Source organism: gamma proteobacterium symbiont of Lampromicra miyakona (assembly GCF_059730895.1).
Window position 1 is genome coordinate 3,489,158 of record NZ_AP035932.1, and the last position, 658,792, is coordinate 4,147,949.

At 57.3% G+C, this 658,792-nt stretch carries 574 protein-coding genes, 13 tRNA genes, 9 rRNA genes, 2 other RNA genes, 12 pseudogenes and 3 riboswitches (1 of these 613 only partly in view); of the genes and pseudogenes, 225 read left to right on the forward strand and 385 right to left on the reverse strand.

Annotated features, from left to right (window positions below; all coding sequences use genetic code 11):
• The 8 genes from infB to AC6I8P_RS16475 all read left to right on the forward strand — a co-directional run.
• A protein-coding gene (gene infB, locus AC6I8P_RS16440) for a translation initiation factor IF-2 (protein ID WP_498030784.1) crosses the window boundary here: on the forward strand, positions 1–2,349 show its 3' portion. It extends 342 nt beyond the left edge of the window; 2,349 of the gene's 2,691 nt are visible here — the last part of the coding sequence; its start codon lies beyond the left edge, outside the window; it ends in the stop codon at positions 2,347–2,349.
• 64 nt (positions 2,350–2,413) lie between these two features.
• Positions 2,414–2,821 carry a 30S ribosome-binding factor RbfA gene (rbfA, locus tag AC6I8P_RS16445; protein ID WP_021507701.1) on the forward strand — a complete coding sequence of 136 codons (408 nt, stop codon included), beginning with the start codon at positions 2,414–2,416 and terminating at the stop codon, positions 2,819–2,821.
• Entirely contained in the window at positions 2,821–3,765 is a 945-nt protein-coding gene (gene truB, locus AC6I8P_RS16450) for a tRNA pseudouridine(55) synthase TruB (protein WP_283342231.1), read from the forward strand. The genes rbfA and truB overlap by 1 nt, the downstream gene beginning before the upstream one ends.
• A 132-nt stretch (positions 3,766–3,897) precedes the next feature.
• Positions 3,898–4,167: a 30S ribosomal protein S15 gene (gene rpsO, locus AC6I8P_RS16455; RefSeq protein WP_010615981.1), complete on the forward strand. Its 270-nt coding sequence runs from the start codon at positions 3,898–3,900 to the stop codon at positions 4,165–4,167.
• A 308-nt stretch (positions 4,168–4,475) separates the two neighbouring features.
• Positions 4,476–6,608, forward strand: coding sequence for a polyribonucleotide nucleotidyltransferase (pnp, locus tag AC6I8P_RS16460; RefSeq protein WP_058770684.1), 2,133 nt, complete (start codon positions 4,476–4,478; stop codon positions 6,606–6,608).
• A 192-nt stretch (positions 6,609–6,800) separates the two neighbouring features.
• Complete coding sequence (gene nlpI, locus AC6I8P_RS16465) at positions 6,801–7,685, forward strand: lipoprotein NlpI (protein ID WP_021507697.1); 885 nt, start codon at positions 6,801–6,803, stop codon at positions 7,683–7,685.
• A gap of 105 nt (positions 7,686–7,790) precedes the next feature.
• A complete protein-coding gene (gene yrbN / locus AC6I8P_RS16470; RefSeq protein WP_098053093.1) occupies positions 7,791–7,847 on the forward strand; it encodes a protein YrbN in 57 nt (18 codons plus the stop codon).
• Positions 7,848–7,863: 16 nt separating this feature from the next.
• Positions 7,864–9,759: a DEAD/DEAH family ATP-dependent RNA helicase gene (locus AC6I8P_RS16475; RefSeq protein ID WP_058759574.1), complete on the forward strand. Its 1,896-nt coding sequence runs from the start codon at positions 7,864–7,866 to the stop codon at positions 9,757–9,759.
• A gap of 65 nt (positions 9,760–9,824) precedes the next feature.
• On the opposite strand, the gene AC6I8P_RS16480 is transcribed toward AC6I8P_RS16475, so the two are convergent.
• Complete coding sequence (locus AC6I8P_RS16480; RefSeq protein ID WP_021507695.1) at positions 9,825–10,571, reverse strand: SDR family NAD(P)-dependent oxidoreductase; 747 nt, start codon at positions 10,569–10,571, stop codon at positions 9,825–9,827.
• A 181-nt stretch (positions 10,572–10,752) separates the two neighbouring features.
• Between AC6I8P_RS16480 and AC6I8P_RS16485 the strand changes: the two genes are divergently transcribed.
• On the forward strand, positions 10,753–11,667 hold the full coding sequence (locus AC6I8P_RS16485; protein WP_059009545.1) for an AraC family transcriptional regulator: 915 nt from the start codon (positions 10,753–10,755) through the stop codon (positions 11,665–11,667).
• 3 nt (positions 11,668–11,670) lie between these two features.
• Here AC6I8P_RS16485 and AC6I8P_RS16490 read toward each other — a convergent pair whose 3' ends face one another.
• The 3 genes from AC6I8P_RS16490 to ubiU form a co-directional block, all read right to left on the reverse strand.
• Positions 11,671–12,681, reverse strand: coding sequence for a luciferase-like monooxygenase (locus AC6I8P_RS16490; protein WP_021507693.1), 1,011 nt, complete (start codon positions 12,679–12,681; stop codon positions 11,671–11,673).
• Positions 12,682–12,797: 116 nt separating this feature from the next.
• On the reverse strand, positions 12,798–13,682 hold the full coding sequence (locus AC6I8P_RS16495) for a U32 family peptidase (protein ID WP_498030785.1): 885 nt from the start codon (positions 13,680–13,682) through the stop codon (positions 12,798–12,800).
• Between the two features lie 9 nt (positions 13,683–13,691).
• Positions 13,692–14,687, reverse strand: coding sequence for a ubiquinone anaerobic biosynthesis protein UbiU (gene ubiU / locus AC6I8P_RS16500; RefSeq protein ID WP_021507691.1), 996 nt, complete (start codon positions 14,685–14,687; stop codon positions 13,692–13,694).
• Positions 14,688–14,892: 205 nt separating this feature from the next.
• On the opposite strand from ubiU, the gene ubiT reads away from it, so the two are divergent.
• Positions 14,893–15,417 carry a ubiquinone anaerobic biosynthesis accessory factor UbiT gene (gene ubiT / locus AC6I8P_RS16505; RefSeq protein ID WP_058759570.1) on the forward strand — a complete coding sequence of 175 codons (525 nt, stop codon included), beginning with the start codon at positions 14,893–14,895 and terminating at the stop codon, positions 15,415–15,417.
• A complete protein-coding gene (locus AC6I8P_RS16510; protein ID WP_021507689.1) occupies positions 15,411–15,917 on the forward strand; it encodes a GNAT family N-acetyltransferase in 507 nt (168 codons plus the stop codon). Before ubiT ends, AC6I8P_RS16510 begins: the two co-directional genes overlap by 7 nt.
• Here the strand turns inward: AC6I8P_RS16510 and AC6I8P_RS16515 are convergent.
• Positions 15,901–16,188, reverse strand: a complete 288-nt coding sequence (locus AC6I8P_RS16515) for a GIY-YIG nuclease family protein (RefSeq protein ID WP_021507688.1) — start codon at positions 16,186–16,188, stop codon at positions 15,901–15,903. The genes AC6I8P_RS16510 and AC6I8P_RS16515 overlap by 17 nt on opposite strands.
• A gap of 77 nt (positions 16,189–16,265) precedes the next feature.
• Here AC6I8P_RS16515 and AC6I8P_RS16520 point away from each other — a divergent pair, with 77 nt between their 5' ends.
• Positions 16,266–16,679, forward strand: coding sequence for a YhbP family protein (locus tag AC6I8P_RS16520; protein ID WP_058759569.1), 414 nt, complete (start codon positions 16,266–16,268; stop codon positions 16,677–16,679).
• A gap of 34 nt (positions 16,680–16,713) precedes the next feature.
• Here AC6I8P_RS16520 and AC6I8P_RS16525 read toward each other — a convergent pair whose 3' ends face one another.
• The gene (locus AC6I8P_RS16525; RefSeq protein WP_021507686.1) at positions 16,714–17,235 is read right to left on the reverse strand and encodes a type 1 glutamine amidotransferase domain-containing protein; all 522 of its coding nucleotides are present in this window, start codon (positions 17,233–17,235) and stop codon (positions 16,714–16,716) included.
• Between the two features lie 237 nt (positions 17,236–17,472).
• On the opposite strand from AC6I8P_RS16525, the gene AC6I8P_RS16530 reads away from it, so the two are divergent.
• Positions 17,473–18,507, forward strand: a complete 1,035-nt coding sequence (locus AC6I8P_RS16530; protein WP_058770680.1) for a permease — start codon at positions 17,473–17,475, stop codon at positions 18,505–18,507.
• Here the strand turns inward: AC6I8P_RS16530 and nrdG are convergent.
• Together nrdG and nrdD are read right to left on the reverse strand one after the other, a co-directional pair.
• A pseudogene (gene nrdG / locus AC6I8P_RS16535) lies at positions 18,502–18,966 on the reverse strand (anaerobic ribonucleoside-triphosphate reductase-activating protein); the annotation flags it as partial. The gene AC6I8P_RS16530 and the pseudogene nrdG sit on opposite strands and share 6 nt — an antisense overlap.
• The gene (gene nrdD / locus AC6I8P_RS16540) at positions 18,963–21,101 is read right to left on the reverse strand and encodes an anaerobic ribonucleoside-triphosphate reductase (protein WP_498030786.1); all 2,139 of its coding nucleotides are present in this window, start codon (positions 21,099–21,101) and stop codon (positions 18,963–18,965) included. The pseudogene nrdG and the gene nrdD, both read right to left, overlap by 4 nt.
• A gap of 277 nt (positions 21,102–21,378) precedes the next feature.
• Between nrdD and AC6I8P_RS16545 the strand changes: the two genes are divergently transcribed.
• Entirely contained in the window at positions 21,379–23,763 is a 2,385-nt protein-coding gene (locus AC6I8P_RS16545) for a beta-N-acetylhexosaminidase (RefSeq protein ID WP_498030787.1), read from the forward strand.
• Between the two features lie 112 nt (positions 23,764–23,875).
• On the opposite strand, the gene ridA is transcribed toward AC6I8P_RS16545, so the two are convergent.
• From ridA to argF, 4 genes are all read right to left on the reverse strand, one after another.
• Positions 23,876–24,262, reverse strand: a complete 387-nt coding sequence (gene ridA, locus AC6I8P_RS16550; protein WP_010615965.1) for a 2-iminobutanoate/2-iminopropanoate deaminase — start codon at positions 24,260–24,262, stop codon at positions 23,876–23,878.
• 78 nt (positions 24,263–24,340) lie between these two features.
• Complete coding sequence (gene pyrI, locus AC6I8P_RS16555) at positions 24,341–24,805, reverse strand: aspartate carbamoyltransferase regulatory subunit (protein ID WP_010615964.1); 465 nt, start codon at positions 24,803–24,805, stop codon at positions 24,341–24,343.
• Between the two features lie 11 nt (positions 24,806–24,816).
• Positions 24,817–25,752 (reverse strand): aspartate carbamoyltransferase, encoded by a 936-nt coding sequence (pyrB, locus tag AC6I8P_RS16560; RefSeq protein ID WP_058770675.1) that lies wholly within the window; start codon positions 25,750–25,752, stop codon positions 24,817–24,819.
• Positions 25,753–25,993: 241 nt separating this feature from the next.
• Positions 25,994–27,001, reverse strand: coding sequence for an ornithine carbamoyltransferase (gene argF, locus AC6I8P_RS16565; RefSeq protein ID WP_150361192.1), 1,008 nt, complete (start codon positions 26,999–27,001; stop codon positions 25,994–25,996).
• 162 nt (positions 27,002–27,163) lie between these two features.
• Between argF and rraB the strand changes: the two genes are divergently transcribed.
• The gene (gene rraB / locus AC6I8P_RS16570; RefSeq protein WP_010615961.1) at positions 27,164–27,583 is read left to right on the forward strand and encodes a ribonuclease E inhibitor RraB; all 420 of its coding nucleotides are present in this window, start codon (positions 27,164–27,166) and stop codon (positions 27,581–27,583) included.
• A gap of 56 nt (positions 27,584–27,639) precedes the next feature.
• Positions 27,640–28,401, forward strand: coding sequence for a tRNA isopentenyl-2-thiomethyl-A-37 hydroxylase MiaE (gene miaE, locus AC6I8P_RS16575; protein ID WP_031279729.1), 762 nt, complete (start codon positions 27,640–27,642; stop codon positions 28,399–28,401).
• Between the two features lie 162 nt (positions 28,402–28,563).
• Here miaE and AC6I8P_RS16580 read toward each other — a convergent pair whose 3' ends face one another.
• Complete coding sequence (locus tag AC6I8P_RS16580; RefSeq protein ID WP_498030788.1) at positions 28,564–29,046, reverse strand: YlaC family protein; 483 nt, start codon at positions 29,044–29,046, stop codon at positions 28,564–28,566.
• A gap of 102 nt (positions 29,047–29,148) precedes the next feature.
• Positions 29,149–30,864 (reverse strand): annotated as a pseudogene (locus AC6I8P_RS16585) (flagellar biosynthesis protein FlhA); the annotation flags it as partial.
• Between AC6I8P_RS16585 and lafU the strand changes: the two are divergent.
• The 6 genes from lafU to AC6I8P_RS16615 all read left to right on the forward strand — a co-directional run bounded on the left by lafU (position 30,836) and on the right by AC6I8P_RS16615 (position 36,624).
• The gene (gene lafU, locus AC6I8P_RS16590) at positions 30,836–31,756 is read left to right on the forward strand and encodes a putative lateral flagellar export/assembly protein LafU (RefSeq protein ID WP_125309436.1); all 921 of its coding nucleotides are present in this window, start codon (positions 30,836–30,838) and stop codon (positions 31,754–31,756) included. The pseudogene AC6I8P_RS16585 and the gene lafU overlap by 29 nt on opposite strands.
• Before the next feature lie 258 nt (positions 31,757–32,014).
• The gene (locus AC6I8P_RS16595; RefSeq protein WP_021507674.1) at positions 32,015–32,617 is read left to right on the forward strand and encodes a hypothetical protein; all 603 of its coding nucleotides are present in this window, start codon (positions 32,015–32,017) and stop codon (positions 32,615–32,617) included.
• Positions 32,618–32,742: 125 nt separating this feature from the next.
• A complete protein-coding gene (locus AC6I8P_RS16600) occupies positions 32,743–34,182 on the forward strand; it encodes a circularly permuted type 2 ATP-grasp protein (RefSeq protein WP_021507673.1) in 1,440 nt (479 codons plus the stop codon).
• Entirely contained in the window at positions 34,176–35,105 is a 930-nt protein-coding gene (locus AC6I8P_RS16605) for an alpha-E domain-containing protein (protein WP_264441674.1), read from the forward strand. The genes AC6I8P_RS16600 and AC6I8P_RS16605 overlap by 7 nt, the downstream gene beginning before the upstream one ends.
• Entirely contained in the window at positions 35,102–35,902 is an 801-nt protein-coding gene (locus AC6I8P_RS16610; RefSeq protein ID WP_264441673.1) for a transglutaminase family protein, read from the forward strand. The genes AC6I8P_RS16605 and AC6I8P_RS16610 overlap by 4 nt, the downstream gene beginning before the upstream one ends.
• A 17-nt stretch (positions 35,903–35,919) precedes the next feature.
• Positions 35,920–36,624 carry a proteasome-type protease gene (locus AC6I8P_RS16615; RefSeq protein ID WP_031279727.1) on the forward strand — a complete coding sequence of 235 codons (705 nt, stop codon included), beginning with the start codon at positions 35,920–35,922 and terminating at the stop codon, positions 36,622–36,624.
• 44 nt (positions 36,625–36,668) lie between these two features.
• Here the strand turns inward: AC6I8P_RS16615 and AC6I8P_RS16620 are convergent, their stop codons facing one another.
• Complete coding sequence (locus tag AC6I8P_RS16620) at positions 36,669–37,337, reverse strand: response regulator transcription factor (protein ID WP_264441672.1); 669 nt, start codon at positions 37,335–37,337, stop codon at positions 36,669–36,671.
• Between the two features lie 228 nt (positions 37,338–37,565).
• Here AC6I8P_RS16620 and olsF point away from each other — a divergent pair, with 228 nt between their 5' ends.
• Entirely contained in the window at positions 37,566–39,269 is a 1,704-nt protein-coding gene (olsF, locus tag AC6I8P_RS16625) for a bifunctional ornithine lipid synthase OlsF (RefSeq protein WP_021507668.1), read from the forward strand.
• 256 nt (positions 39,270–39,525) lie between these two features.
• On the forward strand, positions 39,526–42,369 hold the full coding sequence (locus tag AC6I8P_RS16630; protein WP_264240860.1) for a sensor domain-containing protein: 2,844 nt from the start codon (positions 39,526–39,528) through the stop codon (positions 42,367–42,369).
• 65 nt (positions 42,370–42,434) lie between these two features.
• Here AC6I8P_RS16630 and ftnA read toward each other — a convergent pair whose 3' ends face one another.
• Positions 42,435–42,941, reverse strand: coding sequence for a non-heme ferritin (gene ftnA, locus AC6I8P_RS16635; protein ID WP_058759556.1), 507 nt, complete (start codon positions 42,939–42,941; stop codon positions 42,435–42,437).
• Between the two features lie 457 nt (positions 42,942–43,398).
• On the opposite strand from ftnA, the gene AC6I8P_RS16640 reads away from it, so the two are divergent.
• The 3 genes from AC6I8P_RS16640 to AC6I8P_RS16650 are packed head-to-tail and all read left to right on the forward strand — an operon-like array spanning position 43,399 to position 45,644.
• Positions 43,399–44,067 carry a nucleoside recognition domain-containing protein gene (locus AC6I8P_RS16640; RefSeq protein ID WP_021507665.1) on the forward strand — a complete coding sequence of 223 codons (669 nt, stop codon included), beginning with the start codon at positions 43,399–43,401 and terminating at the stop codon, positions 44,065–44,067.
• Complete coding sequence (locus AC6I8P_RS16645) at positions 44,057–44,530, forward strand: YjiG family protein (protein ID WP_021507664.1); 474 nt, start codon at positions 44,057–44,059, stop codon at positions 44,528–44,530. The genes AC6I8P_RS16640 and AC6I8P_RS16645 overlap by 11 nt, the downstream gene beginning before the upstream one ends.
• Before the next feature lie 10 nt (positions 44,531–44,540).
• On the forward strand, positions 44,541–45,644 hold the full coding sequence (locus AC6I8P_RS16650; protein ID WP_058759555.1) for a M20 peptidase aminoacylase family protein: 1,104 nt from the start codon (positions 44,541–44,543) through the stop codon (positions 45,642–45,644).
• Between the two features lie 6 nt (positions 45,645–45,650).
• On the opposite strand, the gene AC6I8P_RS16655 is transcribed toward AC6I8P_RS16650, so the two are convergent.
• Complete coding sequence (locus tag AC6I8P_RS16655) at positions 45,651–46,265, reverse strand: hypothetical protein (RefSeq protein ID WP_282996923.1); 615 nt, start codon at positions 46,263–46,265, stop codon at positions 45,651–45,653.
• 315 nt (positions 46,266–46,580) lie between these two features.
• Here AC6I8P_RS16655 and prfC point away from each other — a divergent pair, with 315 nt between their 5' ends.
• The 10 genes from prfC to mrdA all read left to right on the forward strand — a co-directional run bounded on the left by prfC (position 46,581) and on the right by mrdA (position 58,135).
• On the forward strand, positions 46,581–48,170 hold the full coding sequence (gene prfC, locus AC6I8P_RS16660) for a peptide chain release factor 3 (RefSeq protein WP_021507661.1): 1,590 nt from the start codon (positions 46,581–46,583) through the stop codon (positions 48,168–48,170).
• Between the two features lie 259 nt (positions 48,171–48,429).
• On the forward strand, positions 48,430–49,020 hold the full coding sequence (gene osmY, locus AC6I8P_RS16665; RefSeq protein ID WP_021507660.1) for a molecular chaperone OsmY: 591 nt from the start codon (positions 48,430–48,432) through the stop codon (positions 49,018–49,020).
• Between the two features lie 98 nt (positions 49,021–49,118).
• Entirely contained in the window at positions 49,119–49,280 is a 162-nt protein-coding gene (locus AC6I8P_RS16670) for a DUF1328 domain-containing protein (protein ID WP_007893192.1), read from the forward strand.
• A gap of 178 nt (positions 49,281–49,458) precedes the next feature.
• Entirely contained in the window at positions 49,459–50,511 is a 1,053-nt protein-coding gene (locus AC6I8P_RS16675; RefSeq protein ID WP_031279725.1) for a patatin-like phospholipase family protein, read from the forward strand.
• Positions 50,508–51,284, forward strand: coding sequence for a TatD family hydrolase (locus AC6I8P_RS16680; RefSeq protein ID WP_059009415.1), 777 nt, complete (start codon positions 50,508–50,510; stop codon positions 51,282–51,284). The genes AC6I8P_RS16675 and AC6I8P_RS16680 overlap by 4 nt, the downstream gene beginning before the upstream one ends.
• A gap of 413 nt (positions 51,285–51,697) precedes the next feature.
• Positions 51,698–52,477, forward strand: coding sequence for a deoxyribose-phosphate aldolase (gene deoC / locus AC6I8P_RS16685; RefSeq protein ID WP_058770662.1), 780 nt, complete (start codon positions 51,698–51,700; stop codon positions 52,475–52,477).
• 111 nt (positions 52,478–52,588) lie between these two features.
• Positions 52,589–53,911, forward strand: a complete 1,323-nt coding sequence (deoA, locus tag AC6I8P_RS16690; RefSeq protein ID WP_498030789.1) for a thymidine phosphorylase — start codon at positions 52,589–52,591, stop codon at positions 53,909–53,911.
• Between the two features lie 94 nt (positions 53,912–54,005).
• A complete protein-coding gene (gene deoB / locus AC6I8P_RS16695; protein ID WP_021507655.1) occupies positions 54,006–55,229 on the forward strand; it encodes a phosphopentomutase in 1,224 nt (407 codons plus the stop codon).
• A 34-nt stretch (positions 55,230–55,263) separates the two neighbouring features.
• Positions 55,264–55,977, forward strand: a complete 714-nt coding sequence (deoD, locus tag AC6I8P_RS16700) for a purine-nucleoside phosphorylase (protein ID WP_021507654.1) — start codon at positions 55,264–55,266, stop codon at positions 55,975–55,977.
• A gap of 268 nt (positions 55,978–56,245) precedes the next feature.
• Positions 56,246–58,135 carry a penicillin-binding protein 2 gene (mrdA, locus tag AC6I8P_RS16705; protein WP_021507653.1) on the forward strand — a complete coding sequence of 630 codons (1,890 nt, stop codon included), beginning with the start codon at positions 56,246–56,248 and terminating at the stop codon, positions 58,133–58,135.
• Here the strand turns inward: mrdA and AC6I8P_RS16710 are convergent, their stop codons facing one another.
• The 5 genes from AC6I8P_RS16710 to AC6I8P_RS16730 all read right to left on the reverse strand — a co-directional run bounded on the left by AC6I8P_RS16710 (position 58,136) and on the right by AC6I8P_RS16730 (position 62,440).
• A complete protein-coding gene (locus AC6I8P_RS16710; RefSeq protein ID WP_021507652.1) occupies positions 58,136–58,846 on the reverse strand; it encodes a GGDEF domain-containing protein in 711 nt (236 codons plus the stop codon).
• Positions 58,843–59,229, reverse strand: a complete 387-nt coding sequence (locus AC6I8P_RS16715; protein WP_021507651.1) for a DUF1987 domain-containing protein — start codon at positions 59,227–59,229, stop codon at positions 58,843–58,845. The genes AC6I8P_RS16710 and AC6I8P_RS16715 overlap by 4 nt, the downstream gene beginning before the upstream one ends.
• Positions 59,230–59,235: 6 nt before the next feature.
• The gene (locus AC6I8P_RS16720) at positions 59,236–59,787 is read right to left on the reverse strand and encodes a SiaB family protein kinase (RefSeq protein WP_498030790.1); all 552 of its coding nucleotides are present in this window, start codon (positions 59,785–59,787) and stop codon (positions 59,236–59,238) included.
• Positions 59,788–59,797: 10 nt separating this feature from the next.
• On the reverse strand, positions 59,798–61,021 hold the full coding sequence (locus AC6I8P_RS16725; RefSeq protein ID WP_498030791.1) for a SpoIIE family protein phosphatase: 1,224 nt from the start codon (positions 61,019–61,021) through the stop codon (positions 59,798–59,800).
• Between the two features lie 93 nt (positions 61,022–61,114).
• Complete coding sequence (locus AC6I8P_RS16730) at positions 61,115–62,440, reverse strand: methyl-accepting chemotaxis protein (protein WP_498030792.1); 1,326 nt, start codon at positions 62,438–62,440, stop codon at positions 61,115–61,117.
• Between the two features lie 193 nt (positions 62,441–62,633).
• On the opposite strand from AC6I8P_RS16730, the gene AC6I8P_RS16735 reads away from it, so the two are divergent.
• A tRNA-Phe gene (locus tag AC6I8P_RS16735) sits at positions 62,634–62,709 on the forward strand.
• A gap of 276 nt (positions 62,710–62,985) precedes the next feature.
• Here AC6I8P_RS16735 and AC6I8P_RS16740 read toward each other — a convergent pair.
• Together AC6I8P_RS16740 and AC6I8P_RS16745 are read right to left on the reverse strand one after the other, a co-directional pair.
• Positions 62,986–63,945 carry a tyrosine-type recombinase/integrase gene (locus AC6I8P_RS16740; RefSeq protein ID WP_372774072.1) on the reverse strand — a complete coding sequence of 320 codons (960 nt, stop codon included), beginning with the start codon at positions 63,943–63,945 and terminating at the stop codon, positions 62,986–62,988.
• 34 nt (positions 63,946–63,979) lie between these two features.
• The gene (locus AC6I8P_RS16745) at positions 63,980–65,554 is read right to left on the reverse strand and encodes a TraI domain-containing protein (RefSeq protein WP_498030793.1); all 1,575 of its coding nucleotides are present in this window, start codon (positions 65,552–65,554) and stop codon (positions 63,980–63,982) included.
• A gap of 206 nt (positions 65,555–65,760) precedes the next feature.
• On the opposite strand from AC6I8P_RS16745, the gene AC6I8P_RS16750 reads away from it, so the two are divergent.
• Positions 65,761–66,309 carry a hypothetical protein gene (locus AC6I8P_RS16750; RefSeq protein WP_222985833.1) on the forward strand — a complete coding sequence of 183 codons (549 nt, stop codon included), beginning with the start codon at positions 65,761–65,763 and terminating at the stop codon, positions 66,307–66,309.
• 352 nt (positions 66,310–66,661) lie between these two features.
• On the opposite strand, the gene AC6I8P_RS16755 is transcribed toward AC6I8P_RS16750, so the two are convergent.
• The 3 genes from AC6I8P_RS16755 to AC6I8P_RS16765 form a co-directional block, all read right to left on the reverse strand.
• Complete coding sequence (locus tag AC6I8P_RS16755; RefSeq protein WP_498030794.1) at positions 66,662–66,802, reverse strand: hypothetical protein; 141 nt, start codon at positions 66,800–66,802, stop codon at positions 66,662–66,664.
• 322 nt (positions 66,803–67,124) lie between these two features.
• Positions 67,125–67,328: an Hha/YmoA family nucleoid-associated regulatory protein gene (locus AC6I8P_RS16760; RefSeq protein WP_059009433.1), complete on the reverse strand. Its 204-nt coding sequence runs from the start codon at positions 67,326–67,328 to the stop codon at positions 67,125–67,127.
• Between the two features lie 91 nt (positions 67,329–67,419).
• A complete protein-coding gene (locus AC6I8P_RS16765; RefSeq protein ID WP_059009436.1) occupies positions 67,420–67,839 on the reverse strand; it encodes a hypothetical protein in 420 nt (139 codons plus the stop codon).
• Positions 67,840–68,110: 271 nt separating this feature from the next.
• Between AC6I8P_RS16765 and AC6I8P_RS16770 the strand changes: the two genes are divergently transcribed.
• Positions 68,111–68,389: a hypothetical protein gene (locus AC6I8P_RS16770; RefSeq protein WP_498030795.1), complete on the forward strand. Its 279-nt coding sequence runs from the start codon at positions 68,111–68,113 to the stop codon at positions 68,387–68,389.
• Positions 68,390–68,799: 410 nt separating this feature from the next.
• On the opposite strand, the gene AC6I8P_RS16775 is transcribed toward AC6I8P_RS16770, so the two are convergent.
• The 5 genes from AC6I8P_RS16775 to AC6I8P_RS16795 form a co-directional block, all read right to left on the reverse strand.
• Positions 68,800–69,090: a hypothetical protein gene (locus AC6I8P_RS16775; protein WP_498030796.1), complete on the reverse strand. Its 291-nt coding sequence runs from the start codon at positions 69,088–69,090 to the stop codon at positions 68,800–68,802.
• A gap of 304 nt (positions 69,091–69,394) precedes the next feature.
• Positions 69,395–69,877 carry a MarR family winged helix-turn-helix transcriptional regulator gene (locus AC6I8P_RS16780; protein WP_498012775.1) on the reverse strand — a complete coding sequence of 161 codons (483 nt, stop codon included), beginning with the start codon at positions 69,875–69,877 and terminating at the stop codon, positions 69,395–69,397.
• A gap of 190 nt (positions 69,878–70,067) precedes the next feature.
• A complete protein-coding gene (locus AC6I8P_RS16785; protein ID WP_088515988.1) occupies positions 70,068–70,367 on the reverse strand; it encodes a hypothetical protein in 300 nt (99 codons plus the stop codon).
• Entirely contained in the window at positions 70,364–71,908 is a 1,545-nt protein-coding gene (locus tag AC6I8P_RS16790) for a methyl-accepting chemotaxis protein (RefSeq protein WP_498030797.1), read from the reverse strand. The genes AC6I8P_RS16785 and AC6I8P_RS16790 overlap by 4 nt, the downstream gene beginning before the upstream one ends.
• 565 nt (positions 71,909–72,473) lie before the next feature.
• Complete coding sequence (locus tag AC6I8P_RS16795; protein WP_088515986.1) at positions 72,474–73,655, reverse strand: methyl-accepting chemotaxis protein; 1,182 nt, start codon at positions 73,653–73,655, stop codon at positions 72,474–72,476.
• 310 nt (positions 73,656–73,965) lie between these two features.
• On the opposite strand from AC6I8P_RS16795, the pseudogene AC6I8P_RS16800 reads away from it, so the two are divergent.
• Positions 73,966–74,147 (forward strand): annotated as a pseudogene (locus tag AC6I8P_RS16800) (glycoside hydrolase family protein); the annotation flags it as partial.
• Here the strand turns inward: AC6I8P_RS16800 and AC6I8P_RS16805 are convergent.
• Positions 74,075–74,233 carry a hypothetical protein gene (locus AC6I8P_RS16805; RefSeq protein ID WP_498031188.1) on the reverse strand — a complete coding sequence of 53 codons (159 nt, stop codon included), beginning with the start codon at positions 74,231–74,233 and terminating at the stop codon, positions 74,075–74,077. The pseudogene AC6I8P_RS16800 and the gene AC6I8P_RS16805 overlap by 73 nt on opposite strands.
• Before the next feature lie 80 nt (positions 74,234–74,313).
• Between AC6I8P_RS16805 and AC6I8P_RS16810 the strand changes: the two are divergent.
• A pseudogene (locus AC6I8P_RS16810) lies at positions 74,314–74,939 on the forward strand (recombinase family protein).
• 461 nt (positions 74,940–75,400) lie between these two features.
• Here the strand turns inward: AC6I8P_RS16810 and AC6I8P_RS16815 are convergent.
• Positions 75,401–75,694: a hypothetical protein gene (locus tag AC6I8P_RS16815; RefSeq protein WP_141097287.1), complete on the reverse strand. Its 294-nt coding sequence runs from the start codon at positions 75,692–75,694 to the stop codon at positions 75,401–75,403.
• A 255-nt stretch (positions 75,695–75,949) separates the two neighbouring features.
• Between AC6I8P_RS16815 and AC6I8P_RS16820 the strand changes: the two are divergent.
• The 3 pseudogenes from AC6I8P_RS16820 to AC6I8P_RS16830 form a co-directional block, all read left to right on the forward strand.
• Positions 75,950–76,879 (forward strand): annotated as a pseudogene (locus tag AC6I8P_RS16820) (phage tail sheath protein); the annotation flags it as partial.
• A 375-nt stretch (positions 76,880–77,254) separates the two neighbouring features.
• Positions 77,255–77,787, forward strand: a pseudogene (locus AC6I8P_RS16825) (IS6 family transposase); the annotation flags it as partial.
• 28 nt (positions 77,788–77,815) lie between these two features.
• Positions 77,816–78,210, forward strand: a pseudogene (locus tag AC6I8P_RS16830) (C40 family peptidase); the annotation flags it as partial.
• Positions 78,211–78,248: 38 nt separating this feature from the next.
• Here AC6I8P_RS16830 and fhuE read toward each other — a convergent pair.
• On the reverse strand, positions 78,249–80,426 hold the full coding sequence (gene fhuE / locus AC6I8P_RS16835) for a ferric-rhodotorulic acid/ferric-coprogen receptor FhuE (RefSeq protein ID WP_498030798.1): 2,178 nt from the start codon (positions 80,424–80,426) through the stop codon (positions 78,249–78,251).
• A 446-nt stretch (positions 80,427–80,872) separates the two neighbouring features.
• On the opposite strand from fhuE, the gene AC6I8P_RS16840 reads away from it, so the two are divergent.
• The 7 genes from AC6I8P_RS16840 to AC6I8P_RS16870 all read left to right on the forward strand — a co-directional run bounded on the left by AC6I8P_RS16840 (position 80,873) and on the right by AC6I8P_RS16870 (position 86,855).
• Complete coding sequence (locus tag AC6I8P_RS16840; protein ID WP_498031179.1) at positions 80,873–81,964, forward strand: YncE family protein; 1,092 nt, start codon at positions 80,873–80,875, stop codon at positions 81,962–81,964.
• 750 nt (positions 81,965–82,714) lie between these two features.
• Positions 82,715–82,951: a DUF2171 domain-containing protein gene (locus AC6I8P_RS16845; protein WP_059009452.1), complete on the forward strand. Its 237-nt coding sequence runs from the start codon at positions 82,715–82,717 to the stop codon at positions 82,949–82,951.
• A 248-nt stretch (positions 82,952–83,199) separates the two neighbouring features.
• Positions 83,200–83,457 carry a hypothetical protein gene (locus tag AC6I8P_RS16850; RefSeq protein WP_059009454.1) on the forward strand — a complete coding sequence of 86 codons (258 nt, stop codon included), beginning with the start codon at positions 83,200–83,202 and terminating at the stop codon, positions 83,455–83,457.
• Between the two features lie 285 nt (positions 83,458–83,742).
• On the forward strand, positions 83,743–83,994 hold the full coding sequence (gene ycgZ, locus AC6I8P_RS16855) for a regulatory protein YcgZ (RefSeq protein ID WP_059009457.1): 252 nt from the start codon (positions 83,743–83,745) through the stop codon (positions 83,992–83,994).
• A 138-nt stretch (positions 83,995–84,132) separates the two neighbouring features.
• Entirely contained in the window at positions 84,133–84,405 is a 273-nt protein-coding gene (locus AC6I8P_RS16860) for a hypothetical protein (RefSeq protein ID WP_059009459.1), read from the forward strand.
• Between the two features lie 100 nt (positions 84,406–84,505).
• Positions 84,506–84,760 carry a biofilm development regulator YmgB/AriR family protein gene (locus AC6I8P_RS16865; protein ID WP_059009461.1) on the forward strand — a complete coding sequence of 85 codons (255 nt, stop codon included), beginning with the start codon at positions 84,506–84,508 and terminating at the stop codon, positions 84,758–84,760.
• A gap of 433 nt (positions 84,761–85,193) precedes the next feature.
• The gene (locus tag AC6I8P_RS16870; RefSeq protein ID WP_498030799.1) at positions 85,194–86,855 is read left to right on the forward strand and encodes a methyl-accepting chemotaxis protein; all 1,662 of its coding nucleotides are present in this window, start codon (positions 85,194–85,196) and stop codon (positions 86,853–86,855) included.
• A gap of 477 nt (positions 86,856–87,332) precedes the next feature.
• Here the strand turns inward: AC6I8P_RS16870 and AC6I8P_RS16875 are convergent, their stop codons facing one another.
• Entirely contained in the window at positions 87,333–87,503 is a 171-nt protein-coding gene (locus AC6I8P_RS16875; protein ID WP_176428074.1) for a hypothetical protein, read from the reverse strand.
• 655 nt (positions 87,504–88,158) lie between these two features.
• On the opposite strand from AC6I8P_RS16875, the gene AC6I8P_RS16880 reads away from it, so the two are divergent.
• The gene (locus tag AC6I8P_RS16880) at positions 88,159–88,689 is read left to right on the forward strand and encodes a GNAT family N-acetyltransferase (RefSeq protein WP_481657887.1); all 531 of its coding nucleotides are present in this window, start codon (positions 88,159–88,161) and stop codon (positions 88,687–88,689) included.
• 24 nt (positions 88,690–88,713) lie between these two features.
• Here the strand turns inward: AC6I8P_RS16880 and AC6I8P_RS16885 are convergent, their stop codons facing one another.
• Entirely contained in the window at positions 88,714–90,924 is a 2,211-nt protein-coding gene (locus tag AC6I8P_RS16885) for a putative bifunctional diguanylate cyclase/phosphodiesterase (RefSeq protein ID WP_498030800.1), read from the reverse strand.
• Between the two features lie 443 nt (positions 90,925–91,367).
• Positions 91,368–91,607 carry a transcriptional regulator gene (locus AC6I8P_RS16890; RefSeq protein WP_498031180.1) on the reverse strand — a complete coding sequence of 80 codons (240 nt, stop codon included), beginning with the start codon at positions 91,605–91,607 and terminating at the stop codon, positions 91,368–91,370.
• A gap of 361 nt (positions 91,608–91,968) precedes the next feature.
• On the opposite strand from AC6I8P_RS16890, the gene AC6I8P_RS16895 reads away from it, so the two are divergent.
• Positions 91,969–92,175 carry a DUF3606 domain-containing protein gene (locus AC6I8P_RS16895; RefSeq protein WP_045814937.1) on the forward strand — a complete coding sequence of 69 codons (207 nt, stop codon included), beginning with the start codon at positions 91,969–91,971 and terminating at the stop codon, positions 92,173–92,175.
• On the opposite strand, the gene AC6I8P_RS16900 is transcribed toward AC6I8P_RS16895, so the two are convergent.
• The gene (locus AC6I8P_RS16900) at positions 92,172–93,629 is read right to left on the reverse strand and encodes a methyl-accepting chemotaxis protein (RefSeq protein WP_498030801.1); all 1,458 of its coding nucleotides are present in this window, start codon (positions 93,627–93,629) and stop codon (positions 92,172–92,174) included. The two genes, AC6I8P_RS16895 and AC6I8P_RS16900, sit on opposite strands and share 4 nt — an antisense overlap.
• A 342-nt stretch (positions 93,630–93,971) precedes the next feature.
• On the opposite strand from AC6I8P_RS16900, the gene AC6I8P_RS16905 reads away from it, so the two are divergent.
• The gene (locus AC6I8P_RS16905; RefSeq protein WP_498030802.1) at positions 93,972–95,753 is read left to right on the forward strand and encodes an EAL domain-containing protein; all 1,782 of its coding nucleotides are present in this window, start codon (positions 93,972–93,974) and stop codon (positions 95,751–95,753) included.
• A gap of 24 nt (positions 95,754–95,777) precedes the next feature.
• Here the strand turns inward: AC6I8P_RS16905 and AC6I8P_RS16910 are convergent, their stop codons facing one another.
• Positions 95,778–97,349 carry a sensor domain-containing diguanylate cyclase gene (locus tag AC6I8P_RS16910; RefSeq protein ID WP_498030803.1) on the reverse strand — a complete coding sequence of 524 codons (1,572 nt, stop codon included), beginning with the start codon at positions 97,347–97,349 and terminating at the stop codon, positions 95,778–95,780.
• Between the two features lie 631 nt (positions 97,350–97,980).
• Here AC6I8P_RS16910 and AC6I8P_RS16915 point away from each other — a divergent pair.
• Positions 97,981–98,409, forward strand: a complete 429-nt coding sequence (locus AC6I8P_RS16915) for a hypothetical protein (RefSeq protein ID WP_059009477.1) — start codon at positions 97,981–97,983, stop codon at positions 98,407–98,409.
• Between the two features lie 471 nt (positions 98,410–98,880).
• Here the strand turns inward: AC6I8P_RS16915 and AC6I8P_RS16920 are convergent, their stop codons facing one another.
• Together AC6I8P_RS16920 and AC6I8P_RS16925 are read right to left on the reverse strand one after the other, a co-directional pair.
• Positions 98,881–99,096, reverse strand: a complete 216-nt coding sequence (locus AC6I8P_RS16920; RefSeq protein ID WP_059009479.1) for a hypothetical protein — start codon at positions 99,094–99,096, stop codon at positions 98,881–98,883.
• Between the two features lie 243 nt (positions 99,097–99,339).
• Positions 99,340–99,969: an SOS response-associated peptidase family protein gene (locus AC6I8P_RS16925; protein ID WP_498030804.1), complete on the reverse strand. Its 630-nt coding sequence runs from the start codon at positions 99,967–99,969 to the stop codon at positions 99,340–99,342.
• A gap of 54 nt (positions 99,970–100,023) precedes the next feature.
• On the opposite strand from AC6I8P_RS16925, the pseudogene AC6I8P_RS16930 reads away from it, so the two are divergent.
• Positions 100,024–100,265: pseudogene (locus AC6I8P_RS16930) on the forward strand (DNA polymerase III subunit theta).
• Positions 100,262–100,444, forward strand: a complete 183-nt coding sequence (locus tag AC6I8P_RS16935) for a hypothetical protein (protein WP_059009483.1) — start codon at positions 100,262–100,264, stop codon at positions 100,442–100,444. The pseudogene AC6I8P_RS16930 and the gene AC6I8P_RS16935 overlap by 4 nt, the downstream one beginning before the upstream one ends.
• Positions 100,445–100,491: 47 nt before the next feature.
• On the opposite strand, the gene AC6I8P_RS16940 is transcribed toward AC6I8P_RS16935, so the two are convergent.
• The 10 genes from AC6I8P_RS16940 to AC6I8P_RS16985 all read right to left on the reverse strand — a co-directional run bounded on the left by AC6I8P_RS16940 (position 100,492) and on the right by AC6I8P_RS16985 (position 107,253).
• Complete coding sequence (locus tag AC6I8P_RS16940) at positions 100,492–101,193, reverse strand: N-6 DNA methylase (protein WP_059009485.1); 702 nt, start codon at positions 101,191–101,193, stop codon at positions 100,492–100,494.
• A 126-nt stretch (positions 101,194–101,319) separates the two neighbouring features.
• A complete protein-coding gene (locus tag AC6I8P_RS16945) occupies positions 101,320–102,270 on the reverse strand; it encodes a DUF1281 domain-containing protein (RefSeq protein WP_088515975.1) in 951 nt (316 codons plus the stop codon).
• Between the two features lie 96 nt (positions 102,271–102,366).
• Positions 102,367–103,350 (reverse strand): ArdC family protein, encoded by a 984-nt coding sequence (locus AC6I8P_RS16950; RefSeq protein ID WP_104187984.1) that lies wholly within the window; start codon positions 103,348–103,350, stop codon positions 102,367–102,369.
• 71 nt (positions 103,351–103,421) lie between these two features.
• Complete coding sequence (locus AC6I8P_RS16955) at positions 103,422–104,033, reverse strand: hypothetical protein (RefSeq protein ID WP_088515973.1); 612 nt, start codon at positions 104,031–104,033, stop codon at positions 103,422–103,424.
• Between the two features lie 80 nt (positions 104,034–104,113).
• A complete protein-coding gene (locus AC6I8P_RS16960; protein WP_059009494.1) occupies positions 104,114–104,422 on the reverse strand; it encodes a hypothetical protein in 309 nt (102 codons plus the stop codon).
• A gap of 109 nt (positions 104,423–104,531) precedes the next feature.
• The gene (locus tag AC6I8P_RS16965) at positions 104,532–104,849 is read right to left on the reverse strand and encodes a hypothetical protein (protein ID WP_088515972.1); all 318 of its coding nucleotides are present in this window, start codon (positions 104,847–104,849) and stop codon (positions 104,532–104,534) included.
• Between the two features lie 78 nt (positions 104,850–104,927).
• Entirely contained in the window at positions 104,928–105,293 is a 366-nt protein-coding gene (locus AC6I8P_RS16970) for a hypothetical protein (RefSeq protein WP_088515971.1), read from the reverse strand.
• A gap of 88 nt (positions 105,294–105,381) precedes the next feature.
• Complete coding sequence (locus tag AC6I8P_RS16975) at positions 105,382–105,798, reverse strand: hypothetical protein (protein ID WP_088515970.1); 417 nt, start codon at positions 105,796–105,798, stop codon at positions 105,382–105,384.
• Between the two features lie 320 nt (positions 105,799–106,118).
• The gene (locus AC6I8P_RS16980; protein WP_141097286.1) at positions 106,119–106,370 is read right to left on the reverse strand and encodes a hypothetical protein; all 252 of its coding nucleotides are present in this window, start codon (positions 106,368–106,370) and stop codon (positions 106,119–106,121) included.
• On the reverse strand, positions 106,363–107,253 hold the full coding sequence (locus AC6I8P_RS16985; RefSeq protein WP_498030805.1) for an integrase domain-containing protein: 891 nt from the start codon (positions 107,251–107,253) through the stop codon (positions 106,363–106,365). The genes AC6I8P_RS16980 and AC6I8P_RS16985 overlap by 8 nt, the downstream gene beginning before the upstream one ends.
• A gap of 2,104 nt (positions 107,254–109,357) precedes the next feature.
• Here AC6I8P_RS16985 and AC6I8P_RS16990 point away from each other — a divergent pair.
• Positions 109,358–109,633 carry a hypothetical protein gene (locus tag AC6I8P_RS16990; RefSeq protein ID WP_481657898.1) on the forward strand — a complete coding sequence of 92 codons (276 nt, stop codon included), beginning with the start codon at positions 109,358–109,360 and terminating at the stop codon, positions 109,631–109,633.
• 53 nt (positions 109,634–109,686) lie between these two features.
• Here the strand turns inward: AC6I8P_RS16990 and AC6I8P_RS16995 are convergent, their stop codons facing one another.
• From AC6I8P_RS16995 to AC6I8P_RS17020, 6 genes are all read right to left on the reverse strand, one after another.
• On the reverse strand, positions 109,687–111,213 hold the full coding sequence (locus AC6I8P_RS16995; protein WP_260642282.1) for a conjugal transfer protein TraG N-terminal domain-containing protein: 1,527 nt from the start codon (positions 111,211–111,213) through the stop codon (positions 109,687–109,689).
• A gap of 10 nt (positions 111,214–111,223) precedes the next feature.
• On the reverse strand, positions 111,224–111,562 hold the full coding sequence (locus AC6I8P_RS17000; protein WP_370443433.1) for a hypothetical protein: 339 nt from the start codon (positions 111,560–111,562) through the stop codon (positions 111,224–111,226).
• Position 111,563: 1 nt separating this feature from the next.
• Complete coding sequence (locus AC6I8P_RS17005; RefSeq protein WP_233209822.1) at positions 111,564–112,988, reverse strand: integrating conjugative element protein; 1,425 nt, start codon at positions 112,986–112,988, stop codon at positions 111,564–111,566.
• A gap of 11 nt (positions 112,989–112,999) precedes the next feature.
• Positions 113,000–113,965 carry a TIGR03756 family integrating conjugative element protein gene (locus tag AC6I8P_RS17010; protein ID WP_372774078.1) on the reverse strand — a complete coding sequence of 322 codons (966 nt, stop codon included), beginning with the start codon at positions 113,963–113,965 and terminating at the stop codon, positions 113,000–113,002.
• A gap of 2 nt (positions 113,966–113,967) precedes the next feature.
• Positions 113,968–114,375, reverse strand: coding sequence for a TIGR03757 family integrating conjugative element protein (locus AC6I8P_RS17015; protein ID WP_498030806.1), 408 nt, complete (start codon positions 114,373–114,375; stop codon positions 113,968–113,970).
• Positions 114,376–114,508: 133 nt separating this feature from the next.
• Positions 114,509–116,935, reverse strand: a complete 2,427-nt coding sequence (locus tag AC6I8P_RS17020) for an ATP-binding protein (RefSeq protein ID WP_498031181.1) — start codon at positions 116,933–116,935, stop codon at positions 114,509–114,511.
• 130 nt (positions 116,936–117,065) lie between these two features.
• Here AC6I8P_RS17020 and AC6I8P_RS17025 point away from each other — a divergent pair, with 130 nt between their 5' ends.
• A complete protein-coding gene (locus tag AC6I8P_RS17025) occupies positions 117,066–117,299 on the forward strand; it encodes a PerC family transcriptional regulator (RefSeq protein WP_104187964.1) in 234 nt (77 codons plus the stop codon).
• 574 nt (positions 117,300–117,873) lie between these two features.
• Positions 117,874–119,916: a hypothetical protein gene (locus AC6I8P_RS17030; protein WP_498030807.1), complete on the forward strand. Its 2,043-nt coding sequence runs from the start codon at positions 117,874–117,876 to the stop codon at positions 119,914–119,916.
• A 432-nt stretch (positions 119,917–120,348) separates the two neighbouring features.
• On the opposite strand, the gene AC6I8P_RS17035 is transcribed toward AC6I8P_RS17030, so the two are convergent.
• From AC6I8P_RS17035 to AC6I8P_RS17105, 15 genes are all read right to left on the reverse strand, one after another.
• Entirely contained in the window at positions 120,349–120,753 is a 405-nt protein-coding gene (locus tag AC6I8P_RS17035) for a hypothetical protein (RefSeq protein ID WP_166711456.1), read from the reverse strand.
• A gap of 11 nt (positions 120,754–120,764) precedes the next feature.
• Positions 120,765–123,563 carry a conjugative transfer ATPase gene (locus tag AC6I8P_RS17040; protein ID WP_498030808.1) on the reverse strand — a complete coding sequence of 933 codons (2,799 nt, stop codon included), beginning with the start codon at positions 123,561–123,563 and terminating at the stop codon, positions 120,765–120,767.
• Positions 123,563–123,979, reverse strand: a complete 417-nt coding sequence (locus AC6I8P_RS17045; RefSeq protein WP_104187956.1) for a TIGR03751 family conjugal transfer lipoprotein — start codon at positions 123,977–123,979, stop codon at positions 123,563–123,565. Before AC6I8P_RS17045 ends, AC6I8P_RS17040 begins: the two co-directional genes overlap by 1 nt.
• Complete coding sequence (locus tag AC6I8P_RS17050) at positions 123,966–124,226, reverse strand: DUF7446 family protein (RefSeq protein WP_010616745.1); 261 nt, start codon at positions 124,224–124,226, stop codon at positions 123,966–123,968. The genes AC6I8P_RS17045 and AC6I8P_RS17050 overlap by 14 nt, the downstream gene beginning before the upstream one ends.
• A gap of 11 nt (positions 124,227–124,237) precedes the next feature.
• Positions 124,238–125,758: a TIGR03752 family integrating conjugative element protein gene (locus AC6I8P_RS17055; RefSeq protein WP_498030809.1), complete on the reverse strand. Its 1,521-nt coding sequence runs from the start codon at positions 125,756–125,758 to the stop codon at positions 124,238–124,240.
• Positions 125,758–126,651, reverse strand: coding sequence for a TIGR03749 family integrating conjugative element protein (locus AC6I8P_RS17060; RefSeq protein ID WP_481657903.1), 894 nt, complete (start codon positions 126,649–126,651; stop codon positions 125,758–125,760). Before AC6I8P_RS17060 ends, AC6I8P_RS17055 begins: the two co-directional genes overlap by 1 nt.
• 11 nt (positions 126,652–126,662) lie before the next feature.
• Positions 126,663–127,307, reverse strand: a complete 645-nt coding sequence (locus tag AC6I8P_RS17065) for a PFL_4703 family integrating conjugative element protein (protein ID WP_058770099.1) — start codon at positions 127,305–127,307, stop codon at positions 126,663–126,665.
• Positions 127,304–127,678: a TIGR03750 family conjugal transfer protein gene (locus tag AC6I8P_RS17070; RefSeq protein ID WP_498030810.1), complete on the reverse strand. Its 375-nt coding sequence runs from the start codon at positions 127,676–127,678 to the stop codon at positions 127,304–127,306. Before AC6I8P_RS17070 ends, AC6I8P_RS17065 begins: the two co-directional genes overlap by 4 nt.
• 9 nt (positions 127,679–127,687) lie before the next feature.
• Complete coding sequence (locus AC6I8P_RS17075) at positions 127,688–128,050, reverse strand: TIGR03745 family integrating conjugative element membrane protein (protein ID WP_315654168.1); 363 nt, start codon at positions 128,048–128,050, stop codon at positions 127,688–127,690.
• A gap of 12 nt (positions 128,051–128,062) precedes the next feature.
• On the reverse strand, positions 128,063–128,308 hold the full coding sequence (locus tag AC6I8P_RS17080) for a TIGR03758 family integrating conjugative element protein (protein ID WP_058770096.1): 246 nt from the start codon (positions 128,306–128,308) through the stop codon (positions 128,063–128,065).
• Positions 128,299–128,616 (reverse strand): integrative conjugative element protein, RAQPRD family, encoded by a 318-nt coding sequence (locus tag AC6I8P_RS17085; RefSeq protein WP_481657905.1) that lies wholly within the window; start codon positions 128,614–128,616, stop codon positions 128,299–128,301. Before AC6I8P_RS17085 ends, AC6I8P_RS17080 begins: the two co-directional genes overlap by 10 nt.
• A gap of 295 nt (positions 128,617–128,911) precedes the next feature.
• A complete protein-coding gene (locus AC6I8P_RS17090; protein WP_498031182.1) occupies positions 128,912–129,283 on the reverse strand; it encodes a nuclear transport factor 2 family protein in 372 nt (123 codons plus the stop codon).
• A 167-nt stretch (positions 129,284–129,450) separates the two neighbouring features.
• Complete coding sequence (locus tag AC6I8P_RS17095) at positions 129,451–129,768, reverse strand: hypothetical protein (RefSeq protein WP_255152443.1); 318 nt, start codon at positions 129,766–129,768, stop codon at positions 129,451–129,453.
• Positions 129,755–130,393, reverse strand: a complete 639-nt coding sequence (locus AC6I8P_RS17100) for a nucleotidyltransferase domain-containing protein (protein ID WP_255152442.1) — start codon at positions 130,391–130,393, stop codon at positions 129,755–129,757. The genes AC6I8P_RS17095 and AC6I8P_RS17100 overlap by 14 nt, the downstream gene beginning before the upstream one ends.
• 2 nt (positions 130,394–130,395) lie before the next feature.
• Positions 130,396–131,205 carry a pentapeptide repeat-containing protein gene (locus AC6I8P_RS17105; protein ID WP_481657908.1) on the reverse strand — a complete coding sequence of 270 codons (810 nt, stop codon included), beginning with the start codon at positions 131,203–131,205 and terminating at the stop codon, positions 130,396–130,398.
• Positions 131,206–131,565: 360 nt separating this feature from the next.
• Here AC6I8P_RS17105 and AC6I8P_RS17110 point away from each other — a divergent pair, with 360 nt between their 5' ends.
• Positions 131,566–134,532 carry a DEAD/DEAH box helicase gene (locus tag AC6I8P_RS17110; protein WP_498030811.1) on the forward strand — a complete coding sequence of 989 codons (2,967 nt, stop codon included), beginning with the start codon at positions 131,566–131,568 and terminating at the stop codon, positions 134,530–134,532.
• Between the two features lie 515 nt (positions 134,533–135,047).
• Here the strand turns inward: AC6I8P_RS17110 and AC6I8P_RS17115 are convergent.
• The 36 genes and pseudogenes from AC6I8P_RS17115 to AC6I8P_RS17290 form a co-directional block, all read right to left on the reverse strand.
• Entirely contained in the window at positions 135,048–135,809 is a 762-nt protein-coding gene (locus tag AC6I8P_RS17115) for a TIGR03747 family integrating conjugative element membrane protein (protein WP_481657910.1), read from the reverse strand.
• A complete protein-coding gene (gene traD / locus AC6I8P_RS17120) occupies positions 135,796–137,907 on the reverse strand; it encodes a type IV conjugative transfer system coupling protein TraD (protein WP_498030812.1) in 2,112 nt (703 codons plus the stop codon). The genes AC6I8P_RS17115 and traD overlap by 14 nt, the downstream gene beginning before the upstream one ends.
• Positions 137,904–138,032 (reverse strand): hypothetical protein, encoded by a 129-nt coding sequence (locus AC6I8P_RS17125; protein WP_255412135.1) that lies wholly within the window; start codon positions 138,030–138,032, stop codon positions 137,904–137,906. Before AC6I8P_RS17125 ends, traD begins: the two co-directional genes overlap by 4 nt.
• A 13-nt stretch (positions 138,033–138,045) precedes the next feature.
• A pseudogene (locus tag AC6I8P_RS17130) lies at positions 138,046–138,689 on the reverse strand (restriction endonuclease).
• Positions 138,689–139,216 carry an integrating conjugative element protein gene (locus tag AC6I8P_RS17135; RefSeq protein WP_498030813.1) on the reverse strand — a complete coding sequence of 176 codons (528 nt, stop codon included), beginning with the start codon at positions 139,214–139,216 and terminating at the stop codon, positions 138,689–138,691. The pseudogene AC6I8P_RS17130 and the gene AC6I8P_RS17135 overlap by 1 nt, the downstream one beginning before the upstream one ends.
• Entirely contained in the window at positions 139,213–139,824 is a 612-nt protein-coding gene (locus AC6I8P_RS17140; protein WP_088515945.1) for a transglycosylase SLT domain-containing protein, read from the reverse strand. Before AC6I8P_RS17140 ends, AC6I8P_RS17135 begins: the two co-directional genes overlap by 4 nt.
• Positions 139,803–140,516 carry a TIGR03759 family integrating conjugative element protein gene (locus AC6I8P_RS17145; protein ID WP_498031183.1) on the reverse strand — a complete coding sequence of 238 codons (714 nt, stop codon included), beginning with the start codon at positions 140,514–140,516 and terminating at the stop codon, positions 139,803–139,805. Before AC6I8P_RS17145 ends, AC6I8P_RS17140 begins: the two co-directional genes overlap by 22 nt.
• A 17-nt stretch (positions 140,517–140,533) precedes the next feature.
• Positions 140,534–141,232, reverse strand: a complete 699-nt coding sequence (locus AC6I8P_RS17150; protein ID WP_498030814.1) for a plasmid transfer protein — start codon at positions 141,230–141,232, stop codon at positions 140,534–140,536.
• A 469-nt stretch (positions 141,233–141,701) separates the two neighbouring features.
• Positions 141,702–143,024, reverse strand: a complete 1,323-nt coding sequence (gene pilV / locus AC6I8P_RS17155; protein WP_498031184.1) for a shufflon system plasmid conjugative transfer pilus tip adhesin PilV — start codon at positions 143,022–143,024, stop codon at positions 141,702–141,704.
• Positions 143,024–143,692, reverse strand: a complete 669-nt coding sequence (locus AC6I8P_RS17160; RefSeq protein ID WP_498030815.1) for a prepilin peptidase — start codon at positions 143,690–143,692, stop codon at positions 143,024–143,026. Before AC6I8P_RS17160 ends, pilV begins: the two co-directional genes overlap by 1 nt.
• The gene (locus AC6I8P_RS17165) at positions 143,689–144,168 is read right to left on the reverse strand and encodes a lytic transglycosylase domain-containing protein (protein WP_058770081.1); all 480 of its coding nucleotides are present in this window, start codon (positions 144,166–144,168) and stop codon (positions 143,689–143,691) included. Before AC6I8P_RS17165 ends, AC6I8P_RS17160 begins: the two co-directional genes overlap by 4 nt.
• Positions 144,169–144,172: 4 nt before the next feature.
• Positions 144,173–144,769: a type 4 pilus major pilin gene (locus tag AC6I8P_RS17170; protein WP_498030816.1), complete on the reverse strand. Its 597-nt coding sequence runs from the start codon at positions 144,767–144,769 to the stop codon at positions 144,173–144,175.
• 9 nt (positions 144,770–144,778) lie between these two features.
• A complete protein-coding gene (locus tag AC6I8P_RS17175) occupies positions 144,779–145,894 on the reverse strand; it encodes a type II secretion system F family protein (protein ID WP_498030817.1) in 1,116 nt (371 codons plus the stop codon).
• Positions 145,881–147,458: a GspE/PulE family protein gene (locus tag AC6I8P_RS17180; RefSeq protein ID WP_498030818.1), complete on the reverse strand. Its 1,578-nt coding sequence runs from the start codon at positions 147,456–147,458 to the stop codon at positions 145,881–145,883. Before AC6I8P_RS17180 ends, AC6I8P_RS17175 begins: the two co-directional genes overlap by 14 nt.
• A gap of 7 nt (positions 147,459–147,465) precedes the next feature.
• The gene (gene pilP / locus AC6I8P_RS17185; RefSeq protein WP_498030819.1) at positions 147,466–147,963 is read right to left on the reverse strand and encodes a type IV pilus biogenesis protein PilP; all 498 of its coding nucleotides are present in this window, start codon (positions 147,961–147,963) and stop codon (positions 147,466–147,468) included.
• Positions 147,950–149,230 carry a type 4b pilus protein PilO2 gene (gene pilO2 / locus AC6I8P_RS17190; protein ID WP_498030820.1) on the reverse strand — a complete coding sequence of 427 codons (1,281 nt, stop codon included), beginning with the start codon at positions 149,228–149,230 and terminating at the stop codon, positions 147,950–147,952. Before pilO2 ends, pilP begins: the two co-directional genes overlap by 14 nt.
• A gap of 3 nt (positions 149,231–149,233) precedes the next feature.
• Positions 149,234–150,907, reverse strand: coding sequence for a PilN family type IVB pilus formation outer membrane protein (pilN, locus tag AC6I8P_RS17195; protein ID WP_481657920.1), 1,674 nt, complete (start codon positions 150,905–150,907; stop codon positions 149,234–149,236).
• A gap of 19 nt (positions 150,908–150,926) precedes the next feature.
• Positions 150,927–151,370: a type IV pilus biogenesis protein PilM gene (gene pilM / locus AC6I8P_RS17200; RefSeq protein ID WP_481657921.1), complete on the reverse strand. Its 444-nt coding sequence runs from the start codon at positions 151,368–151,370 to the stop codon at positions 150,927–150,929.
• A 1-nt stretch (position 151,371) separates the two neighbouring features.
• Positions 151,372–152,670 (reverse strand): PFGI-1 class ICE element type IV pilus protein PilL2, encoded by a 1,299-nt coding sequence (gene pilL2 / locus AC6I8P_RS17205; RefSeq protein ID WP_498030821.1) that lies wholly within the window; start codon positions 152,668–152,670, stop codon positions 151,372–151,374.
• A gap of 230 nt (positions 152,671–152,900) precedes the next feature.
• A complete protein-coding gene (locus tag AC6I8P_RS17210; RefSeq protein WP_498030822.1) occupies positions 152,901–153,383 on the reverse strand; it encodes a GNAT family N-acetyltransferase in 483 nt (160 codons plus the stop codon).
• Positions 153,374–153,658 (reverse strand): type II toxin-antitoxin system TacA family antitoxin, encoded by a 285-nt coding sequence (locus AC6I8P_RS17215; protein ID WP_088515933.1) that lies wholly within the window; start codon positions 153,656–153,658, stop codon positions 153,374–153,376. The genes AC6I8P_RS17210 and AC6I8P_RS17215 overlap by 10 nt, the downstream gene beginning before the upstream one ends.
• Before the next feature lie 143 nt (positions 153,659–153,801).
• Positions 153,802–154,350, reverse strand: coding sequence for a single-stranded DNA-binding protein (locus AC6I8P_RS17220; protein WP_088515932.1), 549 nt, complete (start codon positions 154,348–154,350; stop codon positions 153,802–153,804).
• 72 nt (positions 154,351–154,422) lie between these two features.
• Complete coding sequence (locus AC6I8P_RS17225) at positions 154,423–154,914, reverse strand: STY4534 family ICE replication protein (RefSeq protein WP_058770118.1); 492 nt, start codon at positions 154,912–154,914, stop codon at positions 154,423–154,425.
• A 630-nt stretch (positions 154,915–155,544) separates the two neighbouring features.
• Positions 155,545–157,557: a DNA topoisomerase III gene (locus tag AC6I8P_RS17230; RefSeq protein ID WP_498030823.1), complete on the reverse strand. Its 2,013-nt coding sequence runs from the start codon at positions 157,555–157,557 to the stop codon at positions 155,545–155,547.
• A 17-nt stretch (positions 157,558–157,574) separates the two neighbouring features.
• The gene (locus tag AC6I8P_RS17235; protein WP_498030824.1) at positions 157,575–158,294 is read right to left on the reverse strand and encodes a PFL_4669 family integrating conjugative element protein; all 720 of its coding nucleotides are present in this window, start codon (positions 158,292–158,294) and stop codon (positions 157,575–157,577) included.
• 437 nt (positions 158,295–158,731) lie between these two features.
• Complete coding sequence (locus tag AC6I8P_RS17240; RefSeq protein ID WP_498030825.1) at positions 158,732–158,929, reverse strand: hypothetical protein; 198 nt, start codon at positions 158,927–158,929, stop codon at positions 158,732–158,734.
• Between the two features lie 60 nt (positions 158,930–158,989).
• Complete coding sequence (locus tag AC6I8P_RS17245) at positions 158,990–160,228, reverse strand: STY4528 family pathogenicity island replication protein (protein WP_498030826.1); 1,239 nt, start codon at positions 160,226–160,228, stop codon at positions 158,990–158,992.
• Positions 160,229–160,306: 78 nt separating this feature from the next.
• Entirely contained in the window at positions 160,307–160,537 is a 231-nt protein-coding gene (locus AC6I8P_RS17250; RefSeq protein ID WP_058770063.1) for a ParE family toxin-like protein, read from the reverse strand.
• A complete protein-coding gene (locus tag AC6I8P_RS17255; RefSeq protein WP_498030827.1) occupies positions 160,537–161,136 on the reverse strand; it encodes a DUF2857 domain-containing protein in 600 nt (199 codons plus the stop codon). Before AC6I8P_RS17255 ends, AC6I8P_RS17250 begins: the two co-directional genes overlap by 1 nt.
• Positions 161,137–161,220: 84 nt before the next feature.
• On the reverse strand, positions 161,221–161,964 hold the full coding sequence (locus AC6I8P_RS17260) for a DUF2786 domain-containing protein (RefSeq protein ID WP_498030828.1): 744 nt from the start codon (positions 161,962–161,964) through the stop codon (positions 161,221–161,223).
• Positions 161,954–162,211 (reverse strand): TraR/DksA C4-type zinc finger protein, encoded by a 258-nt coding sequence (locus AC6I8P_RS17265; protein WP_498030829.1) that lies wholly within the window; start codon positions 162,209–162,211, stop codon positions 161,954–161,956. The genes AC6I8P_RS17260 and AC6I8P_RS17265 overlap by 11 nt, the downstream gene beginning before the upstream one ends.
• On the reverse strand, positions 162,204–163,910 hold the full coding sequence (locus AC6I8P_RS17270) for a ParB family protein (protein WP_498030830.1): 1,707 nt from the start codon (positions 163,908–163,910) through the stop codon (positions 162,204–162,206). The genes AC6I8P_RS17265 and AC6I8P_RS17270 overlap by 8 nt, the downstream gene beginning before the upstream one ends.
• Complete coding sequence (dnaB-PI, locus tag AC6I8P_RS17275; RefSeq protein WP_498030831.1) at positions 163,907–165,274, reverse strand: SPI-7-type island replicative DNA helicase; 1,368 nt, start codon at positions 165,272–165,274, stop codon at positions 163,907–163,909. Before dnaB-PI ends, AC6I8P_RS17270 begins: the two co-directional genes overlap by 4 nt.
• Positions 165,264–166,187, reverse strand: a complete 924-nt coding sequence (locus AC6I8P_RS17280; protein ID WP_498030832.1) for a ParA family protein — start codon at positions 166,185–166,187, stop codon at positions 165,264–165,266. Before AC6I8P_RS17280 ends, dnaB-PI begins: the two co-directional genes overlap by 11 nt.
• A gap of 212 nt (positions 166,188–166,399) precedes the next feature.
• Complete coding sequence (locus AC6I8P_RS17285; protein WP_058774900.1) at positions 166,400–166,699, reverse strand: helix-turn-helix domain-containing protein; 300 nt, start codon at positions 166,697–166,699, stop codon at positions 166,400–166,402.
• Positions 166,686–167,051 carry a type II toxin-antitoxin system RelE/ParE family toxin gene (locus AC6I8P_RS17290; protein WP_072208530.1) on the reverse strand — a complete coding sequence of 122 codons (366 nt, stop codon included), beginning with the start codon at positions 167,049–167,051 and terminating at the stop codon, positions 166,686–166,688. The genes AC6I8P_RS17285 and AC6I8P_RS17290 overlap by 14 nt, the downstream gene beginning before the upstream one ends.
• A gap of 405 nt (positions 167,052–167,456) precedes the next feature.
• Here AC6I8P_RS17290 and AC6I8P_RS17295 point away from each other — a divergent pair.
• Positions 167,457–167,711, forward strand: a pseudogene (locus AC6I8P_RS17295) (LysR family transcriptional regulator); the annotation flags it as partial.
• A gap of 94 nt (positions 167,712–167,805) precedes the next feature.
• Here the strand turns inward: AC6I8P_RS17295 and AC6I8P_RS17300 are convergent.
• Together AC6I8P_RS17300 and AC6I8P_RS17305 are read right to left on the reverse strand one after the other, a co-directional pair.
• Positions 167,806–168,975, reverse strand: a complete 1,170-nt coding sequence (locus AC6I8P_RS17300) for a Gfo/Idh/MocA family protein (protein ID WP_222951352.1) — start codon at positions 168,973–168,975, stop codon at positions 167,806–167,808.
• A 10-nt stretch (positions 168,976–168,985) separates the two neighbouring features.
• Complete coding sequence (locus AC6I8P_RS17305; protein ID WP_125311538.1) at positions 168,986–169,909, reverse strand: TIM barrel protein; 924 nt, start codon at positions 169,907–169,909, stop codon at positions 168,986–168,988.
• On the opposite strand from AC6I8P_RS17305, the gene AC6I8P_RS17310 reads away from it, so the two are divergent.
• Entirely contained in the window at positions 169,908–170,078 is a 171-nt protein-coding gene (locus AC6I8P_RS17310; RefSeq protein ID WP_185749306.1) for a hypothetical protein, read from the forward strand. The genes AC6I8P_RS17305 and AC6I8P_RS17310 overlap by 2 nt on opposite strands.
• A gap of 29 nt (positions 170,079–170,107) precedes the next feature.
• Here the strand turns inward: AC6I8P_RS17310 and AC6I8P_RS17315 are convergent, their stop codons facing one another.
• Complete coding sequence (locus AC6I8P_RS17315; RefSeq protein WP_125311536.1) at positions 170,108–171,127, reverse strand: LacI family DNA-binding transcriptional regulator; 1,020 nt, start codon at positions 171,125–171,127, stop codon at positions 170,108–170,110.
• Positions 171,128–171,447: 320 nt separating this feature from the next.
• On the opposite strand from AC6I8P_RS17315, the gene AC6I8P_RS17320 reads away from it, so the two are divergent.
• On the forward strand, positions 171,448–172,332 hold the full coding sequence (locus AC6I8P_RS17320; RefSeq protein WP_021507777.1) for a sugar phosphate isomerase/epimerase family protein: 885 nt from the start codon (positions 171,448–171,450) through the stop codon (positions 172,330–172,332).
• Between the two features lie 152 nt (positions 172,333–172,484).
• Here the strand turns inward: AC6I8P_RS17320 and AC6I8P_RS17325 are convergent, their stop codons facing one another.
• A complete protein-coding gene (locus AC6I8P_RS17325; protein ID WP_125311534.1) occupies positions 172,485–173,495 on the reverse strand; it encodes a Gfo/Idh/MocA family oxidoreductase in 1,011 nt (336 codons plus the stop codon).
• Positions 173,496–173,595: 100 nt separating this feature from the next.
• Between AC6I8P_RS17325 and AC6I8P_RS17330 the strand changes: the two genes are divergently transcribed.
• From AC6I8P_RS17330 to AC6I8P_RS17340, 3 genes are all read left to right on the forward strand, one after another.
• On the forward strand, positions 173,596–174,615 hold the full coding sequence (locus AC6I8P_RS17330; RefSeq protein ID WP_104093940.1) for a LacI family DNA-binding transcriptional regulator: 1,020 nt from the start codon (positions 173,596–173,598) through the stop codon (positions 174,613–174,615).
• Between the two features lie 101 nt (positions 174,616–174,716).
• The gene (yghU, locus tag AC6I8P_RS17335) at positions 174,717–175,598 is read left to right on the forward strand and encodes a glutathione-dependent disulfide-bond oxidoreductase (RefSeq protein WP_021507780.1); all 882 of its coding nucleotides are present in this window, start codon (positions 174,717–174,719) and stop codon (positions 175,596–175,598) included.
• Positions 175,598–175,888, forward strand: coding sequence for a DUF1330 domain-containing protein (locus tag AC6I8P_RS17340; RefSeq protein WP_021507781.1), 291 nt, complete (start codon positions 175,598–175,600; stop codon positions 175,886–175,888). The genes yghU and AC6I8P_RS17340 overlap by 1 nt, the downstream gene beginning before the upstream one ends.
• A gap of 75 nt (positions 175,889–175,963) precedes the next feature.
• Here the strand turns inward: AC6I8P_RS17340 and AC6I8P_RS17345 are convergent, their stop codons facing one another.
• Positions 175,964–177,058: a YncE family protein gene (locus tag AC6I8P_RS17345; protein WP_498030833.1), complete on the reverse strand. Its 1,095-nt coding sequence runs from the start codon at positions 177,056–177,058 to the stop codon at positions 175,964–175,966.
• Between the two features lie 205 nt (positions 177,059–177,263).
• On the opposite strand from AC6I8P_RS17345, the gene AC6I8P_RS17350 reads away from it, so the two are divergent.
• Positions 177,264–178,193: a glycosyltransferase family 2 protein gene (locus tag AC6I8P_RS17350; RefSeq protein WP_498030834.1), complete on the forward strand. Its 930-nt coding sequence runs from the start codon at positions 177,264–177,266 to the stop codon at positions 178,191–178,193.
• A gap of 29 nt (positions 178,194–178,222) precedes the next feature.
• Here AC6I8P_RS17350 and AC6I8P_RS17355 read toward each other — a convergent pair whose 3' ends face one another.
• From AC6I8P_RS17355 to AC6I8P_RS17380, 6 genes are all read right to left on the reverse strand, one after another.
• Positions 178,223–179,470 carry an O-antigen ligase family protein gene (locus AC6I8P_RS17355; RefSeq protein WP_498030835.1) on the reverse strand — a complete coding sequence of 416 codons (1,248 nt, stop codon included), beginning with the start codon at positions 179,468–179,470 and terminating at the stop codon, positions 178,223–178,225.
• Complete coding sequence (locus tag AC6I8P_RS17360) at positions 179,471–180,439, reverse strand: glycosyltransferase family 8 protein (protein WP_058780864.1); 969 nt, start codon at positions 180,437–180,439, stop codon at positions 179,471–179,473. It lies immediately after the preceding gene.
• A 210-nt stretch (positions 180,440–180,649) separates the two neighbouring features.
• On the reverse strand, positions 180,650–181,327 hold the full coding sequence (locus AC6I8P_RS17365; protein ID WP_021507786.1) for an SDR family NAD(P)-dependent oxidoreductase: 678 nt from the start codon (positions 181,325–181,327) through the stop codon (positions 180,650–180,652).
• Complete coding sequence (locus AC6I8P_RS17370; protein ID WP_498030836.1) at positions 181,324–182,520, reverse strand: sialidase family protein; 1,197 nt, start codon at positions 182,518–182,520, stop codon at positions 181,324–181,326. Before AC6I8P_RS17370 ends, AC6I8P_RS17365 begins: the two co-directional genes overlap by 4 nt.
• A gap of 1 nt (position 182,521) precedes the next feature.
• Complete coding sequence (locus AC6I8P_RS17375; RefSeq protein ID WP_058759283.1) at positions 182,522–183,943, reverse strand: sodium:solute symporter family protein; 1,422 nt, start codon at positions 183,941–183,943, stop codon at positions 182,522–182,524.
• 310 nt (positions 183,944–184,253) lie between these two features.
• A complete protein-coding gene (locus tag AC6I8P_RS17380) occupies positions 184,254–185,492 on the reverse strand; it encodes an MFS transporter (RefSeq protein WP_498031185.1) in 1,239 nt (412 codons plus the stop codon).
• A 418-nt stretch (positions 185,493–185,910) separates the two neighbouring features.
• Between AC6I8P_RS17380 and AC6I8P_RS17385 the strand changes: the two genes are divergently transcribed.
• Together AC6I8P_RS17385 and AC6I8P_RS17390 are read left to right on the forward strand one after the other, a co-directional pair.
• The gene (locus AC6I8P_RS17385) at positions 185,911–186,510 is read left to right on the forward strand and encodes a hypothetical protein (protein WP_104093934.1); all 600 of its coding nucleotides are present in this window, start codon (positions 185,911–185,913) and stop codon (positions 186,508–186,510) included.
• A 282-nt stretch (positions 186,511–186,792) separates the two neighbouring features.
• Positions 186,793–189,180: a glucose/quinate/shikimate family membrane-bound PQQ-dependent dehydrogenase gene (locus AC6I8P_RS17390; protein ID WP_498030837.1), complete on the forward strand. Its 2,388-nt coding sequence runs from the start codon at positions 186,793–186,795 to the stop codon at positions 189,178–189,180.
• Positions 189,181–189,258: 78 nt separating this feature from the next.
• Here AC6I8P_RS17390 and AC6I8P_RS17395 read toward each other — a convergent pair whose 3' ends face one another.
• From AC6I8P_RS17395 to AC6I8P_RS17405, 3 genes are all read right to left on the reverse strand, one after another.
• Positions 189,259–190,470, reverse strand: coding sequence for an MFS transporter (locus tag AC6I8P_RS17395; RefSeq protein ID WP_211724913.1), 1,212 nt, complete (start codon positions 190,468–190,470; stop codon positions 189,259–189,261).
• A 112-nt stretch (positions 190,471–190,582) separates the two neighbouring features.
• Positions 190,583–191,473 (reverse strand): LysR family transcriptional regulator, encoded by an 891-nt coding sequence (locus AC6I8P_RS17400; protein WP_058759280.1) that lies wholly within the window; start codon positions 191,471–191,473, stop codon positions 190,583–190,585.
• A gap of 108 nt (positions 191,474–191,581) precedes the next feature.
• Positions 191,582–191,950, reverse strand: a complete 369-nt coding sequence (locus AC6I8P_RS17405; RefSeq protein WP_021507794.1) for a helix-turn-helix domain-containing protein — start codon at positions 191,948–191,950, stop codon at positions 191,582–191,584.
• 189 nt (positions 191,951–192,139) lie between these two features.
• Between AC6I8P_RS17405 and AC6I8P_RS17410 the strand changes: the two genes are divergently transcribed.
• The 3 genes from AC6I8P_RS17410 to AC6I8P_RS17420 all read left to right on the forward strand — a co-directional run bounded on the left by AC6I8P_RS17410 (position 192,140) and on the right by AC6I8P_RS17420 (position 195,351).
• Entirely contained in the window at positions 192,140–192,799 is a 660-nt protein-coding gene (locus tag AC6I8P_RS17410; protein WP_021507795.1) for a response regulator, read from the forward strand.
• Positions 192,796–194,154 carry a sensor histidine kinase gene (locus tag AC6I8P_RS17415; protein WP_058759279.1) on the forward strand — a complete coding sequence of 453 codons (1,359 nt, stop codon included), beginning with the start codon at positions 192,796–192,798 and terminating at the stop codon, positions 194,152–194,154. Before AC6I8P_RS17410 ends, AC6I8P_RS17415 begins: the two co-directional genes overlap by 4 nt.
• A gap of 330 nt (positions 194,155–194,484) precedes the next feature.
• The gene (locus AC6I8P_RS17420) at positions 194,485–195,351 is read left to right on the forward strand and encodes a nucleoside-specific channel-forming protein Tsx (protein ID WP_021507798.1); all 867 of its coding nucleotides are present in this window, start codon (positions 194,485–194,487) and stop codon (positions 195,349–195,351) included.
• Between the two features lie 45 nt (positions 195,352–195,396).
• On the opposite strand, the gene yjdN is transcribed toward AC6I8P_RS17420, so the two are convergent.
• On the reverse strand, positions 195,397–195,834 hold the full coding sequence (gene yjdN, locus AC6I8P_RS17425) for a VOC family metalloprotein YjdN (RefSeq protein WP_058770044.1): 438 nt from the start codon (positions 195,832–195,834) through the stop codon (positions 195,397–195,399).
• Between the two features lie 71 nt (positions 195,835–195,905).
• The gene (locus tag AC6I8P_RS17430; RefSeq protein WP_058770043.1) at positions 195,906–196,805 is read right to left on the reverse strand and encodes a LysR family transcriptional regulator; all 900 of its coding nucleotides are present in this window, start codon (positions 196,803–196,805) and stop codon (positions 195,906–195,908) included.
• A 113-nt stretch (positions 196,806–196,918) separates the two neighbouring features.
• On the opposite strand from AC6I8P_RS17430, the gene AC6I8P_RS17435 reads away from it, so the two are divergent.
• The 4 genes from AC6I8P_RS17435 to AC6I8P_RS17450 all read left to right on the forward strand — a co-directional run bounded on the left by AC6I8P_RS17435 (position 196,919) and on the right by AC6I8P_RS17450 (position 203,008).
• Complete coding sequence (locus tag AC6I8P_RS17435; protein WP_498030838.1) at positions 196,919–198,232, forward strand: amidohydrolase; 1,314 nt, start codon at positions 196,919–196,921, stop codon at positions 198,230–198,232.
• On the forward strand, positions 198,229–199,674 hold the full coding sequence (locus AC6I8P_RS17440) for a M20 family metallopeptidase (RefSeq protein ID WP_498030839.1): 1,446 nt from the start codon (positions 198,229–198,231) through the stop codon (positions 199,672–199,674). Before AC6I8P_RS17435 ends, AC6I8P_RS17440 begins: the two co-directional genes overlap by 4 nt.
• 217 nt (positions 199,675–199,891) lie before the next feature.
• Positions 199,892–201,412, forward strand: a complete 1,521-nt coding sequence (gene abgT / locus AC6I8P_RS17445; RefSeq protein WP_058774913.1) for a p-aminobenzoyl-glutamate transporter — start codon at positions 199,892–199,894, stop codon at positions 201,410–201,412.
• A gap of 186 nt (positions 201,413–201,598) precedes the next feature.
• Complete coding sequence (locus AC6I8P_RS17450) at positions 201,599–203,008, forward strand: MFS transporter (protein ID WP_262264508.1); 1,410 nt, start codon at positions 201,599–201,601, stop codon at positions 203,006–203,008.
• A gap of 140 nt (positions 203,009–203,148) precedes the next feature.
• On the opposite strand, the gene AC6I8P_RS17455 is transcribed toward AC6I8P_RS17450, so the two are convergent.
• From AC6I8P_RS17455 to AC6I8P_RS17470, 4 genes are all read right to left on the reverse strand, one after another.
• Positions 203,149–206,652: an Ig-like domain-containing protein gene (locus AC6I8P_RS17455; protein ID WP_498030840.1), complete on the reverse strand. Its 3,504-nt coding sequence runs from the start codon at positions 206,650–206,652 to the stop codon at positions 203,149–203,151.
• A 197-nt stretch (positions 206,653–206,849) separates the two neighbouring features.
• A complete protein-coding gene (locus tag AC6I8P_RS17460) occupies positions 206,850–208,169 on the reverse strand; it encodes a c-type cytochrome (RefSeq protein WP_481657985.1) in 1,320 nt (439 codons plus the stop codon).
• Positions 208,170–208,180: 11 nt separating this feature from the next.
• On the reverse strand, positions 208,181–209,962 hold the full coding sequence (locus AC6I8P_RS17465; protein ID WP_481657986.1) for a GMC family oxidoreductase: 1,782 nt from the start codon (positions 209,960–209,962) through the stop codon (positions 208,181–208,183).
• A gap of 2 nt (positions 209,963–209,964) precedes the next feature.
• Positions 209,965–210,702 carry a gluconate 2-dehydrogenase subunit 3 family protein gene (locus tag AC6I8P_RS17470; RefSeq protein ID WP_058780874.1) on the reverse strand — a complete coding sequence of 246 codons (738 nt, stop codon included), beginning with the start codon at positions 210,700–210,702 and terminating at the stop codon, positions 209,965–209,967.
• Between the two features lie 294 nt (positions 210,703–210,996).
• Between AC6I8P_RS17470 and sbmA the strand changes: the two genes are divergently transcribed.
• A complete protein-coding gene (gene sbmA / locus AC6I8P_RS17475; protein ID WP_021507809.1) occupies positions 210,997–212,232 on the forward strand; it encodes a peptide antibiotic transporter SbmA in 1,236 nt (411 codons plus the stop codon).
• A gap of 281 nt (positions 212,233–212,513) precedes the next feature.
• On the opposite strand, the gene AC6I8P_RS17480 is transcribed toward sbmA, so the two are convergent.
• From AC6I8P_RS17480 to AC6I8P_RS17495, 4 genes are all read right to left on the reverse strand, one after another.
• Positions 212,514–214,154, reverse strand: a complete 1,641-nt coding sequence (locus AC6I8P_RS17480) for a dihydroxyacetone kinase subunit DhaK (protein ID WP_498030841.1) — start codon at positions 214,152–214,154, stop codon at positions 212,514–212,516.
• 121 nt (positions 214,155–214,275) lie between these two features.
• The gene (gene yncE, locus AC6I8P_RS17485; RefSeq protein WP_159377373.1) at positions 214,276–215,331 is read right to left on the reverse strand and encodes a 7-bladed beta-propeller protein YncE; all 1,056 of its coding nucleotides are present in this window, start codon (positions 215,329–215,331) and stop codon (positions 214,276–214,278) included.
• A 206-nt stretch (positions 215,332–215,537) separates the two neighbouring features.
• Positions 215,538–215,747, reverse strand: coding sequence for a YdgH/BhsA/McbA family protein (locus AC6I8P_RS17490; RefSeq protein ID WP_159377374.1), 210 nt, complete (start codon positions 215,745–215,747; stop codon positions 215,538–215,540).
• Between the two features lie 293 nt (positions 215,748–216,040).
• Positions 216,041–217,228, reverse strand: a complete 1,188-nt coding sequence (locus AC6I8P_RS17495) for an MFS transporter (RefSeq protein ID WP_021507814.1) — start codon at positions 217,226–217,228, stop codon at positions 216,041–216,043.
• Between the two features lie 102 nt (positions 217,229–217,330).
• Between AC6I8P_RS17495 and AC6I8P_RS17500 the strand changes: the two genes are divergently transcribed.
• Positions 217,331–218,287, forward strand: a complete 957-nt coding sequence (locus AC6I8P_RS17500) for an AraC family transcriptional regulator (RefSeq protein WP_021507815.1) — start codon at positions 217,331–217,333, stop codon at positions 218,285–218,287.
• A 3-nt stretch (positions 218,288–218,290) separates the two neighbouring features.
• On the opposite strand, the gene AC6I8P_RS17505 is transcribed toward AC6I8P_RS17500, so the two are convergent.
• On the reverse strand, positions 218,291–219,835 hold the full coding sequence (locus tag AC6I8P_RS17505) for a methyl-accepting chemotaxis protein (RefSeq protein WP_159377376.1): 1,545 nt from the start codon (positions 219,833–219,835) through the stop codon (positions 218,291–218,293).
• 373 nt (positions 219,836–220,208) lie between these two features.
• Positions 220,209–226,268 (reverse strand): autotransporter outer membrane beta-barrel domain-containing protein, encoded by a 6,060-nt coding sequence (locus AC6I8P_RS17510; protein ID WP_498030842.1) that lies wholly within the window; start codon positions 226,266–226,268, stop codon positions 220,209–220,211.
• A gap of 131 nt (positions 226,269–226,399) precedes the next feature.
• On the opposite strand from AC6I8P_RS17510, the gene AC6I8P_RS17515 reads away from it, so the two are divergent.
• Positions 226,400–226,639, forward strand: a complete 240-nt coding sequence (locus AC6I8P_RS17515) for a hypothetical protein (RefSeq protein WP_481657990.1) — start codon at positions 226,400–226,402, stop codon at positions 226,637–226,639.
• A 94-nt stretch (positions 226,640–226,733) separates the two neighbouring features.
• Here AC6I8P_RS17515 and murP read toward each other — a convergent pair whose 3' ends face one another.
• From murP to gltP, 5 genes are all read right to left on the reverse strand, one after another.
• On the reverse strand, positions 226,734–228,173 hold the full coding sequence (gene murP, locus AC6I8P_RS17520; protein ID WP_481658093.1) for a PTS N-acetylmuramic acid transporter subunit IIBC: 1,440 nt from the start codon (positions 228,171–228,173) through the stop codon (positions 226,734–226,736).
• Positions 228,173–229,084 (reverse strand): N-acetylmuramic acid 6-phosphate etherase, encoded by a 912-nt coding sequence (gene murQ, locus AC6I8P_RS17525; protein ID WP_498030843.1) that lies wholly within the window; start codon positions 229,082–229,084, stop codon positions 228,173–228,175. The genes murP and murQ overlap by 1 nt, the downstream gene beginning before the upstream one ends.
• Before the next feature lie 146 nt (positions 229,085–229,230).
• Positions 229,231–229,635, reverse strand: coding sequence for a type II toxin-antitoxin system HicB family antitoxin (locus AC6I8P_RS17530; RefSeq protein WP_058757543.1), 405 nt, complete (start codon positions 229,633–229,635; stop codon positions 229,231–229,233).
• Positions 229,636–229,753: 118 nt separating this feature from the next.
• Positions 229,754–229,933, reverse strand: coding sequence for a type II toxin-antitoxin system HicA family toxin (locus AC6I8P_RS17535; RefSeq protein ID WP_306460749.1), 180 nt, complete (start codon positions 229,931–229,933; stop codon positions 229,754–229,756).
• Positions 229,934–230,105: 172 nt separating this feature from the next.
• Positions 230,106–231,407 carry a glutamate/aspartate:proton symporter GltP gene (gltP, locus tag AC6I8P_RS17540; protein WP_021507820.1) on the reverse strand — a complete coding sequence of 434 codons (1,302 nt, stop codon included), beginning with the start codon at positions 231,405–231,407 and terminating at the stop codon, positions 230,106–230,108.
• Positions 231,408–231,987: 580 nt separating this feature from the next.
• Between gltP and acs the strand changes: the two genes are divergently transcribed.
• The 3 genes from acs (at position 231,988) to AC6I8P_RS17555 (ending at position 236,095) form a co-directional block, all read left to right on the forward strand.
• Positions 231,988–233,943, forward strand: coding sequence for an acetate--CoA ligase (gene acs / locus AC6I8P_RS17545; protein ID WP_058774926.1), 1,956 nt, complete (start codon positions 231,988–231,990; stop codon positions 233,941–233,943).
• A gap of 173 nt (positions 233,944–234,116) precedes the next feature.
• Positions 234,117–234,446 carry a DUF485 domain-containing protein gene (locus AC6I8P_RS17550; protein WP_021313201.1) on the forward strand — a complete coding sequence of 110 codons (330 nt, stop codon included), beginning with the start codon at positions 234,117–234,119 and terminating at the stop codon, positions 234,444–234,446.
• Complete coding sequence (locus AC6I8P_RS17555; RefSeq protein WP_058770028.1) at positions 234,443–236,095, forward strand: cation acetate symporter; 1,653 nt, start codon at positions 234,443–234,445, stop codon at positions 236,093–236,095. The genes AC6I8P_RS17550 and AC6I8P_RS17555 overlap by 4 nt, the downstream gene beginning before the upstream one ends.
• 93 nt (positions 236,096–236,188) lie before the next feature.
• On the opposite strand, the gene AC6I8P_RS17560 is transcribed toward AC6I8P_RS17555, so the two are convergent.
• The 4 genes from AC6I8P_RS17560 to AC6I8P_RS17575 form a co-directional block, all read right to left on the reverse strand.
• Complete coding sequence (locus tag AC6I8P_RS17560; RefSeq protein WP_031279754.1) at positions 236,189–236,734, reverse strand: YfaZ family outer membrane protein; 546 nt, start codon at positions 236,732–236,734, stop codon at positions 236,189–236,191.
• Positions 236,735–236,873: 139 nt separating this feature from the next.
• Complete coding sequence (locus AC6I8P_RS17565) at positions 236,874–237,419, reverse strand: YfaZ family outer membrane protein (protein ID WP_164861036.1); 546 nt, start codon at positions 237,417–237,419, stop codon at positions 236,874–236,876.
• Between the two features lie 83 nt (positions 237,420–237,502).
• Positions 237,503–238,198, reverse strand: coding sequence for an LrgB family protein (locus AC6I8P_RS17570; protein ID WP_132465752.1), 696 nt, complete (start codon positions 238,196–238,198; stop codon positions 237,503–237,505).
• Positions 238,191–238,616: a CidA/LrgA family protein gene (locus AC6I8P_RS17575; RefSeq protein WP_021507826.1), complete on the reverse strand. Its 426-nt coding sequence runs from the start codon at positions 238,614–238,616 to the stop codon at positions 238,191–238,193. The genes AC6I8P_RS17570 and AC6I8P_RS17575 overlap by 8 nt, the downstream gene beginning before the upstream one ends.
• Positions 238,617–238,718: 102 nt before the next feature.
• Between AC6I8P_RS17575 and AC6I8P_RS17580 the strand changes: the two genes are divergently transcribed.
• Positions 238,719–239,621 (forward strand): LysR family transcriptional regulator, encoded by a 903-nt coding sequence (locus AC6I8P_RS17580; protein WP_021507827.1) that lies wholly within the window; start codon positions 238,719–238,721, stop codon positions 239,619–239,621.
• Positions 239,622–239,681: 60 nt separating this feature from the next.
• Here the strand turns inward: AC6I8P_RS17580 and AC6I8P_RS17585 are convergent, their stop codons facing one another.
• From AC6I8P_RS17585 to soxR, 4 genes are all read right to left on the reverse strand, one after another.
• Positions 239,682–241,331 carry a Na+/H+ antiporter gene (locus AC6I8P_RS17585; protein ID WP_021507828.1) on the reverse strand — a complete coding sequence of 550 codons (1,650 nt, stop codon included), beginning with the start codon at positions 241,329–241,331 and terminating at the stop codon, positions 239,682–239,684.
• 136 nt (positions 241,332–241,467) lie between these two features.
• Positions 241,468–242,817, reverse strand: a complete 1,350-nt coding sequence (locus tag AC6I8P_RS17590) for an NCS2 family permease (RefSeq protein ID WP_058757550.1) — start codon at positions 242,815–242,817, stop codon at positions 241,468–241,470.
• Positions 242,818–243,173: 356 nt separating this feature from the next.
• A complete protein-coding gene (locus AC6I8P_RS17595) occupies positions 243,174–243,842 on the reverse strand; it encodes a glutathione S-transferase family protein (protein ID WP_021507831.1) in 669 nt (222 codons plus the stop codon).
• A 43-nt stretch (positions 243,843–243,885) separates the two neighbouring features.
• On the reverse strand, positions 243,886–244,362 hold the full coding sequence (gene soxR / locus AC6I8P_RS17600) for a redox-sensitive transcriptional activator SoxR (RefSeq protein WP_021507832.1): 477 nt from the start codon (positions 244,360–244,362) through the stop codon (positions 243,886–243,888).
• Positions 244,363–244,461: 99 nt separating this feature from the next.
• Here soxR and soxS point away from each other — a divergent pair, with 99 nt between their 5' ends.
• Positions 244,462–244,890, forward strand: a complete 429-nt coding sequence (gene soxS, locus AC6I8P_RS17605) for a superoxide response transcriptional regulator SoxS (RefSeq protein ID WP_058757551.1) — start codon at positions 244,462–244,464, stop codon at positions 244,888–244,890.
• Positions 244,891–245,134: 244 nt separating this feature from the next.
• A complete protein-coding gene (locus tag AC6I8P_RS17610; protein WP_058770027.1) occupies positions 245,135–245,416 on the forward strand; it encodes a YjcB family protein in 282 nt (93 codons plus the stop codon).
• A 54-nt stretch (positions 245,417–245,470) separates the two neighbouring features.
• Here AC6I8P_RS17610 and AC6I8P_RS17615 read toward each other — a convergent pair whose 3' ends face one another.
• Both AC6I8P_RS17615 and AC6I8P_RS17620 read right to left on the reverse strand, forming a co-directional pair.
• Positions 245,471–246,421, reverse strand: a complete 951-nt coding sequence (locus AC6I8P_RS17615; RefSeq protein WP_031279756.1) for an ATP-grasp fold amidoligase family protein — start codon at positions 246,419–246,421, stop codon at positions 245,471–245,473.
• Positions 246,422–246,429: 8 nt separating this feature from the next.
• Positions 246,430–247,686, reverse strand: coding sequence for an oligosaccharide flippase family protein (locus AC6I8P_RS17620; protein ID WP_021507835.1), 1,257 nt, complete (start codon positions 247,684–247,686; stop codon positions 246,430–246,432).
• A gap of 527 nt (positions 247,687–248,213) precedes the next feature.
• On the opposite strand from AC6I8P_RS17620, the gene AC6I8P_RS17625 reads away from it, so the two are divergent.
• On the forward strand, positions 248,214–248,609 hold the full coding sequence (locus AC6I8P_RS17625; RefSeq protein ID WP_031279757.1) for a transposase: 396 nt from the start codon (positions 248,214–248,216) through the stop codon (positions 248,607–248,609).
• Positions 248,610–249,518: 909 nt separating this feature from the next.
• Here the strand turns inward: AC6I8P_RS17625 and AC6I8P_RS17630 are convergent.
• A complete protein-coding gene (locus tag AC6I8P_RS17630; protein ID WP_104093916.1) occupies positions 249,519–250,472 on the reverse strand; it encodes a DMT family transporter in 954 nt (317 codons plus the stop codon).
• A 72-nt stretch (positions 250,473–250,544) separates the two neighbouring features.
• Positions 250,545–251,375, reverse strand: a complete 831-nt coding sequence (locus tag AC6I8P_RS17635) for an AraC family transcriptional regulator (RefSeq protein ID WP_421039930.1) — start codon at positions 251,373–251,375, stop codon at positions 250,545–250,547.
• Between the two features lie 126 nt (positions 251,376–251,501).
• Here AC6I8P_RS17635 and AC6I8P_RS17640 point away from each other — a divergent pair, with 126 nt between their 5' ends.
• The 5 genes from AC6I8P_RS17640 (at position 251,502) to AC6I8P_RS17660 (ending at position 254,091) form a co-directional block, all read left to right on the forward strand.
• Positions 251,502–252,029: an isochorismatase family protein gene (locus AC6I8P_RS17640; protein ID WP_166719760.1), complete on the forward strand. Its 528-nt coding sequence runs from the start codon at positions 251,502–251,504 to the stop codon at positions 252,027–252,029.
• A gap of 73 nt (positions 252,030–252,102) precedes the next feature.
• Entirely contained in the window at positions 252,103–252,546 is a 444-nt protein-coding gene (gene parS / locus AC6I8P_RS17645; RefSeq protein WP_058757556.1) for a type II RES/Xre toxin-antitoxin system antitoxin, read from the forward strand.
• The gene (locus AC6I8P_RS17650) at positions 252,543–253,007 is read left to right on the forward strand and encodes an RES family NAD+ phosphorylase (RefSeq protein WP_021507840.1); all 465 of its coding nucleotides are present in this window, start codon (positions 252,543–252,545) and stop codon (positions 253,005–253,007) included. The genes parS and AC6I8P_RS17650 overlap by 4 nt, the downstream gene beginning before the upstream one ends.
• Before the next feature lie 26 nt (positions 253,008–253,033).
• A complete protein-coding gene (locus AC6I8P_RS17655) occupies positions 253,034–253,267 on the forward strand; it encodes a hypothetical protein (protein ID WP_498030844.1) in 234 nt (77 codons plus the stop codon).
• 269 nt (positions 253,268–253,536) lie between these two features.
• On the forward strand, positions 253,537–254,091 hold the full coding sequence (locus AC6I8P_RS17660; RefSeq protein WP_498030845.1) for a hypothetical protein: 555 nt from the start codon (positions 253,537–253,539) through the stop codon (positions 254,089–254,091).
• A gap of 61 nt (positions 254,092–254,152) precedes the next feature.
• Here the strand turns inward: AC6I8P_RS17660 and ssb1 are convergent, their stop codons facing one another.
• Positions 254,153–254,695, reverse strand: a complete 543-nt coding sequence (gene ssb1, locus AC6I8P_RS17665) for a single-stranded DNA-binding protein SSB1 (RefSeq protein ID WP_021507842.1) — start codon at positions 254,693–254,695, stop codon at positions 254,153–254,155.
• Positions 254,696–254,916: 221 nt separating this feature from the next.
• On the opposite strand from ssb1, the gene uvrA reads away from it, so the two are divergent.
• Positions 254,917–257,745 (forward strand): excinuclease ABC subunit UvrA, encoded by a 2,829-nt coding sequence (uvrA, locus tag AC6I8P_RS17670; RefSeq protein ID WP_021507843.1) that lies wholly within the window; start codon positions 254,917–254,919, stop codon positions 257,743–257,745.
• A gap of 276 nt (positions 257,746–258,021) precedes the next feature.
• A complete protein-coding gene (locus AC6I8P_RS17675) occupies positions 258,022–259,086 on the forward strand; it encodes an NAD(P)-dependent alcohol dehydrogenase (RefSeq protein WP_104187843.1) in 1,065 nt (354 codons plus the stop codon).
• Here the strand turns inward: AC6I8P_RS17675 and AC6I8P_RS17680 are convergent, their stop codons facing one another.
• The 7 genes and pseudogenes from AC6I8P_RS17680 to dnaB form a co-directional block, all read right to left on the reverse strand.
• Complete coding sequence (locus tag AC6I8P_RS17680) at positions 259,087–259,443, reverse strand: MmcQ/YjbR family DNA-binding protein (protein ID WP_021507845.1); 357 nt, start codon at positions 259,441–259,443, stop codon at positions 259,087–259,089.
• Positions 259,444–259,446: 3 nt separating this feature from the next.
• Positions 259,447–259,863, reverse strand: coding sequence for a secondary thiamine-phosphate synthase enzyme YjbQ (locus AC6I8P_RS17685; RefSeq protein WP_021507846.1), 417 nt, complete (start codon positions 259,861–259,863; stop codon positions 259,447–259,449).
• 106 nt (positions 259,864–259,969) lie between these two features.
• A pseudogene (locus AC6I8P_RS17690) lies at positions 259,970–261,427 on the reverse strand (catalase); the annotation flags it as partial.
• Between the two features lie 345 nt (positions 261,428–261,772).
• Positions 261,773–262,966, reverse strand: a complete 1,194-nt coding sequence (locus AC6I8P_RS17695) for an amino acid aminotransferase (protein WP_498030846.1) — start codon at positions 262,964–262,966, stop codon at positions 261,773–261,775.
• 47 nt (positions 262,967–263,013) lie between these two features.
• Positions 263,014–263,628, reverse strand: a complete 615-nt coding sequence (locus AC6I8P_RS17700; protein WP_021507849.1) for a YitT family protein — start codon at positions 263,626–263,628, stop codon at positions 263,014–263,016.
• 228 nt (positions 263,629–263,856) lie between these two features.
• Positions 263,857–264,348 (reverse strand): Lrp/AsnC family transcriptional regulator, encoded by a 492-nt coding sequence (locus AC6I8P_RS17705; RefSeq protein ID WP_058757562.1) that lies wholly within the window; start codon positions 264,346–264,348, stop codon positions 263,857–263,859.
• A 128-nt stretch (positions 264,349–264,476) separates the two neighbouring features.
• Positions 264,477–265,883: a replicative DNA helicase gene (gene dnaB / locus AC6I8P_RS17710; RefSeq protein WP_021507851.1), complete on the reverse strand. Its 1,407-nt coding sequence runs from the start codon at positions 265,881–265,883 to the stop codon at positions 264,477–264,479.
• A gap of 73 nt (positions 265,884–265,956) precedes the next feature.
• On the opposite strand from dnaB, the gene AC6I8P_RS17715 reads away from it, so the two are divergent.
• Positions 265,957–266,940 (forward strand): quinone oxidoreductase, encoded by a 984-nt coding sequence (locus AC6I8P_RS17715; protein WP_338670569.1) that lies wholly within the window; start codon positions 265,957–265,959, stop codon positions 266,938–266,940.
• 191 nt (positions 266,941–267,131) lie between these two features.
• On the opposite strand, the gene pspG is transcribed toward AC6I8P_RS17715, so the two are convergent.
• The 3 genes from pspG to AC6I8P_RS17730 form a co-directional block, all read right to left on the reverse strand.
• On the reverse strand, positions 267,132–267,398 hold the full coding sequence (pspG, locus tag AC6I8P_RS17720; protein WP_421039931.1) for an envelope stress response protein PspG: 267 nt from the start codon (positions 267,396–267,398) through the stop codon (positions 267,132–267,134).
• A 209-nt stretch (positions 267,399–267,607) separates the two neighbouring features.
• The gene (gene dusA, locus AC6I8P_RS17725; RefSeq protein ID WP_104187837.1) at positions 267,608–268,603 is read right to left on the reverse strand and encodes a tRNA dihydrouridine(20/20a) synthase DusA; all 996 of its coding nucleotides are present in this window, start codon (positions 268,601–268,603) and stop codon (positions 267,608–267,610) included.
• A gap of 90 nt (positions 268,604–268,693) precedes the next feature.
• The gene (locus AC6I8P_RS17730) at positions 268,694–269,941 is read right to left on the reverse strand and encodes a conjugal transfer protein TraF (RefSeq protein ID WP_211724894.1); all 1,248 of its coding nucleotides are present in this window, start codon (positions 269,939–269,941) and stop codon (positions 268,694–268,696) included.
• Positions 269,942–270,389: 448 nt separating this feature from the next.
• Here AC6I8P_RS17730 and zur point away from each other — a divergent pair, with 448 nt between their 5' ends.
• Entirely contained in the window at positions 270,390–270,911 is a 522-nt protein-coding gene (gene zur, locus AC6I8P_RS17735) for a zinc uptake transcriptional repressor Zur (protein WP_088515725.1), read from the forward strand.
• 70 nt (positions 270,912–270,981) lie between these two features.
• On the opposite strand, the gene AC6I8P_RS17740 is transcribed toward zur, so the two are convergent.
• The 4 genes from AC6I8P_RS17740 to AC6I8P_RS17755 form a co-directional block, all read right to left on the reverse strand.
• Positions 270,982–271,194, reverse strand: a complete 213-nt coding sequence (locus tag AC6I8P_RS17740) for a CsbD family protein (protein WP_021507857.1) — start codon at positions 271,192–271,194, stop codon at positions 270,982–270,984.
• A gap of 159 nt (positions 271,195–271,353) precedes the next feature.
• Positions 271,354–272,679 carry an MATE family efflux transporter DinF gene (dinF, locus tag AC6I8P_RS17745; protein WP_125309264.1) on the reverse strand — a complete coding sequence of 442 codons (1,326 nt, stop codon included), beginning with the start codon at positions 272,677–272,679 and terminating at the stop codon, positions 271,354–271,356.
• A gap of 128 nt (positions 272,680–272,807) precedes the next feature.
• The gene (gene lexA / locus AC6I8P_RS17750; protein WP_031279762.1) at positions 272,808–273,422 is read right to left on the reverse strand and encodes a transcriptional repressor LexA; all 615 of its coding nucleotides are present in this window, start codon (positions 273,420–273,422) and stop codon (positions 272,808–272,810) included.
• Between the two features lie 105 nt (positions 273,423–273,527).
• A complete protein-coding gene (locus AC6I8P_RS17755; protein ID WP_058780895.1) occupies positions 273,528–273,896 on the reverse strand; it encodes a diacylglycerol kinase in 369 nt (122 codons plus the stop codon).
• 125 nt (positions 273,897–274,021) lie between these two features.
• On the opposite strand from AC6I8P_RS17755, the gene plsB reads away from it, so the two are divergent.
• Positions 274,022–276,445 carry a glycerol-3-phosphate 1-O-acyltransferase PlsB gene (gene plsB, locus AC6I8P_RS17760; RefSeq protein WP_031279763.1) on the forward strand — a complete coding sequence of 808 codons (2,424 nt, stop codon included), beginning with the start codon at positions 274,022–274,024 and terminating at the stop codon, positions 276,443–276,445.
• A gap of 135 nt (positions 276,446–276,580) precedes the next feature.
• Here plsB and ubiA read toward each other — a convergent pair whose 3' ends face one another.
• The 4 genes from ubiA to AC6I8P_RS17780 form a co-directional block, all read right to left on the reverse strand.
• On the reverse strand, positions 276,581–277,447 hold the full coding sequence (gene ubiA / locus AC6I8P_RS17765) for a 4-hydroxybenzoate octaprenyltransferase (RefSeq protein ID WP_201449146.1): 867 nt from the start codon (positions 277,445–277,447) through the stop codon (positions 276,581–276,583).
• Between the two features lie 24 nt (positions 277,448–277,471).
• A complete protein-coding gene (gene ubiC / locus AC6I8P_RS17770) occupies positions 277,472–277,990 on the reverse strand; it encodes a chorismate lyase (protein ID WP_010616617.1) in 519 nt (172 codons plus the stop codon).
• Between the two features lie 92 nt (positions 277,991–278,082).
• Entirely contained in the window at positions 278,083–278,493 is a 411-nt protein-coding gene (gene psiE / locus AC6I8P_RS17775) for a phosphate-starvation-inducible protein PsiE (protein WP_010616618.1), read from the reverse strand.
• A 70-nt stretch (positions 278,494–278,563) separates the two neighbouring features.
• Positions 278,564–279,262 (reverse strand): UTRA domain-containing protein, encoded by a 699-nt coding sequence (locus AC6I8P_RS17780; RefSeq protein ID WP_159377389.1) that lies wholly within the window; start codon positions 279,260–279,262, stop codon positions 278,564–278,566.
• 226 nt (positions 279,263–279,488) lie between these two features.
• Here AC6I8P_RS17780 and AC6I8P_RS17785 point away from each other — a divergent pair, with 226 nt between their 5' ends.
• From AC6I8P_RS17785 to AC6I8P_RS17810, 6 genes are all read left to right on the forward strand, one after another.
• Complete coding sequence (locus tag AC6I8P_RS17785) at positions 279,489–280,550, forward strand: ABC transporter substrate-binding protein (protein ID WP_058770009.1); 1,062 nt, start codon at positions 279,489–279,491, stop codon at positions 280,548–280,550.
• A gap of 141 nt (positions 280,551–280,691) precedes the next feature.
• The gene (locus AC6I8P_RS17790) at positions 280,692–281,501 is read left to right on the forward strand and encodes an alkaline phosphatase family protein (protein ID WP_058770008.1); all 810 of its coding nucleotides are present in this window, start codon (positions 280,692–280,694) and stop codon (positions 281,499–281,501) included.
• A complete protein-coding gene (locus AC6I8P_RS17795) occupies positions 281,501–282,352 on the forward strand; it encodes an ABC transporter permease (RefSeq protein ID WP_021507865.1) in 852 nt (283 codons plus the stop codon). Before AC6I8P_RS17790 ends, AC6I8P_RS17795 begins: the two co-directional genes overlap by 1 nt.
• A 1-nt stretch (position 282,353) precedes the next feature.
• The gene (locus AC6I8P_RS17800) at positions 282,354–283,139 is read left to right on the forward strand and encodes an ABC transporter permease (protein ID WP_058757571.1); all 786 of its coding nucleotides are present in this window, start codon (positions 282,354–282,356) and stop codon (positions 283,137–283,139) included.
• Between the two features lie 2 nt (positions 283,140–283,141).
• Positions 283,142–284,134 (forward strand): ABC transporter ATP-binding protein, encoded by a 993-nt coding sequence (locus AC6I8P_RS17805; protein WP_021507867.1) that lies wholly within the window; start codon positions 283,142–283,144, stop codon positions 284,132–284,134.
• Between the two features lie 108 nt (positions 284,135–284,242).
• Positions 284,243–285,868, forward strand: a complete 1,626-nt coding sequence (locus AC6I8P_RS17810; protein WP_031279764.1) for a Na/Pi cotransporter family protein — start codon at positions 284,243–284,245, stop codon at positions 285,866–285,868.
• Between the two features lie 81 nt (positions 285,869–285,949).
• Here the strand turns inward: AC6I8P_RS17810 and gntU are convergent, their stop codons facing one another.
• The 3 genes from gntU to gntR all read right to left on the reverse strand — a co-directional run bounded on the left by gntU (position 285,950) and on the right by gntR (position 288,966).
• Positions 285,950–287,290: a gluconate transporter gene (gene gntU, locus AC6I8P_RS17815; RefSeq protein ID WP_021507994.1), complete on the reverse strand. Its 1,341-nt coding sequence runs from the start codon at positions 287,288–287,290 to the stop codon at positions 285,950–285,952.
• 2 nt (positions 287,291–287,292) lie between these two features.
• Positions 287,293–287,829 carry a gluconokinase gene (gntK, locus tag AC6I8P_RS17820; protein ID WP_010615889.1) on the reverse strand — a complete coding sequence of 179 codons (537 nt, stop codon included), beginning with the start codon at positions 287,827–287,829 and terminating at the stop codon, positions 287,293–287,295.
• Positions 287,830–287,970: 141 nt separating this feature from the next.
• A complete protein-coding gene (gene gntR, locus AC6I8P_RS17825; RefSeq protein WP_136546658.1) occupies positions 287,971–288,966 on the reverse strand; it encodes a gluconate operon transcriptional repressor GntR in 996 nt (331 codons plus the stop codon).
• A gap of 395 nt (positions 288,967–289,361) precedes the next feature.
• On the opposite strand from gntR, the gene AC6I8P_RS17830 reads away from it, so the two are divergent.
• Complete coding sequence (locus tag AC6I8P_RS17830; protein ID WP_104187822.1) at positions 289,362–290,930, forward strand: AbgT family transporter; 1,569 nt, start codon at positions 289,362–289,364, stop codon at positions 290,928–290,930.
• Between the two features lie 275 nt (positions 290,931–291,205).
• Positions 291,206–291,709, forward strand: coding sequence for a GNAT family N-acetyltransferase (locus AC6I8P_RS17835; RefSeq protein WP_104187820.1), 504 nt, complete (start codon positions 291,206–291,208; stop codon positions 291,707–291,709).
• A gap of 57 nt (positions 291,710–291,766) precedes the next feature.
• On the opposite strand, the gene ggt is transcribed toward AC6I8P_RS17835, so the two are convergent.
• Positions 291,767–293,518 (reverse strand): gamma-glutamyltransferase, encoded by a 1,752-nt coding sequence (gene ggt, locus AC6I8P_RS17840; RefSeq protein ID WP_021507998.1) that lies wholly within the window; start codon positions 293,516–293,518, stop codon positions 291,767–291,769.
• Positions 293,519–293,721: 203 nt separating this feature from the next.
• Between ggt and AC6I8P_RS17845 the strand changes: the two genes are divergently transcribed.
• Positions 293,722–294,018, forward strand: a complete 297-nt coding sequence (locus AC6I8P_RS17845; RefSeq protein ID WP_481657999.1) for a DUF2756 domain-containing protein — start codon at positions 293,722–293,724, stop codon at positions 294,016–294,018.
• On the opposite strand, the gene ugpQ is transcribed toward AC6I8P_RS17845, so the two are convergent.
• From ugpQ to AC6I8P_RS17895, 10 genes are all read right to left on the reverse strand, one after another.
• The gene (gene ugpQ, locus AC6I8P_RS17850) at positions 294,015–294,758 is read right to left on the reverse strand and encodes a glycerophosphodiester phosphodiesterase (protein WP_021508000.1); all 744 of its coding nucleotides are present in this window, start codon (positions 294,756–294,758) and stop codon (positions 294,015–294,017) included. The genes AC6I8P_RS17845 and ugpQ overlap by 4 nt on opposite strands.
• Positions 294,755–295,828 (reverse strand): sn-glycerol-3-phosphate import ATP-binding protein UgpC, encoded by a 1,074-nt coding sequence (locus AC6I8P_RS17855; protein ID WP_021508001.1) that lies wholly within the window; start codon positions 295,826–295,828, stop codon positions 294,755–294,757. Before AC6I8P_RS17855 ends, ugpQ begins: the two co-directional genes overlap by 4 nt.
• Positions 295,829–296,671 carry a sn-glycerol-3-phosphate ABC transporter permease UgpE gene (gene ugpE / locus AC6I8P_RS17860; RefSeq protein WP_021508002.1) on the reverse strand — a complete coding sequence of 281 codons (843 nt, stop codon included), beginning with the start codon at positions 296,669–296,671 and terminating at the stop codon, positions 295,829–295,831.
• Positions 296,668–297,558, reverse strand: a complete 891-nt coding sequence (ugpA, locus tag AC6I8P_RS17865) for a sn-glycerol-3-phosphate ABC transporter permease UgpA (RefSeq protein ID WP_058757578.1) — start codon at positions 297,556–297,558, stop codon at positions 296,668–296,670. Before ugpA ends, ugpE begins: the two co-directional genes overlap by 4 nt.
• Before the next feature lie 60 nt (positions 297,559–297,618).
• Positions 297,619–298,935: a sn-glycerol-3-phosphate ABC transporter substrate-binding protein UgpB gene (ugpB, locus tag AC6I8P_RS17870; protein ID WP_058757579.1), complete on the reverse strand. Its 1,317-nt coding sequence runs from the start codon at positions 298,933–298,935 to the stop codon at positions 297,619–297,621.
• Between the two features lie 334 nt (positions 298,936–299,269).
• A complete protein-coding gene (livF, locus tag AC6I8P_RS17875) occupies positions 299,270–299,983 on the reverse strand; it encodes a high-affinity branched-chain amino acid ABC transporter ATP-binding protein LivF (RefSeq protein ID WP_010615896.1) in 714 nt (237 codons plus the stop codon).
• Position 299,984: 1 nt separating this feature from the next.
• Positions 299,985–300,752, reverse strand: a complete 768-nt coding sequence (gene livG / locus AC6I8P_RS17880) for a high-affinity branched-chain amino acid ABC transporter ATP-binding protein LivG (RefSeq protein ID WP_021508005.1) — start codon at positions 300,750–300,752, stop codon at positions 299,985–299,987.
• Positions 300,749–302,020: a high-affinity branched-chain amino acid ABC transporter permease LivM gene (locus AC6I8P_RS17885; protein WP_498027465.1), complete on the reverse strand. Its 1,272-nt coding sequence runs from the start codon at positions 302,018–302,020 to the stop codon at positions 300,749–300,751. Before AC6I8P_RS17885 ends, livG begins: the two co-directional genes overlap by 4 nt.
• Entirely contained in the window at positions 302,017–302,943 is a 927-nt protein-coding gene (livH, locus tag AC6I8P_RS17890; protein ID WP_010615899.1) for a high-affinity branched-chain amino acid ABC transporter permease LivH, read from the reverse strand. Before livH ends, AC6I8P_RS17885 begins: the two co-directional genes overlap by 4 nt.
• Before the next feature lie 150 nt (positions 302,944–303,093).
• Complete coding sequence (locus AC6I8P_RS17895) at positions 303,094–304,221, reverse strand: branched-chain amino acid ABC transporter substrate-binding protein (RefSeq protein WP_021508007.1); 1,128 nt, start codon at positions 304,219–304,221, stop codon at positions 303,094–303,096.
• A 403-nt stretch (positions 304,222–304,624) separates the two neighbouring features.
• On the opposite strand from AC6I8P_RS17895, the gene panM reads away from it, so the two are divergent.
• Positions 304,625–305,011, forward strand: a complete 387-nt coding sequence (panM, locus tag AC6I8P_RS17900) for an aspartate 1-decarboxylase autocleavage activator PanM (RefSeq protein ID WP_275026741.1) — start codon at positions 304,625–304,627, stop codon at positions 305,009–305,011.
• Between the two features lie 276 nt (positions 305,012–305,287).
• On the opposite strand, the gene rpoH is transcribed toward panM, so the two are convergent.
• From rpoH to ftsY, 4 genes are all read right to left on the reverse strand, one after another.
• Positions 305,288–306,145 carry an RNA polymerase sigma factor RpoH gene (rpoH, locus tag AC6I8P_RS17905; protein ID WP_021508009.1) on the reverse strand — a complete coding sequence of 286 codons (858 nt, stop codon included), beginning with the start codon at positions 306,143–306,145 and terminating at the stop codon, positions 305,288–305,290.
• 240 nt (positions 306,146–306,385) lie between these two features.
• On the reverse strand, positions 306,386–307,372 hold the full coding sequence (gene ftsX / locus AC6I8P_RS17910; protein WP_058770000.1) for a permease-like cell division protein FtsX: 987 nt from the start codon (positions 307,370–307,372) through the stop codon (positions 306,386–306,388).
• Positions 307,362–308,030: a cell division ATP-binding protein FtsE gene (ftsE, locus tag AC6I8P_RS17915; protein WP_021508011.1), complete on the reverse strand. Its 669-nt coding sequence runs from the start codon at positions 308,028–308,030 to the stop codon at positions 307,362–307,364. The genes ftsX and ftsE overlap by 11 nt, the downstream gene beginning before the upstream one ends.
• Before the next feature lie 5 nt (positions 308,031–308,035).
• A complete protein-coding gene (gene ftsY / locus AC6I8P_RS17920) occupies positions 308,036–309,562 on the reverse strand; it encodes a signal recognition particle-docking protein FtsY (protein ID WP_498030847.1) in 1,527 nt (508 codons plus the stop codon).
• A 231-nt stretch (positions 309,563–309,793) separates the two neighbouring features.
• Here ftsY and rsmD point away from each other — a divergent pair, with 231 nt between their 5' ends.
• Entirely contained in the window at positions 309,794–310,393 is a 600-nt protein-coding gene (rsmD, locus tag AC6I8P_RS17925; protein WP_498030848.1) for a 16S rRNA (guanine(966)-N(2))-methyltransferase, read from the forward strand.
• Positions 310,383–310,649 (forward strand): DUF1145 family protein, encoded by a 267-nt coding sequence (locus AC6I8P_RS17930; protein WP_325971483.1) that lies wholly within the window; start codon positions 310,383–310,385, stop codon positions 310,647–310,649. The genes rsmD and AC6I8P_RS17930 overlap by 11 nt, the downstream gene beginning before the upstream one ends.
• 30 nt (positions 310,650–310,679) lie before the next feature.
• Here the strand turns inward: AC6I8P_RS17930 and AC6I8P_RS17935 are convergent, their stop codons facing one another.
• Entirely contained in the window at positions 310,680–311,036 is a 357-nt protein-coding gene (locus tag AC6I8P_RS17935; RefSeq protein ID WP_325971482.1) for a DUF2500 domain-containing protein, read from the reverse strand.
• 162 nt (positions 311,037–311,198) lie between these two features.
• Here AC6I8P_RS17935 and AC6I8P_RS17940 point away from each other — a divergent pair, with 162 nt between their 5' ends.
• Both AC6I8P_RS17940 and AC6I8P_RS17945 read left to right on the forward strand, forming a co-directional pair.
• Complete coding sequence (locus AC6I8P_RS17940; RefSeq protein ID WP_021508015.1) at positions 311,199–311,828, forward strand: lysoplasmalogenase; 630 nt, start codon at positions 311,199–311,201, stop codon at positions 311,826–311,828.
• 92 nt (positions 311,829–311,920) lie between these two features.
• Complete coding sequence (locus AC6I8P_RS17945) at positions 311,921–314,188, forward strand: zinc/cadmium/mercury/lead-transporting ATPase (RefSeq protein WP_498030849.1); 2,268 nt, start codon at positions 311,921–311,923, stop codon at positions 314,186–314,188.
• Positions 314,189–314,206: 18 nt separating this feature from the next.
• On the opposite strand, the gene tusA is transcribed toward AC6I8P_RS17945, so the two are convergent.
• Positions 314,207–314,458: a sulfurtransferase TusA gene (gene tusA, locus AC6I8P_RS17950; protein ID WP_021508017.1), complete on the reverse strand. Its 252-nt coding sequence runs from the start codon at positions 314,456–314,458 to the stop codon at positions 314,207–314,209.
• Positions 314,459–314,761: 303 nt separating this feature from the next.
• On the opposite strand from tusA, the gene AC6I8P_RS17955 reads away from it, so the two are divergent.
• Complete coding sequence (locus AC6I8P_RS17955) at positions 314,762–315,427, forward strand: 7-cyano-7-deazaguanine/7-aminomethyl-7-deazaguanine transporter (RefSeq protein ID WP_021508018.1); 666 nt, start codon at positions 314,762–314,764, stop codon at positions 315,425–315,427.
• A gap of 115 nt (positions 315,428–315,542) precedes the next feature.
• Positions 315,543–316,100, forward strand: coding sequence for a DcrB family lipoprotein (locus AC6I8P_RS17960; RefSeq protein ID WP_058774949.1), 558 nt, complete (start codon positions 315,543–315,545; stop codon positions 316,098–316,100).
• Positions 316,101–316,184: 84 nt separating this feature from the next.
• Here AC6I8P_RS17960 and glgP read toward each other — a convergent pair whose 3' ends face one another.
• The 6 genes from glgP to asd all read right to left on the reverse strand — a co-directional run bounded on the left by glgP (position 316,185) and on the right by asd (position 327,086).
• Entirely contained in the window at positions 316,185–318,632 is a 2,448-nt protein-coding gene (gene glgP, locus AC6I8P_RS17965; RefSeq protein WP_058769996.1) for a glycogen phosphorylase, read from the reverse strand.
• Between the two features lie 21 nt (positions 318,633–318,653).
• Complete coding sequence (gene glgA / locus AC6I8P_RS17970) at positions 318,654–320,087, reverse strand: glycogen synthase GlgA (RefSeq protein ID WP_136546545.1); 1,434 nt, start codon at positions 320,085–320,087, stop codon at positions 318,654–318,656.
• 62 nt (positions 320,088–320,149) lie between these two features.
• Entirely contained in the window at positions 320,150–321,442 is a 1,293-nt protein-coding gene (gene glgC / locus AC6I8P_RS17975) for a glucose-1-phosphate adenylyltransferase (protein WP_058757590.1), read from the reverse strand.
• A 10-nt stretch (positions 321,443–321,452) separates the two neighbouring features.
• On the reverse strand, positions 321,453–323,432 hold the full coding sequence (gene glgX / locus AC6I8P_RS17980) for a glycogen debranching protein GlgX (RefSeq protein ID WP_058780908.1): 1,980 nt from the start codon (positions 323,430–323,432) through the stop codon (positions 321,453–321,455).
• Complete coding sequence (gene glgB / locus AC6I8P_RS17985) at positions 323,432–325,618, reverse strand: 1,4-alpha-glucan branching enzyme (protein ID WP_262264539.1); 2,187 nt, start codon at positions 325,616–325,618, stop codon at positions 323,432–323,434. The genes glgX and glgB overlap by 1 nt, the downstream gene beginning before the upstream one ends.
• Positions 325,619–325,976: 358 nt before the next feature.
• The gene (gene asd / locus AC6I8P_RS17990) at positions 325,977–327,086 is read right to left on the reverse strand and encodes an aspartate-semialdehyde dehydrogenase (protein ID WP_031279794.1); all 1,110 of its coding nucleotides are present in this window, start codon (positions 327,084–327,086) and stop codon (positions 325,977–325,979) included.
• A 218-nt stretch (positions 327,087–327,304) separates the two neighbouring features.
• Here asd and AC6I8P_RS17995 point away from each other — a divergent pair, with 218 nt between their 5' ends.
• The gene (locus AC6I8P_RS17995; protein ID WP_031279795.1) at positions 327,305–327,898 is read left to right on the forward strand and encodes a YhgN family NAAT transporter; all 594 of its coding nucleotides are present in this window, start codon (positions 327,305–327,307) and stop codon (positions 327,896–327,898) included.
• A 193-nt stretch (positions 327,899–328,091) separates the two neighbouring features.
• Here the strand turns inward: AC6I8P_RS17995 and panS are convergent, their stop codons facing one another.
• Together panS and lysC are read right to left on the reverse strand one after the other, a co-directional pair.
• Positions 328,092–329,015 carry a ketopantoate/pantoate/pantothenate transporter PanS gene (gene panS / locus AC6I8P_RS18000; RefSeq protein WP_058769993.1) on the reverse strand — a complete coding sequence of 308 codons (924 nt, stop codon included), beginning with the start codon at positions 329,013–329,015 and terminating at the stop codon, positions 328,092–328,094.
• Between the two features lie 262 nt (positions 329,016–329,277).
• Positions 329,278–330,633, reverse strand: coding sequence for a lysine-sensitive aspartokinase 3 (gene lysC, locus AC6I8P_RS18005; protein WP_021508028.1), 1,356 nt, complete (start codon positions 330,631–330,633; stop codon positions 329,278–329,280).
• A gap of 110 nt (positions 330,634–330,743) precedes the next feature.
• Positions 330,744–330,938: riboswitch (Lysine riboswitch) on the reverse strand.
• 381 nt (positions 330,939–331,319) lie between these two features.
• Here lysC and pgi point away from each other — a divergent pair.
• The 5 genes from pgi (at position 331,320) to AC6I8P_RS18030 (ending at position 337,406) form a co-directional block, all read left to right on the forward strand.
• On the forward strand, positions 331,320–332,966 hold the full coding sequence (pgi, locus tag AC6I8P_RS18010) for a glucose-6-phosphate isomerase (RefSeq protein ID WP_262264541.1): 1,647 nt from the start codon (positions 331,320–331,322) through the stop codon (positions 332,964–332,966).
• Between the two features lie 641 nt (positions 332,967–333,607).
• Positions 333,608–333,856, forward strand: a complete 249-nt coding sequence (gene yjbE / locus AC6I8P_RS18015) for an exopolysaccharide production protein YjbE (protein WP_021508031.1) — start codon at positions 333,608–333,610, stop codon at positions 333,854–333,856.
• A gap of 78 nt (positions 333,857–333,934) precedes the next feature.
• Positions 333,935–334,582 carry a YjbF family lipoprotein gene (locus AC6I8P_RS18020; RefSeq protein ID WP_275026779.1) on the forward strand — a complete coding sequence of 216 codons (648 nt, stop codon included), beginning with the start codon at positions 333,935–333,937 and terminating at the stop codon, positions 334,580–334,582.
• Positions 334,579–335,316, forward strand: a complete 738-nt coding sequence (locus AC6I8P_RS18025) for a capsule biosynthesis GfcC family protein (RefSeq protein ID WP_498030850.1) — start codon at positions 334,579–334,581, stop codon at positions 335,314–335,316. Before AC6I8P_RS18020 ends, AC6I8P_RS18025 begins: the two co-directional genes overlap by 4 nt.
• On the forward strand, positions 335,316–337,406 hold the full coding sequence (locus tag AC6I8P_RS18030) for a YjbH domain-containing protein (RefSeq protein WP_498030851.1): 2,091 nt from the start codon (positions 335,316–335,318) through the stop codon (positions 337,404–337,406). Before AC6I8P_RS18025 ends, AC6I8P_RS18030 begins: the two co-directional genes overlap by 1 nt.
• Before the next feature lie 134 nt (positions 337,407–337,540).
• Here AC6I8P_RS18030 and metH read toward each other — a convergent pair whose 3' ends face one another.
• A complete protein-coding gene (metH, locus tag AC6I8P_RS18035) occupies positions 337,541–341,224 on the reverse strand; it encodes a methionine synthase (protein ID WP_215786767.1) in 3,684 nt (1,227 codons plus the stop codon).
• Positions 341,225–341,420: 196 nt separating this feature from the next.
• Here metH and iclR point away from each other — a divergent pair, with 196 nt between their 5' ends.
• The gene (gene iclR / locus AC6I8P_RS18040; protein WP_058757603.1) at positions 341,421–342,251 is read left to right on the forward strand and encodes a glyoxylate bypass operon transcriptional repressor IclR; all 831 of its coding nucleotides are present in this window, start codon (positions 341,421–341,423) and stop codon (positions 342,249–342,251) included.
• Here iclR and aceK read toward each other — a convergent pair.
• The 8 genes from aceK to AC6I8P_RS18080 form a co-directional block, all read right to left on the reverse strand.
• Complete coding sequence (aceK, locus tag AC6I8P_RS18045; RefSeq protein WP_059012751.1) at positions 342,248–343,984, reverse strand: bifunctional isocitrate dehydrogenase kinase/phosphatase; 1,737 nt, start codon at positions 343,982–343,984, stop codon at positions 342,248–342,250. The two genes, iclR and aceK, sit on opposite strands and share 4 nt — an antisense overlap.
• 66 nt (positions 343,985–344,050) lie before the next feature.
• Entirely contained in the window at positions 344,051–345,355 is a 1,305-nt protein-coding gene (gene aceA / locus AC6I8P_RS18050) for an isocitrate lyase (RefSeq protein WP_059012753.1), read from the reverse strand.
• Between the two features lie 16 nt (positions 345,356–345,371).
• Positions 345,372–346,970, reverse strand: coding sequence for a malate synthase A (aceB, locus tag AC6I8P_RS18055; protein ID WP_481658003.1), 1,599 nt, complete (start codon positions 346,968–346,970; stop codon positions 345,372–345,374).
• A 270-nt stretch (positions 346,971–347,240) separates the two neighbouring features.
• Complete coding sequence (metA, locus tag AC6I8P_RS18060) at positions 347,241–348,170, reverse strand: homoserine O-succinyltransferase MetA (RefSeq protein ID WP_481658004.1); 930 nt, start codon at positions 348,168–348,170, stop codon at positions 347,241–347,243.
• 299 nt (positions 348,171–348,469) lie between these two features.
• Positions 348,470–348,585: ribosomal RNA gene (gene rrf / locus AC6I8P_RS18065) — 5S ribosomal RNA — on the reverse strand.
• 222 nt (positions 348,586–348,807) lie between these two features.
• A 23S ribosomal RNA gene (locus AC6I8P_RS18070) occupies positions 348,808–351,712 on the reverse strand.
• A gap of 342 nt (positions 351,713–352,054) precedes the next feature.
• A tRNA-Glu gene (locus AC6I8P_RS18075) sits at positions 352,055–352,130 on the reverse strand.
• A gap of 86 nt (positions 352,131–352,216) precedes the next feature.
• Positions 352,217–353,758 (reverse strand): 16S ribosomal RNA (locus AC6I8P_RS18080).
• The 16S, 23S and 5S rRNA genes sit together here with 1 tRNA gene alongside, the layout of an rRNA operon.
• Before the next feature lie 630 nt (positions 353,759–354,388).
• On the opposite strand from AC6I8P_RS18080, the gene purH reads away from it, so the two are divergent.
• Together purH and purD are read left to right on the forward strand one after the other, a co-directional pair.
• Entirely contained in the window at positions 354,389–355,978 is a 1,590-nt protein-coding gene (gene purH, locus AC6I8P_RS18085) for a bifunctional phosphoribosylaminoimidazolecarboxamide formyltransferase/IMP cyclohydrolase (RefSeq protein WP_498030852.1), read from the forward strand.
• An 18-nt stretch (positions 355,979–355,996) separates the two neighbouring features.
• Positions 355,997–357,277: a phosphoribosylamine--glycine ligase gene (gene purD / locus AC6I8P_RS18090; protein ID WP_021508193.1), complete on the forward strand. Its 1,281-nt coding sequence runs from the start codon at positions 355,997–355,999 to the stop codon at positions 357,275–357,277.
• A 28-nt stretch (positions 357,278–357,305) separates the two neighbouring features.
• Here the strand turns inward: purD and AC6I8P_RS18095 are convergent, their stop codons facing one another.
• The 6 genes from AC6I8P_RS18095 to nudC all read right to left on the reverse strand — a co-directional run bounded on the left by AC6I8P_RS18095 (position 357,306) and on the right by nudC (position 361,705).
• Positions 357,306–357,971 carry a DUF1481 domain-containing protein gene (locus AC6I8P_RS18095; protein WP_215786778.1) on the reverse strand — a complete coding sequence of 222 codons (666 nt, stop codon included), beginning with the start codon at positions 357,969–357,971 and terminating at the stop codon, positions 357,306–357,308.
• A 68-nt stretch (positions 357,972–358,039) separates the two neighbouring features.
• Positions 358,040–358,312, reverse strand: a complete 273-nt coding sequence (gene hupA / locus AC6I8P_RS18100; RefSeq protein WP_006121511.1) for a nucleoid-associated protein HU-alpha — start codon at positions 358,310–358,312, stop codon at positions 358,040–358,042.
• Positions 358,313–358,500: 188 nt separating this feature from the next.
• Complete coding sequence (locus tag AC6I8P_RS18105) at positions 358,501–359,091, reverse strand: YjaG family protein (protein WP_031279834.1); 591 nt, start codon at positions 359,089–359,091, stop codon at positions 358,501–358,503.
• 62 nt (positions 359,092–359,153) lie between these two features.
• The gene (nfi, locus tag AC6I8P_RS18110) at positions 359,154–359,822 is read right to left on the reverse strand and encodes a deoxyribonuclease V (protein WP_058781855.1); all 669 of its coding nucleotides are present in this window, start codon (positions 359,820–359,822) and stop codon (positions 359,154–359,156) included.
• 2 nt (positions 359,823–359,824) lie between these two features.
• Positions 359,825–360,892: a uroporphyrinogen decarboxylase gene (gene hemE, locus AC6I8P_RS18115; RefSeq protein ID WP_058769978.1), complete on the reverse strand. Its 1,068-nt coding sequence runs from the start codon at positions 360,890–360,892 to the stop codon at positions 359,825–359,827.
• Positions 360,893–360,931: 39 nt separating this feature from the next.
• The gene (nudC, locus tag AC6I8P_RS18120; RefSeq protein WP_021508198.1) at positions 360,932–361,705 is read right to left on the reverse strand and encodes an NAD(+) diphosphatase; all 774 of its coding nucleotides are present in this window, start codon (positions 361,703–361,705) and stop codon (positions 360,932–360,934) included.
• A gap of 88 nt (positions 361,706–361,793) precedes the next feature.
• Here nudC and rsd point away from each other — a divergent pair, with 88 nt between their 5' ends.
• The 3 genes from rsd to thiE all read left to right on the forward strand — a co-directional run bounded on the left by rsd (position 361,794) and on the right by thiE (position 365,212).
• Positions 361,794–362,300 (forward strand): sigma D regulator, encoded by a 507-nt coding sequence (gene rsd, locus AC6I8P_RS18125; protein ID WP_275026825.1) that lies wholly within the window; start codon positions 361,794–361,796, stop codon positions 362,298–362,300.
• A gap of 151 nt (positions 362,301–362,451) precedes the next feature.
• A riboswitch (TPP riboswitch) is annotated at positions 362,452–362,552 on the forward strand.
• 90 nt (positions 362,553–362,642) lie between these two features.
• Entirely contained in the window at positions 362,643–364,565 is a 1,923-nt protein-coding gene (gene thiC, locus AC6I8P_RS18130; RefSeq protein WP_498030853.1) for a phosphomethylpyrimidine synthase ThiC, read from the forward strand.
• The gene (thiE, locus tag AC6I8P_RS18135; protein WP_498031186.1) at positions 364,565–365,212 is read left to right on the forward strand and encodes a thiamine phosphate synthase; all 648 of its coding nucleotides are present in this window, start codon (positions 364,565–364,567) and stop codon (positions 365,210–365,212) included. Before thiC ends, thiE begins: the two co-directional genes overlap by 1 nt.
• A gap of 162 nt (positions 365,213–365,374) precedes the next feature.
• On the opposite strand, the gene AC6I8P_RS18140 is transcribed toward thiE, so the two are convergent.
• Entirely contained in the window at positions 365,375–366,829 is a 1,455-nt protein-coding gene (locus AC6I8P_RS18140) for an aminotransferase-like domain-containing protein (RefSeq protein WP_222951400.1), read from the reverse strand.
• Positions 366,830–367,004: 175 nt separating this feature from the next.
• On the opposite strand from AC6I8P_RS18140, the gene AC6I8P_RS18145 reads away from it, so the two are divergent.
• The gene (locus AC6I8P_RS18145) at positions 367,005–367,190 is read left to right on the forward strand and encodes a DUF1127 domain-containing protein (protein ID WP_058769981.1); all 186 of its coding nucleotides are present in this window, start codon (positions 367,005–367,007) and stop codon (positions 367,188–367,190) included.
• 66 nt (positions 367,191–367,256) lie between these two features.
• On the opposite strand, the gene rpoC is transcribed toward AC6I8P_RS18145, so the two are convergent.
• The 13 genes from rpoC to AC6I8P_RS18210 all read right to left on the reverse strand — a co-directional run bounded on the left by rpoC (position 367,257) and on the right by AC6I8P_RS18210 (position 381,430).
• Positions 367,257–371,480, reverse strand: a complete 4,224-nt coding sequence (gene rpoC / locus AC6I8P_RS18150) for a DNA-directed RNA polymerase subunit beta' (protein WP_058769982.1) — start codon at positions 371,478–371,480, stop codon at positions 367,257–367,259.
• Positions 371,481–371,552: 72 nt separating this feature from the next.
• A complete protein-coding gene (gene rpoB, locus AC6I8P_RS18155) occupies positions 371,553–375,581 on the reverse strand; it encodes a DNA-directed RNA polymerase subunit beta (protein ID WP_021508205.1) in 4,029 nt (1,342 codons plus the stop codon).
• A 326-nt stretch (positions 375,582–375,907) separates the two neighbouring features.
• Complete coding sequence (gene rplL, locus AC6I8P_RS18160) at positions 375,908–376,273, reverse strand: 50S ribosomal protein L7/L12 (RefSeq protein ID WP_021508206.1); 366 nt, start codon at positions 376,271–376,273, stop codon at positions 375,908–375,910.
• A 66-nt stretch (positions 376,274–376,339) separates the two neighbouring features.
• Complete coding sequence (gene rplJ, locus AC6I8P_RS18165; RefSeq protein ID WP_021508207.1) at positions 376,340–376,837, reverse strand: 50S ribosomal protein L10; 498 nt, start codon at positions 376,835–376,837, stop codon at positions 376,340–376,342.
• Between the two features lie 347 nt (positions 376,838–377,184).
• A complete protein-coding gene (rplA, locus tag AC6I8P_RS18170; protein WP_021508208.1) occupies positions 377,185–377,889 on the reverse strand; it encodes a 50S ribosomal protein L1 in 705 nt (234 codons plus the stop codon).
• A 3-nt stretch (positions 377,890–377,892) separates the two neighbouring features.
• Positions 377,893–378,321 (reverse strand): 50S ribosomal protein L11, encoded by a 429-nt coding sequence (gene rplK, locus AC6I8P_RS18175; protein WP_013507401.1) that lies wholly within the window; start codon positions 378,319–378,321, stop codon positions 377,893–377,895.
• Between the two features lie 147 nt (positions 378,322–378,468).
• Positions 378,469–379,014 (reverse strand): transcription termination/antitermination protein NusG, encoded by a 546-nt coding sequence (nusG, locus tag AC6I8P_RS18180; protein WP_010616908.1) that lies wholly within the window; start codon positions 379,012–379,014, stop codon positions 378,469–378,471.
• Between the two features lies 1 nt (position 379,015).
• The gene (secE, locus tag AC6I8P_RS18185) at positions 379,016–379,399 is read right to left on the reverse strand and encodes a preprotein translocase subunit SecE (protein WP_021508209.1); all 384 of its coding nucleotides are present in this window, start codon (positions 379,397–379,399) and stop codon (positions 379,016–379,018) included.
• Between the two features lie 227 nt (positions 379,400–379,626).
• Positions 379,627–380,811, reverse strand: a complete 1,185-nt coding sequence (tuf, locus tag AC6I8P_RS18190) for an elongation factor Tu (RefSeq protein WP_022547082.1) — start codon at positions 380,809–380,811, stop codon at positions 379,627–379,629.
• A 106-nt stretch (positions 380,812–380,917) separates the two neighbouring features.
• Positions 380,918–380,993: transfer RNA gene (locus tag AC6I8P_RS18195), tRNA-Thr, on the reverse strand.
• Between the two features lie 5 nt (positions 380,994–380,998).
• A tRNA-Gly gene (locus AC6I8P_RS18200) sits at positions 380,999–381,073 on the reverse strand.
• 189 nt (positions 381,074–381,262) lie between these two features.
• Positions 381,263–381,347: transfer RNA gene (locus tag AC6I8P_RS18205), tRNA-Tyr, on the reverse strand.
• Between the two features lie 7 nt (positions 381,348–381,354).
• A tRNA-Thr gene (locus tag AC6I8P_RS18210) sits at positions 381,355–381,430 on the reverse strand.
• Positions 381,431–381,826: 396 nt separating this feature from the next.
• On the opposite strand from AC6I8P_RS18210, the gene coaA reads away from it, so the two are divergent.
• Positions 381,827–382,777 (forward strand): type I pantothenate kinase, encoded by a 951-nt coding sequence (gene coaA / locus AC6I8P_RS18215; protein ID WP_058759911.1) that lies wholly within the window; start codon positions 381,827–381,829, stop codon positions 382,775–382,777.
• A 53-nt stretch (positions 382,778–382,830) separates the two neighbouring features.
• Here the strand turns inward: coaA and birA are convergent, their stop codons facing one another.
• The 10 genes from birA to pepQ all read right to left on the reverse strand — a co-directional run bounded on the left by birA (position 382,831) and on the right by pepQ (position 394,504).
• Positions 382,831–383,793, reverse strand: coding sequence for a bifunctional biotin--[acetyl-CoA-carboxylase] ligase/biotin operon repressor BirA (gene birA, locus AC6I8P_RS18220; protein ID WP_498030854.1), 963 nt, complete (start codon positions 383,791–383,793; stop codon positions 382,831–382,833).
• Positions 383,790–384,827 carry a UDP-N-acetylmuramate dehydrogenase gene (gene murB / locus AC6I8P_RS18225; RefSeq protein ID WP_264249742.1) on the reverse strand — a complete coding sequence of 346 codons (1,038 nt, stop codon included), beginning with the start codon at positions 384,825–384,827 and terminating at the stop codon, positions 383,790–383,792. The genes birA and murB overlap by 4 nt, the downstream gene beginning before the upstream one ends.
• A gap of 150 nt (positions 384,828–384,977) precedes the next feature.
• Positions 384,978–385,093, reverse strand: a 5S ribosomal RNA gene (rrf, locus tag AC6I8P_RS18230).
• A 196-nt stretch (positions 385,094–385,289) separates the two neighbouring features.
• Positions 385,290–388,194, reverse strand: a 23S ribosomal RNA gene (locus tag AC6I8P_RS18235).
• 215 nt (positions 388,195–388,409) lie between these two features.
• Positions 388,410–388,484 (reverse strand) — tRNA-Glu (locus AC6I8P_RS18240).
• An 88-nt stretch (positions 388,485–388,572) separates the two neighbouring features.
• Positions 388,573–390,114, reverse strand: a 16S ribosomal RNA gene (locus tag AC6I8P_RS18245).
• A 396-nt stretch (positions 390,115–390,510) separates the two neighbouring features.
• Entirely contained in the window at positions 390,511–391,059 is a 549-nt protein-coding gene (hemG, locus tag AC6I8P_RS18250) for a menaquinone-dependent protoporphyrinogen IX dehydrogenase (RefSeq protein WP_058781596.1), read from the reverse strand.
• A gap of 17 nt (positions 391,060–391,076) precedes the next feature.
• On the reverse strand, positions 391,077–392,528 hold the full coding sequence (gene trkH / locus AC6I8P_RS18255; RefSeq protein WP_021506935.1) for a Trk system potassium transporter TrkH: 1,452 nt from the start codon (positions 392,526–392,528) through the stop codon (positions 391,077–391,079).
• A gap of 27 nt (positions 392,529–392,555) precedes the next feature.
• On the reverse strand, positions 392,556–393,173 hold the full coding sequence (locus tag AC6I8P_RS18260; RefSeq protein ID WP_211727054.1) for an IMPACT family protein: 618 nt from the start codon (positions 393,171–393,173) through the stop codon (positions 392,556–392,558).
• Positions 393,173–394,504, reverse strand: a complete 1,332-nt coding sequence (pepQ, locus tag AC6I8P_RS18265) for a Xaa-Pro dipeptidase (protein ID WP_498030855.1) — start codon at positions 394,502–394,504, stop codon at positions 393,173–393,175. The genes AC6I8P_RS18260 and pepQ overlap by 1 nt, the downstream gene beginning before the upstream one ends.
• 185 nt (positions 394,505–394,689) lie before the next feature.
• Between pepQ and fadB the strand changes: the two genes are divergently transcribed.
• Together fadB and fadA are read left to right on the forward strand one after the other, a co-directional pair.
• Positions 394,690–396,873 carry a fatty acid oxidation complex subunit alpha FadB gene (fadB, locus tag AC6I8P_RS18270; protein ID WP_498030856.1) on the forward strand — a complete coding sequence of 728 codons (2,184 nt, stop codon included), beginning with the start codon at positions 394,690–394,692 and terminating at the stop codon, positions 396,871–396,873.
• A gap of 10 nt (positions 396,874–396,883) precedes the next feature.
• Positions 396,884–398,047: an acetyl-CoA C-acyltransferase FadA gene (gene fadA / locus AC6I8P_RS18275; RefSeq protein ID WP_031279606.1), complete on the forward strand. Its 1,164-nt coding sequence runs from the start codon at positions 396,884–396,886 to the stop codon at positions 398,045–398,047.
• A gap of 88 nt (positions 398,048–398,135) precedes the next feature.
• On the opposite strand, the gene fre is transcribed toward fadA, so the two are convergent.
• From fre to pepE, 3 genes are all read right to left on the reverse strand, one after another.
• Positions 398,136–398,837 carry an NAD(P)H-flavin reductase gene (gene fre, locus AC6I8P_RS18280; protein ID WP_021506940.1) on the reverse strand — a complete coding sequence of 234 codons (702 nt, stop codon included), beginning with the start codon at positions 398,835–398,837 and terminating at the stop codon, positions 398,136–398,138.
• A gap of 31 nt (positions 398,838–398,868) precedes the next feature.
• Complete coding sequence (ubiD, locus tag AC6I8P_RS18285) at positions 398,869–400,353, reverse strand: 4-hydroxy-3-polyprenylbenzoate decarboxylase (RefSeq protein WP_498030857.1); 1,485 nt, start codon at positions 400,351–400,353, stop codon at positions 398,869–398,871.
• A 73-nt stretch (positions 400,354–400,426) separates the two neighbouring features.
• Positions 400,427–401,158 carry a dipeptidase PepE gene (gene pepE / locus AC6I8P_RS18290; RefSeq protein ID WP_275026857.1) on the reverse strand — a complete coding sequence of 244 codons (732 nt, stop codon included), beginning with the start codon at positions 401,156–401,158 and terminating at the stop codon, positions 400,427–400,429.
• A 209-nt stretch (positions 401,159–401,367) separates the two neighbouring features.
• Here pepE and rfaH point away from each other — a divergent pair, with 209 nt between their 5' ends.
• On the forward strand, positions 401,368–401,856 hold the full coding sequence (gene rfaH, locus AC6I8P_RS18295) for a transcription/translation regulatory transformer protein RfaH (protein WP_031279607.1): 489 nt from the start codon (positions 401,368–401,370) through the stop codon (positions 401,854–401,856).
• On the opposite strand, the gene tatD is transcribed toward rfaH, so the two are convergent.
• The 10 genes from tatD to udp all read right to left on the reverse strand — a co-directional run bounded on the left by tatD (position 401,853) and on the right by udp (position 411,239).
• Positions 401,853–402,635, reverse strand: coding sequence for a 3'-5' ssDNA/RNA exonuclease TatD (gene tatD, locus AC6I8P_RS18300; protein WP_058758125.1), 783 nt, complete (start codon positions 402,633–402,635; stop codon positions 401,853–401,855). The two genes, rfaH and tatD, sit on opposite strands and share 4 nt — an antisense overlap.
• Before the next feature lie 107 nt (positions 402,636–402,742).
• A complete protein-coding gene (gene tatC, locus AC6I8P_RS18305) occupies positions 402,743–403,504 on the reverse strand; it encodes a Sec-independent protein translocase subunit TatC (RefSeq protein ID WP_021506945.1) in 762 nt (253 codons plus the stop codon).
• A gap of 2 nt (positions 403,505–403,506) precedes the next feature.
• Positions 403,507–404,034, reverse strand: coding sequence for a Sec-independent protein translocase protein TatB (gene tatB, locus AC6I8P_RS18310; protein WP_021506946.1), 528 nt, complete (start codon positions 404,032–404,034; stop codon positions 403,507–403,509).
• A 9-nt stretch (positions 404,035–404,043) separates the two neighbouring features.
• A complete protein-coding gene (tatA, locus tag AC6I8P_RS18315; RefSeq protein ID WP_166712307.1) occupies positions 404,044–404,286 on the reverse strand; it encodes a Sec-independent protein translocase subunit TatA in 243 nt (80 codons plus the stop codon).
• A gap of 110 nt (positions 404,287–404,396) precedes the next feature.
• Entirely contained in the window at positions 404,397–406,034 is a 1,638-nt protein-coding gene (gene ubiB / locus AC6I8P_RS18320) for a ubiquinone biosynthesis regulatory protein kinase UbiB (RefSeq protein ID WP_021506947.1), read from the reverse strand.
• The gene (gene ubiJ, locus AC6I8P_RS18325; protein WP_058771077.1) at positions 406,031–406,636 is read right to left on the reverse strand and encodes a ubiquinone biosynthesis protein UbiJ; all 606 of its coding nucleotides are present in this window, start codon (positions 406,634–406,636) and stop codon (positions 406,031–406,033) included. The genes ubiB and ubiJ overlap by 4 nt, the downstream gene beginning before the upstream one ends.
• A gap of 6 nt (positions 406,637–406,642) precedes the next feature.
• Positions 406,643–407,401, reverse strand: coding sequence for a bifunctional demethylmenaquinone methyltransferase/2-methoxy-6-polyprenyl-1,4-benzoquinol methylase UbiE (ubiE, locus tag AC6I8P_RS18330; RefSeq protein WP_021506949.1), 759 nt, complete (start codon positions 407,399–407,401; stop codon positions 406,643–406,645).
• Positions 407,402–407,476: 75 nt separating this feature from the next.
• The gene (gene rmuC, locus AC6I8P_RS18335) at positions 407,477–408,988 is read right to left on the reverse strand and encodes a DNA recombination protein RmuC (RefSeq protein WP_021506950.1); all 1,512 of its coding nucleotides are present in this window, start codon (positions 408,986–408,988) and stop codon (positions 407,477–407,479) included.
• Between the two features lie 117 nt (positions 408,989–409,105).
• The gene (locus AC6I8P_RS18340) at positions 409,106–410,377 is read right to left on the reverse strand and encodes a tetratricopeptide repeat protein (protein WP_031279608.1); all 1,272 of its coding nucleotides are present in this window, start codon (positions 410,375–410,377) and stop codon (positions 409,106–409,108) included.
• 100 nt (positions 410,378–410,477) lie between these two features.
• Complete coding sequence (gene udp, locus AC6I8P_RS18345) at positions 410,478–411,239, reverse strand: uridine phosphorylase (protein WP_241798936.1); 762 nt, start codon at positions 411,237–411,239, stop codon at positions 410,478–410,480.
• 301 nt (positions 411,240–411,540) lie between these two features.
• On the opposite strand from udp, the gene AC6I8P_RS18350 reads away from it, so the two are divergent.
• A complete protein-coding gene (locus tag AC6I8P_RS18350) occupies positions 411,541–412,380 on the forward strand; it encodes a dienelactone hydrolase family protein (protein ID WP_021506953.1) in 840 nt (279 codons plus the stop codon).
• Between the two features lie 52 nt (positions 412,381–412,432).
• Here AC6I8P_RS18350 and metE read toward each other — a convergent pair whose 3' ends face one another.
• Positions 412,433–414,703 carry a 5-methyltetrahydropteroyltriglutamate--homocysteine S-methyltransferase gene (metE, locus tag AC6I8P_RS18355; protein ID WP_125310331.1) on the reverse strand — a complete coding sequence of 757 codons (2,271 nt, stop codon included), beginning with the start codon at positions 414,701–414,703 and terminating at the stop codon, positions 412,433–412,435.
• Between the two features lie 226 nt (positions 414,704–414,929).
• On the opposite strand from metE, the gene metR reads away from it, so the two are divergent.
• Together metR and AC6I8P_RS18365 are read left to right on the forward strand one after the other, a co-directional pair.
• Positions 414,930–415,862, forward strand: a complete 933-nt coding sequence (gene metR / locus AC6I8P_RS18360) for an HTH-type transcriptional regulator MetR (protein WP_021506955.1) — start codon at positions 414,930–414,932, stop codon at positions 415,860–415,862.
• 90 nt (positions 415,863–415,952) lie between these two features.
• Complete coding sequence (locus AC6I8P_RS18365; RefSeq protein ID WP_021506956.1) at positions 415,953–416,435, forward strand: YehS family protein; 483 nt, start codon at positions 415,953–415,955, stop codon at positions 416,433–416,435.
• On the opposite strand, the gene AC6I8P_RS18370 is transcribed toward AC6I8P_RS18365, so the two are convergent.
• Entirely contained in the window at positions 416,432–417,310 is an 879-nt protein-coding gene (locus AC6I8P_RS18370; RefSeq protein ID WP_421040096.1) for a carboxylate/amino acid/amine transporter, read from the reverse strand. The two genes, AC6I8P_RS18365 and AC6I8P_RS18370, sit on opposite strands and share 4 nt — an antisense overlap.
• A 404-nt stretch (positions 417,311–417,714) precedes the next feature.
• On the opposite strand from AC6I8P_RS18370, the gene glpT reads away from it, so the two are divergent.
• Positions 417,715–419,055: a glycerol-3-phosphate transporter gene (gene glpT, locus AC6I8P_RS18375; protein WP_021506959.1), complete on the forward strand. Its 1,341-nt coding sequence runs from the start codon at positions 417,715–417,717 to the stop codon at positions 419,053–419,055.
• A gap of 34 nt (positions 419,056–419,089) precedes the next feature.
• Here glpT and yigL read toward each other — a convergent pair whose 3' ends face one another.
• Positions 419,090–419,890, reverse strand: a complete 801-nt coding sequence (gene yigL, locus AC6I8P_RS18380) for a sugar/pyridoxal phosphate phosphatase YigL (protein WP_058758117.1) — start codon at positions 419,888–419,890, stop codon at positions 419,090–419,092.
• 32 nt (positions 419,891–419,922) lie between these two features.
• Positions 419,923–420,918 carry a lysophospholipase L2 gene (gene pldB / locus AC6I8P_RS18385; RefSeq protein ID WP_058775518.1) on the reverse strand — a complete coding sequence of 332 codons (996 nt, stop codon included), beginning with the start codon at positions 420,916–420,918 and terminating at the stop codon, positions 419,923–419,925.
• A 103-nt stretch (positions 420,919–421,021) separates the two neighbouring features.
• Here pldB and rhtB point away from each other — a divergent pair, with 103 nt between their 5' ends.
• Positions 421,022–421,645, forward strand: coding sequence for a homoserine/homoserine lactone efflux protein (gene rhtB / locus AC6I8P_RS18390; RefSeq protein WP_021506962.1), 624 nt, complete (start codon positions 421,022–421,024; stop codon positions 421,643–421,645).
• An 81-nt stretch (positions 421,646–421,726) separates the two neighbouring features.
• On the opposite strand, the gene rhtC is transcribed toward rhtB, so the two are convergent.
• Genes rhtC through pldA form a run of 3 tightly spaced genes read right to left on the reverse strand, consistent with a single transcriptional unit; the run spans position 421,727 to position 425,085 of the window.
• Positions 421,727–422,350 (reverse strand): threonine export protein RhtC, encoded by a 624-nt coding sequence (gene rhtC, locus AC6I8P_RS18395; RefSeq protein ID WP_021506963.1) that lies wholly within the window; start codon positions 422,348–422,350, stop codon positions 421,727–421,729.
• Between the two features lie 12 nt (positions 422,351–422,362).
• Positions 422,363–424,186 carry an ATP-dependent DNA helicase RecQ gene (recQ, locus tag AC6I8P_RS18400; RefSeq protein WP_058758115.1) on the reverse strand — a complete coding sequence of 608 codons (1,824 nt, stop codon included), beginning with the start codon at positions 424,184–424,186 and terminating at the stop codon, positions 422,363–422,365.
• Between the two features lie 20 nt (positions 424,187–424,206).
• Positions 424,207–425,085: a phospholipase A gene (pldA, locus tag AC6I8P_RS18405; protein WP_021506965.1), complete on the reverse strand. Its 879-nt coding sequence runs from the start codon at positions 425,083–425,085 to the stop codon at positions 424,207–424,209.
• A 164-nt stretch (positions 425,086–425,249) separates the two neighbouring features.
• On the opposite strand from pldA, the gene AC6I8P_RS18410 reads away from it, so the two are divergent.
• Both AC6I8P_RS18410 and rarD read left to right on the forward strand, forming a co-directional pair.
• Positions 425,250–425,720 (forward strand): thioesterase family protein, encoded by a 471-nt coding sequence (locus AC6I8P_RS18410; RefSeq protein WP_031279610.1) that lies wholly within the window; start codon positions 425,250–425,252, stop codon positions 425,718–425,720.
• Between the two features lie 43 nt (positions 425,721–425,763).
• Positions 425,764–426,663 carry an EamA family transporter RarD gene (gene rarD, locus AC6I8P_RS18415; protein ID WP_021506967.1) on the forward strand — a complete coding sequence of 300 codons (900 nt, stop codon included), beginning with the start codon at positions 425,764–425,766 and terminating at the stop codon, positions 426,661–426,663.
• On the opposite strand, the gene AC6I8P_RS18420 is transcribed toward rarD, so the two are convergent.
• The 9 genes from AC6I8P_RS18420 to AC6I8P_RS18460 all read right to left on the reverse strand — a co-directional run bounded on the left by AC6I8P_RS18420 (position 426,634) and on the right by AC6I8P_RS18460 (position 437,595).
• A complete protein-coding gene (locus AC6I8P_RS18420) occupies positions 426,634–427,686 on the reverse strand; it encodes an AbrB family transcriptional regulator (RefSeq protein WP_058775517.1) in 1,053 nt (350 codons plus the stop codon). The genes rarD and AC6I8P_RS18420 overlap by 30 nt on opposite strands.
• Positions 427,687–427,917: 231 nt before the next feature.
• Positions 427,918–428,871, reverse strand: coding sequence for a magnesium/cobalt transporter CorA (corA, locus tag AC6I8P_RS18425; RefSeq protein ID WP_010617090.1), 954 nt, complete (start codon positions 428,869–428,871; stop codon positions 427,918–427,920).
• Positions 428,872–429,192: 321 nt separating this feature from the next.
• Positions 429,193–431,355 (reverse strand): DNA helicase II, encoded by a 2,163-nt coding sequence (gene uvrD, locus AC6I8P_RS18430; RefSeq protein WP_498030858.1) that lies wholly within the window; start codon positions 431,353–431,355, stop codon positions 429,193–429,195.
• A 173-nt stretch (positions 431,356–431,528) separates the two neighbouring features.
• Positions 431,529–432,245, reverse strand: coding sequence for a 5-amino-6-(5-phospho-D-ribitylamino)uracil phosphatase YigB (gene yigB / locus AC6I8P_RS18435; protein ID WP_211727046.1), 717 nt, complete (start codon positions 432,243–432,245; stop codon positions 431,529–431,531).
• A complete protein-coding gene (gene xerC, locus AC6I8P_RS18440; protein ID WP_498030859.1) occupies positions 432,242–433,153 on the reverse strand; it encodes a tyrosine recombinase XerC in 912 nt (303 codons plus the stop codon). The genes yigB and xerC overlap by 4 nt, the downstream gene beginning before the upstream one ends.
• Entirely contained in the window at positions 433,150–433,854 is a 705-nt protein-coding gene (locus tag AC6I8P_RS18445) for a DUF484 domain-containing protein (RefSeq protein ID WP_021506972.1), read from the reverse strand. Before AC6I8P_RS18445 ends, xerC begins: the two co-directional genes overlap by 4 nt.
• Entirely contained in the window at positions 433,851–434,675 is an 825-nt protein-coding gene (gene dapF, locus AC6I8P_RS18450; RefSeq protein ID WP_031279612.1) for a diaminopimelate epimerase, read from the reverse strand. Before dapF ends, AC6I8P_RS18445 begins: the two co-directional genes overlap by 4 nt.
• Before the next feature lie 29 nt (positions 434,676–434,704).
• On the reverse strand, positions 434,705–434,911 hold the full coding sequence (gene lptM / locus AC6I8P_RS18455) for an LPS translocon maturation chaperone LptM (RefSeq protein ID WP_022548017.1): 207 nt from the start codon (positions 434,909–434,911) through the stop codon (positions 434,705–434,707).
• 125 nt (positions 434,912–435,036) lie between these two features.
• A complete protein-coding gene (locus AC6I8P_RS18460) occupies positions 435,037–437,595 on the reverse strand; it encodes a class I adenylate cyclase (protein WP_021506974.1) in 2,559 nt (852 codons plus the stop codon).
• Between the two features lie 317 nt (positions 437,596–437,912).
• On the opposite strand from AC6I8P_RS18460, the gene hemC reads away from it, so the two are divergent.
• Genes hemC through hemY form a run of 4 tightly spaced genes read left to right on the forward strand, consistent with a single transcriptional unit; the run spans position 437,913 to position 441,944 of the window.
• Positions 437,913–438,854 (forward strand): hydroxymethylbilane synthase, encoded by a 942-nt coding sequence (gene hemC / locus AC6I8P_RS18465; RefSeq protein WP_031279613.1) that lies wholly within the window; start codon positions 437,913–437,915, stop codon positions 438,852–438,854.
• Positions 438,851–439,591: a uroporphyrinogen-III synthase gene (hemD, locus tag AC6I8P_RS18470; RefSeq protein ID WP_238561280.1), complete on the forward strand. Its 741-nt coding sequence runs from the start codon at positions 438,851–438,853 to the stop codon at positions 439,589–439,591. Before hemC ends, hemD begins: the two co-directional genes overlap by 4 nt.
• A 23-nt stretch (positions 439,592–439,614) precedes the next feature.
• Complete coding sequence (gene hemX / locus AC6I8P_RS18475; protein WP_498030860.1) at positions 439,615–440,745, forward strand: uroporphyrinogen-III C-methyltransferase; 1,131 nt, start codon at positions 439,615–439,617, stop codon at positions 440,743–440,745.
• Positions 440,746–440,747: 2 nt separating this feature from the next.
• A complete protein-coding gene (gene hemY, locus AC6I8P_RS18480; protein WP_058775512.1) occupies positions 440,748–441,944 on the forward strand; it encodes a protoheme IX biogenesis protein HemY in 1,197 nt (398 codons plus the stop codon).
• A gap of 608 nt (positions 441,945–442,552) precedes the next feature.
• Here hemY and AC6I8P_RS18485 read toward each other — a convergent pair.
• The 18 genes from AC6I8P_RS18485 to trxA form a co-directional block, all read right to left on the reverse strand.
• Positions 442,553–442,629 (reverse strand) — tRNA-Pro (locus tag AC6I8P_RS18485).
• A 36-nt stretch (positions 442,630–442,665) separates the two neighbouring features.
• A tRNA-Leu gene (locus AC6I8P_RS18490) sits at positions 442,666–442,752 on the reverse strand.
• Between the two features lie 16 nt (positions 442,753–442,768).
• Positions 442,769–442,844, reverse strand: a tRNA-His gene (locus tag AC6I8P_RS18495).
• A 90-nt stretch (positions 442,845–442,934) separates the two neighbouring features.
• A tRNA-Arg gene (locus tag AC6I8P_RS18500) sits at positions 442,935–443,011 on the reverse strand.
• Between the two features lie 159 nt (positions 443,012–443,170).
• The gene (gene wecG, locus AC6I8P_RS18505) at positions 443,171–443,905 is read right to left on the reverse strand and encodes a lipopolysaccharide N-acetylmannosaminouronosyltransferase (RefSeq protein ID WP_021506979.1); all 735 of its coding nucleotides are present in this window, start codon (positions 443,903–443,905) and stop codon (positions 443,171–443,173) included.
• A 28-nt stretch (positions 443,906–443,933) separates the two neighbouring features.
• Positions 443,934–445,277 (reverse strand): ECA oligosaccharide polymerase, encoded by a 1,344-nt coding sequence (wzyE, locus tag AC6I8P_RS18510; RefSeq protein WP_238561281.1) that lies wholly within the window; start codon positions 445,275–445,277, stop codon positions 443,934–443,936.
• Entirely contained in the window at positions 445,274–446,344 is a 1,071-nt protein-coding gene (wecF, locus tag AC6I8P_RS18515) for a TDP-N-acetylfucosamine:lipid II N-acetylfucosaminyltransferase (RefSeq protein WP_498030861.1), read from the reverse strand. The genes wzyE and wecF overlap by 4 nt, the downstream gene beginning before the upstream one ends.
• Entirely contained in the window at positions 446,341–447,594 is a 1,254-nt protein-coding gene (gene wzxE, locus AC6I8P_RS18520; RefSeq protein ID WP_058771060.1) for a lipid III flippase WzxE, read from the reverse strand. The genes wecF and wzxE overlap by 4 nt, the downstream gene beginning before the upstream one ends.
• A complete protein-coding gene (rffA, locus tag AC6I8P_RS18525) occupies positions 447,594–448,724 on the reverse strand; it encodes a dTDP-4-amino-4,6-dideoxygalactose transaminase (RefSeq protein WP_021506983.1) in 1,131 nt (376 codons plus the stop codon). Before rffA ends, wzxE begins: the two co-directional genes overlap by 1 nt.
• Positions 448,724–449,419, reverse strand: coding sequence for a dTDP-4-amino-4,6-dideoxy-D-galactose acyltransferase (gene rffC, locus AC6I8P_RS18530; protein ID WP_058758102.1), 696 nt, complete (start codon positions 449,417–449,419; stop codon positions 448,724–448,726). The genes rffA and rffC overlap by 1 nt, the downstream gene beginning before the upstream one ends.
• The gene (gene rfbA, locus AC6I8P_RS18535; protein WP_021506985.1) at positions 449,397–450,278 is read right to left on the reverse strand and encodes a glucose-1-phosphate thymidylyltransferase RfbA; all 882 of its coding nucleotides are present in this window, start codon (positions 450,276–450,278) and stop codon (positions 449,397–449,399) included. Before rfbA ends, rffC begins: the two co-directional genes overlap by 23 nt.
• Positions 450,279–450,301: 23 nt before the next feature.
• The gene (gene rffG / locus AC6I8P_RS18540) at positions 450,302–451,378 is read right to left on the reverse strand and encodes a dTDP-glucose 4,6-dehydratase (protein WP_215800478.1); all 1,077 of its coding nucleotides are present in this window, start codon (positions 451,376–451,378) and stop codon (positions 450,302–450,304) included.
• Positions 451,375–452,634: a UDP-N-acetyl-D-mannosamine dehydrogenase gene (gene wecC / locus AC6I8P_RS18545; RefSeq protein WP_262264945.1), complete on the reverse strand. Its 1,260-nt coding sequence runs from the start codon at positions 452,632–452,634 to the stop codon at positions 451,375–451,377. Before wecC ends, rffG begins: the two co-directional genes overlap by 4 nt.
• 2 nt (positions 452,635–452,636) lie before the next feature.
• Positions 452,637–453,761: a non-hydrolyzing UDP-N-acetylglucosamine 2-epimerase gene (gene wecB, locus AC6I8P_RS18550; RefSeq protein ID WP_166712334.1), complete on the reverse strand. Its 1,125-nt coding sequence runs from the start codon at positions 453,759–453,761 to the stop codon at positions 452,637–452,639.
• Positions 453,762–453,771: 10 nt separating this feature from the next.
• Positions 453,772–454,821, reverse strand: a complete 1,050-nt coding sequence (gene wzzE, locus AC6I8P_RS18555) for an ECA polysaccharide chain length modulation protein (RefSeq protein WP_262264944.1) — start codon at positions 454,819–454,821, stop codon at positions 453,772–453,774.
• 37 nt (positions 454,822–454,858) lie between these two features.
• Positions 454,859–455,935 carry a UDP-N-acetylglucosamine--undecaprenyl-phosphate N-acetylglucosaminephosphotransferase gene (gene wecA / locus AC6I8P_RS18560; RefSeq protein WP_021506990.1) on the reverse strand — a complete coding sequence of 359 codons (1,077 nt, stop codon included), beginning with the start codon at positions 455,933–455,935 and terminating at the stop codon, positions 454,859–454,861.
• 280 nt (positions 455,936–456,215) lie between these two features.
• Entirely contained in the window at positions 456,216–457,475 is a 1,260-nt protein-coding gene (gene rho / locus AC6I8P_RS18565; protein WP_021506991.1) for a transcription termination factor Rho, read from the reverse strand.
• 346 nt (positions 457,476–457,821) lie between these two features.
• Positions 457,822–458,154 (reverse strand): thioredoxin TrxA, encoded by a 333-nt coding sequence (gene trxA, locus AC6I8P_RS18570; RefSeq protein WP_021313352.1) that lies wholly within the window; start codon positions 458,152–458,154, stop codon positions 457,822–457,824.
• A 116-nt stretch (positions 458,155–458,270) separates the two neighbouring features.
• On the opposite strand from trxA, the gene rhlB reads away from it, so the two are divergent.
• A complete protein-coding gene (rhlB, locus tag AC6I8P_RS18575; protein ID WP_031279615.1) occupies positions 458,271–459,566 on the forward strand; it encodes an ATP-dependent RNA helicase RhlB in 1,296 nt (431 codons plus the stop codon).
• Between the two features lie 6 nt (positions 459,567–459,572).
• Positions 459,573–461,057: an exopolyphosphatase gene (gene ppx, locus AC6I8P_RS18580; RefSeq protein WP_127833521.1), complete on the forward strand. Its 1,485-nt coding sequence runs from the start codon at positions 459,573–459,575 to the stop codon at positions 461,055–461,057.
• A gap of 138 nt (positions 461,058–461,195) precedes the next feature.
• Here ppx and rep read toward each other — a convergent pair whose 3' ends face one another.
• Positions 461,196–463,217 carry a DNA helicase Rep gene (gene rep, locus AC6I8P_RS18585; protein ID WP_021506994.1) on the reverse strand — a complete coding sequence of 674 codons (2,022 nt, stop codon included), beginning with the start codon at positions 463,215–463,217 and terminating at the stop codon, positions 461,196–461,198.
• A gap of 166 nt (positions 463,218–463,383) precedes the next feature.
• Here rep and ppiC point away from each other — a divergent pair, with 166 nt between their 5' ends.
• Positions 463,384–463,665, forward strand: coding sequence for a peptidylprolyl isomerase PpiC (gene ppiC / locus AC6I8P_RS18590; RefSeq protein WP_498030862.1), 282 nt, complete (start codon positions 463,384–463,386; stop codon positions 463,663–463,665).
• On the opposite strand, the gene AC6I8P_RS18595 is transcribed toward ppiC, so the two are convergent.
• On the reverse strand, positions 463,666–465,726 hold the full coding sequence (locus AC6I8P_RS18595; RefSeq protein ID WP_264441792.1) for an AsmA family protein: 2,061 nt from the start codon (positions 465,724–465,726) through the stop codon (positions 463,666–463,668).
• Positions 465,727–465,787: 61 nt separating this feature from the next.
• A complete protein-coding gene (gene pdeH / locus AC6I8P_RS18600; RefSeq protein ID WP_021506997.1) occupies positions 465,788–466,561 on the reverse strand; it encodes a cyclic-guanylate-specific phosphodiesterase in 774 nt (257 codons plus the stop codon).
• A 283-nt stretch (positions 466,562–466,844) separates the two neighbouring features.
• Between pdeH and kdgK the strand changes: the two genes are divergently transcribed.
• A complete protein-coding gene (gene kdgK / locus AC6I8P_RS18605; protein WP_159378054.1) occupies positions 466,845–467,783 on the forward strand; it encodes a 2-dehydro-3-deoxygluconokinase in 939 nt (312 codons plus the stop codon).
• A 396-nt stretch (positions 467,784–468,179) separates the two neighbouring features.
• Complete coding sequence (locus tag AC6I8P_RS18610) at positions 468,180–469,052, forward strand: alpha/beta hydrolase (protein ID WP_498030863.1); 873 nt, start codon at positions 468,180–468,182, stop codon at positions 469,050–469,052.
• 134 nt (positions 469,053–469,186) lie between these two features.
• Here the strand turns inward: AC6I8P_RS18610 and AC6I8P_RS18615 are convergent, their stop codons facing one another.
• The 6 genes from AC6I8P_RS18615 to bcsE form a co-directional block, all read right to left on the reverse strand.
• On the reverse strand, positions 469,187–470,701 hold the full coding sequence (locus AC6I8P_RS18615) for a M16 family metallopeptidase (protein ID WP_421040088.1): 1,515 nt from the start codon (positions 470,699–470,701) through the stop codon (positions 469,187–469,189).
• A gap of 242 nt (positions 470,702–470,943) precedes the next feature.
• Positions 470,944–472,224, reverse strand: coding sequence for a dicarboxylate/amino acid:cation symporter (locus tag AC6I8P_RS18620; protein WP_031279619.1), 1,281 nt, complete (start codon positions 472,222–472,224; stop codon positions 470,944–470,946).
• A gap of 232 nt (positions 472,225–472,456) precedes the next feature.
• Positions 472,457–474,469 carry a biofilm formation regulator HmsP gene (gene hmsP / locus AC6I8P_RS18625; RefSeq protein ID WP_421040104.1) on the reverse strand — a complete coding sequence of 671 codons (2,013 nt, stop codon included), beginning with the start codon at positions 474,467–474,469 and terminating at the stop codon, positions 472,457–472,459.
• Positions 474,470–474,673: 204 nt separating this feature from the next.
• A complete protein-coding gene (gene bcsG / locus AC6I8P_RS18630; protein WP_498030864.1) occupies positions 474,674–476,311 on the reverse strand; it encodes a cellulose biosynthesis protein BcsG in 1,638 nt (545 codons plus the stop codon).
• Complete coding sequence (gene bcsF, locus AC6I8P_RS18635) at positions 476,304–476,492, reverse strand: cellulose biosynthesis protein BcsF (protein ID WP_010617915.1); 189 nt, start codon at positions 476,490–476,492, stop codon at positions 476,304–476,306. Before bcsF ends, bcsG begins: the two co-directional genes overlap by 8 nt.
• Positions 476,489–478,033 carry a cellulose biosynthesis protein BcsE gene (bcsE, locus tag AC6I8P_RS18640; RefSeq protein WP_498030865.1) on the reverse strand — a complete coding sequence of 515 codons (1,545 nt, stop codon included), beginning with the start codon at positions 478,031–478,033 and terminating at the stop codon, positions 476,489–476,491. The genes bcsF and bcsE overlap by 4 nt, the downstream gene beginning before the upstream one ends.
• A gap of 199 nt (positions 478,034–478,232) precedes the next feature.
• On the opposite strand from bcsE, the gene bcsR reads away from it, so the two are divergent.
• Genes bcsR through bcsC form a run of 5 tightly spaced genes read left to right on the forward strand, consistent with a single transcriptional unit; the run spans position 478,233 to position 487,456 of the window.
• Positions 478,233–478,427, forward strand: coding sequence for a cellulose biosynthesis protein BcsR (gene bcsR / locus AC6I8P_RS18645; RefSeq protein ID WP_104189223.1), 195 nt, complete (start codon positions 478,233–478,235; stop codon positions 478,425–478,427).
• A complete protein-coding gene (gene bcsQ, locus AC6I8P_RS18650) occupies positions 478,427–479,158 on the forward strand; it encodes a cellulose biosynthesis protein BcsQ (RefSeq protein WP_104189225.1) in 732 nt (243 codons plus the stop codon). Before bcsR ends, bcsQ (AC6I8P_RS18650) begins: the two co-directional genes overlap by 1 nt.
• Entirely contained in the window at positions 479,155–481,770 is a 2,616-nt protein-coding gene (bcsA, locus tag AC6I8P_RS18655; RefSeq protein ID WP_104189227.1) for a UDP-forming cellulose synthase catalytic subunit, read from the forward strand. Before bcsQ (AC6I8P_RS18650) ends, bcsA (AC6I8P_RS18655) begins: the two co-directional genes overlap by 4 nt.
• Before the next feature lie 15 nt (positions 481,771–481,785).
• Positions 481,786–484,083 (forward strand): cellulose biosynthesis cyclic di-GMP-binding regulatory protein BcsB, encoded by a 2,298-nt coding sequence (gene bcsB / locus AC6I8P_RS18660; protein WP_390958313.1) that lies wholly within the window; start codon positions 481,786–481,788, stop codon positions 484,081–484,083.
• Positions 484,076–487,456, forward strand: coding sequence for a cellulose synthase complex outer membrane protein BcsC (gene bcsC, locus AC6I8P_RS18665; protein ID WP_498030866.1), 3,381 nt, complete (start codon positions 484,076–484,078; stop codon positions 487,454–487,456). The genes bcsB (AC6I8P_RS18660) and bcsC overlap by 8 nt, the downstream gene beginning before the upstream one ends.
• A gap of 5 nt (positions 487,457–487,461) precedes the next feature.
• Here bcsC and AC6I8P_RS18670 read toward each other — a convergent pair whose 3' ends face one another.
• The 20 genes from AC6I8P_RS18670 to AC6I8P_RS18765 form a co-directional block, all read right to left on the reverse strand.
• Positions 487,462–487,764, reverse strand: a complete 303-nt coding sequence (locus tag AC6I8P_RS18670; RefSeq protein ID WP_058775497.1) for a BrnA antitoxin family protein — start codon at positions 487,762–487,764, stop codon at positions 487,462–487,464.
• The gene (locus AC6I8P_RS18675; protein WP_058771045.1) at positions 487,745–488,044 is read right to left on the reverse strand and encodes a BrnT family toxin; all 300 of its coding nucleotides are present in this window, start codon (positions 488,042–488,044) and stop codon (positions 487,745–487,747) included. Before AC6I8P_RS18675 ends, AC6I8P_RS18670 begins: the two co-directional genes overlap by 20 nt.
• Positions 488,045–488,267: 223 nt before the next feature.
• A complete protein-coding gene (locus tag AC6I8P_RS18680; RefSeq protein WP_498030867.1) occupies positions 488,268–489,272 on the reverse strand; it encodes a family 8 glycosyl hydrolase in 1,005 nt (334 codons plus the stop codon).
• 9 nt (positions 489,273–489,281) lie between these two features.
• Positions 489,282–489,728, reverse strand: a complete 447-nt coding sequence (bcsD, locus tag AC6I8P_RS18685) for a cellulose biosynthesis protein BcsD (RefSeq protein ID WP_058758083.1) — start codon at positions 489,726–489,728, stop codon at positions 489,282–489,284.
• Positions 489,728–493,531 carry a cellulose biosynthesis protein BcsC gene (locus AC6I8P_RS18690; RefSeq protein ID WP_498030868.1) on the reverse strand — a complete coding sequence of 1,268 codons (3,804 nt, stop codon included), beginning with the start codon at positions 493,529–493,531 and terminating at the stop codon, positions 489,728–489,730. The genes bcsD and AC6I8P_RS18690 overlap by 1 nt, the downstream gene beginning before the upstream one ends.
• 11 nt (positions 493,532–493,542) lie before the next feature.
• Entirely contained in the window at positions 493,543–496,062 is a 2,520-nt protein-coding gene (gene bcsB / locus AC6I8P_RS18695) for a cellulose biosynthesis cyclic di-GMP-binding regulatory protein BcsB (RefSeq protein WP_498030869.1), read from the reverse strand.
• Positions 496,059–498,164 (reverse strand): UDP-forming cellulose synthase catalytic subunit, encoded by a 2,106-nt coding sequence (bcsA, locus tag AC6I8P_RS18700; RefSeq protein ID WP_059010816.1) that lies wholly within the window; start codon positions 498,162–498,164, stop codon positions 496,059–496,061. Before bcsA (AC6I8P_RS18700) ends, bcsB (AC6I8P_RS18695) begins: the two co-directional genes overlap by 4 nt.
• 61 nt (positions 498,165–498,225) lie before the next feature.
• Complete coding sequence (bcsQ, locus tag AC6I8P_RS18705) at positions 498,226–499,026, reverse strand: cellulose biosynthesis protein BcsQ (protein WP_031279622.1); 801 nt, start codon at positions 499,024–499,026, stop codon at positions 498,226–498,228.
• On the reverse strand, positions 499,017–499,649 hold the full coding sequence (gene bcsO / locus AC6I8P_RS18710) for a cellulose biosynthesis protein BcsO (protein ID WP_498030870.1): 633 nt from the start codon (positions 499,647–499,649) through the stop codon (positions 499,017–499,019). The genes bcsQ (AC6I8P_RS18705) and bcsO overlap by 10 nt, the downstream gene beginning before the upstream one ends.
• A gap of 474 nt (positions 499,650–500,123) precedes the next feature.
• Positions 500,124–501,134: a dipeptide ABC transporter ATP-binding subunit DppF gene (gene dppF, locus AC6I8P_RS18715; RefSeq protein WP_021507018.1), complete on the reverse strand. Its 1,011-nt coding sequence runs from the start codon at positions 501,132–501,134 to the stop codon at positions 500,124–500,126.
• Positions 501,124–502,110 (reverse strand): dipeptide ABC transporter ATP-binding protein, encoded by a 987-nt coding sequence (gene dppD / locus AC6I8P_RS18720; RefSeq protein WP_021507019.1) that lies wholly within the window; start codon positions 502,108–502,110, stop codon positions 501,124–501,126. The genes dppF and dppD overlap by 11 nt, the downstream gene beginning before the upstream one ends.
• A gap of 12 nt (positions 502,111–502,122) precedes the next feature.
• Entirely contained in the window at positions 502,123–503,025 is a 903-nt protein-coding gene (gene dppC / locus AC6I8P_RS18725) for a dipeptide ABC transporter permease DppC (RefSeq protein WP_498030871.1), read from the reverse strand.
• A 9-nt stretch (positions 503,026–503,034) separates the two neighbouring features.
• Positions 503,035–504,054, reverse strand: coding sequence for a dipeptide ABC transporter permease DppB (gene dppB / locus AC6I8P_RS18730; protein WP_021507021.1), 1,020 nt, complete (start codon positions 504,052–504,054; stop codon positions 503,035–503,037).
• 245 nt (positions 504,055–504,299) lie between these two features.
• On the reverse strand, positions 504,300–505,910 hold the full coding sequence (gene dppA / locus AC6I8P_RS18735) for a dipeptide ABC transporter periplasmic-binding protein DppA (protein ID WP_058758078.1): 1,611 nt from the start codon (positions 505,908–505,910) through the stop codon (positions 504,300–504,302).
• A gap of 993 nt (positions 505,911–506,903) precedes the next feature.
• A non-coding RNA gene (locus AC6I8P_RS18740) (RtT sRNA) lies at positions 506,904–507,033 on the reverse strand.
• A gap of 35 nt (positions 507,034–507,068) precedes the next feature.
• Positions 507,069–507,198, reverse strand: a non-coding RNA gene (locus AC6I8P_RS18745) — RtT sRNA.
• Positions 507,199–507,233: 35 nt separating this feature from the next.
• Positions 507,234–507,310 (reverse strand) — tRNA-Pro (locus AC6I8P_RS18750).
• A 124-nt stretch (positions 507,311–507,434) separates the two neighbouring features.
• On the reverse strand, positions 507,435–509,129 hold the full coding sequence (eptB, locus tag AC6I8P_RS18755) for a kdo(2)-lipid A phosphoethanolamine 7''-transferase (protein WP_264441801.1): 1,695 nt from the start codon (positions 509,127–509,129) through the stop codon (positions 507,435–507,437).
• Positions 509,130–509,398: 269 nt separating this feature from the next.
• Positions 509,399–509,827 (reverse strand): organic hydroperoxide resistance protein, encoded by a 429-nt coding sequence (locus tag AC6I8P_RS18760; protein WP_021507024.1) that lies wholly within the window; start codon positions 509,825–509,827, stop codon positions 509,399–509,401.
• A gap of 96 nt (positions 509,828–509,923) precedes the next feature.
• Positions 509,924–510,388 (reverse strand): MarR family winged helix-turn-helix transcriptional regulator, encoded by a 465-nt coding sequence (locus AC6I8P_RS18765; RefSeq protein WP_010616544.1) that lies wholly within the window; start codon positions 510,386–510,388, stop codon positions 509,924–509,926.
• A 60-nt stretch (positions 510,389–510,448) separates the two neighbouring features.
• On the opposite strand from AC6I8P_RS18765, the gene AC6I8P_RS18770 reads away from it, so the two are divergent.
• Positions 510,449–511,042 carry an HD domain-containing protein gene (locus tag AC6I8P_RS18770; protein ID WP_021507025.1) on the forward strand — a complete coding sequence of 198 codons (594 nt, stop codon included), beginning with the start codon at positions 510,449–510,451 and terminating at the stop codon, positions 511,040–511,042.
• A 46-nt stretch (positions 511,043–511,088) separates the two neighbouring features.
• On the opposite strand, the gene AC6I8P_RS18775 is transcribed toward AC6I8P_RS18770, so the two are convergent.
• The 7 genes from AC6I8P_RS18775 to AC6I8P_RS18805 form a co-directional block, all read right to left on the reverse strand.
• Positions 511,089–511,385: an HTH-type transcriptional regulator gene (locus AC6I8P_RS18775; RefSeq protein WP_058781651.1), complete on the reverse strand. Its 297-nt coding sequence runs from the start codon at positions 511,383–511,385 to the stop codon at positions 511,089–511,091.
• Positions 511,386–511,650: 265 nt separating this feature from the next.
• Positions 511,651–515,250 carry an urea carboxylase gene (gene uca / locus AC6I8P_RS18780; RefSeq protein WP_498030872.1) on the reverse strand — a complete coding sequence of 1,200 codons (3,600 nt, stop codon included), beginning with the start codon at positions 515,248–515,250 and terminating at the stop codon, positions 511,651–511,653.
• An 80-nt stretch (positions 515,251–515,330) separates the two neighbouring features.
• The gene (locus AC6I8P_RS18785; RefSeq protein ID WP_132466083.1) at positions 515,331–515,966 is read right to left on the reverse strand and encodes an urea amidolyase associated protein UAAP2; all 636 of its coding nucleotides are present in this window, start codon (positions 515,964–515,966) and stop codon (positions 515,331–515,333) included.
• A complete protein-coding gene (locus tag AC6I8P_RS18790; RefSeq protein WP_278428334.1) occupies positions 515,966–516,673 on the reverse strand; it encodes an urea amidolyase associated protein UAAP1 in 708 nt (235 codons plus the stop codon). The genes AC6I8P_RS18785 and AC6I8P_RS18790 overlap by 1 nt, the downstream gene beginning before the upstream one ends.
• A gap of 11 nt (positions 516,674–516,684) precedes the next feature.
• Positions 516,685–517,446 carry an ABC transporter ATP-binding protein gene (locus tag AC6I8P_RS18795; protein WP_282996040.1) on the reverse strand — a complete coding sequence of 254 codons (762 nt, stop codon included), beginning with the start codon at positions 517,444–517,446 and terminating at the stop codon, positions 516,685–516,687.
• A gap of 10 nt (positions 517,447–517,456) precedes the next feature.
• On the reverse strand, positions 517,457–518,269 hold the full coding sequence (locus tag AC6I8P_RS18800; RefSeq protein WP_058771035.1) for an ABC transporter permease: 813 nt from the start codon (positions 518,267–518,269) through the stop codon (positions 517,457–517,459).
• A gap of 14 nt (positions 518,270–518,283) precedes the next feature.
• The gene (locus AC6I8P_RS18805) at positions 518,284–519,342 is read right to left on the reverse strand and encodes a putative urea ABC transporter substrate-binding protein (protein WP_058758070.1); all 1,059 of its coding nucleotides are present in this window, start codon (positions 519,340–519,342) and stop codon (positions 518,284–518,286) included.
• Between the two features lie 63 nt (positions 519,343–519,405).
• Positions 519,406–519,500: riboswitch (guanidine-I (ykkC/yxkD leader) on the reverse strand.
• Positions 519,501–519,770: 270 nt separating this feature from the next.
• Between AC6I8P_RS18805 and AC6I8P_RS18810 the strand changes: the two genes are divergently transcribed.
• The 5 genes from AC6I8P_RS18810 to rraA all read left to right on the forward strand — a co-directional run bounded on the left by AC6I8P_RS18810 (position 519,771) and on the right by rraA (position 525,357).
• Positions 519,771–520,487: a DUF3053 domain-containing protein gene (locus AC6I8P_RS18810; protein WP_010616539.1), complete on the forward strand. Its 717-nt coding sequence runs from the start codon at positions 519,771–519,773 to the stop codon at positions 520,485–520,487.
• A 433-nt stretch (positions 520,488–520,920) separates the two neighbouring features.
• Entirely contained in the window at positions 520,921–522,855 is a 1,935-nt protein-coding gene (locus AC6I8P_RS18815) for a PTS mannitol transporter subunit IICBA (protein ID WP_288444344.1), read from the forward strand.
• Positions 522,856–522,948: 93 nt separating this feature from the next.
• The gene (mtlD, locus tag AC6I8P_RS18820) at positions 522,949–524,097 is read left to right on the forward strand and encodes a mannitol-1-phosphate 5-dehydrogenase (RefSeq protein WP_088516551.1); all 1,149 of its coding nucleotides are present in this window, start codon (positions 522,949–522,951) and stop codon (positions 524,095–524,097) included.
• A gap of 60 nt (positions 524,098–524,157) precedes the next feature.
• Positions 524,158–524,706: a mannitol operon repressor MtlR gene (mtlR, locus tag AC6I8P_RS18825; RefSeq protein ID WP_193717991.1), complete on the forward strand. Its 549-nt coding sequence runs from the start codon at positions 524,158–524,160 to the stop codon at positions 524,704–524,706.
• Positions 524,707–524,871: 165 nt separating this feature from the next.
• Complete coding sequence (gene rraA, locus AC6I8P_RS18830; RefSeq protein ID WP_021507037.1) at positions 524,872–525,357, forward strand: ribonuclease E activity regulator RraA; 486 nt, start codon at positions 524,872–524,874, stop codon at positions 525,355–525,357.
• Positions 525,358–525,408: 51 nt separating this feature from the next.
• Here rraA and zapB read toward each other — a convergent pair whose 3' ends face one another.
• Positions 525,409–525,648 carry a cell division protein ZapB gene (gene zapB, locus AC6I8P_RS18835; RefSeq protein WP_021507038.1) on the reverse strand — a complete coding sequence of 80 codons (240 nt, stop codon included), beginning with the start codon at positions 525,646–525,648 and terminating at the stop codon, positions 525,409–525,411.
• Between the two features lie 416 nt (positions 525,649–526,064).
• On the opposite strand from zapB, the gene AC6I8P_RS18840 reads away from it, so the two are divergent.
• The 3 genes from AC6I8P_RS18840 (at position 526,065) to glpX (ending at position 529,560) form a co-directional block, all read left to right on the forward strand.
• Positions 526,065–526,913, forward strand: coding sequence for an MIP/aquaporin family protein (locus AC6I8P_RS18840; RefSeq protein ID WP_021507039.1), 849 nt, complete (start codon positions 526,065–526,067; stop codon positions 526,911–526,913).
• A 29-nt stretch (positions 526,914–526,942) separates the two neighbouring features.
• Positions 526,943–528,454, forward strand: coding sequence for a glycerol kinase GlpK (glpK, locus tag AC6I8P_RS18845; protein WP_021507040.1), 1,512 nt, complete (start codon positions 526,943–526,945; stop codon positions 528,452–528,454).
• A 95-nt stretch (positions 528,455–528,549) separates the two neighbouring features.
• Positions 528,550–529,560, forward strand: coding sequence for a class II fructose-bisphosphatase (gene glpX, locus AC6I8P_RS18850; RefSeq protein ID WP_021507041.1), 1,011 nt, complete (start codon positions 528,550–528,552; stop codon positions 529,558–529,560).
• On the opposite strand, the gene emrD is transcribed toward glpX, so the two are convergent.
• Positions 529,550–530,743: a multidrug efflux MFS transporter EmrD gene (emrD, locus tag AC6I8P_RS18855; RefSeq protein WP_274526771.1), complete on the reverse strand. Its 1,194-nt coding sequence runs from the start codon at positions 530,741–530,743 to the stop codon at positions 529,550–529,552. The two genes, glpX and emrD, sit on opposite strands and share 11 nt — an antisense overlap.
• 291 nt (positions 530,744–531,034) lie before the next feature.
• Here emrD and fpr point away from each other — a divergent pair, with 291 nt between their 5' ends.
• The 3 genes from fpr (at position 531,035) to tpiA (ending at position 533,366) form a co-directional block, all read left to right on the forward strand.
• Complete coding sequence (gene fpr / locus AC6I8P_RS18860) at positions 531,035–531,781, forward strand: ferredoxin--NADP(+) reductase (RefSeq protein WP_132466098.1); 747 nt, start codon at positions 531,035–531,037, stop codon at positions 531,779–531,781.
• 105 nt (positions 531,782–531,886) lie between these two features.
• Positions 531,887–532,477 carry a YiiQ family protein gene (locus tag AC6I8P_RS18865; protein WP_058775487.1) on the forward strand — a complete coding sequence of 197 codons (591 nt, stop codon included), beginning with the start codon at positions 531,887–531,889 and terminating at the stop codon, positions 532,475–532,477.
• Between the two features lie 121 nt (positions 532,478–532,598).
• Positions 532,599–533,366, forward strand: coding sequence for a triose-phosphate isomerase (tpiA, locus tag AC6I8P_RS18870; protein ID WP_031279624.1), 768 nt, complete (start codon positions 532,599–532,601; stop codon positions 533,364–533,366).
• Positions 533,367–533,434: 68 nt separating this feature from the next.
• Here tpiA and AC6I8P_RS18875 read toward each other — a convergent pair whose 3' ends face one another.
• The 5 genes from AC6I8P_RS18875 to cpxP form a co-directional block, all read right to left on the reverse strand.
• Positions 533,435–534,190: a CDP-diacylglycerol diphosphatase gene (locus AC6I8P_RS18875; protein ID WP_058771029.1), complete on the reverse strand. Its 756-nt coding sequence runs from the start codon at positions 534,188–534,190 to the stop codon at positions 533,435–533,437.
• A 127-nt stretch (positions 534,191–534,317) separates the two neighbouring features.
• Positions 534,318–535,307 (reverse strand): sulfate ABC transporter substrate-binding protein, encoded by a 990-nt coding sequence (locus AC6I8P_RS18880; RefSeq protein ID WP_021507046.1) that lies wholly within the window; start codon positions 535,305–535,307, stop codon positions 534,318–534,320.
• 147 nt (positions 535,308–535,454) lie between these two features.
• Positions 535,455–536,417: a 6-phosphofructokinase gene (pfkA, locus tag AC6I8P_RS18885; RefSeq protein WP_021507047.1), complete on the reverse strand. Its 963-nt coding sequence runs from the start codon at positions 536,415–536,417 to the stop codon at positions 535,455–535,457.
• 207 nt (positions 536,418–536,624) lie between these two features.
• The gene (fieF, locus tag AC6I8P_RS18890) at positions 536,625–537,527 is read right to left on the reverse strand and encodes a CDF family cation-efflux transporter FieF (protein ID WP_498030873.1); all 903 of its coding nucleotides are present in this window, start codon (positions 537,525–537,527) and stop codon (positions 536,625–536,627) included.
• Between the two features lie 194 nt (positions 537,528–537,721).
• A complete protein-coding gene (gene cpxP, locus AC6I8P_RS18895; RefSeq protein WP_021507049.1) occupies positions 537,722–538,234 on the reverse strand; it encodes a cell-envelope stress modulator CpxP in 513 nt (170 codons plus the stop codon).
• 150 nt (positions 538,235–538,384) lie between these two features.
• Between cpxP and cpxR the strand changes: the two genes are divergently transcribed.
• Genes cpxR through trmL form a run of 3 tightly spaced genes read left to right on the forward strand, consistent with a single transcriptional unit; the run spans position 538,385 to position 540,965 of the window.
• Positions 538,385–539,083, forward strand: coding sequence for an envelope stress response regulator transcription factor CpxR (gene cpxR / locus AC6I8P_RS18900; RefSeq protein WP_007885339.1), 699 nt, complete (start codon positions 538,385–538,387; stop codon positions 539,081–539,083).
• Complete coding sequence (gene cpxA / locus AC6I8P_RS18905; RefSeq protein ID WP_031279625.1) at positions 539,080–540,456, forward strand: envelope stress sensor histidine kinase CpxA; 1,377 nt, start codon at positions 539,080–539,082, stop codon at positions 540,454–540,456. The genes cpxR and cpxA overlap by 4 nt, the downstream gene beginning before the upstream one ends.
• Before the next feature lie 35 nt (positions 540,457–540,491).
• Positions 540,492–540,965 carry a tRNA (uridine(34)/cytosine(34)/5-carboxymethylaminomethyluridine(34)-2'-O)-methyltransferase TrmL gene (gene trmL / locus AC6I8P_RS18910; protein WP_021507051.1) on the forward strand — a complete coding sequence of 158 codons (474 nt, stop codon included), beginning with the start codon at positions 540,492–540,494 and terminating at the stop codon, positions 540,963–540,965.
• Here trmL and cysE read toward each other — a convergent pair.
• The 5 genes from cysE to AC6I8P_RS18935 all read right to left on the reverse strand — a co-directional run bounded on the left by cysE (position 540,962) and on the right by AC6I8P_RS18935 (position 544,075).
• The gene (gene cysE / locus AC6I8P_RS18915) at positions 540,962–541,777 is read right to left on the reverse strand and encodes a serine O-acetyltransferase (protein ID WP_021507052.1); all 816 of its coding nucleotides are present in this window, start codon (positions 541,775–541,777) and stop codon (positions 540,962–540,964) included. The two genes, trmL and cysE, sit on opposite strands and share 4 nt — an antisense overlap.
• Positions 541,778–541,845: 68 nt before the next feature.
• Positions 541,846–542,865: an NAD(P)H-dependent glycerol-3-phosphate dehydrogenase gene (gene gpsA / locus AC6I8P_RS18920; protein WP_498030874.1), complete on the reverse strand. Its 1,020-nt coding sequence runs from the start codon at positions 542,863–542,865 to the stop codon at positions 541,846–541,848.
• Positions 542,865–543,329, reverse strand: a complete 465-nt coding sequence (secB, locus tag AC6I8P_RS18925; protein WP_021507054.1) for a protein-export chaperone SecB — start codon at positions 543,327–543,329, stop codon at positions 542,865–542,867. The genes gpsA and secB overlap by 1 nt, the downstream gene beginning before the upstream one ends.
• A gap of 40 nt (positions 543,330–543,369) precedes the next feature.
• The gene (gene grxC / locus AC6I8P_RS18930) at positions 543,370–543,624 is read right to left on the reverse strand and encodes a glutaredoxin 3 (RefSeq protein ID WP_010616518.1); all 255 of its coding nucleotides are present in this window, start codon (positions 543,622–543,624) and stop codon (positions 543,370–543,372) included.
• Between the two features lie 19 nt (positions 543,625–543,643).
• The gene (locus AC6I8P_RS18935) at positions 543,644–544,075 is read right to left on the reverse strand and encodes a rhodanese-like domain-containing protein (RefSeq protein ID WP_058759412.1); all 432 of its coding nucleotides are present in this window, start codon (positions 544,073–544,075) and stop codon (positions 543,644–543,646) included.
• A 249-nt stretch (positions 544,076–544,324) separates the two neighbouring features.
• On the opposite strand from AC6I8P_RS18935, the gene envC reads away from it, so the two are divergent.
• The 4 genes from envC to AC6I8P_RS18955 all read left to right on the forward strand — a co-directional run bounded on the left by envC (position 544,325) and on the right by AC6I8P_RS18955 (position 548,736).
• Positions 544,325–545,626 (forward strand): murein hydrolase activator EnvC, encoded by a 1,302-nt coding sequence (envC, locus tag AC6I8P_RS18940; protein ID WP_498030875.1) that lies wholly within the window; start codon positions 544,325–544,327, stop codon positions 545,624–545,626.
• A 3-nt stretch (positions 545,627–545,629) separates the two neighbouring features.
• Positions 545,630–546,535, forward strand: coding sequence for a divergent polysaccharide deacetylase family protein (locus AC6I8P_RS18945; protein WP_498031187.1), 906 nt, complete (start codon positions 545,630–545,632; stop codon positions 546,533–546,535).
• A gap of 67 nt (positions 546,536–546,602) precedes the next feature.
• Positions 546,603–547,832 carry a glycosyltransferase gene (locus tag AC6I8P_RS18950; protein ID WP_498030876.1) on the forward strand — a complete coding sequence of 410 codons (1,230 nt, stop codon included), beginning with the start codon at positions 546,603–546,605 and terminating at the stop codon, positions 547,830–547,832.
• Positions 547,825–548,736, forward strand: coding sequence for a hypothetical protein (locus tag AC6I8P_RS18955; RefSeq protein WP_498030877.1), 912 nt, complete (start codon positions 547,825–547,827; stop codon positions 548,734–548,736). Before AC6I8P_RS18950 ends, AC6I8P_RS18955 begins: the two co-directional genes overlap by 8 nt.
• Positions 548,737–548,766: 30 nt before the next feature.
• Here the strand turns inward: AC6I8P_RS18955 and tdh are convergent, their stop codons facing one another.
• Both tdh and AC6I8P_RS18965 read right to left on the reverse strand, forming a co-directional pair.
• Positions 548,767–549,795 carry an L-threonine 3-dehydrogenase gene (gene tdh / locus AC6I8P_RS18960; protein WP_058759416.1) on the reverse strand — a complete coding sequence of 343 codons (1,029 nt, stop codon included), beginning with the start codon at positions 549,793–549,795 and terminating at the stop codon, positions 548,767–548,769.
• Entirely contained in the window at positions 549,792–551,003 is a 1,212-nt protein-coding gene (locus AC6I8P_RS18965; RefSeq protein WP_104094247.1) for a glycine C-acetyltransferase, read from the reverse strand. The genes tdh and AC6I8P_RS18965 overlap by 4 nt, the downstream gene beginning before the upstream one ends.
• A 231-nt stretch (positions 551,004–551,234) precedes the next feature.
• Here AC6I8P_RS18965 and rfaD point away from each other — a divergent pair, with 231 nt between their 5' ends.
• From rfaD to rfaC, 3 genes are read left to right on the forward strand one after another with little or no spacing between them, the layout of a single operon-like run.
• Positions 551,235–552,167 carry an ADP-glyceromanno-heptose 6-epimerase gene (gene rfaD, locus AC6I8P_RS18970; protein WP_021507062.1) on the forward strand — a complete coding sequence of 311 codons (933 nt, stop codon included), beginning with the start codon at positions 551,235–551,237 and terminating at the stop codon, positions 552,165–552,167.
• 17 nt (positions 552,168–552,184) lie between these two features.
• Positions 552,185–553,228, forward strand: coding sequence for an ADP-heptose--LPS heptosyltransferase RfaF (gene rfaF, locus AC6I8P_RS18975; RefSeq protein ID WP_498030878.1), 1,044 nt, complete (start codon positions 552,185–552,187; stop codon positions 553,226–553,228).
• 2 nt (positions 553,229–553,230) lie between these two features.
• Positions 553,231–554,202: a lipopolysaccharide heptosyltransferase RfaC gene (gene rfaC / locus AC6I8P_RS18980; protein WP_088516667.1), complete on the forward strand. Its 972-nt coding sequence runs from the start codon at positions 553,231–553,233 to the stop codon at positions 554,200–554,202.
• A gap of 14 nt (positions 554,203–554,216) precedes the next feature.
• Here the strand turns inward: rfaC and AC6I8P_RS18985 are convergent, their stop codons facing one another.
• Positions 554,217–555,182, reverse strand: a complete 966-nt coding sequence (locus AC6I8P_RS18985) for a polysaccharide deacetylase family protein (protein ID WP_104189250.1) — start codon at positions 555,180–555,182, stop codon at positions 554,217–554,219.
• Positions 555,183–555,496: 314 nt separating this feature from the next.
• On the opposite strand from AC6I8P_RS18985, the gene AC6I8P_RS18990 reads away from it, so the two are divergent.
• The 8 genes from AC6I8P_RS18990 (at position 555,497) to coaD (ending at position 563,666) form a co-directional block, all read left to right on the forward strand.
• Entirely contained in the window at positions 555,497–556,621 is a 1,125-nt protein-coding gene (locus AC6I8P_RS18990) for a glycosyltransferase (RefSeq protein WP_058759422.1), read from the forward strand.
• A 43-nt stretch (positions 556,622–556,664) separates the two neighbouring features.
• Complete coding sequence (locus AC6I8P_RS18995; RefSeq protein ID WP_058759423.1) at positions 556,665–557,786, forward strand: glycosyltransferase family 9 protein; 1,122 nt, start codon at positions 556,665–556,667, stop codon at positions 557,784–557,786.
• A complete protein-coding gene (locus AC6I8P_RS19000) occupies positions 557,767–558,768 on the forward strand; it encodes a glycosyltransferase (RefSeq protein WP_072208994.1) in 1,002 nt (333 codons plus the stop codon). Before AC6I8P_RS18995 ends, AC6I8P_RS19000 begins: the two co-directional genes overlap by 20 nt.
• Positions 558,769–558,841: 73 nt before the next feature.
• Entirely contained in the window at positions 558,842–559,918 is a 1,077-nt protein-coding gene (gene rfaQ / locus AC6I8P_RS19005; protein WP_021507069.1) for a putative lipopolysaccharide heptosyltransferase III, read from the forward strand.
• On the forward strand, positions 559,911–561,044 hold the full coding sequence (locus tag AC6I8P_RS19010; protein ID WP_498030879.1) for a glycosyltransferase family 4 protein: 1,134 nt from the start codon (positions 559,911–559,913) through the stop codon (positions 561,042–561,044). Before rfaQ ends, AC6I8P_RS19010 begins: the two co-directional genes overlap by 8 nt.
• 85 nt (positions 561,045–561,129) lie before the next feature.
• The gene (waaA, locus tag AC6I8P_RS19015) at positions 561,130–562,404 is read left to right on the forward strand and encodes a lipid IV(A) 3-deoxy-D-manno-octulosonic acid transferase (protein WP_021507071.1); all 1,275 of its coding nucleotides are present in this window, start codon (positions 561,130–561,132) and stop codon (positions 562,402–562,404) included.
• Between the two features lie 3 nt (positions 562,405–562,407).
• On the forward strand, positions 562,408–563,184 hold the full coding sequence (locus AC6I8P_RS19020) for a glycosyltransferase family 2 protein (protein WP_498027487.1): 777 nt from the start codon (positions 562,408–562,410) through the stop codon (positions 563,182–563,184).
• Positions 563,181–563,666 (forward strand): pantetheine-phosphate adenylyltransferase, encoded by a 486-nt coding sequence (gene coaD / locus AC6I8P_RS19025; RefSeq protein WP_021507073.1) that lies wholly within the window; start codon positions 563,181–563,183, stop codon positions 563,664–563,666. Before AC6I8P_RS19020 ends, coaD begins: the two co-directional genes overlap by 4 nt.
• Here the strand turns inward: coaD and mutM are convergent, their stop codons facing one another.
• The 4 genes from mutM to radC form a co-directional block, all read right to left on the reverse strand.
• Entirely contained in the window at positions 563,667–564,476 is an 810-nt protein-coding gene (gene mutM / locus AC6I8P_RS19030) for a bifunctional DNA-formamidopyrimidine glycosylase/DNA-(apurinic or apyrimidinic site) lyase (RefSeq protein WP_088516674.1), read from the reverse strand.
• Positions 564,477–564,546: 70 nt separating this feature from the next.
• Positions 564,547–564,714: a 50S ribosomal protein L33 gene (rpmG, locus tag AC6I8P_RS19035; protein WP_001051798.1), complete on the reverse strand. Its 168-nt coding sequence runs from the start codon at positions 564,712–564,714 to the stop codon at positions 564,547–564,549.
• Positions 564,715–564,725: 11 nt separating this feature from the next.
• Entirely contained in the window at positions 564,726–564,962 is a 237-nt protein-coding gene (rpmB, locus tag AC6I8P_RS19040) for a 50S ribosomal protein L28 (RefSeq protein ID WP_010616494.1), read from the reverse strand.
• A 243-nt stretch (positions 564,963–565,205) separates the two neighbouring features.
• Positions 565,206–565,862, reverse strand: a complete 657-nt coding sequence (gene radC, locus AC6I8P_RS19045) for a RadC family protein (protein ID WP_021507076.1) — start codon at positions 565,860–565,862, stop codon at positions 565,206–565,208.
• Positions 565,863–566,052: 190 nt separating this feature from the next.
• Here radC and coaBC point away from each other — a divergent pair, with 190 nt between their 5' ends.
• From coaBC to slmA, 3 genes are all read left to right on the forward strand, one after another.
• A complete protein-coding gene (gene coaBC / locus AC6I8P_RS19050; protein WP_498030880.1) occupies positions 566,053–567,282 on the forward strand; it encodes a bifunctional phosphopantothenoylcysteine decarboxylase/phosphopantothenate--cysteine ligase CoaBC in 1,230 nt (409 codons plus the stop codon).
• Positions 567,251–567,709 carry a dUTP diphosphatase gene (gene dut / locus AC6I8P_RS19055; RefSeq protein WP_031279631.1) on the forward strand — a complete coding sequence of 153 codons (459 nt, stop codon included), beginning with the start codon at positions 567,251–567,253 and terminating at the stop codon, positions 567,707–567,709. The genes coaBC and dut overlap by 32 nt, the downstream gene beginning before the upstream one ends.
• Before the next feature lie 115 nt (positions 567,710–567,824).
• Positions 567,825–568,421, forward strand: a complete 597-nt coding sequence (gene slmA, locus AC6I8P_RS19060; protein ID WP_021507079.1) for a nucleoid occlusion factor SlmA — start codon at positions 567,825–567,827, stop codon at positions 568,419–568,421.
• A gap of 450 nt (positions 568,422–568,871) precedes the next feature.
• On the opposite strand, the gene pyrE is transcribed toward slmA, so the two are convergent.
• The 15 genes from pyrE to AC6I8P_RS19135 form a co-directional block, all read right to left on the reverse strand.
• A complete protein-coding gene (pyrE, locus tag AC6I8P_RS19065; protein ID WP_021507081.1) occupies positions 568,872–569,513 on the reverse strand; it encodes an orotate phosphoribosyltransferase in 642 nt (213 codons plus the stop codon).
• 49 nt (positions 569,514–569,562) lie between these two features.
• A complete protein-coding gene (gene rph / locus AC6I8P_RS19070; protein WP_021507082.1) occupies positions 569,563–570,279 on the reverse strand; it encodes a ribonuclease PH in 717 nt (238 codons plus the stop codon).
• 85 nt (positions 570,280–570,364) lie between these two features.
• Entirely contained in the window at positions 570,365–570,643 is a 279-nt protein-coding gene (locus AC6I8P_RS19075; protein ID WP_233210741.1) for a DUF3574 domain-containing protein, read from the reverse strand.
• Between the two features lie 133 nt (positions 570,644–570,776).
• Positions 570,777–572,612 carry a PglL family O-oligosaccharyltransferase gene (locus tag AC6I8P_RS19080; RefSeq protein ID WP_104094256.1) on the reverse strand — a complete coding sequence of 612 codons (1,836 nt, stop codon included), beginning with the start codon at positions 572,610–572,612 and terminating at the stop codon, positions 570,777–570,779.
• Positions 572,613–572,889: 277 nt separating this feature from the next.
• Entirely contained in the window at positions 572,890–573,948 is a 1,059-nt protein-coding gene (locus AC6I8P_RS19085) for a fimbrial protein (RefSeq protein WP_498030881.1), read from the reverse strand.
• Between the two features lie 153 nt (positions 573,949–574,101).
• Positions 574,102–575,130 (reverse strand): fimbrial protein, encoded by a 1,029-nt coding sequence (locus AC6I8P_RS19090; protein ID WP_481658031.1) that lies wholly within the window; start codon positions 575,128–575,130, stop codon positions 574,102–574,104.
• 36 nt (positions 575,131–575,166) lie between these two features.
• On the reverse strand, positions 575,167–575,676 hold the full coding sequence (locus AC6I8P_RS19095; protein ID WP_127833493.1) for a hypothetical protein: 510 nt from the start codon (positions 575,674–575,676) through the stop codon (positions 575,167–575,169).
• The gene (locus tag AC6I8P_RS19100) at positions 575,643–576,494 is read right to left on the reverse strand and encodes a winged helix-turn-helix domain-containing protein (protein ID WP_058775466.1); all 852 of its coding nucleotides are present in this window, start codon (positions 576,492–576,494) and stop codon (positions 575,643–575,645) included. The genes AC6I8P_RS19095 and AC6I8P_RS19100 overlap by 34 nt, the downstream gene beginning before the upstream one ends.
• A gap of 9 nt (positions 576,495–576,503) precedes the next feature.
• Positions 576,504–577,019, reverse strand: a complete 516-nt coding sequence (locus AC6I8P_RS19105; protein ID WP_031279633.1) for a fimbrial protein — start codon at positions 577,017–577,019, stop codon at positions 576,504–576,506.
• 9 nt (positions 577,020–577,028) lie between these two features.
• Positions 577,029–577,535, reverse strand: a complete 507-nt coding sequence (locus AC6I8P_RS19110) for a fimbrial protein (RefSeq protein ID WP_081035969.1) — start codon at positions 577,533–577,535, stop codon at positions 577,029–577,031.
• Positions 577,528–578,058, reverse strand: coding sequence for a fimbrial protein (locus AC6I8P_RS19115; protein WP_132466155.1), 531 nt, complete (start codon positions 578,056–578,058; stop codon positions 577,528–577,530). Before AC6I8P_RS19115 ends, AC6I8P_RS19110 begins: the two co-directional genes overlap by 8 nt.
• A gap of 3 nt (positions 578,059–578,061) precedes the next feature.
• Entirely contained in the window at positions 578,062–578,811 is a 750-nt protein-coding gene (locus AC6I8P_RS19120; RefSeq protein WP_498030882.1) for a fimbria/pilus periplasmic chaperone, read from the reverse strand.
• A gap of 14 nt (positions 578,812–578,825) precedes the next feature.
• Positions 578,826–581,372, reverse strand: a complete 2,547-nt coding sequence (locus tag AC6I8P_RS19125) for an outer membrane usher protein (RefSeq protein WP_498030883.1) — start codon at positions 581,370–581,372, stop codon at positions 578,826–578,828.
• Between the two features lie 29 nt (positions 581,373–581,401).
• Positions 581,402–581,938 (reverse strand): fimbrial protein, encoded by a 537-nt coding sequence (locus AC6I8P_RS19130; RefSeq protein ID WP_021507094.1) that lies wholly within the window; start codon positions 581,936–581,938, stop codon positions 581,402–581,404.
• Between the two features lie 63 nt (positions 581,939–582,001).
• Positions 582,002–582,526 carry a fimbrial protein gene (locus AC6I8P_RS19135; RefSeq protein ID WP_021507095.1) on the reverse strand — a complete coding sequence of 175 codons (525 nt, stop codon included), beginning with the start codon at positions 582,524–582,526 and terminating at the stop codon, positions 582,002–582,004.
• 566 nt (positions 582,527–583,092) lie between these two features.
• On the opposite strand from AC6I8P_RS19135, the gene AC6I8P_RS19140 reads away from it, so the two are divergent.
• The 4 genes from AC6I8P_RS19140 to AC6I8P_RS19155 all read left to right on the forward strand — a co-directional run bounded on the left by AC6I8P_RS19140 (position 583,093) and on the right by AC6I8P_RS19155 (position 586,637).
• Positions 583,093–583,956 (forward strand): YicC/YloC family endoribonuclease, encoded by an 864-nt coding sequence (locus AC6I8P_RS19140; RefSeq protein ID WP_021507096.1) that lies wholly within the window; start codon positions 583,093–583,095, stop codon positions 583,954–583,956.
• A gap of 168 nt (positions 583,957–584,124) precedes the next feature.
• Positions 584,125–585,345, forward strand: a complete 1,221-nt coding sequence (locus AC6I8P_RS19145; protein ID WP_498030884.1) for a tyrosine-type recombinase/integrase — start codon at positions 584,125–584,127, stop codon at positions 585,343–585,345.
• Positions 585,345–586,058, forward strand: coding sequence for a hypothetical protein (locus tag AC6I8P_RS19150; protein ID WP_498030885.1), 714 nt, complete (start codon positions 585,345–585,347; stop codon positions 586,056–586,058). Before AC6I8P_RS19145 ends, AC6I8P_RS19150 begins: the two co-directional genes overlap by 1 nt.
• A gap of 372 nt (positions 586,059–586,430) precedes the next feature.
• On the forward strand, positions 586,431–586,637 hold the full coding sequence (locus AC6I8P_RS19155) for a helix-turn-helix transcriptional regulator (RefSeq protein WP_498030886.1): 207 nt from the start codon (positions 586,431–586,433) through the stop codon (positions 586,635–586,637).
• Positions 586,638–586,667: 30 nt separating this feature from the next.
• Here AC6I8P_RS19155 and AC6I8P_RS19160 read toward each other — a convergent pair whose 3' ends face one another.
• A complete protein-coding gene (locus AC6I8P_RS19160) occupies positions 586,668–586,856 on the reverse strand; it encodes a hypothetical protein (RefSeq protein WP_060681334.1) in 189 nt (62 codons plus the stop codon).
• 135 nt (positions 586,857–586,991) lie between these two features.
• On the opposite strand from AC6I8P_RS19160, the gene AC6I8P_RS19165 reads away from it, so the two are divergent.
• The 7 genes and pseudogenes from AC6I8P_RS19165 (at position 586,992) to AC6I8P_RS19195 (ending at position 592,357) form a co-directional block, all read left to right on the forward strand.
• Positions 586,992–587,171: a host cell division inhibitor Icd-like protein gene (locus AC6I8P_RS19165; protein WP_498030887.1), complete on the forward strand. Its 180-nt coding sequence runs from the start codon at positions 586,992–586,994 to the stop codon at positions 587,169–587,171.
• Entirely contained in the window at positions 587,164–587,520 is a 357-nt protein-coding gene (locus AC6I8P_RS19170) for a hypothetical protein (protein WP_498030888.1), read from the forward strand. The genes AC6I8P_RS19165 and AC6I8P_RS19170 overlap by 8 nt, the downstream gene beginning before the upstream one ends.
• A gap of 28 nt (positions 587,521–587,548) precedes the next feature.
• A pseudogene (locus AC6I8P_RS19175) lies at positions 587,549–587,829 on the forward strand (hypothetical protein).
• Complete coding sequence (locus AC6I8P_RS19180; RefSeq protein WP_485520860.1) at positions 587,826–588,203, forward strand: DUF5375 family protein; 378 nt, start codon at positions 587,826–587,828, stop codon at positions 588,201–588,203. The pseudogene AC6I8P_RS19175 and the gene AC6I8P_RS19180 overlap by 4 nt, the downstream one beginning before the upstream one ends.
• Positions 588,204–588,212: 9 nt before the next feature.
• Positions 588,213–590,885 (forward strand): DUF927 domain-containing protein, encoded by a 2,673-nt coding sequence (locus AC6I8P_RS19185; RefSeq protein ID WP_498030889.1) that lies wholly within the window; start codon positions 588,213–588,215, stop codon positions 590,883–590,885.
• Positions 590,886–591,251: 366 nt separating this feature from the next.
• Positions 591,252–591,527 (forward strand): ogr/Delta-like zinc finger family protein, encoded by a 276-nt coding sequence (locus AC6I8P_RS19190; RefSeq protein ID WP_147789969.1) that lies wholly within the window; start codon positions 591,252–591,254, stop codon positions 591,525–591,527.
• Positions 591,528–591,544: 17 nt separating this feature from the next.
• Entirely contained in the window at positions 591,545–592,357 is an 813-nt protein-coding gene (locus AC6I8P_RS19195) for a phage polarity suppression protein (protein WP_498030890.1), read from the forward strand.
• A 287-nt stretch (positions 592,358–592,644) separates the two neighbouring features.
• Here AC6I8P_RS19195 and AC6I8P_RS19200 read toward each other — a convergent pair whose 3' ends face one another.
• Entirely contained in the window at positions 592,645–594,081 is a 1,437-nt protein-coding gene (locus AC6I8P_RS19200) for a DUF8370 family protein (protein ID WP_498030891.1), read from the reverse strand.
• A 58-nt stretch (positions 594,082–594,139) separates the two neighbouring features.
• Entirely contained in the window at positions 594,140–595,162 is a 1,023-nt protein-coding gene (locus AC6I8P_RS19205) for a hypothetical protein (RefSeq protein WP_498030892.1), read from the reverse strand.
• 1,071 nt (positions 595,163–596,233) lie between these two features.
• Between AC6I8P_RS19205 and lpxP the strand changes: the two genes are divergently transcribed.
• From lpxP to AC6I8P_RS19230, 5 genes are all read left to right on the forward strand, one after another.
• Entirely contained in the window at positions 596,234–597,157 is a 924-nt protein-coding gene (gene lpxP, locus AC6I8P_RS19210; RefSeq protein ID WP_238561341.1) for a kdo(2)-lipid IV(A) palmitoleoyltransferase, read from the forward strand.
• Between the two features lie 53 nt (positions 597,158–597,210).
• Positions 597,211–598,353, forward strand: coding sequence for an alanine racemase (locus tag AC6I8P_RS19215; protein ID WP_238561342.1), 1,143 nt, complete (start codon positions 597,211–597,213; stop codon positions 598,351–598,353).
• A gap of 121 nt (positions 598,354–598,474) precedes the next feature.
• The gene (locus AC6I8P_RS19220) at positions 598,475–598,870 is read left to right on the forward strand and encodes a hypothetical protein (RefSeq protein WP_021507099.1); all 396 of its coding nucleotides are present in this window, start codon (positions 598,475–598,477) and stop codon (positions 598,868–598,870) included.
• A gap of 436 nt (positions 598,871–599,306) precedes the next feature.
• Entirely contained in the window at positions 599,307–599,573 is a 267-nt protein-coding gene (locus tag AC6I8P_RS19225) for a hypothetical protein (protein ID WP_166712551.1), read from the forward strand.
• 74 nt (positions 599,574–599,647) lie between these two features.
• Positions 599,648–600,292: an oligosaccharide flippase family protein gene (locus AC6I8P_RS19230; protein ID WP_088516691.1), complete on the forward strand. Its 645-nt coding sequence runs from the start codon at positions 599,648–599,650 to the stop codon at positions 600,290–600,292.
• Between the two features lie 79 nt (positions 600,293–600,371).
• On the opposite strand, the gene AC6I8P_RS19235 is transcribed toward AC6I8P_RS19230, so the two are convergent.
• The gene (locus tag AC6I8P_RS19235) at positions 600,372–601,061 is read right to left on the reverse strand and encodes a response regulator transcription factor (protein WP_481658036.1); all 690 of its coding nucleotides are present in this window, start codon (positions 601,059–601,061) and stop codon (positions 600,372–600,374) included.
• Between the two features lie 288 nt (positions 601,062–601,349).
• Here AC6I8P_RS19235 and AC6I8P_RS19240 point away from each other — a divergent pair, with 288 nt between their 5' ends.
• On the forward strand, positions 601,350–601,967 hold the full coding sequence (locus tag AC6I8P_RS19240) for a trimeric intracellular cation channel family protein (RefSeq protein ID WP_031279636.1): 618 nt from the start codon (positions 601,350–601,352) through the stop codon (positions 601,965–601,967).
• On the opposite strand, the gene ligB is transcribed toward AC6I8P_RS19240, so the two are convergent.
• Positions 601,881–603,650: an NAD-dependent DNA ligase LigB gene (ligB, locus tag AC6I8P_RS19245; RefSeq protein WP_481658037.1), complete on the reverse strand. Its 1,770-nt coding sequence runs from the start codon at positions 603,648–603,650 to the stop codon at positions 601,881–601,883. The genes AC6I8P_RS19240 and ligB overlap by 87 nt on opposite strands.
• A 238-nt stretch (positions 603,651–603,888) precedes the next feature.
• On the opposite strand from ligB, the gene gmk reads away from it, so the two are divergent.
• Genes gmk through recG form a run of 5 tightly spaced genes read left to right on the forward strand, consistent with a single transcriptional unit; the run spans position 603,889 to position 609,751 of the window.
• Positions 603,889–604,512: a guanylate kinase gene (gene gmk / locus AC6I8P_RS19250; protein WP_021507104.1), complete on the forward strand. Its 624-nt coding sequence runs from the start codon at positions 603,889–603,891 to the stop codon at positions 604,510–604,512.
• A 57-nt stretch (positions 604,513–604,569) separates the two neighbouring features.
• Positions 604,570–604,845, forward strand: coding sequence for a DNA-directed RNA polymerase subunit omega (gene rpoZ / locus AC6I8P_RS19255; protein WP_021314198.1), 276 nt, complete (start codon positions 604,570–604,572; stop codon positions 604,843–604,845).
• A gap of 20 nt (positions 604,846–604,865) precedes the next feature.
• Complete coding sequence (gene spoT / locus AC6I8P_RS19260) at positions 604,866–606,977, forward strand: bifunctional GTP diphosphokinase/guanosine-3',5'-bis pyrophosphate 3'-pyrophosphohydrolase (protein WP_021507105.1); 2,112 nt, start codon at positions 604,866–604,868, stop codon at positions 606,975–606,977.
• Between the two features lie 3 nt (positions 606,978–606,980).
• Entirely contained in the window at positions 606,981–607,676 is a 696-nt protein-coding gene (gene trmH / locus AC6I8P_RS19265) for a tRNA (guanosine(18)-2'-O)-methyltransferase TrmH (RefSeq protein ID WP_031279638.1), read from the forward strand.
• Entirely contained in the window at positions 607,673–609,751 is a 2,079-nt protein-coding gene (recG, locus tag AC6I8P_RS19270; RefSeq protein ID WP_498030893.1) for an ATP-dependent DNA helicase RecG, read from the forward strand. The genes trmH and recG overlap by 4 nt, the downstream gene beginning before the upstream one ends.
• Here recG and AC6I8P_RS19275 read toward each other — a convergent pair.
• Positions 609,748–610,233, reverse strand: a complete 486-nt coding sequence (locus AC6I8P_RS19275; RefSeq protein WP_127833485.1) for a MarR family winged helix-turn-helix transcriptional regulator — start codon at positions 610,231–610,233, stop codon at positions 609,748–609,750. The genes recG and AC6I8P_RS19275 overlap by 4 nt on opposite strands.
• 69 nt (positions 610,234–610,302) lie before the next feature.
• Here AC6I8P_RS19275 and AC6I8P_RS19280 point away from each other — a divergent pair, with 69 nt between their 5' ends.
• The 3 genes from AC6I8P_RS19280 (at position 610,303) to AC6I8P_RS19290 (ending at position 614,519) form a co-directional block, all read left to right on the forward strand.
• Complete coding sequence (locus tag AC6I8P_RS19280) at positions 610,303–611,238, forward strand: quinone oxidoreductase family protein (protein WP_021507109.1); 936 nt, start codon at positions 610,303–610,305, stop codon at positions 611,236–611,238.
• Positions 611,239–611,328: 90 nt separating this feature from the next.
• Positions 611,329–612,717 (forward strand): nucleobase:cation symporter-2 family protein, encoded by a 1,389-nt coding sequence (locus AC6I8P_RS19285; RefSeq protein WP_349844105.1) that lies wholly within the window; start codon positions 611,329–611,331, stop codon positions 612,715–612,717.
• 122 nt (positions 612,718–612,839) lie between these two features.
• Positions 612,840–614,519: an AsmA family protein gene (locus AC6I8P_RS19290; protein ID WP_058780493.1), complete on the forward strand. Its 1,680-nt coding sequence runs from the start codon at positions 612,840–612,842 to the stop codon at positions 614,517–614,519.
• Between the two features lie 202 nt (positions 614,520–614,721).
• Here the strand turns inward: AC6I8P_RS19290 and fabY are convergent, their stop codons facing one another.
• The 5 genes from fabY to typA form a co-directional block, all read right to left on the reverse strand.
• On the reverse strand, positions 614,722–615,669 hold the full coding sequence (fabY, locus tag AC6I8P_RS19295; RefSeq protein WP_021507112.1) for a fatty acid biosynthesis protein FabY: 948 nt from the start codon (positions 615,667–615,669) through the stop codon (positions 614,722–614,724).
• Positions 615,670–615,728: 59 nt separating this feature from the next.
• On the reverse strand, positions 615,729–616,166 hold the full coding sequence (gene dtd / locus AC6I8P_RS19300) for a D-aminoacyl-tRNA deacylase (RefSeq protein ID WP_021507113.1): 438 nt from the start codon (positions 616,164–616,166) through the stop codon (positions 615,729–615,731).
• Complete coding sequence (locus AC6I8P_RS19305) at positions 616,163–617,029, reverse strand: virulence factor BrkB family protein (RefSeq protein ID WP_238561347.1); 867 nt, start codon at positions 617,027–617,029, stop codon at positions 616,163–616,165. Before AC6I8P_RS19305 ends, dtd begins: the two co-directional genes overlap by 4 nt.
• A gap of 6 nt (positions 617,030–617,035) precedes the next feature.
• Entirely contained in the window at positions 617,036–617,632 is a 597-nt protein-coding gene (gene yihX / locus AC6I8P_RS19310) for a glucose-1-phosphatase (RefSeq protein WP_021507115.1), read from the reverse strand.
• 183 nt (positions 617,633–617,815) lie between these two features.
• Entirely contained in the window at positions 617,816–619,636 is a 1,821-nt protein-coding gene (gene typA, locus AC6I8P_RS19315) for a ribosome-dependent GTPase TypA (protein ID WP_021507116.1), read from the reverse strand.
• A gap of 440 nt (positions 619,637–620,076) precedes the next feature.
• Here typA and glnA point away from each other — a divergent pair, with 440 nt between their 5' ends.
• The 4 genes from glnA (at position 620,077) to AC6I8P_RS19335 (ending at position 624,383) form a co-directional block, all read left to right on the forward strand.
• Positions 620,077–621,486 carry a glutamate--ammonia ligase gene (glnA, locus tag AC6I8P_RS19320; protein WP_031279641.1) on the forward strand — a complete coding sequence of 470 codons (1,410 nt, stop codon included), beginning with the start codon at positions 620,077–620,079 and terminating at the stop codon, positions 621,484–621,486.
• 198 nt (positions 621,487–621,684) lie between these two features.
• Positions 621,685–622,734: a nitrogen regulation protein NR(II) gene (glnL, locus tag AC6I8P_RS19325; protein ID WP_021507118.1), complete on the forward strand. Its 1,050-nt coding sequence runs from the start codon at positions 621,685–621,687 to the stop codon at positions 622,732–622,734.
• Positions 622,735–622,741: 7 nt separating this feature from the next.
• A complete protein-coding gene (gene glnG / locus AC6I8P_RS19330; RefSeq protein WP_031279642.1) occupies positions 622,742–624,151 on the forward strand; it encodes a nitrogen regulation protein NR(I) in 1,410 nt (469 codons plus the stop codon).
• A 106-nt stretch (positions 624,152–624,257) separates the two neighbouring features.
• Positions 624,258–624,383: a YshB family small membrane protein gene (locus AC6I8P_RS19335; protein ID WP_021507120.1), complete on the forward strand. Its 126-nt coding sequence runs from the start codon at positions 624,258–624,260 to the stop codon at positions 624,381–624,383.
• Between the two features lie 29 nt (positions 624,384–624,412).
• Here the strand turns inward: AC6I8P_RS19335 and hemN are convergent, their stop codons facing one another.
• Together hemN and yihI are read right to left on the reverse strand one after the other, a co-directional pair.
• Positions 624,413–625,786, reverse strand: a complete 1,374-nt coding sequence (gene hemN / locus AC6I8P_RS19340) for an oxygen-independent coproporphyrinogen III oxidase (RefSeq protein WP_159377814.1) — start codon at positions 625,784–625,786, stop codon at positions 624,413–624,415.
• Positions 625,787–626,023: 237 nt separating this feature from the next.
• Positions 626,024–626,542: a Der GTPase-activating protein YihI gene (yihI, locus tag AC6I8P_RS19345; protein WP_058770999.1), complete on the reverse strand. Its 519-nt coding sequence runs from the start codon at positions 626,540–626,542 to the stop codon at positions 626,024–626,026.
• A gap of 555 nt (positions 626,543–627,097) precedes the next feature.
• Here yihI and yihA point away from each other — a divergent pair.
• Positions 627,098–627,739: a ribosome biogenesis GTP-binding protein YihA/YsxC gene (gene yihA, locus AC6I8P_RS19350; protein WP_031279643.1), complete on the forward strand. Its 642-nt coding sequence runs from the start codon at positions 627,098–627,100 to the stop codon at positions 627,737–627,739.
• Between the two features lie 87 nt (positions 627,740–627,826).
• Here the strand turns inward: yihA and spfP are convergent, their stop codons facing one another.
• From spfP to AC6I8P_RS19375, 5 genes are all read right to left on the reverse strand, one after another.
• Positions 627,827–627,874, reverse strand: a complete 48-nt coding sequence (spfP, locus tag AC6I8P_RS19355; protein ID WP_071892919.1) for a small protein SpfP — start codon at positions 627,872–627,874, stop codon at positions 627,827–627,829.
• A gap of 275 nt (positions 627,875–628,149) precedes the next feature.
• Complete coding sequence (gene polA, locus AC6I8P_RS19360) at positions 628,150–630,939, reverse strand: DNA polymerase I (protein WP_159377815.1); 2,790 nt, start codon at positions 630,937–630,939, stop codon at positions 628,150–628,152.
• 423 nt (positions 630,940–631,362) lie between these two features.
• Positions 631,363–631,992, reverse strand: a complete 630-nt coding sequence (gene dsbA / locus AC6I8P_RS19365) for a thiol:disulfide interchange protein DsbA (RefSeq protein ID WP_021507125.1) — start codon at positions 631,990–631,992, stop codon at positions 631,363–631,365.
• Positions 631,993–632,018: 26 nt separating this feature from the next.
• Positions 632,019–633,005, reverse strand: a complete 987-nt coding sequence (locus tag AC6I8P_RS19370) for a serine/threonine protein kinase (protein WP_241798956.1) — start codon at positions 633,003–633,005, stop codon at positions 632,019–632,021.
• A gap of 46 nt (positions 633,006–633,051) precedes the next feature.
• Positions 633,052–633,327: a YihD family protein gene (locus AC6I8P_RS19375; RefSeq protein ID WP_021313943.1), complete on the reverse strand. Its 276-nt coding sequence runs from the start codon at positions 633,325–633,327 to the stop codon at positions 633,052–633,054.
• A gap of 71 nt (positions 633,328–633,398) precedes the next feature.
• Here AC6I8P_RS19375 and mobA point away from each other — a divergent pair, with 71 nt between their 5' ends.
• Both mobA and mobB read left to right on the forward strand, forming a co-directional pair.
• Positions 633,399–633,971, forward strand: a complete 573-nt coding sequence (gene mobA, locus AC6I8P_RS19380; RefSeq protein ID WP_021507127.1) for a molybdenum cofactor guanylyltransferase MobA — start codon at positions 633,399–633,401, stop codon at positions 633,969–633,971.
• A complete protein-coding gene (mobB, locus tag AC6I8P_RS19385) occupies positions 633,971–634,474 on the forward strand; it encodes a molybdopterin-guanine dinucleotide biosynthesis protein MobB (RefSeq protein WP_104094273.1) in 504 nt (167 codons plus the stop codon). Before mobA ends, mobB begins: the two co-directional genes overlap by 1 nt.
• 86 nt (positions 634,475–634,560) lie before the next feature.
• On the opposite strand, the gene rrf (AC6I8P_RS19390) is transcribed toward mobB, so the two are convergent.
• The 4 genes from rrf (AC6I8P_RS19390) to AC6I8P_RS19405 form a co-directional block, all read right to left on the reverse strand.
• Positions 634,561–634,676, reverse strand: a 5S ribosomal RNA gene (rrf, locus tag AC6I8P_RS19390).
• Between the two features lie 197 nt (positions 634,677–634,873).
• Positions 634,874–637,779, reverse strand: a 23S ribosomal RNA gene (locus AC6I8P_RS19395).
• Between the two features lie 215 nt (positions 637,780–637,994).
• Positions 637,995–638,069 (reverse strand) — tRNA-Glu (locus tag AC6I8P_RS19400).
• A gap of 88 nt (positions 638,070–638,157) precedes the next feature.
• Positions 638,158–639,699 (reverse strand): 16S ribosomal RNA (locus AC6I8P_RS19405).
• A gap of 544 nt (positions 639,700–640,243) precedes the next feature.
• Between AC6I8P_RS19405 and mdtD the strand changes: the two genes are divergently transcribed.
• A complete protein-coding gene (gene mdtD, locus AC6I8P_RS19410; protein WP_150059670.1) occupies positions 640,244–641,647 on the forward strand; it encodes a multidrug transporter subunit MdtD in 1,404 nt (467 codons plus the stop codon).
• Here mdtD and rbsR read toward each other — a convergent pair.
• From rbsR to AC6I8P_RS19445, 7 genes are all read right to left on the reverse strand, one after another.
• Positions 641,644–642,636: a ribose operon transcriptional repressor RbsR gene (gene rbsR / locus AC6I8P_RS19415; RefSeq protein WP_371815525.1), complete on the reverse strand. Its 993-nt coding sequence runs from the start codon at positions 642,634–642,636 to the stop codon at positions 641,644–641,646. The two genes, mdtD and rbsR, sit on opposite strands and share 4 nt — an antisense overlap.
• Before the next feature lie 4 nt (positions 642,637–642,640).
• Positions 642,641–643,570, reverse strand: a complete 930-nt coding sequence (gene rbsK / locus AC6I8P_RS19420) for a ribokinase (protein WP_058770712.1) — start codon at positions 643,568–643,570, stop codon at positions 642,641–642,643.
• 64 nt (positions 643,571–643,634) lie between these two features.
• Entirely contained in the window at positions 643,635–644,510 is an 876-nt protein-coding gene (rbsB, locus tag AC6I8P_RS19425; protein WP_498030894.1) for a ribose ABC transporter substrate-binding protein RbsB, read from the reverse strand.
• Between the two features lie 27 nt (positions 644,511–644,537).
• Positions 644,538–645,509, reverse strand: coding sequence for a ribose ABC transporter permease (gene rbsC, locus AC6I8P_RS19430; protein ID WP_021508172.1), 972 nt, complete (start codon positions 645,507–645,509; stop codon positions 644,538–644,540).
• The gene (gene rbsA, locus AC6I8P_RS19435; RefSeq protein ID WP_031279830.1) at positions 645,506–647,014 is read right to left on the reverse strand and encodes a ribose ABC transporter ATP-binding protein RbsA; all 1,509 of its coding nucleotides are present in this window, start codon (positions 647,012–647,014) and stop codon (positions 645,506–645,508) included. The genes rbsC and rbsA overlap by 4 nt, the downstream gene beginning before the upstream one ends.
• 7 nt (positions 647,015–647,021) lie before the next feature.
• Entirely contained in the window at positions 647,022–647,441 is a 420-nt protein-coding gene (gene rbsD, locus AC6I8P_RS19440; protein ID WP_021313542.1) for a D-ribose pyranase, read from the reverse strand.
• 172 nt (positions 647,442–647,613) lie between these two features.
• Positions 647,614–648,009, reverse strand: coding sequence for a YgiW/YdeI family stress tolerance OB fold protein (locus tag AC6I8P_RS19445; RefSeq protein ID WP_021508174.1), 396 nt, complete (start codon positions 648,007–648,009; stop codon positions 647,614–647,616).
• Between the two features lie 170 nt (positions 648,010–648,179).
• Between AC6I8P_RS19445 and qseB the strand changes: the two genes are divergently transcribed.
• Together qseB and qseC are read left to right on the forward strand one after the other, a co-directional pair.
• Positions 648,180–648,842, forward strand: a complete 663-nt coding sequence (qseB, locus tag AC6I8P_RS19450; protein WP_421040106.1) for a quorum sensing response regulator transcription factor QseB — start codon at positions 648,180–648,182, stop codon at positions 648,840–648,842.
• Positions 648,839–650,170 (forward strand): quorum sensing histidine kinase QseC, encoded by a 1,332-nt coding sequence (gene qseC / locus AC6I8P_RS19455; RefSeq protein WP_498030895.1) that lies wholly within the window; start codon positions 648,839–648,841, stop codon positions 650,168–650,170. Before qseB ends, qseC begins: the two co-directional genes overlap by 4 nt.
• Positions 650,171–650,181: 11 nt before the next feature.
• On the opposite strand, the gene kup is transcribed toward qseC, so the two are convergent.
• On the reverse strand, positions 650,182–652,050 hold the full coding sequence (kup, locus tag AC6I8P_RS19460; protein WP_021508177.1) for a low affinity potassium transporter Kup: 1,869 nt from the start codon (positions 652,048–652,050) through the stop codon (positions 650,182–650,184).
• A 299-nt stretch (positions 652,051–652,349) separates the two neighbouring features.
• On the opposite strand from kup, the gene ravA reads away from it, so the two are divergent.
• From ravA to mioC, 5 genes are all read left to right on the forward strand, one after another.
• Positions 652,350–653,846, forward strand: coding sequence for an ATPase RavA (gene ravA, locus AC6I8P_RS19465; protein WP_498008840.1), 1,497 nt, complete (start codon positions 652,350–652,352; stop codon positions 653,844–653,846).
• Complete coding sequence (viaA, locus tag AC6I8P_RS19470) at positions 653,843–655,303, forward strand: ATPase RavA stimulator ViaA (protein WP_498030896.1); 1,461 nt, start codon at positions 653,843–653,845, stop codon at positions 655,301–655,303. The genes ravA and viaA overlap by 4 nt, the downstream gene beginning before the upstream one ends.
• A gap of 71 nt (positions 655,304–655,374) precedes the next feature.
• Complete coding sequence (gene ovoA / locus AC6I8P_RS19475; protein WP_498030897.1) at positions 655,375–657,513, forward strand: 5-histidylcysteine sulfoxide synthase; 2,139 nt, start codon at positions 655,375–655,377, stop codon at positions 657,511–657,513.
• 105 nt (positions 657,514–657,618) lie between these two features.
• Positions 657,619–658,080, forward strand: a complete 462-nt coding sequence (gene asnC, locus AC6I8P_RS19480) for a transcriptional regulator AsnC (RefSeq protein ID WP_007893613.1) — start codon at positions 657,619–657,621, stop codon at positions 658,078–658,080.
• A gap of 154 nt (positions 658,081–658,234) precedes the next feature.
• A complete protein-coding gene (mioC, locus tag AC6I8P_RS19485) occupies positions 658,235–658,675 on the forward strand; it encodes an FMN-binding protein MioC (protein WP_058775625.1) in 441 nt (146 codons plus the stop codon).
• Positions 658,676–658,792: the final 117 nt, after the last annotated feature.

Sequence of the window (658,792 nt, forward strand, 5' to 3'; positions counted from 1 at the left end):
GCGGAAGAGCAGGCGCGTCGCGAGGCTGAAGAACAAGCCCGTCGCGAAGCTGAACAAAAAGCGCAACGTGAAGCCGAAGAGAAAGCCAAGCGCGAAGCCGCTGACAAGGCTAAGCGTGAAGCAGCGGAAAATGAGAAAGTGACTAATCAACCTACCGACGAAATGACCAAGGCTGCGCAATCTGACAAAGCCCGTCGTGAAGCTGAAGCCGCCGAACTGAAGCGTAAAGCGGAAGAAGAAGCGCGCCGTAAGCTGGAAGAGAATGCGCGCCGCGCGGCGGAAGAAGCCCGTCGTCTGGCCGAAGAGAAAGCCGCTGAATGGGAAAAACCAGAGGAAGAAGATAAGGGCGACTACCACGTCACCACTTCAACTCATGCCCGTCAGGCAGAAGACGAAAACGATCGCGAAGTTGAAGGCGGTCGTGGTCGCACCCGCACCACCAAGGCAGCGCGTCCGGCCAAAAAGGGCAACAAGCACTCTGAAGCCAAAACTGACCGTGAAGAAGCGCGTGCTCAGGTACGCGGCGGTAAAGGTGGCAAACATCGTAAACCAAGCACGCTGCAGCAGGGCTTCAACAAACCTGCTCAGGCGGTGAACCGTGACGTCATCATTGGCGAAACCATCACCGTTGCCGAACTGGCCAACAAAATGGCGGTGAAAGGCTCGCTGGTTATTAAAGCGATGATGAAGATGGGTGCCATGGCGACCATCAACCAGGTTATCGACCAGGAAACCGCCCAGCTGGTGGCCGAAGAGATGGGTCACAAAGTGATCCTGCGCCGCGAGAACGAGCTGGAAGAAGCGGTACTGGACGATCGTGATACCGATGCTGCGCAGGAAAGCCGTGCGCCGGTCGTGACCATCATGGGTCACGTTGACCACGGTAAAACCTCGCTGCTGGACTACATCCGCTCCACCAAAGTCGCCTCTGGCGAAGCGGGCGGGATTACCCAGCACATCGGTGCGTATCACGTTGAAACCGATAACGGCATGATCACCTTCCTCGACACCCCGGGCCACGCCGCGTTTACCGCAATGCGTGCACGTGGTGCGCAAGCCACGGATATCGTTATCCTGGTGGTGGCGGCGGACGATGGCGTGATGCCACAAACCGTCGAAGCTATCCAGCACGCGAAAGCGGCCGGTGTGCCGGTGGTCGTGGCCGTGAACAAGATCGACAAGCCAGAAGCCGATCCGGATCGCGTGAAGAACGAGCTGACCCAGTACGGTATCATTCCGGAAGAGTGGGGCGGCGAGAACATGTTCGTTAACGTCTCGGCGAAAGCCGGTACCGGCATCGACGACCTGCTGAACGCAATTCTGCTGCAGGCGGAAGTACTGGAGCTGACTGCGATTCGTCAGGGTATGGCGAGCGGCGTGGTGATCGAATCGTTCCTCGACAAAGGTCGTGGTCCGGTAGCCACCGTGCTGGTGCGTGAAGGTACGCTGAACAAAGGCGATATCGTGCTGTGCGGCTTCGAATACGGCCGTGTGCGTGCGATGCGTGACGAACTGGGTCGCGAAGTGCTGGAAGCGGGTCCATCGATTCCGGTGGAAATCCTCGGTCTGTCCGGTGTGCCGGCAGCGGGTGATGAAGCGACCGTGGTGCGTGACGAGAAGAAAGCGCGTGAAGTGGCACTGTATCGTCAGGGCAAATTCCGCGAAGTCAAACTGGCGCGTCAGCAGAAGTCCAAGCTGGAAAACATGTTTGCCAACATGACCGAAGGCGAAGTGTCCGAGCTGAACATTGTCCTGAAGTCCGACGTACAGGGTTCTGTGGAAGCGATCTCCGACTCGCTGCTGAAACTCTCCACCGACGAAGTGAAGGTGAAGATTATCGGTTCTGGTGTGGGCGGTATTACCGAAACCGACGCCACCCTGGCCGCTGCGTCCAACGCGATCATCCTCGGCTTCAACGTGCGTGCTGATGCCTCTGCGCGTCGCGTGATTGACGCTGAAAACGTTGACCTGCGCTACTACTCCGTCATCTATAACCTGATTGACGAAGTGAAAGCAGCCATGAGCGGCATGCTGGCACCGGAGTTCAAACAGCAGATTATCGGTCTGGCCGAAGTCCGTGACGTGTTCAAGTCACCGAAATTTGGCGCGATTGCCGGCTGTATGGTCACCGAAGGCAACATCAAACGTCACAACCCGATCCGCGTACTGCGCGACAACGTGGTTATCTATGAAGGCGAGCTGGAATCTCTGCGTCGCTTCAAAGATGATGTCAACGAAGTGCGTAACGGCATGGAGTGTGGTATCGGCGTGAAGAACTACAACGACGTTCGCGTTGGCGACATGATCGAAGTGTTCGAAGTGATTGAAGTTAAACGCACCATCGAGTAATTGCTGGTCGATGTGATGCAATTTGGGAGGCCTCTGGCCTCCCGAATTATTTGGGAGAAATAGTATGGCGAAAGAGTTTGGTCGCCCACAGCGCGTGGCGCAGGAGTTGCAGAAAGAGATTGCGATCATCCTGCAGCGCGAAATCAAAGACCCGCGTCTGGGTATGATGGTCACCGTGTCTGGCGTTGAGGTGTCACGCGATCTGGCGTATGCCAAAGTGTTCGTGACCTTCCTGAACGACCAGGATGAAGAAGCGGTGAAAAACGGCCTCAAAGCGCTGAAAGAAGCGTCTGGCTACATCCGTATTCTGCTCGGTAAAGCGATGCGTCTGCGCATCGTGCCGGAGCTGACCTTCTTTTACGATAACTCGCTGATTGAAGGGATGCGCATGTCGAATCTGGTGTCTAACGTGATCAGAAACGATGCTGAGCGACGGGGTGAAAGCCCGGCGGAAGACGACAAGGAGGACTGATGAGTCGTCCTCGTCGCCGTGGTCGTGATGTCCACGGTGTTTTCCTGCTGGATAAACACCAGGGCGCATCCTCCAACGATGTGCTGCAAAAAGTAAAACGCCTGTTTAATGCTAACAAGGCGGGCCATACCGGCGCGCTCGATCCGCTGGCCACCGGTATGCTGCCGATTTGTCTCGGCGAAGCCACCAAGTTTTCCCGCTATCTGCTGGATTCGGACAAGCGTTACCGCGTGATTGCCCGTCTGGGCCAGCGCACCGATACCTCTGATGCGGACGGCAATATCGTCGAAACGCGGCCGGTGACCTTCAGCCAGGCTGAGCTGGATGCGGCGCTGGAGAGCTTTCGCGGCGAGACGCTGCAGGTGCCCACCATGTTCTCGGCGCTCAAGTATCAGGGCCGCAAGCTGTACGAATATGCGCGCGAAGGCATCACCGTGCCGCGTGAAGCGCGACCGATTACCGTGTTTGAACTGCAGTTTATTCGCTGGCAGGGCGACGAGCTGGAGCTGGAAATCCATGTTTCCAAAGGCACCTACATTCGCACCATCATTGACGATTTAGGTGAGAAGCTCGGCTGCGGCGCACACGTGATCATGCTGCGCCGTCTGCAGGTGGCTCGCTACCCGATTGCGCGCATGATGACGCTGGAACAGCTGCAGACGCTGGCGGCGCAGGTTAATGCGGCGGAAACGCCGGATTACGCACCGCTGGACGCGTTGCTGTTGCCGATGGACAGCCCGGCGGAAGATTTTCCAGCGGTCAATCTGCCCACGCCGGTCGCGGCCTGGTTCAAACAGGGCATGCCGGTCCAGGCGGAAAACGCGCCGGCCAGCGGGCTGGTGCGGGTGACCGAAGGCGATGAGCAGAAATTTATCGGCATGGCGGAAATCGCCGACGATGGTCGCGTGGCACCGCGTCGTCTGGTAGTAGAGTTTGCCGACTGACCGCATATTACCGCTGGGCGTTACAGCGCATTTGCGTTGCTACCGGGCGAAGAGTAGAATAGCGCGGCTTTAAAAGCGGGCTGCTGAATTAGAGATCGGCACCCATACATTCATTTTTTACTGGAGTTTATTATGTCTCTAAGCGTAGAAGCTAAAGCAGAGATCGTTGCTAAATACGGTCGTGGCGCTAACGACAGCGGTTCAACTGAAGTTCAGGTTGCTCTGCTGACTGCTCAGATTAACCACCTGCAGGGTCACTTCTCTGAGCACAAGAAAGACCACCACAGCCGTCGCGGTCTGCTGCGCATGGTATCCCAGCGTCGTAAGCTGCTGGACTACCTGAAGCGTAAAGACGTTGCACGTTACACCAGCCTGATCGAAAGCCTGGGTCTGCGTCGCTAAGTCTGAAGAATCTGATCAACGATGTAGCGCATGCAGTATGCAAAAAACCGCATCTGGCGATCAGATTTGTGCGAGTTTCGCGAAAAGGGGGCCTTTATGGCCCCTTTTTTCGAGCAATCGGCAGCAATCCGGACCAAACTCATGTATTGTTGCTGAGAGTGATCTTTGCTTGCAGAGGTTCGCGCGGCTAATGAGAGGCTTTACCGCAGGGGCGGTTAAGGGTTGTCATTAGTCGCGAGGATGCAACTAAAGATCGGTAATCCCCGGCGGGCCGAGCAGGCTTTGCCACGAATTTAAGGACTTAAATTTTGCTGAACCCGATCGTACGCAAATTCCAATATGGTCAGCATACCGTCACGCTGGAAACCGGCATGATGGCGCGCCAGGCCACCGCAGCAGTAATGGTAAGCATGGACGACACCGCGGTATTCGTTACCGTCGTGGGCCAGAAAAAAGCCAAAGCCGGTCAGGACTTCTTCCCTCTGACAGTGAACTATCAGGAGCGTACTTACGCTGCTGGCCGTATTCCGGGCAGCTTCTTCCGTCGTGAAGGCCGTCCAAGCGAAGGCGAAACCCTGATTGCGCGTCTGATTGACCGCCCGGTGCGTCCGCTGTTCCCGGAAGGTTTTGTTAACGAAGTACAGGTTATCGCGACTGTGGTATCCGTGAACCCGCAGGTTAACCCGGACATCGTTGCGATGATCGGTGCTTCTGCTGCGCTGTCACTGTCTGGCATTCCGTTCAACGGCCCAATCGGTGCGGCACGCGTCGGTTACATCAACGATCAGTACGTGCTGAACCCAACCGCGGATGAGATCAAACAGTCTCGTCTGGATCTGGTGGTTGCCGGTACGCAGAATGCAGTGCTGATGGTGGAATCTGAAGCGGACATCCTGACCGAAGACCAGATGCTGGGTGCTGTGGTGTTCGGCCACGACCAGCAGCAGGTTGTGATTGAAAACATCAATGCGCTGGTGGCCGAAGCCGGCAAACCACGCTGGGACTGGCAGCCAGAGCCGGCGAACGATGCGCTGATCGCACGCGTTGCCGCCCTGGCCGAAGCGCGCATCAGCGATGCGTACCGCATCACTGACAAGCAGGAGCGCTATGCGCAGGTTGGCGTCATCAAAGACGAAACCATCGCCGCACTGCTGGCTGAAGACGAAACGCTGGATGATGCCGAAATCGGTGACATCGTACACAGCCTGGAAAAGAACGTGGTGCGTACCCGTATCCTGAACGGCGAACCGCGTATCGATGGCCGCGAAAAAGATATGATCCGTGGTCTGGACGTGCGCACTGGCGTACTGCCGCGTACCCACGGTTCTGCGCTGTTTACCCGTGGTGAAACGCAGGCGCTGGTCGCTGCCACCCTCGGTACCGCGCGTGACGCACAGAATCTCGATGAGCTGATGGGCGAGCGTACTGACAGCTTCCTGTTCCACTACAACTTCCCTCCGTACTCCGTGGGCGAAACCGGTATGGTTGGCTCACCGAAGCGTCGTGAAATTGGTCACGGCCGTCTGGCGAAGCGTGGCGTGCTGGCAGTGATGCCTAAACAGGATGCGTTCCCGTACACCGTGCGCGTCGTGTCTGAAATCACCGAATCGAACGGTTCTTCTTCTATGGCTTCCGTGTGCGGTGCATCGCTGGCACTGATGGACGCTGGCGTACCGATCAAAGCGGCCGTTGCCGGTATCGCGATGGGTCTGGTGAAAGAAGACGAGAAGTTCGTGGTGCTGTCTGACATCCTCGGCGACGAAGATCACCTCGGCGATATGGACTTCAAAGTAGCCGGTAGCCGTGAAGGTATCACCGCGCTGCAGATGGACATCAAAATTGAAGGTATCACCCGCGAAATCATGCAGGTGGCACTGAACCAGGCCAAGGGTGCGCGTCTGCACATTCTGAGCGTGATGGAACAGGCGATCAGCACGCCGCGTCAGGAGATCTCCGAGTTCGCGCCGCGCATCTACACCATCAAGATCAACTCAGACAAGATCAAAGACGTCATCGGTAAAGGCGGTTCGGTTATCCGTGCGCTGACCGAAGAGACCGGCACCACCATCGAAATCGAAGATGATGGCACTGTGAAGATCGCAGCGACCGACGGCCTGAAAGCCAAAGAAGCGATTCGTCGCATCGAAGAGATCACCGCTGAGATCGAAGTGGGCCGTATCTACGCCGGTAAAGTGACCCGTATCGTTGATTTCGGTGCCTTCGTGGCGATCGGCGGCGGTAAAGAAGGTCTGGTACACATTTCTCAGATCGCCGACAAGCGCGTAGAGAAAGTGACCGATTACCTGCAGATGGGTCAGGAAGTGCCAGTTAAAGTGATGGAAGTGGATCGTCAGGGCCGCGTTCGTCTCAGCATCAAAGAAGCGACAGAGCAGAAGCCAGCAGAAGAAACCGCTGCGGTGACGACGCCTGACGCCGAGTAAGCGTTTTTCCTGATCAGCCGCTCCCTGCCTGCTGGCGGGGAGCGGTGTTTGTATACCCGGAATGCGTGGCGCGCTGGTCAGCGTGTCAGTGCAGCTGAAGCAGGACGGGTATCATCGCGAGGGCGGGAACCCTTGTGCATAGCAGGCGGATGACAGGATGGTTATCCCAATGTTTGTATTCGGGAGTGGGAAATGAAGCCTTTTTTGCGCTGGTGTTTTGTTGCGACAGCTATCACGCTGGCAGGATGCAGCAACTCCAATTGGCGTAAGAACGAAGTTCTGGCAGTACCTTTGCAGCCCACACTGCAGCAAGAGGTTATTCTGGCGCGAATGGAACAAATTCTTGCCAGTCGGGCCCTGACCGATGATGAACGCGCACAGCTGTTATATGAGCGCGGAGTGTTGTATGATAGTTTGGGTCTGAGGGCACTAGCGCGGAACGATTTCTCGCAAGCGCTGTCTATCAGACCGGATATGCCGGAAGTGTTTAACTATCTCGGCATTTACTTAACGCAGGCAGGCAATTTTGATGCTGCCTATGAAGCGTTTGATTCTGTACTTGAGCTTGATCCAACTTACAACTATGCGCATTTAAACCGTGGTATCGCCCTCTATTACGGCGGTCGATACAAGTTAGCGCAAGATGATCTGCTGGCGTTTTATCAAGACGATCCTAACGATCCGTTCCGCAGCCTGTGGCTCTACCTCGTTGAACGCGAGATGGATGCCGACAAGGCAAAAGTGACGCTACAACAGCGTTACGACAAGGCGGCTAAGGACCAATGGGGATGGAATATTGTCGAGTTCTACCTGGGCGACATCAGTGAAAAAACATTGATGGAACGTCTCAAGGCGGACGCAACGGATAACACCTCGCTCGCTGAACATCTCAGTGAAACCAACTTCTATTTAGGTAAGTACTACCTAAGTCTGGGGGAGAAGGACGACGCGAAAGCGTTGTTCAAACTGGCGGTGGCCAACAACGTCAATAACTTTGTTGAACACCGATACGCATTGTTGGAACTGGCGCAACTCGGCCAGACACAAGACGATTTATCAGAATCTGACCAGCAATAGCTGACGAACTTTTATTGCCTGATTTACCCGTAAAGTCATCGCCTGAACAGGTGAGGGCTTTTCTGTTCGTCAAAACTTCTAATTTGAGCCGGTTCACACTTTTTGATGAAAATGACTGAAAGTTTTCACGACGAGTTATGTAGACTGGCCGCCGCAATCTAAGAGGCACGTGTACTACATGACTGATATTCAAACCACTTTTGCTGATCTGGGCCTGAACGCCGACATCCTCGAATCACTGAACGGTATGGGCTACGTTAAGCCATCGCCAATCCAGGCTGAGTGTATTCCTCACCTGCTGGCGGGCCGTGATGTGCTGGGTATGGCGCAGACCGGTAGTGGTAAAACAGCAGCGTTCTCGCTGCCGCTGCTGAACAACGTTGATCCTTCTGTCCGCGCACCGCAAATCCTGGTGCTGGCGCCGACCCGCGAACTGGCGGTTCAGGTGGCTGAAGCGATGACAGAATTCTCTAAACACATGCGCGGTATTAACGTCGTGGCCCTGTATGGTGGCCAGCGTTATGACGTGCAGCTGCGCGCACTGCGCCAGGGTCCACAGATCGTGGTTGGTACTCCGGGCCGTCTGCTGGATCACCTGAAACGCGGTACCCTGGACCTGTCCAGCCTGCGTGGTCTGGTACTGGACGAAGCCGATGAAATGCTGCGTATGGGCTTCATCGAAGACGTTGAAACCATTATGGCGCAGATCCCGGAAGGTCATCAGACCGCACTGTTCTCTGCAACCATGCCGGAAGCGATTCGCCGTATCACTAAGCGTTTCATGAAGGATCCGCAGGAAGTGCGCATCCAGTCCAGCATCACTACTCGCCCGGACATTTCTCAGTCTTACTGGACCGCTTACGGCCGTAAGTCTGACGCGCTGGTGCGCTTCCTCGAAGCGGAAGACTTCGATGCTGCCATCATCTTCGTGCGCACCAAAAATGCCACGCTGGAAGTCGCAGAAACGCTGGAGCGTAACGGCTACAACAGCGCCGCGCTGAACGGTGACATGAACCAGGCGCTGCGTGAGCAGACGCTGGAGCGCCTGAAAGACGGTCGTCTGGATATCCTGATCGCGACTGACGTTGCGGCCCGTGGTCTGGACGTTGAGCGTATCAGCCTGGTGGTTAACTACGACATCCCGATGGATGCCGAATCGTATGTGCACCGTATCGGCCGTACCGGTCGTGCGGGTCGTGCTGGCCGTGCGCTGCTGTTCGTTGAGAACCGCGAGCGTCGTCTGCTGCGCAACATCGAACGCACCATGAAGCTGACTATTCCGGAAGTTGAGCTGCCTAACGCCGAGCTGCTGAGTCAGCGTCGTCTGGCGCAGTTCGCTGCGAAAGTTCAGCAGCAGCTGGAAAGCAGCGATCTGGATCAGTACCGTGCGCTGCTGGCAAAAATGCAGCCAGAAGAAGAGCTGGATATGGAAACGCTGGCCGCTGCACTGCTGAAAATGGCGCAGGGCGAACGTCCACTGATTCTGCCACCGGATGCACCACGTCCACAGCGTCGTGAATTCCGCGATCGCGATGAGCGTGGCGGCGACCGTCCACGTCGTGACAGCCGTGACAGCCGCGAAGGTGGCGATCGTCCACGTCGCGAACGTCGTGACGTTGGCGAAATGCAGCTGTACCGCATTGAAGTGGGCCGTGATGACGGTGTTGAAGTGCGTCATATCGTGGGCGCGATTGCTAACGAAGGCGACATCAGCAGCCGTTACATCGGTAACATCAAGCTGTTTGGTACTCACTCCACTATCGAGCTGCCAAAAGGCATGCCGGGTGAAGTCCTGCAGCACTTCACGCGTACGCGTATTCTCAACAAGCCGATGAATATGCAGCTGCTGGGCGATGCGCAGCCACACGAGCGCACCGAGCGTCGTAGCGGCGGTCGTGACTTCGGTGGTGAGCGTCGTGGTAACCGCGAGGGTGGCAACCGTGAAGGTGGCGCACCGCGTCGTTTCTCTGAGCGTCGCGAAGGCGGTCGTGAAGGCGGACGTTTCAGCCGTGAAGGTGGCCGTGGCCCACGTCGTGACGAAGGCGCAGCTGCACCACGTCGCCGTGATGCATAAGCGTTAATCGCTTAAAAATAAAAAGGACGCGCAAGCGTCCTTTTTTTATGTCTGTAACGCGGGCTTTACACGCCGCCGGCAATCAGCACCCGCTCACCGGTAACATAAGCCGACTCTTCCGACGCCAGAAATAGCGCCACCTGCGCCACATCCTCCGGCAGGCCAAAGCGTCCCAGCGGCGTGGCCGCGATCAGCTGCGCTTTAAATTCCGCATTCATTTTTTTCGCTGCCAGCAGCCCTTCGGTCAGAATGATCCCCGGCGCCAGCGCGTTGACGCGAATGTTGCGCGGGCCCAGCTCACGTGCCAGCCCCTGCGTTAGGGTATCGATCGCGCCTTTGGTCGCTGACCACAGTACCGAGCCGGGCAGGCTGCGCTGGCTGTTTAGCGCGCTGAGGTTGATGATGCAGCCGCCGCGCGCCGGAAAATGCTGCGCCGCCTGCTGGCACACCAGCAGTGTACCGAGCAGATTCACGTTGAGCTGCTGCTGCATGTCGCTGACGCTGAGGCTGGCGAAGTCACCATGGTGAAACATGCCGGCGTTGTTGACCACGATGTCTGGCGCGCCAAACTGCGCAATACTGCTGGCGAACAGGCGCTGCACGTCAGCTTCACGGGATATATCGGCCTGTACGGCGATGGCGTCGCTTCCCAGCGCGCAGATATCGGTCACCACATCCGCCGCGCCCGCTTCATCCTGACGATAATTCACCACCACCCGGGCGCCGGCCGCGGCGAAAGTCATGGCGATGGCGGCGCCAATGCCTTTCGACGCGCCCGTCACCAGCGCAATTTTGCCTTCAAGTGCTTGCATTGTGTCTCTCCACCTGAGATTTCGGGTGAGTAAAGCATGCGCTGTTGCCGCTTTGTGCGGTAGCGCAATCCTGCAAGCTTTTTGCACGATCCTGCAAATCTGTGGCGCAGGGACTAGGCGCAACCGCATCGGCAGGTAAGAATGGGGATTCAGTGATTTTTCATCGCGGAGTGCATAACGCATGATTCATCAGGAACAGTGGCAGCAGCTGGTGGCGATGATTGCCCGTCACGCGCAGCAGGATGGGCGCACCGCCAGCGCGATTGATTTTCTCTCTTTTGGCCGCAGCTCGCACCCCTCCAGCCTGGCGCATATTGCCAGCTGGGCGGGTTTTGCGCTGATGGCCCAGGGCCAGAAAGCACTGCGCATGGGCGATGATGTGATGCATTACGGGCCGGGCGATCTGCTGCTGGTCACCATGGACATGCCGGTGCAGTCCTGCGTGGTGCTGGCGACACCAGAGAAACCCTGTCTTGGCGTCGGCATCACCATCAACGAAGCGCGCCTGCTGCGCTATCTGGAGCATTTCCCGCCGCAGCAGATTGGCAGCGCCGCCCCCGAACGTAGCATTACCGTACACAAAGTCGCGCCGCCGCTGGTGGATGCGGTGATGCGGCTGGTGGCGCTGCTGGATCAGCCACAGGATATCGCCGCGCTGGCACCGCTGATTGAGCAGGAGATTTTCTATCGCCTGCTGACCGGGCCGGAAGGGCCGCGCATTCTGAATATGGCGCTGACCGAGCGCCCGGGCAACAAAGTGGCGCGCGCGGCGCGCTGGCTGCGCGAAAACTTTCATCAACCGCTGAAGGTGGATCAGCTGGCCAGCAGCGTTGGCATGAGCATTTCATCGCTGCATCATCACTTTAAAGCGGTTACGGCGATGACGCCGATGCAGTATCAGAAGCAGCTGCGGCTCAACGAAGCGCGCCGGCTGATGATGATTGAGAAGCTGGATGCCGGGACGGCAGGCTATCGGGTGGGCTATCAGAGTGCGTCGCAGTTCAGCCGGGAGTACAGCCGTTTTTATGGCCAGTCACCGGCGCGCGATGTGCGCAAGATGGCGGTGGGGCCGGAAGGACTCTCCCCACCGCAGTAAGGCTTACAGCGTGCGTGCGGCTTCCATCGCCAGCGCGAACGAACGCAGGCGCGCCTGCGGATCGTAAATCTGGCCGTTGACCATGATCTCATCCGCCTGGGTTTCGCGCAGCAGCGCGGCAAGGCCGTGGCGCACTTTATCTTTATCGCCCACCACCGACATGCTCAGCGCCTGCTGCACGCCATACTGTTCGGATGGCGACCACAGGTTATCCATGTTCTCCACCGGCGCCGGCAGCGGGCCGGGCTTGCCGCGGCGCAGATTAATGAACTGCTGCTGCATCGAGGTGAACAGGAAGCGCGCATCACGATCGCTGTCTGCCGCCACCACGTTGACACACACCATAGCGTAAGGTTTTGCCAGGCGCGCAGAGGGCTGGAATTTTTCGCGATACAGGTGCAGCGCCTGCAACAGCAGGTCTGGCGCGAAGTGCGAAGCAAAGGCAAACGGCAGACCAAGCTGCGCCGCCAGCTGCGCGCTATACAGGCTGGAACCCAGCAGCCACACCGGAATTTTCAGCCCGAGGCCAGGCACCGGCTGCACCGGCGGATGTTCGCCCTCTTCGGCATCAAACCAGCGGATCAGATCGGCCACATCTTCCGGGAAGCTGTCGGCCTGGGCGCTCGAAAGATGACGGCGCAGCGCCAGCATGGTGCGCTGATCGGAGCCGGGCGCGCGGCCCAGTCCGAGATCGATACGGCCAGGGTAGAGGGATTCCAGGGTGCCAAACTGTTCGGCAATCACCAGCGGTGCGTGGTTGGGCAGCATGATCCCGCCGGAGCCGAGGCGCAGCGTTTCGGTGTTAGCGGCGAGATAGCCAATCAGCACCGACGTTGCGGCGCTGGCGATGCCGGTCATGTTGTGGTGTTCGGCCAGCCAGTAGCGATGAAAGCCAAGGGCTTCAGCCTGACGCGCCAGCGCCAGCGAATTATGGAAGGCATCACGCGCAGACGAGCCTTGCGGAATGGGGGCCAGATCCAGCACGGACAGGCGAACAGTTTTCTTCTCAGACATGGGTACTCCAGCAAAGGATGGCGCAGGTGATAAGTAAACCTGCACCAGTCAGTATTACGCATCATTACCCATATTAAAACTGCTAATAACGGCAGGAATATAGCCGGAATGTGCCTTTAACCGCCGCTATCCAGCGCCATTCCGGCCAGGCGGCGCCAGTAACCGTTGCTGTCGCTGCCGCGCGCCATCATCAGCGGTGCTTCACCCGCTTCGTTAGCGCGGAAGCGATCAACCTGTGCCAGCGTGCTCTCATCCTGCGGCGACAGGCGCACAATATCGATCCAGCCATGCATACCGGCGAGATCGTTGCCAAGGTTGTAACAGTAGCCGCTCATGGTCTGAATGCCGTTCAGGACAAATACCTGCTGGCCCTCCTGCGACAGCACGCGGCGCCCGGAGGGATAATCAATACAGCAGGTCTGGCAATCATCTTTGGCGCGGTTTTCAGACCGCGCGGTAAAGCAGCGCGCCGACAGCGCCAGCGGCAGATGGCCATAGCCGAGCACTTCAACCTCAAACCGATCGCGCAGGCCAGCGTCATGGCACTGCTGCAACAGCTGAATCAGCCAGTCGCGTGACATCTCCACCGGCATGCACCAGCGCGTCATGCCCTCCTGCAGCAGCAGCTGGAGTGTCTGCGCGTTATAGACATTCAGGGTGGGACCGGCGACAAACGGCAGTTTGCGCTCTGCCGCCATGTTCACGGTGCCGATATCGTTGGCTTCCAGTAAGAACTCACCGTTTTCAACATAGCGGCGCAGCTCTTTGACTTCCGAAGGGGACTGCAGCAGCGCCAGCGTGCTCAGCACCACCTGTTTGCCGCTGGCCGCCAGCGTGCGGCCCATCTCCATCCACTGACTGAACGCAGTGGCGCGGCGTTTGCTGCACACCGCTTCGCCGAGGTAGACAATCTCTGCGCTGCTCTCTGCGGCGCGCTGGTAAAACTGCTCCAGCGTGGCGGCTGGCCAGTACCACAGCACCGGGCCGATGGCGTATTTCATACGGTCTCCTTATTGCCAGTCGCGGTGATAGGCGCCAAGCGTGGTCTGGCTGCCTTCAGAAAGCTCACCGAGCGCGCGCATCCACGGATCCTGCACTGTGAACTGTTGCGGATCGGCCATACAGCGATCAATCGCCTGACGCCACACTTTAGCCACCTGCGCCACATAGGCCGGGCTGCGCTGGCGTCCCTCAATTTTCACCGAGGCGATATTGGCGCGCAGCAGTTCTGGCAGCAGCGCCAGGGTATTGAGGCTGGTGGGCTCCTCCAGCACGTGATAGCGCTGGTTATCCACCTCGTAGCGCCCTTTACACAGCGTCGGATAGCCCGCGCTCTCATCGGCGGCGTAACGGTCAATCAGCACTTCGTTCAGGCGCGACTCCATGCCCTGTGCCGTCTGCTGCCAGCGCACAAATTTGGCCGGTGAACAGGCACCCGCGCTGTTCGGCGACTCGCCGGTCAGCCACGACGAGAGATAGCAGCGGCCTTCGGCCATGATGCACAGGCTGCCAAAGGCGAACACCTCGAGCGGCACCGGCGTTTCGCGCGCCAGCTGCTTCACCTGGTGCATCGACAGCACGCGCGGCAGCACCACGCGGCTCAGCGCAAAGTGGCGGTGATAAAACTGAATGGCCTGCAGATTGGTGGCGGATGCCTGCACTGACAGGTGACGTTCAACCTGCGGATAGCGGCTGGCGGCGTACTCCAGCGTGGCGATATCGGCCAGAATCAGCGCATCGGCACCGTTCTGTGCGGCGACGTCAATGGCGCTTTGCCAGCGGTTAAGGCCGTCAGGATGGGCGAAGGTGTTGATCGCCACGTGCAGTTTACGCCGGTGCTGATGCAGGAAGCGCGCGGCTTCTGCCAGTTTCTTATCGGTAAAATTGAGACCAGCAAAGTGGCGGGCGTTGGTGTCATCTTTCAGGCCGACGTACACCGCGTCAGCGCCGTGCTCCACCGCCGATTTCAGCGCAGGTAAATTCCCCGCCGGACACAGCAGTTCCATACAATTTCCTCCCCCGGATTCTGAACGCCGTTGAGTGTAAGGAAGCGCAGGTGCTGCAATGTTGATTTAAGGCAGTGAAAGCGGGATTGCCAGGGCGGAATGGAGAATTTTCGCACAGACGCGGGGCGATTTCCTTGATCCCGGTTGAGGCGAAAGCCGTCGGATGTGGCAATATAGATAAAATTTTCTCAAGGGAGTGCAGCGCATGTTCGCACGCTTACGCGGCCTGTTAATTGAAAAAGGGCCGGAATTCCTCGCTTTACCGGTGTCGCTAACACCATTCGCCGTGAAAAAAACGGTTTTGCAACAACTCCTAAACTGGCAATTTCGTCATGCTTTGGCTGAAGGTGAGTTAGACTTTCTGCAAGGGCGCTATCTCGGCATTGAGATCGCGGACGTCAATCTGCGCTGGATCACCACGCTGCAGGACGGGCGCCTGACCGTTTCGCGCGACGCCGAAGCAGATGTCTGGTTTCGTGGCGAAGCCAACGATCTGCTGCTGGTAGCAGCACGCAAAGCCGACCCCGATATGTTGTTCTTTCAGCGCCGTCTGGTGATTGAGGGCGACACGGAGCTGGGACTGGAGGTGAAGAATCTGATGGATGCCATAGAACTGGACGCCATGCCCACGCCATTGCGCACGGGGTTGCTGCAGCTGGCTGCTTTTGTTGAGGCAGGAATGACACAGGACGCGAAGGCCGCTGAGGCGCGCGCGGGGATCTCATGTTGATTCGTACTGAAATTGGTGTGGACGCGGCAGGCATCGACAGCCTGTTAAAGCGCAGTTTTGCCACCGCAGCCGAAGCGGAACTGGTACAGCAGCTGCGTGAAGACGGTTTACTCACGCTGGGCGTGGTGGCCACCGATGACGAAGGCCAGGTGCTGGGTTATGCCGCCTTCAGTCCGGTGACGTTGCAGGGCGAGGATCGTAACTGGGTGGCGCTGGCGCCGCTGGCGGTTGATGCCTCGGTGCGCAGTCAGGGCATTGCTAAACAGCTGGTGTATGAAGGGCTCGATTCGCTCAATGAGTTCAGCTACAGCGCCGTGGTGGTGCTGGGCGATCCGCAGTTCTACAATCCGCTCGGCTTTGAACCGGCGGCGCGTCACGGCCTGCACTGCCGCTGGCCCGGCAGCGAAGCGGCGTTTCAGGTGTATAAACTGGCGGACGATGCGTTCGATGGGGCAGAAGGGCTGATCGCCTTCTCGGCACCTTTCAATCGTATCGACTAAACCACGCCGTTAAGCAGGCCGGCTGCTGGGCAACCAGCAGCAGTTTCTGCGCCCGGCTCAGCTGTTTTACCTGATACTCCAGCCGGGAAGCCGCCGCGCGATCGCCGGCCGCGCAGTGAAACACCAGCGTCAGCGGACCTTTGCCGCGCAGCGCACGGGCACCGCGCCCCTGCTGGTGCTGCTGCAGGCGACGGTTGACGTCAGTGGTGATGCCGGTATAAAGCATCCCGGCGGCGGTTTGCAGCATATACAGCTGCCAGCCCTGTTCCATTTACAAACCTCGTTCATGTGCTGGCGGGCAGTGTAACGCGCCTGCGGCCGCATCGCTATCAACGCACGGAGTTGCTCTTGTCTGACCATTCTCATCTGATTCGCTATCTGAAAAAACAGCACGTGCTGTCGCTGTGTGCCAGCGACGGCGATGCGCTATGGTGCGCCAACTGTTTCTACGTATTCGATGAAGCGCGCATGGCGTTCTGGCTGATGACCGAAGCCGATACGCGTCACGGCGCGCTGATGGCGCGTCATCCACGCGTTGCCGGCACGGTGAACGGCCAGCCGAAAACGGTGCTGCTGATTAAAGGCGTGCAGTATCGCGGGCGTATACAACTGACCGATGAGGCGCAGGCGCTGAAGGCCTATCAGTCGCGCTTTCCGGTGGCAAAAAAAGTCACCGCGCCGCTGTGGGAAATTACGCTGGATGAGTTGAAAATGACCGATAACGCGCTGGGGTTTGGCAAAAAGATTGTCTGGCAGCGTTAGCCCGGCACGCGCGCAGGCGCACCGGGCGACCGCCTTACGCTGCGTTCAGAATGCGCAGGGATTCGCGGTTAAACGCGGGCAGGTCTTCAGGCGTGCGGCTGGTAACCAGCTTGTCATCATCAACCACCACCTCTTTATCGTAAAAGTCCGCGCCGGCATTACGCAGATCGATGGCGATAGCTTTCACGCAGGTCATTTTGCGACCGCGCACGCCGTTCGCGCTGATCAGCAGCTGCGGACCGTGACAGATGGCGAAAATCGGTTTGCCGCTGGCAACAAACTCTTTGGTGAAGGTGACAAAGCGATCGTCACCGCGCAGCGCGTCAGGCGAATGACCACCGGGCAGCAGCAGCGCGTCGAATTCGGCCGGGCTGACATGGTCAATATCCTTGTCGATTTTGACTTCGGCTTTGCCCTGTTTTCCCTTCACGGTTTTGCCCGCCTGCATCTCAATGGTGACCACTTCATGGCCCGCTTTGGTGAAGGCCTCGGCCGGTGAGGTAAACTCTGAGTCTTCAAATTCATCGGTAATCAGAACCGCTATTTTCTTGCTCATCTTTCTCCTCCTTGCTGGTCACGCACCTGCTGTGCGTGACACGTTTCAACAGACAAGTCTGGACCCTGAGCGCGGAAACGCAAGCCAGCCGGCACAGGCGGGATTGGTTAAATTCCGGAGACAGATCAAGTTTAAGCGTGACGACGCTGGCACACAGTCATAACCTGAATAACACTGTGGGATCTGCGTCGCGCCCTCCGCGCGGCATACGTTATTCAGTTGAATACGGAACCGGTTATGACCCAATTCGCCTCACCTGCACCAGCGGCCCGCTTCGCCTGGTGGAAACCGCTGCTGTTCCTCGCCGTGGTGCTTATCGGCCTGTGGTACGTAAAATGGCAGCCTTACTATGGCAAAGCCTTCACGGCCGCAGAAACCCATTCCATCGGCCGCTCGATCCTTGCCAATGCCGCAGATTCGCCGTGGCGCGCCGCGCTGGATTACGCCATGGTCTATTTTCTCGCGGTGTGGAAAGCCGCGGTGCTCGGTGTGGTGCTGGGCTCGCTGGTGCAGGTGCTGATTCCGCGCCGCTGGCTGCTGCGCCTGATGGGCAGCAACCGGCTGGGGGCCACGCTGGTCGGCACCGGTTTTGGCCTGCCGGGCATGATGTGCAGCTGCTGTGCCGCGCCGGTGACCGTCGGCCTGCGCCAGGCGCAGGTTTCAAGCGGCGCGGCGATGGCGTTCTGGCTGGCGAATCCGCTGCTCAATCCGGCAACGCTGGTGTTTATGGGCTTTGTGCTCGGCTGGCAGTTTGCCGCCATTCGGCTGGTGGCGGGTGGGGTGATGGTGCTGGGGATTGCCATGCTGGTGCAGCGCAGCGTGCCGGAAACCGCCGTTGCCGCGCCGCTGTTGCCGCAAGAAAGCCATGAACGGTTTGTGACGCGCTGGCTGCGCGTGATGTGGCGGCTGTTCTGTAACACCATTCCGCTCTACATCGTGGCGGTGCTGCTGCTCGGCGCCGCGCGCGTCTGGCTGTTTCCGCACGCGGACGGCGCGGTAGGGAATACGCTGTTCTGGGTAATGCTGATGGCCATCGCCGGCTGCCTGTTTGTGATCCCGACCGCCGCCGAGATCCCCATCGTGCAAACCATGATGCTGGCGGGCATGGGCGTCGCACCGGCGCTGGCGCTGCTGGTGACGCTGCCCGCGGTCAGCGTGCCGTCGCTACTGATGCTGCATCGCGCGTTCCCGCCGCGCGCGTTGTGGATCGCCTTCTGCGGCGTGGCCGTCAGCGGCATGCTGCTCGGCATCCTCGCACTGTGGCTGGCGTAAATACCAGATAGTCTGATTGCGGCTGCCGCGCCACAGCAGCCGCGCATCTTTTTCCGCTTCGATGAAACGTCCATCAATCAGCACGTCGATTTCCGCAATCACTTCACGCTGCGCCGCCGTCAGTTCCGCCAGGGTGTAGCCGGTCCACAGCCAGATATCTTTATCTGGACAGTCGCGCCGCACGCGTTTCACCAGCCGGCGAATATGCGGCACATTGTGCGGATGCAGCGGATCGCCGCCGCTCAGCGACAGCCCCTGACGTGGAATGCGTTGATCCTGCAGATCGGCGATCAGCTGCTCCTCCATGGCCAGCGTAAACGGCACGCCGGAGTCAGGCCGCCAGGTGCTCTGGTTGTAGCAGCCGCGACACTGATGTTCGCAGCCCGCGACAAACAGCGTGCAGCGCGTGCCGGGACCATTCACGATATCCACATCGTAGTAGCGATGAATGTGCATCATCCCAGCTGTCCGGTATCAAGGTGTTTGACGCGGCGCTGCACCTCTTCCTGCTTGCCAGCGTTGAACGGCCGCGCATCCGGGCTGCCAAGATAGCCGCAGACGCGGCGCGTGACCGAAACGCGCGCCGGATCGTGATTGCCGCAGCTCGGACAGGTAAAGCCTTTGCTGGTACAGCTGAACTCGCCGCTGAAGCCGCACTCGTAGCACTCATCGATCGGCGTGTTGGTGCCGTAGTAGGGCACGCGGTCGTAGCTGTAATCCCACACATCTTCCAGCGCCCGCAGGTTGTGCTGAATGTTGGGGTATTCGCCGTAACAGATGAAGCCGCCGTTAGCGATGGCCGGGTAGGGCGCTTCAAAGTCGATTTTGTCGTACGGATTGACCTTTTTCTCTACGTCGAGATGGAAGCTGTTGGTGTAATAGCCCTTGTCGGTCACGCCCGGCACTACGCCAAATTCGGCGGCATCAAGGCGACAGAAGCGATCGCACAGGTTTTCACTGGGCGTACTGTACAGGCTAAAGCCGTAGCCGGTTTCCGCTTTCCACGCATCCACCGCCTGGCGCAGATGCGTCACAATCGCCACGCCGGTTGCGCGCAGGTGCGCGGCATCATACGGATGCACGGCGTTGCCGCTTAGCGCGTTGAGTGTTTCATGCAGACCGATATAGCCCAGCGAGATCGAGGCGCGGCCGTTGCGGAAGATCTTGCCCACCTCATCGTCCGCATTGAGCCGCACGCCGCAGGCACCTTCCATATAAAGAATCGGTGCGACGCGCGCTTTGGTTTTTTCCAGCCGGGCAATGCGGGTCATCAGCGCCCGCTTCGCCAGCGCCAGGCGCGCATCCAGCAGCGTCCAGAAGCGGGCTTCGTCTCCCTGGGCTTCTAACGCAATGCGCGGCAGGTTGAGGCTGATTACGCCGATGTTGTTGCGGCCCTCATGAATCTGCTCGCCATTTTCCTCGTAAACGCCGAGGAAGCTGCGGCAGCCCATCGGCGTTTTGAACGAGCCGGTGACTTCCACCACTTTGTCGTAGTTGAGAATATCCGGATACATGCGCTTGCTGGCACACTCCAGCGCCAGCTGTTTGATGTCGTAATTGATGTCGCTGGCGCGGCGATTGACGCCTTCGCGAATGGCAAACACCAGCTTAGGAAACACCGCGGTTTTATGGTTTTTGCCCAGCCCGGCAATGCGGTTGCGCAGAATCGATTGCTGAATCAGGCGCGCCGCCCAGTCGGTGCCGAGGCCAAAGCCAAAAGTGACGAACGGCGTCTGGCCGTTGGCGGTGTGCAGCGTATTGACTTCGTACTCCAGCGACTGAAACGCGTCGTAGCACTCTTTTTCAGTGCGCGCGCGCGCGTAAGCTTCCACATCAGCAATCTGCCATTCGCGGGCAATCTGGCGATGTTTTTCAAGGCTGAGGGTGACAAACGGCGCCAGCACTTCGTCAATGCGGTTTATGGTGGTGCCGCCGTAAATATGGCTGGCGACCTGCGCAATGATCTGCGCCGTCACCGCGGTGGCGGTGGCGATGGATTTTGGCGGTTCAATCTCGGCGTTACCCATTTTGAAGCCGTGCGTCAGCATGCTGTGCAGATCGATCAGCATGCAGTTAAACATCGGGAAGAAGGGAGAGTAGTCGAGGTCGTGATAGTGGATTTCCCCACGCTCGTGCGCCAGCACCACATCGCGCGGCAGCAACTGCTGCTGGGCATAATGTTTGGCCACGATGCCGGCCAGCAGGTCGCGCTGCGTCGGGATCACTTTGCTGTCTTTGTTGGCGTTTTCGTTGAGCAGTGCCGCGTTGGTCTGTTCCACCAGGCCGCGAATGGCATGGTGCAGCTTGCCGCGCTGCTCGCGCGCCAGATCGCGGTCGTGACGGTATTCAATATAGGCGCGTGCCAGCTGCGGCCAGCGTCCGCTCATCAGCGCCTCTTCCACGGCACACTGGATGTCGCGAATATCGACTTCAACCTGCGTTGCCAGCTGCGCGCTGACCTGCTGAGCGACCGTCGTGCACCAGGCCAGGTCGTCAACCTGGGCAGCCTGCGCGGCGGCCCGCACTGCAGCTTCAATGCGCCGGGCATCAAACGGCACCCTGCAGCCGTCACGCTTAATCACTACCGTTGCCATCTTCCCTTCTCCGCTGAAAACTACATGTAGATAATTTTAAGGAGTGTAATCGCAACATGTGGTGTTTCAGAGGGAATTAATCGCACTGTTTTTGACCTGTCGCAAAGAAGCGCGGCCAGCGCCTGAAAGCCGTGCAGTGGTCAACAGCCGCTACACTGAAAAGTTTTAAGCCGCACAAACTTCAGCCGGTTGCAACTTGCTTTGCGTTGCGAAACAGGTTTAATGAGCGTTTTGCGCCATTTCCGGCCCATCGTTTTGCCTTACAAGGATGCCCACCATGCTTCTGCCCCGTACGCTGCTGGCCGTTTTGTGTTCCCTGACGTTTTCCACGCAGGCCGCACCGGCAGGCGATCTGCCGCTGATGCCGTGGCCACAGCAGGTGACGCAGCCCGCAGGCGGTGGCGCGTTTACCCTGACGCCGCAATTTTCGCTGCACATCACCGGCGATCACCTGGAAGGGGCCGAAGCGCGCTGGCGCGCCCGCATTGCGCGGCAAACCGGCTGGGCGCTGCTGCCCGCCAGCCCGGCCAGCGATCGTCCCGCCATTCAGGTCCGGATTGCCGATGCGGTCGATCCGCTACCGCAACCGGACAGCGACGAAAGCTACCATCTGGAGGTCAGCAGCAGTGGCGTACTGCTGCAGGCACCTACCCGTTTTGGCGCGATGCGCGGCATGGAAACCCTGCTGCAGCTGATCGCCAACACCGCCAGCGGCACGCAAATTCCCTTTGTCACCATTGACGATCGGCCGCGCTTCCCGTGGCGCGGCGTGCTGGTCGATCCGGTGCGCCATTTCCTGCCGCTGGAAACCCTCAAGCGGCAGATTGATGGTATCGCCGCGGCGCGCATGAACGTGTTCCACTGGCACCTGACCGACGATCAGGGCTGGCGCTTTGCTTCCAGTCACTATCCGCAGCTGCAGCAGCAGGCCAGTGATGGCCTGTTCTACAGCCAGCAGCAAATGCGCGAGCTGGTGCACTATGCCACCCAGCGCGGCGTGCGCGTGGTGCCGGAAATCGATCTGCCTGGCCATGCTTCCGCCCTGGCCGTAGCGATGCCGGAGCTGATGAGCGCGCCGGGTCCATATGCCATGGAGCGCGGCTGGGGGGTATTTAAACCCTTGCTCGATCCCAGCAATGAAGCGGTGTTTCGCTTTATCGACACGTTGATCGGCGAAGTCGCGGCGATCTTTCCCGATCCCTACATTCACATCGGCGGGGATGAAGTCGATCCCAGTCAGTGGAACGCCTCACCGAAGATTCAGCAGTTTATGCGCGACCACGGCCTGCAGGACGCCCATGCGCTGCAGGCGTGGTTCAACCAGCGGGTTGAGAAGATTCTCGCCGCGCATCAGCGGCGCATGCTTGGCTGGGATGAGGTGTACCATCCCGACCTGCCGAAAAGTATTGTGATTCAGTCATGGCAGGGGCAGGACGCGCTGAGCGAAGTAGTAAAGCAGGGGTATCGCGGCATTCTTTCCACCGGTTTTTATCTCGACCAGCCGCAGAGCGCCGCGTATCACTATCGCAATGATCCCTGGCCGCAGGGGCTGAACGGCATCGATCAACTGCGCGCCGACGATCAGGCGCAAAGCTGGCAGTTCACTATGCCGCGTCTGAAAGGCAGCGCGGTGCAGGGCAGTTTCACCCTGATTGAGGGCAAAAACGGCTGGCGCGGTTTTATCGATTTCAGCGGCAAGGCGCGACGCCAGGTCAGCGACATTCGCTGGCTATCACCGACGCAGCTGACCTTCAGCGTCGACAGCTGGATGGGGCCGTTTCAGCCGGTGGTGACGCTGACGCGTGACAGCCTGACCGGCTACGTGCTGGTGGGCAACGTGCGCTATCCGACCACAGGTAGCAGGCTGGCGCAGATACCGGCCGGTATTGCTCCGGTACTGCCCACGCCCGCTCAGCTGCAGCATGATTTGCTGGGCGGTGAAGCGGCGCTGTGGGCGGAGAACGTGAATAGCCGGGTGATTGATACGCGGCTGTGGCCGCGCGCCTTTGTGGTGGCGGAGCGGCTGTGGTCGGCGCAGGATGTGACCGACAGCGAGAATATGTACCAGCGGCTCAGCGCGATTGATCGCTGGGGGACGGTGTCGGTCGGCCTGCAGCAGCATCAGCAGGCCGAGGTGCAGATGATGCGGCTGGCCAACAGCAGCGATATCACTCCGCTGCGCGTGCTAGCGGAAGTGCTGGAACCGGCGCAGTATTACACCCGCCAGCACCTGAAGTTTCAGGCCGGGCATTATGACTATTTCGAGCCGCTGAACCGGCTGGCGGACGTGCTGCCGGCCGAGAGCGAGCCGGTGCGGCTGCTGGATAAACAGGTGGATGCGCTGATTGCTAATCGCGGCGATCATGCTGCCGCCAGCGCCCTGCGCCATCAGCTGCAGCGCTGGCAGCGCAACAGCGATGCGGTGATGCCGCTGGTGCTGGGCAACTATCAGCTGAAAGCGCTGCAACCGCAGGTGCGTCAGGTCGCTGAGCTGAGCCGAATGGGGCTGGATCTGGTGAATGCGCTGGAGCGTAACCAGGCCTACGGCGCAGGCGAGGTGGCGCAGATGCACGCCCAGCTGGATGCGGCGGCGCAGGTGCAGGATGAAACGGTGCTGGCGCTGGTGCGACCGCTGGAGAAACTGCTGCGATCGTCGAGATAGGGAAGTTCGGAAGTCACGAACTATGCAGGGTCGTCATTGATGACGACCTGGCGATCTCGCCAGGTGCGCACGGATACGCCCCCTGCATGCTGTGTGATTGATGACAGCTAAATCAGCGACGTACCGCGATGGCTTCGATCTCAATCTTCACGTCTTTCGGCAGACGCGCCACTTCCACGCAGGAGCGCGCCGGGAAGCTGGCCTGATGCTCGGTGAAAAACGCTTCATAGGTGGCGTTGACCGTGGCGAAATCGTTCAGGTCTTTGACGAACACGGTGGTCTTCACAATGTCGCCCACCTGCAGGCCAGCGGCCAGCACAATCGCCTTCACATTCTCTAGCGACTGACGCGCCTGCGCGGCGATGTCGTCCGGAACCGCACCGGTGGCCGGATCGACCGGGATCTGGCCGGAGGTGATGATCATGCTGCCGAGATCCACGCCCTGGACGTACGGGCCAATCGCTGCCGGGGCTTTTTCAGTACTGATTTCGCGAGACATTGTTTCTCCTTAGGCATGCGCGGCGAACCCTTGCCCGCCGCGAAAATGTTCGCCCCATTATAGGGAGGAAACGGGCGATTACCAGTGACCGAGCACCACGTGGCGCGCGAACTCTTTCTCGCAGTATTTACACTTCAGGTGCACATCGTCGTCACGCTGTTTCACCGCAAAGCTGGAGAACACCGGCTCGCTGCGGCTGATGCAGTTGCCGTTGGGGCAGGTCAGCACGCGCTCGATGCGTTCCGGCAGCGTCGGTGCGATCTTCGCCACCACTTCATACTCATCAATGCGATTCACCGTGGCGTGCGGCGCGTACACCGCCAGCTGATTGATCTGATCATCGGTCAGAAAAGTATTTTCGATTTTGATCAGATCTTTACGTCCCATCTCGCCCGACGGCAGATTAAGGCCGATAGTGATGCGCTGATCGGTTTCGGTGAGGCGGAACAGTGACAGTAGCTTAAAGCCGACCTGCGCCGGAATATGGTCGATCACCGTGCCGCGTTTGATGGCTTCAACCTGCAGTTTGTTATCGTGGGTCATCGTTCTGCTCCTTACAGTGCCAGTTCGCTATTCAGTACCAGCGCCAGCAGGGCCTGGCGGGCATAGATGCCGTTGCCGGCCTGCTGGAAATACCAGGCGTGCGGCGTGCTGTCGACATCGGTGGTGATCTCATCAATGCGCGGCAGCGGATGCAGTACCTTCATGTTATCGCGCGCACCGGCCAGATCGGCCGCCCGCAGGATGAACTGCGCTTTCACGTTGGCATACTCTGAGGGATCGAGACGCTCTTTCTGTACGCGCGTCATGTAGAGAATATCCAGCTCCGGCATCACTTCTTCGATGCTGTCGTGGCGCGACCAGGCAATGTTCTGTTCATCCAGCATATCGGTGATGTAGGACGGCATCGCCAGTGCATCCGGTGCGATGAAGTAGAAGCGGTTGCCGCTGAACTTCGCCAGCGCCTGGGTCAGCGAATGCACGGTGCGGCCATATTTCAGGTCGCCGACCATCGCCACGTTGAGGTTATCGAGGCGGCTCTGGGTTTCCCGGATGGTGAACAGATCGAGCAGCGTCTGCGTCGGGTGCTGGTTGGCGCCGTCGCCGGCGTTAAGGATCGGCACGCCGCCCGAAAACTCCGTGGCCAGCCGCGCTGCCCCTTCCTGCGGATGACGCATCACGATGGCATCCACATAGGTGCCAATCACCGAGATGGTATCGGCCAGGGTTTCCCCTTTTTTGCCCAGCGAGGTGTTGCTGCCGTCGGCAAATCCCACCACCGACGCGCCCAGCCGGTGCATCGCGGTTTCAAACGACAGGCGGGTGCGCGTTGAGGCCTCAAAGAAGCAGCTGGCGATAACGTTGTGTTTCAGCAGCTCCGGCTGCGGATGGGCTTTCAGCTGGGCGGCGGTATGCAGCACCAGCTCCAGCTCATCGCGGTTGAGGTCGTTGATGGAAATAATGTGCTTGCGATATAGCGGGTTGGCCATAGCTCTCTCCTCTGCGCTGCCGGATTGCGGACAAAAAAAAGCCCCTTTACAGGGGCTTTCTGGCGATCGATGAATGACGGAAAGAAACAGGTGCGCCGCCTGCATTCAGGCGTACGGGAGCGGCAAATTGTGCGCTGCGCTGTTGCATGTTTCCTCCGGCAAATTGTGGCGCATTATACGCATTCACTGAGCCGCATCAAGCAGAAATCACGCGCGAGGTAAACGTTTGCGCCGTGCAGGCTTAGCGCTGACTCAGCGTCGCCACCATCACTGCTTTGATGGTGTGCATGCGGTTTTCCGCCTGGTCAAACACCACGCTATGGTCGGATTCAAACACCTCGTTGCTCACTTCCATGCCGTCGTGCAGGCCATACTGTTCCGCCATCTGGCGTCCGAGCGTGGTCTGGTCATCATGAAACGCCGGCAGGCAGTGCAGGAACTTCACCTGCGGATTGCCGGTCAGCGCCAGCATCGCGCTGTTCACCTGATAGGGACGCAGCAGGGCGATGCGCTCTTCCCACACCGATTTCGCTTCACCCATCGATACCCAGACGTCGGTATAGATGAAATCAGCACCCTGCACGCCTTCGGCAATCTCTTCTGTCAGGGTGATTTTGCCGCCGGTGTGCTGCGCTGCCGCGCGGCACTGCGCCACCAGCTCCTCTTCTGGCCAGCAGCCTTTCGGCGCCACCAGCCGCAGATCCAGCCCCACCAGCGCTGCTGCTTCCAGCATACTGTTGCCCATGTTGTTGCGCGCATCGCCGACGTACACCAGCGTCATCTCGTTCAGCGCTTTGCCCGGCAGATGCTCCTGCATGGTCAGCAGGTCAGCCAGCAGCTGCGTCGGATGGAACTCGGTGGTCAGGCCGTTCCACACCGGCACGCCGGCATATTCGGCCAGCGTCTCTACCAGCGCCTGACCGTAGCCGCGATACTGAATGCCGTCATACATGCGTCCCAGTACGCGCGCGGTGTCTTTCATCGACTCTTTATGGCCGATCTGGCTGCCGCTCGGGCCGAGATAGGTGACGTTAGCGCCCTGATCGTAGGCGGCAACTTCGAAAGAGCATCGGGTACGGGTCGAGTCTTTTTCGAAGATGAGCGCGATGTTTTTGCCTTTCAGGTACTGGGTTTCGCTGGCGTTTTTCTTTGCCTGTTTTAATTCACTGGCGAGTGATAACAGACCGGTGATTTCGGCTGGGGTGAAGTCCAGCAATCTCAGGAAATGTCTCGAATACAGCTGACTCATACTGCGCTCCGCATTACATCAATAATGAATTAAAATTCAATCTAACCGTATGAATATGCATTTTCAACCCCAGCGCTAAGAAACTTTCTGTTTTGTGTAGTGGCGCGCGAGGCAGTGTGGGAAAATAATTGCATTCACTGCCACTATTTTGAGGACACGCCCATGGCATACGAAGCATTGCTGGAAGAACAGCGCGAAGAGACGCGCCTGATCATTGAAGAGTTGCTGGAAGACGGCAGCGATCCGGATGCGCTTTACACCATCGAGCATCATCTCTCCTGCAACAACTTCGACTCGCTGGAGAAAGCCGCGGTTGACGCTTTCAAGCTGGGCTATGAAGTCACCGAGCCGGAAGAGCTGGAGCTGGAAGACGGTAGCACCGTGATGTGCGTCGACATCCTGAGCGAATCGGCGCTGAAGCCGGAACTGATTGACGCGCAGGTCGAGCAGCTGGTGAATCTGGTCGGGAAATACAACGTCGATTACGACGGCTGGGGCACTTACTTTGAAGATCCGGATGCCGAAGATGAAGACGATGGCGAAGAGATCGACGACGAAGACGATGACGGTGTGCGTCACTAAGCCCTGACGGGCGGCACATGCCGCCCGGTAATTTTCCTGCCAGCAAAGAACCTCTGATGAATTACGCTTCGCTATTAGACCCCATTCACCAGTTTTTACAGTGCCGCACGCCGCAGGCGTGGATTGATGAAGCGCGCAAGCCGGAAAATCTCACGCTGCTGCTTACCGATCACATGGTATGCGAGTTGAAAGCGGCGCAGACCGCAGTGTGGCTGATCCGCAAATACGTCGCGGATAAACCCAGTGGTGACGCGATCCTGGCGTGGCTGCAGCCGTACGAAGATTTTATTTTCGGTGAGAATCACGACAGCGATTTTATCAATGCCCACAAGAATCTCAGCAAAAGCATTATTGTGCGTAATGAACTGCCGTGGGCTGATGAGATGGTGGAAAAGATGGTGCTGCTGATCAAAGAGGAGCTGCACCACTTTTATCAGGTGTGGGAAATCATGCAGGCGCGCGGTTTGCCCTATCGCAAGATCACCGCCAGCCGCTACGCCAAAGGGCTGCTGCGTGAAGTGACCACCCATGAACCGGATACGCTGGTGGATAAACTGATTTGCGGGGCGTATATCGAAGCGCGTTCCTGCGAGCGCTTCGCCAGCCTGGCGCCGTACCTGGATGCGCAGCTGGAGAAGTTTTACATCTCACTGCTGCGTTCCGAAGCGCGCCACTATCAGGATTACCTGACGCTGGCGGCACAGATTTCACCGAAGGATATCGCACCGCGCGTGCGGGCGATTGGGGCAGCGGAAGCGCGCTTGATCAGCGAACCGGACACTGAGCTGCGCTTTCACAGCGGCGTGCCGGCGTTTTGATTTGGTGCGCGCGGCGAAACTTCCTGACCCAGCCTTCAGGCGTTGTCTTACTACCCTCTTTAGCTTCGCATACCTTCTGTGTAAAGACGCAGGGGGTAGTAATTAAGCAGTGAGTCATTAAGGGCTTATAAATACCATGGAAGCAGGAATGAATTTGCCCGATCAGATCTTCGCGGCGCGCTGATGGCCCCAGGTCAGGTAGTAGACATCATAAAAATCCACTTCTCCTTTCTGCTGCATCAGGCGATCGATGCCGCTGCGCACGCGCTCGGGCGTGCCCGGATTCTCCAGGATCTTGTCCAGCGCCTGCTGTGAGACCGGCTGCACGTAATACCACTCGCCGTTATAGCACACGCGCAAATCCAGCGTATCGATGTCCTCGAAGCGGTATTTCGGGTTGATGTCCAGCAACATCAGAAAACTCATCACCAGCACGAACACCGTGGCGAACCAGAAGGCCGGCCAGCCGAGCATCTCAGTCGAGAAAATCAGCGCCACGCACTGGCCGTAGCACAGGTACATCACGCCCCACAGCCCCGGATGGGTTTTCAGGAAGTTAAAGCTGAAACGCGGCAGATTATCGCGCCGCTCCTCGCGGTTGAGCGTGTCGATTTCATCGATCAGAATTTGTTTAATCGCGTCCATTATTCACCTCTGAATATCACTGCCTGCCAGTAAACCACATAACAGTGAAGGGCGGCAGAGACAGATCAGCGGTGTTTTTTTATAACAGTTTTCCGCAACGCATCAGCTCACCTGCCCGACAATCTGCAGATTGGCATCGTCCGGCACCTCGTTATACGACAGCACATTCAGCCCGCTGGCGAACAGCCGGGCGTAGCGCGCAATCAGCGGCCGCAGCTGCGGCGTCACCAGCAGCACCTGCGTCAGGTTCTGCGCTTTCAGCTGCTCCATCATCACCGGCAGCGTGCTCTGCAGCTGGGTGAGAATGTTAGGGTCGACCGGGAAACTGTCCAGCGCCACTTTGCCGCCCTGCTGCGCCTGATTGAGCGCTGCCAGCAGCAGGTTTTCCAGGCTGTTATCCAGCGTATAGGCCGACAGCGGTTTGTTGTCCGGCGCAATCGCCGCCACCATGGCGCGGCGCAGCGCATAACGCACGTCGGAGGTCAGCAGGATCGGATCTTTAGTGATCGCCACGCTCTCCAGCAGCGTGGTGGCAATGGTGGTGATGTCCTTGAGCGATACCTGATCGTTGAGCAGCAGACGATACACCTTGAGCTGCAGACTGTAGTTCACCGCGGCGTTGAGATCCTCTGACAGCTTCGGCGCCACGCTCGCCAGCCGCTGATGCAGCTGAGTAATATCATCGTAGTTGAACAGCTCTGGCAGGTTTTCGCGCACCACTTTGTTGACGTGCGTGGCCACCACGCTGGCGCAGTCGACAACCTGATAACCCAGATTCAGCGCTTTGGCTTTCTGCTCCGGCAGGATCCAGGTCACCGCCATACCGTACGCGGGATCGGTATCCAGCAGGCCGTCGATCTCGCCGTACTGATCCGGCGTCGGCAGAGCCATCAGGCGGTCGGCATGCACTTCGCCTACCGCGGTACGAACGCCGTTGATCTTGATGGCGTACTGCGACGGCTTTAAGTGAAAATCTTCACGCAGGGCGATCTCCGGCAGCAGCACGCCGCTGGTTTCCGACACCACCTGGCGCACGCCGCGCATACGCTGGGTCAGCGGCGCGCCTTTGCCTTTGTCCACCAGCGTGACCAGCTTGTAGCCCAGGTTAAGGCCGATGGGCTCGACCAGCGGAATATTGTCCCAGCTGATGGTCGGCTGTTCGTCCGGCTGCGCCAGCGCCTGATTGATCGCTTCCATGTCGACATGGCTTTGCGTCGGCTTCTGCACCACGCGGCTCTGGCGCCACGCGGCGAACAGCAGCAGGGCGGTGAAGGCGAGGAACACCATGTGCGGCATGCCGGGCACAATCGCCAGCACAAACATCACGCCCGCGGCGGTATACAGCGTGGCCGGTTTCGCCAGCAGCTGCGACTTCACGTCCTCGCCCATGTCAGCGCCGTCGCTGATGCGCGTCACGATGATCGCCGCCGCCGTCGACAGCAGCAGCGACGGGATCTGCGCCACCAGACCGTCACCGATGGTCAGCAGCACATACTGTTCGAACGCCTGGCCGGCCGGTAAACCGTGTTTGAATACGCCGATCAGGATGCCGCCCAGCACGTTGATCAGCAGGATCATGATGCCGGCGACGGCGTCACCGCGCACAAACTTGGAGGCGCCGTCCATCGCGCCGTAGAAGTCCGCCTCGTTGGCCACATCCTGACGCCGCACGCGCGCCTGTTCCTGATTAATCAGCCCGGCGTTAAGATCGGCGTCGATCGCCATCTGTTTGCCCGGCAGCGCGTCAAGGGTAAAGCGCGCCGACACTTCAGAAATACGCTCGGCCCCTTTGGTCACTACCACAAAGTTGATCATTAAACGCGGCGGCAGGAAAGCGCATCACGGGGCTCACGGCGGCGCATGGAAGGTGGCCTTTGCCGACTTCACGCTGGCGATGATGGCGCTGTTTATGGTGCTGTGGATCATGGGCGCCGTCACCGAAGACGAGCGTAAGGAGATTGTCGCGCAGCTCAACGGCACCTCGGTGTTTAACGGTTCCGGCTTTAATCCGTTCGATGTCGAAACCGGACGCGGCTCCGCCATCATTGGTGAAACGCTGGCGATTGCGCCGCCGACCGAGGGCGCCACCGTCAGTGACACCAGCGCGGAAAACAGCGACAGCAACAGTAACGCCAGCCAGCCGCAGGAAGACCTGGATAGCGTGCTGTCGCGCTCCGACGCCGAGCTGGCGCAGCTGCGTCAGCAGATCCAGAGCATCATCAACAGCTATCACGCTCAGAACCTGCTGACGCTGGAAACCCTGCCGCAGGGGCTGCGTATCCTGATTCAGGATGACCAGGATCGCATGATGTTCCCGCGCGGCAGCGCGGTGCTGACGCCGTTTTATCAGCGCCTGCTGACCGAACTCGGTCCGGTGTTTAACCGTATCGACAACAAAATCATGATCAGCGGCCACACCGACGCCGCGCAGTACAGCGGCAACGCGGCGTACAACAACTGGAATCTCTCCGGTGACCGTGCGCTGGCGGCGCGGCGCGCGCTGGAGCGCGGCGGGCTGGAAAGCACGCGCGTGCTGCAGGTGAATGCCATGTCATCCCGTATGCCGCTCGACAAAGCCGATCCGCTCAGCGCACGTAACCGCCGTATTGAAATCATGGTGCTCACCGAGGCGGCAGCCGAGACGCTGTTTCAGTTTTATGGTCGCGAAGGGGAGAACGTGGTGAAACCCATCGCTGACCGCCTGCGATAACCTGTCAGTGCCTTTGAATCAACTGTTGATTCTACCGGTGGCGAAATCCACCGGTTTTTTTTTGCCTGTTTTTTGCTGCGGCAGACGCCGGGTAAACGAGGCGCGCCACGGCATGCCATGAAATGTTAAATATGTTAATAAGTAATTTGGCTTTAGTAAGCTAAATCATTCTTTTATGTGAATTTTGCCGGTGTGCGCACATTGCAATGCCCGGTGGCTTTGCCACAATTAGGCAACGTGGCTATCCGGAGAAAGAGTATGTCTGCCCAATCTTCCAGTCTGCTGTTACTGATGTCTTTCGCCGCCGGTACCTTTTCCGCGGGATCGTCAGGTAACCCGCAGCATTTAATGTTATCGCTGCCGTCCGGCGGTGTACCCAATAATCCGCTGCCGCTGATCATCTGGCCGTGCGTGGTGCCGGAAGAGGAGGAGGACAGCGCGGCCTGGTTTGAAAAAACCTTTAGCGCCAGCGGCTGGCCTGCAGCGTGGCGCGCGCCGATTTTTCCTTACACCCACTATCATCCCAACACCCATGAGGTACTGGGCGTCGGCGCGGGCTGGGCGGAAGTGCTGTTTGGCGGCGACAGCGGCCGCATGGTGACGCTGCGTGAAGGGGATGCGGTGCTGATCCCGGCCGGCGTGGGCCATAAACAGGTGTTTGCCTCCGACGACTTTTTCACCGTTGGCGCCTATCCTGAAGGAATGTCACCGGAAACTGTGCGCGACGAACCCTCCCGGCTGCGCGCGTCGAAAGAGCAGATCCAGCGTGTGCCGCTGCCGGATCGCGATCCGTTCACCGGCGGCGAAGGAGCAATGACCGAAATCTGGCTGCCAGTGGCGCAGCAGCTGATGCACCAGTAAGGTGCAAGGCAACGATTATCCGGCGCGGCTCCGCTTTCGGGGCGCGCGTGCCGTTGCGGCGGCGGGCCTCTGGCACACTTTGTGCAGGAGAGAAGTCAGGTCCTCTGACAAGCGCCGGGTAAAACATGAAAGCACGCGACCAGATAGCATCAACCTTCTACGATGAGATGTTGCAGAGCGACGGTCAGCACCGCGCTCACTATCAGCATTACTGGGAATGGTTACAACAGGCGGACAAAGAGGCGGTGGCGCGTAAACGTGAAGAGGCAGAACTACTGTTTCATCGCGTTGGCATCACCTTCAACGTCTACGGTGACGATGGCGGTGCCGAGCGGCTGATCCCGTTCGACAGCGTGCCGCGCATCATTCCTGCCAGCGAGTGGGCGATGCTGGAACGCGGCATTCGCCAGCGCGTTCAGGCGCTCAACGCCTTCCTGCACGATATCTACCATCAGCAATATATTCTCAAAGCCGGCATCGTGCCGGCCGAGCAGGTGCTGGTTAACGATCAGTATCAGCCCTGTATGCAGGATGTCGATCTGCATCGCCAGATCTACGCGCACATTACCGGTGTTGATATGGTACGCAACAGCGATGGCGACTATTACGTGCTGGAGGATAATCTGCGCACGCCGTCCGGCGTCTCCTACATGCTGGAAAACCGCAAAATGATGATGCGCCTCTATCCGGAGCTGTTTGCCGCGCAGCATATCGCGCCGGTGGAGCGCTATCCGTCGCACCTGTTGCAGACGCTGCGCGAAAGCTCGCCGGTTAACGATCCGGTGGTGGTGGTGCTGACGCCGGGACGTTTCAACAGCGCCTACTTCGAACACAGTTTTCTCGCCCAGCAGATGGGCGTGGAGCTGGTGGAGAGCGCCGATCTATTCGTCAAAGACGGCGCGGTGCTGATGCGTACCACCGCCGGGCCGTGCAAAGTGGATGTGATCTATCGCCGCGTGGATGACGCCTTTCTCGATCCGCTCGCCTTCCGGCCGGATTCGATGCTCGGCGTGCCGGGATTACTGTCGGTATACCGATCCGGCAATGTGGTGCTGGCCAATGCGATCGGCACCGGCGTCGCCGATGACAAGTCGATCTATCCGTACGTGCCGGAGATGATCCGTTACTACCTTGATGAAGATCCGATCCTCAACAATGTGCCCACCTGGCAGTGCCGTAAGCCGCAGGATCTGAGCTACGTGCTGGCCAATCTGGCGCAGATGGTGGTGAAAGAGGTGCACGGTGCCGGCGGTTACGGCATGTTGATTGGCCCGGTCGCCAGCCAGCAGCAGCTGAGCGAGTTTCGCGATCGGCTGCTGGCGCGGCCGGATAATTACATCGCGCAGGATACGCTGTCGCTCTCCACCTGCCCGACCTTTATCGACAACGGTCTGGCGCCGCGCCATATCGATCTGCGGCCTTTTGCGCTGTACGGCGCGGATATCCGGCTGGTGCCGGGCGGCCTGACGCGCGTGGCGCTGACCGAAGGCTCGCTGGTGGTGAACTCGTCGCAGGGCGGCGGCACCAAGGACACCTGGGTGCTGGAGGATGACACATCATGCTAAGCCGGACGGCCAGTGGCCTTTACTGGATGGCGCGCTATCTGGAGCGCGCAGAACAACTTGCCCGGGTATTGGATGTGACCCATCGCCTGTCGCTGATGCCGGTGCGCAATCGCCAGGGCGACGAACTGCTGTTGCCGCTCAACCTGACCGGCACGCGTCAGCTGTTTGAAACCCTCAACGGGCGCTGCACCATGCCGCAGCTGTTTAACTTCTTCGCGCTGGATGAGCGCAACCCGAGCAGTATTTTCAGCTGCTGGCAGGCGGCGTGGAACAACGCGCACGCGGTGCGCGGCAGCCTGTCATCCGAAGTGTGGGAGAGCATTAACTCGACGTGGATTGAGATGCGCAACACGCGCCGCCGCGGCATCTCGCCGGCCGGTGCCGACAGCTTCTTTGACTGGGTGAAAGAGCGTTCGCATCTGTTTCGCGGCGCGATGTCCGGCACGCTGCTGCGCGGCGATGCGCTGCGCTTTATCCGTCTCGGCACACTGATGGAGCGCAGCGACGGTACCGCGCGGCTGCTGAGCGTTAACCAGCAGCTGCTGGAGCAGCATCCCGACACGGTACGGGAATATTACTGCCTCGACAGTCTGCTGCGCGCGGTATCGGCGCGTGAAGCCTACAACGCCATCTTTAAGCAGCAGCTGATGCCGCCGCTGGTCAACGAAATGCTGATCCTGCGCAGCGAGAGCCCACGCTCGCTGCACTCCTGTATTGAAGAGATCGTCCTCCAGCTCGAGCAGATCGGCAGCAGCGGCGAAGATCGCCCGCGCTATCTCAGTACCGTCCTGCTGGCGGAGATGCGCTTCAGCACCTGGGAAAGCCTGACGCGCGACGGCCTGCAGCCGTGGCTGGACCATTTTCTCAGCCGCATCAACGCGCTGGCGGAGAGCATCAATCACACCTATCTGGAGGCGAAATGAGACTGAACATTGAGCATAAAACCTGGTACGCCTATGAGCAGCAGGTAAAACTCAGCACCCAGTATCTGCGCCTGACGCCGCAGAATTCGGTGCACCAGCAGGTGCTGTCGTGGCAGCTCGATCTGCCGTGTGAGGCGACGCGCACGCTGGATGCTTACGGCAACGTGCTGCACGTGCTGACGCTGGACAGGCCGCATCAGCTGCTGGAGATTGCCGCGCGCGGCGTGGTCGAGATTCTGGATGCCAGCGAGCTGGCGCCGGATCCGCAGTCGACGCTGTCGCCGCTGGTGTTTTTGCGCGCTACGCCGCTGACCCAGCCGGACGCGGCGATCCGCGACTTCGCCCAGCGCTACTGGCAGGCGGAAAAACCGCTCGCCAGCCTGGAGAAGCTGATGGACGAGCTGCTGCTGAAGATGCCGTACCGGCCCGGCAGCACTGCGGTGAGCGACAGCGCGGCGAAAGTGTTTGCTGCCGGCAGCGGCGTTTGCCAGGATCACAGCCACGTGTTTCTCGCCTGCTGTCGCAGCCTGGGGATCCCGGCGCGCTACGTCAGTGGCTATCTGTATACTGACAACGTTGAACACGTTGCTACCCACGCCTGGGTTGAAGCCTGGCTGGATGGCAGTTGGCACAGCTTTGATATCACCAATAACACGCGCAGTACGCGGCAGCATTTGCGGCTGGCGGTGGGCGTCGACTATCTCGATGCCTGTCCGGTGCGCGGCATTCGTCTGGGCGGCGGCGGTGAAGATATGCTGGCGGTGGCTGCGGTGCAACAGGTGCACGGGCAGCAGTAATCGGAACAGGCGTAACTATGACTTATTGTGTGGCAATGCGTTTATCGGCCGGGATGATTTTTGTCTCGGATTCACGCACCAATGCGGGCGTGGATCATATCTCCTCGTTTCGCAAACTGCATGTGTTTCAGGTGGATGATGAGCGCACGCTGGTGCTGCAAAGCGCCGGCAATCTGGCGACGACGCAGAGCGTGATGAGCCTGCTGCGGCGCAACTGTAACGACAGCGAACAACCCAATCTGCTCAACGGGCGTTCGCTGTACGACATTGCGCTGCTGGTAGGCGCCACGCTGCGTGAAGTGATTGCGCGCGACGGCGAGGAGTTTGGCGGCACGCTGCTGCTGGGCGGGCAGATTCGCGGCGAAGAGCCGCGGCTGTTCCAGATCTATCCGCAGGGCAACTTTATTGAAGCCAGCGTCGACACGCCGTACTTCCAGATTGGTGAGAGCAAATACGGTAAGCCAATTATTGACCGCGTGCTGCGCTATGAGACCTCGCTCAGCCAGGCGATGCAGTGTGCGCTGATCTCCATGGATTCGACGCTGGCGAGTAACATCTCCGTCGGCCTGCCGCTCGACGCGATGGTTTACCACAGCGACAGCTTTAGCGACAGCGAGCAGTACCACATCACCGAACAGCATCCCTACTTTTCCCAGATCCGCCAGCTGTGGAGTAAAGGGTTGCTGAGCGTGTTCTCTCAGCTGCCGCCGCTCAAGCTCTGACCTGCTGCCCGGTCGTCACGCTGGCGGACCGGGCCGGGTTTGACTCACACCAGCTCATTGGCGCGCGCTGCCGTATTAATTCCGCTAATCCCTTTCAGGCCGAGCTTACGCAGAATTTTAATTTTATAAGTGCTGATGGTTTTACTGCTCAGCTGTAATTGTGAGGCGATCTCTTTATTACTCATCCCGGAGGCCAGTTTCACCAGCACAATCAATTCGCGGCGCGTTAAACTCATCAATTTCTCGCTTTCAATCAGTTCGGCGGCATCCGCTGCGCTGTGCGTAACAGGATAAAAACGTTTTCCGCGCTCGACTTCTTTTATTGCTGTCAATAAAGTTTCCAAATCGCCGCGTTTACACACATAGCCTTCTACCCCTAACTGCAGGCAACAGCGTTGATAAAACAGGCTTTCTGAGGCGGTAAAAACAATGATTTTTTGCTGCGGCAAAATACGTTTAATGTCGGCAATCAGCGGAATGCCCGCGCGGCCGGGCATGGTCAGGTCCAGCAGCACCACGTCTGGCTGCGCATGATGTAATTCGCTAATCAATAAATCGCCTTTGTTGGCAATGCCCGCAACCGAATAGTCATAAGCGTGCAGCAGTGCCTGAATACCCGCACAGATTAATGGGTGGTCATCAACTATAAATACCGAATGAATCATATGTGTAGTCCAAAAATAAACAAAAAAAAGAACGCAAGGAATAAACACCGATGAAAATTCATTAGCAGAGGTGTGACCAGATTAATTCACGGGTCTTAAGAATAAGATTTAAGTCCTGTCTGGAAAATTCTCATTTAAGGTAAATTTGACTTTTTTATGCGCCAGCACAAAGCGCGCTGATACTTTTTCCTGTCCGCATCTGCCGTGGTCATAAATCTGAAAACAAGCCGTTTTAACGTCAGGGGAATAAACCGCTGCGTATAAAAAAGGTGCACCATGTTTTCCGTTGATCAGCTTCTCAATACTTACTGGCCAGGCCAGCAGCCAGCGCACTGGCAGAAAAGCCTGCTGAAGTGGGCGGTGCGTGAACAAGAGTTTCAGGACTTTGCCCAGCGCTATCCGCATCTGAAAGGGGTGGATATGGTGGAGCAGGTGCTGGAACACCTGGATGTGCGCTGTGAGCTCAGCGAACGCGACCTTGAACAGATCCCGACGCACGGGCCGGTAGTGATCGTCGCCAACCATCCGCTTGGCGCGCTGGACGGCCTGGCGCTGCTGGCGGCAGTATCGCAGGTGCGGCGCGACGTGAAAATCGTTGCCAACCGCATGCTGATGATGCTGGAGCCCATCAATAACCTGATGCTGCCGGTGGATAACATGGGCAACCGCACCAGCCGCGAGCAGCTGACGCGCATGCAGCAGCATCTCGACAACCAGGGCGCGCTGATTATCTTCCCGGCCGGTGAAGTCTCGCGCCTGTCGAGCCGCGGCGTGCGCGATCGCCACTGGCACCACAGTTTTCTGCGCCTCGCTGCCCGCGCCCGCGCGCCGCTGGTTCCGGTGCACGTGGTGGGACGTAACAGCCTGGCGTTTTACGCCGCGGCGAAGGTGGCGGCACCGCTGGCGCTGCTGATGCTGGTGCGCGAAATGTTCCGCCAGCGCGGCACGCGCATCAAACTGCATATCGGCGAGCAGATTCCTTTCGCCAACTGGCACGATGGCCATACGCCGGGCAAAGAGCTGGCGAAGCGGCTGCGCAAGCATCTGTACCGCATCGGTCAGGGACGGCGCGGTCTGTTTCTTACTGAAGCCGCCATCGCCCGCCCGGAAGATCGCGCTGAGCTGAAAAAAGCGTTGCTGGAGAGTGAACGGCTCGGGACGCTGCCGGACGGCAAACAGATATACCTGTGGCGGCGCAACGGGGCCAGCTGGGTGCCGCTGCTGCGTGAACTGGGCCGGCTGCGCGAAATCGCCTTCCGTGCGGTGGGCGAGGGCAGCGGCAGGCGGCGCGATCTCGACAAGTATGACGATGATTACTATCACCTGATTTTATGGGATGACGAGGCGCTGGAGATTGTCGGGGCCTACCGTTTTATTCCCGGCGCCGAGCAGCTGGCACGGCGCGGGCTGCAGGGCATCTACAGCGACAGCCTGTTCCACTATGACGAGCGCATGCTGCCGATTATTCAGCAGGGGCTGGAACTGGGGCGCAGCTTCATTCAGCCTGCCTACTGGGGCAAGCGCGGGCTGGATTATTTATGGATGGGCATCGGCGCTTACATTGCGCGCTATCCGCAGACGCGCTACCTGTTCGGTCCGGTATCAATCTCCGGCACCATGCCGCTGGCGGCGCGCGATCTGCTGGTGGCATTTTACCGTCTCTACTTTCCGACCGACCTGCCGCTGGCGAAGTCGCGCCGCCCTTATCCGGCGTCGCTGCCGGAGGTGCTGGCGCAGTTCACCGGCGATAACTACGCCGACGATTTGCGGCGTCTCAAGCATTTGCTGGCTAATCTCGGTACCGCGATTCCGACGCTGTACAAACAGTATTCGGAAGTGTGCGAGCCGGGCGGCGTGCAGTTTATCGATTTCGGCAGCGATCCGGATTTCAATCACTGCATTGATGGTCTGGTGCTGGTCGATCTGTCTCGCGTGAAACCCGCGCGTTATGAGCGCTATATCGGCATGCACTTAACCTGAACGCGCCAGATGACGTCAGTTAATGCCACCTGACAGCACGCCGCCGGAGAATCTCCGTGTGGCGTGCTGTCAACTTTGCGCAATAAATCCACTATCCCACTGAACATTTTCTCGCCACTGCCGATAACCACACTACCAACTTTTGTCTGCGGATGATTTGCGCTTGTAAGCGATGCGCTTTTGCGTTTAAGTCTGCCTGAAGATTAAGAATTATCTTAACTGCGCATCGAGACCAGGCCAGCATAGGCGAACAACAATGAACAATAACTCTGACGTAATGTACCGGCTACTGGTGCAGAGCGTGGTGGATTACGCCATCTACATGATTAAGCCGGATGGCACGGTGGCTAACTGGAACACCGGGGCGCAACGCGCCAAAGGCTATACCCCCGAAGAGATCGTCGGGAAGAATTTTGCGCTGTTTTACAGTGAAGAGGATCGGCGCAACGGCGCGCCGCAGCGCGGTCTGGCCATCGCCACCGCCACCGGGCGCTATGAAACCGAAGGCTGGCGCTATCGCAAGGACGGCAGCGCCTTCTGGGCGCACGTGGTGATCGACGCCATCCGCGATGAGTACGGCGAACTGCTGGGCTTTGCCAAAATCACCCGCGACTGCACCGAACAGCAGGCGCAGCAGCGTAAACAACAGGAACAGGAGCAGCGTTTCCGTTTATTAGTTGAAGGCGTAACGGACTACGCCATCTACATGCTCGACCTCGACGGCAATGTCGAAAACTGGAACGCCGGCGCGCAGCGCGCCAAAGGCTACGTGGCCGAAGAGATTGTCGGCCAGCACTTCTCGCGCTTCTACAGCGCCCAGGATCGCCTGAACCATATCCCGGAACGCAACCTCACCACCGCGTTTAAAACCGGTCGCTTTGAAGATGAGGGCTGGCGCTATCGCAAAGACGGCAGCGCCTTCTGGGCGCACGTGATCATCGACGCGATTCGCGATGACGCCGGCAAACTGATCGGCTATGCCAAAATCACCCGCGACTGCACCGAACAGCAGGCGCTGCTGCGCAAGCAGCGTGAATACGAGAAAACCTTCCGCCTGTTAGTGGAAGGCGTGACGGATTACGCCATCTACATGCTGGATTTACAGGGCCGGGTGGTGAACTGGAACGTCGGCGCGCAGCGCGCCAAAGGCTACATGGCTGACGAGATCGTGGGCCAGCACTTCTCCGTGTTCTACGGCTCACCGGAACGTCAGGCGCGTACGCCGGATGCCAATCTGGGCATCGCGCTGAAAACCGGTCGCTTTGAGGACGAGGGCTGGCGCTACCGCAAAGACGGCTCCGCCTTCTGGGCGCATGTGGTGATTGACGCGATTCATGATGAAGAGGGCAAAATGATCGGCTTTGCCAAGATCACCCGCGACGTCACCGAGCGGCGTGAGCACGAGCAGCAGCTGCTGCGCGCGCGCGATCTGGCGCAGGCGCAGAGCGCCAAAATGTCGGAGCTTTCCGGCTTCCTCGACACCATCATCAGCAACATTCCCTCCTGCGTGATCGTCGAAGACGCCATCAGCCGCGAAATCCTGATGGTCAATGACAAAGCCGAGCAGCTGTTTGGCTTCAGTAAGTCGCTGATTATGCATAAGCGGCCACACGAATGTATGTCGGCGGAACTGAGTGATTACTTCAACAGCCTGGCGGATATCGCGCTGCGCAGCGAGGGCATCCACGCGCGCGAGCAGCTGTTACTGACCGCTGGCGGTGAGCGGGTGCTGCACACGCGCGCCACCACCATCAGCGGCAAAGACATGCGGCAGAATTACGTGATGCTGATTGTGGAAGACGTCACCGATCAGCGCGAAGCCGATGCGCGCATTCGTCACATGGCGCATCACGATAATCTTACCAGCCTGCCGAACCGCATCCTGTTTCGCCAGAAGCTGAGCGAGGCGCTGCGTGTCGATCAGCAGCAGGGCCAGACCAGCGCCACGCTGTGCCTCGATCTGGATAACTTCAAGAACGTGAACGATGCGCTGGGGCATCAAATCGGTGACGATCTGCTGCGGGTGGTGGCGAAGCGGCTGCGCAGCGTACTGCGCGATCAGGACACGCTGGCGCGCATCGGCGGCGATGAGTTTGCCATCGTGCTGCCCAACGTGCGGAATGCCGATGAGGCTGCGATTGTGGCGCAGCGCCTGATCGAGGCGATCCGCCCGCCGGTGAATGTTGAAGGCCACAACCTGTCGGTCGGGCTGAGCGTCGGCATCGCGCTGACTTCGCAGGCCACCAATACGCCGGAACACATGCTGCGCTGCGCCGACATGGCGCTGTATGAAGCCAAGCGTAACGGCCGTAACCGCTATGAGCACTTTACGCTGGAGATGGATAATGTGGCGCGCAGCCGCCGGGTGATCGAGAACGATCTGCGCGAGGCGATCACCGGACGGCAGCTCAAGCTCTACTATCAGCCGATCACCAACGAGACCGGCATCATTGGCTATGAGGCGCTGATGCGCTGGCATCATCCGATCAAAGGGTTGATCATGCCGAATGACTTCATTCCGATTGCCGAAGAGACCGGGCTGATCCATATGCTCGGCGCCTATGCGCTGTACGAAGCCTGCCGCGAGGCGCAGAGCTGGGAAACCGAACAGTCGGTCTCGGTCAATCTGTCGCCGCTGCAGTTTAAGAACAGCTCGCTGGTGTCGGTGGTGGAGGGCGCGCTGCGCGAATCCGGCCTGGCGCCGCATCGGCTGGAGGTGGAGATCACCGAATCGGTGCTGCTGGATGATACGCTCGGCAATATCCGCACGCTGCAGAGCCTGAAAACACTGGGCGTGCAGATTGCGCTCGACGACTTCGGCACCGGCTACTCGTCGCTCAGCTATCTGCGTTCGTTCCCGTTCGATAAGATCAAAATCGACAAGTCATTTATCAATGATATGGGCGACAGCCGCGAGGCGCTGGCGATCATCCGCGCGATTACCGGCATGAGCCGCAGCCTGGATATTCAGATCACCGCAGAGGGCGTGGAGAGTAATGAGCAGTTTGTCCGCCTGCGCGAAGAGGGCTGTACGCTGTTCCAAGGCTACCTGTTTGGCCGGCCACAGCCGTCGGAGCTCAGACTGAAGGCGCTGGAGTAAGCACAAAAAAAACGCCCGACAGAGTCGGGCGTTGTGCATGCTGCTGTGCATAATCTTTATTATTTTTACTGGCCGTGGCCTTCGACGTTCATGCGGCCCAGATCTTTGTCCACCAGGAACAGACCTTCGCCTTTGTTGCCCACCAGCGCTAGCTTGTCCAGCACGGTTTTGAACAGCTTCTCTTCTTCGTGCTGCTCGGCAACGTACCACTGCAGGAAGTTAAAGGTGGAGTAATCCTGCGAAGTCAGCGCGGCGTGCACCAGCTCGTTGATTTTGCTGGTGATCAGCTGCTCGTGCTTGAGCGCTTCTTCCAGTACGTCATTCAGCGAGGTCCAGCTCACCGCCGGCGCGGCGATGCTGCCCAGCACCGGCAGTGAACCGGCATCGCTGACGTAATCAAACAGCTTCTGCATATGCTGCATCTCTTCGCGCGAGTGCATTTTCAGGAAGGAGGCGGCACCTTCGAAGCCTTTGTCGCTGCACCAGGCACTCATCTGCAGATAGAGGTTGGCGGAGAAGAATTCGAGGTTAAGCTGGTCGTTCAGGCGTGAGGTCATTTCAGCGGTTAACATGGCTGAGTCCTTTTTAATTTGTCAGGTGAAGTACGGCGAATTATGCATCAATCTATACTTTTTTGTGAAGGTTTTTTCGTAAAAAAGTTGAATTTATCTTATTGATTATAAATGGAATTATTCCGCTAGTTGAATGCGAAGAATTCTCAACTTTGACTAATTTTCATTCACAGTCCGCAGCACTGTTTTAGTGCAGCTGCGTTGCCTGCTGGCGGTGCAGCGTACAACTGCACCGATCACTTCTTCGCCAGTCAACCCGCCGATAAAATAAGCACTGGCGCGACCAGCAATAAAGCTGGCACGGCGATATAAACGCTTATTCCGGCTGCTGCTTGTTACTGAACAAAATTAGCCATAGCGAAATTAAAGAAAGTGCGCGTTGGCATAAATCCTGCTTGGTAAATAGTTCCGTATATTGCAACCACGTCTGGCAGAAATAGGGCCAGCAGGAGAAAAGATGTCTGAAGAAAAAATCATGGCCGCGCCACAAACGGTCACGGCAAGCGCCGGAAATTATCTCGCGCTGATACTGGCAATACTGTTTTTTTCCGGTTTGCTTTATAAGGTCGAAGGCTTTAGCTGGCTGGGCGCGTTTGATTTCACCACGCTGGGCGGCAGCTTTGGCACCATCAAAGAATCAGGTTCCACCTTTCTCGGCGCCGGCGGCATCAGCGCTAAAGCCGGCTTCCTGTTCGCGCTGTCGCTGGCACCCACTGTGATGCTGGCGCTGGGCGTGCTGGAGATTTTCACCCACTACGGCGCGATTCGTGCCGCCCACACGCTGCTGACGCCACTGCTGAAACCGCTGATGGGGTTGCCGGGACGCTGCGGCCTGGCGCTGATTACCGATCTGCAAAGTACCGATGCCGGCGCGGCGCTCACCAAAGAGATGGCGGATCAGCAGCAAATTGGTAAAAAAGAGCTGGTGGTGATGAGCGCCTGGCAATATTCCGGTGCCGGACTGATCAATAATTATTTTGCCATTGGCTCGGCGCTATTTGCGTCCATGAGTGCACCAATCATTATTCCGCTGCTGCTGATGTTTGTGCTGAAATTCGTCGGTGCGGCATTTGTCCGTTTTGTGTTAAACAGTGTTTATAAGAAGGATTTTGCTGATGTCAAATAACGTACAGACGCGGGTCAATAATAATCCGTTTGATATTTTTATTGTCGGCGCGCGTAAAGGCTTCCATATTGCTATTCACAATCTGATGCCCAATGTGGTGATGGCCTACGTACTGGCGGAAGTGCTGAATCTGCTCGGCATCATGCAGTTTCTTGGCCACGCGTTTGCGCCGCTGATGGGGATTTTCGGTTTGCCCGGCGAGGCGATCACCGTGCTGCTGACCGCATGGCTGTCATCCTCGGCCAGCGTCGGGGTGGCGGTGAGCCTGATGGCGAAAGGCCTGCTGAGCGGTACCGACATCACCATCCTCGCGCCGGCGATTTTTCTTATGGGGTCACAGTTGCAGTACATGGGCCGCCTGCTGGGCGTTGCTGATGTGCCGAAAAAATACTGGCCGCTGCTGATGCTCACCAGCATTATCAATGCGGTTATCGCTATGTTCGTGATGCGTTTTTTTGTTTAGGAGCGAAACGGTGTCCAGAGTTCTCGATCACTACCATTTTCTGCATGAAATCCCCGAGCTGGGGTTTCAGGAAGTTAAAACCTCGGCCTACATCGCCGGCCAGCTGGAACAGGCTGGCATTAAGGTCACGCGCGGCATCAACCAGACCACCGGTATCGTGGCGGAGATCGACAGCGGCGTGCCGGGCCCGGTGCTGGCATTGCGCGCCGACATGGATGCGCTCGGGCACGTGATCGACGGCGTTGCCTGCGCCCGCCATACCTGCGGCCATGACGGCCACTCGTCGGTGGTGCTGACCGCCGCGCAGGAGCTGCTGCAGGAAGGCGCTATTAAAAAAGGGCGGCTGAAGCTGCTGTTCCAGCCGGCTGAAGAGCTGGGGGCCGGCGCGCTGGCGATGATTGAGGGCGGCGCGCTGGATGACGTGGAGATGATCCTCGGCTTCCATTTGCGCCCGCTGGAGGAGTGCCAGGTCGGGCAGGCGACGCCTGCGGTGATCTATTCAGCGTGCAGCACGCTGGAGGCCACCATTAAAGGTGTTCCGGCCCATGCCGCGCGACCGCATCTCGGCGTCAACGCGCTTGATGCGGCAGTCCAGGCGGTGCAGGCGGTGAACAGCATTCATCTGGCACCGGGCCTCACCTGGAGCGTAAAAGCGACGCGCTTCCTGTGCGACGCCGGCGTGACCAACTCGGTGCCGGACGAGGCGCGCGTGGTGTGGGATCTGCGTTCGCAGGAGAACGCGCCGATGGAACTGCTTAAAGAGAAAGTCAGCCAGGCGATTCAGCACAGCGTGGCCGCGCTGGGCGCAACCGCTGAAGTGGTGGTGCTGAAAGAGATGCCGGCGGCGGAAATTGATGCCGATGCCACCGCGCTGCTGAGCGCCGCGATTGTCGATGTGCTCGGCGAGCAGGGATTACTGGCGGCGAAAACCACGCCGGGCAGCGAGGATTTCTTCTACTATCCGGTGAAAAATCCGCAGGTGAAAGCCGGTTTCTGGGGGCTGGGAACCAATCTGGTGCCGGGACTGCACCATCCGCAGATGCGCTTTGAGCTGAGTTCGCTGGAGATCGGCGTGAAGATCTTCAAGGCGGCGGTGGTGCGCATGCTGGGATAACGCGCCTCAGCGCGCGCCCACGCCCACGGTCTGATTCCACACCATCTCATCGAGCAAAATCGAGCTGTGCTGGCTGGTCTCAATCACCAGTGAGACCGGCTTCATGCCAGCGAAGCAGAATACTTCGTGGCGCTTTTTGCTGGCGTTCAGGCGACGAAACGCCACGATGCGTCCGGCACGGTTGTAGAAGCGCACTTCGCTAAAGTAGGTGTTGAGACCGATGTAGCTCAGCACCAAATCGTGTAGCGGCGGCAGATCAAACTTCACCAGCGTCTGCCGCTCAATCACCAGCGCGCACTTGTCGCTGTCGGCGTGATACGGTGCTAACGACACCGCGCCCCGGCGGGCAGTGACCGACAGCGCGGCGTCCAGCATGTACGGATACTCCGGGACAAAATGCTGACCGGCAGAAAAACCGGGACGCGGCGTGAGCAGATAATGCAGGTGCGCCGGCAGGCTGCTGCGGGAAAAATCAGCGCGGCCGGTGGCAGGCAGCACTGGGTTATCCGGCGCGTTGATCAGCAGCATCTCGCCGGGTTTGCGGTACATCTGCGCGGACGACGACAGGGCGGCGTTTCGGTGCGACGGGCTGTAGGTATGTGGGTTAAGCTGTAGAGTCATTTTGCTGTCCTTGCCGGGGTGACGGTTCCGGACAGGCATTCTCAGCCAGACATCGCTTAGTGTTTACAAGACATGTCCTGAACTGCGCGAGCATCGTCTCATCCTGCCGCAGATTCCCCCGCCTGCTGAAATATTGTATGCTATGCCGCCTCAATGCTGATGGGATAACCGGACTGCCGCCAATGTAGATCGCACACACCCTGCTGTGACCCGACGCGCATGCGTCGCCATTGGCACCGTTATCCGCCGGACTGGCTCCGGAATGATTTATTCGCAGCGCGCCGCTCGCGCGTTGCCCTGAAGAAGAATTCACTCATGTCTATTGCTCCCTTTTTAGAAGAAGTGGCGCGCCGCCGGACCTTTGCGATCATCTCGCACCCGGACGCCGGTAAAACCACAATCACCGAAAAAGTCCTGCTGTTCGGACAGGCGATCCAGACCGCCGGTACCGTTAAAGGTCGCGGCTCCAGCCAGCATGCCAAATCAGACTGGATGGAGATGGAGAAGCAGCGCGGTATCTCCATCACCACCTCGGTGATGCAGTTCCCGTATCGCGACAGCCTGGTTAACCTGCTGGATACCCCCGGGCACGAAGACTTCTCGGAAGATACCTACCGTACGCTGACGGCGGTGGACTGCTGCCTGATGGTGATCGACGCCGCGAAAGGGGTTGAGGATCGTACCCGCAAGCTGATGGAAGTAACCCGTCTGCGCGACACGCCGATCATCACCTTTATGAACAAACTGGACCGCGACATTCGCGACCCGATGGAACTGCTGGATGAGGTCGAGAGCGAGCTGAAAATCGCCTGTGCGCCGATCACCTGGCCGATTGGCTGCGGCAAGCTGTTCAAAGGCGTGTATCACCTCTACAACGATGAAACTTACCTGTATCAGAGCGGCAAAGGCCACACGATTCAGGAAGTGCGCGTGGTAAAAGGGCTGGCGAACCCGGAACTGGACGCGGCCGTCGGCGAAGAGCTGGCGCAGCAGCTGCGCGACGAGCTGGAGCTGGTGCAGGGCGCATCGCACGAGTTCGACAAAGAGCTGTTCCTGAGCGGCGAAATCACGCCGGTGTTCTTTGGTACCGCGCTGGGCAACTTTGGCGTCGATCACATGCTGGATGGTCTGGTTGCCTGGGCGCCGGCGCCAATGCCGCGCCAGACCGATACCCGCAAAGTCGAAGCCAAAGAGGAGAAGTTCAGCGGCTTCGTGTTTAAGATTCAGGCCAACATGGACCCGAAACACCGTGACCGCGTGGCCTTTATGCGCGTGGTGTCCGGCAAATATGAGAAGGGCATGAAGCTGCGTCAGGTGCGTACCGGTAAAGATGTGGTGATCTCCGACGCGCTGACCTTCATGGCGGGTGACCGTTCGCACGTTGAGGAAGCTTATCCGGGCGATATCATCGGCCTGCATAACCACGGCACCATCCAGATTGGCGACACCTTCACCCAGGGCGAAACCATGAAGTTCACCGGTATTCCGAACTTCGCCCCGGAACTGTTCCGTCGCATTCGCCTGCGCGATCCGCTGAAGCAGAAACAGCTGCTGAAAGGGCTGGTCCAGCTGTCGGAAGAGGGCGCCGTGCAGGTGTTCCGTCCGGTGCACAACAACGATCTGATCGTGGGTGCGGTGGGCGTGCTGCAGTTTGATGTGGTCGTGGCGCGTCTCAAGAGCGAGTACAACGTTGAGGCGATTTACGAGGCCATCAACGTGTCGACCGCCCGCTGGGTTGAATGCAGCGACGCGAAGAAGTTCGACGATTTCCAGCGCAAAAACGAGATCAACCTGGCGCTCGATGGCGGTGACAACCTCACCTATATCGCCCCGACCATGGTCAACCTCAACATCACGCAGGAGCGCTATCCTGACGTGACCTTCCGTAAAACGCGCGAACACTAAGTTCGCCGTCTTCACCGGGCTGCTGCTTTCTGCCGCCCGGTTTTCTCCGATACAGACTCCTCTTAATTGCGCTGCGGTTATCGCTTTTTGGCGAGATATCAACCACAAAAGCCAGCAAAAGCTGTAATCCCTACTATGATTATTCTGTCGGACGAGAAAATGGACCTGTGGGTCTGATTACGTCCATCACGCAGCAACGTGGTGTGTTGCTGGCGCATTCGCGGTTGCGAGTGGGTTAACTGATAGAAGGATGATATCGATGAATAAGACTAAGATTGCTAAAACCCTGATTGCTGCACTGGCCGGTACTGCGCTGTTAAGCGGCGCGGCAATGGCGGCTGATACCAGCAGCAGCGCGGGTTCCAAAATCGATAGTTCTATGAAAAAAGTCGATGGCTTTATGGATGACAGCGGCATCACCGCCAAAGCCAAAGCCGCGCTGGTGGACGATGAAGCGATTAAAAGTACGGATATCTCCGTCAAAACGCAGCAAGGCGTGGTGACGCTGAGCGGTTTTGTCACCTCGCAGGACCAGGCCGAGAAGGCTGTGGCGCTGGTGCAGAAGGTGGAAGGGGTTAAATCCGTCAGCGACAAACTACATGTCAGAGACAGCAAACAGAGTTCATTGAAAGGTTATGCAGGTGATGCAGCAACCACCAGTGAAATAAAAGCTAAACTTTTAGCAGATGACATTGTGCCATCGCGCAACGTGAAGGTGGAAACCACCGATGGCGTGGTACAGCTGTCCGGGGAAGTGGCGAATCAGGCCCAGTCCGATCGGGCTGAGAAGATCGCCAAAGCCATTGAAGGCGTGAAAAGCGTGAAGAATGACCTCAAGGTGAAATCTTAACGCAACCGGAACGGCATCACCAACGGTGCCGTTTCGTATTAAAAACAGTGATGTGAAGAATAAGCAGTTCGATTTTCACTATGGTAAAGGAGAGGCTTATGTTTCGTTGGGGTATTATCTTTCTGGTCATCGCTCTGATTGCTGCAGCATTAGGTTTTGGCGGTCTGGCGGGTACGGCAGCATGGGCAGCTAAAATTGTCTTTATTGTCGGTATTATTCTGTTCCTCGTGAGCCTGTTTACCGGGCGCAAACGACCCTGACCCACTGCGTTAACCATGTTAACCCGCTAGTCACATAAAGCGGAGGCCAGTCATTGCCACCATTGAAGGTGCGCCGCGACGATTGCAGGATGCGGTTGGTCAGGGAACGACAATGACTGGTTCTCCGGGATGCTGATTGAGCGCCTCCCTCAGAGCAGCAAACACTGAGGGACATCCATTGGGAATACGCATCCCGGTGTCGCTGGACACCTTTGAGCCACTGGCACTCACGCCATTCAAATCCAAAAAGATCGCACTGGTCTGCGAAGGCGGCGGGCAACGCGGCATCTTCACGGCGGGCGTACTGGATGAATTTCAGCGCGCAGGCTTTAACCCCTTTCAGTTAATGCTCGGCACCTCAGCCGGTGCACAAAACCTTTCAGCCTTTGTCTGTGCTCAGCCCGGTTATGCGCGGCGCGTGATTACCCGTTACACCACCAGTAAACTGTTTTTCGATCCGCTGCGTTTTGTACGCGGTGGCCACCTGATCGATCTTGACTGGTTAGTGGATATCACTAAACAGGAGTTCCCGCTGGCGCTGAGCAGCGCCGAAAGCCTGTTTGCCAAAGGCAGCGAATTTTACATGTGCGCCTGCCGCAGCGATGATTACAGCGCGCAGTATTTCAATCCCACCAACCTGACCTGGCATGACATCATTAAGGCTTCCAGCGCGATCCCCGGTTTCTACCGCAGCGGCGTGTTGATGGATGGCGTGAGCTATCTCGACGGCGGCATCAGCGACGCCATTCCGGTGCGCGAAGCGGCGCGGCGTGGCGCCGATACCATTGTGGTGATCCGTACCGTGCCGTCACAGATGGCGTATACGCCGAAGTGGTTTAAACGCATGGAGCGCTGGCTGAGCGACAGCGCCCTGCAGCCAATGATCAATATTCTGCATCAGCACGAAGAGAGCTACCGCCAGATTCAGCAGTTTATTGAACAGCCGCCGGATAATCTGCGCATCATTGAAATCTTTCCGCCAAAGCCGCTGGCCAGCATGGCGCTGGGCAGTCGTCTGGCGTCACTGAATCAGGATTATCATCTGGGCCGCCGCAGCGGGCGCTATTTCCTGGCGACGCTGGGCCAGTGGCTGAGCGATGCTGAACCGCTGGCGCGACCGATTGCCGTGACGCCGCCAGCCGCCGTCGCCAACGCGCCGGATAACCGGCCGGTCAGCACGCCGCCGCTGGCGGGCAATGACGCCGATTACGATGCAGGATCGCTGGCATGAGATTTATCGACACCCACTGCCACTTTGATTTTCCGCCATTTGTCACCGCTGCCGAACACAGTATCGCGCAGGCGGCGCAGGCGGGTGTGGAACGCATCATCGTGCCGTGCGTGGATGCCAGCCGTTTTGCCGTGGTGAGCCAGCTGGCGCAGCAGCATCCGGCGCTGTATAGCGCGCTCGGGCTGCACCCGATCAATATTGCGCAACATCAGGATGACGATCTCGATCGCCTTGAGCAGTACCTGCAAACGCCGGATGCAAAACGCGTGGCGATGGGGGAAATCGGGCTGGATCTGTATATGGAAGCGCCGGATTTTGCGCGGCAAACCCGGCTGCTGGAGGCGCAGCTGAAGCTGGCAAGGCGCTATGATTTGCCGGTGATCCTGCATTCGCGACGTACGCACGATCAGCTGGCGCAGCATCTGCGCCGTCACGACGTGCCGCGACGCGGCGTGGTGCACGGCTTTGCCGGTAGCCAGCAGCAGGCGGAGCGTTTCATCGCCCTTGGCTACGCGATTGGTGTCGGCGGCACCATTACCTATACGCGCGCCAGCAAAACCCGCCACACCATCGCCAGCCTGCCATTGCAGGCGCTGCTGCTGGAAACCGATGCGCCGGATATGCCGCTGCACGGTTTTCAGGGCCAGCCAAATCGCCCGGAGCGCGCGCGTAATGTGTTCGAAGTATTGTGCCAGCTGCGCCCGGAACCGCCCGATGAGATCGCCGATGCGCTGTGGCACAACAGCCTGCGTTTGTTCGCCCTGCCGGATTGAGTATTGATCCTGCGCCTGCCGCCCTCTCACTTTATCTAATAGCGCCATCACGGTTAATGGCCGTTGCAATTGTGCCAGCGGCGCAATTTCTTGCGCGATGAATCGCGTCGCTGCAACGCCTCTGCCACTTCTGATGATCTGCTGACAACTCCCGCTCTGTCGCAAATTAACTACGCTTTAACGATATCCGATACCTTTTTGCGGCAACATTTGTGATAATAATCACAATGGCATCATGCCGCGCTGTTCGGCAAAATAGCGATTTAATGTGATTAAAATCGCTAAATGCATGTATATCAGAGCGCGGTTTCCTTTTCCTTGTGACAAACCTCGCAATTCCACGCGGCGTGGTTTGTTATAATTATCACATTCTCCGGTGAGCAGATTTCACCGGCCTGACTTTGGAGAGCACCATGACCGATCTGAACGCGGCCGCGCAGCGCGCGCTGCAACTGATGGACCTGACCACCCTGAACGAAGACGACACCGATGAAAAAGTGATCGCGCTGTGCCATCAGGCGAAATCACCGGCCGGTAACACGGCGGCGATCTGTATCTATCCGCGCTTTATCCCGATTGCACGTAAGACGCTGCGCGAGCAGGGCACGCCGGAAATTCGTATCGCGACCGTCACTAACTTCCCGCACGGTAACGACGACATCGACATCGCGCTGGCGGAAACCCGTGCGGCAATCGCCTATGGCGCGGATGAAGTTGACGTGGTGTTCCCGTACCGTGCGCTGATTGCCGGTAATCGTGACGTCGGCTTTGCGCTGGTAAAAGCCTGTAAAGAGGCCTGCGCGGCGGCGAACGTGCTGCTGAAAGTGATCATCGAAACCGGCGAGCTGAAAGAGGAAGCGCTGATTCGTGCGGCGTCCGAAATCGCGATCGATGCCGGCGCGGATTTCATCAAAACCTCTACCGGTAAAGTGCCGGTCAACGCCACGCCAGAGGTGGCGGCGATCATGATGCAGGTAATCCGTGACAAAGGCGTGCAGCAGCAGGTGGGCTTCAAACCGGCTGGCGGCGTGCGCACGGCGGAAGATGCCGCTATCTACCTGCAGCTGGCCGACGACATCCTCGGCAGCGGCTGGGCGGATGCGCGTCATTTCCGCTTCGGCGCTTCCAGCCTGTTAGCCAGCCTGCTGAATACCCTGGGTCACGCTACGGCGACCAGCAAAGCCGGTTATTGATCCACGCGGTCGCTAAAATGGCGGCCCACGGCGTCACTGCCGTCAGGTGCGCATTGCTGCGCAACTGGCGGCTGTCATTCAGCGATACATCGCTTTTCCGGGGAGGCAACCTTGTTCCTGCCACAAGAAATTATTCGTAAAAAACGCGACGGTCAGCCGCTGAGCGAAGCGGAAATCCGCTTTTTCATCAACGGCGTGCGTGATAACAGCGTGTCTGAAGGGCAAATCGCCGCGCTGGCGATGACGATTTATTTTCATGACATGAACCTGGAAGAGCGCGTGGCGCTGACCATGGCGATGCGCGATTCCGGCACGGTGCTCAACTGGCAGGCGCTGAATCTCAACGGACCGATTGTTGATAAACATTCGACCGGCGGCGTGGGCGATGTCACTTCGCTGATGCTGGGTCCGATGGTGGCGGCCTGCGGCGGCTACGTGCCTATGATTTCCGGGCGCGGCCTCGGCCACACCGGCGGCACGCTGGATAAGCTGGAAGCCATTCCCGGCTTTGATATCTTCCCCAGCGACGATCGCTTCCGTCAGATCATCAAACAGGTCGGCGTTGCCATTATCGGTCAGACCAATTCGCTGGCGCCGGCGGATAAGCGGTTCTACGCCACGCGCGATATCACCGCCACTGTGGATTCTATTCCGCTGATCACCGCCTCGATCCTCGCCAAAAAATTAGCCGAAGGATTAGACGCGCTGGTGATGGATGTCAAAGTCGGATCCGGGGCGTTTATGCCAACCTTTGAGGCCTCGCAGCAGCTGGCGCAGGCGATTGTCGGCGTCGCCAACGGTGCGGGATGCAAAACCACCGCGCTGCTCACCGACATGAATCAGGTGCTGGCATCGAGCGCCGGTAATGCGCTGGAAGTGCGCGAAGCGGTGCATTTCCTCACCGGCGAGGCGCGCAATCCGCGGCTGCTGGAGGTCACGCTGGCGCTGTGCGCTGAGATGCTGATCTCCGGCAAACTGGCGGCGAACGAAGCCGAAGCGCGGCAAAAACTGCAGCAGGTGCTGGATAACGGTAAAGCGGCTGAGGTGTTTGCCCGCATGGTGGCGGCGCAGAACGGCCCGACGGATTTCATCGAGCAGATGGACCGCTACCTGCCGGCACCGATGCTGAGCAAAGCGGTGTACGCCGATCGTCCCGGCATCGTCAGCACCATGGACACGCGGGCGCTGGGCATGGCGGTGGTGGCGCTGGGCGGTGGCCGTCAGCGCGCCAGCGACAGCATTGATTACAGCGTGGGCCTCAGCGACATGATCACGCTGGGCAGTGAAGTCAATGTGCAGCAGCCGCTGGCGGTGATTCATGCCGCATCGGAAGCGCAGTGGCAGCAGGCCGCTGCGGCAGTGAAAGCGGCGATAACGCTCAGCGACCACGCTCCGGAGGCCACGCCGGTGGTGTATCGCCGCATCAGCGAATAGTGGCGTAACTGCGTGCCAGGCAGCGGCCGTTCGGGTATACTGATCTGATCGCTTTTTTTTGACTTGTCATCGCGCTATGGCGCAGGAGACTTGCATGAAACGTGCTTTTATTATGGTTCTCGACTCCTTCGGGATTGGTTCCAGCAAAGACGCCGATAAATTCGGTGATGAAGGATCGGATACGCTCGGCCATATCGCCGAAGCGTGCTTTGAAGGCCGCGCCAATGAAGGCCGCGAAGGTCCGCTGCATCTGCCCAACATGACCGCGCTCGGCCTTGGCAAAGCGGCGGAACTCTCTACCGGCCGCTTCCCGCCGGGACTGGATCCGCAGGCGGAAATTATCGGCGCGTACGCCTACGCCAGCGAACTCTCTTCGGGCAAAGATACGCCGTCCGGCCACTGGGAAATCGCCGGGGTGCCGGTGCTGTTTGACTGGGGCTATTTCAGCGACAAAGAGAACAGCTTCCCGCAGGAGCTGCTGGATACGCTGGTAAAACGCGCCGATCTGCCGGGCTACCTCGGCAACTGCCACTCCTCCGGCACGGTAATTCTCGACCAGCTGGGCGAGGAGCACATGAAAAGCGGCAAGCCGATTTTCTACACCTCGGCAGATTCGGTGTTCCAGATTGCCTGTCATGAAGAGACCTTTGGCCTCGATCGCCTGTACGCGCTGTGTGAAATTGCGCGTGAAGAGCTGACCAACGGCGGCTATAACATCGGCCGCGTAATCGCGCGTCCGTTTGTCGGCGATAAAGCCGGTAACTTCCAGCGTACCGGTAACCGTCACGATCTGGCGGTCGAACCACCGGCACCGACCATGCTGAAAAAGCTGGTGGATGAGAAGGGCGGCGAAGTGATTTCAGTGGGTAAAATCGCTGATATCTACGCGGAGCAGGGCATCACGCAAAAAGTTAAAGCCACCGGTCTGGATGCACTGTTTGACGCCACCATTGAGCAGATGAAGAAGGCGCCGGACAACTCGATAGTGTTCACCAACTTCGTCGATTTTGACTCGACCTGGGGCCATCGCCGCGATATCGCCGGTTATGCCGGTGGGCTGGAGCTGTTTGACCGTCGTCTGCCAGAGCTGATGGCGCTGGTGAAAGAGGGCGATATCCTGATCCTCACCGCTGACCACGGCTGCGATCCGAGCTGGCATGGCACAGAGCACACGCGCGAGCACATCCCGATTTTGATCTATGGTCCAGAAGTAAAACCGGGCTCGCTGGGTTACCGCGATACCTTCGCCGATATCGGCCAGACCATCGCCAGCTATTTTGGCCTGTCCAGCATGGACTACGGCAAAAGCTTGCTGTAAAACAGCCACCACTTTTTGATAAGGAAGAACAACAATGGCAACTCCTCATATTAATGCCGAAATGGGCGATTTCGCGGACGTGGTGCTGATGCCAGGCGATCCGCTGCGTGCAAAACACATTGCCGAGACTTTCCTCGACGATGTTGTCGAAGTGAACAACGTACGCGGCATGCTGGGCTTCACCGGGACTTACAAAGGCCGCAAAATCTCCGTGATGGGCCACGGTATGGGTATCCCATCCTGCTCGATCTACACCAAAGAGCTGATCACCGATTTCGGCGTGAAGAAGATCATTCGTGTGGGTTCCTGCGGTGCAGTGCGTGCAGACGTGAAACTGCGTGATGTGGTGATTGGTATGGGTGCCTGCACCGACTCAAAAGTTAACCGCATGCGTTTCAAAGATCACGATTTTGCCGCCATCGCGGATTTCGACATGGTGCGTAACGCGGTTGACGCAGCTAAAGCGCTGGGTGTGGACGCGCGCGTCGGTAACATCTTCTCGGCTGATTTGTTCTATACGCCGGACCCGCAGATGTTCGACGTGATGGAGAAGTACGGCATCCTCGGTGTGGAGATGGAAGCGGCCGGCATCTATGGTGTGGCGGCAGAGTTTGGTGCCAAAGCGCTGACCATCTGTACCGTGTCGGATCATATCCGTACGCACGAGCAAACCACCGCGGCAGAGCGTCAGACGACGTTCAACGATATGATTAAGATCGCGCTGGAGTCGGTGCTGCTGGGGGATTGATTTTCCTCGCTCTTCCTTCGCCCTCACCCTAACCCTCTCCCGCCCGCGGGAGAGGGGACCGATCGAGCAACGGTTAATGCCTGCGCGCGGGAGAGGGGACCGATCGGGCAACGTTTATTAGCCGGTCAACGCCCCGTCCCGCATTCCTGACGCAGCCGCTCCACCGTAAACATCTGACACACTTTTACCCAGGCTTGTGCATCTTCCTGCTGGCTCTGCGGCGATCTCTCCCTATCATTAGCGTGATAATGAAGAGACTAAACCCCTGATGAATTTCCGCAATTTCGAAGCCGAAGAGAAACTTTTTGTGCGCCGCGCGCTGGTGGCGTTTGCCCTGGTTGTTATCTGCTTCACCATTCTTGGCATCAACCTGTATCGCTTACAGGTGGATCAGCACAGCTATTACCAGACACGTTCCAACGAGAACGACATCAAAATGATCCCCATCGCGCCGACGCGCGGGCTGATTTTCGATCGCAACGGCATCCCGCTGGTGCGCAACGTCACCTGGTACGACATCCTCGTCACGCCGTACAAAATCGACAACATGCAGGCGACGCTGAAGGCGCTGACGCCCATCGTCGATCTGACACCGGATGATATCGAAACCTTTGAGCATGAACTGAAGCAGAGCAGCCGCTATAAACCGGTGGAGCTGAAGGCCGAGCTCACCGACGAAGAGGTGGCGCGCTTCTCGGTCAATCAGTTCCGCTTCACCGGGGTCACCATTGACACCTATCAGGATCGGGAATACCCGTACGGCGCCGATCTGGCGCACGTGGTCGGCTACGTGTCGAAGATTAACGACAATGATTACAAGCGGCTCAATGCCGAGGGCGTCGGCGAAAACTATGCCGCCGACCATAACATCGGCAAGCAGGGTATTGAGGGCTACTACGAATCCCTGCTGCACGGCAAGACCGGCTATCAGGAAGTGGAAGTAGATAACCACGGCCGCATCGTGCGCGTACTGAAAGAGGTGCCGCCGGTGGCGGGCAAAAACATCTGGCTGACGCTGGATCTGCATCTGCAGCAGTATGTGGAGAGCCAGCTGGCCGGGCAGCGTGCGGCGGTGCTGATTGAGGATCCGCACGATGGCGGCGTGCTGGCGATGGTCTCCAGCCCGAGCTACGATCCCAACCCGTTCGTGAAGGGCATCAGCTACAAAGCCTATAAAACGCTGCTGCAGGATAAAAACCTGCCGCTGATCAATCGCGTCACCCAGGGGCTGTATCCACCGGCATCCACGGTAAAACCCTACATGGCGATGTCGGCGCTGCTGAGCAAAGTGATTACGCCGGGCACCACCTTCTTTGGCGCGCCGACCTGGACGCTACCGGGCACCGATCGCAAATACCGCGACTGGAAAAAGTCCGGCCACGGCATGCTCGACGTCACCAAAGCGATTGAAGAGTCCGCCGACACCTTCTTCTATCAGGTGGCGTTCATGATGGGCATCGACCGCATCCACAGCATGCTCAGCCAGTTCGGCTACGGCAAACCTACCGGTATCGATTTGAATGAAGAGTACGCCGGGCTGCTGCCGAGCCGCGAATGGAAGCAGAAAGTGCATAAACATACGTGGTATCAGGGCGATACCGTATCGGTGGGCATCGGTCAGGGCTACTGGATCGCCACGCCGATTCAGATGGTGAAAGCCATGGTGGCGCTGATCAATAACGGCCGGGTGATTAATCCGCACCTGCTGGCTAAAGCACAGCGCGGCACCTGGCAGCAGGTTTACCAGCCGACCGCGCCGCAGCCGCAGATTGGCGATGCGAAGTCACCGTACTGGTCGCTGGTGCGCCACGCCATGTTTGGTATGGCCAACGCGCCTAACGGCACCGGTTATAAATATTTCCATACCGCGCCGTACGGCATCGCCGCCAAGTCCGGTACGTCGCAGGTGTTTAGCCTGAAGCAGAACCAGACTTACAACGCGAAGATGATTCCGGTGCGCCTGCGCGACCACATTTTCTATACCGCCTTTGCGCCGTTTAACAACCCGCAGGTGGCGGTGGCGCTGATTCTGGAAAACGGCGGTAACGAAGGCATTACGGCCGCGCCGGTGATGCGCAATATCCTCGACCACATCTTCCTGCCGCCGCCGGATAGCAGCGTGCCGATGCAGACGGCCAGCACCGCGCAGGTGCACTGATCAGCGGAAAAATACCCGGTTGCGGCCGTGGTGTTTGGCATCGTAGAGCGCGGCATCGGCATTGCTGTACAGCGTGTCAAAATCGGAGCCCGGCTTACCGTAGCTCACGCCGAGGCTGGCGGTCACCAGCTGCTGCGGCAGCACCGCCAGCGGCGAGGCGTTAAGCGAGGCGTGGATCGCACCGGCGACAATCACCGCGTCGGACAGGCGATAGTGCGGCAGCAGCACGGTAAACTCTTCGCCGCCGATGCGGCCAATGCTGGCGCCGGCCGGGCAGTGCGCCTGAATGCGCGTCACCAGCCCGCAAATCACCTTATCGCCCATCGGATGGCCGTATTCGTCGTTGATCTTCTTGAAGTGGTCGATATCCAGAATGATCAGTGCCGCCGGACCGCTCTCCAGCGTCTGGCTGATGCGCTGAATAATCGCGCCGCGATTCCACACCGCCGTCAGCGGATCGTGGCTGGCTTTGTACTCCAGCTCCTGCGCCAGCTGGTTTAACTGCTCATTCACGCGGTTCAGCTCGCGCTCCGCGCGATCGCTGCGGGAGATCAGCCGCCAGGTTTCGCGCATCAGGCGCTGATAGTGGCGATTCAGGTGCAGCAGCGCCTCGCGGTAATCCTGCGCGCTCAGCGTGTTTTGCGCCGCCACATGCTGTGAGCGATTCAGCACCTCGCTCTCTTCACGGAACAGCTCATTGAGGTCCATCATGACGCCAGTTCCGCCTGCAGATTAACCTGCAGATCGGTAAAATCCAGCGCCAGTTCCTGACCAAACTCTTCCGCGATGTCATCTTCCGCATCAAACAGCCAGTTCAGCGTGACGCGCTGACCGCGCTGCGCCAGCTGGTTGAACAGATCGAACAGGCTGAACAGCATTTTGGTGCTGGAGCTGTTGAAGTAGCGCAGCGCGATAGTGACGACCACCGCGTCGTTGTCGGTGGGTTGCCACTGCTCAAGGGCATCCAGCAGCGGGCGATAAAACGCCGCCGCGTTCTCCGGCCACGACTCGCCGCGCAGCGCAAACTGGCGGGTGGCAAAATCAAAACTCACTTCGGGCGTGCTCTCAGTGGCAGCGATAATCAGGTTTTGCATACAACCTCAATCCTGGTGAATGGTGGCTTTAAGCCAAAACGTGGCGTAGCCGCTGGCGGGCAGCGGACGCAGTTCATACTCCAGCGGTTCACTGACGTCACGGGCAAGCGTCAGCAAACCGATATTGGCCCCTTTGCTGGTGGCGGGGCTCTCGGTGCGCAGACCGACACGGTAGGCCTGCTTAATTTCGTCGTTACTCATGGTTCGCAGCAGATCGAGCCAGTCGCGCAGCTGCTCGCAGGCGGCCTGTTCGACCTGATTACTGCTCTCCAGCACGTAGTTATCGCCATCCACGTGCAGCGTTACGGTGCCAAAGCGAAAGTGCTGTTCGGCGTGGCTCAGGGTACGGCTGTCCTGCGAATAGCGCAGAATGTTCTGCACAATCTCGACAAAGCTGGAGAACAGCCGGCGGCGCACTTTCAGCGGGGCCTGCTGGTTTTCCAGAAACACTTTGACCACTTCACCCATCGCGGTGATGTTCTGCGGCGAAAAGAAGCCGGTATAGTGCAGCGCAACGCTGTCGGGCGGCAGGTGCGTGCCGGTGGAAGCTGGATGCATAAGAGGCTCGTTAATAACGCAGGCCAAACCAGGTGACGTCATCGCGTCGCGGCTGGTTGCCCTGCCAGTGAAGAAATGCCTGCGCAAACGCCGCGGAGAGCTCGGCCATCGGCAGGGTTTTATGTTGTGCAATGACCGTCTGAATCCGCTTTTTGCCGAACATGATTTGCCGCGCGCCGCCGGGTTGATCGGTCACGCCGTCGCTCATAACCAGCAGCACATCGCCGGGCTGCAGTGTGCGCTGCTGCTGCGGCCAGCAATAGTCGTGCGGCGTATCGGTGTAGCCAACACCGACGCGATCGGCCTGCAGCGCGGCGGCTTCACCCTGTAGCGGCTGCAGCACGGCGTGCATGCGCGCGCTGGCCCAGCTCAGCTGATGGCTGGCCGTCTCCAGCCGCAGCGCAATCGCATCGCAGCCGTCGTTGGACAGCGAGGTCTGCTGCGAGGCGTTAAGCTGGCCCAGGGTTTGTTTGATGTGGTGGTTAAGCGCCTGCAGCAGGGCAGACGGCGTACGATGGTTGTGCTGCAGCGCACGCTCCAGCGCCGCATGCAGAATCACCGTCATAAACGCGCCGGGAATGCCGTGACCGGTGCAGTCGGCAATCAGCGCCAGCCAGCCGTGCTCGTCACGGTGAAAGGCGTAATAGTCGCCGCCCACGCCGTCACGCGGCTGCCAGTGCAGGCACCAGTCGCTCAGCTGCTGCGCCATCTGCTGCCGCGAGCGGTCCAGCATCGCGTCCTGAATCACCCGCGCGTAATCGATGCTCTGTAAAATCTGCTGATGCTGCTGCGCCTGCAAATCGGAGACGGTACGAATCAGGTCTATGCCGAGGCCGATGCCAATATAGCGGCCCTGTTCAGTCACGATAAAACCATCGGTCACTGATTTATCCCCGCTGGCGACCACCTGCTGCGCGACCCGATCGAGTTCGGTTTCGGCATCGATCACCAGCGGTTGCTTATCCATAAAGGCGATACAGCTTTTACGATCGTACAGCTCGCGGAAGAACGGGCGCGTCATTTGCGACAGAAAGATGTGGCGGTTAATCATGCCGAACGGCGTGCCGTTTTCCACCACCGGCAGGCCAATCAAATCTTTGTGTTCGCTAAACAGCGCCATTACCGCCGTGTTGTCCATCGCTGGCGTGACGAACGGCACCGCAATACACAGCGAACGCGCGCGGGCACGACCCGTCAGGGCGCTAAGCCCGGTGCGGAAATCAGGCTGCTGCATGAGAAAGAGTCTGGCGTTGATTAGGAATAATCTTAGGTTACGGCACGGCGATGACACTTTTATGTCACCGCCGGCCAGCGCACGCTGCTGCGCTTACTGCGGGGCTTTTAGCGCATCGGCGACGTGGCTGATGGCGCGCACCACCTCACTGGAGCTGCCACGAATTTCGGCAATCACACCGCCCGCCTGCTGCGCGAGCACTACGCCCTGATCGGCACGTTTCAGGTTCGACGCGATGCCTTTCTGCGCCTTATCCGCCAGCAGGTGGTTATGCCTCACCCGATTCTCGATTTCGCTGGTGGCGCGATTGATGTTCGCCGCGAGGGTGCGCACTTCACTGGCGACCACGGCGAAGCTGCGGCCATGCTGACCGGCGCGCGCGGCTTCCACTGCCGCATTGAGCGCCAGCAGATTGGTTTGGTCGGCAATGCGACGAATGCTCTCCACGATGGCGCCGATGCGATCGGAAGAGTCGCTCAGATCGTTGATATCCCCTGAAATACCGTGCAGTTCGCTGGCCAGCGCATTGATATTCTGCACGCTGTTCTCAATGACCGCCGCACCCTGTTGTGTGCTTTCGCTGGTGTGCAGCGCGGTTTGCCATGCCTGCTGCGCTGCTTCGCGCTCCAGCTGGTTCTTTTCCACCTGCGCGGTAACGTCGGTGGCGAACTTCACCACTTTGTACAGCTCGCCGGCGCTGTTAAACACCGGATTATAGGTGGCGCGCAGCCAGACGGTATTGCCCTGCTTATTGACGCGCTCGAACTGGCCGGAGATATATTCACCCTGATTGAGCTTGTGCCAGAAGCGGCGATAGGCCTCGCTGGTGCGCATGTCGGGCGGACAGAACAGGCTGTGATGGCGACCGATGATCTCATCAGCGCGATAGCCCATGGTATTGAAGAAATTATCGTTGGCCATCAGCACTTCACCTTTGAGGTTGAAGGCAATCACCGCCATCGAGCGCTCAATGGCGGTGGTCATGGCGCGCTGCTCCTGCGCATCCATGATGCGCGCGGTGATATCACTCGCCAGCTTAACGATTTTAATCACCCGGCCGTGACGATCCTGCACCGGTACGTAGTTGGCTTCCAGCCAGATCGGACGGCTGTGCTTCGCCACGCGCAAAAACTTATCGCTGAAGCCTTCGCCGCGATTCAGACGCTGCCAGAACTCGCGATACTGCGGTGACTGCACCATATCCGGCGTGCAGAACAGGCTGTGATGCTGGCCGACAATTTCTGCCAGCGTGTAGCCCATGCGCTCCAGAAACAGCGCATTGGCGGTGAGGATGTGACCATCAGGCGTAAACTCAACCATGGCGATGGCCTCCTGCAGCGAACTGAGCGTTGCGCTGCTGTGGCTGCGTTTCTGCCACGCGAGGCGCGACAGGATTCCCGATGTAATAGTGCTGAACATGGTGGACCTTATTATGGTTATGGGATGTCAGCACGGTTATCGGCGTGAGTGGCTAAAAATTCACCACTAAATGACGCGGTTGCGCAGGTTTTTACCATCGGGTCCGGCGGTTGCTGCAAAAGGCAGCAGTCAGCTGATTTTTACCGAAAAGCGTTTGACGGTTCGGCGCGAGTAAGGTTTAATGCGCCCCGTTGCCCGGATAGCTCAGTCGGTAGAGCAGGGGATTGAAAATCCCCGTGTCGGTGGTTCGATTCCGCCTCCGGGCACCACTCTTCAGAGCCTGTTCGTTAGGTGTTGAGATCCTTAACGGGCATGACAGTGGTCCCCAGCATGATGTTGGTAGTTTGCTTACCGCACCATTGTTGAACATGGGACTTAAAGTCCGGAGGATGTTCGTGCATCCTCTGGACTTCTCAAATCCTTAAAAAATACTTCAGCATCGTATTTACCTTTAGAAATGTTTTCTGTCAATCTTTTGTAAAGGTTTGCCTCCCTTTTTTTCCTCTATAAGAATCATATCGTTAAAATTTGACTTAAGATTACTCTTAGGTCACTTCCAGCTGTTCGAGAACGATCCTGACCTTGTTAATGTCGCTCTCTACGTATTGCAGAGTGACTGCAGGCGTTGAATGGCCCAGAAGATCCTGAGCCATTTTCAGGTTTCTGTCAGGCATACTCATCAGATTTGTAGCTATTGTGTGCCGGAATCGATGAGGGCTCACAACAAAACCACATTCATTTGAAAGCCGGCGAAAAAATGCACGCAATGGTGGATTATCCATGTTTTCACTTGTCTCATTTCTGCGGCCATCAAATCGGGATAAATTGAAAAGCTGATCCTCCATCTTTGCTCCTCTTTCCAGAGAACGGTTATAAAGCATTTCTAATCTTGGTCTCAGATGACGCGTGATCGGAACAAGATGCTCGCGATGGTTTTTTGCTCCTTCCGGTCGAAGGCTTATCCAGTTATGCATAAAATTAACGTCACACAATCGTATATGCAGAAGCTGATTCTGCCTCATACCTGTCCTTCGTAAAGCATCCAGCACGGTAAGCCAGAACCATGCAGGTCTCAATGCCGACCTGTGGTTATAGTTTTTACCATACTGTTCATCCGCCTCCCTAGCCTCCATTAAAAGATATATTTTATTAATCTGGATATCAGTTAGGGTTTTCTTTCGCTTTACATCTGGCCGTGCAATCTTGCCATTAAAGGGATTTTTGGTTGCCGAAATATAACGTTCCTCTATTGCAAAGTTGAACAATGCTCTCATGTGTGTGAGCTTATTGTTCCATGTGGTTTTTGTTAGACCCTCCACATTAATCACATGTCTGCGCCAGTTTAAAACCAACCTGTCATCAACATCAGCAGGAGATATGGCTGCTCCAGCAAAGTTCAGGAAAGTCTTTAATACTTTTCTGTAACTCCATTCAGTTGCAACTCGAAGAGTTTTACTAAAAAAATATCCTTCAAGAAGTTCATCAAATGAACACGAATCTTTCATTTTGACCTCAATTTTATAAATGATCCCCAACCAGTCATTTCCTGGCTGAAAGCCATGTGCTGTCCGAAGGACAGCTCCCTTTTTTAAATAAAATGTCGGCATTAATCATATAGCCTGACACTTTTGTAAAACGACCACTCTTATCCAGAGTATCGTATTGATGGTAATGAAATAACCCCTTACCATTTCGTGAATGGTGTACGTTCAGTGCCTCAAAACTTTTTTGTAGTCTGGCCTTATCCGTATCGCTGCCTCCTGCAGTCGTGGTGTAACGGTAAAAACAGGCCGGTGAGACCACAAAAACAAACTGCGCCAGAACGTGAAGCAGACTGTCCTTTTGATTTACGCTCAGCCTGCCGTCCTCAATGCTGTCCCTGATCCACTCAAGAAAGAGCACACCGGATTCTTCTCCCTTATCTCTCCTGTTTTCATCGGAATGAAACACCTCAGTTGTAATTGGCGTGGCTGGACGATTATCCGAAGAAGAATTATCCAATGCCGTAGCAGTTTTCCCTTCAGCCATTAAATCAAGCAATGACAGGAGATTCTCCGTATAGCCCTGCGTCTGCTCTTCTTCTCCCTTACTGATGGCGTTTTCTGCAGAAAGCAGGGCTTCCTCTGCTGTGAGTGCGGATTCCAGCACCAATGAAGGAGCAGGCGGGACAATCTTCTCAGGCGACAACTCACTTTCCTGAGCAGAACTGTAGTCCAAAAATACATTTTTTATTGGCACTAAAATACCTTCAGCATTATCGAGACTGGACAATGAGTTAGGTTTTACTTCATATAATTTCGGGGGGGTATGGTCTGTTACAGATGTTATATTAACCAGAGAGGCCTGCTGCGGTTTTTGCCCGGACATTACGGTCTCATTTGAAAGACAGCAGCTGCTCAGGGCATCGTTCACAATACTGGTTAGTGTCCCGGCTTCGGCACGGCGTCCCGACAGAAAGAGCAGGAGTGTATCAGACAGAGCGGGCCAGCGCTGAAGCCACAACAGGGCCGTCTCAGGCAATAGTCTTAGCGCCACAAATACGCAGTTCATCTCGCCTGAGGGTTCAGTGGTCTGCCTGACCCGCCACTGATCTCCGGGCACGCTCAGGCCGGGATACCAGACCCGACCGTTCTTCAGAGCCCCCTCCACCTGCATCAGCCAGGGCAGATGATGGAACAGCCCGGCCCAGTATGCCGCACAGACCCAGCCGGGCGTTTGCTCAGCCTGTTCTTCAGGCGTGGCGCCTGCTGGCAGCATCATGCCGCGGACCAGCCTGACCGCACGCGCGGCCACGTTCAGGCTTAGTTCATTAAAACCTCCGGGACCAGAGTACGGGCCGGACCAGGCAGCCGGGCAGGCCTGCACCCGTGCCGCCATCTCCTCCAGAGGCCTGAGCCACCAGGCTTCAGTGACTTCCTTTGAAAGCGGACTGTTTTCTGTCAGCACCCGGATAAGACGACGGTACTCGTTTGTCTGAAGCTGCGCACTGCCCGTCAGAGCTGGGTGCCAACTACCATCAGCAACAGGCCGGGGGGATGTGTCGCCCTTAGATAGTCCCTCTACGTGCTGGTTTTCCTGTCTGCCCCTGCCTGTTAACCAGTTAAGTCCAATCACCGTCACCTCCGCCGTAATATGCCTGCTGAATATGACGCTAAGCTAAAAGCTCTCCGGACAATTTCAACCGGAAACCCGTAACCGTCTCTGACAGAAATCCTGCTTGTTAAAATGTTCAGAAGTGGTTTCAGATTTTCTGGGTGATCTGGTAACACCGTGATGCTTTCCTGCATACCTCTGATTACACCGGTATCGCGAACCATCGTATGCAGCAATTCTTTGTTTTGTTTTTTTTTATGATCTGGCTGGCACTGTGCGGGACGATGAGCCTGAGTTTCACCCTCCAGGGCACATCCACCGGGTTTTATCTGGTATGGGTGCTGCTGTTCCTTCTTCCCTTTCTCCTTCGCCCGCTCGCATGGGCAGAGCGGCAGTTAAGACCGGCGCTGACGCTGATCCGCCATCGTCGCAGTCGGGCGTGGGTGCACCTCGCCCCCTGGCAGCCCACCACAGATCTGACGCCAGAGCGGGTCCATCAGTTCTGGCAATGCGTGAAGGCGTCAACCCGACAGGCTCTGGAAAAGTACCACATCGTTATCATCTCCTCGCACCTTCTGACCGACATTCGTGCTCGCCGGATGCTGGCCTGTATCGCTGAAGGTGGGCTTACCGTCCATCACCGCACTTACCGTATCCCTTTTACACCAGCGATGAGGGCGCTGATGCAGCTGGAAATTCTCTTCCGGCAGTGGCGCTGGCGCACGGAATTCCGTAGGGAATGGCCCGTGCTGATACTACGACGTAAATCTTCCTAGTCGGAAAAATAATTTCGGGTGTTAGGGCATTTAGGGAATGTACACACTGACTACACACATGCATTCGAATTGAACGATCATGTGCAGTCCTTCATTCCATAGGCTGTTAATATGAAAAAAATTCTCTCCATTATGACCCTTTTAATAACGCTAACCTGCTGCAGCGGCAATAACCTCACAAGCTATCTCAACCCTGTCAGTCAGCAACCGGTAACAGGCGACGAAGAGTCGGCAACACGCAATAATATGGTGTGAAAGTCTGGCCCGATTCCTGTTGATACGGCTGCTATGAACCTTAAACAGCATTACGGGTTTGTATCGGACATCTATCTCTCTGCGCACGTAACAGCTGTCAGGGTAATGCAGGCTGGTCAGCATTGGCGATCGCTGAAGGCACCAGTTGGCAGGCACAGCCGGGTATGGCCATACGCTGCTGGCCATGCTCATCAAAGCCTGAAACAAGCCCGTTACGGTTAAGGTAGATGCCGGACATGGCTAGGCTCAGGCGTAGCTGCCTGCGGTCGCTCCACCCGCTCTCTGCCAACACCTGATATATCCAGCAGGTGAGCTTGACCACGTGCAGCGCGTGCTGCCGCCGGAACAGGTCGTTCTGAGCCTTCAGGTTGCCGTTACCGGCCCGCCAGGGGTAGTCCGGCTGGCCGGGAAGGTCGGCGTGCAGCCCTTTCTCACGGCCCTCCCGCAGCAGCCTGTTGATATCGCTGGCCAGCTCCTTCGGAAATTGCCGCTACTTATCAACCATCGCCAGCTAAACGGCCGAGAGAGAGCCGCACTATGAGAACGGCGCCAGAAGGAGATTACTTTACGTACTGCCAGATGTGCCTGGGTACCCGGTCAAACAGCTTGCCAGCGGCAAGCTCGGCCTTTCGATGGTCATAAGCCGACGTCATCGCAAATTCTTCATCAGGGTCGCCGGTATAGCTCAGGTGCTCATAAACCCTCTCCAGCGTTTCCAGATTCTGGTATCGCCGGAACTTTAGCAGCCATTCGGTACGGTTCATCCATATTCCACATGTTAATTATGAGTCAGCGAAGGGGCCGGATAATGAGACTATCCGGCAAAAATAAAAACTGGCAATAAGCTGATTTACCTTACTTTTTCGATAAACAGCATCGGTACTCGGCGGTAAATAACTCAACGGCCGCAGCGGAAAACATCAGCTGGCTGCCGTAAGATTTGATCGCCACGGGCAGGGCAATGCCCCGGAGCGGTTTTCCGGCACTGGCAGCCTGCCAGAGTGCCAGCGGCGCGATACCGGCCTGGCGAGCGAATGCGTCCAGTGATACCAGCGGCTCATCGGCATCCGGAGCAGAGGGTACAGATGAACGGGTCTGCCACTGCTTTAAGAAGGCTACAGCCTCCTCCTGCAGGAACATCACGGCAGCGCCGCGCACCTGACGACGTCGGGGGAGAGTAAAGCCTGCCAGCACCCCGTCCGTGCGCGTCGCCTGTAGCAGGTCGCCCGGCCGGATGCCGAGCATCTCGGCAAAGAGATCCAGTCGAATATACATGTCTTACCTCTTTCTGGTGTGTGAAAGGCAGTCCATCGCGGGTCCCGGGCATAAATGCTACGGTGACTGAGATTAATCCTGGGTGGAAAAGTATAGATGCCACAGGAGAGACCGCCAGACCAGTACGTGGATGTCACACAACGTAACAACAATTTCAGTTATTCAGCAGGTGCCATGGACCCGCTATGACGCCTGCTGAACAGGAGAATAAACAGTATCTTCAGGCGCCTGCCAGCGGCTCCGCAATTAACATCGCGGACAGGCTCTGCTCATGCGTCATATCATCGGGCAGGAGCAACTCTATGCCGAGGCAAGGGGGGCTAGCGTTTACGCCGCAGTGCCGGAAGCCCGCAGGCGACCGCTTAACGCAATCATCGACCGGAGCACGTCCGGTAGGCTGGCTGATCAAGCCATCAGCTACGTCAACCAGAGCATGTTCGGGCAGGGGGCGGTCGCCGCCAACGCCCTGCTGCGCATGATCAGCGTATGGTTTGCTCTCTCCGGGGGCAGCTGTGGTGCCGCTCGCATAACGACGGGCACTCCGGCCTGAAGGTTACGCAAGCGAACCAGCAGAAATGATAGAGCCGGCCGGGTATTACATTACATCAGGAAAAAAAACCGCCGGCGGCGGGAAAATTCGTTACGGGAAACATCTCATATCATTCTGTCATCTGAAAAAAATCAATTTCATCATAAGGTTAGTCTTATATACTGACAGTTCAGGGAGGCAACCAGCGGAACGGTTGCGCATGCGGAGGGATGATACGCCCTGCCGGACGGTGCATTAATTTCAGGTTGAACATACCGTGGCAGAGGCTACCATTGGTGGCAGAGTTCTCCGGCAGATACCGGCAAGGCCGGCATCTGCCCTGACTGAAACCAGGAATGTGGTGCAACGTAATGTACAGAACAGAAGATGAAAAACGGGCCGACACGAAGCTCGGTGAGGCGGTGCTTTTTTTACTCAGAGAGAAAGAACCGGTTAATGAGATAACGCTGCTCCTCCGGCTGCAGCAGATGCTGATGACGGAAAAGGATGCCGGCTGCAGAAAGGCAACCTTTTCCGCCATCCGCGAAGCCGAAGGGGCATTGCGCAGGCAGCATCAGGACGGTGCCGCCGGCCGCGTCCTGAACCGGACAGATGACCCGGAACGGGCTGACGTAACCGTCCCGGGTGCAGCGTTCAGGCACTGATTCACCGGCCATCCGGCTGTGTGTCAGCCGGTGGCCTGCTGAGTCCGCATCATCCATCCGTGTCTCCGGCGACGACGCGGATCGCCCGATCGTAAAGCTTTTTACGGCCGTCCACCGACCGCGCGGCCTCCTGCTCCAGGACGGTCAGGATCTGCTGCATGCCCACCTCTTTTCCTGACTTCAGCAGGGCCGAGACGGCCAGCCCTATTACTGACGCAATGCTTTCCGTATTATCCGGACTATCGCTACCCAATTCATACTCCTGACGCACAACTGGTGTCGTGCTTATATCGCCGGGAACGACGTCATTCGGGTCACCCGGCGGGGTTATGATGTTTCCCGCACCCGGCGAGAAGCGGTATCATGTGCGGGCACGCGCCAGCTTTTCCCGCAGCGCGGCGACCCGGCTGGTCAGCTCACCCAGCTCATCACAGGCCGTATCCATCACCGACACCATATCCGCGGGCACGCCGGCGGCCGTTATCTTCAGCCGGCGGCCCTGCTCCGTCAGGAAAACCAGCACGCGCCGCTCATCATGCTGCATGTCGCGCTGCCGGCAGATAACGCCGATCTTCTCCAGACGCTTCAGGAGCTGGCTGAGCGTGCCGGAGTCCAGCCGTACGCGCGCGCCGACCTCGGAGACCGTCAGGCCATCCTTTTCCCACAGCACCAGCAGCACCAGGTACTGCGGATAGGTCAGGCCCAGCGGCTTCAGCCGGGGCTGATAGAGTTTCGTCATGGCAAGGGATGCCGAGTAAAGCGCAAAGCACAGAAACTGGTCAATGGTTTCAGGTGCCGCTGCGGCAGGAACCGCATCGCAGTTTGCTGGAATGTCATCTTTCATATCATCACGTTTTCCGGATGGGGCCGGGTGCGGCGTGACAGCGTGCACCGGCCAGCGGTTCAGGGCGCCGGACACGCTTCTGTCAGTCAGTCTGCCTCACCGGCCGGACAGCAGCGATTCTGCGCCCCATCAGGGCGCGCACAGTATTGGGTCAGATTAAATTGATGTCAACGTGAAGCGGCTGGCCGGTTCAGCGCGTGGCGGCCGCACAGCGCATAAAGTTGTTTATCACCATAATCATCCGGCCTACTGCTATCAGGTCTGCGGTCAGCAGCAGATCCGTGCGGACCATCCGGTCCATCAGAACCCGGTCGTTCATCTGTGCCTGGATTCTGGCATAGAGGGCTGTCAGGTGCACCCAGTTGTTGGCAAACGTGTCTATGCTAAGGTATTCCCCCTCGCTGAGCTGCCGTAACAGCGCGTCCACGTCGGCCTTAAGAGAGGTGATCCGGTCCGGGCCGGCGAATACAGTATCGCTATCGTACGTCATACGCGGAAGGTCTCCACCATGCCGTGCAGGGCACGGGCCTGCTCTGACAGCGACTGCGATGCCGAAGAGGACTCTTCCACCAGGGCGGCGTTATTCTGCGTCACTCCGTCCATCTGACTGACGGCGATGCTGACCTGAGAGATACCCTGCATCTGCTCGCCGGAGGAGAGGGAAAGGCTGTCCATGGCGTCTGCCAGCTCGCCCACCATGCTGACAACCCTCAGGATACTCTCTCCCGTGCCGGCGGCCGCGGCCACGCCGCCTTCGACCTGGGAAACGGCCTGTTCAATCAGCAGCTTGATGTCCCGCGCCGCGCTGGCGCTGCGCTGGGCAAGTGACCTGACCTCCCCCGCCACAACGGCAAACCCCCGGCCCTCCTCGCCGGCGCGTGCAGCCTCTACGGCCGCATTGAGCGCCAGAATGTTTGTCTGGAAAGCAATGCCCTCAATGACCGAGGTGATGTCCCGGACCCTGACCGCGCTCAGCGAGATCTCGTTCATGGTCTCCGACATGCGCTGCACGTCAGCCTCACCCGCGCGGGCCAGCGAGGCGGTTTCGCGCGCCGTGCCCGCAGTCTGGTGCGCACCGGCCGCGTTGCTTTTCACCGTGGCGGTCAGCTGCTCCATGCTGGCTGCCGTCTCCTGCAGGGCGGCAGCCTGCTGCTCAGTGCGCGAGGACAGCTCGGTATTTCCCTGCGAAATTTCGTCTGCGGCGAGCGCCACCGAGGCGGACGCATCCTTAATCTGCGACACCAGCCCGCGCAGGTTAGCCTGCATGCCTTCCAGCGAGGCAAGCAGGCTGGAAGTATCGCCGCGGCGCAGCGTGACCGGAGAGGTCAGGTCACCGGAGGCGATGGCGGCGGCCAGCGCGCGGGCCTGAGCAGGTTCCCCGCCCAGCTGGCGCATCAGCATGCGGACGAGCAGATAACAGGTTGCTACCGACAGCAGAACGGACAGCAGGGCCAGGCCCGACAGGATAGCGGCCGTCCGGGCGGTGCGGGCACTATTTTCAGATACCGTATCCCGGCTCAGCTGCATCTCAATGTCCGTCAGGTCATCAAGGGGTGTAAGTAAAGCCTTCTGCGCCGGCCGGGCGGTGGCTATCAGAAACGCGGTAGCCTCCTGCTGGCGGTTATCCAGCCCCAGCTTTCCGGCCGTCATCAGGGTGGAAAGTGCGGCTCCCTCCGCTGAAAGCACTTTCTCCAGCGCAGCCTTCCCCTGTGCGGTAACGTTGCCGGACATGCTTCTTTGCAGTTGCTCACGATTACGGATATACGCATCACGCTGAGCAGTCAGGCGCTGCCACTCGGGCTGCATCTGTGCCGGGTCAGACAGCAGGGCCAGGTTGCGCGCGGCAATCGCCATGTCGCGCACGCCGTTCCGTATGTCCACGACCAGTGCAAAGCGCTTCATCTTCACGTCGACGGTGTCGTTCATCCCCTCCCTGGCCTGCCACAGTGCGTGAACGGCGATAGCTGTGCACAGGATAAAAAGCAGGATAAGCAAACCAAAGCCTGCGCTGAGGCGTGTTGAAATTTTCATCAGTTCTCCGGGAAACATTTGTTTGGTGAAGGGGTATCGGCAGAAGACGTTGATTCAGCAGGGTTGAGCACAACAAAATTGCACGCAATATAGTTTTGCACTGTCGTGGCAGGCAACCACATCACCTGAATATCCTGCTGCGCACGGTAATAACACCCGTCAGCGGATGGTCCCGGCATGCCTGAGCCGGTCAGGCCGACACCGGGTGAATGTTCCGTAGACCCTGCTTAGCCGGGCGTGCCGTGACGCACCGGCAGGGCTCGCTCAGCCCGCCCGGCTAAAGGCTATGCAGCCTTACTTGCCGGTAAAGTGCTGCCGGCACCGAAAACCGCAACCGGACCGGATGCAGTCAGATCGGTTGCATGCTCTGCGGAAACCGGCTGGCTGAAGAGGTAACCATGACCTGTCTGCTGGCAACACATCGCCTGAGCCCCGCCCCGTTCGTAGTAGGACTTACCTCACTGCATCTGCAAAAGCAGCCTCTCGGGTCATTAATGGGATCCCGCACCTACTATCAGGGCAGAGCAGGCGGCTGGCTGATATGAACACACATAATGCCGGACGATCAGCGTATGTCTGATTTGTCAGTGTCCGCAGCAAAACTTTTTATGCGCATCTGCAGGCGGGAAATCTGCCCGGTGATGTCAGCTGTTCTTTCGGCCAGCCCCCTGATAGCGCTGGCGATAACAGAAAATCCCCTGCCGTGTATTCCGGCCCTTGCGGCTTCAATACTTGCGTTGAGCGAAATGAGTTTAATTTGCGCTGCAATGCTTCCGTTTTCAGATACCAGTTCCGCAATTTCTTTAGCGGTTTCAGCTGTCTGGATATTCCGCCTGATTTCACTTTCTTCGTGCTGCAACCGGTCTTTACGCCCCTGAATGTCAATAAGCGCACCGACAGCACGCAGTGGCGTCCCGTCTGCCGCGCGCTTTGTCTGGCCCCGGGCCTGAAACCACCGGTATTCCCCGCTGCGCAGTTTAAGGCGATACTCGATATCAAAACCGGTTTTACCGCTGAAGTCCATGAGATGGCTGACAAACGCGTCAAGCGCAGCCTGTTTATCTTCCGGATGAAGGCGTGATGCCCAGCTTTCCATTACGTCCGGAAACTCTTCAGTCGTTTCAAAGCCAAGCAGCTTTCTGAATTGCGGTGACCACCAGAATACGTTGTCCGGGTTGAGCGGATTTCCACCGATAATATCGAGGTCCCAGAGTCCGTCGTTAAGCATTTCCCGGGACAGGTCAAAGCGTGTGGATACGATATCGAAAAGGCGGGCCTGCTCGATTTCTTCCCCGATATTTTCAATAGTGCCAACCAGCCGGGGCGGCGTAAAGTCTGCGCTGTACTGAGCCCGGAGAAGGAACCATTGAGAATTATTTGCATCTGTTTTAATACGGCATCGTAGGGGATTACCGACGACGCTGTGGCTGACAGCATAATGAATGAAACTTCTGAAAGCGTCTTTGTGATCCGGATGAACCCTCTGCACCAGCGAGGCGAGTCCAAATTCCTTCTGAGAAGACAATCCTAAAAGACGACGGGCCGAAGGTGAGAAGAAAGCGGGCGAATCAGTCCGCAGGTCAGGTGCCTCAATGTACCACACGCACGTCTGATTGATATTCATCAGACATTTCAGCAGCAGAGTGTCGCTGTTATCTGCGCAGACCGTTTCAACAGCCGGTATTGCAGATGTGATTGTATCAGCCCTTTCTACGGCAGGCGCTTTTTTTAATAATTTCCGGAACATCACTTCTCCTGGTCAGCGTAATGAGGCACAAAATATGCTTCAGGCGCTATATCGGCGTGTGATGACGAAAATTCAGTCAACCGACGAAATGTTTCTGGACGTGCGACGTAAAAAGTCGCTTCAGTAATTGTTCCGCTGAGAAATCAGAGAGGAACCTGATGTTCCGTCATCAGTAGCCTACTGGCACATGCTGGATCGGCAACGGGCCTGTGTGAAGCTGCCAGAACAAGGTAGTCCGGCCTTAGGCCGCGTGGATACCGTGAGGTGAAGCGTTACCTGTGAGCATCAATACGGGTGGGACGCCAGGCTGGGCGTCATTCCCGGCAAGACGATCACCGAGCGGCAGGCGGCGGGCAACTTCACCACCAACGTGTTACGCGTCGAGGCGGCACTGGCGCGCTGCGTGGCGCGCAGCAGGTTTACGACGCGCTGGTGTCGCTGGCGTTCAACGTCGGCACCGGCAACGCCTGCGGCTCAACCATGGTGACCTTTGCACCATTGATGATAAGCGGCAGTATCGCATAACCCGGCCATGCCATTAAGCCGGTCGCAACCCCCGCTTTTGCGATATCGTCCAAACCGAGGTTTAGGCGAATCAATGGCCTGGCCCATGATGGCCTGGACTGGCACACTCACGCCCATTTGCGAAGATTGCAGCGTGCTGATTGGCTACATCAGGGTATCAACAAATGACCAAAACACGGATTTACAGCGGATTGCGCTTCAGAGCGCAGATTGTGAGCTGATTTTCGAGGACAGGATCAGCGGAAAACCCGTGTTCGCCCCGGACTGAAAAAGGCGCTGCGTTGCCTGCAGGCCGGGGACACGCTGGTTGTCTGGAAGCTGGACAGGCTCGGGCGCAGCATGCGTCATCTGGTCATGCTGACGGAAGAACTGCGTGAACGCGGCGTTAATTTCCGCAGCCTGACCGACAGCATTGATACCAGCACGCCGATGGGGCGCTTTTTCTTTCACGTGATGGGGGCGCTTGCGGAAATGGAACGCGAGCTGATCGTAGAGCGAACCCGCGCTGGGCTGGCAGCTGCGCGGGAAAAAGGGCGCGTTGGGGGCCGCCGGCGGGTGATGACAGCGGACGTGACAGCCAGGGCTGAGCGGATGCTGGTTCAGGGGGCAACAATGCTGCAGGTTTCACTGATGCTGGAAGTGTCAGTCAAAACACTATACCGCTATATTCCGGCGGCAAGACTAAGAGAGCTTAAGGACGAAAGCATTACAGATAAAAAAACGCCGCAACCTGACCAGGTATGTCGGGCGGAAAAATAAAGAAGTGAAATTCGCGACAGGATAAATCGCTGTGAGAGAATACCATTACCGCACAAATGGATAATGATTTGTTTGAATCGCGAAGATAAAGAACTTAACTGTCAGTAATGTGATTATTTCAGGGGCAAAAAAAACCGCGCTGGAGGGCGCGGCAGCAAACTAAAATGAAAACACAATTTCTTATTCAGGTAGGTAAATATAACCGGTTTAACGGCATCGTCAAGGTGATGCAATGTTTTGAGAGGGTACACTACGCAGGATATCGGGTTACGGCAGGTGAGATGTCTCGCTGACAAATACCCCATTGCATGATTTGCGGGCGAGTTGATATGACAAGACTAAACACTGTCGAACTGATTTACTGGGCAAAAAAAACCGCGCCAGCGCGCGGATAATATGGGGTAACGAAAACGTCGATTTTATTAGAATGCCTACCAAGGCTAGTCTGTAGACTGGAAGCGTCAAGGGAAGCGGTTGCTGTCCTTTCGCGGCCTTCCAGGACGAAATGGCCGTGACTCACCGGCGGCACGCTGCTTTTCCTGCTCAATCTCTTTATCGTGTTTCTCAAGTAATTCCCGGCCCTGCTTCGTCAGCCTGTAGCGTTCCTTTTCCCTGAGCCACTCCTCACAGTGAAAATATTCAGCGAGGCCCATTGCCACCAGTTCTTCCCTTATAACAGGCCTGATACGCGCGGGAATCGAGCCTCTTTCCTGCAGTAGGGACAACAGGCGGTAATGTTTCGGGGCCAGTTTCATCGTTATTCTCCCGTTTAACATTTCCCTCATAGTTAAAGTATTGAAGAGGGTTATCAATCGGATTCAGGGGGAATAATCCCTGATTCGGTCCATTCTTAATTTGTACCAGCGGGTACGGCAGTTACTCCGGAGTCGCGGATAATTGTGTGAGCCCTCACACAACACTACTCAGATGCGCCATCTGCAATGAGGCACGACCATAGCGGAACCCCTTAACAGGAGAACCGCCAAACGGCACAGGATTATCATCACGGCGTGCGCGTTGAGGAAATCAACGAGGGCACCCGAACCATTACCACCGTCAGTACAGCGATCGTCGGGCTGGTCTGCACCGGCGACGACGCCGACCCGGCAACATTCTCGCTTAACCGACCGGTGCTGCTGACCGGCGTACTCACCGCCAGCGGCAAGGCGGGCGAATCCGGCACGCTGGCCCGATCGCTGGACGCTATCGCCGACCAGTCCAAACCCGTCACCGTCGTGGTGCGCGTGCCGCAGGGCGAGACTGAGGCGGAAACCTCCGCGAACATCATCGGCGGCGTCACCGACGGCCAGCGCACCGGTATGAAAGCGTTGCTGGCCGCGCAGTCGGTGTGCGACGTAAAGCCACGCATCCTCGGCGCGCCTGGGCACGATACGCAGGCCGTTGCAACCGAGTTGCTGAGTGTGGCGCAGAGCCTGCGCGGGTTTGCGTACCTGTCCGCCTACGGCTGCAAAAGCGTGGAGGAGGCGATCGCTTACCGCGCCAACTTCAGCCAGCGCGAAGGGATGCTGATCTGGTCGGACTTCATCAGCTTTGACACCGTACTGAAGCAGGACGCCACGGCCTACGCCACCGCCCGCGCGCTGGGCCTGCGCGCCAAAATCGACGAACAAACCGGCTGGCATAAGTCGCTCTCTAACGTCGGCGTGAACGGCGTGACCGGTATTTCAAAGGACGTATTCTGGGATTTACAGGATCCGGCTACCGACGCGGGCCTGCTTAACCAGAACGACGTCACCACGCTTATCCGCAAAGACGGCTACCGCTTCTGGGGTTCCCGCTGCCTGAGCGACGATCCGCTGTTTGCGTTTGAATGCTACACCCGCACCGCGCAGGTGCTGATGGACACCATGGCCGAGGCGCAGATGTGGTCCGTTGACGGCCCGCTGAACCCGTCGCTGGCCCGCGACATTATCGAGGGTGAATGGCATGACCAACATAAGTGAACTACTGTGAATCGCCGTTAACATTGACAAGCCAAAGATGCTGACAGGCTTGAACCAAAAGGTACGCAATCGGCTGCTCTTTTGTCGAGTGAGAGCACACGGACATCACGATTGCCGATGAAGAGGCAGGGTCTGACCCATTCTGTTACTGAAGTGAAACACGGTAAGCCCGTACTTCTGCCCACGCTGGCAAGCCGACCGCAAGGGAAGCTGATGGAGGTGCGGGTACAGGAAGGTGGAGAAAGCGAATGCTGCCCTGTAACCGGGCAGAAAGGGGTTGAGCTTCCGGGCGACATTACCCCACGCGAAAGCGGGCGGACTTCCACTGGGTCTTTCTTTACGGGACAGCATTCCGGCTTCTGTTCATGGCATCTGGATGAAACTTATATCAAAGTGAATGGCCGGTGGGCTTATCCGTACCGGGCCGTTGACAGCAGGGGCCGCACTGTCGATTTTTACTTTTCGCCGCATCGCAATACGAATGCCGCTTACCGGTTTCTGGGTAAGATTTTAAACAACGTAAAACAGTGGAAGATCCCGCGCATCATCAGTACAGACAAAGCACCGACTCCCCCCGGGCACTGGCGTTACTGAAACGTCAAGGGAAATGCCCGCCGGAGGTGGAGCACCGGCAGATCAAATACCGGAACAACGTTATCGAATGCGGTCATGGCAAGCTGAAACGGATAATCAGCGCCACGCTGGGGTTTAAATCGATTAAGACAGCTCACGCCACGATAAAAGGGATTGAAGTGATGCGCGCGCTGTGCAAAGGCCAGGCTGAGTCATTCTACTTCGGCCATCCTCTGGGTGAAATGCACTTAGTAGCCAGAGTGTTTGAAATGTGGGCCTTTATCATCGGCCAGAAGGCATATCAACTTTAATATTTGCAACAGTGCCATTTAATCCCCATTACACGATCAGATGCACTCATGGGAAGGCACCAAATACCAGTGGGGTCGAACGCAATTAACGGGGGTGATTGCTCGGGATTCGTCTGGCGCACGTTAAAAGATCGTTTTAATATTCCGATGGATCGTGTCACCACCAAAGAATTAATCGCCATGGGTCAGCCGGTTGATCAGTCACACCTGCAACCCGCTGATTTAGTGTTCTTTAGTATCAAACATGAGTTATACGTCGGCTTTTATGACACCGATCATCAATTCCTTCACGCTTCGGTTAGCCGGGGCGTGATGCGCTCATCCCTGAATAATCCGTACTGGAAATCGGTTTATTTAGAAGCGTGGCGTTCACCGCGTGAGCAGAATTCGCAGATCAGTTTTAATTATAAAAACAAGGTCTGATGTCAAAAATCCCCGGCTTAGCACCGGGGATTTTTCAATCAAAACTGATAAGAGACACTCACCGAGAAGTTACGCGGTTCACCGTAAACATAGTTGTTCATATAGGTGTAGTACTCGCGGTCAAATAAATTATCGACGTTGGCCTGCACCGCAACTTGTTTGGTGACCTGATAACGCGCAAACAGGTTGGCCAGCGGATAGCTGCCCTGATACACACGCTGCGTACTGCCTTCTGGTGCGCTGACATCTTCAAAGGTACGGTTCTGCCAGTTGATGCCGCCGCCAATGGTCAGGTCTGGCAACCTCGGTACCTGGTAGCGCGTAAACAGTTTGAAGTCGGTTTGCGGCTGATCCGGGTTATATCGCCCATCACTGTCGCGTGCCACGTAACGTGTGGCACCGAAGGTCAGTTGCAGGTTATCGGTCAAGGCCCCGTTTAGCTCAAACTCTGCCCCCTTACTGCGCGCGCCCTTAGTGGCGTAGTACGCTTGCTCGCTACTGTTATTAACATAAACGCCGTCAATAGCCGTACCGACATTCTCTTGCTGGATGCGGAATACCGCGACGGTAGCCGTCAGGCGACCATCAAACCACGCTGATTTCAGGCCCGTTTCGTAACTTTTCCCGGTAACTGGCGACAGGTAATGACCTGAGGCGTCGCGGTAAGTCTGGGGCTGGAAGATCGAGGTGTAGCTGGCATAGGCTGACCAGGTATCGTTGATGTCATACACCAAACCGGCATACGGCGTCGTATTGCTCTTGGTCATATTGCCACTGCTGCCGTTGGTACTCCACTCGGTGTAGCGCGCCCCAATAATCAGTGACAGTGGATCAGCCAGCGAGAAGCGCGCGGCGGTGTAGGCGGATTTCTGACGGATCACGTCATTGGCGTTGAGATACCAGCCTTGCCACTGCGGTTCAGCGATATTGCCGGTCCAGTTGTTATTAAAAGCCCCCATGTCGGCTGACGTAATGTCGTATTCATCCAGATCGGTGACGCCATCCTGACTGTAGGTTTGGTTATGCTGACGGCTGTAGCTTACACCCGCCATGAGCTGATGTTGACGTCCAAACAACTCAAACGGACCGCTGGCATAGCCATCAACGGAAGTTTGTTCACGTTTACCGCGATCGAGGCTGCCGTAACCGGTCACCCCTTCACCCGTGGTTTCATCCGGGAAGGCGCTGTAGATATTGAGCAGTTTATCGCTAAAGGTATTTTTCGCATGTGTGCCGTTAACATGAATGCTCCAGCCATTGTTGAAGTTATGCACCAGGTCGGCATACAACTTCTGCACTTCAGTGTGGTAATAAGTCCAGTCGGCGGCGGAGTTGAGACTGCGGTTGTAATGCGTCAGTGATCCATTGCTGTAGAACACTGGTAAGCCGCCCCAGGTAGGATCACGCGTGTCGGCTTTCTCATAGTCATAACCCAGTGAAAGCGTGGTGTGTTCGGTAAGGTCGGCATCAACGACGCCATACAGGAACTTCTTGTTTTTATGGTAACGGTCTAACCAGCTGTCCTGGTCCTGATAACCCGTTACAACACGTCCGCGCAACGAGCCGTTACTGTTCAGCGGGCCCGCAATGTCAGCCACATAGCGCTGCTTATTCCAACTGCCGTAACTGGCACTGACGCTACCGGTGAATTCTTTGCTGTCGGCGTGCTTACGCACCATATTCACCGACGCTGATGGGCTGCCCGCACCAGTCATCAGTCCGGTCGCACCACGTACCACTTCGATACGATCATAAATCGCGGTATCAGAGGCGGCATCACCGTAGTTCCAGCTGTCACCCACCGACGTGGGGATGCCGTCAAAGGTGAAGTTGGTGATTTTAAAACCGCGTGAATAATATTCTGAACGTTCTGAGTCGACCAGGTTACTGGTGATGCCGGTGGTGTTATTCAAAACATCGGTGACGGTTTGTAATTGCTGGTCCTGCATACGCTGCTGAGTCACCACACTGACCGATTGCGGCACATCGCGCGGCGTCAGTAACAACTTGGTGCCAGCACGCGTGGTTTTCACCGCATAATCCTGCTTCTCATTATCTCCGCTGTTGTCGCTGGTGATGGCATCAACCACCAAATCCTGCTGCGTGTTATCTGCCGCCTGTACTATGCCTGGATTGAGAAGGGTATGTACTGCCATCGCCAAAAGCGACACGCTATACGTTTTTCGGATGCCTGAATCCCTGCCTTTCGAAGACATAATTATTTCCGTGGTCAATGATTGTTATGTAAAGCCATCAGGCTTCGGTTGTTATGTTTGCGCCTGAATTTACCCCCCATAGAAAAGGGGCAGGTGCGGCGTATTCCTGTTTACGAACGCCAATGATAATCATTTGCTTTATAGAATCTCGCAATGATTCAACCTGAAGTGTAATAATGTGTAAATAACAACGAAATCAGTGTGATGGATGCGTTCATAACCCGTTAGTTGCTGGCGTTTTCATTTTTGTTACGGGAATAAACAGGAACTTTGCGGTAAATGGTGCGGCAGATGCAGTGAACATTTTTTCTGTTTGAAAGCGGGAGAGCAGAGAAATCCACGTGAATATTTGCCTCCTTCATCTTAATGCGTATGATTCTCATTCTTCTTATATTTTCCGCTCGTTAGATACGGTCGGAGCCGTTCATCCATTGATGGAGTACTGCATGAAATCGTTGTTTAGTCCGCGCAAAGCCGCTGTTGCCATGGCGGTTGCTGCTGCATTTAGTCTGACTGCTTGTCAGGCGCCTGCTAAAAAAGCCGAAGCCCCTGTTGCTGAAACCGCTAAACCGGTTGATACCGCCGTGACACAGCGTGTCCTGGGTGATGGCCTGTATGAGATGGTTTACTCACAGGACTCAAAAGGGCTGTTTGTCGCCAGCGCGCAGAGCTTTAAGGATGTGAATGGCGGTGTTATCTATCGTCTGGACCCAGCAACCCTGGCGACTGAAGGCGAGACTCACACCGATCTGAAAAACTTTGGTGCGGCAATCGATGAACAAGGCAGTGTGTTCTACACCACTAACTCATTGGATGGCGCAATCTCTAAGGTTGATGCCGAGAGTGGCAAAGTGCTGGCACGTCTGGTGTTCCCAGGCAAAATCAGTAAAGAAGGTTATCCGGCGGGCGCCCGTGAAGTGCTGTGGCACGGCAACGAATTGTACGTGGGCCGCGTTGCCGATCCAGGTTACATCTCGGTGGTTGATACGAAAACCTTCAAGCTAAAAACCGAGATCAAAAATGCCGGTAAATGGGTAACGGGCCTGATCTATTCCCCGGTCACTGAGCGCATTTATGCCGCCAATGGTTCTGGCGAAATTTTGGTGATTAACCCGCGCACCCACAAAATCGAGAAGCGTTGGACGGCGGGTGACGGTAAAGAGTATCTGTTCCTGAACATGGCAGAAGATCCTGCCACTGGCCGTCTGTTCATCACTGACGATTCCAAAGGAAAAGCGACACTGGTACTCGACGAGCACACCGGCAAAGTGGTCAAACGTATTGAAGGTGACTCGCTGGGCATCAAATTCAACGCGAAGCGCAACGAAATCTACATCAGCCAGCGTGAATCGAAGAAAGTGCTGCAGCTGGATGCCACCACTTACGCGGTGAAAAACAGCTGGTCGTTTGATCAGAATCCTAACAGTCTGCTGATTGGCCCAGACGACAACACCCTGTATGTGACCCTGAAAGCGGAATTTAATAAAGACTCTTCTACAAAAGGCGCTGACGGCATCGCGCGTATTGCGTTGAAGTAACAGTTATGAAAAGGGCGGCGAAAGCTGCCCTGATGCTTGCTGTTAAGCGCTTTTTGGTCACAACACTACGAAGATCGTGCGAAGTTTTCGTAGGGTGCGCATTTAGGCACTGTTGCAAATATTAAAGTTGATATGCCTTCTGGCCGATGATAAAGGCCCGCATTTCAAACACTCTGGCTACCAGGCGCATTTCACCCAGAAGATGATGTCGCGCTGAAAATGCCCGCCTTTAAATACATTCATGGGGTGCGTCACTGGTGAAAATGGGAAGAAAGTTTATCAGCGCCGCTGATCTTTGCAACAGAGCCGAAAATACAGTGCGACACCTTTAATCATTTTTGCAGCGTTCAGAACGCTGGAAATCAGGTTACCTAATCCATCCACCGGCAGTAATTCAGGCCAGAAAAAGTATGGTTGTCTGTGGAAGAGTGGCACAGGGCAGATTAACCGTATTCATAAAGAGTCCGGGAAGTGCCAGGGGAATAATTCAACGATTTACCTTAACTGAGTCTGGATCTAATGCAGCCGGCGCTTTCATCATGGCACCGGGTAAATAGTTGTCAGACCGGCCTCTGCAGCCTCGCGGCTGAAAGGCGGGACAGAGGTATGCGCCATACACTGCGATGAGGAAGATGTTTCATTATGTTAATTTCTTGACGCCAGACACATTAATAACCCACGCTTTAAAAGCATACCCAGCATGATGACTGGGTTAATTTATCATTTACCAGACGTTATTAAGGATTAATTATGGTTGATAAAGCAGAAGTTCTGGACCATGCTCAGGTAGTGGACGTTAACGGCGAGCACGTGGGTGTTGTTGACCACTTCGAGGGTGATGACAAAATTAAGCTGGCGAAAAGCGACCCGGAAGCCGGCGGTCAGCATCACATCATCCCCTTCAGCTGGGTTAATGAAGTGGATGACAATAAAGTCATTCTTTCCAAATCTAAAGATGAAGTTGAAAGTGAGTGGCAGGCTGTGTAACGAAACGCCGCGGCTGTTATGCCGCGGCTAATTTTTAAAGCGTTATTGTATTGACCGCATATTCCCCTGGTACTGAACACATCAGTTTTTCTCACGCATTTATATTCTGTTCTACACCCGGCGACTCCGCCACACAAAACCAATATTTTATTTCTTATCCATATGACAGATTTTTCTTCTGGTGAAGGCGCCTTCTTCGTCTACATTCAGTCCTGAGGTTGTTATTTTCCCGAGAAGGATGATTTGCTGTGTTCTATCACGACGATGAGAAAGGCCATCTCATTATCGGAGAGGCAGCGGTCAGCCTGGCGAGCGCCGGCCAGGACAGTACGGTAGGGTCCCTGAGAAAGGAGCTCGCCGTGATGGCCGAAGCTGACGTCAGCGACGAGAAGCTTGCGGAAATCTTTGATGCCAGACGCTGGCTGCAGGGTTTCCGTCAGTACGGCAGTCGCGAGCAGGCTGAGCTGCACTGGATGACGATGACGGGTCAGGAAAACGACGGTTAGAACGACCTGGAACGTAGAACGGCTCTGGCCGGGACACGACGATGAAAAGCCAGCCTCGCATCGGGCGCGCTGTGCGCGTGCCGGCCGGAGAAACTGTCAGGGATGCCCCCCTCCGCCCTTCGTAAGATAAGTTATTTATCCTCATGATTTATAATGATTAGCATTTTTTGCTAAAAAATTCATTTCACCGTCAAAAGTATTTCTGTACAGGTTTTTATTTTTTGTATAACTTTCCGCGCATCATCACCCGATGACATTTTAACCATTATCTCGAGAGAAATGACTATGCGCCAGAACAGCATGCAACCTGATAATGCGGGAGACATTGCCCGTTATTTCACTGACGCCCAACTCCCTTCGCAGCAGGCCATGCTGGGGCAGATCGTGGTGGAAATCCTGCGCAGCGGCGCCGCCCTCAACCGGCCGGCCATCTGCGCAAAGCTCGTACGTCGCCTGGAGCTCGCGGGCAGCGCAGAAGAGGAGCAGCTCTGCCGCACGCTGATTGGCCTGCTGTTTGGCCGGGAAGAGCCTCTCTGAATCAGGTATCTGCCCACAGCAGTGCCTTCTCCGGCGTGGATATCACATCCGGTCATGCATGCGGATGTAACGTCAGCCAGCCGCGTCAGCGGCGGCAGGTACAGGAAAGCGTCCCTTTACTGACACCCGGGAAGTGGTATGTACAGAAACAAAACTGAAATGCTTATGGACCACGTTATCGGTGAGGCCGTCCTCGGTCTGCTCAGCGAGAATGCACCGGTATCGGGTGCAACGGTTGCAGTCAGGCTGATCGAAATGGCCGCGCGTGAAACGCATCCCGACAGGGCTGAGGCCCTGAAACTGGCGCTTGATGAGGTCAGTGCGGCGCTTCCTGGCGCCCGGCTCGTACAGAGTCCGGAGTCGCTGTTTATGACAGAGGATGCCCCTCCGCCAGGCACGCGCCGGCACTGACCGGTAACGTATCTCCGCCACGGGCGGAGGCAGAACGGAGTCTGAAGACAGCCCGGGCGCCGGCGGCGCCCTTCTCTTTATCTGTCCCGGATGATGGGTTATGCAGCAGAACAAAACCGAAGAAGAAATTCTCAGTGTAATTAATCAGCGCGGCGATCAGCTGGCCGCTGAATCAGAAATCATCAGCGCGGTATTTACACGCCTGAAGGCTCAGGGCGGACGCGTGCTGCGAAAGGACGTGATACTCAGCCTGATAGCAGAGCTGGAGAGCACCTCTGACGTCGTCAGGCTCGATGTACTGCGCGGCGCGCTGGAGATGGTTGTGGGGTATTCGCGAGAGGAAGAGGACGCTTAGTCCGGTTCGGCAATGAAGCCACAACACTGATTGTATGAGGCCTGCTTCGCAGGCCTTATCTGCTTAAGCGGACGGGTTAATGAGCACCTGTATCTCAGGAAGAGCCAACGACCCGCTGGTTTATTCCTGAACATTACGATTCTGAGTCAGTGAAGGCGCTCTGCCAGCAGGCCGATAGCGGCCAGACAGGCTTTTTTCTTTCAGAGCTCGGGGGCGCTGATGCTCATCCGCCACAGTGCTGATGAGAGATGCTGTATGGATATCCTCATCGAACAGGATCAGGCAATGGGATTGCCACAAACAGAATTTATTTCGCCGGGTGCGCCTTTCCTGAAATAACGTTTCCTGCTTTTCTGCCGATATATATGCTGAAAGTTTTTATTATTTTCAGATTTCATAAAGTATCAGTCACTTACAATGGCAGGAATTACAGATGACGATTACACAGCGATTATTGCTCACCTTTTCACTTCTCTCAGCCGCGCTGGTCGCGATGGTCATCGTGGCCGTCATGGTTGCCGGCGGATTTCAGTCCCGCTTTCAGTATGTGCAGGAAAATACCGTTGCCTCACTGCTGGACCTGGGCAAGCTGGTAGACGGCAGTAACTCCCTTATTATCTGGCTTTACCGCCACCAGAGCGCAACAGACCCGCGGCGGCAGGCTGAAGTTGAAAAGAAAATCGATGAAGCTATCAGTAATATCAAATCACTGAACCAGTATTACCTAAATAACGACATATCGAACGAGGAGGACCGGCAACTGACAGAGAAAGCGTTCTCCACCATCAAACAGGTTGAATCGTCGCTTCCTGCATTTCTTGCTGGCTCACGCGCACAGAATGACGCCGTTGCACTGGGGGCGCTTCAGAGCAATGACGGCATTGGAGAAGCTGCCCGCCAGCTGATTGCTGGCTACCAGAAACAGCTCAAACTGAATGTGAACATCGGTAGTACTCTGCGTAAAGAAAATGACCAGACTTATCAGATGACAGTCTGGAGCCTTGTGGGTGGCTCAATGCTGGCCATTTCCATTCTGGCCTTTTTTGCGCTGAAAACTATTTTCGCTATCCGCGGACAGCTCAACGGCATGCGGCAGACTATGGAAATCGCCAGCCAGCAGCTTGACCTGACTCTGAGGGTGGACGAGTCGCGTCGGGATGAAATCGGCCTGACCGCAAAAGCGTTTAATCATCTTATTGAAAACGTCTCAGCCTCGCTGTCGAAGGTCGAGGCTTCTGCACAGTCGGTCAGCTCAGCCTCTGCGCAGATAGCAGCCGGTAATGAGGACCTCTCTTCACGAACCGAGGAGCAGGCTGCCTCGCTGGAGCAGACGGCGGCAAGCATGTCAGAGCTGAGTGAGACCGTACGTCAGACCGCAGAAAACACACAGCTTGCCAGTCAGCTGGCGAAAAATGCCCGCGATATTTCTGAAGACAGCGCCGGCCGGGTGCGCACGCTGTTGGGCACAATGGGTGACATCAGGGGGAGCTCTGCAAAAATTACGGATATTATCGGGCTCATTGAAGGGATTGCGTTTCAGACCAACATTCTGGCCCTGAACGCCGCCGTCGAGGCCGCGCGTGCCGGGGAGCAGGGCCGTGGTTTCGCTGTGGTCGCCGGCGAAGTCCGCAACCTCGCGCAGCGCTCCTCCTCTTCCGCCCGCGAAATCAAGGAGCTGATTGAGTCATCCATGGGCTTTGTCGAAGCCGGAGCGACGCAGGCCGAGGGTGTAGGAGAGAATATGTCCCGCATGAACGACGCCGTGCGGCAGGTCACCGACCTTGTCGATGAGATATCCGTTGCCGCCAGTGAACAATCTCAGGGTATCGGGCAGGTCCATATTGCCGTAAACCAGATGGATGACGTGACGCAGCAGAACGCCGCGCTGGTTGAAGAGGCTTCGGCCGCGTCACGCTCGCTGATGGAGCAGGCGGCGGCGCTGAATCAGCTGGTCAGTGCCTTTACGCTGGTTCCCGATTCGGGACAGTCAGACACTGTGCGCGCTCAGGCAACACGGCCGATAAGGACGGCTGCTGCATTACGTCCCACCCCTGCCGTTGCGGCAGCGGGAGATGATAACTGGAAGAGCTTCTGAGGCAGCAGTTACGGTTTCTTAGACTGAAACACGGGGCAGGGACCCTTCCTCAGCCTTTCAGCGTTTTTACGTTATTGGCGTGGTGCCTGCCGGCCAGAAAAAGTACATCGTCGCTGCGCATATGTCTGGCCTGCGCGTACCGACATCTTTAGTGTGCCTTATCAGGGGACAAATAACAGATACTGCGACTGATTGTGCTGATGGCTTCCTCCCGGAAGCCGGTTTTTATCAAACTGACCAGACAGAAAATGTCAGGCATGAACCGGTGGCAGTAATCACGGCAGACTGGCGCGGTGTCATGCCTGCATCTGCAGTTACGGAAGACGTTGTGGAGCGCGTTACGGTCAGGGCCGGTCAGCCCCTGAAAACGTCAATGAGATAAACGGACTTACTCGTGGAGTGTGGCCATCGGATTAATCACCTTATTCGTATAGGCCTGCTGGCGTAAAACTTTAAAGCCCGATCTGCCGGAAGCATTTACTGCTTTTCATGTCGCTCAACGTCCTGTTCGGCCTCTTCGAGCTCGGACATCAACGCCGCAAGGTCAACCACTCCGGCGGCCGGATTACGGCTCGCACGCCGGTAGCGCAACCTGAGCGCACAAAGACGTATCAGCGCTTCGCGGTAAGGTGTGGCAGCATTTTTCATCGGGATGCCTCCTGTCAACTCAACCTTTTGGGTTTTATCACTCCCAACCTGACTCTGTCACGCAGGCGTAAAGCAGGTGACGGCGGCGGAATAGATAAACGTGCACGGTGTCACAGAACAACGTGGGGCAGCAGCGAGTACAGCCGGAAACGATGTGGCGGGACACATGGCAAAAAGTAACCCGGGATGTTCAGACCCGGGATCAAGGCTGGATTTCACATAACCGTCCTTACGCTGGCTGTGTAAAGGGCGGACCAGAGTCCCACAAAGTGCTTACTGATATTGCGGAAAGCCGCCATCCATGATACGGGAAAACATTATATGAATATATTACGCTGTCGAGAAAGTGATGCCAGGAAGTGTCTGATTCACTGATTTTTTTACACTGACTGCGCCACTATCGTTTCAGCCGGTACAGTTTATCCTGAATTATGGCCCGCTGAGCGCGCATTGCTGTAAAGCGCGCTCCGCTCACATCACGGTACCCTGAATACCATCAGGAGCCGTTTTATGTCAGCCGCCACAGGGTGGGCCCTTTACGGAATATTTCCTGACGGTCCGCCGTTTATCCACAGACATTCTGCCTGACACGCCGGTCAGCTTCCTGGTGTCTGTCCGGGAGGGACACTTTCCCTGCCGGAGGTCACGGAGCCCGATGTGTTCGCTGATACTGGCATGGCACGTGCTATCAGCTCTGCCGCAGGGCGACCTTTCGGGCACCGTCAGCGCCGTTTTCACGCACGGCCGGCCGGGACGTGTAGCGCTGGCACCCGGCGGTCTGGTGCTGGCCCCGCCGCTGCGCGGAAGCGGTATCGGCACCTGGCTTGTGCAGCAAGCTTGCGCATGGGCCGTCACGCTGGCGGCGGCTACACGTGTTGAGGCTTCCGGGTTTGCCCCGGCTGAACCGACTTCATCAGTGGAGCAGATGCGGTTAAGTAAGGCAGTTGCGGGAAAGGGCGGTCTGGATTACAAAGTAGCCTGGCTGCGCCTGCAGCGTCGGTGGAAACGCCAGCCTGATAGTCGAAAGCCCGGAAGCGGTCCTGCGGGACTTCTGGCAGAGGTGCCCGCCACCAACTTCGAGCTGGCGAACTATGAGCGTCTGACCCGCTGCACAGGACCGGCCGGGGTCTGCTGTTTCCGGGCTCGCTGCCCTTACTTCTGCCCGATAAGCTGGCGCACCGGCTGATGGGCCGCTGAGGGCGCCGTTTTATCAGCTGTGCTTCAGCGTCTTACTGTCACCCTCCGCGCTGAGCAGCGCCTCAAACGCCACCGCCGTCAGGGGTCTGCACAGCCCGTTCCCCTGCATGATGTCGCACCGGGCGCCTGTTACGTACGCCCGCTGCTCCGCGTCTTCCACACCCTCGGCCGCCACGCTGAGCCCGAGGCTTTTCCCCAGCGCCGCGATGGCCCGGAACATCATCCGCACGCACATGCTGGTGCCGAGCTCAAGCGTCAGCGACTTGTCAATCTTGAAGCCGCTGACGAAGCCGTGCCGAAGCAGGCTGATGGCGCCTAGCTTGCGGCCGTAGTGATCGATGACGAACGCGGCCCCCGTGCGCCGGATGGCCGCAAACTGTGCCGGCATATCCTCAACGAGTCCCGTCAGCAGCGGCTCGTCCACCTCCAGGTCCACAAAGGCGGCGTCGCCGCCCGCGGACTCGCGCAGCACGCTTTCCAGCCCGGGACCGGAAAGCTGGCGCGGGAACAGGTTAACGCTGACCCGCAGCCGCGGGCAGCGGACCTGCCACTGCCGGACCTGCGCCAGCGCGGTGCGGATGACCCAGTCGCCGAGCGTCACAGACAGCGGGCTTTTCACCAGCATATCCATAAACTCGGCTGGCAGCAGCAGGCCGCGGGCCGGATGCTGCCAGCGCACCAGCGCCTCGCAGCCGAGCAGGCGGCCGCTGCCGGCGTCATAGCGCGGCTGGTAGTGCAGGATGAACTGCTGCTGGCGTACCGCGGTTTCCAGCTCGCGTTCAAAGCGCCGGCGCCGCTGCTCCGCCGCCAGGAATTCGGGCCGGAACAGGACGCTGCAGCCCTTGCCCGACGCCTTGGCCCGGTAGAGCGCCAGGTCCGCCGCCGACATCACCGACGAGGCGTCTTCTCCGTGTTCGGGATAGGCGGCAATGCCAGTGCTGGCCCCGACAATCACGGGGGAGCCGTGGTAGCTGAATGGCGTCTGCACGGCGGCAATCAGGCGCTCCGCCGTCAGGCCGGCACCGGTACTTCCGCCCGGCAGCAGGATGATAAACTCGTCGCCGCCGAGCCGGGCCGCAGTGACCGCCTCCGCGCACACCAGCCGGATCTGCTCCGCCACGTGACAGAGCAGCGCGTCGCCGGCGGCGTGCCCGAGCGTGTCATTGACCTCCTTGAAGCCGTCCAGGTCGGTCATCAGCAGGGTGTAGGGCACGCCGGCCTCGGTCAGCTGCCCCAGCTGCTGCATAAAGGCACCGCGGCTGGCCAGACGCGTCAGCATGTCCAGCGAGGCGAGCTCGCAGAGGCGGGCCTCGCTCTCGTGCCGGGCGGTGACGTCGCGCACAATCATCCCCACCAGGCGTTCGCCGCCCTCCCGCCAGCCCGAGAATGACACCTCGGCCGGAAACTCCCGGCCGTCGCGCCTGAGCCCCCATATCTGCAGCGTGCGCGGCTGCGAAATCGCCGCCTCGTCGGCCGTCAGGCGCTCCAGCTCGTTGCGGTAGTCGGTCTGGCAGCGCTCGGGAACAAGCCCGGCCACATACTGGCCCGACATCTCCTCCGGGCCGTAACCGAACATCGCGGTGGCAGCCGGGTTCCAGAAGGTGATGCCCCGGCGCAGGTCGGTGCAGATGATGGCGTCCGGGGAGGTGGCCGAGATGGACTCCAGCCGCTGCTGGCTGGCGTGGCGCAGCACCTCGAGCCGGTGGACCTCCATCCGGTCCATCACCAGCGCGGCGATGTCGGCCAGGTGCTGCCGGTCCGCGTCCGTGAGCGGCGGGCGCGGCTGCGTGTCGGTCAGGCACACGGTGCCGATATGGTGGCCGTCCGGGGTGGCAAGCGGGATCCCCGCGTAGAAGCGGATGTGCGGGTAGCCGTGCACCAGCGGGCTGTCGCGAAAACGCGGATCGTCGAGGGTATCCGGCACGCAGAGGATCTCCCCCTGCGCCAGCGTGTGGTCGCAGAAGGCGACGCTGCGGGCGGTGCCGGTGATGTTCAGCCCGTAGCGGGACGCAAAAAGCTGCCGCTGGTCGTCAATCAGCGAAACGAAGGCGGTGGGCACGCGGAAAAGGCGCGCGGCGAGCGTGGTGAGCCGGTCCAGCGCGTTTTCCGGCAGCGCATCCGCCTGCTGATAGGGTGCCAGCGCCGCAAGACGGGTCGCTTCGTGGTCTGATGTCGAGCGTTTCAGGGTCTGTCCCCCCCGGGTCGAATGAGCTGTGGCCGGCATGACACAGCAAAAAGGGGACACGTTCAATCAGACGGGGCCGCAGAAATCCCTGCCGCCCCGCCGCCGGAAGAAAGGCCCGTCAGCTGACCCCGCCGCGGGCGGAGTCAGGGATAACAGTGACGCCCGGCTGTCCGGGCATCACGAAAACGTTACTTCAGGACCACTCCTGGCCGCGTTTCAGCGCTGCAGGGAGGCGCACCGCAGGCAGATTACGCAGTCGGGATGCCGCAGGCGCGCGGACTGGAGCGCGTGCCTGAGCGAGTAAAACGTGCCGAGAAAGCGGCCCCCGCCGGCCTGCGCCAGCTCGCCACAGCCCGCGCAGTGCACCTCTTCAATCGCGGGGCGCCCGCATCGAACTGCATAGTAGTACTTTCCGCTCATGTCCTTATCCTTTTATCGGCCGGGCCCGCCTGAACTTCAGGGGGCTCAGGGAACAGAGCCTGCTACTTTTTCTTTTGCGGCACAAGGGCATAGTGCGGGTGACGCCCGGCGAGCAGCAGTAGGAACTCGTACTCTCCCTGGCTCAGGGGGGCGGGATTTTTCGCCGCCTCCTTCATCTGCCAGACGCGCAGGCTGAGCTCAAACCGCTCGGCGGCGGCCTGCTGCGACAGGCCGGCCGCAAGCCGGAGCTCGCGGACGTCGGAACCGACCGCGACGGGCCGGTATAAAAGCTGATTTCCCAGAAGACACTCCTTTCGCGGGCAGGCGGACCACAACGAGCCGTCAGGATAAAAAATACGGAACACGCCCCTGATACATCACATTATCTTAATATTTATTCCGTAATGCAATGCGCCCTGAATCGATCGCGGGATAGTCAACCGCAATTACCTGATTTATTTCTATAACGCTAAACCAAATCAGCCGCTCAGCGCGACAGGCATAATATCCATACACCCAGGAATCCTCTCCTTTTTTTACGAAATCCTGACAGAGGGATTAATCCGGTGTTTTCCTGATTATTATTCGCCAGGATAGGCAGGGCTTGCCGGCGGCCGTATTTATTGTGCCGCCACACCCTGTACTGATGAAAAGGATAACCTGATGAAAAACCGCGATTATATTCAGCGGCGGGTACCCGCCGACCTGAGCCGCATAGACATCCGGGAGCAGTGGCAGATCACGTTCTGGACGCTGGAACTGCGCACGACCCAGGAGCGTCTGACCCGGGCCGTGCGCGAGGCGGGCCCGGAAGCCGACCGCGTGCGGGCGTGGCTGGAGAAAAATCCGCCCCCCCGCACGACGCGTTAATGATGCCTGAAGGCCACCAAGTCGCCTTCAGGTGGCGGGGTCGCCCGGCGCGGGCTGACCGGTGAAGCGGACGCGGCAACAGCCACGTTGCCTTCTTCTGCAGGCAGTGTAAAGCGGGTGATGGCGCCGCCCAGCGCGATCGTCTGCCCGTTCAGGTTGCCCGCGGTGGCAGAAACCTCCTGCACCAGGGTGGCGTTCTGCTGCGTGACGCGGTCAAGCTCCGCAACCGCCAGCGTGACCTGCGCAATCCCTTTGCTCTGTTCTTCCGAAGCCAGGGCAATCTGTCCGATCAGCGCGTTGACCTCACCGACGCCGTGCAGCACCTCGCTCATGGTGGCACCGGCGCTGCCGGCAGCCCGTCGCCCGTCGCTGACGCGCGCCACGGTGTCGGCAATCAGGCCCTCAATCTCTTTTGAGGCGGCCGCGCTGCGCTGCGCCAGCGACCGCACTTCGGCCGCCACCACGGCAAAGCCCCGCCCCTGCTCCCCGGCGCGGGCCGCCTCAACGGCGGCGTTGAGCGCCAGGATGTTGGTCTGGAAGGCAATGCCGTTGATGGTCGCGGTGAACTGGCGGATTTTTTCTGAGCCCTCCGCGATGCCGCTCATGGCGTCCACCACGGTCTGCACCTGCTCCGCGCCCCGCTGCGTGGTGCCGGCGGTGCGTTCTGCCAGCTCGCGAGCATCGCGGGCGTTTTCCGCGTTGTGTGCCACGGTGGCGGTAATTTCCTCCATGCTCGCCGCGGTCTGCTCCAGCGCGGCGGCCTGGGTGGCGGTCCGGTCGGACAGGTCGGCGTTGCCGGCCGCAATCTCGCCAGCCTCGCGGTGCAGGATCGCCGCGTTGTCGCGGATGGCCGCCACCGCGTCCAGCAGGCTGTGCTGCATCTCACGGACCAGCGGCACCAGCTGCCCGACGCAGTTGCGGCCCAGGTCTTCCGGCTCGCGCGTGAGGTCACCCCCTGCGATGGTCTTCAGGTGCGCGCGGATTTTCGCTACCGGGCGCACCAGGTGCACCACCAGATAGCGGTCACAGAACGCCAGCAGCGCGGCAGCGGCCAGCAGCGCGCTGCTGAGAATCACCTCCAGCCGGTGGCGCCCGGCCATCACCGGCGCGTCGTCGGCCGCGAGCTGCTGCGTCAGGCTTCCGAGCCGCTCGCGGCCGGCGGCCGGATAACGGTCCGGCTCACTCAACGCCGCGCGGTAGCCGTCCCACGCCGCCTCCGGCGGAACGGCGGCCAGCAGGGCCGTCTTCTCGGCTGCGGTCCCGCCCTGCATGACGAGGCCGGCGCGGGCCAGAAAGGTCAGCTGCCGGGTCAGCGCACCGGCGTGGTCGGCGTGGCGGTACATTTCGCGCAGCGTCAGCGCGCTCCAGGCGCCGGCGACCGCAACCATGCTAAATGAAACAATCATCATCCACAGCACGACGCGGCGGATGGTAAAATGTCTGAGTAACTGCATGAGGTTTTCCCCGGTGTTGTTATTATTAAATAATAAGAGGCGTTATCGTTTGTTTTAATTACGCGCGTGATTAAGTTGCGCACTACATTTATTTAGCAAGAGTCTGGCAGGTATTATTCAAAAAGGACACTGACGGACGATAAAATAAAAGAATCGCGCTGCGCTAAATATTTTGCTAAAGAAAATAAGCATGACATCAGACCAGGAAGCGCCTATAGTAAGCACCATAAAAAAGTTTTAATCGCTTTTCCCTTTCGCAGTTATTGCCTTTTACACCGGTCCGTTACCGTCCACTTTCTCTTTATAATTTCGCACCGGAACCAGGCCAGTGCGGAGGAACTTATGCTGATGAATCTTAACGGCGACAGCGATCGCCGCGCGCGGGCGCTGAAGGCGCTGCGCAGTCCCGACGAAAGCCGTGACGACGTGCTGCGAAAATTTGTGCGGCTGGCAAGCCAGGCGCTCGGCATCCCCGGCAGCTTTATCTCGGTGCTGGACGACGAGCACCAGCACGTGCAGGCCGCGCACAACTTCGCCCTCGCGCAGTCTTCGCGGCAGGACTCGCTCTGCCGTCACGCGGTGGACAGCGACAGCGCGGTTGTGGTGCCCGACACCTGGCTGGACGCCCGCTTTGTGACGCACCCGCTCATCACGGGCGCACCCTACATCCGCTTCTATGCCGGCGTGCCGCTGAAGAACCGCGAAGGCATCGTGCTCGGCACGCTGTGCGTCACGGACACCGCGGCGCACCCGTTTGGCGCCGGGCAGGTCACGACACTGAAACTGCTGGCCGCGCTGGTGATGTCGTTTCTGGAGGCCTGGCACTCCGCCGGCTTTGCCGACCCGGTCACCGGCCTGCCTAACCGCCAGCGCCTCATCCGCGACCTTCAGTATCTGGCCGCATCCGGTGACCGCACAGCCCGCCGGCTGGTGCTGATAGACTGCATCGACATGCCGCGCGCCTATGAACTCGCGCGCTCGATGGGCATGGGTCCGGTGGAGAGCCTGCTGAAGGACGTGGCCACGCTGCTGCCGCTGCGGCTCCGTCCTGCCGCCGGCGAGCTGCTCTACACCGTTGCCACCGGGCGATTCGCGGTGCTGACGCGTGACGACAGCCGGCTCAGCGCGGACTGGGTGGCGGGGCGTCTGGAGGGGATCAGCGCCGACCTGGGCGACGGCATCGCCGTGGCGCTCAGCACCCACACCGGGGAGGTCACCTTCACCCCGGGCGACATTCCGGCGCAGGAAGCGCTGCGTCGCGCGGTCAGCGCCCTGCACGAGGCCATCGGCCGGGACGTGCCCGCCATGCGCTTCAGCGAAGCGACCGATGCGCGCCATACGCAGGACTTTACCCTGATGAACGACCTGGCCGCCGCGCTGCGGGAAGACAGGGGGCTGTGGCTCGCCTACCAGCCTAAAGTCTGCCTCCACAGTGGCCTGCCGGTGGGGCTGGAGGCGCTGGTACGCTGGCGCCATCCGGTACGGGGCGAACTCTCACCCGCCCTCTTCGTGCCGCTGGCTGAGCAGACCGAGCTGCTCAGCGCGCTGACGGCCTGGGTAACCGACCGCGCGATCGCGCGCCTTGCCCGCCTGCGCAACAGCTGCATCCAGCTTCCGGTAACCATCAATATCAGCAGCAGGGACTTCTCCCGCGAGGGCTTTGCCGACGCGCTGGAGGCCAAGATGCTGAAGGCAAAACTGCCCACTGCGCTGCTGGGCATTGAGTGCCTGGAGACCGAGCGCATCATCGAAAGCCCGGCGGCGATGGAGGGGCTGGAGATGCTGAAGCTCAGGGGCTTTGGCATCTCGCTGGACGACTTCGGCACCGGCTACAGCAATATCAGCTACCTGCGGCGCATGCCGCTGGACGTCATCAAACTGGACCGCACGCTCATCAGCGAAATCTCGTCAGACACCGCCTCGCGCATCATCGCGCGCAGCATCATCGCGATGCTGAAGGAGCTGGACTATACGGTGCTCGCCGAGGGGGTCGAGGATGCAGAAACGGTGACCGCACTCACCCAGTACGGCTGCGACCAGGCGCAGGGCTTCTTCTACTCCCGGCCGCTGCCGGAAGGGGAGCTCGACGAGTGGCTGGGCTGGAAGCTGCGCGGGCAGTGCTGACCCGCCGCCGCGGGTTCACAGCCCTCAGGCTGGCGTCCTGTAGCGCCTGAACCCCTCCGGTCCGGCGACGATGACCACGTTACGTCCGGCGCCTTTGGCCTCATAAAGGGCCTCATCGGCGCGGCGCAGAAGCGCATCGCGGCTGCCACAGTCTGACAGCGCGGCCACCCCGGCAGAGACCGTCATGGCGCCGACGTACGGGAACGTTGTGGTGCTGACCACGTCGCGGATGCGTTCCGCTGTGCGGGCCGCATCCACCACGGAGGTCTGCGGCAGCAGAAGAATAAACTCCTCACCGCCAAAGCGGCTGACGACGTCCCCCGTCCGGCACGCCTGCCGCAGCAGACCGGCGAGGCTGACCAGCACCGCATCGCCTGCATCATGGCCGTACCAGTCATTGATTTTTTTGAAGTGGTCAATGTCGATGGCAATCACGCACTGCGCGGCGTCATCGCTGAACCTGTCCGCCATGAGGGTAAAGCCGCGGCGGTTGCAGATTCCGGTGAGCGGATCGGTCATGGCCTCATCGCTGAGCGCAGCCATGCGGCCGGCGACCGCCAGGCGGTGATCCTGTACCGCCTCCTTAAGGCGATCGGCCTCATAATACCAGGCGGGCACCGAGGCCAGCGACGCCTCGCTGTCGTCGTCCCGCACCATGCCGGCCAGCTTTTCAAGCGGGTAAGCGATGCGCCCGGCCATCAGGGCAACGACGGCGGCCGTGAGCACGATGATCCCCAGCAGGAACCACAGCGCGTTTTCCGCCGTGCGCACGAGAATATGCCGGACCGTTTCAGAAGTGCCCGCGATAAAAATGTTCCAGTCCGTTTTGTGCAGGCTGGCGAACCCCGTCAGAAACGCCTGTCCGCCCGCCTCCGTGCTGAATCGTCCGCTGTCCATCGTGGCGAGTCGCTTCATCAGGGCGGCACTCAGCGTCATTCTGGTTCCCACGAGAGACGGGTCGTGGCTGAACACGATGAGGCCGTCATTGCTGACGATGCTGACGGTAGAGCCGCGGGCGTAGAAATGCTGACTCAGGATATCGCTCAGCATGCTCTGCTTCCTGAGGTAAATGGTGCCGCCGATGTAGCCCAGATAGCCACCGTCCGGCGCAAACAGCGGCTGTGACAGGAACACGACGTAATTACCGGAGGCCGAGGTAAAGGGGGCCGAGATAAACGGCTTCTGCGTGGCGATGGCCTGCCGGCTCGCATCGGAGTGCAGCTTCACGCCGACCAGGCTCAGGCTCTCCGGGGAGGTGGCGGCGATAACGGCGTCGCGGTTTACCACCACCACCGTGTTAAAAAAGCCGGACTGCAGCCGGAGGCGGTCGGTCTCCCCTCTCAGCAGCGCGGGGTCGGTGAGGCCCTTAATCTGCGTGGCGCTCCAGGCGAGCTCGCGCTGCGCCGTGCCGAGATAGCGATCGGTGGTGTCGGCGAGCTTCCTCGCGTAGGCGATGTTGCTCTCCAGCAGGCTGTCCTCGATGTTGCCCTTCTGAAAAATCAGCAGCGCCCCGAGCAGCAGGCAGGAGGTGAGGATCACCCCGCCGACGGAGAGCGACAGGAGCAGTGTACGGAGGCGGAGTTTTTTCAGCGGCATGGCGTCAGGGGCCCGGTTGAGGTGTCATCAGAGTGTAACGGTCACGGACCGGGTTAAATGGCAGAACAGCGCGCCTTTTATGCGCCGCGCGACAGGATTGCGGGGGCCGGCCCACGCCAGCTTAGCGCATTTCATTCTTCTTAATGCAACTTAATCTGATAATCCTCTGCTTTCACACAATTTTCGTGGATAAATATCATGGAAAATGCTTAATAAAGCGGTGCCGTCTCACCACGGCATAAATCAACGATTAGCCCGTGAAGGCTTGCGGGCATTTTTTTATCGTGCCGGACGTTTTATTTCATGAAGGCGGGCCGGTACCATACAGATAAAAGGGATATGCTCCCTGCGCTGCACACACAACGCGTCTGCACAGCAAACGAAGAGAGCTGGCGTCTCCGCCCTTCCGCACCTGACTCAGGTCCGGACGACCGGTGGCGTATTGTCCGGTATTTACGGAACGTCCTGACCGCGCACCCGCGCGGTTTTTTTCTCCGCCGGCGTACAGGCGAACTTATGCACCCGTGCGGTGGATAACCCTGTGGGCAGGGTGCATACACCATCGGCCAGGGAGCGCACCATGCCCGATGGCGGGTGGCGTACAAATTTCATACAGACAGGCGGGCCGTTTATGAACAAGATGCTGCTGCTGTTTGTGCTCATGGCGTCCCCCTTATGGGCGCAGCCGGCAGCCTGCACGCCCGGCTCCGGCACCTGCATCACGGCTTCGGAGGATAAAAACGTGTTTCTGCACGCGACCTGCGATGACGACGGAGCGCTTCTGATTTCGCTGGAGGCGCCGCACGGCAGGCTTTCGGGCGATGACATACAAAACAGCGCAGGACAGGACGGCGGCGGATGGACGTGTGCCGGCGAGGCCCTGCGTGGCCACTGCAACATTCTCTACGCCCGGGTGCCCGGCGCCATGCTGGACATGCTGTCCGGGCGTGCAGGCCGAGGAGTCCGGCTGGCCGGCGCACTGCCGGAAGGACGCCTCCTGAATTTTTCTGCCGCCAGCCTGCGACACTGGGCTGACGCCCTGCCGGCACGCTGCCACTGAGCCCTGCCCTTCCGTGACCGCGACCCGCGCTGCCAGGAATCATCTTATTCACGCGCGCCCGGTTGCCTTAACGGCAGCGGCGGTCTTTGCTTAAACGACTGCAGAGATACAGCAGGTTAAGCGGAGAAACAAACGCCATGGGTCCCGTACGCTGCCGGCGCTGCTGTGCACCTCTGACCACGGAGGATCGTTATTATTTTATCAGCCACTGTGAGACCTGCGACACGGACATCCGGCATCAGGCGGGTGAGGCACACATACCCGTAAAGTCCCCGATGTATGTGCTGAGGGGCGTCTTTTTCTTATTGCGCCGTTACCGTCATATCCGGACGGCCGGGCGCTGACCTCGCGGCGGGAAAGTGACGTCTGCCGCTCAGTGTTTTTTTACAGTGTCTGAAACGATTCGGATATTAAGAAAACACGCATCCCTGCGTGATTATATTTATTCCCAGATTGTTAACGGCAGGTGGGTTACAGAAATCCCCGCATCATTTTAATATAAGACCAGCTTGTCATTCTTTTAATAAACTTTTTCGGGCAGGTGAATTTCCTGCCCTCCCAGTCCAGATTAAACCACTGAAAATCATCGTCCTTTATTTTCTCAATCATACTTAAAGCCTGTTCAGGCGTCCTGAAAGCATAAGCCTTCATCACGCCTTCACGTGTGCGCAAATCAATGTGAACCATATAACCCCCGGGTGAAAAACTACTGTGATTTCATATTATTTTAATAACACGGTCATAATAGCTCTGTTTTCTCACGGTGCGTTATTTATTTTCGTTATGATCGCTTAAAAAAATCACCCCTGAAAAGCCGCTTAAAATATCTGATTATATTTGTGTTAAATAAACAGGAATTTTGATGGCAAAATTCCCGGTCATAAATTAAATATATTTAATCACGTTGACGCATAAGATCATGCTGCATGCTCATCGGACTGATGCCTGTACGCCCGGATGCCACGAAAAGGCGGATTCAGGCAGAGCGCTGGTCCGCGCGATCTCCGCAGCGCGCGCCGGAGAAGTATCATGACTCAGCCATTCCCGAACCGCGTCTGCAGTCAGCACAAGTGGACGGCGGTCATGTATGTCTACCATGCCCTGATTGCTGGCCGCGGTGAAGATAACGAAGCCTTCCCGCCCGTGCTCCCGATTGAAGGGCGCCTTTCCGATGGCCGCAAAAAACAGCGGCTGCCTGTCACGGTGGTGAATGAAGTAGGGTTGTTTTCCGGCACCACTTTTTTGCCACTCAAACCAGCCGTTTGCAGGCACGACGGCACGCCCGTGTACCCACAACGGCTTAAACATGCGCCCTGATGCAGCTGTTTCACTGCGGGCATTTATGAGCGGCGCCTTATCCCACCACTCGGGACCATAGCCCCAGTAGACCGGATCGAACGCCAGATCCCCATCGCGTTCACTGAGTAACAGGACCTTTGTGCCCGGCGCCACGTTGTACCGCCCGATAGGCTCCGGGTCCCGGATTAATTCTTCAGGGCTGGCGCCAAGCGCCTTAAAGTATTCATCCCTGCTGCTGTACTGCGCAAACCGTCCACACATAATTACCTCCTGCTATTCAGCATAGGCGGTATACTGTCATCCGGAGGAGTCATCTTGTCTCATAACCTTGCAGCCCGGTCGCGGGAAGAACGCGACAGAGTTAACGTGGATTTAGCTGCGTCAGGCGCGGCCTACAAAGAACGCATGAACCTGCCGGTAATACCTGCAGAAGTGGAGCGGCAGCAGCCAGAAGAAATGCGTGAATATTCCGGGAGCGTCTGCAATTCTATCGGCAAGAAGCGCAGAAGTTCCCGCGCGGTACTGACCCGATTTATCAGAAGGAGGAGCAGAAATGACGACGCCGATTGAAAAATTAAAGCAGCTAGCCGAATCTGAACACGTAGCGAAAGATTGTTATTTCGGATACAGCATTGGCAAGCTAACTTCTGATGAAGCTGTCATGCTTTATATGCACCGAAAAACAAAGGAGCATAAAGGTGTTCGCAATCGGCTTCTCAGGGAGAAGCGGGCATAAAATTTCCAAAAGAAAGCAGACCTGTATTCAGGTCTGCCTGCTGAGTTTTAAGCTACGTGAAAAAGTTGTTTTTGCCCTTTAGTGACATTCCGCAACCTTTCCGGCCAGCGCTCCCAGTAATGAACCGGCGTTCGTAAAACCCTTCGCCGCTCATCGCTCAGGGCATTTCCAATCACGACCTCTCCGGCTACGCCGCACAGTGAGAGCTGAATGTAAGCCATACCTGCGGCCAGCGGATCGATGTCCGTTGCTGAAAACCACAGATGACGGTGTGGTGGATAACCGGCCTCCATCATCACGCTGGCGTACGCCAGCACCATACAACCGGCACCGCAGGCTGGTTCCCAGAGGGTAATGAAAGGTTTAACCTTCAGCTGTTCTTCAATATTTCCAAGCTGAAGCTGAGCCATCATACGGGCAATGCTCCACGGGGTAAAAAACTGTCCCCGGTATTTATCACCCATCTCGAGCTGCATAAAAACCCGCCCCAGAAAATCACCTAGCTCCTCTTCAAGCCCGTTCACCACATGGGCAAACAGTTGCGCCAAATTTTTGACGTCAGGTTTTTCATAACGGGACACGATGCGCAGGTACTTCTGTTCACGCTTTTCACAGAACTGCAGGCGATTTTCCAGTGCGATGACGCTACAGCTGATGAAATCCTCAAACACCTGATGCCGGCGGTGATAACGGGCGGTCTGATTAAAGAGTTTAAGAAAGGCTTTTTCGTGATTAATGACTTGTTTCATGCGTGCTTCCTCAGAAAAGGGAACACGCTTCCTGAAGGGAAACGGTGTTCCCTTCGGGGTGAAAAAACGGCCACAGGTTTCGCTGTGGCCGGACGACAGAGCCGGATTACCGGTTCTGGATTGTCGCTATGCGCGGATACTGCCGTAGTGCGCTGTGGTTACAGCGGGCACTAAAGCAGGTTCAGGCGTAACCAGGTACATACGGGCACCATCACCCGATGCAGACTGGCGTAGCTCCTCAGCCGGGTACGGACCGCTGTCAACATGATCGCCCCGGTCAAAGCAGTTGTAACCTGACGTGCCGGCATCCGGTGAAATCCAGTAGTGCCGGATCTCGCAGTCAAACAACTGTGACATTTCTCCCATGATCTCACCTGACGGCGGATACCAGGGAGACGCAAAGTGCAGCGTGAGCGAACCCACATCATCACGGCTCCAGCTGGCCTGATGGCCTGCCGGGAACTCCATGCCAAAAAGCTGCATGTAAAGTTCTAACGATGTATTGAGCCCCCTGAACAGACCCGTATCGCCGTTGAGTTCGGTAGCAAGACGTGACGGCATCACCATCAGCATGTCACAGGGGCAGGTTGTCTCCGGCATACTGCTGAGCCATTCCCAGCGCTCCTGCGGATCGAACTGGCCACCGGCACCGGCTACACCAAACCAGTCGGCATAATGCACGGCCATCAGCTGCGCCATTATCTGCCGGGCTGAAAACGGAATGGCTTCCCATTTCAGCGCATCGATGCCGGACTGCAGCGTGATTTTCTCCATGCGGGAGAGTGTCTTCGTGTCCAGCCACGCATCCTGCTCCAGCAGCTCGATAAAGTGCTGGAATGCCTGGTTAGGTGAAGTCTGCGCTCCCGTACCTGAAGCGGTCAGCATCGGATACGGCGCATAGTCCATGGCCCTGATAGGCTTGAGTATGCCGGCACAGCCAGCGAGAAACAGTTTTATCGCCTGCCGGACGGCATGGCGGTATAGCGGTTTTTCCGTGCCGGCAATCCAGGGCTGCATAACATCAAGGCAGACTGACTTACCGGTGATTTCCAGGCGGTTCTGGCACCATGAAAACATTGTGAAACTCCTCTTGTCGGTTGAAACGAAAAGAGGGCATCTCCCTGAGGAAGATACCCTCAGGGGGATGATGGCGGCCGCAGCCGCCGGGTCAGATTATGCCGCCTGTTCCGTATTACGGTTCAGGGGCGCAAGTAAATATTCCGAGGCTTCACGGGCGAACCGGCAGGCACGGAAAATTGCCCGTTTGTCTTCCCGAAGTGCTCTCAGCCAGCCGGCAAGATAGCTTTCGTGCTGCACGTCGCCGGTAATACCGAGCTCCGCACAGAGAAAGGCGCTGCCGGTTTCCGCTATCAGCTCTTCGAACGCATAAACCGGGTCACCAAACTGCCGTGACGATGAGGTAATGCCTTCCCGGTTCAGGCGACTGCCGTGCCCGGTGGCATGCACCAGTTCATGCAGCAGGGTGGACCAGTAGTCCGCCTCCGTCCGGAACTGCGATACCGTCGGCATGACTATGCGGTCAGCGCCCGGCCGGTAATAAGCGCGGTCCTGCCGGCGGTGATCGCACCCGACTCCCGTGGAGCTGAATATCTGCTGTACCTGATTCAGCTGTACCGCGCTGAGTTCAGACGGGGATTCTGCCGGAACAGAAACCACACCTTCACCGCTAACGAATTCAGGCAGGCCCTCACACTGTTCAACGTTGAACAGCTGCAGTTGCTTCAGCATGGTCAGTTGCTCCATAACCGGCTCTCCGTCCCGGAACAGCAGATTATCACTGCTGTCCCTGGCCTGTTTCTCAAACGGTTTGTAGATAATGGCCAGCGCGCTGGTTTCATTCTTCCTGACGTGACCTCCCGCAGTTTTAGCCTGCAGGAAAGTCAGCCAGCGATCGGACGTATAACCGTGTTCTTCTGCGGCCATCCAGAGCAGGGGAACGTTAACCCCGCTGTAGGCACGGCCGGTTACGGCATTGACCGGCAGGCAGCTGCCGTGCACGTTCTGAGCCGAACGCCACGGGCGCCGCCAGGGCGGCACGCCATTTTCCAGCGCCACAATGATTTTATCGGTGACCTGCTGATACAGGTCAGTAGTCTGTACTGCTGACGCTTTGGATCGGGCTGTTGTCTTTTTCATGGGATGCATCCTTTGAAAACGGGGCGCATCCCGGCCGGTGGCGGACGATGCGCCACCGGTGAGTGGAAAAATCAGTAAAAACGTAAGGAGCCGTCGGCCATAACCAAACGAATACGGTCACGTACGCTCGCGACCGCACTGTCAAACATCTCCCGATCGGCGGGTTTCGCCCGCTTTGAATCAAGGCGAATGACCTGGTCGAGAACATGTAATGCCTGCGAACGCCAGCTGAGACGTTCAGCATTACCTACACAGGCATGAAAATGGCGCAGCGACTGATCGTAAAGCCAGCGGGTCCGGTCACGATATTCGCTCACCGGTACATACACCTTCAGCGGTGGATGCGTTTCCACATGAAGCGTCAGCGCATTGTTCAGGTTACTGATCACGGGTTTGATGAGCAGATCATGCTGGTCATTCAGGACAGCATCAGACATGCTCTGCGCAATAAAGGTCTGAAAGAAGAATTCCCGTTCGGGTATCAGTGAGTCAGCAAGATCTGACCAGTCTGCATCCTCCGACGGATTACACCCTGCAGCCCAGGCTTTCAGCCACTCTCCGGGATGATTGTCATCAGGTACACGAAGATAAATCCCCAGGTTCTTTTCAAGTATCAGCGGGCGCTGCATACCCAGGTTCTGTGTGAAAAGCGGACGAAGTTCAGCAGAAGTAAAACGGATCATATTTCCTCCGTATAAAAGAAGGAGGAAACCTCCCCGGGAGGGAAGGCCCCTCCGGGAAGTGTTAATCAGTAAAAACAGATTCAGTCGAAACGGTAACGCAATCCGGCCATTTGCTGCGCCATCTGCCGGCCCGCCCGTAAAGCCTTACGTGCGGAGGCAAACTTACCTGCGCTGCCAAGTTGCTGATACTGCCAGTCACGCGAACTGTAGCCCGTTCTGCGTGAAATGATGGCGGTAAACCCTCCTTCAGACTGAACGACCTCGGCGCGGAAACTGCTGTGTCCGCTGCGGTTGGTGAACCATTCAGCCTGCTGCTGACGCATTGCCTCTGCAAGGCAGCTGAGGGCGCGCGATGTGCGGGTGATAAGTAACAGCATTATACTGCTCATGGTTTTCTCCTTAATGAATGCGGAGAAAACCATCACCGCAGATGCAGGGAGGTTGTCCCCGCATGGGTTAAAGCCTTTGTCATAAATGACGCCGGCGTCTGGTTAATGACTAACCGAAGTGATGATATAAAGCGTTATCCGGATCGTCCGGGTTAAAGGTTCGGCTGGCAGGAATGTGAACTGTCATGGCGCAACCGCAGGCTGGGTGATAACGATGACGGAAACGATGGATGTAGCGTTTTCCAAACCACAGAACGCGTTTTTCCACTGTCTCCATGTACTGCCAGACTTCACCGTCATTATCAGCAACAGCCGGGTCCTGCAGGGCACGGTTAGATCTGTGCTTTGCCAGCCTGCTCCACATCCGGTGCCATTCGCTGCTGTTATGTTTAACGAGTAATAACGTATTAAATGCCAGTGTATTCACAGGTAAATCCTCTTCAGTAAAAATAAGAGGATTTGTCTCCGTATGGAGAAAATCCCCATACGGGTTAAGTGCATCACCTCAGAAATCTGCTTCGCTATTTTCCATAGCCAGAAAGCATTTTTCGTCTTTGACTGCGCTTTTGTAGAAATATGTCCAGGCCTCTTTATCAATACCTTCTGCCATGCGGCAAAGGCCGTTAAAGAATGCCTCCCATGATTCAGGTATAAGCTTCCGGACATGCAGTTCAGCCAGGTCCCTGGCGACCGCAGCCATTTCCCAGACGTAAAACGGAAAGCCGTCGTCATCTGTCCCGGTATTCAGGCCAAAACGGCGAAGCGCTGCGATACTCAGCAGCTCGCCCTCTGCTTTGGCCAGTGCGACTTTGTGAGCGGTACGCTCGCTGGCACGATGATAAAAATCTGAAGTGAGAGTTAAATCGTTCATTGAGGATTCCCTGAAGCGTCGGGGAAATCTGTCCCTGACGGGGACAGAAGTCCCGTGAGGGTAAAAGACTGTCCGTTTGATAAGGCAGTCAGGCGATGTCAGAAAAACCGGCGCTCTGATAAAACATTTTGCGCGCTTCTTCTGTAGCGTCGTCCAGCTCTTTTTCCTGGCGAGACAGGGTAACGCCCTGGTGAAAAGCCGTATTCCAGTGACGACTGTGAACATTTGCCCCCAGGAGCGTCAGCTCGTTCACGGCTTCTTCGACAAAGGTGTGTCTTATGAAGCAATGCTCAGTTGCAAAACCAACGGTATGTGCGACATATCTGAGAAAAGTCAGGTAGTCTGGAAGGCCGTCAGCAGGAACCTGAGGATCGGCGTCAACCATGAGTTTGTAACCAAGACGTACGTTAAGCTGAGTTTTAACGTAATCCACCATGATTCTTGCAGAAGCGGATGAATCACAATTCAGTAACGTGAGCGGATTGATCATTTTGGTGTAATGCATGGGTACGATTCCTTATAAAAAAAGGGAACCGTCCCAAAGGGAAAGTATCCCTCAGGGTGAGAATCAGGCCAGAAATGCCGGATGAGTAAATCAGGTGTTCAGGAGAGTGAAGCGAAGTAAAAAGGACCTTAACCGCAGGGGTCCCTGTTTTCAAAGGTTAACAGGTTTGTACCGCCCGAAAGCGCCATCTCTCAGGTTGTGATGGCATTGGCATGTGATTACCCGAAGGCGTTCCTCTCAAATCACCGGAACATTGGCAGTTGTCAGAGACAACGTTAGCAAAATAAGCGTACACAATTCCCGCACCTCAGGCAAGAGTATCAACGCAAAGATCTTACCGCTTTAATTTTTGCACTCAGCACAATCCTGAAAGTTTCAATCAGTGCGCCCTGAGTGAAATACAGACAGGCATCAGTACGGGTGAGCCTGTCACCATAATGTGCATAAGCCTCCTGTAGACAGGCCACCTCGTAATGTCCCCTGTCGATAATGCGTGAAACGTTTACTTTAAATCCTAAAAGCACACGACAAATAATCGAAACTTTACCAGAAATAAAACCATGCTTATTCATGAAGCTTAACCTTGTTATAAACACGCGCCACGTAATGTCCCCTGCCATCGCCATGTCCCAGATCCATTGATGCAAGAGCCTGCGCCTCTTCTTTAGTAAAACCTTTTTTCATATGGAGATTCATAACATCAACAGAGTACGCATAACGTAAACTATGGGGTGCATATTTGCCGGTTAATCCTGATTCACGGACGACATTGCGATAGCGTTCAATAGCCGTGTGTAATGATGGTTTATCGATTAACTTGCCATTATTTTCACTCAGATGTTTAAGAGACGCATTGATTGCAGCCAGAGTCGCATCACGATCTAATACCGTGGTATCTCTTGGGCGCCCTCCTTTTGTACCGAATACAATGCGTATTTTTTCGTCCCCATTCAGTAACGCTTTTTGCCAGGTACGCAATGATTTAGCAGACTGAACTGTTTCTTCCGTTCTTAAACCGAGTAATCGGGATAGCCTCATTGCGCAGGCAATGCCCTCATCCTTTTGCTCTACACTCGTTAATACCTGCCGAAAATAATTATCGGGAATGGCAACCTTCGTTCCGTCCCGGCTCGTTTCCGAAATGCCCAGGGCCTGGTTGCTCAGTTTTTCATGAGAAGGATTAGCCATGAATGTCTTTCCTGCAACCCGCAGTAAAGCGCGGATCGCCGCCATTTCATTTTGAAGTGTGCGCCTGGAAATTTCTTCTGAAAGGCGACTTTTCATATACAGTTCGATATGCGACGTTTTAATGTTCCTTATATCTCTGATTTGAACATTAAGCCTTAATAAATGCTCGGCAAACCTGTCAGCAATTTTCATTCGGTCAGAAACAGTTTTAAAACTTCCGCCCGCCTGTCTGGCAAGCGTTTTAAGATTTTTATTCAGTTTTGCCATAATCCCCCTCCATTTAAACAGGTGTCAGTGCTTTTCCGTCTGCGTAAACGGAAAAGCACTGACACCGGCTGCGCCACAGCTACAGACGATGAATTTCACCCCGACGGCACGGTTTGTGGTTGCGCTTCCTGCGTCTCGACAGATATCTGTGCATCGGGGCGGCGAAATGTTGAGTTATTGCGAAGCTCCCCAGGTCTCTGACCTGTTCGCGGTTTGCACCGGGCTGAAATGAATCAGTCTGCTTCCACACACCAGTATGCTGACTGGTGTCGCCATCGATATCGTGTCGATTTTCTCCTCTTTTAATGAAGTCCCGGGCCGTTTTCACGGCTAAGACGTTTGATTGATAAATGAACAAACGGTGAATGAAGTACGTCTTTAAGGCGCTTAAAACCTTTGAGTACGTGTTGGTCAGTTGGTAAAGAAGTTGTTTAAACGGCAGTGCGTCAGCGCTGCCAGTTATGCGCTGCGCGCGTCACTTGGTACTCGTTTCACTCGAACGCAAGTGACGCCGCGCTCTTCTGCTCTCAATGCTGCCGTGGAAGATGCCCAAATGTTCCAAATGGTCATACCCACGTCGCAAAGTTTGCAACGGATGCAGTCGTCAAAAAATTGAGACGAAACGAAGAAAACAGACAGATGAGTCTGAAAGAAGGCTGTCAGGGACGGCTTGTTTGTGAAGGAATATCCTTTATCGCTGTCAAGGCGATCCCCATTTTCAAAGGCTAACGGGTTTACCGCCCGAAGGCACCGTCTCTCAGGTCATAACGGTTTTGGCATGCAATCACCCGAAGGCGTCCCTCTCAGATTGCCGGGACATTGGCATGTTGCTTTACGCAACGGTACAACGAGGGAGATGTTAGATCGAAGCGTGATCCTTTTTCAAGTAACTTCTGTCACCAGAATATATATGTAGCCTTTTTCCTCCTGAATAGAACCATGTTATGTTCATGTTTATATAGATGATTAATATGTTCAGGAAACCACCGGTTAGCGCTATATTACATATAAACGACAATGCTTATATACGGCTTATTAATTACAACAGAATGAATCTTTAAAGATGCCTCGAAATTGCATGTAATTCACAGTCAGAATAAAAACGTTGCGGTAAAAATGATGCACCTGATTGGTATGACCGAAGGAAATCCCAGAAATAGGATGCGCTGAGGGCTTTTCAAGTTAATTGATAGTGATTGTAGCGCACCCCTTCCTTAAGGAATTCTCTTCAAGGTAACTGGCGGAATCACTTTAATCAGAATCAAAAGTTTGTGCGGTGTTTTAATAAAAAATAAATAACAGAAGGGTAATCCCTTGTCCGTCATCTAACAAAGTTATTTCCTCAATGAAGAATATAAGTGTTTTTGTGTATTGAAAGCAAAAAAACACTTAATTTTTATAAAATTGCATTAAATGAAGTTCATTCCTGATGTGTTTGACAAATACATATCATCCATTGCAGGTCCCGACAGCAATACAGGTAAAAATAGTAAGGCTGCCCTGAATCGTTTGAAGTCATTTAATGAAGCGCTTAATCGATGCGCTCATTTTTATCAGTTTGGAATTTTTGACCTATAATCTTTGAAGATGATGGGCGTGTGCTCACACTCTCGTCAGTAGATATGGTTATATATCCTGCCTGATTAAACGCAGGGCATAATAATGCAATCAAATTAACAGGGTTATTATTTCAGATGTGTCGCCTCATTATGAAAGAACCTGCGCAAATGAGGAGTTGGTTTTCATGTAAATTAAGAAGAACTAAATAACCTCAGGTAGGATGAAAAAACGAAAACTTCACCGCTTACAGGTGAATATGTCATTATTTCAAATCCATCTCACATATTTACCTTCGGTAAGGAGACTGTCTTGGCAAAGAGAGGTCTACAGGCATACTCCCCTTCATGTCAACTTCACGCCGCACTACAGGTTGAGCCAAACCTTTTTGACTTTATACTGAGCGGTCATAGTCAACCATAGAATCAGTCTCTGCATGTTCAAAAATTTGCCAGCCCTAATGAAATTTAGTAACCTGGTACCATGCTGTTGAAAGGCTGGTTTAAACTCTACTGCCAGGATTAACAAAGTCAGAGGAACCATCATCATGAGTGGTAAAAATGGGTTCGATGCTGAAGACTTAAGCACCACACTGGCTCGTTTTGCGAGTAAACGTCGTCGTAACATCGTTTATGATGAAGCAAAGCTGAAAAATAAAGCGCCAGAACCTGTCGTGCTCTCTAGTGCAACGCACGATTGTGGAACAACCATTCTAAAAAGTGTGGCGACTAATTCAGAAAAAAACCAAGAAGAATACAAATCCTCACTGAAGTATAGTTGGGAAAAAGAAGGGTTTTTCAGGCACAAAGATGGTTTTAATTAAGCGGTGGGTAATTCTTACCACCGCTTTTGAGGTGCGCAATTGATTAAAATTGCCTACTTTAAAGCCCCTTTAGCCCCGCTAATAGCCGTTTTTTGTGCTGTCTTGCCTGCTTCCGATCCTGCATCCATTGGCATCTTAGCAGCATCGCTTAAATGACTTGCCATCGAACCTATTCGAGCACCAGCCCATCCCAGCATTCCCACCCAGAAAGCTGGAAACACTACATACATCATCCCCAGTACCAAATTCATGATCCAGCCATCGTTAGTTGAGCTGATGAAGTTCGCAAATGGGACAGAACTGCTGGCGAGCCCCTGTTGTGCCATATTATCGTAAAGGATGGTGATCATACGGTCATCGAGCCAGCCGGCCAGCTCCCACCAGAAGGTGATGAACTGCAGTGCAAATAATGCAAATGATATGGTAACCACCGTTTTAGGCTCATAGGCACTGAACATCATCAGCACCGGTATCACAGTGATAATCATCATCTGCAGAAGCGCCTGAATCATCGGAAGTGCCTGTTTTAGCGCATCGAAGCCAGGAAGTGCTTCTGCCTGCTTAAGGCCAACACCTATTGTCGAAGTCAGACGAGTTATGTTACCTACTACGCCGGTTACGTTATCAGCACTACCCACAGCATAAGTCGTTCCGTCACCTGACAGACCTGCATTTCGGGGACTGACCAGCCATCGCAGTGCAACTTCCTCCCACTGAGCTCCCGGAAATGAACGCTGCATCTCCTTTCGCGTGTTGTCTCCAAAGCTTGCCAGCACCCGTTTACGCAACCCGGACGAGCCGTCGGACCACCACGTTTTACAGGTGGGATAGCCGCCCTGACCGGTGTCCGGATAGCCGCTGTCGCGGGAGCTGTTATAGGGCCACTGGCTCCTCGGGGTGGTGGCGGTGTAGTAATCGTAATAGCCCGACGTATTCAGGAAGTAGTCGCTGCCAATCCAGCCTACCGAGTTAATGGTGGCATCGCTGAGCTGACTGTTGCTGTTCTTGAGCCGGAAATAGGCCCTTGAATAACACTGATCTGCAAAGTCCTGGACCTCCTGCAGCAATACCGGGTCACGCAGCTTCGTGTTCTGCACGTCAAAGCGCATCTGGCGCAGCTGCGTGCCGCAGGGAATGGACGCAATCATGGCCTGGGTGGTGCCCTTAGACATCATATGCAGCAGGTACCACCAGATGGGCACCTGGGCGGTACGACCCTCAAAGTCATTGACTAAACCGCTGTAGCCCGAGTTCTGCGGCGTGGGTACGCTGATGCCACACTGCTTTGCCCGGGAACTGTCGAATTTAATGGTGCTGATATCTACTGGCAGCAGCGGGATGCAGCAAAAAAGCATCACCACAAATGAAACATAAATGGCATGCTCAATGCGCGGGAGCGCCAGTAATCCTTTATTCCCTTCGTCTGCACCTTCCTCACGCACCTTGAGCCAAACACCCATGACTTTGAAAACCAGCGGCAGCGCGAAGAGCCCTGTGCTGCTGAGAATGGTCCACATGGCATTGTTCATCACCCAGCCAAAGAGGACCAGAAAGTATTCCAGGAAACTGTTTGCAGTCATGATCTTCCCCTTATGCCGTGCCGGTCCAGGCCACGCACTCCGTGGCCAGAATAAACAGCACCCCGAGCAGCTCGGTGCGCGGCAGGCGGGCACGAGCCTCCGGCCACCGCTTCAGAAGCCGCGGACGGATCTTCAGGCCCCAGGCTGCAGCGATGCCGGCATACATCACAAGTCGCCAGGCAAACAGCCCCCACCGGCTCTCATGCAGCCAGCGGCGTGTCAGCTGGCCGTCCGGGTCATACGCCATAAAGACCGAAGCCAGCGCAAACATGGCCACGGTTACCAGCAGTAACGGGAGAAGCATGAGTAATATGCGGCCCGCACGGCCGCGAACAGAGGAGAGTGTCATATCAGTTTGCTCCGGAAGACTGCGTCTGGTTCATCTGGCTGAAGCCCTGATCCTGATTGCCGGCTTTCTGCTGCAGCTGGTTATCCTGGTTACGCTCTCCCTGACGCGCCAGCGTGGTCAGCAGGCTGTTGTTGCTGATGGATTTGCGCAACTCCATCTCGTTACGCAGGGCGCTGAGCTCGCGGTCAAGCGCATCAATGCGGCGGTCGCCTTCAGCAAGCGCCTCGGGTTGCTCAGCGGCGTTTGGCTCGGATTCTCCGGTGGTCAGCATGCGCCGCATGGTCAGTGCTGTTTCCACGGTGTCAGCCATCGCCAGCTCGCCGGCCAGGCGCTGAACCAGCGCGACCTTGTCAGGGTCATCGCGTAATGACTGAATAACGCCGCGCGTTACAACAAGGCTGCCGGTTTTAAGCGCCGCCAGGTTATCGGCCGTTGGCTGCAGTTCACCGCCGACCAGTTTACCCAGCTGTTCCAGATTGGCTTTGGTAGCATCTTCAAGCACGGGCGAGAATCCCGTGCCGGCGACAGAACTGCCGGGCTGGTTTTCAGCCCCGCCGCTTGTGCATTCGCTGGTTTCTCTGCAGGTCCGGATCGAACGATCGCCAAGCACCTTAACCACAGCCGCTGCCGCATCATCCGAGGTTTTCCAGCGCTGGCAGACCGTGCCGTTGCAGCTGGCGGAGCCCACGCTGCTGTTGCTGGTCACCGGCAGACTGTTCATCATGTTATAACCGGCTTTAGCCAGGTCACGGGTCGGCTGAATGGCCTGCTGGCCTTTGCCTCCGCGCTTCTGACCGCCAACCCAGGTGACGCCTTCTTCACCGGTGGCCTTCTGCAGCTGCTGGTCGCTGGAGACGGCGTCTCCGCCGCTGGACGCCACAATATCCTTATATTCTTCGGATACAGCAGCCTGCTGCCACTTGCTGCCCAGGGTATAGTCAGCAAGCTTTTTCGACATATTCTGGCAATTGAGTTGCGCTTTATCGAAGTTGAGCCCTGCCTGCAGCACCCCGTTGGTGAGCATTTCATACAGTCCAGGATTAGCACGCTGAATGGCCATTGCCGGCATGCTCATGACCGCGCCGGTCGCGCCCTGAATCACGTTGCCCATAAGGTCCTTGAATCCGCTGGTGATGCCGTTGAGCTGATTGCCTACGGTCGTTTTCAGGTCAAAGTTGCCGCACATGAGGTCACTGCTCCACCCACCGTTCAGCCCCAGCCGGGACATATTGCTGCGGCTCGGTGGCGGTGAGATCACTGAGCCGCCACCAATAGAGTAAAAAAGTCCGTCATTAATCGCGCCGCTCACTGACGCACCGCCGGACGAAAGTGACGTGTCCACAGCCAGTGCCGGCAGGGAGAGAAAGGCGGAGAAGGCTAATGCCGCCAGAGGGCGGTAGAGCCGCTGCGAATACTGCTGTTTCATCTGCTTAGTCCTCAGGAGAAATCGGTGCTGTAAAGGAAGGTCTGGCCACGTCGTTTGCAGCAGCTGTAGGGCTGCCACAGCGCCCAGGCATAGTTGCCGTTTTCAGCTATCTGCCCGCCGGTGTCGGGGAACACCGCGCAGCTCTGCGAGAGCTGGGGAGAGAGACGCTGCCATTTGTGATTTTTTGTGCCGGTATTTTCCTGGACGGGGTCGGGTGGCCAGTAGCCCGGCGAACGCTGCCCGGTGAGCGGGCTGTAGACATGCAGCTGTCCCTGGCGGGTGATAATGTCGGCCACGCGCTGCACCACAACGGCCGCCGACTTGTAGCTGTCGGTCTGCGTGACAAAGCCGCTGCGGGGATAGACATTCCCCCACATGTTGCCGCTGGCCGTGCTGCCAATCTCACGCTGTCCCGGGATTAACGCCTCCGGGTAGAGCGATTCCGGTACGCCGGTGCGCCAGGCAAGCGCATCGAGGCTGCTTGTGAAGTACGGCATAAAAGGCGTGGCGGCACTGTCACAGGAATACCCCGGCACCATTCCGCCGATGAGTCTGGTAGCTGGATGGCCGTACGCATCGCCGTAGTAAAAGTGCAGGTTCTGCTTGCGATTGCCGGGCGCCTTCATTTCCTGCCGTCCGCCACCGGTCGCCACACCTGCAGCGCCTCCCAGGAGCGCACTCTCGGCGCCATCAGCCAGGCTGCTGACGGCCGACATCTCCGTCCAGGGATTGGCTCCAGGGCTCAGGTAGGCTGAAACCACGGCTTCCGGAATGAAATGGGTGACCTTCACGGAGGTTTTAACGGAGCAGCCGAAAGGCGTGCAGAATAGCCAGTAACAGATACCGCTGATGCGCCAGCTGATACAGTCAGGACTGGCGGCGCTTGAGAGCAGACTCGCGGTATTGACGCTGGCCATCGTGCCGGTGCAGGCCATTAACGTGGCGAGTGCCAGCCGGCGCGGGCGGGAGAAAGACATTTTCACTGTGCAGACTCCTTCCGGGCGTTCAGCTGCTGCGTGGCCACGCCGACGTCCGTGGTGCCGTAGACCACCCACTTATCGTCAAACACCACCGCGGGGTATTTCTCAAGACCCAGCGACCAGGCGTGCGTGAGACCGGCATAGGTTCCGGCAAGGTCCTGCTGACGTTGCTTAAACGCGGATGAACTGATGACAGTCCGCGCCTGCTGTTCAGCCTGCGCCGGGTCTGCCGGCAGCGGGCCGAAGAGATCCGCCTGCAGCCGGTCAGGCGCATCCAGCATAATGACAGTCACGTCAGGACCGGGGTTACCCGTTACCGGGTGGGCGCTGTCGGTATAAATGACGGTGCCGGCATGGGCGCCGGCGGTTAGGAACAGTGCTGCGAGGCAGCAAAATGAAAATTTCATGGAGAACACTCCCTGAGTGAGTAACCTGCTCAGGGTGCGTTCAATGACGGGGCCGGTCAGTAATTAACTCTGAGCCCGGTGCTGATAATTTCTCAGCGCGCAGGCTGGTTGAGAAAACCGTGATTCCGCATGATCAGGATGCCCCGCCGACGGTGCTGTCGCGGCGCCACTCCAGATAATCCATTTCACGGACAAAACCTGCTGCAGCTGCGTTACGCTCTATGCTCCATCGGGTTTCGCCCTCCACGACAAATGGAAGCCACTCTGCAGGAAGGCTTTGTTCAGGCGGGTGTTCAGCGTCCTGTTCATGGAGGTATTCCGCCTCAATGCCGGCTGGAGTATTTCTGGCAAACCAGAGGTCGGTGTTTTCCCAGGCACGCATGGCCCAGGCAACACGTGCTTCCTCAACTGAACCGGTCGCAATGTCAAGGAACTCAACCACCCAGTCGTTTAAAGCCTCCTCAGTAGCGCCGGGTAAAAAGGACAGGTAATGTGTTTTACGGGACGCCAGCCACATCCGCTCTTCAGCTTCAGCTGCCCTTTGCTCATCGGTCAGAGTATCGGATGCATCATCCTCAGCAGCATACCAATCCTCCGGAGCCTGCTGTTCCCGTACCCGTTCTGCCTGATTCTTACGGGCCTGCTCAATGCCGGCGGCCACCGCGCTATCCCAGTTGGACCTGACAGGCGCCGCTGCACCGGCGCCCGTCAGTTGCTGGTTAAGAAAATCAAGCCGTGACATATCTTCCGGGTCCGGCTGTGCGCTTACAGCATCACTAATGCCGGCATCACTGATAACGCCGGGGAGTCCTTTTGTCTCCCGGCCGGTGCTGGCACGCTCAGTCAGATAACGCTCTCTCCAGGCTGTTCCGGTTGCGCGTTTACCCTCTGCCTCCAGGCTGGTCGTGTACTTCATCAGCCAGACGTGCATGTAACGCTGGCGATCGGGTGCGCACAGGGTGCTGATATCATGGAAACGCTGATAAAAAGTCTCGTCGTGGCCACAGTCCAGGCTGTCGCCCTGGTGTGCCACCTCGTGCTCCGTCAGGCTGAACAGCTGACTGGCAGTCTGCAGCGCATCGGACTTCAGCCGGCGGACGATATCGATGTTGTAGGCAATGTAGGTCTCTCCGTCCGTCCAGGCATCCGCAGACGTGGACTCACCCAGCAGAATTTGAAAGCGTTTACCCCCGTAAGAACGTGACTGATAACCCGCTTCGCCTCCCGAGCAGACAGCAGCATACTGGGTAAGGCACCAGCGCAGCGCTGTCCATGCACGTCGGGTTTCCTTATCAAGCTGTTTCTCGCTGATCATCTGCGTGCGGTCGATAAAGTTTGCGCTGAGGGTGTCGAAATCAATAAGTACCAGCTCAGACTGCCAGCCGGAGCCCCATCGCCGGTGCCGGGGTAGCTGTTCACGGTACGCCATCAGGTTTGCGCGTACGCGGCTCAGACTTTCCATAAACTCTTCCGGCTCGTAACAGCCGAAGCGGGACAGCGTGACAGGATGCACCACTGGCGCGATACCGGCCCGGGCAATGATTTCCCCGCGCGGAACATCACGAGCATACCGCGCGAGGGTGAAGCAGTTTTTGTCGGTTGCCGCCGGGTAATAGCGGCACTTACGAATGAAGTGCTCAAGCGTGACGTGACGTTTGCCGGGCAGGAGCGTGATGACCTCTTCATCGTTCATCAGCTTCTGCAGGTCGCCCTCTCCGGAAAGCAAAGCGCGGGCGGTTTTCTCCCGACGCGCTTCCGTTTTACGATATTTCCCCTGATTGTCAGAGAAGGCGGTGGCAAGCTGGCCAAACCGGGCGGCAATTGTTTTCCAGACAGGGCAGCTTTTGCGAAGAATTTCAGTACGCGAGACGTTAAGCGCGATGGGTTTTTTACTGACGATAAGGCCACCAACGCCCCAGATGTGTCCTGGATCATGACGCACCAGGACGCCCTGATTGTATACCGACACCGCACCGTCTTCCCGGAGGCGATACCAGGCCTGATCGTCCTCCGCATCCCACTTCTCCAGTGCCGGCTGGCGGGTAATGATGGTGCCGTTGAGGTGCACCGTGACGGGTGTATAGCGCACCAGATCGCGGATTTCCTGAATGCATGACATGCGCTCCTGACTGGTCAGCGGTTCATACCACTCACCAGTGATATGGCAGCCTGGCTCAGCCTCCGCAATTTTTTCCAGGTCATAGTGATAACCCATTTCACGCGTATCAACCGACATCTGCCAGCGCTGCGAACGCCAGAGTGTTCGGGCGTGCGCCATGATCTGGCCACGCCCCAGACGAAAGCGCCCGTAGGTCGCATCACCTTCCTGATGTGGCGTGCCGAAACGCCCGAAATAGCGCTTTACGTCATCATATGACGTAAAACCGCGTCCATCATCCCGACAGGAGAAGCCCTCCGGGGTAATGTCGATGATCACCGCGCCGGCACCGGCGTCGACGCTGTTCATGATGAGTTCTATGACGGCCTTGCCGACAGAGCCGGCCTGACTGTAAATAATGTGGTGAATAATCTGCGGATCGAGTTCAAAGGGATAGCGCATCAACAGGCTCCTGTTTGTAGACGGAAGTCCATTTTCTGTGAATGCGCTCTGGGTGAAATAAAAAACTGTGATTACCATTATGAAAGAATAGATGGCACTGATGAGGCAAGAGTGACCCCGGTGGAGGCATATGGAACTGAAAGACACTGTAGCAGAATCACTGGAAAGAAGGGGCTTATGGCGACGCGCTGCACGCCGCTGGCTGACCGTGATGGATCAGATTACGGAAGATGCCGAACGCGAGGCCATAGCCCGCCGCAGAGAGCGATGTCTTGATATGGCGGCCAATCTCACGCCTGATGGTCGCAGAAGCGAAACACGGCGTCTGTATAAGATTCAGAGCCGTTTCAGTGATGGATATTGATGCAGGAAAAGTGGAGCTGCCGTAACGACAAAACAAAAGCCTCATCCGTTTGGATAAGGCTTTGACCCGGTGTGAGAGGAATGATTGGACGGGTATATAGATCACACCAGGCAAGTATTTAAATACAAAAACACGTTTGTTTTGTCAATTGTTTTTTTGCATTCACTTGACAACCCGTTTGCATTTTACTTGACCGCGTATTTGCATTTCACTTGGTCATCTCAAACAAAAAAGCAGTCAAAACCCGGCCAGATTAACTGGCAGCTAAGAGCGATCTGCGGACATTGCTCACAGCATTCTGTGTTAATTCACGTGAAAGCGGGTCATCAGTTTGAGGGTTCAGATGGAAATCCAGAGCGAACCTGAGCCCCTACAACAAATAAAAGAATAAAGTGCTGAGAATTTTGTTTTTATAATGCAATGTTTTCATGTCAATGGATTATAGGATTGGATGAGTTTTCATTAAAATATTTTTGACACACTTTGAAGTAATATTGTAAATTTAATGTTCAATATTCAATAAGTACATGTTGCTTCTGTATCAAACCATCAAAAATGTGATCGGAGGAGCTGTATGAGCAATCTCAAGAAAGGAATTATGGAAGATCAACGTTTATTGGCATCTGCAGCTCTTTTTCGTCAATTACATGAAAATAAGAAAGATATTTACGATGTTCTAGCTCAGTTTCTATGCTCAACTATAGTTATACATCAGCTATGGGAGTTCGACGTTACTAAGTGCTCTCAGAGGCTAAACTCTGATTATGGGTTTGATATACCTGAAGCTGTGGTGAAGTCATGTCTGAAAAACAGGCTAAAAAAAAGAGGCTTATTAGATTTTAATAATAGTAAATATTATGTAACTGAGAAGTTTGAGAGAAATAACACTCTAAAAGCAAGTTATGAACAAGTAAAGGAGGAGCAAGATTATATAAAAGACTTGCTCATTCAATTTGTCAAGTCCTTTAGTAAAGAAGAACTTAACCAAGAGGAAATTGACGAACTCTTATCAGATTTTTATTCATATTTTATTCATGACAGAAAGCAGAGTGAGAACTCCGTAGCTATCAGTCAGTTTATCATTCAAAACTCAGAAAATCCTCAATTTACCGATAAGTTAAACAAGGTTGAAGAGGGGTTAATTCTTTACGGTGGAATTTGTTATAGCTCAGATTTAGTGAACATTGAACCATGGCGGAATGATTTTCAAATAGTACTAGATACAGAGTTGCTATTTGATGCAGTAGGGCTAAATGGTGAGATTCATTACCGTATGTTTGAAGAGTTCCTGTCCTTAGTCAAAGGGTTACGAGATCGCTCAGGAAATAAATCAAAAATAGAATTAAAATATTTTGAAGAAACGAAGAGCGAAGTTGAAAGCTACTTTTATGCAGCGGAAAATATTTTTGAGCGTAATCAACATCCAGATCCATCCAAAACAGGAATGATCAATCTACTACAGACTTGCTCTACAAAATCAGAAATCACAATAAGGAAAATAGAGTTTTTTGAAAAGCTTGAGAAAATGAAAATTTCTCTTGATACAGGTGCTGATTATTACGACAAGCCAGAATATAATATAGAGAGCACCTCTACGCTTGAAGAACTAAAAAAAGAGTTTCCAGATTATGAGTTGGATAAAATTGCTGATGCTTTAAAAGTTTTCACAAAAATAAATTACAAGCGAAAAGGTAGAAGTAATCTAAAGTTAGAGCAAAGTGGAGCTCTTCTCATCACGGGAAAAAATATAACCAAATCCTTATCGCATTATTTTTCTATCCAAGGAGAAAGAAAAATACCATTCGCTGTCACTTTAGACTATATAACCGAGCGATTATGGTTTAAGTCGCATAAAGGGTTTGCTAATGGAGTAAAGCTACCTACAACTTTTGATGTAGTAGCTAGAGCACAGGTTATTCTTTCTACTCAGGTCGCAGCAAAAGTAGCAGATGTATACAAAGATATGAAAAACGCTGTCGCGAGTGGCACAATGTCGAAAGAGACTGCTGCCAACTTGGTTATGGAGTTAAGAAGCAAAAGTTTACAGCCTGAGGAATTTGTACCTGATCAGGTTGAGGATATCATGAGTTTTATGGATGGAGATGTAATAGAAAACGCACTTAGGACAAAATCTTTACTCGAAATTCAAGCTGAAAAAGGTATCAAAAGTGAAAAGCAAGTTGAGGCTCTTCGGAAGAAACTTGAAGAAGTAAATGCAGACAAGAATGATCTTGTCATCAAATCGAATCAAGAAAAAGCTGCAACTAAAGCAGAAGCTCAGGCCTTAGTTAGGAAGATAATAATTCAGGCGCGAATCCGTGAGGGCGTAAATTTAAAGAGAAATGCCAAGTTAAAATATAAATTGATTCGTTCTATTTATTTCATGTTATTAGTGGCCATACCCATTTCATTTATTGCGTATTATCATGTCCCGTCGGACACTGTGGTTAGTGTGGCGTCATTATTATCTGGTGTTATTCCTTTGGTTTTCGTTGCCGCCGTGTTTAAGCCGGTGCAGAAATTCACTTCACGGATAGTTATAACTGGGTTCAAAAGAAAGATTAAAAGGAGAAATGGCAATCATCCTGTTGACAATCTACTTCTCCCAATGGGTTGATTTATTGGTATTATATTGCTAAGGGGAGGGTGGATCTCCCTTTCAATTAACTTTTAAAATTAGATTTTCACATTATGCATCATCTTGTTCCCTGTTTATTTATGCTAAGTAGTACCCATAACTTGATATCGGTGACAACAATAACAAACTTCCGCTTCTGGCACACTGCTGCCGTTTAGTTCGGGCTTCGTCATAAGATGTGAGCCATACGCCAATTTTAGTTGGCGATGGTCAGGTAATCTGCAAACGGTCGCCAAGTAAAATGCAAATGGGTAGTCAAGTCAGGTGTAATTACGCAGTCAATAAAGTAAGTTTGAAAAGGCTCAACCCGAATGAGTCAAAATAAACGCGGGCTCTATGCCGCCCGCACCCGCAGCCTGCCTGTTTGTCAGACAGCCTGAAACCGCTGCCTGACAAACAGGCAGGGCCGATTTAACTGAACACCTCGCCGTCTGTAACTCTGTCGATCTCCTTCAGCACCCATAACATATCGGTGGCATCCGGCACGCAGATATTCCAGCGCAGGCTGCTTTCGAACTCAGCTTCACCAGGCCACAGCGTGTTACCGGTTACCGTAATGAGAATATCCAGTTTTTTCCCGCCGGCATCCGTCAGATGTACCGCCACGCAGCTGCGGCGCCCAACGCGGTGAGGGAATACTGAAATCAGAACCGGCTTATCAAGCCGACTTGTGATCTGGCGCTGCAGTATTTCCAGTGAGACACTGTCGGACTGACCAATTGATGCCGTCCCCTGCGGTGGCACGGTAAAAATGACAGACGCAATCAGCGCCTTGTCCGCTACGACCACTGGCGGTGCCATAGTCAGTTTTTTCATGGGTTCCCCTGTCAGATACTCAGTCCGCGATTTTCATCAAGCCGGCGCGCAACGTGAAACGCAGCCTCAAGCTCACTGCAATTTAATTCGTTCATGATTTGTCGTCTCTCGGCTTTCTCTGGTTTTTCAGTCATCCCCAGCGCCAGGTAGAGACTGGGGGGAACCGCACGAAAGAGCGCCTGCACCTTCTCTGAAATAATGACGCCTTCCGTATATTTCCGGGGGACCTTCGTCGCTGAAAGCAGCATTTCCCGTTGTTCAGCTGTCAGCGTCTTGAAGCGGGCAATCTGCTCGACCTCCTGAGGAGGCATTACCAGACAGATCCACCACTCCGCCATGTTCAGCATTTTTTTTGCGGTATCAGGGAAATCCTCGAGGTTCTGGGTGAAAATCCAGAGCCAGGTGCCGAGCTTACGCCACATTTTGGCAATTTTTGTCGCGTAGGGCCCGAGCAGCGGGTTCGTCGTTACGATATGTCCTTCATCGATGGGCACAATAATATTCCTGTCGCTGTACTGATCTCGCTCAGCGATATTATTGATTGAGTTAAGCAGCGAAATGACCGCAACGGCCATCTGCGCCTCATAGCCCTCACGGGCCAGCGTACCCAGATCAACGATCGTGACATCCGCCTCTGGCCACGGTGTGCCTGGACGGTTGAAGAGTTCGCCTTCGAAGCCTTCAGTGAACATCCGTAGCGCCTCGGACATTTCTTCCGCACGGGAACGACGTGCCGCAGTTCGCTTTTCCCGGCCATCTTCTCCCTGGCTGCTGTCCCGGGCAATATTCTGCAACGCAAACATCAGGTCTTCAGGCAACATCTGCCGGCTTTCCTCAAAAGCCGTGCGGGCGGCGATCATGATGGCCTCACGGATCATGCCACGGTCTGCGCGTGTTAACCGTGATTCTTCTGCAGCTTCTCCGCCAGTGATCATCAGGCGGGCGGCAATTTCCATTTCACCGAGTACGTCACGCTCTTCATCCTTATCTTCATCGTCATCAATATCCGGAAGAGCGTCTTCACTGATGATCAGTTCATCCGGTTTTGCCTGCATCAGCAGATGTGAGTCACCGAAAGGTGCGAGAGAAACAACTTTACCGGGCTTGATACTGACCCGATGTACGCTCAGTCCCAGGGAGGCGCAGTAATCACCAAACAGGCCGAAGCTGTTACCTGCTTCTATCAGGAAAATACGGGGGCGATAGATGGCCATCATCTGGGCAAGCTTGACCAGCGCGGTGGCGGACTTGCCAGCACCGGTTGGCCCAAACAGCATTAGATGCGCGTTCTGCGTGCGGTCATTTTTGTTAAGCGGATCGACCGAGAGCGGGCCACCGCCCCGGTTAAAGAAGGTGAAGCCCGGGTTGCCGGTGCCGGTATCACGACCGTAGACCGGTGCCAGGCAGGCAAAATGCTGCACGAACATCAGGCGCGTATACCAGTTATGCCGGTCCTGTGCCGGATTAAAGCACATGGGTAATGCGCGCATATAGGTGCTGAGCGGACCGATATCATGCTCCGGGTTAACCGGCTCAAGGCCGCAGTTGAGCAGCTTGCTGCTGAGATCAAGATAGCGCTTATCCAGCGATGGAAGGTCCCGGGCTTTAATCAGCAGGGTAATGGCAGCCCGATACAGTTTATGTTTATTACCCAGGTAAGTGCGGGCTGTGGCGGCATCCTCGCGCGCGCGCAGGGAGTCCACGTTTTCACCCATTGAATCACGGCTCAGGCGGGCAAAGTTTTCTTCCAGCTTATCCTGAGGGTGAATGACCAGCGTCAGGGCAAGCACGGTGCCCTCAGGCAGCAGGTCCATAATGGCATTAATATGTTCACCGCGTTTCACCTCACCCGTCAGGTGACCTGTTGAGGGCGCATTGCGCAGACGCGCCACGGGAACAGCTTTATGCGCCACATCATCAAACCACCATACACCTTTATCCCCGTCGCTGCGCGGGCGAGTAAACCACAGGCTTTCACTGAAATCGTTCAGCAGAGGTAAATCATCCGGCGCATCGTCAGTGTGTTTTGCACAACGATAAAGTGTCGCTTTATCAACCCATTTCGGATCGGGATTGAACCAGCGCAGCAGCCAGCTGTGGATCTGCTCTCCGTTCTGACGCCGGCACTGGATACCCGCACCACTCATTGCAGAGGTCAGACGATCGCAAACCTGTTTGAGCAACACCTCGGGCGCCATCGGGTCGCGATACGGTGATTCAACCCAGCGGTAAATCACCATACGTGTACGCCTGATCTGGCCGCGCCAGGGCGCACCGGTGACAGCCTCATCCAGAAACAGACCCTTTTCGCTGGCCACGTTCTGCAGATGCCGCTCCTGCTCTGTCAGCCAGGCTTCCGTAAAAGCCGTTCCCTGAGCATTGGGCTTCACATACCCCCTGATTCCGTCCATGTAGACGGTCAGATCTGACTCGTCCTGGCAGTAAAACTGCACCACCCACTGGTGAGCATCCAGCTCCGGGAGGCTGTCCTGCAGGGCGTTTTCCACCACGTCACGAATTTCATCGAGCCGTGTGTCAGGTCGTCCCTCGGTCCCAACCGGGATCACTTCGTAAACGGCGCCGACCGACACGCCATCATCAAGCAGAATGCACTGGTGCTCAGGTAGATACTCGCCCCACGGGATGTGGTCGATAATAGAAGGCGCAGTATCATACAGCTTAGCTTCATCACGGCGGGTAAGCCGCCCCTCCCGCGTCAGCGGCTCATGCCCGTTAATGGAAAACGGGCCATCTCCAAACTGATGCGGCGCCTGCGCGTCGGCCCGACGGCGAAAAAGAGAAAAAGCCATTACAGATCCTCCGTGCGCTCACCAGGCAGCGCATACTGCACCTGGCTGTAAAACGGGAAAACGGTGCTGTAGCCGGGCACCGGCGTATTGCCGTCGGCCAGGTGCGGGAACACGTACATGACCATGTCGGGATTAGGCAGGCGCGGAAACGTCTGCTGTATTTCATTTTCCTGCGTGCGGCTGTAGCTTTCGCGCGTCTGTTGAGAAATCACGCGTTCGCTGTCCGTTACCGGACGGCGCAGTGTCGTGCGGCTTTCGCCGGTTGCATGTGTCGCAGAGGCGCCATCATTCCAGAGCTCAAGCATGCTGCTGTCTCCGGGCGGCAGCATCTCGTCTTTGGACGTGCTGCAGCCGGCCAGTAATAACGAAAGCATCAGTGTCAGAGGCAACACCAGGCGGGGTTTAGCGCTGTGCATTCGCGTCCTCCATTGTTTCAGCGTCTGTAATGACTGCAGACACACGCATTACCCGACCGTCAGGCAGGGGAAACAGCATATCGGTCTCTTCCCGAGCCAGTTTCTGGCCAACCGCAAACATGGCCCAGTCGGTCACCTCATGGGGTGACCCCTCCCACTTTCCATTATCTTTCCGGACATAACCGGCATACAGGCGTCCACTGAGTGGGGTATACCCCACCCGATACTCAAGGTTGGTGTTTTGCATTGAAATCCCCGTCAGTCCATGCCTGTGCCATTGCCGGCCAGGCTGAAGTCATATTTAACCTTGCGGCCTTTTTCTTCGTAATCGATGGCCAGCTGTCGTGTGATATGCAGCGCCACCTTCTGACCCGGCGGTACATAAATGGCATCAAATGTTTGTCCGTAGCGGGCTTTCACCCAGTCGATCGTTTCCCGCATGCCGCCGGAAAGCGCCTTGCCCAGCACGGCCTGACCGGCATCACCCGTGAGAGTTGAAGTCACGCCACCGTAGGCGTTGGTCTGGCCGGTATTCTGATTTTCCGCCACGGCATCACCCGCCGCACCGGCGGCCGCAAGTGTGGTGATGGTCGGCAGGTAGGTTGAGGCGTTGCTTTTACGCGTGCCTGAAATGCAGGGAATGCCGTTGTCGTCTGACAGCCAGCCAATGCTGCTGTTATTACCGTTCGCGTTGCCGCTGTTCTGATTGCCGCCACTGTTCTGGCCATCCGGAGAAGACAGCGTCCTGACGGTGCCGTCGGTAAAGACAAACGTGATGCTGGTAATTGACCCGCGCACGCACGACAGCGTCCAGTCCCCCGTAGCGGTACCGGACACGATTGTCCCCTGAACATCGGGAAGCTCGATGCCGTTCGCCGTCAGGTTATCCCTGCCGATCATGACCTTGAAAGGATAGGGATCAGTGACTTTACCATCGATGGGAATACGCCCCAGTAAGGCGGTCATCGCCTGACTGCCTACAAGCGTGGAGTTTTCCGGAAGCGTAAATACCGGAACGGTCGCCTTCTGCGCATCCGTAAGCTGAGTCTGAACCATTGCGGTTGCTTTTCCTGCCGCCTGTTTTCCTGCTTCACCCGCTTCGGAAAACGAAGTGGCAAAGGAGAAACCGGTCGCGTTGTTTCTGTTGCTGTCGGTCACCGGCCGGCCGCTGGCATCAACGGATACCCCGTCTCTGGGCTCAACCCACTGCAGGCCATCAGAAGAAGACGATACGCCGGAAGCGCCGCTGTTCAGCCCGCTGTCGTAGCCCAGCCCGATCGGAATATCACTGCCGGGGCTGCTGCTTTTTCCGGATTCCGTGCCGGCATCGCCATTCTGCAGCTGATCCATCAGCCGTTTGACCTGTGAGCTGAGATCCGTGACCTGAGCGCTGAGCTGCTGGCGTTTCTGCGCTTCCTCATTACGGGCATTGCTCACCGCCTGGCTGATCTGTGCGTCCACATTGCTGTTGGTGGTTTTCAGGGCTTTATTTTCGTCAGTGAGTTTTTTGTTATCGTCCGCGAGCGAATCGAGACGGTTCTGAACTTTGCGGAAATTTCCCACCACCGTGCGAAGCGTGTCCTGCGGCGTGTCACCCTCGATCCCCGCTGCCTTGAGGTCTTCCGGCGACAGGTCTTTCAGCGCAGAACTGGCTGCGTTGCCTGTCATCGCCGGATGATTTCCGCCCCCTGAGCAGGATTTCACGCCGACGACAATGGCACCGGCCAGCACCACCGGCACGGCAATTTTAACGATGAGATTAGAGGCAGGTGCTTTCATTATTTTACTCTCCGCTTACGGCTGTCAGCAGGCTGCTGAGACGGCGGTTCGGCAATGAATGCCCCCTCCGGGCGCCCGGACGTAACCAGATAAAGAACCGTTGTATCCTCAGGCGTACCTGCACGGCCGAGCCAGCGGTGCTGGAAGGTGGCCGTAATAAACTGCCCCTCCAGCGCGCGCGGATCGAGAATCACTTTGCTGGCTGAACGGTTACGGACCTGCAGCGCAACCACGCTGCTGCCCTGCAGGCTCCATGCTGCCATTGGTGTAACGCTGACGGGTTCTGAGGGCATCAGTGTGGTAACAGCGGACGGCAGCTTCAGTGAAACCGGACTGATACCCGGCACCGGCTCAACCGTACGCAGCGGGCCATACATATTTTGAGCCGCATAGCGGGTCAGCACGACAGGCAGAGGGGCATTGAGTTTAGCGGGCTTACGATCCTGCTGAGGAGCATCCACATCCGACTGCTTCGCCTGACGCCCGGTGCTGTCCCCGTCGCTGCTGACGGACTGCCTGTCACTGGCTGATACGGTGGCCACTTCACCGTCATAAACAATTTTCACGGGTTCACGCGTGGTTTTACCGGATGCCGCAGAGACATCCAGCAGGATAATCTCCCCGTTCTCTTTGTTCTGCAGCTCAAGTCGCGTCACCGGAAACGCTTCGCTGGCATTGAGATAGACCACGCCGCTATTGCTCTGTATACGCAGCTTGTTGTTGAGCGAGGGCGGAAAGCCAACGCGTACGTTTTTATTCACAAAAACGATACGCTCCTGGCCCACCGTCAGGGGGACCTGCAGCGGGATACGCTCCCATTTCATCAGCTCAACGGCGTTCGCCACCCAGGGAAAACACAGGCTGACGAGAAAAATGAGTGAATACTTTTTCATCCGGTTTCCCATCACTTTTTCTCCGGCTCAGGCAGGGTGACAGCTTCAAGCCGCTGAGGCGTAGCCGCATAGCAATCCAGCGCCAGTCCAAAGGGATTGCGCTCCGGATCGCCTTCCCAGCGCACCACTTTCAGGGGATACCGGACCAGCGCGCGCTTGACCGACTCGGTGTGGTAATACTCGTCTGCCACTAAATCCAGCCGTGCGATCCAGTTGTCCTGATCGAGAATGGTGACACTGCGGCTGCTGTAGCCACGGCGGGGAATTTCATATACCACCCGCACGCGGTCCCGGAGTTCATCGCTGTTTTTACGCATCTCTGCGTCTTTATTCAGAAAGTCCTGGCAGGACGGCGTCAGATAAGGGCTCATCTGGGCAATTTTGGCCGGATAATCCACCTCACCATTTTTGGGCCATGAGTTCAGCTGCTGAAAGATATAGAACGCAAAGCTGTATACTGTGGACGGCGGAACCTCCCACCATTTTCGCGTGCTGCCCGATCGCAGGTCGGGTGGGTTATGGATGGTGAGTTCGGAAGGCGCGCGCATCCAGCCAATCCCCGTGACCAGCAGGCCGGCGAACAGCAGCACACAGGCGATGCGAAGCGAAATGATGTGATTATCACGCGCGGTCATACCGTTACGAAACCGGCTCATCGCTCACCTCTCTGCGGCATAGCCAGGGTTCGCTTCATCTCCCACGCCCGGCTGTCGATTACCAGTGAACGTGAAAGGCGGGCCCTGCAGCGGATTTCCTCCAGCCGCTGCCAGATGTAATTTTCCGGCTTGCCACGTTTATAGCCGGCAATCCAGCCGCCACCCAGGAAGATGACAATGAGTGGCATCAGCAGCATGCAGGTGGGAAATGCCAGCCAGCCGATAAATGGCACCAGCGCCAGCGGCACCGCCAGGGGAATGCCGGCGACGACGCCAATGATGGCCGCCAGAAGAAACTCACCAGACGTGAAGCCTTTCCACACCACGGGCGGATTGTTCAGACGATCAGGAAGGAAGTCGATGACGGCCATGCTTGCTCCTTACAAAATGTCAGAGGCTTTAGTGGCCAGATAGATGACGGCGAGGATGAGAATGATGCCAACCACCCCGTAAAGCAGGAATTCCGTCCAGGAGCCTTTACCCTTACGGATGTCGTGGAAAGAGGTAATGACGGCATGGGCGACCGCGAGGAAGGCCCCAACGCTTATCAACAGCCCGAGTGCCAGCCCACCCATTTTGGCGTACCCCATCATGGTGTTATAGGTGCCACCGCCACCGCCGGTCGTGGGCTGCTCAACCGGCGGCAGATCAGCAAGCGCCTGACCACTGATGATAAAACCCGTCAGCAACAGCCCGGCGCGTGCGAATGCTGAGTGGTAAAGCCTGAGTAATGTGGATTTCATTAAGGTGTCCTTTTAGTGGAAAAACAGAAACAGCGTTGCCAGGTAAAGCACGATTAGCCTTACCGCAAGTTCATTGAACTGACGAAACGTCACGGATTTGGAGGCAATACCGCGATAGGCCTGAACCAGCGCCCAGGCGCAGAACAGAAGAATGACGACGGCCAGCAACCCCAGAATGAGGGTGTTAAGTTGTCCGGGCGTTAGGCTGCTGCCGGTGCCGGCGCTCCACCCGTTCAGTTGCGCGCCGTTCATCGCCATGCGGGTTCCTCAGCACGATACTGGCCGGTAACAGCGGACTGCCGGGACGCGGGTTGTGCCCGGGAGGGTTCCAGATAGGCTGAAATACCCTGCTTCATGGTGGTGATATCGCGTGTCGCCTGCAGATAGTCGAAATGAAAGCGGGCATCCTGAGTCTGGTTTGCCGCGACACGGGCCCGGTCAAGCCCGGCCTGCACCTGATCCAGCTGACGCATGACAAGCGCCAGCTCGTCTTTCTCGGAGGCGTGACACTGAAGGACGGGAAGTGTGGTTATCAGCAGGGCAATGAGGTTTCTGGTGTGACGCATGAGGCTCTCCCGGTTAACTGGTCGTCGGGAGAGTGACGCAAAGCAGCGATGCTTACAGCAGGAAATTCTTTATGTACTGTCGAAAATTTTATGTGTAACTGCCTGGGGGAATAATTCACTCAGCATGCACGCCTTGACAGTAAGCTTCGTATATAGACGATATCATCGATCACTAAGAGGTATACCAGCTTAGACTTAAACTCACAGTCTGCTTTGAGCGAGATATAGACTTTACTGAAGCCATAAAAAGCTTGTCGAATGTCTCAGGGCGTGAAGCGGACGTTGTATTTGACACCTACACGCTCTGTGCCTCAGGTGTTCCCTGATGGAATACCAATTTCCATTGCCCGTTCTTAGATATTTCCCAGCATGAAGAACGAAGGGATGCACGACTACCATCTGGATTGACAGTTCTATAGTGCAATATTGCGAAATTATCTCCAGCGCTGATAAGCCGAAAATCACTACTAACAATAGCTGGAGCGTTATCTTCACCCAAAAGGGCTTCAATAGTCTGTGCGCGATCAACTAATACGCCTGAGCGCGTTATTTCGCTAAATTTCTCATGGAGTATCTGTTCAAGCCATTTCCGTTCTTTCCGCCTGCTGCCGTGAAGAGAACATTCGAGTCTTTTTAACGTATCCAGTAGCATAGTGTTTGCCCTCATCACAATCGAACAATAACTCTTAAGCAATAATTGCTGGAATGCAACGTCCGTTCCCAGCACAGATCTAATGCGAACTGCGGCGCTGAGATTCTGTTATGAGCGAGAAGCGGAGGTTAACATTTTTAACCTCCCCCAAACTGAACATAGAAGAAATGGCTATTCAGTTCTCAACGAATTGTCTTGGAAATGACTCTGTTTTTCAATTCAATTTCCAATTTAGATAACTGGTCACTCACCCTCTTAGAAAGGATCTTATAGTCTTCAGTAACCTGCTCCTGACTCTTATTTGCAAGGAAAAATAAGTTGCCTGACATCTCTTTCAACAAGAGAATAGCGAGATCAGCATTACTGAGATTATTGTTATTAGACCATCGTTCTATAGCTTTCTCTGTCAGACTTAACAATGGTTCACGGAATAGCCCTGAACCATTGACTACTTTCAATGCTTCCCTTTGAGCTTTAATTCTATTACTAAACTCGCTCATATTTGCCACCAGTTAATTTTATTTTTTCTCGCATCCAGGACTCAATTAAACCCAATTGAGACTTGACTTTCTTAATATCATCAGCATTCAGGATTTCACCAGTACCTCTCGTACATAGCACTCTGGCCCTTTCTAATAATTGATAGGTCAAATCACAAATTGGTATGCTATGAATGCCCAAATTACGTGCAGAATTTCGCGAAAAGTCGGGTCTTACATCGCAATCTAAAGAAAAGCATGTCGCAAAATTTCGTATCGATAAAAACACTGAAGAAAGATCAAAGATTTCTGTAAGATCAGATATTTCAATAGAACGTCTAGCGCTAATAAATATCTCTAGAAACTTTTCACAATCAGCTAAGCCTGAATTATAGTTACTCGGTTTACCTAAGCCCCGCAAATAATCAATATTATCGGGTGAATAAATAATCTTGGATTCCAAAAAAAGATGCCACGCAAATGGATTACCTTCTTTCCAGAGTTCATTTATTCGTTCATAAGAATAAATCGAGTAATCTCTCGGGTTAAACCTTTCATCCCGACCACTGACAATAGCTAACATGTCAATGTCTGAAAATGAATCAACCTCTCCGCGACATATCGAACCAAAAGCATAGATATGCATAATTATCGCCTATTGAACCGTTTAATTATTATGGACATAAAGAAACCAAACATAATTAACCTTACTAGAACGACTATTGTCAAAAAGGATGCTGAATACTGAGGGAGTTGTAATGTCCCCAAAAATATCTGTGGGGACATTGCTAACGCGTCAAAATATGAACTAAGTAGTTTGGGATCACCATAGTTAAGCACGTGATGCAAAGCTATGATGCACAGAATAACAATAACAGCCCTGCATAATTTAAAAGCTGACTCTCCGTTTCCCCAGATAAGATCTAATGCCTTAAACTCAACCCATTCGCCAAACATTTTAAAACGGCCAAATCCTTTATATTTCTTTCGATAATAAGATTCCTTTGATTTCCATGCTTTATGAAGGTGCTCTCCTGTAGCCTGTAATTCGATTGCTATGGCTTTATTTGCTGATTTTGAATCACCTATTTGCTGATAATTCAAACGTAAAGAACGTGCAAACTTGAGCCTAAGGTTGTCCGGTCCAGGACACCCACTTTCGAGAATGTCATTATCAATGTAAGTCTTATCAAAAGTGGCATAGTCAAATTTGCAACCACTAAAGCTCGACCCAATTAAGTTGCAATTTAAAAATCTGCAACCAGTAAAGTCACAGTCCTGAAAGCTACATTTTCTGATGTAAGCAGCATCGAAAATACAGTAGCTGAAGTTTACATTTTTAAATTTAAGATTTAATGCAACTAATCTTTCAAATAATTTATTAACAAACTTGTCCCTAACTACTTCAGAGTCAAATTTTTTGTCTGACAGCTTTTCTCTTCCGCTATCTTTTATCATTTTTTTCTCTATAAGCTAATAGACTAAATTTTATAAATCATAATGCTCTTTTGGGCTGATTTGAAGCCATCCTGACCTACTATAGTAACGTCCGCTCCTGGCACTCAGGTGACATAGGAGATGTGACAGGCAGCAATGAGCGAGGTGCGGACGCTCAGCGGATTTTCAAGGCTCTCTGACTCAGACTTACAATGAAGGCAATCTTGTATACAAAACGGTCGATTGCTAGGAAGTGGCACAATGCCGTGCTATGCGTTAGTGTAAGCCGTAACAGGTTGCGAAACTGCATACGGCGACGCTTCCGTACCTCTAGTAAAAAGCAGTGTTTAAGTTAGAACTTCGTCAGCCAGCGAGGGGAAGATGCCTAATTTTTTCAGGGATTCGAATGGTGCTCTGAATTTAGCCGCACAAAAGTTAGTGCCTAATCAAGGCTTTCGTGCGGGTCAACTCGGTGCTCTACATGCTGCAATGGCGCATTACTCGGTCTATGCTGACCCGGCGATAATCTGCCTTCCTACTGGGTACGGTAAGACATCTGTAATGATGGCACTACCGTTTCTGGTTCAGTCAAAACGAGTGCTCGTTGTTGAGCCGTCTAATGCGCTACGCAAGCAGGTATCATCGCACTTTTCGGAGCTTTCTACCCTAAAGCGTATTGGTGCTATTCCGGCGGATCTTGCTAACCCATCGGTGCTCCGACATGAAGGGAGACCTCAAGCTGAGGAAGATTGGCAAGTCTTAGAGAGCCACGATGTTGTGGTTTCGACGCCAAGTAGTTCATCACCAGCGGTTGCATTTGGCGCCTCGCCAGACTTGTTCGATTTGATCGTATTTGATGAAGCCCATCACGCTCCTGCGAATACATGGGCTGCGTACTTAGAGCACTACACAAAAGCCCGGTTCGTATTTCTGACCGCAACCCCCTTTCGCCGCGATGGCCAAGTAATTCCAGGGAAGCTGGTCTACCGCTACCCAGTAATGAAGGCCGTAGATGAAGGGGCGTTTCATCCCGTCGCCTTCAGAGCCGCGCCTATTCAAAACACGGTCGATGATCATCACATTGACCAAGTCATTGCAGAAACGGCTGTAAACCAACTGAATCAGGACTTAGCTGCAGGGCATGATCATCGCCTCTTTGTGAGGGCAGCAACGATCAATGCAGCTAGGGCTTTGGTTCCAATATATCAAGCGCTTGGGGTCAACGTTGAAGCAGTGGATAGTAAGATCACGAAGCGTACCCAGGATCGCTGCGAGCAGCGTTTGGTCAGTGGGGAGCTGCAGGGGATCGTGTGTGTGGATATGTTCGGGGAGGGGTACGACTTTCCGAAACTGAAGGTGGCCGCATTACACACTCCACATCGTTCATTGGTACCGACAATTCAGTTCATTGGGCGTTTCGCTAGGGTGGATGAGGCAACCGGCCAGGCAACATTGATTGCGCCGCTCCCAAGAGTTCTGGAGGCGTCTAGTACTCTTCTGAAGGAGGGTGTAGATCTTGCGAGTATGATAGATGCAGCTGCTCAAGCAGAGATGGCAGGCGATGCTGCTGAGTTAGAAATGGTAGAGCGGCTCAGGCTGCGGCGAGTTGCCGAGTCAAACTACGATGCAGTGTCCCCTTTAGCAATCGAGCTCTATGCGCACGTCTGCGTGTTCCGTTGCTCCACACCTCCGATCTTCACACAGATAAAAGAAACTCTGGGGCGTGATCTGCGAGTAGTGAAGCAATGGGCGTCAGATGATGGAGCCCTGACACTAATCCTGACCTCCGACGAAAATCCACCAAATTTCGCCACATCCGATGTGCTTGTGAACATTCGGCATGATGCTTTTCTGCTCTTATACTTTGCGGACTCCCAACTTTGTTATATCGGCTCTACCCGAAGAACAGAAAAGATCTACTTGGGACTGATGGACATGGTTTGCCCTCAGAGTTATCGGTCATTAAGCTACGAGGAAACCAGCCGTGCGCGAGCAGGTTTGGAGGGTGTACGATTCTTCAATGTTGGACTAAAAAATACGACATTCAACTCACAAAGCGAAACATACAGAACGTTAACAGGGCCGGCAGCGGAACGTGCAGTAACGGCTGGTGATAGCCGGGCATACGCTCAAGGGCACTTCTTCGGAAGCGGCTCGAGCGGCGGAGAAAAAGAGACCATCGGAGCTAGCAGTAGCTCACGTATTTGGAGTAATCAGCGCCTCTCTATTGCAGAGTTTTACCGGTGGGTCGCTCGGTTAGATGGTCGGCTTGCTGGCAATGCTCCCTTCTCGGAAACACGCCTCGATGTTATTCGATCGGCTACGACGTTGCAGAGGCTACCAGACCTAGTGATTGCAGGGACCTGGCCCAGAGCAGGATTCAAGACAAATCCGAGGATTAGAATTCGTCGCCCTGAGGATCAACGGCCGCTCTATAGCCGCCTCACTGAATGGGACCTGGCAGACTTTGACTGCAGACCCTCAGAAGCGCAATTGCTCTTCAGCATTCACTCAGAGGAAGCGAGTGCCAATATGCGATTCTCGCCTCAGGGGCGAATGGTGGCATTGCTCGATCAGAATGTGGGTTTGGAGATCGAATCAGCTAGCGATATATGGATGCCGTTAGCTGACTGGTTGAGTGAACACCCGCCGATGTTTTATGCCTCAGATAAATCTACCTTTGAAGGGCTGAATTCAATGCTTGCGCCGCAGTTACAGGCAGTTTCGCTCACAAAGGAGGATACGCAGGTCATTGGTTGGGACGAATGCGAAATTAGTGTCGAGTTTATCATCGAAAACGACACTGAAAAAGCACGGGAACAGCGCGTAAAGTTGCAGGGCAAAAGGACTGTACAGGAACACCTCGAACAGTACTTGCTTCGCCTCCCTAACGTAGTCGCACTGTTTTACGACCACCGCTCTGGAGAGGCAGCTGACTATATTGCGGTGACCATGGCGGCCAATGGCGACGTGGACATCTCGTTGTACCACTGTAAAGGAGCAGGAGGCGCTCCCAGCGGGGGGCGAGTGGATGATGTGTACGAAGTCGCTGGTCAGCTAGTGAAGTCCGTTTTCTATTGTGATTTATCAGTGCTTCTTGCGCATATGGCGGATCGGATGAGTAAACGTTTTAAGTCGCCGTCTAGGTTTGTAGTGGGTGATCTGCAGACACTCAAGGATAAGCTTAAAGACACTCGTGCAACTCAACTTGGGTTCACTGTAGTGGGAGTGCAGCCAGGGATAAGCAATGCTGAAATCGATGCTCATCTCGCAGATTTAATGTCATTCGGAATCTCTTACGCCATGCAGGGTGGTGCAACAAGAGCCTATTGGTTAGTGAGTAAGTAGGAATTTTCGCTAAAGCTGAAAAGAGGACAGATTATTTATTGGTTTAATGTCCGCTTTTGGCACAGGCTGCGTGAAAACTCTGACCTAGAATTGAAGTGCGCGCATCTACGCAAAATCTGGAATTACTCGACTGGTTAGATGAGCCAAATTTTACGTATGTGCGCAGTTTCCAGCCTGGTTTCTCTCAGATTAAGCGACCAAAACAGTTTTCACACAGCCTGGGCACTTAACTGCCTCAGATGGTGCTCAGAATTGGTGACTTCACCAGCTCAGCCCGGAGAGTTTACCTAATGGGCCCTATGATAAAGCACTGAACACATTCTTATTTACTTGCCGGCTTGTAATACCCTGTCAGATGCCTTCCACAATCAGCATCAGGTTCATGAACCCGACAAAAAAATTGCAGTGCCCCGGCAAGTCTCGATCTCTCATGCCACTTAGAAATCATAAAAAAAGCCCGCACCAGCTGCGGGCCCCCGGGGAGCATCCCGAAAATGGTACAACACGCGGTATCTTCAGAGGTATTTCTTGAATGACCCCGTTACCACGGCCAGCACGCCACCAACCAGCAGTGCTGAAGGCAGTAACAACAGATTTGGCCACACAGCTGTTGGCCATGCCAGGTAGAGCATGCAGGGACCGTACAGAGCGGGTTTAATAAAGCGCTTGGCGTGGTGATAGACAAAGCTTGATTCATAGCCGGCGCCGTATCGCCGTAAGTCACGCCTGACCAGCCCGTCCACCACGCCCATGATGACAACCAGCGCAAACAGCGGCAGGCTGAGAAAAAGGATCATGACCCGGATGAAGAAAATCAGCGTGACCCAGACCGTGGCCTGAAGGTACACACCCAGCCAGCTCACCAGTGAAGCACCCAGCCCATTGAGCGCCGGAATAAGCCCGCTGCTTTTTTCACTCAGGGATTTAAATGACTGCAGCCAGCCGCTGAATCCGCTGTCCACGAACAGCCACTGCCACGCAACATGCACCCAGCGGCTGACCGTCTCAACCGGTGCAGCCATCAGCAGGCTGCGTGTATACCCCTCCGACAGCCAGTGACTTTCAGCCACCATCACCCGGTAGCTGTGGGCGGCGCCTTCCTCCGGCCACAACAGCGCGATACAGGCATATTCAATCAGCAGGCTGACGAGCAGTGAGCCAAGCAGCACGCCGATAAGGCCCATCGGGAAATCCCACAGAAGCAGCCCAATCGGTCCGGACTGCCGCTGGCGCGCAGGGGCGCTGCGTTGTCTGCTGTCACCGTCATGCTGGGACATCGGGGCCTCCTGCAAACGGCATGTCACCACCTGTCCACCATGTCTCACCGGTGTGGTAGTTTTTTTCCATATTGTCAGCCAGTTGCTTCAGACTGGCTGGCATATGTGGATCGTCATTATCTGCCGGCAGCGGCATGCGAATTTTCCACAACCGCCCCCCTTCAAGTAAGGCAAAGGCCTGCCCCTTTGGCAGGTTGATGATATCTGCAGGGCTTATCATCGGGACTTTTACCAGACTCACCTGGTCATTAACGTTGCTGTTAAAGTCTGTTCCTTCCCCGGGACGGGAAACATCCGTGACGCCGGAAGTCAGTGTTTTCTGGTAAACGTCCACTTCAGGGAGCTGATCGGTGAGCAGCATGGCGGTGTTCTTCTCGCGCACGCGGAGCATGACAAGCGTATTGAAGTTCCCCACCACCTGATTCGCTTTAGCCGTGCTGCCGATCCGCGCCTCGATATCGGACAGGGTCTGGGTGTACGCGGTCACCTGAAAGCCGGCGCCGCCCCCTTTGTTGATGAGCGGAATGAACTCATCCCCCATCAGCTCGTTGAACTCATCGCAGTGCAGGTTGATGGCCACCTTTGCGGATTTACCTTCCTCCTCATCGCCAAGACCGAACTTGTAGATGTGACCGCCCTCAGAGACCAGATCGGCAAACATGCTGTTGCCGACGGCCGCGGCCACCACCGGGTCAGAGAGCGCATCGAGGCCGACATACACCACGCCGCGTGACTTGATGATATTGTGCCAGTCCAGAATCGGGCGCGGATCGTCCAGGTCGGTGTAATCGGGCGCGAGAAGCGCAGCCGTTTTACCGGTGGTAAGTTTCTCCAGCAGCGGCAACAGGGAGGCCACAATTTTATCGAAGTAGGTGCGATCGTACTGGACTGCGCTGCGCAGACCATCAAGCACCGGGTCCCAGAGCTTTTTCCCCTCCGGACTGCCCAGTACCTGTTCCGATACCCAGATTTTCACGCCGTTAGGCCTGCCCTGAAGATGACGCGGCAGGTCCTTGTCGCTGATCCCGCTCTGCATCATGGCTTCTGCGGTATTCAGCAACTGCGGCGCCTTTTCACTCAGCAGGTTATCCACGTAGGTTTCATACAGCTCACCGATATTGGTGACATAGCGGAGAATGAGGCCGTAATCCGGTCGCTGACCGAGGGCGACCAGCGCGCGCGTGATGATATTGACAAAGCGCCAGGCAAACTCCCGGAAGGCGGCGGAATTACCTTCACCGGAGAGCTGTCCGGCAACGCGTGACGCCACCTCTGAAATACGGCTGAAGCGTCCGACGGCGTTGTACCGTGCGCTGATATCGGGCCAGCCAAGATGAAACACCCAGAAATTATCCTGACGCCCCGCTCGGTGCGACTCCGCGTACATCCGGCGAAGCAGGTCAGCGTCCCCTTTGGGGTCAAACACAATGACCACCTCATGATCGCCAGCGGCATTTTTACGTCGGATGTCCTGGGTGATGAGCAGCTCCGCCAGACGGGTCTTGCCCACGCGGGTGGTACCGATAACGAGCATGTGTCCGACGCGTTCGCCGAGATCATAGGTCACCGTCGTCTCATCAGGCTCGACGCCGTGATAAATCGGGCTGCCGCCGACCGGCGGCAATGGTCGAAAAGGGTTGAGCGCCATATCTGCACGGGTCAGCCGGCACAGCCAGGGGAGGCTGTATTCCATCCTTTTTTCCATTTCGCGTGCCATGCGGTAGAGCACGGAGGGCTGCACGTAGATTTCGCATTCAGGACGACGCGCCTCCATCAGTCGCTGGGTATGACGTGCCGACCACCGGAACCCTTTGCCCAGAAAAAGATGGCGCCGACTGACCGGGATCTGATCGCTGGTCAGCACGTAACGGGGGAGACGGCGGATATTCTGCCGGTAGCGCAAAATTTTCATGCCCTGACGGGTCCGCTTCAGGGCAATGACGCCGAAGCCGGCAGCCGTAACCCAGCTTACGGAAGGCGCGAGTGCCACCGCCCAGGGGGCGGTCAGGCATATGCATGTCGCACTGGCCGCAACCGTAGCGGAATAGAGCTCTACCGCCGGGCGCAGCAGTGACTCCATGACATAACGATCGCTCATGAAAACTCCCTGCTGGTCTGCCAGCCAGAAGAGCCGGTAAGCTTTGCTGCAGCATTCATTTTGCGGTCAACCTCTGCCGCGCTTTGCAGCAGGTTGTCATTCTTACTCGCCATAAAACCAGACATTGTTGTCTCCCTCTTAATCATGAACAGTTGTGGAAGAAGCGTGTTTTTCTGGGGGGTGTTGTCGCGGGGCCTGACAATGTGACTGGGTGTTCAGGTAGTCCATCCAGCGCCGATCGCCAGCCAGCAGCCAGAGTAGCCGCTGGCCGCTGATGAGGGTGATGCCGCTATAATGTCGTAAGGCATCCCGGCTCACCTCACCTGTCCGGCCGGTATGAATAAACAGACCAGAGCAGCGTTCGCTCTCTGTTAGCAACCCGAATGCAGAAACGTGTGCCGCAATGATGGTTGCACTGTACCGTTTGGCCTGAATCAGAAAGCGGCGACCATTGATCCAGACGGTCCCATCGCCCCCCCATCACCGCTGTAACGGGCATTGCGCTGTATACGCAGCCCCTGCCGTGACAGCGCTGTCAGTAACATCTCTTCAAACACATACGGATTCATCTTGCGAAGCCAGCTTATCCGCGCCGGCTCGTCGCGCAGCAGGGACAGGCGAAGCAGCGCCCGGGCAGCCTGTTTCTGATAGCGACGATGACGGCGCTGGGTAACAGAACGGCGCGCTGATATCAGAAGGCCCAGTGCAGTCGCAAAAGCGATTAACAGGACAACCAGCCCGCTATGCTGGCTGAACAGCTCCGGGAAAAGGGTTGCCGGCATCACTGTGAAATTCCTGTTGCGGTGATCAGCGCCGGATAATGTGTCAGCGCTAGCCGGCGGGCCAGATCTCCGCCGCTGACAGGCACCATTTCAACCGCCGGGGCTATCTGACGCAGCGATTTCAGGCCGCTTTCATCCTGCACGTTGATAATCATGCCGGTTGCCTGCATACGCATAAGCTCAGCGGCATTCAGCTGTAGCCAGCTGCGGGATGAGGGATCGTCACCCAGCACAAATACCGGTGGCATCCCCGGCAGGTTTAGTGGTCTGGCAGTCACGGTGCCTGGGGACATTTCTGGTGTGCTGACGGGCAGCATATCGGAAATGGAAAGCGACACAGGAGGCGGAGGAAGCGCTGTTCCGGCCGGATCGCCCGCAGGAGCCGCGTTAATTGCGTCGAAGAAAGGTGCGGTACTTTCACCGCCAAGATCCCCGACAACGGTGAGGGCTGCAAACGCACTGAAGGTTGCCATCAGCATGACAGGGAGGAGCGTCACAGGCAGGATATTACGGATTTGAATTTTCATTGAGGTTCAATCCAGGTAAGTGTTGAACGGGCAAGGGTGACAGGCTGCTCACTGCGGGAGGGCATATCGGCTGGCGCAATCTGGCTGAGCTTGCGGCGCACTATCGCCATATAGGTTGCGGCGTGCCGCCCGCCCGCAGGATGATGGTAGCAACCTGCAGCCTGCAGCCAGCTTCCGGGACGGGCGTCATAACAGGCCCGCAGAATACGGGCAGCAGCGCGAAGATTGGTATAAGGGTCAAATGCATCACGATAGGTGGCAAAGAAATGGCCATTCCATCCCAGATTCACCTGCGCCAGCCCGACATCGATATTTTTCAGTGGCCAGCGCTGCATGAATCCGAGCAACGCCGTGAAGGCTTCCTCCCGGGTATCATAGTGATATCCCCTGCCTGCCACGTTGATGGTCCAGGGCCACGGCTTTGCTCCCCATGCGGTACTGCGCGTACTTTCAGCCATAGCGAGCGAGTACAGCGATTCAGCAGGTACCCGCTCGGCTGCAGCAATTTCACGGTAAGCATCCGGAATGACCTGGAGTGCCGGCGCACTGTGCGCTGCCGATGCCAGCAGCAGACCAGATGCAACCATCAGAACGCGGCGAGCTGCCATCCGTTTTCCCCCTGCTGCAGAATCACAGGCATCTGCCCCTGTCCGTAACGCAGCCACAGGCCGCCGTCGTGGTTAAGTGTTATCTGGCGACTGCGAACCTTTTCCACCGGAATGTTATGCCGGATAGCCCAGGCGCGGATGGCCTCATCGCTGTTTCCGCCGACCATATAAATATCAACCGGGCGATTGTCTGCAAGCACAGCCGCAAGACGCGCATCGCAGCGGGAGCAGTTCTCTTTAACAAACAGTGCAAGCCGTCCCTGCGTATCGTGTGCTATCCCTGCAGCATTGCTGCCCATAATTACGGCCAGCGTCTCGGGATACAGGCGGAGCCAGGCGGCATTGATTTCGCGCTGGAAGGCCAGTTCTTTTTCAGTTCGCTGATATTCATGCCTGACCCAGAGCTCGGCCAGACGACGACGCTCAGCGCTGTTGCTGGTTTCCACGCCCAGAGCGGTAAGAGGATCGAGACCGGGAGACATAATGCCGCGCTCGCCCCGCATGAGCGTCTGATAACGGCTCCAGTCGCTGTCAGAAAGTCCCCACTGCTGCGCCTGCTGCTGCAAACTCAGCGTGCCTGAGGAGGACTCCCGCAGCGGGGATACGCTGCTCTGCGCTGACGGCGTCTGAACCGTTGCCGCATCTGAAAGAAATGACATCAGAATCAGCACGGCAGGTAAGCTTTTTTTAATCACTGATCTATCTCCGTTCATTCAACATGCAGCCGTTGCTCGCTACCGTTAACCGTAAAGAGCGCGGTGCGACTTCCCTCTGTTGACCGGAGCGTCCAGCCCAGCAGGGAATCACCTGGTGAAAGCAGGCGCATGGCGGATATCTGTGAAGCACCGCGCGGAATGACAACGGCGAAGGTCTGCCCGCCACGGCGTTCAATGCCGGTCAGCACAAACGGTGCAGCCAGCGTCACCGTGCGCCTGGCTGACCGGTTATTCTTTTTTGCAGGAATCGCCGCGCGGGTTTTAGCTGCTTCGATGGCGGTCCGGCTCTTCTCAGGCTCAGCTGCTTTCTGCGCCAGCTGGCGGTTGAGCTCACTCAGTGCGGAGGATGACTGCTGAACATCGTGCTCAAGAGAACTTAAGCGCGTCTGCAGCTGAGCAACCACTTGGCCGTTGCTGCTGCCGGCATCCTGCAGCTGACTGACGGCGTTTTTCAGGCTGGCCTGTTCATCACCGGCCGACTGCAGTTCCGCAGGGAGGGAGGCTAAGGCGGCTGTCTGATGCTCAAGTGTTTTCAGGCGCGCTTCCATTGATGAGACATTGGAGGCAAGCTGACCAATCTGGCCGCTGCGAAACGCCGCATCGAGTGTGTTAACGCGTATCGTCAGGTCTGATACCTGACGCCCCATGACAACCAGCGCAATCAGGGAACCCGTCAGACTGACAGTAAGCAAAACGATGCTGCCACCTTTGATGATTTTTCGGGGGCTAAACGGAAGCCGGATTCGGGGCTTATCCGCAGCGGCGGGCTGCACCTCTGACGCTCCGGCCTGATGTTCAGGAGCGTCAGGGAGCAGTTCCTCGGGCGAGGCATGACTGAGTGACATACAGGGATTCCTTATGGCTGCACAGCAGAACGGCCATAAGGTGCAAAAACAGGCGACGAATAACGATGATTAACTCAGTAGCCGTTTGTAAAAATTTCCGGGGTGGGTACACAGGGAAGTAAAAAAGGTCCGGCAAGCCTCTGTTTCCGGCGGTAAAAAAACCGCGGCCAGTTTTCTGGCGCGCGGTATCAAAATGTCATTAGATGTCATTAGAGGTTAATTAATACTGGAGTAGTTATAGGATCTGCAAAATGTCTTCAGGCGTCAACACTGCCGGCCTGAACGTTAACTGACACACCGCACAACAGTCTGGCCGTCAGTTTATGCTGCAGAAAACAGGCACGAGCCAGTTTTGGGTGTATGAGCCACCGCATCCCTCGCCAAGCGTATTCCATGAAGACCAGTCGCCGTCATGGTTTACGCGGCCAATTTCAAGCGGCCAGCGCCCGCCGCAGCGGTTAGCGCAGACGCGCACCGGGGATGACGAACCGCTCTGCCACACCCAGTCCTTACAGGAGAGTGTGGTGCCGCTCGAATCATGACTGATCGCGCCAATAATGCTGCAGCCTGCGCCTGCCGAGTTGACCTGGTCCTGGTACAGAAGTCCGCCTGCAGACATATCCCCCTCCGCCCGCACGCTTCCGCCACGCACCTGACCGCCGGTATAAATGTTTTTATTATTAACTGCGCGGACCCAGTCATTGTCCGACATATAAAAACCTCCACCGTATGTCTCGTTAAGCCAGCCCTTAGAACCCCGCGTAATCATCCAGCCATTATTAGACCTGATATCGCTATTCGCGGTAATCGCGTTACCAGCAGTGACGTTGGCGCCTGCTGAGACGCCGGACCCTGCGGTGACGTTCTGGCCCGTCACGGTTCCGTTAGCAGTGACGTTGCCGCGTGCAGTAACGTTACTGCTGAATGCACCGTTAACCGCGTTAACCGTAGCTGCGTTATTCAGGTTGTTTCCCCCCATATCAATGCTGGTATGCATCGTGTTCAGGTCTGGCTTACCGGTAACGGAAAAACGATACAGGCGATCGCTCTCACCCTGCGCGGCACCCAGTTCATCCGTGGTCAGCAGAACGGCGATATGGCCCTGCGTGGTGCTGACGCCAAATTGTGCGAGCGGCATGCTCCAGCTGCTCATCGCGCCGGTCGCGATCCCTGACGTCCAGATATAGCCCCCCATGCCAGAGGTGATATCCATTGATATCTGTCGTAGTGCCAGAAAGGGCAGTGCGGAACCGTTCTGTGTAAAAATCAGCCCCTGCAGCTGGTTCGTGTTAGTTGCATTCCGGACAAGCGCAGCGCGATATACCTGGCCATCGATAGTGTTCTCGCTGAAACCCTGCTCCAGAAAACCGGTGTTTTTCAACATCACCGGCGTCACGATAACAGGGGACGTTGTCGTGGCGCTGGAGAGCAGCGTATCGTAATAACGTCCCGTATAGCTTTTGACGGCCTGTGTAAAACGGGAAACCTGCGCAGCAGTGTTCATCCAGGTCCGCTTATCCATCCAGTCAGTGATAAGCGAATACCCCCAGACGCTGACGAGTAACAGAATAATCAGTGCGGCACCGGTGCTGATGATCGCCCAGCCCCTGTCGTTTTTTTCAGTCGATTTCACAGGCATCACCATGTAATGAGTGGATGATAAAGTTTGATAAGCGCGACCAGCATCGCGCCGGCGCACAGCCAGGGTCCCATAGGTCCTCCCTGCTGGACGCGGCGCACCAGAAGCTGCCAGAGCACAAATAAAAAGACGCCTGTGAGCAGTGCATAAAGACCCTCACAACCACCGAGCCAGGCCGCAACAGCGCCGGCCAGCCAGACGTCGCCAAGCCCCAGGCATTCACGTGCAGAGACTTTTCCGGTGACGTAGCGCCAGAGCCCGAATAACCCCTGCGCCGTCGCGGCAGAGAATGCATGCCCCCAGAATCCGGGGGCTGACAGAGCAGCAGCCAGACCGGCAATCAGGCAGCTCACAGTCATATAACGGGGCAGAAATCCGGTGAGCGCATCGATGAGCGTCATCCTGAAGAGAAAAAGGCTGAGCAACAGCGCCATCAGCCTTTCCAGAGCCGGCGCCGGCGACAGTACGATGCAGGTTGCCGATGCCGCAAAAAGCCAGGTAATGCCGGCGGGGGCGGGATTTAAAAAAATGGCCAGCCATTCTTTTTCATCATTGGTGGTCAGATAGCTGAGGCGTACCAGGTTTGCCATAAAACAGAACAGGCACAAGCCAAGCGGAAAAATGATGATAAGCATTGGCCACGGCATGCTCAGCGTCAGCAGCGTCACAGTTTAATTCCCCGTTCTTTTAGTAAAAGCTGGCGGTAAATGGCATATATGCGGTTGGCATAGGACTCGCGCGTTTCATGGCGGTCTTTTCTGAACCCGGCGTTATACGAGCCGAGACAGTTCCAGCTGTAGCCACAGACCTGAAAATGTCTGGCAAGTATCCAGGTGCCGATTTGCACATTAAGGCAGGGGCGCGTCAGCAAATCCTGTGGACCGCTGATGACCCCCTGCGCGATCAGCCCCGGAATATGTGAGGAATTGATCTGCATCAGCCCATAGTCCGTGCTAAGCGCCCGCCCGGTTTTTTTATCCCGGTTAATATTCGTTATTGCCGGCCGGAGGCTGCTCTCGCCCGTAGCGATGGCTTTAAGCAGGAGCGGATCGAGATGGTACTTCGCACCCGCTGCGTCAAAGCAAAACGCCCCCGCACGGGGGCAAAGCAATATCAGGAACAGAACCGTGGACAGGCGCAGCATGTCATCAGCCGTTATGCGTAAAGACGAGCGTGTTATTCCCGGTCATGCCGCTGTCAGCCGTGCAGGACTTTCCTGCCGCTTCCGCGCTGACAATGCCGTCGCTGAAATCCGTGCTGTTAATGCTGATTGCGCTGAATGCACCGCCGGAACCAAGCTGGGTGGCAATTGAGATGCAGTCTGCCTGCGGTACTTTCTGCGTCGTAACAGAAAATCCGTTGTTGAACCCGTTGGTCGCCACCGGTGCTATCACGACCTGGCCACCATAGCTGTTCCACATCGTCGCCGTGCCGGAGCTCGCCGTTCCCTGAATGGTCCAGCCGGCTTTCGGCGCGCCACCCTGCTGGATCAGGGTGCCGGTCATCGTGGTGCTGCTGGCAAAGTTGTACCCTCCCTGAGTCTGCTTAAGCTGCTGAGCATTGGTCACGATAAACTGGAGATTTGATACCTCCACGCCTACGGACTTTTTACCCCACAGGCTCCAGATCCATGCACCCACGATACAGATAACAACGATGGTGAGCAGTGCAATGGCGCCATGTTCCATAATGCCCCAGCCGCGATCAGGCTGGCGATGATGTTGCGGGAATGCCTTTGATGACATGATGTTTCCTTAATGTGTGCTGAAGGTGTTCATATCCTGAATCTGCATCACCATCAGCAGTATGAGTAAGAAGAAACTCATAATCAGGACGAGAGAAAAGAGCTTGGTGACGTTCGCGCGGCGGGCAACGCGCGCCAGCGCCTGCTCCAGCCAGCGATCGGCATAGTTGGTGATCAGCGATGCTGCGCTGTTGCCTTTATCGAGAAGAGAGAGGTAGTTCACCGCCTCACGGCTGGGGAAGTCATAACCGCTGTTGCGCATTGCACGACCCAGAGAATCGCCCTCACTCATGCAGTCCATCGCGCCCTCGATGCGCTCCTGCAGCCAGGGCGGAGCGAATCCGTTAAGGATCTGCAGCGACTTAAGCTCCTGCACGCCAGCACCCAGCAGCGCCCCGATATTCATCAGAAACACCGCCCCCTGCAGGTCTTTGTAAACCGACCAGGGCATAAGGTAATCAGCGAAGCGACGCAGTCGCCCCCGCCATCGGGGCAGGGACCAGAACGCCAGCACCACAAGTGCCGCGGCCGCGCCGGCAGCAGTCAGTCCCCAGCGGCCGCTCCACTGCGCAACCCCATTCATAAATCCGAGTGCGCCAGTCCAGCCTGCCGGATCGGACATTTTGCTCAGGGTGGGGACCAGCGCCAGGTTGTTGGCCAGCAGCAACCCCGTCCCCAGCAATACCAGCACGATCGGGAATACTGAGGCGAATACCACCTGGCCGAGAATGCGACGTCGGGCCACAATGAGTTTATCCGCCTGCATCAGGGCACCGGGAATATTGCCGGTTTCCATGCCGGCGCTGATAAGTGCGGCCTCTTCGTAAGGTGCCCAGGCGGCCAGCACGTCCTGCAGCGCGCGACCGGGGCGGTTATCGTTCACCCCTTCAAGACAGTCCTGGACCAGCTCGTGATATGGATGCCAGCGGCTGCCAAAGTCGGTGTGCACCTCGCCAATCATGGTCAGGGCCTCTTTGAGCTGTTTGCGGTTTTCCAGCAGAAAGCGCAGGGTCTCGTAAAACGGCTGGCGGTACTGGCCGGTGAATGTTGCCCTGACCAGGCGGTAGCGCAGGTTTTCTGCTATCGACATATGCCTGTCAGGCGTGAAGCGATCAGCGGATGCCATCGGGTACCTCGCACTCCATTACCGAATCTTCATCCAGCGGACAGATAAGATCGCCTTCCAGCGGGTCAACACGCCCCTCAGCCAGGTATCTCATCAGGTGCATGCGGCGGGTAATACCGCCCTGATTCACCCAGTACTGACGGGCAACGGCCGGGCCGTGTGACAGCCAGAGCTGCATCAGGCGGGCATCGGTCCGTATTACTTCGGCAATGGCCGTGCGCCCGGTCACACCCCGGCTGATGATGCGTCCGGTCAGCGGCACCGTTTTCTGACAGTGGGAACAGCCTTCGTGATTGCGGAAAAAGAGTTTGCTGGTATCGAAGAAGCCCTCAACAGTGCAGTACCGTTCAAGACGTTCCCGCGTATCAGCGTCCAGCTCAGGGGCTTTTTTCTCCCACGGCACCCGACAGTGTTCGCACAGCAGCGGCACGAGACGCTGGCCTATTAAGCCGGTGATGAGTGCGGCATCTGCCAGAAGATGGCGGTCAATACCGAAGTGCTCCATACGACGCAGGGAGCCAATGGGGCTCTGCGTGTGCAGGGTGGAGAACAGCGCGTGGCCGGTTTCACTGGCGTAAATGCCGGCGATAAGGGAGTGCAGGTCACGCATCTCGCCGTTCAGAATGGCATCCGGATCGAGACGCAGCGCGGAGGCATTGGCGTTAGTCCAGGCGCGACTGATGGCCTCCGGCGAGTTATCGGCAGGCATGACGGCCGTCTGTATGGCACCCGGAATCCGACCCTCAGGCGGATTTTCCAGCGTCAGCAGGCGCTTTTTACCGCCCGTCAGATCAAGCCAGATGTCACTGAACACGCGCAGCGTGGCGCTTTTGCCCGAGCCGGTTGGGCCGGTGAGCAGAACCATGCCTTCCGGAAGGCGAAGAATCTGCATAATGAGCTTTATCTGCTCCGGCAGAAAACCCAGCTGCGGCAGCGTCGGTATGTTGTCACCGTCGTCCGGAATAAGACGCATAACCACTATCAGCCCGTCGGGCGTTGGACGATGCTCGTATCGCGCGCCATAAAGACCGGCGCGGCGGGCAAACTTTGCATCTATGCGTCCTGACTGCTCGCGACCGGCAAAAAATGACTGTTCGCGCACGTCGCACATGGAAAGATATGAGGTAGAGGCCAGCGTCATCCCCTCCACATCTTTCACTTCATCCACGACCTCCAGCTCGCCGTGAATACGCAGCTGGACGATGGAAATCCTGCGATCACTGCTGATTTCAATATGAATATCAGAGGCATTGAACTCGTGACCGAGCCTCATATAGTTGATGACCTTATCCTGCGATACGCTGATGTCGAGCTTGTCCAGATCGCCTTCGCTGACGCTCTGTGACAGGCTCAGGCCGCGCTGCTCTGCCACTTCACGCCGGCGGTTCAGCTCGCTCAGCGTCACAAACTCGGTTTTTGCCGTGGGATGCGTCCGGGTGACGTCCATCACCCAGCGTTGTATGGCCGCTTCTTTACGGCGGTTGCCGTCGATTAACAGTGTTACGCCACCGGTGGCATGCAGCTCGGCGAACACAAAATCCATTATCTCTTTATCAGGTGTCATCGTGGCCTCAGAAGGAGAGTTCAGAATTGTCGCTGAGGCGCACAAGCGTTGACGTTACCTCAGTGACGCGTTTAGCCGTGCCCGGGATTTGATCGCCTTTTACCACCTCCGTGACCCCGCCGTCAGGCAGGACAATGCGCGCGCGTAACTGATTACCCCGCCCGTAAATTTCCTGCAGGCGAACGCTGCCGGCGCGCTTCTCCGCGCCGGCAGATGCGGTCTGCTGAGAGGGGGCAGGCTGCGCCATAACCGGCATGGCCGGCTGGCTGGCTGTGGTCAGATAATTCCGGTCGGCACCCTGTCCGGACTGACTTTCCCGCAGCTGCTGCTCCAGCCGCGCCGTCTGCACTTTCTGCTCCAGAATCAGATTGCGGGCCTGCGCAGCTTCCAGCTCCCCGAGGGTGACATTCGGCGGCAGCACATCGCCGGCAGCGGCCGCGGGCGCGGGTCCGCAGAGCAAAGCGGACAGAAGCAGCCCAGGCAGGGCGGGATTAATTCTGCGCATAGATGCTCCCCTTCATGGTGTAGTCGAACTGCCCCTGCGGGCTCATGGTGATCGAAAGGCTGCTGAGGCGAAGCCCCGTGGCATCAAAATCCTGCAGCAGTCGCTCGGGCTGCAGACGTGAGCTGACAGAAAAGTTAAATTCCCGCCAGTCCTGTACAGGAGTAATTTTTTCCTCACCCGGCGCGACCGGCGGCGGCTTCACCTCGGTAAATCTGACGTCGAGGTTGCGGCGCTGCAGATGGGATATAAAGCGCGTAAGCTGAGCATCAGCACCGGGCAGTGCTTCGTCAGTGAACCCGGTCGGGGGGGTATGGTTAAAGGGAATGAAAACATCACCGTTTTTACCGCCTTCCTGAAGATTAAAGACGGCTGAGTGACCGAACAGCTCGCGGGCGCGGCGGGAGAAATCCTCGACCGTTGCACCCGGGGTGCTAACAAAGCGCAGGCGCAGGCCCTCCGGGACGCATTCCCCGTCGGTAAAGCGCCAGCCGGCAACGGATGCGAATACGGGCTCACGCGTGAGCCAGCAGTTGCTTAGCAGCACTGAAACAGGAGGCAGTGAAGCCCACGGGTGCGGTGCGCGTGCGGGTTCAGCCGGCTTTTCTTTCGTCAATGCCATGCGGGCGCGAAACGCTGCCATTGCAGCGGCCTGTTCAGCCTTTTCCGATGCCGCATCGAACCAGTAAACGCCACAGGCCACCGCGAGGCTGACGGCGGCTGCCGGGATGATGACCGACAGGGCGGTCACGCGCTTATGAAGCCGGCAGCGTTTTACCTGCGCCCGGCTGAGTCTGTCGGTCAGTGTGCCGGCGTGCAGGTTGTCGTCTGCCGTTGCGGCACAGCGTAAACGCGGCGAATCAGCATCATTAAAACGCAGGAAGTTTGCCGCCGACTGTTCAATGATGGCGCGGGAGCCGGGCACATCGCCCATGACGGATAACTGCCCGCCGATAGCAGCGAAAAAGACCCACGAATCCTCGGTGTGACTCAGGCGGTAAATACCCCAGGCATTTCCGCCCTCGGCCAGCAGGAATGCCACGGCCAGCGCGTGCTGGCTGCGGCGCACGCGCCCCGGGGAAACCAGGCCGCGCATTGAAGCATTTCCTCTTCCGGCAGCGGCATAATGCGTATCGGGCGACGCTTTACTGCGAAACCGGGTATTTAACGCATTACGCTGCGGCTCCCAGTGCAGACCTGCCATCCAGTCCCGCCGCTGATGCGTCAAACGGATGCCGGCCCGGAGGCTCATTTTTTTCAGTACTGACATGGTTTACCTCAGCAGAACAGGGGTGATCATGATGACGAGCGTCGTGCGGCCGCGGGAGCCTGTCTGGCCGCCGCCCAGAATGAAGTTGTTTGGCGTAAGGGTGCCCTGTTTGTCTGCAGAAAGGTTCTGCTGTTCCGAACCGGTCAGCACCAGCGTCTGACCAGAGCGCAGATTGACCTTGCGGGCCAGCGCTTCGGTTGACGTTGTGGGCAGATCGTTACGGGTATTGCCGTCAGCGCTGACGAATTTCTCAATCTGCGGCGGGCTGGTATAGCTGAAGGCGAACTGCAGCTGCACATCACCGTTTTCCTGAATGAACGGCAGCATGGTCATGAACAGGCCGGTGGTAATGGTCGACGTCGTCATTGATGAGGTGACGCCCACGTTTGCCGTTGCGGTTGTGCTGGAACTGGACAGGATGCCTTTCTGGCCCGAGAGCTGATAGGCCACCGGCGTCAGGTTGGCGGTAGGGTCAGTCTGGTTCAGCGCCATGCTGACATTACCCTGCTCGGAAAGGGCTTTGATAAGCAGGCTTGATCCGGAGAATTTAGCCGCATTACCTGTGGCCGTATCGAGGATAGAGATACCGGCGCTGGCGGCTGACGTGGAGGCATTGGCCATTGACCCTGTCAGGCTGGCGCCAAAGTTATGCAGGGATTTATAAACCAGCCCCCAGTCAAGGCCCAGCTGCTCGTTGCGTGTCTGGCTGACGCTGACAATCTGAATATTGAGCTGTACCTGACGGCTCAGGACCTTGTTCTGATATTCGATATAGCGACCGACGCGGTTAAGCACGTCAGGCGTATCGGTCACGCTCAGCGTGCCGGTGGCGGCCGAAAGCCAGAATCGCCCGGATTTCGGGGTCAGCATCTGCTCAACCGTTTTACGAATATCATCGTAAAGGTCGCTGTTCATGCCGTAATCAGTTTTCTGATTAGAGCTGATATCGCCCGTCGTCCCGCCGGTCGTCCCGCCGCCGCTGCCCAGCTGATTGCCTGAACCGGAATTAATCGAGGCGCTGCTGTTAACCTTTGTATTCAGGATAACCAGCTGAAAAGTGCGGGTATCCTGAAGATAGAAATACACGCCGCTGCTGTCACTTCGCCAGGACAGGCCGTATCCGCTGGCTTCAATATCAAGGAGATCGCGGACGTCGCCCTGGAACTTAAGGCCACGCGCGATCATGGTGCTTTGCTGAACAGGCGCGGCCTGCCCTGCAGAAGCGCCGATCTGTGAAAGCGGCACACGACCGTTATCATCGGGTGCAGGTAACGGACCGCTCATCGGGGAGGTGACCACACCTCCGGTTGTGACACTGCTGAGCGCTGCATAAGCATCGGGGGTGATCGACACCCGGATGCCACACAGCGCGGTGATGCGCTGACCCAGCTCCGGCAGTGAAATCCCTTCCGGCCGGTTAATCGTTATCTGACAGGAAGGCAGTTTTTTTTCATCCGGCGTGGACACGACCGGTGCAACCGGCTGCAGGTTCACCCAGGGTTTATCAGACCAGACAACGGTAGGCTGAGACAAAGCCTGGCGGCTCTGCAGCACCCGCTGTGCCGTTTCAGCCTGACCTGTGGCCTCCTTATCCATTTTGCTGATTTCACTCAGCGAACATGATGACAGCACAAACGCGGCGGCCAGCGCTGTCAGGCAGAAAGGTAAACGGCGCATCCGCAGCCCCCTGGTGTTGTTAGTTAAGGTAAACAATGCTGCCCTCCGATACGCCGGACGGCAGAGAGAGATTCATATCGGTGCCATCCGCCATGCGCAGACGGCCACCGCTGACGGTCAGGGCCAGCGCCGAGGTCATTGACCTCGCACGCAGCGCGGCAAAAACACCGGCAGTTTCAGGCACCCATATCCAGAGGCGCCCCCCCTTGATAACGGTCTTAATGCGATTGTCCGGGAGCGGCACAATACCTGTCTGAGCAAGTGATACCGGACCATCAGCCACCGTTTTTCCGTAGCGCCAGTTATTTACCGCGTCCGCGGTGCGCAGCATGTCGCCGGCAAGCCGATCCGGCAGGGTCTGCTGCATTGAAAGCCGGATGTGTTCAGCAGAATGGCGCTGCGCATCACCCGCCATTAGCGAAATGACCAGACAGAACACGAGTATGGGCAGCGCAAACCCCATCTCAGTGACCTCCTCCCGCTGGCGTATCGCTCACGGAAATCAGGCACTGAATACGATTGGCTTCAGCGAAAAGGGGTTTTTCAGCTTTGCGGTAGAGGTCAAAAACCTGAACCATGACCGACTCAAAGTTGCCGTGGAAAACCAGCGGCGCATCGATGCGGTAATCAAGCGTCACGGGCCAGATAACAACCCAGTTGCCGCCATTACTGCACTGTGCTTTCGAAGCCCAGCTGGTCAGCGTCTCTTTCAGGGTCGAACCCGGTTCCGCCCGCCAGGTCTGCCCGACGGGAAGCGCAGCAACTGGCGTACCCGGCGCATAAGAAGATGAGGCCTGGCTGCTGACGGGAGGCGCCGGCGGCAGCGTTGTAACGGGGCGGACCGGTGCCGACGGTGAGGTGCCGTTCACTGTAGTCTGCAGCGCGGCCGCCGGGCGCGCTGCGGCAACAGTTGGTTTCTGCGACAGCGCTGTTCTTTGATCAGGTGCATGAGTCGCAGCAGGGGATGACACCGGTTTGCTTTTTACCGGGGCCATCGAAGGGATTTTCTGTGGTGCCGACACGTTCGCCGCCGTCAGCACCGGAGACGGAACTGCGGGATTCTGCGGTTTGAGCGACGTTTCCGGGGCGGTGGCCGGGGCATTAACGCTGATGGTGCCACTGGTAAAAGGATTGCGTGAGACGATATTGCCTTTTCCTGTCACCACCAGGGGCTGAACAGGCTGCGTCACAACCGGACGATTCACATTTACAGCCTGTGGTGAGCGCGAGATCGGCAACGTCTGGGGGGTAGCAAAACTACGGAACTGGTCACGCAGCTCAAAGCAGATTTCGCGGTTCACCTCATCCACCTTCAGGCGCCAGGCTGGACCGGCCAGCACCTGCAGAGCTTCGCTCAGTTTCACAGGACCGATATCGCGCTGCACGGCAGGAAGGGGGCGGCTGAGCAGTTCTGAAAATGCTGAAGAAGTGGCTGAGCATAGTGAATAGCCGGACTCCAGCAGGAGATAACGAAATCCTTCTCCCACTGAGTTAACCAGCTGAGCAGGCATAGTGATATCGATTATCTGATTAAGCGGATCGCGCTGCGCATCATCTGGGCGTGTGCTGACGAGCGTGTAGCGGTCGTAGCGAACCACTTCAGGGGAACGATTTCGGTAAATGTCATCGAAGCGGGCAGGCTGCTGATAACGGCCATTGGTTAATGGCGCTGCGTCAGAGGCCGGGTTGCTGCAGCTGGCCAGCATGACAGAGCAGGCAAGCAGTCCGGCTCCCGTTGCCGCGCGTCTTGAAGGTACTGCCATCAGGATTCACCCCAGGAATAGTCTTAGTCAGGAGTGCTATTCTCGCGGTGAGGAAAAAGCAGGCAATGCGAAACTCTTTCCTGAAAATGAAGAAAAATACTGCAGAGTCGGTAAGGGTTAATCAACGGACCTGGCTATTAACATTAATCAGAAAAGAAAACGCCGGAGAACCGGCGTTGAAAGTAATTTGAAGTCCATTAGTTCAGCAGTTGGATAACAGCATGAAACCATCATATTTTGTAGAATAACGTGTTAGCGGCAACCGGTGACTGCACAAAGCCAAAGTAGTCGTAGAACGCTTTAGCCTGCTCGTCTATTGCATGCACCATGATAGCCTTAATCCCGACTTGATCCGCCAGATTTGAAACGCGTATCACGGCATCATTCAGCAACCATTTCCCGAATTTATTGCCCTGAGTAGTTACATCGACTGCAAGACGGCCCAGTAAAACAACCGGTACGGGATCGGGCATATTCTGTCTGAGACTACGACTCAAATCGACATGACTTACCGAGCCGGTCGCGATGGAATAATAACCCACTACACGCATGGTTCCTTCGAGACAGATGACGAATGTACGGGAGGCATTGAGATGCTGATTTTTCAACGCACGCCGGCGAAGCCAGTCATCAAGAACCACATTTCCGCTATCGAACGGCTCAAGATCATGCACCTCCGTCAGTAAAGCAGGCGCAGTGACTTTTATTTCCATTCAGGTTTTACATCCATCAGACGCTGACGACCTTCAACATTTTGTACAGGGGCTTCGAGCTGCCTGATGAACTCCTGATAACGTTCGTCATCAAGAATGAACACGCGTTGATCCAGAATAATGTTCTGTGCCTCATGCACAGCCCTTTCAATGATAAAATCAGTACGGTTTTTATTCACCAGACTCGCAGCATAATCAATCACTGCGCGCTCTTCATCCGTGGCACGGATATTGATTTGCTTATCACGAACGGATTTACGGAAAGTTGTTTGCATAACTCCTCCTGTTGGTAACAAATTGCTATACGCATATGGTACCCCGGATGGTAGCAAATTGCTATACATGCCCATTCAGTAGATGCTGAAAAGAAAGCGCCAGACTGAGCTGGCGCATAAGATGGCATAAGCCTATGATTCCGTTAAGAAATGGCGTAAATGGCTTTGCGGCATATGCCATAACCGTGTCCGAGGAACGGTATGTCATCGTCAAAATCCATTGGTGGCTCATTCGCCGGATTCTGTGGCGCAGACTGAGGCTGCTGAGGTTGCTGAGGCTGGCCCCATGCACTCTGCTGACCTGACTGCGCATTGTTTCCACTGGTGTTGGTACCATTGTTACGGCCTCCGCCCACCATCTGCATCGTTCCGTTCATTCCCACAACGACTTCAGTAGTCCAGCGATCGGTGCCGCTGTTATCCGTCCATTTGCGGGTGCGTAACTGGCCTTCGATATACACCTGTGAACCCTTACGCAGGTATTCACCGGCAACTTCAGCCAGCTTGCCAAACAGCACGACGCGATGCCATTCGGTAATTTCCCGGTTTTCACCGGTCTGTTTATCACGCCAGGTTTCAGAAGTGGCCAGGCTTAAGCCGGTCACTGCTTTGCCATCTGGCATGTAACGAACTTCAGGGTCCTGACCGAGATGACCGACCAGAATAACTTTGTTGACGCCGCGTGCGGACATAATGTTTTCCTCTCAGAAATGTGGGGTGAGAAACACGACCACCGGGATGTTCCGGTGGTGTATCCGTAACGCTTAGAACGAATTCGGATCGTACTCTTTCTGAGCCGATGAGCCGGATTCTGGCGTCTGGGAAGCATTGGGTGCCTGATAGACTACGTCCTGACCTTTCTTGATGAACTCCACCTTGATAAGGCGGGCCTTCAGGGAAGGGCGGCTTTCACCGGCATGATCACCCGACTGAAGGGTAAACACATCGGCTTTGAGTCCGCTTAGCACGAAGCCAATCAGAACTTTTTCCTCTTCATCAACGGCTTTCTGACAGCGGTTAATGAGTTTGGTGGTGTCCGCGCCAGCGACAGTGACATCGAAGCGGGTATAGGACGCATTATCAGTAGGGCCGGTCAGGGCATTAATAACGGCGCAGGTGAATTCGCCGTTGGGTCCCTGAACACGACGTATCGAATTGAGATATCCGATGCCGCTGACGTTGAGGTTGAAAAACTCTTTTTTCTGATTAGCAGAAGCAGAGCTGTTTGAAGCAGGGGTATTGGTAGTTGCAGTCATGATGGTTTCTCCGGAGTAAAAACTAAACAGGTTGCGGAGAAACATCTGTCCCTTACGGGAAGTGTTTCCCGCAGGGATGTCAGCAAGGATTGCCGACTGGCTGAATTGGTGAAATGGACCTCAACTCATGAAGAGTTCCTGTTCTCAGAGGTTAACAGGTTTAAAACCGCCCGAAAGCGCCATCTCTCAGGTTGTGATGGCATTGGCATGTGATTACCCGAAGGCGTTCCTCTCAAATCACCGGAACATTGGCAGTTGTCGGAACGACAACGATTAGCCTCTTTATCATTCATTCAGACGCCGCGGATGTCAACGTCGCAGCGTGCAAAAAATCATCAGCACATAAAATTAAAAAAGCGGCACCCTGCGGCACCGCCTTCTGAGGTCTGCACCATCGACCTGAGGTTAACCTGCTTTCGCAGTCGCTCCGAAGGCTGAAAGGGCCCGGCACGGGTTTCACGGAGTTTTCGTGCCTTACCGGCTCCCGTTCAGGTGTGGACAGGGCCGGTCAGACTGTATTCCGTCAGCACATGCATTAGATGCTGACGAAACCCGCAGTCACGGGGTGCGGCTTCAGAGCCGGTGCCACAATAGCAAAGCCCCTGACGGCCCGCAATCGGAGACGACGGATTAATTCTTCTTTGATTCAGCAGACTTAGGTTTCCGGGAGCGCTTGTTTTTGCTGCCGCTGATGTTTATGACGCCTTTGCACCCGGGATAGCGCTGGCAGCTCCAGAACTCCCCCCTGTCCCCTTTGCGCAGGCGGGTTTTCCCTCCGCACATCGGGCAGGCAGGCGTGGGCGGAACCCGGATACGGACCTGCTGCTGAGCCCCCTGGCTGACCAGGTTACGCGTCCAGCCGGCCTGGCGCCGCAGAAAGTCGTCCAGCGACATACGGCCGGCGGCAACTTCATCCAGCGCCTGCTCCCAGAGCGCGGTCATGCCCGGCTCGGTCAGCTGGGGCGGCAGGGCATCGATCACGTCGGTTCCCAGTTCGGTCGCCATAATTTTGCTGCCTTTACGCACAATAAAACGCCGGTTCAGCAGCTGCTCAACGATGCCTGCCCGGGTAGCTTCGGTGCCCAGCCCCGCATTGTCTTTAAGCACCTTACGCAGCGCAACGTCCGTAACAAAAGCGGCCGCATTCATCATGGCGCCAATCAGGGTGGCAAACGTATAGTGTGCCGGCGGACGGGTCATCAGCTGCGCCACCTCAGCACCGGTCACCGCGCAGCGGTCATTGCGGCTGAGCGGCGGCAGGGCAGCAGCTGCTTCATCGTCCTCATCAATATTACTATCCTGATCTTTTTCAAAAAGGACCTTCCAGCCCTTTATCACCTCCGTTCGTCCGGTGCTGCGAAACAGCTGCCCGCCAATGTCGAACTGCAGCTCGGTGAAATCGGACTCATGCAGGGGCAGGAACTGCGCGAGGTAGTTACGGCGGATGAGCAGATAGACGTTACGCTCCGCCTCTGTCAGAGCGGACAACTGAAACGCATTGCGCGTGGGGATAATGCCGTGGTGTGCCGTTATTTTTTTGTCGTTCCAGATGCGCGAGACAAATTCCCTGTCAAGGCCTGCCAGCACCGGTGCACATTCCGGGTCGGTACGGCCAATGGCATCGAGCACACCGGAAATCTCTTCCCGCATGGATTCAGGCAGATAACCGCAGTCGGTGCGGGGGTAAGTGGTGGCCTTGTGCTTTTCATACAGGCTCTGCGCGGTATCAAGCACCTGCTGGGGTGACATATCCCATAGCCTGCCACAGGCCTGCTGCAGGGTGCCCAGCGAAAAAGCCAGCGGCGCGGCGGCTTTTTCGCGCTTAGTGTCACATTCTGTCACCACAGCGTGCCCCGTCTGACGGCACAGCTGCGCCACCTGCTGCGCAATGTTCTGGTGAACACAGCGCTTTTCTTCATCGGTATACACCTTCGCCGGCACCCACTGCGCAGGAAAGGTGAGGCCGCCGGCCGAAATAATCGCTTTAACCTGCCAGTAAGGCCTGGGCACGAAAGAGGCGATTTCCCGGTCCCGGCGAACAACCAGCGCCAGCGTCGGCGTCTGCACACGACCTACAGAGACAACGCCATCGAAGCCTGCCTCGGCTGCACGCAGGGTGTAAAGGCGGGAGAGGTTCATGCCTATCAGCCAGTCGGCCCGGGCTCGCCCCAGACCGGCATGATACATCCCGAGCGTGGCGTGCCCGGGGCGAAGGTCCTTGAGTGCCGCACGGATGCTGAGTTCATCTAGGGCGGAGAGCCAGAGCCGCTGCACCGGGCCTTCCCAGCGGCAGTAATCCAGCAGCTCGCGCGCGATGACTTCACCCTCACGATCAGCATCAGTAGCAATCACCACGTCGTCAACCTGACGCAGCAGCCGCTCTATGACCTTAAACTGATCCTGCGTCTCCTTTTTTACAACAACCTGCCAGGGGGCAGGCAGGATGGGAAGCGCAGAGAGCGACCAGGGCTTACCATACTGCTGACCGTAGGCCTCCGGCGGAGCGGTTTCCAGCAGGTGGCCGACGGCCCAGGTGACGGTGACGCCACTGCCTGCCAGAAAACCATCGCCGCGGCGGGTGGCGCCGACAACCCCCGCAAGATCGCGCCCCTGAGAGGGCTTTTCACAGATATAAAGGCGCATAGCCAGCCTCCTGTGAGTCAGACTGCCTGATAACGCATGCGCAGCAGGTTTACGCTCGCTTCATTCACCGGCGGTGAAAAGGCAGAACGCTTCAACCCCAGCAAAACAGCGCGATCGGGCTCTCCAGCTTCCTCACAGGCCTTCTGCCAGACGTCATTATTTTCAACCGCATCAAGACGGGTTGCTCCTTTTTTACGATACCGGAGAACACATCCATAAATTTCACGTAACAGCCTGCTGCCATCACCCAGAAGTTCATAACGTTGCTTACGCGATATGACACCATAGTGAGCCGCCTGCAGGACTTTTTTGGCAAACTGGTCGAAACCCATTAACAGGAAAACACAGCGATAGCCCAGCGGTGTCCCGCTGAATACCGTCAGGTCGAGTGTTTCTGCGGCCTGTGCATCACTGATCGTGACACCTGCAGGAACAAAGCTCATTTGTTTGTCCAGCGCATCAATCAGTTTGCTCATTTCATTACTGGCGTATTCAATTTTTTCTTCCAATTCCAGCATTGCTGCATCCGCCCAGGGGTCATTCATTAATGAATCTCTGTTAATCAGAGTTGCGCGATGAAGGAACTGAGGCATCCCCATAATAGGTTGTTTGCCTTTTTTACCATCCTCAGGCTTTTCTCTTTTGCGACCTTCCCATAGGCCGATAGCGTAATTAGTATGCAGCTCTATATGGAGTTCTGACTGGAGAGCACCAGCCCTTTTGTGTTTCTCTGCCATCGTTGTCGTCACCTGCATTCAGTTAAGAAGAGCAGGCATAGTCGTGAAAAGACTATCCTTCCAACAATGTGAAATTCTTAATCATCGTAATGAAATTCCGAAATTGCTCATTTATCACTCTTGCTGCGGGGCGCAGCAAGGTTGTTTTTTAACCGCCCGTCGCAGATTCAGGTGGCATCTTCGAGAGTTAACCGACGATCGTCTGTACGTTTTTTAATCTTGCTGCGCCCCGCAGCAAGGCTAATTTTTAACCACTCAGCGCAGAGCCAGGCGGCACCTTCGAACATTAACGAATAATCATTTGTACGTTTTTTAATCCTGCTGCGCCCCGCAGCAAGGTCACTTTTTAATCAATGCTGCATTGGCCATGTCCGTAGGCGAATAGTTTTGCCACATCGCTGCACTGAGCGATTTGTTCCAGCCGCTCGTTGCTGCTTTCATTGCTGATTGCTGGCCTCCGGTGCTGCTGTCAGCGCCGCGAGGGCTATTTGCAACAATTCCAGGTATGCTTTGCCCGAACGGTCGGCGGGGTTGCTAGCCACATATATTTCTGCGGCATAGATGTATCCTTTAGCCCAGTCAATCAGAGAATCTCGACGCTCATCTGTCAGCAACGTCATGATGTGATTAGTCATGGTTGGCTCCTGTTATTTGTTGCGGCGCTTCAAGCGCGCTCGGTGATTTGAGTACGGCAATTACGTTTTGCTGTTTACGTTTCTACGAATGGCGGCAATCATTTCCCTAACTTCCTCTTGCGACGGGCGGTTGGCTGGCTGAACAGGCAGGCTGGCTGCGGGTACAGTACGCGTGCTGGTTGTCCGGGGGTTGTTGCTGCCGGAACTGGCATGCGCAGGGGCTTCCTGCAGATTCAGTTCACCGCTGCGGGCACGTCGCAGCATCGTGAACAACCAGCCAACCGGGTTATTAAGCCTGCCAAGTCGCAGTTGTTCGCGCAGCATGTCAGCCAGCGCCTTTGCTACCGCTTCCGGCAGTGAGGCCATCTGCGTGGTGAGCATCTGCCGATCCTCGCCGTTCAGCCCGTTAACAAAATCTTCAGGCAAAAAATGCTCTCCACCCGGTACGTACGTTTTTTTATTCACACTCTGTGTGAAAGAACGTACGTTACAGTCCGGATTTCGGACTCCGGTGTAAGTGCTTGATTTCAGGCTGAGTCCGGATTCCGGACTCAGTGTTTTATCCATTAATGAGTTACTGAGTCCGTTTTCCGGACTCAGTGGATCTGAATGGTTTTTTGCGCTTTTCTGACTGAGTCCGGAATCCGGACTGCGGGTCACAGCCTGGCGATGGCGGACCATCTGCTCAGGTGTAAACGGCGCGCTCAGGCGGCTTTCGATAAGGGCAAGGCGACTGTGACGGTGACGCATCCCGGGGTCCTGCAGAATGTCATTCACCACGGCCAGCGCGGTCATCCGGACCGCTTTATTACGATTCTGGCAGCTCTCTTCTACAAGCGTCAGCCAGCCCGGGTCAAAGGTTTCGGCGTCACGGTAACCCAGCGGCTCATCATGCTGCGCGTAGATATTGCCCCTCACACGGCCACGGTCATCGCGCACCCGCTTACACAAACTGAGCCAGCCGGTCAGGCGCAGCATCAGCAGAACGCGGCTCACCGTATCGCGTGAGGCTTTTTCGGAATGCGCGGAGGCCAGCTGAACCTGCAGCTCGTCATAGGTCGGAAAGATGGCTCCCTCATTCTGCTGCGCATAAAGCCTGATCATCACCCAGGCGGTTTTATCCAGCGGTGACAGGCGCGTATCAAGAAACAGCCTGCGCGGGAACGCATCGTGCACGTTCCCCATAAACAGCAGCCCGCTGCGCTCCTGGCTTACATCGCCGTTATCAGCGCGCCGCTCAAGATTCTGCTGCATTCTGCCAAGCGTGTGCGCCACGATACTGTCGGCTGGAATGGTCATTTTATGCTCTCCTCTTCTGCCTGAGACAGCACAGTGCCGGGATAAACCCGGCACTGTGTGGTCATCAGCGGCAATCCGTTACCGGCGTATTTCACGGTTGTAGGTCTCATGATCCATCAGCCACCACTGCCGGCCACCGTCCTTGCTCAGGATGCGCCAGAACGGTCCCACATCTATCTTGAGATATCCGTTCATGGCCAGCCGGCGGAACACTTTCTGGCCGCAGCAAAGTGCATGGAATAACTTTTGTGCCCGGCGGCGTACCGCCGGGGAAACCTGCTGACGAGGAGAAAAATCTTCCAGTTCCATCACGCCTCCTTGCGAGCGGTTAACTCGGTCCGACGTAATGACGTGTTTGTCTCGCGGCACCACTGACAAACCCGACTCCAAACGGCGGTAAGAGACAGGCCATGTTGCTCGGCAGTGAGCATCATCGCTTCCAGCGCCTGATGGGAATCTGGTGAAGTCAGGCCTGAGGCTTTCCACTCGGTCCAGAGCGCTGCATCCTGCGGCTCCGTCAGGCCCTGAGTACGCCCCTGACGCGACTCAATACCCATGAGTCGGCGCCGGGCACTGACCTCCGCAGGTGAAAGACCGAAATATTTGTCTATCAGCTCCATAGAGCCGCCCAGTTCAAGCGCGCGATCGATCATCAGCATGCGCTTGAGTTCATTCCGAGCCTGATTCAGCATCAGCCAGAAATTTTCGTGGTTCAGACGGATATCAAGAACGGAAACGTGCGACTGGCTGAGGTAGTGCAGTTCATCAAGGCTGAGCTGACTCAGTGCACGTATCTCCTCTACTGACATACCAAGCGACTCGCAGCGGCGTATATTTCCATTCTTAATGTCCATAAGAAGGGATGAGAGAATGGCCGTGGTGGCCTGGGAAAGATTAATCTGGCTCACAGGCCACCTCCTGATAACGTCTGATCAGCAACAAGCAGAACATCAAAGATCCAGCCCGACAGGCAGGCACACCATAAAAGAACATCAGTCATGAGAACCTCCCCCTGCTGAAATCTGCCGGGGAGCCTGTTCACCACTGAGGCCATGATGAAGGTCGGCATCCCGGCCGGCGAGAAAACCGGCCATCCGGGCAGCGCTGTCACCGCGACAGCTTCCCGCCTCACGAACAGTCACGTCGGCCAGTGCGTCTCCGGCATGTCGCTTTGTCAGCCAGCGCTGAAGTACGGTATTTTCCTCCTCAGAGGGCGCAAATGAACGCAGTACCTGCCAGACGCCGGATACCCAGCCCTCCCTGAACTGGTCTGCACGACGACGGCGCGTACGCAGCAGCATTCGACGGGAACGATACTGTTCCATGTGCGTTTCAGACGCGGCGCGCAGCTGGCGCTGCAGAACTGTATAGATGTAGAGCGCCACCTCGGGTCGTTCGCTGAAGCCATAAAAGTGAAGTGAACGGCGAACGCTGCTGGTTCCCTGTGAACTGACATGAACATGCCAGCCAAACCAGCAGCGACATCCTGTGGCCATGCAGACCACTGTTGCCAGAGAGCTCAGCCAGGCTGGCACCTTATCTGCATTACTGGTCAGGCTCAGGCAGACTGACTCGGTGATGCCACTGAGAGAAAGCATGTCTGGCGTCATACCATGACGCTGCATAAGCCGCTGGGCCAGTGCAACCGCACGGGCGGCTTCATGAGGGTTACTGTTGCGCGTGCCCAGCGCCATCAGGCGGCGGATACGGGCTGTGACTTTTGCGTTATCCGACATAGCGCATCCCCCTGCTCCCGGTAGCACGGTGACGGTCCTGTTTCTCTTTGACATCCTGACAGCCGGCACAGAGCTCCACGCCCGGCACAGCCTGCTGGCGAGCGAACGGTATGTCAGCTCCGCAGCATTCGCAGAACGCTTTTGACGGTTTCACTGAGTGCACCTGCGCCCGGATTGCATCGATGCCGCGCTGGGTGAACAGAGCCGTACTGGCCTGCGCCATTTCATCGTTCAGGTCATCAGACATTTTCCCCTCCTTTTGCAGACTGTCGCTGCAGCTCACGCAGACGGCGGAGAACACGGATAAGGCGCAGGGTTTTTACCACCGTAACATCGTCGAATACGGCCGTGTCAGATGGTGACTGAGAGCCGAAGAAATTCAGGCAGAACAGGAACATATTGAATTGCCTGTTGGGGAGCGCGCCGGACAGACCCGCCAGGAAGAGGACAAATTCGCTGCCGGTTTCTGAGACGGCAAAGCCTGCTGACTGAGGGTGTTTATCCTCCCGCACGTTGTCCGCACAGCCCATCGCCTCGGCAATCTCGAAGACAAGCCGGTAGGCCATATCCTGCAGATGCTCAATATCATCCTGGAGTGCCGGGATGTGCCAGATATCGCTGACGGGCTCAAGCCCGGTTGCAGCGAAGGCGACCGAACTGACGGGCGCGGCCTGGGACTCACTCTCCTCGCCAAATGCGGACATCAGCGTGCCCGGGCTGAAATCAGGAAGAGAAATGCTGTCCGAGCCAACCGTTTCGCCGGTAATGACCGGTCGTCCGCCGAACAGATCATCCTGTACTTCGCGATGCGGTTCACTGCCGGCTGTTACCAATGCGTTTACGGGCAGTTCAGCGCCCGCGGGCAGTTCCGGAGCCGGCTCGGGACGACCTGGTGTGGTCAGGGTGCCGCTGCGCAGCCCCGTGACCGGCGTTTCGGCGCTGGTATCCGGAGGCAGGACAGTGACCTGAGATGCCGTGGATTCCCGGCCTGCCGCTCTTTCCGGCGGAGGCGTCATTGCCGGCAGCGGTGGCGGCTCACCAAACTGCTCACGGCGCTTCTGCTCGCGGGGGTCAAGCTCAATCAGCCAGCGATCATAATTCAGGCTTGGATGCGGAAGAGCCTTAATCAACTGGCCGATAAATTCATCTCTGAATACATCAAGCGCATAGCTGTCTGGTTCGTCAAAAACCCTGCATGTTGAGCCAAATACATCATCCAGAGTAGCGGCAGGTTTAACGTCACCGCTAAATACTTTCCAGACCTTCATAGCAGAGGAGCGAAGGCTGAGAAGAGGCGTTACCTGACTGCGACTCATGCCAGATTCAAGTAGTTTTGGCATATGTGGATATAAGTAGTTCAGCGTGTCCTCCATGCGGCTGACACTTGAATTATCAATTGGATAACCCTCCTGACCGAGCAGGTCAGAAAGTTCCCGCAGCGTAACAGCACGGCCTAGTTGCTCTTCGTAAATCACGCGGGCCTTATGCACACCAAAGGCTTTTTCGATGTAAGTCAGGTCTCCCCTGACTTCATTTTCTGCAAGGTGACCAACCAGGCATTTAAGCCTGCCTGGCCACGGCTTGAAAATAGTATGTATGCGATAGAAACGTTCATCGCCGGTTTCCTGCCATAACTCACAGAGAATCTGATATCGGGTGTTGCCGCCGTCGCTGAAGATGTAAACTTCTTCCCCCTGAGGGTCGCGGGTCACTTTAGGAATGGAATCCAGCCCGCGAGCACGCACTGAGGCTTTGATTTCTTCATAACGTGGATTGCGGCCTTTGCGGGGGTTGTCCGGATTCGGGCGCAGCTGGTCCAGTGTCAGTACCATTGCCATTTCGCTGACCGGCAATGTAGCGGCATCCATTGGGTCAGTTACCTGAGAAGGCGATTTACCCCGTTGCAGCATGGCAGCACCGATGTTCAGGTTACGAACGTTACTCATGCTGCTGTCCTCCCTGCGCTGGCCGTCAGGTCAGAAAATCGGGTGAAACGACCTTCATATTGCAGGCGAATTGTGCCTGTAGGCCCCTGGCGTTGTTTGCTGATGATGATTTCAGCGACGCCTTTATCATCCGTGTTTTCGTGGTAGACCTCATCGCGGTAGATAAAAACGATGACGTCAGCGTCCTGTTCAAGAGCCCCGGAATCGCGAAGATCACCATTATTCGGACGTTTATCTGCGCGGCTCTCAAGCTGTCGGTTCAGTTGTGACAGCGCAACAACAGGGCAGTCCATTTCTTTGGCCAGCGCTTTCAGGGAACGCGATATTTCAGCAATTTCCTGCGTGCGGTTTTCCTGATCCGGGCAGCGCATCAGCTGCAGGTAATCAAGTCCGATAATCGATGGATGACCATAGCGCCGGGCGTTGCGCCTGGCGCGAATACGAAGCATCGCCGGCGTCAGTGAACCGGTGTCATCAATGATGAGGCGATCTTTGAGGTCCCCTGTTAACAACCCATAAGCGTTTGACACGCGCGCCCAGTCTTCATCATCCATTAACCCACTCTTGAGGTGGGTCAGGTCTATGCTGCCCAGTGAAGCAACCATGCGCATCAGGATCTGTTCTGTTGGCTGTTCAAGACTGTAAAACTGCCCGTTTGACTCCTTTTTTTTCATTAAGGAATTAATCAGCAAACTTATCAGCAACGCCGTTTTACCCATTGATGGACGTGCCGCTATAAGCACTAAGTCGCCAGCCTGAAGACCGCTGGTCATGGCATCGAAGTCTTCAAAACCTGTAGGCGTACCGGTAATACCGTCAGGGACATTGCATCGGCGCTCCAGCTCAACCAGCAGCTTTTCCATACCATCAATGAGAGTGACTGCCTGTTCAGGTTCAGTTCGCTCGGCAAGTCGGGTGATTTTCTGCTCGGCAATTTCCATTACCCTTTCAATATCAGCACCCGGTTTTTTTACCGATTCAGTGATTTCTGTACCAATTGCGGCTAACTGACGACCCTGACTGTATTTTGCCACTATGTCACAGTACGCAACGATATTTGCCGCGCTGGGCGTATTCTTAGCGAGCTCTGCCAGGTAGGCAAAGCCACCGAGCTGGTCAAGGGCATCTTTACCACGGCTTTCAATACTTTCAGCCAGCGTCACGAGGTCTATGGGCTTACTGGCCGCCACCAGACGCGTCATTTCCTGAAAGATGGCTTTATGAACCTTATGGAAGAAATCATTTGCGCTGAGGCGGATTGCTACTTCATCCCAGCGATCGTTATCCAGCATCAGGCCACCGATGACAGACTGTTCAGCATCAAGAGAAAACAGACCGGGGATATTTCTGCGATTAGAGGTCATCTTTACGCCCACCTTCTGCAGCAAGCTCGTCAAACTTCTCTTTCCATTCGGGGAAAAGTTCGCATGCAAGGTTGTGCATGGAATCAAAGGCCGAATCACTTTTACGACTGGTTTTCTTCTCGAGTCTGTGAACTGGCTGCCCTGCTGCATGACCATGTTTATAGATATCCAGGTCATAGATTCTGGTCTGAAACATCTTAATAACTATCTTGTCCGAATGCTGGCTGTACTCACCGCCTGAAATGATGGCTTCAGCATGCTCAACGGTGGTTTTTGCCAGCACCGTATAATCCATACAGTTAACCAGCATGCGTATCTGCGGGAGTTTGATACCAAAGGCCAGATAAGGGAGGAGCTCTTCCATAAGAGCAACTGTGCCGCGCATGAATTCGCGGACATCGGGCAGAACGGGCTTCACCATGCCGATCATCTCACCGGTAGCGGCAAGAATAATCAGTTCCGACATCACCGAACGTGAACCCTGTGAATCAATCAGGATGACGTCATACTGGCTGAACACTGGATTTGCCAGCGCATTCCGCAGGCGCACGCGTCCGTCAGCAACATTGAGCATGTAGGTAGGTAAAAGGTTACGGGGATCATTGGAGACAATGACGTCCAGATTATCGATCTCGGTACGGGAAATTATGTTTTCTGGCCGGGAGAGGTCTGCAGTCTGCATGAGCAGCTCGTAGAGGCCACAGGGCGCTTCATATGCTAAGGGGTAGATACTGCTGGCAGTTGGCTGGGCGTGGTCGCCGTCAATAATGAGGGTTTTTATGCCCGCATCGGCGAGAAAACCGCCGAGATTTGCGGCCTGGGTTGATTTACCCTCGCCACCTTTAGTTGAAACAACTGGAATCACTTTCGGCCTAGTACCAAGTGATTTGTAATTATCTGATTTTAAATGCATTTATAACACCTGAAGTTTATTCAGGTGAGATAAGCAATTTCACAACAATCAAAGCGGAAAAAATTAACACTTACACACGGGGATTGAAAATCCCCGTGTCCTTGGTTCGATTCCGAGTCCGGGCACCACTATTCAGAAAACCCAGCCTTATGGCTGGGTTTTTGCTTTTCTGCGTCGGCAGAATCGCTCACCCTGCGGCCTGGCAGAAACCTTTAAAGCTGGAAGATCCGCCCGTCACCGGCTGGCAGTTCAACGGTTACGCTCAATTTTCCGCCTAACGCCTCAACGTACTTTTTCAGGCTGGAGAGTTTCAGTTCATCACCACGCGCCTCGATCGCTGCAATAGCAGGTTGCGAAACCCCCATCTTTTCAGCCAACTGTACCTGTGAAAGCGCCAGTTCTTCCCGCAGCTGGCGCAGACGAATCTCGATGATTTTTTCCGCCGCCTTATTTCTGATGCGCGCCTGTGATTCAGGCGAACGCTGAGCAATCAGGTCTTCAAGTTTTGGCATGATTCATCTCCTCCAGATGCTGTTGATACTCGCGGTCAGCCAGTTTAATCATCGCCTGATAAAAGCGCCGCTGATGCGTTCCGGTTTTGTTTCCCGCGCAGAGCACAATGGCCCGTCTGACCGGATCGAAGGCAAAAAATGCACGAATCGCCCGGCCATTACTCTGAACACGGAGTTCTTTCATATTGGAAAAACGCGACCCGACGAGGGTATCAACATCAGGCCGCCCTAACGTGGGCCCGAACTCCCTGAGAACCGCCAGGCTGGCCAACACATCCTCAATCATCGCGTCATCCTGCGCCTGCAGCCATGTGGCAAAGCGCACGGTGGTTTCTACCTTCCAGCTGTTCAAAATCACCTCGTATAACCTGTAGTTTATAGCGCTCTGATATAAACCGGAAGTTATATTGAAAAGATGACCTGTATCATGCCGGATGCCAGCATCGCTGTGGACGTGCTCAGCTTGTGCGGAGTACCTGAAAAAACTGCAATCCCATGCAATATCGATTAGCTTCATTACGACCCTGACTGCTTCGGCCCCATTTGCGCGACGCGTCGCACACTTTTGCGATTGCGCCCAAACCTTTCCAGCTAATTGCGCCACCGGTCACGCCGCGTTGCGCGTGTCGATGTTAAAAAACTGTTAATCGTAGTGCCTGCCTGCCGTCGTGGCTTTTGTCTTTAACTCAGCGTCTGCTGCATCTCATCGTGCCGGACGTTTTTGATACACCGAATCGTGTCGCCAGAGGGAGTAATCGTGAACCTTCGTCGCCTTAAATATTTCATCAAAATCGTCGACGCGGGCAGCCTGACGCAGGCCGCTGAAAGTTTGCATATTGCGCAACCAGCGCTAAGCCAGCAGCTTGCCACGCTGGAGGGAGAAGTGAATCAGCAGTTACTGATCCGCACCAAACGCGGCGTAACGCCTACCGAAGCGGGGAAAATGCTTTACCATCATGCCTTCACTATTTTGCACCAGTGCGAACAGGCACAGCGCGCCATCGATCAGATCGCCGCAGCGACTGCAGAAGGCATGCGCAGCGGCTCCCAATAAAGCACGGATGCCGCCCCGCTGCCTCGCACTCCGGTTAAATTTCGTCAGCCAGTCAGCACTCAACCCACACCGCACCGGCATCCGCCGATTTGACACACTGTTCCACCCAGCGTACCCCCATCAGCCCGGCGTGCACGTCCGGATACCAGAAGTCCTGCAGGAAGGCGTGATCGCCGCGGTCGGTGGCGTCCATCGCCAGCGCAAAACGGCGATAGAGATTCGACCAGGCTTCAAATAATCCTTCGGGATGGCCGCCACCAATACGGTCATCGGCCAGCGCGCTGGCGTGCAGATAGCCCATGCCGCGCTCAAGAATCTGCACCGGCTCGCCCTGCACTTCATAGCGCAGCTGGTTTGGCTGTTCGTCCCACCACTCCAGACTGGCTCGGGCCCCCACCACGCGAATTTTCTGGCCGTGCATCGATCCGCAGTTCACCGCTGACGCCCACAGCGTACCGACCGCACCGTTATCGTATTCCATCATCACAAAGGCGTTATCTTCCAGCGGCGCACGCGAGGCCACAAAGCTCTGGCGGCTGCACAGCAGACGTTTTATTTGCAACTGCGGCAACAGGGTTTCAGCGATAAACAGCGGATGGGTGGCCAGATCGCCCAGCACATAGCTCGGGCCGACAAAACGCGGATCGACGCGCCATTTGGTGCTGGCATTCTGTAATTCGACCGCTTCGTGATGAAAGCCGTGAGCAAACTGCATGTTCACAATGCGGATCTCACCCAGCAGCCCATCAGCAATCATGGTGCGCGCCTGCTGAATCAGCTGATGGCCGGCATAACCATAGGTCACGCCGATGATCTTCTGCTGCGCTTTACACAGTTGCTGCAGTTCCTCAGCTTCAGCGGAGGTGAAACACAGCGGTTTTTCACACACCACGTGCAGCCCGGCGCTGAGCGCGGCGCGGCAGATAGCAAAGTGCGTATTGTTCGGCGTGGCGATGGAGACGGCTTCAATGCCATCAGCGCGCGCGGCTTCGGCTTTAAACAGGGTTTCGTAATCGCCATAGCAGCGCTCCGCCGCCACGCCCAGCGCGCGACCAAACGCCCGCCCGCGCTCCGCATCAATATCAAACGCACCCGCCACTAAGGTGAAGTTGCCGTCGCGTAAAGCAGCGGAACGGTGGATGTAACCGATCTGGCTGGTGCCGCCGCCGCCCACCATGCCCCAGCGCAGCGCGCGATCCAGTACTTTGCTCCCGTTAATCATGCTGTTCTCCTCAGAATCCGATGGAATGCAGGTAATGCAGGCTGGCCGTGACGTCCTGCAGACTGGTGGCGGCGTTGCGCGGATCGCGCTCCTGCTCGATGGTGATCCAGCCCTGGTAGTGACGTTCAGCGAGAAACGCCCGCAGCGCCGGGTAATCAATCGCGCCCTGTCCAAGCGGGCACATCACGCCCTCGGCACAGGCAGTGAAAAAGTCGACGCCGCGCGCAATCACATCGCGCCAGACGGCCGCATTAATGTCTTTGAAATGCAGATAGTCGATGCGCGACCAGTAGCGTTGCAGCCAGGTCTGCGGATCCATGCCGGAATAATAAAGATGGCCGGTATCGAGACACAGTCCGGCAACCTCATGCGGGATGTCCTGTACCAGCTGCTCCAGTTCATCAGCAAACTCAATACAGCCACCGGCATGAGGATGAATCACCGGTCGCACGCCGTAGTCATGCCAGGCGATGTGACTGAGCTGAGTGATGTGCTGCATCATGCGCTGCCAGTCCGCAGGTACCAGACGTGGCGCTTTCTCCGTCTGGCCGGCAAATTGCGCCCGCTGCGGGTTGCCGAAATCGATAATCACCAGATAGGGCGCGGGCCGGTTATCACCGTGCGTGCGTGCCGCGCACGGCACCTGCGACAGGTTGCGGCAGATGTTGTGCGTCAGCTCAACCATCGCCGGGAAATTCGCCTCGCTAACCAAATCATCAAAAATGGTGCCGGCCACCAGTGACAGCTGATGCGCTTCCAGCTGCTGGCGCAGTTCGGCGGCATCGGTCGGCAGATAGCGCCACGGCCCGAGTTCAATGCTGCGGTAACCGGCCTGGGCCGCCTCGCGCAGCACCGTTTGCCATGGCGGCAGGAAAGGATTGTCAGGATCGTCTACGCCCCAGCTGCAGGGCGCATTGGCAATGTGTAGGGTCATGATGGTTCCTTATGATGAGGGCTGGCATCAGTATCAAATAGATATTTCACCAACCTCAATCATGGAACTTTCATTCTTTGATAGCGATCATAAATTTAATTATCAAATTTTTGATAATATTTTATCAAATACTGTCGTCATGCGCGCTGACGCGGCTGTCGCCCGGTGAGCAATCACAAAGGGGAACGGCGCAACGCCTCAGACATTTTCCCGCATGACGATCTCAAACGGCAGGGTGACCTGAGAAAAATGGTCGCTGCGCTCAGCGTGACGTTGCAGCACGGTTTGCGCCAGCTGTCGTGCCATGTCAGCGATCTGATGGCGCAGCATCACTGTGATGGTGCCATCTATCAGCGCCAGGTCGCCGTCATTGACCGGGCCGTGACAAATCAGCGCCACCTTACGCTGCGGCTGCTCACGCAGCGCCTGAACGACCCCTTCAATGCCGCCGCACGGCGCGTAGATCAGCGCCAGATCGGCATGCTGCTCCAGCAGCTGGCGGGTCGCCTGATAACCACCGGGAATCGATTCGTGGGTTTTGAGCGGTTCCAGCACGCGCCGCGCACTGTCCTGCTCGCGCAGATACGAGCGAAAACCACTCTCGCAGTTCTCCTGACAGATAAAGCGGTGATCCCCCAGCAGCACGCCCGCCGGACCCGGCTGATGCAGCAGATGGCTGGCGATCCAGCCCGCGCTGCGCCCGGCTTTCTGATTATCCAGGCCGAAATAGCCAGCATGCCCACAGGGCGAAAAGTCAGAAAACAGCGCGTAGACGCGCACGTCCTGACGCGAAACGTGCGCTATCGCGTGGCGGATCAGCGGATGATCCAGCGCCACCACGCCGATAGCATCCACCTGCTCAGCCAGCCGGTAGAGCGAATCCACCACCGCTGCCACCTCATCAATCTCGTGCCAGACAAACAGCGGCCCGCTGCCGGCCGGATGAAATGGCTGCGTCTGCTGGCGCAGCGCATCGGTTAGCGTTTGATAAAAAGAGTACGAAGCCGACAGCAGGATAAACCCCATGCGCAGCGTCACGCCGTCGCTCTGCGCACTGAGCGGGGCGTGGCTGCTGCGGTAACCCAGCCGGTGCGCCGCTGCCAGTACTTTCTGTTCGGTCTGCGCCCGCACCGGCGCGCGGCGATTGAGCACCCGATCCACGGTGGCGATCCCCACCCCGGCAGCGGCGGCAATCGCGCTCATGGTAATTTTGCTCATCGTTAAGCCCTTTAATGATAATAAACTATCAAAAATAATGCCTGACGTTATGCTTTCACGCCATATAAGCCGGTCGTTATCTCTCAATTAATGAGTAAATCCTCTCATTCTTTTGATCGCTGTCGCACAAACACCCTGATTCGTTTCATTTTTCACGCAAATAGAATAATTATTTGGCAAAAGCTCGCCGCAGCGGGCCGCCGGCACTGATGGAAATGCATCAGCAAAGCATTAGAGCCGGTGCCGGGCTGTTTTTATAGTTGACGCGACACCAGCCGCCGATTGCGGTGGTGGGTAACATAACGCGCAGGAGAACAACAATGAAAATCGCTTTTGATGTGGATGTTATCCGCGATCTCGGCATCACGCGTATGGTGCATCAGGTCGCGGAGTGGGGTTATAAATACATTGAACAGTCGCCGCATCCGCAAATCAATCCGTTCTATAAACACCCGAAAGCCAGCCGGGAGATCATGCGCGAGTACAAAAATGCGCTCAACGCTACCGGACTGGAAATCTCCTCGTTTATCACCGTCTATCGCTGGTCGGGACCGGATGAGCTGCGGCGCCAGGCGGCGGTGAAAAACTGGAAGCGAATGATTGAGATTGCCGTGGAGATGGGCGTGCAGGTGATCAATACCGAGCTCTCCGGTAACCCGAACGAGCCGGAAATCTGCGAAGAGATGTTCTATCGCTCAATGGACGAGCTGCTGCCGATTTTCGAGCGAGAGGGGATTCGCGTAGAAATTCAGGCGCATCCGTGGGATTTCTGCGAAGAGAGCAATGAAACGGCCGATATCGTCAAGTCGTTCCGCAGCGACAACGTCAAATACATCTATAGCGCACCGCATACGTTCTACTATGACAAGGGCAAAGGCGACGTGAAGAGTATGCTGCATTACGCTGGCGACGATCTGTCGCACATGCTGATTGCCGATACCATGAACCACACCAAACACTGTCGCTACATCGTTAACCCACCGGGCGTCGATGCCACTATCCATCAGCACGTGGCCGTTGGCGAAGGTGAGGTGAATTTCGACGCGCTGTTCGAGGCGCTGCGCGAGATGGATTTCGCTAACCGCCACTATAAAGTGGGCGGCGAGTCGATTATCTCCGCCGCGCTGTTTGGCTATCCGGAGAAGATGAAGTATCAGGCGGTGGAAACCCGCGAGCTGATTGAGCGCGAGCTGCTGAATCTGTAAATCGCCCGCCCTCAGCCCCTTTTTCCGCCAATGACAGATAGGCGCACAATCAGCTCCCTCTCCCGCCAATGACAGATGGGCGCACTATCAGCCCCCTCTCCCGCCTGCGGGAGAGGGTTGGGGTGAGGGCAAACGCCATCGCCCATTCCCCATCACACCGTCACCCACTCCACCTCAACAAACTCGCCGCGCGTCAGCGACAGCTGCGCCGCTTCCGCGATGGCCTGCGCGCGCAGCCCGTCAATCAGCCCCGGCAGACCAGCCACTTTCTCGCCGCCAAGATGGCGCACAAACGCATCGAGATGGCTGTAATAGGTCTCCTGTACCCGGCTGAACCAGTCCGCATACAGCCCCGGCTGGCGGATGTGCTGCCCCTGATACAGCGTTGCACCGCGCACCGCCTGGCTTTCCGACGCCAGCATGCCTAGGCTGCCCATCACGCTGATGCGCTCGTCATAACCGTAAGCGGTACGACGGGCATTATCGAGCTGCGCCAGCGCGCCCTGCTGCAGGCGCATAATCAGCACCGAGGTATCGACGTCAATGTCGCGGATCGCCGGCATCGCCAGCGCGGCACCGAGCGCGCCCACGGTGACCACTTCATCCTCAGTTAGCCAGCGCAGCAGATCGAAAAAGTGGATGGCCTGGTCGCGCATCTGTCCGCCGGACGCCTGCAGATAGCTCAGCGGCGGCAGTTCAGAGGCGCGGCACACCATCTGGATGAGCTCGCTGCGTCCAATCACGCCCTGCTGCAGCTGGGCTTTCAGTTGTGCATGGCTGCGATCAAAACGCCGATTGAACCCTACCGTCACCGGCACCTGCAGCGGGGAAATGCTGGCTACCACTTCCCGGGCGCGCGACAGCGACAAATCGATCGGTTTTTCACAGTACACCGCTTTGCCCGCCAGCACCGCCTGCTCCAGTAGCGGAGCGTGGGTCGGCGTCGCACTGGCAATCAGCACCGCATCAATGGCCTCACTGCTCAGCGCCTGCGGCACGCTGGCGGCCCGCGCCCCAAACTGCTCTGCCAGCGCAGCGGCGCGCGCGGCGTCGATATCGCACACCAGCGCCAGCTCAACGCCGGGATGGCGCGCCAGGTTTGCGGCATGCACCTGGCCAATAAATCCACAGCCAATTAAGGCAAAACGTTGCGCACTGCGCATGATAACGCTCCTGTTGCTCACACTTCGGCATCGTCGGTCTTGTCAAAATATCGCTTTCTGGCAGGCTGTCTGAACGCGGTTTTTGATGGAATTCACTCAGATGAAAACAATGACGCTGGCCGAACTGGCTAAGCGGGTGGGCGTGGGCGTCGCCACGGTGGATCGGGTGCTGAACGACCGGGGCGGCGTGTCGCCCGCGATGACGAAAAAGATTTTACTGGCGGCGCGCGAAGCGGGTTTGAAACGCATCCTGCCGGAGGAGCACCGCCACGCGTGGCAGATAGAGGTGCTGCTGAGCGGTAACGGCTCCTTCTTCTTTCAACAGCTGGCGCAGGATTTTGCCCGGCTGGCAGATGAGCTCGGCTATCGTCGCCTGCGGCTGCACCGCACACTGATTCCGGAGCATGCGCCCGAAAAGCTGGCGGCGCATATCGAAGCCAGCAGCAAAAAGATGGACGGGCTGATTGTTTTCGCCCATGAAAATCCGCTGATTTACGCGGCGCTTGAGGCCTGTAAAGCGCGTGGCGTACCGGTCATTACGCTGGTGGCCGATCTGCCTGATGCGCCGCGCCTGTGCCATGTCGGTATTGACCAGCTTAAGGCGGGACGCACCGCCGCGCTGATGCTCGGCAGCATGCTGCCCGTGGCGGGTGACGTGGTGCTGGTTAGCGGTCGCGCCGATTACGCCGCGCACCGTCTGCGCATCGAAGGGTTTCAGGCAGTGCTGGCGGAGCGCTTCCCGCATCTGCGGCTGCGGGAGATCATCGCAGGCCAGGACGAGCGCGAGCGCATCAGCCGGCTGCTGGAGAAAACGCTGGCCGCATCGCAGCACATTGTCGGCTTGTACAATACCGGCATGGGCAACACGCAGATTCACGAAGCGCTGGCGCGCCACCGGCTGTGCGGCAAGGTGGTGTATGTTACGCACGAACTTTACCAAACCACCCGTGAGCTGCTGGCCAAACGCGTGCTGACGCTAACGCTCGATCAAAACACCCTGCGTCACGCACAACTGGCGCTGACGCTGCTGCTGCGACATCTGGAAGAGGGTGAGCAACCAGAGACCTATCATCCCGGCAAAGTCGACTTTATGCTGTTTACGCAAGAGAATTTTGCCTGATTCGACTTTGTCTTTTATCGCCAGCGCGGTTAAATCGGCGTGATAGCGTGCTGCTACACTCAGTAGCAGCAAAAATCTTCTCACAACAAGGCGAACGCATTATGTCGGAAAATCAGTATCAGCCCGCGAAAGTCTGGACCTGGGACCCGGAAGCCAAAGGTAACGGGGCGAAGACTAACCGTCCAACCGCCGGGCCGACGCATGAGCAAACGCTGCCGGTCGGTAAGCATCCGCTGCAGCTCTATTCGCTGGGGACGCCAAACGGCCAGAAAGTGACCATTCTGCTGGAAGAGCTGCTGGCGCTCGGCGTGCAGGAAGCGGAGTATGACGCCTGGCTGATCCGCATCGGCGATGGCGATCAGTTCTCCAGCGGCTTCGTTGAGGTTAACCCCAACTCAAAAATTCCGGCGCTGCGCGACCACTCGATCACGCCGCCACTGCGCGTGTTTGAATCCGGCAATATCCTGCTCTATCTGGCAGATAAATTCGGCCACTTTATTCCCTCTGACGTGGCGGGCCGCACTGAAACCCTGAACTGGCTGTTCTGGCTGCAGGGATCCGCGCCGTACCTTGGCGGCGGTTTCGGCCACTTCTATCACTACGCACCAGAGAAAATTGAATACGCCATTAACCGCTTCACGCTGGAAGCCAAACGTCAGCTTGATGTGCTGGATCGCCAGCTGGCGGACCACCGTTTCCTCGCCGGCGACGAATATACCATTGCCGATATCGCAACCTGGCCGTGGTACGGCAATCTGGTGCTGAACAACCAGTACGGCGGCGGCGAATTTCTCGATGTGCAGTCGTACAAAAATGTGGTGCGCTGGGCAAAAGAGATTGCCGACCGTCCGGCGGTGATCCGCGGGCGTAAAGTGAATCGGGCATTTGGCGCCGAGCCGCAGGATCAGCTGCTGGAACGGCACGATGCGAGCGATTTTGATACCAATACTGAAGACAAGCGTCAGGCGCGAGGCGAACAATAATGGCCGCATATGTCGTTATGATTAAAGACGAAACGCTGGATAAAGATGAGCTGGCCACCTATTCGCAGAAAGCCGGCGCGGCGCGTGGCGATCACCACATCACGCCACTGGCTTTCTACGGCGATCTGGAGGTACTGGAAGGGCGCGATGCTGAAGGCGTGGTGGTGCTGCAGTTTGAAGATGCTGAAGCCGCCAAAGCCTGGTACTTCAGCCCGGCCTACCAGGAAGCCAAAGCGCATCGCCTGAAAGGCGCCAACTACCGCGTACTGCTGGTGAACGGCGTGGCGTAATGGATGACGTAACCCGTTGCTAAGTACGGGTTATCTGCGGCGCGATCCCTCGCGCCGCGATTAAACCCAGCGCGGTTAATCCAGCGTAATCCGCACCACGCTATCCGGCCCTTGCGGCGAGCGATCTTTATTGAGCCCCTGCTTCACCGTCACGTACAGCGTCTGACCATCTGGCGACACCAGCAGGCTGTTAGGGTGGGTCGGCAGCGTCCAGCTATTTTTCACTGCGTAGGTCGTCGCGTCCAGCTGCAGCACTTTGCCGCCGAGTCGCTGGCTGATGTAAATCTCGTTGCGCTTCGCATTGAATTTGATGCCAAGCGAATCGCCGACATCCAGGCGCTTGATCACCTTACCGCTGCGCTCATCGAACACCAGCGTGGTTTTGCCCTTAGAATTGTCAGTGACGTACAGGCGGCCATTGGCGGCATCTTCCGCCAGATTTAACAGCAGATACTCTTTGCCATCGCCTGGCGTCCAGCGCTGCTCAATTTTGTGACTGCGCGGATTGATCACCAGCACTTCGCCACTGCCGTTCGCCGCGTAAATACGGTCGGTTGACGCCGAATAGAGCAACCCGGTCACCCACTTGCCGGCGTTTTTGATGGTGGTTTTCAGCCGCAGCGTATTCGCATCGACCACCCAAATCATCGCCGGATTATCAATCGCACCGATGTACAGCAGGCCGTCATGCAGCAGGATTTCACGCGCGCCAACCGGATTGCCTTTGTCGTTTTTCAGGCCAAACAGCAGACGCTGCAGCACTTTACCGCTTCTGGCGTCCACTTTCGTCACGCCACCGTCCAGCGTGTTGGTAATGTACAGTACGCTGCCGTCCGGTGAAGCCGTCATGCCAAAGTTTTTCAGATCGGTATGGGTTTCGCCCAGCGTCGCCAGCGTGCGGGCATCCAGGCGATACAGCACGCCACCGTTGACGGTTTTAAACGCCTGCGCGCTGGCCACATACAGCGCAGCCGGATCGCCCGGCACATAGGCCATTTCATACAGGCCGTCGCCCAGTTCACGCTGCTGTACCTTCTCCGCTGCCGCTGGCTTAGCCGCGGCGGCAGGCGCTACTGATTTTTTAGCCGGCGCCTGACAGGCGCTCAGGCTCATGGCTGCCAGCAGCGCCAGAACCAGCGCGGTGGCGCGCGGGCGTAATGATGAAGTCATTGCTGTCTCCGGTAAGGACCGATGGGTTACCTGCGCGAGCAGGAAGTATAAAAAGGAATGAGAATCATACGCATTATTGTATCAGTCGTAAATGTGCCTGATCGGCGACAGCAGGCGCAGGGCTGCGCTGCGTCAATGCCCTCCCCTCAAATTGCCACTTGTAGTATGCTTGACGGCATTCCTGCCTCAGATGTTGACTTAAAAAATGATGGTTCCTGACTATTTAATCAGTGTGTTGCTAACGGCCCATAACAGTGAAAAATTTCTGCCTGACACGCTGGCGAGTTTAGAAAAGGCCTGTCATGGTGTTGAGCAGTATATTGAATTTATTCTTATCAATGACGCATCCGTCGACAACACTGCAGCGTTACTCGATGATTTTTCCCGGCGGCATCCGCAGGCGAAAGTATTTAATATTGATTACCGCAACATTGGCCGGGTGCGTAATTTTGGCGTTCAGCAGTGCAGCGGTGAATATATTACGATGCTGGATGGCGACGATCAGTTGCTGGCCGACGCCCTCACCGATATTGTCCGCTACCTGAAAAGCCATCGTCCGGACGCACTGTTCACGGCGCTTAATGAGGTATATGAATCCCGGCCTCAGCACATCACATGGCAGGGCCTGCAGGCGGAAACACTGTCACGGCATCAGGCCATTGAAAAATTCCTGATCCATCGCGATTTGCAGGCGCACTTTATCGGTCAGTTTATTAAGCGCACCATGCTGCTGGCACATCCCTTCCCGGATTATACCTGCTACGAGGACGCCTGGCTTTTCCCGGAAATCCTGGTCAGCAGTGATGCAATCGCTTATAGCCGCCAGAGCCCTTATCTTTATTTTAAACGCGGCAACAGCTTATCCAGCCAGCTGGATAAACACAAAATTTCACTCTTAGTGAGCGCAACGCAGCATATGGATGAGGTGTTGCAGGAGCGCTATCGTAATCTGCTATCCTGCCACTGGATTAATATTGCACATAAACATCGGAAAGCCCTGGATAATCCTGACGACAGAAAGCAGGTTATTGAGGCGATCACTAAAATCAGGCCGCTGTCTTTTCTTTTCGATAGTAAAATCAGAACCAGTTTTAAAAAGAAATATCTGGCTCTGAAGTTAAACAAACCGCTGTAACAACCGGGCGCTATGCCAGCGCCGGTTTATCAGGACGATGCTTTCTCAGGCGGATGAATCATGGCATAGCTGATGATAATCGCCATCACCAGGATTAGCACCGAACCACTCTGAATTAACACCGTGTCGGTCAGCCCAAAGATGATAATTGACAGCGGCAGCAGTGTTAATCCGGCGACGCCGCGGCGTGCGGCTAATATCAGTAGCACCAGGTAAAAAATCAGCAGGGAAAGTGCGCCAGCGATCCCCTGCAGCGAAAGCGTTTCAAGGAAATCATCGTGCAGGTGATACATGACGTTTTTATACGCTTCGGGATTGTGGCGCTCATGCTGCGTGATGTATTCCCGCGCTTTTGCCGTGCGCTGATCCGGACTTTGCCCCAGCAGCGACCACGAAACGCTGTGCCAGCCGCCTTTCCAGATAGAGAAACGGGCACCAATCGAGGTGTTGTTGTTGGTTTGATAAGTATCGACTTCATTGTGGATGCTGTCTAAGCGCTGCCAGACGCTGCCCGGCATAAATAAAGCGCCCACGATAATAAACAGCGCTAACACCACCAGCGAAATTTTACCCGCCCAGCGATGGGTAAAATAAAACCAGGCCAGATAAATCAGTGGCAGGGTTAATACGCCGGCGCGTGACTCGGTCAGAATCATCAGCATCATATTCACGACAAAAACCGCGCTGAATAAGATCATTTGTCCGCCGCGATGGGTGATGACCCGGTGGCCGGTGTACAAAGTACAGAGCGCCAGCGCGGTAATCAGATAAGAGACGGTACCGGCGGAGTCGGTCAGCAATCTGATGCGGGTCAGCGTTTTTGCGTGTTCACTGATAGCGAAACCTAACGTCACCAGCAGCCCGACAAATAAGATGGCGCTGCAGGTTATCAGGAGTGGACGGCTAAGGTAGTGGCGCCAGGCGACGATAAAATAGCTGAGAAAAGCCGCGATAATAAACAGCTTACCGCCCTGGAAGTAGTTATTCACCACATCACTGAATTCAGCGTGGGAAAACATCTTTGCCCAGATGAGCCGGACCAGCCCGATGAACAGCAGCGGAAGCGCTACCGTTATGGCCGTTTTATCTTTTAGCCATTGTTTTTTCGCCGCCAGAATTACTAAATACAGAGCCACCAGATAACTGGAAAAATAGAATATTTTGCGCGGTAAGGCTTCAACCACCAGTGACGACGCCAGCGCGATACTCAGCAGCACAAAACAGAGCTGGTAAATATTTTTTCCAGTCATCAGCTGGCGAAAAGCGTGAGCTTGCACTTAACAATACCTCATCTTGATATGTTTCAGGCGCCACAGCATGGCCTGCCACCATCTTTTTTGACGAAAAAGCGACTTATACATTCTTTTTGCCTGCTGCGCATTGGCTGGCTGGTCAAACGCCATGGTGGACAGCGGTGAATCCTGATAAATATCGCGATAATGGTGGACCACAAACTGTTGATTCCATACCTGCCAGGGCTTATCCGCACCGGCATAATGAATCAGGCAGGTTTCCGCCGGCACGTCGAGCGTATAGCCACGATCGTCATGGGCCAGCATGGTCAGGGTATTGAAGCGAGGAGAAACAAAGGTCACTTTATCTTCCAGTAAAATATTCAACGCATCCTGGTCGAGATACTGGAAGTTTCGCCCGTGTTCGGACAGTAAAGTAAACGCGCGTTCGCTGATATTGCCAGCGCGCCATTGCGCCACATCAATCAGCATCATGCCGGCGTTAAAATAGCGCTCGCCGCGCAAGCCGGCATTCTTCGCCAGCACCGGCTGCAGCGAGGCAATTTCACCGACCACCAGCGCAACCGCCTCGGGGCCGGTCGGGATCTGCCACAGTTCATTGAGCGGATTAATGCACACCATATCGGCATCAAGATAGAGCAGTTTTTCCGCCTGCGGCAAAATCAGCGGTGCCAGAAAGCGATAGTAGGTCGCACGGGTAAAAAGTTCGGTGACCGGCAGCGTGGCAAACAGCTGGTCCGGCAGATGATGCAGCGTCACGCCGTGGCGCGATCCCTGAAACAGCCTGGCGAGCCGGGGGTTATCGGCCGGTGTCAGTTCTGACGAGATCAGATGGAAATGATAAACGCGGTCTCCGGCGTGTTTCATGATGGACAGAATCGTGATTAGCGCATGCGCTTTAAACTTTCCGTCAACGCCAAAAACAATATGTTGATCGCTCTGTACCGGAAAAAGTGGTTCGGCGTTTATTTCCTGAAGAACATCATGATTCATTGCGCGCTTCTCTGCTGCGGAGCGCTACACTCCGTAACCACTTAATATGTAGACAATAAAATTGGATTTAGCATAAAACGGTAAAAGATTACCACTTTGGTAAACCCAAAGAAAGCGTAGCACGGTAAGCCAGGAGTTTTCGCAGACGAGACAAAAGCAGCCTCTCCCATCCTGTTATTTACGATGAGAGAAGCACGCTGGAGAATAAAGCTACAGCGACGCGCCGCCGCAAATTACCAGCTCCTGTCCGGTAATGGCAGCGGCAGCCGGCGACAGCACAAAACCAGCCAGCGCGGCCACCTCTTCGGGATGGATATAGCGTCCGATAGGCGGCAGTTTCGGCGGCGAGCTGGCGCGGTCCGGCTGCAGCAGCATCGGCGTGGCGGTGGCACCGGGAGCGATCACATTGACCGTAATGCCCTGCGGAGCCAGTTCGGCGGCCCAGCTGCGCGCCATGCCCACCATCGCTGCCTTGGTGCTGACATACTGGCTGCGATTCGCCGCGCCGCGTGACGTGCGGCTGCCGAGCAGCAGAATACGATCGCCGTGGCCCATCTGCGGCAGCAAGGTGTTGGCCATGATTTGCGCCACCTGCACGTGCAGATACCACAGCCGCGCCCCCTGCTCTTCCTCCAGCTCACCCAGCGGCGCGGCCAGCATCATGCCTGCCGCGTGCACCAGCGCATCCACCTTCGCCAGCCCGGCCAAAGCTCGTTTCAGCTGACCGGCGTCAAACAGGTCGACGCTGACGGAGGTAAACGCCGGATGATCTTTCTCCACCGGCGTACGGCTAAAACCGGTGACCTGCCAGCCCTGCGTCAGCAGCTCATCGGCAATCGCCGCCCCAATGCCGGAACTGACACCGGTCACCAGTGCATGGCGGCTCATGCTTTGTCCCTCACCCAGCTCTCCTCCACGCGCACGTACTTGATGGCCTGGCGAAAATAGGTGTAGGCAATGTGCAGTGCACCGTCCGCGCTCTGCTTAATGCTGGGATAGGAGAACTCGCGGTTCAGTTTCTGCTGTGAATTGTTGGTCATGCAGTAGCCGTCCCCTTCATCCAGATTACGCTGCCACGGCCAGCTCACTCCGCCATCGGCAGAAATAGCCAGCGTCATCGGTGCGCGCGGAGCCCCCCAGAAGGCGGTGCGTACGCCCTGAACCACCGGCTGCGCCGCCACGGCCACCGCCGCGTCATCTTCATCTTCGTCTTCGATTTCGTCGTACAGTGACAGGCGACGCTCGCTGGCATCGCGCGCGCTCATGGCGTTAAACACCAGCGCCAGATGGCCGTTGTGCAGCGTAGTCACCTGAATCGATGAGTTATTATTTGGCAGATCGGTTGCCTGCGGCGCGCTCCAGCTTTCACCGCCGTCGTCCGAACGACTCTGGTAGATATAATCAGCCCAGCGGCTGCGATACAGCGCCAGCAGGCTGCCATCCTGCAGTAGCGTAATGTTCATGTGCACGCAGCCGAGGCTGTCCGGCACCGTCACATCGCGCCAGCTCTGTCCTTTGTCACTGGAGATTTTCACCGCGCTGATGTCATCATTGCCCACCCATTTCACTCCCGGCTGGGTGCGACAATAGAACACCGGCAGCAGCCAGTTGCCGTTCGGCAGCACCACCAGCGGCTGGCGGATAAACGTGCCCGGCTGATCGAGCAGCGTATCGATGGCACTCCAGCTGAGACCCAAATCGTGTGACTGGCGATAGCGCACAATTGCCGTGTCCTGATTACCGGACTTCTGCGCGGTCCACAGCAGCCACAGCACGCCCTCGGGATCGAGAAACAGCACCGGATTCTGTTCCGATCGCGCTGGATCGTCGGATAACTGCCGGGGATCGCTCCACTGGGCGCTGCCCTGCGCCAGCCGCGAGCACCACACCGAAATATCCGCGATGCCTTCCTGCGTGCCGCCAAACCACACGCACAGCAGGTCGCCGTTTGGTAACGGCAGCAGATTAGCGGCGTGGTTCTGCGGACAGACCGAAGGCAGCATCGCCGTGAGCTGCTGCGCGTCCTGCGCGTGCGGATGAAGCTTACCGTTACGTTCGACGGTAATGGTTGAGTCGGTCATGTCAGGCTCCACTGTTTTGCATTGATGAATCAGGTGCATTTTTGCGCTGCGGCTGGCGTGACGGGATCAGACGGTCAATCAGCATGATCACCGCCGGTGTGACCAGCGCGACGTACATATTGTTGATGCCGAACGGATCGCCCAGCAGATACCACAGCGAGGTCATGACGCAGGCACCAATCAGGCCGGCGTTCGCGCCGCGCGTACTTTTATAAAATGGCAGGTAGAAAGCGATGATCGCCACCACCGAAATCGACAGACGGATGGCGCGGGTAAAGAACGATAGCTTCAGCACTTCCGGTACAAACAGCACGAAGATCAGCGGCAGGAAACCGATCAGCAGTGACAGCCAGCGCGTCATGCGAAATTCGCGTTCCGGCGTCGGATTACGGTACGGCACATAAAAGTCCTTCACCACCAGCGAGGCGATGGCCAGCGCCACGGTGCTGACGCTGACAAAAATCGATGCCACCAGCGAAGTGGTGACAATCCCTGCCAGCCACGGGCTCATGTCCTGCAGGAACACCGGCAGCGCGTACAGGCTGTTAATCTCCGGATGCAGATACTTTGCCGCCACGCCAATCAGCGCAATGGCGATGGCAATCGGCATACAGAAGAAGAACGCGACCCAGGTGGCGCGCTTCGCAGACGCCGCACTTTTGGTCGAGGCGATAGCCTGAATCACAAACTGGGTGCAGAAGATCGACCCGATGGTGCCAATCATCCAGGCAAAAATGGTGCTGGCGCCCACGTTACCGTCCCAGGTCCAGTAAAAGTGCGGCATCTCTTTGATCATCGGGCTGACGCCGCCGGTCATGTGCAGCGCCACGCCGAGAATGACCAGAATACCGATATATTTCAGGCCACTGTGCAGCAGCGTCACCCAGGCGATGCCTTTCATGCCGCCGAACATAAAATAGAAGGTGCTGACCAGCGCGGTGATCACCGCCGCCGTGGTGAGATCAAGGTTCAGTACCGTAGAGATCGCCGCCGCACCGCTGACATAGTTACCGACGTTCACCAGCAGCAGCGCGTAGATCATGATGATGGAAATAATATTTTTGGTGGAGTTGCCATAGCGCTCGGCAATCGCGCCGGAAATGGTAATTTTGCCGGTATTGTAGATGCGTTTGACCAGCAAAATACCAAACAGCGGAAAGCCGATGGCGGCACCAATCACCGACCAGGACGCGGCGAAGCCATCCTCAAAAGCCGCCTGCGCCGTACCGATGGTTGACTTGGCGCCAATGTATTCAGACATCAGCATTACGCCGACCACAAACGCCGGCATCACGTTTGAACCCGCCATAAAGTCGCCGCTGTTTTTACTGCGCAACCGCCAGGTCAGCCAGGTAGTGAACAGGATGTAGGCAATGACAATCCCGACAATAATCACCATCCCTTCTGCAGAGAACTGTTTCATGTTCGCCTCATTGATAACGTAGGGTCGTGGTGCGTGCCGGGCTTCACACGCACCGTTAATGAGGCGGCCATGATTATTGTTGTTGCGTCGCTGCGCTGGCTACCCCGCACCGTGCAAAATGATTTACTTCACTCAAAAATGAATAAATTTACGCACAGGCAGGGCAATTTATAGATTAACTGGCGTTTAATTAGTTTGATCATGCTCACAAACAGTCAAATGTGATTAATAATAATCAAACTTAACTGTGTGAGATAGCGAGGCAGACTGCGTGCCCGGCCACGGCTACCGCGCCGGGCAGCCGCGAACGTCAGGCGAGACTGTCGTTTTCCAGTTTCTGCCGTTTACGCAGATGAGGGAACAGCGCCATCCACAGCGCCACGACCACCAGGGTGCCGACACCGCCAATCGCGGCTGCAGGCACCGCACCGAACCATGCGGCCAACAGGCCGGATTCGAACTCTCCCAGCTGGTTAGAGGTATTAATGAAGATGGCGTTGACCGCGTTGACGCGCCCGCGCATCTCATCCGGCGTGTCCAGTTGCACCAGCGCGCCGCGAATCACCATGCTCACCATATCGAAGCCGCCGAGTGCCACCAGCGCCAGCAGCGAGAGCCACAGCTGCGTCGATAGCGCAAATACCAGCGTAGCCAGACCAAAACCGGCTACCGAGCCAAACATGATCATGCCCACGTGCTTTTCCAGCTTGTGACGGCTGAGCCACACCCCAACCAGCAGCGCTCCGACCGACGGGGCACCGCGCAGCATGCCCAGCCCCCACGGACCGGTATGCAGAATATCCTGGGCGAAGATCGGCAGCAGCGCCGTAGCGCCGCCCAGTAGCACGGCAAACAGATCGAGCGAGATCACCCCCAGCACATCTTTGCGCTCGCGGATGAAGCGGACACCGGCAAACATGGTGCTGAGGCTGGCCGGAATACGTGCCTGCGGCGGTCGTTCGTAGCGCAAACGGCTGACCAGCACAATCGACAGCAGATAGAACAGCGCCGAAACACCGTACACCACCTCCGGCCCGGCCACATACAGCAAACCGCCCAGCGTCGGGCCGACAATCACCGCCGCCTGACCGCCCACCGAGCTGGCCGCCATGGCGCGTGCGAGGATGGGCGGCGGTACCAACGCTGGCAGCATTGAGGTGATTGCCGGCCACTCCAGCGCTTTGGCCAGCGAAATCAGGAACACCAGTCCCCAGATTTCAATCCGGCCCGCCCAGTGCAGCAGCGTCAGCGCCACCAGCCCGAGCAGCGCCAGCCACTCAATCAGCTGCCCCAGCAGCACGATGCGGCGACGGTCATACTGATCCGCAAGGTGACCCGCCGGCAGCGCCAGCAATACCGAAGGTAAAAATTGCATCAGACCGATCATGCCCAGCGCCATAGCACTGTGGGTAAGCGCATAGATTTGCCAGCTGACGGCCACGGAGAACATCTGAAAACCAAACGATGAACAGGTACGCGCCAGCCAGAAGGCGACGAACGACCTGTGTCGCAGCAGCGAATCTTCCGCTGCGGTGACCGGTGAACTCATAGTTTTATCCCATCCTGAAGCAGAACCGGCCGGCGTCATGGCACCGGCCTGGTGAAAAGCCACCATCGGCTTTCCTTATGTTTTTCACGCCATAGAGTGCGATAACTGACCGGAGCAGGCAATGGCTGGATGTGCGCTGTAAAAACAGGTGTTTATACGGATTCAGGGTTAAAGCTGGCGCGCAGAATATTAGCAGACTGATTGTTTTACTGTGAAAATAGTCAAAACATTCCAGATAATTCAATAAAACGTTAATTACCGCCAGCACAACGCTTTTTATCTCTTTATCAGAAACAGCTAAAAAAGGTGATCTTTGCCGGCGAATCGATCTATATTGCCCCCTGTGATAATCACAGCAGTCTTCCCGTCCTTATAATAATTAAGACGCTATCGTTCATTAATTTATTCATAGAGATAAATGGAAAACAATTCATACCATCCTTATGTCACTGAGCGTGTCTGTCGCTTCGACGGCACACCTATCGGCGCATGTTATTCAGCGTCCTTAATGCATTGCGTGCCGGAGCGTGATGCATTACTTCATGAAGGCGAGATAATTACCCAACATTATCAGTCAGCGGATGCTGCGGGATTAATAATTATTCCACTGGCGGGAAATAGTGTGATGTCCTTTTTGCATGACGTGGATAATTATTCCAGCCTGCAACATGAGAATGTAAGGCTGGCGATCAACTATGCCACTTTACGTCAGGCAGGATCCGCCTTACGCGCTGTGGCGTCTCGTTTTTCCTTCTGGCTTTACGATCTCGCGCCGCCGGGAACCGAGTGGAAAAATATTACCGATTTTCCCTTCAGCGGTATTGTTCTGAGCGATGACTTCTTCCGCGAAAATTATCTCAAGTTCAGCTTTCCTTTTCTGCTCGCTTCGCTGCGGGAAACACAAGCAGAGGTAATATTACGTACGCCTCAGCTCCAATTACCGGCCGAAGATTACCTGCATTTACAGCTAAGCGGCTGGCAAACGCAGCGGAACTGTCATCCGCTCTTCCCGGGGTAAACGTTTACACAAAATTCTGCGCGTCGGCGTTATCACCCGATTACGCCGGACAGGATGGCGCAATATCCTCATAAAATGTCGTGTCACTGCCTGATAAAAAGAGCAAAGCGCTAAAAAAATCAAACCTGTTAACGTTTTTAAGATAAAATTTAACGCAAAGGGATCATCCTGCTTAACGGAAAAGCACTGACAGAACACCTTAAGTCACTTCGTACTCTATGTCGGGATACAGCCTAATCGGTTGTTTCCTTTGATTTTATGGCAAAGAAAGAGGTCAATATTATGGGGAAAGCTTCCTCATCTTTTGGCGTAATTCGCTTCCTGACGGTGCTGTTTGCACTGCTGACGGGCGCATTTATGCTGATTGGCGGCGTTTGGTTAGCCGCCATTGGAGGTTCCTGGTACTACGTTATTGGCGGTGTGATTATGCTGATCACCGCTGTCCTGCTGTGGCGCCGTAGCGGTTCCGCACTGCTGCTGTATGCCCTGTTGCTGCTGGCAACGCTGGTGTGGGGTGTATGGGAAGTCGGCTTCGACTTCTGGGCGCTGGCCCCACGTACCGACGTGCTGGTGATCTTCGGTATCTGGCTGATTCTGCCGTTTGTGTATCGCGGCCTGAATCATGCGGGTAAAGGTGCGCTGGGTGCGATGGCCGTTGCGCTGGTAGCCAGCGTACTGGTGCTGGCGTGGGCAGTATTCCACGATCCGCAGGAGCTGAATGGCAACCTGCCGGAAGCCGCTAACGTCCCGCAGGCCCAGCCGCTGAGTAACATCAACGATGCTGACTGGCCAGCCTATGCGCGTGACCAGCAGGGCACTCGCTTCTCGCCGCTGAAGCAGATCAACACCAGCAACGTGAAAGAGTTGCAGGTTGCCTGGCAGTTCCAGACCGGCGATCTCAAAACCGCCAACGATCCGGGTGAAATCACTGACGAAGTGACGCCGATTAAAATCCGCGACACGCTGTACCTTTGCTCGCCACACCAGATTCTGTTTGCGCTGGATGCGACGACCGGTAAGCAGAAGTGGAAATTCGATCCGGGCCTGAAGCCGAATCCTACCTTCCAGCACGTGACCTGCCGCGGTGTTTCATACCATGAAGTGCCTGCCGCTGCCGATGCCTCTAACAGCCAGCCTGCGCTGTGCTCACGCCACATCTATCTGCCAGTGAACGACGGTCGTCTGTTCGCGCTGGATGCCGATACCGGTGCCCGTTGCCCATCCTTTGGCAACAACGGTGAGCTGGATCTGCAGCACAAGCAGCCGGTACAGACGCCAGGCCAGTATGAGCCTACGTCACCGCCGGTTATCACTGACACCACCATCGTCATTGCTGGTGCGGTCACCGATAACTACTCTACCCGTGAGCCGTCTGGTGCCATCCGTGGCTTCGACGTCAACACCGGTAAACTGCTGTGGGTGTTCGACCCGGGCGCGAAAGATCCTAACGCGATTCCGGCTGATGAACACACCTTCACCATGAACTCGCCGAACTCTTGGGCGCCGGCGGTATACGATCCAAAACTGGATACTGTTTACCTGCCAATGGGCGTTTCCACCCCGGATATCTGGGGCGGTAACCGCACACCAGAGCAGGAGCGCTACGCGAGCAGCGTTCTGGCGCTGAACGCCACCACCGGTAAGCTGGTGTGGTCGTATCAGACCGTGCACCACGATCTGTGGGATATGGACCTGCCGTCACAGCCGACGCTGGCCGATATCACGGACAAAGACGGCAACACCGTACCGGTGATTTATGCCCCGGCGAAAACCGGTAACATCTTTGTGCTGGATCGTCGTACCGGTAAGCCAGTCGTGCCTGCACCGGAGACGCCGGTACCGCAGGGCGCGGCGAAAGGTGACCACGTGGCACCGACCCAGCCGTACTCCGAACTGACCTTCCGTCCGAAGCAGAACCTGACGGACAAGGACATGTGGGGCGCGACGATGTATGACCAGCTGGTGTGCCGCGTGATCTTCAAGCGTCTGCGCTACGAAGGTCCGTTCACGCCGCCGTCTGAGCAGGGTACGCTGGTGTTCCCGGGCAACCTCGGTATGTTCGAGTGGGGCGGCATCGCGGTTGATCCACATCGTCAGATCGCCATCGCTAACCCAATGGCGCTGCCGTTTGTGTCTAAGCTGATTCCGCGCGGTCCGGGCAACCCGATTGAACCACCGCAGGGCGCAGAAGGCGGTTCCGGTACCGAAACCGGCATTCAGCCGCAGTACGGTGTGCCGTTTGGCGTCGAGCTGAACCCGTTCCTGTCGCCGTTTGGTCTGCCGTGTAAACAGCCGGCCTGGGGTTACGTTTCAGCGATCGACCTGAAGACCAACGAAACCGTGTGGAAGAAACGTATCGGTACCGTTCGCGATAGCGCACCGGTTCCGCTGCCGTTCAAAATGGGTATGCCAATGCTGGGTGGCCCAATCACCACCGCCGGTAACGTGTTCTTCATCGGCGCGACCGCAGATAACTACCTGCGTGCGTTCGATACCAACACCGGTGAGATGCTGTGGCAGGCGCGTCTGCCAGCGGGTGGCCAGGCTACGCCGATGACCTATGAAGTGAATGGCAAACAGTACGTTGTCATCGCGGCCGGTGGTCACGGTTCGTTTGGTACCAAGCTGGGCGATTACGTGATTGCCTATGCGCTGCCAGATGCGAAGTAATTTTTCGCACTGAAGTAAAAAAGCGGGCAATGCCCGCTTTTTTTTTCACGCCGGTCGGCATTACGGTCGATCTGGCGATCAGGGTTTACGCAGCACCCGCGCATTCAATAGCGCGCACAGCGCCATAATCACGCAGGTGGCGAGAAACACCGGGCGCATACCAAACGCGCCGCCGATAAAGCCACCGAACAGCGGGCCGCTCACCTGGCCGACATACTGGGCTGAGGTCGCATAGCCCAGCATTTTCCCGACCTGCCGCTGCGGCACATTATGACGAATCAACGCCGTTACGCAGGGCATCAGGCCGCCCAGCGCCATCCCCATCAGGAAACGCAGCACCACCAGCTGCCACGCCGCGCTAATAAATGCCTGCGGAATCAGCAGCAGCGCGCAGAACAGCAGGCCATAAATCAGCACGCGCGCATGTCCGATGCGGTCGGCCAGCCGGCCAAGACGCGGCGCGGAGAGAATGCTGCCCAGCGCGGCGGCCGCCATCACCAGCCCGGCCGTTACCGTCACCGCGTGATCGCCGTGAACAAACTGCGCGATATACAGCGTGATAATCGGCTCAATCGACATATTGGCAAAAATCAGCAGCATGCCCGACAGCCACATCAGCCACACCACTGGCCGGTTGATCGACGCCTCCGGCTCATCACCCTCCCCGGCTGCGGCTTTCTTCGCCGCACGTGGCGCTTCTTTCAGCAGAAAAGTGGTGGCGAGAAACGCGAGAAAAATCACCGCACCGGTGAGCCAGAAAGTGTGGCGGATACCGATCAGCGGCGGCAGCACGCCGCCCAGCAGCGGGCCGACCACGTTACCGGCCATGATGCCGGAGGACAGCACGCCCAGCGCCCAGCCGGTCTGCGCTTTCGGCGTTTGCGACGCCACCAGAATGGTGGAACCCGACGCATAGCCGCCGAGCAGACCGGCCAGCAGGCGCAGCGCCACCAGCTGCCACGGCGCGGTGGCCATACCAATCAGCGACATGGCGACGGCCATTCCGAGGCTGGCGCGGATCAGCATCAGCTTGCGGCCATAGCGATCCGCCAGTTTTCCCCACAGCGGTGCCGTCAGCGCCGCGCTAAGAAAGGTGGCACCATAAGCGGCGCCTGACCAGCGCGCAATCGCTGCCGGTTCCTGCACGCCCAGTTGCTGCACATAGAGGGGCAGAAAGGGCAGCAGCAGGGTCATGGCGACGATAGTGCTGAACGAGCCCAGCACGCAAACCCACAAATTGCGCCGCCAGTGTTGCTGCTCAGGCGCTAACGCGATAGAAGAGTGCGACATAGGGATATCCCTGTTTTTGGCTTTTTTAGCAGGCTATCAGCGGTAGCACACAGAAAACAGGGAGAAGCGGATATTTGCCAGCCAGCGCGCTATTGTTGCCAAAAAACAACAATCACGGCGCACCCAGCGCAGTGATCAGCGCGTCGCAGAGCAAGGTGATCGGTGACGAGGGCTGCGGCTGCTCTTTCAGCAGCAGGTAACTGTGCAGGCGATCCATCTGCCATTCCGGCAGCACCTGCTGAATCTCGCCGCGCGCTAGCGCCTCCTGCGTCATATAGGCCGGCAGATACGCCACGCCGGTTCCGGCCAGGGCCGCATTGAGCAGCGCCATGCTGTTATTCGCGCGAAAGCGGCTGTGCACATCCAGCGCCAGGCGCTGCTTATCACGGCGAAACGGCAACGCCGCCGTGTGTGCCGGGCCGTGAAACAGCAGCAGATCGTGGCGCATCAGACGTTCGGGATGATCGATGGCCGGATGCGCAGCCAGATACGCTGGCGACGCATACAGTCCCCAGTCAATGCTGCTCAGCTCGCGGTAGTTTGCGACTTCCGGCGCACGCGCGCGGATCACAATCGCCACGTCCGCACTGGGCTGCGGATCGTCGCTGGTGGTCAGTTCGAGATCGACATTGATGTGAATATGACGGCGGATAAAGGTGTTCAGCGTCGGCACCACGCACTGGCAGCCGAAGGTGATCGGCGCCTGCAGCCGCACGTTGCCGGCAGGCTGCTGATGCACCTGCTGCACAAACGCATCGGCGCGATGCATCTCTTCCAGCATGCGGGTGCAGAACGGATAGTAAGCCTGGCCCAGCTCGGTCAGCGCCACTTTGCGCGTGGTGCGCTGCAGCAGTTTGATACCCAGCCGCACCTCCAGCCGGGCAATTTCGCGGCTGACGTGCGATTTTGATACCCCCAGCGTACGGGCCGCTTCGCTGAAGCTTTGCCGCTCAACGACGCGTGCAAACAGCATCATGGCGGTGAGATTATCGCTGTTGTCCATGTTCTCTGGCTGATTCGAAAGAGTGAGAACCGCAGCTTAAAAGTAAACACGCGAATGCGCACCCGATTTCCCGTTACGCAGCGGCCACGGGAAATCGGGCGAGGGATGTCACACCGCCACCGCTAACGGAAACAGCAGGCGATCCGGCTCGACGCGACGCTGACGCCGCAGCTGGCCTGGCGTGACGCGGAAATAATTTTTAAAGGTGCGGGTGTAAGCCTGTTGGGTATCAAAGCCGTAGCTCATCGCTACCTGCAAAATCGCCTCATCACTGTTGATCAGCGTGAGCGCTGACTCAGTCAGCCGGCGCTGGCGAATGTATTCTGCCAGTGAAAAACCGGTGTGCTGACGGAACAGACGTTGCAGATGCCAGCGGGAATATCCCGAGCGGCGTGCTACTTCATCCAGATGCAGATCGTGCCCTAAGTTTTTTTCAATCCACTCCAGCAAACTACGGATAAATTCGCGCTGATTCATGACTTCCTCCGGCGTCGGTAAAATGTCCAGTGACGTCACTGTAGCGCGTTAAATTTATCCCTTAATTAGCAGAAAATTAGCGCAGAATTAGCAAGCAAAAAAACGGCTTTCCCGACGAAACAGCGCACCAGGTTAATTCTGCGCTAATTATCGGGCGCTACACTGCGACAAGTTATTCAGGAGGGCATCATGCGTGTGCTGCTGGTAGAAGATGATGAAATGATCGGCGCCAACCTGCAGCAGGCGCTGGAGGCCGCCGGCTGGTCGGTGGACTGGGTGCGTGACGGCGTATTTGCCAGCAACGCCTGGCAGGAAGGCGGTTATACCTGCGTCCTGCTCGATCTCGGTTTACCGCGTGAAGATGGCATCAATGTGCTGCGCCGTGCGCGCACGCGCGGTGACATGACGCCGGTGCTGGTGCTGACCGCGCGTGATACCGTGCAGCAGCGCATCCAGGGCCTGGACAGCGGCGCCGATGACTACTTACTCAAACCCTTTGATCTGCAAGAGGTTCTGGCGCGTATGCGAGCCATCACCCGACGCCGCCACGGTGCGGCGGACTCCCTGCTGGGCAACGGCGACGTGCAGCTCGATATGATGACGCGTGAAGTGCTGTACAAAGGCCAGCGCGAGCAGCTAACCGCACGTGAATACGCCCTGCTCTATGCGCTGCTGGAACGCCCGGGCGCGATCCTGTCGCGTGAGCAGTTAGAAAACCGCATCTACGGCTGGGGCGAAGAGGTCACCAGCAACGCCGTGGACGTGCTGATTCACGGCATGCGGCGCAAACTCGATAACGAAGTGATTCGCAACGTACGCGGTCTGGGCTGGCGGGTACCGGCAATATGAGATCCTTTACGTTTATGCGGTCGCTGCGCAACAAACTGCTGGCCACGCTGGTGCTGCTGCATCTGGCGATGATCGGCGGTGTCACCTGGTATTTCTACCACTGCTATGGCGACATGATGGGCACCATGAAGGACGACCAGCTCGCCAAAATTGCCGATGCCTGGTCAAGCAGCCAGCGCATGCCGGCACTGATGCCGATGGTGATGCAGCAGGAGAAGCTGAAAAGTACCTATATCGTTCAGCTCTGGGACACCAATAATCATCTGCGCGCCAGTTCCTGGCCGGCGCTGCATGCGCCCCTGCAGAGCAAAAAAGGCTGGTCAGATTTAAAAGTTGGCGACTGCGGCGATGACTGCCAGTGGCGCGTTTACACCCGTCCCGGCGAGCTGGGCAGCGAGATCGGCAATATTCAGGTGCTGCACAACGTCGGCTACATGAAGAGCCTGATGGTGAAACGCGTACTCTCCGCCATCATTCCGCTGATCCTGATGATGCCGCTGTCGCTGCTGGTGATCTGGCTGGTGGTGCGTGCCATTACGCGCGATCTGCGCGTGGCGTCGCGCCAGATTGCGGCGCAGGAAACCCTGCATCCGCACAGCGTGTCGCCGGACGGTCTGCCGGACGAAGTGCTGCCGCTGGTCGATGCTTATAACTCGCTACTGGATAAACTACGCGCGGCCTGGTCGTCACAGCGCCAGTTCCTTGAGGATGCCGCGCATGAACTGCGCACGCCGGTCACCGCCGTCACGTTACAGCTGGAGAACCTGCGTCAGCACATCCTGCCGGGCGAAGCCAGCCGCCAGTTTGATCAGCTGGAAGCGGGCGTCACGCGCACGCGCCATCTGGTCACGCAATTGCTGAACATCTCGCGCCAGGAGGATCAGTCCGTTGTCGCCAGCGTCGAGACCATTGAGCTTGATGACCTGCTGAAGGAGAGCATTGAGCAGCTGATGGTGGTGGCGGACAAGCGCGGCATTGATATCGGCTTCAACGGCACGGCGCATTATCGTCTGCACGCCAGCCGCTCCGATCTGCGCAGCCTGTTCGATAACCTGATCGGCAACGCCATGCTGCACACGCCGGAGGGCAGCCTGGTGGATGTGCTACTGCATCGCGTCGGTCATCATACGGTGGTGGATATTGTCGATAACGGCCCCGGCATGCCGGAGTCGTTTATTGAGCGCGCCTTCGATCGCTTTACCCGCTCGCCGGATGTCCAGGCGCAGGGCAGCGGCTTAGGATTGTCGATCGTGCGCAGCGTGGCGCAGAAGCATCAGATGCAGGTGGCGCTGTCGAATTGCCTGAACCCGCAGGGTGAAGTGTGTGGCCTGCAGGTACGCGTAACCCTTCCCTGACGTCTTTCCTCTCCGGCGCGATAATCCGCGCCGGCTATTTTCTTCTCCTGCCAGTTCTCTGCGTATCCCGACAACGTAAACGGTTGCGGGGTTCCGTTCGTTACACGGCCTTTGTGTGATCAAGCTCACATATTTACTGAATCGAAATGCAACACTTTTTGACAAACGTGATCAAAATCTATTTTCTATCGCTCTGTTACAGGCACATTACGCGGGCCTGAAAATCCGGCGCGTCAGACCGGCGACAACAGCACACTGCCCATCCCCTGGGATCGATTTCACCCGATCGCAGCATTTGCGCGGCGATCACGAGTAAGTGGTTAAAAAATAATGAAATTTAAAACGTTGATAGCAGGGGCCTTACTGGCCAGTAGCTGGACCGGCGCCGCACAGGCGGCGGAAAGCGATCCGCAGTACCTTTCTGACTGGTGGCATCAGAGCGTGAACGTGGTAGGCAGTTATCACACCCGCTTCGGACCCCAGTTCAACAATGATGTGTATCTCGAATACGAAGCCTTTACTAAAAAGGACTGGTTTGATTTCTACGGCTACCTTGACCTGACCAACTTCTTTGGCGTGGGTAACAGCAATGCCAACGGTATTTTTGACCACGGTTCTCCGATGTTCATGGAAATTGAGCCACGCTTCTCCATTGATAAGCTGACCGGCACCAGCCTGGCGTTCGGACCGTTCAAAGAGTGGTACTTCGCTAACAACTACATCTACGACATGGGTCGCAACAGCGACAGCCGTCAGAACACCTGGTATATGGGTCTGGGTACTGACATTGATACCCATAGCGATATCGGCCTGTCACTGAACGTGTACGCGAAATACCAGTGGGAAAACTACGGCGCGGCGAACGAAAACAGCTGGGATGGTTATCGCTTCAAGGTGAAATACTTTGTACCGATTACCGACCTGTGGGGCGGCAAGCTGAGCTACATCGGTTTCACCAACTTTGACTGGGGCTCCGATCTGCGTGACAAGTCTGACCGCTCACGCACCAGCAACTCAATTGCCTCCAGCCACATTCTGTCGCTGAACTACGATCACTGGCATGTCTCTACCGTGGCGCGTTACTTCCACAACGGCGGCCAGTGGGCTGATGGCCAGGAGCTGAACTTCGGCAACGGTCCGTTTGAAGTGAAATCAACCGGCTGGGGTTACTACCTGGTGGTGGGTTACAACTTCTAAACCGCTTCCGGCGTGGCCGCTTACCATCACGGCCACGCCAGTCTGTTACGCCTGTGGCTTCACCACGTTGATGCGCCATGGGATGCCGAACTTATCGATAAACATCCCGAAGCCGTTCGACCAGAAAGTTTTCTGCCATTCAGTGGTCACTTTGCCGCCCGCAGAGAGCTTATCAAACCAGGCTTTACCCTCCGCTTCATCTGGCGTGGCCAGGCTCACCGCATAACCGGCATGTTCGGACGCCGGTGGCTGGGCGGTATTGCCATCACTCAGCATTAGCTCGCCCTGACCAATGCGCAGATGCGCATGCATAATCTTTTCCGGCGGCAGCGGCGGCGCCGACTGATCGCCCACTTGTTCGCCCTGCTCCGGCATATCTCCAAACGTCATTTTTTGCAGAATTTCGCCGCCGGTGGCTTCCAGATAGAAGGCAATCGCTTCTTCACAGCGACCGTAGAGAAATAAATAAGGACTCACCTGCATCGTAACCTCCGTTGAGAGTGCGTAAACGCGTGTCGTACACCTAAAGTGTAGACGATGCAGTTTTTCGCCCGTCACGGCTGGCAGTAGCGGCGAAACAGCTGCGCCATGTAAGCGCTCATCGGCGTCAGCGCGGTGTCTTTACGCTGAATCAGATAAAAGGTGGCTTTCGGCAGCGGATCGTCGAGATCCAGCGCGATCAGCTGCCCGCCGTGCGTAGGGTCTTCAATCACGTCGCGCGAAATGATGCTGACAAAATCACTCTTCGCCACCAGGCTGGTGCAGGCCATAAAGGTCTCGCAGGTCACCGCGATTTTGGGTGCCATGCCGCGCTCACCGAACAGGTCATGCAGCAGTCGGTAATAACTGCCCTGCGGTGTCGGCATAGTCCAGTCGCAGTGCTGCAACTCGGCCAGCGAGCGCGCATGCGCCATCGGATGCCCTTTACGCATCACCACCTGATACTCGCGCTGCATCAGCCGCTCGAAAATTAGCTCCTGATCGAAGTGATGCCGGTCGTAGGTATTGATGGTGAAATCCAGCGCGCCCTGACGCAGTTCATGCACCATCGACACCAGCTGGCCCTCAACGATACGCACTTTCACCAGTGGATATTCACGATGAAACTGGGTTATCACCTGCGGCATCACGGTACGCGCAATGCTGCCGCCCACCCCAATATTCACTTTGCCACCGGCCAGACCGAGCCGCTGCTGGATATCCTCCTGCGCCACGCGCAGTTCCTCCAGCACCAGACAGGCATGACGAAAAAAGGTTTCACCGACATCGGTCAGCATCACGCCCTGCTGACGACGCTCGAACAGGCGCGCGCCCAGCGCCAGCTCCAGTTCCTGAATCGCTTTGGTTAACGCCGGCTGTGACAGGCCCGACAGCCGGCTGGCGGCGCGAATACTGCCCTGGCGCGCCACGTCAACAAAGGCGCGCAGCTGATGAAGTTTAAGATTGGCCGCCATGATCTGGTGATAACCGTTGTCTATCGGTCACAAGATATTCGCATCTTATGCGCCCTAATACCATTGTGTAGATTCGGTTGAATGCATAAAAAACCAACACTAAGGAACAGCCGATGAACACCCTTTCCGACCTCGTCAACGCGCGGATACCGCAGATGCAGACATGGCGCCGCGACCTGCACCAGTTTGCTGAATCCGGCTGGCTGGAGTTCCGCACCGCCACGCTGGTGGCGGAAGAGCTGCATCGTCTTGGTTATCAGCTGCAGCTGGGCCGTGAGGTGATTGATGCCGATGCGCGTATGGGTCTGCCGTCTGCTGAAGTGCTGGCGCAGCAGGAAGCGCGTGCGCTGCAGCAGGGCGCGTTGCCACAGTGGCTGCCCCACTTCTCCGGCGGTTTCTGCGGCGTGGTGGCGACGCTGGACACCGGACGTCCCGGTCCGGTGATGGGCTTTCGTGTTGACATGGACGCGCTCGACCAGACGGAGAGCGCCGCCGCCGATCACCTGCCGACGCGCGAAGGCTTCGCCTCGTGCAATCCCGGCATGATGCACGCCTGCGGCCACGATGGTCACACCACCATTGGCCTGGCGCTGGCGGGCGTGCTGATGGCGATGAAGCACCAGCTGAGCGGTCGAATAAAACTTATTTTTCAGCCAGCCGAAGAAGGCGTACGCGGTGCCAAAGCCATGGTGGCCGCGGGCGTGCTTGATGATGTCGATCTGTTCACCGCCATTCACCTCGGCACCGGCGTGCCGCCGGGCGAGATCGTCTGCGGCAGCGACAGCTTTCTCGCCACGACCAAACTGGACGTGCGTTTTACCGGGGTCGGCGCGCATGCCGGAGGCAAACCGGAAGAGGGACGCAACGCACTGCTGGCGGCAGCGCAGGCCACGCTGGCGCTGCACACTCTGCCGCAGCACAGCGGCGGCGTGGCGCGCGTTAACGTTGGTGTCTTACAGGCCGGCAGCGGACGCAACGTGGTGCCGGATGTTGCGCTGATGAAGGTGGAAACGCGCGGCGCGAGTAATCAGGTCAACGACGATATCTATCAGCAGGCGCTGCGCGTGATTGCCGGTGCCGCGGCGATGTACGGCGTTGAGCACGAGGTCACGCTGATGGGTGGCGCACGCAGCTGCACGCCGAGCCCGGCGTGGGTCAGTTTTATCCATCAGCAGGCCGAAGCGCTGGGTCTGTTCAGTTCGGTGATAGACAGCAAACAGCAGGCGGCAGGTTCCGAAGATGCCACCTACATGATGGAGCGCGTGCAGCAGCGCGGCGGCCAGGCGTCTTACGTCATCTTCGGCTGCGATCTGGCGGCGGGCCATCACAATGCGCGGTTCGACTTTGATGAAGCGGTGATGGCCACCGCCGTGCAGATGCTGGCTACGCTGGCGCTTAACCAGACGCAATTCGGCGGTGCCCGATGAGCGCACACGACTTTATCGATCGCTACATCGACCAGCACCAGGCGCGTTTCAGTGCCCTCAGCGATGCCATCTGGGACGTACCGGAAACCCGTTTCGAAGAGACGCAATCGTCTGCGCTGCTGGCCAATGCGCTGGTGCAGGAGGGGTTTGAGGTCGAGCGCGGCGTCGGCGGTCTCGACACCGCGTTTATCGCCTCAATCGGCCACGGCCAGCCGGTGATCGCCATCCTCGGCGAGTTTGATGCGTTGGCCGGCCTGAGCCAGCAGGCGGGCTGCGCCACGCCTGAGCCGCTGGTGGAAAACGGCAATGGTCACGGCTGCGGCCACAACCTGCTCGGTACCGCCGGCCTGGCCGCCGCTTTCGCCATCAAAGCCTGGTGGGCAGAACAGGGCGGACGCGGCACGCTGCGCTTTTACGGCTGCCCTGGTGAGGAGGGCGGCTCGGGTAAAACCTTCATGGTGCGCGAGGGGCTGTTTGATGATGTCGATGCTGCCGTGACCTGGCACCCGGAAGGCTTCAGCGGCATGTTCAACCTCAGCACCCTCGCCAATATTCAGGCGGCGTTTCACTTCAAAGGCGTGGCAGCGCATGCCGCTAACTCGCCGCATCTCGGGCGCAGCGCGCTGGACGCGGTGACGCTGATGAACACCGGCGCGAATTTTCTGCGCGAGCACATCGTGCAGGAGGCGCGCCTGCACTATGCGGTCACCCAAACCGGCGGCGTATCGCCCAACGTGGTGCAGGCCGATGCCGAAGTGCTGTACCTGATTCGCGCGCCGCAGCTCGACCAGGCCCAGGATATCTACCAGCGCGTGATCAACATCGCCAAAGGCGCAGCGCTGATGACCGATACGCAGATGACGGTACGTTTTGATAAAGCCTGCTCCAACTATATGCCCAACCGCGCGCTGGAAGCGGTGATGGAACGTAATTTGCACCATTTTGGTCTGCCGCACTACAGCGCGCAGGAACAGGCGTTTGCGGCAGAGATCCGCGCCACGCTGAGCAAAGACGATCTGCGTAACGCGCGACTGAATGCGGCGCGCACCGGTGGCGAAGCGGGTATCGCCTGGGCTGAGGCGCTGGGGGATAAAGTGCTGATGGATGAGGTAGCGCCGTATGCGGTCACGCGCGAGTTGCTGTACGGCTCAACCGACGTTGGGGATGTGAGCTGGGTAACGCCGACGGCGCAGTGTTTTGCCCCCTGTTTTGCCTTCGGCACGCCGCTGCACACCTGGCAGCTGGTGGCGCAGGGCCGCACGCCGATTGCCCACAAAGGGATGTGCCTCGCCGCCAAAGTGCTGGCCGCCACCGCGCTGACGCTGTTGCACGATGATGCCGCGCTGGCGCGTTGTCGTGAAGAGTTTGACCGCGTGCGCCGCGAGCAGCCGTACGTGTGCCCGATTCCGGCCGGCGTGCAGCCATCGACATTAGCATCCTGAGTTCAGCAACGCATTACGCCAGGTGCGCATAAATGCGCACCCTACGGGACGTATTGCGACCGATCTGCAACGCAGTAACCGGGTGCGTGACCGGTGGTCACCGCTCCTTACCGTGTAGGGTAGCCATTTATGGTGACCTGGTACCAACGCATCACCATTAAAAAAATATAAGCATTACGCAAACATAACTGACAAGACGACTCATGAGGATCTACCGATGGAAGTGATGACTGAAAATCGCAGCCCCGGCAAGCTGTTCAGCTGGATTGAGCGGGTCGGCAACAAAGTGCCCAACCCGTTCTTACTGTTTGTCTACCTGATCGTGGTGCTGATGATCGCCACCGCGCTTCTCAGCAGCCTTGATGTAGCTGTTAAAAATCCCGCCAATGGCGAACTGGTGCGGGTCAATAACCTGCTGAGCGTGGCGGGCATTCAATGGATCCTGCCCAACATCATCAAAAACTTTAGCGGCTTCACCCCACTGGGCTCCATTCTGGCGCTGGTGATCGGGGCCGGCCTGGCGGAAAAAGTCGGGCTGCTGCAATCGCTGATGGTGAAGATGGCGTCACGCGTCAGCCGTCGCTACGCCAGCTATATGGTGCTGTTTATCGCGTTCTTCAGCCATATCTCTTCCGACGCCGCACTGGTGGTGATGCCGCCACTCGGCGCGCTGATCTTCCTTGCCGTCGGGCGTCATCCGGTGGCGGGTCTGCTGGCGGCGATTGCCGGCGTCGCGTCGGGTTTTACCGCGAATCTGCTGATCGTCACCACCGACGTACTGCTCTCCGGCATCAGTACCGAGGCCGCCAAAGCGGTCAGCGACACGGTCCACGTCAGCGTGATCGATAACTGGTTCTTCATGGCCAGCTCGGTCATCGTACTGACCGTGGCCGGCGCGCTGCTGACCGATAAATTTGTCGAGCCGCGCCTGCCCGTCTGGAACAGCGGCCACCACGATCGCCTGCCACCACTGACGGCGCAGGAGAATCGCGGCCTGAAGGCGGCCGGTCTCGCCGCGCTGATGTTCATCGGCGTGATGGCGCTGCTGGTGGTGCCGGAGCATGCGCCGCTGCGCAACCCGAAAACCGGCGGGATCATCCCTTCGCCGTTTATTCAGGGCATCGTGCCGATCATCATCCTGTTCTTCTTTGTGGTGGCGATTGCCTATGGCGCGGTGACGCAGCAGATTCGCCGCGCTGACGACATCCCCCGACTGCTGGTGGATCCGATGAAGAGCATGGCCGGTTTTATCGTCATGGTGTTTCCGCTGTCGCAGTTCGTGGCGTTCTTTAACTGGAGCAACATGGGCAAGTTTATGGCCATCGGCCTGACCGATATGCTGGAGAGCGCCGGCATCAGCGGTGCGCCGGCCTTTCTCGGCCTGATGTTCCTCTCGGCGTTTCTGTGCATGTTTATCGCCAGCGGCTCGGCGATCTGGTCGATCCTCGCGCCGGTGTTTGTGCCGATGTTTATGCTGCTCGGCTTTCACCCGGCGTTTGCCCAGATGATTTTCCGCATCGCCGATTCCGCCGTGCTGCCGCTGGCGCCGATGTCGCCGTTTCTGCCGCTGTTCCTCGGTTTCCTGCAGCGCTATCAAAAAGACGCGCAGCTCGGCACCTACTACGTGCTGATCTTCCCGTATCCGCTGGTGTTCTTTGTGACGTGGATCGCGCTGCTGCTGGTGTGGTATCTGCTGGGCCTGCCCATCGGTCCGGGCGTTTATCCGCATCTGCCCTGACCTGGCGCCATGGACGGCGTACCGCTTTCTGTGAACTGCAACGCACGTTGCCAAAATGTCACCGCTGCGCCTCTCGGCAACCCCGGACGAATTGATTATTCTGCTATTTCTTCGCTTGCTAACGGTTAATGATTTCTGACAAACCACCACCGGGCGGATCCTGCAAACACCGAGGTAACAATCATAATGACAACCACCTATTCGACAGGGGTGGCGACCGATCGCATCGCTACCGAACGCCAGACGCTGGCCGGGCGCATCGACGCCCTGCCCTCTTCCGCCGGGCTGTGGCGCTTTATTACGCTGCTGGCGCTCGGCGGCTTCTTCGAGCTGTACGATCTGTTTGAAACCGGCTACATCAGCGCCGGGCTGGTAGCCGCAGGCGTGTTCCACACCGGCGCCGCGGGCGTGTTTGGTATCGCCGATCAGGCGGCGTTCGCCTCGGCGACCTTTCTCGGCCTGTTTGTCGGTGCCAGCCTGCTGACGCCCTATGCCGACCGCTTCGGCCGTCGCCTGACCTTTATGTGCGCGCTGGCGTGGTACGGTGCGTTCTCACTGCTGATGGCGTTCCAGCACAGCGCGGAGATGATTATTCTGTGCCGCTTCCTGGTCGGTATCGGTCTGGGCGTCGAGCTGGTGACCATCGATACCTATCTGTCGGAGTGGGTGCCAGCCCATCTGCGCAGCCGCGCGTTTGCCTTCTCTTTTTTCATTCAGTTCCTGTCGGTGCCGACGGTAGCGCTGATGTCATGGTGGCTGGTACCGCAAACCCTGCTCGGCCTCGAAGGCTGGCGCTGGGTCGTGATCGCCGGTGCGCTGTGCTCGCTGGTAATCTGGTTTATCCGGAAAAACCTGCCGGAGTCGGCGCGCTGGCTGGCGCAGCAGGGGCGGCATCAGGACGCGCACCGGGTGCTGAGCGAGATGGAAAAACGCTGCGGCATCACGCCGGGAGACGATTTCTCTCAGCGTGATGCGGCGGTACAGCTGCCGAAAAAAGGGCGTTTTAGCGAAATCTGGGCACCGGCTTATCGCCAGCGTACGCTGATGCTGGTGGTGATGAACTTCTTCCAGGCAATTGGCTTCTTCGGCTTCGGTAACTGGCTGCCGGCGCTGCTGTCTGGCAAGGGGGCCACCGTTACCCACAGCCTGCTGTACGCCTTTTTCATCACGCTGGCCTATCCGCTCGGCTCGCTGATCTGCAGCCGCTACGCCGACCGGCTGGAAAACAAATGGCAGATCGTTTTTTCATCGCTGATGACGGTGGTGTTCGGCACGCTGTTCGCGCTGACCAGCAATCCTCTGCTGATGGTGGTGTGCGGTTTCCTGATCACCTATAGCAACGCCTGGCTGACCTTCAGCTATCACGCCTATCAGACCGAGATCTTCCCGACGCACATTCGTGCGCGCGCCGTTGGCTTCTGCTATTCGTTCAGCCGGCTGTCGACCGCTTTCAGCAGTATTCTGATTGGCCTGATTCTGCAGTATGCCGGCAGTCAGGGCGTGATCGTGTTTATCGTGCTGAGTATGCTGATGGTGATGCTGTCGGTCGGGATTTACGGGCCGAAGACGCGGGGGCTGGATCTGGAGAACATTTAAACCGGACGGGCGCAAGGTGGGCGGCGGCCGGTTCAGCCCGGCAATGCGCCCCCTTTGTAGCGGCACGATTCATCGCGCGATAAATTGCGCCGCTACGTCCTGGTGCAAACTTTTGGGGGGCGTTTCCGCCCCCGCCAGATTTACACCAGTTCGGTTTTCACCCCTTCCTGGATCAGCACGTCGGCATCGACGCCGCTGTGGCTGTAAACCTGATACTTCACGCCAGCCACCGTGGTGCTGCCCTGCTGTTTCACCCAATCGCCCACGTCACCGCCGTCGCCGAGGATGTCATCCAGTTTTACCACGTCCTGCGCATCGCCTTTGAACAGCAGCTGGGTTTTGCCGTCTTTCACGAACAGATCCTGACTTCCAACCTGCAGGATATCGTCAACCGCTACGCTCAGGACGTTTTTGCCGTGACCCGTCATATCGATGGTGCTGCCCTGCTTGCCCTGCGCCAGCACATCGCTCAGGGAAACGGCGAATTCATCGCCCAGGGTGATGACGGCAGGAACATCAAAGGTAGTGATACCGACATGATCGTCATGCATGCCCCATTCAACGTCACTGATGCGCACGCCGCCCGGATTGTTCACCGAATCCACTTCTGCCGGATTGACGCGCACCACGGCTGAACCGATCAGCTTACCGGCCGGGGCGTGGTACTCGACAATGTCGCTTCGCAGGGTGCCAGGGTGCGCCTTCAGCTCATAGCTGTGCAGCAATTTACCTTGCGTGTCATAGAAATCGATGTAATTGCCTTTGCTGTGCACATAATCCGATTTCAGCACCACTTTCTCCGCCACGCCGTCGAAATCCAGCTTCATCTGGCCGCCACGGCCAACAATGATTTCGCCATGCTTCAGCGTTTTTTGCTCGCCGCCGATATTCGGTCCTTTAATCAGCGTCATTTTCAGACTGTCGTCGATGGTATAACTGACCCCGGTTTTAAAATCGATATAGCGCGGATGACCGTTAGCATCTTTCACCAGATCAGGTTGTCCACGAACCCGGCTGATTTCTTTAACCCCGATGTTATCGATAGCGAAATCGTTGCCGTTACCGTTATTAACCTCATTGGTTACCGCCACGCGAACCACTTCTGTTTTGCTGGCGGTATACAGTCCGCTGAAATGATTCCAGGCAGCATCCAGGCCCATGTTGGGAATCACTTTCTGTCCATTAACGTCCAGACCGATTTTCGGTTTCAGGCTACCGCCAGGAATACGGTAGCCATCAAAATCGAACTGGTAGGTTTTACCCGCTTCGACCTGAATATAGCGATAAACCACTTCTCCTTTGAACCCGTTGGTGTTTGAACCGTTGGTCATGGAACCCAACTCATAAGAGGAATTGCCTCCGCTCCAGCGCTTAACCCCGATGTTGTCATTTTTGTGATACAGACCGCTGGCGATCCAGCCCTGCTGGGTGCCGTCGTTGAAATTCCACACTAGCCCCTTGTGATCGACCTTCGGCGGATCGACATTGATCTCCAGCAGAAAGGTTGGCGCATTCACATCACGAATGGCGCTATCACTGACCTGAAATTGCGTCAGCCCTTTCCACGGCGAGCGATCGTAAGACTGGTAGCTCCAGTTACCCGTAGCATCCGCTGTGACCGAGTCCATTAATACCCAGTGGCCCTCAATATGGCAGCCGAAGATGTACACCACCTTATTGGGTGCAGACGTGCCTTTCAGGGTTGGCGTCATATCATCGGTGATATCACCGCTTTTCAGCTGGCCCTGCTTTGGTCCGCTGTCATCCCACGCAGAAATAATCTCTGTCTTGCCGGAGATTATCGTCAGGTCGAAAACATCGGCGGCGGCGTCACGCACCGGGCTGTCTGAGACCTGGAACTCATATTTGCCAAAGCCGCCGCGTAACGCGCGCACTTCGCTTTGCCAGTGACCATGAGCATCCGCAACGGCGCTGCCGAGCGTCACCCATACCCCGTTCACGTGACGGGCATAGATATAAACCACGCTGTTTGCTGCAGCATGGCCTTTCAGCGTTGGCGTCAGGTCATCAGTGACATCGCCCTGATGCAGCACGCCGGTCTGCGCGCCAAAATTATCCCAGGCAGAAACGATACCGGGTTTTTCCGGCACCATGTTGAGACTGAACACCTCGGCGCTGGTGTCGCGATCGGGGGTTTTGGCAGCCTGAAACTCATAAGTGCCGTATCCCCCGCGCAGCGCGCGCACTTCCGTTATCCAGTTGCCCCAGGCATCGGCCTTAACACTGCCTAATACCACCCAGTGGCCATCAATATGCCGCGCATGGATATACACCATGCTGTTGGCTTCGGCTTTGCCCTGCAGCGTCGGCGCCATGTCATCGGTGATGGCGCCGTTGATTAATTTGCCCTGCTCGGGCCCGACATTATCGTGCGCCGCGTTGATGGTGGGCTTCAGGCGGGTGCCGTTGTCTGACACATACAGGTCGAACAGCGGCGCAGCGGGATCGCGCGTCGGGCTGTTACTGGCCTGGAAGTGATACGGGCCGGCCCCGCCATCCAGTCGGGCGATTTCCACCTGCCAGTGGCCAAAGGCATCCGCCTGGGTGCTGCCTTTCAGCCACCAGCTGCCGTTTTCGCGTGTGGCATACACGTAGACGATACTGTTGGCTTCCGCCGTGCCTTTGAGCGTGGGGGTGAAGTCATCGGTCAGCGCGCCGTTTTCCAGTTTGCCCTGTGCCGGGCCAAAATTATCCAGCGCATACTCAATCTTCACCGGCGCGGTGGGCACCACCGTATAGGTAAACGGCTCGCTCGCATCGCTCAACTCACCACGGTTATTTTGTGCGCGGGTAGTAATGGTGTTTTCACCGTAGCCCAGCAGATCAACGTTGCTCTCCCAGCGCCACTGCCCGTCAATCACCGGTGCCACGCCGACGCGTACCCCGTTGACGTAGATGATGACGTTTTCTGCGTCCAGCGGCGCGTTGCCGCTCAGGCGCGGGCTGCGATCGTCGCTTGCGCTACCGGCTTTGATCACACCGGTGTTCACCCCTTCATTATCAAACACTTCCAGCAGCTGCGGCTTGTCGATGCGCGGCGAATTGACGTAAAGCGTATAGACCGGGGAATCAAAACTTACCTGACCGAATTTATCGGTGGCGGTGCCATACAGGCGCTGCTCACCGTCGTTCAGTTCCGGTGTAATGGTCCACTGACCGTTTTTCGCCGCCTGCACGCTGCCAATCAGCACGCCGTTGCTGTACAGGCGGACAATGCTGTCCGGCTCGGCATAACCGGAAATGGCTGGCGTTTTATCATCGGTGAAGCCTTTGTTGCCAACCGGGCCCTGCACCGGTCCGAAATCATCCAGTACGCGCATAATTGCCGGCATATCGGGCGGGCTGAGATCGACTTCCAGCCGCGTCTGGAACGGAATCCCGGCGTTGCCGGCCCGGTCGAAAAAGCGCACGGTGAGATTGTGGCTCCCCTCTTCCAGCCGCAGCGGCAGCTGATACTCCCAGCTGCCATCGGCCTGAACCTGGGTGGTAAACAGCTGGCCGTTAATGGCAAATTCGATATAGCTGACGCTCTTATCCTCAATCACCCCTTTCCAGTACTGATAAGGTGAATTGACGTAGTTCTCCTGCCCCGGTTTGGTCGGGTCGTAATAGCCTACAGACATATGGTCATCCTTTTCGCCAGAGTTAATATCGTTAAAGTAACGCTTAATAAGCGGCAGGGATTTTTAAACGCAGGGGAAGGAATCTCTTACAAGAAACGTCTGAAAGGAAAATCTAAGATAATGAATTTTAGTGGGATTTTTCGCACCCTTCAGGCCATGAACCGCGCCATGACCTGAAGGAAATGCTTAAGACAGACTTACTGCTTTTCCAGCACCCGGATATCCGCGCTGCCCTGTTTTGGCTGCACGCTGTCATCCTGGCGCAGTTTCGCCACCTGTTTCGCCGTGACTTTGGTCTGCACGCCGTTGCCCCAGCTGCTGCGGATAAAGTTCACCACATCCGCCACCTGACTGTCGTTCAGACGCCAGCCAAACGCCGGCATGGTGATCGCGGTCGGTGCGCCTTGCACGCCCGGCAGCGTGCCGCCGACCAGTACGATGTGAATCAGCGACGTCGGATCCTCTGCCATCACCACCGGATTCCCGCGCAGTGCCGGGTAGAAGCGTTGATAGCCGCTGCCGTCGGTTTTATGACACGCCGCACAGCTGTCGACATACACGCCGGCACCCGGCTGGCTGTCGTCACCTTTCCACAGCGCCCGGGCCACTGCGTCATCCTCACGGAACACCGCCTGAGACGGATCTTTCGCACCCAGCGATTTCAGGTAACGGGCAATCGCGCTGATATCCGCATCGCTGAGATACTGCAGGCTGTGCTGCACCACCTCGGTCATGCCACCAAACGCCGCCGTGTGATCGTTACGGCCATAGCGCAGGAACTGCTGCAGATCCGCTTCGCTCCAGCGCCCCAGGCCATCGCGGTTGTCACCGCGCAGGTTGCTGGCGGTCCAGCCGTCAATCGGCGCGCTGCTGCCGGCAAGATAATCATTGCCCTGGCCGTTATTCAGCGCCTTCTCCTGCATGGTGAAGCTGCGCGGTGTGTGGCAGGCACCACAGTGGCCCAGCCCTTCCACCAGATAGCGACCGCGCGCCAGCGCCGGATCTTCCTGCGCGGCCGGCTGAAACGCCTTCACATCTGGCGCAAACAGGCCGCGCCAGATCGCCAGCGGCCAGCGCATCGACAGCGGCCACGGAATGTCGCTCTCTTTGTTAGCCTGCGCCACCGGTGCCACGCCGTGCATGAAGTAGGCATACAGCGCCTTCATGTCGTCATCGCTGACCACCGCATAAGACGGATAGGGCATCGCCGGATAGAGCGTGTCGCCATTCTTCGCCACGCCATGACGCACCGCTTTCTGGAAGTCGTCATAGCTGTAGTCACCAATGCCGGTTGCCTTATCCGGCGTGATATTGGTGGAGTAGATGGTGCCAATCGGCGTCGCCATCGCCAGTCCGCCGGCAAACGGTTTACCGCCTGCGGTGCTGTGGCAGGCGACGCAGTCACCGGCGCGCGCCAGATACTCACCGCGCTGCACCAGCGTATCGGCGGCGGTGTCCTCCGCCAGCGCGGCGAACGACAGGGTGCCCAGCAACAGGGCTGTTAAACTTTTGATCATCGCCATGTTCCTTATGCCTGTACCAGCGGGCCGGGGTTCTTCAGATACTGTTCACGAATCGCTTTGGCGGACCAGTAGCTCAGCGCCGCCACCATGCCGGTCGGGTTGTAGCCCAGCCCCTGCGGGAAGGCAGAAGCGCCGGCGACAAACACGTTAGGCACATCCCAGCTCTGGAGATAGCGGTTCACCGCGCTGGTTTTAGGATCTTCACCCATGATGGCGCCGCCGCTCATGTGCGTGGTCTGGTACACGGTGGTATCGAAATGGGCACCCGGCCCTTTCGCGCCGCCAATGATCATCTTCGGATTCATCGCTTCAGTGATTTTGCGCATCTTGCCGATCATGAACTGCGCCATTTTGATGTCGTTGTCCTGCCAGTCAAAGGTCATACGCAGCAGCGGCTGGCCGTAAGCATCTTTGTAGTTGGGATCGAGATCGAGGTAGTTAGCGCGATACGACTGGTGCGCGCCGTGCGCATCCATCGACACGTGATGGTTATAGGTATCCGCCACCGCCGCTTTCCACTGGCTGCCCCAGTTCGGCGTGCCTGTTGGCGTCGGCAGGCCGGAGATCGGCTTGGTGCCCGCCTGGTTGACCCAGAACGGTGAACCGCCGACAAAGCCGTACGGACCATGGTCAAAGTTATCGGCGTTGTAATCATCCACCGCCACGCCGGCGCCACCGGCACCGATGAACGGATTGGTGGTGGTGTTTTTATCAAACAGCGCCTTCAGCGTGGAGATGTTCTGGTAGGCAAAGTTACGGCCGACCACGCCCTCGTTGCTGATAGGGTTGTACGGCTTGCCGATGCCGGACAGCAGCATCAGGTGCACGTTGTGGAACTGGAAGGCGGAGAGGATCACCAGATCCGCCGGCTGCTCCACTTCACGTCCCTGACCGTCCAGATAGGTCACTCCGGTCGCGCGTTTTTTATCGTCGGTCAGATTGACGCGCAGCACATACGCGTTGTTGCGCAGCTCAAACTTCGGCTCCTGGCGCAGCGCGGGCAGAATGTTAACGTTCGGCGACGCTTTGGAGTACATGTAGCAGGCGTAGCCGCTGCAGTAGCCGCAGAAGTTGCACGGCCCCATCTGCGCGCCGTAAGTATTGGTGTAAGGACCGGAGGTGTTGGCCGACGGCATATCGTAAGGATGATAGCCCACCGATTCCGCCGCCTGGGCAAACAGCTGTGCCGACCAGGTGCGCTTCTGCGCGGGCAGCGGGAAGTCGCTGGAGCGATCCGGCGCATACGGGTTGCCGCCTTCTTTGCCCACCACTTTGCCCTTGATTGACCAGGCGCTGCCGGAGGTGCCGAACACTTTTTCCGCCTGATCGAAGAACGGTTCCAGCTCGTCATAGCTGACGCCGAAATCCTGAATGGTCATGCCTTCCGGGATAAAGTTTTTACCGTAACGCTGCTCGTAGTGACTGCGCAGGTTCAGCTCGACCGGGTCGACGCGGAAGTGCACGCCCGACCAGTGCAGGCCGGCGCCGCCGGTGCCGGTGCCCGGCAGGAATGCCGCCAGCTGACGATACGGTACGGCGGTTTGTGAGGCATCGTGACGGATAGTTACGGTGCTTTTTGACAGATCCTGGAACAGCTTTTTGCGGATGTTATAAGTCAGTTCATCAATGGACTGTGGATAGGATCCATCCGGATAGGTATCTCGATGCGGCCCACGCTCCAGCGCCACCACATGCAGACCTGCCTCGGTCAGCTCTTTCGCCATGATCGCCCCGGCCCAGCCGAAACCGACGATCGCCACATCCACTTTTTTTAACGCATTTGCCACGGTTACGCCCTCTCGCCGCGAATATCAACTGACGGGAACGGATAACGTTCGCCGCGCTCTACCCAATCCATAAAGTCGGCGCGTGCGCCAGGGAAGCCGATCAGCTTCCAGCCCACCATGCCCTGATTGCCGCCGTGGATCGGATCGCTGAAGTAGCCCTCGCGGGTGTTTTGCAACAGAAAGGCGAAGAAGGTTTTGGCCGGCACCTGCGGGAATTGCGCGCTGCCGTTTTCGAAGGCGCTCAGCAGCGCATCCTGCTGCGTGGGCGTCAGCTCAGCAAATACCTTGCCGTGCTGCTGTTTGCTCCAGCCATCGGCATCGGCCAGGCCGAGACGGTAGATCTGCTGCGGCACCAGCGGCAGCTGATAGCCGAGCTCTTTTGGCAGATCCGGATTGAACGGTCCCTGCATATACCAGTTGCTGCCGGTGGCATACGGCGTATTCATCTGGCGATCGATAAACTCCGGTACGCCGGCTTCCAGCGCGCCAGGACCACGTTCATCGTTGGGGATCAGGCGCGCCACGGCGGCTTTGATGAAGGCAAACTCTTCGGCGGTAAACCACACCGGTTGATATTCGCGCGCCTGCTGCGGCGCCGCGGCCGACGACGCTGCCGCACCGGCAGCCATTGGCGCGACCAGTGCGCCCATCGCTGTACTGCCTACCGCCATTGCCGGCGCCAGGGTGATGGTTCTCAGCAGGAAATCCCGGCGAGTGTGACCCTTTTTTTCTTCTGACATGACATTGCCTCATTACCGCATATAATGCGGCATGAAAGTTAAGTAGTTGCGTTGTAATGATTTTTATTGGCGTTTTAAGGGATACAGCAAGACTGTTACCGGTAACAGTTGACGTAGTGTAACACCATCGCCGTTAATAATTTAGTTTCCCGAAACAAATGAGCACAAAAAACTTAACAACTAACTCTGCCGCTTTACATAAATGCGGCGATGCTGTCATCGTCGGATACAACCGACAACAGACAGATAAATGCCGGAAGCGGTATAAAGAGTACACACAACAGCGGAGTGCCTATGTTTAAGTCCTATTTTCCGCGGCCGGCGCTGTTTTTCAGCTCGGCCGCGATTTGGAGCCTGATTGCCATTTTTGCCTGGTTTGGCTTTTTCAATGATTTTCCGGCGCGCTTTCCCGCTTTGCAGGCGGCGATGCAGCAGCCGCTGCCGACCAACGCCAGCCGCTTTATCCACGCCAGCCAGCTGTGGTTTTATGCCTATTACTGGATCATGGGCGGCGCCTTTGCGCTGGTGTGGCGCATCATCGACAACCATCCGTGGCAGCGCTGGTCGGTATGGGGATCGTTACTGATTATCTTTGTCACCTGGTTTGGCGTGCAGGTTGGCGTCGGCGTTAACGCCTGGTATGGTCCGTTTTACGACATGATTCAACAGGCGCTGACCAAAGCTGGCTCGGTGAGCATCAATCAGTTCTATGTGCAGGTACTGGCGTTTCTCGGCATTGCGCTGATCGCGGTAGTGATCGGCGTGATGAACTCGTTTTTCGTCAGCCACTGGGTATTCCGCTGGCGTACCGCGATGAACAACTACTACATGCATAACTGGCAGCGCCTGCGTCTGGTAGAAGGTGCCGCACAGCGTGTGCAGGAAGACACCATGCGCTTCGCCAGTACGCTGCAGGACTGGGGCATCAGCTTTATTCAGGCCATCATGACGCTGGTGGCGTTTCTGCCGGTGCTGGTGACGCTATCGCATCACGTGAAAGAAGTGCCGATCCTCGGCAATATCCCTTATGCGCTGGTGATCGCCGCGCTGCTGTGGTCGCTGTTTGGTACCGCGCTGCTGGCGCTGGTGGGGATTAAACTGCCGGGGCTGGAGTTCCGCAATCAGCGGGTGGAAGCCGCGTACCGTAAAGAACTGGTGTACGGCGAGGACGATCCGCAGCGCGCCGCGCCGCCTACGGTGCAGGAGCTGTTCAGCCGCGTGCGTCACAACTATTTCCGCCTCTATTTCCACTATCTCTATTTCAACATCACGCGCATTCTCTATCTGCAGGTGGACAATGTGTTCGGGCTGTTCGTGCTGTTCCCTTCGATTGTTGCGGGCACCATCACGCTGGGGCTACTTAACCAGATCACCAACGTGTTCGATCAGGTGCGCTCCTCCTTCCAGTATCTGATCACCTCGTGGTCCACGCTGATTACGCTGATGTCGATCTACAAACGTCTGCGCAGCTTCGAGCAGATTCTGCAGGATATTCCGCACGACGAGATGCTGCGCGAAGCCTCGGAGTAAGCGGAAAAGGCTCGGGCGCAGGACCGCACTGTACTCCGGCATCGCTCCGGACAGTCCCCTCTCCCGCCCGCGGGAGAGGGTTAGGGTGAGGGCCGGGTGCAGAACCGCGCTGTACTCCGACATCGCTCCGGACAGTCCCCTCTCCCGCCCGCGGGAGAGGATTAGGGTGAGGGCCGGGTGCAGAACCGCGCTGTACTCCGACATCGTTCCGGACAGTCCCCTCTCCCGCCTGCGGGAGAGGGTTAGGGTGAGGGCGAACCCCGCACCCATCCGCCCCATCTTCAGCCCGCCAGCACCGCAAACACCCTCTCGATGGCGTACGCGCCCGGATCTTTCACGCCATCCAGACTCTGCTGATTGAGATAAGCCGAACGGCCCGCCTTCGCACTCTGCATCTGCGCCGTCGCGTCGGCGCCCCGTTGCGCAGCGGCTGCCGCCGCGGCCAGCGACTCTCCGGCCGCTAACGCCTCCAGTGCCGGCTGCAGCGCATCCACCAGGGTGCGATGTCCCGGCTGCGCGCCGCCGTAGTGCTTCATCCGTTCCAGCCCGTGCATCAGCGCCTGCGGCAGCGTGCTGCCCTCCTCCAGCTGCTGTCCGGCCGAAGTAAACAGAATCGACATCAGCACGCCGCTCGATCCGCCCATCACCGTCGCCAGCTGTTCGCCCACCAGCGCCAGCAGCGTAGGCAGCTCATCCAGCGGTAGCTGCTGTTCACGCAGGCCGCGCTGGATTTTCTTCGCGCCGGCGGCAAAGGTCGAGCCGGTATCGCCGTCGCCGACTTTGGCATCCAGCGCATTCAGCTCGCTCTCCAGATCGATCAGCGTCTGCGTCACGCGCTCAACCACCTGCGCCACTTCAGCGTTATCAGAAGGATCGAAATCCAGCACGCTGCCGATGCGTTCAGCGCGCTGCAGGCTGATGGGCGCAAAGTCATACATCGGCGTCCAGCCCAGCACCTGCACCGGCGCATGCAGCGCCTCGAAAAACGCCTCTTCCAGCGCCAGCAGCGTCAGCGAAAACCCTTTCATATCCAGCGCGCTGACCAGGGTTGCCGGGCCAATTAAATGGGTGATGCGTGCCGCCAGCGGCGACTGCAGTACCTCGCGCGTGAGCAGCGCCAGCTCCAGCTGGGAAAAGCCGCCGAGATTGTTGATCATCAACAGCGCCTGTTTGCCGTCGGGCAGCGCCTGCGCCAGCTGATCGGTCATGATGCTGGTAATTTTGCGGCTGTTTTGCGTATCGAGCGTGATCACGCCCGGCTCACCGTGAATGCCCATCCCCAGCTCGCTATGACCAGCTGCCACGCGATCGTCGCGCTTTTCACCCGGAATGTGACAGGTGGCAAACGCCAGGCCGATGGAGGACGTGGCGTCGATGGTGCGCTGCGCCAGGGTTTTGACCTCGTCGAGCGAGTGCCCCTGCTCCGCGGCAAAGCCGGCGATTTTGTGCACCAGCACGGTGCCGGCAATGCCGCGCGGCTGTGGATTTTCCGGCAGCGCGATATCGTCCTGCACCATCACCAGCTCCACCTTGTAACCAAGATTTTTCGCCTTTTCCGCTGCGAGGCCAAAGTTGAGCCGGTCACCGGTGTAATTTTTCACAATCAGCAGACAGCCCGCCTCACCGGTGACGTTAACAATGGCGTTCAGCACCGCATCAACGCTCGGCGAGGCGAAGATATCGCCGCACACCGCAGCGGTCAGCATCCCTTTGCCGACAAAGCCCGCGTGCGCCGGTTCGTGGCCGGAGCCACCGCCGGAAATCAGTGTGACTTTGCTTTTATCCCAGTCCGAACGCACCACCACGCGAATCTCATCGCCCAGATCGAGACGGGTCAGGTTGTGCCACGGTGTGCTGAGTAACACGCCTTCGATCGCTTCGTTCACCAGATCGTTTTTTTCATGCATAAAAAACTGGCTCATTGCACTCTCCCCTTAGGTGTTGTCGTCCTAAAGGTAGCGTAAGCCGGGCGGGAAAGGGGGGATCAAAGCCGGAAATGCAAAGGGCGACACACGTCGCCCCTGAGTTTCGGATAATTACGCCCTACAGCGCGATGCGTAACACGCTGTCCGGGTTTTTTGGCGGTTCCTTGCGTGAGCCCGGCTGCTTGATGCTGACGAACAGCGTGTTGCCATCGGCGGAGAGCGCCAGGCTGTTCGGCAGGCCCGGCGCTTTCACCGTGCGTTTCACTTTATAGCTGCTGGCATCGATGATGCTGATCTCACCGGCTTTACGGTGCGTGACATAAAACTCGTCACGGTCAGCATTGAACAGCACCGCCAGCGATTCCGGTACCTCAATACGCTGAATCACCTGCTGTGTCCGGGTATCCAGCACCAGCACCTGCGGCTGCTTCGCATCGCTGAGGAAAGCGCGGTGGCCTTTGCTATCCAGCGCAATGTTCAGGAAAAAGTGCTCTTTATCACCGTCAATTTTCTGGCGCTTTTCAATCGCGTTCAGGCGGGTATTGATAGTGACCAGTTCACCATCGGCATTGGTGACATACAGTTTCTGCGCGGCGGCATCCAGCGCCAGCCCGGTGCCCATTTTGCCGGTATTCGGGATAGTGCTGATGAGCTGGAGTGTTTTGCCATCCACCACCCACACCACGCTTTGCGCGCCGAGACCGGTGATGTACACGCGATTGGTTAGCGCATCCGCGACCAGTTCACGCGGCTGCAGCGGACGAACCGTGTCACCGCGCTTGCGGCCATCCAGCACCAGCGTGTTGATCACCTTACCGCTGCTGGCATCCACTGCCGTCAGCGCACCGTTGACCGTGTTGCCAAAGTACAGCACGTTGGTGTGCTGATTGATGGCGGCACCAAAGGTCTTCAGCTCAGTGCTGATGGTTTGTTTCACCGCCAGATTCTGCGGATCGAGACGGTACACGGTACCGCCCTGCGGATTGCCGGCGTTTTGCGCCGTGGCGAGGAACAGCGCGTTGTTGCTGTTGCTGAAGGCCAGTTCGTAGGCGCCTTTGGCGATCGGCTGATTGAGCGGCTGCGTTTCCGCCGCCTGCAGCGCGCTGCAGGACAGCAGCGCCGTGGCCACCAGTAGCGGACGCAGCGCCCACTGCATTGTTTTATTCGCTTTCATAACTTCTCCATAGCAAAACCACCGCCGTGCGGCAGTGAAAGCCCGACATTGCAACCAATAGGAAATTCAGCCCGAGGCGAGCCGATAAGGATGTTAGTTTTTGCGAATAATAATCATTTATGCGGAAAAGGGACAGGATTTTATGGCGTTAGCAACGCCGCCAGGGCGCCCGAAGGCACCCTGTCAGCACAGAGGGTAAGGCAAACTTATTGGGTCAGTTCTGCGGTCATGTGAACGCCGTTGTTGAAGTTGGCTTCAGTCACTTTGTAGGAAGCACCAAGTTCCTGCGCTTTAGCAGCGATTTGCGCTTCAGCACCGTCAAGCGTAGAGGCGGTAGCGGTCACGCTTTGCGCGAAGCTGGCAAATGGCAGAACAGAGAGAGCAATAGCAGCAGCAAAAGTTTTGATGGTTTTCATGGTCATTTCCTTAATGATGTTTGATTGAATAAGGCGACATCGCCTTGATGAGAGATATAGTAGGCCGGCAACCGATCAAAAAAAAAGCGCAGAGATTTGCCTAAGTCATTCGAATATTTTGACTATCAAAAGCACGTTTAGCGCAACCTGTGCGCAAAGGGTTAAAAAAACCACGATTTGATTAAAAGACAGGATTTATTGCTGTGATTGGTGAGACCAGGCATACGCGGCAAAAGCGGCGCCGCGACACACCCTGAAGCGTGTCGCGGCGCGCCTGATGGCGGTAAACGGTTTTAACCGTGATGCCGCACGCGGGTAAAGATGGTGATGGCGGCCAGCAGCATCAGCACGCCGCTGGCAAGAAATACGCCGCCCGCGCCCTGCAGATCGAACATCCAGCCACCGGCTGCCGCACCGGCGGTGATCGCCAGCTGAATAGTGGCCACCAGCAGCCCGCCGCCCGATTCGGCGTCGTCCGGCACCGCGCGCGACAGCCAGGTTGACCAGCCAGTCGGCATTGAGCCAAACGCCAGCCCCCACAGCGCGACGCCGCTCGCCACCAGCCAGGAGACGTGGCCAAAGCTCACCAGCAGCACCGCCGTCACGCTCATCACCAGCGCCATGCCGGTCAGCGTCAGCGACACGCTGCGCGTCACCAGCCACGCAGCCAGCGAGGTGCCGAAGAAGTTCGCCACGCCGAACGCCAGCAGCACCAGCGACAGCTGATTCACATTCAGCTGCGCGCTGGTTTCCAGGAACGGACGCAGGTAGGTAAAGAAGGCGAAATGGCCGGTGAACATCATGATCACCGCCAGCATGCCCCAGCGCATCACGCTCTGACGCAGCAGGTCCAGCACGCCGCCGCTGCGCGTTTTGTTCTCCGGCGGCATCGACGGCAGGGTGAAGAACTGCCAGAACAGCGCCAGCACGCCCAAAACACCGGTCAGCAGGAAGATGTTACGCCAGCCAATCAGCCCGCCAAGATAGCTGCCCAGCGGCGCGGCAATGATGGTGGCCAGCGAAATACCGCTGAACACAATCGACAACGCGCGCGGCACCTGATCGGCGGGCACCAGTCGCATGGTAATGGCGGTCGACAGTGTCCAGAAGCCGCCAATCGCCATGCCGAGCAGCACGCGCGCCAGTAAAATCATCGGCAGATTTTCGGCAAACGCCACCAGCAGCGCCGAGGCGATGAGCAGCAACGTGAACGCCAGCATCACCAGGCGGCGGTCGAGGCGGCGCGTGACGTTACCAATCACCAGGCTGGTCAGCAGCGCCACCAGCGCGGTAACCGTGACCGTCTGGCCCGCCTGCCCTTCGCTGACGCGCAGCGAGTCGGCAATTGGTGTCAGCAAGCTCACCGGCAGAAATTCTGCGGTGATCAGGCCGAAGACGCCAAACGCCATGGCGAACACCGCGCCCCATGCGGGTTTCTCTACCGCAATGCTTGTTTCCACTACTTCAGTATCCAGACTCATCTGCGATCCCCATCACAAAATATCAGGCTGTAAGCATAGAGAGACGACGCAAGACGATCTATGATACAGAAACTTTGTTTTTTGATAATTCGTCTGGATTGTATGAGCCGCTATGAAGATTTGACCAGCGAACTGCTGATGGGCATGCGCCTGTACGGCGTCAAATATCAGCGCATCGCGCTGCATGCGCCGTTTGGCCTGCAATATGATGACGCGCCGGGCAAGGCGCAACTGCACTTTGTTGGCCGCGGCTCGCTGCTGATTCGCTCCGCTTCCGGCACCGTCTATCCGCTGCAGGCGGGCGATGCACTGCTGATTCCGCACGGTAAGCCGCACGCGCTGATCTCCGGCGAAGATGCGGTGTGCGTGCCGATCGCTACCTTTAACAGCAAACCCATCTGCGACAGCGTGTGCGCCATCAACGATGCGCCGGATGCGGATGCCTGCCCGGATGACAGCGATGTGATTTTATTCAGCGCCTGCATGGCGTTTGAGCTGGGCGGCATGCAGCCGCTGGTGCACACCATGCCTGACGTGATGCTGGTCAGCACGCTGCTGGCGCAATACCCGGAAATCCAGCCGATTCTGGATGCCATGGAGCGTGAAACGCGTCAGCGCAAAGCGGGCTTTGCCGGCATTTTGTCGCGGCTGGCCGATGTGGTGGCGGCGCAAATTGTGCGGGGCTGGGTGGAGAATGGCTGTGGTCAGGGCAGCGGGCTGGTGCAGGCCCTGCGCGATCCGCGCCTCAGCCTGGCGATGGCGGCCATGCACCGCGCGCCCGGCGAAAACTGGACGGTGGAGCGGCTGGCGCGCGAATCCGGCAGCTCACGCTCGGTGTTTGCCGCGCGCTTTCAAAACGCCACCGGCATGACGCCGCTGCGCTACCTCACCGAACTGCGCATGCGTCTGGCGGTTGAGCGTATTGTTAACGATGGCGAAGCGGTGGAAAGCGTGGCGTTCCACCTCGGTTACGGTTCACTGGCCGCCTTCAGTCGCGCTTTCAAACGCATTGTCGGCACACCGCCCGGCGCGCTGCGCGCCGGACGTGAAGCGTCGTGAAACTTAGCGAAACACGCTGATCGCTTCAACCAGCCGGTTGGCCTGATGCGCCATTCGGCCGGAGGCTTCTGCGCCTTCCGCCACGCGCGCCGCGTTCTGATGAGTGATGTCGTCGAGATCCTCCACCGCGCTACTGACTTCGCTCAGCGCGATGGATTGTTCGGCCGTCGCCGCGCTGATTTGCGCGATCAGGGCGGTGACATTCTGCACCTGATCGACAATCGCCTGCATCGTGTGGCCGGCCGCATCGGCGTGATCGCTGCCCGACTGCACGCGACCTGCGCTGGTTTCCACCAGGTTTTTGATCTCGCTGGCGGCTTTGGCGCTGCGCTGTGCCAGACTGCGCACCTCGCCCGCCACCACCGCAAAGCCTTTACCCTGCTCACCGGCACGTGCCGCTTCCACCGCCGCGTTCAGCGCCAGAATATTGGTCTGGAAAGCGATGCCGTCGATCACGCTGGTGATGTTGGCGATACGCTTCGAGCTGTCGGCAATTTCTGCCATCATGCCGACCATCTCCTGCATCACTTCACCGCCTTTGATCGCCGCTGCGCTGGTGCTGGCCGACAGCGTATTCACTTCGCTGGCAGTTTCCGTGTTGCTTTTGACCGTGGCGGTCATTTCGTTCATGGTCGCTGCCGTTTGCTGCACGTTCGCCGCCGCCTGCTCGGTGCGACGGCTCAGTTCATCATTGCTGCGCGCGATGGCGTCGCTGGCGCTCAGGACGTTGATCGCCTGGCCGCTGACGTCATCCACCAGCCAGCGGAACATCAGGCCCAGCTGGCCGATAGCGCGCTGCGTCATGCCGATCTCATCCACCCGATCGATGTGCTCGACTTTGTGGCTGGCGCCGGTGGCCACGCTCAGCGCCTGGCGGCACATGCGCTCCATCGGGCGCGAGATTTGATGCTCCAGCCACAGGCTGGCCAGCAGCAGCAGTCCGGCCATGCCGCCGCTGAAGCAGCCGATCGCCAGCGGTGCCATGCCCAGCAGCCAGACGCTCAGCACCGACAGCGGCAGCAGCGCGATCAGCGTACTGCGGATGCGCCAGCGCAGCGGCAGCGTTTTCAGCACTGAGGTCAGCCGCCGCCAGCCGCTGCCAACAATCAGTCCCTTATGAAAGCGACGCCCTTTGGCACGTCCTTCACGAAAATCACGGTACAGCGCCTCGCACTGACGGACCTCCTCCGCCGACGGTTTGGTGCGTACCGACATATAGCCCTGCAGCTTGCCCTCGCGCACCACCGGAATGGCATTGGCGCGCACCCAGTAGTGATCGCCATTCTTGCGCCGGTTCTTGACCAGCGCGGTCCAGGGTTCGCCCTGCTTCAGCGTGCTCCACATATCGGCGAACGCTTCCGGCGGCATATCCGGATGACGCACCATGTTGTGTGGCTGGCCGTTGACCTCCTCCGGGCTGAATCCGCTGACCTCAATAAAGGCGTCGTTGGCGTAGGTAATGTGGCTGTTGAGATCGGTGGTCGACATCAGCGTGGCGCGATCGTCAAAGACGAATTCACGCTGGGTGATGGGCTGGTTATTACGCATGTGTGAGTCCTTGCAAAACGCAGGCTGAAGAGAAATCGATAATACTTTTTTACCTTTTCGGCAGCACAATGGCCTGGCTTTAGCGCGGCTATTTAATTTTTGTTCTTAATAAAGCCGGAGTGCGCGGCGCTTCACAGTTCTGGCCGCGGGCGGGATCGATAAAAAATCATTTAGGGTAAATGAGATCGAGCTTTGGCTGAGTACGATAAGTTTGTCAGTTGAACCTCAAACTGTTCGACAATCGTTGCACATTTGGTAGCGGCGCAATTTATTGCGCGATAAATCGCGCCGCTACAAATTTTGTGCGATTTGCGGCTGCCCTGACCGGTCGGCATTACACCGTTCACGGCGACCGCGTCATGCGCACATACTGTCAGAACTGCCAGCGCACGCCGAGGTTGTAACGCCAGCCTCTGGCGCCGTTGCCGTCGATCTCCTTGCGGTAATCCGCTTCGGCGTACAGCGACACATCCTGCTGCAGCGTCACCGTGCCGCCAGCCCCCACTTCCCACATCTGGCCAAAATTACCGCTGCTGAAGCTGGCCCCGAGCGCCGGGTTATCGGCTGCCGACACCGATGTCTGCGCCGTGCCGCCCCAGCCTTTGTAATAATTCGCGCGCAGATAAGGCGTGTACTGGCGGTTGCTGTCATCGGTCCAGCTGCGGTCGAGACGCGCGCCGAGACGGCCAATCGTCTGGTGATAATCGCCATAGCGCACCTGGTTATTGTCCTCATCCGTGAAATCGTTCATGTTCAGTTTCAGGTACATCAGCTGCGCCTGCGGCTCCAGCTTGTAGCCCTCGCCGAGTTCAAACGGATAACCGCTCTCCAGCGAGGCGGTCCAGCCGTGGCCCTTCAGCTTTGCCTCGCGCTGCTGGCGCGCAATGTCGGTTTCACCACGATGCCAGTCAAACGACAGCACGCCGTCAAGGTAAAAGCCGCTCTGGCGCTGCCAGGTGCCGTACAGCGCCAGGCTGTCGCTGTCAAAACTGGTGCTGCTGTAACCGTCTGCCGCCTGCGGACGGATGCGCGTATTGCCGCGCGTGTAGGCCACGCCGCCGCGCAGGCTGTCCTGCTCACCGTCGAGACGCAGCAGGTTGCCGCCAAGCTGCACCGCGCTGTAGTCGAGGTCAAACCCGTAGCCGTAATCGCTAAAGCTGCGGTCGCTTTTGTATTTCAGATTCGAGCCGATGTAGCGCAGGAACATCTCACCGCCGTTACCCGCCGGGCGCGTCTGCTCGTGACGCAGTTCGCCGAGACGCTTGTGCAGGTCATCAATAATCGCGGCGGTGTAATAGGCGAGGCCAACCGGTGCCGAAATGTACGAAGGCACCTGCGGCACCACCGCCGGACGCGCATTGTAGCGCTGTGGCGTGCCAAATCCGCTGGTCACCAGCGCCGGCTGGCAGCTGTCGCTGTCCTCGCACACGTAGTAGTTTGCCAGCCGGTAATCCCAGTAATTGTTGCCGCTGCCGCTCAGCAGGCGCTGGGCCGGATCGCTGCTGCCCGGCGCGAAGCTATACAGCCGGTACTGCCACGGTCCGGCGCCGAGATAGCCATCCCTGAGCGCAAAGCTGTTCTGGCCGGCGTTGCCGCCCACCTGCGCCAGCGAAATGCCTTCATTGCCCTCAATGCCGCCGTTGCGGTTGCGATCGGTGAGCGCCGCACTGCTTGCCGCATCGAGCCTGACGTTGAGCAGCGTGGTGCCGCTGGCGTTACCGCTGACGTTGATGTGGTCGGTAAACTGGTTGCTCAGCGCGCCGCCGTCATTGAGGCGCGTCACCAGATTCGCCTGACCGCCCATCGACGCCAGCGAGCCGTTGATGTCCAGCGTATTACCCGGCGAACCGCCGCCATTGGTGAGGTCCAGCGTACCGCTGTTATTCACCTGCAGCGAATCCGCTGTGCCGCCCGCCAGTGTGGGATGCACGTTGTCACCGGCGTACAGCGTTGAGCGCCCATCAATGTTGATGGTGCTGTGCGCCAGCTGCAGGTTGTCGGTCAGCGTCCAGCGGCTATCCGCGAAGTTAATGATGCTCCAGCCGCTGCCGAGGTTAACGCCTTTACTCAGGTCATCCGCGCTGAAGCTGCCGCCGCGCGCCGTAATCTGGTCAAAGGTCAGGCTGTTACCGGTGCCGTTGCCGCTGGTGAGATGGTAAGTAGTGCTGAGATCGACGCCGCTGACCTCGGCGATATTGTTGTTGTCTGCGCCCATGGTCAGGCTGCCGTTGAGCGTGCCGCCGGTCCAGCGGAACGTATCGCTGCCGCCGCCAGGATTGATGTCGCCCAGCACGTCACCCTGGGTCAGCAAAATCACATCGTCGGCGTTACTGCCCGCCACCGCCACGCTTTGCGCCGTGGCCGTCACGATAGTACCGAGGTTCTCGAATACCGTTTTGCCGCCGCGCAGATCGACCACCGGTGCCGTCAGGCTGCTGGAGCGCAGCGTGCCGCGGTTGACGATGGTGCCGGCAGTGCTGGAGACCAGTGCCGAACCGCCTGCCGCATTAGTGATATTGACGCTGGCGGCGGTGACGATATTTCCCGTGGTGTTGGCGCGAATCCCGGAGCCGCCGGCGCCGGTGACATTGAAAACGTAACCCGAACCCAGCGTCAGATCGCCGCCGGTGGTCGATCCATCGGCGTTGGCGATAGTCAGGCCGTTACCGCTGCCGGATACATTGGTGGTCACGGTGGAGGCGGGATCGAACGCGACGGCAGTGCGGATGCCGTTGCCATCGCCAACGTTGAGTGTCAGGTTGCTCAGGCTAACGTTGCCCAGCTCCGCGCGGTTTTCGATGCCGTTGCCGCTGCCCAGTACGTTGATGGTGGCGTCGCGCGCGCTGAGCGCCGCCGCGCCGCTGTCGAGCAAAATGCCATGCGCCGTGCCGCGCGTGGTGATCAGCGTATCGCTGCCGGTCAATGCCAGCTGCGCGCCGTCGCTGATGCGCACGCCGGCCACGCCGTTATCGACATTGATGCTGCCGCCCTGCGCCAGCGTGGTGCCGCTGCCGCCGACATCTAACCCGGTGCCGTTGCTGACGTTAACCACGCCATTGTTGGTCAGCGTGCTGCCGGCGCGCGAGCGCATGCCGATGCTGTTGCTGCCGGTCAGCGTCAGTGCGCCATTGTTCTCCAGCGCCGCGCCGTTGGTCAGGTCAAAGCCAACGGCACCGTTGCCAGCGCCGCTGATGCGGGCGTTGCTGGTGACGCGGGTGGCGGCAGCGCTGCCGTCCAGCGCATTACTGAGATCGCTGCGCAGCGTATTCACCAGCACGCCCACCGCGTTGTTGCCGCTGAGCGTGATGGTGCTGCTGCCGTCGAGCGTTGCCGCTGCGCCGCCCTCGACGCGCACGGCGGTGCTCTCCTCGCCGCTGGCGGTCAGATTGAGGTTGGCGCTGTTGAGGCTGCTGCCGCTGCCGGAAACAATCACGCCGGTGCTGCTGGCGGCGCTGGCGCTCAGACTGTTCGGCGTGCTGAAGCTCAGCGCCGCGCCGTCGTCAAGGCGGTAGCCGGTCGAGCCACGTGTGCTGACATCCAGCGCGCTGGTGGCGGCGCGAATGCGCGAACCGTTACCCGCAGCGTGATAGGCGATCTGGTCGCTATTGTTAAAGATCGGCGTCGATCCGGCGGCGATATTCACCAGCGCACCGTCCAGCGCTTCGGCGCCGATGGCACCACTGCCGTTGAGCGTGAGCGTGCCGCCGTTGAGGTTCGCCACCGCCTGGCTACCGCTGGCGCTGACGCCGCGCGTACGGCGGGAGCTGCTGCCGCCATTGACGTCGATGTTGCCGCTGTTGCTGGCGGTGGTAGCGAAGGTGCTGCCCGCGCTGTTCACCGCGATACCGGTGCCGCCGTCGCTGATGCTGATGTTGCCGCTGTTGCTGCCGGTCGCCCCGCTCTCCACGCGCAGGCCGGTGGTATTGGCCCCGCTGAAGTTAATGTTGCCGCTGTTGCTGAGCTGCGCGCGGTTGCGCGCCAGATAGCCGGTGATGCCGTTCTGCGCCGAATTGAGTTCTGCGGCGGAGGTCAGCCGCGTGCTGGCGACCGGCGCACGGCTGTTGGCACCGGTCAGCGTATGTTTCTGCCCGTCGGCAATCGCGCCCGTGGCGTTGCTGCCACTGAGGGTAATGGTGGTCGCCGCGTCAATGTTGCCCTGCGCACCGCCCTCGATATTGACGCCGGTGGCGCCGGTGCCGCTGACGTTAATCGTGGCGTTGTTGGTCTTCACCAATGTTCCGCCACCGCCGGTGCCGTTCACCGCCACCGCACCCGTGCCGGAAGCGGTCAGCGTGGTATTCGTACCGTCAAACGTCGCGCCCTGTTCGATGCGGAAGAGCGTCGAGTTAGTGGTGGTGACGTCAAACGCGTTGTTATCGTCTACGTTGATCAGCGCATTCGGGCCATAGGCAAAAAAACCAATTTGATTGCTGCCGGTGCTGAAGCGGGGAATGGCATTCTGCGTGACGTTAACCGTGGCGTTGCCGCGCGCGTGCACGCCAATCGCGCCGTTGCCGGTGAGGTTAATCGGCCCGTCCACGTTCGCTGCGGCAGTGCCGCTGCCCTGGCCTTCCACCCACACGCCAAAGTTGCGCGTGCCGCTGGCCGGATCGGCTCCGCCTGCCACGTTGATGGTCCCGGTGGAGCTGGCGGCGGCGCTGTTACCACTGGTGGCCAGCACTTTCAAGCCGGTGCCGTTAACGCCGTTGAGGTTGATGGTGCCGCGATTCTCCAGCGTACCGTTGCTGTTAGTGACCAGCATGCCGGCGTTCTCGCGCGGCACGCGCGCAGCGCTGCCGTTGACGTCGATGGTGCCGCTGTTGATCAGCGTGGCATTGCTGGCACCGCTGACCGACATCCCGGCGGCGTTCTGTACGCGCGAGCCAATCACAATCGCCCCGTCGTTGGTGGCGCTACCGTTGGCCAGCAGCGCAATGCCGCTGGTCAGCCCGCTCTGGTTCAGGGCGGTCTCCGCCACGTTGTCGCTCAGGCTGTTCTGCGCGCCTCGCCCGAGATAAATCGTGCCGCCGCTGTTGTTGGTAAATCGGCTGCTGTCGGTGGTGAGCAGCACGCCGGAGGTGGTGCCGCGCGCGCTGGAACCGTTGACGCCCACGTTGATATTGCCGCTGTTGCTGGCCTGCGCATTGGCATCAAGGCGGATGCCCGCCACGCCGTTGGTCAGATTGCTGCCGGTGGTACCGAGGTTAAGCACGCCATTGTTAGTGAAATCGCCGCCGTTTTGCACCGTTACCGCCGTGGCGTTGTTGCTGGCCGCGCCGACGCCGGTGCCATCAATACGGTTGAGGAAGCCACCGTTGATGACGCCACTGCTGCTATTGGTAGCCGTCGCGCCATCCAGCGCCAGCGCGGTGCCGCGGCTCGCCAGTTTCCCGTCGATGGTGGCATTGGCCCCGCTGGCCACGCGTACCGCGCCATCGCTGGCCCCTACCACTTCCAGCGTTTTACCGGTGGCGATAGTAACCTGCGAACCGGCGCCTTCGGCATTGATCACCACGCGGCTACCTATCGGCTGCGTCACTTCATCCGGCGCAGTGGCGCTGACGTTATAGACAATATCGCCGTTGGTGATAGTGACCGCCTGATTGAACGCGCTGAGGTAGCTGGCCGGCGCGAGATTGCCGGCCTGCAGCTGGCTCACCAGCCAGTTATTGTAGCTTTGCAGCTGGCTGGCATTGGTGACGTTGAAGGCGGTGGTTTTGCCGTCCAGCGTCTGCACGCTAAAGCTGCCGTTATAGGTCGCGAGATTTTGTACCGCCAGGCTATCGGTCACCTGGCCGCCGGAGATGTTGGCTGCAGAACCGTTAAAGGTGATGCGGTTGTTGTTGTTCCAGTTGAGGGTGCCGCCGTTACTGACCTGAAACAGCGTGGTGTTTTTGGCCGCCATGGTCCAGGCGTTGGTGCTGGCGCTGCTGTTGGCGTTAGCCTGACCAATGCTGACATCCAGCGAACTGCCGCTGCCGCTGACGTCGGCGATGCGCGCGTCGATATACTGATTGTCATTCACATTTTGCAGATCCGGCACCACCGTGCTGGCGGTAACCGGTGCCTGCGCCACCAGGCTGGCGGAATCAAACACCTGAAAGGTGGTGTTGCCGCCGGTAGTGGGATCCGGCACGGTGATGGCGAGGTTTTGCGGACCGGGATCGAGACGTGCCTGATTGAGGTATTGTGCGCCCGCCGCGATGGTCACCTGGCCGAGCGTGGTGTTGACCGCCCCGTCAATGCCCGGCTCAAACGCCTGATTACCGGTTAAGGTTGCGCTACCGCCGTTAACGATCAGCGCGCCGCTCTGCTGGTCGTTATCGCGCGGATTATACGCGCCCAGTGTTGCCGCTTCCCCTACGCCGGGGAAATAAAACACCGCCTGCGCAGCGACGATCCCTAGCGCAATGGGATTCCGGGTGAATCTCATACAACCTCCAGTAACAAGCAATCAGCGACGCTGTGAAAGCACAGCGAAAAAAGAACAAAGGGGCAGATGGGCGAACTCTATTTTCACAAAACGAATCAAGTGGTTAATTACGGGCACAGAGGGTGCCGCTGATGCGTGAAAATCAGGAGAAAGCTGTTGCTTATATAGACTTTATGGCTGCACAGATCAAAAGCGAGCCCGGAGATATTTATCAGGATGAAATAAGAATTTCGCAGGAAATGAAAGGCTATAACCCTGGTTTACATAAGGCTTATAGTGATAACGCATTAATATCACGTCATTTATTTTCAGCCACTCCAGTAAAGTCTGGACGGGTGATAATTCTCACGCTCAATAATAAGCAGCGCTAACGAAATACTGCAATTGTGAGCCAGCCCACAATTGCAGCAAAATCATCCATTTAATGACATCAGACCTCTTGACGGTCTGCTGGCGCAGGCTTTTCTAGCTTAAATCGACGTTTTTGGTGCCGCCCCACCAGGTAAAGACGAAGCCGCCGATCCACGCCACGATCAGCCCCACCAGATAGACCGCCATACCGGCAAAGATGCCCTGCGAAGAGGTCATCAGCGGCAGCGTCACCAGTCCTGACGGGCCAAACACCGTGTTCATGCCCACCGGCAGTCCGAGCCACGCCACCAGCCCGATAAAGAAGCCGCCCAGCGCACCGCCGAAGCAGGCGGTAATAAACGGTTTAAGACGCGGCAGCGTCACGCCATAGATGAGCGGCTCACCGACGCCCAGCAGACCCGGCACGATGGCGCCTTTAATCTGGCTGCGCAGCAGCGAGTGCTTGTCGGCTTTGCACCACAGCGCCAGCGAAGCGCCGACCTGACCGGCACCGGCCATGGCGAGTATCGGGAACAGCGAATTGAAACCCTGGGTTTCCATCAGCGCAAAATAGACCGGAATAAAGCCCTGATGAATGCCGAACATTACTGCAATCAGGAATAAACCGGCCAGAATGGCACAGCCGAACGGGTTATTGTTCAGGTGGATAAACAGCCACGACATGCCTTTAAACAGCTCGCCGCCAATCGGCATGATCACCAGGAACGTTACCGCGCCGGTAATTAACAGCGTCAGCAGCGAGGTGAGGATCATATCGAGATTATCCGGGATAATTTTGCGCAGCTGTTTCTCCAGCCAGGCACCAAATATCGCCGCCAGCAGCACGCCAATAATATTGCCGCGCGGATCAATAGTCAGGCCAAAGAAATCCTGCATGCCGCTGTAATAGCCAACGGTCGCGTTCGGGACATAACCCAGCACAAACAGCGAGGCGATAATCGCGCCGTTCACGCCGGTGCCGCCAAACGCTTTCTGCGCGTTATAGCCGATTAAGATACTGAGGAAGGTGAACAACCCTTTGCCGAACACCTTCATATAAGCCACGGTATCCAGCAGCCAGCGGGCGTGTTCCCCGGGCTGATTAAGATGAAACACCTGCTCAATCAGCGTGGCAAACCCCAGCAGCAATCCGGCACCGATAAAGCCCGGGATCAGCGGGGTAAAAATGGTGGCAAAGCAGAAGAGAAAACGGTGCAGCGCGCTGGTTTGCTTCGCTTTCATCTGCTGCTTCTGCGCGCTGGCAATGCTGTGCAGATCGCCCGGCGCATCTGGCGTGGCGCTGTTCAGCATCGCCTGCATTTTTTCCGCTGCGGTTTGCGCTTTGCCAGGGCCGAGCACAATCTGCAACTGGGCATCGCTGTCAATCACGCCCAGCACGCCGGGCAGCGTTTTCAGCCGGGCGCTGTCGACCCGCGCGGCATCGGCCAGCGTCAGACGCAGACGCGTCATGCAGTTACCGCAGTGCACGACGTTGCCTGCGCCGCCGACCGCCTGCAGGATATCGCGTAATAAGCTTTCAGTGATCGCCGCCATCATTGCGCTCCTGCGTGGTGTAATGCCTGGCGGATAAAGCCGTGGTTCTGCGCCAGCAGCGCCTGCGCGTCATCGGCGTTCAGGTCCGCCAGTATCATCACAATGGCGGTTTTACAGTGGCCGCCGCACGCTGCCAGCGCCTGCTGTGCGCGGGCATCGTCACATTCGGTGGCCTGCTTAACGATGTTGATTTGCCGCTGCACCAGTTTCTGATTGGTGGCTTCTACGTCGACCATCAGGTTGCCGTACACTTTGCCGCTGCGGATCATGGCGCCGGTGGTCAGCATATTGAGCACCAGCTTCTGCGCGGTGCCGGCTTTCATGCGTGACGAGCCGGTGACCACTTCCGGGCCTACCACCGGCGTCAGGGCGACGTCCGCCGCCTGCGACATGGCGCTGTTGGGATTACAGGTCAGCGCGGCGGTGAAGGCGCCCTGCTGCTTCGCCCAGGCCAGCGCACCGAGCACATAAGGTGTGCGGCCGCTGGCAGCAATGCCGACCAGCACATCGCGCGCCGAAAAGTCGATATCTTTTAAATCCTGCGCGCCCTGCTCGCGGTTGTCCTCGGCATTTTCCACCGCCTGTAAAATCGCGGTATGGCCGCCGGCGATCAGCCCGACCACCTGACTGCGCGGCGTACCGAACGTGGGCGGGCATTCGCTGGCATCGAGAATACCGAGACGGCCGGAGGTCCCGGCACCGCAGTAAATCAGACGTCCGCCCTGGCTGAATGCCGCCGTGATGGCATCCACCAACTCAGTAATCTGCGGCACGATAGCTTCAACCGCCAGCGCCACTTTTTTGTCTTCATCGTTAATGACGCGCAGCATCGCTTCCGTGTTCAGCTCGTCAATGTTCTGGCTCGCCGGGTTGCGGCCCTCGGTGATCATCTGGCTCAGATCAATGTTCATGTTCGCTCCCTTCAGGAATAATTTATTCTTGAAACTATATATCATATAGAATTGTTAATTCCTCCTGCTCAGGTCAATATTTTTACCTTTTGCGGCAGCGGACATAAAAAAACCCGCCAGAAGGCGGGTTGGATTAAGAAGAAGCACTAGATGTTTGCCAGTTCTCTGCGTGCCAGCGCGGCGAGAAAGCCGCTACGGGAGCCGTATTCGCGGTGTGCTTCTACGTGGCTATCGATTTTGGTCAGTAAGTTTTGCGGCAGGGTGATGTTCAGCTTCACCGCTTTACCTTCGTAACGACTGAGATCAATCTCAACGAAAGCCCAGTAACCTCCCTGGCACTCTTCATCATTAATATGGGTTTCAACGCTGGCTGCTTTTGGAATGGCCTTGCCTGCGTCCGCTAACGATTCCACATGCGCATCGATTGCACCAAATGCATCGCTCAACGCCTCGTCAACGGTGTTGCCCGCAAAAAAACATCCCTGCACGTCGGGTACGAAACCTGACCAGCTGCCGTTTTCTGTTTTGTGCAAATAAACGGGGAATCTCATGGTGAGTCCTTATGTAAATTGCCTTCTTGATTATCTACTGCGGACATGAAAAGCATTGCAATGCCTGCTGCACCTGACATTGCTAATTGTTCCAAATCGGGGGCAAAGCCCCCGTATATCAGTCCATCATTTTCAATAGCTTACGTAATGTTCCGGTTGCCAGGTCTTTTTCAGGATGAGGAAGCGAGATGTGATATGGCTTATCTGCACGGACAAACACATGATGGCTTCCTTTAACACGATCCAGAATCCACCCTCGTTCAAGCAACATCCTAATCAGCTCCCTGCTGCTCAACACAACCTCCTGATGTCATCGTGAATATTATATACTCACCATAACCACCGATTCAATTTTAGTGGTTATGGTGGGTATAAATTTAAACTTTCTTCAGCCGCTCACCACGACAGGACTTGTCTGCAAAATATAAAAAAACCCGCCAGAAGGCGGGTTCAGTCAGAGAGCGTGTCGCTTAGCTGGCGTTTTGCGTGCGCAGCTGCAACTCGTAGGCGGCGGCCTGTTTGGTATCAAACTGGTTTTCCCAGCGGGCGATAACCAGCACCGCCAGCGCGTTACCGATGACGTTGAGCGCGGTGCGCGCCATGTCCATGATACGGTCGACGCCGGCGATAAACGCCAGACCTTCCAGTGGAATACCGACGCTGCCCAGCGTAGCCAGCAGCACCACAAACGAGACGCCCGGCACACCCGCGATGCCTTTCGACGTCACCATCAGGGTCAGCACCAGAATGATTTCATCGGTCAGCGACAGGTCAATGCCGTACAGCTGGGCGATAAAGATCGCCGCAATGCTCTGATACAGCGTTGAACCATCCAGATTGAACGAATAGCCGGTTGGCACCACAAAGCTGGTGATCGCCTTCGGCGCGCCGTAGGCTTCCATCTTCTGCATGATGCGCGGCAGCACGGTCTCTGAGCTGGAGGTGGAATACGCCAGAATCAGCTCATCTTTCAGAATGCGCATCAGGGTGGTAATACGCAGCTTGCAGAAGCGCGCCACCGCGCCCAGCACCACGAATGCAAAGAACAGAATCGCCACGTACACCAGCAGCACCAGCTTGGCCAGCGGATAGAGCGAAGCAAAACCGAAGTTAGCAATGGTGACGGCAATCAGCGCAAACACCCCGACCGGCGCATAGCGCATGATCATGTGCGTCACTTTAAACATGGTTTCGGAAATGGAACGGAATACGGTCACCAGCGGATCGCGATGCTCCGATGGCAGCGCCGACAGTCCCATGCCAAACAGTACCGAGAAGAAGATAATCGGCAGCATGTCGCCTTTGACCAGCGAGGCGAAAATATTCTGCGGGATCAGCGACAGAATGGTGGTCACCAGGCCATGTGGCGCACCCTGCACCGCTTCCGTTGTGGCTTCGTATTTAGAGATGTCCACCGTTGCCAGCGTTGACATATCAATGCCGCTGCCGGGTTGGAATACGTTGGCCAGCGTGATGCCGACCACAATGGCAATGGTGGTAATCACTTCAAAATAGATGATGGTTTTCACACCAATCCGCCCGAGCTTTTTCGCATCACCCACGCCGGCGATGCCGACAATCAGTGAGGAAATAACAATCGGCACCACAATCATCTTGATGAGATGAATAAAGATGTCGCCGGCAGGAGTAAGAATGTTAGTGATTAACCATTCACGATCGTCTGGCTGATTATGCAGCACGGTTCCGACGATAACGCCGAGAATCAGGGCAATCAGAATCTGCCACGCGAGGGTGAGTTTAAAACCTTTCATAACGCGTTATTTCCTCAGTTAAAACCCCTTTGCTCTGCTGCGAAGGTGCAGAAGACATTACACACAGGGAAGTGAGCAAAAGCCCGATAAAATAGAGGGTTATAATGGACTGCATCGGTTACCGCTGCGCCGGCATTATGCGCCCGCGCGATGATGCAGCCTGAGTTGATACCTGCTGAACAGGGCCGAGATAAGTACCATTTTCACTACGGTAAATGCAACCCCTGGGGCGATAGCTTAAATCCTGCACAGCCAGGCAGCATAAAATGCTGCTGACATGCGCCTGTCATAACTCGCTGTTATGAAAAGTGTTAATTCGATAATTTTCCGCATAGCTATTCAGGATTGCTGAAAAAACGTGCCGGTCTGTTTGCTGCTTATTTAACCGGCTGGTTCATAATTTTATTGATCCAGCCAGTGGTTTTGTCTCATTTCCTGCGCCGGTAAACAGATTGAATTGGGTGACTTTTCAGCCTTACACAAGGTCGTGATCCAGACTGCAAAACAGAAACAAAGCCCGGCCTCACTCTTCAATTAACCTTTGATTGACATATGATTAACATCTTCAAGGAGGTCAGCCATGAGCCAAATACACAAGCATCCCGTACCCGCTGCCATTGCAGCGAATGCCCTGATAAATGCCGATCAGTATGCGGCGCTGTATCAACAGTCGGTTGACGATCCTGAGGCCTTTTGGGGCGAACAGGGCAAAATCCTCGACTGGATGACGCCCTACAGCAAAGTGAAAAATACCTCGTTTGCCCCCGGCAATATTTCGATTCGCTGGTATGAAGATGGCGCGCTGAACCTTGCCGCCAACTGTCTCGATCGCCACCTGGCTACGCGCGGCGATCACCCGGCGATTATCTGGGAAGGCGATGACGCCAGCGAAAGCAAAACCCTGACCTTCCGTGAACTGCACGCCGACGTCTGCCGCTTTGCCAACGTGCTGACCGGCCTTGGTGTGAAGAAAGGCGATGTGGTGGCGATCTACATGCCGATGGTGCCGGAAGCCGCGGTCGCCATGCTGGCCTGCGCGCGCATCGGCGCCGTGCACTCGGTCATTTTTGGCGGCTTCTCACCTGAAGCGGTGGCCGGACGCGTAGTGGATTCCAGTGCAAAACTGGTGATTACCGCTGACGAAGGCGTGCGTGCCGGACGCAGCATTCCGCTGAAGAAAAACGTGGATGATGCGCTGAACAATCCAAACGTCACCAGCGTGAAAAACGTGGTGGTGTTCCAGCGCACCGGCAAAGAGACCGGCTGGCGCGAAGGCCGCGATCTGTGGTGGCATGAACTGATGGCGAAAGCCAGCGATCAGCATCAGCCGGTAGCGGTCGAGGCCGAACATCCGCTGTTTATCCTTTATACCTCCGGCTCCACCGGCAAGCCGAAAGGCGTGCTGCACACCACCGGTGGTTACCTGGTGTATGCTGCCACCACCTTCAAATATGTTTTTGATTATCATGACGATGATGTGTACTGGTGCACCGCCGACGTGGGCTGGATTACCGGGCACAGCTATCTGATCTACGGTCCGCTGGCCTGCGGGGCCACCACGCTGATGTTCGAAGGCGTACCCAACTGGCCCCAGCCCAGCCGCATGGCGGAAGTGGTGGATAAACATAAGGTCACGCTGCTGTACACCGCACCAACCGCTATCCGCGCGCTGATGGCCGAGGGTGATAAAGCGATTGCCGGCACCCAGCGCAGCAGCCTGCGCATCATGGGATCGGTCGGCGAGCCCATCAACCCGGAAGCCTGGGAGTGGTATTACAAAAAGATTGGCGACAGCCGTTGCCCGATCGTCGATACCTGGTGGCAGACCGAAACCGGCGGCTTCATGATTACGCCGCTGCCCGGTGCCACCGAGCTGAAGGCCGGTTCGGCCACCAAACCCTTCTTTGGCGTCCAGCCGGCGCTGGTGGATAACGAAGGTAATACGCTGGACGGTGCCACCGAGGGTAACCTGGTGATCGTCGACTCATGGCCCGGCCAGGCACGCACGCTGTTTGGCGATCACGATCGCTTTGAGCAAACCTACTTCTCGACGTTTAAAAATCGCTACTTCAGTGGCGACGGCGCGCGCCGTGACGACGATGGCTATTACTGGATCACCGGCCGCGTCGATGACGTGCTGAACGTCTCCGGCCACCGGCTTGGCACGGCGGAGATCGAGTCCGCGCTGGTCTCGCATCCGAAAATTGCCGAAGCCGCGGTGGTGGGGATACCGCACAGCATTAAAGGCCAGGCGATCTATGCTTATATCACGCTGAATCACGGCGAAGAGCCGTCGCCAGAGCTGTACAGTGAGGTGCGCAACTGGGTGCGTAAAGAGATCGGCCCGATTGCCACGCCAGACGTGTTGCACTGGACCGATTCGCTGCCAAAAACCCGATCCGGCAAAATCATGCGCCGTATTCTGCGCAAGATCGCCGCCGGCGATACCAGCAACTTTGGCGATACTTCAACGCTGGCCGATCCGGGCGTGGTGGAGAAATTGCTCGAGGAGAAACAATCGATCACCATGCCATAACCGGCATTGACCCGGCGGAGAGTATCAGCCTGTCCCCGGCAGGCAACTCTCCGCTCTTCCATCCTTACGCCGTATGCTTTTCACCATCGCACAACCTTTATAACTAGAATATTCAGCCAGTTAAATCACGTTGCCGTGAGTTTTCTGTCTGCCTTGCCTCTGGAGAAAATGTGATGAACGAAGCCCTGAACCAACAGGAAGCCGTCTGGCAACAAATCGAAAGCAATCCGCGTTTTCAGGAGCTGGTGCACAAACGTCAGTCGTTTGCGCTGCTGCTCAGCCTCATCATGCTGGTACTGTACGTCGGCTTTATTCTGCTGATTGCCTTCGCGCCCGGCTGGCTCGGCACGCCCTTGCACGCCGGCACCAATGTGACGCGCGGCATCCCCATCGGCGTCGGCCTGATTGTGGTGTCGTTTCTGCTGACCGGCGTTTATGTCTGGCGCGCCAACGGCGAGTTTGATCGTCTGACCAAACAGATTGTCAGCGAGGTGAAATCATGAAGCGCCTGCTCTCCGCCTCGCTGGCTATCGTACCAGCCAGCGTATTTGCCGCCGATGCCATTACCGGCGCGGTGCAAAAACAGGCCACCAACTACGAAGCGATCATCATGTTCGTGGTCTTCGTGGCGGCCACGCTCGGCATTACTTACTGGGCGTCCAAACGCACCCGCTCGCGCAGCGATTACTACACTGCCGGCGGCAACATCACCGGTTTCCAGAATGGCCTGGCGATGGCCGGTGACTTTATGTCGGCCGCCTCGTTTCTCGGTATCTCCGCGCTGGTCTACACCTCCGGCTACGACGGGCTGATCTACTCGCTCGGCTTCCTCGTCGGCTGGCCCATGATTCTGTTCCTGATAGCCGAACGCCTGCGTAACCTGGGCCGCTATACCTTTGCCGATGTGGCGTCCTATCGCCTGCAGCAAAAGCCCATCCGCACCCTCTCCGCCTGCGGTTCGCTGGTGGTGGTGGCGCTGTATCTGATTGCGCAGATGGTGGGTGCCGGTAAGCTGATCCAGCTGCTGTTCGGTCTCGACTACCACATCGCGGTGGTGCTGGTCGGCATTCTGATGGTGCTGTACGTGCTGTTTGGCGGCATGCTCGCCACCACCTGGGTGCAGATTATCAAAGCGGTGCTGTTGCTGTTTGGTGCCAGCTTTATGGCCATCATGGTGATGAAAGCCACCGGTTTCAGCTTTAATACGCTGTTTACCGAGGCGATGGCGGTGCATCCGAAAGGAAGCGCAATCATGCAGCCAGGCGGTCTGGTGAAAGACCCGATCTCCGCGCTGTCGCTCGGTCTGGGCCTGATGTTTGGCACCGCCGGCCTGCCGCATATTCTGATGCGTTTCTTCACCGTCGCCGATGCACGAGAAGCACGCAAAAGCGTGTTCTGGGCCACCGGCTTTATGGGCTACTTCTACTTCCTGACCTTTATTATCGGCTTCGGCGCGATTCTGCTGGTCGGCGCTAATCCGGTCTTCAAAGACGCCAGCGGCGCGCTGATTGGCGGCACCAATATGGCGGCAGTGCATCTCTCCAATGCGGTCGGCGGCAGCCTGTTCCTCGGCTTTATCTCGGCGGTAGCCTTCGCCACCATTCTGGCGGTGGTGGCCGGCCTGACGCTGGCCGGTGCTTCGGCGGTGTCGCATGACCTGTATGCCAGCGTGATCCGCAAAGGTCAGGCCACCGAGCGTGAAGAGCTGCGGGTGTCAAAGATTACCGTGCTGGTGCTGGGCGTGGTGGCGATTGCGCTGGGCATTCTGTTTGAGAAACAGAATATTGCCTTCATGGTCGGCCTGGCGTTCTCAATTGCCGCCAGCTGTAACTTCCCGATTATTTTGCTGTCGATGTACTGGTCAAAGCTGACCACGCGCGGCGCCATGGTGGGAGGCTGGCTGGGCCTGCTGACGGCGGTGGTGCTGATGATTCTCGGCCCGACCATTTGGGTGCAGGTACTGGGACACGCAACGCCAGTCTATCCGTATGAGTATCCGGCGCTGTTCTCGATGCTGGTCGCGTTTGTCGGCACCTGGCTGTTTTCCATTACCGATCATTCCCAGCAGGGGGCGCTGGAGCGGGCGAAATTCCGCGGACAGTTTATCCGTTCACAAACGGGCGTCGGGATTTCGCAGGGGAAAGCGCATTAAGATTGAGAGGGTGCGGTGATTGACCAGGTCGCCATAAATGGCGACCCAACAGAATTTCGTAGGGTGCGCATTCATGCGCACCTGGTCCCGTCATCAGAAACGCAGCGACGCACCGACGTACGGGCCGTCGACCAGTACGTTATCTTTGCGGTCGCCTTTGTTGTTCAGCTCAATGTACTGATAGCCAACGCGGAGGTTCAGCAGCGAAATCGGCGTAAAGCTCAGGCCGCCTGAGGCTTCTTTATAGCTGTCCAGACGATCGGAGAACGCTTCCGGCGCATAGTAATATTCGCCGTACAAGCCCCACATGCTGTTGAAGTTATACTGCGCACCGGCACCCAGCGCCACGGTGAAGCCATCACGGCCATCTTCCGGATGGGTGAACAGCGCTTTCGCCGTTGGTGCCACGCGGAAATCACCCACATCCAGGTTATAACCCATACCAAGGCCGTAGGTGCTGCCGTCGTGATCGCTGCGCAGCCAGTTGCCTTTCAGAAACAGACCCGGTGAAGCGGTGCCGAGGCCAAGGTTCAGGTTGGTGCTGTGCTCACCCACGTCAACACTGCCCTCAATCGCCTGCGCGCCGCCGCTCAGCAGTGCCAGACCTAAAACGCTTCCCGTAACAAGTTGCTTAAACATAACAAACCACTCCATGAAGGACACATAATTCGGCGCAAAGGGTAAACAGCGCGGCGACGTGACACAACTTTATTTGGAAAGCTTTACGTAAAAATGGGTTACAGCAGGCAGAAAACGGCCGCGAACGGCCGTGGAGGGATCAGAAGCGCACGGCAGCGCCGATAAACAAGCCATCCATCAGGCTTTGATCGGCATGGCCATAATCACCGTTGACGGAGAGGTAGCGATAGCCGCTGCTGAGTGATAACCACTTCGCCGGCTGGTAATAGACGCCCGCTTCCAGCTGATGCAGCGCATGCAGATTGTGGTTGGCAAAATCAGGCGACAGGCTGTAATCCAGATAGAGCCAGGTGGCCCCTGCCCGCGGCAGAGGTGCCATCAGACGAATCCCGCCATTCATGCCGCGACTTGATGTTGAGGTGGTTTTCACATCGGCCCAGAAGGCACCGATACGCGGTGCTACCTGCAGCGCGCCGAGGGAAAAGCCGTAGCCGAGGCTGGCGTCGAGCAGATGGGTTTGCTGATGACCATGCACATACTCCAGTGCTGCCTGCACGCCTGGTGCGGTGCGGTCGCTGTTAATCCGGGCTGTCCAGAAGTGGCTGCCGCCCTGCCCGCCGATCTCAGCGGCACTGGTCCCGGTGGCGGCCAGCAGCAGGCCTAATGCTAATGTGGTATTTTTCATTCTCGCTTCCTTGTTGTTTACGCGCGCAAACGGTAAGCAAAGCGAGGAAACGCTGATATGAGCCCAGGCTCAAATTTGTCCGGTTAAGCATGCCACAGCAGCTGGCCCAGCAGCGGCGCCAGCAGCACCGTGAGCACGCCGGAGAGCATCATCACCAGGCTGGAAACCACGCCCTCCTGCTGGCCAAGCTGATAGGCGCGTGCCGTGCCGGCTCCGTGCGATGCCGCGCCAAAGCCGGCGCCTTTTGCCACGCCCTGTTTAATCGCGATGCGTAAAAACAGCACGTCGCCCACCGCCATGCCAAACACGCCGGTAATTACCACGAATAGCGCGACCAAATCGGGCTGGCCGCCAATCGGCTGGGCCGCTGCCAGCGCAAAAGGCGTGGTGATGGAGCGCACCGCCAGGCTGCGCTGGATGCTCTCCGGTAACGTCAGCAGCCGCGCCAGCCATACCGAACTGCACACGGCCACCAGCGTGGCGGTGATCACGCCCGCGCTCAGCGACAGCCAGTGACGACGGATAATGTGCAGGTTTTCGTAAACCGGCACCGCAAAAGCCAGCGTCGCCGGACCCAGCAACCACAGCAGCCAGTGGCTTTCAGCGATGTAATCCTGCCAGCTGACGTGCGTCAGCAGCAGCAGCGCCACCAGCACCAGCGGCGTTAACACCAGCGGCATCAGCAGTAGTGTAGGCCTGCGCCGGTACAGGCGTTTATTGAGGTAGTAAACCAGCAGCGTCAGCGCCAGACACAACAGGCTAATGATAAAGTCAGTCACGATCGCCCTGCTTACGCGCGGCGCGCGCCAGTTCGAAGCGGTATAAGCGATCGACCACCAGCGAGGTGGCCGCCAGCACCATCAGCGTACTGACGGCGATCACCACACAGATGCGCCAGCCTTCACTGCGCAGCAGGTCGCTGTAATTCACCACCGCCACCACCGCCGGAATAAAAAACAGCAGCATTTCGGCCAGCAGCCAGTTGGCCCCGGCTTTAACCCAGCGCAGCGGCACGATACCGCTGACGATCAACAGTAACAGCAACACCATACCCACGACGTTGGCCGGTAACGGCAGATGCAGCCAGCTCACCAGCTGACCACTGGCAACGAACAGGGCGATATACAGCACCAGCTGCAGCGGCACCGTGACGCGTTGCAGGATATCCGTGGTGCGCGGACGAAGCGCGGACGCCATTTCTCTCTTCCCCTCAAAAATTCAGGGTTTCAGTATAAATCCGCGCCAGAGTGTGAAAGAAATGAATTAAAATTATTCAAACTATGCCAAAAAGGAATGCTTATGGACGTGCGTGCCCTGCGTTATTTTACCGAAGTGGTGCGTCAGCAGAGCTTTACCCGCGCGGCGGAAAAGCTGTTCGTGACGCAACCCACCATCAGCAAAATGCTGCGCCAGCTGGAAGAAGAGCTGGGCTGTACGCTGCTGCTGCGCGAGGGACGCAAGCTGCATCTCACCGACAGCGGCCAGGCGGTGTATCAGCGCGGCCTGGCGATTTTGCAGGAGTTTCATCAGCTGGAGGCGCAAATCAGTGACATCAACCAGCTGAAAACCGGTGAGCTGCGGCTGGGCATTCCGCCGATGGTCGGCATGCAGATTGCCGGATCGATCTCCGCGTTCCGCCGGCGCTATCCCGGCGTACAGCTGAAAATCTCCGAATTTGGTGGCCTGACGGTGCAGCAGGCGGTGCTGAGCGGCGGGCTGGATATTGCGCTGACCGCCTTGCCGATTGATGCGGAGCTGCCGCTGAACACGCTGGAACTGATGCGCCATCCGCTGTGCGTGCTGCTGCCGCGCAGCGCGCGCTGGCTCAACCGCACCAGCCTGACGCTGGCCGAGCTGGCTCAGCATCCCCTGCTGATCCTCAACGAAGAGTTTTCGCTTAACCGCCAGCTGATGAAAGCGTTTCAGCGCCAGGGAGTGATGCCGGATATCGCGCTGCGCAGCGCGCAGTGGGATTTTCTTGCCGCGATGGTGCAGGCGGATATGGGGCTGGCGATCCTGCCGGAGCCGATTTGCCAGCGGCTGGATAAACAGGCCTTGCTGTGGCTGCCGCTGGAGTCGGAGCTGCAGTGGCGTCTGGGGCTAATCTGGCGCGAAGGCAGTTATCTGTCGCGCAGCGCGCAGGCGTGGATTGCCTGCTGCCGTGAACACTGGCCGGATAACGCGCCACGGCTATCGCTGTAACAAAGCGGCCGCCCTGTCTGTCAGGCGGCCGCGGGATCGGAGAGCAGCAAAACGCGGCGGCTATTCCTCTTTTTCTATCAGCAACGCTTCCAGCAGGTCGAGATCGCGCAGCAGGCGCTGCATGGTCTCGTTGGAGATCTGCTGGGTGGCGCGCAGATGATAAACCTCGGCACGCTCGGCGCGCAGCGCGGTCAGGCGGAAACGGCGCTCCAGATTTTCCGCAAACAGCGCCTGTTCCATATCATCTTTGCCATCGACGCGACGACGCAGATTACCAATCACCCGCAGGCTGACCTCTTTCAGCAGCTCAGGATCGATGTTCTCTTCAGCGTCGTTTTCCAGTCGCTGCTCCATTTTGTGCAGGCTTTCGATCGCCACGCCGGCCATCGCGGCACGCGCGCTCTGGATTTCGCGACGGTGCCCCACTTTGTCGTGGCTCTCCATGCCGCGCAGCAGAATCGGCAGCAGAATCACGCCGACAAACAGCGAGAACAGAATCACGCCGGTGGCGATAAACACCAGTTCGTAGCGCGCCGGAAAAGGTTCGCCGTTGCTGAGGAACAGCGGAATCGACAGCACACCGGCCAGCGTGATAGCACCGCGCACGCCAGCAAAAGAGGCGATCAGCAGTTCACGCAGCGAGTAGCTGGAGAACTCCAGCGGCTTCTTCTTCAGCAGGCGCAGGCTGGTGCGCTTCATGATCCACAGCCAGCCGAAGCGCACGATCATCAGCGCCGCATAGACCAGCCCGACGTCGGCGAACAGCATCCACAGCTCGACGTTAGGATCGGCGTTCGCCTGAGCAATCGAGGTGGAGAGAATGTCCGGCAGCTGCAGGCCCAGCATCAGGAACACCATGCCGTTGAACACAAACTCCAGCATCTGCCATACGCTGTTGGCGCGCAGGCGCATCGCCAGCGGTGCCTGACGGATGATGCCGGAACGGGTGATGGTCATACCGGCCGCTACCGCCGCCAGAATGCCGGAGACGCCGAGGTGTTCAGCAATCAGATAAGAGGCGAACGGCAGCAGCAGCAGCAGTACGGTTTGCGTTGCCGGATCGTCACCACTCCAGCGGCTGAGCAGGCGCAGCGAACGGCCATACAGCCAGCAAACGGCGACACCGGCCACCAGGCCGCCAATCGCCACTTTAAGGAATTCGACGCTGGCGCCGCCCCAGGTGAACACCATGGTGCCCATCGCCACCGCGACGGCAAACTTGAGTGACACCAGGCCCGACGCGTCATTCATCAGCGCCTCGCCCTGAACAATCGACATGATCTTTTTCGGGATGCGCCCTTCGCCAACGATGCCGGAGAGCGCCACCGCATCGGTCGGTGACAGCACCGCCGCCAGCGCGAACGCCGGAATCAGCGGAATGCCCGGCACCAGCCAGTAAATCAGGTAGCCGATACCGACCACGGTAATCAGCACCAGCACCAGCGCCAGGCCGATAATTTCACGGCCGTGATGCAGAAACTCGTTGATCGGCGTTTTCCAGCCATCGGCAAACAGCAGCGGCGGAATAAACAGCACGAGGAACAGTTCGGGGTCAAAATCGACGTGCAGACCAAAGGTTGGCCAGGCCAGCAGCGCGCCGGCCGCGATCTGTACCAGCGGGAGCGGGATCTGAAACGGCAGGATACGTGCCGCAACGCCGGACAGCGAAACCACCAGCGTCATGATGAGAATAGTAAAGAAGATTTCCATGCTTTCCTTAGGCGAATCATATTAATCGAAGCGATGTTGCGTCGGAAAGTGTAAAACAAAACGCCGCCCGGCGGGGCTACCCGATGTGCGGCGTGTGCGATAAAGAGAATAATCCGGACTGACGCCCGGATTGCGGTCAGATAGCCCAGCCGCCCGCGTAGAACGCCACCAGCGCCACAGCAATCACCACCGTGCCAGCGTTGAGCTTGCGCCACTCGCCGGCAAACAGGCGGCCAATCACCAGCGCGGCAAAGCCGAGCATGATGCCGGTGACGATGTTGCAGGTCAGTACGATGAATACCGCCGTCAGCAGGCCAGACATCGCATCGACGAAATCATTGAAGTCGATTTTGGCCACGTTGCTCAGCATCAGCAGGCCGACATACATCAGCGCGGGTGCGGTGGCATAGGCCGGAACCAGATAAGCCAGCGGCGACATAAACAGAATCAGCAGGAACAACAGACCCACGACAATCGCCGTCAGGCCGGTTTTACCGCCGGCGGCAGTACCCGCAGCGGACTCGATATACACTGCGGCGGGCGAAGCACCCACCAGTCCGGCAAACAGGCTGCTGATAGAGTCGGTGGTCAGCGCGCGACCACCGTTGATAATCTGGCCCTCTTTATCCAGCAGGTTCGCCTGCCCGGCCACCGCACGAATGGTGCCGGTGGCGTCAAACACCGCGGTCATCACCAGCGCCAGCACGCTCGGCAACACCACCGGCTGCAGCGCGCCCATGATATCCAGGCTAAACATTGCCGACTGGCCGCTGGCATCACGCAGGCTCGGCATGGCAAACAGCCCCTGCCACTTTACCGCCGGGTCGAAAATCAGCCCAAGCAGCGAAATCGCAATGATGGTCAGCAGAATGCCGCCCGGTACCCGCCGTTTTTCCAGACCAAAAATCGCCGCCAGCCCGATCAGCGCCATGATCACCGGGAAAGAGGTGAAGTGACCAAGCGCCACCGGCAGGCCTGCCGCCGGGTTTTTTACCACCAGACCAATGCCATCGGCGGCAATCAGCAGCAGAAACAGGCCGATACCGACGCCCGTGCCGTGCGCCACGCCCATCGGCAGGTTACGCAGAATCCACGCGCGAATGCCGGTTACGGAAATCAGCGTGAACAGCAGGCCCATCAGGAAGACCGCGCCCAGCGCCACCGGCACGCTAATGTGCTGGCCCAGTACCAGGCTGAACGCGGTGAAGGCGGTCAGGGAGATGGCACAGCCAATCGCCATCGGCAGGTTGGCCCACAGTCCCATGATGAGGGAGCCAAAGCTGGCCACCAGACAGGTAGCGACAAACACCGCCGTCGGTGAGAAGCCCGCTTTACCGAGCATGCCAGGCACCACGATGACCGAATAGACCATCGCTAAAAAGGTGGTGAGGCCAGCCAGCACTTCCTGCCGCACGCTGCTGCCGCGTGCTGAAATGTGGAACCAGGCGTCCAGTTTTCCCCTGGCCGGGCGTGATTCGCCAGACATAGTTATTCCTCTGTGTTTTTTAAGATATAGGTCACCGCGCGGCTCGCGTTTGCGCATCATCCTGGTGAAGATGTCTCAGAGAGAAAAGCAGGCAAACGATTACGTGGCCGCGTATTCCAGGTCAAAAAGGGGTGACGCGGAAAAAAGGCAAACGATTATCTGGCGTTTGGGGTGGCGTTTTCAACTGCTAATCACCTGGCAGGCAGGATAATGCGCAGCTCTGGCGCCATTATGGCTGGCGTTACGCTAGCGGGAGCAGGAAATCATGGAGGAAAAAGGCTGGCATTTCAGATGGTTTGCTGCGGTGCCGCGACAGCGCGTCGCGGCGTCCTGTTTCGTTGCGTTACCGCTGCGCCTCAGCCGTTATTGAACTGAATCGGGCCGCCCTGCTCCAGCGCGCGCTGCCACGCGGCGCGCTGCTGCATATTCTCCAGCCAGCGCGCCGTGGCGGGCATCTCACCCAGCGCGCCGCGCATCTGCAACGCCAGCAGCGGAAAACTCATCTGCACATCGGCAATGCTGAAGCGTGAACCGGCAAAAAAGCGCTGCTGGCTCAGATGCTGCTCAATCACGCGCCCGTGGAGCGCCAGCTGCTTGTTCAGCCACGCTTTCTGAATGCCTTTACTCAGCGCCACGCCGGCCGGGCGCAGCAGCCATGGCACCGGCTTTTTGCCCAGTTGCGCAAACACCAGCTTCATCACCAGCAGCGGCATCAGCGAACCTTCAGCATAGTGCAGCCAGTAGCGCGCCTGAATTTGCTCCTCTTCCTCATGCAGCGCTAGCAGATGCTCGCTGTCGTATTTCAGCTGCAGATATTCGAGGATGGCGCCCGATTCGGCGATCACCCGATTGCCATCGGTAATCACCGGCGATTTCCCCAGCGGATGCACTTTCTTTAATTCGTCCGGCGCCAGCAGGGTATTTTCCCGCTGATAGCGTTTGATTTGATACGGCACCGCCAGCTCTTCCAGCAGCCACAGCACCCGATGAGAACGGGAGTTTTCCAGATGGTGAACGGTAATCATGCGCGATTCCTTGCTGCTAAGGGTTGGCATCTAGTATAGCGGATTAACGCTGCGGCTCGTCCTGTTGCGGATCGAGCAGGACCGCTCCGGAGCCCTGCTGCCCCAGACGGTCACCCGGATTGCGCAGTGGACAGTCGCGCATCGACAGGCAGCCGCAACCAATGCAGCCGTCAAGATCGTTGCGCAGACGCGTCAGGGTTTCGATGCGTTTATCCAGCTCTTCGCGCCAGTGCTGCGTCAGCGCGTCCCACTCCTGCGTCGACATGCGCTTATTCGCCGGCACGTGCATCAGGCTGTCGCTGACCGTCGCCAGCGGAATCCCGATGCGCTGCGCAATTTTGATGATCGCCACGCGGCGCAGCACATCACGGCTGTAGCGGCGCTGATTACCGCCATTGCGCGTGCTGCTGATCAAGCCTTTGCTTTCATAAAAGTGCAGTGCCGATACCGCCACGCCGCTGCGTTTCGCCACTTCGCCCGGCGTCAGCACCGGTTTCGGGTAATTGCGTTCTTTTTTCATTTAGGGCCTTTACCTCAAGTTAACTTGAGGAATTATACTCGCACCCCAGCAAAACAGCGAATTTCAAACCAGGCGATAACCTTGCAGAAGGAACAGGCTATGATGCAACAGGAAATCATCCATTCACTGACTAACTGGATCGATCAGAATCTGGATAAAACATTGTCGATTGATGAAGTGGCGGCAAAATCGGGTTACTCGAAATGGCACCTGCAGCGTATGTTCCGTACGGTTACGAAACAAACGCTGGGTGGTTATATTCGTGAACGCCGTCTCACGCTGGCCGCCGAAGCCTTGCGTCAGACGCAGCGTCCGGTATTCGACATTGCGATGCAGTACGGCTACGACTCGCAGCAGACCTTTTCGCGCGTGTTCCGCCGTCAGTTCTCGCAAACCCCTACCGCTTATCGTCACAGCATGCGTCGCCAGGCAATGGTGCAGCGTCCGCGTCTGGTCAACTTTGACTGCAGCGAAGGCATGAACAGCTTTGCCCAGCGCACCACCGGCGAGTGCTGCCCGGTACGCTGAAGTCAGTGCGCCCCACGCGGGCGCGCCTTTCCCCTCCTCTTCACCTTCCTCCAGCCCTTTCTTTGCCTGCCATACCAGGTCTAAATTTTGTTCAAATTTTCAAATCCAGTGATATAATGTGACCCAAGTCACAGATTCAAGCTGTATTAAGACGACAGAAGGGCTTCCCTGACCTCCCTTTTCTGCCGCCAGTGATGTCCGATGAATGTCAGGGATATTACTGATCTCAAGAGGTTTTTCGCCAATGGCTACGTTAACTACCAGTCTGATCGTCATGCGTTGGGAACTACTCAGCGCGCTAATGATGTTCTTCGCCAGCACCATGAAAATTAAATTGCGTCAGAACAGCCACCACGTGATGGCGCTGATGTGCGGCGGCGTGGGCGTAGCGATGTCATGCTGGTTTGTTACCGGTCTGCTCGGCATTACGCTGAGCATGGAAAACGTGCATAACTTTATGTCCATCACCAAAGAAGCGTTTATTCAGGTGATGAGCCAGACACCAGCCGACTGGCCAATGCCGTAAACGCGGCGCATAAAAAACCCCGCTAAGCGGGGTTTTTTATTTTGCTGTGTGATTTCAAATTTTCTTCAATACGGCTGGAAGTGGCACTTCCGGCACCGTGACGTCCGATCTCTGCGTATCGCGACGATCCTGAATCCACATATCACCCATCATCTGATTAAGTCCCCGATCCAACCCGGTGACCAGCCCGGCGCCTGGCGTGAACGTCAGCTCACCGAAGTAGATCTGTTCGCCATCGATATACCAGTCCACGCGCACATAATCGAAGTCGCTGGCCAGCGTTTTACTCAGCGCCAGCGCGTGCTGCAGCTGTGGCAGCAGCGGTGACACATCCAGCCCGGTATCACGAATTTTGTGATACGCCTCGTTAAGATTGTTGACGTAAAAGTTCATCGACAGCAGCGGATTACAGCGGTTGTAGATCACCTGCAGCACATATTCAAAATTGCCGTCGCGCTTGTTGAACATGTGAAACTTGTAATCGATCGGCGCGGTTTTGCCATCGCCGATGTACTTCTCTACCAGAATGCGCGGCTTAATATAGCGATAGTGAATCTCGCGCGCCTCGTTGGCGAAGTCGGTCTTCAGCCAGCGCTGGCAGTCGCTGATAATCTGCTGTTTTTTCAGCGCATCCGGTTCTTCCAGCAGGATCTCGACCATGTTGGAGCCGTGATTCGGCTTAATAACCGTGTTCTTCCAGCTCGGCAGCGTATGCAGTGAGTGCGGATCGCTGGTCTCATAAACCAGCGGAATCAGATACTCACTGCCCACCTTTTCGGCAATGTACTCACGCACCGAAAACTTGTCCGACAGGCGGCCATAACACTGGTAGTCGCCGTAGACGAATTTGCGATACAGCACTTTCTCATTGAACACCTTCGGCTGACGCAGGTTCGGCAGCTTACGGAATTTGTGAAAGTAGTAGATGCGATCCTGGTAAGCCCAGGGCATCTTTTTGATGAAATACTGTACGCTTCTTCTGAGTTCGTCTTTCAACCTGATCATATCTGACCTCATTTGTAGGTTTTGTAGTTGAGTGAGGAAACCTGAATTTTTTGGATGACGCCGTTTTTGAAGAAGTAATTCATTACGGTCAGGGACAGTAACTCCGTGATGAAGACGCTCCAGGCGGCACCCATGATGCCGTAGCCCTGGATCAGCCACCACGACAGCGGCAGGCTGATGACCATCAGACAAATGATCTTCTTCAACAGATAGTTAAACCCGCCCTCTTTCACCATGTAGCGATAAGCGACGGTCCCCATTGCCGAAAAGCAGGTTGCTAACGACAGTAACGTAATGAGACTTCCGGACTGTGTGTACTCGTGACCATATAAAGCGATGATGATTTTTTCGCCGTACAAGGCGATCACCGCTAATAACAGCAATGAAACTCCCATGACATAGCCGTTCAGCCGCGCGGTGAGCTTGATCGCGGCTGCTCCACGCTCGCGGAAAATCTCCGAGAAGCAGGAAGTGATGATGGCAACCGGGATAAAAATCCAGGAAGCCGAAATGGTATTCGCGGCGGCGAACAGGCCAAGGTCGCGCGCTGAGGCGATGCCCGCGAGGAACATCTGTGCGGCTTTCACCTGCACCGAGATAAAGATGCTGGAGATGGCCAGCGGCAGGCCGGCATACATCAGGTAGCGCAGGTAGGTGGTGCGCTTGTCCTGCGGCGGTGCCAGATCCTGATGTTCGCGATAGAAATTGACGCGCTTGATGGCGTACGGCACCAGTGTGACGGCCACAATCGAGGCGGTGAGCCACAGTGGATTGAGATGCAGCCAGGCGATGGTGAAGCTCATGGCAAAGCCCAGCAGCAAGCCGGCCGAGTTAGCAATGGTATTGAGCCGCGACGCCAGTCGCGCATTGTTATAAACGCTGAACGTGTCCTGGGTGACAAACACCGACGAGATAAACGAGGCCAGTGCAAACGCAAGGAAGTTTTCCTGCATGTTGTACCAGACCCAAATCAACACCGGGATTGATGTCAGCAACAGCAGCACCAGGCGCATGGTCCGCGCCACGGTCATCAGCCGCAGGCCTTTCGGCGCACTTTTGCTGATGCGCTTGAACAGGATGGTTTCGGTACCAAAAATCGCCACGGTTTGCACCATGGAGAACAGCGAGGTCGAAAACGCCATTTGACCAAACACCGTTGGGCCAAAGGATTTTGCCACGTAGGAGGTCACAAATATGACGCCGAATACCGAGACGATCTTCTCAGACATCATCCAGGCGGCATTAGACATTACGCTCAATTTCATTGACTGGTCCTTAGTATTACGTACAGCAACTGCTTTTCGGTACAACGTCCTTGAAATGAATTAACAAGCGCTCAGTGGGCCTGACACAATTTAATAACTTCAAACCAGGCTGGTCCGAAAAATGAGACTCGCGTCAGAGTTTAGCGATTAAATTCAGGAAAATTCCGATTAAACCTGGTGCGAAGCCCGATGGATGTAAACGATTTCAACCCGAATTCAGGACAAAAGTTCACAGGCATATCCTGAGTTTTTTGCAAGCAGGCTATGCCGAATTTCCAATGATTGTCGTATTTTTCTGCATTTGGGATGGAATGAATCTATATCAAAAACCCAGCACCAGGAAGGCGTTCAATGGCATTCAGAATAAAATAAGATTTATCCCATGATGATATTTATTCTAAATAACTTAATTTAACCCTCGCAATTCTAATCGCGCACTTTAATACTGCATTAATACCGTTTTTGCAGTACCAGATATTAATACAGTAATTCTCATCCACTAATTGATAAGAAAGGTAAGAGCATTTATGAGAAAGTCACGATATAGCGAAGAGCAAATCACAAATGCCATTAAAGCTTCTGAAACGGGAGTGAAAGTCAGGGAGATTTGTGAGGAGCTGGGCATTTCCGAGGCCACCTTCTATAGCTGGAAGAAGAAGTTCTCCGGGCTTTCTTCAGAGGAGGGTCGCAAAATCAAGGAGTTGGAGGATAAACTGCAGAACCTTACGCGCGAGCTGCAGACCCTGAGCTCCGACAAGGAGATGCTGCAAAGCGTGCTGAAAAACTTCTTCACTACGAATGAAAAGCGTCAGGCGGTCAACTTCCTGCAAACCACTTTCGACATCGGTACCCGTCGCAGCTGTCGTTTACTGGATATTAGCCGTAGCGTTTATCATTACCCTTCCGGTTCCGATAATCGCTAATACCATTGAGGCCGATGTTATATGACTTAATGCTGAGATTTGTTCTTACCAGAAGAGATGAAGATCATTAAATTCGGCATTCGCTACATAACAATTCGAACCACTTTTTCCTGATGAATGCCATCACGGAATCACTTCCTTTTTTGCGGTAAAATTGATTCACACCAGCAAAAGCCTCGCGTTTCAAGCCATTTAGACTTAGCCCAATCTCATTTTGGTGAGATTGGTGCTTAGTCTATTACTTCACGATTACTAATAATCAGTCCTGATCACAGACAATTCTGTTAAGCGTTAATGAACAACACGGTGTAACCGCTCACACATTGGCTCAGTTTTAAACTGGATCTGGCCGCTGCGTTTATGATCGCTTTGACGATCAGCGCTAGTCGGTTAACTCTTAAACCACACCAGGAATACTCCGGTTCAAAAACGTTATGATGTTTAAACTATAAAGCCGAAAAACGGTTATCCACGGTAAATACTGCGCTTAAATCCATCGTCATCTTTAATCTTTTTTTCTGGCAGCTGTTGGGAATCATTCTTAACAATGCCGGTAACGCTTAAGGCTAAGGTGGCTTCTCACGCTGGTATTTCAGTGCCACAGCCGGGTAAAAATCCGATTGGCGGAGAGTTTTTTACGCGCTAAACCGGCGAATTGTTGCCCGATATGCGCTTTTTTTATCCCTCCGGAACGCTAAAAGGCACCCAGAGTCGACCTTTTACCGTGCTGACGGCAGGAAGTTTTATAGCGGAAGAGAATGAAAACCGGGCGGCTGTAGCGCTCGTCGGTTATATAGCGTGCGCGTGGCGGCCAGTATCAGGTCACTGAGGCGGGATTATCGGCTGGTCAAATTCCTAAAATATCAGGGGAAAGCGCTGCTGAGTGGATCACTCAGCAGCGAGGCAGGGTTAAGGAAGCGCGGTCAGCCGCTGCGGTTTAATGCGCATGGCATAGATCACGCCAACAATCAGACAGCCGATACCGATGCTGGTGAGCAGCGGTGGCCAGCTCTGGCGGTAAATAAAGGTCCACAGCAGGCCAGAGAGCGTTTCGAATACGATGAGCGGCCCCATCACCACCGTTGGCAAACGCTGACTGGCGGCATTCCAGCACAGCGCCGCCAGCCATGAGCAGAACAAACCAATCGCCAGCATCAGCCAGATAAAACGCGCCGGCTGCGGGCCGAACGGCAAAGCGAAATCGGGCTGCTGCCAGTGAATCTGCAGGCTCACCAGCCCATAAAACACCAGCGCCAGCGGCAATGTCACCAGCCCCTGCGCGGTGGCCCAGCTCGACGGTTTATGCTGAGGGTGTTCGCGCAGCCAGCGCGCATTGCGCAGCGGATACCAGGTCCAGCACACCACTGCCAGCACCGCCAGCAGCAGGCCACTCAGGTAGCCCCAGAGATCAAATGCCGGCCCCTGCCCGTGCAGTTCCGCCGCGTTAACGCAGCCCAGCCCGGCAGCAATGATGACCAGCGCGGGCATCAGCCGGCGCCATGGCAGGCGCCCTTCGAGATGGCCGTAACAGAGGTTAGCGGTGACGGTGATCACCACCGGCAGCGTGCCGATGATCATGGTTGATACCGGTGCGCCGGTGCGCTGAATCGCACTGGCGAGGCAGGCGTAATAGAGCAGATTGCCCACCAGCGACAGCTTCACCGCCTCCGTCCAGTCCGGGCGCGTCAGCTGTTTTAGCCGGCGCCGGCTGAGCCACGCCAGCGGCAGCACCACCAGACCAAAGGCAACATAGCGACCCGCTGATTGCAACGTGCCCGGATAATCGGGTATCAGCAGCGGCCCGACAAAAATCATGCCCCACATCAGCCCCGCCGCGAGGGCAAACACTATTCCTGCAAACATACACCTTTCCTTTATCTTTAATCCGCCACAGTGTGGCGCAGGAAAAGGTGAAAGGCTTGTAGCAGATTGCGGTTAACGTCCGCTGAACACCTGCTTTTGATAGCGTCCCGGCGTGATGCCGTAGCGATGGGCAAACGCCCGCGTCAGATGCGCCTGGTCGGTGAGGCCAACCGCCGCCGCCACGCTCGCGGCGCTCTCGCCCTGCGCCAGCCGCTGTTTGGCTTCGAACAGGCGGAAGGCCATCAGCATTTGATGGGGAGTAACGTGAAAGTGTTGTTTGAAACTGCGCAGAAAATGCCACGGCGACAGCGATACCAGCGCCGCCAGCTCCTCCAGCCGCACCGGCTCTGCCAGATTATCGCGCAGCCAGGCTTTTACCACATCAAACCGGTGGGCGCCTTCGCGCGGCCGCGCGACGCCCTGCTGCGCCAGCGGACGCAGCCACTCCAGCAGATCCAGCAGCGCGCCCTGCCGCTCGAGCGCACTTTGCGCCTGCCACATCTGTGCCAGCGCATGGGAGAAAGGTTGTGCCAGACGCGTATCGGTGCGCAGCGCATCGCTGAACCACCAGTTGCGATCGCCGGTCAGCCGATCCATCTCCGCCGGATCGATATAGATCATGCGATAACGCCAGCCTTCGGCGCAGGCCGATTCACCGGTGTGCAGTTCATCGGGATTCATCATCACCAGCGAATGCACCGGCGCGACATAATTGGTGCCGCGGTAGCGAAAGCGCTGCGCGCCGGATTCGATGGTGCCAATCCCGAAGGCTTCGTGGGTATGGGGCTCAAAAGCGTAGCGGGAGATGTGCGCCTGATAAAGCTCAATGCCCGGCAGCTCAGCAAAGTGCTGAAACTGCGCACGATCCTGCTCACAGGGAAAGACTTCGGGAACCACCGTCACCACACACCTCCATACGCTATCAGGCAGTAAGCATGCGCGGCGCGCACAAAAAAAGCAAAGCCCAATCGCTTTACGCGCCTACCCCTTCAGCGCGACACTGGGGCCTGACCTATAAAGGAGGCGACAATGGCACAACGGGTGGTAATGGTAGTGGATATGCAAAATGGCGTGCTGGCAACGCCGCGTTACGACCGCGCCGGACGCTGCGCGCGCATTAATCAGCTGATGGCCGCCGCCGATCAGGTCATTTTTATTCAGCATAGCGGGCCGGATTTAGCCGCTGACTCCGCAGACTGGCACATAGTCGCCGAACTGGAACAACCCGCCGGCGCGCTTTACATCACCAAAACTGCCTGCGACAGCTTCTGGCAAACCGGGCTCGCGGCGCAGCTTGAACAGCATCAGATTGAAAGCTTTGTCATTTGCGGCTGCGCCACCGATTATTGCGTCGATACCACCATCAAAGTCGGGGCCAGCCTTGGCTATCACATCACCGTGGCGGCCGACGCCCACACCACCGCCGATCGCACTTATGTGTCAGCGCAGCAGCTCATTAATCAGCACAACGAAGTGTGGGCAGATTTGATCATGCCGGGCAATCCGGTGCGGGTTAAAACCACGGAAGAATTACTGCGGGAGTGGCGCGCGCATTAAGGGTTGCGCTATTGAAATAATCTGACAAGTGTCAATAATACAACATGACACTTGTCTGTATGGAGTTTTTCAGATGCGAGCTTATATTCCTCAGCCTGGAGCCAATGACAACGCGCTGTGGCGGGTTGCTGGCCTGCCTCCACGTGGTATTGAGTTAACGCGTATGCTGGAAGCCGGTTTGCCGGTGGCCGTCATTGATGATATCCGTCACTGGTCGGCCATGACGCGCGCCGAAATCATGAAGGTCACAGGGATTAATGAACGCAACATTGCCCGTCGTAAAAGCACGGGTAAAAGTCTGTCACCCGACGAGAGTGAACGTGTCGCCCGCTTCGTCCGCGTGATGGATGCCGCCGTTCAGCTTTTTGCTGGTAATAAAGAAGAGGCCACCCAGTGGCTGAGCCGACCGGTGAAAGGGTTAGGCAATGTTGCGCCCATCACCTTACTGACGACGGAGAGCGGTGCGCTGGATGTTCTCGATCTGATCGGTCGTCTGGAGCACGGTGTTTTCTCGTGATTTTTTATCGGCTGACGAAGAGCCAGTATGCGGCTGAAGCCTGGTCCGGTTATGGGGCAAAACAGTATGGTGGACGCTGGAATCATAAAGGCTATCCCACCATTTATGTTGCCACGTCGGTGTCACTCGCAGCACTGGAAGTGCTGGTCCATATCGGAAGAGAGTCGGTGCTGGATGAGTACACCTTATTCAGTATCGACATCCCGGATGCTGAAGTTGCCTATCTTGCTGAAGCATTTTTACCGCCGGACTGGCGTCATGATCCAGCGCCACTGTCGACAATGGATCTCGGCACCGGCTGGCTGCAATCCGCTGAAGGCGCCGCGCTGATGCTACCTTCAACGATTATCCCGATGGAAAACAAAGCAATATTAAATCCGCTTCATCATTCTTTTAAAAGCGCTCTTACCAGAGTGAAAGAATTACCTTTTGTCTTTGATCAACGCCTTATAAAGGGATGATTTTTCCTCGCGTAAAAGGACATTAAATGAAAACAGCAAAATTAACCGCTAAAAGAATAATTTACTTTTACTACGCAGTCATTTATTACTTTTGTATTTCAATAACTTTGTTAGCCAAAATAGAAACAGTTAAAAGAAGTATAACAGCGTTAGTATTGTTTTTATTTTCTCTGATCATTTTTTTACATTTATGGCTAAAGGATTTTTCAGAAGCCCATCCCACAAAGGCATTATTAAGAGCCCTAAGCACAGAAAGATAATAACGCAATACAACTCCAGCATTGTATTAGCACTTTATTCTTCAATTATTTTTTTCTGTGCTATCTTATCTTATCTTTTTCAGACCGAAAAAACAGTTTCACTTTTATTGTTAATAAGCTCGACAGTATTACTTTTCCTTTCTTCCAGCGTCTTCCTTTCTGAAAGTAACATCTACAACCAGCATTACAAAAGTGCCACGTCATGGATAGTTAAAATCGGCTGGATAGTAGGCTCCTTCTACGCCTATGCGCAAGCCAGACACGATTTTATGAACATCGCCGATTTAACTTATGACCAGACTGCATCACGCTTTTGTGTCATTCTCTATGCGGGCTTGATTCTCATGACATATGTTTCACTGGCAGTTACCTCTGCAGGGGTAGCTTTATTTTTCTTCGAAAAAACCAGCACCAACGTCAATAAAAAAGATATTATTATTATTAGAGACTCATTCCCTCTATTTATCCCACTAACCATGACAGCCATTGTCACTCTATTAATAATAACATCTAATTTAAAGCTAGTATTTAATACTGCTCTAAACATCAGTATTCCTGTGGATGCTACCGAAACATTCAAATGTAATGATGCATCAATGATGCTTGCAGGAAAAGGAGAAAAATATTACCTACTACTTAATGAAGGTGAATATCGTGTTTTTACACATAGAAATGAAAATTGGTACAGTTCAAGATTAACCTGTCTTAAAGAAAAACCTTATTTCGAAACATCTGAAATAAAAAACAAGGAAGACATCATTAAAAGTAACTTTGAAAACCTAAAGAAAAATGCACTGGATAATTTCAATGCAATAATTAAATAGAAAATAATAAAAAAACCCTCGCAGAAGCGAGGGCTGGATAACGCGTTGATCGGTACGCCAATCAGAACGGGATATCGTCGTCGAAATCCATTGGTGGTTCGTTGTTCGCCGGTGCGCTCTGCTGCTGTGGACGCTGCTGCGCGCCGCCGCTGAACTGGTTGCCCCCACCCTGCGGCTGCTGCGGCTGGCCCCAGCCGTTATTGTTGCCGCCGCCCTGGCCGCCCATGGGTGCGCCACCGCCATTGCCGCCCTGCTGACGACCACCCAGCATCTGCATGGTGCCGCCCACGTTCACCACCACTTCGGTGGTGTATTTGTCCTGGCCGCTCTGGTCCTGCCATTTACGGGTGCGCAGCTGGCCTTCAATGTAGACCTGCGAACCTTTACGCAGATATTCGCCGGCGACTTCGGCCAGCTTGCCGAACAGCACGACGCGGTGCCATTCGGTGATCTCTTTGTTTTCACCGGTTTGCTTGTCGCGCCAGCTCTCTGACGTGGCCAGCGTAATGTTGGCTACCGCGCCACCATTCGGCATGTAGCGCACTTCCGGATCCTGACCCAGATTCCCGACAAGAATCACTTTGTTTACGCCACGACTGGCCATGTTGCTGTCTCCCGATGAGTTGATGCTAAAAGTCTAAGCGAAAAATTGTATCACGTCACAATGACGCTTCCCACTTTCGAGCGGGATTCCAGTTTTTCGACCGTGACAGGATAGCAAAAACACTGGATATTTATTCAGTTTATTTTTTGTGCCATAATGATGCGTTTCTGCTGGTCGTGCTGGCAAGGCATGGCGAGCGTTGCCTAATCCGGGAAAGGTGAATGGATAAGATTGAAGTCCGCGGTGCTCGCACCCATAATTTGAAGAATATCAACCTGATCATCCCACGCGACAAGCTCATTGTAGTGACCGGTCTGTCGGGTTCCGGTAAGTCTTCGCTGGCGTTTGATACGCTGTATGCCGAAGGCCAGCGCCGCTATGTTGAATCGCTTTCTGCCTATGCGCGCCAGTTTCTTTCCTTAATGGAGAAACCGGACGTAGACCACATTGAGGGGCTGTCGCCTGCCATTTCCATTGAGCAGAAATCGACGTCGCACAACCCGCGCTCGACCGTCGGCACCATCACTGAAATTCATGACTACCTGCGTCTGCTGTTTGCCCGCGTGGGTGAGCCGCGCTGTCCGGATCATAACGTCACGCTGGCGGCACAAACCGTCAGCCAGATGGTCGATCAGGTCCTGGCGCAGGAAGAGGGTCGGCGCCTGATGCTGCTGGCACCGGTGGTAAAAGATCGCAAAGGCGAGCACACCAAAACGCTGGAAAATCTGGCGGCGCAGGGCTACATCCGCGCACGTATCGATGGCGAAGTGTGCGATTTGTCGGATCCACCCAAGCTGGAGCTGCAGAAGAAACACACCATTGAGGTGGTGATCGATCGTTTCCGCGTGCGTGACGATCTGGCGACGCGTCTGGCCGAATCCTTTGAAACGACGCTGGAACTGAGTGGCGGCACAGCGATCGTCGCGGATATGGACGATCCCGATACCGAAGAGATGCTGTTCTCGGCTAACTTTGCCTGCCCGGTGTGCGGTTACAGCATGCGTGAGCTGGAGCCGCGCCTGTTCTCATTCAACAACCCGGCCGGTGCCTGCCCGACCTGTGACGGCCTCGGCGTTCAGCAATATTTCGATCCCGATCGCGTGGTTCAAAATCCGGAGCTGTCGCTGGCCGGTGGCGCCATTCGCGGCTGGGATCGCCGTAACTTCTACTATTTCCAGATGCTGCGCTCGCTGGCGGAACATCTGGATTTCGATGTCGAAGCGCCGTTCAATAGCCTGAGCGACAAAGCGCGCGAAGTGATTCTGTACGGCTCCGGCAAAGAGAACATTGAGTTCAAATATATCAACGATCGCGGCGATACCTCGGTGCGTCGTCATCCGTTCGAAGGCGTGCTGCATAACATGGAGCGCCGCTACAAAGAGACGGAATCCAACGCGGTGCGCGAAGAGCTGGCGAAGTTTATCAGCAACCGCGCCTGCGCCAGCTGTGAAGGGACGCGCCTGCGTCGTGAAGCGCGCCATGTGTTCGTGGAAGACACCAACCTGCCGACCATCTCGGATATGAGCATCGGCCACGCCATGGACTTCTTCCGCAATCTGAAGCTGAGCGGTCAGCGCGCCAAAATCGCCGAGAAAGTGCTGAAGGAAATTGGTGACCGTCTGAGCTTCCTGGTCAACGTCGGCCTGAATTATCTGTCGATGTCGCGTTCAGCGGAAACGCTGTCCGGCGGTGAAGCACAGCGTATTCGTCTGGCGAGCCAGATTGGTGCCGGTCTGGTTGGCGTCATGTACGTACTGGATGAACCGTCCATCGGACTGCATCAGCGCGACAACGAGCGCCTGCTGTCGACGCTGATTCACCTGCGCGATCTCGGTAATACCGTGATCGTGGTTGAGCATGATGAAGACGCGATTCGCGCCGCTGACCATATTATCGATATCGGTCCGGGCGCTGGCGTGCACGGCGGCCAGGTGGTAGCCGAGGGCGATGTGCATGCCATCATGGCGCACGAAGATTCTCTCACCGGTCAGTTCCTCAGCGGCAAGCGTGAAATCGCGGTGCCGGCAGAGCGGGTGAAAGGCGATCCGTCCAAAGTACTGAAACTGAGCGGCGCGCGTGGTAATAACCTGAAGGATGTCACGCTGACGGTTCCGGTTGGGCTGTTTACCTGTATCACCGGCGTGTCCGGTTCCGGCAAATCAACGCTGATTAACGATACGCTGTTCCCGATTGCGCAGCGCCAGCTGAATGGTGCTACCAGCGGTGAAGCTGCACCGTATCGCGAGATCGCCGGGCTGGAGCATTTCGATAAAGTGATCGACATCGATCAGAGCCCGATCGGCCGGACCCCGCGCTCAAACCCGGCCACTTACACCGGGATTTTTACCCCGGTGCGTGAACTGTTTGCCGGCGTGCCGGAAGCGCGTTCGCGTGGCTACAATCCGGGCCGCTTCAGCTTTAACGTGCGCGGCGGCCGCTGTGAAGCCTGTCAGGGCGACGGCGTGATTAAGGTCGAAATGCACTTCCTGCCGGACATTTATGTACCGTGCGATCAGTGCAAAGGCAAACGCTATAACCGCGAAACGCTGGAGATTAAATACAAAGGCAAGAGCATTCACGAAGTGCTGGAGATGACCATCGAAGAGGCGCGTGAGTTCTTTGATGCGGTACCTGCACTGGCGCGTAAGCTGCAGACGCTGATTGATGTCGGTCTGTCGTACATTCGTCTTGGCCAGTCGGCAACCACGCTGTCCGGCGGTGAAGCGCAGCGCGTTAAGCTGGCGCGTGAGCTGTCGAAGCGCGGCACCGGTCAGACGCTGTACATTCTAGATGAACCGACCACCGGCCTGCATTTTGCCGACATCCAGCAGCTGCTGGAAGTGCTGCATCAACTGCGCGATCAGGGCAATACCATCGTGGTCATTGAGCACAACCTCGACGTGATCAAAACCGCTGACTGGATTGTCGATCTCGGTCCGGAAGGCGGCAGCGGCGGTGGTGAAATCCTGGTGGCCGGCACGCCGGAAACCGTGGCACAGTGCGAAAAATCGCATACTGCACGCTTCCTCAAGCCGATGCTGAAAAAGTAGGTTTAACGCGCCGCACCCGCTGTTGCGGCGCGTTTTTTCTGATCTCGCCGCGGCTCACCGCTCCGGTTGCTTACCAGCCGGTGCGATTGTCTGAATGCCTTAGCAAATGCAGAAACAGGCAAGAAACAGACAACTTCAGGCATATACGCATCGCGTCCCGCTGACTATTCTTACTGCGTTCCTTTTTGGCGCCGCTGACGCGCCTCTGTCCTTCAGTGTCATCACTGAACGGACCCCTCGCAAAAAATACTCACGACACATCTGACTGGAGACACCATGAATATTACGCATGCCTATGCCGCACAGGACGCGAAAGCCAAACTCGCCCCGTTCGATTATAAGCCGCGCGAACTGCGCGCTCATGATGTGCAGATTGAAGTGTTGTACTGTGGCGTCTGCCACTCGGACCTGCACCAGGCGCGCAACGAATGGCGCAACACCGTATTCCCGGTGGTGCCAGGCCATGAAATCGTGGGTCGCGTCACCGCCGTTGGCGCGCACACGCACAAATATAAAGTGGGCGATTTAGTCGGCGTCGGCTGTATGGTCGACTCCTGCCGCAGCTGCCCAAGCTGTCAGGAAGGACTCGAGCAGTACTGTGAAAACGGCTTTGTTGGCACTTACAACGGCCAGGATCGTGAAACCGGCGCCATCACCTACGGCGGCTACTCCACCAGCATGGTGGTTGATGAAAGCTTTGTGCTGCGCGTACCGGAAAACCTCGATCTGGCGGGCGTTGCGCCGCTGCTGTGCGCCGGTATCACCACCTATTCCCCGCTGCGTCACTGGAATGTCGGTCCCGGCAAAAAAGTCGGTATCGTTGGTCTGGGCGGCCTCGGCCATATGGGGGTGAAGATCGCGCATGCGATGGGCGCGCACGTGGTGCTGTTCACCACTTCACCATCAAAAATTGAAGATGGCAAACGCCTCGGCGCTGACGAAGTGGTGATTTCGAAAGATGCTGACCAGATGGCGCAGCACGCCAACAGCTTCGACTTCATCTTAAATACCGTCGCCGCGCAGCACGATCTCAACCCGTTTATCGCCCTGCTGAAGCGCGACGGCAACATGACGCTGGTCGGCGCGCCGGAGCACGATCACCCGGCACCGCAGGTGTTTAACCTGATCCTCAAGCGTCGCAGCATTGCCGGTTCACTGATTGGCGGTATCGCTGAAACCCAGGAGATGCTGGATTTCTGCGGCAAGCACGGCATCACTTCGGATATCGAGCTGATCGCCATGAACCAAATCAACGACGCCTACGAGCGCATGCTGAAAAGCGACGTGAAGTATCGCTTCGTGATTGATATCAACACCCTGCGTGAAGAGTCTGCGGCTTAATCAGCGCGTCTCATCATCATGGCTGACGCCCGCCGCGCGCGTGGCGTCAGCCTGTTGCCACGATGCATCAACCAGATAATAAATCTGCGAATCCTTCAGCGATCCATCCAGCCACAGCGTGCTCCAGTGCGACTTATTGAGATGTTCACTTGGAAACACATCGTGGTGTTCATCGCGCAACAACTCCGCCAGCGCGGGCGAGGTCTTCAGCGACAACGCCGGTCGCCCTTCAACGTCATGCACCATGGCAAACAGCACGCCATCGCTTTTCACCTGGGTTGCGTCCCACTCATCTTTATAACTTTGTGAAGCGCCCGGTTTGCTCATGCAGTAGGTCAGTAAATCCGACGTGTTCATGTTTTATTCCCCTTGTAAGGTGGCGACGATGCGCCGCGCGCCGCCGTGTACCCGATGTTCGCCCAGCCAGATCCCCTGCCAGGTGCCGAGCAGCAGTTTGCCGCGGCTGACCGGGATCAGCAGCGATACGCCAAGCAGTGACGATTTGATGTGCGCCGGCATGTCGTCAGCGCCTTCATAGTCGTGCTGATAGGGCGCGTCCTCTGGAACGTGCCGCAAAAAGTGCTGCTCCATGTCGCTGCGCACCGTAGGATCGCAATTTTCATTGAGCGTCAGCGACGCTGAGGTGTGCTGCAACAGCAGATGCAGCTGGCCGATGCGCAGGTCCGTTAAGCCATTAAGCTGGCCGACAATCTCGTCGGTGATCAGATGAAAGCCGCGCGCCTTCGCGCTCAGCGTGAGAGTTTGTTGCTGCCACATGCCACATTCCTGGGTTAAACCGTTTACTTAAGTGTGCAGCATGTCGGCGAAAGGTAAACCCTTCAGCGGGAAAAAGCGGCAGAGCGCTTGCTCTGCCGCCGGCACATCAGTCGCTCAGCTTGTCAGCCAGCGCTTTTACCGTGGTGATATCGTCCTGCGTTACCGCCGCCAGACGCGTGCCGTACTCGCTATCGGCCTTATAAAAGAACGAGAGCATCGCCAGCCGGCTTTGCGCGTCGGCGCTTTTCAGCGCGCCACCGAGCGAGGTGATCAGATCGCCCCGCTCTTTTGCGTTAAAGGAACGATACAGTTCCCCTGCCTGGCGGAAATTCTGCGGTTTGGCGATCATCGCCTGCTGCGTACTGCCACTAAGCGGCGTATGGCTGTAACGCGCGCTTTGCAGCTCTTCACGCGGATAGATGCGGCTTGGCTGGTAATTAACGCCCTTGTCATCGGCGTTACCGCTGTCCATCAGGCCATCCTGATTGCCGTTGCTGACCGGTACGCGCGGCGCGTTGACCGGCAGGCTAAGGCCATTCGCGCCCACGCGGTACAGCTGGGTATCAGCATAAGAGAACAGGCGGCCCTGCAGCAGGCGATCTTCAGACGGCTCAATGCCCGGCACCAGATTGGACGGCGCCATCGCCACCTGCTCGGTTTGCTGGAAGAAGTTGTCGACGTTGCGATTCAGCACCATCTGCCCGATTTTCACCTCTGGCACGTTCGGCCAGATTTTGGTGGAGTCGAGCGGATTGAAATCGAACTTATCCAGTTCGCTGGCTTTAATGGTCTGAATGTAGAGATCCCACTTCGGAAACGCTTTGCGGTTAATCGCCGCCACCAGATCTTCAGTCATGTGGCTGTAGCTGCGACCCTGGATCGCTGCCGATTCAGCCGGATCGAGGTTGCGTTCGCCCTGTAGCGTCTTCCAGTGAAACTTCACGTAGTGCACTTCGCCCTGGCTGTTCACAAACTTGTAGGCGTGCACGCTGTTACCGTCCATTTCGCGATAGCTCGCCGGCGTGCCCATGTTGGAGAACAGCATGGTGAGCGCGTGCGTGGCTTCCGGCACGTGGGAGAAGAAATCGAAGGTGCGCGCATCGTTATCGAGGTTAGTGCGCGGATCCGGTTTAAACGCGTGCACCATATCAGGGAACTTGATCGCATCGCGGATGAAGAACACCGGCAGGTTGTTGCCCACCAGATCCCAGTTGCCCTGGCTGGTATAGAATTTGGTGGCAAAACCACGCGGATCGCGCAGCGTTTCCGGCGAATGCTTGCTGTGCACCACGCTGGAAAAGCGCACAAAGACCGGCGTCACCGTTCCCGGCTTAAACACCTCAGCGATAGTCAGATCGCTGATATCTTTGCTGGCGCGAAATTCACCGTGCGCGCCGGTGCCACGCGCGTGCACCACACGTTCCGGAATACGTTCACGATCAAAGCGCTGCAGCTTTTGAATCAGCTGCACGTCCTGTAACAGCACCGGGCCATTGGCGCCGGCAGTTTGTGAATTCTGGTTATCGCCGACCGGCGCGCCGTTATCACGCGTCAGCTCAACGGCCGCAGCAGGCAGTGCGAGCGCCAGCGTCATGGCAATGCAGAGGGGTTTCAGTGCGGAGGGGAAATAGCTCATGGGCGGTTCCTTATTGTGATTGGCGAGCGCTCTGGCAGTGCGCCAAAGCGCGCCGGCAAAAAATAGCGCCCTCACTAACAGGAACACACAAGACCCGTCCCGATTACCCGGGGTTAAGGTGTTATAGCCATGCGGAATGCGGCCGTCAGCCAGCATCGCCGGCAAAGAGAAGCGTGGAAAAGCGGGGTGCGGCAGAAGGTACAGCGGGAACAGACAATGTGTGGATGGCTGAACGAGTGCCTGCCAGCCGCGGGCTGACAGGCACCGCGTCGGTTACATTACGGCAGCAAAGGCTTCGGCCACCTGATTGACGTTACGGCTGTTGAGGCCGGCAACGCACATACGGCCGCTGGCGATCAGGTACACGCCGAACTCATCGCGCAGGCGATCTACCTGCTGCGCGCTCAGGCCGGTGTAGCTGAACATGCCGCGCTGCTTCAGCAGATAATCAAAGTTTTTGCCGGGCAGTTTACTGTTCAGCACATTGACCAGCACCTGGCGCATTTCGATGATGCGCAGGCGCATCGCTTCCACTTCCGCCAGCCAGTTGTTGAGCAGCGCTTCGTCGTTCAGCACGCAGGAAACCACCTGAGCACCGAAGTTCGGCGGGCTGGAGTAGTTGCGACGTACGGTCGCTTTCAGCTGACCCAGCACGCGTGCCGACTCTTCTGCGCTGTCGCAGACAATCGACAGGCCGCCAACGCGCTCACCGTACAGCGAGAAGATTTTTGAGAAGGAGTTGCTCACCAGCGCCGGCAGGCCCGCCGCGGCAATCACGCGAATCGCGTAAGCGTCCTCTTCCATACCGGCACCAAAGCCCTGGTAGGCGATATCGAGGAACGGAATCAGCTCCTGCGCTTTCAGGACCTCAACGGTTTGATCCCACTGCGCGTTGGTCAGATCCGCACCGGTCGGGTTGTGGCAGCACGGATGCAGCAACACGATGGATTGCTTCGGCAGCGTTTTCAGTTTGGCGATGAAGGCATCGAACTTCACGCCGTTGGTGGCGTCATCGTACCACGGGTAGGTGTTAACGTTAAAACCGGCACCGTTAAAGATCGCCACATGGTTTTCCCATGTCGGATCGCTGACCCATACGCTGGCGTCCGGGAAGTAACGCTTCAGGAAATCTGCGCCCACTTTCAGCGCGCCGGATCCGCCCAGCGTCTGGATGGAAGCAATGCGCCCCGCCTGCAGCATCGGGTGCTCTTTACCAAACAGCAGCGGCGCAATGGCGTTACGGTACGGACCCAGCCCTTCCATTGGCAGATAGAGCGAAGCCTGATGTGGCTGCGCCTGCAAACGCTCTTCCGCGGCGGCCACCGCCTGCAGCTGAGGAATGATGCCGGCTTCGTTGTAATAGAGGCCGATGCTCAGATTCACCTTGTGGTCACGCGGGTCCTGTTTGAAGGTTTCCATCAGCGACAGAATCGGATCGCCAGCATAGGCATCAACGTTTTGAAACACGGTGCAGATCTCCATGATTATTCATAAATGTGTGTGGGTCGACGTCATCAAACAAAATAGCGGCCGGGACGGTGATTCATGGCGATGATGAGATTGAGCATCACCGCGCCGGCGATGGAGGCCAGCAGCATCGGCAGCGATACCACAAAAAGCGAGGCCAGTACCACACAGGTATCCAGCGCCATTTGCAGTTTGCCGGCGCGCAGACCAGAGCGATCCTGCAGCCAGAGCGCCAGAATATTGATACCACCGAGGCTGGCTTTGTGACGAAACAACACTATAAACCCAATCCCCATCACCACGTTACCGAACAATGTCGCATAAAACGGATTTAGCGCAGAAAAATGGATAAACAGCGGGTGCAAATGGGTGAACAGCGATACCAGCCCCACCGCACAGAAGGTTTTCAGGGTAAATTCCCAGCCCATGCGACGAATGGCCAGCCAGTAAAACGGCAGGTTAATCAGAAAGAAGGCGCTGCCGAACGAGAGCGGCGACAGGTAGCTGATGAGAAAAGCCACGCCCGCCGTACCGCCGGTCAGCGCGCCCGCCTGTTTCAGCAAAATGACGCCAAACGACACCATCAGCGTGCCAAGCACGATAGCCAGCGCATCTTCTGTACGGGTGTGGGGAATGCGGGAAGGTTGTACAGCGTTATCCATGGCGCGATCTCTTTGCAAATGATGGCGTTCATTTGCAAAAAACGCACCACATCGGCGGCTTCCTGTCGCCGCCGATGGGTGCCAGCGATTATCCAATTGATAACTAAGGCGCTTTATTGCAGGTTTATGTGCATCAATTTGCTGTAAAATAATCGATTCATGCACAAATTCGGTTTCTGGTGCGCGCTTTGCGCGAAAAACGGCACAAATCTGCACCACACTGGCACATCATGCACTCTTTTGGCGCACTTTGTGCTCGGGGATCATCATCAAGCCGTTCTCTTTTAAACGGTTGAGTACCACCGAGGTTTTCACATGCGCCACGCTTTGATGGCCAGCGACGAGCTGACTGATCAGCGCGCTCAGCGCCGCTAAATCGGCCACCGCGACTTTTAACAAATAGTCGGCGTCACCGGTGGTTTTGAACGCGTCGACAATCGCCGCTTCCTGCTCCACCATGCGGTGAAAACTCTCTTCGTAATCGGGCGTGTGATTTTTTAGTCGCACCTCGATCAAGCCGACCATGCCCAGCCCTACCGCGTCCGGCGAGAGCCGCGCGTGATAGCCGAGAATAAGATTTGCCTGTTCGAGATTAATGCGCCGGCGTGAACATTGCGACGCCGAAAGTCCGACTAAATCACTGAGTTCCTGGTTGGTAAGGCGGCCGTTAGATTGTAGTAGTGTCAGTATCTTAAGGTCGTAATCGTCTACCTGAGTCATTCTGTGTCCACAGCGTTATAGGATTCGCTTTGCTACAGATAACCTGATAATTGACGAGGTTGTCCAACACTATTTTCTGATGACGTGAAATGCATGCACAAATCGTGCATGCAACTGTGGAAGCGCGATTATTCGTCGTCGTATTGCGGTCCGGCGTAGTTATCAAAGCGTGACCACTGGCCGTTGAACGTCAGACGTACTGTGCCGATCGGACCGTTACGCTGTTTACCGATGATGATCTCGGCGATGCCTTTCAGATCGCTGTTTTCGTGATATACCTCGTCACGATAGATGAACATGATCAGGTCCGCATCCTGCTCGATCGAGCCCGATTCACGCAGATCCGAGTTAACCGGACGCTTATCGGCGCGCTGCTCCAGCGAGCGGTTAAGCTGCGACAGCGCCACCACCGGTACATTAAGCTCTTTCGCCAGCGCTTTAAGCGAGCGTGAGATCTCGGCGATCTCCAGCGTGCGGTTGTCGGAGAGCGCCGGTACGCGCATCAGCTGCAGGTAGTCGATCATGATCATGCTCAGGCCGCCGTTTTCACGGAACACGCGGCGCGCGCGTGAACGCACTTCGGTTGGCGTCAGGCCGGACGAGTCATCGATGAACATGTTCTTCTTTTCTAACAGGATGCCCATGGTGGCCGAGATGCGCGCCCAGTCTTCATCCTCCAGCTGACCGGTACGGATACGCGTCTGATCAACGCGCGACAGCGAGGCCAGCATACGCATCATCAGCTGTTCGCTGGGCATCTCGAGACTGAAAATCAGCACCGGTTTGTCTGTCAGCATGGCGGCGTTTTCGCACAGATTCATGGCGAAAGTGGTTTTACCCATCGATGGACGCGCCGCGACAATGATCAGATCTGAGCCCTGCAGACCGGCGGTTTTCTTGTTGAGATCCTGATAGCCGGTATCGACGCCAGTCACGCCATCGTGCGGCGTTGACACCAGCGCTTCAATGCGCGATACCGTCGCTTCGAGAATCTGCTCGATATTTTGCGGACCTTCATCCTTATTGGCGCGCTGTTCGGCAATTTTAAAGACGTTGGATTCAGCGAAATCCAGCAGCTCTTCGCTGCTGCGGCCCTGGGGATCGTAACCGGCGTCAGCGATCTGATTGGCCACCGAAATCATCTCACGCACTACCGCACGTTCACGCACGATGTCGGCGTAAGCACCGAGGTTTGCCGCACTTGGGGTATTTTTTGCCAGCTCGGCCAGATAGGCAAAGCCGCCCGCCATCTCCAGCTCGCCACGCGTTTCCAGCGACTCTGACAGGGTGATCAGATCGATAGGCTGACCGGCTTCCAGCAGGCGCTGCATTTCGGAGAAAATCATGCGGTGCGAGCGGTTGAAGAAGTCTTCCGCGACCACGCGCTCGGAGACGTTATCCCAGCGTTCGTTATCCAGCATCAACCCACCGAGCACCGACTGCTCCGCTTCGAGAGAGTGCGGCGGCATTTTCACGCCTTCGAGCTGCCGATCGCGGGGTTCGTTCGATTTGTTGGTGGGTTTATTTCCTGCCATAGTGAATGCATTACCGATCGTGAAAGGGACGCGCAAGTATACCGTCCCAGGATGAACAATCACAGGAGTCAGAATGGCAAAGCGAATTCAGTTCAACCAGCACGGCGGCCCGGAAGTATTGCAATGGGTCGATTTCACACCAGCCGATCCCGCCGAGCATGAAGTTCAGGTGGAGAACAAGGCGATTGGTATTAACTACATCGATACCTACGTGCGCAGCGGATTGTATCCGGTCTCCTCGCTGCCGTCCGGCCTGGGCACTGAAGCGGCAGGCATCGTGAAAAAAGTGGGCAGCGCGGTTTCGCGTTTCAAGCCGGGCGATCGCGTGGTGTATTGCCAGGCCGCGCTGGGTGCCTACAGCGAGCTGCACAATGTGGCAGAAGATCGGCTGGTGATTCTGCCGGACAGCATCAGCTTTGAGCAGGCTGCGGCCTCTTTCCTCAAGGGCCTGACGGTGCAGTATCTGCTGCGTCAAACGTACAAAGTAAAAGCCGATGAAATTTTCCTGTTTCATGCCGCCGCGGGCGGCGTGGGCCTGATTGCCTGCCAGTGGGCGAAAGCGCTGGGCGCGCATTTGATTGGCACCGTCGGTTCTGCGGAGAAAGCGCAGATCGCCAAAGATGCCGGTGCCTGGGCCACCATCAATTATCGCGAAGAGGATATCGCCCAGCGCGTCAGCGAACTGACCAACGGTGAAAAAGTGGCGGTAGTGTACGACTCAGTGGGCAAAGATACCTGGGAACCCTCCCTCGACAGCCTGCGCCGCCACGGCCTGATGGTGAGCTTTGGTAATGCCTCCGGCCCGGTGACCGGCGTTGACCTCGGCATTCTCAACAAGAAAGGCTCGCTGTTTGTCACCCGCCCATCCCTGTTTGGCTATATCACCAACCGTGAAGAGCTCGATCGCGCCAGCGGCGAACTGTTTTCGCTTATCGCCAGCCGCGCTATTCAGCTTAACGTGCCGGAGCAGCAGAAATTTGCCCTGAGCGATGCAGTGCGTGCGCATCAGGTGCTGGAGAGTCGTGCCACTCAGGGTTCCAGCCTGTTGATTCCCTGATAGCAGAAATGATGAAGGGCTTCCCGAAGGAAGCCCTTTTCTTTCTTTTTTATAGTTCGCGCTGGTGTAGGGACAGCGGCGATGAATTCGTCTGAATTTCTTTACCTATCCTGACAGAAAACATAAGTAAAAAATATGTTTAATTGCGAATTCGTACTAAGCAATCACCAACTCTGTGATCGTAACCGCATTTAACGCCAGCTTCTCTTCTCTAAGTCGCTGATTTTCCTTTTCAGCCGGTTAAGCTTCATCTCTCCCTGCGGCGTGGTAAATGCGCGATACAGCCACACGGCAACCACCGCCAGCACCAGCCACGGCAACAATTTTATAACAAGCGCAAACAGCCCGCCGAGAAACATCACCACGGTGGCCACCAGCAGCGCGGCGATCACGCCCAGCAGCGATACGCCTGTCAGCAGCAGCATCATAAAAAAGCCGATAACAAATAATATTTCCACGAGCGCTCTCCTGTATCAGTAATGCAGAAGGTATTACAAGATACGTGCCAGGTCGTAACGATCGCTAAGCCATTGAATTATCGCTTAGATGCAGGACAGAGGGGACGTTGATTTGGTGAAATTGACTAACTGGTGGTGAATTAAAAACCGCACGATGAAACCGTGCGGTTTAAACCGTCCTGCCAGTCTGACCAGGCCGGCTCGCGGCATCAGGCTTCCTGCACGATGCGGTCAGCCACCAGCGCCAGCGCCGCTTCCAGCACGCGGACGTCGGCGCCCGGTTTGTGGGCATTTTCGCTCAGGTGACGGCGCCACTGGCGCGCGCCGGGAATGCCCTGGAACAGGCCCAGCATGTGGCGCGTAATGTGTCCCAGATAGGTGCCCTGTGCCAGTTCGGCTTCGATGTAAGGGTACATGGAACGCACCACGGCGACCGGATCGGCCACCGGTGTCTCGCGGCCAAACAGCTGGCGATCAACCTGCGCCAGAATGCCGGGATTTTGATAGGCCTCGCGCCCCATCATCACGCCGTCCAGGTGCTGCAGATGCGCTTTGGCCTCTTCAAGCGTCTTAACGCCGCCGTTGATTGCCATGGTCAGCGCCGGGAAATCCCGCTTCAACTGGTAAACACGCGGATAATCGAGCGGTGGAATTTCACGGTTCTCTTTCGGGCTGAGACCCGACAGCCACGCTTTACGCGCATGAATAATGAACGTATCACAACCGCCCTGCTGCGCCACGGTGCCGACAAAATCGCACAGGAAGGCGTAGCTATCCTGGTCGTCAATACCGATGCGGGTTTTCACCGTGACCGGAATGCTGACCACATCGCGCATCGCTTTGATACAGTCCGCGACCAGCGCCGCCTCACCCATCAGGCACGCGCCAAAACGGCCGTTCTGTACCCGATCGGACGGACAACCGACGTTCAGGTTGATCTCATCGTATCCGCGCGCTTCAGCCAGCTTTGCACAGGTTGCCAGCGCGGCCGGATCGCTACCGCCCAGCTGCAGCGCCAGCGGATGCTCCGCCTCGCTATAGGCCAGATAGTCGCCTTTGCCGTGGATGATGGCCCCGGTGGTCACCATTTCGGTGTACAGCAGCGTGTCGCCGCTCAGCTGACGGTGAAAATAGCGACAGTGACGGTCGGTCCAGTCCAGCATTGGGGCGATGGAGAAACGTTGCGAAGAGAATGTATCGGTCATGAAACGCAGTAAATCCGCAGTTAAGTGATGAGAAACTGCGCAATGATATCACAGCTGTGACGGGCGACACAGCCGCCCGTCATCGTGTGGTCAGAAGTTAAACCCGAGCTGCACCATGGCCCCCCAGGTATTGTCTTTGCCGACCGAACCGGCCAGGTCCAGATGCACCGCGTTGTTGAACGGCGACACGCCGAGACCGGCCGTAAACACATCGGTGTCATTCGACTTCATATCCGCGCGATAGCCGGCACGCAGCGCCAGCCAGTCCAGCACGCGATATTCACCACCCACGCCAGCGTACTGACTGCTCTCCTGCGATTTAAAACGTTTGGTTTCGGTCAGATCGACATCGCCGGTCAGAGTAAAGGGTCCGCGATTCCACGCCAGTCCGGTGGTTACCAGTGGGCGAATCTGATACGTATCGCGATAGCCGTTAACCTCTTTGGTGTCGATATCGCGCGAGACCAGGTTCTGCCCGGTCACGCCGAAGGTCCAGTTCTCCGCGAAGTCGGTAGCGATACCGGCATCGACGTTGAAACCGGTATCGGTGCTGCGATAGCGGCTGTCGTTAATATCATTCTTGTCGTAGTTATAAACGCTGGCGGTGTAGTTATACAGCCAGGTTTTCTGCAGCTTCGGCGTGACGCCAACGGAGACCGGGTGACCGGCGATGGTGAACTCATGTGCCATTGCGACACCGTAATCGGTGATCAGCGCAGCCAGGCCGTTGGCGCTGGATCGCAGATTATTTTGGTCGCCCGGCAAAGGAATGCGGCCATTTGCGACCTGATCCAGATAATCAATATCGCCCTGTACTACGTTAGCGCGGATGTGCGCCGTGCCGTAGGCTTTGGTGATGAAGGCGAAAGGAAGGGTCTCGTTGGGAATGCTGACGGCTAACGCCACGCCTGCGGTGCCATTCGCTTTATCACCGCGCAGATCGCGCAGCTGATTGGCCATATCACCTGCCGCGGCTCTGACCTGAGGCGCGCCATTGATGATCTCCGGCAGCGTGATGTTGTTGATCACGTCACGATAGCGGTCCACCGTATCAGTAATTTCGTCTACGCGATCCACTAATTTGTCTTTGTCAGTAATCTGCACCCCGGCTGAAGGAAAAATGATGCTGACGTTATCTTCAGGCTGCGCTTTGGTCATCAATGCCGGGTTAGCCAGCACTGCCGAGCTCCAGGTTGAGGAAGCGACACCGGTTCCCCCCATGGCATCGTTACGCGCATCGTACCAGGTGCCAGCAGCAAATGCTGATGAGGTAACAAATACCGCATTAAAACCAACAACATAAGCAATTTTCTTGCGTCTGAATAATGTCTTCACCATGAGTCTGCCATCACCTTTTAATTGTCGTTGACTGTCTCTACGACGGAATAGTTTATTAGCCCTATTCTGAACGCTGGCTAACGCTTTATTGCTGTGAATTGAAAGGAATTAGCATTGCTATTCGCAGAATTGGTCACGCCCGCACCATTCTGCTGTTGTTTTATGCAGAAATATGAACGTCAGCTAAATTGATGCCAGAAATTACTTAAAACCTTTTGAACCATAGCCACTAAGTCAGTGAGTTGCAAAGCAAAAAGATGGGTTAACCTGTGAGAAAAAACTCAGGAAGGAAAAGCATGGCTTAACAGAAGGAGGTACCAGGGCGCAACGCGGCAGATAAGTGGCTGAAAGACAGACATTTCCTGGATGATATCAGGTAAAAAAGCAATGGCAGCAGCGTAAAAGTTTGTGTGATAAAATAACATCACCCATCACCTGGAGAATGCTTATGCCAAACCTCACGCCCGAACAACTGCTCACGCAGGCTGAATCTCTGTGCCTTGACCGTGGCGTGCGCCTCACTACGCAGCGCGCAGAAGTGCTGCGCCTGATGGCGGAGCAGAACGGTTCCATTAGCGCTTACGATTTGCTGGACCAGCTGCGCATCAGTGAACCCCAGGCGAAACCACCAACTATTTATCGCGCGCTGGATTTCCTGCTGGAGCAGGGATTTATTCATCGGGTGGAGTCAAATAACAGTTATGTGGTGTGCCACCATTTCGACGAGCCGGCGCACACATCGGTGATGCTGGTGTGCGACAACTGTGCCGCCGTCAGTGAGAAGCACGCGCACGGCGTGGAAAAGATCATCGCCGGGTTGGCCGATCAGGCGGGTTTTACCTTACGTCATAGCGTTATTGAGGCGCACGGCCTGTGTGAAAACTGTGCCGAAGTGGCAGCCTGCACGCAGCCGGGTAGCTGTCAGCACGATCATGAAGTGGAAAGTAAGAAGAAGGTGCGTAAAGGGTAACTGGCACGTCCGTGTGCCAGGCCGATCGTAACGATCAGCGGGTAGGAGCATCATCCTTAAAGCGGGAGACTTACCAGCGGTAATCTTTGTTTTGACTTTCCCAGTCTTTCAATTCACGCTCAGCTTCATCTTTGGCGTAACCGTAACGTTCCTGGATTTTACCCACTAGCTGATCGCGCTTCCCTTCGATCACGGTCAAATCGTCATCGGTCAACTTGCCCCATTTCTCTTTAAACTTCCCTTTAAACTGCTTCCAGTTTCCGCTCGCTTCGTCTTTGTTCATAACAATCCTCCACGTCTTCCTGAGTGAGATGGTGTATTTCTCATGTAATGCCGGAAATAACCATATAACGCGCTGCTTATCTGCGCCGTTTGAGATAATTATAGTAGCCGCTTCGGATTGTGCACGAAATTACAGATTATTCTGGTGCCTGCGCTGTGCTTATGGCTGGCTGAACCAGCTGTCACGCTGCCAGTGGCGGCGCCACATCCATCCCAGCGTCAGGCCGCGCAGCGCCAGAAACACCGTGATCGCCAGCCATAAACCGTGATTCCCTAACCACGGCAGCGTCAGCAAAGTGATGCCGAAACCTGCTGCAGCCATGATCATGCTGTTTCGCATTTCGCGGCCGCGTGTCGCGCCGATGAACATGCCGTCCAGCAGGTAACACCAGACGCCGACCAGCGGTAAAATTACCTGCCACAGCAGAAAGCGATCGGCCATCTCACGCAGCGGCTGCAGCGAGGTAAGCAGCGCAACAATGTGCGCGCCGCTAAGCGCATAAATAAGCGCAAACAGCAGCGCAACGATACCCGCCTGGCGACAGGCGGCATGCCAGATCAGCAGCAGCCGGCTGCGATCTTTTGCCCCTACAGCTTCACCCGAGCAGGCTTCCACAGCGTAAGCAAAGCCGTCCAGCGCATAGGCAGTAAACGTCAGGAACATCAACAGCACCGCATTGACCGCAACCACATCCGGTCCGATGCGTGCACCCAGCAGGGTCAGCGAGGCGAAGCAGATCTGCAGCATGAGCGAGCGCAGCATGATGTCGCGATTAAGGCGAAATAACCGCGCCGCGTCACCGCGCCAGCTGTTTTTCAGTAGTTTAAAATCGATGCCGCGCAGTTTCAGCACGCGCGCCACCATCCATAATCCCACTGCCAGCGTCACGTATTCGGCCAGCGCCGTGGCGGCGGCGGCACCGGCAACGCCCCAGTGCAATTTCAGCACCAGCAGCAGATCGAGCAGGATGTTGACCAGGTTTCCGACAATCAGCAGAACCATCGGCGCACGCGCATACTGCACGCCCAGCAGCCAGCCGAGAATCACCAGGTTAGCCAGCGTAGCTGGTGCGCTCAGCCAGCGGATTTCAATGAAGATTTGCGCCTGCTGCTGGACTTCCGCGCTGCCGCCCATCAGCGTTGCCGCCAGGCTACTGACAGGAGAACGCAGCAGCGCCAGCAGCAACCCGGCGGCGAGGGCGATCAGCAGCGGCTGCATAAGTGCGCGCGCCAGTGCCTGTTTATCGCCGGCCCCGAAGGCCTGCGCGGTTAAACCGGTGGTGCTCATACGCAGAAACAGCAGCAGCATAAAGATGAAGCTGGTTGCCGTGGTGCCTACGGCCACGCCGCCGAGGTAGATCGGGCTATCAAGATGGCCAATCACGGCGGTATCGACCACGCCGAGCAGCGGCACGGTGATATTGGACAGGATCATTGGCAACGCCAGTCGCCACAGCGCTTTATCAGAAGAGGAAAATAGCTGCATCAGCCCCATCCCGAGGGTTACGGTAGTCGGCCTGAGCGAGCGCCTTACGCGCCGGGAACAAAAGTATGATTAAAGCAGACTGCGGCCAGCGCGCGTGCGCCGCCGCAGCGGGGGAGATCAACCGGGTTTCAGAGCCACTCGCCGTTGCGCACGATGCCGACGGCCAGCCCTTCCACGGTCAGCGACTGTTCACGGGTATCCACGACAATCGGCTGGAAATCATTGTTTTCCGGCAGCAGCTGGACAATCGCGCCCTGCTTCTTCCAGCGTTTCACCGTGACTTCATCATCGATACGCGCAACCACCACCTGGCCATTGCGCACTTCCTGCGTTTTATGCACCGCGAGCAGATCGCCGTCCATAATGCCGATATCTTTCATCGACATACCGCTGACGCGCAGCAGGAAATCGGCAGAGGGTTTGAACAGGTTGGCGTCGACCTGATAGTGGGCTTCGATATGTTCCTGCGCCAGCAGCGGTTCACCGGCGGCGACGCGACCGATCAGTGGCAGCCCTTCACTCGCCTCTTCTTCCATCAGCAGGCGGATACCGCGCGATGCACCGGAGACGATTTCAATGACACCTTTACGCGCCAGCGCTTTCAGGTGCTCTTCAGCAGCGTTAGGCGAGCGGAAGCCCAGTTGCGAAGCAATTTCAGCACGCGTTGGCGGCATGCCGGTCTGATTAATATGGTCGCGAATCAGGTCATAGACCTGTTGCTGCCTGCTGGTTAACGCTTTCATCCCGCCCCCTGGTTGTTTATACAGTCGCTGTGAGTATATACAGGTATTGGCGAAATGAAAACCGAAACAGAGGGAAAAATCAGCGGCTTGATGAATGTGGAATGTTTATCGCAAATGCGACCAAAGCAGCGCGATCCAGACAAACAGAGCCAGTAAGATAGCCAGCAGTACCGCCGCCGAGCCCATGTCTTTGGCGCGTCCCGCCAGCGGATGGCGTTCCTGACCAATACGGTCCACCACGGCTTCGATGGCACTATTAAGGATCTCAACAATGACTACCAGCACCACCGAGCCAATCAGCAACACACGCGTGATGATATCGACATCCAGCCAGCAGGCGATGGCAACCGCGACCAGTGCGGCAATCGCCTCCTGGCGAAAAGCGGCTTCATGCTGCCAGGCGGCACGCAGCCCCTGCCAGGAATAACCGGCGGCTTTAATGATTCTCAGGAAACCGGTGACGTTATTTGCCATGTTGTGGAACCCTTAACTGTTTTTGACGTCAATGTCTGGGCGCGCGAGGTGGCACAGCCACAGATCTTCGCCGCACTTTCTGGTATGCTTGCCGCGCTTTGCTAACAAGAGGCTTCAAGTTGTCTATGTCAGGTTGGCGTAAACTCTATTACAAATTGTTGAATTTACCACTCTCTATTTTGGTAAAAAGTAAGGTCATTCCGACCGATCCGATCTCGGAACACGGTATCGATCCGACCCGTCCGGTGATGTATGTTTTGCCTTATGATTCAAAGGCGGACCTGCTCACGCTACGCGCACAGTGCCTGAAGCACGATCTGCCGGATCCGCTGGCGCCGCTGGAGATTGACGGCACCCTGCTGCCGCGCCACGTATTTATTCACGATGGGCCACGCGTCTTCCCCTATTTCGTGGCGAACCCGGAGTCGGTCAAGCTGTTCCATGACTACCTCGATCTGCACCGCAACAATGCGGCGCTGGACGTACAGATGCTGCCGGTTTCCGTGATGTTTGGCCGTGCGCCAGGCCGTGAAATTCAGGGCGAACCGACGCCACATCTGCGTATTCTTAACGGCATACAGAAGTTCTTTGCCATCCTGTGGCACGGTCGCGACAGCTTTGTCCGTTTCTCGCCCACGGTTTCGCTGCGTCAGATGGCCACCGAACACGGTACCGATCAGTCGATCGCGCAGAAACTGGCACGTGTCGCGCGCATTCATTTTGCCCGCCAGCGGCTGGCAGCCGTCGGCCCGCGTCTGCCGGCACGCCAGGATCTGTTCAACAAGCTGCTGCAATCCAAAGCGATTGAGAAAGCGGTTGAAGACGAAGCGCGCAGCAAGAAAATTTCGCATGAAAAAGCGCAGCAGAACGCCATCGAAATGATGGAAGAAGTGGCGGCGGATTTCTCGTACGAAGCGATCCGCGTGACTGACCGTGTGATGGGCTGGCTGTGGAGTCGGCTCTATCAGGGCATTAACGTGCACGGCGGCGAACGCGTGCGCCAGCTGGCGCAGGATGGTCACGAAATTGTTTACGTGCCCTGCCACCGCAGCCACATGGATTATCTGCTGCTGTCCTACGTGCTTTATCATCAGGGCCTGGTGCCGCCGCACATTGCTGCCGGTATCAATCTCAACTTCTGGCCAGCCGGACCGATTTTCCGTCGCCTCGGTGCCTTCTTTATTCGTCGTACCTTTAAAGGCAACAAGCTCTACTCCACGGTGTTCCGCGAGTATCTGGGCGAGCTGTTCAGCCGCGGCTATTCGGTTGAGTATTTTGTTGAAGGCGGGCGCTCACGCACTGGCCGTCTGCTCGACCCGAAAACCGGCACGCTGTCGATGACGTTACAGGCGCTGCTGCGCGGCGGCAGCCGTCCTATCACCTTTGTGCCGATCTACATCGGTTATGAGCACGTGATGGAAGTCGGCACTTATGCCAAAGAGCTGCGCGGTGCCGCGAAAGAGAAAGAGGGCTTCATGCAGATGGTGCGCGGCCTGCGCAAGCTGCGTAACCTCGGCCAGGGCTATGTGAACTTCGGTGAGCCGCTGTCGCTGGTTAACTATCTCAACAAACAGGTTCCGGAGTGGCGCGACGCGATTGACCCTATCGATCCTCAGCGTCCGGCGTGGATGACGCCGGTAGTGAACGATATCGCGGCACGTCTGATGGTACGCATCAACGAAGCCGGCGCGGCTAACGCCATGAACCTGTGCGTGACCGCGCTGCTGGCATCGCGCCAGCGCTCGCTGACGCGTGAACAGCTGACGGAACAGCTGGAGTGCTATACCCAGCTGCTGCGCAATGTGCCGTATTCACCCGAGTCAACCGTGCCGGATCTCAGCGCTGAAGCGCTGCTCGATCACGCCATGGGCATGAACAAGTTCGAGACCGAGCAGGACAGTATTGGCGAGATCATCATTCTGCCGCGCGAGCAGGCGGTGCTGATGACCTACTATCGCAACAACATCCACCATATGCTGGTGATGCCGTCGCTGATTGCCGCTATCGTGCAGCAGCATCGGGAGATCAGCGAGGCGGAACTGCTGCGTCAGGTCAGCCTGGTCTATCCGATGCTGAAGAGCGAACTGTTCCTGCGCTGGGACAGTGCCGAGCTGCCGGCCCTGCTGAATGCGCTCTGCGCCGAAATGGCGCGGCAGGGGCTGATCACCGTACAGGAAGGCCAGCTGAAAATGAGTGCGGCACGTTACCGTACGCTGCAGCTGCTGGCGGCCGGGATTCGTGAAACGCTGCAGCGTTTTGCCATTACCTTCGCCATTCTCAGCGCCAAGCCGACCATTAACCGTGGCACGCTGGAGAAAGAGAGCCGCACGCTGGCTCAGCGTCTATCAGTGCTGCACGGTATCAATGCGCCGGAGTTCTTTGATAAGGCGGTCTTTACCGCGCTGGTGCTGTCGCTGCGTGATGAAGGCTATATCAGTGATTCCGGTGATGCGGATGCTGAACGTACCAATATGATGTGGCAGATGCTGGCCGAACTGGTCACCAGCGATGTCCGTCTGACCATTGAGAGTGCCGTGGCGCACGACTAATGGGCGACTGAAAATCGCGGCGCATCTGTAACACGCCAGATTGCGCCGCGGTTTTCGTTGTCAGAATTCAGACGCGGAAAGAACGCGCTTCCCACTGCGACGACCGGCGCGCCGCCGGGGTTAATCACCCCGTCATCAGAACAGCGCAACAAACGGCTGGGTATTGAGCAGCACGCCAATAAACAGCACCAGGCCAACGTAGTTGTTGTTGAGGAATGCCTGGAAGCACAGCTCACGTTCACGCCCGGCGATCAGCTTCTGCTGATGCACAAACAGCCCGCCCGCCAGCAGCAGCGACCAGTAAAACGCACCGTTCAGATGCAGTAAAATGCCCACCAGCGCCATCAGGCCCAGCGCGGCCAGCTGTAACAGCCCGATAATCAGCTTGTCGTAACGCCCGAACAGAATCGCCGTCGATTTCACGCCAATCTTCAGATCGTCGTCGCGGTCAACCATGGCGTACTGGGTGTCATAAGCCACCGTCCAGCAAATATTGGCAAGAAACACCAGCCAGCAGACAAAGGGTAAGGACTCACTAACCGCCGCCCAGCCCATCGGAATCGCCCAGCCAAACGCCGCGCCCAGCACCACCTGCGGCAGATGGGTATAGCGTTTCATAAAGGGATAAACCCACGCCAGCGCCAGCCCGCCAAATGACAGCAGAATGGTCATGCGGTTCATGGTCAGCACCAGCAGGAACGCCAGCAGACCGAGGCCGGCGAACAGCAGTTTCGCCTCTTTCTCCGTTACCGCGCCGCTGGCTAACGGTCGCGCGGCGGTGCGTTTCACGTGGCCGTCGACGTTACGGTCGGCATAATCGTTGATCACGCAGCCCGCCGCACGCATCGCAAACACGCCAAGTACGAACACCACCAGCACCGACAGCGGCGGAATCGCCATGCCGGACAGCCACAGCGCCCACAGTGTCGGCCACAGCAGGAGCAGCGTGCCAATCGGTTTATCAATACGCATCAGGCGACTATAGGCCTGCCATTTGCTCATGGTTAAAGTCTTTTGCACGGGGCGTTATCCTTGCTTCAGCGCGCGGTACAGCGGCGACGCCGGTAAAAACAGTTCAGTTAACAGCAGCGGTTTGCCGGACAGGCGCAGCCGCGAGCGGCGTCCCCACAGGTCATCAATCTGGCCCGGATCGATAAAATCGCGGCTCAGCGTCGAGGAGGAAAACAGGTAGCGTCCCAGCGGTCGCGTGCCGAGATTTTGCAGCATCTGTTCCGGACCGTTCAGCGTGCTCTCCGGCACCACGGTACGGCCAATCAGCCAGGGTTCATTGTCACCGCACAGCACGATTTCACGCAGCCAGAAGCGCGTGTCGGCAGGCAGAAACGCCGCTTCCTGCGGCATCTCATCGGCGGTAATGAACGCTTCCCGCAACAGTTGTACGGTAACCTGCTGGCAGTGCTGCTCAAAGCGGCGCGTCATTGAGTCTTCTTCCAGCAGCCAGTCAAGCAGCGGCGGTGAAAGTAACGGGGAAGAGGCTGGCAGCCAGTGCAGTGCGCGTAACTGGCGCAGCGCGTCATGCGACATCAGGACATCTCCGGTAAAAAAGTTGCCCTAGTGTAGCGCACCGCGCTCAGCGTGACACATCTGCTTGTGCCACGCTGGCGTCGCGGGAGGAGTTACTCACGTTTCAGGCGGTTACTGTTGGCCAGCCACAGCGTCACCACCAGAATCAAAATGGCCGCCGAGTAGCACAACGTATCGAAAGGATTTTTATGGTCGACAATGATCAGACGAATAATCGCCGTGATCCCGATATAGACGAAGTAGCGCAGCGGAAAGTGATAGCCGGACTGAAAGTACTTCACAATCAGCGCGATAAACTCGAAATAGAGAAAGTAGATCACAATGCCTTCGATCAGCAGATATGAGGACGCCTGCTCACCGGTGCTGAACAGCACATTCGCCAGGTGAATGGTCTCTTTACCGAGAAACACCACCAGAATAACGGCCAGAATCACCAGGCCAATGTTCAGTACCCACTGTAATACCGAAGCAATAAGCTGCCCCGCCGCTGGTTTTGTTGTCATTATTTTGCGCCTCAGATGACGAGATTCTTCTGGCGCTATCATGCTGTAATGTGATCTAAATCACAATACATCACACCTCAACATCAACGCACAGCGCGTCATAACGCCAGTACTCGCAGTCGCAGTCAATCACCCGCTTATACTGGTCACGGTTGATACGCGTAATCAGCAGGCCGGGCGTACCGCTCGCCACGTTCAGTGCGGGCGCCGCCCGCGCCGGAAGCGGACCGGGCACAATGGTAAACCGTGCGCCGCCGTAGTGAATGCCGTAGCGCTGGTCATACAGATCGGTCAGCGAGCGGGTGAGATCTTCACGCAGCAGACCGGGAAAGAAGGCCGGATTGAGGTAATGCTCGACGTACAGCACTGCGCGGCCATCTATGCGGCGCAGGCGGCGAATGCGGTACACCTGATCGCCTTCCAGCAGTTGCAGATGACGCGCAATTGCCAGCTGCGCCGGCACCTCGCGCGCCTCCATCACCTCAGTGCTGGCAATGCGCCCCTGCTGCAGCGCCATGGCGTGAAAGTGGCTGTGATGTGCCGGGTTATAGATGAGGCGCGGCGGCGCAATAAACCAGCCGCGCCGCAGTTCGCGGTAGATGACGCCCTGCGCTTCCAACAGGCCAAGCGCTTCACGCAGCGTGATGCGCGTGGTGGAATATTGTTCGCTCAACGCGCGCTCGGCCGGCAATCGTCTGGTGACAAACTCTCCGTTTTCAATCCGTTCGCATAGTGCGGCGGCGATCACATCTGCGGTTTTCGACGACATTTTTTTCAGCCTCATTTTGGGGCAAATCTGCACTATGACAGTTCGATGACTACAATGTGACAAGGCACATCCCACGCTTTAGCGCGCTGTAACCGCATGTGGAACGACGCGCCACATCCCATTTCAACACCCCGGTCATAAAACCTTCATCTATCCGGGCTACATTGGCTCGGTTCTTGCTGGACTAGACCACGACGACCCACAACTTACACCCGGAGCAATCGAGATGAAAGCGTTTATCTCTTCTGTAGTAGCCAGTGCCGTTCTGCTTGCGCTGCCCGCCGCGCATGCCGCCGATAACGATGTTGCCGCGCTGGAAAAAGCCGCGCGCGCTGAAGGCCAGGTGAACAGCGTCGGTATGCCTGACACCTGGGCTAACTGGAAAGATACCTGGAACGATCTCAGCACCAAATACGGTCTGAAGCACAGCGATACCGATATGTCTTCGGCGCAGGAGCTGGCGAAGTTTGCCGCCGAGCAGGATAACGCCAGCGCCGATATCGGCGACGTGGGCGCCGCTTTCGGTCCGATTGCCGTCGCCAAAGGCGTGGCGCAACCCTACAAACCGACGCACTGGGATCAGATTCCGGCATGGGCGAAAGACGCCGATGGCAACTGGATGCTGGCCTACACCGGCACCATCGCTTTCCTGATCGACAAGCAGCAGGTGAAAGACGCACCGCACAGCTGGGCCGATCTGAAAAAAGGTAAGTATGTGGTCACTATCGGCGACGTCGGCACGGCTGCTCAGGCGGCAAACGGCGTCCTCGCCGCCAGCTATGCGCTGGGCGGTGACGAGAAGAACATCAAGCCGGCGCTGGCGTTCTTTGGCGAGCTGGCGAAACAGGGCCGCCTTGGCGTGACCGACCCGGTAATCGCCAACATCGAAAAAGGTGAGATTCAGGTCGCCGTGGTGTGGGACTTCAACGGTCTGAACTACCGCGACCAGATTGATAAAAATCGCTACGAAGTGGTGATTCCGTCGGACGGGTCCGTGACTTCTGGCTACACCACCATTATCAACAAATACGCCCGCCACCCGAACGCGGCGAAGCTGGCGCGTGAATACATTCTGTCGGATGAGGGCCAGATCAACCTGGCGAAAGGCTATGCGCGCCCGATTCGCGCCGAGCATTTAACGCTGCCGGCAGACGTGCAGGCCAAACTGCTGCCGCAGTCGGAATATAAAAATGCCCGTCCGATCAAAGATCAGGCTGCCTGGGATAAGACCTCAAAACTGCTGCCGCGCCTATGGCAGGAGAATGTGGTTATTAACATGAAGCAGTAACGCAGACGTTCTGCCAGTCGCACATACCGTAGCGGCGCGATGTATCGCGCATCCGTTTTCCGGCAATGCGCAATACATTGCGCCGGTACCTATCACCAATTTTTACTGGGTGCGCATTCATGCGCACCTGAGGGAGCGGGGATGAAAACAATCCTGGTGGTACTCGATGGGCTGAGTAATCAGGTGGCGCAGCACGCCATGGGCTATCTGTTTGCCGAATGCAAACAGGGCAACGGCCACTATTACACGCTGACCTGCGAACTGCCGTCGCTGTCGCGTCCGCTGTACGAATGCATTCTGACCGGCATTCCGCCGGTGCGCAGCGGCATCATTCACAACGGCGTCAATCGCCTGAGCAATCAGCGCAGTATCTTCCACTACGCGCGCGACGCCGGACTCACTACCGCCGCTGCCGCTTATCACTGGGTGAGCGAACTGTATAACCGCTCGCCGTTCAACGCCGCGCGCGATCGCCACACTAACGCGCCCGACCTGCCGATCCAGTACGGCCATTTCTACTGGGACGACGGTTACCCCGACTCGCATCTGTTTGAGGATGCCGAAAGCCTGCGCCTGCAGCACGATCCCGATTTCCTGCTGATTCACCCAATGAACATCGACGATGCCGGGCACAAGCACAGCCTGTCATCACCGCAGTACCGTAACCGGGCACGAATGGCGGATGGCTATCTGTCGCAGTGGATGCCCGGCTGGCTGGCCGCCGGTTATCAGGTGATTGTCACCGCCGATCACGGCATGAACGACGATCGCTCGCACGGCGGTATTCTGCCGGAAGAGACGCAGGTGCCGCTGTTTGTTTTTGGCCGCGGCTTCTCGCTGCAGCCCGACCTTGAACCGCAGCAAACCGACCTGTGCGGCACCGTCTGCACCCTGCTCGGCGTCCCGCACGACAAACCGCTGTGTCGTGGTCTGCTGGCGGAGCCGCGCTGATGAAGGGCAAAACCCTGGCCTCGCTGTTGCTGCTGCCGTTCGTGCTGTTCTGGATCGCCTTCCAGCTCGCGCCGCTGCTGTGGATTGCCATCAACAGCTTCTGGAGCGATATCAATGAGCGCTGGGGCATCGATAACTACAGCGATATCCTCACTTCACCGTTCTACCTGCAGGCCTTTCGCCTGTCGCTGGATATTTCACTGTGGTCGAGCGTTTACGGTCTGCTGATCGCGCTGCTTGCCGGTTATTCGCTGCACAAGCTCGGCACCGGGCGTTTTCAGCGCTTTTTGCTGTCGTTCACCAATATGACCAGCAACTTCGCCGGCGTGCCGCTGGCCTTCGCCTTTGTCATCCTGCTTGGACTGAACGGCTGCCTGACGCTGCTGCTGCGCCACTACGGCTGGCTGGACAGCTTTAAGCTGTTTTCGCGCGACGGCATGGTGCTGGTTTACACCTGGTTCCAGATTCCGCTCGGTATTCTGCTGCTCTACCCGGCGTTTGACGGGCTGCGGAAAGACTGGGAAGAGTCGGCGGCACTGCTCGGTGCCAGCCGCTGGCGCTACTGGTGGCACATCGGCCTGCCGATTCTGTTTCCGGCACTGCTCGGCACCTTTGTGATTTTGCTGGCCAACGCGCTGGGCGCCTACGCCACCATTTACGCGCTGACCACCGGCAACTTCAACGTGGTGCCAGTGCGCATCGCCGCGCTGGTGTCAGGCGATATCTCGCTCGATCCCAATACCGGCGGCGCGCTGGCGATGCTGCTGGTGCTGATTATGGCGCTGATTACCGTGGTGCAGCAGTATCTGGTGCGTCGCAGCTATCTGCATGCCCGCGTACAGGAGTCCTGACATGTCTCGCGTCGAAAAACTCTACCACCGCCTGATTGTCTGGCTGCTGCTGATCGTGCTCGCCGCACCGCTGCTGGCGACGCTGCTGTACGGCATCTCCAGCGAGTGGAGCGATACCATTCTGCCGCAGGGCTTTACCCTGAAGTGGCTGACGCAGTTGTGGAGCGATCCGCGCTTCCTCACCGCGCTCGGTCATTCGCTGCTGATCTGCGTGGGTGCGCTGCTGTTCTCCCTGCTGCTGGTGCTGCCTGCGATGTTTGTAATCGCTTACTACTATCCAAAACTGGACGCGGTGATGAACGTGCTGATTCTGATGCCGTTTGCCGTGCCGCCGGTGGTCTCGTCGGTCGGGCTGCTGCAGCTCTACTCCTCGGGCCCGCTGATGCTGACCGGCACGCCGTGGATTCTCATCGGCTGTTACTTCACCATTGCGTTGCCGTTTATCTACCGCGCCATTGCCAACAACATGCAGGCCATTAACCTGAAAGAGCTGATTGACGCGGCTCATCTGCTGGGCGCCAGCACCTGGCAGGCAGCCCTGTTTGTGGTGCTGCCAAATCTGCGCAAAGGGGTGTTTATTGCCGTGCTGCTCTCCTTCTCCTTTCTGATTGGTGAGTTTGTCTTTGCTAACCTGCTGGTCGGCACCCGCTATGAAACGCTGCAGGTTTATCTCTACAACATGCGCAACGGCAGCGGGCATTTCACCAGCGCGCTGGTGATCTCTTATTTTGCGGTTGTCCTGCTGGTCACCTGGCTGGCCAATGCCCTCAATCCTGAACGAGGCTGACCATGAGTTACCTGAACGTTACCCAACTGAATAAAAGCTACGGCCCGACCACCATTTTTGAAAACATCGATTTCAGCGCCGACGAAGGTGAGTTTGTCACCCTGCTCGGCCCGAGCGGCTGCGGCAAGTCAACGCTGCTGCGCTGCATCGCCGGCCTGACCGATGTCGACAGCGGCACCATTCTGCTGCAGGGCCAGGATCTGGTGCCGCTGCCGCCGCAGAAACGTACCATTGGCATGGTGTTCCAGAGCTATGCGCTGTTTCCCAATATGACGGTAGAGAAGAACGTCGCCTTTGGCCTGAAGATGCAGAAACTGCCCGCCGGTGAGATTCAGCAACGCGTGATGGAAGCGCTGGCGCTGGTGGAGCTGACCGACTTCGCGCGCCGCTATCCGCACCAGCTGTCGGGTGGTCAGTGTCAGCGTGTGGCGCTGGCGCGCTCGCTGGTGACGCGGCCGCGCCTGCTGCTGCTGGATGAACCGCTGTCGGCGCTGGACGCCCGCATTCGCCGCCATCTGCGCGAGCAGATTCGCCACATTCAGCAGGAGCTGAAGCTGACCACCATTTTTGTCACCCACGATCAGGAAGAGGCGCTGACGCTGTCGGACCGTATTGTGCTGATGAACCGCGGTCGCATTGTGCAAAACGGCAACGCGGAAACGCTCTATACCCAGCCGGTGGATCTGTTCGCCGCGGGCTTTATTGGCAACTACAACCTGCTGAGTGCCGAACAGGCAACGCAGCTGACCGGTCAGCCGTTCAGCAGCCAGGTGGCGATTCGTCCGGAATCCATCCAGCTGTGCGCACCGCAGGCAGGCATCGCGGCCACCATTCTCAGCCATAGCCTGCTCGGGAACGTGATCCGCTATCGTGTGCTGGCGAATCAGGTCGAGTTGTCGGTGGATGTGCTCAACCGCAGCGTGGCAGATTTACACCCCGCCGGCATGCAGATTGGACTACAGTTAGAGATGTCGACGTTGCGCCAGGTCGCTTAAATTAAACGAAAAATTGGCAACGCAGCGCGACGCAGGTATTTATCGGCTGTGCTTATCGCCAGGCAGGCAGCCGCCTGTTTTCTGCCTGGCGCATAGGAGCCTTTATTCGTGTTAACCCTGCTTAACCTTCTCTCCGCCGTCGCCCTGCTGGTATGGGGCACCCACATTGTCCGCACCGGCGTGATGCGCGTGTACGGTGCCGATCTGCGTCGCGTGTTAAGCCGCAGCGTGGAAAAAAAACCGATGGCGTTTCTTGCCGGGATTGGCGTTACCGCGCTGGTGCAGAGCAGTAACGCCACCACGTTGTTAGTCACCTCGTTTGTGGCGCAGAATCTGGTCAGCCTGACGCCCGCGCTGGTGGTGGTGCTGGGAGCTGACGTCGGTACCGCCATCATGGCGCGCATCCTGACCTTCGATCTCTCCTGGCTGTCGCCGCTGTTTATCTTTTTTGGCGTGGTATTTTTCCTCAGCCGCAAACAGACGCGCGCCGGTCAGATCGGACGCGCGGCCATCGGCCTCGGGCTGATTCTGCTGGCGCTGCAGCTGATTGTCGCCGCCGCCAAACCCATTACGCAGGCCGCCGGCGTGCAGGTGCTGTTCTCGACGCTGACCGGCGATATCATGCTGGATGCGCTGATTGGCGCGGTATTCGCCATCATCAGCTACTCCAGCCTGGCTGCGGTGCTGATTACCGCCACGCTGACCGCCACCGGCGTTATCTCGTTCAAAGTGGCGCTGTGTCTGGTGATTGGCGCTAACCTCGGCAGCGGCTTGCTGGCGATGATCAACGCCAGCGGATCGAATGCTGCCGGCAAGCGGGTGGCGCTCGGCAGCCTGTTGTTCAAGCTGATTGGCAGCATCGTTATTTTGCCGTTTGTCGATTACATCGCCGACCTGCTGGATAAGCTGCCGGTTAACGATGAAGAGATGGTGATCTTCTTCCACGTGTTCTACAACCTGGTGCGCTGTCTGGTGATGGTGCCGTTTGCCGAACCGATGGCGCGCCTGTGCCGCCGTATGATCGCCGACGATGCGGAAAACCAGACCCATCTCAAGCCTAAGCACCTCGACAGCAGCGCGCTGGATACGCCGGCGCTGGCGCTGGCCAACGCGGCGCGGGAGACGCTGCGCATTGGTGATGTGGTGGAGCAGATGTTGGAGAGCTTCAACAAGGTGGTGATGGGCGAACTGCGCGAGGAGCGCGCAGTGCGGCGGCTGGATGATGATGTGGATGTGCTGTACACCGCCATTAAGCTCTATCTGGCGCGCATGCCGAAGGAGGATCTGGCGGAAGAGGATTCACGCCGCTGGGCCGAGGTGATTGAGATGGCGCTGAATCTGGAGCAGGCAGGCGACATTATCGAACGCATGAGCGCCGACGTAGCGGACAAGTCGCTGCAGGCGCGCCGGGCGTTTTCGCCGGAAGGGCTGGAAGAGCTGAATTCGCTGCAGGAGCAGGTGTTAAGCAACCTGCGCCTGAGCCTGTCGGTGTTTCTGTCGCACGACGTCACCAGCGCCAAGCGCCTGCGCCGTGCCAAGCACCGTTTCCGCATCCTGATTCGCCGTTATTCCCACGCCCACGTCGAGCGCCTGCACCGGCAGAATGTGCAAAGCATCGAAACCAGTTCGCTGCATTTAGGTTTGCTGGGAGATATGAAGCGCCTGAATTCGCTGTTCTGCGCGGTGGCGTACACCGTGCTGGACCAGCCGGACGATGAGCGCGAGGTGGATTGATCATTTTTACAACGCGCGATAAATCGCGCCGCTACAGGCTGTGCATTAATCTGTAACGGCGCAATTTATTGCGCATTGCCATTACGACAACAAACTGAACGCGATCATCCCGACGATGGCGCCGGTGGTGCCGAGAATCGTCTCCATCAGCGTCCAGGTCTTCAGCGTCTCGCCTTCGGTGGCACCGGTGAAGCGGCCAAACAGCCAGAAACCGGCATCATTGACGTGGCTGATAATAATCGAGCCGCCGCCGATGCAGATCGACAGCGCCGCCAGCTGCGCACCGCTGTAATGCAACGGTTCAATCACCGGCATCACCAGCCCGACGGTGGTTAAACAGGCCACCGTGGCCGAGCCCTGAATCACCCGAATCGCGCCGGAGAGAATAAAACAGGCCAGCGCAATCGGCATGCCAGCACCGGTCAGCGCGTGGCCCAGCACCGGGCCAACACCGGAATCCACCAGCACCTGCTTGAACACGCCGCCCGCACCAATCACCAGCAGGATAATCCCCGCCGGCTGCAGCGCGCTGCCGCATACCTGCATCACCTTCTCTTTATCCATGCCCTGACGGTAAGCCAGGCCGTAAATCGCTACCAGCAGCGCCAGCAGGATGGCGGTAAACGGATGGCCGATAAACTCCAGCCACGCATACAGACGTGAATCCGGTGTGGTGAAGCGCGCGCCGATGGTTTTCAGCCCGACCAGCAGCAGCGGGAACAGAATCAGCGACAGGCTAAAGCCAAACGACGGCAGCTGGCCCTCGCTGACGTCCGGCTGATGATCTTCCGGCGGCGCGCTGAACGTCACATGGCGCGCAATCAGGTTGCCGAACAGCGGACCGGCAATCAGCATGCCGGGAATCGCCGCGCACAGCCCCAGCAGGATCATCCAGCCAAAGTCAGCATGCATCTGCGCCGCCAGCAGCATCGGTGCCGGTCCGGGCAGCAAAAAGGCCGCCGCGGCGGCGACGCCGGCAAACAGCGGGATCACCAGTTTGACCAGATTATCGTGGGTGCGGCGTGCCACCGCGAAGGCGATGCTGATCAACAACACTACGGCCACTTCAAAGAACAGCGGCAGCGCACAAATCAGCCCGGCAATGCCCATCGCATAGTGCGCGCGCCGCTCGCCAAAGGTTTTCAGCATACGAATGGCGATCTGATCGACCGCACCGGTTTCATGCAGAATTTTGCCGAACATGGCGCCCAGCGCCACCACAATGGCGAGAAAGCCGAGCGTGCCGCCCATGCCTTTTTGCATGGTCTCAGCAATTTTATCCAGCGGCATACCGGAGAACAGACCGGCACCCATCGACACTAACATCAGAGCGACAAAGGCGTGCATACGCGCTTTCATCACTAAAAACAGCAGCAGCAGGACAGAGCCTGCTGCGGTTAACACCAGCGTTGCGGTACTCATGACTAGCCCTTGTTGATTGCGCCCTCGATGGTCGCAACCGTGGCCGCAACTACCTCATCCAGTGAGTGATTGATATCGACAACCAGCACATCCGGCTCGTCGGCACCCGGTTCCTGCAGGGTTTCAAACTGTGTCACCAGCATCTGCGGTTTGAAGAAGTGGCCTTTGCGCGCCTTGAGACGAGACTCAATGGTGGCAAAATCGCCCTTCAGATAGATGAATTTAAGGTTGTGGTTGCCCTGACGCAGGATGTCGCGATAGGACTTTTTCAGCGCTGAACAGACGATGATCGAGATCGCCTGGGTGCGCTGCATCGCGAACGCCGCATCATTCAGCGCCTGCAGCCACGGCTGGCGATCGTCGTCGTTCAGCGGATGGCCTTCCGCCATTTTGGTGATGTTGCTGCGCGGATGCAGGAAATCACCATCCAGAAACGCGGTGCTGAGCTGATGAGACACCTGATTGGCGACGGCAGACTTTCCGCTGCCGGAAACACCCATCAGGATAAAGACGTGGTGCGATGGAGATGGCGTGGTCATGGTTTTGCGCTCCGGCAGTTGGTGCTGCCAATGTTACCGATAACAATTTTGATTGCCATTGTCCGAGCGCGCTCAGACGCTGGCAACCCTTGTCAGGCGGAAAAGCACGAAAGTGTGAACTGACTCAAAAAATCGCCAAAATCAGATGCTGCCACCTTCGGCAATCTCAAAACCGACATCCAGCGGCGCGGTCACGCTGCGATCGCCGCCAATCCGCGCCAGCAGCATGGCGGCTGATTCACGCCCCATGCGTTCGCGTGGCGTCAGCACCGTAGCCAGCCGTGGATTAACCACCTGCGTGATGTCGTGGCCGTGAAAGCCGGCGATCGCCATCTGCTCCGGCACGCGTAACCCCTGGCGCTGGCACTCAAACATCGCGCCTACCGCCAGGTCATCATTGGTACAGAACAGGCTGTCAGTATGCGGATAGCGCTTCTGCGCCTCGCGTAATAACTGGGCACCGGCGCTGAAGGAGGAGGCATCTTCCATCATGACGCTGTGCGGCGTCAGCCCGGCTTCGCGCATCGCCTGTTCATAGCCCTGCTGCTTTTGCAGCGTACGCTCATCGAGGCGCGCGCCCAGGTAAACGGTATGACGATGGCCTTTTTTGAGGATAGCATGCGTCATCTGCCGCGCCGCCTCGACGTTGTCGAAGCCCACGGCCATATCAAGGCACGGCGTGACGCAATCCATCATTTCGATCACCGGAATGCCCGCCACTTCCAGCATGCGCAGCGTGCCCGGCGTGTGGGAACGTTCGGTGAGGATCACGCCATCAATGTTCCAGCCCAGCAGCGAACGCAGCTGCAGCTCCTCTTTGTGCGGGTTATAGCCGAAGTGCGCCACCAGCGTCTGATAGCCCGCTTCATCGGTCACGGTTTCAATGCCGCGCAGCACGTCGGCAAACACCTGGTTGGTGAGCGAGGGCAGCAGCACGCCAATCGCGCGGCTGGTGGCGTTAGAGAGCATGTCGGGCGCACGGTTGGGGATATAGCCGAGTTCATCCAGCGCCACGGCGATTTTATCGCGCAACGCCGCAGAGACCTGATCGGGGTTCCGCAAATAGCGGCTGACGGTCATTTTTGTGATGCCGACGCGATCGGCAACATCCTGTAATACCGGTCTTTTCTTCTTCATCGTGTGCGCCTGAGGTCAGAGATAAGCTGAGTTTATCATTTTTTTGTCATGTTATGCCGTTGCGGCGCAACCTCTCACAGACACAACTGAAAAATACCAGCAGATAAAAACAAGACTGGTCTGCTGGAAAAGAAACATTAAAGCAATCCTTCGTGATTATTTAAATCCTAAAGCGGATTAACCTCACATAAAAATAAAAAAAACAGATTATTTAACTAACCTTACATTAGAAAGATAAATAAAATTAAATAAATATTATCAGTAAGATAAATAAATACACCTCGCATTATCCCTGGTTTAAACAGAAACTCACTCTTGATCGTTTTTTCCCTCTTCTTACTATGGCAAACCGGGCAAAAAGCGGCTCGCCCGCTGTATATAAGGAGAATGACCTCATGGAAAAAACCACTTCACCTGCGAAGCGTCCTGTCGAACGCTTCCTCAATACCGTTGAATGGCTGGGCAACCTGTTGCCGCACCCGATTACGCTGTTTGCACTGTTTTCCCTGTTTATCCTCGTCGCGTCGGCTATTGCTGCGGCATTAGGCGTGAGCGTGATCGATCCGCGCCCGATCGGTGCCGCCGGGCGCGCGCCGGACGGGGTGATTCACGTGGTCAGTTTGCTGAGCGCAGAAGGCTTACAGCGCATCGTCAGTCATCTGGTGACGAATTTCACTGGCTTTGCCCCGCTGGGAACCGTGCTGGTGGCGCTGCTGGGTGTCGGCATCGCCGAACAGTCTGGCCTGCTGTCCGCCGCGATGCGCGCACTGGTGTTTAACGCCCCGAAGAAGCTGATCACCTTTACCGTGGTGTTTGCCGGTATCGTCTCGAATACCGCTTCGGAGCTGGGATATGTGGTGCTGATTCCGCTGGCTGCGATGATCTTCCACTCGCTCGGTCGCCATCCGCTGGCTGGACTGGCGGCCGCGTTTGCCGGCGTCTCGGGCGGTTACAGCGCCAATCTGCTGCTTGGCACTATTGATCCACTGCTCTCCGGCATTACCCAGAGTGCAGCGCAGATCATCGATCCTGCTTACAGTGTTGGCCCGGAGGTGAACTGGTACTTCATGTTTATCAGCACCTTTGTGATTGCCGGGCTGGGCACCTGGATCACCAACAGCATCGTCGAACCCAAGCTGGGCAGCTATCAGGATAGCGAAGGTGATGCGGTGCGCGGCGACATGGGCGAGCTGTCGCCTGGCGAGCGTCGGGCACTCAAAGGTGCGGGCTGGGCGGTGCTGGTGGTGTCACTGCTGCTGGCGCTGACGGTCATTCCCGGCCACGGCGTATTACTGAATCCCAAAACCGGCACGCTGGCGGGTTCACCGTTCCTGAAAGGCATCGTGGTATTTATCTTTGTGTTCTTCGCCATCCCCGGTTTTGTTTATGGCCGCCTGATGGGCACCATGCGCAGCGATCGCGATGTCATTCACGCCATGTCCACCAGCATGAGCAGCATGGGAATGTACATCGTGCTGGTGTTTTTTGCCGCGCAGTTTGTCGCCTTTTTCAACTGGAGCAACTTCGGCACGGTGGTGGCAGTGAAAGGTGCCAGCCTGCTGGCTTCACTGGATATGAGCGCCCCGCTGCTGTTCGTCTGCTTCATCCTGATCTGCGGCTTCATCAATCTGATGATTGGCTCCGCGTCGGCCCAGTGGGCAGTGACCGCACCGATTTTCGTGCCGATGCTGATGCTGGTCGGGTTTGCGCCTGAGGTGATCCAGGCGGCGTACCGCATTGGTGACTCAGTGACAAACGTGATTACGCCGATGATGAGCTACTTCGGGCTGATCATGGCAGTGGCGGCGCGCTACCGTCGTGATATGGGCATCGGTACGCTGGTGGCGATGATGCTGCCTTATTCGGTGGTGTTTATGATTGGCTGGACGCTGCTGTTTGTGCTGTGGGTGTTCGTGTTTAACCTGCCGGTCGGTCCCGGCGCGGCCACCTGGTACACGCTGTAATCTCCCCGTGCAGTGGATTGCCACGGACGGCGATCGGTTAACGCGCAGGCAAAAAAAAAGCCAGCACCCGAGCTGGCTAAGAAACACTGGAAGCAATGTGAGCAATGTCGTGCTTACCCGGTTTGTCAGGAGACGCAGCCGGATTCGCGTTGACAATAATAATCATTATCATTCGCGTCTGTAAAGCCCTTTCCCGATTTTTTTACCGTTGACGCTGCGCTCGAATTCCCTGATGTTAAAGGGGATTTCATTCACTGAGTGCAAGGAGCTGCTTTATGAGTCAGGTTACTGTTCGTCACGCAACGCCCGAAGATGCCGCCGTTCTGACGCGTATCTATAGCCAGCCGGAAACTCAGGCGGGCACGCTGCATCTGCCGTATCAGTCACCGTCACTCTGGCAGGAGCGGCTCGCGAATCCCCGTCCCCATGTCACCATGCTGGTGGCCTGTATTGACGGGCAGGTTGTCGGTCAGCTGACGCTGGAAGTTATGGCGGTGGCACGCCGCCGTCACTGCGCCACTATCGGCATGGGCGTTGATCCGACATTCCATCGGCGCGGCGTGGGTAAAGCGCTGATGGCGGCGATGGTGGATCTGTGTGACAACTGGCTGCAGGTCACGCGGATTGAACTGACGGTGTTTGCGGATAACCACCAGGCCATGGGTTTGTATCAGCAGTTTGGTTTTGAGATTGAAGGTACCGCCAGAGGTTTCGCGGTCCGCGACGGCCAGATGATCGATACGCACTACATGGCGCGTCTGAAAGGGAATGCGCGATGAATCGCGCCGCTACCGGCCGGTGCACGGTGAGGTAGCGGCGCAATTTATTGCGCGACGTTAATACCCGGCACTCAAATCATCCACCGAGCGCGGGTCGGATGCGCCGTAACGCATGCCGTCCGGGCCAATCATGATGCTCTGCGTGCTGCCCATCGCCGGCAGCACTTTGACATGCTGACCTTTTGCTTCCAGCAGACGCAGCGTATCCGGGCTGAAGCCCTTCTCGACGCGCAGCTGATCCGGCAGCCACTGATGGTGGAAGCGCGGCGCATTGGTGGCTTCCGCCACGTTCATGCCGAAATCGATACTGTTCACCACCATTTGCAGCACCGTGGTGATAATCCGGCTGCCGCCCGGGCTGCCGGTCACCAGCCAGGTTTTACCGTCTTTCGCTACAATGGTCGGCGACATTGATGACAGCGGACGTTTGGCCGGCTGAATCGCGTTCGCCTCACCGCCCACCAGGCCATAGACGTTTGGCGTGCCCGGCTTGGCAGAGAAATCATCCATTTCATTGTTCATCAGAATGCCGCTGTTACCGGCCACTACGCCGCTGCCAAAGTAGGTGTTCAGCGTGTAGGTCACCGCCACCGCGTTGCCGTCTTTATCCACCACCGAGAAGTGGGTGGTTTGATTGCTCTCGTACGGAGCCAGCTTACCGGGCTTGATGTCGGCTGAGGGGCGCGCCTTGTTAACGTCAATCTGCTGGGCCAGCGTTTTGGCGTAGGCTTTGCTGGTCAGCGCCTGCTGCGGCACTTTAACGAAGTCGGGATCGCCGAGATACTCGGAGCGGTCGGCGTAGGCATATTTTTCCGCTTCGGCCATAACCTGCATCGCGTCCGCGCTGCCGAAGCCCCATTTCGCCAGGTCGAAGTTTTCCAGGATATTGAGGATCTGCACGATATGAATGCCGCCGGACGACGGTGGCGGCATGGAGAACACCTCGTAGCCACGGTAGCTGCCGCTTACCGGCTTGCGTTCCACTGCGCGGTAGGCCGCCAGATCCGCCTTGCCAATCAGTCCGCCGTGCTGCGCCATTTCGGCAGCGATCTCATCGGCAATTTTGCCTTTGTAGAAAGCATCCGGCCCCTGCTGAGCAATCAGCTGCAGGCTATGCGCGAGGTTTTTCTGCACCAGGCGATCGCCCTTCTGGTACGGCTGACCGTCGGCTTTGTAGAAAATGGCGCGACTGTTGTCGTGGTTGATCAGGTTCTCTTTACCGTAGGTAGCGAGATCGTCAGCCAGCGCATCGTTAACGATGATGCCGTCGCGCGCCAGTTTGATCGCCGGCGCCAGCAGCGTGCTGAGCGGCAGCGTGCCGTACTTTTGCGCTGCCAGGGCAAAACCGGCTACGGTGCCCGGCGTGCCGGAAGCCAGATGAGAAGTGAGTGATAACTTACTATCCGCGTTGCCCTGCTTATCCAGGAACATATCGCGCGAGGCACGCGCCGGCGCCATCTCGCGGAAATCAATGGCGGTGGTGCGGCCGGCAGCGGTGCGCAGCAGCATAAAGCCGCCACCGCCCAGGTTGCCCGCCTGCGGGTGAGTGACCGCCAGCGCAAAGCCCACCGCAATCGCCGCATCAACCGCGTTGCCGCCCTGTTTGAGAATATCCACGCCCACCCGGGTGGCCATCGCGTCCACTGACGCAACCATCCCGTGCTGTGCTTTCACCGGGTGAAAGGTGTCGCTGTCGACGCCATACGATACCGGCGGGGCGCTGGCCGGCGCCGCCTGCGCCCCCTGCACCACGGTAAAACTCATTAACAGCGCCCAGCCGAACTGGCGCACACCGTTATGTATCCTCATCCCGCCACCATCCTTTCAGTTGTTTACATTTGTTATTGATTGCTGCAAGTGTTTGCAAATACTGTAAAAAAGATAGCAGTTAAGCCAAATTAGGTGCACTCCTGGTTTTGGGGTTTGTGATATCGCATAAACTTATGGTTGCGGCGGTTGCTGCCGGGTGGCGAGCAACCTCACACAGCAGGCCGCACTGATGGAGGAACACCATGAAAAAATGGCTGATTGTTATCGCGGCACTGATGCCGCTGAGTGGCATGGCGAACATGCTGAACAACACTAACCAACCGAATCAACCCGGCTATAACCCAAGCCAGCAGCGGATGCAGACGCGCATGCAGATCCAGCAGCAGCAACAGCAGCAGCAGTTGCGTCAGGATCAGCAGCAGCAAAATCAGGAGATGCAGCGTAAGCTGCAGGAGCGGCGCGATAGCGCCCGGCAGCGCGTGATTCAGTCGCAGCCGGGCCAGCAGAACAGCAATGCGCAGACGCAGTACAGCAATTAACGGAAGTCCGGGCCGATAGCATCAATGCGATCGGTACAGATGGCATCCACGCCCCAGCTCAGCAGCTCGCGCGCCCGCGCGGGCTGATTCACGGTATACACCAGAATACGCAGACCGGCGGCTTTAAGCGCGGCGGTGCGTCCGGCGTCCAGCAAGCGATGATTTAAATGGATTGAGACGCAGTCGAGCGCGGCGGTCAGCGCCTGCCAGTCGTCGTGCCACTCATCCAGCAGCAGGCCGCGCGGCAGCTCCGGCGCGGCCTGCATCGCCGCTTCCAGCGCCGCGTACGAGAACGAGGACAGCAGCGGTGCCGTTTGTCCCTGCCACAGCGTTCGTGCGGCCAGCGCCACATCACGTCCGGTCTCTACCTCTGTACCGCTGCTGGGTTTGATCTCAATGTTGGCCATCATCTGATGCTGGCGGCAGCGCGCCGCCACCTCGCTCAGCAATGCCAGCGGTTCACCGTCAAATTCACGGCTAAACCAGCTGCCGGCATCCAGCTGCGCCAGCTGCTGCCACGGCAGATCGCCCGCCACGCCCCAGCCGTTGCTGGTGCGGTCCAGCGTGTCATCGTGCAGCAGGAAAATCTGCTTATCCTGTGACAGTTTGGCGTCGAATTCGATCATGGTATGACCGTAGTGCGCGCCGACATCAATCGCCGCCAGGGTGTTTTCCGGGGCCAGCTTGCCGCCGCCGCGATGCGCAACAATGTGCGGATAGGGCCAGTTTTTTACACTCATTCCAGACGCTTTCCATGGGTAGAATCGAAGAAGTGTAACGCATCTGGCGGCAGTTGTAGCCACAGGCTGCTGCCAGCCTGAGGCCGCTCGCTGTGCGGCAAACGCACCACCAGCCGCGTGTTGCCAATGTGGCCATGCGCAAGATTGTCCGCGCCGAGGATCTCCAGCGTATCCACCACCAGCGGCACACCGCCGGCCTCACGGCTGCTGAGCTGAATATGCTCGGGACGAATGCCGAGCGTCAGCGGACGGTTGGCCCATCGCGCTTTGCCGGCGCCGAGCGGCAGGCTGTTGAGCGCGTCGAGCGTAAAGCGCGAGCCATCGCTATTGATCTGACCGGGTAGCAGGTTCATCGCCGGCGCGCCGATGAACGACGCAACAAACTGACTGGCCGGACGCTCATACACCTCCACCGGCGTGCCCACCTGCTCTACCACGCCTTTATTCATCACCATCACGCGCTGCGCCAGCGTCATGGCTTCAACCTGATCGTGCGTGACGTACAGGCTGGTGGTTTTCAGCCGGCGGTGCAGTTGCTGCAGCTCCAGACGCATCTGCACGCGCAGGCGCGCATCCAGGTTCGACAGCGGCTCATCAAACAGAAACACCGCCGGTTCCCGCACGATGGCGCGGCCCATGGCCACGCGCTGACGCTGGCCGCCGGAGAGCTCGCGCGGACGGCGCTGCAACAGGTGATCAAGCTCCAGACTGCGCGCCGCATCCATCACCCGCTGGGTAATCTGTTCCTTGCCCATGCCGCGGATCTTCAGGCCGTAAGCCATGTTCTCTCCCACCGTCATGTGCGGGTAGAGCGCGTAATTCTGGAATACCATGGCGATGCCGCGATCTTTCGGCTCCATGTCGGTGACGCGCCGATCATCGATGTAGATATCGCCCGACGTGACGCGCTCCAGCCCGGCCACCATGCGCAGCAGCGTCGATTTCCCGCAGCCGGACGGGCCGACCATCACCATAAATTCACCGTCATTGATGGTGATGTTCAGCGGCTGAATGATTTGGTTTTTGCCGTCATACGATTTCGTAACGGTCTGAAGGGTTACCGCTGCCATCTATTTCTCACTCTCCACCAGGCCACGCACAAAAGCGCGCTGCATCACAAGCACCACCACCACCGGTGGGATCAGGGTTAATAACATCGCCGCCATCACTTCGTTCCACTGCGTCGGACCGCCGCTGGTGTTGATCATACTTTTCACCCCCGCCACGGCAGTGCTCAGGCCGGCATCGTTGATGATCAGCAGCGGCCACAGATACTGGTTCCAGCCGTAAATAAAGGTGATGACAAACAGCGCGGCGAGATTGGTTTTTGACAGCGGCAGCACGATATCCCAGAAAAAACGCATCGGACTGGCGCCGTCAATGCGCGCCGCTTCAATCAGTTCATCCGGCAGCGACATAAAAAACTGGCGGAACAGGAACGTGGCGGTCGCGGAGGCCATCAGCGGCAATGTCAGACCGCTGTAACTGTCCAGCATGTGCAGCGTGGAGATCACCTCCACCGTCGGGAAAATACGCACTTCTACCGGCAGCATCAGGGTGATAAAAATCAGCCAGAAAAACAGCGTGCGCAGCGGAAAGCGAAACCACACCAGCGCAAACGCCGAGAGCATCGACACCGTGATTTTGCCCACGGTGATGCCCAGCGCCATGATCAGGCTGTTCAGCATCATCAGGCCAAACGCCGCGCTGCCGTTGACGCCATCGCGCCAGATGTGGGTGATGTTGTCGATGAGATGCGGGCCGGGCACCAGCGTCATCGGCACCTGATACACCGCGTTGTTATCCAGCGTCGCGGCGACAAACGCCACGTACAGCGGGAACAGAATGGTCAGCACCCCCAGCGCCAGCAGCGTGTGGGCGAAGATATCCAGCCCGCGTCGGTTTTCAATCATTGGTATTGCACCTTACGCTCGACAAAGCGGAATTGCAGAATGGTCAGGCCGATAACCAGCAGCATCAGCACCACCGACTGCGCGGCGGACGACGAGAGATCGAGTCCGGTGAAGCCTTCGCGGTAGATTTTGTAGATCAGAGTGGTGGTGGCCTGTACCGGCCCGCCACCGGTGGCGGCATCAATCACCGGGAAGGTGTCGAAAAAGGCGTAAACCAGATTCACCACCAGCAGGAAAAAGCTGACCGGCGTAATCAGCGGCAGCGACAGATGAAAGAAACGGCGCACCGGTCCGGCACCGTCAATCGCCGCGGCTTCCACCAGCGATTTAGGAATGGACTGCAGCGCGGCAAAGAAAAACAGGAAGTTGTAGCTCATTTGCTGCCAGATCGACGCTAATACAATCAGGAACATCGCCTGACCGCTGTTCTGCGCATAGTTCCAGTTGTAGCCAAACTGGTTCAGCAGATGGCTGAACAGCCCCAGCCCCGGATTGAACAGGAACATCCACAGTACTGCCGCAACCACCGGCGCTACCGCATAGGGCAGCAGCAGCAGCGTCTGATAGAGCTTTTTCAGCCGGATAACGTAATCCACCAGCGCCGCCAGCAGCAGCGAGAATGTCATGCCGCATACCGTCACCAGCGCGCTAAACACGAGGGTGGTCCAGAACGAATCAAGGTAGTAGTCGTCACTGAACAGGCGGCGGAAGTTATCAAGGCCAACAAAGGTGCTGGAGATGCCAAACGGATCGATGCTTTGCAGCGAGTACCACAGCGCCTCTCCGGCGGGCCAGAGAAAAAAGATCGCGGTGATCGCCAGCTGCGGGGCCACCAGCAGATACGGCAACAAACGGGCGCGGAAAACCGGACGTGATGATGAGGACATAGCAGGCTCGTCAGAAAGAGACAGCGGGACGGACTTACTGTCCATCCCGCCATTACGGAGTTACTTCACTTGCTGTTCAAAGCGACGCAGCAGTTCGTTGCCGCGTTTCACCGCGTTGTCCAGCGCTGCCTGTGGCGACTGTTTGCCGGTCCACACGCCTTCCAGCTCTTCGTCGACAATGGTACGAATCTGCGGCATGTTGCCCAGACGCATCCCTTTGGTGAACGGCAGCGGATCTTTATTCAGCATCTGCCGCGTGGCGATGTCCGCGCCCGGGTTTTTGTCATAGAAGCCCTGCTGTTTGGTCAGCTCATAAGCCGCGGTGGTGATCGGCAGATAACCGGTTTTCTGGTGCCATTCTGCCGCGATATCCGGCTGGGCGAGGAACTTCATGAACTCAGCCGCGCCTTTGTAAGTGGCGGCATCTTTGCCTTTCATCACCCACAGGCTGGCGCCACCGATAATGGCGTTCTGCGGTGCGTTCGGCACGGTGTCATCGTACGGCATCATGCCCACGCCAAAGTTGAATTTGGCGTAATGCTTAATGTCGGCCAGCGAACCGGATGAGGCGGTGGTGATACCGCAGTCGCCGTTGTAGAACTTGGACGTCGACTCATCTTTACGGCCAAAGTAGGTGAAATCACCTTTCTTATTCATCTCTTCCAGCAGCTGGATGTGGCGCACCTGCACGGGTTTGTTGAACTCCAGCACCGCGTCGGTACCGTCAAAGCCGTTGTTTTTGGTGGCAACCGGCAGGCCATGCCAGGCGCTGAAGTTTTCGATCTGAATCCAGCCCTGCCAGCCGCTGGCATAGCCGCAGCTCATGCCGGCTTTACGCAGCGCGGCGGCATCCTGCGCCAGCGCCTGCCAGGTTTTCGGTGGCTGATCCGGGTTAAGACCGGCTTTTTTGAACGCGTCTTTGTTGTAGTACAGCACCGGCGTGGAACTGTTGAACGGCTGCGAGATCAGCTGGCCGTTGCTGTCGCTGTAGTAACCGGCAACGGCAGGGACAAACTGTTTCGGGTCCATCGGCACGCCGGCGTCTTTAAACACTTCATGCACCGGCACGATGGCTTTAGAGGCCATCATGGTGGCGGTGCCCACTTCGTAAACCTGCAGAATGGCCGGTGCCTTACCGCTGCGCACCGCAGCGATACCCGCGGCCAGGCTCTGCTCGTAGTTGCCTTTGTAGGTCGGAACGATTTTGTAATCCGGGTGAGCCTGGTTAAAACGCTGTGCCAGAGAATCGACTTCTTTGCCTAACTCGCCTTCCATGGAGTGCCAGAAAGGGATTTCGGTAGCAGCCAGCGCATTACCGCTGATCGCCAGACCGAGCAGCAGACTCATCAGGCGGGGACGAAGCGTAAAAGCGGACATAAGGGTTTCCTGTGCTTGTGGCGCGCGCGATATCACGCATTTTTTGTTCGCGAAGTAACATGACACGAGGAAATGACGGAAAAATAACAGGATTATGACGGGAATATGACGGGGTTAGTGCGCGCTGATGCCCTCACCCCGGCCCTCTCCCACGGGGAGAGGGGGATAAAAGGCGGTGCGCTGATGCCTTCTTCTGCAGGGCGAGAGAAGTCCGGGAGGATGCCAGGATAGCAACCTGGTCTGAAAAACGCTGCCGTACGGTTCCCTCTCCCGCGTGCGGGAGAGGGTTAGGGTGAGGGCAAATCACCGCACCAACGTCATGACCAAAGCCAGGTCAGGCGCCTAAATACGCGCTTCGCACCGCTTCATTGGATAACAACGCTTCACCGCTATCCTCCAGCACCACGTGACCGTTCTCCAGCACGTAACCACGATCGGCCAGCTTCAGTGCCTGGTTGGCGTTCTGCTCGACGAGGAAGATGGTCATGCCCTCTTTACGTAGCTGTTCGATGGTGTCGAAAATCTGCTGGATAATGATCGGCGCCAGACCCAGCGACGGCTCGTCCAGCAGCAACAGGCGCGGCTGGCTCATGAGCGCGCGGCCAATCGCCAGCATCTGCTGCTCACCGCCGGACATGGTGCCGGCGCGCTGCACTTTGCGCTCCGCCAGCCGGGGGAACAGCTGATAAACGCGCTCAATGCGCTCCTGATACTGCTGACGCGTCGCGAAAAAGCCGCCCATCGCCAGGTTCTCTTCCACCGTCATGCGCGAAAACACGCGCCGGCCTTCCGGTACGATGGCAATCGCTTCACGCATGATTTTTGCCGTCTGCCAGTCGGTAATGGTTTTGCCATCAAAGGTGATGGTGCCGCTGGTGGCGCGCGGTTCGCCACACAGCGTCCCGAGCAGCGTGGTTTTACCCGCGCCGTTAGCGCCAATCAGCGTCACGATTTCGCCCTGGCTGATGTGCAGATTAATGTTATGCAGTGCCTGGATCGGGCCATAGTGCGCACTGACGCCCTGTAAAGTTAAAATCGGGTTCGCCATGTTACGCCTCACCTAAATAAGCACGGATCACATCCGGGTTGTTACGCACTTCTTCCGGCGTACCGTTGGCCAGCGGCGTTCCCTGATTCACCACATAAATGCGGTCAGAAATGCCCATCACCAGTTTCATATCGTGTTCAATCAGCAACACTGTCACCTTGTGTTCGCCGCGCAGTTCAGCGATCAGCTCATCCAGCTCGTGCGTTTCGCGCGGATTGAGGCCGGCCGCCGGTTCGTCGAGCATCAGGATTTCCGGACGCGTCACCATGCAGCGGGCGATCTCCAGCCGGCGCTGCTGGCCGTAAGCCAGATTGCCGGCCTGGCGGTTAGCCAGCTCCAGCAGGCCAATGCGCTCCAGCCAGCTGGCCGCGCGGTCCAGCGCTTCGCTCTCGCCGCGCCGGAACGCCGGGGTTTTAAACAGCCCGGAGAACACGCCGCTTTTCAGATGCTGATGCTGCGCCACCAGCAGGTTTTCAATCACCGTCATCTCACGGAACAGGCGCACGTGCTGGAAAGTTCGCACCACGCCCATGCGCGCAATCTTCTGCCCCGGCAGGCCCTGCAATGGCTGATCGCGCAGTTTGATGGTGCCGCCCGTTGGCTTATAGAAACCGGTCAGGCAGTTGAATACCGTGGTTTTCCCCGCCCCGTTCGGGCCAATCAGCGAGACGATCTCCTGCGGATGCAGTTCCAGCGCCACGTTGTTGACGGCCAGCAGGCCGCCGAAGCGCATCATCAGGCCTTCAACGGCTAATAAAGGCTGACTCATGCCTGCTCTCCTTGTTTTGCCTGTTTCAGCTTCAGGTGCGGACGCTTCATCGGCAGCAGCCCCTGCGGACGCCAGATCATCATCAGCACCATCAACCCACCGAGCACCAGCATGCTGTACTCGTTCAAATCACGCATCAGCTCGCGCGACACCACCAGCAGAATCGCGGCCAGGATCACCGCCAGCTGCGAACCCATGCCGCCCAGCACCACAATCGCCAGCACAAACGCGGACTCGACAAAGGTAAAAGATTCCGGGCTGACAAAGCCCTGACGCGCGGCAAACAGCGTACCGGCGAAACCGGCGAACACCGCGCTGATGGTAAAGGCCGTCAGCTTGATGCGCGTTGGGCTGAGACCGAGCGAACGGCAGGCGATCTCATCTTCACGCAGCGCTTCCCACGCACGCCCCAGCGGCATGCGCAGCAGACGATTGATGACGAACAGCGTCAGCACCACCAGCAGCAGCGCCACCAGATAAAGGAAAATCACGCGGTGATTGGGATCGTACGCCAGGCCTGTCAGATCGTGGAAGGTGGTCCAGCCGCCTTCACTGACGCGCCGGCCAAATTCAATACCAAACAGGCTCGGCTTGGGAATCTGCGCGATTCCATTGGGACCGCCAGTGATTGATGTGCTGTTCAGCAGCAGAATACGCACGATCTCACCAAAGCCGAGCGTCACAATCGCCAGATAGTCACCGCGCAGCCGCAGCACCGGGAAGCCCAGCAGCAGGCCAAAGGCACCGGCAACAATGCCGGCCAGCGGCAGGCTCTCCCAGAAGCCAAAACCGTAATAGTGATTCAGCAGCGCAAAGGTGTAAGCACCGATGGCGTAAAAGCCGCCGTAGCCCAGCACCAGCAGGCCGGACAGGCCCACTACCACATTCAGGCCGAGGCCGAGCATCACGTAGATCAGCGTCAGGGTGGCGATATCCACGCTGCCGCGCGACACGAAGAAGGGCCAGGCGACGGCGGCAATAATCACCAGCAGCATCAGCAGCTTTTGTTTTGGTGTCGAACCGTCAAAACCCGGCAGCACCAGCCCTTTGCCACTGCGTTTGAGCTTGCCCTGCAGCAGCGGACGCAGCAGCTGGAACACAAACACCACTGCGCAGCCGAGGAAGATCCAGTTCCAGCGCACGGTGCCCGCATTCGCCACTACCAGTTTGGTACCGTCGAGATCGAGGCGCATACCCATAAAGAAGCTGGCGAGCACCAGCAGCATCACCGTGGAGACCACGGCGTTAACCAGACCGAGGCGTTTCATACTTTCTCCACCTCCGGACGGCCCAGGATACCGGTTGGCATCACCAGCAGCACCACGATCAGCAGCGCGAATGACACCACGTCTTTATATTCGGTCGACAGATAGGCTGACGTCAGCGCTTCCGCAATGCCCAGCACCAGGCCGCCAATCATCGCGCCCGGAATGCTGCCGATGCCGCCCAGTACCGCCGCGGTAAAGGCTTTCATACCAGCCATAAAGCCGATGAACGGGTTAATGGAGCCGTAAAACTGCCCCAGCAGCACGCCAGCCACGGCCGCCATCGCTGCGCCGATCACAAAGGTCAGTGAGATCACGCGGTCGGTGTTGATTCCCAGCAGGCTGGCCATTTTCAGATCTTCAGCGCAGGCGCGGCAGGCGCGGCCCATGCGCGAATAACGAATGAACAGCGTCAGCGCCAGCATCGCGAGGAAGGTGACGACCCAGATAACCAGCTGCATGGTGGTGAGCGTGGCGGCAAAGCCGTTGCTCTCACCCAGCGTCCACTGGCCGGTGATCAGGCTGGGCAGCGCCAGATCGCGCGAGCCCTGCGTCAGGCTGACGTAGTTCTGCAGAAAGATCGACATACCAATCGCCGAGATCAGCGCGATCAGGCGTTTGGAGGAGCGCACCGGCTTATACGCCACGCGCTCAATGCTCCAGCCGTAGGCGCTGGAGATAATCACCGCCATCACGAACCCGGCGGCAATCATCAGCCACGAGGTGTCGATACCCATCATCATCAGGGCGGCAATCACGATAAAGGAGACATAGCTGCCGATCATGTACACCTCGCCGTGGGCGAAGTTGATCATGCCGATGATGCCGTAAACCATGGTGTAACCGATGGCGATCAGCGCGTAGGTGCTCCCGAGTGTGACCCCGTTGAACATCTGCTGAATGAAATAGAGAAACTGCTCGGACATAGTGAGGACCTGCATGTAAACGGGAAATCCCCGGTGCGTTCGGCACCGGGTTAGGGTGAGAGCACCGCGTCGCAGCGCCTCATTCAGCGCGTGCGCGCGGTGCCGCACCCTGCCCTCGCCCATCAGGAGAGGGACAATTCAGGAGCGTGCTTACTTAACTGCGGTAGAAGAACCGTCTTTGTGCCATTTGAAGACGCCAAATTCGAAGCCCTTCAGATCGCCCTTCTGGTCCCAGCTCAGGTTACCCATCACGGTGGGCACCGGCGCACCCTCTTTCAGGTTTTTAGCAATCGCATCAGGCTCATCGCTTTTGCTGCGCTCAATGCCCGCCACCAATGACTGAATAGCCGCATAGGTGGTCCAGACGAACGGGCCGGTTGGATCTTTGCGGTTTGATGCGCTGTTAGCTTTGATCGCGTCCACAATCGCTTTGTTGTCTGGCAGCTGGTCGTAGCGCTTCGGCAGCGTCACGTACAGGCCTTCAGACGCATCACCCGCGATGTTAGACAGGGAAGCGTTGCCGACACCTTCTGGTCCCATAAAGCCGGCTTTCAGACCGGCGGTTTTGGCCTGACGCAGAATCTGGCCCAGCTCCGGGTAGTAACCGCCGTAGTAAACGAAGTCGACGTTCTCTTTCTTCAGGCGCGCAATCAGCGTGGAGAAGTCTTTATCGCCCGCGGTGATCCCTTCGAACAGCACCACGTTGCCGCCTTTCGCCTTCAGGGTTTTCTGCACGGATTCCGCCAGGCCCTGACCGTACTGCTGCTTGTCATGCACCACGGCAATACGTTTTGGTTTGATCTGATCGAGGATGTAGTTGGCAGCGGTCGGGCCCTGATCGGAATCCAGACCGGTGGTACGCATCACGTCGGCATAGCCGCGCGCGGTCAGTTCAGGCGCGGTCGCCGCCGGGGTGATCATCAGAATGCCTTCATCATTATAAATGTCTGATGCTGGCTGAGTGGAGGAGGAGCACAGGTGGCCGATAACGTATTTGATGCCGTCATTGACCACTTTGTTGGCCACCGCAACCGCCTGTTTCGGGTCACAGGCGTCGTCATATTCTACGCCGACCAGCTTGTCACCGTTTACGCCGCCTTTGGCGTTGATGTCCTTGATCGCCTGGGCCGCACCGGTGAACTGCATGTCACCGTACTGCGCCACCGGGCCGGTTGCCGCACCGACAATCGCAATTTTGATGTCTTTCGCCAGTACCGCATGGCTCATCGCCAGCGCTACGCAACCCGCCAGTAATGCGCGTCCTTTACTCATTTTCATGCGAACTTCCCCATCTGTTGTGTCGTGTCTGTTGTGATTGGTTATTTATCTGCCAGTCAAAGAGCAAAACTGATTTGAGAATAATGAGTTAGCGCTCTTTTCTGGCATTTTTTGTTAAGAAGGCTTTATTTTTCAGGTTATTAAACAGGAACTTTCTTCTGTAAATCAACTGACATATTCAGTAAAAGCTGACAGGAACAGCAGATTACTCTGGTTTTTATGGCCGGTTTTTCACCACCAGGCCAGCGCGTTATGCTGGCTTTTTCAGCGATCGATGCTGGCTTACTCCACAATCCTGGCAAAGTGGCTGGCATTTGACCTCTTTTCATCGCAAAAAAGTGACAGCGCTCTGACTGTCTAAATTCGCTACACTAAGGCCTTTCTGCCAGTACAGGTAAGGGTTATGAAGCTCACTATTCAGCGCATCAGCACGCTGACGCCGCAGGATCGACTGGACTTAGCCAAAGTCTGGCCGCAGCAGGATATCGCGCAGCTGGAAGCCAGCCTCAGTGAAGCGCAGCGGCTGTATGCAGCGCGCTTTAACGATCGCCTGCTCGGCGCGCTGCGGCTGGAGATTCGCGGCACGCTGGGCAAGATTACGCAGCTGGAAGTGCGTGAAGTCACGCGGCGGCGCGGCGTAGGGCAATATCTGCTGGAAGAGACGATAGCGCAGAACAGCGCGCTGGATCACTGGTGGGTTGCCGATAACGGCGAAGACGATCAGCGCGTACGCGCGGCGTTTATGCAGGCGTGTGGCTTTCGCGCGCAGAGCGACGGGTGGGTGCGTTAAGCGGCGATTTACGCCGTGCAGAGCGGTGCGCATGAATACGTATGTGGCGCAGGAGCGTGATTAACGGTGCGCATGAATGCGCACCCTACGGGGATTACGAACGAGCGTACAGATTGCGTGGGATCGTGATTAACGATGCCTATGAATGCGCGTCCTGAAGAGTCGCCATTCATGGCGACCGTGCTGTAATCCGCACAGGTCATAAGTCATCGCAGGTTATTGCGCGCATAAAAAAGGGCGACCCGGTGGTCGCCCCATTTATCTGTCAGCCGTTAATCAGGCTTCAATCGCCATACGCAGTTTCTTCATGGCGTTCTTTTCCAGCTGACGCACGCGCTCGGCAGACACACCGTACTGGTCGGCCAGCTCCTGCAGCGTGGTTTTGTTGTCATCATCCAGCCAGCGGGCGCGGATAATGTGCTGGCTACGCTCATCGAGGCTCAGCATTGCATCGCTCAGCTTGTCAGCGGCGTGCGCATCCCAGTTATCTTCTTCAATGCCGTCGGCAAAGTCAGAGGTTTTATCCTGCAGATACAGCACCGGTGCCATCGGCTTGCCTTCGCCCGCATCGTCATCAGACGACATGTCGAAGGTCATATCCTGGGCCGCCATGCGCGACTCCATTTCCAGCACGTCTTTGCTGCTGACACCCAGCTCGCGCGCCACCATTTCGACTTCATCCTGATTGAACCAGCCGAGACGCTGCTTGGTTTTACGCAGGTTAAAGAACAGTTTGCGCTGTGCTTTGGTGGTGGCAACTTTCACGATACGCCAGTTACGCAGCACGTACTCGTGAATCTCCGCTTTGATCCAGTGTACGGCAAACGACACCAGACGCACCCCGACTTCCGGGTTGAAGCGACGCACCGCCTTCATCAGGCCGATGTTACCTTCCTGGATCAGGTCCGCCTGCGGCAGGCCGTAACCGGAATAGTTACGAGCGATATGAACAACAAAGCGCAGGTGAGACAGGATCAGCGTCTTAGCTGCATCCAGATCGCCCTGGTAATGCAGCCGCTCAGCCAGTGCTTTTTCCTCTTCTGCCGTTAATACCGGCCAGTTGTTAGCAGCCCGGACGTAAGATTCCAGGTTGCCCAGAGGAGCAATCGCTAAAGTTTGCATTTCTTTGGTCATTCAAACCCTCACAAATTCAATGGACTTGCTGCTCGTTTCCCTGCGCAGCCGTTACATTATGTCAACGACGCGTGAAAACCAAAAGCAATCTGTGCTACTTGGACGTCAAAGTTATCCACAAGTTCAATTATAGCAGTGAATATTTTACACACAGATGACGGCGGGGGAAATCGGAGAAATCCTCTGCTCCCAGGTCGTCGGCAGCAGAGGAAGAGTATATCAAAAAATCGTTGCTATGGGTTACTGCGGCGTAAAACGACGTAAATGTTGCACCGTCGCCAGCCACGCGGCAATCCAGCCGATGATGGCCGCGATTAACAGCAGCAGCAGACCTTCATCCCACGAAAAGCCCTCCAGCGCGAAGCTGGTACCGAAGACGGAGGCGACCTGCGCCACCACCGACTGCAGGCGCAGCACCAGCACTTCCGACAGAATCAGCGACAGCACCGCACCGCTGAAACCGAGCAGCGCGCCGCCGTAGAGGAAAGGCCGCAGAATAAAGCCATCGGTCGCGCCAATCAGCTTCTGCACGTTGATGGTGTCGCGCCGGGCAAAAATGCTCAGGCGCACGCTGTTGCCAATCACCAGGAACACCGCCACCACCATCAGCAGGCCGATCATTGACGCCACCTGCCCCACCAGCCCGGTGAGTGCGGCTAAACGCGCAAACCAGCTGTCATCCATGCGCACCTCATCCACGCCCTGCACTTTCGCCACGCGATCGCGCAGATTGGCCATGGTATCGGAGTTCTGGAAGTTCAGCTTCGGCGTGATGATCGCCACCGCCGGCAGTGGGTTCTGCTCCAGCATATCCATCGCACCACCAAAGCCGGACCAGTTGCGGAACTCGCTTTGCGCCTCTTCACGCGTCAGGTAGTTCACCTTGTCCACGCCATCGAGCTTTTTCAGCTCGGCGGTCACGTTCTCTGCCGCCGTGTCATCCAGCGCTTTGTCGAGGTAAACCGTCAGCTGCGGCGCCGGGTACCACTGTGCGGCGGCCTGGCTGACGTTTTTCCACACCATGTAGCACACGCTGGGCAGCGTCAGCGAAATCGCGATCACCATTACCGTCAGCAGCGTCGCCAGCGGCTGACGATACATGTCGGACAGGGTACCGCGCCACGCGTAGCGCCACTGCTCCTGCCAGCCGCCCTTCAGCGCTTTGCTCTTTGACGGCTGCTTCGCCGCTTTCGGCGCAGCCGGACGCTTGTTACGTTTATTGACCATCGTGGCCTCCGTGCAGACGTCCCTGATTAAGCGTCATCACGCGATAATTGCGGCGTGCGATCAGCCCGATGTCGTGCGTCGCCATCAGTACCGTAACGCCCACGCGGTTGAACTCTTCAAACAGGCGCAAAATATCTTCCGACAGCGCGTTATCGAGGTTACCGGTCGGTTCATCCGCCAGTAGCACGGCCGGTTTATTCACTACCGCGCGGGCAATGCCGACGCGCTGCTGTTCACCGCCAGAGAGCTGAATCGGATAACTTTTTGCTTTGTCGAGCAGGCCGACTTTGTCCAGCGCCGCCGACACGCGACGGCGAATATCCTCGCCGCTGGCCCCGGAAATAATCAGCGGAATCGCCACGTTGTCGTAGACCGAACGATCCATCAGCAAATGGTGATCCTGGAAAATCATGCCGATCTGGCGGCGCAGGAAAGGCACTTCGCTGTGACGCAGCCGGGAAATATCGTGACCGCTGAACCAGATTTGCCCGGCGCTCGGGCGCTCAATGCCACAAATCAGCTTCAGTAAGGTACTTTTCCCCGCGCCTGAGTGGCCGGTCAGAAACGCCATCTCACCGGGACGCAAATGGAAATCCACGCCCTGCAGCGCCTGGCGTCCTCCCAGATAAGCCTTACTGACCTCTTCAAAGCGAATCATGCCAATTATTCCTCTCGGGCAAACAGTGCCTCAATAAAGTCGGCGGCCTTAAACGGCCGTAAATCTTCGATGCCTTCCCCGACAGCGATATAACGAATCGGAATGCCAAACTGATCGGCCACCGAGAAGATCACGCCACCTTTTGCGGTGCCGTCGAGCTTGGTCAGGGTGATACCGGTCAGGCCGACCGCTTCGTGGAACAGCTTCGCCTGGCTGATGGCGTTCTGGCCGGTGCTGGCGTCAATCGTCAGCATCACCTCATGCGGTGCCTCTTCGTCCAGCTTCTTCATCACGCGGGTGATTTTTTTCAGCTCTTCCATCAGGTGCGCTTTGTTCTGCAGGCGGCCGGCGGTATCGGCGATCAGCACGTCAACGTGGCGCGATTTCGCCGCCTGGATGGCGTCAAAAATGACCGACGCAGAATCCGCGCCCGTATGCTGCGCGACCACCGGAATATTGTTGCGCTGGCCCCAGACCTGCAGCTGCTCTACCGCCGCCGCGCGGAAGGTGTCACCCGCCGCCAGCATGACGGACTTGCCCTGCGCCTGATACTGACGCGCCAGCTTACCGATGGTGGTGGTTTTACCCACGCCGTTAACGCCGACCATCAGGATAACGAACGGCGTTTTGCCCGCCACGTCCAGCGGAGCATCGACCTTTTCCAGAATGCCGGCCATTTCAGCCTTCAGCAGGCCATACAGCGCTTCGGCATCGCGCAGCTGCTTACGGCTGGCCTGTTGCGTCAGGCTGGTGATGATGCGGCGCGTGGTTTCCACGCCGACATCGGCAATCAGCAGCTGCTCTTCCAGCTCTTCAAACAGCTCGTCATCGATTTTTTTGCCGCGGAACAGGCTGATAAAGCCGGATCCGAGATTTTCACGCGTTTTGACCAGGCTGCGTTTCAGGCGGGCAAAGAAGCCCTCTTTGGTGGGGCGCTCCTGCTCCTGGGCCACGATCGGCGCGGCCGCCAGCGGCAGATCGCTCACGGTGTCTGTCGCCACGCGCTCTTCAGCCGCGTCTTCGGCGTAGGTTTCCGCTAACGCCAGCGCTTCCAGTTCTTCATCGCTCAGCGGTGCGTCTGCGTCCTCTGCGTCCTCTGCGTCCTCTGGCTGAGGCTCCCCAGATAAAACCGGTGCTTCAATAATCAGTTCTTCAGCCTGCGGCTCCTCTTCAACCGGCATCAGCTCCGGCTGCGGATGATCTTCCGGCAGTACCTCTTCTTCAATCGCGCTGACGGCAGCGATTTCTGCGTCATCAGCGTTAGCGTCGGATTCGGCTGCGGTTTCTGCTTCCGCGACGGGATGCGTTTCAGCGTCGGCGTGAACCGGCGATTCGGCCTGCTGTTCTGCCACCTGTTCAGTGACGATCACGGTTTCGGCGGCCTGCGCTTCGGCGCTTGCTAACGCGCTCTCTTCAGCGGCGGGTGCCGGTTGATCGGTCGGCTGCTGCTGCGCCTGCTCTTCCGCTGGCTGCTGCTCTTCTTTGCCAAAGCCCAGCCAGGAAAAAAAGCCGCGTTTTTTCTCTTTTGCCATTGTGTGACCACACTCCTCGATGGCTTATTCCCGGTAGCACGCTGTTCCCAGGGGATAAAAAATTCACTTTTTCGCGCGTGAGCGGCGTAAAAATCAGGCAATTACGTCCGCTTTATCAACTTAGTAGTCTAACACTTTCCTGCCAGCGCACCACAGCACCCTTTTTTAACGTTTCTTCTGCCTGCTACGCCCGTTAAACTACGCAACAAATTATGACGAGTTGTGAGCGAAATGAGTAAATCCCCCCGCAACAGCGGCGCGGCAGGCCAGATTCGCCTGATTGGCGGACAGTGGCGCGGCCGCAAATTGCCGGTGCCGGACAGCGCCGGCCTGCGCCCGACCACCGATCGCGTGCGTGAAACGCTATTTAACTGGCTGGCGCCGGATATCCAGCAGGCGCGCTGCCTCGATTGCTATGCCGGCAGCGGCGCGCTGGGCTTAGAAGCGCTGTCGCGCTATGCCGCCTCCGCGACCCTGCTGGAGCTGGAGCGCAACGTGGCGCAGCAGCTGACGCAAAACCTGCACACGCTGCGCGCCACGAACGCCAGCGTGATCCAGACCAATACGCTGCAGTGGCTCAGCCAGCCGGGCGAGCCGTTTGACGTGGTGTTTGTCGATCCGCCGTTCCGCAAAGGCCTGCTGCAGGAGACACTAACGTTGCTGGAGAACAATGGCTGGCTCGCCGCCCACGCGCTGATTTATGTTGAGAGCGAAGTGGAGCACGGCACCCCGCTGGCACCGGCTAACTGGGATCTGTATCGCGAGAAGATTGCCGGCCAGGTGGCCTATCGCCTTTATCAACGCCAACAGGAGACCGACGATGTGGCTTAATCTGGGACGTTTACTGATGATTTGCGTCTGGGCATTTCTGCTGCTGAATCTGGTGCACCCCTTCCCGACGCCGTTGCGCTATTTTGTCCACGTCGCGCTGTTCTTTATGGTGGTGATGCACGGCCTGCAGCTGGTGCTGCTGCGCGCCACGCAACCGAAGGATGCACCAAAGCTGAGCCGCGCCACGCAGGCGAAAATCTTCTTCTTTGGCGTATTTGAACTGCTGGCGTGGCAGAAAAAGCACTATCCGTCGTAACGCGCGGCATCAGCCCGGGCGCTTTAGCGCCTACTGCGCCGGGGTAAAGCTGACAAAGCGCGTGCCCTGCATTTTCAGCTCGCCCTTCACGCCTTTGTCCATCTGGTGATAATCGCTGGCGCTGACGTTGACCTTAAAATCACCGGCGCCGTTCAGCGGATGGAACCAGGCTTCATACTTCATCTCTTCCGCCACAATCTCTTCACGCTGACGCGAACGGCGATTGGGTGCCGGAAACTCACGCTTGGTCTTCACTTCCACACTCAGTGAGCGCACCGGTGAAGCGTCGTTGACCGCGGCTTCGCGGCGCTGCTTGATAAACTGACGGGTTGCCAGCACGGCAATAACAGCCAGGACGATAAAAAAGATTAGCGGTGGTTTGCTCATGTTTTCTCTCGCACTTTACGTCGGGGGTTAACAGATAAAAGACGCCAAAGCATACAACCAGAGTTGCCCGATTGTCACATTTGCCGCCAGTAACTTAAACTGAGATCGCGATTTTGGGAAAATTCATCAATGTGGGCGACACGTTCACAAAAGGGAGAAAAAATGCTTTGGTCTTTCCTTGCAGTCCTTTTTTCCGGTTGGCTGTATGTCGATGCCTCCTACCGCGGCCCGCAGTGGCAGCGCTGGCTGTTCAAACCCGTAACGCTGCTGTTGCTGGTTGCCTGGGCGTGGCAGGCGCCCACGCTTAATACCACTGACTACCTGATTCTGGCTGGCCTGGTCGCCACGCTGGTGGGGGATGCGTTAACCCTGCTGCCGCGCCAGCAGATGCTGTATGCGCTCGGGGCGTTTTTCCTCTCGCATCTGCTGTACACCATCAGCTTTGCCGCGCACATGACCATGAGCTTCTTCTGGCCGATTCCGCTCACCTTCCTGGTGATTGGTATCATCGTGATCGCCATCATCTGGTCAAAACTGGATACGCTGCGCTGGCCGATCTGTACGCTGATTGGCATGACGCTGGTGATGAACTGGATGGCGGCAGAAAACTACTTCTTCCGTCCGACCGATTACAGTTTCTCGCTGCTGGTGGGTGCCGTGTTGCTGTTGCTGGCTAACATCGTGTGGTTTATCTCGCACTATCGTCGCCGCTTCAGCGCTGACAGCGCCATCGTCGCCGCCTGCTACTTCGCCGGTCACTTCATGATTGTGCGTTCACTGTGGCTGTACTGAAAAAAGTGACCTCACCGCTTGACTCTGGAGTCCACTCCAGAGTGTAGCATGCAGACTGCGGGCATCGGCCCGCTTCTGCAACCGGAGGTCACATGCATCAACATGCCCACTCTTGCCGCTGTGGCAAATCACACCGTCAGCCAAAACCGCTGTGCGCGGTACGCAGCGTTCAGCCTGCATCCCTGAAGATTTCCGCCGCGCAACCGGTGGCCGCGTCCAGCGATTGCGGCTGCTGCGCCAGCGATGACGACAGTCCCGGCGGCGGCGACGCCGACAGCGACAGGCGCGCATCCGCGTCCTATCAGTTCCGCTGGCAGATTGCCGGCATGGACTGCCCGAGCTGCGCCCGCAAAATCGAAACCGCCGTGCAAAAGCTGCCGCAGGTCGCCAGCGCGCGGGTGATATTCGCCAGTGAAAATCTGCTGGTGGAGGCGCTCAGCGATATTCGTCCGGCTATTGAACAGGCCGTCAACCATGCCGGCTTTAGCCTGATTTCTAAAGACAGCCCCATACCGGCGGCGCGCCGCTGGCGCGATAATGCCTCGCTCATACTGCTCACGCTGCTGATGATTGCCAGCTGGCTGCTGAGCCAGCTCACGCCGCTGTGGGGCGATCGCCTGTTTGTGCTTACCACGCTGGTCGGTCTGGTGCCGGTAGCCCGCAGCGCGTGGCAGGCCATACGCAGCGGCTCACCGTTCAGCATTGAAACCCTAATGACCCTCGCCGCCGCGGGCGCGCTGGTGATTGGCGCCCACGCCGAAGCTGCCATGGTGCTGCTGCTGTTCCAGCTGGGGGAACGGCTGGAAGCCTATGCCGCCGCGCGGGCGCGCCGTGGCGTCACCGCGCTGATGGCGCTGCGTCCGGACACCGCCACGCGCGTCAATGGCACACAGCGTGAGCAGGTGGCACTGGCGGCGCTCCAGCCCGGTGATGTGATTGAAGTAGCGGCAGGCGGTCGTCTGCCCGCCGATGCCGAGCTGCTGCACGCCAGCGCCAGCTTTGATGAAAGTGCGCTGACCGGCGAATCGCTACCGGTGGCCCATCAGCCGGGCGATGCCGTGATGGCAGGCGCCACCAGCGTGGATCGGCTGGTGACGCTGCGCGTGACCTCACAGCCGGGCCACAGCGCTATCGACCGCATTCTGCAGCTGATAGAAGAGGCCGAAAGTCACCGCGCGCCGGTGGAGCGTTTTATCGATCGCTTCAGCCGCCTCTACACGCCGGCCATCATGCTGCTGGCGCTGCTGGTGATGGTGCTGCCGCCGCTGCTCGGATTCGGCGCCTGGCTGCCGTGGATCTACAAAGGGCTGACGCTTCTGCTGATTGGCTGTCCGTGCGCGCTGGTGATCTCCACGCCTGCCGCTATCACTTCCGGCCTGGCGGCGGCGGCTCGCCAGGGCGCGCTGATTAAAGGCGGCGCGGCGCTCGAACGCCTCAGCCGGGTGCAGGCGCTGGCGTTTGATAAAACCGGCACCCTGACCGCCGGTAAACCGCAGGTTACCGACGTGCAGCCGTTTGGCGCAGATGCACAGCAACAGCTGCTCAGCCTCGCGGCCGCTATTGAGCAGGGCTCCGGCCATCCGCTGGCGCGGGCGATAGTCGCGGAAGCGCAGCGCCAGCAGCAGGTGATTCCACCGGCGCAGCATCAGCAAACACTGGCCGGCAGCGGCATTCGCGCGCAGATCAACGGCGTGATGCACCAGCTGCTGGCACCGCGCGATGTGGCGGCGCTGAGTGACGCGCAGCAGCAGCAGATTGCGCAGCTGGAGGCACAGGGCAAAACCGTGGTGGTGCTGTTGCGCGAAGCACAGCCGCTCGGGCTGCTGGCGCTGCAGGATTTGCTGCGCGAGGAGGCCCGCAGTGCGCTGGCGGCGCTGCAGGCGCTGGGGATTCGCAGCGTGATGCTGACCGGCGATAATCCGCGCGCCGCCGCCGCGATTGCCGCCGAACTCGGCATCAGCTATCGCGCCGGTCTGTTGCCTGCGGATAAGGTAGCCGCCGTGCGTGAACTGGGCGAACAGCAGCCGCTGGCGATGGTCGGCGATGGCATCAACGATGCGCCAGCCATGAAGGCCGCGACGCTGGGGATTGCCATGGGCAGCGGCACTGATGTGGCGCTGGAAGCGGCCGATGCGGCTCTGACGCAAAATAACCTGGCGATTCTGCCGCGCACCGTGCAGCTGGCACGCCGCACGCGCGCCATTATCCGTCAGAATATTGCGCTGGCGCTGGGGCTGAAGGCGATTTTCCTCGTCACCACGCTGCTCGGCTTTACCGGCCTGTGGCTGGCGGTGCTGGCCGATTCCGGTGCCACCGCGCTGGTCACCGCCAACGCGCTGCGCCTGCTGCGTCAGCGCTGAGGCGGGCGGATGCCGCGATCAGGCATCCGCGCCTTTCTGGATCAGATACTGGTACGGCAGGCTCTCGGTCTGCTGTGCCAGCAGCTGATGCTCCATAAAGCGGCAGAAGCCGGGAATATCACGCGTGGTCGCCGGATCGTCGGCGATGATCAGCAACGTTTCGCCCGCCTGCATGGTACGCACGGTTTTGCGCACCATCATCACCGGCTCCGGGCAGCGTAGCCCAAGCGCATCAAGCGTATGGTCCGCAGCGGAAAAAGGATCGCTCATGATTCTCTGTCTTTATTCAGGGTGGGCGCTCATTCTAACGCGCTACAGCGCGCGCGCAAGGCGAGAACGATTGCGTTAAAATTAACCATTGCATTTGTTGCGCAACACGCTAAGATGCCGTCCGATTTTTTAATGTTACTGCCAATTCCTCAAAATAATTCAGGTTTTAGGAAGGCGGCAAGCCTGCTCACCCCAGGAGCTTACTGAAGTAAGTGACTGGGGTGAGCAGGCGCAGCCAACGCACATAAAACCTGAAGTATGAAGAGGATGGGTTCCCTCACCCCATTTTTAAAAAAGGCCTTTATGATCAACTTTTCTGCTCGTCAGCGCATGCATGCGCTATTCTGGCTGTCGCTGTTTCACCTGCTGGTGATTACCTCCAGTAACTATCTGGTGCAGCTGCCGGTCGCGATTTTCGGTTTCCACACCACCTGGGGTGCGTTTAGCTTCCCGTTTATTTTTCTCGCCACCGATCTCACCGTGCGTATTTTTGGCGCACCGCTGGCACGGCGCATTATCCTTGCGGTGATGATTCCGGCGCTGTTTATCTCCTACATCGTGTCGTGCGTGTTTTATCAGGGCGCGTGGCAGGGCTGGGCCTCGCTGCAGGAGGTCAATCTGTTCGTGGCGCGTATCGCCTGCGCCAGCTTTATGGCCTATGCGCTGGGGCAGATCCTTGATGTGCACGTGTTTAACCGCCTGCGTAAACTGCCGCAGTGGTGGATTGCGCCTGCCTGTGCCATGTTCCTCGGCAATATCAGCGATACGCTGGCCTTCTTCTTTATCGCCTTTTATAAGAGTCCGGACCCGTTCATGGCCAGCCACTGGGTAGAGATCGCACTGGTGGATTACAGCTTCAAGGTGCTGATCTGCATGGTTTTCTTCCTGCCTGCTTATGGTGTTCTGCTCAATGCGGCACTTAAGCGTCTGGCGGAACGTTCGGCTCAGCGCCAGATGAATTTCGGCTAATTGAACGTAGACGAAACGCCACGGCACGCTAAGATTTCCTGACAAAGCGCTGATTGCTTTTAAGCACCGATTCCGTTTTGATAACGGCTGATGGAAACCTTACGAAGGGATAAGAATGCGTAACTTAGTGAAATATGCGGGCATCGGCCTGCTGGTGTTAGGCCTGGCGGCGTGTGATCAGAAGAAAGACGACACGGCGGCAAACAGCAACGGCGCCAGCGCCAGTCAGTCAGCACAGACAGTAAACCTGATGGACGGTAAGCTGAGTTTCAGCCTGCCAGCAGGCATGTCGGATAAGAGCGGCAAGCTGGGTTCGGAATCCACCAATATGCACGTGTATGCCGATGAAACCGGCCAGCGCGCGATTATCGTGATTGCGGGCGATCCGACCAATGAAGGACTGGATGCGCTGGCTCAGCGTCTGGAGCAGCAGCAGCGCAACCGCGATCCGCAGCTGCAGGTGGTGTCGAACAAAGCGGTGACGCTGAAAGACCAGCCGGCACAGCAGCTGGATACAGTGATTTCCGCCAATAACCAGACCTCCTGGTCCTCGGTTATTCTGGCGAAGGTGGACGGTAAACTGCTGACGCTGCAGATCACCCTGCCCGCCGACAATCAGCAGCAGGCGCAGAGCGATGCCGATGCGATTGTGAAGAGTATTACCCTGAAGTAAGTTTGCACCAACGGTAGCGGCGCGATTTATCGCGCGTTGTTAAAAACCGCGCAATGAATTGCGCCGCTACAGAATGTGCCTCGTTTATAACCTCACCGGCGAAATATGCCAGATCTCATCCGCGTACTCCTGAATGGTACGGTCGGCGGAGAAATAACCCATATTGGCGATGTTCAGCGCCGCACGCCGCTGCCACTCTTCCGGCTGGCGATAAAGCTTATCCACCTTATCCTGGGTATCCACGTAACTGCGGTAATCCGCCAGCAGCTGATAGTGATCGCCAAAGTTGACCAGCGCGTCGAACAGGTTACGGTAGCGCCCCGGCTCCTGCGGGCTGAAGACGCCGCTGGCGATTTGCGTCAGCGCCTGGTGCAGTTCCGCATCCTCTTCATAGTATTTGCGCGGGTTATAGCCCTCAGTGCGCAGCTTCTCCACCTGCGGCGTGGTGTTGCCGAAGATAAAGATATTCTCTGCGCCGACGTGCTCGCGCATCTCCACGTTGGCCCCGTCCAGCGTACCGATGGTCAGCGCGCCGTTTAGCGCAAACTTCATGTTACTGGTGCCGGAGGCTTCGGTGCCGGCGGTAGAGATCTGCTCGGAGAGATCCGCCGCCGGAATGATGATCTGCGCCAGGCTGACGCCGTAGTTAGGGATAAACACCACCTTCAGCTTGTTCTTCACCTGCGGATCGTTGTTGATCACGTTGGCGACATCGTTGATCAGGTGAATGATGTGCTTGGCGACGTAATAGGCCGACGCCGCTTTCCCGGCGAAAATATTGACGCGCGGCACCCACTCTGCGGTCGGATCGGCTTTGATACGGTTGTAACGCGTGATGACATGCAGCACGTTCAGCAGCTGACGTTTGTATTCGTGAATACGCTTGATCTGCACGTCGAACAGCGCCTGCGGATCCAGCACGATATCCATATTCTTCGCCACCCACTCCGCGAGGCGCTTTTTGTTGGCGAACTTGGCATCGGCAATCTGTTCAATAAACGCCGGATAGTCAATGTGCGGCACCAGCTCGCTCAGCTGAGCCAGATCGGTACGCCAGGTGCGGCCAATGGCGTCATCCAGCACTTCTGACAAGGCCGGGTTGGCCAGCGCCAGCCAGCGGCGCGGCGTCACGCCGTTGGTTTTATTGCAGAAGCGCCCCGGGAACAGACGGGCAAAATCTGCGAACAGCGACTGCACCATCAGATTAGAGTGCAGCTCCGACACGCCGTTGACCTTGTGGCTAACCACCACCGCCAGCCACGCCATGCGGATGCGGCGACCATCGTTTTCGTCAATGATCGAGATGCGCGCCATCAGATCCCAGTCGTCCGGATAGTAGTCCTGAATGGTCTTCAGGAAGTAGTCATTGATTTCGAAGATGATGCTGAGGTGACGCGGCAGGATCTTGCCGATCATGTCCACCGGCCAGGTCTCCAGCGCTTCGCTCATCAGCGTATGGTTGGTGTACGAGAACACCTGACAGGTGACTTCAAAGGCGTCGTCCCAGGTAAACTTGTGCTCATCAATCAGCAGACGCATCAGCTCGGGAATCGCCAGCACCGGATGGGTATCGTTGAGGTGGATGGCAATTTTGTCGGCCAGGTTGTCCCAGGTTTCATGCATCTGCCAGTGGCGATTGAGGATATCCTGCACCGTGGCGGAGACGAGAAAATACTCCTGGCGCAGACGCAGCTCGCGCCCGGAGTAGGTCGAGTCATCCGGATAGAGCACGCGCGACACGTTCTCCGAGTGGTTTTTATCTTCCACCGCCGCGAAGTAGTCGCCCTGATTAAACTTGCCGAGGTTGATTTCGTTACTGGCCTGCGCGCCCCACAGCCGCAGCGTGTTGGTGGCATCGGTATCGAAGCCAGGGATGATTTGATCGTAAGCCATTGCCACGATCTCTTCGGTCTCAACCCAGCGCACCCGGCTGCCTTCATGCTGCAACCGCCCGCCAAAACGCACTTTGTAGCGGGTGTTAAAGCGCTGGAACTCCCACGGGTTGCCGTACTCCAGCCAGTAATCCGGCGATTCACGCTGCTGGCCATCAACAATGTTCTGTTTGAACATGCCGTAATCGTAGCGAATGCCGTAGCCGCGTCCGGGCAGGCCCAGCGTGGCCAGCGAGTCGAGGAAGCAGGCCGCCAGCCGGCCAAGACCGCCGTTGCCGAGCCCGGGATCGTTCTCTTCTTCCATCAGCTCGCTGAGGTCGAGTCCCATCTCATCCAGCGCCTGATTGAGATCGTCATAGATGCCCATCGCCAGCAAGGCATTGCCCAGCGTGCGCCCCATCAGAAACTCCATCGACAGGTAATAAACCTGGCGCACATCCTGCGACAGCTGCGCACGGCTGGAGCGCAGCCAGCGCTCCACCATGCGATCGCGTACCGCCAGCAGCGCGGCGTTCAGCCACTCATGCTTGTTGGCGATCGACGGATCTTTACCAATGGTAAACATCAGCTTATAGGCGATTGAGTGCTTGAGGGCGTCAACCGTCAGCGTGGGTGAGGCATAGGTGAAAGGTGCGTTCATATGCGGTATCCCAATCTCTCATTACAGCAAGCGTTGATAAAGATCGCGGTAGGCTTGTGCTGCCACCTGCCAACTAAAATCCATCCCCATCGCCTGGCGCTGAACATAACGCCAGAGTGAAGGACGGGACCATAAAACAAAAGCACGACGAATCGCGCGCAGCAGTGACCAGGCATTGCTGTCTTCGAAGCTGAAGCCGCTGGCCACGCCGTCGGCGAGGTTTTCCAGCGAGCTGTCCTGTACGGTATCCGCCAGTCCACCGGTGCGCCTGACCAGCGGCAGCGTGCCATATTTCAGGCCGTACAACTGCGTCAGACCGCACGGTTCGAAACGGCTGGGCACCATAATGACGTCCGCGCCACCGACAATGCGGTGCGAGAAGGCTTCGTGATAACCAATTTGCACGCCGACGCTGCCCGGATGCTCAGCGGCTGCGGCGAGGAAGCCCTGCTGCAGTTCCGCATCGCCCTGGCCCAGCAGCACCAGTTGCCCGCCCTGCGCCAGCAGTCCCGGCAGCGCTTCCAGCACCAGATCCAGCCCTTTCTGTTTGGTTAAACGGCTGATAACGCAGAACACCGGCACTTTTTCATCAACCTTCAGCCCCATGGCAATCTGCAGCTGACGTTTATTCTCCGCTTTGCTCTCCAGCGTGTCGCGGTCGTAGCGGGCGGTCAGCAACAGGTCGTGTGCCGGATCCCAGATGCCGGGATCGACCCCGTTGAGAATCCCGCTCAGCCGTCCTTCGCGCAGCCGCTGCTCCAGCAGCGCTTCCATGCCGTAGCCGAACTCCGGCCGGGTGATCTCCAGCGCATAGGTCGGGCTGACCGCAGTTATATGATCGGCATAAAACAGGCCGGCCTTTAGGTAAGAAATCTGGCCGTAGAATTCCAGCCCGTGCATTTCAAAATAGGCGCGCGGGATCTGGATTTCGTCCAGATGCCGCGCGGAAAACAGCCCCTGATACGCCAGGTTATGCACGGTAAACACCGTTTTCGCCGGACGTCCGCGTGCGGCGATATAGGCCGGAGCCAGACCGGCGTGCCAGTCGTGCGCGTGCACGATGTCCGGCTGCCAGTAAGTGTCCAGCCCGCTGGCCAGCTCGGCCGCCATCCAGCCGAGCAGCGCAAAGCGCAGGTAGTTATCGACATAGGCAAACTGCGACGTATCGTGGTACGGGCTGCCGGGACGATCGTACAGTCCCGGCGCATCAATCAAATATATTCCCACGCCGTTGAAGGGCCCAAACAGCAAGCGGACCGGCCCGGCAAAGGTTTGCAGCTCCGCCACCACTTCGGTATCAGGAATCCCTTTACGCAGATCCGGAAACGCCGGAATCAGCACCCGCGTGTCCATACCTTCGGCAATTTGTGCCTGAGGCAATGCGCCGACGACATCAGCCAGTCCGCCGGTTTTTAGCAGCGGGAAAAGCTCTGAACAGACATGTAAAACCTGCATCCTGAACCCCTATTGTGTTATCGCCCGCGTTCCACGCGGCAATGTTCTTTGCCTTTCGTCACTTACTGACCCGCAGCGGCCAATTTGGCCAGCATGGCGCGCGTCACCAGTACGATGCCCTCTTCTGAACGGTAAAAACGGCGACTATCCTCATCCGGATTTTCGCCAATCACCATGCCTTCCGGAATGACGCAGGCACGGTCTATGACGCAGCGACGCAAACGGCACGATCGCCCGATAACCACATCGGGCAGCAGCACCGCCGAATCAATATTGCAAAACGAGTTAACGCGCACGCGCGGGAACAGCACCGAATTCACCACCACCGAGCCGGAGATAATGCAGCCGCCGGAGACCAGCGAGTTCATGGTCATGCCGTGACTGCCGGATCGATCCTGGACAAATTTGGCCGGCGGCAGCGGCTCCATGTGGGTACGAATCGGCCATTCGTGGTCATACATATCGAGTTCGGGCGTCACCGAGGCCAGATCGAGGTTGGCGCGCCAGTAAGCTTCCAGCGTACCGACGTCGCGCCAGTAAGGTTCCGCGTTTTCGTCGTTCTGTACGCACGACAGCGTGAAGGAGTGCGCGTAGGCTTCGCCGCTGGCGACGATCTTCGGCAGCAGATCTTTACCGAAATCGTGGCTCGAGTCGGCGATCTGTAAATCCTCCTCCAGCAGCTCATAGAGGTAATCGGCGTTGAACACGTAAATGCCCATGCTGGCCAGCGCTTTGCTGTCGTCGCCCGGCATGGACGGCGGCTGCGCCGGTTTCTCAACGAAATCGATTACATTGTTGTCCGCATCGACTGCCATCACGCCAAACGCGGTGGCCTCATGCAGCGGTACGGGCAGACAGGCGATGGTGCACTTAGCGCCACGATCGGCGTGGTCGAGCAGCATGCGCGAGTAATCCATTTTGTAGATGTGATCCCCGGCGAGAATCACGATGTACTGCGCGTTATAGCGGCGAATGATGTCGAGATTCTGCGTGACCGCATCGGCGGTACCGCGATACCAGTGTTCGGTCGAGGCGCGCTGCTGCGCCGGCAGCAGATCGACAAACTCATTCATCTCTTCGTTGAACAATGACCAGCCGCGCTGAATGTGCTGCGTCAGCGTATGTGACTGATATTGGGTGATGACGCCGATGCGCCGAATCCCGGAGTTGATACAGTTGGAGAGCGCAAAGTCGATGATGCGGAACTTGCCGCCAAAGTGCACGGCAGGCTTGGCGCGTTTGGCGGTAAGATCTTTCAGGCGCGTACCGCGCCCGCCAGCAAGGATCAGGGCAACCGTCTGTGTAGGGAGCTGGCGCGCCAGCATCAGGGGGTCGTTTCTATCTAATTTCACCATGTCTGACTCCTTATGATTGCTTTAGGAACACACACACGCCGTGTGCGGGCCCGTGCCAGACAGTTGTCAGGATGGGGTTATCTTCCCCGGCGAAAGGAGGAATGGCTCGCCATTCTCCGTCTGGTAAGGCAAGGTCACTCACCGAATCCGTGGCGTTTATCGTTAGTAACCAGCGGCCGGAGAGCAGGATCTGCAGTCTGTGCATCCCCTGTTCCCACTCATCCCTTTCCAGTGGTTTGCCGCTGGCATTCAACCACTGCACGTTACCATCGCCCTCCTGCCACCAGCTGTCCTGCGTCAGCGCGGGAATATGCTGACGCAGCCGGATTAACGCGGCAGTGAAGTCGACCAGTCCAAAATCATCCTGTTGCCAGTTCAGCCAGGTGAGTGGGTTATCCTGACAGTACGCATTATTGTTGCCGTGCTGGCTGTGACCGCGTTCGTCACCGGCCAGCAGCATCGGCGTGCCCTGCGCCAGCAGCAGCGTGGTCAGCAATGCGTGCACGCTGCGCCGCCGCCGCTCGACCACATCGAAGTTGCCCTGCAGCCCTTCAAAACCATGGTTATGGCTGAAATTACTGCTGCTGCCGTCGCGATTATCTTCGCCGTTGGCCTGATTATGCTTCTGGTTATAACTCACCACGTCACGCAGCGTGAAGCCGTCGTGCGCGGTGATCAGATTAATGCTGGCGTGCGGCAGACGCGCCGCGCGCTGAAATACATCGCTGGAGCCGGCAAAGCGGCGGGCAAAATCACCGTTACTCAACTCACCGTGCAGCCAGTAGCGGCGCGCCGTATCGCGAAAGTGGTCGTTCCATTCGGCGAAGCCGGGCGGAAAGTTGCCCACCTGATAGCCGCCGGGCCCGATATCCCAGGGTTCAGCGATCAGCTTCACCTGCGACAGCACCGGACAGGCCTGCATGGCCACAAACAGCGGTGCATCCTGGCGATAATCCGGCGTGCGCCCGAGCACGCTGGCCAGATCGAAACGAAAGCCGTCAACGTGGCAGGTTTGCACCCAGTAACGCAGCGCGCCCAGCGCCCAGTCAAGCACCTGCGGATCGCTGAGGTTCAGCGTATTACCGCAGCCGGTCCAGTTGTGATATTCACCGTTATCGCCCAGCCAGTAATAGCTGGCGTTGTCGACGCCGCGCAGCGACAGTGTCGGGCCAATCTCTTCCAGCTCGGCGCTGTGGTTGAACACCACGTCCAGAATCACTTCAATGCCCGCCGCGTGCAGCGCTTTTACCGCCTGCTGAAACTCCTGCAGCGGCGTCTGGCCCGCTTCACCCGCCGCGTAATGCGGATGCAGCGCCCACAGCGCAAACGGGTTATAGCCCCAGTAGTTGCTCAGGCCGAGCCGTTGCAGGCGCGGTTCGCTGGCAAACGCGGCTATCGGCAGCAACTCCAGCGCGGTGATACCCAGCCGGCGCAGATAGCTCACCATAGCAGGATGCCCCAGCGCCGCATATGTCCCGCGTAGCCTTTCCGGAATTTCCGGATGCTGCTGCGTCAGGCCGCGTACGTGTGCCTCGTAAATCACCGTCTTGCCCCACGGCGTGCGCGGCGCACAATCGTCCTGCCAGTCAAAATCGTCGGCGATCACCAGCGATTTGGGCGCAACGCCAGCGCTGTCGGCATCATCCTGCTGCCACTCTCCACCCAGTAGGCGCGCGTCGTCTGGCACCGCGCCGCATACCGCTTTGGCACAGGGATCGACCAGCAGTTTGGCCGGATTGAAACGATGACCGCGCTCTGGCTGCCACGGCCCATGCACGCGGTAGCCATAGCGCTGGCCCGGCTTTAGCGCCGGAACATAGCCATGCCAGATGTCACCGCTGCGCGCCGGCAGAGGAAAACGCTGCTCACTCCCCTGTTCATCAAACAGGCACAGCTCCACCCGCTCCGCGTGGCGCGAGAACAGCGTAAAGTTGACGCCGCGCCCGTCATAATGGGCACCCGGCGGTACCGGCTGGCCCGGCTGGAGCATCAATCGCCCTCCCGCACCAGCCACAGCGTGGCGAGCGGCGGCAGCGTCAGGCTTAGCGACTGCGCGCGCCCGTGGCTGGCGATGTCATCGGTATGCACGATACCGTGATTGCGCAGATCGCTGCCGTGATAATCATGCTGATCGGTGTTCAGCACTTCGCGCCAGCCGCCGCGCTGATTCACGCCGAAGCGATAGCTGTGACGCGGCACCGGCGTGAAGTTACTGGCGACGATCAGTTCGTTGCCCTCGCGGTCGCGGCGTACAAATACAAAGACCGAGTTTTCGTGATCGTCGACCACCAGCCACTCGAAGCCGCTGGCATCGAAATCGAGCTGATAGAGCGGCGAAAAGTGGCGATAGCTGTGGTTCAGGTCACGTACCAGTCGCTGCACGCCGTGGTGCCAGTTATCCATCCCCTCCAGCAGATGCCAGTCGAGGCTAGTGTCGTGGTTCCATTCCCGACCCTGGGCGAATTCATTGCCCATAAACTGCAGTTTTTTGCCGGGAAAGCCCCACATCCAGCCGTAATAGGCGCGCAGGTTGGCAAATTTCTGCCAGGTATCACCCGGCATGCGGTCGAGGATCGACTTTTTGCCGTGTACCACTTCGTCGTGCGACAGCGGCAGCACGAAGTTTTCCGTGTAGTTGTACAGCATGCCGAAGGTCATCAGCTGATGATGGTAGCGGCGATGCACCGGATCGAGCTTCATGTAGTCGAGGGTGTCATGCATCCAGCCGAGGTTCCATTTGAACCAGAAGCCCAGACCGCCATCTTCGGATGGCCGCGTCACGCCCGGATAATCGGTAGACTCTTCCGCCACGCTGATGCTGCCGGGTGCGGCGCGGCCCAGCGTGCGATTGGTATGGCGCAGGAAGGCGATGGCTTCGAGGTTTTCACGGCCGCCAAACTGGTTAGGCACCCACTCACCCTCTTTGCGGCTGTAGTCGCGATAGATCATCGACGCCACCGCATCGACGCGCAGGCCATCAATGCCGAAGCGCTCCATCCAATACAGCGCATTGCCGGAGAGATAGTTGCTGACCTCGCGCCGGCCAAAGTTGTAGATCAGCGTATTCCAGTCCTGATGGTAGCCTTCGCGCGGATCGCTGTGCTCGTACAGCTCGGTACCGTCGAATTTGGCGAGGCCAAAATCGTCACTGGGGAAGTGGCCCGGCACCCAGTCGAGCAGCACGTTGAGACCTGCCTCGTGGGCAGCGGCGATAAAGTGACGAAACTCATCGCGCGTGCCGAAGCGGCGCGTCGGCGCGTACATGCCGAGTGGCTGATAGCCCCAGCTGCCGTCGAACGGATGCTCATTGATCGGTAACAGTTCGATATGGGTAAACCCCATCTCTTTGACATAGGGCACCAGCTGTTCGGCCAGCTCTTTGTAACTCAGCCAGAAATTGTTGTCGGTGTGGCGACGCCACGAACCGAGATGCACCTCGTAAATGGAGATCGGCTGGTCAAAGCCGTTGGCGATTTTGCGCTGTGGCTGCATCTCCAGCTTCGGCGGCAGGCCGCAGATCATCGAGGCGGTCTGCGGGCGCATTTGCGCCTCGAAGGCGAACGGATCGGCTTTGATGCGCATCTGACCGTGCGCATCAATGATCTCGAATTTGTACAGCTGGCCGTTAACCGCGCCGGGGACAAACAGCTCCCAGATGCCGAGTTCGCGGCGGAAACGCATCGGATGGCGGCGGCCATCCCAGAAGTTAAACTCGCCTACCACCGAAACGCGCTGCGCGTTCGGGGCCCAGACGGCGAAGCGCGTGCCGGCAACGCCATCAATGGTGGTGCCGTGCGCGCCGAGCGTTTCATACGGCCGCAGGTGCGTGCCTTCGGCCAGCAGCCAGGCATCCATCTCCGCCAGCAGCGGGCCAAAGCGGTAGGCATCGTCGATCAGGTTTTGCTGGCCGTGCCAGTTGACTGCCAGCTGGTAGCGAAACAGGTTTTTACGGCGCGGGATCACGCCGCTGAAGAAGCCGCGCGAATCAAGACATTTAAGCTGGGCGCATTTGCGGCCGGTGTTGGTTTCAATCACCCAGACTTCGGATGCATCCGGTAACAGCGCACGCACTTCGAGACCTTGTGTGGTCTGGTGCATCCCCAGTACTGAGAAGGGGTCGGCATAATTCCCGGCGAAAAGGGCATTGATCGCATGGCGATCGGGAAGCTCTGACATGACTTTCTTCCTATGATTTTTTGCGCAGGCGACCGGAGAGACAGGATTGTCGCTATAGGTGCGCTGCTTTTCATGAGCCATACATACAGCAGCAAGGAAGGACACCCTCCGTGGGAAAGATCCTGGCCGTGTACAACAACTATTCCATTCGCAAAGTAAAAACAGTTAACAACCGGCACATCACTGTTAAATCATAGCTTGGGGTTGGCAGAAGCCAGGGTGGAACGCAAAAAATTGTTATCGGGCGAGCAAAAAGGGGAAGCTGATCACTTGTCGGGCGCAATTTGGGTTAAGTTTTGCACTCCCGTGGAAAGAAAAAAGGCCGGGAAACCCCGGCCTGTCTGGATTCGCGCTGCGCTTAGTCGATCAGCAAACGCAGCATGCGACGCAGCGGTTCGGCAGCGCCCCACAGTAACTGATCGCCGACGGTGAAGGCCGACAGATACTCCGGCCCCATGTTCAGCTTACGCAGACGGCCCACCGGCGTGGTCAGCGTACCGGTCACCGCAGCAGGCGTCAGTTCACGCATGGTGATGTCGCGATCGTTCGGCACCACTTTCACCCACTCGTTGTGCGCGGCCAGCAGCTGTTCGATTTCGTTCAGCGGCACATCTTTCTTCAGCTTCAACGTGAACGCCTGGCTGTGGCAGCGCAGCGCGCCGACGCGCACGCACAGGCCATCGACCGGAATGGTGTGACGGGTCGAGAGAATTTTGTTGGTCTCCGCCTGGCCTTTCCACTCTTCGCGGCTCTGGCCGTTGTCCAGCTGCTTGTCGATCCACGGGATCAGGCTGCCGGCCAGCGGTACGCCGAAGTTGTCGGTCGGCAGCGTGCCGGAACGGGTAAAGTCAGTCACGCTGCGCTCGATGTCGAGAATGGCGGAGGCCGGATTTTGCAGCGAAGTCGCAACGTGATCGTGCAGCATGCCCATCTGGGTCAGCAGTTCGCGCATATGGCGCGCGCCGCCGCCGGAAGCCGCCTGATACGTCGCGACGGAGGCCCACTCGACCAGGTCGTTAGCGAACAGTCCGCCCAGCGACATCAGCATCAGGCTGACGGTGCAGTTACCGCCGACAAAGGTTTTGATGCCGCTGTCGAGGCCCTGACGAATCACCTGATGGTTGACCGGATCAAGAATAATGATGGCGTCATCTTTCATGCGCAGCGTGGAGGCCGCATCAATCCAGTAGCCCTGCCAGCCGCTCTCGCGCAGCTTCGGGTAGACTTCACTGGTATAATCGCCGCCCTGGCAGGTGATGATGATATCCAGCGCCTTCAGCGCCTCAATATCAAACGCATCCTGCAGCGCACCGGTCGACTTACCGCCAAACGTCGGCGCAGCCTGACCCAGTTGCGAGGTGGAGAAGAAGACCGGATTGATCACATCGAAATCGCGTTCTTCGCTCATACGTGACATCAGCACAGAGCCGACCATGCCACGCCAACCAACAAAACCTACATTCTTCATTTTCTGTCCGTCTCAGGAACTCGGGCCGGGGCCTGGGTGGTGCGAAAAAAGACCAGCGCCAGCAACGCGCCAGTCTGCGTAATAATCAGGTTTACCTATGACCCACAACTCTACAAAATGCAGCACTTCTGGCAAGTGAATTAATTCGATTGCGCTAACTTTTTCAGCAGTACAACTTATAACGGCTGTGGCCGACCTGAAGGGATGGTTTACCTCTGATGACTGAAATGATATCCGCGACCATATTGTTGCTGTTGATTATGGACCCGCTGGGCAACCTGCCGATTTTCATGTCGGTGCTGAAGCACCTGGAGCCGAAGCGCCGCCGCGTAGTGCTGATGCGCGAGATGCTGATCGCCTTGATTCTGATGCTGCTGTTCCTGTTCGCCGGTGAACGCATCCTGGCGTTTCTTAATCTGCGCACCGAAACGGTGTCGATTTCCGGCGGCATCATTCTGTTTTTGATCGCCATTCGCATGATTTTCCCGTCCGGCGAGACCAGCACCAGCGGCCTGCCCGCCGGCGAAGAGCCGTTCCTGGTGCCGCTGGCGATCCCGCTGGTCGCCGGACCCTCGCTGCTCGCCACCCTGATGCTGCTGTCACACCAGTATCCCAACCAGATGACGCACCTGGTCGGCGCCCTGCTGATTGCCTGGGGCGTCACGGTGGTGATTCTGCTGATGTCCGGCCTGTTCCTGCGCCTGCTGGGGGATAAAGGCGTCAACGCGCTGGAGCGATTAATGGGTTTGATCCTGATTATGCTGGCGACGCAGATGTTCCTGGACGGGATTCGGGTTTACCTGAAACTGTAATGTTTCGCGTTTGCGGTCGCCATGAATGGCGACCCTACAAGATTATTGCGCGTTTTTACAGAGGGCGCATTTATTGCACCCTCTGCAAGGTTATCGCGTGTTTTTTGTAGGTTGCGCATTTATGCGCACCGGCATCAACAGGACGATGGTGCGTAACCGATCGCCATTGATGACCACCGGTACGCATGCCCCGTTATTTCTGCTTCTTCTCAATCGTTTTACCCGACCAGTAACCCGCCAGCAGGGAACCGGACAGGTTGTGCCACACCGAGAACAGTGCGCCGGGCAGTGCGGCCAGCGGTGAGAAGTACAGTTTGCCTAGCGTGGCCGCCAGTCCGGAGTTCTGCATACCGACTTCCAGCGCCAGCGTGCGGCAGGTGGATTCGTCAAAGCCAAACAGCTTGCCACCCCAGTAGCCGCCGAGCAGCCCAATGGCGTTGTGCAGGATTACCGCCGCGATCACCATCAGCCCTACCGAGCCGATAAAGCCCTGGCTACCGGCGACCACCGCGCTAATGATCAGCAGAATACACACCATCGAAAACGCCGGCAGATACGGCTCAACGCGGCGCACCACGCTGTTCATGGAGTGGTGAATAATCAGGCCAAGCCCAATCGGGATCACCACGATTTTGACGATGCTGAGCAGCATGCCCACCACATCAACCTGAATGTGGGTATCTACGTAGAAGCGCGTCAGCAGCGGCGTCGCGAACACACCCACCAGCGCCGAAACCGAGGAGATGGTCACCGACAGCGCCACATCGCCCTTCGCCAGATAAATCATCACGTTCGAGGCTGTCCCGCTGGCCACGCTGCCGACCAGGATCATCCCGGCGGCCAGATCCGGCGGCATCTGGAACAGTTTCGCCAGCGCCCAGGCCGCCAGCGGCATCACCAGATAGTGCAGGAACGTGCCGGCAACCACCGGCGCCGGACGCACCAGCACGCGTTTAAAATCATCAATGTTGAGCGTCACGCCCATGCCGAACATGATCAGCATCAGCAGGTAGGTTACCCACGGCCCGATGCCGAGGAAGGTGGACGGCGAATAATAGGCTGCAACGGACAGCAGTACGGCCCAGAGCGGAAACAGGCGGGTGAGTTTGGCGAGCATGAAGAAATGTCCTTAGCGTTTTACTTAATTGGTTTTTTGCCACAGATGAAAAGGCGCGCGGGGAACGACCGCAGCGACCTGCGCCGGATCATAACATTTCATTATCATAAGCGTGGCCGACGACAGAAAATGCCTATCGGCTGCTAAAGATCGCCGGGCAGACACGGGCATTCCGCTGGCATTTGTCCGAAATAGCGTCAGGCTGAACGGCAGAGATAAAAAAAGCCGGACATTGTCCGGCTTCGGGTGACTTACGCGCCAATTAAGATTCGAACAGATTCTTATGCAGCGCGCGCACCACTTCTTCCGCGTCCGGCGTTGGTACCAGGAAGCACAGGTTGTAGCTGCTTGCGCCGTAGCAAATCATGCGCAGGTTAAACGGCTCCAGCGCGCCGAACACCTCTTTGCCGACGCCGCAGGCTTTCGACAGGTTGTTGCCGATGATCGCCACCAGCGCCAGATTCTCTTCCACTTCCACCCGGCACAGGGAAGAGAGCTCGGTCAGCAGCGCCTGGGTCAGCAGACTGTCGGCGGTGCTGGTCGAACCGGTGGTATCCAGCGTCAGCGCCACGCTCACTTCCGAGGTGGTAACCAGATCAACCGAAATACTGTGGCGCGCCAGGATAGCAAACACTTCGGCCAGGAAGCCGTGCGCGTGCAGCATGTTCAGGCTGTGCAGTGTCAGCAGCGTCTGTTTGCGCCGCAGTGCCAGCGCACGGAACAGCGGCGGATTTTTAGTCTCGTTGCAGACGCGCGTGCCGCCCGCCGCCGGATCTTTACTGGAGCCGACAAACACCGGAATATCACTGCGCACCGCCGGCAGCAGCGTCGCCGGATGCAGCACTTTCGCGCCGAAGATCGCCATCTCCGCCGCTTCTTCAAAGGTGATCTCTTCGATGCGTTTCGCCTGCGGCACCACACGCGGGTCAGTGGTGTAGATGCCCGCCACGTCGGTCCAGATATCCACACGCGTCGCCTGCAGCGCTTCGCCGAGCAGCGCAGCGGTGTAATCGCTGCCGCCGCGGCCCAGCGTGGTGGTGCGGCCTTTGCCTTCGCTGCCAATAAAGCCCTGCGTGATCACCAGCGCTTCTGCGGTGCGCGGCTGCAGCTGAGCCGCTGCCAGCGTTTTCAGCTCGGCCACATCCGGCTCGGCGCGGCCAAAACGGTCGCTGGTGCGCATCACTTTGCGTACGTCAAACCACTCGGCATTCACCTGGCGCTCGCGCAGAATCTCCACAAACAGCAGGCTCGACATCAGTTCGCCGTGGCTCACCAGCTCATCGGTCAGCGCAGTCGAACGGGCTAATGCCGCCGCTTCCGCCAGCATGATGATGTTCTCCAGCATGCGATCAATCTCCTGACGGATGACGTCCGGCGACTGCAGGCGATCGATGATGGCGTATTGAATGGTGCGGATTTGATCCAGCAGATAAGCGCGCTGCTCGAGTTCCTGGCCTTCAGCCAGCGAAACCAGCAGGTTAGTCACGCCCGCCGAGGCAGAGAGCACCACCAGACGGGTATTGGCATCAGACAGCACGACGTCCGCGCTGCGGTTCATGGCATCGAAATCGGCAACGCTGGTGCCGCCAAATTTTGCCACGATCAACGATTGAGACATGTAACAAAACCTCGTGTCAGGTTATCTCCTCCCATTCGCGGAAGAGAAGATCGGGTAACAGCCTTGGCACAAGAGAAGAGCAGAATTGGACAGACAAGATCAGGAGATGAGTCACCAAAAGCACTTCACCTTGCGAAACGTCCGACTGCGGACGCTTCTGGTGACAACCCAGAGGATTCAGCCCCTGCAGCCGACAGCACAACACTCCGCGTGTTGCACCACCTCGGCGTCGCACCCCCTGATGTGTTCTCGCTGGATACGGATCCTCAAACACACTGCCTGGGCGACGCGCCTCTTCTGGCTTGCACCCGGAGGTGCAAGTCGCGCGCACAAAATACTGATTTATTGTTCCGCTGTCCAGCCTTGCGGCGCCGGGAAAATTCATTTTTACACTTATGCAGCGCATTGCTAAACAAACCCGGAAGCCGCCAGCCGCATAAAGTAGTCAGCGGTGCGAAAAAACCGGTGTTTTGCTGATGCCGCGCAGAGTAATGCGCGGCGAACCGGCCGACAATCGCCGCCGGATTTACCTGAAACGCTGCGGCTGGCGTCACAAATTTTTTCCTTTCAGTTGCAACTGTGGTCATACTGAAACGCGTGCAAGCCGTAACAAATGCTCAGCATGCCGGGCCAGACAGGATGCGCCCGGATGGAATGACGGTTCTTATATCAACAAGAGTGTTGCCATGAAAAATATCAATCCGACACAAACCGCAGCCTGGAAAGCGCTGCAGCAGCATTTTGATCAGATGAAATCGGTAGAGATTGCCGACCTGTTTGCGCAGGATGCCGATCGTTTTGCGAAATTCTCTGCCACCTTTGATGATCAGATGCTGGTGGATTTCTCAAAAAACCGCATCACCCAGGAAACCCTCGACAAACTCCAGGCGCTGGCGAAAGAGACCGATCTGGCGGGCGCCATCAAATCCATGTTCTCCGGTGAGAAGATTAACCGCACCGAAGATCGCGCCGTGCTGCACGTGGCCCTGCGCAACCGCAGCAACACACCAATCCTCGTGGATGGCAAAGATGTAATGCCGGAAGTGAACGCGGTGCTGGCGAAGATGAAAGCCTTCTCAGAACGCATCATCAGCGGCGAGTGGAAAGGCTACACCGGCAAGCCGATTACAGATGTGGTGAACATCGGTATCGGCGGTTCAGACCTCGGCCCGTTCATGGTGACCGAAGCGCTGCGTCCGTATAAAAACCACCTCAACATGCATTTTGTTTCCAACGTTGATGGCACGCACATTGCCGAAACGCTGAAACCGCTTAACCCGGAAACCACGCTGTTCCTCGTGGCGTCGAAAACCTTTACTACGCAGGAAACCATGACCAACGCCCACAGCGCGCGCGACTGGTTCCTGAACACCGCCGGCGATCAGCAGCACGTGGCGAAGCACTTTGCCGCGCTCTCAACCAACGCGAAAGCGGTCGGCGAGTTTGGTATTGATACCGCCAACATGTTCGAGTTCTGGGACTGGGTCGGCGGCCGCTACTCACTGTGGTCCGCGATTGGTCTGTCGATCATCCTGTCCATCGGCTTCGAAAACTTCGAACAGCTGCTGAGCGGCGCGCACGCCATGGACCAGCACTTCGCGAACACGCCAGCGGAGCAAAACCTGCCGGTGCTGCTGGCGCTGATTGGTATCTGGTACAACAACTTCTTCGGTGCCGAAACCGAAGCAATTCTGCCGTACGACCAGTACATGCACCGGTTTGCCGCTTACTTCCAGCAGGGCAACATGGAGTCCAACGGTAAGTACGTCGACCGCGACGGCAATCCGGTGGATTACCAGACCGGCCCGATTATCTGGGGTGAGCCCGGCACCAACGGACAGCACGCGTTTTATCAGCTGATTCATCAGGGTACCAAGCTGATTCCATGCGACTTCATTGCGCCGGCGCAGACCCACAATGCGCTGGCCGACCACCATCAGAAGCTGCTTTCCAACTTCTTTGCGCAGACCGAAGCGCTGGCGTTTGGTAAAGCCCGTGACGTGGTAGAGAAAGAGTTTACCGATGCCGGGAAATCAGCGGAGTCCGTCGCGCATATCGTGCCGTTCAAGGTGTTTGAAGGTAACCGTCCGACCAACTCGATTCTGCTGCGTGAAATCACCCCGTTCAGCCTCGGCGCGCTGATTGCGCTGTATGAGCACAAGATCTTCACTCAGGGCGCGATTCTCAACATCTTCACCTTCGATCAGTGGGGCGTTGAGCTGGGCAAACAGCTGGCTAACCGCATTCTGCCGGAGCTGGAAAACGATGCGCAGATTAACAGCCACGATAGCTCCACCAATGGCTTAATTAATCGCTACAAATCCTGGCGTTAATTTCACCCCCAGGCTCATCAGGCGGCAGCACATGCCGCCTTTTTTTTGCTCCGATATACCGCCCCGCGGAAAATAAGCGGATTTTGCTGCCACGCTGCGGTTAGATAATTCTTAAAATGCCCTAAGGAAAATCGGAAGATGCCATCATGCGTGGCGGGCTTATCTGATAAAAAATGGATCTGATTTGTCCACCTCATCCACCTAAGCAACTGATTAAATTTGCCTTTCTATTTTAACCCTTTCAGGAAAATCTGATTATTCCTATTCCGTGCCATTTTTTAATGCAAAAGTGAAAAATGCTGCTGTGCTATAACGTCCTGCGTAAATATTCCAGCCAGCGAAAAAAGCGCAATTAAAAAAAGCAGCTAACGCCAATTCGCCTTATTTATCACCAGAAATGTCCTGCTTAATCCCCCTCTTTTTCTGGCGCTGAACTCTGGTAATTTGTTGCCCTATACTGAACGCGCCTTCAAGGCTGCCCTGAATACTTCCCCGCTGTCGCCCGGCGGCCCGGGAAACATTATTGCGCGCTGACCACGGTTAGCCAGCTGCATGCGGCCCAGCGGCCATCGGACGGCAGCGTACGGTATGACGGGTAATATCCTTCATTCACGTTTTATCAAGATGCAGGAAACGTTGTTATGAAAAAACTGATGGTTGCCGGTGCAGCCTTACTTTACGTTGCCGTTTCTTCCGCTGCGATTGCCGCACCGGAAGAAGCCGGTGCTGCAGCAGGCGCGCAGGCGGGAGCAATCTCGACCGGTGCGACCACCGCTGTGGGTATCGGCGCACTCGGTGCGTTAGTGGGTCTCGGCGTTGCCGCTGCTGGCGGTGGCGACGGTGCAAATACCGGTACAACAACCACTACCACAACGAGCACCACTCGTTGATGTAGCACCTTTAAACATAACCACACAGTCGTGTGGTTATTTTTTGTTTTTTTGCCTCTATTGAGACAGGGATACACAGTGCGCCGACTCACTTTGCTGCTTCTTTGCCTGTTGCTGCAGGCTTGCACACAAACGCAAAAAGGCCTCGAACAGACCGTGATGCTCGCCATCAGCGGTCCGGACGATGTCACCGTCAGCGATGAACAAATCGCTAATCTGCCCTATGCCAGCCTGTATGCGCGCGTCGACAACGGTCCGCGCATCTTTGTGGTGCTGGGCTATCTGGAAAACGGCCAGCAGAAATGGGTAACCCAGGATAAAGCCATGCTGGTGATGCAGCACGGCCGCCTGGTGAAAACCCTCGGCCTGCGCGATAACCTGCAGGCCGTCAGTAACCTGGCGCAGGATCCGCTGGCCGATGCGCTGCGGCTGCAAAATGGCGCGCAGTGGACGCGCGTCGTGCAGTGGCGCGAGCAGAACAACGTGCGTGCCGCCACCGCTCACTCCACCTTTCAGCGCGGCGACGATGAAGTGCTGAACCTCGCCGGCGAGCGGGTGCCCTGCCGCGTCTGGCACGAAACGGTAGAGATGGAGAGCCCCGGCGTCAGCTGGCAGAACACCTTCTGGATCGATAACCGCGACGGTACGGTGCTGCAGGCGCAGCAGATGCTGGCGGCTGACCAGTTCCCGATTGCAACCACCCTTCTGAAGCCGGCGAAATCATGAAAAAAATCAATTCCTTGCTGGCGGCACTCGCCTTCACGGCGGCCAGCCACGCGCTGGCGGATAGCCAGGTGACGGTACACCCTGCGCACGATCAGCGCAGTTTCCAGATCGATCATGCCAGCACGCTTAGCGAACTGGTAACGAACCCGGCGCTGCACAGCTGGTGGCCGGGCACGGTGATTGCCGAACGCGGTGCGACCGCCGTGGCGCAGCAGCAGCACGCTCAGTTGCTGGCGGATCTGCGCGCCTGGCAGGCCGACAGCGTTACTTCACTGGCCGCAACCATCGGCAGCGTAATCCAGCAGCTCAGCGCTCTGCAGGTTACCGGGCGCCAGTTTACTTCGCTCGATCCCGACTGGGTGCGGCTGCGTCCGGAAGCCAACCGTAAACTGCAGGGCAGCTACGACCTGTACATCGTGGCAGCGCCGACGCAGGTACGGGTGATGGGCGCACTCAGCCATCCCGGCAGTGAGAGCTGGCAGCCAGGACGCACGGTGCGTGACTACCTCGCGCCGCATGCGCGTTTATCGGGTGCCGAACGCAGCGTGGCCACGGTGATTGCGCCGTCAGGTGAGACGCAGCAGGTGCCGATCGCTTACTGGAATCAGCGGCATGTTGAAGTCGAGCCTGGCAGCACCATCTGGCTGGGCTTCTCCACATGGAGCCTGCCCTGGGGCCAGCCTGATTTGAATGCGCGCATGCTTTCCGTTCTGACTCACCGGATGCCAGACTGATGAAAAAACAATTACTCCTCAGCCTGTTGGCTGCTTCTGTCGCCGCCGCATGCCAGGTGCAGGCGGAAACCTGGCCGGAACCGGTCGGTCCTTCACAATCTGATTTTGGCGGCGTGGGCCTGATGCAAACGCCGACCGCGCGCATGGCAAAAGAGGGCGAATTTAGCCTGAACTTCCGCGATAACGATCAATATCGCTACTATTCTGCGTCATTGCAGCTGTTCCCGTGGCTGGAAACCACGGTGCGCTATACCGACGTACGCACCCGCCGCTACAGTGCGGTGGAAGGCTTCAGCGGCAACCAGAGCTATAAAGACAAAGCCTTCGACCTGAAACTGCGCCTGTGGCAGGAGAGCTTCTGGCTGCCGGAAGTGGCGGTCGGCTCGCGCGATTTGGGCGGTACCGGCCTGTTCGACAGCGAATATCTGGTGGCGAGTAAAGCCTGGGGACCGTTTGATTTCAGCCTCGGGCTGGGCTGGGGCTATCTCGGCAACAGCGGCACCATCAAAACCCCGTTCTGCTCCTACAGCGACAGCTTCTGCAGCCGCACCGGCGGCGGTTCGGCGGGTTCCATTAACGGCTCGCAGATGTTCCACGGTCCGGCGGCACTGTTTGGTGGCATCGAATACCAGACGCCGTGGCAGCCGCTGCGTCTCAAGCTGGAGTATGAAGGCAACGATTATCAGGACGATTTTGCCGGCCGGCTGGAGCAGCGCAGTAAGGTCAACGTTGGCGCAATCTATCGCCTTACCGACTGGGCAGATATCAACGCCAGCTACGAGCGCGGCAATACCTTTATGTTTGGCGTGACCGTACGCACCAACTTTAATTCCTTACACCAGTCGCACCTTGATAGCGCAAAACCGGCTTATCAGCCACAGCCGCAGGGCGATCTGCTGCAGCCGACGGTGGTCGCTAATCAGCTTACCGATCTGAAATACAATGCCGGACTGGATGGTCCGCGCATCCAGACCAAAGGCCGCACGCTATACGTTTCCGGTGAGCAGACCAAATATCGCGACACGCGCGAAGGCGTTGACCGCGCTAACCGCATTATCATGAACAATCTGCCGGCGGGCATTGATACGATTGAAGTCACCGAGTCGCGCTTTAACATGCCGCAGGTCACCACGCGCACCGATGTGGCCAGCCTGAATAACGAACTGCGCGGCTATCCGCTCGGCCACGAGCAGCCGCTGCAGCAGACGCGTGAAGAACCGATCGATCCGGGCACCACCGAACAGGGCTATTTCATCCGTAAGGATCGCCTCAACTACAGCCTGTCGCCGGTGCTCAACCAGTCGGTCGGCGGTCCGGAAAGCTTCTACATGTATCAGCTCGGCGTAATGGGCAATGTCGATTACTGGCTGACCGATCACTGGCTGATTGGCGGCAGCCTGTTTGGCAACATCGCCAATAACTATGACAAGTTCAACTACAACGGCGCGCCAGCCGACTCGACGCTGCCGCGCGTGCGCACCCACATTCGCGACTACGTGGAGAACAACGTTTACGTGAATGATCTGCAGGCCAACTACATGCGCTATCTCGGCAATGGCTTTTACGGCCAGGTGTACGGTGGCTATCTGGAAACCATGTACGGCGGCGTGGGCGGCGAGCTGTTGTATCGCCCGGTGGACAGCAACTGGGCTTTCGGTCTCGATGCGAACTACGTGAAGCAGCGTGACTGGGACAACATGATGCAGTTCACCGATTACAAGGCGCCGACCGGGCACCTTACCGCTTACTGGCGTCCGTGGTTCATGCAGGATGTGCTGGTGAAAGCCAGCGTCGGTGAATATCTGGCGAAGGACAAAGGGGTCACGCTGGATGTGTCGAAGCGCTTTGACAGCGGCGTAATGGTCGGCTTCTACGCCACCAAAACCAACGTGTCAGCCGAAGCGTATGGCGAAGGGGATTTCACCAAAGGTTTCTATATTTCGATTCCGATGGATCTGTTTACCGTCTCGCCAACCCGTGGCCGTGCGCAGGTGAACTGGGTGCCGCTGACGCGTGACGGTGGTCAGATGCTGGGCCGTAAGTACCAGCTGTACGATCTGACCGCCGATCGCGATGCGCGTTTTAATTAAATTGCAGCGCGGGGTTAAACCCGCGCCATTTAACGGTGCGCATTAATGCGCACCCTACGTGAACCATGTAGGGTCGCCATTGATGGCGACCGCCTGCCAGCATTTCATTGCGCGCGCTCTGCGCCGGCAATTCATCAATCCGCGTCGTAGCCTAAATTCGGTGCCAGCCAGCGTTCCACGTCGCTGACGCTCATGCCTTTACGCGCCGCGTAATCTTCCACCTGGTCGCGCTGAATCTGCGCCACGGCGAAATATTTACTCTCCGGATGACTAAAATACCAGCCGGACACCGCGGCACCGGGCCACATGGCAAAAGATTCAGTCAGTTTCATGCCGGTGTGATGCTCCACATCCAGCAGCTGCCAGATTTGTGCCTTCTCGGTGTGTTCCGGACAGGCCGGATAGCCCGGCGCCGGGCGAATGCCCTGGTAATTTTCGCGAATCAGCTCGTCGTTGCTGAGATTTTCATGGGCGGCATAGCCCCAGATCACCTTACGCACGCGCTCATGCAGGTATTCAGCAAACGCCTCCGCCAGGCGATCCGCCACCGCTTTCACCATGATTTTGTTGTAATCATCGTGCTGCTGGTCGAACGCCGCCGCCAGCGCATCCTCCTCCAGCCCGCCGGTGACGGCAAACGCGCCGAGATAATCCGCTTTACCACTGGATTTCGGCGCCACGAAGTCCGCCAGACAGTAGTTGGCGAAGTCGGTTTTTTCCGTTTGCTGACGTAAATGATGGCTGACGCACAGCACTTCGCGCCGGGTCTCGTCACGGTAGATTTCAATGTCGTCGCCAACCCGGTTAGCCGGGAAAATACCAACCACGCCGCGCGGCCTGAGCGTGCCCTGCGCGCTGAGGTTATCCAGCATCGCATTGGCATCGGCAAACAGCCGCGTGGCTTCTTCGCCCACCACCTCATCTTCCAGGATACGCGGATATTTGCCGGCCAGCGACCAGGTCATAAAAAACGGCGTCCAGTCGATGTAGTTGCGCAGCGTATCGATACTGGCCTCCACTGCGCTGACGCCGGTACGATGCGCCACCGGTGGCGTGTAGCGTTGCCAGTCAATGACGTAATGATTATCGCGCGCGGCCTGCAGCGTGACCGGCGGCGTACGCGGCTTTTTACGCGCGTGCTGAATCCGCACGGTTTCGTACTCTTTACGCGTGCGCGCCACGAACGCCTCTTTCAGCGTGGGCGACAGCAGCGAAGAGACCACGCCGACGGTACGCGAGGCGTTCTGCACATAAACCGTCGGGCCGCTGTAATTCTGCTCAATCTTCACCGCCGTGTGCGCTTTCGAGGTGGTGGCCCCGCCAATCAGCAGCGGCAGCGTAAAGCCCTGGCGCTCCATCTCTTTCGCCACGTTCACCATCTCGTCGAGCGACGGGGTAATCAGGCCGGAAAGTCCGATGATGTCGGCGTTTTCCTCACGCGCGGTTTTCAGGATTTTGTCGCCCGGCACCATCACGCCCAGGTCGATGATTTCGTAGTTGTTACACTGCAGCACCACGCCAACAATATTTTTGCCGATGTCGTGCACGTCGCCTTTTACCGTCGCCAGCACGATTTTACCGTTGCTGCGGCCGGCCTCTTTGCTCGCCTGGATAAAGGGTTCGAGGTAGGCCACCGCCTGCTTCATCACGCGCGCCGATTTCACCACCTGCGGCAGGAACATTTTGCCCTCGCCAAACAGATCGCCGACCACATTCATGCCTGACATCAGCGGCCCTTCGATGACTTCAATCGGCCGTGCCGCGGCCTGGCGCGCCTCTTCGGTATCCTGCTCGATAAACTCGGTGATGCCTTTCACCAGCGAATATTCCAGCCGCTTCACCACGTCCCAGCTGCGCCATTCGGCCTGCTGCTTGTCCTGCTCACCCTCGCCTTTGTTGCCGCGATACTTCTCCGCCAGCGCCAGCAGTCGCTCGGTGCCATCGTCGCGCCGGTTGAGGATCACGTCCTCAACCGCATCGCGCAGCTCCGCCGGCAAATCGTCATAAATCGCCAGCTGACCGGCGTTGACGATGCCCATGTCCATGCCGTTGCGGATGGCGTAGTAGAGGAACACCGCGTGAATCGCCTCACGCACCGGTTCGTTACCGCGGAACGAGAACGACACGTTGGAGACGCCGCCGGAGATCATCGCATGCGGCAGTTCGCGTTTGATGTCTTCACAGGCACCGATGAAATCCATCGCGTAGTTGTTGTGCTCTTCGATGCCGGTGGCGACGGCAAAGATATTGGGGTCGAAAATGATGTCTTCCGGCGGGAAACCGACTTCTTCGGTGAGGATGTGGTAGGCGCGGCGGCAGATCTCAATTTTGCGCGCGCGGGTGTCCGCCTGGCCCACTTCGTCGAACGCCATCACCACCACCGCCGCGCCGTAGCGCCGCACTTTGCGCGCGTGCGCAATAAACGGCTCGACGCCCTCTTTCATCGAGATGGAGTTGACGATGCCTTTGCCCTGAATGCACTGCAGGCCTTTCTCAATCACCTCCCATTTTGAGGAGTCGATCATGATCGGCACGCGGGCAATATCCGGCTCACCGGCAATCAGGTTGAGAAAGCGCACCATGGCCGCTTCCGCATCCAGCATGCCTTCATCCATATTGATATCGATAATCTGCGCGCCGTTTTCCACCTGCTGGCGCGCCACGTCCAGCGCTTCGTTGTACTTCTCTTCTTTAATCAGGCGCTTAAATTTGGCCGAGCCGGTCACGTTAGTGCGCTCACCCACGTTGACGAACAGTGAATCGGCCTGAATATTGAGCGGTTCGAGGCCAGACAAACGGCAGGCGACGGCTATTTCCGGTAGCGGCCGCGGTGGCACGCCCTCGACCGCTGCCGCCATCGCCGCAATGTGCTGCGGCGTAGTGCCACAGCAGCCACCGATAATGTTAAGGAAGCCGGCGCGCGCCCACTCGCCAATCTGCGCCGCCATCGTCGCCGCATCAAGGTCATATTCGCCGAAGGCATTTGGCAGACCGGCGTTGGGGTGGGCGCTGACATAGCCTTCCGCAATGCGCGACAGCTCCTGCACATACTGGCGCAGTTCGTCCGGGCCAAGCGCGCAGTTGAGGCCGAACGACAGCGGCTCCGCGTGGCGCAGTGAGTTGTAGAATCCTTCCGTGGTCTGGCCGGAGAGCGTGCGGCCTGACGCATCGGTAATGGTGCCGGAGATCATCAGCGGCAGCGTCACGCCCATCGCTTCCATCTCGCTCTGTACCGCATAGATCGCCGCTTTGGCATTCAGGGTATCGAACACCGTTTCGATCATGATGATGTCAGCACCGCCGCTAATCAGCGCATGGGTCGATTCGCGGTAGGCGTCCACCAGCTGATTGAAGGTGATGTTACGAAACGCGGGATCGTTAACGTCAGGCGAGATCGAGCAGGTGCGGTTGGTCGGGCCGAGCACGCCAGCAACGTAGCGCGGGCGATCGGGCGTTTTTGCCGTCCACGCGTCGGCGCAGGCGCGCGCCAGTTTCGCCGCTTCGAAGTTGATCTCCGCCGACAGCGCGGCCATTTCATAGTCGGCCATGGCAATCGGGGTGGCGTTGAAGGTGTTAGTTTCGAGAATATCCGCGCCAGCCGCCAGGTAAGCATCGTGGATTTCGCGAATGACGTCCGGCTTACTCAGCACCAGCAGGTCATTATTGCCTTTCACATCGCACGGCCAGTCAGCGAAGCGGCTGCCGCGAAAATCCTGCTCATCCAGTTTGTAACTCTGGATCATGGTGCCCATGCCACCGTCCAGAATCATGATGCGTTGTGCCAGCTGCTGCTGTAGCGTTGCGGTTTTATTGCTCACTCTTGCCCCATCCACGTCATTACGCTGGCTAAATGCCAGCCAGTCATACTGGCACAACTTTCAAATGAGCAAAAGTCACCCGTTTACGGCCACCGGCGGCAAAATGACCAGCAGATCCGACCAGTCAGCCAGCGTTTGCATTCATACCATTAAAAACGAAAATGGTTTCCATACCTGCAATGACTGTGGAGATGTTATGGCAACCCCTGCGCCCGCGAAACGCGGCAAAAAACCCCGTACGGCTCCGGCGGCCAGTGCCCCTGCCGGCGGCCAGGTACAATCTCTGACGCGCGGGCTGCGTTTGCTGGAGCTGATTGCCGAATCACACGGTAGCGTGGCGCTGACCGAGCTGGCGCAACAGGCCGGGCTTCCCAACTCCACCACTCATCGCCTGCTGACCACCATGCAGCAGCAGGGATTTGTGCATCAGGTGGGCGACCTCGGTTTATGGACCATTGGCGCTCATGCCTTTGTGGTCGGCAGCAGTTTTCTGCAGAGCCGCAATCTGCTGGCGATTGTGCACCCGATTCTGCGCCGGCTGATGGAAGAAGCCGGCGAAACCGTGAATCTGGCGGTGCTGGATCTCAGTGATTATCAGGCGGTGATTATTGACCAGGTACAGTGCACCCAGCTGATGCGCATGTCAGCGCCGATTGGCGGCAAGTTGCCGATGCATGCGTCCGGTGCCGGCAAAGCGTTTCTCGCTCACCTCAGCGATGATCAGGTCACCGCCCTGCTGCATCAGAAGGGATTGCATCACTACACGCCGAAAACCCTGATGTCGCCGCATAGCCTGAAGGAGAATCTGGCGCTGATCCGTAAGATGGGTTTTTCGCACGACGACGAAGAGCACGCGCTCGGCCTGCGCTGTGTGGCGGCACCGATTTATGATGAACACGGCGAACCGTTTGCCGCCATCTCCATCTCCGGCCCGCTGGCGCGCATGACCGACGACCGCATTACTGAACTCGGGGCGCTGGTGATCCGCGCGGCGAAGCAGGTAACACTGAGCTATGCCGGCCGCTAGGCGGCCACTGACGCGTAGCGCGCGCTGAAACGCTGTCCGGCGCGCCACGCCATCACCTCTTCGATATGCCCGGCACGGATCCGCGCCTGCAGTGCGCGCCACCAGCCGGGATCGAACAACTGCGGATGCAGCGCCTGCAGCAGTTTTCCGGTCGCCGGTTCGCTGCACAGCGCGTAGCGGAAGGTTTCCGGAAACACATCATCCGGCCCGACGCTGTACCACGGCTCGGCCTGCAGCTCATCCTCTTCGTAACGCGCCGCCGGGACATCGCGGAACACCAGCTCGGTCATCGGGCGGATTTCATCATAGTCGTAAAACACCACGCGGCCATGGCGCGTCATGCCGAAGTTTTTAAACAGCATATCGCCGGGGAAGATATTGGCCGCCGCCAGCTGACAAATCGCATCGCCGTACTCCTCAATGGCGTGCTGGCGCTGTTCCGGCGTCGCCTGCATCAGCCACAGGTTAAGCGGCTGCATACGACGCTCCAGCCATAAGTGGCGGATGATCACTACGTCATCGCGCAGCTCGATTTTTTCCGGAATCTCGCGCTCAAATTCCGCCATCAGCGCCGCCGGAATGCGCGCGCGCGGGATGGCGAAATGCTCAAACTCCTGGGTGTCAGCCATGCGCCCGACGCGGTCATGCTCTTTGACCAGCCGGTAACAGGCGCGCACCTGCGCATCCGTCACCTCTTTTTGCGGCGCGAAGCGATCTTTAATCACCTTAAATACCCGATCAAAACCGGGCAGCGTAAATACCAGCATCACCATACCGCGCACGCCGGGCGCGATGGTGAACGCTTCCTGACTGTGCGCCAGGTAATCTAAATATTCGCGATAGCATTCGGTTTTACCGTGTTTCTGGCAGCCAATCGCCATATAGCGCTCGGCGAGGGTTTTGCCCGGCAAAATCGGCTGCAGCCAGGCCACCAGCGCGGCCGGCACCGGCGCATACACCATGAAATAGGCACGGGCAAAGCCAAACACGATGCTGGCGTCATTGCTGTCGGTGAGACAGGTATCAATCCACAACCGGCCGGCGTCATCGCGCTGGATCGGCAGCAGACACGGCACAATCTCACCCGCGCTTAGCTGCAGCCGCGCCACAATCCAGGCGGTTTTGTTGCGATAAAACAGCTCGCTGGCGACGTCCAGCGTGGCATTGGCCAGCTGTGCCGCGCTGAACTGCTCGTGCAGATGACGCACAATCCAGCCGATGTCGCGTGTCTGATCCTGCCACGTCAGCCGCAACGGAATGTCATTTAATACCTGACGCAGCGTCTCATGCCAGCTGTGCTGCGGCCGGTACAGGCGCGACAGCGGTCGCTGCGCCGGCGGCGCGGGCGCGTACGGCTGTGACGGCAGGATAAACAGCCGCTCAGGCAGTAAGTGGCTGTGCCCCAGCAAGCGACAATAGACAGAATTAAAAAAGCTTTCGGCAATTTCATGACGCGGATAGCCCGGCAGCAGCGTGGCATAGTGGCTTTTCACCCGCAGCCAGAAGGCGTCATCCCAGTCGGCCATCTCGTTGAGGATGCGCAACTGATTGGCGACCAGCCCGACGTGATGATCATACAAATGGATACGCGCTTTCATCGCCTGCTGCACCGCCTGCCAGTCCGCCTGTTCAAAGCGCTGCTGCGCGCCTGCGGTAATATCGAGAAAGCGACCGTACTGCGCATCAAAACCCTGCAGAATCGTGTGGGCGATAAGGGATTCTCTCGGTGACATCGGCAATCTCCGGCAAGCGTGAGCCAGTGAAACGGTGCGCCATGCTGCGCACCGGGAGTACGCTGATCAGAACTGTGCGGCTTCGGTGGAGCCGGTCAGCGCGGTGACCGACGAGCTGCCGCCCTGAATCACCGTGGTGATGCGGTCAAAATAACCGGTACCCACTTCCTGCTGATGCGCAGAGAAGGTGTAGCCGCGTTCGCGTGCGGCAAATTCCGGCTGCTGCACCTTTTCCACGTAGTGGCGCATGCCTTCGCCCTGCGCATAAGCGTGTGCGAGGTCGAACATGTTGAACCACATGCTGTGGATACCCGCCAGGGTGATGAACTGAAAGCGGTAGCCCATCTCGCTCAGCGCCTGCTGGAAGCGGGCAATGGTGCGATCGTCGAGATTCTTCTTCCAGTTAAACGAAGGCGAGCAGTTGTAAGCCAGCAGCTTGCCGGGATACTGCGCGTGAATCGCCTCGGCGAAGCGCTGCGCCAGCGCCAGATCCGGCGTGGAAGTTTCGCACCACAGCACATCGGCATATGGCGCATACGCCAGGCCACGGGCTATCGCCTGTTCGATACCGGCATGGGTGCGGAAGAAGCCTTCAGCGGTCCGTTCCCCGGTAATAAACGGCGCATCGCGCTCGTCGCAATCGGAGGTAATCAGATCGGCAGCGTCGGCATCGGTGCGCGCAATCAGCACCGTGGGCACATCCATCACATCGGCCGCCAGCCGCGCCGCCACCAGTTTCTGAATCGCTTCCTGCGTCGGCACCAGAACTTTGCCGCCCATGTGCCCGCACTTCTTCACTGCCGCCAGCTGATCTTCAAAGTGCACCGCGCCGGCACCGGCCTGAATCATCGCTTTCATCAGCTCAAAAGCATTGAGCACCCCACCAAATCCGGCTTCCGCATCGGCGACAATCGGCAGGTAGTAATCGATAAAGCCGTCATCGTCCGGCGACAGCCCGCTCGCCCACTGGATTTGATCGGCGCGCTGAAAACTTTGGTTAATACGTTCCACCACGTTTGGCACCGAATTGACCGGGTACAGCGACTGGTCCGGATACATCTGCCCGGCCAGGTTTGCATCGGCCGCCACCTGCCAGCCGGAGAGATAAATCGCCTCAATGCCGGCTTTCGCCTGCTGCACCGCCTGCCCGCCGGTCAGGGCACCGAGGCTGTTGATATAGCCTTTGCTCGCCTCACCATTCAGGAGTGCCCACAGCTTTCTCGCGCCGCGATCCGCCAGCGTGCAGGCGGGATTGACGGAGCCGCGCAGGTTAATGACCTCTTCGGCACTGTAAGGACGGGTAATGCCCTGCCAGCGTGATGCCAGCCAGCTGTTTTCCAGTTGAGCGATCTGTTGGGTACGATTTGACATAGCAGTATCTCCAGAGTCAGGGCAGCAGGCGGTAGCCCGGCAGGGTGAGGAAAGGAACCAGTTGTTCGTCGGTGGTGATTTGCGCCATCAGCGCAGCCGCATCTTCATAGCGACTGGCGTCAAAGCGCGTGTCACCCAGGCTGTGGCGCAGGGCCGCCAGCTCTTCATCCAGAAACTGTTCGAACAGCGCGGCGGTCACCAGTTGACCATCGCTGAGGATTTGCTTGTGGTGAATCCACTGCCAGATGGAGGTACGGGCAATCTCCGCGGTAGCGGCATCCTCCATCAGCCCATCAATAGGCACGCAGCCATTGCCGCTGATCCACGCTTCCAGATACTGCAGCGCAATGCGGATGTTGGCGCGCATCCCGGCTTCAGTGCGCTGACCACGGCACGGGCGCAGCAGGCGCTCGGCGGTGATCGGCGTATCCTGTTCACGACTGACGTGCAGCTGGTTGGGGCGATCGCCCAGCTGACGGTCAAATTCCGCCATGGCGATGTCTGCCAGGCCAGGATGGGCGACCCAGGTACCGTCGTGTCCGTTGCCCGCTTCCCGTGCTTTGTCCTCCTGCACTTTCTGCATCACCCAGGCGTTGCGTTCAGCGTCTTTGGCCGGGATGAGCGCCGACATGCCGCCCATCGCCAGCGCACCGCGCCGGTGGCAGGTTTTGATCAGCAGGCGCGAATAAGCCTCGAGGAACGGCTGGTCCATGCTGATCTGCTGACGATCCGGCAGAATGCAGTCACCGTGCTGGCCCAGCGTTTTGATGTAGCTGAAGATGTAATCCCAGCGACCACAGTTGAGGCCAACCACGTGATCGCGCAGTTCCCACAGGATCTCATCCATCTGGAATACCGCGGGCAACGTCTCGATCAGTACCGTGGCTTTGATGGTGCCGCGCGGCAGATCGAAGCGATCTTCACTGAAGCGGAAGATTTCCCGCCACCATGCCACTTCCGCCGCATGCTCGGTTTTCGGCAGATAGAACCAGGGACCGTGGCCCTTCTCCAGCAGCGCAGTGACGTTGTGAAACAGATAGAGCGCAAAGTCGAATAACCCGCCGGGAATGGCCCGATCGCGCCACTCAACATGCTTCTCATCCAGATGTAAGCCGCGAACCCGGCACATCAGCAGCGCCGGATCGGATCGTAACTGGTAGATCTTGCCGTTTTCGCTGGTGAAGCTCAGCGTGCCGTTAACCGCATCGCGCAGCGCCAGCTGGCCATCAAGCAGTTTTTGCCAGGTCGGTGCCAGCGAATCCTCAAAATCGGCCATGAACACTTTGACGTTAGCGTTCAGCGCGTTGATCACCATTTTGCGATCTGGCGGACCGGTGATTTCGACGCGGCGATCGCGCAGTAGCTGAGGAATGGGCCTCACCTGCCAGTCACTTTGCCGAATGGAAGCGGTTTCCGAATCGAAGTCTGGCAACGCCCCCTGATCGTAGCGCTGCTGGCGCTGCTGACGCGCTTTCAGCAGACGCTCGCGCTCGGGTGCAAAGCGCACCACCAGCGAGTGCAGGAAATCAATGGCTTCGGGCGTGAGCAGCTGCTTCTCCGCGTGGGTAAAGGGCTGGCTAAAGGTCAGTGTCGGGCTGATAACCGTGTCTGTCATGCGGGCTGCCTCCTGGTTTGATCCTTTTTCTAACGACAGGATCGGGCTGTAGGGTATTTTTTAACCGGCAAGATCAGAGCATAATCATTTTTATTTTAATTTCAAAAACTATTTCCATTTTAGTGTCTATTTGATTTTATTTATCTGATTTAACTGTAATTTAATCTCACGAAATAAAGGCAATACGTTCCATCATAAAAAAAAGACAAAAAAAAGCCGCGACAACACGCGGCTGTCACGGCAGGTTTAAACGCGTTGTTAGCAGGCGTTTTACTCGAGCGTTGGATTCATATGGCGCAGATCGAATGGCGTAATCTGGTAGACGTAATAGTTGAGCCAGTTGGAGAACAGCAGGTTGCCGTGGCTACGCCAGGTGGCGCGCGGCGGCAATTCCGGGTTGTCCTGCGGGAAGTAGTTGAACGGCACCTCAGGGTGCAGGCCGGCCTCGTAGTCCCGATGGTACTCACCCGACAGCGTGAGAGCGTCATATTCCGGATGGCCGGTAACAAAGGCCAGGCGCTTGTCTTTACTCGCCATCAGATAGGCACCGGTGCTTTCTGATTCGGCAAACAGCTCGAGATCGGTATAGTCACGAATCAGCTGGCTGGGAAAATCAGCATAGCGTGAATGCGGTGCCAGGAAGTTGTCATCAAAACCGCGCGTCAGTAGCGCGTGCGGATGAAGGATCTGATGCTCATAGACGCCAGACAGCTTGTTCTGTCGCGTCTGTTTAGGAATGCCATACAGGATGTTAAGCGCCGCCTGCACCGCCCAGCAAACGAACAGGGTAGAAGTGACGTGCTCTTTCGCCCAGTGCAGCACGCGCTGAATCTGTGGCCAGTAGGCAACATCATTGAAATCAACCAGCCCCAGCGGCGCGCCGGTGACAATCAGGCCGTCAAAGTTGTCGTTAGCGATATCCTCGAAGTTGCAGTAGAAGTTGTTCAGATGCTCGCTTGGCGTGTTGCGCGACTCGCGGCTGTCGATGCGTAACAGCTGAACATCGATCTGCAGTGGCGAGTTAGAGAGCAGGCGCAGAAACTGGTTTTCGGTTTCAATTTTCTTGGGCATCAGGTTAAGGATCAATACTTTAAGCGGACGAATCTCCTGAACACTGGCGCGCGATGAGGTCATGACAAAGACATTCTCATTACGCAAAAAATTCACTGCCGGTAATTCGTCGGGGATCCTGATTGGCATAACCTGCTGACCTCTTGCTGATAACCATATAAACGTTTAGACATCCAGATGCCCGAGATTAGCCTGGCTGCCGCTGGATGTCGAGTCTTCATGCGGTTTATGAAAATGTTTCAGCATTGAGCGGCAATAGCCGTGAACGCCGCGCGGTGAGCAGCAGCAATAAGGTCGGGAAAAGAGCGCGTTAGAATTTTTTCAGGATTAAATAAGTCGTTATGGAGGGGTTTTTAGCGGGAAATTTGCCGGAGTACGGACGTAAAAAAGCCCCGGACTCTCGTCCGGGGCTTCTTCACTGGTTTGATGCCTGGCAGTTCCCTACTCTCGCATGGGGAGACCCCACACTACCATCGGCGCTACGGCGTTTCACTTCTGAGTTCGGCATGGGGTCAGGTGGGACCACCGCGCTGTTGCCGCCAGGCAAATTCTTTGTGCCCTGTCCCGCGTCTTTCGCACTGATGCCGCGTTGGCCGCGCTCGCAAAGTCAGTCACATACTCCTGTATGCTCCTTCCTTTCCTTCGCTTGCCGCCTCGCCTCAGCGCAAAATCCTCCGGACTCGCGTCCGCAGAACAAAGCTGATTCTTTATCCGTCACAGGCTGAAAATTCTCCGGTCTCTCGGCTTAAAACGCCTCTGGCGTTGTAAGGTTAAGCCTCACGGGTCATTAGTACCGGTTAGCTCAACGCATCGCTGCGCTTACACACCCGGCCTATCAACGTCGTCGTCTTCAACGTCCCTTCAGGACCCTTAAAGGGTCAGGGAGAACTCATCTCGGGGCAAGTTTCGTGCTTAGATGCTTTCAGCACTTATCTCTTCCGCACTTAGCTACCGGGCAGTGCCATTGGCATGACAACCCGAACACCAGCGGTGCGTTCACTCCGGTCCTCTCGTACTAGGAGCAACCCCCCTCAATTCTCCAGCGCCCACGGCAGATAGGGACCGAACTGTCTCACGACGTTCTAAACCCAGCTCGCGTACCACTTTAAACGGCGAACAGCCGTACCCTTGGGACCTACTTCAGCCCCAGGATGTGATGAGCCGACATCGAGGTGCCAAACACCGCCGTCGATATGAACTCTTGGGCGGTATCAGCCTGTTATCCCCGGAGTACCTTTTATCCGTTGAGCGATGGCCCTTCCATTCAGAACCACCGGATCACTATGACCTGCTTTCGCACCTGCTCGAGCCGTCACTCTCGCAGTCAAGCTGGCTTATGCCATTGCACTAACCTCCTGATGTCCGACCAGGATTAGCCAACCTTCGTGCTCCTCCGTTACGCTTTGGGAGGAGACCGCCCCAGTCAAACTACCCACCAGACACTGTCCGCAGCCCGGATCACGGGCCTACGTTAGAACATCAAACATTAAAGGGTGGTATTTCAAGGTTGGCTCCACGCAGACTGGCGTCCACGCTTCAAAGCCTCCCACCTATCCTACACATCAAGGCTCAATGTTCAGTGTCAAGCTATAGTAAAGGTTCACGGGGTCTTTCCGTCTTGCCGCGGGTACACTGCATCTTCACAGCGATTTCAATTTCACTGAGTCTCGGGTGGAGACAGCCTGGCCATCATTACGCCATTCGTGCAGGTCGGAACTTACCCGACAAGGAATTTCGCTACCTTAGGACCGTTATAGTTACGGCCGCCGTTTACCGGGGCTTCGATCAAGAGCTTCTCCTTGCGGATAACCCCATCAATTAACCTTCCGGCACCGGGCAGGCGTCACACCGTATACGTCCACTTTCGTGTTTGCACAGTGCTGTGTTTTTAATAAACAGTTGCAGCCAGCTGGTATCTTCGACTGGCCTCGGCTCCGGGAGCAAGTCCCCTCACCTACGCGCCAGCGTGCCTTCTCCCGAAGTTACGGCACCATTTTGCCTAGTTCCTTCACCCGAGTTCTCTCAAGCGCCTTGGTATTCTCTACCTGACCACCTGTGTCGGTTTGGGGTACGATTTCGTGTTACCTGGAGCTTAGAGGCTTTTCCTGGAAGCAGGGCATCAGTTACTTCACCGCCGTGGCGGCTCGTCGTCACGCCTCAGTGTTAAAGAAGACCGGATTTGCCTGGTCTTCACACCTGCACGCTTAAACCGGGACAACCGTCGCCCGGATAACCTAGCCTTCTCCGTCCCCCCTTCGCAGTAACACCAAGTACAGGAATATTAACCTGTTTCCCATCGACTACGCTTTTCAGCCTCGCCTTAGGGGTCGACTCACCCTGCCCCGATTAACGTTGGACAGGAACCCTTGGTCTTCCGGCGAGCGGGCTTTTCACCCGCTTTATCGTTACTTATGTCAGCATTCGCACTTCTGATACCTCCAGCATGCCTCACAGCACACCTTCAGCGGCTTACAGAACGCTCCCCTACCCAACAACACATAGTGTCGCTGCCGCAGCTTCGGTGCATGGTTTAGCCCCGTTACATCTTCCGCGCAGGCCGACTCGACCAGTGAGCTATTACGCTTTCTTTAAATGATGGCTGCTTCTAAGCCAACATCCTGGCTGTCTGTGCCTTCCCACATCGTTTCCCACTTAACCATGACTTTGGGACCTTAGCTGGCGGTCTGGGTTGTTTCCCTCTTCACGACGGACGTTAGCACCCGCCGTGTGTCTCCCGTGATAACATTCTCCGGTATTCGCAGTTTGCATCGGGTTGGTAAGCCGGGATGGCCCCCTAGCCGAAACAGTGCTCTACCCCCGGAGATGAGTTCACGAGGCGCTACCTAAATAGCTTTCGGGGAGAACCAGCTATCTCCCGGTTTGATTGGCCTTTCACCCCCAGCCACAAGTCATCCGCTAATTTTTCAACATTAGTCGGTTCGGTCCTCCAGTTAGTGTTACCCAACCTTCAACCTGCCCATGGCTAGATCACCGGGTTTCGGGTCTATACCCTGCAACTTAACGCCCAATTAAGACTCGGTTTCCCTTCGGCTCCCCTATGCGGTTAACCTTGCTACAGAATATAAGTCGCTGACCCATTATACAAAAGGTACGCAGTCACCTAACAGGTAGGCTCCCACTGCTTGTACGTACACGGTTTCAGGTTCTGTTTCACTCCCCTCGCCGGGGTTCTTTTCGCCTTTCCCTCACGGTACTGGTTCACTATCGGTCAGTCAGGAGTATTTAGCCTTGGAGGATGGTCCCCCCATGTTCAGACAGGATACCACGTGTCCCGCCCTACTCGTCGGACTCACAGCTCATGCATCTTCGTGTACGGGGCTGTCACCCGGTATCGCGCGACTTTCCAGACGCTTCCACTGATGCACAAGCTGATTCAGGTCCTGGGCTGCTCCCCGTTCGCTCGCCGCTACTGGGGGAATCTCGGTTGATTTCTTTTCCTCGGGGTACTTAGATGTTTCAGTTCCCCCGGTTCGCCTCGTTTGACTATGTATTCATCAAACGATGATGCACAGAGTGCACCGGGTTTCCCCATTCGGACATCGACGGCTGTAGCGGTTCATATCACCTTACCGTCGCTTTTCGCAGATTAGCACGTCCTTCATCGCCTCTGACTGCCAGGGCATCCACCGTGTACGCTTAGTCGCTTAACCTCACAACCCACAGACGTTTCATGTCCGGAATCACTGCGCCGGAAAAATGCTGCGTTGCAGCGGTGCTCGCCATGCTCACGTACGTCAGTACGCTCCGCTGGCTGTGCGCCGATGCGCCTTGCCTTTTTCCATGCTCGTTGATTCCTGCATTCCACATGGGGTGTGAAAATTTGAGAGACTCGAACACACCGTAAATTTCATTCTTATTACGGAGAATGAATACGACGTGTCGTTTCAATTTTCAGCTTGTTCCGGATTGTTAAAGAGCAAATACTTCGCAGCATGCTTAATCAGCACACTCTGAAGTATTATCGGTAACGCCTTTCACTCATTACCAGCAAGTGGCGTCCCCTAGGGGATTCGAACCCCTGTTACCGCCGTGAAAGGGCGGTGTCCTAGGCCTCTAGACGAAGGGGACACTGAAGTCTCTTTCGTAAGACGCTTTGCTCATTACTTTTCTATCAGACAATCTGTGTGAGCACTTCGCGGGAAAGTATCTTCAGGTAAGGAGGTGATCCAACCGCAGGTTCCCCTACGGTTACCTTGTTACGACTTCACCCCAGTCATGAATCACAAAGTGGTAAGCGCCCTCCCGAAGGTTAAGCTACCTACTTCTTTTGCAACCCACTCCCATGGTGTGACGGGCGGTGTGTACAAGGCCCGGGAACGTATTCACCGTAGCATTCTGATCTACGATTACTAGCGATTCCGACTTCATGGAGTCGAGTTGCAGACTCCAATCCGGACTACGACGCACTTTATGAGGTCCGCTTGCTCTCGCGAGGTCGCTTCTCTTTGTATGCGCCATTGTAGCACGTGTGTAGCCCTGGCCGTAAGGGCCATGATGACTTGACGTCATCCCCACCTTCCTCCGGTTTATCACCGGCAGTCTCCTTTGAGTTCCCGGCCGAACCGCTGGCAACAAAGGATAAGGGTTGCGCTCGTTGCGGGACTTAACCCAACATTTCACAACACGAGCTGACGACAGCCATGCAGCACCTGTCTCAGAGTTCCCGAAGGCACCAAAGCATCTCTGCTAAGTTCTCTGGATGTCAAGGCCAGGTAAGGTTCTTCGCGTTGCATCGAATTAAACCACATGCTCCACCGCTTGTGCGGGCCCCCGTCAATTCATTTGAGTTTTAACCTTGCGGCCGTACTCCCCAGGCGGTCGACTTAACGCGTTAGCTCCGGAAGCCACGCCTCAAGGGCACAACCTCCAAGTCGACATCGTTTACGGCGTGGACTACCAGGGTATCTAATCCTGTTTGCTCCCCACGCTTTCGCACCTGAGCGTCAGTCTTCGTCCAGGGGGCCGCCTTCGCCACCGGTATTCCTCCAGATCTCTACGCATTTCACCGCTACACCTGGAATTCTACCCCCCTCTACGAGACTCAAGCCTGCCAGTTTCAAATGCAGTTCCCAGGTTAAGCCCGGGGATTTCACATCTGACTTAACAGACCGCCTGCGTGCGCTTTACGCCCAGTAATTCCGATTAACGCTTGCACCCTCCGTATTACCGCGGCTGCTGGCACGGAGTTAGCCGGTGCTTCTTCTGCGGGTAACGTCAATCGGCAAGGTTATTAACCTCACCGCCTTCCTCCCCGCTGAAAGTACTTTACAACCCGAAGGCCTTCTTCATACACGCGGCATGGCTGCATCAGGCTTGCGCCCATTGTGCAATATTCCCCACTGCTGCCTCCCGTAGGAGTCTGGACCGTGTCTCAGTTCCAGTGTGGCTGGTCATCCTCTCAGACCAGCTAGGGATCGTCGCCTAGGTGAGCCATTACCCCACCTACTAGCTAATCCCATCTGGGCACATCCGATGGTGTGAGGCCCGAAGGTCCCCCACTTTGGTCTTGCGACGTTATGCGGTATTAGCTACCGTTTCCAGTAGTTATCCCCCTCCATCGGGCAGTTTCCCAGACATTACTCACCCGTCCGCCACTCGCCACCCAAAGAGCAAGCTCTTCTGTGCTGCCGTTCGACTTGCATGTGTTAGGCCTGCCGCCAGCGTTCAATCTGAGCCATGATCAAACTCTTCAATTTAAAGTTTGATTTGCTGCAACGAGTGCAGCGATGCTCTGTGAATTAAACTTCGTAATGAATTACGTGTTCACTCAGCAAAGACTTGATATTTTTTAAAGCCCGTAGGCTTGTGATATCAATCCTGCGAGTGCCCACACAGATTGTCTGATAAATTGTTAAAGAGCGGTGCGACGCGGCGTTCGGCCTGCTGTCGCGAGGTGGCGTATATTACGCTTTCCTCCTTCAGAGTCAAACACTTTTTTCAGCGTTTTTCTCCGGCGGAAGTTCTTAACGAAGCTTCCTGTCTACACCGCATTCCGTAAGTCGTTGTGCCGTGTCGATGGAGGCGCATTATAGGGAGTTGTTCGGCACGCGCAACCGCTAAATTCAATAAAAACAACCGTTCGCTGCATTCCACAGCAAAACCCCGCCTTATACCCGGTTACACACAAAGTTATCCACATCTGCAGCCGGTAATAAATTTAGGCGAGCATCGCGCAAACGTTTTCGCTACAATGCCCCGCGACGTCAAGGATGCCCCTTTTGGGGCGTTACCTGAGGTAAATGTTCTCTTCTATATATAGAGAGAGAAAGTTAAGCCTGATGTAACGCTCTTATTTACGCGAAACAAAGCCAAGGGATAAAACCACCATGCAACAACGTCGTCCTGTACGCCGCGCTCTGCTCAGTGTCTCTGACAAAGCCGGTATCCTCGAATTTGCTCAGGCCCTCTCCCATCGTGGTGTTGAGCTGCTCTCCACAGGTGGCACCGCGCGCCTGCTGGCAGATGCCGGCCTGCCCGTCACGGAAGTTTCTGACTACACCGGTTTCCCGGAAATGATGGATGGACGCGTCAAAACGCTGCACCCAAAAGTGCACGGTGGCATTCTGGGCCGTCGCGGCACCGATGATGCCATCATGGCCGAGCACGCCATCAATCCTATCGACATGGTGGTGGTGAACCTCTATCCCTTTGCCCAGACCGTGGCGAAAGCCGACTGCAGCCTGGAAGATGCCGTTGAGAACATTGATATCGGCGGTCCCACCATGGTGCGCTCGGCAGCCAAGAACCACAAAGACGTGGCGATCGTGGTGAAGAGCAGTGACTACGACGCGATCATCGCGGAGCTCGATGCCAACGAAAACTCCCTGACGCTGGAAACCCGTTTCGATCTGGCCATCAAAGCCTTTGAACACACCGCCGCTTACGACAGCATGATTGCCAACTACTTTGGCAGCCTGGTACCGGCCTATCACGGCGAAAGCACCGCGCCGGCCGGCCGTTTCCCGCGCACCCTGAATCTCAACTTTATTAAAAAGCAGGATATGCGTTACGGCGAGAACAGCCATCAGGACGCTGCTTTCTATATTGAAGAACAAGTCAGCGAAGCGTCGGTCGCCACCGCACAGCAGCTGCAGGGCAAAGCGCTGTCCTACAACAATATTGCCGATACCGATGCGGCACTGGAGTGCGTCAAGGAGTTCAGCGAGCCAGCCTGCGTTATCGTCAAGCACGCTAACCCATGCGGCGTCGCCGCAGGCGATTCAATTCTTGCCGCCTACGAGCGCGCTTATAAAACCGATCCGACCTCGGCGTTCGGCGGCATCATCGCCTTTAACCGCGAGCTGGATGAAGCGACCGCGCAGGCGATCATCAGCCGTCAGTTCGTGGAAGTCATTATTGCGCCATCGGCCAGTGAAGCGGCACTGCGCGTGACCGCAACCAAACAGAACGTCCGCGTTCTGGTGTGCGGTCAGTGGCAGAGCCGCGTGGCCGGTCTCGACTTCAAACGCGTCAACGGTGGCCTGCTGGTTCAGGATCGCGATCTCGGTATGGTCGATGCCAGCCAGCTGCGCGTTGTCAGCCAACGTCAGCCGACCGAACAGGAACTGCGTGACGCGCTGTTCTGCTGGAAAGTGGCGAAGTTCGTTAAATCCAACGCCATTGTGTATGCACGCGACAACATGACGATCGGTATTGGCGCGGGCCAGATGAGCCGCGTTTACTCTGCCAAAATTGCCGGCATCAAAGCCGCTGACGAAGGACTGGAGGTGAAGGGTTCCGCCATGGCTTCCGACGCCTTCTTCCCGTTCCGCGATGGCATTGATGCCGCAGCAGCAGTGGGCATCACCTGTGTGATCCAGCCGGGCGGTTCCATCCGCGATGATGAAGTGATTGCCGCCGCCGACGAGCACGGCATCGCGATGATCTTCACTGACATGCGTCATTTCCGCCATTAATAGCCTGGAGCCGTAACGATGAAAATTTTAGTGATTGGTAATGGTGGACGTGAACACGCGCTGGCGTGGAAAGCAGCACAGTCGCCGCTGGCAGAAACCGTATTTGTTGCGCCAGGTAACGCCGGTACCGCGCTGGAGCCGGCCCTGCAGAACGTGGCCATCAGCGCCACCGATATTCCGGCACTGCTGGCGTTTGCGCAGCAGGAAAACATCGACCTGACCATCGTCGGACCGGAAGCGCCGCTGGTGATTGGCGTAGTCGATGCGTTTCGCGCTGCCGGCCTGAAAATCTTTGGCCCGACGCAGGCTGCCGCGCAGCTGGAGGGCTCAAAAGCCTTCACCAAAGATTTCCTTGCCCGCCAGCAGATCCCGACGGCGGAATACCAGAACTTCACCGAGGTGGAACCGGCGCTGGCTTACCTGCGTGAGAAAGGCGCGCCGATCGTCATCAAAGCGGACGGTCTGGCCGCGGGTAAAGGCGTCATCGTCGCCATGACGCTGGCCGAAGCGGAAGCGGCAGTACAGGACATGCTGGCCGGCAATGCATTTGGCGACGCAGGTCACCGCATCGTCATCGAAGAGTTTCTTGATGGTGAAGAAGCCAGCTTCATCGTGATGGTGGACGGCGATAACGTCCTGCCGATGGCCACCAGCCAGGATCATAAACGTGTTGGCGACGGCGACACCGGCCCGAACACCGGTGGCATGGGCGCTTACTCACCGGCGCCGGTAGTGACCGATGAGATTCACCAGCGCGTGATGGATCAGATCATCTGGCCAACCGTCAACGGCATGAAAGCGGAAGGTAACACCTACACCGGTTTCCTGTATGCCGGTCTGATGATCGACAAAGCCGGTCAGCCGAAGGTGATCGAATTTAACTGCCGCTTCGGCGATCCGGAAACGCAGCCGATCATGCTGCGCCTGCAGTCGGATCTGGTCGCGCTGTGCCTCGCCGCCGTCGACGGCAAGCTCGATCAGCAGCAGTCACAGTGGGATCCGCGCCCGTCACTCGGCGTGGTGCTGGCCGCTGGCGGTTATCCGGGCGACTACAACACGGGCGATCAGATCCACGGTCTGCCGCTGGAAGACGTACCGGACGGGAAGGTATTCCATGCCGGCACCACCCTGAAAGATGATCTGGTGGTGACCAGCGGCGGTCGCGTACTGTGCGTGACCGCGCTGGGTGAAGATGTGGCGGCAGCGCAGAAGAATGCCTACGCGCTGGCGCAGCACATCTCATGGAACGGCAGCTTCTGCCGTAATGATATCGGTTACCGCGCGATTAACCGCAAGTAAGTCCCCGGCGGCGGCCAGCCGGTCGCCGCTAAAAATCAGCCTCTTTCGGCTGCCAGCGGCACTCATCTTCCGGCGTGGCACGCAGCAGCTGAATCCCCTCTGGCGCTTCCAGCCACGACAGGGTAATCGGCTGTTGCTGCCCCTGCTGCTGTCGATACAGCGTCGCCAGCGTGTCGCGATCGAACGCCACATTCACCTGCTGCCCCTCACAGTCACGGACCTGCGTACCGCCCTGCCAGTGCCCCTGCCGCAACAGTACCCGGCCACTCAGCAGTGCATTGCTCTGCGCCAGCATGCGCTGCGCGTCAAACCGGTACAGCTCGACGCTGTCGGCGCTGACGGCTTCACGCCGGCCAGCCAGCTGTCGCTGCATAAAATTGAGGTTGCCCTGATGGTCGAAGCGCAGGGTTACGTCGTCCGGCTGCTGGCCAGTGACGTGCCGTTCCACGCTCAGCAGTTTATCCGCCTGCCAGATATAGTCGGTGGTTTCCCGGCTATCGCCATTGAAAGGGGTGTAGACAGTACGCAGATGGACGGCTTCGTGGTCACCGTTTTTACGCCAGATTCGCACCGTACCACGGTCAGACAGATAGCCGCTGGCGGTGAAAGCCGGAAGATCGGGAGTGGTACTGCAGCCGGTGAGTAATACCCCGAGGAGGATGGCGCAGAGGCGCTGAGGAGAGATGTTCAGCATAGCAGGCCCCGGTAACAAAAAGGGGCGAAATCGCCCCTCTTTTAAAGCTAAACCGCGATGCGGAAAACTTACTTAACAGCGTCTTTCAGTGCTTTACCAGAGACGAACGCTGGCACGTTAGCTGCAGCGATTTTGATCTCTTTGCCAGTCTGCGGGTTGCGACCGGTACGCTCAGCGCGGTGGTTCACTTTAAAAGTACCAAAACCAACCAGTTGTACAGCATCACCTTCTTTCAGAGACTCAGTGATCGCAGCCAGGGTAGATTCCAGCGCAGCTTTAGCCTGGGTTTTAGACAGGTCCGCTTTCTCTGCGATCACATCAATCAGTTGAGTCTTGTTCATAAGTTATCCTTAAAGTGTATTTATCGCTTGCTAAGCAACGAGTGCGAGGGAAAAGCCATATTCTGGCACTCTTCAGCCTGCACGCACCGATAGCCACAATTTTCAGCCCCCCAAATGTAGACCAGACAGGGGGCTGATGTGAAGCCTCCAGGCGCGGTAATTCGGGCCTGAAGTCACGTTTTCTCGCCTTATTGCTGAAAAATTATACCGATGTTACTGATTCCGGCTTCACGCAGGTCTGCACGTAGCCCTTTGATTAGCTCCAGGTCCCGTTCTTCGCACTCTGCCAGCAGGCGAAAAATCTCCCACTGCAGGTCCCATTCGTCAATTACCGCCTGGTTGTCACGCAGCTCTTCGTCGCTCATTTCGCGACCGGCCTGGGTCATTTCGAGGATGGCCACGGTGGTGATCGACGTGCGGCTGACTTCGATGGCGTGCTCCAGCGTTTCACCGCTCAGCTGCGCGTGCAGCAGTTCACTCAGCGCCACGCAGGCGTCAATCGCCGGGTGCACGCCGTAAACGTCAAAGTCGTCACCGTTTGGGATCGCCGCTTCCAGTTTCTCCAGCTGGCTGTCGAAATTGATTTTGGCATCCTTCACCGTCAGGCTTTCCCACACCAGGTCGAGAATGCGGCGATAGAGCTGCGGATCGGCAAACTCGGTCTGCTGACAGAAGGCCCAGTAATTGGGGAACATCCGCTCGCACAGACAGGCCATAAAGGTCATGTGCTGCCAGCTTTCCAGCTTCGCCAGACGCAAATGGACGGGGTTCTGTAACATCAAACTTACTCTCGGTAGATTAGCTGGCGGCAGTGTACCGCAAAAGCCGCGCACAAACAGCGTTAGCGCGCATTTTGCCACTTCACAAAAGCGGGACGGCCAGACGCCACGGCATCGGCCCAGCGCGTTGGCTCCGGCAAGCGGTAGCCAGCCATGCAGGCTTCAACCCAGTGCAGTGCGCTATCGAGGCTGACGCGGTGGCCGGTTGAGACAAACAGCGGATTGCAGCGCGTCTTGCTGCGCCACACCCATGCAATCTGCTCGCCTTTATCCATCAGCGGCTGACGACTGCCCGGTGCCGCATCCAGCTCAGCGAAACGGCCGCACAGGCGCTTTTTCGCTACGCCGATAGTCGGCACATCCAGCAGCGAGCCGAAATGCGCGGCAACGCCCAGCCGGCGCGGATGAGAGATGCCATGGCCATCGACGAACAGCAGATCGGGCCGTTGCGACAATTGCTGCCACGCCGCCTGCAGGGCTGGAATTTCGCGAAACGATAGAAAACCGGGGATGTAAGGCATGGTGGTCGCGACACGCGCGATGCGATGCTCCACCAGCGTTAATGAAGGGTATTCGAGGATCACCAGGGCGGCGCGCGTTACCTCGCCGCCCTGTTCAAAACCGACATCGGCGCCGCCAATAAAGCGCGGCGGCAGTACGTCAAAATCATCCTGCCGCACCACGCTGGCGGCGAGCTGTACCTGTTGCTGTCGTAGTGCGGCTAAATCCATGCTTATCCCTGATGATATGGTCGTGATAACCGATGCACCGCCTCCACAAACGCGCCAGCGTGCTCTGGCGGAACATCCTGATGAATCCCGTGACCGAGGTTGAAGACGTGGCCTTCGCCTGCGCCAAAGCCTTCCAAAATCCCTGCCACTTCCTGCTCAATTCGTGCAGGGGGTGCATACAGCATAGACGGATCCATGTTGCCCTGCAGCGCGACTTTATCGCCCACGCGGCGCCGCGCTTCGCCAATATCGGTGGTCCAGTCAAGACCCAGCGCATCACAGCCGGTGGCCGCCATCTCTTCCAGCCACTGGCCGCCGCCCTTGGTAAACAGGGTGATGGGCACGCGTCGTCCTTCGTTCTCATGCAGCACGCTGTCGACGATTTTGTGCATGTAATAGAGTGAGAACTCGCGATAGTCGCGCCCGGTCAGCACGCCGCCCCAGGTATCAAACACCATCACCGACTGCGCACCCGCTTTAATCTGCGCGTTGAGGTAAAGGATCACGCTCTCTGCCAGCTTATCCAGCAGCGCGTGTAGCGTCTGCGGCTCGGCGTACATCATCTTCTTGATTTTGGTGAAAGCCTTGCTGCTGCCGCCTTCTACCATGTAGGTTGCCAGCGTCCACGGGCTGCCGGAGAAACCGATCAGCGGCACTTCGCCCTTGAGGTTATGACGGATGGTGCGCACCGCATTCATCACGTAACCCAGCTCCTGCTCCGGATCCGGCACCGGTAGTTTATCCACATCGGCACGGCAGGCGATGGGGTGGGAGAAACGCGGGCCTTCGCCGGTTTCAAAGTAGAGCCCCAGGCCCATCGCATCCGGAATGGTCAGGATATCGCTGAAGAGGATCGCGGCATCCAGCGCATAGCGGCGCAGCGGCTGCAGGGTAACTTCGCACGCCAGCTCCGCGTTCTTACACAGCGACATAAAATCACCGGCCTCAGCGCGCGTGGCTTTGTATTCCGGCAGGTAACGCCCGGCTTGTCGCATCATCCATACCGGGGTGATATCCACCGGCTGGCGTAACAGGGCGCGCAGATAACGATCGTTCTTCAGTTCACTCATAATGGGCTCTCTCATGCTAAGGCCGGCAGTGTAGCATTTTCATGCCGCGCTGGCGCGACACAGCGCAACCGTATCTTCAATCAGCCGGCGCGCCACGGTGCCCGGCGGCGGCAACAGGGGCAGATCGTCGTAGCGATACCAGCCAGCATCCAGCAGCTCTTTACCATCGTGCTGCAGCTCGCCGCCATCGTACTCCGCCATGAACGCCATCATCAGCGAGTGCGGGAACGGCCACGGCTGCGAGGTCACGTAACGCACATTTTTTACCCGCACGTTGCTCTCTTCCATCACCTCGCGGGCCACCGCCTGCTCCAGCGTTTCACCGACTTCGACAAAACCGGCCAGCACGGTGTAGATGCTGTTGCGATGGCGTGCATGGTTTGCCAGCAGGATCTCCTCACCGCGACGAATCGCCACAATGATGCAGGGGGCGATTTGCGGGTAGTAGCGCTCGCGGCAGTGGCTGCACAGGCAGGCAAATTCGCGCTTGCTGTGCTGCATTTCATGGCCGCAATAGCCGCACCAGCGATGCGAACGGTAGAACTCTGCCAGCTGCACGCCGCGCCCGGCGAGCTGAAACAGACCGACATCTTCGTCAATCAGCTGGCGCACCGAGGCCATATTGTCCGGACGCGCTTCGCATACCAGCCAGACGTTTTCGCCCTGCCACTCGCCAATCACTCTGCCGCTGCTGCCGGTCAGGCCAAACTCGCCGGATAAGCCATGCGGCAACTCGCCTTGCGGCAACCAAAGTTTCTGCGCGGAGCTGACAATCCACCAGCCAGCGTCTACGCTTGAGATCTCACGTTGCATCTTAATCGTTGTCCTTAGCGTCAAATGGCACGCTGAAATCCTGATGTTAAGTGTGTAATAAACAACTATAACTCACCTGGAGCCCCGTATGCTTACCCAGTTAGATAACCTGACCGAGCGTGTAGGTGGCGGTAATGAATTAGTCGACTCATGGTTGCGCGCCCGTCGACAGCTGCTCGTCACCTATTACGAGTTAATTGGCATGAAGCCGAACAAAGAAGCGCTGACCGCGCTGGATGAACAGGCGCTGGATGCGTTTTGCCATCGTCTGGTGGACTATCTCTCTACCGGCCACTTCAGCGTTTACGAGCGCATTATCAACGAGATGTCCGGCGACAGCCCGATGATTGCGGCAGCGCAGATCTATCCGGCGCTGGAAGGCAATACTGAACGTCTGATGCAACTGTATGACAGCCATCTGCAGCAGGCCATTAATGACGACAACTGCGTGGATTTCCAGCAGGCGCTGTCAGAAGTGGGCGAAGCGCTGGAGTCACGCTTTACGCTGGAAGACAAACTGATTCAGCTCGCCTGGGATAACCAGCTGGCGCGCCCGCCGGTGGCCAATGACAGCACCATTGCTCGTCCGGCCTGAACCGCTGCAGTTGTAAAAGACTTGTTATTCAGGAAAAGCCCTTTTATGCTGAATGGGCTTTTTTATTGTCTTTTTAACGACAATCCACAATCAAACTTTGCGATATAAGCGCAGCGTGCAGCAGTCAGTAAAGTCGCTTATCGCGTAAAACGTAAACTTGTCGGAGTGCCCTTAGGGGCTGAGACCGTTAATTCGGGATCCGCGGAACCTGATCAGGTTAGTACCTGCGAAGGGAACAAGAGTAGATGTGATCAGCACGGTGCAGTCAGGCGCCCGCACCGTTTCTGTTACTCCTTCCGGACTCCGGACAAGCAGCTTCCACTTATTTTCAGGAAACTTGCTATGTCTGATGCTAAAACCTCACGTCGTGAACAACGCGCGCAGGCGCAAAAATTTATCGATTCGCTCCAGGGAACCGCCTTCCCTAACTCCAAACGGATCTGGATCAGCGGCAGCCGCGCGGATATCCGCGTCCCGATGCGCGAAATTCAGCTCAGCCCGACGCACACCGGCGGCAGCAAAGATCATCCGCAATACGCAGAAAATGAACCGGTGCCGGTGTATGACACCGCCGGTGCCTATGGCGATCCCCACGCGACCATCAACGTGCATCAGGGTCTGGCAAAATTGCGCGCCGGCTGGATCGCCGAACGCAACGACAGCGAAACCATCAGCGCACTCAGCTCAAGCTACAGTCAGCAGCGGCTGGCAGATGACGGGCTGGATCATCTGCGTTTTGAACACCTGCCGCAGCCGCGCCAGGCCAAAGCGGGTCGCCGCGTCACGCAGCTGCACTATGCGCGTCAGGGCATTATCACGCCGGAGATGGAGTTCATCGCGCTGCGCGAAAACATGGGACGTGAGCGTATCCGCAGCACAACGCTGTTGCAGCAGCACGCCGGCCACGGCTTTGGCGCGCAGCTGCCGGAGAATATCAGCGCCGAATTCGTGCGCGCCGAAGTGGCCAGCGGCCGCGCCATCATTCCTGCCAACATCAATCACCCCGAATCGGAGCCGATGATTATCGGCCGCAATTTTCTGGTGAAGGTCAACGCCAACATCGGCAACTCGGCGGTAAGTTCGTCGATTGAAGAGGAAGTGGAAAAACTGGTGTGGGCCACGCGCTGGGGGGCAGATACCGTGATGGATCTGTCGACCGGCCGCTATATCCATGAAACGCGCGAGTGGATTTTGCGCAACAGTCCGGTGCCGATCGGCACGGTGCCAATCTATCAGGCGCTGGAAAAGGTCAACGGTATTGCAGAAGATCTTAACTGGGACATTTTCCGCGATACCCTGCTGGAACAGGCTGAGCAGGGTGTTGATTACTTCACCATTCACGCGGGCGTGCTGCTGCGCTATGTGCCGATGACCGCACAACGGCTGACCGGCATCGTGTCGCGCGGCGGCTCCATCATGGCGAAGTGGTGCCTGTCACATCATCAGGAAAACTTCCTCTACCAGCATTTCCGCGAAATCTGTGAAATCTGCGCCGCCTATGATGTCGCGCTGTCGCTCGGTGATGGTTTACGTCCCGGCTCGATTCAGGACGCCAACGACGAAGCCCAGTTTGCCGAACTGCGTACCTTAGGCGAGCTGACGCAAATCGCCCGGCAATATGATGTGCAGGTCATGATTGAAGGCCCCGGTCACGTGCCGATGCAGATGATCCGCCGCAATATGACCGAGCAGCTGGAACACTGCCATGAAGCGCCGTTTTATACGCTGGGCCCGCTGACGACCGATATCGCGCCGGGCTACGATCATTTCACCTCCGGGATTGGCGCCGCCATGATCGGCTGGTTTGGCTGCGCGATGCTGTGCTACGTCACGCCGAAAGAGCACCTTGGCCTGCCGAATAAAGAGGATGTTAAGCAGGGGCTGATTACCTACAAGATCGCCGCGCACGCTGCCGATCTGGCTAAAGGCCATCCCGGCGCGCAGATCCGCGACAATGCCATGTCGAAAGCTCGCTTCGAGTTCCGCTGGGAAGATCAGTTTAATCTGGCGCTCGATCCGCATACCGCGCGGGCCTATCACGACGAAACCCTGCCGCAGGAATCCGGCAAAGTGGCCCACTTCTGTTCCATGTGCGGCCCCAAATTCTGTTCAATGAAAATCACCCAGGAAGTGCGCGAATTTGCCGCCCGCCAGCAGGCTGAAGCCCAGCCGATAGCGCTGGGCATGGCGCAAATGTCCGATGCCTTCCGTAGCCGTGGCGGCGAGCTGTATCACGCCGCCGATGCCCTGAAAGAGGAAAAATGATGACTGAAGCCTTCCCTGCCACCGCGCCAAAACTGGGGCTCTATCCGGTTGTCGACAGCGTATTGTGGATTGAACGCCTGCTGGCAGCCGGCGTGCGCACCCTCCAGCTGCGCATCAAAGATGGCGATGATCGCCAGATTGAAGCCGCAGTACGCGATGCCATCGCCCTGGGCAAACAGTACGGTGCGCGGCTGTTTATCAACGATCACTGGCGCTTAGCGATTAAGTACAACGCTTATGGTGTGCATCTTGGTCAGGAGGATCTGGATGTGGCCGACCTGGACGCTATCCGCCACGCCGGCTTACGCCTGGGTCTGTCGACACACGATGACGCCGAGCTGGATCGCGCGCTGGCGCTGCGTCCGTCCTATATTGCGCTCGGCCACATCTTTCCTACACAAACCAAAGAGATGCCCTCTGCGCCTCAGGGCATTGCCGAGCTGAAGCGCCATCTGGCGCGGCTACAGCATATTCCCACCGTGGCGATTGGCGGCATTTCGCTGGCACGCGTGCCGGAGGTGCTGGCGACTGGCGTCGGCAGCATTGCCGTGGTCAGCGCGATTACCCAGGCGGAAGACTGGCAGGCGGCCACCCGCCAGCTGCTGGCGCTGGTAGAATCCCCAGAGCATGTCGCAAAAGCGTTGTAACTGACTGCAACGGCGCTAAAAATCCGCGAATACGGCGCGCAAACGGCAGCAGTCAGGGCTGGCGCGACCGGGGACAATCGCTAAAGTGAGCCTGCCCGCTGTCGCTTGCAGCGGGCCAGGGCTGGCTTCCCCGACTCTCTGTCCGGCCCTGCCTTTCCACCGTTATTCTGTCAGGGAGGTGATATGGCGCGTTTCGGCACTGCAGGCCTGCATGGCACGCTCCACGGCTGCGCCAAGGCTGGCAATCGCCTGCTCGGTTTGCTCATTCATTGGCAGACCATAATTGAGGCGCAGGCAGTTGCGATATTTACCCGCCGCCGAAAACAGCGAACCGACCGCCACCTGGATTTTCAGCTCCCGCAGCTCCGCATTCAGCCGCACCGCATCGAAGGCTTCCGGCAGCTCAATCCACATCAGGAAACTGCCCTGCGGCCGCGAGACGCAAATACCGCAGGGAAAATAGTGGCGCACCCAGCAGCTAAACGTCTCATAGTTACGCTGATACACATGGCGCATGCGGCGCAAATGCGGCAGGTAATGGCCCTGACGAATAAACTCTGCGACCGCATACTGCGGCTGCGTTGCCGTCGAACCGGTGCCAATATATTTCATGTGCAGTACGCGATCGCGATAGCGTCCCGGCGCGACCCAGCCCACGCGCAAGCCGGGCGCCAGGGTTTTGGAAAACGAGCTGCACAGCAGCACGCGGCCATCCATATCCAGCGATTTGATGGTGATCGGACGCGGATACTCCCACGCCAGCTCGCCGTAAACATCATCTTCAATGATCGCCGCGTCAAAGCGCTGCGCCAGCGTCAGCAGCGCGCGCTTACGCGCTTCCGGCATGATAAATCCAAGCGGATTATTACAGTTGGGTACCACCACCACCGCTTTGATTGGCCACTGCTCAAACGCCAGCTCCAGCGCCTCAAGACTGATCCCGCTGACCGCATCGGTAGGGATTTCAATGGCGCGGATGCCCAGACCGCGCAGTGTCTGCATGGTGCCGTGAAACGCTGGCGACTCGACGGCAATGATATCGCCTGGCTCGCACACGGCGCGAATCGACACCGACAGCGCTTCATGGCAACCGGTAGTGATGACAATATCTTCCGCCGTCAGCTGACAGCCGCTGTCAATTGTCAGCCGCGCAATCTGCTCGCGCAGCGCTGCCACGCCGAGCAGGCTGTCGTAGTTGAGCTGATCAATGTCCTGCTTCTGCGCCATGCGGCCCATGATTTTCCACAGCGGCTTGAGCGTCGGCTGGGTCAGGTCCGGCATGCCGCTGCCCAGCTGCAGCACGTCGCCATTAATGCGGCTGCTCAGCAGCTCCAGCACCGATTCCCACTGGGTGATCTCAACCGGACGCTGTACGGGTCGGGTCATCGCCGGCACCGGCGGCGTGGCTTTACGGGTAGCGACAAAATAGCCGGAACGCGGCTGCGGCACGATAAGCTGCTTCTCTTCCAGCAGATGATAAGCCTGCTGCACGGTACTGATGCTGACGCCGTGCTCAATGCTGAGCGTACGCACCGAGGGCAAGCGTTCGCCGCTGCGATACAGCCCCTGCTCAATACGGTCTGAAAGCAGACAGGCCAGATGTTGATAGCGCGTCATTGTGTGCCTCGCTGCGTTAACAGTGATCAAAAATCAGTACAGATGATGCCTATTTCTACCATTCAGATCGGTACGGGCGCAATCTGTATGTTAAAGATAAGTGATTTTTGAATCTGTATTGAATTCGCCATCAGAGGGAAAATGTTGTTCAGACATCATACTGAGGGCTGGGATTATGGAATTCGATCAGAACCGGGCGGCAAAACCGTTCAGCGTGACCTTACTCGATATCTTTCGTGGCGGCGTGCGCGCAATCAAACGCTGGCAGGCCAGACGGGAAACGCGGGAGATTCTTTCGCACCTGAGTGATGCGCAGTTGCGTGACATCGGGCTGACGCGTCAGGATATCAATCAGAAATAACGCGGATTTCAGACGAAAAAAAACCCTGCCGAGGCAGGGTTTTTTCATGGTCAGCAGAGCAGACGATTATTCGTCGTCGCTACCGCCCAGACCGGCGTTCAGCAGCTCAGCGAGGCTGGCAGAGGCTTCATCCGCAGTCACCTGCGGTGCAACCGGTGCTTCACCCGCCTGACGGCGACGCATACGATCCTGGTGGTAAGCATAACCGGTACCGGCCGGGATCAGACGACCCACGATAACGTTCTCTTTCAGGCCGCGCAGTTCGTCGCGCTTGCCGGCTACCGCTGCTTCGGTCAGGACACGGGTGGTCTCCTGGAACGATGCCGCAGAGATGAACGATTCGGTTGCCAGCGAGGCTTTGGTGATACCCAGCAGGTCACGCATGTACGTCGCGCCGATTTTGCCGTTCGCTTCCAGATCGCGGTTGGAGATCTTGATACGAGAGACTTCCGCCTGCTCGCCTTCCAGGAACTCCGAGCTACCCGCGCTCAGGATGGTTGCTTTACGCAGCATCTGACGCACGATGACTTCGATGTGCTTATCGTTAATCTTAACGCCCTGCAGGCGGTAAACTTCCTGCACTTCGTTAGTGATGTAACGGGTCACAGCATGGACGCCACGCAGACGCAGGATGTCGTGCGGAGACTCCGGGCCGTCGGATACGACGTCACCACGTTCTACACGTTCACCTTCGAATACGTTGAGCTGACGCCATTTCGGAATCATCTCTTCATACGGATCGCTACCGTCAACCGGGGTGATCACCAGACGACGCTTGCCTTTGGTCTCTTTACCGAAGGAGATGATACCGCTGATCTCCGCCAGGATAGCTGGCTCTTTCGGACGACGCGCTTCGAACAGGTCGGCAACGCGTGGCAGACCACCGGTGATGTCCTTGGTACCGCCAGATTCCTGCGGAACACGCGCCAGGGTATCACCCGAGCTGATCTTCACGCCATCTTCCAGTTGCACAATCGCTTTACCTGGCAGGAAGTACTGTGCCGGCATGTCGGTGCCCGGGATCAGTACGTCGTTGCCGTTGGCATCAACGATTTTCAGTGCCGGACGCAGGTCTTTACCACCCGCAGTACGCTCTGCAGAATCCAGTACCACCAGCGATGACAGACCGGTGAGGTCGTCAGTCTGACGGGTAATGGTCTGACCGTCGATCATGTCAGTGAAGCGGATGAAACCGCCCACTTCGGTGATAACCGGCATGGTGTGTGGATCCCAGTTTGCAACGGTTTCGCCCGCGGCAACCTGCTCGCCATCACCTTTCGCCATGACCGCACCGTAAGGCACTTTATAGCTCTCTTTGGTACGACCGAACTCGTCGATCATCTTCAGCTCAACGTTACGCGAGACGATAACCAGCTTCCCGGAGGAGTTGGTTACTGACTTGGCGTTGGTCAGCTTGATAGTACCTTTGTTCTTCACCTGAATGCTGGATTCAGCTGCCGCACGCGATGCCGCACCACCGATGTGGAAGGTACGCATGGTCAACTGGGTACCCGGCTCACCGATGGACTGTGCTGCGATAACGCCGATGGCCTCACCTTTGTTGATGATGTGACCACGTGCCAGATCGCGACCGTAGCAGTGTGCACACACACCGAAGTCGGTTTCACAGCTCACCACGGAACGCACTTTAATCGCGTCCACGGAGTTCAGTTCAACCACGTCACACCAGTGCTCATCGATCAGGGTGTTACGCGGGATCAGGATGTCCGCAGTGCCCGGCTTCAGCACGTCTTCTGCCGTCACACGACCCAGTACACGCTCACGCAGCGGCTCTTTAACGTCGCCACCTTCGATGACCGGGGTCATCATGATGCCTTCGAATGTGCCACAGTCGTCTTCGGTGACCACCAGGTCCTGCGCCACGTCAACCAGACGGCGGGTCAGGTAACCGGAGTTCGCCGTTTTCAGTGCGGTATCGGCCAGACCTTTACGCGCACCGTGGGTCGAGATGAAGTACTGGAGTACGTTCAGACCTTCACGGAAGTTCGCGGTGATTGGCGTCTCGATGATGGAGCCATCTGGCTTCGCCATCAGACCACGCATACCTGCCAGCTGACGAATCTGTGCCGCAGAACCACGCGCACCGGAGTCGGCCATCATGTAGATGCTGTTGAACGAAACCTGCTGCTCTTCTTCGCCGTGACGGTTGATCACGGTTTCGGTCTGCAGGTTATCCATCATCGCTTTGGATACGCGTTCGTTAGCCGCAGCCCAGATATCGATGACTTTGTTGTAACGTTCGCCCGCGGTAACCAGACCAGACTGGAACTGCTCCTGGATCTCGGCCACTTCCGCTTCGGCTTCTGCAATGATTTCTGCTTTCTTGGCAGGAATCACCATGTCGTCGATACCGACTGACGCACCTGAACGGGCTGCATAGGCAAAGCCGGTGTACATGGTCTGGTCAGCAAAGATAACGGTCGGCTTCAGGCCCAGGATGCGGTAACAGGTGTTCAGCATCTTAGAAATCGCTTTCTTACCCAGCGCCTGGTTGACGATGGAGTAAGGCAGACCTTTCGGTACGATCATCCACAGGATCGCACGACCAATGGTGGTGTCGATCAGGCTGGTTTTCGCAACGAGCTCTTCCTGCTCATTTTTGCTGTATTCAGTGATACGCACTTTAACGCGTGCATGCAGCTCGGCCTGGCCAGCGCGGTAAACACGCTCAGCTTCTTTCGGGCCGGTCAGCACCATGCCTTCGCCTTTGGCGTTCACTTTGTCACGGGTCATGTAGTACAGACCCAGAACAACGTCCTGTGAAGGAACGATGATTGGCTCGCCGTTCGCTGGAGACAGAATGTTGTTGGTAGACATCATCAGCGCACGCGCTTCCAGCTGGGCTTCCAGCGTCAGCGGTACGTGAACAGCCATCTGGTCACCATCGAAGTCGGCGTTATACGCCGCACACACCAGCGGGTGCAGCTGGATCGCTTTACCTTCGATCAGTACCGGTTCAAACGCCTGGATACCCAGACGGTGCAGGGTTGGTGCACGGTTCAGCAGTACCGGGTGTTCGCGAATCACTTCATCCAGGATATCCCAGACCACCGCTTCTTCGCGCTCAACCATTTTCTTGGCCGCTTTAATGGTGGTCGCGAGGCCACGCAGTTCCAGCTTGCCGTAGATGAACGGTTTGAACAGCTCCAGTGCCATTTTCTTCGGCAGACCGCACTGATGCAGACGCAGGTATGGACCTACGGTGATAACCGAACGACCGGAGTAGTCAACACGTTTACCCAGCAGGTTCTGACGGAAACGACCCTGCTTACCTTTGATCATGTCGGCCAAAGATTTCAGAGGACGCTTGTTAGAGCCGGTGATGGCACGACCGCGACGGCCGTTATCCAGCAGGGCATCTACCGCTTCCTGCAGCATACGTTTTTCGTTACGTACGATGATATCTGGCGCAGCCAGATCCAGCAGACGCTTCAGACGGTTGTTACGGTTGATCACGCGACGATACAGATCGTTCAGATCCGACGTAGCGAAACGACCGCCGTCCAGCGGTACCAGCGGACGCAGATCTGGCGGCAATACCGGCAGAACGGTCAGGATCATCCACTCTGGCTTGTTGCCAGACTGCACGAACGCTTCCAGCAGCTTGATACGCTTGGTCAGCTTTTTACGTTTGGTCTCGGAGTTGGTTTCGTTCAGCTCTTCACGCAGCTGCTCGCACTCCTGCTCCAGATCCATATTTTTCAGCAGCGCCTGGATAGCTTCCGCACCCATCTTCGCGTCGAATTCGTCACCGAACTCTTCCAGCGCGTCAAGGTACTGCTCTTCAGTCAGAATCTGACGTTTTTCCAGGTTGGTCATGCCGCCTTCGACCACAACATAAGATTCGAAGTACAGCACGCGCTCGATATCACGCAGCGGCATATCCAGCAGCAAACCGATGCGGGATGGCAGTGATTTCAGGAACCAGATGTGCGCGGTCGGCGAAGCCAGCTCGATGTGGCCCATACGCTCACGACGCACTTTGGTCTGCGTGACTTCAACGCCACACTTCTCACAGATCACGCCACGGTGTTTCAGACGCTTGTACTTACCGCACAGGCATTCGTAATCTTTTACCGGTCCGAAAATACGGGCACAGAAAAGACCGTCACGCTCCGGCTTGAAGGTACGGTAGTTAATGGTTTCCGGCTTTTTAACTTCACCGAAAGACCAGGAACGGATCATGTCTGGCGAGGCCAGCGCAATTTTGATCGCATCAAACTCTTCGGTTTTAGTTTGCGCTTTCAGAAACTTAAGTAAGTCTTTCACGGATTAGCTCCCGTCGGAGTGGAACTCTCAGGGACGCGCCAGGCGCGTCCCATAACCAGTACTTGCGAGTGCTTACTCGTCTTCCAGCTCGATGTTGATACCCAGCGAGCGAATCTCTTTCAACAGTACGTTGAAGGATTCCGGCATGCCCGGTTCCATCTGATGGTTGCCGTCAACGATGTTTTTATACATCTTGGTACGGCCGTTGACGTCATCAGACTTAACGGTAAGCATTTCCTGCAGGGTATACGCGGCACCGTATGCTTCCAGTGCCCACACTTCCATCTCACCGAAGCGCTGACCACCGAACTGCGCCTTACCACCCAGCGGCTGCTGCGTAACCAGGCTGTAAGAGCCGGTAGAACGGGCGTGCATCTTGTCGTCGACCAGGTGGTTCAGTTTCAGCATGTACATGTAACCTACGGTTACCTGACGCTCAAACTGCTCACCGGTACGGCCGTCGAACAGGGTGATCTGACCGGAAGAAGGCAGACCGCCGAGCTGCAGCAGCTCTTTGATTTCGCTCTCTTTCGCACCGTCGAACACTGGCGTCGCGATTGGCATACCTTTTTTCAGGTTCTCTGCCAGACGCAGCACTTCATCGTCCGAGAAGGTGTTCAGGTCAACTTTCTGACGCACATCGGTGCCCAGATCGTAAGCACGCTGGATAAACTCACGCAGTTTGGCGACTTCTTCCTGCTTCTTCAGCATCGCATTGATCTTCTCACCAATGCCTTTCGCCGCCATACCCAGGTGGGTTTCCAGAATCTGACCGATGTTCATACGCGATGGTACGCCCAGCGGGTTCAGTACGATGTCGACCGGCGTACCGTTCTCATCGTATGGCATGTCTTCGATTGGGTTGATCTTGGAGATAACACCTTTGTTACCGTGACGACCCGCCATTTTGTCACCAGGCTGAATCTGACGCTTAACGGCCAGATACACCTTGACGATTTTCAGCACGCCCGGTGCCAGATCGTCGCCCTGGGTGATCTTGCGACGCTTCGCTTCGAGTTTCTTCTCAAACTCGTGCTTCAGCTCGTCATACTGCTCAGCCAGCTGCTCCAGCGCGTTCTGCTTCTCTTCGTCGGTCAGACCGAGTTCCAGCCAGCGCTCACGTGGCAGCTTGTCCAGTTTCTCCGCTTCCACGCCACCTGAAATCAGGACGGCCTGGATACGGCTGAACAGGCCCGCTTCGAGGATCTGCAGTTCTTCAGACAGGTCTTTTTTCGCCTGCTTCAGCTGCATCTCTTCGATTTCCAGCGCGCGCTTGTCTTTTTCCACGCCATCGCGGGTGAAGACCTGTACGTCGATAACCGTACCGGAAACGCCGTTCGGCACGCGCAGTGACGAGTCTTTCACGTCAGAGGCTTTTTCACCGAAGATTGCACGCAGCAGTTTCTCTTCTGGCGTCAGCTGGGTTTCACCTTTCGGCGTCACCTTGCCTACCAGAATGTCGCCACCGGTCACTTCCGCACCGATATACACGATGCCGGATTCATCCAGTTTGGAGAGCGCAGCTTCACCCACGTTCGGGATGTCAGCGGTGATCTCTTCCGGCCCCAGTTTGGTGTCACGCGACACACAAGCCAGTTCCTGAATGTGGATGGTGGTGAAACGATCTTCCTGCACAACACGCTCAGAAACGAGGATGGAGTCTTCGAAGTTGTAACCGTTCCATGGCATGAACGCCACGCGCATGTTCTGACCCAGCGCCAGCTCACCGAGGTCGGTAGACGGGCCGTCAGCCAGCACGTCGCCACGCTCGATAGGTTCACCCAGAGAAACACACGGCATCTGGTTGATGCAGGTGTTCTGGTTAGAACGGGTGTACTTGGTCAGGTTGTAGATGTCGATACCTGCTTCGCCCGGATACATCTCGTCTTCGTTAACTTTGATAACGATACGTGACGCATCGACGTACTGCACGGTACCACCACGTTTCGCGACGGCAGTTACACCGGAGTCGACCGCAACAGCACGTTCCATACCGGTACCAACCAGCGGCTTGTCAGCACGCAGGGTAGGTACAGCCTGACGTTGCATGTTCGCACCCATCAGGGCGCGGTTAGCATCATCGTGCTCCAGGAATGGAATCAGGGACGCACCGACAGAAACCACCTGCTGAGTGGAAACGTCCATGTAGTCAACCTGATCGCGGCTGAACAGGCTCGATTCACCTTTGCTACGGCAGGTGACGAGATCGTCAACAAAGCTGCCGTCATCGGCGAGGTTGGTGTTCGCCTGAGCGATAACGTAGTTACCCTCTTCGATAGCAGAGAGGTAATGAATTTCATCACTCACTTTACCGTCAACCACGCGGCGGTACGGCGTTTCGAGGAAGCCGTATTCGTTAGTCTGCGCGTAAACAGAGAGTGAGTTGATCAGACCGATGTTCGGACCTTCCGGGGTTTCGATTGGACATACGCGACCGTAGTGAGTCGGGTGTACGTCACGCACTTCGAAGCCGGCGCGTTCACGGGTCAGACCGCCTGGGCCCAGAGCAGAGATACGACGTTTGTGCGTAATCTCAGACAGCGGGTTGTTCTGGTCCATAAACTGGGACAGCTGGCTGGAACCAAAGAACTCTTTCACCGCGGCCGAAATTGGCTTGGCGTTGATCATGTCCTGTGGCATCAGCGTGTCGAGGTCGCCCAGAGACAGACGCTCTTTCACAGCGCGCTCTACGCGCACCAGGCCAACGCGGAACTGGTTTTCCGCCATTTCGCCGACAGAACGGATACGACGGTTGCCGAGGTGGTCGATATCATCCACTTCGCCAATACCGTTACGGATACCGATGAGCTTCTTCATCACTTCGATGATGTCGTCTTTGCTCAGGATACCGGAACCTTCGATCTCGTCACGCAGCAGAGAACGGTTGAACTTCATGCGGCCAACGGCCGACAGATCGTAACGATCTTCAGAGAAGAACAGGTTCTCGAACAGGTTTTCTGCGGCTTCACGCGTTGGCGGCTCGCCAGGACGCATCATGCGGTAGATCTCAACCAGCGCGCTCAGGCGATCGTTGGTTGGGTCAACGCGCAGCGTCTCAGAAATGTACGGGCCGTGATCCAGGTCGTTGGTGAACAGGGTTTCGATGCGCTTGTGACCGGACTGGCTCAGTTTCGCCAGCAGATCCAGTGACAGCTCCATGTTCGCCGGCACGATCAGCTCACCGGTGTTCAGATCGATGTAATCTTTTGCGACCACTTTGCCCGCGATGTACTCGACCGGCACTTCGATGTGCTGAATGTTGTCTTTTTCCAGCTGACGGATGTGGCGCGCAGTAATGCGACGACCTTTCTCAACGTAGACCGTGCCGTTGGCTTCGATATCGAAGGAGGCGGTTTCACCACGCAGGCGCTCAGGCACCAGTTCCATCTGCAGCTTGTTGTCGCGGATTTCAAACACCACTTTTTCGAAGAACAGATCGAGAATCTGCTCAGTGGTGTAATCCAGCGCGCGCAGGATGATACTGGCCGGCAGCTTACGACGACGGTCAATACGGACGAACAGGTTGTCTTTCGGGTCAAACTCGAAGTCGAGCCATGAACCGCGGTAAGGGATGATACGTGCGTTATACAGCACTTTACCGGAAGAGTGCGTTTTACCCTTATCGCTGTCAAAGAATACGCCAGGACTACGATGCAGCTGAGAAACGATAACACGCTCAGTACCGTTGATGACAAAGGTACCGTTGTCGGTCATGAGCGGAATTTCGCCCATGTACACTTCTTGTTCTTTGATGTCTTTTACGGTGCCTTCCGGCGCTTCGCGCTCGTAGATCACCAGACGCAGTTTAACGCGCAGCGGTGCGGAGTACGTCACGCCACGGATCTGACATTCTGTCACGTCAAACACCGGCTCACCCAGACGGTAGCTGACATACTGCAACTCAGAGTTGCCGCTGTAGCTCGCGATTGGGAACACGGAACGGAAGGCTGCTTCCAGACCGTACTGGCCTTCTGGATCTTGCTCGATAAACTTCTGGAACGAGTCAAGCTGGATAGAAAGGAGATAAGGCACATCCAGTACTTGTGGACGTTTACCAAAATCCTTACGAATACGTTTTTTCTCGGTATAGGAGTAAACCATAGGGTTCCTCAGCTAGCTGACAAGTCGACCCACGCTGTCCGTCCTGAAGGGACAGTTCATGCAACACTATTTTGTTTTTCATGCGATGCGCGGCACCCCATGCAATACATCTTTCTATCACTCTTAAATCATTTCATCGCCGTTGCGCAGGCAGGGAACCCTCACAGGAAAGCGGTATATTAAGTCGTCGATAGAAAAAGATATTGAAGAGGAACAATGGACAAACAGTGCGAAACGCCATCGTTCCCCTGTAGCGCAAAAAGGCTGGTGACCAAAAAGTCACCAGCCATCAGTCTGTTTACGCAGACTGCAACCCGAGGGTTGTCTTACTTAACTTCAACTTCAGCGCCAGCTTCTTTCAGAGCAGCTTCAAGTGCAGCTGCGTCGTCTTTGCTGATGCCTTCTTTGATTGCAGCTGGAGCAGCTTCAACCAGGTCTTTAGCTTCTTTCAGGCCCAGACCAGTTGCGCCACGAACGGCTTTGATTACAGCAACTTTGTTCGCGCCAGCAGCTTTCAGGATAACGTCGAATTCAGTTTTCTCTTCAACAGCTTCAGCCGGGCCAGCAGCAACAGCGACAGCAGCAGCAGCAGAAACGCCGAATTTTTCTTCCATAGCAGAAACCAGCTCAACTACTTCCATTACGGACATAGCTGCAACGGCTTCCAGGATTTGATCTTTAGTGATAGACATGACAATTGTTCCTAAGAATCAGTAAAAGTTTATACGTTAGCAAGTACGAAGAAAAAGAATCTGGCCTTAAGCCGCTTCTTTCGCGTCGCGAACAGCAGCCAGAGTGCGGACCAGCTTGCCAGCAGCAGCTTCTTTCATGGTCGACATCAGACGTGCCAGTGCTTCTTCGTAAGTCGGCAGCGTTGCCAGACGGTCAATTTGTGCCGCCGGGATCAGCTCACCTTCAAAGGCTGCAGCTTTGACCTCAAAGTTTGCATTCGCTTTCGCGAACTCTTTGAACAGACGAGCAGCAGCGCCCGGGTGTTCCATAGAGTATGCAATCAGGGTCGGACCAACAAACGTGTCTTTCAGGCACTCGAATGGAGTACCTTCAACGACGCGGCGCAGCAGGGTGTTACGAACAACACGCATGTAGACGCCAGCTTCACGACCTGCTTTACGCAGTTCAGTCATTTTATCAACGGTAACGCCACGGGAATCCGCAACAACCGCTGAAAGCGCGCCTTTGGCTACTTCGCTAACTTCAGCAACAATTGCTTGTTTGCCTTGAAGATTTAATGCCATTAGCTTTGCTCCTGGATTTGACCGGGAAAATTTCCCGGAACTCACTTCACTTACACACCCGAAGGCCGTAAGCGCGTTACACGGTGAGCAGAATCCAGTGAAGAAAAAATTCTTTTTGGTTCTGTCACCGTCTACGCAGGATATTAAGCATCACTTCCGAAGAGGTTCTGCTCCTGCGGTCTTGGACGGAGGCCAGGATCAGGCCTGGCTCCAACCTTAGTCGCTGAATGACAAGGTGTTTAGACCTGTGCACTCCGCGACTATGAATTTGGGTTCTGAATTGACGGATCAACCAGAACAACGGGCGTAAGATTCTAGATGAATTTTTCGCCCGTTACAAGCAGCAATTAGTTTGCTGCTGCGTTCAGACCAGCCTGGTCAACGGCAACGCCGGCGCCCATGGTGGTAGAAATGCTGACTTTCTTGATGTACACGCCTTTCGCCTGAGCAGGTTTAGCTTTTTTCAGCGCAACCAGCAGAGATTCCAGGTTTTCTTTCAGTTTGTCAGCATCGAAGTCCACTTTACCAATGGTGGTGTGGATGATGCCGTTTTTGTCGTTACGGTAACGAACCTGACCCGCTTTAGCGTTTTTCACAGCTTCAGCAACGTTAGGAGTTACGGTACCAACTTTCGGGTTTGGCATCAGACCACGTGGGCCCAGAACCTGGCCCAGCTGGCCAACAACGCGCATTGCATCCGGAGAAGCAATAACAACGTCAAAGTTCATTTCGCCTTTCTTGATCTGATCAGCCAGGTCTTCCATACCTACCAGCTCAGCGCCAGCTGCTTTAGCAGCTTCAGCGTTTGCGCCCTGGGTAAAGACGGCAACACGTACTGAACGACCAGTACCGTGTGGCAGAACGGTCGCACCGCGTACGTTCTGGTCAGATTTACGTGCATCGATGCCGAGGTTAACAGCAACGTCCACGCTCTCTACGAATTTAGCGGTAGCCAGTTCTTTCAGCAGAGCAACAGCTTCGTTGATGTCATACTGTTTAGTCGCATCAACTTTGTCACGGATCACGCGCATGCGCTTGGTCAGCTTAGCCATTTCTTAGTCCTCCACTACCAGGCCCATGGAACGAGCAGTACCTTCGATAGAGCGAGTCATCGCTTCTACGTCAGCACCAGTCATGTCCGCAGCTTTGGTTTCTGCGATTTCACGTACCTGAGCACGAGTTACTTTACCGACTTTATCTTTGTTCGGCTTACCAGAACCAGACTTGATGCCTGCTGCTTTTTTCAGCAGAACGGCAGCCGGAGGCGTTTTGGTAACGAAGGTGAAAGAACGGTCGCTGTATACGGTGATAACTACTGGAGTCGGCAGACCTTTTTCCAGTGATTCTGTTTTGGCGTTGAACGCTTTACAGAATTCCATGATGTTAACACCCTGCTGACCCAGAGCCGGACCAACTGGTGGGCTCGGGTTAGCCATACCAGCTGCAACCTGCAGCTTGACGTAGGCTTGTACTTTCTTGGCCATGATATTTCCTCTATTGGGTATAGCGCCTGGCGAACAGGCTCCCCGTGATAACGATTTACACGCTGTTGCCAGCGCATAAAAACAAAAGGCGCGAAATTATAGGTAAATTTCGCGCCTTCCGCAAGAGCTAAAAAGTGAACAAAAGGCTTAGCCTTTCTCCACCTGAGCAAAGTCGAGTTCTACCGGCGTTGCACGGCCGAAGATAGAAACAGAAACCTTCAGGCGGCTCTTCTCGTAATCCACTTCTTCGACCACACCATTGAAGTCGGCAAACGGGCCGTCGTTGACACGCACCATCTCGCCTGGCTCGAACAGCGTTTTCGGACGCGGCTTATCACCCACCTGCTGCAGGCGGTTCATGATCGCATCCACTTCTTTATCACTGATCGGTGCCGGACGGTCAGAGGTACCACCAATGAAGCCCATTACACGCGGTACACTGCGCACTAAGTGCCAGCTGGCGTCATTCATCACCATCTGGACCAGTACGTAACCAGGGAAGAATTTGCGTTCGCTTTTGCGACGCTGGCCGCCACGGATTTCCACGACTTCTTCAGTCGGCACCATGACTTCGCCAAACAGTTCTTCCATGTTGTGCAGTTTGATATGCTCTTGCAGCGACTTGGCTACGCGGGCTTCAAAACCGGAAAACGCCTGAACGACGTACCAGCGTTTTTTTGGAGCTTCAGACATCTCAGAACCTCAGGCCAGTGATAAACGATACCAGACGGACCAGAATACCATCCAGCCCCCACAAAATCAGTGACATCACGGCAGTGACCGCGGCAACGATTAACGTGGTGTGCAATGTTTCCTGGCGAGTTGGCCAGATGACCTTACGCATTTCGGTTCTTGCTTCACGTGCAAAAGCCACGGTTGCTTTGCCTTTGGTGGTCAGCAACGCAATGCCGCCCGCCGCAGCGATCAACACCACGACAGCCAGCGCGCGTAAAGGCAGTGTCACATCGCGATACAGGTAGTTACCGACGATTGCTACCAGCAGCAATGCGATCACAACTACCCACTTTACCGCTTCCAGGCCGCGCCCGCTCCCTTGAGCTTCGGTATTCGCACTCATAAACCAACCTGCCACAATAATTCAGAAACTATTCTGCCCCGCAGAGCGAGGCATCCAAACCGAATGCGCTTTTGGGCATAACTCGGTATCCAGCGCCGTAATACAGAGCCTGTCTCAGCAATGATTATGATCGAAAATCACTGATGAGCCAGGTTCTGGTTAACAGCGTACAAAAAGGGCATCAAATGATGCCCTTTCCGTGTGCATTGCGTCAAATATTATCGCTATTACGCGATAACTTTAGCAACAACGCCCGCGCCAACGGTACGGCCGCCTTCGCGGATTGCGAAACGCAGACCTTCGTCCATTGCGATTGGATGGATCAGGGTAACAACCATTTTGATGTTGTCGCCTGGCATTACCATCTCAACGCCTTCTGGCAGCTCTACTGAACCGGTTACGTCAGTGGTACGGAAGTAGAACTGTGGACGGTAGCCTTTGAAGAACGGAGTATGACGGCCGCCTTCGTCTTTAGACAGAACGTAAACTTCTGACTCGAACTGGGTGTGTGGCTTGATGGTACCTGGCTTAGCCAGAACCTGACCACGCTGGATCTCTTCACGCTTGATACCGCGCAGCAGAACACCACAGTTCTCGCCTGCCTGACCCTGGTCCAGCAGTTTGCGGAACATTTCAACACCGGTACAGGTAGACTTGGCAGTCGCTTTGATACCTACGATTTCTACTTCGTCGCCCACTTTCACGATGCCGCGCTCAACACGACCGGTAACAACGGTACCACGGCCAGAGATTGAGAATACGTCTTCGATAGGCAGCAGGAACGGCAGGTCGATAGCACGGACTGGATCCGGGATGTAGTTATCCAGGTGCTCAGCCAGCTCAACGATTTTCGCTTCCCACTCAGCGTCGCCTTCCAGCGCTTTCAGCGCAGAACCGCGTACGATTGGGGTATCGTCGCCAGGGAAGTCGTAAGCAGACAGCAGGTCACGCACTTCCATCTCAACCAGTTCCAGCAGCTCTTCGTCATCAACCATGTCGCACTTGTTCAGGAACACGATGATGTAAGGAACGCCAACCTGACGGCCCAGCAGGATGTGCTCACGGGTCTGAGGCATTGGGCCATCAGTCGCAGCAACAACCAGGATCGCGCCGTCCATCTGCGCAGCACCAGTGATCATGTTTTTCACATAGTCGGCGTGGCCTGGGCAGTCAACGTGTGCGTAGTGACGGGTCGGGGTTTCATATTCAACGTGAGAGGTGTTGATGGTGATACCACGAGCCTTCTCTTCTGGCGCGTTATCGATCTGATCGAATGCACGTGCCTGGCCGCCGTAGGTTTTTGCCAGAACGGTGGTGATTGCCGCAGTCAGAGTGGTTTTACCGTGGTCGACGTGACCGATGGTGCCCACGTTTACGTGCAGTTTGTTACGTTGAAATTGCTCTTTAGCCATCGCTTGTCCCTCTAAGACACGGATATATCAAAGATATCGTCACATTAACCAGGCAAAACCTGATGTTAGTTTTACAGAGAGAGAATCAGGAGAGAGATAAAGGAAGTGGTGCTGATACCCAGAGTCGAACTGGGGACCTCACCCTTACCAAGGGTGCGCTCTACCAACTGAGCCATATCAGCACATCTGGAGCGGGCAGCGGGAATCGAACCCGCATCATCAGCTTGGAAGGCTGAGGTAATAGCCATTATACGATGCCCGCATCCTGGAACTCGGCTACCTGTTCTTTCTGTAGCTTATGAATAATAAAAGAAGACCTTCTATTATTCGAGCCAGTCAGAGTTTCTGACTGACGGTGATCACGCTACTGCGCAATCTGAATTCGAAGGTGAGAGAGTTGAACTCACCCATCAGATAAGCCTTTATCTGACGCTCAACCGAGAGGTTGAGATGGTGGTGGGAGAAGGATTCGAACCTTCGAAGTCTGTGACGGCAGATTTACAGTCTGCTCCCTTTGGCCGCTCGGGAATCCCACCTACTTGATGGTGCCGGCTACCGGAATCGAACTGGTGACCTACTGATTACAAGTCAGTTGCTCTACCAACTGAGCTAAGCCGGCATCAAGTGACGCGCATTCTAGGAAGACCGGGTTCAGGATGCAACAAAAAAATTGCTAAATTTGCACTACCGCTTACTATTTGTGCAAATCCTCGCAAAACGCCCCGCCAGTGCAGCAAAAAGCAGCAAACATGGTGTGTTTTTCCGCCAGCCCACAGCCTGATTATTCTTTAATACCGCGTTAGCCTCATACTGTGATCATAAAAATGCGGGCCTGCTTACGAAAGCGTGCTCAGGTTTATCATTTTACTTCTTTTTAAAGTCACACTGGTGTTACCCTCCTGCCCATTGTTCTCGTTAAATTACCCCTGTGACGTGCAACTGAGTTCGACACATCGCTGTATGCCTGTTGCTGCAAGGTGTTGATGAGCCAGAATTTGCGGTCAGATGCATGCTTATGAGTAAAAAAACGACGCCACTGACGACGCCCTACCTGCAGTTTGATCGCCAGCAGTGGGCTGCGCTGCGAGATTCTGTACCGATGACGCTGGCCGCCAGTGAAATTGAACGGCTGCGCGGTATCAATGAAGATCTTTCGCTGGAAGAAGTTGCCGAGATCTATCTGCCGCTATCACGTCTGCTGAACTTCTATATCAGTTCAAATCTGCGCCGTCAGGCGGTGCTGGAGCAGTTCCTTGGCACCAATGGCCAGAAGATCCCTTACATTATCAGTATTGCCGGCAGTGTCGCCGTCGGTAAAAGCACCACCGCCCGCGTGCTACAGGCGCTGCTTAGCCGCTGGCCCGAACACCGTAAGGTGGAACTCATCACCACCGATGGCTTTTTGCACCCTAATGCGGTGCTGAAAGAGCGCGGCCTGATGAAGAAGAAAGGCTTCCCGCAGTCGTATGATATGCATCGACTGGTGAAGTTCGTATCGGATTTGAAATCGGGCGCCAGTCAGGTCACCGCACCGGTGTATTCACACCTGATTTACGATGTCATCCCGGATGGCGATAAGGTGGTGCAGCAGCCGGACATCCTGATTCTGGAAGGGCTGAACGTCCTGCAGAGCGGTATGGATTATCCGCACGATCCGCATCATGTATTTGTCTCAGATTTCGTCGACTTTTCAATATATGTTGATGCGCCAGAAAATTTATTAGAGCGCTGGTACGTTAATCGCTTTCTTAAATTCCGCGAAGGTGCCTTCAGCGATCCGGACTCTTATTTCCACCACTATTCTCAGCTGCCTGAAGAGGAAGCAGAGAGTATTGCACGTGGGTTATGGAAAGAGATTAACTGGCTGAATTTAAAAGAAAACATCTTACCTACGCGAGAGCGGGCCAGCCTGATCATGACCAAGTCTGCGGATCATGCCGTGCAAAGCGTGCGGTTACGAAAATAGTATTAAAAACGCCCTGCTTTATCAGGGCGTTTAATGCGTCACTGTTTACTGTGTTAATTAGCGGGACGTAATGAGATCTCGCCACCGACCCAGGATTTAATCTCACCATCCTGTTCCAGCAATAAACCGCCCTGCTTATCAATTCCGCGCGCAATGCCATGCACTTCACGATCGCCAATCAGCAGTTTCACCGGACGATGGATAAAGTTATCCAGCGCTTCCCAGCGGCCGACAAACGGCGCCAGCCCATCCCGTTCAAATAGAGGTAAAGCTTCACGCAGACGGTTTATCATCCTGGCGGCGAGTTCGTTACGATTGATCTCGATGCCGGCTTCCTGCAGATTGATCCAACCCTGATTGATTTCCGCCGTGCCTTCGCCCCGCATCACCAGGTTGATCCCCGCGCCCATCACAATTTGCGCCGCATCGCCGGTTTTACCGGTGAGCTCAACCAGAATACCCGCCAGTTTACGATCCTGCAGATAGAGATCATTTGGCCACTTAACGCGGACGTCTGCCGCGCCCAGTGACTGGATAACCTCTGCCATCACGATACCAATCACCAGGCTCAGGCCCATTGCCGCAGCTGGTCCCTGCTCCAGTCGCCAGTACATGGACATGTAGAGATTGGCGCCAAACGGCGAGAACCATTTCCGTCCGCGCCGGCCGCGCCCGGCCTGTTGATATTCCGCGATGCACGCATAGCCGGAGTTCAGCTGGTCCATGCGATCGAGTAAATACTGATTCGTTGAGTCAATAACCGGAATCACCGCCAGATCCGCCTGATGCAGATGCGCCAGTATCGCCTCTTCATTCAGCAACTGAATCGGCGCTGGCAGGCTGTAACCTTTCCCTGTCACGGTGTAGACATCGAGGCCCCAGCTTTTCAGCGTCTGAATATGTTTATTCACGGCAGCGCGGCTCATACCGAGCGCTTCACCCAACTGTTCACCAGAGTGAAATTCGCCATCGGCCAGCAGGGCGACCAGTTTTAACGGAACGCTTTGATCTTTCATGAAATCACCTCGACGGCGTTACGCTCGCCCTGCGCGCCAATAAACCGCACCTCAGGCTCCAGCCACACGGCAAATTTTTTCCCCACCTCCTGACGCACATGATGGGCCAGGACGACAATATCCTGCGGTGTGGCATTGTCTTCATTGATCAGTACCAGTGCCTGCTGACGATGCACCGCAGCGCCGCCAAGACGATAGCCTTTCAACGCACACTGATCGATCAGCCAGCCCGCGGCCAGCTTGACCTCACCACTGTGCTGTGGATAGTGCGGCATAGCAGGATAGTGCGTGAGCAATGCCTCTGCCTGCTGAGCGGAAATCAGGGGGTTTTTAAAGAAACTGCCTACATTGCCTGTTATGCGCGGATCGGGCAGCTTACTTTGTCGCATATGGCACACCGCATTGAATACGTCCCACGCGCATACGGTGGCGGGATTGAGCTTCGCCAAATCGCCATAGCTCAGCACCGGTTTCCACTGCTTGGCCAGACGCAGCCCGACGGCCACAATCACATAGTCGTGCTTCATCGCGTGTTTGAAGATGCTGTCGCGATAGCCAAACTGGCACTCATCACGGTGCAGACGCGTGACTGTGCTATCCGGCAGGTGTAACACTTCGACGTACTGGCAAATATCTTTAAATTCAACACCGTAAGCGCCAATGTTCTGGATGGGTGCCGATCCCGTCACGCCCGGAATCAGCGCCAGATTTTCCAGCCCGGTGAGGCCTTTCTTTAAAGTGTGCTCAACCAACTGATGCCAGTTTTCGCCTGCACCAACGTGCAGATGCCAGGCTTCGTCGTGCTCTTCCAGGGTAATGCCTTTAATCGCGTTTATCACCACGCAGCCGGCAAAATCTTCGAGGAACAGGACGTTACTGCCCTCGCCAAGCACCATAAACGGCTGATTATTTTGCTGGCTGGCGTGCCAGGCAGAGGAAATGGCTTCTGCGCTATCCGCAACAACAAGCTTTTCAGCCGCGATTGCAAGACCCAGTGTGTTGAACGCTTTCAGGGAAGTCTGAGGGCTGGACATGTTACGGCCTTTACTGATTAATCTGGCCGTAGTTTACCCGATTGCACGGTTTTACAGTGGGGAGTTTTCGCGTTTTTAGCGGGAAATTTGCCGGAGTACGGACGTAAAAAAGCCCCGGACACTCGTCCGGGGCTTCTTTACTGGTTTGATGCCTGGCAGTTCCCTACTCTCGCATGGGGAGGCCCCACACTACCATCGGCGCTACGGCGTTTCACTTCTGAGTTCGGCATGGGGTCAGGTGGGACCACCGCGCTGTTGCCGCCAGGCAAATTCTGTTTTCGTCCGCGTCTTTCGCGCTCTGACTGCGTTGCCCCGCTCGCGCCGCTCAGTCACATACTCGTGTATGCTCCTTCACGTCGTCTCGCGTGCCGCCCTGTCACAGCACAAAATCCACTGGACGTAATCCGGTGAACAAAGCTGAAAATTCTTCTGTCTCTCAGACCAAAACGCCTCTGGCGTTGTAAGGTTAAGCCTCACGGGTCATTAGTACCGGTTAGCTCAACGCATCGCTGCGCTTACACACCCGGCCTATCAACGTCGTCGTCTTCAACGTCCCTTCAGGACCCTTAAAGGGTCAGGGAGAACTCATCTCGGGGCAAGTTTCGTGCTTAGATGCTTTCAGCACTTATCTCTTCCGCACTTAGCTACCGGGCAGTGCCATTGGCATGACAACCCGAACACCAGCGGTGCGTTCACTCCGGTCCTCTCGTACTAGGAGCAACCCCCCTCAATTCTCCAGCGCCCACGGCAGATAGGGACCGAACTGTCTCACGACGTTCTAAACCCAGCTCGCGTACCACTTTAAACGGCGAACAGCCGTACCCTTGGGACCTACTTCAGCCCCAGGATGTGATGAGCCGACATCGAGGTGCCAAACACCGCCGTCGATATGAACTCTTGGGCGGTATCAGCCTGTTATCCCCGGAGTACCTTTTATCCGTTGAGCGATGGCCCTTCCATTCAGAACCACCGGATCACTATGACCTGCTTTCGCACCTGCTCGAGCCGTCACTCTCGCAGTCAAGCTGGCTTATGCCATTGCACTAACCTCCTGATGTCCGACCAGGATTAGCCAACCTTCGTGCTCCTCCGTTACGCTTTGGGAGGAGACCGCCCCAGTCAAACTACCCACCAGACACTGTCCGCAGCCCGGATCACGGGCCTACGTTAGAACATCAAACATTAAAGGGTGGTATTTCAAGGTTGGCTCCACGCAGACTGGCGTCCGCGCTTCAAAGCCTCCCACCTATCCTACACATCAAGGCTCAATGTTCAGTGTCAAGCTATAGTAAAGGTTCACGGGGTCTTTCCGTCTTGCCGCGGGTACACTGCATCTTCACAGCGATTTCAATTTCACTGAGTCTCGGGTGGAGACAGCCTGGCCATCATTACGCCATTCGTGCAGGTCGGAACTTACCCGACAAGGAATTTCGCTACCTTAGGACCGTTATAGTTACGGCCGCCGTTTACCGGGGCTTCGATCAAGAGCTTCTCCTTGCGGATAACCCCATCAATTAACCTTCCGGCACCGGGCAGGCGTCACACCGTATACGTCCACTTTCGTGTTTGCACAGTGCTGTGTTTTTAATAAACAGTTGCAGCCAGCTGGTATCTTCGACTGGCCTCGGCTCCGGGAGCAAGTCCCCTCACCTACGCGCCAGCGTGCCTTCTCCCGAAGTTACGGCACCATTTTGCCTAGTTCCTTCACCCGAGTTCTCTCAAGCGCCTTGGTATTCTCTACCTGACCACCTGTGTCGGTTTGGGGTACGATTTCGTGTTACCTGGAGCTTAGAGGCTTTTCCTGGAAGCAGGGCATCAGTTACTTCACCGCCGTGGCGGCTCGTCGTCACGCCTCAGTGTTAAAGAAGACCGGATTTGCCTGGTCTTCACACCTGCACGCTTAAACCGGGACAACCGTCGCCCGGATAACCTAGCCTTCTCCGTCCCCCCTTCGCAGTAACACCAAGTACAGGAATATTAACCTGTTTCCCATCGACTACGCTTTTCAGCCTCGCCTTAGGGGTCGACTCACCCTGCCCCGATTAACGTTGGACAGGAACCCTTGGTCTTCCGGCGAGCGGGCTTTTCACCCGCTTTATCGTTACTTATGTCAGCATTCGCACTTCTGATACCTCCAGCATGCCTCACAGCACACCTTCAGCGGCTTACAGAACGCTCCCCTACCCAACAACACATAGTGTCGCTGCCGCAGCTTCGGTGCATGGTTTAGCCCCGTTACATCTTCCGCGCAGGCCGACTCGACCAGTGAGCTATTACGCTTTCTTTAAATGATGGCTGCTTCTAAGCCAACATCCTGGCTGTCTGTGCCTTCCCACATCGTTTCCCACTTAACCATGACTTTGGGACCTTAGCTGGCGGTCTGGGTTGTTTCCCTCTTCACGACGGACGTTAGCACCCGCCGTGTGTCTCCCGTGATAACATTCTCCGGTATTCGCAGTTTGCATCGGGTTGGTAAGCCGGGATGGCCCCCTAGCCGAAACAGTGCTCTACCCCCGGAGATGAGTTCACGAGGCGCTACCTAAATAGCTTTCGGGGAGAACCAGCTATCTCCCGGTTTGATTGGCCTTTCACCCCCAGCCACAAGTCATCCGCTAATTTTTCAACATTAGTCGGTTCGGTCCTCCAGTTAGTGTTACCCAACCTTCAACCTGCCCATGGCTAGATCACCGGGTTTCGGGTCTATACCCTGCAACTTAACGCCCAATTAAGACTCGGTTTCCCTTCGGCTCCCCTATGCGGTTAACCTTGCTACAGAATATAAGTCGCTGACCCATTATACAAAAGGTACGCAGTCACCTAACAGGTAGGCTCCCACTGCTTGTACGTACACGGTTTCAGGTTCTGTTTCACTCCCCTCGCCGGGGTTCTTTTCGCCTTTCCCTCACGGTACTGGTTCACTATCGGTCAGTCAGGAGTATTTAGCCTTGGAGGATGGTCCCCCCATGTTCAGACAGGATACCACGTGTCCCGCCCTACTCGTCGGACTCACAGCTCATGCATCTTCGTGTACGGGGCTGTCACCCGGTATCGCGCGACTTTCCAGACGCTTCCACTGATGCACAAGCTGATTCAGGTCCTGGGCTGCTCCCCGTTCGCTCGCCGCTACTGGGGGAATCTCGGTTGATTTCTTTTCCTCGGGGTACTTAGATGTTTCAGTTCCCCCGGTTCGCCTCGTTTGACTATGTATTCATCAAACGATGATGCACAGAGTGCACCGGGTTTCCCCATTCGGACATCGACGGCTGTAGCGGTTCATATCACCTTACCGTCGCTTTTCGCAGATTAGCACGTCCTTCATCGCCTCTGACTGCCAGGGCATCCACCGTGTACGCTTAGTCGCTTAACCTCACAACCCACAGGCGTTTTGCAACGCTGCGGACTGCAAGCATTTGAGAGACCCGAACGCATCGTGATTCATTTCTTATTACGGAGAAATGAACGCGACGCGTCGTTTCAAATTTTCAGCTTGTTCCGGATTGTTAAAGAGCAATATCTCAAACACGACGTTACCGTCAGTTTTGAGATATTCTGTGGAGACACCTTTCACCTGTCACCAAGCAGTGGCGTCCCCTAGGGGATTCGAACCCCTGTTGCCGCCGTGAAAGGGCGGAGTCCTAACCGCTAGACGAAGGGGACACAAAGTGTCACGACTTCGCAGCCGTCCTGCTCGTTACTTTTCTATCAGACAATCTGTGTGAGCACTTCGCGGGAAGGTATCTTCAGGTAAGGAGGTGATCCAACCGCAGGTTCCCCTACGGTTACCTTGTTACGACTTCACCCCAGTCATGAATCACAAAGTGGTAAGCGCCCTCCCGAAGGTTAAGCTACCTACTTCTTTTGCAACCCACTCCCATGGTGTGACGGGCGGTGTGTACAAGGCCCGGGAACGTATTCACCGTAGCATTCTGATCTACGATTACTAGCGATTCCGACTTCATGGAGTCGAGTTGCAGACTCCAATCCGGACTACGACGCACTTTATGAGGTCCGCTTGCTCTCGCGAGGTCGCTTCTCTTTGTATGCGCCATTGTAGCACGTGTGTAGCCCTGGCCGTAAGGGCCATGATGACTTGACGTCATCCCCACCTTCCTCCGGTTTATCACCGGCAGTCTCCTTTGAGTTCCCGGCCGAGCCGCTGGCAACAAAGGATAAGGGTTGCGCTCGTTGCGGGACTTAACCCAACATTTCACAACACGAGCTGACGACAGCCATGCAGCACCTGTCTCAGAGTTCCCGAAGGCACCAAAGCATCTCTGCTAAGTTCTCTGGATGTCAAGGCCAGGTAAGGTTCTTCGCGTTGCATCGAATTAAACCACATGCTCCACCGCTTGTGCGGGCCCCCGTCAATTCATTTGAGTTTTAACCTTGCGGCCGTACTCCCCAGGCGGTCGACTTAACGCGTTAGCTCCGGAAGCCACGCCTCAAGGGCACAACCTCCAAGTCGACATCGTTTACGGCGTGGACTACCAGGGTATCTAATCCTGTTTGCTCCCCACGCTTTCGCACCTGAGCGTCAGTCTTCGTCCAGGGGGCCGCCTTCGCCACCGGTATTCCTCCAGATCTCTACGCATTTCACCGCTACACCTGGAATTCTACCCCCCTCTACGAGACTCAAGCCTGCCAGTTTCAAATGCAGTTCCCAGGTTAAGCCCGGGGATTTCACATCTGACTTAACAGACCGCCTGCGTGCGCTTTACGCCCAGTAATTCCGATTAACGCTTGCACCCTCCGTATTACCGCGGCTGCTGGCACGGAGTTAGCCGGTGCTTCTTCTGCGGGTAACGTCAATCGGCAAGGTTATTAACCTCACCGCCTTCCTCCCCGCTGAAAGTACTTTACAACCCGAAGGCCTTCTTCATACACGCGGCATGGCTGCATCAGGCTTGCGCCCATTGTGCAATATTCCCCACTGCTGCCTCCCGTAGGAGTCTGGACCGTGTCTCAGTTCCAGTGTGGCTGGTCATCCTCTCAGACCAGCTAGGGATCGTCGCCTAGGTGAGCCATTACCCCACCTACTAGCTAATCCCATCTGGGCACATCCGATGGTGTGAGGCCCGAAGGTCCCCCACTTTGGTCTTGCGACGTTATGCGGTATTAGCTACCGTTTCCAGTAGTTATCCCCCTCCATCGGGCAGTTTCCCAGACATTACTCACCCGTCCGCCACTCGCCACCCAAAGAGCAAGCTCTTCTGTGCTGCCGTTCGACTTGCATGTGTTAGGCCTGCCGCCAGCGTTCAATCTGAGCCATGATCAAACTCTTCAATTTAAAGTTTGATTTGCTGCAACGAGTGCAGCGATGCTCTGTGAATTAAACTTCGTAATGAATTACGTGTTCACTCAGCAAAGACTTGATATTTTTTAAAGCCCGTAGGCTTGTGATATCAATCCTGCGAGTGCCCACACAGATTGTCTGATAAATTGTTAAAGAGCGGTGCGACGCGGCGTTCGGCCTGCTGTCGCGAGGTGGCGTATATTACGCTTTCCTCCTTCAGAGTCAAACACTTTTTTCAGCGTTTTTCTCCGGCGGGGTGAATCACTTCACGCCCTGCTGAGCCGCCTGCGTTGCCGCTTTGCCGTCTCAGTGGTGGCGCATTATAGGGCGTTAATTCTGGCTGACAAGGGTTTATTGCAAAAAAATGATCGTTCGGCCTAAATTTCACCACTACGCGTTATTTTGCGGCAATTTGCCTGGTAACTGTGCGAAATCCTGGGCAAAACGCGTGACTTTCTCCCAGTCGGTGTATTCAACTTCCTTCGATGTATCCGTTTCGCCGCCGGTCATACGCATAATGAACTGAATCATGATGCGATCGAACCAGCGATAGCGTGGATAGCGCAGCGCACCGGCAAACACCGCACAGCGATCCGGTTGCCACGGTGACTGCGCCAGGAACTTACGCGTATAGGCATTGGTTTCCGGCGTGCACTTATCAGCTTTGCGCGCAGTAAGATTGACGCTGAAAAAGCCGCTGACGCGCTGCTGCAGTGCCGCCTTATGTTGCGTGACGAATTTCATCAGCTCGGGCTGGAAGTGACCATAGCGAATCGAGGCGCCAATCAGCACGCGATCATACTGTGCCCACTCCACCTGCGGTGCCTGCGCCAGATCCAGCACATCACACAACTGCTGCGGTGTCAGCGTGCGGGCAATACGCGCCGCGATTTCACGGGTTTGCCCGTCACGGCTGGAATAAAGAATTAACGCTTTCATCACTCATTCCTGTTTTATTATTCGCGCCAGAAGGTAGGCGTGAACAGCACCAGCAGCGTGAACACTTCAAGGCGTCCAAACAGCATGGTGGAGATTAAAATCCACTTGGCGACATCATTCATCGACGTGAAGTTATCTGCCACCACACCCAGCCCCGGGCCAAGGTTGTTCAGCGTCGCCGCCACCGCGGCGAAGGCCGAGAAGTCATCCACGCCGGTGGCGATAATCGCCAGCATGCTGACCAGAAACACCAGCGCGTAAGCCGAGAAAAAGCCCCACACCGCTTCGAGAATACGTTCCGGCAGCGCACGGTTCCCCAGCTTAATGGTATAGACCGCATTGGGATGCACCAGGCGTTTCAGTTCGCGCGACCCTTGCTTACACAGCAGCAGAATACGAATCACCTTCAGGCCACCGCCGGTCGAACCCGCCATACCGCCAATAAAGGCTGAACACAGCAGCAGCACCGGCAGGAACAGCGGCCAGCGCGCAATACTGTCGGTGGTAAAGCCCGCCGTCGTCGCCATCGATACCACCTGGAAAAACGCCTGATTGAGGGTTTGCCAGCCGCTGGAATAGACATTATGGAACCACAGCACCAGGGTACAAATCAGCACCAGCGTCAGCTGCACGCCAATGAACATGCGGAATTCCGGATCGCGCCAGTAGACTTTCAGGTTTCGCCCGCTGAGCAACGAGAAGTGCAGGCCGTAGTTACAGCCGGAGATCAGCAGGAAAATCGCCACGATGGTATTAATGGTCGGGCTATTGAAGTAGCCGATGCTGGCATCATGGGTAGAAAAACCGCCGATGGCGATGGTCGAGAAGCTGTGGCCGATAGCATCAAACATCGGCATGCCCGCCAGCCACAGCGCCAACGCACAGGCCACCGTCAGCAGCACATAAATCAGCCACAGGGTTTTCGCCGTTTCGGCAATCCGCGGGCGCATTTTGTTATCTTTCAGCGGCCCCGGCATTTCGGCGCGATACAGCTGCATACCACCGACGCCAAGAATCGGCAGAATGGCCACCGCCAGCACGATGATCCCCATGCCGCCAAGCCACTGCAGCATCTGGCGATAGAACAGAATCGCTTTGGGCAGCGAGTCGAGCCCTACTAACGTAGTGGCACCGGTGGTGGTTAAGCCAGAGAACGATTCGAAGAAGGCGTCGGTCACCGACAGATGTGGCTGCTCGGCGAAGATAAACGGCATTGCCCCCACGCTGCCCAGCACGGTCCAGAACAGCACCACAATCAGAAAGCCTTCACGCGGTTTCAGCTCACTTTTTTGTTTGCGGTTGGGCCACCACAGCAGCGAACCGATGACGATCGCCATCATAAACGTCTGACTGAACGCGCGCCCGGCACCGTCGCGATAAATCAGGGCCACTAAGCCAGGCAGGATCATGGTTACCGAGAACAGAATCACCAGCAGGCCCACGATGCGGGTAATGGCGCGAAAATGCATTCAGCCGTTTCCTTTAAACAGATGCGGTTAGTTGTCCAGCGGGATCAGCGCCAAAGCGCCCCGGCTGTAATCAGAAAGGTTTTGCCTGAAGCCATCAATCTGCGGATGGGGCAACGCCAGACGTAGCGTAATGCGATCCTGATAATGGCTCTGTTCAAGGCTGCCGTCAAAACGCTGCAGCAGGCGCTCTATATCGCTCAGTTGCGCATAGTCACACTGCAGGGTAAAACGTTGCATCGGCACTTTGCGCTGGCGCGCCAGCAGCTTCAGCCCCTGCTGCACGCCGCCACCGTAGGCTTTTACCAGCCCGCCGGTGCCCAGCATGATACCGCCATAATAGCGCACCACCACGGCGGTGATCTCGCCCACGCCGCTGCCCATCAGCTGCGCCAGCATCGGCTTACCGGCCGTGCCGGAGGGTTCGCCATCGTCAGAAAACCCCAGCTGTTGTGAATCATCGGGCGCGCCCGCCACCCAGGCCCAGCAGTGATGCCGCGCGGTCGGGTGTTCGTGCTTTACCTGCTGCACAAAGGCGCGCGCAGCGGCCACCCCATCGGTATGCGCCAGCAGGGTAATAAAGCGGCTCTTTTTGATGGTCTCCTCGCTGAGACTGACGGCCTCAGCGGGAATGTCGTAAGCGTCCATCAGGCCAGATGCAAGTCACGCGTCATGTTTTCGATGCGGCTGGCGTGAATCACCACATTATCCTCAATACGAATGCCCCCGTACGGCTTCAGGGCATCAATCGCCTGCCAGTCAAAGTGCTGACTAAACTTACCGCTGCGCAGCGGCGACAGCAGTGAATCGATAATATAGAAGCCCGGTTCAATGGTCAGCACCATGCCCGGCTGCAGCACCCGCGTACAGCGCAGATAAGGATACTGCGATGGCGCCGCCAGATGCGTGCCGCTGTCGTCCTGCATAAACCCGGCAACGTCGTGCACCTGCAGGCCCAGCGGATGGCCGAGGCCGTGCGGCATAAACGGTCCGGTGAGGTTTTCCGCCACCAGCGTCTCTTCGCTCAGCCCCTGCACCAGTTCAAACTTCAGCAGCAGACGCGCGATGCGCTGATGCATTTGCAGATGGTAATCGGTATAGCGCACGCCGGCTTTCAGCGTGGCGATCAGCGCCAGCTCTTCTTTATTCATCGCAGCAACCATTTCCGCGTAGCGCGTTTTGCTCTGCGCCGCGTAGCTGCGCGTCAGGTCTGCCGCATAGCCAAGATACTCTGCGCCGGCATCTATCAGGAAGCTGTGACGTTTCGCCGGCGGCTGATGGTCAAGCCGGGTGTAGTGCAGCACCGCAGCATGTTCATTCAGCGCGATGATATTGCCATACGGTACATCAATGTCACGGTGGCCGGTGGCGGTCAGATAGGCGAGATTGATATCAAACTCGCTCATGCCGGAGAAGAACGCCTCTTTCGCTGCGCGGTGGCCTGCCACCGCCAGCTTCTGCGCTTCGCGCATACAGGCCAGCTCATAATCCGTTTTGATGCTGCGATGATAATGCAGGAAGTCGATGACACCCTGAGGATTGATTCCTTCACTGCTGATGCCCAGTTGGGTAGCGCGGGACGGCACCGGGCCGATATAGGCCACATTGTCGCGCTGTGCCGGCAACAGCTGAGCGATATCGTCAGCGTTTTTCAGGCCGATGACCTCGACATCCTGGGTCCAGAAGCTGTCCGGCAGTGGCTCGACGTTGTGCCAGTAATCGACCGGCGAGTAGAACCACAGTTTGGGTTTATTCACGCCATCGATCCATAGCCAGCAGTTGGGCACCTGCGTCACCGGCACCCAGGCTTTAAACTGCGGATTCACCTTGAACGGATAGGTATGATCGTCAAGAAAAACGGTCAGCAACTCGCCTGAATGAATCAGCATGGCGTCCAGCTTAAAGCGCGCCAGCACCTGTTGCGCACGCTGCTGCAGCGTTGAGATATGCGCGTGATACAGGGTTTTCAGTGAATCCATGGACTTGTCTCCGATGTCGCGAAAGTGGCGGCAGTGTAGCACAGCCGCGCGGGGGATGCCGTGCTGCGCGCGCTGTGATCGCCGTATCAAATAAGCAAACTCTCGTTTGCAAAAAATTAACATGACACCCACACTCCTGATCATCTGGTATGACCAGATCACCTTTCGCGTTTCAGGAGACGGACATGCTCTACCAAGGCGATACCCTTTCAGTGCACTGGCTTGACGATGGCATCGCCGAGCTGGTTTTTGATGCGCCCGGTTCGGTGAACAAACTTGATACCAAAACCGTCGCCGCCTTAGGCGAGGCGCTGAGCGTACTGGAGCAGCAAAGCACGCTGCGCGGCCTGCTGCTCTCTTCCGCCAAACCGGCGTTTATTGTCGGGGCGGATATCACAGAATTCCTGTCGCTGTTTGATGCGCCCGCTGAGCAGCTTAGCCAGTGGCTGACATTCGCTAACAGCATCTTTAATCGTCTGGAAGATTTGCCGGTGCCAACCATCGCCGCCATCGACGGCTACGCGCTGGGCGGGGGCTGCGAGTGTGTGCTGGCGACCGACTTCCGCGTGGCCACGCCCACCGCGCGCATTGGCCTGCCGGAAACCAAACTCGGCATTATGCCGGGCTTCGGCGGCAGCGTGCGTCTGCCGCGCCTGCTCGGTGCCGATAGCGCGCTGGAGATCATCGCCGCCGGTAAAGATATTGATGGCGCGAGCGCGCTGAAGCTCGGTCTGGTGGATGCGGTGGTCAGCAGCGAGAAGCTGCGCAGCGCGGCGCTGACCATGCTGCAGGATGCCATAGCCCAGGGCAGCTGGCAGGCGCGTCGTGCGCCGAAGCTGGCACCGCTTAAGCTCAGTCCGATTGAAGCCGCGATGAGTTTTACCCTCGCCAAAAGCATGGTGCAGCAAACCGCCGGCAAACACTATCCGGCGCCGATCGCCGCGGTGCGAACCATCGAAGCGGCAGCGGGCTTAGGTCGTGATGATGCGCTGAAGCTGGAAACCGCTGCTTTTGTGCCGCTGGCGCAGAGCGATGTGGCACGCGCGCTGGTCGGCATCTTCCTCAATGACCAGTACGTAAAAGGCCTGGCGAAGAAACACAGCAGCGCGGCCGGCACGCCAGAGCAGGCGGCGGTACTGGGCGCAGGCATCATGGGCGGCGGGATCGCCTGGCAGTCGGCCTGGAAAGGCGTGCCGGTGAAGATGAAAGATATTAATCCGCAGGCGCTGACGCTGGGCATGAATGAAGCCAGCAAGCTGCTTAATAAGCAGCTGGAGCGCGGCAAAATCGACGGTACCAGGCTGGCGAGCGTGCTGGCGAGCATTCAGCCGACGCTGGATTACAGCGGCTTTGATCGCGCCGATGTGGTGGTCGAAGCGGTGGTCGAGAACCCGCAAATCAAAGCCAAAGTGCTGGCTGAAACCGAGCAGCAGCTGCGGGATGATGCCGTGCTGGCCTCGAATACCTCCACCATTCCAATCAGCCAGCTGGCGCAGGCGCTGCAGCGTCCGCAAAATTTCTGCGGCATGCACTTCTTCAATCCGGTGCCGCGTATGCCGCTGGTCGAAGTGATTCGCGGTGCGCAAACTTCTGAAGCCACCATCAGTAAAGTGGTGGCGTGGGCCAGCAAGATGGGCAAAACGCCGATTGTGGTGAATGACTGCCCCGGCTTCTTTGTGAACCGCGTACTGTTCCCCTACTTTGCCGCCTTCAGCCTGCTACTGCGCGACGGCGCGGACTTCCGCCAGATCGATAAAGTGATGGAGAAGCATTTTGGCTGGCCAATGGGGCCGGCGTGGCTGCTGGACGTGGTGGGCATTGATACCGCGCATCATGCACAACAGGTGATGGCGCAGGGCTTCCCGTCGCGGATGCAGAAAGATTACCGCGATGCCATTGATGTGCTGTTCGAAACCAAACGCTACGGCCAGAAAAATGGCCAGGGCTTTTACCGCTGGGAACAGGATAAAAAAGGCAAAGCGCAGAAGCGCGCCGATGCAGATGTCGATGCGCTGCTGGAGCCGGTATGTGAACCGAAGCGGGTATTCAGCGATGAAGAGATCGCCAACCGCATGATGCTGCCGATGCTCAACGAAGTGGTGCGCTGCCTCGAAGAAAACATCATCGCTTCCCCCGCCGAGGCGGATATGGCGCTGGTGTATGGCTTAGGCTTCCCGCCGTTCCGCGGTGGCGCGTTCCGCTATATGGACACGCTGGGCATCAGCAATGTCGTCGATCAGGCTAAACGCTACCTCGCGCTCGGCCCACTGTACGCGCTGCCTGAGCTGCTGGTTCAGAAAGCCCACCAGCATCAGAGCTGGTATCCCGTCGCCCAACCGATTGACGCAGCGGCGCTGCAAACTGCCTGAGGTAATGAACATGGAAAACGTAGTGATTGTTGATGCCGTGCGCACGCCGATGGGCCGTTCCAAAGGCGGCGCCTTTCGCCAGGTGCGCGCCGAGGATCTCTCCGCCCATCTGATGCGCGAACTCCTCAGCCGCAATCCGGCCGTCGATGCCGCCGCGCTGGATGACATTATCTGGGGCTGCGTGCAGCAGACGCTGGAACAGGGCTTTAATATCGCCCGCAACGCCGCGCTGCTGGCGGAGATCCCGCATCGCGTGCCGGCCAGCACCGTCAATCGCCTGTGCGGCTCGTCCATGCAGGCGCTGCACGATGCGGCGCGCGCGATTATGGTCGGCGATGCCCACAGCTGTCTGATTGGCGGCGTGGAACATATGGGCCACGTACCGATGAACCACGGCGTGGATTTTCATCCCGGCCTGGGGCGCACCGTGGCGAAAGCGGCGGGCATGATGGGGCTGACCGCCGAGATGCTGGCGCGCATGCACCACATCAGCCGTGAACAGCAGGATGCCTTCGCGCTGCGTTCACACCAGCGCGCTGCGGCCGCCACTCAGCGCGGTGATTTCAAACGCGAAATCGTGCCGACCTACGGCCACGATGCCGATGGCGTGCTGAAACGCTATGACAGCGATGAAGTGATTCGCGAAGACACCAGCCTTGAAGGCTTAGCCGCGCTGCGTCCGGCGTTCGATCCGGTCAACGGCACGGTTACCGCCGGCAGTTCGTCGGCGCTGTCCGACGGCGCGGCCGCCATGCTGATCATGAGCGAAAGCCGCGCGCGCGAACTGGGGCTGTCGCCGCGCGCACGCATCCGCAGCATGGCGGTGGTTGGCTGCGATCCGTCGATCATGGGTTACGGTCCGGTACCGGCCAGTAAGCTGGCGCTGAAGCGCGCCGGGCTGAGCGTGCAGGATATCGATCTGTTCGAGCTCAATGAAGCCTTCGCCGCGCAGACGCTGCCGTGCCTGAAAGATTTAGGGCTGCTGGAGCAGCTGGATGAGAAAGTGAACCTTAACGGCGGCGCAATCGCACTCGGGCATCCGCTGGGATGTTCCGGCGCTCGTATCAGCACGACGTTGCTGAATCTGATGGAGCGTCGCGATGCACAGTTTGGTCTGGCAACCATGTGCATTGGCTTAGGCCAGGGCATCGCGACGGTATTCGAACGGGTTTAATACGTTGACCACTACACTTGCACGTGTTCCCGCCCAACCGGGCGGGCTTTTTTTTGCAGCGGCACGTGCATGCGCACCGTGTCACGCATCAGATAAAGGCAAACGCATCGCCATACATCTGCGCTTCTAACGCACCACGTTCGGCACAGAAGCGCTCGCGGGCAATTTTTGCCATCTCAAACCGGCCAGCAATATAGATATCGTGTCCGCTCAGGCTGGCATAGTCCTGCATCACCGCGGTCAGCACCGTGCCGCTGCGCCCCTGCCAGTCCTCCGCCGGTTGTTCCACCACCGGAATCACTTTCAGGTTCGGATGCTTCACCGCCAGCGCATTGAGCTCATCCAGATCGTACAGATGTCTCAGCTCGCGGCCGCCCCAGTAGATAGCGATGTCGCGATCCGGCTGCTGCGCCAGCGCGGTCAGCAGAATCGAACGCGCATAGGAGAAGCCGGTGCCGCCGGCAATCAGCACAATCGGCCGCGCGCTGTCTTCACGCAGCCAGGCGTCGCCGTGCGGCATATCTACGGTGATCTGCCGATCGTTTTTGATGCGATCCATCACCGCCATGGCGTACAGGTTCAGTTCTGAGGCACCAATGTGCAGCTCAATGATGTCCTTTTCCATTGGCGTCGATGCCAGCGAAAATGGGCGCTTGTCGCGCTCATCCATCACCACCATCAGATACTGGCCGGCGCGGAAGCTAAAATCCGCCGCCGGAATTAACCGCACGCGGTAAACCGTGTCCGTAATTGCTTCAACCGAAGTCACTTTGCAGCTTAACGTCGTCATAGGTGCCCTTTTTTATGGTTCTCAGCCGCCATCAGCGCTGCGGCGGCTCGGCAAAGATCGCTAACTCATCCCAGATTGCATCAATACGCGCCGTAACCGCAGGATCTTTCACAATCGGCGTCCCCCATTCACGCTGGGTTTCACCCGGCCACTTGTTGGTGGCATCCAGTCCCATCTTCGAGCCAAGTCCGGAAACCGGCGAAGCGAAGTCGAGATAGTCAATTGGCGTGTTTTCTACCAGTACCGTATCACGCGCCGGATCCATCCGCGTGGTGATGGCCCAAATCACGTCGTTCCAGTCACGCGCGTTGACGTCATCGTCACACACAATCACAAACTTGGTGTACATAAACTGGCGCAGGAACGACCACACGCCGAACATCACGCGCTTGGCGTGACCGGCATACTGTTTTTTAATCGTCACTACCGCGAGGCGATAAGAGCAGCCTTCCGGCGGCAGATAGAAATCCACAATCTCCGGGAACTGTTTGATCAGAATCGGCACCAGCACTTCGTTCAGCGCCACACCCAGCACCGCAGGCTCGTCCGGCGGACGGCCGGTGTAGGTGGAGTGATAAATCGGGTTGCGCCGCTGGGTCACGTGCGTCACGGTAAATACCGGGAAGCTGTCTACTTCATTGTAGTAGCCGGTGTGATCGCCGTACGGCCCTTCCGGCGCCATGTCGCCCGGTTCGATGTAGCCTTCCAGCACGATTTCGGCGCTGGCCGGCACTTCCAGATCGTTCGAAACGCACTTCACCACCTCGGTTTTGTTGCCGCGCAGCAGACCGGCAAACGCATATTCCGATAGCGTATCCGGCACCGGCGTCACCGCGCCAAGAATGGTGGCCGGATCGGCGCCCAGCGCTACCGCCACCGGGAAGCGTTCACCGGGATGCGCTTTGCACCACTCCTGGAAATCCAGCGCGCCACCGCGATGCGACAGCCAGCGCATGATCACCCGATTTTTACCAATCACCTGCTGACGATAAATGCCGAGGTTCTGCCGCTCTTTGTGCGGTCCGCGCGAGACGGTTAATCCCCAGGTAATCAGCGGCGCCGCATCGCCCGGCCAGCATTTCATGACCGGGATGCGCGCCAGGTCGACCTCGTCACCGCTGAAAATCTCTTCCTGACACGGCGCATTACGCAGCCGTTTGGTCGGCATGTTCAGCACCTGTTTGAACTGCGGCATCTTATCGAACAGATCGCGGAACCCCTTCGGCGGCTCCGGCTCTTTCAGAAACGCCAGCAGCTTACCCACTTCGCGCAGCGCGCTGACCTCTTCCTGGCCCATACCCATTGCTACGCGCCTCGGCGTGCCAAACAGGTTGCACAGCACCGGCATGCTGTAGCCCTTCGGGTTTTCGAACAGCAGCGCCGGGCCACCGGCCCGCAGCGTGCGGTCGGCGATTTCGGTCATCTCGAGGACAGGATCGATCTCCTGAGTGATGCGCTTTAACTCGCCGCGCTGTTCCAGCAGCGCGAGAAAGTCTCGTAAATCCTGATATTTCATGCGGCGTTAGTCTTCCGGCCAGAGTGAAGCGTCATTATAAGTTTGTTCACGCCAGCGTGTTTGAGTTTCTGCGTCAGGCGGGCTGACAGGAAAACGGCACCAGCGACTGCAGGGCCAGCACATCGTGATAAGCGGCAATCGCTTCACCGTGACGGAACACTTTGAAATCTTCACCGCGCGCGCTGTAGTAGCGCAGACGGTTCTCACTGACGTGCAGGAAGCTGGCTTCACGCAGCGCAATCACCGACTCCTGCGGATTCACCGCGCAGAATTCGGCCAGACGCTCATCACGGGTTTCGCCCATATGGCCGCTGACGTGCGCATCAAGATAGTGAGGATTGATTTGCACCGGGAACAGCCCCAGCGCAGGCAGCACCACGCTGCTGCGTACCGGCATATCATTGGTGGTGCGAATCGACGGTGTCGCCACGTTGCAGCCCGCGCTCCAGCCAACGTAAGGGACGTCGCGCTCGCGCACTGCGCGCTGAATCGCCACGATCAGCCCCTGCTCGTGCAGCATCTGGTTCAGCAGCCAGGTATTGCCGCCGCTCACCAGAATCAGCTCCGCCTGCTCAATGGCCGCAACCGGTGTCTCGAACTCGTGTAACGTGCGCACCGGAATGCCCAGTGACTGAGACAACGCCTGCGCACGCTGGGCGTGATCGTCACGAATAATGGCGTAGGGCACCAGCACCGCCGAGGTGATGCCGCGCTGGGCAATCATCGCGTGCAGCTGCGGATGCGCATAGCTCAGCAGCGGCGCATCGTCGGCCACTTTGCCATTGCTCAGTAAAAACAGTTCCATCAGCCCGTCCTTTTTCTTCGTCTAATGGGTTGGCAGTCTGATACAGATGATCGCCAGACGTCAATTTTCTTGCTGAAAAGCGTTAGTTCGCCGCACCAATCGGAAAATTCGTAGAGATTTTTCTTCTGTGACCGGGTTTCCGGCCGCCGATGCGCTATAACTCTGACAACAGGTTTGTTATTCTTAGCGTCCATTATTTGGGAGCAGTTATGGAATCCTGGTACTTACTCTATTGCAAACGTGGTCAGCTGTTGCGCGCGAAGGAGCATCTTGAGCGGCAGGAGGTGAATTGCCTCAGCCCGATGATCGCTCTGGAGAAGATTGTGCGCGGCAAACGCACCACCGTGAGTGAGCCGCTGTTTCCCAACTATCTGTTTATCGAATTCGATCCGGAAGCGATTCACACCACCACCATCAGCAGCACGCGCGGCGTCAGCCACTTTGTGCGCTTTGGCGCCATGCCCGCGACGGTGCCGTATGAAGTGATCGAAGCGCTGCAAACCGATGCGCCGCAGATCCTGCTGGATCCGGAAACGCCGCAGGTCGGTGATGAAGTGCTGATCACCGACGGCACCTTTGAAGGGCTGCGCGCTATCTTTGCCGAGCCCGATGGTGAAACCCGCTCAATCCTGCTGCTTAACCTGCTGAATAAACAGGTGATGCGCAGCGTGGACAACAAGCAGTTCCGTAAGGTTTAAGCCAGCCTGAATAGCTGACGTGCATTGTGGTCGACGCGTGCCGCCAGTGCGTCTGGCTGTTCACCACGCCAGTGCGCCACCTGCTGAACGATATGCGGCAGAAAGCAGGGTTCGTTACGGCGCGAGGTCGGACGCGGACGCATATCGCGCGGCAGCAGATAGGGCGCGTCCGTCTCCAGCAGCAGACGATCTGCCGGAATCAGCGGCAGCATGTCACGCAGCGCCATTCCGCGCCGTTCATCGCACACCCAGCCGGTAATGCCCACCGATAAGCCCAGCGCCAGGCAGGCTTCCAGCTCGTCACGCGTGCCGGTAAAACAGTGCACCACCGCGCCCACCAGTTTCGGCAGCCACGGCTGCAGCACCGCCAGAAAACGTTCATGTGCCTCACGACAGTGTAAAAACACCGGCAGCTGCAGTTCCGCCGCCAGCTGGAGCTGCGCATCAAACGCGTACTCCTGCTGCTCGTGCGCGGAAAGGTTCCGGTTGAAGTCGAGCCCGCATTCACCAATCGCGACCACCTGCTCGCTGTCAGCCAGGCGGCGCAGCGTACTGGCGGTTTCCGCCGACCACTCGCTGGCATGATGCGGGTGCACGCCGGCGGTCGACCAGCAGTAGCCCGCGTGCCGGGTCGCCAGCTGACGCGCCTGCTGGCTCTCCAGGGCATTGGTGCCGGTAATTAACAGGCCGGTGACGCCTGCTTCGCGCGCGCGTTTTACCACCTGATCGCGATCTTTTGCGAATTGCGTGCTGGTCAGGTTTACACCGATATCAAACATGTTTGCTCCCCATTCCGTCTTAAAGCGACGGATAGAAAAACCGCCCGGCAGGCGGGCGGTTAAGATTCATCATCACCCCATCAGCGGGATGCCCTGCATAAAAGACATCAGGCGTCGGGGTTCTGTTCCTCATCGTCTGCCGCCTGACGTCCTTTACCCACATAGTAGCGGGAGAAGAATACGCCGACTTCAAACAGGCAGTACATCGGAATAGCGAGCAAAGTTTGCGAGAAAACGTCCGGCGGTGTGAGCAACATCCCAACCACAAACGCGCCGACCAGAATATACGGCCGTTTCTTTTTCAGATCGTCCGGGCTGGTAATGCCGGTCCAGCACAGCAGCACGATGGCAATCGGTACCTCAAACGCCACGCCAAACGCCATGAACAGCGTCATGACAAAGTCGAGGTAGTTGGTGATGTCCGTGGCGATGGTGACGCCCTGCGGCGCGGTTTTGGCGAAGAAGCCAAATGCCAGCGGGAACACAATGAAGTAGGCAAAGGCCACGCCGACGTAAAACAGCAGCGTACTGGAGAACAGCAGCGGCATCACCAGGCGGCGCTCATGGCGATACAGCGCGGGGGCGACAAACGCCCAGACCTGATAAAGAATCACCGGCACCGCAAGAAACACCGACACAATGATGGTCAGTTTGATCGGCGTAAAGAACGGTGAGGCCACGTCCGTGGCGATCATGCTGGCACCGGCGGGCATCTGGCTAATCAGCGGCGCTGCCACCGCGTGATAGATGTCGTTGGCGAAGTAAACCAGACACAGGAAGATAACAAACACCGCGATGATGCAGTTCAGCAGACGCTTGCGCAGCTCAATCAGGTGGCTGATGAGCGGTTGGGTATCTTCAACGGCCATGTTTATCGTTCATCTTTTACGGGAGGAGTGGTCGCAGGCGCGACGGAATCGGTGTGGCTGGTGGCTGGTGCAGGCTGCGGCGCCTGCGCCGGGGCGCTGGCCTGATGCGCCGCGCTGGCCGGCGTCACAACGCTGTGCGGCTCAGCGGGCTGCGGTGCGGCAGCGGGCTGTGGCGCAGCAGCGGGCGGCTGATGAATGGTGTTGGCTTCATCTTCCGCTTTTTCGATATCGATGCTCTGCTGCACCGAGCGCTTCATGGAGTCCGCGGTTTTACGCAGCTCTTCCATGGATTGCTTCAGCTCCGGCGACAGCGTGCCACGTCCTGCCTCTTCGACCTTTTTCAGGCTGTCCTGCAGCTCCTGCAGTTTCAGCTCCTGGGCCAGTTCGTTCTGCACATTAGCAGCCAGCGAGCGAATGGCCCGGATCCAGCCAACAACGGTTTTCACCGCAACCGGTAAGCGCTGCGGGCCCAGTACAATCAGCCCGATCACGAACACCAATACCAGTTCACTAAAACCAATATCGAACACAGTTTTACCTTACTTGTCCCGGGCGTCGTCTTTGCTCGCCGGGGTGTGCTGTTTGTCTGCCAGTTTGGCGTTGAAGTCAGCGTCCTGCTCTTTCGGTTGATCCTTTTTATCGTCTTCATCGCTCATGGCTTTTTTGAAGCCGCGAATGGAAGAGCCTAAATCCGAACCCAGGTTACGAAGCTTATTGGTACCGAACAGAAGTACAACAATGACGGCAATGATTAACAATTGCCAAATACTGATACCGCCCATGAGATATGCCTCTAATATTCTGTGAAAAACGGTTAACTGTAACGCACAGAAAGTCCGTTTTTACCCGGACTTAAGCCTGCGACATTACGCGATTTGCACCAGGCAGACAATCAGTTTGTCTTGCGCCAGCCGATGAGCCAGGTGACGATGCCGGCGGCCATTAACAGTGCCGGGAAGAAGTCCCAGTCAGGCCGGCTCAACAGCACCGCGGTGCCACTTAATAACAGTGTAGCCCCGACGCCAAACAGATAACGTGCCTGATGATGCCGGGTGCGCTGCGCGTTTAAATCGGTGACGAGTTTATCGACACTGTGCTGCAATAACTTGTGCTGGCGCATACTGTCGTAAAAAAGCTCCGGCAGCTCCGGCAGTTTCTCCGCCCAGAACGGCGCCTTCTCTTTCACCGCCCGCAGGATGGCCGGAATGCCAATCTGATCCTTAATCCAGTCCTCCAGGAACGGCTTGGCGGTTTTCCACAGATCGAGCTGCGGATAGAGCTGACGGCCGATGCCCTCGATGTACAGCAGGGTCTTCTGCAGCAGCACCAGCTGCGGCTGCACTTCCATATTGAAACGGCGCGCGGTGTTGAACAGATTGAGCAGCACGTGACCAAAGGAGATTTCCGCCAGCGGCTTTTCGAAAATCGGCTCGCACACGGTGCGGATCGCGAACTCAAAATCTTCCACGTTGGTATCCGGCGGTACCCAGCCCGAGTCGACATGCAGCTCGGCCACTTTGCGGTAGTCGCGGTTGAAGAAGGCGATGAAATTTTCCGCCAGGTAGCGCTTATCTTCTTTGTTCAGCGAGCCAACGATGCCGCAGTCAATGCCGATATACTGCGGATCTTCCGGATGCTCGTAGCTGACGAAGATGTTGCCGGGATGCATATCGGCGTGGAAGAAGCTGTCGCGGAACACCTGGGTGAAGAACACCTGCACGCCGCGTTCGGCCAGCAGCTTCATGTTGACGCCGTGCTGCTCCAGCGTGGCAACGTCGGAGATAGGAATGCCGTAAATGCGCTCCATCACCAGCATGGTTTCGCTGCAGTAGTCGGAGAACACTTCCGGCACGTACAGCATGCGGCTCTGGTCAAAGTTGCGGCGCAGCTGAATCGCATTGGCAGCTTCACGCAGCAGATTGAGTTCATCAATCAGCGTTTTTTCGTAGTCGCGCACCACTTCCATCGGACGCAGACGGCGACCGTCCGGCAGCAGACGTGGCACCCAGCGCGCCAGGCGGTAAATCAGCTTCATGTCAGCTTTGATCACCGGCAGGATATCCGGGCGAATCACTTTGATCACCACTTCGCGGCCGTTGGATTTCAGTGTCGCGGTATGCACCTGGGCAATCGAAGCGGATGCCAGCGGTTTGATATCGAAGTCGTCGAACCAGGTTTCCACCGGGCCGCCAATCGAACGCTCAATCTGAGCTTTGGCTTTCACGCCGTCGAACGGCGCCACGCGGTCCTGCAAAATCGCCAGCTCATCGGCAATTTTCGGCGGGAACAGGTCGCGGCGCGTCGAGAGCATCTGACCGAACTTGATCCAAACCGGACCGAGCTGCTCCATGGCCAGACGCAGACGGATGCCCATCTCGGCTTCTTTGTGCCGGTTGGGGATCCAGAAAACACAGCGCCGCCACAGCCGCAGCGGCAGCGTAATGCGCATATGCGGAATCAGTTCATCCAGCCCGTAGGTCAGAAAAACTTTGATAATGAAATATAAGCGCCGAATTTCTCCCAGCGTCATTTCGCCTCCAGCTGTGCCAAACGCGCCTCAAACGCATTAAGCGCACGTTCCATCGCTTCTACCTCCTCACAAAACCACGCCTGCTCCAGCGCCCCCGGTGCCACGCGCCACTCTTCGGTCAGCACCTGCCCCAGATAATCCTGACGGCGGGTGACCTGCTGTTTGAGCTGGGCCAGCGCACGCTGAGCGGCCTGGCTGATGCCCTGTGCCGCAATGTCGCCCACCCACGGCGCGAGATATTCGGCCGGGTCGAGTTCAGCCAGATCCATCAGCGCGGAGAATTGCTGTACCACCTGCAGATCGCCTTCCACGTCCAGCTCACCGCTGCGAATCAGGCTGGTCAGCTGCTGACGATCGCGCAGCTTAGGCAGCGTGCTGAAACGCAGGCTGACGCTGCAGTCGCTGCGGTCCTGCCAGTCACTCAGCACATCCAGCTGGTTTTCACTGAACACCAGCACCAGCGGAAAATCCAGCTCCTGCAGGCGCAGCAGCAGGACTTTGCCGGCCAGACGCTGGCGTGCGGTTTTCAGGCTGCGATCGCGGTACAACACACGGTTCAGGGCGGTCTCAAGACCGCCGGTGATGAGAGGGGTAAAAGTCATGATTAATCAGAACTTAAAGCCACGATGCAGCGCCACAATGCCGCCGGTCATGTTGTAGTAGCTGGTATTTTCAAAGCCAGCGTCGTTCATCATCGCCTTCAGGGTTTCCTGATCCGGATGCATACGAATCGACTCCGCCAGGTAGCGATAGCTCTCCGCGTCTTTTGCCACCAGCTGGCCGATGCGCGGCAGAATGTGGAAAGAGTAAGTGTCGTAGGCTTTGCTCAGCGGATCGAAAACCGGTTTAGAGAACTCCAGCACCAGCAGACGGCCGCCCGGCTTGAGCACGCGGAACATCGACGCCAGCGCCTTCTCTTTTTCGGTCACGTTACGCAGGCCGAAGGAGATGGTGATGCAGTCGAAATAGTTATCCGGGAACGGCAGCGCTTCTGCGTTAGCCTGCACGTAGCTGACGTTGCCGGTTACGCCGAGATTGCGCAGCTTTTCGCGTCCCATCTTCAGCATTGAGCTGTTGATGTCCGCCAGCACCACCTGACCGGTTTCACCGACCAGGCGCGAGAATTTTGCCGTCAGATCGCCGGTACCGCCGGCCAGATCCAGGACGCGCTGACCGCGGCGCACGCCGCTGCTGTCGATGGTAAAACGCTTCCAGACGCGATGGATGCCGAACGACATCAGATCGTTCATCAGGTCATATTTCGCCGCGACGGAGTGAAACACGTCCGCGACTTTATCGGCCTTTTCACTTTTGGCGACGGTCTGAAAGCCAAAATGGGTAGTTTCCTGCTGTGATTCATCTGCCATCGGTTTTACCTGTTCCACAAACAATACTTCCCGAAGTGTATCAGAGTCGGGCGATCCGAGCACGCCACCGGCGTGTTATTCGTTGATGCGGCGCAGGGAAGCGGCGGAAGAATCTGCCGCATTTTCAGCGGGCTCGCTGTCATCGGCCCATGTATCATCCGCCGCGTCGGGCTGCGCCTGCTCTGCCAGTTGCGGGTTGATGGGCCGTTTGATCTCCACGCCAAGCGCACGAAACGACTCACTCTGGGCGATCAGATTGCCGCGCCCCTGCGCCAGCTTTTTCATCGCCAGCTGATAACTCTGCTGCGCTTTGTCGAGGCTATGCCCGATGCCGCTCATGTCATCGACAAACAGCCGCATCTTGTCGTACAAGCGCGCAGCGCGGTCGGCGATGCGCTGGGCATTACGGCTCTGATGCTCATAGCGCCACAGATTATTGATGGTGCGCAGCGCCACCAGCAGCGTGGTCGGGCTGACCAGCATAATGTTTTGCTGCAGCGCTTCGCTGATCAACTCCGGCTGACGATCGATCGCCAGCAGAAACGCCGGTTCGACCGGAATAAACATCAGCACATAATCCAGCGAGCGTAAACCGGGCAATTGTTGATAATCTTTACGCCCCAGTAGCCGGATATGGCCGCGCACCGCGTTGATGTGCTCCTGAATCGCCTGTTCGCGCGTCAGCTCGTCGTCGGCGTTGAAGTAGCGCTCATAGGCAATCAGCGTCATTTTGGCGTCAATTACCACATCTTTACCCTGCGGCAGACGCACAATCACATCCGGTTGCATACGGCCCTGCTGCTCCAGCTGCACACTGACCTGGGTCTGGTACTCGTAGCCTTCGCGCAGGCCTGAGGCCTCCAGCACCCGGCTGAGCACCACTTCGCCCCAGTTGCCCTGAATTTTATTGTCGCCCTTCAGCGCTTTGGTGAGGTTGATCGCTTCCTGCGCCATCTGCGCGTTGAGCTGCTGCAACTGGCGAATTTCGTGCGCCAGCGTGTGGCGTTCACGCGCTTCCTGGCCGAAGCTATCGTTGACCTGGCGACGGAAGCCATCCAGCTGTTCGCGCAGCGGGCCGATCAGGCTGTTGAGGCTCTGCCGGTTCTGCTCGTCGACGCGTTTTCCGCTGTTTTCGAAGATTCGGTTGGCGAGGTTTTCAAACTGCGCACTCAGGCGCTGTTCGCTGTTGGTCAGCAGACGCTGCTTCTCCTCAGCGGCGAAACGCGTCTCTTCTAATCGAATGGTGACTTCCCGCAGTTCGGCTTCCTGCGCGCTGTTAACTTCCAGCTGATTACGCAACTCGCGGCTGAGCTGTTCACTCTCGGCCCGCCAGTAATCCAGCTGCTGCAGGCGCTCCTGCGCGCCGCTTAGCGTGCCGTGTAGCTGGCGCAGCTCCTGTTCGCGCTGCTGCAGTTGCTGTTGCAGCTGTTCCAGCTGCTGCTGCTGACGCTGCTGCGCCTGTTCCAGCAGGCGGCGTTCGGTGGTGAAGCTGGCGTGCTGATGGCCGGCGCGCAGCTGGGCAATAATCCAGCCAATGCCCAAACCGGCCAGCGCCAGCGCGCCGCTGATGATAAGTTGCTGATCCATAATCCCCCCGCGGATCGTCTCGCTGAGGAGAAGGTAGAGCGCCACTGTATGAATGTCCAGAACATTCATGGCAACCCGCGGATTTTATCGCGGGCGCGATGGGCACCGTCCGGGCAACTACAGGGCGCGTACGGTCAGGTCGCCGGCTTTCCAGGCGTCAATCAGGAAAAACGGCATCGGCAGCACCCATTCGCTGTCGCTTTTCACCTTCGCCGGATAGCACCAGCTGTTGCCGCCGTAAGTCAGCTCCACCTGCTGCTGGCCATTTTCGGCGTTGGCCACTTTGCCGGCCATGCTGGCGAAACCGGCATTGCTGCCGACGTGGAAGCTGTCGGTCTGCCAGCGAATCGGCGCATGCGCCGGCCACGGCTGCGCGTGGTGGAAGTGAAAGATATCGTCGTGATTGAGGATGCTGTCGCGCACCGTCGGCCACAGCGCTACCTTGAGGAAGTACTGGTCGGTAAAGCGCTCGCTGCCGTCATACTGCGCGATAAAGTCGCGCATCTGCTGCTCTACGTTGTGAAACACGCCGTGACAGCCGCCCCACATACCGGCCAGTAACAGCTCGGTGTGCGAGTAATAATCGCGCATGTGGTGGAACCAGAATGGCGAAGCCAGCCAGGCGTCGACGGCCGCTACTTCGCGCTCTGACAGCAGCGAATCCGCATCCCGTACGATGTAGCGTTTTACGCTGGCATCGTCCATCACCAGAAAGCGCCACAGCGTAGGGAAAATGGTTTTCTCCTGCGACATATCAACCAGCTGGGTGTTTGGCTGGGTCAGGCGCTGCCACACGTGCTGCGGCACACTATCGTCGAGATAGATGCGGCACATCCAGTCCGGATAGAGCTCGCGCGCCACCTCAACGTTTTTAATCAGGGTTTCGCAATAGCGCGGCTGACCGCCATACAGGCTGAAGGAGATGATATTTTCTGCCGGATTGCTGCGGTTAATCGGCGCAGGCGCCGGTGCGGGAAAAGTCGCTTTCGCGCCCTGACTGAAACGCATGTCAGATTGGGTGAGCGATTCCAGTCCATAACGCGCCACTTCATCTGTCTTATCCAGCCAGCCACACACTTCCGTCAGGCCATCCAGCCAGGTTTCCGACGCCTGCGCGCGCTGCGCCGCCGGTGCCTGATAGATTTTCTGGTAAATCTTGTAGGATTTTTTATGTTCGCCGACGCGCATCAGCGTCAGCGCGTAGTCGCTGAGCACCTGCATCTGGTTAGGCATGACGCGCAGCACTTCTTCGCAGCACTGGCGCGCCAGAGGATAATCTGACGCGGCCATTGCCTGACGAAACCGCGCGGCGGCACTCTCAACGCGGGCCTGCATTGCAGCAGGGCGGCTGGTAAAACCCGGACGTGGGACAGAGATCGTTTTGCGCATAGGAAATTTCTCAGAATCGGCTGAAATTGCGCGCATTCTAATCAGGCAATTGCTGAGCTCCCTATAAGCCTGGTCTCGAAATCATTCCCTGACTGGCGCGCTAAAGTAAGCGACGCGCGGCATCCACCACAATTTTCACCGCATCGCTTTCTGTCTGCTTCATAGTGGCCGCATCCGGGATCTCTTTTTGCGTGCGATTCACGATGACGCCAGCCACCATGCCGGCACGCAGTCCCTGACTGGCGCACATGGTTAACAGTGTAGCGGATTCCATTTCATAGTTAAGTACGCCCATTTGCTGCCACTCTTTCATCGAGCCCTGGAAGCGGCTCACTACGCGTCCGGAGAAGGTGTCGTAGCGCTCCTGGCCAGGATAGAAGGTGTCTGACGAGGCAGTGACACCAATATGCGTGGTCGCACCGCAGGCTTCTGCCGCGGCCACCAGCGCGGTGGTGCAGGCGAAATCAGCCACCGCCGGGAATTCCATCGGCGCAAAGTGCAGGCTGGCACCGTCCAGACGGACCGAGGCGGTGGTCACCAGCACATCACCCACGTTGATGTGTGGCTGAATCGCGCCGGTGGTACCCACACGCAGGAAGGTACGCACGCCCAGCTGCGCCAGCTCTTCAACGGCGATAGAGGTGGACGGACCGCCGATGCCGGTGGAACAGACGACCACCGCTTTGCCGTCGATCTCCGCCAGCCAGGTGGTGAATTCACGATGCGACGCGAGGTGCTGTGGATTCTCCATCAGCGCTGCGATTTTCTTCACGCGCTCCGGATCGCCAGGAACAATCGCCAGCGTGGCTCCTTTCAAATCGGCTTTGGTGATGCCAAGGTGGAAAACGTCAGACTGGGCCATATCAGACTCCTGGAAGATAAGGGGGAATAAGCGCGCCACTTTACGTCAGCGGCCCGGATAAATATGTGACTGAATTCACTATCAATAATGAAAGTTACATTGAACTAAATATATTGTGTGACTCTAATCACATATTAGCGGTCTGCTGCGCTGAATTGCTACAAGCGGTGCTGTGTAACCGTAAAAGGCAGTGTTAATAGAGAAGCAGATCAGGTTAACCATCCCCCGTACCCTACGCCAGCCTTGCCGTAAGGCCAGGCTATAGTTACGTGATTGCGCACTTGCTAGCACGGAGAGAACCATGAAAACCGAAGACAATATGGCACAAAAATCCGCCACCGACGGCTTTGCGCCAGCGGTGCAGCCCACCGCAGCCAGCACCATCATTACCGCCAGCGATGCCATTCACGCGGGCGAGACGTCCGTGCCGAGCCAGGGTGAGAACCTGCCGGCTTATTATGCTCGTCCGCAACAGTTTAGCGGCACGCTGCCGGTCGTGCTGGTGGTGCAGGAAATTTTCGGCGTGCACGAGCACATCCGCGATCTGTGCCGCCGTCTGGCACTGGAAGGCTATCTCGCCGTGGCGCCGGAGCTCTATTTCCGCGAAGGCGATCCCAACGATTACAACGATATCCCTACCCTGTTCAAAGAGCTGGTGAGCAAAGTGCCGGATTCGCAGGTACTGTCGGATCTCGACCACGTGGCCAACTGGGCGGCGCGCCACGGCGGCGATATCCGTCGTCTGGCGATCACCGGTTTCTGCTGGGGCGGTCGCATCAGCTGGTTGTTTGCCGCCCATAATCCGCAGGTGCGCGCCGCCGCCGCCTGGTACGGTCGCCTGGAGGGCGAGAAAACGCTGAAGCAGCAGAAACATCCTATTGATATTGCAGTGGATTTGAATGCACCGGTGCTGGGACTGTACGGTGGCCAGGATGAAAGCATTCCACTGGAGAGTATCGATAAGATGCGCCAGGCCCTGCACGCGGCCAATGCCAAAGCCGAGATTGTGGTGTATCCGGAAGCTGGTCACGCCTTCAACGCCGACTATCGTCCGAGCTACCACGCCGATTCCGCACAGGATGGCTGGCAGCGCATGCTGGCGTGGTTTAAGCAGTATGGCGTCGCGCCGAACGCAGAATAAAAAAGGGGCGCCAGCGCGCCCCAACTCAACAACACAACGTATTATCCTGCCATCAAACGGTTTCGGCGCGCAGCTTCTGCGCCGCTTTCACCATGTTGGCCAGCGCCTGACGCGTTTCACTCCAGCCACGCGTTTTCAGGCCGCAGTCCGGGTTCACCCACAGACGCTGCTGCGGAATACTCTGCGCCGCTTTGCGCAGCAGATCTTCCATCCATTCCACGCTCGGTACGTTGGGTGAGTGGATGTCATACACGCCCGGCCCGATTTCGTTCGGATACTCAAACGCTTTAAACGCATCCAGCAGATCCATATCAGAACGTGAGGTTTCGATAGTGATCACGTCGGCGTCCAGCGCGGCAATCGAATCCATGATGTCGTTGAACTCGCAATAACACATGTGGGTGTGAATCTGCGTCTCGTCCTGCGCCACCGCAGCGTTGAGGCGGAACGCGTCCACCGCCCAGCGCAGGTAGGCTGCCCAGTCAGACTGATGCAGCGGCAAGCCTTCACGCAGCGCCGGTTCGTCAATCTGAATGATGCCGATACCGGCTTTTTCCAGGTCCTGCACTTCGTCGCGCAGCGCCAGCGCAATCTGTTTTGCGATGGTTTCGCGCGTCACGTCCTCCCGCGGGAACGACCAGCACAGGATGGTGACCGGTCCGGTCAGCATGCCCTTCACCGGTTTGTCGGTCAGCGACTGCGCATACTTTGCCCACTCGACGGTGATCGGCTGCGGGCGGCTGACGTCCCCGATGATCACCGGCGGCTTAACACAGCGCGAGCCGTAGCTCTGTACCCAGCCGTTCTGCGTGAAAACAAAGCCGTCGAGGTTTTCGCCGAAGTACTCCACCATGTCGTTACGCTCGGCTTCGCCGTGCACCAGCACATCAAGCCCCAGACGCTCCTGCTCCGCAATCGCCTGCCGGATGTGTTCCGCGATACCGGTGCGGTAGTGGCCGCCGTCAATGTTGCCTTTTTTGAAGTCGAGGCGCAGGCCGCGAATCTCGGTCGTCTGCGGGAAAGAACCGATGGTAGTGGTGGGCCACGCTGGCAGGTTAAAGCGCTGACGCTGCGCCTGAGCACGCACGGTGTAGCTGCTGTTGCGCTCAGTGTCTCTGGCCTGGATTTGCGCCAGACGCTGCGCCACGGCGGGGTTGTGCACGCGAGCAGAGTTTGCCCGGGCGCGAATCGGCGCGCTCCAGGCGTGCAGCGCAGCGGCATCGTGCTGGTTCAGCGCCTGACTCAGCAGCGACAGCTCCGTACACTTCTGTAACGCAAAGGCGAACCAGCTTTTTACCTCGTCGTCGAGGCGGGTTTCCACGCTCAGATCAATGGGGCTGTGCAGCAGCGAACAGGAGGAACCGATCCACAGCTGCTGACGCTGGCCGGTCAGCGGCTGCAGGCGCTCAAACCAGCGGGTGAGATCGGCGCGCCAGACGTTACGACCATTGATTACCCCCAGCGACAGCAGCCAGTCCGCCGGGATCTGCTGGTTGAGCTGCTGGAGATCGTCTTTGCCGTGCACCAGATCAACATGCAGGCCCTGCACCGGCAGCGTTTTGATGACATCAAGATTCTGACCAATGCTGTCGAAGTAGGTGGTCAGCAGCAGTTTCACTTCGCCCTGTAGCGCGTCGTACGCCGGTTTAAACGCCTCGCGCCACGCCTGCGGCAGCTCCAGCGCCAGCGCCGGCTCATCAATCTGCACCCATTCGATGCCGCGCTGACGCAGTTCTGCCAGCACCTGACGGTACACCGGCAGAATGGCCTGCAGCAGCGACAGGCGGTCAAAGGCGTCACCTTTCACCTTACCCAGCCACAAATAGGTCACCGGCCCCAGCAGCACCGGTTTGATGGTGTGGCCGAGCGCCAGCGCTTCATCCACCTCGTCCAGCAGCTGCGTCCAGCTGAGACGGAACTGCTGACCCTGGGTAAATTCCGGCACGATATAGTGATAGTTGGTGTTAAACCATTTGGTCATCTCTGCTGCCGCCGCAGGTTCGCCGCTGGGCGCCCGACCGCGGCCGATGCGGAACAGGGTGTCGAGGTCAATCGAGCCGTCTTTATTCTGGTGCCGTGCCGGTACGTTACCGAGCAGCAGACTGGTGGTCAGTACGTGATCGTACCAGGCAAAATCGCCGACCGGCAGCAGATCAACACCGGCGTCTTTCTGCTGCTGCCAGTGACGGGCGCGCAGTTCACGACCCACCGCCAGCAGTTCGTCCTGTGAGCTGTTCCCGGCCCAGTAGCTTTCCTGCGCTTTTTTCAGTTCGCGGCGCAGTCCGACGCGAGGGAAACCGAGAGTATGGTTCAGAATGGTCATGTGAGATTCTCCAGAAGTTGTTCGCTGTGCGACAGTCGCAGCAACCGATTTACGTTCATCCAGCGGGCAATCCTGCCGTGCGCTGAGCGTGTTAGCTGGACAAAGGTAAAGTGGCCGTCGCGTCTGCCTGAGATGTTTAGCCGTCCAGATGTTTACACCGCTATAATCTGCGGGTACTGTATGTGTCTCAAGCGCAATTTGTTCAATCTCGATGTGAAGGACTCTCATGATCGAACTCAAACACCTGCGGACGCTGCAGGCGTTACGGCACACCGGCTCGCTGGCTGCCGCCGCCGCCCAGCTTCATCAGACGCAATCGGCGTTGTCTCACCAGTTCAGCGACCTGGAACAGCGGCTGGGCTTCCGGCTGTTCGTGCGTAAGAGCCAGCCGCTCCGTTTTACGCCGCAGGGAGAGATTCTGTTGCAGCTGGCGGAGCAGATTCTGCCGCAGATCCAGCAGGCGCTGCAGGCCTGTCATGAGCCGCATCAGACCACGTTGCGCATCGCTATCGAATGCCACAGCTGCATCCAGTGGCTGACGCCGGCCCTGAACAATTTCCGTCAGAGCTGGCCGCAGGTAGTGATGGACTTCAAATCCGGCGTGACCTTTGATCCGCAGCCGGCGCTGCAGCAGGGCGAACTGGACGTGGTGCTGACGTCCGATATTCTGCCGCGCAGCGGTTTGTTCTATGCGCCGATGTTTGATTTTGAGGTGCGGCTGGTGCTGGCGCCGGATCACCGTCTGGCGCAGCTGGCCCACATCACGCCGGAAGATTTGGCCGATGAGGTGCTGATGATCTATCCGGTACAGCGTCAGCGGCTGGACGTGTGGCGTAACTTCTTACAGCCAGCCGGCGTCAGCCCGGCGCTGAAGAGCGTGGATAATACGCTATTGCTGATCCAGATGGTGTCGGCCGGCATGGGCATTGCCGCGCTGCCGCACTGGGTGGTAGAGAGCTTTGAGCACCAGGGGCTGGTGGTGACGCGCACGCTGGGCGACGGATTGTGGAGCCGTTTATACGCGGCGATGCGCGACGGCGAGCAGCGGCAGCCGGTGCTGGAGGCCTTTGTGCGCTTTGCCCGTCAGCACGCTTGCGAGCACCTGCCTTACGTGCGCGATGCCTCGCGCCCCGGCTCCCTGCAGCCGGTCTCGTCCTGATGCCGCGGGCGGCCAATGTCGCCCGTGCTGTTATCCCTGCCCTGCCTGCTCTATAATGCGCCGCCTTAACCGCTACCGGAGAGTTTCACCATGACCAATAACGATGTGCTGCGCAGCGTGCGCTATATGCTGGATTTGAGCGACAGCAAAGTGGTGGAGATTTTTGCGCTGGCGGGCAGTGAAGTACCGCGTGAAGATGTGCAGGCGTGGCTGAAGAAAGATGACGATGAGGCGTTTCGTAAACTGCCGGATGTGCTGATGGGTTACTTCCTCAACGGTCTGATTTTCTACCGTCGCGGCAAAAGCGAAGACGCACCGGCCCCGTCGGTTGAGCGCCGCATGAACAATAATATCTTTCTCAAGAAGTTACGCATCGCCTTCGCGCTGAAAACCACCGATATCCCGGATATCTTATTGAAGGCTAACTTCAAGGTGTCACAGGCTGAGATCGGTGCGATTTTCCGTAACCCGGATCATAAAAATTATCGCGAGTGCGGTGACCAGATTCTGCGTAACTTCCTGAAAGGCTTAACGCTGATTCAGCGGCCATCGACACCCGCGAAAAAAAGCTAAGCGCCTGAATCGCCGCTTTTGGCCGTGTGTCCCAGTACCCAGCGTTTATGCACGTACAGGGAAGCAAAAATCACTATCGCCCCGGCGATAAAGCTCGGCCAGTGCGGCTTCTCCTGCCAGATCGCCAGGTTAACCAGTAATCCTGCCGGCACGTGCATATTGTTCATAATGCCCAGCGTCCCGGCATCGACCTGGGTCGCGCCGTAGTTCCACATGAAGTAACCCAGCCCGGACGCGACCACGCCCAGCCACACCAGCACGCCCCACTGCAGCGTGGTGGTCGGCAGCTTGTGCGGATTGCCCCAGATGCACCAGGCGATCACCGCGATCAGCACTGCGCCGAGATAGAACCACGAGAACGCGGTGTGCTGCGGCATCGGGCGCACTTCCTGCAGGCGCTTATAGCCCACCATGCCAATCGCAAAGCAAATGTTAGCCGCCTGCACCAGCAGCAGTCCGAACCAGAAATCATCGCTGACTTTGTCGTAGCGGATAATGGCCGCACCGAGCACCGCCAGCAGCGCGCTAAAGGCATAGCCAATGCGCAGCGGGCGCTTGCTGAGCAGGTCATAAATCAGCGTGACATACAGCGGCGTCATCACCGTAAACAGCAGGAATTCCGGCACGCTGAGATAGAGATAAGCCTCGAAGCTGATCAGATACATGATGCCTAATTGCAGCATGCCCACCAGAATATAGAGCAGCAACGTTGAAGCGCGGTAACCGCGCCAGCGCAGAAACGGCAGAAAGACCAGCGCCGCCAGGCCTAAACGCATCAGCACCGAGAACCAGGTATCCACCTGCCCCGCCAGATACTCCCCGATTAAACTAAAAGAAAAAGCCCACAGAATGGTGGTAACGATCAGCAACAGCACGGTTATGCATCCTAAAGTTCAACACTGGCGCTAGTGTAAACAAACTACAGCGCGCTGGCGGGATAATCTGGTTGACATGTGATGAAATTAAACACGATCGCATCTTCGCTGCCCGGTCAGCAGGCACGTGTTCGCATGGCGGGTTGACCGATGGGCGGCGATTTTTATGAGGCAGCGCGCCGTTTTCTCTGACACAAATGCGCGAAATCCAACATTTACTGGTTTATATCGCTCTTTATTGTCATAAAACTGTAACATATGTGTCACACGTCACAGTAACTGCGCGTAACCATCACTATTCTGTGCGCGAAATGGAAAGGTTGCTTTCTGTTCGCTGTCGTACTTTTTTTGCCCCAACCTGCTGGGAATCGATAACTATATTGCGCCCTTGGAGGGCCATTCTGATGTTGAGTATTTTTAAACCTGCACCACACCAGCCCCAGGTGGCGGACGATCGCGTCGATCCGCTCTATCGTCGTCTGCGCTGGCAGATCTTCTTCGGCATTTTCTTTGGCTACGCCGCCTATTATCTGGTGCGCAAAAACTTTGCGCTGGCGATGCCTTACCTGGTCGAACAGGGCTTTTCCCGCGGCGACCTTGGCTTTGCCCTCTCCGGCATCTCCATCGCCTACGGTTTTTCCAAATTCATCATGGGATCGGTCTCGGATCGCTCCAACCCGCGGGTCTTTTTGCCCGCCGGCCTGATTCTCGCCGCCGCAGTGATGCTGGTGATGGGCTTCGTGCCGTGGGCAACCTCGAGCATCATGGTGATGTTCGTGCTGCTGTTTCTGTGTGGCTGGTTCCAGGGCATGGGCTGGCCACCGTGCGGACGCACCATGGTGCACTGGTGGTCGCAAAAAGAGCGCGGCGGCATTGTGTCGGTATGGAACTGCGCGCACAACGTGGGTGGCGGCATTCCTCCGCTGCTGTTCCTGCTCGGCATGGCGTGGTTTAACGACTGGAAAGCCGCGCTCTATATGCCGGCGTTTGGTGCCATCCTCGTCGCCATCATCGCTTTTGCGCTGATGCGCGATACGCCGCAGTCGTGCGGTCTGCCGCCGATTGAGGCATGGAAGAATGACTATCCGCCGGATTACAGCGAGAACCACGAACAGGAGCTGACGGCGAAGCAGATTTTCATGCAGTACGTGCTGCCGAATAAGCTGCTGTGGTACATCGCGCTGGCCAACGTGTTCGTTTATCTGCTGCGCTACGGCATCCTCGACTGGTCACCAACCTATCTGAAAGAGGTGAAGCACTTCACGCTGGATAAATCCTCGTGGGCCTATTTCCTGTACGAATACGCCGGGATTCCGGGCACGCTGCTGTGCGGCTGGATGTCGGACAAGGTATTCCGCGGCAATCGCGGTGCCACCGGGGTGTTTTTCATGACGCTGGTGACCATCGCCACCATCATTTACTGGCTGAACCCGCCGGGCAATCCGGGCATAGATATGATCTGCATGATCGTCATTGGCTTCCTGATCTACGGTCCGGTGATGCTGATTGGTCTGCACGCGCTGGAGCTGGCACCGAAAAAAGCGGCCGGCACTGCGGCAGGCTTTACCGGTCTGTTCGGCTATCTCGGCGGATCGGTGGCGGCCAGTGCGATTGTCGGTTACACCGTGGATTTCTTCGGCTGGGACGGCGGTTTCTTAGTGATGATTGTCGGATCGGTGCTGGCGGTGGTGTTACTGCTGCTGACCATGGTCAGCGAGCATCGCCACAAGCAGCAGCAGGCATAATCTGAGCGGGCCGGTGCATACCGGCCCGTTTTATTCAGGCGAGAAATAATTTACGCAGCGTCTGCGGCACCGCGTCGTCGGCGTTGCTGCCAATCACTTCCAGCGTCGGCAGGGTATCTTTCAGGCGCTGATGGGCGTTACGCATGATGCAGCCTTTGCCCGCCATACTCAGCATCTCGACATCATTCATGCCGTCGCCAAACGCGATGCACTCTTTCAGCGAATAGCCAAGCTGTTTCGCCACCGCTTCCAGCGCGTGCCCTTTCGAGACGCCACCAGCCATCACCTCCAGACAGGTGGGCAGCGAGAAACTGACGTTAACCCGGTCACCCCAGCGCGCTTCAATCGCCTGTTCCAGCGGAACCAGATGCTCCGGATCGTCGCAGGTGAAGAACACTTTGCTGATGCCATCGGTGGCCAGCATGCCGGGCTGATACACCTGATAGGTGAACACCGATTCCTGGAAAAACTCCGCTTCCTGCGGATTATGGCGGCTGATGTGCCACTCATCGTCGCGGTAAACGTGCGTCAGGATTTTCTCATCGTGATACTTCAGGCCATACAGCTCGCTGGCGATATCGCTGTCCAGATTGTGGCTGAACACCAGTTCGCCGTCGGCATTGTGCACGCGCGCGCCGTTTGAGGTGATCATATACGCCGGAATGCCGAGCTTATCGCGCATCTGACCGACGTCGATGTAGTGGCGTCCGGTGGCAAAGATAAAATGCACATCGCGCGCCACCAGTTCCTGCAGGGTGGTGCGGGCAAACGGCGTCAGACGATGTTGCGGAGAAAGCAGCGTGCCATCCAGGTCGGATGCAACGATGTGGTACATGTAGGCCTCTGGTATTGATGTCTAAGAATACATTAGTCACGGTGGCGCTGATAAAAGTCGACCACCGCATTGAGCGCTTCGGCGCGCATGGCGTCTGTTTCAAACAGGATCTCGTGACGCGCGCCCTGAATGATGTAAGGCGTGGTGCCTTCCACCGCATGTCCCGCTGCCGCCATGGCCTCACAGAACAGATCCTGCGCGCGGTTATCCACCACATCGTCTTCACTGGCCTGCAGCAGCAGAATCGGTGTCGTAATCTGCGCCACCTGATTAAGGATATGGCGTCCGGCCTGAATCCCTTCCCGCACCCAGTGATAGGTGGGGCCGCCGACGCGAATCGCCGGATCGTCAGCGTAAAAGCGCAGATTGCGACGATAGCGTTCGCGACTGTGCGTCAGCCGGTTAATGCCAAACGGGCTGGCGCGCCAGCGTCCGGTGCCCAGCGCGTAGCCGTCGCGCAGCGCGGGCAGCTTTTCCGCCCAGTCGAGAATGCGGTGCGCCAGAAACGGCGGCAGCGGCAGCACGATACCAAACATCGGCGCACAAAACACCGCCGCGTGGAAGGCCTGCGGCTGACGCGCCAGGAACAGCGCCACAATTGCGCCGCCCATCGAGTGCGCCAGCACGTAGCGCTGCTGATAGTGATGGCTGACGATCTCTTTCAGATACAGCGTTTCCAGATCGTCGACATAATCGCTGAACTCCACCACGTGACCGCGATGCGAATCGGCCAGCAGCCGGTCTGAACGCCCCTGACCGCGATGGTCGATAATCACCACATCGTAGCCGCAGTGGAACAGGTCATAGGCCAGCTCGGGGTATTTGATGTAGCTTTCAATGCGTCCGGGCACAATCAGGATGACACGCCGGTGTTGCGGTGAGGTGAAGCGCACATAGCGAATGGTCAGATTGCCCACGCCGCTGAATTCACACTCTTCACGCTGACGCCAGAAGTCGAGCAGCGGACCGGTAGCAAAGGCTGAAAAAGCGTGCTCACGTCCGAGCCAACTCTGTTTATGCTGCTGCATCCGTCCCCCTGAAAAAACGTCAAACGCGGCTCTGCACTTAATAGCGCAGCGCGATTTTCTGGCGTATTGTGTCACACTTCACTCTCTTCAGGGAATGTCACCCATGACCATTGAATGGTGGTTAACCTACCTGTTAACCACGACCATCCTCAGCCTCTCGCCTGGTTCCGGCGCGATCAACACCATGAGCACCGGCATCAGCCACGGCTATCGCGGTGCGGCAGCCTCAATTACCGGATTACAGCTGGGTCTCGCCGTGCATATTGTGCTGGTGGGCGCCGGTCTGGGCGCGCTGTTTTCGCAGTCGGTGCTGGCGTTTGAGGTACTGAAATGGGCGGGCGCGGCCTATCTGGTGTGGCTTGGCATTCAGCAGTGGCGCTCAGCGGGCGGAATCGATCTCAATGCGGTGGCGAAAGCGATGCCGCGTCGTCGTCTGTTTCAGCGCGCGCTGCTGGTGAATCTCACCAATCCAAAGAGCATTGTGTTTCTCGCCGCGCTGTTTCCGCAGTTTATCGTGCCGCACCAGCCGCAGCTGATGCAGTATCTGGTGCTCGGCGTGACCACCATCGTGGTCGACATCATTGTGATGATTGGTTACGCCACGCTGGCGACGCGCATTGCTGGCTGGATCAAAGGTCCGAAGCAGATGAAGCTGCTGAACCGGGTGTTTGGTGGCTTGTTTATGGCGGTCGGCGCACTGCTGGCCAGCGCACGTAAAATGGCGTAACGATTTGCACTGATCGTAGCGGCACGCTTTATCGCGCCCAGTTGAAACGCGCAATAAATTGCGCCGCTACGGTTCGGGATCTTATCGGGAGATGATGAGGTGAATACCAAACCCGGCAAACAGCACGCCCGCCATACCGTCCACCCACTTCGCCATCCGCTGATACTTATCGCGCATCCACGGCAGGGCAAAAATCGCCGCCACCAGGGTAAACCAGGCAAAGGTTTCACCGACGATCAACAGGAACAGGCCCCAGCGCTCAATCGCGCCCACATCGTTACCCACGAACAGTGAAAACACACTGCCGAAGTAGATGATGGCTTTCGGGTTAGACAGGTTGGTGAGAAACCCTTTGAGGAAGCTCATGCCACGCTTTGGCAGCTCAACCACCGGCGCTTCCGTATGAGGTTGCTTGTGACGCTGACGCGCCGAGCGCAGCAGCTGCCAGCCCATCCACAGCAGATACAGCCCGCCACCGACCATGATGATTTCATGCAGCCACGCCATTTTCTCCAGGATCAGATGCAGGCCCATCAGCGCGACACCGGCCCAAATCACAATCCCCAGCGTAATGCCGAGCACGCCCATCATCGCCTCTTTGCGCGAGCGGCTGGCGGCGGTCTGTGAGACAAAAAAGAAGTCCGGTCCCGGACTCATCAGCGCAACCAGATGCACCAGCGCGACGGTGGCAAATAACATCAGCATGGTTTATTTCCCTTATTCTTCATCAAGATGTTCTTTGATCATCAGCAGGAACGGCTTACCGAAGCGCTCCAGTTTGCGATGACCGACCCCGTTCACGCTCAGCATCTCTGAAGCGCTGACCGGCATTTGTTCTGCCATTTCAATCAGCGTGGCGTCGTTAAACACCACGTAAGGCGGAATATTCTCTTCGTCGGCGATGGCTTTACGCAGCTTACGCAGCTTGGCGAACAGCTTGCGATCGTAATTGCCGCCGTAGACTTTTGGCGCGCTGCTGCGGCTTTTCACCGTCACGGTGCGCGGTACCGCCAGCATCAGCGGCACTTCAGCACGCAGCACCGGGCGCGCGGCCTCGGTGAGCTGCAGCGCCGAGTGCATGGCGATGTTTTGCGTCACCATGCCCAGATGGATCAGCTGGCGCAGCACGCTGACCCAGTGCTCCTGACTCTGCTCGCGCCCGAGGCCGTACACCGGCAGTTTGTCGTGGCCGTTATCACGGATGCGCTGGTTGGTTGAGCCGCGCAAAACTTCAACAATATAGCTCATCCCAAAACGCTGCCCGGTACGGTAAATGCCCGACAGCGCTTTTTGCGCTTCGACCAGGCCGTCATAGCGACGCGGCGGATCGAGGCAAATATCGCAGTTGCCGCACGGCTGCTGGCGACCTTCACCAAAGTAGTTAAGCAGCACCAGACGACGGCAGGTTTGCGCCTCGGCAAACGCGCCCATGGCGTTGAGTTTGTGGCGTTCAATATCCTGCAGCGGCCCTGGCGCTTTCTCTTCCAGACACTTACGCAGCCACGCCATGTCGGCCGGGTCGTACAGCATCATCGCTTCCGCCGGCAGACCATCACGCCCGGCGCGGCCGGTCTCCTGATAGTAGGATTCGATATTGCGCGGAATGTCGAAGTGCACCACAAAACGCACGTTGGGCTTGTTGATGCCCATGCCGAACGCCACGGTCGCGACCACGATTTGCAAATCGTCACGCTGAAACGCTTCCTGCACGCGTGCGCGCTGCTCGCTGTCAATGCCGGCATGATAAGCGCCAACGCTGATACCGCGACTCTGCAGACGCGCAGCGGTGTCTTCCACTTTGGCGCGGCTGTTACAGTAGATGATGCCGCTTTTGCCGCGCTGATCCTGCACATAGCGCAGCAGCTGCTCGGTAGGCTTGAACTTCTCCACCAGCGTGTAGCGAATGTTGGGACGGTCAAAACTGCTGATCTGAATCAGCGGATCGTGCATCTGCAGCAGATGCACGATGTCGTTACGCGTGGCTTCATCGGCGGTGGCGGTCAGCGCCATCACCGGCAGCTGCGGAATGCGCTGGCGCAGCTGACCGAGCGCGCCATATTCCGGACGGAAATCGTGGCCCCACTGCGAAATACAGTGCGCTTCATCGACGGCCAGCATCACCGGATTCCAGTGCTGCAGGGTGTCGAGGAAGTTATCCATCATCAGACGTTCCGGCGCGATGTACAGCAGCCGCAGTTTGCCGCTGCGGCAGTCCGCAAACACCTGCTGCTGCTGCTCACGCGTCTGCGTCGAGTTAAGGCACGCCGCCGCCACGCCGTTTGCCAGCAGCTGATCGACCTGATCTTTCATCAGTGAAATCAGCGGCGAAACCACCAGCGTCAGCCCTTCGCGCACCAGCGCCGGGATTTGATAGCACAGCGATTTGCCGCCGCCGGTCGGCATCACCACCAGGCAGTCACGCCCTGACAGCGCGGTTTCGATGATGGTTTGCTGACCCGGACGGAACTGCTGATAGCCGAAGGTATCCTGTAATACCTGCTGCGCCAGCATTTCCTGATTAAGCACTGCCGATGTTGCCACGGTAATCCTGTTTTGACTGGTTAGAACAGATCGTTAAGCGTTACGCCGACGCCAAGACGCGTCTGGCGATGGTTATAGTCAATAAGGGATTCACCATAACCGCTGAACAGCTGCGTGTAAAAGCGCACGTGTTCAGAAATCGGATAGCTCCACGCGAAGGTTGCACCGCCGTAGCCGCTATTCCAGTTGTAGTTGCCTTCCACGCTGAAAATGCTGTCGCCGAGCATATAGCCCAGCTTCGCGCGGTAGTAGCCCATGTACTTGGTGATGTCCGGGTTATCGTCGTTGCTGGCACTTTCCGGCAGACGATACCAGGGTTTGATTTCCGCCAGGAAGTTGCCGTTCTCCGCCATCAGACGGGCGTAAGCGCGGTTCCAGCTGCGTGACGTGGGATCGCTGCGGCCATTTGACTGATGATTCAGACCCAGCTCGACGTCGCGTAATGTCCAGCCGCCCAGCGAATAGTCGGTGGCCCAGCCGAGAAAAATCTGCGGCTCATAGTTGGTTTCACGAAACGGTGATGAAGCCCCCCGGTTCGACAACTGCCACCAGGAGCGCTGAGTATACGACGCGGCCAGCACCGAGTTGTCACCCAAAATGCCGCGCCACAGCGGAAACGCCAGGCTGAGCTGGAATTTTACTTCATCCTTTTTCGCTTTGTCTGCCCAGTTGTAAGAGGAAATCGCCTCTTTATTCATGTCGCTGGTGTAGGTGTAAAGCAGATAGTTATTTTCATAGGGATAAAGCACGAATGGGTTATCGTGTTTTTCCAGCAGGTTAGCGATAATACTGCCCTTCACTGCTGGTGCGTCATGAACCTCTTTCACGGTGGCTTCATCGGCCTGCGCCAGCGCAGGAACCATAAATGCCGCGGCCAGCAAGGCGTACTGCTTACGCATAGAATTCTCCAGAGCGCTGCAAAAGTTATCGTCGGGCGACGGTTCAAAAAGCACGCCATTCTACACGCAAACCCGGTGGTTGATTAGCGCGGATTTCTGAAACTGGAAAGCGGCGCGAACGCGGCATAATATACACAATTCTTTAACATCTTAAGGCAGGAAAAATGTCATCCCCGATGCTGACACAGCAGGAAGCGCGCCGGCTGATTGGCGAAATTTTTGTCTATCACATGCCGTTTAATCAGGCACTGGGCCTTGAGCTGGATCGCCTTGAAGCCGATTACGCCGAACTCGGCTTTGCCAATAAAACCATGCTGGTGGGTAATGCCGCGCAGCAGATTCTGCACGGTGGCGTGATTGCCTCAGTGCTGGATGTTGCCGCCGGGCTGGTGTGCGTCAGCCATGCGCTGTCGCGCCAGCAGAGCATCAGCGAAGAGGAGCTGCGTCAGCGCCTGTCGCGCATGGGCACCATCGACATGCGCGTCGATTACCTGCGCCCGGGCCGCGGCGAGCGCTTTGTCGCCACCAGCAGCCTGCTGCGCGCCGGGAATAAAGTCGCGGTTGCGCGCGTCGAATTGCACAATCAGCAGGGCGATTACATCGCCACTGCGACTGCGACCTATCTTATTGGTTAACTTCGCGCGGCCTGCCACACTCGCCGCTTTTCTGGAATAGATGATGGATACGCAACAAACGCGTCAGGGCATTTTTTATGCGCTGGGCGCTTACTTTATCTGGGGCATCGCGCCGGCCTACTTCAAGCTGGTCAAAGAAGTGCCACCGACGGAAATTATGACCCACCGTGTGATTTGGTCGGCCCTGTTTATGCTGGGGCTGATTACCCTGAGCCGCAGCTGGCGTCAGGTACGCAGCGTGCTGGCCCAGCCGAAAAAAGTGCTGCTGCTGGCGCTGACCGCACTGACCATCGGCGGCAACTGGCTGCTGTTTATCTGGGCGGTGAATAATCAGCATATGCTGGAGGCCAGCCTCGGCTACTTTATCAACCCACTGATTAACGTGGTGTTTGGCATGCTATTTCTGCGTGAGCGCTTCCGCCGTCTGCAGTGGCTGGCGGTGCTGCTGGCGGCCACCGGCGTGCTGGTGCAGCTGTGGCAGTTCGGTTCGCTGCCGGTCATCGGCCTCGGCCTGGCGCTGAGCTTCGCGCTGTACGGACTGGTGCGCAAGAAGATTCAGGTTGATGCACAGAGCGGTATGCTGATTGAAACCGCGTGGCTGTTCCCGCTGGCGGCCATCTATCTGTTTGGCTTTGCCGACAGCGCCACCAGCCACCTCAGCGCTAATCCGCTCAGCCTGAACCTCAAGCTGATCGCCGCCGGCATCATTACCACCATTCCGCTGATGCTGTTCGCCGCCGCCTGCGCGCGCCTGCGCCTGTCGACGGTCGGTTTCTTTCAATATCTGGGGCCGACGCTGATGTTCCTGCTGGCGGTGCTGTTTTACGGTGAGAGCCTGACGCCGGATAAAATGGTGACCTTCGGCTTCATCTGGCTGGCGCTGGCGATCTTCATTCTGGACGCGCTGCTGTTTTCAGCCCGCACGCGCGTGCGCATAGCGTGAGATAAAACGGGCCATCGCCGGGCCAGTGAGCAGAATGGTAAACAGACGCAGCGTCTGCAGCGCCATAACAAAAGCGATATCGACCCGGCTGCCAGCAGCAATAATCGCCACCGTATCCAGCCCGCCCGGGCTGGTTGCCAGATAAGCGGTCATCAGATCGACGTGCAGCACGCGCGTCAGCATCCACGCCAGCCCCCCGCACAACAGCATCAGGCCGATAATCGAGGCGATCATTTGCGGTAGCGTGCGCAGCGCCAGCAAAAAGATCGGCCGGGTAAAGCGCAGGCCAACGCTCCAGCCGATCAGCGCATAGGCCAGTGCCAGCAGCCACTCCGGCACCTGCAGCGTCGCGACACCTGTTCCGTGCAGCGTGGCACCCATCAGCGCCGGCAGCAGCAGCGCGCCGGACGGAATACGCAGTTTCTGCCCCAGCCACGCACCCGCCACCATCACCAGCAGCGTTAGCACGAAGCCACTGTGCAGCGGCGGCAGCCAGACAATGTGGGCGGCAGCACCGCTGCTGCCGAGGCCGATGCGGGCCACCACGGCCGCGGCGGTAGCAACAAACAGCACGCGCAGATATTGCATAAACGCCACCAGCCGCACGTCGGCGCCGAAATCGCCCGCCATCGCCACCATTGCGGACGCGCCGCCCGGCGACGATCCCCACGCGCCGGTGGGTCCCGGCAGCGAGCTAAAGCGCACCAGCAGAAAACCGGACAGCCCGCTGGCCGCCAGCGTCAGCAGCAGCACCGCCAGCACCACCGGCCAGTCATCGAGCAGCGGCGAGAGGATCGCAGGCGACAGGCTCTGGCCGATCATGCAGCCCAGCACCGCCTGTGCCAGCACGAACAGCCGTTTGTCGATGCGCACGGTTGCGCCGCTCAGCCCCATAATGGTACCGACAATCATCGGACCGAGCAGCAGTGCAGCCGGCAGGTGCAATAGCTGGAGCAGGCAGCCCAGCACCAGCGAAGCCGTCAACAGCAGCGCCCACTGCTGCCGCAAAGAGAAACGCGCCATAAGGTGGAAATCAGAAAGTGAGTTGAGGCAACAGGTTAGCAGATTAGCGCTGGCGCGTCAGGGGTAAGGCGCCAGCAAAAGACCGCACGCTGTTGTAGCGGCGCAATTTATTGCGCTCAGGTTTGCGTATTAATAACGCGAATGCCACGGCGCAATATGCTGAGCATCCGTTAGACAAAGCGCGATGAATCGCGCCGCTACGGTTCTGTGCGATGATGCAATGCTGTGCGATTACAGCCAGTTCTTCCGTTTGAAATAGAGATACGGCGCCAGCCCGGCGAGAATCATCAGGCCAATCGCGCCGGGATAACCAAAGCTCCACTTCAGCTCCGGCATAAACTCAAAGTTCATACCGTAGCTGGAGGCCACCAGCGTCGGCGGCAGGAACACCACGGACACCACCGAGAAGATTTTGATGATGCGGTTCTGCTCGATGTTAATAAAGCCCATCGCCGCCTGCATCAGGAAGTTAACCTTCTGGAACAGCGATTCGTTGTGCGGCAGCAGCGATTCGATGTCGCGCAGGATCTCGCGCGCCTGCTCCAGCTGATTGCCCGGCAGCCGCGCTTTACGCACCAGGAAGTTCAGCGCACGCTGGGTATCCATCAGACACAGGCGTACTTTCCAGCCGATATCTTCCAGCTCCGCCAGGCGCGACAGCGCGTCGTCGTACTCTTCGCCCTGCTGCCCTTCCATGATCACGCGGCTGAGTTTTTCCAGCGCGCTATAGATGTTCTCGATCTCATCCGCCAGCTGCTCGATTTTGGTTTCGAACAGATCGAGCAGCAGCTCGTAGGCGTTGCCGTCGGTCAGCTGCTGATTGCGCGCGCGCATGCGGTACAGGCGGAACGCCGGCAGCTCACGCTCGCGCAGTGTGTACAGGCGATCTTCGCGGATGGTAAACGCCACGGTGGAGTTGCCGGCGTGATCTTCAGCATCTTCAAAAAAGAAAAAGGAGTGGATGTGCAGGCCGTCTTCGTCTTCGAAGAAACGCGCCGAGGCCTCAATGTCCTCCAGCTCGGGGCGCGTTGCCAGGCTCTGCCCCAGTTCCGACTGCACGCGCTCACGCTCGCTGTCGTCCGGCTCGATCAGATCGACCCACACCGAGGTGTTGAGTTTGTCGTTGTTGTCTTCCAGCTCGATGCGCGTCAGGCGATCGCGCTCCAGTTTAAATGCGCTCAGCATAGCAATACTCCCCATTGCAGACGACATGGGACAAGGCGGTGAACCGCAGTGCTGCTGGCACCACGGGCACGGCAAAGCCTGAACGCGGAAACTTTCGCTTCAAGGGTAAATCAGTGCTGACTCGTGCGACGGGATCAAAAAGGGAGGTCGCTGATAACCGCTAAGGCTACCCGCGTTAAAGAGGTAGCCTTAGAAATTGTCCCTGTTAACCAGGGTATAGAGCCAGCATCGACTGGGCGCGTCCAAGGCATTGTCCTCTCATGATAATAGTGCGCGCATGTTACGCTGAGACGAAAAAGTCGTCAAGGTAGCGCAACCGCGCTACACGGTTTCCAGCCGGGCGTAAGCCGCCACCAGCCACTTGATGCCCTGGCCCTGGAAGGCCACCTGCAGACGGCTGTGCTCGCCGCTGCCTTCCAGATTGATAATGGTGCCTTCGCCGAACTTAGCGTGGCGCACGCGCTGCCCGAGCGCGAAGCCGCTGTCGCTCTTCGCCACCGGTGTGCCCATGCGCTGATGACTCACCGGCCGGCTCACGCTGGCGCGCAGCCGCACCTCTTCCACGCACTCTTCCGGCAGTTCACCAATGAAACGCGACGGCCGGTGATACACTTCCTTACCATAAAGGCGGCGGGTTTCAGCGTAGGTGAGCGTCAGCTTCTCCATCGCGCGCGTCACGCCGACATACGCCAGGCGACGCTCCTCCTCCAGCCGGCCGCCTTCGTCCAGCGACATCTGGCTCGGGAACATGCCCTCTTCCATGCCGACGATAAACACCTGGCTGAACTCCAGCCCTTTCGCCGAGTGCAGCGTCATCAGCTGCACTGCATCCTGCCACTTGTCCGCCTGGCCTTCGCCAGCTTCCAGCGCCGCGTGCGACAGAAACGCCTGCAGCGGCATCAGATCTTCGTCTTCGTCCTGATAGCTGAACTGGCGCGTGGCAGTGACCAGTTCCTCTAAGTTTTCGATACGCGCCTGGCCTTTTTCACCCTTCTCCTGCTCGTACATCAGCCACAAACCGGAATCTTTGATCACCCGATCGGTCTGCACGTGCAGCGGCATTTCAGCGGTTTCCGTCGCCAGTGAATCTACCAGCTCACAGAAGCGCTGCAGCGCCGAGGCAGCGCGGCCAGCCAGCGCTTTGGATTGCAGCAGTTCGCGCGTCGCCTGCCACAGCGTCAGCTGCTGCTCACGCGCGGTCTGGCGCACCACATCAAGCGTGCGATCGCCGACGCCGCGCACCGGCGTGTTGACCACGCGCTCGAATGCCGCATCGTCATTGCGGTTGGCCAGCAGCCGCAGATAGGCCAGCGCATCTTTGATCTCCTGACGCTCGAAGAAGCGCATGCCGCCGTAAATACGGTACGGCATGCTGCCCTGCAGCAGCGCCTCCTCCAGCACGCGCGACTGGGCGTTGCTGCGATAGAGAATGGCGCAATCCTGCAGCGCGTTGCCGTTTTCGTGCCAGGTTTTGATGCGGTTAACGACAAAGCGCGCTTCATCCAGCTCGTTGAAGGCGCAATACAGCGAAATCTTTTCGCCGTCGCTGCCGTCGGTCCACAGCTCTTTACCCAGACGGCCATTGTTGTTGGCAATCAGGGCGTTAGCAGCTTTCAGAATGTTATTGGTTGAGCGGTAGTTCTGCTCAAGACGGATGGTCTCCGCGCCGGGGAAATCCTGCAGGAAACGCTGGATGTTCTCCACCTGCGCGCCGCGCCAGCCGTAAATGGACTGATCGTCATCGCCAACGATGATGACCCGGCCGCTGTCGCCAGCCAGCATGCGAATCCACGCGTACTGTATGTTGTTGGTGTCCTGGAATTCGTCCACCAGAATATTGCTGAAGCGCTCGCGGTAGTGATTGAGAATCTGCGGCTTGTTGAGCCACAGCTCGTGCGCCCGCAGCAGCAGCTCAGCGAAGTCCACCAGCCCGGCGCGATCGCAGGCTTCCTGGTACGCCTGATAGATACGCAGCCACGTCTGCTCCACCGGATTGCCGTAGCTTTCGATGTGCTTAGGCCGCAGCCCTTCATCCTTTTTGCCGTTGATGTACCACATGCCCTGACGCGCCGGCCACTGCTTCTCGTCGAGGTTCATGGCTTTGATCAGGCGCTTGAGCAGACGCAGCTGATCTTCGCTGTCGAGGATCTGGAAATCCTGCGGCAGCCCGGCATCCAGGTGGTGCGCGCGCAGTAAACGGTGCGCCAGGCCGTGGAAGGTACCAATCCACATGCCGCCCTGGCTGGTACCGATCAGCTGGTCGATACGGTGGCGCATCTCCGCCGCCGCCTTGTTGGTGAAGGTCACCGCCATGATTGAGTAAGGCGAGCAGTTCTCTACCGACAACAGCCAGGCGATGCGATGCACCAGCACGCGGGTTTTACCGCTGCCTGCTCCGGCCAGCACCAGCAGATTGCTGCGCGGCGCGGCGACCGCTTCGCGCTGTTTGTCATTCAAGCCGTTAAGCAGATCGGAAACGTCCATAAGCACCGTTTTAAGCAAGTAGGATGCGTATCCTGCACCGTTCGCGTTGCCGCCAGGCGGCAAGAGCAGACATCTGCGAGGGCGTAATCAGCTAAGCGATCAGGCTGGTGACACACAGCCTGCACGGCCGCGCGTTGCAGAATACAGAATACGACTGGATAAATTTACAGCCATTATAGCAGCGAGGTCAGCGATGCCAACTGATGAATTTCCACGTGTGGCAGCAGGCGCGCGTCATCAATCTTCATCAGATTGCCGTCACGCAGGTTGATCCAGCACGCCTGCAGACCGGCGCGCAGCGCACCGGCGACGTCAGTGGTCAGGTCATCGCCGACGTGCAGAATATGCTGCGGCGCAATGCCCAACCGTTCGGCGGTCAGATGGTACATATCCTGCCACGGCTTGGCGCGGCCGTGCGGACCGGCGCGCAGCGCGAACTGGAAGTAGTGATCAATACCGAGCTTTTGCGGGTCGGCGTTGCCATTGGTGATCGCCACCAGCGGCACGCGCTCGCCGAGCCAGGCCAGCGTCTGATGCGTCTCTTCTGGCATCTCCACCGCACTGCGCCACTGGTGAAACACGCTCATCACGTCGCGGGCACCTGCGCTGGCTTGCGCGGCCGGCAGTCCGGCGTTGAGCAGCGCCAGCTCTACCGAGCGGCGACGCCACTCAGAGACATCGTGATAAATTTCCGGCTCACGCAGCAGCAGTTCATCGCGCAGCGCCTGATAATCTTCCGGCGTAAACTCGCGCAGCGCCGGGTGATACGCCTGCAGTGCAGCGTGCGATTCCGCCGTGGTTTTACGGATCACCGGATAGTTGTCATACAGCGTATCGTCAAGATCGAAGGTGATGGCTTTGATCGGGCCCAGCGGGCGATAAAACTTCATTCAGACTTTCCTCGTTTGGCACGCGGGTGTGCCGCATCGTATACCGACGCCAGATGCTGGAAATCCAGGTGGGTATAGATTTGCGTGGTCGAGAGGTTGGCGTGGCCGAGCAGTTCCTGCACCGCGCGCAGATCGCCGCTCGATTCCAGCAGATGGGTAGCAAACGAGTGGCGCAGCTTATGCGGGTGGATATGGCTGGCGACGCCCTGCTTAATGCCCCATTCGGCGAAGCGTTTCTGCACATTGCGCGCCGAAATACGGCTGCCGCGCGTCGACACGAAAACCGCATCATCCTGCGGCGCGAAGCTGTTGCGTAACGGCAGCCAGTGCTGCAGCCAGGTGACGGCGGTGCCGCCAATCGGCACGCGTCGCTCTTTACTGCCTTTGCCCCGCACCCAGACTTCACCGCTTTCCAGGTCCAGATGACGACAGTCGATGCCCACCAACTCAGCGAGACGTAAACCGCCGCCGTACATGGTTTCCAGCATGGCGCGGTCGCGCACCGCCAGCGGATCGTCGAGATCGATCTCCAGCAGCTGGCTGACTTCGTCGACATCCATATTTTTTGGCAGATGCCGGGCGTTGCGCGGCGTGGCGATGCCTTTCGCCGGATTGGCGCTCAGCATGCCCTGGCTGACCTGCCAGTCGAGAAAGCTGCGCAGCGCCGACATGCGCAGCGCCAGGCTGCTGGCCCCGAGGCCACCGCGCCGGCTGCGCGCCGCCAGACTGCGCACCTGAGCCGGTTCCAGCTGCGACCACGCGGTGATGTGAATGTCATCCGCCATGGCGATAAGCGCCTGCAGCTGGCGCTGGTAATTCTTTTGCGTCAGCGGGCTGAGCTGGCGTTCGACTTTCAGATAGCGCAGAAAGCCCTCAACGGCCGGCAACAGCGGGCTGGCGCTGCTCATGCGCGCTCAACCCAGCGAGACAGCAGGTCGGGCAGCATTTGTGCCAGGTGCTGCAGCAGCAGCGTGCCCATGCCCGCCTGATAGTGCTGGTTGTCGCGGCTGCTGAAGATCAGTACGCCGAGATCGCCCTGCTCGCCCATTAGCGACATCGCCACCGATCCGACGGCTTTTGCCTGCGGCAGCAGCAGCAGCAGCTCCGGTCCGTTCAGGCTGCCAAGGTAGTGATGCTGCTGACCAAAGCGCTGGATGCGCAGCGGCTCAAACGCCTGGCGTGACAGACCAAGCTGGGTGAAATCGGAGGGTGCGCCGATGCGCCAGCGGTCGCTGAACAGCCGCACATTAGCGCCCGCCAGGCCAAGCTCGCGCGCCCAGCGATGCAGGCGCGTCAGCATCTCCTGCAGGCTATCGGCCGCCGCGAGATGGCTCTGCAACGCCAGCAGGCGATCGAACAGCTGATGATTGGCGGTTGCCTGCTCCATCAGCAGCGTAATCTCCTCTTCCAGCTGCTGGATGTGGTTGCGCTGACGCGCCATATGCCACTCCACCAGCGATACGCTGCCGCGCACCGGATGCGGCACCATCATTTGCTCAACCTGGCGCGCATTGCGAATAAAGAAATCGGGGTTGTGACGCAGCCAGGCGCTCACCGCCTGATCGTCCAGCAAAACCGCGCTGTCGGTCTGCTCTTCGATATTTTTCATAGATGAATAAACCCATCATAGACGTGTGTGGCTGGCCCGGTCATAAACAGCGGCTGACCGGCCCCTTTCCAGGCGATATGCAGCGTGCCGCCGGGCAGATCGACGCGCACTTTCTCCGCCAGAATGCCCTGCTGAATGCCGCAGGCCACTGCGGCGCAGGCGCCGCTGCCGCACGCCTGGGTTTCGCCCGCGCCGCGTTCATACACGCGCAGACGGATGTGTTCCGGATTGACCACTTCCATAAAGCCGACGTTCACGCGCTCGGGAAAGCGCTCATGACTCTCCAGTGCCGGACCGAGCGTCTCCACCGCGGCGGTTTTCACGCTTTCAACCTGAATCACGCAGTGTGGATTGCCCATTGAAACCGCGCCAAACATCACGGTCTGCTCGGCCACGCGCTGCAGATAGAGGTTTTCCGCCTTGTTAGCGCGCAGCGGCACCTGCTGCGGGTCAAAGTTGGGCTCGCCCATGTTAACGCGTACCAGCTCATCGCTGGTGACGCTCAGTACCATGCGGCCGGTCTGGGTGCTGACGCGAATGTCGCTTTTATTGGTCAGCCCTTTAAGGCGAACAAAGCGGGCAAAACAGCGCGCGCCGTTGCCGCACTGCGCCACTTCGCTGCCGTCAGCGTTGAAGATGCGGTAGTGGAAATCGAGATCCGGATCGTAAGGTGGCTCGACGATCAGCAACTGATCGAATCCGATCCCCAGATGCCGATCCGCCAGGCGGCGAATCAGTTCCGGCGAAAAAAAGACGTTTTGCGTCACGGCATCGACGACCATAAAGTCGTTACCGAGACCGTGCATTTTCGAGAACTGCATTTTCTGCTCCGCCGGATGACTCATCGGGTTTAATTCGCCTGCACGCCAGCCGGTTTGCTGGTGACCAGGCCGCTGGTATCCGCATCCTGTGCCGCTTTCTGCTGCTGCTCAGTCACCGGCTGATTTTTCTGTTGCGGCCGATCGTTGGGCGGGAAATACAGCGGTCCTTTCAGGCCACAGCCTACCAGGCTGACCAGTGCCAGCGCCATACCCAGCTGGCTCATCACTCGTATCATTCTGTCTGCTCTTTTTATCCAAATCCCAGCTGCTTATCATCGCAGTTGACGTTGTAAAAGCAACAGGAAATATCCGGCAGAAGGTTCAGAAACGGGGGCAGGCCACTGCGTTCAGCACAGCGGCTTTAATGCATCTGGTAGCGCGGCTGGAAGTCGCCGTTGTCGTTGTCCGGCTGGGTGGCGCACAGCTGCGTCAGCGTCTGGCTGCGGAACGGAATCACCTGGAAGCGATCGCCGGCGTGCACAATCTGATAGAACTGCGGCAGGTTGAAATTGATAAAACTCGAGCCGTAGGTAAAGCGATCGTGCGACGACGAATAGAAGCGGCTGACGTCACGCACCAGCTCCTCTTTGCTGCCTTCGCAATGGTGATACACCTCAACCCGGTTGCTTTCATCAAGGATATAGATGTTGAAGCCGCGATCGTCACTGGTGTCTTCAAAGAAGAACTGAATGATGCCTTCGCTGGCGTAGCCGTTGACCACCGGTGGCAGCGGCGTCTGGTTCGATTCAACTTTGATCGACAAACCGTGCAGCTTGTTGTTGGAAATCGCGCCGTAAAACTCGACCGCGTTTTCCAGCTTCTGCACCGAGACGCTCATGCGTTCGAAAAACAGGCCCCAGGTCTGACCGGCCATGCGCAGCGCTTTAAAGCGGCCCGGCTCCTGACGCGTGCTCGACAGGCGCAGCTCAATGCATTCCGACACCAGTTGCTGCACGCGGGTGCGAATCAGACCGCGCAGATGCTGGCTGTAGCAGAATACTTCTACCGTGTCCGGCGGTGCGGCGTCCTGATGCATTTTGCCCAGAATGGTTTTCAGCGCTTCAATCATCGCCTGCTCACCGCTGAAGTGCAGCGTACGCACTTCGTTCCACGAGTTGCGGTACAGCAGATCGATGCTGCCGATCAGGCACTGCTGCTGCTGGCCAAAGCTAAATACATCCAGCTTACGGAAGTCGAAGTGCACTACCTGATTGCGGAACGCCGAGGTCGGATCGTGTTCGAGGTTAACGATGATCGCCAGATGCCGGATTTCGCACGGGCTGTAGAGCGCTTTCGGCGTCGGCGCGGGCAGACGCAGCGGGAAGTGGCTGGAGACATCGTTAACCAGCTCCTGCAGGCGCGGCAGATCGCAGAATTCGTTGCCCTTGATGTGCAGACGGGTTTTGCGCGTCAGCAGTCCGTTAAACCACGCCCATGCCACTAACTTGTTGAGATAGCGGTTATATTCCAGCGGCTGATGGCTGATGATTGAGCTCATGTCCGGCGACTGGTTATACAGATACCAGCCGGCACGGTTGGCGCGCCCGGCCGGCACATGAATAAAGGTCAGGTTCTCTTCCGACAGATCGGGCGAGATTTGCGGGTTCACCAGCGTGACTTTGCCCGGCAGCGCTTCAAACGCGGCGTACAATTTACGCGTCAGCACGCCGATGTCCTGCGGGCTGGCGCTGACGCTTAAATTGTTGCGACGGGCAAAACGGATCAGGTTGCGATAGCTCTGCATCATCGCATCCAGCAGCTCGTTGTGCGCCTCGCGCACCCGTTCGATTTTCCACTGCGCGCGATTATCCAGCACCGCCAGCTTCTCATCGTCCCAGCCCCACTCTTTCACCAGCTGCGACAGAATTTCACGCCGCCAGCCCGCGCGCGGATGCTGCTCCTCGCTGGAAAGTTTTTCGCACACTTTGAGGTAAAAACAGCGGCGCACCAAATCAAGGCGCGCGGTGTCATCGACGCTGGTCAGATAGCGCGTCACGCGCTCCAGCATCATGCAGTAGGGATCGAGACCGAAGCAGACAATTTCGCCGTCGTGCAGCCGCTGTTTGATATCCATCGCCAGCAGCTGCGTGTTCGGGTATTCCCAGCTGTAAGCTTCCAGCAGCAGGGTTTTCAGCACCGCTTTGTACGGCGAATCGATACTTTTATACAGCTGCCACAGGCTGGCACCGAAATACTCTTCCGCCGACAGCGTGCCGAGACCGCCGAGATCCAGCCACTCATTCGGCGTCAGCACGCCCTGTGAATAGAGCGACATCACGTAATCGTCGTAGTGATGTTCTTCTTCGCCAGGCACCATGTTCCACAGAATGCGTTTGCCCGCCATGCGCACGGCGGTACGGTAGAACTCATCCAGCAGTAAAATATGTTGGGTAGAACCGCAGTCCTCACCGCCGAGGCTGCCGCTCTCATTGTGGCGGAAGCGGTTTTCGTCGATCAGGAAGAAGCTGACTTCCACACCCAGCGACACACACCATTTTTGCAGGAGCGTACACTTGCGCTGCAGATTGAGACGCTCTTCGTTATCCAGCCATGACTGATGGCATACCCAGATGTCGAGATCGGAGACGCTGTTCTGGCCGACGGACGAGGTGCTGCCCATCGAGTAGATGCCGGTGATAGGCAGTTCGCCCTTCACCGCGCTGCTGAGGTCGAGCGGATGGTCGCCCGCTAACTGTTGCAGCAGCTGCTGTTGGTTTTCATCAGGCGCAAAGAAGCTGACGCCATGGGGAACGCTACCTTCAAGGTAACCCGGCATCAGCGGATGATGATAATGCAGTAATGTTGGCAGCAGACTGTAGACGTGCTGGAAAGCAGGTCCCATGGCAGCCAGTGCGCGATCTACACGCAGCTGGTTAATCGCATCCAGTCTCTGTTTCAGTGTCTCAATGTAGAGGTACAAGACGTTTCGCCTGATTGTCCCAGTGTTAAGCACCCTGTTTCCAAAATCTGCCGCTTAATAATAAAGATGTCGGGCAAATTATTGCTGGAAACGTGATCAATCTAACACCTGGAAGATTGACCGTAAAGAAAGTTGCGCTAGCTGACAGTTTAGCACGTTCCAAACGTAGCCCTGCATTTTCGGACTCCAGCCTCAGAATCTGACGCCGTAAAAAGCGGGCTCCGGTCTGAGATTGCAGCCTGGTCAATCCGTTGAAACTGACAGCATTCCCCTATCAATGATAGGATAATCGATGAACGATCAAAATGGTTAACAGCATGTTAAACAAAATTTTCAGAATTGCTACCAGGCAAAGCCCGCTTGCCTTGTGGCAGGCACAATATGTCCAACAGCGCCTGATGGCTGCGCATCCCGGCTTGCAGGTTGAGCTGGTGCCGATGGTCACCAAAGGTGACGTCATCCTTGATACGCCGCTGGCGAAAGTGGGTGGCAAAGGACTGTTTGTCAAAGAGCTTGAGCTGGCGATGCTGGAAAACCGTGCCGATATGGCGGTGCATTCCATGAAAGATGTGCCGGTCGATTTTCCCGACGGTCTGGGACTGGTGACCATCTGCGAGCGCGAAGATCCGCGCGACGCGTTCGTCTCGAATCATTATTCCTCGATCGACGCGCTGCCGCAGGGCGCGGTGGTCGGCACGTCCAGCCTGCGTCGCCAGTGCCAGATTAGCGCACGGCGCCCGGACCTGGTGATTCGCTCGCTGCGCGGTAACGTCGGTACGCGTCTCAGCAAACTGGACGCCGGCGAGTATGACGCCATCATTCTTGCTGCCGCCGGGCTGAAACGCCTTGGACTGGAAGATCGCATTCGCCAGGCGCTGCCGGCGGAGTTTTCCCTGCCGGCGGTGGGCCAGGGTGCGGTCGGCATTGAGTGCCGCCTCGACGATCAGCCGTTAATTACGCTGCTGCAGGCGCTGAACCACAGCGACACAGCCGTCTGCGTGCGCGCCGAGCGCGCCATGAATACCCGTCTCGAAGGCGGCTGTCAGGTGCCGATCGGCAGTTTTGCCGTGCTGGAAGACGATCAGCTGTGGCTGCGCGGCCTGGTCGGTGCGCCGGATGGCAGCCAGATGGTGGTGGGCGAACGCCGCGGCCCGCGTGAACAGGCCGAACAGATGGGGATCTCACTGGCCGAAGAGCTGCTGGACGGCGGCGCGCGTGACATTCTGCGTGAAGTTTATCAGGGACAGCCGCCCGCATGACTATCCTCGTGACCCGTCCGGAACCCGCCGCCAGCGAACTGGTTGCGCGCCTGCGCAGCCAGGGCAAACTGGCGTGGTCGTTTCCGCTGATTGAATTCACGCCGGGTCGCGATCTCCCCCAACTGCCGCTGAGGCTGGCCGCCCTGCAGCCCGGTGACCTGGTATTTCTGCTGTCGCAGCAGGTGGTGCACTTTGCCCAGCCCGCTTTACAGCAGCAGCGCAGCGCGTGGCCGGCATTTCTCGACTATTATGCCATTGGTCGCAGCACCGCGCTGGCGCTGCACACCGTCAGTAATCTGAAAGTTGACTATCCGCATGCGCGGGAAACCAGCGAAGAGCTGGTGCGGCTGAATCGCCTGCAGCAGGTCAGCGGCAAGCGTGCGCTGATTCTGCGTGGCAGTCCGGGCCGTGAACTGCTGGCGGAGACGCTGATCGCCCGCGGCGCGGACGTGCAATACTGTGAGTGCTATCAGCGCTGTGAAAAGCAGTACGACGGCGCGATTGAAGGCCGTCGCTGGCGCGATCGCGGTATTACCACGCTGGTGGTGACCAGCGGTGAAATGTTACAACAACTGTTTGCGCTGTTTCCGCCAATCGATCGGCGGGAATGGCTGCTGCACTGTCGACTGCTGGTCGTCAGTGAACGTTTGGCTACCCAGGCCGCCGAATTAGGCTGGCAGGAGATTGAGGTAGCCGATGGTGCGGATAACGACGCGCTGCTGCGTGCGTTACGCTGAACTTAACATTGGGATGAGCCACAATGACGGAACAAAAAGACTCCTCCGCCATGGTTGAAGAAACCACCCCTGCGGACACTTCCCCGACGCCAGCCAGCCAGCCGCCTCGTGCGAAAAAGAGCGACGGCAAGGTGCTGAGCGCGGTGGCAATTGTCATTGCACTGGCGATTGGCGCGGGACTTTACCTGAATGGGAAACACCAGGCCGACTTACAGGCTCAGACTAACCAGAACCTGAGCGAGCAGCTGAGCGCCCTGCAGCAGCAACTGGGCAGCGATAAACAACAGCTCTCGCAGCAGCTGGCGGACGCCAACACCGCGCTGCAGGAAGCGCGCAGCCAGCAGGATAACAGCGCCAAAGAGCTGGAGACGCTGCGTGAAAAAGTGGCCACTATTTCCGGCAACGATACCCGCACCTGGCTGCTGGCGCAGGCCGACTACCTCGTCAAACTGGCGGGTCGCAAACTGTGGAGCGATCAGGACGTCACCACCGCGGCAGCGCTGCTTAAAAGCGCGGACACCAGCCTGGCGGAGATGAACGATCCCAGCATCATGAACGTGCGCCGTGCGCTGACTCAGGACATCAGTTCACTGGCGGCGGTCAGCCAGGTAGACTACGACGGCATCATCCTCAAGCTGAACCAGTTGTCGAACGGCGTGGATAATCTGCGTCTGGCCGATAACGACAGCGATGAGTCGCCGATGGATGCCGACAGCGGTGAGCTCTCCAGCTCGCTGCAAGAATGGCGTCAGAATCTGGTGAAGAGCTGGCACAACTTCATGGATGATTTCATCACCATCCGCCGCCGCGATAATACCGCGCAGCCGCTGCTGGCACCGAATCAGGATGTTTATCTGCGCGAAAACATCCGTTCACGTCTGCTGATTGCCGCGCAGGCGGTGCCGCGCCATCAGGATGAGATCTACAAACAGTCCATCGATGCGGTATCCACCTGGGTGCGTGCCTGGTACGACACTAACGATGCGGCAACCAAAGCCTTCCTCGCCCAGCTCGACGAGCTGAGTCAGCAAAGTATTTCGATGGACGTGCCGGACACGCTGGAGAGCCAGGCGCTGCTGGAAAAACTGATGCAAACGCGCGTGCGCAATCTGCTGGCGCAGCCATCGGCTGCGGCTGATCAACAGGGAGGCTAACCATGCTGAAAGTATTGGTGCTTTTCCTGCTGCTGATTGCCGGCATTGTGCTGGGACCGATGGTTGCCGGCCATCAGGGCTACGTGCTGATCCAGACCGATAACTGGAACATTGAGACCAGCGTCACCGGTCTGGCCATCATCCTGATTCTCAGCCTGCTGGTAATTTTGCTGGTTGAATGGATTCTGCGTCGCCTGTTCCGCACCGGCGCCCGCACCCGCGGCTGGTTCACCGGGCGGAAACGTCGTAGCGCCCAGCGTCACACGCAAAGCGCGCTGATGAAGCTGGCGGAAGGCGATTATCGTCAGGTAGAAAAGCTGCTGTCAAAGAATGCCGATCACGCCGATCAGCCGGTGGCGAACTATCTGCTGGCGGCGGAAGCAGCGCAGCAGCGCGGCGATGAAATCCGTGCTAACCAGCACCTGGAGCGCGCCTCTGAGCTCTCCGAGAACGATACCATTCCGGTTGAGATCACCCGCGTGCGACTGCAGCTGGCGCGTAACGAAGATCACGCCGCACGTCACGGTATTGATCGCCTGCTGGAAGTGGCGCCGCGCCATCCGGAAGTGCTGCGTCTGGCCGAGCAGGCTTATATCCGCACCGGCGCCTGGGGCGCACTGCTGGATATCCTGCCCTCTATGCAGAAGGCGCAGATTAACGATGAGAACCAGCGTAACGCGCTGCAGCAGCAGGCGTGGCTGGGTCTGATGAATCAGGCTATGGCCGATCAGGGCAGCGAAGGCCTGAAAAAATGGTGGCAGAACCAGAGTCGCAAGACCCGCCAGGAGACCGCGCTGCAGGTGGCGATGGCTGAGCATTTGATCGAGTGCGACGATCCGGACACCGCGCAAAGCATCGTGCTGGAAGGGCTGAAGCGTCAGTATGACGATCGGCTGGTGCTGCTGATGCCGCGCATCAAAAGCGGTGACCCGCAGGCACTGGAGAAAGCGCTGCGTCAGCAGATTAAGCAGCACGGTGCCACGCCGCTGTTGCACAGCACGCTCGGCCAGCTGCTGATGCGCCACGGTGAATGGCAGCAGGCCGCAGAAGCCTTCCAGCAGGCGCTGGCACAGCGTCCGGATGGCTTTGACTATGCCTGGCTGGCGGACGTTTACGATCGCCTGCATCGCCCGGAAGACGCGGCTAAAATGCGTCGCGAAGGTCTGTTACTGACGCTGAAGAACAATCCTGGCGCCTGATTTTACTGTTGTTGTTTTTGTGCACGCCGGGCCAGTCCCGGCTTTTTTTTGCCTGAAAGAGCGTGCAGGGAATGCGGCATCAATCCGTAAACGGCAGATAAAAAAAACACCTGCCAGAAGCAGGTGTAAGATCAGGTCGGTAAGACAACTGATGGTATCCGACTCAACGTAATGTCCTTCTTACTGCAGTAGCGCGTGCACGTTACTGCCAGCTGGACAACGGATACCGTAAGGGGCTCTGCATCATTCCCAGGTTTATGTTGCATTGGCAAACATAAGAGGTGGAATGAGCATCTACGCTGAGATTATTGCACAAAGCGTGCCAGAATGGCATGAATCACGGGAAGTTATTTTATATCAGTCAGTTAGATAATCCCTGCCTGCTAACAGCGGTTACGATGTCGCGAAAACGCGACAGACCGGTTTAAAGCTGTCTCCGCTGAGCGACAGGCTGTGCAAGGAAAGGTAAGGCTGTTGAAAATCAGCAGGTTAGGTGTCGTGTAATAGCGACAATCGCTACGCCCGGCGCAAACCTCCTTCGGAGGTTCTCATCCTCTTTTGCTACAGACGAAAAAAGCCCGCTTTTTGCAAAGCGGGCTTTTCGAATATGGTCGGCGAGAGAGGATTCGAACCTCCGACCCACTGGTCCCAAACCAGTTGCGCTACCAAGCTGCGCTACTCGCCGATTTTGTACTGCCTGTTACTGCTTACTTGTTTTGCCTGGTGCGAAGAGAGGGACTTGAACCCTCACGTCCGTAAGAACACTAACACCTGAAGCTAGCGCGTCTACCAATTCCGCCACCTTCGCATGTCCCAGCAAAATCTGGGGTGGCTAATGGGACTCGAACCCACGACAACTGGAATCACAATCCAGGGCTCTACCAACTGAGCTATAGCCACCATAATTCTGGTGCGTAAGCGTAACCGCTTACTTAATGCACTGCATAACGCGGTTAAACCAACCACCGAAGCTCTTGCGCACAAACTAAATGGCGCGCCCGACAGGATTCGAACCTGAGACCTCTGCCTCCGGAGGGCAGCGCTCTATCCAGCTGAGCTACGGGCGCGTAGCGCCGTTGCGGATGGGCATACTACGTATTTGACTCCAGGCTGTCCAGTGCTTTTTCATAAAAAAATCGCGTTTGCTTACGCTTTGTGCATTCCGTCGATAAATAACGCAATTTGCCTGCTTAACCTGCCGGAATTACAGCACTATTCCTGCCGCGTTACAGATCGCCGCGCCAGTGATAGCGTAAATATTTCAGCAGTTTTAACTGACGACGCCAGCGTGATGGCTGACGTATCAGGCGATACAGCCACTCCAGCCCTAATTGCTGCCAGATGCGCGGCGCACGCGTGACGTGGCCGGTAAAGACATCATAGGTGCCGCCGACGCCCATATACAGCGCGTGCGGCCAGTGTTCGCGACAGTCGCGCATCAGCAGCTCCTGGCGCGGCGATCCCTGCGCCACGGTCACAATCTGCGCCCCGCTGGCGGCAATGCGTGCAAATAGCGCCTCGCGTTCGGCTGGAGCGAAGTAGCCGTTCTGGCTGCCCACGATGTTGACATTCCACTGACGGCGTAATTTATCGCAGGTTTCCTGCAGCACCTGCTCACGCCCGCCGATTAAAAACACCGGAATACCGCTGCGGCCCGCCTGTTCCATCAGCGCTTCCCACAGATCGGCGCCGGCGATGCGGTTCACCGTCAGCTGCGGGTATTTTTTTCGCAGCGAACGCACAATGCTGATGCCGTCCGGGTATTTGATCTCCGCGGCGGCGATCAGCGCGCGCAGCTGGGCATCCTCTTCCAGCGTCAGCATCTTTTCGGCGTTGATCGCCACCAGCGTGCCGCTGCGCGGCTTGCCGTCCGGCAGCAGAAAGTGAAGAAAGCTCGCCATATCGGCGAAAGCGTGTAAATCGATGCCGCGCAGGGTATAACGCGGATGATCGGTTTCCATGGTCGGTATTTCCCGTCAGGCCCGGAGGTTAAGCAGAGCGCGATAAAACTGGCTCCGCGCGCGGGCGAATCAGCCCGGCACGCGCTAACAGCCAGAAAAGTAACTTCGCCAGCCCAACACAGGCGGCGAAAATCAGGCAAAAGAACACCACGCGCGAGCCGAAGGCATCCAGCCCTTCGCGCGCCAGCACGATCATATTGAACACCGCGCCAAAGCAGAAGCTTTGCAAAATGGCACCGCTGTAGCGGTTGCCGGCTTCGCGCCCCTGCTGGTAGAGAGAATCAAACCCTTTCATCAACAGCCCGACCGCTATCGCCCCAAGGGGAATAAAACCTGCGCCACCCATGATCAGCAGCGAACCGAGCAACGTAGGTGAAATCGCCAGCCCGGAGTGGTTATTCAGCACTTCCCAGGTGAAATAGTTGGCGCTGTTGAGCACCATCGATGGCCGATCCGGCCACAGCCAGCCCGGGATAAACACGTAGAAATCACGCCAGATCGGGGCCAGCCCCTGAAAATCGATTTTGTCGTAATTCTGCAGCAGCAGCGCAAGGTTTTCCCACGGCGAAAAGGTGTCGCGCGTCAGATAGAGAAACGTGTAAAACGCTTCATCACCCACCACGTCGAGATTGTAACGACGCAGCGCCAGCCAGAACATGCCGCCAATCGCCATCACGCCGGCTCCCACCAGCATCCACAGCGTAATCCAGCCGCGCGTAATGCCGATGAACAGGAACAGCGCAAAGGCGATGATGATATTGGCGCGCGTCCCGCCCACCAGCGCATAGGTCAGCAGACCAAACGCCACCGTGATCAGCAAAAACAGCAGCCACTGGCGCTGGGTAGGATTAAGGAAATAGCGGATCAGCATCGCCGGAATGAAGAAGTAGAAAAAACGCTTGAGCGCCACGCCGGACACTTCGCTGGAGAAGATCTGGTTATAAGCCGACAGCCGGAACAGCAGCAGGCCGTTATGCATAAAGAACACCGTGACGGTTCCCACCGCCACCAGCGCCAGCAGCAGGCAGGTCAGATGGGTTTCCACCCGGTTCATCGTCAGCCAGGGTTTGCGCGGCACCGCCTGCGCAGGCCGCAGCCGCACTTTGTAGCTGACGTAATAGATGGCGTAGAAACTGGTGGCGGCCAGCAGCGCCTGCAGCAGATAGTCTGCCGGCACCACGCTGACGTTAAAGCGGAACACCAGCACGCTGGTCAGCGGAAAGCCAAAGTAAAAGGTCAGTAAAAACAGCAGGGTAAAGAACAGGTGGAAATTAAAACGCACCCGTTTAAATTCGCGCCAGGTCAGCGTCAGAATGAAGCCCAGCGAAAACAGATACACCACCAGCAGACCACTAAACTGCAGCAGGCTCATGTTGACTCCCTTTCACTCTCCGCCAGCGCGTGGCGCCATCCCGCCAGATAGCCCGGGGCAAAAAAGGCGATAGCGGAACGATCGCACTGCGCCAGCTGACGCTGCGCCTCCGCCACGCGCGTGCGATCCAGCGCATCAGCGCTGAACAATACCGGCAGCCCCTGCTCGCTCAGGTCACGCCAGAACGGATTCTTACGGTTGACCACAAACGGAATGCCGGCCTGAATCAGCAGGCACAGCGTACCAATGCCCTGCTGACGCTCGAACATAAAATAACCGAGCTGACAGCGACTCAGCAATTGCAGATAGGCAGTGAAGTCGATTTTGTCGCGCAGCAGCGTCACCTGGCCGCGCGGAAACAGGCGCTGCGCGGCAGCATCAATCTCATCGATGTACTCATAGTTGCTGGCCGGATAACCGAGCGGGATCACCACGTTAACCTGCTCACCAAACTGGCGGCGAATCGCCTGCAATCCTTCAATGTGCCGGTTGCTGCGATCGCCCGAGTTGCCGAGCAGAATGGTAAAGCTGTCGCTGGCGGCAGGGGCGGGTATCGCGGCCTCCGGCATACGCGTTGGAAAATAGAGCAGCGAAGTGGGCACGCGCGGATGGCGCTGCTGGAAAAAGTGCAGATCGCCGCGCGTGGCAAACACCTGCGCCATGCGCCCCTGGGCGATACGCCGCAGCAGATAAAACAGGCGGTACTTTAGCCCGGCGCCCTCTTCATAGAGATCGGCGCCCCAGACGTGCCAGAACGCCTGCTGTCGCCGCAGCTTGCCGCTGAGCAGCGCCAGCCACAGGCGCGGATTGAACTGGCCGTGAAAGAAGAAGCGCTGACGGCGATCGGCGGCGCGTGCGATCACCGCCTGCGCCAGCGCGCGCTTGCTGGGATACACGTCGATCTGCAGTTGAGGATAGGCCAGCAGGGTATCCGGCGCGGCCGATACCACCATAAACTGACGCGGCGCGTCGGCTGGCGATTCAACGCTCATGACGTCGTTAAAGAAGCGCAGCAGCGTGTGATTGTGATGCGGGATATCGGAGCCCAGCACGTGAAATAGCATCATTTTTTCCGGCAATAAATCAAGAAAGCCCCACAGCAAAGGGCAAAGTAGAGCACGTAGGTCGCCATATAAGCCTGCGCCGCGCCCGCCGTTCCGTGCAGTGGGATCAGCCAGTGCGCAAAGGCGGTCAGCAGCACAAACTGGCTGATTTCCGTGAGAATATAAAAGCGCAGTGAGGCTTTGGCGATCACCAGGTATCCGAAAACATAGGCGCCTACTTTAAAGACGTCACCGCACAACTGCCAGACAAAAAGATCGCGCATGGCGCTGAACTGCGGGGAAAACAGCAGCCAGATGGCGACATCGCGCAGCAGCCAGACACAAAAGCTGGCCGCCGCCACCGCCGGCAACACAAAGCGCAGCGCACGGCCAATTTCGCGCGCGATGTCGGCTTTATGCTCCAGCCGCGCCAGCGTTGGCAGCAGCCAGACGCTGAACGTGGCGGTGATAAATTGCAGATACGCATCGGAGATGCTGGTGACGCCCTGCCACAGCCCGACCTGCGCCCAGCCCTGCTGTTGCGCCAGCAGATTACGCATCATCACCCAGGCTACCGGCAAGGTCACGGCCGTCATCAGCGCCATCAGGGTAAATTTGGCCAGATTACGCGCCAGCGCCGGCTGCCACTGGGGCATCAGCCAGCGCAGCGGCAGTTCCTCGCGGTGGCGTCGCAGCATCCACAGCGCCGGCCCGACCAGCAGCGCCGGCACCAGCGCCAGCCCGACCAGCGCACCAGCATAGCCACCCAGCCACCAGCACAGCACATAACCCACCACGCCGATCAGGCTGCCGGCGATCAGCGCCAGCGCGTTACCGCGCGCATCGCGAAAACCTTTCAGCAGCGCCAGCGTCAGGTTGGCCCAGGCAATGCCCAGCTGCAAAAAGGCGACGATACGCACCACGTTTTGCCAGGCCGTGTGGCCAAACAGCGCCCGGCTGATGGGCTCCGCCGCCAGCAGGAACAGCAGCGCCAGCAGCGTGGAAAACCCCAGCACCATTGCCGATGCAGTGCCGGTCACAGCGCGCAACTGCGCCGGCTGCTGGCGGAACTGCGCGACATAGGTGGTTACGCCGTTGAAGATACCCGCGCCGGCCAGCACGCCGAGCACGGTAATCAGCTGGCGAAAGTTACCCGCCTGGCCGACGCCCTCGGGGCCGAAGCTCACGGCCAGCAGTTTCACCACCAGCAGGCCAGCGACAATTTTTACCAGCGTGGACGAGGCGGTCCACACTGAGGCTCTGGCTAACGACATCAGGCAAAGAAGCTCAGCAGCGAACTGATTACCGTACGCTGGTTGTTGTCCGACAGGTTGTAGAACAGCGGCAGCCGCAGCAGGCGCTCGCTCTCGCGCGTAGTGAACGCATCCGTGCCGTGGAAGCGGCCAAAACGCGTGCCGGCCGGTGAGGAGTGCAGCGGGATATAGTGGAACACGGTGAGGATCTCCGCTTCCTTCATCCAGTTAATCAGCGCCTGGCGATCCTCGCTATCGCGCAATTTGAGATAGAACATGTGGGCGTTGTGACGGCAACTGGCCGGCACCGCCGGTAACGCAATGCGTCCGCTGGCCGCCAGCGGCTGCAGCGCGTCGTAATAGTTTTGCCACAGGCGCAGACGCTGCTGGTTGATGCGTTCCGCCGCTTCCAGCTGTGCCCACAGATAAGCCGCCTGCAAATCCGCCATCAGGTAGCTGGAACCAATATCGCGCCAGGTATATTTATCCACCTGTCCGCGGAAGAACTGGCTGCGGTTGGTGCCTTTTTCGCGGATGATCTCCGCACGCTCGATCAGTTTCGCCTCGTTGATCAGCGTAGCGCCGCCTTCACCGCCGGCGGTGTAGTTTTTCGTCTCATGGAAGCTAAAGCAGCCAATATGGCCGATGGTGCCCAGCGCGCGCCCTTTGTACTGCGACATCACGCCCTGCGCCGCATCTTCAATCACATACAGCTGGTGCTTCGCCGCCAATGCCATGATGGTATCCATCTCGCACGCCACGCCCGCGTAATGTACCGGCACGATGGCGCGCGTTTTCGGCGTGATTGCTGCTTCAATCTGCGTTTCGTCGATATTCAGCGTATCCGGACGCACGTCGACGAACACAATGGTGGCACCGCGTAGCACGAAGGCGTTGGCGGTGGAGACAAAGGTGTAGCTCGGCATGATCACTTCATCGCCGGGCTGGATATCGATCAGCAGCGCGGCCATCTCCAGCGAAGCGGTGCACGAGGGCGTCAGCAGCACTTTTTTGCTGCCAAAATGCTGCTCCATCCACTGCTGACAGCGCCGGGTAAAGCCGCCGTCGCCGCACAGCTTGCCGCTGGCCATCGCCGACTGCATATAGTCAACTTCGGTGCCCACAACCGGGGGCGCGTTAAATGGGATCATCAGGCTTTCCTGTAAAACCAGTAGGCGGTGCTTTCCAGCCGGGCACCGCTGCGTAAATAGAGGCGCATCGCCGTAAGATTGCTGAGCTGGGTCGCGACCCGCAGACGCTCGAGCTGGCGCACCCGGCCCCAGTCGGCAGCTGCCAGCAGCAAACGCTGCCCGACGCCGTTGCCCTGCGCCGCCGGCAGCACCGCCAGCAGACCGATACGCGCGTCACCGGCGACTTCGCGCATGGAGACGAAACCCTGCAGCGCGCCCTGCTCGTCGCAGGCGATTAGACACTGGTGATCAAAAGTGCCGCGCACCGCGTTCTCAATCCACTGTGCGTAGAAGCGGCCGCTGTCTTCAGCGTCAAACCAGGGGGCACGAAAGCGGCTCTGGCTAAACGCCTGGGCCGCTGCCGCGCGCAGCTGCGGAATCTGCGCTTCGCGCGCGATACGCACGCCGGTCTGCCGTTCGGTGCGTTTGATATTGATCGCCAGATCCGCTTCGCCTTCCACCAGCTGAAAACCATGCTGGCTCAGCGCATCTATCGCCGCGCTGTCCTGCGCCGGCACCTTAACCTGCCACAGCGTGTAAGGCTGCTGCAGCGCCTCGGCCAGCGGCACATCGCCGTCCAGCGTCAGCCGCGCCGTGGCGCAGCGGAAGAAGTCGCTCTCCCACGCGAGGGGATCAATACTGACGCGGACGGGCATGCAGAATATCCAGCAGATACTGGCCGTAGCCGGTTTTGGTCAACGCCTGCGCCGCTGCCAGCAGCTGCTCATCGCTCAGCCAGCCGTTGCGCCAGGCAATCTCCTCGAGGCAGGCAATTTTAAAGCCCTGGCGTTTCTCCACCGTTTGCACGAACACGCTGGCCTCAATCAGGCTGTCGTGGGTGCCGGTGTCCAGCCAGGCAAAGCCGCGCCCCAACAGCTCCACCGCCAGTTCGCCCTGCTCCAGATACATCTGGTTGATGGCGGTAATTTCCAGCTCGCCGCGCGCCGAGGGCTGCACCTGCTTCGCAAACTCCACCACGCGGTTATCGTAAAAGTAGAGGCCGGTGACTGCCCAGCGCGATTTCGGCTGCTGCGGCTTCTCTTCAATCGACAGCGCGTTGAAGTCGTCATCAAACTCCACCACGCCAAAACGTTCCGGATCCATGACCTGATAGGCAAAGACCGTGGCACCGTGGCTGCGCGCGGCCACCTTTTTCAGTTTCGGACTGAAGCCCTGGCCGAAGTAGAGATTGTCGCCCAGCACCAGACAACAGCTGTCGTCGCCAATGAAGGATTCACCGATGATAAAGGCCTGCGCCAGGCCATCCGGACTCGGCTGCTCGGCATACTGCAGCTGCAGGCCAAATTCACTGCCGTCACCCAGCAGCCGCTCAAAATGGGCGCGATCGTCCGGCGTGGTAATAATAAGAATGTCGCGAATCCCCGCCAGCATCAGCACCGACAGCGGATAGTAGATCATCGGTTTGTCGTACACCGGCAGCAGCTGCTTGGATATCGCCCGGGTTATCGGGTGCAGGCGTGTGCCCGAGCCACCGGCTAAGATGATACCTTTCATCGTTGCTCCTCCTGCATGCGTGCTTAATGCGGGGTGGCTAAGCCCAGACGCTCGCCGCGATAACTGCCGTTGAGAATCGCCTGCCACCACTGCGGATTGGCCAGATACCACTGCACGGTTTTGCGGATGCCGCTGTCGAATGTTTCCTGCGGCGTCCAGCCCAGTTCACGGGCGATTTTACTGGCATCAATGGCATAGCGCAGGTCGTGGCCGGGACGATCGTGAACAAAGGTGATCAGTTCCCGGTAGCTGCTCAGCCCGGCAGCGCGCTGTTGCGGTGCCAGCTCATCCAGCAAATCACACAGCGTCTCCACCACCTCAATATTGCGCCGCTCGTTGTGGCCGCCAATGTTGTAGGTCTCGCCCACTTTGCCGCTGCTGACCACGGTGTACAGCGCGCGGGCGTGATCTTCCACATACAGCCAGTCACGAATCTGGCTGCCGTTGCCGTACACCGGCAGCGGCTTACCGGCCAGCGCATTGATAATGGTGAGGGGAATCAGTTTTTCCGGGAAATGGTAAGGGCCATAGTTGTTGGAACAGTTGGTGACCACCACAGGCAGTCCGTAGGTGCGCAGCCACGCGCGCACCAGATGGTCGCTGCTGGCTTTGGTCGCCGAATAAGGGCTACTCGGGGCGTACGGCGTGGTTTCGGTAAAGAAATCTTCCGTGCCGTGCAGATCGCCAAACACCTCGTCAGTGGAGATGTGGTGCAGGATGAAGCCCTTCTTGCGCTCATCCGTCATGCCGTTCCAGTAATGGCGCGTCGCCTCCAGCAGCTGGTAGGTGCCGACAATGTTGGTTTCGACAAAGGCGATTGGCCCGTCAATCGAGCGGTCCACGTGACTCTCAGCCGCCAGATGCATGATGCAGTCCGGCTGGTACTGCGCCAGCACGCGATCCAGCGCGGCGCGGTCGCAGATATCGACCTGCTCAAAAGCAAAGCGCGCATCCTGCTCAACCGGTGCCAGCGACGCCAGATTGCCGGCATAGCTCAGCTTATCCACCACCACCACCCGGTGGTCGGTATTGGCAATCAGGAAGCGCACCAGCGCGGAGCCAATAAAACCGGCGCCGCCGGTGACTAAAAACTGTTTCATCGCCAGACTCCTTTGGTATCCACAATCCACGGCTGCGTCACCTGTTCAGGGGTAACGGCGCGGAACTGTGCATGATCGACCAGCATCACCAGGATGTCAGCGTGTTGCAGGGCATCAGCCAGCGGCACCAGCGTAGCGCGTTCGGCGAGCTGCGGCGGAATATCCGCCACATGCGGCTCGACCACCCAGGTGCGGCCGCTGTGCCAGCCCGCAATACGCTGCGCCACCGACATCGCCGGGCTTTCACGCAGGTCATCGATATTAGGTTTGAATGCCAGACCGAAGCAGGCGATGGTCACGTCCGTGGCACGCTTGCCGCTGGCCGTCAGGCACTCGGCCAGCGCCTGTTTAACCTGATCCAGCACCCAGCCCGGCTTGGCATCGTTGACCTCACGCGCGGTTCGGATCAGCCGTGCCTGCTGCGGGTTTTGCGCCACGATAAACCACGGGTCGACCGCAATGCAGTGCCCGCCAACGCCCGGTCCCGGCTGCAGGATATTGACGCGCGGATGGCGGTTCGCCAGCGCAATCAGTTCCCACACGTTGATCCCCTGTTCGGCGCAGATCAGCGACAGTTCGTTGGCAAAGGCGATGTTCACATCGCGGAAACTGTTTTCCGTCAGCTTGCACATCTCTGCGGTGCGCGCGTTAGTTTCCACACACTCGCCGCGCAGGAAAATGCGATACAGCTCGCTGGCGCGCGCCGAACAGGCCGGCGTCATGCCGCCAATCACACGGTCATTTTCCAGCAGCTCGACCATCACTTTCCCCGGCAGCACACGCTCCGGGCAGTAAGCGATAAACACGTCAGGCTGCTCGCCGTGCTGCGGGAAGCGCAGATCCGGGCGCGCCGCCGCCAGCCATTGCGCCATCTGTTCAGTAGCGCCCACCGGCGAGGTTGATTCGAGGATCACCAGATCGCCGGCCTTCAGCACCGACGCAATCGACAGCGCAGCCGCCTGCACGTAGCTGAGATCCGGCTGATGATCGCCGACAAACGGCGTCGGCACGGCAATCAGAAAGGCGTCGGCAGCTTCAGGCTGGGTGGTGGCGCGCAGGTTGCCGTTGTGCACCGCTGCACGTACTGCGTCGCCCAGCTCGGGCTCGACGATATGAATTTCGCCGCGATTAATGGTTTCCACCGCGCGCGCATTGATATCCACGCCGATGACCTGTTTCCCGTGCGAAGCAAAAACGGCTGCCGTCGGCAGCCCAATGTAGCCCAGTCCGATAACGGAAATGGTTGAAAAACGCATAGTTAAACTCTGTGTTGTTTAAGTGCCTGCAGGATGCGCGCGCAGGCATGGCCGTCGCCATACGGATTGTGCGCGCGGCTCATCGCCTGCCACGCCTCGTCGTCCTGCAATAGCAGGCTGACTTCAGCAACAATTTTATTCACGTCGGTGCCGACCAGCTTCACCGTACCGGCCGCGACCGCTTCCGGCCGCTCGGTGGTTTCGCGCATCACCAGCACCGGTTTGCCCAGCGACGGCGCCTCTTCCTGGATGCCACCGGAATCGGTAAGAATCAGCCAGGCGCGATTCATCAGCCAGACAAACGGCAGGTACTCCTGCGGCTCAATCAGAATGATGTTGTTGATACCGCTCAGAATACGGTTCACCGGCTCGCTGACGTTAGGGTTGAGGTGCACCGGATAGACAATTTGCAGCTGCGGATGCTGACGCGCCAGCTGCGCCAGCGCGCTGCAGATGCGTTCAAAGCCTTCGCCAAAGCTTTCGCGCCGATGGCCGGTAACCAGAATCAGCTTTTTGTCGGCCTCAAGGAACGGGTAACGCGCCGCCAGGCGGGCATTGAGATCGGCATCATCCAGCACGCGATCGCGTACCCACAGCAGCGCGTCGATCACCGTATTGCCGGTGACGAAAATGCGCGCATCGGGCAGATTTTCGCGCAGCAGGTTTTGCCGGGAATTTTCTGTCGGCGTGAAGTGATAGCTGGCGAGATGGCCGGTCAGGGTGCGGTTGGCCTCCTCCGGCCACGGTGACATCAGGTTACCGGTCCGCAGACCCGCCTCAACGTGGCCCACCGGAATCTGATGGTAAAACGCGGCCAGGCTGGCGGCAAAGGTGGTGGTGGTATCGCCGTGCACCAGCACGACGTCTGGCTGGAAGTCCGCCAGCACGGTTTTCATGCCCTGCAAAATGCGGCTGGTGATCTCGGTCAGCCCCTGTTCGGGCCGCATAATATTGAGGTCATAGTCGGGCTGCAGCCGGAACAGGCGCAGTACCTGGTCAAGCATTTCACGATGTTGTGCCGTCACGCACAGGCGCGATTCGAAGGCAGCATCCTGCGCCAGTGCCTGCACCAGCGGAGCCATTTTGATCGCTTCAGGGCGCGTGCCAAATACAGTCAGAACTTTCACGCGGATTCTCTTAGTGACGGTTGGCGAATGTTGCACGCGGACGACGCACCAGCGCTACGCCGGCACCCACCAGCGCACCGATCGCGCCCCACATCACCATCATAAACAGACGACGTGGGCTATCGCGGCTGACCGGCTCTTCCGGCGTGCGCAGGTAACGGTAGGTCTGGAACGGTTTATCCAGACGCGGCCCGGCCTGCAGTGTGTTGAGCATCGCCCTGTTTTGATCATAGCTTAAATCGTAAGCAGGTCCGCTGGCTTGCAGGGTATCCAGTTGCGCCTGCAGCATCTGCTGCCCCAGCAGGAAGCGATCGCTGTCCGGCAGCGCTTCTCCGCTGACCGGCGCGCGGTTCTCTTTAATGCCCTGCTGGCTGGCCACTTTCAGCGCCTGCTCAATGCGCTGGCGGCGGCGATCAAACACCGCCTGCGCCACTTCCTGCTGACGACTGACCTGCGCCTGCAGCTGCACGCTGCGCGCCTGCCACGCACCTTTGAGCTCATCGTTGAGATGGCGCGCGGCGCGTTCGCTGGCATAGGCAATGTACTGCCGCAGCAGATTGTTGGCGTCGCCGGCGGTCTCCGCAATCAGCTTAATGTTATCCAGCGTATTGTGAGTGGCATCGGCCGGGGTGAACTGAATGTTCGTGATCAGATCGTCGAGCAGCGCGGCATCATTGTGCGCATTACCGCTTTTGCGGCTCTTATAGTAATCAGTCTGCAGCCAGAAATCGCGACGCGTATCCCACGACGCCAGCTGCATGGTGAACTCCTGATAGACCTCATCCATCACCGTCGGCGCAGGCGTATTCAGGCTGACGGTCTCGTTGCGCACATCCAGATTATTGAGGAACTGCTGCTGCACAAAGAATGCGCCCAGCATATTCACCGTCGGCCGATCGGTCACCGCCGTGGCGCTCCAGGATTGCTTCATTAACACGGAAGCCAGCCACGCCAGCAGCGCAAACAGCAGCGCCAGGCCAATAATCCAGCCTTTGCCGCGCCACAGCGTGCAGCCGAGGCCGCGTACATCCAGTTCGTTCTCCACAACGACAGAGGTCATAACAAAAGTGTCCTTATCCGGGTACTTATCTGGGTAATTATTTTTTCTCTTCGCCGCTGCTTTGCCAGCGACGTTTGATACGACGGATTTTGCGCGCGACGCGCCATGCATGTTTCAGGCAATAACCGTAAAGGAGGAAAGCAGCGAGGAACAGCGCCAGCATGACCCACTCGGGAATAAATGCCAGATATTCGCCCAGCACGCCAATCCCGGCCAGCAGCGCGGCGGCCACGGTAATCAATAAAAATGCCTGCCGGGAGGTAAAACCGGCCCGCATGATCAGGTGATGGATATGCTGACGATCGGCCGAGAACGGGCTCATGCCCTTGCGCAGGCGACGATACATGATCGCCACCATGTCCATCAGCGGAATAGCAATCAGCCACAGGGCGGTGACTGGCGTGATGGGATGGCTGAGGCCCTGCGTCGTTTCCAGCAGAATCCAGATGATAGTGAAGCCGATCATGGTACTGCCGGCATCACCCATAAACACTTTATAACGGCGGCCTAAAAAGCCGAGATTAAGCAGAATGTAGGGAATGGTGGCGGCGATCATCGCGAAGCACCACATCGCCAGGCTGGTCTGTCCGTCAAAATAGAGGATGATGCCCATCGCGGCGAAGGTGACGCAGGATAAGCCACCCAGCAGACCATCAATACCGTCCACCATATTGAAAGCATTGATCGCTGCCCATACCGCGAACAGCGTCAGCACATAGCCGAAAGGCCCGACGATCAGCTCGACCGGACCTATGATAAACCCCAGGCTCAGTAAATAGAGTTTTGCCCCGACCATCATCACGATGGCGATCGCCGCCTGAACCACGGCACGGATTTTGACGCTGATATCAAAGCGGTCATCGAGCGCGCCGACCAGCACCAGTACCCCGGCGCAGAAAAGGTACAGTACGGCGTGCGGCAGATAATAATTTGAGATGGCAAAGGCGAAGCAAATCCCCGCATACACGGAGATACCGCCGACTAACGGAATGGCGCCATGGTGTCGTTTTCTGGAATTCGGCGTGTCCACAAGCCCAATTTTTTTAGCCGCTTTACGAGCAAAAAACAGGAACGCTAAAGAAAAAAGAAAAACTAAACCAAGCTCAGTACTCATAGTGAGTAAATTCACGTTAACGCTCTCAGCTAAAATCATGGACAACAATAAGCAATTTTCCCGCCATTGCTGTATATCCCTGGTCTGAATTCTGTCGCAGCGCGTGCGTTTGCTGAAAAAACCGCCGCTTTGCTGCCTCAGTCAATATGTCTGCTTCCTGACAGGCATAATCCTAATGCCCACAAATGAAAAACGCCACGTTAAGACGTGGCGTTAGTCATAAATCCTGGCATTTTGTGCCGTTAGCCGGCTGGCTCAGGCCGTTACCGGCGGCAACAGATTACGAGCGTTTCATCATATCGAAGAATTCGTCGTTGGTTTTGGTCATTGCCAGTTTATTGATGAGGAACTCCATTGCATCAATTTCACCCATCGGATGGATGATTTTGCGCAGGATCCACATCTTCTGCAGCTCTTCCTGAGAGGTGAGCAGCTCTTCTTTACGCGTACCGGAACGGTTGTAATCGATAGCCGGGAACACGCGCTTCTCAGCGATTTTACGTGACAGGTGCAGTTCCATGTTACCTGTACCTTTAAACTCTTCGTAAATCACTTCGTCCATCTTCGAACCGGTATCAACCAGCGCGGTGGCGATGATGGTCAGGCTGCCGCCCTCTTCCACGTTACGTGCCGCACCGAAGAAACGCTTCGGACGATGCAGGGCGTTGGCGTCAACACCACCGGTCAGGACTTTACCCGACGCCGGCACTACGGTGTTGTAGGCGCGCGCCAGACGGGTGATGGAGTCCAGCAGGATGATAACGTCTTTTTTGTGCTCGACCAGGCGCTTAGCCTTCTCGATCACCATCTCTGCAACCTGCACGTGACGCGAGGCCGGTTCGTCAAAGGTAGACGCGATAACTTCGCCTTTCACCAGACGCTGCATTTCGGTTACTTCTTCCGGACGCTCGTCAATCAGCAGCACCATCAGCACGCAGTCAGGGTAGTTGTACGCAATGCTCTGCGCGATGTTCTGCAGCAGCATGGTTTTACCGGCTTTCGGCGGTGCGACGATCAGACCACGCTGACCACGACCGATTGGCGATGCCAGATCCAGCACGCGCGCCGTCAGGTCTTCGGTCGAACCGTTACCACGCTCCATGCGCAGACGGTTGTTCGCGTGCAGCGGCGTCAGGTTTTCAAACAGAATCTTGCTACGGGCGTTTTCTGGCTTGTCGTAGTTAACTTCGTTAACTTTCAGCAGCGCAAAATAGCGTTCACCTTCTTTCGGTGGGCGGATTTTGCCAGAAATGGTGTCACCAGTGCGGAGGTTGAAGCGGCGGATTTGGCTGGGAGAAACGTAGATATCATCGGGACCGGCGAGGTAGGAGCTGTCTCCGGAGCGGAGGAAACCAAATCCATCCTGCAGTATCTCCAGCACACCATCACCGAAGATGTCTTCGCCGCTCTTCGCGTGTTGTTTCAGGATGGCGAAAATAATGTCCTGTTTGCGCATACGCGCCAGGTTTTCCAGCCCCATATTTTCGCCGAGAGTAATCAGCTCAGAAACCGGCGTATTCTTTAATTCGGTAAGATTCATAGTGATGGGTTCTTAAACTCGGGGTAATTCTCGAAATGTTTGTCGTGAATGGTATGGCAAAAATTCCATGCCTGTTAATGGCTCTTTTTCAACGCTGCTCGACGGTTATCGTCAGATGTGGCGATAGGAAGCGAGGAGACGGTCGAAAGGTGATGCCGAATGTGCTAGCCGTCAGATTGCCAAACCACGAAAACGTTCAATGCGAGCTGGGTCTGACAAGGGAAAACTTTAGATGCAAACTACAAGGTAAGTGCGTAATGCAGTGAGGTCAACTTAACACGCCTGAAGGGAGACGTCCAGCAGTGGCGAAAAAATTCACCACTGCCGAACAAACACCGCGCCGGGCTTAGGCCAGGTTAGCGTTCAGGAACTCTTTCAGCTGACCTTTAGACAGCGCACCCACTTTGGTCGCCGCCACTTCGCCGTTCTTGAACAGCAGCAGGGTCGGGATACCGCGAATACCGTATTTTGGCGCAGTACCTGGGTTTTCATCAATGTTCAGCTTGGCGATGGTAAGCTTACCGTCGTACTCTTCTGCGACTTCGTCGAGAATCGGGGCGATCATTTTGCAAGGACCACACCATTCAGCCCAGAAATCTACCAGCGTCACACCGTCGGCTTTCAGCACGTCAGTGTCGAAACTGTCATCGGTCAGGTGAACGATTTTATCGCTGCTCATGTTTAACTCCAAAGATTATGCCTGGCGAATTGGCGTAAAATATACCAACGTAGGTTGACTTTATTTCATCGGATACGCTTTCGTAAAGCGATAGTAAGCTGATATTCTACCACACTATGAGCAAAACACACTTAACAGAACAGAAGTTTTCCGACTTCGCCCTGCACCCACAGGTAGTGGAAGCCCTTGATAAAAAAGGCTTTCATAACTGCACGCCGATTCAGGCGCTCGCGTTGCCTTTTGCGCTTTCAGGGCGTGATGTCGCGGGTCAGGCGCAAACCGGTACCGGCAAAACGATGGCGTTCCTGACGTCAACGTTTCATTATCTTCTTTCTCATCCTGCTGCTGAAGGCCGCCAGGTTAATCAGCCACGCGCGCTGATCATGGCACCGACGCGTGAGCTTGCGGTGCAGATTCATGCCGATGCCGAGCCGCTGGCGCAGGCCACCGGTCTGAAGCTGGGCCTGGCCTATGGCGGCGATGGCTATGACAAGCAGCTGAAAGTGCTGGCAGACGGCGTCGATATTCTGGTGGGCACCACCGGACGCCTGATTGACTACGCCAAACAAAATCACATCAACCTCGGCGCCATTCAGGTCGTGGTACTGGATGAAGCAGATCGCATGTTCGATCTCGGCTTCATTAAAGACATTCGCTGGCTGTTCCGCCGCATGCCGCCGGCCACCCAGCGCCTGAGTATGCTGTTCTCGGCCACGCTTTCTTATCGCGTACGTGAACTGGCGTTCGAGCACATGAACAACGCCGAATACGTTGAAGTTGAGCCCGAGCAGAAAACTGGCCACCGTATTAAAGAAGAGCTGTTCTACCCTTCGAACGAAGAGAAGATGCGTCTGCTGCAGACCCTGCTGGAAGAAGAGTGGCCGGACCGCGCCATCGTCTTCGCCAACACCAAGCACCGCTGTGAAGATATCTGGGGCCACCTGGCTGCCGATGGTCACCGCGTGGGCCTGCTGACCGGCGACGTGGCGCAGAAAAAACGCCTGCGCATTCTGGACGACTTCACCAAAGGTGACGTGGATATCCTCGTTGCCACCGACGTCGCCGCGCGCGGCCTGCACATCCCGGCAGTTACGCACGTCTTCAACTACGACCTGCCGGACGATCGCGAAGATTACGTGCACCGCATTGGCCGTACCGGTCGTGCTGGCGCCAGCGGTCACTCCATCAGCCTGGCCTGTGAAGAGTACGCGCTTAACCTGCCGGCGATTGAAGAGTACATCGGTCACGGTATTCCGGTGAGCAAGTACAACAGCGACGCCCTGCTGAGCGACCTGCCGCCACCGAAACGCCTGCAGCGTAACCGCTCGGGCAACGGTCCACGTCGCGGTGGCAACAACAGCAACCGTCGCGGCGGTGCCCCGCGCAACAACAACCGTAAACGTTCGGGTTAAGCACACATGCTAAGCGCATCGTCACTTTATGCTGCGATTGATTTAGGTTCTAACAGCTTTCATATGTTGGTGGTGCGCGAAGTGTCCGGCAGTATTCAGACCGTCGCGCGAATTAAACGCAAGGTGCGTCTGGCGGCAGGTCTTGATGCGGCCAACCATCTCTCAGCTGAGGCGATGCAGCGCGGCTGGCAGTGCCTGCGTCTGTTCTCCGAGCAGTTGCAGGACATTCCCCCGGAACAAATCCGCGTGGTGGCAACCGCCACGCTGCGCATTGCCAGCAACGCGCAGGATTTTCTGACTCAGGCGGAACAGATTCTCGGCTGTGCGGTGAACGTCATCAGCGGCGAGGAAGAAGCGCGCCTGATCTATCAGGGTGTTGCGCACACCACCGGCGGCTCTGACCAGCGGCTGGTGGTCGATATCGGCGGCGGCAGCACCGAGCTGGTGACCGGCGAAGGTGCGCACGCCACGACGCTGTTTAGCCTGTCGATGGGCTGTGTGACCTGGCTGGAGCGCTTCTTCAGCGATCGTCATCTCGCCAAAGAGAACTTTGCCCAGGCCGAACAGGCCGCACGTGAAATGATCCGTCCGATTGCGCCGGCACTGCGAGAGAAAGGCTGGCAGATTTGCGTGGGCGCGTCCGGCACCGTCCAGGCGCTGCAGGAGATCATGGTGGCGCAGGGCATGGATGAGCGCATCACTCTGAGCAAACTGCAGCAGCTCAAACAGCGTGCCATTCAGTGCGGCAAGCTGGAGGAGCTGGAGATTGAAGGGCTGACGCTGGAGCGCGCGCTGGTGTTTCCCAGCGGCCTGTCGATTCTGATCGCCATTTTCCACGAGCTGAGCATTGAGAGCATGACGCTGGCCGGCGGCGCACTGCGCGAAGGGCTGGTGTACGGCATGCTGCATCTGCCGATTGACCGCGATATTCGCAGCCGCACGCTGCAGAACGTTCAGCGTCGTTTCGCCATTGATGTTGAGCAGGCCGGCCGCGTGCGCCAGCTGGCAGAGAGCTTTTTCCGTCAGGTGAGCAGCAGCTGGAAGCTGGATCAGCGATGTCGCGATTTACTCCTCAGCGCCTGTTCAATCCACGAAATTGGCCTGAGCGTCGATTTCCGCCAGGCACCGCAGCACGCCGCGTATCTGATTCGCCATCTCGATCTTCCTGGTTTCACCCCCGCACAGAAAAAAATGCTGGCCTGCCTGCTGCAGAACCAGAGCGGCAGCATTGATCTGGCGCTGCTGACGCAGCAAAACGCCGTGCCGCCGCGCATGGCTGATCGGCTGAGCCGTCTGCTGCGGCTGGCAATCATCTTCTCCAGCCGGCGGCGCGACGACACGCTGCCGGCGGTGCGTCTGCAGGCGGATGATGATGCGCTGCATCTGACGCTGCCGGCAGGCTGGCTGGCTGCGCATCCGCTGCGCGCCGAGCTGCTGGAGCAGGAGAGCCATTACCAGTCGTATGTGCACTGGCTGCTGACGATTTCCTGATCGAACCTGCTGCTGCATTGAAAAACGCCCGGCAACTGCGCTTTTACGCGAGTGAAATTTGCTTTGCCGGGCGCTTTGCCTCTGCGGCGCGCGCAACGATTTTCGCCAGAGACCAGGCTTGCGGCTCTGACGAAACCATTACCCCTTCTTCGCGTTCTCCAGCATCGCACGTAAGCCGGCGACGCGCGTTTGCCCGGTTTTCACCCGCTCTTCGGCGCTGATCACCTTTTTCTCACGCTCCCACGCCACATCATCCTGCGGCAATTCCAGCAGGAAGCGGCTTGGTTCCGGACGCACCAGCTCGCCGTACTGACGGCGCTCGCGGCACAGGGTAAAAGTCAGCTCTTTCTGCGCGCGGGTGATGCCCACGTAGGCCAGGCGACGCTCTTCTTCGATATTGTTCTCATCGATACTGCTCTGATGCGGCAGCAGCCCCTCTTCCATGCCCACCAGATAGACATAGGGGAACTCCAGCCCTTTCGAGGCGTGCAGCGTCATCAGCTGGACCTGATCGAGCTCTTCATCGCTCTCGCCGCGCTCCATCATGTCGCGCAGGGTAAAACGCGTCACCACCTGCGCCAGCGTCATCGGCTCGTTAAGTTCGTCGCCCTCCAGCATTTCGGTCATCCACTGAAACAGCGTATTGACGTTCTTCATGCGCATTTCCGCCGCTTTCGGGCTGGGGGAGGTTTCAAACAGCCAGCTTTCGTAGTCGATGCCGCGAATCAGGTCGCGCACCGCATTCACCGGTTCACGCTCGGTGAGCTGAACGATGTCATTCAGCCAGTGGGTAAAGCGCTGCAGATGCTCCAGCCCGCGCCCGGAAAGCGTCTGTTCCAGCCCCATATCAAAGCTGGCGTTAAACAGGCTTTTGTTGCGCAGATTGGCCCACTCACCCAGCTTCTGCAGCGTCGCGGGGCCGATCTCGCGACGCGGCGTGTTCACGATGCGCAGAAACGCGCTGTCATCTTCAGGATTGGTCAGCACGCGCAGATAGGCCAGCAAGTCCTTGATTTCCGGCCGCGAGAAGAAAGACGTGCCGCCGGAGATGCGATAAGGAATACGGTTCTGCATCAGCAGCTTTTCAAACACGCGCGACTGATGGTTACCGCGATAAAGAATCGCGTAATCTTTGTACTGGGTTTTATTGATAAAGTGATGGGCAATCAACTCGCCCGCCACGCGCTCGGCTTCGTGATCTTCGTTGTTGGCGCTCAGCACTTTTAGCTCGCTGCCCTCGCCCAACTCAGAGAACAGCCGCTTTTCAAACACGTGCGGATTGTTAGCGATGAGGATATTGGCGCATTTAAGGATACGCTGCGTCGAGCGGTAGTTCTGCTCCAGCTTCACCACTTCCAGCGCCGGGAAATCCTCTTTCAGCAGTACCAGGTTCTGCGGCCGCGCGCCGCGCCACGAGTAGATAGACTGATCGTCATCGCCGACCACGGTAAAGCGCGCCCGGGCGCCGACCAGCAACTTCACCAGCTCATACTGGCTGGTGTTGGTGTCCTGATACTCATCCACCAGCAGATAGCGGATGCGCTGTTGCCAGCGTTCGCGCACCTCCTGATTCCGCTGCAGCAGCAGGGTCGGCAGCAGAATCAGATCGTCGAAATCCAGCACGTTACAGGCTTTCAGATGCTGATCGTACAGCGCGTAGCAATGGGCAAAAATCTGGTCGCGCTGCGATTTGGCGAGGCCGGCCGCGCCCTGCGGATCAACGAGGTCGTTTTTCCAGTTGGAGATGGTGGAAATCAGCTGCTGCAACAGGGTTTTATCTTCTTCCAGCCACTGTTTGGTCAGGTCCTTAAGCAGCGCCAGCTGATCCTGATCGTCGAACAGCGAGAAAGTCGATTTCATGCCGAGCGCCTTGTACTCGCGCTTGATGATCTCCAGGCCCAGCGTGTGGAAGGTTGAGATCATCAGGCCGCGCGCCTCTTTGCGTCCCAGCGTTTGCGCCACGCGTTCTTTCATCTCGCGCGACGCCTTGTTGGTGAAGGTCACCGCCGCGATATGGCGCGCCTGATAGCCGCATTCACGGATCAGATGGGCGATTTTATTGGTGATCACGCGGGTTTTACCGGAACCCGCACCGGCCAGCACCAGACAGGGACCGGTGACAAATTCGACAGCACGTTGTTGGCCGGGATTAAGACGCATAGAAAAACATCACTCAATTTAATCAGACAGGAAGATTTACATCGCGCCGTAGGGTGCGCATTGATGCGCACCTGAGCGCAAAGGTCGCCATCAATGGCGACCCTACAACTGACGCGCACTACGCTATAATGCGTCGAATATTATACATACATAACGGAACACCATCATGGCGAAAACCGCGGCGGCTTTACATATCCTGGTGAAACAGGAAGCGCAGGCGAAAGCGCTGCTGGCGCAGCTGGAAAAAGGCGCGAACTTTCAGCAACTGGCAAAAAAACACTCGACCTGCCCGTCCGGGTGTAACGGGGGCGATCTGGGGGAGTTTCGCAAAGGGCAGATGGTGCCGGCATTTGATAAAGCGGTGTTCACCTGCCCGCTGCTGCAACCTTACGGACCGGTGAAAACCGCTTTCGGCTACCACATCATCAAAGTGCTGTGGCGTAACTGATCACTTTTTGCTTTTCATCTGCTGGAGTACGTTGCTGCACTGATTGTCATCGGTGTCGCTCGGCGAAATCAGCGCCAGCAGTGCGGCCGCCGGCGCGACCACAGCCCCCAGCGCGACGGCTGCGGCACCGCGCGCCAGCAGCGGACCGGCTTTGACTCCGGCATCCGGGTTTTTGAAGGTGCCGCGCACATACAGCGGCGAACGCAGCGTAATGATACGAATGCCCTTGCTCTCCGGATTGATCGACAGATCCAGCCGCTCATTAGCAAAGTTAGCGTTGCCGGTAACGTTGATCACCGCGTTCTCGGTATCGAACACGAACAGCCGCGGCGTCGCCAGTCCCTGTCTAATATTCAGGTCGGTCGCGGCACAGTTGATGCGCACCTCATCGTCGCCAAACAGTTTACCCACCACATAGTTACCAACGTTCAGCCCGGCAATCTCCATCAGGCTGCGGCTGATCAGGCCATCGTTCATCAACAGTTTCAGCTCGCCATTGCTGGTGCCCAGCAGGTCGGCCACCGAATTGCCGGTGCCGGTCAGGCTGGCATCCCCGTTGAGCTGGCCGAGACTACGCTGCATGGCGGTGACATCCGGGAACAGCTGACGCAGCTGCAGCTTGCGCGCATGCAGGTCGGCGCGGCCGCGCATCGGTGAGCGATCGCCCTCCAGATGGATGGTCGAATTAATGCTGCCGCCGGCCATGCCGAAGCGCAGCGGATCCAGCAGCAGGTCGCCATTTTTCAGCTGCAGATGGGTATAGAGATCGCTGAGCGGCAGCTTGCTGCTGTGCTCGATACGCTTGCCGCTGAACTTCACGTCAGCGTCCATCACATCCCAGTTTTTGGTATCGAACTTGTCATGTGGCAACACGCGATCCGCCGGCTGGGTGCTGGCCTCACCGCGCTGTGCTTTGGCCTGCGCCGTTTTTTCACTGCCCTTGCCGGAGTTAACCCCAATCAGCGGCCCAAGGTCCGCCATACGCAGCTGGTTCGACGTCAGCTCGCCGCTCAGCGTCGGACGCGGTTTGCCCTGACGGTAGCTGAGCGAACCGTGAATATCGCTGTCACCAATATGACCGTTGAATTTTTCGTAGCGGAACAGCGGCCCTTTCTCTTCGTTGAAACGCGCAATCAGGTGGCCGTCAGTTTCATACGGTGGCGTGTCCGGCAGCAGCACGCCGGTTAAGCCGTACAGATTTGCCAGCGTGTCGCCGGAGAAGCGCAGCCGCACATCCAGCCCGCCGAGATTGAGCGGATCCTGCAGGGTGCCATCCACGCGCACACGTGTGGTGCCGTTGCGTACGTCGAGCTGTAACGGGAACGGCGTGGTTTTGCTGCGCAGCGACAACATACCGCCAATCTTACCGTCACCATCGAGTTTCTGGTTGTTGTAGGTCCCGCTCGCCTGCCAGCCAAACACAAAATCGCCGGCCCCTTTTTGCTGGTCGTTACCGCCCGCGACCTGCGCGTACGGCACCGGTTTACCCAGCGGATTGATCTTCACCGTGACATCGGCTTTGTTGATGGCGTCGCGATAGCGCAGCTGTCCCTGATCGAACAGGATGTTATCAAGGCGGAATGACCATGCCGAAGGCGGCGCGTTGGGGTCGCTGTTTTCGCTGCTGGCGAGGTTGAAGGTCCAGTTATTTTTCTTATCGGCGGTCTGCACCAGTCGCGCATCCGGCTGCTGCATCTTAATCCACGGCAGGTAAATTTCTTTGTGCAGCAGCGCCAGCGGCGCCAGCGTGGCTTCCACCCGCTGCAAATGCACCATTGTCACTTCCGGCACGCTGGGCGGATTACCGAGCATGACATCGTCAGCGTGCACCTGCGGCCACGGCACCCAGCTGCGCCAGCCTGGCTCTTCGCGATTGCGCACCCAGGCCACGCCAAGATCGCCGCGAATAGCGAACGGTCGGTTCAGTTCTGCCGAGACTTTCTGGTTGATGGTTGGCTTCAGGCGGTTCCAGTCAAAGGTGGCGATAATCACCACGACCACCACAACCAGCAACAATAAAATCCCGATCACCCAGCTAATTATTTTTCCTGTACGCGACATTTTGCCTCCTCCTTGCCCTTCCACGTCTCCTTAAAGATAGTCGAGACGCGGCAGAACGGAATCACGGAAGCTCAAGTACCAGGTTTTCCAGCTGGTTAAACGGCAGCGGACGTGAAAAATAATAGCCCTGTGCGGCCATGGCGGGCGAGTTGCGTACCTGCTGCCACTCCTCCTCGTTTTCCACCCCTTCGACGATCACGCCGTTACAGTAACGGTTAATCAGCGCCAGCAGCATGGAGAACAGCGAGCGCCCTTCATCACTGGCGCGCAGCAGCATAAACAGCTCGCGCGAGAGCTTGATGTAGTCGTAGCGCAGTTCGGTCAGCGCGGAGAAGTTGGCCATGCCGGACCCAAAGTCATCCAGCCACAGCGGGCCCAGCTCCGGCATCTGCGCCACCATCTCTTCCTGCGGCAGCGCGTGATGCTCGGTCAGTTCGAAGCGCACCCACGGCAGCTGGACGATCAGCGCGCGCACGGGCGCATGCTGCTGAATGGCCAGTAACGTGGGTCCATCAATATTGACGGAGGCCACCAGTTGGCGCTGGCTGAAGAAGGAAGCCCACTGTAATAACAGTTCAAGCTGCTCCTGGACGATGTCGAGACGCTGGGCAATGGTAAGCGCCTCGAAATAGTCTTCGGGTGACACGTTTTGCTCAGGTGCGGCGGGATGCACCACGGCGGTAAGCAGTTCAATAGCCAGTAAGCGGCCAGAAACCTGGTAAATCGGCTGGAAAGTGTAGCACCGTTGGCACTGCTGCCAGTAGAGACGGGTTTCCTGTTGTTGCTCAAGTTCGGGAGAAAAAGGCAGCCGATGACTCAAATTCTTCATCACCATGGTGTTTTCCTGGTTGGTATTGAGTGCCTGCAAATAGCATCTCAGTGGCAAGTATCGGCTCTCCCCTGGATAACTTTATTGGTCTGCGCAGCCACACGAGCTGTTGAGTCTAGCAGCGTGTCTGCGGCTTAATCGGCAAAACAACCCCCGGTTTGGCCGCTAAATCGGTGCAGAAGCGCGGTTTTACGCCTTAAGGCAAATTAAAACAGCGTTTTAAAAAGCATTGACGACTGCCATACCAGACGCGAGACTAGAGCGCAGCATTCACTACAGGCCAAACACCATGACGCAGAAAACCATCGCCATTATTGGCGAATGCATGATTGAGCTGTCCGAAAAAGGTGAGAACATCAAACGCGGCTTTGGCGGCGATACGCTGAATACCGCGATCTATCTGGCACGGCAGAGCGATTCCAGCCAGCTGCGTGTGGAGTATGTCACCGCGCTTGGCACCGACAGCTTCAGCGACCAGATGATCGCGGCCTGGCAGCAGGAGCAGGTGCACACGCAACTGGTGCAGCGCCTGCCGGACAAAATGCCCGGGCTTTACTTCATCGAAACCGATGCCCACGGCGAGCGCACCTTTTGGTACTGGCGCAGCGATGCTGCCGCGCGCTTCTGGCTGGATAGCCCGCAGGCCGGGGCCATCTGTCAGCAGCTGGCGCATTACGACTATCTCTACCTGAGCGGCATCAGCCTGGCGATCCTGCCTGAGGCCAGCCGCGAAAAGCTGATGGCGCTGCTCAGTGCCTGCCGGCAAAACGGTGGCACCGTGATTTTTGACAACAACTACCGGCCGCGTCTGTGGGCGGATAGCGCCAGTGCGCAGCAGGCGTATGCGGCGATGCTACGCCACACCGATATCGCCTTCCTGACGCTGGATGATGAACACCTGCTGTGGGGCGAACAGCCGCTGGCGGACGTGATTGCGCGCACGCGCGCCGCCGGCGTGCAGGAGATTGTGATCAAACGTGGTGCCGACTCCTGCCTGGTGGCGCGCGGCGAAGAGCCGCTGCGGGATGTTGCGGCCATCAAACTGGCTCCGGCGCAGATTGTCGATACCACCGCCGCAGGTGACTCCTTCAGCGCCGGTTATCTGGCCGTGCGCCTCGCGGGTGGCAGCGTGGAGCAGGCCGCAGCGCGCGGCCATCTCACCGCCAGCACGGTCATTCAGCATCGCGGCGCGATTATTCCGCCCAGCGCGATGCCAAAAACCGTTTAACACCGCACACGATTGTCGCGCCGCGCTGCCTGCTGCGCGTCGCGACAATTTCCCCTCTGCCCTGACGAGAAATTGATTATTACGCTGAAAAATATCACCGCGAAAATTTGGCTTAATGACGCAGATTCACCGGGCAATTTTTACTAATGACGCACGCCATCCAGCCTCCTCTCTGCCTGACGCTCACCACTTAAATGCCGCTAATCAGACTGATTTAAATTCAATGCATTACGACGATAAACCCGACCGCCAGGCATAGTCCGAAACTGGCGACGCCGGCGGTTTTCGGCTGGACGATCGCGCGAAAAAAGACCATGTTTTAATCAACCACAGCAGGAAGCTGTCAGGTCGACCGCGAACACAATAACGACAACATGACTCGCTCAGGACAGATTTATGCACACAGAAATTATCAATATCTGGCCGCACGGCGACGCGCCAGGCGCGAGTGACTCGCGCGCTCAGCCGCAGATCGTCGATTTGGCCAGAGAGTTCGAACCTTACGACCGCGCCGCCACCGGTGTGCGCTGCCCGGAGATGGCGATCTGGCATCCGGAAACCTCAAACGGTATCACCCTGCTGGTGGCACCGGGCGGCGGGTATCAGCGCGTACTGATCGACCGCGAAGGCAGCGCCCTCGCCACCTTTTTCACCTCGATGGGCTACACCCTGGCGGTAATGACCTATCGCCTGCCGTACGACGGCCATCATGAAGGACCGGATGCGCCGCTGGCCGATGCCCAGCGTGCGGTGCGCGTGCTGCGCGAGCGCTCACAGCGCGGCCTGAACGGAAAGTACATCGTGATGATGGGCTTTTCCGCCGGCGGGCACGTGGCCGCCAGCCTCGGCACCCGTTTTGGCGAAAAAATCTATCCACTGCAGGATCAGGCCGACAGCCTGTCACCGCGGCCTGATGCGATGGTGCTGCTCTATCCGGTCATCAGCATGCGCGACGGTCTGGCGCATGAAAGTTCACGCACCCGCCTGCTGGGCGCGTGGCCCGATCCAAAAAGCATTGATGCTTATTCGCTGGAGACGCGCGTGCACGGCCAGACGCCGCCGACGCTGCTGATCCACGCTGCTGACGATGAGACGGTTTCCGTTAATAACAGCATGGTGTTTTTTAGTGCCCTGCGTGAGCACAAGGTGCCGGCGGAAATTCACTTTTATCAGAAAGGCGGCCACGGCTTTGGGATTCGTGGCGTGGCGGATCTGCCGCTGGCCAGCTGGCCGATGCTGGTGACCGAATGGCTGCGCGTAAAGACCTGATGCCCCTGCTACGTTGAACCGCAGCGGCGCTGGCGGCGCGCGTTCATCCCGGTCGCTTACGTAAGCTCCTGAGGATGAACACCCGTGCCGCCTTGCTGCAGCGCACCTTATTGCGGGGACTCATGCGCCCTGTGTTATGACGAGGGTTGAGCCGGATCGGTCGCGCTCGCGCTGCCATTATTTTCGGGTTTAGCTTCGTCCGGGGTAGCAGCGGCGGCAGGCGCATCCGGAACCTTCATCACCTTGTCCCAGCTGTCCTGCAGCATCCTGACGTTGGTTTCGGGCTCACCCTGCGGCTGAATCAGCACCATGGTGAGCTCCTGCGTTAACTGCTGGCGCAGCTCCTGGTTGAGCTGGTCGCGCGTTAACTCGCTGAGAAACGCCTGACGCAGTTTCTGGTACTGCTCCGGCGCGATATCCACCACGGAATTCTGCTGCGAGCGCAGACGTTGCCCCATCAGAATATCGGTGTCGGTGCGCGCGTAGGTAGCAAACAGTTTGTTCAGTTCCAGCAGCTTTTGCGCCATTAGCGCATCAAACTCCTCCTGCGGCAGACCTTTGTCACGCACGGTGGCCAGCTCACGCGCCACCTGGTTCAGGTTCTGCACCAGCGACGCGTTAGGCGAATCCATGTTAATGGCGCACTGCGCACGCTGATACAGCACGCGACAGTCGAAGCCAACCTGCACGTTTTGCGCTTTGCTGTCGGCCAGCGCGCGCTGGACGTGCCAGAACAGCGCTTCGCGCGCCAGATCGCTCTGCCAGTAGCGCTGCAGATTCTGCGAGTCGCGGATCGGCTGCCATGGCGTATCCCACACCAGCGACAGGCGATCCTGCATCATGCCGCCGTTAACCAGGTTGATTGGCTGATGCGGCAGCGGCGACAGCGTGGGCAGCGCCGCGGGCGCCACCCGTTTGCCTTGCAGTGGCGAGAACGCTTTGTTGATCTGCTCCGCCATGCTGCGGCTATCCACGTTGCCCACCACGTACAGCGTCATGCCGTCCGGCGTGTACCACTGCTGGTAAAAGGCATTAAGCTGCGCGATATCCACCGGCGCACGCGGCTGTTCGCCCGGATCATGCGTCAGCATGGTCGACCCTTTCAGGCGATAGCGCCACCACACATCCTGCGTATTGGGCGGCCAGGTCGCGATGGGATCGGTGGCGGTCAGTGCGGTCGACACCACCTGCTCATTAATGGTCATTTTACCGGCGGTGGCCGCCAGCCAGCTGAGCGCCTCTTTCAGCAGCTCCGGCCGGTTGTTCGGCAGGCTGAGATTGTATTGGGTGAAATCATAAGACGAGATGGCCGGCGGCAGCGGTCGCTGCGGATCCATCGCCTGTTGCCACAGTGCGCGCTGCTGATTGGTATCCAGCGCGGTGTTATGTACCATCGCCAGACGCGGTAAAAGATGGCTGAACCCGGTTTGCTGGGCGCTTTCCACCAGCGAACCGGTATTAACTATCAGGCGCAGCTCGATGCGATCGCTCGGACGTTGTGGTGTGGTCAGCAGCTGCCAGCTGAAACCATTGTCCAGTTTGCCTTCCTGCCAGGCGGGATCAGGCTGAAGTGTTTCGGCGTGGACGCCGAAGCCAGATGCCGCAAGCAGCCATCCGCCAACCAAAAGCCGAATTCTGATGCCCTGCATGTGAACCCCTACTCAAACAGATAAACGCTCGTGCGCGCCATAGGCGGCCGCTTTTCAGCGAACCACGGCGGCAGGCTGCCGCCACGTTTATACAACGACAGACTCTTTGACCACAGGAAGGTCAGGATGTCGCGCGACGAGGAAAAAAATCGGGAAAAAAATCAATGGGGTTATTATGCAAATGCCCGCTGTCAGGGCAAGCGACAGCGGGCATTTCACGACAAATTAACGCAAATAGAGGATTACGCGCTGGTCTGTGAAGCGTTATTGACCTTTTTCGCTGAAGAAAGCGTCGCTTTCATCTGCGCTTCATCGAGCTGGCCGACCCACTTCGCCACCACCACAGTTGCCACACCGTTACCCACCAGGTTGGTGAGCGCACGGGCTTCCGACATGAAGCGGTCAATGCCGAGAATCAGCGCCAGACCGGCCACCGGCAGATGTCCCACCGCCGACAGCGTTGCCGCCAGCACGATAAAGCCACTGCCGGTCACCCCTGCCGCGCCTTTGGAGGAGAGCAGCAGCACCACTAACAGCGTGATCTGGTGGAAGACATCCATGTGGGCGTTGGTCGCCTGAGCGATAAACACCGCCGCCATGGTCAGGTAAATCGACGTGCCATCGAGGTTGAACGAGTAGCCAGTTGGAATCACCAGCCCGACCACCGATTTCTTACAGCCCAGCTTCTCCATCTTATCCAGCATGCGCGGCAGCGCCGACTCGGAAGAAGATGTACCCAGTACAATCAGCAGCTCTTCTTTGATGTAGGCAACAAACTTAAAGATGTTGAAGCCGGCCCAGCGGGCAATAATGCCCAGCACAATCACCACGAACAGTACGCAGGTGATGTAGAAGCAGATAATCAGCTGACCGAGCTGCACCAGCGATCCGACACCATATTTACCGATGGTGAACGCCATGGCGCCGAACGCACCAATCGGTGCCAGACGCATGATCATGTTGATCACGCCAAAAATCACCTTCGAGAAGCTCTCGATGACGTTGAACATCACGGTGCCGGCGTTACCGAGGCGATGCAGCGCAAAGCCAAACAGGATAGCGAACAGCAGCACCTGCAGGATGTTACCGCTGGCGAAGGCACCGACCACGCTGTTCGGGATCACGTCCAGCAGGAAGGCAATCACGCCCTGCTGCTCAGCCTGCTGCGCGTAGACCGCAACCGCTTTGGCATCCAGCGTCGCCGGATCGACGTTCATTCCCGCGCCCGGCTGGATCACGTTGACCACCACCAGACCGATAATCAGCGCGATGGTGCTGACAATTTCGAAATAGAGCAGCGCCACTGCGCCGGTCCGTCCAACTGCTTTCATGCTCTCCATGCCGGCAATACCGGTCACCACCGTACAGAAAATCACGGGGGCGATGATCATCTTGATCAGCTTAACGAAGCCATCGCCAAGCGGCTTCATTTGCGCGCCTAACTCAGGGTAGTAGTGGCCTAACAGGACGCCGATGCCGATGGCAACCAGCACCTGAAAGTAGAGGCTTTTGAACAGTTTCATAACAGGTGTCCAGGTATAGACGGCATTCACCGCCATTGTTATGGAGAAACGCATGCGGCAAGCCGCCTGGAAGCGTATGACCTTACCGATGGCGAGGAAAATAACACTCTGTTAACAGGATTAGTATACCCTTACATTCCTTACAAAAGTTACAAAACTCTAACTATGAACTGAAACGCTTCAGCTTCCCATAACGGTGCAATTCTGCAAGGAAAATCAATAAATAAGGTGATTATTCAGATGGTGACGAGCTGGCCAGCCAGCGCTGGTTAAACACCGATAACGGCAGGGCTTCAGCATATAAGTAGCCCTGCCCGATGGTAATTCCGCGCGCCAGCAGCCAGTCGCGCTGCTCGGCGGTTTCGACGCCTTCGGCAATCACGTCGAGGTGAATGATATCGGCAATTGCCGCCACGATGCGCACCATGGTGTCATCATCCGGCAGCGCGGCGACAAAACTGCGATCCATTTTCAGCTTATTGACCGGCAGCGCTTTGAACTGATGCAGGTAGTTGAGGTTGGAGTAGCCCATGCCGAAATCATCCAGCGCGACCGCCACCCCGGTTTGCTGCAGCGAGCGCAGCAGCGCCATCGCCTGTTCAGCATCGCCAATCTGCGCGGTTTCGGTGATCTCCAGCACGAAGTTACCCGGCGCAATGCGGTGGCGCTCCAGCAGCCCCTGCAGATGGCTCACCACGCTGGCATCGCGCAGCTGTACTGCGGAGATATTCACGCTGAGCGGCAGATTGATGCCGTGGCGCTGCCAGCCAGCGATAATGCGGCACGCCTCTTCAAATACCCAGCGGCCGAGCGCGGAGATGACGCCAATCTCTTCGGCGCTGGCGATGAACTCTTCGGATAACCCGTAGCTGCCGTCCGGCATTCGCATGCGCAGCAGCGCTTCTGCGCCGGCCAGCTCGCCGGTGGCCATATTGATTTGCGGCTGCAGATAGAGCGCAAACTGGCCATCCTGCAGACCCTGCAGGATGTCGTGCTCCTGGGTTAAGCGCTTCTGCGCCCGCTCGGTCAGCGCCGGGTCAAAGAACAGAATCTGGTTTTTACCCTGATGGCGCGCCGACATCATCGCCGACGTGGCGCGCGCCAGCTGTTCGCCTGCGGACACGGTGTTGTCGTCATGCAGCGCCAGACCAATGCTGGCGTTGGGGCGCAGCTGCAGCTGATACAGGTTCACCGGCTGGTTGATGCGTAGCATCAGATTGCGCGCCAGCCGCATGGCGCGAAACGGGTTGTGCGCACGCTTCATCAGTAGCGCAAAGTCGCTCGGTCCGGTCTGTGCCAGCAGCGTATGGTCATCAATGGTGCTGCGGATTTTTTCCACCAGCGTCAGCATCAGCGTATCGCGCTGCTCATCGCTCAGGACGCCATTGGCTTCCTGCAGGGTTTCGATGCGGATCACCATCAGCCCCCACGGCTGCTGGCTGTGGCGATGGCGGATGTGCTGATCAAGCAGCGCCAGAAACAGCGCGCGGTTGGGCAAATCGGTCACCGCGAAATGGGTGGTCAGCCGGCTCATCTCATCGTGAATCGACTCCAGCACCTGCTGATTGCGGTTGTAGCTGCGAATCAGCATGCCGATCTCATCGTCGCGATGATTGTGCGGCAGCGCCAGCTTATGAGTGAGAATGGCGGGCGGCGGCAGCTCCTGCAGCTCACGCGAAATATTACGCAGCGGATGCACGATCAGCCGGTTGATACACCAGCTGATCGCCACGGACAGAATCAGCGCCAGCAGCAGATAGGTGGTGATCATGGTGGACAGCGTGCTGAGCAGGAACTGATAAACGCGCGACGAATCAGCCTGCAGCACCAGATAGGCAATCGGCTTCGGCAGCCCGCTGCGCTCGACCGAATAGAGCGGCAGCGTAATCTGCACCGGCAGTTCGAACAGCCGGGCGACAAAGCGCGGCACCGGCTTCTCCGGCGCGAAGTCGGCGTGCAGCGCCTGGAAGGCGTTCGGCAGCACCACATCGGCGCGCGACAGAATGCCCGCCGGCTTAAGGGTATTCAGAATGCGTTCGGCCTGCGGGATATCGGCTTTGAGCACCGCTTCGGACAGCGGCTGACGCACGGTATGCGCGACGTTCTCCATCTGCTGGGCGTAGTCCACCCTGCGCTGCTGCACAAAATGGAATAACTGGATGACGATAAAAATTGAGATGGTGACCAGCGCTACGGCGGATACGGTGGCCATCTGCTTTATCGTTAACGAACGACTGACGCGCAACAAAACCTCTCCTGGCTGCAATGAGCCGTGACAGTTGCCGGAATGCGCAGCAAGTATATCCCAGGTCAGCATTTTTTTGCGCCGGGATAAAGGCGAAAATCACGCAACTGCCCCGCTTTGCGCGCGGTTACCGCGTTTTGTCAGTCGTTACTGGCGCAGAGACAAAACGGCGCGCGCGAGATCGCACCGTTTGCCGCGCCGGGTTTACTGCGGATAGGCCACCCAGTCGCCGCCGTTAAGGCGAATCCACGGTTTGCCCTGATACATCATCACGACGGCGTTATCATTTTCAGAGACAACCGGCGTCTGCGGCAGGTTATCCGTCAGCACCGACATATTGACGTTCGGTGCGTTGAAGACCTGACCGTCCACCACCCGCGACACCAGTTCCGAGATGGCCAGCAGGCTGAGCGGCGTATCAATGGTCAGCGGCTGTCCCTGATGCGGGGCTTTCATGCCGACGAATTTGATGCCAACCGGCACGTGGGTGATCCCCGGACTGGGAATATCGCGCAGTCCGGACATCTGCATTTTATCCCCCTGCAGCGCCGCACCGTGTTCCGGTACCACCAGCACCATCACCCGGCGTCCCGACTTCTCCAGATTGGTCAGGAAGGTATCGAGCTGGTCGAACAGCACCCGCGCACGCGGCTGCCACTCGGCGGTGCGGGTGCTGCCCAGCTCGCGCGTACCGTCGTGCAGCGGAATCAGGTTGTAGAAGGTGGCGCTGCGCGCATCGCTGCTTTTGCTGCGCTCATCAAGCCAGCGCTGCATCAGCTGCCCGTCGTTGTACACCGGCGAACCATCAAACGAGGTCAGTTCCGGCGCAATTCCGGCCTGCGACATCAGCGGCGCCTGCATGTTGCCATCCTCGCGCAGCTCTTTCAGGTAGTTACCGAACACGCCGGTATGGTCCATCATCAGCTGCTGCTTAAAGCCAAGCTTCGCCAGATTATCAAACAGATAGCAGCGCTGATCGGTGGCTTTATACAGGTTACTGTGTGAGGTCTGGCCGCAGCTGGCGCGCAGCAGGCGGATACCGGCCGGACCGCTGTAGCCGGTGGCGGAGTTATAGTTGTTCAGCACGATATCGAAGTGCTTCCACAGCGGATGATCGCGCAGCTGCGCCACATCGATGTCCGACCACGCCAGCGAGCAGATGTTGATCACCAGAATATCAAACGGCTGCGAATCGGCGGGCAACGCATCCGGGAAGTGCGTAACGCGCTGACGCTCGCTGTCGTAAAAGCGATTCAGCCACGCGGTGAGGTTGGCACTGGTGGGCGGCGCGCTCTGATCGAGTCCCGTCGGAGCCGGGCTCGCCGCCGGTTTGTCATTCAGCGCTACCGGCGGTGCGGCGGCTTTGCTGGGCAGCAGGCTGACCGCCGGCCCGGCGAGCGTCAGCACGTTCAGCCAGATCAGCGCCAGTGACACCAGCACGGTCACGCGAATCCACTGCGCCACGAACAGGTAAATCACCAGCAGCACAAAGGCCGCGCCGATCATCTCCCAGTTAATAAAGCGCTGCAGCAAATCCAGCAGATAGGCCGGCGAGAATCCCGCCACCTGGCTGCCCTGGCTGAGCAGCGAGTTCAGACCCGGCAGCCAGGTATCGTGCCAGAACAGCGCGAAGCCAATCGGCAGCGAAACCCACTGGCGCAGACGATGCAGCCGCGCTGATGGCAGCGGAAACAGCAGCCACGCCAGAAACACCAGATTACTCAGCGCATGGAAGTTGAGATAGCCGTACCACAACAGACCAAATTTGATCAGAAAGTAAAAGTTCCAGCCGCCGAGGCCGCGCCAGCGCGCCGCGTGCAGCGTCGAAGGTGTGTTATCCATGTTTATCCGTTTTGGTCGATTGGCGTTGCCACTGCCCTTCCGATTTGAGGGCGCGGGCAGGTAACAGGCGCATCAGCAGGCTGGTGCTGCGCTGCGGCAGCCAGCGTCGCCACAGCGATTTCAGGAACAGCAAAATCAGTAACAGCAGGATCGCCACCTGCACACCATCCATCAGCGTCATACGTGCGGTTCCCCGAGGTCGATGATGATCGGCTGCGGCGTCTGAGGGCCGCGCGGCGCGGCCGCTGCCGGCGCGGCAGGTTGCGCAGCGGCCGGTACTGTTAGCGGTTCGAACTGCGCCACCGGCGTCAGCTGCCGCACTTTATTCACCTCCGACAAAATCTGATTGTCGGCAAACCACACCATGCGGTTGCTGAACAGCTCGTCGTGCGGCAGGGAAAATATCGATTTCAGGGCAATGTCCAGATCGTTAAAGCGGCAGGAAGAGAGGAATAAATAGAGCCGATCGTCAACCAGCGTCACCAGGTCGCCAAAACGACGCGGTTTACACAGCGTCAGCACCTGCGGCGGCGACAGCTGCGGCACCGGGCGCAGCGCCACCATCAGCCCTTTGTCGTTTTCCGGCAGCAGCGTATTGTTCATCAACTGCTGTACCGCCGCACAGAAACGCTCCAGCGGCAAATAGCCTTTCTGCTGCAGCGGCTGTAGCGCCTGTACCAGCGCCGGCAGATCGGCCGGCACGTGGCGGGTAAACTGCTGGCCCTGCACGCCTTCCAGCGCGGTCAGCAAGCGCGACAGCGGCGCCGCCGTCGGGACAATGCTGTTAACGCCACACGCCAGCAGCAAACGTTCATCGCTGTAGCGCAGGCTGGTGCCAAGTTCCCGCACCACGATTTTCAGCGCGTTGCCGCGCGATCGCCGCAAACCATGGACCATGCTCGCCAGAGTCGGCACATCCTGATTATGGGCCAGGCTAAAGATGACCGTGGCGGCGTTGGCCTGCTGCCCGCGCGCATACACGCTCTCGTTATCGCTGAACAGTTGCCACTGTGCGGAAAGCGGCGGCGCCCCTTCCAGCACATCCTGCTGGGCCAGAAACTGGTTTTCATCATTGAGGCTCAGCGGCTGTGACGCGGCAGCTTCAGCCTGCGCAATAAACTGATTATCAATACAGTTCAGGCGGATAGCGCGGTCGGCCAGCAATTTATCGGCGGAGTACCACCAGTTAATTCGATATTGCCAGCTATCCTGCTGAAATTCTAAATGGGCGACACCATCAAGCTGACGAAAATAACGCTGCAGATGATTTCGCAGGGGAATAATTGCGGTTCCGCAGGTGATCATTAGCAGCGTCATTTGTTTTTTTAACAGAACCCGGCGCAAGCCTTTTATCCACACGGTCAGTTCATCCGGGGATAATTTGCTCCACAGCGCCGCCTGACTATAAAACATGACCAGACCGCTACGTTTATTCATTACGCGCGCCATATCGCTGGCCAGATGTTGCAGGCTGGCTTTATTGGCAGGCAGCGAAAATAAGGGAATACGCGCCGGACCGCCGGGCGGATCGGGCGTTAACAGCGCCTGCGGGGGTTCATCCGCGCTCACCAGCGTGGCCGCCTTTTGCTGGCTAACCACCTGACGTAACAGCGTTCGTGCGTCTTCGGGCCGCTGGCAGGTTATCCAGTAAAATCCCGGCGACTGCAGGGCGATTAATTCCTGTTGTACCTGCTGCAGGCCAAGCGTATAAAGATTTTTCATATTAGCGTCGCGATCTGTACAATCCAGGCTAGTTTAATATAGACGGCAACGATTGGAACTGCTGAAATAAAAAAAGCTGCGCACGCGCCAGACTGTTTGAACTTTGCCGGGCCAGAAATCGCTGGCTGCGGTTTTATACGCGACAAGAAAAATATCACCCCTCTTTATCCGTTGTCGTTTCTTTGGTGGCAAAAAAGTAATGAAAACTGAAAATGCTTTTTCACTGACCGCTGTCGGCAGCGAAGATCAGGATGATATTAACGCCCTGAGTGACGCCTTTTCACTGAAGGCGTTTCGCTATATTGATATTGCCCGTGAAGCGCGTCTGCAACAGTTGCTGTCGCGCTGGCCGTTGTTGCAGGAATGCACGCAGGGACCGGAGTCACCACGCTAATGCCGGTTCTCGCCTTACAGGGGCTGCGCGGCGGGTGTGGCGCGACGGCACTCAGTGCCGCGCTGGGCTGGGCGCTAAACGCGCTGCAGCAGTCGGTGCTGCTTATCGACCTTTCGCCAGCCAATCAACTGGCGGCCCACTTTAATCTGCCGCTCGACACGCCGCACGGCTGGCTGCGTGCGCAGCTGGATAACCAGCCGTGGCAGCACAGCGCGCTGCGCTATCAGCCGGGGCTGGATTTTCTGCCGTCTGGCACGCTCACGCATCAGCAGACCTTATCCTTAAACGCAGCGACAGCGGAAATTGCACAACCGCTGCTTAAGGCTTTGCCGGCCCTGAAACAGCGCTATCAGTGGATTATTTTCGACCTTCCGGCGGATCTGCTGCCGTGGCAGCTGGCGTTCATCCCGGCCGCCGATCGGCTGCTTCAGCTGTTAACGCTGGATGCCAACTGCCAGCTGCGCCTGCACCGCGCGCACTTTTCGCCGCAGACGCTGTTTCTGATTAACCAGTTCAACGCCAACAGCCAGCTGCAGCAGGATCTGCATCAGCTGTGGCTGCGCTCGCTTAAGAACCTGATTCCACAGGTGATTCATCGCGATGAAGCGCTGGCGGAAGCGCTGATGATGAAACAGCCGGTGGGCGCCTGGCGTCCGCATGCGCTGGCCAGCGAAGAGATCAATACGCTGGCCAACTGGCTGCTGCTGCATGTCGCCGGAGGTGGCGCATGAATGCGCTGCGCTGGCTGCTGGTGCCGCAGGCCTCGCAGGCATTGCAGCAGCGCGCGCACCTGGCGCGTCAGCACGGCGCCGGGCGGTTAACGGTCGCGCTGCATCTGCTGTGGTGCGTGCTCGCCTGGTCGCTGCTGCGGCTGGAAACGCCGGCGTGGCGGCGCGTGCTGCAGCAGCGTCAGCGCTACTTCCCGCATATCTCTCCGCTGCGCCCGCGTCCGCTCGATATTGTGCGCTATGCACTCCAGAGCCTGTGGCTGCTTATTATGCTGCCGCTGGACGGCAGCGCGCGCAGCGAGCGTAAACGTTTTAACGCCTTTGGCTCGCTGTTCCGCTGGCGCCAGCAGCTGTATCAATGGCTGGCGCACCTGCCGGCGCGGCTGGAGCACAGCGGCGTGCCGCAGCGCAGCGAACGCTGGCTGCAGCGCCTGCCACGGCGCGTGCGTCAGCTGCTGTTCATCGTAGTGGCGATCGCCGCCAGCCTGCTGGCGCTGCTGTGCATCTCGCAGCCGTTTGATATCACCACGCAGTTTGTGTTTGTGCTGCTGCTGTGGGCGCTGGCCATGCTGGTGCGCCGTATGCCGGGCCGGCTGGTGACCATCATGCTGATTGTGCTGTCGCTCACCATCTCCTGCCGCTATCTGTGGTGGCGCTATACGGAAACCCTTAACTGGGACGATCCGCTCAGCCTGACGTTTGGCCTGCTGCTGATTGGCGCGGAAACCTACGCGTGGACGGTACTGGTGCTGGGCTATTTCCAGACGCTGTGGCCGCTCAACCGCCAGCCGGTCTCCATGCCGCCGGAGATCGCCAGCTGGCCCAGCGTCGATATTCTGGTGCCGACCTACAACGAGCCGCTCAGCGTGGTCAAACCCACCATCTATGCTGCGCTGGGCATCGACTGGCCGCAGGATAAACTCAACATCTATATTCTTGATGACGGCACGCGCGAGGAGTTCCGCGAGTTTGCTGCCAGCGTGGGCGTCAATTACGTGGTGCGCCCCAGCCACGAACACGCCAAGGCCGGCAACATCAACCATGCGCTGAAAACCACCTGCCGCAGCGAATACGTGGCGATTTTTGACTGCGACCACGTGCCGACGCGCTCGTTCCTGCAGCTCACCATGGGCTGGTTCCTGAAAGATCACCGGCTGGGCATGCTGCAGACGCCGCACCACTTCTTCTCACCGGATCCGTTTGAGCGCAACCTCGGCCGCTTCCGCCAGACGCCGAATGAAGGCTCGCTGTTTTACGGTCTGGTGCAGGATGGTAACGACACCTGGGATGCCGCCTTTTTCTGCGGCTCCTGCGCAGTGCTGCGCCGCAGCGCACTGGATGAGATTGGCGGTATTGCGGTGGAGACCGTGACGGAAGATGCGCACACCTCACTGCGACTGCACCGCCGCGGATACACCTCGGCCTACATCCGCATTCCTCAGGCTGCCGGGCTGGCAACCGAAAGTCTGTCAGCGCATATTGGTCAGCGCATCCGCTGGGCGCGCGGCATGGTGCAGATCTTCCGTCTCGATAATCCGCTGTTTGGCAAAGGGCTGAAGCTGGTACAGCGGCTGTGTTACGCCAATGCCATGCTGCACTTTCTTGCCGGTATTCCCCGGCTGATCTTTCTGCTGGCGCCGCTGGCGTTTCTGCTGTGCCATGCCTACATCATCTATGCGCCCGCGCTGGCCATCGCCATCTACGTGCTGCCGCACATGGTGCATACCAGTCTGACCAACTCGCGCATCCAGGGGCGCTGGCGCCACTCGTTCTGGAGCGAGGTGTATGAAACCGTGCTCGCCTGGTACATCGCCCGCCCCACCACCGTCGCGCTGTTTAATCCGCACAAAGGCAAATTCAATGTGACCGCCAAAGGGGGCCTGGTAGAAGAGCGCCATCTCGACTGGGTGATCACCAAACCCTATATGCTGCTGGTGCTACTGAACATTGCCGGTATCGGCATGGGCTTCTGGCGCATGGCGCACGGCCCGGCCAATGAGCTGCTCACCATCTGGGTCAGTCTGGTGTGGGTGGTTTACAACATGATTATTCTCGGCGGCGCGGTGGCGGTGTCGGTGGAAGCACGTCAAATTCGTGAAGCGCACCGCGTGGAGATCGCCATGCCGGCGGCGCTGGCACGCGCCGATGGTCATATGCTGCCGTGCACGCTGCGCGACTACTCTGACGGCGGCGTGGGCGTCGAACTGCGCGAGCCGGATGCACTGCGCGAGAACGAAAGCGTCTCGCTGCTGCTGCGGCGCGGACAGCAGGAGTTCAGCTTCCCGTGCCAGGTACAGCGCGTATTTGGCCGCCGCGCGGGTATCCGCCTGCACCAGCTCTCCACCCGCCAGCACATCGAATTTATTCAGTGCACCTTTGCGCGCGCCGATACCTGGGCGCTGTGGCAGGACGGTTTTCCGGAGGATAAACCGGTGCAGAGCCTGGCGGACATTATGCTGCTCGGCTTCAAAGGCTATTTGCGGCTGGCGGAGTATGGTCCGGCACCGCTGCGCCGCCTGTTCCGTGGCCTGACCGCCGGACTGCACTGGCTGGCAACGCTGTTGCCGCATAGCGTCCGTCCGCGACCGGCAACGCTCAACACTGATTTTACCTAAGCTGATGATATGACCATGACGAGAAAACTGAGTTGGTTCACCGCCCTGCTGCTGGGCACGGCATCTCTGGCGCAGGCGGCACTTCCGGCGGCGCTTCCTGCTGCACCGCCTGCGGCAACCTCTGCGCCGCTGTCCGACGTGAACCAACCGCTCGATACCAGCGCTCCGCTGCGCGATAGCCAGCTGCTGTTTACCCAGGTGGCACCGCCGCCGGGTAGCATGACGCTGCGCGGCACCGTCCCCACCAGCCAGATTGAGTTCGGCGTGCGCAGCGACGAAGTGGTCACGCGCGCGCTGCTGACGCTCAACTACCGGCCTTCGCCGGCGCTGCTGCCGACGCAGTCGCAGCTCAAGGTGTATCTCAACGATGAACTGGTGGGACTGGTCACCGTCACCGCCGATCAGCTCGGCAAAGAAAACCAGACGCAGCTGGCGATCGACCCGCGCTACATTAGCGACTTCAACCGCATCCGCCTGGAACTGGTCGGCCACTACGCCAACGTGTGTGAAAATCCGGCCAACAGCACCATCTGGCTGGATATCGGTAAAGCGAGCAAACTGGACCTGACGCTGCAGAAGCTGCCGCTGAAAAACGATCTCTCCCATTTCCCGGAGCCATTCTTTGACGCGCGCGACAACCGGCCGCTGCAGCTGCCGATGGTGTTCAGCGGCCAGCCGGATGTGCAGCAGCAGCGTGCGGCAGGCCTGCTGGCCTCGTGGTTCGGTAGCCAGGCGCAGTGGCGCGGCCAGTCCTTCCCGGTGCTGTATAACCAGCTGCCGGAAGGACAGCATGCGGTGGTATTCGCCACCAACGATCGTCGGCCGGACTTCCTGCAAACGCTGCCGCCGGTGGACAAACCCACCGTGGAAATGGTCAGCCAGCCGGACAATCCCTATCAGAAGATGCTGCTGATTCTCGGCCGCGACGATAACGATCTGATCACTGCAGTAGAGGGCATTGCGCAGGGTGAACTGCTGCTGCGCGGCGAGCGCGCCACCATCGACAGCGTGAAACTGCTGGCCCCGCGCCAGCCGTACGATGCGCCAAACTGGGTACGCACCGATCGCCGCACCACCTTTGGTGAACTGACGCAGTATCAGAACCAGCTGCAGGCTGATGGCCTGCAACCCAACCCGATTAGCCTGACGCTCAACCTGCCGCCGGATCTGTTCCTGGTGCGCGCACGCGGCATTGATATGGACCTGATCTATCGCTACACCTCACCGGTGCAGCAGGACGGCTCACGGCTGGCGGTGCATCTCAATAACCAGTTCATGCAGGATTATCCGCTGACCAGTAAAGATGGCGCGGGCCAGCAGCTGATGCGCATTCCGCTGATGCAGGGCCTGCAGGACAACAGCCGTCAGCTGACCATTCCGGCACTGCGTCTCGGTGTGGTGAACCAGCTGCGCTTTGATTTTGACTACGCCAATACCTTTATCGGCGGCACTGCCGATGGCCGCTGTGAAACCGTCACCCCCGTCGCGCATCATGCGGTGATCGATGATCGCTCCAGCATCGATTTCTCCGGCTATCGTCACTACATCGAAATGCCCTCGCTCGGCGCGTTTGCCAGCGCTGGCTTCCCGTTCAGCCGCTTCGCCGATCTGGCGCAAACCCTGGTGCTGGTGCCGGCAAAACCGGAGAGCGGCGAAGTCAGTACGCTGCTTGACGCGCTGGGGGCGATCGGCGCCCAGACCGGCTATCCGGCACTGCGCGTGCAGATGAGCGATGACTGGCGCAACGCCAAAGACCACGATGCCGATCTGCTGTTGATCGGCAGCATTCCGCCGGATCTGCAGGCGGACACGGCGATCAACCTGCTGGTGGATCGCACGCGCAGCACCCTCAACATGCCATCGCGCCCGGGCAGCGCGCCCAACGTGCCACTGTCAGCCAGCGAGCGCACTGCCGAAAGCCAGACCGGCATCAGTTCGCGCGGTCCGATCGGTGCCCTGGTTGGCTTCCAGTCGCCGTTCCACGATCAGCGCAGCGTGGTGGCGCTGCTGGCTGACAGCCCGCGCGGCTGGGATTTGCTGAATGCAGCGCTGCGCGACAGCGGCAAACGCGCGGCGATGTTCGGTTCCGTCAGCATCGTCCGGGAGTCCGGCGTCAACAGCGTGCGCGTGGGCGATACCTACTTTGTCGGGCATCTGCCGTGGTGGGAGCGGCTGTGGAATCTGCTGGCCACCCATCCGGTATGGCTGGCCGTGTGTGCCGTGCTGGTGGTGATCCTGTTCGCCCTGATGGCCTGGCGCCTGATGCGCATGGTGAGCCGTCGTCGCCTGGCTGAGCTGGATGACGATGAATAAGTTACCGCTTGCGCTGCTGATCGCCAGTGCGCTGGCCGGCAGCGTGGCGGCCGCGCCCGGTCCGCAGGTGGCGCCGGTAGCGTGGCTGCTGATGCAGATTCGTACCGGCGAATCCACCAACAAATACGATTTGGTGCAGCAGTCGCTGTACCGGCTGGAAAAAATCGATCCGGATAACCCGCAGGTGCTGGCGGCGCGCATTCGTATGGCGCTGCGTCAGGGCGATCAGGCCAAAGCGCAGCAGCTGTTCGATGCGCTGCAAAAGGCTGCGCCGGATGACGCCGCCACACGCGAATCTGCGGCAGGTTTGCGCCTGATGAGCCCCGAAGGGCGTCAGCAGCTGCAGCAGGCGCGGCTGCTGGCCACCGCCGGACGGCTGCCGGAGGCCAAAGCAGCGTGGGATGCGCTGTTTCACGGCGTCTTTCCCGATGTAAACACCGAACTGGAGTACTGGCGACTGGTGGCGCGCCTGCCGGGCCAGCAGCCGCTCGCCTGGCGTCAGTTGCAGGCGCTGGAGCAGCGTTATCCGGGCAATATCGGCGTCGAGCTACAGCTGGCGCGCATGGCGTTTGATAATAATCAGCCGGATCAGGCGGTGACCCAGCTGCGTCAGCTGGCCAACCGCGACGGCGGCCGCGATGCCGCGTCCGAACTGTGGCTGCAGCAGATCCAGAACCAGCCGGTAAGCGAGCGCAGCGTTGCCAGCCTGCAGCAGTATCTGCAGGTGTTCACCAGCGGCGATGCGCAACAGCGCGGAGCGGATGAGCTGGCGCGTCAGCAAAAAATGCTGGCCGATCCGGCCTTCCGCCAGCGCATGCGCGGCCTGGCGCTGGTCGAGGCTGGCGGCGGCGCGGCGGCAATCGGCGCATTACAGGCGGCGCTGAAGGCCAATCCGGACGACGCCGAACTGCTCGGTGCCATGGGCCAGGCGCAGGCGCGTGCCGGTCACCGCGCCGCCGCCATCAGCTGGCTACAGAAAGCGATTCAGGCGGGCCAGGCCAGCACGCAAATCGGCAAGTGGCAGTCCCTGTTACAGACCAATCGTTACTGGCTGGCCATCGACAGCGGCGACGCGGCGCTGAAGCAGGGGGATTTATCCGGCGCTGAGCGGCAGTACCGCAGCGCGCAGGCCATCGACAGTAATGATAGCTGGGCGCTCATCGGCCTCGGTGATGTGGCGCAGGCGCGTAAAAACAGCGCGTTAGCCCGGCAGTACTGGCAGCAGGCGCTGCGCCTTGACCGCAGTAACGGCACGGCGCAGCAGCGCCTGAGCAATTTACGTATTGAGAGCCTGCTGGCCGACGCAGACGCGCTGGCGCAGCAGCAGCAATGGCCGCAGGCGGTAGCGAAATACCGTGAGGCGGCTCAGGCGCGACCGGATGATGTCTGGCTGGCCTGGCGGCTGGCCAATGCGCTACGCAGCAGCGGTGACAACCAGGCAGGCGCGGCGGTAATGGCCGCGATGGTGCGCCAGCAGCCGCAGCAGCCAGCCGCGCTGTATGCCACGGCACTGTGGCAGTCATCCGGCGACGACGATGCCGCCGCGCTGGCCACGCTGCACCGTTTACCCACCGCCCGCTGGGACAGCAACATGCATGAACTGGCGGATCGCCTGGCGCAAAACCAGGCGTTCGGGCGTGCCGGGGAGCTACGCGCCCGCGGTGATGAAGCCGCCGCCATCCGCTTGCTGCAACAGCAGCCGGCCTCGCCGCGCCGCGACATTACGCTGGCCGACTGGGCGCTGGAGCGGGGCGATGCCACAACAGCGCTGGCCGGTTATCAGCAGGTGCTGCAGCAGGACGCCAGCAACAACGATGCCGCGCTCGGCCGCATCGAGGCGCTGCTGGCGCTGCAGCGCACCACCGAAGCGCGCGCAGCGCTGCACAGCCTGCCGGACAGCGTGGCGCAGCAGAGCCTGAACAGCGGCCGGCGCGTGGCACTCGCCTGGCAAAACAGCGGCGATCTCCTCAAAGCGCAGCAGCTGTTCAGCGCGCTGAAAACCCGCGCCGCCGCTGTCGCGCCGTCACAGGAAAAAGCGCTGGTGCTGCGTGATGCCGCGCGGCTGGAGGGACAGCAGCGCCAGCCCGCGCTGGCACAGCAGGATTACCGCGCGGCGATGGTCGCCAGCGGCATCACCCCTGCGCTGCCAGACGATAACGCCCGCTATACCCGGCTGACGCGCACGCAGGCCCAGGACGACTGGCTGAAGCGCAGCATCCGCAGCGACGCCGCTGACCTGTATCGCCAGCAGGACACCACCGTGACGCTGGAACAGGACTACTCGCGCGATAAGGGCAACGGTGGCACCTCTGACTTTACCGCTCATACCACCATGCTGCAGGCGGAAACCCCGCTGGCCGATGGCCGCAGCTTTGTGCGCGTCGATCACGTACAGGTGTCTGCCGGTACGTTTTCCACCACTGATGGCAGCCACAGTGAACAGTTCGGCAGCTGTAACGACGCCAACGCCGGGGGCTGCCGGCGCGATTTCACCCAGCGGGACGAAGGCACCGCGCTGGGCGTCGGCTGGCACAACGATCGCTGGTCAGCCGATATCGGCACCACGCCGCTCGGTTTTACCGTCACTAACTGGGTCGGCGGCGTAAGCTGGAAAACTGACATCGACGATCTCGGGGTGACTTTTACCGCTTCACGTCGCCCGATCTCCAGTTCGCTGCTGGCTTACGCCGGCGCGCGCGATCCGGCCACTAACGGCGGCAAAAACTGGGGCGGCGTCGTCGCGACCGGCGGCGGCATCGGCCTGAGCTACGATCGGGGCGGCGCGCACGGGGTGTGGGCCGATCTCAGCGCCCATCAAATCAGCGGTGAAAACGTGGCGGACAACAGCCGCGAACGGCTGATGGCAGGCTATTACTACAAGCTGATCAATAGCGACAACCAGCGCGCCACCATCGGCCTGAACAGTATGCTGTGGCACTATCAGAAAGATTTGAGCGACTACACCTTTGGCCAGGGCGGCTATTACAGCCCGCAGCGCTACTTCTCGCTGGCGGTGCCGCTGACCTGGCGTCAGCGCACGGAAAACTGGTCGTATGAACTCGGCGGCTCGGTGTCGTGGTCACAGTCAACCACCGACGCTCAGGCGCGCTACCCGGTGAATCCAGGCTTTACGCTGGCCAGCAATCCGTCATCGGACAGCAGTTCCGGACGCGGTTTCGGCTATACCTTGCAGGCGTTGATAGAGCGGCGCATCACGCCGCACTGGTCGCTGGGTTTGGCCATGGACATTCAGCAGGCGAAAGATTACACCCCAAGCCACGGGCTGCTGTATGTGCGCTACTCAATGGCCGGCTGGAACGGCGACATGGATATGCCACCACAGCCACTGGAACCGTATGCGGATTTTAAATAAGCACACTATTTACCCTGCAGTTCTCTTAGCATCGCGGCTCGCAGGATCGCGTTGAGGCGCGTCTGGTAACCTTTGCCAGGCGCCTTTAACCACTCAAGAATATCCGCATCGATTCTGATCGAAGCCTGGGTTTTTACCGGGCGGTAAAAACGCCCCCGTTCGGCAGCCTGCCAGAAACTGTCGTCTAACGGCGCAATATCATCACACTGGATGTCGCTGTCCTGTTTCCGGCTCAAAGCATCCAGCTCCGCCTGTTGCTTATCGGTGAGCGGCGGTAATTCACTGCGTTTAAACCTGACTTTGCTCATAGCGCCTCCTCTCAATACGCGTTGCATGGCGTGCGCTGATAATCCTTATTCGCTCAACATCTGTTTCGAAGCGCACCGTATGGGCCACCAGAATGACCACATGCCCCATAACATTACCAATGGTTTGCCAGCGATATTCCCCATTTTCATAACGATCCTGCACCGACAGGTGGAAAGGATCCTCAAACACGCGGGCTGCAACTTCAAAGCGGATACCATGCTTGCGGAAATTTGTTTCCGCCTTGGTGGTATCCCACTCAAACTCCGGTTCCGTTTGCATTTATCATACACTTTTGTCTATACATTTTAGCATGACAAATTGCGTGTAGTACGCGCTGATGGTGTTGATCGGGCGCAATAGCTGCGCGGTCAGTACAGGAATGAAATGAAATACAGACAGGTCTGGAATCGAGTGAAACGCTGGAACAGCGGTTTGAAGCCAGGCGGGCGGGCCTGATGGTGATCGGCCGGACGGAAGGTTGATTCCGTCCGGCACAGAGAGGCTATCGCTTCTCCTGATAAGCCAGCCAGGTCAGCAGTTGCAGGCTGGCGGAGAAATAGTTTTGCTCCGGCGCCAGGCGGTCGCTGAGGTAGCCGGTTTGGTTGAGCGTCAGGTCGCGCACCGCGGTCAGGCCACCTTCCATATTGTAAGGTGCCGGGGTATTGGCCAGCACATCAAACCACGCTGGCGTGGTGTCGCGCGCGTAGCCCTGCCAGACGCGCTGGAAGGGCACCAGCCGCAGGCTTTGCGGATCGTACCACCAGATATTCAGCGGAATACGGATCGCGTCATAGCTGAAGCGGCTGGAATAGCCGACCGCCGGCGCGACGGAGCCATCGGCGTTCAGCGCCACCCAGTCCAGCGGCAGGCCGGTTTTGCCAAACTGCATGTCGCCCAGCAGCGCAAGGCCATCATCAATCAGCGTGTTCCACACGCGCAGATGGCTGTGCTGCGCAAACTCCTGCCATGCGGCGAACAGGAAATAGGAAGGGTTAAGCACCACATAGCTGGTTTTATTGAAGCCCTGCGCACCCGGCAGCATGACCTTGCGGCCGGCGTAGTCGATCACCGTTAGCTTGATGACCGCGCGCTGAATGCGATCCGACGCCTGCTGATAATCACCGCCCCACTTCTGTGCCGCGCGCTGCAGCGCCCAGGCGATCAGCACATCCCCGTCCGAGGCATCATTCTTATCGGCGATGGGATCGGCTGCGCCCGGCGTATAGCGCCAGTAGAACAGGTCATTCTGCGGATTGCGCAGATGGGTACGCGTCCACTGCCACAGCAAATCAAAGGTGGCGCGGTCGTTATACGCCACCGCCAGCAGCATGCCGTAGCCCTGGCCTTCGGTGTGGCTGACGTTGTTATTGGCCGTATCGCTGATGCGGCCGTCGCTGCTCATAAAGCGGCTTTTGTAACTGCTCCAGCCATCAGCGGCCGCCTGAGCACTGAAAAATATCACCATGAAACACAGCATCCACTGACGCCAGAACCGCATCACTCTCATCACAGCTTCCTATTGGTATCGATAATGCAGCGTGCCGCCGTCGATTTTTTCCAGCGTCAGCGGTACCGCCGCGCTACCACCCTGCGCACGTAGCCACTGCGCGTACACGCCGGCCAGCACTGCGCTCAGCGCCAGCTGCCAGCGTTCTGCATCAAGCTGGCTGTCGCCCTGCGGCAGGGCATGGTGCTCAAGCATAATCGCGTTCTGCTGCGGCTGCAGCTGAACAAAGCCCCAGTTAAAGCGCGCCAGCTGGAGATTAATTTCGCGCTCCAGATCCTGCACGGTGCGCGCCTCCGGCAAAGGATAGCGCGTTGCCAGCAATTCGCCCACGCCGTTGAGGAAGGCTTCCGCCTCCGCGCCAGCGTTGTCCAGCATGCTCTCAATCATCACGCTGACCAGATCAAACCAGCCCGGCTGATACGGATGGCTGATGCGTGCGCCCGGTTGCTCACTCATTAGTTGTCTCCAAACAGATAACGGAAGTACAGATTGGCTGTGCTTTCGTTGTAATCGCCAAAGGTGTCATAGCCGAGCTGGCCGCCGATGGTGACGTCTTTATTAATCTTATAATCGGCACCGGCGTGCAGGTTATAGCCGATGCCGTTTTTGCTCTCACCGCTGTAGTAGGCGCTTTTGACAAAGCCCTGATCGGCGAGGCTTTGCAGCTGGGACTGCAGCGACGGATCGTTGGGGAAATACGCGCTCTTGTCCTGGCTGTAGGACTGATAGCCGACCGAACCGCCAACGTTGACTTTCAGGTCATCAAACTTGCGGCTGAAGTCGACAGGGAACGACACCGCGGCATAATTCTGCGGACTGAAATAGCCGCCCTGACCGTAGCTGAAGTAACTCAGGTTTTTGGAGAAATCCATCCACGACAGGCTCATGCCGACCTTCAGCTCGCGGTCGTCGTAGTGGTAAGGCCGCACGTAAGCGCCCGCCGTGGCCTGCACGCTGTTGTTGCTCGCCACGTTCTCGCCCAGATAGCTGTAAGCGCCGCCGCCGACGTAGAAACCCGCGTCGCCGTTATCGAAGCTCAGCATGGCGTTGCCGCCGTTTTTGGTGACGCGCCCCCAGCGCTTGCCGCTGGTCTTGTCCTCTACGCCAACGTACGACAGCAGACTGTCGGTCATGGCGCGGCGTTCACCGGTGAGGATCAGCGTCAGGAAATCGGTCAGCTTCGGTGACCACTGCACGCCGCCCACCAGCGTACTGAGATCCTGGCCGAGCGGCGTGCTGCCGAGATCGATCTTATAGCTGTCGCCCTTCAGCGCCATATTCAGTTCCACGCCGGTGGCCTTTTGCGAATCGGTCGACGAAGACGGCGTGTCGTCTATTTTGGCCGCGCCGGATGCCACCACATTGCCCTGCACCAGCGCGTTGCTGCCGAAGCGACGCCACGCATCACCGGCCGCACTGCCAGCGGTGAGCGACACCGGCGTCATAGTAAAGTCGAAGCGCGACTCGCCGAACGGCACGGTCGAGAAGGTCAGCGGCGCTTTGGCTTCGGTCAGCTTGCTGAGCCCCGATTCGCCGTCGCGTCCGCGCACCTGCATCTGTCCCTGTACCCAGGTGCCGGTTTTCTCCTGCAGATTGTCCATCATCTCGTCAATCTGGCGCAGCGTCTGGCTCTGCCGGACCGCCGGCGTGGTGCTCGCCAGCGTGACGTCCTGCGCGCTGCTGCTGGTGGCCGGTGCCGTTTGCCACGGCATCACCGTGCCATAGCTGGAAGGCGAACCGGACACCGGCGAGGTGCTGCGGTTGATAAACGGATTGTCCGCCAGCGCCAGACCGCCAACGGTCGGCACGCTGCCGCTCTGTGCGCCCTGCAGACCAATCAGCTGGCCGCGCGCGCTGCGCAGGTAGCTCATCGCCTGGCTGTGCTCGCCGTTGGCTTCCGCCACGCGCGCCAGCAGTAACAGGCGATCCGGCGTCTGCTCATTGCGCAGGCCGCGGGTTAAGGTGTTCGCTTTGTCGACGTCGTTCTGCGCCAGCGCCACATCAATAGCACCGGTGCGCGCATCCTGAGTGGGCGTATCCTGCGTCATCAGGTAGTCATACACCACGCCCGCTTCTTTGTTCATCTTGCCGGACTGATACAGACGCGCCATGGCAAACATCAGATCGCGGTTCTGCGGATCGTGCTGCAGCGCACCCACCAGCTTGTCATAGGCGGCGGCGTACTGCTTCTGCTCGCGCAGGCGATCGACTTCATTGATGAGATAACCGTTGCGGATGCCGGCCAGCTGCGTGGGCGTACTGCGCGCCTGCAGCTCCGGACTGCTGAGGAAGCTCTGTGCTTCGGTCGTCAGCCCGGCCTGATTCAGCACCGCCACCTGCGCGGCGTAATCTCCCGCGTTGCCCTGCACGCCGCGCTGCATGTTGCCGCGCACCACCGTCACCGCCGTGGTGAGATCGCCGGCTTTGGCCAGTTTCTGTGCCAGATTACCGGCATCGACCGGATTGGCGGGCGGCGTGGCGGCCAGCGCGCGCAGCGTATTGGCCGCCGCCGCGTCAGAGCCCTGTGCCAGATAGCGATCGGCGGTGGCCATTTGCAGATTGAAATTCACGCGCTGCGCCAGTTCGCGCATCTCACTGTTCTTGCTGCCGTTGGGAATGCGCGCCAGCAGCTGGCTGGCCTGCTGCCAGGCACCGCTCTCGCTGGCGTTGAGCGCACCGGCATACAGCTCGCTGGTGCTGGCACCGCTGCGCAGGGTCGGCTGCATGACGTTGGCAGCCAGTAAATTATCGCCCTGCGCGCGGTAGATGCGCGCCAGATCGAGTCGCAGCCAGCCGTCGCTGGGATAGCGCTGAATGGCGCTGTTCAGCGTGGCGATGGCCGCACTGCGGTTGCCTGCCGCCAGCTCGCGTTTTGCCTGCGCACGCAGCGGATCGCTGCTGTTACCGCGCGGTGCCACGCTCTGGCGCACGCTGTCGGGCAATGATGCCAGCAGGGTATTGGCTTCGGCGCTGCGGTTTTGCTGGCGCAGCACGTAAAACAGTCCCTCTTTGGCGCTGCGGTTATCGGCATCGCTCTGCAGAATGGCCCGGTAGGTTTGCTCCGCCTGCTGCAGCTGATTGCTGCGGCGCAGCACATCAGCGCGGAACAGCTTCGCCGATATGCCTTTTTCGCCCTCGGCCTGCGTCAGCGGCTCACTCAGCGCCAGCGCCTGCGCGCTGTCACCGTTTTTCAGCGCCTGCTGGGCATTCGCCAGCTGCGCATAAAAACGGGCGTCGGCCGCCTGCTGCTGACGCTGCTGGCTCTGATCGCCGCCCAGCTGGGCGGCGCGCGTCAGATAATCGGCGGCTTCAGCGTAGCGTCCGGCGCGCTGCGCCACGTAGCCCATACCGGCCAGCGCATCGGCGTCCTGCGGGTTGGCCTGCAGCACTTTTTCAAAGTTGTTCTGCGCACCGCTGACGTCGCCGCTGTTCAGCGCGCTAAAGCCCGCGCCCTTCTCCGCGCCGCCGACATTTTTGCGGTAGTAATCCACCACCGCACTGTCCTGCGGATGGCGCTGCTGCCAGGTCTGGTACAGCGCGGCGTCCGACGCCTGCGGCGCCAGCCACAGCAGCGCCTGACGCAGCGAGCGATCGGCCTCTTTATTACCGTCCGCCATGCTGGCCAGCACATCAATGCCCTGGCGGCGCGTCGCTTCCTGATAGGTCAGCGCTTTGCCCAGCGCCAGCTGAGCGCCGGTATCCTGCGGATGGTCGGCGGCAAACTGCCGCAGCGCCTCCACCGCCTGGGGCAGCAGCGTGCGGTCGCCGGCCATGGTCAGATAATATTCTGCCGCCACGCTCGGTGGCGGCTCGTTGCCGCTGAAGGTATTGCGCCAGGTTTGCAGCGCGGCGGCGATGTTACCGCTGCGCGCCTGCTGACGCGCCAGCGACAGCTGCGCCTGTGGAATGCTCTGCAGCTGCCGCGCGTTGTCCAGCTCCGTCAGATGCGGATCGTTGGGCGATACCGCACTCAGGCGGGCGCGCCACTGTGCCGCATCGGCCGCGCTGCCGCTTTGCTGTGAATAGAGCGCCAGCAGATACAGCGCCTGGGTATTGTTCGGCTCCACCATCAGGATTTTTTGCAGCGAGGCTTTCGCCAGATCGTCATGCGCTTTCTGATGCCAGTAGGCCGCCTGGTCGAACAGTGCCTGTAACGCCGGATTGGTGCTCTCCGCCGCCAGCAGCGGCTGTGAGAACGTCAGCGCGCCGCCCAGCAGCAACGCCTGACGAATACCGGCACTTATCAGCTGTTTTTTCATTATTTTTATCCTTACTTCCGGCCGGAGTGGCTATCGTCTTGCGGGTGGAGACGGCGCCACGCGTGGCGCTTCAGCATCACCCAGGCCGCACTGCCGATCAGCGCCGACAGCAGCAGCGCCGCCAGCGCCATCAGTACCGAGTGCTGGTTGGCATACCACACCACCATCATGTACCACGGCATTTCACCGCTCGGGAACTGCGGCCCGACGCGGAAGCTACGGATGCCGTTCTCATCGGTGATGATGGCGGTATCACCGCGGATGCCGGCGTTGATGCGCGCCGAATTCAAATCATCGTGCAAACGCAGCAGTTGCTGATCGCTGGTGGCAACCGTCATCACCACCAGACGATCGGCGCTCCACGGTGAGCGATAGCTGACAAAGCCGCGCCACGCTTCATTCGAGGAGAAGTAGCGATCGGCATCCAGCTGCTGGCGAGACCAGTCACCGGTCAGCCAGCCGCGCAGCTTATCGACGGTGGTCGGCTCTTTAACGCCCAGCGTGTTGCCGCTGGTCTGGTAAGCGGTGCCGGCCAGCATCTGCTGCGTGAAGGCGCTGTGCTGCATGGTGCTCACCGCCAGCACATCGCTGTGCTGCAGGCGCGTCAGATTGGTGCCACCGTTCGGCAGGCCAAATAACACCTGATTCTGCACCAGCGGCACGCCGGTGGCGTTACCGGCGCGCGCGGCCATGTCCAGTAACGTGGCGATCTCGGCATCACCCGGCGCCTCCGGCAGCAGCAGCGTGGTCTGCGAAAAATCCGCCAGCCGCGAGAACGGGAACGAGGCACCGACGAAGTACGACAGGTTCGGCAGCATGGTGAAGTGGCGCGTGTGGCTCAGATCGATCCACGAATCCTCTTCGATACGACTCTTGATGTTGTTGTTGAGCAGCACGCCGCACGGCGCATCCGCCTTTGGCTTGATATTGAAGTAGAGCGCCAGCTGGTTGTCGCCGTAAATCAGGTATGGCTCCAGCTTCAGCGTGTACTGCTCCTGGCGTGCATCCCCGCCCAGCCGGTGCCAGGCGCTCTCCAGCAGCCCGACTTTGTTCACCGTCAGGTTGCGCAGAAAAGTACCGTTCAGCGTGACGTTGAGGAACGAATTGTTTTCATCGATCCAGCTTTCCGACGGGAAACGGTAGTGCAGATTGACCGGAATCGCGTCGCCGTCCCACAGGAACAGATCCGGCGCCGCGCGGAAGTTAACCCGCAGCGCATCGTGCCAGATACCGGTGGTGGTCAGGCTCTGATCTTTACGCAGCAGCTCGCTGAGACGCACCGGGCGGCTGGTGTTGATCCAGCGCGGTGCGTCGTACGGTTTGCGCGTGCCAATCGGCTGCGGCGGTACGTTCAGGCTGCTGGCATCGGTGGCCAGCGGCTGCGTGGTCAGGCGGTTGGCCGCCTGGCGCAGCTGGGCATCATCTGCACCGACCACCAGCAACAGTTTGTACACCGGATTGTTGGGGTTATCGATCACCTGCAGCAGCGGCCCCTTCGCCGCAGGCAGCGTCACGCTGCCGATTTTGTCACCCGGATGGCCGATCAGGATACCGTTGTGCTCGGGCAGATCGCCGCGCACCACCGGGAAACGGATGCCACGGTAATCCGACTGAATGCCGAGCCAGGAAGCCACCAGCGCGGCGGCGCTGACGCTATCCGGCGAAACGTTAGCGGCAAAACCAAAGGTCACGCTGGCGGGCGTCATGCGCTGCACATCAATAAACGGACGCGGGAAGTTGCGCAGGCTGGTGCCGATGTTGAGCTGCTGGCCTTCTAGGCTGAGCGTGGTTTTCGGCAGAATGGTGACCTGATACTGCTGCGCGCTCTCTTTTTCGCACAGCAGCTTGTCGGCATCGTTGATTTTAAAGCTGAGGTTATTACTGGAAACCACCATCGCCGCCGGAATATCCAGCTGATAGTCGCTGACATCGCTGTCGCTGGCACCCAGCGGCAGCGTGCCGAGCGGCTGGCCGTTGAGCATCAGCTGCAGCGACGTGTTGCGCGCCGCCAGCGCGGCAGAGACGCGCAGCGACAGGTTGAGCCGCGCATTAGTGATCACCTCATCACCCGGCAGGGTAAACAGAATACCGGACTGCAGCTGGCCGCCGGTCAGGGTGATGCCGCGCGGCTGTCCCATCTGCGCCACCGAAATGGTGCTGCTCACCGGCTGGTTTAACAGCGCGCCAGCGGGCTCAGCGGCAGCCGGTGCCTCTGCAGCCACCGGCGGTATGACGATGTCAGGCGCCGCCGATGCTGCTGGCGGTGCTGCCTCTGCCGGCTGTGCTGACTCTGCTGGCTGTGCGGGTGCTGTATTTTCCTGCACCGGCGCTGCATCGCCCGGCGTGTACGGCGCGTCGCCCGCGGCCTGCTTCAGCTGCGGATCGGCACTGCCATCCAGCCCCTGCGGCGGCGGTACGTCAGAGAGCGCGGCGCTGTCCTGGGTTACCGCCGGCGTCTCTGCCCAGGCAGGGGCGAGCAGCAGCGTGGTGGTCAGCGCGCTGGCCAGCAGCGTGTACGTCAATGTTTTCATGCTGCGCTGTCCTCTTTGGCCGTTGTCTGGCCATCACGCTTGCGCGCCTCACGGCGATCTTTCCAGCTCAGCCAGAACAGCTCAAAGACGGTACGGATGATGGTGCCGAGCGACACCAGCGGATTGTCCTGCTTATATTCCGGCTGGATCCACGCATCGGCCCGCGCCAGCACCACGCGCACCAGTTCACGGCGGCGCGCCAGCGGCATCGCGCCAAAGCGCAGGCGAATGGTCTCCTCATCACCGGAGATCTTGCTCACCGGAATGGTGATGGCACCCGATTTCAGCAGCAGATCGATCTCTTCGATTTCATCGTGCTCATGCCGGTTGTCTGGCGCATCCAGCTGCGCGCCGCCCATCGACAGATCGCTGGTTTGCGTGCGCGAAGAGATGCCGCTGGCATAGTGAATCACCGCCGGGATCTGCACCTCGATACGAATGGTTTTACGCACCTGTTTGGTTTCACGCGCCACGGCAATCGCCGCCATCAGGATGATCAGGCTGAACACCGCCCAGCCGACGTTGAGCGCAATCACATACGGGTCCACCCCGAAGTAATCATGCGCCACGGCGCGCACCACGCCGGCCACGATGCCAATCGACAGCAGCGCGGCAACGATGACGTGAGGCCGCACGATGTGGAAGTCAAAGAAGCCCTGGTCCAGCAGACCGCCTTTATCCGTCACGTTGAATTTGCCGTGCTTTGGCGACAGCAGGGTCAGCAGCGTCGGAATCACCAGGTGGAAGCACATCACGGTTTCGTAGATTTCACCCCAGAAGGTGTAGCGGAATTTGCCGTTCATGCGCGAGTTGACGTACAGCGACATCACCAGATGCGGTAGCACGTAAGCGAAGATGAGTGACGCCGACGAGTGGATAATATTCAGGTTAAACAGCAGGTAAGCCAGCGGCGCAGTGAGGAACGCCACGCGCGGCAGGCCGAACTGGAAGTGCAGCATGGCGTTGAGGTAGCACAGACGCTGCTGCCACTTAAGCCCACGGCCCAGCAGCGGATTGTCGACGCGGAAAATCTGCGTCATGCCGCGCGCCCAGCGGGTACGCTGAATCACGTGCAGACCCAGACGTTCGGTCGCCAGTCCCGCCGCCAGCGGAATTGCCAGGAACGCCGAGCCCCAGCCGAGACGCTGCATTTTCAGCGCGGTATGCGCATCCTCGGTGACGGTTTCCACCGCGAAGCCGCCAATCTGTTCCAGCGCGCTGCGGCGGATCACCGCACAGGAGCCGCAGAAGAACGTGGCGTTCCAGTTGTCGTTGCCCTGCTGCACCGGGCCGTAAAACAGCGAGCCCTCATTCGGGATGCTGCGCGCAGCGCGCAGGTTACGTTCGAACGGATCCGGCGAGTAAAAGTAGTGCGGCGTCTGCAGCAGCGCCAGCTTCGGATCTTTCAGGAACGGACCGACGGTAGCCTGCAGGAACGTGCGCGTCGCCACGTGGTCGCAGTCAAACACGCAAATCAGCTCGCCTTTGGTGATTTTCATGGCGTGATTGAGGTTGCCGGCTTTGGCGTGGCGGTTATCGTCGCGGGTGATATAGCCGACGCCAACGTCGGCGGCAAATACCGCGAACTCGCTGCGTTTGCCATCATCCAGCAGGTAAACTTTGATCTTATCGCGCGGGTAGTCGATACACTGCGCCGCCAGCACGGTATCCCGCACCACGTCGAGGCTTTCGTTATAGGTCGGCACGTAGACATCGACCGTCGGCCACAAGCGGGTATCATCCGGCAGCGGTTCGATGGTGCGTTTTAATGGCCAGCTGGTTTGCAGGAAGCCGAGAATTAAGATCAGCCACACGTACAGCTCGGCCAGATATAAGCCGATACCGAGAATTGCTTCAATCTCGGAATTAAACTGCAGCGTCTCCGTGGTGCGCCACCAGATATATCGGGTCGACATCAGCGCGGAAAGAAAAACCATCACAATGGTTATTTTACGGCTTTTACTGAAGCCCAGTAAAAACATCATGCCAATACTGATCAAACCAAAAATATACTGTTTCTGGCTATCCATAGGCGTGATGACGATTACCGCAGCGACCGGTGCAAGCACCAGCAGCAGCAGGTAAAACCCGAGTTTACTCATGATTCACCCTGAAGAAGCTGTGTTGTTATTATTTGAACCAGGCCGCTGGCGGCCGGGCTTGTTAATAATGACTGCGGATCGGTGCCTGAACTTCGCCGTTGCCTACGTTGATATTCAGGATATTCGCCACCCGTTTTGCCACCAGTTCAATATCAAACGCCGCTGCTGAGGCCGGGCTGAAATCATAGATTGACTGCTGCGAGGCATTGGCCTCTGCCACGCTTTCATCGCGGTGCACCACGCCGAGTAAATTATCGCCCAGCCGCTGCTGCATAAATGCGGTCACTTCACGGCTGATATTCCGGCGATTATCACTTTGGTTGAGCACGAAATAATGACCGTGCTGATTATTTAATGGCTGGCCAATCATGCGATGGTTTTCAATTTGCGGCAGCAGCGCCACCGAGGCGGTATCCGCCAGCATCACCACTAAATGCATATCGGCCAGCGCCTGCATGGCTTTCAGCGCCGGACCGGGTCCCGGCGGAAAATCCGCAATAATCACCAGACCCGGATAATTCAGGACGGTATCCAGGCCGCGTTTTAAGAAATGGGCATCGTGCGCCAGGTTGTGTTCGAAGCGCTCACGCTGCGCTTCAGTCACCTCACCGTAAGGCATGACAAAGATGTTGCTGCCGGTGGTGAGGATCGACTGACTCCAGTCAGCCTGCTCTTCCGAGCGCGCCACAAAGCCGCGGCTGTCGTGCAGCGGTACGCCAAAATGCAGGCGCAGCGCATTTTGTACGTCAAAATCGATCGCCAGCACTTTGCTGCCGGCACGCGCCAGACTCCAGGCCAGGTTGGCCGCCATGGTGGTTTTTCCTACTCCCCCTTTTGGCGAGCACACACAAACTAATGGCATAGCGCGATCTTCTCCAGTAACGGTTTGAGCAGTGTTTCTTTAGATAAATGAACCGGTTCCGCCGCACGCGAGCGGAACAGTGCGCCAAAGCGCGAGGGCGTAGCAGGCTCCGGCTGCGCCACGGCGGGCGCAGTGGCCGGTGCTGCGGCAGCAGGGGCGACCGCCTGTTCAGCGACCGGCGCGCTGACCGGAGGCGGTGGGAACAGTGAAGTGGCCGCCTGACGCGCTACGTGCGTGGCTGCCGGTGCCAGCGACGACACGGACGCGGCAGTGGGCGCGCTGCTTGCTGGCGGGAATAACGCGCTGCGCGGTGTTTCTGTGTCGGGTGCCGGCGCGCTGGCGGCGAGGCTCTGCAGCAGCGATGCCTTTTCACTGCGGGCGACGGGCGCCGGATTGAGAGCCTGCGGCGGCGCGAAAAACTCATCGCCGCGAATCGGCTGCGGCTGCGGCAGATCGACGCGCTGGCCGCTACCCAGCTCCGGCTCATCATCCGTCGCCAGCTGACGGATGATCGCCCACTGGCTGTGATCGGCTTCCAGCGATTGCCCGGACATATCCTTAAAAGCAATGTCCAGCGTTTGCGTTTTTTCCTGGAAACGCTGCAGATCGTCGTAGTTCTTCATGATCAGAGCCTGTTAAAGCGGAGGGGTAATTTCCGCGAATATAACACACACGTTAAGACACGGTGAGAGAATTCTGATTATTAAAACCGCAGATTCGACAAAAGAGTTTTATCTGAAAGATTGAAAATATACAGATGCAAAAAGCATGCACTGATTAATTGAGCAGGATTAATAAAAATCGATTAACGGAAATAGCAGCCGGAAGATAATTAGGATAATGCACTGATAATAAACAACTTACCATTGAAATGTGCAGTTATCTCTGGCCGTGACGGCGCTCACACAATGCGGCACGGATTCAGAATTTGCCTTAACCTTTTCGCTGTGGTTCAGGACCAGCGATTTAAAGATTCAGTCGCGTAATACATTTCTGCCATCGCAGGCGATTAAGACACGTCAGGTTAATTTTACTCATGTATCAGGCCACCAATAACAAAGGCTCCCGCAGGAGCCTTTCGCACTGGCTGGCCGTAATTACGGCGTCGCCACCGGCTGATTCTCATCCTGGTCGACGGCGAAGCAGGCGATTTGCTGCTCACCATACTGCTTCAGTTTCGGCTGCAGCTGCACGCAGGTACCGAAACGACGGCGGCAGCGTGCGTTGAACGCGCAGCCCGGCGGCGGATTCAGCGGGCTCGGCAGCTCACCGGTCAGTTTGATGCGCTCGCGGCGTTCGTCCGGATTGAGGCGTGGCGTGGCCGACAGCAGCGCCTGAGTATACGGATGGCGCGGATTGCTGAAGATCGCCTCTTTGCTGCCCTTTTCCACACAGCGGCCGAGGTACATCACCATGACTTCGTCGGCGATGTGCTCCACCACCGACAGGTCATGCGAGATGAACACATAGGACAGGCCGAGATCCTGCTGTAAATCCATCATCAGGTTGAGCACCTGAGCGCGCACTGAGACGTCGAGCGCCGAGACCGGCTCATCGGCAATCAGCACGTCGGGATCGAGCATCAGGCCGCGCGCAATAGCGATACGCTGGCGCTGACCGCCGGAGAACATGTGCGGATAGCGATCGTAGTGCTCAGTTTTCAGGCCCACTTTGGCCATCATCTCCAGCGTTTTTTCCCGCCGCTCCGCTTTGCTCAGCGCGGTATTGATCACCAGCGGCTCTTCCAGAATCTGGCTGATTTTCTTACGCGGATTGAGCGAGCCATACGGGTTCTGGAACACAATCTGGATTTTCTGCCGGCGCAGTTTTTGCGCCTGCGGATCGTGTTTCAGCAGATCCTGCCCGTGCCAGTACAACTCGCCGGCGGTCGGCGTTTCAATCATCGTCAGCAGGCGTCCGAGCGTGGATTTACCGCAGCCGGATTCGCCCACCACCGCCAGCGTTTTGCCACGCTCAAGGTTAAAGGAGACGCCGTCCAGCGCCTTCACCAGGCGCTCCTGGCCGAACAGACCCTTTTTCACCGGATAGTGTTTTTTCAGGTCAATCGCCTGCAGCAGGTAATCCTGCTTGGTGTTATCAAGACTCATAAGTCGGTCTCCCGGCATCATCCAGTGGGAAGTGACATTTGGACTGGCGGCCCGGAATATCGCGCAGCTCAGGTTCTTCAGTACGGCAGCGGTCGGTCACGTACGGGCAGCGCGGATTGAGCAGACAGCCGTTAGGGCGGTCATACTTGCCCGGCACCACGCCCGGCAGCGACGCCAGCCGCGCTTTGTCGGCGGCAAACTCCGGCAGCGCACGCAGCAGCGCCTGCGTATACGGGTGACGCGGCGCTTTAAAGATATCCACCGCTTTGCCGCTCTCCACCACCTGACCGGCGTACATCACGATGATGTGCTGCGCCGCTTCGGCCACCAGCGCCAGATCGTGCGTGATCAGGATCAGCGCCATGTTCTCCTGCTTCTGTAACTCCAGCAGCAGTTCGATGATTTGCGCCTGAATGGTCACGTCGAGCGCCGTGGTTGGCTCATCGGCAATCAGCAGCTTCGGCTTACAGGCAATGGCCATGGCGATCATCACGCGCTGGCTCATACCGCCGGACAGCTGATGCGGATAGACATCGAGCCGCGATGCCGGATCGGGAATGCCCACCTGCTCCAGCAGGTCGATGGCACGCTGACGCCGCGTGCGCTTGCTGCCGCCCTGATGCACTTTCAGCGCTTCCATGATCTGGTAGCCCACGGTGTAACACGGGTTGAGGCTGGTCATCGGGTCCTGGAAGATCATCGCCACTTCTGCGCCCACCAGCTGGCGGCGCTCTTTTTCGGAGATGCGCTGCAGGTCGCGCTGATTGAACTCCAGCTTCTCTGCTTTCACGCGGCCGGGATAGTCAATCAGCCCCATGATCGCCAGCGAGCTGACCGATTTACCGGAGCCGGACTCGCCGACAATCCCGACGACCTGGCCCTGTTCTACCTGGTAGCTGATGCGGTCAACCGCACGGAACGGTGCCTTTTCGTCGCCGAAATGCACCGACAGTTTTTCTACATTTAATAACGCCATCTCGGTGCCTCTTTACTGCTTGAGTTTCGGGTCGAGTGCATCACGCAAACCATCGCCCATGAGGTTAAAGGCCAGAACCGTCAGCAGGATGACCACTCCGGGGAAGGTCACGACCCACCAGGCACTCTGCGCATACTGCAACACGTCGGAGAGCATGGTGCCCCACTCCGGCGTCGGCGGCTGCGCCCCCATACCGAGAAAGCCCAACGCGGCCATATCCAGGATGGCGTTGGAGAAACCTAACGACGCCTGCACGATCAGCGGTGCCAGGCAGTTAGGCAGAATATTGATGAACATCTGGCGCAGCGTACCGGCACCGGCCACGCTTGAGGCGGTTACGTAGTCGCGATTGACTTCCACCAGCACCGCTGCGCGCGTCAGGCGAATGTAGTGCGGCAGCGCGACGAAGGTGATCGCCAGCGAGGCGTTGACAATCGACGGGCCAAAGATGGCCACCAGCACCAGCGCCAGCAGCAGGCTTGGCAGCGCCAGCATGATATCGACGAGGCGCATGATCACTGCATCCACCACGCCGCCGAGATAACCGGCCATCAGACCGAAAATCACCCCCAGAATCAGCGACAGCACGACCACCATGCAGCCCACCAGCAGCGACAGGCGCGCACCAAACATCAGGCGCGACAGGATGTCACGGCCGACGTCATCGGTGCCCAGAATAAATTTCCAGCTGCCGCCCTCCTGCCACACCGGCGGGTGCAACAGCGCATCGCGGAACTGTTCAGCCGGGGCATGCGGCGCCAGCACATCGGCGAAGATGGCGATTAGCAGCATCAGAATGATGTAAACCAGGCCGATAACCGCGCCTTTGTTACGTTTAAAATAGTGCCAGAATTCCTGAATCGGGGTCATCGGCTTCGGTGCAGCGGTGGCGCTTGCGGGATCAACAGCAGACATGATTCCCCCTTATTTCTTATGACGGATGCGCGGATTCACCACGCCGTACAACAGATCAACCAGCAGGTTGACCAGAATGATCAGGATTGCCACCAGCAGCACGCCGCCCTGCACCACCGGATAATCACGGCGCTGCAGTGCTTCGATCAGCCAGCGGCCGAGTCCCGGCCAGGAGAAGATGGTTTCGGTGAGGATGGCGCCCGCCAGCAGCGTGCCCACCTGCAGACCGATCACCGTGACCACCGGCAGCATGGCGTTACGCAGCGCATGCACCACGATCACGCGCATGCGCGTCAGGCCTTTGGCGCGTGCGGTGCGGATGTAATCTTCACCCAGCACTTCCAGCATCGAGGAGCGCGTCATACGCACAATCACCGCCAGCGGAATGGTGCCCAGCACGATGGCCGGCAGGATCATGTGCATCACCGCATCTTTGAAGTCGCCCTCTTCGCCCCACAGCAGCGTATCAATCAGCATAAAGCCGGTGAGCGGATGGCTGTCGTCTAGGAAGATGGTGTCGCTGACGCGGCCGGAGACCGGCGTCAGGTTGAGCTGCACCGACACCAGCATGATCAGCATGATGCCCCACCAGAAGATCGGCATTGAGTAGCCGGTCAGCGAGATGCCCACGGCGGTGTGATCGAAAATTGAGCCGCGTTTCACCGCCGCCAGCACGCCGACCGGAATACCCACGGCAACGGCGAAGATCATGGCGCAGATGCCCAGCTCAAGCGTGGCTTTAAAGCGCGGCACGAACTCATCCCACACCGGGATGCGGCTTTTCAGCGAGATGCCGAGATCGCCATGCAGCACGCCATTGATGTAAGTGATGTACTGTTTCCACATCGGCTGATCGAGACCAAACTGGGCCATCAGCTGCGCATGACGTTCAGGGGAGATGCCGCGTTCACCGGCCATGATCAGCACCGGGTCGCCGGGGATCAGGTGAACGAAGGCAAAGGTCAATAATGTAATACCGATGAACGTCGGGATGACAAGGCCCAGACGTCGGAGTATGAATTGCAGCATAAGCCGGATTCTCAGTCATTTTCCGTGGCGCTAACGCCATGGACTACATTGCTCACAATCCGCAGCCGGCATAGCCGGACGCGACGCAAGAAGCGCTTCAAAATCCCCGTCATACTTCACGCTGCATCAGCGCAAGGTATTGAGGGTTTATAAGAAATTAGCCGGAAATAAAGTGCGGAGTACGGGCGGCGAAGGTGCCGCCCGAGGGCCAGCCATGCTGGCCCTGACCGCGATAATCCGAAAGGTTATTCCTGGATGTCGACGTTTTCGAAGTGATGTTTACCTAATGGATCAACCACATAGCCACTCACTTTCTTGCTCACTGGCTCGTACACGGTTGAGTGCGCGATGATCAGTGCTGGCGCCTGGTCGTGCATTACCACCTGCGCCTGCTTGTAGAGCTCAATACGTTTGTTGTGATCGGCTTCAGCACGCGCTGGCTGAATCAGATCTTCAAACGGCTTGTAGCACCAGCGTGAGTAGTTGGAACCGTCTTTCGCTGCCGCGCAGCTGAACAGGGTGGCGAAGAAGTTATCCGGATCCCCGTTATCACCGGTCCAGCCCATCATCACGGTCTGGTGTTCACCGGCTTTAGCACGCTTCAGGTACTCGCCCCACTCGAAAGTAACGATTTTGGCTTTCACGCCGATTTTCGCCCAGTCAGCCTGAACCATTTCCGCCATACGACGGGCGTTCGGGTTGTACGGACGCTGTACCGGCATCGCCCACAGGTCAATGCTGAAGCCATCCGGCATGCCCGCTTCTTTCAGCAGCTCTTTGGCTTTGGCCGGATCGTAAGCGTAGTCTTTGACGTCATTGTTGTAGCCCCACATGGTTGGTGGGATCAGGTTTTTCGCTGCCTGACCGGCGCCCTGATAGACCGCATCAATGATCGCTTGCTTGTTCACCGCCATGGTCAGAGCCTGACGCACTTTGACGTTATCCAGCGGTTTTTTCTCGGTGTTGAAAGACAGGTAACCGACGTTCAGCCCTGGCTGTTCCATCAGGTTGATTTTGGTGTCTTTCTTCATGCTGGCAATATCAGCCGGGTTGGGATACGGCATCACCTGACACTCGCCTTTCTGCAGTTTGGCGTAACGCACCGAAGCATCTGGCGTGATGGAGAATACCAGACGATCGATTTTTGGCTTGGTGCCCCAGAAGTCCGGGTTGGCTTTGTACAGAATACGTGAGTCTTTCTGGTACTGCTGCAGCACGAACGGACCGGTACCCACCGGGTTGAGGTCCAGTTTTTCTGGCGTGCCGGCTTTCAGCATGTTGTCGGCGTACTCTTTCGACAGGATTGACGCGAAGTCCATGCCAAGGTCGGCGAGGAACGGCGCTTCCGGACGGGTCAGCGTGAAGCGTACGGTGTAGTCATCCACTTTTTCGATTTTGGCGATCAGCTTCGGCATGTCCATGCCTTCGAAGTATTCGTAGCTGCCGCCGGAGACACCGTGGTACTTGTTGTTTTTATCGAGCTGGCGCTCGAAGGAGAACACGACGTCATCAGCGTTGAAGGTGCGGGTCGGCTTGAAGTCTTTGGTGGTTTGCCACTTCACGCCCTGACGCAGATGGAAGGTATAGGTTTTACCATCTTCGCTGACGTCCCATTTTTCTGCCAGGCCCGGCTGCAGCTCGGTGGTACCGGTTTTGAACTCAACCAGACGGTTGTAGATCGGTACTGAGCTGGCATCGTAAGTGGTGCCGGATGTGAACAGCTGCGGGTTGAAGCCTTCCGGCGAACCTTCTGAACAGTAAACGAGGGTTTTCGCCTGAACGCCCGCGGCCACGGTCATAGCAATCAGGCTAAGACCGACCTTCAGCATCCTGGATTTGGCCAGGGAGTTGATCATGTTTTGCTCCATTGTGATGTGATGTTGTGTGCGTCGCCCGACCTCTGATTTTTTTATGCGGTTCGGGCAGGTCAGTTATGTAATGACCAAAATGCGAGCGGTTATTGTTGTAGCGCTGACGCCGTGGAACCTGCCAGCGCTGGCCGTCTCTGCATCTTATTGACGCATCAATTTGTCAACAGTTGCAATGAACGTCAATACAACGTGGGGTTATTTACACAGAGTGTGAGTAAGTGCAAGCAACGATAAAAAACAGTGTTTTCACGCTAAGCCAAAATTTAAAAAGGTGATAAAGCGCGCAATGCCGTGTGATTCTCTGGCAATAGCGCCTGATGACAGTGATTATCACCGTTAAAAAACGTCTTAAAGTTGTCGGTAAATGTTGAATATCTGAACGATTCCCCGTGCGTTATGACGTTCAGGCAGCGAAATATGCTGGCGTAATGGCATAAGAAATCAGCAAAAAGCAAAAGCCGGTCATAAGCAGAATGTGTCGCGAATTAAGAGAGGTGCTTTGATGCAGCAAGGGATGAAGAGCGGTGTTGAAGGATAATACGGTTTATCCCGGTGATGATTAATGGAACGCGTAAATTGATGACTTTGCTTGATGGCTGCGAGAATGTGAGTCTGGTTCAGGGAAGGTCATCAGATCGCAAAGGCGGCGTAAATACATCCCTGTAGCCTCGACCGCCGCATCCATGCGGCGGACGCTTTGCTCTCCTGATGGCCTTCCCTTCCCTTTTGGCATATGTACCGCTGCAATCAGTCATGCCACGCTAAACGGCAGTCAGTAAACCTTCAGCCATCGCCGAAGCCGGATAAAGGGTGGAATGCGGGGCCGTGGAGTAAAGCGTCACACGCCATGGATGGCGTGTGCCGAGCGATCAGGGACGAGACAGCGTCTTTACGGAGCGGTCGCGTATTTCACCCTGAGAGTGCAAAAACGACAGACGAAAAAAAACCTGCTTTTTGCAAAGCAGGTTTCTTGAATGATGGTCGGCGAGAGAGGATTACGCTTCTCTGCGAGAAGCGCCCTGCGGGCCGTTGCTGACGCAACGTTGTCTCGCTTCGCTCGGCTCAAACCTCCTTCGGAGGTTCTCATCCTCTTTTGCTGCGAACGAAAAAAGCCCGCTTTTTGCAAAGCGGGCTTTTCGAATATGGTCGGCGAGAGAGGATTACGCTTCTCTGCGAGAAGCGCCCTGCGGGCCGTTGCTGACGCAACGTTGTCTCGCTGCGCTCGGCTCAAACCTCCTTCGGAGGTTCTCATCCTCTTTTGCTGCGAACGAAAAAAGCCCGCTTTTTGCAAAGCGGGCTTTTCGAATATGGTCGGCGAGAGAGGATTCGAACCTCCGACCCACTGGTCCCAAACCAGTTGCGCTACCAAGCTGCGCTACTCGCCGATGGGGGCGAATATTACTGCCGTGACTTTAGAGCGTCAATCCCTTTTCCCGAAAATCCGCCTGATTGCCTGGAAAGCAAGCAGTGCATTAAACACCTGCCTGCTCAATAAGATCCAGGCACGAATTACAGCGCTTTCGCACTGCTGGCAGTGGCAGGTGCCTGGCACCAGTTATTCGCTGCTTTAATACCGCCATCCGGCGAGGTATAGCCCAGACACCCTAAAATGGTGTCGAACAGCTCAACGTGACGATGGGTTTTGCCGACGCGCTGCTGCGCCTGTAAGCGCTCAAAGTTGCTGCGGTTAGTCGGGTCCTGCAAATACTTATCAGACGCCCAGACAATCATCGGCACGCGGAACTGCTCGGGCGGTGCCATTTCGCGCGGCGTACCGTGCAGGTGCATATTTTCGCTGATCGACTCACCGTGGTCCGCGGCATAGAACACAATCGCCTTCTTATCACGCAGCTGATCCAGCACGCTGTCCAGCATGGTATCAACATACAGAATCGAGTTGTCGTAGGCGTTAATCAGCTGGGCTTTACTGCACTTATCGTCCACGCCAATACACTCAGGCTGATAACGGGCAAACTCGCGCGGATAACGCTGTGAATAAAGATAGTGCGAACCTTTCGTGTGCAACACCACCAGATGCTTACCTTTCGGGAAGCGCTGCAGCGAAGCCTGCAGCTCCGGCACCAGCAGCATATCGTCCACCGCTTTGCCCTGATTGCGCTTCTCAGAACCAATCTGCTCGCGGAACGAGAAGTTATTCACATCGGCGTTGTCGTAGAACCACACTTCGCTCTGCATGGCGAACAGCTCGGAGGTGAAGCCCAGCTCTTTCATCACCGCAAAAATGTTCTGCTCTTTCAGCGTACGGCCAGGGTTATCCATGGTGCCGCCCTCGCGCACAAACATGCAGCGCAGCGACAGCTTGGTGGCGGTATCACAGGATTCACCGCGGAATGCCACCAGATTCTTCTCTTTCGACAGCTTCGGCGTGGTATCGCGGTTGTAGCCCAGCATGCCCATGTGATCCCAGCGCGTGGTCTCGCCAATCACAAACACCACATAGGTATCGTCAATGCCAGGCGGCGCTACATAGGTAAACTTCTTCGCCGGATCGAGCAACTCCTGGCTGTCCAGCTTCTCGTCCACCTTGGTCCAGGCGAACAGGCCCAGCGCCGCGATCCAGTTCGAAGGCAGATAAGAGTGCGCCACTACGCCGCCATAGCTTGGCAGGTCGATATTGGTGAGCTCTTCATTGGCTTTTTGCAGCTTGTCGAAGTAGCGAATCGGTAGCCATACCAGTGCCACGCTCAGCAGCAGGATCACTGTAGGTTTCAGACGCTGACCGGGGGTCTTCAGCTGTTCAATCAGCGTCAGGCTCAGGTTATTGCGCCAGATCAGCAGCAGCGGCAGTGCGCTCACCAGCAACATCCACAATACAAAGTGCAGCCCGATAACCTCTTTAGAAAGATCGACATCGGTTGTCATGACCGACGCCACGATGCCGTAACCGATCACCACGTTAAAGAACGCCATGTAATACGCGGCGGCCACCGAAATCACCACCAGCAGGCTGGCGATCACGCGATAAAACCATTTGCCACCCAGCGACAGCAGTCGCATCAGGAAGAAGGTCAGCAGTACGGCCGCGGTCACTTCCGCCGCGGCGGATAACCAGTTGGTGACGGTGGATTTCGTTAAGAAGCCGTCAAAACGGCGATAAAAGATTGGCAAATTCAATAAGATGCCAAGATAGAGCGCCAGCAAAAGCGACAACTTTTGCTGCGTTAAACTTTTAATGTAATTCATATAAATTTCTGTTCCCGACCTGGTGTCGATGCTTCAACCGTAAATGTGACTGTGCAAAGAGCGTAAGGTTCGCTTGCGTAGCAGAAAAGCGTGACCTGGCGAGTAGGATCGGGACGAATCTGAACCCAAATAATTACGATGATGCACGGAGCGCAGCAGTAGAACATTTAACCAATGGTAAGACCAGAAAATTCTTTAGTTCGATGGGATGCGGGATGGTGTTCGTGATAAAAAAGGCTCCCGCAGGAGCCTTTTATGCAGGCATCAACTTAGTTGATGATATTCAGCGTCACGTCGATGTTGCCGCGCGTGGCGTTTGAGTACGGACAAACAATGTGTGCCGCATCAACCAGCTTCTGCGCTTCCGCCGCATCCATCTCTGGCAGATGGATATTCAGTTTTGCTTCAATGCCAAAACCGGTGGGGATAGGGCCAATCCCTACTTCGCCCTCAATCCACGCGTCTTTTGGCATGGCGATTTTGTCGCGGCCGGCGACAAATTTCATCGCGCCGAGGAAGCAGGCAGAGTAGCCGGCAGCAAACAGCTGCTCCGGGTTCGTCACCTCGCCGCCCGCGCCGCCCATCTCTTTTGGCACGCCCAGCTTCACGTCCAGCACGTTATCAGACGAGGTGGCGCGGCCATCGCGGCCACCGGTTGCTTTGGCTTTGGCGGTGTAAATCACTTTTTCTAAAGACATCATAACCTCACTATTCGCTATATAATCGCGTGCTATTTATAAGACACAAGGGAAAACTTCACTCTCAGGATGCCGCCGCAGCGACATCCCTGATGCTCAGGTGGCGCGATTCAGATTGCCGCGCAGATCGTCCAGCTGCTGTTTCAGCGCCGCCATGGTGTCGGTATCGCAGGCGGTCGCGCACTGTACCGCTTCCGGAATGCTGGCGGCTTTTTCCTGCAGCGCGCGTCCCTGGTCGGTCAGCGTAACCACCACCTGGCGCTCATCCTGACGCGAACGCTGGCGGCGCAGCAGACCAGCGCTCTCCAGTCGTTTCAGCAGTGGCGTCAGGGTGGCCGAATCGAGAAACAGCTTTTCACCAATCTCCGATACCGTCAGATCATCCTGATGCCACAGCACCAGCATCACCAGATATTGCGGATAGGTGATCTCCAGCGCCGCCAGCAGCTGGCGATAGACTTTATGCATCGCCAGGTTCGCTGAATAGAGCGCGAAACACAGATGCTGATCAAGCTGGAGTGGCGCAGGCTTCACTTTTTTGTCATCTTGATTACTGTTCATGCGACTCAATATATATAGCGCGCTAGATAATTGCAAGCAACTTTTTCCTGGAGTGTGAAGATGCGTGATTCACTGGAAGAGCAGGCGCGCCGTTATGCCACGCAGGCACATGCCGATGCGGGCCAGCGTCGCAAATACACCGACGAACCCTATATTGTGCATCCGGCTGCCGTCGCGGAGCTGGTGCGCAGCGTAAGCGATGACGAAGCGATGATCGCTGCCGCCTGGCTGCACGACACGGTGGAGGACACCGCCAGTACTTTACAGGATATTGAAGAACACTTTGGTGCGCGCGTTGCACACCTGGTGGACATGCTTACCGACAGCGCCCAGCCGCAGGCGAAAAATCGTACCGCCCGTAAGCTGGCGCACTTTCGCCACACCGCCGAAGCCTCGCCCGAGGCGCAAACCATCAAGCTCGCCGATATCATCGATAACACGCGCGCCATCGTGCAGTTTGATCCCAACTTTGCCCGGGTTTATCTGGTCGAGAAACAGATTCAGATTCAGCTGTTACAGCAGGGCGACCGGCGTTTGTGGCAGCAGGCGAATCACATCATAGAACAAGGCATCGCGCAGCTGGCAAAACCGCCGTACAGCGTGCCGGAGAGCTGGTTTGTCAAACAGGCGGCGAAATACGGTGGCTTAAGCTGAAAAAAACCCGCCGTGCAGGCGGGTCACAGAGAACCGATAGTCGGCGTTATTCCAGCAGCTGTCGGCCCAGATACGGATTGGCCTGCAGCAGTTTCATCAGTTTGCGAGCCGTGGCGGATGGGCGCGTACGTTGCGCTTCCCAGCTTTTTACTGACGAGACGCTCACCCCCATCACGCGGGCGAATTCATCCACCTGCATGCCGGTCATCTCGCGTAAACGCTGCGGTTCGGGAACGGAAACGGTATTGAGTGCAATTTCTGATACGGGAGTCTTTGCATCACGTGTCAAAACAATTTGCTCAAGACTGCTGAGTAATTCGACCATTGGATCTTTTATTTCCATAGAGAACTCCTTAAAACTCACTATGAAGCACGTGAAAGTAGAGAGGTAAGCGCCACCAGGCGCTGAAACCGGCCTTATCAGGCTGTATCCCGAAACAGTTTTTCCTTATCAGGGCGAAAATAGTGTTTTAATGAAACCGTTACGGGACACAGCCTGTTGCACACTGCGAAAAGATGTCAGGGCAATGCAACATTGAACCGGGTCTCTAAGTATGGGTCAGATCCCCGGCTTTGCTGCCTGTTTCCTGATTATTTTTTCTTCTTTCTTATACTGCAAACGGATCGATCACCATAAGTAACTGACCCGCCTGCACTTGCTGCCCGGCCTGGCGTTGCAGGCTGTGGATTTTGCCACTGACTGGCGCCACGATCGGGATTTCCATCTTCATGGATTCGAGAATGCCTACCGTGGCACCCGCGGTTACGTCACTGCCTTCCTCCACCAGCCATTGCCACACGCTACCCGCCACCTGGCTCTCGACGCTGTGACAGCCCGCCGGCACCACCACTTCCTCGCTGCTCTGCGCCTGCAGCTGGCTGTCGAAGGTGAACTGGCCATCGGCGCGCCAGCGTGCCAGCTCGGCGTCAAACGCCTGCTGACGCTGCTGCTGGAACGCGTCGATCTCCGTCGCCTGGGCAGTCAGCAGCGCCTGATACTCGGCGAGCCGGAACTCACCGGCTTCCACGCGCAGCGGATAATCGCCCCACGGGAAACGTTCGCGGATTTGCAGCAGTTCGTCGGCACTGACCGGATAAAAACGGATTTGGTCGAAGAAACGCAGCAGCCACGGCTGGGTAAAGGCGCTGGTGCGGCGATCGCGATTCCACATCTGCAGCGTACGTCCGACGAACTGGTAGCCGCCCGGCCCTTCCATGCCATAAACACACAGATACGCGCCGCCGATGCCCACCGAGTTTTCCGCCGTCCAGGTGCGCGCCGGATTGTATTTGGTGGTCACCAGGCGGTGTCGCGGATCGAGTGGCGTCGCCACCGGCGCGCCGAGATAGACATCGCCCAGCCCCATCACCAGATACGAGGCGCTGAACACAATTTGTTTCACCGCCTCCACGCTATCGAGCCCGTTAATACGCCGGATAAACTCAATGTTGCTCGGGCACCAGGGCGCATTCGGACGCACCGACTGGCTATAGCGTGTCACGGCTTCACGGCAGGCGGCATCATCCCAGCTGAGCGGCAGCCACACGGTGCGCGACGGCACAGCCGCGTCGGCGAGGTCGCCCAGCAGATTATCAGCGTGCAAAATTTGCGCCAACAGCTCACTTCTTGCGCACTGCTGCGCATCATAATGTACCTGTAACGAGCGGATGCCGGGCGTCAGCTCCAGCTGACCCGCCAGCGGATGCGCCTCCAGCCACTGCATGAGAGCGTGAACGCGGAAACGCAGCGCAATGTCCAGCGTCAGCGCGCCATACTCCACCAGCAGAAAACGGTCTCCCGCGGCGCGCACGCACAGTGCAGGCCGCCCTGCGGTTGCTGCATGCTGGTGCAAGATCGGATCGATCAGCGGCAGTGCTGGCGCCACGCGCACTGCTTCCGCTTGCAGATGCGCGATCTCGCTGCGCTGCGCCTGTGCCAGACGATCGGCATCAGCAAGGGCGATCGGCACAAAGCGCAGTCGATCGCCCGCTTTGAGCTGACCCAGCTTCCACAGATCGGCGTCGATCACCGTCGCCGGACAGACAAAGCCGCCCAGCGAAGGGCCGTCCGGCCCGAGGATCACCGGCATATCGCCGGTAAAATCCACCGTACCAAAGGCATAGGCGTTGTCGTGAATATTGGACGGATGCATGCCCGCCTCGCCGCCGTCGCTGCGCGCCCAGTCAGGTTTCGGGCCGATCAGCCGAATCCCGGTGCGGCTGGAGTTGTAGTGCACCTGCCACTCGGCAGCGAAAAATTCGCTTATATCGTCATCGGTAAAAAAGGCGGGCGCGCCGTGCGGACCATAAATAACGCGCAGCTGCCATTCACCGTTAAGCGGCGGCAGCAGCGTCTCAGGCAGGCGCGCCGCCGCAGCCTGACGCGGCGCGGCCAGCTGCAGCACGTCGCCGGCGCGCAGCACCCGCCCGGCGTGACCGCCAAACTTACCCAGCGTAAAGGTACTGCGGCTGCCCAGATAGCGCGGCGTATCCAGCCCGCCCGCCAGCAGCAGATAGCTGCGGCAGCCGTCGCGCACGTCGCCCAGCGTCAGGGTTTGCCCGGCCTGCGCATGCAGCACCTGATGCATCGCCAGCGGCTGGCTGTCGAGGGTGGCCGCCAGCGGCGCGCCGCTCAGCACAAAGCTGCATGCCTGATTAAAGCGCAGCGTCGGGCCGCGCAACGTGATTTCCAGCCCGGCCGCCTGGGCCTCGTTACCCAGCAGGCGATTGCCCAGCTGAAAGGCGCGGCTGTCGAACGGCCCGGAAGGCGGTACGCCGACGTGCCAGTAGCCGACGCGGCCCGGCGCATCCTGCACCGTGGTGAGAGTGCCGCCGCTGAGGATATCCAGCGTCGGCGGCTGCCACGCCACGCTGCCGAGCGTGGCGGTAATGATGCGTCCCTGCTGCACGTCCGGCAGCGTACAGAGCTGACGCAGCCAGCGCAGGTTGGTCTCGATGCCATACAGCTCACTCTGCGCCAGCGCCGCGATCATGCCATCAAGCGCGCGCTGGCGATCGGCCGCATGCACGAGGATCTTCGCCAGCATCGGATCGTAAAACGGTGAAACCTCCATGCCGCTCTCAACGCTACTATCGATGCGCAGCGTAGCGTGATCGAGCGCCGTCGGGAACTGCACGTGGCTGAGCAGTCCGGCGCTCGGCTGAAACTGCTTCGCCGGATCCTCAGCGTACAGCCGCACCTGAATGGCATGGCCCTGCGCCACCGGTTGCAGCGTCGCCAGCGGCGGCAAACGCTGCTGCGCCAGTTCGACCATCCAGCGCACCAAGTCTACGCCGTACACCAGTTCAGTGACGCCATGCTCGACCTGCAGGCGGGTATTCACCTCCAGGAACCAGAATTGCTGGCTGACCTCATCATAGACATACTCCACCGTGCCAGCGCTGCGATAGTTAACCGCGCGCGCCAGCCGTACGGCGGTGGCCTGCAACTGCGCGCGCACCGCATCGCTGAGCCGCGGCGCGGGCGTCTCCTCCAGCACCTTCTGATTACGGCGCTGCGCCGAGCAGTCGCGTTCGCCCAGCGCAATCACGTTGCCGTGGCCATCGCCAAAAATCTGTACTTCGATATGGCGCGCCCGGGCGATAAATTTCTCTAAAAACACGCCATCGTCGGCGAAGTTGTTACCTGCCAGACGCTTCACGCGGATAAAGGCTTCCTCCAGCTCGTCCGCGCTGTTGCAGCGCTGCATCCCGATACCGCCACCGCCGGCGGTGCTTTTCAGCATCACCGGATAGCCAATCTGTTGCGCGGCGGCCTGTGCCTGCTGCAGGGAGGTCAGCAGGCCGCTGCCCGGCAGCAGTGGCACCGCGTTCTGCTGCGCCAGCTCACGCGCGCGATGTTTCAGGCCAAACGCCCGCATCTGCGCCGCATCCGGCCCGAGAAAATGCAGGCCCGCCGCTTCGCAGCGCGTGACGAACTCCGGTTTTTCACTGAGAAAGCCATAGCCCGGATGCAGCGCCTGCGCGCCGCTCTGCGCGGCAATCGCCAGCAGTTTGTCCTGGTTGAGATAGGTGTCGCGCACCTGGCCCTCGCCCAGCGACCAGGCTTCGTCGGCCAACCGCACGTGGCGCGCGTGGCGATCGGCTTCGGCATAGACGGCAATCGCCCGGATATTCATGGCCTGCAGGGTACGGATGATGCGCACGGCAATCGCGCCACGGTTGGCAATCAATACGCGATCAATCATGACTGAATACTCTTATTGCGGCAGGTCGTCCTGCACCAGCTGTGACGGCGTAAAACGGGTCGTCCCGTTGCGTCAGAGAATCACCACACGCTGACGGCAATCGGCGTCGGGTTGTAACCGTTACAGGGATTGTTGAGCTGCGGACAGTTGGAGATCAGCACCAGAATGTTCATCTGCGCCACCATCTCAACATACTTACCCGGCGCGGAGATGCCATCGGCAAATGTCAGGCCGCCGTCGTGGGTCACCGGCACATTCATAAAGAAGTTAATGTTGTGCGTGATATCGCGGCGCGTCAGGCCAGACTCCGGATGCGCGGCGACCGCCAGCATCCAGCTGTCACGACAGGAGTGCATGTGGCGCTTTTCGAGGTCATAACGCACCGTATTACTCTCGCACGAGCAGGCGCCGCCGAGCGTATCGTGACGGCCACAGGTATCGGCGGTGATGGTCAGCATCGGCCGATCAAGATTAGAACGCAGCACGCTGCCGGCCGTGAGAAACACGTTGTGCTGGCCGCGCAGCGTCTCGCTCATGCTGTAGCGCTCGGCGGTATCGTCGGCGTTGAAAAACAGCGTATCCGCCGCCTGATTGCCTTCCAGATCGGTAATGCGCAGCGTTTCTCCGGCGGCAATGCGCTGCAGCCAGTAATCACCGGCGTCGATCTGCTGCTGCAGACGCGCCTGCGCCGGGTTTCGTTCACTCGCTTTGATCATCACACTTCTTCCTGCAGTTGATAGAGGGCGTTATTGCGCAGGCCGCGCTGGTTTTCCGCGCGCTGCAGACAGATTTCCGGCAGCGGCGCGCGCTGCGCATCCAGCATCAGCTGCAGCGGCTGGCGCGGATAATCGCTCGCCGGGCTGAGCGGGTGCGGACAGGTGTGCAGCAGCACCAGCGTGTCCATGGCGAAACGCAGCCGAACCTGCGCGCCGGCTTCGCCCTGCCGCTCCAGCGTTAAGCGTCCGCTGTCATCGGCGCGTACCTGGGCAAACAGGTTGAGGCAGGCCGCCATGTCGCGCTGGCCAAGGCCATATTTCGCCAGCTCGACGAGGAAACTGTCGTAGCCGTTTTGATGGCGCAGGTTGCGCGCCTGCTGATAATCGCTGACCCCATAGCGCGCGGCCGTTTGTGCCGCGTTCAGCGTGCCGCACACGCTCTCGTGCCAGCCGAAACTGTCGTGTTCAATGCCGCAGAAAATGCGCCCCATGTCCGAGTAGAGACAGTGGCCGGCGGTGAGCCGGAAAGTGTGCTGGCATTTGAGCGTATCCGGCGCGTTGTAGCGCTCCAGCAGGTTTTCCGGGTTATAAAACAGCAGGCTGGCGCTGGCGCCGCCCTCCACATCGGTCAGCGTCAGCGCGCTACCGCTGCGCATGACAAAAGACCAGTGCGCCCCGGCGGGCAGCAGGGTTTGGTATGGCTGCATCGTGCTCTCCTTTAAGCCACCTGCGTTGCGGACAGCACTTCAGCGGCGGGCTGAGTGCGATCCAGCGGCAGGTCGTAAGTGATAGTGGCGCCCCAGGCTTGCGGCGCGTGCGGATCGTGGCGCAGCTTGTCGAACACCAGCAGGCGTGACGCGAGGCTGAAACCCTCTTTCAGATCGTGGGTGATCATGAAAATGGTCAGCTGATGCTGCTGCCACAGCTGGGTGATCAGCTGATGCATCTCGCTGCGAATACCGGGATCGAGCGCGCCAAAAGGTTCATCCAGCAGCAGAATGCGCGGCTGTTTCATCAGCGCCTGCGCCAGGGCCAGACGCTGCTGCATGCCGCCCGACAGCTGATGCGGATATTTGCTCTGCGCCTGTTCCAGTCCGACCTGCGCCAGCATTGCCTGCGCGCGCTGGCGAATCGCCTGACGTTTGCGTCCCCAGACGCGTCCCAGCCAGCGTGCGCTGCTGAACTCGTCAGCCAGCATCACGTTGCCGAGCACCGTCAGATGCGGAAACACCGAGTAGCGCTGAAACACCACGCCGCGATGGGCATCCGGCTCGTCGGGAATCGGTGCGCCATCCAGCAGCAGCTCGCCTTTGGTCGGCGCTTCGGTGCCGAGCAGCATATTCAGAAACGTGGTTTTGCCGCAGCCGGAGGCGCCGACAATCGCCACGAACTCGCCGCGCTCGACCTCTATATTCAGCCGCTCCAGCACCACCTGATCGCCGTAGTGTTTTTCCAGATTTTTCAGTTGCAGTAAGGGCATCGCGCGCTCCTTATTTGGCGTGATACCACGGCCAGCAGCGTCGGCTGACGAGCCGCAGCAGCAGGTCGAGGGCAAAGGCCAGCAGGGTGATCCACGCCACGTACGGCAGAATCACATCCATGGCCAGATAGCGGCGCATCAGGAAGATGCGGTAACCGAGGCCTTCCGTGGCCGCAATCGCTTCGGCAGCAATCAGGAACAGCCACGCCGAACAGAGCGACAGCCGCACCGCATCGCACAGACGCGGCATCAGCTGCGGCAGAATCACCCGCCATAGAATCTGAGCGCTATGCGCACCCAGCGTCTGCGCTTTGACCAGCTGCTCCTGCGGGATTTTCTGCACCTGCAGCTGCAGATCGCGGGCGATCAGCGGCGTGATGCCGATAACGATCAGCACCACTTTGGAGACTTCGCCAAGGCCAAAGCAGATAAACAAAATGGGCAGAATCGCCAGCGGCGGCACCAGCGCAAACAGCGTCACCAGCGGCGCCAGCACCGCGCGCACCACCGGTAGCGCGCCGGTGAACAGGCCAATTGCCAGTGCCAGCAGCGCGCTGATAGCGACACCACTCAGCAAACGCAGCAGGCTGGCGGCGGTATCGCTCCACAGCAGATACTCGCCGGTGCGCGGGCTGGGCTGAAACGCCATCCGGCTGATGGCCTCGCCCATGGCGTTGAATCCCGGCAGCAGCTTGTCTGCCGCGTTCAGGCTGAGACGCGCATCCGACGCGAACAGATAGACCAGCAGCACCGCCAGCAGCGGCAGAATGCCAAGCAGCAGGCGGCCGAGCGGCAGCGGTTGGTAGTTAATCAATTTACGCATCGGCAGCGCCTCGCTTACAGCTGACCGGCGGCGGCCAGTTTGGTGAAGGTGTCGGTAAAGCGCAGTTTGATGTTGCCGGCATCGCCCCAGTTACCGGCCGGGGTAGCGACCCCTACCGCATCGGCCCCCGGCGCGCCTTCACCCAGCAGGCCGTGTTTAAAGGAGAATTCAGCCACCAGCTGCATGGTGGCTTTCAGCTGCGGGCTGTCGACAAAATCCAGCGTGGTTTTGGCATCGCTGAACAGGTGTGTCGCGGCAAGCTGCTGATCAAAACCGGCCAGATCGGTACCGGATGCCTGCGCCATCTGCGTGCGCGCCGCTTTGGCACTGTCGCTCTGCCCGGCCATGCTGTGCAGCGTCTCGTACCAGGCACCGGTAAGCGCTTTGCCGAGCTGAGGATATTTGTTGAGCGTGGCGGTGTTAACTACCAGCAGGTCGAGGATTTCGCCCGGGATCTGCGCCGAGGAGAACACCAGATGGCTGTCCGGCTGCTTCTCTGCTTCCGCCAGCAGCGGATTCCACGTGACGATGGCGTTAACGTCAGCAGTGCCAAACGCCGCCACCAGATCGGCATCGGCGGTGTTAACCACCCTGACATCTTTCTCGCTCATGCCGGATTTCTCCAGCGCGCGCGCCAGCAGATAGTGTGAGACCGACAGTTCGACGAGGTTGATGGGTTTGCCTTTCAGCGCGCTGACGCTGTCCGCGCCTTTAAGCAGAATGCCGTCGTTACCGTTGGAGTAGTCGCCGACAATCAGCGCGGTGCTGTCGACGCCGCCGGTCGCCGGAATGGTCAGCGCATCCATATTGGTCATGGTGCAGCCGTCAAATCCACCTGCGGTGTACTGATTGACCGACTCGATATAGTCATTAACCTGCACAAACTGAATATCGATGCCGTACTTATCGGCCCACTTTTTCACGATGCCGCTTTGCTGGGCGTAATCCCACGGCATCCAGCCAGCGTAGATGGACCAGCAAAGCTTAAAGGAAGGTTTAGCGGCGGCCAGCGACGGAACGCTGAACAGGGCGACGCTGCAAATCAGCAGCAGGCGCAGACAGGCTTTAATCATGATGATTCCTCTGGCGTTAACGGACGAAAATCAGGCAGGAGGCGGCGAGCAACGTTCTCGCTTTCCTCCCGGGCTTTTTTCCCGCCGTGTAACCGTCAGAGGACGGTCGGTCACTCTCGGACCAGCATCTCGCGATCGGAACCCTAGTGACCCATTGCAAATTGTGTGGCGACGTCGGTTGCCCGCGATCGCTCCTGCATCTGCCAGAAAGCAGGCAATATCAATGCCAGGTTGCTATCAGCCTGAATTACATGCGTTATTGCACAGCGCTGCGCTCGCAGGCAGGCTGCGCTGCACAGTTGTGCAGCAGGCACGCACCAGCGTGAAGCACTGCAGACCAGCCGTTGTACAGCCGGGGCCATTGCACTATTCTTTAGGACCTTTCCCAGCGAATCGAATTTAGCCATCGTCACAACAGGAGTTGAATTATGGCGTCAGGAATTTCCCGCATCTGGATGCGTAGCGGCATGCTGCTGACCGGCGTGCTACTTGTGCTGCAGCTTACCGCCTGCGGCGATAAAGAGGGCGATCAGCGCAAAGCCTTTACTGATTTTCTGCAAAACACCGTGATGCGCAGCGGTGAACATCTGCCCAGCCTGAGCGAAAACCAGAAGCAAACCTTCGGTAATTACGCCAGTGATTACGCCATCCTGTATGGCTTCTCGCAGCAGGTGAATCAGGCGGTGGATCAGGGCATGCGCCCGGTGGTTGATGAACTGGCGGCCATTCGCGTGCCGCAGGATTACCTGACGCGCCGCGACAGCCTGCGCCAGGCGAGCGGCAATCTGAGCGTGCTGACGCAGCAGATTCAGAGCGCCAAAATGCAGGCCGACAGCAGCAAAGCCACGCTGAAGCAGCCGGACGATCTGAAGAAAGTGTACGACAGCGTGTACGCCAAAGTGGTGACGCAGCCAGCCAGCACGCTGATTCCGCTGCTGCCGCAGCTGCAGGCGCTGAGCCAGTCGGCAGTTCAGGCCGGCGATTATCTGCAGTCGCAGGGCGCACGCGTCAGCTTCAATGACGGCGGCGTTCAGTTCCCGACGCAGGAGCAGGCCACGCAATACAACACGCTGATGAGTAATCTCGCCAGCAATACGCAGGCGCTGACCCAGGCACAAAATGCCGTACAGGGTGGTTTGCAGTAAGCCGCTCAGCGGGCAGTTCTCCCCTGCCCGCTTTTTCAGATTTTCGTCACTTCCTTACATCGCCTTTTTCTGTCAGCACAGAGTGTGATCTGGCGCATTTTCAACCAAAAATAGTTTGTGATCTCAATCACATTTGTGAAACAAACCGGCCCAGATGAAAGGTGATTTTTGTCACATTTCTACCGCTAATGCGCGCATTTTTTCGCCGGCGTTGCTTTCTTACAGGGTATTTTTGTGATCAAAGTCACCTTTAATCCCCCTGCCCACCCCAACTTAGCGTGATATGTATCACACTTTTTCCTGACGCTACGCAGTGTAATCAACTAGTGCTAGAGTCCGCGTGCATACAGTAATGCCACGGCCCCCGCCGTAACGTCTTAACAAAAACAAACGCGCTCTCTTATTGCAGCGCGTCTCAATAAGGGGTGGGTTTATGTCCTCATCAGTCAAGGTCAAGGTTCAGAGCTTTGGTCGCTTTCTGAGTAATATGGTGATGCCAAATATCGGTGCGTTTATCGCCTGGGGTATCATCACAGCACTGTTCATTCCAACCGGATGGATTCCTAACGAAACGCTGGCCAAACTGGTCGGCCCGATGATTACCTACCTGCTGCCGTTGCTCATCGGCTTCACCGGTGGTCGTCTGGTGGGTGGCGATCGCGGCGGCGTGGTCGGTGCCATCACCACCATGGGCGTGATCGTCGGTGCCGATATGCCGATGTTCCTTGGCTCGATGATTGCCGGTCCGCTGGGCGGCTGGGCGATCAAGTCATTTGACCGCGCGGTTGACGGCAAAATCAAAAGCGGCTTCGAGATGCTGGTCAACAACTTCTCGGCCGGTATTATCGGTATGCTGCTGGCGCTGCTGGCCTTCCTCGCTATCGGTCCGCTGGTAGAAGGTCTGTCACACATTCTCGCCGCCGGCGTAAACCTGATGGTGCAGAACAACCTGCTGCCGCTGACCTCAATCTTTGTTGAACCGGCGAAAATCCTGTTCCTCAATAACGCCATCAACCACGGTATCTTCTCGCCGCTGGGTATCCAGCAGGCCAGCGAAGCGGGCAAATCGATCTTCTTCCTGATTGAAGCGAACCCGGGTCCGGGTATGGGCGTGCTGGTTGCTTATATGATCTTCGGCCGCGGCAGCGCCAAGCAGTCGGCGGGCGGTGCAGCGATCATCCACTTCCTTGGCGGTATCCACGAAATCTACTTCCCGTACGTGCTGATGGCGCCGCGCCTGCTGCTGGCAGTAATCCTCGGCGGTATGACCGGTGTGTTCACCCTGACGCTGCTGAACGGCGGTCTGGTATCACCGGCCTCACCAGGTTCGATTCTGGCCGTGCTGGCGATGACGCCAAAAGGCGCTTACTTCGCTAACATCGCGGCTATCGTTGCGGCTTTCGCCGTCTCCTTCGTGGTCTCCTCGATTCTGCTGAAAACCAGCAAAGTAAAAGAAGAAGACGACATCGAAGCGGCGACCCAGCGCATGAAAGACATGAAAGCGCAGTCAAAAGGCCAGGCCGTTGCCGGTTCACCGGTGGTTGCCGATGCCAGCAGCGTTGACGTCAGCCACGTGCGCAAAATCATCGTCGCCTGTGATGCCGGTATGGGCTCCAGCGCCATGGGCGCAGGCGTGCTGCGCAAGAAGGTGCAGGATGCAGGCCTGAGCAATATCTCTGTGACCAACAGCGCGATTAACTCGCTGCCGGGCGATGTTGATCTGGTGATTACTCACCGCGATCTGACCGAACGTGCGATGCGTCAGGCGCCACAGGCGCAGCACATCTCGCTGAACAACTTCCTCGACAGCGCACTGTACACCAACCTGACTGAGCGTCTGGTGGCGGCGAACCGCAGCGAAGCCCACCGTGAAACGGTACAGACCGCGCTGGCAGACAGCTATGACGACGGCAGCGCGCACCTGTTCAGACTGGGCGCTGACAACGTGTTCCTCGGCCTGAGCGCCAGCAATAAAGAGCAGGCGATTCGCTTCGCCGGCGAGCAGCTGGTGAAAGGCGGCTACGTGCAGCCGGAATATGTTGAAGCGATGCTGGCGCGCGAGCAGCTGACGCCAACCTACCTCGGTGAATCCATCGCCGTGCCGCACGGCACCGTCGAAGCCAAAGACCGCGTGCTGAAAACCGGCGTGGTATTCTGCCAGTATCCGGCCGGCGTGCAGTTTGGCGATGAGCCGGACGAAGTCGCGCGACTGGTGATTGGTATTGCCGCACGCAATAACGAACACATTCAGGTGATCACCAGCCTGACCAATGCGCTCGACGACGATAGCGTAATTGAGAAGCTGGCGAACACCACCAGCGTGCAGGACGTGCTGGATCTGCTGTCTGGCAGCACTGCCAACGCGTAATTCGCGGTTTAACTTCCCTGGGGCGGGCAAGCCCGTCCCCACTTTCCGGGGCGGACATGCCCGCCCCTTCGTCATTTGATATGGGTCAAATTTATGAAAGCGTTACATTTTGGAGCAGGTAACATCGGCCGTGGATTTATCGGTAAGCTGCTGGCGGATGCCGGTATCGAACTGGTGTTTGCTGATGTGAATCAGGTGGTGCTTGATGCCCTTAACGCCCGTCATGAGTATCCGGTTCACGTGGTGGGCGAGCAGGCGCAGGTTGAAATCGTTACCGGCGTCAGCGCGGTGAACAGCACCAGCGACGACATCGTCACGCTGATTGCTGAGGTTGATATCGTTACCACGGCGGTTGGTCCGCAGATCCTTGAGCGCATCGCGGGCAGCGTGGCGCAGGGTCTGGCCAAACGCAGTGACAACGGTAATGTCCGTCCGCTGAATATCATCGCCTGTGAAAACATGGTGCGCGGCACCAGCCAGCTGAAGCAGCACGTACTGAAGGCGCTGCCGCCGCAGTATCATGCGTGGGTTGAAGAGCATGTTGGCTTTGTTGATTCGGCAGTTGACCGCATCGTGCCGCCATCTGAAGCCGGCAGCACCGATCCGCTGGAAGTTACCGTAGAAACCTTCAGCGAGTGGATCGTCGACAAAACCCAGTTTAAAGGCGCATTGCCGGACATTCCTGGCATGGAGCTGACCGATAACCTGATGGCGTTCGTCGAGCGCAAGCTGTTTACCCTCAACACCGGCCACGCCATTACCGCTTATCTCGGTAAGCTCGCCGGTCACGCCACCATTCGCGAAGCCATTCTCGACCAGAAAGTGCGTGCCGTGGTGCAGGGCGCGATGCAGGAGAGCGGCGCGGTGCTGATCAAGCGTTATGGTTTCGATGCGGAGAAACATGCCGCGTATATCCAGAAAATCCTGACGCGTTTCGAAAACCCGTACCTGAAAGATGACGTCGAGCGCGTGGGCCGTCAGCCGCTGCGTAAGCTGAGTGCCGGCGATCGCCTGATCAAGCCAACGCTGGGCACGCTGGAGTATCAGCTGCCGCACGCCAGCCTGGTGCAGGGCATTGCCGCCGCGATGCACTATCGCAGCGAAGCCGATCCGCAGGCGCAGGAGCTGGCGTCACTGATCGCGCAGAAAGGCCCACAGGCGGCGCTGGCGGAGATTTCTGGCCTTGATGCCAATAGCGAAGTGGTGAGCTCAGTGGTGAGCGCTTACCACGCTATGGCATAATGCGCGCCCTTTAGTGGTCAATTCGGGCACGGCAGCCGCGTGCCCGTCGACGGTAGCTGAATGATGCAGGCAATAATGGAAGAGAAGCAGGCTTTTGAAAACCGGGTGCTTGAGCGGCTGAACGCCGGTCGTTCGGTGAGAAGCTTCCTGATCGCCGCTGTCGAACTGTTGGCGGAAGCAGTCAATCTGCTGGTGCTGCAGGTCTTTCGCAAAGACGACTACGCGGTGAAATATGCGGTGGAACCGCTGCTGCTGGGCGACGGCCCGCTGGGCGAGCTCTCGGTACGCCTGAAGCTTATCTACGGCCTGGGGGTGATCAATCGCCACGAATACGAAGACTGCGAGCTGCTGCTGGCGCTGCGTGAGGAGCTGAATCACGACACCAGCGACTACCGCTTTACCGACGATGAAATACTCGGCCCGTTCGGCGAACTGCACTGCGTGCTGGCCTGGCCGCCGCAACCCGATTTCACCCGCGACGACGCCGCGCTGCGCGCCATGCAGCAGCAGCGCTACCTGCAGATGGTGCGATCCACCATGGTGCTGTCGCTGACCGAGCTGATTTCCCGTATCTCGCACAAGCAGGCCTTCAAGAAGCCCGCCGTGTAACGCTTCCCCTGCGGCGCTGTCGCCACGCGCCGCTGTTCTCTCCGCCGCAGACAAAATATTACGCAGGATATTGATGCAGCGCTTTTTTTGGCGGTTGATGATTTTGCCAACAATCGTCAGATAGCGATATACTTACCGCTCCTGTGGCAAACAGACGACATCCCTATGAAATACGATACATCTGAACTCTGCGACATCTACCATGAAGAAGTGAACGTTGTTGAACCGCTTTTTTCGAACTTTGGTGGGCGCACCTCATTCGGTGGTCAAATTACCACAGTGAAATGTTTCGAAGACAACGGCCTGCTGTATGACCTGCTCGAAGAGAACGGTCGCGGTCGCGTGCTGCTGGTCGATGGTGGCGGCTCAGTGCGGCGCGCGCTGGTTGACGCACAGTTAGCAAGACTGGCGGCGCAAAACGAGTGGGAAGGCATCGTGGTGTACGGCTCGGTTCGCCAGGTCGATGAGCTGGAAGAGCTGGAGATCGGCATTCAGGCGATTGCGGCCATTCCGGCTGGCGCCGCAGGCGAAGGCATCGGCGAGAGCGACGTGCGGGTTAACTTCGGCGGCGTCACCTTCTTCTCAGGCGATCATCTCTACGCCGACAACACCGGCATGATCCTGTCTGAAGACGCACTCGACATCGAGTAAGCGACAAACAAAAACGGGTGCCGCGGCACCCGTTGGTTTAAGCGCTGAGGCTTAAACTTCTTCCATTTTTCCCAGCAGTGCACGCAGGCGCTCCTGCCATACATGCTGCTCTTCTTTCAGGTGCTGATTTTCACGCGCCAGCGCTTCGTGATTGCCGGATGCCTGGCTCATTTCGTTTTTCAGGTTATTGTTCTGCTCTTTCAGCTCTTCAATTTCCATCTGCAGCAGGGTGATGGTATCAATCGCCTGCTGTACTTTCGCTTCCAGTTTCTCGAATACTTCAAATGACATCTTTCTGACCTCTCCTAAATCGTGCAAGGCGTTGATAGACCGGGCGTGCCTTAAAATAGTGCGTCCAGCCACGATGTCCCGATTGTATGTAGCCACACCCGGCAAGTCCAGCAGCACAAGGCCTGCGAGGGAAGTCTGTAACACTTTTCAGTTTATACCTGGAAAACGCGCAACTTCGCGCATTTTGCGCGCGGTCACACGCGCAGGGTGCAGCGCAGCGGGGGTTTTTGGCCCTAAACACAGGCAAAAGACGCGAAAACGCGCATTTTTATGACACGGCACACAAAATTCGATTTCGCTATTTCTCGTTTATGCTCGTTAACGATAAATTCACATCAACCCTACATTAGAGCTGGGCGACTCAAGGATTGAGAACAAAAACTGATAAAATTTAACCTCGCTTCAGGAATTCCATTATGAGTCAGACAACGAACACACTCAAAGGTCAGTGCATCGCCGAGTTTCTCGGTACCGGTTTGATCATCTTTTTTGGTGCCGGCTGTGTGGCGGCGCTGAAGCTGGCCGGTGCCGCATTCGGCCAGTGGGAAATTTGTATCATCTGGGGTCTTGCTGTCTCCATGGCGGTTTATCTGAGCGCAGGCGTATCCGGCGCTCACCTCAATCCGGCAGTCACGGTTGCCCTGTGCCTGTTCGCCAACTTCGAAGGCCGCAAAGTTTTACCTTATATTGTGTCGCAAATCGCTGGCGCGTTCTGTGCGGCGGCGCTGGTCTACGGTCTTTACTACAATCTGTTCTTTGATTACGAAGCCAGCCACCAGATGGTACGCGGCAGCGTGCAGAGCCTCGATCTGGCCGGTATCTTCTCCACCTATCCGAACCCGCACATCACCGTGGCGCAGGCGTTCCTGGTAGAAATGGTGATTACTGCCGTGCTGATGGCGGTGATCATGGCGCTGACCGACGACGGCAACGGCGTACCGCGTGGCCCGCTGGCGCCGCTGCTGATTGGTCTGCTGGTGGCGGTGATTGGCGGTTCCATGGGTCCGCTGACCGGCTTCGCCCTCAACCCGGCGCGTGACTTCGGTCCGAAGCTGTTCGCCTTCTTCGCGGGCTGGGGTAACGTGGCGTTCACCGGTGGTAAAGATATTCCTTACTTCCTGGTGCCGATTTTTGGCCCGCTGGTCGGTGCCTGCCTCGGTGCCTTCGGTTATCGTGCGCTGATTGGCCGTCACCTGCCGGGCAACCTTGCAGAAACCAGTAAAACAGAAAAACCGGTCGCGCGCGCTGAGCAGCGTAAAGCGTAAGTTTCATCGTTAATCATCAGGAAACCATAATGACTACGACTGATAAAAAATATATTGTCGCGCTCGATCAGGGCACAACCAGCTCACGTGCCGTGGTGCTCGATCATGACGCCAACATCGTCGCCGTCTCACAGCGCGAATTCACCCAGATCTACCCGAAAGCCGGCTGGGTTGAACACGATCCGATGGACATCTGGGCCTCACAGAGCTCCACGCTGGTGGAAGTGCTGGCGCACGCTGATATCCGTTCTGACCAGATCGCCGCCATCGGTATCACCAACCAGCGTGAAACCGCGATTGTCTGGGACAAAGAGACCGGCAAACCGATTTACAACGCCATCGTCTGGCAGGATCCGCGTACCGCCGACTACTGTAACAAGCTGAAGAAAGAGGGTCTGGAAGAGTATATCCAGCACACCACCGGTCTGGTGATTAACCCGTACTTCTCCGGCACCAAGGTGAAATGGATTCTTGACCACGTGGAAGGCGCACGCGAGCGGGCGAAACGCGGCGAACTGCTGTTCGGCACCGTCGACACCTGGCTGGTGTGGAAAATGACCCAGGGCCGCGTGCACATCACCGATCACACCAACGCATCGCGTACCATGATGTACAACATCCACAAGCTGGAGTGGGATGCGCGCATGCTGGAGATTCTGGATATTCCGCGCGAAATGCTGCCGGAAGTGAAAGGATCATCCGAAATTTACGGCCAGACCAACATTGGTGGTAAGGGCGGCACGCGTATTCCTATCGCCGGTATCGCCGGTGACCAGCAGGCTGCGCTGTATGGCCAGCTGTGTGTGCAGCCTGGTATGGCGAAAAACACCTACGGCACCGGCTGCTTTATGCTGATGAACACCGGTACCGAAGCGGTTACTTCTACTCACGGTCTGCTGACCACCATCGCCTGCGGTCCACGCGGCGAGGTGAACTACGCGCTGGAAGGTGCCGTGTTCATCGGTGGTGCGTCAATTCAGTGGCTGCGCGATGAGATGAAGCTGATCAGCGATGCGGGCGACTCCGAATACTTCGCGATGAAAGTCAAAGACACCAATGGCGTGTACATGGTGCCGGCCTTTACCGGTCTCGGCGCACCGTACTGGGACCCGTATGCGCGCGGCGCAATCTTCGGTCTGACCCGTGGTGCCAACGCCAACCACATTATTCGCGCCACGCTGGAGTCCATCGCTTACCAGACGCGTGATGTGCTGGAAGCGATGCAGAACGATGCCGATACCCGCCTGCAGTCGCTGCGCGTGGATGGCGGTGCGGTGGCCAACAACTTCCTGATGCAGTTCCAGTCCGATATTCTCGGCACGCGCGTGGAGCGTCCGGAAGTGCGCGAAGTGACTGCGCTGGGTGCGGCTTACCTCGCCGGTCTGGCGGTCGGCTTCTGGAACGATCTGGAAGAAGTTCGTGCTAAAGCTGTAGTGGAACGCGAGTTCCGTCCAAGCATTGAAACCACCGAACGCAACGTGCGCTATGCCGGCTGGAAAAAAGCCGTGGCGCGCGCCCAGGCGTGGGAAGAAGAAGAGTAACACTGTGCTGACCCGCGGCGCCCTGCCGCGGGTTTTTCCCGTCCCCCTGCCCCGTTGTGCTACACTGCCCGCCTGTTTTTTGTCAGGTGCAGACCATGAAACGAGAACTCGCGATTGAATTTTCCCGTGTGACCGAAGCCGCTGCGTTAGCGGGCTATCACTGGTTAGGACGCGGCGACAAGAATGCCGCCGACGGCGCCGCCGTCAACGCCATGCGCATTATGCTCAACACCATCAACATCGACGGCCAGATCGTGATTGGCGAAGGCGAAATCGACGAAGCACCGATGCTCTACATTGGTGAGAAAGTCGGTACCGGCCACGGCGATGCAGTGGACATTGCGGTCGATCCCATCGAAGGCACGCGTATGACTGCGATGGGCCAGGCCAACGCGCTGGCGGTGCTGGCGGTGGGTGATAAAGGCAGCTTCCTGCACGCACCTGATATGTATATGGAAAAGCTGATTGTCGGTCCGGGCGCGCGCGGCGCTATCGATCTCAACCTGCCGCTCGCCACCAATCTGCAGGCGATTGCGCAGGCGCTCAATAAACCGCTCAGCCAGCTGACGGTGTCGATTCTTGCTAAACCGCGTCACGATGCGGTCATCGCGCAGCTACAGCAGCTGGGCGTGCGCGTGTTTGCTTTTCCGGACGGCGACGTGGCGGCCTCCATTCTTACCTGTATGCCGGACAGCGAAGTGGACGTGCTGTATGGCATCGGCGGTGCGCCAGAAGGCGTGGTGTCGGCGGCGGTGATCCGCGCCATGGATGGCGACATGCAGGCGCGCCTGCTGGCTCGTCATCAGGTCAAAGGGGATTCGGCCGAAAACCGCCGTCTGGGTGAGCAGGAGCTGGCGCGCTGTGCCGAAATGGGTATCAACGCCGGGGAAGTGCTGACGCTGCAACAGATGGCGCGTAACGATAACGTGATTTTCGCGGCGACCGGCATCACCACGGGCGACCTGCTGAAGGGCATCACGCGCCAGGGCAATATCGCCACCAGCGAAACGCTGCTGGTGCGCGGTAAATCGCGCACCATTCGCCGCATTCAGTCGATCCACTATCTGGACCGCAAAGACGCGGCGCTGCACCCTTTTATCCTGTAACCGTCTGTTTGCCGCTCTCCGGATGACGCGAGAGCGGCCACCAGCACAGCAGCATCACCAGCGACGTCACAAACATTAGCATGCCGAGGCTCGACTGATCGTGCTGCGGCAGCAGCGCTGAGAGCCACGCCACCACGCCAGAACCGAGATTCTGCAGGCCCCCAATCAGCGCACCGGCACTGCCGGCCAGCCACGCGTAGGGCTCCATCGCGCCAGAAGTTGCCAGCGGAAACAGCATGCCTGCGCCGAAGAAGAACAGCGCGGCCGGCACCAGCAGCGTCCAGATATTCATTACGCCAAACCACGCCGGCAGCCACATCAGCAGGCCCGCCAGCAGGCAGCTGTTCACGCCGTACCACATCAGCGTATGCCAGGACTTTTGCTCGCGGCCGGCAAACCAGGCACCAAAAAACGCCGCCGGAATCGGCAGAATAAACAGGATGCTTACCGTCAGCCCGTCGAGCCCCAGCACGCCCGCCATCAGTACACCACAGCTGGCCTCAAATACCGCAATGCCCGCCAGCGCGCCGATCAGCAGTAGCAGATAACGCACAAAGTTGCCGTCGCTGAGCAGCGTGATGTAGCGGCGCAGAAACGGTGTCGCGGGCGCATCCACCGGACGGGTCTCCGGGAGCCAGCGGGCCATCGCCGCCGTTACGCCAACACACAGCAGCAGCAGGAAAGCAAAGCAGGCGTGCCAGCCAAACAGATGGGTCAGCAGCGCGCCGATTACCGGCGCCAGCAGCGGACTGACCAGAATGCCCATATTGAGCAGGCTGTTGGCCTGGCGCAGCGCAATGCCGGAGTAAAGATCGCGCGGCATGGTGCGCGCCATCACGCCAGCCACGCCGGTGCCCAGTCCCTGCACCGCACTGCCCAGTACCAGCACACTCAGCGACGGCGCAAACAGGGCGATCAGCGCGCCCGCCGCGAAGATCGTCATCCCCGCTAGAATCACCGGACGCCGGCCAATGCTGTCCGACAGCGGGCCGTAGATCAGCTGCGATCCGCCGTAGGTCATCAGATAGGCCGCCATCACCTGCTGCATGGCGCCGCTGCGTACGTTAAGCGCCTCTGCCATGTTCGCCATGGCGGGCACATAGATGGTCTGCGCCATCTGCCCGACCGCCACCAGCACAATCAGCATGAACAGCAGGAAGCGGTTTTGCGTATTACTCATCATCATGGAACAAAATGTCTGCCTGAGAAACAAAGTAATGACAGCACTAAACAGGGCTGCCGGAGAGTTATGGCGGCAAAAATATCAGGAATTGCACACAAAGCGAGAGGCGGACGTAAAGCGGCAGCCCAGCCACCGTCAAGCTTCTGTACCAGGCTGTAACGTGGCCGCTACAGTTGCTGATGTGTGCGGACGATTTGTCGCAGAGAGCCCTTTACCGGCTGCGGGGCTGGAAATCTGGTGCCGGGCTGACGAAGATAGAAAGAGACTAATTATCAATCATCAGGAGCGAACATGGCAGAGTGGGTCAATGCAGAAGTAAAAGAAGTGAAAAACTGGACCGATGCACTGTTCAGCCTGCGCGTCACGGCGCCCATCGACTCTTTTACCGCCGGCCAGTTTGCCAAGCTGGCGCTGGAAGTCGACGGCGAGCGCGTGCAGCGCGCCTACTCCTACGTTAACGCGCCGCAGGATCCGCTGCTGGAGTTCTATCTGGTAACAGTGCCGGAAGGGAAGCTCAGCCCGCGTTTGCAGGCGCTGCAGCCCGGCGATCAGGTGATGGTGACCAAAGAGGCGGCCGGTTTCTTTGTGCTGGATGAGATCCCCGACTGCCAGACGCTGTGGATGCTGGCGACCGGCACGGCGATCGGCCCGTATCTGTCGATTTTGCAACAGGGCGAAGGGCTGGAACGCTTCGACAACATTGTGCTGGTACACGCTGCGCGCTATGCCGCCGACCTGAGTTTTCTGCCGCTGATGCAGCAGCTACAGCAGCGTTATCAGGGCAAGCTGCACATTCAGACGGTGGTCAGCCGCGAGCAGATGCCCGGTTCACTGCATGGCCGCGTACCGCAGCTGATCGAGAGCGGAGAACTGGAAAACGCCGTGGGCCTGCCGATGCTCGCCGATACCAGCCACGTGATGCTGTGCGGTAACCCGCAGATGGTGCGCGATACCCAGCAATTGCTGAAAGAGACCCGCGATATGCGTAAGCATTTCAAACGTAAACCCGGTCACATGACCAGCGAACATTACTGGTAATCGCGCTGGCAGCAAAATGTCAGATTTTTCCCGGCGCGGGTTTTGACTTTCAGCGGTAAAAACCGTTCTAATCGTGGGCTAAGTGAATGATTTAGGGCCGAAGCAATGAAGAATCTGCCAGTCGCGCTGCTGCTCAGCGTCGCACTGACATTTCCCGCCTGGGCGGAGGACGCGCCCGCGCAGGATCGCAACGATCACCTGCCTGCGGCGCCGTATCTGCTGGCGGGTGCGCCCACCTTTGATATGACCATCGCGCAGTTCCGCGAAAAGTATAACGCCGCCAATCCTGACCTCCCGCTGCAGGAGTATCGCGCCATCGACAACCGCGATGACAAGAGCCACCTGACACGTGCCGCCAGTAAAATCAGCGAAACGCTGTATGCCTCTACCGCGCTGGAACAGGGCACCGGCAAGATTAAAACGCTGCAGATTACCTGGCTGCCGGTGCCGGGCCCGGATATGAAAGCGGCACAGACACGCGCCATGGATTACATGACTGCGCTACTGCGCTTTTTTGTGCCCGGTTTGTCAGCGGATGAGGGACACAAGAAGCTCGACGGCCTGCTCAGCGCCGGCAAGGGTGCACGCTATTTTTCCCGCACCGAAGGTGCACTGCGCTTCGTGGTCGCAGACAACGGCGACAAAGGGCTGACCTTCGCCGTTGAGCCCATCAAACTGGCGCTCGCTAGCCCCTGATCTCCCCGGCAAAAATGACGAAAAGCAAAGCCAGCGCCCCATTTGATCTCTATACTGTCTGGCAGACATCGCTGCCCCGATGGCAGCGCTATTTCATGAATCGCGTTATGCGGAGGAAAGAATGCGACATCCACTGGTTATGGGTAACTGGAAACTGAATGGCAGCAAGCACATGGCGGGCGAGCTGATTGAAGGCCTGCGCAAAGAGCTGTCAGGTGTGGAAGGCTGCGGTGTGGCGATTGCTCCGCCGGCGATCTATCTGGATCAGGCCAAACACGCCATTTCCGGCAGCCACATTGCGCTGGGTGCGCAGAACGTGGACGTGAACCTGTCTGGCGCTTTCACCGGTGAAACCTCTGCCGAGATGCTGAAAGACATCGGCGCGAAATACATCATCATCGGCCACTCTGAGCGCCGCACCTACCATAAAGAGAGCGACGAGTTCATCGCGAAAAAATTCGCCGTGCTGAAGGCCGCAGGCCTGGTACCAGTGCTGTGCATCGGTGAGACCGAAGCTGAGAACGAAGCTGGCAAAACTGAAGAAGTGTGCGCACGTCAGATCGACGCCGTGCTGGAAACCCAGGGTGCAGCGGCCTTCGAAGGCGCGGTTATCGCCTATGAGCCAGTCTGGGCCATCGGTACCGGCAAATCAGCGACCCCAGCGCAGGCGCAGGCAGTACACAAATTCATTCGCGACCACATCGCGAAGAAAGATGCCGCTATCGCTGAGCAGGTAATCATTCAGTACGGCGGTTCGGTTAACGACAAAAACGCCGCAGAACTGTTCACCCAGCCGGACATCGACGGCGCGCTGGTGGGCGGTGCATCTCTGAAAGCCGACGCTTTCGCGGTGATCGTCAAAGCCGCTGCAGCAGCGAAAAACGCGTAAGTTTCTCACGCAGAGAAAGGCGGCTGATGAGCCGCCTTTTTTATTGCCTTAATCGGTCGCGGTGCCACTCACTCCAGCAAACGGCACTGGTGATCCTGCAGTTCTTCCGCCGAACCGCGATTCAGCTTCAGCCAGTTGCGCTCCAGCGCCAGCAGCGCCAGGCGTCCATCCGGCAACCGGGCCAGCGCCAGCCCGTATTTGCCCATCTCACCGCGCGCATGCGGCACCTCCTCAGCCAGCCGGATAAATACGCTCTGCTGCGCCAGTTCGGCAGTGCTCAGCGTGCGAATCAGCCAGGTATGCCGCAGCAGCGTTGCCGTCTGCCACTGCGCATTCAGCTTCGGCGCCAGCGTATCCAGCTGCTGACGCACATCCGGTCGCAGGCAGGAGATATGAATGTGCAGCTGATTCTGCGTACGACCATACTGCGCGTTGATAGCCAGCGACAGCACGCGGTCGTCGACAGGCGCACCGCGCTTCTGCGCCAGCAGGCGGCGCTGCTGCCAGGCGGCAGCAAACAGGTTCGGCGTGGTGGGTTCGAGGAGGATTGGGCTCTCCATGCCGGTGATTTTTGCTATCGGCATCAGCAGATATTGCAGCGGGCCATTCAGATCTTTGAGCGTAACGTAACCCTGCGCCAGATTGACCTGCTGACAGGGGGCAGGATTACCGCGTTGCGTCATGTCCGGTACGCACTTTTCGCTGACAATCTGCCATAGCGCGTCGGCGTTTTTATGCAAATGCACCGCACCGGCGATCAGTCCGGCAATCAGAAGGATGAACGCGATAATCAGCAACGTAACACTACGGCGGCGCGCCTGCATGGCCAGATCCTCAGTGATGAGCTGTCAGCATCCTCACCTGTCGCCAGCGGAAAGTCACGGCTTTTTCCGCGCCGTAAAGCAAAACGGCCAGCGCAGGGCTGACCGTTTCGTCATGATGAAAACGCGGTTACGGTTTCATGACCTGATCGTAGCTGCCACCGTCGGCAAAGTGTGCTTTCTGCGCTTTGCTCCAGCCGCCAAACTTGTCATCAATGGTGAACAGCTTAACCGGCGCGAAGCTGCTGGCAAACTTCTTCGCCACCTCAGGATCGCGCGGGCGATAGAAGTTTTGCGCCGCGATGGTCTGGCCTTCCGGTGAGTAGAGATATTTCAGATACTCTTCCGCCACCTTACGCGTGCCCTGTTCATCCACCACTTTATCGACCACGGAGACCGTCGGTTCGGCGAGGATCGATTCGCTCGGCGTAACGATTTCAAACTTGTCTTTGCCCAGCTTATCAACGGCCAGATAGGCTTCGTTTTCCCATGCAATCAGCACATCACCGATACCGCGCTCAACGAAGGTGTTGGTCGCGCCACGTGCACCGGAATCCTGCACTTCAACGTTTTTGAACAGCGCCCGGACGTAAGCCAGCGCTTTGGCCTGGTCACCGTGGTTCTGGTCCAGCGCCCAGCCCCAGGCCGCCAGATAGTTCCAGCGTGCGCCGCCGGAGGTTTTCGGGTTTGGCGTGATAACGGAAACGCCTGGCTTAATCAGATCCGGCCAGTCATGAATGCCTTTAGGATTGCCTTTGCGTACCAGGAACACGATGGTGGAAGTATAAGGTGCCGAGTTGTCCGGCAGACGCTTGATCCAGTTTTTATCGATACGACCACGGTCAGCAATAGCATCCACGTCGGACTGCAGCGCCAGCGTCACCACATCTGCGCGGATGCCATTGATCACGGACGTCGCCTGCTTACCCGAACCGCCGTGCGACTGGCGGATCACCACGTTGTCACCGGTTTCCTGCTTGTAGTGCGCGCTAAACGCTTTGTTGTACTGCTCGTACAGCTCACGGGTTGGATCGTAAGAGACGTTTAACAGCTGAATATCCTTTGCCAGAACACTGGTTGAAGCCAGTAACAGGGTGACACCAATACTCCACTTGTTCATTGCTTGCTCTCCCGAGGTCGTTATAGAACAAGACTGACACAAAGCAATCCATGGATTAAAGAATTAAAAATAAGCTGTTATAACTATGGAGAATATAGCAAGGCATAAAAAAGGGCGCGAAAGCGATCGCGCCCGATTTATCGTTGATTAGTAGAGTTTTTTCGCGGTATCCAGCCAGTCGCGCTTGAACGGACGCTTCATGTTTTCGATAGCGTCGATGATGTCATGATGCACCATCTTCTCGTTCTGAATACCCACGCAGCGACCGCCGTAGCCCTGCAGCAGCAGCTCAATTGAATAAGCGCCCATGCGTGATGCCAGAATGCGGTCGTAAGCGCATGGCGCACCGCCGCGCTGGATGTGGCCGAGCACGGTGGCACGGGTTTCACGCTTGGTTTCCGCTTCAATAAAGTGCGCCAGATCGTCGATGTCACAGATATGTTCGGTGATCGCCACGATGGCGTGTTTTTTACCTTTCGCAATGCCAGCCTGGATTTCTGCCACCAGCTCTTCGCGCGTGTAAGGGATTTCAGGCAGCACGATGAACTCACAACCACCGGCGATGGCCGCCGCTAAGGTCAGGTCACCGCAGTAGCGGCCCATCACTTCTACGATGGAAATACGCTGATGCGAAGAAGAGGTATCGCGCAGACGGTCAATCGCTTCAACCACGGTTTCCAGCGCGGTGAAATAACCGATGGTGTAATCGGTACCGGCGACGTCGTTATCGATGGTGCCCGGCAGGCCAATGCACGGGAAACCCATTTCGGTCAGGCGTTTGGCACCCATGTAAGAACCGTCACCGCCAATCACCACCAGCGCATCAATGCCGCGCTTTTTCATGTTTTCGATCGCGACCTGACGCACTTCTTCGTTGCGGAACTCCGGGAAACGCGCCGAGCCGAGGAAGGTGCCGCCGCGGTTAATCATGTCCGACACGCTGTAGCGGTCGAGGTTGATCATGCGGTCTTCGTACAAACCCAGATAGCCGTCATAGATACCAAAAACTTCAAGGCCTTCACTCAGCGCGGAACGGACAACTCCGCGAATGGCTGCGTTCATGCCTGGGGCGTCGCCGCCGCTGGTCAGTACTCCGATTTTTTTGATCATGACAACCTCTGGATTGTTCAAAACTAAGGATTATTCCTGCCTGTCGACCGGTGTGGACCAGCTCGCGATCGCACGGCTTAATAGTTGCAGATAGTATATCAAAGGCTTGATGCTGAATTGATTCAGGTCAGACAAGTTTTCGCTAATTTTTTACAAAGTTGTTAGCGTTACGTCATTTTTTTCACGCAATACTATGTTTTATAACGGCTAATACTGAAAAAAACCCTGCTGATTTTGCGGCACGACAGAACAGGGGTCCTGATGAATAATCACATCTGAGCCGGGAAATTTTTGCCGTAATGCCTGCTCAATTTGATCGGCCACCTGATGCGCCTGCACCAGCGGGAGATGATCGTCCATCTCCAGATGAAGCTGAATAAACCGCGTCGGGCCAGACTGCCGCGTACGTAACGCATGGGCACCGCGTACGCCGGGCCAGTGGCTTACCAGCGCGATAATCGCCTGTTTTTCCTGCTCCGGCAACGCACGATCCAGCAGCGACTGCACCGCTTCATAGCCCATGCGCAGCGCGTTATAGAGGATATATACGCCGATGCCGAGCGCAAACAGCGCATCCGCACGCTTGAAACCATAACTGCTTAAGCCCAGCGCCACCAGAATGGCACCGTTCATCACCACATCCGACTGATAATGCAGCATGTCCGCGCGAATCGCCTGGCTGCGGGTACGCCGCACCACCCAGCGTTGGAAAGCGACCAGCACCAGCGTGGAGCTGAGGGCGATCAGCGTCACTATTATACCCACCAGCGGCGCACGCAGCGTTTCCGGCGTGGCCAGATGCTGCAGCCCGGTAAGAAACAAAAACAGCGCCGATCCGGAGATAAACATGCTTTGCGCCAGTGCCGCCAGCGATTCCGCTTTGCCATGACCAAAGGTGTGATCGTCATCGGCAGGCTGCAATGAATAGCGCACCACCAGCAGATTGGTCAGTGACGCGGCGATATCGACCAGCGAATCCACCAGCGCCGCCAGCACGCTGACCGAACCGGTGTACCACCAGGCGAAAATTTTCACGATCAGCAACAGCGTTGCCAGCGTGGTCGCCGCCAGCGCCGCGCGGTTTACCAGTTTTGCGTAGGAAGGTTCCATGCCTTGCCTCGTCAGGCGCTGCAGCACGCCATGCAGTGGAAAATGGCTCAAGTTTATCACCGTACCGTGCAGACTGCGTGACAGGATAGCGAAACGGATGCAATTTGCCCGCGAATTCAGGGCAAAAAAAACCCCGCCATCATGGCGGGGAAGACAGGGATGGTGTCTATGGCAAGGAAAACAGGGATACTATGTTACTGGTTACTGCTGGTACTACTCACTGCTTGCAGCGGTGATGATGGCTGCAATCCGGAGAGCCGACGCGCTTCATTCAGGCGCCGCTCAAAATTCTTCTGCAATGTTGCTTGCTGTGCAGGCGTTAGCAGGTGATACATCTGATTACGAACCCGGGCCATCTCGATTTGCAGTTCTACCTGCTCGCGGGCCTGTTTCTCTGCCTGCTGGCGGATAGCCGATTCGTTAAATTTGTCTGCAATGACAAGGTCATGCATAGTTTCTATATCCTGAACGCTTAACACCGGGCGTTCATGGCGCGCTTGCTGCATCAGGTCGCGCATCTGTTGCCGCTGTTGTTCAGTCAGCTCAATGCCATCGAACATGTGGCTTTGCGGATTTTGCGTCATACTGCCTGTCGTCAATCCGCCGTTATGATGCATCTCGTCAATCGTCGTCGTGTCTGCTGCTTCTGCGCTGGCGTGACTGAGAACCATCGCTGAGGCAAAGACGACGGCGGTTAAGTAGCGCATCGTTTACTCCCGGTTCGTTCCGTTTTGCGATTCAACGAGAGCTAGTGTACGGCGACAGCTGCAAACATCCGTCAGGGGGTGTAAAACTACGTAAAGCGTTGGATTGCCACTATAGGAACACGGTATTTTGCCTGCGGAGGGCAACAAAAAATGAATAAAATCCTGTTGGTTGATGACGACCGCGAATTGACTTCGCTGCTTAAAGAACTGCTTGAAATGGAAGGTTTTGAGGTGATTGTCGCCAGCGATGGCGAGCAGGCGCTCAATCTGCTGGACAACACCGTCGACCTGCTTTTGCTCGATGTCATGATGCCGAAGAAGAACGGTATCGACACGTTAAAAGAGCTACGCCAGCAACATCAAACCCCTGTCATCATGCTGACCGCCCGCGGTAGCGAGCTGGACCGCGTTCTGGGCCTGGAACTGGGCGCGGATGACTATCTGCCAAAGCCGTTCAACGATCGCGAACTGGTGGCGCGTATCCGTGCGATTCTGCGCCGTTCCAACTGGAGCGAACAGCAGCAACAGCACGATAACAGCTCACCGACGCTGGAAGTGGATTGCCTGCGGCTGAATCCGGGCCGTCAGGAAGCCAGCTTCGACAGCGAAACGCTGGATCTCACCGGCACTGAGTTCACCCTGCTCTACTTACTGGCGCAGCATCTTGGCCAGGTAGTGTCACGCGAGCATCTCAGCCAGGAAGTGCTGGGCAAGCGCCTGACGCCGTTTGACCGCGCTATTGATATGCACATCTCTAACCTGCGTCGTAAGCTGCCGGAACGTCGTGATGGTCATCCGTGGTTCAAAACTCTGCGCGGACGCGGCTATCTGATGGTTTCGGCATCATGATTGGAAGTTTGACCACCCGCATCTTCGCCATCTTCTGGCTCACCCTGGCGCTGGTGTTGATGCTGGTACTGATGGTGCCCAAACTCGATTCGCGCCAGATGACCTCGCTGATGGAGAGCGAACAGCGCCAGGGCACCATGATTGAGCAACACGTTGAGGCGGAGCTGTCACAGGATCCGCCCAACGACCTGATGTGGTGGCGCCGGCTGTTTCGCGCCATCGACAAATGGGCACCGCCCGGTCAGCGCCTGCTGCTGGTGACCAGCGAAGGACGGGTGATCGGTGCGCAGCACAATGAAATGCAGGTGATCCGCAACTTTATCGGCCAGTCCGATAATGCCGATCATCCGCAGAAGAAAAAGTATGGCCGCGTCGAGATGGTCGGCCCCTTCGCGGTGCGCGACGGCGAAGACAATTACCAGCTGTATCTGATCCGTCCCGCCACCAGTTCCCAGCTCGATTTCGTCAACCTGCTGTTTGACCGCCCCCTGCTGCTGCTCATCGTCACCATGTTAATCAGCTCACCACTGCTACTGTGGCTGGCGTGGAGCCTGGCGCGTCCGGCACGCAAACTAAAACATGCTGCGGATGAAGTGGCGAGCGGGAATCTGCGTCAGCATCCGGAACTGGAATCGGGCCCGCAGGAATTTCTCGCAGCCGGCTCCAGTTTCAACCAGATGGTGAGCGCGCTCGAACGCATGATGACGGCACAGCAGCGACTGCTGTCGGATATCAGCCATGAATTACGCACGCCGCTGACGCGTCTGCAGCTGGCCACTGCGCTACTGCGCCGGCGTCATGGCGAAGGCAAAGAGCTGGAGCGTATTGAGACCGAAGCGCAGCGTCTGGACGGCATGATCAACGACTTGCTGGTACTGTCGCGCACCCAGCACAAGAACGCGCTGGTGAGCGAAGCGATGAAGGCCAACCAGCTGTGGAATGGCGTGCTGGAAGATGCCAAATTCGAAGCGGAGCAGATGGGTAAAACCATGGACGTGCCGTATCCGCCCGGTCCGTGGCCGCTGTACGGTAACCCGCATGCGCTGGAAAGCGCGCTGGAGAACATTGTGCGCAACGCGCTGCGCTACTCGCACACGCACATCAGCGTTAGCTTTGCCGTGGATATTCAGGGCATCACCGTGCACGTCGACGACGACGGTCCCGGCGTCAGCCCGGAAGATCGCGAGCAGATTTTCCGTCCGTTCTACCGCACCGATGAAGCGCGTGACCGTGAATCCGGCGGCACCGGGCTCGGGCTGGCGATTGTCGAAACCGCCGTGCAACAGCACCGCGGCTGGGTGAAAGCCGATGACAGCCCGTTAGGCGGTCTGCGCCTGACGCTGTGGCTGCCGCTGTACTCCGCCCGGCAATAATTTGCTATGCTGCGGCCCTCGTTTCCGGGGGGCTTATGCTAAACATCGTCTTATTTGAACCTGAAATCCCGCCAAATACCGGCAACATCATCCGCCTGTGCGCCAATACCGGCTTTCAGCTGCACCTGATTGAGCCGTTAGGCTTCGCCTGGGATGATAAACGCCTGCGCCGCGCCGGACTGGATTATCATGAATATACCGCGCTGAAAAAGCACGCCAGCTATGCCGCTTTTCTGGCGGCGGAAGCGCCACAGCGCTTATTCGCGCTGACCACCAAAGGCACACCGGCGCACAGCGCCGTCAGCTATCAGCCGGGCGACTATCTGCTGTTTGGCCCGGAGAGCCGTGGCTTACCACCAGAAATTCTTAATGCGTTGCCGGCAGAACAGAAGATCCGCATTCCGATGCGCGCGGAGAGCCGCAGCATGAACCTGTCGAATGCGGTTTCAGTGGTGGTGTATGAGGCGTGGCGCCAGCTGGATTATGCGGGCGCGCTGATCAAAGGTTAGATGCCGTCGCCGTACTCAAACCCGGCGCCGGTGAAATGCTGATCCATATCCATCGACGGTTTGTCGCTGGCTGGTTTACCGACAATGCGCGCCGGCACGCCGGCCGCCGTGGTATGGGGCGGCACCGGCTGCAAGACCACCGAACCGGCACCGATTTTGGCACCGCGCCCGACTTCAATATTGCCAAGGATTTTGGCCCCTGCGCCAATCATCACCCCTTCACGGATCTTCGGATGGCGATCGCCGCTGGTTTTACCGGTACCGCCCAGCGTGACCGATTGCAGAATAGAGACGTCATTTTCCACCACAGCCGTTTCACCAATCACGATGCCGGTGGCGTGATCCAGCATGATGCCGCGCCCGATGCGCGCCGCCGGATGAATATCCACGGCGAATGAGACCGAGATTTCGTTTTGCAGATACACCGCCAGCGCGCGCCGTCCCTCTTTCCACAGCCAGTGGCCAATACGGTACGCCTGCAGCGCGTGGAAGCCTTTCAGATAGAGTAACGGCGTGGAATATTTGTCGACCGCCGGATCGCGCTGACGCACCGCCTGAATATCGTACGCGGCCGAGACAATCATCTCAGGATCCTGACGATAGGCTTCTTCAACAATTTCGCGGATGGCGATAGCGGGCATGATCGGGTTAGCGAGCTTGTTAGCCAGCATGTAGCTGAGCGCGCTGCCGAGATTTTCGTGCTTGAGCAAGGTCGCGTGGTAAAAACTGGCCAGCATCGGTTCACAATCGGCCAGCGCTCTGGCTTCGGCTTTGATATGGTTCCAGACCAGTTCTAACTCTTCAGACGACATTGCTGTTTGCTCCCGATAAAAAAGCGCCCGATTAGGCGCTACAGGTGATAATGCTTAAGCGTCCTGCTTTAGCTTTGGCTGTTCTCGTCCTTCCTTGTACGACCAAGCAGGCTCAATGCTGCCTCTCGCGCCGATTTTTCGCAATATAATACCTGATAAATTTGCTCGGTTATTGGCATTTCCACGCCCATACGCGCAGCTAACGCTTTGACTTCTTTAGTGTTTCTGTAGCCTTCTACAACTTGTCCGATAATGCGTTGCGCCTCATCCACGCTTTCGCCCTGCCCCAGCATCATGCCGAAACGGCGGTTTCGCGACTGATTATCGGTACAGGTCAGCACCAGATCGCCAAGACCCGCCATACCCATAAAGGTCGTCGGATCGGCACCCAGCGCAGCACCAAGACGGCTCATCTCCGCCAGACCGCGGGTGATGAGTGCCGTACGCGCGTTGGCGCCAAAGCCAATGCCGTCGGAGATTCCAGCACCAATCGCAATGACGTTTTTCACTGCGCCGCCCAGCTGCACGCCGATAAAGTCCGGATTGTTGTAAACGCGGAAGCTTTTGCCGCAGTGCAGCTTTTGCTGCAGATCGTCGGCAAACTGCGCGTCAGTGGCCGCCAGCGCAATCGCCGTCGGCAAACCGGCCGCCAGCTCTTTGGCAAAGGTCGGGCCGGAAATCACCGCCAGCGGAATGCTGTCGCCGAGGATTTCACGCGCCACATCCTGCAGCAGCCGTCCGGTCTCTTTTTCCAGTCCTTTGGTCGCCCAGACAATGCGTGAGTCGGCACGCAGCAGCGGTTTGAGCTGCATCAGCACGTCGCCGAACACATGGCTTGGCACCACCACCAGCAGATCGCGGCTGGCGCTGACGACGCGGGCCAGATCGGCTTCAGGAACGAGATTATCGGGGAAAGGAACATCGGGCAGGAAAGCGGTATTGCATCGGTCAGCCTGCAGCTGCGCCACGCTTTGCGGATTGTGGCCCCACAGCAGCACCGGATGGCCATTACGGGCCAGCGTAATGCCCAGTGCGGTGCCGTACGAGCCGGCACCGATGACGCTAATCGAAGCGTTGAGTGTAGTCATCAGGCATCCTGACGTGGCGCTTCGCCTTCACCCTGCTGCTGCAGATAATTCATGAACAGCGCATCAAAGTTGACCGGCGCCAGATTGAGCTGAGGGAAGGTACCGCGTGACACCAGGCTGGTGACACATTCACGCGCATACGGGAACAGAATGTTCGGGCAGTAAGCGCCGAGGCAATGTGCCATCTGCGTGCCTTCGATACCGCTGATGGTGAAGATACCGGCCTGCTGTACTTCGCACAGGAACGCGGTGTCTTCGCCCACGGTGGCGGTGACAGTAACGCGCAGCACGACTTCATACACTTCATCCGCCAGCTGAGAAGAGGCGGTGTCCAGATCCAGCTTCACTTCCGGTTCCCACTCTTTCTGGAAAACCTGAGGTGCGTTTGGCGCTTCAAATGAAACGTCTTTGGTGTAAACGCGTTGAATCTGGAACTGCATTTCGTTGCTGCTATGCTCTGACATGTTACTGAATCCTTTAAGTGAAAATTGTCGGTCGAGAATATTATGCGCGGAGTAAGGGATCGAGTCCCTGACGCCCGTCCAGCGCGTAGAGATCGTCACAGCCGCCAATGTGCTGCGCGTCAATAAAGATCTGTGGCACCGTGGTGCGGCCGCTGCGTTTGATCATCTCTTCGCGCTTTACCGCGTCCCCATCAATGGGAATCTCCTGGTATGACACGCCTTTTTGATCCAGCAACGCCTTCGCCCGGTGGCAGTAAGGACAGGTCACTTTGGTGTAAATCTCAACATTAGCCATGCGGTGATACCTCAGGAAGTTATTTACCGCGAACCAGCGGCAGGTTTTCGCCACTCCAGCCGCTCACACCATCTTTCAGCACGGTCACTTTGTCAAAACCCGCTGCGCTAAGGGTGGCTGCCGGTTCTGCGGCGCTCTGGCCGGTGGCACATACCACAATTATGGGCTGCGACTTGTGCTTTTCCAGCTCGCCGAAGCTGCCTTTTTTGATATCGGCTGCGGCGATGTTAATAGCCCCTGAAATGTGTCCTTTGCGATAGTCGTCGCGTGAACGAACGTCTACCACCACCGCGTCCTCTTTGTTGATCAGGTGGGTTGCTTCACCACGGCTGATGGTTTTTACCTTAGAGAACATGCCTTTAACGGTGGTTACAATCACCAGAATAAGTAAAGCGACCCATGCCAGACTAAGGATGGGGTGATTGCTTGCAAACTGCATAATTTCTTGCATGAGGGGTAACGACTCCAGACCGGGGCTAATAAGCTAAAACAAGGGTTCTGAGTATACCTGCGCCACTTCGCATGTACAGTCGCGAAGCGGGCAGAGTTACGATTTGTGCGTCATTTTCCAAAAAAAGTGTTCTAATCGCAAAATTGAGACAATCTTTATCCCGGTAAGCTGTGGCCGACATCTTTCGTAAAGCAAAACCCGGCCGGGATAACTGGTAAGCGGCTGTTCATCGTGGAATAATTATCGACTATGAAGGGAAAAGCGACCGTTACACACACAAGGACCCGTTATAACGACCCGGCATCTCCGTTGTCATTTCGCTGGTCCGATATCTCCCTCAGCCTGCTTTGTGCGGGTGCGTTGCTGTTGCCCGTCGCCGCGCATAGCGCCGATGACAGCAAAACGCAGCTAAAGTCCATTCAGCAGGACATCGCCGAAAAAGAGAAAAGCGTTAAATTGCAGAAGCTGCAGCGCAGTAAGCTGCTCGATCAGCTGCAGAGTCAGGAAAAAGTGATTGCCCAGGCCAGTCGCCAGCTGCGTGAAACCCGCAACAGCCTGAGCGCGCTGAACGGCGAAATCGCCCAAACCACCGCCGCCATTGCCCGGCTGGAAAAGCAGCAGGCGCAGCAGGAAAAACTGCTGGCGCAGCAGCTGGATGCCGCGTTTCGTCAGGGCCAGCACAACGGCGTGCAGCTGCTGCTCGGCGGTGAAGAAGCACAGCGCAGCGAACGCATTCTGGCCTATTTTGGCTACCTCAATGCCGCCCGGCAGAAAAATATCGACGAGCTTAAGCAGACTCAGCAGGAACTGGCGCAGCAGCGTCAGGCGCTGCAGGGTAAGCAGGAGCAGCAAAAGTCGCTGTTAGCGCAGCAGCAGACGCAACAGAACAAGCTGGAAACCGCCAGCGCCGCGCGTAAGAAAACACTGTCCGCACTGGAGAGCGCGCTGGAGAAAGACCAGGCCGATCTGGTCGAGATGCGCCAGAACGAAAGCCGCCTGCAGGACAAAATCGCCAAAGCCGAACGTGAGGCGCGCGAACGGGCGCAACGCGAAGCGCGCGAGGCGGAAAAAGTGCGCCAGCGTCAGGCCCAGGCAAAAGCCAAAGGCTCCAGCTATTCCCCTACACAAAGCGAGCGCGAGCTGATGGCGCGCACCGGCGGCCTTGGCCGGCCGGGCGGACAGGCCATCTGGCCAGTACGCGGTCGCATTGAACATCGCTTTGGTGAAGCAATGCAGGGCGAACTGCGCTGGAAAGGTCTGGTGATTGATGCCCCGGAAGGCACTGAAGTCAAAGCCATTGCTGATGGTCGCGTGCTGATGGCCGACTGGCTGCAAGGCTACGGCCTGGTTGTGGTCGTCGAACACGGTAAAGGCGATATGAGCCTTTATGGCTACAATCAGAGCGCGTTGGTGAGCGTCGGTGCGCAGGTGAAGGCAGGACAGCCTATCGCCCTCGTGGGCACCAGCGGCGGCCGCGGCACGCCCTCGCTCTACTTTGAAATTCGTCGTCAGGGACAGGCCGTCAACCCACTGCCGTGGTTAGGAAGATAAGTGTTGTTTCAGTCCCAAAAGCTTAGCGCCGCCCTGTGCGGGCTGTTTTTCACCTTTGCCGCCCATGCGGGAAAACTGGCTATCGTCATTGACGACTTCGGCTACCGCCCGGCTGAAGAGAATAAAGTGCTGCAGATGCCTGCCGCGATTTCTGTGGCGGTGCTGCCCAATGCGCCTCATGCGCGTGATATGGCAACCAAAGCGCATCAGGGCGGTCATGAAGTGCTGATTCACCTGCCGATGGCGCCGCTAAGCAAACAGCCGCTGGAGAAGGACACGCTGACGCCGGAGATGAGCAGCGAAGAGATCGCGCGCATCGTGCGTGACGCCAGCAACAAAGTGCCGTATGCGGTTGGCCTGAACAACCATATGGGCAGCAAAATGACCTCCAGCCTGCCCGGCATGCAGAAAGTGATGCAGGTGCTCAATCACTACAACTACTACTTCCTCGATAGCATGACCATTGGCAACAGCCAGTCGGTCCCGGCCGCACAGGGCACGCAGGTCAAAGTCCTGAAGCGGCGCGTATTCCTCGACGACAGCCAGAATGAAGCGGCGATTCGCACCCAGTTCACCCGCGCAGTGAAGCTGGCACAGCGTGATGGCTACGCCATCGCCATTGGCCATCCGCATCCCACCACGGTACGGGTGTTGCAGCAGATGTTGCCGACGCTACCGGGCGATATCACTCTCGTCCGCCCCAGCCAGTTGCTCAACGAACCGCTGCGCCAGGGCGCTACGCCGCCGGCCAGCACGCCGGTGCAACCGCGTACTCCGGTGTTCCGTGCGCCTGGCGTGTGTAAGCCGGGTCAGCCGCTGCCAGCCGTACCGCAGAGTCGTGCGGTGGAGGTGGTGACAGAGAGCATTACCGGCAGTCCACTCGTGCAGTCGCTTAAACAGCTATTCTGATTATCAGGCGCAGCGTGCTGCGCCTTATTTAACGCCACACCTTTTCCGCGCAAGGATATCGGAACAGATGACGTCAACCAGAAAGAAAATTCTGCTGCTGGATACCGGGCGCGAATGGGGCGGCGGTACCAACAGCATGCTGGAATTACTCAAGCGCATTGATCGCCAGCGTTTCGCTATCACTTGCTGTTTTTATCAGAATTATGCGCGTGGCAATCAGGAGACGATTGCCTCGGTATTAGACGCGATCGGCATTCCGGTGACATTTATTGCGCAGCGTCGCCAGCCGCTCTGGGCAAAAATCACCAAAGAGTTGCTGCGCACCCTGCTGTTTTTTAACCGCGCGGTGAAAAAAAACGCCATCGACCGCATCGATCGCCAGTGGCGCATGCAGCCTAACGCCCGCCAAATCGCGACGATTTTACGCGACGGTGGCTATGATGCGCTGTACATGAATAATCAGCCCAGCACCAACGTTGAAGGCTATCTCGCCGCTGAACAGACTCACGTGGCGTTAATTCAGCACTGCCGCATTGATCCATTACTCAATAATGCGCTGGTCAAGATGATTAATCGGCATTGTGATGCGGTGATTGCCGTGTCACAGGGCGTACACCGCACCCTGAGCGAAAGCGGTGTTGATGCGCAGCGCTGCTTTACCGTATCCAACGCTATCGATATTCATCAGCCGCTGCCGGTGCGTGAGGCGGTGCGTCAGCGCTTTGATTATCCCGCCGATACCTTTATTTTCGGCTCCATCGGTTCCCTGATTGCGCGTAAATCCAATCATCATATTTTGCAGGCGTTAGGTGAATTCAGCCGCGCGCATCCTGCCGCTAAATGGAAAATGGTGATCGTCGGTGCCGGCCCGGAGCAGCAGCACTTACAGCAGCTGGCGCAAAAAGAGGGGATTGCCGCGCAGGTTATTTTTACCGGCTTTCAAAATAACGCGCTGGATTATCTGGCGGCATTCGATACGTTTATTCTCGCCTCAGCCAGTGAAGGGCTGCCGCGCGTGGTGCTGGAAGCGATGCTGGTGAATACGGCGGTGATAGGTTCGAATGTCGTCGGTACGTCGGAATTAATTCAACACGGCGAGACCGGTTTACTGTTTGACTATGGCAATACGCAACAGCTTAGCCAGCATCTTAGCGCGCTGTGGCAGGATACTGCACTGCGCCAGCGTTTAATCGCCGCCGCCGCCGCCCGGGTGCGCGAGCGCTATAGCATCGAACATTACGTGTCGGGCGTGGAAAACATTCTGGAAAACGTCATGGAGAGAAAAAAGCATGTTTGATTTTTTAAATAAACACCGTCGCTATATTCTCTCGCGCCACAACATTCCCGCCACGCAGGCGGATGCGCAGGGCACAATTGCCGTCAGTTCCGTAGTCATCCCCTGTACCGGCGCTGATTACATTGAAGAAGCGGTGCTCAGCGCTTATTTTGCCAGCCGCTGCGCCGACACCATCAGCGAAATTGTCATTGTCAGCGATCAGCCTTCCAGCGCTTTTCCGCCGCTGCCGGCACGCGTGCGTGTGGTGACGCTGGAGGTGCCGTTTCGTGAAGAAAACTACCGCTATAAACAGATCTACCGCAGCCGCCTGATTAAACTTCAGGCCCCCTTGCAGGCAACCGGTGAAGGTATATTGATGATCGATTCCGATCTCAATTTATTAAAAACGCCGGATATTGCGATGCGTGAGCATCATCTGTACAGCAGCTTCCGTCAGGGCAAGATGATCGCCAAACTGGCCGGCGCGCCGAAAGAACATATTCCGGCTTATTACCACCACACCATTCGCCCTTATTTGCAGGATCACGTAAATAGCGCCTATCTGGCGGCCTCACGTCGCACATGGCAGCGTATTTGTCCGCTGTGGCTGACATTATTTAATGATACCTGGGAATTGATGAATGACGACCAGCCGCCGACCGATCAGCCGCCACTCGCCGCACTGCTTGACCTGCTGGATATCCGCACGGTCAATCTGGGCGAATGGGCTAACTGGCCGGTGTCGAAACGCATTGGCGGTCAGTCGGCCGTGATTCCACCGCAGGTGATTGGCGCGCATGGCGGCTTCCCCTTGAGCGAATGGCAAAAATATTTGCAGGATCCGCACCAGCCGCTGAGCTTTAAAGGCCAGGATTACACGCGAAAGGTGCGTTACCTGACCGATGCGGAAAAACAGCAATCCTGAGCGTCACCGGCCCGCAGGCCGGTGTGTCGTTTAATCCCAGCTCAGCACCACTTTGCCTGAACGCCCGGAACGCATCTCGTCGAAGCCCTGCTGGAAGTCGTCGATGTGATAGCGATGCGTGATGATTGGCGTCAGATCGAGGCCAGACTGAATCAGCGCGGCCATTTTGTACCAGGTTTCAAACATCTCACGGCCGTAAATCCCCTTGATAAACAGCCCCTTGAAGATAACCTGATTCCAGTCAATCGACATCTCACCCGGCGGAATGCCCAGCAGCGCAATGCGTCCGCCGTGATTCATCGTCTCCAGCAGGGTACGAAACGCCGGCGGCGCGCCGGACATCTCCAGTCCGACATCAAAGCCTTCGGTCATCCCCAGTTCCGTCATCACCTCGCGCAGATTCTGCTGCGCCACGTTGACCGCACGCGTCACGCCCATTTCACGCGCCAGCCCGAGGCGGTACTCATTGATGTCAGTGATCACCACATTCCGCGCGCCGACGTGTTTACACACCGCTGCCGCCATAATGCCAATCGGTCCGGCACCGGAGATCAGCACGTCTTCACCTACCAAATCAAACGAGAGCGCGGTATGCACCGCGTTACCGAACGGGTCGAAAATCGCCGCCAGCTCGTCGGAAATATTGTCGGGAATTTTGAACGCGTTAAACGCCGGGATCACCAGATATTCGGCGAAGCAGCCCTGACGATTGACCCCTACACCCACGGTATTACGGCATAAATGGGTACGGCCGGCGCGACAGTTGCGGCAGTGGCCACAGGTGATGTGACCTTCGCCTGATACGCGATCGCCGATGGCGAAACCCTTCACTTCCTGACCGATACCGACCACTTCGCCCACGTATTCGTGGCCGGTGATCATTGGCACCGGAATGGTTTTGCGCGACCAGTCGTCCCAGTTATAGATATGCACATCGGTGCCACAGATGGCGGTTTTGCGGATTTTAATCAGCAGATCGTTATGACCAGGCTCCGGCACCGGTGCGTCGTGCACCATCCAGATCCCCTCTTCCGCTTTCAGTTTAGCCAGTGCTTTCATCCGTTGGCTCCTGCAGTGATAACCCCTAATTGGTGTCCGATGCGCGTGAAGGCCGCCACCGCGTGCTCCAGCTGCGCCTGGGTGTGGCCGGCAGAAATCTGCGTGCGAATGCGCGCCTGGCCCTGCGGCACCACCGGATAGAAGAAGCCGGTAACGTAGATGCCTTCCTGCTGGAGCAGGCTGGCAAACTGCTGCGCCACTTTGGCATCGCCCAGCATCACCGGAATGATGGCGTGATCGGCACCGGCCAGCGTAAAGCCAGCGGCGGTCATTTTTTCCCGGAAGAAGCGGGCGTTTTCCCACAGCCGCTGCCGCAGGCCATCGCCTTCGTTCAGCAGATCCAGCACGCGCAGCGACGCGGCCACAATCGCCGGTGCCAGCGAGTTAGAGAACAGATAAGGGCGCGAGCGCTGGCGCAGCCATTCAACCACCTCGCGTTTTGCCGCCACGTAACCGCCGGACGCGCCACCCAGCGCTTTACCCAGCGTGCCGGTCAGGATATCCACGCGATCCATCACGCCGCAGTATTCATGCGTGCCGCGTCCGCTTGCGCCGACAAAGCCCACCGCGTGCGAGTCATCCACCATCACCAGCGCATTAAACTCATCGGCCAGATCGCAAATGCCCTGCAGGTTAGCGATCACGCCATCCATGGAGAACACGCCGTCGGTGGCAATCAGCAGGTAGCGCGCGCCTTTGTCGCGGGCCTCCTGCAGGCGCGCGCGCAGCTCAGCCATATCATTGTTGGCGTAACGATAGCGCTGAGCTTTGCACAGGCGGATGCCGTCGATGATCGACGCATGGTTGAGCGCATCCGAGATAATCGCGTCTTCCGCGCCCAGCAAAGTCTCAAACAGCCCGCCGTTGGCGTCGAAGCATGAGGAGAACAGGATAGCCTCTTCCATGCCGAGGAACTCCGCCAGCCGGCGCTCCAGCAGCTGATGGCTGTCCTGCGTGCCGCAGATAAAACGCACCGACGCCATGCCAAAACCATGCGTATCCATACCGTCTTTGGCGGCCTGAATCAGCGCCGGATGGTTCGCAAGGCCGAGATAGTTATTGGCGCAGAAGTTAATCACCGGCGGGCTATTGGCGACGTTGATTTCCGCCTGCTGCGCCGAGGTCAGGGTGCGCTCCTGTTTGAACAATCCGTCCTGCCGCGTTGTCTCAAGCTGTTGCCGGATTTGTGAATAGAACTGATCGGACATGATTCTGCTCCTCAGATAGCAAAATTTTGGCACATATTACTGATCGAAAAGCGAATGGACGACAATTCAGCCAGGGAAATCTCCGTTTTGCAGCATAGTTCACGCGGCGCGCAGGATTTGTGCAGCGCGATCGGCGTCATCTGGCTGTCCGCATCGGGCTGAAATGTTATGATGTTAGGTATTCGTGCGTGAAACCTCCTGTTTCACCCCAACTGTTTAAAGGCAAAGCATATGATTATCGTAACCGGCGGCGCGGGCATGATTGGCAGCAACATTGTGAAAGCGCTCAACGATCGCGGTCATACCGATATCCTGGTGGTGGATAATCTGAAAGATGGCACCAAGTTCGTGAACCTCGCGGATCTGGACATCGCGGATTACATGGATAAAGAGGAGTTCCTCACCTACATCATGTCGGGTGAAGATCTGGGTCCGATTGAAGCGGTGTTCCATGAAGGTGCCTGTTCAGCCACCACCGAGTGGGACGGTAAGTACATGATGGATAACAACTATCAGTACTCAAAAGATCTGCTGCACTTCTGCCTCGAACGTGAAATTCCGTTCCTGTATGCCTCATCGGCCGCCACCTACGGCGGGCGTAACGAGAACTTCATTGAAGAGCGCCAGTACGAGCAGCCGCTCAACGTGTACGGCTACTCAAAAATGCTGTTCGACCACTATGTCCGCCAGATTCTGCCGGAAGCGGATTCGCCAGTGTGCGGCTTCCGCTATTTCAACGTGTACGGGCCGCGTGAAGGCCATAAAGGCAGCATGGCGAGCGTCGCGTTCCACCTCAATACGCAAATCAGCAACGGTGAAAATCCTAAGCTGTTCGAGGGCAGCGACAGCTTCCGTCGTGACTTCATCCACGTCGATGATGTGGTGGCGGTCAATCTGTGGTGCTGGGAAAACGGCGTATCCGGCATCTATAACTGTGGTACCGGCCGCGCCGAATCTTTCCAGGAAGTGGCGGATGCGGTGCTGAAGTTCCACCAGCAAGGCCAGATCGAATACATCCCGTTCCCGGACAAACTGAAAGGACGCTACCAGGCCTTTACGCAGGCGGATCTCAGCAAACTGCGCGCCGCGGGCTATGACAAACCGTTTAAAACCGTTGCCCAGGGCGTGGGCGAATACATGGCCTGGCTGAACCGTCACGCATAAGGAAACCGGCACCGGCGATGAAAATTCTGGTTATTGGCCCCTCCTGGGTCGGCGATATGATGATGTCGCAAAGTCTCTATCGCACGCTGAAACAGGCGCACCCTGAGGCGGTAATTGATGTGATGGCGCCGGCCTGGTGCCGGCCGCTGCTGTCACGCATGCCGGAAGTGAATCAGGCGCTGGCGATGCCGCTTGGCCACGGTGCGCTGGCGCTGGGTGAGCGCCGTCGCCTGGGCAAAGCGCTGCGGGCCAGCGGTTACGATCGCGCCTATGTGCTGCCAAACTCGTTTAAATCGGCGCTGGTGCCGTTTTTTGCCGGCATCAAACGCCGCATCGGCTGGCGCGGCGAAATGCGCTATGGCGTGCTGAATGACGTGCGGGTGCTGGACAAAGCCGCGTTTCCCTTAATGGTGGAGCGCTATGTGGCGCTGGGCTATGACCAGCCGGTTACGGCGGCAGCACAGTTGCCGCAGCAGCTGCTGTGGCCGCAGCTGCGCGTCGACGACGATGAAAAACGCATGACCGCAGCGCAGTTTGCGCTGTCGGCCGATCGCCCGGCCATCGGCTTCTGCCCCGGTGCCGAGTTTGGTCCCGCGAAGCGCTGGCCACACTATCACTACGCCGCGCTGGCGGAACAGCTGATTGCTGAAGGCTATCAGGTGCTGCTGTTCGGCTCGGCTAAAGATCGGGAAACCGGCGAGGCGATCCTGCAGGCGCTGCCGGACACGGCACGCGCGCACTGCCGCAATCTGGCGGGCGAAACGCAGCTGGAGCAGGCGGTGATTCTGATAGCCCACTGTGCTGCGGTCGTCAGCAATGATTCCGGACTGATGCACATTGCCGCCGCGCTCAACCGGCCGCTGGTGGCGCTGTATGGCCCGAGCAGCCCGGATTTCACGCCGCCGCTATCCCATCAGGCGCGCATCATTCGCCTGATTACCGGCTACCACAAAGTGCGCAAAGGCGATGCCGCAGAGGGCTATCACCAGAGCCTGATTGATATTCAACCGGCACGCGTGCATCAGGAACTCAATGAGTTACTGCATCCGGTGCAGGAGTAACCATGCACGTTTTGATTGTTAAAACCTCGTCGATGGGTGATGTGCTGCACACGTTGCCGGCGCTGACCGATGCGATGCAGGCGATTCCCGGCATTCGCTTCGACTGGGTAGTGGAAGAGAATTTTGCGCAGATCCCCGGCTGGCATCCGGCCGTCGACAAAGTCCTGCCGGTGGCGATTCGTCGCTGGCGCAAACACTGGTTTGGCAGCCAGCAGCGCGAAGAGCGCGTGCAATTCAAACGCGAGCTGCAGTCACGTCAGTACGACGTGGTGATTGATGCCCAGGGGCTGATTAAAAGCGCCGCGCTGGTGACGCGCCTGGCTAAAGGCATCAAACATGGCCAGGACAGCCGCAGCGCACGTGAACCGTTCGCCAGCTGGTGGTATGACAAGCGTCATGAGATTGGTAAGCAGCAGCACGCCGTGGAACGTACGCGCGAACTGTTCGCGAAAAGTCTGGGCTATGAAAAACCGGCCACGCAGGGCGACTATGCCATTGCCGGTCATTTTCTCGCGGCACAACCGCAGGATAGCCAACCGTACCTGGTGTTTCTGCACGCCACAACGCGCGACAACAAACACTGGCCGGAAGATCACTGGCGCCAGCTCATCGCGCGGGTTCAGCCCACTGGCCTGCGCGTCAGGCTGCCGTGGGGCGCCGAACACGAGCACCAGCGCGCGCAGCGGCTGGCAGCAGGGTTTGATCATGCAGAGGTCTTGCCGAAGCTGACGCTGGAGCAGGTGGCGCAGCAGCTGGCGGGCGCCCGTGCGGTGGTCTCAGTAGATACCGGTTTGAGCCATCTGACCGCCGCGCTGGATCGCCCCAACATCACCCTGTTCGGCCCGACTGACCCGGGTCTGATTGGTGGCTACGGCAGGAATCAGCATGCGTTACGGCCCGCGCAGGGCAGCAGCAGCATGGCAGACATTCAGCCTGACGACGTGATGGCCATGCTGGCTGAGATCGCGCTGTAACGCGATTGGGCGGCTTAGCGCTGCTGTTGCTTCAGCCGGGCAAACTCCGTGAGCGTCATGCCCTGCGTCCGGGTCGCCAGCCAGCTGAACAGACCTTCCAGATCGTCATACAGGCGTTCAATATCAGCCTCCGTTTTAAACGTGGGGCTGCCATCTGGCATAAACTCGGATGAATGCAGCATGAACTCCACATAGTCGTTGCCCTGTGCGAGCGTCTGTTCTGCCACCTGTTTCATCTGGGCCAGATTTCCCCCCACCGGACGCAGCCAGTTCACTGAAGGGCCACGCTGCCTGCCGCGGATGCCATTCCACACTTTTTTGAGCTGATTAGTGAACGCGCCATAGCGATACTGAATGCTCATTGGCAGTTCCAGCAGCGGGCTGTCACCCGGCCTGGAAATATCCTGTTCATTGAGGAAGTAAGCGCGATCGGGGAAATGGCTGTAATCCGTTCCGCCCTGTCCCTGCGGTGCACCCGGCGCATTACGCCAGCTCACGCGCGGCGTAACCGAGCAGTCAACCAGATAGCCCTGATCGATCAAGGCGCGGGCGTAAACTTCATTAAATGCCCAGCGGCCGGCGCGGTGGCTGGTCATTTTACGCTGAAAAGCGTTCTCCAGCAGATCGGTCATAAAGGCGACTTTATCGCGCAGGACGTTTTCCGGATATTCGATCAGATAAGGTTGGTAACGCCACTCATCGTCGGTCAGCGCATATTCAGGTGGACTGTACCAGGCATGTAAATGCATACCGATTTCGCCCTGACCGCGCGCCAGCAGATCGCGCCCGAACTCGACATAAGCCGGGTCACTGGCCATCTCATAGTTGGTCAGCCAGGTCGGTTTAAAAGCGTATTTCTCACACAGCGCCTGGAAGCGCGGTAAAAACCGGACGTTATGGGTAGTGACCTTGCCGCTGCGATTGCGCCACAGGTTATCCCCTTCGGTATCAAGGGTAATTAAAAAGGCAGGTTTTTCCATAACTTATCCGGTGAATTACAGTGTTATAATCGCTATGGTACGCAACGCTCCTGACGGGCGCAAACTTTTCCCATGCGGGTTCAGGGGGAAGTCGATAGCGGTATAAGATTAGTTAAACTAGAATAATTTAAACTCTTCACTGGCCTGAATTTTAGCAATTAACCGAGCGCACGTTCGTGTAAAATTACCTGGCCATAAAAATAATTAATTGAATTTTCTTATATTAAGTCCTGATAGCACCGGGAATGATAGCAGCTAAGTCTTTACAGCAGACTGGCATGTAGGGGTAAAAAATTTTGTCGAAACGCATTTTAATGGTGATTGATGGCCTGCCGGGCGGCGGCGCCGAAAAAGTCGTACTGACTCTGGCGGGGGGCTTCCTCAGTCAGGGACACCAGGTTTCGATCTTCTCATTGCGGAAGGTATGTGATTACCCTATTCCGGCTGGCGTGGATTACCAGGTGATTCTTGATCGCTGTAACCACCCGTGGCGCAAGCTGACAGAAACATGGCGCCGCGCGCGTCTGCTGGATCGTGCGGTGCGCGACAGTGAAGCGCGTCACGGCAAATTTGATCTGATCCTCTCTCATCTGCATAAAACTGACCGCATTGTCAGGCAAACGCCGGCGCTCGATGGAGACAGGACCTGGTTCTGTCTGCACGGCGTGTTTTCTGCTTCGTATCTGGCACGTAAAACCGGCTTCTCGCTGTGGCTGAAGCGGCTGAAAATCCGTCACGTTTATCAGGATCGCCAAATCGTCGGGGTTTCGCAGTACGTCATCGACGATATGGTGCAAAACATTGGCGTACAGCCCCGCCAGGCCAAAGTGATCGCCAATCCTTTCGATTTTGACAGCCTCGCCCGGCTGGCCGCTGAACCCTGCCCGTTAGCCGGCACCGATTTCCTGGTGCACGTGGGACGCTTCCATGAAACCAAACGCCATGACCGCCTGCTCGAAGCCTATGCCCTGAGTGGCATCACCGCGCCGCTGGTTTTGCTGGGACAGGGAAGCGAAAAAATAACGCAAAAATTGCGTGAGCAGGCGCAGAATTCAGGCATTGCGGAGCGCGTGCGCTTCGAAGGTTTTCAGCGCAATCCTTATCCCTGGATACGGCACGCGCGCCTGCTGGTGGTCAGCTCCGACAGTGAAGGTTTTGGTAATGTGCTGGTCGAAGCCCTGAGCTGCGGCACCCCGGTGGTCAGTACGCGCTGTCCGGGCGGTCCTGTTTCAATCCTCACCGGCGAACTGTCACGCGGTCTGGCAGAGATGAATGCAACATCGCTGGCAGAAAAAATGCGAGAAATTTATACAACTCCCCCCAGGTTGCAACATCTGGACTTAAGCATTTATAGTTTGAGCGTTGTTTGCCAGCAATACCTGCAGCTTATTCAGGTGGCGGAGACGTCATTTTCAACCACGCAGCACGTTTCAGGTTAACAGGTCCCCCATGACGGTGTGACCGAATCATGGGGATGACTACTTGACGTACGTACTACTGTTTATTCTTTTTTCGCCGGTCAAATGGGTGATGAAGTTTGTTCATGGCCGCACCGGTAAAAATCTGGTGATACAGACCGCTAAAATTGGCGACTATATTAATATCACGCCGTTATTATCCCACCTGGGAAAAAGCGATGCCCTGCTGAGCTATAGTGTCGCCCCGCTGGCTGAACGTGACGCCACGCTGGAGCACATCTGGTATATCGAAGATCATCGCTCCGGTTTGATGAAAAAAATAAAACTGGTGTGGCAGCTGCTCAATCGCTACGACAATATTTATTTGCTGCATCCCACCAATCTCAATTTATTTATTGCCGCCTGCTGCAATGCCAGCAACAAACAATTTCTTTCCAGCTATCGCCGCAAAGGCTATCAGGGCCTGTTTTATTTAACGGCCAGCGGCGTGGTTTACCACGAGAAAAATACCTTAACGCTGGAAAATTACCTGAAACTGGCCGATCGCTCTTTTACCAAAGAGAGTTATCCCAAACATGCCACCCTGCCACTGTGGCAACCGGAAACCCTGCCAGCGGAAATTACTCAGGCGCCGGGCATCCGCATTGGTATTAGCGTAACGGCAGGGAATCAGGCCAAAACCATTCCGCCGTTAATCTGGTGTCGGCTTTTCGACCACCTGAGCGATCTCCCCTGCACTTTTTTTGCTTTCGGCGCACCGAATGAACAATCACGCGTTCAGGAGTTGTTTAAAGTTGCCGGTCAGCGAAACAATCTGGTGAGTCTGGTAGGTAAAATTCCGCTCGAGGCGCTGCCTGCCGCCATTAACGAGATGGATTTCTATATCGCCTCGGATTCCGGCAATGTGTATATTGCCGACGCGCAACAGGTACCGGTGATTTTAATTTATGGTCCCTGCTGCGTAGAGGAGCAAAGGCCGCTGGGTGACGTGCTCTTAATTGGCCCAAACCACATCGCGCCCTCTTCGTTTGTGTTCGCTGCGCAATACAAATTTGCCCATCCGGTTGAACAGCTGTTCGAGCTGGATGAACGCAAGCTAAATGATATCCATGATTTTATCCGCACCCGGCAGCAGCAGCGCCTGGCGCGACGGAACAACGAAGAACATGACAGCGCAGCCCGATAGCTCATCCCCGCTACTCAGTCTCATTATCCCGATGTTTAACGCTGGTGCTGACTTTACCGGCTGTATCAATGCCTTGCTGGCGCAAACCCTGACCTCGCTGGAGATCATCATTGTTGATGATGGCTCCACCGACGGTTCCGGCGAGCGCGCCGACGCGCTGGCGCAGCAGTACCCGCATATCCAGGTGATTCATCAGCCGAACGGTGGCGTGTCGCGTGCGCGCAATGCCGGGCTGGCCGTGGCGCGGGGTAAATACGTCAGCTTTCCCGACGCTGACGACACCATGGACCCGGCGATGTACCAGACGCTGGTCGACATGGCGGAGCGCGATCGTCTGGACGCTGCGCAGTGCAACGCCGAGTGGTTTTTCAAGGCCAGCCAGACAATTAAGCCGATGATTCCGCGGGATCGCCTCACCAGCACCGGCGTGTTAAGCGGGCCGGAGTGGCTCGACAAGGCGCTGAAAACCCGGCGTTACCTGCACGTCGTGTGGCTCGGTATCTACCGCCGTGAGCTGATCGAACAGCTTAATCTGCAGTTTGAACCCGGTCTGCATCATCAGGACATCCCGTGGACTACCGAGTTTATGCTCAACGTGCAGCGCGTGCGCTACACCGATCGGGTGCTGTATCGCTACTACATGCACGATGCGTCGATCAGCAACCGCAAGCGCACCGGCCAGCACAACGTCGACTATCAGCGTCACTACCTGAAAATCGCGCGCATGCTGGAAGAGATCAATACGCGCTATCGTCACAAGGTGAAGATTTACCCGAGCTTCCACGCGCAGATTACCCGCGAAGCGCTGAGCGTGTGCCACGCTATCCGGCGCGAACCGGACGCCGCAGCGCGCCAGGCAATGATCGCCGATCTGTTTAGCAGCCAGACGCACAAACGCATGCTGCGCAATGCGCGCGGCGCGCGTCAGTGGTATCAGCTGCTGCTGTGGCTGAGCCGCATTTATCGCTGGCGCAATAAATAAGCGCCCGCCGCGGCTTTAACCCCTCCAGGGTTTGCCCTACAATCAGCTCACTGAATTTTGAGATGATTTGAGTATGGCAAGCCCGATTCCAGCCCACTTTGCACCGCAAAATATTTTGCTGATAAAGCTGCGTCATCATGGCGATATGCTGCTGACCACGCCTGCCATCAATGCGCTGCGCCAGCGCTATCCGCAGGCCAACATTGATGTGCTGCTGTATAAAGAGACGCGCCCGATGCTGGAAGCGCATCCGGCGATCCGTCAGCTGCATATCATCGATCGCAACTGGAAAAAGGAAGGCGGCTGGCAGAAGTTTCGCCATGAAGTCGCGCTGGTGCGGGCGGTGCGCGCCTGCCATTACGATGTGGTGATTAATCTGGCCGACCAGTGGCGCAGCGCCATTATTACCGGCCTGTCCGGTGCGCCGGTGCGCATTGGCTTTGCCTACCGCAAGCGCGACAACGCGTTCTGGCGCTGGTGCCATAACCAGCTGGTTTCTACCGACCGTCACCATCAGCTGCACACCGTGGAACAAAACATGACGGCGCTGCAGCCGCTCGGCATTCCCACCGCCGGGGCGACAGCCTCCATGCATTTCAGCGCCGCCGACCAGCAAAAAGTGCAGGACGTCCTCGCTCAGCAGTCGATTACCGGCCCGTTTGTGGTGCTGCAGCCCACCTCGCGCTGGGTTTTTAAGTGCTGGGAAGATGAAAAGGTGGCGCAGCTGATTGATGCGCTGGCCGCTGATGGTCGCAGCGTGGTGCTGACCGCCGCGCCCGATCAGAAAGAGCTGGCGATGATCGCCCATATCCAGTCGCTGTGCCGCACGCCGAACGTGGTGTCGCTGGCGGGCCAGCTCTCGCTGCCGCAGCTGGCGGCGCTGATCGACGCGGCACAGCTGTTTATTGGCGTCGATTCCGCACCGATGCACATGGCCGCGGCGCTGCAGACGCCGTGCCTGGCACTGTTCGGCCCGACCAAGCTGCAGCACTGGCGCCCGTGGGGCGACAATAACCGCGTTATCTGGGCGGGCGACTATGCGCCGCTGCCGTCACCGGATTCGATCAATACCAATACCGAGCAGCGCTATCTGTCTGCCATCCCGGTTGAGGATGTGCTTGCCGCCGCCAGGAGCCTTTTGCATGACTAAGTTACGGCTGGCGATTGTCCGGCAGAAATACCGGCCGGACGGCGGTGCCGAACGCTTTATCTCACGCGCGCTGGAAGCGCTGGACGGCGAGCAGCTCGATCTCAACATCATTACCCGCAGCTGGCAGGGCACGCCGAACCCGGCCTGGCACCTGCACATCTGCAATCCGGCAAAATTCGGCCGCATTTCGCGTGAACGCGGCTTTGCCCGCGCGGCGCGCGCCTGCTGGGAACGGGAAAAGTTCGATATCGTACAGAGCCACGAGCGCATCGCCGGCTGCGATATTTTCCGCGCCGGCGACGGTGTGCATCGCGTATGGCTGGAGCAGCGCGCGCGCATTGTTTCGCCGTGGCAGCGGCTGAGCGCCAGCCTGAGCCCGTACCATCGCTATGTGCTGCAGGCGGAAGCGGAGATGTTCAACGCGCCCTCGCTGAAAGCGGTGATCTGTAATTCGCACATGGTGAAGCAGGATATTTTGCGCCACTTCGCGCTGGATGCCAGCAAAATCCACGTGATTCACAACGCCATTGATAGCCAGCGTTTTCAGCCTGCCAGCGATACGCTGCGTCACGCCGCGCGTCAGCGACTCAACCTGCCGCAGGACGCCACGGTGATGATCTACGTCGGCTCCGGCTTCGAACGCAAAGGATTAAAGGCCGCTATCGAAGCGGTCGCTAATAGCGATCGCTACCTGGTGGTGGTCGGCCAGGACAAACAGCTGGCGCGCTATCAGCAGCTGGCGAACCAGCTTAACTGTCTTGACCGCCTGCGCTTTGCGGGCGTGCAGCAGGACGTTCAGCCGTTTTATCACGCCGCCGATGCGCTGCTGTTGCCAACGCTGTACGATCCGTTCCCCAATGTGGTGCTGGAGGCGATGGCCTGCGGGCTGGCAATCATTACCAGCACCGGCTGCGGCGGCGCAGAATTTATCACCAACGGTGAGGAAGGTTTTGTCTGCGATGCGTTGGATATCAAAGCGTTAAGCGAAGCGGTAATGGCAACGCCTGCACTTTCGCACAATCCGGCGCTGGGCGAAGCCGCACGTCGCAAAATTGAACCTTATGGTCCGCAAAGACTGGCGCAGGCGCTGACTTCGCTTTATCAGCACGTCCTGCAAACCCGTTGACGAAGTGGTATGAGCAGGCGGTCAGTTTCTGTTAACATGCCGCCTTTCCTGTGTTTTTTGACGCGAACTGGTCGTAACCTTAACTATGACGACTCTCTATACAGCCCTGCTTTATCTGATTCAGCCACTGATCTGGCTGCGCCTGTGGCTGCGCGGTCGAAAAGCACCGGCCTATCGTAAACGCTGGGCGGAGCGCTACGGCTACTGCAGCGGTAAAGTGGCACCGCACGGCATCGTGCTGCACTCGGTTTCGGTCGGTGAAACGCTCGCCGCCGTGCCGCTGGTGCGCGCGTTGCGTCATCGCTATCCGACGCTGCCCATTACCGTGACCACCATGACGCCCACCGGCTCCGAGCGTGCTCAGTCGGCGTTTGGCAAAGACGTGCACCACGTCTATCTGCCGTACGATTTGCCCGGCTCAATTAACCGTTTCCTCGATACCGTCGACCCGCGGCTGGTGATTATCATGGAAACCGAGCTGTGGCCGAACATTATTCGCATTCTGCATCAGCGCCAGATTCCGCTGGTGATTGCCAATGCGCGCCTGTCTGAACGCTCCGCCAGAGGTTATAAAAAGCTCGGCGGTTTCATGCGTGACCTGCTGCAGCGCATTACGCTGATTGCCGCGCAGAACGTTGAGGACGGCGATCGTTTCCTCAGCCTCGGCCTGAAGCGCTCGCACCTGGCCGTGACCGGCAGTCTGAAGTTTGATATCTCCGTTACGCCGGAGCTGGCGGCACGCGCGGTGACGCTGCGCCGCCAGTGGGCGTCGCGCCGCCCGGTGTGGATCGCCACCAGCACGCACGAAGGCGAAGAGGCCATCGTGCTCGACGCCCATCGTCGCCTGCTGCAACAGTTCCCGGACCTGCTGCTGATTCTGGTGCCGCGCCATCCGGAACGTTTTAAAGATGCCTGCAACCTGACGCAAAAACGCGGCTTCAGCTTTACCCTGCGCAGCAGCGGCGAGATCCCCTCCAGCGCCACGCAGGTGGTGATTGGCGATACCATGGGCGAACTGATGCTGCTGTACGGCATCGCCGATCTGGCCTTTGTTGGCGGCAGCCTGGTGGAGCGCGGCGGCCACAATCCGCTCGAGCCCGCTGCACATGCCATTCCGGTGCTGATGGGCCCGCACATCTGGAACTTCAAAGATATCTGCGCCCGTCTGCAACAGGCGGAAGGGCTGATCACCGTTACTGATGTGGTGTCGCTGGAAAAAGAAGTGGCGAACCTGCTGCAGGATGACGATTATCGCCGCTACTACGGCCGCCACGCGGTAGACGTGCTGCACCAGAATCAGGGCGCACTGCAGCGTCTGCTACAGTTACTCGAACCGCATCTGCCTCCACGAGCTCATTAACGCATGTCGCAACGCCAACGTCTCTCCGTGGTGATGATCGCCAAAAACGAAGCTGAACTCCTTCCGGAGGCGCTGGCTTCCGTCAGCTGGGCAGATGAAATCATTCTGCTGGATTCGGGCAGCAGCGATGCGACCATCGAGGTGGCACGCGCGCACGGTGCGCGGGTCTATCAGGCAGACGGCTGGGCCGGCTTTGGCAAGCAGCGTCAGCGCGCCCAGGCCTTTGCCAGCGGCGATATGATTCTGATGCTGGATGCCGATGAACGGGTTACGCCAGAACTGCGCCGTGCCATTGAGCAGGTGCTGACACAGCCACCCAGCGATAAGGTTTACAGTCTCGGGCGCAGTAATCTGTTTCTCGGCCGCTTTATGCGCCACAGCGGCTGGTATCCCGACCGCGTGCTGCGCCTCTATCCGCGCCATCTGCGCTATAACGACAATCTGGTGCACGAATCGCTGGAGACGCAGGGCACGCCGGTGGTGGCGCTGCCGGGTGATTTGCAGCACCTGACCTGCCGCGACCTGATCGCCTTCCAGCGCAAGCAGATGAACTATGCCGAAGCCTGGGCGCAGGAGCGCTTTCAGCGCGGCAAGCGCTGCAGTATTCTCTCTGTTTTCAGCCACACCGCGGGCGCGTTTATTAAGACGCTGCTGCTGCGCGCCGGTTTTCTCGATGGTAAACAGGGCTGGATTCTGGCGGTGGTCAACGCACAATACACCTTTAATAAATACTCGGCGCTCTGGGCGCTGCATCACACCTCAACACAGGGCCGCGTATGAGCACAAAAGCGATTTATCCCGGCACGTTTGACCCGATGACGCTGGGCCATCTGGATATCGTCACGCGCGCCGCGCAGATGTTTGATCGCATCGTGCTGGCGATTGCCGCCAGCCCGAGTAAGAAGCCGCTGTTTAGCCTTGATGAACGTGTCGATTTGGCGCGCCAGGTTACGGCCCATCTGCCAAATGTTGAGGTGGTTGGCTTTAGCGATTTGATGGCGAACTTTGCCCAGGCGCAGAACGCGAACGTGCTGGTGCGCGGTTTGCGTGCGGTATCCGACTTTGAGTACGAGCTGCAGCTGGCGCACATGAACCGTCATCTGCTGCCCACGCTGGAGAGCGTGTTTCTGATGCCGTCCGAAGGCTTCTCGTTTGTTTCGTCGTCGCTGGTGAAGGAAGTGGCGCGCCATCAGGGTGATGTGCAGGCATTTCTGCCTGCCGTGGTGCATCAGGCGCTGCTGGCTAAGCTGGCGCAGCCGTAATCAGTGCTGGCAGCGTGGACACCAGAAGGTGCTGCGCTGACCGTGTTTGCCGCTGAGGATCGGCGTCCCGCAGGCGCGACAGGGCTCACCGGTGCGGCCATACACCTGCAGCTGCTGCGCAAAATAGCCTGGCTTACCGTCGGTCTGCAGGAAATCACGCAGCGTGGTGCCGCCCTGCTCAATCGAGCGCAGCAGCACGGCTTTGATGGTGTTCGCCAGCAGCTCCGCTTCCGCTTCACTCAGGCTCATCGCCGGACGATCGGGTAAGATCCCGGCGGTAAACAGCGATTCGCTGGCATAGATGTTACCCACGCCCACCACCACTTTGTTATCCATCAGCCACTGCTTAATCACCGTGCGTTTGCCACGCGACTTTTCGTACAGATATCCGCCGCTGAAGGCATCGCTCAGCGGTTCCGGACCGAGGTGCGCCAGCACGCTGCTGCCTTCCGGGTCGGTAGTCCACAGCCAGGCGCCAAAACGGCGCGGATCGGTATAGCGCAGCACTTTGCCGTTGCTCATCACTAAATCAACGTGGTCGTGCTTCGCGGCCGGCAGTTCGCCAGGCAGGACGCGCAGGCTGCCGGACATGCCAAGATGAATGATGATCCAGCCGTGCGGCAGCTCCAGCAGCAGATACTTGGCGCGGCGCTGTACGCTGAGCACCGGCTGGTCGCTCAGGGCGTGGATTTCATGGGAAACCGGCCAGCGCAGACGCGGATTGCGCACAATGGCATGCAGAATGGTTTCCCCCACCAGGTGAGGTTCTATACCGCGTCGGCTGGTTTCTACCTCAGGTAATTCAGGCATCTCATCTCCTCAACGTAGCGCAGAAACAAAAAACCCGGCCGGAGCCGGGTTTTTCGCAAGAACACCAAAATTACTTAATTTTGGCTTCTTTGTAGATCACGTGCTGACGTACAACCGGATCGAACTTTTTCAGTTCCAGTTTCTCAGGTTTAGTACGTTTGTTCTTCGTGGTGGTATAGAAGTGACCTGTACCAGCAGAGGAAACCAGCTTGATCTTCTCACGAATACCTTTAGCCATGATTCAGTTCCTTAGTACTTCTCACCACGGGCGCGGATTTCGGCCAGAACCGTATCGATGCCCTTTTTATCAATAACACGCATACCTTTAGCAGATACACGCAGAGTAACGAAGCGCTTCTCGCTCTCAACCCAGAAACGGTGAGAGTGCAGGTTCGGCAGGAAACGGCGTTTCGTCGCGTTCATTGCGTGGGAACGGTTGTTACCGGTCACCGGACGCTTTCCAGTTACCTGGCAGACTCGTGACATTTCTATTCTCCAAAAATCAAATCAGCTCGAGCTTTAAAAACTAGGTTTTGGCCGCCTCGTCAGGCCTTAGCCCGCCCAGGCGAGTTCCATGTGAACCCGCTAAGCTGGCCCAAACGCCAAACCCGAGATTCTCAAAGGTGGCGTAGTATACGCCGCTAAGCCGAAGTGCTCAAGTCCCGAACAGATAAAGATCCCTCCGGATCGCGCAAAAACGCCGGATTTCTGCCCAGTTGACGCCGCGAATTACAGCCAGCCGCGCTCAGCGAAAGAGGTAAACTCGCCGTGACCAATCACCAGATGATCTAATAAGCGGATATTCAGCAGCGCGCAGGCCTGCGCCACTTTGCTGGTAATCTCGCGGTCGGCACGGCTCGGTTCCGCCATGCCAGACGGATGATTGTGCGCCAGTATCACCGCCGCCGCGTTGAGCTTTAGCGCCTCCCGCACAATTTCGCGCGGATGTACTTCCACGCTGGCAATGGAGCCGGAAAACATCTTCTGCGCCTGCAAAACGCGGTGTTGATTATCCAGAAACAGCGCCATAAAGATTTCACGCTCCTGATGTGCCAGCACGCTTTGCAGGTAGTGACGCGTGACCTGCGGATTCTCCATCACATTTTCGCGCGCCAGCTGGCTGGCAAAAAAGCGCCGGCCCAGCTCCGCAATGGCGTGCAGTTGCGTCATTTTGGCGCTGCCAACGCCCTTTATCTGCCCCAGCTCCTCTTTACTGGCGGTCATGATGCGATACAGCGAACCGAACTCGTTCAGCATCAGCCGCGCCAGCCCCATCACGCTGTTGCCGCGCGTGCCGGTGCGTAAAAAGATTGCCAGCAGCTCGGCATCGCTCAGCGCCTCGGCGCCCAGCAGCGTCAGTTTTTCCCGTGGTGCCAGTTCCGTCATCGTTCCGCCCTCCCTGCAATGCCGCCATTGTGCGCTGGTGCATTGCAGGCCACCAGCGGCGCGTGACAAATTCCAGAGCCGGCTCGCAAAGGGCGCAGGCAGTGAAAAGGCGGGTCGCCGATTTTGTGATAAAGTTGCCTGCATCTGTCGCGCCAGGCGCGGCATTCTGCGTTGAAGTGAGGCAAACAACATGATGGGATTAGCCGGAAAGAAAATTCTGCTGGGCGTCAGTGGCGGCATCGCGGCCTATAAAGCACCGGAACTGGTGCGCCGTCTGCGTGACCGTGGTGCGGATGTCCGCGTGATGATGACCGATGCGGCCAAAGCCTTTATTACGCCGCTCAGCCTGCAGGCGGTTTCCGGCTATCCGGTGTTTGATGACCTGCTCGACCCGGCGGCCGAAGCGGCAATGGGCCATATCGAACTGGCAAAATGGGCCGATTTGATTGTGCTTGCGCCCGCAACCGCCGATTTGATTGCACGCATTACCGCCGGCATGGCAAACGACCTGGTCACCACCGCCTGCCTGGCCAGCGCGGCACCGATCGCCATCGTGCCGGCCATGAACCAGCAGATGTACCGCGCGGCAGTAACGCAGGAGAATCTGCAGCGTCTGGCGCAGCGCGGCGTGCTGGTCTGGGGACCGGACAGCGGCAGCCAGGCGTGCGGTGATATCGGCCCGGGCCGCATGCTGGACCCGCTGGCCATCGTTGCGCATGCGCTGGAGTGGGCCGCGCCCGTCAACGATCTGCAACATCTCAACATTATGATCACCGCCGGTCCGACGCGTGAAGCGCTGGATCCGGTGCGCTATATCAGTAATCACAGCTCCGGCAAGATGGGCTATGCGGTTGCTGCGGCGGCGGCAAAGCGCGGCGCAAACGTGACGCTGATTTCCGGTCCGGTGAACTTAGCCACGCCCGCCGGCGTGACGCGCATTGATGTCAACAGCGCACTGGAGATGGAAGCGGCGGTGATGGCGCAAATCAGCCAACAAGATATTTTCATTGCCAGCGCAGCCGTGGCAGACTACCGGGCGGCAAACATTGCCGCAGAGAAAATTAAAAAACAGGGTGGCGATGATAACGTCACGCTGCAGCTGGTGAAGAACCCGGATATTGTCGCAGGCGTCGCGGCGCTCAAAGTGCAGCGCCCTTTCGTGGTGGGATTTGCTGCCGAAACCCAGAATGTGGAAGAATACGCGCGGCAAAAACGGGTGCGGAAAAACCTGGACCTGATTTGCGCCAATGATGTGGCGCAGGCCGGGCAGGGCTTCAATAGCGACACCAATGCTCTTCACCTTTTTTGGCAGGAGGGAGAGAAAGTCTTACCGCTCAGTGATAAGACGCTCCTTGGCCAACAATTAATAGACGAGATTGTCAGCCGTTATGATGAAAAAAATCGACGTAAAAATACTTGATGCGCGCGTAGGCAAGGAATTCCCACTACCCACCTATGCGACCTCTGGCTCCGCGGGTCTCGATCTGCGCGCTTGTCTTGATGACGCACTGGAAATCGCACCGGGTATGACCACGCTGGTGCCGACCGGCCTGGCGATTCACATTGCCGATCCGTCACTGGCCGCCGTCATCCTGCCGCGCTCCGGTCTCGGTCACAAACACGGCATCGTACTGGGTAACCTGGTGGGGCTGATTGACTCCGACTATCAGGGCCAGCTGATGGTTTCAGTATGGAACCGTGGCCAGGATAGCTTCACGCTGCAGCCTGGCGATCGCCTGGCTCAGCTGGTGTTTGTACCGGTGGTGCAGGCCGAATTTAACCTGGTGGAAGATTTTGACGCCAGCGATCGCGGCGCAGGCGGTTTCGGTCACTCTGGCCGTCAGTAATACGCTCACTTTTCGCATAGCCATCTTTTTATTTCTTGTCGCCACAGGCCGCTTTATCTGTGGCAGATAAGGCAGTATTGCCTGTTTTTGGTGAATTTCAGGGGTGTTGAAGGTCATGGCAGAAAAAAAAGTCGCGAAACGGAATCGTCGCGAAGAGATTTTGCAGGCGCTGGCGCAAATGCTGGAGTCGGGCGATGGCAGTCAGCGTATCACCACCGCCAAGCTGGCCGCCAATGTCGGCGTTTCGGAAGCGGCGTTATATCGCCACTTTCCCAGCAAAACGCGCATGTTTGATAGCCTGATTGAGTTTATTGAAGACAGTCTGATTACCCGCATCAATCTGATCCTGAAAGATGAAAAAGAGACGATGGCGCGCCTGCGCCTGATCGTGCAATTGCTGCTGGGATTTGGTGAGCGTAATCCAGGACTGACGCGCATCCTGACCGGCCACGCGCTGATGTTTGAACAGGATCGCCTGCAGGGGCGCATTAATCAGCTGTTTGAGCGTATCGAAGTTCAGCTGCGCCAGGTGATGAAAGAGAAGAAGATGCGCGACGGCGAAGGTTTCCAGACCGATGAGACGCTACTCGCCAGCCAGCTGCTGGCGTTCTGCGAAGGTTTGCTGTCACGCTATGTGCGCTCGGAGTTCCGTTATCGTCCGACCGCCGATTTCGACAGCCGCTGGCCGTTGATTGCCGCACAGCTGGTTTAATACGCACAGCGGATTTGTCGCGGCGCGATCCATCGCGCAATAAATTGCGCCGCTACGCTATCGTGCGGCGCTGACTACCGCGCTAAACCTTAAATACCGTACTCTTTGCAATCGCCCCGACCTTCGCCACCAGGTGCGCATCAATGCGCACCCTACGCCCTGGCATCCTGCGACTGTAGGGGCGCCATTCATGGCGACCGCGGCAAACCTTAAATGCCGTACTCTTTGCAATCGCCCCGACCTTCGCCACCAGGTGCGCATTAATGCGCACCCTACGCTCAAACATCCTGCTACTGTAGGGGCGCCATTCATGGCGACCGCAGCAAACCTTAAATACCGTACTTTTTACGATACGCCTTCACCTTTGCCACCAGGTGCGCATCAATGCGCACCCTACGCTCAAACATCCTGCTACTGTAGGGTCGCCATTCATGGCGACCGCGGCAAACCTTAGATGCCGTACTCTTTGCGATACGCCTTCACCTTCGCCAGATGGTCGGCCATCTCTGGCTTCTCCGCCAGGTAATCAATCAGCTCGCTCAGCGTAATGATCGCCGTGACCTTGCACTGATAATCGCGCTCCACTTCCTGAATCGCGGAAATCTCGCCACGGCCACGCTCCTGGCGGTCGAGTGAAATCAGCACGCCGGCCAGCGTGGCGTTGTGGGCGTTGATGATGTCCATCGATTCACGAATTGCCGTGCCGGCGGTGATCACATCATCGACCAGCATCACTTTGCCCTGCAGCGGGCTGCCCACCAGTAAACCGCCTTCGCCGTGATCTTTGGCCTCTTTACGGTTAAAACAGTACGGCACATCGCGGTCATGATGATCGGCCAGCGCCACGGCGGTAGTGGTCGCAATCGGAATGCCTTTGTAGGCCGGGCCAAACAGCAGGTCGAAATCGACGCCGCCATCCACCAGCGCCTGCGCATAGAAACGGCCCAGCAGCGCTAAATCGCGCCCGGTATTGAACAGACCGGCATTAAAGAAATAGGGACTTTTGCGGCCGGACTTCAGGGTGAACTCACCAAACTTTAATACCCCTTTGTTCAGGGCGAACTCAATAAACTGACGCTGCCAGGCTTTCATTTCTCACTCCTCAAATAAAGAAAAGGCGACTCTGTGGTCGCCTGTTACATCAATCAATTAACGCCGCTTTCTGCGCCTGAATCAGCTGCTCAATGCCGCCGCGCGCCAGCGCCAGCAGCTGCAACAATTCGTCATGGCTGAACGGCTCGCCTTCTGCGGTGCCCTGCACCTCAATCATGCGGCCATCTTCGGTCATCACCACATTCATATCCGTTTCAGCGGCAGAGTCTTCGACATACTCTAAATCACACACCGCTTCACCGGCCACGATGCCGACCGAGATCGCCGCCACCATGCCTTTCAGCGGGCTGGCTTTCAGCTTACCGGCCGCCACCAGCGCGTTCAGCGCATCCGCCAGCGCCACGCAGGCACCGGTGATTGCCGCGGTGCGCGTGCCGCCGTCGGCCTGAATCACGTCGCAGTCCAGCGTGATGGTGAATTCACCCAGCGCCTGCAGATCAACCGCCGCACGCAGCGAGCGGGCGATAAGGCGCTGGATTTCCAGCGTACGTCCGCCCTGCTTGCCTTTGGCGGCTTCACGCGCCATACGGCTGTGCGTCGAACGCGGCAGCATACCGTATTCTGCGGTTACCCAGCCCTGACCTTTGCCTTTGAGAAAACGCGGCACGCCCTCTTCAACGGTCGCGGTGCACAGGACTTTGGTTTCGCCGAACTCGACAAGAACCGAGCCTTCCGCATGTTTGGTAAAGTGACGAGTGAGGGTGACGGGACGCACTTCAGAAGTGCTACGGCCTGCTGGACGCATGGTTTCTCTCCGGCTTGCTTGGGTTTGGCTGCGCATTATACGGACTTCACACGCGGCTGTCCTGCCCGCGTGCAGGCAGCGCGTGTTACAGCGCCGCGCACACCAGCGAGTCGATACGCGTCACCGGTTGTGTCGCAAAACGATGTTTAAACTTGTCGCGCAGCGCGTTAATGCTTTCGGAGCTGGCCCGATCCGCCGGATGAAGCAGTACCAGTACCTTGCGATTGCCCTGCGGGCCGCGGCCATCGTAAATCGTCAGCGGCGAGGGAAAGTGCGGCGTGATGTCGCGTTCAGCAAACTGCGACCAGCCCGCTGCGCCAGCGGAGGACGGCAGATCAAACCACAGCGTGGTTTGCATCATCATCTCGCCGGCCCCGCACACGGCCACGGGCGCGGTGTGCGGCGGAATAACCTGCGGAGTGGGCGGAGAAGTCTGACATCCGCTTAATATCATGGCGAAGCCCAGCGGCCTCATCCATTTATTCAACATCTTAGCCTCAGAAGTTGCCTGTCTCATCTGTCACAGCATAGGCCGCCGATGACCATTCCGTCATCATTTTTGCTTTCAGCTGCAGCAGGCTTTCATCTGTTGGATAGAGAGTCAGCGCCTGACGCAGCAGCCTGCGCGAGCGCTGATAGTGACGCAGATGCCACTCAATCATCACCGCATTCCGGAATACGTTGAGGTCGTTATGGCGCTCCAGCCACAGCGACGACTGCTGCACAAAGCGCGCCAGCAGGCGCTCATCCCGCGTCTGGTTGTAGCGCATCAGGCAATGCACCATTTCACCGAACTCATAGCGCTCGCCCTGAATCCACGGATTCCACAGCTGATCGCGTGAAGGATACGAGAGGAACTGACCGCGCTCCGCCTGGGTGAGCAGCGCGTTGGTCTGCAGGCCGCTGAAGAAAAACAGCATCAGCGCAATCGCGCCGCCGGCCATGTTCAGGCGCAGCATACGCGACGGCAGTCCCGGCGTCGCAGGTTCAATCATTGATCGATCTTCGGGCTGACGTAACGCCAGATGGGTAAGCAGCATCAGCAGCCACAGATGCGGCAGCGATTGATAGAGCGGAAATTCGACCATGGTGTGCAGCATGACGGGCAGCGTCAGACTCCACAGCATCAGGCGCTGCGGCTGACTGCGCCAGCGCCACAGCGGCGTCAGCCATGCCAGCAACACGGCGGTGAAGCCTACCATCGGCAAAACACCGCCTTCCACCCAGCTATACAGCCACTCGTTATGGGGATGGGTAGCGTTGAAATCTTTCAGGTGGATCGCGTCCACCATGCGTATCCGCGAAAAATGATACTCAAACTGACCAAAGCCCCAGCCGCTGAACGGTTTTTCCATGATCATCCGCAGCGTGTATTCCAGCAGCTGCTGGCGCGCCAGGTCGGACGCCGCAAATTCACGCATGCCCGGCGCTAATTCATTGCGCAGCAGCAGGGCGCACAGCACGGCCAGCGCCATCACCATGACAATCCTGATGATTACCGCGCGCTGGCGACGATCGCACACCAGCAGCATCACCAGCAGCGCCAGCGCAAAGCCAAACGCACCGGTACGCGACTGCGTCAGAAGCAGCGCCAGGCTGTTGATCAGCACTGCCGGCAGTAGTAAGAAACGGTGCCTGATGTCAGATTGCAGACAGAGCCAGACCGTAGCCGCCAGACCGGTCGCCAGAAAGCTGGCCAGCAAATTGAACTGCTGAAAAATACCGTAAGGGCGAATCTGGCCGGCGTGATAACGAAACTCCATCAGCGTTTGCAGCTGGGCCGGAAAACAGGTTTGCGCAATCGCCAGCAGCGCCTGCAAGGTGCTGAGCAATACGATGCCGGCAATGATTTGCTGACGCTGCTGCCAGAGCTGCGGCATCAGGCCCAGCAGCAGCCACAGAATGAGTATGGCACTGAGCCCCAGTAGTCGGATAACGCCGGTCAGCAGTCCGTTATCGTTCTCCTGCAGGATCACCGCCAGCGCAAAGCAAAACAGCATCAGCAACAGCGCATGCGTCATGACGTTGTCGTCAATTAAATCGCGCGGCTGGCGCCAGTTCTTCAACAGCAGCGTGGCCGCCAGCAGCGCGAGACAGCCTGCAGTGAGCAAATTCAGCGGCAGATCAAAGCCATTGCCACCACTGTTGGGCAGATAAATCAGCGTGGGGAGGAAACAGATTAGACAGGCCAGCGAGGCGAAAGGGAAAGAGGCGACTTTCTCACCGCACTGTCCCCGACGCCGCCGCTGCAGAAATTGCTGCATCAGCAAAGGCGGCGTGACGCGCGGGTCTCGTCCGGACAGATACCACGACATAAAACAGAGAAAGAGCATAGCAAACCCAATTGCCGAAACAGGCCAAAAACTGTCTCGTTGAATAATGGTTGATAGACTTTGGCTACAGAAAATGTACGGCCAAAAAGCTGTGAATGGTGTGAAAACCCCCGTGAATCATGGTGATTCACAGAGCTGTGATGATGAAAAATATTTTCAAGCACCGTTAACCTGTGCCGCTTCAGGTTAAGCCGATCTCCCTCTGATAAGTGTTTAACTTTAACCATCATAAAAAGATTAATTAACATTAATATCAATAACGCGGTTTAAAGCATCATCACGGCAGGCTGATCAGCAATGTTGCTGAAGCATTGAATTCACCACCGCTCAGCGGTTGTCCTTTCTTTTTCACCGGGAACACGGTGATAACTTCTGAAGCCATGCCGTTGATTAACCGAACAGCAGAAGTGCCCATCGGTTTGAGCAATTGTCCTTTATGTTTAACCGCAATGCCCAGATCAGGATAGTTGGTGGCGATCAGCTCGTCGGAGAACGCGGTGGTGCCGGCAACTAAGCGTAAATTGACTTCCTGATTTAATGCAGAACTGCATTTGACTTCTAACGGCACATCTTTGTAGTTGGCGGGATTGGACACTGATTCAGAAACGGAGCTCACGGCGATGCGGTCAAATTCAACGTTAATATCCGTGCCGTTATTGATGTCGCAGACAATGGGTACCGGGATGATAATGCCGTGAGGTCCGATAACGATTTTTAGCAAGGGTTTTTCGGGTCTCGGAGGATAAGGCCGCGTTACATATCCAATAGTATAAATGGTGGCAATCTCTACATTGGGTGGAACAAAAATTGCCCCACCAACAATATCTTTAGTTATAATGAACTCAGTCATGAGATATGAAGCAGTTGAAAAACCATCATAAACTCTACCTAGACCTGGTAGTATCGGACCACGGCCAGAACCTTTATATACACCATCTTCAAAGGTCACTGGATAAGGATGCCAGCTTGGCCCATACACATGCATTTTCACGTCAACTTCATCGGTGAGCCTGTAATACCCGCCATTTTTAACTGATGGGATGAAATAGGAACCAAGGTCAGCTTCGATACGCACACTATTCCATTCATATTTTCCAGGGTTGTTACATATGCCAGAAAAATATCCTAATGATTCATCAAAGAATATCCTGCCACTCGCTCCTTCTTTAGGAGGCGTGTAGCTAGCCAAACGGCCTGATGTCAACACCATAACCGCTAAGGGGTCAGTCCAGCAGGCATAATCAAGACCAGCATGAGCCTGACCAGGAAAAGTGCTCATAAAAAAAGCTTTAGCAATGAATAATATATATTTCCTTCGCAACAAAATAATCATCATAGTCTATTCACGCACAAATAATTTAAAATAATCAAATTAGACCGTTGTTATTTTGCAAAGAATCGCAAAAGATGCCTGCCTCCTGAGAAATCAGAATCGAGCCCGACTCACAATGTGCAATACAACAACCATCATGCTATATTTAAACAGAGCTCAGTCTGGCGTCACAATCAAAATCGCAGAAGCAGTAAATTCACCTGATTCTAACCTGGACATTTTATTTTTTACAGGAAATATACTAAAGGCAGCATGACCTAACCCATCATATATATCCATTGGAAAAGAGTCGTACGGCTTTATTATTACCCCATTATGAAGCATGGCAAGACCTAAACTTTGATTACTTGTTGCCACCAGATTACTCGAAAATGGAGAGAACTCTGAAACCAGCTTTATTCCAACCTTTTTTGTGATACTCTCACTACACGACACGTCAATAGGAATGTCTTTGATGAAGGACGGATTTGATTCAGAATCAGAAACAGCTGCAATACTTAAATTACCAAACTCTACCTGAATTAGATTATCCTGATTAATTTTACAGACAACAGGAACTGGGATTATAACTCCTCCGCCCATAATAACACCTTGAAGAAGTGGATCTTCAGGTTTAGGTGGGTATGGAGATATAGTTAAAACTCTATACATATCGTAGAGCTTTACACCAGCCGGTATAATTATAGCCCCACCAATGATATCCCGCCTAAGTACTAAATCTATAAAACCCTCACCTGCGGCTGAAAAATTATTAACGTATATTCTTTCACCCACACCATTTGGCTTGACAGCTCCGCTTACTGAATTCGGAGGAATCATAGGAAACTTATAACTTTTATAAATTGTCCCAAGAGATATTCTGATATCAACATCTTCACTTAATTTATAGTACCCTTGATTTAATTCAGAAAGAGAAAATAATGGATTCATATCCCCATAATAATGCATGCCATTCGGTGTTCCCGCAAAACTTTTATTACAATAACCAGGAAATGTTGTTGGCTCTGTCTTAAAGAAAATTCTTTTCTCTGTACCTTTTCTATTAGAAGGGAAAGAGCCAATTGAAGTTGCTGAAATTGCCGTGATATTTACGGGTTCTCCCCAGCATGCGTTTTCATTCCTTGCATAAGCGACTACCGAATTAATCATCGTGAAAGAAATGAAGATAATAATTAACTTTCCCATTTGTAGCGCCCTTAATTTTAAAGCTTAAAAATAATGTTATTTCTTACAAATCACAGACGGATTCGCATTATTACCAATCACATAACGCACATTCTGCAGACGATAAATCCAGCCGTAATTGACATGGCCGGGCGCCAGGCCGGCGGAGATATAGCGTTCAATATTCTGTGGTGAGGCACGATTAGCGAGGTTGTAGGAGATAGCAGTGGTTTCGCTGCGCAGCGCGGCGCCGGAGAAGCTGTGGCGCAGCTCAAAAGAGACGTCTACCGGTTCGCGGCGCTGCAGTTGCTGTTGTGGCGAGTAATAACTGATCATGCCGCTGTAATTGCCAGTGGCCTGAAACAGGCTGTTTTGCACTTTCCACTGCCCGTGCGACACCACCAGCTGTCCCGCCTCTCTGGAAATCAGAATCGAATCCGCTTCACAATGGGGAATGCGACGTGACAGCTGATAAATCAGGATGGCCGCCAGTACCAGCGCCAGCATCAGTAATCCCCCCTGCAACACCCAGGTTACTCGGCGACGAAATATATGGCTGACCGACATAACGCATCCTTCTGCTCGATAGGGTTTTGACAGATAAACCAGCTGTAACGGTCAGCCAGCTTGGTGCGGTTGATATAAATGTGGCGTTCCTCTTCGGCCAGCTGGATAAAGCGCGCCATGCTGTCACTCACCAGCTGCAGATTTTGATCGATCTCTTCACGCTCGGTGGCGCTGAAGTCGTCCTGGATATACCACTGTCGGCCCTGCACGTGGCGATAGGGTGCATAGGTCACAGTCACCACGTCGCGAATCTCCAGCACCTTAATGCCGAGTAAGGCCAGCACCAGTAACAGCACTGCGCTGATCAACATGCCGATTAACACCAGTCCGGAACGGCTGCGTGGCGCCGCAGCGGGCGTTTCCTCTCCCGAGGCGGCGGTGATCGGCGGCGCTATCACCGGCAGCGGCACAGTATGCACATGAGTGGTCACCAGCGGCTGAATACGTGCTTCCGACGCAATGCGCGCTTCTTCTACGGCTTCAGCCAGCGGTAAACAGGCTTCCACCCGCACCGACTCATGCAGCCGGTAGCCCTGACGATGAACGGTGACAAAGGTTTCTCCTTCAACCCGCAGTTGCAGAAACTGCTTACGCAGCATCGATAGCATCTGGCGCAGCGAGTTTTCCGTCACGTGCACCCCCTGGCTACGCCAGCCTTCATCCAGCAGCGTTTCGTGGCTAATGACCTCACCCGGCTTTTGCAGAAACAGCGCCAGGCAGCGTGCGCTGCTCTGGTTGAGCAGCAGCTCGTTATCATGCCGATCGCGCAACAGGCGCCGATCCGGGTCAAACGTGATATGTTGATTTATCAACCACATAACAGGCACTCAGGGATAGTTCAGATAAAAAGTAGCAATCGCCGATACGTTGCCAGGCTCAATGGTGCGCTCGGCAATCGCGCTCGCCGAAGCCTGCAGCCAGGCACTGAACTGCAGCTGGTTGTCGCCCTGCTGCAGCGGAAAATGCATCACGCCGCGGTTAATGGGCACCAGCTTTCCGTCCGCATCACTCAGGCCAATGGCCACGCCTTTGGCACCGGCATCACCGGCCAGCGCCAGCAGATCGGGCTGCTCGGCATCGGCAATACCGTTGAACACCAGCTCGACGTCTTTACCCAGTTCGGTATCACAACTGCTCAGACGCATCACCAGCGGACGCGCCGGCGTGCGCGGATTCTGATACAGCGATTTCGCAACGATATCGCCAAAGTTGAGTTCCAGCTGCTGCTGATCCGGCTCCAGCGAACAGGGTTCCGCCACCAGCGTGCCGTGCAGCTGCATCTCTATCGCCTGTGCCTGTGACACCAGCAGCCATCCCAGTACCAGCATTACTCCCGCTCTCATCGCCTCTCCTTACTGATATTCCAGCAGCAGCGCCGCGCTGGCGGTGAACTCCCCACCCTCCAGCGTCACGCCCGGCTGCTGTACCGGCACCGCGCCGAGATCGAGTGTGCCGGGGAAAACAATCGGCAACGTGCTGTTGACCGCCAGCGGCTTGCTGGCCAGATAAAAGCGAATACCCAGCGCACTCACACTGCTGAGCAGCGCACTGCTGTCGAATCCGGAAGCGGTACCGGTCAGACGCACCTGCAATGCCGCACCCGGATCCTCGGTGCACTTGACCGGTATCGCCTTACGCTGCAGATAGTTGACGCCATCGATCTTTTTCACGCTCAGCGCATCGCCAAACTCAATCATCAGGCTCTGGTTGTCATTCAGCGTGCAGGGCGGATTCTCAATCAGCGTACCGTGCAGGCGCAGCTCCACCGCATGCAGCGGCCAGCAGATGCACAGCAGCAGGCTACCGATCAGCAGCCTGCTGTAATACTTCATCAACGGAACAAGTCGATGCTTAGTCATAGTTCACCTGTAACTGACCGCTGGCTGACCAGGCACCCGGCTGCAGCGGCAGCGCGGTGCGTTCCTCTACCGTCAGCCAGCTCAGCACATTGCTACCGGCGCTGAGCGGCACGCGCAGATTGCGGAAGGTGGGCGGCAGCGGCTGATGGTTCTCATCAAACAATTGCAGGCCCACGCCGTCAGAGCCCTGTACGCGAATCAGCTGCGGGTCGGCCAGACTTTGCGGGGCAAAAAAGTCGATGCTGATGGACGGCACATGTTGCAGCCATAGCGGATCGGCGACATTGCGGATACTGTACGGACAGTCCTGCAAATGCAGCGTTAACGCCTGCTTCATCACCTGCTCGCCGACCTGTTGCAGCGCGGCGGTCGGCGTGGTATCGAGGCCAGCCGCCTGATCATTGTTACCGACGTCAAGCCAGCATGGACTCTCCTGCAGCGCGCCATACACATGCACCACGCCGTTGGTTGCCGCCTGCAGAGTCAGGCTCAACAGCGTCAGCACCAGCAACAGCACACGCATCGCTTACTGCTCCACCTTGTTACTGACGACGCTGCAGCTGTCGCCGGCACACTTCAGCGCCAGCGTTGGACGGCCGCCGTAGTCGTTGATGTAGGTTAATAGCGGCGCGCTGCCCAGTTCTGCTGCGTTCACGCCCAGATCGATACTGGTTTTTGGCGCGACCATGACCGGTTCAAAGCTCTTCTTCAGCGACTGGCCTTTCGCTGGCTGTGCATCCACCAGCGTAATGAAGTAAGGCGTGGGATTATTCAGCTGGTAGCGTGCACCCTTGCGCGTCAGCGTCAGTTTTTCCTGCCATGGCGTCACCACTGACGGATTGCTCACCACGATCGCTTCCGGGCGATAGAACAGCTTGATACGCGTCTGCAACGCGATTTGCAGCACGTTGCTCTTCTCGCTGCGCGGCGGGATTTCACGCATGCTGAAATAGAACACCGATTCACGATCCTGTGGCAGAGACTTGATGGCGGGCAGCGCCTGCACTTTCACCACGCTGCGTTCGCCCGGTTCGACGCGCTGCACCGGCGGCAGCAGTACCAGCGGTGACGTAATTTTTTTACCGCTGCTGTCTTCAATCCAGCCCTGCGCCAGATAAGGCAGCTGCTTGTTTTCATTGCTGATATTCAGTGAGACGTTTTTTTCGTTACCGTTAAAAATGACCCGGGTGCGATCAAGCGCAATCGCCGCGTGAGCCTGCAGCGATAGCGTCAGCGTGGAGAGCAGCAAGGCGCCGCTCAGCGTTTTTACCAGCATGATTAACTCTTTCCTTACGTTGAAGAAGCAGGCGCGGCGCGGCGCGTGCAAAGTAATAACAAGTTCTGTCCTTCGTCGAGCAACTGCTGCGGCAGAGGATCGGGTAATGCCAGCTGACACTGGGTTTCGCCGTTCCAGCGCACATCCATGCTGGCACCGGCCTCAATGCCACTCAGCCATACCAGGCCGTCATCATCCAGAATGCCCACTTCGCGTCCGTTACTCTGGACGCTGGCCCCAAAGGGCGGCCAGCTGCCATCTTCCAGCCGGATGGCGGCCATGGCTTTGATACCTTTAATCACACCAAAACGCCGGTAACCGATGGCGCCTTCGGTCAGGGTGATCTGGGTTACCGGGCGCGACGCTTCCACGTTGTCAGCCAGTCCGGTGACATCGATACTGGCGGTGTTGCGGTAATAGCTGTTCACATCCGAAATCACCGCTTTGCCAAAGAAATTGGTATACGTGTTACTGCCACCACCGTTGACCGGTACGCCGGAGACGCCATCGGTATCAACCATCAGACGCGTGCTGCCGGGCATGCCCAGCCGGTGCAGCGCCGCGCCCTGCGGCGTGAGCGTTAAACCGCCCTGCAGTGACAGGCTGGCGCTGCGGTACTGTCCCTGCTGCGCGCTGGCGCTGGCCGTCATGCTGGTCAGACTGCCCTGATGACTGTAAAACCCGCTGAACGACTGACGGCGATCGTTATTGAGGCCGGCGCTCAGGCTGTAACTGTTGTTACTGTCCAGCCGGTCATAAAAACTGGCCGAGTGGGTGGTTTGCTTACCGCTGGTTTGCTGGCTGTAGCTCAGGCTACTATCACCGCCAATCGGCATACTGAAGTTGAGGTAAACGCTGTCATCGTTTTTGCCGTTATATTGCGTCCGGTTGAGCGACAGACTTAAACTCAGATTCTTAAACCGGCCGACATCAAAGTAGCGCGAGGTGGAAAAGCTCCAGCGATCCAGCGGGTCACGATCCCAATAGGTCTGATGGCTGTAGCTGAGGTAACTACTCAGGTTCAGGCTGCGAAAGTGCTTGTTGAGCGTAATGGTGTAGAGCTCTTTGCTGTTAGAAACCTGCTGGTTGCGATAACGCGCGTCGAGATACTGCGGCAGACTCATAAAGTTGCGCTGCGAAAAACGGTAGCCGGCAAACGTCACCTGACCATCAAGTTCCTCGAAGCGTTTGGAATAGCTCAGGCGATAAGAGCCGCCGCTTTTGTTGCCCTGCTGCGGTAAGCCAGCCTGTGACTGGGTGGCATCAAACGAAATGGCGCCCAGCAACAGCAGATCGCGCCCCAGACCCATCGATAACGCTTTGTAATTGCCTGCGGCCAGCCCGCCGCCGTACATCGACCAGCCGTTACTGATCCCCCAGGAGAATTCGCCGGTGGCAAACGTAGGGCCCTGCGTTTTGTGCTCTTCGCTGCCTGGTTTGCCGCTGGCGAATTTGTAACGCACGCGGCCCGGACGGGTCAGATACGGGATGGTGGCGGTATCGACGCTAAAGGTCTGCACGCTGCCGTCCTGCTCCTCGACGCGCACGTCAAGCTGGCCGGAGACGGCATCATTGAGATCCTGAATACGAAATGGACCGGCAGCCACCTGCGATTCATAAATCACCCGTCCCTGCTGGCTAATGGTGACTTTGGCGTTGGTTTTGGCGATACCGGTTACTTCCGGCGCATAGCCACGCAGGTTGGGCGGCAGCATGTTGTCATCGCTGGTGATCGCCGCACCAAGATAGCGAAAGCTGTCAAACATGCCGGAATCGAGATAGTTCTCGCCCAGCGTGGCTTTCGCCTGGAGAGAAGGCAGCGGCCGATAGGCGTAAAAGCGTGTCCAGGTGAATTCCTGGCGATGGCTGCCCGTGCCACGATTTTGCTGCATCTGCCAGTCCGCACGCAGGCGCCAGGCACCGGCGTTAACGCCACCGGTGCCGTTGCCGCTCACACTCTGGCTTTTAGCGCCGTATTGCGCACGCGTAGTGGAGGCAAACAGGTTGTAATCCATTAACAGGCCCGGGACGCCGTTATCCCAGCGCGACGGCGGTTCCCAGTTGGCGGCGCTGTACTCCAGCCATGCCTGTGGAATGGTGATGTTGAGGCGAGATTCACCCAGATTGCCGCGCACCTGCATGCCGGAGATGGAATCCACCGCCAGACACTGGCCGTCCTGCAGCCACGACGCGTTTTTCAGCACTTCCGGTTTCAGCGCCAGTTTATCCACCATTTCGGGTGTCAGGCAGGGCAGACTTTCATTTGGCGCGTTTTCGGGCGCGTAGTAGCGCACCAGCATTTCCGGAATCTGTGTCTGGTTGACGCGCAGCTCCATCATGTATTCGCCCGGCATGATGTAGCCAGCCTGAGCAAACTGCGACAGATCGATGTTTTGCCGATCGTTGAGATCAAGAATATCGGTGTTGAATGAGACCGCACCGGCAGCGAAGAGCGGAGCACTGTAGCCGAGGGCTAACATTAACGCCACGCTGAGCGGCGTCAGCCTGATACGCTGCCTGCGCACGCATGAGACTGGCGCAGTTAATGAAGCCTTTTTCATGGCAAGCGGTGTCCGTAAACCGTGAAAGATCAGTTGTAATTAATGTGAAAACGAATCGCGGCGGCGTAACTCCCGCTGTGCAGTTGCTGCTGGTTGCTGACCAGCGTGAGCCGATAACGCAGGTCGTGCTGCTGCGTCAGATGCTGATCGATCGGCTGCGCCTCACCGGGAGCAATGGTGTTGCCCTGCGTATCCGTAATCATCAGCTCTACCCCTTTGGCATCGCCATACACAGCAAAACGCTGCTGACCCGGCGGGCCATCGTGGTCAAAGGTGATAGAAAAGGTGCGTGCCACGCCTCCCGACGCGCTGTACTCCACCGGACAATTGACCAGCTGGATAGAGAAGGGAAAACCCGGCCCTTTACCGTCACGCTGCAGGCGCGCCAGCGGCAGCACCCCCATCGCGATGGTTTGTTCAGCATCATCGACCTTAATGGCGCAGGCACCCTGATGAATGGCGCCGCGTAACGCAACGCGGCCGCGGTCGATCAACTGTTCGGCGCGGCAGTCATTGATGAAAAGCACCGATGCCGAAACTATCGCCGCAGGCATAAAACGACTCATCGCCGCAGTTCCTTAAGCGAAAAGATAGAGTGGCGGGCAAGGAAGCCCGCCAGTCTCTGACCATTACTGATAGTTCAGTGCGAAGTCAGCCACGCTCTGGAATTCGCCCGGGACGATAGTCTCAGAAGCGCCGCCACCCTGCAGGAAGGCTGCGAAGGAGAGCTGGTTGTTGCCGTCCATCAGTTTTTGCGCTGGTGTTGCGGTACCCAGTTCAATTTCGGTATCGCCGAAGTTGATGCCGATCGCCGCGCCTGATGCAGTACCGGTGATAGCCAGTTTGCCCGGGATAACCTGAGAGCCAGTACCGGCAAAGGTCACGGTCACTTCTTTTTTGGTTGCGGTGTCGCAGTTTTCCAGTTTGATCTGGAATGGACGCGGTGTAGAACGGCCACCGTCTTTCAGCGCCAGGTTGGAAATCTGACCCAGCTCAACCGTCTGATCGACTGAACCCGGTTCGATGGAGCATGGCGCATCAACAATCGCACCTTTAAACGTCACAGTACCGTTACCTTCACCTGCTGCCATCGCAGAACCCGCCACCAGAGACATAGACAGACCTAAAGCCACAACGATTTTGTTCATGTTCATTTGCTGATTTCCATTTAGGTGAATAAAACAAGGAGCGCGTTCTGCGTCGGTCTTATTCAATTTGCTGTGTATAGAAAAATTTAATTACTTATATTTTTCCTGATGGCCGCCCACATCATTTTTGTGGTTGTCGTCCTCAAGTGGTGCCAACGATAGAGATCAATTTTGCCCTGCGCAACGGTATTTTCGTTATATATGATCAAAAACAACACTCACAAATCCATTATGTTTTAACGGTTATTAAAGCCATTAAAATCAATGGATTGACACAATTCACAGCTTTGCATCAGTGTTTTAATGATTTTAATCAAGGGAAAAAGCCTGCCCGTTCACAAGCTGGCGATAATTACCGCAGGTCAATTCACGCAGTAGCTATTTTTTCGCCAGATTAAAACGTTATTTATCTCTGCATTCACAACCTTGATATTTTTATCGCCTGAAAACATCGGTAAATAACAATAAACGCGGTTGTCAAAGGCCTGGCACCCTGCTGTGCGTTTACGCCTATCATGCCGGGAGCACCCTCGCTATAATTCGAAGAACATTTCCTGAATGAGTAGAAGCTTATGATCCGCAGTATGACCGCATACGCCCGCCGTGAAGCCAAAGGCAGCTGGGGCAGCGCCGCCTGGGAACTGCGTTCCGTCAACCAGCGTTACCTCGAAACCTATATCCGCCTGCCGGAGCAGTTTCGCAGCCTGGAGCCGGTGATTCGCGAACGCATCCGCAACCGACTGACGCGCGGCAAAATCGAGTGCAACCTGCGCTTCGACGCCGATGCGAGCGCCCAGGGTGAGCTGCAGCTGAATGAGTCGCTGGCTAAACAGCTGGTGCAGGCGGCGAACTGGGTGAAGATGCAGAGTGATGAAGGCGCAATTAACCCGCTGGATATTCTGCGCTGGCCGGGCGTGATGACCGCGCAGGAGCAGGATCTGGATGCCATCAACGCGGAACTGCTGGCAGCGCTGGATGGCGCGCTGGACGATTTCATCATTGCGCGTGAAAGTGAAGGCAACGCGCTGAAAGCGCTGATCGAACAGCGGCTGCAGGGCGTGACCGAGCAGGTCAGCAAAGTACGTGCGCAGATGCCAGAAGTGCTGAAATGGCAGCGCGAGCGTCTGGTGAGCAAGCTGGAAGAAGCTGAGGTACAGCTGGAGAACAATCGCCTTGAGCAGGAACTGGTGATGATGGCCCAGCGTATTGATGTAGCCGAAGAGCTGGATCGCCTCGATGCGCACGTGAAAGAGACTTACAACATTCTGAAGAAGAAAGAAGCCGTCGGCCGCCGCCTCGATTTTATGATGCAGGAGTTCAACCGCGAGTCGAACACGCTGGCGTCGAAATCGATCAATGCGGACATCACCGCCTCAGCGATTGAGCTCAAGGTGTTGATCGAACAGATGCGCGAGCAGATTCAGAACATAGAGTAAGTTCTCATTTACTTTCACATGATGTAATAACAACAATAAAACCCGTGACTTACGGGTTTTATTGTCTCATTAAGAATCATCACTTCTCGCAAAACCTCGCACTTTTACTGTACCATCTGATGTACCAATTATCCTTTTACCGTTATCGGTTTGGTACAAGCAGGCAGAATGGGAAAGCTAACAGACATACAGATAAAAGCTTGGATCAAGTCTCAGGAACGGTTTGAAGGACGCTCTGACGGAAACGGATTGTACCTTTGCTACCGCAAAGAGTTCTCAATACCCAAATGGCGCTTTCGCTACAGCTACGGAGGCAAAGCCCGTGCGATGTGGATCGGTTCGTACGGGGATCTATCCTTAGCAAAAGCGCGCGAACGGGCCAGAGAGCTATCGGCAAGAGTAGCTTTAGGCTATGACGTCGCCGGAGAGAAGCAGGAGCGTAAAGCCTCCACGCTTGCCAAAATCGAGAAAGAGAAGAACGCTCGTCGTGTTTCTGACCTTGCGATTGAGTACTACGAGAAACAAATTGTTGGGCGCTGGAAACACCCCGATATTCTTCGCAGGCGTATTGAAAAAGATATCAAGCCTCACATAGGCAACATAAAGGTTGAAGACGTTAAGCCTGGTGATATTGATAAAATGTTGCAGAGTATTGTTCAACGCGGCGCGCCAACTATCGCTAATGATGTATTACGTTGGATAAAGCGCATATTCAACTATGGTATAAAACGTCACTATTTGAGTGTTAACCCAGCGGCAGCCTTTGATAACAATGATGCAGGTGGCCAAGAAAAATCCAGAGACCGTTTTCTTTCAAAAGAAGAAATTACGTTACTTTTCCGCGCGATGAAAATAGCTAAAGGATTTAGCCGACAGAATGAAATAACTTTTAAATTACTCTTACTTCTTTGCTGCAGGAAAATGGAACTGTGCTCGGCCAAATGGGAAGACTTTAATCTTGAAGAGGGTGTGTGGTATTTGAGAAACACTAAAAATGGCGACAACCTGGATATCCCTCTTCCTGAATTATCTTTGGTTTGGCTGAATGAGCTAAAGCAACTCTCTTTAGGCAGTGAATGGGTTCTACCTGCAAGAAAGATGCAGAATAGGATGATACCTCACATTGCAGAAAGCACTCTTCCCGTAGCGCTGGCAAAGCTTAAACCGCATATGAAGGAAGTTAAAGGCTTTACTATCCACGACTTCAGGCGAACCGCCAGAACACATCTGGCCTTTTTAGGTATCGACCCAGTGGTGGCAGAGCGTTGTCTTAACCATCGCATTAAAGGCGTTGAAGGTATCTACAATAGACATAATTACTTTAATGAAAGAAAATTAGCGCTTAATAAACTAGCTGATTTTCTGGCTGAAATAGAGGCGAATTTATAATGCATTTTAGTTTCTCAAAAGGTAGCTCCATTGAAAGGCTAGTCCACTACCCTCAAGTTGAAATAAAGGAATTGGCTAGAGCATTAGCCAATGTTGATCCTAACCTTAGAAACGATGAGTTACCGAAAGATAAAAACAATATTATCAGTGATTATTGTGTATATCTAATTAGAGTTAACAGGAATTTACACGCTATCCTTAAATCACAAGGAAAGCAAAAAGAACTGGATATACTTTATCCTAAAACAATCGCGACCAATAGCCCCATAGAGGCAAACATCCTTTTCTCATCTTGTTTCATTCTCCTTGAAAAAGATGTAACTCCTGATGTTTTGATTGAAAGATGCACTCAAGCCTTGAGTCAAACATATAAAAAGTATGGTGAATCACTCATTTTTCAGTGTGGAGGCGAAAAGGCAGTTTTAATCGCTAAAGAAAATGCTCATGACAAGCGTGGTGCCCACAAGAAAAACGAGGAGAATGCATCTCTTCATAAAATTATAGGTTTGCTCGCGATCAATCTCGCTATGGAAAAATCAGCCAGTGGATCGACAAAGTGGATTAACAATGCTGGCTCCCCAAGCATCGAACCTTTGCACAGATTGTTGAGCGATTATGCGAAATCTAATGGCATAAGCCAAAAAGGGATGGGTAAATCTTCTTTTTACGACAAGCTGAGAGCATCTCTTAACTCACTTTATGATGAGGAGTGACGTTTTGTTGCTTACTTTTAAGATGCATTGATATCTCTTCCGGTATCGAAATGTGCCAAACAATGCCTAGGCATTACCTTCGATTGCCCTTTAGTTGCCAATATTGGCCAATAGTGTCGAACCTAAGTGTTTATAAAGGGCAATGAGGTGCAATGAAGTGCAAAACAAACCTTTTTAAAATAAGTCACTTATAAATCATAAGTTTAAACTCCCTCACCTTCCCTCTCCAACAGTAATGAATCGATGGAATTCACTTTTTTAAGTGGAATTTTTATGTTCTTGATGGAATTCCACTTTCAGTGGAATTCATCAATATGTCTCCATTAATCTCATCCCACACCACTTGTACTCACTGAGATAGGAAATCCTAATTTGAAGCACACACCTTACGGAATAATCCCTGAAACCGGATTTATCAGGCAAAAACAGTTGATGCATTGCCTGCCGTTTTCGTCTGCAACGCTATGGCGACGGGTTGCATCTGGATCATTTCCGAAGCCAGTAAAAATTTCCGCACGTATTACTGCCTGGCGCGTTGAGGAGGTAAAAGAATGGATAGGGCAGCAGCGTGCACATTGATAAATATGCGGAGACGAGTCACCGCAAAAATCATCCTTTAGGTTCGATGCCACGACGCTTAAGTTCTTCTCTTGCAACCTCCTTGAACCAGTTACCGAGTGTGGTTTGGTCTTTGGCTGCTTCAAGATCGAGTTGCTCTCTTAGCTCTGGATTGATGCGGATCTGGAAGGTGGGTGATTTGCCACCGGTTTTAGGAGTGCGATCTTTAACTCTTGACATTGTACGTACCTTTAACTTTAATAAGAACGGTAAGGTACGTACCTTATACAACAAAGCATTTGAAAACAAGCGGCTCTGCAAGGTACTCGCAATACCTCACAAAGCCTGACCATAAATGAACTTGGGAGTCCCCCTATGGCTGCATCAAAGTCTACCTGGATCTTCGCGGCAATCAACCGTTCTCAGTTGTCCTGCCGCCCCGTCATGCTGCGTATTACTGCCATTGACGAGCGCAGCGCACGCAGCCGAATGGCGGCTGATTACATCCTGCTCTTTGCGGGCCGCCTGCCCTGCCGCGGAGGCCTTCATGCGTGAATATGTTCAAAGCGGCGAACGCTGGCAGCATTCGCAGGGCTGGACGGTGACGGTACTGCGATTTACCGATGCGCCTGCGTCAGTCGCATCCGCTAACCCTGAGTTCAGTCACGAGGTGCTGTATCGCTACGACAGTGACGGTCAGGTGACCTCATCCCCGCTGGCGTGGTTTCAGGAAAACTATACCCGGCTTGCCGGTGCGCCGCATCGTCTAACCGCCCCGGCCGGAGGCAGCGGCGGGTTCAGCCCGTTTAATCTGCATCCCACGGTGAAGTATGAGCGCTGGCGAGAGCGGGCTGCACAGCAGCCTGCGGAGCCTGACGACGGCCACTACTCAAAATTCCTCTGACACACAGCCAGCTTTAATGGAGTAAATCATGACAGTTTCAATCGGGCACAACGGTGCTCAGGGCATCCCCTTGCCTGAAAGCGGTGCATTTGCCGCCTTTACCTACGGCCTGCCGGAAGACGCTTTTGAGAAGCTGACCCGTGCAAAGGAAGCCTGCGACCTGCTCCAGCTACTGTTTTCCGAGCATTCCTGTCCGGGTTCATTAACCACGCATAGCTTGCCCGGCGTAGCCGCACTGATGGATTACCTGCGCGCCGACCTGACCGACGTACGCGCTGCTGTGCACTGATTGAGGAGGCCCGCGAATGAAGAAGCCACAGGTATCCGTGTTCCCGCTCGAGCTGACAACGGCACTGTACCGTCGCGCCATCGCTTCCGCATGGCGGGCCAGGCATCTGGCCGACACCGGCAGCGAAATGCGCGGCCCGCACCGCATGACGGTGGAGCGTATCGAGATGGCCATCGCCCTGCATATTGAGAGCGCGATGGTTAACGAGTATGGCGAAGCGCACGGCGCTGCGGCGGCGCTGGCACTGCTTACCGACATGGTGGAGCCGACGCTCCTGACCGCACCGCCCGCTCTGACGGCGCGCGGGTATGAGGTAATGGAAGGGCTTTACGCCACGCTTCCGGCGGCGTTTGAATCGTTCTGCGACACCGGCGCGTCGCTGTACCGGCATTAAGGAGGCGTTATGACAGTACAGTCAGTATCACACATCACAGCCGCCGCACGCGGCCGCTGGCCGGTCATTCTTCAGATGCTGGGCGTGGACGTGCCGGACGGCGGCAGGCACGGCCCCTGCCCTAAGTGTGAAGGCAAAGACCGTTTTCGCATGGATGACCTTGAGGGCCGGGGTACGTGGATTTGCAGCCACTGCGGCCACGGTGACGGCCTTGACCTGGTGAAGCTGGTGACGGGCAAAGGGGTAAAGCAGGCTGCGCAGGCGGTGGCAGAGGTGCTGGACGTGCGTGACGTGCAAGCCCTGCCGGTTAAGCCTGCCAGAGAAAAAGCCCCGAAGCGCGACATGGCCGCCATCGTCGGTGCGCTGGAGAAGGCCAGCCACAGCGGTGAAAGTGCCTACCTCGCAGACAAAGGCTTTGCCGGTTATCCGGCCTGCCTGACCGGCAGCGCGCAGCGCATAGGCGGCACGGCCTTCCCTGCGGGTTCCCTGCTGCTGCCGCTGACCACATCAGACGGCGCGGTGACCGGTGCGCAGCTGATTGCCCCCGCAGGGGAGAAAAGCCTGCTGCCCGGCAGCACCATGAAGGCTGCGTTTGTGGCGCTCAGCCCGCTGCCGCCTGAGCCGCCGGTGCAGGTGGTCATCACCGAGGGCTACGCCACGGCGCTCACGGTAAGCCAGCTGACCGCCGGTTGCGTGGTGGCCGCGATTTCGGCAGGCAACCTGCCGAACGTGGCGCAGGCGATGCGGGCGCGCTGGCCGGAGGTGAAAATCATCATCGCCGGTGACAACGATTTTCAGGATGCGGGTGAGAACCCCGGCAGAGCGTTCGCAGAGAAGGCAGCAAAAGCCGTCAGTGGCTGGGTGAGCCTGCCGCCGGGCGAAATCAAAGCCGACTGGAACGACTTTCACCGGGAGCACGGCGTGACCCGCGCCCGCGAAGCCTTTCGTAACGGTCTGGTGCTGTGCGGTGAGGGCCGCACGCAGCTGCCGCACGGGTTCCGGCTGACGCAGGAATACCTCTGGTACGAAAAGCAGGTGCAGCGCAACGGCGAAACCGAAATCCAGAACGTCAAAATCTGCAATCCGCTGCGCGTCACGGCCATCACCTGCGACGCCGATGGCGGCAACTTTGGCCGCCTGCTGGAGTGGGAGGATACATGGGGCGAGCGCCGCCGCTGGGCCATGCCGATGGAGATGCTGAGCGGCAGCGGCGAGGAGCTGCGACGGGTGCTGCTGGTCAACGGCCTGTCGTACATCAGCACCACCGGCGAGGCCCGCGCGCGCCTGATGGAATATATCTCGCTGTGCAAGCCGGAGCGCCGCGTGACCTGCGTGAGCCGCACCGGCTGGCACGGTCAGGTTTACGTCCTCCAGGACGAGGTGAGCGGCGACGGGGCCGATAGCGTGATACTCCAGACCACCTCCGTACAGGGGCGCGATTTCCGCGTGTCCGGCACCACGCAGGAGTGGCGCGAGCACGTTTCCCGCTTCTGCACCGGCAACTCCCGCGTGGCGTTTGCGGTCAGCCTCGCCTTTGCCGCTCCGTTGCTGCGGCTGGTCGGCATGGACGGCGGCGGCTATCACCTCAAGGGGGAATCCACGGACGGCAAGACCACCACCATGAAGGCGGCCACCTCCGTGTGCGGCGGGCCGGACTACTGGCAGACGTGGCGCGCCACCGGCAACGCGCTGGAGGGCTGCGCCAGCCGCCGCAACGACGCGGCCATGATGCTCGACGAAATCCGCGAGGTGGACGGGCGCGAGGCGGGCAACATCGCCTACATGCTGGCAAACGGTCAGGGCAAGGGCCGTGCCGGTACGGACGGCGAGCTGCGCACCCGCAAGCAGTGGCGGCTGCTGTTCTTCTCCACCGGCGAGCTGTCGCTGACTGAGCACGCCGCGAAGGCAGGCGAGCGCACCTTTGCCGGAATGGAGGTCAGGATGATCCAGATACCCAGCGACTCCGGGAAGTTCGGCGTGTTTGAGGAGCTGCACGGCTTCGGTAGCGGCAAGGCTCTGGCCGAACATCTGGAATGGGCGACGGCCAGCTACTACGGCGCGCCGTTCCGCGAGTGGCTGAAGGCGCTGACCGCCGACCTGAACGGGCTGACGGCGCAGGCTAAAACGCTGCTGAGGGAGTACACCGCCGCTCTGACCCCGCCGGACGCAGGCAATCAGGTGGGCCGCGCGGTGAACCGCTTTGCCCTAGTGGCGATGGCAGGTGAGCTGGCGACCCGGCTGGGCATCACCGGCTGGCAGGAAGGTGAGGCGCTGCGGGCAACCCGCACCTGCCTGAGTGCCTGGCTCAAAGACCGCGGCCACACCGCCAACCAGGAAGACATTGCCGCGCTGGAGCAGGTGCGCAGCTTCTTCACGGCCAACCAGTACAGCCGCTTTGCCGACTGGCACGACGAGCGCAACCGCCCCGGCAACATGGTGGGCTGGCGCAGGGTGGAAAAAGGCAGCACCGCGCACGGCACCGAGGCGGTGACGACGTTCTACGTTATGCCGTCCGGCTGGAAGGAAATCTGCAGGGGGTTTGATCCGCGCAAGGTGGCGCGCCTGTGCGCCGACCGTGGCTACCTCATGGCCTCTGCCGACGGCAAGCTTCAGACCAGCATCCGCCCGCCAGAGATGAACGTGCGCAGGCTCTACGTCTTCAACAGCGAGGTGCCGGGCTGACGTTAAAGGCTTTGCGTGAGTCTTATTTTTAAAGTGTAACAGGTGTAACGGGTGTAACAGCCGCATTCAGTAAGGCCTGAGCCTGTTACACCTCTCTAACTGGTGAGGTGTAACAGGTGTAACGCATCCGTCAGCGCTGTTACACCGTGTTACCCGTCTTGTTACACCGGAAAAATAAAGAAATGTTCTTTTAATTCATGGCTGTAACACCTGTTACCCGTGTTACACCGCTTAGAGAAGGTAAGTCAGCCAGCCGCCCTTTTCTGGCAGGCGTTGTGTCAGGCACGGTACACGGCCCGCACATGGTTCATCTGTGCCAGCCCCGGCACAATTGACTTACTGAAAACGACCACACAGGAAAACGAAATGGCCCTGAAATGTCCCGAATGCGGTCAGGTAGCCCATACCCGCACCAGCGCCTACGAAGCACCGTCCGTAAAGCGCACCTGGTATCAGTGCCAGAACCTTGACTGCTCCTGCACCTTCACCGCACTGGAGAGCGTCGAGAAAATCATCATGAAGCCACACAGACCCGCAGTGGCAGAACAGGAACCGCAGAATGACGTGCCGGTTCGCCAGCCGCAGACGCTGGGCCGCTATGGTTCAGCCAGCGCCCGCAAAGACCGCCACGCACAGCCCTGACAGAGAGGAAAAACAGCATGACACAGCAGCAGATGACCGACGAACAGATTCAGGCCGCCGGTAACCGTATCGGTACGGCGCAGGCCAGAGCACAGCGTCCACTCAAGGAAGCCGGATGGCTCCTGCGGTTACCCGAGGCCGACGTTATCAGGCACACCACTGAGCTGGTAAAGGGGCTGTCCTCTGAATGGCGGCTGCGTATCGAAGACCTCAACACGAAGATGCTGGCCTGGCTGGAGGCACGACAGACCGAAAACGCCGCCACTGAAAATCTCAGTGAGCTGCGCCAGCGTAAGGCCGAAATGGAGCAGCTAAGCCGGGACAACCGGGCACGCTTCCGTGAACTGCTGGGACAGAATGGCGGCAACGTCACGCCGGAGATGAAGGCGCTGCGGGCGGAGTATCTGGAGCAGCAGGAAACGGCATCAGACCTTGCCGGGCTGATTGCCGAAAAAGAAAAGCAACTGCCGGTGCTGGCCGACGTGACCGGGCGCAAGGCTAACGCTTACGTGTTCTGTCATGAGGGCATCACGGATGAGCGCATTGATACGCTGATTGATGACTTCTTTATCATTCACGGCGCCGAGCTGGGCAGCCTGCTCAGAATGAAGTACAGTCAGTTTGAACGGAATGGCTCAACCCATGCACCGGGCGTTATCGAAGGCGCGAACGATGCCGACACGCTGTACCGCGTATATATCCAGAACCTGATTAAGCGATGGACGAGCGTAAATCAGCCGCTGATGTTCCGTGATGACGTGCTGAGCGTCAGCGGTGTGCATCCTTTCCGGGGAGCCAGAACCGACCGCCGCAAGCGCAAACTTTTCTGAGCCACAGACACAGAAACTCACCGAAGCCCGGCCCGTGCCGGGCTTTTTTACGTCCGTTGCGTGAGTGCATGTCTATGCTGCATGAAAACGCATGAGTCTCCGGCACCCCGGAACGGCAGATAAGGCCAGCAGCGGCGCGGCTCAGGCTTAATCATGCAGGTGCATGAAAACTGCTGCATAAAGCGGGCAGGCGTGGCGGGGCTACGAGCGCGCGCTAGAGAGATATGTCATTCAGTGCAGAATAACACAGCACTTTCTTTAAGCTCAGTTATCCTGCACTAATGCTATTAGATTCTTTTGCTGGCTGATGCCCTTTGATTAGCATCTATTAAAATTATCTTAGATGTTCTCTTATTGGTTTTTTTAAATTCTGTATTAATGAGCTGCAAATCTCGGTATTTATTTCGCATAAATCCGACATCCATTATGACAAAAAAACCTCTATCCGTGTCGTCTGCTTTTTTATATATTTCAAGCTGTTTTTCAAAACCATGTACTAACTGATTGTTAGTTGATAATTTAATTTCAACAACAACCTTAGCATCAAAACCTTGGGAGATTTTAAAGTCAACAGGTCCATTACCACCATCAGCCTCTGGACTTATGTCTAAATTATTTGCTTTACAATAAGAATAAGCGACTGCAAACAGTAACCTTTGTGCAGCTTTTTCCTTTCTGTTTTTTCCCTCCTCAGTCCACATTTCCTTCCATAACCCCTTGTTCTCTACTAAATCTAAGAACTGATTGATAATCTCCTCAACCAAATTTTCAACATCATCAATATTGAGTTTTCTTTTGAATTTAGATAAATCGAATGGATGTTCCTTACTAAAAGAGGAAGATAATCTAGCCCAAAAAAGCTCTCCATTTTTATCATTATCAAAATCATAAGGCTCTCTATCAATTTCTTTTATTAACTGAAGTAAATCTTCAAAATACTCTCGGTTCTCTAATGCCCTTTCTTTTGCTCTAGCTTTCTCTTTTCGGCTCATTGAAGCAAGAAGGCTACCTAAGTTTGCATTAATCCTGTCCCGCAAATCAACATTTTCTTTCATCGTGCTAATAGCACCACTCCAATCTGTAGATATAGGGAGATCACGAACTATATCTTTTGGCACTAGAATTAGAGGAGCATTAGTCAATGGATTGAGAATCGAAGTATAAACGCTGCCTTTAAATTTAAAACTTATCGTTTTTAAATTTAAGGTTTCATTTACCTTCAGCGTAAAATCAAGAAGATGGTTAAATATTATATTTGTAGTCATATCACTTATTCTATCAGCACCAATGCCTTCCTCGAATAAAGACATAACCATAAAAAGATCAGGATCATCTATTTTTAATTTTATGATTTTTGATGCTGTAATCATTGAGGTATTAACAAGTTCAGGCCCAAACCCTGAGCCTTTGCTGGAAGAACCGTAGCCTAGACAAGTCCAACCGATCTCAGAAAAAGAAAATAATTTTTTAGCAGCTTTCCAAGCAGGATCATTTATTTCATCTGATGCTTTTAGAAGATTAATTATCTTCTCGAAAGTTTCATTATATGTTTTGAATGCATCCCTGCTCATTTCGTCATGTTTGCTATCAGATAATAAAAGGGGATCTATAAACAGGAGTGTATCTGAGTCAAGTAAAACATCAACAACATCTAACTGATCAAGAAGATCTTCTTTGATACCAAAATAAGACGAGATTGTTGATATAGTCGTAAGCTTAGCCATGTTATTTCTCTTTTAATTTTCAACATAGAATTATATAGAAATTAGGTTTAAGTAATATTCATTTTCTTTTAGGCATAGGGCTATCTTTGTTAACATCAACCATATCAAGATTATATAAAGAAAAATTTACGAACTCTTTGGAGGTTGTTGCCAACTTTTTTAATTTTGGTGTACCATATATAAAGACGAAGCCTGTAGGTTTGCTCATAGAGGAAATAGATGAAATTCTCTTTGTTACTAATTTTTTAATAGGGTACTTTTCAATCAAATTATCGCTTATGAAAAAAGAAACAGGCAAAACAACCCCATCCTTATTCTTAAACCCTTTTTTAAATTTTACCTTATATCCTTTGTCGTACCTGTCAATATACGCCCAGCCATAATAAATCAGGCTATCCTCAGGCAAATTTTCTAAGTCTTGTTCCCATATCAACTTGAAAAAAGAGGTATACGGAACACTTTTACCGCTTATATTTATAAGTCTATTTTCAATTGACTTATCAGAAAAATACCTTATATATCGGCTAACTATTGTCCTAACAGAATATACACTACTAATAAAGCCATTTTGCCTCAAAGTATAGGTAAGGTTTTTACTTTTATAATTTATTTTCTTCTTAAGATCATCCCCGTCAACATTAGTATTCTTGTCTCTTATTTCATAATATGAGGGAGGCCTTATAAGCATAAAGGAATCAACCACAGAAAGTTCAACCGATTTTTTTTCACCTGAACTCTCTTCAGAAGTCATCTCCAATATTTTCAATGGTATCTTATTAAAAATTTCACATTTTTCACCATGCTCTCCATAAATTCTGAAATGTGGCACTACTCTCATATTTTGAGTTTCTTCATCAATATTTGCGCAAGTTACTTGTGCTTGGCAACTATCGCCTGGGCAGATAAAGGCTTTCTTGTTAGTGATTAGGCCGGACCAGTAAAATTCGTAAGCTTTGTCTGCATCGATAAAATCTTCAATTTCTAACGAATAAGCAACATCTAAAGGCATGGCAATTCCTTTAACCTCATGATGATAATCATAAACATATTTATACTGCTTAAATCGTGAACGATCAAACATTAATAACTTTAATATGCACGCAATAAACTTAATAAAATTCCATATGAAATTAAATATCGAGTAATAAAAAATTTTTAAAATAAAAAACTACTAATGAAAATTAAATCGAACATAACTTATGTTTAATTCTAAAGTTTGTAATTAAATACCGATCCCAGAGATTCTTAGCGGGATGCATCACGACCGCTTTAATAAAAACCTTAATTATCAACTAATTATGGTAGTACCACTAAAATTAAAAGTTCCTAGCCCTGAGCCACTGTCCGGAAATGGTGAAATTTTTTGAAAAAAATCTTGCATATTGAAAAAACCTGATTCCCATTATCATTGCCAAAATGGCCAAACTTAAGCATTACCCAAGGCTCATGTACCAAATGCTGTACCAAAAAGGAAAAATTTGATAAAAATTCATTAAAATCATTAACATGAAAGACAATAAATGCACAGATTCAGAACATCGAGTAACGCTTATCTCTGTAAAGCCCCGCTCAGGGCTTTATCTTTCCTTGCTAACAGCAGCCATTACGCCGGTTTATATAGTGCCAGGTGGCTGGATAAGACTGCTTTGCGGCCTGCCCACAGGTATGCGGCGAGATTTTGCTGCACACCGTAGCCATAGGTTAAGCCTGGTTGAGCTTTAGCGCTTCCACACAGACACAATAGTGTCTGATCATGGCTTTTTTAGCGTCAAATGGACATTACTGTGTCTGAAACTGGTTTACAGAAGTTACCAGTTGCTGTGGTAGACCAATATTTAATTTTCGCAATGTAAGGATTATTGCCTGAATGATGAACAACTGTGTCTGTTACTGACCGAAAATGACATATAAATCTGGCCAGCCAGTCCACCAACCTATTGTTTTTACGCCTTTTAAACCCAATCCGATTTCACTCCCCTGGCCGTTTAGTGCACGATCCATCAATCATCTGAATCCTGAAGATTGCAGAGTTTACATATCTTATACGGCACTATTTGCTAAAGTGCCGGTCGTAATAACTACAGTTGTACCGCACCGGGAACCATGGACCGACTTCTTCGCGCGTTACATTCACTCCTGACATGAAGGCGCTATGAAGAAAACCGGGCAGTTCTGTTCCAAACTTTTGCATCCCCGCTACTGGTTTACCTGGTTCGGGCTGGCAGTGCTCTGGCTGCTGGTGCAGCTCCCCTATCCTTTATTAATCCGGCTGGGTGCGACAGCGGGCCGGCTATCACGCCACTTCCTGAAGCGGCGCGAACGCATCACGCGGCGTAACATCGAACTCTGCTTCCCGCACATTAATGAAGCCGAGAAAGAGATGATGATTGCCGGCAATTTTGAGTCGCTGGGCATGGCGCTGGCGGAAACCGGCATCGCCTGGTTCTGGTCCGATGCGCGCGTGCGTCAACTTTTTCAGGTGCACGGCATCGCCAATCTTCAGCATGCGCAGAGCCAGCAGCGCGGCGTGATGGTGATTGGCGTGCACTTTATGTCGCTGGAGCTGGGTGGCCGTATCACCGGACTGTGCCAGCCGATGATGGCGATGTATCGCCCGCACAATAATCAGGCGATGGAGTGGGCGCAAACCAAAGGGCGCATGCGATCCAATAAAGCAATGATTGATCGACGCGATCTGCGCGGCATGGTTCAGGCGCTGAAACAGGGCGAAGCCGTCTGGTTCGCGCCGGATCAGGACTACGGCCCGAAAGGCAGCGTGTTTGCCCCGCTGTTCGCGGTCGAGAAAGCGGCCACCACTAATGGCACCTTTGTGCTGTCGCGGCTGGCGAAACCGGCGATGCTGACCATCGTGCTGATTCGTAATGCGCGCAAAGACGGCTATCAGCTGATCATTCAGCCGCAGCTGGAAAACTACCCGTATGATGATGAAGCGGCCGCCGCGGCGTACATGAATCGGGTGATTGAGAAAGAAATTCTGCGCGCGCCTGAGCAATATCTGTGGCTGCATCGCCGCTTTAAAACCCGTCCGCCAGGCGAAGCTTCACTTTACGTCTAACCGGCGCTCGTGAATGATAGTCCGCACCAAGACGTAACCTGCGGACTATTATAATGGAACACCCTGAGACAGCAGGCTGGCTGCGACCGCTGCACGCCGACCGGCTTACGCCCTACCTGGAAGTTGATGCTGCGCGCCTGCAGCGTAACCTGCAACTGATGCAACAGAAAGCCGATGCCGCCGGCGTCGCGCTGCGTCCCCACATCAAAACTCATAAAAGCGTCTGGATCGCTGAACAGCAGCACCAGCTGGGTGCGCGCGGCATTACCGTGTCGAAACCGAGCGAAGGCGTGGCTTTTGTGCACGGCGGGGTACGCGATGTGCTGCTGGCCTATCCCGTGGTGCACGCCGCCGCGCTGACCGAACTGCTGCAGCTGGCGGCACAGCATCAGGCGCGCATTACCTGCATCGCAGATTGCGCGGCGGGCGTAAGCGCCATCGCCGCCGCCCATCAGCAGCAGCCGGACTGCGCGCTGGCGATCGCCATTAAAGTGGATGTGGGTCTGCATCGCGTTGGCGTCGATCCACATAGTGATAGCGCGCTGACGCTGGCGCGGCAGATTGTCGCCAGCGGATTGCCCTTCGCCGGGCTGATCTCGCATGCGGGTCATGCATACGCTGCGGGTCATGCCACGGCGATAGCTGAGGTGGCGCAGCAGGAGATCGCGCTGATGCGTGACCTGCAACGGCGGCTGCTGGATGCCGGTTTTGCCCCTTGTCCCGTCTCGGTTGGCTCCACGCCCACGGCGCTGGCGGCACCGGTAGCCGCCGGCAGCGATGAAATTCGTCCCGGCAATTATGCCCTGCTGGATCTCACCGCCTGGCGTCTGGGCTTGTGTGATGCGGATGCGCTGGCGTTAACGGTCGTGACGCGCGTGGTGGCCGTTAATCCTTATTACGCCATCATTGATGCCGGATCCAAAATGCTGAGCTCGGACAAAGGCCCGCACGGCACCAATGCCAGCGGTTTCGGCATCGCGGTGGACGAGCATGGCCATCAGTACGAAGTGCAGAAGTTGTCGGAAGAGCACGGCTTTTTAACTTATGGCGAACATGCGCCTGCGGTTGGTGCCCTGCTGCGCATCTTCCCTAATCACAGCTGCGCGGTGGTGGCGCAATCCGATCGCTTCGTGCTGCGTCAGGCCGACGGCAGCGCCGGACTGCATGACATTCAGGGGCGCGGCCGTTTTATCTGACAGAAAACGCTGTTGCAGCACACTTCCGTCACCGGGCCGTTTGCAGTCCGGTGACCTTCAGTTAAGGTGACAGGCGATGTTTCAGGTTTAATTTGTCGTTTACCTGCCCCGCGGAGGCTCCATGCTACCATCTCAGACAGTGACGCTCACCATTCCCCGTAACTGGTTAGATCTGTACGAAACCATCTGGAAACCCGAATGTTTTGCGAAGTGGGCCAGCGGCCTGAGCAGCAGCACGCTGACGCAGGAAGGCCAGTACTGGAAAGCGAAAGGCCCGGAAGGCACAGTGAAGATTCGTTTCACTCCCTATAACCCGTTTGGCGTGATGGATCACTGGATTGACACCGGCAGCGGTAAAGAGATTTATATGCCGATGCGGGTCATTGCCAACGAGCAGGGTGCCGAAGTCGTCATGGTGGTTTATCGCCAGCCGCTGATGTCTGATGAGAAGTTCGCCGGGGATGTTGCCTGGGTAAAACGCGATCTTGAGCGCCTCCTTCATCTGTTAACCCATTAGAATCAATGCATTATCCCACCAGCCACCCTTTATCCTGCGCTGGACGTAATCGTTAAAAAGCAGCATTTTTTTCGCGCAGCGGTGTTTAACTGTTTCACCGCGCGCAAAGCGCATTTTCGCACCATTCACCAGTCTGGCTAAAGCGTCGTAACCGGGAAAATTCCTGGTCATGCCGGGCTGACGAGAGCTGAGTGCTTCTGATTTATCTCTGTTTTTTCCTGTGCGCTGACTTGTTCAACTTTGCAGCGCCATAAAAGGTGGAAAAGGACTTATAAATTGCAAAGGCCAGAACTTATATATTCACATCCATATTCTGAAACCATTTATTCCTGCAGTCGATTTATAGGAGTTTTCTTATGGTGTTAATTTAAATAAAACACGGTATAACTCCTTCACACACAGCAGTACTTAATAATAAAAACAGCAGGGACATAACATGGATCGCTCAACCTATCCTTCGTTATCTGAAAAAGAATTCGTTGAGATTGCCAGACGGATACTGGCCGGGAAATATAATAATGCAAAAGGATTTTATAACGATCTCGCGGATTTCCTCCTGACCGGAGGAGATACCGCGCAGACGCCACAACAATTACGCGCCAGGGGCATCATTTTATTATCAGAGCATCACTTAATTAACAGCATCGCGACGTGGCCGGCACTGAAAGGTATCTCAGGACTGCGACAGGAAGCGCTGCATTGATGTGATCTGTACTCTGGGCCGCCGCCCGGGTGAACCCTTAATTGCACTGGTACATGTACCATAATGAGCAGAGTATGGCGATACGCGAAAGAAATCTGGCCAGCGCCAAATGGTCAGTGTTGTCATCCATAAAAATCGTTGGCATTGGGGTATTACAGCTTTCACTGCTGGCGCAAATCCTGCAGGCAAATGAGCTCAATTTGCTCGCGATTGCCGTAGTGATATTATTAGTGATTGATACATTAGCCGATCGCGGCTTCGGTAACGCACTTATTCGCTATCAAAGTTTAAACAACAGCGAACTCTCGACGCTTTACTGGGGTAACGTATTAAGCGGTTTATTTATTTTTGCCGCGCTGTTTATCGGCAGTGACATTTACAGCCGAATAATGGGACAGCCGGAACTGGCAATTATGCTGGAGATGATTTCCGTTATCTTTATTATTATTCCGCAGGGGCAACACTATCGCGCCATCCTGCAACGGGAAAAACAATTTACGCGCATTGCCTTTACGGAAACGTCTTCCGTGCTGGCAGGGCTGGCGGTCACGCTGTTTACCGTGTGGCTGACGCCGTCAGTGCTGTGCGCCATCTGGGGTTACCTGGCGATGGTTTCCATCAGAATGCTGATCTACTGCTACTACGGACGTCCATGGTTCCAGCCGGAGTACCGTTTTAGCCTGAAAGCTTTCGCCGCAGTGCGAGCAAGAAACGGATAATAACAACAAGTCTGTATGGTGGGCTCTGGGCATCTGCAAGATGCGTTCGCGTGCTGGTTACCAGCACGCTTTTTTCTTTTTATGCTTCCAGTAACTCTTCCAGCGAATGATAAGCCAGCTCGCTCAGCTTGCCATTGCGGTGCAGGCGCAGCCATCCCACCAGCATGCGCAGCTCGTCAATCACCATAAACAGATCGGCCATATCGTTTTTGCTTTTCACCTGCAGGCGGGTAAGCGCATTTAGCTTGTGTGCATTCACCGTTTTATGGCTGATACCGAGCCGGTTACCAATCTGCTCCGTGTTATAGCCCCACGCCAACATCAGCAGCACCCGTAGCTGCCGGTCCGGTAGCAGAATGTCAGCCCCCTCCTGCAACTGCGGTATCCCGCCGGCGATACAGGCCAGCAGGCAACGACACAGCGCGGTGTGTGAGGATTTTAAATCGAGGACGCTGAGTCCGGGCAGATAACGACTGAGAGCGTGCATCATCGGCAACAGACGTCGGGTCAGCACCAGCATCTGCATGGCCGGAAACTGCTGCTGCAGCGCATACAGTACTTTGAAGGTGCCAGCCAGCGGCATATTTTCGTGAAAAATAAATACCAGTAACCGCGGCCGCACTCTTTCACACTGCGAGATGACGGTACTGAGCGACCAGAGTTCATGCACCCGGCAGCCCACCGGTAACGCTGATAGCAGGCTTTCCAGCCCGAGTGCCGCCAGCTTATCGGAGGAGTAGTAGAGGATGTCTTCGCTGTGTTTTTTCATGCCTGTCCAGAGTTGCTGCACGTCGCGCCCGTAAATGATGAGCCTGAATGAGCAGGCATTAATCAGGTACGACACATCATCGGCGAAACTTAAATCAGGGTCGTTCCGCCGTCTCGCATCATTTTTATTGATGCGATAACACCGGCTGATAACTGCAGTTCCTCTGTAACAAGCCCATCAGCAGGCTCACCATCAGGATGGCTAATCCGAAAACATTTTTTTAAGAAATCTCAGTGGTCTACACTCTGGGAAATCTTTAGCCTTGCCGCCAGTTTACTGGAGTGCTCTATGTTATTAACCGTCCTGTACATCATTGGTATTACCGCCGAAGCAATGACCGGTGCGCTGGCGGCAGGCCGACGCAAAATGGACCTGTTCGGCGTCATTATTATTGCGTCGGTCACGGCGATTGGCGGCGGCTCGGTGCGCGATATTCTGCTGGGCCACTATCCGCTCGGCTGGGTGAAACACCCGGAATACATCATGATCGTCGCGGCGGCGGCCGTGGTCACCACCTTTGTCGCGCCGCTGATGAATCATCTGCGTAAAGTGTTTCTGGTGCTGGATGCGCTGGGTCTGGTGGTGTTCTCGATTATCGGTGCACAGGTTGCGCTGGATTCCGGCCATGCGGCGATCATCGCCGCCATCGCCGCAGTCATAACCGGTGTCTTTGGCGGCGTGCTGCGCGATATGTTCTGCAACCGCATTCCGCTGGTGTTCCAGAAAGAGCTGTACGCCGGCATCGCTTTTGCCTCCGGCTGGATGTATATCCTGCTGCTGAAAACACCGCTGGCGCATGAAGTGGTGGTGATCATCACGCTACTGTTCGGCTTCTTCGCCCGCCTGCTGGCGCTGCGCTTCCGCCTCGGTCTGCCGATTTTCAACTACCCCCACCCCGAGCACTGACGGCTGCGCCGGGATATTCTGCTGCTGCAGAAAGTGAATCAGCGACTGCAGGCGCGTATCCTGCAGCATCGTCACCAGCCGCTGTGCCAGTACGCTGCCGATACCCGGCAGCTGCTGCCAGCTGTCGGCTGAACGCGCCAGCAACTGCGACCACTGCGTATCGGGCAACGCCTGTAGCGCCGTGCGCGGCAGCGGTAAGCCCAGCGCGCTGATCCAGCGGCGCAGCGGCTGCTGGCGCGTCAGGTTAAAGCGATGCCAGATCTGCCGGGCGCGTACGGTGGAGATGCCCTGCGCCTGCGCAATCTGCTCTGGCGTGAGCGTCAGCCAGGAGAACAGGTGGCTGATGCTGCCGCCGTCCAGCAGACGCTGCCAGCTACTGCGCTGCATGCCAGCAATATCCAGCACTGACTTGTGACTCAGCCAGCTGAGGCGCGACAGAAACTGCGCGCGACACCCTGCGCTGAAGTGCAGGCAGCTCAGCGGATTGAATGCGTCGTCCTGTGGCGGCAGCGGATAGTCGCGCTGCGCCACGCGCCAGATCACCCGTTCCAGCCGCGGAATACCCAGCCCGGCCAGCGACAGTGTGACCTGATCGCCAGCGATCACATCCCACTGCTTCCAGCGACGCAGCGAGCCCAGATTGACCCGCCGGACTGTTTTATCCTCCAGCTGCACCGGCTGCAGGTTCAGCACCACGGCAATTTTGCCGGTGCGTCCGACGTTGAAATCCACCGACAGCACTTCGCTGCTGACTTCGGCAGGCTGATATTTCCACGCGGCCGACCAGCTGCCCTGCCCGGGCTGCCAGTCGCGTCCGACGCGCTGCGGTGACTGATGAATCACCACACCATCGGTGACAAAAGGCAGCGGCTGGCGATACCAGCGCTCACGCCAGGCCGCGACCTCCTCTTCATTACTGACCTGGCGGCTCCACTGCTGCGTCAGGGCAAAGCCCCACTGCGTAAGCTGCGCCAGCCGCGCCTGCATCATCGGCGGCCCATCCGGCCATGCCCAGATAAACACGCCAATGCGCGACAACAGCGGACTGGCTTCGCGCCGCATCATGGCACCCGCCACCTGGGCGCGCGCATTCTGACCGCCGTCGCGCGCCTGCTGGTGATCGGTCATCGCCAGGAACAGTTCGCCCTGCAATACCACTTCCGCACGGTCAGTCGCGATATGCCGCGGGATCGCCGCAATGTGCGGTGCTTTCGCCAGCCACTGTTCACCGCGCAGTCCGTCGCCCCGGCTGATCAGGCCAGCCAGTTCGCCGTGGCGATACACCAGCGTCACCGCCACGCCATCGACTTTTGGCTGCACCCACAGCGCCGGTTTATCCTGCATCCAGTAGGCCACCGCCAGCTTGTCACGCAGCTTGCGCACACCGGTATGCGCCACCGGATGCAGCGTGCTGCCGTCAGTGCTGAGCTGTGCCGCATAGCCGGGCAACGCCGGCGAGAAGCAGCGCTGCCACTGCTGTAAGCGCTGCTGCAGGCTGTCGTAGTCGGCATCGCTTACCGGGCTTTGCCCCTGACGGTAGTAGGCATCATCCCAGTGGCGCAGCTGGTTGTGCAGCACGCCCATCTCCTGTTCAGCGCGCACCGGTGACCAGTTGGGACAAACCGCCATCCCATTCGCACATCCCGCCAGCAACATCGCACCCAGCCATCTCCATCCTTTCATCGTCGCCTCCTTTTTTGCTGATTGCAGCGTGCCGCGGTGAGTGACACCAGCGTTAAAAAGCCGATTGTGGAGCGAGGCTGACGGGTTTTTGTGCGAATTGCAGAAAGTTGCGCTGCCGCTGGAGGGCGCGCACAGAAAAAGAATTGCCGCGCGCGGGCGGCAAACGCTGCGTGCTGCGCTTAAGCCGTGTATACTGTGCAGGAAATCGACTCCGCTCTTTACTCAATTCAAGATAACCATGGCTCAAGGCACGCTCTATATTGTTTCCGCCCCCAGCGGCGCAGGTAAATCCAGCCTGATTCAGGCGCTGTTAAAGACACAACCGCTGTACGATACGCAGGTGTCTGTTTCTCATACCACCCGCGGCGTGCGCCCCGGCGAAGCGCATGGTGAACACTACTTTTTCGTCTCAAAGCCTGAATTCGAACGCATGATCGCCGAGGATGCTTTCCTTGAGCATGCGGAAGTGTTTGGCAATTATTACGGCACCTCACGCGCGGCGATTGAGCAGGTGCTGGCGACCGGCGTTGACGTGTTTCTCGACATTGACTGGCAGGGCGCACAGCAGATTCGCCAGAGAATGCCGGCCGCCCGCAGTATCTTTGTTCTGCCGCCGTCCACCGAAGAGCTGGATCGCCGCCTGCGCGGCCGCGGTCAGGACAGCGAAGAGGTGATCGCCCGCCGCATGGCGCAGGCAGTGGCAGAAATGAGCCACTATGCCGAATACGATTATTTGATTGTTAATGATGATTTCGATCTGGCGCTGTCGGATCTGAAAACCATTATTCGCGCAGAACGTCTGCGTATGGGTCGCCAGAAAGCGCGACATGATGCTTTAATCAGCAAACTATTGGCAGTCTGAAGTCACTTTCAGTATTATGCCCAGTCATTTCTTCATCATCTGTGGAGTAGCACACCTATGGCACGCGTAACCGTTCAGGACGCAGTAGAGAAAGTTGGTAACCGTTTTGACCTGGTGTTGGTCGCTGCACGTCGTGCACGTCAGATGCAGGTAGGCGGCAAAGATCCGCTGGTTCCGGAAGAGAACGATAAAGCCACGGTTATCGCCCTGCGCGAAATCGAAGAAGGCCTGATCACCAACCAGATTCTGGATGTCCGTGATCGTCAGGAACAGCAAGAGCAGGAAGCCGCTGAGTTACAAGCCGTTACCGCTATCGCTGAAGGTCGTCGTTAACAGCACTCTGCAGGTCAACCTTGTATCTGTTTGAAAGCCTCAATCAGCTGATTGAAAAATACTTGCCTGAGGAGCAAATCAAGCGCCTCAAGCAAGCTTACCTTGTCGCACGTGATGCCCACGAGGGCCAGACACGCTCCAGCGGCGAACCCTATATCACCCATCCCGTTGCGGTTGCCTGCATTCTGGCCGAGATGAAGCTCGACCACGAAACGCTGATGGCGGCGCTGCTGCATGATGTGATTGAGGATACGCCCGCCACCTATCAGGACATGGAACAGCTGTTCGGAAAAAGCGTGGCCGAGCTGGTGGAAGGCGTTTCCAAGCTCGATAAGCTGAAATTCCGCGATAAGAAAGAAGCGCAGGCTGAAAACTTCCGCAAAATGATCATGGCGATGGTGCAGGACATTCGCGTCATCCTGATCAAACTGGCTGACCGCACGCACAACATGCGCACGCTGGGCGCGCTGCGTCCGGATAAAAAACGGCGCATCGCGCTGGAAACGCTGGAAATTTACAGTCCTCTGGCGCACCGCCTAGGTATTCATCACCTGAAAACGGAACTGGAAGAGCTCGGCTTTGAAGCGCTCTATCCAAACCGTTTCCGCGTGATTAAAGAGGTAGTGAAAGCGGCGCGCGGTAACCGTAAAGAGATGATTCAGAAGATCCTGTCGGAAATCGACGGGCGTCTGCAGGAAGCCGGCATTCCGTGCCGCGTCAGCGGACGCGAAAAGCATCTCTATTCGATCTACCGCAAAATGCACCTGAAAGAGCAGCGATTTCACTCGATCATGGATATTTATGCCTTTCGCGTCATCGTGAAAGACCTTGATACCTGCTATCGCGTGCTCGGTCAGATGCACAGCCTGTACAAACCGCGTCCCGGACGCGTGAAAGATTACATCGCCATTCCCAAAGCCAACGGCTATCAGTCACTGCACACCTCGATGATCGGCCCGCACGGCGTGCCGGTTGAGGTACAAATCCGTACCGAAGATATGGATCAGATGGCGGAGATGGGGGTGGCGGCCCACTGGGCTTATAAAGAAGCTGGCGAAAGCGGTACTACCGCGCAAATTCGCGCCCAGCGCTGGCTGCAAAGCCTGCTGGAGCTGCAGCAGAGCGCTGGCAGCTCGTTTGAATTCATCGAGAGCGTAAAATCCGATCTGTTCCCGGATGAGATCTACGTGTTTACGCCGGAAGGCCGCATCGTCGAACTGCCCGCGGGCGCCACGCCGGTGGATTTCGCCTATGCGGTGCACACCGATATCGGCCACGCCTGCGTCGGTGCGCGCGTTGATCGCCAGCCGTATCCGCTGTCGCAGGCGCTGACCAGCGGCCAGACGATTGAAATCATTACCGCCCCTGGCGCCCGGCCAAATGCCGCGTGGCTCAACTTTGTGGTCAGCTCAAAAGCGCGTGCCAAAATTCGCCAGCTGCTGAAAAACCTCAAGCGCGAAGATTCCGTTAACCTCGGCCGTCGTCTGCTGAGCCATGCGCTCGGCGGCAGTAAAAAGCTGGCCGAAATTCCGGCGGAGAATATTCAGCAGGAGCTGGAGCGTATGAAGCTCTCCAGCATCGACGATCTGCTGGCGGAGATTGGCCTCGGCAATGCCATGAGCGTGGTGGTGGCGAAGAACCTGCTGCAATCCGGTAGCGAACCGTCATCTGGCAGCAGTAAGCGCAGCAAAAAGCTGCCAATCAAGGGCGCTGATGGCGTGCTGATTACCTTCGCCAAGTGCTGCCGTCCCATCCCTGGCGACCCGATTGTCGCGCATGTCAGCCCCGGTAAAGGGCTGGTGGTTCATCACGAATCCTGCCGTAACATTCGCGGCTACCAGAAAGAACCGGAAAAATTCATGCCGGTTGAATGGGATAAAGTGACCGATCAGGAGTTTGTCGCCGAGATTAAGGTGGATATGTTTAACCACCAGGGCGCGCTGGCCAACCTGACCGCGGCAATCAATACCGCAGGTTCGAATATTCAAAGCCTCAATACCGAAGAGCGTGACGGTCGCGTTTACAGCGCCTTCATCCGCCTCACCGCGAACGATCGCGTCCATCTGGCCAATATCATGCGTAAAATCCGCGTGATGCCGGACGTGATTAAAGTTCACCGTAACCGTAATTAGTGCATGAACGCTCAACGTTTTGCTCGTATCCAGGAGATGCTGGCCATGCGCCAGCACGATCTCACCGTCTGCATGGAGCAGGTGCATAAGCCGCACAATGTCTCTGCGGTGATCCGCACCGCCGACGCCGTCGGCATCCACGAAGTGCACGCCGTATGGCCCAGCGTGCGTATGCGCACCATGGTGTCCGCGTCGGCGGGCAGTAACAGTTGGGTGAAGGTGAAAACCCATCGCCACATTGCTGATGCGGTGCGCCATCTGAAAGATCGCGGCATGCAGGTGCTGGCGACCCATCTGTCAGACAAAGCGGTCGATTTCCGCGAGATCGATTACACCAAACCGACCTGTATTTTGATGGGCCAGGAGAAAACCGGCATCACCGCTGAAGCGCTGGCGCTGGCCGACCGCGATATCATCATTCCGATGGTCGGTATGGTGCAGTCGCTGAATGTCTCCGTGGCCTCCGCGCTGATTCTGTATGAAGCCCAGCGTCAGCGGCAAAACGCCGGCATGTATCGCCGCCAGCACAGCCTGCTGGACGAGGATGAGCAGCAGCGCCTGCTGTTTGAGGGCGGTTATCCGGTGCTGGCGCGCGTAGCGAAGCAGAAAGGCCTGCCCTATCCGCACATCAACGCGCAGGGCGAAGTCGAAGCCGATGCCGCCTGGTGGTCCACCATGCAAGCGACGGGTAAAAAATGAAAGGCCGTCTGCTGGATGCCATTCCGCTCAGTACCCTGACCGGCGTCGGCGCCAGCCAGGCGGGTAAGCTGGCGAAACTCGGCCTGTTTACCATTCAGGATCTGCTGCTGCACCTGCCGCTGCGCTACGAAGACCGCACCCAGCTGTACAAAATTAACGATCTGCTGCCCGGCATCTGGGCAACGGTGGAAGGTGAAGTGCTGCACAGCGAAATCACCTTTGGCCGCCGTCGCATGCTGGTATGCCAGATCAGCGACGGCAGCGGCGTGCTGACGATGCGCTTCTTCAACTTCAACGCCGGCATGAAAAACAGCCTGGCGCCGGGCCGTCGCGTCACCGCTTATGGCGAGATCAAACGCGGCCAGCGCGGCGCTGAAATCATTCATCCGGAGTATCGCGTCCAGGGCGAGTTGGGTGGCGTTGAGCTGCAGGAAACCCTGACGCCGGTCTATCCCACCACCGAAGGGATTCGCCAGGCCACGCTGCGTAATCTCACCGATCAGGCACTGACGCTGCTGGAGAGCTGCCCGATTGCCGAGCTGCTGCCGCCGGAATTGAGCGGCGGTCTGATCAGTCTGCCGGAGGCGCTGCGCACCCTGCACCGGCCGCCGCCGGACCTGCGCCTGAGCGAGCTGGAAACCGGCCGTCATCCGGCGCAGAAGCGTCTGATTCTCGAAGAGCTGCTGGCGCACAATCTCAGCATGCTGGCAGTACGCGCCGGCGCTCAGCGCCATCACGCCCTGCCCATGCCGGCACGCCATGAAATGGTGGATAAACTGCTGGCCGCGCTGCCATTCTCGCCCACCGCGGCGCAGCGGCGCGTTGTCGCAGAGATTGAGCGCGATCTGGCGCACGACTTCCCGATGATGCGCCTGGTGCAGGGTGATGTCGGCTCCGGTAAAACGCTGGTGGCTGCGCTGGCGGCGCTGAATGTGATCGCCCACGGCAAGCAGGTAGCGCTGATGGCGCCGACCGAGCTACTGGCTGAACAGCACGCCAGTAATTTCCGCCAGTGGTTTGCGCCGCTTGGCATAGAGGTTGGCTGGCTGGCCGGAAAGCAGAAAGGCAAAGCGCGCGAAGCGCAGCAGGAGGCGATTGCCAGCGGTCAGGTGGCGATGGTGGTGGGCACGCATGCGCTGTTCCAGGAACAGGTGAAATTCAACGGCATGGCGCTGGTGATCATTGATGAGCAGCACCGTTTCGGCGTGCATCAGCGGCTGGCGCTGTGGGAAAAAGGCGAAGAGCAGGGTTTCCATCCGCATCAGCTGATCATGACCGCCACCCCGATTCCGCGCACCCTGGCGATGACGGCCTACGCCGATCTCGATACCTCAACCATTGACGAACTGCCGCCGGGCCGTACGCCGGTGACCACGGTGGCAATTCCCGATACCCGCCGCAGCGACATCATCACCCGGGTGCAAAGCGCCTGCCATGAAGGCCGTCAGGCCTATTGGGTGTGTACGCTGATCGATGAATCCGACGTGCTGGAAGCGCAGGCGGCGGAAGCCACCTGGCAGGAGCTGAAAGTGGCGCTGCCGGACCTGCAGGTCGGTCTGGTACACGGGCGTATGAAGCCGGCGGAGAAACAGGCGGTAATGGCGGCGTTCAAGGCCAACGAAATCCAGCTGCTGGTGGCTACCACGGTGATTGAGGTTGGCGTGGATGTGCCCAACGCCAGCCTGATGATCATCGAAAACCCGGAACGGCTTGGTCTGGCGCAGCTGCATCAGCTGCGCGGACGCGTTGGCCGCGGTGCCGTCGCCTCACACTGCGTGCTGCTGTATAAAGCGCCGCTGAGTAAAACCGCGCAGAAACGCCTGCAGGTGCTGCGCGACAGCAACGACGGTTTTGTCATCGCCCAGCACGATCTGGAAATTCGCGGTCCGGGTGAACTGCTCGGCACGCGCCAGACCGGCAACGCCGAGTTTAAAGTCGCCGATTTACTGCGCGATCAAAGCATGATTCCGGAAGTTCAGCGCGTGGCGCGCCATATCCACCAGCATTATCCCGAACAGGCTCAGGCGCTGATCGAGCGCTGGCTGCCGGAAACCGAGCGCTACAGCCACGCTTAATCCAGCTGCGGCTGTCGATCCACTGCCATAAAATCCCCGACGAAGCGCTGTAACAGGCGCGTTAACTCAGCGCGCTCTTCAGCTGGCCAGCCAGCGAACAGCTGCTGATAGATCTGGGTGCGCGCCACGTCGACTTTATCCGTCATCGCTTTTCCCGCCGCCGTGATCACCGCCTCATTGATCCGCTTGTCTCTGGCATTTTTCTGCCGCTGCGCCAGCCCCAGCTCTTCCAGCTTCGCCACCTGGCGGCTGACAGTGGTGTAATCGCGCCCGGCGCGATCGGCCAGCTCGACCACGCCGAGGGGACCAAAGCGGCCAATCTGGATCAGCAACGGAAACAGGGCGCGATCCAGCTGGATACCGGACTCTTTTATTAATAATTCATCGCGTTGCGGACGATTAAAGGTGCCGACGATCATCAGCAGCGCGTTGTGCAAATCATCGAAGCCGGCATTATTATGTGTATTTTGCACGCTTTTCATTGACGTCATCCCAGAGCAGGCCTAATGTGTGCATATTACACATATTATCCGATGAACTGAAGGTGAAACATGAAAGCAGCTATTGTCAGTGCCGCAGGTGAGAAACCGGTATGGGGCGATTTCCCGGCACCGCAGGCCGATGAACAGCATGTGGTGGTAACGGTGAAGGCCGCCGCCATCAGCCAGCTGGCGAAAGCGCGAGCTGCCGGCGCCCATTACAGCGCCGATAGCCACTATCCGTTTATCGCCGGTATTGATGGCACCGGCACGCTGAGCAACGGCGATCCGGTCTATTTTCTCGCCTTTAGCGCACCGTGGGGCAGTATGGCGCAGCAGACCCGGGTGCCGGCTGCGGCGGTGGTTGCGCTGCCGCCGACGCTTGATCCGCTGCTGGCTGCGGCAATCGCCAATCCCGGCATGTCCTCGTGGGCCGCACTGACGCGTCGCGCGCAGTTTCAGGCGGGTGAAACCGTGCTGATCAACGGTGCAACCGGCACCTCCGGCGGGCTGGCGGTGCGCATTGCGCGTCACCTCGGTGCCGGGAAAATCATCGCCACCGGCCGTAACCGCGCGGTGCTGGAGCAGCTGCGCACGCAGGGTGCGGATATCATCCTGACGCTGGATGAACTGCCCGGCGCGCTGCCAGCGCTGATGCAGCAGGGCATTGATGTGGTGCTGGATTATCTGTGGGGCCAGAGTGCGCTCGACATCATGCACGCGGCGGTGGCCGGCGGTGAGAAAACGGTGCGCTTCGTGCAGATTGGCTCGCTCAGCGGGCAGGAGATCGCGCTGCACAGTAAACTGCTGCGCTCATCCGGGCTGACGCTGATGGGCAGCGGACTGGGCAGCGTCTCTGACAGCGAACTGATCGCCTGCATTGGTGAGATGCTGAACGCCGCCGCTGAAAGTGACTTCTCCATCGCTTTTCAGCAGCGTCCGCTGAGTGAGGTAGAGCAGGCGTGGCAGCAGGATGACAGCCGCTGCCGCACGGTGTTTACGCTCTAGATCAATCGCAACTAAAAGGGGCATTGCAAACGATTGCTTTCACAACGCAACCGTTTAAAATCGCCCCTTTGTTGTTATTGAGAAGCCACCATGTCCGTCAATACTGCTGAATCCCGCCAGCCTGCCACTGCGCCAGGCGAGAGCAAAAGTGAACTGATTTACCGTCTTGAAGATCGTCCGCCGCTGCCGCAAACGCTGTTTGCCGCCTGCCAGCATCTGCTGGCGATGTTTGTGGCGGTGATTACCCCGGCACTGCTGATCTGCCAGGCGCTCGGCTTACCGGCGCAGGACACGCAGCACATCATCAGCATGTCGCTGTTTGCTTCGGGCGTGGCGTCCATTCTGCAAATCAAAACCTGGGGACCGGTGGGTTCTGGCCTGCTGTCGATTCAGGGCACCAGCTTTAACTTTGTCACGCCGCTGATCATGGGCGGTATGGCGCTGAAAAACGGCGGTGCCGATGTACCGACCATGATGGCGGCGCTGTTTGGTACCCTGATGGTGGCTTCATGTACCGAGATGTTGCTGTCACGCGTGCTGCACCTCGCACGGCGCATCATCACTCCGCTGGTGTCCGGCATTGTGGTGATGATTATCGGTCTGTCGCTGATTCAGGTCGGCCTGACCTCGATTGGCGGTGGCTTCGCCGCCATGAACGATCACAGCTTTGGGGCGCCGAAAAATCTGCTGCTGGCCGGTGCCGTGCTGGTGGTTATCATCCTGCTCAACCGCCAGCGCAACCCTTATCTGCGCGTCGCGTCGCTGGTGATCGCCATGGCAGTGGGTTATGCGCTGGCCTGGGCGCTGGATATGCTGCCCGCTACCTCAGCACCAACCAACCAGGGGCTGCTGACCGTGCCGTCGCCGCTCTATTACGGCCTGGGTTTTGACTGGAATCTGCTGATCCCGCTGATGCTGGTGTTTATGGTGACCTCGCTGGAAACCATCGGCGATATTACCGCCACCTCCGATGTCTCCGAACAGCCGGTCAGCGGTCCGCTGTATATGAAGCGTCTGAAAGGCGGCGTACTGGCCAATGGTCTCAACTCGTTTGTGTCGGCGCTGTTCAACACCTTCCCTAACTCCTGCTTTGGTCAGAACAACGGGGTGATTCAGCTGACCGGCGTGGCCAGCCGCTACGTGGGCTTTGTGGTGGCGCTGATGCTGATCGTACTCGGCCTGTTCCCGGCGGTGAGCGGCTTTGTGCAGCATATTCCGGAACCGGTACTGGGCGGTGCCACCATCGTGATGTTTGGTACCATTGCCGCTTCCGGCGTGCGCATTGTTTCGCGCGAGCCGCTCAATCGCCGTGCCATTATGATCATCGCGCTGTCGCTGGCGGTGGGCCTTGGCGTATCGCAACAGCCGCTGATTCTGCAATTTGCCCCGGACTGGCTGAAAACCCTGCTGTCATCCGGCATCGCCGCCGGGGGTATCACCGCTATCGTGCTTAACCTCGTCTTTCCGCAGGAAAAGTAATGCTGCTGGCAGGCTACGGCCTGCCTGTTATTTATCCGCTTTTTCATCCAGGCTGTTGAGCTGTAACGGTAATTCAGGCATAACAACCACTCACCGGATAAATATCGGGATGGATGGATGCGATGAAATTTTTAGGCAAGTTTTTCCTTACCTTGTTACTGCTGATTCTGCTGGCGCTGGTGGTTCTCTATGTGCTGCTGCAAACCCAGTGGGGCGCAGGCTGGTTTAGCCGTTGGGTAAGCGATAAAACCGCCTGGCATTTGTCGCTGAGTAAGATTGAGCACAACTTCTCCTCGCCTTCCCACATCATCCTGGATGACTTCAGCTTCGGCCACGACGGCCAGCCGGCGGTACTGGTGGCGAAGCGCGTCGATCTCGGTCTGGCACTGGTGCAGTTCAGCGATCCGCTGCATTTCGACAGCATTGAAGTGCGCGACGGCGACATCAACCTCGCTAACCAGTCACCACAAACCACGCTGCCGATTCAGGCCAACCGGCTGCAGCTCAATAATGTGCAGATCGAAAGCCCGCACAGCGCCCTGCCGCTGGCGGCGCAGCGGGTCAACGGCGGCATTGTGCCGTGGAAGCCCACGCCTGACGATATGCTGGGCAGCGATGCGCAGTTCCAGATGAGCGCAGGTGCCATGACGCTGGACGGCGTCGCCGGTAACAACGTGCTGCTGCAGGGCAATATCGCCAAACGCCGGCTGGTGCTGAGCAATATCGGCGCCGATCTGGCGCGCGGCTCAATGACCGGACGGGCCGAGCGCGACGCGCAGGGTAACTGGCAAATCAACCAGCTGCGTCTTAACGATATTCGCCTGCAAACCCAGCAGAGCCTGAGCGAGTTCCTCAGTCCGCTGCGTGACGTGCCTTCGGTGAGCATTAACCGGCTGGATATGACCGATGCGCGCCTGCAGGGCCCGGACTGGGCGGTGACCGATCTCGATCTGACCCTGAAGAACATTACGCTGCGCGGCGATGACTGGCAGAGCGACGACGGTTCGCTGGCCATGAACGCCGGCAACTTTATTAACGGCAGCTTTGAACTCAACGATCCGATCGTCAACGCCGAATTCTCACCGCAGGGCATTCAGCTGACGCAGTTCAGCTCCCGCTGGGTCAACGGCGTGATTCGCGCCAGCGGCAGCTGGACGCGCAGCGACAAGCGCCTGACGCTTGACGATTTAGCCATTGCCGGCCTGGAATACACGCTGCCGCAAAACTGGCGCGATCGCTGGCAGCAGACGCTGCCGGGCTGGCTGGATAGCGTGCTGGTGAAGCGTGCGACCGCTAACCGTAATCTGGTGATTGATATCAATCCGGCCTTCCCGTTCCAGATGACCGCGCTTGATGGTAATGCAGAGAATCTGCTGCTGGCGCGCCAGCATCAATGGGGCATCTGGGCGGGCAAAGCCAGCTTTAACGCGGCGGAAGCCACCTTTAACCGCACCGATTTGCGCCATCCGTCGATTAGCCTGAACGCCAGCGATCGGCAGATTGAGGTCAGCGAGATGAGCGCCTTCAACGGCAGCGGATTACTGGAAGGCACGGCAACCGCAGGGCAGGAAGCACAGCGTCCGTTTACGCTGAACCTGAAAGGCCAGGCGGTGCCGGCAAACGTGCTGCAAAACTGGGGCTGGCCTGCGCTGCCGCTGAGCGGTAGCAGTAATTTGCAGCTGCAGCTGAAGGGCTCGCTCAGCGCGGGCGCACCGTTGCGTGCCAGCGCAGAAGGTAGTTTGTCGGTGACCACGGATACGCAGTCGCTGCAGCAGACGATGCGTGGCGGGCAGGTGCAGTGATTGCATGATCGATCGCGCTAAAAAGCGCGATGCGGGCGAGTCAGGCCATCGCCAATCGCACAATTCTTGTAGCGGCGCGATTTATCGCGCAATAAATTGCGCCGCTACCAAAAATGCAACTGTTGTTGAATGCATTTGAATCTTAGCTGGCAAGCATTACGCCATGCAGAGTGACCCTGTGGTTTTGTTGCGCGCTGCGTGGTTAATTAATGCGCGCGCCTGAACCGCCCTCTTCCAGCGGCCCGTCGGGATCGGCGGGTAACACGATGTAGACACCTTCAAACACCGCGCCCAGTTCATCATCCCCAAACAGCTCCACCTCCATCTGTACGCGTGCTTTTCGTCCGCGCGCCAGCCGGTCGAGATCGCCGCTCAGCGAGCCGAGATCGGCGATGGCGCCGGGCCGTCCGCTGATGGGTTTGCTATAGCGTATATGTGCATCGGCCAGAATAATGGTGCCACCGAGATGGCGTTCGCGCAGCAGCAGCCAGATCAATCCCCAGCCGGTGAGCGTGGCGAGTGAAAACAGGCTGCCGGCAAACAGCGTATGGTGCGGGTTCTGGTTGCCGGCTTCCGGCATGGTGGTAACAAACTTCTGCCCGGTATACTGCAGAATGCGCACGCCCATCTTTTCGCTCAGCGGGATGTGTTCGTACCACGCCTGCTGCAGCTGTCCACACCAGTCGGCGCGATGCAGAATATCATCCAGCGTCACCACCGGTTTAATCATCAGGAAGTGACGCACCGGCGTGGTTTGCGGTGCGGTAATTTCGCCCTGATTGACAAAGCCGAGCTTGGCAAAGAACTCCACCGCATCCTCGCGCGCGCTACAGGTGACGCGTTTGGCCCCTTCCTGGCGCGCCACCGACTCCAGCGTCATCGCCACCAGCGTACCCAGCCCTTTGCCCTGCACCGACGGATGCACCGCCAGAAAGCGGATCGCCGCTTCATTTTCCGCATTGATATACAGCCGGCCCACCGCTACCGGTTTGCCGTGCTCATCCACCACCATCTGGTGATGCGCCAGCGCATCCCAGGCATCACGTTCTGAGCCCTGCGGCTGGCGCAGCGGCTTCCGTAACATTTCCCAGCGGAACTGGTAATACATATCCAGCTCTTCCGCCGTTTGCGGTACGCGAAGATGATACATAAAGTGATTCTCTCGTTCGGAGCTTGCGTGGCTGATCCCTTGCCGCTCGGCTAAAAATCTCACACCTGTAACCAGAAGGTCACCGGACCATCGTTAATCAGCGAAACCTGCATATTGGCGGCGAAGCGCCCGTTGGCGGTGGTGACGCCCAGCGCCCGGCAGCGATCGCTGAAGTCGTGATAGAGGCGCTCGGCTTCCGCCGGGTGCGCGCCGCCAGAGAAAGAGGGACGCATGCCTTTTTGCGTGTCGGCCGCCAGGGTGAATTGCGAAACCACCAGCACGCTACCGCCTGTCTGCTGTACGCTGAGATTCATTTTGTCGTTCTCATCGCCAAAGATGCGGTAGCCCAGCACTTTCTCCGCCAGGCGCTGTGATTTCTGCTCGTCATCGCCCTTTTCCACCCCCAGCAGCACCAGCAGACCGGCGCCAATTTCGCCCACCGTGGCGTTATCCACGCTGACGCTGGCGCGCGTCACACGCTGAATCAAAGCAATCATGTTTCCTCTCGTTCTTTATCGCGTTCCTGCTGTTTTAACTGGCGATAGTCATCCAGCGTGACGGTCACTTCCGCGCCTAACAACACGATACACCAGGTCCAGTAAACCCACAGAAACAGGATGGGGATCACCGCCAGCACGCCGTAAATTAACTGATACGAAGGAAACATCGTAACATAGAGCGCAAAGCCTTTTTTGCCCAGCTCGAACAGCAGACCCGCGACCACCGCACCTATCAACGCATCGCGTCCCGGCACACGCCGCGTCGGCACAATGCTGTATAGCAGCCAGAAGGCGAGAATCGACAAAACCAGCGGGAAGATGCGCAGCGCCTGATCGATCAGGCTGGTGACGCCGGTCACGTTCACCCAGCGCAGCGACAGCAGATAGGAGCTGATGGCCAGACTGGCACCGGCCAGCAGCGGTCCCAGCGTCAGGATCATCCAGTAGACCGCAAAGGAGTAGACCATCGGGCGCGGCTTGTCGCTGCGCCAGATGGCGTTGAGCGCGCTGTCGACCGAGTGCATCAGCAGCAGCGCAGTGACAATCAGCCCGACCGCCCCCACCGCCGTCATTTTGTTGACGTTGGCGACAAACTGATCGAGATAGCGCTGAATCACATCCCCGGCGGCCGGCATGAAGTTAGTGAAGATGAAGTTCTTCAGCTGCACGCTGATGTCGGAGAACACCGGGAAGGCGGCAAACAGCGCGAATACCACGGCAACCAGCGGCACCAGCGCCAGCAGCGACACGTAGGCCAGATTACCGGCCTGCGTGGTCATGTTGTCTTCATCGATGCGGCGCCACAGCAGTTTAATCCACAGGAAAAACGCATGCGCCGAGTGGCGCAGATGAGTTCGCATGGTCACTCAGCGACGGCTCGCAAACCAGTCAGGCACGGTTTTCGCATCTTCGACCAGCACGCTCTCAATGCCCAGCGCGCGCGCCGCATCAACATTGGCCTGGTTGTCATCAAAGAATACCGCCTGATCGGCGGTGAAGCCTTCATGCTCCAGTACATAGTGCCAGATGCGCGCTTCCGGTTTGCGCATGCCGATATCCTGCGACATATAGATGTGGTCGGCAGCCTGTTGCACTTCCGGATACTGCGTTGGCCAGAACTCGAAATGCAGCTGGTTGGTGTTAGACAGAATCACCACGCGCTCGCCGCTGGCGCGCAGCTGGTTCATGATCGCCAGCGTTTCCGGACGCACGCCGACAAACACCGCCTGCCAGCCAGCGGTGAACTGCGGATAGCTCAGGGCAATATCGAGCTGGTCACACAGCCGGGCGGCAAACTCCGGGTCGCTGATTTCGCCCCGCTCGTGCTGCTCGAAGGTCTCGTCCATGCGAAAACGGCTCTGCAGCGTGGCAAGCGGCACGCGTCCCAGATCGCTCCAGACGCCGAGTACCCGATTGAAATCGATATCAACAATCACATTGCCTAAATCAAAGATGTACAGCATGACACCTCTCCTCTACGTTCCCTGGATCATTCACTCTAGCGGTAAAAGGCAAGCCTGAACAGGTACGCTTAGGGGAAATCCGCATTCCGCAAGCGGGGTCTGATTTCGTGCGGGTCGCGCTGCCTCAGACGGCAGGCAAAAAAAAGCCCCGCGGGTGCGGGGCTTATTATCAGACGATTTCGCTTACTCTTTGCTGCCGCGAGACGCGCGTTTGCGATCGTTCTCGGTCAGGTGGCGTTTACGAATACGTACTGACTGCGGCGTCACTTCTACCAGTTCGTCATCATCGATGAACTCGATAGCCTGCTCCAGCGTCATTTTCTGCGGTGGTACCAGGGTGGTAGCTTCGTCAGTACCTGACGCACGCATGTTGGTCAGTTTCTTACCGGTCAGGCAGTTTACGGTCAGGTCGTTAGAACGGCTGTGAATACCGATGATCTGGCCTTCATACACTTCCGCACCGTGACCGAGGAACAGCTTACCGCGATCCTGCAGGCCGAACAGGGCGAAGGCAACCGCTTTACCCTGACCGTTGGAGATCAGCACGCCGTTCTGACGCTGGCCCACTTCGCCCGGACGCACGTCGTCGTAGTGGCTGAAGGTGGAGTACAGCAGACCGGTACCGGAAGTCATAGTCATGAATTCGTTACGGAAGCCAATCAGACCACGGCTTGGGATCACGTAGTCGAGACGTACGCGGCCTTTACCATCCGGATCCATGTTTTTCAGGTCGCCTTTACGCTCACCCATCGCCTGCATCACTGAACCCTGGTGGGTTTCTTCGATGTCGAGGGTAACGTTTTCGAATGGCTCCTGCTTGCGGCCTTCGAATTCACGGAAGATAACTTTCGGACGGGATACCGCCAGCTCGTAGCCTTCACGACGCATGTTCTCGATCAGAACTGACAGGTGCAGCTCACCACGACCGGATACGCGGAATGCATCGGCATCTTCGGTTTCTTCTACGCGCAGCGCTACGTTGTGCACCAGCTCTTTGTTCAGACGCTCAAGGATCTGACGCGACGTCACAAACTTACCTTCTTTACCACAGAACGGTGAGGTGTTGACGTTGAAGAACATGGTTACGGTTGGCTCATCCACGCTCAGCGCTGGCAGCGCTTCCACATTCTGCGTGTCGCAGATGGTGTCGGAGATGTTCAGCTCGCCCAGACCGGTGATAGCGATGATGTCGCCTGCTTCAGCCAGATCGGATTCAATACGCTCCAGACCCAGATGGCCCAGCACTTTACCGACTTTCGCGTTACGGGTTTTCCCTTCGCTGTCGATCACAGTAACCTGCTGGTTTGGCTTCACTTTACCGCGCTTGATGCGGCCGATACCGATTACGCCGAGGTAGTTGTTGTAGTCCAGCTGCGAGATCTGCATCTGCAGTGGAGCTTCAACTTCAACCTGCGGTGGAGAAACGTGGTCGACGATGGCCTGATACAGCGGGGTCATGTCGTCAGCCATGTCGGTGTGATCCAGACCGGCGATACCATTCAGCGCTGACGCATAAATGATCGGGAAATCGAGCTGCTCGTCAGTCGCGTCGAGGTTAACGAACAGGTCAAATACCTGGTCCACAACCCAGTCCGGACGCGCGCCAGGACGGTCAACTTTGTTGATGACTACAATCGGCTTCAAACCGTGGGCAAAGGCTTTCTTGGTTACGAAGCGGGTTTGCGGCATAGGGCCATCCATCGCGTCTACAACCAGCAGCACCGAATCCACCATGGACATGACGCGCTCAACTTCACCACCGAAGTCGGCGTGTCCCGGGGTATCAACGATGTTGATACGGTAGTCGTTCCATTTGATGGCGGTGTTTTTCGCGAGGATGGTAATCCCACGCTCTTTCTCCAAATCGTTGGAGTCCATCACGCGCTCAGTCGCTTCGGTACGGGCATCAAAAGTACCGGACTGTTGCAGCAGTTTGTCAACCAGGGTGGTCTTACCATGGTCAACGTGCGCGATGATGGCGATGTTACGCAAATTTTCGATCACAGCTTTGCCTCAGGCATTATAGAAATAACGCGGTATTGTACACGGATTAAGCGAAAGACTGAACATGATCACAGTTTTCGCCGAAAGATTCTCGCAGTGCGCGTTTTTAGCACCAATAACGGTGCATTAAGCTGCACTTTGATGGCGCTTTGCACCATTTAAGTGCTTACCCCTAAACTGACGGCACTATTTTGGTGCATTCCATCCACGCTGGTGCAGCCGTCGTCTCACCGCAGGGCGCATCACAGCGCCATTTTCACCATTGTAATAAAGTTGGCACAGAATTCGCTTTATATCTTTTAAGCGAAAACGACAGTTGCACAACGGTTGAAGAGCTTGCCGAGATCTTGGTCAGGGGTGGTCAGTAGTCGTGACACATTCCCGGCAACAGAAGTTCTCTCACCACGACGACAAAATGACCATTTCCAGGAGAGTTGAGTATGTCCGCTGAACACGTTCTCTCGATGATGAACGAGCACGAAGTTAAGTTTGTTGACCTGCGTTTTACCGATACCAAAGGTAAAGAACAGCACGTTACTATCCCTGCTCACCAGGTTAACGCTGACTTCTTCGAAGAAGGCAAAATGTTCGATGGCTCTTCCATCGGCGGCTGGAAAGGCATTAACGAATCAGACATGGTGCTGATGCCGGATGCAACAACTGCCGTAATGGATCCGTTCTTCGAAGATCCGACGCTCATCATCCGCTGTGACATTCTCGAGCCAGGCACGCTGCAGGGCTACGATCGCGACCCGCGCTCCATTGCCAAGCGCGCAGAAGAGTTCCTGCGTTCTTCCGGCATCGCCGACACCGTACTGTTCGGACCTGAGCCAGAGTTCTTCCTGTTTGACGACATCCGTTTCGGCTCTTCAACTTCCGGCTCACACGTGGCTATCGACGACATCGAAGCAGCCTGGAACACCGGTAAAGAGTACGAAGGCGGTAACAAAGGTCACCGTCCAGGTCTGAAAGGCGGCTACTTCCCGGTGCCACCGGTTGACTCATCACAGGACATCCGTTCTGCCATGTGTCTGACCATGGAGCAGATGGGTCTGGTGGTAGAAGCGCATCACCACGAAGTGGCTACTGCTGGTCAGAACGAAGTGGCTACCCGCTTCAACACCATGACCAAGAAAGCTGACGAAATTCAGATCTACAAATATGTCGTGCACAACGTCGCGCACGCCTACGGCAAAACGGCTACCTTTATGCCGAAGCCAATGTTTGGCGACAACGGTTCCGGTATGCACTGCCACATGTCACTGTCTAAAGGCGGCGTAAACCTGTTCTCTGGCGACAAATACGGCGGCCTGTCTGAAACTGCCCTGTTCTACATCGGCGGTATCATCAAGCACGCTAAAGCCATCAACGCCCTGGCGAACCCGACCACCAACTCATATAAGCGTCTGGTCCCAGGCTACGAAGCACCGGTCATGCTGGCTTACTCAGCACGTAACCGTTCTGCCTCTATCCGTATCCCGGTGGTGGCCAGCCCGAAAGCACGTCGTATCGAAGCGCGCTTCCCGGATCCAGCGGCTAACCCATACCTGGCGTTCACCGCACTGCTGATGGCCGGCCTCGACGGCGTGATCAACAAGATCCACCCTGGCGATGCGATGGACAAAAACCTGTACGACCTGCCGCCGGAAGAAGAAGCTGAGATTCCAAAAGTGGCCGGTTCACTGGAAGAAGCGCTGAACGCACTGAACGAAGACCGCGAGTTCCTGACCCGTGGCGGCGTGTTCACCGACGACGCTATCGATGCTTACATCGAACTGCGTAAAGCTGACAACGACCGCGTACGCATGACGCCGCACCCGGTTGAGTTCGAACTGTACTACAGCGTTTAATCCTTAAAAGATTCGCGCAGATGCACCGTAGCCGCCAGCGCCGCGACGGTGCTAATCCTGGCGCTGAAGATTTTTTGTTGCCGTGGAAACTTTAGCCCATCTCCGGATGGGCTTTTTTCACCGCGAATTCATCGTTCGACGAATAGATTTGCGTCCCCAAAGGCTATAATGCACTAATTTAGTGCAGAGGAACGCTGTATGGCAACTGGCACGCTGCCCGACGCGGGGCAGATTCTCAACTCCCTGATCAACAGTATTTTGCTGGTCGATAACGATCTGGTTATCCACTACGCCAACCCGGCGGCCCAGCAATTACTGGCGCAAAGCTCACGAAAATTGTTCGGCACGCCCTTACCGGAACTTACCGGCTATTTTTCGCTGAACATTGAGGTAATGAGCGAGAGTTTAGGGGCAGGCCAGGGCTTTACCGATAGCGAAGTCACGTTAGTGGTGGATGGCCGCGCGCACATTATGTCGCTCACGGCACAGCGTCTACCCGACGGATTTATTCTGCTGGAAATGGCGCCGATGGATAATCAGCGTCGTCTCAGCCAGGAGCAAATTCAGCATGCCCAGCAGGTTGCCGCGCGCGATCTGGTACGCGGCCTGGCGCACGAAATTAAAAACCCGCTCGGCGGATTGCGCGGCGCGGCGCAGCTGTTATCGCGCGCCCTGCCCGATCCGGCGCTGAATGAATATACCAAAGTGATTATTGAGCAGGCCGACCGGCTGCGTAACCTGGTCGACCGCCTGCTGGGTCCGCAGCAGCCCGGACTGCACGTGACCCAGAGCATCCATCAGGTGGCTGAACGTGTGGTTAACCTGGTGTCGATGGAGCTGCCGGAAAACGTCTCGCTGGTGCGTGATTATGACCCCAGCCTGCCGGAGCTGCCGCACGATCCGGACCAGATTGAGCAGGTGCTGCTCAACGTGGTGCGTAACGCGCTGCAGGCGCTGGGCGAAGCGGGCGGCACCATTGTCATCCGCACCCGTACCGCGTTTCAGCTGACGTTACACGGCACGCGTTACCGGCTGGTGGCGCGTATCGACATTGAAGATGATGGCCCGGGCATTCCGGCCCAGCTGCAGGATACGCTGTTCTATCCGATGGTCAGCGGACGCGAAGGCGGCACCGGTTTAGGTCTCTCTATCGCCCGCAGCCTGATCGATCAGCATTCGGGAAAAATTGAATTTAACAGTTGGCCAGGCCACACCGAATTCTCGGTTTACCTGCCTATTCGCCAGTGAGGTTTCTATGCAACGAGGGATAGTCTGGATCGTCGATGACGATAGCTCCATCCGCTGGGTGCTTGAACGTGCGCTCACTGGAGCCGGTTTAAGCTGCGCCACCTTTGACAGCGGCAACGAGGTGCTGGATGCGCTCTCGACCAAAACCCCGGACGTATTATTGTCGGATATTCGTATGCCAGGCATGGATGGTCTGGCGCTGCTGAAGCAGATCAAACAGCGTCATCCGATGCTGCCGGTCATCATTATGACCGCGCATTCGGACCTCGACGCGGCGGTCAGCGCTTATCAGCAGGGCGCATTTGATTACCTGCCTAAGCCGTTTGATATTGATGAAGCGGTCGCGCTGGTAGAGCGTGCCATCAGTCACTATCAGGAGCAGCAGCAGCCGCGCAATCAGCCGGTAAGCGGCCCGACCACCGATATCATCGGCGAAGCGCCGGCGATGCAGGATGTCTTCCGCATCATCGGCCGTCTGTCGCGTTCGTCGATCAGCGTGCTGATCAACGGCGAGTCCGGTACCGGTAAAGAGCTGGTCGCGCATGCGCTGCATCGCCACAGCCCGCGCGCCAAATCCCCGTTTATCGCGCTGAATATGGCGGCGATCCCGAAGGATTTGATCGAATCGGAGCTGTTTGGCCACGAGAAAGGCGCGTTTACCGGCGCGAACCAGATTCGTCAGGGCCGCTTTGAGCAGGCCGATGGCGGCACGCTGTTTCTCGACGAAATCGGCGATATGCCGCTTGATGTGCAGACGCGCCTGCTGCGCGTGCTGGCCGATGGCCAGTTCTATCGTGTTGGTGGCTATGCGCCGGTCAAAGTGGATGTGCGCATCATCGCCGCTACCCACCAGAATCTGGAGCTGCGCGTGCAGGAAGGCAAATTCCGTGAGGACCTGTTCCATCGCCTCAACGTGATTCGCGTGCATCTGCCGCCGCTGCGTGAACGTCGTGAGGATATCCCGCGTCTGGCGCGCTACTTCCTGCAGGTCGCAGCGCGTGAGCTGGGCGTGGAAGCGAAAATTCTGCATCCGGAGACTGAAGCCGCGCTGACGCGACTGCACTGGTCGGGTAACGTGCGCCAGCTGGAGAACACCTGCCGCTGGCTGACGGTGATGGCCGCGGGCCAGGAAGTGCTGATTCAGGATCTGCCGCCGGAGCTGTTTGAGTCGAGTACGCCGGAAAATCCGGTGCAGTCGCTGCCGGACAGCTGGGCAACGCTGCTGGCGCAGTGGGCAGACCGCGCGCTGCGTTCCGGTCATCAGAACCTGCTGTCAGAAGCACAGCCGGAGATGGAGCGTACGCTGCTGACCACTGCGCTGCGTCATACGCAGGGCCACAAGCAGGAAGCGGCACGTTTACTGGGCTGGGGCCGCAATACGCTCACGCGTAAACTGAAAGAACTGGGCATGGAATAACGCGGAAAAGTGTAAAAGGGTTATTTATTGCACACTTTCTGCGCGTAACATCTGTACAGACCGGTGCCGTTCAGTATCATACTGGCGGCAATCGGGAGAGGCTAACATGTTGCAATCTGTCATCCAGCTGATCGCGCATAACGTGGCGGCAATCGGTAATGCTGTGACTCACTCACCGCAAACCGCGCTGGCCGCCGTGGTCTGCGCCATCAGCGTCAGTCTGTTCAGTTAACATAAAGGGAGCGCTGGCTCCCTTTATGCTTAAATTACCCGCGAAAATTGCTGCATCCGTGCTTTCTGCCGCAGATAGCGGTCAAAGCACATGCAGATGTTGCGAATCAGCAGACGGCCAATGCCGGTGACCTGCAGCCGGCGCTCACCGATCTCAAGCAAGCCGTCCGCCACCAGCGGCGCCAGCAGCGCTAAATCCTCAGCAAAATAGCGTTCAAACACCACTGGCCACCGGGCTTCGATGTCGGCAAAATCCAGCGCAAAGTTACAGATCAGCGCTTTAATCACATCCCGCCGCAGACAATCATCCTCGCTCAGGGTTAAACCGCGCCACAGCGCATGGCCCTGCTGCTCAACGCTGGCATACCAGGCTTTTAACTCTTTCTGATTCTGCGCATAGCTGTCGCCCAGCATGCTGATGGCCGAAACGCCCAGTCCGAGCAGTTCGGTTTCGCCCTGCGTGGTGTAACCCTGGAAATTGCGATGCAGTACGCCGGCGCGCTGTGCCACCGCCAGTTCATCATCCGGTTTGGCAAAGTGGTCCATGCCAATAAACTGGTAACCCGCACCGGTCAGCGTCGCAATGGTTTGCTGCAGGATTTGCAGCTTCTGCGCCGCCGTCGGCAGCTCCTCATCTTTGATTTTGCGCTGAGCGGCAAACAGCGCAGGCATGTGCGCATAGTTGAAGACGCTGAGGCGATCCGGATTGAGCGCAATCACCCGCTGCAGCGTAAAGGCAAAGCTCTCTGGCGTCTGCAGCGGCAGGCCGTAGATTAAATCCAGACTGACTGAGCGGAATCCCTGCGCGCGGGCACGCTGCACCAGGGCGAAAATGGTCTCTTCATCCTGAACGCGGTTGACCCGCTCCTGCACCGCCTTGTTGAAATCCTGCACGCCCATGCTCAGGCGATTAAAGCCCTCCGCACGCAGGTGATCGATCATCTCCAGCTCAATTTCACGCGGATCGACCTCGATCGACATCTCCACATCGTCGGTAATATCAAAATGGCTGCGCAGCAGCGCCACCAGCCGGCTGACCTGCTGTTGATTGAGGAAGGTTGGCGTGCCGCCGCCCCAGTGCAGCTGCGTAACGCGACGGCCAGCAAACAGCGGCGCGCGCTGACGAATCTCCTGCGCCAGCACGTCAAGATAGCGATCGGCCTTGTGCAGCTGGCGCGTCACGATTTTATTGCAGCCGCAGAAGTAGCACAGACGATGGCAGAACGGGATGTGCACGTACAGCGACAGCGCGCGCTCGGGATAGCGCTCAACCGCGCGCTGAAAATCGCTCGCGCCAAAGCTTTCACTGAATTCCAGCGCGGTGGGATAGGAGGTATAACGCGGACCGGCGTAATTGTATTTTTCGATGAGCCGCTGATCCCACTCAATCTGCTGCGATGACATGCTCACTCCTTACGGTGACGTCGTCTGAGGGCGGGTCGCGTGGCAGAAGAGGAGACGAAGCGCTGGGCGGAACGCCGCCGTAAGCGCGATTTCAGCCGCGACAGGCGGCGTAGTTTAAACAATAACCACAGCAGATAACATGTCAGCAGCAGCGCTAAAATTGATCCAGGCCAAAACATAGGTGAATACCTGTTTAGCGCGGCATGCGCAAAGCCGCATGCCGATCAAAAATGGCGGTTAGTGGCCCTTAAGCAGGCGCATCATATCCTCTTCTGCCTGCTCATCTTCGGCGTCGTCGTCCAGCGCAATGCCCAGCGTTTCCATCAGCTCGTCGATGCGATCCAGCGTCTCATCCAGCCACGCCTGATCTTCTGCGCTCAGGGTTTCGCCGCTCTCAAGGCGATCGAGCAGCGTGTCGAGACGCTCATCGTTCTCCAGCTTCGCCAGCTCTTCCTGCGGCGTCAGACGCACTTTTTCGGCTTTGGGCTTTGGCTTCGCCACTTTCTTCTCGGGCAGGGTTTTGCCGTCCGCCACCAGCGCGACCGGCTTTTTGCTGCCCACGCGCGGATCGGCGCTCTTTTTGCTGTGCCCTTTACCGGCGCTTTGCGTTTCCGGGTTGGCGCGGCTGCCGGATTTGTGGCCGCTGTGCTTTTTATCGCGCTTGCGATCGCGGGCTTCCTGGTTCAGTTCTTCACGCGATTTGCGTTTCGCTTTAGCAGCAGGTTTGCCACGCTGGGCTGGTGCAGGTTGCTTCATGTGTTCGGTCTCGGCGATGCCTGGTGAGTTCAGTATAGAATTGCGGCGAAATCTAGCAGAAAGATGACAAAGAAAAAAGGCGATAGCCTGTGCTATCGCCTTATTTCGCACCTTCATATGAAGGAAACACGCGTCAAATCCTTTACGGCTCACAACGTCCCGGTTGCTCCATCGCCACATCGCTCCTGCGAGTAATCCCTGTCCCTGTCCGATTCCTGCCTGAATCGCTCTCCTGCCATGCTCGCGGTCATCCCCGACGCTCCTGAGCTCATCATCCTGATGGGTGCTGCCGTGCACTGACAACAAATGTAGACCAAACAGTAAATTGAACAAGTGAGACTTGTCTCTAATTTAGAGCGGTCTTTTTCATATTTAGCGTAAGACCATGAAAATAAACAGTAATATAATGAATGAATGTTGCATGAATCCGTCATCACTGGTAGCAGTTAGCGGCGATCTCTTACAAAATGGCGCGTTAAGACGCCTGTCGGGCACTTTTGCGCCATAACAGGTATAATCAGCGCCATTGCCCGATCATTCTGCTGGAGTTTTACATTGTCTGCTTTGAACTATCACGTCACCCATTTCATGCTCAGCGCGCCGGATATTCGTCATCTACCGGCGGATACGGGCATTGAAGTTGCCTTTGCCGGGCGCTCAAATGCAGGCAAATCCAGCGCGCTGAATACCCTGACCAACCAGAAAAGCCTGGCGCGTACCAGTAAAACACCAGGCCGCACGCAGCTGATTAACCTGTTTGAAGTGGTGGAAGGCAAACGCCTGGTGGATTTACCAGGTTACGGTTATGCGGAAGTCCCGGAAGAGATGAAGCGTAAATGGCAGCGCGCGTTGGGTGAATATTTGCAGAAACGTCAGGCCCTGAAAGGACTGGTGGTACTGATGGATATCCGCCATCCGCTTAAAGATCTCGATCAGCAAATGGTTGAATGGGCGGTGCAGAGCGGTATTCCGGTTATGATTCTGCTGACTAAAGCCGACAAGCTGGCTTCCGGTGCCCGTAAAGCGCAGCTGAACATGGTGCGTGAGGCATCGCTGGCATTTATGGGCGATGTCCAGGTCGAGATGTTCTCATCGCTGAAAAAACTGGGCGTCGATAAGCTGCGTCAGAAACTTGATACCTGGTTTAGCGAGCTGACTCCGGCGCAGGAAGGCGACGGTGAAGCGCTGTCAGAGTAGCGCCTGAGCGGACCTTTGCGTCCGCTTTTTTTCAGAAAAAGCCCAATAAAAAACGCCCCAGTCATAAATGACTGGGGCGGCTAATATTCAGCCAAATCCGATTACGTGAAGTAAAAGGTCTGAAAGATAGAACATCTTACCTCTGTACCCTACGCGATGAACTTTACCCGATTTTTTCTGACCAACAAAGGGTTTTTTGTTGTTAAGTTTCAGAATTCGACATCTTTTTTACCAGCTTCGTCACATTTTCGTGCAGGGCATGTAGTTTAATTACCAAAAAAATGCTTAGCCGATAAGCAGTTACTTAACCTGTATTTTACCGGCAGTTTTGATGACCGGCTGAACCGATTAAGTAAACTTTTTTCTTATGACGCTGCCCGCCACCAGCATCTGTGGCGGGCAGCAGGCCCTTAGTGCGCCTGATCCCAGTTATCGCCGGTTCCCACTTCAACCTGCAGCGGTACATCCAGCTTCATGCTGTTCTCCATCAGTTCGCGGATCGTCTGGCTGGCACCTGCGACGGCGTCTTTGTGGATCTCAAATACCAGTTCATCGTGTACCTGCATGATCATTTTCACCTCATCACTGTTCTGCTGCAGCAGCCAGCCGTCAACGGCGATCATGGCACGTTTGATGATGTCCGCCGCGGTGCCCTGCATCGGTGCGTTGATCGCCGCACGTTCGGCAGCTTTACGGCGAATGGCATTGCTGGAGTTGATGTCCGGCAGCCACAGACGACGACCATCCAGCGTCTCGACGTATCCCTTATCCGCGGCTTGCGCGCGCGTCGCTTCCATATAACGCAGCACGCCCGGATAGCGCTCAAAGTAGAGATCCATGTACTTCTTCGCTTCGCCGGCACCAATGTTCAGCTGACGCGACAAACCAAATGCGCTCATGCCATAAATCAGTCCGAAGTTGATTGCTTTCGCACTGCGGCGCTGCTCACCGGAAACCTTGCTCAGCGCCACACCAAACACTTCAGACGCCGTGGCGCGGTGGATATCCTCACCCTGCGCAAACGCATCCAGCAGGCCTTTGTCCTGCGACAGGTGCGCCATAATTCGCAGCTCAATCTGCGAATAGTCGGCAGCCACGATGCGCTTATCCGCGCCCGCAATAAACGCCTGACGGATGCGCCGTCCTTCTTCGTTGCGCACCGGAATGTTTTGCAGGTTCGGGTCGGTCGAGGAGAGTCGTCCGGTGGCCGTCACCGCCTGGTGATAAGAGGTGTGTACCCGGCCGGTGATCGGATTGATCATCTGCGGCAGCTTATCGGTGTAAGTGGATTTCAGCTTCGACAGGCCGCGATGCTCAAGAATCACTTTCGGCAGCGGATAGTCGAGCGCCAGCTCAGCCAGCACTTCTTCACTGGTCGACGGCGCGCCGCCCGGCGTTTTCTTCGTCGGCTTAATCCCCTGCTTCTCAAACAGAATGGTTTGCAGCTGTTTGGTGGAGGAGAGGTTGAAAGGCTCGCCGGCCAGCTCATGCGCCTTCTGCTCCAGCTCGGCCAGACGCGTGGTCAGCTCCTGCGAATGTTTCGCGAGGATGTTCTGATCGATCAGCACACCGTTGCGCTCTACGCGGGAAATGACCGTCACCAGCGGCATTTCAATCGCCTCGAATACCTGTTTCGGACCAGCTTCCTGCTCCAGCTTCGGCCACATCTGCAAGTGCAGCTGCAGCGTGACGTCAGCGTCTTCTGCCGCATAGTGCGCCGCCTGCTCAAGCGCGATCTGATTGAAGGTGAGCTGATTTTTACCTTTACCGGCGATTTCTTCGAAAGTGACGGTTTTGTGGTTAAGCCAGCGGGCCGCCAGGCTGTCCATATCATGCTTGCCGCCGACGCTGTTCAGGCAGTAAGACTCCAGCATGGTGTCGAATTTGATGCCGTTCAGCTCAATATCGTAATTTTTCAGTACGCCACGATCGTACTTCAGATTCTGCCCGACCTTCGCTGCTTTACTGTCCTCCAGTAGCGGTTTCAGCTGCTTCAGCACCGCGGCGCGGTCCAGCTGCGGTGGTGCGTCAAGATAGTCATGCGCCACCGGCAGGTAAGCGGCCTCGCCCGGTGCTACGGCGAAGGCAATGCCGACAATATTGGCGCTCAGGGTATCCAGCGAATCGGTTTCCAGGTCAAAAGCAAACACGTCGGCGCTTTGCAGTTTTTTCAGCCAGTTGACAAAGGTCGCCTCGTCGAGGATGGTGACATAGCCGTCGGAGGACAGCACGCTGACCGTTTCCGCTGCGGCCACGGCGGGTTCATCCGGCAGCGATTTCTGCGCCTGACTATTGCTCTTTTTACCCTGCAGCCATTTTCCTTCCTGCAGATCGGCTAGCCAGCGTTTGAATTCATAGCGGCTGAACAGCGTCTGCAATGCTTCGACGTCAGGCTCGTTAACCGTCAGCTGCTCGCAGGCCAGCTCCAGTTCCACATCGGTTTTGATGGTCGCCAGCTGGTAGGAGAGAAACGCCACGTCGCGATTCTGCTCCAGCTTCGCCGCCATGGTTTTTGCTCCACGGAAGGAGAGCCCGGCCACTTTATCAAGGTTGTCGTAGATGGATTGCATGCCGCCCAGCCCCTGCAGCAGCGCCTGTGCGGTTTTCTCGCCCACGCCCGGAACGCCCGGGATGTTGTCCGAGCTGTCGCCCATCATGGCGAGGAAATCGATAATCAGCGAAGGCGGTACTCCGTATTTCTGCTCGACTTCTTCCGGACCGAGCACGGTGTTGGTCATGGTGTTAATCAGGGTAATGCCCGGCGTCACCAGCTGCGCCATATCTTTATCGCCGGTGCTGATCAGCACCGCACGCCCCTGCTTTTCCGCTTCCAGCGCCAGCGTGCCGATCACGTCATCGGCTTCCACGCCGGACACCGCCAGCAGCGGCAGCCCCATGGCTTTTACCATCTCGTGCAGCGGCGCGATTTGCGCGCGTAAATCGTCCGGCATCGGTGGACGATGCGATTTGTAATTTTCAAACAGCTCATCGCGGAACGTTTTGCCTTTGGCATCGAAGACCACAGCCACATGGCTGGGTTGATACTGCATCAGCAGGCTTTTCAGCATGTTGAGCACACCATACATGGCGCCGGTTGGCTCACCCGCACTGTTGGTCAGCGGCGGAAAGGCATGATATGCACGGTAGAGGTAGGAAGAGCCATCTACCAGAATCAGGGGATTTTCTGCAATTTGCGCCATAGGTTTGTATTTTCTTCGTTGCGATAATCAGGGTTATAAGGATGCCACAACCAGCGAACAATGTTGAAGTAACAGCAGAAAGTGAGGATCTTTTTCGCGGTTACGCGGCGCGGATCGCAAGGATCATCTTGTGGATAACTTTGTGCGTAAAATTCATAACGTATTGTTATTTACGTTAATTGCAATCATTTTACGATTAAAATGTTTTTACAATCAGTCAGTTATAATCTTGCCGTGATACGAAACACCTTTTTAAAAAGGCGATCGTCTATGTGGATATTAAGCGAAAGGGTAATCAAAAAACGCTGGCGGTAAGGGATGTATGGCTTCGTGAATTAAGGATGTGGTGTGGGTTGGTTTCACTGTAGCGGCGGGTGATAACCGCGCCGCTACAGCATAAGCCATCGCGTTTTCAGCGCTTAATTACTTTTTCTCAACCAGGAATTTCACGACGTTGGCATAATCCGCCACGAAGTTATCCATTGAGCTGGTGTCCAGGCCGCCGTTGTTAACCATGTATTTGCCGTTAACGAAAATCGCCGGTACGCCCTGCAGATTAACATCCGAAGCCGCTTTCTGCTGCTGTGCAACCAGCGCCTTCACGGCGAAGCTGTTCCACGCTGCATCGTAATCTTCAGAGGTGATACCCGCTGCTTTAATAAAGGTTTCTTTCAGGCTGGCTGCGTCGGTAATGGTCTGGGTCTTCTGGATGCCGTCGAAAATCGGTGCGGTCACTTTATCTTCCACACCCAGCGCCATTGCCACTGCCCACGCATGCGTGACCACCGGACCGAAGTCGCCGCCGAGGAAATCAACGTGATATTTGGTCACTTTGGTGTCCGCTGGCAGATTCTTTCTCACCGCATCGCTGACGTGGTAAATGCGTTCAAACTGGTAGCAGTGCGGGCAGAAGAAGGAGAAGAATTCCATAACCTGCGGCTCACCGGCGACCGGTTTTGGCAGCGTAACGTACTGTTTGCCGTCGTTGAACTGTGCCGCTGAGGCGCTAAATGCCAGCATCAAACCTACCAGCGCAAACCAAATCTTTTTCATCGTGAGAACATCTCCTGAGTACTTCATTAAAATTGCGGGCTAAGCTGTAACGGCGGTTCGTGTAACAGCCTTTCCTGCTCGATAAATAGTGCAATCTGCCGGCGCCAGAAGTCCTCATCGGTCATCCAGGGGAAGGCGCGCGGAAAAGCGGGATCCTGCCAGCGGCGTACCACCCAGGCCAGATAATAAACCATGCGCATGGCGCGTAAAGACTCAATCAGTGTCAATTCGTGTAAATCGAAATCACCAAATTCGTTATACGCTTCCAGCAAAATATCCCACTGGATCAATTGCTCCTGACGGCTGCCGTTCACCAGCATCCACAAATCCTGCACAGCCGGACCGGTGCGCGCGTCATCGAGATCGACAAACATCGGCCCATCGCACCACAGAATATTGCCGGGATGGCAGTCACCGTGCAGCCGGAGCGGTTGCCACTGGCTGTGCCAGCTCTGCTGCAGCGTGGCGCTGAGTTTATCTAACGCATTCAGTAGCGCATCCTTCAGCGAGGCGGGCACCAGCGCGCTCTGTTCCAGCTGCAGACGTGGCTCAACCACATACTCCTGCAGGCCCAGAGTGGGCCGCTGGCGGAACGGGCTGTGGCGTCCGGTTTGATGGATACGGCCAAGGAAACGTCCCACCCATTCCATCTGCTCTTCATTGTCAGTTTCATACTGCCGGCCACCGAGGCTGGGAAACACCGCGAACATAAAGCCAGCGTGCTGATTGAGCGTATTGCCCTGCAGCGCCAGCGGCGCGGCAACCGGCACTTCATCGTCCAGCAGATCCTGAGCAAAGCGATGCTCTTCAGCGATCTGCGCGGCGCTCCAGCGTTGCGGACGATAGAACTTAGCGACATAGCGTCGCTTATCCTCATCGCTGAACTGATAGACGCGGTTTTCGTAGCTGTTCAGGGCGGTTAAGCCGGACTCGACCCGCAGACCGGCATCCCAGAGCGCATCGAGGATGACGTCGGGATTCAGCGTCTGAAAATTAAAAGCGGCTTCGCTCATCATTGTGCCTGTGTGTTACCTGTGCGTTGAACGCGCAAGGATAACACTACTCATCATCCTTGATCACACCGCGCGCACGTAATAGCGCGCTTTTGAAGTCCACTTCATAATCTTTCTTCAGACCCGGAATCACAGCCTGACTACCGGCATCACGCATTTTGAGATGGTAAATCAATACGTCATCGCTTAATTCACTTAATGGGCCACTGAAACCTGATTCCTGCGCCAGTTTTTGTAAAAATGCCAGCAGGTTGAGATCGGGTTCTTGCTGCCAGGCAGGCTGCAGCAGTTCGAGCAGTTCATTGAGTCGGTGATATTTCATCATTGATTCCTTTGCGCAGGTGGTTCGCTACCGCGAGTTAAGTATCGTCCAGAATAAACAGGGAGACGAAGATGACCGCATTTACCGGTGTGATCCTCGCAGGCGGGCAAGGCAGCCGTATGGGAGGTCAGGATAAGGGCTTGCTGCCATTACAGGGCAAACCGCTTTATCAGCACGTTCTGCAGCGTTTACAGCCGCAGGTCAATATTGTGTTGATTAGCGCCAACCGTAACATTGATCGTTATCAGGCAAGTGGCTGTCAGGTGATTCGTGATTCGCTGCCTGATTATCCCGGTCCGCTGGCAGGCATGCTCAGCGGCCTGCGGCACAGCCAGACCGAATGGGTGGCGTTTTGCGCCTGCGATACGCCGTGGCTACCGCAGGATTTTGTTGCACGGCTGTGGCAGCAGCGTGGTGCAGCCGCCGCCGTGTGGGTGACATCGGGTCAGCGTGATCATCCGGCGCTGGCCCTGGTGCATCGTGCGCTGGCCGATGATCTGGAAGCGTGGCTGCTGCGCGGAGAACGTCGTCTGATGCAGTTCATGCGAGAACATGGCGGACACGGCGTACTGTTTGATGATGATGAAGCCGCCTTCCGCAATATCAATACGCCTGACGATTTGGTTAATGAGGAAAGTGCGTGATGAGTGTGCCGTTACTGGCGGTGGTGGGCTGGAGTGGCACCGGCAAAACCACCCTGTTACAACAGGTGATTCCGCTACTGAGAGCGCAGGGCATTCGCCCCGGGCTGATCAAGCATACCCATCATCAGATGGACATCGATACGCCGGGAAAAGACAGTTATCTGCTGCGCAAAGCGGGAGCCGATCAGGTGATCGTCGCCAGCGAACAACGCTGGGCGTTAATGTGCGAAACGCCGCAGCAGCCGCTTAGTTTAGCGCAGCTGGCAGGCCGTATGGACGCTACATCGCTGGACCTGGTGCTGGTCGAAGGGTTTAAACAGGAACCTGTACCCAGGATGGTGTTGTGGCGGCGCGGCGTTAAGGGGGAAATTGATGAATTGCTGGACGACTGGGTGATTGCCGTAGCGACGGATGAAGCGTTAGCGCTTCAGGTACCGGTGCTGGATATTAATCAGCCTGATCAGGTTGCAGAGTATATTGTTCAATGGCTAAAAAACCGCTAATCACACGGTTTTTGGCGGGAAATTTGCCGGAGTACGGGCGCAAAAAAGCCCCGGACTCTCGTCCGGGGCTTCTTCACTGGTTTGATGCCTGGCAGTTCCCTACTCTCGCATGGGGAGGCCCCACACTACCATCGGCGCTACGGCGTTTCACTTCTGAGTTCGGCATGGGGTCAGGTGGGACCACCGCGCTGTTGCCGCCAGGCAAATTCTGTTTTCGTCCGCGTCTTCCGCGCTCTGACTGCGTTGCCCCGCTCGCGCCGCTCAGTCACATACTCGTGTATGCTCCTTCACGTCGTCTCGCGTGCCGCCTTGTCACAGCACAAAATCCACTGGACGTAATCCGGTGAACAAAGCTGAAAATTCTTTCGGTCTCTCAGACCAAAACGCCTCTGGCGTTGTAAGGTTAAGCCTCACGGGTCATTAGTACCGGTTAGCTCAACGCATCGCTGCGCTTACACACCCGGCCTATCAACGTCGTCGTCTTCAACGTCCCTTCAGGACCCTCAAGGGGTCAGGGAGAACTCATCTCGGGGCAAGTTTCGTGCTTAGATGCTTTCAGCACTTATCTCTTCCGCACTTAGCTACCGGGCAGTGCCATTGGCATGACAACCCGAACACCAGCGGTGCGTTCACTCCGGTCCTCTCGTACTAGGAGCAACCCCCCTCAATTCTCCAGCGCCCACGGCAGATAGGGACCGAACTGTCTCACGACGTTCTAAACCCAGCTCGCGTACCACTTTAAACGGCGAACAGCCGTACCCTTGGGACCTACTTCAGCCCCAGGATGTGATGAGCCGACATCGAGGTGCCAAACACCGCCGTCGATATGAACTCTTGGGCGGTATCAGCCTGTTATCCCCGGAGTACCTTTTATCCGTTGAGCGATGGCCCTTCCATTCAGAACCACCGGATCACTATGACCTGCTTTCGCACCTGCTCGAGCCGTCACTCTCGCAGTCAAGCTGGCTTATGCCATTGCACTAACCTCCTGATGTCCGACCAGGATTAGCCAACCTTCGTGCTCCTCCGTTACGCTTTGGGAGGAGACCGCCCCAGTCAAACTACCCACCAGACACTGTCCGCAGCCCGGATTACGGGCCTACGTTAGAACATCAAACATTAAAGGGTGGTATTTCAAGGTTGGCTCCACGCAGACTGGCGTCCACGCTTCAAAGCCTCCCACCTATCCTACACATCAAGGCTCAATGTTCAGTGTCAAGCTATAGTAAAGGTTCACGGGGTCTTTCCGTCTTGCCGCGGGTACACTGCATCTTCACAGCGATTTCAATTTCACTGAGTCTCGGGTGGAGACAGCCTGGCCATCATTACGCCATTCGTGCAGGTCGGAACTTACCCGACAAGGAATTTCGCTACCTTAGGACCGTTATAGTTACGGCCGCCGTTTACCGGGGCTTCGATCAAGAGCTTCTCCTTGCGGATAACCCCATCAATTAACCTTCCGGCACCGGGCAGGCGTCACACCGTATACGTCCACTTTCGTGTTTGCACAGTGCTGTGTTTTTAATAAACAGTTGCAGCCAGCTGGTATCTTCGACTGGCCTCGGCTCCGGGAGCAAGTCCCTTCACCTACGCGCCAGCGTGCCTTCTCCCGAAGTTACGGCACCATTTTGCCTAGTTCCTTCACCCGAGTTCTCTCAAGCGCCTTGGTATTCTCTACCTGACCACCTGTGTCGGTTTGGGGTACGATTTCGTGTTACCTGGAGCTTAGAGGCTTTTCCTGGAAGCAGGGCATCAGTTACTTCACCGCCGTGGCGGCTCGTCGTCACGCCTCAGTGTTAAAGAAGACCGGATTTGCCTGGTCTTCACACCTGCACGCTTAAACCGGGACAACCGTCGCCCGGATAACCTAGCCTTCTCCGTCCCCCCTTCGCAGTAACACCAAGTACAGGAATATTAACCTGTTTCCCATCGACTACGCTTTTCAGCCTCGCCTTAGGGGTCGACTCACCCTGCCCCGATTAACGTTGGACAGGAACCCTTGGTCTTCCGGCGAGCGGGCTTTTCACCCGCTTTATCGTTACTTATGTCAGCATTCGCACTTCTGATACCTCCAGCATGCCTCACAGCACACCTTCAGCGGCTTACAGAACGCTCCCCTACCCAACAACACATAGTGTCGCTGCCGCAGCTTCGGTGCATGGTTTAGCCCCGTTACATCTTCCGCGCAGGCCGACTCGACCAGTGAGCTATTACGCTTTCTTTAAATGATGGCTGCTTCTAAGCCAACATCCTGGCTGTCTGTGCCTTCCCACATCGTTTCCCACTTAACCATGACTTTGGGACCTTAGCTGGCGGTCTGGGTTGTTTCCCTCTTCACGACGGACGTTAGCACCCGCCGTGTGTCTCCCGTGATAACATTCTCCGGTATTCGCAGTTTGCATCGGGTTGGTAAGCCGGGATGGCCCCCTAGCCGAAACAGTGCTCTACCCCCGGAGATGAGTTCACGAGGCGCTACCTAAATAGCTTTCGGGGAGAACCAGCTATCTCCCGGTTTGATTGGCCTTTCACCCCCAGCCACAAGTCATCCGCTAATTTTTCAACATTAGTCGGTTCGGTCCTCCAGTTAGTGTTACCCAACCTTCAACCTGCCCATGGCTAGATCACCGGGTTTCGGGTCTATACCCTGCAACTTAACGCCCGGTTAAGACTCGGTTTCCCTTCGGCTCCCCTATGCGGTTAACCTTGCTACAGAATATAAGTCGCTGACCCATTATACAAAAGGTACGCAGTCACCTAACAGGTAGGCTCCCACTGCTTGTACGTACACGGTTTCAGGTTCTGTTTCACTCCCCTCGCCGGGGTTCTTTTCGCCTTTCCCTCACGGTACTGGTTCACTATCGGTCAGTCAGGAGTATTTAGCCTTGGAGGATGGTCCCCCCATGTTCAGACAGGATACCACGTGTCCCGCCCTACTCGTCGGACTCACAGCTCATGCATCTTCGTGTACGGGGCTGTCACCCGGTATCGCGCGACTTTCCAGACGCTTCCACTGATGCACAAGCTGATTCAGGTCCTGGGCTGCTCCCCGTTCGCTCGCCGCTACTGGGGGAATCTCGGTTGATTTCTTTTCCTCGGGGTACTTAGATGTTTCAGTTCCCCCGGTTCGCCTCGTTAACCTATGTATTCAGTTAACGATAGTGTGTCGAAACACACTGGGTTTCCCCATTCGGACATCGACGGCTGTAGCGGTTCATATCACCTTACCGTCGCTTTTCGCAGATTAGCACGTCCTTCATCGCCTCTGACTGCCAGGGCATCCACCGTGTACGCTTAGTCGCTTAACCTCACAACCCACAGGCGTTTTGCAACGCTGCGGACTGCAAGCATTTGAGAGACCCGAACGCATCGTGATTCATTTCTTATTACGGAGAAATGAACGCGACGCGTCGTTTCAAATTTTCAGCTTGTTCCGGATTGTTAAAGAGCAATATCTCAAACACGACGTTACCGTCAGTTTTGAGATATTCTGTGGAGACACCTTTCACCTGTCACCAAGCAGTGGCGTCCCCTAGGGGATTCGAACCCCTGTTGCCGCCGTGAAAGGGCGGAGTCCTAACCGCTAGACGAAGGGGACACAAAGTGTCACGACTTCGCAGCCGTCCTGCTCGTTACTTTTCTATCAGACAATCTGTGTGAGCACTTCGCGGGAAGGTATCTTCAGGTAAGGAGGTGATCCAACCGCAGGTTCCCCTACGGTTACCTTGTTACGACTTCACCCCAGTCATGAATCACAAAGTGGTAAGCGCCCTCCCGAAGGTTAAGCTACCTACTTCTTTTGCAACCCACTCCCATGGTGTGACGGGCGGTGTGTACAAGGCCCGGGAACGTATTCACCGTAGCATTCTGATCTACGATTACTAGCGATTCCGACTTCATGGAGTCGAGTTGCAGACTCCAATCCGGACTACGACGCACTTTATGAGGTCCGCTTGCTCTCGCGAGGTCGCTTCTCTTTGTATGCGCCATTGTAGCACGTGTGTAGCCCTGGCCGTAAGGGCCATGATGACTTGACGTCATCCCCACCTTCCTCCGGTTTATCACCGGCAGTCTCCTTTGAGTTCCCGGCCGAGCCGCTGGCAACAAAGGATAAGGGTTGCGCTCGTTGCGGGACTTAACCCAACATTTCACAACACGAGCTGACGACAGCCATGCAGCACCTGTCTCAGAGTTCCCGAAGGCACCAAAGCATCTCTGCTAAGTTCTCTGGATGTCAAGGCCAGGTAAGGTTCTTCGCGTTGCATCGAATTAAACCACATGCTCCACCGCTTGTGCGGGCCCCCGTCAATTCATTTGAGTTTTAACCTTGCGGCCGTACTCCCCAGGCGGTCGACTTAACGCGTTAGCTCCGGAAGCCACGCCTCAAGGGCACAACCTCCAAGTCGACATCGTTTACGGCGTGGACTACCAGGGTATCTAATCCTGTTTGCTCCCCACGCTTTCGCACCTGAGCGTCAGTCTTCGTCCAGGGGGCCGCCTTCGCCACCGGTATTCCTCCAGATCTCTACGCATTTCACCGCTACACCTGGAATTCTACCCCCCTCTACGAGACTCAAGCCTGCCAGTTTCAAATGCAGTTCCCAGGTTAAGCCCGGGGATTTCACATCTGACTTAACAGACCGCCTGCGTGCGCTTTACGCCCAGTAATTCCGATTAACGCTTGCACCCTCCGTATTACCGCGGCTGCTGGCACGGAGTTAGCCGGTGCTTCTTCTGCGGGTAACGTCAATCGGCGAGGTTATTAACCTCACCGCCTTCCTCCCCGCTGAAAGTACTTTACAACCCGAAGGCCTTCTTCATACACGCGGCATGGCTGCATCAGGCTTGCGCCCATTGTGCAATATTCCCCACTGCTGCCTCCCGTAGGAGTCTGGACCGTGTCTCAGTTCCAGTGTGGCTGGTCATCCTCTCAGACCAGCTAGGGATCGTCGCCTAGGTGAGCCATTACCCCACCTACTAGCTAATCCCATCTGGGCACATCCGATGGTGTGAGGCCCGAAGGTCCCCCACTTTGGTCTTGCGACGTTATGCGGTATTAGCTACCGTTTCCAGTAGTTATCCCCCTCCATCGGGCAGTTTCCCAGACATTACTCACCCGTCCGCCACTCGCCACCCAAAGAGCAAGCTCTTCTGTGCTGCCGTTCGACTTGCATGTGTTAGGCCTGCCGCCAGCGTTCAATCTGAGCCATGATCAAACTCTTCAATTTAAAGTTTGATTTGCTGCAACGAGTGCAGCGATGCTCTGTGAATTAAACTTCGTAATGAATTACGTGTTCACTCAGCAAAGACTTGATATTTTTTAAAGCCCGTAGGCTTGTGATATCAATCCTGCGAGTGCCCACACAGATTGTCTGATAAATTGTTAAAGAGCGGTGCGACGCGGCGTTCGGCCTGCTGTCGCGAGGTGGCGTATATTACACTTTCCTCCTTCAGAGTCAAACACTTTTTTCAGCGTTTTTCTCCGGCGGGGTGAATCACTTCACGCCCTGCTGAGCCGCCTGCGTTGCCGCTTTGCCGTCTCAGTGGTGGCGCATTATAGGGAGTTAATCTGAAGTGACAAGCATTTCCTGAAAAAAATTGACCGAAAGCTACTTTTTTATACGAACGCGGTAAAAACAGACATTTCCCGGCCAATAATCAGGCAAATCAGCTCTCACAGCGGCACAAATCAGCGCCATCCTCGCAGCGACCGATGCTATCCTGTTTAACTTACGCTCTTTGCTGACCGATTTTCTTCAAGAAGGATTTTCAATGATTCGCTCCGCGCGCAGTATGGCCGGCCTGCCCTGGATCGCCGCCATGGCGTTTTTTATGCAGGCTCTCGACGCCACCATCCTGAATACCGCGCTTCCCGCCATTGCCACCAGCCTTGAACGTTCCCCACTCGCTATGCAGTCCGCTGTCATCAGTTATACGCTCACGGTCGCGATGTTGATTCCGGTCAGCGGCTGGCTGGCCGATCGCTTTGGCACGCGTAAGGTGTTTATTGTGGCGGTTTCCCTGTTCACGCTTGGCTCACTGGCCTGTGCGCTGTCCGGATCGCTGAGCATGCTGGTGGTTTCGCGCGTGGTGCAAGGCGTTGGCGGAGCAATGATGATGCCGGTAGCGCGTCTGGCGCTGCTGCGCGCCTATCCGCGCAGCGAACTGCTGCCGGTACTCAACTTTGTCACCATGCCCGGCCTGGTCGGACCGATTCTTGGCCCTATGCTCGGCGGTCTGCTGGTCACCTACGCCAGCTGGCACTGGATCTTCCTGATTAATATTCCTATCGGCATCGCCGGCATCTTCTATGCGCGCAAATATATGCCGGACTTCACCACGCCAAAACGCCGCTTCGATTTTGGCGGCTTTATGCTGTTTGGTTTTGGCCTGGTGCTGATTTCCATCGGCATCGAGCTGTTTGGCGAGCGTATCGTATCGCCGTGGCAGGCGGTGCTGGTGCTGTTCAGCGGCGTGGTATTACTGCTGCTCTATATTATGCATGCGCGCCGCCATCCGGCTCCGCTGATTAGTCTGCCGATGTTTAAGACACGTACGTTCTCCGTCGGGATTATCGGTAATATTGCCGCGCGTCTCGGTACTGGCTGTATTCCGTTCCTGATGCCGCTGATGTTACAGGTAGGATTTGGCTATCCGGCGATCATCGCCGGCTGCATGATGGGCCCTACGGCGATAGGCTCGCTGCTGGCTAAATCCACCGTGACTCAGGTGCTGCGCCGCTTTGGCTATCGTAAAACGCTGGTGGGCATTACGGTTATCATCGGCGTGCTGGTCGCCAGCTTCGCGCTGCAGTCGCCGGACGGAAGCATCATCATGTTGCTGGTGGCGCTGTTTGTACTGGGCATGGCGATGTCCACCCAGTTTACCGCCATGAATACCATCACGCTGGCGGATTTGAATGATGAGAACGCCAGCGGCGGCAATAGCGTGCTGGCGGTAACGCAGCAGGTGTCGATCAGTTTTGGCGTGGCGGTCAGCGCCGCCGTGCTGCGCTTTTACCAGGATTTTGAGAGCACCACGGTGCAGCAGTTCCACGCCACCTTCTTTACCATGGGCGTGATTACCGTGCTGTCGGCGCTGGCGTTTCTGATGTTACGGCCGGGTGATGGCCGTAACCTGATCGCCAACCGCGAGAAAACGCGTAAAAGCAGTTAAACCGAACCGCGCTCCACCAGCTCCGGCGTCAGCACCAGTGTTTGCTGGCTGGCGTCGGGATCGCTCATACGATGAATCAGCGTATCAATGGCCAGCTCGCCCAGCTCATCTTTCGGCTGATGAATGGTACTGAGCGGCGGCGTCAGATAGCGCGCCAGCTCAATGTTGTCATAGCCCATCACCGCCATATCCTGCGGCACGCGCAGTCCCGCCTGATACAGGGCGTGATAGACGCCCACCGCCATCGCATCGTTGCTGGTAAACACCGCCTGCGGTGGCGGATCGAGCGCCAGCAGCTGATTCATGGCGTTGAAACCGCCCTGAAATTCGAAATCGCCGTCCACCACATAGCCCGGCGGCACCGCCAGCCCACTGGCAGCCATCGCCTGATGAAAACCGTCCAGACGCAGGCGCGCCGGGGTTTTATCCAGCGGCCCGGCAATACAGGCGATGCGGGTGTAACCGCGGTCAATCAGATACTGCGTGGCCAGTTCGCCGCCCAGCAGCGCGTTATCCTGAATAATATCGCCGCGCCCTTCAAACGGCGCCCAGTCCATCATCACCATCGGCACCGAAGGATAGCGATTAAGGATTTCGGCGGAGGGCAGATGGGTTTCCGTGCACATCATCAGCAGGCCATCCACACGCTTCTGCATCAGCGTTTCAAGGCTGCGATTCATGCGCTCTTCATCGCCTTCGGTATTGCACAGAATCAGGCTGTAGCCGCGTTCATAGCAGCTGTTCTCTACACCGCGCACCACTTCCGAGTAGAACGGGTTGCTGCTGGCGGTCAGTAACATGCCAATGGTGCGCGTTTGCTTGATCTTCAGGCTGCGCGCCAGCGCCGACGGCGCGTAGTTTAATTCGCGAATCGCCTGTTCCACTCTGTCGCGCACCTGTTCGCTAACAAAACGGTTGTTGTTGATAACGTGCGAAACGGTGGAGGTGGAGACGCCCGCCAGACGGGCGACATCTTTCATGGTAGCCAAGCGCTTAACCCTGTTGCTGCAGGAATGCGTCAATCTCAGTGCGCCATGGCACTGAGGGCTGTGCGCCCGGGCGCGTCACGGCAATGGCTGCCGCCGCATGGGCAAAGCGAACCGCATCCTGCATCGCCACGCCTTCCAGCCGCGCGGTAATGAAGGCCCCGTTGAAGGTATCACCGGCAGCGATGGTATCCACCGCCTGCACGCTGAAGCCGGGAATACGCTGTCCCTGGCCCTGCTCGCTGAGCCATACGCCGCGCCGGCCCAGCGTAATCAGTACGGTATCGATGCCTTTGGCGTGCAGCGCCTGGGCTGCCCGCGCCGCGTCGTCGTCGTCGTTGACGGCGATGCCGGTGAGGATTTCCGCTTCGGTTTCATTCGGCGTAATAATGTCGATCAGCGCCAGCAGCTCATCAGAGAGCTGGGTCGCCGGCGCCGGATTGAGGATCACCTGAGTGTGACTGGCGCGCGCGATGCGGGCCGCGGCCAGCACGCTGTCCAGCGGCGACTCCAGCTGCATCAGCAGCGCATCGGCCGAACGAATTACCTGCTGGTGGCGCTCCACACAGGCTGGCGTCAGCGCCGCATTCGCGCCTGAGTAGATGCCAATGTTATTTTCGCCTTCGCCATTCACGAAGATCATCGCCACGCCGGTGGCTTCCTGCGCCACGGTTTCCACCGGAGCGGTATCAATCTGGTCCTGCTGCAGCTGCTGGCGAATACGTTCGCCGATGTCATCTGCACCCACGCAGGCAATAAAAGCAATGTCAGCGCCGGCACGGCCAGCCGCGACGGCCTGGTTGGCCCCTTTACCGCCAAAGGCAACCTGATACTGTTTCCCGATCACCGTTTCACCCGGACGGGGAAAATGGGCGAGGTTGAGGATGTGGTCGGCGTTGATGCTGCCGAGTACCGCCAGTTTTGCGCTTTTGCTCATAGGGAGTTATCCAGGAAGTTGCGCCACCGCGAGGGTGGCGCGTTGCCATGCTTTTCTTTGGGTTTTATTTAGTAACCAGTTTCAGGTCAACCGGGTTGATCGCCTGCACTTTTTCGCCCTTCAGAACTTTATCTGCGGTATCGACGCCAATCATACCAATCTTGTCTGGCATCTGTGCAACGGTCGCGCTGAGTTTACCGGATTCTACCGCCTTCACGCCGTCCGCGGTGCCGTCAAAGCCCACCACCAGCACGTCGGTTTTGCCTGCGGTCTGCAGCGCACGCAGCGCGCCCAGCGCCATTTCGTCGTTCTGGGCAAAGACTGCCTGCACGTCCGGATGCGCCTGCAGCAGGTTCTGCATCACGTTCAGACCTTTCGTACGGTCGAAGTCGGCCGGCTGGCTGGCCAGCACGTTGAATTTGTGCGCGTCAGCGGCCTGCTTAAAGCCTTCGCCACGCTCGCGGGCAGCGGAAGTGCCGGCAATGCCCTGCAGCTCGATGATTTTCGCACCGTCGCCCAGTTTCCTCGCGATGAAATCGCCGGCCATTTTGCCGCCGAAGCGGTTATCAGACGCCACGTGGCTGACAACTTTCCCCTGCGCCGCCATACGGTCCAGCGTAATCACCGGGATGTTCGCCTGGTTAGCCATTTTCACGGCGTTACCGACCGCGTCAGAATCCGTTGGGTTGATCAGCAGCAGTTTGGTGCCGCGCACGGTGAGATCCTGCACGTTTGCCAGCTCTTTTGCCGGGTTGTTCTGTGCGTCGAGCACCACCAGGTTATAGCCCAGCTTATCGGCTTCTTTCTGTGCGCCATCTTTCAGCGACACAAAGAACGGGTTATTCAGCGTTGAGACCACCAGCGCAATCGTATCCTTAGCCATCGCGCCAGCACTGAGGGTGGCGCCAAGGATGACGGCCAATGCAGTTAACTTTTTCATTTCTTTAATCCTGTGTGAAGGTCAGAGTTACTTACTGCTTTTGTTATCCACCAGCACCGCCAGCAGAATGACGACGGCTTTGACAATCATCTGGTAGTAAGACGATACGCCCATCAGGTTGAGGCCGTTATTGAGGAAGCCGAGAATCAGCGCACCGATCAGCGTGCCCATAATGCGCCCTTTACCGCCCGCGAGGCTGGTCCCGCCCAGCACTACTGCGGCAATCGCATCCAGTTCATAACCGGTGCCCGCCGTCGGCTGCGCCGAAGAGAGACGCGCCACTTCGATGGTGCCCGCCAGTGCCGCCAGCAGGCCGCACAGCGAATAGACGATGACTTTAACGCGGTTAACGTTGATGCCGGACAGGCGCGTGGCCGCTTCGTTACCGCCCAGCGCATAGATATAGCGGCCGAGGCGGGTGTGATGCAGCATGTACCACGCCAGCGCGAACACCACTGCCATCAGCCATACCGGCGTCGGAATGCCCAGCGGACGGCCAATGCCGAACCAGCCAAACAGATCGGCGTTATCGCTGAAGCCGGTGTTGATAGGACTGCCGTTGGTGTAAACCATGGTGACGCCGCGCAGCAGCAGCATCATCACCAGCGTAGCGATAAACGCCTGCACCTTGCCGCGTGCCACAATCACACCGGTAATGGCACCAATAAAGGCACCGAGCGCCAGCGATGCCGCTACGGCCACCAGCGCATTGACTTCCAGCCCGACAATCGATGCCGCTACCGCGCCGGTCAGCGCCAGCAGCGAGCCGACCGAAAGGTCGATACCTGAGGTCAGAATCACCAGCGTCATGCCCACCGCCATGATGGCGTTGACCGACGTCTGCTGCAGGATGTTGAACATGTTGGGCAGCGTGAAGAAGTTCGGGCTCTGGCTGGCAACCACGGCGATCAGCACAATCAGCGCGATCAGCGATTTCTGCTCCAGCAGCCAGGCTTTGCTGAACCAGCGACGGCTGGCAGGTAAGGTTTGGGTACTCATACAACTAACTCCTCGCTGTGTTGCTTACCGACCGCCGCTGCCATCAGGGATTCCTGGGTAGCCTGCTCACGGGAAAATTCGCCACTCAGATGGCCTTCATGCATCACCAGAATGCGGTCGCTCATGCCCAGCACTTCCGGCATTTCCGACGACACCAGGATGATGCTCAGCCCTTCGGCTTTAAACTGGTTAATTAACTGATAGATCTCTTTTTTCGCCCCGACATCGACGCCGCGCGTCGGCTCGTCGAGGATCAGCACATCCGGGCGCGTCATCAGACCACGCGCAATCGCCACTTTTTGCTGATTACCGCCGGACAGCAGACCGATCGGCTGCATCATTGACGGCGTTTTCACATTGAACAGGCGGATAAAATCACCCACCGCCAGCTGCTCTTCGGCGTGCTTCAGGCCGCCATCGGCGCGGCTGAAGTAGCGCAGCGCGGTCAGCGACATGTTCTCTTTGACCGACATCCCGAGCACCAGCCCGTCACGCTTACGGTCTTCCGAGATATAGACGATGCCGTTGGCCAGGCCGTCCTGCGGCGAGCGGGTGACAATCTCGCGGCCGTTAAGCGTCACTTTGCCGTGCGTACGCGGCAGCGCGCCGTACAGCACCTTCATTAATTCGGTGCGGCCCGCGCCCATCAGACCGGAGATGCCCAGAATCTCGCCCTTACGCAGGGTAAAGCTGACATCTTCTACGCCCGGTCCGCTAACATGCTCGACCCGCAGCCGCACCTCGCCCGGTGTCTGATCTAGATGCGGATACTGATCCTCAAGCTTGCGGCCGACCATCATTTCGATCAGGCTCTCTTCGCTGAGATCGCCTACCGCGCGCTCGGCAATAAACTGGCCGTCACGGAACACGGTGACGTCATCGCAAATCTCAAAGATCTCTTTCATGCGGTGGGAGATATAAACAATGCCGCAGCCCTGCGCTTTCAGCTCATTGATGACGCGGAACAGCGACAGGGTTTCGGTATCGGTCAGCGCATCGGTCGGTTCATCCATAATGATGACCTGCGACTCGAAGCTGAGTACTTTGGCAATCTCTACCATTTGCTGGTCGCCAATCGACAGATCGCCCACCAGCTTGTGGCTGCTGAAGCGCAGATTGAGGCGCTTTAACAGCGCATCCGCCGCGGCATACATCTGTTTCCAGTCGATGCGGCCAAATCGGTTAACGAATTCACGGCCGAGGAAAATATTCTCCGCGACGGTCAGCTGCGGGATCAGGTTCAGCTCCTGATGGATGATGCCGATGCCGGCTTCCTGAGACGCTTTCGGCCCGGAGAACGTCACTTCTTTGCCCAGCCAGTGCAGCGAACCGGCGTCCATACTGTAGATGCCGGTCAGCACCTTCATCATGGTGGATTTGCCCGCGCCGTTCTCTCCCACTAACGCCATCACGCGCCCGGGATAGACCGCCAGCGACGCGCCGTTGAGCGCCTTCACGCCGGGAAATGATTTTTCAATTCCCCTGAGTTGCAATAACGGTTGCATAGCGGCCTCAGAAAGTGACGCCCGCGCTCAGGATGACATTCGCATACGGAGAGCACTCTCCGCTGCGAATGACCGCCTGACTGCGCTGAGTGTGTTGTTTGAACTGTTCATGGCTGGTGTAACGAACGCTAATCACATTCCCCTGGTGCTGTTGCAAGGCTTCGAGCACGGCGATCAGCTGGCTGTGGAGTTGCGGATTGTGTTGTTGGATCTCTTCCGCTATCAGGGCGCTCTCAACCTGCATCTCCTGCGTGATGACCTCCACCACCTGTAAAAAATCGGGCGTACCGGGCGTCAGCGCCAGATCGATGCGCTGTGGACCGGCCGGGATCGGCAAGCCCGCATCGGCAATCGTCAGCGTATCGGTATGCCCGAGGCGGGCAATCACATGAGAGACTTCAGCGTTTAACAGGCGACCTTTTTTCATTTATTCCACTCCACAGCGAAACGTTTCGCTGTCTGGCAGTGTATTAAATGTACATGGCAACTCAATGACGGCATCACGGAAATGTGATCGCCATCGAAACGTTTCGCCTGGGCCGAGGAAAATTTGAGTTTGGCGGGATGGCGGAGCCCGCGACGTGGCTCCGCAGGGGAGGTTAGGGCAGTTTACGCACCTGTTTAACGTCCAGTTCAATCGAATTGAAATCCTTATCCAGTTCGCCGGTCAGCTCGACCTGATCCTTCGGCGTAATGGTCTGGCCGTTCCAGCGTTTGTGGTCGATCTCCACTTTCATGCTGCCGCTGCTGTCGCGGAACAGATAATCTTCATCGCCGATCTGCTTATCAAGCTGGCCGCGCACGGTGATCCAGCTGTCATCCTTCATCTCTTCGGCCTGTTTTACCGTCACCACACTGCTGTTATCGGCCTTAAAACCGCCGGCTTTAGCCTGAGCGGCTGGCGCGTTCGGGTCGACAAAGCCACCCTGCTGGGCGGCTAACACCGGGGTTGCCGCCAGGGCGATAATGGCTAACAGCGCTGCACTCTTTTTCATTTTTCACCTCATTTCCATGTCTGTGCGGATTACGGGAGCTATTTCACCACAGGGTTCTTAACAGGATCTTAAGGGAAAAAAAGAGGGGAAAAATAAGCCAAAACGGGCGAATGTCGCTGTACAAGCGCGCATCTGCTTCGTATAAACCCCCAGGTAACCGGGAGAAACGCATGCGCATTTTATTAATTGAAGACGATACGCTGATTGGCGATGGCCTGAAGGTCGGCCTGACCAAACTGGGTTTTAGCGTCGACTGGTTTGTCAGTGGCGAAGCCGGATTTCAGGCGCTCAACGCGGCACCGTGGGATGCCGTGGTGCTGGACCTGTCGCTGCCGGAGCGCGACGGGCTGGACATCCTGCGTCAGTGGCGTGAGCAGGGCGCGGATGTCCCGGTGCTGATCCTCACCGCACGCGATGCGCTGGACCAGCGCGTGCAGGGCCTGCAACTCGGTGCCGACGACTATCTGTGTAAGCCGTTTGCGCTGACGGAGGTGGCCGCACGTCTGCAGGCGCTGATTCGTCGCCGTCACGGTCAGCTGCAGCCGGAGCTGCGTCACGGCAGGCTGGTGATGGCTCCCGGCAGCCACAGCGTGATGTTGGATGGCGAACCGCTCAGCCTGAAAAGCCGTGAGCTGGCGCTGCTGGAGCTGTTCCTGCGCAATCCCGGTCGCGTGCTGACGCGCGCGCAGCTGGAGGAGAAACTGTACAGCTGGGACGACGACGTCTCCAGTAACGCAGTCGAAGTGCACATCCATCATCTGCGTAAAAAGCTCGGCAGTCAGTTCATCCGCACCGTGCACGGTATTGGCTACACGCTGGGAGCGGCAGAATGAGTCTGTTCCTGCGACTGGCCATCGGCTTTCTGCTGTTAATTATTCTGTGTGGTGCCAGTGCCACCTTTAGCGCATGGCAGCAGACGCGCGACACCGTCAACGAGCTGTTTGATACCCAGCAGATGCTGTTCGCCAAGCGCCTGCTGGCGCTGGATGCCAGCCGCCTGCAGGCCGCCTCGCTGCCAAAAACCAAAGCGATTTTGCGCCACCATCGCGGCGATCAGGATGACGACGCGCTGGCCTTTGCGCTGTTCAGCGCCGACGGCAAACCGCTGCTTAACGACGGCGAAAACGGTCGCGATTTGCCGTTTACCGCGGATCGTGACGGCTTTCACGATGGTCGCCTGCGCGGCGATGACGATCGCTGGCGGCTGCTGTGGCTGACGTCAGCCGATAAGCAGTGGCGCGTGGTGGTCGGACAGGAGTGGGAATATCGCGATGATATGACGCGCGATCTGGCACTGAGCAGCCTGCTGCCGTGGCTGGTGGCCATGCCGCTGATGCTGCTGTTGCTGCTGGCGCTGGTGTGGTTTGAGCTGCGTCCGCTGAAACGCCTGACCGCATCACTGCAGCAGCGCGCGCCGGATGAGGCTGCGCCGCTGACGCCGCAGCGCCTGCCGCTGGAGGTGAAGCCGCTGGTGGCGGCGCTGAATGGCCTGTTCGCCCGCATGGCGCAGCTGGTCCAGCGCGAACGGCGCTTTACCTCCGATGCGGCGCACGAGCTGCGCAGCCCGCTGGCAGCGCTGCGCGTGCAGAGTGAGGTGATTCAGCTGGCCGGCGATGACGAGGCGATGCGCAACCATGCGCTGCAGCAGCTCGACAGCGGCATCCTGCGTGCCACGCGACTGGTCGATCAGCTGCTGACGCTGTCGCGGGTCGAAGCAGACGATCTGCGCAGCGAATTTCAGCCGGTCCCCCTCGCGCCGTTGCTGCACCAGCTGGTGACCGAACATCAGGCACAGGCGGCAGCGCAGCACACCAGGCTGACGCTGACGGCTGACGCGGAACCGGTGATGAACGGTCATCCACTGCTGCTGGGTTTACTGCTGCGCAATCTGCTGGATAACGCGCTGCGCTACACGCCGTCCGGCAGTGAGATTCAGCTGCGGCTCAGCGCGCGCAGGCTGGAGGTGGTGGATAACGGACCGGGCGTCAGCGCAGAGCAGCTGGCGCGGCTGGGCGAACGCTTCTGGCGACCGCCGGGGCAGGCGCAAACCGGCAGCGGGCTTGGCTTGTCGATTGTGAAAAATGTGGCTCAGCTGCACGGCATCCGGCTGACCTTCAGCGCGGTGCAGCCGCAGGGGCTGCGCGTCACCCTCAGCTGGTGACGCGCGATGCGTCAGATTTCGACCTGAGTACCGAGCTCGATTACCCGGTTAGGCGGAATTTCAAACTGATCCGGCGCGCGCAGGGCGTTGCGCTGCAGCGCAAGGAACAGCTTGCCGCGCAGACGCAGATACCACGGGCGTTTGCCGATGATCAGCGACTCGTGTGACATAAAGAACGAGGTTTCCATCATGCGGCAGTTGAGCCCTTCGAGGCCGCAGCGGTGGAAAATCTCCTCGACGTTCGGCGTTTCACGCCAGCCGTAGCTTGCCACCACGCGCCAGAAGGTGGGCGACAGCTGCTCAATGGTCACGCGACGCACGTTGTGCACATAAGGCGCATCTTCGGTACGCAGCGTCAGCAGCACCACGCGCTCGTGCAGCACCTTGTTGTGCTTCAGGTTATGCAGCATGGCAAAGGGGATGACATTGAGCGCCCGCGACATGTAGACCGCCGTGCCCGGCACGCGCACCGGCGGCGACTTCTCCAGCGAGGCGATCATCGCCTCCAGCGAATTGCCATGCTCATGCATACGACGCAGCAGGCGGAAGCGCTCGCTCTTCCACGTGGTCATCACGATAAACATCATCAGTGCCAGCGTCAGCGGCAGCCAGCCGCCGGAGAACACTTTGACCAGGTTAGCTGAGAACAGCGAAACGTCGATGCACAGCATCGCGATGAGAATCAGCACCACCAGGTAGCGATTCCAGTGCCAGTTCTGAATCGCCACCGTTGAACACAGAATGGCGGTCAGCACCATGGTACCGGTCACCGCAATCCCGTAGGCGGCCGCCAGATTGCTGGAGTGCTCAAAGCCGACGATAACAATCACCACCGAGAAATAGAGCAGCCAGTTGATCACCGGAATATAAATCTGGCCGGATTCCTCTTCGGACGTGTGCACGATGCGCATCGGCGGCAGATAGCCAAGACGCACCGCCTGGCGCGTCAGCGAGAATACGCCGGAGATCACCGCCTGCGAGGCGATCACCGTGGCCAGCGTCGCGAGAATCAGCATCGGAATCAGCGCCCAGTCCGGCGCCAGCAGGAAGAACGGGTTTTTGATGGCCTCCGGATGCTCCAGCAGCAGCGCACCCTGGCCGAAATAGTTGAGCACCAGCGACGGCAGCACCACCACAAACCATGCCAGGCGAATCGGAAACTTACCAAAGTGGCCCATATCGGCATACAGCGCTTCAACGCCGGTGATCGCCAGCACCACCGCGCCCAGCGCGAAGAACGATACCGTTTTGTACTGAATAAAGAAGTGCAGCGCCCAGTACGGGTTCATGGCGTGCAGCACCTCGGGATTATTGATGATACTGCGCGCGCCCAGCACCGCCAGGATGATGAACCACAGCAGCATCACCGGCGCAAACAGCTTACCGACAATGCCGGTGCCGTGTTTCTGAATCACAAACAGCAGCGTCAGTACCGCAATCGCCAGCGGCACAATGTAGCTATCAAGGCTCGGCGCGGCGATCTCCAGCCCTTCTATGGCCGAAAGCACGGATACCGCCGGCGTGATCACCACTTCCCCGTAGAAGAAGCTGCCGCCAATCAGCCCCATGATCACCAGAATCGCCGTGGCGCGCGCGCCGGTATTGCGGCCCGCCAGTGACATCAGCGTCAGGATCCCGCCTTCACCGGCGTTGTCGGCGCGCATCACATAACTGATGTATTTAAGCGAAACCACCAGAATCAGCAGCCAGAAGATCAGCGACAGAAAGCCAAACACCGCCTCGCGTTCCACGCCAAAGCCGAACTGACCAGAGAGACACTCGCGCAGGGTATAGAGCGGGCTGGTGCCGATATCGCCATACACCACGCCGATCGCCGCCAGAGTGACTGCGCCAAGGGACTGTTTCTTATCCGAGCTCATAAGTTGTCTTTTGTTGGAGCCGCGCAGGCCTCAGCCCGGCGCTCAGATCATCAAAAAGCGCACAGTATGCACATATTCCCGAAAAAACCTACTTTTACCGTCTGGCATTACGCCGTCTGTGCAGCGTTTTTTCGCCGAAAATCGGCGCGAAATGCGCTGAAAACCCGCGATTTGCCTCACCTCAACCTTCTGAAACAAAAAAGCTGACGGCTATCAACGCTTTCACGCATGATAAACAGTAGAGTATTGCGCTCGCCAGAATATGACGGCACCAGGATCAGAAGGACAATGATGTGATTATGGCTCAACCCCATCTTTTGGCAGAAAGAATTTCTCGCCTCAGCAATGCCCTGGAGAAAGGGCTGTATGAACGGCATCATGCCATTCGTCTCTGCCTGCTGGCAGCGCTGAGCGGCGAAAGCGTGTTTCTGCTCGGGCCGCCGGGCATCGCCAAGAGCCTGATTGCCCGCCGCCTGAAATACGCCTTCCAGCACGCCCGTGCCTTTGAATACCTGATGACCCGTTTTTCCACGCCTGAAGAGGTGTTTGGCCCGCTGTCGATTCAGGCGCTGAAAGATGAAGGACGCTATCAGCGTCTGACCAAAGGCTATCTGCCGGATGCCGAAATTGTCTTTCTGGATGAGATCTGGAAAGCCGGTCCGGCGATTCTCAATACGCTGCTCACCGCCATCAACGAACGTCGCTTCCGCAACGGCGACAGCGAAGAGCCGATCCCGATGCGTCTGCTGGTCACCGCCTCCAACGAACTGCCGGAAGCCGACAGCGGTCTGGAAGCGCTGTACGACCGTATGCTGATCCGGCTGTGGCTCGACAACGTGCATGAAAAGCAGAACTTCCGCAGCATGCTGACCCACCAGCAGGATGAAAACGCCAACCCGGTGGCGGAATCGCTGTGCATCAGCGATGAAGAGTATCAGCAGTGGCAGAAAGGCATCAGCCAGGTCAGCCTGCCCGATCATGTGTTTGAACTGATCTATCAGCTGCGCCAGCAGCTGGAGAACCTGCCAGAGGCGCCGTATATCTCCGATCGCCGCTGGAAAAAAGCCATCCATCTGCTGCAGGCCAGCGCGTTTTACAGCGGCCGCGTGGCGATTGCCCCGCTTGATCTGATCCTGCTGAAAGATTGCCTGTGGCACGACGTGGCGTCGATGCAGCTGCTGGATCGTGAAATCGATGCGCTGATGACGCAGCACGCGTGGCAGCAGCAGGCGATGCTGCACACGCTGCAGCAGATCAAAGCGCGCCGGCTGGCGCTGCAACAGCAGCAGAGCGTGGCGCAGGCGCTGACGCTGGAGAAGCACAGCGGTATGTTCAGCCGCAAACCGCACTATGAATTACCGGCCTCGATCACGGAGGAACAGCTGACCCTGATGCTGCAACAGCCGCTGACGCTGCACGACATGCAGGTCACGCACGTGGTGGTGGCACGCGATGCGCTCAATCAGTGGCTGCTGAAGGCGGGCGAGATCCGCGGCAAGCTCAACGGTATCGGCTTTGGCCAGACGCTTGACCTGCTGGTGGATGCGCATCACTGTCTGACGCTGCGCGACGTCAGCCTGCAGTCCACGCGCCTGACGCTGCCGGGTGCCGCCAGCAGCAGCGACGTGCCGCAGGAAATCATTGAAGAATACGACGCGCTGGAGGCCCAGCTGCGCGCGCAGCGCACGCTGTTTAGCCAGCACCAGCGCTGCCTGTTTATCAGCGACGACTGGCTGGCACGCGTCGAAACCAGCCTGCAGGATGTGGCGGAACAGCTGAAACAGGCGAGAAAATGATCTCGCTGGAGACGCTCAGCACGCTGCTGTCGATTGGCGAAACCGAGCTGATCGAAGAGCTGATCGTGGCACTGCTGGCCTCGCCGCAGCTGGCGCTGTTCTTTGAAAAATTTCCGCGCCTGAAACAGGCGATGATGGGCGAGCTGCCGCGCTGGCGCGCCGAGATTGCCGCCCAGATGAAAACCACGCCGGTGCCGGACGCGCTGGCACGCGAATTTCAGCTCTTCCAGCAGATGCAGCTGCTTAGCAGCCACGCCTTCAGTGAGCAACTGCCGGCCATCATGACGCAGCTGAAAGCGCTGCCGTCCCCGTTTATCGAAGAAGCCAGCAAACTGCTGCTGCATACCGACAGCGCCCAGCTGAGCAATGCGCAGCACACGCTGTTCCTGCAGCGCTGGCGCCTGAGCCTGACGCTGCAAACCCTGACGCTGAACGAAACCCTGCTGGAAGAGCAGCGGGAACGCCTGATGGCCGAGCTGCAGCAGCGCATGGCCATCAGCGGCCAGCTGGCGCCGATTCTGACCGATGACGACGAAGCCGCCGCCGGACGCTTGTGGGATCTGAGCAAGGCACCGCTGCAGCATGGCGACTATGAGTTGATTGTGCAGTACGGCGATTTCCTCGCCCAGCAGCCGGAACTGATGAAACTGGCGCAGCAGCTGGGACGCAGCCGCGAAGCGAAATCGGTACCGTCACAGGATGCGCCGCTGGAAGCGTTTCATCAGCTGGTGCGCGAGCCGGACAACGTGCCGGAAGAGGTCAGCGGCATCCATCAGAGTGACGATGTGCTGCGTCTGTTGCCGCCGGAGCTGGCGGCGCTGAGCATCAGCGAACTGGAGCTGGAATTTTATCGCCGGCTGGTGGAGAAACGCCTGCTGACCTACCGGTTAAAGGGCGATGCCTGGCACGAGAAAGTGACGCTGCGCCCGGCCAGCCATCAGCAGCACGAAGCGCAGCCGCGCGGCCCGTTCATCGTCTGCGTGGATACCTCTGGTTCGATGGGCGGTTTCAATGAACGCTGCGCCAAAGCGTTTTGTCTGGCGCTGCTGAAGGTGGCGCTGGCCGACAGGCGGCGCTGCTACATCATGCTGTTTGCTCACGAAGTGATTGGCTACGAGCTGACCGCTGATAACGGCATCGAGCAGGCAATCCGTTTTCTCAGCCAGCGTTTTCGCGGCGGCACCGATCTGGCCGCCTGCCTGTCTGCGGTGGTCACGCGTATGGAGGGCAGTCAGTGGCAGGAAGCCGATGCGGTGATCGTTTCCGATTTTATCGCCCAGCGTCTGCCGGACGACATCGTCAGCACCATTAAACAGCGCCAGCGTCACCATCAGCAACGCTTCCACGCCGTGGCGATGTCGGCGCACGGCAAACCCGGCATTCTGCGCATTTTCGATCACATCTGGCGCTTCGATACCGGCCTGAAAAGCCGCCTGCTGCGCCGCTGGAAACGCTAATTCATCAGGCAGAAATGCTAATTTGCTATAGTGAATTACCCGCTGTGTTTAATCAGCTTACGGAGTTCACTGTGACAACCGCTCATCTTCACGATCAATTGCCTGCGCCCACCCGCACCGTCCGGCTTTCCGGCAGCAGCAGCGACGCCAAACGCGCCGAACTGCTGGCCTATTTCACCCAGACCTGGGAGCTGTACGAAAGCCTGTTCGACTGCCTCGCCGATGAGCGCGCGTACTTTAATAAAGCCATCACCCTGCGCCATCCGCTGATCTTCTACTTTGGCCATACCGCCACTTTCTACATTAATAAGCTGATGGCGGGCGGTTATCTGCAGCAGCGCATTGATGATCGCATCGAGGCGATGATGGCGATCGGCGTGGATGAGATGAGCTGGGACGATCTCGACGACAGCCATTACAGCTGGCCGGATGTGGCCGAGGTGCGCGACTACCGCGGCAAAGTGAAAACCGTGGTAAGTGAATTCATCCGCACCATGCCGCTGGATCTGCCGATTGACTGGGACAGTCCGGCGTGGGTGATTCTGATGGGCATTGAGCATGAGCGTATTCACCTCGAAACCTCCAGCGTGCTGATCCGCCAGCTGCCGCTTGAGTGGGTAAAACCGCAGCCGCACTGGCCGGCGTGTCCGCAGGCGCGCCACGATCGTGCCTCGGTACCGGCCAATACATTGGTGGCGATGCCAGGCGGACGCGTCACGCAGGGTAAAACCGATGATACCTACGGCTGGGATAATGAATACGGCAGCCTTACAACTGAGCTGAAACCGTTCAAAGCCAGCAAAATGCTGGTGAGCAACGCCGAGTTCTTTCATTTTATTGCCGCCAACGGCTATAACGAACGCCGCTGGTGGGATGACGAAGGCTGGGGCTGGCGCGAGTTTGCCCAGGCGCAGATGCCGACTTTCTGGGTCGGCGACATCGCGCAACCTGACGATCTCCGGCTGCGTCTGATGACCGAAGAAGTGGCGATGCCGTGGGACTGGCCCGCCGAAGTGAATCAGCTGGAAGCCGCGGCATTCTGCCGCTGGCTGGCAGAAGAGAGCGGCAAAGCGATCCAGCTGCCGTGCGAAGCCGAGTGGATGCAGCTGCGCGAGCAGGTTGCCGGCGATCAGCCAGACTGGATCGACGCGCCGGGCAACATCAATCTTGCCCGCTGGGCCTCTTCCTGTCCGGTAGACCACTTTGCCCAGGGTGACTTCTTCGACATCGTCGGCAACGTCTGGCAGTGGACCACCACGCCGACCAACGGCTTTGAAGGCTTCAGGGTACACCCGCTGTATGACGATTTCTCCACGCCCACCTTTGACGGCAAACATGCGCTGATCAAAGGCGGCAGCTGGATCTCCACCGGCAACGAAGCGCTGAAATCCTCACGCTACGCCTTCCGTCGTCACTTCTTCCAGCATGCCGGTTTCCGCTACGTGGTTTCCTCGCATCAGGAGAGCATGGCGCTGAATCCGTATGAAACCGACAGCATGGTGTCGCAGTACCTCGACTTCCAGTACGGCCCCGGCTATTACGGTGTGCCGAACTACGCGGCGGCGCTGGTCGATCTCGTGCTGCCGCACTGCGCGCACCGCGGCCACGCGCTGGATATCGGCTGCGCCACCGGCCGTGCCAGCTTTGAACTGGCACGCCATTTTGCTGCGGTCACCGGCATGGATTACTCGGCGCGCTTTATCGACGTGGCGCTGCAGCTGACCTCGGGTGAGGATTTCCGTTACGTGGTGCCGGAAGAGGGAGAGCTGGTGGAGTATCGCCAGGTGCGGCTAAAAGAGTTTGGTTTCGATGAGACCCTGGCGCAGCGCATTCAGTTTGTGCAGGGCGATGCCTGTAACCTGAAACCGCAGCCCGATGGCTACGATCTGGTACTGGCCTCTAACCTGATCGATCGCCTGCGCCAGCCGAAGCGCTTCCTGCAGGACATCACGCCGATGATCCGCTCCGGCGGTTTGCTGGCCATCTCCTCACCTTACACCTGGCTGGAAGAGTTCACGCCGAAGGAGAACTGGCTGGGCGGTTTCCGTGAAAACGGTGAAGCGCTCACCACCTGGCAGGCGCTGCAACGGCTGCTGCGCGATGCCTTTGAGGAAGTTGCGCCGCCGCAGGACGTGCCGTTTGTGATTCGCGAAACCGCGCGTAAGTTCCAGCACACACAGGCCCAGCTGACGCTGTGGCGTAAGCGCTAAAAAGCGTGCAGACAGCGGCAGCTCCGCTGTCTGTGCCTTGCCTGTCCCGCTAATTTGCTGCACATTCTCCCTGTTCAGAGAAGAAGAACCTAATGAGGATGGATGATGGCGGAACACCTGCAACTGGATAATCTCGACCGCGGCATTTTAAATGCGCTGCTGCAAAACGCGCGCACCGCGTACGCCGAACTCGCCAAGCAGTTTAACGTCAGCCCCGGCACGATTCACGTGCGCGTCGAAAAGATGCGTCAGGCGGGGATTATTCTGGGTACGCGCGTGGAGATCGATCCACGGCAGCTCGGATTTGATGTCTGTTGTTTTATCGGCATCATTTTGAAAAGCGCGCGCGACTATCCGGCAGCGCTCAGCAAACTGGAAGCGCTGGATGAAGTGGTGGAAGCCTGGTACACCACCGGCCACTACAGCATCTTTATTAAAGTGATGTGCCGCTCAATTGACGCGCTGCAACAGGTGCTGATCAACAAGATCCAGACCATTGATGAAATCCAGTCCACCGAAACGCTAATCTCCCTGCAAAACCCGATCATGCGCACCATCAAGCCGTGATCGGCTTCCCCGCTGTGCATAACCTTATCCCGGGCGGATCGCTTTTGTGATGCGCCTTGTCGCCTGATGCTATCGGCGATTAACCCTGTTTTCCACAGGTGGATCACCGCTTGATCACAGCGTACAATGCTCGCCTTTAGTGCGGGAGAGCATCATGGCCGATATTACCTTAATCAGTGGCAGTACCCTTGGCAGCGCCGAATATGTCGCTGAACATCTGGAAGAGAAACTGCAGGAAGCGGGCTTTTCAACCGAACTGCTGCACGGACCCGAGCTGGATGAGGTGCCGCAGGAGGGCATCTGGCTGATTGTCAGCTCAACGCACGGTGCCGGCGAACTGCCGGACAACCTGCTGCCGTTTTATGAAGCGCTGCAGGAGAGCCAGCCGGATCTGTCAGGCGTACGCTTTGGCGCAGTGGGTATCGGTAATCATGAATACGATCTGTTCTGCGGTGCGATCAAACTGCTGGAGACGACGTTAACGCAGCTGGGCGCCAAACGTATTGGCGATCGGCTGGAGATCGACGTGCTGGAACATGAGATTCCGGAAGATCCGGCGGAAGTGTGGGTTGCCAGCTGGCACCCGCAGATTTAAGACGATCTTTGCTGGTCGGGGATCGGGTATTTATGTCGATCCCCAGTTGATTCCGCTGTTTTATCGCCTTTTACCTGCGTCGCTCTGTGGATAAGATCCGTTATTTCATGCGTATAA

Excerpts from the sequence above, each read along its gene's own strand:
- viaA (WP_498030896.1), top strand. The coding sequence starts at position 653,843 with ATGATCTCGCTGGAGACGCTCAGCACGCTGCTGTCGATTGGCGAAACC.
- rffG (WP_215800478.1), bottom strand. The coding sequence starts at position 451,378 with ATGAAACAGTTTTTAGTCACCGGCGGCGCCGGTTTTATTGGCTCCGCG.
- AC6I8P_RS17510 (WP_498030842.1), bottom strand. The coding sequence starts at position 226,268 with ATGAGATTCACCCGGAATCCCATTGCGCTAGGGATCGTCGCTGCGCAG.
- pldB (WP_058775518.1), bottom strand. The coding sequence starts at position 420,918 with ATGCAGCAGCATAAACAGAGTTGGCTCGGACGTGAGCACGCTTTTTCA.
- AC6I8P_RS19205 (WP_498030892.1), bottom strand. The coding sequence starts at position 595,162 with ATGTTTGATCGTTCACGATTTAAGCAGTATAAATATGTTTATGATTAT.
- nlpI (WP_021507697.1), top strand. The coding sequence starts at position 6,801 with ATGAAGCCTTTTTTGCGCTGGTGTTTTGTTGCGACAGCTATCACGCTG.
- dppA (WP_058758078.1), bottom strand. The coding sequence starts at position 505,910 with ATGATCAACTCCCTGGCCAAATCCAGGATGCTGAAGGTCGGTCTTAGC.
- dppD (WP_021507019.1), bottom strand. The coding sequence starts at position 502,110 with ATGGCGTTATTAAATGTAGAAAAACTGTCGGTGCATTTCGGCGACGAA.
- deoB (WP_021507655.1), top strand. The coding sequence starts at position 54,006 with ATGAAACGTGCTTTTATTATGGTTCTCGACTCCTTCGGGATTGGTTCC.
- mtlD (WP_088516551.1), top strand. The coding sequence starts at position 522,949 with ATGAAAGCGTTACATTTTGGAGCAGGTAACATCGGCCGTGGATTTATC.
- qseB (WP_421040106.1), top strand. The coding sequence starts at position 648,180 with ATGCGCATTTTATTAATTGAAGACGATACGCTGATTGGCGATGGCCTG.
- AC6I8P_RS18260 (WP_211727054.1), bottom strand. The coding sequence starts at position 393,173 with ATGGACGCTTACGACATTCCCGCTGAGGCCGTCAGTCTCAGCGAGGAG.
- AC6I8P_RS16485 (WP_059009545.1), top strand. The coding sequence starts at position 10,753 with ATGATTCATCAGGAACAGTGGCAGCAGCTGGTGGCGATGATTGCCCGT.
- AC6I8P_RS19120 (WP_498030882.1), bottom strand. The coding sequence starts at position 578,811 with ATGCTGGTAAAAACGCTGAGCGGCGCCTTGCTGCTCTCCACGCTGACG.
- AC6I8P_RS17250 (WP_058770063.1), bottom strand. The coding sequence starts at position 160,537 with ATGGAACTGGAAGATTTTTCTCCTCGTCAGCAGGTTTCCCCGGCGGTA.
- argF (WP_150361192.1), bottom strand. The coding sequence starts at position 27,001 with ATGAGTCAGCTGTATTCGAGACATTTCCTGAGATTGCTGGACTTCACC.
- ubiE (WP_021506949.1), bottom strand. The coding sequence starts at position 407,401 with ATGGCAGATGAATCACAGCAGGAAACTACCCATTTTGGCTTTCAGACC.
- rbfA (WP_021507701.1), top strand. The coding sequence starts at position 2,414 with ATGGCGAAAGAGTTTGGTCGCCCACAGCGCGTGGCGCAGGAGTTGCAG.
- ubiT (WP_058759570.1), top strand. The coding sequence starts at position 14,893 with ATGTTCGCACGCTTACGCGGCCTGTTAATTGAAAAAGGGCCGGAATTC.
- AC6I8P_RS16980 (WP_141097286.1), bottom strand. The coding sequence starts at position 106,370 with ATGAATAAGCATGGTTTTATTTCTGGTAAAGTTTCGATTATTTGTCGT.
- AC6I8P_RS17035 (WP_166711456.1), bottom strand. The coding sequence starts at position 120,753 with ATGAAAAAACTGACTATGGCACCGCCAGTGGTCGTAGCGGACAAGGCG.
- AC6I8P_RS17025 (WP_104187964.1), top strand. The coding sequence starts at position 117,066 with ATGGAACTGAAAGACACTGTAGCAGAATCACTGGAAAGAAGGGGCTTA.
- AC6I8P_RS18765 (WP_010616544.1), bottom strand. The coding sequence starts at position 510,388 with ATGAACAGTAATCAAGATGACAAAAAAGTGAAGCCTGCGCCACTCCAG.
- rfaC (WP_088516667.1), top strand. The coding sequence starts at position 553,231 with ATGCACGTTTTGATTGTTAAAACCTCGTCGATGGGTGATGTGCTGCAC.
- AC6I8P_RS19165 (WP_498030887.1), top strand. The coding sequence starts at position 586,992 with ATGGCTGCATCAAAGTCTACCTGGATCTTCGCGGCAATCAACCGTTCT.
- pyrE (WP_021507081.1), bottom strand. The coding sequence starts at position 569,513 with ATGAAAGCCTGGCAGCGTCAGTTTATTGAGTTCGCCCTGAACAAAGGG.
- AC6I8P_RS17930 (WP_325971483.1), top strand. The coding sequence starts at position 310,383 with ATGTGGCTTAATCTGGGACGTTTACTGATGATTTGCGTCTGGGCATTT.
- rbsC (WP_021508172.1), bottom strand. The coding sequence starts at position 645,509 with ATGAGTACCCAAACCTTACCTGCCAGCCGTCGCTGGTTCAGCAAAGCC.
- ppx (WP_127833521.1), top strand. The coding sequence starts at position 459,573 with ATGCTAAGCGCATCGTCACTTTATGCTGCGATTGATTTAGGTTCTAAC.
- rho (WP_021506991.1), bottom strand. The coding sequence starts at position 457,475 with ATGAATCTTACCGAATTAAAGAATACGCCGGTTTCTGAGCTGATTACT.
- AC6I8P_RS17740 (WP_021507857.1), bottom strand. The coding sequence starts at position 271,194 with ATGAACAAAGACGAAGCGAGCGGAAACTGGAAGCAGTTTAAAGGGAAG.
- AC6I8P_RS17565 (WP_164861036.1), bottom strand. The coding sequence starts at position 237,419 with ATGAAAAATACCACATTAGCATTAGGCCTGCTGCTGGCCGCCACCGGG.
- rpsO (WP_010615981.1), top strand. The coding sequence starts at position 3,898 with ATGTCTCTAAGCGTAGAAGCTAAAGCAGAGATCGTTGCTAAATACGGT.
- AC6I8P_RS17620 (WP_021507835.1), bottom strand. The coding sequence starts at position 247,686 with ATGAAATTGAGCGTAATGTCTAATGCCGCCTGGATGATGTCTGAGAAG.
- AC6I8P_RS17590 (WP_058757550.1), bottom strand. The coding sequence starts at position 242,817 with ATGTCTGGCGAATCACGCCCGGCCAGGGGAAAACTGGACGCCTGGTTC.
- gntK (WP_010615889.1), bottom strand. The coding sequence starts at position 287,829 with ATGACCACGCCATCTCCATCGCACCACGTCTTTATCCTGATGGGTGTT.
- AC6I8P_RS17615 (WP_031279756.1), bottom strand. The coding sequence starts at position 246,421 with ATGATCAGGTTGAAAGACGAACTCAGAAGAAGCGTACAGTATTTCATC.
- trmL (WP_021507051.1), top strand. The coding sequence starts at position 540,492 with ATGCTAAACATCGTCTTATTTGAACCTGAAATCCCGCCAAATACCGGC.
- lexA (WP_031279762.1), bottom strand. The coding sequence starts at position 273,422 with ATGAAAGCGTTAACCAGCAGGCAGCAACAGGTCTATGACCTGATTCGC.
- ftsX (WP_058770000.1), bottom strand. The coding sequence starts at position 307,372 with ATGGTCAATAAACGTAACAAGCGTCCGGCTGCGCCGAAAGCGGCGAAG.
- AC6I8P_RS17310 (WP_185749306.1), top strand. The coding sequence starts at position 169,908 with ATGATGGTTCCTTATGATGAGGGCTGGCATCAGTATCAAATAGATATT.
- AC6I8P_RS17010 (WP_372774078.1), bottom strand. The coding sequence starts at position 113,965 with ATGTCTTTCTCCCGCCCGCGCCGGCTGGCACTCGCCACGTTAATGGCC.
- ridA (WP_010615965.1), bottom strand. The coding sequence starts at position 24,262 with ATGTCTCGCGAAATCAGTACTGAAAAAGCCCCGGCAGCGATTGGCCCG.
- AC6I8P_RS16955 (WP_088515973.1), bottom strand. The coding sequence starts at position 104,033 with ATGATCCGTTTTACTTCTGCTGAACTTCGTCCGCTTTTCACACAGAAC.
- AC6I8P_RS17625 (WP_031279757.1), top strand. The coding sequence starts at position 248,214 with ATGAGAAAGTCACGATATAGCGAAGAGCAAATCACAAATGCCATTAAA.
- bcsA (WP_104189227.1), top strand. The coding sequence starts at position 479,155 with ATGAATGCGCTGCGCTGGCTGCTGGTGCCGCAGGCCTCGCAGGCATTG.
- AC6I8P_RS19230 (WP_088516691.1), top strand. The coding sequence starts at position 599,648 with ATGGCGATACGCGAAAGAAATCTGGCCAGCGCCAAATGGTCAGTGTTG.
- wzxE (WP_058771060.1), bottom strand. The coding sequence starts at position 447,594 with ATGTCGTTAGCCAGAGCCTCAGTGTGGACCGCCTCGTCCACGCTGGTA.
- fhuE (WP_498030798.1), bottom strand. The coding sequence starts at position 80,426 with ATGTCTTCGAAAGGCAGGGATTCAGGCATCCGAAAAACGTATAGCGTG.
- pldA (WP_021506965.1), bottom strand. The coding sequence starts at position 425,085 with ATGCGTAAGCAGTACGCCTTGCTGGCCGCGGCATTTATGGTTCCTGCG.
- rplK (WP_013507401.1), bottom strand. The coding sequence starts at position 378,321 with ATGGCCAAGAAAGTACAAGCCTACGTCAAGCTGCAGGTTGCAGCTGGT.
- ubiA (WP_201449146.1), bottom strand. The coding sequence starts at position 277,447 with ATGAGCAAATGGCAGGCCTATAGTCGCCTGATGCGTATTGATAAACCG.
- zur (WP_088515725.1), top strand. The coding sequence starts at position 270,390 with ATGCCAAACCTCACGCCCGAACAACTGCTCACGCAGGCTGAATCTCTG.
- AC6I8P_RS17005 (WP_233209822.1), bottom strand. The coding sequence starts at position 112,988 with ATGAAACAGCAGTATTCGCAGCGGCTCTACCGCCCTCTGGCGGCATTA.
- bcsB (WP_390958313.1), top strand. The coding sequence starts at position 481,786 with ATGACGAGAAAACTGAGTTGGTTCACCGCCCTGCTGCTGGGCACGGCA.
- AC6I8P_RS16605 (WP_264441674.1), top strand. The coding sequence starts at position 34,176 with ATGCTAAGCCGGACGGCCAGTGGCCTTTACTGGATGGCGCGCTATCTG.
- rhlB (WP_031279615.1), top strand. The coding sequence starts at position 458,271 with ATGAGCAAAACACACTTAACAGAACAGAAGTTTTCCGACTTCGCCCTG.
- AC6I8P_RS18410 (WP_031279610.1), top strand. The coding sequence starts at position 425,250 with ATGTCATCCCCGATGCTGACACAGCAGGAAGCGCGCCGGCTGATTGGC.
- AC6I8P_RS19110 (WP_081035969.1), bottom strand. The coding sequence starts at position 577,535 with ATGACTAAGCATCGACTTGTTCCGTTGATGAAGTATTACAGCAGGCTG.
- osmY (WP_021507660.1), top strand. The coding sequence starts at position 48,430 with ATGAATAAGACTAAGATTGCTAAAACCCTGATTGCTGCACTGGCCGGT.
- cpxA (WP_031279625.1), top strand. The coding sequence starts at position 539,080 with ATGATTGGAAGTTTGACCACCCGCATCTTCGCCATCTTCTGGCTCACC.
- AC6I8P_RS17015 (WP_498030806.1), bottom strand. The coding sequence starts at position 114,375 with ATGAAATTTTCATTTTGCTGCCTCGCAGCACTGTTCCTAACCGCCGGC.
- livG (WP_021508005.1), bottom strand. The coding sequence starts at position 300,752 with ATGAGTCAGCCTTTATTAGCCGTTGAAGGCCTGATGATGCGCTTCGGC.
- rffA (WP_021506983.1), bottom strand. The coding sequence starts at position 448,724 with ATGATCCCATTTAACGCGCCCCCGGTTGTGGGCACCGAAGTTGACTAT.
- metA (WP_481658004.1), bottom strand. The coding sequence starts at position 348,170 with ATGCCAATCAGGATCCCCGACGAATTACCGGCAGTGAATTTTTTGCGT.
- glnG (WP_031279642.1), top strand. The coding sequence starts at position 622,742 with ATGCAACGAGGGATAGTCTGGATCGTCGATGACGATAGCTCCATCCGC.
- tatC (WP_021506945.1), bottom strand. The coding sequence starts at position 403,504 with ATGGCCGTTGAAGATACCCAACCGCTCATCAGCCACCTGATTGAGCTG.
- tatD (WP_058758125.1), bottom strand. The coding sequence starts at position 402,635 with ATGTTTGATATCGGTGTAAACCTGACCAGCACGCAATTCGCAAAAGAT.
- AC6I8P_RS19370 (WP_241798956.1), bottom strand. The coding sequence starts at position 633,005 with ATGAGCGAAGCCGCTTTTAATTTTCAGACGCTGAATCCCGACGTCATC.
- coaA (WP_058759911.1), top strand. The coding sequence starts at position 381,827 with ATGAGTAAAAAAACGACGCCACTGACGACGCCCTACCTGCAGTTTGAT.
- ubiC (WP_010616617.1), bottom strand. The coding sequence starts at position 277,990 with ATGTCGCATGACGCGCTGCGCCAGTTACGCGCACTGCACTGGCTGCCA.
- traD (WP_498030812.1), bottom strand. The coding sequence starts at position 137,907 with ATGAGCGATCGTTATGTCATGGAGTCACTGCTGCGCCCGGCGGTAGAG.
- AC6I8P_RS17805 (WP_021507867.1), top strand. The coding sequence starts at position 283,142 with ATGAGTTACCTGAACGTTACCCAACTGAATAAAAGCTACGGCCCGACC.
- AC6I8P_RS17340 (WP_021507781.1), top strand. The coding sequence starts at position 175,598 with ATGGCCGCATATGTCGTTATGATTAAAGACGAAACGCTGGATAAAGAT.
- birA (WP_498030854.1), bottom strand. The coding sequence starts at position 383,793 with ATGAAAGATCAAAGCGTTCCGTTAAAACTGGTCGCCCTGCTGGCCGAT.
- hupA (WP_006121511.1), bottom strand. The coding sequence starts at position 358,312 with ATGAACAAGACTCAACTGATTGATGTGATCGCAGAGAAAGCGGACCTG.
- AC6I8P_RS18095 (WP_215786778.1), bottom strand. The coding sequence starts at position 357,971 with ATGCTGAACATCTCTCCTCAGCGCCTCTGCGCCATCCTCCTCGGGGTA.
- bcsE (WP_498030865.1), bottom strand. The coding sequence starts at position 478,033 with ATGAAAAATCTTTATACGCTTGGCCTGCAGCAGGTACAACAGGAATTA.
- AC6I8P_RS18690 (WP_498030868.1), bottom strand. The coding sequence starts at position 493,531 with ATGAAAAAACAGCTGATAAGTGCCGGTATTCGTCAGGCGTTGCTGCTG.
- mrdA (WP_021507653.1), top strand. The coding sequence starts at position 56,246 with ATGAATTTCCGCAATTTCGAAGCCGAAGAGAAACTTTTTGTGCGCCGC.
- AC6I8P_RS16860 (WP_059009459.1), top strand. The coding sequence starts at position 84,133 with ATGTACAGAAACAAAACTGAAATGCTTATGGACCACGTTATCGGTGAG.
- AC6I8P_RS19200 (WP_498030891.1), bottom strand. The coding sequence starts at position 594,081 with ATGGCTAAGCTTACGACTATATCAACAATCTCGTCTTATTTTGGTATC.
- dppF (WP_021507018.1), bottom strand. The coding sequence starts at position 501,134 with ATGAGTCTTGATAACACCAAGCAGGATTACCTGCTGCAGGCGATTGAC.
- AC6I8P_RS17785 (WP_058770009.1), top strand. The coding sequence starts at position 279,489 with ATGAAAGCGTTTATCTCTTCTGTAGTAGCCAGTGCCGTTCTGCTTGCG.
- AC6I8P_RS19145 (WP_498030884.1), top strand. The coding sequence starts at position 584,125 with ATGGGAAAGCTAACAGACATACAGATAAAAGCTTGGATCAAGTCTCAG.
- AC6I8P_RS17225 (WP_058770118.1), bottom strand. The coding sequence starts at position 154,914 with ATGACTGCAACTACCAATACCCCTGCTTCAAACAGCTCTGCTTCTGCT.
- qseC (WP_498030895.1), top strand. The coding sequence starts at position 648,839 with ATGAGTCTGTTCCTGCGACTGGCCATCGGCTTTCTGCTGTTAATTATT.
- rraA (WP_021507037.1), top strand. The coding sequence starts at position 524,872 with ATGAAATACGATACATCTGAACTCTGCGACATCTACCATGAAGAAGTG.
- glnA (WP_031279641.1), top strand. The coding sequence starts at position 620,077 with ATGTCCGCTGAACACGTTCTCTCGATGATGAACGAGCACGAAGTTAAG.
- AC6I8P_RS16710 (WP_021507652.1), bottom strand. The coding sequence starts at position 58,846 with ATGATGGACCTCAATGAGCTGTTCCGTGAAGAGAGCGAGGTGCTGAAT.
- AC6I8P_RS18140 (WP_222951400.1), bottom strand. The coding sequence starts at position 366,829 with ATGACGCGCTATCAACATCTGGCCTGTCTGCTTTCAGACCGTATTGAG.
- AC6I8P_RS17265 (WP_498030829.1), bottom strand. The coding sequence starts at position 162,211 with ATGTCTGATGACCTGAACGATGAAATGGCGCAGGCCAGTACGGCTCTG.
- mobA (WP_021507127.1), top strand. The coding sequence starts at position 633,399 with ATGACCGCATTTACCGGTGTGATCCTCGCAGGCGGGCAAGGCAGCCGT.
- AC6I8P_RS16875 (WP_176428074.1), bottom strand. The coding sequence starts at position 87,503 with ATGAAAAATGCTGCCACACCTTACCGCGAAGCGCTGATACGTCTTTGT.
- wecC (WP_262264945.1), bottom strand. The coding sequence starts at position 452,634 with ATGCGTTTTTCAACCATTTCCGTTATCGGACTGGGCTACATTGGGCTG.
- wzyE (WP_238561281.1), bottom strand. The coding sequence starts at position 445,277 with ATGAGCCTGCTGCAGTTTAGTGGTCTGCTGGTGGTGTATCTGTTTTCG.
- AC6I8P_RS18800 (WP_058771035.1), bottom strand. The coding sequence starts at position 518,269 with ATGCGTAAATTGATTAACTACCAACCGCTGCCGCTCGGCCGCCTGCTG.
- AC6I8P_RS16910 (WP_498030803.1), bottom strand. The coding sequence starts at position 97,349 with ATGCCGCTGAAAAAACTCCGCCTCCGTACACTGCTCCTGTCGCTCTCC.
- AC6I8P_RS17575 (WP_021507826.1), bottom strand. The coding sequence starts at position 238,616 with ATGGCGTCCGCGCTTCGTCCGCGCACCACGGATATCCTGCAACGCGTC.
- AC6I8P_RS16900 (WP_498030801.1), bottom strand. The coding sequence starts at position 93,629 with ATGCAGTTACTCAGACATTTTACCATCCGCCGCGTCGTGCTGTGGATG.
- gntR (WP_136546658.1), bottom strand. The coding sequence starts at position 288,966 with ATGAAGAAGAAAAGACCGGTATTACAGGATGTTGCCGATCGCGTCGGC.
- AC6I8P_RS17435 (WP_498030838.1), top strand. The coding sequence starts at position 196,919 with ATGAACACCCTTTCCGACCTCGTCAACGCGCGGATACCGCAGATGCAG.
- deoC (WP_058770662.1), top strand. The coding sequence starts at position 51,698 with ATGACCGATCTGAACGCGGCCGCGCAGCGCGCGCTGCAACTGATGGAC.
- AC6I8P_RS17055 (WP_498030809.1), bottom strand. The coding sequence starts at position 125,758 with ATGAAAGCACCTGCCTCTAATCTCATCGTTAAAATTGCCGTGCCGGTG.
- bcsQ (WP_031279622.1), bottom strand. The coding sequence starts at position 499,026 with ATGCCATTAGTTTGTGTGTGCTCGCCAAAAGGGGGAGTAGGAAAAACC.
- AC6I8P_RS17050 (WP_010616745.1), bottom strand. The coding sequence starts at position 124,226 with ATGCAAAACACCAACCTTGAGTATCGGGTGGGGTATACCCCACTCAGT.
- AC6I8P_RS16935 (WP_059009483.1), top strand. The coding sequence starts at position 100,262 with ATGACGACGCCGATTGAAAAATTAAAGCAGCTAGCCGAATCTGAACAC.
- AC6I8P_RS16960 (WP_059009494.1), bottom strand. The coding sequence starts at position 104,422 with ATGAGCAGTATAATGCTGTTACTTATCACCCGCACATCGCGCGCCCTC.
- murQ (WP_498030843.1), bottom strand. The coding sequence starts at position 229,084 with ATGAACATTGATCTGAGCCAGATGATCACCGAGGGCCGCAACCCGGCG.
- AC6I8P_RS17305 (WP_125311538.1), bottom strand. The coding sequence starts at position 169,909 with ATGACCCTACACATTGCCAATGCGCCCTGCAGCTGGGGCGTAGACGAT.
- rfaD (WP_021507062.1), top strand. The coding sequence starts at position 551,235 with ATGATTATCGTAACCGGCGGCGCGGGCATGATTGGCAGCAACATTGTG.
- AC6I8P_RS16990 (WP_481657898.1), top strand. The coding sequence starts at position 109,358 with ATGAGTGGTAAAAATGGGTTCGATGCTGAAGACTTAAGCACCACACTG.
- AC6I8P_RS16680 (WP_059009415.1), top strand. The coding sequence starts at position 50,508 with ATGAGATTTATCGACACCCACTGCCACTTTGATTTTCCGCCATTTGTC.
- AC6I8P_RS17585 (WP_021507828.1), bottom strand. The coding sequence starts at position 241,331 with ATGGAAATCTTCTTTACTATTCTCATCATGACGCTGGTGGTTTCGCTG.
- murP (WP_481658093.1), bottom strand. The coding sequence starts at position 228,173 with ATGGCGGCGATCACTGAAAGCTTATTACGCGATATCCTGCAGGCGGTC.
- mdtD (WP_150059670.1), top strand. The coding sequence starts at position 640,244 with ATGATTCGCTCCGCGCGCAGTATGGCCGGCCTGCCCTGGATCGCCGCC.
- AC6I8P_RS17075 (WP_315654168.1), bottom strand. The coding sequence starts at position 128,050 with ATGAAATCCACATTACTCAGGCTTTACCACTCAGCATTCGCACGCGCC.
- AC6I8P_RS17235 (WP_498030824.1), bottom strand. The coding sequence starts at position 158,294 with ATGGCAGAGAAACACAAAAGGGCTGGTGCTCTCCAGTCAGAACTCCAT.
- recG (WP_498030893.1), top strand. The coding sequence starts at position 607,673 with ATGAAAGGCCGTCTGCTGGATGCCATTCCGCTCAGTACCCTGACCGGC.
- AC6I8P_RS17730 (WP_211724894.1), bottom strand. The coding sequence starts at position 269,941 with ATGGTGAAGACATTATTCAGACGCAAGAAAATTGCTTATGTTGTTGGT.
- AC6I8P_RS19170 (WP_498030888.1), top strand. The coding sequence starts at position 587,164 with ATGCGTGAATATGTTCAAAGCGGCGAACGCTGGCAGCATTCGCAGGGC.
- AC6I8P_RS19335 (WP_021507120.1), top strand. The coding sequence starts at position 624,258 with ATGTTGCAATCTGTCATCCAGCTGATCGCGCATAACGTGGCGGCAATC.
- AC6I8P_RS16895 (WP_045814937.1), top strand. The coding sequence starts at position 91,969 with ATGAAAAACCGCGATTATATTCAGCGGCGGGTACCCGCCGACCTGAGC.
- rsmD (WP_498030848.1), top strand. The coding sequence starts at position 309,794 with ATGAGTAAATCCCCCCGCAACAGCGGCGCGGCAGGCCAGATTCGCCTG.
- dinF (WP_125309264.1), bottom strand. The coding sequence starts at position 272,679 with ATGCAGCTATTTTCCTCTTCTGATAAAGCGCTGTGGCGACTGGCGTTG.
- AC6I8P_RS17300 (WP_222951352.1), bottom strand. The coding sequence starts at position 168,975 with ATGATTAACGGGAGCAAAGTACTGGATCGCGCGCTGCGCTGGGGCATG.
- AC6I8P_RS16840 (WP_498031179.1), top strand. The coding sequence starts at position 80,873 with ATGAAATCGTTGTTTAGTCCGCGCAAAGCCGCTGTTGCCATGGCGGTT.
- pilP (WP_498030819.1), bottom strand. The coding sequence starts at position 147,963 with ATGCGCAGAATTAATCCCGCCCTGCCTGGGCTGCTTCTGTCCGCTTTG.
- AC6I8P_RS17885 (WP_498027465.1), bottom strand. The coding sequence starts at position 302,020 with ATGAAACGCCTCGGTCTGGTTAACGCCGTGGTCTCCACGGTGATGCTG.
- rhtB (WP_021506962.1), top strand. The coding sequence starts at position 421,022 with ATGACCATTGAATGGTGGTTAACCTACCTGTTAACCACGACCATCCTC.
- livF (WP_010615896.1), bottom strand. The coding sequence starts at position 299,983 with ATGGCGAACCCGATTTTAACTTTACAGGGCGTCAGTGCGCACTATGGC.
- panS (WP_058769993.1), bottom strand. The coding sequence starts at position 329,015 with ATGCTCGCCAAACTCACCCGCCTGTTTCCGCTCTGGGCCGTACTGCTG.
- AC6I8P_RS19220 (WP_021507099.1), top strand. The coding sequence starts at position 598,475 with ATGCTACCATCTCAGACAGTGACGCTCACCATTCCCCGTAACTGGTTA.
- AC6I8P_RS19215 (WP_238561342.1), top strand. The coding sequence starts at position 597,211 with ATGGAACACCCTGAGACAGCAGGCTGGCTGCGACCGCTGCACGCCGAC.
- dnaB-PI (WP_498030831.1), bottom strand. The coding sequence starts at position 165,274 with ATGACCTCTAATCGCAGAAATATCCCCGGTCTGTTTTCTCTTGATGCT.
- AC6I8P_RS17455 (WP_498030840.1), bottom strand. The coding sequence starts at position 206,652 with ATGTCTGTAGGCTATTACGACCCGACCAAACCGGGGCAGGAGAACTAC.
- AC6I8P_RS17370 (WP_498030836.1), bottom strand. The coding sequence starts at position 182,520 with ATGACCGACTCAACCATTACCGTCGAACGTAACGGTAAGCTTCATCCG.
- tatA (WP_166712307.1), bottom strand. The coding sequence starts at position 404,286 with ATGGGCGGTATCAGTATTTGGCAATTGTTAATCATTGCCGTCATTGTT.
- glpT (WP_021506959.1), top strand. The coding sequence starts at position 417,715 with ATGTTGAGTATTTTTAAACCTGCACCACACCAGCCCCAGGTGGCGGAC.
- ubiB (WP_021506947.1), bottom strand. The coding sequence starts at position 406,034 with ATGACGCTGGGAGAAATTCGGCGCTTATATTTCATTATCAAAGTTTTT.
- AC6I8P_RS16925 (WP_498030804.1), bottom strand. The coding sequence starts at position 99,969 with ATGTGTGGACGGTTTGCGCAGTACAGCAGCAGGGATGAATACTTTAAG.
- AC6I8P_RS18670 (WP_058775497.1), bottom strand. The coding sequence starts at position 487,764 with ATGAGCAAAGTCAGGTTTAAACGCAGTGAATTACCGCCGCTCACCGAT.
- AC6I8P_RS17790 (WP_058770008.1), top strand. The coding sequence starts at position 280,692 with ATGAAAACAATCCTGGTGGTACTCGATGGGCTGAGTAATCAGGTGGCG.
- AC6I8P_RS17270 (WP_498030830.1), bottom strand. The coding sequence starts at position 163,910 with ATGAGTAACGTTCGTAACCTGAACATCGGTGCTGCCATGCTGCAACGG.
- bcsO (WP_498030870.1), bottom strand. The coding sequence starts at position 499,649 with ATGAAGAACTACGACGATCTGCAGCGTTTCCAGGAAAAAACGCAAACG.
- AC6I8P_RS19185 (WP_498030889.1), top strand. The coding sequence starts at position 588,213 with ATGACAGTACAGTCAGTATCACACATCACAGCCGCCGCACGCGGCCGC.
- ugpB (WP_058757579.1), bottom strand. The coding sequence starts at position 298,935 with ATGTCCGCTTTTACGCTTCGTCCCCGCCTGATGAGTCTGCTGCTCGGT.
- radC (WP_021507076.1), bottom strand. The coding sequence starts at position 565,862 with ATGACGGAACTGGCACCACGGGAAAAACTGACGCTGCTGGGCGCCGAG.
- AC6I8P_RS17430 (WP_058770043.1), bottom strand. The coding sequence starts at position 196,805 with ATGGCGGCCAATCTTAAACTTCATCAGCTGCGCGCCTTTGTTGACGTG.
- dsbA (WP_021507125.1), bottom strand. The coding sequence starts at position 631,992 with ATGAAAAAGATTTGGTTTGCGCTGGTAGGTTTGATGCTGGCATTTAGC.
- AC6I8P_RS16905 (WP_498030802.1), top strand. The coding sequence starts at position 93,972 with ATGCTGATGAATCTTAACGGCGACAGCGATCGCCGCGCGCGGGCGCTG.
- AC6I8P_RS16715 (WP_021507651.1), bottom strand. The coding sequence starts at position 59,229 with ATGCAAAACCTGATTATCGCTGCCACTGAGAGCACGCCCGAAGTGAGT.
- mtlR (WP_193717991.1), top strand. The coding sequence starts at position 524,158 with ATGATGCAGGCAATAATGGAAGAGAAGCAGGCTTTTGAAAACCGGGTG.
- AC6I8P_RS17105 (WP_481657908.1), bottom strand. The coding sequence starts at position 131,205 with ATGATAAAAGATAGCGGAAGAGAAAAGCTGTCAGACAAAAAATTTGAC.
- AC6I8P_RS17080 (WP_058770096.1), bottom strand. The coding sequence starts at position 128,308 with ATGGCGATGAACGGCGCGCAACTGAACGGGTGGAGCGCCGGCACCGGC.
- AC6I8P_RS17830 (WP_104187822.1), top strand. The coding sequence starts at position 289,362 with ATGGAAAAAACCACTTCACCTGCGAAGCGTCCTGTCGAACGCTTCCTC.
- eptB (WP_264441801.1), bottom strand. The coding sequence starts at position 509,129 with ATGAATTACATTAAAAGTTTAACGCAGCAAAAGTTGTCGCTTTTGCTG.
- pepQ (WP_498030855.1), bottom strand. The coding sequence starts at position 394,504 with ATGGATTCACTGAAAACCCTGTATCACGCGCATATCTCAACGCTGCAG.
- AC6I8P_RS17945 (WP_498030849.1), top strand. The coding sequence starts at position 311,921 with ATGCATCAACATGCCCACTCTTGCCGCTGTGGCAAATCACACCGTCAG.
- AC6I8P_RS17280 (WP_498030832.1), bottom strand. The coding sequence starts at position 166,187 with ATGCATTTAAAATCAGATAATTACAAATCACTTGGTACTAGGCCGAAA.
- fadB (WP_498030856.1), top strand. The coding sequence starts at position 394,690 with ATGCTCTACCAAGGCGATACCCTTTCAGTGCACTGGCTTGACGATGGC.
- AC6I8P_RS19115 (WP_132466155.1), bottom strand. The coding sequence starts at position 578,058 with ATGCGTGTGCTGTTGCTGGTGCTGACGCTGTTGAGCCTGACTCTGCAG.
- pgi (WP_262264541.1), top strand. The coding sequence starts at position 331,320 with ATGAAAAATATCAATCCGACACAAACCGCAGCCTGGAAAGCGCTGCAG.
- AC6I8P_RS16845 (WP_059009452.1), top strand. The coding sequence starts at position 82,715 with ATGGTTGATAAAGCAGAAGTTCTGGACCATGCTCAGGTAGTGGACGTT.
- AC6I8P_RS17610 (WP_058770027.1), top strand. The coding sequence starts at position 245,135 with ATGGCTACGTTAACTACCAGTCTGATCGTCATGCGTTGGGAACTACTC.
- rfaH (WP_031279607.1), top strand. The coding sequence starts at position 401,368 with ATGGAATCCTGGTACTTACTCTATTGCAAACGTGGTCAGCTGTTGCGC.
- AC6I8P_RS17040 (WP_498030808.1), bottom strand. The coding sequence starts at position 123,563 with ATGGCTTTTTCTCTTTTTCGCCGTCGGGCCGACGCGCAGGCGCCGCAT.
- mobB (WP_104094273.1), top strand. The coding sequence starts at position 633,971 with ATGAGTGTGCCGTTACTGGCGGTGGTGGGCTGGAGTGGCACCGGCAAA.
- pfkA (WP_021507047.1), bottom strand. The coding sequence starts at position 536,417 with ATGATCAAAAAAATCGGAGTACTGACCAGCGGCGGCGACGCCCCAGGC.
- aceK (WP_059012751.1), bottom strand. The coding sequence starts at position 343,984 with ATGTCACCGAGAGAATCCCTTATCGCCCACACGATTCTGCAGGGTTTT.
- AC6I8P_RS16615 (WP_031279727.1), top strand. The coding sequence starts at position 35,920 with ATGACTTATTGTGTGGCAATGCGTTTATCGGCCGGGATGATTTTTGTC.
- rffC (WP_058758102.1), bottom strand. The coding sequence starts at position 449,419 with ATGCCCGTCCGCGTCAGTATTGATCCCCTCGCGTGGGAGAGCGACTTC.
- AC6I8P_RS19140 (WP_021507096.1), top strand. The coding sequence starts at position 583,093 with ATGATCCGCAGTATGACCGCATACGCCCGCCGTGAAGCCAAAGGCAGC.
- AC6I8P_RS16630 (WP_264240860.1), top strand. The coding sequence starts at position 39,526 with ATGAACAATAACTCTGACGTAATGTACCGGCTACTGGTGCAGAGCGTG.
- rph (WP_021507082.1), bottom strand. The coding sequence starts at position 570,279 with ATGCGTCCAGCAGGCCGTAGCACTTCTGAAGTGCGTCCCGTCACCCTC.
- AC6I8P_RS17345 (WP_498030833.1), bottom strand. The coding sequence starts at position 177,058 with ATGACTTCATCATTACGCCCGCGCGCCACCGCGCTGGTTCTGGCGCTG.
- AC6I8P_RS19280 (WP_021507109.1), top strand. The coding sequence starts at position 610,303 with ATGAAAGCAGCTATTGTCAGTGCCGCAGGTGAGAAACCGGTATGGGGC.
- AC6I8P_RS17395 (WP_211724913.1), bottom strand. The coding sequence starts at position 190,470 with ATGTCGCACTCTTCTATCGCGTTAGCGCCTGAGCAGCAACACTGGCGG.
- AC6I8P_RS17940 (WP_021508015.1), top strand. The coding sequence starts at position 311,199 with ATGCTTTGGTCTTTCCTTGCAGTCCTTTTTTCCGGTTGGCTGTATGTC.
- rbsA (WP_031279830.1), bottom strand. The coding sequence starts at position 647,014 with ATGCAACCGTTATTGCAACTCAGGGGAATTGAAAAATCATTTCCCGGC.
- rbsD (WP_021313542.1), bottom strand. The coding sequence starts at position 647,441 with ATGAAAAAAGGTCGCCTGTTAAACGCTGAAGTCTCTCATGTGATTGCC.
- AC6I8P_RS16795 (WP_088515986.1), bottom strand. The coding sequence starts at position 73,655 with ATGTTCCGGAAATTATTAAAAAAAGCGCCTGCCGTAGAAAGGGCTGAT.
- truB (WP_283342231.1), top strand. The coding sequence starts at position 2,821 with ATGAGTCGTCCTCGTCGCCGTGGTCGTGATGTCCACGGTGTTTTCCTG.
- AC6I8P_RS16545 (WP_498030787.1), top strand. The coding sequence starts at position 21,379 with ATGCTTCTGCCCCGTACGCTGCTGGCCGTTTTGTGTTCCCTGACGTTT.
- AC6I8P_RS18810 (WP_010616539.1), top strand. The coding sequence starts at position 519,771 with ATGGCGTCAGGAATTTCCCGCATCTGGATGCGTAGCGGCATGCTGCTG.
- pilV (WP_498031184.1), bottom strand. The coding sequence starts at position 143,024 with ATGCCTGTGAAATCGACTGAAAAAAACGACAGGGGCTGGGCGATCATC.
- ycgZ (WP_059009457.1), top strand. The coding sequence starts at position 83,743 with ATGCGCCAGAACAGCATGCAACCTGATAATGCGGGAGACATTGCCCGT.
- bcsB (WP_498030869.1), bottom strand. The coding sequence starts at position 496,062 with ATGAAAACATTGACGTACACGCTGCTGGCCAGCGCGCTGACCACCACG.
- AC6I8P_RS18025 (WP_498030850.1), top strand. The coding sequence starts at position 334,579 with ATGAAAAAAATCAATTCCTTGCTGGCGGCACTCGCCTTCACGGCGGCC.
- AC6I8P_RS17230 (WP_498030823.1), bottom strand. The coding sequence starts at position 157,557 with ATGCGCCTTTATATCTGTGAAAAGCCCTCTCAGGGGCGCGATCTTGCG.
- trxA (WP_021313352.1), bottom strand. The coding sequence starts at position 458,154 with ATGAGCAGCGATAAAATCGTTCACCTGACCGATGACAGTTTCGACACT.
- uvrD (WP_498030858.1), bottom strand. The coding sequence starts at position 431,355 with ATGGACGTTTCCGATCTGCTTAACGGCTTGAATGACAAACAGCGCGAA.
- AC6I8P_RS16870 (WP_498030799.1), top strand. The coding sequence starts at position 85,194 with ATGACGATTACACAGCGATTATTGCTCACCTTTTCACTTCTCTCAGCC.
- AC6I8P_RS17350 (WP_498030834.1), top strand. The coding sequence starts at position 177,264 with ATGATGGTTCCTGACTATTTAATCAGTGTGTTGCTAACGGCCCATAAC.
- bcsQ (WP_104189225.1), top strand. The coding sequence starts at position 478,427 with ATGCCGGTTCTCGCCTTACAGGGGCTGCGCGGCGGGTGTGGCGCGACG.
- gpsA (WP_498030874.1), bottom strand. The coding sequence starts at position 542,865 with ATGACTACACTCAACGCTTCGATTAGCGTCATCGGTGCCGGCTCGTAC.
- AC6I8P_RS17685 (WP_021507846.1), bottom strand. The coding sequence starts at position 259,863 with ATGTGGCAGCAACAAACTCTCACGCTGAGCGCGAAGGCGCGCGGCTTT.
- AC6I8P_RS17285 (WP_058774900.1), bottom strand. The coding sequence starts at position 166,699 with ATGCCAAAACTTGAAGACCTGATTGCTCAGCGTTCGCCTGAATCACAG.
- AC6I8P_RS17210 (WP_498030822.1), bottom strand. The coding sequence starts at position 153,383 with ATGGAAATAAAAGTCACTGCGCCTGCTTTACTGACGGAGGTGCATGAT.
- olsF (WP_021507668.1), top strand. The coding sequence starts at position 37,566 with ATGTTTTCCGTTGATCAGCTTCTCAATACTTACTGGCCAGGCCAGCAG.
- AC6I8P_RS17070 (WP_498030810.1), bottom strand. The coding sequence starts at position 127,678 with ATGGCCGTCATCGACTTCCTTCCTGATCGTCTGAACAATCCGCCCGTG.
- AC6I8P_RS18105 (WP_031279834.1), bottom strand. The coding sequence starts at position 359,091 with ATGTTACAGAACCCCGTCCATTTGCGTCTGGCGAAGCTGGAAAGCTGG.
- yihX (WP_021507115.1), bottom strand. The coding sequence starts at position 617,632 with ATGCTGTACATCTTTGATTTAGGCAATGTGATTGTTGATATCGATTTC.
- AC6I8P_RS19150 (WP_498030885.1), top strand. The coding sequence starts at position 585,345 with ATGCATTTTAGTTTCTCAAAAGGTAGCTCCATTGAAAGGCTAGTCCAC.
- AC6I8P_RS18680 (WP_498030867.1), bottom strand. The coding sequence starts at position 489,272 with ATGAGAGTGATGCGGTTCTGGCGTCAGTGGATGCTGTGTTTCATGGTG.
- AC6I8P_RS18965 (WP_104094247.1), bottom strand. The coding sequence starts at position 551,003 with ATGTCCGATCAGTTCTATTCACAAATCCGGCAACAGCTTGAGACAACG.
- metE (WP_125310331.1), bottom strand. The coding sequence starts at position 414,703 with ATGACCATTCTGAACCATACTCTCGGTTTCCCTCGCGTCGGACTGCGC.
- pilN (WP_481657920.1), bottom strand. The coding sequence starts at position 150,907 with ATGCGCCGTTTACCTTTCTGCCTGACAGCGCTGGCCGCCGCGTTTGTG.
- AC6I8P_RS17595 (WP_021507831.1), bottom strand. The coding sequence starts at position 243,842 with ATGATTACCGTTCACCATCTGGAAAACTCCCGTTCTCATCGGGTGCTG.
- prfC (WP_021507661.1), top strand. The coding sequence starts at position 46,581 with ATGTCTATTGCTCCCTTTTTAGAAGAAGTGGCGCGCCGCCGGACCTTT.
- dusA (WP_104187837.1), bottom strand. The coding sequence starts at position 268,603 with ATGACCGATACATTCTCTTCGCAACGTTTCTCCATCGCCCCAATGCTG.
- AC6I8P_RS18840 (WP_021507039.1), top strand. The coding sequence starts at position 526,065 with ATGAGTCAGACAACGAACACACTCAAAGGTCAGTGCATCGCCGAGTTT.
- fieF (WP_498030873.1), bottom strand. The coding sequence starts at position 537,527 with ATGGAACCTTCCTACGCAAAACTGGTAAACCGCGCGGCGCTGGCGGCG.
- AC6I8P_RS16640 (WP_021507665.1), top strand. The coding sequence starts at position 43,399 with ATGTCTGAAGAAAAAATCATGGCCGCGCCACAAACGGTCACGGCAAGC.
- asnC (WP_007893613.1), top strand. The coding sequence starts at position 657,619 with ATGGCGGAACACCTGCAACTGGATAATCTCGACCGCGGCATTTTAAAT.
- deoD (WP_021507654.1), top strand. The coding sequence starts at position 55,264 with ATGGCAACTCCTCATATTAATGCCGAAATGGGCGATTTCGCGGACGTG.
- AC6I8P_RS16985 (WP_498030805.1), bottom strand. The coding sequence starts at position 107,253 with ATGGCAAAACTGAATAAAAATCTTAAAACGCTTGCCAGACAGGCGGGC.
- AC6I8P_RS17135 (WP_498030813.1), bottom strand. The coding sequence starts at position 139,216 with ATGAAAATTCAAATCCGTAATATCCTGCCTGTGACGCTCCTCCCTGTC.
- nfi (WP_058781855.1), bottom strand. The coding sequence starts at position 359,822 with ATGGATTTAGCCGCACTACGACAGCAACAGGTACAGCTCGCCGCCAGC.
- AC6I8P_RS18790 (WP_278428334.1), bottom strand. The coding sequence starts at position 516,673 with ATGCAGCCATACCAAACCCTGCTGCCCGCCGGGGCGCACTGGTCTTTT.
- cpxR (WP_007885339.1), top strand. The coding sequence starts at position 538,385 with ATGAATAAAATCCTGTTGGTTGATGACGACCGCGAATTGACTTCGCTG.
- AC6I8P_RS17855 (WP_021508001.1), bottom strand. The coding sequence starts at position 295,828 with ATGGCAGCGGTAACCCTTCAGACCGTTACGAAATCGTATGACGGCAAA.
- AC6I8P_RS16515 (WP_021507688.1), bottom strand. The coding sequence starts at position 16,188 with ATGGAACAGGGCTGGCAGCTGTATATGCTGCAAACCGCCGCCGGGATG.
- purH (WP_498030852.1), top strand. The coding sequence starts at position 354,389 with ATGCAACAACGTCGTCCTGTACGCCGCGCTCTGCTCAGTGTCTCTGAC.
- fabY (WP_021507112.1), bottom strand. The coding sequence starts at position 615,669 with ATGTATCATCTTCGCGTACCGCAAACGGCGGAAGAGCTGGATATGTAT.
- bcsC (WP_498030866.1), top strand. The coding sequence starts at position 484,076 with ATGAATAAGTTACCGCTTGCGCTGCTGATCGCCAGTGCGCTGGCCGGC.
- plsB (WP_031279763.1), top strand. The coding sequence starts at position 274,022 with ATGTCAGGTTGGCGTAAACTCTATTACAAATTGTTGAATTTACCACTC.
- AC6I8P_RS17640 (WP_166719760.1), top strand. The coding sequence starts at position 251,502 with ATGGCACAACGGGTGGTAATGGTAGTGGATATGCAAAATGGCGTGCTG.
- AC6I8P_RS17495 (WP_021507814.1), bottom strand. The coding sequence starts at position 217,228 with ATGAGTCTGGATACTGAAGTAGTGGAAACAAGCATTGCGGTAGAGAAA.
- trmH (WP_031279638.1), top strand. The coding sequence starts at position 606,981 with ATGAACGCTCAACGTTTTGCTCGTATCCAGGAGATGCTGGCCATGCGC.
- dnaB (WP_021507851.1), bottom strand. The coding sequence starts at position 265,883 with ATGGCAGGAAATAAACCCACCAACAAATCGAACGAACCCCGCGATCGG.
- AC6I8P_RS19010 (WP_498030879.1), top strand. The coding sequence starts at position 559,911 with ATGACTAAGTTACGGCTGGCGATTGTCCGGCAGAAATACCGGCCGGAC.
- AC6I8P_RS17955 (WP_021508018.1), top strand. The coding sequence starts at position 314,762 with ATGATCAACTTTTCTGCTCGTCAGCGCATGCATGCGCTATTCTGGCTG.
- AC6I8P_RS16475 (WP_058759574.1), top strand. The coding sequence starts at position 7,864 with ATGACTGATATTCAAACCACTTTTGCTGATCTGGGCCTGAACGCCGAC.
- AC6I8P_RS17140 (WP_088515945.1), bottom strand. The coding sequence starts at position 139,824 with ATGGCAGCTCGCCGCGTTCTGATGGTTGCATCTGGTCTGCTGCTGGCA.
- AC6I8P_RS17755 (WP_058780895.1), bottom strand. The coding sequence starts at position 273,896 with ATGGCAAATAACGTCACCGGTTTCCTGAGAATCATTAAAGCCGCCGGT.
- rpmG (WP_001051798.1), bottom strand. The coding sequence starts at position 564,714 with ATGGCTAAAGGTATTCGTGAGAAGATCAAGCTGGTTTCCTCTGCTGGT.
- AC6I8P_RS19235 (WP_481658036.1), bottom strand. The coding sequence starts at position 601,061 with ATGAAAAAACACAGCGAAGACATCCTCTACTACTCCTCCGATAAGCTG.
- AC6I8P_RS16525 (WP_021507686.1), bottom strand. The coding sequence starts at position 17,235 with ATGAGCAAGAAAATAGCGGTTCTGATTACCGATGAATTTGAAGACTCA.
- AC6I8P_RS16785 (WP_088515988.1), bottom strand. The coding sequence starts at position 70,367 with ATGACGTACGATAGCGATACTGTATTCGCCGGCCCGGACCGGATCACC.
- AC6I8P_RS16490 (WP_021507693.1), bottom strand. The coding sequence starts at position 12,681 with ATGTCTGAGAAGAAAACTGTTCGCCTGTCCGTGCTGGATCTGGCCCCC.
- AC6I8P_RS16580 (WP_498030788.1), bottom strand. The coding sequence starts at position 29,046 with ATGGACGCGATTAAACAAATTCTGATCGATGAAATCGACACGCTCAAC.
- dppB (WP_021507021.1), bottom strand. The coding sequence starts at position 504,054 with ATGCTGCAATTCATACTCCGACGTCTGGGCCTTGTCATCCCGACGTTC.
- AC6I8P_RS18595 (WP_264441792.1), bottom strand. The coding sequence starts at position 465,726 with ATGTCGCGTACAGGAAAAATAATTAGCTGGGTGATCGGGATTTTATTG.
- rplJ (WP_021508207.1), bottom strand. The coding sequence starts at position 376,837 with ATGGCATTAAATCTTCAAGGCAAACAAGCAATTGTTGCTGAAGTTAGC.
- AC6I8P_RS17410 (WP_021507795.1), top strand. The coding sequence starts at position 192,140 with ATGCGTGTGCTGCTGGTAGAAGATGATGAAATGATCGGCGCCAACCTG.
- secB (WP_021507054.1), bottom strand. The coding sequence starts at position 543,329 with ATGTCAGAGCATAGCAGCAACGAAATGCAGTTCCAGATTCAACGCGTT.
- metR (WP_021506955.1), top strand. The coding sequence starts at position 414,930 with ATGATCGAACTCAAACACCTGCGGACGCTGCAGGCGTTACGGCACACC.
- kup (WP_021508177.1), bottom strand. The coding sequence starts at position 652,050 with ATGAGCTCGGATAAGAAACAGTCCCTTGGCGCAGTCACTCTGGCGGCG.
- AC6I8P_RS18875 (WP_058771029.1), bottom strand. The coding sequence starts at position 534,190 with ATGCAGGCGCGCCGCCGTAGTGTTACGTTGCTGATTATCGCGTTCATC.
- AC6I8P_RS16725 (WP_498030791.1), bottom strand. The coding sequence starts at position 61,021 with ATGCAGCAGCCTGATTTCCGCACCGGGCTTAGCGCCCTGACGGGTCGT.
- AC6I8P_RS17085 (WP_481657905.1), bottom strand. The coding sequence starts at position 128,616 with ATGCGTCACACCAGAAACCTCATTGCCCTGCTGATAACCACACTTCCC.
- ligB (WP_481658037.1), bottom strand. The coding sequence starts at position 603,650 with ATGAAAGGATGGAGATGGCTGGGTGCGATGTTGCTGGCGGGATGTGCG.
- rpmB (WP_010616494.1), bottom strand. The coding sequence starts at position 564,962 with ATGTCACGAGTCTGCCAGGTAACTGGAAAGCGTCCGGTGACCGGTAAC.
- nrdD (WP_498030786.1), bottom strand. The coding sequence starts at position 21,101 with ATGGCAACGGTAGTGATTAAGCGTGACGGCTGCAGGGTGCCGTTTGAT.
- pepE (WP_275026857.1), bottom strand. The coding sequence starts at position 401,158 with ATGGAACTGTTTTTACTGAGCAATGGCAAAGTGGCCGACGATGCGCCG.
- ftsY (WP_498030847.1), bottom strand. The coding sequence starts at position 309,562 with ATGGCAAAAGAGAAAAAACGCGGCTTTTTTTCCTGGCTGGGCTTTGGC.
- dapF (WP_031279612.1), bottom strand. The coding sequence starts at position 434,675 with ATGCAGTTCTCGAAAATGCACGGTCTCGGTAACGACTTTATGGTCGTC.
- hemY (WP_058775512.1), top strand. The coding sequence starts at position 440,748 with ATGCTGAAAGTATTGGTGCTTTTCCTGCTGCTGATTGCCGGCATTGTG.
- AC6I8P_RS19180 (WP_485520860.1), top strand. The coding sequence starts at position 587,826 with ATGAAGAAGCCACAGGTATCCGTGTTCCCGCTCGAGCTGACAACGGCA.
- secE (WP_021508209.1), bottom strand. The coding sequence starts at position 379,399 with ATGAGTGCGAATACCGAAGCTCAAGGGAGCGGGCGCGGCCTGGAAGCG.
- AC6I8P_RS16940 (WP_059009485.1), bottom strand. The coding sequence starts at position 101,193 with ATGAAACAAGTCATTAATCACGAAAAAGCCTTTCTTAAACTCTTTAAT.
- pilO2 (WP_498030820.1), bottom strand. The coding sequence starts at position 149,230 with ATGTCAGTACTGAAAAAAATGAGCCTCCGGGCCGGCATCCGTTTGACG.
- AC6I8P_RS18760 (WP_021507024.1), bottom strand. The coding sequence starts at position 509,827 with ATGTCTTTAGAAAAAGTGATTTACACCGCCAAAGCCAAAGCAACCGGT.
- AC6I8P_RS16775 (WP_498030796.1), bottom strand. The coding sequence starts at position 69,090 with ATGGATGATGCGGACTCAGCAGGCCACCGGCTGACACACAGCCGGATG.
- AC6I8P_RS18815 (WP_288444344.1), top strand. The coding sequence starts at position 520,921 with ATGTCCTCATCAGTCAAGGTCAAGGTTCAGAGCTTTGGTCGCTTTCTG.
- AC6I8P_RS19085 (WP_498030881.1), bottom strand. The coding sequence starts at position 573,948 with ATGATGATTATTTTGTTGCGAAGGAAATATATATTATTCATTGCTAAA.
- gltP (WP_021507820.1), bottom strand. The coding sequence starts at position 231,407 with ATGAAAGGTTTTAAACTCACCCTCGCGTGGCAGATTCTGATTGCCCTG.
- bcsR (WP_104189223.1), top strand. The coding sequence starts at position 478,233 with ATGAAAACTGAAAATGCTTTTTCACTGACCGCTGTCGGCAGCGAAGAT.
- AC6I8P_RS16920 (WP_059009479.1), bottom strand. The coding sequence starts at position 99,096 with ATGGTTCACATTGATTTGCGCACACGTGAAGGCGTGATGAAGGCTTAT.
- coaBC (WP_498030880.1), top strand. The coding sequence starts at position 566,053 with ATGATGGGATTAGCCGGAAAGAAAATTCTGCTGGGCGTCAGTGGCGGC.
- AC6I8P_RS19290 (WP_058780493.1), top strand. The coding sequence starts at position 612,840 with ATGAAATTTTTAGGCAAGTTTTTCCTTACCTTGTTACTGCTGATTCTG.
- AC6I8P_RS17795 (WP_021507865.1), top strand. The coding sequence starts at position 281,501 with ATGAAGGGCAAAACCCTGGCCTCGCTGTTGCTGCTGCCGTTCGTGCTG.
- dppC (WP_498030871.1), bottom strand. The coding sequence starts at position 503,025 with ATGTCTGCTGTTGATCCCGCAAGCGCCACCGCTGCACCGAAGCCGATG.
- yjdN (WP_058770044.1), bottom strand. The coding sequence starts at position 195,834 with ATGCAGGTGAGTCCTTATTTATTTCTCTACGGTCGCTGTGAAGAAGCG.
- fre (WP_021506940.1), bottom strand. The coding sequence starts at position 398,837 with ATGACGACGTTAAGCTGCAAAGTGACTTCGGTTGAAGCAATTACGGAC.
- AC6I8P_RS19305 (WP_238561347.1), bottom strand. The coding sequence starts at position 617,029 with ATGCGAACTCATCTGCGCCACTCGGCGCATGCGTTTTTCCTGTGGATT.
- pilM (WP_481657921.1), bottom strand. The coding sequence starts at position 151,370 with ATGGGGTTTGCGCTGCCCATACTCGTGTTCTGTCTGGTCATTTCGCTA.
- AC6I8P_RS17550 (WP_021313201.1), top strand. The coding sequence starts at position 234,117 with ATGAACGAAGCCCTGAACCAACAGGAAGCCGTCTGGCAACAAATCGAA.
- AC6I8P_RS17450 (WP_262264508.1), top strand. The coding sequence starts at position 201,599 with ATGACAACCACCTATTCGACAGGGGTGGCGACCGATCGCATCGCTACC.
- AC6I8P_RS16670 (WP_007893192.1), top strand. The coding sequence starts at position 49,119 with ATGTTTCGTTGGGGTATTATCTTTCTGGTCATCGCTCTGATTGCTGCA.
- AC6I8P_RS18950 (WP_498030876.1), top strand. The coding sequence starts at position 546,603 with ATGACGTCAACCAGAAAGAAAATTCTGCTGCTGGATACCGGGCGCGAA.
- cysE (WP_021507052.1), bottom strand. The coding sequence starts at position 541,777 with ATGTCGTCTGAAGAGTTAGAACTGGTCTGGAACCATATCAAAGCCGAA.
- AC6I8P_RS18445 (WP_021506972.1), bottom strand. The coding sequence starts at position 433,854 with ATGAAAAATATCGAAGAGCAGACCGACAGCGCGGTTTTGCTGGACGAT.
- AC6I8P_RS18145 (WP_058769981.1), top strand. The coding sequence starts at position 367,005 with ATGGAATTCGATCAGAACCGGGCGGCAAAACCGTTCAGCGTGACCTTA.
- rpoH (WP_021508009.1), bottom strand. The coding sequence starts at position 306,145 with ATGACCAAAGAAATGCAAACTTTAGCGATTGCTCCTCTGGGCAACCTG.
- glpX (WP_021507041.1), top strand. The coding sequence starts at position 528,550 with ATGAAACGAGAACTCGCGATTGAATTTTCCCGTGTGACCGAAGCCGCT.
- AC6I8P_RS16950 (WP_104187984.1), bottom strand. The coding sequence starts at position 103,350 with ATGAAAAAGACAACAGCCCGATCCAAAGCGTCAGCAGTACAGACTACT.
- AC6I8P_RS17400 (WP_058759280.1), bottom strand. The coding sequence starts at position 191,473 with ATGGACAACAGCGATAATCTCACCGCCATGATGCTGTTTGCACGCGTC.
- AC6I8P_RS16645 (WP_021507664.1), top strand. The coding sequence starts at position 44,057 with ATGTCAAATAACGTACAGACGCGGGTCAATAATAATCCGTTTGATATT.
- AC6I8P_RS17560 (WP_031279754.1), bottom strand. The coding sequence starts at position 236,734 with ATGTTTAAGCAACTTGTTACGGGAAGCGTTTTAGGTCTGGCACTGCTG.
- AC6I8P_RS17655 (WP_498030844.1), top strand. The coding sequence starts at position 253,034 with ATGAAAACAGCAAAATTAACCGCTAAAAGAATAATTTACTTTTACTAC.
- AC6I8P_RS16915 (WP_059009477.1), top strand. The coding sequence starts at position 97,981 with ATGAACAAGATGCTGCTGCTGTTTGTGCTCATGGCGTCCCCCTTATGG.
- AC6I8P_RS17530 (WP_058757543.1), bottom strand. The coding sequence starts at position 229,635 with ATGAGATTCCCCGTTTATTTGCACAAAACAGAAAACGGCAGCTGGTCA.
- kdgK (WP_159378054.1), top strand. The coding sequence starts at position 466,845 with ATGACGCAGAAAACCATCGCCATTATTGGCGAATGCATGATTGAGCTG.
- murB (WP_264249742.1), bottom strand. The coding sequence starts at position 384,827 with ATGTCCAGCCCTCAGACTTCCCTGAAAGCGTTCAACACACTGGGTCTT.
- miaE (WP_031279729.1), top strand. The coding sequence starts at position 27,640 with ATGAATTACGCTTCGCTATTAGACCCCATTCACCAGTTTTTACAGTGC.
- hemD (WP_238561280.1), top strand. The coding sequence starts at position 438,851 with ATGACTATCCTCGTGACCCGTCCGGAACCCGCCGCCAGCGAACTGGTT.
- envC (WP_498030875.1), top strand. The coding sequence starts at position 544,325 with ATGAAGGGAAAAGCGACCGTTACACACACAAGGACCCGTTATAACGAC.
- rhtC (WP_021506963.1), bottom strand. The coding sequence starts at position 422,350 with ATGCTGATGTTATTTGCCACCGTCGCGCTGGTGCATCTGGTTGCGCTG.
- AC6I8P_RS19190 (WP_147789969.1), top strand. The coding sequence starts at position 591,252 with ATGGCCCTGAAATGTCCCGAATGCGGTCAGGTAGCCCATACCCGCACC.
- AC6I8P_RS16815 (WP_141097287.1), bottom strand. The coding sequence starts at position 75,694 with ATGAAACTGGCCCCGAAACATTACCGCCTGTTGTCCCTACTGCAGGAA.
- AC6I8P_RS19090 (WP_481658031.1), bottom strand. The coding sequence starts at position 575,130 with ATGGGAAAGTTAATTATTATCTTCATTTCTTTCACGATGATTAATTCG.
- trkH (WP_021506935.1), bottom strand. The coding sequence starts at position 392,528 with ATGCATTTTCGCGCCATTACCCGCATCGTGGGCCTGCTGGTGATTCTG.
- grxC (WP_010616518.1), bottom strand. The coding sequence starts at position 543,624 with ATGGCTAATGTTGAGATTTACACCAAAGTGACCTGTCCTTACTGCCAC.
- AC6I8P_RS17220 (WP_088515932.1), bottom strand. The coding sequence starts at position 154,350 with ATGTCCGCACGCGGCGTCAACAAAGTTATTCTGGTCGGTCATCTCGGT.
- AC6I8P_RS17515 (WP_481657990.1), top strand. The coding sequence starts at position 226,400 with ATGCGTGAAAATCAGGAGAAAGCTGTTGCTTATATAGACTTTATGGCT.
- bcsG (WP_498030864.1), bottom strand. The coding sequence starts at position 476,311 with ATGGATAACACACCTTCGACGCTGCACGCGGCGCGCTGGCGCGGCCTC.
- AC6I8P_RS18990 (WP_058759422.1), top strand. The coding sequence starts at position 555,497 with ATGGTGATTGATGGCCTGCCGGGCGGCGGCGCCGAAAAAGTCGTACTG.
- tpiA (WP_031279624.1), top strand. The coding sequence starts at position 532,599 with ATGCGACATCCACTGGTTATGGGTAACTGGAAACTGAATGGCAGCAAG.
- AC6I8P_RS18985 (WP_104189250.1), bottom strand. The coding sequence starts at position 555,182 with ATGGAAAAACCTGCCTTTTTAATTACCCTTGATACCGAAGGGGATAAC.
- AC6I8P_RS18865 (WP_058775487.1), top strand. The coding sequence starts at position 531,887 with ATGAAGAATCTGCCAGTCGCGCTGCTGCTCAGCGTCGCACTGACATTT.
- AC6I8P_RS19195 (WP_498030890.1), top strand. The coding sequence starts at position 591,545 with ATGACACAGCAGCAGATGACCGACGAACAGATTCAGGCCGCCGGTAAC.
- rfbA (WP_021506985.1), bottom strand. The coding sequence starts at position 450,278 with ATGAAAGGTATCATCTTAGCCGGTGGCTCGGGCACACGCCTGCACCCG.
- AC6I8P_RS17715 (WP_338670569.1), top strand. The coding sequence starts at position 265,957 with ATGGCAAAGCGAATTCAGTTCAACCAGCACGGCGGCCCGGAAGTATTG.
- emrD (WP_274526771.1), bottom strand. The coding sequence starts at position 530,743 with ATGATGAGTAATACGCAAAACCGCTTCCTGCTGTTCATGCTGATTGTG.
- yjbE (WP_021508031.1), top strand. The coding sequence starts at position 333,608 with ATGAAAAAACTGATGGTTGCCGGTGCAGCCTTACTTTACGTTGCCGTT.
- AC6I8P_RS19125 (WP_498030883.1), bottom strand. The coding sequence starts at position 581,372 with ATGAAAAAGGCTTCATTAACTGCGCCAGTCTCATGCGTGCGCAGGCAG.
- AC6I8P_RS19100 (WP_058775466.1), bottom strand. The coding sequence starts at position 576,494 with ATGTGGTTGATAAATCAACATATCACGTTTGACCCGGATCGGCGCCTG.
- AC6I8P_RS16865 (WP_059009461.1), top strand. The coding sequence starts at position 84,506 with ATGCAGCAGAACAAAACCGAAGAAGAAATTCTCAGTGTAATTAATCAG.
- AC6I8P_RS17895 (WP_021508007.1), bottom strand. The coding sequence starts at position 304,221 with ATGAAAATGAGTAAAGGACGCGCATTACTGGCGGGTTGCGTAGCGCTG.
- AC6I8P_RS17705 (WP_058757562.1), bottom strand. The coding sequence starts at position 264,348 with ATGACTCAGGTAGACGATTACGACCTTAAGATACTGACACTACTACAA.
- AC6I8P_RS19225 (WP_166712551.1), top strand. The coding sequence starts at position 599,307 with ATGGATCGCTCAACCTATCCTTCGTTATCTGAAAAAGAATTCGTTGAG.
- AC6I8P_RS17065 (WP_058770099.1), bottom strand. The coding sequence starts at position 127,307 with ATGAGCCGGTTTCGTAACGGTATGACCGCGCGTGATAATCACATCATT.
- AC6I8P_RS19000 (WP_072208994.1), top strand. The coding sequence starts at position 557,767 with ATGACAGCGCAGCCCGATAGCTCATCCCCGCTACTCAGTCTCATTATC.
- uvrA (WP_021507843.1), top strand. The coding sequence starts at position 254,917 with ATGGATAAGATTGAAGTCCGCGGTGCTCGCACCCATAATTTGAAGAAT.
- dut (WP_031279631.1), top strand. The coding sequence starts at position 567,251 with ATGATGAAAAAAATCGACGTAAAAATACTTGATGCGCGCGTAGGCAAG.
- AC6I8P_RS17505 (WP_159377376.1), bottom strand. The coding sequence starts at position 219,835 with ATGCGTAATAACCAGCCCATCACCCAGCGTGAATTCGTCTTTGACGAT.
- AC6I8P_RS17375 (WP_058759283.1), bottom strand. The coding sequence starts at position 183,943 with ATGAAACAGTTCTCTGCAGAAGGGATGGTGATTATTGTCGGGATTGTC.
- ftsE (WP_021508011.1), bottom strand. The coding sequence starts at position 308,030 with ATGATTCGCTTTGAAGAGGTCAGTAAGGCTTATCTGGGAGGACGCCAG.
- tdh (WP_058759416.1), bottom strand. The coding sequence starts at position 549,795 with ATGAAAGCACTGGCTAAACTGAAAGCGGAAGAGGGGATCTGGATGGTG.
- rfaQ (WP_021507069.1), top strand. The coding sequence starts at position 558,842 with ATGGCAAGCCCGATTCCAGCCCACTTTGCACCGCAAAATATTTTGCTG.
- AC6I8P_RS17780 (WP_159377389.1), bottom strand. The coding sequence starts at position 279,262 with ATGTCGTCGAAAACCGCAGATGTGATCGCCGCCGCACTATGCGAACGG.
- AC6I8P_RS17240 (WP_498030825.1), bottom strand. The coding sequence starts at position 158,929 with ATGACTAATCACATCATGACGTTGCTGACAGATGAGCGTCGAGATTCT.
- AC6I8P_RS18620 (WP_031279619.1), bottom strand. The coding sequence starts at position 472,224 with ATGAAACTGTTCAAAAGCCTCTACTTTCAGGTGCTGGTTGCCATCGGC.
- ssb1 (WP_021507842.1), bottom strand. The coding sequence starts at position 254,695 with ATGGCCAGTCGTGGCGTAAACAAAGTGATTCTTGTCGGGAATCTGGGT.
- yghU (WP_021507780.1), top strand. The coding sequence starts at position 174,717 with ATGTCGGAAAATCAGTATCAGCCCGCGAAAGTCTGGACCTGGGACCCG.
- lpxP (WP_238561341.1), top strand. The coding sequence starts at position 596,234 with ATGAAGAAAACCGGGCAGTTCTGTTCCAAACTTTTGCATCCCCGCTAC.
- glgX (WP_058780908.1), bottom strand. The coding sequence starts at position 323,432 with ATGCTCCAGCCGGGCCAGCCGGTACCGCCGGGTGCCCATTATGACGGG.
- AC6I8P_RS16880 (WP_481657887.1), top strand. The coding sequence starts at position 88,159 with ATGTGTTCGCTGATACTGGCATGGCACGTGCTATCAGCTCTGCCGCAG.
- yihI (WP_058770999.1), bottom strand. The coding sequence starts at position 626,542 with ATGAAGCAACCTGCACCAGCCCAGCGTGGCAAACCTGCTGCTAAAGCG.
- panM (WP_275026741.1), top strand. The coding sequence starts at position 304,625 with ATGAAGCTCACTATTCAGCGCATCAGCACGCTGACGCCGCAGGATCGA.
- pyrI (WP_010615964.1), bottom strand. The coding sequence starts at position 24,805 with ATGACCCACGATAACAAACTGCAGGTTGAAGCCATCAAACGCGGCACG.
- AC6I8P_RS17095 (WP_255152443.1), bottom strand. The coding sequence starts at position 129,768 with ATGAGCGAGTTTAGTAATAGAATTAAAGCTCAAAGGGAAGCATTGAAA.
- ravA (WP_498008840.1), top strand. The coding sequence starts at position 652,350 with ATGGCTCAACCCCATCTTTTGGCAGAAAGAATTTCTCGCCTCAGCAAT.
- AC6I8P_RS16480 (WP_021507695.1), bottom strand. The coding sequence starts at position 10,571 with ATGCAAGCACTTGAAGGCAAAATTGCGCTGGTGACGGGCGCGTCGAAA.
- AC6I8P_RS17405 (WP_021507794.1), bottom strand. The coding sequence starts at position 191,950 with ATGAATCAGCGCGAATTTATCCGTAGTTTGCTGGAGTGGATTGAAAAA.
- AC6I8P_RS19105 (WP_031279633.1), bottom strand. The coding sequence starts at position 577,019 with ATGAGAGCGGGAGTAATGCTGGTACTGGGATGGCTGCTGGTGTCACAG.
- AC6I8P_RS18365 (WP_021506956.1), top strand. The coding sequence starts at position 415,953 with ATGACCAATAACGATGTGCTGCGCAGCGTGCGCTATATGCTGGATTTG.
- AC6I8P_RS17060 (WP_481657903.1), bottom strand. The coding sequence starts at position 126,651 with ATGAAAAAGTATTCACTCATTTTTCTCGTCAGCCTGTGTTTTCCCTGG.
- hemG (WP_058781596.1), bottom strand. The coding sequence starts at position 391,059 with ATGAAAGCGTTAATTCTTTATTCCAGCCGTGACGGGCAAACCCGTGAA.
- parS (WP_058757556.1), top strand. The coding sequence starts at position 252,103 with ATGCGAGCTTATATTCCTCAGCCTGGAGCCAATGACAACGCGCTGTGG.
- AC6I8P_RS17000 (WP_370443433.1), bottom strand. The coding sequence starts at position 111,562 with ATGACACTCTCCTCTGTTCGCGGCCGTGCGGGCCGCATATTACTCATG.
- AC6I8P_RS17125 (WP_255412135.1), bottom strand. The coding sequence starts at position 138,032 with ATGTCTGGTTTTATGGCGAGTAAGAATGACAACCTGCTGCAAAGCGCG.
- AC6I8P_RS18770 (WP_021507025.1), top strand. The coding sequence starts at position 510,449 with ATGCGTGATTCACTGGAAGAGCAGGCGCGCCGTTATGCCACGCAGGCA.
- rbsK (WP_058770712.1), bottom strand. The coding sequence starts at position 643,570 with ATGAGCAAAAGCGCAAAACTGGCGGTACTCGGCAGCATCAACGCCGAC.
- rplL (WP_021508206.1), bottom strand. The coding sequence starts at position 376,273 with ATGTCTATCACTAAAGATCAAATCCTGGAAGCCGTTGCAGCTATGTCC.
- AC6I8P_RS17800 (WP_058757571.1), top strand. The coding sequence starts at position 282,354 with ATGTCTCGCGTCGAAAAACTCTACCACCGCCTGATTGTCTGGCTGCTG.
- glgC (WP_058757590.1), bottom strand. The coding sequence starts at position 321,442 with ATGGTGAAATTAGATAGAAACGACCCCCTGATGCTGGCGCGCCAGCTC.
- AC6I8P_RS16610 (WP_264441673.1), top strand. The coding sequence starts at position 35,102 with ATGAGACTGAACATTGAGCATAAAACCTGGTACGCCTATGAGCAGCAG.
- AC6I8P_RS19160 (WP_060681334.1), bottom strand. The coding sequence starts at position 586,856 with ATGTCAAGAGTTAAAGATCGCACTCCTAAAACCGGTGGCAAATCACCC.
- rep (WP_021506994.1), bottom strand. The coding sequence starts at position 463,217 with ATGCGTCTTAATCCCGGCCAACAACGTGCTGTCGAATTTGTCACCGGT.
- AC6I8P_RS16595 (WP_021507674.1), top strand. The coding sequence starts at position 32,015 with ATGTCTGCCCAATCTTCCAGTCTGCTGTTACTGATGTCTTTCGCCGCC.
- glnL (WP_021507118.1), top strand. The coding sequence starts at position 621,685 with ATGGCAACTGGCACGCTGCCCGACGCGGGGCAGATTCTCAACTCCCTG.
- AC6I8P_RS16755 (WP_498030794.1), bottom strand. The coding sequence starts at position 66,802 with ATGTCCGGCATCTACCTTAACCGTAACGGGCTTGTTTCAGGCTTTGAT.
- yigL (WP_058758117.1), bottom strand. The coding sequence starts at position 419,890 with ATGTACCACATCGTTGCATCCGACCTGGATGGCACGCTGCTTTCTCCG.
- slmA (WP_021507079.1), top strand. The coding sequence starts at position 567,825 with ATGGCAGAAAAAAAAGTCGCGAAACGGAATCGTCGCGAAGAGATTTTG.
- rraB (WP_010615961.1), top strand. The coding sequence starts at position 27,164 with ATGGCATACGAAGCATTGCTGGAAGAACAGCGCGAAGAGACGCGCCTG.
- pyrB (WP_058770675.1), bottom strand. The coding sequence starts at position 25,752 with ATGGCCAACCCGCTATATCGCAAGCACATTATTTCCATCAACGACCTC.
- AC6I8P_RS18420 (WP_058775517.1), bottom strand. The coding sequence starts at position 427,686 with ATGGCGCGTTTCTCTTTGCGGCAGCAGTGGGCGCTGCTGTTGACGGCT.
- AC6I8P_RS18610 (WP_498030863.1), top strand. The coding sequence starts at position 468,180 with ATGCACACAGAAATTATCAATATCTGGCCGCACGGCGACGCGCCAGGC.
- AC6I8P_RS18675 (WP_058771045.1), bottom strand. The coding sequence starts at position 488,044 with ATGCAAACGGAACCGGAGTTTGAGTGGGATACCACCAAGGCGGAAACA.
- AC6I8P_RS19240 (WP_031279636.1), top strand. The coding sequence starts at position 601,350 with ATGTTATTAACCGTCCTGTACATCATTGGTATTACCGCCGAAGCAATG.
- AC6I8P_RS18935 (WP_058759412.1), bottom strand. The coding sequence starts at position 544,075 with ATGCAAGAAATTATGCAGTTTGCAAGCAATCACCCCATCCTTAGTCTG.
- rarD (WP_021506967.1), top strand. The coding sequence starts at position 425,764 with ATGGATACGCAACAAACGCGTCAGGGCATTTTTTATGCGCTGGGCGCT.
- AC6I8P_RS17320 (WP_021507777.1), top strand. The coding sequence starts at position 171,448 with ATGAAAATCGCTTTTGATGTGGATGTTATCCGCGATCTCGGCATCACG.
- AC6I8P_RS17555 (WP_058770028.1), top strand. The coding sequence starts at position 234,443 with ATGAAGCGCCTGCTCTCCGCCTCGCTGGCTATCGTACCAGCCAGCGTA.
- abgT (WP_058774913.1), top strand. The coding sequence starts at position 199,892 with ATGGAAGTGATGACTGAAAATCGCAGCCCCGGCAAGCTGTTCAGCTGG.
- AC6I8P_RS16495 (WP_498030785.1), bottom strand. The coding sequence starts at position 13,682 with ATGAAATACGCCATCGGCCCGGTGCTGTGGTACTGGCCAGCCGCCACG.
- AC6I8P_RS17330 (WP_104093940.1), top strand. The coding sequence starts at position 173,596 with ATGAAAACAATGACGCTGGCCGAACTGGCTAAGCGGGTGGGCGTGGGC.
- gntU (WP_021507994.1), bottom strand. The coding sequence starts at position 287,290 with ATGAGTACCGCAACGCTGGTGTTAACCGCAGCAGGCTCTGTCCTGCTG.
- rfaF (WP_498030878.1), top strand. The coding sequence starts at position 552,185 with ATGAAAATTCTGGTTATTGGCCCCTCCTGGGTCGGCGATATGATGATG.
- AC6I8P_RS19285 (WP_349844105.1), top strand. The coding sequence starts at position 611,329 with ATGTCCGTCAATACTGCTGAATCCCGCCAGCCTGCCACTGCGCCAGGC.
- AC6I8P_RS17100 (WP_255152442.1), bottom strand. The coding sequence starts at position 130,393 with ATGCATATCTATGCTTTTGGTTCGATATGTCGCGGAGAGGTTGATTCA.
- AC6I8P_RS18775 (WP_058781651.1), bottom strand. The coding sequence starts at position 511,385 with ATGGAAATAAAAGATCCAATGGTCGAATTACTCAGCAGTCTTGAGCAA.
- AC6I8P_RS17660 (WP_498030845.1), top strand. The coding sequence starts at position 253,537 with ATGAACATCGCCGATTTAACTTATGACCAGACTGCATCACGCTTTTGT.
- wzzE (WP_262264944.1), bottom strand. The coding sequence starts at position 454,821 with ATGACCTCTGTCGTTGTGGAGAACGAACTGGATGTACGCGGCCTCGGC.
- AC6I8P_RS16600 (WP_021507673.1), top strand. The coding sequence starts at position 32,743 with ATGAAAGCACGCGACCAGATAGCATCAACCTTCTACGATGAGATGTTG.
- AC6I8P_RS19095 (WP_127833493.1), bottom strand. The coding sequence starts at position 575,676 with ATGTCGGTCAGCCATATATTTCGTCGCCGAGTAACCTGGGTGTTGCAG.
- AC6I8P_RS17115 (WP_481657910.1), bottom strand. The coding sequence starts at position 135,809 with ATGTCCCAGCATGACGGTGACAGCAGACAACGCAGCGCCCCTGCGCGC.
- yigB (WP_211727046.1), bottom strand. The coding sequence starts at position 432,245 with ATGAAGTTTTATCGCCCGCTGGGCCCGATCAAAGCCATCACCTTCGAT.
- AC6I8P_RS17380 (WP_498031185.1), bottom strand. The coding sequence starts at position 185,492 with ATGAGTTCACCGGTCACCGCAGCGGAAGATTCGCTGCTGCGACACAGG.
- glgA (WP_136546545.1), bottom strand. The coding sequence starts at position 320,087 with ATGCAGGTTTTACATGTCTGTTCAGAGCTTTTCCCGCTGCTAAAAACC.
- hemC (WP_031279613.1), top strand. The coding sequence starts at position 437,913 with ATGTTAAACAAAATTTTCAGAATTGCTACCAGGCAAAGCCCGCTTGCC.
- AC6I8P_RS19445 (WP_021508174.1), bottom strand. The coding sequence starts at position 648,009 with ATGAAAAAGAGTGCAGCGCTGTTAGCCATTATCGCCCTGGCGGCAACC.
- AC6I8P_RS17385 (WP_104093934.1), top strand. The coding sequence starts at position 185,911 with ATGGAAAACAATTCATACCATCCTTATGTCACTGAGCGTGTCTGTCGC.
- AC6I8P_RS16780 (WP_498012775.1), bottom strand. The coding sequence starts at position 69,877 with ATGAAAGATGACATTCCAGCAAACTGCGATGCGGTTCCTGCCGCAGCG.
- coaD (WP_021507073.1), top strand. The coding sequence starts at position 563,181 with ATGAGCACAAAAGCGATTTATCCCGGCACGTTTGACCCGATGACGCTG.
- AC6I8P_RS16970 (WP_088515971.1), bottom strand. The coding sequence starts at position 105,293 with ATGAACGATTTAACTCTCACTTCAGATTTTTATCATCGTGCCAGCGAG.
- ugpQ (WP_021508000.1), bottom strand. The coding sequence starts at position 294,758 with ATGAGTGTAAAAAACTGGCCCTATCCGCACATTGTTGCGCATCGCGGC.
- acs (WP_058774926.1), top strand. The coding sequence starts at position 231,988 with ATGAGCCAAATACACAAGCATCCCGTACCCGCTGCCATTGCAGCGAAT.
- ugpE (WP_021508002.1), bottom strand. The coding sequence starts at position 296,671 with ATGATTGAAAACCGACGCGGGCTGGATATCTTCGCCCACACGCTGCTG.
- AC6I8P_RS17030 (WP_498030807.1), top strand. The coding sequence starts at position 117,874 with ATGAGCAATCTCAAGAAAGGAATTATGGAAGATCAACGTTTATTGGCA.
- AC6I8P_RS17440 (WP_498030839.1), top strand. The coding sequence starts at position 198,229 with ATGAGCGCACACGACTTTATCGATCGCTACATCGACCAGCACCAGGCG.
- AC6I8P_RS16945 (WP_088515975.1), bottom strand. The coding sequence starts at position 102,270 with ATGTTTTCATGGTGCCAGAACCGCCTGGAAATCACCGGTAAGTCAGTC.
- thiC (WP_498030853.1), top strand. The coding sequence starts at position 362,643 with ATGTCTGATGCTAAAACCTCACGTCGTGAACAACGCGCGCAGGCGCAA.
- ftnA (WP_058759556.1), bottom strand. The coding sequence starts at position 42,941 with ATGTTAACCGCTGAAATGACCTCACGCCTGAACGACCAGCTTAACCTC.
- ugpA (WP_058757578.1), bottom strand. The coding sequence starts at position 297,558 with ATGTCCTCATCATCACGTCCGGTTTTCCGCGCCCGTTTGTTGCCGTAT.
- AC6I8P_RS17245 (WP_498030826.1), bottom strand. The coding sequence starts at position 160,228 with ATGACCATTCCAGCCGACAGTATCGTGGCGCACACGCTTGGCAGAATG.
- AC6I8P_RS17180 (WP_498030818.1), bottom strand. The coding sequence starts at position 147,458 with ATGACACCTGATAAAGAGATAATGGATTTTGTGTTCGCCGAGCTGCAT.
- rpoB (WP_021508205.1), bottom strand. The coding sequence starts at position 375,581 with ATGGTTTACTCCTATACCGAGAAAAAACGTATTCGTAAGGATTTTGGT.
- AC6I8P_RS17365 (WP_021507786.1), bottom strand. The coding sequence starts at position 181,327 with ATGAGCCGCCATGCACTGGTGACCGGTGTCAGTTCCGGCATTGGGGCG.
- rplA (WP_021508208.1), bottom strand. The coding sequence starts at position 377,889 with ATGGCTAAGCTGACCAAGCGCATGCGCGTGATCCGTGACAAAGTTGAT.
- AC6I8P_RS19075 (WP_233210741.1), bottom strand. The coding sequence starts at position 570,643 with ATGATGATGCAAACCACGCTGTGGTTTGATCTGCCGTCCTCCGCTGGC.
- AC6I8P_RS16530 (WP_058770680.1), top strand. The coding sequence starts at position 17,473 with ATGACCCAATTCGCCTCACCTGCACCAGCGGCCCGCTTCGCCTGGTGG.
- polA (WP_159377815.1), bottom strand. The coding sequence starts at position 630,939 with ATGGCGCAAATTGCAGAAAATCCCCTGATTCTGGTAGATGGCTCTTCC.
- AC6I8P_RS19135 (WP_021507095.1), bottom strand. The coding sequence starts at position 582,526 with ATGAACATGAACAAAATCGTTGTGGCTTTAGGTCTGTCTATGTCTCTG.
- glgB (WP_262264539.1), bottom strand. The coding sequence starts at position 325,618 with ATGTCAGAGCTTCCCGATCGCCATGCGATCAATGCCCTTTTCGCCGGG.
- rmuC (WP_021506950.1), bottom strand. The coding sequence starts at position 408,988 with ATGGATCAGCAACTTATCATCAGCGGCGCGCTGGCGCTGGCCGGTTTG.
- yncE (WP_159377373.1), bottom strand. The coding sequence starts at position 215,331 with ATGAAAGCGAATAAAACAATGCAGTGGGCGCTGCGTCCGCTACTGGTG.
- nudC (WP_021508198.1), bottom strand. The coding sequence starts at position 361,705 with ATGCAACGTGAGATCTCAAGCGTAGACGCTGGCTGGTGGATTGTCAGC.
- ppiC (WP_498030862.1), top strand. The coding sequence starts at position 463,384 with ATGGCGAAAACCGCGGCGGCTTTACATATCCTGGTGAAACAGGAAGCG.
- ggt (WP_021507998.1), bottom strand. The coding sequence starts at position 293,518 with ATGAGGATACATAACGGTGTGCGCCAGTTCGGCTGGGCGCTGTTAATG.
- fadA (WP_031279606.1), top strand. The coding sequence starts at position 396,884 with ATGGAAAACGTAGTGATTGTTGATGCCGTGCGCACGCCGATGGGCCGT.
- ubiU (WP_021507691.1), bottom strand. The coding sequence starts at position 14,687 with ATGGAACTGCTGTGTCCGGCGGGGAATTTACCTGCGCTGAAATCGGCG.
- uca (WP_498030872.1), bottom strand. The coding sequence starts at position 515,250 with ATGATTGATCGCGTATTGATTGCCAACCGTGGCGCGATTGCCGTGCGC.
- asd (WP_031279794.1), bottom strand. The coding sequence starts at position 327,086 with ATGAAGAATGTAGGTTTTGTTGGTTGGCGTGGCATGGTCGGCTCTGTG.
- AC6I8P_RS17045 (WP_104187956.1), bottom strand. The coding sequence starts at position 123,979 with ATGCACAGCGCTAAACCCCGCCTGGTGTTGCCTCTGACACTGATGCTT.
- AC6I8P_RS17460 (WP_481657985.1), bottom strand. The coding sequence starts at position 208,169 with ATGATCAAAAGTTTAACAGCCCTGTTGCTGGGCACCCTGTCGTTCGCC.
- pilL2 (WP_498030821.1), bottom strand. The coding sequence starts at position 152,670 with ATGGCAGTACCTTCAAGACGCGCGGCAACGGGAGCCGGACTGCTTGCC.
- aceA (WP_059012753.1), bottom strand. The coding sequence starts at position 345,355 with ATGTCAAATCGTACCCAACAGATCGCTCAACTGGAAAACAGCTGGCTG.
- AC6I8P_RS16995 (WP_260642282.1), bottom strand. The coding sequence starts at position 111,213 with ATGACTGCAAACAGTTTCCTGGAATACTTTCTGGTCCTCTTTGGCTGG.
- AC6I8P_RS18030 (WP_498030851.1), top strand. The coding sequence starts at position 335,316 with ATGAAAAAACAATTACTCCTCAGCCTGTTGGCTGCTTCTGTCGCCGCC.
- livH (WP_010615899.1), bottom strand. The coding sequence starts at position 302,943 with ATGTCCGAGCAGTTTCTCTATTTCATTCAGCAGATGTTCAACGGGGTC.
- AC6I8P_RS17390 (WP_498030837.1), top strand. The coding sequence starts at position 186,793 with ATGGGGAAAGCTTCCTCATCTTTTGGCGTAATTCGCTTCCTGACGGTG.
- cpxP (WP_021507049.1), bottom strand. The coding sequence starts at position 538,234 with ATGCGCTACTTAACCGCCGTCGTCTTTGCCTCAGCGATGGTTCTCAGT.
- zapB (WP_021507038.1), bottom strand. The coding sequence starts at position 525,648 with ATGTCATTTGAAGTATTCGAGAAACTGGAAGCGAAAGTACAGCAGGCG.
- AC6I8P_RS16770 (WP_498030795.1), top strand. The coding sequence starts at position 68,111 with ATGCGTCATATCATCGGGCAGGAGCAACTCTATGCCGAGGCAAGGGGG.
- AC6I8P_RS17845 (WP_481657999.1), top strand. The coding sequence starts at position 293,722 with ATGAAAAAATGGCTGATTGTTATCGCGGCACTGATGCCGCTGAGTGGC.
- psiE (WP_010616618.1), bottom strand. The coding sequence starts at position 278,493 with ATGACAACAAAACCAGCGGCGGGGCAGCTTATTGCTTCGGTATTACAG.
- AC6I8P_RS19080 (WP_104094256.1), bottom strand. The coding sequence starts at position 572,612 with ATGCTCTTTCTCTGTTTTATGTCGTGGTATCTGTCCGGACGAGACCCG.
- ubiJ (WP_058771077.1), bottom strand. The coding sequence starts at position 406,636 with ATGACTTTTACCCCTCTCATCACCGGCGGTCTTGAGACCGCCCTGAAC.
- fpr (WP_132466098.1), top strand. The coding sequence starts at position 531,035 with ATGGCAGAGTGGGTCAATGCAGAAGTAAAAGAAGTGAAAAACTGGACC.
- tusA (WP_021508017.1), bottom strand. The coding sequence starts at position 314,458 with ATGAGCGATCCTTTTTCCGCTGCGGACCATACGCTTGATGCGCTTGGG.
- AC6I8P_RS16760 (WP_059009433.1), bottom strand. The coding sequence starts at position 67,328 with ATGAACCGTACCGAATGGCTGCTAAAGTTCCGGCGATACCAGAATCTG.
- wecA (WP_021506990.1), bottom strand. The coding sequence starts at position 455,935 with ATGAGTACTGAGCTTGGTTTAGTTTTTCTTTTTTCTTTAGCGTTCCTG.
- AC6I8P_RS16740 (WP_372774072.1), bottom strand. The coding sequence starts at position 63,945 with ATGAAAGATTCGTGTTCATTTGATGAACTTCTTGAAGGATATTTTTTT.
- AC6I8P_RS16885 (WP_498030800.1), bottom strand. The coding sequence starts at position 90,924 with ATGCCGGCCACAGCTCATTCGACCCGGGGGGGACAGACCCTGAAACGC.
- hemN (WP_159377814.1), bottom strand. The coding sequence starts at position 625,786 with ATGTCATCGCAGCAGATTGAGTGGGATCAGCGGCTCATCGAAAAATAC.
- AC6I8P_RS18340 (WP_031279608.1), bottom strand. The coding sequence starts at position 410,377 with ATGCGCAAAACGATCTCTGTCCCACGTCCGGGTTTTACCAGCCGCCCT.
- AC6I8P_RS16975 (WP_088515970.1), bottom strand. The coding sequence starts at position 105,798 with ATGCATTACACCAAAATGATCAATCCGCTCACGTTACTGAATTGTGAT.
- rsd (WP_275026825.1), top strand. The coding sequence starts at position 361,794 with ATGCTTACCCAGTTAGATAACCTGACCGAGCGTGTAGGTGGCGGTAAT.
- AC6I8P_RS17835 (WP_104187820.1), top strand. The coding sequence starts at position 291,206 with ATGAGTCAGGTTACTGTTCGTCACGCAACGCCCGAAGATGCCGCCGTT.
- AC6I8P_RS17260 (WP_498030828.1), bottom strand. The coding sequence starts at position 161,964 with ATGTCGGATAACGCAAAAGTCACAGCCCGTATCCGCCGCCTGATGGCG.
- AC6I8P_RS17360 (WP_058780864.1), bottom strand. The coding sequence starts at position 180,439 with ATGAATCATGATGTTCTTCAGGAAATAAACGCCGAACCACTTTTTCCG.
- AC6I8P_RS18350 (WP_021506953.1), top strand. The coding sequence starts at position 411,541 with ATGAAAACCGAAGACAATATGGCACAAAAATCCGCCACCGACGGCTTT.
- AC6I8P_RS17480 (WP_498030841.1), bottom strand. The coding sequence starts at position 214,154 with ATGAGCCAGTTTTTTATGCATGAAAAAAACGATCTGGTGAACGAAGCG.
- AC6I8P_RS17165 (WP_058770081.1), bottom strand. The coding sequence starts at position 144,168 with ATGCTGCGCCTGTCCACGGTTCTGTTCCTGATATTGCTTTGCCCCCGT.
- AC6I8P_RS16720 (WP_498030790.1), bottom strand. The coding sequence starts at position 59,787 with ATGCATCCAGCTTCCACCGGCACGCACCTGCCGCCCGACAGCGTTGCG.
- AC6I8P_RS19020 (WP_498027487.1), top strand. The coding sequence starts at position 562,408 with ATGTCGCAACGCCAACGTCTCTCCGTGGTGATGATCGCCAAAAACGAA.
- AC6I8P_RS17090 (WP_498031182.1), bottom strand. The coding sequence starts at position 129,283 with ATGAGGGCAAACACTATGCTACTGGATACGTTAAAAAGACTCGAATGT.
- AC6I8P_RS19130 (WP_021507094.1), bottom strand. The coding sequence starts at position 581,938 with ATGAGTCGTTTTATGCCTGCGGCGATAGTTTCGGCATCGGTGCTTTTC.
- AC6I8P_RS19375 (WP_021313943.1), bottom strand. The coding sequence starts at position 633,327 with ATGAAATATCACCGACTCAATGAACTGCTCGAACTGCTGCAGCCTGCC.
- AC6I8P_RS17470 (WP_058780874.1), bottom strand. The coding sequence starts at position 210,702 with ATGTCAGAAGAAAAAAAGGGTCACACTCGCCGGGATTTCCTGCTGAGA.
- nusG (WP_010616908.1), bottom strand. The coding sequence starts at position 379,014 with ATGTCTGAAGCTCCAAAAAAACGCTGGTACGTCGTTCAGGCGTTTTCC.
- AC6I8P_RS17680 (WP_021507845.1), bottom strand. The coding sequence starts at position 259,443 with ATGAACACGTCGGATTTACTGACCTACTGCATGAGCAAACCGGGCGCT.
- mutM (WP_088516674.1), bottom strand. The coding sequence starts at position 564,476 with ATGCCTGAATTACCTGAGGTAGAAACCAGCCGACGCGGTATAGAACCT.
- xerC (WP_498030859.1), bottom strand. The coding sequence starts at position 433,153 with ATGAGCAGCGCCAGCCCGCTGTTGCCGGCCGTTGAGGGCTTTCTGCGC.
- waaA (WP_021507071.1), top strand. The coding sequence starts at position 561,130 with ATGACGACTCTCTATACAGCCCTGCTTTATCTGATTCAGCCACTGATC.
- thiE (WP_498031186.1), top strand. The coding sequence starts at position 364,565 with ATGACTGAAGCCTTCCCTGCCACCGCGCCAAAACTGGGGCTCTATCCG.
- pdeH (WP_021506997.1), bottom strand. The coding sequence starts at position 466,561 with ATGGTGATGAAGAATTTGAGTCATCGGCTGCCTTTTTCTCCCGAACTT.
- glgP (WP_058769996.1), bottom strand. The coding sequence starts at position 318,632 with ATGAACGCACCTTTCACCTATGCCTCACCCACGCTGACGGTTGACGCC.
- sbmA (WP_021507809.1), top strand. The coding sequence starts at position 210,997 with ATGTTTAAGTCCTATTTTCCGCGGCCGGCGCTGTTTTTCAGCTCGGCC.
- AC6I8P_RS18615 (WP_421040088.1), bottom strand. The coding sequence starts at position 470,701 with ATGCAGGGCATCAGAATTCGGCTTTTGGTTGGCGGATGGCTGCTTGCG.
- purD (WP_021508193.1), top strand. The coding sequence starts at position 355,997 with ATGAAAATTTTAGTGATTGGTAATGGTGGACGTGAACACGCGCTGGCG.
- rpoZ (WP_021314198.1), top strand. The coding sequence starts at position 604,570 with ATGGCACGCGTAACCGTTCAGGACGCAGTAGAGAAAGTTGGTAACCGT.
- AC6I8P_RS17020 (WP_498031181.1), bottom strand. The coding sequence starts at position 116,935 with ATGCGCTATCCCTTTGAACTCGATCCGCAGATTATTCACCACATTATT.
- gmk (WP_021507104.1), top strand. The coding sequence starts at position 603,889 with ATGGCTCAAGGCACGCTCTATATTGTTTCCGCCCCCAGCGGCGCAGGT.
- AC6I8P_RS18955 (WP_498030877.1), top strand. The coding sequence starts at position 547,825 with ATGTTTGATTTTTTAAATAAACACCGTCGCTATATTCTCTCGCGCCAC.
- AC6I8P_RS17960 (WP_058774949.1), top strand. The coding sequence starts at position 315,543 with ATGCGTAACTTAGTGAAATATGCGGGCATCGGCCTGCTGGTGTTAGGC.
- AC6I8P_RS17415 (WP_058759279.1), top strand. The coding sequence starts at position 192,796 with ATGAGATCCTTTACGTTTATGCGGTCGCTGCGCAACAAACTGCTGGCC.
- rbsB (WP_498030894.1), bottom strand. The coding sequence starts at position 644,510 with ATGAAAAAGTTAACTGCATTGGCCGTCATCCTTGGCGCCACCCTCAGT.
- corA (WP_010617090.1), bottom strand. The coding sequence starts at position 428,871 with ATGCTGAGCGCATTTAAACTGGAGCGCGATCGCCTGACGCGCATCGAG.
- AC6I8P_RS18785 (WP_132466083.1), bottom strand. The coding sequence starts at position 515,966 with ATGATCAAAGCGAGTGAACGAAACCCGGCGCAGGCGCGTCTGCAGCAG.
- ubiD (WP_498030857.1), bottom strand. The coding sequence starts at position 400,353 with ATGAAATATCAGGATTTACGAGACTTTCTCGCGCTGCTGGAACAGCGC.
- mioC (WP_058775625.1), top strand. The coding sequence starts at position 658,235 with ATGGCCGATATTACCTTAATCAGTGGCAGTACCCTTGGCAGCGCCGAA.
- AC6I8P_RS19275 (WP_127833485.1), bottom strand. The coding sequence starts at position 610,233 with ATGAAAAGCGTGCAAAATACACATAATAATGCCGGCTTCGATGATTTG.
- aceB (WP_481658003.1), bottom strand. The coding sequence starts at position 346,970 with ATGACAGACACGGTTATCAGCCCGACACTGACCTTTAGCCAGCCCTTT.
- AC6I8P_RS17995 (WP_031279795.1), top strand. The coding sequence starts at position 327,305 with ATGACTGAAATGATATCCGCGACCATATTGTTGCTGTTGATTATGGAC.
- AC6I8P_RS17315 (WP_125311536.1), bottom strand. The coding sequence starts at position 171,127 with ATGAGCAAAATTACCATGAGCGCGATTGCCGCCGCTGCCGGGGTGGGG.
- udp (WP_241798936.1), bottom strand. The coding sequence starts at position 411,239 with ATGGCCCAGTCTGACGTTTTCCACCTTGGCATCACCAAAGCCGATTTG.
- wecF (WP_498030861.1), bottom strand. The coding sequence starts at position 446,344 with ATGATGCTATTTCACGTGCTGGGCTCCGATATCCCGCATCACAATCAC.
- AC6I8P_RS17675 (WP_104187843.1), top strand. The coding sequence starts at position 258,022 with ATGAATATTACGCATGCCTATGCCGCACAGGACGCGAAAGCCAAACTC.
- AC6I8P_RS16510 (WP_021507689.1), top strand. The coding sequence starts at position 15,411 with ATGTTGATTCGTACTGAAATTGGTGTGGACGCGGCAGGCATCGACAGC.
- AC6I8P_RS16765 (WP_059009436.1), bottom strand. The coding sequence starts at position 67,839 with ATGTATATTCGACTGGATCTCTTTGCCGAGATGCTCGGCATCCGGCCG.
- AC6I8P_RS16655 (WP_282996923.1), bottom strand. The coding sequence starts at position 46,265 with ATGACTCTACAGCTTAACCCACATACCTACAGCCCGTCGCACCGAAAC.
- AC6I8P_RS17935 (WP_325971482.1), bottom strand. The coding sequence starts at position 311,036 with ATGAGCAAACCACCGCTAATCTTTTTTATCGTCCTGGCTGTTATTGCC.
- AC6I8P_RS17170 (WP_498030816.1), bottom strand. The coding sequence starts at position 144,769 with ATGTCATCAAAGGCATTCCCGCAACATCATCGCCAGCCTGATCGCGGC.
- AC6I8P_RS17630 (WP_104093916.1), bottom strand. The coding sequence starts at position 250,472 with ATGTTTGCAGGAATAGTGTTTGCCCTCGCGGCGGGGCTGATGTGGGGC.
- bcsF (WP_010617915.1), bottom strand. The coding sequence starts at position 476,492 with ATGACGCTGATGGATGGTGTGCAGGTGGCGATCCTGCTGTTACTGATT.
- AC6I8P_RS17490 (WP_159377374.1), bottom strand. The coding sequence starts at position 215,747 with ATGAAAACCATCAAAACTTTTGCTGCTGCTATTGCTCTCTCTGTTCTG.
- AC6I8P_RS17325 (WP_125311534.1), bottom strand. The coding sequence starts at position 173,495 with ATGCGCAGTGCGCAACGTTTTGCCTTAATTGGCTGTGGATTTATTGGC.
- soxS (WP_058757551.1), top strand. The coding sequence starts at position 244,462 with ATGATGCAACAGGAAATCATCCATTCACTGACTAACTGGATCGATCAG.
- bcsD (WP_058758083.1), bottom strand. The coding sequence starts at position 489,728 with ATGAGTGAGCAACCGGGCGCACGCATCAGCCATCCGTATCAGCCGGGC.
- AC6I8P_RS16750 (WP_222985833.1), top strand. The coding sequence starts at position 65,761 with ATGCAGCAATTCTTTGTTTTGTTTTTTTTTATGATCTGGCTGGCACTG.
- lysC (WP_021508028.1), bottom strand. The coding sequence starts at position 330,633 with ATGTCTCAATCGTTGATCGTGGCAAAATTTGGCGGCACCAGCGTTGCC.
- hemE (WP_058769978.1), bottom strand. The coding sequence starts at position 360,892 with ATGAGTGAACTGAAGAACGATCGTTATCTGCGCGCCCTGTTACGCCAG.
- AC6I8P_RS17580 (WP_021507827.1), top strand. The coding sequence starts at position 238,719 with ATGGACGTGCGTGCCCTGCGTTATTTTACCGAAGTGGTGCGTCAGCAG.
- AC6I8P_RS17420 (WP_021507798.1), top strand. The coding sequence starts at position 194,485 with ATGAAATTTAAAACGTTGATAGCAGGGGCCTTACTGGCCAGTAGCTGG.
- AC6I8P_RS18880 (WP_021507046.1), bottom strand. The coding sequence starts at position 535,307 with ATGAACAAGTGGAGTATTGGTGTCACCCTGTTACTGGCTTCAACCAGT.
- AC6I8P_RS17700 (WP_021507849.1), bottom strand. The coding sequence starts at position 263,628 with ATGGATAACGCTGTACAACCTTCCCGCATTCCCCACACCCGTACAGAA.
- AC6I8P_RS17110 (WP_498030811.1), top strand. The coding sequence starts at position 131,566 with ATGCCTAATTTTTTCAGGGATTCGAATGGTGCTCTGAATTTAGCCGCA.
- AC6I8P_RS18805 (WP_058758070.1), bottom strand. The coding sequence starts at position 519,342 with ATGATTAAAGCCTGTCTGCGCCTGCTGCTGATTTGCAGCGTCGCCCTG.
- AC6I8P_RS16790 (WP_498030797.1), bottom strand. The coding sequence starts at position 71,908 with ATGAAAATTTCAACACGCCTCAGCGCAGGCTTTGGTTTGCTTATCCTG.
- AC6I8P_RS18795 (WP_282996040.1), bottom strand. The coding sequence starts at position 517,446 with ATGCCCTTACTGCAACTGAAAAATCTGGAAAAACACTACGGCGATCAG.
- bcsA (WP_059010816.1), bottom strand. The coding sequence starts at position 498,164 with ATGAGTAAACTCGGGTTTTACCTGCTGCTGCTGGTGCTTGCACCGGTC.
- wecG (WP_021506979.1), bottom strand. The coding sequence starts at position 443,905 with ATGGAAACCGATCATCCGCGTTATACCCTGCGCGGCATCGATTTACAC.
- iclR (WP_058757603.1), top strand. The coding sequence starts at position 341,421 with ATGGCAACCCCTGCGCCCGCGAAACGCGGCAAAAAACCCCGTACGGCT.
- tuf (WP_022547082.1), bottom strand. The coding sequence starts at position 380,811 with ATGGCTAAAGAGCAATTTCAACGTAACAAACTGCACGTAAACGTGGGC.
- AC6I8P_RS17500 (WP_021507815.1), top strand. The coding sequence starts at position 217,331 with ATGAGCCGCTATGAAGATTTGACCAGCGAACTGCTGATGGGCATGCGC.
- lptM (WP_022548017.1), bottom strand. The coding sequence starts at position 434,911 with ATGATACGAGTGATGAGCCAGCTGGGTATGGCGCTGGCACTGGTCAGC.
- AC6I8P_RS17215 (WP_088515933.1), bottom strand. The coding sequence starts at position 153,658 with ATGCAAACAACTTTCCGTAAATCCGTTCGTGATAAGCAAATCAATATC.
- glpK (WP_021507040.1), top strand. The coding sequence starts at position 526,943 with ATGACTACGACTGATAAAAAATATATTGTCGCGCTCGATCAGGGCACA.
- dtd (WP_021507113.1), bottom strand. The coding sequence starts at position 616,166 with ATGATTGCTTTGATTCAGCGTGTGACGCGCGCCAGCGTCAGCGTGGAT.
- AC6I8P_RS17175 (WP_498030817.1), bottom strand. The coding sequence starts at position 145,894 with ATGGCATCCGCTGATCGCTTCACGCCTGACAGGCATATGTCGATAGCA.
- AC6I8P_RS16730 (WP_498030792.1), bottom strand. The coding sequence starts at position 62,440 with ATGTTCAGCACTATTACATCGGGAATCCTGTCGCGCCTCGCGTGGCAG.
- hemX (WP_498030860.1), top strand. The coding sequence starts at position 439,615 with ATGACGGAACAAAAAGACTCCTCCGCCATGGTTGAAGAAACCACCCCT.
- soxR (WP_021507832.1), bottom strand. The coding sequence starts at position 244,362 with ATGAAAAAAGAACGCAATTACCCGAAACCGGTGCTGACGCCGGGCGAA.